The 732,869-nt window shown below is 63.4% G+C and carries 606 protein-coding genes, 5 tRNA genes, 6 rRNA genes, 37 pseudogenes and 2 riboswitches (1 of these 656 running past the window's edge); of the genes and pseudogenes, 361 read left to right on the top strand and 293 right to left on the bottom strand.

All coding sequences use genetic code 11. The features are described 5' to 3' along the window. Together OKW38_RS35385 and OKW38_RS35390 are read left to right on the top strand one after the other, a co-directional pair. On the top strand, positions 1-347 hold the 3' portion of the coding sequence (locus OKW38_RS35385; protein WP_429334146.1) for a hypothetical protein. The gene continues 43 nt to the left of window position 1, outside the view; only the last 347 of its 390 coding nucleotides appear in the window; the start codon falls outside the window, past its left edge; its stop codon occupies positions 345-347. 10 nt (positions 348-357) lie between these two features. Then, positions 358-558 (top strand): hypothetical protein, encoded by a 201-nt coding sequence (locus OKW38_RS35390; RefSeq protein ID WP_018417429.1) that lies wholly within the window; start codon positions 358-360, stop codon positions 556-558. 358 nt (positions 559-916) lie between these two features. Here the strand turns inward: OKW38_RS35390 and OKW38_RS35395 are convergent, their stop codons facing one another. Next, complete coding sequence (locus OKW38_RS35395) at positions 917-2,941, bottom strand: hypothetical protein (protein ID WP_429365217.1); 2,025 nt, start codon at positions 2,939-2,941, stop codon at positions 917-919. Here OKW38_RS35395 and OKW38_RS35400 point away from each other — a divergent pair. From OKW38_RS35400 to OKW38_RS35425, 6 genes are all read left to right on the top strand, one after another. Continuing rightward, positions 2,840-7,309, top strand: a complete 4,470-nt coding sequence (locus OKW38_RS35400; protein WP_429365568.1) for an Ig-like domain-containing protein — start codon at positions 2,840-2,842, stop codon at positions 7,307-7,309. The genes OKW38_RS35395 and OKW38_RS35400 overlap by 102 nt on opposite strands. Before the next feature lie 116 nt (positions 7,310-7,425). After that, positions 7,426-8,448 (top strand): OmpA family protein, encoded by a 1,023-nt coding sequence (locus tag OKW38_RS35405; RefSeq protein WP_090809575.1) that lies wholly within the window; start codon positions 7,426-7,428, stop codon positions 8,446-8,448. Positions 8,449-8,585: 137 nt separating this feature from the next. Continuing rightward, entirely contained in the window at positions 8,586-8,789 is a 204-nt protein-coding gene (locus OKW38_RS35410) for a hypothetical protein (protein ID WP_143037275.1), read from the top strand. A gap of 295 nt (positions 8,790-9,084) precedes the next feature. Next, positions 9,085-12,189 (top strand): Mur ligase family protein, encoded by a 3,105-nt coding sequence (locus OKW38_RS35415; protein ID WP_429365218.1) that lies wholly within the window; start codon positions 9,085-9,087, stop codon positions 12,187-12,189. 248 nt (positions 12,190-12,437) lie between these two features. Beyond that, the gene (locus OKW38_RS35420; protein WP_429365219.1) at positions 12,438-13,505 is read left to right on the top strand and encodes an alpha/beta hydrolase family protein; all 1,068 of its coding nucleotides are present in this window, start codon (positions 12,438-12,440) and stop codon (positions 13,503-13,505) included. Between the two features lie 579 nt (positions 13,506-14,084). Further along, positions 14,085-15,026 carry a D-alanine--D-alanine ligase gene (locus tag OKW38_RS35425; RefSeq protein WP_429365220.1) on the top strand — a complete coding sequence of 314 codons (942 nt, stop codon included), beginning with the start codon at positions 14,085-14,087 and terminating at the stop codon, positions 15,024-15,026. Between the two features lie 27 nt (positions 15,027-15,053). On the opposite strand, the gene OKW38_RS35430 is transcribed toward OKW38_RS35425, so the two are convergent. Next, the gene (locus OKW38_RS35430) at positions 15,054-15,386 is read right to left on the bottom strand and encodes a hypothetical protein (RefSeq protein WP_429365221.1); all 333 of its coding nucleotides are present in this window, start codon (positions 15,384-15,386) and stop codon (positions 15,054-15,056) included. Positions 15,387-15,529: 143 nt separating this feature from the next. Between OKW38_RS35430 and OKW38_RS35435 the strand changes: the two genes are divergently transcribed. Together OKW38_RS35435 and OKW38_RS35440 are read left to right on the top strand one after the other, a co-directional pair. Beyond that, positions 15,530-18,856: an ATP-binding protein gene (locus tag OKW38_RS35435; RefSeq protein WP_429365222.1), complete on the top strand. Its 3,327-nt coding sequence runs from the start codon at positions 15,530-15,532 to the stop codon at positions 18,854-18,856. A 322-nt stretch (positions 18,857-19,178) separates the two neighbouring features. Continuing rightward, positions 19,179-19,255: transfer RNA gene (locus OKW38_RS35440), tRNA-Asp, on the top strand. A gap of 434 nt (positions 19,256-19,689) precedes the next feature. On the opposite strand, the pseudogene OKW38_RS35445 reads toward OKW38_RS35440, so the two are convergent. Together OKW38_RS35445 and OKW38_RS35450 are read right to left on the bottom strand one after the other, a co-directional pair. Continuing rightward, positions 19,690-21,238 (bottom strand): annotated as a pseudogene (locus OKW38_RS35445) (SulP family inorganic anion transporter). 50 nt (positions 21,239-21,288) lie between these two features. Further along, positions 21,289-21,918, bottom strand: coding sequence for a carbonic anhydrase (locus OKW38_RS35450; protein WP_429334139.1), 630 nt, complete (start codon positions 21,916-21,918; stop codon positions 21,289-21,291). Positions 21,919-22,378: 460 nt separating this feature from the next. Here OKW38_RS35450 and tnpA point away from each other — a divergent pair, with 460 nt between their 5' ends. The 9 genes and pseudogenes from tnpA to OKW38_RS35495 all read left to right on the top strand — a co-directional run bounded on the left by tnpA (position 22,379) and on the right by OKW38_RS35495 (position 29,187). Further along, positions 22,379-22,792 carry an IS66-like element accessory protein TnpA gene (gene tnpA / locus OKW38_RS35455; RefSeq protein ID WP_090801995.1) on the top strand — a complete coding sequence of 138 codons (414 nt, stop codon included), beginning with the start codon at positions 22,379-22,381 and terminating at the stop codon, positions 22,790-22,792. Further along, entirely contained in the window at positions 22,789-23,136 is a 348-nt protein-coding gene (gene tnpB, locus OKW38_RS35460) for an IS66 family insertion sequence element accessory protein TnpB (RefSeq protein WP_090801994.1), read from the top strand. Before tnpA ends, tnpB begins: the two co-directional genes overlap by 4 nt. A gap of 42 nt (positions 23,137-23,178) precedes the next feature. After that, positions 23,179-24,720 (top strand): IS66 family transposase, encoded by a 1,542-nt coding sequence (gene tnpC, locus OKW38_RS35465; RefSeq protein WP_429334996.1) that lies wholly within the window; start codon positions 23,179-23,181, stop codon positions 24,718-24,720. Positions 24,721-24,722: 2 nt separating this feature from the next. Then, entirely contained in the window at positions 24,723-25,316 is a 594-nt protein-coding gene (locus tag OKW38_RS35470; protein ID WP_429332306.1) for a plasmid pRiA4b ORF-3 family protein, read from the top strand. Positions 25,317-25,709: 393 nt separating this feature from the next. After that, positions 25,710-26,408, top strand: coding sequence for a response regulator (locus OKW38_RS35475; protein WP_429334138.1), 699 nt, complete (start codon positions 25,710-25,712; stop codon positions 26,406-26,408). A gap of 190 nt (positions 26,409-26,598) precedes the next feature. Continuing rightward, positions 26,599-26,923: pseudogene (locus OKW38_RS35480) on the top strand (IS3 family transposase); the annotation flags it as partial. A 124-nt stretch (positions 26,924-27,047) separates the two neighbouring features. Continuing rightward, positions 27,048-27,966, top strand: a pseudogene (locus OKW38_RS35485) (IS5 family transposase); the annotation flags it as partial. Between the two features lie 532 nt (positions 27,967-28,498). Next, positions 28,499-28,876, top strand: a complete 378-nt coding sequence (locus OKW38_RS35490) for a response regulator (protein ID WP_429365569.1) — start codon at positions 28,499-28,501, stop codon at positions 28,874-28,876. A 119-nt stretch (positions 28,877-28,995) separates the two neighbouring features. Beyond that, a complete protein-coding gene (locus OKW38_RS35495; RefSeq protein ID WP_429334136.1) occupies positions 28,996-29,187 on the top strand; it encodes a hypothetical protein in 192 nt (63 codons plus the stop codon). A 507-nt stretch (positions 29,188-29,694) separates the two neighbouring features. Here the strand turns inward: OKW38_RS35495 and OKW38_RS35500 are convergent. Beyond that, the gene (locus tag OKW38_RS35500; RefSeq protein WP_429365223.1) at positions 29,695-30,408 is read right to left on the bottom strand and encodes a response regulator transcription factor; all 714 of its coding nucleotides are present in this window, start codon (positions 30,406-30,408) and stop codon (positions 29,695-29,697) included. Between the two features lie 467 nt (positions 30,409-30,875). After that, complete coding sequence (locus tag OKW38_RS35505) at positions 30,876-31,001, bottom strand: hypothetical protein (protein ID WP_260328425.1); 126 nt, start codon at positions 30,999-31,001, stop codon at positions 30,876-30,878. Positions 31,002-31,124: 123 nt separating this feature from the next. Here OKW38_RS35505 and OKW38_RS35510 point away from each other — a divergent pair. After that, a pseudogene (locus OKW38_RS35510) lies at positions 31,125-31,406 on the top strand (transposase); the annotation flags it as partial. Positions 31,407-31,713: 307 nt separating this feature from the next. On the opposite strand, the gene OKW38_RS35515 reads toward OKW38_RS35510, so the two are convergent. Continuing rightward, positions 31,714-31,890: a DUF3597 family protein gene (locus OKW38_RS35515; protein ID WP_425199435.1), complete on the bottom strand. Its 177-nt coding sequence runs from the start codon at positions 31,888-31,890 to the stop codon at positions 31,714-31,716. 600 nt (positions 31,891-32,490) lie between these two features. On the opposite strand from OKW38_RS35515, the gene OKW38_RS35520 reads away from it, so the two are divergent. Further along, positions 32,491-33,867 carry an IS4 family transposase gene (locus OKW38_RS35520; protein ID WP_090812824.1) on the top strand — a complete coding sequence of 459 codons (1,377 nt, stop codon included), beginning with the start codon at positions 32,491-32,493 and terminating at the stop codon, positions 33,865-33,867. Positions 33,868-34,063: 196 nt separating this feature from the next. Then, on the top strand, positions 34,064-35,308 hold the full coding sequence (locus OKW38_RS35525) for a M23 family metallopeptidase (protein ID WP_429334135.1): 1,245 nt from the start codon (positions 34,064-34,066) through the stop codon (positions 35,306-35,308). Between the two features lie 188 nt (positions 35,309-35,496). On the opposite strand, the pseudogene OKW38_RS35530 reads toward OKW38_RS35525, so the two are convergent. Both OKW38_RS35530 and OKW38_RS35535 read right to left on the bottom strand, forming a co-directional pair. Next, positions 35,497-36,098 (bottom strand): annotated as a pseudogene (locus OKW38_RS35530) (IS6 family transposase). Positions 36,099-36,267: 169 nt separating this feature from the next. Then, a complete protein-coding gene (locus tag OKW38_RS35535) occupies positions 36,268-37,515 on the bottom strand; it encodes an ISL3 family transposase (protein WP_090804787.1) in 1,248 nt (415 codons plus the stop codon). Here OKW38_RS35535 and OKW38_RS35540 point away from each other — a divergent pair. The 4 genes and pseudogenes from OKW38_RS35540 to OKW38_RS35555 all read left to right on the top strand — a co-directional run bounded on the left by OKW38_RS35540 (position 37,514) and on the right by OKW38_RS35555 (position 43,058). Further along, positions 37,514-37,945, top strand: coding sequence for a hypothetical protein (locus tag OKW38_RS35540; protein WP_090804785.1), 432 nt, complete (start codon positions 37,514-37,516; stop codon positions 37,943-37,945). The two genes, OKW38_RS35535 and OKW38_RS35540, sit on opposite strands and share 2 nt — an antisense overlap. A gap of 552 nt (positions 37,946-38,497) precedes the next feature. Beyond that, the gene (locus tag OKW38_RS35545; protein WP_429365224.1) at positions 38,498-41,644 is read left to right on the top strand and encodes an ATP-binding protein; all 3,147 of its coding nucleotides are present in this window, start codon (positions 38,498-38,500) and stop codon (positions 41,642-41,644) included. Beyond that, on the top strand, positions 41,628-41,894 hold the full coding sequence (locus tag OKW38_RS35550; protein WP_429365225.1) for an Hpt domain-containing protein: 267 nt from the start codon (positions 41,628-41,630) through the stop codon (positions 41,892-41,894). Before OKW38_RS35545 ends, OKW38_RS35550 begins: the two co-directional genes overlap by 17 nt. A 210-nt stretch (positions 41,895-42,104) precedes the next feature. Then, positions 42,105-43,058 (top strand): annotated as a pseudogene (locus OKW38_RS35555) (IS256 family transposase). 40 nt (positions 43,059-43,098) lie between these two features. Here the strand turns inward: OKW38_RS35555 and OKW38_RS35560 are convergent. Beyond that, positions 43,099-43,364: pseudogene (locus OKW38_RS35560) on the bottom strand (IS6 family transposase); the annotation flags it as partial. A gap of 245 nt (positions 43,365-43,609) precedes the next feature. Here OKW38_RS35560 and OKW38_RS35565 point away from each other — a divergent pair. Beyond that, complete coding sequence (locus OKW38_RS35565; RefSeq protein ID WP_090809609.1) at positions 43,610-44,293, top strand: response regulator transcription factor; 684 nt, start codon at positions 43,610-43,612, stop codon at positions 44,291-44,293. A 126-nt stretch (positions 44,294-44,419) separates the two neighbouring features. Here OKW38_RS35565 and OKW38_RS35570 read toward each other — a convergent pair whose 3' ends face one another. Further along, entirely contained in the window at positions 44,420-45,130 is a 711-nt protein-coding gene (locus OKW38_RS35570) for a response regulator transcription factor (protein ID WP_090809611.1), read from the bottom strand. Positions 45,131-45,672: 542 nt separating this feature from the next. Here OKW38_RS35570 and OKW38_RS35575 point away from each other — a divergent pair. Both OKW38_RS35575 and OKW38_RS35580 read left to right on the top strand, forming a co-directional pair. Continuing rightward, positions 45,673-48,048, top strand: coding sequence for a type I secretion system permease/ATPase (locus OKW38_RS35575; protein ID WP_429365226.1), 2,376 nt, complete (start codon positions 45,673-45,675; stop codon positions 48,046-48,048). Next, positions 48,045-49,289 carry an HlyD family type I secretion periplasmic adaptor subunit gene (locus OKW38_RS35580; RefSeq protein ID WP_429365227.1) on the top strand — a complete coding sequence of 415 codons (1,245 nt, stop codon included), beginning with the start codon at positions 48,045-48,047 and terminating at the stop codon, positions 49,287-49,289. Before OKW38_RS35575 ends, OKW38_RS35580 begins: the two co-directional genes overlap by 4 nt. Positions 49,290-49,655: 366 nt before the next feature. On the opposite strand, the pseudogene OKW38_RS35585 reads toward OKW38_RS35580, so the two are convergent. Further along, a pseudogene (locus OKW38_RS35585) lies at positions 49,656-50,739 on the bottom strand (IS701 family transposase). Positions 50,740-51,243: 504 nt separating this feature from the next. Then, positions 51,244-51,675 carry a hypothetical protein gene (locus OKW38_RS35590; protein ID WP_090804785.1) on the bottom strand — a complete coding sequence of 144 codons (432 nt, stop codon included), beginning with the start codon at positions 51,673-51,675 and terminating at the stop codon, positions 51,244-51,246. Between OKW38_RS35590 and OKW38_RS35595 the strand changes: the two genes are divergently transcribed. The 3 genes from OKW38_RS35595 to OKW38_RS35605 all read left to right on the top strand — a co-directional run bounded on the left by OKW38_RS35595 (position 51,674) and on the right by OKW38_RS35605 (position 54,864). Beyond that, on the top strand, positions 51,674-52,921 hold the full coding sequence (locus tag OKW38_RS35595; protein ID WP_090804787.1) for an ISL3 family transposase: 1,248 nt from the start codon (positions 51,674-51,676) through the stop codon (positions 52,919-52,921). The two genes, OKW38_RS35590 and OKW38_RS35595, sit on opposite strands and share 2 nt — an antisense overlap. Positions 52,922-53,080: 159 nt before the next feature. Next, positions 53,081-53,692: an NAD(P)H-dependent oxidoreductase gene (locus OKW38_RS35600; RefSeq protein WP_429365228.1), complete on the top strand. Its 612-nt coding sequence runs from the start codon at positions 53,081-53,083 to the stop codon at positions 53,690-53,692. A gap of 311 nt (positions 53,693-54,003) precedes the next feature. Continuing rightward, the gene (locus OKW38_RS35605; RefSeq protein WP_429365229.1) at positions 54,004-54,864 is read left to right on the top strand and encodes an alpha/beta hydrolase; all 861 of its coding nucleotides are present in this window, start codon (positions 54,004-54,006) and stop codon (positions 54,862-54,864) included. A gap of 19 nt (positions 54,865-54,883) precedes the next feature. Here the strand turns inward: OKW38_RS35605 and OKW38_RS35610 are convergent, their stop codons facing one another. Then, positions 54,884-56,176 carry an aspartate carbamoyltransferase gene (locus OKW38_RS35610; RefSeq protein ID WP_429365230.1) on the bottom strand — a complete coding sequence of 431 codons (1,293 nt, stop codon included), beginning with the start codon at positions 56,174-56,176 and terminating at the stop codon, positions 54,884-54,886. Between the two features lie 122 nt (positions 56,177-56,298). On the opposite strand from OKW38_RS35610, the pseudogene OKW38_RS35615 reads away from it, so the two are divergent. After that, a pseudogene (locus tag OKW38_RS35615) lies at positions 56,299-56,763 on the top strand (dihydrodipicolinate synthase family protein); the annotation flags it as partial. Here OKW38_RS35615 and OKW38_RS35620 read toward each other — a convergent pair. Together OKW38_RS35620 and OKW38_RS35625 are read right to left on the bottom strand one after the other, a co-directional pair. Then, positions 56,756-58,840, bottom strand: coding sequence for a putative bifunctional diguanylate cyclase/phosphodiesterase (locus OKW38_RS35620; RefSeq protein ID WP_429365231.1), 2,085 nt, complete (start codon positions 58,838-58,840; stop codon positions 56,756-56,758). The pseudogene OKW38_RS35615 and the gene OKW38_RS35620 sit on opposite strands and share 8 nt — an antisense overlap. Before the next feature lie 150 nt (positions 58,841-58,990). Further along, positions 58,991-59,446, bottom strand: coding sequence for a rhodanese-like domain-containing protein (locus OKW38_RS35625; protein WP_090806430.1), 456 nt, complete (start codon positions 59,444-59,446; stop codon positions 58,991-58,993). Between the two features lie 120 nt (positions 59,447-59,566). Here OKW38_RS35625 and ftrA point away from each other — a divergent pair, with 120 nt between their 5' ends. Together ftrA and OKW38_RS35635 are read left to right on the top strand one after the other, a co-directional pair. Next, entirely contained in the window at positions 59,567-60,526 is a 960-nt protein-coding gene (ftrA, locus tag OKW38_RS35630; protein WP_090806428.1) for a transcriptional regulator FtrA, read from the top strand. A 326-nt stretch (positions 60,527-60,852) separates the two neighbouring features. Continuing rightward, entirely contained in the window at positions 60,853-62,070 is a 1,218-nt protein-coding gene (locus OKW38_RS35635; protein ID WP_184040351.1) for a DUF2252 domain-containing protein, read from the top strand. 184 nt (positions 62,071-62,254) lie between these two features. Here the strand turns inward: OKW38_RS35635 and OKW38_RS35640 are convergent, their stop codons facing one another. The 4 genes from OKW38_RS35640 to OKW38_RS35655 all read right to left on the bottom strand — a co-directional run bounded on the left by OKW38_RS35640 (position 62,255) and on the right by OKW38_RS35655 (position 66,392). Beyond that, positions 62,255-63,733, bottom strand: coding sequence for a DASS family sodium-coupled anion symporter (locus tag OKW38_RS35640; protein ID WP_429365232.1), 1,479 nt, complete (start codon positions 63,731-63,733; stop codon positions 62,255-62,257). Between the two features lie 52 nt (positions 63,734-63,785). Beyond that, positions 63,786-64,733 (bottom strand): lactate/malate family dehydrogenase, encoded by a 948-nt coding sequence (locus OKW38_RS35645; protein ID WP_090806422.1) that lies wholly within the window; start codon positions 64,731-64,733, stop codon positions 63,786-63,788. A 103-nt stretch (positions 64,734-64,836) separates the two neighbouring features. Then, positions 64,837-65,220: a nuclear transport factor 2 family protein gene (locus OKW38_RS35650; protein ID WP_090810122.1), complete on the bottom strand. Its 384-nt coding sequence runs from the start codon at positions 65,218-65,220 to the stop codon at positions 64,837-64,839. Positions 65,221-65,399: 179 nt separating this feature from the next. Continuing rightward, positions 65,400-66,392 (bottom strand): helix-turn-helix domain-containing protein, encoded by a 993-nt coding sequence (locus OKW38_RS35655; protein ID WP_429365233.1) that lies wholly within the window; start codon positions 66,390-66,392, stop codon positions 65,400-65,402. A gap of 95 nt (positions 66,393-66,487) precedes the next feature. Here OKW38_RS35655 and OKW38_RS35660 point away from each other — a divergent pair, with 95 nt between their 5' ends. Both OKW38_RS35660 and OKW38_RS35665 read left to right on the top strand, forming a co-directional pair. Further along, entirely contained in the window at positions 66,488-67,732 is a 1,245-nt protein-coding gene (locus OKW38_RS35660; protein WP_429365234.1) for a DUF1479 domain-containing protein, read from the top strand. Between the two features lie 82 nt (positions 67,733-67,814). Then, positions 67,815-67,970 (top strand): hypothetical protein, encoded by a 156-nt coding sequence (locus OKW38_RS35665; RefSeq protein ID WP_167368690.1) that lies wholly within the window; start codon positions 67,815-67,817, stop codon positions 67,968-67,970. Between the two features lie 141 nt (positions 67,971-68,111). Here the strand turns inward: OKW38_RS35665 and OKW38_RS35670 are convergent, their stop codons facing one another. Next, positions 68,112-68,498, bottom strand: coding sequence for an ester cyclase (locus OKW38_RS35670; protein ID WP_429365235.1), 387 nt, complete (start codon positions 68,496-68,498; stop codon positions 68,112-68,114). Positions 68,499-68,817: 319 nt separating this feature from the next. Between OKW38_RS35670 and OKW38_RS35675 the strand changes: the two genes are divergently transcribed. The 13 genes and pseudogenes from OKW38_RS35675 (at position 68,818) to glnA (ending at position 83,813) form a co-directional block, all read left to right on the top strand. Beyond that, on the top strand, positions 68,818-70,236 hold the full coding sequence (locus OKW38_RS35675; RefSeq protein ID WP_429365236.1) for a GH1 family beta-glucosidase: 1,419 nt from the start codon (positions 68,818-68,820) through the stop codon (positions 70,234-70,236). A 94-nt stretch (positions 70,237-70,330) separates the two neighbouring features. Then, on the top strand, positions 70,331-71,569 hold the full coding sequence (locus OKW38_RS35680; RefSeq protein ID WP_429365237.1) for an ABC transporter substrate-binding protein: 1,239 nt from the start codon (positions 70,331-70,333) through the stop codon (positions 71,567-71,569). 8 nt (positions 71,570-71,577) lie between these two features. Next, positions 71,578-72,534: a carbohydrate ABC transporter permease gene (locus OKW38_RS35685; protein WP_429365238.1), complete on the top strand. Its 957-nt coding sequence runs from the start codon at positions 71,578-71,580 to the stop codon at positions 72,532-72,534. Further along, positions 72,531-73,448, top strand: coding sequence for a carbohydrate ABC transporter permease (locus OKW38_RS35690; RefSeq protein WP_090806412.1), 918 nt, complete (start codon positions 72,531-72,533; stop codon positions 73,446-73,448). The genes OKW38_RS35685 and OKW38_RS35690 overlap by 4 nt, the downstream gene beginning before the upstream one ends. Before the next feature lie 3 nt (positions 73,449-73,451). Further along, positions 73,452-74,612 (top strand): ABC transporter ATP-binding protein, encoded by a 1,161-nt coding sequence (locus OKW38_RS35695; RefSeq protein ID WP_429365239.1) that lies wholly within the window; start codon positions 73,452-73,454, stop codon positions 74,610-74,612. A gap of 45 nt (positions 74,613-74,657) precedes the next feature. Then, the gene (locus OKW38_RS35700; RefSeq protein WP_090806408.1) at positions 74,658-75,710 is read left to right on the top strand and encodes a LacI family DNA-binding transcriptional regulator; all 1,053 of its coding nucleotides are present in this window, start codon (positions 74,658-74,660) and stop codon (positions 75,708-75,710) included. A 530-nt stretch (positions 75,711-76,240) separates the two neighbouring features. Further along, positions 76,241-77,953: a SulP family inorganic anion transporter gene (locus OKW38_RS35705; RefSeq protein ID WP_429334116.1), complete on the top strand. Its 1,713-nt coding sequence runs from the start codon at positions 76,241-76,243 to the stop codon at positions 77,951-77,953. Positions 77,954-78,108: 155 nt separating this feature from the next. Then, positions 78,109-78,264, top strand: coding sequence for a hypothetical protein (locus tag OKW38_RS35710; RefSeq protein WP_429365240.1), 156 nt, complete (start codon positions 78,109-78,111; stop codon positions 78,262-78,264). A 179-nt stretch (positions 78,265-78,443) separates the two neighbouring features. Further along, a pseudogene (locus tag OKW38_RS35715) lies at positions 78,444-80,061 on the top strand (methyl-accepting chemotaxis protein). A gap of 120 nt (positions 80,062-80,181) precedes the next feature. Next, positions 80,182-80,346 carry an FmdB family zinc ribbon protein gene (locus OKW38_RS35720; RefSeq protein WP_090810116.1) on the top strand — a complete coding sequence of 55 codons (165 nt, stop codon included), beginning with the start codon at positions 80,182-80,184 and terminating at the stop codon, positions 80,344-80,346. A gap of 185 nt (positions 80,347-80,531) precedes the next feature. Then, positions 80,532-81,698, top strand: coding sequence for a radical SAM protein (locus tag OKW38_RS35725; RefSeq protein ID WP_429365241.1), 1,167 nt, complete (start codon positions 80,532-80,534; stop codon positions 81,696-81,698). A gap of 312 nt (positions 81,699-82,010) precedes the next feature. Further along, positions 82,011-82,214 (top strand): hypothetical protein, encoded by a 204-nt coding sequence (locus OKW38_RS35730; protein ID WP_090806402.1) that lies wholly within the window; start codon positions 82,011-82,013, stop codon positions 82,212-82,214. Positions 82,215-82,307: 93 nt separating this feature from the next. After that, complete coding sequence (glnA, locus tag OKW38_RS35735; RefSeq protein ID WP_429334113.1) at positions 82,308-83,813, top strand: type I glutamate--ammonia ligase; 1,506 nt, start codon at positions 82,308-82,310, stop codon at positions 83,811-83,813. 64 nt (positions 83,814-83,877) lie between these two features. Here glnA and OKW38_RS35740 read toward each other — a convergent pair whose 3' ends face one another. From OKW38_RS35740 to OKW38_RS35750, 3 genes are all read right to left on the bottom strand, one after another. Beyond that, a complete protein-coding gene (locus OKW38_RS35740) occupies positions 83,878-84,228 on the bottom strand; it encodes a hypothetical protein (RefSeq protein ID WP_429365242.1) in 351 nt (116 codons plus the stop codon). 90 nt (positions 84,229-84,318) lie between these two features. Then, the gene (locus OKW38_RS35745) at positions 84,319-84,957 is read right to left on the bottom strand and encodes a LysE family translocator (RefSeq protein WP_429365243.1); all 639 of its coding nucleotides are present in this window, start codon (positions 84,955-84,957) and stop codon (positions 84,319-84,321) included. A 187-nt stretch (positions 84,958-85,144) separates the two neighbouring features. Then, positions 85,145-86,020 (bottom strand): LysR family transcriptional regulator, encoded by an 876-nt coding sequence (locus tag OKW38_RS35750; RefSeq protein ID WP_187613976.1) that lies wholly within the window; start codon positions 86,018-86,020, stop codon positions 85,145-85,147. A 150-nt stretch (positions 86,021-86,170) separates the two neighbouring features. On the opposite strand from OKW38_RS35750, the gene OKW38_RS35755 reads away from it, so the two are divergent. From OKW38_RS35755 to OKW38_RS35780, 6 genes are all read left to right on the top strand, one after another. Further along, on the top strand, positions 86,171-86,605 hold the full coding sequence (locus OKW38_RS35755) for a VOC family protein (protein ID WP_008918388.1): 435 nt from the start codon (positions 86,171-86,173) through the stop codon (positions 86,603-86,605). 408 nt (positions 86,606-87,013) lie between these two features. Next, complete coding sequence (locus OKW38_RS35760) at positions 87,014-90,280, top strand: efflux RND transporter permease subunit (RefSeq protein WP_429365244.1); 3,267 nt, start codon at positions 87,014-87,016, stop codon at positions 90,278-90,280. A 23-nt stretch (positions 90,281-90,303) separates the two neighbouring features. Further along, positions 90,304-91,530, top strand: a complete 1,227-nt coding sequence (locus OKW38_RS35765; RefSeq protein ID WP_090806391.1) for an efflux RND transporter periplasmic adaptor subunit — start codon at positions 90,304-90,306, stop codon at positions 91,528-91,530. Then, positions 91,530-93,116: an efflux transporter outer membrane subunit gene (locus OKW38_RS35770; protein ID WP_090806389.1), complete on the top strand. Its 1,587-nt coding sequence runs from the start codon at positions 91,530-91,532 to the stop codon at positions 93,114-93,116. Before OKW38_RS35765 ends, OKW38_RS35770 begins: the two co-directional genes overlap by 1 nt. A gap of 105 nt (positions 93,117-93,221) precedes the next feature. Then, positions 93,222-93,908 carry a heavy metal response regulator transcription factor gene (locus OKW38_RS35775; RefSeq protein WP_018424874.1) on the top strand — a complete coding sequence of 229 codons (687 nt, stop codon included), beginning with the start codon at positions 93,222-93,224 and terminating at the stop codon, positions 93,906-93,908. Then, on the top strand, positions 93,905-95,377 hold the full coding sequence (locus OKW38_RS35780; RefSeq protein WP_429334107.1) for a heavy metal sensor histidine kinase: 1,473 nt from the start codon (positions 93,905-93,907) through the stop codon (positions 95,375-95,377). The genes OKW38_RS35775 and OKW38_RS35780 overlap by 4 nt, the downstream gene beginning before the upstream one ends. Here the strand turns inward: OKW38_RS35780 and dinB are convergent. Further along, positions 95,344-96,510: a DNA polymerase IV gene (gene dinB / locus OKW38_RS35785; protein WP_429365245.1), complete on the bottom strand. Its 1,167-nt coding sequence runs from the start codon at positions 96,508-96,510 to the stop codon at positions 95,344-95,346. The genes OKW38_RS35780 and dinB overlap by 34 nt on opposite strands. 158 nt (positions 96,511-96,668) lie before the next feature. Between dinB and OKW38_RS35790 the strand changes: the two are divergent. Next, a pseudogene (locus OKW38_RS35790) lies at positions 96,669-97,184 on the top strand (EAL domain-containing protein); the annotation flags it as partial. Positions 97,185-97,216: 32 nt separating this feature from the next. On the opposite strand, the gene OKW38_RS35795 reads toward OKW38_RS35790, so the two are convergent. The 3 genes from OKW38_RS35795 to OKW38_RS35805 all read right to left on the bottom strand — a co-directional run bounded on the left by OKW38_RS35795 (position 97,217) and on the right by OKW38_RS35805 (position 99,102). Further along, positions 97,217-97,798: a YceI family protein gene (locus OKW38_RS35795; protein ID WP_429365246.1), complete on the bottom strand. Its 582-nt coding sequence runs from the start codon at positions 97,796-97,798 to the stop codon at positions 97,217-97,219. A 48-nt stretch (positions 97,799-97,846) separates the two neighbouring features. After that, the gene (locus tag OKW38_RS35800; protein WP_429334105.1) at positions 97,847-98,422 is read right to left on the bottom strand and encodes a YceI family protein; all 576 of its coding nucleotides are present in this window, start codon (positions 98,420-98,422) and stop codon (positions 97,847-97,849) included. Between the two features lie 116 nt (positions 98,423-98,538). Continuing rightward, positions 98,539-99,102 (bottom strand): cytochrome b, encoded by a 564-nt coding sequence (locus tag OKW38_RS35805; protein WP_429365247.1) that lies wholly within the window; start codon positions 99,100-99,102, stop codon positions 98,539-98,541. Between the two features lie 274 nt (positions 99,103-99,376). Here OKW38_RS35805 and OKW38_RS35810 point away from each other — a divergent pair, with 274 nt between their 5' ends. After that, positions 99,377-100,627, top strand: a complete 1,251-nt coding sequence (locus OKW38_RS35810) for an arsenic transporter (protein ID WP_429365248.1) — start codon at positions 99,377-99,379, stop codon at positions 100,625-100,627. Here OKW38_RS35810 and OKW38_RS35815 read toward each other — a convergent pair. Together OKW38_RS35815 and OKW38_RS35820 are read right to left on the bottom strand one after the other, a co-directional pair. Further along, positions 100,616-100,894: a hypothetical protein gene (locus OKW38_RS35815; RefSeq protein ID WP_090806375.1), complete on the bottom strand. Its 279-nt coding sequence runs from the start codon at positions 100,892-100,894 to the stop codon at positions 100,616-100,618. The two genes, OKW38_RS35810 and OKW38_RS35815, sit on opposite strands and share 12 nt — an antisense overlap. A 315-nt stretch (positions 100,895-101,209) precedes the next feature. After that, entirely contained in the window at positions 101,210-101,467 is a 258-nt protein-coding gene (locus OKW38_RS35820; protein ID WP_429365249.1) for a hypothetical protein, read from the bottom strand. A gap of 247 nt (positions 101,468-101,714) precedes the next feature. Here OKW38_RS35820 and OKW38_RS35825 point away from each other — a divergent pair, with 247 nt between their 5' ends. Genes OKW38_RS35825 through OKW38_RS35835 form a run of 3 tightly spaced genes read left to right on the top strand, consistent with a single transcriptional unit; the run spans position 101,715 to position 104,119 of the window. Continuing rightward, positions 101,715-102,008, top strand: coding sequence for a hypothetical protein (locus tag OKW38_RS35825; protein ID WP_090810110.1), 294 nt, complete (start codon positions 101,715-101,717; stop codon positions 102,006-102,008). Between the two features lie 27 nt (positions 102,009-102,035). Next, the gene (locus tag OKW38_RS35830; RefSeq protein ID WP_090806371.1) at positions 102,036-102,749 is read left to right on the top strand and encodes a response regulator; all 714 of its coding nucleotides are present in this window, start codon (positions 102,036-102,038) and stop codon (positions 102,747-102,749) included. Beyond that, positions 102,746-104,119, top strand: coding sequence for an ATP-binding protein (locus OKW38_RS35835; RefSeq protein ID WP_429334101.1), 1,374 nt, complete (start codon positions 102,746-102,748; stop codon positions 104,117-104,119). Before OKW38_RS35830 ends, OKW38_RS35835 begins: the two co-directional genes overlap by 4 nt. Before the next feature lie 28 nt (positions 104,120-104,147). Here the strand turns inward: OKW38_RS35835 and OKW38_RS35840 are convergent, their stop codons facing one another. The 9 genes from OKW38_RS35840 to bcsD all read right to left on the bottom strand — a co-directional run bounded on the left by OKW38_RS35840 (position 104,148) and on the right by bcsD (position 120,913). Beyond that, positions 104,148-104,414 carry a hypothetical protein gene (locus tag OKW38_RS35840; RefSeq protein WP_429365250.1) on the bottom strand — a complete coding sequence of 89 codons (267 nt, stop codon included), beginning with the start codon at positions 104,412-104,414 and terminating at the stop codon, positions 104,148-104,150. A gap of 457 nt (positions 104,415-104,871) precedes the next feature. Then, on the bottom strand, positions 104,872-107,532 hold the full coding sequence (locus OKW38_RS35845) for a response regulator (RefSeq protein ID WP_429365251.1): 2,661 nt from the start codon (positions 107,530-107,532) through the stop codon (positions 104,872-104,874). A 573-nt stretch (positions 107,533-108,105) separates the two neighbouring features. Then, complete coding sequence (locus tag OKW38_RS35850; RefSeq protein ID WP_429365252.1) at positions 108,106-112,833, bottom strand: cellulose synthase subunit BcsC-related outer membrane protein; 4,728 nt, start codon at positions 112,831-112,833, stop codon at positions 108,106-108,108. After that, on the bottom strand, positions 112,824-114,011 hold the full coding sequence (bcsZ, locus tag OKW38_RS35855; protein ID WP_429365570.1) for a cellulose synthase complex periplasmic endoglucanase BcsZ: 1,188 nt from the start codon (positions 114,009-114,011) through the stop codon (positions 112,824-112,826). Before bcsZ ends, OKW38_RS35850 begins: the two co-directional genes overlap by 10 nt. Before the next feature lie 19 nt (positions 114,012-114,030). Beyond that, the gene (bcsB, locus tag OKW38_RS35860) at positions 114,031-116,589 is read right to left on the bottom strand and encodes a cellulose biosynthesis cyclic di-GMP-binding regulatory protein BcsB (RefSeq protein ID WP_429365253.1); all 2,559 of its coding nucleotides are present in this window, start codon (positions 116,587-116,589) and stop codon (positions 114,031-114,033) included. 3 nt (positions 116,590-116,592) lie between these two features. Beyond that, entirely contained in the window at positions 116,593-118,800 is a 2,208-nt protein-coding gene (gene bcsA, locus OKW38_RS35865; RefSeq protein WP_429365254.1) for a UDP-forming cellulose synthase catalytic subunit, read from the bottom strand. Further along, complete coding sequence (bcsQ, locus tag OKW38_RS35870; protein ID WP_090806355.1) at positions 118,797-119,585, bottom strand: cellulose biosynthesis protein BcsQ; 789 nt, start codon at positions 119,583-119,585, stop codon at positions 118,797-118,799. The genes bcsA and bcsQ overlap by 4 nt, the downstream gene beginning before the upstream one ends. After that, positions 119,582-120,310, bottom strand: a complete 729-nt coding sequence (gene bcsP / locus OKW38_RS35875; protein ID WP_429365255.1) for a cellulose biosynthesis protein BcsP — start codon at positions 120,308-120,310, stop codon at positions 119,582-119,584. The genes bcsQ and bcsP overlap by 4 nt, the downstream gene beginning before the upstream one ends. Before the next feature lie 147 nt (positions 120,311-120,457). Then, a complete protein-coding gene (gene bcsD / locus OKW38_RS35880) occupies positions 120,458-120,913 on the bottom strand; it encodes a cellulose biosynthesis protein BcsD (protein WP_090806351.1) in 456 nt (151 codons plus the stop codon). A 499-nt stretch (positions 120,914-121,412) separates the two neighbouring features. On the opposite strand from bcsD, the gene OKW38_RS35885 reads away from it, so the two are divergent. Continuing rightward, on the top strand, positions 121,413-123,734 hold the full coding sequence (locus OKW38_RS35885; RefSeq protein WP_429365256.1) for an EAL domain-containing protein: 2,322 nt from the start codon (positions 121,413-121,415) through the stop codon (positions 123,732-123,734). A gap of 21 nt (positions 123,735-123,755) precedes the next feature. Here the strand turns inward: OKW38_RS35885 and hpaI are convergent, their stop codons facing one another. The 7 genes from hpaI to OKW38_RS35920 form a co-directional block, all read right to left on the bottom strand. Then, a complete protein-coding gene (gene hpaI / locus OKW38_RS35890; protein ID WP_429365257.1) occupies positions 123,756-124,559 on the bottom strand; it encodes a 4-hydroxy-2-oxoheptanedioate aldolase in 804 nt (267 codons plus the stop codon). Between the two features lie 10 nt (positions 124,560-124,569). Further along, positions 124,570-125,373, bottom strand: a complete 804-nt coding sequence (gene hpaH, locus OKW38_RS35895) for a 2-oxo-hept-4-ene-1,7-dioate hydratase (RefSeq protein WP_429365258.1) — start codon at positions 125,371-125,373, stop codon at positions 124,570-124,572. 7 nt (positions 125,374-125,380) lie between these two features. Further along, positions 125,381-125,779, bottom strand: a complete 399-nt coding sequence (locus OKW38_RS35900) for a 5-carboxymethyl-2-hydroxymuconate Delta-isomerase (RefSeq protein WP_090806343.1) — start codon at positions 125,777-125,779, stop codon at positions 125,381-125,383. A gap of 19 nt (positions 125,780-125,798) precedes the next feature. Beyond that, a complete protein-coding gene (hpaD, locus tag OKW38_RS35905; RefSeq protein ID WP_187613085.1) occupies positions 125,799-126,662 on the bottom strand; it encodes a 3,4-dihydroxyphenylacetate 2,3-dioxygenase in 864 nt (287 codons plus the stop codon). Between the two features lie 82 nt (positions 126,663-126,744). Next, positions 126,745-128,202, bottom strand: coding sequence for a 5-carboxymethyl-2-hydroxymuconate semialdehyde dehydrogenase (hpaE, locus tag OKW38_RS35910; protein WP_429365259.1), 1,458 nt, complete (start codon positions 128,200-128,202; stop codon positions 126,745-126,747). A gap of 40 nt (positions 128,203-128,242) precedes the next feature. Continuing rightward, a complete protein-coding gene (locus tag OKW38_RS35915) occupies positions 128,243-129,001 on the bottom strand; it encodes a fumarylacetoacetate hydrolase family protein (protein WP_090806337.1) in 759 nt (252 codons plus the stop codon). Then, the gene (locus tag OKW38_RS35920; RefSeq protein ID WP_429334091.1) at positions 128,998-129,771 is read right to left on the bottom strand and encodes a fumarylacetoacetate hydrolase family protein; all 774 of its coding nucleotides are present in this window, start codon (positions 129,769-129,771) and stop codon (positions 128,998-129,000) included. Before OKW38_RS35920 ends, OKW38_RS35915 begins: the two co-directional genes overlap by 4 nt. 191 nt (positions 129,772-129,962) lie before the next feature. Between OKW38_RS35920 and hpaR the strand changes: the two genes are divergently transcribed. Then, positions 129,963-130,370, top strand: a complete 408-nt coding sequence (gene hpaR, locus OKW38_RS35925; RefSeq protein ID WP_090806334.1) for a homoprotocatechuate degradation operon regulator HpaR — start codon at positions 129,963-129,965, stop codon at positions 130,368-130,370. A 9-nt stretch (positions 130,371-130,379) separates the two neighbouring features. Here hpaR and OKW38_RS35930 read toward each other — a convergent pair whose 3' ends face one another. The 3 genes from OKW38_RS35930 to OKW38_RS35940 all read right to left on the bottom strand — a co-directional run bounded on the left by OKW38_RS35930 (position 130,380) and on the right by OKW38_RS35940 (position 133,241). Further along, positions 130,380-131,528, bottom strand: coding sequence for a DSD1 family PLP-dependent enzyme (locus tag OKW38_RS35930; protein WP_429365260.1), 1,149 nt, complete (start codon positions 131,526-131,528; stop codon positions 130,380-130,382). A 34-nt stretch (positions 131,529-131,562) separates the two neighbouring features. Then, on the bottom strand, positions 131,563-132,237 hold the full coding sequence (locus tag OKW38_RS35935; RefSeq protein WP_429365261.1) for an HAD-IA family hydrolase: 675 nt from the start codon (positions 132,235-132,237) through the stop codon (positions 131,563-131,565). Positions 132,238-132,335: 98 nt separating this feature from the next. Next, entirely contained in the window at positions 132,336-133,241 is a 906-nt protein-coding gene (locus OKW38_RS35940) for a LysR substrate-binding domain-containing protein (RefSeq protein ID WP_429365262.1), read from the bottom strand. Positions 133,242-133,360: 119 nt separating this feature from the next. On the opposite strand from OKW38_RS35940, the gene OKW38_RS35945 reads away from it, so the two are divergent. Next, complete coding sequence (locus tag OKW38_RS35945) at positions 133,361-134,440, top strand: hypothetical protein (protein WP_429365263.1); 1,080 nt, start codon at positions 133,361-133,363, stop codon at positions 134,438-134,440. Here OKW38_RS35945 and OKW38_RS35950 read toward each other — a convergent pair. Continuing rightward, positions 134,437-134,589: pseudogene (locus OKW38_RS35950) on the bottom strand (type II 3-dehydroquinate dehydratase); the annotation flags it as partial. The gene OKW38_RS35945 and the pseudogene OKW38_RS35950 overlap by 4 nt on opposite strands. Positions 134,590-134,741: 152 nt before the next feature. Further along, entirely contained in the window at positions 134,742-136,145 is a 1,404-nt protein-coding gene (locus OKW38_RS35955; RefSeq protein ID WP_090806323.1) for an MFS transporter, read from the bottom strand. A gap of 230 nt (positions 136,146-136,375) precedes the next feature. Between OKW38_RS35955 and OKW38_RS35960 the strand changes: the two are divergent. Next, positions 136,376-136,640: pseudogene (locus tag OKW38_RS35960) on the top strand (LysR family transcriptional regulator); the annotation flags it as partial. Between the two features lie 40 nt (positions 136,641-136,680). Here the strand turns inward: OKW38_RS35960 and OKW38_RS35965 are convergent. The 4 genes from OKW38_RS35965 to OKW38_RS35980 form a co-directional block, all read right to left on the bottom strand. Beyond that, positions 136,681-138,030: an MFS transporter gene (locus tag OKW38_RS35965; protein ID WP_429365264.1), complete on the bottom strand. Its 1,350-nt coding sequence runs from the start codon at positions 138,028-138,030 to the stop codon at positions 136,681-136,683. 51 nt (positions 138,031-138,081) lie between these two features. Next, entirely contained in the window at positions 138,082-138,660 is a 579-nt protein-coding gene (locus OKW38_RS35970; RefSeq protein ID WP_429365265.1) for an isochorismatase family protein, read from the bottom strand. Positions 138,661-138,705: 45 nt separating this feature from the next. Continuing rightward, the gene (locus OKW38_RS35975; protein WP_184065162.1) at positions 138,706-139,158 is read right to left on the bottom strand and encodes a MarR family winged helix-turn-helix transcriptional regulator; all 453 of its coding nucleotides are present in this window, start codon (positions 139,156-139,158) and stop codon (positions 138,706-138,708) included. A 120-nt stretch (positions 139,159-139,278) separates the two neighbouring features. Then, positions 139,279-139,926: a VTT domain-containing protein gene (locus OKW38_RS35980; RefSeq protein WP_018424973.1), complete on the bottom strand. Its 648-nt coding sequence runs from the start codon at positions 139,924-139,926 to the stop codon at positions 139,279-139,281. A gap of 150 nt (positions 139,927-140,076) precedes the next feature. Here OKW38_RS35980 and OKW38_RS35985 point away from each other — a divergent pair, with 150 nt between their 5' ends. Beyond that, positions 140,077-140,604 carry a GNAT family N-acetyltransferase gene (locus OKW38_RS35985; RefSeq protein ID WP_187613098.1) on the top strand — a complete coding sequence of 176 codons (528 nt, stop codon included), beginning with the start codon at positions 140,077-140,079 and terminating at the stop codon, positions 140,602-140,604. Between the two features lie 91 nt (positions 140,605-140,695). On the opposite strand, the gene OKW38_RS35990 is transcribed toward OKW38_RS35985, so the two are convergent. Continuing rightward, entirely contained in the window at positions 140,696-141,754 is a 1,059-nt protein-coding gene (locus OKW38_RS35990; RefSeq protein WP_429365266.1) for an alkene reductase, read from the bottom strand. Between the two features lie 83 nt (positions 141,755-141,837). Then, positions 141,838-142,140: an ArsR/SmtB family transcription factor gene (locus OKW38_RS35995; RefSeq protein ID WP_090806305.1), complete on the bottom strand. Its 303-nt coding sequence runs from the start codon at positions 142,138-142,140 to the stop codon at positions 141,838-141,840. A 139-nt stretch (positions 142,141-142,279) separates the two neighbouring features. On the opposite strand from OKW38_RS35995, the pseudogene OKW38_RS36000 reads away from it, so the two are divergent. Further along, positions 142,280-142,417 (top strand): annotated as a pseudogene (locus tag OKW38_RS36000) (IS110 family transposase); the annotation flags it as partial. Between the two features lie 94 nt (positions 142,418-142,511). Here the strand turns inward: OKW38_RS36000 and OKW38_RS36005 are convergent. The 4 genes from OKW38_RS36005 to OKW38_RS36020 form a co-directional block, all read right to left on the bottom strand. Further along, entirely contained in the window at positions 142,512-143,417 is a 906-nt protein-coding gene (locus OKW38_RS36005; RefSeq protein WP_429365267.1) for a GlxA family transcriptional regulator, read from the bottom strand. Positions 143,418-143,537: 120 nt separating this feature from the next. Next, positions 143,538-143,750 (bottom strand): hypothetical protein, encoded by a 213-nt coding sequence (locus tag OKW38_RS36010; protein WP_143037197.1) that lies wholly within the window; start codon positions 143,748-143,750, stop codon positions 143,538-143,540. 407 nt (positions 143,751-144,157) lie between these two features. Further along, entirely contained in the window at positions 144,158-144,373 is a 216-nt protein-coding gene (locus tag OKW38_RS36015; protein WP_429365268.1) for a hypothetical protein, read from the bottom strand. A gap of 93 nt (positions 144,374-144,466) precedes the next feature. Continuing rightward, on the bottom strand, positions 144,467-145,720 hold the full coding sequence (locus tag OKW38_RS36020; RefSeq protein WP_090806297.1) for a glycosyltransferase WbuB: 1,254 nt from the start codon (positions 145,718-145,720) through the stop codon (positions 144,467-144,469). A gap of 606 nt (positions 145,721-146,326) precedes the next feature. Between OKW38_RS36020 and OKW38_RS36025 the strand changes: the two genes are divergently transcribed. The 13 genes and pseudogenes from OKW38_RS36025 to OKW38_RS36085 all read left to right on the top strand — a co-directional run bounded on the left by OKW38_RS36025 (position 146,327) and on the right by OKW38_RS36085 (position 162,711). Further along, a complete protein-coding gene (locus OKW38_RS36025) occupies positions 146,327-147,169 on the top strand; it encodes an aldo/keto reductase (RefSeq protein WP_429365269.1) in 843 nt (280 codons plus the stop codon). Further along, the gene (locus OKW38_RS36030; RefSeq protein WP_429365270.1) at positions 147,159-148,709 is read left to right on the top strand and encodes a GMC oxidoreductase; all 1,551 of its coding nucleotides are present in this window, start codon (positions 147,159-147,161) and stop codon (positions 148,707-148,709) included. The genes OKW38_RS36025 and OKW38_RS36030 overlap by 11 nt, the downstream gene beginning before the upstream one ends. Before the next feature lie 66 nt (positions 148,710-148,775). Continuing rightward, positions 148,776-149,414 (top strand): putative colanic acid biosynthesis acetyltransferase, encoded by a 639-nt coding sequence (locus OKW38_RS36035; protein ID WP_429365271.1) that lies wholly within the window; start codon positions 148,776-148,778, stop codon positions 149,412-149,414. After that, on the top strand, positions 149,377-150,246 hold the full coding sequence (locus tag OKW38_RS36040; protein WP_090806289.1) for a glycosyltransferase family 2 protein: 870 nt from the start codon (positions 149,377-149,379) through the stop codon (positions 150,244-150,246). Before OKW38_RS36035 ends, OKW38_RS36040 begins: the two co-directional genes overlap by 38 nt. Positions 150,247-150,296: 50 nt before the next feature. Then, positions 150,297-151,448 (top strand): glycosyltransferase, encoded by a 1,152-nt coding sequence (locus OKW38_RS36045; RefSeq protein ID WP_429365272.1) that lies wholly within the window; start codon positions 150,297-150,299, stop codon positions 151,446-151,448. Between the two features lie 141 nt (positions 151,449-151,589). Then, positions 151,590-153,017: a lipopolysaccharide biosynthesis protein gene (locus OKW38_RS36050; protein WP_429365273.1), complete on the top strand. Its 1,428-nt coding sequence runs from the start codon at positions 151,590-151,592 to the stop codon at positions 153,015-153,017. 24 nt (positions 153,018-153,041) lie between these two features. After that, entirely contained in the window at positions 153,042-155,114 is a 2,073-nt protein-coding gene (locus OKW38_RS36055) for a hypothetical protein (RefSeq protein WP_429365274.1), read from the top strand. A 46-nt stretch (positions 155,115-155,160) separates the two neighbouring features. Further along, positions 155,161-155,301 (top strand): annotated as a pseudogene (locus OKW38_RS36060) (DUF6429 family protein); the annotation flags it as partial. 311 nt (positions 155,302-155,612) lie between these two features. Next, complete coding sequence (locus tag OKW38_RS36065; RefSeq protein ID WP_429334076.1) at positions 155,613-157,859, top strand: polysaccharide biosynthesis tyrosine autokinase; 2,247 nt, start codon at positions 155,613-155,615, stop codon at positions 157,857-157,859. Between the two features lie 57 nt (positions 157,860-157,916). Then, positions 157,917-159,035 carry a GDP-mannose 4,6-dehydratase gene (gmd, locus tag OKW38_RS36070; RefSeq protein WP_090806278.1) on the top strand — a complete coding sequence of 373 codons (1,119 nt, stop codon included), beginning with the start codon at positions 157,917-157,919 and terminating at the stop codon, positions 159,033-159,035. Between the two features lie 45 nt (positions 159,036-159,080). Next, positions 159,081-160,463 (top strand): hypothetical protein, encoded by a 1,383-nt coding sequence (locus OKW38_RS36075; RefSeq protein WP_429365275.1) that lies wholly within the window; start codon positions 159,081-159,083, stop codon positions 160,461-160,463. After that, positions 160,448-161,614: a glycosyltransferase gene (locus tag OKW38_RS36080; RefSeq protein WP_429334074.1), complete on the top strand. Its 1,167-nt coding sequence runs from the start codon at positions 160,448-160,450 to the stop codon at positions 161,612-161,614. Before OKW38_RS36075 ends, OKW38_RS36080 begins: the two co-directional genes overlap by 16 nt. 38 nt (positions 161,615-161,652) lie before the next feature. After that, positions 161,653-162,711, top strand: a complete 1,059-nt coding sequence (locus OKW38_RS36085; RefSeq protein ID WP_429365276.1) for an IS630 family transposase — start codon at positions 161,653-161,655, stop codon at positions 162,709-162,711. A gap of 170 nt (positions 162,712-162,881) precedes the next feature. Here OKW38_RS36085 and OKW38_RS36090 read toward each other — a convergent pair whose 3' ends face one another. Beyond that, positions 162,882-163,832 (bottom strand): GDP-L-fucose synthase family protein, encoded by a 951-nt coding sequence (locus OKW38_RS36090; protein WP_429353954.1) that lies wholly within the window; start codon positions 163,830-163,832, stop codon positions 162,882-162,884. Between the two features lie 394 nt (positions 163,833-164,226). On the opposite strand from OKW38_RS36090, the gene OKW38_RS36095 reads away from it, so the two are divergent. Together OKW38_RS36095 and OKW38_RS36100 are read left to right on the top strand one after the other, a co-directional pair. Next, entirely contained in the window at positions 164,227-164,748 is a 522-nt protein-coding gene (locus OKW38_RS36095; protein ID WP_429334071.1) for a hypothetical protein, read from the top strand. After that, positions 164,745-165,905, top strand: coding sequence for a DegT/DnrJ/EryC1/StrS family aminotransferase (locus tag OKW38_RS36100; RefSeq protein ID WP_429365277.1), 1,161 nt, complete (start codon positions 164,745-164,747; stop codon positions 165,903-165,905). Before OKW38_RS36095 ends, OKW38_RS36100 begins: the two co-directional genes overlap by 4 nt. A gap of 223 nt (positions 165,906-166,128) precedes the next feature. On the opposite strand, the gene OKW38_RS36105 is transcribed toward OKW38_RS36100, so the two are convergent. Then, complete coding sequence (locus OKW38_RS36105) at positions 166,129-166,896, bottom strand: class I SAM-dependent DNA methyltransferase (protein ID WP_090806264.1); 768 nt, start codon at positions 166,894-166,896, stop codon at positions 166,129-166,131. A 477-nt stretch (positions 166,897-167,373) separates the two neighbouring features. On the opposite strand from OKW38_RS36105, the gene OKW38_RS36110 reads away from it, so the two are divergent. Together OKW38_RS36110 and OKW38_RS36115 are read left to right on the top strand one after the other, a co-directional pair. Continuing rightward, positions 167,374-168,384 carry a GlxA family transcriptional regulator gene (locus OKW38_RS36110; RefSeq protein WP_090806262.1) on the top strand — a complete coding sequence of 337 codons (1,011 nt, stop codon included), beginning with the start codon at positions 167,374-167,376 and terminating at the stop codon, positions 168,382-168,384. Between the two features lie 323 nt (positions 168,385-168,707). Beyond that, positions 168,708-169,976, top strand: a complete 1,269-nt coding sequence (locus tag OKW38_RS36115; RefSeq protein WP_244145096.1) for a glycosyltransferase family 4 protein — start codon at positions 168,708-168,710, stop codon at positions 169,974-169,976. Between the two features lie 12 nt (positions 169,977-169,988). On the opposite strand, the gene OKW38_RS36120 is transcribed toward OKW38_RS36115, so the two are convergent. Then, positions 169,989-170,228, bottom strand: coding sequence for an NAD-dependent epimerase/dehydratase family protein (locus OKW38_RS36120; protein ID WP_429334067.1), 240 nt, complete (start codon positions 170,226-170,228; stop codon positions 169,989-169,991). 307 nt (positions 170,229-170,535) lie between these two features. On the opposite strand from OKW38_RS36120, the gene OKW38_RS36125 reads away from it, so the two are divergent. Then, on the top strand, positions 170,536-172,020 hold the full coding sequence (locus OKW38_RS36125; protein ID WP_429365571.1) for a mannose-1-phosphate guanylyltransferase/mannose-6-phosphate isomerase: 1,485 nt from the start codon (positions 170,536-170,538) through the stop codon (positions 172,018-172,020). A 305-nt stretch (positions 172,021-172,325) separates the two neighbouring features. On the opposite strand, the gene OKW38_RS36130 is transcribed toward OKW38_RS36125, so the two are convergent. Next, positions 172,326-173,114, bottom strand: coding sequence for an IclR family transcriptional regulator (locus OKW38_RS36130; RefSeq protein WP_090806260.1), 789 nt, complete (start codon positions 173,112-173,114; stop codon positions 172,326-172,328). Positions 173,115-173,255: 141 nt separating this feature from the next. Here OKW38_RS36130 and OKW38_RS36135 point away from each other — a divergent pair, with 141 nt between their 5' ends. The 5 genes from OKW38_RS36135 to OKW38_RS36155 all read left to right on the top strand — a co-directional run bounded on the left by OKW38_RS36135 (position 173,256) and on the right by OKW38_RS36155 (position 178,958). Beyond that, on the top strand, positions 173,256-174,530 hold the full coding sequence (locus OKW38_RS36135) for an aromatic ring-hydroxylating dioxygenase subunit alpha (protein ID WP_090810100.1): 1,275 nt from the start codon (positions 173,256-173,258) through the stop codon (positions 174,528-174,530). A gap of 102 nt (positions 174,531-174,632) precedes the next feature. Beyond that, positions 174,633-175,415, top strand: coding sequence for an SDR family NAD(P)-dependent oxidoreductase (locus OKW38_RS36140; protein WP_090806258.1), 783 nt, complete (start codon positions 174,633-174,635; stop codon positions 175,413-175,415). 14 nt (positions 175,416-175,429) lie between these two features. Next, positions 175,430-176,392 (top strand): PDR/VanB family oxidoreductase, encoded by a 963-nt coding sequence (locus OKW38_RS36145; protein ID WP_090806256.1) that lies wholly within the window; start codon positions 175,430-175,432, stop codon positions 176,390-176,392. A 92-nt stretch (positions 176,393-176,484) separates the two neighbouring features. Continuing rightward, a complete protein-coding gene (locus tag OKW38_RS36150; protein ID WP_429365278.1) occupies positions 176,485-177,744 on the top strand; it encodes an MFS transporter in 1,260 nt (419 codons plus the stop codon). A 107-nt stretch (positions 177,745-177,851) separates the two neighbouring features. Beyond that, positions 177,852-178,958 carry a porin gene (locus OKW38_RS36155; protein WP_429365279.1) on the top strand — a complete coding sequence of 369 codons (1,107 nt, stop codon included), beginning with the start codon at positions 177,852-177,854 and terminating at the stop codon, positions 178,956-178,958. Positions 178,959-178,994: 36 nt separating this feature from the next. Here the strand turns inward: OKW38_RS36155 and OKW38_RS36160 are convergent, their stop codons facing one another. The 4 genes from OKW38_RS36160 to OKW38_RS36175 form a co-directional block, all read right to left on the bottom strand. Further along, a complete protein-coding gene (locus OKW38_RS36160; RefSeq protein WP_429365280.1) occupies positions 178,995-181,592 on the bottom strand; it encodes an ATP-binding response regulator in 2,598 nt (865 codons plus the stop codon). Between the two features lie 16 nt (positions 181,593-181,608). Further along, a complete protein-coding gene (locus OKW38_RS36165; protein WP_429365281.1) occupies positions 181,609-182,841 on the bottom strand; it encodes a hypothetical protein in 1,233 nt (410 codons plus the stop codon). A 297-nt stretch (positions 182,842-183,138) separates the two neighbouring features. Further along, positions 183,139-184,380, bottom strand: coding sequence for a phospholipase A (locus OKW38_RS36170; RefSeq protein ID WP_184068068.1), 1,242 nt, complete (start codon positions 184,378-184,380; stop codon positions 183,139-183,141). Between the two features lie 791 nt (positions 184,381-185,171). Continuing rightward, the gene (locus OKW38_RS36175; RefSeq protein ID WP_429365282.1) at positions 185,172-187,175 is read right to left on the bottom strand and encodes a VTT domain-containing protein; all 2,004 of its coding nucleotides are present in this window, start codon (positions 187,173-187,175) and stop codon (positions 185,172-185,174) included. Between the two features lie 151 nt (positions 187,176-187,326). Between OKW38_RS36175 and OKW38_RS36180 the strand changes: the two genes are divergently transcribed. Together OKW38_RS36180 and OKW38_RS36185 are read left to right on the top strand one after the other, a co-directional pair. After that, positions 187,327-187,710: a hypothetical protein gene (locus tag OKW38_RS36180; RefSeq protein WP_429365283.1), complete on the top strand. Its 384-nt coding sequence runs from the start codon at positions 187,327-187,329 to the stop codon at positions 187,708-187,710. A 47-nt stretch (positions 187,711-187,757) separates the two neighbouring features. Further along, a complete protein-coding gene (locus OKW38_RS36185; RefSeq protein WP_090806238.1) occupies positions 187,758-188,234 on the top strand; it encodes an OsmC family protein in 477 nt (158 codons plus the stop codon). A 70-nt stretch (positions 188,235-188,304) separates the two neighbouring features. Here the strand turns inward: OKW38_RS36185 and OKW38_RS36190 are convergent, their stop codons facing one another. Beyond that, on the bottom strand, positions 188,305-188,538 hold the full coding sequence (locus tag OKW38_RS36190) for a hypothetical protein (protein ID WP_090806236.1): 234 nt from the start codon (positions 188,536-188,538) through the stop codon (positions 188,305-188,307). Between the two features lie 86 nt (positions 188,539-188,624). Then, positions 188,625-189,095: an Lrp/AsnC family transcriptional regulator gene (locus tag OKW38_RS36195; protein ID WP_018425024.1), complete on the bottom strand. Its 471-nt coding sequence runs from the start codon at positions 189,093-189,095 to the stop codon at positions 188,625-188,627. 152 nt (positions 189,096-189,247) lie between these two features. Between OKW38_RS36195 and OKW38_RS36200 the strand changes: the two genes are divergently transcribed. Continuing rightward, complete coding sequence (locus tag OKW38_RS36200; protein WP_429365284.1) at positions 189,248-189,928, top strand: LysE family translocator; 681 nt, start codon at positions 189,248-189,250, stop codon at positions 189,926-189,928. Between the two features lie 145 nt (positions 189,929-190,073). After that, positions 190,074-190,262, top strand: a complete 189-nt coding sequence (locus tag OKW38_RS36205; protein WP_429365285.1) for a hypothetical protein — start codon at positions 190,074-190,076, stop codon at positions 190,260-190,262. 35 nt (positions 190,263-190,297) lie between these two features. On the opposite strand, the gene OKW38_RS36210 is transcribed toward OKW38_RS36205, so the two are convergent. Then, positions 190,298-190,810, bottom strand: coding sequence for a DUF1993 domain-containing protein (locus tag OKW38_RS36210; protein ID WP_429365286.1), 513 nt, complete (start codon positions 190,808-190,810; stop codon positions 190,298-190,300). Positions 190,811-191,120: 310 nt separating this feature from the next. Between OKW38_RS36210 and OKW38_RS36215 the strand changes: the two genes are divergently transcribed. The 5 genes from OKW38_RS36215 to OKW38_RS36235 all read left to right on the top strand — a co-directional run bounded on the left by OKW38_RS36215 (position 191,121) and on the right by OKW38_RS36235 (position 196,417). After that, complete coding sequence (locus tag OKW38_RS36215; protein WP_429365287.1) at positions 191,121-192,680, top strand: S53 family peptidase; 1,560 nt, start codon at positions 191,121-191,123, stop codon at positions 192,678-192,680. 80 nt (positions 192,681-192,760) lie between these two features. Further along, positions 192,761-194,425, top strand: a complete 1,665-nt coding sequence (locus OKW38_RS36220; protein WP_429365288.1) for a S10 family peptidase — start codon at positions 192,761-192,763, stop codon at positions 194,423-194,425. Between the two features lie 184 nt (positions 194,426-194,609). Next, positions 194,610-195,281, top strand: coding sequence for a hypothetical protein (locus tag OKW38_RS36225; RefSeq protein ID WP_429365289.1), 672 nt, complete (start codon positions 194,610-194,612; stop codon positions 195,279-195,281). Between the two features lie 79 nt (positions 195,282-195,360). Continuing rightward, entirely contained in the window at positions 195,361-195,723 is a 363-nt protein-coding gene (locus tag OKW38_RS36230; RefSeq protein WP_429365290.1) for a hypothetical protein, read from the top strand. A gap of 427 nt (positions 195,724-196,150) precedes the next feature. Continuing rightward, positions 196,151-196,417, top strand: a complete 267-nt coding sequence (locus OKW38_RS36235) for a hypothetical protein (RefSeq protein ID WP_090806224.1) — start codon at positions 196,151-196,153, stop codon at positions 196,415-196,417. A 111-nt stretch (positions 196,418-196,528) separates the two neighbouring features. Here the strand turns inward: OKW38_RS36235 and nadE are convergent. Next, positions 196,529-197,388: pseudogene (gene nadE, locus OKW38_RS36240) on the bottom strand (ammonia-dependent NAD(+) synthetase). Positions 197,389-197,837: 449 nt separating this feature from the next. Here nadE and OKW38_RS36245 point away from each other — a divergent pair. After that, positions 197,838-198,785, top strand: coding sequence for a L,D-transpeptidase (locus OKW38_RS36245; protein ID WP_429365291.1), 948 nt, complete (start codon positions 197,838-197,840; stop codon positions 198,783-198,785). 36 nt (positions 198,786-198,821) lie between these two features. Here the strand turns inward: OKW38_RS36245 and OKW38_RS36250 are convergent. Further along, positions 198,822-199,115 (bottom strand): annotated as a pseudogene (locus OKW38_RS36250) (EamA family transporter); the annotation flags it as partial. 35 nt (positions 199,116-199,150) lie between these two features. Then, a pseudogene (locus OKW38_RS36255) lies at positions 199,151-200,708 on the bottom strand (ABC1 kinase family protein). A gap of 295 nt (positions 200,709-201,003) precedes the next feature. On the opposite strand from OKW38_RS36255, the gene OKW38_RS36260 reads away from it, so the two are divergent. From OKW38_RS36260 to OKW38_RS36345, 18 genes and pseudogenes are all read left to right on the top strand, one after another. Beyond that, positions 201,004-201,759, top strand: coding sequence for a DeoR/GlpR family DNA-binding transcription regulator (locus tag OKW38_RS36260; RefSeq protein WP_090806218.1), 756 nt, complete (start codon positions 201,004-201,006; stop codon positions 201,757-201,759). Between the two features lie 498 nt (positions 201,760-202,257). Beyond that, positions 202,258-203,349: a 2-aminoethylphosphonate ABC transporter substrate-binding protein gene (phnS, locus tag OKW38_RS36265; RefSeq protein WP_429353931.1), complete on the top strand. Its 1,092-nt coding sequence runs from the start codon at positions 202,258-202,260 to the stop codon at positions 203,347-203,349. Positions 203,350-203,422: 73 nt separating this feature from the next. Further along, complete coding sequence (gene phnT, locus OKW38_RS36270; protein ID WP_090806214.1) at positions 203,423-204,523, top strand: 2-aminoethylphosphonate ABC transport system ATP-binding subunit PhnT; 1,101 nt, start codon at positions 203,423-203,425, stop codon at positions 204,521-204,523. Continuing rightward, on the top strand, positions 204,501-205,463 hold the full coding sequence (locus OKW38_RS36275) for a 2-aminoethylphosphonate ABC transporter permease subunit (RefSeq protein ID WP_429353930.1): 963 nt from the start codon (positions 204,501-204,503) through the stop codon (positions 205,461-205,463). Before phnT ends, OKW38_RS36275 begins: the two co-directional genes overlap by 23 nt. Then, positions 205,453-206,316 (top strand): 2-aminoethylphosphonate ABC transport system, membrane component PhnV, encoded by an 864-nt coding sequence (gene phnV / locus OKW38_RS36280; protein ID WP_429365292.1) that lies wholly within the window; start codon positions 205,453-205,455, stop codon positions 206,314-206,316. The genes OKW38_RS36275 and phnV overlap by 11 nt, the downstream gene beginning before the upstream one ends. A gap of 105 nt (positions 206,317-206,421) precedes the next feature. After that, the gene (locus tag OKW38_RS36285) at positions 206,422-207,165 is read left to right on the top strand and encodes a phosphonate utilization associated transcriptional regulator (RefSeq protein WP_429365293.1); all 744 of its coding nucleotides are present in this window, start codon (positions 206,422-206,424) and stop codon (positions 207,163-207,165) included. Between the two features lie 106 nt (positions 207,166-207,271). Further along, entirely contained in the window at positions 207,272-208,552 is a 1,281-nt protein-coding gene (phnA, locus tag OKW38_RS36290; protein ID WP_429365572.1) for a phosphonoacetate hydrolase, read from the top strand. Next, a pseudogene (locus OKW38_RS36295) lies at positions 208,549-209,303 on the top strand (aldehyde dehydrogenase family protein). Before phnA ends, OKW38_RS36295 begins: the two are co-directional and overlap by 4 nt. Positions 209,304-209,306: 3 nt before the next feature. After that, entirely contained in the window at positions 209,307-209,867 is a 561-nt protein-coding gene (locus tag OKW38_RS36300; RefSeq protein ID WP_090806206.1) for a phosphonate degradation HD-domain oxygenase, read from the top strand. A gap of 494 nt (positions 209,868-210,361) precedes the next feature. Further along, positions 210,362-211,894: ribosomal RNA gene (locus OKW38_RS36305) — 16S ribosomal RNA — on the top strand. A gap of 75 nt (positions 211,895-211,969) precedes the next feature. Beyond that, positions 211,970-212,046 (top strand) — tRNA-Ile (locus tag OKW38_RS36310). 53 nt (positions 212,047-212,099) lie between these two features. Next, positions 212,100-212,175 (top strand) — tRNA-Ala (locus OKW38_RS36315). Positions 212,176-212,523: 348 nt separating this feature from the next. Further along, positions 212,524-215,406 (top strand): 23S ribosomal RNA (locus OKW38_RS36320). 227 nt (positions 215,407-215,633) lie between these two features. After that, positions 215,634-215,747: ribosomal RNA gene (gene rrf / locus OKW38_RS36325) — 5S ribosomal RNA — on the top strand. Together the 16S, 23S and 5S rRNA genes with 2 tRNA genes alongside form the textbook arrangement of a ribosomal RNA operon. 263 nt (positions 215,748-216,010) lie before the next feature. Next, positions 216,011-216,103 (top strand): annotated as a pseudogene (locus OKW38_RS36330) (hypothetical protein); the annotation flags it as partial. 19 nt (positions 216,104-216,122) lie between these two features. Further along, positions 216,123-216,294 (top strand): annotated as a pseudogene (locus OKW38_RS36335) (IS3 family transposase); the annotation flags it as partial. 65 nt (positions 216,295-216,359) lie between these two features. Further along, positions 216,360-217,912, top strand: a protein-coding gene (locus OKW38_RS36340; protein WP_429365294.1) for an IS3 family transposase whose coding sequence is annotated in 2 segments (ribosomal slippage) — positions 216,360-216,822 and positions 216,822-217,912 — 1,554 coding nt in all. Because the reading frame shifts where the segments join, the coding sequence is not laid out codon by codon here. A 40-nt stretch (positions 217,913-217,952) separates the two neighbouring features. Next, positions 217,953-218,262: pseudogene (locus tag OKW38_RS36345) on the top strand (integrase core domain-containing protein); the annotation flags it as partial. Here the strand turns inward: OKW38_RS36345 and OKW38_RS36350 are convergent. Beyond that, positions 218,251-218,739 (bottom strand): annotated as a pseudogene (locus OKW38_RS36350) (LysR substrate-binding domain-containing protein); the annotation flags it as partial. The pseudogenes OKW38_RS36345 and OKW38_RS36350 sit on opposite strands and share 12 nt — an antisense overlap. Before the next feature lie 58 nt (positions 218,740-218,797). Then, positions 218,798-219,831 (bottom strand): integrase core domain-containing protein gene (locus OKW38_RS36355; RefSeq protein ID WP_429365295.1). Its coding sequence is split into 2 segments: positions 218,798-219,567 and positions 219,567-219,831, totalling 1,035 coding nucleotides; codons are not numbered across the junction. A gap of 345 nt (positions 219,832-220,176) precedes the next feature. On the opposite strand from OKW38_RS36355, the gene OKW38_RS36360 reads away from it, so the two are divergent. The 3 genes from OKW38_RS36360 (at position 220,177) to OKW38_RS36370 (ending at position 224,424) form a co-directional block, all read left to right on the top strand. Beyond that, positions 220,177-222,390, top strand: coding sequence for an FUSC family protein (locus OKW38_RS36360; protein ID WP_429365296.1), 2,214 nt, complete (start codon positions 220,177-220,179; stop codon positions 222,388-222,390). 138 nt (positions 222,391-222,528) lie between these two features. Next, complete coding sequence (locus OKW38_RS36365) at positions 222,529-222,747, top strand: hypothetical protein (protein ID WP_090806192.1); 219 nt, start codon at positions 222,529-222,531, stop codon at positions 222,745-222,747. 177 nt (positions 222,748-222,924) lie between these two features. Continuing rightward, entirely contained in the window at positions 222,925-224,424 is a 1,500-nt protein-coding gene (locus tag OKW38_RS36370) for an acetyl-CoA hydrolase/transferase family protein (protein WP_429365573.1), read from the top strand. Positions 224,425-224,528: 104 nt separating this feature from the next. Here the strand turns inward: OKW38_RS36370 and OKW38_RS36375 are convergent, their stop codons facing one another. The 3 genes from OKW38_RS36375 to OKW38_RS36385 form a co-directional block, all read right to left on the bottom strand. Further along, entirely contained in the window at positions 224,529-224,783 is a 255-nt protein-coding gene (locus OKW38_RS36375) for a GlsB/YeaQ/YmgE family stress response membrane protein (protein WP_090806189.1), read from the bottom strand. Between the two features lie 162 nt (positions 224,784-224,945). After that, positions 224,946-225,653, bottom strand: a complete 708-nt coding sequence (locus OKW38_RS36380) for an MgtC/SapB family protein (protein WP_429365297.1) — start codon at positions 225,651-225,653, stop codon at positions 224,946-224,948. 474 nt (positions 225,654-226,127) lie between these two features. After that, positions 226,128-227,291, bottom strand: a complete 1,164-nt coding sequence (locus OKW38_RS36385; protein ID WP_090806186.1) for a metallophosphoesterase — start codon at positions 227,289-227,291, stop codon at positions 226,128-226,130. 400 nt (positions 227,292-227,691) lie between these two features. Between OKW38_RS36385 and OKW38_RS36390 the strand changes: the two genes are divergently transcribed. Further along, on the top strand, positions 227,692-228,039 hold the full coding sequence (locus tag OKW38_RS36390) for a hypothetical protein (RefSeq protein ID WP_090806184.1): 348 nt from the start codon (positions 227,692-227,694) through the stop codon (positions 228,037-228,039). A 58-nt stretch (positions 228,040-228,097) separates the two neighbouring features. Here OKW38_RS36390 and OKW38_RS36395 read toward each other — a convergent pair whose 3' ends face one another. Beyond that, entirely contained in the window at positions 228,098-228,682 is a 585-nt protein-coding gene (locus tag OKW38_RS36395; RefSeq protein WP_090806181.1) for a malonic semialdehyde reductase, read from the bottom strand. Between the two features lie 140 nt (positions 228,683-228,822). On the opposite strand from OKW38_RS36395, the gene OKW38_RS36400 reads away from it, so the two are divergent. From OKW38_RS36400 to OKW38_RS36430, 7 genes are all read left to right on the top strand, one after another. Then, positions 228,823-229,425: an alpha-ketoglutarate-dependent dioxygenase AlkB family protein gene (locus OKW38_RS36400; protein WP_429365298.1), complete on the top strand. Its 603-nt coding sequence runs from the start codon at positions 228,823-228,825 to the stop codon at positions 229,423-229,425. Between the two features lie 181 nt (positions 229,426-229,606). Continuing rightward, positions 229,607-230,593 carry an ABC transporter substrate-binding protein gene (locus OKW38_RS36405; protein WP_090806177.1) on the top strand — a complete coding sequence of 329 codons (987 nt, stop codon included), beginning with the start codon at positions 229,607-229,609 and terminating at the stop codon, positions 230,591-230,593. A gap of 252 nt (positions 230,594-230,845) precedes the next feature. Beyond that, entirely contained in the window at positions 230,846-232,480 is a 1,635-nt protein-coding gene (locus tag OKW38_RS36410) for a sugar ABC transporter ATP-binding protein (protein WP_429365299.1), read from the top strand. Continuing rightward, positions 232,477-233,520: an ABC transporter permease gene (locus OKW38_RS36415; RefSeq protein WP_090806172.1), complete on the top strand. Its 1,044-nt coding sequence runs from the start codon at positions 232,477-232,479 to the stop codon at positions 233,518-233,520. Before OKW38_RS36410 ends, OKW38_RS36415 begins: the two co-directional genes overlap by 4 nt. Beyond that, positions 233,517-234,614 carry a galactofuranose ABC transporter, permease protein YjfF gene (yjfF, locus tag OKW38_RS36420; protein ID WP_429365300.1) on the top strand — a complete coding sequence of 366 codons (1,098 nt, stop codon included), beginning with the start codon at positions 233,517-233,519 and terminating at the stop codon, positions 234,612-234,614. Before OKW38_RS36415 ends, yjfF begins: the two co-directional genes overlap by 4 nt. Positions 234,615-235,037: 423 nt before the next feature. Next, positions 235,038-235,985: a polyphosphate kinase 2 family protein gene (locus tag OKW38_RS36425; RefSeq protein WP_429365301.1), complete on the top strand. Its 948-nt coding sequence runs from the start codon at positions 235,038-235,040 to the stop codon at positions 235,983-235,985. 45 nt (positions 235,986-236,030) lie between these two features. Further along, positions 236,031-238,784 carry an HAD-IC family P-type ATPase gene (locus tag OKW38_RS36430; protein WP_429365302.1) on the top strand — a complete coding sequence of 918 codons (2,754 nt, stop codon included), beginning with the start codon at positions 236,031-236,033 and terminating at the stop codon, positions 238,782-238,784. A gap of 20 nt (positions 238,785-238,804) precedes the next feature. Here the strand turns inward: OKW38_RS36430 and OKW38_RS36435 are convergent, their stop codons facing one another. Further along, positions 238,805-239,614, bottom strand: a complete 810-nt coding sequence (locus tag OKW38_RS36435) for a class I SAM-dependent methyltransferase (RefSeq protein ID WP_090806167.1) — start codon at positions 239,612-239,614, stop codon at positions 238,805-238,807. 547 nt (positions 239,615-240,161) lie between these two features. On the opposite strand from OKW38_RS36435, the gene OKW38_RS36440 reads away from it, so the two are divergent. The 3 genes from OKW38_RS36440 to OKW38_RS36450 all read left to right on the top strand — a co-directional run bounded on the left by OKW38_RS36440 (position 240,162) and on the right by OKW38_RS36450 (position 242,586). Beyond that, a complete protein-coding gene (locus tag OKW38_RS36440) occupies positions 240,162-240,587 on the top strand; it encodes a CopG family transcriptional regulator (protein ID WP_018420777.1) in 426 nt (141 codons plus the stop codon). A gap of 45 nt (positions 240,588-240,632) precedes the next feature. Further along, a complete protein-coding gene (locus tag OKW38_RS36445; protein WP_429365303.1) occupies positions 240,633-241,730 on the top strand; it encodes an extracellular catalytic domain type 1 short-chain-length polyhydroxyalkanoate depolymerase in 1,098 nt (365 codons plus the stop codon). A 559-nt stretch (positions 241,731-242,289) separates the two neighbouring features. Further along, the gene (locus tag OKW38_RS36450; protein ID WP_429365304.1) at positions 242,290-242,586 is read left to right on the top strand and encodes a cation:proton antiporter; all 297 of its coding nucleotides are present in this window, start codon (positions 242,290-242,292) and stop codon (positions 242,584-242,586) included. A 69-nt stretch (positions 242,587-242,655) separates the two neighbouring features. Here OKW38_RS36450 and OKW38_RS36455 read toward each other — a convergent pair whose 3' ends face one another. The 15 genes from OKW38_RS36455 to OKW38_RS36525 all read right to left on the bottom strand — a co-directional run bounded on the left by OKW38_RS36455 (position 242,656) and on the right by OKW38_RS36525 (position 259,074). Further along, positions 242,656-243,072 (bottom strand): universal stress protein, encoded by a 417-nt coding sequence (locus OKW38_RS36455; RefSeq protein ID WP_090810088.1) that lies wholly within the window; start codon positions 243,070-243,072, stop codon positions 242,656-242,658. A 196-nt stretch (positions 243,073-243,268) separates the two neighbouring features. Then, on the bottom strand, positions 243,269-243,982 hold the full coding sequence (kdpE, locus tag OKW38_RS36460; RefSeq protein ID WP_090806163.1) for a two-component system response regulator KdpE: 714 nt from the start codon (positions 243,980-243,982) through the stop codon (positions 243,269-243,271). After that, positions 243,979-246,807 carry a DUF4118 domain-containing protein gene (locus OKW38_RS36465; protein WP_429365305.1) on the bottom strand — a complete coding sequence of 943 codons (2,829 nt, stop codon included), beginning with the start codon at positions 246,805-246,807 and terminating at the stop codon, positions 243,979-243,981. Before OKW38_RS36465 ends, kdpE begins: the two co-directional genes overlap by 4 nt. Positions 246,808-246,883: 76 nt before the next feature. After that, positions 246,884-247,468 (bottom strand): potassium-transporting ATPase subunit KdpC, encoded by a 585-nt coding sequence (kdpC, locus tag OKW38_RS36470; protein WP_187631712.1) that lies wholly within the window; start codon positions 247,466-247,468, stop codon positions 246,884-246,886. Between the two features lie 19 nt (positions 247,469-247,487). Then, positions 247,488-249,572 carry a potassium-transporting ATPase subunit KdpB gene (gene kdpB, locus OKW38_RS36475; protein WP_429365574.1) on the bottom strand — a complete coding sequence of 695 codons (2,085 nt, stop codon included), beginning with the start codon at positions 249,570-249,572 and terminating at the stop codon, positions 247,488-247,490. 85 nt (positions 249,573-249,657) lie between these two features. Beyond that, a complete protein-coding gene (gene kdpA, locus OKW38_RS36480) occupies positions 249,658-251,466 on the bottom strand; it encodes a potassium-transporting ATPase subunit KdpA (RefSeq protein ID WP_429365306.1) in 1,809 nt (602 codons plus the stop codon). Further along, the gene (gene kdpF / locus OKW38_RS36485) at positions 251,463-251,558 is read right to left on the bottom strand and encodes a K(+)-transporting ATPase subunit F (protein WP_090806156.1); all 96 of its coding nucleotides are present in this window, start codon (positions 251,556-251,558) and stop codon (positions 251,463-251,465) included. Before kdpF ends, kdpA begins: the two co-directional genes overlap by 4 nt. A 431-nt stretch (positions 251,559-251,989) precedes the next feature. Beyond that, positions 251,990-252,922: a malonate decarboxylase subunit epsilon gene (mdcH, locus tag OKW38_RS36490; protein ID WP_429365307.1), complete on the bottom strand. Its 933-nt coding sequence runs from the start codon at positions 252,920-252,922 to the stop codon at positions 251,990-251,992. After that, on the bottom strand, positions 252,922-253,620 hold the full coding sequence (locus OKW38_RS36495; RefSeq protein WP_429365575.1) for a malonate decarboxylase holo-ACP synthase: 699 nt from the start codon (positions 253,618-253,620) through the stop codon (positions 252,922-252,924). Before OKW38_RS36495 ends, mdcH begins: the two co-directional genes overlap by 1 nt. Further along, complete coding sequence (gene mdcE / locus OKW38_RS36500) at positions 253,620-254,441, bottom strand: biotin-independent malonate decarboxylase subunit gamma (protein ID WP_429365308.1); 822 nt, start codon at positions 254,439-254,441, stop codon at positions 253,620-253,622. Before mdcE ends, OKW38_RS36495 begins: the two co-directional genes overlap by 1 nt. Next, positions 254,438-255,322, bottom strand: a complete 885-nt coding sequence (locus OKW38_RS36505) for a biotin-independent malonate decarboxylase subunit beta (RefSeq protein ID WP_184068359.1) — start codon at positions 255,320-255,322, stop codon at positions 254,438-254,440. Before OKW38_RS36505 ends, mdcE begins: the two co-directional genes overlap by 4 nt. Beyond that, the gene (locus OKW38_RS36510) at positions 255,319-255,642 is read right to left on the bottom strand and encodes a malonate decarboxylase subunit delta (protein WP_184038621.1); all 324 of its coding nucleotides are present in this window, start codon (positions 255,640-255,642) and stop codon (positions 255,319-255,321) included. Before OKW38_RS36510 ends, OKW38_RS36505 begins: the two co-directional genes overlap by 4 nt. 5 nt (positions 255,643-255,647) lie before the next feature. Next, positions 255,648-256,610 carry a triphosphoribosyl-dephospho-CoA synthase gene (locus OKW38_RS36515; RefSeq protein ID WP_090810081.1) on the bottom strand — a complete coding sequence of 321 codons (963 nt, stop codon included), beginning with the start codon at positions 256,608-256,610 and terminating at the stop codon, positions 255,648-255,650. A 2-nt stretch (positions 256,611-256,612) separates the two neighbouring features. Further along, the gene (gene mdcA / locus OKW38_RS36520) at positions 256,613-258,283 is read right to left on the bottom strand and encodes a malonate decarboxylase subunit alpha (RefSeq protein ID WP_429365309.1); all 1,671 of its coding nucleotides are present in this window, start codon (positions 258,281-258,283) and stop codon (positions 256,613-256,615) included. Between the two features lie 20 nt (positions 258,284-258,303). Further along, positions 258,304-259,074 (bottom strand): GntR family transcriptional regulator, encoded by a 771-nt coding sequence (locus OKW38_RS36525; RefSeq protein WP_184038613.1) that lies wholly within the window; start codon positions 259,072-259,074, stop codon positions 258,304-258,306. Between the two features lie 204 nt (positions 259,075-259,278). On the opposite strand from OKW38_RS36525, the pseudogene OKW38_RS36530 reads away from it, so the two are divergent. Beyond that, positions 259,279-260,578: pseudogene (locus tag OKW38_RS36530) on the top strand (MFS transporter). 21 nt (positions 260,579-260,599) lie between these two features. Here the strand turns inward: OKW38_RS36530 and OKW38_RS36535 are convergent. Next, positions 260,600-261,532: a DMT family transporter gene (locus OKW38_RS36535; protein ID WP_187610185.1), complete on the bottom strand. Its 933-nt coding sequence runs from the start codon at positions 261,530-261,532 to the stop codon at positions 260,600-260,602. 102 nt (positions 261,533-261,634) lie between these two features. On the opposite strand from OKW38_RS36535, the gene OKW38_RS36540 reads away from it, so the two are divergent. Beyond that, complete coding sequence (locus tag OKW38_RS36540) at positions 261,635-262,492, top strand: LysR family transcriptional regulator (RefSeq protein WP_090806141.1); 858 nt, start codon at positions 261,635-261,637, stop codon at positions 262,490-262,492. Positions 262,493-262,515: 23 nt separating this feature from the next. On the opposite strand, the gene OKW38_RS36545 is transcribed toward OKW38_RS36540, so the two are convergent. From OKW38_RS36545 to OKW38_RS36570, 6 genes are all read right to left on the bottom strand, one after another. Next, on the bottom strand, positions 262,516-263,571 hold the full coding sequence (locus tag OKW38_RS36545) for an ABC transporter ATP-binding protein (protein ID WP_090806139.1): 1,056 nt from the start codon (positions 263,569-263,571) through the stop codon (positions 262,516-262,518). A gap of 50 nt (positions 263,572-263,621) precedes the next feature. Further along, complete coding sequence (locus tag OKW38_RS36550) at positions 263,622-265,226, bottom strand: ABC transporter permease (RefSeq protein WP_090806137.1); 1,605 nt, start codon at positions 265,224-265,226, stop codon at positions 263,622-263,624. Continuing rightward, positions 265,227-266,258, bottom strand: coding sequence for an iron ABC transporter substrate-binding protein (locus OKW38_RS36555; RefSeq protein ID WP_429365310.1), 1,032 nt, complete (start codon positions 266,256-266,258; stop codon positions 265,227-265,229). 71 nt (positions 266,259-266,329) lie between these two features. Next, the gene (gene efeB / locus OKW38_RS36560; protein ID WP_429365311.1) at positions 266,330-267,643 is read right to left on the bottom strand and encodes an iron uptake transporter deferrochelatase/peroxidase subunit; all 1,314 of its coding nucleotides are present in this window, start codon (positions 267,641-267,643) and stop codon (positions 266,330-266,332) included. 38 nt (positions 267,644-267,681) lie between these two features. Further along, on the bottom strand, positions 267,682-268,776 hold the full coding sequence (locus OKW38_RS36565) for a hypothetical protein (RefSeq protein ID WP_221307775.1): 1,095 nt from the start codon (positions 268,774-268,776) through the stop codon (positions 267,682-267,684). 181 nt (positions 268,777-268,957) lie between these two features. Further along, positions 268,958-270,481: a carbohydrate porin gene (locus tag OKW38_RS36570; RefSeq protein ID WP_429365312.1), complete on the bottom strand. Its 1,524-nt coding sequence runs from the start codon at positions 270,479-270,481 to the stop codon at positions 268,958-268,960. Positions 270,482-270,810: 329 nt separating this feature from the next. On the opposite strand from OKW38_RS36570, the gene OKW38_RS36575 reads away from it, so the two are divergent. The 4 genes from OKW38_RS36575 to hutC (OKW38_RS36590) all read left to right on the top strand — a co-directional run bounded on the left by OKW38_RS36575 (position 270,811) and on the right by hutC (OKW38_RS36590) (position 274,017). After that, positions 270,811-271,488, top strand: coding sequence for a hypothetical protein (locus tag OKW38_RS36575; protein WP_090806128.1), 678 nt, complete (start codon positions 270,811-270,813; stop codon positions 271,486-271,488). Positions 271,489-271,579: 91 nt separating this feature from the next. Continuing rightward, positions 271,580-272,416, top strand: a complete 837-nt coding sequence (locus OKW38_RS36580; protein WP_429365313.1) for an arylamine N-acetyltransferase family protein — start codon at positions 271,580-271,582, stop codon at positions 272,414-272,416. A 23-nt stretch (positions 272,417-272,439) separates the two neighbouring features. Beyond that, a complete protein-coding gene (locus OKW38_RS36585) occupies positions 272,440-273,120 on the top strand; it encodes a methyltransferase family protein (protein ID WP_090810077.1) in 681 nt (226 codons plus the stop codon). A 111-nt stretch (positions 273,121-273,231) separates the two neighbouring features. Then, a complete protein-coding gene (gene hutC / locus OKW38_RS36590) occupies positions 273,232-274,017 on the top strand; it encodes a histidine utilization repressor (protein ID WP_429334034.1) in 786 nt (261 codons plus the stop codon). A 15-nt stretch (positions 274,018-274,032) separates the two neighbouring features. Here the strand turns inward: hutC (OKW38_RS36590) and hutC (OKW38_RS36595) are convergent, their stop codons facing one another. The 5 genes from hutC (OKW38_RS36595) to OKW38_RS36615 form a co-directional block, all read right to left on the bottom strand. Further along, the gene (gene hutC / locus OKW38_RS36595; RefSeq protein ID WP_429365314.1) at positions 274,033-274,845 is read right to left on the bottom strand and encodes a histidine utilization repressor; all 813 of its coding nucleotides are present in this window, start codon (positions 274,843-274,845) and stop codon (positions 274,033-274,035) included. Further along, complete coding sequence (locus OKW38_RS36600) at positions 274,842-275,729, bottom strand: amino acid ABC transporter ATP-binding protein (RefSeq protein WP_429365315.1); 888 nt, start codon at positions 275,727-275,729, stop codon at positions 274,842-274,844. Before OKW38_RS36600 ends, hutC (OKW38_RS36595) begins: the two co-directional genes overlap by 4 nt. Before the next feature lie 13 nt (positions 275,730-275,742). Next, positions 275,743-276,405 carry an amino acid ABC transporter permease gene (locus tag OKW38_RS36605; protein ID WP_429365316.1) on the bottom strand — a complete coding sequence of 221 codons (663 nt, stop codon included), beginning with the start codon at positions 276,403-276,405 and terminating at the stop codon, positions 275,743-275,745. Positions 276,406-276,433: 28 nt separating this feature from the next. After that, the gene (locus tag OKW38_RS36610; RefSeq protein WP_018420800.1) at positions 276,434-277,084 is read right to left on the bottom strand and encodes an amino acid ABC transporter permease; all 651 of its coding nucleotides are present in this window, start codon (positions 277,082-277,084) and stop codon (positions 276,434-276,436) included. Positions 277,085-277,172: 88 nt separating this feature from the next. Continuing rightward, positions 277,173-278,000 carry a transporter substrate-binding domain-containing protein gene (locus OKW38_RS36615; protein WP_090806118.1) on the bottom strand — a complete coding sequence of 276 codons (828 nt, stop codon included), beginning with the start codon at positions 277,998-278,000 and terminating at the stop codon, positions 277,173-277,175. A 239-nt stretch (positions 278,001-278,239) separates the two neighbouring features. On the opposite strand from OKW38_RS36615, the gene OKW38_RS36620 reads away from it, so the two are divergent. Further along, complete coding sequence (locus OKW38_RS36620) at positions 278,240-279,214, top strand: isopenicillin N synthase family dioxygenase (RefSeq protein WP_429365317.1); 975 nt, start codon at positions 278,240-278,242, stop codon at positions 279,212-279,214. Positions 279,215-279,225: 11 nt separating this feature from the next. Next, positions 279,226-280,674, top strand: coding sequence for an FAD-binding oxidoreductase (locus tag OKW38_RS36625; protein ID WP_429365318.1), 1,449 nt, complete (start codon positions 279,226-279,228; stop codon positions 280,672-280,674). 18 nt (positions 280,675-280,692) lie between these two features. On the opposite strand, the gene OKW38_RS36630 is transcribed toward OKW38_RS36625, so the two are convergent. The 6 genes and pseudogenes from OKW38_RS36630 to OKW38_RS36655 form a co-directional block, all read right to left on the bottom strand. Continuing rightward, positions 280,693-280,866 (bottom strand): hypothetical protein, encoded by a 174-nt coding sequence (locus tag OKW38_RS36630; protein ID WP_429365319.1) that lies wholly within the window; start codon positions 280,864-280,866, stop codon positions 280,693-280,695. Positions 280,867-280,939: 73 nt separating this feature from the next. Continuing rightward, positions 280,940-281,458: a DUF2778 domain-containing protein gene (locus tag OKW38_RS36635; protein WP_429365576.1), complete on the bottom strand. Its 519-nt coding sequence runs from the start codon at positions 281,456-281,458 to the stop codon at positions 280,940-280,942. Positions 281,459-281,460: 2 nt separating this feature from the next. Next, positions 281,461-281,946, bottom strand: a complete 486-nt coding sequence (locus tag OKW38_RS36640; protein ID WP_429365320.1) for an Hcp family type VI secretion system effector — start codon at positions 281,944-281,946, stop codon at positions 281,461-281,463. A gap of 175 nt (positions 281,947-282,121) precedes the next feature. Further along, a pseudogene (locus tag OKW38_RS36645) lies at positions 282,122-282,296 on the bottom strand (ABC transporter substrate-binding protein); the annotation flags it as partial. A gap of 89 nt (positions 282,297-282,385) precedes the next feature. Beyond that, on the bottom strand, positions 282,386-285,802 hold the full coding sequence (locus OKW38_RS36650; protein WP_429365321.1) for an alpha/beta fold hydrolase: 3,417 nt from the start codon (positions 285,800-285,802) through the stop codon (positions 282,386-282,388). Positions 285,803-286,054: 252 nt separating this feature from the next. Then, complete coding sequence (locus OKW38_RS36655; RefSeq protein WP_429365322.1) at positions 286,055-286,846, bottom strand: hypothetical protein; 792 nt, start codon at positions 286,844-286,846, stop codon at positions 286,055-286,057. A 403-nt stretch (positions 286,847-287,249) separates the two neighbouring features. On the opposite strand from OKW38_RS36655, the gene OKW38_RS36660 reads away from it, so the two are divergent. Then, the gene (locus OKW38_RS36660; RefSeq protein WP_429365323.1) at positions 287,250-289,142 is read left to right on the top strand and encodes a hybrid sensor histidine kinase/response regulator; all 1,893 of its coding nucleotides are present in this window, start codon (positions 287,250-287,252) and stop codon (positions 289,140-289,142) included. Positions 289,143-289,188: 46 nt separating this feature from the next. Here OKW38_RS36660 and OKW38_RS36665 read toward each other — a convergent pair whose 3' ends face one another. The 4 genes from OKW38_RS36665 to OKW38_RS36680 form a co-directional block, all read right to left on the bottom strand. Then, complete coding sequence (locus OKW38_RS36665; RefSeq protein WP_429365324.1) at positions 289,189-289,956, bottom strand: response regulator; 768 nt, start codon at positions 289,954-289,956, stop codon at positions 289,189-289,191. Positions 289,957-290,212: 256 nt separating this feature from the next. Then, positions 290,213-290,410 carry a hypothetical protein gene (locus OKW38_RS36670; protein WP_184067254.1) on the bottom strand — a complete coding sequence of 66 codons (198 nt, stop codon included), beginning with the start codon at positions 290,408-290,410 and terminating at the stop codon, positions 290,213-290,215. Further along, positions 290,385-291,389, bottom strand: coding sequence for a cytochrome d ubiquinol oxidase subunit II (cydB, locus tag OKW38_RS36675; protein WP_187610209.1), 1,005 nt, complete (start codon positions 291,387-291,389; stop codon positions 290,385-290,387). The genes OKW38_RS36670 and cydB overlap by 26 nt, the downstream gene beginning before the upstream one ends. Positions 291,390-291,413: 24 nt before the next feature. Continuing rightward, on the bottom strand, positions 291,414-292,838 hold the full coding sequence (locus OKW38_RS36680) for a cytochrome ubiquinol oxidase subunit I (protein WP_429365325.1): 1,425 nt from the start codon (positions 292,836-292,838) through the stop codon (positions 291,414-291,416). Between the two features lie 623 nt (positions 292,839-293,461). On the opposite strand from OKW38_RS36680, the gene OKW38_RS36685 reads away from it, so the two are divergent. The 3 genes from OKW38_RS36685 (at position 293,462) to OKW38_RS36695 (ending at position 296,780) form a co-directional block, all read left to right on the top strand. Next, positions 293,462-294,283: an alpha/beta fold hydrolase gene (locus OKW38_RS36685; protein ID WP_018420811.1), complete on the top strand. Its 822-nt coding sequence runs from the start codon at positions 293,462-293,464 to the stop codon at positions 294,281-294,283. Positions 294,284-294,641: 358 nt separating this feature from the next. After that, a complete protein-coding gene (locus tag OKW38_RS36690; RefSeq protein WP_184067005.1) occupies positions 294,642-295,436 on the top strand; it encodes an NAD-dependent epimerase/dehydratase family protein in 795 nt (264 codons plus the stop codon). A 45-nt stretch (positions 295,437-295,481) separates the two neighbouring features. Next, on the top strand, positions 295,482-296,780 hold the full coding sequence (locus tag OKW38_RS36695; RefSeq protein WP_090806101.1) for an MFS transporter: 1,299 nt from the start codon (positions 295,482-295,484) through the stop codon (positions 296,778-296,780). Between the two features lie 315 nt (positions 296,781-297,095). Here OKW38_RS36695 and OKW38_RS36700 read toward each other — a convergent pair whose 3' ends face one another. The 4 genes from OKW38_RS36700 to garL all read right to left on the bottom strand — a co-directional run bounded on the left by OKW38_RS36700 (position 297,096) and on the right by garL (position 300,385). After that, a complete protein-coding gene (locus tag OKW38_RS36700) occupies positions 297,096-297,482 on the bottom strand; it encodes a DUF7079 family protein (protein WP_090806099.1) in 387 nt (128 codons plus the stop codon). Between the two features lie 61 nt (positions 297,483-297,543). Further along, entirely contained in the window at positions 297,544-298,401 is an 858-nt protein-coding gene (locus OKW38_RS36705) for a hypothetical protein (RefSeq protein ID WP_429365326.1), read from the bottom strand. 257 nt (positions 298,402-298,658) lie between these two features. After that, entirely contained in the window at positions 298,659-299,588 is a 930-nt protein-coding gene (locus OKW38_RS36710) for a 2-hydroxy-3-oxopropionate reductase (protein WP_260321425.1), read from the bottom strand. Then, positions 299,585-300,385: a 2-dehydro-3-deoxyglucarate aldolase gene (gene garL, locus OKW38_RS36715; protein ID WP_429334018.1), complete on the bottom strand. Its 801-nt coding sequence runs from the start codon at positions 300,383-300,385 to the stop codon at positions 299,585-299,587. The genes OKW38_RS36710 and garL overlap by 4 nt, the downstream gene beginning before the upstream one ends. Positions 300,386-300,617: 232 nt before the next feature. Here garL and OKW38_RS36720 point away from each other — a divergent pair, with 232 nt between their 5' ends. Then, complete coding sequence (locus tag OKW38_RS36720; RefSeq protein ID WP_429334017.1) at positions 300,618-302,201, top strand: aldehyde dehydrogenase (NADP(+)); 1,584 nt, start codon at positions 300,618-300,620, stop codon at positions 302,199-302,201. 142 nt (positions 302,202-302,343) lie between these two features. On the opposite strand, the gene OKW38_RS36725 is transcribed toward OKW38_RS36720, so the two are convergent. The 3 genes from OKW38_RS36725 to kdgD all read right to left on the bottom strand — a co-directional run bounded on the left by OKW38_RS36725 (position 302,344) and on the right by kdgD (position 305,775). Then, positions 302,344-303,087: a FadR/GntR family transcriptional regulator gene (locus OKW38_RS36725; RefSeq protein ID WP_429365327.1), complete on the bottom strand. Its 744-nt coding sequence runs from the start codon at positions 303,085-303,087 to the stop codon at positions 302,344-302,346. Positions 303,088-303,308: 221 nt separating this feature from the next. Next, positions 303,309-304,667 carry an MFS transporter gene (locus OKW38_RS36730; RefSeq protein ID WP_429365328.1) on the bottom strand — a complete coding sequence of 453 codons (1,359 nt, stop codon included), beginning with the start codon at positions 304,665-304,667 and terminating at the stop codon, positions 303,309-303,311. A gap of 190 nt (positions 304,668-304,857) precedes the next feature. Then, positions 304,858-305,775 carry a 5-dehydro-4-deoxyglucarate dehydratase gene (gene kdgD, locus OKW38_RS36735; RefSeq protein WP_090806087.1) on the bottom strand — a complete coding sequence of 306 codons (918 nt, stop codon included), beginning with the start codon at positions 305,773-305,775 and terminating at the stop codon, positions 304,858-304,860. 255 nt (positions 305,776-306,030) lie between these two features. Between kdgD and garD the strand changes: the two genes are divergently transcribed. The 8 genes from garD (at position 306,031) to OKW38_RS36775 (ending at position 315,240) form a co-directional block, all read left to right on the top strand. After that, positions 306,031-307,620, top strand: coding sequence for a galactarate dehydratase (gene garD / locus OKW38_RS36740; RefSeq protein ID WP_429365329.1), 1,590 nt, complete (start codon positions 306,031-306,033; stop codon positions 307,618-307,620). Positions 307,621-307,720: 100 nt separating this feature from the next. Then, a complete protein-coding gene (locus OKW38_RS36745) occupies positions 307,721-308,563 on the top strand; it encodes an NAD-dependent epimerase/dehydratase family protein (protein WP_429334013.1) in 843 nt (280 codons plus the stop codon). Continuing rightward, a complete protein-coding gene (locus OKW38_RS36750) occupies positions 308,560-309,489 on the top strand; it encodes an SMP-30/gluconolactonase/LRE family protein (protein WP_429365330.1) in 930 nt (309 codons plus the stop codon). Before OKW38_RS36745 ends, OKW38_RS36750 begins: the two co-directional genes overlap by 4 nt. A gap of 612 nt (positions 309,490-310,101) precedes the next feature. Next, positions 310,102-311,094 carry a TRAP transporter substrate-binding protein gene (locus OKW38_RS36755; RefSeq protein ID WP_090806078.1) on the top strand — a complete coding sequence of 331 codons (993 nt, stop codon included), beginning with the start codon at positions 310,102-310,104 and terminating at the stop codon, positions 311,092-311,094. 177 nt (positions 311,095-311,271) lie between these two features. Next, entirely contained in the window at positions 311,272-311,781 is a 510-nt protein-coding gene (locus OKW38_RS36760) for a TRAP transporter small permease (RefSeq protein ID WP_090810071.1), read from the top strand. 13 nt (positions 311,782-311,794) lie between these two features. Beyond that, complete coding sequence (locus tag OKW38_RS36765; protein ID WP_184049983.1) at positions 311,795-313,147, top strand: TRAP transporter large permease; 1,353 nt, start codon at positions 311,795-311,797, stop codon at positions 313,145-313,147. A 77-nt stretch (positions 313,148-313,224) separates the two neighbouring features. Next, positions 313,225-314,436, top strand: coding sequence for a porin (locus OKW38_RS36770; protein ID WP_090806074.1), 1,212 nt, complete (start codon positions 313,225-313,227; stop codon positions 314,434-314,436). A gap of 249 nt (positions 314,437-314,685) precedes the next feature. Next, the gene (locus tag OKW38_RS36775; protein ID WP_429334010.1) at positions 314,686-315,240 is read left to right on the top strand and encodes a putative glycolipid-binding domain-containing protein; all 555 of its coding nucleotides are present in this window, start codon (positions 314,686-314,688) and stop codon (positions 315,238-315,240) included. On the opposite strand, the gene OKW38_RS36780 is transcribed toward OKW38_RS36775, so the two are convergent. The 3 genes and pseudogenes from OKW38_RS36780 to OKW38_RS36790 all read right to left on the bottom strand — a co-directional run bounded on the left by OKW38_RS36780 (position 315,237) and on the right by OKW38_RS36790 (position 317,312). Continuing rightward, entirely contained in the window at positions 315,237-315,824 is a 588-nt protein-coding gene (locus tag OKW38_RS36780; protein WP_429334009.1) for an N-acetyltransferase family protein, read from the bottom strand. The two genes, OKW38_RS36775 and OKW38_RS36780, sit on opposite strands and share 4 nt — an antisense overlap. A 75-nt stretch (positions 315,825-315,899) precedes the next feature. Beyond that, positions 315,900-316,313: pseudogene (locus tag OKW38_RS36785) on the bottom strand (hypothetical protein); the annotation flags it as partial. A 111-nt stretch (positions 316,314-316,424) separates the two neighbouring features. Then, positions 316,425-317,312, bottom strand: a complete 888-nt coding sequence (locus tag OKW38_RS36790) for a DMT family transporter (protein WP_429365331.1) — start codon at positions 317,310-317,312, stop codon at positions 316,425-316,427. Between the two features lie 111 nt (positions 317,313-317,423). On the opposite strand from OKW38_RS36790, the gene OKW38_RS36795 reads away from it, so the two are divergent. After that, a complete protein-coding gene (locus OKW38_RS36795) occupies positions 317,424-318,863 on the top strand; it encodes a PLP-dependent aminotransferase family protein (protein ID WP_429365332.1) in 1,440 nt (479 codons plus the stop codon). A gap of 45 nt (positions 318,864-318,908) precedes the next feature. On the opposite strand, the gene OKW38_RS36800 is transcribed toward OKW38_RS36795, so the two are convergent. The 3 genes from OKW38_RS36800 to OKW38_RS36810 form a co-directional block, all read right to left on the bottom strand. Next, positions 318,909-319,982 (bottom strand): TAXI family TRAP transporter solute-binding subunit, encoded by a 1,074-nt coding sequence (locus tag OKW38_RS36800; RefSeq protein ID WP_090806067.1) that lies wholly within the window; start codon positions 319,980-319,982, stop codon positions 318,909-318,911. A gap of 256 nt (positions 319,983-320,238) precedes the next feature. Continuing rightward, the gene (locus tag OKW38_RS36805; protein ID WP_429365333.1) at positions 320,239-320,580 is read right to left on the bottom strand and encodes a hypothetical protein; all 342 of its coding nucleotides are present in this window, start codon (positions 320,578-320,580) and stop codon (positions 320,239-320,241) included. A gap of 1,281 nt (positions 320,581-321,861) precedes the next feature. Beyond that, entirely contained in the window at positions 321,862-323,367 is a 1,506-nt protein-coding gene (locus OKW38_RS36810) for an MDR family MFS transporter (RefSeq protein WP_429365334.1), read from the bottom strand. 117 nt (positions 323,368-323,484) lie between these two features. Between OKW38_RS36810 and OKW38_RS36815 the strand changes: the two genes are divergently transcribed. Next, a complete protein-coding gene (locus OKW38_RS36815; protein ID WP_429365335.1) occupies positions 323,485-324,255 on the top strand; it encodes a TetR/AcrR family transcriptional regulator in 771 nt (256 codons plus the stop codon). Between the two features lie 48 nt (positions 324,256-324,303). Here the strand turns inward: OKW38_RS36815 and OKW38_RS36820 are convergent, their stop codons facing one another. Then, the gene (locus OKW38_RS36820; RefSeq protein ID WP_090806059.1) at positions 324,304-325,035 is read right to left on the bottom strand and encodes a ribonuclease activity regulator RraA; all 732 of its coding nucleotides are present in this window, start codon (positions 325,033-325,035) and stop codon (positions 324,304-324,306) included. A 515-nt stretch (positions 325,036-325,550) separates the two neighbouring features. On the opposite strand from OKW38_RS36820, the gene OKW38_RS36825 reads away from it, so the two are divergent. Beyond that, the gene (locus OKW38_RS36825; protein ID WP_090806057.1) at positions 325,551-326,075 is read left to right on the top strand and encodes a response regulator; all 525 of its coding nucleotides are present in this window, start codon (positions 325,551-325,553) and stop codon (positions 326,073-326,075) included. Positions 326,076-326,230: 155 nt separating this feature from the next. Here OKW38_RS36825 and OKW38_RS36830 read toward each other — a convergent pair whose 3' ends face one another. After that, positions 326,231-326,830: a Fur family transcriptional regulator gene (locus tag OKW38_RS36830; protein ID WP_429365336.1), complete on the bottom strand. Its 600-nt coding sequence runs from the start codon at positions 326,828-326,830 to the stop codon at positions 326,231-326,233. 260 nt (positions 326,831-327,090) lie between these two features. Here OKW38_RS36830 and OKW38_RS36835 point away from each other — a divergent pair, with 260 nt between their 5' ends. Next, positions 327,091-328,332 carry a TrkH family potassium uptake protein gene (locus OKW38_RS36835; RefSeq protein ID WP_429334002.1) on the top strand — a complete coding sequence of 414 codons (1,242 nt, stop codon included), beginning with the start codon at positions 327,091-327,093 and terminating at the stop codon, positions 328,330-328,332. Then, positions 328,325-329,017: a potassium channel family protein gene (locus tag OKW38_RS36840; protein WP_429334001.1), complete on the top strand. Its 693-nt coding sequence runs from the start codon at positions 328,325-328,327 to the stop codon at positions 329,015-329,017. Before OKW38_RS36835 ends, OKW38_RS36840 begins: the two co-directional genes overlap by 8 nt. Positions 329,018-329,043: 26 nt before the next feature. Here OKW38_RS36840 and OKW38_RS36845 read toward each other — a convergent pair whose 3' ends face one another. Continuing rightward, positions 329,044-329,670 (bottom strand): glutathione S-transferase family protein, encoded by a 627-nt coding sequence (locus tag OKW38_RS36845; protein ID WP_429365337.1) that lies wholly within the window; start codon positions 329,668-329,670, stop codon positions 329,044-329,046. Between the two features lie 182 nt (positions 329,671-329,852). Between OKW38_RS36845 and OKW38_RS36850 the strand changes: the two genes are divergently transcribed. Then, positions 329,853-331,520, top strand: a complete 1,668-nt coding sequence (locus tag OKW38_RS36850) for an ATP-binding domain-containing protein (protein ID WP_429333999.1) — start codon at positions 329,853-329,855, stop codon at positions 331,518-331,520. A 40-nt stretch (positions 331,521-331,560) separates the two neighbouring features. Here OKW38_RS36850 and OKW38_RS36855 read toward each other — a convergent pair whose 3' ends face one another. Next, complete coding sequence (locus OKW38_RS36855) at positions 331,561-332,508, bottom strand: phosphoribosyltransferase (protein WP_429365338.1); 948 nt, start codon at positions 332,506-332,508, stop codon at positions 331,561-331,563. Between the two features lie 270 nt (positions 332,509-332,778). Here OKW38_RS36855 and OKW38_RS36860 point away from each other — a divergent pair, with 270 nt between their 5' ends. Beyond that, entirely contained in the window at positions 332,779-333,348 is a 570-nt protein-coding gene (locus OKW38_RS36860; RefSeq protein ID WP_429365339.1) for a molybdopterin-dependent oxidoreductase, read from the top strand. After that, a complete protein-coding gene (locus OKW38_RS36865) occupies positions 333,318-335,165 on the top strand; it encodes an ATP-binding response regulator (RefSeq protein WP_429365340.1) in 1,848 nt (615 codons plus the stop codon). Before OKW38_RS36860 ends, OKW38_RS36865 begins: the two co-directional genes overlap by 31 nt. A 59-nt stretch (positions 335,166-335,224) precedes the next feature. On the opposite strand, the gene OKW38_RS36870 is transcribed toward OKW38_RS36865, so the two are convergent. The 3 genes from OKW38_RS36870 to OKW38_RS36880 form a co-directional block, all read right to left on the bottom strand. Then, on the bottom strand, positions 335,225-336,079 hold the full coding sequence (locus tag OKW38_RS36870; protein ID WP_429365341.1) for a helix-turn-helix domain-containing protein: 855 nt from the start codon (positions 336,077-336,079) through the stop codon (positions 335,225-335,227). 363 nt (positions 336,080-336,442) lie between these two features. Then, positions 336,443-337,783, bottom strand: a complete 1,341-nt coding sequence (locus tag OKW38_RS36875) for a type II toxin-antitoxin system HipA family toxin (protein WP_090806039.1) — start codon at positions 337,781-337,783, stop codon at positions 336,443-336,445. Between the two features lies 1 nt (position 337,784). Next, complete coding sequence (locus OKW38_RS36880) at positions 337,785-338,039, bottom strand: helix-turn-helix domain-containing protein (RefSeq protein ID WP_090806037.1); 255 nt, start codon at positions 338,037-338,039, stop codon at positions 337,785-337,787. Between the two features lie 231 nt (positions 338,040-338,270). Between OKW38_RS36880 and OKW38_RS36885 the strand changes: the two genes are divergently transcribed. From OKW38_RS36885 to OKW38_RS36900, 4 genes are all read left to right on the top strand, one after another. Next, a complete protein-coding gene (locus OKW38_RS36885; RefSeq protein WP_429365577.1) occupies positions 338,271-339,230 on the top strand; it encodes an FAD-dependent oxidoreductase in 960 nt (319 codons plus the stop codon). An 83-nt stretch (positions 339,231-339,313) separates the two neighbouring features. Then, entirely contained in the window at positions 339,314-340,246 is a 933-nt protein-coding gene (lhpI, locus tag OKW38_RS36890; RefSeq protein WP_429365342.1) for a bifunctional Delta(1)-pyrroline-2-carboxylate/Delta(1)-piperideine-2-carboxylate reductase, read from the top strand. Between the two features lie 236 nt (positions 340,247-340,482). Further along, positions 340,483-341,964, top strand: coding sequence for a glucose-6-phosphate dehydrogenase (gene zwf / locus OKW38_RS36895; RefSeq protein WP_090806032.1), 1,482 nt, complete (start codon positions 340,483-340,485; stop codon positions 341,962-341,964). 170 nt (positions 341,965-342,134) lie between these two features. Next, positions 342,135-343,280 carry a nucleoside hydrolase gene (locus tag OKW38_RS36900; RefSeq protein WP_429365343.1) on the top strand — a complete coding sequence of 382 codons (1,146 nt, stop codon included), beginning with the start codon at positions 342,135-342,137 and terminating at the stop codon, positions 343,278-343,280. 39 nt (positions 343,281-343,319) lie between these two features. On the opposite strand, the gene OKW38_RS36905 is transcribed toward OKW38_RS36900, so the two are convergent. Further along, a complete protein-coding gene (locus OKW38_RS36905) occupies positions 343,320-344,276 on the bottom strand; it encodes a LysR family transcriptional regulator (RefSeq protein WP_429365344.1) in 957 nt (318 codons plus the stop codon). Positions 344,277-345,017: 741 nt separating this feature from the next. Next, positions 345,018-346,070, bottom strand: a complete 1,053-nt coding sequence (locus OKW38_RS36910; protein WP_429333992.1) for an NAD(P)-dependent alcohol dehydrogenase — start codon at positions 346,068-346,070, stop codon at positions 345,018-345,020. A gap of 337 nt (positions 346,071-346,407) precedes the next feature. On the opposite strand from OKW38_RS36910, the gene OKW38_RS36915 reads away from it, so the two are divergent. After that, positions 346,408-347,376 (top strand): AraC family transcriptional regulator, encoded by a 969-nt coding sequence (locus OKW38_RS36915; RefSeq protein ID WP_429333991.1) that lies wholly within the window; start codon positions 346,408-346,410, stop codon positions 347,374-347,376. On the opposite strand, the gene OKW38_RS36920 is transcribed toward OKW38_RS36915, so the two are convergent. Genes OKW38_RS36920 through OKW38_RS36930 form a run of 3 tightly spaced genes read right to left on the bottom strand, consistent with a single transcriptional unit; the run spans position 347,373 to position 349,511 of the window. Then, positions 347,373-348,179 carry a molybdopterin-dependent oxidoreductase gene (locus OKW38_RS36920; protein ID WP_184049935.1) on the bottom strand — a complete coding sequence of 269 codons (807 nt, stop codon included), beginning with the start codon at positions 348,177-348,179 and terminating at the stop codon, positions 347,373-347,375. The genes OKW38_RS36915 and OKW38_RS36920 overlap by 4 nt on opposite strands. Next, entirely contained in the window at positions 348,176-348,826 is a 651-nt protein-coding gene (locus OKW38_RS36925; protein WP_429365345.1) for a cytochrome b/b6 domain-containing protein, read from the bottom strand. Before OKW38_RS36925 ends, OKW38_RS36920 begins: the two co-directional genes overlap by 4 nt. A gap of 43 nt (positions 348,827-348,869) precedes the next feature. After that, positions 348,870-349,511, bottom strand: coding sequence for a hypothetical protein (locus OKW38_RS36930; protein WP_090806023.1), 642 nt, complete (start codon positions 349,509-349,511; stop codon positions 348,870-348,872). Positions 349,512-349,742: 231 nt separating this feature from the next. Here OKW38_RS36930 and OKW38_RS36935 point away from each other — a divergent pair, with 231 nt between their 5' ends. The 3 genes from OKW38_RS36935 to OKW38_RS36945 all read left to right on the top strand — a co-directional run bounded on the left by OKW38_RS36935 (position 349,743) and on the right by OKW38_RS36945 (position 352,218). Continuing rightward, positions 349,743-350,414, top strand: coding sequence for a heavy metal response regulator transcription factor (locus OKW38_RS36935; protein ID WP_090806021.1), 672 nt, complete (start codon positions 349,743-349,745; stop codon positions 350,412-350,414). After that, positions 350,411-351,811 carry a heavy metal sensor histidine kinase gene (locus OKW38_RS36940; protein ID WP_429365346.1) on the top strand — a complete coding sequence of 467 codons (1,401 nt, stop codon included), beginning with the start codon at positions 350,411-350,413 and terminating at the stop codon, positions 351,809-351,811. Before OKW38_RS36935 ends, OKW38_RS36940 begins: the two co-directional genes overlap by 4 nt. A 104-nt stretch (positions 351,812-351,915) precedes the next feature. After that, positions 351,916-352,218, top strand: coding sequence for a putative quinol monooxygenase (locus OKW38_RS36945; RefSeq protein WP_090806017.1), 303 nt, complete (start codon positions 351,916-351,918; stop codon positions 352,216-352,218). Between the two features lie 46 nt (positions 352,219-352,264). Here OKW38_RS36945 and OKW38_RS36950 read toward each other — a convergent pair. Continuing rightward, positions 352,265-353,214 (bottom strand): annotated as a pseudogene (locus OKW38_RS36950) (diguanylate cyclase domain-containing protein); the annotation flags it as partial. A 171-nt stretch (positions 353,215-353,385) separates the two neighbouring features. Continuing rightward, a complete protein-coding gene (locus tag OKW38_RS36955) occupies positions 353,386-354,144 on the bottom strand; it encodes a GntR family transcriptional regulator (RefSeq protein WP_429365347.1) in 759 nt (252 codons plus the stop codon). Between the two features lie 269 nt (positions 354,145-354,413). On the opposite strand from OKW38_RS36955, the gene OKW38_RS36960 reads away from it, so the two are divergent. The 5 genes from OKW38_RS36960 to OKW38_RS36980 all read left to right on the top strand — a co-directional run bounded on the left by OKW38_RS36960 (position 354,414) and on the right by OKW38_RS36980 (position 359,988). After that, positions 354,414-354,755, top strand: a complete 342-nt coding sequence (locus tag OKW38_RS36960; protein ID WP_187610244.1) for a UxaA family hydrolase — start codon at positions 354,414-354,416, stop codon at positions 354,753-354,755. A gap of 20 nt (positions 354,756-354,775) precedes the next feature. Beyond that, the gene (locus OKW38_RS36965; protein ID WP_425199366.1) at positions 354,776-355,051 is read left to right on the top strand and encodes an Ldh family oxidoreductase; all 276 of its coding nucleotides are present in this window, start codon (positions 354,776-354,778) and stop codon (positions 355,049-355,051) included. 220 nt (positions 355,052-355,271) lie between these two features. Further along, positions 355,272-358,223: a molybdopterin-dependent oxidoreductase gene (locus OKW38_RS36970; RefSeq protein WP_429365348.1), complete on the top strand. Its 2,952-nt coding sequence runs from the start codon at positions 355,272-355,274 to the stop codon at positions 358,221-358,223. Between the two features lie 21 nt (positions 358,224-358,244). Next, a complete protein-coding gene (locus tag OKW38_RS36975) occupies positions 358,245-359,015 on the top strand; it encodes a 4Fe-4S dicluster domain-containing protein (protein ID WP_184049921.1) in 771 nt (256 codons plus the stop codon). A gap of 19 nt (positions 359,016-359,034) precedes the next feature. After that, complete coding sequence (locus tag OKW38_RS36980; RefSeq protein WP_429365349.1) at positions 359,035-359,988, top strand: dimethyl sulfoxide reductase anchor subunit family protein; 954 nt, start codon at positions 359,035-359,037, stop codon at positions 359,986-359,988. 57 nt (positions 359,989-360,045) lie between these two features. Here OKW38_RS36980 and OKW38_RS36985 read toward each other — a convergent pair whose 3' ends face one another. Then, positions 360,046-362,631, bottom strand: a complete 2,586-nt coding sequence (locus tag OKW38_RS36985) for an adenosylcobalamin-dependent ribonucleoside-diphosphate reductase (RefSeq protein WP_429365350.1) — start codon at positions 362,629-362,631, stop codon at positions 360,046-360,048. A 283-nt stretch (positions 362,632-362,914) separates the two neighbouring features. After that, positions 362,915-363,202: a DUF3331 domain-containing protein gene (locus tag OKW38_RS36990; RefSeq protein WP_013091570.1), complete on the bottom strand. Its 288-nt coding sequence runs from the start codon at positions 363,200-363,202 to the stop codon at positions 362,915-362,917. A gap of 343 nt (positions 363,203-363,545) precedes the next feature. Here OKW38_RS36990 and OKW38_RS36995 point away from each other — a divergent pair, with 343 nt between their 5' ends. Further along, positions 363,546-364,640: an AI-2E family transporter gene (locus OKW38_RS36995; protein WP_090806004.1), complete on the top strand. Its 1,095-nt coding sequence runs from the start codon at positions 363,546-363,548 to the stop codon at positions 364,638-364,640. Between the two features lie 57 nt (positions 364,641-364,697). On the opposite strand, the pseudogene OKW38_RS37000 reads toward OKW38_RS36995, so the two are convergent. Then, a pseudogene (locus OKW38_RS37000) lies at positions 364,698-365,577 on the bottom strand (alpha/beta hydrolase). Between the two features lie 212 nt (positions 365,578-365,789). Beyond that, positions 365,790-366,899: an OpgC domain-containing protein gene (locus OKW38_RS37005; RefSeq protein WP_429365351.1), complete on the bottom strand. Its 1,110-nt coding sequence runs from the start codon at positions 366,897-366,899 to the stop codon at positions 365,790-365,792. A 211-nt stretch (positions 366,900-367,110) separates the two neighbouring features. On the opposite strand from OKW38_RS37005, the gene OKW38_RS37010 reads away from it, so the two are divergent. The 3 genes from OKW38_RS37010 (at position 367,111) to OKW38_RS37020 (ending at position 369,978) form a co-directional block, all read left to right on the top strand. Then, positions 367,111-367,353, top strand: coding sequence for a hypothetical protein (locus OKW38_RS37010; RefSeq protein ID WP_143037192.1), 243 nt, complete (start codon positions 367,111-367,113; stop codon positions 367,351-367,353). Positions 367,354-367,426: 73 nt separating this feature from the next. Beyond that, positions 367,427-368,605: a porin gene (locus OKW38_RS37015; RefSeq protein WP_429365352.1), complete on the top strand. Its 1,179-nt coding sequence runs from the start codon at positions 367,427-367,429 to the stop codon at positions 368,603-368,605. Positions 368,606-369,033: 428 nt separating this feature from the next. Further along, complete coding sequence (locus tag OKW38_RS37020; RefSeq protein ID WP_429365353.1) at positions 369,034-369,978, top strand: peptidoglycan DD-metalloendopeptidase family protein; 945 nt, start codon at positions 369,034-369,036, stop codon at positions 369,976-369,978. Between the two features lie 250 nt (positions 369,979-370,228). Here the strand turns inward: OKW38_RS37020 and OKW38_RS37025 are convergent, their stop codons facing one another. Next, the gene (locus OKW38_RS37025) at positions 370,229-370,627 is read right to left on the bottom strand and encodes a hypothetical protein (RefSeq protein WP_429365354.1); all 399 of its coding nucleotides are present in this window, start codon (positions 370,625-370,627) and stop codon (positions 370,229-370,231) included. A 361-nt stretch (positions 370,628-370,988) separates the two neighbouring features. Here OKW38_RS37025 and OKW38_RS37030 point away from each other — a divergent pair, with 361 nt between their 5' ends. The 5 genes from OKW38_RS37030 to OKW38_RS37050 all read left to right on the top strand — a co-directional run bounded on the left by OKW38_RS37030 (position 370,989) and on the right by OKW38_RS37050 (position 377,049). Continuing rightward, positions 370,989-371,444, top strand: a complete 456-nt coding sequence (locus OKW38_RS37030; protein ID WP_018420878.1) for a (2Fe-2S)-binding protein — start codon at positions 370,989-370,991, stop codon at positions 371,442-371,444. Between the two features lies 1 nt (position 371,445). Beyond that, positions 371,446-373,698 carry a molybdopterin cofactor-binding domain-containing protein gene (locus tag OKW38_RS37035; protein ID WP_429365355.1) on the top strand — a complete coding sequence of 751 codons (2,253 nt, stop codon included), beginning with the start codon at positions 371,446-371,448 and terminating at the stop codon, positions 373,696-373,698. 17 nt (positions 373,699-373,715) lie between these two features. After that, positions 373,716-375,020 (top strand): c-type cytochrome, encoded by a 1,305-nt coding sequence (locus tag OKW38_RS37040; RefSeq protein WP_429365356.1) that lies wholly within the window; start codon positions 373,716-373,718, stop codon positions 375,018-375,020. A 273-nt stretch (positions 375,021-375,293) separates the two neighbouring features. Then, entirely contained in the window at positions 375,294-376,631 is a 1,338-nt protein-coding gene (locus OKW38_RS37045; RefSeq protein WP_429365357.1) for an MFS transporter, read from the top strand. Between the two features lie 103 nt (positions 376,632-376,734). Next, positions 376,735-377,049, top strand: a complete 315-nt coding sequence (locus OKW38_RS37050; protein WP_429365358.1) for a cytochrome C oxidase subunit IV family protein — start codon at positions 376,735-376,737, stop codon at positions 377,047-377,049. Between the two features lies 1 nt (position 377,050). Here OKW38_RS37050 and OKW38_RS37055 read toward each other — a convergent pair whose 3' ends face one another. After that, positions 377,051-377,617 (bottom strand): hypothetical protein, encoded by a 567-nt coding sequence (locus tag OKW38_RS37055; protein ID WP_184069325.1) that lies wholly within the window; start codon positions 377,615-377,617, stop codon positions 377,051-377,053. Positions 377,618-377,874: 257 nt separating this feature from the next. Here OKW38_RS37055 and OKW38_RS37060 point away from each other — a divergent pair, with 257 nt between their 5' ends. The 6 genes from OKW38_RS37060 (at position 377,875) to OKW38_RS37085 (ending at position 381,615) form a co-directional block, all read left to right on the top strand. After that, entirely contained in the window at positions 377,875-378,234 is a 360-nt protein-coding gene (locus tag OKW38_RS37060; RefSeq protein ID WP_260336501.1) for a hypothetical protein, read from the top strand. Between the two features lie 75 nt (positions 378,235-378,309). Beyond that, the gene (locus OKW38_RS37065) at positions 378,310-378,738 is read left to right on the top strand and encodes a DUF4123 domain-containing protein (protein WP_429365359.1); all 429 of its coding nucleotides are present in this window, start codon (positions 378,310-378,312) and stop codon (positions 378,736-378,738) included. Next, entirely contained in the window at positions 378,725-379,069 is a 345-nt protein-coding gene (locus tag OKW38_RS37070) for a hypothetical protein (protein WP_187610258.1), read from the top strand. Before OKW38_RS37065 ends, OKW38_RS37070 begins: the two co-directional genes overlap by 14 nt. Beyond that, a complete protein-coding gene (locus OKW38_RS37075; RefSeq protein WP_429365360.1) occupies positions 379,069-379,689 on the top strand; it encodes a restriction endonuclease fold toxin 5 domain-containing protein in 621 nt (206 codons plus the stop codon). Before OKW38_RS37070 ends, OKW38_RS37075 begins: the two co-directional genes overlap by 1 nt. 7 nt (positions 379,690-379,696) lie before the next feature. Continuing rightward, a complete protein-coding gene (locus OKW38_RS37080) occupies positions 379,697-380,428 on the top strand; it encodes an immunity 52 family protein (RefSeq protein ID WP_184069333.1) in 732 nt (243 codons plus the stop codon). Between the two features lie 617 nt (positions 380,429-381,045). Then, positions 381,046-381,615, top strand: coding sequence for a hypothetical protein (locus tag OKW38_RS37085; protein WP_429365361.1), 570 nt, complete (start codon positions 381,046-381,048; stop codon positions 381,613-381,615). 27 nt (positions 381,616-381,642) lie between these two features. On the opposite strand, the gene OKW38_RS37090 is transcribed toward OKW38_RS37085, so the two are convergent. From OKW38_RS37090 to OKW38_RS37120, 7 genes are all read right to left on the bottom strand, one after another. Continuing rightward, positions 381,643-382,299, bottom strand: a complete 657-nt coding sequence (locus OKW38_RS37090; RefSeq protein ID WP_429365362.1) for an amino acid ABC transporter permease — start codon at positions 382,297-382,299, stop codon at positions 381,643-381,645. Between the two features lie 2 nt (positions 382,300-382,301). After that, on the bottom strand, positions 382,302-383,075 hold the full coding sequence (locus tag OKW38_RS37095; RefSeq protein ID WP_429365363.1) for an amino acid ABC transporter permease: 774 nt from the start codon (positions 383,073-383,075) through the stop codon (positions 382,302-382,304). Between the two features lie 62 nt (positions 383,076-383,137). After that, on the bottom strand, positions 383,138-383,959 hold the full coding sequence (locus tag OKW38_RS37100) for a transporter substrate-binding domain-containing protein (RefSeq protein ID WP_090805986.1): 822 nt from the start codon (positions 383,957-383,959) through the stop codon (positions 383,138-383,140). Between the two features lie 62 nt (positions 383,960-384,021). Next, a complete protein-coding gene (locus OKW38_RS37105) occupies positions 384,022-385,116 on the bottom strand; it encodes an ABC transporter ATP-binding protein (RefSeq protein ID WP_429365364.1) in 1,095 nt (364 codons plus the stop codon). Between the two features lie 25 nt (positions 385,117-385,141). Next, positions 385,142-386,044, bottom strand: coding sequence for an ABC transporter permease (locus OKW38_RS37110; RefSeq protein WP_429365365.1), 903 nt, complete (start codon positions 386,042-386,044; stop codon positions 385,142-385,144). Beyond that, positions 386,041-387,024: an ABC transporter permease gene (locus OKW38_RS37115; protein WP_429334611.1), complete on the bottom strand. Its 984-nt coding sequence runs from the start codon at positions 387,022-387,024 to the stop codon at positions 386,041-386,043. The genes OKW38_RS37110 and OKW38_RS37115 overlap by 4 nt, the downstream gene beginning before the upstream one ends. A gap of 5 nt (positions 387,025-387,029) precedes the next feature. After that, on the bottom strand, positions 387,030-388,124 hold the full coding sequence (locus tag OKW38_RS37120) for an ABC transporter substrate-binding protein (protein WP_429365366.1): 1,095 nt from the start codon (positions 388,122-388,124) through the stop codon (positions 387,030-387,032). Between the two features lie 492 nt (positions 388,125-388,616). Here OKW38_RS37120 and OKW38_RS37125 point away from each other — a divergent pair, with 492 nt between their 5' ends. Beyond that, positions 388,617-389,510: a LysR substrate-binding domain-containing protein gene (locus OKW38_RS37125; protein WP_018420889.1), complete on the top strand. Its 894-nt coding sequence runs from the start codon at positions 388,617-388,619 to the stop codon at positions 389,508-389,510. 35 nt (positions 389,511-389,545) lie between these two features. Here the strand turns inward: OKW38_RS37125 and OKW38_RS37130 are convergent, their stop codons facing one another. Then, on the bottom strand, positions 389,546-390,628 hold the full coding sequence (locus tag OKW38_RS37130) for a calcium:proton antiporter (protein ID WP_184069344.1): 1,083 nt from the start codon (positions 390,626-390,628) through the stop codon (positions 389,546-389,548). A 317-nt stretch (positions 390,629-390,945) separates the two neighbouring features. After that, positions 390,946-391,305: a BON domain-containing protein gene (locus OKW38_RS37135; protein WP_429365367.1), complete on the bottom strand. Its 360-nt coding sequence runs from the start codon at positions 391,303-391,305 to the stop codon at positions 390,946-390,948. 370 nt (positions 391,306-391,675) lie between these two features. On the opposite strand from OKW38_RS37135, the gene OKW38_RS37140 reads away from it, so the two are divergent. After that, complete coding sequence (locus OKW38_RS37140) at positions 391,676-392,305, top strand: DNA-3-methyladenine glycosylase (protein WP_184067218.1); 630 nt, start codon at positions 391,676-391,678, stop codon at positions 392,303-392,305. A gap of 303 nt (positions 392,306-392,608) precedes the next feature. Next, positions 392,609-392,950, top strand: a complete 342-nt coding sequence (locus tag OKW38_RS37145; protein WP_429365368.1) for a DUF4148 domain-containing protein — start codon at positions 392,609-392,611, stop codon at positions 392,948-392,950. A gap of 267 nt (positions 392,951-393,217) precedes the next feature. Here the strand turns inward: OKW38_RS37145 and OKW38_RS37150 are convergent, their stop codons facing one another. Continuing rightward, positions 393,218-393,661 (bottom strand): CBS domain-containing protein, encoded by a 444-nt coding sequence (locus OKW38_RS37150; protein ID WP_090805971.1) that lies wholly within the window; start codon positions 393,659-393,661, stop codon positions 393,218-393,220. Between the two features lie 338 nt (positions 393,662-393,999). Here OKW38_RS37150 and ribA point away from each other — a divergent pair, with 338 nt between their 5' ends. After that, positions 394,000-394,650: a GTP cyclohydrolase II gene (ribA, locus tag OKW38_RS37155; RefSeq protein ID WP_090805969.1), complete on the top strand. Its 651-nt coding sequence runs from the start codon at positions 394,000-394,002 to the stop codon at positions 394,648-394,650. Between the two features lie 1,105 nt (positions 394,651-395,755). Here ribA and OKW38_RS37160 read toward each other — a convergent pair. Next, positions 395,756-395,893, bottom strand: coding sequence for a hypothetical protein (locus OKW38_RS37160; RefSeq protein WP_429365369.1), 138 nt, complete (start codon positions 395,891-395,893; stop codon positions 395,756-395,758). 242 nt (positions 395,894-396,135) lie between these two features. Between OKW38_RS37160 and uppS the strand changes: the two genes are divergently transcribed. Further along, a complete protein-coding gene (gene uppS, locus OKW38_RS37165) occupies positions 396,136-396,876 on the top strand; it encodes a polyprenyl diphosphate synthase (RefSeq protein ID WP_429365370.1) in 741 nt (246 codons plus the stop codon). An 811-nt stretch (positions 396,877-397,687) separates the two neighbouring features. Here uppS and OKW38_RS37170 read toward each other — a convergent pair. The 4 genes from OKW38_RS37170 to OKW38_RS37185 form a co-directional block, all read right to left on the bottom strand. Next, positions 397,688-398,680, bottom strand: coding sequence for a sugar-binding protein (locus OKW38_RS37170; protein ID WP_090805965.1), 993 nt, complete (start codon positions 398,678-398,680; stop codon positions 397,688-397,690). A 213-nt stretch (positions 398,681-398,893) separates the two neighbouring features. After that, a complete protein-coding gene (locus tag OKW38_RS37175; protein ID WP_090805964.1) occupies positions 398,894-399,832 on the bottom strand; it encodes an ABC transporter permease in 939 nt (312 codons plus the stop codon). Positions 399,833-399,945: 113 nt separating this feature from the next. Then, positions 399,946-400,686 carry an ATP-binding cassette domain-containing protein gene (locus tag OKW38_RS37180; RefSeq protein ID WP_090805962.1) on the bottom strand — a complete coding sequence of 247 codons (741 nt, stop codon included), beginning with the start codon at positions 400,684-400,686 and terminating at the stop codon, positions 399,946-399,948. A 468-nt stretch (positions 400,687-401,154) separates the two neighbouring features. Then, on the bottom strand, positions 401,155-401,589 hold the full coding sequence (locus tag OKW38_RS37185) for a MarR family winged helix-turn-helix transcriptional regulator (protein ID WP_429334610.1): 435 nt from the start codon (positions 401,587-401,589) through the stop codon (positions 401,155-401,157). A gap of 472 nt (positions 401,590-402,061) precedes the next feature. Here OKW38_RS37185 and OKW38_RS37190 point away from each other — a divergent pair, with 472 nt between their 5' ends. Further along, positions 402,062-403,996 (top strand): chloride channel protein, encoded by a 1,935-nt coding sequence (locus OKW38_RS37190; RefSeq protein WP_090810060.1) that lies wholly within the window; start codon positions 402,062-402,064, stop codon positions 403,994-403,996. Continuing rightward, positions 403,980-404,234, top strand: a complete 255-nt coding sequence (locus OKW38_RS37195) for a hypothetical protein (protein WP_184067236.1) — start codon at positions 403,980-403,982, stop codon at positions 404,232-404,234. The genes OKW38_RS37190 and OKW38_RS37195 overlap by 17 nt, the downstream gene beginning before the upstream one ends. 28 nt (positions 404,235-404,262) lie before the next feature. Here OKW38_RS37195 and pal read toward each other — a convergent pair whose 3' ends face one another. Both pal and OKW38_RS37205 read right to left on the bottom strand, forming a co-directional pair. Continuing rightward, the gene (gene pal / locus OKW38_RS37200) at positions 404,263-404,760 is read right to left on the bottom strand and encodes a peptidoglycan-associated lipoprotein Pal (RefSeq protein ID WP_429365371.1); all 498 of its coding nucleotides are present in this window, start codon (positions 404,758-404,760) and stop codon (positions 404,263-404,265) included. A 352-nt stretch (positions 404,761-405,112) separates the two neighbouring features. Further along, a complete protein-coding gene (locus tag OKW38_RS37205; protein WP_143037191.1) occupies positions 405,113-405,391 on the bottom strand; it encodes a hypothetical protein in 279 nt (92 codons plus the stop codon). Positions 405,392-405,908: 517 nt separating this feature from the next. Here OKW38_RS37205 and OKW38_RS37210 point away from each other — a divergent pair. The 13 genes from OKW38_RS37210 to OKW38_RS37270 all read left to right on the top strand — a co-directional run bounded on the left by OKW38_RS37210 (position 405,909) and on the right by OKW38_RS37270 (position 420,383). Continuing rightward, positions 405,909-406,295 (top strand): hypothetical protein, encoded by a 387-nt coding sequence (locus tag OKW38_RS37210; protein WP_184069008.1) that lies wholly within the window; start codon positions 405,909-405,911, stop codon positions 406,293-406,295. 531 nt (positions 406,296-406,826) lie between these two features. After that, positions 406,827-408,083, top strand: coding sequence for an ABC transporter substrate-binding protein (locus OKW38_RS37215; protein WP_090805956.1), 1,257 nt, complete (start codon positions 406,827-406,829; stop codon positions 408,081-408,083). A gap of 116 nt (positions 408,084-408,199) precedes the next feature. Continuing rightward, on the top strand, positions 408,200-409,069 hold the full coding sequence (locus OKW38_RS37220) for a branched-chain amino acid ABC transporter permease (RefSeq protein ID WP_429365372.1): 870 nt from the start codon (positions 408,200-408,202) through the stop codon (positions 409,067-409,069). 53 nt (positions 409,070-409,122) lie between these two features. Then, positions 409,123-410,016: a branched-chain amino acid ABC transporter permease gene (locus tag OKW38_RS37225; RefSeq protein WP_244168782.1), complete on the top strand. Its 894-nt coding sequence runs from the start codon at positions 409,123-409,125 to the stop codon at positions 410,014-410,016. Further along, positions 410,013-410,762, top strand: coding sequence for an ABC transporter ATP-binding protein (locus OKW38_RS37230; protein ID WP_184068999.1), 750 nt, complete (start codon positions 410,013-410,015; stop codon positions 410,760-410,762). Before OKW38_RS37225 ends, OKW38_RS37230 begins: the two co-directional genes overlap by 4 nt. Further along, positions 410,759-411,487 carry an ABC transporter ATP-binding protein gene (locus tag OKW38_RS37235; RefSeq protein WP_090805950.1) on the top strand — a complete coding sequence of 243 codons (729 nt, stop codon included), beginning with the start codon at positions 410,759-410,761 and terminating at the stop codon, positions 411,485-411,487. The genes OKW38_RS37230 and OKW38_RS37235 overlap by 4 nt, the downstream gene beginning before the upstream one ends. Before the next feature lie 244 nt (positions 411,488-411,731). After that, a complete protein-coding gene (locus tag OKW38_RS37240; RefSeq protein WP_184068996.1) occupies positions 411,732-413,333 on the top strand; it encodes an APC family permease in 1,602 nt (533 codons plus the stop codon). 524 nt (positions 413,334-413,857) lie between these two features. Continuing rightward, on the top strand, positions 413,858-414,589 hold the full coding sequence (locus OKW38_RS37245; RefSeq protein WP_429333968.1) for a YfdX family protein: 732 nt from the start codon (positions 413,858-413,860) through the stop codon (positions 414,587-414,589). 363 nt (positions 414,590-414,952) lie between these two features. Next, complete coding sequence (locus OKW38_RS37250; protein WP_429365373.1) at positions 414,953-415,276, top strand: DUF1840 domain-containing protein; 324 nt, start codon at positions 414,953-414,955, stop codon at positions 415,274-415,276. 609 nt (positions 415,277-415,885) lie between these two features. Beyond that, on the top strand, positions 415,886-417,088 hold the full coding sequence (locus OKW38_RS37255) for an MFS transporter (protein ID WP_429365578.1): 1,203 nt from the start codon (positions 415,886-415,888) through the stop codon (positions 417,086-417,088). A gap of 95 nt (positions 417,089-417,183) precedes the next feature. Next, positions 417,184-418,476, top strand: coding sequence for a chloride channel protein (locus tag OKW38_RS37260; protein WP_187610308.1), 1,293 nt, complete (start codon positions 417,184-417,186; stop codon positions 418,474-418,476). 43 nt (positions 418,477-418,519) lie between these two features. Continuing rightward, positions 418,520-419,179 carry a hypothetical protein gene (locus tag OKW38_RS37265; RefSeq protein WP_429365374.1) on the top strand — a complete coding sequence of 220 codons (660 nt, stop codon included), beginning with the start codon at positions 418,520-418,522 and terminating at the stop codon, positions 419,177-419,179. A gap of 490 nt (positions 419,180-419,669) precedes the next feature. Then, positions 419,670-420,383, top strand: a complete 714-nt coding sequence (locus tag OKW38_RS37270) for a DUF4396 domain-containing protein (protein ID WP_090805938.1) — start codon at positions 419,670-419,672, stop codon at positions 420,381-420,383. A gap of 562 nt (positions 420,384-420,945) precedes the next feature. Here OKW38_RS37270 and OKW38_RS37275 read toward each other — a convergent pair. After that, the gene (locus tag OKW38_RS37275; RefSeq protein WP_429365375.1) at positions 420,946-421,170 is read right to left on the bottom strand and encodes a hypothetical protein; all 225 of its coding nucleotides are present in this window, start codon (positions 421,168-421,170) and stop codon (positions 420,946-420,948) included. A gap of 78 nt (positions 421,171-421,248) precedes the next feature. Continuing rightward, positions 421,249-422,154: an NmrA family NAD(P)-binding protein gene (locus OKW38_RS37280; RefSeq protein WP_429365376.1), complete on the bottom strand. Its 906-nt coding sequence runs from the start codon at positions 422,152-422,154 to the stop codon at positions 421,249-421,251. Between the two features lie 247 nt (positions 422,155-422,401). Between OKW38_RS37280 and OKW38_RS37285 the strand changes: the two genes are divergently transcribed. After that, positions 422,402-423,313 carry a helix-turn-helix domain-containing protein gene (locus OKW38_RS37285; protein WP_429365377.1) on the top strand — a complete coding sequence of 304 codons (912 nt, stop codon included), beginning with the start codon at positions 422,402-422,404 and terminating at the stop codon, positions 423,311-423,313. A gap of 33 nt (positions 423,314-423,346) precedes the next feature. Here the strand turns inward: OKW38_RS37285 and OKW38_RS37290 are convergent, their stop codons facing one another. The 3 genes from OKW38_RS37290 to OKW38_RS37300 all read right to left on the bottom strand — a co-directional run bounded on the left by OKW38_RS37290 (position 423,347) and on the right by OKW38_RS37300 (position 425,597). Next, on the bottom strand, positions 423,347-424,198 hold the full coding sequence (locus OKW38_RS37290; protein ID WP_429365378.1) for an anti-sigma factor family protein: 852 nt from the start codon (positions 424,196-424,198) through the stop codon (positions 423,347-423,349). Further along, positions 424,195-424,713, bottom strand: a complete 519-nt coding sequence (locus OKW38_RS37295; RefSeq protein WP_018421072.1) for a sigma-70 family RNA polymerase sigma factor — start codon at positions 424,711-424,713, stop codon at positions 424,195-424,197. The genes OKW38_RS37290 and OKW38_RS37295 overlap by 4 nt, the downstream gene beginning before the upstream one ends. Positions 424,714-424,871: 158 nt before the next feature. Next, positions 424,872-425,597, bottom strand: a complete 726-nt coding sequence (locus OKW38_RS37300; protein ID WP_429365379.1) for an anti-sigma factor family protein — start codon at positions 425,595-425,597, stop codon at positions 424,872-424,874. 166 nt (positions 425,598-425,763) lie between these two features. On the opposite strand from OKW38_RS37300, the gene OKW38_RS37305 reads away from it, so the two are divergent. From OKW38_RS37305 to OKW38_RS37340, 8 genes are all read left to right on the top strand, one after another. Next, positions 425,764-426,018, top strand: a complete 255-nt coding sequence (locus OKW38_RS37305) for a DUF4148 domain-containing protein (RefSeq protein WP_429365380.1) — start codon at positions 425,764-425,766, stop codon at positions 426,016-426,018. A gap of 194 nt (positions 426,019-426,212) precedes the next feature. Beyond that, positions 426,213-427,268 carry a catalase family peroxidase gene (locus OKW38_RS37310; RefSeq protein WP_429365579.1) on the top strand — a complete coding sequence of 352 codons (1,056 nt, stop codon included), beginning with the start codon at positions 426,213-426,215 and terminating at the stop codon, positions 427,266-427,268. Further along, on the top strand, positions 427,265-427,804 hold the full coding sequence (locus OKW38_RS37315; RefSeq protein WP_090805927.1) for a cytochrome b: 540 nt from the start codon (positions 427,265-427,267) through the stop codon (positions 427,802-427,804). Before OKW38_RS37310 ends, OKW38_RS37315 begins: the two co-directional genes overlap by 4 nt. 197 nt (positions 427,805-428,001) lie before the next feature. Further along, positions 428,002-431,514, top strand: a complete 3,513-nt coding sequence (locus tag OKW38_RS37320) for an SNF2-related protein (RefSeq protein ID WP_429365381.1) — start codon at positions 428,002-428,004, stop codon at positions 431,512-431,514. A gap of 1,037 nt (positions 431,515-432,551) precedes the next feature. Then, on the top strand, positions 432,552-433,295 hold the full coding sequence (locus OKW38_RS37325; protein WP_429365382.1) for a response regulator transcription factor: 744 nt from the start codon (positions 432,552-432,554) through the stop codon (positions 433,293-433,295). After that, positions 433,292-434,743 carry a FecR domain-containing protein gene (locus tag OKW38_RS37330; protein ID WP_429365383.1) on the top strand — a complete coding sequence of 484 codons (1,452 nt, stop codon included), beginning with the start codon at positions 433,292-433,294 and terminating at the stop codon, positions 434,741-434,743. Before OKW38_RS37325 ends, OKW38_RS37330 begins: the two co-directional genes overlap by 4 nt. A 65-nt stretch (positions 434,744-434,808) precedes the next feature. Beyond that, positions 434,809-437,301 carry a CHASE2 domain-containing protein gene (locus tag OKW38_RS37335; protein ID WP_429365384.1) on the top strand — a complete coding sequence of 831 codons (2,493 nt, stop codon included), beginning with the start codon at positions 434,809-434,811 and terminating at the stop codon, positions 437,299-437,301. A 42-nt stretch (positions 437,302-437,343) separates the two neighbouring features. Beyond that, on the top strand, positions 437,344-437,958 hold the full coding sequence (locus OKW38_RS37340) for a DUF4136 domain-containing protein (protein ID WP_429365385.1): 615 nt from the start codon (positions 437,344-437,346) through the stop codon (positions 437,956-437,958). 36 nt (positions 437,959-437,994) lie between these two features. Here OKW38_RS37340 and bluB read toward each other — a convergent pair whose 3' ends face one another. The 5 genes and pseudogenes from bluB to cobA form a co-directional block, all read right to left on the bottom strand. Next, complete coding sequence (gene bluB, locus OKW38_RS37345) at positions 437,995-438,654, bottom strand: 5,6-dimethylbenzimidazole synthase (protein ID WP_429365386.1); 660 nt, start codon at positions 438,652-438,654, stop codon at positions 437,995-437,997. Beyond that, a complete protein-coding gene (locus OKW38_RS37350; RefSeq protein ID WP_429365387.1) occupies positions 438,638-440,017 on the bottom strand; it encodes a cobyrinate a,c-diamide synthase in 1,380 nt (459 codons plus the stop codon). Before OKW38_RS37350 ends, bluB begins: the two co-directional genes overlap by 17 nt. Before the next feature lie 3 nt (positions 440,018-440,020). Further along, complete coding sequence (gene cobO, locus OKW38_RS37355) at positions 440,021-440,623, bottom strand: cob(I)yrinic acid a,c-diamide adenosyltransferase (RefSeq protein ID WP_090805916.1); 603 nt, start codon at positions 440,621-440,623, stop codon at positions 440,021-440,023. After that, complete coding sequence (locus OKW38_RS37360; RefSeq protein ID WP_429365580.1) at positions 440,620-441,126, bottom strand: cobalamin biosynthesis protein; 507 nt, start codon at positions 441,124-441,126, stop codon at positions 440,620-440,622. The genes cobO and OKW38_RS37360 overlap by 4 nt, the downstream gene beginning before the upstream one ends. 3 nt (positions 441,127-441,129) lie before the next feature. Continuing rightward, a pseudogene (gene cobA, locus OKW38_RS37365) lies at positions 441,130-441,867 on the bottom strand (uroporphyrinogen-III C-methyltransferase); the annotation flags it as partial. Positions 441,868-442,062: 195 nt separating this feature from the next. Continuing rightward, positions 442,063-442,320, bottom strand: a riboswitch (cobalamin riboswitch). A gap of 80 nt (positions 442,321-442,400) precedes the next feature. Continuing rightward, positions 442,401-442,678, top strand: a riboswitch (cobalamin riboswitch). Positions 442,679-442,880: 202 nt separating this feature from the next. Here cobA and cobW point away from each other — a divergent pair. From cobW to OKW38_RS37385, 4 genes are read left to right on the top strand one after another with little or no spacing between them, the layout of a single operon-like run. Next, the gene (cobW, locus tag OKW38_RS37370) at positions 442,881-443,972 is read left to right on the top strand and encodes a cobalamin biosynthesis protein CobW (protein WP_429365388.1); all 1,092 of its coding nucleotides are present in this window, start codon (positions 442,881-442,883) and stop codon (positions 443,970-443,972) included. Between the two features lie 14 nt (positions 443,973-443,986). Then, on the top strand, positions 443,987-447,805 hold the full coding sequence (gene cobN, locus OKW38_RS37375) for a cobaltochelatase subunit CobN (protein WP_429365389.1): 3,819 nt from the start codon (positions 443,987-443,989) through the stop codon (positions 447,803-447,805). Continuing rightward, positions 447,802-448,902, top strand: coding sequence for an ATP-binding protein (locus OKW38_RS37380; protein ID WP_429365390.1), 1,101 nt, complete (start codon positions 447,802-447,804; stop codon positions 448,900-448,902). Before cobN ends, OKW38_RS37380 begins: the two co-directional genes overlap by 4 nt. A gap of 56 nt (positions 448,903-448,958) precedes the next feature. Beyond that, positions 448,959-449,573, top strand: coding sequence for a vWA domain-containing protein (locus OKW38_RS37385; RefSeq protein WP_187610298.1), 615 nt, complete (start codon positions 448,959-448,961; stop codon positions 449,571-449,573). A gap of 67 nt (positions 449,574-449,640) precedes the next feature. On the opposite strand, the gene OKW38_RS37390 is transcribed toward OKW38_RS37385, so the two are convergent. Next, positions 449,641-450,594 carry a flagellar brake protein gene (locus OKW38_RS37390; protein ID WP_429365391.1) on the bottom strand — a complete coding sequence of 318 codons (954 nt, stop codon included), beginning with the start codon at positions 450,592-450,594 and terminating at the stop codon, positions 449,641-449,643. 576 nt (positions 450,595-451,170) lie between these two features. On the opposite strand from OKW38_RS37390, the gene OKW38_RS37395 reads away from it, so the two are divergent. From OKW38_RS37395 to rrf (OKW38_RS37415), 5 genes are all read left to right on the top strand, one after another. Next, positions 451,171-452,703: ribosomal RNA gene (locus OKW38_RS37395) — 16S ribosomal RNA — on the top strand. Between the two features lie 75 nt (positions 452,704-452,778). Beyond that, positions 452,779-452,855, top strand: a tRNA-Ile gene (locus OKW38_RS37400). Positions 452,856-452,908: 53 nt separating this feature from the next. Continuing rightward, positions 452,909-452,984 (top strand) — tRNA-Ala (locus OKW38_RS37405). A 348-nt stretch (positions 452,985-453,332) separates the two neighbouring features. After that, positions 453,333-456,215 (top strand): 23S ribosomal RNA (locus OKW38_RS37410). Between the two features lie 228 nt (positions 456,216-456,443). Beyond that, a 5S ribosomal RNA gene (gene rrf / locus OKW38_RS37415) occupies positions 456,444-456,557 on the top strand. A 72-nt stretch (positions 456,558-456,629) separates the two neighbouring features. On the opposite strand, the gene OKW38_RS37420 is transcribed toward rrf (OKW38_RS37415), so the two are convergent. The 3 genes and pseudogenes from OKW38_RS37420 to OKW38_RS37430 all read right to left on the bottom strand — a co-directional run bounded on the left by OKW38_RS37420 (position 456,630) and on the right by OKW38_RS37430 (position 461,190). Beyond that, a complete protein-coding gene (locus tag OKW38_RS37420; RefSeq protein ID WP_429334605.1) occupies positions 456,630-457,862 on the bottom strand; it encodes a lipocalin-like domain-containing protein in 1,233 nt (410 codons plus the stop codon). 26 nt (positions 457,863-457,888) lie between these two features. Next, positions 457,889-460,468 (bottom strand): FtsX-like permease family protein, encoded by a 2,580-nt coding sequence (locus OKW38_RS37425; RefSeq protein ID WP_090805907.1) that lies wholly within the window; start codon positions 460,466-460,468, stop codon positions 457,889-457,891. After that, positions 460,458-461,190: pseudogene (locus OKW38_RS37430) on the bottom strand (ABC transporter ATP-binding protein). The gene OKW38_RS37425 and the pseudogene OKW38_RS37430 overlap by 11 nt, the downstream one beginning before the upstream one ends. A gap of 686 nt (positions 461,191-461,876) precedes the next feature. Between OKW38_RS37430 and OKW38_RS37435 the strand changes: the two are divergent. The 33 genes from OKW38_RS37435 to OKW38_RS37595 all read left to right on the top strand — a co-directional run bounded on the left by OKW38_RS37435 (position 461,877) and on the right by OKW38_RS37595 (position 505,820). Next, positions 461,877-463,433 (top strand): NADH-quinone oxidoreductase subunit M, encoded by a 1,557-nt coding sequence (locus tag OKW38_RS37435; protein ID WP_429333948.1) that lies wholly within the window; start codon positions 461,877-461,879, stop codon positions 463,431-463,433. A 391-nt stretch (positions 463,434-463,824) separates the two neighbouring features. Further along, on the top strand, positions 463,825-464,718 hold the full coding sequence (cyoA, locus tag OKW38_RS37440) for a ubiquinol oxidase subunit II (protein WP_187629045.1): 894 nt from the start codon (positions 463,825-463,827) through the stop codon (positions 464,716-464,718). A 3-nt stretch (positions 464,719-464,721) separates the two neighbouring features. Then, positions 464,722-466,743 carry a cytochrome o ubiquinol oxidase subunit I gene (cyoB, locus tag OKW38_RS37445; protein ID WP_429365392.1) on the top strand — a complete coding sequence of 674 codons (2,022 nt, stop codon included), beginning with the start codon at positions 464,722-464,724 and terminating at the stop codon, positions 466,741-466,743. Beyond that, on the top strand, positions 466,743-467,348 hold the full coding sequence (cyoC, locus tag OKW38_RS37450) for a cytochrome o ubiquinol oxidase subunit III (protein WP_018425052.1): 606 nt from the start codon (positions 466,743-466,745) through the stop codon (positions 467,346-467,348). The genes cyoB and cyoC overlap by 1 nt, the downstream gene beginning before the upstream one ends. Beyond that, a complete protein-coding gene (cyoD, locus tag OKW38_RS37455; RefSeq protein WP_187616793.1) occupies positions 467,349-467,690 on the top strand; it encodes a cytochrome o ubiquinol oxidase subunit IV in 342 nt (113 codons plus the stop codon). It begins immediately after the preceding gene. Between the two features lie 477 nt (positions 467,691-468,167). Next, positions 468,168-468,572 (top strand): hypothetical protein, encoded by a 405-nt coding sequence (locus OKW38_RS37460; RefSeq protein ID WP_143037189.1) that lies wholly within the window; start codon positions 468,168-468,170, stop codon positions 468,570-468,572. Positions 468,573-469,960: 1,388 nt separating this feature from the next. Then, positions 469,961-470,746: an SDR family NAD(P)-dependent oxidoreductase gene (locus OKW38_RS37465; RefSeq protein ID WP_429334604.1), complete on the top strand. Its 786-nt coding sequence runs from the start codon at positions 469,961-469,963 to the stop codon at positions 470,744-470,746. 1 nt (position 470,747) lies between these two features. Beyond that, the gene (locus OKW38_RS37470; RefSeq protein WP_429365393.1) at positions 470,748-472,280 is read left to right on the top strand and encodes an LTA synthase family protein; all 1,533 of its coding nucleotides are present in this window, start codon (positions 470,748-470,750) and stop codon (positions 472,278-472,280) included. Positions 472,281-472,282: 2 nt separating this feature from the next. Further along, positions 472,283-479,947, top strand: a complete 7,665-nt coding sequence (locus tag OKW38_RS37475; RefSeq protein ID WP_429365581.1) for an SDR family NAD(P)-dependent oxidoreductase — start codon at positions 472,283-472,285, stop codon at positions 479,945-479,947. Then, positions 479,944-480,870, top strand: a complete 927-nt coding sequence (locus tag OKW38_RS37480) for a UDP-3-O-acyl N-acetylglycosamine deacetylase (RefSeq protein WP_429365582.1) — start codon at positions 479,944-479,946, stop codon at positions 480,868-480,870. Before OKW38_RS37475 ends, OKW38_RS37480 begins: the two co-directional genes overlap by 4 nt. 37 nt (positions 480,871-480,907) lie before the next feature. Next, on the top strand, positions 480,908-482,239 hold the full coding sequence (locus OKW38_RS37485) for an aminotransferase class I/II-fold pyridoxal phosphate-dependent enzyme (RefSeq protein ID WP_429365394.1): 1,332 nt from the start codon (positions 480,908-480,910) through the stop codon (positions 482,237-482,239). Between the two features lie 304 nt (positions 482,240-482,543). Further along, positions 482,544-483,719, top strand: a complete 1,176-nt coding sequence (locus OKW38_RS37490) for a polysaccharide biosynthesis/export family protein (protein ID WP_429365395.1) — start codon at positions 482,544-482,546, stop codon at positions 483,717-483,719. 6 nt (positions 483,720-483,725) lie between these two features. Then, positions 483,726-484,544: an ABC transporter permease gene (locus tag OKW38_RS37495; protein WP_429365396.1), complete on the top strand. Its 819-nt coding sequence runs from the start codon at positions 483,726-483,728 to the stop codon at positions 484,542-484,544. Further along, a complete protein-coding gene (locus tag OKW38_RS37500; protein WP_429365397.1) occupies positions 484,541-485,203 on the top strand; it encodes an ABC transporter ATP-binding protein in 663 nt (220 codons plus the stop codon). The genes OKW38_RS37495 and OKW38_RS37500 overlap by 4 nt, the downstream gene beginning before the upstream one ends. After that, positions 485,200-486,381 carry a chain-length determining protein gene (locus OKW38_RS37505; protein WP_429365398.1) on the top strand — a complete coding sequence of 394 codons (1,182 nt, stop codon included), beginning with the start codon at positions 485,200-485,202 and terminating at the stop codon, positions 486,379-486,381. The genes OKW38_RS37500 and OKW38_RS37505 overlap by 4 nt, the downstream gene beginning before the upstream one ends. A 57-nt stretch (positions 486,382-486,438) precedes the next feature. Continuing rightward, positions 486,439-486,570, top strand: coding sequence for a hypothetical protein (locus OKW38_RS37510; protein WP_429365399.1), 132 nt, complete (start codon positions 486,439-486,441; stop codon positions 486,568-486,570). Next, positions 486,567-487,829: a UDP-N-acetyl-D-mannosamine dehydrogenase gene (gene wecC / locus OKW38_RS37515; protein WP_429365400.1), complete on the top strand. Its 1,263-nt coding sequence runs from the start codon at positions 486,567-486,569 to the stop codon at positions 487,827-487,829. The genes OKW38_RS37510 and wecC overlap by 4 nt, the downstream gene beginning before the upstream one ends. Then, positions 487,830-489,308 (top strand): hypothetical protein, encoded by a 1,479-nt coding sequence (locus tag OKW38_RS37520; RefSeq protein WP_429365401.1) that lies wholly within the window; start codon positions 487,830-487,832, stop codon positions 489,306-489,308. A 1-nt stretch (position 489,309) separates the two neighbouring features. After that, a complete protein-coding gene (locus OKW38_RS37525) occupies positions 489,310-490,623 on the top strand; it encodes an FkbM family methyltransferase (RefSeq protein ID WP_429365402.1) in 1,314 nt (437 codons plus the stop codon). Further along, positions 490,601-491,746, top strand: coding sequence for a hypothetical protein (locus OKW38_RS37530; RefSeq protein ID WP_429365403.1), 1,146 nt, complete (start codon positions 490,601-490,603; stop codon positions 491,744-491,746). Before OKW38_RS37525 ends, OKW38_RS37530 begins: the two co-directional genes overlap by 23 nt. Continuing rightward, on the top strand, positions 491,710-493,959 hold the full coding sequence (locus OKW38_RS37535; RefSeq protein WP_429365404.1) for a glycosyltransferase family A protein: 2,250 nt from the start codon (positions 491,710-491,712) through the stop codon (positions 493,957-493,959). Before OKW38_RS37530 ends, OKW38_RS37535 begins: the two co-directional genes overlap by 37 nt. A 53-nt stretch (positions 493,960-494,012) precedes the next feature. Next, a complete protein-coding gene (locus OKW38_RS37540) occupies positions 494,013-494,816 on the top strand; it encodes a heparin lyase I family protein (RefSeq protein ID WP_429365405.1) in 804 nt (267 codons plus the stop codon). Positions 494,817-494,876: 60 nt separating this feature from the next. After that, positions 494,877-495,830: a hypothetical protein gene (locus tag OKW38_RS37545; protein ID WP_429365406.1), complete on the top strand. Its 954-nt coding sequence runs from the start codon at positions 494,877-494,879 to the stop codon at positions 495,828-495,830. A gap of 82 nt (positions 495,831-495,912) precedes the next feature. Continuing rightward, the gene (locus OKW38_RS37550; RefSeq protein ID WP_429365407.1) at positions 495,913-496,650 is read left to right on the top strand and encodes a CatB-related O-acetyltransferase; all 738 of its coding nucleotides are present in this window, start codon (positions 495,913-495,915) and stop codon (positions 496,648-496,650) included. Positions 496,651-496,787: 137 nt separating this feature from the next. Next, positions 496,788-497,957 carry a nucleotide sugar dehydrogenase gene (locus OKW38_RS37555; RefSeq protein ID WP_429365408.1) on the top strand — a complete coding sequence of 390 codons (1,170 nt, stop codon included), beginning with the start codon at positions 496,788-496,790 and terminating at the stop codon, positions 497,955-497,957. Next, the gene (locus tag OKW38_RS37560) at positions 497,954-499,066 is read left to right on the top strand and encodes a glycosyltransferase (protein WP_429365409.1); all 1,113 of its coding nucleotides are present in this window, start codon (positions 497,954-497,956) and stop codon (positions 499,064-499,066) included. Before OKW38_RS37555 ends, OKW38_RS37560 begins: the two co-directional genes overlap by 4 nt. After that, positions 499,063-499,614: a hypothetical protein gene (locus tag OKW38_RS37565; RefSeq protein ID WP_429365410.1), complete on the top strand. Its 552-nt coding sequence runs from the start codon at positions 499,063-499,065 to the stop codon at positions 499,612-499,614. Before OKW38_RS37560 ends, OKW38_RS37565 begins: the two co-directional genes overlap by 4 nt. A gap of 5 nt (positions 499,615-499,619) precedes the next feature. After that, positions 499,620-500,591 (top strand): polysaccharide deacetylase, encoded by a 972-nt coding sequence (locus tag OKW38_RS37570; RefSeq protein ID WP_429365411.1) that lies wholly within the window; start codon positions 499,620-499,622, stop codon positions 500,589-500,591. Continuing rightward, positions 500,588-501,901 (top strand): glycosyltransferase, encoded by a 1,314-nt coding sequence (locus OKW38_RS37575; protein ID WP_429365412.1) that lies wholly within the window; start codon positions 500,588-500,590, stop codon positions 501,899-501,901. The genes OKW38_RS37570 and OKW38_RS37575 overlap by 4 nt, the downstream gene beginning before the upstream one ends. A gap of 5 nt (positions 501,902-501,906) precedes the next feature. Further along, positions 501,907-502,992, top strand: coding sequence for a CgeB family protein (locus OKW38_RS37580; RefSeq protein WP_429365413.1), 1,086 nt, complete (start codon positions 501,907-501,909; stop codon positions 502,990-502,992). 13 nt (positions 502,993-503,005) lie between these two features. Beyond that, positions 503,006-504,481, top strand: coding sequence for a glycosyltransferase (locus tag OKW38_RS37585; protein WP_429365414.1), 1,476 nt, complete (start codon positions 503,006-503,008; stop codon positions 504,479-504,481). 99 nt (positions 504,482-504,580) lie between these two features. Then, positions 504,581-505,291 (top strand): N-acetyltransferase, encoded by a 711-nt coding sequence (locus OKW38_RS37590; RefSeq protein WP_429365415.1) that lies wholly within the window; start codon positions 504,581-504,583, stop codon positions 505,289-505,291. Positions 505,292-505,427: 136 nt separating this feature from the next. Beyond that, positions 505,428-505,820 carry a carboxymuconolactone decarboxylase family protein gene (locus OKW38_RS37595; RefSeq protein ID WP_429365416.1) on the top strand — a complete coding sequence of 131 codons (393 nt, stop codon included), beginning with the start codon at positions 505,428-505,430 and terminating at the stop codon, positions 505,818-505,820. A 95-nt stretch (positions 505,821-505,915) separates the two neighbouring features. On the opposite strand, the gene OKW38_RS37600 is transcribed toward OKW38_RS37595, so the two are convergent. From OKW38_RS37600 to OKW38_RS37615, 4 genes are all read right to left on the bottom strand, one after another. Continuing rightward, complete coding sequence (locus OKW38_RS37600) at positions 505,916-506,170, bottom strand: hypothetical protein (protein ID WP_429365417.1); 255 nt, start codon at positions 506,168-506,170, stop codon at positions 505,916-505,918. Positions 506,171-506,378: 208 nt separating this feature from the next. Next, positions 506,379-507,068 (bottom strand): HAD family hydrolase, encoded by a 690-nt coding sequence (locus OKW38_RS37605; RefSeq protein WP_429365418.1) that lies wholly within the window; start codon positions 507,066-507,068, stop codon positions 506,379-506,381. 98 nt (positions 507,069-507,166) lie between these two features. Beyond that, a complete protein-coding gene (locus OKW38_RS37610; protein ID WP_429365419.1) occupies positions 507,167-508,612 on the bottom strand; it encodes a cytochrome-c peroxidase in 1,446 nt (481 codons plus the stop codon). Between the two features lie 162 nt (positions 508,613-508,774). Continuing rightward, entirely contained in the window at positions 508,775-510,499 is a 1,725-nt protein-coding gene (locus OKW38_RS37615; RefSeq protein WP_429365420.1) for a phospholipase C, read from the bottom strand. A gap of 289 nt (positions 510,500-510,788) precedes the next feature. On the opposite strand from OKW38_RS37615, the gene OKW38_RS37620 reads away from it, so the two are divergent. The 6 genes and pseudogenes from OKW38_RS37620 to OKW38_RS37645 all read left to right on the top strand — a co-directional run bounded on the left by OKW38_RS37620 (position 510,789) and on the right by OKW38_RS37645 (position 515,629). Further along, positions 510,789-511,106, top strand: coding sequence for a YXWGXW repeat-containing protein (locus OKW38_RS37620; protein ID WP_184060263.1), 318 nt, complete (start codon positions 510,789-510,791; stop codon positions 511,104-511,106). 244 nt (positions 511,107-511,350) lie between these two features. Then, positions 511,351-511,941: pseudogene (locus OKW38_RS37625) on the top strand (RNA polymerase sigma factor); the annotation flags it as partial. Next, positions 511,938-512,354 carry a hypothetical protein gene (locus tag OKW38_RS37630; RefSeq protein WP_429365421.1) on the top strand — a complete coding sequence of 139 codons (417 nt, stop codon included), beginning with the start codon at positions 511,938-511,940 and terminating at the stop codon, positions 512,352-512,354. The pseudogene OKW38_RS37625 and the gene OKW38_RS37630, both read left to right, overlap by 4 nt. Beyond that, positions 512,351-512,863: a periplasmic heavy metal sensor gene (locus tag OKW38_RS37635; RefSeq protein ID WP_429365422.1), complete on the top strand. Its 513-nt coding sequence runs from the start codon at positions 512,351-512,353 to the stop codon at positions 512,861-512,863. Before OKW38_RS37630 ends, OKW38_RS37635 begins: the two co-directional genes overlap by 4 nt. Before the next feature lie 82 nt (positions 512,864-512,945). After that, a complete protein-coding gene (locus tag OKW38_RS37640; protein WP_429365423.1) occupies positions 512,946-514,478 on the top strand; it encodes a DUF1800 domain-containing protein in 1,533 nt (510 codons plus the stop codon). Positions 514,479-514,483: 5 nt separating this feature from the next. After that, a complete protein-coding gene (locus OKW38_RS37645; protein ID WP_429333919.1) occupies positions 514,484-515,629 on the top strand; it encodes a DUF1501 domain-containing protein in 1,146 nt (381 codons plus the stop codon). A 221-nt stretch (positions 515,630-515,850) separates the two neighbouring features. Here the strand turns inward: OKW38_RS37645 and OKW38_RS37650 are convergent, their stop codons facing one another. After that, positions 515,851-516,414, bottom strand: a complete 564-nt coding sequence (locus OKW38_RS37650; protein WP_429365424.1) for a flavin reductase — start codon at positions 516,412-516,414, stop codon at positions 515,851-515,853. Between the two features lie 47 nt (positions 516,415-516,461). Continuing rightward, positions 516,462-517,856 carry an LLM class flavin-dependent oxidoreductase gene (locus tag OKW38_RS37655; protein WP_429365425.1) on the bottom strand — a complete coding sequence of 465 codons (1,395 nt, stop codon included), beginning with the start codon at positions 517,854-517,856 and terminating at the stop codon, positions 516,462-516,464. 185 nt (positions 517,857-518,041) lie between these two features. Here OKW38_RS37655 and OKW38_RS37660 point away from each other — a divergent pair, with 185 nt between their 5' ends. Continuing rightward, positions 518,042-518,611 (top strand): helix-turn-helix domain-containing protein, encoded by a 570-nt coding sequence (locus tag OKW38_RS37660; RefSeq protein WP_429365426.1) that lies wholly within the window; start codon positions 518,042-518,044, stop codon positions 518,609-518,611. An 18-nt stretch (positions 518,612-518,629) separates the two neighbouring features. On the opposite strand, the gene OKW38_RS37665 is transcribed toward OKW38_RS37660, so the two are convergent. Together OKW38_RS37665 and OKW38_RS37670 are read right to left on the bottom strand one after the other, a co-directional pair. After that, positions 518,630-519,007, bottom strand: a complete 378-nt coding sequence (locus OKW38_RS37665) for a BON domain-containing protein (RefSeq protein ID WP_429365427.1) — start codon at positions 519,005-519,007, stop codon at positions 518,630-518,632. A gap of 245 nt (positions 519,008-519,252) precedes the next feature. Then, positions 519,253-519,759 (bottom strand): hypothetical protein, encoded by a 507-nt coding sequence (locus OKW38_RS37670; RefSeq protein ID WP_429365428.1) that lies wholly within the window; start codon positions 519,757-519,759, stop codon positions 519,253-519,255. A gap of 198 nt (positions 519,760-519,957) precedes the next feature. Here OKW38_RS37670 and OKW38_RS37675 point away from each other — a divergent pair, with 198 nt between their 5' ends. From OKW38_RS37675 to OKW38_RS37695, 5 genes are all read left to right on the top strand, one after another. Next, complete coding sequence (locus OKW38_RS37675; protein WP_429365429.1) at positions 519,958-520,269, top strand: hypothetical protein; 312 nt, start codon at positions 519,958-519,960, stop codon at positions 520,267-520,269. A 67-nt stretch (positions 520,270-520,336) separates the two neighbouring features. Continuing rightward, entirely contained in the window at positions 520,337-521,464 is a 1,128-nt protein-coding gene (locus tag OKW38_RS37680; RefSeq protein ID WP_429365430.1) for a VIT1/CCC1 transporter family protein, read from the top strand. Positions 521,465-521,734: 270 nt separating this feature from the next. Further along, entirely contained in the window at positions 521,735-522,910 is a 1,176-nt protein-coding gene (locus OKW38_RS37685; RefSeq protein WP_429365431.1) for a quaternary amine ABC transporter ATP-binding protein, read from the top strand. Then, positions 522,903-523,805, top strand: coding sequence for a choline ABC transporter permease subunit (gene choW, locus OKW38_RS37690; protein WP_429365432.1), 903 nt, complete (start codon positions 522,903-522,905; stop codon positions 523,803-523,805). Before OKW38_RS37685 ends, choW begins: the two co-directional genes overlap by 8 nt. Before the next feature lie 20 nt (positions 523,806-523,825). Continuing rightward, positions 523,826-524,818 carry a GlxA family transcriptional regulator gene (locus tag OKW38_RS37695; protein WP_429365433.1) on the top strand — a complete coding sequence of 331 codons (993 nt, stop codon included), beginning with the start codon at positions 523,826-523,828 and terminating at the stop codon, positions 524,816-524,818. Positions 524,819-524,849: 31 nt separating this feature from the next. Here the strand turns inward: OKW38_RS37695 and OKW38_RS37700 are convergent, their stop codons facing one another. After that, positions 524,850-525,932, bottom strand: a complete 1,083-nt coding sequence (locus tag OKW38_RS37700; RefSeq protein WP_429365434.1) for a GlxA family transcriptional regulator — start codon at positions 525,930-525,932, stop codon at positions 524,850-524,852. A gap of 324 nt (positions 525,933-526,256) precedes the next feature. Here OKW38_RS37700 and OKW38_RS37705 point away from each other — a divergent pair, with 324 nt between their 5' ends. From OKW38_RS37705 to OKW38_RS37730, 6 genes are read left to right on the top strand one after another with little or no spacing between them, the layout of a single operon-like run. Continuing rightward, positions 526,257-527,651, top strand: a complete 1,395-nt coding sequence (locus tag OKW38_RS37705) for an L-serine ammonia-lyase (protein WP_090810029.1) — start codon at positions 526,257-526,259, stop codon at positions 527,649-527,651. 39 nt (positions 527,652-527,690) lie between these two features. Next, the gene (locus tag OKW38_RS37710; protein WP_429333910.1) at positions 527,691-528,935 is read left to right on the top strand and encodes a sarcosine oxidase subunit beta family protein; all 1,245 of its coding nucleotides are present in this window, start codon (positions 527,691-527,693) and stop codon (positions 528,933-528,935) included. A gap of 17 nt (positions 528,936-528,952) precedes the next feature. Next, complete coding sequence (locus OKW38_RS37715; RefSeq protein ID WP_429365435.1) at positions 528,953-529,282, top strand: sarcosine oxidase subunit delta; 330 nt, start codon at positions 528,953-528,955, stop codon at positions 529,280-529,282. Then, positions 529,279-532,281 (top strand): sarcosine oxidase subunit alpha family protein, encoded by a 3,003-nt coding sequence (locus OKW38_RS37720; protein ID WP_429365436.1) that lies wholly within the window; start codon positions 529,279-529,281, stop codon positions 532,279-532,281. The genes OKW38_RS37715 and OKW38_RS37720 overlap by 4 nt, the downstream gene beginning before the upstream one ends. After that, positions 532,271-532,927: a sarcosine oxidase subunit gamma gene (locus tag OKW38_RS37725; protein ID WP_429365437.1), complete on the top strand. Its 657-nt coding sequence runs from the start codon at positions 532,271-532,273 to the stop codon at positions 532,925-532,927. Before OKW38_RS37720 ends, OKW38_RS37725 begins: the two co-directional genes overlap by 11 nt. Before the next feature lie 31 nt (positions 532,928-532,958). Beyond that, positions 532,959-533,222 carry a hypothetical protein gene (locus OKW38_RS37730; protein ID WP_018425089.1) on the top strand — a complete coding sequence of 88 codons (264 nt, stop codon included), beginning with the start codon at positions 532,959-532,961 and terminating at the stop codon, positions 533,220-533,222. Between the two features lie 12 nt (positions 533,223-533,234). Here the strand turns inward: OKW38_RS37730 and ampC are convergent, their stop codons facing one another. Then, positions 533,235-534,416 carry a class C beta-lactamase gene (gene ampC / locus OKW38_RS37735; protein WP_429365438.1) on the bottom strand — a complete coding sequence of 394 codons (1,182 nt, stop codon included), beginning with the start codon at positions 534,414-534,416 and terminating at the stop codon, positions 533,235-533,237. A 320-nt stretch (positions 534,417-534,736) separates the two neighbouring features. Then, positions 534,737-535,732 (bottom strand): GlxA family transcriptional regulator, encoded by a 996-nt coding sequence (locus OKW38_RS37740; RefSeq protein ID WP_090810018.1) that lies wholly within the window; start codon positions 535,730-535,732, stop codon positions 534,737-534,739. Between the two features lie 418 nt (positions 535,733-536,150). Between OKW38_RS37740 and OKW38_RS37745 the strand changes: the two genes are divergently transcribed. The 10 genes from OKW38_RS37745 (at position 536,151) to OKW38_RS37790 (ending at position 548,613) form a co-directional block, all read left to right on the top strand. Next, the gene (locus OKW38_RS37745) at positions 536,151-537,425 is read left to right on the top strand and encodes a serine hydroxymethyltransferase (protein ID WP_429365439.1); all 1,275 of its coding nucleotides are present in this window, start codon (positions 536,151-536,153) and stop codon (positions 537,423-537,425) included. A gap of 18 nt (positions 537,426-537,443) precedes the next feature. Further along, positions 537,444-538,415: a dipeptidase gene (locus OKW38_RS37750; protein WP_184046864.1), complete on the top strand. Its 972-nt coding sequence runs from the start codon at positions 537,444-537,446 to the stop codon at positions 538,413-538,415. Positions 538,416-538,460: 45 nt separating this feature from the next. Next, positions 538,461-539,000 carry a DUF5943 domain-containing protein gene (locus OKW38_RS37755; RefSeq protein WP_429365440.1) on the top strand — a complete coding sequence of 180 codons (540 nt, stop codon included), beginning with the start codon at positions 538,461-538,463 and terminating at the stop codon, positions 538,998-539,000. A gap of 25 nt (positions 539,001-539,025) precedes the next feature. Beyond that, on the top strand, positions 539,026-541,089 hold the full coding sequence (locus OKW38_RS37760; protein ID WP_429365441.1) for an FAD-dependent oxidoreductase: 2,064 nt from the start codon (positions 539,026-539,028) through the stop codon (positions 541,087-541,089). Between the two features lie 2 nt (positions 541,090-541,091). Then, on the top strand, positions 541,092-543,017 hold the full coding sequence (locus OKW38_RS37765) for a (Fe-S)-binding protein (RefSeq protein ID WP_429365442.1): 1,926 nt from the start codon (positions 541,092-541,094) through the stop codon (positions 543,015-543,017). Positions 543,018-543,024: 7 nt separating this feature from the next. Next, positions 543,025-544,212 carry an electron transfer flavoprotein subunit alpha/FixB family protein gene (locus OKW38_RS37770; protein WP_429365583.1) on the top strand — a complete coding sequence of 396 codons (1,188 nt, stop codon included), beginning with the start codon at positions 543,025-543,027 and terminating at the stop codon, positions 544,210-544,212. Next, positions 544,209-544,988, top strand: coding sequence for an electron transfer flavoprotein subunit beta/FixA family protein (locus OKW38_RS37775; RefSeq protein ID WP_429365443.1), 780 nt, complete (start codon positions 544,209-544,211; stop codon positions 544,986-544,988). Before OKW38_RS37770 ends, OKW38_RS37775 begins: the two co-directional genes overlap by 4 nt. 73 nt (positions 544,989-545,061) lie before the next feature. Then, positions 545,062-546,348: an aromatic ring-hydroxylating oxygenase subunit alpha gene (locus OKW38_RS37780; protein ID WP_429365444.1), complete on the top strand. Its 1,287-nt coding sequence runs from the start codon at positions 545,062-545,064 to the stop codon at positions 546,346-546,348. Between the two features lie 33 nt (positions 546,349-546,381). After that, positions 546,382-547,572, top strand: a complete 1,191-nt coding sequence (locus OKW38_RS37785; protein ID WP_429365445.1) for a 2Fe-2S iron-sulfur cluster-binding protein — start codon at positions 546,382-546,384, stop codon at positions 547,570-547,572. A 183-nt stretch (positions 547,573-547,755) separates the two neighbouring features. Then, positions 547,756-548,613 carry a glycine betaine ABC transporter substrate-binding protein gene (locus OKW38_RS37790; protein ID WP_429365446.1) on the top strand — a complete coding sequence of 286 codons (858 nt, stop codon included), beginning with the start codon at positions 547,756-547,758 and terminating at the stop codon, positions 548,611-548,613. A gap of 58 nt (positions 548,614-548,671) precedes the next feature. Here the strand turns inward: OKW38_RS37790 and purU are convergent, their stop codons facing one another. Together purU and OKW38_RS37800 are read right to left on the bottom strand one after the other, a co-directional pair. Further along, the gene (purU, locus tag OKW38_RS37795; RefSeq protein WP_429365447.1) at positions 548,672-549,547 is read right to left on the bottom strand and encodes a formyltetrahydrofolate deformylase; all 876 of its coding nucleotides are present in this window, start codon (positions 549,545-549,547) and stop codon (positions 548,672-548,674) included. A gap of 136 nt (positions 549,548-549,683) precedes the next feature. After that, positions 549,684-550,598: a LysR family transcriptional regulator gene (locus OKW38_RS37800; protein WP_429365448.1), complete on the bottom strand. Its 915-nt coding sequence runs from the start codon at positions 550,596-550,598 to the stop codon at positions 549,684-549,686. Positions 550,599-550,707: 109 nt separating this feature from the next. On the opposite strand from OKW38_RS37800, the gene OKW38_RS37805 reads away from it, so the two are divergent. Then, complete coding sequence (locus OKW38_RS37805) at positions 550,708-551,349, top strand: glutathione S-transferase family protein (RefSeq protein WP_429333896.1); 642 nt, start codon at positions 550,708-550,710, stop codon at positions 551,347-551,349. 43 nt (positions 551,350-551,392) lie between these two features. Beyond that, on the top strand, positions 551,393-552,376 hold the full coding sequence (locus OKW38_RS37810; protein ID WP_429365449.1) for a pyridoxamine 5'-phosphate oxidase family protein: 984 nt from the start codon (positions 551,393-551,395) through the stop codon (positions 552,374-552,376). Between the two features lie 43 nt (positions 552,377-552,419). Here OKW38_RS37810 and OKW38_RS37815 read toward each other — a convergent pair whose 3' ends face one another. Together OKW38_RS37815 and OKW38_RS37820 are read right to left on the bottom strand one after the other, a co-directional pair. After that, positions 552,420-552,824, bottom strand: coding sequence for a helix-turn-helix domain-containing protein (locus OKW38_RS37815; RefSeq protein WP_090809994.1), 405 nt, complete (start codon positions 552,822-552,824; stop codon positions 552,420-552,422). Between the two features lie 255 nt (positions 552,825-553,079). Continuing rightward, positions 553,080-553,472, bottom strand: coding sequence for a hypothetical protein (locus OKW38_RS37820; RefSeq protein WP_429365450.1), 393 nt, complete (start codon positions 553,470-553,472; stop codon positions 553,080-553,082). A gap of 45 nt (positions 553,473-553,517) precedes the next feature. Here OKW38_RS37820 and OKW38_RS37825 point away from each other — a divergent pair, with 45 nt between their 5' ends. The 7 genes from OKW38_RS37825 to OKW38_RS37855 all read left to right on the top strand — a co-directional run bounded on the left by OKW38_RS37825 (position 553,518) and on the right by OKW38_RS37855 (position 565,122). Then, positions 553,518-553,940, top strand: coding sequence for a hypothetical protein (locus tag OKW38_RS37825; protein ID WP_187611365.1), 423 nt, complete (start codon positions 553,518-553,520; stop codon positions 553,938-553,940). Between the two features lie 629 nt (positions 553,941-554,569). Then, positions 554,570-555,985: an ISNCY family transposase gene (locus OKW38_RS37830; RefSeq protein ID WP_090812898.1), complete on the top strand. Its 1,416-nt coding sequence runs from the start codon at positions 554,570-554,572 to the stop codon at positions 555,983-555,985. A gap of 378 nt (positions 555,986-556,363) precedes the next feature. Then, complete coding sequence (locus tag OKW38_RS37835) at positions 556,364-557,023, top strand: hypothetical protein (protein WP_429333893.1); 660 nt, start codon at positions 556,364-556,366, stop codon at positions 557,021-557,023. A 361-nt stretch (positions 557,024-557,384) separates the two neighbouring features. Next, positions 557,385-558,851 carry an amino acid permease gene (locus OKW38_RS37840; RefSeq protein WP_429365451.1) on the top strand — a complete coding sequence of 489 codons (1,467 nt, stop codon included), beginning with the start codon at positions 557,385-557,387 and terminating at the stop codon, positions 558,849-558,851. Between the two features lie 379 nt (positions 558,852-559,230). Continuing rightward, positions 559,231-560,439, top strand: coding sequence for an efflux RND transporter periplasmic adaptor subunit (locus tag OKW38_RS37845; protein WP_429333892.1), 1,209 nt, complete (start codon positions 559,231-559,233; stop codon positions 560,437-560,439). A gap of 11 nt (positions 560,440-560,450) precedes the next feature. Beyond that, positions 560,451-563,648, top strand: coding sequence for a multidrug efflux RND transporter permease subunit (locus OKW38_RS37850; protein WP_429365452.1), 3,198 nt, complete (start codon positions 560,451-560,453; stop codon positions 563,646-563,648). After that, positions 563,641-565,122, top strand: a complete 1,482-nt coding sequence (locus OKW38_RS37855) for an efflux transporter outer membrane subunit (RefSeq protein WP_429365453.1) — start codon at positions 563,641-563,643, stop codon at positions 565,120-565,122. The genes OKW38_RS37850 and OKW38_RS37855 overlap by 8 nt, the downstream gene beginning before the upstream one ends. 63 nt (positions 565,123-565,185) lie before the next feature. On the opposite strand, the gene OKW38_RS37860 is transcribed toward OKW38_RS37855, so the two are convergent. Next, positions 565,186-566,604, bottom strand: coding sequence for a trypsin-like peptidase domain-containing protein (locus OKW38_RS37860; protein ID WP_429365454.1), 1,419 nt, complete (start codon positions 566,602-566,604; stop codon positions 565,186-565,188). A 276-nt stretch (positions 566,605-566,880) separates the two neighbouring features. Between OKW38_RS37860 and OKW38_RS37865 the strand changes: the two genes are divergently transcribed. The 6 genes from OKW38_RS37865 (at position 566,881) to OKW38_RS37890 (ending at position 572,230) form a co-directional block, all read left to right on the top strand. Continuing rightward, positions 566,881-567,402: a 2,4'-dihydroxyacetophenone dioxygenase family protein gene (locus OKW38_RS37865; RefSeq protein ID WP_429365455.1), complete on the top strand. Its 522-nt coding sequence runs from the start codon at positions 566,881-566,883 to the stop codon at positions 567,400-567,402. 105 nt (positions 567,403-567,507) lie between these two features. Further along, on the top strand, positions 567,508-568,809 hold the full coding sequence (locus OKW38_RS37870; protein WP_090809979.1) for an MFS transporter: 1,302 nt from the start codon (positions 567,508-567,510) through the stop codon (positions 568,807-568,809). Positions 568,810-568,822: 13 nt separating this feature from the next. Further along, positions 568,823-569,551 (top strand): SDR family NAD(P)-dependent oxidoreductase, encoded by a 729-nt coding sequence (locus OKW38_RS37875; RefSeq protein WP_429365456.1) that lies wholly within the window; start codon positions 568,823-568,825, stop codon positions 569,549-569,551. Between the two features lie 90 nt (positions 569,552-569,641). Beyond that, a complete protein-coding gene (locus OKW38_RS37880; protein ID WP_429365457.1) occupies positions 569,642-570,499 on the top strand; it encodes an IclR family transcriptional regulator in 858 nt (285 codons plus the stop codon). 146 nt (positions 570,500-570,645) lie between these two features. Next, a complete protein-coding gene (locus tag OKW38_RS37885; protein ID WP_013091688.1) occupies positions 570,646-571,689 on the top strand; it encodes a rod shape-determining protein in 1,044 nt (347 codons plus the stop codon). 22 nt (positions 571,690-571,711) lie between these two features. Continuing rightward, complete coding sequence (locus tag OKW38_RS37890; protein WP_429365458.1) at positions 571,712-572,230, top strand: SLATT domain-containing protein; 519 nt, start codon at positions 571,712-571,714, stop codon at positions 572,228-572,230. A 55-nt stretch (positions 572,231-572,285) separates the two neighbouring features. Here OKW38_RS37890 and OKW38_RS37895 read toward each other — a convergent pair whose 3' ends face one another. Continuing rightward, on the bottom strand, positions 572,286-572,981 hold the full coding sequence (locus tag OKW38_RS37895) for a YceH family protein (RefSeq protein WP_429365459.1): 696 nt from the start codon (positions 572,979-572,981) through the stop codon (positions 572,286-572,288). A 195-nt stretch (positions 572,982-573,176) separates the two neighbouring features. Between OKW38_RS37895 and OKW38_RS37900 the strand changes: the two genes are divergently transcribed. Next, positions 573,177-573,431 (top strand): BON domain-containing protein, encoded by a 255-nt coding sequence (locus tag OKW38_RS37900; protein ID WP_184035143.1) that lies wholly within the window; start codon positions 573,177-573,179, stop codon positions 573,429-573,431. A 168-nt stretch (positions 573,432-573,599) separates the two neighbouring features. On the opposite strand, the gene OKW38_RS37905 is transcribed toward OKW38_RS37900, so the two are convergent. After that, positions 573,600-575,993: a phosphoketolase family protein gene (locus tag OKW38_RS37905; RefSeq protein WP_429365460.1), complete on the bottom strand. Its 2,394-nt coding sequence runs from the start codon at positions 575,991-575,993 to the stop codon at positions 573,600-573,602. A gap of 220 nt (positions 575,994-576,213) precedes the next feature. Here OKW38_RS37905 and OKW38_RS37910 point away from each other — a divergent pair, with 220 nt between their 5' ends. Further along, complete coding sequence (locus OKW38_RS37910) at positions 576,214-576,342, top strand: hypothetical protein (protein WP_262419862.1); 129 nt, start codon at positions 576,214-576,216, stop codon at positions 576,340-576,342. A 114-nt stretch (positions 576,343-576,456) separates the two neighbouring features. Beyond that, complete coding sequence (locus tag OKW38_RS37915; protein WP_429365461.1) at positions 576,457-576,960, top strand: ankyrin repeat domain-containing protein; 504 nt, start codon at positions 576,457-576,459, stop codon at positions 576,958-576,960. A gap of 51 nt (positions 576,961-577,011) precedes the next feature. On the opposite strand, the gene OKW38_RS37920 is transcribed toward OKW38_RS37915, so the two are convergent. From OKW38_RS37920 to OKW38_RS37950, 7 genes are all read right to left on the bottom strand, one after another. Beyond that, the gene (locus OKW38_RS37920; RefSeq protein WP_429365462.1) at positions 577,012-577,710 is read right to left on the bottom strand and encodes an HAD family hydrolase; all 699 of its coding nucleotides are present in this window, start codon (positions 577,708-577,710) and stop codon (positions 577,012-577,014) included. Positions 577,711-577,784: 74 nt separating this feature from the next. Beyond that, positions 577,785-578,819 (bottom strand): phosphogluconate dehydrogenase (NAD(+)-dependent, decarboxylating), encoded by a 1,035-nt coding sequence (gnd, locus tag OKW38_RS37925; protein ID WP_429365463.1) that lies wholly within the window; start codon positions 578,817-578,819, stop codon positions 577,785-577,787. Between the two features lie 216 nt (positions 578,820-579,035). After that, positions 579,036-580,379: a sugar efflux transporter gene (locus OKW38_RS37930; protein ID WP_090809960.1), complete on the bottom strand. Its 1,344-nt coding sequence runs from the start codon at positions 580,377-580,379 to the stop codon at positions 579,036-579,038. A 335-nt stretch (positions 580,380-580,714) separates the two neighbouring features. After that, positions 580,715-581,323, bottom strand: a complete 609-nt coding sequence (locus OKW38_RS37935) for a hypothetical protein (protein WP_429365464.1) — start codon at positions 581,321-581,323, stop codon at positions 580,715-580,717. A gap of 92 nt (positions 581,324-581,415) precedes the next feature. Next, positions 581,416-581,736, bottom strand: coding sequence for a hypothetical protein (locus tag OKW38_RS37940; protein WP_143037284.1), 321 nt, complete (start codon positions 581,734-581,736; stop codon positions 581,416-581,418). Further along, positions 581,733-582,506 carry a peptidoglycan recognition protein family protein gene (locus tag OKW38_RS37945; RefSeq protein ID WP_187611382.1) on the bottom strand — a complete coding sequence of 258 codons (774 nt, stop codon included), beginning with the start codon at positions 582,504-582,506 and terminating at the stop codon, positions 581,733-581,735. The genes OKW38_RS37940 and OKW38_RS37945 overlap by 4 nt, the downstream gene beginning before the upstream one ends. Before the next feature lie 506 nt (positions 582,507-583,012). Next, positions 583,013-583,309, bottom strand: a complete 297-nt coding sequence (locus OKW38_RS37950) for a DUF2628 domain-containing protein (protein WP_187611384.1) — start codon at positions 583,307-583,309, stop codon at positions 583,013-583,015. 172 nt (positions 583,310-583,481) lie between these two features. On the opposite strand from OKW38_RS37950, the gene OKW38_RS37955 reads away from it, so the two are divergent. From OKW38_RS37955 to OKW38_RS37965, 3 genes are all read left to right on the top strand, one after another. Next, entirely contained in the window at positions 583,482-583,802 is a 321-nt protein-coding gene (locus tag OKW38_RS37955) for a thioredoxin family protein (protein ID WP_184060161.1), read from the top strand. Positions 583,803-583,817: 15 nt separating this feature from the next. Further along, positions 583,818-584,237 (top strand): secondary thiamine-phosphate synthase enzyme YjbQ, encoded by a 420-nt coding sequence (locus OKW38_RS37960; RefSeq protein ID WP_429365465.1) that lies wholly within the window; start codon positions 583,818-583,820, stop codon positions 584,235-584,237. Between the two features lie 97 nt (positions 584,238-584,334). After that, positions 584,335-585,354 carry a class I fructose-bisphosphate aldolase gene (locus OKW38_RS37965; RefSeq protein ID WP_429365466.1) on the top strand — a complete coding sequence of 340 codons (1,020 nt, stop codon included), beginning with the start codon at positions 584,335-584,337 and terminating at the stop codon, positions 585,352-585,354. Between the two features lie 189 nt (positions 585,355-585,543). On the opposite strand, the gene OKW38_RS37970 is transcribed toward OKW38_RS37965, so the two are convergent. The 4 genes from OKW38_RS37970 to OKW38_RS37985 all read right to left on the bottom strand — a co-directional run bounded on the left by OKW38_RS37970 (position 585,544) and on the right by OKW38_RS37985 (position 589,341). Continuing rightward, a complete protein-coding gene (locus OKW38_RS37970) occupies positions 585,544-586,029 on the bottom strand; it encodes a hypothetical protein (protein WP_429365467.1) in 486 nt (161 codons plus the stop codon). Between the two features lie 28 nt (positions 586,030-586,057). Further along, positions 586,058-586,558 carry a hypothetical protein gene (locus tag OKW38_RS37975; protein WP_429365468.1) on the bottom strand — a complete coding sequence of 167 codons (501 nt, stop codon included), beginning with the start codon at positions 586,556-586,558 and terminating at the stop codon, positions 586,058-586,060. Between the two features lie 187 nt (positions 586,559-586,745). After that, positions 586,746-587,045, bottom strand: coding sequence for a hypothetical protein (locus tag OKW38_RS37980; protein ID WP_429365469.1), 300 nt, complete (start codon positions 587,043-587,045; stop codon positions 586,746-586,748). A 151-nt stretch (positions 587,046-587,196) separates the two neighbouring features. Beyond that, positions 587,197-589,341, bottom strand: a complete 2,145-nt coding sequence (locus tag OKW38_RS37985) for a response regulator (protein WP_429365470.1) — start codon at positions 589,339-589,341, stop codon at positions 587,197-587,199. 266 nt (positions 589,342-589,607) lie between these two features. Here OKW38_RS37985 and OKW38_RS37990 point away from each other — a divergent pair, with 266 nt between their 5' ends. From OKW38_RS37990 to OKW38_RS38010, 5 genes are all read left to right on the top strand, one after another. Continuing rightward, complete coding sequence (locus tag OKW38_RS37990) at positions 589,608-591,218, top strand: FAD-dependent oxidoreductase (protein WP_429365471.1); 1,611 nt, start codon at positions 589,608-589,610, stop codon at positions 591,216-591,218. Positions 591,219-591,257: 39 nt separating this feature from the next. Beyond that, on the top strand, positions 591,258-591,431 hold the full coding sequence (locus OKW38_RS37995) for a hypothetical protein (protein ID WP_167368765.1): 174 nt from the start codon (positions 591,258-591,260) through the stop codon (positions 591,429-591,431). 138 nt (positions 591,432-591,569) lie between these two features. After that, positions 591,570-592,799: an HlyD family secretion protein gene (locus tag OKW38_RS38000; RefSeq protein WP_429365472.1), complete on the top strand. Its 1,230-nt coding sequence runs from the start codon at positions 591,570-591,572 to the stop codon at positions 592,797-592,799. Continuing rightward, positions 592,796-594,394 (top strand): DHA2 family efflux MFS transporter permease subunit, encoded by a 1,599-nt coding sequence (locus OKW38_RS38005; protein WP_429365473.1) that lies wholly within the window; start codon positions 592,796-592,798, stop codon positions 594,392-594,394. Before OKW38_RS38000 ends, OKW38_RS38005 begins: the two co-directional genes overlap by 4 nt. Before the next feature lie 70 nt (positions 594,395-594,464). Further along, positions 594,465-596,057: an efflux transporter outer membrane subunit gene (locus OKW38_RS38010; protein ID WP_429365584.1), complete on the top strand. Its 1,593-nt coding sequence runs from the start codon at positions 594,465-594,467 to the stop codon at positions 596,055-596,057. 22 nt (positions 596,058-596,079) lie between these two features. On the opposite strand, the gene OKW38_RS38015 is transcribed toward OKW38_RS38010, so the two are convergent. The 3 genes from OKW38_RS38015 to glgX all read right to left on the bottom strand — a co-directional run bounded on the left by OKW38_RS38015 (position 596,080) and on the right by glgX (position 600,696). Further along, positions 596,080-598,059 carry an AI-2E family transporter gene (locus tag OKW38_RS38015; RefSeq protein ID WP_429365474.1) on the bottom strand — a complete coding sequence of 660 codons (1,980 nt, stop codon included), beginning with the start codon at positions 598,057-598,059 and terminating at the stop codon, positions 596,080-596,082. A 95-nt stretch (positions 598,060-598,154) separates the two neighbouring features. Further along, a complete protein-coding gene (locus OKW38_RS38020) occupies positions 598,155-598,331 on the bottom strand; it encodes a DUF2934 domain-containing protein (RefSeq protein WP_090809937.1) in 177 nt (58 codons plus the stop codon). A gap of 151 nt (positions 598,332-598,482) precedes the next feature. Then, positions 598,483-600,696, bottom strand: a complete 2,214-nt coding sequence (gene glgX / locus OKW38_RS38025; protein ID WP_429365475.1) for a glycogen debranching protein GlgX — start codon at positions 600,694-600,696, stop codon at positions 598,483-598,485. A 296-nt stretch (positions 600,697-600,992) separates the two neighbouring features. On the opposite strand from glgX, the gene OKW38_RS38030 reads away from it, so the two are divergent. Further along, a complete protein-coding gene (locus OKW38_RS38030; RefSeq protein WP_429365476.1) occupies positions 600,993-601,415 on the top strand; it encodes a PRC-barrel domain-containing protein in 423 nt (140 codons plus the stop codon). A gap of 71 nt (positions 601,416-601,486) precedes the next feature. On the opposite strand, the gene OKW38_RS38035 is transcribed toward OKW38_RS38030, so the two are convergent. From OKW38_RS38035 to OKW38_RS38070, 8 genes are all read right to left on the bottom strand, one after another. Then, the gene (locus OKW38_RS38035; protein WP_429365477.1) at positions 601,487-603,748 is read right to left on the bottom strand and encodes a xanthine dehydrogenase family protein molybdopterin-binding subunit; all 2,262 of its coding nucleotides are present in this window, start codon (positions 603,746-603,748) and stop codon (positions 601,487-601,489) included. Continuing rightward, entirely contained in the window at positions 603,745-604,752 is a 1,008-nt protein-coding gene (locus tag OKW38_RS38040; RefSeq protein WP_429365478.1) for an FAD binding domain-containing protein, read from the bottom strand. The genes OKW38_RS38035 and OKW38_RS38040 overlap by 4 nt, the downstream gene beginning before the upstream one ends. Then, entirely contained in the window at positions 604,749-605,309 is a 561-nt protein-coding gene (locus tag OKW38_RS38045) for a (2Fe-2S)-binding protein (protein WP_090809927.1), read from the bottom strand. Before OKW38_RS38045 ends, OKW38_RS38040 begins: the two co-directional genes overlap by 4 nt. Positions 605,310-605,464: 155 nt before the next feature. After that, positions 605,465-605,779, bottom strand: coding sequence for a hypothetical protein (locus tag OKW38_RS38050; RefSeq protein ID WP_090809925.1), 315 nt, complete (start codon positions 605,777-605,779; stop codon positions 605,465-605,467). Between the two features lie 88 nt (positions 605,780-605,867). Beyond that, entirely contained in the window at positions 605,868-606,734 is an 867-nt protein-coding gene (locus OKW38_RS38055) for a glucose 1-dehydrogenase (protein WP_429365479.1), read from the bottom strand. 270 nt (positions 606,735-607,004) lie between these two features. Further along, positions 607,005-607,481 (bottom strand): response regulator, encoded by a 477-nt coding sequence (locus OKW38_RS38060; RefSeq protein ID WP_018425151.1) that lies wholly within the window; start codon positions 607,479-607,481, stop codon positions 607,005-607,007. A 443-nt stretch (positions 607,482-607,924) separates the two neighbouring features. After that, the gene (locus OKW38_RS38065; protein ID WP_429365480.1) at positions 607,925-609,598 is read right to left on the bottom strand and encodes an ATP-dependent DNA ligase; all 1,674 of its coding nucleotides are present in this window, start codon (positions 609,596-609,598) and stop codon (positions 607,925-607,927) included. A gap of 10 nt (positions 609,599-609,608) precedes the next feature. Further along, entirely contained in the window at positions 609,609-610,691 is a 1,083-nt protein-coding gene (locus tag OKW38_RS38070) for a ligase-associated DNA damage response exonuclease (protein WP_090809919.1), read from the bottom strand. A 159-nt stretch (positions 610,692-610,850) separates the two neighbouring features. Between OKW38_RS38070 and OKW38_RS38075 the strand changes: the two genes are divergently transcribed. The 5 genes from OKW38_RS38075 (at position 610,851) to OKW38_RS38095 (ending at position 616,246) form a co-directional block, all read left to right on the top strand. Beyond that, positions 610,851-611,753, top strand: coding sequence for a YihY/virulence factor BrkB family protein (locus OKW38_RS38075; protein ID WP_090809917.1), 903 nt, complete (start codon positions 610,851-610,853; stop codon positions 611,751-611,753). 96 nt (positions 611,754-611,849) lie between these two features. Next, on the top strand, positions 611,850-613,685 hold the full coding sequence (locus OKW38_RS38080; RefSeq protein WP_090809915.1) for a thiamine pyrophosphate-requiring protein: 1,836 nt from the start codon (positions 611,850-611,852) through the stop codon (positions 613,683-613,685). Between the two features lie 265 nt (positions 613,686-613,950). Continuing rightward, positions 613,951-615,051 (top strand): cell division protein ZapE, encoded by a 1,101-nt coding sequence (gene zapE, locus OKW38_RS38085; RefSeq protein WP_429365481.1) that lies wholly within the window; start codon positions 613,951-613,953, stop codon positions 615,049-615,051. A gap of 250 nt (positions 615,052-615,301) precedes the next feature. Then, positions 615,302-615,730, top strand: a complete 429-nt coding sequence (locus OKW38_RS38090; protein ID WP_187628060.1) for a VOC family protein — start codon at positions 615,302-615,304, stop codon at positions 615,728-615,730. Positions 615,731-615,958: 228 nt separating this feature from the next. Continuing rightward, positions 615,959-616,246 (top strand): hypothetical protein, encoded by a 288-nt coding sequence (locus OKW38_RS38095; RefSeq protein ID WP_090809909.1) that lies wholly within the window; start codon positions 615,959-615,961, stop codon positions 616,244-616,246. 160 nt (positions 616,247-616,406) lie between these two features. On the opposite strand, the gene OKW38_RS38100 is transcribed toward OKW38_RS38095, so the two are convergent. Then, positions 616,407-617,318, bottom strand: a complete 912-nt coding sequence (locus OKW38_RS38100) for an AraC family transcriptional regulator (RefSeq protein WP_244144907.1) — start codon at positions 617,316-617,318, stop codon at positions 616,407-616,409. A gap of 154 nt (positions 617,319-617,472) precedes the next feature. Between OKW38_RS38100 and OKW38_RS38105 the strand changes: the two genes are divergently transcribed. After that, positions 617,473-618,306, top strand: a complete 834-nt coding sequence (locus tag OKW38_RS38105) for an oxidoreductase (RefSeq protein WP_090809906.1) — start codon at positions 617,473-617,475, stop codon at positions 618,304-618,306. A gap of 261 nt (positions 618,307-618,567) precedes the next feature. On the opposite strand, the gene OKW38_RS38110 is transcribed toward OKW38_RS38105, so the two are convergent. Further along, positions 618,568-618,921, bottom strand: coding sequence for a DUF4148 domain-containing protein (locus tag OKW38_RS38110; RefSeq protein WP_090809904.1), 354 nt, complete (start codon positions 618,919-618,921; stop codon positions 618,568-618,570). A 753-nt stretch (positions 618,922-619,674) separates the two neighbouring features. Here OKW38_RS38110 and OKW38_RS38115 point away from each other — a divergent pair. Both OKW38_RS38115 and OKW38_RS38120 read left to right on the top strand, forming a co-directional pair. Continuing rightward, entirely contained in the window at positions 619,675-621,504 is a 1,830-nt protein-coding gene (locus tag OKW38_RS38115; protein ID WP_429365482.1) for a hybrid sensor histidine kinase/response regulator, read from the top strand. 426 nt (positions 621,505-621,930) lie between these two features. Continuing rightward, positions 621,931-623,520, top strand: coding sequence for an ATP-binding response regulator (locus OKW38_RS38120; RefSeq protein WP_429365483.1), 1,590 nt, complete (start codon positions 621,931-621,933; stop codon positions 623,518-623,520). 43 nt (positions 623,521-623,563) lie between these two features. Here OKW38_RS38120 and OKW38_RS38125 read toward each other — a convergent pair whose 3' ends face one another. Next, the gene (locus tag OKW38_RS38125) at positions 623,564-624,268 is read right to left on the bottom strand and encodes a LuxR C-terminal-related transcriptional regulator (RefSeq protein WP_429333858.1); all 705 of its coding nucleotides are present in this window, start codon (positions 624,266-624,268) and stop codon (positions 623,564-623,566) included. Positions 624,269-624,645: 377 nt separating this feature from the next. Here OKW38_RS38125 and OKW38_RS38130 point away from each other — a divergent pair, with 377 nt between their 5' ends. After that, positions 624,646-625,755 (top strand): EamA family transporter, encoded by a 1,110-nt coding sequence (locus OKW38_RS38130; RefSeq protein WP_429365484.1) that lies wholly within the window; start codon positions 624,646-624,648, stop codon positions 625,753-625,755. Here OKW38_RS38130 and OKW38_RS38135 read toward each other — a convergent pair. From OKW38_RS38135 to OKW38_RS38155, 5 genes are all read right to left on the bottom strand, one after another. Continuing rightward, positions 625,752-626,210 (bottom strand): ferritin-like domain-containing protein, encoded by a 459-nt coding sequence (locus OKW38_RS38135; RefSeq protein WP_018425186.1) that lies wholly within the window; start codon positions 626,208-626,210, stop codon positions 625,752-625,754. The two genes, OKW38_RS38130 and OKW38_RS38135, sit on opposite strands and share 4 nt — an antisense overlap. Positions 626,211-626,372: 162 nt before the next feature. Then, entirely contained in the window at positions 626,373-628,454 is a 2,082-nt protein-coding gene (gene tkt, locus OKW38_RS38140) for a transketolase (protein WP_429365485.1), read from the bottom strand. A gap of 265 nt (positions 628,455-628,719) precedes the next feature. Then, entirely contained in the window at positions 628,720-629,265 is a 546-nt protein-coding gene (locus OKW38_RS38145; protein ID WP_429365486.1) for a cupin, read from the bottom strand. A gap of 53 nt (positions 629,266-629,318) precedes the next feature. Beyond that, on the bottom strand, positions 629,319-629,495 hold the full coding sequence (locus OKW38_RS38150) for a hypothetical protein (protein ID WP_429365487.1): 177 nt from the start codon (positions 629,493-629,495) through the stop codon (positions 629,319-629,321). A gap of 60 nt (positions 629,496-629,555) precedes the next feature. Continuing rightward, positions 629,556-629,882 carry a hypothetical protein gene (locus tag OKW38_RS38155; RefSeq protein WP_429365488.1) on the bottom strand — a complete coding sequence of 109 codons (327 nt, stop codon included), beginning with the start codon at positions 629,880-629,882 and terminating at the stop codon, positions 629,556-629,558. Between the two features lie 194 nt (positions 629,883-630,076). On the opposite strand from OKW38_RS38155, the gene OKW38_RS38160 reads away from it, so the two are divergent. Further along, complete coding sequence (locus OKW38_RS38160; RefSeq protein WP_090809894.1) at positions 630,077-630,313, top strand: hypothetical protein; 237 nt, start codon at positions 630,077-630,079, stop codon at positions 630,311-630,313. Positions 630,314-630,360: 47 nt separating this feature from the next. Here OKW38_RS38160 and OKW38_RS38165 read toward each other — a convergent pair whose 3' ends face one another. After that, the gene (locus OKW38_RS38165) at positions 630,361-630,606 is read right to left on the bottom strand and encodes a DUF6723 family protein (protein ID WP_090809892.1); all 246 of its coding nucleotides are present in this window, start codon (positions 630,604-630,606) and stop codon (positions 630,361-630,363) included. Positions 630,607-630,780: 174 nt separating this feature from the next. On the opposite strand from OKW38_RS38165, the gene OKW38_RS38170 reads away from it, so the two are divergent. Next, positions 630,781-631,155: a hypothetical protein gene (locus tag OKW38_RS38170; protein ID WP_429365489.1), complete on the top strand. Its 375-nt coding sequence runs from the start codon at positions 630,781-630,783 to the stop codon at positions 631,153-631,155. On the opposite strand, the gene OKW38_RS38175 is transcribed toward OKW38_RS38170, so the two are convergent. Further along, on the bottom strand, positions 631,072-631,749 hold the full coding sequence (locus tag OKW38_RS38175; protein WP_018425193.1) for a MarC family protein: 678 nt from the start codon (positions 631,747-631,749) through the stop codon (positions 631,072-631,074). The two genes, OKW38_RS38170 and OKW38_RS38175, sit on opposite strands and share 84 nt — an antisense overlap. A gap of 348 nt (positions 631,750-632,097) precedes the next feature. On the opposite strand from OKW38_RS38175, the gene OKW38_RS38180 reads away from it, so the two are divergent. The 3 genes from OKW38_RS38180 (at position 632,098) to OKW38_RS38190 (ending at position 634,598) form a co-directional block, all read left to right on the top strand. Next, on the top strand, positions 632,098-632,313 hold the full coding sequence (locus OKW38_RS38180) for a DUF3311 domain-containing protein (protein ID WP_090809890.1): 216 nt from the start codon (positions 632,098-632,100) through the stop codon (positions 632,311-632,313). After that, the gene (locus OKW38_RS38185; protein WP_090809888.1) at positions 632,310-633,785 is read left to right on the top strand and encodes a sodium:solute symporter family protein; all 1,476 of its coding nucleotides are present in this window, start codon (positions 632,310-632,312) and stop codon (positions 633,783-633,785) included. Before OKW38_RS38180 ends, OKW38_RS38185 begins: the two co-directional genes overlap by 4 nt. Before the next feature lie 162 nt (positions 633,786-633,947). Continuing rightward, complete coding sequence (locus OKW38_RS38190; protein WP_429365490.1) at positions 633,948-634,598, top strand: glutathione S-transferase family protein; 651 nt, start codon at positions 633,948-633,950, stop codon at positions 634,596-634,598. A 12-nt stretch (positions 634,599-634,610) separates the two neighbouring features. Here OKW38_RS38190 and OKW38_RS38195 read toward each other — a convergent pair whose 3' ends face one another. Then, the gene (locus tag OKW38_RS38195; protein ID WP_429365491.1) at positions 634,611-635,807 is read right to left on the bottom strand and encodes a diguanylate cyclase domain-containing protein; all 1,197 of its coding nucleotides are present in this window, start codon (positions 635,805-635,807) and stop codon (positions 634,611-634,613) included. Further along, entirely contained in the window at positions 635,764-636,543 is a 780-nt protein-coding gene (locus OKW38_RS38200) for a hypothetical protein (RefSeq protein ID WP_429365492.1), read from the bottom strand. The genes OKW38_RS38195 and OKW38_RS38200 overlap by 44 nt, the downstream gene beginning before the upstream one ends. Positions 636,544-637,133: 590 nt before the next feature. On the opposite strand from OKW38_RS38200, the gene OKW38_RS38205 reads away from it, so the two are divergent. Further along, entirely contained in the window at positions 637,134-638,201 is a 1,068-nt protein-coding gene (locus OKW38_RS38205) for an FUSC family protein (RefSeq protein ID WP_429365493.1), read from the top strand. Between the two features lie 75 nt (positions 638,202-638,276). Continuing rightward, entirely contained in the window at positions 638,277-638,582 is a 306-nt protein-coding gene (locus OKW38_RS38210) for a hypothetical protein (RefSeq protein WP_429365494.1), read from the top strand. A 78-nt stretch (positions 638,583-638,660) separates the two neighbouring features. On the opposite strand, the gene OKW38_RS38215 is transcribed toward OKW38_RS38210, so the two are convergent. From OKW38_RS38215 to OKW38_RS38230, 4 genes are all read right to left on the bottom strand, one after another. Beyond that, positions 638,661-639,041 carry a cupredoxin domain-containing protein gene (locus tag OKW38_RS38215; RefSeq protein WP_429353704.1) on the bottom strand — a complete coding sequence of 127 codons (381 nt, stop codon included), beginning with the start codon at positions 639,039-639,041 and terminating at the stop codon, positions 638,661-638,663. A gap of 36 nt (positions 639,042-639,077) precedes the next feature. Beyond that, the gene (locus OKW38_RS38220; protein ID WP_429365495.1) at positions 639,078-640,022 is read right to left on the bottom strand and encodes a metallophosphoesterase family protein; all 945 of its coding nucleotides are present in this window, start codon (positions 640,020-640,022) and stop codon (positions 639,078-639,080) included. Between the two features lie 172 nt (positions 640,023-640,194). Continuing rightward, the gene (locus OKW38_RS38225; protein WP_429365496.1) at positions 640,195-641,154 is read right to left on the bottom strand and encodes an aldo/keto reductase; all 960 of its coding nucleotides are present in this window, start codon (positions 641,152-641,154) and stop codon (positions 640,195-640,197) included. A 163-nt stretch (positions 641,155-641,317) separates the two neighbouring features. Beyond that, positions 641,318-642,493, bottom strand: coding sequence for an epoxide hydrolase family protein (locus OKW38_RS38230; RefSeq protein ID WP_090809868.1), 1,176 nt, complete (start codon positions 642,491-642,493; stop codon positions 641,318-641,320). Between the two features lie 116 nt (positions 642,494-642,609). Here OKW38_RS38230 and surE point away from each other — a divergent pair, with 116 nt between their 5' ends. Then, positions 642,610-643,389, top strand: a complete 780-nt coding sequence (gene surE, locus OKW38_RS38235) for a 5'/3'-nucleotidase SurE (RefSeq protein ID WP_184060073.1) — start codon at positions 642,610-642,612, stop codon at positions 643,387-643,389. Positions 643,390-643,420: 31 nt separating this feature from the next. Here surE and OKW38_RS38240 read toward each other — a convergent pair whose 3' ends face one another. From OKW38_RS38240 to OKW38_RS38255, 4 genes are all read right to left on the bottom strand, one after another. Further along, positions 643,421-644,215, bottom strand: a complete 795-nt coding sequence (locus OKW38_RS38240; protein ID WP_184060313.1) for a DUF4148 domain-containing protein — start codon at positions 644,213-644,215, stop codon at positions 643,421-643,423. 166 nt (positions 644,216-644,381) lie between these two features. Then, positions 644,382-644,555: a hypothetical protein gene (locus OKW38_RS38245; protein ID WP_167368763.1), complete on the bottom strand. Its 174-nt coding sequence runs from the start codon at positions 644,553-644,555 to the stop codon at positions 644,382-644,384. 45 nt (positions 644,556-644,600) lie between these two features. Beyond that, positions 644,601-645,236, bottom strand: coding sequence for a carbonic anhydrase (locus tag OKW38_RS38250; protein ID WP_090809864.1), 636 nt, complete (start codon positions 645,234-645,236; stop codon positions 644,601-644,603). Between the two features lie 319 nt (positions 645,237-645,555). Next, on the bottom strand, positions 645,556-645,831 hold the full coding sequence (locus tag OKW38_RS38255; protein ID WP_008923225.1) for a DUF1488 domain-containing protein: 276 nt from the start codon (positions 645,829-645,831) through the stop codon (positions 645,556-645,558). Here OKW38_RS38255 and OKW38_RS38260 point away from each other — a divergent pair. Next, positions 645,830-647,530 carry an MDR family MFS transporter gene (locus OKW38_RS38260; RefSeq protein WP_429333844.1) on the top strand — a complete coding sequence of 567 codons (1,701 nt, stop codon included), beginning with the start codon at positions 645,830-645,832 and terminating at the stop codon, positions 647,528-647,530. The genes OKW38_RS38255 and OKW38_RS38260 overlap by 2 nt on opposite strands. Before the next feature lie 37 nt (positions 647,531-647,567). Here the strand turns inward: OKW38_RS38260 and OKW38_RS38265 are convergent, their stop codons facing one another. The 7 genes from OKW38_RS38265 to OKW38_RS38295 all read right to left on the bottom strand — a co-directional run bounded on the left by OKW38_RS38265 (position 647,568) and on the right by OKW38_RS38295 (position 653,993). Further along, a complete protein-coding gene (locus tag OKW38_RS38265; protein WP_429333843.1) occupies positions 647,568-648,731 on the bottom strand; it encodes an alpha/beta hydrolase family protein in 1,164 nt (387 codons plus the stop codon). A gap of 2 nt (positions 648,732-648,733) precedes the next feature. Next, positions 648,734-649,759 (bottom strand): AraC family transcriptional regulator, encoded by a 1,026-nt coding sequence (locus OKW38_RS38270; protein ID WP_429365497.1) that lies wholly within the window; start codon positions 649,757-649,759, stop codon positions 648,734-648,736. Positions 649,760-649,915: 156 nt separating this feature from the next. Beyond that, a complete protein-coding gene (gene cobM, locus OKW38_RS38275) occupies positions 649,916-650,644 on the bottom strand; it encodes a precorrin-4 C(11)-methyltransferase (RefSeq protein ID WP_429365498.1) in 729 nt (242 codons plus the stop codon). 20 nt (positions 650,645-650,664) lie between these two features. Beyond that, entirely contained in the window at positions 650,665-651,405 is a 741-nt protein-coding gene (locus OKW38_RS38280; RefSeq protein WP_429365499.1) for a cobalt-precorrin-6A reductase, read from the bottom strand. Beyond that, positions 651,402-652,502: a cobalt-precorrin-5B (C(1))-methyltransferase gene (locus OKW38_RS38285; protein WP_429365500.1), complete on the bottom strand. Its 1,101-nt coding sequence runs from the start codon at positions 652,500-652,502 to the stop codon at positions 651,402-651,404. Before OKW38_RS38285 ends, OKW38_RS38280 begins: the two co-directional genes overlap by 4 nt. After that, positions 652,502-653,725 carry a precorrin-6y C5,15-methyltransferase (decarboxylating) subunit CbiE gene (gene cbiE / locus OKW38_RS38290; protein WP_429365501.1) on the bottom strand — a complete coding sequence of 408 codons (1,224 nt, stop codon included), beginning with the start codon at positions 653,723-653,725 and terminating at the stop codon, positions 652,502-652,504. Before cbiE ends, OKW38_RS38285 begins: the two co-directional genes overlap by 1 nt. Positions 653,726-653,762: 37 nt before the next feature. Continuing rightward, positions 653,763-653,993 (bottom strand): hypothetical protein, encoded by a 231-nt coding sequence (locus OKW38_RS38295; protein ID WP_429365502.1) that lies wholly within the window; start codon positions 653,991-653,993, stop codon positions 653,763-653,765. 39 nt (positions 653,994-654,032) lie between these two features. On the opposite strand from OKW38_RS38295, the gene cobG reads away from it, so the two are divergent. The 4 genes from cobG to cobJ are packed head-to-tail and all read left to right on the top strand — an operon-like array spanning position 654,033 to position 658,586. Further along, entirely contained in the window at positions 654,033-655,472 is a 1,440-nt protein-coding gene (cobG, locus tag OKW38_RS38300; protein ID WP_429365503.1) for a precorrin-3B synthase, read from the top strand. Next, entirely contained in the window at positions 655,465-656,091 is a 627-nt protein-coding gene (locus tag OKW38_RS38305) for a precorrin-8X methylmutase (RefSeq protein WP_429333836.1), read from the top strand. The genes cobG and OKW38_RS38305 overlap by 8 nt, the downstream gene beginning before the upstream one ends. Further along, the gene (locus OKW38_RS38310) at positions 656,092-656,835 is read left to right on the top strand and encodes a precorrin-2 C(20)-methyltransferase (RefSeq protein ID WP_090809842.1); all 744 of its coding nucleotides are present in this window, start codon (positions 656,092-656,094) and stop codon (positions 656,833-656,835) included. It abuts the gene before it with no gap. After that, positions 656,832-658,586 (top strand): precorrin-3B C(17)-methyltransferase, encoded by a 1,755-nt coding sequence (gene cobJ, locus OKW38_RS38315; protein ID WP_429365585.1) that lies wholly within the window; start codon positions 656,832-656,834, stop codon positions 658,584-658,586. The genes OKW38_RS38310 and cobJ overlap by 4 nt, the downstream gene beginning before the upstream one ends. Before the next feature lie 34 nt (positions 658,587-658,620). On the opposite strand, the gene OKW38_RS38320 is transcribed toward cobJ, so the two are convergent. Both OKW38_RS38320 and OKW38_RS38325 read right to left on the bottom strand, forming a co-directional pair. Beyond that, a complete protein-coding gene (locus OKW38_RS38320; protein ID WP_429365504.1) occupies positions 658,621-661,242 on the bottom strand; it encodes an AAA family ATPase in 2,622 nt (873 codons plus the stop codon). After that, on the bottom strand, positions 661,239-662,444 hold the full coding sequence (locus tag OKW38_RS38325; protein ID WP_429365505.1) for a metallophosphoesterase family protein: 1,206 nt from the start codon (positions 662,442-662,444) through the stop codon (positions 661,239-661,241). The genes OKW38_RS38320 and OKW38_RS38325 overlap by 4 nt, the downstream gene beginning before the upstream one ends. A 208-nt stretch (positions 662,445-662,652) precedes the next feature. On the opposite strand from OKW38_RS38325, the gene OKW38_RS38330 reads away from it, so the two are divergent. Continuing rightward, positions 662,653-663,933 carry a DUF445 domain-containing protein gene (locus tag OKW38_RS38330; RefSeq protein WP_429365506.1) on the top strand — a complete coding sequence of 427 codons (1,281 nt, stop codon included), beginning with the start codon at positions 662,653-662,655 and terminating at the stop codon, positions 663,931-663,933. Between the two features lie 142 nt (positions 663,934-664,075). Then, a complete protein-coding gene (locus OKW38_RS38335; RefSeq protein WP_090809830.1) occupies positions 664,076-666,070 on the top strand; it encodes an AI-2E family transporter in 1,995 nt (664 codons plus the stop codon). A 49-nt stretch (positions 666,071-666,119) separates the two neighbouring features. Here OKW38_RS38335 and OKW38_RS38340 read toward each other — a convergent pair whose 3' ends face one another. After that, positions 666,120-667,025 (bottom strand): LysR family transcriptional regulator, encoded by a 906-nt coding sequence (locus tag OKW38_RS38340; RefSeq protein WP_090809828.1) that lies wholly within the window; start codon positions 667,023-667,025, stop codon positions 666,120-666,122. A gap of 114 nt (positions 667,026-667,139) precedes the next feature. On the opposite strand from OKW38_RS38340, the gene OKW38_RS38345 reads away from it, so the two are divergent. From OKW38_RS38345 to OKW38_RS38365, 5 genes and pseudogenes are all read left to right on the top strand, one after another. Beyond that, positions 667,140-667,568 (top strand): (R)-mandelonitrile lyase, encoded by a 429-nt coding sequence (locus tag OKW38_RS38345; protein ID WP_090809826.1) that lies wholly within the window; start codon positions 667,140-667,142, stop codon positions 667,566-667,568. Beyond that, entirely contained in the window at positions 667,525-668,244 is a 720-nt protein-coding gene (locus tag OKW38_RS38350) for a carboxymuconolactone decarboxylase family protein (protein WP_341809932.1), read from the top strand. Before OKW38_RS38345 ends, OKW38_RS38350 begins: the two co-directional genes overlap by 44 nt. 130 nt (positions 668,245-668,374) lie before the next feature. Next, positions 668,375-668,587: pseudogene (locus OKW38_RS38355) on the top strand (PLP-dependent aminotransferase family protein); the annotation flags it as partial. Positions 668,588-668,715: 128 nt separating this feature from the next. Next, entirely contained in the window at positions 668,716-670,452 is a 1,737-nt protein-coding gene (locus OKW38_RS38360; RefSeq protein WP_429365507.1) for an FAD-dependent oxidoreductase, read from the top strand. Between the two features lie 21 nt (positions 670,453-670,473). Then, positions 670,474-670,668, top strand: coding sequence for a hypothetical protein (locus OKW38_RS38365; RefSeq protein WP_184060028.1), 195 nt, complete (start codon positions 670,474-670,476; stop codon positions 670,666-670,668). Between the two features lie 107 nt (positions 670,669-670,775). Here OKW38_RS38365 and OKW38_RS38370 read toward each other — a convergent pair whose 3' ends face one another. The 3 genes from OKW38_RS38370 to OKW38_RS38380 form a co-directional block, all read right to left on the bottom strand. Then, positions 670,776-671,759 (bottom strand): 2-dehydropantoate 2-reductase, encoded by a 984-nt coding sequence (locus OKW38_RS38370; protein ID WP_429365508.1) that lies wholly within the window; start codon positions 671,757-671,759, stop codon positions 670,776-670,778. Between the two features lie 71 nt (positions 671,760-671,830). After that, positions 671,831-672,625, bottom strand: a complete 795-nt coding sequence (locus OKW38_RS38375; protein ID WP_429333827.1) for a class II aldolase/adducin family protein — start codon at positions 672,623-672,625, stop codon at positions 671,831-671,833. Between the two features lie 98 nt (positions 672,626-672,723). After that, positions 672,724-673,923 carry an aromatic amino acid transaminase gene (locus OKW38_RS38380; protein ID WP_429333826.1) on the bottom strand — a complete coding sequence of 400 codons (1,200 nt, stop codon included), beginning with the start codon at positions 673,921-673,923 and terminating at the stop codon, positions 672,724-672,726. Positions 673,924-673,988: 65 nt separating this feature from the next. On the opposite strand from OKW38_RS38380, the pseudogene OKW38_RS38385 reads away from it, so the two are divergent. Then, a pseudogene (locus tag OKW38_RS38385) lies at positions 673,989-674,371 on the top strand (hypothetical protein); the annotation flags it as partial. Positions 674,372-674,440: 69 nt separating this feature from the next. Here OKW38_RS38385 and OKW38_RS38390 read toward each other — a convergent pair. The 9 genes from OKW38_RS38390 to OKW38_RS38430 all read right to left on the bottom strand — a co-directional run bounded on the left by OKW38_RS38390 (position 674,441) and on the right by OKW38_RS38430 (position 686,678). Further along, positions 674,441-675,265 (bottom strand): helix-turn-helix transcriptional regulator, encoded by an 825-nt coding sequence (locus OKW38_RS38390; RefSeq protein ID WP_429365509.1) that lies wholly within the window; start codon positions 675,263-675,265, stop codon positions 674,441-674,443. A gap of 100 nt (positions 675,266-675,365) precedes the next feature. After that, positions 675,366-676,493: a hybrid sensor histidine kinase/response regulator gene (locus OKW38_RS38395; protein ID WP_429365510.1), complete on the bottom strand. Its 1,128-nt coding sequence runs from the start codon at positions 676,491-676,493 to the stop codon at positions 675,366-675,368. Between the two features lie 9 nt (positions 676,494-676,502). Next, complete coding sequence (locus OKW38_RS38400) at positions 676,503-677,144, bottom strand: chemotaxis protein CheB (protein WP_429333823.1); 642 nt, start codon at positions 677,142-677,144, stop codon at positions 676,503-676,505. Between the two features lie 10 nt (positions 677,145-677,154). Next, a complete protein-coding gene (locus OKW38_RS38405) occupies positions 677,155-678,000 on the bottom strand; it encodes a CheR family methyltransferase (protein WP_429365511.1) in 846 nt (281 codons plus the stop codon). A gap of 34 nt (positions 678,001-678,034) precedes the next feature. Continuing rightward, complete coding sequence (locus OKW38_RS38410) at positions 678,035-681,496, bottom strand: response regulator (RefSeq protein WP_429365586.1); 3,462 nt, start codon at positions 681,494-681,496, stop codon at positions 678,035-678,037. 262 nt (positions 681,497-681,758) lie between these two features. Further along, positions 681,759-683,879: a catalase HPII gene (katE, locus tag OKW38_RS38415; protein ID WP_429365512.1), complete on the bottom strand. Its 2,121-nt coding sequence runs from the start codon at positions 683,877-683,879 to the stop codon at positions 681,759-681,761. A gap of 119 nt (positions 683,880-683,998) precedes the next feature. Next, positions 683,999-684,898 (bottom strand): MipA/OmpV family protein, encoded by a 900-nt coding sequence (locus OKW38_RS38420; RefSeq protein WP_090809799.1) that lies wholly within the window; start codon positions 684,896-684,898, stop codon positions 683,999-684,001. A 358-nt stretch (positions 684,899-685,256) separates the two neighbouring features. After that, entirely contained in the window at positions 685,257-686,015 is a 759-nt protein-coding gene (gene msrA / locus OKW38_RS38425; protein ID WP_090810517.1) for a peptide-methionine (S)-S-oxide reductase MsrA, read from the bottom strand. Between the two features lie 147 nt (positions 686,016-686,162). Further along, on the bottom strand, positions 686,163-686,678 hold the full coding sequence (locus OKW38_RS38430) for an Lrp/AsnC family transcriptional regulator (protein WP_026226668.1): 516 nt from the start codon (positions 686,676-686,678) through the stop codon (positions 686,163-686,165). Positions 686,679-686,818: 140 nt separating this feature from the next. Between OKW38_RS38430 and OKW38_RS38435 the strand changes: the two genes are divergently transcribed. Continuing rightward, entirely contained in the window at positions 686,819-687,835 is a 1,017-nt protein-coding gene (locus tag OKW38_RS38435; RefSeq protein WP_429365513.1) for a 1-aminocyclopropane-1-carboxylate deaminase, read from the top strand. Positions 687,836-687,847: 12 nt separating this feature from the next. On the opposite strand, the gene OKW38_RS38440 is transcribed toward OKW38_RS38435, so the two are convergent. Beyond that, positions 687,848-688,759, bottom strand: coding sequence for a LysR family transcriptional regulator (locus OKW38_RS38440; RefSeq protein ID WP_429365514.1), 912 nt, complete (start codon positions 688,757-688,759; stop codon positions 687,848-687,850). 137 nt (positions 688,760-688,896) lie between these two features. Here OKW38_RS38440 and OKW38_RS38445 point away from each other — a divergent pair, with 137 nt between their 5' ends. Both OKW38_RS38445 and OKW38_RS38450 read left to right on the top strand, forming a co-directional pair. Then, positions 688,897-689,622, top strand: coding sequence for a pirin family protein (locus tag OKW38_RS38445; RefSeq protein ID WP_429365515.1), 726 nt, complete (start codon positions 688,897-688,899; stop codon positions 689,620-689,622). Between the two features lie 97 nt (positions 689,623-689,719). Continuing rightward, positions 689,720-690,133: a DoxX family protein gene (locus tag OKW38_RS38450; protein WP_090809793.1), complete on the top strand. Its 414-nt coding sequence runs from the start codon at positions 689,720-689,722 to the stop codon at positions 690,131-690,133. A gap of 111 nt (positions 690,134-690,244) precedes the next feature. On the opposite strand, the gene ahpF is transcribed toward OKW38_RS38450, so the two are convergent. The 3 genes from ahpF to prpR all read right to left on the bottom strand — a co-directional run bounded on the left by ahpF (position 690,245) and on the right by prpR (position 694,749). Further along, positions 690,245-691,843, bottom strand: a complete 1,599-nt coding sequence (gene ahpF, locus OKW38_RS38455) for an alkyl hydroperoxide reductase subunit F (protein ID WP_090809791.1) — start codon at positions 691,841-691,843, stop codon at positions 690,245-690,247. A gap of 172 nt (positions 691,844-692,015) precedes the next feature. Beyond that, positions 692,016-692,579 (bottom strand): alkyl hydroperoxide reductase subunit C, encoded by a 564-nt coding sequence (gene ahpC / locus OKW38_RS38460; protein WP_090809789.1) that lies wholly within the window; start codon positions 692,577-692,579, stop codon positions 692,016-692,018. Between the two features lie 148 nt (positions 692,580-692,727). Then, positions 692,728-694,749: a propionate catabolism operon regulatory protein PrpR gene (prpR, locus tag OKW38_RS38465; RefSeq protein WP_429365516.1), complete on the bottom strand. Its 2,022-nt coding sequence runs from the start codon at positions 694,747-694,749 to the stop codon at positions 692,728-692,730. A 200-nt stretch (positions 694,750-694,949) separates the two neighbouring features. Here prpR and OKW38_RS38470 point away from each other — a divergent pair, with 200 nt between their 5' ends. The 3 genes from OKW38_RS38470 to OKW38_RS38480 all read left to right on the top strand — a co-directional run bounded on the left by OKW38_RS38470 (position 694,950) and on the right by OKW38_RS38480 (position 698,017). Next, the gene (locus tag OKW38_RS38470) at positions 694,950-695,834 is read left to right on the top strand and encodes an isocitrate lyase/PEP mutase family protein (protein WP_090810512.1); all 885 of its coding nucleotides are present in this window, start codon (positions 694,950-694,952) and stop codon (positions 695,832-695,834) included. Between the two features lie 271 nt (positions 695,835-696,105). After that, a complete protein-coding gene (locus OKW38_RS38475; protein WP_429365517.1) occupies positions 696,106-697,539 on the top strand; it encodes an MFS transporter in 1,434 nt (477 codons plus the stop codon). A gap of 40 nt (positions 697,540-697,579) precedes the next feature. Further along, on the top strand, positions 697,580-698,017 hold the full coding sequence (locus tag OKW38_RS38480) for a GNAT family N-acetyltransferase (RefSeq protein ID WP_429365518.1): 438 nt from the start codon (positions 697,580-697,582) through the stop codon (positions 698,015-698,017). A gap of 39 nt (positions 698,018-698,056) precedes the next feature. On the opposite strand, the pseudogene OKW38_RS38485 reads toward OKW38_RS38480, so the two are convergent. Both OKW38_RS38485 and OKW38_RS38490 read right to left on the bottom strand, forming a co-directional pair. After that, positions 698,057-698,191, bottom strand: a pseudogene (locus OKW38_RS38485) (2-oxoglutarate-dependent dioxygenase); the annotation flags it as partial. Positions 698,192-698,200: 9 nt separating this feature from the next. Continuing rightward, positions 698,201-698,680: a nuclear transport factor 2 family protein gene (locus OKW38_RS38490; RefSeq protein WP_429365519.1), complete on the bottom strand. Its 480-nt coding sequence runs from the start codon at positions 698,678-698,680 to the stop codon at positions 698,201-698,203. A 176-nt stretch (positions 698,681-698,856) separates the two neighbouring features. Here OKW38_RS38490 and OKW38_RS38495 point away from each other — a divergent pair, with 176 nt between their 5' ends. Further along, positions 698,857-699,369, top strand: a complete 513-nt coding sequence (locus OKW38_RS38495) for a LysR substrate-binding domain-containing protein (RefSeq protein WP_429365520.1) — start codon at positions 698,857-698,859, stop codon at positions 699,367-699,369. 141 nt (positions 699,370-699,510) lie between these two features. On the opposite strand, the gene OKW38_RS38500 is transcribed toward OKW38_RS38495, so the two are convergent. From OKW38_RS38500 to OKW38_RS38510, 3 genes are all read right to left on the bottom strand, one after another. Beyond that, positions 699,511-700,950 carry a nicotinate phosphoribosyltransferase gene (locus tag OKW38_RS38500; protein ID WP_429365521.1) on the bottom strand — a complete coding sequence of 480 codons (1,440 nt, stop codon included), beginning with the start codon at positions 700,948-700,950 and terminating at the stop codon, positions 699,511-699,513. Between the two features lie 291 nt (positions 700,951-701,241). Continuing rightward, entirely contained in the window at positions 701,242-702,444 is a 1,203-nt protein-coding gene (locus OKW38_RS38505; RefSeq protein WP_429365522.1) for an AAA family ATPase, read from the bottom strand. A 181-nt stretch (positions 702,445-702,625) separates the two neighbouring features. After that, positions 702,626-702,895 carry a hypothetical protein gene (locus OKW38_RS38510; protein WP_429365523.1) on the bottom strand — a complete coding sequence of 90 codons (270 nt, stop codon included), beginning with the start codon at positions 702,893-702,895 and terminating at the stop codon, positions 702,626-702,628. Between the two features lie 1,036 nt (positions 702,896-703,931). Between OKW38_RS38510 and OKW38_RS38515 the strand changes: the two genes are divergently transcribed. The 3 genes and pseudogenes from OKW38_RS38515 (at position 703,932) to OKW38_RS38525 (ending at position 708,717) form a co-directional block, all read left to right on the top strand. Further along, positions 703,932-704,201, top strand: coding sequence for a hypothetical protein (locus tag OKW38_RS38515; RefSeq protein ID WP_143037282.1), 270 nt, complete (start codon positions 703,932-703,934; stop codon positions 704,199-704,201). Between the two features lie 19 nt (positions 704,202-704,220). Beyond that, positions 704,221-705,648, top strand: a complete 1,428-nt coding sequence (locus OKW38_RS38520; RefSeq protein WP_429365524.1) for a sigma 54-interacting transcriptional regulator — start codon at positions 704,221-704,223, stop codon at positions 705,646-705,648. A 416-nt stretch (positions 705,649-706,064) separates the two neighbouring features. After that, positions 706,065-708,717: pseudogene (locus OKW38_RS38525) on the top strand (mechanosensitive ion channel domain-containing protein). A gap of 34 nt (positions 708,718-708,751) precedes the next feature. Here OKW38_RS38525 and OKW38_RS38530 read toward each other — a convergent pair. The 7 genes and pseudogenes from OKW38_RS38530 to OKW38_RS38560 all read right to left on the bottom strand — a co-directional run bounded on the left by OKW38_RS38530 (position 708,752) and on the right by OKW38_RS38560 (position 718,011). Further along, the gene (locus OKW38_RS38530) at positions 708,752-711,013 is read right to left on the bottom strand and encodes an ATP-dependent DNA helicase (RefSeq protein WP_429365525.1); all 2,262 of its coding nucleotides are present in this window, start codon (positions 711,011-711,013) and stop codon (positions 708,752-708,754) included. After that, on the bottom strand, positions 711,010-712,785 hold the full coding sequence (locus OKW38_RS38535) for a VRR-NUC domain-containing protein (protein WP_429365526.1): 1,776 nt from the start codon (positions 712,783-712,785) through the stop codon (positions 711,010-711,012). Before OKW38_RS38535 ends, OKW38_RS38530 begins: the two co-directional genes overlap by 4 nt. Before the next feature lie 69 nt (positions 712,786-712,854). Beyond that, positions 712,855-713,439: a LutC/YkgG family protein gene (locus tag OKW38_RS38540; protein ID WP_090809767.1), complete on the bottom strand. Its 585-nt coding sequence runs from the start codon at positions 713,437-713,439 to the stop codon at positions 712,855-712,857. Further along, the gene (locus tag OKW38_RS38545) at positions 713,426-714,829 is read right to left on the bottom strand and encodes a lactate utilization protein B (protein ID WP_429365527.1); all 1,404 of its coding nucleotides are present in this window, start codon (positions 714,827-714,829) and stop codon (positions 713,426-713,428) included. Before OKW38_RS38545 ends, OKW38_RS38540 begins: the two co-directional genes overlap by 14 nt. After that, positions 714,826-715,569: a (Fe-S)-binding protein gene (locus tag OKW38_RS38550; RefSeq protein WP_184047202.1), complete on the bottom strand. Its 744-nt coding sequence runs from the start codon at positions 715,567-715,569 to the stop codon at positions 714,826-714,828. Before OKW38_RS38550 ends, OKW38_RS38545 begins: the two co-directional genes overlap by 4 nt. 41 nt (positions 715,570-715,610) lie before the next feature. Beyond that, positions 715,611-716,102 (bottom strand): annotated as a pseudogene (locus OKW38_RS38555) (FadR/GntR family transcriptional regulator); the annotation flags it as partial. A gap of 94 nt (positions 716,103-716,196) precedes the next feature. Next, positions 716,197-718,011 carry a S10 family serine carboxypeptidase-like protein gene (locus OKW38_RS38560; RefSeq protein ID WP_429365528.1) on the bottom strand — a complete coding sequence of 605 codons (1,815 nt, stop codon included), beginning with the start codon at positions 718,009-718,011 and terminating at the stop codon, positions 716,197-716,199. Between the two features lie 215 nt (positions 718,012-718,226). On the opposite strand from OKW38_RS38560, the gene OKW38_RS38565 reads away from it, so the two are divergent. After that, positions 718,227-719,216, top strand: coding sequence for a ferritin-like domain-containing protein (locus OKW38_RS38565; protein WP_429365529.1), 990 nt, complete (start codon positions 718,227-718,229; stop codon positions 719,214-719,216). A 68-nt stretch (positions 719,217-719,284) separates the two neighbouring features. Here the strand turns inward: OKW38_RS38565 and OKW38_RS38570 are convergent, their stop codons facing one another. Together OKW38_RS38570 and OKW38_RS38575 are read right to left on the bottom strand one after the other, a co-directional pair. Continuing rightward, the gene (locus OKW38_RS38570) at positions 719,285-720,478 is read right to left on the bottom strand and encodes a pyridoxal phosphate-dependent aminotransferase (protein WP_429365530.1); all 1,194 of its coding nucleotides are present in this window, start codon (positions 720,476-720,478) and stop codon (positions 719,285-719,287) included. Between the two features lie 215 nt (positions 720,479-720,693). After that, positions 720,694-722,181 (bottom strand): RNA polymerase factor sigma-54, encoded by a 1,488-nt coding sequence (locus OKW38_RS38575; RefSeq protein ID WP_429365531.1) that lies wholly within the window; start codon positions 722,179-722,181, stop codon positions 720,694-720,696. Positions 722,182-722,690: 509 nt separating this feature from the next. Here OKW38_RS38575 and OKW38_RS38580 point away from each other — a divergent pair. Beyond that, the gene (locus OKW38_RS38580) at positions 722,691-723,029 is read left to right on the top strand and encodes a BON domain-containing protein (RefSeq protein WP_429365532.1); all 339 of its coding nucleotides are present in this window, start codon (positions 722,691-722,693) and stop codon (positions 723,027-723,029) included. Positions 723,030-723,123: 94 nt separating this feature from the next. Here the strand turns inward: OKW38_RS38580 and OKW38_RS38585 are convergent, their stop codons facing one another. The 6 genes from OKW38_RS38585 to OKW38_RS38610 all read right to left on the bottom strand — a co-directional run bounded on the left by OKW38_RS38585 (position 723,124) and on the right by OKW38_RS38610 (position 726,620). Further along, a complete protein-coding gene (locus OKW38_RS38585; RefSeq protein WP_090809752.1) occupies positions 723,124-723,576 on the bottom strand; it encodes a PA2169 family four-helix-bundle protein in 453 nt (150 codons plus the stop codon). A gap of 291 nt (positions 723,577-723,867) precedes the next feature. After that, positions 723,868-724,449 (bottom strand): hypothetical protein, encoded by a 582-nt coding sequence (locus tag OKW38_RS38590; RefSeq protein WP_429333801.1) that lies wholly within the window; start codon positions 724,447-724,449, stop codon positions 723,868-723,870. Between the two features lie 97 nt (positions 724,450-724,546). Further along, positions 724,547-724,891: a DUF1488 domain-containing protein gene (locus OKW38_RS38595; protein ID WP_090809747.1), complete on the bottom strand. Its 345-nt coding sequence runs from the start codon at positions 724,889-724,891 to the stop codon at positions 724,547-724,549. Next, positions 724,888-725,460 (bottom strand): DUF4142 domain-containing protein, encoded by a 573-nt coding sequence (locus OKW38_RS38600; protein WP_184059952.1) that lies wholly within the window; start codon positions 725,458-725,460, stop codon positions 724,888-724,890. The genes OKW38_RS38595 and OKW38_RS38600 overlap by 4 nt, the downstream gene beginning before the upstream one ends. Positions 725,461-725,520: 60 nt before the next feature. Next, entirely contained in the window at positions 725,521-726,072 is a 552-nt protein-coding gene (locus tag OKW38_RS38605) for a type 1 glutamine amidotransferase domain-containing protein (RefSeq protein ID WP_090809743.1), read from the bottom strand. A 203-nt stretch (positions 726,073-726,275) separates the two neighbouring features. Beyond that, the gene (locus OKW38_RS38610; protein WP_429365533.1) at positions 726,276-726,620 is read right to left on the bottom strand and encodes a chemotaxis protein; all 345 of its coding nucleotides are present in this window, start codon (positions 726,618-726,620) and stop codon (positions 726,276-726,278) included. A 171-nt stretch (positions 726,621-726,791) separates the two neighbouring features. Between OKW38_RS38610 and OKW38_RS38615 the strand changes: the two genes are divergently transcribed. Next, positions 726,792-728,099 (top strand): DNA topoisomerase IB, encoded by a 1,308-nt coding sequence (locus tag OKW38_RS38615; protein WP_429365534.1) that lies wholly within the window; start codon positions 726,792-726,794, stop codon positions 728,097-728,099. Between the two features lie 27 nt (positions 728,100-728,126). Here OKW38_RS38615 and OKW38_RS38620 read toward each other — a convergent pair whose 3' ends face one another. Next, positions 728,127-728,423 carry a hypothetical protein gene (locus tag OKW38_RS38620; RefSeq protein WP_429365535.1) on the bottom strand — a complete coding sequence of 99 codons (297 nt, stop codon included), beginning with the start codon at positions 728,421-728,423 and terminating at the stop codon, positions 728,127-728,129. Between the two features lie 87 nt (positions 728,424-728,510). Next, the gene (locus OKW38_RS38625) at positions 728,511-728,822 is read right to left on the bottom strand and encodes a hypothetical protein (RefSeq protein WP_090809736.1); all 312 of its coding nucleotides are present in this window, start codon (positions 728,820-728,822) and stop codon (positions 728,511-728,513) included. Positions 728,823-729,122: 300 nt separating this feature from the next. Here OKW38_RS38625 and OKW38_RS38630 point away from each other — a divergent pair, with 300 nt between their 5' ends. After that, positions 729,123-729,626: a PRC-barrel domain-containing protein gene (locus tag OKW38_RS38630; protein WP_090809734.1), complete on the top strand. Its 504-nt coding sequence runs from the start codon at positions 729,123-729,125 to the stop codon at positions 729,624-729,626. Between the two features lie 62 nt (positions 729,627-729,688). After that, positions 729,689-730,102 (top strand): DUF3175 domain-containing protein, encoded by a 414-nt coding sequence (locus OKW38_RS38635; RefSeq protein ID WP_429365536.1) that lies wholly within the window; start codon positions 729,689-729,691, stop codon positions 730,100-730,102. Between the two features lie 38 nt (positions 730,103-730,140). Here OKW38_RS38635 and OKW38_RS38640 read toward each other — a convergent pair whose 3' ends face one another. Then, positions 730,141-732,150: a LuxR C-terminal-related transcriptional regulator gene (locus tag OKW38_RS38640; RefSeq protein WP_429365587.1), complete on the bottom strand. Its 2,010-nt coding sequence runs from the start codon at positions 732,148-732,150 to the stop codon at positions 730,141-730,143. A 111-nt stretch (positions 732,151-732,261) separates the two neighbouring features. On the opposite strand from OKW38_RS38640, the gene OKW38_RS38645 reads away from it, so the two are divergent. Beyond that, the gene (locus OKW38_RS38645) at positions 732,262-732,525 is read left to right on the top strand and encodes a hypothetical protein (protein ID WP_429365594.1); all 264 of its coding nucleotides are present in this window, start codon (positions 732,262-732,264) and stop codon (positions 732,523-732,525) included. Here OKW38_RS38645 and OKW38_RS38650 read toward each other — a convergent pair. Further along, positions 732,445-732,846: pseudogene (locus OKW38_RS38650) on the bottom strand (AAA family ATPase); the annotation flags it as partial. The gene OKW38_RS38645 and the pseudogene OKW38_RS38650 sit on opposite strands and share 81 nt — an antisense overlap. Positions 732,847-732,869: the final 23 nt, after the last annotated feature.

A 732,869-nucleotide genomic window follows, 5' to 3' on the forward strand; every position in this document is an offset into this window, starting at 1 on the left:
TCCGCCACCATGCCTTCCGGGTCCGCATTGACGACGTCGAGCACTATTTATCGGGTTTCGTCGCCCTATCTGAACCATCTGGAATCGCAGCGGCATTCAATATTCTCCACGCTGGCGCGGGGGTGGAACGCCTCCCTGATCGGGGCGGCTACGCAGGGGACGTGGCTCACGCCGCCATCGGGGTGGACAGCAAGCGGCCTTTGCATTTACGCGCCTGCCATGCAGGCCGGGGGATCTCTATTCCTGTCATTCGGCAAATGCAGCCGTGCCCGGCGGGCGTCATCATGAGCCACGCACTGCGGATCAGGGCTCGACCGCGCGGAGCAGTACAAACGCCTCTCCGCTGAAACCGATCAGGTGCGCAAGGCTTTCTTCGAACAGTGGTACCACCTGGGCAAACGAACCCTGCTCGATGTGCTCCTTGCGGAGAACGATCACTACGGCAACAGCGTGAGCGAAGTGACGAACCGGTTCGATGGCTACGCGGCGGTACTGCGGGAGCACGCATCCGCGGGTTCGCTGGTTGACTGGCTGGAGACCGGGCGCTCCGGCGGTTAGGTGTTGCGGATCAGAGCCGCACCGGATACAGGGCTTCGCGATGGGCTGCCTTCCTTTCTGGATGGCGGCCCTTTTTCGCGTCTGGCGCACAGAGGCGAGAAACATCGGACAACTGCCTGTTTAGCCCTTACGCAATCGTGCATAGGCACCGCTGCTCGCGATTCCCGTGCCGGGAAATGTCTCGTTCCTGTCTCGTCGAAATTCGAACTCGTCATATTTCGTTTTATTGCTCACCCATCAAGAATGGAGGTAGAGCAGCACTCCTGCGACTGCCATGTCGCCATTTTCTATCTATACGCTGGCCAGGTGGACCAGCATAGGCACTCAAAGAGGCACTACTACTACCATGAGTACCAGTTCAGTGAAGCTGGCCGTCGTCGACGGCAGCACCATCAAGCAGACTGTTGAATTGCGTGGGTCCGCGCAGGGCGCTCCCGTTCGTGTAAGCGCCATCAAAGGTGGCAAATTCATTCTGGCCGAGAGCAAGACCGGCCACGGCCCCGAAAACATTACCGTGCGACGCTCCGGCAAGAATCTTCTGGTCAGCCTGGAAGGGGCGGAGTTGGACCAGCCGCAACTGATCATTGAGGACTTCTACGGCAATGAAGGCGAGCTGGTCGGCCTGGGTGAAGACGGGTCGTATCACGAATATATCGCTGCGGACGGCGAGGATGATCATGAGGCCGCTTTTCTTGTGGATGGCGCGGACTCGCCTCTGGTTCTGGGTGCGGCGCAACTGAACGGTTTCGGCGCGAATCTCGTCGCCGCGCCGGGTGTCGGTCTGGTGGGCTTCGGCCTCCTGGGCCTGGGTGCGCTTGCCGCGCTGGGTGCGGGGATTGCCGCCGCGAGCGGTGGTGGTAATGGCGGCAGCGCTCCTGCTGTAGTGGATGAACAGACGCCGCCGGGTGCAGTTGACGACGATACGGATGCGGACGCTGATTCCGATGCGGACGCTGATGCGGATGCGGATGCGGATGCGGATGCGGATGCGGATGCGGATGCTGATGCGGATGCGGATGCGGATGCGGATGCTGATGCCGACGCTGACGCCGACGCGGATGCGGATGCCGATGCGGATGCTGATGCCGATGCTGATGCTGATGCGGATGCGGATGCCGATGCTGACGCGGATGCCGATGCCGATGCCGATGCGGACGCCGATGCCGATGCCGATGCCGATGCTGACGCCGACGCGGATGCGGATGCGGACGCCGATGCCGATGCCGATGCAGACGCGGATGCTGACGCCGACGCGGATGCCGACGCGGATGCCGACGCGGATGCGGATGCGGATGCGGATGCGGATGCCGATGCTGACGCGGATGCCGATGCGGACGCCGATGCGGATGCCGATGCGGATGCGGACGCCGATGCGGATGCCGATGCCGATGCGGATGCTGATGCCGATGCGGACGCCGATGCGGATGCGGATGCGGATGCGGATGCGGACGCCGATGCCGATGCCGATGCCGATGCCGATGCCGATGCCGATGCCGATGCCGATGCGGATGCCGATGCTGACGCCGATGCTGACGCCGATGCTGACGCGGACGCGGATGCTGACGCGGACGCGGATGCTGACGCGGATGCGGATGCGGATGCTGACGCGGATGCCGATGCGGATGCGGATGCGGATGCTGATGCTGATGCTGACGCCGACGCGGATGCCGATGCCGATGCCGATGCCGATGCCGATGCGGATGCGGATGCGGATGCGGATGCGGATGCTGACGCTGATGCAGATGCCGACGCGGACGCGGACGCGGATGCGGATGCGGATGCTGACTCCGACGCGGATGCCGATGCTGACGCGGATGCCGATGCTGACGCGGATGCGGATGCGGATGCCGATGCCGATGCCGATGCGGATGCCGATGCTGACGCGGACGCGGACGCGGATGCTGACGCGGACGCGGACGCGGACGCGGATGCCGATGCGGACGCGGATGCCGATGCTGATGCTGATGCTGATGCTGATGCCGACGCTGATGCCGATGCCGATGCCGATGCCGATGCGGACGCTGATGCGGATGCCGATGCGGACGCTGATGCGGATGCGGATGCGGATGCGGATGCGGATGCGGATGCGGATGCGGATGCTGATGCCGATGCCGATGCTGACGCGGATGCGGATGCGGATGCGGATGTTGATGCGCCGGACCAGCCAGTCATTGGCGAAGTGATTGACGACGAAGGTCCGATCCAGGGACCGGTGGGCAATGGCGAGAGCACGGACGACACGACGCCGACACTGGTGGGCAAGGGTGAACCGGGCGACACGATCGTCGTGATCGACAACGGCACGCCGATTGGCGAGACGAAGGTCGACGAGGAGGGCAACTGGAGCTTCACGCCTGATACGCCGCTGGCCGAGGGCGAGCACGAGTTCACGGTGGTGGAGCGCGATCCTGCGGGCAACGAAAGCAGGCCGTCGGAGCCGCACGTGGTAGTCGTGGACACGACCGCGCCGGACCAGCCGGTCATTGGCGAAGTGATTGACGACATGGGTCCGGTTCAGGGTCCGGTGGGCAATGGCGAGAGCACGGACGACACGACGCCGACACTGGTGGGCAAGGGTGAACCGGGCGACACGATCGTCGTGATCGACAACGGCACGCCGATTGGCGAGACGACGGTCGACGAGGAGGGCAACTGGAGCTTCACGCCTGAGACGCCGCTGGAAGAGGGCGAGCATCAGTTCACGGTGGTGGAGCGCGATCCTGCGGGCAACGAAAGTGGGCCGTCGGACCCGCGGACGGTGATCGTGGATACGACGCCGCCGGGCAAGCCGTCGATTGTCGAAGTCATTGACGACGAAGGTCCGGTTCAGGGTCCGGTGGGCAATGGTGAGAGCACGGACGACACGACGCCGACGCTGGTGGGCGAGGGTGAACCGGGCGACACGATCATCGTGATCGACAACGGCACGCCGGTTGGCGAGACGACGGTCGACGAGGAGGGCAACTGGAGCTTCACGCCTGAGACGCCGCTGGAAGAGGGCGAGCATCAGTTCACGGTGGTGGAGCGCGATCCTGCGGGCAACGAAAGTGGGCCGTCGGATCCGTGGACGGTGATCGTGGATACGACGCCGCCGGGCAAGCCGTCGATTGGCGAAGTCATTGACGACGAAGGTCCGATCCAGGGTCCGGTGGGCAATGGTGAGAGCACGGACGACACGACGCCGACGCTGGTGGGCGAGGGTGAACCGGGCGACACGATCATCGTGATCGACAACGGCACGCCGATTGGCGAGACGACGGTCGACGAGGAGGGCAACTGGAGCTTCACGCCTGAGACGCCGCTGGAAGAGGGCGAGCATCAGTTCACGGTGGTGGAGCGCGATCCTGCGGGCAACGAAAGTGAGCCGTCGGACCCGCGGACGGTGATCGTGGATACGACGCCGCCGGGCAAGCCGTCGATTGTCGAAGTCATTGACGACGAAGGTCCGGTTCAGGGTCCGGTGGGCAATGGTGAGAGCACGGACGACACGACGCCGACGCTGGTGGGCAAGGGCGAACCGGGCGACACGATCGTCGTGATCGACAACGGCACGCCGGTTGGCGAGACGACGGTCGACGAGGAGGGCAACTGGAGCTTCACGCCTGAGACGCCGCTGGAAGAGGGCGAGCATCAGTTCACGGTGGTGGAGCGCGATCCTGCGGGCAACGAAAGTGAGCCGTCGGACCCGCGGACGGTGATCGTGGATACGACGCCGCCGGGCAAGCCGTCGATTGTCGAAGTCATTGACGACGAAGGTCCGGTTCAGGGTCCGGTGGGCAATGGTGAGAGCACGGACGACACGACGCCGACGCTGGTGGGCAAGGGCGAACCGGGCGACACGATCGTCGTGATCGACAACGGCACGCCGATTGGCGAGACGACGGTCGACGAGGAGGGCAACTGGAGCTTCACGCCTGAGACGCCGCTGGAAGAGGGCGAGCATCAGTTCACGGTGGTGGAGCGCGATCCTGCGGGCAACGAAAGTGGGCCGTCGGAGCCGCGGACGGTGATCGTGGATACGACGCCGCCGGGCAAGCCGTCGATTGTCGAAGTCATTGACGACGAAGGTCCGGTTCAGGGTCCGGTGGGCAATGGTGAGAGCACGGACGACACGACGCCGACGCTGGTGGGCGAGGGTGAACCGGGCGACACGATCATCGTGATCGACAACGGCACGCCGGTTGGCGAGACGACGGTCGACGAGGAGGGCAACTGGAGCTTCACGCCTGAGACGCCGCTGGAAGAGGGCGAGCATCAGTTCACGGTGGTGGAGCGCGATCCTGCGGGCAACGAAAGTGGGCCGTCGGATCCGTGGACGGTGATCGTGGATACGACGCCGCCGGGCAAGCCGTCGATTGACGAGGTCATTGACGACGAAGGTCCGATCCAGGGTCCGGTGGGCAATGGTGAGAGCACGGACGACACGACGCCGACGCTGGTGGGCGAGGGTGAACCGGGCGACACGATCATCGTGATCGACAACGGCACGCCGATCGGCGAGACGACGGTCGACGAGGAGGGCAACTGGAGCTTCACGCCTGAGACGCCGCTGGAAGAGGGCGAGCATCAGTTCACGGTGGTGGAGCGCGATCCTGCGGGCAACGAAAGTGGGCCGTCGGATCCGTGGACGGTGATCGTGGATACGACGCCGCCGGGCAAGCCGTCGATTGACGAGGTCATTGACGACGTGGGTCCGACCCAGGGTCCGGTGGGCAATGGTGCGAGCACGGACGACACGACGCCGACGCTGGAGGGCATCTGGGGCAGGTGTGAGCCGGGCAACACGATCATCGTGATCGACAACGGCACGCCGATTGGCGAGACGACGGTCGACGAGGAGGGCAACTGGAGCTTCACGCCTGAGACGCCGCTGGAAGAGGGCGAGCATGAGTTCACGGTGGTGGAGCGTGATCCCGCGGGCAACGAAAGCAGGCCGTCGGAGCCGCACGTGGTGATCATCGATACGACAGTGCCAGCACTGGTACTGAAGGCACCTGAAGTACCGGAGATGGCAGACGGTGTAATCGACGCGACAGAGGCCAGCGATGGCACGTGGGTGTTGATCCCTGCCTATACGGGCATGATCGCGGGTGACGTGATCACGATTGACTGGAACGGCAAGAGCTACGAGCACGTGGTGGGGGCGGTCGACGTACTCACCGGGATCAAGGTGAAGATCCCGGCAGACGATCTGATCGGGCAGGACACGGCGTTCGACATCTCCTATACGGTGACGGACGCAGCGGGCCACGTCTCATCGCCGAGTCCGACTACCCATGTGAGGATTTACACGATGGGACCGGACAAGCCAGAAATTGACGAAGTCATTGACGACGTGGGTCCGGTTCAGGGTCCGGTGGACAATGGGGAGAGCACGGACGACACGACGCCGACGCTGGTGGGCAAGGGCGAACCGGGTGACACGATCATCGTGATCGACAACGGCACGCCGATTGGCGAGACGGAGGTCGACGAGGACGGAAACTGGAGCTTCACGCCTGATACGCCGCTGGGCGAAGGCGAGCACGAATTCACGGTGGTGGAGCGTGATCCCGCGGGCAACGAAAGCAAGCCGTCGGATCCGCACGTGGTGATCGTGGATACGGTAGCGCCGACTGCTGAGGCGTCCATCACATACATGGGCAAGGACAGCGGAATGGACAGCGGCGACTTCCTGACCAATGATGGCTCAGCAGGCCGTTTGATTATGGGCGAGCTGACGACAGAACTCGCGGCCAACGAGAGGGTTCAGGTGTCAGTGGATGGCGGCAAGACCTGGCAGGATGCGATGGTCGACAACAAGGGAAGTTGGGTATTCCAGGACAATACGGCGCACAACGCGTCCTGGACGATCCAGACGCGCGTGGTCGATACGGCTGGCAATATTGGCAAGGTGGCGTCACAAAATGTAACGCTGGATACGATTGCCCCGTCGTCGATACTCGGGGTCTCGTATGACATGGTGGGTGAGATTGGCCGCCTCACCGTGACGCTTTCTCCGAGTGCCATGGCGGGCGATACCCTACTGGTTGCAGTGGGTGACGTGCGATTCCACATCTACGTGACTAGTTCGGAGATAGCTCGCGGATCGGCCAGCGTGGAGATGACGTCCGGTGCTATAGCAGCGATTGAGTCAGGTGCTGCATATGGGGTTGCGGTTATGGATGCTGCTGGCAATAGCTCTAACTATATCGTTGGGGAAAGCGGTACCTCTATCGAGACGGAACAGCTACATGTCGTGAATCCGGGAACCCTCCTCTCGGGTCGCGAGCCCTTCGACACCTACGTCGGCACCGATGCAAATACCGTCTTTACGGTGGACGACGTTAATGAAGTGATGGACGCCGGGTTCATCTTTGGCAACGGCGGTCTAGACACGCTGAAGCTGGCAGGCGCTGGCCAGACCTTGGACTTGGGCAAGGTTAGCTTTGTGGTGTCGTCGATCGAAGTGTTCGACATTACCGGCACGGGTAACAACACGCTCAAGCTGTCGCTGGGCGATGTGCTCGAGCAGGGCGGCAAGGACCTGTTCATTGCTGATGGCCGCACGCAAGTGATGGTCAAGGGCGATGCGGGTGACAAGGTCGAGCTGTCTGATCTGTTGCCGGACGGGGAGGACATCGGCGACTGGACGCAACAGTCTGGCAACACGACTGTGGGTGGCATCGAGTATGACGTCTTCTACCACTCGGGTCTGAACGCCGAACTGCTGGTGCAGCACGGTGTCGAGACGGTGCTGAACAACCACTGACCTCCGGATGGTCCGCGACGCATGACCTGCGTCGCGGACCCGGAATCACCACCCATTTAATCAGGCTCCCTGAGCAGCATCGCGTTGCCCGGGGGACCGTTTTTGACGAACTGATCATGACTTTCAATCAAACCCTGATGCGTGCGCTCGCAGGCGCATTGCTCGTGACGGCGGGTACCTTGCCCGCCATCGCACAACAGACTTTCTCTAACCCGCAACCGCCGGTCACCCAGGCAGCCGCACCCGGCACCGCGCCGACGGCCCGTGCCGGTACGCAGCCCGGCAAGGTATTCGGCCAGAGCTACGCGCCGGTCGGACAGGTCGGCCCCCAGCAGGCGCAGATCGTCTACTACCGTGATGCATCCGCGGGTGCGGGCCGTTCGGCCGCTGCCGACGTCTACGTTGATGGCGAGCTGCAGACCGCATTGCTGCCCAATGGCTATAGCATCTTCTGCGTCAAGCCGGGCCAGCACATGCTGGGCGCCTACATTCAGGACGCACCGCTGTACAAAGGCAAGACCACCGGGCGATCCGGCGCAGAACTGAAGGGCGGCATGACCTACTTCGTGAAGGTCGGGCCGGCTGGCAGCAATGACGCACCGATCATGGTGCCGCGCAACGAAGCCGAAGCCCAGTTGCAAGGCATGCGCGCCCAGATGCACGTTCTTTCGCGCGCATCGGCAGTGGAGGCGTGTGACCCTGCGTCGATCCCCGTGACGGCAGCTCCGGTGGCGCAGCCTGTCGCGGCGAAAGAATACACGCTCAAGGGCGACACGCTGTTCGCCTTCGGCAAGTCTGGCAATCGCGACATGACTGTCACAGGCCATGCGGCAATTGCACATCTGGCTGAGCAGATTCGCGCGGAAAACACCTCGCTGCAAGCCGTGACGGTGATCGGCCACGCGGACCTGATCGGCTCGGCGGCGGCGGCGCAGAAGCTTGGCGAGCAGCGTGCGATGACGGTTCGCCGGATGCTGATCGAGCAGGGTATTCCGGCGCAGAAGATCACCGCGGAAAGCGCGGGCAATTCCGATCCGGTGGTCGCCGACTGCAGTGGCACGATGCAGCAGAAGATTGCCTGCAATGAGCCCAACCGCCGGGTGGTGGTGCAACTGAGTCTGTCGGGCCCGGCCCGATAAAGGCATGGGGGGGATGCTGAGCCCTGATGTTGAGTCCTGAGGCGCGATCTTCCTGAATCGGGAAGGTCGCGTACCTACCGGCCTTCACCGCATGCCCGGGCAAACGGTGAGGGCCTTCCGGGAACGGGAGTGTCGCGATGACCAGACAAACAGAGATTCCTGCAATCAATGTGCTGCTCGCCTATGCAGAGTTGCGCGACAGGGATCAGGTATTTTTTAACGGGAAGCTCAATGAGTTCGTGTTTGCGTCCCGATCGAGCAAACGTGAGTTAATCGAACAGTGGCAGCGAGCGCTCGCGGCTACCGGAACAACGCCGATAGACACGAATCATTCAAAATGAAGGGCACTGTCAGGTGCAGTCAGATCTTCGGGCTGCAACGGATTAGTTGCAGTTGATTCAGGGTTCGCGATGCTGAAATGCAGATCCTGGCGGCTGGAGAATTTGCCGGAGTGCAGAGCATGAGTCTTGCGATCCACGCGGATCGTGCCCCTGCAAAAATCTCGAACAACAAATGTATATACTGAAGGGCGAAATCGTGTTCGGTAAGATTTTAATGGCTGCGGCCAGACGAGACATCGTCGCCAGGTATCTGGCCGCAGGCGTGCTGGCTGCCTCTACCCAAGGGTAAAACCACATGACATCTACCCCGTCTGAGCACGCGCATCCCGACCCCACAGGCTTCGCCGCATTGTTCACGCGATTGCGCTCCGTCGTTGAACCGCAGGTCAATCCCCTTGCGGCGTCCTGGCCGCCCTTTGTCCTGTTCTTTTCATGGAGCGACGGGCAGCGGCGGGCCGACGTCGTGACCGCAACGGCGGCGACATTTGCCGAGGCCTGGGACGCAGGCATGGAGCAGGTGACGCAGGCTGCCGGCGCGGCTGGACTGGTCGTCCAGTGGCTTCGGGTGGACTGGGTTACCAGCGTTGAAGGCATGACCTGGGAGGCACTGCGGGGCCGCCTCGAACAGACCCGGCGCAGTTATTTTCGTTGCGGCCTGTCGCTGGACAGTAATTTCAGGCATGCCTTTCTGGAGACCGAACTGAATGGCAATGCCATGCTGTATGGCGGCCCGGCACAGACGCATGCGGTTGTGAACACAAAAAACTTCGAACGGTATGCCGCCATTCGGCACCAGCTTGCCAGCGTGAATTTCGAGGATCAGCAAAACGTTAATGTGTTCTCGACCCGCGGGGCGTTCGCAAGCCTGCAAGCGCCGGAGGTACACCTTCTGCACGGGACGGGTCTGAACGCGGGCCGCCGCATCATCGAACATCTCCGGCCGCCAGACGTCAGGGCGCTCGTCGCATCCGGCAGCCGTTATCTGGCCGGCCAGGTACAGCCTGGCGGGCGCTTCCACTATGGCTGGCATCCCTGTTTCGATCGCGAAATCGGCACTTACAACACCCTGCGTCATGCAAGTTCGATCTATGCGATGCTCGAAGCCTGGGAAGTGACCCAGGACAACGACCTCAAGACAGCAATCGACGCAGCGCTGCATTATCTCGTCAATGAACTCATCATGCCGGCGGAATTACCGTCCAGTGCCCGCGCGGCGTTTCTGGTTGACCGGCAGGGCGAAGTCAAACTGGGTGGCAACGGCGTGTGCCTTCTGGCGCTGGTCAAATACAGCCAGCTGACCGGCTCAGACGAATATCTGACTCTGCTAGAACAGCTCGCAACAGGCATCCTCTTCATGCAGGATGCGGACACCGGCAAATTCAGCCATGTGCTGAACTATCCGGATCTGTCGGTTAAGCAGGCATTCCGGATCATCTATTACGACGGCGAAGCGGCCTTCGGCCTGATGCGCCTCTATGGTCTGACTGGCGATGCGAGGTGGCTCGCAGCAGTAGAAAAGGCGTTCGGCCATTTCATCGAGGCAAAACACTGGAAGGCGCATGACCACTGGCTCAGCTATTGTGTGAACGAACTGACCCGTCACAGGCCACTGGAAGCGTATTACAAATTTGGAATCCAGAACTTCGCCACCTATCTTGATTTCGTGGCTGAAAGGGTGACGACGTTTCCAACCCTGCTTGAATTGATGACGGCTGCCGAGCAGATGATTAGCCGCATGCAGCAGCAGCCCGGCCTGGAGCACCTGCTTGCCGAGGTCGATCTGGATAAGTTCTTCCATGCACTGCATGCGCGGGCGCAGCGCCTGTTAGATGGCCATTTCTGGCCGGAACTTGCCATGTACTTTGCTAATCCGGGCAGGATCACCGGCAGCTTCTTCATTCGCCACCATGCCTTCCGGGTCCGCATTGACGATGTCGAGCACTATCTATCGGGTTTTGTCGCCTATCTGAACTATCTGGAGTCGCAGCGGCATTCAGTATCCTCAACGCTGGCGCGGGAATGGAACGCCTCCCTGATCGAGGCGGCCACGCAGGGGACGTGGCTCAAGCAGCCGCCATTGGGGTGGACGGCGAGCGGCCTTTGCATTTACGCGCCTGCCATGCAGCCTGGAAACGTCGTGGTTGCCCGAACCGGTGAGGTAAGCCGGGGGATCCCTGTTCCTGTCATTCGACAGATGCAGCCGCGCCCGGCGGGTGTTATCTCGAGCCATTCTGATGTGCAGGCTCAACTTGCCGATTTGCCGGTCCTGCATGTCGCAGATACGGCCACGGCAATTCTTGCGATGGGAGCCTATGCACGCAGCCAGATGAGCGGCACTGTCCTGGCGGTGACCGGAAGCGCTGGCAAGACCACACTCGTGGCCATGCTGGCTGACGCCCTCAATGCTTACGGTCCGACAGCGGCGAGCGCGTTCAACGCAAACCTTCCCCAAGGTGTGAGCTGGAATCTTGCGTCAATCAAGTGGGACACCCCTCATGTCGTCCTGGAAGTTGCCGTGGGAAAAATGAGACAGAGCGCGGCCATTGCCCGCCCGGACGTCGGCATTTTCACTAACATCCAGCCTGCTCACCTCGGGAAAAACAGCACAATCACTGATATTGCCCGGACCAAAAGCATGCTTTTTCTTGGCATGTCTGCGGGAAGTGTCGTGGTGCTCAATCGTGACATGCTGGAATGGGATACCGTCTACCAGGCGGCCATCGAACGGGATCTGAAAATCTTTACTTACGGCACGACTGCCGAGAGCGAGTTTCAACTCGTGGATCATGACGCGTCGGGGCAGCGGGTCGATGCGCGTATTAGAGGGCGCGATATCACCTATCCGATCGGGGCCGCAGGCTTGCACATGGCGTTGAACAGCCTGGCAGTACTTGCCGCTGTGTCGGCGCTCAACTATCCGTTCGAACCTGCGCTCGAACGGATCGCACGCTTTGCTGCCCTGTCCGGCCGCGGCGAGGAGTTTGAGCTGACGCTCGACGGACGGCACGTGACCATTGTCGACCATGCCTACAATGCCAATCCCGGCTCGATGCAGGCCGCTCTGGAACATTTGCGGGACATGAAGAATGCAGCCAGACGAGTCGCTGTGCTGGGCGAGATGGCGGAACTCGGTCCCCAGGCGTCGCTGCTTCATACCGACCTGGCTGCAGTGGTCGAGCGTTGCGGGATCGATCGCGTCTATGTCATGGGCAAGCTCTATACCGACTTCTGGGAACGGTTGCCGGCTGCACGCCGTGGGCGCTACACGAATTCGCGTGACGAATTGAAGCTTGCACTTCAAGAAGAGCTTGTCGACAAGGACGTAGTGCTGCTCAAGGGCTCGAACAGTACGCGTCTCCATGAGGTCGTAGCGTGGCTGAGGGCTGGCGCGCAAAAGTAGCATTGACCTCTGGCCCTGCGAGCAATGGGTCTTCAGGCGTGCCTGAACGACCCGAAAGCTTCCAGCGCTCACCCCGATGGCGGTAAGCCGCGCGGGGTAGTCTGCGCGCAGCACGGGACCCGAATGCCAAATCAGCCGTACTACCCAAGGTGCTCGCCTGCGTCTGGTGCAGGCGAGTTCGTTGCCTGCGCGCATGGCCATCGTTGATCATTTCTGTCTTTTCTGCATAACCTCACGGAACCTTATTTATGAAATGGTTTGGCCGACATTGTCGGCGTTTATCGCACCTTCTGCGCTGGAGACTCCGGCGCTTCCTGTTCGTTGTCTTTGGCGTTTTGGGCGTTACCGAACCCAGTCTGGCGGACCGACCCACACTGGGGCCGTTTGAGACTCCACGGCCTGGGGAGCTTAATATCCCTGTGGGACGCGAGCCATTCGATGCCGCACAAGCCCTGAACGGTTCATTCAGTTCACCGGAACACTGCGCGCGAGTGCCCGATAGCCTGTGGGTCGAAGTCAACGGCAAGGGAGATTGCATTCGATACTACGCGCATGGATTGTCCGGCAGCGAAAGCCCCACTGTGCTGGTTTATTTCAGCGGGGATGTCATGCTGAGAACGACGAAGGGAGTCAGGTACGTTACACAATCCTACCTGGCTGTTTCGCCCATGGAAATTGGGAAAGATATGGCTAAATGGTCCGCTGATTCCGGCCGTCCCACGCTCTATCTTGCCCGGCCGGGTATCTATGGCTCCTCTGGCGACCATAACATGCGCCGCACGCATCGCGAGATCGAACTGATGGATCGCGCACTGGACATGCTCAAGGAGCGTTACAACATTGCATCATTCATTCTGACCGGACATTCCGCAGGAGGCCAGATCGCCGCTGCGCTCCTGAACAGACGCGCAGACGTTGCGGCATCGGTGGTTTCTTCTGCCCTTGTTTCCGCCAAACAGGTCGCGGCGTACTGGGAATACAAGCGGGAAATCCCCGGTCGACTGCTTTACGATGCCCGGAGCTATTACGATCCTGTGGACGAAATCGGGCGCATTCGCCGGGATCCACGACCGGAAATCTATGTGATTTCTGATCCGGAGGATCGTGTGGTTCCCTTTTACAGCCAGCTGTATTATGTCCGCCGTCTGCGTGCCGCCGGCCTCAAGCCGCATCACATCTACGCCAATGCTCCCGGGCCGCAGCATCACCTGCTCGCCGGACACGCGAAACGCGCTGCAACGCTTTTGGCTCAAGGGAAATCAGCGAAGGAAATCCACATGGCGCTTGCAGAACTTGACCTGTCGCAGGTTAAGTAAGCCACGAAAAGGTGCGACCTCCAGGGAGCACTGACTGGCGTTGTCATGGTGAGGAGCATTGGTCAGCAAATCGGGCCGGGCGTGGGGGCTGACGTTGATGCCGTCAAGCGACCCATGCAGCCGATTCGTAGTGGTCCGAAAGCTCGTTGTGTCGTTGTCGCCGTCAGCCTGCGGCAGCCGATCGGACAGACCGCGCGCTTTCGTTTGGGTAGTTGTTTCCGTCGTTACGTTAGCCCGGAACAGCATCCACTGTCGATGGACACCTGACGGTATTTTTCCTAAACTTGTTCACGGCTGGTTGCTTGTTATTCGCTGCGTCCCTGGCTTCGACAGTGAGATTTGTGGTTGAAAGTTGCCGCCTCAATTTCCGTTCCGACTTGGCTGTATGACGCTTCGAAACCGGGCTCGTGCCGGAGTTGCCTGCGATGGGATGATCGCGAAACGGTGGTCGTGGGTTTGAGCAGGGGGCTATGTCTTTCGTCGCGCGTTAGGGGCACCCCCAGATACCGGCCTCGCTGGTCAAAGTCTCGATGAGCGGACGAGAAGATAAAGGTGCCTTGCGCATAAATAGGGAGCTCGATGGACAGTATCGATCCGAAGCGATTCGGCAAGGTGGCAGTGTTGTTTGGTGGAGTGTCCGCCGAGCGTGACGTGTCGCTCAATTCTGGTCGTCTCGTGTTGCAGAGACTGCGCGATGCAGGCGTCGACGCACACCCCTTCGATCCATCCACGCGGCCGTTGTCAGCGTTAAAGGACGAGGGCTTTGTGCGCGCGTTCAACGTGCTGCACGGCGGCTACGGCGAAAATGGACAGATTCAGGGCGCGCTCGATTTTTATGGGATCCGATATACGGGCAGCGGCGTGCTTGGTTCGGCGCTCGGGCTGGACAAGTTCCGCGCGAAACTTGTGTGGCAGCAACTGGGAATTCCGACGCCGCCGTTCGAGGCCGTGATGCGCGGCGACGATTACGACGCGCGTGCGCAGGAGATCGTCGCGCAACTCGGGTTGCCGCTATTTGTGAAGGCGGCGAGCGAAGGCTCAAGCGTCGCCGTGATCAAGGTAAAAGCGGCCGAGGCGCTACCCTCAGCGATCGCGGAAGCAGCAAAGTTCGACGCTATCGTGCTGGTCGAGAAGAGTATCGAAGGCGGCGGTGAATACACTGCGTGCATTGCGGGCGGCCTCGATCTGCCGGTCATCCAAATTGTGCCAGCGGGCGAGTTCTACGACTATGACGCGAAGTACGTTCACGATTCGACGCAGTACCTGATTCCATGCGGACTGGCATCCCAGGAAGAGATGCGCCTGAAGCAACTCGCGCGCCGCGCGTTTGACGTGCTCGGTTGCTGGGACTGGGGGCGTGTCGACTTCATGATGGATGGCGAGGGCAAGCCGTACTTCCTCGAAGTGAACACATCACCAGGAATGACAGATCACTCGCTGTTGCCGAAGGCTGCTCGCGCGGTTGGTATCGGCTATCAGGAACTGGTCGTGAGGGTATTGTCGCTCACGCTGAAGGATTGACCTCGCCGAGAGGTGTAGCAGAGTTCGTCAATCCGGTCCCGGCGTCGGCGCCCTGCTGGGTAAGGGCTGTGGGGCAATCGCAGTCCCGACCGGGGCAAAGAACGGCGTTGTCACATTAGCGTTCACGTGGCGGAAGATTGGCAGGCGATGCCACCATTCAAAGCTTAACGGACGGACCTTGGGCGACGCCCATGAAAAACGCCACGCATTGCGCGGCGAACTATTGGCGATAAAGCGAACAGCGCAGCAGTTGATGTGCTTCACGCTCGCCAGCGCCGCGAGTTCTGCTTTCGCGGTCAGGTAAATGCGTAACAGGTCGGTAACGATTTTCTTCGGTGCTTCGGGACAGGCCGTCAGCACGCGTGTAAAGAAGCGTTTCGCTGTTGCGCCGCGCGGTGGATAATCAGGTTGTTACCTGCCACGTGAACCTTCCTTCGAGGGGGCACCCGGCGAAAGCGTCAACTCCGCTGGCACCTATGACTCCATACGCACAACGCAATGTATTGGACCGCTTTCGCCGCTATCAGCATTTGTTGATGTTCGGTGGCGGGGCAGTGGTAACGGCGGTGGTGCTGGTTGCGTTCGTCCTGAACACGGTGGCCACTGTACGTACCTATGTTGCGCTCGAGCATCAAGAACTGATGTCCGGCGTGAACCGGCTCACCGACCTTAACTCGCGCAACGTCGTGCTTATGCAAAACGGCGTACGGCTCATCGAGGTCGCCTGGAGGGCCGGCGAACAGGCCGAGCCACGCCTTATCGAACAGTTCACAGGCAATGGCCAGATGCTTCGTCTTCAGCAGGCCCCAGATCATCTGCCGGTGCTCGTGGTGGGTGCCTCGTCTGCAACGCCTCCCGATTTGTTGGCAACCCGGTACATTCGGCTTGCTAAACAGATAAGTCAGGCGGCGACGGCAGCTTCCGAACGAAACGGAGGCCTGTTGACATTCTGGTTGTACAGGCCTGACCGTCCACTGCTCATCCTGGTACCATCGCCTGGCGATGCCCGGATGGCGACGTTGCTTGCCGATCGTGCTGCTTTTTTTTCTGCACTAGCGGGACCCGGCGGCAGTCTCCTTGTTCCGCGAGACGTGCCCTTGCTCGATCCCCGCACCGGGGGGCGTGCATTTCGGTGGCTCCCTCCCTACGATAGTCCGTTAAGCGGCAGGCGATCAGTTCGAGTTGCAGCGACCCTGTTTGACAAGGAGCGCAAGCCGTTCGCCGTCGCTGTTTACGAGTTACCGGTCACCATTATCACTGCCGCTCTAGGGGAGAGTGGGCTTGACGGCTCTCTTATGCTCTTCGCGCGCAATGGACAGGTTATCACTTCATTTTCGCGTCAACCGGTCGACCCGAAGGCGTTGGATACCGCGCGTGCTTTAGGTGTCGCAGGAATTGTCGAGCCGACAGGCAGGATCTTTCGTGACGGCCACATGCTGTTTGGCTGGCCAATCGGCGAGACTGGCGTAACGCTCGTGTTTGTGCAGTCGTGGCGCTCGATTGCCCGGGCACTGACTGGTCAGATTGGAACGTCGGCCGCGACGACTGGAGTGATCCTCCTCGTGGTGTGGTCGCTGATTCAACTGTTCAACCGGCGCGTGTTCCTGCCTGTTCTTGAGCGCTCTCGACGCGTGTTCGAGAGCGAGCACCTGAGCCGCGCGCTGATCGAGACGGCACCGGTAGGGCTGGGGCTGATTGCCGTGGAGAGCGGTAAGCCGTTGTTGCGCAGTCCGACGATGATCGAGGCCGCAGCGCGGGTGGTCCTGCCGGCGGCACGGACACTTTCGGCAGAACTGGTTCACCGTCACCGGCAACGCGCAGATGTAAGCGGTGTAACCGGTACAAACGGCATGGCGCACGAGGCGTGGTCGCTGCCGACACGCGAGGGTGGGACGATGGATCTCTCGGTGAGTGTCGTGCCGGCGCGCTACCAGGGCGAGGACGTGCTGGTGACGGCGTTCACGGACGTGACGGTGGAAAAGCGCCTCAATCGGCAACTGCGTGAAGCAAAGCAGGCGGCGGACTCGGCCAATGCCGCGAAATCCGCTTTCCTGGCGGCGATGAGCCATGAGATCCGCACACCGCTCAACGCGATCCTGGGGAATCTCGAGCTGCTGTCGCACTCGCAGCTCGATGCGCTGCAGCGTGACCGGCTGAAAACGATCCAGGGTTCATCGGACGGACTGCTTGCAATCGTGAGCGACGTGCTGGATTTCTCGAAGATCGAGGCCGGTGAGATGACGCTCGAGCGGATCGTGTTCGACGCGCAGGAGGTGGCCTCGCGGGCTCTGACGATGTTCGGGCCGGTGGCGCGGGCGAAGGGCGTGAGGTTGTCGGGCGAATTTGGCACATCGACCACTCAACCGATGCAGGGCGATCCGACGAGGCTTGGCCAGGTGATGAACAATTTGCTGTCGAACGCCATCAAGTTTTCCGGGCACGGAGAGGTGACATTGAGACTGTCGGCGGAAGCGGGCAGTGATAATCAGCCAGAGCTTGTGATCGAAGTTGAAGACAGCGGGATCGGGATATCGCCGGAGCAGCAGGCGATGCTGTTTCGCGCGTTCAGCCAGGCGGATACGACGATCAAGCGTCGCTTCGGTGGCACCGGTCTGGGGCTGGCATTATGCGCGCGGCTGACGGATGCGATGGGAGGGACGATCGCAGTGCACAGCGTGCCCGGCGAGGGCAGCCTCTTTACGGTGCGGGTGCCGCTGGGCGACTGTCACGGCGAGCCTGGGCTGGATATGCCGCACTTCGAGGGCGAGCAGGTGCTGTTCGTCGCGGCGGCGGACACGTGGCACGCGTATGCGGTGCCGGCACTGGAGGCCTGGGGGCTGAAGGTACAGGCGTATCGTCATCCTGCGCAACTCGATCTGGAGACGCTGGAGGAGGCGGATACCCTGATTGTCTGCGGCGAGCACGACACCTGGCATGCGGACGACGTCCGTCGTCTGCTGGAAGCGTCGTCCTGGATGATTGACTGCAGCGCGGAAGGACCGGCGTATCCCGTAGCGACGGGACGGGCGGTGAAGGTCTCAAGCTATGGTCTGAAAGGGCTGGCGGCGGCGCTACGCCATACCTTGCAGGGCATGCCGCTGGCGGCGGGCAAAGAGACACAGCGGGTATTGTCGCGCCGGCTGAAGGTGCTGGTGGCGGAAGACAACGCGGTGAACCGGGAACTGTTCAGCGAGCAGTTGAAGATGCTCGGGTGTGAGCCGCAGGTGGCGGAAGATGGGCTGCAGGCGCTGGAACGTCTCTCACGGGAGCGCTTCGATGTGCTGGTGACCGATCTGGCGATGCCGGTGCTGGACGGTTATGGGCTCGTGCGAGAGGCACAGGCACGCTGGCCAGAAATGCCGATCGTGGTGGCGACGGCGAGCGTGACGCAGGAGGAGCGAGCGCGTTGCGAGGCGGCCGGGGTAATGCGGGTCGTGGCCAAGCCGCTGCAGCTGGACGAGCTGTCGGCAACGCTGTCGGAGGTGACCGGCGTGCCGGGTGTGGCGGTGCAGGCGGAGGAACAGGAACAGGAAAGGAAACGCGATGGGATGCTGGGCGGCCGTGCAATGCCAGCCCACGTGCGGGCTACATTCCTGAAATCGTGCGAAGAGGCGCTGGCGGCGATCCATGCCGCGTACGATGCCGGCGACGCGGCCCGGATACTCGCCGAGTTGCATTCGTTGCGGGGCGCGCTAAATGTGTTTGGATACCGCACGCTTGCAGAGCAGTGCGCTCAAATGGAAGTCGCGATATCGAAGGAGGGTGTCGGGGCGGCGCAGGACATGATTGATGCTTTCGATAGCCAGTTGAGTGCCACTATCCTGACTTGATCCACTTGAAGTTCAAGGCCTTCATCGTCGGCGCGCTGCACAGCTTCTTCATCCGTGTATTCCTGATGCCGCAGCCGCCATAAGCCTGCACGCAGGCCGCTCTCGCCGGTTTATTGCATCGCGCGGGGCCAGGATAAAAGACGGTGTGCGTCGCACAAACATTCGTGCAGTCATGCTACTCGTTGGCACGATTAGTAATACTGGTCATATTGACATTTGTTGGGATCATCTTCCATGTAGCGACGCAATCCGGATTCGTGCTTCTTGAGCAAGGTTCTTGCTGGAAAAACGCGGGCAGACATGCTAAGGTTAACCTCGAAAAGGAGTGGTAGTTCAGTTGGTTAGAATACCGGCCTGTCACGCCGGGGGTCGCGGGTTCGAGTCCCGTCCACTCCGCCAACATCTCAAGAAAGTCGTCAACCTTTTCGCGGGCTACTTAAGTGCCCAAACGCGTCGAGACTCATCACGTTTCGACGTAGGGCATCGTCGGTTCGGTTGTATCTGCTACGCAGGCAGCGAGGTTGCAACGTGCCGGACGGGAATAGCTGATCGGATCGTCAAGGTGCCTCCACTATCCCCCAGCTGATCATCATTCCGTACCTCTGTCGCTTGCCCCGATCGGGGCTGCGATACCCAACAGCCCACGCCCCGCAACACAACACGCTGCCACGGCCGCCATTTCGTATGCCGGCGATTGACGGAGCAGACGGTGAATCCGGTTGTGGCGATGGCGGCGTTGCACAGACATCCGCCCAACATTCCTACCTGTCGGGCAGATGAGTGGTCCTCATCGTGGCACAACCCGTCCCTGTGTCTGCTCCACTATTTAATGCTTATCGCGAGGTCTGGTTGCGGAACAGCCAGCGTCCATTCCGTTCTTTCGCGTGATGTGGCTGCTGCCTGATCTCGACCGTGATACCGCGGCCCCGTGCATCGACGATGAACGCGTCGATCAGGTCGCGCACATCGTGATCGATGTAGTCGGCACGGGTCGTGTCGATGATAACGGCCGATTGGTCAGGAATCTGCCATAGGTAGTGCTTGACCTTCACCTTGCCGACAAATGACACATCCTTGCGGAAAGACAGCAGGTAGTGGTCGTCTTGCTGCGCAAACATAACGGGACCACGCAAATTCGCACACGCGACCATGAGGACAACGACCGCGAGTCCGAGCGCGATGCCGAACAGGAGATCCACGGCGAGCACGCCGATTATCGTCGCGATGAACGGTGCGAATGCACCTGGTCCCTGTTTCGCAACGGACAGGAACAAACTCGGTTTGGCGAGCTTGATGCCGGTATGGATGAGGATCGCGGCAAGACTTGCCAGGGGGATCTGATTAATCAGGCCGGTGAGTGCAAACACGCTGACTAGCAGCAGTATGAAGTGCACGATGGCGGACACGCGGCTCTGTGCACCTGCATTGACGTTCGCCGAGCTGCGCACGATTACCGACGTGATCGGCAGGCCGCCTATTGCTCCTGCAATCAGATTGCCCACGCCTTGCGTTTTCAGCTCCCGGTCTGGCAGAGTCGGGCGGCGCTTCGGATCGATCTGTTTGACGGCTTCCGGGCTCAGCAGCGTCTCGAGACTTCCGACGACCGCCAGCGTCAACGCGACGCGCCAGATGTCGGGGTTTAGTAGTTGCGCGAAATTCGGCCCGAGATCAGCGCTCTTGATTGCGGCGCTGAGAGCAGCAATCGAGGCGAGCTCGGGCAGGGCGACACGGTGTTCGGCGGGCGAGGCGAGGCTTGGGGACAGCATGTCAAGTAACAGCGTCGCGGCAATGCCGAGCAGCACAACGGCGAGCGGCGCAGGGACTAGGCGCACAAGCCTCAAGCGTCGCAGCGCTCGGGTTTCCCAACTGGCTAGCAGGACGAGTGACACCGTCGCGACGGCGAAGGCGGTTAGTGCGCGGAGGCTGAATGGCATGTTGCCGACGGGCGTATCAAGGTCACCTGCAATGCCTAACGCGAACGGCAACTGCTTGACGATCAGCAATATGCCAATGGCGGAAAGCATACCCTTGATAACGGGCGAAGGCACATGTGCGGCCACTCGGCCTGCCTTCACCATTCCGAAGCCAAATTGAATGGCGCCGGACAGTAGCACGGCGAGCAGAAAGGCCAAGAAGCTGCCGAGGCGCGCAATGCCTTCGACGAATGACGACGAGGTCCGCCGCCGGTCCACTGACAAAGAGTGGCGAGCCGCACAGAACCACGACGACGAGGCCGCAGATGATGCCGGACACAAGGCCTGCGAAGGGCTCAACACCAGATGCATTGGCAATACCCAGGCACAGCGGCAGCGTGACAAGAAAGACAACGACACCCGCAATCAGGTCGCGTGGGAGCGTTGAGAGTGATGCTCGTAGATTCATGATGGACGGAAAAAAGGAGTGTGATTTGGAGGGCGATTCATTGTGGTGGATCAGCCTGCGTTCTTATGTGGTGTGTCCTGGTGGGTGCTACCTGCGGAATAGCCAGAGTCGAATTCCTCGATGCGGCCATCGGTGAGAGAAAAGATCCAGCCGTGCACTAGGGGGGCGGGGACGCTGTCACGGATGATCGCCGTGTCACGCAGCAACCTCACCTGTTCGAGCACGTTGAACTCGGAGAGCCGGCCGGCCGCCCGGTCGCTCGGTTCGCAGTCGAGCTCTGCGCAATGCCGGTGGGCAAGCGCGCGCAGTGGTGCGATGTGGCGGTTGACGTGCGGCATTCCGGAAGAGGGCGGTAGGAGAGATGCGCGTACACCGCCGCAGCCGTATTGACCGCAAACGATCACGTGCTCGACCATCAGCGCGCGCACGGCATACTCGAGCACGCTCGCGTAACTATTGTCGCTCGGATGAAAAAGGTTGGCGACGTTGCGATGGACAAATAGCTCGGCCGGCGCACTGTGGGTGATGGCTTCAGCAGGCACCCGACTGTCGGAGCAGCCTATCCAGAGCACACGGGGATTTTGGCCGAGCGACAGGGTGGTGAAGAAATCTGGCGCGCGTTCAGCGGTTTCTCGCGCCCATACGATATCGGCGAGAAGCATGCTCTTGGGACGATGCATGGCCACTAACTCCCTGATCAGGTAAAGCCTGGTCGCAAGGTGGACCCTTTGAACACAGGCTATGCAAAATGAAACGAGTTCATCGCGCGTATCGACCAGGGCATGATCCAATCGATAGTCATGCAGATGAAAACAAGATGAGGATTGGTCTGACAAGAACGTTTCACATCAAGTTCAATGAGCGAGAGAAAGAGCTGGCATTTTTTTGCGCCTGCAATATTTTTCAGAATCACAGTGCGGGCGTTTGACCAACTTGTACGGTAGCCCCGATGTTTTAGAAGACCTGGAATCTTCGAGCGATGTGGAATTGAAAAATTGTCAAATTGCCAGAATGACGTGAATGAGAAAGTGAGTGACGTTAGTTATACTAATCGTAAGCGTCATTTGAAGGCCGTATCGACGTCGACGTTGAGAGTGTCCAAAGTGATGCCCATCACTTCGAGTAGTGGGGACCACTTTGATGACAGAGATCGACTGTGCCGGGAGCCGCAAGGGGCGGCCGAATTACGCGCCTCAATTCAGGCGTGAAGTTGCGATGGCAGCGTGCGAGCCGGGCATCTCGGTGGCAAAGCTCGCGCAGTCGCACGGTCTGAATCCGAACATGGTGTTCAAGTGGCGCAGGCAGTACCGTGCTGGTCTGCTGGACAACAGGACGGTGAGCGAGACGGCAGTGTTCGTTCCGGTGGCGATGTCGCCGGATGATTCGATGGCGGTTTCGTCGCTACCGGTGCCGACAGCGCAATTGCCATTGCGCGCACAGGAAGCCGCGACTTCAGGTATCGAGATCGAGCTCAATGGCGCACGCGTGCGAGTGAGCGGGAAGGTAGACCCAGCCCAGCTGCGACTGGTGCTGCATTGCCTGAGGCCGGCATGATCGCGCTGCCGACCGGCACCCGCATCTGGCTCGCCGCAGGCGTCACCGACATGCGCCGTGGCATGGATGGTCTGGCTGCACTGGCGCAGGTGGCCCTTGAGCAAGACCCGTTCTCGGGCCACGTGTTTGCCTTCCGTGGTCGCCGGGGCGATCTGGTGAAACTGCTGTGGTGGAGTGGCGATGGAATGAACCTGTACGTCAAGCGCCTGGAGCGAGGCCGTTTTATCTGGCCGCAGGCCGACGCGGGATGCATCCATCTGTCGGCGGCACAACTGTCGATGCTGCTCGAAGGCATCGACTGGCGACGCCCCGAACGGACGTGGAAGCCCACATGCGCCGCGTAAAATTTGCCCCCACTTCTGAACGTGCCTGGTAAACTCCCAGACATGCCAGTCAACCGACTCCCCGACGACATCGACACACTCAAGCGCATGCTTGTTTCGCGCGAAGAAACCATCGCGCGCCTGCTCGCCGAGATCTCGCGTCTGAAGCGCTGGCAGTACGGGCGCTCGTCGGAACGCATGGCAGAACTGACGGGACAATTGCAGCTCGCACTGGGTGACGGGACACTGCCGCAACAAGGTGCCGTGCCCGCATCGGCGCCAGAAGCGGCGTCGGATGAACCCGTAGACACGGCAGCGCCGGTGGTTCCACTGCGCCGCCGCTCGCGCGAATTCCCTGCGCACCTGCCACGCGAGGTGGTGGAGCACCGGCCACAGGGCTGCGACTGCCCCGAATGCGGTGGCCGGCTGCGCAAGCTGGGTGAAGACGCCTCCGAGATGCTGGACTACGTGCCGGGGTACTTCCGGGTGATCCGCCACGTGCGCCCCCGGCTGAGCTGCAGCCGTTGTGCGAAGGTCGTCCAGGAAGCGGCGCCGTCGCGCCCGATCGCACGTGGCATGGCCGGTGCGGGTCTGCTGGCACAGGTGATGGTCGCCAAGTACGCTGACCATATGCCGTTATACCGGCAGGTAGGAATCTATCGCCGTGCCGGCATTGAACTCGATCGTGCCACGCTGGCCTCGTGGGTTCGCGAGTGCGCCGCACTGCTGCAGCCGCTGGCGGATGCCGTTGGCCGGTATGTGCGTGAGGCGCAGAAAATCCATACGGATGACACGCCCGTCCCGGTGCTGGAACCCGGACGCGGCAAGACACGTACGGCACGCTTGTGGACGTATGTACGCGATGACCGGCCGGCGGGCAGCCGGGCACCCCCGGCAGTCTGGTACCAGTACTCGCCCGACCGCAAGGGAGAGCGACCTCGTACGCATCTGCAGGGCTGGTCGGGCATCCTGCAGGCAGATGCCTTTAGTGGCTACGATGCGCTGTACCGCGATGGCACGATCATCGAGGCAGCGTGCTGGGCGCATGTGCGGCGCAAGTTCTACGACCTGTACGAACTGGAGCGTTCGCCAGTGGCGCAGGAGGCACTCAGCCGTATCGCGGCCCTGTATGCCATCGAGCGCGAGGTGCGCGGCCGCAAGCCGGAGGTCCGGCAGTCCGTGCGCATGGCGCGGGCATTGCCGCTCGCAGGCACACTGAAGGACTGGCTGGAACATACGTTCGCGCAGGTCTCGGCGAAGTCGGGCCTTGGCAAGGCCATCCGGTATGCGCTGGGGAACTGGCACGCGCTGGTGCGCTACTGTGAAGACGGGCGCATCGAGATAGATAACAACACCGCGGAGCGATCGATCAGGCCGCTGGTTCTCGGCAGGCGCAACTATCTGTTCGCAGGTTCTGATGGCGGTGGACAGAGTGCGGCGGTCATCTACAGCCTGATCGGAACGGCACGCCTGAATGGCATCGAACCGTATGCGTATCTGCGTATGGTGTTCGAGCGCATCGCCGATCATCCCATCAACCGGATCGACGCGTTGCTGCCGTGGCATTTGATGCCGGTGGAGCAGCCGGTCCGTCAGGCTGCATGACGATGGCATCGACTCGCAAACCCGCGTTACGCGCGGTCAATTCACAGGTACCGGTCTACCAGCTGCGCATCGAGCTGAAGTATCTGAAGCCGGCGGTCTGGAGACGGGTACTGGTCCCTGCCTCGATCAGGCTGCCGAAGCTGCACGTCGTGCTGCTGTGGGCGATGGGCTGGGATGGCGGCCACCTGCACGAATTCGTGTTCGGCGACATCAACTACGGGGTGCCCGATCCGGACTTCCCGAGTGACCCACCGATGCTCAACGAAGCGCGGGTGAGCCTGGGCAAGGCGCTCGGTGCACTGAAGTCATTCACCTACATCTACGATTACGGTGACAACTGGCAGCATCGTGTGAAGGTCGAGAAGGTCTTGCCACCTGACCCTCAGCTGCGCTCGCCCCTCTGCCTGGACGGCCGCAATGCCTGTCCACCGGAAGATGTTGGCGGCGTACCCGGCTACATCGAGTTCCTCGACGCGATCATCGATCCGGCTCATGACGAACACCAGCGGTTGCTCGACTGGTGCGGCGGTAGTTTCGATCCTGTTGCCTTTGACCTCCAGAGCGTCAACGAACGCCTCTTCGAAATCAAATTCTGATCGTCAAGGCGGCCTTCAAATGTCGCTTACTACTAATCTAGTAGAAAAAGCGATCCAGAACCGGATTTCCGGTTGCAGCTTCTTGCGCCTCGAAGACACCCTTGGGTCTTCACCGACCAGCGTCGCACCGTTTCGTATGTGAATTCCATACCGTCCCAGCAATATCCGACTGACGCTTTCGCCGCCCGAAGCTCGTTGAAAACGAACCACTCCGTCGTCGGATCATACGGACGACAATGCGCTATCTCCAGATATATCCCGTTGGTTTTTCGGATCAGTCAGGCAGTTTGGTGGATTGAATGAGGCTAGTAAGATACCTGCCCTCGATGGCCGCCGTTACATTACGCATTCCAAAATTCGATTCATAAATGCAGTTGACCGATCGAGCGAGCAATGAAAATCAAGCTGATACTTGCAGACGACCACCCGGCATTAATCACTGGCGTCAAATACGAACTATCCAGAGTCCATACTCTCAGCGTCCTTGGGACGGCGCAGGATTCGACGGAAATCGTCAATTTTCTGTCAAATGTCGAATGTGACATTCTCATCACAGACTACTCCATGCCTAGGGGAGAATACGGTGACGGGATGGCCATGCTTTCGTTCTTAAAGCGCCGATATCCCGACCTTAAGATAATCGTCTTCACCACGATCGACAATTTCGCCATTGCTTCCAAGATGCGAAAAATTGGTATCCAATCGGTACTGAACAAATCGAAAGATGTTGACTATCTGATTACCGCCATACATGCAGTTCACGCGGGTGCAACCTACTTTTCACCGACTTCACGCGAGCAACCCGGAAGAGTCGGCCCAACGCAAGCCATACCTCCGCGCAATCTTTCGGGACGGGAAGCCGAGGTTGTACGTCTGTACGTGTCCGGCGTCACGATTAACGAAATAGCCGCCCAGTTGAATCGGACGAAGCAGACAGTGAGCGCACAGAAAAGGGCGGCGATGCGCAAGCTGGGCATAGAACGTGACGCTGATTTATTCAGGTTTGCATATGAAAGCGGATTTTCGGCCTCCCCGATTCACGTAGAGGATATCGACGCGAATGTCAGGTTATACCCAAATACGGGTGTCTAATCGTCAGCCAATGCCTAGTACTATTTAGTGGAAAGAATTCGAGCGATTTTGTTGAAAGGAGGAGTCGACGAATCGGACGAGTATATATGAACTGGAGCGCAGACGTTAGGATGCGATATCGCCATGTCAGGCTTGAGGATTGATGTCGGGCTTGGTACTGCCATTGTCACGCAAGAGCGTCGAGCCTTATCCAGTTCACGCGAGCGCGAAGCATCGTTGGCGTGATGGACTCGTCGCCGTAGATCGGAGCAATGCCCGCTGATGCTCAGAAGGCTTCGAGTTCCGTTGTGACGATGGCTCGCCGTTACGTGGGACCTTCGCGCTGGACTGCCATGACCGGTAGGTGACATCCGTTGGGCAGCGACTACTGGCGCACATAATGACGACGCGTCGTGCGTGATGTGATGCTCGCTGCGGTCGAGCGACGCTTCGGAGCGACCCAGGCGGGTGCGGCCGTTGAACGGCTGTCGGACAACGGCCCTGGCTACATCGACCATCGCACGCGCAGCTTCGCTCGCGGGTTCCGGCGAACTGCTGCGCCATCAACCTAACAGATTGCGGAAATACCTCGCGCGGAAGTCATCGCGACGGATAGCAAAAGCGTTGATGTGAGAAGCTCACCCGCCCCCCAAGGAGATCATGCGCGGCGCCGACACGTTCACCGAAAGTCTGTTTTCCGTGCGCAAGCTGGACGATTTCGTTCCGGACTCACATCCGCTGCGCTCGATTCGCGTCATGGCGAATGAGGCGCTGGCGAAGTTGGACCGGTTGTTCGCCGGAATGTATGAGGCTGACATCAAGGGCGGCCGCCCGAGCATCGCGCCGGAGAAACTGCTGCGGGCCATGCTGCTGCAGGTGCTGTACAGCATCCGGTCCGAACGCCAGTTCATGGAGCAAACGCAATACAACCTGCTTTTTCGATGGTTTATCGGTCTGTCGATGGACGATTCGGTGTGGGTGCCGACGGTGTTCACGAAAAACCGCGAGCGTTTAATCCGGCACGACGCGGTGGTCGAATTCTTCAGTGAAGTGCTGGCTATCGCGCAGAAGAAGAACTGGTTGTCGGGCGAGCACTTCAGCGTGGACGGCACGCTGATCCAGGCGTGGGCGGGGACACAAGAGCTTTGTGCGCAAGGACGGGGGCGACTTCAGGGGTAGCAGGCGGAGCAACGAGACGCACGAGTCGACGACCGATCCCGACGCACGGCTTTACTGCAAGGGCAAGACGGCCAGCGAACTGCGTTTCATGGACCACACGCTGACCGACAACCGCCATGGACTGGTGGTCAACGCCCGCGTGAGTCGTGCTGACGGGCATGCCGAACGTGACGCGGCCAAGGTCATGATCAACGATGCGCGGCAAGCAGCGAAGGACGCGGCTGCGCAAATCACGCTGGGTGCGGACAAGGGTTACGACGCACACGAATTCATCGAAGCGTGCCAGCAGATGAAGGTCACGCCGCACGTGGCACAGAACACCTCGGGTCGTCGTTCAGCAGTGCCCGATGCCATCGCACACAGCGTGGGCTATGTGATATCGCAGCAAAAGCGCAAGCTGGGGCAGGTCCGCCCGCAGTAGCGGAAATCGCGGTAATCGGGCGAAAAATGCGCCTCAAGCCGTCGAAAAGGGCGTTGAATTGGCGCTGGAATTTCGCCATGCAGAAAATCTGCGGCGGCAACCGCTCAGCGAGATGGACGTTGCTTCTGCTGGGGTGTATTTCCGCAGCCTGCTAACGGTGTCCACGTCCTGAGTTACAGGAGCAACTCCAGCCTCTTTCTATGCGCCGCCACAACACCAAAAACAAATTTATGACGAGTCCGACTGGTGTAAAAGAAAAATAACACCCGTCGCATTTCCGTCGATACTCAGAAAAATAGAATGTATGAAAGGCGTTGGTTGATGCTATTTGCATAGAAAGTGCTTTTATTCCAGCATGAATATTCCGAGTGCGATCTGAATTCATAAAACTCACGGCAATGAAGGGTTTTGGATTGTGCACCTGGAGTCGCGACTCAGACGAGATGGCGCGAAAAACTGTCTTTCCGATAGATCGCGAGGTAGTAAAGTGCAAGGAATAATCAATATTATTGTGGCCGATGACCACCCTGTCGTATTATCGGGTGTCAGAATGGTACTGAGCGGACCTACTGATTTAAGAATGGTAGCGACTGCGTGCGACTCGACTGAGGTTGTTGAACGTCTTGCTCGCGTGCCCTGCAGTGTACTTGTCACTGACGACGCGATGCCCGGAGGCGAATACGGCGACGGAGTTCCCTATCTGGCGTTCTTGAGAGAGTGTTTTCCGGATTTGAAGATCATCGTATTCAGTATGAATGGCGACCCTGATCTTCGACGGTCGCTCGAGCGGATTGGAGTGCATTCCCTTATTCTAAAGAGTGCTGACGTCAGCGAGCTTGTATCGGCAATACGCAGTGCGTTCTCGGGCAACCTTTGCAACTTCAGTTAGCAACGTTTGGCTGTTATTTTTGTTGAGTTCTGGTGGATTTTTTCAGGGCGATATAAGTCTTTCCCTTCTTCGGCAGTTTTACAACTTGCGATGTAGTGTGAAGATCAAAGGAAATCGAAATGTCGAATAACAAAGAGGCCGCAACTATTCAGGCGCTACTCGCGTTCGTCAATCTCCAAAAGAATGAAGAGCGCGAATTTATAGTAACAATGAACCTCCTGCTTCGAGCCTCTGCAAAAGGACGGCGGAAAATCATTGCCCAACTTCAGGGGAAAACTTTAATGAACTCTGATGTTCCCGGAAGGCTATAGGCATTGTCGTCGCTGGCCCGGCGCGGCGAATACAACGGTTTGATAGCCGTTATCGACGGCAAACACCATCAAGCAGACGGTTGATTGAGCGGCTCCGCGCGATAAGCCTCGTTCGTATGGGCGTCGTCAAAGGTGGCAAATTCATTCTTCACGCGCTCGCCGGCTGAGGCCCGCAAATACCTAAGCACGACATTGGCGATTCACCGAAGAAAACCCGGCGCACTTTGCGCCACGAGACGCGCAACGGCTCATCCGCCACGTTTCAAAAGTATTTAATTTCTCTCAAGGCTTGACGCTGCCAGCGCATGGCACGGAAGGTTTCGAGCCTGCACCACCGCGAGATGTGAAACAGGAATCGAACCGACCAGCGACCGCAGTCCGTCCTCTATTCCGTTGCGCTCGAGCGACGTTGTCAGTTGCTGAGGTCGTCGCGAAGATGGTGAGAAGAAGAAATCAAAATCGCGGCTTCACGATCACCATTTGTCCGCTGACGTCATCGGTGCGCGATTAATGGGACGTACGCTCGAGTGTCTCGACACTATTCATCTGAGCCAAGCGATAGCCATAACCGTAAACCGCTGCGAGCCGATAACCGTTTTCCGGGCGCAGATTGAGCTTGGCACGTAGTACCGACACGTGCGTGTCAATTGTCCGCGACGAGATTTCGGCGATCTGATTCCAGATTACATCGCGAATGTGGGCGGGAGACAACGGTCGGCCCAAGTGTTGGAACAGCAGCAGTGCAAGTTCGAATTCCTTTGGGGTCAGCGCAGCAGCGGTTCCCTTAAGCAGCGCCTGCTTCGCAATCAGATCGAAGTCGTAATCTCCATAGACTTCGCGCCCAGCAGCACTGAGCTGATAGGTGCGTCGCAACAGCGAACTGACGCGCGCGAGCAGGACCCTTCCAGGGACCGGCTTGACGACGTAATCGTCGGCTCCGTGATTAAGTATTGACGAGATATCCGCTTCACTGCTGCGGCTCGTCATGAACAGAACAGGAAGTCGTTCAGAGAGGCTACCTCGAACCCAGCACAAGATCTCTTTGCCCGACATGTCTGGCACGTTCCAGTCGAGTATGAGTAGATCAAAGGTCTGCCGTCTCAGTTGCCGTGCCAGTTCCCGGCCAGAGGAAAACGCGTGGCAGATATGCCCTGCCGGCGATAACGTCTGAGAGCAAAAGTCGGTTTGTGCCTGATCGTCGTCTAGGACAGCAATTCTCATAGAATCCTCAAAAGTATTGTCAAGTTGTCGTTCAGCGCGAGTTCTCTAATGGACTGCCCGCATCATCGATGCCTCTTCGTAAAAAGGCCCCGAAAAAAAGCGCATTTTCGTGATAAGTATTGGTAAATTAATAATGAAAATTACAAAGGCACTGATGAAATCATTAACTAGTTCGTAGTCGATCGAGTGCTATATCGACATGCTTTTACTGCAGTAGGGTTGCGAATCACGGGAGTTCCTTTTGCGGACGATGCAGATGCCACCGCTGATCCCGGCTCATTCCCGTCTTGATGGTCGGTTAGATCTTGCCGATCGCGTTAGTCTTGACGTCCCTGGTTGGGCGTCTCGTCTGGGATTAGGCTCCTGAAAATAGCTCGCCAGCCGGATCAACCGCAGACGCGGTGCTTGGTCGGCGGCAAACATCTTGATAGCAGCAGACCAATGCGGCCCGGATGGCCGTCGACCATCTAGTAGATCTTGCGCGTGAGCTGTTTGAGAAACCGCTTCGTGAGTTCGATGAAGGTGGCATTCCTGAGCATTCCTTCGAAGATCATGAAGTTCAACTCACCGCGGTTGGTGATCGCCGAAATCATGTTGCACCTTGAAGGGCTTTTCGGCCGCACGCACCAGCGTCTCGCCTTGCGGGGCAAAACTAGTACCGTTCACACGGTTGCTGTGCAAACCCGTTTTTTCATTCCAATAGATCCCATGCGCGCATTCGTGGCAAGTGGGGAGGTCCACTGCATAGACCGTAAATTGTTCAGCGCGACCGGGGCTACAGTTCTGAGAATCATCGACAGCGCCTGTAAAAACATGGCGTCACGCCGGCGCTCGCAAAAATCGGTTTGCCACACGGCAGTGGTCTCGGAGAAACGCATTGGCCAGTCGAACGATCGATTCCGTGGCTTCGCTCGTTTCGACGCCTGAAGATTCGCTACGAACGATACGCCCATATCCATGAAGATTTCCTTTCTCTCGCTTGCGCTTTGATGTGTTGAGCGTGTCTCAAGCCGATGTTTAACTAATTTCGAAACAGCTTCTAACGGTAGAACTTGTCATCGCAAAAAGCGAGAGCGGACGTCTCTGGCATGTCTATGCCGATGAGCTGTATTCGTCGCGGTCTGTCAATGCAAGCGCCATCGCCGAGTTAGCTGCGAGGGACGGCAGATGTGATCCGTGCATGCCCGTGCGCCTTTCCGAATCAGTTTTCACGATTCACGGCATTCAGCCAATATGACACGTATGAATTTTAGGGCTCTGGCGAATTAGAAGAGGCCCGTATTGGACTTTCTGTCAACGCGTGGCTTAACCGCCCAGATCGGGCGGAAACTTGCCACCCTTTGCGACCAGCGTCGCCGTCACCTCGCTATGCAGCCAGAGGATCACGCTCGCCGAGTCATTCAAGTGTCCGGAATACTTCAGATCCTGCGTCAGCTGTTTGCGATATTCAACGCTTCTGTGCCGGATCAGGAGCAGGCTCAACTGTCGGCGTCCTCGCGTCGGGATTTGCCTCGTGGAACAGCTTGTTCACGATGTCACCGAAGATGCTCAATTTTTTCCCATGAGTCGAAATTGGCCTGTTGGCAAACCCGTCGGCGTCATGAATCGCGCGGGGATCAGCCCAGCAAGTTGGATGCACTAGCTTGCGCCGGCGATCCCGTGAAGAACAACCGATAAAAGCGAGGAGGTATAAGGCGCGCCGCTTTACAAGTCCGAAATTGCATGCCTCCGGTCAAAGCAAATTGGGCGGGCGAAGAGTCGAATCTCCATGAACCTCTGGCGCTCGTCTGAGGTCGTCGAGCTTCGTGATTGTGCCGTGCGCGGGGGCGATGCGACTCGCTGCCGCAGGTCGATACTTATGGGGACAGAGTTCTTTCGGATTGGTCACATAGGGCGAAACGGGGCGTCGCCTTACTCTATCTCTATCGCATTAACCCTTTTAGGACGAATGGCACTTACTTAAGCCTACATGGAGGAGAAGACGCGGGTAAGTGCTTGAAGAGAAAGGGAGGGGGCTGATCCAGGGATTGATACGATGGTTGTTACCAGGCAAACACCGTCTCATTCCAAAGATCAGCCCCCATGGATCGTAATGCACGAAGTCATCACAGGCAAACACGAAGCAGGGTTCAAAGCCGGGCGTGCAGGGCCCAGGCGGTAGACTACTTCAACATACTGACGAGCCCGGGGCTGTTGGGCATAACGGAAGCGTATTTGCCAGAACATCGGGAACGGCTGTATCCGCCGACGGTGACACTGTCGATGTTCATGCGCCAGGCGCTGGAAGAGGACGCCTCCTGTCAGAAGGCAGTCAACGGGTGGGCGGCGCAGCGAGCTGCCGACGGGCTGCGGCCCATGAGTGTGCGTACGGGAGGCTACTGCCGCGCTCGCCAGAGACTGCCGCTGACGATGGTGCGGGAGTTGGCGCGCGAGACGGGGCGCCAACTGCATGAGCAGGCCGAGGCTGCCTGGAAGTGGCGCGGGCGCCCGGTCAAGCTGGTTGACGGCACCGGGATCTCGATGCCCGATACGCCGTCGAACCAGGCCCGTTTCCCGCAGTCCAGTGCTCAGGCCGAAGGAGTGGGCTTTCCATTGGCCTATCTGGTTGCGGTGATCTGTCTGGCAAGCGGCGCAGTACTGGAGTCGGCGGTCGGAACTTACGCGGGCAAAGGCAGCGGGGAGCTGACGGCGTTTCGCATGCTGCAAGGCACGTTTCGCAAAGGTGACGTGATCGTCGCCGATGCCTTGTACTGCCACTACTTTCTGATGGCCTCAATGATCGCCGCCGGGGTGGACGTCGTGATGGAACAGCATGGGGCACGCCGCACCGACTTTCGGCGAGGCCGGTCCCTGGGCACGCGCGATCACATTGTGACGTGGCCCAAACCCCGGCAGCGTCCCGACTGGATGACGCATGAGCAGTACCAGGCCTTCCCCGATGAACTGATGGTGCGCGAGTCCAGGCTGCATCACCGGGTGCTGGTCACCACGATGCTTGATGCACGCAAGACCAGCAAACAGGACCTCTCGCAGTTGTACGCCAGGCGCTGGAACGTGGAACTGGATCTACGTAACATCAAGACGACGATGGGCATGGATGTGCTGCATTGCCAGACTGCCCACATGAACGAAAAGGAGATCTGGGTCCATCTGCTGGCCTACAACGTGATTCGGCTGCTGATGGCTCAGGCCGCCAGTCACCATGCCACTGACCCGAGAACACTGAGTTTCAAACACACGGTGCAGTTATGGACTGAATGGCTGGCCAGAGGTCTGACGGCAACTCACAACCAGAGTCTCCTGTTCAACCTGATCACGCAGTCTTGCGTTGGGAGTCGCCCCGGTCGCATCGAACCACGAATGCGCAAACGAAGACCGAAGTCCTACCCATGGCTGAAAGAGCCTCGTCACATCGCACGTGAGCGCGTCCAAAAATATGGGCACGCTCCACGGGCTTAAGTAAGTGCCATTCCTTTTAGGACTCGCATGTAGATAGCGAAGGGACCCTTTCCAACGGTTTCTGACCGGATTGTGTAGCGCGGAAGGGTACCCAGACTGTTGGATTTTCGCTCTATCCCGTTTCCGCCCGCTGCCGCGCGTTTCAAGCACTGTCATTTACGCCTGCAGCCCTCTATTTTGACTGCGAGGTTTTGACATGATGTCGTTCCACTTTCTAGGTAACACTTTCCCCAAGGCGCAAGCCATTGCCATCGAAGTGGGCAATTCTATGCGTTCTAGATGTAAATCTCCAGCGAGTTCCATCGCGGGCGCAGGAGTGCTGTGTGGCATGGTCGCGATTCTCGGCCTATCAGTTTCGACTGCAGCACCAGAAATATTCAATCGCGTGAAGGCATCCAGCGCGATCTGGTCTGGCCTTGGGGTGACCGTGCCGGCTGCGCAACCCGTCGAGCGACCTCGGCAGATGTCCGAAGGTTCGGCCGATATTGCCGGCAAGTTCAGCGGGTTCGTTGGCGAGGCTCAAAATAGTCCGCTATCTGGCGCTGTGCCGCTTGTCGCGCCGGAGGCCGAAATCGGGTCATACGCTGGGCAGATCGAAGGCAACTTGCGCGATACTCTGGTGCGGGCCGACGTGCCTGTCGAGATACGGGAACAGATTGCACGTATTTTTGCCTCCCGGCTCGACGTTGCGGCGCCCGCGCAGAAGGGCGACACCTACCGCGTTTTCCACGGGCGCGATGCCGCGGCGCCACAGCGCAGGCGCGTGACGGCAGTCGAACTCCGCTCAGGCGCTAAGGTCTACCAGGCCGTGTGGTTTGTCGCACCGGGGCACGCCAACGGGGACTATTATTCATTCGACGGACGGCGGCTTGCCGCTGAACCCTTTTCGATGCCGCTCGATTACGTTAGGGTCAGTTCGACTTTCGGCAATCGTGTCCATCCGGTCGGCGGCAAGCAGCATTTTCACACCGGCGTGGACTTTAGCGCGCCGAAGGGGACGCCCGTAGTGGCGGCGGCTTCGGGAACCGTGAAGTTCGTAGGCAACGAAAGCGGATATGGGCAGTACGTTGTGCTCAATCATCCACAAGGCTATACGACGTATTACGCACATCTGTCTAGCTTCGCCCGCGATTTGCGCGTTGGCGCGTCCGTGACTGAAGGACAACGACTCGGCGCAGTAGGCAGCACCGGCAGGTCCACGGGACCTCACCTGCATTTCGAGGTGCGGCGGAACAATCACCCTACCGATCCACTCGCATTGACGAGCCGAACTGGCGCTTCGCCGCTTACGGCCAGTCAGCGCATCGCGTTCGACGGTATGACGGGCGGCATGCGTGAGCAACTGGCGGCGTTAACGGTCGACGCCCCGACGGTCAGGACAGCATCGAACGCCGAACGCACGCTGAACCACGCAGAGAATCCTAAAGACTCGTTGGTCTGAGTTACGACACTATGCTTCTCTGGATGAGTCGGTCGCTTCGCGCTCGGTGAGTCTCGCGTGCTTCAGTCGATATTTTCCGTGACTGGCATGTCAACTTGCCGAATGACGTGCATGCGAAATCGCATGACATAAGTTTGGCTCACTTGGTTGGCAAGGAGATCCGGAATCGGATTTCCGGTTGCAGCTTCTTACGCCTCGCAGGCCTCCTTGCGTGTCTGCCGCTTCTGTTGCGCGTTCGCGCTGTACCGGCAGCGTTTGAACCGATTGCTCACCTGAGCATGAGCCGACGCGAATCGCGTCAGATAGCGCGCTGATTTGAAGCGTGCAACACTTTTTCGCGCACTCGCGTCGGCTGGTGCGAGTTCTCCGCCCGGTTGTGCAATTCTTTGTGCTGTCGGGGTTCCACGTTACTGGTGATCAGAACACGCGGAGCGCGGCGGTGCTTCCTAAGCAGATCACGCATGATGTGCGTCGCCGCATGCGACTCGCGCCGGCTTTGTGCGAGTACATCCGGTACCGTGCCAGGCTGGTCCATCGCACGCTACGGCGGGTACTGCTTGCCGTCGATCGTGATCACCACTTCGTTGAGGTGCCACCTGTTGGCCGGGTCCAACGCGGTGGAACGGATGCGTCGAGCAATGGCAAGCCCGAACTTCACCGATCAGCGTCGCACCGTTTCGTACGTGAGCTCAATGCCACGCCCAGCCAGCGATTCTCTGGCCATGCGCAAGTATCGCCACACCGCCTAGCCAATCACGTCGGACGGAAATCGGTAGCCGGCGTAAGAAATGACGTCTGTGGCAGGTGTGTTGTGTTGCTTCTCACCGCGATCCCGTCAACATGTCAGCAACGTGAAGATACCTGCACGGGTGAGGCGGCATTTTCGAATGTCGTAAAGACCACGATTCTGAACTGAGTGCAGGATACTTTCGCAGCAGGAAGGCTAAAAACCTGGTTGGTCAGTAAAAAGTGTGGGTGGATGGAGGCTCGGGGAGCTTGCCAAGTGCATGATAGAGCGCGATTTCCGTGGCTCTGAAGGTTCGGAAGCCGTACGCTTTTCTCATGGTGACTTTGGCTTTGTTGTTCAACCCCTCGATGACGCCGCTGGAGAACTGTTTTCGTGCACGGAAGTAGTTGAGGATCAGCTCCCGGTGTGTGCGCACCGTCCGGGCGAACTTCTTCATCGGCTCGATACGTGAGCGCATTACCTGAGTGCACCACTGGTCGAGGAATGTGCCGGCGCACACGGGCGAGATGTAATCCCAGAGTTGCTGGAACTCTTCTTTGAGCAGATAGGCTCGCACGCTGCGCAGGTTGTACTGAAGCAAGTCACGCAGACGAACGCGTTGCTTGCCGGTGAGATTCTCGCGCCGCTTGAGCAGGCACCAGCGGGATTTCTTGAGCACCGGCTCGTAGCCGTCGCGAGTCATGCGCCGGGCCTCGTCGGCACGAACTTCGTCGATGGCCTTGTTCATCCTGGCGACGATGTGAAAGCGGTCGAGGATATTCAGAGCGTTCGGGCAATGACGCGCGGTCATCTCCAGGTAGGGTTGCCACATGTCCGAGCACACGAATTCGACCTTCTCACATAGCGGCTTTCCGATCATGGCAAAGAACTTCGCGAAACTCTCTTTCGTGCGCTCTTGTCCGACCCAGAGCAGTCGCGTATAGCCGGCCTCGATCTGGTAGACGAGCGTGAGGTATTGGTGTCCGCGGCCATACTGGATCTCGTCCACGCCGAAAGCGCGGATCGTGCCGAGCTCGCGATGGCTCAGCCCCCAGTCGACGACCCATTCCACTGCGTTGAAGACCTTCTCCCAACTGGTTCGGAAGCTCTGTGCTGTTTCTTTCCAGGACAGCTTACGCGCCCATTGCGCCAGGAAGATCATGTAAGCGCGGGTGAGCGTGTGCTTGCCGTTGGCCCACGGCAGCGCTTCGACCTTCACGCCACAGGCACGACAATCGACGCGTCGCATGGTATAGAGCAGAAACACGGCAAAGCCCCAGACGGGGATAAACTCGAAGCGGCGCTGTGTGAGCGAGTCGTAACCCCGCGCAGGCCGGTTACAGCATGAGCAAATCGGCTTCGAACCCTTGCGCGGCCGAACGTCGATCTCGATGGATTGAGTTGTCTCGCACAGCCGCGCCCCTTCATATACAAAGCCGGGAAAATGATGACAGGCGTTAAGCAGACGGGTCAGCAACATGGTTAGCAAGCCCAGAACCGGCAAGGACAAAGCCGCCATTGTCCCCGAACAGCAAGCGCTTGCGCAGTACGTCCCTGATCTGCATAACTGGCCTGCGTCGTGGCGAGTCGACGACGAAGATATTCCGACTGGACAGGCAATCGTGGCAATACTCACACCTTTCCTTGAGCATCTCCTAACCTTGGGATACGCACGCAGCACATTGCTTCGGCACCGCGATCACATTTGGATGCTCGGCGGCGAAATAATCCGACGCTGCCATGAAGATACCGATCTCCTTACTCTCCCCGTGGCAACCCTCCTGGACAAACTCATCGAGGAAGACGGCGGCCCCCTCATCTGGCCAGCTATCTCCGAGCCCGCACAAAATTCCTTTGATGCAACGTGTCGCAAGCTCTATCAGTATCTGAATCGAGCTTCACTTGGCTAGCCGCGCACACTAATTCACCCACAGATTCCGCCGACGATCCAAAAACCTCAAGCCGTCACCGTACTATCCCCATGGCATCGCGTATGCCGTGACGAGGATGTCGCAAGAGGAAGCGTTTAGCGACTTGCCTGGTTCGCCTGAGTCCTTCGCCGTGCCTAAAACGTGTAGTGGGAGGACTACAGCCAGTTATTGCTTAATGCCGAAAAAGCACCGCGGAATGATCGTCAGCGAGCACGATGCGGGATCTTCATTGCGCTCAATACAGTCTGCACAGAGATGAGTGAGGCAGGGGTGAAGAACTACTGTTGGCAAAAATGTTCGCGAGTACTGACTCGTCCGAACCTACTCGCGAAGCCTTTACTCACACTCAGTGCGCACGCCGGCACGTTGACGGGTCTGATTATTATTTGCTTTCGCATCGCATGGGTCTGATTTGTGGGGGCGGCTGATCGGATCCGCTCTCGCGCCGCGATAATCGTTTTGGTTCGGTGCGCTACGTCAGTGTGATTGTCAAAGGTGCATCGACAGTCTCCAGAACGAACCGGTGCCGCCATGTCCTCCGCTCCACAGAATGATGCCTTGAACCAGTTGCAGCGCTACAAGAAGCTGCTGGTGTTCGGTGGTGGATTGGTGACCACGATCATGATGATTTTCGCTTTCACGCTCGCGGCGTTGTCGGTGGTACGCGGGCAGGTTGCAGCCGAGCGGCAGAACTTCCTCGTCGATCGCAACCTCGTCATGAGCGAAGTCAACTCGAGCGAAGCATTGTTCCGCTCCGCGCTAGTCAGCGCGGAGCTGGCGTGGCAGGACGCGGATCAGGTCGATCTTGAGCTAATCACGCGATTTCGCAGTCAGGGGTACGCATTCGTGCCATTGCCCACGTCCACGGCACAACCGCCGTTGTTGTTCGACATGCCAGGTAAATCCCTGACCCACGATGAACGCCGTCGCTACCTTGGTCTCACTGCACAACTCGGTCGTGTCAGCGCAGTAAATTCATTGGTGCGGGGCCAGCAGGCGAGCCGCTATTTCTATGGTGCGCAGCACAATATTGCCGGAATTCTGTCTGCGCCCTTGCCCCACCAGGCAGCGATGGCCGGGACGTCTGCCGGCCGTGCGCATTTGATTGCGGATCTGGGGGATGGGCTGGATGGTCTGGCCGGCATCCATGCGGGCGAGCAACCCGATAATCGTCGGCCCGTATCCTGGATGCTGCCTGCTATCAGTCCCTTGACGGGAAAAATGGCGATTCGCATCGCCGCGCCGGTGTTCTCAGACGGATCACCGTTTGCGATCCTCGTGACGGAATACGACCCGGAGATCTTGACAGCACCTCTGACCGTTGGCGGGTTCGATGGCACGTATATGGTCGTGTCAGAGAAAGGAGAAATAGTAGCGAGCACAGCCTGGAATGAGCAGGCCCCTGCATTGATTGATCGCGTTCGGGCGTTAGGTGTCGCGGGAGCGACCGGCAGCATGCAACGCGAAACCTGGCGGGACGGCGTATTCACGATTGCGGATCGTCTTGGCGATACGGGCTGGGTGCTTGTCTATGTATTTACGTGGCGCGACGTTGTTGCGGGCATCGGCAAACAGATCGGTATCGGTGCTGTGCTTACGCTTGCGACGCTTGCCGTCGTATGGGGGTTTCTGATCTATCTCAAGCAACGCGTTTTCCGGCCGGCAATTGAGCGATCGCGACGGGTGTTCGAGAGTGAGCACCTGAGCCGCATGCTGGTCGAAACGGCGCCAGTGGGGCTGGGGCTGATCGCAGTGGAGAGCGGAAAGGCGCTATTGCGCAGCCCGACGATGATTGACGCTGCGGCGCGGGTAGTCGTGCCGACCGAGACGCTGTCGGCGGAATTGGTTCGACGTCACCGGGAGCGCGGCGGGGCAACGGGGGCGAACGGCATGCTGCACGAGGAACTGACGCTCCCTACGCGCGACGGCGGGGCGATGGACCTCTCGGTGAGCGTTGTGCCGGCGCGCTACCAGGGACAGGACGTGCTTGTGACGGCGTTCACGGACATCACGGCGGGAAAGCGTCTGGAGCGGCAGCTACGTGACGCGAAGCAGGCGGCCGACTCCGCCAACGCGGCGAAATCGGCGTTCCTTGCGGCGATGAGCCATGAGATCCGCACGCCGCTGAATGCAATCATGGGAAATCTGGAACTGCTGTCGCGCTCGCAACTGGATGCGTTGCAGCGCGACCGTCTGACGACGATCCGGGCCTCGGCGGACGGACTGCTTGAGGTCGTCAGTGATGTGCTGGACTTCTCGAGGAGCGAGGCCGGCGAGATGAGACTGGAGCGGATCGCATTCGACGCGCAGGAGGTCGCGTCTCGGGCGCTGTTGATGTTCGGACCGCTGGCGCGCGCAAAGGGCGTGAGGCTGTCGGGCGTGTTCGGAACGTCGCCGGTGCTGCCGATGCAGGGTGATCCCACTCGGCTTGGCCAGGTGATGAACAACCTGCTGGCGAATGCCATCAAGTTTACGGCGTATGGGGAGGTGACGCTGCGGTTGTCGGTAGAGGCGGGCGTGGACGATCAGGACGCGATGTTGACGATCGAGGTGGAAGACAGCGGGATCGGAATGTCGTCGGAACAGCAGGCGCTTCTGTTCCAGGCGTTCAGCCAGACGGATGCAACGATCAACCGTCGCTTTGGCGGCACGGGTCTTGGCCTCGCGTTGTGCGCGCGGCTGATCGACGCGATGGGCGGTACGATCGCCGTGCGCAGCGAGCCAGGTCAGGGCAGCTGCTTTACGGCGCGGGTGCCGCTGGGCGAGAGCGAAGGCGAGTCGGACATGCCGCGTTTCGCGGGAGAGCGGATACTGTTCGTGGCTGCGGCGGACGCCTGGCACACGTATGCAGTGGCAGCGCTGGAGGCGTGGGGGCTGCAGGTGCAGGCATACCGGCATCCGGCGCAACTTCACCCGGCGATGCTGAACGAGGCGGACGCGCTGATCCTCTGCGGCGAGCGTGACACCTGGCACGCGGATGATGAAAGCGGTTTGTTAGCGGAGTCGTCGTGGGTGATCGACAGTAGTACGGAAGGTCCGGCATATCCGGTAGCGGTAGAGCCGGTAGTCAGGGTCTCGAGCTACAGCCTGAAGGGGCTTGTGGCGGCGTTGCGGTACACCTTGCAAGGCGAGGCGCTCCAGGCGTGCGATGAGACGCAGCAGGTGCTGTCGTCGCGCCGGTTGAAAGTGCTGATCGCGGAGGACAACGCGGTGAACCGTCAACTGTTCGAGGAGCAGTTGAGGATGCTGGGCTGCGAGACGCGGGCGGCAGAAGATGGGCAGCACGCACTGGACTGGCTATCGCGGGAACGCTTTGATGTGCTACTGACGGATCTGTCGATGCCGGTACTGGACGGCTACGCGCTGGCACGCGAAGCACAGGTGCACTGGCCGGAGATGCCGATTGTGGCGGCCACGGCGAGCGCAACGCTGGAGGTGCGAACGTGGTGCGAGGCGACCGGCATGGCACGCGTGGTGACCAAGCCGCTACAACTGGATGAGTTGTCGGCGGTTCTGTCGGAAGTGACTGGCGTGCCACGCGTGGTGATAGAAGCGGATGGAAGCGAGCCCAGGCGCGACGGCATGCTGGGGGGGCGAGCCGTCCCGGAACAGACGCGTGAAACGTTCCGGAAGTCGTGTGAGGCATCGCTGACGGTGATCCGTGCGGCCACACAATGACGGGGATGCAACCCGGTTGCTGGCTGAGTTGCATTCGCTGCGAGGCGCGTTAGCGGTGTTTGGGCATGACGCCCTGGCAGATCAATGCGCCCGGCTGGAAATAACGATATCGAAGGATGGTGTTCAGGTGGCGCAGAAAATGATTGAGACTCTTGGCGCCCGTTTGCGCACCGATGTTCTGACCGACACGAAAACACTGCGTGAAATTCTTGCGGAGGTATCAGAATCCGAGTGTCCTGAGGTCGGTTGAGAAATCTGATTCTGGTGAAAGGACGTCCACGGGATGGGTTATCAACGTGACGATCCAGTGCCAGCGCATGCTGAGGCGGTTTGTCAAATAAGCCTCGCATGCGGCGCCCACGTTTACGCGTGGGTTGATGACTGTTCGGGGCCCGGGAGGGTGTAAAAAGTTTTGTGTAAACGGTCATTTGGCAGGAGACTGCCAGCAACAGGAGCATCAATGACCGTAGCGAAACGCAATAAAAGAGAGAAACCCGATCCTGAGCTCGTCAAGGTGGCAGACAGCCTGCTGGCGAATTACCAGAAGCCGGAAGACCTGATAGGCGAGAACGGCCTGCTCAAGCAGCTTACCAAGATGCTGGTGGAGCGTGCGTTAGAGACGTAGATGTCCGAGCACCTGGGCCATGGCAAGAGCGAAACGGTGACCAATGCCACGGGCAACACCCGTAATGGTCATAGCGCCAAGACGCTGGAGGGGGAGTTTGGCGAGTTGCCGCTCAATATCCCGCGCGACCGTCAGGGGGCGTTCGAGCCGAAGCTGGTGGAGCGCCATCAGACGCGCTAGACGGGCTTCGACGACAAGATCACTGAGCTCAAGACGCGCGGCGTGCAGGACATCTTTATCGCCTGCGTCGACGGGCTCAAAGGCTTTCCTGAAGCTATTGAAGCGGTCTACCCAAAAGCGGCCGTGCAACTGTGCATCGTGCATATGGTGCGCAACAGCCTGAACTTCGTACCGTGGAAAATGCAGCGGGAAGTCGCCGCCGACCTGAAGACGATTTACACTTCATCGACCGTCGAGATGGCCGAACAGATGCTGGGCGCGTTCGAGGCCAGGTGGGACAAGGACTATCCGTCCATCGGGCAGAGCTGGCGACGCAACTGGGCACGGGTGATTCCGTTCTTCGATTACCCACCGGAGCTCAGAAAGGTGATTTACGCCCCGGAGGAAGTCCCCTTGGGGGACACTACGAACGCCATAGAATCGATCAACATGAGCCTGCGCAAGGTGATCAAGACCCGCAGCTCGTTCCCGACCGATGAGGCCGTCACCAAGCTGTTTTACCTGGCCCTGAACAACATCAGCAAGAAGTGGACGATGCCGACCCGCGACTGGAAGGCCGCACTGAACCGCTTCACGATCCAGTTCGAAGAGCGGCTGGTGCCGGGTTAAACCTCAACCCGTTTACACAAAGTTCCGGACACCCCCGGGAAGGCTCGGTGCGCAGCGTCAAAAACATCGCATCGAGATGCCGGGTGCTATCTGTCTCGCGTCGGGCCGCTTTCAAGCGGCATCAAAGCCTGCACGGAATCTGTCGCGCCAGCCTCGGATCGTCTCGTACGTCACGACCACGCTGCGCTCGAAGAGCATCCTCGATGACGTGCAAGCTCAACTGAAAGAGAAAATACCAACGCACGGCGTGCTGATGACGCCAGCGGACAAGCGGTGACCGTGAAGCGGCGATTTTGATTTCTTCATCTGACCCTCTTCGCGACGACCTCAGCTACCTGACAACGTCGACAATGGCCCGGCTCCCGGTTCCAGGCGGCCAGCCCTCGGAAATCCGACACATACGAGGGAAAGCCATAAATTCTCCAGTCAGTCGAATTTGTCCCACTTTTTTTGCTTTCCAGTTTTCCAGAGGGTATTCTCGGATAAGTCAGATTCGGGTACATTGAGCTTGCCGTCGCGGCCCGGTTCATCCCATTTCCGCGGAGCTTTGCATGAGCAAAATGAAAATCCGTGTCGTGCTGGCCGACGATCATCCGGCACTCCTTTCCGGTATCAAGCACGAACTTTCCGCTGTACCTACGCTGGAAATTACAGGCACGGCAGGAGACTCCGGCGAGCTCATCAAGGTGCTGAACAGCGCCCCTTGCGATGTCCTCATTACCGATTACGCGATGCCCGGTGGAGAGTACGGGGACGGCTTGACGTTGCTGGCATTCTTGCGACGAACCTACCCGGCGCTCAAGATCGTAGTCTTCACGACTATCGAAAACCCTGCCATTACGCGTGAAATGTCAAAGCGTGGCGTGCATTCGGTGTTAAGTAAAGCTCATGACACGAGCCATTTGATCTCCGCGATTCACGCTGTCTATGCGGGCGCCACCTACTTTCTTTCTACCTCGCGAAGCCTGAAAGACGCTATTCCGGATTCCTCTCCTGGTCGGAACGAACGCACCCAAACGCTGAGCATGCGCGAAACGGAAGTCATCCGGCTGTTCGTGTCAGGTATGTCTGTGAATGAAATCGCCGATCGACTACATCGCACGAAGCAGACAATCAGTGCCCAAAAGACCCGCGCGATGCGAAAGCTCGGGATTGAACGGGACGCCGACCTGTTTCACTTTGCATACGAAGCCGGGCTCGGTGTGGCGACCGATGGGTCGCAGTCGGAGATCTGACCGGATCAGTCTTCGCATCACACGCGTCCAAACTCATCGCTTTTGCGCTTTTAGTGTTTTTTGTTGCGATGCTACCCTCGGTCGCGTATGCACTTAAAGGCCCTCGTCGCCGCTCTCATCTCGTCGTCAGGGTTTGCCGTCGCGTGGCTGCGTCGGATCGGACGCATCATGGGCACCATCTTCCGGTACGAAGGTAGGCGCCGTGTCAATCGAACACCTGATCAGCTCGATGTCGTTTCCCACGCCTAGCTTGCGCATTGCGCTGGCTTTCTGCGAACTGATGGTTTGTTTACTGCGCTTGAGTTGCGCTGCGATTTCGTTGACCGACCGTCCCGACACGAAGAGTCGGACCACTTCGGATTCGCGTGCAGTAAGCGCTCGACTGCCGGAGGCAGGCGTATCCACGTTGAGTTGCCAGACAATCTTTGAAATGGTTGGAGAGAAATAACGTGCGTCCGCATATGCGCCGTGAATCGCGGCGACCAGATGTTCCATCGGGTCGGCCTTGCTCAGAATGCACTGAATGCCGAGCTTGAGCAGCGAGCGGATGATACCTGGGTTGTCGATCATCGTCAGCACGACAATGCGCATGGCCGGGTATCGGCGCCGCAAAAATGAAAACAGCGTAATGCCGTCACCGTAATTGCCGCCCGGCATGGAGTAATCGCACACCAGTACATCGCATGGCTGCGTGCCGAGTTCCGCGATGAGCTCGGTCGAGTTTGTGCAGGTGCCCACTGTCTTGATGGTACGGTGTTCTTCAAGCATGTAAATCAGTCCGGCAACGATCGCAGGGTGATCGTCGGCAAACATGACCTGGATGGCGGCATTCTCCATTTGGGGCGTCCTTTATCTCCGGGCACAATGCCTTGCATTACAACGCGCCCGCATAAGCAATTCGACTATGAGAAAGCGGGACCGTTTTCCTGGGGCTGGTCAGCCTGTCTGTCAGGTTTCTAACCTTAAATCGGTGCCTTTTCATGTTTCACCGCACTGAGACGAATTTAAATCGACAAACGTCGGACTTTAACTTCATGTTACTAGTAACGAGACAAGATTAACAGGCGAATAGTGGGTTGGCCACCGTTGATACTAGCGGCCCTATCCGGTCAAACAATCGCGCGCGGAAATCAGTGCTCGTGAAAGACTGCGAACTACAAATTCGTACCAGTCTCACTATGTTGTCGCGGCTGTCTGATTTCGCGGGGTCACCGATATCCGGACAATTGGAGCCAGTACGAAATCTCATGTTTCGTTCATCAGGTCACCCGAATTAGCCGAATCGATCCTTTAAACGACGAGCATTGCTTCATTGTTTTCTGAGTCTGGATTGCGGTTCAGGTGTCGCACCACATACTTCAATCTAACCGGTTACGATCATGACTCGAAACGATTTTCCTGACGTACAGGCTGCCGCGCCCCTCACCAACGAGGACGGCCTCCTCGGTTCCGTGATGTGGATCTGCGAGCGCTACGGTTGCGGCAAGACGGCGCAGGCGCTCACCGCGGGGCTGCCGAAGAGCGGCATGCTTTCGCCGTCACTGGCGCTCGACTCCCTGTCAAACGCGGGCCTCACGGCGGGCTTGGTGGAGCGTCGTCTGCAACTGCTGCCGGAGCACGTGCTGCCGGTCATCTTGCTGCATCGCCGCACGGGTGGCTGCGTGCTGCTGGGTCGGCGTGCGAATCCGGACAAGGAAGCCAAAAGCCGCGTTCTATATCAGGTGATGGTGCCGGAAATTGGTCCCGAGCCCGTGGAGTACACCCAAGAGGAAATGGACGAAATCTATTCGGGCTACGCCATTCTTGTCAAGCCGACGGCCAAAGTCGAGCTGCGCGAAGGGGATAGCGTCGAACCGGCCGGCCACTGGTTGCTGGGCACGCTATGGCGTTATCGACGCTACTACGCGAGTGCTGCGCTCGGTGCATTGCTGATCAATGTGCTCGGCCTTGCCAGCGTCTTTTTTACGATGAACGTGTATGACCGCGTGGTCCCGAACCAGGCCTACGTCACCCTCTGGTCGCTCGCGATCGGGGTTGGAATTGCGATGCTGTTCGAAGCGATTTCGCGCCATGTACGTAGCCATTTACTCGACGTCGCCGGCAAGAAAGCCGACCTGGTCATGGGCACGCTTTTGTTCCGCCAGGCGCTCTCCATCCGCATGGAGCACAAACCGTCGTCGGCAGGGTCATTCGCCAACCAGTTGCGCGAGTTCGAGTCGGTGCGCGACTTCGCAACCTCTGCCACGCTCTCTGCAATTTCCGATCTGCCATTCGTGCTCGTCTTTGTAGGCGTGGTATTCGCGGTCGGCGGTTCGCTCGGCTGGGTGCCGTTGCTGATGATCCCGTTGATCATCGGTGTGAGTCTGTTGGTGCAATGGCCGCTCGCGCGGATCATGAAAGAGAACCTCAAGGAAGCGTCGCTCAAGCAGGGCGTGCTGATCGAATCGGTTGAAGGTCTGGAAACACTCAAGGCGGTGGGTGGCGAAGGGCATATGCAAAAGCGCTGGGAGTCTTTCAGCGCGATGGCGGCATCTTCTTCGATGAAGTCGCGTCAGATTTCCAGCAAGGCGACGAGCTTCATTACCTTGTTGCAGCAGTTGCAGACCGTGGTGCTGGTCGTGTTCGGCGTCTACCTGATCGACGCAGGCGAGCTCACGCAAGGCGCACTGATCGGTACGGTGATGCTGGCTGGCCGGATTACTGCGCCGCTGAGCCAGGTGATGGGACTCGCCTTGCGCTTCCAGCAGGCAAAGGCCGCGCTACATTCGTTGAATAGCTTGATGGCGATGCCTGTCGATCGCGATTCATCGCGCACGTATCTGCCGAAGCCTTCGCTCTCGGGGCAAATCACCCTGAAGGACGTCTGCTTCTCGTATCCCACACAGGAGATGCAACCGAATCCGCCGGTTCTGAAGGACGTCAATTTGAGCATCCAGTCCGGCGAGCGGGTTGCTATCCTGGGCCGCATTGGGAGCGGTAAATCGACCCTTCTGCGTGTGATGGCGCGTCTTTACGCGCCGGTCGGAGGGCAGATGTTCACGGACGGTCTGGACGTTGAGCAGATTGACCTCGCCGACTGGCGCAAAGCTGTGGGGTACGTGGGCCAGGATGCGCGTCTTTTTCACGGCAGTCTGCGCGAAAACGTGATGATCGGACGGCCTGAAGCGAGCGCCGACGAGTTTCTACGCGTGATACGTTTGACAGGGCTTGATCATGTCGCTAGCCGCCACCCACGGGGTATCAACCTCCCAATCGGAGAAGGTGGTGCGGGCATCTCCGGTGGCCAGCGTCAGCTGGTGTCGCTGGCCCGCAGCCTCCTTGCCCGGCCGGAGCTCCTGTTGCTCGATGAGCCGACGAGCGCAATGGACGCCCAAACCGAGGCGCTCTTCCTTGAACATCTCGCGCGTGCAACTGCGGGGCAGGCGATCGTTGTGGTGACCCATCGCCCATCCTTGCTGGCCCTGGTTGACCGGATTGTCGTAGTCGAAGAAGGCAAGGTCGTGGCCGATGGTCCGAAGGACAAGATCCTCGCGATGCTGTCAGGCAAGAGCGAACCGGCAGCGGTGGATGGAACGCCGAAGCGCGCGCGACCGGGCACCTCGCCCGGCGTCGCGGCCGCAACAAATACGCCCGTGGCGCCTCAGGCCGTTGCCGCGAAGATCAGGATCATGAGCGCCAAAGAGACGGTACCGGCAGCTGCTGCGCAAGCGGGTAATACGCAGGCAGGCGCACCGAACACGGAGCAATCGCAATGAACTTCAATATTTTCAAACGAGGCAAGAAAAAGGCTAAGCTCACCAAAGGCGACGCTGCTTTCATGAGCGACATCCGGGAATCGCTGCTGACGCAGTCGACGCCGGGCTCAATGATCATGCTTTACGTCATTCTCACGGTCCTGGCCGGCGGTCTGACCTGGGCGTACTTTGCGCGCGTGGAGGAGATAACGCACGGCGAGGGGACCATCATTTCGAAGAGCCGCGAACAGGTCATCCAGAGTCTTGAGGGCGGCATTCTCGAACAACTGGACGTACGTGAAGGCGATATTGTCAAGAAGGGACAAGTGCTGGCAAAGATCGATCCGACGCGAGCCGAGACGAGCTATCGCGAAGCGTGGTCCAAGTCAGTAGGACTGAAGGCGACGATTGCGCGTTTGCGTGCCGAGGCGTACGAGCAGCCGCTGACGTTTCCTGACGACGTGAAAGCCGTGCCTACGGTCGTGAAGCAGGAGACGCTTGCTTACAACGCGCGACGTCGTGCACTGAACGATAGCGTGGCCGCGTTGGAAAAGAGCTACTCGCTGTCGAGCAAGGAAATTGGCCTGGCCGAGCCGCTGGCGGCCAAAGGTCTTGTTTCTGAAGTCGAACTGCTCCGCATGCGCCGGCAGGCAAACGAGCTGCGCTCACAGATCGTCGAGCGTCGCAACAGATTTCAGGCCGACGCAAACTCGGAACTCACGAAGCTGGAACTCGAACTGGCGCAAACCAGCGAAACCGTAGTGGGTCGTGCGGATGTTCTACAGCGTACGACTGTGATTGCACCGGTGTACGGCACGGTGAAGAATATACGCTTCAACACGATTGGCGGGGTCATCCAGCCGGGCGAGCACATCATGGAAATTGTCCCGCTGGAAGATCAATTGCTCGTCGAGGCACGCATCAAGCCTTCGGACGTCGCATTCCTGCATCCTAATCAACCGTCCACCGTAAAGATTACGGCTTACGACTACGGAATTTATGGAGGCTTGAAAGGCACGGTTCAGCACATCAGCCCCGACACGCTCAAGGACGACCAGAAGGCCGCATCGGGCCGGCCCGATGCGACGTATTACCGCGTGCTTGTGCTGACAGACTCCAGTGAGTTGCATGCAGGCGGAAAAAGCTTACCGATTCTGCCCGGGATGATCGCGACGGTCGACATCCGTACCGGTGAGAAAACCATTCTTGACTACATTCTGAAGCCGATTTTCAAGGCTCGTGAAGCGTTCCGGGAGCGGTGATTATCTCGTTGGATCTGCTGACTTCCGGTAATGCCATGCACGGGTGAGCATGGAGGAAACCGGAAGATTCCCGGTTGGAAGCCCGCGTCTTTCCGGGTCTGCATGCCGTGGTCGGAAGAAGCTCGCTGCGCTGGAGCGCGCCTGACCCGGCACGACACGCTGCGGCGCTTGGAATGATTCGCGCGTCGTTGTTGATCGTGGCGCTACGGTACGCATGATTGCGGCCGGTTGAACCAGCAAGAGGCGAATCCAATGACTACGACTACGCAGATCAACGTATTGCCGGTGCTCAAGACCGGATCAATGACATAGCGAAGGGTGCAACCATGGTCATAACTGCGACGGCGCTATGACGATTCCCTAATCTTACTGTGTCAGATAATTAGTTGCGCGCTCTATTGCCATACAGGAAGAGAGCCATCGTTGCATGATCCTTAGTCCAAGCAGGATGCGCAACGTAGTAATGGAATCAGGAACGTGGCGTTGAGCGCGCTGGACTGCCCCGGGGGATGTAATCCGGGGGAAGGGCAGACAGCGCGCGTTCAAGGAAGTTTTTTTATCGCGTCCATCTGATTGCATTCGGAGTCGCTGAGCCATCAGAAACCCATACGCAGCGAGACTCAGTGTGGCGTGGTGGTGAAAGCCACGCCAGCCTCGCCCTTCATAATGACCGAGCCCGAACTCCTGTTTCAGGTCCTGATAGTCGCGCTCGATGCGCCAGCGCATTTTGGTCACGAACACAAGCTGCTCAAGTGTCGCCTCCTCGGGCGCGGTAGTGAGAAAGTATTTGAGCGGCTCCGGTTCGCCATCAGGCCATTCAATAAGCAGCCACTCTTCGTCGCGAACGGTGCGTCGCCAATAGTCGCGATGTGCGGGACGAACCCATACGGCGGCAAAGCGCGAGGAAAGTGGCGCGTTGCTGCCTTCGCGCCAGGTTACGGATTGCCAGGCGCTTACGGGTAATTGCATGGCCAGTTCCTTCACGGCGATCGGCTCGTAGCCGGGCGCACGGCGCAACAATGTCGGTGGCTTGCCGCGCCCGCTCCAGGGCTTGGGCGGAAGCGGCGCCGTACCTGGTGCCCACACAGAGGTGCCCGGCCGGATCCCTAGCGCGTACAACAAACCCAGTTCCGTTACGCCTTCCCGGAAAGCGGTTTCGTCGCCATACCCGGCATCGGCCAGCACAATGCCCGGTGCAACGCCGGATGCCATAGCCTCGCGAAGCTGGGCCAGCGCAATCTGAGGCTTGGTCTCGAAGGCCAGATCGTCGGGAATGCCCGCTGGGACATACAGCTGCCAGGCAATCGGCAGGCTGCCGCGTTGCGTCGCGATCGACAGGCTCACTGCAACCTGGCAGTTGTCCTGCTGACTTTCCAAGTTGCCTAAAGTACTGACGTGCCACCCCGACCGAATGACGTCCCTTCTTTGGAAAGCCGGTGTCGTCAATGATCCAGTAGTAGCCGTTTTCTTCAGCAGCGTGTTAAAGGAAGAGACGTCTGTCGGCGTAATTGCGGGCGACTAAGGCGGGTTTGGGACTGTCATTTGCTGAACGCGAGAAGTGTCCGCTCGCCAACATCTGCCTGCGAACGGCAGCGAAGCGACCTGCAGCCTTCGCCGTCAAACGGGCGAGCGTCAGCTTTGGCCGACGTGGCGACCGGATCAGTCGGCGCGCGACCCGCAACGGTGGATCGGATTTGGTCCTTCGGTCGGCGCGGGGGGGGGGGGGTATGCCGGGAGAGGCGCAATTCGAGCATTCGGAGCGGGTTGCCGCACTGACATCCACCTGCCGATAACGCCTTTAGCTGGGTTGTGCCCGTAAATCGGAGGCTCTACATCTTTCGTTTTGCTTGCATTTTTCGTTCTTTATTGAGTCGCGTCGGCAACGGTTTTTTCATCTTTATTGTTTTCTTTTTTGGATAGTCGGCGGAATCTGTGGGTGAATTAGTGTGCGCGGCTAGCCAAGTGAAGCTCGATTCAGATACTGATAGAGCTTGCGACACGTTGCATCAAAGGAATTTTGTGCGGGCTCGGAGATAGCTGGCCAGATGAGGGGGCCGCCGTCTTCCTCGATGAGTTTGTCCAGGAGGGTTGCCACGGGGAGAGTAAGGAGATCGGTATCTTCATGGCAGCGTCGGATTATTTCGCCGCCGAGCATCCAAATGTGATCGCGGTGCCGAAGCAATGTGCTGCGTGCGTATCCCAAGGTTAGGAGATGCTCAAGGAAAGGTGTGAGTATTGCCACGATTGCCTGTCCAGTCGGAATATCTTCGTCGTCGACTCGCCACGACGCAGGCCAGTTATGCAGATCAGGGACGTACTGCGCAAGCGCTTGCTGTTCGGGGACAATGGCGGCTTTGTCCTTGCCGGTTCTGGGCTTGCTAACCATGTTGCTGACCCGTCTGCTTAACGCCTGTCATCATTTTCCCGGCTTTGTATATGAAGGGGCGCGGCTGTGCGAGACAACTCAATCCATCGAGATCGACGTTCGGCCGCGCAAGGGTTCGAAGCCGATTTGCTCATGCTGTAACCGGCCTGCGCGGGGTTACGACTCGCTCACACAGCGCCGCTTCGAGTTTATCCCCGTCTGGGGCTTTGCCGTGTTTCTGCTCTATACCATGCGACGCGTCGATTGTCGTGCCTGTGGCGTGAAGGTCGAAGCGCTGCCGTGGGCCAACGGCAAGCACACGCTCACCCGCGCTTACATGATCTTCCTGGCGCAATGGGCGCGTAAGCTGTCCTGGAAAGAAACAGCACAGAGCTTCCGAACCAGTTGGGAGAAGGTCTTCAACGCAGTGGAATGGGTCGTCGACTGGGGGCTGAGCCATCGCGAGCTCGGCACGATCCGCGCTTTCGGCGTGGACGAGATCCAGTATGGCCGCGGACACCAATACCTCACGCTCGTCTACCAGATCGAGGCCGGCTATACGCGACTGCTCTGGGTCGGACAAGAGCGCACGAAAGAGAGTTTCGCGAAGTTCTTTGCCATGATCGGAAAGCCGCTATGTGAGAAGGTCGAATTCGTGTGCTCGGACATGTGGCAACCCTACCTGGAGATGACCGCGCGTCATTGCCCGAACGCTCTGAATATCCTCGACCGCTTTCACATCGTCGCCAGGATGAACAAGGCCATCGACGAAGTTCGTGCCGACGAGGCCCGGCGCATGACTCGCGACGGCTACGAGCCGGTGCTCAAGAAATCCCGCTGGTGCCTGCTCAAGCGGCGCGAGAATCTCACCGGCAAGCAACGCGTTCGTCTGCGTGACTTGCTTCAGTACAACCTGCGCAGCGTGCGAGCCTATCTGCTCAAAGAAGAGTTCCAGCAACTCTGGGATTACATCTCGCCCGTGTGCGCCGGCACATTCCTCGACCAGTGGTGCACTCAGGTAATGCGCTCACGTATCGAGCCGATGAAGAAGTTCGCCCGGACGGTGCGCACACACCGGGAGCTGATCCTCAACTACTTCCGTGCACGAAAACAGTTCTCCAGCGGCGTCATCGAGGGGTTGAACAACAAAGCCAAAGTCACCATGAGAAAAGCGTACGGCTTCCGAACCTTCAGAGCCACGGAAATCGCGCTCTATCATGCACTTGGCAAGCTCCCCGAGCCTCCGTCCACCCACACTTTTTACTGACCAACCTCTTTTTTTTTGTGGGCAAACACGAGCGTGACCAGCAGGTGCAGGTCGAGTCTTCTGAGATTAACCACGGCAATACCTGACATATTGGGAATTCATTTCCAATATACCTCGGCGATGCCTATCGTGACTGTTTTCAGCCACGAAGGTCCCATCATGAACGTTCTCATCATCTATGCGCATCCCGAACCGAAATCGTTGAACGGTTCGCTGAAGGACTTCACTGTCCGCCATCTCGAACGCGCCGGCCATACGGTGCAGGTGTCCGATCTGTACGCGATGAACCGGAAAGCGTCGCTAGACGCACACGACACCAGCGAGCGTCACAGCGGCGAGCGCTTCGTCGCGTCGCTCGAATCGAAGCATGCGTTCGAGAACGGCCTGCAGAGCGAGGACATCGCGCGTGAGCACCACAGCGGAAACTGCAGGATCACCGCATCGGCCCACTTCAGCGTCTATGCGTACGGTCTCGCGTATGACGTCGGCGAGCATTCCGATGCGCGCTGGGGCGAGCGTTATGGCGAGGGCCGTTTCGCGGGCAAGCGCGCGATGCTGATCGTCACGACGGGCGACTGGGAGTCGCACTACAGCGCACGCGGCATCAACGGTCCGATCGACGACGTGCTGTTCCCGATCCAGCACGGTGTGCTGTATTACCCCGGCTTCGAGGTATTGCCGCCGTTCGTCGTCTATCGCACGAGCCGCGTCGACGATGCGAAGTATGCCGAGGTCAGCGAGGCGCTCGGGCGACGGCTCGACACGCTGTAGACGGCCGCGCCGATCGCGTTCCTGCCGCAGAACGGCGGCGCGTATGAGATTCCGGCGCTCACATTGCGGGACGATCTGGCGCCGGGGCGGGTGGGGTTTGCCGCGCACGTTGAAGATGCGGGCGCAGAGAGGGCAACTGAAGCCGATGAAGCGACCGAAGCCTGACTGGATCGTATGTTTCGCTGAAATTTGGTTGTAAGTCGCCATTGCTACAGTCGTTCGCGGACATAGGCCGAGGCATGCTGGGGCGCTCTTCTTCGGATGCCTGACGAACGTAAGCAGCCGGAAGCAAGCGCAAGGGGCGACTCACCATGAATCCAGTCTATACGTTCTGGCTCATTCTGATGCTGATCGCATCGCCGGCGTGGGCGTTCCAGTCGCGCGTCGTCACGATTCCGAGCGCGGCGATGCATCGTACGTTCGACGCAACCGTCGTGCTGCCCGATCGATACGTGCGTGGCAACCAGGCCGCGCGCTTTCCGGTCGTCTACGTGCTACATGGCTCGGGCGGCGATTACACGGACTGGACCGCGAATTCGCATATCGGCAAGCTCGCCGACCGCTATCAGGTGATCCTCGTGATGCCCGACGGCGGCCGCGACAGCTGGTACATCGATAGCCCCGTCGATCCGCGCAGCCGCTACGAAACCTACGTGGGTACGGAAGTAGTGGCCTATATCGACAGCCATTTCCGCACGATCGCGACGAAGCAGGCGCGCGCTATCACGGGCTTGAGCATGGGCGGCTTCGGCGCGCTACGCATTGCGCTCGACCGGCCCGACGCTTTCGGCGCGGCGGGCAGCATCAGCGGTGCGGTGGACCCGCGCGGGAGCGAGGACGAGCCCGGCATCGAGCGGGTGTTCGGCGACCCGATGCAATATGCGGACTTCTGGAACCGCAAGGCGATCGTCGCGAGTGCGGAGGATTTCGGCCGCGACCATATCGCGCTGACGATCGATTGCGGCGTGAACGACTCGCTCGTGCAGTCGAACCGGCTGCTGCACGAGCGGCTCGTCGAACTCGGCGTGCCGCACGATTACGCCGAGCGGCCCGGCGGCCATACGTGGAAGTACTGGTCGAACGCGGTCAAATATCAGGTGCTGTTCTTTGCCGGCACGTTCAGGCAGGCGGCGCGCGAAATGCGTGACGCGCGGGCCGCGGCCGCGGCCTGACGGCGGACGGCTATCCGCGTCAATCGATTCCGTGAAACACCGCGTCGTCCGGTCCCAGGTAGACCGGCGGGCGCCACGCGGCATCGCGCATCGAATGCTGGACCTGTTTGTCGACACCGAGCAGCACCGCGAAAATCGCCATCCGCACCGGAATGCCGTTGTCGGTCTGCCGGAAAATCGCGAGCCGCGAATCGTGATTGAGGTCGGTGCTCAAATCGTTCGCGTCGGGCCGGCTGTCGCGCGGCAGCGGGTGCATGATCAGCGTTTCGGCGCCGCACACGCTATCGACGAGCGCCTGGTTGATCTGGAAGTCGGGCGTGTAGCCTTCGAACGATTCGTCGGTGAAGCGCTCCTTCTGGATGCGCGTCGCGTATACGACGTCGGCGCCGCGCAAGCCAGTGCGCAGGTCGTGCGTCTGTTCGATCACGTGAGCGTTGCGCGAAATCTGCTCGATGATATAGCCCGGCAATTCGAGCATCGGCGGCGAAATCAGCGTGAACTTGATGCCGCGATAGAGCGCCAGCAGCTTCACGAGCGAATGCACGGTACGTCCGTACTTGAGGTCGCCGACCAGCGCGATGTGCGCGCCGTCGACGATCTTGCCGAGCCGCGAGAACTCGCGCTGGATCGTGTAGAGATCGAGCAGCGCCTGGCTTGGATGCTCGCCGGGACCGTCGCCGCCGTTGATCACCGGCACGTTGGTCGCGCGCGCGAATTCGGCCACCGAGCCTTGCTCCGGATGGCGGATCACCAGCGCGTCGACATAGCCGCTCATCACCCGGCTCGTGTCGTAGATCGATTCTCCCTTCGCCATCGACGAAAACGTGAAGCCGGTCGTGTCGCACACCGAGCCGCCGAGCCGGCAGAACGCCGCGCCGAAGCTCACACGGGTACGCGTGCTCGCCTCGAAGAACAGATTGCCGAGCACCGCGCCTTCGAGCACGCGCGAGATTTTGCGGCGCCGGGCGATCGGCTGCATGATGTCGGCGACGCGAAAGAGCGCCTCGACCGAGTCGCGCGAAAACTGATCGACCGACAGCAGCTGCGACTTGCCCTCGAACAGAATCTGGCTTGCGAGTGATTGCGAGTCTACGCTTTGCGTATATCCTTCGCCCGGCTCCGTGTTCGCGACGATCTCCGACACGAAACGCTCGACGATTTCCGGCATCGCCCGCGATTCCTGCGAGTCGTCCGGCAGCAGCCACGTATCCAGCGCCCGGCGCGACACGCCGATGCGGTTAGCGAACGTATCGCGCGTCATGTTCAGGCGACGCATCGCATCGCGTAGGAAGGCTTGTTGCGGAACGCTCATGAGGGCACCTGTCGCAAAAGTGGGGTCGGCGGGAGTAAGGCAGCAAAACGCGTTGATGTACGCGGTGCGTATATTAGTTTCCGGCGCGTAGAAGTCAAGCGTTTTCCTTCGCGAGGGTTCGTCGGCCCTCGCAGGACGGCATCGTCGCGCATTTCAGCGCGCTCGCGGACGCGAGCGTGCATCCGCGAATTCAGGCGATCAAGGATTGCGCCGGTTCGCTCGACACGACGCTCGCGCTGATTCGCGACGGCCGTCTGCAAGTGCTCGCGGGCAACGACCTCGAGCTCTTCTCGACGGTGTGCGCGGGTGGAAGCGGGGCGATCGCGGCGTCGGCGCATTGGCGGCCCGAGCGTTTCGTCGCGCTTTATCGCGCGTTGACGCAGGGCAAGCTCGACGAAGGACGACGCATTTTTCACGCGCTCGTGCCGCAGATCCAACTCGCGTTCGCGGAACCGAATCCCGCGCCGGTGAAGGCGCTGCTCGCGGCGAGGGGATGGGTGCGCAACGAATTGCGTTTGCCGATGACGCGTGCGAGCGAGGCGTTGACCGAACGGCTCGCGGCGTTGGGGGAGACGCTGCTCAGATAGAGACGCCGCTTGCGGCCATCGTTCTGCCGCGGAGCATTGCGCCGAAGTCGTCGGCGTTGATCGGCTTGCCGAGCAGGTAGCCCTGCACTTCGTCGCACATCATCGAGCACAGCTTGTCGAGCTGCGATCGGGTTTCGACGCCCTCGGCGACCACGTCCATTTCGAGCGAGTGCGCGAGCGCGATGATCGCCGACACGATTGCGCTGCCCGCGGCGCCGTTCGCGTCGAGACCGTTGATGAAGAAGCGATCGATCTTCAACTGCTTCACCTGGAAGCGCTGCAGATACGCGAGGCTCGAATAGCCGGTGCCGAAGTCGTCGATCGAGATGTCGAAGCCGCTCGCCTGAAACGCGCGGATTACTTCGACGGTGCGCGCGGCATCCTGCATCGCTACGGTCTCGGTGATCTCGAACATGATCTGCTCGCACGCGACGTCCTCGCTCCTGACGATGTCGAGGATCGTCTCGACGAGGTCCGGTTGCAACAGCTGACGCGGCGACAGGTTGATCGCCACCTTCATCGCCGGCAGGCCCTGTTCGATCCAGCCGCGAATGCGCCGGCAGGTTTCACGCACGACCCAGTAGCCGATCTGCACGATCTGCCCGGAGCGCTCGGCGACCGGGATGAACTCGGCCGGCATCAGCGCGCCCATCTCCGGATCGTGCAGGCGGATCAGCGCCTCGGCGCCCGCGAGCGCGTCGCCGCCGCGCTGAAACTTCGGCTGGAACAGCAGCGAGAAACGATCATTCGCGAAGGCGTCGTGCAGCACTTGCTGGATCCGCAGCGTGCGCGTGGCGGCCTCGTTCATGCTGCGCTCGAAGAAGCGGTAGGTGCCGCGGCCGGCGCGCTTCGCTTCGTACATCGCGGCGTCCGCGTGCTGGAGCAGCGTCTCGACGCTGTCGCCATCGCGCGGATAGAGCGCAATGCCGATGCTCGGCATCACCTGCAGCGGTTGTTCGTCGCTCCACGTGCCCTGGCGCATCCGGTGAAGCACGCCGTCGGCGAGCGCGGCCGCGTCGTCGCCGCACGTAAGATGTTCCGTGAGCACGACGAATTCGTCGCCGCCGAGCCGCGCGACGGTGTCGCTCGAACGCACGCATTGCTGCAGGCGTTGCGCGAATGCGGACAGCACCGCGTCGCCAGCCGAGTGACCGAGCGAATCGTTGATCGTCTTGAAGCCGTCGAGATCCATGAACAGCACCGCGAACGACGTACGCTGGCGGCGCGCGCCGCTGATCGCGCGTTCGATCCGCTCGGTCAGCGTCGCGCGGTTCGGCAGGCCCGTCAGCGCGTCGAGCGTCGCGAGCCGCACGATCTGGCCGTTCAGCCGCGACACCGCGCCGAGCAGGAAGGTGGTGCGCACGTCGAAGCGCGACAGCATCAGCGTGACGATCAGCACCGCGAACGTGAGCAGGACCACCGAGGTGGCGAGCCATTGCGCATTCATGTCGTTGGCCGCGCCACAGATCGCGCCCGGCGCGAAGTCGGCGGCGGCCATGCCGGTGTAGTGCATGCCGCTGATCGCGACGCCCATCACCAGCGCCGCGGCGAGACGTTTGCGTGCGATATGGCGCTCGTCTTCGTTGCTGAGCGCGCGCGCCATCCACAGCGCGGCGCTCGACGCGCCGATCGCGATCGCGATCGAGGTCGCGAACCATGCCGGCTGGTAGTGGATCGCGGGCGCCATGCGCAGCGCCGCCATCCCGGTGTAATGCATGCCGGCGATAGCGATCCCCATCGCCACGCCGCCCATCAGCAGCCGGACCGGCGTCAGGCGCTGCTGGGTCGTCAGCGAGAGCGCCAGATACGAAGCGCCGATCGCGAGGGCCAGCGAGCAGGCGGTCGTCGCCGGGTCGTAGCCGAGCGGGATAGGCAGCGAGAACGCGAGCATCGCGACGAAGTGCATCGACCAGATGCCGACACCGAGCGCGAACGCGCCGCCGAGCCGCCATGCATGCCGCCGGCGCGTCGAGCCGAGCAGGAAGATGCGGCCCGTCAGATCGAGCGCGGTGTACGACGCGAGGGTCGCGACCGCGAACGAAATCGCGACGAGCCAGAAATTATATGAACTCTGCATATTGGGTCCGCCGGGAGGAGTCCGGCTGGACATGTTATCGGCACTTTTCGAACTTTGTTCAACTTATTTGCGATTTGCGAACAGAAGCAAAACCGGCGCGCGGACGGCAGCGGATGCCGCGCTGGAACGCGTGTCGGATTGCGAGTCACGCTATGCATCGGAGCGTGGATCGGACGGCGGATCGGCGTCCTCGCGGCTCAGCGGGAAGCCTTCGTCCAGCCAGCCGGTGACGCCGCCCGCCATCAGCTTGACGGGCCGCCCCAACTGGGCGAGCCGCAGTGCGCCGCGCGCCGCGCCGTTGCAGTGCGGGCCCGCGCAGTAGGTGACGAACAGCGTGTCCGGCGCATAAGCCGCGAGCTTCGACGTGACGATCTTGCCGTGCGGCAGATTCAGTGCGCCCGGCACGTGGCCCTGCGCGAACAGCGCGGGACTGCGCACGTCGAGCAGCACGAAGCCGGGCGCTCCACTCGCGAGCGCGGCGTGGACGTCGGTGCAATCGGTTTCGAAGCGCAGCGACGCCTGGAAGTGCGCGAGCGCGGCGGCGCTGTCGGCGGCGGGGATCGCGGTGACGGCGTTCGGGACGGTGGTGAGGTTGTCGTGAGTCATGGCAAACAGGGGTGAGTTGATCGGGTGGTGGGGCGCGCGCGTTTCAGGCACGGTCGATTGTGACGAGCGGCGGGTCGCCCGGTAAGTGGCGTGATCGTCAATCTTCGGTAACATTGCGCCATGCACAATCATCTCGTCGTCGCGCTGGCCTACGACCGGCTTTGCACCTTCGAATTCGGCTGCGTGACCGAACTGTTCGCACTCGAGCGTCCCGAACTCGGCGTGCCGTGGTATCGCTTCGCGGTCTGTGCGAGCGAGCCCGGTCCGATCCGCGCGGCGGGCGGCATCACGCTGGCCGCGCCCTACACGCTGAAGCTGCTCGCGAGCGCCGACACGATCGTGATTCCGGGTTGGCGCGATGCCGACGAGGTGCCGCCGGCCGCGCTGCTGCGCAAGCTTCGCGCGGCTTACGAGCGCGGCGCGCGGCTCTGCTCGATCTGCTCGGGCGTGTTCGTGCTCGCGGCGGCCGGCGTGCTCGACGGCAAGACCGTGACGACCCACTGGCGCTACGCGGACAAGTTGCAGCAGCGCTATCCGCAACTGCGTGTGCAGCCCGACGCGCTGTATGTCGATGAAGGGCAGGTGATCACGTCGGCGGGATCGGCGGCCGGGCTCGACATGCTGCTGCATCTGGTGCGGCGAGATCATGGCGGCGCGGTCGCGAATCGCGTCGCGCAACGGCTCGTGGTGCCGCCGCATCGCGAGGGTGGCCAGGCGCAGTTCGTGCCGCGCCCGATGCCGCCCGACGAAAGCGGACGTATCGCGAAGCTGATGGACTGGGTGCGCAGCCATGCGGCCGAGCCGCATACGCTGCGCTCGCTCGCCGGGCGCGCGGCGATGAGCCCGCGCACGCTGCAACGGCAGTTCCGCGACGCGACCGGCATGGCGCCTTATGAATGGCTCGTCAGGGAGCGCGTCGCGCTTGCGCGAGAGTTGCTCGAAGCCGCGACGCCGCTGCCGATGGCGCGCGTCGCCGAGCTGGCGGGGTTCGGGTCGGAGGAGTCGTTGCGGCGGCATTTTCGCCGGATCGCGTTGACGAGTCCGGGGGCGTATCGGCGCAGGTTCGGTGGGGAGGGGTGAGTCCAGCAGGTCGTAAGCACAATGGATGCGACACATTGATGACATTGGACATGTATTCGAACCACCATAGCTCGTTCGTCAGCAACAGGAGCGCGGTCGCGTTGAACGCCAACAACGGCGCATAGAACTCGAAGTTCGAGCCTGTCGAGCGCGCCCCCTGGCGATACCCGTAGGCAAGCAGCCCACCAATCGCCACTGCCGCGACAAGCAACGACAGCCACCTCACTGCATCCGGGTTGAACGCGCATTGAATTCGCGGCACGCTCCGAGGTCACAGCAGCAGGCATGGAGCTCACGTCGAGCTTGCCCATTCAACGGAATCCGCTATGTCCGATATCGCAAAGATCATCGCCAACTTCAACGCCGGGCGAGACCCCGAACGACTCGCGATGAAATACAAAGCCATGCGCGGCTCGCCGTTCGTGTTTCTGCGCGGCACCTGCCATCTGTTCTATGCGCGTCTGCCGCGCGCGAACGTACTCGACGACGCGCCGCACGTGTGGATCTGCGGCGACATGCACCTCGAAAATTTCGGCAGCTACAAGGGCGACAATCGCCTCGTCTACTTCGACAACAACGACTTCGACGAAGCCTGTCTCGCGCCGGTTCCGTACGAGCTCGTGCGTCTGTTGACGAGCGTGCTGGTCGGCGCGGCCAACCTGAAGCTGAGCCGCGCTGAAGCGCTCGCGCTGTGCCACACCGCGCTCGATGCCTATGGCGCCGCGCTCGCGTACGGCAAGTCGCGCTGGATCGAAGCGGAGACCGCGACCGGCATGGTGCGCGATCTGTTCGTCGCGCTCGCGAGCCGCACGCGCGCCGCGCATCTGGACCGTCGCACGGTGCTCAAGGGCAAAACGCGCATGCTGAAGGTCGACGGCAAGAAAGCGCTGCCCGTCAGCGATGAACGGCGTGCCGCGGTCGCGCAGTTCATGCAGCAGTTCGCGGTGACGGAGCCGAATCCCGAGTTCTACCGCACGCTCGATGTCGCGCGCCGCATTGCGGGGACGGGCAGCCTCGGTGTCGATCGCTATGTGATTCTGGTCGAGGGCAAGGGCTCGCCCGATGGCAACTACCTGATCGATTTGAAAGAGGCGCTGCCGTCATCGGTGAGTGCGCACGTGACGGCGACGCAGCCGAAGTGGCAGACCGAGGCACAGCGTGTCGTCGAAGTGCAGCGGCGCAATCAGGCGGTCTCGCAGGCCTTTTTGCACGCGGTGGAATTCAACCAGCGCTCCTATGTGCTGCGGAGTTTGCAGCCATCGGAAGATCGCGTCGCGCTTGCCGACTGGGACGGCAAGCTGCCGCGGCTCGAGGCAGTGATCAACAGCATGGCCGAGTTGAGCGCGTGGGCGCATCTGCGCAGCGGAGGGCGGCAGAAGTCGGCGATCGCGGACGATCTGATCGCGTTTGGCAGTCGGCGCGATTGGCAACTGCCGTTGATCGATCTTGCGACGCAGTGTGAGGCGCAGGTCGCGGCGGACTGGAAGGCTTATTGCGAAGCTTATGATCGGGGAACCTTCGAGACTGGCGGCACGGGCAACTGAAGCGTTGCATTGGAGGGCCGGCGCGGGCGTCAGGGCTGCGGACGGCGTCGCGGTGATCGGCGGCGATCGATGACGACCGGGGAAGTTGCGCGGGCCATGACCACTCGCGATTGACGAAGCGGGAAGCGGAGCAGGATCACGTGTGCGCGGGCCGTACGAGCCGCGCGGCGAAAGTCGCGTTGTCTCATACGTGCCCCAGCACCTTCCACCAAAGCGGCCCAACGACCAGCCAGGCCACCATGTAAAACAGGCTCATCAAAAATCCCGCCTTCCACCATTCGCCCTGGGTCACGTAGCCCGCGCCGAACATGACGGGACCGGAGCCGATGCCATATTGCGTCAGGCAGCCGTTCACATTGCTCAGAATCCCGAGCGAGACTGCGGCGACGAAGGGCGGGATACCGGCGGCGACCATCAGAGCCATGGAGAGCGGAAACAGCGCGCTGATATGCGCGGTGGCGCTGGCGAAAAAGTAGTGAATGTAAACGTAGATCGCCGCCACCATCATATAGACCGCCAGCATCGGAAAGCCCGCGAGATGCGCGCCGAATTCCTTGCCGAACCAGCTCACCATGCCATATTCGTTGAGCTTGGAGGCCAGCATGATGAGCAGGCCGATCCAGATCATCGTGTCCCAGGCGGACTTCTCGTTCAGCGCGTCCTGCCAGGTCAGCACGCCGCTGATGAACAGCAACGAAACGCCGATCGCCGCCGCGAGCGTCGCGCCGACGCCGAGATCGTCGCCGAACACCCACAGCACCAGCAAGCCGACGAAGATGCACGCCATGATGATTTCTTTGACCGAGATGGGCCCCATCGTCGTGAGCTCTCGTTGCGCGAGGTCGGTGGCATCGGGGGTGCGTCTGACCTGCGGCGGGGCGATCCACAGCATGGCGATCGGAATCACGGCGAGGCACAGCAGACCGGGGATCGACGCCGCCACCGCCCAGTCGAGCCAGCTGATCGACACGCCCTGGTCCGCGGCCAGCCTGACCGCCAGCGGATTGCCCGCCATTGCCGTGATGAACATGCCCGCCGTGATGATGTTCGCGTGGAAGGCGCAGAGAATCAGGTAGCGTCCCACTTTCACGCGTGATTCCGGATCGTCGGCGTGACTGCCCAGCACTTCGGAAATGGCTCGCGTGATCGGCAACATCACGCCGCCCGCGCGCGCGGTGATGCTCGGCATCGCGGGGGAGATCACGAGTTCGGTCAACACGAGCCCGTAGCCGAGCCCCGTCGTTCGCTTTCCCAGCAATCGCATGAACAGAAGCGCGATCCGGCGGCCAAGGCCGGTCTTGATCACGCCGCGTGAAATGAAAAACGCGAGCATCACGAGCCATACGAGGTCGGTGCCGGTGGATTTGGTGACGTCGGCAAACGACAGAACGCCGACGAGCACGCCAATGGTCGAGCCGATGATGGCAACCACCGACATCGGCAGCGGGGCGGTCATGATGCCGGCAATGGTCGCGACGAACACGGCGAACATATGCCACGCCTTCGGCTGGAGGCCGGCGGGCGCGGGCAGAAACCACAGCGCGACGCCGACCGCGATCGGTACCAGATATTTCCAGACGCCGGCCGGCAGTCCGACCGAGGGCTTCGGCGTGGCGGGAGGCGAGCTGGTGGGCCGTGAAACCTTGGCAGGTGTAGGAGCCATGATGGACCTCGTGCCGGCGTGGTTGGGTATTTTCGGAGTGCGCGGGAAAGCGTCACCGCACGTGGAGCACGCTTTCCGTCGCGTCCTTGACGATGCGCGCGCTACCGAGCAAGGTCTCGCGCTCGATAGGGTCGAGTTCCGGATAGGCGATCAACCGCGCGCCCGCGCCATTGACGACCATTGGCAGCGACACGCACACGTCCGGTACGCCTTCCACTTCGGGCTGGACGATGCCAACCGTGAGAATCAGATCGGTGTCGTGCACGATGGCCTCGCAGATCCTTCCTATCGCGCTGGCGATGCCGTAATGGGTGGCGCCTTTGCCTTCCTTGATGAGCTTCGCCGCCTCGTGGACGGAGCGCAGGATCAGATCCCTGCTGGCGGGGCCCAGCTCCTTGCCGTTGCGCGTCAGGAAGGTTTCGAGGGGCATGCCGCAGACCGTTGCGGCGGACCACTGGATCACGGCCGATTCGCCGTGCTCGCCGAGCACATAGGCGTGAATCGCGGAGGCCACCACGCCGAGCCGCTCGGACAGCAGGGAGCGCAGCCGCCCGGTATCGAGCGAGGTTCCCGTGCTGATGACGCGCTCGCGCTCGCAACGCAATTGGTCGTAAACGGCGCCGGTCAGCACGTCGCATGGGTTGGTCGCGATCAGATAGATGGCGTCGGGCGCGAGCGGCGCGATCCGCCCGACGATTTCGGTCGCGATGTCCGCATTGGTTCTGGCAAGGTGCAGGCGAGTCTCGCCGGGTTTGACGCCGGCGCCGGCCGTGATCACGACGATGTCGGCGTCACGCGCGTCTTCGTAGTCCCCTGCGCGAAAACGGCTGTGCCCCCAGAATGCCGCGGCGTGGGCGAGATCGAGAACCTGTCCCTCAGCGCGCACCCGCGCGACATCGATGATGACGACTTTCGCGCTCGGAATGGCCAACGCCACGAACAGGGCTGCCGATCCCCCGACCAGCCCCGCGCCGACGATAACGATCTTGGCCTGCCGCATAGCGAACCTCGTCAAGTTCGGGCTTCAGCCCCCTCGAAGCATAGTCGCATGCGCGCGTTTGCCATCAATCGGACCTTGGTCCTACACGGCGGCGGCGCGTTTTTCACGCGGTCCGCTCAACCCATTGACTCCGCCAATCCGGGGCCTCGAACGGATCAGCAAAATACTGCGTCTCGTGGACGACCTTGCCTTCGCGGAACTCCATCACGCTGACCGTGTAAGCGATGCGCCCCTGATAGTTGATCGTGTACTCGGTGATCCACAGATTGCCCTCGCCTTGAATTCGCCTGATCGCGAAACCCGATGGCTTGCCGGGATGATGGCCGCGCAGAGCCTGCAAATTGGTTCGTCCATGAATTCGCTCGCCTGATTGGGGATAGTCGCAGATCGCATCGTCGGCGTAGATAGCGTGTTCGGCGTCGAGATCGCCGTCCGCCGACGCTCGCCAGTGTGCGTTCAAGGCTTCACGTATCGCTTGTTCGTTCATGGAGTGCCTCCAGAGTCGGGTGTTGCAGTCGACCAGCCGCGCGTTGCCGTCGCGTTGAAATTTCGCCGCCAGCGCATAGTCTGCGCCATAAATCCCTGGCCCCACCCTTGCTGCAAGTACTCCCCCGGACGTGCAAAAAATGTCTGGCGCCTGCAGGGATTGCTCGCCGAGTAGTCCGGTCATTCGGACTGCCGGCCGGCACGCGCGGGCCGAGACATCCGCTTGCCGTCTCCTTTGTTGCGAAGTCTCTGCAGAGAAGGCGAGCGCTCGGTGAGCATTGGCGACATCTGTTGCTCCGCCCGCCGCGCGCCCGCGAACTGCTGCCTGAATTCAACCGGCGTCAGGTCCTTGGCGGCTTTGAATTGCCGGTTGAAATTCGCGACGTTCGCGAATCCGGAGCGCGTCGCAATGACGGAAATCGGCGCTTGCGTATCGGTCAACATCCGGCATGCGTGGCCGATTCGTACGCGCGTCACGTAGCGCCCGACGCTCTCGCCAAAGTGCTGCGTGAAATGCCGCGTCAACGAGCGCTCAGAAAGCCCCGACGCCTTGGCCAGCGCGGAAAGCCGAAGCGGATGCGCGAACTGTGTTTCGATCAACGCGAGCACGCGATTGATCTGATCGGATTCGTGGCCAGTCGGCGTGCCGGTTCGCGCGTCGAATGCGCTTGGGGACGCGAGCGGCGTGGCGGGGAGCGCCGACAGCAGATCCAGTACATCGAGCGCCGCCTGCAAGCGTTCGCGCGGTTTGTCGGACAGCAGGCGGTCGAGGTGTTCGCGCATGCGTGTGCCGGCACCGTCTTCGAACACGAGGCCGCAGGCCGCTCTGCGCAACAGGTCGCAAAGTCCGTTGTATTCGGGGCAGACATCGGCGAGTCGTCGCACCCACGCGCCGTCGAACCATACGACGATCGCGACCTGCGGGTGCGCCGCGTCGATCGAACGGTTCGAGGCCCAAGTGTGCGGCAGATTCGGGGGCACCAGCACCAGATCGTCCGCGCCGTAGGTCGCGACGGAGTCTCCGATGTACCGCTTGCCCTGACTGTTCATCGTCAGCGTCAGCTCGTACTCGGGATGGTTGTGCCATTCGAAAGGGATGCGGGGCAGCCGGCGGTGGTAAACCCTGACCGAACAGTCCCGGCCAAAATCCACATGTTCAAAAGCGGCTTTCATGTCCGAAATCGTCAAATCTTTGACCGGATAGTATCACGCAGGCGGCGATCGTTCGCGTACGCTTCAAGCATCAGAAACCACATGGAGACGATGCCATGGCCTTGCAAATCGACGACCTGCCGGCAGCCATCCGTCAAGCGAAGCGCCAACTGCGCGCGATGCTGCCGAACTACCGCGACGTGTTCGCCGACGTCGAAGCGGCGATGACGAAGGAGGCGGAGCGAATCGCGACGCTGCGTGAGCGCGGCGAGCCGGTCATTCCGGAAATCCAGTTCGCCGACATCGTGGCGAACCGGGTCACCGACGAGCAGATCGCGCTCGTCAAAGCGCGCGGCGCCTGTGTGATCCGCAAGGTGTTCGACCGGTCGCTCGTCGAGCAATGGGATCAGGACATCGCCGACTACGTCGAGCGCAACGACCTCGACGCAAAGCTGCAGAATCGCGCGGAAGACAAGTACTTTGGGCAGCTCGCCTCGAGCAAGCCGCAAATCTACGGTGTGTACTGGTCGAAACCGCAGGTGCTCGCGCGGCAATCGACCGAGCTCACGCAGGCCCGCGTGTTCCTGAACCGGCTGTGGCGCACCGAAAGCGAAGGGCGCGTGCATTTCGATCCGAACCATGTGCCGGTGTATGCGGACCGCCTGCGCCGTCGGCCGCCCGGCTCGGAATCGCTCGGGTTGTCTGCGCATTGCGACGGCGGTTCGGTGGAGCGCTGGATCGAGCCGAACTTCCGCAAGGTCTATCGCCATGTGTTCTCGGGCCACTGGCGCGACTACGATCCGTTCGACGCCGCGTGGCGAACCGAAGTCGAGGAGATCGCATCGCCGGCCGTCTGCTCGATGTTCCGCACGTTTCAAGGCTGGACCGCGCTGACGCCGCAGGGTCCCGGCGACGGCACGCTGCAGTTGGTGCCGATGGCGAACTCGATGGTCTATATCCTGTTGCGCGCGCTTCAGGATGATGTCGCCGAAGACGATCTGTGCGGAGCGCTGCCGGGGCGCGCGCTGTCGATCAAGTCCGACTATCACGCGCCGCTGTTTCATGCGCTGTCGTCGATTCCGCTGATGCAGGCGGGCGACACCGTGTTCTGGCATAGCGACGTCATTCACGCGGTCGAGGACGCGCATCGCGGCAACGGCTATAGCAACGTGATGTATATCGCTTCGCTGCCGGGCTGCGCGAAGAACGATGCGTATCTGAAGCGGCAACTGCCGGGCTTTCTCGAAGGCAGGAGCCCGCCGGATTTTCCGGCCGATCATTTCGAAGTCGATTTCGTCGGCCGCGCCACGCCAGACGATCTCACCGAGCTTGGCCGTGCGCAAATGGGCTTCGACTTGTGACCGGAACGGGCATGGCCGCGTCTGGATCGGGAGCGGAACTTGCTGCGTCTTCAGCATGGCAACGACCTAAGGAGGACCGGCCATGGCAACCACACCGAACAAGGACGAAAACCCGATCCGCCCGGATCAGTCCGACGTCGTGCAGACGGATCTGCCCGACCTCGGTCCATCGCAGGATCCGGATGAGCCGCCGCTCGATCCCGACATCGACCCCGATCGCGAGGACGACAAGCCATAGACGAGCGCATTCGCCCGATAAAAAGAATCGAAGTGAAATGCGGGCGGAGCGCGCGGCGCGACTGGTCGACACCGAGGGACCCGAGAACGCGGTGCGCTGATGCCAAAGAGAAACGTTTGAGCGCGGCGTGTCCCTGAGCCGCTACAACTGACTCTCGATCGCGGCTTTATCGATGACCGACCAGACTTGCCGGATCTTGCCGTTACCAAACTCGTAGAAGACGTTCTCGGAAAACTCCACCCGTTTTCCTTGCACGGGAAGCCCAAGTAACGTGCCGATGGGTGTGCAGTCAAAATGCAATCGGCTTGCGATATGTGGCGGCTCGCAAACCAGCATCTGAATCTCGAAGTGCAGGTCGGGAATGTCGCGGAAGTCTCTTTCCAGCATCTCGCGATAGCCCGACAAACCGATTCGTTGGCCGTTGTACTTCACGTCTTCGCCAACGAAGTCTCGCAGCTTTGACCAGTCCTGCGTGTTCAGGCAGGCGATATAGCCGCGGTAGAGTTCCGACAGATTGAATTCGCTCATCGCAATCGTCTTCCATGCTTCAGTGGATAAGCCGATTGTCGGCGATCCGAGACTTTGCGTTGCACGGCTGCCAGGGATTTTCGTCGGAAGCCGTAACTATCCGTTGCAGTGAACACCCCCGATGCGCGCCGCATCACCCTCGCACGCATGCCAGAAACCCCTCCAGACAAACCCGGATTGCTGCGCCGATTTCCCCGCTGCTATCGTTCGCTGGACAGTGTGGAAGCGCTTCCACTTAAGCGTTCACAGCAAGTTCGAACGCCAGCGCCTCGAGCTCCACCACACCCGGTTCAACGACCTCATCGGCAGGAGAGAATCCGTGGTAAACGACGCATCCGCAGTCATCGACGCCGCCCGTCCAACCGCTCACGGCGACCCGCATTCCGATCCATTCACACCGCCCGCCGATTCGTCGCTGTGGCGCCAGGATTTCCTGCTCGGCGCGGCCACCGCGTCGTATCAGATCGAAGGCGCGGTCAACGAAGACGGCCGCCTGCCGTCGATCTGGGACACGTTCTCGGCCACACCGGGCAAGGTATTGGCCGGCGACACCGGCGCCGTCGCGTGCGATCACTATCATCGCTGGGAACAGGACGTCGACCTGCTCGCGGGCCTCGGCCTCGAAGCGTACCGGCTGTCGACCGCATGGCCGCGTGTGATGGACGAAAACGGCACGCCGAACCGCAAGGGGCTCGACTTCTACAAGCGCCTGCTCGGACGGCTCAAAGAGAAGAACATCACGACTTTCGTCACGCTTTATCACTGGGATCTGCCTCAGCATCTCGAGGATCGCGGCGGCTGGCTCAATCGCGAAACCGCGTACCGTTTCGTCGATTACGCGGATCTGATGAGCCGCGAGCTGCACGGCCTCGTCGATGCGTGGGCGACGCTCAACGAGCCGTGGTGTTCGGCGTACCTCGGCTACGGCAACGGCCATCACGCGCCGGGACTCTCGAACCTGCGCTTCGCCGCGCAGGCCATGCATCATCTGCTGCTCGCGCACGGTCTCGCGATTCCGGTGCTGCGCGCGAACGATCCGCGCTCGCACAAGGGCATCGTCGCGAATGTCGGGCGCGGCACGCCGAATAGCGACAGCGCCGCCGACCGTCGCGCGGCCGAGCAGTTCGAAGTTCAGCACAACGCGTGGATTCTCGATCCGCTGTTCAAGGGCGAGTATCCGCAAGACCTGTTCGAGTTGTGGCCGGGCAGCGAGCCGCTCGTGCTCGAAGGCGACATGCAGACGATCAATACGCCGCTCGATTTTCTCGGCATCAACTATTATTTCCGCACCAACGTGGCGAGCGATGGTGGGCACGGTTTCAAGGAGGTGCCGCTCGAGGGTGTCGAGCGCACGCAGATGGGCTGGGAGGTTTACCCTGACGGTCTTCGCGATCTGTTGACCGGTTTCAGGGATACCTATGCCAATCTGCCGCCGATCTACATCACCGAGAACGGCATGGCATCGGACGACAAGGTGATCGACGGCCGCGTCGAGGACACGCAGCGCATCTCGTTCCTGAAGCGCCATCTCGCCGCGGTCGATCAGGCGATCAAGGCGGGCGTCGACGTGCGCGGCTATTTCCTGTGGTCGCTGATGGACAACTTCGAGTGGGCTTTCGGCTATGAGCGGCGCTTCGGCATCGTGCACGTCGACTACCAAACGCAGAAGCGTACGGTCAAGCGCAGCGCGGAGCTGGTGTCGAAATTCCTCGAAGATCGCAACGCGCAAGCGCAATAAACACAATTAAAACGACGCAGCAACGATGTAAAGCCGGGTGGAGCTGATTGGTATTTCGACTTGACACACGGGCACTCAGCCTGGAGGAGACGGAATGAACAGCAACAGAATGGTCTTGCGAGGCGTAGTTGCGGCACTGGCGCTGTATGGCGTCGTCGCGCATGCGGAACCGCTCAAGGCTAACGTGATTCACTGGTGGACCTCGGGCGGCGAGTCGGCCGCGATTCGGCAGTTTGCCGTCGCGTACGACAAGGCCGGCGGCCAATGGGTCGACAACGCAGTCGCCGGCGGAGATCAGGCGCGTGCCACCGCGATCAACCGGATCGTCGGCGGCGATCCACCCACCGCCGCCCAGTTCAATACGTCGAAGCAGTTTCACGATCTGATCGACCAGGGACTCCTGAATAACGTCGACGACGTCGCCGCGAAAGAAAACTGGAACGGCATTTTCCCGCAGTCGATTCTCGACAGTATCCGCGTGAAGGGCCATTTCTACGCGGCGCCGGTCGACATTCATATGCCCGCGTGGTTCTTCTACTCGAAGCCGGTGTTCCAGAAAGCGGGCATCGCGAGCGAGCCCAAAAGCTACGACGAATTCATCGCCGATCTCGGCAAGCTGAAGAGCGCGGGCGTGATTCCGCTCGCGTTCGGCGGCCAGCCGTGGCAGGAGAAGATCACGTTCGACGCGGTGCTCGCTGATGTGGGCGGCCCCGACCTGTATATGAAGGTCTATCGCGATCACGATCAGAACGCGGTGAACTCCGATGCGTTCAAGAAGGTGCTCCTGTCGTTCAAGCGGCTGCACGATTTCGTCGATCCGGGCTCGCCTGGCCGCAACTGGAACGACGCGACCGCGCTCGTGACTTCGGGCAAGGCCGGCGTTCAGATCATGGGCGACTGGGCGAAGGGCGAGTTCGTCGCGGCGAATCAAACGGCGGGCAAGGACTTCGGCTGCTTCCCGGGCTTCGGTCCGCGTTCGCCGTATCTGGTCGCGGGCGACGTCTTCGTGTTCCCGAAGACCGACAGCGCGTCGGCGATCAAGGCGCAGAATCTGCTCGCCACGGTGATGACCTCGCCGTCCGCGCAGGTCGCGTTCAGCGCGAAGAAGGGCTCGATTCCGATCCGGTCTGACGTCGACGCAAGCAGCCTCGACGTCTGCGCCAAGGAGGGCATCGCGATCATGAAGGACAAGTCGCGCCAGTTGCCGAATCCGGAAATGCTGCTGTCGCCCGATATGCAGGGTGCGCTGACTGACGTCGTGACGAACTTCTGGAACAAGAACGAGTCCGTCGACGACGCGCAGAAAGCGTTCGCCAGCGCGTTGAAGGGCTAGGCCTCGCCGTGCACGCGCTCAAGCTGCCAGCCGGGGGTCCGAAACCACAAGGCAAGTCGCACCCCAAACCGCGAAACAAACCGCTGAACCGGCGGTTTTCGATCGCGGTCTGGCTGGCCTTGCTGCCGATGCTCCTGACCGTCGTGTTCACGTACCTGGGCACGATGGTCTGGACCGCGCGCGTGTCGCTCAGCAATTCGCACACGTTTCCGTCGCACGACTTCGTGGGCTTCACGCAGTACGTGCGGCTCTTTCACAACGACCGCTGGTTGACATCGCTGCAGAACATCGTGATCTATGGCGCGTGTTTCATCATCGCGTGCATGGTGATCGGCTTGCTGCTGGCGATCTTTATCGATCAGCGCGTGGTCGCGGAAGGCGCGTTGCGCACGGTGTTTCTGTATCCGTACGCGATGTCGTTCGTCGCGACCGGGCTCGTGTGGCAATGGATCCTGAATCCCGCGCTCGGTGCGCAGCAGGTGCTGCGCAACCTCGGCTTCGCGCATGCGCGCTTCGACTGGATCGTCGATCAGGACTGGGTCATCTACACGATCGTGATCGCGACCGTGTGGCAAGCTTCGGGCCTCGTGATGGCGCTGTTGCTCGCGGGCCTGCGCGGCATCGACGAAGAGTTGTGGAAAGCCGCGCGCGTCGACGGCATTCCACGCTGGCGCGTGTACGCGAGCATCGTGGTGCCGATGCTCGGACCGTCGATCTCGACCGCGTTCGTGCTGCTGTTCGTGATGGTCGTGAAGCTGTACGACGCGGTCGTCGCGATGACGCAGGGCGGCCCCGGCACCGCGAGCGAAGTGCCGGCCAAATTCATCATGGACTATCTGTTCGGGCGCGCGAACATCGGCCTTGCGTCGGCTGCATCGATCGTGCTGCTCGCGACGGTGCTCGCGGTTCTCGCGCCGTTCTTCTATGCACGCAGCCGTGCGGCGCTGCGCGGGGAGAGAGGATGAACACGCTCGATTCCACGCTCAAAGGCGGCATGCCGCATCGCGCGCGCACGCGGCCCCGCCGCTCGGCGTTCTCGCCGGCGCGCCTGGGCATCTACGCGTTTCTGCTCACCGCGGCGGTGTTCTTTCTGCTGCCGCTCTACGTGATGCTGGTCACGTCGGTCAAACCGATGAGCGAGATCCGCCTCGGCAATCTGCTCGGCTTGCCGATGCATTTCACGCTCGACGCGTGGAGCGCCGCATGGCAGTCGGCCTGCACCGGGCTCGATTGCAACGGCATTCGCGTCGGCTTCTGGAACTCGGTGCGTATCGTCGTGCCTAGCACGGTGCTGTCGATCATGGTCGGCGCGGTGAACGGCTACGCGCTGTCGTTCTGGCGGCCGCGCGGCGCGGGTCTGCTGTTCGGCGTGCTGCTCGTCGGCGCGTTCATTCCAGTGCAGGTAATGATCTATCCGCTCGTGCGCGTGCTCGCGAGCGTGCATCTGTTCAGCTCGCTGCCGGGCATCGTGCTGATCCATACGATGTTCGGCATGCCGGTCATGACGCTGCTGTTCCGCAACTACTACGCGTCGATTCCGCAGGAGCTGTTCAAGGCCGCGCGCATCGACGGCGGCAGCTTCTGGCGCATCTTCTTTCAACTGATGCTGCCGATGTCGACGCCGATCATCGTCGTTGCGCTGATCATGCAGGTCACGAACATCTGGAACGACTTCATTCTGGGCCTCGTGTTCGCTGGCACGAAGAATCTACCGATGACGGTGCAGTTGAACAACATCATCAACACGACGACCGGCGAGCGGCTCTACAACGTCAATATGGCGGCGACGATCCTGACGTCGCTGGTGCCGCTCGCGGTTTATTTCATTTCGGGCCGCTGGTTCGTGCGCGGCATTGCGTCGGGCGCCGTCAAGGGGTAGGGCATGGCAAACATGGCTAATACGATCGATGCGGCCGGCGTGCCGGGTGCAAGCGCTGACGTTGACTCCGACGCCGCGGCGCTCACGCATCCCGCCAATGTGGCGGTCCGCAATCTGACGATTCGCCTCGGTTCGAGCACGGTGATCGAGAACCTCGATCTCGACGTGCTCGCCGGCGAGTTCGTCGTGCTGCTGGGGCCGTCGGGTTGCGGCAAGTCCACGCTGCTGCACAGCATCGCGGGATTGATCGATGTCAGCGACGGCAGCATCGAGATCGCCGGCGAAGACATGACGTGGGCCGATCCGAAGGATCGCCGCATCGCGCTGGTGTTCCAGTCGTACGCGTTGTATCCGACCATGAGCGTCGAGCGCAACCTGTCGTTCGCGCTGCGCATCAACGGCACGCCGAAGGCGGAAATCGCGCGGCGTGTCGCCCGCGCGTCGGAGATGCTGCAACTGGGGCCGCTGCTCGAGCGCAAGCCGTCGCAGTTGTCGGGCGGACAGCGGCAGCGCGTCGCGATCGGCCGCGCGATCGTGCGCGAGGCCGACGTGTTCCTGTTCGACGAGCCGCTGTCGAACCTCGACGCGAAGCTGCGCACCGAACTGCGCCGCGAACTGAAGCAGCTGCATCACAGCCTGGGCGCAACGATGATCTACGTGACGCACGACCAGGTCGAGGCGATGACGCTCGCGACGCGCATGGCCGTGATGCGCGGCGGCGTGATCCAGCAGTTCGGCACGCCGGCCGAGGTCTATGCGCGGCCGAACAATCTGTTCGTGGCGACCTTCCTCGGCTCGCCGGCGATGAATCTGCTGAGGGGCACGCTCGAGACGCGCGACGGCGCGCTTCACTTTTGCACTGCGCAGGTGCGGATCGACGTCTCGGCGTACGCGTTCAAGGGGGCGCCCTCGCAGGGCGTGCGCTGCGTGCTCGGCGTGCGCGCCGAAGACGTGCATATCACGGAAGGCGCCAGCGAGCGCGCGAAAGTTTCGCTGATGGAGACGATGGGCAACCACCGCGTGATTTGGCTCGACTATCATGGCGAACAGATCGCGTCGATCGATCAGACCAAAGCGCCGATTGCGGAGGGTAACACCGTGGCGTTCTCGTTCGACGCCGCGCATGTCTCGCTATTCGACGAAGCGAGCGGCGCGCGCTTATAACGCCGCGGCGCGTCACGCGCGAAGCGGCTCGTCGAGACAGGCTTGATGGAGAACCGCGTGGCAACACTCAAGGACGTCGCGGAACTGGCCGGCGTGGGCATGTCGACCGCCTCACGAGCCATTTCCGGCAAGGGACCGATTTCCGCCGATGCCGCGGCGCGCGTGAAGGCGGCGATCGAGGCGCTGAATTTCCGCCCGTCGTCGATCGGCCGGGCGATGGCGACGCAGCAGCTCGGCATCATCGGCATCTTCGTGCCGACTTTTTTCGGTTCCTACTACGGCACGATCCTGAAGCAGACCGACACCGAGCTGCGCGCGGTGGGGCGCCATGTCGTGGTCGCGACCGGTTGCGGCGAGGTGTCGCCGCGCGAGCAGGCGATCGAGGCAGTGCGCTTTTTGATCGGCCGCGATTGCGATGGCGTGGTCGTGATCAGCCACGATCTGCACGACGAAGACCTGATCATGCTGCATGGCATGCATCCGAAGATGGTGTTCCTGAATCGCGCGTTCGAGCAGTTGCCCGAGGCGTCGTTCAGCGCGGATCATCGGCGCGGCGGCGAACTCGCGGCGCGCACGCTGCTCGATCACGGGCATCGCGACATCGCGGTGATTTCCGGGCCCGCTACCGCATCGGACAACGTGATGCGGATCGACGGCTTTTTCGCCGAACTCGCGCGAGCCGGCATTGCGCGCGACGACGTCACGCTGATCGAATCCGACTTTTCGCCCGAAGGCGGCTATGCGGCCGCGCAGAAGCTGCTCGAGACGCAGCGGCGCGTGACCGGCCTGTTCTGCGCGAACGACACGATGGCGGTCAGCGTGCTCGCGCGCTTTCACCAGGCGGGCATTTCGGTGCCGCACGACATCTCCGTGATCAGCTACGACGACGACTACTCGGCCGCCTACGCGGCGCCCGGGCTCACGTCGGTGCATATTCCAACCGGGGAACTTACGCAAAACGCGGTGCGCTGGCTCATCAACCAGTGTTACGGCACCAACTGGGAGATCTTGCGCGAGTTTCCGCTCAGCGTGACGATGCGCGAATCGGTCGGGCCAGCGCCGATGCCGAAGAAAAATACGCGCGGCGCAAAGCGGTAGAAGGGTTTGGCTAATCGTGGCGGTGTGATGCCTGGCGCGCGGACGCGCGCCGTGGCGGCCTATTCGCGTTTTCACTTACGCATCGACGATCTTTTTAAGGCTCCCGTAATCCTGCGCAATAGTGCTTTGCGGTTTTCCCTCATTAAACTTACTTCAAATTTCTTTACAATTCCCGGTAACAAGTTGTTACGGGGTGAGTGTGATGCTGGTCATCTTTCTGATCGCCTGTCCGATCTGCATTGCTGCGCTGTTCGGTTTCGCGCGCCATGTGGACCCGCAGACAGGGCAATTCAAACGGTAGATCTTCTTCGCGCGTTTTTTTCCGCGGCTGCGCCGTGGAGATTTTCGCTTTGCGATTAACGTCCGTTAGTTTGTTGTGCGCTTGAAAGGAGCAATCGTTTGCGTTCTTTCGGTTTGCTTTCTCGTTTTCGTTTTCGTCAATAGCCCGTTCTCCTTTTCATAAGTCTTGCCTTGGCGCGCCGGTTCGCGGCACGATGCGCGATTACTTTCGTTTTAGGTCAGCATCGCGTATGCAAGATTCTCTGCAAAAAATGGCGGCGCGTGCCGGCGTGCTGAAGGGCGTTCTTCCTTTGAGCCGGATTGCGGCGGCGCGCGATGCGCTGGCCGGTGTGCAGCTTGCGTCGATGGATATTCCGCAGGTCCTCGGCTATGCGCGCATTGCCGGCATGCCGGCCGTCACCGGGCTCTACACGGTGTTCCTGCCGCTCGTCGCGTTCGCGTTCTTCGGTGCTTCGCGGCATCTGGTCGTCGCCGCCGATTCGGCCACCGCGACGATCTTCGCGAGTCGTCTTTCGACGATGGCGCCCGCGTCGAGCGCCGAGTATGCGGCGCTCGCGGCGATGGTCGCGTTGCTGACGGCCGCGTTGCTGTTCGTCGCGCGCATCTTCAAGCTCGGCTTTCTCGCCGATTTCCTGTCGCGTACGGTGCTGGTCGGCTTTCTTGCGGGCGTCGGCGTGCAGGTCGGCATCGCGATGCTCGGCGACATGCTCGGCGTGCCCGGACATGCGGCGAGCAGCGTGAAACAACTGCTGCTCGTCGTGAGCGACGCCGCGCAGATCAATCGGCCGACACTGGCGATCTCGCTGCTCGTGGTGACCGCGATTCTCGTCTGCAAACGTTTCTGGCCGCGCCTGCCGGTGCCGTTGGTCGCGGTCGTCGCGGGCATTGCCGCGAGCGATGTGTTCGGATTCGCCGCGCACGGCATCTCCATCCTCGGACCGGTGGAGGGCGGATTGCCGCCGCTGCGGATTGCGTCGGTGACGTGGCAGCAGATGCTCGATCTCGTGCCGGTCGCGGCGTCGTGCTTCGTGATGATCGTCGCGCAAAGCGCCGCGGCGAGCCGGGTGTTCGCCGACCGCTATCACGAGCCGATCGATACCAACGCAGACCTGCTCGGCATCGCGGCCGCCAACGCGGCGGCGGCGTTTTCCGGCGCGTTCGTCGTCAACGGCAGCCTGACCCAGACCGCGATGGCCGATCGCGCCGGCACGCGCAGCCAGTTCGCGCAGCTCGTGTTCGCGGCGGTCGTGGTGGTCGTGCTGCTGTTTTTCAGCCGCTATCTGCAGTATCTGCCGCACTGCATTCTCGCGAGCATCGTGTTTACGATCGCGGTCGGCCTGATCGATCTGCAGTCGCTCTTTTCGATTCGTCGCGAAAGTCCCGGCGAATTCGCGCTGGCTTTGTTCACGGCGGCGGCGGTCGTGCTGATCGGCGTCGAGCACGGCATTCTGGTCGCCGTCGCGTTGTCGTTGCTGCGTCACGTGCGACACAGCTACCGCCCCCACACGATGATGCTCGCGCCCAACGGCGACGGCATGTGGGTGCCGGTGCCGGCGGTGCCCGGCGTGGAGACCGCGCCGGGGTTGATCGTGTATCGTTTCGGCGCCGATCTGTTCTACGCGAACGATCATTTTTTCGTCGACGATACGCGCCGCCTGATCGATCACGCACCGAACGCCGTGCGCTGGTTCGTCGTCGATGCGAGCGCGATTACGGATGTCGATTATTCGGCGGCGCGCTCGGTGGGCGAGTTGTGTTCGGCGCTCAAGCGCAATGGGATCGAGGTGGTCTTTGCGCGGGTGAATCGCTATTTGCGCTCGGATATGGATCGGCATGGAATCACGCCGATCGTCGAGGAGCGCTGTATTTTCGGCACGCTGCATGAGGCGCTGAGCATGGCGGGAGTGGAGAATCCGCATGAGCGGGTTAAGGGGGCGCCATAACGGGCCGCCCTGGCTTCGCACTGAGGCGGCGCATGCCGCGAACACCGCCTCGGAAGGGCAAATTGCTAGCAAACGTTGTCTGCGCCTCTTTTGTTGTCGCTTGCCTCAATTATTCTGACGTTCCGCTTCGACTGGCAGATATCGATTACAGGAACATGAACGGCTTCGATTCGACCATCGAAACATATCTGTCCAGCATACACTTCGGTCATTTCGCGACTGCAATGCTGGCCTTCAGTTTGTGTGTCGAACTCGTCACGCAGTTCGAAGAACTGCGTGCTGTGGCGAGCGGAGTGTTCAAACATCTATGATCCGCGCGGAGCGCCACGGCGCATGCCGATATTCTTGAGGTTCGCCTGGCGCCGCCTTTCAGTGAGCTGAGATTAGCGAGCACACTCTATTGCCATCTCATGCAATATTCTGTCTAATGAATTCAGAATAAAACGTCCGATTTATTCGGCTCGCTGACTTAGTCGACGGGGTTCACTTCATGTACTCTCTGCTGCCGCTCAAGGCCCAGGTGCGCCGTCACGCGCGAACGCTCGCCGGGTATTTTCCAGCTCCATTTTCACGCGACGAATCAAGCAGTGTCGACATCCTCGGTGTCATGACCCCCGGGCTGCTGAACGGGAACACCCTGCTGAACCTCAACTACGGCGAAGTGGACCACTTCACCGGCAAGGACCCGCGCGACGGGCACGTTATTCGTCGCAATTGGCGACGACTTCGTGCGCGTCGCCACTTCGGTCAAAAGGCAAACCGGCGAGCGGGCCGTGGGCACGGTACTCGACCGCTCGCATCCCGGCTATCGGATGCTGCGCGGCGGGCAACCCTACACCGGTTACGCGACGCTATTCGGCAAGCAATACATGACACGGTACGAGCCGATCCGGGACAGTTCTGGCGAGGTAATCGGCGCGCTGTATGTCGGCCTCGACGTCAGTGAGGTGTGGAACCTGTCGATCGGAGCCAGACTCGCGCTGCTTACCCTGGCCGCCAATACCGTACTTCTGCTGGCCTATGGTCGGCTGCTGGAGGCCGTGATCCCCCCCGACCGATCGAGCCCGGGAGCGGCGTTGCCCGCTTTCCTGCAAACCGGGGTGATCGGCTTCGGGCTACTCGGCGCGCTGCTGGTCAGCGCGCTGGTCTTCGTGACGACCCGGCGCGGTCTCGGCATGCAACTGCTCGAAGCGAAGGCCGCCGCCGAAAAACTCGCGGCCGGCGATTTGACCGCGCAAGTTCATGTCAGCCGGCGCGACGAACTGGGCCAGTTGATGCAGGCAATGAACGGCATCAGTGTCGGTTTGGCCTCGGTAGTCGGCAACGTCCGACGTGCCTCGGATATGATCGCGCTGGGCGCGCGCGAAATTGCGGCCGGCAACGCGGAGCTTTCGTCCCGCACCGAGGCGCAGGCTGGCTCGCTCGAGGAAACCGCGTCGACGATGGAACAATTGACGGCGATGGTCCGCGCCAATGCCGAACGCGCTTCGGACGCCAACCAACACATCGCCTCGGCCTCCGATCTCGCGGTCAAAGGCGGCACCGTGGTGGGGCATGTGGTGACCACCATGTCGTTGATCCGCGGCAGTTCACACAAGATCGTCGACATCATTAGCATGATCGACTCAATTGCCTTTCAGACCAATATCCTGGCTTTGAACGCGGCCGTCGAGGCAGCCCGCGCCGGCGACCAGGGACGCGGCTTTGCGGTCGTCGCCGCCGAGGTGCGCAGCCTGGCCCAACGCAGCGCCACGGCCGCCAAGGAAATCAAGGCGCTGATCACCGACTCGGTCGGCAACGTCAATGCAGGCGGCGAACTGGTCGACCAGGCTGGCCGGGACATGACCGAAATCGTCACGGCTGTCGATAGTGTGGTCACTTTGATGGGTGAGATTACCCACGCGAGCAACGAGCAAAGTACCGGCATCGGCGAAGTCAACCGCGCGATCGGGCAGATGGACGAGATGACCCAGCAGAACGTTGCCCTGGTGGAGCAGGTGGCAGCCGCGGCAGCCAGCATGCAAGAACAGGCGTCCACATTGGAAGATGCCGTGCAGGTATTTCGGCTGGTAGGCGACGGGCAAACTGACATTCGCCCCATACGATGAGCGCTGCGCGCGAGGTGCACGCAGGCGTTTCTCGCACTTTCCTGCACTAGAATGGTTATTGCCGACGTCGTAGACGTATCTGGTCAGCCCGACGTGCGGGATTCTCGTTGGAGGAATGCCATGCCGACTTACCGGTACAGGTGTGAGAAGTGCGGTGAGATGTTCGAACATGCCGAGCATCTTGCTGAACATGAAAACGCTCATCCGGCTTGCCCAAAGTGCGGAAGCGAGAAGGTTCTGCACACACCCACGCTATTTGTGCCGAAAACCTCCAGAAAGAGCTGAAACCTGTCTGACCGGGCGACGGCAAAATCCGGGCCATTTGCAGCCGTTGCCCATGCTTTCGTGCGGACATTCATGCGTCGGTTCTGTCCTGCCGGCGGATCTTCGTTCGCCGATCCTCCCGTCGCCTTGTGGGATGGCGTAAGCGAAGCTTCTTGCCGAATTCGTCGGTAGGCCATGAGGGTCCCATGGATACGACAGAGCGGATCATCAAGTGGCGCGATCAGCGGCATGCTGACGGTGTCGGCAGCGAACCGCGCAATCCGCTGCCCGCAGTGTGCGACGTATCGGTGACGAACGTTTGCAACGCCGCATGCGATTTCTGCGGGTTCTCTCGCGAGAAAAATCTGGCGGGGCCACGTCGTTATCTCGACCCTGATGAGTTCGCGCGCGCACTGCCGATCCTGCGCAGACGCCGGATTCGTTACATGACGCTGCAGGGAGGCGAGCCGCTGGTTCATCCCGAGATCGCATCGCTCGTGGCTTCGGCCACCAAGGCCGGCATGCAGTGCGGCGTGATCACGAACGGCTGGTTTCTTCCCCGCTACATCAAGCCACTGGCGGCCGCCGGCCTCAGGCGTCTGCTGATTTCCATCGATAGCGCGGACATGCGCGAGCATGAGCGCAATCGCGGTCTGCGCGGTCTCGAGGCCCGCATCCGCGACGGCATCAGTCAGGCCCATAGCTTCGGCATCGAGGTCTGCGCATCGATTACGGTGAGCCGACTGGTCCGTTACGAGTTGCTTCCCGAGACGCTCAACCGGCTTGGCTTCGATGCCGTCGTTTTTTCCTATCCACGGCGCGAGGCGTTTGGATCTACGTCGCTTGTTTACGACGAAGAATCGAAACTCGTCGACCTGAACACCGACGAACTACTCGAAGCGTTGAGCGCAATCGCGCGCCTCAAGAAGCATTTCCGTGTTATGGACCCGAGCGCTGCGCTGGCCGAGGTCGCGCGTTTCGTGCGCGGCGAACAGCAACTGGTTCCATGCATCGGTGGCAGCAAGTACTTTTATATCGACTGGAACCTCGATGTTTGGCGTTGCGAGGCGTGGCCTGAGCCGATGGGCTCCGTCTTCGACCTCGACCGCCTGCCCGATCAACGGCAACCCTGCAATGACTGCATGATGGGATGCTACCGGCATGCCAGCATTCTGATGCACGGTGCCGTCGCCGTGACCGACTCGGTGTACGCGCTGGGCAAGGGGCAGCTTCGGGCTGCTGTCGGCTTGTTGTTCCAGCGCAGCGTTGCGTATTCGCTATGGGCGCTTTCAGTCGAAGAATTGCCTCGGGCGGCGCTCATCTCGTTCGCAAGACGGACTGGCCAACGCCGTTCCACGCCGCAAGCTGAATGAGCTCGATTTCCGCGACTGAGGTCCCTGGGGGAGACGGCTCGCCCAGTCGAACGCCCGTCCGCGTTACTCGACCGGCGCAACCGCGCCTGCCGACAGGGTCTCGATGAGGACTTTAGATGATTGCGGGCAAGCCGCTTTCACCGCCGAACCCATCGGCTGTGCTCGGCATCGGAAGCGAGAAAACTGTCATTGGACCGATTCCATTGCCTAAGATCAAGCTACGCGCTCCGTGAGGAAAGCACCCGCGGCTCGCGAACGGCTTTATTGTCGCGCTCCCCTTTTTTCGCGCGACTTTTCCACAAGGAGGTCACGATGAAATCAGAGGACAAGGGCGACGTGCGCGCTTTCGTGCAAACGGCCGAGCAGAGTGGCGAGCATGTCTGGGTCATCACGCTGGTCGACTTCGCGGCCCGTGAGGTCAAACGCTCGCTCGTTTCGGACGAGACGTATGCGACCTCCGCCGCTGCCAGAGATGCCGGCGAGGCTCATTTGAAGGCACTGGAGCAAGACCGCTAGGTCCACGCACTGCCGCCTTGCTTTCGCGCGTGGACGTACTAACGTTGGACTATAAGTACACGGGCGGTAATGGGGCGGAAGAGGGCAAAGTTCATGGCCAGTACGCAAGGAACCACCGGATCGCCGTTTGCGGCGTCCGTCGAAGCGGGCAGCTATCGCGTCACGCGACCACAAAGCGCAAGCGATGTGATCGGCCTGCTGCAAGCGCGCGATATTCAGATGGTCGATCTGAAATTCACCGACTTGCCCGGACTCTGGCAGCATTTTTCGATCACGCTTCCCGAGGTTCACGACGACCTGTTCAGCGCCGGCATCGGTTTCGATGGTTCATCGATCCGCGGCTTTCAGGAGATCCACGAGTCCGACATGCTGCTGCGGCCTGACCCGGCGACGGCCTTCGTCGACCCGGCTTGCGGCACGCCGACGCTGTCGATGATTTGCGACGTCGTCGATCCCGTGCTGCGCCAGCCGTATTCGCGCGATCCGCGCTACGTGGCGAAAAAGGCGGAGAACTATCTGCGCCAGACGGGCATCGCGACGACGTGTTATTTCGGGCCGGAGCTCGAATTCTTCATCTTCGACTCCATCCGCTTCGGCCAGGATCAGCACTGCGGCTACTACTACGTCGAGTCGGGCGAGGGCGACTGGACCACCGGTCGCGACGAAGGCGCATACGGCGGTGGCAACCTCGGCTACAAGCAGCGCTACAAGGAGGGCTATTTTCCGGTGCCGCCTCATGACACGCTGCAGGAGATCCGCTCGGAAATCGCGCTGACGCTCCAGCAGGCGGGCGTACAGATCGAAGTGCATCACCACGAAGTTGCGACCGCGGGACAGAACGAGATCGACATGCGCTTTACGACGCTGACCCGCATGGCCGACAACGTGATGATCTACAAGTACATCTGCAAGAACGTCGCGCGTCGGCACGGCAAGGTCGCAACCTTCATGCCGAAGCCGCTGTTCGCCGACAATGCGAGCGGCATGCATTGTCACCAGAGCCTGTGGAAAGACGAACAGAACCTCTTTTACGACGCGGGCGGCTGGGCGCTGACTTCGGACCTGTGCCGCTGGTACATCGGCGGATTGCTCCAGCACGCACCCGCGCTGATGGCCTTCTGCGCGCCGACGACGAATTCATACAAACGCCTGGTACCCGGATATGAGGCGCCCGTCAATCTGGCGATGTCGCAGCGCAACCGTTCGGCCGCGGCGCGCATTCCGATGTATTCGGATTCGGCGAACGCGCGGCGCGTCGAATTTCGCTGTCCGGACCCGTCGGCCAATGCATATCTTGCTTTCGCCGCGATGCTGATGGCCGGCCTCGACGGCATTGAAAACAAGACCGATCCCGGCGAGCCGCTCGACCGCAACATCTACGATCTGCCGCCCGAAGAAGCGCGCAATATACGGCAGGTGCCGGGCTCCCTCGACGCGGCGCTGGCCGCGCTCGAAACCGATAACACGTTCCTGCGCAAAGGCGATGTCTTTACCGACGACGTGATCCAGACCTGGATCGACTACAAGCGCAGCCGCGAGATCGACACCATCAAATTGCGTCCGCATCCATGGGAGTTTTATCTGTACTTCGATATCTAGAAGAACAACGCAGGCGGTGACTCGGTCTTGGTACGAGAGCGCCTCGATGCGAGCGCCTCGCGACTCAATCGTCCGCGAAAAAATGGCCGATGAAAATGCAGCCAGCCGCGAGCGCGGCGCCCAGCGCCGCGACCGTATAAGCGAGCCTGGCACCATGCCACAAGCTATCGAACCATTGATGCAACTGCGCCATCAGCACTGCCGCGTTGCCGCCGATTTGCTGTAGCTCGATCTGATAGCGAGGATCGACCATGCCGTACATCGCGACCGCGCTATCGGGCGGCGGCACGCTCACGTAGATGAGCACCGCGGCGATCAGGCTGACGACCAGGATCGCCGCGCCGGTGAGATAGAGCCGCTTTTGCAGCGGCGAGCGTTGGTTGGAAGAAGGTGCGTCGTAGTCGTTGCCGTTCATCGTTGCGTGGGTGGGTGCCGTCGTTGATGGAGCCGAACCGCCAGTATCGCAGAGCGCGGCCTCGGGCGACCCAGACGCGCCCGACCCACCTCAACTCTTCGACGTCAACAATTTGACCCCCGCAATGCCGAACATCACCGCGAGCGAGCCATCGAGCCAGCGCCGGATCGCCGTATAGACACGGCGTGCGGACGCCGTCGAAAACAGCACCGCGTAGCTGCTGAATACCGTCGCGCCGATCACCATGCAGCCCAGCACGACCGGCGTCACGTGCGCGGCGCCGTGTACCGGCGACATCGCGAGCGACACGATCGACAGCCACACCAGCACCGCTTTCGGATTCGTGAGATGCAGCAAAAGGCCACGCAGATAGAGTCGCCCGAGCGGTTCGTCGACGCGCGCCGCGCTCGCGGCCGGCTTGCCGGCGCTCCACGCCGAGCGTGCGGACTTGAAGCCGAGCCACAGCAGATACAAGCCGCCCGCGATCCGGATCGCGACGAGGCATTCCGAGTAGGCGGCGAGCACTGCCGACAAGCCGAGCGACGCGAGCAGCGCCCATGAGAACGAGCCCGACACCACGCCGAGCGCGAACACCAGTGCCGCGCGTCGGCCCGCGCTCATCGCGAGCGACATGATCGCGAGATTGCTCGGCCCAGGGCTCGCGGTGCCGACGAAATAGGCGCTGTAGGCGATCAGGACATCGGCGGTGAGCAGAGGGCTAACGATCATGGCGGGCAAATGTAAGGGCGAAGCGCGTGTTCGACAACGCAATGCAACGCGCCACACAGCCGGTTGAATGAAGCAACGATTCTGCGCGCCGTCGCGCGCGACTCACAGATACAGTTGCGCGTACGTATGGCAGCACACTCGATGCGAACCCGAAGCGAACTCGCATCGAATGCGGCGTGCAAAGCGCTCAACCGTGCGCCGCGCTCGCAATACACTCCGCCAACGCATCGGCGACCACCGGCCGGCTATGCCGCGGCCGCAGTACGAGCCCGATCTCGCGCTCGAAGCTCGCATCGCCGAGTTCGAGTGCGACGACGCTCGCTGGCCATTTGCCGAGCCCGGCCGTATTCGGAATCAGCGCGACACCCATGCCGCGCGCGACCAGTTGCACGATCGCCTGCAATTCGTCGAGCTCGACCGCATCGCGCACGCCAAGGCGCGCGCGCCGCAGAAAACGGTCGACCAGCCGTCCGCCGAACGACGCGCGGTCGTAGCGGATGAACGGCTCGCTGCGCAGCAGTTCGCGCCACGAGCGGCCGCCGCGCGCAAGCTGTTTCGGCGCGAGCAGCACGAACGGTTCGGCGACGAGCGTGCGCCATTCGAGTTCCGACGGCAGCGCGAACGGCGGTTTGATGATGACGGCCAGATCGAGCTCGCCCGAGTCGACCTGGCCGAGCAGCCCCAGCGACACGCCCGGCACCACGCGAATCCGCCAGCCGGGACGGTCGTCGCGAAAGCGCGCGAGCGCGTCGGCGAGCAGCGACACCTGCGCGGACGCGATCGCGCCGACCCGCAGCATGCCGCTTTCGGCGGCGCCGCCGCTGCGCTCGGAGAGCCGCGCATAGAGCGTCATCATTTCCTCTGCGAGCGCGAGCGTTTCGCGGCCCGCCTCGTTGAGCGTCGCAGAGCGGCCGGTGCGGTCGAACAGCTGAAAGCCGAGTTCCTGTTCGAGCCGCTGCATCTGCGCGCTGACGGCCGATTGCGTGAGCCCGATGCGCGCGCCCGCGCCGGAGAACGTGCCGTACTGGCTGACGGCGATGAAGGTTTTCAACTCGCTGAGCATGATCGATCAATCGATTTTGATGATGGTCAGGTCAAATATATATCGTTTCTCAACATTTTTATTCATGATTAAACTTTGCTTCAACTGAACCGGTTGCCAGTCGTGCCAAGCGTAATTCATCCTCACATCCACCCCAGCGAGTCTCCTATCATGAGCGTTGCCGAAACCGCTTTGCCGCCGTTCCACCTGGCGTTTCCTGTTCATAGCCTCGCCGCCGCGCGCGAGTTCTACGGCGAATTGCTCGGCTGCCCGGAAGGGCGCAGTTCGGACGCATGGGTCGATTTCAATTTCTACGGTCATCAGATCGTCGCGCATCTGGCGCCGGACGAAGTCGGTCACCGTCATACCAGCGCAGTGGATGGCGACGCGGTGCCGGTGCGCCACTTCGGCGCGGTGCTGTCGATGGAGCAATGGCAGGCCGCCGCGGACAAACTGCAGAAGGCCGGCATCGAATTCATCATCGAGCCGCATGTGCGCTTCAAGGGCGAGGTCGGCGAGCAGGCGACGATGTTCTTCCTCGATCCGTCGGGTAATGCGCTCGAGTTCAAGGCGTTCGCCGATATGTCGTCGCTGTTCGCCAAATAAGCGTCGCGGGCGTTGACGCCAGGATACGGATGACTGCAAATGAAGGCCGGTCGACCATTCAGGTTGACCGGCCTATTTTCGTTGAAGGGGATGGCCGCACGGAGCAAAATTGCCCCGTCGTGCGAATCAATCTGAAAGCATGTTTCATATTATTCAGCCAAAAAACGTGCCGCGTATCAGCAAACGTTTCATTAACTGCGCGTAAATTTATTCAACAAACGTTTGCTTTGCGGCTAATTCGCAGCTAATTCGGCGAGAGCCCTTCGCCTCCAAAAATGGCGCATTTGCTTTCAACAAGCTTCCTGACGATTTCGCCATTTTCATGCCATGCAGGCGTTGGTGCCATCGATCTAGCATAAGCGCAGATTCAATCCCTCCCTCCACCCGCATTTTCTCTGGCCCGTTTCAATGTGGATCGTCAACGTAGCGCTTAAGCGGCCATACACGTTCATCGTGATGGCAATTCTGATCGTGCTGGCGACGCCCTTCGTGCTGTTCACCATGCCCGTCGACGTGCTGCCGGATATCAACATTCCGGTCGTCAGCATCATCTGGACGTATACGGGGCTGTCGGCCGAAGACATGGCCACCCGTATCACGTCGGTCAACGAGCGCAGTCTGACCACGACGGTCAACGACATCGAACATATCGAATCGCAATCGCTCCCCGGCATCGCGATCCTGAAGGTGTTTCTGCAGCCGAACGCGAACATCCAGACGGCGATCGCGCAGACGGTCGCCATCGAGCAGGCGCAATTGAAGCAGATGCCGCCGGGCGCCACCGCGCCGCTGGTCATCAGCTACTCGGCTTCCAGCATTCCAGTCATCCAGCTCGGCCTGTCGAGTCCGAAACTCTCGGAGCAGGATCTCAACGACACCGCGCTGAACTTCCTGCGACCGCAACTGGTGACGATTCCGGGCGCGGCCGTGCCATATCCGTATGGCGGCAAATCGCGGCTGATCTCGGTCGACCTCGACACGCGCGCGCTGCTGGCCAAGGGCCTGACACCTGCCGACGTGGTCAACGCGTTCAACGCGCAAAACCTGATTCTGCCCACCGGCACGGCCAAGATCGGGCCGAAGGAATACACGGTCGAAATGAACGGGTCGCCGCCGACATTGGAAGGTCTCAACGACATTCCGGTGCGCACCGTCAACGGTGCGACGACCTACCTGCGTGAAGTCGCGCATGTGCGCGACGGCTTCTCGCCGCAGACCAACATCGTGCGGCAGAACGGTCATCGCGGCGTGCTGATGTCGGTGCTGAAGAACGGCAACGCGTCGACGCTGTCGATCGTCGATACGTTGAAAGCCATTTTGCCGGCCGCGCGCGCCGCGCTGCCGCCGGATCTGCAGATCACCGCGCTGTTCGACCAGTCGGTATTCGTGAAGGCGGCGGTGCAGGGTGTGGTGCGCGAAGCGCTGGCCGCCGCCGCGCTGACCGCCGCGATGATCCTGCTGTTCCTTGGCAACTGGCGCAGCACCTGCATCATCGCGATCTCGATTCCGCTGTCCATTCTGTCGTCGCTGATCGTGCTGCACGCGCTCGGGCAGACCATCAACATCATGACGCTGGGCGGCCTCGCGCTCGCGGTCGGCATCTTGGTGGACGACGCGACCGTGACGATCGAGAACATCGAGCGGCACCTGCACTTGGGCACGAATCTGCACGATGCGATTCTCGAAGGCGCCGGCGAAATCGCAGTGCCGGCGCTCGTCTCGACACTGTGTATCTGTATCGTGTTCGTGCCGATGTTCTTCCTGACCGGCGTCGCGCGCTATCTATTCGTGCCGCTCGCGGAAGCGGTGGTGTTCGCGATGCTCGCTTCGTACATCCTGTCGCGTACGCTCGTGCCGACGCTCGCGATGCTGCTGATGGGCCACGCGCACAAGCCTAAGGCGGGCACGAAGCCGAATCTGTTCATGCGTCTGTATCACCGCTTCGACGCAGGCTTCGAGCGCATGCGCGCGACTTACATCATGATCCTGAGCAGCCTGCTCGTGCGTCGCAAGATGTTCGGCGCGCTGTTCCTCGGTTTCTGCGTGCTGTCGATGGGCCTGTTCTTTGCACTCGGTGAAGACTTCTTTCCGAGCGTCGACGCGGGCGACATCCGTCTGCACATGCGCGCGCCGACCGGCACGCGTATCGAAGAAACCGCGCGGCTGGCCGACGAGGTCGAGAAGGTGATCCGCGAAGTCGTGCCGCCCAGGGAGTTGGGCACGATTCTCGACAACCTCGGCGTACCGTATAGCGGCATCAATCTGTCGTATAGCAATGCGGGCACGATGGGCACGCTCGACGGCGAGATCCAGATTGCATTGAACGAAGGCCACAAGCCGTCGCAGATCTACATGGACAAGCTGCGCGCGATCCTGCCGCAGCGTTTCCCGGGCGTCGAGTTCTTCTTTCAGCCGGCCGATATCGTCACGCAGATCCTGAACTTCGGCCTGCCTGCCGCGGTGGACGTGCAGATTTCGGGCGCGAATCAGCAGGGCAACCTCGACGTCGCGCGCAAGCTGCTGAAGCAGGTGCGACTGATTCCCGGCACCGTCGACACGCATATCCAGCAGAAGCTCGACGAACCGGTGATCGATCTGCACATGGACCGCACCCGCCTGCAACAACTGAACCTGACCGCGAACGACGTCGCGCAGAACGTGCTCGTTTCGCTGTCGGGCAGCTCGCAGACGTCGCCGGGCTTCTGGGTCAACAACAGGAACGGCGTGGAATACAAGGTGGCGGTGCAGACGCCGCAGTACCAGGTGTCTTCGATCGACGAACTGTTGCGCACCCCGGTCTCGGCCACGATGAACGGGCCGACGCAACTGCTCGGCAACCTCGTGCAGATCTCGCCGAAGAGCCAGTTCGCGGAAGTCACGCATTACAACATCCGTCCGGTGATCGATCTGTATGTGAGCGTTGAAAAGCGCGATCTCGGCAGCGTGGCGAATCAGGTCGACAAGATCGTCGACGAGGTGCGCGGCTCGCTGCCACGCGGCAGCACGATCACCGTGCGCGGCCAGGTACAGACGATGCGCAGTTCGTTCTTTGGGCTCGGCATCGGCGTCGCGATGGCGATCGTGCTCGTGTATCTGCTGATCGTCGTGAACTTCCAGTCGTGGGTCGATCCGCTGATCATCGTCAGCGCGTTGCCGGCGGCGCTCGCGGGCATCGTGTGGATGCTGTTCCTGACCGGCACCCATCTGAGCGTGCCGGCGCTGACCGGCGCGATCATGACCATGGGCGTCGCGACCGCGAACAGTATTCTGATGGTCGCGTTCGCGCGTCAGCGGCTGTCGGCCGGCGCGCCGCCGCTCACGGCCGCGCTCGAAGCCGGCGCGAGCCGGATTCGTCCGGTGCTGATGACCGCGTTCGCGATGATCATCGGCATGATTCCGATGGCGCTCGGTCTCGGCGAGGGCGCCGAGCAGAATGCGCCGCTTGGCCGCGCGGTGATCGGCGGGTTGCTGTTCGCGACCGTATCGACGCTGTTTTTCGTGCCGCTCGTGTTTGCGGGAATTCATTCGTGGCTCGCGCGCCGTCATAAGAACGGCGGCGACGACGACAACGGCGGTGGCGACGCCGGCGACGATGGCGGTGGCAGTGGCAGTGGCAGTGGCGGCCATAGTGACACCCCCGCACCGGAACCCAGCAGTGCGGCGACGCCCGCGTAAAAGTTAAACGATGGTTGACTGAGATGACCGAAAAAACTCATGCATCGCTAGCGATCCCCGCGCGGGAAACCGAAGAAGGAGAGCACCGGCTGCCGCCGCGCCATCGCGAATGGAAGCGCGCGAAGATCGCCGTCGTGATCGTGCTCGTGCTGCTCGTGGCAGGCACACTTCGCACCGTGATCGCGAACGTGCTGCAAAACCGCGAAGTCGCGGCGATCGCGCAGCAGAACGCCACGCAGTACGTGAACGTCGTCACGCCGACCCAGACCGAGGGCGGCGGCGACACGCTGCTGCCGGGCACGCTGCGCGGCTATGTCGAGTCGCCGATCTACGCACGCGCGACCGGCTATCTGCTGCACTGGTACGCCGACATCGGCACCCACGTGAAGCAGGGGCAACTGCTCGCCGAGCTCGATACGCCGGAAATCGACCAGGAACTCGCGCAGGCTCTGGCACAGCGTCAGCAGATCAATTCGAGCCTCGCGCTCGCGAAGACCTCGCTGGAACGCTGGCAGCAGCTGCGCCAGCGCGATGCGGTGTCGCAGCAGGAGCTCGACGAACGGCAAAGCACGTACACGCAGGACCTCGCGAATCTCGCGGCCGCCGATGCGAACGTCAAGCGTCTGCAGCAGCTCGAATCGTTCAAGCGGATCGTCGCGCCGTTTACCGGCGTAGTCACGCAGCGCAACGTCGACGTCGGCGATCTGATCGACGCGGGCAGCGGCACGAGCCGTGCGTTGTTCGCGCTTGCTCAATCGGACCCGTTGCGCGTCTATGTGCAGTTGCCGCAGGCCTACGCGCAGAACGTCGCGGTCGGGCAGAAGGTCGTGGTCACGCAGGCCGAGCTGCCGGGCCAGCAGTTCAACGGCAAGATCACGCATATTTCTGGCGCGATCGACGTACCCACGCGCTCGTTGCAGATCGAAGTGACGCTGCCGAATCCCGACGACAAGCTGCGCCCCGGCGCGTACGTGCAGGTCGCGGTGCCGGCCGCCGCGCATGCGCGTCTCACGGTGCCAGGCAACGCGCTGCTGTTTCGCGCGGAGGGTCCGCGCCTCGCGGTCGTCGATGCAAAGGGCAACGTGAGCCTGCGCAAGGTCGTGATCGCGGTGGACCTCGGACAGCAGCTCGAAATCGAAAGCGGTATCTCGCCGAGCGATCGCATCATCGTCAACCCGAGCGATTCGATTGCCGATGGCGATCACGTGCAGGTGCAGCCGCTGCAGAAGAACGGCAAGGGGGCGTCGTGATGTTCGCGGCTTCACGCCAGGCGCGTACGCGTGGCACTGTCTTCACCGCGCTGAGCGCGTGCGCCGGCGCGGCGCTGCTCGCCGCGTGCACGGTCGGCCCGGACTATCAGCGGCCGCAGGCCGAAGTGCCGCCCGAATGGCACACCGATTCGTTCTGGCGCGTCGCCGCGCCGTCGCATGCGCCGATCGCGCCGGACTGGTGGACGGGCTTCGCCGACCCGACGCTCGCGACGCTCGAAACCCAGGCACTCGCGCAGAACCAGACGCTCGCCGCGGCGAGCGCGCACTACGAGCAGGCGAAGGCGACGCTCGCGAACACCAGCGCGCAGCGCGTGCCGGAAGTCGATTTCAACGCACAGGCCTCGCGCTTCCGTATTTCGCACGACCGGCCGCTGACGAACTACGCGACGCCGACCGAATCGACGGTGCAGAACAACCTCCAGCTCGGGCCGACGATCAGCTACGACACCGATCTGTTCGGCCGCATCCGTCGTCAGGTCGAGGGCGCGCAGGCGTCGGCCGAACAGTCGGCGGACGATCTCGCGAACGCGCGCCTCGTGCTGACGACCGACCTCGCCACCGACTACTTCTCGCTGCGTGAGCTCGACCGCGAGATCGACGTGCTGAACCAGTCGGTGAAGCTGCAGCAGAAAGCGCTCGACTACGTGAACACCGAGCACGATCTCGGTTCGGTATCGGGCCTCGACGTGCTGCAGCAGAAATCGCAACTCGATTCGACGCGCGTGCAGGCGCAACTGCTGCTCAATCAGCGCGCGCAGTTCGAGCATGCGATTGCCGCGCTGGTCGGCGTGCCGGCACCGCAGTTCGCGATCGAGCCGAAGGTGCTCGACATCAAGGCGCCGACCGTACCGCTCGGCGTGCCGAGCGACGTGCTGCAAAGGCGTCCCGACGTCGCCTCGGCGGAACGTGCGATGGCGGCGGCCAACGCGCAGATCGGCGTGGCCAAGGCGGCGTTCTTCCCGAGCCTCACGCTGACGCCGGGCATCGGCTGGGAGAGCACCGAGTTCGCCAATCTGCTGAGCGCGCCGACGCTGATGTGGACGCTCGGCGCGACGGTCGGTCAAGTGATCTTCGACGGCGGCCGGCGCGCGGCCAACGTGCAGTACGCGAGCGCGGGCTACAAGGCGACCGAGGCGAATTATCGGCAGACCGTGCTGAGCGCGTTCCAGCAGGTACAGGACGGCATCACAGGACTGTCGGTGCTCGACGGCGCGGCGAAGCAGTCGCGCGAGGCGGTCGAGGACGCGCAGCGGCTGCTGTCGCTCGCGAACGATCGCTATTCGGGCGGCCTCGTCGCGTATCTGAACGTGATCGACGCGCAGGAGTCGCTGCTGACCAACGAGCGCACGGACGTGCAGATTCACGGCCAGCAGTTGACGCTGTCGGTGGCGCTCGTGAAGGCGCTCGGCGGCGGCTGGGAGGGCGGCGCGCAAGGTGGCGCAATGGCCGGGAACGAGGCTACCCGTACGAACGCGACAGCGAACGTCGCCAGTGCTACGGCATCGCCGCAGCAAGCGCCAGCCGGCGGCGCGCAGCAGAGGGAGATGCCGGCTCCTGCACACTGAATCGCCCGGCAGAGCTTCCATGCCGAGGGAGTGGGATCGGCGCGAGGCATTAGGGGCGTTTCGTATAATGGACAGTTGACCGCCAAACGTGGCATGGGGACGCGGATGAAATTGCTGATCGTTGAAGACGAGCACAAGGTGGTGGACTACCTGCGCTCCGGTTTGACAGAGCAGGGCTGGGTCGTCGATGTCGCGCTCGACGGCGAGGAAGGCATGCATCTGGCCACCGAATTCGATTACGACGTGATCGTCCTCGACGTGATGCTGCCTAAGCGCGACGGCTTCAGCGTGCTGAAGGCGCTGCGCATGCGCAAGTCGACGCCGGTCATCATGCTGACCGCGCGCGATCACGTGAACGACCGCGTGCGCGGCCTGCGCGAAGGCGCGGACGACTACCTGACCAAACCGTTCTCGTTCCTCGAACTGGTCGAGCGTCTGCATGCGCTCGCGCGCCGCACGCGTTCGCAGGAGTCCACGTTGATTTCCGTCGGCGATCTGTTCGTCGATCTGATCGGCCGCCGCGCGACGCGCGACGGCGTACGCCTCGACCTGACCGCCAAAGAGTTTCAACTGCTCAGCGTGCTCGCGCGCCGTCAGGGCGACATTCTGTCGAAGACCGCGATCACCGAACTCGTGTGGGACGTCAACTTCGACAGCCACACGAACGTCGTCGAAACCGCGATCAAGCGGCTGCGCGCGAAGCTCGACGGCCCGTTCCCGTCGAAGCTGCTGCACACGGTGCGCGGCATGGGCTACGTGCTCGAAGTGCGCGAAGAGGCCGAGACATCATGAACCGTTCGATTGCCCGCCGTCTCGCGTCGATGTTCGCGCTGGTCGCGCTGTTCGTGTTTACGCTCGTCGGCACGGGGCTCTTTCTGGTGCTGCGCACGCAGCTCGAACATCATCTGCGCGAGTCGCTCGACGATCGCACGCAGATCGCGCGCATTATCGTCTATCACGCGGTGACGCCCGAAAAATGGCGGATGTGCCGCGAAAAACTCACCGACATGACGCCGCACGACGGCAGCACCGTGTACTCGGTGACGAGCGCGGACCCGAGCTATCACTTCGGCACGCCGGTGCAGGGCACCGTCACGAAGAGCTGGCCGGGCGGCTATGCGCGCATCGCGCCGGCGGGCGGCGGCCCCGACATGCTGACCTCGACGGTGACCTTGCCCGCCAACGCCGCGCGGCCGCCGGTGCAGTTGCAGGTCGCGTCGAGCTATTCACCGAACCTGCGCACGATGCGCGTGTTCGGCTCGGCGCTCGCGGCGCTGTCCGCGCTCGGCAGTCTCGCAGTGCTGCTGCTCAGCTACTCGGTCACGCGCATCGGTCTCGCACCGCTCACGCGTCTGACGCGCGACGCATCGGCGGTCAGCCCGAACAACCGCTCGCAGCGGCTCAATACGGCGTCGCTGCCGCTCGAACTGAACGACCTCGCGAACTCGTTCAACGGCGCGCTCGAACGGCTCGACGGCGCCTACGGCCGGCTCGAATCGTTCAACGCGGACGTCGCGCATGAACTGCGCACGCCGGTCACGATCCTGATCGGCCAGACCGAGGTCGCGCTGACGCGCAACCGCTCGGTCGACGATCTGCGCCACACGCTGCAATCGAATCTCGAAGAATTCGAGCGGATGCGCACGATCATCAACGACATGCTGTTCCTCGCGCGCGCCGATCAGGGCGAACGCGCGACGGGGCTCGTCGAGGTGTCGCTCGCGGCGGAACTCGCGCATACGCTCGAGTTTCTGGAGATTCCGCTCGAAGAGGCGCACGTGCATGCGCAGTTGCACGGCGATGCGTTCGCGCGCGTGAACCGGTCGCTATTCGGCCGCGCGTGCACGAACCTGCTGATGAACGCGATCCAGCATTGCGAGCCGGGCGCGTCGATCAGCGTGACGATCGCGCGCGGGAAAGGACCGATGCGCGACCAGGTGCGCGTCGCCGTGGCAAATCCTGGCGAGCCGATCGCGCCGGACGTCCTCGAACATCTGTTCGACCGTTTCTATCGCGCGGAAGTCTCGCGCACCAATAGCCGCGAAAACCACGGGCTCGGGCTCGCGATCGTGAAGGCGATCGCGGAGATGCATCGCGGCACCGTGTCCGCGCACAGCGCCAACGGCGTCAACACGTTCTCGTTTTCGGTGGCGGCGTCGGCGCGGTCCACGTCGGGCGACGTGCCGGCCATGCGTGCGAACGCGACCGGCGTCGCCGGCGACAGCGCCTATTCGTCGCTCGCGAAAGGCAAGTCGGCCTGAACCGGCAGGCGCGGCTTCAGCGCCTGTTCGCTGGCCGACGTCAGCGTGCTGATGCGCACGCCCAATAGCCGCAGCTTGCGGTTCAACTCCACGCGTCGCAAACATTCGGTCGCCGCGCGGCGGATTTCGGTCGCGTCGGCGGTCGGTTCGTCGAGCGTCAGGTCGCGCGTGACGGTGTGGAAGTCGTCGTAGCGCAGCTTGATGCCGATCGTGCGGCCCACGTAACCCTTGCGCACGAGATCGTCGGCGACACGCACGCAGAGCCCCGTAAACGCGCTCGATAACGCCGGTCGATCGTGGCGCGGATGCAGATCGCGCTCGAACGTGGTCTCGCGGCTGATCGACTTCGGCTCCGATTCGACCACCAGGGGCCGCTCGTCGTGACCCTGCGCGACCTGCATCAGCCAGGCGGAATAGCTGCGCCCGAAGTTGTCCTGCAACAACCCGGCGTCGGCGGCGGCCAGATCGCCGACCGTCGCGAGGCCGAGTGTGGTCAGCTTCTGCGCGGCCTTCGGGCCGATGCCGTTGACCTTGCGTACCTGCAGCGGCCATACGCGCAGCGGTATATCGGCCGGCGTGAGGATCGTCAGGCCGTCAGGCTTGTCGAGTTCGGAGCCGATCTTTGCGAGCAGCTTGTTCGGCGCGACGCAGATCGAACACGTGAGACCGGTGGCCTGATGAACGGCGTCCTTGATGCGCCGGCCGATGTCGGCCGGTTCGCCCGCCAGGTCGGTCAGGTCGATATAGATCTCGTCGATGCCGCGATCCTCGATGCGGTCCGAGAACGTCCTGACGGCGGCCTTGAAAAGACGCGAGTAGTGGCGGTATGAATCGAAGTCGGTCGGCAGCAGGATCGCGTCGGGCGCGAGCGCGGCGGCCTTCATCATGCCCATCGCCGAAAACACGCCGAGCGCGCGCGCCTCGTAGGTCGAGGTGGTCACGACGCCGCGGCCCGCGTAATCGCGCAGCTTCGCGAAGCGCCTGCTGCCGTCTTCGAGCACCTGCGGCGCGCTGTTGCGCCCGCCGCCGATCACCACCGCGCGCCCGCGCAACTCCGGATAGCGCAGCAGTTCGACGGACGCGTAAAACGCGTCCATGTCGAGGTGCGCGATGCGGCGGGTTGGCGAATTCATGGGAGTTGAAGCGGGCGATGGCAATGAACGAAAGCGGTGACGGCGCGCGTCGCGACGCCGCCAGCCCGTAATGGTACCTTGCCGCGCTCGCCTCCGGTCAGGGCCGGCGCGGCCGGCCGCACGCGTGTCGTTCAACGCGTTGTTGAGAAAGCGGATTCAACGTGAGCGGCGAGGATCTGCGCACGCCGCGCTTTCTTAACCTGATCACCGCGAGGCTCGCCGGAACCGGCCTGCGTCCCGCGCAGATCAGGATCGAAGCGACCGAGCGCAGTTGCCTGAACGCCGATGCGACCCGGCAGACGATCGCGGCCTTCCGAAGCGCCGGCCACCCAGTCCATATCGACGATTTCGGCACCGGCTATTCGAGCCTCGCGTATTTGCAGACTTTCATGATCGACGCTCTGAAGATCGACAAATCGTTCGTCGACACGATCGCCCAACAGGCGGCGTCGAGCATCGTTGCGCCGCATATCATCGACATGGCGCACGAATTAGGGGTCGAGATCGTGGCGGAGGGAATCGAGCGCGACGAGCAGGTCGAGTATCTGCTGCGCCGAGGCGTTCAGTACGGACAGGGCTGGCTGTTCGCGAAGGCCATGCGCCGCGAGGAACTGGTCGCATGGCTGGAGGCGCGCCGCGCGTCGCACGCGCCGGCGCAGCCCGCGATCCAGTAGTTCGGCGCCCGGCCGTGCCGGGCGTGATGCGCTTACTGCTTGATGCCTTCGGCCTGGATATGCAGCGTGGTCTTCATGTTGAAGCCGTACGCCTTGCCGAAATCGATGCCGAAATCGTCGCGATTGAACGTCGCGACCGATTCGGTGCCGCACACTTCGCGCTTCAGCACCGGATGCTGGATGCACTTGAACGATTCGATCTTCAGGTTGACCGGTTTCGTGACGCCGTGCAGCGTCAGCGTGCCGATCACTTCGACCGGCTTGTCGCCGTCGAAGCGGATCTGCGTGCCCTTGTAGGTCGCGGTCGGGAACTTCGCGGTGTCGAAGAACTTGTCGCCGACCAGTTCCTCGTTGAGCTTGTCGTTGCCGATGCCGACCGAGGTCATGTCGATTGTCGCCTCGACCGTGCCGGTCTTCGCCGCGCGATCGAGCACGACGGTACCGCTGCTTTTCTGGAACTTGCCGCGCCAGATCGACAGGCCGCCGAAGTGGTCGGTCTCGAAGCTCGGCGACGTGTGCGTCGGATCGAGCAGGTAGGTTTCGGCGGCGGCCATCGCGTTGAACGAGCATGCAGCGGCGAGCGCGCCGACGGCGAGCAGGAAGGATTGCTTCAAGTTGGACTCCAGAGGTCGAAGGGTAAAGCGGTGCTGCGGCGTGGTGGGTTATTGCTTCGCCGCGACCAGATGAAATTTGATGACGACTTCGTCGGCGACCACCGACGTGTCTTTCCATTCGCCGGTGCCGACGTCGAACTGCGTGCGCTTGATCGGCAGCGAGCCGTCGAACGTTTGCGTGGCGCCCTGGCTCGCGATCACGACCGGCACGACGACCGTTTGCGATTTGCCTTTTATCGTCAGCTTGCCGGTCACCTTGTACTGGTTGCCGCCAGCCGGCGCGATCGAGCTCGACACGAAGGTCGCGCTCGGGAAGGCGCCGCTGTCGAACCATTCCTTGCCTTGCGCCTGCTTGTTGTAGTCGTCGGCGCCGAGGTCGTAGCTCGCGGTGTCGATCGACACGTTCGCGCTGCCCGCGGCAGGCTTCGCCGGATCGAAATTCAGTTGCGCGGAGAACTTTCTGAACTTGCCGTCGACGGGCACGTTCATCTGTTTGGTCGTGGCGATGACGCTGCTTTTCGCGAGGTCGACGTCGGCGTGCGCGAGGTTCGCGCCGAGCAGCGCAAGCACCGCCAAAGAAGCGAGCGTCGCGCGACGAGTGGAGAGATAAAAAGGTGTCTTCATGATGGTACGCATCCTATCCGAGCTTCGCGGCCTGATTGCACACCGCGAGGAATTTGATTGCCAACCAGTCGTAACCAATCGACAGGAGTTATGGCTTTCTTCAAGCCGTCATATCGTTATGTGCGGGTCTTCAGAAACGGCACCATGCGCGCGAGCAATCCGTCGCGATCGACGAACTGATGCTTGAGCGCCGCAAGCACGTGCATGATCACGAGCGCGAGCAGCGCGTAATTGAGCAGCACGTGCAGCGTGCGTAGCGCGGCCTTCAGCGCCTGATCGGGACCGATGATCGTCGGCAGCGGCACGATGCCCAGATACACGACCTGAATGCCGGCCGCCGAGCTGTAGAAGTAGCCGGACAGCGGAATCGCGAGCATCAGCAGATACAGCAGACCGTGCACCAGATGCGCGGCGGCCTTCTGCCACGCGGGCGTCGCGGCATCGAGCGGGGGCGCGCGATGCGTCGCGCGCCACAGCACCCGCAGCAGCGCCAGCGCGAACACGGTCACGCCAATCCATTTGTGCCACGAGAAGTACTTGAGCTTCGTCGGCGTGAAGCCGGGGATATCGGTCATGATCCAGCCGATGTAGAAGCCGCAGATCATCAGCGCGGCGACCAGCCAGTGCAGTGCGATCGCCGCGCCGTGGTAGCGCGTGGGAGCGCAAGCGTGTGTTTGCATCGTGTTCTATCCGTTGCTCGCGAGAAGCCGCGTGAGAATGCGGATAGTAGGGATGCCCATTCAAACTGAATAGGCGGGTGGGCGGGAACAGATCGTTGTTGCGGTGATGTTAATCGTGTCGAGAGGCATGCGCGCTGAAAGGTCCGCGCATGAAGGCACGCACACTGCTATGGAGCGCTCGCCGTGGTACCGCTGTGGTAATTTGTTGCCCCGAACAACAAGGTTGCGCGCTTTGCGCAGCCACCGACATAACCCAATATCCGGGCGTCAAGCCGTGAATTCCGTTTTTCTTTCCTGGAGTATTGCCGCGCTCGCCACCGCCGGCGTGATCACACGGCCGTTCAAATGGCCCGAAGCCGTGTGGGCCGTCGCCGGCGCGGTGCTGCTCGTCGCCCTCGGCCTATTGCCCTTGCATCTCGCGGTCGAAGCGATCGGCAAGGGCACCGACGTCTATCTGTTCCTGTTCGGCATGATGCTGCTATCCGAAGTCGGCCGCCGCGAAGGGCTGTTCGACTGGGTCGCGGTGCTCGCTGTCAATCATGCGCGCAGTTCGCCGCGCAAGCTGTTCGTGCTCGTGTATCTGTTCGGCGTGGTGATCACCGCGTTTCTTTCCAACGACGCCACCGCCGTCGTGCTGACGCCCGCCGTGTTCGCGGCGGCGAAGAAAGCGAAGACACCGCCGCTGCCGCTGCTGTTCGTCTGCGCGTTCGTCGCCAATGCGGCGAGCTTCGTGCTGCCGATTTCGAATCCGGCCAACATCGTGCTGTACGGCAATCACACGCCGCCGCTGGGACCGTGGATGCTGCGCTTCACGCTGCCGTCGGTGCTGTCGATCGCCGCGACCTTCGTGATGCTGCGCTGGACGCAACGCGAGGCGCTCGCTGGCGTCTGCGAGGCAAATCTCGACGCGGTCGAGCTCTCGGCGAGCGGGCGCGTCGCGCTCGCGGGCATCGCGGTGACGGCCGGCGCGCTGCTGACGGTCTCCGCCTACGACATCCAGCTCGGCCTGCCGACCGCGATCCTCGGCACGCTGACCGCGCTCGTCGTGCTGATCAAGGAGCGCAGATCGCCGCTGCCGATGATGCGCGAAATTTCGTGGAACGTGTTGCCGCTCGTCGCCGGGCTGTTCGTGCTGGTCGAGATGCTCGATCACACCGGTGTGATCAACCTGTTCGCGGGTGCGTTGCGCCGCGCGACCGAACACAACGAAATGGAAGCGGCCGGGTGGGCCGGCGCGAGCGTCGCGTTCCTCAGCAATCTGATCAACAACCTGCCGGCCGGCTTGATCGCGAGTTCGACCGTGATGCAGGCGCATAGCCCCGAGCGCGTGATCGACGCGCTGTTGATCGGCGTCGACCTCGGGCCGAACCTGTCGATCACCGGCTCGCTCGCGACGATCCTGTGGCTCAACGCGATTCGCCGCGAAGGCGAAGACGTCAGCTTCATGAAGTTTCTGAAAGTCGGCGCGCTGGTGATGGTGCCCGCGCTCGCGCTGGCGCTTGGGGCGCGGATATTAACTGGCTGAACCGATGCCGGACCCGCCCGCCATCAGCGGGCTTGTGCAGGAACCGACGCGCGTCGCGCCGGCGAGCTCGTCCAGTCGCGCGCCGACCGAGCGCAGCCTTGCTTCGAGGTGGGCGACGCGCTGGCGTTGCGCGGGCACCATCGACGAACGGTTCAACGCATGCAGCCGACGATGCCAGTACGACAACGGAAAACGGTCGCGCCCAGAAAGTGCGTTGAAAACGACTTCGAGGTGGGCGATTTCCTTGTCGATATCTTGGTAGCTCATCACAAAGGTCCAGGAAAGAAGGTGGGAAGGGGCGCGCGAACCTGACAGGGATCGCAAGGTCCGTTCCATCCCGCCTATATGTAGTCAATATCAGCCGTGCCGGCGCAGAGCGCCACATCGAGCGCGCGCCTGGCGCGGTGCGCGATGGTAAGAAGCGCCAAACTCCATGCAAGCTTTACGCGGCGCTCCACCTTTCAACGGGACAACGGGAATTCACCAGGCGTGCCCGCGAGGCGCGTGTCCTATGCTGAGTCAACGGCGTGGGCCGGTCTCGGGGCGATCGCAACCGCCCGCGCGACGGCCCGGCGCGCGCTTTCAACGCGGCGCGATCACGAGCGGTTGCGCATAGCTGACCTTCGGCGCGGGCACCACCGCATAGTTGAGCGCGGGCGGCGCCGCGACGATGGTCGCGGCCGCCACAGGCACGGCGACAGGCGGTGCCGATACGTACACGGGATTGACCGGCACCGGGTAGTAGACCGGCCGCGGCGGCGGCGCGTAGACCACGGCGGCGGGCAGATACACGACGACTCGCGCGTAGGCAGCGGAAGAACAGGCGAGACGGATAGTCATTTTGGACTCCTGATACGTGGATGTCGACGAACGGCAGACGAAACGATACGCAGCAGGTCCGCAAAACGAAACCGCGAACTCATTTCATTCGATGTCAAGCTGCAGCGGCACCCGGTGCCGTGACATGATTCGACATGATTCTCGAATTGCGATCGCGCGGCGTCTGACCAACAATTCGGCCTGTCATCGAAACGGCTCGCGGCACGCAGGCAGGCGACGGTCGATGTTCCAACCGAAGGAGTCAGTCATGAAGAAGTTGCTCGCCACCGTGCTGCTGTGCTGCGCGTCCACCGTCGCGTTCGCTCAGGCCGCCGCGCCGCAAGATATCGGCCAGCAGCGGATGGAGCGCATGGAGCAGCAGTTGCAAACGCGTTTTTCAAGCGCGAACACCACCCACGACGGCAAGCTGACGCGCGACCAGGCAGCGGCCGGCATGCCGCGGCTGGCGCGTCATTTCGACGAGATCGACACGCAGAAGGCCGGCTACATCACGCTCCCGCAGATCGAGGCATTCATGCAGGAACGCGGGGCCGCACACTGAGCGGCTCGGTTATCGAGGAGCTTTCGGATGGAACGCCCCGCCAGGATCATCGTGCTCGACGACGAAGCCGAGTTGCGCAACATGCTGCTGCGCTTTCTGCGCGGTCATGGCTTCGACGTGCGCGCGGCCGAGGACGGCAAGCGCCTGAATCGCTACCTGGAGCGCGAGCCGTTCGACCTGCTGATACTCGATCTGATGATCGGCGAAGAGGACGGCCTCGAGATCTGCGCGAAGCTGCGCGCTCAAGGGCAGACCTTGCCGATCCTGATGTTGACGGCGAAGGGCGATCCGCTCGATCGCGTGACCGGCCTCGAAACCGGCGCCGACGACTACCTCGCGAAACCGTTTCTGCCGCGCGAACTGGTGGCGCGAATCAATGCGTTGCTGCGCCGCCAGAAGATGGCCGCGGGCGACCTCACGCTGACGTCGCAGCGCGTGCGTTTCGGCGACTTCACGCTCGATATCGGCAAGCAGGAGCTGTCGCGCGCGGGCGAGCCGCTCGAGATTCATTCCGCGCAGATGCTGCTGCTGGTCGCGCTCGCGTCGTCGCCGAATCGTGCGGTGAGCCGCGACAACCTGCTCGCGCGTGCGCGAGGGCGCGACCATGACGCGCTCGATCGCAGCATCGACGTACAGGTGCTGCGGCTGAGGCAGATCGTCGAGGACGATCCGTCGAAGCCGCGTTTCATTCGCACCGTCTGGGGCGTCGGCTATATGCTCGTCGCCGATGTCGAATCATGATGCGCTCACTGTCGCGCGCACTGCTGCCGCGCACGCTGCTCGCGCGCAATATCGCGCTGTTGATCGCGCTCGTGATGCTGAGCCAGATCTGCTCGATCGTCGTGCTGCTGCATTACGTGCAGCGGCCACGCGTCGAACGCGCGGCGGCCGTGTTCGCGACCTATGTGACGACGCTCGACAACCTGCTCGCGGCCACTCCGCCCGCCTCGCGCGCGGCGCTGACCGCGCGTCTCGACGCGCGCGAGCAGTTGCCGCCCGAAGCGACCGACACACCGCCGCACGATCTGTTGCATGTGTACAGCACCTATCAGCGCGGCGTTTTCATCGACAGCCTGCAGAAGCATCTGCCCGCCGATATGCCCGTGCGGTGGCAGACCGAGGGCGCGCAGCGGCTGTGGATTCGCATGCATGCGCCGGCTGCCGGGTCCGACCACGCGGCCGGTTCGTTGGCCGGCGCGCCATACTGGATCGCGCTGCCGGTTCCCGAGGACGCGCAGGGCAGCGGCCTCGAAGCGGCGATCTTCCTGTCGTTGGGTCTCGGCGTGCTCGCCGCGCTCGCCGGCTACGCGATCCAGCTGCACCTGAACGAACCGTTGCACGAGCTCACGCAAGCGGCGCGGCGCGTCAGCGCCGGCGACCTGCCCGCGCCGCTGCCGACCGACGGTCCCGCCGAAATCGCCGCCGTGGGCAGCGCTTTCAATCAGATGACGCGCGCGTTACAGGACGCCGAAGCGACGCGCGCGTTGATGCTCGCGGGCATCTCGCACGACATCCGCACGCCGTTGACGAAGCTGCGCCTGTCGATGGCGATGGCGATGCCGCAGGGGGCCGACAGCAGTTTCGTCATCGCCGCCGAATCGTATCTCGATCAGATCGAGACGATTCTGCAGCAGTTCATGGATTACGCGGGCAGCGGCGAGCGCGAGGAAGCGCAGCCCGGCGATCTGAATGCGCTGATCGAACGGCTCGCGGGCGACTTCGCGGGGCTCGGGCACGAGTTCGACCTGTCGCTGGGCAGCTTGCCGGCCGTTCGATATCGACCGATCAGCATGATGCGGCTGCTGATGAATCTGATGCAGAACGCGATCGTCTACGGCGGCAGCGGGCTTGCGGTGCGCACGTGGGCGACGCAGGACGCGGTCACGGTTGCGGTCGGCGATCGCGGTAAAGGTTTGACGGCGGAGGAGTTGGAGAAGCTGAAGGCGCCGTTCCAGCGCGGCCGCAATGCGCGTGCGCATAGCGGCGGCACGGGGCTGGGGCTGTCGATCGTCGATCGGATCGCGCGGCTGCACGGCGGCGGCCTGCAGTTTCATCCGCGCGACGGCGGCGGCCTCGAAGTGTGGGTCGTATTGCCGGTCAAGGCGGCATGATGGGATGAGGCGGTGGCGTTCTTGCCGCTCACTCGCGATCGAGCCACGCGTCGAGCCCGACCCGAAACGCGACGCCCGCGATGACCGGCACGGTCAGCATCAGGATGATGCCGAAGTTCGGGATCTCGTCGCCGTACATGATCGGGTTGTACAGCACGACGCCCGACACGATCGTGAACATCACGACGCCAATGGCGACCATCAGGAGATTGCGCACGGACATGGACAGCGCCTTGCGCTTCCGCTTGTCCGTCGTGTCGTGAGCGCCGGGTGCTTCGTCGTGTTGGGCAGGCATGATGGTTCTCGTGGCAAAAAATGCGGCATCGGAAGCGGGTGCGGAGGGCACCGCGCCCGGCATCATACCCGCACCCGCGCGGCTGATGCAGATCGGGGCCGCGCCGTTGCGGTACTCATCCTTACCAACAATATATGCCATTCCAGGCCGCGATTTCAGGCGTCGGCAGTCGACCCCGCCGGAGGCGCCGAATCCGCGCGAGACGCCGATGCAAGCGCGCAACCGCTCAGGCCGAGCTCGTCGAGAATCGCGCTCATCAAGCCCGTGCGGCGCCATTGCAGCCACCGGATGTAGCACGTCTGCGACGGCGGAAACGTGCCGGGCAGCCGATGCCATTTCTCGTTGCGCGTGACGACCCACAGAGATGCTAGCGTTGCTTTTCAAACCTTCATCAGCGACGCGCCGGGGATTACCGCGACCACGTTGAAGGAGCTGACGCTGATCTCCCTCATAGCATCTAGGACGCCGCTTCGGTGTGGTCGAGCCATTGCGCGAACTCGTGTCGCAACTGCGCGATATCGAGCGGCTTGCCGAGTAGCCGTGCACCCGGAATCGCCGCCCCGATCTCCGCGCTGCGACCGTACCCCGACACCAGCAGCACGCGTATCTCCGGCTGCACTTGCCGCACCGCGCGCGCGAGTTCGTGGCCGGACATGCCGGGCAGCGTGAGGTCGGTCAACAATACGTCGTAGCGTTGCGTGTTCGCGAGCGGCAACGCTGCTTCCGCGCTCGCGACCGCGGTGCAAGCGAGGCCTAACGCGCCGAGCAGTTCGCCGAGCGCCTCGCGCGATTCGGTGTCGTCCTCGACGAACAGCACGCGCGCGGCTTCGTGGGCCGCACGCGGCTGGATCGGCTTGTGCGGCTTTTTCTTCGGCTCTTTGTTCGACGCTTTCCGCGGGCCCTTCGCAGTGGCGCACGTGTTGGCGCCTTCGTACGCGGCGGGCGGCACGCATGCGGCGATACGCGCTTCGCGCATCCCGGCCGCGTGGTCCACGCGCGCGGCGCCCGCGCGTAGAACGTTACGCACCAGACGGGCAAGATCGTCGCGCCGGTACGGCTTCGACAGCAGCGTGATACCGGCGTCGAGCTTGCCGTGGTGGACGATTTCGTCGCGCGTATAGCCCGACGTGAACAGCGTAGGCAGCGGTGGCGTGCGCGCGGCCGCGCGTTGCGCGAGCTCGACGCTCTTCAGCTTGCCGGGCATCACGACGTCGGTGAACAGCAGATCGATCGGCATGTCGCTGTCGATGAATTCGAGCGCCGCGTCGCCGTTCGACGCGGTCAGCACCTTGTAGCCGAGCTGCGCGAGCATTTCGACCGCGGTCAGCCGCACGTCGGCATCGTCCTCGACGACGAGTATCGTTTCGCCGCCGCCGACCGGTGCCGCGGTGCCATCGACGGTCTCCGGCGTCTCCGCCTCGCAGCAGCGCGGAAAGAACAGCGACACCGTGGTGCCGTGTCCCACTTCGCTTTCTATCGACACATGCCCGCCGCTTTGCCGCGCGAAGCCGAACACCATCGACAGGCCAAGGCCGGTGCCGTGGCCGTCGGGTTTGGTCGTGAAGAACGGCTCGAACACGCGTTGCAGCACTTCGGGCGGCATGCCCGAGCCGGTGTCGGCAACCGAGAACTCCACGTATTCGCCGGGCGACAACTCCGGCTTGCCGCGGCAGAACGCGGCGTCGAGCGTGCGGTTGGTCGCGCGCACGGTCAGCACGCCGTCGGCGCGCATCGCGTCGCGCGCATTGATCGCGAGATTGAGCAGCGCGTTTTCGAGCTGGTTGCGGTCGACCTGCACGTTCCACAGATCGTCGCTGAGCACCGTGTCGATTCGCACCGTTTCGCCGAGCGCGCGATGCAGCATCTCGCTCATGCCGGTCAGCAGGCGGCGCGGATTCAGCACGGTCGGCGACAGCGGCTGACGCCGCGCGAACGCGAGCAGATGTGCGGCGAGCTTCGCGCCGCGTTTGACGGCATCGGTCGCGGCGGATAGACGCCGCTGCGCGACCGGGTCGTCGTTGGCGTCGGCGGCGAGCATCTGCAGATTGCCGTTGATCACCTGCAGTACGTTGTTGAAGTCGTGCGCGACGCCGCCCGTCAGGCTGCCGATCGCTTCCATCTTCTGCGCCTGGCGCAGTTGTTCCTCGGCGAGCGTGCGCGCCGCGATCGAATCGGCGACGCGCTGCTCGAGCGTTTCGGTCAACTGAAGAAGCTGCTGTTCGGCGATCTTGCGATCGTGAATGTCGATCAGCACGCCCGGAAAGCGCGTCGGTTCGCCGTGTTCATCGAACTGGCAGCGGCCGTTCGCCTGTACCCACATATAGCCGCCGTCAGGCCGCCGGATTCGGTACTCGGCGCGAAACGGCTCGCCGCTGCGGATCGCTTCGGCGGTCAGGCGGTCGTTGAGCGCCTGGTCGTCGGGGTGGATCATCTGCGTCACGGCATCGCGCGCGACGCCCTTCGACGCTTTATCGCGCGCAAACAGGAAGGTCCGCGCGAAGCGTTCGTCGCCCGTGACCTCGCCGGTGCGCACGTCGAGCACCCAGGTGCCGAGCACCGCGCCGGTATTCAGAGCGAGCTGCAGGCGTTCGTTGGTCTCGTGCAATTCGGTTTCGGCTTGCTGGCGCATCCGCTCGGTCAGCACGCGCCCGGTGGTCTCGACGACCATCGCGAGCACGCCGGCCGGCGCGCCGCTGTCGCCCGCGACCGGGCTGTAGTACAGATCCATCCACACGTCTTCCGGCTTGCCGTCGCGCAGCAGCATGAGCGCCTTGTCGCGATACGACAGCGTGCCGCCCGCGAGGCAGGTGACCATCACGTGATGGTTGAAATCGGCGACTTCGGGCCAGCCGTCTTCGACCGGACGGCCGAGCAGATACGGATGCCGCCCGCCCGCGAAGACCGCATAGGCGTCGTTGTAGATCATGTAGCCGGGCTCGCCCCACAACAGCACGAGCGGCATCGGCGAGGCGAGCATCATCTGGACCGTCGAGGTCAGACTGCGCTGCCAGTTTTCGATCGCGCCGAGGGTGGTGGCGCGCCAGTCGAATTTGCTGATGCGTCGCGCCATCTCGCCGCGCCAGCCAGCGCAGCCGCAGTCTTGTGCCGGAAAAGGCATGCAGCGCTCCACGTGAAATCACGTCGAAAATGATTGGCTCTTGACCGAAGCTTCGAGGGTTCGCGCGCGTTGCGCACCCTCGCGAACCCCAAATATTGTAGGGCACAACGCCTTATCGGTGATGCATCGCAGACGCTATTCGGGGTTTTGCCGGGTAAGCACCCGTGTCCGAAACCGTACCAATTTGGCACCTCGTTCGATGCGCGGGCGACATTTACCGCGAGGCGCGTTTGCTGCGCGGCGAAAGCGGAAGAAGCGCCCGCATTTCCGGCGTGGCTCGATACCTTCGCGTAGGGCGTGGTCGTGCCCACGGTCAGGTGCGAATCGTGCTGCCGTCCCCGATTCCTGCGCGAGCTTCGAACTTCAATGGAACGCACCGTACGATGGCGAAGAAAAACATCACACGATATCCATTCCCCAAACCCGCCGTCGAGCTCGTGAGCAGCCACGAGGCCGGCTATCTCGAGCACGGCCGGCGCTATGCAATGGAGTGCGAACGAAAGTGAGGGCGGGGGCGACGAGGCTTGCGATTCATCGAATGCAAGCCGCGACCTCACCCAACGAGTGCGTCCGTCAGTTGGACAGCGACAGATACTGCGACGTCAACGGCACCGGCGGGAACGGCTGCAAGCCGGTCTGCTTGTTGAAGCTGTAGCGCACGTACACGGCCGCGAGCCACTCGCGATATTCATAGGCATTGCCGAGCGACGCGGTCGCCCCGACCGCGAGCTGCGGCGCGAGCTGATATTCACCGACGCCGCTGATCGAATACGACACGCCGGTCTTGCTCTGACCCGGGTAGACGGCGGTCAGACCGTTGCCGAGGGATTGCGCGGCGGCGGCCGCGTCGCCTTGCCGCGTCGAGCCGTCGTTCAGCGGGAAGTAGTTCGACGCATCCTCGCGATAATGCTGCACGCCGATCGAACCCTTCACGTCATATGTAAACAGGCCCGCGCGGCCCGACCATTCGACCGGCAGATTCAGGATCACGTACTGCTGCGGACTGAAGTAGCCGCCCTGGCCGTAAGTGAAGTACGACAGATTGCGGTTGTAGCCCATGATCGTCGTGTTCACGCCGACCGTCAGCGTCTGGTCGGCGTCTTTCAGCAGACGCGTGTAGACGCCGCCGCCGCCCTTGATCGCGTTGTTGCTCGGCACGTTGGTGCCCATGTAGTGCTGATACGACGCGTTCACGTACAGGCCGCTCGTGCCGTCGTCCCAGCTGAGGCTGGCAAGCGCGCCGTTCGACGTGACGCCGCCCCATTCGGGGCCGGCGGCCGCATCGCGCGCGCCCGCGTACGACAGCAGGCTGTCCGTCACCGCGCGCCGCGCGACCGCGATCGAGTACGAGACCTTGTCGGTGATGCCGCCGTTGTATTGCGCGCCACCGACGATGTTGGTCTCGCGCAAGCCGATCGGCGTCACGCCGATATCGCCGCTGATGCTGCGACTGTCATAGCCGACGGAGAGGCCCACACCGCTTGCGGTCTGGCTGCCGTAGTTGTTGGTGCCGTTCTGCGCCGCCGATTTCGACGACGCGGTCGAAAGCCCCGCGCCGAAGCGCGCGAGCGTCGACGTGCTGTTCGACGCGGTGCCTGCGTCGAGCGTGACCGGGGTCGCGGTCACGACCACGTGACCGTTGCCTGCCTTGATACGCCCCTGAATCGGCGCCTCGATGTCGGTGAGCGACGACAACCCGTCCTCGCCGACGCGATTGCGGAAGATCAGGCCGCCCGACACGGTGCTCGACTGCTCGCGATTGACCTGCGCAAGCTCCTCGGCGACGCCGAGGGTCTGCGCGTTCGCGACGTTCGACTGCGGGTTGTTCTGCGCGTTGCTGCCGGGCGGGTAGTACGGCTGCGCGTAGCCGGCCGGCGGTTGCGGAATGTACGGCTGCTGCGCGTAGTAGCCCTGGTTCGGGTAAGGCTGCTGTTGATAGGGCTGTTGCGGCGGGTACGGCTGATACGGCTGCGCGTAGCCCTGCTGCTGCGGATACGGCGGCGGCGGCTGCGCGTAGACCGGCGCGGGTTGGCTCGTTTTCGCCGTGCTCTTCTTGGCGCGTTTCTGCGTGCTCGTGCGTGTCGATCCGTACGGCCGCGGCGTCGACGACGCGGCGTTGGCCTGCGCTTGGCGCGCGGCCGGCGACATAGGCCACGGTGTGGCCGCATAGCCGTCCTGCGCGCCGTAGGGCTGCTGCCCGTACGCCGGTTGCCCGTACGCCGGTTGCTGCGGATACGCTTGCTGCTGCGGGTAAGGCTGTGGCTGCGGATACGCTTGCTGCTGCGCATAGGGCTGCTGCTGCGCATAGCCGGCGTCGTACTGCTGCCGCGGCATCGGCTGCCCGGGCGCCTGACCTTGCCCCGGATAAGGCTGCAACGGCGCGCCCGACTGGCTCGATCCGTTGGATTCCTGTCCGTAGCCGCCGACCTCGGCGGCGGAGCGGGGCGCTCCGTACGGTGCGGCGACGGGTGCGGGCTGTGCGGCAGGCGCGTTATAAGGCGTCGCGGCGGGCGCCGTATAGGGGGCGACATACGGCGCGACATACGGCGCGACATACGGCGCGGGCTGAAGGGGCGGCGGATAGTTCGGCACGGTCTGCGTCGGCGAGGAAGACTGCGTATTCAGGAACGGAAGCGCGGGACGCGCGGCATTGTCGGCGTCGCCCGAAGGGACGATCGCCGTTTTGCCTTCGAATGGATTGGTGCCCGGCAGCGGCGTCGCGCCGATCTGGCCCATCGCCGCTTCCCAGCCGCGCGGCACGTTGGTGCCTGCGTTGCGGGGCGCGTTCGCCGCCAGCGGCGTGTTGGCCGCGACCAGCGAGCGTTGCAGATAGGTCGACGCGAGCGACAGCTTGCCCTGGGCGCGATACATGCGCCCCACGGTCGCGAGCACGCCCGGGTCGTTGGGCGCGAGGGCGAGCGCCTGGTTCGCGAGCGTTTCGGCGTAGCTGAACTGCTTCGCGCCGGCCGCGGCCGAGATCGCCGCCTGCAGCAGATTCAGATCGTCGGGGCGGCGCTGCAGCGCGACGCGGAAGCTCGTGAGCGCGTTGCGGTCGTCCCCCGCGCTCGCATACATGCGGCCGAGCGCGGCTTGCAGGTCGGGGTTGTCGGGCATCGCGGCGAGCCACGGCGCGATCACCTCGTAGGCGCTCGCGAGATCGCCGCGCAGGCGTACCGCGTCAGCTTGTCGGATGACGATGCCGAGATTCAGGTTGTTGAAGTCAGTGCTCTGCTGCGGCGTCAGTTGCATGCCTTGCAACTGGCGCATCACGGCGCCGAGCTCGGCCTGCTGGTTGGCCGCAGACAGAATGCTCGCGTATTGCAGCAGCAGATCGGTGTTGCCGGGCGCGGCGCTCATCGCGCCGCGCACGAGTGCGAGCGCGCGGGTCGGGTCGCCGGCCTGCTGGTACGCGCCGGCGATCACGCCGATCAGCTCGGGGTTGTTGCCGGCCACCGGCTCGGCGGCGCGCAACATCGCGATGGCCTGCTGCGTCTGGCCGTTCTTCGCCATGCGCGTCGCGAGGTCGGCCTGCCGATGCACCCACAGCCGATGCTGCAACGTCGTCATCGCATCGGTGCGCTGCGCGGGCGCAATACGGTCGAGCTGCGCGAGACCGGTCGACCAGTCCTGCGTTTCCGCCGACAGCAGCGCGCTCGCGTACAGCGCATCGGTCATGTCCGGATGCGCGGCGAGCAGACCGTCCATCATGCTGCGCGCATTCGCGACCGCGCCCTGGCGCACGTAGATGCGCGCGAGGTCGAGCCGCAGCCACGGATCGTCGGGCTTGTTCAGCAGCGCGTCTTCGAACAGGCTGCGCGCGCTGCCGAGATCGCCGCGCGCTTCGGCCGCGCGCGCCTGCGCTGCCTGCGCGTCGCCGCGCAAACGGTCGATGCCGCCGACCTTCGCCTGTTGCTGCGCGTTCAACTGATTGGCGAACTGCAACGCCTCGTCGGCACGGCCCTGCGCGGCGAGCGCACCGACGAGGCCGCGAATCGCGTCCGGGTTGTCGGCCTGGCGGCGCAGTGCCATCCGGTATGCCTGCTCGGCGCCGGCCGGGTCGCCGGTCGTGAGCAGCATTTCACCGAGCTGCACCTGGGCAGTCACGTCGGACGGATTCAGCGCGATCGCGCGCTCGAACAATGCCTTCGCCTTCGCGAACTCGCCATTGCTGCGCGCGCCGATCGCTTCGCTCGTGTAGGTCCAGTAGGTCGCGCTGTCGAGCGCGGTTTTCCAGCGCGCCGGATTCGGTCCGCGCGAGGCACGCTCGAGGTAGTTGCGCGCCTCGGCGAAACGCTCCTGCTTCAGCGCGGCGATGCCCATGCCGCCGAGCGCGTCGGTATCGTTAGGACTGTTCGCGAGTACCGACGTGAACCTGGCGCGCGCGCTCACGATGTCGTCGCGGTCGAGCGCAGCGAAGCCGTCGGCGATCACGCGGCCGCGCGCGTCGGCGGCGGCGTTTTCCTGCGCGCGGGCGCGCGCCGCGCTGTCCTGCTGCACCATCGAATCGAAGCGCGCCTTCACGGCGGCATCTTCACCGGCGGTCTGGAAGTACGACTCGTACAGCGCGGCGTCCGAGGGCCGCGCGTCGAGCCACAGCAGCGCCTGGCGCCAGCTCTTTTTCGCCGCCGCGCCGACCGAGGTGTCGCCGGCGAGCTTTTGCAGCCGCGCGATACCGTCGCGCCGCGTGACGTCGCGATAGGTCAGATGCTGCGCGTACGCGAGTGCGAAACGCGGGTCGTTGGGGTTGTCGTGGGCGAGCTGTTCGAGGCCGCGGCGTGCTTCGTCCCAGCCCTGCGGCGTCGCCGACAGCGCCTGGTAATACTCGAGCTGCAACTGGGGCGTGGCGGGCTTGCCGGCCAGCGCGCGCTGATACTCCTGCGCCGCGCTCGCGCTCTGACCGGCTTGCGCGAGCCGGCGCGCCTCGCTGATGGTCTGGTCGCGCGGGCTCGTTTCGCCAAGGCGGCGGCCGAGCTCATCGAGATTCGGATAATTCGGCGCGGCCGCCTTCAGCCGCGCGAGGTACTGCTGCGCGCCGGCGCCGTCCTTGCGGTCGGCCAGCACCATGCCCATGCCGAACAGGGCGTCGGGCTGCTTCGGATCGATGCTGAGCACCTTCTGCCAGGCCTGCTCGGCGAGGTCGCCGCGCTGATGCGACTGCCAGTACTTGCCCTGATCGATCAGCACGGTCAGCGGATCCTTGCTCGCCTGCGCGAGCGCATCGGGCGCGGCCGCGGCCGCGCACAAGAGCGCGCCGACGGACAGCGCGATATGCAGCGACCCGGCGAGGGCGTTCAATCGCATGCGGTCCTCCAGGCGGGCACGAGACCGCCGGCTTCATCGAAGCGATAGCGGCCATCGATGAACCCCGTGCCGAACAGACCCAACACACGATCGTAGTACACCGGTTCACGGCCCGGAACGTTCGCGTCGAGCGCGGCGAGCCGCGTGCGCGCGAGGCCGAGTCCGTGCTCGTCGCCCAGTGTCTTGAAGTATGGCGCGAGCGCGCCCCAATAGCTGAGCGGGCCTTCGCCGCTCGCCGCGCCGGTGGTCGACGACACCTTCTCCGGCGGGAAGCCGTTCTGCGCGACCTTCGCGCGCATGCCGCCGAGCGCGCCGAGCCACGGCTTCGCGAGCGGATCGGCGGGCGATGCGAGGCCGGCCCACAGATAGACGCGGATCGCATCGTAGCTGCCGACGTCGCCGTTCTTCGGATCGACGACGAACCGACCGTTCTGCCACGCCGCCCAGTCAGGCGCGAAGCCTTGCGGCGACACGGTTTTGACGAACTGATAAGCGTTGTCGGCGAGCGTGGCCCACGGGCCGTCCGGCACCTCGTGCGCGAGCGCGCGCAACACCGGCAGCGGCAGATAGCTCGGATTCAGACGCGTGACGTTGCCGTTCCTGAAGCCCTGCGCCCCCGGCAGCAGCATCGGCCCGAGGCCAGATAGATTCGCGACTTCGTCGTGCGCGATGCGCTCGGCGAGTGCCTGGCCCAGTTGCGTGTAGGCGGGGTTGTGCCACAGGCGGCCGGCCTGCAGCAGATCGTAGGCGATCCAGAGGTCGGAATCCGACGCCGAATTCGGATCGAGCACGCCGTACGAGCCGTCCGGCTTCTTGCCCCATTGCCATGCGGGCAGCCGCAGGTTCTGGGCGTCGAACTGGTTGCCCGCGAGATTCGCGCGGGTCCAGCCGAGCAGCTTGTCGAAGGTCGCGCGGTCGTTGGCGACCAGCGCGAAAAAGAGCGCGTAGGACTGGCCTTCCGAGGTGGTCTGCTGGGCCGGCGTCGAGAAATCGATCACGCGGCCGTCGGCCTGGACGAAGCGTTGCACGAAGCTTTGCCAGGCGCCCCAGTCGCCGCATGCAGCGCCGTTCTGCGCGGCCCGAGCGGCGCCGCTCAAACCCGCCAGACTGGCCGACGCCGTCATGCCGATACCGAGCGCGAGCGCAAAAGAGGTTCTTCTGCTGATCCGAAACCGCATTCGAGTCATATCCGTTCCATCAGTCCTTCAGCCGACGCGCGGCGACCGCGCGAAGCGTCCGGTAGCACAAGGCCGCGATGATCAGCGCGGCGAGCACGCCGCCGAGCAACAGCAGCAGCGGATGCGACGACAGTGCCCAGCGCAGATACTCCTGCGGCGACAGACGGCCCACGTAGTATGCGGTGCCGTTCGAGGTGATGGTGACGGCGCGGCCATGGATCACGGCCATCGCGCCTTGAATCTTCGGCAGCACGTCGGCGTCGAGCAGCGCGGCGGACAGATCGGCATCCGACGGGCCGGCCGCGCTGATCAGCGCAACCGCGCTGCGGCCTCGCTGCAGCGGCGACTCGAAGCCGGTTAGCAGCGCCGCGCCGTTCGAGCTGACCATCGTCAGATCGGCACGCGCGGGCGTGCGCTCGACGCCGTGCTCGCCGTGCCACCAGTCCCGCAGCTTGAACACCAGGTCGGTGAGCTGGAACGTGTGCGCGGCGCCGTCGCTGGAGAACGGCATCGACTTCGACCAGCGCTGCAACAGCGGCTGCTTGCCAGGCGCGCCGAACACCAGCAGGTCCTTGTCGGCGAGGCGCTCGACATCGGCCGCATGGGTGACGGTCACGCCGGAGACCGGATAGCCGGTCGATTCGCCCATCCGGCCCATCGTCAGCAGATACAGGCTGTAATCGCTCGCGTCCGGGTCGTCCGGCAGCACGACGGCGGTCTCGGAGAGGTCCGCCATCCGCGTGAACGGAAAGCCGCTGTTGGCGAACGCGGCCAGATCGGGCAGCGCCATGTAGTGCGGGAACGACGACAGGTCGATCGTCGAGTTCGGATCGATCGCGCCGACCACGTTCTGCAGCAGGCGGCCCGCGCATTCGCCGGTGTTCGGGATGTCGTAGTAGAAGTGCAGCCGCAGTTGTGTGCGCGGCGTCATCAGCAGCGGCGGGATGCGGATGTTGCGGCGCGCGTCGGCGGTGCCGTCGGGCATGATGAGGTTGAAGTAGCGGCTCAGGTCGAACACCGACGCAGGGCGCGCCGGAATCGGCAGCGCCTGCACGAAGCCGTTGTTCACGCTGATGTTCAGCGACGAGCGGTCGCGCGCCGGCCGCACCGTGTAGCGGTAGCGCAGATCGATCGGCACGCCGCGCGTGTGCCACATGAACAGATCGGGCGGCACCCGCATGTTGATGCGCACCGCGTCGGCGTCGTAGCCGAACACGGTCAGGTCTTTCGGATCGGCGAGCTCGCCGAAGCGCACCGCGCGGTCGGTCGGCAGCCAGTTCGGCGCGTCGTACGGCACGCGCGGCGTAATTTCGTGCAGCGACGTGATCGTGGCGCTCGCGCCGGACAGCGCGCTATGGCCGATCCCGAGCGACTTCGCGGCGGTCTTCAGCTCGGCCTCGTTGCGGCCGAGCACGAGCAGCAGCTTGCCGCGCGCGTTCGCGTCGCGCTCGACCACCGCGATGGTCGGCCCGGTGATCTCGGGAATCGTCACGCCGGCCGGATGCTGGTCGCTGGTCGCGAACACGACCGCGTTGCCCGACAGCGGCGCGTTGTCGAGCTGGGTGGGAAACACCGCGCCGCGGTAGCCGGCGAGCGAGCCGAACCACGACGCGACGATGCCGGCGGCTTCGAGCGTGCCGTTGCCCGGCTTCTGCGCGAGCACGAACGGCAGCTCGAGGCGGCGCACGTCGCGGCGGTCGAAGAACGGCTGCGGCAGCGCGGCCAGCTCCGCTTTCGTCGCGAGCGACGAGTAGGTCAGGTCGAGCGAGCTCGCGTTGCTGATCGTCGCCCACAGCGACGAGTTGGCGGGGTCTTCGCAGGCCGTCGTGTAGTGGCCGATCAGCTGCAGGTTCAGGTGGTTGAAGTCGGTGATGAAGCGCGGATCGATCGTGATCTCGCGCGCGACCAGCATGCCGGCCTGCTCGTGCGGCAGCGGCAGCGTCGCCGCGACTTCGCCGTTGACCAGCACCTTCAACTGCGACAGGTTCGCCAACAGCGCGGGCGAATAACTGTAGATCAGATGCAGCGTCGCGCCGGTCACGACCTCGTCGCCGCGCACCGAGAACGCGATGCCGTTCTGTCCGTCGACGCCGCGCAATTGCAGCGGGTCGAGCGCGCCGAAGTCGGCGAACGTCAGCGTCTGGCGGCGGCCTCCGGGCACCAGCGTGCCGGGCTCGGCGGTGGTCGGCGTGCGCGTGCCGGGCGCCTTCACCGACGCCGCCGCGAGCGCGGGCGTCGGCGTGGCGAGCGGGCCCTGGGCGATCGCGTTCGGATCGAACGGCACGGCCGCGCTCGGCGCGGGCACGTTGCCGACACCGGTCGCGACTTGCGGGGTTTGCGGCGCGCCGGCGGGTGCCGCCGCGTCCGACGCCGGTTTGGCGGCGGCAGGGGGGGCCGCTTCAGCGAGCGGCACGAACGACGCCAGCGCGGTCTGCAGCGCGAGCCAGCAGGCGACGCCGCGCATGATTCGCCGCGAGTGTCGCAAGCCGTGACAAGCAGACAGGCGCGATTGGGGTCCAATGCTGTTGCGCCCGTGTGCCGGGCGTTCGATATTGTCCGTGGCCATCCGGTAGCCCATAGATCAGTCTTTCGTTTTTAGCTTCTTGACGTCCGCGGGACGGCTTTTGATCGAACTGCGCAAGTCGTCATACAGATGTTCGAACAGCCCCGCGATGCCGCGCACACCGACCTTCAGCACGTGCGACAGGCCGCGCAGCGGTGTGTCCGTCTCGCGTCCCTCGGCCCAGCCGGTCCACGCGTCCGCGCGCGCGAAGGTGGTTTTGACGAACTCGTACTCCTGTTCGCGCGACATCGACGAAAAGCGCAGCCCCACGCGTCCCGGCTCGGTAAAACTGACGGTGGCGGGGAACGCGTACTCTTCGTCGCCGCGGAACAGCGACACGGTCACGCGCTCCTGCATCGGCACTTCGATGGTGCTGGGCAGCGCGACGCCGACGCCGCCTTCCGAGTAGTCGATCGTTTCGCACGCGAGCGTGCGGCCGGTCGAGAACTTCAGCATCACCGGCATCTTCATCGCGACGCGCGGCACCGCGCGGATCTGGCGGCGCTCGCTCGCGGCGGCCACGCTCGCGCCGAGGATCAGCATGTTGTAGCTGGTCCACGCGAGATTGAGCAGCGTGGTCTCGACGATGCTGCGCACGTGCCAGTTCATGTAGATGTGCACCAGACCCGCGAGGAAACCGAGCAGGTTCAGCAGCAGCAGGAACAGATACGGCCGCGAGATCGACCAGTCGAAGTAGCTCTTCTCGATCACGCCGCCCTTGGCCGTCACGTTGAACTTGCCGAGCTTCGGGTTGATCAGCGCGAGCAGCGTCGGCGCGGTGATGTACGACGCCAGCACCGACTCGTACACCTCGGCCCAGAACGAATGGCGGAACAGGCGCTGCATCCGCGAGTTGGTGATGCTCGCGTGCATCATGTGCGGCAGCGCGTAGATCGCGATCGTGCTGGCCGCCGCCTCGATCACGTGCGCGCCGAAGAACAGATACGACAGCGGCGCGGTCAGGAACACGAGACGCGGCACGCCGTAGAAGAAGTGCATCATCGCGTTCAGGTAACACAGCCGCTGGCCGATCTTCAGCCCCTTGCCGGTGAGCGGATTGTCGATGCGGAAGATCTGCGTCATGCCGCGCGCCCAGCGGATGCGCTGGCCGATGTGGCCCGACAGGCTTTCGGTCGCGAGGCCGGCGGCCTGCGGAATCGCCAGATACGCGGTGGTGTAGCCGCGGCGGTGCAGCTTCAGCGCGGTGTGCGCGTCCTCGGTGACGGTCTCCACCGCGATGCCGCCGATCTCGTCGACCATGCTCCGGCGCAGCAGCGCGCACGAGCCGCAGAAGAACGTCGCGTTCCACAGATCGTTGCCGTCCTGCACGAGGCCGTAGAACAGCTCGCCTTCGTTCGGCACCTTGCGGAAAGTGCCGAGGTTGCGCTCGAACGGGTCGGCGGAGAAGAAGTGGTGCGGCGTTTGCAGCATCGACAGCAGCTTGTCGCGCAGGAACCAGCCGAGGCCGATCTGCAGGAACGAGCGGGTCGGGATGTGATCGCAGTCGAAGATCGCGAGGTACTCGCCGCTCGTGATCTTCAGCGCCTCGTTGATGTTGCCGGCCTTCGCGTGGCGATTGTGCGTGCGGATCGTCCAGTTCACGCCGACTTCCTCGCAGAACGCCTTGAACTCGGCGCGGCGGCCGTCGTCGAGCACGTGGATCGACATCTTGTCGGCTGGGTAGTCGAGCGCGAGCGCCGCGTAGACGGTCGGCTTCACGACGGCGAGCGGCTCGTTGTAGGTCGGGATGAACACGTCGACGGTCGGCCATTCGTCGCGATTGGCGGGCAGCGGCATTGGTTTGCGCTTGAGCGGCCACGCGGTCTGGAAGTAGCCGAGCATCAGCACGATCGTCGCGTAGAGCTCGGCGGACACGAGCAGCAGACCCCAGGCGGCGTCGAGCGGATGCTCCCAGTAGGTCGTTTCGGTCAGCCGCCAGTACATGTAGCGGCCCGACGCGACGATCGACAGCATGATCATCACCATCGTCGCGTAGCGGCCGGGACGACGGCGAAACAGCAGCGCGAGCACGAAGCACAGGGTCGCGAAGGTCAGCTGCTGATAGAACTCGAGCGGCACCGTGAACACGAAGTACAGCATGTACAGCGCGAGCATCGTGACGAGCGCGGTGACGATGCGGCTGTTCCAGAAGCTTGCGTCGATGAAGCGTTGGAACCGCGACGGCTCGCCGCCCTCGGGCTCGCGCGAGGAGGCTGGACTGCTCATGCGACGTTCCTTGGCCGGGCGGCGATCGCGTCGAGCGCCGCCATGAGCCAGGCGGCGCATGCGCGGAAATCGGCGGCGGCCTGGCTCAGCGGATCGTAATGGATCAGCGTGGTGTCGCAGGCGAGCGCTTCGCTGACGCCTTCGTCGAGATGGATCACGCCGGGGAAGACCTTGCCGGCGAGCATCTGACGCAGCACCTTCAGCACGTCCTTGGTCAACTGGCGGGATTGGTCGATCTGGTTGATCACGTAGCCGACGCCGCCGAAGTCCGCGCGCGGCGCCGCGTAGGTTTCGATCAGCCGCTCCATCTGCGGGATCGCCGCGTACGACGCGGCGTCGGCGAGCACGATGTTCAACGCGAAGGTGGCCGCGCTCAGCGCGGTTCGCACGTAGGTCGACGAGCCGGGCGGCGTATCGACGATCACGATGTCGGACGCATCGAGCCGCAGGTGCTGCAGCGACTGCGCGAGCCATTGCGGATGCTGGTCGATCTGCGCCTCGAGGCGGCGGCGGTCGTCCTCCAGCAGCGCGCCGTACGGCAGCACGGTCACGCCGTCGATACCGTCGAACATCACCGTTTGCCACGGGTTGCCCGAGAGAGTCGCGCGCGACAGGCCGTCGATGCTGTCGAGCGGCACGCCGAAGTGCAGCCGCAGGGCGTTCTGAGGATCGAGATCGAGTGCAATCACACGCCGGCCGCTGTTGGCGAGCACGGAGGCGAGATTGGCGGCGAGGGTGGTCTTGCCGACCCCCCCTTTGGCGGACACCACGGCAATGACTTTCATGAGCGACGCGGACCGTTGGTGAGCCACGAGGCGAAGCCGCCGCGCGCGGTGCCGGCGGGTGCTTGCGTGCCTTGGGCGGACGTGCCGCGCAGACGGTCGAACACCGAGTTCAGCGACGCGGCCGCGGCCGCTTGCGGCGGCGCGCTCGGGGTTTGCGCTGCAAACATCTTGCCGAGGATCGACGCCGGTTGGGCCGGTTGCGCGGGTTGGGCCGTATAGGTGGGTTGCGGGGCTGGTGGCGGTGGCATCGACGATGCCGGTGCCGTGCTCGCGCTGCCATGAGCGGGCGCGGCGGGGCGTGTCCTGCCTGGCGCGACAGGCGCAATCGTTTGCGCGGCCGCCTCGTCGAGTTCGTCGGCCGTGCGGAAGCGTGACGCGCCGCTCGGCGCCGCGGGCTGGGCTGCGGCCACAGGTACCGGTGGAATGTCACGCCGGTGCGGACGCGTGAACAGCGGTGCCTTCGCGCGCGTCACGGATGCCATGTCCTTCGGTGTCGTGTCCTCGTGGACGGCGGCCCGTGGCGCCACGGTTATCGGCGGCTGTGGTTTCGCGTCGCGAAGCTGGCCGATTGCCGGAATGGCCGGTTGCGTCAGATCGAGCGTCACGAGCAGCGGCCAACGAGTGCGCGCGGTGCGCGCGTCGTTCTCGCGGCCGATCTCCTGGTACGCGTTGGCGTCGCCGCCAAATTGCTCGAACAGTTTTTCGATGTCGCTCGATGAACTCATGATGCCGTCGTCTCTTACATACCGTGCATGGCCCCAAACCGACTGCTCGGGGTGCTGTTTATTTGAACTGCCTTCCCTGATTCTGCGTGGCGGCCGTATCGCCGTCGCACGCTCGTTCGCACGTACGCGTGCAGCGCCCGCTGGTGCTCAGGCGGGGTGACGGCCGAGGCGGAATTCGAGCGAGCTGTCCTCGCCGAACGCGCTCGTCTGCACGACCGACAAACCCTGCGCGCCCAACGCGCTCAACCACGTCTGATAGGCGCCTTCGAGAAATGCCGGCGTCCAGGCGAGCGCCGATTCGCCGAAGGCGGGCAGCGGCGCGCAATAGTGAATGATGCGCAGCGACTCCGCCTCATCGGCGAGCGCGACGTAACCCCAATCCATCTGATGCCAGTAAGAATTCAACACCTGCTCGAGCTCGGCCGTCGATGCGCAGGCGGGCAGCGGATACGCGAGCGCGAAACGGCTGCCGACGCGATGCATCAGCTGGCGCAGCTCGTCGTGTCCGATTTGCGCTTCGAACTCGCTCGCCAGCGCGCTCAGCATGCCGCGCCATTGCGGCGAGATTTGGCGTTCGAGCAGATAGTTGAGGATTGGGACCATGTTTTCCGGAAGTGGTCGCGGCCCGTTGCACATTGCGGACGTGACAGCCATTGAGCATTGGAGTCGTTCGGCAACGGGGCGCCGATTACGTCATTTCTACCGGGTTGTCTAGGGTGTCCGGCACACATTGCAAGCAGTCTACTTAAGACACACGCTTTTAGCCACTTTCCATTGCTCGGCTTATACGGTAATAAGCGCGCAATCGAGCCACATGAATTGCGTAATTTTTGCTGCTTAAAAGAAATTGAAAGGTTAATCTTCGCCTGGCGCGCGAAAAGGCTTGCGGAACCATAGGTGTATTAGCCGGCAATCCGGCCTGCTTTGAGCTTTAGTCTTTTAATCATGCATTCGGCGGATGGTGAGTCGCGCGAAAGATCGGCGCGGCGTCGTTCGGCACGCAGGCGCCGAATTTATACGTCGTGTTACGTTAGCCATAAATGTTTATCGAACGTTTGCCGATAACTATTGGCGAGTGACCGGAAACCCTGATCAACCATCTATGTCTGCCATCCCGACGCAGCACCTGCCCGAGCCAAGCATGCGTGAGCGCTTTCACCGGCGCTCGCTCGACCATCAGCGGCCGCTTTCCCTCGTGACGATGGGCTTCACGGTGGTTGCGTTCCTGTGCACGGTAACGGCGCGCGAACTGGTCGGCGCACCGGCCGGGCCGCTCGCGTACCGGCTGCTATGCGCGCTCCTGCTCGCGCTGCTGGTGCTGGCGATCCCGCGCGCGAAGTCGACGGCGCTGTTCGGCGCGATCGGCGTCGCGTACGAACTGGTGCTGATCGCCGGGCTCGTGCTGAATGCGAAGGGACTCGCGCATCCGTTGCCGTGGCTATTGCCCGCATTCGTGGTGATACCGATCTGCGCGGCGCCGCTATGGCTCACGCCCGCGCATTTCGTCACCGGCAGCGTGGTGTTCTACGCGGCGGCCATCGCGCTGCTGCGCGGCAAAGCTCATACGCCCGAGGTCGACGCGGCCGTGTGGACGTGGCTCATCGCGATCGGTGCGCCGACGGCGGTGGTATTCCATTTCGGCTTCTACCGTTTCCGGCGCAATCACTTTCTGCTCGAGAGCCAGCTCGCGCAACTCGCGGCGACCGATCCGCTGACCGGCCTGCAAAATCGTCGCTCGTTCGTCAAGCACGCGGAGGGACGCCTCGAGACGCTGGCGCCAGGGGCGCAGATCAGCGCGATCTTTCTCGACATCGACAGCTTCAAGTCGCTCAACGACCGCTTCGGTCATGCGGTCGGCGACCATGCGCTGTTCCAGGTCGCGCAGGTGCTGAAGGACGCGGTTGCGCTCTACCCAAGCGTGAGCCGCATCGGCGGCGAGGAATTCGCGCTGCTGCTCGACAATGATCTCACCGGCGCGCTGCAGATCGCCGAGCGGCTGCGCCTCGACATCGCCGCGATCGAACGGCCGGACGGCCATCTGACCGCGAGCTTCGGCGTCGCCGAGCATCGGCGCGGCGAAAGCTTCATGATGCTGCTCGATCGCGCGGACGAAGCCTTGCTGCGCGCGAAGCAGACGGGCCGCAACCGTGTCTGCGCGGAGCGCGCGCTGCCGTTCGACGCGCTGCAGTCACCGTTCGGCGACCCGAGCGCCGACCCGGCGCGTTACCGCTGGGAAGACTTCTATCTGATCTCGCACTTTCAGCCGCTCTACAGCCTATCGCATCAGAAGCAGGTCGGCTTCGAGGCGCTGCTGCGCGGAGAGCATGACGACGGCACGCTGGTGCCGCCGGTCGTGATGTTCGCGCCGAAGCCGTCGAGCGACGAAGGCGCGCTCGACCGCGCGAGCCACGCGGTGCATCTCGGCAACGCGCGTCGCGCGCTGCCCGGCGACGCGTGGCTGTTCCTGAACATCCTGCCGTCCACCTTCGTCGCTGAAGGCTACGCCGACCAGTTGACGAAGATCGTGCGCGCCGCGGGGCTCGAACCCGAGCGCGTGATTCTGGAGATTCTTGAATCGCATGGCGGCAGCGTCGACGAGATGTCGCGCGCGGCGGCGCGCTATCGCCAGCACGGCTTCCTGATCGCAGTCGACGACTTCGGCGCGGGCCAGTCGAATCTCGACCGGCTGCTGCGGATCCGGCCGGACCTCGTCAAGCTCGACGGCGAGCTGATTCGCGCGACCACGTACGGCACGCAGCAGCCGATCCTGCCGAAACTCGTGTCGCTGCTGCACCAGGCGGGGATGCTGGTGGTCGTCGAAGGCGTCGAGACGGCCGACGAGCTGATTCTCGCGGTCGAGTCGAATGTCGATTTCGCGCAGGGCTATCTGCTAGGGCGGCCCGCGGCAGAGATCGCGCCGCCCGACTCGGTGCATCGCCAGATCGACGATGCGTTCGACGTGATCGCGCAGGGCCGTGCGCATCAGCATGCGTTGTTCGAATCCGAAATGGAGCCGTACCGGCTCGAACTGCGGCGCGCGGCCGACGGCTTGCGCGCCGGCGCCATGATGGACGACGCGTTCGCGTTGCTCGCCACCTTCAAGCGTTGCATCAGCTGTTTCATCCTCGACGACACCGGCCGCCAGATCGGTCACGAGGTGCGCGGGTCCGCATGGTGCGAGGACGCGGCGTCGCTGCAGCCGGTCGCGAATCCGAGCGATGCGCGCTGGGATCATCGGCCGTACTTCCGCAATGCGGTGCTGCTGCCCGGCGAGGCGGTCACCAGTAATCCTTATCTGTCGCTCGCGAGCGGGCGGCCGTGCATCGCAGTGACACTTGCCGTGCAGCTGGCGAGCGGGCGCTGTGTGATGGGGGTCGAGCTGGATTGGTCGGCGCGAGGCTTGCCTTGGCCGGCGGGCGAGTAGGGGAAGTGAAAGGCTTTCGCTTCAATACCCGCCTTTGACCTGCGGCGCGCTCGCCGCCAGCTCCTTGTACGACGCGGCGAGGTCCGCGGCCGCGCGGCTCAGCAAGCCGGTGTCCGTGCCGACCGCGACGAAGGTCGCGCCCGCCGCCAGATATTCGGCCGCCAGCGCGGGATCAGGGGCGAGCACGCCCGCTGCCTTGCCAGCGGTGCGCACGGTGTCGATGCCGTGGCGAATCGCGTCGCGCACGCGCGCGTCGCCCGGCTTGCCGAGCAATCCCATCGACGCGCTCAGATCCGACGGCCCGAAAAACACGCCGTCGACGCCATCCACATGCGCGATCTCCACGAGATTGTCGAGGCCCTGCACGGTCTCCGCCTGCACGATCACGCACAGTTCGTCGGCGGCGGTGTCCAGATAGTCGGACACGCGATTCCAGCGCGACGCACGCGCGAGCGCGCTGCCGACGCCGCGAATGCCTTGTGGCGGATAACGCGTGGCCGCGACCGCATCGAGCGCTTGCGCGGCCGTGTCGATCATTGGCAGCAGCAGCGTTTGCGCGCCGATGTCGAGCAACTGCTTGATCAGCGCGGCGTCGCTGCGTACCGGCCGCACGACCGGATGCGACGGATACGCGGCGACCGCCTGCAATTGCGACAGCGTGCTGCGTACGTCGTTCGGTGCGTGCTCATTGTCGATCAGTAGCCAGTCGAAGCCGGCGGTGGCGAGCAGCTCGGTCACGTAGGCGTCGGCGAGCGCGGCCCACAGGCCGAACTGCGGTCTGCCTTCGGCGAGCGCGCGCTTGAAGGGGTTGTTCGGCAAGGACATATTGATGCGTTCAGATGAAATTCAAACCAATGCCGCCGAGCGGGCCATAGTCGATGTGGAACGTGTCGCCCGCGCGGGCGGGAACCGGGCTCGTGAACGAGCCGCTCAGGATCACGTCGCCCGCATTCAACGATTCGTCATGCGGAGCAATTTTGTTGGCGAGCCACGCGACGCCGGTGGCCGGATGGTTGAGCACCGCCGCCGCGAGCCCGCTTTCCTCGACCGCGCCGTTCTTGTACAGCAGCGCGCCGACCCAGCGCAGGTCGACGTCGAGCGGACGCACCGGCCGGCCGCCGAGCACGACGCCCGCGTTCGCGGCGAAGTCGGAGATCGTGTCATGGACCTTGCGCGGCGCGCGTGTTTCGCGATCGAACTGCTCGATGCGCGCGTCGATGATTTCGACGGCCGGGCTCACGTACGCGGTCGCGTCGAGCACAGCGAACAGTGTGACGCCGGGGCCCTTCAGCGGTTTGTTCAGCACGAACGCGAGTTCCACTTCGACGCGCGGCGCGATGAAGCGATCCACGCGAATGTCCTGGCCGCTTTCGATGAACATGCTGTCGAGCAGAGGCGCATAGTCCGGTTCGTCGATCTGCGACGAGCGCTGCATCGCGCGTGACGTCAGGCCGATCTTCCTGCCCTTGATTACGTGGCCTTCGGCGAGTTTCAGCTTGACCCATTCGCGTTGTATCGCGTAGCCGTCCTGTACGGTCATCTCTGGATACTGCGCGGAAAAATGGCGCAGCTGCGTGCGGGTCTTTTCCGCGTGATCGAGTTGCGCGGCGAGGTCGCGAATGGTTTGTTCGTCTAGCATGATGATGTCAGCCCTTGAACCGCGCGTGCAGATTGTTGTGCTTCCAGGTGCCCGCTTCGCTGAACTCGTTGATTTCGAGCGACAACGCGAGCCCCTGCCGTTCGAACTCAGTGGCGAAGCGCTGCTTGATCAGCGCGAACAGCGCGTCGCCGGTCGCCTTCTTGACGGCCTCCGGGCGGCCCGCGCCGATCTTCAGATTCGCGTGCAGGAACGCGGCGTCGGGCCGCCCATCGGCGATGCAGTACTGGTCGCAGCGCAGCGCGCGCACGCGGATGCCGCCGAGCGGATAGACGCGCTCGCCGTTATCGCGCTGCGCGTCGAGGCACTGCGCGAGGTCTTTGCATAGTTCGCCGAGGCGTTGCGCGTCCGCGAGGTTGGCGCTGTATTCGAGTGTCAAGTGAGGCATGGCGATTCCTTCGCGAGTGTCAGACGGGTAGCGGCGTGACCGGGAAGATCGCGTTGATCTGGCCGGTGCCCGAACTGCCGAAATAAGGCGTGACGACTTCGACCTTGCCGTCGTAACGATCCCAGCCGAGCGCACCGAGCAGCATCGCGGTATCGTGCATGCCGCCTTCGCCCCAACATTTCTCGTTGTAGAGCGGCAGCATGTCGCAGAAGGTCTTCCAGTCGCCGGCTTCCCACATGCGCACCACGCTGCGATCCATCTGTTCGAGGAACGGGCTCCACACTTTGTGCATGAACTGCTCGGCGGTGCCGTTGTTCGCGAAGTGATGCGACAGCGAGCCGCTCGCGAGAATGGCCACGGTACCGTCGTAGCGTTCTTCGATGGCCTTACGTACCGCGAGGCCGAAACGCGCGCTGGTCGCGAGGTCGTGCCACATGCACCAGCCCGCCACCGACACCGCCTTGAAGTGCTGATCGCCGTTCATATAGCGCATCGGCACCAGCGTGCCGTATTCGAGCTCGAGCGTGGTCTCGCTGTGCGCGCGGCTTTTCACGCCCATTTCGTTGGCGATGTCCGCGATCAGCTGACCGAGCCCGACATTGCCCGGATACGCGTACGGCATGTTCCTGATGAAATGCGGCAGCTCGTTGCTCGTGTACACGCCTTCGAACTTCGGCGCGCAATTGATGTGGTATTCGCTATTCACTAGCCAGTGCACGTCGAACACGACGATCGTATCGACGCCAAGTTCGCGGCAGCGTCGGCCGATTTCATGGTGTCCGTCGATCGCGGCCTGACGGCAACCCTTGTGCGGACCGTCGAGTTCGGATAAATACAACGACGGCACATGTGTAACTTTTGCTGCCAACGCGAGTTTGCCCATCGCGGTCTCCCGTGTCGAGCGGAGTTAGAGCGTCAGCTCTTACTCCGGTCCCATGCTTTAGCAATTTCGTTTGACGTCGCGATTAAACGCCCCAGCGCGGAATATGATGCGAGCCGAGCGACACGCAGACGTTCTTCGGTTCGAGGAACACTTCGTAGCTCCACGTCCCGCCTTCACGGCCGACACCCGACGCCTTCGTGCCGCCGAACGGCTGGCGCAGATCGCGCACGTTCTGGCTGTTCACGAAGCACATGCCGGCTTCGACGGCGGCCGCCACGCGCAACGCGCGGCCCGTGTTCTCGGTCCAGATATAGCTCGACAGACCATACGAAATATCGTTGGCGAGACGGATCGCCTCGGCTTCATCGTCGAACGGAATCAGGCACGCGACCGGTCCGAAGATCTCTTCCTGCGCGATGCGCATACGGTTGTCGACGTCGACGAACACGGTCGGCGTGACGAAATTGCCGTGACGCAAGGCGTCGGGCAACTCGGGCGTATCGAGCCCGCCGCACGCAAGCGTGGCACCTTGCTTCGGGCCGAGCTCGATATAACTGCGCACTTTCGCGAGATGCCCCTGGCTGATCATAGGGCCGACGATCGTGCTGTCCGCGAGCGGATCGCCCACCGTCAGACGCTTCGCGCGCTCGACGAAGCGCTCGGCAAACCGCGCGTAAATGGAGCGCGGCACGAGAATGCGCGAGCCCGCGGTGCAGCGCTCGCCATTGTTCGAGAAGATCATGAACACCGCGGCGTCGAGCGCGCGTTCGAAGTCGGCGTCGTCGAAGATCACGAACGGCGACTTGCCGCCAAGCTCCATCGAGAACTTCTTCAGGCCCGCGGTCTGCACGATGCGATTGCCGGTCGCGGTCGACCCGGTGAACGACACCGCGCGCACGTCGCGGTGCGCAACGAGTGGCTCGCCCGCTTCCTTGCCATAGCCGTGCACGACGTTCAGCACGCCCGCCGGGATGCCCGCTTCGAGCGCGAGCTTGCCGAGCATCGAGGCGCTCAGCGGCGACAGCTCGCTCATCTTCAGCACAGCGGTGTTGCCGAACGCGAGGCAGGGCGCCACCTTCCAGGTGGCCGTCATGAACGGCACGTTCCACGGCGAGATTAGCGCGCACACGCCGACCGGATGAAACAGCGTGTAGTTCAGATGCGAGTCGGTCGGGTACGTGTGGCCGTCGACGCGCGTGCACATCTCGGCGAAATAGCTGAAGTTGTCGGCCGCGCGCGGCACCAGTTGCTTGCGGGTCTGCGAGATCGTCTGGCCGGTGTCCTTCGTTTCGGTCTCCGATATTTCCGGCACGTGCTTCGTGATCAGCTCGCCGAGGTTGCGAATCAGCTTCGCGCGTTCCGCGGCGGGTTTCGCGGCCCAGGCGGGGAAGGCGCCTTTGGCCGCTTGCACGGCCGCATCGATCTCCTTCGCGCCGCCGCGTGCGACCTCGGCGAGCACTTCCTGGGTGGCCGGATTGACGGTTTCGAAATAGTCGCTCGAGGTGCACGCCTCGCCGTTGATCAGATGGTCGATCGGCATTGCCTTGTCCTTTCGCTGTTCGGTGGGTTTTTGCTGTCGATCAGGCGCGGCCGAAGTCCGCGTCCGAGGCGATCGTGTTGACGAGCCGGCCGAGGCCGTCGATTTCGCAGACGACTTCGTCGCCCGTGTTGACGTTGACGATGCCTTCGGGCGTGCCGGTCAGGATCACGTCGCCGGGCGCGAGCGTCATGAAGCCGCTCAGGTATTCGATCAGTGCGCGGATGCCCGTGACGAGATCGCGCGTATTGCCGCATTGCTGACGCGTGCCGTTGACGAACGTGCGCAGCTCGAGCTGCGTGACGTCGGCGATGTCGGCGGCGTCGACGAACCAGGGGCCGAGCACCGTGCCGCCGTCGCGATTCTTCACGCGCAAATTCGGGCGATAGTAGTTTTCGAGGTAGTCGCGAATCGCGTAGTCGTTCGCGATCATGTAGCCCGCCACGTGCTGCATGGCGTCTTCACGCGCGACGTTTTGCGCGGTTCGCCCGATCACGACCGCGAGCTCGCACTCGTAGTGCATGAACGTGACGTCGGCGGGGCGACGCGTGACGCCGCGATGGCCGAGCACCGTGCCGGGCCCCTTCAGAAACACCAGCGGTTCTTCCTGTTTGCTGAACTGCAATTCCTTCGCGTGCTCGGCGTAGTTCAGACCGAGCGCGAAGATCGTGCCGACTTCGATCGGCGCAAGCCAGACCACTTCGTCCTCGCGACGCACGCGGCCGTCGGCTAGGCGCACACCCTGCTCGTGCGGATACGCTTCGTGAATCGCTCCCGCATAGGCGACGCGACCGCGCATCATGACAGTTCTCCGTTTCGTTGATCCATGCCGATGAACGATATGGTCAAGGGCGGCAGCGTGCCGATCGACAGCGTGGCCGTATCGCCGACGTGCGCGACCGGCGAGCCGTGCCGGACGCCGAGCGTGAGCACGTCGCCCGCGTTCAGCGTCATGAAATCGGTGACGTCGGCGAGCAATTGCGCGACGTTGCGCACCGAGGTTGCGGTGCTTGCCGTGAACGGTTCGGCGCGGTTCAGCGAGACGGCGATGTCGAGCCGATCCGGCGCGGCGACGTGGCGCGCGGCGACGAGCGCCGGTCCGATCACGCAGAAGCCGTCGCATGCGCGCAGTCGCACGTTCGGGCGATACACGTTGGTATGCGGCACGCTCAGATCGCCGACCAGCGTATAGCCGGCGATGTAGTCCGCCGCGCGCTCGACGCCGACGCGCGTCGCGGTACGGCCGATCACGATGCCGAGTGACGCGCCGACCTCGACGCCGAGCGTGTTATCCGGCACGACCACGCGCGCCCGATGCCCGGCCAGCGTGTTGCGCGGCTTCAGATACAGAATCGGCGCTTTCGGCGGTGCCTTGTACGGTGCCGCATGCACTGCGTCGCCCAGCGCGTTCAAGGCGGCGCGATCGTTCAGCAGGGCGCCGTACACGACGCCGCTGAGCGGCGCGCGACACGCAACGCCGCGTGCCAGCAACGCGGCCGCGGTGTGCGCGTCCACGTCGCGAGACAGCGCGTCGCCTTCGGGATGCAGCAGATGATCGGCAAGGGCAAACATAAATGCGCAGCCTCGTGGCGAAAGTTTGGCGAAAACACTAAGATGTTAGTAGTATCCCGCTTGATATCATCGACGGTCAATAGGCTGCCGGTTGATCGCGGGTTTTCCCGTAAGCTTCGACAGCTGTTTTTTTCTGATTCCTTGCCGCCATGTCCGCTGCGTCCACCCGAGTTTTGCACCGCAATTTGCCGATGCTGTTGTTACGCGCCCGCGAAAAAATGATGGAGCGTTTTCGTCCGTTGATCACCGCGCATGGACTCACCGAGCAGCAATGGCGAGTGATTCGCGCGCTCAACGAGCACGGCCCGATGGAGCCGCGCCACATCTCCGACATCTGCACGATTTCGAGCCCGAGCATGGCCGGCGTGCTCGCGCGCATGGAGAGCATGGAACTCGTGACGAAAGAACGTTTCGCGGAGGATCAGCGGCGCGTGCTCGTGTCGCTGACCGATACGAGCGTCGACCTGGTGCGCGTGATTTCGAAGGATCTCGAGGCGCACTATCGCGAGCTCGAGCGCAAGGTGGGACCGGAGATCGTCGAGCGCGTGTATCGCGCGGTCGACGATCTGTTGGCGGGGTTGTCGGAAGAGGATGAGTGACGCGCTGACTTACCAGCCGTAAAATCGCTGCCATTCGACGCTGCTGCCGTCCGGCGCAACCGCGTGATACTCGGGGAACTGCGCGCCGGTCGCACAAGCGTGGTTCGGCAGAATGCGCAGTTTCATACCGATCGGAAAGCGCTGCGCGATGTCGTCGGTCCGTGCATCGGCTCGCGCATCGGCCGCAACCGCCGCAAGAATCCCATGCTCCTGATTGGCGCCGCTCACGACATAGTCCGGCAGCAACGTGCCATTGAGCAAACACGGCTGCCCATAGCCGAAATCGTGCGACTGCCGCGACGTACCGCGGTCACGGCTTAACGCCATCCAGCCCGCGTCGAGAATCGCCCAGCCTTTGTCTTCCTGATGACCGATCACGGTCGTGAGTACGCTAAGCGCGATGTCGTCGAGCGTGCAAACGCCCACGTTGTGCATGACCAGATCGAACAGCACGTAGACGCCGGCCCGCACCTCGGTGACGCCTTCGAGATGCCGCGCGGCGAGCGCGGTCGGCGTCGAACCGACGCTGACGGCCGGACACGCGATGCCCGCCTCGCGCAACCGTTCGGCGGCGCGCACGCAGCCCGCGCGCTCCTGCTCCGCGAGCGCGGCGAGCGCCTCAGGCGTATTCAACTCGTAGCTCGAACCCGCATGGGTCATCACGCCGCCGACCTTCACGCCGTTCTCGTGCAGAATCCGCCCGACGTCGAGCAGCGTCTGCTGTTCGGGCTGGATGCCCGAGCGATGTCCGTCCGTATCGACCTCGATCCAGACCTCGAACGTTTCGCCGTGCTGGTCGCCGAACGCGGCGATCGCCGTGGCGGCGGTCGGATTGTCGACCACGAGCTTCAGTTCGCAGCCCTGGCGGCGCAGCGCGAGCGCGCGCGGCAGCTTCGACGGAACCATGCTGACGGCGTACAGGATGTCGTCGACGCCGGCCGCGAAGAACGCTTCCGCTTCCTTCAGCGTCGACACCGTGATGCCGCGCGCGCCGGCGGCGATCTGCGCGCGCATGACGTCGATGCACTTGGTGGTCTTCACGTGCGGCCGGAACGCGACGCCGAGCGCATTCATCCGCCCCTGCATCCGCGCGATGTTCTTCTGCATCCGCGCGACGTCGATCAGCGCGGCCGGGGTTTCGATCTGTTCGAGTTTCATGTTTGCACCTGAGGAGCGAGGTGAGGTTGGAGATTCAGTGACGACGATCGCGGCCAAAGCCTGCGAGCCACGGCACCAGCCCATCGAGCGAGGCCGCTTCGACCTCGGGCGCCTGCGCTCCCGTGACGAGCGGCAGGGCGACGTGGTTGTGCCAGTAAGTCCGCAAACCGACGGCCGCGGTGCCGAACATGTCGTAGCTCGAGCCGGCGACGAACGCGGCGCGGCGCGGCTCGACGCCGAGCTTGTCGAGCGCGAGGCGGTACGGTTGCGGGTCCGGCTTGTAGACGCCGGCTTCCTCGGCGGTCACGATCGCGTCCCAGCGCACGGGCAAGAGCGCGGCCGCCTGCGAGCCGAGCCGCGTCGAGCAATTGGTGACGACCGCGAGCTTGCAGTGCGGCGCGAGCGCGCGCAACGCACCGAGCGCGCCGGGCCACGGCGTCAGGTTCAGCCAGTTCGCCTCGAGCGCGTTCGCGGCCGATTCGGACAAACCGACTTGCGTGGCGGCCTCGCGCACCAGTTGTTCGTAGGGAACGTAGCGGCCGCAGCCGTATGTCAGACGCAGATAGGCGGCACGCCATGCGCGGCCCGCTTCGTCGGAGCCTGCCGCACGGTTCCATGAGGTCCACGAGTCGAGCAGGGCGGTTAGCAGGTCGAACAGGACCGCGTCGGGGTAGGCGGGGGTGTCGGTGGAATGGGCGGCGGCAGTCATGATTGCATGGGGCCGGCTGTTGAGGATGACTCAATTATAGGTTTTCGATAGTACGTCAGCGTTCAGATAGGTTGACTGTTAGATTCAGATGGACTGAATCACCGCCGCCACGGTGGCAACGGCCTGAAGCGGCCTTGCAGATACTGCATGAAATGGCGCGTGCGCGCGGGCAGTCCCGCCCGCTGATGCGTGAGCGCGATCACGTTCGCGTCCGGCGCTTTCCAGCCCGGCAGCAGACGCACGAGTTTGCCCTTCGCAAGATCCTCGGCGACGTCCCATTCGGAGCGCAGAATCACGCCGCGTCCCTCGCAGGCCCATTGGCGGATCACGTCACCGTCGTTGCAACTCAGATGCGCGGACACGCGCACGCCGCGGCGCGTGCGGCCCTTGCTGAACTGCCACAGTGACACGTCCTCATTGTTTTCGCGCAGCACGATGCACGGCAGCCGGCTCAACGCATCCGGCGATTCGGGCTGGCCGATTCGCCTGACGAGCGCGGGCGCCGCACAGACGAAGCGCGCGTTCGGCGCGATCGTATAGCCGACCAGGTTCGACGGCGGCAGCTCGCCGATATGCACGACGATATCGAAGCGATCGAGCGTTTCGGTCAAGGGCCGGTCGGACAGCGTCAGCGCGACGTCGATGTCGGGGTTCTGCTGCTGGAACTCGCCGATCAGCGGCGCCAGATGGCGTCGTCCGAAACCGAGCGGCGCATTGATCTTCAGCGTGCCGACGAGGCCGCCGCGGCGCGTTTGCAGATCGTCGAACAACGCGTCGAACTGCTCGATCAGTTCGGCGCCGCGCTCGCACAGCAGCAGGCCTTCTTCGGTGAATTGCAGGCGGCGCGCGCTGCGGTTCACGAGCTGCATGCCGAGCTTCTTTTCGAGTTGCTGCAGGCGCTGCGTGACCGCCGACGGCGACAGCGCGAGTCGGCGCGCGGCGGCGATCAGGCTGCCGCTCGCGCGCAGCGTGAGCAGGAAGCGGATATCGGCCGAATCGTTCATGGGTGCGAGGTGGGTGCAATGGCGGGAGCGGGGAATCTCGCAGCATAATGCGTCCGGATCGATCACAGGGTAAAGTGGCGCTTCCAGTCTATTGATCCAACCATTGGAAGAGAAGTCCCATGCCGTTGCCTCATGAGTCGTCCGCGTACGACGCCGCGCCCAATACTCCGCTGAAACAGGCGGTTTTTCTGCACACGGGCTGGCGCAGTGCGGGCACGTGGGTGTGGTCGCGGCTGCGCGAACACGAGCGCGCGGCCGGTTTTTACGAGCCGCTCAGCAATGTGCTCGCCGATCTCAAACCCGCCGATGTGCCCGCCTCGCGGCCGACCTTGACCTCGGGGCACCCGCCGCTCGCCGCACCCTACTTCGACGAATACCGCCCGTTTCTGCGCGAAGATGCGCGCGGCGTGGCGGGTTACGAGCGGCGCTTCAGCATCGATCGCTTTACGCGCGATCCCGATGCGACATTCCCGTCACTGCAGGCCTATCTGCGTGCGCTGAGCGAGCACACGATCGAGCAGGGCCGCGTACCCGTCTTCAAGTTTTGCCGCACGGGCGGTCGTCTGCCGTGGCTGAAGCGCGCGTTTGCCGAGGCGCTGCACGTGGGCGTGCTGCGCAATCCCGCATCGCAGTTCGCATCGGGTTGGATGCTGCGGCAGCAGTGGAGCAATGCGTTCTTTGTCGCCGCGCCGTTTCGCGTGCTCGGTCTGAATCCGATGGACCCGCTGGTGCGCGAAGCGATCGGCGTGTGCGGCGTACGCCTGCCGCCGCTACCGTCGATGCCCGATGACGCGTATGCCGTCGCCTGCGAGCAATTCGCGCGCACGGTGGAAAGCGACAACGCGTATCGCGCGTTCATTGCGTTGTGGATCCTCTGCGCGCTGCGCATGGGCGAGGGCGTCGATTTGCTGATCGATATGGAGCGGCTCGGCGAGTCGAGCGACTACGCGGCCGGTCTGCGCGCCGCGTTCGACGCACAATGCGGCTTGTCGCCCGACTTCACGAGCGCGCGCGATCTGATCGAGGAAACGCGCCGCGGCGCGGCGCGTATGACGGGCATCGACGGCGGCGCGTTGCGCGCCGTGCATTCCGCCGCGCTTAAATTCCTGAAGGCGCAGGCGGGCATCGACGCGGCCTTCGTCGAGGCGGTGCGCCAGAAGATGGTGCTGGCCAACGAGTTGACCGAAACATGGCGCTAGCCGTGCGAGGCCAGCGCCGCGCGGCGTATTTCCGTGGCTAGCCCGCCGCCGATACCGCCGCGCAGCCCGAGCATATAGCTGTCCACGCCGAAGCCGCAAATCTGTCCTTTGACGATCTCCGCAAACACCGACTGATGCCCGAACGCTTCGCCCGGTCCGCGGCTTTGGCGTAGGTCTTCAGGCGCATCGTCGGTACCGCGAGCGAGCCGAACGTGCCCGCGCCGCCGACGGCGATCCGGGTGCGGTTCATGAGCGGGTTCCCTGAAAGTCCTGATCAAGACGCGTTAAAGGGCAAGCGGGCTCAAGCAGCGGCCTTTTTCGCGTCGGCCATGCTCTGCGCGCGCATTGCGTCGTAGCTGAGCTTGTCGAGCGGCACGACGTTCTTTTCGCCGAGGTCGCCAAGCCGCACACGGAAGTTCTCACGCGCGCTCCATGCGGCGATCGCGCAGACGATCGTGATGGCGAACGTGATTGCGCCGATCGTCAGCGGCACGTTGTGCGATCCCGGCGGCGCGACGTAGGCGAATAGCGCCGGCAGCAGCGCGGTAATCGTCGTGCCGATGTTCTGGCCGATCGCCATCGCGGAGACGCGCGAACGGGTCGGGAACAGTTCCGGGTAGAAGCTCGGGAAGATCGCGTTGTAGCCTTGATAGATGACGCCCCACATCAGGATCGACACCACCATCGCAAGCGGCACGTTGTGGATGCTGATCGCGTACAGATACGCGAAAGAAAGCAGCCCTGCGCCGAGCGCGCCGACGATGATCGGCAGACGCCGCCCGATCCGGTCGGACAGATTGCCCACGTACGGAATCACCAGCACCGCGACGATGTTGCCGATCACCGGAATCCACAGATACAGGCTCTTCGAAAAGCCGATGCCGTACGACGGCTGCACCGCGTACGCCGCGCCGAAGATCGTCGCGACGACCGGGATCACATTCATCAGCGAGCACAGCACGACGCGCAGCATGTCGCCCCAGTTGTACTTGAATGCTTCGACGATCGGCGAGCGCGGCACGCCGCCGCTCGCGTCCTCCTTCTCGAACGCGGGCGTTTCCTCGACTTCGCGGCGGATGATGTACCCGGCGATCAGCACGACCGCGCTGAGCAGGAACGGAATGCGCCAGCCCCACGCATTGAACGAGGCGTCGTTCATGAAATAGGCGAGCGGCAGGAAGATCGCGGCGGCCAGAATCTGGCCGGCCTGCACGCCTTGCAGCGTGAAGCTCGCGTAAAAGCCGCGTCGCCCAAATGGCGCGTGTTCGAGGATCATCGAACTGGCGCCCGAGATTTCACCAGCGACCGCGAAACCCTGGATCAGTCGCAGCACGACGAGCAGCACCGGCGCGAGAAAGCCGACGTGCTGATAGGTCGGCAGCAGACCGACCGCCATCGTCGACAGACCCATCAGGAACATGCAGACGAGCAGTACGTTCTTGCGCCCGTGTGTATCGCCCCAGTGCCCGAGCACGACCGCGCCGATCGGCCGCGCGACGTAGCCGACGCCGTAGGTTGCGAGCGATGCGACGATCGCGATCTTGGGATTACCGGAAGGGAAGAACAACTGAGGAAAGATCAGGGCGGCGGCCTGCGCATAGATGAAGAAATCGTAGTACTCGAGTGCCGAGCCGATCCAGCCGCTGGCGGTAGCCTTGCGCGCCTGCGAGCTATGCCCGCTGCTTGCCGATGCGTTCGTTTGCATGACGCCTCCTGAATGGGAAATGTTTTTGTCAGCTTCTACGGCTGAATCATTGGCGCCTTTAAACGGGCGCCGCGCAAGCCAGGATTTTCCTGGTCTCGTTGCCCCGGTGCGGCACGACGGGATGGATCGACGTGTGTCACGAGCTGCCGCGGCGCACTCCGGGTTAACCACGGCCTGAGTGCGCCGGGCATTGCATTCAAACCGGCTTCGAACGACTGCCCCTTGCCCCACTGTTTCGCGGCGGCGACGACCGCTTCGGGGTCTGGCGCCTGAGCGGGCCGCATGGCGAAAGGAGCGTGAAGGTGACGGGCACGGTCGCGTCGAATCTGAGCGACATCGTCGTGCAGTGGGCGAAGGAGGGATACGGGAGTGTGGGCGGTGACGGCCGAGCGCTTGTCGTCGTCGGCGCGGATTCAGGTGTGCATCGAGTTTCTCGGGGAGCAGCTGACGCGCGGACCGTGTGCACTGGTGACGCGCGGCGTGGGCGGACTCTGAGCTGCGCCTGCCCGGATCCGGTGCTCACACGCTTGCGCTTTTACACGCTCGAAGCCGTATCCTCTTCCGCCTCGTCCAGCTCGCTACGCTGAACCGTCGTTACGGAGTCGGGAATGACCGTGGTGGCCGTGACGGGCCGCGGATCTTCGATGCTGTAACGCAGGCGCCAGCCTTCGCGATAGAAACGCAGTTGCCGGTATCGCATCAGATAGACAAGTCCGACGAGCGCGGCGCCGAAGCCCGATGCAGCGCCGACGCCGAGCGCCCAGCGCGGCCCGAAACGGTCGGCGACCCAGCCGACCACCGGCGCGCCGAGCGGTGTGCCGCCGAGCGCGATCGCGAGCAGGATCGCGATCACGCGGCCGCGCATGGCCGGTTCGGTGGTCAGTTGCACGAGGCTATTGGTCGAGGTGGTGAAGGTCTGCGTCGACACGCCGATCGCGATCAGCACGATGCCGAACAGCACGTAGTCCGGCATCAGCGCAGCCGCCGTGCAGCCGACGCCGAACATCGCGCCGGCGCCGAGCAGCAGCCCCATGGTGGGCCGCGCGCGGCGCGCGGCGAGCAGAGCGCCGGTGACCGAGCCAATCGCCATCGTCGAGCTGAGCACGCCGTACTCGCCCGCGCCCGCACGGAACTCGGTGACGGACATCGTCGAGATGAAGATCGGGAAGTTCAGGCCGAAGGTGCCGATCAGGAACAGCATCAGGAGCGCCGCCTTCAGATCGGGGCGTGTCCAGACATATTTGAAGCCTTCGACGAAGCTGCCGCGCGAGCGCACATTGCGCGGCTTGATATGTAACTGGTCCAGCCGCAGCATGCGCAGTGCACCGAGCACGGCGACGAACGAAAGCGCGTTGATCAGAAACACCCAGCCACTGCCCACCGACGCGATCAACAGACCCGCGACCGCTGGCCCGAGCATGCGCGCGGCGTTGAACGACGTGGAGTTCAGCGCGACGGCATTCGCGAGATCGCGTTCGCCGACGAGGTCGGATACGAAGGTTTGGCGTGCGGGGGAATCGAACGCGGTCACGCAGCCGAGCAGGCCCGCGAATACGTAGACCTGCCATAGCTGCACGAGCCTCGTGACCGTGAGCAGACCGAGCGCGAGCGCCAGCGTACCCATTGCCGCCTGGGTCGCGAACAGCAGCTTGCGGCGGTCGAAGTGATCGGCCGCGTAGCCGGTGAGCGGCAGCAACAGCATCTGCGGCCCGAACTGCAGCGACATCACGATGCCCACCGCCGTCGCGTTGTGATGCGTAAGCTCGGTGAGCACGAGCCAGTCCTGCGCCGTGCGCTGCATCCATGTGCCGATGTTCGAGACGATCGCGCCGCTCGCCCAGACACGATAGTTGAATATGCGCAGCGAACGGAACGTGGTGCTCACGGCAGGGGTTTCCTCAACGCGGGGTGGGCCGCATGCGGGTAGCGGACCGCTTCAATTCAGGCTTTCAGCGCGCGAACGTTCGAGCAGATCGAGCACTTCCCGCGTCGTGCCGGTTTCGCCGAGGCGCGGGAAGATGCGCGTGATGCTGTTGGCGTGCGCGTCGGCGTTCAGATCGGTCATCGCGTCGACGACGAGCGTGACGTTCAGGCCCGCCTCGCTCGCGAAGCGCGCGGTCGATTCGACGCCGATGCTGGTCGCGACACCGACGAGCACCACTTGCGTGACGCCTTGCTGTTGCAGATACGCGGCCAGGTCCGTGTTCGTGAAGGCGCCCCACGTGCGCTTCGTGACCAGATGGTCCGACGGCTGCTGCTTCAGTTCGGGCAGAAGGTCGGCGAAGCCGGGCGGGAAGTCGGCGGAGTGGCGACCCTGGTCGGTGCGGCCCGGTGCGCCGGCGGTGACGTTCACGAGCACGACGGGCAGGCCGTGGCGGCGGAACGCGTCGAGCAGCGTAACCGAGCGTTCGACGATTTCGCGGGCCGGATGGGGGGCGGTGGGCAGCGCGACGATGCCGCGCTGCAGGTCGACGACGACCAGTGCGGTTTTGGCGTCGAGAGTCGTGAGTGCCATGAAGTGCTCCTGCGAGTGGCGAGACGCGTGTGCGCGAATCGCGAGTTACAAATCGACGAGACGTTTCAGCAAGTCGACGCCCGTCGCGAGTTGTTGCTGTTCGGCTGCCGTGAAACGCGTTTGAATCGTGCGGTACAGCCAGTCTTCGCGTGCCGCGCGGCTTGCCTTGACCTTCTTGCGAAAGGAGGGTGTCAGCGACAGAACCGTCTGCCGTCCATCGTTAGGATCGGGCGTGCCGCTGACGAGCCCCGCGGCTTTCAGTACCGCGAGCGTTTCTCCCATCGACTGCGGCCGCATGCCGTGCGCACGCGCGAGCGAGGTGACGGTGGCCGGGCCTTCGCGTTCCAGCAAGTTCAGCACCTGCACCTGCGACGGCGTGAAGTCGCCGACATGCGACTCTTCGCGCAGACGCCGGCGCAGCTTGCCCGCCAGCACGCGCAGATCTTCGGCGAGCGTATGAAGTTCTTCCGGCGTAACTGCGGGAGGGGATTGGGTCATGCGGTGAACTCGTGCGATGACATGATGTGAAGGTTTCCTGATAAGGCTACCTTCGTATCTCGCCCGGGTCAAGTTTTGAGGTGGCGGGAGGCCGTACGCCGAAACGTCGCCACGATGGCCTCAGCGCGCCCGCATGCGCCGGTTGAAAAAGCGCCATACCGCTCCGCCGACGAGCATCGCACCGCCGAGCGCGAGGCCCAGCAACACCAGCGAACTCAGATGCTCGCGCACCACCGGCACGTTGCCGAACAGATAGCCGCCCGCGATCAGCGAGACCACCCACAGCGCCGCGCCCGCGGTGACGAACGCGACGAAGCGTGAGAACGTCATGCGCGACACCCCCGCGGCGAACGGCGCGAACGTGCGCACCACGGCGATGAACGGCGACAGCAGGAAGGTCAGGCGGCCGCGCGTCTCGCTGAACACGTGGGCGCGGCGCAGCGCATCGCGATTGAGCCAGTAGTAGTTGCGGGTATAGACCTTGTCGCCGACCGCATGGCCGATCGCGTACCCGACGCTGCTGCCGGCCACCGTCGCGACGAACAGCACGGGCGCGATGATCCACACGTTCAATGCGCCGGTGGCCGCGAGCGCGCCGCAGATGAAGATCAGCGGATCGCCGGGCAGAAAGAACAGCGGCAGAAAACCGTATTCGACGAACACGACGACAAACAGCAGTGCGTAGATTGCCGTGCCGAACTGCACGATCAGCGCGCTCAGGTGCTGGTCGAGGTGCAGCGCGATCTGCAGCACATTCATCAGGTTCATCTTGGCGTGGCCTCGGGTGGCGTTCGGATGTGATGAGTGTAGTCCCGCGAGCGTGCGTGCAGGGCGCTTGCGCGAGTTTATGCCATATGCCGCTTGTCGATGTGGCGGTGCCGATGTCAAACTCGGGCGGTCTTCATCGGACGCAACGCCATGTCGCACGATTCCGCCATCACTTTCCGTTTTGCCTCTTTGCACGAAGCCGAAACGATTCGTGCCATCGAATTCGAAGCGGGCCAGCGTTTCGTCAGCGTCGGCATGACCGGGATTGCCGACGCGCCGCCTATGGCGCGCGAGGTCGTCGAGCGCAAGATCGAGGCGCGCGAGATCATCGTCGCGCTCGACCAGCAGACGATCTGCGCGGGCTTCGTGATGTTCGAGCCGCAGCCGACGCGCATCTACGTTCAGGAACTCGATGTGCTGAGCTCGCACGCGGGCAGGCGCATCGGCGCCGCATTGATCGAAGAGGTCGCGCGAATCGCGCGCGCGCGACAATTGACACAGCTGGTGCTGTCGACGTATCGCGACGTGCCGTGGAATGCGCCGTATTACCGGCGGCTCGGGTTTCGCGATCTCGACACGTCGGAGCTCGACGCGGCGTTGCTCGCGCGGCGCGACGCACATATCGCGCGCGGACTCGATGAATCGAAACGGGTGTTTATGCGGCGCGAGCTTGTCTAGCGCACAAAAAGCGGCGGGCGTGACTGGAATTCAGTCACGCCCGCCGCTTTGTCATTTCATACAGCGGACATGAGCCCGCTGTCGCTACCGATTACACCGTTTCGAGCGCCGGATAATCGGTGTAGCCGACTTCGCCGCGCGCATAGTACGTCGCCGGGACCGGCTTGTTCAGCGGCGCATCTTCAGCGAAGCGGCGCACCAGATCCGGATTCGCGATGAACAGCTGACCCCAGGCCACCGCATCCGCTTCACCGGAGTCGAGCACCTGCTGCGCGCTTTCCCTGGTGAACTTCTCGTTCGCGATATACGGGCCGCCGAACGCTTCCTTCAACTGCGGGCCGAGGCGGTCGTGGCCGAGCGCTTCACGTGCCGCGATAAACGCGATCTTGCGCTTGCCGAGTTCGCGCGCGACATAGCCGAACGTTGCGGCCGGATCGGAATCGCCCATCGTGTGCGCGTCGCGGCGCGGCGCGAGATGCACGCCGACGCGGTTTGCGCCCCACACGCTGATGCACGCGTCGGTGACTTCGAGCAGCAGACGCGCGCGGTTTTCGATCGGGCCGCCGTAGGCATCGGTACGCTTGTTGGTGCTGTCCTGCAGGAACTGGTCGAGCAGATAGCCGTTCGCGCCGTGCACTTCGACGCCATCGAAGCCCGCGGCCCTGGCGTTTTCCGCGCCCTTGCGGAACGCTTCGACGACACCGGCGATTTCATCGAGCTCGAGCGCGCGCGGCGTCACGAACGGACGCTCGGGACGCACGAGGCTCACGTGACCACCCGCCGCGATCGCGCTCGGCGCGACCGGCAGCTCGCCGTTCAGGAACAGCGGATCCGAAATACGGCCGACGTGCCAGAGCTGCAGGAAGATCTTGCCGCCTGCGTCGTGCACGGCCTGCGTGACGAGCTTCCAGCCTTCGACCTGCTCCTGCGACCAGATGCCCGGCGTTTCGGCGTAGCCGACGCCTTGCGGCGTGACCGACGTCGCTTCGCTGAGGATCAGACCGGCGCTCGCGCGCTCGGCGTAGTAGCGCGCCATCAACGCGTTCGGCACGCGGATTTCCTCGGCGCGCTGACGCGTGAGCGGCGCCATGATGATGCGGTTCGGCAGCGTGATATCGCCAATTTGCAGCGGATCGAAAAGAGTCGGCATAAGAGTTCACCTTTGGCGGCGGGCAAGGCCCGAGCCTCAAAAAACTGCGTGAAAAAGGAAGCGCGGCGATGCGAATGCGGCGCTCAGAGCTTCGCGTTCATGTATTCGAGGAACGCCTGAATGACGGGCTCGTTGCGTTTGAAAAACACCCATTGACCAACCCGTTTCGACGTGACGAGCCCCGCGCGCTGCAACGCGGCCAGGTGCGCCGACACGGTGGACTGCGACAGGCCACAGCGCGAGTCGATCTTGCCCGCGCACACGCCGTGGTCGAGCGGCAACTCCTGATCGGCAAAATGCGCGTGCGGCTCGCGCAGCCAGCCGAGAATCTCCCGGCGGACCGGGTTGGCCAGCGCTTTGTGGATCGCGTCGAAATCGGGCGTCATGTGGATGGTTTTCAGGTGATTCGGCAACCGGCACGCCGCATGGCGTGCGCGACATGCATCGCTACAGAACGAATCATATATCGGAACTTAACGATATTGGTGAAAACACTACTGCGGATGGGGCGATAGGCATCGAATGCAGCAGGCAATGCTGGCGCTGCATCGCATGCGCGAGCAACTTGTGAAGTTCCGGACCATGCAAATCAACGGCTTGCGCGGACGGCTAACCGAGTACGGGGAAGTTACGGCTAAAGGACGGGCGTCGGTGCCGAAGCAGACCGGTTCGGGTGGCAAGGTAAGCCTTCACGGCATAAGTAAGCGCGGCGCTTGACGTGACTCCCCACTTGCGCATCTGGATTGCTGTTCGTACGTCAACTCTTTCGTCGACTCTGCGTCCGGAACTCAGTAGGCGACATCGAGAGCTCTTTACGGAAAAGCTTCGACAGTCTCTCTCCGTTGCTAAGACCGGTTCTACGAGCGATCTTGTCCACCGGAAGATCGCTGTTGGCGAGCAGCTTGCACGTAAGATCGAGCCGCGCACCAAGAAGGTACTTTGAAGGCGTAACACCGAGCTCCCGTTTGAACAGACGCAGGAAATTGCGCTCACTCATCGAAGACGTGCGCGCCGCATCGCCCACCGATATGGGCTTCGCGCAGTTCTGGACGATCCAACGCGCCGACGCACGTGCTTTCTCGGCGAGCGTCCTTGCATCCATCTCTTCGAACGCGGGGGCCAATGTACGCCCGCCATCCGAGCCGAGACGGTCCGCCACGCGCGCGGCCAACTCCGCTCCCAGATCCATCTTGAGCAGTGCGAGCGAGGTCACCAAAGCCTGATCGCGATCATGCTCCGCAGCGCTCGCGGATAACGATCGGAGACGGATATCATGCTTCATCGAAGGCCAATCGCGCCGCGCCACGCCGGCAGCCGACAAAACCATGTGCCCATTCCCGATCGCGGTGACACGGACGCCTCTTGCACAAACCAGTCGCAACAGATCAATTAGGTTGTCGTCGACGGAGGCGTGCGCGACACCACTTCCGCTGGGAACGAAGAGGTTGTCGAGACGATCGAAATCGCGCGTGGAAAAATGCTCTGTCCAAACCATCATCGATGACGAGCACGCAACCGCTCCACCGCCAGCCGAGATGAGGTTCACGCGATATGTCACGGAATGATTCGAACTTTGCGATTGTAATTCATTAGCGATATGCAGAGCTTCGGCGAGCGTGCCGGCGTCCAGCAACGAAAATCCGTCATACAAAATAATCGCCACGTGCTTCACGATTGTCGAACACTGAACAGACCGAATGTCCTGTCTCGGACAATCAAGCGGTGCTAGCGCGTCAGATAAGATTGGCGTCATGCGGCCTCCAGTTCGGCAGGTTTCTATTCGTCACACGGAAAGAAGACAGGATTTCCATGTGTCGTCGGACTTCGATTCTCGCGTTTTCAGATTTATTCTCGCCGTTTTAATCGACAAGGTTTCAGGCGAGAAAAATACGTTGCCGAAGGGCGGTGGTGCAAGCCCGGCATCCAGGTCGCGGCGCGCGATAAAAACGACTGTCAGCGGAAAATGCAGCGGCCTTGCCTCAGTGTCGAGATGCAAGGTGTCCGCCTCAAAATAGCGGAGGCGTCACTGCAATATGGGCAGCAACCCGGTAATCAGAAAGAAAATAGTAATAACAAGCAATGAGAATCAGCGAGGTTCCCATATATCGGTATTCCTGGTTCAAGCGCATTCTTCATATAGTAAACTTTGAAGGTAAACTGGCGAGATAATAAGCAGTCGTGCCACGTAAATATCGTTACACGCCATAACTTACCGCGTGAAAAAAAATCCCACCAATTACTTTCAACCTTTATCGGCCGGACAGGGCTAAGTTTTGACTTAATGAAACTACGGCGCGTTCAACTGGCCGCATACCCTGGTGAATTAGTAGGGAAGGTCTGCAAAAGTCCTGGTGTTGACGTCAAGGTGGACGAAAAGCGCTGCAAGGCGAAGCCGCTTCAGATCTAGTCCCGGCTAATACATCTGATTGAATCATCCATGCCCATTGCTTCACCGAGTCTCGTGACCGCAACCATACAAATCCGGTCTCCGGCCTCTTCAAGCGTGATGGTCTGTTCTTTGTAGGCCAGTGCGATCGCCTCCACTGCACGCATAAAGAACTCCGACTCCTCATCCGTCCAGTCTACGGGAAGGTCAGCACTAAGCCCTTCTGAATTCATCCCTGCCTCCTTAGGATACCTTGTGAGGTCCACGAAGCAAGCTGGATCTCGCTCATTTGCGCTAGCACCGGATCCGAAGACTGTTAAGTGGGCCTACGTCGTCGCGCGGTCTCCGAGGTCTCGTTTACCGAGGACTGAGCTGCGAAGCCGTGCCTCAAACTGGAGGAGAATCGTTTCTTTCGAGAAATTGGATGCGGCGTATTGCCGTCCGAGGGTGCCAAGGCGCTCACGAAGCGACGGGTCGTCGGCGAGACGAAGGATGGCGTGTGACAATGCCGTGAAAGAGCCGGGCTCGACTGCGACACCGACCGAGTTGATGACGCTCCATAACTCGGTACCTTCATTCGCAGTCGCAATTACCGGTCGGCTGCTCGACAGCATTGGGCCAAGCTTCGAAGGCATGACGAGATCCGCGGCGCCCGCAAGCTGCGGAAGGACGTGTATGTCCGCAGCCGATAGCAATTCATTGAACCGCTCTTTAGGTTGCAGCCCGAGAAACTTGACGTTCGGTACGTCACGGGCCTTTTCGAGCAGGACATCTTTTGCTGGTCCAGCGCCACAGATCAGGAACATGATGTCCGCGCGCCACGTGAGAAGCTTTGCAGCGTCGACAATGATTTCCAGACCTTGCTTAAGTCCGAGATTGCCTGAGTAGAGGACGACCAGCGCTCCGTGGCCGATGGTGAGCTGCGCGCGATAGGGGTTGTCCGTGCTGTTTGGATGCGCGTGTTGAGTATCGACCCAGTTGGGAAAGGTGAAAGCTTTTTCCGAGGAGACCCCCTTCTGCACGGCGAGCCGTGTCATCGCTGCGGAGGGTGTCGAGACGACGTCGGCGCGTGACATCAACCATCTTTCCACGCGCAAAGCGAGCTTTCTTGCGACATGGCCTTTCAGTATGCCCAGTCGAAACGCTGCGTCGACTTCGTAGTCCTGTACATGAAGCCAACATGAGGCGCTGGCGACGCGGGCGGCGAACAACGCGACGGGAGACGCGAACAAAGGTGGCTCTACGAGCCACACGGCGTGCGGACGCCACGCGATCTGCCACAGAGCGGCCGGACTCGCGAAGACCGCGAAGCTCATCAGATGTAGCACGCGTTTCAGACCCGACGGGCGCTTGGGGCACCAGAAGGGAACGCGTATGACGGAAACGTTGTTGATTTGCTCAGTCGAGTACGTCAACGCGTTATAGCCAGCCTTGATGCGCCACTCAGGATAGTATGGAGACGCGGTTATCACGCGTATCGTGTGCCCCTGTAATGCGAGCCACTCCGCAAGCTCCGCGGAGTACTTTCCCACCCCTGTCACCTCTGGGGCATAGTTGAGCGAGATTATCAGCACTTTCATTGAGTAATCCACATCTTGGGAAAAAGAAGATCAAGTCTGCGTTGGGCACGGGAACGTGCGACCCATGCGTTCGGACTCTGACGGAGGCTATCGTTCCGTGGCTTGCTCGCAGTCGCATTCGTATTCGCGTTGTGTCAAAGCTGCGCGTTCGCCTTTTGATTCGAAGATCGCAGATATCAAATTGCCCGGTCGGACAAATGCTTGTCGTGCCTCGCCTAGATGGGCTTCGCCAGCCAGGACATATGATCGCAAGTCGTGTGGGCGCAGGAGGCCTGATGCCGGTCTCTTGCCACTCGCGGTGGGCGAAAGCCGACAACTTCTTGCCAATTTCCGTCTTGACCGGGGACATCAGGGCGCGGCGCTTATATTCCTTTCACGTCGACGAGATTCAAGTTCGCTACATGCAATCGCGTGAACACGCTGTGCTAACCCATAGTGCTCGGTATACAGCGGCTTTGACGGAGAGCTCGTACAACCATGCCATGGATACTGACACGGTTAATCTGGCGGACTACGCACAGACCTTACTAAGGGACTGACGTCTTATTGCCGCGGTAACGCTGATCGTGGGTAGAACATTCTCGTCATTCAATTCAAGGCGCGGGCTTGACCAGCATTCAGCGGGAGCTAATCGTGCAAAGCGTTCAGTTGACCGGGACTCCCATCGTACTTTCGAGATTCATATTCGGCACCGCCAGTCTTTTCAACAGTGGCTCCGAAAAAGCAAGACGACGACTATTATTCTCAGCGGTGGACGCCGGGTTCACCCATTTCGACACGGCCCCCTACTATGGCTTTGGCTTGGCCGAGCGCGATCTTGGCCACGTTCTCAAAGCACGACCGGAGGTCACTGTCACCACCAAAGTCGGTATCTATTCGCCCGGCGGCGAGGAGCAAAGCGGAGCCGCTGTTTTTGTTCGCAAGGCGACAGGGCGCTTTATAAAGACCATCTCGGGTCCAACGGTGGATTTCTCAGTTGCCCGAGCGAAGAAAACACTCGAGGGCAGTTTGCGTCGTCTGAAGCGTGACTCTATCGACATCTACGCGCTGCACGAGCCTGAACTTTCCCTGCTCAATACTGATGAATGGTTGAAATGGCTCGAGAGTCTCCTACGCGACGGAACGGTCCGTACTTTCGGCCTCGCGCTAACTACGGATAAGGTCGAACCGTTCCTCGCTGCCGGCTCCGAACTGACCCGCTTCATTCAGGTCCACGACAGTCTCACCGGTCGCGAGGCCGACGTACTGACCTGCTACCGCAAGCCCTTCCAGATCACTTATGGTTATGTCTCCGCGTCCCGCAAGGAGGGGTCGCCGCTGTCAGTGACAGAGGTTCTGCGTCGGGCACTACTTCGCAATACCGATGGCGCAATCATCGTGAGCACGAAGCAGTTGGCCAGGCTGCAGCAATATGCCCGGCTCGTGGAGGAAACGGCCGATGCTCAATGACCTGGGCGGGCAGGGCGCAATTTCGCGGGCAGCCGATTTCATAGTCATCGGCGCGGGAACCGTCGGCCTACCGATCAGCGTACTACTGGCGCGGAAGACAGGCGCAACCGTCATCTGCCTGGAAACCGGCGGATTGCGCCAGGAAGAGGACACGCATCCGCTCAATGAAGTCGTCCAGCAGGGGATGTTCTACAAGGGCGCCTCGCACGGACGTTTCCGATGCCTGGGCGGTACCTCGATGCGATGGGGCGGGGCCCTCATTCCCTTCCAAAACTCTGATCTCTGCAATGCCAACTGGCCGATCTCACTCGATGAACTAACCCCTTTCATCGGTGACGTCGAGCGGCTATTCTCCCTGGAACCGGGCCCGTATTTCGACGTCTCCTTTCCGTTCGAACTCGGTGGGACCCATGTCAATCGTCTCGCCAAGTGGCCAGAATTCCGGAAGCGCAATGTAGCGGCGTTGTTGGACGCTGACGTCGCTGCGGCAGCCAACCTTCAGGTATGGTTGAATGCCCATGTCGTCAAAATCAAAACTCAGACTGAAGGCGTCCGACTGGAAGCGGTATCGCAAAATGGTGACAGGCTAGCTATCTCGGGGAGGAAGCTCATCGTCGCCGCTGGCGCGATCGAAACAACCCGTCTGGCATTGCTAATCGACCGTCAGAACAATGGAGCCGTCTCCGCCCTTACGTCTGCGCTCGGCCAAAACTTCACGGATCATATTTCCGCAGAAGTAGCGGAAATCGTCGCCTCCGAAAGCGCTTTGCTAAATAAGATCGTCGGCTTTCGATTCGGCGCCGCCGGTTCAATGCGCAATATTCGTTTCGAGCTAGCGCCACAAGCGGAGGCGCGGCGGCATCTGCCGCCAGGTTTCTGCCACATCGGGTTCGAGGTTGAGAAACCCGGTGGCTTTGATGTGCTACGGGAGATATTCCGGAATGTACAGCGTCGTAAGTCACCGCCGCCACGAGTAATCTTCGATTTGATTGCGGATACCCCTTGGCTTGCGCGCGCCATGTGGTGGAGGCTCGTGAACAAACGTCTACTGTTTCCCGCCCACTCGCGCCTGATTGTCCATGCGGTGGTTGAGCAGCTTCCATCTCCCAACAATCGTATCACTCTTAGCGATACGTGCTGCGACCGCTTTGGCTTGCCACTCGCTGAAATCAACTGGAGGTTGTCCAAGGAAGACAAAGAAAACTTAATCGAGACATCAGAACTATTTAGAAGAACTTGGAGAACGAGCAAATTCGCCTCGCTTGGCGTATGGAAATCGATCGAGCCACAGCAAATCTGGGCCAACATCGATAACGCAGAAGGCATCTTCCATCCGACAGGTTCGACTCGCATGGGTGCTTGCCCCGCCGATGGCGTGGTGGACAAAAACCTCAACCTCTTCGGTGTCGCGAATGTCCAGCTACTTGCCACGTCAGTCTTGCCGACGGGAGGTGGGGCGAATCCGACCATGATGCTCCTGCTGCTGGGGATGCGATGTGTCAATCAGCACGCTGCCGGCAGCACCCCGCCAAAAGCTTGATGCTTTCCGCCAACCGCGGGTATTGAGCCGTGTGGACGCTACGATGGTCCGTTGAGAGAGGAGTCTATGCCTAAAGATGCAATCAACCGGCAAGGCGTTCGTCCGAGCATAATCCTGAAAGGCGTGAATTCGAGACAGGGACCTTCATTTTCGTTGTCGAACAGATTTCTGAGGGTTCTTTGGGGCGTCGTCTATATCGTTTTCTTCGTGCCGACGCCGCGTGTCTTTCATGCGTGGCGTCGCTGGATTCTGCGACTATTCGGGGCCACTATAGGCGCAGGTGTTCACGTCTATCCGCGTGTGCGCATCTGGGCGCCATGGAATCTTTCGATCGGCGACTTTACAGGCGTTGCCAATGGCGTGAACTTGTATTCCATAGAACGCATCACGTTAGGTGAGCGTTGCACGATATCGCAGGACGCGCAGCTCTGTACAGGAAGTCACGACTACAACCATCCGACGTTTCAGCTAACTGCAAAGCCGATTATTGTGGGATCGGACGCGTGGGTGTGCTCTGAAGTCTTCGTTTGCCCTGGCATTCATATCGCGCCGGGAGCGGTTGTAGGCGCGCGATCAGTGGTAACGCGGAGTCTGCTGGATGAGTGGACTGTGTATGCCGGCATGCCAGCAAGGAAGATTTCTCTTAGAGTCAAGCACGGAGAGCCCAATGAGCAAAGTGTCTGTACTAGTGCTGACGAAGAATGAAGAACAGGATTTGCCTGGTTGTCTTGAGACCGTCATCGGGTGGTCCGACGACATCCACGTATTTGATTCGCTCAGCACAGACGGGACCGTCGCGTACGCTCGCTCGGTATGCGCGAACGTGATCTCCAGACCATTCGACGACTGGTCCACTCACCAGAACTGGGGATTGAAAAACATCCCATTCAAGCACGAATGGGTGCTGTATCTGGATGCCGACGAGCGCGTTCCCCCATTGCTCGTGCCGGAGATTGAAAAGGCGGTCTCGAACGCCGGCGATGCGGTGGCGTTTCAGATTAGACGCCGCGACTTCTTCAATGACAGGTGGCTCAGGCACGTGCAGGCTTCACCGTACTTCGTTCGGCTTTTCAGGCCCCAGCATATCCACTATGAACGGCTCGTCAATCCCGTCACCGTGGTGGATGGCAAGACTGGCCGGCTCGACGGCTATCTCGATCACTTCCCTTTCAGCAAGGGGCTATCGCACTGGCTTTCACGGCATAACGCCTACAGTTCGCTGGAAGCAGATCAGTTCCTTCGCAATAAGGCGAACGGCAACAAGTTCAGCCTTTCCAAGGCGCTGTTTGCGGCCGATTTCCAGACTCGCCGCTATCATCAAAAGCGCCTGTTCTACCAACTTCCATGCCGGCCGGTGATCAAGTTCGTTTTACTTTACTTGGTTCGTCGAGGCTTCCTCGACGGACACCCGGGCTTGGTGTATGCGACGCTGCAGTCGGTCTATGAGTACTTCATCGTTCTAAAAGTCAGGGAGAAGATGAGGGCGGCGAGAACGCAAGTCGATCGCCCTACGTTAAGCGAAGAATTGAAGAGTTGAACCGCGCATGCGCGTTATGATGAATGTCAGTGTCAGCCGGAGATCCCGCGTTGAAAACCCTTCACATTATCTCGTCAATCGAGCGAAGGTATGGTGGTCCTGCTGAGGCGCTCAAACGGCTCGCGACGGAGCTCCGGCTTTTCGGACACACTACCGACATTGTCTGTCTTGACTCATCTATTGATGCTGACAAATCGGACGACAATGCTTTCGATCTGGTTGTGAGGCTAGGCCACCACGCTGGCAAATACGCGCTCAACTTCAGGCTTGTTAGGTGGCTGACACAGCATGCAAACCGGTACGATGCAATTATCGTAGACGGCATATGGCAGTTCCACAGCGCGGCGGCCGTTCTCTCGCTTCTTCCGAAAAAGATCCCATATTTCGTGATGCCGCACGGCATGCTCGATCCGTGGTTCAACATCGGCCGCCCGTTGAAACATGCCAAGAAGCTAGTCTATTGGATATTTGTGGAGCGTCATGTCATCAGCAATGCGAAGGGGGTTCTCTTCACCACCGACAGTGAGCGCGAACTGGCGCGCTTGGCGTTTCCGCTGTACAGGGCGAAAGAGCTGATGATGATGATTGGCACGGCACCGCCACCTTCGACGGAAACGTTGGACGTTGCGCAGCGGCATTCGCTAGCGACGCCGGGCAAGATTATCCTTTTTCTCGGGCGAATTCACGAGAAGAAGGGCTGCGACTTGCTAATCCAGTCGTTTCACGATCTCCAGAACTTGAGCACCGACTATCGCCTCGTCGTCGCAGGCCCCGATGATCATGGACTCGGGGCGAGATTGCGTCGCGAGGCCGTGCGGCTCGGCATCGCGGATCGTGTTAGCTGGCCTGGCATGGTAACGGGGGCGCACAAGTGGTCGCTGCTGCGCGCTGCCGACGTCATGGTTTTGCCCTCGCATCAGGAAAACTTCGGCGTGGTGGTGGCCGAAGCACTAGCGTGCGGCGTGCCGGTGCTCTTGACCGACAAGGTCGGAATCTGGCAAGAGGTTGTTGCCGACGGAGCCGGGTTCGTGGACGACGACACGCGAGAGGGTATCACCCGCCTTCTGACGCAATGGGCAATGCTGCCGGACGACGAGAAGGTTGCGATGCAATGTTCGGCAAAGCAGTGTTTCAACAATCGGTTTCATATCTCCAGAGTCGCGCAGAACTATATCGCGTTGATGAGCAAGCAGGTCGCGTAAGCATTTCTGCTTTAGCACACGCGTGCAGGATGGCTGTCGCAGGAAGTTGAGTTCGTCAGCGCGATTTTACGCTCAACCGTTGCTGCCCTTTCCGGGACATTTCATTCGCGGAAGAGCAGCGTCAGAGGATCACACGCTCCAATGCCGCTTGCAGATAATTTTTTCGTGCGCGCACCGGTCTCCATCCTGCGGCTCTGTTTTCGTCGCTTGCCGTTTGGTATCGGAGCCTCGGAAGGGCGCGACAGGGATCGCTATGTGCGCGCCGCGCGTTCCGCTGCATGCAATGCGGTGAGTGCCGCGATGGGCTTTGCGGTAGTGCTGCTCTCGGTCTCTTTGACGCTTCCGTATCTCGGGCAAGAGCGCTTTGGCATCTGGATGACAATATCAAGCCTCGCAGTGATGTTGTCGGTGCTTGACCTTGGCGTGGCGAATGGCCTCGTCAACCTGGTTGCGGACGCGAAAACGAGCGGCGATCAAGAGAAACTGCAGACGATTGCGACTCGCGGCGTACTGCTGCTCGTGGTGATCGGCGCAGCCGCTGGGGCTGTGCTCGTTGGTGCCGTGAGGTTGCTGGACTTCCAAAGGCTGCTCAAGATCGAATCGGCAGACGTCACAAGAGAAGCGGTGGAGTCAACCGTGGTTTTCATCACGCTGTTTTGCGTGAACATCCCACTAAGCGGCGTGAGAAAGGTTTTTTATGGTCTTCAGCGAGCATGGGAGCCACATATCGCTGCTGCGATCGGATACTTTTTCTCGCTACCGCTTCTTTATTTCTGCAACCGCTATCGCGCACCGTTGCCGTATCTCGTGCTTTCTACCTATGGCATGCAGGTCGGCACGACGTTGATTCTCGTTTGGCGTCTTCGCCGGGAGCGGATTTTTCGCGTTCATCGCGGCATATGGCTGGGAACGGGGTGGCAGGACTCGAGGCTGCTACTGCGGACGAGCGGCATGTTCCTGATTCTTCAACTTGGCATGATATGCGGCAGCGCATGCGATCCCCTGATCGTTTCAAACATTCTCGGCGCGAAGGAAGTGGCGCGACTGGCCGTTGCGCAGCGGTTGTTCCAGGCGATCACCGTCGGGATGGCCATGCTGTCGGGGCCGCTCTGGGGTCTCTATGCCGACGCACACTCGCGCGGTGAGAAGATGTTCATCAGGCACACGCTGAAGGTGTCCATGGGCGTCACGGGCGGCATCGCGGTGCTGACAAGCGCGCTGATTCTGGCAGCTTCGCCCTGGCTTCTGAAGGTTTGGACGGGCAATCACCTGGCTGTACCTTTCCCATTGCTGTGCGCGGCGGGGATGCTGGCGGTGGTCGAAGCAATGGGAAACGCTTTCACCATCTTTCTGAATGGAATGAGCGAATTACGCCCCCAGTTGCTTGCCGTGCTGATCTTTAGCGCGGTATCCATTCCGCTCAAGGTATGTCTGCTCTTGAAGTTCGGCACAGTGGAATGGGTGGTCTGGTCGTCCATCATTGCGAGCATCATCGCCGACTATGGCGTCTATATCGGCCTCTGCAGGAAGCAGATTCTTGCGCACGCGTCGCTCGGTCCGCTTTCGTGACTCTCACACCCACCTTCTGAACGTATGGCCGACTTCCAGGAAAAGTTGCGGTTGGCGGGGGCCGCGCTCAAAAACAGACGTGGAGCCTTGAGGACAATCATGGCCGCCTGCTTCGGCCTGTCTGGCGCATCTGCACAAGCGGCGCAGCGGCAGGCATCGGGACTGCAGCCGTCGCACACGCAGAGCGGTTCGACCTCGATGCAGCCCGTGACCGACTTGTCGCCCGACGACAGGGTGATAGTCACCAGGTCTTCGCTCGCATACACCGAAATCCGACACCTCGCTGAATTTGTGCTTGCGCAAGGTCCGATTCAGGGCTACGCCAGCTTGCGTGACTACGGCGGACCGCTTACGAGACTGCTCGTTTTTCAGCACGCTGCGGGCGAACGCGATTTGGATGCTGCATATTATTGGCTCGATCCTACCGACGTCTTGAGCCGGGACAATGGTGGCACAGTGCTGGTTTCGAAGAGCGGAAAGCGTTGGAAGCGCGTATTCGAGGGCGACATCCACGCCCGATGGTTCGGTGCACGCGGTGACGGCACGACGGATGACGGTGACGCGATCAATCGCGCCGTCGCATTCGCAGGATCGCTCTATGCATCGACGGGCCGGACTCAGTGCGTTGTGCTTGATAACGGCACGTTCTACCTTGCAGCCGCGCGCGGAACGCTGGCCATCCCTTGTCACGACGATGGCACGGTTAAGCAGGGAAAAGGCAGCAGACTCCCGTCTGAGCCTGCCATGCGACAGCCCTATTGCGTAGGCGTATGGCCGGGGGTCAAACTATATGGACATAACGCCGTGGTGAAGGGCAACTATCGCTACGGCATGGCGGACGCGTCGCAGCCAGTCACTTTCGGCTTGCTCGATCAATTCGACACGGCGATGGATGCAGGGCTCGAGAATCTGACATGCGTGGATTGCTTCATGGCTTTTGGCGCCCTGTCCGCGACGCTCGCAGGCTGCATCTTCGACAGACTTCACTTTGTCGGCTGCGGGGTGGGTATCTATGCGGCTGTGCTGGAACAGTGCACGTTCAGCAATATCGAGGCGCTGCGCACGGGCGTCCCTGTTCTTGTCGGAGGGCAATGGGTCGATCGCAACGACGACTACAACGAACGAGGCGGCTTCGCGGACAAGTGCACCATCATCAACGTACGTAACATCTATGACCGCGTCTATGGCGACGATGAGCGCAAGATCGATCAATGGTTCGATGCCACGTTCTTCAAGTCAATCAACAGCGAGCGCAGACTCAGCGCGCCGACTAATGTCGCGTCACCGGCGAGGGCGTATCCCTATCGGGGCATTTGCGGATTCTGCATACGCGTCATGGCGCGCTATGCGCGCCCTTCGAATAGCAATGTCTTCATGCAAATAACGCACGCTTACTCGCCGCGTCCAGCGGTACTGGTTGACGCATGCCAATCGGCTGTCTTCAACGGCGTTTATATGGAACGCGTCGGCTATCGCGACCATCGCAAGCGAACCGGGGCCGTTGGCGCCGGATGGGACGATCCTTATCTTGGTCATGGCGTCCTCGTGCCGGCGTTCATAGGAGAACTCGACGTCTCCTCCTGCGTTGCCGGTGTCAACATCCAGCAGTCCTTCGGCGGTTCGGTCGTTCGATCTGACGGCCCTGTCGGATCCGTCCAGTCATCGGACTGTGTTTTCAAAGAACCGCAGCCTCGCTACACCCTGCCTGCCACCACTTTCACCGACGATGTGACGATACGCAGTGGAGCGCTTCGCGCATTGGAGGATGCCAGGCATCGGATCGGTGGATTGGGCCTCTACACCGTGCATTTCGATGGCGGCAGTTTCGACACTGAGATTTCCTGCCCGAAGGACGAAGAAGGGCATGCAGTCATGGTGCTGGTGTCACGCGATGCGAACCGCGTAGAGAGCGCGTCATCCGGTCTCTATCTGCTGCAGCTTTCGCGTAATAGTACGAGCGCTCCGGTTGGAACGCTCGTGTCGGGAAGCGATGTCCTGCGTTTTGCTGTAAGTCCGCGGAACATGCTGGAACTACGAGCTACTGTCCATGGCGCACACCACGTCGTGATGATCGGCAACCGGCCGTTCGAAACTTAGACCGACCCCGCATCTGGGGCAAAGCTGATCAAGTCCACCGCAGACTCTCAACCGGCTGCATGAACGAGGGCTCATTGCCGATCCGGTCAACAAAGCGAAATCCGTGGTGCTGACGAAGGACGGCCTGCGAGAATCTGAACGTCTCTTCAAGCAGCACTTCGTCACCGCTGGCAGCAAAACCGATTAATGAAACGAATTTCCAACTCACGACACCAGGGGTCACGCTACTGGCCAGTGAATCGTTTCATTCTAAACGACCGTCCTATCGGGCCCGACAACATCTTGGCGATTTCGGTCTCGACACGGCGCAAGCAGCAGGCTTATCTAAAATAGACTGCGGCGGCGAATGTTCCGCATTCTCGAATTTCAGTCATTGAAGTCGTAGCAGAGTACCTGTCGAAATGGACGCACGGTCAATGCGTCGCGTCGTCGCTCCCGTAACTGGTTGCCCCTGGCGTTATCCCGCTGCCGGGCGCAAAGCACTCCACCCGAGAAACCATGGCCTCAAGGAAACAGATCACGCGCGATGATCCGCTGCAGGGCGACGAGATCTCCATCTCGGATTACCTTCGCACAATCGGCGAGAGCTGGCGTCTAATCGGCATGATTGCGCTCGGCGTTCTCGCGCTGGGATCGTTGTACGGCCTGATGCATCCGACCTTGTACCGGGCCGATGCGCTCATACAGATTGGCACACCCGCGTCCAGCTCTCCCGAAGCCGAAGCGTTGGGCCGGCTTGCCTCGATATTCGATTCGAGGGTGAAAGCCAGTGCAGACGCCGAGATGGAACTCATTCGCTCACGCCTGGTGGTCGGCGAGGCGGTGCAGCAACTGAATCTCCAAACTACGGCGCAACCTCGGTACTTCCCACTTATTGGCCGTTGGATCGCGCGACTGCGCAGCGGATCCGCCAGCATGAAACCCCTTTTTGGACTGCGGCAGTTCGCCTGGAGCGACGAGTCGATCGAAGTATCGAAATTCGATGTTCCTCATGCTGCAATCGGCCACGAATTCATCGTAAAGGCGAGACAGGCCCCGTACTTCAAGTTGATTGCACCTGACGGCAAAACGCTCGGAACAGGAGAAGTCGGCCACGAGCTGGTGGTGCCTTTCGGCGACGGCAAGGTGCATCTTCTCGTCAATGAGTTATCCGCTTCTCCCGGCGGTGAATTTACACTGAAGTCAAGTTCGATAGAGGCCACGATCCTCGCGCTGAAAGATGCTTTGGTCATTTCAGAAAAAAAGTCGCAAACCGGCATGATTGGTGTTGCCCTGGAGGGACCCGACCCGGTGCGCACTGCGGACATCGTCAATGCGGTTGCTCAGCAGTATCTCGCTCAGGATCTCGCAAGGCGTACGTCCGAGGCCGAACACTCGCTTCTCTTCCTCGAGGGTCAATTGCCGAAGCTGCGGGACGAATTGCAGCAGGCAGAGGATAAGTACAACGCTTTTCGTAATAGCAATGGAACCGTCGATCTGAGTGTGGAAAGCCGGTTGTTGCTGCAACAGGTTGTCGATCTCGATACCGCCTTGCGCGGCCTCTTGCAGCAGCGCGACGACCTCTCGCAGCATTACAAGGAGGGTTACCCGCTACTTACGGCGGTGGACTCGAAGATCGCCCGCTTGCAACAAGACCGCGAAGCGCTGAGCCAGCGTGTTGCCAGTTTGCCGGATAAGGAGCAAAACGCAGTGCGACTGATGCGCAACGTTCAGGTCGACACAGACCTCTATACGAATCTCCTGAACAGTGCGCAACAGCTTCGTGTCGTCAAGGCGGGCAACGTAGGCAACGTGCGCATTGTCGATCTCGCGGTGCCCCCCGAGAAGTCGAGCAAGCCTAACTGGCAGGTACTATTGTCGTTGTCTGCCGTGCTTGGGCTTGTACTGGGAATCGTCACCGCGTTCCTTCGCAAGGCGGTGTCTGGTGGAATCGAGCGAAGCGCCGAGATCGAGGCAGCCCTTGGAATACCCGTTTGCGCTGTCGTGCCGCACAGCGAACGGCAAATTCGTTTGCAGGAGGCAATACGCCGCAAGGCTCCGGGCATACATGTGCTTGCTGCGGTATGGCCGGGGGATGTCGCGGTCGAAGGCGTGCGAAGCTTGCGAACAGCGTTGCAATCGATCGGATCGGAAGTCAGGAACAATGTCGTGATGATCACAAGTTCCCGTCCTGGGGTAGGAAAGTCGTTTGTCGCGGCCAATCTTGCAATCGTGTTGGCGACAGGCGGGAAAAAGGTGCTCCTGATCGATGCCGACATGCGCATGGGCGACATACACAGATCCTTCAACCCGGCTGGCGGCCCCGGCTTGACCGAGTTGCTAAAAGGTGCGGCGTTTGACGACGTGGTCGTGCGCGATGTCATGAATGGCGTCGACCTGATCCCGCGCGGGGGCGAGACGCCAAACGCCGCGGACTTGCTTACGACCCGGAGACTGAGCGAGATACTCGATGTTGCATCGCGGCGGTATGACGCTGTCGTCGTCGATACGCCGCCTGTGCTTGCTGTCACCGATGCAACGCTGATCGGCCGGCAGGCCGGTACAACGCTGCTGGTCGTTCGGCACGGTCGGCATCCGGTGGACGAACTGTATGAGGCGCTCAACCGGTTGCGCAGTAGTGGCGTGAACGTGGCAGGAACTCTCTTTACCGATGTTCCGCTCGACAAGGCGCGATACGGTTCAGGCTACGGCAGGTCGGACGGGTACGGCAAAAGCGGCGGCGAGTCCAATGTCAGGACAGCCTGAACGAATCGCAAGAAGTATCACGCACACAGCGAAGTATCAAAACAAGGAGAAGGAACCATGTCGAACAAGGTTGCACTGGTCACCGGTATCACAGGCCAGGATGGCTCTTATCTTGCTCAATTCCTGCTCGACAAAGGATATGAAGTGCATGGCGTCAAGCGGCGCACCTCGCTCTTCAACACGGATCGCATCGACCATTTATACGAGGATGACCATGCATCGCAGCGCCGCTTTCATCTTCACCATGGTGACCTGACCGACTCGTCGAGCATCTTGCGAATTATTCAGCGGGTGCAACCGGATGAGATCTATAACCTCGCCGCGCAAAGCCACGTTGCGGTTTCGTTTGAAGAGCCTGAGTACACGGCGAACGCGGACGGCCTGGGTGCGCTGCGCATGCTGGAAGCCGTGCGAATTCTGGGCCTCGAGAAGACCGCCCGGTTCTATCAGGCGTCGACATCGGAGTTGTTCGGACTCGTGCAGGAAGTGCCGCAACGGGAGAACACGCCCTTTTATCCGCGCAGTCCGTATGCGGTAGCGAAGATGTACGCGTACTGGATCACGGTCAACTATCGCGAGGCGTATGGCATATACGCTTGCAACGGCATTCTGTTCAATCATGAATCGCCCGTTCGGGGCGAGACGTTCGTTACGCGCAAAATTACGCGCGCCCTCGCACGTATTGCAATCGGTTCGCAGAATTGCCTTTACCTTGGCAATTTGTCGGCGAAACGCGACTGGGGACACGCGCGCGATTACGTCCAGATGCAATGGCTCATGTTGCAACAGGACGAGCCGGAAGACTTTGTCATTGCATCTGGCGTGCAATACAGCGTGCGCGAATTCGTTCAGCAGGCGGCGTGCGAACTCGGCATCAAGCTTCGGTTTGACGGAAGCGGAGTCGATGAAGTCGGGATAGTCGAAAGTGTGAGCGGCCGGGAATGCCGGGTCGCGCCCGGGACGGTCATCGTGCGAGTGGATCCTCGCTATTTTCGACCGACAGAGGTCGAGACCTTGCTCGGCGATCCGTCGAAAGCCCACGCGAAGCTGGGATGGGCACCGACCGTGACGTTCGGCGCTCTTGTGAGGGAAATGGTGTTGTCCGACTATCAGATCGCCAAGCGGGATGCGCTGATCACGCTGGCTGGCTACAGGGCGTTGGAGCATCACGAGTAAGGACGAAGTTTGGCCGAGTCGGCATGTAACTCAGGAGCGTGTGGAATGTCGCCGCGTTTCGTATTTTCACTCGCAGTCTTTACGGTCTTCGCGGCAGGCTTGGCTCAATACGCGGATCAGGCGCTTGGCGCGCTCGGCACCGGAGCAATCAACGTCTGGAACTTAAATTCGGCCGCCATGGATGACGCAGGTGCTGTCAAGTACGTGAAGGACGCGAGCATCGCCTTGATCGGAGTCGGGTGGCCTCTTGCGCTCGGTTTGAATCGCTTTCGGGGGGGAATGCGTACGTTTATTCTGATGTTCTTCACGTGGATTCTTTGCATCGTATCGGTGGGACTCGTGCCGTTCATCGCAGGTTGGACGCCATTGTTCTTCCTACCTGCGGGATTGCGCTGGGTTCTGCTGATTCATGCGTCATTCGGCCTGTTTTTGTTCGCGAGTTTGCTGCCGGCCGAGAAGCAGGGACAAACGGCCCTCGTCCTCGCATTGCTCGCGCTTGCCGCATTGGACTTTTACGTGGTCCTGCGACAATGGATACAACTCGGACAAATACAGCAGGTTCTATTTATGCAGGATCGGTACACGGGCCTGTTCAGTAACGCGGCGCTAGCAGGTATGTATGCGATTTCGCTTGCAAGCATGGTGCTCATTCTGGACCGCGCCCGGCTGTTGTATCGGCTTATATTGCTCTCCCTCGCAGTCGCGATTGCCGTCTCTTCGGGCACGCGATTCGCTATGCTCAGTATCGCGTCCATCGTCGGCGTAGTAGTTTGGGAAACGCTTGGGGGACGGCTGAGCCGTAATGATCGGATGCTGCTGGTGGTGACTGCGCTACCGATTGCTATTTTGCTCGCAATCGTTGGCTATTCTCACATGGTGGAAGCGGTCGGCCGCGGTGATGTGCTGACTGATCAACTCGACGAAGGCGGTCGTTTATCCAACCTCGGGAAGATAGCGGAGCAGTTGTCAGAGGCAACTCCGGGAGAACTCTTTTTGGGGCGGGGCCTCGGCGTAGGCACGAACACAGCCGTCATGCTCCTCCAGCGTGCGGGCGTCGACCCTGAGCAATACCGGTTCAATCTGCTCATCGATAACGCCTTCGTGACGATGCAGTTTCAAATCGGAATTGTGGGTATGCTAATTTTCGCGACGGGTGCGACGGCGTTTTTCTGGCGCATCCGTCCGCGTCATTCGAGGCGTCAGTCGGTTCGCTATGTGGTGTTCGTTGGGATCACGATTGCAGCCTGCATGGACATCAACCTATTCGAGCAGTATCCACTGGTGACGACGCTGATGCTCTGCTTTGGGGACATCTACGGGTGCTCTCTCGGCGCGTATTTGTCCACGCGTCGATCACGTGGCGTTGACTTGCGTGGCACTGAAGCAGGAGTCGCTGACGTGGAGCAGCAAAAATGCTTGTTTTCATAGCGCCTTACAGCGCCTCTAATCGTGGGGCGAATGTGAATCTGGGCGCCGCACGCAAGGTGGAGTTTTTTCTGGCGCTGGCATCGCAACTTTCCAAGGATGTTCTTTTGATCAATACGGGCCACATAGAGGCAGGATGGTCACGTAGAAAATGTCGGGATTCCGTCATCGGCACGCAACGCATTCGGGAGATTTCGCTTCGCTGCTACCCTGTAAGGCCCATCGGCAAGCTGCTGAACCTTTTCGAAGTCTTGGCGCTGAGCGATGAGATAGCGAAGGTCGGCAAGCCCGAAGCCGTATGGATCTATAACGCTTACGCATTCGAGTCGATGCTCGCTCGCGTGCTGACGCACCGGTTCGGTGCGCGCCTGATCCTCCAGTTCGAAGATTGGCTGCTTTCTCGTCGCCGCTGGCATCCGAAGCCGTTGCTCGACTTCATCGCATGGCGATATGTGTTACCCGCTCCATCGTTATGTCTTGCGGTTAACGATCACTTATCGACACGCGAACATCAACGCAGCGGTTGTCCCGTGGTGCTGTGTCCGGGCGTGGTGTCGGACGATCTCATTGAAGCTTGTGGACAGCGTCGTCCATTCTCGCGAACGGCAGATGCTAGAACGATGGTTGGCTATTTCGGTGGGCTGAGCGTCGAGAAGGGTGCTGACGTGGTTCTCGACCTGATCCGGAAGTCCGGCGGACGCCTCATGTTTCACGTCTGCGGAACGGGTCCGCTGGCACGCGAGTTCGTCAGGCTGTCCGCCGAAGATTACCCGGTGCACTTCCACGGTCGGGTGGACGAAAGAGTCTTGTTCAAATTGATTTCCGACTGTGACGTGCTGGTGAACCCGCATGTTTCGATAGAGAAAATGGGTAACGGGGTCTTTCCTTTCAAGGTTGTCGAATATGTCGCGTCGGGAAGATTGGTCATTTCCACCGAACTTCCCCCGATGAGCATGAAGGAGATTCACGACGCCATATGCTTTGTTTCCGCGGATGCAAGGTCCATCGCCGATGCGTTGGCAAACGCAGAGCAGACGTATCGCCGCAAACGCATGAGCATCGAGCGGGCAATGAAAGCAGCCGCCCAACTTCTGACGCGAGACGCGCTAGAAAGGTCGATATCCAGGGCTTTGAGCAGTCGAATCAAGGACTAGTCCATTGAACCAATGAAATTGCACTGAGCTAATAGTGCATGGGCAAAATGAATCTGAGTGAAACCGAGCGCGAAGAGCTGATGTCGATGCAGCGCAGCCGCACGATGGCCGTTGGCCAGGTGAGGCGTGCGCGGTTGATCTTGCTGCTCGACGAAGGAGCCTCGCGTGCGGCGATCATGGCGGAATTGCGTTGCGATTCGCGTTTCATTACAACGTGGCAAATGCGTTTCACCAGTGAGCGTTTGGCTGGGTTGTACGGCAGACATCCAGGCCGGGCGCCGCGACCTGACCTGGCAGTCCTTGAAGCGAGAGTGCTCGACTACACACTGCGACGTAAGCCGGCCGACGGCTCGACACACTGGAGCAGCCGCAAACTGGCGGCACAGTTGGGCATGGCCTTCGTGACGGTGCAGCGTATTTGGCGCAAGCACGACATTCGGCCACATCGTCTCGATACCCACATGGTGTCCAACGATCCCGACTTTGAGGCGAAGGCAGCCGACGTGATCGGGCTGTACCTCAATCCGCCGTTGCATGCGGTGGTGTTCTGCGTGGACGAGAAGACAGCCATCCAGGCGCTGGATCGCAAGGACCGGATGTTGCCGCTCTCGCCTGGACGCGCCGAGAGCCATGGCTTTGAATACAAACGCAACGGCACCCTGAGCCTGTTCGCCGCATTGAACGTTGCCACCGGTGAGGTGCTGGGCGAAACCGCGCCCCGCCATACCAGTGCCCAGTTTGTTGCGTTCCTCACGGAGGTGGTATGGGCACAGCCGTGCGGAAAGGAGATTCACGTGATCTGCGACAACGTGAGCAGCCACAAAACCAACGCCGTTCAAACATTTCTGGTTGACCATCCGAAAGTGTCGATACATTACGCCCCGACGTATTCGTCATGGCTGAATCAGGTCGAGAACTGGTTTGCACGCATCCAGCGCGACGACATTGCGCTTGGCGTGTTCACCAGCACCAAGGATCTCAACAAAAAGCTCATGCGTTATATCTGTCAATACAACAAGCAGGCGCGCCCATTGAAATGGAAATACTCCGATCCATCGCGGCGAATCCGATGCAATTCATCCGGTTCAACGGACTAGGCCGATGCGTTGATCAAGCCGCTCTAACCGGAATGACCTGTCGTGGCCTTGAAAGTGACATGATTTGCTGGCATCGAGGGACAGGAACCGCAGTCGGCAGACGGGTACCCTGGATACCAGGGGCGGAACTTCAATCCGTGGTGCAGGATCGCGCACGCCGCGTGAATTCGTCAGGCGCTGGCGAGCCCGGTACGCTGCACGTCATTCTCGAAGTCGGCGTAGGTTGAGGCGATGCCCTCTCTGAGCGTAATCGTGGGCGCCCAACCCAGAGCGGCGAGCTTCGATACGTCGAGCAACTTTCGCGGCGTCCCATCGGGCTTCGACGAGTCGAATCTCAGCGATCCAGAAAAACCGACGACATCGCAGATCAGTCGTGCGAGGTCGGCAATCGCTATGTCCTTTCCATATCCGACATTAAACATGCCCTCGACCAGGTCGTTGCTCAGCAGGACGAGAACCGCGGACGCCAGATCGTCTACATGAAGGAATTCCCGTCTCGGCAATCCGGAGCCCCATACCGGGAGCGATTCGAGTCCGTTCAGCTTTGCCTCGTGCGCCTTGCGGATGAGCGCGGCCAGCACATGGCTGCCTTGAAGATCATAGTTGTCGTTGGGGCCGTAGAGATTCGTGGGCATCACCGATATGAAGCGCGTTCCGTATTGCTTGTTATACGCTTCACAAAGCTTGTGACCCGCGATCTTTGAGATGGCATAAGCCTCGTTGGTTTGTTCGAGAGCGCTCGTGAGCAGGTAATCCTCTTTTATGGGCTGAGGGCAAAGCTTTGGATAGATGCACGATGAACCGAAGAAGACGAGCTTCTGCGTGTGACTCTTGAATGCTGCATGAATCACATTGGTTTCGATGACGAGGTTCTCGTAGAGAAACGAAGCCGGCTGAGTCGAATTGGCATGAATTCCGCCGACTTTGGCTGCGGCCAGAAGGACGACGTCTATATGCTCTCGAGCGAAAAAATCCATCACGGCGCGCTGATCCAGCAAGTCGAGCGACTGTCGCGAGGCCGTGATCACGTGATCATATCCGGAACTGGCAAGGCGCCGAAGGAGAGCCGAGCCGACCATTCCCTTATGTCCGGCGACATAGATGCGAGAGTTTCTGTTCATGTGAATGGCCAATAGTCGAGAGAGACACGTCGGTCGGAACGTGAGTTGCCCCGCCACTTGATTCAAAGGGCTACGACGTGCGGTTTCATCAGCTTAGCAATGCATATGGACCATTCAAGGTCATGGCGGACGGTGCCAATATATTGGCGCGGTCCGTGTGCACCTCTGCGCGGTCGTTGCCGAGGATATAAAGATGCGCGAGGTGACGCTGCAACGTAATACCCCGGTCAGCCAACTTCATTCCGTATTCGGCCATCGGACCGTGTAACCGCCGAACCGATCCTATGCTTCGGGGACGCATGAAGGACCTCCGTGGGCCAATTTATGTCGTAAGCGGCCTGCTCCCGGAAGGTTCGGTGTGTCGGGATACTACCGGCTCTCTTCGAGGAAAAAAATGGAAGCTCTACCGATAACGGGCAACGCAGAGGTCGTTCATGACTCGAATTTCGAAGTAGTCTCGTTCGAAGGTGAAACGCTCGCCATGATCATCCGGGATTCGTTCTCGAGAAGTGGTGTGAGTTTCTTTACTCCGAAGGAGTTTCCTCAGCAACTCGCGTACATGGAACATCCCGCCGGAAAAGTGATCGACGCGCATCTTCACTGCAAGTTGGTGCGGCAGATCGAATGGACGCAAGAGGTGCTCTTCGTCAAGCGTGGCCGTGTCCTGGTGAAGTTCTATACGCCCGATAAGGACTACCTGTCGAGCCGTGTACTGTACGCGGGCGATGTCATCTTGCTGGCGTCGGGCGGTCACGGCTTCGAGATGCTCGAGGACGCGTCTTTCTTCGAAGTCAAACAAGGGCCCTATATGGGGGAGCAGGAAAAATTGCGCTTCGCGTCCGCAAACCTGAGCCGATGCAGTGAAGCGAGTAACGGCCCAGGCGTCGAGCTTGAAGTTAAGGACGGCGCGCGATGATTCCGGTCAACGAACCCCTGCTCGACGGAAAGGAGCGCGTCTATCTGAACGAATGCATTGAAAGCGGGTGGATTTCTTCGGACGGGGCGTTCGTCGAGCGTTTCGAACGTGCGATGGCGGGTTACGTCGGCCGCAGACACGCGATTGCCGTCGCGAACGGCAGCGCTGCGTTGGACGTGGCGGCGGTGGCTCTGCGGCTCGGTCCCGACGACGAAGTTATCATCCCCACGCACACGATCATATCGTGCGCATCGGCCATTGTTCGCACCGGTGCCCGCTTGAGACTGGTCGACTCAAGTCCGGATACGTGGAACATGGACGTGACGAAAATCGAAAGCGCTATCACGAGCCGGACGCGGGCGATCATGGCCGTGCACACTTTCGGTCTGCCGGTGGATATGGCTCCGTTGCTGGATATCGCAAGGAAATACGGCCTCGTTGTGATCGAAGATGCTGCGCAGGCAATCGGACAAACCTATAACGAAGCGAAGTGCGGCAGTTTCGGCGATATATCGTGCTTCAGCTTCTACGCCAACAAGCACATCACGACGGGGGAAGGGGGCATGATCGTCTGCGACGACGACGAGCTGGCTACGCGCGCGAGAAGTTTGCGAAACCTGTGTTTCAAGCCTGAGAGGCGATTCGTCCACGAAGAGCTTGGCTGGAATTATCGGATGAGCAACCTCCAGGCGGCTGTCGGGCTAGCGCAATTCGAGAAGCTAGATGCGCACGTCGCGCGAAAGCGCGAGTTGGGCCGCCGCTACGAAAGCCTTTTGCGGGGAGTGCCGGGAATCGGGATGGCGCCGGTGGCGTTGCCATATGCCGAGAATATCTATTGGGTCTTCGGTATGGTATTGGACGACAGCTTGCCCTTTGATGCCGACGAGCTTCGGTCCATGCTGGCGGAGGCAGGTGTCAGCGCGCGGCCGTTCTTCTGGCCGATGCACGAACAGCCGGTTTTTCTCAAGCAAGGGATGTTCAAGGGAGAGAATTTCCCGATTGCCGAACGCATGAGTCGCAGGGGATTGTATCTGCCGAGTGGTCTCGCGCTTACCGAAGCACAGCAGGACTACACGGTGGGCGTGGTGCGCGACACGTTGGCCACCGCCTTTTCGCGAAGTTTCCGCAACAGCAGCTCAAGTTCAGCGCGGTGCTGACCGACTGCTCGCCGCAGCAAATATGGCCCGTCACGCAACGGAACAAACACTTGATCCGGGTGGCAGGTGGTCGCACGCGGCTTTCGGCGGGCCGCTTTGACGCGATGCGCTTAGCCAGCGCGGGACTGCCTGGCGGTTCAGCCTCGACTCATCGACCAGGCTGGCTATGACATGCCATTCGTTGTATTTTCCGACGTTTTCTCGCTCGGGCTGTTTCCGAGCATCACCGTTTTCTCGCGACGAAGGTCGCTGAGAGATCGGTAGCGCTCAACTCGCCGCCCATGCACTTCAAACTGTCCAGGACCTCGAATCCGCTGAGGTCCAGCATCAGTTCGATCTCGGGCTTGAACATGTAGCGCATCACATGCGTCTCGAGGACGGTCTCGACCGACTGCGTTTTCAAATCCGTTAGCAGGACGGTGTAGTTGAACGCGACAGTATTGTCATGAGGACGCATCGTGGGCTCGGCGATTCGTATCGCCGCGGTTTCTTCGCTGGAGGCGCGTTTGATGCGTACGTCGGGCGGAGCGGCGAGGACCGCGGGACCGTACCAGCAATCGAACACGAACAGTCCTGATGGCCGCAGGTGCGTCGCGGCGGTGTGACACATCGCCATGAAATCGGAGTTGGTCGTTTGATAGCTCGCAACATAAAAGAGCGAGACGACTGCGTCGTAGAGTTCATTCGTGCGGACGATCCGCGCGTCGCCTTGCTGAAACGTCAGTCGCTTCGCTACTGCGCCTGGCAGAGTGGTACACCTGGCAGCGGCTCGGGCAAGCATATCGGCGCTCATGTCAACGCCAGAAACACAAAATCCCGCGGCTGCGAATTCCGCCGCGTGGCGTCCGGTGCCGCAACCTAGATCCATCACGTGACCTCCAACTATTCCGTACCGCCCGAGCAATCCGGTGACAAACGACGCTTCCGCCTTGTAGTTCTTGTCATGATAGAAAAGATCATAGTATTGCGAATATCTCGTGCTGAAGCTCATGAAGCGACTCCATGTCTGGTCGTATGGCGGTGGCGAAGTCACGCGTGACGCGAACGCACTCTTGTTTATTCGAAGGCAACCAAAGCCAAAGCCAAAGCTCAGGGTGCTCATGAGAAAGGGTAACTAGCGGGGATTTTCAGACTACATGCATGACTGTTTTCAGCAAGGTGTTGACGGGTCGTTTCCTTGCTGAAGCATTCGCCGTCTGATCGGTCTATCGCTCAGCAAGTCCTGTGGGTCGGGAAACCCTGATGAGCGGCTTTATGGTTTTCACTTTCAGCGCTAAAGAAATGAGACGATGTTTTGGTCTTGTCGATACTGGGAGCGACGTTCTCGGCCAGAAACATGCTTTTGGCGGACACCACGGCAATGGTGGATCGAATATGGCACTAAGCTCACGAGGTCATACGCTTTCCACAGCGTTCCAACGCAAGCCAGAGCAGCGATCTAGAACCGAAGCAAAATGGAGGTAACGGCATGTCCCACGCTACTAGCTTAGGCGATGCAGGAGATAACGGTATTTTCCACCGATTTAAAGAACGCGCGGTCAAGCTCATAGGAATTTTGTTGTACGACGGTTTTTCGCTGCTGGAAGCGGGCACCCTTGCCGAGGTGCTTCATATCGCCAACGAGATTCAGTCTCGCAGTCTGAGAAGAAACGCGACTTACAGCGTCCGTCTAGTCTCTGCCTGCGGTGGGATGATAGCCTGTTCGTCATCCGTTTGCGTTTGGACCGAGCGCCTGGGCGGCCAGCGGTTCCAAGGCTTCGACGCACTGTATATTGCGGGCGGACCCGGCGCAAAGCGTGCAGCCGCCGACGAGGTGCTCATTGGGTTATTGACCATAGCATGTTCGCAGACCGGCGTCGTCAACCCTCTCGGCAACGGCGACTTGCTGCTGGCGGCAGCGGGCATTTCTCGCCGCGATTGGGCTTCGGTCGATCCGGGCATCTGGAGTCCGGAGACGTCTAACGTCGCGGCGTCGACCGAAGGCGGCGATGCGCTGATCAACTCGCTCGCGCTCGTGAAGCGGGACCTCGGATACGACATCGCGACAGCAGTTGCCGATCACTTCACCGTCTCCAAAGATCAGAATTTGACGACCATGCTGAGCACCATGGGAACGAACACGCAGGCGGAAAAGGCACAGGAATCCGCGCGCTGGCTCGAGCGAAATTGCGGACGCCCGGTTTCAATAGGCGACGCGGCTCGTACGGTGGCGATGAGCGAGCGGAACTTCCTGCGTCTGTTCAAGCGCGAGATGGGAGTGACACCGTCGCAATATCTTTTGCGAGCGCGCCTCGATCTCAGTTGTGAACTGTTGGCCAGAAGCGACTTGCCGATAGACAAGATCGCTCGCAGGGTTGGACTGACGAATGGCGAGCGGCTTTCGAAAGTGTTCAGGAGGCAATTCTCGATGTCGGCGACGGAATACCGCTGTCAAAAGAAAAGCGGCGCCACGGCCGATCCTGTGGAGATGTCCGCTTAGGAACTGGCGAGGGAAAGCTTCGCCGCGAGACAAGGAGGCCTTCGAATCAGTTGGTCGGCATTCAGATTCAAATATTTTCGAGGAGAAACGGATCTTCACGCATCTGTTCGCCTCGGAAGCTCGATGTCCGAGGGCCGCATGAGCGTCATACGAGCCTTGCACAAGGGCTTTTCTCAGCAAGCCGTCGGACCGGCCAAATACCTGCCTTAATCAGTCACGAACGGCACCAGCAAGCTCGCGCAATCTAAATTCAAACCGAGCGCGAGAACCTTTTTCGAGCGCTGCAATCGTTATATCGATGGCCAAGAAACGTGGAGCGAGGAGTGACGAATTCAAACGGTTCCTTGGAACGGCCTATTCGCATGGTCGCGTTTATAGACTATGAACATACCTCTGGTGGGGGTTATCAGCAGGCGAAGAATGCTGCCTTGCTGCTAAAGAGTCTTCCGCCGGAACTTTGCGCGGTTGAGTTTGTGACGACGCGGCGATCCACCATCGATGATCTGCGACGCAGCGGCATTGAGCCTATTTTTTTCCCGGTGCCCCGCTTGCGCGGACTGGCGGCGAGACTCGGTTCAATATATAGCCGTGGAGGCCCGCGCGCGTTTCTGCGGAAACCGGGCAAGATGGCTTCGGTGGACCGCTTGCTTTCGGTGATGCGCGCGGACATTGCGTACTTCACAACGCCGTCCAACCTCGCACTGGCGATTGATCGATTCAACTACCTGTTCACCGTTTGGGATCTGTCCCACCGCGACGACGTCGAGTTTCCCGAAGTCCGGATCAAGCACGAATTCGAGCGTCGCGAATTTCTGTACGGATCTGCCTTGAAGAAGGCCTGCGGCATCTTCGTCGATTCGCAGGCCGGCCGCGAGAAGGTTGTCAGGCGATATGGAGTAGACAGCGAACGCGTGCATTTGATGCCATTCTCGCCCGCCCGCGCGACAGTGCTTTCCGAGGAGGCGTACGTGGAGCACTTCGTCGATGTCAAGACGAAGTATAAAATTCCGCGCGATCTGAAATACGTCTACTATCCCGCGCAGTTCTGGTCGCACAAGAACCATGTGTTTCTGTTGAAGGGACTGCACGCGCTGGAGTCCCGCTATGGCATCCATGTAGGTGCGGTCTTCACAGGAAGCGATTTCGGCAACATGAGATACGTGCGTTCGGTCGCCGCCGATCTCGGTCTGGGCGAGCGTGTGTTCTTTCTCGGTTTCGTTCCGGACGGCGACGTGCCTTACTTGTATCGCGAGTCGATCGCGTTAGTGATGCCCACATATTTCGGCCCGACCAATCTGCCGCCACTCGAGGCGTTCAGTCTGGGCGTACCGGTCCTTTACCCGGACCTCGAGGCGCTGCGCGAGCAAGTCGGCGACGCGGGACTGCTGGTCGATCTGGCTCGGCCCGACAGCATGGCGGAGGCGCTTTTCAGTCTGATCGACCAGCCTGCATTGCGCCAGTTGATGATCGAGCGCGGCACGCGGCGTCTTGCGAGCAACGATGACGCAGCCCGCTTGTCGACGCTAGCGCGGGTGCTCGAACGATATCGCACCCGTGCGGTGTGTTGGGGAGAGGAAGTCTGGATGAATTAGAGTACGGTGAGGTCATAGACGAGACGGGCAAGATCCGCGATTGCAGTGTCCCCGTCCGTATCCGATATTGAACACGCCTTCGGCCCCGTCGGCGTCGAGCAAGGCCAGTGCGGCGGACCCGGGGTCGTCGACGTGCAGGAACTCCCGCTTCGGAGAGCCGGAGCTCCAGACGGAAATCGACTGAACCCCGTTGAGCTTTGCCTCGTGTGCCGTACCTTTATGGGCTGCGGGCAACACTTTGGATAAGTGCATGATGAACCAAAGAAGAGCAGATCAGGTGGTGCGTGTGAGACCACCTTGTACCGCGAGACTCGCTTCAGCCAACGTCATGGCATATTCGGTCAACCCGTCTAGTGACCCTGGAACTGCTCCTATGCTTGCAGACGCGTGAGGTCGTTCTCTCTTCATCAAGCGGGGCCCCTATGTGGGAGAGCAGGAGAAAGTGCGCTTCACGGCGAACCGATAACCGATGAATCGAATTGGCGATGCCGGGAAGTACGTGTTCGACGCAAGACCAGAGGGGTGGATGATGGAAGACGCGGTGAGTTCTGAAGACGCAATGGCAGCGGCGATCGCAGAAGGGTCGCTCGGGCACGCCTGTCGGCGCATCGTCCCGGTCATTCTCGCAGGCGGATCGGGCACGCGCCTCTGGCCGATGTCGCGTGAGCAGTTTCCAAAGCAGTTGATCGATGTGGTCGGACGGGATTCATTGCTGCAGGCTACCGTCACACGGATGGAGGGTTTCGTCGGCGGCTTCGACGTCGACACTCAGCCGATTATCGTGTGTGGGGAGGAACACCGGTTCCAGACAGAAGAGCAGGTGCGGGCGTGCGGCGTCTGCGCGAAGATTATCGTCGAGCCTGCGCGGCGCGATACGGCGCCGGCGCTCACGCTCGCGGCGCTCGCAGCCGTTAATCAGGATGACGACGCGATCATGGTGGTGATGCCGTCTGACCATTCCATCTCAGACATTCCGGCGCTGCATCGTGCGATCGCAATTGCCGCTGAATATGCCGAACACTCCATGATCGTGACGCTCGGCGTTGCGCCCACACGGCCGGATACCGGCTTTGGCTACATCCGAATCGGCGACGCCCTCGAAAACGGCGCACATCTGATCGACCGCTTCGTCGAAAAGCCCACGACCGAACTCGCCGCGCAGTACGTCGCTGCAGGCACCTACTGGTGGAACAGCGGCATCTTCATCGTGCGAGCGGGCGTGTGGCTCGAAGCGCTAGCCAAGCTCAACGGCGACATGCATGCGGCCTGCACCGCGGCGTTCGCGGAAGGCAAGGCGGACGACAACTTCATTCGTCCTTGCCCGTTTCAGTTCGGCCGTGTGCCAGCGGATTCCATCGACTATGCGGTAATGGAGCACATCGGCGCGGCCGGCTCGCCTTGCAAAGGCGTGGTTGTGCCATTGGCGGCGGGATGGTCGGACCTTGGATCCTGGGATGCCGTGTGGGAAGCGATGGAGAAGGACGGGCTCGGCAACGTCGCGAGCGGGCGTGTCGTTTTCGAAGGCGCGACCTCGAGCTATGTGCGCGCCGAGGGCGGGCGGCTGGTTGCATGCGTTGGCACCTCCAACGTAGTCGTCGTCGACACGGACGACGCCGTGCTCGTCGCCGACCGCTCACACGCGCAGGACATCAAGACGCTGGTGGCGCGCTTTCGCGAGCAGCGCGCGCCTGAAGCCGAGACGCACCGAAAGGTGCGCCGTCCGTGGGGCTTCTACGATGCGATCGAGCGCGGCGAGCGGTTTCAGGTGAAGCGCATCGTGGTTGCGCCAGGCGCTCGCCTGTCATTGCAGATGCACCACCATCGCGCCGAGCACTGGGTCGTCGTGCGCGGCACCGCGCTCGTGACACGGGGCGAGGACCAGTTTCTTCTTTCAGAAAACCAATCGACCTTCATTCCGCTCGGCGTGCAGCATCGGTTGGAGAATCCGGGCAAAGTGCAGCTCGAAATCATCGAGGTTCAATCGGGCAGTTATCTCGGCGAGGACGATATTGTGCGCCTGGACGACTGCTACGGCCGAATTTGACCCTCGGTTGATGCGCACGTGAGACACCAACGTCTCGCCAACTTCTATCCGCCGGTGTCATGCCGGCCTCATCCTTTATGCGCGCTGCGCCGGACACTGCGATCCGGGAGATGTGCCCCATCTGATTATCGGTTACGTTCAGCAACCGTCGGCCCTCCGGGCACATCACACTCCAACCTCGCGAATGTCGAACTGCGTGCCATCCGGCTGGTTTCGGCTTCAGCCCTGAATCAGCGGGAGCCTGAGCAAAGCGTCGACCTTTCTGACGACGCTTCCGGCGTTGGCCAGCGCCTTTGAGGCCGATTTCACCGACGTGCCGTACCCGGCGGCCGTCCAGTTTCCCCTTGATGCCCAAGCGCACGCGACAGATTGCCCACCTCGCGCTTGAGCAACTCCGCGAATTGCGCGACGCGCTCATCGGTTACGCGCACGCTCGGCCCGAAGATGCACACCGAACCTGCCACCTGGTTCGCGCCGTTGAAGAACGGCGCGGCTACCGCGACTGCGCCGGCGATCAGCTCGTGATGGCTGGTACCGAAGCCTCGTGCGCGGACCGCGTCGAGATCGGCGGCTAGCGCCGCGACGTCCTGATCCGGATCGGTCAGATAGCGCCGCAGATCGTCCTCCGACAGCGGCATCTGCGAAAGAATCGTGCGGCCGCTCGCGCCGAGCACGAGCTTCTCGCGATAGCCGACCCCGCGCCGGAAACTCAGCGGCTGCGGACTTTCCAGTTCGGCCACGCAGATCCGGTACGTCCCCTCCGGCACGAACAACGCGACCGTCTCCGATGTCGCTTCCCAAAGCGCGCGCAGCATCGGCTGCGCGAGCTGCGCGATCGTATTGTTCGCCATCCACGCGTGCGCGAGTTGCGCGACCGAACTGCCAAGCCTGAAGCGTTGCGGCTCGCCCGACGAGGCGAGAAAGCCGTTCTGTTCGAGCGTATTCAGCAGGCGGTACAGCGTCGGTCGGCTCAGGTCCACGCGGGTCAGCAGCTCCGCGACGGTCAATTCTTTGTCCCCGGGTCGGAACGCCAGAAGAATTTCTAGCGCCCGTTCGACTGCCCGCACATTTTCGTGCGGCTTTTTTTCTTCCATTTGAAATTTCCTTTCTGCGGCGGTCCGCGTCGATTGCACATTGTAGTGAAAGTCCCTAGCCGCAAGAACTTGACGTCGATCAATCTGTCCGTACAATGAGACTACATTCTCATACAACGGACAACAGGATTCGGAGGAATGATGGACAAGAACATGTCGGAAACTCTGGTTCGCACTGGCCCAGGCACGGCGATGGGCAATCTGATGCGCCGCTACTGGGTGCCGGTGCTCCTCGCCAGCGAAATCGCAGAGCCTGATTGCCCGCCGGTTCGCGTGCAGATCCTCGGCGAAAAGCTGCTCGCTTTTCGCGATTCCGACGGCCAGCCGGCGCTGATCGACGAGTTCTGCTCGCACCGCGGCGTGTCGCTGTACTTCGGCCGCAATGAAGAGAACGGCATCCGCTGCTCGTATCACGGTCTGAAATTCGACCGCAACGGCAACTGCGTGGAAGTGCCGTCCGCGCCGCAGGCGTGCAAGCACATGGGCATCACCGCGTATCCGTGCATCGAACGCGCGGGCATCGTGTGGGCGTACATGGGGCCGAAGGACCGCCAGCCGGCGCCGCCGGATCTCGAGTGGTGCAATCTGCCGGAGAGCCACGTGTTCGTCTCGAAGCGGCTGCAGGAATCGAACTACCTGCAGGCGATGGAAGGCGGCATCGACACGAGTCACGTGTCGTATGTACACCGCTACGAAGTCGACGAGGACCCGATGCACCAGGGCACGAAGGCACTCGACTACATCAAGGCGGACGGCAACGTGATCTTCGAGATCGAGAAGCAGCCGTTCGGCCTCACGCTGTTCGGCCGCCGCAACGGCGAGCCGGATTCGTACTACTGGCGCGTCACGCAGTGGCTGTTCCCGTGGTACACGCTGATCCCGCCGTTCGGCGATCACTCGCTCGCGGGCCACGTATGGGTGCCGATCGACGATCACACCTGCTGGGCGTGGAGCATCAACTTCCGCCCGGACCGTCCGCTCGACGAGCAGGAACTGGCCGACCTGAACGCCGGCAAGGGCATTCATTGTGAGTACGAGGAGGGTGGCACGTTCCGGCCGAAAGCGAACAAGGACAACGACTACCTGATCGACCGCCAGGCTCAGAAGGAAAAGCGCGCGTACTCGGGCGTGTTCGGCTTCGCGATGCAGGACGCGTCGCTGCAGGAAAGCATGGGTCCGATCCAGGATCACAGCAAGGAAAAGCTGCTGCCGACCGACCGCGCGATCGTGATGGCGCGCCGCATGATGTACGAGGCGGCAACGGCGCTGGTGCCCGACACCGATCCGCCCGCGATCGACGCCGACCAGCAGCGCGTACGTGCTGCCGGCGTGCTGCTGCCGCGCGATCAGAAGCCTCAGGAATGGGCGGTGATCCATCTGCACGACGGCAAGGACCAGCCGATCTACTCGATCTGATGCACGGCGGAGCCGGACTTCGGTCCGGCTGCGCGTGTCGTCTGGTCCGACTGGACCTTCTGCCCATTCCGCAAAAGGAGGCCGGCTGCGCGCCGGCATGCAATGCAGCAACGTAAAAGACTCGAGGACAAGGTCGCGCTGATCACCGGCGGCGGAGGCGGCATCGGTGCCGCGACCGCGCGCGTGTTCTGCGCGGAGGGCGCCGCGGTGGTGCTCGTCGATGCGAACCCGGAGGCGCTCACGCGCGTCGCCGACGAACTGAAGGCGGCTGATCCGTCCGCGCGTGTCGAGACGTTCGCGGCCGACGTGTCTCACGACGCCGATGCGGTGCGCGCGGCGCAACTCGCCGCCGATTCGTTCGGCCGGCTCGACGTGCTGGTGAACAACGCGGCGATGCGCAACTACAGCGCGCTCGCCGACGCGACGCCGGCCGAGTGGCAGGCGATGGTGTCGGTCAATCTGGTCGGCACATCCAACTATTGCAGGGCAGCGCTGCCGTTCCTGCGTCGCGCGGGCCGCGCGAGCATCGTCAACGTGTCGTCGTGCTACGCGGTGACCGGCCGCAAGGGCATGGGCCTGTACGACGCGACCAAGGCCGGCATGCTCGCGATGACCCGCACGCTCGCGTTCGAGGAGACCGCGAACGGCGTGCGCGTGAACGCGGTGTGCCCGGGTTCGACGCTGACCGAATTCCACATGAACCGGGCCATTGCATCGGGTAAAAGCGTCGAAGTGCTGAAGACGCAACGCCAGGACACGTCGTTGATCGGCCGTTGGGCGTCGCCCGAAGAGATCGCATGGCCGATCCTGTGGTTCGCGAGCGACGAGGCTTCGTACATAACCGGCACGACGCTGATGGTCGACGGCGGCCTGTCGGCGATGTGAGCGGAGGAGGTGGCATGAACATGACCGATTCCACGCTGATGGTGCGTGTCGCCGCACGACGCGACGAAGCCGACGGGATTGCCGGCTTCGAGTTCGTCGACATCGACGGCCGCGACCTGCCGCCGTTCGAGGCGGGCGCGCACATCGACGTCTACGTGCCCGGTGGGCCGGTGCGGCAGTACTCGCTGTGCAACGCGTCTCGCGAGCGTCACCGGTATCAGATCGCGGTGTTGCGCGCCGCCGATTCGCGCGGCGGATCGCAGCGCATGCACGACGCGGTGAGCGAAGGCGACGCGATTCGTATCGGCGTGCCACGCAATCACTTTCCGCTCGCCCGGCATGACGCGAAGCCGCTATTGCTCGCGGGCGGCATTGGCGTGACGCCGATTCTCTGCATGGCGGAGCAGCTGGCGGCAATGGGCGCGGCGTTCGAAATGCGTTACTGCGCGCGCTCGAAGAGCCGTGCGGCGTTCGTCGAGCGAATCGCCGCGTCGTCGTGGGCGGACAACGTGCAATACCACTTCGACGACGCGCACGGCATGCTCGATCTGAATGCACTGCTGACGGACGCCGGCGCGGACCGGCATCTATATGTGTGCGGTCCGCAGGGCTTCATGAACGCGGTGCTCGACACGGCCCGCTCGCTCGGCTGGCGTGACGAGCGTCTGCATTACGAATACTTCGCGGCGGCGCAGCCGTCGGGTGATGGCGCGTCGTTCGACGTGCGGCTCGCGCGCTCGGACCGCGTCGTGTCGATTGCGGCCGATTGCACGGTCACCCAGGCGCTCGCGGCGGCGGGCGTCGACGTGCCGGTGTCGTGCGAGCAGGGCATTTGCGGCACCTGCGTCACGCGGGTGCTCGAAGGCGAACCTGACCACCGCGACCTGTTCCTGTCGCCAGAAGAGCAGGCCCGCAACGATCAGTTCCTGCCGTGCTGTTCACGCGCGAAGTCGAGGGTGCTCGTGCTCGATCTGTAACCGTAATCGCCGGCCCGGCCGCCAGGCGCGGTCGGCGCCATCCATCAGAAAGAAAACGGGCGGCCGATGGCACGCCCGGCATCGGAGGAGTCATGGAGAAGAATCTGGCGTCGTCGGAGGGTATGCCCGCGAGCGTCTGGACCGGGAACGATGCGAGGGCGGCGAGTAGCGCCGACACGAGCCCGTATCGCTGGGTCGCGCTGTTCATCGTCTGGGCCGCGTTTCTGCTCAGCTATGTGGTCCGCGTCGCGTGGAGTACGGTGGCCGCGCCGGTCGGCGCGTCGCTCGGCATTGGCGTGTCGATGCTCGGTGCGTTCGTGACCGCGTTTTACGCGGGCTATGTGATCGCGAACGTGGTTGGCGGCATGCTGACCGATCTGCTCGGCGGTCGCGTGATGCTCACGCTTGCGCTGCTGCCGCTCGGCGTGCTCACGTTCACGTTCGGCTATACGCATTCGCTCGCATTCGGCATCGTGATTCAGGCCGCGATGGGTTTCGCGGCGGGCGCCGACTACTCGGCCGGCATGAAGATCATTCCCGCATGGTTCACGCGCGACCGTGGCCGCGCAATGGGCCTCTACACGACCGCGACGTCGCTCGCCGTCGTGATCGCGAATGCGGTCGTGCCGTCGTTTTCCGCGCGGCACGGTTGGTCGAACGCATTCCATATGCTCGGCATCGTCACGTTCGCGTGGGGCATCGTCACGTTGCTGCTGCTGAAGAACCGGCCTTCGAACGAAGCGAAGCCCGCGCGCAACAGCCTCCAGGAAATGCTTGGCCTGTTGCGCAACCGTAACCTGATTGCGCTGTCGATCGCGGGCTGCGGCGGGTTGTGGGCGACCGTCGGCTTCGGTGCATGGGGCAACGCACTGATGACGCGCCAATACGGCATTGCGCCGATCGTCGCCGGATCGATCGTCGCCTCGTTCGGCATTGGCGCGGTGATCGCGAAGCCGACGCTCGGCTGGATCTCCGACCTGCCTGGTGTGTCGCGGCGGATGATGTCGATCGGCTGCCTGATCGCCTTCGCGATCGCGCTGCTGGTGTTCGGCTACTGCTCGACGGTGCATCAGTTCTATCTGGTCGCGCCGATTCTCGGTGCGTTCTCGTTCGGCTATCTGCCGGTGCTGATGGCTCAGGTCAGCGACGCATCGGGCAAGCGTCTCGCGGGCGCGAGCGCCGGCTGGACCAATGCTATCTGGCAGTCCGGCAGCGCGGTGTCGCCGATGGTGGTGGGCTCGCTGTATGGCGCGAGCCATTCGTTCATGCTCGCGCTCCTCACACTCGCGATCGGACCCGCTATCGCGGTCATCGCGATGTTCTTCGTCAACCCGCATATCGCACGCGAATGACCGATTCTCCGGTAGCCGACGCGGCCCCGCGCCGGCTACCGCAACGACAGAGGTCGGACGATAACTAATCCGCATCACAAAACAACTCACTTTCCAGCAGGAGACACATGGTGAAGCACAACCCTCTCGCCAGGCCGTCGAAGGTCCTTTTTGCATGTGGTATTGGTATCGGCATCAGCGGCGCGGCGCATGCGCAGTCGTCGGTCACGCTCTATGGCATCGTCGACTCGGGGGTGACCTACGTGACTCACGCTGTCACGTCGCAGGGATCGTCGGGCACGCAGGTCGCTCTCGGCACCGGCAACCGGCTGAATTCGCGTTGGGGTTTCACGGGCAAGGAAGATCTCGGCGGCGGACTGCGGGCGATTTTCACGCTCGAATCGGGCATGTCGATGAATACCGGTGCCCTGCAGCAAGGAGGGCGGCTGTTCGGCCGGCAGGCGTTCGTCGGACTCGAATCGGACCGCTACGGCGCGATGATGCTCGGCCGGCAGATGACGCCGATGTATCGCTACTTCCTCGCGCTCGACCCGCTCGGTTATTCGAGTTACGGCCTTTCCGCGCAGGACGCGCAGTTCGTCGGTCGCGCGGATAACGCGGTGTCGTATCTCGGCCATGTGGGACCATTCGAGCTGAATGCGCTCTACAGCCTCGGCTATGACGCAGTCACCTACAACGTGCCGGTGGCTGGCTCGTTCCGCGTCGGCAAGCAGTACGACATCGGCGGACGCTATGTGCAGGGGCCGCTGAATCTGACGTTCGTGTACGAGCAGCGGCAAGGCTCGGCCATTGCGTCATCGGGCGACAGCGAGCGCCGCTACGTGGCCGGCGGTTCGTATCAGATCGGCAAGGCGACGCTGTACGGCGGCTACGAATTGCTGCTGAACGACGTCCGGTCGACGCTCGCCGCATCGCCGCCGCAGTCGATGGCGTTCGCGGGCGTGCGCTACAGGGTGACACCGGCGCTGGACCTCGCAGCCGCGACTTACTACCACGCGTATCGCCAGGTCGACGCGCACGCATTGAGCACCGGTGTCAACGCGGACTACTGGCTGTCGAAGCGCACGGCGCTGTACACCGACATCACGTATGTGATCAACAGCTCGAAGGCCGCGCTGAGTGCGACGGGGTGGGCGACTTCGGTCGCGACGACCACCGTGAAGACCGGCGCGAACCAGCTCGCTGTTGCGCTCGGCGTGCTGCACAAGTTCTGACTTGACGCTGCAAAGAGGGCGACCGAGGCCGCCCTCTCAATCGCTCAGTGCGTCGCGATGATCGCGCCGCCCTTTCGCCGACGCGTAATACCGCTGCAAGGCGTCGGTCGAGCGCGCGCCCAACGCGCGGATCTGGGCGTGCCAGTCGGTTTCCACTGGCCACTCACCGGCGATCACGCGCGGATAGATCTGCCGTGCGTAGCGATGCAGTGCCTTCGCGCCGATGTTGCCGCTGACGCCAAGCAACGCATGCAGGCTCGCGTGCGTCGCCTTGATATCGACGGCCGCGCTGTTGCCTGCGAGGCGCACGACGAGCGAGCGAATCTGTTCGATGCCGTTCAGGAACGATTCGTCAAGCAGATCGAGCGAGACCAGTTCCTTGAGGTGCGCTTCGTCGAGCAGGCTTTCTTCAGCGATGGTGGCGGCCGCGGGCGCGTTCGCAGTGGGGGGCAACGCCACCGGCGTCGCCGCAAAATCCGTTTGCGCGGCTCCGCCCGCGGTTTCCGTGATTCGTTGCGGAGCGTCCGCAACCAGCGCGCCGCGTGTGCCGAACTGCCGCGCGAGACATGCGTACAGCGAGCCGGCCTGCACCGGCTTGATCAACACCTCGTTCATCCCGGCGGCAACGCAGGCCTGCACCGCCTCGGCATCGGTGTGACTGGTCAGCGCAATGATAGGCAGCGTCGCGTAGGCATCGGTGCGCGCGCGAATCGACTTCGTCGTCTCGATGCCGTTCATGCCCGGCATGTTCACGTCCATCAGGATCGCGTCGATGAAGCCGTCTTCGTGCAGTTTAGTCAGCACCGCCTGACCGTGGTCGGCCTCGACGACGCTCGCGCCGCAGCGCTCCAGATACGCCTTCGCGACAAGCCGGCTGTAGGTGTCGTCGTCGGCGATCACAAAGGTTCTGCCGGCGAAGACATCGGGCAGTTCGCCCTGCTGATGATGCGCACCGTTGTCGAAGAGGGTCTGCAACGCGGTGAGCAGCTCCTGCACACTCGACGTCTTGCTGATGATCTCGTCCATGCCGGCGCGCCGCGCGCGCAGTCGCACCGCGATGCCCGGTTCGGCGGTATAGGCGGCGATCAGCACGTTGCGGTTCGGGCAGTCTCTGTCGGCGCGGAGGCGCTCGGTCGTCGTGTAGCCGTCCATCGCGGGCATGCTGATGTCCATCAACACGAGGTCGTAGAGCGGCGCGCGCCGCAACGTGGCGAGCGCAAGCTCGCCGCCCGACGCCTCGCTGACATAGGCGCCGGCCTGCGTCAGCACGCGGCGGGTGCGGGCGCGCAGCGTGTCGTCGTCGTCGACGACGAGCACGCGCTTGCCCTTGAACGCCGGCATCGCCCGTTCGAACAGGCGCCGCTCGTGCTCCTCGACCTCGTCGGCCGCTACCGGTGGAAAGCGCAGCGTGAACGCGGTGAACTTGCCGAGTCCCGATTCGCAGTCGATGCTGCCGCCGAACGCGCGCATCGCGCGCTGGCAGTACGCGAGCCCGAGCCCGGTGCCGCCCGAGTTGCCGGCCGTGCGAAACGGCTCGAACAGATGCTGCAGGATCTCCGGCGCGATGCCGGGGCCGGTGTCGCGTACGATCACCGAGTCGCGGTCGACGGTCAATGTGAGCGTCGCCTGCGGATACGCGACGATGTGATGCAGCGCGTTCTTGATCAGGTTGAACAACGTGAACAGATAGACCGTCTCGTCGACCTTGAACACGAAGTCGCGCCTGACGACGACGCTCACCTTCGCGCGTTCCTTGTCGTTGTCGAAGCCGTATTCGGCGAGCGCCTTGCGCGTGGTCGCGCCAGCATGGAGGTAGCTGAGACTATCCGGGCGGATCGATTTCGCGGCGACTTCGTCGAGCGTCATCGCGATGATGCGCAGGCCGCGCTCGATCGACAATTGCCCCTGCGCGAGGTGGTTGTACATCAGCGAGGCCGTGCCGTCGGTCAGCGTCGGCGCCGCGCCCGCTTCGGTCGCCGCGGGCAGCGCTTCCTCGACGCGGTCGAGCACGTGCCGCAACTGGCTCAGCGGATTGCGCATCTCGTGCGCGATGGACCCCGCGAGCGCCTGCAACGCGCGGTTCTTTTCGACGAAGATGCGTCCCTTGCTGATCGCATGACTGAACGCCATGCTGCACAGCACGACCACCGGCAGCAACGCGAGGTTGGACTTGTCCTGCGCGCTGAGAACGACCGGCGTCGGCGCGCTCAACACGCCGGCGAGCCCGCCGGAAAACACGCCAATACCGATGCACGTTATCAGCAGCAGGGGGTTGTCGATACACAGCGCCAGAATGAAGATCATCATGACCTCGGTCATCATCCACATCGTGGAGAAACCGTTTCTGACGGTCAGGAACGTGCAGACGAACGGCAGCACGTAAATCAGACAGCAATGCCAGTAGATCAGCAGCGCAGGATTGTAGCGCCTCGGCCAGCGCGCCTGGAACAGCAGGGGAACGCAGACGGCCGCCGCGCTGAGCCGCAGCAGCAGGTTGTCGTAAGGCTGCGGAAGGATGTAGGTCCAGACGACGTAATAGATGGGGTGACACAGGAGGCCGAGTGCGCCTCCCCATCGAATTGCGAACCTGCTTCGTTCCAGCATATCCCGCATGCTTTCGCGCGGTATCGCCATCAGGCCTCCGAGTTCATTAGGAACCCATCATTTCATGCGTATTGAATTGCTGTGATTCGACGACTTCGGCGAGCGAGTCGCCGTTCTTGCCGTGAAACGGTCCGACCGAAAAGCCATACTTCTTCAGCAGACCATGAGTATAAGAGACCGACCACACGGGCGGGCTGCCAATGATGAAATCGGAGGCGATACCTTCCTGCCATGCCGAATAGCCTTCGGCGAAGCAGGTATAGCAGTCGCGGGTGGATGGCAGCCTGAACGGGAACGCGGTGTCGAGTCCGGCGGGCCCGCGCGCGAAGCATTCAATATAGAGCGTATGACCGCGAGAAGCGAGTTCCGCTTCGACGCTTGCCGCGCGCGGATGCGAGTCGTCGATCCAGAATTGCGCGCGTTTGAGATCGGCGGCGCTCAGGTAAGGCACGCTCGTGCTGCTCGCGAGAATCGCGCCGTCGAAGTCCGGCAGCGGCGTGTCCGGGCTGAACGTATGCACCGAGACTTTCGATTTGCCAAGCAGGTCCGACGCGACCAGCTCGTTCGCCTGATCGATCAGCAGGTTGATCTTGTCGGGCAGATCGATCAGCACCAGCTCCTTCGGCGCATCCTTGTAGAGCAGATACTTCGCGACCGTCGTGCCGAGCCGGCCGGCCGCGCCGAACAGCGCGAGCTTCGTGTTGCCGAGCTCGAGGTCGAGCTGTTCGCAGCAATGCATCGCCCAGTCCTTCAGCATCGCCGCGGTCGCCGCGTGGCCCGTCGTGATGTGAGGCGGCTTGACCGGCCGGGGCAGCGCGCCGTAGTTGCACGCGTAGGGCGTCGACGCGCCCATCGCGACCATGTTCAAGCCCGCCTTTCGGGCGAGCTCGAGCGCCGGAAAGAATTGCGTCTCGCGAAAGCGCTTGATGCCGCGCGGGCTGCCGAGCCACATTTCGAGCGGCACCGGGCAGGCGATATTCGCGCCTATCACCTGCGCGCCCGAATAGATCGGCGATGCGATGAAAGGCCTGGTTTTCCACAACTCCTCTTCGAACGATTCGCTTCGTTCGCGAACGTTGTGAAAAGAAAATGAAAGGGTTTCCCAATCGGTCGCGTGGAACAGAAAGCCGACTCCCCCCTGACGGGCCGGCAGGCTATCCCGGATCTGTTCCGGGTGAATTTCGTGCTTGAGCGCAAGCGGTGCACTATTCCGATGCAAAAGAAGTCCGGTTGGCTCGTTTGAAACAGGCGACACGTCTTTAAGGAGAGCGGTTTTCATTGGTTTTTCCGTGGTTTTGATTAGACGCTGGAAAAGTCAGCGCGCTGCGTGGCCAGCCGGTTGGACCGGCGACCCTTCAACTCTAGAGAAATCCACACCGATATGCCCGTCTGTTCGTGCACACAGCATTCACGAGCGGTCCATGACGGGTTGCCCGCCGGGTGGAGGTCGGTTTTGGGCAAACTTTTGAAAGGATTACGGCAGAAGTTTCGATGTATTAGGGCGCGTCGTGGGCCGTCATCGAATGGAAAAGGGCCGCTCGGCGGCCCTTTGCTTGCATGCCGGGCGAATTCCGGATTAGCGTGTGATGCTATAGCCGATTCGCGCAATCCAGCGATGCTGGTTGTAGTCGAGAATGTCCTCGCCATAACCGCTGAAGAAGCCAAGCCACAGATAACCGCCCCAGCGGCTATTGATCAGCTTCGCCAATGGATAGGTGAACTGCGTATCGACGCTGCCTTTGCCGCCTTGCGTTCCTTTGCGCAGCGTCGTGTCCAATTGCGCGCCGTCGGGGCTGCCGTAGATGAACCGCAGGTCCACATAGCCGCGGTAGTCGGCGATGTCGTGGTTCTCGCCGGCGATGTGCGTATAGTAATAAATCTTCGGCTGGATGGTCAGATGGTAGCTGTGGATGTCGCCGAAATCCCAGATCGGCTTGAGGAACACATAGTCGACGCCGCGCGATTCCGGACCGTCGCGTCCATTCGATTCGTGTTCGTAGCCGGCCATCACGCCCATTCTGCTCCACCACGTGCTCTTCCAGCCGGTGTCTTCGAGGTAATAAAAGAGTGCCGGCATATAGCTGGTGTCGCGGAACGGCGCCGAGTACTTCTTGAGATCCCACAGCGAGGTTTGCGTATAGGCGAAGTACAGGTTGTCCGCGAAACCACGCGAGCGCGGGTCGTCCGGAACGACGAGGCGGAACTTGAAGCTGAGCTGGAATTTCGCGAGGGACTCGCTACCGCCGCCATCGGCGAAATACATCGGTTCGAAGGCGGAGAAGCGGCTCAGGAAAGTGTTGATTTGCGGCACGGGCGCATCCGGTCGTGATGGCGCGGGCGACGACGCGATCAGGCTCGTCGACGACGGTGCGCCGCTCGCGGTGCCCGCCGCCGTTGCTCCATTGGCGCTCCCGGCCGACGCGAGCGCCGCGTCCTTGCCGGAGCGCGGCGGACGCGTCAGCAGCACGTACGATGGCGACACGTCGAGATCCGGCACGTCGATCTGCATCGCGCCGCGCGCCCATTCGGGCCACGTGCCGGTATAGCGCACTGCCTTCAGTTCGCCGGCGGCGAGCTTCAGATGCTCGGGTGCGCCGCTTTCGCGCGTGAGCGCGAGCCGATGCGGTACCACGTCGGTATTGCTGATCGCGATATTCAATTGCGCCGGCACGTCGACTTCGGTGCCGCCGGGTTGATCGCCGGCATAGACGATCGTCACTTCGAGTGGACTGCTCGATAGCGCTTCGCGCGGCGGACGCAATACGGATACGCCGGCGACGCTATACGCGGAGTAGCTGCCGAGCACCAGCGCAGTCATGCAAAGCGATAACCAGGGGAGAAGCCTGGAAAGCGAGCTGGAAACCGAGCCGGAAAGCGGACTTGAAGATAATCGGGAAACACGCGAGCGGTGGCTGCGAACGGCGGACTGGCGGTCTTTCTTCACGCGAGACATCGATCGATTCCGCACACGAAGCTCCTGGTGGTCTACGAGAGTTCAGGTCGCAAAGAGACGATAGCGTTAATGCGTGCAATTGGGTAGAAAATCGCGGCCGCCGTGTTTCATTGCGGAAATGGCGACGCATGCCGGTTCCCGCTATCTGGCATTCTGCTCATTCTGCCAGTGCGATTACGGATTGCGTGAGTGGAAAAATGAATTAGGAGCGCTATCGGTGCAAATAGCGGGGGGGAAGTGGGGATAATGCCGGTGTGTCGTTGCATTTGCGCAACGAAGACTTAAATGTCAAATCGATTGTCATTCGCGACCCGGTGTATCCCCGCGGTCGCCTCAGTCATTTCCGTTATGGCAATTGCGCGTCAATTGGCGATTCGCTTTCGTGACAATTCGTTGCGCGGCCAATGCGGCGACTGAATGCTTTCTTCAATAGGCGAATTTCCGGTATTGCTCCGGCGCGCTTGCATTGTCGAGTTCGCTCACGCGCGGCATATGGCGCAGCAGGCGTTCCGCCCGTGGCGCCAATTGCTGATAGACGGCGCCGGGTACGTCGATGTGGACTTCCGAAGCGGCCCACGGTTGTCTCCTTTATCGAATCGTCGAGTTGGGGATGCCTGAGATGCCTGAAGTTGCCTGGATGTGCCTGGATGTGCAGCTCATTGCCTCGGCGAGACCAGCAGCGACACCGGCACGCCGTGACAATCGACCTCCGCGAGAACCGTCGCGCCGAGCTCGGCGCCCGACCTGGTGGGCGCGTCGAACGGGCTCGCGCCGCGATCGATGCGCAGAATGTTCAGCGGCCAGGAGGGCCGCGTCAGCCGCTCGTGCGCGAACGCGCCGACCCAAAGCGGCGCCGCGGAGGTGCCGTTGTCGACCGCGAAGCCGCTCGGCCAGAAGCGAAGCACGTAGCGTTCCTCGCGCGAATTGCCCGGTCGCATGAAGACCAGCGACGACGGCACGCCATTGTTCAGCTTCGGCAGCACCGGCAGCGACACCGCCGCGACGTCGGGCGAAGCGAGCGACAGCAGGCTGTGCGCGGACACGTCGGTGCCCTCGACCCAGCCCTGCGCGCGCAACTGCTCGCGTATCGAAGCGGGCTCGGAGACCCATTGCAGCGTCAGCGGCTCCTTGCGATCGCCGCCCATGTCGGAGCGAAAGCACGGCAGCCGCTTCCACCCGGAGAGCTTCCACTGCGTCTGCGTGAACTGCACGGGGGGTGGTTGCGGCGCGCCGTCCGGCGGCGTCGGCATTGCGAGGCCGAGCTGCAGGCCGACACTGAGCGCTACGACCGCGAGCACCACGAGCGGCATGAAACGGCGCGGCGGCGGCGGCCGCGGATGCCGCCAGATCGCCGTCAGCGCAATCAGCGCGACCCACACAGACGCGAGCGCCGCGCCGCCGATCGCGTCGGACACCCAGTAGCGGCCGAAGTAGACGCCCGCGAGCGCGACCACGATCACGACGATGATGCTGGCGCCGGCAACCAGCACGCCTCCGAGCTTGCCGATCCGGCGCGCGAGCAGAAACGCGAGAAAGCCGTAGATGATCACCGTCGCGGCGACGTGATTGCTCGGAAACACGAAGTGGCCACTCATGAGTTCGTTGGGCGGGGCGCGGCGCATCGCGAGTTGCAGGCCGAGAATCAGCAGCTGCGAAAACACGACCGCCGCGAGCCAGTAGACGATCGTGCGCCAGCGCCGCTCCCACACCATCCACAGGGCGACCGTGACGACCAGCGCGAACAGTGTGATGCCGCTGCCGAGCGTCGCGAGCGCCGCGAGCAACGTGTCGCCCCACGGCGTGCGTATCGATTGCAGAAAGTGATAAACGGACAGGTCGATGGTCGTCAGCGGATCGCCGCTGACGACGTCCTCAAGGACCCCGAAGAAAAGCGCACCGGCCACCAGCACGATCAGCGACGTCGCGAGCAGGTGGGTCGCATCGGGCGTGTCGGGGTCGAGCATGCGGCGCGCGATGCGGCCGAGCGGACCCGGATGGCGGCATGCCCAGCTGCCGAGATGACGGCCTGCCGCGCTCGACCAGGCATTCGCGTGCGACACCAGAAACCCCGCGCCGCGAAAGCTGAGCCACACGATGCACGCCAGCATCGCGATGATCACGACGAGCCGGAACGACACCGCCCCCGCGAGCAGCACCGACGCGCCGAACACGACGCCGGGCAGGATGTGCGCAGGCGCCCACAGCAGCGCGGAGAGCACGTTGATCGAGAGGAAGCGCAGCGGCCGCATGCCCATCATGCCCGCGACGACCGGCACGATCGCCCGCAGCGGGCCGATGAAGCGGGCGAGCACGACGCTCTTCGCGCCATGCTTCAGAAAGAAGCGCTGGCCCGCGTCGAGTACGCCGGGGTGTGCGCGGAACGGCCACAGCGTGACGATGCGCTCCCTGTAGCGAGCGCCGAGCCAGAAGCTGGCGCCGTCGCCGGCGACCGCGCCGACGATCGCCCACACGAAGACCCAGGCAAGGCTCAGCGAGCCGGTGCCCGTCAGCGCGCCGGCGAGGAACATCGCGGTGCTGCCGGGGACGAAGGTGCCGATGACCGCGATCGCTTCGAAAAAAGCGGCGAGGAAAACGACCGCGAGCATCCACGGCGAGTGGCCGGCGAGCAGATGCAAAAGGTGGATGTAGGCGTGCTCCATCGTGCGCGATCGGCCGTTCGGGCGTAACGATCGATCATAACGCGCACGGACACGCCGTGGGCGCGGGCGGGAGCGGCGCCGCTGCATCGGTCGCGCGATCGGCTCAGAATAGATATCGTGCTCGGCGGATCGATGCGGTTGGAGGGTAGCGATGAAGACAGCAACAGGTGGGATCGTGTGCTCGGCGTTGCTTGCGGCGCTGTTGACGGTGGGGGCCGCCGCAACGGTCGAGGCCCAGCAACCGGGCAATCCTGGCGGCAGCCAAAACGGCACTCGTGCGGGCACGAACGCGGGCACCAGCGGGGGCAGCGGCAATGCGGCTGTCGGCGGCGCGATGGGCATCGGTACCGGCGTCAGTCCGAGTGCCATGCCGGTGCCCGGCATGTCGGCGGGCGGCTCGTATGGGCTCGGCTCGGGTGGCGCGACCGGCTCGGGCGCCGCGCTCAACAACATGCGCGCGAACGGCACGGCGCTCTATATGAATCCCGACCCACGCGCGCCGAACGTGACCGGCCGCGCGGCGCCGCCGCGCTAGTGTGGCGCGGATAGAATGCAGGTCCGATCCGACCAAAGGGGAAGCGAATGGCGCATGGCGAGCACAAGTACCACGTATCGGTGAAATGGACCGGCAACCGCGGCAGCGGCACCTCCGGCTACCGCGACTACGACCGCGATCACGTGATTTCTTCCGGCGGCAAGCCCGACATTCCGGGCTCGTCGGATCCGGCGTTTCTCGGCGACGCGACGCGCTGGAATCCCGAGGACCTGCTGGTCGCGTCGGCGAGCGCGTGTCACAAGCTGTGGTATCTGCATCTGTGCTCGGAGGCGGGCATCGTCGTGCTCGACTATCGCGACGACGCCGAAGGCACGATGCTCGATACCGCGCAGGAAGGCCGCTTTTCCCAGATCGTGCTGCGCCCGCGCGTGACGATCCGCGCGAGCGGCGATGTCGAACTGGCCACGCATCTGCATCACGTCGCGCATCAGAAGTGCTACGTCGCGAACTCCGTCAATTTTCCGATTCTCTGCGAGCCGGTGGTGGAGACGGACGCGCGTTAACGCGCATGCGGCGGCGCGAAGCGTGCGAGCCGGCTGGCGAGCGGGGCGCCGGCCAGACGCTCGCTAGCGCTCAACGATTGCCGTCGAGCAGATCGCCGAGCAGTTCGTCGAACGCGGCTTGTGCGTCTTCGAGTTCCTGCAGCGCGGCGTCGAAAGTCTGCAGCGCAAATTGCGACGGCTTGCCGCTGCCTGCCGGCGGGAATTGCGATTGCAGCGACGCGAACGCGGTCTGCACCCGCATCGTGGCGGTCAACACGCGTTCCATTGCGGCGGTTTCTTCGGCTCGCGCCTTGTCGTGATCCATGGGAACTCCGGGGTCGTCGGGTTGCGTCGGAACGGCTCGTGCCGCTTCAAAAGGGGACTAAAGGGGGGACTATGCCACGTTCGCGCTCAGGACAGCGGCAGACCGCCAAACGCTTTCACTTCGCGCAACGATAAGGCCGATTCCACCGACGTCACGCCCGGCAGGCCGCGCAGTTCGTCGCGCATGAACGTGCCGTAGTCGTCGAGGTCGCGCGCGACGATCTGCAGGATGTAGTCGGCGCTGCCCGACACGTTGTGGCACGACAGGATCCGCGGGATCGCCTGCACCTCGCGCTCGAAGCGCGTGGCCACCACGCGGTCGTGCACCGCGAAGCGCACGAGCACGAACGCGATCACGCCCAGACCGAGCCCGGCGCGCGACAGCACCGCGCGGTAGCGGTCGATGTAACCATCGTTCTCCAGACGTTTCAGACGCCGCGCGCAAGGCGTCTCGCTAAGGCCGACCATCTCGGCGAGACGCGCATTCGACATGCGGCCGTCGTTTTGCAGCGCGGCGAGAATCGCGCGATCGGTTTTGTCGAGATCGTCCGTGGACATGGTCGGGAGGGGGGGCTGCAGGGTGGTGGAAGGCATCGCCAGATGTCGAAATATTAGCGCATTCCGCTATTTTTTGAATGCAGATGACTGAAAATCGCCAGCAAACGCTCCGCATCCGATAGCAACATGGAGCCTCGAACAAGGAGGCTCCGATGATTTCAGCTCACCTGCTGGCCGTCTACGTGGCGGCATTGATTGTCGTTTATGCGGTGCCTGGGCCGGACATGGCGCTGATCCTGCAAACCAGCATCGCGCGCGGCGTGCGCAGCGGCTTTGCGGCCGCGGCGGGGCTCGGCGTATCGCGCGCGACGCACGTGACGCTGTCGGCGTGCGGCATGGCGGCGCTGCTGCGCAACGCGCCGTGGCTGTACGACGCGGTGCGCTATGCCGGCGCCGTCTATCTCGCGTGGGTGGGGATTCAAATCTTCCGCTCGCCCGGGTTCGCATTGCCGGCCGGGTCGCGCGACAAGCAAGCGGCCGGCGCGCCGCGAGTGGAATCCACTGCTTCGAGCGATGCGGGCAATGCGGTGCGGCCGTTGCGGACCGCGTTCGTCAAAGGTCTGCTGACGAACCTGCTCAACCCGAAGGCGCTACTGTTCTGCTCGGTGCTGTTGCCGCAATTCGCGCGGCCGGAAGCGGGGCCGGTAGCGTGGCAGATGATCGAGCTTGGTGTCGTGCTGCTCGTGATCGGCGCATGCTTCGACGCGTTGTATGCGATCGGCGCTGCGCGCATCGCCAACTGGATGCGCGTCCATCCTTTGGCGCAGACCGTACAACGGTGGACCTTCTCGGCTGCCTTGATCGGCTTCGCGCTGCGGCTTTCGCTGGATTGAAACTCGGAGCTGGCTTTTGCATTCGTCGCGCGTGCGCATACAGCCGATGCAAAGGCCGCGGTGCCAGGTGATTGTGTTAATAAAGCCGATAGCGCAGCGGGCCGCGCGCACGCGCGGCGACACAACCACCTTCTCACGCTCACCGATGCAAACCTTCCTGCTGTATGTCGTGACCGCTGTCGCCGAGATTCTCGGCTGTTACCTGCCGTGGCGCTGGCTTGCGTGGCTGTGGGTCGTGGACGAGGTGCGGCCCACGCTGTGGGACGCGGCAGGCGTCGCGCTGACGCTGGCCGGCATGGCGGTGATCGCATTCCAGCCGCGCCTGCACGCGTGAGGGCGGCCGCGCGATCGACGACCCGCCTGCTCCGTTTACTGCTGCATCCCGCCCAGATAGTCGAGCTTACCGAGCTCGACACCGTTATGACGCAGGATGTCATACGCGGTCGTCACGTGGAAATAGAAGTTCGGCAGCACGAAACCGAACAGATATGACGCTCCGGTGAACTCGATCGGACCCGGCCGCAGTTTCAGCGTGATGGTGCGGCTTTCCGAACCGTCGATCTGCGCCGCGTTGAATTCCTTCAGGTAATCGATCGTTTTCTGGATACGGGCCTCCAGTTCATCGAAAGTCTGCTCGACGTCGTCGAACTTCGGCGGCTCGACGCCGGCGAGGCGCGCCGCGCAACCCTTCGCGGTATCGCTCGCGATATACACCTGGCGCACGAACGGCAGCATGTCCGGCGCGAGCCGGGCATTCGTGAACACCGACGGTTCGATCTGCTTTGCGGCCGCGTGCGCTTCGGCCTTGCCCAGGATGGCCTGCAGGTTCGTGAGGCCGCGAATCAGCACAGGCAGTGATGCTTGATACATCGAAATTGACATGGGTTCCTCTGATTTCTCGATCGTGCGCGCAGGCGGCGCGCGCGGCAATGAAACGGCGGGAATGCCGCTTCAGCATCATAGCGTGTCGCATCCACGCCGCGCATTAGACCCTGGCCATGCGGACGACTGTCGCGCTGGCCGGAACTGTGTTCGAATGCTTTGGTCGGACGCGTGGACGAAGTTCTTGAACAACCCCTGCCGCGTATCGCCACGATGCGCTTCATGCAGGCGCGTGGCGTGCCTGGCCGCCGCCGGGCCGCGCGGTCGTGCATGACCGCGTGCGAAGCCACGCTAACAGGAGAGTCGATACATGGTCACCAAGCATCCATTGCCGGGCAGCGAGCGAAAGGTCGCGCAGGGCACGACGGTCATCGGGCAATGCGATCCCGCCGAGCGGATCGAGGTCTTCGTGATGCTGCGCCGCCAGCAGCAGGCGCAGTTCGACGCCTTGATGAAACGCATCGAAGCCGGCGACGCGAGCGTGAAGCCGCTGTCGCGCGAGGCGCTCGCCCAGGACTACGGCGCCGCGCCCGATGACATCGCGAAGGTCCGCGCGTTCGCGGCCGCGCATGGGCTCACCGTCGCGCGCGAGGATCCGGCGGCGCGCTCGGTGCTGCTGAGCGGCACGATCGCGCAATTCCAGAGCGCGTTCGAGGTCAAGCTCGAGCTCTACCGGCATCACGCGGCCGGCCAGTTCCGTGGCCGCACCGGCACGATCAGCGTGCCGGACGATCTGCATGGCGTCGTGGAGGCGGTGCTCGGACTCGACAACCGGCCGCAGGCGCGTCCGCACTTTCGCATCCGGCCGCCGTTCGCGCCGGCGCGCGCCGGGCAGACGTCGTACTCGCCGCCGCAGCTCGCCTCGCTCTATCAGTTTCCGCAAGGCGACGGCGGCGGTCAGTGCGTCGGCATCATCGAGCTCGGCGGCGGCTACAACACGTCGGACCTCAAGACCTATTTCTCGAGCCTCGGCGTAAGCGAGCCGACCGTGACCCCGGTCGGCGTCGATCAGGCTGGCAACGAGCCGAGCGGCGATCCGAACGGGCCGGACGGCGAGGTCACGCTCGACATCGAGATCGTCGGCGCAATCGTGCCGGGCGCGACCATCGCCGTGTACTTCACGCAGAACAGCGACGCCGGCTTCATCGACGCGGTGAGCCGCGCGGTGCACGACACAACTAACAAGCCGTCGGTGATCTCGATCAGTTGGGGGGCGCCGGAATCAGTGTGGACCGGCCAGTCGATGCAGGCGCTCAACAGCGTACTGCAATCGGCGGCGGCGCTCGGCGTGACCATCTGCGCGGCCTCGGGCGACAGCGGATCGAGCGACGGCTCGGGCGGCGGCGACGCGGTCGACTTCCCGGCGTCGAGCCCGTATGTGCTCGCTTGCGGCGGCACGCACCTGAACTCGTCCGGTTCGGCGATCACGCGCGAGGTCGTGTGGAACGACGGCGAGCAGGGTGGGGCCAGTGGCGGCGGCGTGAGCCGCGCGTTTCCGGTGCCGGCGTGGCAGCAGGGTCTGTCGGCCACGGCGACGGGCGGCGGCGGCCAGCCGCTCGGCGGGCGCGGCGTGCCGGATGTCGCGGGCGATGCCTCGCCGTTGACCGGCTACGACGTGCTGGTCGACGGAATGCAAACGGTGGTGGGGGGCACCAGCGCGGTCGCGCCGCTGTGGGCGGCGCTGATCGCGCGCATCAACGCGGCGAAGGGACAGCCGGCCGGCTTCGTCAACGCTAAGCTGTACAAGGCGCCGGGCGTCTGCAACGACATCACGCAGGGCAACAACGGCAGCTTCGCGGCGTCGAAGGGGTGGGATGCCTGCACGGGACTGGGCAGCCCCAATGGCGGGAAGGTGGCGGGCGCACTATAGTCTGCAACGCAGCGCATAACACAACAACGAGACGTAAGAACGAGGACGCATGGCAATTAAAACGAACCCTTGGAGCGATCATGACGAATACAGAATCAGCTTCCGGTAGCCAGCATTCGCCGCACAACACGCATGCCACGGCCTCGGCAGGCGCGTCCACCGCCACGAGCGCGCCGCACAAGGCCGGCGACCAGCCGCTCTTCGACCCGCTCGCCTATGGCAACGGCCCGGACGATTCGGTTACCGATACAGTCGAGACGGCCGCGATCACGCATCATTCGATGACGATCGGCGGTCACAAGATCGACTACACGGCGACCGCGGGCCATCTGGTGATTGTCGATCCGAGCAGCTCGCAACCGTCGGCGAGGATGTTCTACGTCGCGTTCACGCAGGACCATCAGAAGGAAGAAACGCGGCCGGTCACGTTTTTCTATAACGGCGGGCCGGGGTCGTCGTCGGTATTCGTGCTGCTCGGCTCGTTCGCGCCGCGCCGCATCAAGACGTCGATGCCGGGGTTCACGCCGCCCGCGCCTTATTCACTCGAAGACAATCCGGACAGTCTGCTCGACAAGAGCGACCTGGTGTTCATCAATCCGGTCGGCACCGGCTATTCGGCGGCGATCGCGCCGAAGAAGAATCGCGACTTCTGGGGCGTCGATCAGGACGCGGATTCGATCAAGCAGTTCATCAAGCGTTTTCTGACGAAGAACAACCGCTGGAATTCGCCGAAGTATCTATTCGGCGAGTCCTACGGCACGGCGCGTAGCTGCGTGCTCGCGTACCGGCTGCACGAGGATGGGGTCGATCTGAACGGCATTACGCTGCAATCGTCGATTCTCGATTACACGCAATCGGGCAATCCGGTCGGCGCGCTGCCCACGGCGGCCGCTGACGCGTGGTATCACAAGAAGCTCGGCGTCGCGCCGCGGCCGACCGATCTCGGCGCGTTCGCCGAGGAGGTCGCGCAGTTCGCGCGCACCGACTACCTGGCCGCGCTGCGCAAGTTCCCGACCACAGATTCCGCGACCACCGAAAAACTCAGCGAATACACCGGCATCGACAAAACGACGCTGCTCGCGTGGAGCCTCGACATCGCGGGCTACGACAGCCGCGGCAATTCGCTGTTCCTGACCACGTTGCTGAAGTCGCAAGGCCTCGCGCTCGGCGCCTACGACGGCCGCGTAACGGCGATCGACACCGGCATCGCCGGCAAGATCGACCCGAACTCCGGCGGCAACGATCCGACGATGACCGCGGTCACCGGCGTCTACACGACGATGTGGAACGTCTATCTGAACGAGCAGTTGAAGTACACGTCGAACTCGTCGTTCACCGACCTCAACGATCAGGCGTTCAAGTACTGGGATTTCGGCCATATCGATCCAACCGGCGCGCAGAAGGGGCTCGACTCGACAGGCAACATCATTCTGTACACGGCCGGCGACCTTGCCGCCGTGATGGCGCTCAATCCCGACCTCAAGGTGCTGTCGGCGAATGGCTTTTTCGATTTCGTCACGCCGTTCTATCAGACCGTGCTCGATCTGCAGCAGATGCCGCTGGTCAGTCAGCAGGTGCGGCAGAACCTGTCGGCACGGTTCTATCCATCTGGGCATATGGTGTATCTCGATGGCGGTTCGCGCACCGCGCTGAAAGCCGACCTCGCAAAGATGTACGAAGAGACGGTGTCGAACGCGCAGGCGCTCGGGCGGATCCGCGCGTTGCAGGCGCGGGTGGCGAAGTAGAGGCGGCGGGGCGCCCCCACTCATCGCGACGTCGCGCTGGGTTGGTCTGCGCTGGCTCGCGGCGGCTGCCGCGAGCCGGCAAACGCCGCGCCCTCATGTCCGGCTTTTGTACTCATCCATATTGAATGTGTTTTAATTGCCTTGCGAATTGAACTACCGCGTGCCGCCGCCGGCGCGCCGACGAATGAACGCAGGCATCGCAGACACCCATCGGCGCGGTCTTTCCCGCGACACGACCAGCAGCAATGACACGGCCACCGCGCCGCGGCTCGGACGCACGCGCGTCCTTTGTCCGCGCGTGCGCATCACGCACCGTGCGCTGCTCGTCACCGTTGGCGCACTGCTCGCGCTGCGCATCGGAGATGCCGCCGCGCAACCGAGCGCCGTGCTCGACGAACGCGTGACCCAGCAGTCGATCGGCCAGACGATTTGCCGCCCCGGTTATGCGGAAACCGTCGCGCCGCCGTTCGACGAACTGATGGCGCACAAGGATCGCATGCTTGCCGCACGCGGCATCGATGCGGATGACGTCGCCGCGTTCGCGCTCGACCGGCGTGTGCCGGTCATGCTCGGCGGATCGCCCGATGCGCCGGCCAATCTCGATCTGTTGCCGTGGTCCGGCCCGCAGGGCGAGCGCCGCAAGGCACGCGCGGCGGCGCTGCTCAAGCGTTGCGTCTGCGAAGGCAAGCTGAGTCTCGCGCAGGCGCAAGCGGTGATCGTCGGAAACTGGTCGGCGGTGTATGCGGGCTTTGGCCAGGCGTCCTGCGACGTGAGCCGGCTCGAGTTCGCGACTCGCGACGACGATGGCGTCGACAGCGAAGACAGCCGACGCGACGCGCATGCCCGCCAGCGTTGAGCGCGCCGCGCGTCCGCACGCTTGCGCATTCCGCGCGGAACCACGGTTCGCTGCCCCTCACTTTTTTCGGAGAAACACGATGATCCATTCCCGTCTCGCCGCCGTCGCGCTGACGATCGGCTGCCTGAGCGGTTGCCTGAGCGGCAGCGCCGCCGCGGTTGCCGTCGCGCCGGCGCATTGCGCGCGCGCCAATGAGCTCGAGATTCGCGGCGACGTGCCCGCGGCGCTCAGCTTCGACGTGTATCGGCAACTGCGCCCGCTGGATGCGCAGCGAATCGCGCTGTTCGAGGCCGCCGGCGAAGTGAAGCGTCTGCCCGACGGCCTGCCGGTATGCCAGATCGCCGATGACGGCGTCGAGGATCCTTCCGCGGTGCTGGTCCGTCTGCCGCAAGGTAAGAATGCGTGGTGGGTGAGCGCGGCGAACGTGCAAGCGGCGGACTGATCGGCGCGATCAGTCCGCCTTTGCCCACGTCCCCCGCACGCTGCCTTCGACGATAGGTCTGCGTGCCGGGCCGGGGCTCGCCAGGCATGCAAGGTGCTGAGGCAGCCGATGTCTTCCCAGGATTGGCGCGACCGATTCAGGTACAGTGCATCGACGGGGACGTTTCGCCATTGCCTACGACGCTGCGTCACAGTGTGTTCGCTGTCGAAGCGGGCTATTCTGACAACAGGATGCAATTCGCACAGGAGATTTGAACGATGGCCTTTTACTTGTCATGGCTCGCTATGGGGTTAGCCGGCGCGACCGGCGTCGTCGCACTTCGCGCACTCGGCGCGACTCAGACGAAGCAGCGTGCCGCGCTGCGACCGGTGCGTATCGCAAGCCCTGACCGACGGACGGACCGCCAGGCGCGGCGAGGGTAGGCCGCATGAACCTGACCGTGCGCAATATCGCCGAATCGTGCAGCGAGCAGGACGTGCGGGAATTTCTGAAGCGCGAACTCGGCCGTTACGCGAAACACGTCGAGGTGGTGGACGCCGGCAAGCCCGGCGCCTACGCGACGATCGAACTCGACGCGAGTGTGCCGTATGTCGGCGACGTGATCGCGCGGCAGATTCAAGGCAAGCAACTGGGTGGCCAGCCGCTCGAAGCGAGCGCCGATCTGTTCAGCGACGAACCGCCGCCCGAGCAGTAAGCGCCGCGGATGGCGCAGTAAGCTCTATTGTTTTCGAAGGCGGTGGACAGGCGCGACGACGCGCGCATGTCCACCGCCTTTATTCGTTTGAGAGCGCCGTTCGCGGGCGCATCATTGCCCATCCGGCGACGCCGGCCAATCGAACGGCGTATACGGCAGCGCCCGCTTGTGACGCGTCGCGTTGTAAAACTGCAGGACCACGTCACGCACGGTATCGCTGACCGGCTTGCCTTCGAGAAAATCGTCGATCGCGTCGTATGGGATGCCATATGCGTCTTCGTCGGGACGAAGCGGCCGCAGCATCTCGAGGTCGGCGGTCGGCACCTTATGCGCCAACGCGTCGGGCGCGCCGAGCGTATTCGCGACCGCACGCACGCGGCGCTTGCTGAGCCCGGCGAGCGGCAGCACGTCGGCGCCGCCGTCGCCGAACTTCGTGAAAAAGCCCATCACCGATTCGGCCGCGTGGTCCGTTCCGATCACGACGCCCGAGCGCGCGCGAGCCACCGCGTATTGCGCGATCATCCGCTGGCGCGCCTTGATATTGCCGTGCACGAAATCCCGCTGGGATTCGTCCTTGAACGACACGCCGCTTTTATCGAGCGACTCGAGCATCGCATCGGCTGCGGGTTGATATCGATAGTCAGATTTTCGTCGGCGCGAATGAAGCGTAATGCATCGAGCGCATCCGCTTCATCGCGTTGTTTGCCGTAAGGCAGACGGACGGCGACGAAACTCGCGTCGTAATGGTTCGCCCGCAAACGCTCGACCGCGAGTTGCGCGAGACGCCCGGCCGTAGTCGAATCGACGCCGCCGCTAATGCCGAGCACATAAGTTCTCAGGTGGCTGTTGCGCAGATAGTTCGCCAGAAAATCGACCCGGCGCTCGATTTCGCGGCTTGCGTCGAATTCGGCGGCGACGTGCATTTCAGTCGCGATGCGGGCCTGGCGCGCGGCTGGATCGGATTGAGCCATGATCGTTGTTGTCCTCGCGAGAGAAAAAGCGATTGAAGCGGCTTGAAACAGATTGCAAGCAGATTGAAAAACGGCGTGAGTATCGGCACGTGCCGCCGTCTTCGGTCTACCTTTCGTCGAACGAAATCGTATATGCCTTTTGGGGTTTGATTTTCCGATGACCGATTTAATTGCGTATTAATTGCATTTTCGCTGGCATGTCGATTGTCGAAAAATAGCCGATCATTTTTGAAGAGTTCGCAGGTTAGAAGGTATTTTCATCGACACGCCTCGCTTCGCTGAGTAACATCGGTCGTGCCGAACGCCGCAGGGACCCGGCGTGCGATCAATAATAATCATGTTTGCTCCAAGACGCGATGAGATACCCAGATCGGCCTGGCCAGCCTGGATTGAACCGCCTGAGGATTTGCGCGTGGGTTTGCGCAGCCATCGTCTCGAGTGCCGGTGCGATGGCGGCGCCGGTTCATGCGGCGGCGCCCGGTAGCGCTCAGTCACCTGCATCCGCGACATCAGCGGCGCATACGGTGAATCTGGCCAATCCGGCCAACGCATGGAATGGCGCGAGCCGGCCGTTGCCCACGATCGACGCCGCCACCATCGCCGCGCCCGACGCGGCTGGCGTCGTCGATCCGCGCCGCGCATTCCTGCTGCGCGACGTATTCGCGCGGGACGTGACGCGCCGGCTCAGACTGCCCGTCGCGGCGCAGCGAGCGTACGCCGACCGTCTGGAGACGGCGCTCAATGAGAACGAGCTTGGCAATCTGTCGGGCGAGTACGTGGTGCTCGTCGATCGCAATGCGAACGTGCAGGCGCTCCTGATTTACTTCCGCCCGGCGCCCGCCGACAACTGGCAGATGATCGGCGCATCGCCGGTATCCACGGGACGGCCCGGCGAGTACGACCACTTCATCACACCGCTCGGCGTGTTCGAACATACGCCCGACAACATGGATTTCCGCTCCGAGGGCACGCAGAACGAAAACCATATTCGCGGCTACGGACGGCGCGATATGCGCATCTTCGACCTCGGCTGGGCGCTGGGTGAACGCGGCTGGGGCAAGGGCGGCATGTCGCAGATGCGCTTCCAGATGCACGCGACCGACCCCGAGCGGCTCGAACCGCTGCTCGGCATTCGTCATTCGAAGGGCTGCGTGCGGATTCCCGCATCGCTGAACACGTTTCTCGATCACTACGGGATTCTCGACGCAGCATATGCGCAGCTCGTCGATTCCGGCCAATCGCTGTGGGTGCTGAAAAGCGACCGGCAGATCATGCCGTGGGCGGGGCGTTTTATCGTCGTGGTCGATTCGCAGCGCAAGAGTCGGCCGGCGTGGTCGCCAGCACCGGGCGCGGTTGCGCGAGCGAAAATGCCCGCGCGCGCGGATACGGCCGACTGACGGGCGCTTGGTGGCAATACTGGCGCGCGGCGCCCCTCACGACCTCGCCAACAACACGCCAGCCAGCGCGACCGCAAATCCGGCGATCTGCACTGGCAGCAGCGTTTCGCCGAACCCCAGATAGCCTTCGAGCGCGGCAAGCGGCGGCGCAAGAAACAGCAGAGCAGTCGCGCGCGCCGCATCGCCGCGCCGGACCATCCAGACGAGCAACGTGACGCTGATGCCGGACAGCATCACGATGCCCCACGCGAGCGATGTCCACAGCGTCGGCGACGCGATCCAGCGATGCTCACCGAGCGCCAGCGCCAGCACTCCCGCGACGATCGCCGCGTCTTGTTCAAAGCTGCAAGGCGCGCGCGGGACCGTCACCACGCGAGCAGCGTCATCCCCGCTCCGAGCACGCCGCCACAGACGACGCATGCCCACAGCAGCCAGCGCGTGCGCCGGTATTCGCGTGCGAGATCCGCGAGCAATTGCGCGTTCTGCTGCGGGGTGCCGGTGCGATCGTGCTGCTGCAGATAGCGCACCGCCAGTTGCGGCACGCGCGGCAGCATATGCGCGAGATGCGGCAGCTCGTGTGACAGTCGCTTGAGCCAGCCCCGATGATCGAGATCGCGTCGCGCGATATCGGCGAGCACGCCGCGTGCGATGTTCCATGTATCGATGCCCGGATGCAGCGCCCGCGCGAGCATCTCCGCCTGCTGGAACGAGCGCTGCGCGGTCGCGAGCGCGCCCGGCACGTGGCCGTCGAACGGTTGCACGCCGTGCAGCAGATGGTGAAACAGCGAACTCGCCGAGCGATCCGCGGGCGCCGCCGCGAAGTGCGCTTCGGCGCGCGTGCGCAGCTCGGCTTCGAGCAGCTCGGCGCGCGTGTCGTCCGGCACGTGGCCGGCCTCGCGATGCATGTCGGCGAGCCGCCCGTAGTCCTGGTCGAACAACGCGGTCGCGCCGTGCACGAAAAATTCGCGCTCGTCGCTCGACAGCGTCGCCATGATCGAGAACTCCGCGAGCACGAGGCGCCCGAGCGTGTCCGGCTCGATGCTGACGCGCACGCGGCGCGCATCGAGCGTCGCGTGGAAGAAGCCATGCTCGAATGCCTGCTCGGTGACGACCTCGACGATATGCGCGGCGAGCGGCGCCAGCTTGATGCCGTGCGCGTGCAGACCGGGCAGGTCGCTCGCGGACAGCGTGTTGACGCGCTGCATCGTCAGCGTGTGGTCGGTGCACAGCTCCCAGATCACGTCCGGCACGACGATGCGCTTGTCGCCGTCGAAATCGTGGCCGGTCTGGCTCAGATTCGCGGCTTCGGCGCGCAGGTCGAAGCGGCGCAGGATGTCGTCGGTGAAAGGTTTGCGCGAGCGCGCGCAACTGCAGCCGGCGCGCGACGCGCGACAGCTTTTCGAGCCAGCGCGCGACCCAGCGCAACAAAGCGAGTTCATCGCCGATCTGTTGCAACTGCTGCGCGCGCACGAGTTTGACGGCGACTTCGTGATGACCTTTGAGCGGCATCGCGAGCCGCGCGAAATGGGTCTGCTCGGCGAAGCCGCTGCGTACCGGCACGAGGTCGACCGCGCTGAACAGCTCGCCGAGCGGCCGGCCGAACGCGCGAGTCAAAGCCAGCGCGGAGTCGTCCGGCGACAGCGGCACTTCCATGTGATCGATGGCGTCCAGCGCGTCATGCAGCGTGCCGCTCGCGAGCTCGGGGCGCCTGGCGAGCGTCTGCGCGAAGCGGCTCGCGAGCGGACCGAGCGCCGGCAGCAGACCATGCAACTGCGCGCCGCTGCGCTCCGACGCATGCACGCGGCCGATCAGTTCGATCATCCAGTGCAGCTTGTGGTCGGGCGGGGCGGCGAGCCAGATCAGGCGCGCGCCGTAACGCAGCGCATGGAACAGCAGCAGTAGACGGCGAAACAGTGGCGGCATCGGCGGTTCGGTTGACGGGCGAGGCGTTGTGCGCGGGACTCGGCCGGGCGGCGGCGTTGCGTTCGCCGCATGGCCGGCGAGTCCAGCCGTCAAGGTTAGCAGGTCGGCGCGATGGCTGGCGTGTTCGCGCGCAAGGGCGGCTCGATGCAAGCCGAGCGCGCCGTGAACGCGCCCCCACGCCACCCTGAGCGCCACCTGCACGCGAGCACCGACGACGCGCAATACGCGTAATACAATACGGCGGCCTTCCTCAACCACGGCGAAACCCAAGCGTGCCGGCTTCCGGCCTTCTCAGATGCTCGCAGAACAACGTCATCAATACATCCTCGCGCAAGTCGCAAAGCACGGCGCGCTGTCGGTCGCGGAACTGGTGCGCGAACTGAACGTATCGCGCGAAACGATCCGTCGCGACCTCAACGCGCTGGCCGGCCGCGGCCTGCTCGTGACGACACACGGCGGCGCGTTGTCGAGCGATCGGCGCGAGCCCGATCTCGATACGCGCGAAGCCGAGAACGCCGGTGCGAAGCGTGCGATCGGCGAGCGCGCGGCCGAGTTCGTGCCGGACGGCGCGTCGCTGATCATCGATTCGGGCAGTACTACGCAGTCGGTCGCGCGGGCGCTGCTCGACCGGCATCGGCTGACGGTCTACACCAACGACTGGCGCATCGCGCTGCTGCTCGGCCGACGCAACGACAATCGCGTGACGCTGCTCGGCGGCGAGCTGTCCGATATCGAAGACGCGACCTTCGGCCTCGACACAGTTCAGCAGCTCACGCAGTACCACGCCGATTTCGCGTTCATTGGCGCGGGCGGAATTTCGCCGGACGGCTATCTCACCGACTACAGCCGCATGGCGGCCGAAGTACGCAGCCGCATGATCGCCGCGGCCGACATGGTGGTCGTCGTCGCCGATCATTCGAAATTCGGACGCGTGACGCCGGTGCGCATCAACGGGATCGAGTCGGCGCGGTATCTGGTCACCGAACTGGCGCCCGAGCGCGCGCTTGGCACGGCGATCACCGCGCATGGTCCGGAGATTCTGATCGCCTGAGACGGGCTGGCGGGGCGGTTCCCGCCGCGTTCGTACGCCGCTCGCGCTGAGCGAGATTCCGCGCCCGCCAAAATCTAAATAAAACAAGCCACCCCCCTCCGCATTTTCCCGACGCACCGTGCATACATCGTCATTTTCGCCATGTACGATCCACACGGGATCGGCGCGCGGGGTCCGCTTTGGGGTGGCGCGACGAATTCAGTCGGTTGGCGCGAGTTGGCAATTTGTGTCTTTTTTTGGAATTCGGCGCAATCGTCATGGCCTTGTCATCGAAACCTGTGATTCTTGCCGTGCCCGCTCAGGCGCGGCAGGCAGCGCGGGTGTGATAGGGGCTGTCAGTCAGGCTGGGCGAGGAGCGGCAAAGTTGTCGGCAATCTGCAATCCACGACAGACCGGCGCGGCAACCGCAGCGGGCAACACGCAAGCGCGTGCCGCCGTTCAATCACTACAGGTATGGGTTATCCCGACCGTCTGGTTTTTAGCTTCGGAGAGAGCGATATGAAAAAGACGAATTCCCTTCACGCCGCGGCCGGCCTCGCGCGCAAACTGCTGCCGGCGCTGGTCGCCGCGGCCGCGTTCGGCGGTGCCGCGATGCAGGCTCATGCGGCCGATGCCGTCGTGCTGTACACGGCCGACGGCCTCGAAAATCTGTACAAGGATGTGCTGCCGGCTTTCGAAAAGAAGGAGGGCGTGAAGGTCAATATCGTCACGGCGGGTAGCGGCGAAGTCGTGAATCGCGCGACCATCGAGAAGGATCAGCCGAAGGCCGACGTGCTCGTCACCCTGCCGCCGTTCATTCAGCAGGCCGACCAGAGCGGCCTGCTGCAGGCGTACCAGAGTGCCAACTACAAGAACGTGCCGGCCATCGCGAAGGCGCCGAACGGCGCGTGGGCGACCTTCGTGAACAACTACTTCTCGTTCGCGATCAACCCCGAAGTCACGAAAACCGAGCCGAAGACGTTCGCGGACCTGCTGCACCCGGACTTCACCGGCAAGGTCGCGTATTCGAATCCGGCGACTGCCGGCGACGGCATGGCGGTGATCATCCTGACCTCGTCGCTGATGGGCGAAGACCAGGCGTTCGACTATCTGAAGAAGCTCGAGCAGAGCGCCAAGTTCCACACCAAGGGCACGGGCTATCTCGACGTGCTGCTGTCGCGTAACGAGATCGCGGTCGCCAACGGCGATCTGCAGATGGATCTCGACGACGCGGCCAACGGCGGCCTGTCGCTGAAACCGGTGTTCCTCGCCGCCACGCCAGGCGGTCAGCCGACCACGTTCCAGCTGCCGTACGCGATCGCGCTGATCAAGAACGGTCCGAACCAGGCCGAGGGCAAGAAGCTGATCGACTATCTGATGTCGACGCAAGTGCAGTCGAAGGTGCCGGACATCTTCGGCATTCCGGGTCGCAGCGACGTGCCGCTCGCGGGCAAGAACGGCGAAGCGGTCAAGCAGGCGATCAGCGGCGTCAAGCTGATTCCGGTCGACTGGAACCACGTGATGGCGAAGAAGGCCGACTGGACCGCGCGCTGGAAGAGCGACGTGATCGGTTCGTCGGGCAAAGAGATCGAAGTGGTCAAGCCGAAGTAAGTCGATTCAGGCGGCGCTTCGCACGTAATGCGCGGCGCCGCATCAGCATTAATCCTGTTGGAGGACGACTCCGGTGAATACGGCCAGTCTCGCTCACCCCACTGCGCCCGGCGCTCCGCTGGATGCGCTCGACGCCGCGCGTTCGGACGCGCCGGGCGGCGTGCAGATCGATCACCTGACGGTGCGCTTCGGCGCGCGCACGGTGCTCGACGATCTGTCGTTGACCATCCGGCGCGGCGAGTTGCTCACCGTGCTCGGGCGCAGCGGCTGCGGCAAGACGACCTTGCTGCGCTTCATCGCGGGCTTCATCGAGGCCGACGGTCTGGCTGGCACGCTGACGGTGGCCGGCCGCGATCTGACGCACATGCCGCCGCACAAGCGCAACCTCGGACTGCTGTTCCAGAGCTACGCGCTGTTTCCGCATCTGACGGTATTCGAGAACGTCGCGTTCGGGTTGCGCGCGCGGCGTATTCCGGCGCGCGACGTCGCGCGCCGCGTCGCCGAGGTGCTGAAGCTCGTGCAGCTCGGCGATGCCGGTCACGTGATGCCCGCGCAACTGTCGGGCGGCATGCAGCAGCGCGTGGCGCTCGCCCGCGCGCTCGTGATCGAGCCCGACGTGCTGCTGCTCGACGAACCGCTGTCCGCGCTCGATGCCAATCTGCGCGCGTCGGTGCGCTCCGAACTGAAGGCGCTGCATGAACGCCTGCCGAATCTGACGATCGTGTGCGTGACGCACGATCAGGACGACGCGCTCGTGCTGTCCGACCGCACGCTGCTGATGCGCGATGGCCATATCGCGCAGCTCGGCACGCCGCAGCAGCTGTACGACTCGCCGGCCGACGGCTTCGTCGCGCGCTACCTCGGCGCGGCCAATCTGCTGCCGCCGCAGGTCGCGTTCGGCATGGACGACGCGCGCTACAACGAGCGCGAACGTGTCGCGTGTCTGCGTCCGGAGGCGCTGCGCATCGTGCCGCTCGGAGAGGGGCAGTTGCACGGCGCGATCGCGTCGGTCGAGTGGTACGGCGCGGCCTTGTCGGTATCGGTCGTGCTCGATGCGCTGCCGAACGACCCCGTGCTCGTCACGCTGCAGCGTGGTCTCGGCATGACGCCGGAGAAGGGCGCGCGTGTTTCCCTGCGTTACGAGGCTGGCGATGTCGTCCTTATCAAGCCCTGATACGTCCAACCCACTCGACCTTGCCGCGCAAGCCGAGGTCGAAGCCGCCGCCGCGCGCCGTCTCGCGAGCGCGGCGGCGCACGCGGCCGCCGTCAAGCGGCGCGAGCGCCTCGCGCAATGGCATCTGCTGTTCATTGCAGTCGTGGTGCTCGGACCGCTCGTCATCTATCCGCTGGTGCGGCTCGTGATGCTGAGTCTGACCGGCGCGCATGGCCTGTCTGGCCACGCGTACGTAACGTTCTTCGGTAACCCCGAAACGCGCGGCGTGATCGGCACCACGCTCGGCATCCTGTTCGCGAGCGCGAGCCTGGCGTCGCTGCTCGGCGTGGCGCTCGCGTCGCTGCTGTTCTTCAAGCCGTTTCCGGGCGCGCGCCTGGTCACGCGCTTTCTCGAACTGTTCGTCGCGTTCCCGTCGTTTCTGGTCGCGTTCACGCTGATCTTTCTGTACGGCTCGCAAGGCTCGGTCAGCATCGGGCTGCAGCGGCTGTTCAATCTGCAGGCGCCGCCGCTCGATTTTCTGTTCGGCATCGGCGGCGTGATTCTCGCGGAAGTCGTGTTCTATACGCCGTTCGTCGTGCGTCCGACGTTGGCATCGTTCGCGCTGCTCGACCAGCGACTGATCGAAGCCGCGCGCAGCCTCGGTGCGAACGGCCTGATGGTCGCGTTCAAGGTGATCCTGCCGCTCGCGTGGCCGGGCATCGCGGCCGGCACGATCCTGTGTTTTCTGCTGACGCTCAACGAGTTCGGCATTCTGCTGGTGCTCGGCAGCGCCCATCTGATCACGCTGCCGGTCGCGATCTACAGCGCCGCCACCGTCGATCTCGATCTGCCGACCGCCGCCGCCGGCGCGGTCGTGATGCTGCTGATGTCGTTGTCGTTGTACGCGTTGTACCGGCGTGTCAATCGTCGCAAGGTGAAAGGAGCCGGTCATGGCCGTTGAACTCGATCCGACCGTGCTGCCGGTCATGCACAAGAAGGGCCGGCCGGTGCGGCACAGCCTCGCGGTGCGACTGCTCGGCGGTCTGTTTCTCGGCTTTGCCGCGCTGCTGTGCTTCTGGCTGTTCGTGCTGCCGGTGTTGGTCGTCGCGCTATCGAGCGTCGCGTCGCACTGGTCCGGCACGATCCTGCCCGACGGCTTCAGCATGCGCTGGTTCGAGCGCCTCGGTTCGAGCGACTTCGACGCGCTGACCACCAGCCTCGAAGTCGGCATGGGCGTCGCGGTGCTCGGCACGATCCTCGGTTTGTGGTTCGCGCTCGCGCTCGAAGGACGCGACCGGCGCGGCCTCGGCGCCGTCATCGACACGATCGCGATGATGCCCAACGGCGTGCCGAGCGTCGTGCTCGGCCTCGCGGTGCTGATCGCGTATCACAAACGGCCGCTCGATCTGTCGAGCTCGGCGGCGATCGTGGTGTTCGTGCAGCTCGCGCTGGTACTGCCGTTCTGCTACCGCTGCGCGGCCGCCGCGCTGCGCCCGGAGCTGACCGTGTTGCGCGAAGCGGCCGCGAGCCTCGGAGCGCCGCCGTCGATGGTGCTGCGCCGCGTGGTGTTGCCGCAACTGGTGCCGGCGATACGCGCGAGTCTCGCGCTCGGCTTTGCGCTGTCGCTCGGCGAACTCGGCGCGACGCTGACCGTATATCCGCCAGGCTTCGCGACGGTGCCGATCGTCGTCGTCGGGCAGGTGGAACGCGGCTATTACCTGCCGGCTTCCGCGCTGTCGCTGATTCTGCTGCTGGTCTCGCTGGTCGCTCTGCTGCTGATCGCGGCGCGCGCTCCGCGGCGCCGGATCGACTGACCCGACTGAGCCGAGTTATCCGACTGATCGGCGAGCGATTTCGTTGATCTGAAGCACGCGCGCGAACCGGTGAGCATCGATGTAGATGTGGCAAAAGTTGCCAAAATGACCGAATATATGCACACTGCGTCCGTCGATCCGATCGAGGTCCTGCGCCGCCATTCGCTGACGACGCTGGTGCGCGACGAGATCGAGCGGCATATCGTCGGCGGCATGCTGGCGCCGGGCGACAAGCTCAACGAAGCCGACTGGGCGGCGCGATTGCAGGTGTCGCGCGGGCCGGTGCGGGAGGCGTTTCGCGCGCTAGAGCAGGCGGGTCTGGTGCGCACCGAGAAGAATCGCGGCGTGTTCGTGCGGACGGTGTCGCTCGCGGAGGCGGACGAGATTTACGCGGTGCGCGCGGTGCTCGAAGAGGGGGCGTGCCGGATGCTCGCGTCGAGCATCGATGCGGGCAAGCTCGCGGTGCTGCGCGACTGGGTCGACGCGATGCGCGCGGCGCTCGCGTCGCACGATCACGATGCGTATGCGCGCGCGAACGTCGCGTTTCACGATGCGCTGGTCGCGGCGGCGGGCAACACGAAGTTGTACGACACGTATCGCAGGCTCGTCAGCGAGCTGAGCCTGTTTCGGCGTGCGGCGCTAGTCGTGCAGGCCGACGCGATGGCGCGCTCGCTCGCCGAGCATCGCGCGATTCTGACAGCGCTCGCGTCGCGCGATGCGGAGCAGGCCGCGCAGTTGATGCGCGCGCATGTGCAGGGCGGGTTGCAGCGCGCGCATGCGGCGGGCGATGCGGCGCACGAGCAGCGCCTCCCGGCAGGCGCGGGTGCGGCCGGCTCGCGCGGGCGATGACGGCGCGGCGATGAAGCCGAGGCAAGCGTACCGGCAAACGCCGCGGCAGCTTCGCCCCACGAACAGACAACCCGGCGATGAAGACTTTGCAATGACAACCCCGGCAATGGAAAACCACGCGATGACATACCCCGAGCAACGCACGATCGAAGTCAACGGCCGGAGCTACCGGCTGCCTTCGCAACCGACGGTCGTTGTCTGTGTCGACGGCTGCGAGTTTGCGTACCTGGAAGCGGCGGTCGCGGCCGGCGTCGCGCCGTTCATCGGTTCGATGCTCGAGGGCGGCGCGGCGTTTCGCGGCGACTGCGTGATCCCGTCGTTCACGAACCCGAACAACCTGTCGATCGTGACCGGCGTATTGCCGTCCGTGCACGGCATCAGCGGCAACTACTTCTGGGACACCCACGCGAACGACGGCGCGGGGGCGGCGGTGATGATGAACGATCCCGCCTACCTACGCGCGCCCACGCTGCTCGCGGCCGCCGCCGACGCGGGCGCCGCGGTCGCCGTCGTCACCGCGAAGGACAAACTGCGCGGGCTGCTCGGCTCGCAGTTGAAGGGCATCTGCTTTTCGGCGGAGAAAGCCGACGAGGTGACGCGCGAGGAAAACGGCATCGACGACGTGCTCGATCTGGTTGGCCTGCCATTGCCCGACGTGTATAGCGCGGGGTTGTCGGAATTCGTGTTCGCGGCCGGCGTGCGGCTCGCGCAGACACGCAAGCTCGACCTCATGTATCTGTCGACGACCGACTATATCCAGCACAAATGGGCGCCCGGCACCGAAGGCGCGAACGCGTTCTACGCGATGATGGACGGCTATCTCGCGAAGCTCGACGCGCTCGGCTGGGTGATCGGCCTCACCGCCGATCACGGCATGAACGCGAAGCACGATCCGCAGACCGGCGAGCCGAACGTGATCTATCTGCAGGACTTGCTCGACGACTGGCTCGACGCGTCGACGGCACGCGTGATTCTGCCGATCACCGATCCGTACGTCGTGCATCATGGCGCGCTGGGTTCGTTCGCGACGGTCTATTTGCCGCGCGAGGTCGATGCTGCGTCCGTGATTGCGCGGATCGGCCGCCTGCCGGGAATCGAAGTCGTGCTCGATCGACGCGCCGCGTGTGCGCGCTTCGGGCTGCCTGAGGATCGCATCGGCGATCTGGTCGTGATCGGCACGAAGCATGTGGTGCTCGGCACGCGGCGCGACGAGCACGACCTGTCCGGGCTCACCGTGCCGTTGCGCTCGCACGGCGGGATTTCCGAGCAGGAAGTGCCGCTGCTGTTCAACCGGCGCGTTCAGCCATCAGCCACCGGCAGCGAAGGCAAACGGCTGCGCAATTTCGATATCTTCGACGTCGCGCTCAATCGCGTGTCGACATCGTGAACACGGCGCCGCGGGACCATCCTGAGTTCCGCGCCGAAGCGCTGCGGCTGAGCGGCGAGCGCGCGACGCGCGCCCGGACGCTCGACGTGTTCGATCCTTATACCGGCATGCGCGTCGGCACGGTGCCCTTCGCCAGCATCGACGATGTGCGCGCCGCGTTCGACTACGCGCTCGCGTATCGGCCGACGCTGTCGCGCTACGAGCGTTCGCAGATTCTCGAGCGCGCGGCGGTGCTGCTGCGTGAGCGGATCGAACCGGCGTCGGATCTGATTTCGCTCGAGTCGGGTCTGTCGAAGCAGGACTCGCGCTACGAGATCGGCCGCGTCGCCGACGTGTTCCGCTTTGCCTCGTTCGAGGCGCGCGCCTGCGCCTCGGCAACGAGCGCCGCGGCGCGTTGTATGCGCCGACCGTGCTCGATAACGTCGATCCGTCGATGACACTCGTGCGCGAGGAAACCTTCGGGCCGGTATCGCCGGTCATCGCGTTCGACACGCTCGACGATGCGATTCGCATCAGCAACGGAACACCGCTCGGGCTGTCGGGCGTGTGTACGAACCGGCAGGACGCGATCACCCGTTTCATTAATGAGCTGCGCGTGGGCACCGTCAACATGTAGGAAGTGCCAGGCTATCGGATCGAGCTGACGCCGTTCGGCGGCCTCAAGGATTCGGGGCTAGGCTACAAGGAAGGCGTTCAGGAAGCGATGAAGAGCTTTACCAATCTGAAGACGTTTTCATTACCTTGGGAGTAACAGGTGGCATTGAGTCTCGACGATATCCGTGTGCTCTTCGAGCGACACGGCAGCCTCGCGTATAGCGGCGAGCCGGTGACGCAGCTCGAGCATGCGTTGCAGAGCGGCGCGCTCGCCGAGGCGGAAGGCGCGAGCGACGAACTCGTCGCCGCGGCGTTCTTGCACGACCTCGGCCATCTGCTGAACCTGCAAGGGGAGACGCCGACGGAACGGGGTGTCGACGATCTGCATCAGTATTTCGCCTTGCCGTTTTTGCGGCCGGTGTTGTCGGATGCGGTGCTGGAGCCGATTCGTCTGCACGTCGACGCGAAGCGCTGCCTGTGCGCGATCGACGCCACCTATTTTGGCCAGCTGTCCGCCGACTCGGTGCGCAGCTTGCAATTGCAGGGCGGGGTCTTCAGCAGGGAAGAGGCGCAGGCGTTTATGCAGAAACCGTACGCCGAAGACGCGATGCGTTTGCGCCGATGGGACGATCGCGCGAAAGAGAAGGATCGCGCGACGCCGGGGATCGACCATTATCTGGCCGTGGTCGAACGGGTGATGCGCGCGCATGCGACTGCGTGAGTCGAGGTGTTTTGGGTCGCGGTAGGTTGCGCGCCGAGCGGTCAAAATATCGCTTGCAAGTCCCGATGTCGGCGACTAGAATTTCGTGCTCCGGACGCCGGGGTGCGGAGAAGCGGGAAGCCTTTGATGGCGTGGGCTTCGGCGGCGTGGGCAGGTTAGGCGAGTGATAAAAACCTGTTGACGATCCGGTGGAAGTTCTCCATAATTCCGCTTCTCTGCTGCAGACGCAGCGACGCAAACGAAGCGGTGCCGGGTAGTGGTGGTTCAGGCGCGGCGGGTTTGGCGGACCGATCTTTAAAAACTAACAGTCGATAAGTGTGGGCGCTTGATGCGGGGTGCGGCGGCGGATTCTCCGGAGTCTGCTGTCAGGCAGAAGTATCAGAAGCCTCACACAGTATTAGAGGAAGGTTTGTCTGTCGAAAGACGGATCAATCATCGTCAGTACGTTGAGTGAGCGACCGGGTTCGAGAGAGCCCGAACACAGTAACAGGTTTGAACTGAAGAGTTTGATCCTGGCTCAGATTGAACGCTGGCGGCATGCCTTACACATGCAAGTCGAACGGCAGCACGGACTTCGGTCTGGTGGCGAGTGGCGAACGGGTGAGTAATACATCGGAACGTGTCCTGGAGTGGGGGATAGCCCGGCGAAAGCCGGATTAATACCGCATACGCTCGGGAGAGGAAAGCGGGGGATCTTTCGGGACCTCGCGCTCAAGGGGCGGCCGATGGCAGATTAGGTAGTTGGTGGGGTAAAGGCCTACCAAGCCGACGATCTGTAGCTGGTCTGAGAGGACGACCAGCCACACTGGGACTGAGACACGGCCCAGACTCCTACGGGAGGCAGCAGTGGGGAATTTTGGACAATGGGCGCAAGCCTGATCCAGCAATGCCGCGTGTGTGAAGAAGGCCTTCGGGTTGTAAAGCACTTTTGTCCGGAAAGAAAACCTTGTGGCTAATATCCGTGAGGGATGACGGTACCGGAAGAATAAGCACCGGCTAACTACGTGCCAGCAGCCGCGGTAATACGTAGGGTGCGAGCGTTAATCGGAATTACTGGGCGTAAAGCGTGCGCAGGCGGTGCTGTAAGACCGATGTGAAATCCCCGGGCTTAACCTGGGAACTGCATTGGTGACTGCAGCGCTGGAGTATGGCAGAGGGGGGTGGAATTCCACGTGTAGCAGTGAAATGCGTAGAGATGTGGAGGAACACCGATGGCGAAGGCAGCCCCCTGGGCCAATACTGACGCTCATGCACGAAAGCGTGGGGAGCAAACAGGATTAGATACCCTGGTAGTCCACGCCCTAAACGATGTCAACTGGTTGTCGGGCCTTCATTGGCTTGGTAACGTAGCTAACGCGTGAAGTTGACCGCCTGGGGAGTACGGTCGCAAGATTAAAACTCAAAGGAATTGACGGGGACCCGCACAAGCGGTGGATGATGTGGATTAATTCGATGCAACGCGAAAAACCTTACCTACCCTTGACATGTATGGAATCCTGCCGAGAGGCGGGAGTGCCCGAAAGGGAGCCGTAACACAGGTGCTGCATGGCTGTCGTCAGCTCGTGTCGTGAGATGTTGGGTTAAGTCCCGCAACGAGCGCAACCCTTGTCCCTAGTTGCTACGCAAGAGCACTCCAGGGAGACTGCCGGTGACAAACCGGAGGAAGGTGGGGATGACGTCAAGTCCTCATGGCCCTTATGGGTAGGGCTTCACACGTCATACAATGGTCGGAACAGAGGGTTGCCAAGCCGCGAGGTGGAGCCAATCCCAGAAAACCGATCGTAGTCCGGATCGCACTCTGCAACTCGGGTGCGTGAAGCTGGAATCGCTAGTAATCGCGGATCAGCATGCCGCGGTGAATACGTTCCCGGGTCTTGTACACACCGCCCGTCACACCATGGGAGTGGGTTTTACCAGAAGTGGCTAGTCTAACCGCAAGGAGGACGGTCACCACGGTAGGATTCATGACTGGGGTGAAGTCGTAACAAGGTAGCCGTATCGGAAGGTGCGGCTGGATCACCTCCTTTCCAGAGCTGTGCATTCATCGCACTCAAGTGCTCACGCTTATCGGCTGTGGTTAGAAGAAACGCAGGCAGGCTCAGGGGTCTGTAGCTCAGCCGGTTAGAGCACCGTCTTGATAAGGCGGGGGTCGATGGTTCGAATCCATCCAGACCCACCAGTGTCTTGTCTGGTGAGCTGAAGGGCTGGGGCCGCTGGAGTATCTGTGAGACTGGGGGATTAGCTCAGCTGGGAGAGCACCTGCTTTGCAAGCAGGGGGTCGTCGGTTCGATCCCGTCATCCTCCACCAATCCTCAATGCCAAGGGTTCAGCACGAAGTGATGCTGAGTACTTTGCATTGGCGATTGAGCCAGTCAGAGCGGTATGAGGCACAGGCTTCATACCGGCTGCCGTTCTTTAACAATCAGGAAGAAGTAGTAAAGAGATTCACGAAAGGCACCTGGAGATGGGTGCGGAGTAGGTGAATCAGGGTTGTGATTGTATCGATGTATTTTAAAGGTGATCGAGAGATTGCTTTGGAATACGGCGCAACACGAATACTCAACCTGTAGCGAGTGCGTCTATCCCCTGCGGGGATGGGACCCACGTAAGCGCTAAAGCGCTAGCGTGGGTCGACACAGAGACACACCCGTTATAGGGTCAAGCGAACAAGTGCATGTGGTGGATGCCTTGGCGATCACAGGCGATGAAGGACGCGGTAGCCTGCGAAAAGCTCCGGGGAGCTGGCAAACGAGCATTGATCCGGAGATGTCCGAATGGGGAAACCCACTCCTAATGGAGTATCCGTAGCTGAATCCATAGGCTACGTGAGGCGAACGCGGTGAACTGAAACATCTAAGTAACCGCAGGAAAAGAAATCAACCGAGATTCCCAGAGTAGTGGCGAGCGAAATGGGATCAGCCGGTACACGTTATCTGTATTGTTAGTCGAACGCTCTGGAAAGTGCGGCCATAGCAGGTGATAGCCCTGTAGACGAAAACAGCATGGAAGAACTGGGTGTACGAGAAGTAGGGCGGGACACGTGAAATCCTGTCTGAAGATGGGGGGACCATCCTCCAAGGCTAAATACTCGTGATCGACCGATAGTGAACCAGTACCGTGAGGGAAAGGCGAAAAGAACCCCGGGAGGGGAGTGAAACAGATCCTGAAACCGCATGCATACAAACAGTCGGAGCCTCTGCGAAGGGGTGACGGCGTACCTTTTGTATAATGGGTCAGCGACTTACATTCAGTGGCGAGCTTAACCGATTAGGGCAGGCGTAGCGAAAGCGAGTCCGAACAGGGCGTCCAGTCGCTGGGTGTAGACCCGAAACCAGGTGATCTATCCATGGCCAGGTTGAAGGCACGGTAACACGTGCTGGAGGACCGAACCCACTAACGTTGAAAAGTTAGGGGATGAGCTGTGGATAGGGGTGAAAGGCTAAACAAACCTGGAAATAGCTGGTTCTCTCCGAAAACTATTTAGGTAGTGCCTCGTGTATCACCTTCGGGGGTAGAGCACTGTCATGGTTGTGGGGTCCATTGCGGATTACTACGCCATAGCAAACTCCGAATACCGAAGAGTGCAATCACGGGAGACAGACATCGGGTGCTAACGTCCGGTGTCAAGAGGGAAACAACCCAGACCGCCAGCTAAGGTCCCCAAATATGGCTAAGTGGGAAACGAAGTGGGAAGGCTAAAACAGTCAGGAGGTTGGCTTAGAAGCAGCCACCCTTTAAAGAAAGCGTAATAGCTCACTGATCGAGTCGTCCTGCGCGGAAGATGTAACGGGGCTAAGCCATATACCGAAGCTGCGGATGCACAGTAATGTGCATGGTAGGAGAGCGTTCCGTAAGCCTGCGAAGGTGCACTGGAAAGTGTGCTGGAGGTATCGGAAGTGCGAATGCTGACATGAGTAGCGATAAAGGGGGTGAAAGGCCCCCTCGCCGTAAGCCCAAGGTTTCCTACGCAACGTTCATCGGCGTAGGGTGAGTCGGCCCCTAAGGCGAGGCAGAAATGCGTAGCTGATGGGAAGCAGATTAATATTTCTGCACCATTGTGAAATGCGATGGGGGGACGGATCGCGGAAGGTTGTCCGGGTGTTGGAAGTCCCGGTCCTTGCATTGGAGAAGGCGCTTTGGCAAATCCGGGCGCAGAATTCAAGGGTGCGAGGCGAGCCACTTCGGTGGCGAAGCAACTGGAAGGGGTTCCAGGAAAAGCCTCTAAGCTTCAGTTTCACAGTGACCGTACCGCAAACCGACACAGGTGGGCGAGATGAGTATTCTAAGGCGCTTGAGAGAACTCGGGAGAAGGAACTCGGCAAATTGGTACCGTAACTTCGGGATAAGGTACGCCCTCATAGCCTGACTGGCCTGCGCCAGAAGGGTGAAAGGGTTGCAATAAACTGGTGGCTGCGACTGTTTAATAAAAACACAGCACTCTGCAAACACGAAAGTGGACGTATAGGGTGTGACGCCTGCCCGGTGCCGGAAGATTAAATGATGGGGTGCAAGCTCCTGATTGAAGTCCCGGTAAACGGCGGCCGTAACTATAACGGTCCTAAGGTAGCGAAATTCCTTGTCGGGTAAGTTCCGACCTGCACGAATGGCGTAACGATGGCCACACTGTCTCCTCCCGAGACTCAGCGAAGTTGAAGTGTTTGTGATGATGCAATCTCCCCGCGGCTAGACGGAAAGACCCCATGAACCTTTACTGCAGCTTTGCATTGGACTTTGAACCGGTCTGTGTAGGATAGGTGGGAGGCGTATGAAGTTGGGACGCCAGTCTCAATGGAGCCGTCCTTGAAATACCACCCTGATCTGTTTGAGGTTCTAACCTTGGCCCGTGATCCGGGTCGGGGACAGTGCATGGTAGGCAGTTTGACTGGGGCGGTCTCCTCCCAAAGTGTAACGGAGGAGTACGAAGGTACGCTAGGTACGGTCGGAAATCGTGCTGATAGTGCAATGGCATAAGCGTGCTTGACTGTGAGACTGACAAGTCGAACAGGTGCGAAAGCAGGTCATAGTGATCCGGTGGTTCTGTATGGAAGGGCCATCGCTCAACGGATAAAAGGTACTCTGGGGATAACAGGCTGATACCGCCCAAGAGTTCATATCGACGGCGGTGTTTGGCACCTCGATGTCGGCTCATCTCATCCTGGGGCTGTAGCCGGTCCCAAGGGTATGGCTGTTCGCCATTTAAAGAGGTACGTGAGCTGGGTTTAAAACGTCGTGAGACAGTTTGGTCCCTATCTGCCGTGGGCGCTGGATATTTGAAGGGGGCTGCTCCTAGTACGAGAGGACCGGAGTGGACGAACCTCTGGTGTACCGGTTGTCACGCCAGTGGCATCGCCGGGTAGCTATGTTCGGAAGAGATAACCGCTGAAAGCATCTAAGCGGGAAACTCGCCTTAAGATGAGATATCCCCGGGGCTTCGAGCCCCTTGAAGGGTCGTTCAAGACCAGGACGTTGATAGGTCAGGTGTGCACGTACAGTAATGTACTGAGCTAACTGATACTAATTGCCCGTAAGGCTTGATCCTATAACAGGTGTGTCTCGACCCGCGTGAGTGCTTCAGCACTTACGCGGGTCCGATCCCCGAAGGGGATTTGTGTGACCTCCCGCGGGAGCTCACAGAAACGCACGGTTGGGATTCAGTGTTGTGCCAGAAACAACACAACCCCCCACACTCGAATCCTTTACGCTTCTTCCCGATTGGCTGTGGCGCAACCGGTTGACTTCAACCCTGCGACGCAGCAACCCGTCATGCCTGATGACCATAGCGAGTCGGTCCCACCCCTTCCCATCCCGAACAGGACCGTGAAACGACTCCACGCCGATGATAGTGCGGATTGCCCGTGTGAAAGTAGGTAATCGTCAGGCTCCCCCCCAGTCAGAAACCCCACCCGCCGCGGTGGGGTTTTTGCGTTTACGCGGCCCAAATCAACAGCAACATGCTCGACCGAGCACGAACAACAAGCGTGGTCGGACGCCGTTGCCAGCCACTGCCAAAAGTAGCCTGTTGATCGACGCTTTTTTGCGCATACTGAAGTTGACCCAGAAAAACGGACATCTATCCTTTGGAGAAGGAGGTGCCGATTATCGGCAAGCATCGTACCCCGTACCCGGCGGAATTTCGGGCGCAAATGGTCGAGCTGGTGAAGGCCGGGCGCAGGCGGGAGGAACTGGAAAAGGAGTTCGAGCCGACTGCACAGACCATCTACAACTGGGTGGCGCAGGCTGATCGCGACACAGATGTTCCGGTGCGACGATGGCACGCCGTTGCGCGTAACGTTCGCACTCGACTGCTGCGATCGGAGAGGCGATTGGCTGGGCGGCGGGGACCGGCGGGCATAGCGGTGATGTAGTGCGCAACGCGATGCTGGCCGCCGTCGCGCAGCAATTCGGCACCGGCAGGTCGCCCCCGGCGTCAGACTACTTGTCGTGTTATCTGAATCTTATAGACATGGTCCGGGGGCGGTAAAATCAGGGTGAATGAAAGCCTACTCAGCAGAAAGAAAAGAAGCGCTGGTGCGTCGCATGATGCCGCCGGAAAACGCGTTGGTCTCAGCGCTGGCCAGAGAAACGGGGATTACCGAACAGACGTTGTACACGTGGCGCCGACAGGCGAAAGGACAAGGGCTGGCCGTGCCGGGCGATGGGAAGAATCCCGAGGGATGGTCTTCGGAAGACAAGTTTGCAGTAGTGCTGGAAGCCGCCCCGCTCAACGCAGCGGAGCTGGCCGAGTACTGCCGGCGCAAAGGACTCTATCCCGAACAGATCGCGGCGTGGCGAGCGGCCTGCCAGGCAGCCAACGCGAATGCCACCGAGCAGGCACGCGAGCAGCGCCACCAGTCGAAAGACGACAAGCAGCGCATCCGGCAGCTCGAGAAGGAATTGCAGCGCAAGGAGAAGGCGCTAGCGGAAGCGGCGGCGCTGCTGATTCTGAGAAAAAAAGTCCAGGCGATCTGGGGAGACAAAGAGGACGATTGATCAACGTCCCGGATCGCCTGTTATGTATATCGTTGATACGCGAGGCGGCGCAGTCAGGCTGCCGGCTGGAGAAGGCTTGCGACGAGTTGGGCGTGAGCCTGCGCACGTTTCAGCGCTGGGTCGGTGACGGTGACACGGTACGTGCCGATGGTCGTACCACGACCGAACGGCCGCCGCCGGGCAAGCAGTTGAGTGAGGCTGAACGGCAACAGATTCTTGAGGTAGCCAATAGTGCGGAGTTTGCCAGTCTGCCGTCCAGCCAGATCGTGCCGAGGCTGGCCGATCGCGGCGTGTATGTCGCATCGGAATCGAGCTTTTACCGCGTGCTGCGCAGCGCCTCGCAGCAGCACCATCGTGGTCGTGCGCGCAAGCCCTCGACCCGGGTAGTGACCAGTCATTGCGCGACGGCGCCCAATCAGGTCTGGTCGTGGGACATCACCTGGGTACCTGCGGCGGTCAAAGGACAGTATTACTACTGGTACATGATGCTGGACGTGTTCAGCCGCAAGATTGTCGGTCACGAAGTGCATGAGGCCGAATCGGCAGAACTGGCCGCGTTGCTGATGCGGCGTGCCAGTCTGGCAGAGGGCCTGGCAGGACGTCCCCTGGTGCTGCACTCGGATAATGGCAGCCCGATGAAAGGTGCGACGATGCTTGCCACCCTGGAGAACCTGGGGGTCGTGGCCTCGTTTAGCCGACCACGCGTGAGTAACGACAACCCTTACGCAGAGTCGCTGTTCCGGACCTGCAAGTATCGGCCCGACTACCCGCGCAAGCCGTTCGGCAGCGTTGATGAGGCGCGGGCCTGGACGCAGCAGTTCGTGCGCTGGTACAACCATGAGCACAAACACAGCGGCCTGAAATTCGTCACGCCGGCCCAGTGTCATAACGGCGTGGCGAATGCAGTTCTTGCGCAACGTGAGATCGTTTATGCGGAGGCCAGGCAGCGCAATCCACGGCGTTGGTCCCGATCGACGCGCAACTGGAAATTGAAGGATGAAGTCTGGCTCAATCCGGAGCGCATGCAACCGGAAGAACTAAAGCAGTGCGCATGAGGTGACGCGACAAGTACGTTGACAACCGCCGGTCGCGCCGTCCATCGAATGGTTGACGGACAACGGCTCGGCTTATGTCGACCACCGCACTCGCAGCTTCGCTCGCGAATTGGCCCTGGAGTCACTGAGAACGCCGGCACGTTCTCCGCAGAGCAATGGCATGGTCGAATCGTTCGTGAAGATCATGAAGCGACAATTACGTCGCCTGTATGGACGAGCCTGGCGCGCCAGCGGCGCTCTCGAGTCTGGCTGTTGCATTTGAACACTACAATGAGCGCCATCCGCACAAAGCCCTGGAATACCGCTCGCCGCATGAGTTCAGGCGTGCTGCCGCGACTTCATTGACCTAACGGTGTCCGCGTGTCCTGAGTTGCAGGGGCAACTCCAACCAGCTGCACTGGGTCATCTCCGCCCCCCGGTTGCCCGACCTCAGCAAGCAATGCTTCGTCGCGCGCAATCACCGTCGGCAGATGCGAGCGCAAGAATTCGACCCACGTGCGCGTCTTTGCATCGATGAATTTGCGCGACGGATAGAGCGCATAAACAGTCGTCTTCTGCAGCGTATAATCCGGCAACACGCGCACCAGCGTGCCATCGCGCAACCCGGAAATGGCCGCGTAGAGCGGCACCATGCCGATGCCCATGCCTTCGCGGATCGCCACGATCAATGATTCGGCGATGTTCACATGCACTGGGCCGTCGACTTCCATCAACTCACTGCCGTTCGGGCCGTCGAGCGTCCATTCATGTGGCGGGAACGCCGGCGTATGCAGGATCAGACATTCGTGATGCGCAAGGTCAGCCGGTTCTTGCGGCGCGCCGTGAGAGGTGGCCTCGTTCGTTCGGACAGGATCAGCGAGTTTTTAAGTGGAATTGCTGAGGCAATCAAGCTGCCGATTTTATCGCTGGCAGCGTGGCGAAGTATGCTTCATCCGGTGTCTGATCGGCCAGCCTGGAATGAGGCCGGTTCTGGTTATACCAGTTCAGGTAATTGCCGATTGAGCGGCGGGCGTGGCTGACCGAGTCGTAGGCTTTCAGATAGACCTCTTCATATTTGACGCTTCGCCACACCCGTTCGACGAACACGTTGTCATGCCAGGCGCCCTTTCCATCCATGGACAGAAGAACGTTCCGGCTGAGCACCGCGTCGGTGAAATCGGTTGCGGTGAACTGGCTGCCTTGATCCGTGTTGACGATCTCAGGCAGGCCGTATTTCGCAAACGCTTCCTCCAGCGCCATCGGGATATAGCTCGTATCGAGCGCCCAGACCTGATTGGCCCGTTCGATCTTGCGATGGCGCAGCAGGTACGGCCAGATCCTGTGGGCTGCATGCTTGCGGCTCGTGTTTGGCTTGCGATACAACGCCTCGACGCCCATGCGCTTCATCAAGGTGCTGACGTGTCTGCGCCCGACCTTGATGCCTTCGCGACGCAGCAGCCTTGCCAGCATTCGTGCCCTTGCAAATGGATGCTCGAGATGAAGCTCGTCAATCCGGCGCATCAATTTCAGATCCGTTTCGCTGACCCCACGCGATTGGTAATAGGCACTCGAGCGGCTGATGCCTACCAGCCGGGCCTGCTGTGTCACCGGTAGAGCGTGATCACGATCGATCATCGCTTTACGCCCAGCAGTCCCGCCTTGCTGAGCGCGCTTTCTAAAAAATCATTCTCCAACGTCAATTGCCCGATCTTCGCGTGCAGCACCTTCACGTCGACTGGCGGCGCCGACGGCGCCGCGCCCCCCACTTCGAACACATCGGCAACCCGCTCTTGCAGTTGCTTCTTCCAGTCCGTGATCTGGTTCGGATGGACATCAAATTGCTGGGCCAGTTCTGCCAGCGTCTTGTCGCCCTTGAGCGCCGCCAGGGCCACCTTTGCCTTGAACGCCGGTGAGTGGGTCCGTCGGTTTCGTTTCGTCATCTTCTGGTTCCTTGTTGCCGGCCATTATGGCCGACTCACCCCCCAGCTTTTCCACTCAACGAACTGTCTGAATTCTCGAAGCCACTTCTGAAGCTGCCGGCTTCAACCACGCGCACAAACACTCGCATATTTTGTAGCGTGTCCATCAAACCTTCTGTTTCATGATCAAGATCATATTTTCCGTCAGTCTCAGAACACTATTGTTGTCCGTTCTGGAACAGATGTTCTGCACCCATCGGCTTAATGTACACATCGCGGACTCCTACAATCGGCGCCTCGCCTGCCGGTGTCGGCCATTCTGTCCGGAGGCTCTCTCAGCGACCACGTAGGGTGCACTGTTTTCAGATGAAACCCGATCATGCGATCGAACCGTCGGCGGATTTCTTCGGTCCGCGCGGCGTCATGCGGCGACGCCTCAGCCGAGCCAAACTCAATCGCGCCGTGCGGGACTGGGCCAGCAGCGACGGTCTGACCTGGCTGCATCTGCTGAAGACGGTCACCGCCGGTCTGCTGGCGTTGGGCATCGCGATGCTGCTCGATCTGCCGCAGCCGCGCATTGCGATGACCACTGTCTTTGTGTTGATGCAACCGTTCAGCGGCATGGTGCTCGCGAAGAGCTTCTACCGGATTCTCGGAACGGCAGTAGGGACCGTGGCCGCGCTCGTGCTCGGCGGGCTGTTCGGTCAGCAGCCCGAACTGTACATGCTCGGCATGATCGTGTGGGTGAGCGCCTGTATTGCTGCGGCGGTCAGGTATCGGCATTTCAGATGGTACGGTTTTGTGCTCGCGGGTTACACCGCCGCGCTGATCGGCATTCCAAACGTGACGACGCCTCAGGGACTGTTCCTCGCCGCACTCACGCGTGCCGCCGAAGTGGCGCTCGGCATCGTGTGTTCGAGCGCGGTCAGCGCGTTGCTGCTGCCCCAGCGCTCGATCCTTGCGCTGCGACGTAACCTTCAGATCAGGTACGCGAATTTTACTGCGTATGCTGTCGACGTGCTCGCACGCGGGCTCGAGCGCAATCAGTTCGAACGGCGTTTCGCGGATTTCGTCGACGAAATCGCTGGCCTCGAAGCAACCCGCACGTTCGTCGCATTCGAAGATCCGGCGATGCGCTCGCGCAGTGCGCATCTGGCGCGTCTGAATAGCGAATTCATGGATGCGTGCGCGCGTCTGCATGCGCTGAATCAGTTGCTCAAACGGTTGCGCGCCAGCCGCGCTGTGTCGATACTCGCGGCCATCGGTCCGTACCTCGACGAACTGGGAGCCTTGTTCGAAGCACAAGCTGAAGCCGGCGTCGAAGCATCGCACGCAGCAGCCGATCTGCGCCCCTTTCGAGCGAGCTTGCCACGCCGGGTACGCGAAACCAGGCGGCCACTCGAAGCCGCGTCCGCGGAATCGCTTGCGGACTTCGACACGGCAGCCGAATTGCTGTATCGATTCGTGGGCGAATGGATAAACTATTCGCAAACCTATGCATGCTTGTGGCGCAAAACAGCAAGCCGGCAGCACAGCCTACGATGCAGCTCAAGCCCAACTAAGAGCCACCGCACAAGCAGACCTATAAGCCGCACAAACCGCTTCGCCGTATTGTTCACATTCGTGCGCTCGGCCGTCGTCATCGGAATCGCCGGTGCGTTCTGGATCGCGACCAACTGGCCGAGCGGCGGTCTCGCCGTAATTGGCGCAACAATGGTCTGCGCGTTGACGTCCACCGCGCCAAGCGCCACCAGAATGGCCATCCAGATGGCGATCGGCGCGGTGCTCGCGACGCTGGCCGGCTATGTGTTCATGTGCTACGTGTATCCGAACATCGATGGTTTCCCGCTGCTTTGCGCGCTACTCGCGCCGGTGCTCGCGCTCGGCGCATTCATCGCGACGCGTCGCGGCGCGGCTGGGCTTGGCATCGGCTTTTCGGTGTTCTTCTGTCTGCTGGCCGGGCCGGACAACGTCGTCAGCTACGTGCCCGATCTGCTGATCAATAACGGCATCGCGCTCACCGCGTCGATGCTGCTCGCAGCGGCTGTTTTCGCGGTGGTCTTTCCCGCCGATATGCGCTGGCTCATCGACCGGATCATGGGCGACCTGCGAGCGCAAACGGTGTCGGCATGCAAGGACGCGCTGCCGGGTCTGAACCAACGTTTCCAGTCGGGCACGCATGATCTGACTTCGCAACTGCGCGTGCTGTTGACGCACCGTTCACGACGACGGCGCGACGCACTTCGCTGGATGCTCGCGACGATCGAAGTAGGTCACGCCGTCATCGATCTGCGCAACGAAGCCGCACGCGCCGATTATGCCGACCCCCTTCAGCCGCGTTGGCGCAGCGTGATCGAACACACGTGCGACGATCTTGCCCGGCTCTTCGAACGCCCAGGTCCACGTTCGCTCGAACGCGCACTCGTCGCCGTGCGCTCGGCCACCTGGCTCGCGCAAGACATGCTGCAGGCAGTGCACGCCGAGCGCGCCCGGCATCACGATCTGCAACGTATCTTGAGCTGTCTGCACTTCATTCGCAGCGCGTTGCTCGACAAGGACGCGCCCTTCAATCGTCGCTGAGCAATGCTGCGTGGATCTTTCTGCCAGATGGAAAGATCCCTTCCGGGCGGCCCCGTTTATTCGCGTAGGTGGCGGTCATATAGTTTCGTCACTGCCTCGCAGTATTCGTCGCAGTAGTCGTAAGTCCTGGAGAACGAGATGAAAGTGTTGAAGATGGTCCTGATTGCCTGTTCTTTGTCCACCGCTGCCGCCGCGTATGCACAGACGGCGCCGGCCGCGCCGGAGCAGCAGGTTGCGCAAGCGGATGGCCAGCGCACCGATAAGGTTGCCCCGCGCAAGCATGTGGAAGCGCCGAAAGCGAAAGCTGATGAATGTGTCGGCCCGATGAGCTTCTGCAACATCTACTTCGGCAGCTAAGTCCGGCTGCCTCACGCGCAACACCTGTCGCGGATCCTATCGCGCGACCCAACACCTGCTCGCGACGCCGTCCGATCGAGACGCCGCGGCGGGTGCGGCAACCGCCTATTGAGCGAAGCGCACCGCAGACGTGCGCACCAGTAGACGGAGCTGGCGACTATGGAGAGACTCCCTTTCATGTACGAAGACCGAATTCGCTGCGCCGCGCTGCGCGGAAAAATCACCACGGCCGCCGACGCGGCGCTTCTGATTCACGACGGCATGCGGGTGGGTGCAAGCGGCTTCACGCGCGCGGGCGACGCGAAGGCCGTGCCGGTCGCGCTCGCCGAGCGTGCGCGCCGGCTGGGCGAGCCGCTGCGCATCACGTTGATGACGGGCGCCTCGCTCGGTCATGACGTTGACCGCATGCTGACCGAAGCGCATGTGCTCGCGCGCCGTCTGCCGTTTCAGGTAGACAAGACGCTGCGCGACGCCATCAATCGCGGCGAAGTGATGTTCGTCGATCAGCATCTGTCCGAGACCGTCGAGATGCTGCGCGCGAACCAGCTCGGCAAGCTCGATGTCGCGATCATCGAAGCCGCCGCGATCACGGAGAGCGGCGGTATCGTGCCGACGACGTCGGTCGGCAATTCGGCGAGCTTCGCGATTCTCGCGGACAAGGTCATCGTCGAGATCAATCTTGCGCAGCCGCTCGGGCTCGAAGGCTTGCACGACATCTGGATTCCGGGGCGCCGGCCGCATCGCGAGCCGCTGCCGATCGTGCGCGCGCAGGATCGCGTCGGCACACCCGCTATCGAGATTGCGCCCGAGAAAATCGCGGCGATCGTGATGACGGACATGGCCGACAGCCCGTCCACGGTCTTGCCCGCGGATCGGGAAACCGCGTTGATCGCCGGTTATTTGATCGAATTTTTCCAGCACGAAGTCACGCGTGGCCGCATGCCGAAGCAGTTGCCGCCGCTGCAGGCGGGCATCGGTACGATCGCCAACGCGGTGTTGGCAGGATTCGTCGATTCGCCTTTCGAGGTGTTCGAAATTTATTCGGAAGTCCTGCAGGATTCGACGTTCGATCTGATGGACGCTGGTAAGGTCGCGTTCGCGTCCGGCGCGTCGATCACGTTGTCGGCCGCGCGGCAGGCGCAGGTATTTGGCGATATCGAGCGCTATCGCGACCGGCTCGTGCTGCGTCCGCAGGAAGTCAGCAACCATCCCGAGGTGATTCGGCGGCTCGGTCTGATCGCGCTCAATACCGCGCTCGAATTCGATATCTACGGCAACGTCAATTCGACGCATGTCGGCGGCACGCATATGATGAACGGCATCGGCGGCTCGGGCGACTTTGCGCGCAATGCGTCGTGCGCGGTGTTCGCGAGCAAGTCGACCGCGAAGGACGGCCGCATTTCGAGCATCGTGCCGATGGTGCCGCATTGCGATCACAACGAACACGACGTCGACGTCGTCGTCACCGAGCAGGGTCTCGCCGATCTGCGCGGCCTCGCGCCGCGCGAACGCGCGACGCTGATCATCGAGCATTGCGTGCATCCGCGGTATCGCGGGCTGTTGCGCGACTACTACCGTGATGCGTTGCTTTGGGGAGGGCAGACGCCGCATTGCCTCGATCAGGCGTTTGCATGGCATACGCGGCTGCGCGATACGGGGTCGATGCTGCCGGCCTGATTCTGCGGCGGCCACAACCGCGGCGACAAAAGCAGAAGCAACAGGCCATAAAAAAGCGCCAGCGATTCGAACCCGCTGGCGCTTGATGACGTCGGATGCCGTGCTCAGGACCCTCGTCGCACGAGCCGGATAATAAACAGCAGAATGACCGCTCCGATCAACGCGGTGACGATCGAGCTGATCCAGCCGCCGCCAAGCGAGATATGCAGCACGCCGGCGAGCCACCCGCCGATGAACGCGCCGATGATCCCGACGATGATGTCGACGATCAGACCGAAGCCGCCGCCCCTGACCAGCACACCCGCGAGCCAGCCCGCGATCGCGCCGATGATGATCCATGCGATGATGCCGTGTTCCATATTCGAGACTCCCTGGTTGAGTGTGAACAAATCACGGTGACAGAGCTTAGTCGAAGGTTATGGGACCGTCCACGTTCACGACGCGGAATTAACATTCTCTGAATCTGCTGCCAGCTAAGTGTAGACGATGCGCGCGAACAAAGGAGACTTACGCGCCGCGCTTCACTCGGGCGTCGGCTCCGCTTCCCGCGCGGTCCAACTGACGCTGGACACGCTCTTTTCCATGCTCAGGCGGCTCGCCATCTGTTCGAGCTTCGATTGATCCTTCGGATGCATCGTCAGCGTCGCCGTCACGCGAATGCGCGCCGGTTCGTCCTCGACATCCTCGCTCGTGAGGCTCTGGAACGACAGCGGCGCCGAGTACATGGAGTTGGAAATCGCGGCGCGAATGTTGATCTCGTCGGCTTCGCGGCAGACGATCGTCAGCACGTACTCGCGCACGAGGTCGGCGTTTGAAACCGGCGTCGAGTTGATCATCCGGCTCACTTCACGCAGCGCGGTGTTGGCCAGCAGCACGACCGCGGTGCCCGCGAGCGCCGGTCCGTAATGTCCCGCGCCGCTCAACACGCCGACGGCCGCCGAGCACCACAGCGTCGCCGCGGTGTTGATCCCCTGGATCGAGCCTTTGTCGCGCATGATGACGCCGCCGCCAAGAAAGCCGACGCCGGACACCACATAGGCGGCAATCTGCGTGACGCCGCCGACGCCGTTGCCGGTCAGCACGCCGAGCGTGACGAACAGGCACGCGCCGCTCGCCACGAGCGTGATCGTGCGCAGGCCGGCAGTGCGCTGGCGCATCTGTCGTTCGAGGCCAATCGCGACGCCGCAAGCAAAAGCGGTCAGAAGCCGCAGGAAGAATTCGAGTGTCATCGTTCAGAAAGGTTGGCGTGCGTGCTGCCGCAGGGTGAAGCCTAGGCGTGGGAACGTCAGGTCGTCTACCTCGTGCACGCTAAGCGCATGAGGTTGGAACGAAATACGCGCGCACACGCGTGCAGCGGCGGGAAGCGTGCGGCATCGGCATGGCATCGAGCCACGCTGTTTCACCGACAGTACGCGAATGACAATGAAATGAGAGCGACGTGCGCCATCGAGCCCGAGGGCAGGACGGCGACAGGGACACCTGACGCGGAAATCCTGCCGCTCAGGTGAGCGGGCAAATCGATACTCGGCTGGTACAGCTGCTACTGTCCAAGATCGTGATTCCGGTTAAAAGAATTGCGGGAATTTTAGAGGGCGGCGTAAAGTTCAGTCAAGCCGCGATCGGCGGAGAGTGCGCATGTGGGTTTGCTACAGCCGTATCGTAGACAGGCCGTGATTAATTGCTCCGGACTGCGAATGTTGAGTTCAATCCGGTTCGCCCGGCACGAGTCTCAAGCGCGTGATTTCCGAAGGCGCACCGAGTCGTTTCGGCGGACCCCAATAGCCCGTACCGCGACTCGTATAAACCCAGAGTCCGTTCAGGCGCGCGAGGCCTGCCGTGAACGGCTGTTGCAGGCGCACAAAGAAATTCCACGGAAAGAACTGACCGCCGTGCGTATGACCCGACAACTGCAGCGTAAAGCCGGCCGCCGCGGCCGCTTCGGCCGAACGCGGCTGATGCGCGAGCAGCACCCTGATCAGCACGTCGCCCGGCGCGCCGGCGAGCGCCGCGACCGGGTCGCTGCGATGCGCGGGGTCGTGATGACCCGCCGAGTAATCGGTGACGCCGGCGATGACGGCGCGCGCGCCGTCATGGTCGACGATTACGTGTTCGTTCAGCAGCACCCGCAAGCCGAGCCGGCGGAATTCGGCGATCCACGAGTTCGCTCCGGAGTAGTACTCGTGATTGCCGGTCACGAGAAACGCACCGTGCCGCGCGGCGAGCCGCGACAGCGGCTGCGTATGCCGGCTCAGCTGCGGCACGCTGCCGTCGACGACGTCGCCCGTCACCGCGATCAGATCCGGCTTGAGCCGGTTCACCGCGTCGACGATCGCATCGACATAGCGGCCCTTGATCGTCGGGCCGACGTGGATGTCACTGATCTGCACGATCGTGAAGCCGTCGAGCGCGGCGGGCAGATCGTCGATCGGCACGTCGATCGTGACGACGCGCGCGCGACGGCGCGCGTTGAACAGGCCGATCAGCGTCGACAGCAGCGCGAGCAGCGGCACCGCCGCCGCCGAGCCGGTGCGCCAATGCGCGATCGTGAGCGTGTTCGGCCAGATCGCGTCGATCGTCAGCAGCGACGCCAGCACGAGGTCGCGCGCGAACGTCAGTACCAGCAGCGACGAGAAGAAGCCCATCGCGAGCAGGCCCACCCACGCGAGCCGGTCGCCGAGCGGCTGGCGCTTGAAGCCGCGCGCCATCATGCCGACCGGGATCAGGAAGATCGACAGCACGAGCCACAGCGCGCACAGCCCGCGGCCGGCCGCGGTGATCGGCATGTCGGGAATCAGGCGCAAGCCGACGTAGATATGCAGCAGGATGCCAATCAGGATGATGCGGACAAGAAACGATGAACGTCGCATAAAGAGGATCAGGGTGGGAAGGAGGCCAAAGGGCCGGCATCAGCGACAGCGCGGCGGCGATCGGTTAACGAACGCGGCGAATCATTCTACCGACATGTTCGGTCCCTTGCCGTAGCCGCAAAATTCGTGCTCCCGCACCGCACGACACGCCGGCCCCGAAGCCGCCGGGACGCGCCACGAAAAGTGTTCGCCGGGGCAGGCGCATTCCGTGCTCAGCACATACTTACAGGGCCGCGCGCCACGCATTCAATGCCTATGCAAGCGAATTAAATGGGCTTTGAATTGTATTCATGCGTGGAGTATGCTTGAAACAAGCCAGCTTGTTGCCGGGGCAGCGTAGGGCGCTTCGGCCATGACTGGTTCTGTCGCCGGGAAAGATCGGGCGGGGGGGAGGCACATCATGAAGCTGCTCAAATCGGGCCACCTGTGGCATCACGCGCACGACGTGCATCATGTTCATCATGAGCATCATGTCGGGCACGAGGGCAGCCACGTGATGCTGCCGCTCGTCGGTATCTCGCTGATGGCGATTGCGCTTTACGTCGGCGTACGCAACATCGATTTCTCCGAACTCGGCAAAAGCGCGCTGTTCGACGTCGTGATGGTGTGCGTCGCGCTTGGCATCGCGGGCCTGTTCGGTGCGGTCGGCGCGTGGCTGCGCTCGAATGGCGACGAAGCCGAAGAGGGCTTCTGCTTCATCGGTGCGCTGATCGGCACGGTGGTCTTTTATATCGCGGTGCTGACCTGACGCGATCCGATCCAGCGCGTGGCGCGCACCCGCAGCGCCATCCATCATCAACGCCCCGTCACACTATGCGCGCCGCTTCGTCGAACGAAAAACGCGGGCTGCGTGCAAACAGCTTTGACGGATCGCCGTGGCCAAGATTGATCAGGAAGTTCGACTTCAGCGTCGTGCCCGCAAAAAACGCTTCGTCGACCTTGGCCTGATCGAAGCCCGACATCGGCCCAGTGTCCAGACCGAGCGCACGCGCCGCGAGAATCAGATACCCGCCTTGCAGCGTCGAATTGCGAAACGCCGTGTCCGCGATCAACCGCTCGTTGCCGACGAACCAGCTGCGCGCATCCGCATGGGGAAACAGTTTCGGCAGATACTCGTAGAAGGCCATGTCCATGGCGACGATCACCGTGACGGGCGCGGCCATCGTTTTCTCGAGATTGCCAGCCGACAACGCCGGGCGCAGTTTCTCCTTGCCCTCCGGCGTCCTGACGAACACGAAGCGGCCCGGACTCGAATTGGCCGAGGTCGGGCCGAGCAGTACGAGCTCCATCAGCTCGCGCAGCACGGCGTCGTCGATCGGCTTGTTCTGCCAGCCATTGTGCGTACGCGCGTCGCGAAAGAGCTGCGCGAGCGCCTGATCCGAAAGTGTCATGGAAGTAGTCCGTGCGAAAGAACAGAGGGAATGCGCAGAGCCGCGTCGAATGAAAGAGCAACGCGCGTGAATCAGCGGGTGAGCCGGTGTCGCCATAATAGTCAGGGTTTTGACTTGTCCGCTTGCATCCAGACATTCCGATGAGCACCGATTTATTCAACGACCTGCCGACGCCCGACCTCGACTGGTATCCAGACTGGCTCGCAGCGGCCGACGCCGAACGCCTGCTGGCCCGACTGATCGACGAAGTGCAATGGCGCCAGGACATGATGGGCACGCCCGCCGGCCGTGTTGCACTGCCGCGTCTGACCGCCTGGCAGGGCGAGCCGGACGCGGTGTACGTGTACTCGGGCATCCGCAACGTGCCGCAAACATGGACGCCCGCCGTTGCCGAACTGAAGGCGGCCGTCGAGGCGACCAGCGGCGCGCGTTTTAACAGCGTGCTGCTGAATCGCTACCGCAGTGGCGCCGACAGCATGGGCTGGCACGCGGACCGCGAGCCCGAACTCGGCAAGCAACCGGTGATCGCGTCGGTGAGCCTCGGCGTCGCGCGCAGGTTCGATCTGCGGCACAACCGCAGCGGCGTCGTGCAATCGTTCTCGCTGAAGGGCGGCAGCCTGCTCGTGATGAAGGGCGACACCCAGGCGCAGTGGCGTCATCGGGTGCCGAAGGAGCCGCGCGTGAGCGGCGAGCGCATCAATCTGACGTTTCGCTGGGTCACTCCGAGAATGACGCCGGCCTGAGGCAGCGAGCGGCAATGCGCTGACCGGCGCGCCATACCAAAATTGATATCGAGGGCGCGAATCATATGATTGGACGGTTAACGCCTCGCACAGTACGCTACATCACGATCCATGGGCCGTGAGGGCCACGAGGGCCGGGCAGACCGCTGGGTCGTCTACACAACAACGATTGGAGACTGTCATGGCGAATACACGACGTGCCGCGTGTCGCGCTCTGGGCGCGCTCGCGCTTTGCGCGAGTCTCGGAGCGCTGACGCTGGCCACGCCCGGCGCGCATGCCGAGGACAAGAAAATTACGCTCGGTTTTGCGCAGGTCGGTGCGGAAAGCGCATGGCGCACCGCGAATACCGAATCGGTGAAGTCGGCGGCGACAGAGGCCGGCATCAACCTCAAATTCTCCGACGCTCAGCAGAAGCAGGAAAACCAGATCAAGGCGATCCGCTCGTATATCGCGCAGAAGGTCGACGTGATCGCGTTCTCGCCGGTCGTCGAATCGGGCTGGGAACCGGTGCTGCTCGAAGCCAAGGCCGCGAAGATTCCGGTGATCCTGACCGACCGCAACATCGACGTGAAGGACACGTCGCTGTACGTGACGATGATCGGCTCGGACTTCCTCGAAGAAGGACGGCGCGGCGGCCACTGGCTCGCGGATCACTACAAGGACGATAAAGGTCCGGTCAACATCGCCGAGCTGCAAGGCACGGTCGGCTCCGCGCCGGCCAACGACCGCCACGCGGGTCTGATCGAAGTGATCAAGAGCGATCCGAAGTTCAAGATCATCGCGTCGCAAAGCGGCGACTTCACGCTCGCCGGCGGCAAGCAGGTGATGGAAGCGTTCATCAAGACCTACGGCAACAAGATCAACGTCGTCTATGCTCATAACGACGACATGGCGCTCGGCGCGATCCAGGCGATGGAAGAAGCCGGCATGCATCCGGGCAAGGACGTCGTGGTGGTTTCGTTCGACGCAACCAAGGGCGGCTTCCAGGCGATGGCCGCCGGCAAGATGAACGTCGACGTCGAGTGCAGCCCGCTGCTCGGACCGCAGCTGATGTCGGCGGTGAAAGACGTGGTGGCTGGCAAGCCGCTGCCGAAGCGCATCCTGACTCAGGAGACTGTCTTCCCGATGAGCGTGGCCGCGCAAACTCTGCCGTCGCGTAAGTACTGACGCGGCGCGCAACGTCGCCGCGGCAGCGCTCGCGCGAGCGCCGCGGCGTGTGCGTGTTCAGGCGCCGGGGCCAACGGGCTCACGGCGCGAAGGAGATGTGCAGTACGGACGCATCGAACAGGTTTCTCCAGTGGTGCCTGACCGCCCGGGCTGCTTTCTTCTGCAGCGGGCGGTCTCTTTTCAGGAGCATGCGCCCGCGGGAGCATGCCGCTGGGGCCTGCCGAACCATGCATAGCCGATCGAGCGAGGTCCATGACCCATTCCGCTACCGAACCGAATCAGCCGGACCAGCCGCTGCGCGGCACGCCGCCGGGCGCGCCAAGCCAACAGAATGACATGAGCGCGCGCGAACCGATTCTGGCGACCTCCGGCGTCAGCAAGACATTTCCGGGCGTGAAGGCGTTGCAACACGTCGACTTCCGCCTGTTTCCCGGCGAGGTCCATACGCTGATGGGCCAGAACGGCGCCGGCAAATCCACGCTGATCAACGTGCTCACCGGCGTGCTCGCACCCGATGCCGGCACGATCCGCCTCGGCGGCGAGGTGGTCGCGTTCGCGTCGCCGCAGGAAGCCGAGGCGGCCGGCGTGCGCACGCTGTACCAGGAAGTGAACCTGTGCCCGAATCTGTCGGTGGCGGAGAACATCTTCGCGGGCCGGCAGCCGCGCCGCTTCGGCGCGATCGACTGGCCCGACATCAAGCGGCGCGCGCAGGAAGCGCTCGCGCGCCTCGACGTGTCGCTCGACGTCACGCGCTCGCTCGACGCCTATCCGATCGCCGTGCAGCAGATGGTCGCGATCGCGCGAGCGTTGTCCGTCGATGCGCGCGTGCTGATTCTCGACGAACCGACTTCGAGCCTCGACGACAGCGAAGTCGCGCAGCTATTCAAAATACTTCGACATCTTAAGCGATCGGGCATTGCGATCCTGTTCGTCACGCATTTCATCGAGCAGACTTATGCGATCTCCGATCGCATCACGGTGATGCGCAACGGCGAGCGCGAAGGCGAATATCTCGCGCGCGATCTGTCCGCGGATCAGCTGGTCGCGAAGATGGTCGGCCACGAGCGCATGAGCGCGCGTCTGCGCGAAGCGGCGCACGACGGACAGGCCGCCGACGATCAGGAGGTCGCGCAAGACCACACGGAAGCAACGGCCACGCAGTCGTTCATCGAGCTGCGCGGCGTCGGCCGTCGCGGCACCTTGCAGCCGATCGATCTCGAGATGCAGGCCGGCAAGATTCTCGGCCTCGCGGGTCTGCTCGGCTCGGGCCGCACCGAAACCGCGCGGCTTCTGTTCGGCGCGGATCGCGCGGACAGCGGCACGATCCTCGTCGAAGGGCGCGCCGTGCGGCTGCGCACGCCGCACGACGCGGTGCGCCACGGCATCGGCTATTGCGCGGAAGACCGCAAGAAGGAAGGCATCGTCGCCGAACTGTCGATCCGCGAAAACATCATGCTCGCGTTGCAGGCGCGGCGCGGCTGGTGGCGCAAGATCAGCCGGCAACGCGCGCGCGAGCTCGCCGATATGTGGATCGAGCGGCTCGGCATCAAGGCGTCCGACGCCGAGCAGCCGATCGCGCTGCTGTCCGGCGGCAACCAGCAGAAGGCGCTGCTCGCGCGCTGGCTCGCAACCGATCCCAAACTGCTGATCCTCGACGAGCCGACCCGCGGCATCGACGTCGCCGCGAAGTTCGACATCATGGACCGGCTGCTCGCGCTGTGCGCGAACGGCCTGTCCATCCTGTTCATCTCGTCGGAGATCAGCGAGGTGCTGCGCGTGAGCCATCGCGTCGCGGTGCTGCGCGATCGCCGCAAGATCGCCGAGGTGGCCGGTAAGGCATCGAACGAGGACAACATCTACCGACTCATCGCAGGGAGCGGCGAATGAAGCTATCGAACTGGTTCGCGCGCGACGGGGTGGAGCGTCCGCTGCTGTGGCCATGCGTGACGCTCGTGTTGCTGGGCGGACTGAACCTGCTGGCCAATCCGCATTTTCTCGCGCTGCGCACGCTCGACGGCCACCTGTTCGGCGCGCCGATCGACATCCTGAATCGCGCGGCGCCGCTCGTGCTGGTCGCGATCGGCATGACGCTCGTGATTGCGACACGCGGCATCGATATTTCGGTCGGCGCGGTGGTCGCGATAGCGGGCGCCGCGGCCGCGACGATACTCGCGACCCAGGCCGTGCCGAGCGGTGCGCTGATCGCGCAGGCGCTGCTGGCCGCGCTCGTCGTCGGCATCCTGAGCGGCATGTGGAACGGGCTGCTCGTCGCGTTCGTCGGCATGCAGCCGATCATCGCGACGCTGATTCTGATGGTCGCGGGCCGTGGCATCGCGCAACTGCTGACCGCCGGGCAGATCATCCCGATCGGCGCGCCCGGCTATCTGTTCGTCGGTGGCGGCTACTGGCTCGGCGTGCCGTGCTCGGTATGGATCGCGACCGTAGCCGTGCTGGCGACCGCCGCCCTGGTGGAGGGCACGGCGCTCGGCCTGTTCATTCGCGCGATCGGCGTGAACCCGGTTGCGACACGGCTCGTCGGCTTGCGCTCGAAGGCGATCGTATTCGCGGTGTACGGTTTCTCGGGCTTGACCGCGGCGCTGGCCGGCATCCTGATCAGCTCAAACGTGCGTAGCGCGGACGGCAACAACGCGGGCTTGCTGCTCGAACTCGACGCGATTCTCGCCGTGACGCTCGGCGGCACGTCGCTGCTCGGCGGCCGCTTCAGTTTCGCGGGCACGGTGCTCGGCGCGCTGATCATCCAGACGCTCACGTACACCACGTATTCGATCGGCGTGCCGCCGGAAGCGACGCTCGTCGTGAAGGCGGCCGTCGTGCTCGCGGTCAGCGTGATCCAGTCGCCGGCGGCACGCGCGCTCGCGGTGTCGTTCGGCGCGTCGCTCGTCAAATCGCGCGGGGTGGCACGATGACGCGCGTTCTCGAAGCACTCGCCCGCGTGGTGGATCCGCGCACGCTGGCGATCGCGGTGACGGTCCTGCTGTTCTGCGCGCTGTTCGGCTTTGGTTCGGTGATGTACACCGGTTTTTTCGCGTGGCAGGTGTTGCTCGATCTGCTCGTCGACAACGCGTTCCTGCTGATCGTCGCGATCGGCATGACGTTCGTGATCGTGTCGGGCGGCATCGATCTGTCGGTGGGCTCGATCGTCGCGCTGACGACGATCGTCGAAGCCGTGCTGTCCGAGCACATGCATGTGTCGGTGTGGCTCATCATTCCGATCGTGCTGTTGATGGGCACGGTGTTCGGCGCGGTGCAGGGCGCGCTGATTCACTACTTCCGCCTGCAGGCGTTCATCGTGACGCTGGCGGGGATGTTCTTCGCGCGTGGCCTGTGCTTTCTGATCACGACGCAGTCGATCACGATCACCGATCCGACGTTCAAGGCGATCTCCGCGTTTCGTCTCAGTGTCGGCGTCGGTTCGGTATCGGCGAACGTGCTGATCGCGGCCGTGACGCTCGCGGCCGCGATCTATGTCGCCCATTTCACGCGCTTCGGCCGCAACGTGTATGCGGTCGGCGGCAATCCGCGCTCGGCGCTGCTGATGGGCCTGCCGGTCGCGCGCACGCGGGTCGGCGTGTATGCGCTGAGCGGCTTCTGTTCGGCGCTTGGCGGCGCGGTGTTCACGTTCTACGTGCTGTCGGGCTATGGGCTGCAAGGGCAGGGCATGGAACTCGATGCGATTGCGGCCACGGTGATCGGCGGCACACTGCTGACGGGCGGCGTCGGTTATGTGGTCGGCTCGCTGTTCGGCGTCGGCATTCTGGGCACGATCCAGACGCTGATTACGTTCGACGGCACGCTCAGTTCGTGGTGGACGCGCATCGTGATCGGCGCGCTGCTGTGCGCGTTCTGTTTGCTGCAGCGATTGATCGAGCGGCACGCGAAATCGGTGCGTCGGCCCGGCGGCACCAATGCGGTCACGACGACGGGGCATGGGCACGGGCGTGACGAGACGTCGACGACGGCGTCGTCGGATTCGCAGGTGTTGGGGCGGGCGCCGGGCTAGCGCGCGGTCTTCCAGTCGCTTCGAACCACGGCGGCGCGGCGCAAGCCGCGCCGCGTTCACGTTAGTCCGCGCGGCCGCTGCCGAGCGTCCAGCTCATGCCGTTCCCACCGGCATAGACCGCGAGCTCGGCGCATTCGCGGATTTGCGCGTCGCCAGCAGGTGCATGCCGCGCTTGAGCGCTGCAATCGTCAGCGCACTGAGCAGCAGACCCGCAATCACATCGGCGAGATAGTGACCGCCTTGCGTCGGCGCCGACAGGATCAGTGTGTTTCCCGTCGCTACGCGGGTGCGCAGCGTCGTTGCCGATGAGCACGTTTCCGTTTGCGTGACCTATTATCAGAAAGAGTTGTGAACAGTACGACTGCGGTTGCGATGCGATCCGCGAATCGTGCAACTGAATGCAGATGCCGTGGAGAAAGAGCGATGGTTCGCATGGAAATACTCGACGCGCTGCGGGCATACACCGATCCGTTCCGCGTCACGAGCGGCAAAGATTTCTTCCTGAAGGATTTCGATCCCGGCGAGACGGTGGGACTCAGAATGCATAAGGAAGAGGCGCAGCAACTACTCCAGCGAGGGTCGAAATGGCTCGCGATGGAGCAGGAGATCCTCTACGCGCAGGATTCCTGGTCCGTGCTTCTGGTGTTCCAGGCCATGGACGCCGCGGGGAAGGATGGGACGATCAAGCATGTGATGTCGCGCGTCAATCCGCAGGGGTGCGATGTCATCTCGTTCAAGCAGCCGTCGGATGAGGAGCTCTCCCACGACTTCCTTTGGCGCTATTCCGGGAAAGTGCCCGAGCGCGGGCACATCGGCATTTTCAACCGCTCGTACTATGAAGAGGTGCTGGTGGTGCGCGTGCATCAGCATCTGCTCCATGCGCAGAAGATCCCGCCGGCACGGGTCGGCAACAACATATGGGACGAGCGGCTCGCCGACATCGCGCGCTTCGAGGACTATCTGACGCGCCAGGGCGTGGTCATTCTCAAGTTCTATCTGAACCTGTCGTACGGGGAGCAGAAGAGGCGATTCATGGATCGCCTCGACAATCCCGACAAGCACTGGAAGTTTTCCGCAGCCGACGTTCGCGAGCGTCGCTACTGGAACGACTATATGTACGCCTATGAAGAGGCGATCCGCGCGACGGCCTCCGAAGCGGCTCCGTGGTTCGTCGTGCCCGCCGACAACAAACCTTTCACGCGCCTCATCGTCGCGGCCGCGATCGTCGAGGCCGTCGAGAAGCTCGACCTCGAATATCCGAAAGCCACGCAAGAGCAGATGAAGGATCTCGCCGCCGCGAGGGAGGAACTCGACGCTGAAGCGGTGGACGCGACGAGACCCTATCAACCCGGGGACGATCCAGACCATTGAGAGCGGCCCCCTGACCCGAAATCACTGGAACCGGGAGACACGAGGATGAGCTCAGTTGAGAGTGCGACGCCGTGGCATGCGATGCCGGCCGGTGACATCGAACGGCAGTTCAACGTCGATCCCGCGCAGGGCCTCGATGCAACGGAAGCGACCGGGCGGCTGTCCACCTATGGGCCGAACCGCCTCCCGCAGGGCAAGAAGAGGGGGCCGGTCGTACGCTTCCTGATGCAGCTCCACAACGTTCTGATCTACGTGCTGCTCGCGGCCGGTTTCGTCAAGTTGATGCTGGGCCTGTGGCTCGATGGCTCGGTCATTCTGGCCGTCGTCATCCTCAACTCGCTGCTCGGCTTCCTGCAGGAAGGACGCGCCGAGAAGGCGCTCGACTCGATTCGCAACATGCTGTCCGCGGAAGCGCGCGTGATGCGTGGCGGAGCGGTTCGCTTGATCCCCGCCGAGGAACTCGTGCCCGGCGACATCGTGCTACTGGAATCGGGCGACAAAATCCCGGCGGACATGCGTCTCGTCGACGCCAGGAACCTGCGCACGGAAGAAGCGGCTCTTACGGGGGAATCCCTCCCGGCCGAGAAGGGCACCGCGCCGGTACCCGCCAAAGCCACGGTCGGCGACCGCGAGAACATGGCGTTCTGCGGCACGATGGTCTTGTCGGGGCGGGCAACCGGTGTCGTGGTGACGACCGGGAGCCAGACGGAACTCGGCCGGATCAACCAGATGCTCGCCGAGGTTAGCGCGCTCGAGACGCCGTTGCTGCGCCAGATCAAGAAGTTCGGCTACGTCATCACGGCAGTGATCGCCGTTGTCAGCGTGCTGCTCTTCTCCTGGGGGCACTGGCTCGGACACATGACTTTCGTCGAGCTGTTCCAGGCCATCGTGGGGATTGCGGTATCGGTCATCCCGGAAGGCCTGCCGGCGCTCATCACCATCACGCTCGCCATCGGCGTGCAGCGCATGGCACAGCGCAACGCCATTATTCGCCGCCTGCCGGCGGTCGAAACACTGGGCGCCGTCTCGCGCATCTGCTCGGATAAAACGGGCACGCTGACCCTGATGGAGATGATGGTGACCTCCGTCGTAACGGCCGAAGCGGCCTATGCCGTTACGGGCGACGGCTACGCCAGCGAAGGAGAGGTCAGCGCCGATGGCAAGCCGCTCGGCGCCGCGCCGGACGTGCTCAAGCTGATGGGCCGCGTGTCGCTGTTGTGCAACGACGCCGAGCTCTTCGAGGAAGACGGCAAATGGAAAGTGGAGGGTGACCCGACCGAGGGCGCGCTCTATCCGTTCGCTTCCAAGCTGGGCATGGACCGTGCCGCCGAGACGGCCGCCGCGCCGAGGATCGACGCGATCCCCTTCGAGTCCGAGCACAAGTTCATGGCGACGCTGAACCGTTCGACGGACGGCGAAATGCTGCTGGTCAAGGGCGCGCCGGAGGTGATCCTCGAGCACTGCGACCGGCAGCAGACGGCGCAAGGCCCGGCGCCCCTCGATCGCGAGTACTTCGCGAGGGAGGGCGACCGGCTCGCTGCGCAAGGTGAGCGCGTGCTCGGGCTCGCGTGGCTGTCGGACCCGGGCCTGCGTACGGGCGGCCTCGGGCCGCAGGACCTGCCGCGTACCCTCGTACTGCTGGGCCTCGTGGGCCTGATGGACCCGCCGCGCAAAGAGGCGATCGACGCCGTGCGCGAATGCCACGGCGGCGGCATTCGCGTGACGATGATCACGGGCGACCACAAGATCACGGCGGCGGCAATCGCAAGAATGCTGGGCATCGGCGACGGCAAGACCGCCGTGTCCGGCACCGAGATCGAGGCGATGAACGATGCGGCGCTGCAGGAATGCGTGCGCGGCGTCGACGTGTTCGCGCGCGCGAGTCCCGAGCACAAGCTGCGGCTCGTCAAGGCGATCCAGGCGAATCGGCAGATCGTCGCGATGACGGGCGACGGCGTCAACGATGCGCCGGCGCTCAAGAAAGCCGACATCGGTGTCGCGATGGGGATCAAGGGCACCGAGGTGACGAAGGAGGCGGCGGGCATGATCCTCGCCGACGACAATTTCGCGTCGATCTCCGCGGCGGTGAAGGAAGGGCGCACGGTCTACAACAACATCGAGAAAGCGATGCTGTTCATGCTGCCGACCAATGTCGCGCAAGGCGCGGTGATCGCGGTGGCGATCCTGTTCGCCTTCACGCTGCCGATCACGGCGCCGCAGATCCTGTGGGTCAACATGGTTACTTCCGTCGCGCTCGGCCTGACCATTTCGTTCGAGCCGCACGAGGCAGACGTGATGCGCCGCTCGCCACGCGCAATCGACCGGCCGATCGTCACGCGCTTCGGCATCTGGCGCATCCTGTTCGTCGGCGCGGCGCTCGTGATCTATACGCTGTCCACCTTCTTCTGGATGAAGTCGCAAGGGGCGTCGGATCAGATGGCGCGCACGGCCGCGGTCAACGCCATTACGCTGGGCCAGGTGTTCTATCTGCTCAACATCCGGTATCTGCTCGATTCGTCGCTGTCCGTGCGCGCCCATACAGGCAATCGCTATCTCTGGTACGGAATAGCCGGCGTCGTGGTCTTGCAGCTTCTGTTCACCTATACGTTCCCGTTCCATGCCGTTTTCCACACTGAGGCTCTGCCCTTGTTGGCGTGGGGGTGGCTCGTCGGTGGTGGCGTCCTGTTTTTCCTCGTGGTGGAGATCGAGAAGCTCGTTTTCCGGCTCACCCCTGCATTGAGAGGATTTGTGACGTCGCAACAGGAGGGCGTGGCCTTGCCCAATGATCCCGCGAGGTAGGCCGCCTTGGCGGCCGCCTGCTACATCTCATGCACGCGGCGGAGGATGAAAAACAGGTTAGCCGAGACTGCATTCACGATCGGTATCCGCTCGAAAGGCCGGTTCAGCTTCATGCCGATATTGGCCAGGGCGTTGAGCGCTCCGCCGCCCTTTATGCCTTTTGCGAAGGTGGGAAAGACCTGGTGATAGCCGCATTCTTCCAGTACGAATCCCGACCGGAGAAACAGGCGCTTCGCGTCGCTGAGACTGTACAGCCGATTATGGCCCGTGTACTTCTTCATGACTCTGCACGCGTTTTCGGTCACCGATAAGCGGTTAGGTAAAAATGTGATTATCAGCAAACCGTCGTTTTTCAGCACGCGCCATAGCTCATCGAGGCTCTTTTGCTCGCGGGCCACGTGCTCGAGTACACCGCTTCCGATCACCACATCGAATTGATTGTCTTCGTAGGGCAGCAGAAATTCATGATCGAGCGATGCGAAAGATAACCCGGCGTACTCATGGAATTCCGCGAATTGCCCATCCTTGCAGATGTCGCAGCCATATATATCGATGTCATGGTAGAGCGTGCGAAGCATGCACGAATCTGGCGCGTGCCGGCATCCCCAGTCGAGCACTTTCATGCCACGCTTGATATACGGTGCGTAAATTTCGAACGCGCGCACGTGGCGATCGAGACTCGCGTTGTTGGCGATGACCGATTGCACATAGTCCCGGTATTCACCATCGCTACGATGTGCAATGTAGTCCTCGCAAAGCTTGGCATAAGTCGCCTTGACCTGCTGCAATTCATTGCTCGGGATCGTTTCAGTGTCGATGGGTTTATGCATATCTCCCTCATGGCGGTGCGAACGATACGACGAATTTCAGGCTCTACCGGGCCAGTATGCTGGGAATCCTTGGTCCATGTTGAGGTCTGCGCAATCCGTTTCGGCAGTACCGGCTTTCGCTGCCCGAGTGACATCGGGGTTGAGAGGTTCGCGGGATGTTGACTACTCCGATTTTGAGCGCTGATGGACTGCGCTTGGCGAGACCTGCGGCAGCAACTACCTCGATAAAGCCGCGATAGTGAACGGGTTCAAGTTTTGAAGGATAGCAGTTGAATTTGTCAAAACTGGTCGGGGAACCTCTCCATTTCGCGCCTTATTCTGATGGTTTTGCGCCTTGACGCTCATCCGTTGTGTTCGAGCGAACATCAGTGCCAGCCTCCCGTTGCCCGGCCGTCTTATTCAGCGTTAACCGGCGATAGCGCTCTATCTAGCCCCCACGACCAGCGATGCGGCGACCCCAGAAGGCGTCTCGACCCCAAATTTTTATGTTGCGGCGCATCTAAAACCATCCTATAACCATCCACAGGGATGGTGAAAGGATGGTGCGATGAAGAAACCCGCGGTATTGGACACCCCCCGCTCGAAAGGCGGCGACTCGGAAAAAATCACGATCAACCTCGGACCGGTCGACCTCGGGCAGATCGACCTGCTGGTTGAAGAAGGCTTCTATGCGAACCGGACCGACCTGATCCGAACGGCGATTCGCAACCAGCTCGCGCTACATGCGCGGGTCGTCCAGGAAACGGTTGCGCGTCGTTCGCTCGTGCTCGGGCTGCAGCATTTCTCCAGGCAGGATCTCGAGGCGATTCGTGCCGCGCGCGAGCGTCTCAACATTCAGGTCCTGGGATTGGCCAGCATTGCCGCCGATGTCTCCCCGGAACTCGCGCTCGCGACTATCGAAAGCGTCGTGGTGCTGGGAGCCTTTCACGCTTCGCCCGCAGTCAAGACGGCGCTTGCCGGCAGAATCCACTAGCCGCGCGAGGCCCACCCCCTCAACACCGGTAATCGGACAAATGTGATGAAACTCAACGAAGGCTTTCTGAACTCAATGCACGAAGCGATGACTTTGCTGCGTACCCGCGGCGTTGCCGAAGCGACAGAAGCGATACAACGCGCACTGCGAGGGGAAAGCGTCGGTGCAGTGAACGAAACTGCGTCGCGGGACAAGACGCCAGAGCCCGTTGTCTTCCCGTTTGCAAAGACCAAGGAAGCGACCGCGCACAAGGCGCGAGAAGACTGCCTTGACGTGGAGGAACGAGGACATTTCATCACGCTTGCGTATGCGAATGCCGCCGGTCGCCGTCAATATCGGCTGTATGTGCCGGCGGGGGGCGCCGGCGAGCCGCTGCCACTGATTGTGATGCTGCACGGCTGCACGCAGGACGCCGACGATTTCGCAGCAGGCACGCAGATGAACGCGCTTGCCGAGCGGCATCGATGTCTCGTAGCTTATCCGGTGCAACCGCAGCAGGCGAATCCGTCGAAGTGCTGGAACTGGTTCAAACCTGACGATCAGCATCGCGAGCGCGGCGAGCCGTCGCTGATCGCAGGCATCACGCGCGAAATCATCTCGGCCCACAACGTCGATCCTGCGCGCGTGTACGTCGCGGGGATGTCCGCGGGGGGCGCGATGGCGGCGATCATGATCGCCGAGTATCCCGAACTGTATGCCGCGGTCGGCGTGCATTCCGGTCTTCCGGCACGGTGCGCGCACAATTTACCCTCCGCGCTCGCGGCGATGAAAGGCGGCAAGCATCCCCGAAACGCACGGCGCGTGCAAGGCGATACAGACTTGTCACCGAGACGGCCCATGATCGTCTTTCATGGTGACGCGGATGCCACCGTGCACGTAGCGAATGCCACGCGGCTCGTGCAGAGGTTCGACGCACGGCCGGACGCCGGCAGCGAACGGCGTCGGGTCGACGCGGGCCGACGCGCCTGTACCGTCTCGCGGCTGGTTTCCGGCGACGGTATCGACGCCGAGTTGTGGACCATTCATGGCGCAGGGCACGCTTGGGCCGGCGGCAATGCACGAGGCAGTTATACGGACGCTACTGGTCCGGATGCGAGTGCCGAAATGCTGCGCTTCTTTCTTGATCATCCGCAACGACAATAGTGCAGGCCTCTCATGTGGTGACTATGATTGCGACGGAGTGGCGTCCGCTGTGCATGTAGAGCAAGTCCGCTTGCTCAACTGCATATAAAGGCTGCCCGATGAATCACTTCCGGTGAGAATCCTCGGCGGCAGGTCGGCGAAGCCGGATTTGCGCCGCAATCAACGTACGGCGGGTTGCCATTCAATTGGAGACATCCACGCGTGCTCGTCCATCGTCAACAACGGGTCGCGTGTCGCCGATCGCGGCCTTGCGAAGTTCGAGCGATGTGTGCCGATTGCATGAGGCCGTCATCGGCCATGAACGGCCGGTCGGCGAGAACGTCCGAAAGCGGTCAGTCAACTGCGCTTTCGACCCGCCGCCGACTGTTCGACAACGCAGATAGTTTGACCGTCCTCCGCATTCGGTGGGCGAGGGTCCGGGACGCTGAAATCGCTGGCATCGGGAGCGTGACTCGCCCTCACATTGCAGTTGCGTAGACCGATCGGTGGAGAACGGCAGCTACTCGTCCCGCAATGGCGCAACTGACGTCAATGAGCAGCGCGCAGGGAATACGACACCGTGTGGCTATCGATCGGGATCGCCATCATGGTCGTGATGCTGGGGCGTGCCGTGGCTGTGTCCCCGTGTTGCACGCTCTTCTCGCGCTCGTCGCTGCAGATCGAGGTCCGGCATCAACATATCCTGTTCTGGGGCGGGCTACGCGGTGCCTTGGCCTTGGCGCTCGTGATGGGATTGCCGCCCGGACTACCACGGCGCGAAGAAATCATTACTGTGCGTTTTGCCGTGGTTGCTTTTTCAATCTTCGTTCAGGGCGCCACGATGACGCCGCTACTAAGGCGATTGGGTGTCGTTTAAAGATGCGGGGCCTCAAAAGTTTCATGCACGCCTGCTTTTCATCCTCATCGTTGCGCTCACGCATGCAGTCTAGTGAACCATGGTTACCGGTCTGGTAGTCACGCGCCATAACCCGGCGAGCATGGTCAGTCTGCGAAAGAAACCGAAATGGCTGGCGTCGATCACGACGACATCCGGTTGAGTCTTTGCAGCATAGGCGGCAATGGCTCTTGCGCCGTGCCCGAACACCCGCTTCCATTTGTACGGAACGCCTGCATCCTCAAGGACTGAGCATGTCTGGATCAGCGCGTCGAGCATTATGTGCTTCTCATGGCGACGCAGTGCGCTGCGCGAGTGAAACGCTGCCGCACGCCCTTCGTCAATAGGCTCAAGCACTTCAAGCAGTTCGACTTCGGACACGCAGTGTTCCAGATACAGAAATGCGGCGTGTCGGGCAGCCTGTACGGCACCGCCGCTATCGACTACGGGGATCAGCAACCGTAACATTGAGCGCTCCGATTTCGGCCAGCAGACCGACTTTGACACTTCCATTTCAGCACAGAGCGTGTCAATGCGTTGCAAAACTATACGCAGGACATGTAAAAATCCCGTCAACGCGACGTCTCGAACGCGGTGCAAACATGACGGCAGCACTTCTGAGCGCAATTTCCCACTGAATCGGCGCTTCAGTGCGGATTGCATGCTACTGCCCCTGATAGTCGTTCGCTCCGACCAGTCTGTAGCCTACGCCAGTCTCCGTGATGATGTACTCTGGTTGCGCCGGATCACGTTCGAGTTTCTGGCGCAGGTGCCCCATGTAGACTCGCAAATAGTGGTCGTTATCAGCGTGCGTTTGGCCCCACACCTCCTGAAGTAGCTGTCGATGCGTCAGCACCCATCCTGCGCGTGACACAAGCGCCGACAGTAGCCGGTATTCGATCGGGGTAAGATGGACGATCTGGCTGTCGCGCGTTACCCTCCGTTCAGCAAGATCGATCGTGACAGCGCCGAAATGCACTTTGGTCGACCCCGTCCTGCCGCCGCAGGTTCGCCGCCGCAGGTGGGCGCGGATTCGCGCAGTCAGTTCCGGCAATCCGAACGGCTTGGTCAGGTAGTCATCGGCCCCGGCGTCGAGCGCCGCGACCTTATGCTCCTCCCGGGTTCGCGCCGTTAGCACGAGCACCGGCACAGTGGACCAGCTACGCAGTTCCCGAATCACGTCAATGCCGTCCATATCCGGCAAACCAAGATCGACGATGACGAGATCAGGCCGCCGTGTTGCGGCCTGCGCCAGCCCTTGCTCCCCCGTTTCGGCATCAAAGACCCTCATGCCATCCGCTTCCAGTGCCGTGTGAACGAAACGACGGATGTGCTTGTCGTCTTCAATCAGAACAACGGTGACCGTCGGCTCGCTCATGGTTTTGCCGGATCAACGGCCGGTGCCGGAAAGGCGCCCCCTGTTGACGCCGCCTGCTCTCCATCGTCGGGCCATAGCTCTGCGGGTGGCGCTTCGGCCGGCGGGGTCTCATCGGCGGGCAGCATGAACCAGAAGCGCGCGCCAATGATCTTACCCATTGTGCCGGTACGATTCTCGGCCCCGATCCTGCCGCCATGCGCCTCGACAATGGCACGGCAGATCGCGAGGCCAAGACCTATCCCGGCCTTCGCCGATTCTTTCTCGCCGCGCGTGAACTTGTCGAACACGCGCGTCTCCATGCCCGGCGGCAGGCCGGCCCCGCTATCGTCGACGCAGACCTTCACATATTTCCGGCCGCCATCATGGGCCGGCGTGGCATCGATCGTGAGCGGCGTCCCCGGTGGCGTGTACTTCGCCGCGTTCTCGAAGAGATTCACAAAGAGCCGCTCCATCAGCACCGCATCAAGCTGCAGCAGTGGCAGATCAGGCGGTACATGCACCCGGACTGGGCGCCCGGCGAGCGTACGCCGGCAAGCGCCGAGGGCCGCGCCGACGACCTCCTCGAGCATCGACCATTGCCGGTTCAGGCGCACGCCACCCGCTTCGAGGCGTGCCATGTCGAGCAGGTTCGTGACAAGACCATTCATCCTGAGCGCCTCCTCGTGGATTGCGTCGACGACTTCGCTGGTCGTTCTCGCAGGCACACCGCTTTTGTCCTGTTCGGCAAGCATCGACGCGAATCCGACGATTGCGGTCAGTGGCGTGCGCAGGTCGTGTGAGATCGCCGACAGCAGGGAGTTGCGCAGTCGTTCGGACTCCATGTTGATGAGCGCGTCCTGCGCGATTTCCACGTAGTGAACGCGTTCGAGCGCCAGCGCAATCTGGGCGGCGAACGCATCGAGCATCCGCTGCTGCTCTGGACTCGCCAGATCCGAAGTCTGCTCCGATATCATCGCGAGCACGCCGCGCGTACGCATCGGTGCCCTTAGCGGCAGGTACAGCGCGTCCGTGGCGGGCAGCGTATCCGTGCCACGTCCGGCAGGTTTTTGCTGGTCATACACCCATTGACCGATATCGAGGTCGAGCGCTTGTGCGTCCAGCATGACAGCAGGGTTAGGCTCTTCGACTTTCTGCCAGATCTTCTCTGCGCTGTCCGGCAGCAGGATCGCGACGCGCGCGTGAAACACTTCGCCGACGTGCCGCGTACCAATCTCGATGATCTGCCCGGTCGTCAGCGCCGCGCCCAGTTCACGTGACATGGCGTACATTGCACTGGTGCGCCGTTCGCGCATGGTCGCGATGTGCGCCTGACGGCGCAGGCTCGACGTCAGATGACTGATTGTCAAGGAAGTCAGCAGCATCACGAAGAAGGTCAGCACGTATTGCGTGTCCGAAACCGCGAATGTCATCTGCGGCGGTACGAAGAAGAAATCGAACGCCGCCACGCTGAGGAACGACAGCAGCACGCCCGGCCCGCGCCCGAGTCGCGCGGCCGCGAAGATCACGCCGAGCAGATACAGCATCACCAGGTTCGCCAGAGCGATATGGTGGAGAAAGGCTGACGCAACGGCTGTGATTCCTCCGCAGATTGCCAGGGCGTAAAAATAGCTTTGCGGCTTCAAGCGCCCGCCGCCTCCGGGCGCCACAGCAAAGCTCGGAGCACCGGTTCGCATATTCCGGCCCTCACGCTCCGGGGCCGCGCTCATCAGCGTGACGTCGATGTCGCGCGCGTTCTGCACGAGTTGCTCGCCGACCGGCGGCACGATCAGCCGCCGCCAGCGTCCCCGCGCTGACGCGCCGGCAACCAACCTGGACACATTGCGCATGCGGGCGTAAGCAACGAGCGTTTGTGCGGCGTCAGTCCCGTCGAGCGTGGCAGTTTCGGCACCGAGTTCGGCGGCGAGCTTCAACGCATCGAGCGTTCGTTTGCGCAAGTCGTCCGGCATGCGCTGCAGTTTCGGCGTCTCGACATACACGGCTATCCAGTCGGCCTTGATGCTCGTGGCGAGCCGCGAAGCGGCGCGCACCAGCACTGGCGCTTCCGGCCCCGGTCCGACGCACACAATGAGCCGCTCGCGTGCCTGCCAGATACGCTCAATAGACTGGTCGGCGCGATACTCACGCATCTGCGCATCGACGCGATCCGCGGTACGGCGCAGCGCCAGTTCGCGCAGCGCAATCAGGTTGCCCTTGCGAAAGAAGTTACGCACGGCATGCTCGGCCTGCTGGGGCAGGTAGACCTTGCCGTCTCGCATCCGGTCGAGCAGCTCTTCGGCGGGCAAGTCGACTAGTGTGACCTCGTCGGCGCCATCGAACACCCGGTCGGGGACAGTTTCCCAGACCCGGATACCCGTGATCTGACCGACAATATCATTGAGACTTTCGAGATGCTGGACGTTGACCGTCGTGTAGACGTCGATGCCCGCGTCGAGGAGTTCGTGGACGTCTTGCCAGCGCTTCAGGTGCCGCGCACCCTGCACGTTCGAGTGCGCGAGCTCGTCGACGAGGATGAGCTTTGGCCTGCGGGCGAGCGCGGCGTCGATGTCGAACTCGGAGAGCTGGTGGCCGCGATATTCGTGGCGCGCGAGCGGCAGTATCTCGAGACCATCCAGCAGCGCGATGGTTTCCTTGCGGCCATGGGTCTCGATGATCCCGACAACCACATCGGCGCCTTCTTCCTGCTGCCGCCGGGCGGCCTGCAGCATCGCAAACGTCTTCCCCACGCCCGCTGACGCGCCAAAGAAGACCTTCAGGCGGCCACGCTGCTGTTTCTCTTTATCCCGCTGGATCCTATCCAGAAGTTCGTCTGGGTCGGGGCGGTCCATCGAGTGTCTCCCATAAACGGCCGGCGGCAGACGTCAGACCCGCCCACCTTCCCGCCAGACGCACGTTGGCAGCACATCATCCGTGCATGGGTTTGAGGTCGTCGAGCGCGAGGTTGAGCTTCAGCACATTGACGCGCGCTTCGCCAAAAATGCCGAACTGCCGCCCGGACGTAGAGCGGGCAACCAGCTCGGTGACCTGGTCGGTCGTCAGCCCGCGGGCCTTGGCAACGCGTGCGGTCTGATAGGCCGCCGCAGCGGGACTGATCTCGGGATCGAGACCGCTGGCTGAGGACGTCACAAGATCCACCGGTACCGGCTGCGACATGTCGGTGCCCGCTGCCTTCAAGGCATCGATGCGACCTTTGATTTCGTCAGCGAGTGCGGGGTTGGTCGGACCAAGGTTCGAGCCGCCCGAGTTTTGCGCGTTGTAAGGGTTCGGTGTGGTCGCCGACAGGCGTCCCCAGAAATAGTACGGTGCGTCGAACTGCTGGCCGATCAAGGCGGAGCCTACTGCCTTGCCGTTGTGCTCAATCAGGCTGCCGCTCGCCTGGTGTGGAAACGCCATACGTCCGATGGCCGTCACAGCAATCGGATAAATGCCCCCCGCGATCACGGTCAGTACGACGAACAGCACAAGTACGGGGCGAATCAGGTTTTTCATGATGTTTGCGCTCCTTGTGTCAAACCCAGCCAAACGCGGACATGATCATGTCGATCAGCTTGATGAACGGAAACGGGAGCAGAATTCCGCCGAGCCCATAGACCAGCAGGTTGCGGCGCAACAGTGCGGCGGCCCCCAGCGGTCGGTACTTCACGCCCTTGAGCGCAAGCGGGATCAGCGCCACGATGATCAGCGCATTGAAGATCACTGCCGACAGGATTGCCGAGGCCGGCGAACTCAGATGCATCACGTCGAGCACCCGCAACTGCGGATAGGTCGTCGCGAACGCCGCCGGGATGATCGCGAAATACTTCGCGACGTCGTTGGCAATCGAGAATGTCGTGAGCGACCCGCGCGTCATCAGCATCTGCTTGCCGATCTCGACAATCTCGATCAGTTTCGTCGGGTTGGAGTCGAGGTCGACCATGTTGCCGGCTTCCTTAGCCGCCTGCGTGCCCGTATTCATGGCCACCGCGACGTCGGCCTGCGCGAGTGCGGGGGCATCATTGGTGCCGTCGCCGGTCATCGCGACGAGGCGTCCTTCACCCTGATGCGTGCGGATGATCGTGAGCTTCGCCTCCGGCGTGGCTTCGGCGAGGAAATCGTCGACGCCCGCTTCGGCCGCGATCGCCGCGGCGGTCAGCCGGTTGTCGCCGGTGATCATGATGGTCTTGATGCCCATCTGGCGCAGTTCGGCGAAACGTTCCTTGATGCCGCCCTTGACGATGTCCTTCAGTTCGATCACACCCAGCACGCGCGCTACGTCGCCGTGTTTTTCCGCCACCACGAGCGGTGTGCTGCCACGTCGCGCGACATCCGTCACGGCGCTCTCGACCTCGGATGCAAACTGCCCGCCGTGCATTTCGACGTAGTGCTTGATCGCTTCTGCCGCGCCCTTGCGGATCTCGCGGCCCGGCGTCCCGGAGGAAGTCCCCTTGGGGGACAGGTCGACGCCGCTCATCCGCGACTGCGCGCTGAACGCGAGGAAGGTCGCGTGCAAGGAGCTCATATCGCGCTCGCGGATGTTGAAACGCTGCTTCGCGAGCACAGTGATGCTGCGGCCTTCCGGCGTCTCGTCGGCAAGCGACGACAGCTGTGCGCCGTCGGCGAGCGCTTCCTCCGTGACACCCGGTGCCGGTATGAAGGCCGAGGCCTGACGGTTGCCGAGCGTAATCGTGCCGGTCTTGTCGAGCAGCAGCACGTCTACGTCGCCGGCGGCTTCAACAGCACGGCCCGAGGTCGCGATCACGTTCGCCTGCATCATGCGGCTCATGCCCGCAACACCGATCGCCGACAGCAGGCCGCCGATCGTCGTTGGAATCAGGCACACGAGCAGGGCAACGAGCGCGGTGATCGTCACGACGTGGCCGGCTTTTGCCACTTCGACGGAGAACATCGAGAACGGCAGCAGCGTGGCGGTAGCGAACAGTAGAACCAGCGTCAGCGCGACCAACAGGATCGTCAGTGCAATTTCGTTCGGCGTCTTCTGACGCTTCGCGCCTTCGACCATCGCGATCATGCGGTCAAGGAACGCTTCACCCGGGTTCACACTGACGCGTACGACGATCCAGTCCGACAGCACGCGCGTGCCACCCGTCACCGATGAAAAGTCGCCGCCCGACTCGCGGATCACCGGTGCGGATTCGCCGGTGATCGCCGATTCGTCGACCGACGCCACCCCTTCGATCACTTCGCCGTCGGCCGGGATCACGTCACCTGTCTCGACCAGCACGACGTCGCCGCGGCGCAGATCGTTCGCGGCCATGATGCGGATCGGCGCTTTCGGATGCGGCTCCTGCAGTTTCTTTGCCACCACATTGTGTTTGGCGCTGCGCAGCGACGCGGCCTGGGCCTTCGAGCGGCCTTCGGCCAGCGCTTCGGCAAAGTTCGCAAAGAGCACCGTGAACCACAGCCACAGCGCGATCGCGAGGATGAACCTCGCAGGCGCCTCGGCCTGGCCGGCGAGCGCAGCAAACCACAGGATCGTCGTCAGGAGGCTGCCGACGTAGACGCAGAACATCACCGGGTTGCGCAACTGGGTTCGCGGCGTGAGTTTCCTGAAGGAGTCCACGATTGCCGGGCGAACCAGCGTCGGATCGAACATCGACCTGGCCGCGGTGCGCGCCTGACCGATATTGCCCGGCTGATGGACAGGCGGTTGGGTATGGGTAGTCATGCTGTCCTCGAAATCAGTGAGCCGAGATCATCATCAGGTGTTCGACGACCGGGCCGAGCGCGAGCGCGGGCACATAGGTCAACGCACCGACCAGTACCACGGTGCCGAGCAGCAGCACGACGAACAGCGGACCATGCGTGGGCAGCGTACCGGCGGTAACGGCAATGCGCTTCTTGCCCGCGAGCGAACCGGCGATGGCAAGCACCGGAACAATCGATCCAAAGCGCCCGAACCACATCGCGATCGCGAGCGTCACGTTGTAGAAGGGCGTATTGACCGACAGGCCGGCGAATGCGCTGCCGTTGTTGTTCGCGGCCGAGCTGTACGCATAGAGGATTTCAGAGAACCCGTGCGGACCGGGGTTGGCGATTCCAGCCACACCCGCTGCCGTCAGCACACCAATCGACGCGCCTAACAGTACGAGTAATGGTGTGAGCAGCACGGCAATCGACACCATCTTCATCTCGTACGACTCGATTTTCTTGCCGACGTACTCGGGCGTGCGGCCGATCATCAGCCCGGCGACGAATACCGCGAGCAACGCGAACACAAGCATCCCGTATAGCCCGGAGCCCACACCGCCGAAGATCACTTCGCCAAGTTCAATCAGCAGTAGCGGGACCATGCCACCGATCGGCGTGAGCGAATCGTGCATGTTATTGACCGCGCCGCATGAAGCCGACGTCGTCGCAACGGTGAAGATCCCCGACTGCGCGATGCCGAAGCGCGTCTCCTTGCCTTCCATGTTGCCGCCCGGCTGCAAGGCGGACGCGGTTTGATCGACATGCAGCGAGGCAAGCAGCGGATTGCCGCCCTGCTCGGAGGAAATTTCCACCCAGCAGGCGGCCGCGAAGGCGATCGTCATCGCGGCGAGGATGGCGTATCCCTGGCGCTGGTCGCCTACCATCCGGCCGAACACAAGGCACAACGCCGCAGGAATGACGAGCATCGCGATCATCTGCACGAAGTTCGCGAACGGCGTTGGGTTTTCATACGGGTGCGCGGAGTTGGCGTTAAAGAAGCCGCCCCCATTGGTGCCCAACATCTTGATCGCTTCCTGCGATGCGGTGGGCCCCATGGCGATGGTCTGCCTGTCGGCCTTGTTGTCGACCATGACCGGATTGCCCTTCGCATCCTTCACCGGGTTGCCCTGGGCATCAGTCTTGGGCGTCTGGTAGGTCGTGACCTGCAGCGTGGCGACGTCCTTGTATGACTCGAAGTTCTGGATCGCACCCTGGCTGATGAATACGAGCGCGATGACCGTCGCGAGCGGCGCGAGGATGTAAAGCGTGATGCGCGTGAGGTCGACCCAGAAGTTGCCGATGGTTTTCGTCGTATGGCGTGCAAAGCCGCGGATCAGCGCTACGACGACGGCAATACCGGTGGCGGCCGAAAAAAAGTTCTGAACGGCTAACGCGGCCATCTGCGTCAGGTAGCTGACGGTCGACTCCGGCGTGTAATCCTGCCAGTTCGTATTGGTCACAAAGCTGATGGCCGTATTGAATGCAGCGTCGGGGGTCATCGGGCCGAAACCCTGCGGGTTTGCCGGCAGCCATTGCTGGAGGCGCAGGAATCCGTACACGGCCAGCGCGCCGAGCGCATTGAAAACGATCAAGGCGAGGGCATAGTGCGTCCATGCCATTTCGGCTTCGGGATTGACGCCAGCGAGCTTGTATAAGACCGCCTCCAGCGGCCTTCCGATACGCCGCACGACGACGGACGAGCCGTCAAGCACGCTGGTCATGTAGCGGCCAAGCGGAATCGCGAGCGCGATCAGCACGACGATATAAAGTCCTGTCTGGAACAGGTTATTGGCGTTCATTCGAGGGCCTCCGCTCGCAGCAGGGCGTACACGAGGTAGACAAACAGTAAGAGCGTCGACACTGCGGCGAGCCACGTCATCCAGGAAGTCATGGACGGCCTCCGGGGGCGCGGCGGAGCTTGTCGCAGCCGACCGCAAGCGCTGCGACCAGCCCCCCGAATGCGGCGATGGCGATGAGGTAAACCAGATCCATGACGATGCCCTCCCATGACGGATCTTTCCAAGATCAAGCCTATGAAAGAGGGCGTAAACGCCGTGGTAAGACTACGTGCTGGGGTATAAAAAATATGTAAACGGGACCCGGTTCTCGCCTCGAAGGAACACCAGTCAAGGCGATCTGCGCGATGCGCGTCCTCCCCGGGTTCGGCGTCAGCCGTTTGCGCAGATCCGGACTGCGTCAGGCGCAGGCAGCTCTTTTCTCCGGGCGCGCCGAAGCAGCATGGACCAGACGCGACCTTTGTCTGTCTGAGGCTGCCGGAATGATTCTTCTGAGCAGAGTTCGCACACCGCAAAGCACACCCCGTCAGCCACGCTCCAACCGCCTGCGTACCGTCCCCACCAACCTGTCAAACGGCAATGTACTCGCAGCCAGCGCACTGACCTCAGAAAAATTCTCCCTCACGATATCTGTCAACACCTGCCCCGGCGGCGCCTCGACCAGCACCTGCGCGCCCATTTCCTGCATCACGGTCAGCGCATCGAACCAGCGCACGGTGTAACGCATATTGGTCGCAAGATCCTCGCGAATCGCATCGGCCGTATATAACGGGCGTCCACCGCGATTGCCGATATAAACACCGCGCGGTCTTTCAAAATGCAACGTGCGCGAGTACGCCAGCAGTTCGTCGCTCGCACGCGCGAGCAATTCGCAATGCGAGGGCACGCTGACCGCGAGCCGCGTGGCCTTGCGCGCGCCGGCCGCGAGCGCGCGTTCGATGAACCCGTCGAGCGCATCGTCCGCGCCGGCCATCACGATCTGGCGCGGTGCATTGACGTTGCCGATATACACGCGTTGCCGTTGCTCCGCGGCCTGCTGTGCAACGAGCGTTTCCGCCTGCTGCTCGCTCAAGCCGGAGACGGCCGCGAGACCATAGCCCGCCGGATAAGCGGTTTCCATCAGCTCGGCGCGTCGCTGCACCATCTTCAGCGCGTCGCGGAACGCCACCGCGCCACAACTGACCGCCGCCGCATACGCGCCGATCGACAGTCCCGCGCTGATCTGCGCCGCCAATCCTTCATCGGCGAGCGCGCGCATGATCGCGACGCCCGCGACGGTCAAGCCCAGTTGCACCGCGACCGTCGAATCGAAAGCGTCGGCTGAGTCGAGCGTCAGCACGTCGATGCCAAGTGTGTCGGAGGCTTCAGCGAGCGTGTCCTGTACCGCGCGATGCTGCGGCAGTCGATGCAGAAAGCCTTCGCTCTGCGCACCCTGGCCGGGGAACAGAAGCGCGAGCATCAGGCAATGCCATGGTGAGCAACCGCCGCCCACGGATCGGCGATCAAGCGGGGGCCGCTCGCATCGCGGGCAAGCACGCGCGCCTTGCCCGCGGCCCATTCCGCGAGCGCCACGCCACCCGCGGGTGTTTCGAGTTGCGCATCGATGCGGATACCGATATGCGCCGCGAGCGTTTGCAGTTGCTCCAGCAAAGCACTCGCGACATTCAGCGCCAGCAGTTGCGGCGCGCGGATCAACAGATCGAGGTCGCTCGTTTCGTTGACGGTCGGCACGTGCGTCGCCAGTTCAAAGCCGGTGCTGCCAATAGGTCCCCAAGCGAATCCACCAAGCGGACCGCCCGAATCACGTTGCAACGAAAGCAGTGCAACGAACGAGGGCAATGCATCACGTCCAGCATCGGCTTGCGTCTGCGCGAGCGATTCCGGCGGCACGGCACCGACGATATCGTCCGCATGCACCCATGTGCCGTAGCGTTGCGCTCGCTTCGCACCGCGTACGCCGATCGCGACGAAACCATCAGCGGCGAGCGCGCGTCGGACGACCGCATACGGCGCGCGTTCGAACGCGTCGCGAACCCACGCCGGTTCGTCATCGGGCGAGTCCAGCCGCCGCAAGCGCAGCAGATCATGCGGCCGCCACCGCGCGTCGCACGACGTGGCGTGCACGGTGGAGAAGGGCGCAGCCGCACACACGCGCATCACACGGCATCCCATTGTTCGGCAAGACGCCGCCGCACCTCGATCGATGCCGCGCGAGTCTGCCGCGCCGCCGCCGATTCCAGCCGACGCGCGAGCGTACGATCCCCCTCGCGCGCGCTGCGAATCTGCTCGACCAGCACCGTGCGCACGCGCTCGATCTGTGCCGTGTCGGGCGCGTCCGCGTCGATGCCTTCGATCAACTGATCGAGCAGCCCCAACTTCGCGAACGACGCCATCGAATACGACATCGGCACGATCGTGTCGCCGAGTTCGTCGAGTTCTTCGACCGTGCGGCGCGTGACGCGCGCGGCCGCTTCCTTGCCCATCGCGTGGACCATCGTGCCGGGCGCGTCGAGCGCGACGATGCGGTTCGCCTGATAGCCGTGCGCGAGGAACGCGCCCGACATCGCCGGACCGACGATCAGCGCGATCACCGGATGGCCGGCGTCGCGCGCGCTCGCATAGGCGTCGACGGCGGCCGCGCAGGCGAGGTGGATGCCGAGCATTTCCTCGCGATAGCCGTACGCCTGGCTCTTCACGTCGACGATCGCGACGATCGGGCGGCGCGTGCCGGCGTCCACACCCGCATCCGCTTCGATCGCTTCACGCACCGCGCGCGCGAGTTGCCAGCCTTGTTCGAGCCCGACCACGTTGGTGGTCGCGCGCGGAAAACGGTTCGCGGGATCGGGCACGACCGTGATGAAGCGCGCGGTGTCGCCGCCGAGCGGCGCATCGCCGCTCCAGACGGGCGCCGCGCTCGACGGTTCGCCGGCAAGTGCATTGAACCAGCGCGCGCCGCGCGTGAGTGTCGTGTCGTTCATGCCTGCTCCTTGTTCGACGCATCGCGCCCTTGCGGGTTGTACACATCACGCAGCGTCTCGGGCGTGACGCTCGCCGGATCGATCCGCGCGAGCCTCTGCAAGAACGTGTCGACCTGCTCGCTGCGATGCGTGGCCGGCACGCCTTGCGCGAACGCGGCGCGTACGGCGGCGCGCACGGCCTCGGCATCGTCGTCGACGAGTGTGTCGGCGAGCGCGCTCGCCACGCGCTGCTCGCCGCCGATCAGTTGCCATACGCGACGGCGATCGCTCGCATCGAGTTCTTCGATACCGGCTTCCTGCTCGATCACTTCAGGTCCGTTCATGCCGAGCCGTCCCTGCTTCGTCACGATCAGATACGAGCACAGCGCGGCCGCGAGCGACATGCCGCCAAAGCAGCCGACCATGCCCGCGATCACGCCGACCACCGGCACGCGCCGGCGCAGCGCGACGATCGCCGCCTGAATCTCGGCGATGACCGCAAGCCCAAGGTTCGCTTCCTGCAGCCGCACGCCGCCGGTCTCGAACAGCACGACCGGGCGCACGAGCTTGCCACGCTCGCAGTCGCGTAGCGCCATCTCGAGCGCCGCGGCGATCTTGCTGCCCGACACTTCGCCGATGCTGCCGCCCTGGAACGCCGATTCGATCGCGGCGACTACCGCCGGTTCGCCGTCGATCGTGCCGCGCGCGATCACGCAGCCGTCGTCGGCCTGGCAGACGATGCCCTGCAAGGGCAGCCACGGCGACCCGATGCGATCGAACGGTCCGAGCAGTTCGCGGAAGCTGCCCGCGTCGAGCAGCGAGCGGGCGCGCTCGCGCGCGGGCAGTTCGATGAAGCTTTCGCGCAGCAGCGGCGCGCTATGTACGCTGGCGCTCGTGCTCATACGCTGTCTCCTTCCTCGGCCGCTTCGACCGCTTCGGCGAGCCGCAACGCGACCACGCCCGGCGTCGCGCCGAAGTCGTTGATCTCGATGTGCGCGGCGCCGTCGTAGCGCGTGAAGAAGCGATCGAGCACGCTCTTCCAGATGTGGCTATAGCCGTCGACGCTGGTGCGCACCACCACGTGCGCGGCGAGCGCCGAACCGCCTGGATCGGCGGCGGCAGGCGACAGCAGCACTTCCAGATCGCCCGAGCCGACCACGCCGACGTGCGCGCGGGTCGTGACGGCGCGTTGCGCCGGATAGTCGAAGGTCAGATGTTCCATGAGGCTCAGCTCCGGCTGGCGTCGCGATGCGCCAGCATGTCGAGAAAGAGGGTGGCGGCGAGCAGATCGGCCGCGCCGCCCGGCGATGCGTTCAGCGACAGCAGTTCGCGTTCGAGCGCGTCGAGCGCGACGCGGCCCGCGGCTGTCGAACTGCCGCCCGCGTCGAGCACGCGCCGCGCGCCGCGCTGCCCCGCATGCAAGCCCGCGAGTCCCGCGCGATGCAGCAGGCAGGTATCGTCGAGCGTGCTCATGATCGCGAGCAGCGCATCGATGCGCGCGGCGTTTTCGTCGAGGCCGCGTGCGCGGGCCGCGTGCAATGCCGGCAGACCGACGTCGAGCGCGTGCGGAAAGCCGTCCTGCGCTTCGCGCCGCGCACCACCGACCTGATAGCGTCGACGCGCGCGTTCGCCGTGGCTATCGGACGAAGCGGCGAAGCGGTCCGGGAAGCAGGCGATCTGCGCGGCCAGCGTGCAGATGCGCGAGGTATCGACACGGTTGGGACCGCCAGGTCTGTGCGCACGCATGGAGGAACTCGAAGCCGTTTCGAGCGCCACGCCCGCAACCAGCAAGCCGATGATCCAGATCGCGCCGCGATGCGCATTGCTCCCTCCCGTCGCCTGCATCATCTCCTGTTCGCCCGCGCGGCCGATCTGCGCGAGCTCGGCGCGCAGCAGCGCCGAGGGTTCGCCGCGGCGGCGCGCCGTGCGCGCCAGCGCCGCGAAGGTCGGTTCGAGCGCGTGCGCGGAGCGCCGCATGATCGCGAGATCGAGGTCGCGATGCGCGCCGCTGCCGCGCCGGTCGACGAGCGCGGGCTTCGGCGTGAGCTCCGCCTCGTCGATCAGCGCGGTGATCGCGTCGCGCGCGAGTCGGGCGTCGGAAAACGGCGCGACCGGCGAGGTGCCGCACGCATCGCGCAGGACTGAAGCGAGCGGCGCGTCCAACCGTTCAAGAACAGCAGCGGACGCCATCGTCACCAGCTCCGGAAGCGCGCGGGCGGCGCGTACAGTCCGCCCGACCACGTGACCAGATCGTCGATGCTGCGCGCCGCGAGCAGCGAACGCTTCGCGTCGCCGCGCCGGATGCCGAGATCTTCCGGATACGCGACGATGCCGCGCCGGCGCAATTCCGCGGTTTTCTCGGGCTTCGCGCGCAGACCGATCGGCGTGACACCGGCCACCGCCGCGACCGCCGCGCGCCGCTCGTCGATGCCTTCGGCCTTGTGCAGATGCGCGATGCCTTCCTCGGTGACCACATGGCTCACGTCGTCGCCGTAGATCATCACCGGCGCGATCGGCATGCCGTTTTTCGCGCCGACCGCGACCGCGTCGAGTTCATCGACGAAGGTCGGCTCGCCGCCTTTCTTGTACGTTTCCGCGAGTTGCACGACGAGCTTCTGGCCACGCGACACCGCGCCGTCGCCCTTCAACAGCTTCAGCCACGCCTCGCTCGAATGACGCCGGCCGCGCGGATCGTGGCCCATGTTCGGCGCGCCGCCAAAACCGGCGAGCCGTCCGCGCGTGACCGTCGACGAATTCGCGTCCGCATCGATCTGCAGCGTCGAGCCGATGAACAGATCGACGCCGTATTGCCCGGCCAACTGACACAGCACGCGGTTCGAGCGCAGGCTGCCGTCGTTGCCGGTGAAGAACACATCGGGGCGAGCCTCGATATACGCCTCCATGCCGACCTCGCTGCCGAAGCAATGGATGCTGTCGACCCAACCCGATTCGATCGCGGGGATCATCGTCGGGTGCGGATTGAGTGTCCAGTTGCGGCAGATCCTGCCCTTGAGACCGAGCGATTCGCCGTAGGTGGGCAGCAGCAGTTCGATCGCCGCGGTATCGAAGCCGATGCCGTGATTCAGCGACGTGACGCCATACGGCTCGTAGATGCCGCGTATCACCATCATCGCGGTCAGCACCTGCAAGTCGCCGATATGGCGCGGATCGCGCGTGAACAGCGGCTCGACCGCGAACGGCCGGTCCGCCTGCACGACCACGTCGACCCACGAGCCCGGAATGTCGACGCGCGGCAATTCGTCGACGATCTCGTTGACCTGCACGATCACGATGCCGTGACGGAACGCGGCGGCCTCGGCGATCGTCGGCGTGTCCTCGGTATTCGGGCCGGTGTACAGATTGCCGTGACGGTCGGCCTTGTCCGCGCACAGCAGTGCAACGTGCGGCGTCAGGTCGACGAACATGCGCGCATACAGCTCGACATACGTATAGATCGCGCCGATTTCGAGCTGGCCGTCTTCGAGCAGTTGCGCGACGCGCAGACTCTGCGGCCCCGCGAACGAGAAATCGACCTTGTGCGCGATGCCGCGCTCGAACAGCGTCAAGTGCTCGGGACGACTGATGCTCGAAATCAGCAGATGCAGGTCGTGCAGCTTGTGCGGATCGACCGTGGCGAGCGAGCGCGACAGGAAGTCGGCCTGCTTCTGGTTGTCGCCTTCGAGCGCGACGCGCTCGCCGGGCTGGATCAGCGTTTCGAGCGCATCGACGATGCGGTGCGTGGGCAGCACGCCGTCTTCGAGCCACGGCGCGATGGCCGCGAGGCGGCGGTTCTTTTCGTCGCGCCGGGTCGTCCACGAGCGGGCAGTGGACCGCGATGCGGCGGCTTCGGCGGGGTGGTTCATCGGCTCGGTCATCGGTTCGATCAGCTCCCGGTGGTGACGCGCGGGCGTCGGCCGCGCGGCTTCGGTTGATGTGCAAGCGCTTCTTCGCGCGCGCGCTCGGTCAGGAAACGATGCAGAAGCTCGCCGGTGCCGAGCAGATGCGCGACCACTAGCGACTGCGCGGTCGCGATATCGCGGCGCTCGACGGCATCGAGCAGCGCGGCGTGCTCACTGTCGGACTCGCCCTTGTACGACGGCAAGCCGAACTTCAGGCGCAGATAGCGTTCGCCGCGCCGGTGCAGCAAGCCGATCATGTCCTCGAGCTGCGGCCGGCCGGCGGGCGCGTAGAGACACATATGGAACGCGGCATTGCGCGTGACGTATAGCGACGGATCCTCTTCGCGCTCGGCGGCGCGGCACAAGTCCGCGGCTTCGCGCAGCGTCGCGGCGGTGTGATGCGGAATCGCAAGGCCGAGCGCGAGACTTTCGAGCGCCGAGCGGATCTCGTAGATCTCGCGCGCTTCGTTGGCGGACAGCGGCGCGACGCTCGCGCCTTTATGGACCGCCGCTCGTGCCCAGCCCTCGCTTTCGAGCTGGCGCAGCGCCTCACGCACGGGAATCGCACTGACCGAGAAATGCCGGGCAATCGCGTCCTGGCGCAGCGGGGCGCCAGGCGCGAGCGTGCCGTCGACGATCGCCGCGCGCAGCGCCTCAGCAATCATGTGCGAGGTGCTTTCGCGCGGCGCGGCGGCCGGAAGAAACGAACCGGACATGGCGGCGTCCAGGGGAAAACCTTCAGTTGCGTCGGTCATGGTATCAAATATTATATATGAAAAGACGCGCATTTCGGCGCGGGCAAACCCGGAAGTCTTGAACCACATCCAGGCAGGTGCTCGCGCCGTCCTCTGAATGAGTTGTACGAGGACATCGCCGATCAATCAACGTCGTCGAGCCATCTCCAAGCGCGCCCGTCCCTTTCTTCGTTACGTTCAACTATCGTAGGCCGGAGGAGCATGATGAATACAGTGACCGACCGACGAGCGGTCGCGCGTCAGCGCACACCGCTCAATCGTTCGCAGATTGCAGGGTTCTGGGGAGCGTGGGCCGGCTGGACGCTCGACGGCATGGACTCGTTCATTTACGCGCTGGTGCTCACGCCCGCGCTGACCGAGCTGTTGCCGCGTTCGGGCTTCGCGGCGACGCCGTCGAATGTCGGCCTCGGGGGATCGATCCTGTTCGCGCTGTTTCTGGTCGGTTGGGGACTGTCGTTCATCTGGGGACCGCTCGCCGATCGCTTCGGCCGCACCAAGGTGCTCGCCGCCACCATCTTCACGTTCGCGATTTTCACCGGGCTCGCCGCGACCTCGACCCAATGTGTGGCAGCTCGGTATTTATCGCTTCATCGCGGGCGTCGGGATCGGCGGGGAGTGGGCGCTCGCGGGCACCTACGTTGCCGAGGCCTGGCCGGAGGATCGTCGCAAAATGGGCGCCGGTTATCTGCAGACCGGCTACTACGCGGGCTTCTTTCTCGCGGCTGCGCTCAATTACACGGTCGGCGTGCATTTCGGCTGGCGCGCGATGTTCGTGACTGGCGCGGTACCGGTCGTCGTTGCGATTCTGATTCTGCTGCGCGTGAAGGAGCCGGAGAAGTGGCAGAAAGCCGACGCAAAGACGGTGCGCGTGAAGCCGTTGCGCGAGATCATGGGGCCGGCTTACCGGCGTCGCACATGGGTCGCGTGCATTCTGCTGACGATCGCGATCATCGGGCTGTGGGCGGGCGCCGTCTACGAGCCGTCCGCGGTGATCCAACTGGCGGCGCGCGCCGGCATGTCCAAGGGCGATTCGATTCGCACCGCGTCGCTCGCGACCGGCTTGCTGTCGATCGGCACGATCCTCGGTTGTCTCGCGCTGCCGCCACTGGCCGAGCGCATCGGCCGCAAGATGACGCTCGCGGTGTACTTCGCGGGGATGGCGGTGTCGATCGCGGCGAGCTTCGGTTGGGCGTTCTATCTGCCGAACGGGCTCGCGCCGTTCATCGCGTGGCTGTTCGTGCTGGGCTTTTTCGGCGGCAACTTCGCGTTGTTCAGCCTGTGGCTGCCCGAGCAGTTCGAAACCCGTGTACGCGCGACGGCGTTTGCGTTCTGCACGTCGTTTGGACGCTTCGTCGGCGCCGGCGTCAACTTTCTGCTCGGCGCGGCGGTGCTGCATATGCAGACGCTCGGCGTGCCGATCGCGTTGACCGCGCTCGTGTTCGTGCTCGGCCTGTTCGTGATTCCGTTCGCACCGGAGACGAAGGGCGAGACGCTGCCGCAGTAAGAACCGGGCGGGCGGCGCGCTTTACTTCGCGTGACTGCGTGCCCGCCCACCCGGATGCAGCAGCGTCAGCAACGGCCAGCCCAGATTGACGCCGAGACTCGCGGCGACGATCAGCGCCATGCCCGCCAGTTGCGAGAGCGATAGCGCACGGCCATACACGAGCGCATCCACGACGATCGCGGTCAGCGGATAAACGAACAACAGCACCGCGATCACTGGCGTGCTGAGCTTGGGCAGCGCGCCGTAAATCAGCACATACGACAATCCCGTGTGCAGCACGCCCATGCCGATCAGCCAGAACCACTGCATCGGACCGATATGCGTGAGCGTCAAAGGCGCGATGAGCGGCGCGATCAGCGGCAGGCAGATCACGCCGACCGCGCATTGCGTGAGCGTCAGCAGATGCGGGCGCATTTCGCCGAGGCTCTTCGCGATCAGCGTGACGCTCGCATACAGCAGCGAGCCGAGCAGCGCTTCGCTCAAGCCGATCAGATAGCTGCTGTGGCCTTGCAGGTTTCCGGCCGCGATCACGCCCGATGCGAGCACGAGCCCGACGAACGCCGTCGCGATCCAGCCGAGCCGGTCCGCGCCGAGCCGCTCGTTAAAGAGCGCCGCGCCGATCAGCACGACCCAGAACGGCTGCACGTGAAACACGACGGTCGCGACCGCGATGCTGGTGCGATGAATCGCATCGAAAAAGCCGACCCATTGCGTGACCATCAGCACGCCGGAAATCAGCGCGAGCGCGACCGTGCGGCGCGTGAACTGCGCGCGCGTGAAAAAGCCCTTCCACGCGCAATAGGCGGCGAGCGAGAGAAAGCCGAACAGGCAGCGGAAGAACACGAGCGTCAGCGCATCGAGCCGCGCCTCCTCGACGAAAACGCCGATCGTGCCCATCAGCAGGCCGCCGCTCGCCAGCGTGATCGCGCCTTGTTGACGTGAGGTGAGGGACATGCGCAACGACTCCGTAACATGATGCCTGCGAGTATTGCGCCGCTTGTGGCCTGTTCACAAACGAATTAAATTGAGCAATTCCATAAGCCCGGTTGATAAATCGTGAACCCTGAATTCGACGTCGATCTGTTGCGCAGCTTCGTCGCGGTCGTGGAGGCGGGCAGCTTCACGAAGGCGGCGGCGAGCGTGCATCGCTCGCAGGCGGCGGTCAGCATGCAGATCAAGCGGCTCGAAACGATGCTCGGCACGACGCTGTTCGCACGCAACACGCGCAACCTGTCGCTGACGCGGCCCGGCAGTACGCTGCTCGAATACGCGCGGCGCGCGCTTGCGTTGCAGGAGGAGGCGTGGTCGGCGATCGTGCGGCCCGAGGTGACCGGGCGGGTGGTGCTCGGCGCGCCGGACGACTATGTGTCGTCGCTGCTATCGCCGGTGTTGCGGCGTTTCGCGACGCTGTATCCGCGCGTCGAGATCGAGATCGTCTGCGCGCAAAGCACGGCACTCGCGCCGATGCTCGCGGACAACAAGATCGACCTCGCATTCGTCACGCGCGACCGCAGGATGCGCGGCGAGTTCGTGCGCAGCGAACCGATGGTGTGGGTGGGGGCGTCGGTCGATACGCCGGTGCTGAAGGCCTCGCCGTTGCCGGTGGGGTTGTACGAGCCGGGCTGCGTCGCGCGCCAGCACACGCTGGCTGCGCTGGATGGCGCGCGCATCCGTTATCGCGCGGCGTTCAGCAGCGCGAGCCTGATGGGGCTCGTCGCGACCGTGGATGCCGGTTTGTCGGTGATTGCGCTGACGCGGTGCAGCGTGCCGCCGCGGCTCGCGATACTCGGCGACGCGCAAGGCCTGCCGAGAATCGCGCCGCTCGAAATCGTGGTCGCGCGCAGCGCGAAATCGGATCGGCCGACCTGCGATTATCTGGCGCAGCAGATGGTGCAGGATCTATCGCTGCGGTAGCCGAGCGTGCCAGCCTTAGCCGTTCAGGCACGCGAATAGGCGGTCACTTCACCCTCGACCGCGAGCCGCACGCGCTCACCCGGACGCGGGCACAGATAACCGGGCACGCGCGCGCGCACCATCGCCCGCGTCGCGGACTGCAATTGCAGCGCGACGCTTGCGTCCTGCCCCTGGAAGATCACGTCAGTGACGAGCGCGTCGTGCTCGGCGCCTGTGCGCGCGGTTTCATCGGCGCGCAGCAGGCGGATCTGCTCGGGACGCACCATCACGTCGACCGCACCGTGGCCGACGGGCGCGACCAGTGCGAGTTCACCGAGCTCGCAACTCGCGCGATCCTGTTGCGCGATGCCCGGCAACAAGACCGCCTCGCCAATGAACGACGCAAGCTCGCGCGTCACCGGCCGGCGGTATAGCACTTCGGGCGTCGCGGTCTGGATCAGCCTCCCATTCCACAGCACCGCGACCTCATGCCCGAGCGACAACGCCTCGGACTGATCGTGCGTGACCAGCACGGCAGTCGCGCCGGCCGCGGCCAGCGCACTTGCGACCGCCAGGCGCGTTTCGACGCGCAGCGCGGCGTCGAGCGAGGAGAACGGCTCGTCGAGCATGATCAGCGTCGGCGCGGGTGCGAGCGCACGGGCGAGCGCGACACGTTGCTGTTGACCGCCCGACAGTTGCTGCGGCGCGCGCTCGCCAAAATACGCGGGCAGGCCGACCAGCTCCAGCAACTCAGCGACGCGATGGCGCGCGCGGCGCTGCGTGCGTGGCAGACCGAACACGATGTTGTCCGCGACCGACAGATGCGGAAACAGCGCGCCTTCCTGCGGCACGTAGCCGATGCGGCGTTGCTCCGACGGCACGTGCAGGTTGTCGCCGACGACGCGCCGGCCATCGATCTCGACGCTGCCGCCGTCCGCGCGCTCGAAGCCGCACAACAGGCGCAGCAGTGTGGTCTTGCCGCTGCCCGAGGGCCCAAGCAGCGCGAGCAGCGTGCCGCGCTCGACCGAGAGATCGAGGCCGTGCAGCACCGGGTGACCGTCGAACGATTTCTGCAGTCCGCGGATACGAAGTTCGCTCATGAAAATCCGAAGTAGTCGAACAAAAGCAGCGATGAAAAAGCCGGCGCGTGTCAGCCGCGCTCGCCGAGCAGCGCCGAGCGGCCGAGCAGCGCGAACAGCAGCCCCGACGCGCACAGCGAGATGCCGGTCAGCAGCGCCGCATACGGCGCGGCGGCGGCGAACGCCATCGTCGACGTGTCGGCCCACACTTGGGTCGCCAGCGTTTGCGTGTCGAGCGGCGACAGCAGCAGCGTCGCGTTCAGTTCGGTGACGACCGAGATGAACACCATCGCCGCGGCAGCGCCGAGCCCGGGGCCCGCGAGCGGCAGCACGACGCGCACGAGCGTCTGCGTCCAGTCAAGGCCGAGCGCGCGCGCGGTTTCCTCGAGGCGCGGCTGCGCCTGCATGAATGCCGCGCGCACGCTGACGAGCGCGACCGGCATGAACAGGATCGCGTAGGCGACGATCAGCAGCGTCGCGCTTTGATAGAGCGGCTGCAGCGCATGCACGGCGAGCGAGACGATCGCGAGCGCAATCACGAGCCCCGGCACGCCCTGCGCGAGAAACACGGTGCGCTCGAACAGCGTCGCGAAACGCGTCGGATAACGCACCAGCAGAAACGCGAGCGGCACCACGAGCAACGTGGTCAGCGCGGCGGCCGCGAGGCCGAAACCCAGCGACGAACACGTCGCGTTCCACAGCAGTTCGGGCGATACGTCGGCGGGCGTCACGGCGGCCGCGCCCGGCTGCGTGAGCCAGAAGCCGATCATGCCGAGCGGTACGCCGAGCGTCGCAAGCGTCAGCAGCGCAAAGCCCGCGACGACGAGCCAGCGCCACCCGCCGAGCTCGTAGCGCAACACCGCGCGGCGCGTGCCGCGATCGACGCGCTCATAGCGCGCTGCACCGCGCACGCGAAACTCGAACGCAAGCACGACGAGGCAGATCACGATCAGCAGACACGCGAGCAGCGATGCACCGCCGCCGTCGAAGCTGGTGCGATATTCCGCGTAGATCTGCGTGGTAAACGTATGAAAGCGCAGCAGCGTGAACGCGCCGAATTCCGATAGCACGCCGAGCGCGACGAGCAGCATGCCGCCGAGCAGCGCCGGCCGCAGTTGCGGCAGCACGACGCGCGCGAAACTCGTCCAGCGGTTGCAGCCGAGTGCGCGCGCGCTTTCTTCGAGTGCCGGGTCCATGCCGCGCAGCGCGGCGGCGACCGGCAGATAGACGAGCGGAAAATACGCGCAGGTCAAGACCAGCAACGCGCCGTTGAAGTCCTGCAAGTCCTCGCTCAACGACACCCACGCATAGCTCGAAATGAAGGCCGGCATCGCGAGCGGCGCGGCGCACAGCACGGCCCACGCGCGCCGTCCGGGAAGATGCGTGCGCTCGACGAACCACGCGGCGGCCGTGCCGATCACCGCGCAAACGAGGGTAGTCGTGACGGTGATCAGCACCGTATTGACGAGCAGCTCGCCGACGAGCGGCCGCCAGATCAGATCGAGCGCGTCGCCGATGCCGAAGCTCGCCGCGCGCCAGAACGTAAACGCAATCGGCAGCAGCACCAGCGAAGCGCTGAGTGCTGCCGCCGCAAAAAGGCTGCGCGGCGCGCGCGTCCGGCCGCGCGCCGGGGCTGGGGGGACAGCCGGCGGACCGGCTGACAGTGCTTCGCTCATTTACAGCAGGCCTGCCTGACGTAGCAGCTTGCCGGCCTGGCTATCGTCGCCGAGCTGCTGGATCGTCAGCGTGGGCGGAGTCAGTTCGGCAAACGGCTTGAGGATCGGGTCCGGCGCGACACCCGCGTGCAGCGGATATTCGAACATCACGTGGCTGTTGGCCATTAGCTGCTGTGCGCGTTCGCTGACCAGATAGGCGAGAAACTTCTGCGCGCCGTCCGCGTTGTGCGCTGACTTCAGCACGCCCGCGCCCGATACGTTGACGAGCGCACCGGCGTCGCCGTGGCCGAAGTGATAGATCGCGCTGCGGGTTTTCGCATCGCCGATTTCCGCATGCAGACGCGCCCAGTAGTAGTTGTTGATCAGACCGGCCGCGACCCCGCCGCGATTGACCGCGGCGACCACGCCTTCGTCATCGTCGAAAATCTGCGAGTTGGCTTTGAGACCCTTCAGCCACGCGAGCGTCTGCTCTTCACCCTTCAGGGCCAGCACCGCGCTCACGAGAGGCAGGAAGTCGGCGTCGCTCGGCGCGATGCCGACCTTGCCTTTCCATTCAGGCTTCGCAAGGTCGAGCACCGATTGCGGCAGTTGCGACGGCTGCAGCTTCGTCGTGTTGTATGCGAGCACGCTCTCGCGCGCGGTCACGGCGACCCATACACCGCTCGGCGAATTGAAACGTGCCGGCACCGCGCGGAGCGTCGCTTCGTCGATCTTCGCGAGCAGCCCCTTTTCCTCGAGCAGCATCAGCTCCGGCGAGTTCTCCGTGAAGTACACGTCGGCGGGCGAGGCCGCGCCTTCCGCGACGATCTGCGCGGCGAGCGCCGGGCCTTCGCCGTTGCGCACTTTCACCGAGATGCCCGACTGCTTTTCGAAGTCCTTCGCGAGCAGATTCACGACCTGCTCGTGCTGCGCGTTGTACAGCGTGATCGACGCCGAGTGAGCCGCCGACGGCATCGTCGCGAGCGCGGTGAGCGACAGCGCGGCCATGCTGCCGAGCGCGCGCAGACGGGTGGCAAACCAGGAATGAGCCATGTTGCAGAAGTCCGTTTTGATTGTGTTGAGTGAGCCAGGCGCTGCACGCCCGGCGTGCTTCATTTGCTGCATCACGTCTCGAACAGCCCCGCGCCGACATACGAACCCGGCTTCGCGCCCGGCGGCACGACGAAAATCGCGCTGCCGACGTGAGTCGTGAACTGGTTCATCATGTCGAACTTCGCGAGCCGGTCGTTGATCGGGATGAAGCCGGTGCGCGGGTCGCTCTGGTGCGCGATGAAAATCAGCCCCGCGTCGTACTCGGTTTCCTGGCGCCACGGCGGCCAGCGCTCGATATAAAAGTTCGTGCCTTCGTTGTACGAATACGAGCGGCGCAGAATCTGCGCGCCGTTGTTGCTCGCCGGATTCGACAGACGCACGTGCGAGTTCTCGGGGATCACCGGGTTGCCGTCCTTGTCCTCGGCCTTCAGATCCACCGCGTCGAATTCATGCTTGCTGCCGATCGGCGCGCCGCTGTACTTGTGGCGGCCGAACACCTGTTCCTGGAAACCGAGCTCGGTGTTGTCCCAGTGTTCGAGCGTGATGCGGATGCGGCGCACGACCGTGTAGGTGCCGCCTTCCATCCACGGCGCGTCGTCGGTGGCGCGAGCCCACACGAACTGGTTCATCAGCTCAGGCTTCGCGGTCGCCGGATTGTTGGTGCCGTCCTTGAAGCCCATCAGGTTGCGCGGCGTCTGAGCGCGCGGACCGGACAGAAAACCGGCCTGGCCCCAGCGCATCGCGGCGACGCCGTAGGCACGGCGCGTCAGTTGGCGTACCGCGTGAAACGCAACCTGCGCGTCGTTCGCGCACGCCTGGATGAACAGGTCGCCGCCGGTCTTCTCCTTGATCAGTTGATCGCCGTTGAAGCGCGGCAAATCGACGAGCGCGGCGGGGCGGCGCGACGCGAGCCCGTAGCGGTCCTTGCCGTCCTTCGTGAAGAGGCCGGGGCCGAAGCCGAACGTGATGGTCAGACCGTTCGGGCCGAGGCCCAGCACGTCGCCGGAATCGGGGGCGGCCCGGTCGCCGCCGTCGTCGCCGGCGGGCAGCGCGAAGGCCGTGCCGCCTTGCGTCAGGCGCGCGGCTGCTTCGGTCCACGTGCGCAACAGGGCGATTACGTCGTCGCGCTTGTCGGTGGTCAGATCGAGCGCGGCGACGTAGGTGTGGCTCTGCTGCGGCGTGACGATGCCGCCTTGATGCGGACCGTAGAACGGCTCGGCCGCGAACTGCGGATCGGCGTTCTGGGCGCTATGCGCGGGCGCCTTCGCGAGCGCGGGCGGCGAGGTCGCGAGGCCCGCGCCGAGACTCGCGCCGGCGGCGACCGCCGCGCCCCCCGCCTTCAGGAAGCCGCGCCGTGACGGCCGTGGGGGGTGATCGTTTGTCATGGTCAGTTCACCTTCTTGAAACCTTGCGTGGGTGCCGCCTACTTCGCGAGCACCAGTGTGTTCACGTCGTCTTCGACGTAGTAGAAGCCGTCGCCTTCCGGCGTCATCGCGATACCGAACAGGTCGCCGTTGCCGGGGGGCGATTGCGCCTTGTCGGTATCGATCCAGCGTGCGTACAGCTGCTTGCCGGTCGCCGGATCGATCTCGACGACCTGGCCGTTCAACGCGTTGGTCACCAGCAGGTGGCCATTGGGCGCGGTGACCATCGCGAGCGGACGATGCAGCAGGCCGTCGGCGGTCAACTGGCGGCCGACGCCCGCGCTGCTGTCGCGCGTGAGCGGATCGTCGATCTCGGTGATGCGGTTGCCGATCGCGTCGGACACGTACAGCAGTTTCTGATCGGCCGACAGCGCGAGGCCGGTCGGCCCGACGAGGAACACGCCCTTGTCGGCCTGCGCGCCGAAGCCGCTGCCGATCACGGTTTCCTGCTTCACGACGGGCGGCTTGCCTGCCGGCACGTCGAGGTCGAGGCGCAGCACGGTGGCCTGCTTGAACACGGGCGGATTGCCTTGCGCGTCGCCGACGCCGAAGCCCGCGTTGCTGACGAACAGCGTTGCGCTCGTGCCGTTGTCGACGACCGCCATGTTGCCCCACGGATCGTTGATGTTCGGCGTCGAGATCGTCGACGCGATCTTGCCTTGCGGGTCGATCACGATCAGGCAGCCAGCGCCCTTGGTGCCGGTCGTGCCGTCGTTGCTCGGCGTGCTGCCGACGATCACCCAGCCCGACTTCAGCATCGTCATCGCGGTCGACAGGCCGATGCCGCCCGGGCATTCCTTCAGATCGCGCGGCACGGTCGCGAACACCGTCATCTGTCTGGTGTCCGGGTGATAGTTGATGATCGTGCTGCCGGTGCCCTGCAGGTTCGTCGAGTTGTTGAAGTTGCCGACCAGCACGTCGCCTTTCTTCACGGTGCCCGCGCTGACCGGCGCGACCACGAGCGCGTACGGATTCTGGTCGCCGTTATCCGGCACGGTGTTGATCAGCGTCGTGTGATGCTTGATCGTTTCAAGGAAGCCTTGCGGCTCAGCCTGCGCGCTGGCGGCCATCGTGAGAGCGGCGGCGCCGGCCATCGCGGCGAGCAGGGCTCGCGCGGCGCGCGCCGCAAGCTTGCGCGTGAGTTGATTCACGATTGGGCCTCCGTGCGGGTGCACAAAGCGGGAGTGGCGGTGACGATAGAAAGCATGGGAAGTGCTGGTCCGGTTGCGTGGGGTGGCATGTGCTTGCGAGGATGAAAGCGCGCGGCGGGCGGCGTCAGAAGTTGATATTGGTCCGCATACCGACGACGAAGGTGTTGCGCAGCGGCTGCGTCGGGTCGTTCGGGTTCTGGCCCGCACCGGCGTTGAACGTGTATTGCGCGTCGGCCTGCAACTGCCACCACGGATTGACCTGATATTGGTAGGTCGCCTCGAGCGTGGTTTCGCTGGTGCGCACGCCGTAGGGGCTGCCGTTGAATGCCAGGAAGTCCTTGTCGAGTCCGTTCACGTGACTGCCGACCTTGATGTAGGTCAGCGCGAGACCGGCGCTGTCGTTGTCACGGCCCTTGAACGGCGCCTTCAGCACGACGCCGAGGTTGGCCGCGACTTGCACGAGGTTGCGGTCGCCCGGCGCGCCCATCACGCGCGCGAACACGCCGAGACTGCGTGGTTCGTCGGAGTCGGGGCGCCATACCATCTGATCGGCGACCGCATAGAAGCTGTAGTTGCCGCTGTGATTCGCGGGAATGCCGGTCGACGCCGGATTCGCGAGCGACAGCCCCATGTTGTCGTAGCGCTGATCGGCGAACTTGTTGGTGTTGTACCAGACGCCGAGCTTGTAGGTGCCCGGCAGACCGCCGCCGCCCATGCCGACCATTTCGCCTTGCGCCGGCTGGTTGATCGAGTACTGCAACTCGCCGATCCACAACGCGCCGTTATGCAGGTTGAAGTTCGTGCCGCTCATGTTGTCCGGGTCGTTGCCGAGCGGGTCGCCCGAATACACGCCGGCAAGCGCGGTCAACGAAGGGGTGATCTGGCCGCGCACGCGCACGCCGAGACCCGCGAGCGGATAGGCGGGACCGCCCGACGGCATGTCGTACGAGGGCAGCGCGGGCCAGCCGAACATCGTGTTGAGGAACAGGGCCGCATACGTGCTCGTGATGAATTCCTGGTCGAGACTCTGCTGACCGATCTTCACGTCCACGCGTTTGTTCAGGAACGACTGCTGATACCAGAGCTCCCACAGACGCGTCGCGTCGTCGGCCTCGATGCCGCTCGCGGTATTCAACGTGCCGAGCTTGTTCGCGCTCAGGTTCGCGCCGTGAATTTGCAGTGCGCTGACGTTGAAGAGGCCGCCCGGCAGGCCGAACGCCTTTTGCGTATCCATCTGCAAGGTCGCGGTGGTCAGGCCGTCGTAGTCGACGCCGCGCGCGAGACCGCCGCGCAGATTGGCCAGCACTTCGCTGGTTTCGGTCAGCGTGAAGGTCATGCCGTACTTGCCGAGCCACGGACGCAGGCCGCCCATGTCGCCGAGCAATTGCTGGCGGTTCCAGAGGCCCGTCCACTGGTCGGTTTGCGTCGCCTGAATGTTCAGGTCGGCCTCGGGCGCTTCCGGGTTCGCATCGGGATTGGCTTCGGCCAGCGCCGCGTGGCCGCTCAACGAGGCACACGCGAAGGCCGTGCACAGTGCGACGCGCCGCATCGAAGGCAAACGCGTACGATGAGTTGCGCCGGGACCTGCGCAAGCGTCGCAAACCGGACGCGCATTGGCACGCGATCCATTGAGTTGGGCGAACTTCATCGAAATCCTTATGAGTGTTGTTTCGATCGATGTGATCAATCTGCGACTGCCTGGCGCGACATCGCGTGTTGTCCCAGGCTGCCAAAGCGGCTGATGGCGTGATCGTACGCAGGCGTATTGCGGCAGTCAACACAAATGAGAACGATTCGCAACAATATTACTGGCATGTAATTCCCGGATTTACGGACTGCGTCTAAACTTTATGAGGACGTAAACAGATATTCATTGGCGCGTAATGAAAACGTATTGATGTAGTCAGGCCGAACGTGCGAAACGGCGAGGTGTCGAAGCGCACGAGTCACCCCGAAAGTCAAAGTAAGGAGGTAGAGATGGGCAAGCGCATTCTTCTGGTTTCGTTGCTGGTGAGTGGTGGTCTGTTGCTGGGCGGCGCAGCGCACGCGCAGTTGAATCTGAAGCAGTTCGGCATCGGCGGGGGCGGCGATAGCGCGGCGGGTGCCGGGGCGTCGTCGGGCGGCGTGTCGCAGTTGCTGCAGAGTTACGTGGGCGCGAACCAGCAGGTGCTGAGCGGACAGTCGAGCCTCGCGTCGGCGATGGGCATGACGAGTGCCGCCGGCCAGGCGCAGCAGGCGGCGGGGCTGCTCAGCGGCGGCACGCCGTCGGTCAGTCAGTTGACGCAGGTCGGCAGCACCCAGCAGTCGCTGTCGCAGAAGCTGACCGATGCGTTCGCGAATCATGCAAGTGGCGGCGCGTCTGCGACGCCGGTCAACAAGGAAGCGTTCACGCAGGGTCTATCGTCGCTCGGCAAGGGTGTGAGCCAGTATTCGAGCTTGCAGTCGGGGCTCGGCAGCCTCGGTCAGATGAGTCCGTCGTCGCTGCTGCAATCGGGCCTCAATCCGCAGACCGCGCAAAGCGCTTCGTATATCGCGCAATCGGCGCCGGGGCAGTTGCAGTCGCTGATGTCGACGCTGAGCTCGGCCGTGCAGTTCGCATCGAGCCACGGCATCACGGTGCCGTCGATCGCGACGTCGGCGTTGAAGGGCTTGTAGGCGCGTTTTCGCTTCGTCCCGCGCGCGGTCGAGTCAGCGCCGAAAGCCGCTATGACCGCGTCGAACCCGCAACCCAACCGGAATTCCGCCGATGTCCCACACCATCAATCTGGAAAGCTACTTCGCCCGGATCGGCTATCAGGGCCCGCGCGCCGCCACGCTCGACGTGCTGCGGGCGATTCACCGGCTCCATCCCGCCGCGATCCCGTTCGAGAACCTGAACCCGTTGACGCGCCGGCCCGTCAGGCTCGAGCTCGAAGCCGTCGAACGCAAGCTCGTGACCGAAAAGCGCGGTGGCTACTGCTTCGAGCAGAACATTCTGTTCGCGAACGTGCTGATGCAACTCGGCTTCCGGGTCACGCCGATGCTTGCGCGCGTCGTGTGGGGCCGCGACCCCGGCACGATTGCGCCGCGCACGCATATGGTGCTGCGCGTCGATATCGACGGCGACGCATGGATCGCCGACGTCGGCTTCGGCGCCGTGACGCTGACCGCGCCGCTGCGGCTGACCGCCGGCCTCGCGCAGCCGATTCCGCTCGGCACGTTCCGTCTCGCCGACGCGGGGCGCGACACCGTCTATCTCGAGGTGCTGGCGCCGGACGAGAGTTGGACCCGCGTTTATCACGTCGATCTGCGCGCAGTCGAGTGGATCGACTACGAAACCTCGAACTGGTACACGTCGACGTCACCGGATTCGAAGTTCGTTCATAACCTGCTGGCGTGCCGCGTGTTGCCCGAACTGCACCTGGCGCTATTCAACGATCAGTTCAACGAGCGCGACGCACGAGGGCGGATCGTCAACGAACGGCGCCTCGCGAGCGCCGCCGAACTCGCCGACTGTCTGCGTGAGCGTTTCGGCTTGAATCTGGAGGACATCGATATCGCCGACGTGTTCGAGCGCGTGCGCACGCGCGATGAGGCCGCATGAGCCGACCGCTCAAGGGAGCCGCGATGGTCGCACGTCTGATCCTGCAATCGCTGGCGTGGCTGGTTTTCATGGGCGTGCTGCTGTTCGGCGCGGCCGGCACGCTCGCGTGGCCGGCAGCGTGGTGGTATCTGTTCGAGCTGGCGGTATTGAGCCTGTGGCTCGGCTTGTGGCTCGCGCGTCATGATCCCGCGCTGCTCGCGGAGCGGCTCGCGCCGTTCGTGCAGGCGCAGCAGAGCCGCTGGGATCGTGTGTTCATGGCCGCGATCGGGGCCGCGTGGTGCGGCTGGCTGATCCTGATGGGTTTCGACGCGATGCGGTTTCGCTGGTCCGCGCCGCTGCCGTCGTGGCTCATGGGCCTCGGCGCGTTGTGCGTGTTCCTGTGCATCTTCACGTGCCGGTTCGTGTTTCGCGCGAATAGCTATGCCGCACCGGTGGTCAAGATTCAGTCGAGCCGCGGGCACAAGGTCGCCGACACCGGGCCCTACGCGTACGTCCGTCATCCGATGTACGCGGCCGCGCTGGTGTTCTTCGTCGGCACGCCGCTGATGCTCGGCTCGTGGTGGGGGCTCGTGGCGCTGCCCGTGATGGGGTACGGGATGGGCTGGCGCGCGGTGCGCGAGGAGCGGCTGCTCGCCGGGCAGCTCGACGGCTACACCCAATACATGGCTCGTGTGCGTTACCGTTTCGTGCCGTTTATCTGGTAGCGCGTTCCGGCCGTCTTCCAGCGTCGAACCGGGTAAGATTGGGCCCGGCCGTCGGAGAACCGGCCACGGTGTACCTCATGTACCACCGGCGAACCACCGATGAGGTTTGGAGTGAAAACAACGACACAGGCGCGTATAGCGCCCGCCGCACAGGCCGGGCAGAAACAGCATTCCGCCGAACGCGATCGCGATCGCGACACGCCGGTCAAGGCGATGCCCGCCTACGAGCAGATCAAACGCTACGTGCTTCAGCGCATCAGCGAAGGCGCATGGAAGCCGGGCGGGCTGATCCCTTCCGAAACGGAACTGGTCAAGGAGTTCGGCGTCGCGCGCATGACGGTGTCGCGCGCGCTGCGCGAGCTGACCGCCGAGCGCGTGCTCACGCGCGTGCAAGGCTCGGGCACCTTCGTCGCGCCGCAGCGGTATGAATCGACGGTGCTGGAGATCCGCAATATCGCCGATGAAATTGCCGCGCGCGGTCATCGTCATTCGGCGCGCGTGCTGACGCTCGAACCGAGCGACGACGCCGACGCGCTCGAAGCGCTCGGTCTCGCGAACGGTCCCGCGTTTCATTCGTGCATCGTGCACAGCGAGGAGGGCGAGCCGATCCAGTACGAGGACCGCTTCGTCAATCCGAAGGTGTTCCCTGAATATCTACAGCAGGACTTCTCGGTCGAAACGCCGAATCACTACATGGTGCGGCTCGCGCCCGTGCAACGCGCCGAGTTTCGCATCTACGCGCAAAAGCCCGACGCCCATGTGCGGCGTCATCTGATGATGGATATCGGCGAGCCGTGTCTGCTGCTGTGGCGGCGCACGTGGGTCGGCGAGAACGTCGCGACGTCGGTGCGGCTATGGCATCCGGCGTCGCGTTTTCATCTGGCGGGGACCGTCTAGGGCCTGAAGCGCGCGTTATCCCTGGCGCTGCGAGGTATTCGGCGAAAAGCGGCAGCCGAGCCGATAGCGCGAACCCGGATGCACGAAACGCGCGAACGTCACGGCGACGCCGCCCGTCCATGTGCGGCGCGTCAGCGTCAGGCACGGCTCTTCGGCGTGAATGTCGAGCAGCGCTGCTTCGGCAGGCGTCGGCAGCGCCGCGTCGACCACGTGTTCGAGATCGTGCATCGGCACGACCGTCAGCAGATACTCGGACGGCTTCAGCGCCGAGAAATCGTGCTGCAGAAAATCCGGCGCGACGGCCGGATTCACATAGCGATCTTCGAGTTGCACCGGCAGACCGTTCTCGCGATGCACGCAGATCACATGAAACACCGAAGCGCCCGGCGCCAGCCCCAAGGCGTTCGACACCGTGACCGACGCGGTCTCGCGCTGCAACAGCACCATATCGCAGCGATAAGCGTGGCCGCGCGAGCGGATCTCGTCGCCGATATGGGCGATCATCAATAGCGTGGACTGCGGTTTGTTCGGCGCGACGAAAGTACCGACGCCCGATAGGCGCGTGACGAGCCCCGCGTCGGCGAGTTCGCGCAGCGCGCGGTTGACCGTCATGCGCGAGACGCCGAGCGTCGCGACGAGGTCGAGCTCCGAAGGCAGACGGTCGCCCGCCTGGCGTTCGCCCGAGCCGATGATCTGGCGAATGTGCTGTTTGACCTGCTCGTAGCGCGCGGCCGGCGCTTCGTCGCTGCCGCGCGCGATTTTGGCCGCGGCGCTGGCCGCGCTGGCGGACGATTTGCCATGAGGCTTGTTGCGAACGGTGGCGCTCATAGGGGCGGGGTGTCGTCGGGGCCGCGCGTCCAGAACGCATTGCGGTCGAAGTAGTTTTGCAGAAATTGCCGCAGACGCGGCTGCGCGGCATCGTGAAACACGTCGCGCGGTTTGCCCTGCACGGCGATGCGGCCTTGATCGATGAATACGACCTTGTCGGCGACCTGCGCGGCAAAGCCCATTTCGTGCGTGACCACGGCCATCGTCATGCCGTCGCGCGCGAGCTGCTTCATCACCTGCAGCACCTCGCCGACCAGCTCCGGATCGAGCGCCGAGGTCGGTTCGTCGAACAACATGATGTGCGGCTCCATCGCGAGTGCGCGCGCAATCGCGACGCGTTGCTGTTGACCACCCGACAGTTTCGCCGGATACGCGTCGCCCTTGTGCGAGAGGCCGACCGTCTCCAGCATCGCGCTCGCGCGGCGGCGCGCTTCGCCGTGCGACAGGCGCCGCACGCGCAGCAGCGCTTCCATCACGTTGCCGAGCGCGGTCATGTGCGGCCACAGGTTGAACTGCTGGAACACCATGCCGACGTTGCGGCGCACGCGGTTGATCTCGCCCTGCGAGGCGCGCACGCGTTTGCCGTTGCGCTCGGTATAGCCGAGCAGCTCGCCTTCGATGCGCACGTCGCCGTGATCGTAGGTTTCGAGCGCGGCGAGGCAGCGCAGCAGCGTGCTCTTGCCCGAGCCCGACGGCCCGATGATGCAGACCACTTCCGAGCGCGCGATCTCGAGATCGACACCGCGCAGCACCTCGACATCGCCGAAGCGTTTGCGCAGATCGCGCACCTCGATCAGCGGCGCGGCATTCGATGCGTTCGCCGTTGCGCTGGCGGACGGCGCGGAAGATTGCGCGGGGGAGGACATGTCGGCGATGGCGTTCATAGGTGTTCCGGAATCATGCCATGAAGCGTGCGAGGCGGGCTTCGGCCCACATGCCCGCGCGCGAGGTCAGCTCGACTAGAGCGAGATAGCACACGCACAGCACCAGCAGGGTTTCGACGAAAGCGAAGGTGGCCGAGCCGATGCCGGTCAGCACGAATGTCAGTTCGGGCACCGTGACGATCGACAGCACTGCCGTTTCCTTGCTCAACACGATGATCAGATTGGTCAGCGCGGGCACGATCAGCACCATCATCTGCGGCGCCTGGATGCGCAGAATCGCCTGCCAGCGGGTGAGTCCGAGACACGCCGCCGCTTCGAGATGGCCTTTGGGCACCGACTGGAAGCCGGAGCGGAACGCCTCGGCGAAATACGCGCTGCCGTAGAGACCGAGGCCGACGATGCCGGCCGTCATTGGTTCGAGCGTGATGCCGATGGACGGGCCAGCGTAGTACAGCAGAAACAGCTGCACGAGAAACGGCGTGCCGCGCAGCAACTCGATGTAGACACGCAACATGGCGCGCAGCCAGCGTCCGCAGAACAGTTGCAGCACCGCGATCAGAAAGCCGATCGCGAGACCGATTGCGACGCCCGCGACCCAGCTGGCGAGCGTCGTGGCGAGGCCGGCGGCGATCGGCTGCAGGTTGTGCGTGATGACGGTCGGGTCGAACGTTTGCATGGCGAGGTTCGCTTAAACGTGAGTCGATTCAGGCGTGCTGCAAACGGTGTTCGGCCGCATGCGCGACGAGCGCGAGCGAACCGCAGATCACGAAGTAGATGAGCCCGGCCGCGACATACGCTTCGAGCGGCCGGTAAGTGCTCGCGGCGATGTTCTGCGCGGTGCGCGTCAACTCGGCGACGCCGACCACCGAGATCAGCGAAGAAGCCTTGATCAGCAGCACCATTTCGTTGACGAGCGACGGCAGCGTCAAACGGAATGCTTGCGGCACCAGAATGCGCCGCAGCGTATCGAGCGGGGAAAGCCCGAGCATGCGCGCGGCTTCGAGATGTCCGGGCGGAATGCTCAGAAAACCGCCGCGCAGAATTTCGGCGATATACGACGCGGAGCACAGCGACACCGTGCTGATCGCGGCGACGATCGGCGACACGTTGATGCCGGCGAACGGCAGCAGGTAGTACACGAGCAGCAGCTGCACGAGCATCGGCACGCCGCGAAAGAAGAACACGTAGGCGCCGCCCGCGAGGCGCGCGGCGCGATGCTGCGACAGCCGCGCGGTGCACACGCCGATGCCGACGAAGAATCCGATCACGAGCCCCGTCAGCGAAATGCCGACGGTGGCGAGCGCCGCATGCAGCAGCAGCGGCAGGCCCTGAACGAAGACGGTCGTGTTGAACATGGGTCGCGGCCGATGGAAGGGGAAGGGCGACGCGCGCCGCGCTACGGCGAAACGATTGCACGTCGCGGGACGCCCACGTTGAAGACGCTCAGTAGTTCGGCGTGGGCATCGTGGACGGCATCTCCATCGCGACACCGAACCACTTTTTCTGCAACGCGGCGAGGCGGCCATCCTTCTGCATCTTCACGAGCGCTGCGTTGAACGCGTCGGCGAGCGGTTTGCTGTCGGCGTCCTTACGCAATGCATACGCGAAGTACACCTTTGCGCCGAACGGCGGCTGCACGACCGCGAACATCTCGGGGCGCTGCTTCGCGACATACGCGATGTTGGTCATCGAGTTCGCTGCCGCGGCGATGCGGCCCGCCGCGAGGTCCGCGTAAGCCTGATTGTTGTCGACGTACTCGCGGATTTCAGGCTGCTTCGGTAGCGTGGCCGCGTAGCTCTTCAACTGGTCCAGCTGCGCGGTGCCTTTGCCCGCGCCGACCGTCTTGCCCGCGATATCCGACGATTGCTTGATCGACGCATCGTTCGCGCGCTTGAGCAGCGCGTCGGTCGCATCGGCGACGGGCAGCGTGTACGTGTAGCGTTCCATGCGCGCCTTCGTGACCGTCAGCGGGCCACCGACCATATCGAATTTGCCTGCTTCGAGACCGGGCAGCACACTCGGCCACGGCAGATCGATGAAGCGCACCTTCACGCCGATTTCCTTGCCGATCTGCGCGAACAGCTCCTTGTTGAAGCCGGCTTGCTGACCGTTCTCGAGAAAGTCGAATGGCGCGAACTGCATTTCGGTGCCGACCACCAGTTCGCCGGCTTTCTTCACTTTGGCGAGCTGGTCTTCGGCGTGCGCGGCGACGCTTGCCGCGCACAGCGCCAGCATGACCAGACGACATTTCCAGCCTGCAAGGATACGCATGGGGTTCTCCGGGGGCGAATTGGTGTTGGATTGCCGGCGTGTCGAAGTGTTCGTTCCAGACCCGCCGCGCCGGCGGCGCGATGCGGGCCTCGCTGGGCAGTATATACCGCGTTTCCGGCGAAAAATAAATGCTCGCGTGAGTAGAGAAAAGCCCTGATCTCGAGGCGTGCGAAGCAACTTGCGGCGCTGCTTTTGGCGGTATATACCACTGCAATACCGATCCTCGAAGGAGCCGCGCGATGGCCGTGACCCGCATTCCGATCATCGATGTCGCCGGCGTGCGCGCGGGCGATCAGCAGGCGCTCCGACGCGTCGCGAAGGAAATTCATGAAGCGTGTACGACGATCGGTTTTTTCTACATCGTCAATCACGGCGTGCCGCAAGCGAAGATCGATGCCGCCGCGCAGGCCGCGCGCACTTTCTTCGCGTTTCCGGTCGACACGAAACGACGCGCGGCGGTCAATCATCGGCATCGCGGCTTCAATGCGCTTGGCGACGCGACGATGTATCAGGCGAAGCGGCCCGATTACAAGGAGTTCTTCAGCATCGGCCTCGAACTGCCGGAAGACGATCCCGACGTGCTGGCGGGCCAGGCACTACGCGGGCCGAACAATTGGCCGGACTTCATGCCCGGCTTGCGGCCGGTGCTGTATGACTATTACGAGGCGGTCGGCGCGTGCGGGGCCGATCTGCTGTGCGCGGTCGCGGTGAGTCTCGGCATCGAAGAAAATTTCTTCGCGCCGCGCTACACGAAGCGCATGCAGCGCACGCAAATGGTCTACTACCCGCCGCAGCCGCAGCAGTCGGACGAAGATCAGTTCGGCGTCGCGCCGCACACCGACTACGGCTGCATCACATTGCTGTGGCAGGATCAGGTGGGCGGCCTGCAGGTGCGCGAAATCGCCAACGATACGTGGGTCGAGGCGCCGCCCGTCGAAGGCAGCTTCGTCGTGAACGTCGGCGATCTGCTCGCGCGCTGGACCAACGACCGCTTCCGTTCGACGCTGCATCGCGTGATCAATGCATCGGGGCGCGAGCGCTATTCGATCGCGACGTTCTACGATCCGACCTACGGCGCGCTCGTCGATCCGCGTGAGCTCGGCGCAAGCGACGCGCAAAGCAAATATCAGCCGGTCGCCGCGGGCGACTATATCCTCGGCCGCATCAACGATTCGATGGGCTACCGCAAGAAACTCGCCGCTACCGCACAGTAAGGACCTCCTGCATGACAGAACCGAGCATCACCGACGACAAGACGACCCAGACCGCAACCCCAACCGCAACCGCAACCGCACCGCTCGCGACGACACTCGAGGCCTTGCGCGCCGCGCTCGGCGTCGACGCGGTGCGCGTCGGCGAACAGATCGGCGAACGCGCGCTGACGGACTGGACGCGCCACGAGCCGACGCGTCCGGCGGCGCTGCTGATGCCGCGCACGACCGACGAAGTATCGCGTGCGCTCGCGATCTGCCACGCCGCGCATCAGCCGGTGGTACCGCAAGGCGGTATGACCGGACTCGCGGGCGGCTCGATCGCGCGCGCCAACGATATCGCGTTGTCGCTGGAACGCCTGAGCGGCGTCGAAGAGCTCGACGCGGCGTCGGCCACACTGACCGTACGTGCCGGCACCACGTTACAGGCCGCGCAGGAAGCCGCCGAAGCCGCGGGCTTCGAACTCGCGCTCGACCTCGGCGCGCGCGGCTCATGCCAGATCGGCGGCAATCTCGCGACCAACGCGGGCGGCAATCGCGTGATCCAGTCCGGCACCGCGCGCGACCAGGTGCTCGGGCTCGAAGTGGTACTCGCCAATGGCGACGTGCTCAGTTCGCTCGGCAAGATGGTCAAGAACAACACCGGCTATGACCTGAAGCACTGGTTCATCGGTTCGGAGGGCACGCTCGGCGTGATCACGCGCGCGGTGCTGCGGCTGCATCCGCGACGTGCGGCGCGCCATACGGCGCTCGTCGCGCTCGACGATTACGATGCCGCGGTGAGCCTGTTGCGCCGTCTCGCGACGCGCTTCGGCAACGACATCGGCGCGTTCGAGATCATGTGGCCGGACTTCTACGATTTCGGCGTGAAGCTGACCGGCACGCGCTCGCCGTTCGACGCCGCGCATCCGCTCTATGCGCTGATCGAACACGCGGGCTTCGATGCCGACGACGCGGGCGAACGTTTCGCCCAGGCGCTGACCGATGCGCTGCAAGCGGGCGCGCTGCGCGACGCGGTGATCGCGCAATCGGTCGCCGATGCGCGCGCGCTATGGGTGATACGCGAGTGCACCGCGGAGTTTCCGATCAAGCTCGATCCGATCAACTTCGACGTGAGTCTGCCGATCGGCGAGATCGGCACGTTCGTCGACCGTTGCCGCGCGGCGCTCGATCAGCGCTGGCCCGGCAACCGATCGTATTTTTTCGGGCATATCGGCGATTCGAATCTGCATCTGACCGTGGATGGTCATTCGATTCCGGGCGTCGAACATCACGCGGTCTATGCGTTCGTCTACGAGATGCTGAGGCCGTTGCGCGGGTCGGTGTCGGCGGAGCATGGCATCGGTTCGCTGAAGCGCGAGTTCCTGCCGATTTCGCGCTCACCGGCCGAGCTTGCGGCGATGGTCGCGATCAAGCGTGCGCTCGATCCGAACGGCATTTTGAATCCGGGCAAGCTGTTCTGAGTTTCGATGAGAAGCAAATCAACGACCTCTCCCTCGCGTGCAAGTCCGCCATATTTTCACGATCAGCACATAAAGAACGATCGCCACAATCAGATCTATAGCCGTCATTGCGGCGATGTAAAGCAGTTCATAATCGGCCACTTCGAGCTTATCGGAGATTTCGATCAATATTTGCTGCTGCTCCAGCGTCATGGGTGATGGGTACGTGTGGACATACCGCACCGATAACAAAAGCAAAGCCAAAAAAAGAAACAGCTTGCAAAGTCTACGGGCAAGTGTCGCCAATTGTCGTTACCTCGATCCATCCGTAAGCGTGTAGCCCTGAACTACCGGCCTGAATAGTCGGCGTATGCAGGAGCGCATGTCGAAGCCTGCTAAAGTCCGTGACGCTTTTCAGCGTGATACATCCGAATGAAACACCGTCGCCGCCAACCGGATGCAATCGGAAGTTACCGCGCTTGACGCCGTTCACCCAGGTCCAGTCATCGATTGTTCCGTCGTTCCGATAGAGGGCGAACCATTCGTCATGATGAGACGGATTTCCACGGGCAGCATTGTATGCATCCTTGATCAACGCCTGTAATCGCGATGCGATTCCGCCGGTCGGCCGCGCCACTATCCAATACTTCCCGGCTGGTAGAGGCCCCTTGCTGACGGCCGCTGTACATCCCCCGCGATTGCGGTAAATGCCGTCACCAGAGAAAGCCGGGAACGCCCCTATACCGGGTACTACTAGCGTCAAGGTCGGCGCGTTATCGACTACAAATTTCCCTTGTAGAGGCATGATCAGGATCGCTTCGTCCAACTGTCCGTGAACTGGATGTTGCCGTCGATATAGTGCCAAGTGATGCGTTCATACAATAACCCGACCGATTCGACATGGTTAAGCTGAGACACTGCAGCGATTTTGGCGTTCGCCATTCCAGGGTTGACGCCGACCACCTTCACACCCTCCAGCAGCATGACAAAATAGACTTCCTCCTGCCCGGCATCATTAATTCGATACCACTTCAGCTCTGCGGATTGCAATGATTGCCCCGTGGCAACGGCTTTGTACAGATAAGGGCTGGAGGCGTCAAACTCTTTTTCAAGATTCATAGGGGAGTGGTTGCGCGGTCCGGTAATGTCGCCTCTCTTGTTATCGACCGGAAGATTCACGCCGTGACTGAATCCGATTATCTCGATACTTCCTTCACGTCCTTGCACCGTAGCAGAGCCTTTGATATCAGCCCCGCCGTCATCTTTAAGCCACATGTATGCTGGGATTGGCACTTGCCGTTCCTTTCGTTGAATTGCGGTCCAGAGACTCTTAGCGCCTCGCCTTTACGACAGGGTCGATACTAACGTATTAATCACGCCTCGTGATTTTGAGATAATGGTCGAACAGAACCACCCAATATTGCGACACGCAAGCTTGTATCAAAATCTATTGTTTATGCTTGGCTTGATTGTCCGAATAGGCGATCGACTGCGCATGCAACAGCACGTCCTTCAGGCCTTCGACGGTACTGATATCAGCCTTCCGCGCACCGTCGCGCACGACCACGCCGGTGCGCGAATCCGCGAGCCCACGCGCGAACCCGGAATGGCTTGCCCTGCTCGATCAGATCGTCTAGCGCATGAATGCGCAAGCGCAACCATACCGGGACGACCGCGCGACGAGACCCCAACACGCGCAGATGACGCGTGGCGCATCGGCCATGCTCCGCCGTCAATGCGCATTCAGATAGCCGACGATCAACGGATAAACATCGACCGCCGCGTTCTTGCCGAAGATGCAGTCGATATGCCCATACCCTGGGATCAGATGCCGCTCGTACGGCTGCTCGGGGAAGCGCTCGCGCAGCAGGTCGTAAGTGCGCGCGGTGCTGACCGGCAGATAGGTTTCGTTCTTCTCGCCGTGAATGAAGCCGATCGGCAAACGCATGCCCTCGAGTCCTTTCATGCCGTCCGCGCCGGTCAGATACACGTCGTCGCCGCGCGCATCGACGACCTGGCCCGCGCGCACCATCGTGGCCAGATGCTGGAACACGGCCATGTCGTGAATGCCGAACAGTTCCTGCAGGTTCGCATGCAGCGCCTCGTTCAGCTTGTCGTGCTCGTAGAGCAGGCCATACAGGAACGTCGCGCGATGACAGATCGGATTGCCGCAGCCCTCGCCGTGATCGAGCGGATAGAGACGCAGCGCTTCGTCGAACAGGTTCGCGGGCCACGAATCTTCCTGCGTATAGGCGGTGAGGTCGCGTATGCGCAGATGCTGCATCAGGTCGGGAATATGCAAGCCGGCCTTGATCCGTTGCAACGTGCCCGGCACCGGATGCGCGGACACCTGCGAAATCACCGCCGAGCGCACGCCGTCGAGCCCATGGAGAAGCGACATGCTGAGCGCGAGGCCGCCCAGGCAGTGGCCGAGTACCTGAATGTTCGGCGCGCCGGTCACTTCGCGAATCTTCGCGACGGCGGCGGGAATGTCCTCGCGCGCGACTTTGTCGACGTTGGTCGGCACGAGCACGCTCGGCAGTTCGATGCTGACGCGCAGATCGACGAGCCACACGTCGTAGCCCGACGCGTACAGATATTCGACGAGGTTGGTCGGTATCAGATCGGTCGAGAAGATGCGGCTCGATACGCCCGAGCCGTGGATCAGCAGGATCGGCTTCGCGGCTTTGCCCGCGGCCGGATCGCAGTAGCGCGTGAGCTTGAGCCGCGTGCGGTCGGGTGTGTCGAAGTACGTGACCTGCGGCGCCGGCGCGCGCAGCGTGCGTTTCGCGCGCGGCGGTATGTATGGATCGTAGAACTGCAGCGGCGCGGCCACGCCGCCGTATTCGGTGAACAGCACGCCCGCGAAGAACTTGCCGAACTTCAGCGTCCATTCGAGGCGCGTCTTCAGGTCGGGCGCGTGTGTGACTTCGAGCGTGCGTTGCTGCTTCAGGAAGTTTTCGGGCGTGATGATCAGCGTCGCGGTGCCGACGACGGGCGCATCGTCCTGCGCCGCGGCGCGAATCTCCGCATACAGCGTGTTGGTCTGCTCCCACAGGTTGATCGGCGACGTGCGCGTGATGATCTTCTTGCCGGTCAGATACCAGGTGTTGCCTTCGACCGCGTCGAGCGTCATCCGGTAGTTCATGTTGCGTTCGTCGACGTCGGATTCGTCGACGACGAACAGGTTGAACGTGCCGTCGCTGATCGTCAGCGGTTGGGCGGACAGGGCGGGGCAGGTCAGTGTGCCGGCGGTGCGCGCGAGGTGATTCGGGTTGCTCAGCATGTCGGCGAGATCGTCGGACTCGACCGTCAGCGTGAATTCGATCGCGCTCTTCGCGGCTTCGCCCGCCACGCTGGGCGTGTAGGTGCCGACCATCGTCTCGGTGAAGCGCAGGCCGATCTTCTGTGCGGGCGGCGCGGCGGCGGTGCCCTTCGACATGTAGTCGATCGACCAGTCGTGCGCTTTGGCCAGCAGCGCGCAATTGCGCTCTGCGAGCGCAGAGATGGTCAGGAGCGGATTGACGCCGAGCGACATCGGCATCACCGCGCCGTCCATCACGTAGAGGCCGTCGTGCACCGCGACGCCGGCCGTGCCGCTGAACACGCGGCCCAGATGATCGACCACGCCATGCGCGGCGTCCTCGCCCATGCCGCAGCCGCCGAGCGGATGCACGGTGACGGTGTGCCGGCCGGCGGTCTTCGTCGAAATCGGGTTGCGCAGATATTTGCCGCCGAGCGGTTTGGTCGCCTCGATCAGCACGTTCTCGATGCTCTGGAAGATCGGCTGACGTCCCGCGTTTTTCCATTCGATGCGCGCACGGCCCTTGTCGCCGACCGTGATGCGGCCGCTTTCGTCGTCGTGCGCCATCACGAGGTAGCTTTGCGTGTGATTCAGCGCACCGTGGTACGGGCCGCGGATCAGGCTTTCGAGCGCACGCGCGTCATAACTCATGCGCTCGAGCAGCGACGGGGCTCCAGCCGCATCCACGCCTTCGAGCGGCGCGACCGCGCCGAGCATGCCGACGAGCGCCTCGCCGACCGCACCGGCCAGCGAGCCTTCCTCGATCACATAGCCGTCCTTGACGTTTTTCTCGTCGGCGCGATTGTCGATCAGGCCGGTGATGGTCGGCCCGACCGGCGGAATCTGCCCCGGCTTGTGCTCGCCCCAGCCGACGCCGTTGATCGTGTCGCTGGTGTTGTATGCGAAGGCGAGCACGTCGCCGTTGCCGGTGAAATGCTGGCCGAGCATCTCCGACGTGCTCAAGCCCGCGTCGCGCGAGCGCAGCAGCAGCGCGGTCGAGCCGATCGTGCCCGCCGCGACGATGACGATATCGGCCAGCACGAACAGATCGGGGGCGTCGTAGCTTTCGCGGCCGAGCTTCACGAGCTGGAAGTTGACCTTCCATTGCTGCGTGTCGGGATCGCGCAGCACCGAATGCACGGCCGTGCCGGTGAAAATCTGCGCGCCGTGGGCGACCGCGTCGGGCAGATAGTTCATGTGGGTCGAATTCTTCGCGTCGTAGTTGCAACCGGAGTTGCAATCGCCGCAACCGACGCAGCGCTGCTGCTCGACGCCCGCCGCGTTCGGACCGTCCTTGAACGTGACCGTGATCGGCGGACGGCTGAAGCGGTCGGCCATGCCGAGCGCCTGCGCCGATTTTTCGAGCGCCTGCAGCTTCGGCAGCGGCGGGAAGTCGTCGGGCACCGGCGACGGTGACAGCATTTTCCAGGCGAGCGCATAGCCGTCGTCGCGTCCGGCTTGGTCGGCGCGCAGCGCGGCCGGCCAGCGCGGGTCGTCCCACAGGCGCGGATCGGCCTCGAGCGCGACGTTCGCATTGATCAGAGACGTCCCGCCGAGCCCGCAGCCCACCACCGCGTTGACGTCTTCGTTCACGTGCACTTCGAGCAGCGCGAGCGGCGAACCGATCAGCGCCTCGGCCGTGTTGTACTGGATCTGCTCGACGCCCTGCACGGGCGTGCGCGGATATTCGCCGGCCATGAATTCGCGGCCGCGCTCTAGCACGCACACGCGACGGCCCGCGCGCGCCATGCGGCTCGCGGCGATCGCGCCGCCGTAGCCCGAGCCGATCACGACCACCTCGTAATGCCGTTGCAGCGCCGTCGGCGCGCTCGATAAGCGGTTCATCAGGACCACCTCGTCTGGAATCGGATGCGGGGAACGGAAGCTCGACTTCGGAACAAAGACGGCGTGCTGCGGGAGCTTTTTTATCGTAGGCGGAATATCGGCGCAAAAAAAGCGCGCCGTGGAGGGCGCGCCGAAGTCGTAGCGTGCGACGTTCAGGGCGGCACGCCCGGCCGGCCGTTGCCGGGTGTACCCGGCCGTACGGGCATGCGCACTTATCGCGCTTCTTATGTGGCCTGTTGGTTATCCGAACTATTACGCGGCCACTTCATGGAATTCGCTATCGCTCGATTCCGCCGCGAGCAGATTCAGCGCAACCAGAATCGCCGCGCGATTGTCGATGTCGATCTCGATGCCGAGCGCGTCGGTGAGCCAGCGGCCGAGCTTGGTGTTGGAAAATTCCTCGGCGCCGGCCGTCTTTTTCATGGTGACGCCGAGTTTGACGGCGCGATAGTGATAAGAGGGCACCCGATGCCGAGCCGCGACCGCCGAAAGCCCGCCTTTGCCTTCGGAGCACCAGCCGAGGCTGCCGGCCAGCACGATCCGCTCGGGTTCGTCGAGCCCTTCGATGAACTCGCGTGCCGCGCGCCGCACGCGCTGTTCGTCGAGGCCGTATTGCAGCAGCACGCTTTCCACCGGGTCTTCGAGCGCGTGCGCGTGCAGATCGATTTCCTGCGCGACGCCCTCGGTCTCCATCGACACATTGCGCTGATGGCACGCGCTGCGCAGGCAGTCGATCAGATAGCGGCGGAAATACGCGCATACCGCGTAGCAATTGGACGGTGCGCTGTCGGCGCGCGCGTTCGTTTCGGTGTGGCCGGGCGCGAGGCGCAACACCTTCGCGTAGATGAACTGAGCGACCAGTTCTTCCTTGTCCTCGCCGAGCGCCTGCAATTCGAGCGGGTGGTAGGTCCGCAACGCGCGCTTGACCAGTTCGACCATCGACACCATTTCGTCCGCTGAGAGCCGGGTGCGCCTGCGCCACAGATCGGGGAGGATCGCGTCGTCGAGTTGGCGGGCGAACTCGTAGCTCGGGACTGCGCCCATGGAAAACCTCCGTCGGTTGGCAGGGAGCGCGGCGAGCCGCGGCGCGTGGGCCGCGAGTCGAGGGAAGGTGGCTGAAATGCCGCGCTGAAACGTGAATGCAGTATGGTTCGCGGCAAGGCCTTCGCCTATATGGATTAAGTGTTAGCCGATGGGTAAACTGCCGGGTAAACCTTCTGATGGATTGCTGACGATTCGTCTGAAGAGCGCGCATTCGCCGTAGAATAGACCGCGCGGGCGGCGCATTCGGTCGCCCGATTCGACCCGCGGTTGCCACGAAGTGCCGGAGGGCCGCCGCTTCGTCAGTGTTTCGTCTCAACGAAGTTGCCATGCCCGCGCGATAAAGCTGCGTGGGATCGGCGTAAGCGCTAAAGCGCTCACGCCGATCGACAGAGGAGACCGCCCCATGCGGGCCGACCCGATCCAGCGTGCCATCGACGAAGACCTCGTGCGCGTGCTTTACGCGCAGGATCCGATCGCGTTCTTTTCGCACTGGTTTTCGATCGCGGTGCTGGTGGCGATCTACTGGCCGCATGTGCCGGCCCCGCCGCTGTTTATCGCGTGCTTCGTTTTTTATGCGCTCGCCAATTGCGCGGGCCTGGCGCTGTGGATTTGCAATCGCCGCTATCCGCAGCTCGTCTCGCCGCGCGACTGGATCTATCTGCACGCGCTGCGCGGCGTGCTCCTCTATAGCGGGCCGGGCTTCGCGGTGTGGTTCGCGTTCCAGAGTCCGCAAACCGATCTGCCGTTATTGCATACCGTACTGCTGGTGACGCTCGCGGCCGGCGTGTTCATGTCGAATGGATTCGACCTCCTCAATTTTTCGACCTCGATTCCGTTTCTGCTGCTGCCGTCGATCGTGCTGCATTTCGGCTCGCATACGTTCGATCGCACGATTCTCGCGATCGTGCTCGCGTTCTTCTTCTGCGCGATCAACGTCTACGCGATGAGCTATCGCAAGCTGTTTCGCCAGGTCGTGCAGGCGCGTGTCGATCAGCAATACCTCGCGGAATCGCTGGCCGCGCAAAAGCGCGTCGCCGAAGAAGCGAGTCTCGCGAAGACGCGCTTTTTCGCGGCGGCAAGCCACGATCTGCGTCAGCCGCTGCATGCGATCGGCCTGCTTGCGGCATCTCTGAACGATCCGGCGGCGACGCCCGCGCAGCACGCGAAGACGGCCGGGCACATCGTCTATAACGTCGAGGCGCTCAATCAGCTGTTCAACCAGGTGCTCGATCTCGCGCGGCTCGAAAGCGGCGTGACCCAGGTGATCCGGTTGCACTTCCGGCTCTCCGAACTGTTCGACCGGGTCGGTAGCCAGTATCGTCCGCAGGCCGCGGCGAAGGGGCTCGCGCTGCGCATCGCGCCTACGACGATGGTCGTCTACGACGATCCGGTGCTGCTCGAACGCGTGTTGAGCAATCTGCTGTCGAACGCGGTGCGTTATACGGAGCAAGGCGCGATCTGGCTCGGCTTGCGGCGCGCGGGGCGACAGAAGGGCGGCTATATCGAGGTCCGCGATTCGGGCGTCGGCATTGCGCCGCAAGAGCACGAGCGGATTTTCGAGGAGTTTTACCAGGTCGAGAATCCGCAGCGCGACGCGCGTCAGGGGCATGGGCTCGGGCTGCCGACCGTCAGGCGGCTCGTCGGCCTGCTCGGCGGCGAGTTGCAGCTGCGCTCGGCGCCGGGGCGCGGCTCGGTGTTCCGCTTTGCGGTGCAGGCGGGTGACGCGAGCGGCATCGTCGCGAGTCTGAACGATTCGGTCGCGGGCGGCCCGGCGGCGCAGGGGCGGCGCGTGCTGTGCATCGACGACGAGCCGTCGATACTCGAAGGCCTCGCGAGTCTGCTCGAGCGCTGGGGCTGCGACGTGCGCGGCGCGCGCGACGAAGCCGGCGCGCTCGCCGCGCTCGCGGACGGCTTCGTGCCCGACGCGGTGCTGTGCGACTACCAGCTCGCCAATCACCGCACCGGCGCGCAGGCGCTGAGCGCGATACGGGGCGTGCTTGCGCGGCAGGGGCACGGCAATGTGGTGACGCTGCTGATCACCGGCGATATGGCGTCGGCGGAGCTGACGGCGCTCGCGTTGCAGGGGATTCCGGTGCTGCACAAGCCGGTGACGCCGGCGCGCTTGCGGCGCACGCTGGAAATGCTGTGGCAGCAGGCGGAGCTCGATCAGGGGCGGCCGGCGGGTGCGGTGGTGTTGGGGGGCGGAGCGGCGGACGACCCAGCGCCGTCGCCCGCCGCGGCCGGCTCGCCGCAAGCTGAAGCGGGCTCAGGGGCGCAAAGCGAAACGCAGCCTTAGAGGCTGGAAACCAAGACGGGTTGGGCTTGCGGCGCAGCACAAAGCGCTACAACGTCTTCCCGGCCTCCAGCCATCCATTGATTACGGCGATCGCCGTCGACCGGTTATGCACACCAAGCGCCCGAAAGATCACCGACAGATGCACCTTCACCGTGCCTTCGGCGACGCCGAGATCGCGCGCGATCATCTTGTTGGTCCAGCCGCGATGCACGAGCCGCATGATGTCCTGCTGACGTGGTGACAGGTTCTCCAGCAGATGCTGCTGATGCGGCTGCAGCGACGGTACCTGCGTGACCGGTTCGAGCTGCGGGACGGTGCCGGGGCCCGGCCCGCGGACGGCTTGCGCGGCGGCGCCCGGGGCCGGCACACGTGCCGATCCATCCGCATCGGCCCTCGCCTGCGTCTCGCGCGAGCCGAGCAGACTCAGCGCCTCCATCGGCACATAGGCACCGCCGGACAGCACCAGTTCGATCGCCTTCAGCATCACGCTGGCGGGCTGGCGCTTGGGGACGAAGCCGAGCGCGCCGGCCGCGAGCACCGCGCGCATCTCGTCGGGCGATTCCTCGGCGGACAGCACCACGACCGGCAGCGCCGGATTCGCCTTCAGCAGCGTTTCGAGCGACGTCGCGCCGCTCATGCCCGGCATATGCAGATCGACGATCGCGAGATCGTGATTCGCGTCGGGGCGCGCGGCGGTCGCAAGGGTTTCCCAACTGTCGGCTTCGTCGAACTGGGCGTCGGGATCGAAGCCGCGCAGCATGCCTTTGACGCCTTGCCGGATCAGTTCATGGTCGTCGGCTACAAGAAACTTCATGATGTCTCCGCGAGTCGAGCCTGTCCGTTGAGGGCTGCCGCCGTTGCACATGCCGCAGTTGCAGGCTGCGCAGTTGCGCTGCGACGCGCGTGGCCGGCTGCCGGCATCGTTCGATGCGCTTCGTGATGTTAAGGCAGGTCTCCCGCGCATAGGTTCCGGCTTGCTACGTAGACGAGTCGCGCGCCCCGTTTTTGAAGCGCTGACGCGCACGATCCGGAAGGTTATGCTCGCCGGATCGACACGGGTTCGCGCGCCGCTATCTGACCGCGAACAGCGTCGCATTCATGAGAAGCTTGAAGGCGAAGCCGAGCGACATCGCCGCGGTCACGCCGAAGCACCATAGCGCGATGAACCAGAGCCAGCCCGGCAGTTTGCGGCTGGGCGTCGCGGCAGTGGCGGTGGGAGCCGACGCACTGGCACCGCGCGTTTCAGTGATAGTGATGTTGGTCGCCATGACGCACCTTGCCTCGAAAGACCCAGTAACCCATCGTCGTATAGGCGACGATGATCGGCAGGATCACCGCCGCGCCGGCCAGCGTGAACGTCTGGCTCGAGCGTGGCGCGGCGGCTTCCCATAGCGTGATGCTCGACGGAATCGCATACGGCCACAGACTCACGAGCAGCCCGAGATAGCCGAGCAGCACGAGCGCCAGCGCGAGCACGAACGGCGTGTTGTGATGGCGCGCGCGCACCGCGCGATGCATGAAAAACGCGCAGATCGCGACGAGGAACGGCACCGGCAGCAGACGGTAGAAGATCCCGTCATGGAACCAGCGTTGCGCGATGCCCGCATCCATCAGCGGTGTCCACAGGCTCACGAGCGCGATGAAGCCGAGCAGCACCAGCGTCAGCGGCCAGACCACGCGATGCAGCCGTCGCTGCAGATCGCCCTCGGTCTTCGCGATGAGCCAGCAGCAGCCGAGCAGCGCGTAGGTCGCGACGAGTCCGAGGCCCGTCAGCAGGCTGAACGGCGTGAGCCAGCCGAACGCGTCGCCGGCATAGGCGCCATCGGCGACCGGAATGCCTTGCAGGAACGCGCCGAGCACGATGCCCTGGAAGAACGCCGCGCCCGCCGAGCCGCCGATGAACGCGAGATCCCACAGATGCTTCGTGCGCCGCGACTTCGCGCGGATCTCGAACGACACGCCGCGAAAGATCAGGCACACGAGCATGAACACGAGCGGCAGATAGAGCGCCGACAGCACGGTCGAGTAGACGACCGGAAACACCGCGAACAGCGCGGCGCCGCCGAGCACGAGCCAGGTTTCGTTGCCGTCCCACACCGGCGCGACCGTGTTCATCATCAGGTCGCGTTCCTTTTCGTCGGGGAAGAACGGAAAGACGATGCCGATGCCGAGGTCGAAGCCGTCCAGCACCACGTACATGAAAAGGCCCAGCGCGATGATCGCGGCCCATACGACGGTTACGTCCATTTTTTCTTTCTCTCGAAGCGTAGGTTAGACGGCGTCGATCATCTGATCGGCGGCGGACAGCGGGCGGCGCGCGGTCTGCGCGAGCGTCGGCTGCGGCAGGCCGTGGGACATCTCGTTCGCCTTGCCGCCAGGCAGCGCGGGACCGGAGCGCATCAGCTTCAGCATGTAGTAGATGCCGGTGCCGAACACGAGGAAGTAGACGGCCACGAACGTCATCAGCGACAGACCGACCTGCTGCGTGGTCAGCGGCGACACCGCCTGCGACGTGCGCATCACGCCGTACACGACCCACGGTTGACGGCCCGCTTCGGTGGTGACCCAGCCGGCCAGCAGCGTGATGAAGCCGCTCGGCCCCATCGCGACACACAGCCGCTGGAACCACTTCGCTTCGAACAGGCGCCCGCGCCGGCGCAGCACCCAGGCCGCGATCGACATCGCGATCATCAGCACGCCGAGGCCGGCCATGATGCGGAAGCTCCAGAACACGACGGTCGAATCCGGCCGGTCCTGAGGCGGAAATTCCTTCAGACCGCGGATTTCGCCGTCCCAGCTATGCGTGAGGATCAGGCTGCCGAGGTGCGGCACCGACACCGCGTAGCGCGTGGTCTCCGCCTTCATGTCGGGGATGCCGAACAGGTTCAGCGCGGTGCCGCCTTTTTCGGTATCCCACAAGCCTTCGATCGCCGCGATCTTCGCCGGCTGATACTTGCGCGTATTGAGGCCGTGCTGATCGCCGACGAAAGCCTGGATCGGCGTGAGGATCAACAGCAGCCACAGCGCCATCGAGAACATCTTCTTGACGGCGGGATCGCGCCGGCCGCGCAGCAGATGCCACGCGCCGACCGCCGCGACCACCAGCCCCGCGACGATGAACGCCGCGAGCGCCATATGCGCGAGCCGGTAGGGGAACGACGGATTGAAGATGATCTTGAACCAGTCGAGCGGCACGACATGACCGTCGACGACCTCGAAGCCCTGCGGCGTCTGCATCCAGCTATTGGACGCGAGAATCCAGAAGGTCGAGATCAGCGTGCCGATCGCGACCATCAGCGTCGCGCCGAAGTGCGCCCGCGGACTCACGCGCTGCCAGCCGAACAGCATGATGCCGAGGAAGCCCGCTTCGAGAAAAAATGCGGTCATCACCTCGTACATCAGCAGCGGACCGGTGATCGGCCCGGCGAAACTCGAGAAGCCCGACCAGTTGGTGCCGAACTGATAGCTCATCACGACGCCGGAGACGACGCCCATGCCGAAGGCCACCGCGAAGATCTTCGACCAGAACAGACAAAGATCTTTGTAGTAGGCCTTGCCGGTTTTCAGCCAACGCCATTCGAGAACGGCGATGAAACTGGCGAGACCGATGCTGAGCGCGGGGAAAACGATGTGAAAAGAAACGGTGAACGCGAACTGAATGCGCGCGAGATCGAATGCCGATAGTGCGGAGTTCATGATCCTGTTGTGCGTGATGGCCGCGTGAGCAGACTTACGCGCGTCGACCGATGTCGGTGCGCACTGCGCTGGGCAGATGGCGCAAGAGTAGGGGATCGAAACAAAAAGTGTTGCGATGCGATGTGCGTCAAAAAACCGCCTTGTTTTATGCGAAATACGCTTATCGATGAGGCAAGCCATTGTTGAATATCAAGTTTCTTTTGGCGGCTGATACGTGGCCGTGTGTGCCTCGTCGCGTGAGCTGCGTCAATCGACCGCGCTGCAGCAATGCGTTTCGCGCAGCCTTGCGCGGCAAGGTCGCGGGCGGTGTCTGTCGCCAGCCGACAATCGATCCATCCAAACCGACTTCGTCGGTGGGCGTGCTGGTCAGGCGATTTTTTTACTTCTACGATGCACGCTGCCGCGTGGCCGTTTCAGCGATTTCTCTTCAGTATTCGTTGCGCATTATCCGTTCGCCATTCGTTTGGTGTTGATGTTATTTCGCGGCGGAATTTCTCAATAGGTCATGACTCATTTCCGCATTCGCACGGCGTTCTGTCATGCGTCGCGCGCATGCTTCGTGAGCAGCTTGCGCTTCATCCACCTGCCGGCGACGGCAGACTTCATCGACAAGGAGTCAGCAGATGAGCACGATCAGGACGAAAGACGGTACCTCGATTTTCTACAAGGACTGGGGCCATGGCCGCCCGGTCGTGTTTTCGCACGGCTGGCCGCTGACCGCCGATGCATGGGATGCGCAGATGCTGTTTCTCGGCAGCAAGGGCTTTCGCGTGATCGCGCACGACCGGCGCGGTCACGGCCGCTCGGAGCAGCCGTGGGACGGCAACGAGATGGACACCTACGCCGACGATCTCGCCGCGCTGATCGAACATCTCGATCTGCAGGACGCGACGCTGGTCGGCCATTCGACAGGCGGTGGCGAAGTTGCGCATTACATCGGCCGGCATGGCACGGGGCGCGTCGCGAAGGCTGTGCTGATCGGCGCGGTGCCGCCGCTGATGCTGAAGACCGCCGATAATCCGCTCGGCCTGCCGATCGACGTGTTCGACGGCATCCGCAAGGGCGTCGCGGACGATCGCTCGCAGTTCTTCAAGGATCTGGCCGTGCCGTTCTACGGCTACAACCGGGAGGGCGCGAAGGTGTCGCAGGGCGTGATCGATTCATTCTGGCGCCAGGGCATGGCCGGTTCGATCAAGGGGCTATATGACTGCATCGAGCAGTTCTCCGAAGTCGACTACACCGAAGATCTGAAGAAGATCGACGTGCCGACCCTGGTGCTGCACGGCGACGACGACCAGATCGTGCCGATCGACGCAGCCGGCCGACGCACCGCGGAGATCGTCAAGAACGCAACGCTGAAGGTTTATCCGGGCGGCCAGCACGGCATGTGCACGGTGGAGGCCGACAAGGTCAATGCCGATCTGCTCGAATTCATCGGCGCCTGAGCGAACGTAACGATGTGATCTGTTGAGGGCGCGGGCGGCATACGGACGCCGCTCGCGTCGGACGCCACGCGCCCGCTGGCGTCGGGTAAATCCACTCCTGGAACAAAAATCCACTTCGAGTTATACGATGTCGCACCAACGCGACGTTCCTATGCCTTTGTTTTTTAAAGAGCTACGAAACCGACGCGCAGTAATTTAAGGGTAAATGCGGAGTTGAAATCCGCTTGCTCATCGTCGATAGTACGTTATCGTACAACTTGAGTGTGTTATGCGACGCGCGCAGCGCGATTCGCCGGCCGCTCAGATCCTCTGTCTGTTCTCTGAAGACCTCGCGCGCGGCGCAGTAAAAGGAACCCCTATGAAGAAGATTGCCCTGAGTGGCGCCGGCGGCCAGCTCGGCTCCGTGGTACGTGCTGAATTCGTCGCGCGTGGCGTGCCGTTGCGCTCGGCCGCGGGCTCCAAAGTCCTGACGCCGCTCGTCGACGGCGAAGACGTGATGAACGGCGACCTGCGCGATCCGGCGGTGGTCGACCGTCTGCTGAACGGCGTGGACGTGCTGATCCATTTCGCCGGCACGAGCGTCGAGCGTCCGCTGCCCGAGATCATCGAGAACAACCTGCGCGGCCTCGTCGAAGTCTACGAAGGCGCGCGCCGCAACGGCGTGAAGCGCATCGTGTTCGCGAGCTCGAACCACGCGATCGGCATGTATCCGGTCACCGAGCATCTGAGCCTCGACTGCGAACTGCGCCCGGACGGCTTCTACGGCCTGTCGAAGGTGTGGGGCGAAGCGCTCGCGCGCATGTACTGGGACAAGCACGGCATCGAAAGCGTGTGCGTTCGGATCGGCAGCTGCCTCGAGCGTCCGACCGAGCAGCGCCATCTGAGCACCTGGTTCGGCCACAAGGACCTGATGCATTTCCTCGAGCGCTGCATCGAGGCGGAAGACGTCGGCTTCCTGACCATCTGGGGCGTGTCGGCCAATACGCGCAGCTGGTGGGACAACAGCGGCGCCGCGCGTCTTGGCTACGAGCCGAAGCAGAACGCCGAGGACTACGCGCAAGACATCCTGTCGCGCCCGAATCCGCTCGATGAGCTGTGCCAGCGCTACCAGGGCGGTAGCTTCGTCGGCATCGACTATTCGCGCAAGGCTTGAGTCCCGTTCGGCTTGACGGGCAATGCATCACGAGGAGTAGCAGCAATGAAGATCAAGGGTATTCGCTGGTGGATGGTCGCGCTGGTCGCGGCCGGCCTGATCATCAACTACCTGGCGCGTAACACGTTGTCGGTTGCGGCTCCGACGATGATGAAGGAGCTGAACATCACGACCGAGCAGTATTCGCACGTGGTCGTGGCGTGGCAGCTCTGCTATGCGTTCATGCAGCCGGTCGCCGGTTTCGTGCTCGACACGATCGGCACCAAGGTCGGCTTCGCGGTGTTCGCGCTGGCGTGGTCGGTGGCTTGCGCGGCGGCGGCATGGGCGACGGGCTGGCGCAGCCTCGCAGTGTTCCGCGGTATCCTGGGTCTCGCCGAATCGGCCGGGATTCCGGCTGGCGTGAAGGCGACCAGCGAGTGGTTCCCGGCGAAAGAGCGTTCGGTTGCGATCGGCTGGTTCAACATTGGCTCGTCGATTGGCGCGGTGCTTGCGCCGCCGCTCGTCGTGTGGGCACTGTTTCACGGCCGCTGGCAACTCGCGTTCGTGATCGTCGGCGTGGCGGGTATCGTATGGAGCGTGCTGTGGATGACCATCTACAAGCATCCGCGCAACCAGAAGCTGCTGGCCAACGCGGAGCGCGAGTACATTCTGAGCGGCCAGGAAGCGAAGCATCACGATGACATCAACGCGCCGAAGCGCAACTGGCGCGCGATGCTGGCGAGCCGCGATTTCTGGGCGATCGGTATTCCGCGAATTCTGTCCGAGCCGGCCTGGCAAACGTTCAACGCGTGGATTCCGTTGTACATGATGACCGAGCGTCACATGAACCTGAAGGAAGTCGCGATGTTCGCGTGGATGCCGTTCCTCGCCGCCGACATCGGCTGCGTGCTCGGCGGTTATCTGAGCCCGCTGTTCCACAAGTACGCGAAGGTGTCGCTGTTCACGTCGCGCAAGATGGTGTTCGTGGTCGGTGCGCTGTTCATGATCGGGCCGGCGTGTGTCGGTCTCGTCGAGAGCCCGTACATGGCGGTGGCGCTGCTGTGCGTCGGCGGCTTCGCGCACCAGACGTTGTCGGGCGCACTGTACGCGATCACCTCGGACATGTTCGGCAAGCACGAGGTCGCGACCGCGACGGGCATGGGCGGCATGGCTGGATATCTGGGCGCCGCGGCGTTCACCGCGCTGTTCGGTGTGCTCGTCACGCAGATCGGCTATAGCCCGCTGTTCGTCGTGCTGGCGGTGTTCGATCTGATTGCCGCGGTCGTGGTCTGCCTGATGGCCAGGAGTTCGGAAAAGATGCCGGAGCCGAAGTGGGCGTCGGCCGGTGCGGTGACGGCGAAGTAATGTGAAGTGCGGTTGGCTTTAGTGGGCCGATGTTGTGAAAGAAGCGGCGCCCACGAGTGGGCGCCGTTTTTTTATTTGCGGGTTTGAGGCGGTCGACTGGATGCTGGTGTTGTGGCGCGAGCATCGCGACAAACTACTCGCTGAGAAGCCTCTTTAATTCGTCAAGAAATGAAGCCGTCGTGTAGCCCATAATTCCGGACCAAAATCCTGCCCATTGTTGTAGTTGCTTGCATTCGAAACGGGTCGTGTTTGCAATCGGCGTGTTCTCCTGGCAGGCTCGGATCGACAGCCCTTCTTGTCCGCTCTTTGACCCAGTTAGCTCGCGGAGACTGAGATCAGCGTTGCTTTGACCTTTTCCCAATCCCTAGCAACGGGCTCCATCGTCCATTGTCGCCATCTGCGCCGCAAGATGACCGGCAGGCGCGGGCGGTTGGATTGTTTCTCAAGGTGACTCAGGACGATGTCCCGCACCGCCTCAGGGCTCCACCCGCTCCATTCGCCGGCCACGAGGAAATTTGGCAGGAACGCCGGCGCCACCTCGTCGCGCAGGATGTCTTCCAACTCCTGCAGCCCAAAACCTGAACACCGCAGTCTTTCCGCGACGTACCGGCAGGCAATCTCATCGAATTCCGCATCAAGGAAGAGTTCGGAGAGCGCAACCCACACCGGAAGGCGGCGTTCGACTTCATCGGGCTTCAACATGGGCGTCTGCAGTGAACGTGCTTGAGCATCGCATTGCTAATGTGCTTGAGTGACTGCCAGCTTATCGGCGCATCGTCGTCTGATAGACAGTACCGAATACGATGTCACTGCCGAAGGCGAAAAGTATGCCCCCGATGAGCGCCACCGCGCCAACCACGCAGACAGGTGCCGTTGCTGTACACACGCCGGTGGCAACCGCACCGGTACTGACGGCCCATCCACCCCATGCACCGGCTGCTGCTATTGTGCCTCGGCGGGCAATCTCGCGCGGCTTGTTCTCTGCCTTGTAGACTTCATAGACCCCGACGGCGACGGACACCAGAAGGAGGCGGCGACCCACCGTGCCAAGCTTTCGGGCGAGCGTACTGGCCGAAGTCCGGTCGGTGCCGGCACTTTGGACGATGCGCAGCCAGACAGCAGATTGCTCGGTCTCGGATAAGGCTGAAACCGGACGTTTGAAGAGTGCCTGCGCGTTCTTTTCGGCCAAACTGGCCAGCGAGGGGCTGGTCCTCTTGAGGTTCGTCACATATGCCCTGATCGTCGGACTCGTGCGCATACGAGTCAATTCGAGGATTTGCTGACGCATGGCATGAGCTTGTTCTGCCGCTTCGGCAACACTGAGGCCCCCGCTTCTGACCCGCTGCTGGAAATTGCCACTCATGGCTTGAATATCACGCAGGTATTGCGCTCGAACACGTTCGTCTCTGATGCATGTGGCGGCAAATTGGCTGGCGGTTCCCTGTAGCGCCGCCAGGGCTTCGTCAAGGGGCTGTGGTTGTGTTGAAATCATCGTTGTCTCCCACAAGAACCCCGCCAAAATAACGTCGACCACAGGGACAGGAAATGGGCGATGGATGATTCTTGTGTCCAATTGATCCGATGAGGTGCGAGTTTTTGACTGCATATCGCTCGTGGTCATGCGCTAGCCACTGGCTAACGCACGGCAGCAGACGGCAATCCGAGGAGACACGGGGCCGGGAGTCCATCGCTAAACACGATAAAGGGGTCGCGTTAGGCGGCGAAAGGCTCTACGGCCCGGAAGAGGGAGAAGGGGGAGAAGGCATCACGCGCAAACTACGTACGATGCCCAAGAATGCAAAGTGCAATCGAGCCGGCCATCAGTCACTTGAAGACCGACGGACAACCCGATCGCAACTATTTCGAACCTACGTCAAATCACGCGCTCTTCTGACCGATCTCGTGATTCGCGAGCACTTCGAGCGCGCGCACCATCGCCGAGTGGTCCCACGCCTTGCCGCCGTGCGCGACGCACGCGTTGAACAGCGCCTGGCAGGTGGCGGTGTTCGGCAGCGACACGCCGAGCGCCTGCGCGGTCGACAGCGCGAGGTTCAGGTCCTTCTGGTGCAGTTCGATGCGGAAGCCCGGATCGAACGTGCGCCTGGTCATGCGCTCGCCGTGCACTTCGAGAATGCGCGACGATGCGAAGCCGCCCATCAGCGCCTCACGCACGCGCGCCGCATCGACACCCGCCTTCGACGCGAGCAGCAGCGCTTCGCCGACCGCCTCGATGGTCGCCGCGACGATCACCTGGTTGGCGACCTTGCACACCTGGCCCGCGCCGACCGCGCCGATCAGCGTGACGTTCTTGCCCATCATGTCGAACAGGGGCTTCACGCTGTCGAACGTGGCCTGTTCGCCCCCGACCATGATGGTCAGCGAGCCGGCCTTCGCGCCGACTTCGCCACCGGACACTGGCGCGTCGAGATAATCGGCACCGGATTCGCGCACGCGCGCCGCGAAATCGCGGGTCGCCATCGGCGAGATCGAGCTCATGTCGACGACCGTCTGGCCGGCGCGCAGCGCGCTCGCGAGGCCGTTCTCGCCGAACAGCACGCGTTCGACGTCCGGCGTGTCAGGCACCATGATGAAGATCACGTCCGCGTTGGCGGCGACCGCGGCGGGGTTCTCGCATGCGACGGCGCCGGCCTGCGTGAGCTCGGCGGGCACGCCGCTACGCGTAAAGGCGGCGAGCGACACGCCGTTTTTCAGAAGGTTGGCGGCCATGGGCTTGCCCATGATGCCGAGTCCGATAAAGCCTGCTGTTTGCATGGAATGCTCCGAAGATGTCGTGGCGGCCGCGTTCAAGCCTCACCCGCCGGTTTCTGCATGAAGTGTTTCTGTGCCACCTGCGCGGCGCCCTTGAGCAACCCGAGATCCGCGCAGACCGCGACGACGCGCGCGCCCATCGACAGATATCGTTCCGCGTCGGCCTGCACCGGCGCGAGAATGCCGCTCGACTTGCCGGCCGCCTGCGCGCGGGCGACCACATGCGCGATCGCCTGCTGCACGTCCGGATGGCTCGCATTGCCGAGGTGGCCATACGACGCCGCGAGGTCGGACGGACCGATGAAGACCGCGTCGATGCCGTCCACCGCGAGGATGCTGTCGATATTCTCGACCGCCTTGCGGCTTTCGATCTGCGCGATCACGCAGACATTGTCGTTGGCGATCGCGAAGTAGTCGGACACGGTGCCGTAGCGATTGCCGCGATGGCCGACCGATACGCCGCGAATGCCCTGCGGCGGATAGCGTGTCGACGCGACCGCGCGGGCGGCGTCGTCGGCGCTGTCGACGAAGGGCACGAGGAAGTTCGAGAAGCCGCAGTCGAGAAAACGTTTGATCACGACGCTGTCGTTGGCCGGTGGTCGGACGACCGGTGCGCTGCCGCTGTCCTTGAGCGCCATCAACTGCGGGATCAGCGTGAGCACGTCGTTGGGCGCGTGTTCGGCGTCCAGCAGCATCCAGTCGAAGCCGACCGTGCCCAGCAGTTCAGTGGCGATCGGGCTGGCGAGCGACGCCCAGCAGCCGATCTGGGTTTTTCCCTCGCGCACCGCGCGCCGGAAGCGGTTGGGCAAGGATTCGTAAGGCGTGACGGCGGGCATGCGGTGTCTCCTCGAACTGCGATGGATCGGGAAAAGCTGCGACAATGCTAAACCGCGAAATGCGAGTTATAAGTCGTCGTATGACTAGCTACAGATTAGCACCGCGCGGCCCGGTTGTAATGGGCGAGTATACCCGTATGCGCCTGTCAGACAAGCGTTTCGGGTTGCATAGGGCCCCCGCGATGTTGTAGGATGACCTATATCTTTAGCCTTCATTAAAGGAAAGTCAAAAATGCCTATTACCGGCGAAATGCTGATCGGTCGCAAAGCCGTGCGCGGCGAAGAAAAACCGCTGCGCGCGTTCAATCCTGCCACGGGTTCGGAGATTGCCGAGCCGGTGTTCGGCAGCGGCACCGTCGAGAACGTCGAGCAGGCCTGCACGCTCGCGCAACAGGCGTTCGACGCCTACCGTCAACTGCCGCTCGCAGTGCGCGCCGAGTTCCTGGACCGTATCGCTGACGGCATCACCGCGCTCGGCGACGAGCTGATCGAGCGCGCGCAGGCTGAATCGGGACTGCCGAAGGCGCGTCTGGAAGGCGAGCGCGGCCGCACCACCGGCCAGTTGAAGCTGTTCGCGCAGACCGTGCGCGCGGGCCAGTGGCTCAACGCTACGCTTGATTCGCCGCTGCCGGAGCGCAAGCCGCTGCCGCGCTCGGATCTGCGCATGCAGAAGATCGCGCTCGGTCCGGTCGCGGTGTTCGGCGCGAGCAACTTCCCGCTCGCGTTCTCGGTAGCGGGTGGCGACACCGCCGCGGCGCTGGCTGCTGGCTGCCCGGTCGTCGTGAAGGCGCATCGCGCTCACCTCGGCACGTCGGAGCTGGTCGGTCGCGTGATCCAGCGCGTCGCGCAGGAAATGGATCTGCCCGAAGGCGTGTTCTCGATGATCGTCGGCGCGGGTAACTCGGTCGGCGAGGCACTGGTTGCGCACCCGGCCATCAAGGCGGTCGGCTTCACCGGTTCGCGCGCGGGCGGCACTTCGCTGATGCGCGTCGCGGCGGCGCGTCCGGAGCCGATCCCGGTGTACGCGGAAATGAGCAGCATCAACCCGGTATTCCTGCTGCCCAACGCTCTTGCGGCACGCGGCAACGGCATCGCGCGCGGTTTCGTCGACTCGCTCGTGCTCGGCGCGGGCCAGTTCTGCACCAACCCGGGCCTCGCCATCGCGATCGACAGCGACGCGCTGAAGGGCTTCGTCGCGACGGCATCGGAAGCGCTCGCGGCGAAGCCGGCGCAGACCATGCTGACCTCGGGCATTCACGCCGCGTATGAGGAGGGCGAAGGCAAGCTGGCCGCGACGAAGGGCGTCGAAGTCGTGGCACGCGGCGTCGCCGCGACCGGCCCGACCCAGGCTTGCGCGGCGCTATTCGTGACCGACGCGCAGACGTTCCTCGCGAACCCGGCGCTCGAAGACGAAGTATTCGGCCCGGTGTCGACGATCATCCGCTGCAAGGACGAGCAGGAAATGCTGAAGGTCGCCGAACACTTCGCCGGCCAGCTGACCGCGACGCTGCAGATGGACAGCGCCGACGTGGCGGCTGCGAAGAAGCTGGTGCCGATTCTCGAGCGCAAGGCCGGCCGGATTCTGGTCAACGGCTTCCCGACCGGCGTCGAAGTGTGCCACGCGATGGTCCACGGCGGCCCGTTCCCGGCGACGTCGGATAGCCGAGCGACCTCGGTCGGCACCACGTCGATCGACCGCTTCCTGCGCCCGGTCTGCTACCAGGACTTCCCGGCCGAGTTGCTGCCGGAAACGCTGGCTGACGGCAATCCGCTCGAACTGTGGCGTCGTCGCGATGGCGAACTCACGCGCGGTTAATCGCGTGACGCCGTCCTGAACGGATGCGTGCCCGGGCCGGTCGGCCGGGCACGGATCGAAGGGAAGGGCGGACGCAATCGCAAGATAAAAAAATGGCCGGGAGATTCCCGGCCATTTTTTTCGCCCGCGCGCTTCGTGAGAATCAGCTGTTCGCTTCGCTCACTTCATTCGCGCGACGCAGCCGCTCGCGGCTATTCGACAGATGCATGCGCATCGCCGCGCGTGCGCCTTCGGCGTCGTGCCGGCTGATCGCCTCGAGGATGCTTTCATGCTCGAGGTTCACGAGCGACAGATACGCATCAGGATCGGCGCGCGCGATGCCGGCCGAGTCGAGCCGGTTGCGCGGAATCAGCGCGCTGCCCATTTGCGACAGGATGTCGACGAAATAGCGGTTGCCGGTTGCGCGTGCGACCGAGATGTGGAACTGCAGGTCGGCCTGCACGCTGTCGAGCCCGTTGTGGCGCGTGGCCTCGATCGCGTCGAGCGCGGTGCGCATGCGCGCGAGGTCGTCCGGTTTCGCGCGTTGCGCGGCGAGACCGGCGCATTCGGTTTCGAGGCTGATGCGCAGCTCCAGAATGCACAGCACGTCGCGCAGCGTGGTGGCGGGCACCATGTCGATGCCGAGCTTTTCGCGTTGCGGCTCGAGCACGAAGCTGCCGATACCGTGCCGCGTCTCGATGACCTTGCCTGCCTGCAGGCGCGAGATCGCCTCGCGAATCACCGTGCGGCTCACGCTGAGTGTGCTCATCAGCTGCGATTCGGTGGGGAGTTTGTCGCCCGGCTTCAGCAAGTTGGCCGCGATCTGCTCGGTGACGTAGTTGACGACGAACTCGGCAAGATTGCGAGCGCGTCGTGGCGGTGCCGCGGATACTAGTGGTGTAGCCATCGAAAACGCTCCTTGTTTGAAAGATCGCTGGGAATCGTGCATTTTTATTATATCGTCGTCTGACGACTGATTATAGAAGGCCGGATCGTTTCCGGCGCAAATGTCACGCATATCGGCGCAGGCCCGAAGTTCGGCGCCTCGGCGCGGATAGATCGCGCGAGGCGCCGGGTCGGTCGGCCGGAAGTACGATAACCGCGACGATAACCAAGCCTATAACGGGCTCACGCCGGGCGCAACTCGACCCGCCGGATGTCCTTGACGATCACCAGATAGCTGATCACGGTCAGCAGCGCGTTCGCGCCGACGAACACCAGCGCGCCATTGAACGAGCCCGTGCGCGCGACGAGATAACCGATCACGATCGGCGTCACGATGCCGGCGATGTTGCCGAACATGTTGAAGATCCCGCCGGACAAGCCGAGCGCTTCCTTCGGCGACGTATCGGCGACGACCGCCCAGCCGAGCGCGCCGATGCCCTTGCCGAAGAACGCGAGCGACATCAGCGCGACGACGACCCAGTCGGTCGACACGTAGTTGCAGCCGATGATGCAGGTCGACAGCAGCATGCCGCCGACGATCGGCACCTTTCGCGCGACGGTCAGCGAACAGCCGCGGCGGATCATTCCGTCCGACAGCACGCCGCCGAGCACCCCGCCGAGAAAGCCGCAGATCGCCGGCAGCGAGGCCACGAGGCCCGCATGCAGGATCGTCATGCCGCGCGCCTGCACGAGGTAGATCGGAAACCACGTCAGGAAGAAGTAGGTCAGGACGTTGATGCAGTACTGCGCGAGATAGACGCCGAGCAGCATGCGGTTGCTGAGCAACTGACGCACGAGCGTCCAGCCGCCGGCCTTCGAAACATCGTCCGGGCGCGTCTTGCGCGCACCGCTGACGAGGCCGCCGCCTTGCTCGATGTACTCGAGCTCGGCGCGCGACACGCGCGGATGGTCGGCGGGATTCTTCATGACCTTCAGCCACGTCAGCGCGAGCAGCAGCCCGGCCACGCCCAGTACGACGTAGACCATTTCCCACCCGAACGCGTGCGTGAGCCACGCCATCAGCGGCGTGAACACGACCGCGGCGAAGTATTGCGCGGCGTTGAAGATCGCCGACGCGGTGCCGCGCTCGTTGGTCGGGAACCAGCTCGCGACGACCTTCGCGTTCGCCGGGAACGCCGGCGACTCGGCCGCGCCCATCACGAAGCGCAGCGCGAACAGGCCGGTAATCGCCGCACCGGCGCTGCCGAGCAGGCCGACCGAGCTCTGCAGCAGCGTGAATAGCGACCACGAGAAGATGCTCGCCGCGTACACGCGGCGCGCGCCGAAACGGTCGAGCAGCCATCCGGCCGGCAGTTGCGACAGCACGTAAGCCCAGCTGAATGCGGAAAAGATATAGCCCATGCGGATCGCGTCGAGGCTGAACGCGGTGCGCATTGCGGAACCGGTGACGGACAGCGTCGCGCGGTCGGCGTAGTTGAGGGTGGTGATCACAAAGATCAGCAGCAGGATCCCGTAGCGGACCTTGGTGCGTGCCGCGCTAGAAGCGGCGTCGGTGGAACTGGCCGAGCGGCTCAAGTCCATGGGTCATCTCCTGTATTGTTTGGCGAGGTGTAGTCTGCACACCGGGTGGCCCGCAGACCACCTGCCTGTCGGGCAAACACACGAACGCCCGGCGACATTGCTGTGCCGGGCGTTCGCCACGCGGCCGTCTAGGCGGCCCTCATCGATGAGGCTCGCGAGCTACTTCGCTCGAAGCCCTGACGCCGGTGCCTTACTGCGGTCCGAGCTTCTTGATCAGCGCGTCGAGCTGTTCCATTTCTTCCGGCGTCAGATCGGTCAGCGGTGCGCGCACCGGACCTGCGTCGTGGCCGACCAGCTTCGCGCCAGCCTTGACGATGCTGACCGCGTAGCCGGCACGGCGGTTGCGGATCTTCAGGTACGGCAGGAAGAATTCGTCGATCAGCTTGCCGACCGTCGCGTGGTCGTCAGCGGCGATCGCGCGATAGAAGTCCATCGCGGTCTTCGGAATGAAGTTGAACACCGCCGACGAGTACACCGGCACGCCCAGCGCCTTGTAGGCGGCAGCGTAGACTTCCGCGGTCGGCAGGCCGCCGAGGTACGAGAAGCGCTCGCCGAGGCGGCGGCGGATCGTCACCATGTTTTCGATCTCGCCCACGCCGTCCTTGAAGCCGATCAGGTTCGGGCAACGGTCTGCCAGACGTTCGAGCATGTCGGCGTTGAGCTTCGAGTTCGCGCGGTTGTAGATGATCATGCCCATGCCCGGAACAGCCTTGCAGACCTCTTCGGCGTGCTCGGCGATACCGTCCTGGCTTGCTTCGGTCAGGTAGTGCGGCATCAGCAGGATGCCGTGCGCGCCGAGGCGCTGCGCTTCCTTCGCGTAGGCGATCGCCACGCGGGTCGGGCCGCCGGCGCCGGCGAGGATCGGTACCTTGCCCTTGCAGACCTCGACCGCGGTCTTGACTACTTGCGTGTAGTCGTCTTGCGTCAGCGAGAAGAATTCGCCCGTGCCGCCGGCGACGAACAGCGCCGATGCGCCGTACGGAGCGAGCCATTCGAGACGCTCTGCGTAGGTGTCGGCGCGGAAGTCGCCTTTAGCATCGAAGTCGGTGACGGGGAAGGACAGGAGGCCTTCCGAAACGATCTGCTTGAGTTCCTGCGGTGTCGTCATGATCAAAGTATCCAGGCGTCGGATTGGGTCGTTGTTGGTTCCAACCAGTACAACGGACGTCGTACTAGTAGAAAATCTTTGGAAATCAGATTTCTTATACGTCATCGTACAACAACAAATCCGGTAACTCAACGGGGTTTTCACGGCATAATTCACGCTATAGGGTAAATACGGAACATCCAGGCGAAACTTCACGTTGTAGGATGACGTATGATTTCTGGCGAAGCAGGCCTATCACGCCTCAAGGATCGATCAATGGAACAAACTCCGCTCTACATCCGCGTTCATCCCAATGACAATGTCGCGATCGTCGTCAACGACGGCGGTCTGGGCGAGGGCGCGGTATTTGCCGATGGCCTCAGGCTGCGCGAGCGTGTGCCGCAGGGCCACAAGGTCGCGGTGGCCGATCTCGCCGAGGGCGACGAGGTCATCCGCTATAACGTCGTGATCGGTTATGCGCTGAAGCCGCTGCCGAAGGGCAGCTGGATCAACGAACACGTGATCCGCATGCCGAGCCCGCCGGGACTCGAAGACCTGCCGATCGCCACCACCAAAGCGCCGGACATGCCGCCGCTCGAAGGCTATACGTTCGAGGGCTACCGTAACTCGGACGGCTCGGTGGGCACGCGCAACATCCTCGCGATCACGACCACCGTGCAGTGCGTCGCCGACGTCGTGCAACACGCGGTCACGCGCATCAAGGCCGAGCTGCTGCCGAAATATCCGAATGTCGACGATGTCGTCAGCCTCGGTCACACCTACGGCTGCGGCGTCGCGATCGACGCGCCCGACGCGATGGTGCCGATCCGCACCGTGCGCAACATCGCGCTGAACCCGAACTTCGGCGGCGAAGTGATGATGGTGAGCCTCGGTTGCGAGAAGCTGCAGCCCGAGCGTCTGATGCCGCCGGGAACGATTCCGATCGCGGCGGCGGCGGTCGTCGACGACGTCGCGGACATCGGTAATGTCGCGCTGGACCAGAACGGCGACGTCGTGGTGTTGCAGGACGAATCGCACGTCGGCTTCCAGTCGATGATCACGTCGATCATGAGGATGGCCGAAGGGCATCTGAAGCGCCTGAACAACCGCCGTCGCGAAACCTGTCCGGCGTCGGATCTGGTGATCGGCGTGCAGTGCGGCGGTAGCGACGCGTTCTCGGGCCTGACCGCGAACCCGGCCGTCGGATTCGCAACGGACCTGCTGGTGCGCGCCGGCGCGACCGTGATGTTCTCGGAAGTCACCGAAGTGCGCGACGGCGTCGATCAACTGACCGCGCGCGCGGCCAATGCGGACGTCGCACAGGCGATCATCCGCGAGATGCAGTGGTACGACGATTACCTGAAGCGCGGCGGCGCGGACCGCAGCGCGAACACGACGCCCGGCAACAAAAAGGGCGGCCTCTCGAACATCGTCGAAAAGGCGATGGGCTCGATCATCAAGTCGGGCAACTCGGCGATCTCCGGCGTGCTGTCGCCGGGTGAGAAGGTCAATCAGAAGGGCCTGATCTACGCGGCGACGCCGGCCAGCGACTTCATCTGCGGCACGCTGCAGGTCGCCTCGGGCATCACGCTGCACGTGTTCACGACCGGCCGCGGCACGCCGTACAGCCTCGCCGAAGTACCGGTCATCAAGGTCGCGACGCGTTCGGACCTCGCGCGTCGCTGGCACGATCTGATGGATATCAACGCCGGCACGATCGCGACCGGCCAGTCCAGCATCGAGGAGGTGGGCTGGGAACTGTTCCGCCTGATGCTCGAAGTCGCGAGCGGCCGCAAGGAAACCTGCGCGGAGAAGCTCGGACTGCACAATGCGTTGACGCTGTTCAACCCGGCGCCGGTGACCTGAGCAGGCACCGTGCCCCGTCAATACTCGGGCGAGCGCCGGTCCAGCCGGCGCTCGCTTTTCCGTTCAGAAGACCCGATCGCAATCACAACATCCAAGAGACATGACCGATTTGAACGTTGACCGCTCCGCGGCAAAGAAACCCTTCCGCCGTCTGCTGCTCACCGGCGCCGCGGGCAACCTCGGCAAGCAACTGCGTCCCGCGCTCGCGCAATGGGCCGACATCGTGCGCGTGTCCGATATCGCTGCGCTCGGCGAAGTCGCCGCGCACGAGGAAGCGGCCGTCGTCAATCTCGCCGATGAAGCAGCCGTGCACGCGCTGCTCGAAGGCGTGGACGCGGTGGTGCATCTCGGCGGCATCTCCGTCGAAGCGCCGTTCGAAGACCTGCTCGAAGCGAACATTCGCGGCCTCTACAACGTGTACTCGTCGGCGCAAAAGCATGGCGTGAAGCGCATCATCTACGCGAGCTCGAATCACGCGGTGGGTTTCCATCCGGTGACGTCGGTTATCGATACCGAAGTGCCGCTGCGTCCGGACGGCATGTACGGCGTGACGAAGTGTTTCGGCGAATCGCTGTCGCGCTACTACTTCGACCGCTTCGGTCTCGAGACCGTGTGTTTGCGGATCGGCTCATCGTTCGAGCAGCCGAAGACCGCGCGCATGCTCATCACGTATCTGAGCTACCGCGATTTCATCGAGCTCGTGCGCTGCTCGCTGTTCACGAACCGCGTCGGTCACGCGATCGTCTACGGCGTGTCGAATAACCGCATCTCGTGGGTCGACAACACGAACGCCGCGTTTCTCGGCTACCGTCCGCAAGACAGCTCGGCGCAGTTCGAACACCTGTTCCCGCCGAGCGCCCCCGACACGCGCTTCGACGACCCGACCCAGCTGTACCAGGGCGGCCCGTTCGTGCTGGCCGGTCCGATGGAGCCTAAGCAATGAGCGCGAATCCGCAAGTGGAGCGCTTCGAAGCGGCCGGTCGGTTGCCCGCGGCCACCGGTGAAAGCCCGGTCTGGCGCGCGGCCGAGCAGGCGCTGTACTGGGTCGACATTCCGGCGAAAAAGATCGTGCGCGGTTCGCTCGCGACGGGCCAGCGCAGCGAATGGCTGCTGCCGGAACAGGTCGCCTGCATCGCGTTCGATCACGCCGGCACCGTGCTCGCCGGCTGCGAGACCGGGTTGTTCGCGGTCTCGCTCGCGGACGCGTCGAAAGCGGCGAGCGGCGAGCCGCTGACAGCGTCGCTGCGCAAGCTCGCGGCGCCTGAATTCCCGCACGGCGGAATGCGTTTCAACGACGGCCGCTGCGACCGGCAAGGGCGTTTCTGGGCCGGCACGATGGTGATGGACATGGCCGCGGCGATCCCGGGCGGCGCGCTGTACCGCTTCGACGAGAAGGGCGTGCTGTCAGCGCCGGTCGTCGCTTCGCTGATCACGCAGAACGGCCTGGGCTGGTCGCCGGACGGCACGACGATGTATCTGTCCGACTCGCATCCGCTGCGCCGGCTGATCTGGGCGTTCGACTACGACGTCGACAGCGGTGAGCCGCGCAACCGCCGCGTGTTCGCCGACCTGCATCACTATTCGGGCCGTCCGGACGGCGCGGCGGTCGATGCCGACGGCTGCTACTGGATCTGCGCGAACGACGCCGGTCTGCTGCTGCGGTTTACGCCGCAGGGCAAGCTTGACCGGCAGGTTCCGGTGCCGGCCATCAAGCCTGCCATGTGCGCGTTCGGCGGCCGCGATCTCGATACGCTGTTCGTCACCTCGATTCGTCCCGCCAACGGCGCGAGCGAGCACGACGGCCACGTGTTCGCGCTGCGGCCCGGCGTGAGCGGGCTGCCTGAACCAGAATTCGCAGGGCAACTGTAACGTTGCTTGCATGAAGCATGCGCCGGGACGAAGTTTTTCTCCCGGCGTTTTCATTTTTCAGGACCATTCGTGTGGCCCTTTATTTGTCACTCGTCGTACAACGTGTTGTGTGAAGACCACGCCGCCACGTATTTCTTCAGCAAAAACTACCACAGCTCCGCAGACTGTACCGATTCCGTCCCCATCCAATGCCGGACGGCGCGGGACCTTGTGACATGCCACGCCGGTCATCCGTACCGGCGCTTTTCTTGATGCGGGTAAATACCGTCTGTACAAGATAAAACCCCTTTTATAGACTTCGTATGTTGTCGTACAACATATAAGCCCAAACAAATGGCTTTCTGTGTTGGTGTGACAGTGCAATTCGGTGGGTTTCAAGGCATTCGTGCCGCCGCGGTCGATGCGGCATGCATGTCCGAAGCCGGCCGGCGTGATTGAAGTAAGTAGTCGAGTTGTCGACTGGAGTGCTGGGTCAACTGTGCCGGGGAAGTCGCACAGCCAGTACGGCCAACGCCCGCACCTGCGAAGGCAGTGAGCGTGAAGCCGGAGACGCGTCAAAACCATGTCACATCCGCTGTTGCGGGGATGGTCTATTTTTCAAGGAATGTCACGATGAACAAGAAGTTTGCCTCTTCCCATGTTTCGATGATCGTCGCGGCCGCGGCGTTGGCGTTCAGCACGATGTCGGCTGAAGCGCGCGTGTTCCGCGTCGCCGATGTGCACGGCGACACCTTCCCGACCAACATGGCCGTGAAGTACATGGGCGAGGAGATCAGCAAGGCGACCGGCGGCAAGGACTCCGTGAAGGTGTTCGGCAACAGCGCGCTCGGTTCGGAAAACGACACGATCGACCAGGTCCGTATCGGCGCGCTCGACATGGCCCGTGCCAACGGTGCTGCGTTCAACGAAATCGTGCCGGAATCGATGATCCCGTCGCTGCCGTTCCTGTTCCGCGACGTCGACCATTTCCGCAAGGTCATGTACGGTCCGGAAGGCCAGAAGATCCTCGACGCCTTCACCGCGAAGGGCATGATCGCACTGACGTTCTACGAGAGCGGCGCACGCTCGATGTACGCGAAGAAGGCGATCAAATCGCCGGCTGACATGAAGGGGCTGAAGGTCCGCGTGCAGCCGTCCGACCTGATGGTCGACGAAATCAAGGCAATGGGCGGCACGCCGACCCCGATGCCGTTCTCGGAAGTCTATACGGGCCTGAAGACCGGCCTCGTCGACGGCGCCGAAAACAACCTGCCGTCGTACGAAGAAACCAAGCACTTCGAAGTCGCTCAGATCTACTCGGAGACCCAGCATTCGATGACGCCGGAAGTGCTGGTGTTCTCGAAGAAGGTGTGGGACACGCTGTCGCCGCAAGAGCAGCAGATCATCAAGAAGGCCGCGGCTGACTCGGTGCCTTACTACGAGAAGCTGTGGACCGCGCGCGAAGCCGACGCACAGAAGGCCGTCACGAAGGGTGGCGCAACGGTCATCGCGGCTTCGCAGATCGACCGCGCGGCTTTCGTGAAGGTGATGCAGCCTGTGTGGGCGAAGTACGAAAAGACCCCGCAAATGAAGCAGATCGTCGACGAGATCGAAGCAATCAAGTAAGTCACGCGTCCCGGACGCAATCAGCAATAGCAACGCTTGTCGCAACAGCGGCGTGAATGGTCCCGCGAGGAAACTCGCGAGACCTTCCGCCGCGCGATTTCGCGCGCGCGTGCGGATCGTGTCGCATCGGGACGGCTGAATCTCAAGCATAGGTCGGTCGTAAGCAAGGACAGGGTCATGAGTTTCCTGAAACGCCCAAATGATTTTCTTTTTCGCGTGCTGCTGGTCGTGGCGTCGCTTAGCCTCGCCGTACTTTGCCTGCTCGTGATTTATAGCGTGGTGATGCGCTACGTGTTTAGCGACGCGCCCGATTTCGTTGAGCCCATCGCATTGCTGCTGGTGATCCTGATCGCGATGTTCGGCGCCGCGCTGAAGGTTCGCGAGGGCGGTCACATCGGACTCGACTCGCTCGTGAAGAAATTGCCCGAGAAAGGCCAGGTGATCGCGAAAGGGATTCAGCACCTGTGTCTGGTCGCTTTCGCGGTGGCGGTCTTCGTCGGTTGCCTCGAGATGGCGCAAACCACGATGGGCGACCGCATTCCGATCATCGGCGTGCCGGAAGGCGTGCGCTACTGCATCCCGATCTTCGCGAGTGTGTGCATCGCGTTGTTCTCGATCGAGCATCTGCTCGAGCTCTTCGCGGGGAAACGGGAAGAGCCGGCGCTCGAACTCTCCGCCACGGAATAAAAGTAGAACCATCATGGAACTTGCCCTTCTTGCCGCCAGTTTTCTAATCTTCCTCTTCCTCGGGGTTCCGGTTTCATTCGCGTTGGGCCTGTCCTGCGTTCTGACGTACCTGTTCGAAGGCTTGCCGACCGCGACCGCGATGCAGTCGATGATCTCGGGCATGAACGGCTTCTCGTTCCTCGCGGTCCCGTTCTTCATCTTCTCCGGCGAGCTGATGCTCCACGGCGGCATCGCTGACCGCATCCTGCGTTTCGCGCAGGCCACGGTCGGCCATTTCCGCGGTGGCCTCGGCATGGCCAACGTGGTCGCCTGTACGCTGTTCGGCGGCGTGTCGGGTTCGCCGACCGCGGATACGTCGGCCATGGGCGGCGTCGTGATCCCGCTGATGAAGCGCGAAGGTTATAGCGCCGCATACGCGGTCAACGTGACCACGCACTCGTCGCTCGCCGGCGCGCTGATGCCGACGTCGACCAACATGATCATCTACGCGTTCGCCGCGCAAGGCGTGAGCGGCGTGCTGAACGGCAAGCAGATGAGCGGCGTGTCGATCGGCGATCTGCTGTTCTCGGGTCTGTTGCCGGTGCTGTGGGTGATGGGCCTCGTGCTGATCGCCGCTTACTGGCAGGCCGTCAAGTTCGGCTATCCGCGCCGTCCCGACGGTTCGACCGAACTGCAGCGTTTCCCGGGCTGGATGGCGGTGCTGCGCACGTTCGTCGGCGCGGTGCCGGGTCTGATGGTCATCGCGATCATTCTGTTCTGCGTGGCGCGCGGTATCGCCACCGCGACGGAGGCGGCCGCAATCGCCGTAGGTTATTCGCTGATATTGACCATCGTCGTGTATCGCTCGCTGTCGATGAAGAAGCTCGGCCATGCGCTCGGCAAGGCCGCGAAAACGACCGGCGTGGTGCTGCTGCTGATCGGTGTGTCGAACATGCTGCGCTACCAGATGGCCTATCTGGAGATCCCGGAGGCGATCGAGCGCATGCTCGACGGCGCGACCTCGCTGCCGTGGCTGATGTTGTTGTACATCAACGTGATTCAGGTGTTCCTCGGTACGTTCGTCGACATGGCGGCGCACATCCTGATCACAACCCCGCTGTTCCTGCCGATGGCCATGCACAACGGGGTGGGCCCGGTTCAGTTCGGCATCATGATTCTGCTGAACTGCGCATTGGGTCTCGTGCATCCGCCGATTGGCTCGGTGCAGTTCATTGGTTGCGCAATTGGCAATGTGTCGATAGGGGAAACTACTAAGGTGGCTTGGCCGTATTACCTCGCTATCTTCTCGGCCATCAATATTGTCACCTATGTCCCGTGGTTCTCGACCTGGTTGCCGAGCATCATCAACGGCCATCCGGTGTTCTGATCCAAATAAAACGTCTTACCCACACTCAGCGGCGCTCGCGTAGGCCGCATTAGAAAGTTTTTAACAGAGGAGTAAAAATGAAAAAGACTCTCTTAGCTTCGGCCTTGGGGTTGGTCGCCCTGGGCGCACATGCGCAAAGCAGCGTGACGCTTTACGGTATCGTCGATACGGGCCTGGGTTGGCAGAACAGCTCGGCGTCGCTGACCACGGCGGCGAAACCGCAGACCGTCGCTGGCAACTCGCAAGTCAAGATGATCAACGGCATCTGGGCAGGCAGCCGTTTCGGTTTGAAGGGCTCGGAAGATCTGGGTGGCGGCACGAAGACGATTTTCCAGTTGGAAGAAGGCTTTAACAGCGCAACTGGCGCGCAAAGTGTGTCGGGTCTGGCATTCAACCGCCAGGCATGGGTCGGTCTGACGAACGCTCAGTTCGGTACGGTGACGGCAGGCCGCGGGTACACCTCGTACTACACGCTGCTCTCGCCGTATAGCCCGACCACGTGGCTGACCGGTGCATACGGTGCGCATCCGGGTGATATCGACTCGCTGGATACGACGTTCCGGGTGAACAACCAACTGGTTTATACGTCGCCGAGCTTTGCCGGTCTGACGGTTAGCGGTTCGTACGCACTGGGCGGCAACGCGGGCAGCTTCGCAGCCGGCCAAACCTGGAGCGTTGCGGCACAGTACCTGAACGGCCCGATCGGTCTCGCGGCAGGTATCCAGCGCATTGACAACGCGGCGACCGTTGGCACCCCCGCGTGGAATTCCACGGCGTCGAACAACGGCGCTCAGCCGTCCGTCTCGGCAATCAACAACGGCTTCCAGACCGCAGCGAAGCAGCAGCGCATTGCGGTGACGGGTGGTTACGCGTTCAACTCGCAGTGGGACGTTTCGTTCGCATACTCGAACGTTCAATACGCTGCGGGCCAGGCTTCGCTGTTCCACGACACGCAGATCTGGAATACCGGTGGCGCAGTGCTGCACTGGAAGCCGATCTCGGTGCTGGACCTGGCCGCTGGCTATAGCTACACCCGTGCAACGTCGTCGAACGGCATTCAGAGCACGGCTAGCTACAGCCAGTTCAACCTGTCGCAGTACTACTCGCTGTCCAAGCGCACCGGCCTGTACGCACTCGAAGCGTATCAGCGCGCTAGCGGCCAGACGCTGTCGGGCAACGGCAAGTCCATCATCAACGCAGTGGCAAGCATCGGTGACGGCCAGAACGGTTCGCCGTCCTCGTCGCGCAGCCAGACCGCGGTTGGCGTGGGTATCATCCACAAGTTCTAAACAGTTACTGAATACGTGGCGGCACGTTGTTTTGCCGCCACATCGACGCGGTTTTTTTCGCGTCGTCAGTCTCGCAAAGCTGCGCACATTACGTGCGCAGCTTTTTTTTCGATGCTTCATTTTGATGCATCGCAGGCGCTGGTCTCGCCAGCGGTGCCAGATCTGGGTTGGGAGTGCCTCGCGCGCGGGCTTTCGCGTTACGATGAGAGCCCGGCGCGCTTTCCTGCGCCGTTTCGCGAGGAGACGCCGATGCGTGAATTACGATGGGCTTCGGAAGAGGGCGATGGCATCGAACATCTGGTATTCGATGCGCGCGACGATGGCTTCGCCGTTGAAAGCGTCGTGGTCGGGCAGCGCTACGGCAAGGCGTACGGGCTGCATTACGCGGTGCGCTGCGACGCGCGCTGGCGCACGCGCTATGCGCGGCTGAAGATCGTCGGCGGTGGCGAGCTGGAGCTGCATGGCGATGGCGACGGTCACTGGCACGACGGGCACGGCCTCGCGCTCAGCGCGATCGAAGGCTGTATCGACATCGATATCGCGGCGACGCCGTACACCAATACGTTGCCGATCCGTCGGCTGCAACTGGCGCAAGGCGAACGTCAGCCGATCGAAGTCGCGTATATCTCGACGCCGGACTTGCAGGTCACGCGCGCCGAGCAGGCCTACACGTGCATCGAGTTGAATGGCGAGTACCGCTACGAAGGCATTTTTCGCGAGTTCACCGCCAATTTGCGCGTGGATAGCGATGGTCTCGTGATCGACTATCCGACCTTGTTCACGCGTTTGCCGCGCGTGCGTTAGGTTTTGCGTTCGGCGTCGCCTGCTGCGTTTGAATCGTCGTCGGGCCCAGTCGATGCGCCGCGGCCGAGCGGGCGTTGCATCAGCGTCGTGTCGAGCCAGCGGCCGTGCTTGTAGCCGACAGCCTTCAACGTGCCGGTCAGCTCGAAGCCGAGTTGCGCGTGCAAGGACAGTGAGCCGCCGCTGCCGCCATCGGCGATCACTGCGATCATCTGACGCCACGGTCCGGTCTCGCAACGTTCGATCAGCGCCTGCAGCAGCACGCGTCCGATGCCGCGTCCGCGATACGCGTCGCTGACGTAGATCGAGTCTTCGATCGTGTTGCGATAGGCGGCGCGCGGGCGATACGGCGTCGCATAGCAATAGCCGGCCACGTCGCCGTCGATCTCCGCGACCATATATGGCAGTCCGTGGCTGCGCACGCTTGCGAGCCGCGCGCGCAGATCGTCGACGGACGGCGGGGTTTCTTCGAACGACGCTACACCGGTCAGCACGTGATGCGCGTAGATCGCCTGGATCGCGGGGAGGTCGGCTTCGCTGGCGTCGCGGATCAGCGGGGCGTCGAGCGGAGGGCGGGGTGAACTCATGCGGGGTCCTGTCGTGGCGGCGCAGTTTGGCGGAAGTCTTCACTATGCCTGTCGCCCGGGCGGATTTGAAGCGGGTCAAAGATCGAATTGATCGAACTCGCTCTGCAGCTCGCGATTACGCGCCACGCGTTCGTCGATAGCCGGTCCACGCCGTTCGACGACCGCCGAGTTCAGCGAATCGACGTAGGAACCCGACATGCCGTCCGAATAGAACACGCGCGGGCGGATGTATTCGAGATAGCTGTAGAACGCGTTGCTGATGCCGCGCGTCGATTGGATGCCGAGGATGTAGACCGCATCGGCGTTCGCCATGCGCTCGGCGGCGCGCGCGAAGGCCGGCGAGCGCGCGAGTTCATACACGCGCCGGATCGCGCCGATTTCGAATTCGAGCGATTGGGCGAGCGCGGCGTCGCGAGGCGAGAAGCCGTCAGCGACGCTCGGTTCATGAAGCTCACCGGTTTGCGCGCAGTCGCTCGGGCCACGGCGGAACGCGGCGCGGGGCGCTGGTTGTGCCAATCTGCGAAATGATGACAGATCGATCCACGGCTCGCGCAATTCGATCCTGAAAAAGTCTGTTCGCCGTGCGACGGTCGAGCCGCGTCAGACCGGCCGCCGCACCGGCGCGGCGCGCGAAAAATGCCGTGCGCCAGCCACGCAGGCGACCACGATCACGGTGACGATGATCATCGATGGCGGTACCTGCTCGTGCAGCAGCACGCCGGCGAGCAGCAGCCCGAAAAACGGCTGCAGCAGCTGCAGTTGGCCGACCGCCGCGATGCCGCCGAGCGCGAGCCCGCGATACCAGAACACGAAGCCGATCAGCATGCTGAACAGCGACACGTACGCGAGTCCCCACAGCGCGGCGGCGCCGACACCGTCGAACGACACGGGCCGCGTCCACCATGCGAGCGGCAGCATCAACGGCAGCGACAGCACGAGCGCCCACGAAATCACCTGCCAGCCGCCGAGATGACGCGACAACCGCGCGCCTTCCGCGTAGCCCAGCCCGCACACGACGATCGCCGCGAGCATCAGCGCGTCGCCGAGCGGCGAGGCGTCGATGCCGTGACGCAGCGCGAACGCGGCCACCGCCGCGCTGCCGAGCGCCGAGAACAGCCAGAACGCCGGCTGCGGCCGCTCGCCGCCGCGCAACACGCCGAAGATCGCGGTGGCGAGCGGCAGCAGGCCGATGAACACGACCGCATGCGCGGCGCTCACATGACGCAGCGCGAGCGCGGTCAGCAAAGGAAAGCCGACCACGACGCCGAGCGCGACCACGACGAGCGGCAGCAGATCGCGCCGGTGCGGGCGGGTCTCGCGGAACACCAGCAACAGCAGCAGACCAAGGATGCCCGCGATCGTCGCGCGCGCCACGGTCAGAAACACCGGATCGAGGCCCTGCACGGCAAGCCGCGTGGCCGGCAGCGAGCCGCTGAAAATCAGCACGCCCGCGAAACCGCTGAGCCAGCCGTTGGTGGTTTTGTCCATGGCAAACGTCCCTGCGCTGAAAGAGTCTCATGATGCGCGCCGCGGCCGTAAACGTTAAGCTACAGATCAGTACAGTTCGTACAAACTGTACCGAACATGGGAGCAGTACAGATGGCGGAAAGCGAGAACAACGAGACGGTGTCGGGCACGCGTGTCGGCCTCGTGATGAACAATCTGCGGGAGCGTATCGCGAGCCGCTCGCTGATGCCGGGCGCCCGCGTGCCGTCGATCCGCGCGATGACCGACACGCTCGGCGTGTCGAAGTCGACCGTGGTGGAAGGCTACGACCGTCTCGTTGCGGAAGGGGTGATCATCGCGCGGCGCGGCTCGGGCTTCTTCGTGTCGGGCCATGCGCCGCCGCTCGCGCTCGCCGATCTCGGGCCGCGGCTCGATCGCGAGGTCGATCCGCTGTGGCTCATGCGGCAGTCGCTGGAGACCGGCTCGAAAGCGCTGAAGCCCGGCTGCGGCTGGATGCCGGCTTCGTGGTTGCCGGAAGATGGCGTGCGGCGCGCGCTGCGCGCGGTTGCCCGTGATCCGCAATCGCTGCTCGCGGATTACGCGAGCCCGGCGGGCTTGCCCGCGCTGCGTCAGCAGCTTGCGTGGCGGCTTTCCGCGCACGGGGTCGATGCGCCGCCCGAGCAGATCCTGCTGACCGACGGCGGCACCCATGCGCTCGATCTCGTGTGCCGCTTCCTGCTCGAACCCGGCGACACGGTGCTGATCGACGATCCTTGCTATTTCAATTTTCAGGCGTTGTTGCGCGCGCATCGCGTGCGGATCGCGAGCGTGCCGTACACGCCGCAGGGACCGGATCTCGCGGCGTTCGAGCGCGTTCTGGTCGAGCAGCGTCCGCGGCTCTACGTGACGAACTCGGCGATCCACAATCCGACCGGCGCGACGCTCGCGCCGGCCGTCGCGCACCGGCTGCTGAAGCTCGCCGGCGAGCACGATCTGCTGATCGTCGAGGACGACATCTTCGCGGACTTCGAAGACGAAGCCGCGCCGCGCCTTGCCGCTTTCGACGGCCTCGCGCGCGTCGTGTCGATCGGCAGCTTTTCGAAGACGCTGTCGGCGGCGGTGCGCTGCGGCTATATTGCGGCACGCGCCGAATGGGTCGAGCCGTTGATCGATCTGAAGCTCGCGACATCGTTCGGCAATGGTCAGCTCGCGGCGAGCGTCGTGCATCGGATGCTCGTCGACGGTACCTATCGGCGTCATCTCGAGGCGATGCGCGCGAAGCTGGCCGATGCGATGGGAGAGACCATCAGGCGTCTCGGCTATGCGGGCCTCGATATCTGGACACGGCCGCGCGCGGGCCTGTTCGTGTGGGCGCGCTTGCCCGGGGCGCTCGATGCCGCCGACATCGCCCGTCATGCGCTGACGGCGGGCGTCGTGTTCGCGCCGGGCAACGTGTTCAGCGCGTCGCAAGCGGCGGCGGGCTTTCTGCGTTTCAACGTGTCGCAATGCAATCGCCCGAAGGTGTACGAGGCATTGCAACGGGCGATGCAAGCGTGCACGGTGTCGGCCGGCGCGGGGCGCGAGCGGGTCTGAGACGAACTCAGGCGAAGCAGGCGTTCGCGGTCCCCCGCTACAGCGTTATTTGCACAGCAGAAGCATCCGTTCTTCTTCCGAGCAAGGCGTGTGCGGTTTCGGCGCAGGTTGCGCGGCCGCCGCGCTCATCGCCGCGCTGCGGTTCGCGAGACACGCGCGCAGATGCTTCTCGACCGGAGTGTAGTACTTCCACCCACGAACGAGCGTCGGCAATTCGAGCTTCACCTGTTTCCATTTCGGATGGCCATGCTCCTGCAGATTGTCGAAGTTCGCGCACAACGAGTCGGCGAAATGATTCAGATTGCTGACTGTGTCGCGCAAGCCGTAATCGTAGGTGACCAGAAACGCTTTGACGGTCAGACCGGGCACGTCTTCCTTCAGCCAGCCTGGGTAGCTGCTTTGGTGGATCGTAGTCGGAAAGTAGGTCTGCTTCGCGCGGTTCGTCTCCGGCGCGTTGGGATCGACGGGCAACAGACGCAACTGTGACAGCAGGTCGGGTTTCATGTCGTTGAACAGCTTTGCCGGCTGCCCGACCACGATGATCGCGACGTCGATCTTCTTCACGATCAGCGCGGCGAGCGCGTCCTCGTTGCTCAGATGCACGACGTTCTGCTCCGGAATCGGCTGGCCGAACATCAGACGGTAGAGCGTCGTCGCCGACTGCGCGGTGCCGCTGCCTAGCAGGCCGACGCTGATGGTCTTGTCCTTGATGTCGGCGAGCGTTTTCAGCGGCGAATCCGCCCGTACGACGACGTTAATTTCCTCGTCGTAGAGCGGCATGATCAGTCGCAGCGGCCGGATCGTCGTGCCCGCATCGGGGTTGCCCGAGTTGGCCATGTCGATGAACGCCTGGTACACGTCGGACTGCACGAGCGCGAGCTTCACGCCGGGCTCGAAACGCATGCGCTGCACGTTTTCGGCGGAGCCTTTCGACGCCACCACTTCGAGGTCGATGCCAACCGGCTGGGCCACCCATTTCGACAGGTCATTGCCGATCTGGATATATGTGCCGCGCTCCGGCCCGGTGACGATCTTGTAGTGCGCCGGTTCCGCGCCGGCCAGCGAACATACGACCAGTACCACCAGGCCCAGCCAGCCCGCGAGGAGTCTCTTCAGCATGATCTTTCTACCTATCGGTCAAATTGATCCCGCTTCACGCGTGGCGCGTGGAAGCACCAGTGATCCGGTTGCCATGTCATGTTCAAACTGCTGCCAAGGTCGCTCCGTCTGTTTCCGCTCAGAGGACGCACGATAATGTGCGAATCGGCACAGACAGCGGCCATTTGATCTGGTATGCGAAGCAATGTTTTTGCGCGACGGCGCAGCAGTTTGCGTCTCCGGGACCCGGTTCGGACCGTCGCGTCGCGCGTGAGCGCTAGTTGCTCCGCGGCGTCGCGGTTCTCACGACGCCGACGTTCGTTGCAGTCACGACCGGTTCGCCGTGCGCTTGCATGCCGACGGGCAGCGGTGCCTGCGTTTGCGCTTGCGCGAGCGGCGCGCCCGGCGCGGCATCCGTCGTCGCCGCATGCGGCGGAGTCAGCGGCGCCCAGCCGGTCTCGCGAATGACGCGCTCGAGGATCACTTTCGCCGCGTCGTTGCCGCTGTCGATCGCGAGCGCCTCGTTCGCGTGCTGACGCGCGCACGGCCACGACTGCTGCGCGACGCAGGCCTGCGCGGCCTGTAGCGCAGTATCGCGACGCTGGACGAGCGGCCGCATCTGATCGGCCAGACCCTGCGCGTCGCTGTTTCCGGGTTGTAACGTTTGCGCGGCGGGCGAGAGCGGCCTGGGCGGCGGACAGATCGTTCGCGCGGAACGCTGTCTTCGCGACCTGCAATGCTTGTCCGGCGTCGTGGAATTGCGGCGCGGGCCGCATGGGCGTCGCGGCCATCGGCGGCGCGGCAGGCGGCGCAGCTGGTGTCGCTGGAATGACAGGAGCCGCGGGCACGACGGGCGCGGGCTTCGCCGCCAGTGCGGTCACGGGCGGTGGCGCAGGCTTGGCCGCGGCCGGCGCGTGCATGGTCTGTGCTTGAGCAATCACCGGGGCGGACACAAGCGGCGCGATCATGCCGGTCGTTGTTCTGGCATCCGGCGTAATCTGCTCCACGCCTTGATCCTCCGATTCGCCGCCGTCGCTGAATAGCGTATAAGCGACATACGTCAGGCCGATTGCGACAACCGCGCCGATCACGTACAGCACGCGCCAAATCGTCTGCGCAGTGTTGGGCGGCGCATACATCGGATCTTCGTAAGGTGGGATAGTGGTGTCGGTCGACACGAGCGCCGTGTGCATGACCGGCTCGGTCTGCAACAGGGGTTCGGACGCCATCGCGGCAGCGGCGATGGCGGGCTCGTCCCGTGTGCCGAGCTCGTTGTCGAAACGGGGCAGGGGCTTGTGCGTGGCGCTCGCACGGCTGCCTGGAATCCCGGTGCGGATGTGCGGATCGTCCTGGTCGAACGGATGCGCAGCGCCACAGTAGGGGCAGGCGTCGACTTGTCGGTACAGTGCGCCACCGCAGCGTTTGCAGGGCGTGGGGAAAGTTTGGCCGGTTGCTGTCTGGGTGGACATGCCGTGGACCCACCTTTGGAAAACGATGCCGTAAAGGCATGCTTCGGATCGTGTAGAGGCAGGAGCCTTGTCCGCGGAATCACGATCCACATGCGCCGGAAGTCGTGGAGACGTAGGCAGCGGCCGCGTTTCCACGGGTTCCAATATGTGGCGTTTCACGGGGGACGTCAACGCGGTTGGCCCCTGGATTGTGTGCGCTGCCGCTCATTTGGAGGTATGAAGAAACCTTGGCCATACATTCGAAACGAGTGTATGTCTCTGTTGTTTCACGACAAATGGAAGGTAACCGGAAGCATCGCGCTGCATGAAGCGAGCGCGACAAAAAAACAACGAGGCCGACGCGTCGTGCGTGCGGCCTCGTGATCGACCTTCTATCTGGCGCCTGCCGGTACGCGTTTACATCAGCTTCCCGATCAGGCGTCGAAGTACGCTCAGTGCTTGCGCAACGGATGATCCTTCAGCAGCCATGCGAGCACGAAGGCGAGCACCACGACGCATGCGGCCGACAGATACACGGTGTGCAACGCACCCGCGAACGCATGCAGATAGTCGTTGCGCAATGCTTCGGGCAGCTGATGAATCGCTGCGGGACCCAATGCCTGCGGAAGTTCGGTGTCGGGCGGGATCAGCTTTTCGAGGCGTCCGGCGAGGCCGTTCGAGAACACCGCGCCGAAACCGGCCACGCCGATCGAGCCGCCGATCGAGCGAAACAGCGTGACGCCCGACGTCGCCACACCCATATGCTTGAACTCTACGGTGTTCTGGACCGCGAGGACCAGCACCTGCATCACCATGCCGAGGCCGCAGCCGAGCAGACCCATGTACAGATACATCACATGAATCGGCGTATCGATCTGCAGGCGCGCGAGCAGCAGCATCGCCACGGAGACGAGGAACGTGCCCATGATCGGGAACAGCCGGTACTTGCCGATCTTGCTGATCACGCGGCCCGTCACCATCGACAGGATGAACAGGCCGCCCATCATCGGCAGCATCTGCATGCCGGCTTGCGTCGGCGTCGAGCCCTTCACGACCTGCAGATAGAGCGGAATGAACGTCACGGAGCCGAACAGCGATACGCCGATGATGAAGCTCACGAGGCTGCTGATCAGAAACGTGCGCTGTTTGAACAGTCCGAGCGGCATGATCGGTTCGACCGCGCTGCGTTCTTCGTGAATGAATCCCCAGATCGCTGCGAGGCCCATGCCGAGCGTGAACCACAGTTGCGGCGACGACCACGGCAGGATCGTGCCGCCCTGACTCGTGAACAGGATGATGCAGGTCAGCGCGCCGGCGAGAAACGCGGCACCCATGTAATCGATCGTGTGCTTCACGTGGCGCACGTGCGGCTTGAACACCGCGCCGATCACGATGAGCGACACGATGCCGAGCGGCAGGTTGATGTAGAAGATCCAGCGCCACGTCAGACGCTCGACCAGAAAGCCGCCGAGCAGCGGACCGATGACGGTGGCAAGACCGAAGATGCCGCCGAACACGCCCTGGTAGCGGCCACGCTCAGCGGGCGGAATCACGTCGGCGATCGCCGCCATCGTCACGACGAGCAGGCCGCCGCCGCCGAGCCCTTGCAGCGCGCGCAGCACGATCAGCTGGCTCATGTTCTGCGCGATGCCACACAGCGCCGAGCCGACGAGAAAGATGACGATCGCCGTCTGCAGCACGATCTTGCGGCCGAACAGATCGCCGAACTTGCCGTACAGCGGCACGACGATGGTCGAACTGAGCAGGTAGGCGGTCACGACCCACGACAGGTTATTGAGCCCGCCCAGTTCGCCGACGATGGTCGGGAGCGCGGTCGAGACAATCGTCTGGTCCAGGGCGGCGAGCAGCATGACCAGCAGCAGCGCCGGAAACAGCAGCCGGATCGGCGGATGGTCGGCCGCGGGGTCGACTGACAGGGTCGTAGCGGGTTGTTCCATGGCGGCAACGCGTTGAAATTAATTAACTGAGAGATTAATATATGTGACATCGCCTCTCACGTCAAATTCAATGCAATGACAAGGATCTCGCCTGACGACGCCGCGGCGCACAATGCCGTGGCAGATACGGGGCCGCCCGCGCGAATTGCCGCGAAAGAGCGCGACGCGTCGAAGCCCAAACTCACGGCAGCGCCAACGGATATTCATGCCGCGAATATCGGCAGCAGCGCACCGGCTGGATCGGCCGCCCGCCGCCCCGGCCGGCCGTCGGGCGCCGCGCGCGGTCCCGCGCAGCGTGCGCGCTTGCTCGACGCCGCGCTGACGCTGTTCGCGAGGCAGGGCATCGTCGAGACATCGCTGGGTGAGATCGCCCGCGAGGCCGGCGTCACGCCCGCGATGGTGCACTACTACTTCAAGACGCGCGATCAACTGCTCGACGTGCTGATCGACGAGTGTTTCGTACCGTTGCGCGCGAGCCTCGGGCTGCCGTTTCAGGAGAATCCCGACGATCCGGTCGCGGCAATCACGCAACTCACGGAGCGGCTCGTGCAGATCGCGAGCGACAACCCGTGGTTCGCGTCGCTGTGGGTGCGCGAAGTGATCAGCGACGGCGGGCTGCTGCGCCAGCGCATGCAAGAGCGCTTTGGTTTCGCGCATCAGAAGGCGTCGCTGCTGGCGATCGCGCGCTGGCAGAAGGAGGGGCGCCTGAATGCATCGCTCGAACCCGCGCTCGTGTTCGTCACGCTGCTCGGCATGACGATTCTGCCGCTTGCCACCTCGAAGCTGTGGCGCAACGATCCGTCGCGCCACAGTATCGGCGGCGCGGAGATTGCGCGGCACGCGGTGGCGTTGCTGGTGCAGGGCATCGGGCCCGGCAAGGGCGATTGAACTGGCGCCCGGTGTGGCGCACCGGTCGCCGCGTCCTTTGAAAAGGCCCTAGCTTTTGCGATTTTTCTTCCACTCGTCGAACGCCGCCTTCGTCTCGTCGTTCGGTGGATAGGTGCCGGGCAGCGCCGCGCCGGCACGAATCCTCTCGGTGAGAAACGCCTCGAGCTGTTCCTGTCCGGCGGCGGCTTGCGCGACGTCGTCGGCCATCTTCAGCGGAATTACCACAACTCCATCCGCATCGCCGACGATCACGTCGCCCGGAAACACCGCGACTCCACCACAGCCGATCGGCACGTTGATATCGACCGCATGATGGCGGATCAGATTGGGCGGCGCGCTCGCGCCGGCGCAAAACACCGGCATGTCGAGCGCGGCGATCGTCGCGCTGTCGCGCACCGGGCCGTCGGACACCATCCCGGCAACACCGCGCACCTGCAAACGAAGCGACAGAATCGAACCGAACGACGCGCTGCCGCGCTCGCCGCGGCAATCCTGCACGAGCACGTGGCCCGGCGCAATGGTCTCGACGCATTTGCGTTGCGCGTACTCAGGGTCCGCGAATAGTTCCAGTACGTCGATGTCTTCGCGCGATGGGATGTTGCGCAGCGTGAACGCCGGCCCGACCAGATTCGCGCCGCGCCGCGGACCGAGCGGCGCGACGCCCTGCATGAAGGTGTTGCGCAGACCGCGCTTGAATAGCTGCGTGGTCAGCGTGGCGGTGCTGACGTGACGAAGGATGTCGAGCGTCGCGGCGGAAAGCGCGGGCGATGTGGCGGACATGGTGTCGGTTGACCTCGGGTTGAGATGAGGGGGCATCGGTAGGCGCGCATGCGCGCCCACGATGATAGCGCCGCGACACCACCGGTTAGCAGGCCAGCGCCGTTCATCGCGCGACATCGGCAACCGCGACCGAGCCCTTCTTTACGTGACGCGAACCGCTGCAATGAGGCACGCGACGTGCTTGCAGTGTCGTCGGATGCGAGCGACGCAAAACGAACGGCAGCGCCGCGTTGTGCAAACAATACGAAGGGCAGAATCGATACCGGGCGGCGAAGGCCGTACGAACGGGGTTCGTACGAACCGCGCCGGAACATCGGGTGCCGGCGATCGGCGAGCCGCGGAAAAACTGCGGACACTGAGCAGCTAAATCGCGGTGTGCGTCGAGCGCCGTTTTTTCATCGACGTGCAATTTTGGCGCGTTACCGTGCGCAAGCGTTGTACTCGGGAAGATGTGGCGCAATGTTTTACAAGCGCGGACCTGTCTGCAACTCGGCGTGCGAAATCGGGTCGGAATCATGGACAGCAACACCGTGGCCGCGCGAATCGGCGGCAATCAGCAAAGTGAAATACAAAGTGAAACCTCCGCCCCCTCGGACGGCCTAACCGGTTTTTCAGAGCAACAACATACGATGAACGCAGCAATGAGGCTCGATCAGGCCACGATCGTGCTGGTGGAGGACGACCCGGACAGCCGGGAATCGTTGACCTTGTTACTCGAGGCGGAAGGCGCGAAGGTTTGCGCGGTCGCCGATGCGGAAGAGGGCGTCGTCGCGGCGATGCGGTTGCTTCCCGACGCGGTCGTCTGCGACCTCGACTTGCCGGCCATGGATGGCTTCTATCTGATCCAGCGGCTGCGCGACCACGAGATTTGCGGCGGTCATTCCCCCTCGGTGGCAGTGGCGCTCACCGGCCATACCGACGACGCATACCGCCTGCGCAGCATCGGCGAAGGCTTCCAGCATTTCATGACCAAGCCCGCGTTACCCGAAGCGCTCGTGACGCTGCTGCACGACGCGATCGACGCCCGCGCGGCGGGTTGATCGACGCTTCGCAGCTTCGCAGCGGCTCTCGTGGGAGCGGGTTTTAGACAGAGCAGGCCGGCGCGCGGCGGGAGATGTCGTTCCTCGAAGCAGCGCACGGCCATCGACGCTTGGCAGCGCGTCACACAGCGTTGCGCACCCAATATGGCGCGCCGCTATTTCGCCGCGGCCACCAGCGCGGCCGCGCTGGCCGCTTTGGCCGCCTGACAGGCGGCACACAATCCCTTCAATTCGATTTCGTCGCTCGCGAGCCGATAGCCCGCCTCCTCGATCTGCGCGACGAGGGCCTGACGCAGCTTCGGTTGATGCAATTCGGTGACGCTGCCACATTGCTGGCATACGACGAGAATGCCGTGCTGGCATTGCGTCAGATCATGGCAGACCGTGAACGCATTGATCGATTCGATCCGATGCACGAGCCCCACCGACAGTAAAAAATCCAACGCGCGATAGACGGTCGGCGGCGCCGAGCCGGCGTGGATCTGGCGCATTTCGTCGAGCAGCGAATAAGCCTTGGTCGCGCGTCCCGAGTTCAGCAGCAGTTCGAGCACCTTGCGCCGGATCGGCGTGAGTTTTTCGCCGCGTTCGCGGCAATATTCCTCGGCGAGTGCGAGAGCCGCTTCCTGCGACGGGCCATGTGCGTGCGACGGCTCGTGCACATCGTGATGCGCTCGATGATCGTGTGCATCGGCGGCGGGGGCGGCAGGTGTGGGAGCGACCGAACGGCCGGTCGCGGCGGGCTTGGCGGTTTTCATGCGTCGATTATAGAGGCAGGGGGATGCAAGTGCCGCGCCGGTCGAAGCGTCGAGAGAATCGGGATTCCCCAGACTTGGCTTACAACTGACAACAAACGAAAAATAGGGTCTTTACTGGCAAAAAATGCCTATTCTTTGTCAGTCAGTCTCTGAATGTGTTTGATGGGATCTCGATGAGACAACTGCTTCACCCATCGCGGGCAGTAGCCTTAGCTTTTCTCTTTGCGATTGCCGCAGGGACGCTCCTTTTGAGGTTGCCCTTGTCGCAGGCCAAAGGTGAGGCAGCGCCGTGGCTGAGCGCTTTTTTTACCGCTACCTCCGCGGTCTGCGTGACTGGACTCGTCGTTGTCGATACGGGCACCTACTGGTCAAGCTTTGGACAGTGGGTCATCCTCGGCCTGTTTCAGATTGGCGGTTTCGGCATGATGACCGCAGCCACCTTGCTGGGACTCATGGTCAACCGGTCCTTGCCGCTGCGAGCGAAGCTGATCACCCAGGTCGAGACGCACACGCTCCGTCTCGGGGACATCGGCAGCGTGGCGCGCCTGGTGCTCGTCGTGACGCTCGTCACTCAACTGACCACGGCACTCTGGCTGACGGTCAGGCTTCATCTCGGGTACAACATCCAATGGGGCGAGGCCGCATGGAGTGGATGGTTCCATGCGGTCTCCGCGTTCAACAACGCGGGCTTTTCAATTCACCCGGACAGTCTGATGCGCTATGCCGCCGACGCGTCGATGCTGGTACCGGTGATGGTCGCGATTGTCGTCGGCGGAATCGGGTTTCCGGTTCTGTACGATCTGCGGGAAAAACTTCGGGGTGCCCGTCGGCTTTCATTGCACACCAGGCTCACTTTAGTGGTCACGGGGGTGCTGCTGCTCGGCGGATTTCTTGCGTTGCTGCTGTTCGAATGGACCAATCCGCAAACCCTGGGTCCGATGCCGTTCGGAGAGAAGCTCCTTTCGGCAGCGTTCGCCTCGGTATCCGCGCGCACGGCGGGTTTCAACTCGCTCGACATCGGCGCAATGAGTCATGACAGCTGGGCCCTGCATTTCTTCCTGATGTTCGTTGGCGGGGGCAGCGCGGGGACGGCAGGGGGTGTCAAGATCGGCACCATCGCCATTCTGGCCTTGCTGGTGATCGCAGAGATCCGCGGGCGTGGCGATATCGAAGCGTTTGGGCGCCGTGTCAGCGTGTCGGCGCAGCGGCAAGCGATTACCGTGGTGGCGCTGGGTGGCGTGATGATCACGCTCGGCACACTGATCATTTTGCACATCACCGATTTTCCTACCGATCAGGTCATCTTCGAAGTTGTTTCGGCGTTCAGTACGGTCGGTCTGTCAACGGGTATCACGGGTGATTTGCCTGCGCCGGCACAGTTCGTGATCATCGCGCTGATGTACGTCGGCCGGGTTGGAACCATTACCTTTGCGACGTCGTTAATGCTGGTTGAGCGGCGTGCGCAATATAGCTACCCGGAGGAGCATCCAATTGTTGGCTGACCTGTTCAAGATTTCGCTCTCTTTTTCGAAAGGCGACAGTGTGGTCGTCATCGGTTTGGGGCGGTTCGGCTGTGCCGTGGCCCAGTCGCTGCTTCGGCTTGGCCATGACGTGATGGGAATCGACCGGGACGAGCAGCAGGTGCAGTTATGGGCGGACCGCTTGACGCATGCCGTCCAGGCCGATTCGACCAACGTGAATACCCTGCGCCAATTGGGTGTTGCGGACTTCCCTCATGCGATCGTGGGCATTGGAAGCGACCTTTCGGCGAGCCTGATGACCTTGATGGCCCTAACGGAACTTCAGATCAAGGACATCTGGCTGAAGGCGGTGACCGCGGAACACGGCCAGATTGCCCAGCGCATCGGCGCGCATCACGTGGTTTATCCGGAAGCGGAAATGGGTGAACGGATCGCTCACCTGATCGCAGGCCGAATCGTGGACTACATTGAATTCGGCGAAGGATTTGCCGTCGCCGCGATTCATGCCCCGGCGCCGACACACAACCGTCCGCTCGCAGATTGCGGCGTTCTGGAGGCGTTCGGTGTGATGGTCATGGCCGTCAGGCGCGCTGGCGAAGAGTTCCAGCACGCGGGGCCTGACACGGTTGTCGTGCCGGGGGATCTGCTGATCGTGTCCGGCCCCGCGAGCAAGGTTGAAGAGTTTGCGGGTCGCACGAATACCTGAACCGTTTCCGCCGACCCGCGCCATGCTCAGGTCAACGGGAAATCCACATACTTCTTGAACCCGGAACGCGTCGTGAGACGCGAATACCAGCGCTCCAGATTCGGCAGCGGCGGCCGCTGCAAACCGTCGAGGCCGAACCAGCGCTTCGCGTACGCGCCGATCACGATATCGGCGAGCGTGAACTTGTCGCCTTCGAGAAAGAAGCGGCCCTGCAGATGCGTGTCGAGCAGGCGCCACAGGACGGTGACCGCCTTCGCGTCGGCGGCGAGTTTGGCGGCGTCGCGCTCGGCCTCGGGCGTGCGCACGAGGGCCCAGAAAACGGGACGTTCCACTGGCTGCAGCGTCGACAGCGACCAGTCCAGCCAGCGGTCGATGCTCGCGCGCAGTTTCGGGTCGGCCGGATACAGCAGGCTCGATTCGCCGTATTGCATCGCCAGATAGCGCAGGATCGAGTTGGATTCCCACAGCACGAAGTCGTCGTCGACCAGCGTCGGGATCTTGCCGGTCGGGTTCATCGCGAGATAGGCGGGTTCGTTGTTGCGGCCGAATTGCAGGCCCGCGTCGATGCGATCGAATGGCAGCACGAGTTCGTCGCAGCACCACAAGACCTTCTGGACGTTGACCGAATTGGCGCGTCCCCAGATCGTAATCATCCGGTAAATCCTTTTCTCTTACGGTTGGCAAGCCGCGCGGCATGCGCGGCGTTCAGCCAGTAACGATACACGATGTGCGCGCCTTTGCGCGACGGGCCGCCCGGCCGACATTGCGTTGCGTACAATGACCGCACTCCGGATTGCCCGCTGAAAACACGCATCCCAACTCATTGAGGCATTGCATGGCCCGCATTGTTCCCGACGACTGGAAGAGCCTCGAAGCGACCGGCGCGGCGGCGCGCGAACGTGAAACGCTCGCGCTGCTCGAAAAGGCACTGCCCGCCGACTACACCGTCTACCACGGCGTGCATTGGACGCGCCTGAACCAGAACTTCTCCGTGTTCGGCGAGGCCGATTTCGTGATCGTGAGTCCCGCCGGGCGCCTGCTGATCATCGAGCAGAAGACCGGCTTTCTGCGCGAAACGCCGAAGGGGCTCGTCAAGGTGTATCTGCAGACCGAGCGAAACGTCGCGATCGCGCTCGCGCATACGATCGAGAGTCTGCACCGGCGTTTTACCGCGGCGTTCGGCGCGGGCGCCTATTTCATCGAGGAACTGCTGTACTGTCCCGATCACATCGTCAAGGATGCGGCGATCGCCGGCGTGAATCCCGCGCGCATCGTCGACGCTACGCGGCGCGAGCGTCTCGCGGCGATCGTCCGCGAAGCGCTGCCGGCCGATGAACCGCGGCTTCCCTGCGCGGCGAAAATCCACCACTTTCTCGCCGACGAACTCGCGTTGACGCCCGACACGAGCGCGCTCGTCGGGCAGGCGGGCACGCTCGTCACGCGCCTTTCGGGCGGACTTGCGACATGGGCCCGGCGGCTCGAATTCGCGCCGTTCCGTTTGCGCGTGATTGGCACGGCGGGCTCCGGCAAGACACAACTCGCGGTGCAGGTGATGAAGGACGCGGTCGCGCGCGGCGAGCGGCCGTTGTACGTGTGCTTCAACCGGCCGCTCGCCGATCACATCGCGCGGGTCGCGCCGCCGGAGGCGAAGGTCGCGAACTATCACCAGCTTTGCGACTGGATCGCGCGCGACGCGGGCCGCGCGCCCGATTTCCGGTCGGCGCAGGTGTTCGATCAACTGGAGGCCGTATTCGCCGACACGCCGATCGAACCGCGCTGGCAATTCGACGTACTGATCGTCGACGAAGGGCAGGATTTCCAGCAGCCATGGGTTGCCGCGCTCGAGCGGCTGCTGCGGCCGGGCGCCGCGTGGTGGTGGCTCGAAGACCCACTGCAGAATCTGTACATGCGTGAGCCGGTCTCGTTGCCCGGCTGGACCACGCTGAGAGAAACCACCAATTACCGCAGTCCTCGCGACATCCTCGATTATCTGCGCGACGTGCTGGGCGCGTCGGTGCCGCTGGCCGCGGCACTTACGTCGGGCAGTCCGTTCGACGGCTCCGAGGTTTCGGTGTCGGTCTACGACGAAGCGCAGGGCGCCGAAAGCAGTATCGACGCAACCAAGCGCGCCATCACGCAGGCGCTATCGCTCGGTTTTCGCAAGCAGGACATCGCGGTGCTGTCGTTCCGCGGCCGCGAGGGCTCGGCGATGAGCGCGCTCGATCAGCTCGGACCGCATCGGCTGCGCAGTTTCACCGGCAAATACGATCTGTTCGGCAACCCGGAGTATCGTGAAGGCGACGTGCTGTTCGAGTCGATCTACCGCTTCAAGGGGCAGGCGGCGCCGTGCGTGATCTTCACCGAGATCGACTTCGACGCGTTCGACGAACGCAGCGCGCGCAAGCTGTTCGTCGGCGCGACGCGCGCGACGATGAAGCTGATCGTCGTCGCGTCGCAGCGGGCCGCGCGGCATTTGCAGTTGCGCGAGGCGAAGGACAGGTAGCGGCGGCGTTCGAGCGCTGCGCCCACAAGGAACGTTGCGCTCAACTCCACGCCCTTGCGCTCACCAAAATCCCCGTGCGCGTCAGCGCATCCCACCAGATCACGCGCAGCAGCGGCGCTTGCTGCGCGATCAGCAGCGCCTGCACTGGATCGCTTTCGACGAAGTGCGTGACACCCGCGCGCAACGCCGCGCTCGCCTTGTGCGCGGCCGCGCCGGCGGGGCTGTCGTCGTGCAGGCCGGGCGTGCGCATCGCCAACTGCATGTGAGCGAAGCCGTGTCGCGCGAGCCAGGCTTCGGTGCGCGCGCGATCCATCTCCGGGCGGCCCGTGATGATCGTGCGCACCTGCTGCAGGTCGATGCCGGGCAGCACCTCGAACGGCAGCAGCGCGTCGCGCTCGGCGAGCGCGGCGGCGAGGTCCTCGTCGTAGCGCGCGAGTGGTACGTCGGGCAGCAGGATGCCGTCGAGGTCGATCGCGTAGGCCGCGTACTCGTGGTCGTTGGCCATCGCGGGCGCGGCGCCGGCTTCGACGCGCGCCCAGTCGTCGCGGTAGCGCTCGGTGTATGCCTGGCGCTCCCATGGAAAGAGGGCGAAGTAGCCGCGCGCATCGATCGCGTAGTCGGGCTGTGCGCGGCTCAGATCATCGAGCGCGGCGGTCAGGGTTTTGACTTCGAGCCCGTGCGCCTGCAGAAACGCGATGCAATCGACGAGCGTAAAACCGCGTCCCGCGATGTCCTCGCACAACAGCACTTTCGATCCGGCGGGCGGGATCGGCAGCGTCGAATCCCATGCGACTGCGCGCGTCTGGCGGTCGTAGCGCAGGAACGCGACCGGTGCGCCGACCGCGTGCGACACCATCAGCGCGAGCGGCGCGCCGCCGCGCAGAATCCCGAGCGTCATCGAGAAACGCTCGGCGAGCAACGCGGGTTGCAGCGATTCGATCCAGTGATCGAGCTGTTCGTACGTCAGAGGCAGGACCGGCTTGTTCATGACTATCGAGGCGCCGCGTGGCGCGATGGAAGGCAATGGTCCGCGGGGATGCGCGCGCGGCGCGCGCTGACGCACTGGCGCGACATCGCGGGTCCCCGTTTTTGAGTCAGCGCATTTTGGCGATATTATGCATGCGGGTCAAAGGTCGCGTGTCGGGGTGGCACGCGTTTGACGGCACGGTACGGCGCAACACTTCGCGTGGCATGAGATCGGCTGACCGTGGCGCCGCCCGCGGTCCGGCGAATCAACGAAATCGGATAAAAAAAGCAAATGGCCAATCTGATTGCAACGCTGCGCAACGCAGCCAGCGGAACCGGTGGGCCCTGGCGGATGCGCTGGCTGACGGGGCTGGCGGGACTGATCGTCGGGCTTTCCGTCTGTTGCGCGCATGCGCAGCCGGGCGCACGGCAGTCGCCGGCGCTGGCGCTCGACGTGCAGGGCAAGATCGCCAATACCAACGACGCCGCGCATCGCACCTATCACTTCAACGAGGCTCAACTGCTCGCGCTGCCCGTGCATACGATCACGACCTCGACCACCTGGACGCCGCGCTCGACGTTCACCGGGCCCAGGCTCGCCGACATCCTGAAGGCCGTCGGCGCGCACGGCACCCAGATCGAACTCCACACGTTCGACGACTACACCTACACCGTGCCGGTGTCGGACTGCGAACGCTACGGCGTGATCGTCGCGTACAGCATGAACGGCCAGCGCCTGAAACTCAGCGACTTCGGGCCGCTGTTTCTGATCTATCCGCGCGACGCTTTTCCAGATGAACTGACTGGCGCGGTCGGCGACTCGAAATTCGTATGGCAGATCAAGGCCCTCATCGTCAAATAGCGCGCCGTCCGTGGCGGCGCGTGTTGAACGTGCTGATCTGGCTGATGGCGCTCGCGGCGCCCGCCGGCGCGATCGGCTATCTGCTCTATGCGAACCTGTTGAACCCGCGCGCGACCGAGCAGCTGACCGGTACCTACGACGGTTTCTACTGGGACGCCGCGCAACTGCAGATCGCGTACGCGCGCTTCGAGAACCAGCTGCTGCTGTATCAGTCCGGTGCCGACGACGATTATCAGCAGTTGCAGCTGCGCTTCCAGCTGCTGCAATCGAAGCTGCGCGTGATGGCCGGCTCGACGCATCGGCTCTCCGCGCAGCTCGCTCTGTTGCAACGGCAGCTCGACGAAATCAAGACGCTCGAGACTGTGCTCGACGACATCCAGCCCGAGATCGACGTACTGCAGCGCGACCGTGCGCGTGCCGCGCGGATCGACGCGCAACTGCGCCAGCACTGGAGCGAGGTCAACGATCTCGCGCTGTCGCGCCGTTTCGCGGACGTCGCCGACCGCGAGGCGATGAACCGCGATTTCATCGACAAGCGCCGCATCCTGTTCGCGGGCGGTCTGGTGCTGCTATTGCTGTCGGCGGCGGCGACGCTGCTGCTCGTGCTCAACGGCCGGCGCCGCACGCGGCTGATGCGCCAGCAGCGCGCGGCGCTGGAAGCCGAGCATCAGGCGAGCCGCGCGGCGCGCGAGGCGAGCCTCGCGAAGGATGCGTTTCTCGGCATGATCGGCCATGAGCTGCGCACGCCGCTGCATGCGATCGTCTCGTCGGTGGAACTGCTCGGCTTCAACTATCACTCGGAGGCCGACCGCAAGGTGATCCAGCGGCTCGAAACCGCGGCGCGCCATCTCGAGGCGCAGATGAAGGACCTGACCGACTACGCGCGCCTTGGCGCCGGCAAGCTCGAACTGCGGCACCAGCATTTCGAGCCGCGCGAGCTGCTGGCGTCGATCGTCGATGAACACACGATCTCCGCCAGGACGCGCGGGCTCGAGCTCGAAAGCGAGGCGAGCGGCGCGAGCGGGCTCGTCGAGTCGGACCCGCACCGCATCCGGCAGATCGTCAACAACCTCGTCACCAACGCGATCCGCTACACCGAGACCGGCACGGTGCGCGTCGAACTGCGGCAAGAGCCGGCGCTGCTGATTTTCGTCGTCAGCGATACGGGGCCGGGCGTGCCGTCCGAACAGATCCCGCTGATCTTCAAGGAGTTCACGCAGCTCGACGCGTCGCGCACGCGCCGCTTCGAAGGCGCGGGGATGGGGCTCACGATCGTGCAAGGGCTCGTGAAGCTGTTCGGCGGCACGGTGGATGTCGCGAGCACGGTCGGCGAGGGCACCAGCTTCACGGTGACGATCCCGGTCGTGCCGGTCGCAACCGTCGAGCCGGCCGAGGTCGCGGAGCAAGCCGAGCCGGACGGCGCGCAGCCGTGCGTGCTGATCATCGACGATAACCGGCTGATCCGCGAGTCGCTCTGCGAAATGGTCGCGCACATGGGCTACGACTCGCTCGCATTCGGCAATGCCAACGACGCGCTCGCGTGGCTCGACACCCACCGCTGCGAAGTGGTGCTGCTCGATCTGCACATGCCGGAGCGCGATGGCTACACGTTTCTCGAAGACTTCGCGATGCGCGACGGACCGTCGGCGGGCGTGCCGGTGATCGTGGTCAGCGCGTACGCGCCGGAGGTCGTGCGGAATGGCGAAAGTGGCGCGACTGGCGTGCCGTCGGTGTTCGAGGCGCTGTTAAAGCCAGTCCATTACGAGGATCTGAAGCACGCCCTGCAGCGGGCGCTGGCGGCGCGGCATCAGGCGTGAGCGCGTGAGCGCGTGAAGGCGGCGCTGCCGCGAACGGGGCGCGCGTCGGCGCCCGCGCTTCAGGGGCGGTTCAGCCGCTTCGACAGATCGGCGACGAGGATCGCCATGCGCGCGGGCTTCTCGTAGCACGCGACGTCGTAATCGCGGATCACCTCGCTGATCTCCGATTCGCTGGCCTTGCCGGTCAGCAGTTCTCCGGTCAGCACGAAGATCGGCGCGTCCGGGTTCTCCGACGCGCGCACCGCGCGAATCGCGGCCGCCGAGGTCTGCGAGCCGAACAGCCAGTCGATGATCACGCCGTCGAACACCTGCGTCTGCAACTGCTCGCTGAAGGCCGCGAGCCCATAGATCGCGACCGCCGTGAAGCCGCTGCGCTCCAGATAATCGCGCAGGTTATCGGCGCTTGCACGATCGTCGTCGACCACCGCGATGGCCGGCTTGTCGGTCTCGGCGCGGCGCGGATAGATCTCGATCTTGTGGACTTCGTACGCGCTCTGATACAGCGCGCCATCATGACGCGAGACGCGCCATTGACCGAGCCGCGAATAGGCGACGAATTCCGGGCGGCTACCCGCTTCGAGCGCCGCGCCGACCCACGCGGTGCAGGCGATTTCGGTCGCGCCGATGCAGAACACCGCCTCCTGGGCGATCGCGCCGACGACGCCCGGATCGAGCGACTGCGCGCCGAATAGCTGCGCCGCGGGTTCGTCGAATACCTCGGCGACTTTCTTGATCTGCGACAGCGTCCACGGACTATTGCCGCGCAGTTTGCGGTGCCCCTGAGAAAAACTCAGATCGAGGATGCGGCATAGCTCCGTGGTTTGCTGTCGCTTGCCGATTCCATGCCTGCTCATCAACTCGCGCACGCGCTCGGCAACCGCGATGGAGTCGGGTGAGTGTGTTTCGTTGGCCATGCTGGGTGAAAATCCGCCGGGTTAAAAGGTACATCTGGAGCGCGGTCGGCAGGCGCAAGCCGACCCTGCGCATGCTATGCGCATGAATCGGCCACGCGGGGACAGCAAATGTACCGTAAAAAAATCACCATTTATGATTTTGTCAGACCGGCCGCCGAGTCCGCTGATGCAAGCGACGCCATGGCCGTGCCGGTGACTTTGATGCATTGAGCATCAAAAGGCATTCTACCGGTGAAACGATGACGAAACCGTAGGGAATCCACGAATGAGTAGTGCGCAAGGCGACGGATCCGGCCGCTTGCCGCAAAGCCCGGCAGGTCCGCCCTTGCGGAAAAGCCAGGCGAGAGGCGCAATGAAAAGTGTTCAGCTTGCCGGCATCGTGTCGAGCCGGGCCGCCGAATTTTGAAGTCCTTTGAAAATCCGCTCGGCGACCTTGCCCGGAAAGCGCTCGGGCAACTCCGCCGAGACCCGCTCGATCACGCCAGGTGTCTGCTCGATCAGACGCTGGAGCAGCGGCTCGGCGTCGGCGCCGTACGAGCATTTCAACGCCATCGCGTTGAAGTGTCGCCGCTGCACGTCGCGAAACGCATCGTGCTTGCTGCGCGACCATAGACCCATCGCAAGCCGCGCCTTGTACCACGACCACTGGTTCGGGCCGTTGCCCTCGACCGGCCAGATCGACATCACGTCGTAAAGCGGTGTCAGACGGTACTGGCCACCGGCGAGCAGGCGGATGCTGAAGTTCTTCGCGTGGCCGTCCGGCGCGGCCAGCATCCAGAACAGGATCTGGCTCGCGAGCAGGGTCTCGATGTCCTGCCGCGCCTCGACCGATTGCTGCAGAATTCGCGCGAGGTCGAGTACGCCGGGGCCGCCCTCGTTTTCGTACTTGCGATGCGACGGCACGCCGTAGACCTGGCAGAAATCTTCCTGCGGCAGACGCAGCAGCCAACTGCCGCTCGAATGCATCTGCCGGTCGAAGCGTTCGACGGCGAGCACGCGCTGCTTGCCGAACCTGAGCACCTCGGTGTTCGCGACCGGCAGGCCGAACGCGCGCAGAATCCGCAGACACAGCCACTCGTTTTCGACCGACGTGCTGAGATCGGCGAGCCGGTTGCCGACCAGCCCGAGCGGCAGCTTGAAGATATGCGTGGTCGGCGTCGCGCCGTGCGGCCGTTGCCATTGGCCGTCGTGCCACAGCAGCGCGGTTTTCTCCTGCGCGCCGGCGAGCGAGATGCGGAAATCGTCAAATTCGTCGGGCGCGCCGAGCGTCGGTTTGCCGACCGTCTGCGCGAGCAGCGCCTCGATGTCGTCGTCGGAAAGCGGCGTGCCTTCGATGCGCTGGACCCCGGCCGGCGCGTCGTCTTCGGCAAGCAGCTGGACCGCGCCGACGCAGTCGCGGCCGATGGCCTGCAGCAGGTCGAACGCTTCGAGCGTTTCGGTCCGGTAGCGCTGCGCGATGCGTTTGCGGATGACGTCGCTGTCGGGCAGCAGGTTGTCGAAGTAGTTGAGCACCCGCGGCCCTTTGTGCGTCATGTTGCCGGGCGTGAACGGCAGCGACAGCGACAGCGGACGACCCGCGGGCGACGCGATCCAGGCGGCGTCGTAGGCGAACTCCATCGGGCCGCGCGCGGGCAGCCGCCAGAGCCCGACGCGCTCGCCGTTGGCCCACACCGACAATGCCTTCGAAGCGGTTTGCCGGGCCATCTCACCACTCGACGTTCGGTGCCGGCTCGGAGCTCGGCTGATTTTTGTCGCGCAACTGCAGTTGCAGGCCGTAGGCGCCGCACAGCGCGAGCAGCTGGGTGAGCGTGAGCCCGCTCGCATCGGTTTCGAGCGCGGAAATGCGGCTTTGGCTCACGCCGACGCGCGCGGCGGCCTCGGTCTGCGTGAGGCCGGCCTGGCGGCGGCTGGCCGCTAGCAACTGCGCGAGCTGGTCCGACGTGGCGATCAAATGGAGCATGGCGGATTATCTGCGAGACGAATAAACGCAATTTATGCGTGAGACGAATATTTGTCAAATATTAGTGTGACGCATAATCGACGAATATTCGCGTGACGGATAATCGGGTATTCCGGCAGGCGCCGGCCGCGCCGTCCCGGCTGCGACCAGCCGCGGTACCGACGTCGCTCGTCATTGCGGACAATGGCTCCCACTGCGAAGATGACGCCCACATCTCCAATCCGCCCACCCATGACCACGACTTACCCGCTGCACTCGACCTTCACGCCCGCCGACCAACCGTTTCCCCGCCACGCCGACGTCGTGATCGCCGGTGCCGGCATCATGGGCTGCGCGGCCGCTTATTTCCTGGCGCGGCGCGGCCTGTCGGTGGCGGTGCTCGACAAGTCGCGGATCGCCGGGCAGCAGTCATCGCGCGCGTGGGGCTTCGTGCGTCAGCAGGGTCGCGAAGCCGCGGAGGTAAACCCCGCGCAACCCAGCCCGATACAACCCAACTCGACCGATACCACCGATGACCGAACCCGTTCTCCGCCACGCCGACGTCCCGTACTACACGCAATGGGGCAGCCCCGAGTGGGTGCGCGACATCGTCGAACAGCAGCGCGACCCGTGCGACGATCCGCATTGGCAGCGCAGCGGTTTCGCCGACCCCGAGCGCTATCGCTTCTGGGCGCAACGCCTGTGCGGGCTGACGTGCCTCGAGTCGGCTCTCGACTACTGGAGCATCGATCACGCGCCGCGCGCCGCACTGCTCGACGACGCGCTGCGGCACGGCGTATACCGGTTGCGCGACGATGGTGGCGTCGACGGTCTGATCTACCGGCCGTTCGCCGACTGGGCGGCCCCGGCGTTCGGCCTCGATATCGAGGTGCTGCCGCAGGCGTCGCTCGAGGAGATCGCGGCGCGGCTCGACGACGATACGCTCGCGATCGTGTCGGTGAGTCCCGAGATCCGCTATCCGGAGCGGACGAACCAGCGGCGGGGCGGTCATCTGATCCTGCTGCACGGGCGGGATCGCGGCGGCGTGTGGTTTCACAACCCGTCGGGCGTTGCGCCGCATCAGTCCGACGTGTACCTGCCGTTCACGACGATGTCGCGTTTCTATGCAGGGCGGGGGATGACGCTCAGCCGCGGCACGAGCTAGCCGGCGCGCTGGGCATCAAGCGGAGTTCGCGATTCGGGGGGCAGTAGACGTCCACACGACTGGTCAATTTTTTCGCGCTCGGTTACGGTGACGTCATGCCCACTCCATCCCCCATTGGATCGTTCCGCCCATGACCCGCCCGATCACGCAGATCTTCGACGCCGCCGCCACCGCGCGGCTGATGCCTTACGCAGCGCTTGTCGACGCGTTGAGGCGCGCTAGCATCGACTACGCGCAACGACGCATCGTGAGCCCCGAGCGGCTCGTCGTGCCGCTGAACGCCGGCGGCGTCATGCTGTCGATGCCCGCCACCGCGCCCGATCTCGCGATCCACAAGCTCGTCAATGTGTGCGCGAGCAACCGTGCGCGCCATCTGCCGACGATCCACGGTCAGGTCATGGCCTTCGATGCCGATACCGGCGAGACGCTGTTCATCCTCGATGGTCCGACAGTGACGGGGCGCCGGACCGCGGCGATGTCGATGCTCGGCATCGCGACGTTCGCCGCGCGCGCGCCGCGTGAATTCCTGCTGATCGGCACCGGCACGCAGGCGCTCAATCATCTGGAGGCGATCGGCGAACTGTTTGCCGACGCGCGCGTGTGGGTCAAGGGCAGCGCGCCCGCGCGCGCCGAAGCGTTCTGCGCGGCGCAGCGCGGCAAGGTGCGTGAGCTGCGGCCGCTCGCGGATGCGGGCGCGACGATTCCCGCTTCGGTTGACGTCGTGATCGCGTTGACCACGAGCAAACAGCCGGTCTACGACGAGACGGCACGCGCCGAGCGGCTCGTGATCGGCGTCGGCGCTTTCACGCCGCAGATGGTCGAGATCGGCGCGACTACGATCGCGGGCAGCGCGCTGTTCGTCGACGATCAGGCTGGCGCAATGCACGAGGCCGGCGATTTCATCCAGGCCGGTGTCGATTGGGCGCGGGTGGGCGGGATCGCCGCGGTGCTCGAGCAGACGCAGCCCTTGCCGGCGGGGCCGGTGGTGTTCAAGAGCGTAGGCTGCGCGGCGTGGGATCTGGCCGCGTGCCGGGTCGCGCGTGACGCGCTGGCGCGCGGCTGACCGTCAGCGGCCCAACCGGCAAATAATCCCGCAAAATATCCCGAAAAAACGACTGTCTGGCGCGCAAGGTTGGCAACTTGCGCTAACCTGCGGCAGATGCTGCCGTGCAAACTATCTCAAAACGTTGCACCATAGATGTTTGCCGGAAAAAGCGCCATAGCGGACGTGAGCCGTAGCCCGTCCGCCCGCCGCCGATTCCTGATCGACGCCTTCCCCCTAGACGCTGCGACCGTGCCATGACGACCCAACAAGCTCCTGCCACACCTGACCTGCCGCTCGACATGATCATCTTCGGCGGCACCGGCGACCTGTCGTTCCGCAAGCTGCTGCCCGCGCTGTACATGGCGCATCTGCACTGCAACCTCCCGCCCGACACCCGCATTCTGACGATCGGGCGCAAGCCCTGGTCGCGCGAGGAATACATCAGCGAATTCATGGAGCAGAAGGCCAAGCCCTTCATCGACGAAAAAGCGTTCGACGCGTCGGCGTGGGACAAATTCCTCGCGATTTTCGAATACGTGCGGATGGACGTCGATGCGGCCGAGGACTATCTGCGCCTGAAGGAAGCGTCGCGCGACGGCGTGAACCGCGTGTTCTATCTGGCGACCTCGCCGGATCTGTTCACCCATATCTGCGACAACCTGTCGTCGGCCGGGCTCGTCGACGGCAATTCGCGGGTGGTGCTCGAAAAGCCGCTCGGCCACGATCTCGCGTCCGCTCAGGAAATCAACAACGCGGTCGGCAAGCATTTCGAAGAAGCGCAGATCTACCGGATCGACCACTACCTCGGCAAGGAAACCGTGCAGAACCTGATGGTGCTGCGCTTCGGCAATCCGATTTTCGGGCCGCTGTGGCAGGCGCCGTACATCAAGAGCGTGCAGATCACAGTGGCCGAAACGGTCGGCGTGGGCAGCCGCGCGGGGTTCTACGACAAGACCGGCGCGCTGCGCGACATGGTGCAGAACCACCTGCTGCAACTGCTGTGCATCGTCGCGATGGAGCCGCCGGTGTCGCTCGATCCCGACGCGGTGCGCGACGAAAAGCTGAAGGTGCTGCGCTCGCTGCGGCCGATGACGCCCGAGGACATCGCGCGCGACACGGTGCGCGGCCAGTACACGGCGGGCGCGGTGGATGGCGAGGCGGTCAAGGGCTACCTCGAGGAAGACAACGTGCCGGCGGGCAGCCGCGCCGAAACCTTTGTCGCGTTGCGCGCGCGGATCAACAACTGGCGCTGGGCCAACGTGCCGTTCTTCCTGCGCACCGGCAAGCGGATGCAGAAGAAGCTGTCGGAGATCGTCATCGAATTCTCCGATCTGCCGTTCTCGATCATCCCGAGCGGTGGACGAACCTACGGCAATCGTCTGGTGATCCAGTTGCAACCCGAAGAGTCGATCCAGCTGCAAGTGCTCGCGAAAGAGCCGGGCAGCGGCATGCACATGCTGCCGGTGAGCCTGAACCTCGACCTGCAGCAGGCGTTCACCGAGCGTCGCGCGGAAGCCTATGAGCGGCTTCTGATCGACGTGATCCGCGGACGTCTGACGCACTTCATGCGCCGCGACGAACTCGAAGCGGCATGGGCGTGGGCCGAGCCGATTCTCGAAGGCTGGGCGAAGTCGGGCGAGCGGCCGCGCTCATATTCGGCGGGCACGTTCGGACCGGCGGCATCGACCGCGTTGATGACGCGGGAGAACGCCGTGTGGGCGGAGGAATCGCAGTAACGGGCTTTTGACAGCGCGCTATTCGAAGCGGCTCGCGACGTGGCAGTGGCGTCGCGAGCCGCTTTTGCGTGTGCTGTCGTTGCCGCGCTGATCATTCGTCATTCATCCGGCTTGCGCCTATGATGGTTTCCTTGTCCGCGTCACTCGGCGGCATTCCTAACGGGGCATCGATGGGGCGAATTCTCGTGGCATTGATCTGGGCGGCAAGCGTGGCAATCACACTCGATTTCACGGCTTGCGCCAGCAGCAGTCTCGATGCCCGGAGCGATCCGCCGAAGGTGATCATCGACAGCGACTACAACACGCTCGGCGACGACGGCCAGCTCGGGGTGATGGCCGCGCAATTGCAGGCGCAGGGCGCGCTGAAAGTGCTCGGCATTACCGTGGTGTCGGGCAATCAGTGGCTGAAGCAAGGTGTTGCCGATGCGCTGAAATCGGTCGAACGACTCGGCGTCGAACAACAGATCGGCGTCTATGCGGGCGCCAACTACGCACTGACGCACGACTTCAAAACGATCCAGCGGGAACTGAAGGAATTCCCCGGCGGCGATGGCTATGTTGGCGCATGGAGCAAGCCCGAGCCGAAATCGGCTAGCGACCTCGTCGCGCCGCCGGACGGCTTCGCGACGCACACGAAGGTGCAGAGCCAGAGCGCGATCGACTTCATCGCCGAATCGGTCAAGCGGTACCCGGGCGAGGTGACGATCCTCGCGATCGGCCCGCTGACCAACATCGCGTTGGCCACGCGCGAGCATCCCGAGATCGTGCCGCTGATCAAGCAGATCATTTACATGGGCGGCGCGATCGACATGCGTGGCAATACCACGCCCGCCGCCGAATTCAACTGGTGGTTCGATCCCGCAGCGGCGAAAGCGGTGCTGCGTCTGCCGATCAAACAGACGGTGATCCCGCTCGACGTGACGGATACCGTGAAAATGGACAAGGCACTGTACGATCGCGTCGCGCACGATCCGGCGAAGCAGACCATCATCACGCAACTGTTCAGGACGCTGAACGGCTACGGATACGACGGCAAGAACGGCTTCGAGACCAATCCGAACTACACGACGAACATCTGGGACACGCTGACGCTCGCTTATCTGATGCATCCGTCGTTCGCGACGCAGACCGTCGAGGAGTGGGTGGATGTGGATACGGGCTTCGGCGCCAACGATGGCAAGGCAAAGGGCTACACGAGTTCGCCGCCGCCGGGGTTGCAGAAGATGACGGTCGTCAAACGATTTGATAATCCGGCGTTTTTTAATTTCTATGTCGATCTGTTGACGCGGCCGGTGCCGGTGCCGCCGTTGGACTAGTCAACGCGCGAGCGCCGCGCGCCCGGACCCGCACCCGCTTCACGCGGGATGCAGGCCGCGCAGCAACTGACGCACGCGCGACAGATCCTGCTCGACGTGCCCGGCTTTCTCGAACAGCTCCGCGAGCCAATCGACGAACGCGCGCACGCGCGGCGACACGCGGCGGTTCTTCACATACGCGACCGAGACCGGCATCGGCACGGGTTTCCATTGCGGCAGCACTTCATGCAGCAAGCCCGAATCGAGGTAAGGCTGCGCGGCGATGCGCGCGGGCTGGATCATGCCGAGGCCTTGCAGTCCGCAGGTCAGGTACGCCTGTTCGTCGCTGACTTGTACGAAGCCGTTGAGCTTGACCTTGCGCGCTTCGCCGCCCACTTCGAAATCGAAGTCGCATTCGCGGCCGCTATGCGGCGACACGCAGTTGACCGCGACGTGCGCGCGCAGATCGTCGAGATCGGCGGGCGTGCCGTGGCGGGCCAGGTAGGCCGGACTCGCGCAGGTGACCTGATCGAGCGTGCCGAGTTGCCGCGCGACGAGATTGGAATCGGGCAATTCACCGAGCTGGATGCTGCAGTCGATTGCTTCGGAGACCAGATCGACGGTGCGGTTGCTGACGCCGATCGCGAGGTCGAGGTTCGGGTAACGGGTGTGGAACTCGTCTAGCGACGGCAGCACGATTGCACTCGCTACCGCGCTGGGCATTTCGATGCGGAGGCGGCCGGTCAGGTTGTCGGTCGAATTACGGAGGCTGGCTTCCATTTCGTCGATGTCGGCCAGGATTTGCGCGCAGCGTTCGTAGTAGGCGGCGCCCTCCGGCGTGATGCTCAGGCGGCGCGTCGTGCGGACTAACAGCGCTGTGCCTAGCAGGGCTTCCAGGTTCTGGACGATCGTCGTCGCCGTTGCGCGCGGAATGTTTAATGACTCCGCTGCGCGGGTGAAGCTGTTGGTGTCCACAATTCGGATGAATGTGCGCATTGCAGTTATTCTGTCGATCACTGGGATGCTCCAAATGGTTTTTGTCTTTTTTGCCTGCGGCGGATTTGTCTTTGTTCTTGTGGTGTTGGCCTTTCCTTGCTGACTTATCGGTCTATTAGCGTTGCCCCTGTGCGGGGCGGCACCTACTTTCTTTGCTGCTGCAAAGAAAGTAGGCAAAGAAGACAGCTCAAACCGCTAATTCTTAAGCGGGCACCGTGCTCCACGAATGGCAGTGGTGCATCTGGAATCCGTGCCCCCGCACATTCCACGGCAGTGACAAAGCCGTCATCCATCCCACTCCGCACTACGTGCGTCGCGGACGCGTATGCAAGGGAAACCAGGCTGTTTTTTTATGTTAGTGGGACCATCGGCTGCGCCTCGGCGACGCGCCGAAACGACCAATGGTTTGAGAACAGCGCTTCGGCGCGCGCAGCGCCGCCGGAAGAATGATGGCCTTGTCACTAACGCGGAGTGTGCGGGAACACAGATTCCAGATGCACCACTACCCGCGGTGGACAAAGGGACCCGCTTAAGAGTTAGCGGTTTGAGCTGTCTTCTTTGCCTACTTTCTTTGCAGCAGCAAAGAAAGTAGGTGCCGCCCCGCACAGGGGCAACGCCAATAGACCGACAAGAAATCAAGGAAAGGCCAACGCCCTAAGAACCCAGAAAAAAAGGGCGAAGGCAAAAAAAACACAACAACAAAACAGAACCCCGCGCCGCAGGCGCAAAAAAACCACCCGCTGCGCGACCAAAAAGTTGCTATTACTTCCGCATCGAATCCATATCAACCACAAACCGATACTTCACATCGCTCTTGAGCATGCGCTCATACGCTTCATTAATCTTCTGCATCGGAATCATTTCAATATCAGAAGTAATGCCATGCTCGCCACAGAAATCGAGCATCTCCTGCGTCTCGGCAATACCGCCAATCAGCGAACCAGCAAGGCGCCGCCGCTTGAAGATCAGATTGAACACCTGCGGCGACGGATGATCGTGCTCCGGAGCGCCCACCAACGTCATCGTCGCGTCACGCTTGAGCAGATTCAAAAACGGATTCAGATCATGCTGCGCAGCCACCGTATTGAGAATGAAATCGAAGCTATTCACATGCGCTTCCATCTCCTGCGGATTCTTCGAAATCACGACTTCATGCGCGCCAAGCCGCTTCGCATCCTCGATCTTCGACGGCGAAGTCGTAAACAGCACGACATGCGCGCCCATCGCCCGAGCGAGCTTCACACCCATATGGCCGAGTCCACCGAGGCCGACAATCCCGACTTTCTTGCCCGGGCCCACGCCCCACGTGCGTAGCGGCGAATACGTGGTGATGCCCGCGCACAGCAGCGGCGCGACACCCGCGGCGTCGAGATTCCGCGGCACGCGCAGCGTAAAAGCCTCATCGACGACCAGTTGCGTCGAATAGCCACCGTAAGTGACCTGTCCGTCGACGCGATCGACACCGTTATACGTGCCCACCCAACCGTTCTCGCAATACTGCTCGAGACCTTCCGCGCAGCTTGAACAGGTGCGGCACGAATCGACCAGACAGCCGACCGCGACCAGTTCACCGACCTTGTACTTCGTCACGTTCGGACCAACCGCGGTCACACGGCCTACGATCTCGTGGCCCGGCACGACCGGGTAGATCGTGTTCTTCCATTCGTTGCGCGCCTGATGCAGGTCGGAATGGCACACGCCGCAGTAAAGCACTTCCATCTGCACGTCGTGGGCGCGGGGTGCGCGGCGCTGGATTTCAAATGGGGCGAGCGGCGCGGTCGCGTCGGTCGCTGCATAGGCATACGTCGTGCTCATGGATGGCTCCAGCAAAGAGGGTGATGGCGCAACATGCGAGGCGCCGACGATGCGCAACACTGGGTTGCGGATGCGGCGGGCCGCAGCATGAACCGGGATCGGGGCGCGAGCGTTGGGGGCCGCCATTGGCAAGCTGTCGGCGCATGGCGGTCGATGACCGCGCATGCTGCGCGCGTCGAAAAAGGCGATCCGGCAGGGTTCCCATCTTAGGGACCCGGCGCTGCCCGGGGAATACCTGATCGTCTTGAAGGTTTGCCTAAAACTCTGGAGGGGCAGCGCGACAGGCTGTTTGATGCTAAATTTCAAGCATTATTCTCTTGGCCGTCGCCATATCGTCATGTCCACTCAAGCTGTCGGTTCCATTCCGGAAGACCCCGCGCAACGCCGCTTGCTCGAACTGTTCAACCAGCTCGCGCCGAATGCCGGCATGACGCGCTCGAGCCTCGAAGGCGTCAGCCTGCTGCGCGCGAATCGTCCGATGCCTCGCATGCCGGTCATGTACGAGCCGAGCATCGTGATCGTCTGTCAGGGGCGCAAGCGCGGCTATCTCGGCGATCAGGTGTTCCAGTACGACGCACAGCAGTACCTGGTGCTGTCGGTGCCGTTGCCGTTCGAATGCGAGACCGAGGCAAGCGAACAGGAGCCGTTTCTCGGCATGTCGGTGCGCGTCGATCTGACGATGGTCGCCGAACTGCTGATGGCGCTCAACGAAACCCAGGGCCTCGCGCAATACGAACCGGCCGGCATGTATTCGACGCCGCTCGATGCCGCACTGAGCAGCGCGGTGCAGCGTCTGCTGGAGGCGCTCGCGTCGCCGCTCGACGCGCAAATCCTGGCGCCTGGCATCGTCCGGGAAATCTGTTATCGCGTGTTGACCGGCGAGCAGGGCGGCGCGATTCGCGCGGCGCTCACGCATCAGAATCACTTTGGCCGCATCGCAAAGGCGCTGCGGCGCATTCATGCGGACTACCACGCGTCGCTCGACGTCGATACGCTCGCGGCCGAGGCCGGCATGAGCCTCGCGGTGTTTCATGCGCAATTCAAGGCGGTCACCGCGACCTCGCCGATGCAGTACGTGAAGACCACGCGTCTGCATCACGCGCGTCTGTTGATGGTGCAGGATGGCTTGAATGCGGGCGCGGCCGCCGTGCGGGTCGGTTACGAAAGCGCGTCGCAGTTCAGCCGCGAGTTCAAGCGGCTGTTCGGCCTGAGTCCCGTCGACGAGGTCAAGCGCATGCGCGTCGCTCACGATGCGCCGCCGCCGCGCGCGCACAAGCCGGTGCCGCGTTATGTGACCGCGGTCTAAAGCCCGCTGAACCAGTTGTAGCCCTGATCTTCCCAGTAGCCGCCCGGGTTCGTGTTGGTCACGAAGATCGCGGCGATGTGCTTCGGGTTCTTGAAGCCGAGCTTGGTCGGCACGCGCAGCTTCAGCGGATAGCCGTATCTGGCCGGCAGCGGCGCGTTGCGGAAATCGAGCGTCAATTGCGTTTGCGGATGCAGCGCGGTCGCCATGTCGAGGCTCGAGTAATAGCGGTCCGCGCATTTGAAACCGACGTAGCGCGCGCTCAGATCGGCACCGATCAGCTCGAGAAACGTGCGAAACGGCACGCCGCTCCATTGTCCGATCGCGCTCCATCCTTCGATGCACACGTGACGCGTGATCTGCGAGACCTGCGGCAACCTGCGCAGCTGCTCGAGACTCCAGCCGCGTTTATCCGCGACGAGCCCCGATACTTCGAGCCGATAGGTCGAGCCGTCGATATCGGGCGCGTCGAACTCGGGATAGAACGCGTTGAACGGAAACGGATCGGTGATATCGCGTGCCGAATAGGTCGGCGCGAGTTTGTTGCGATTGAACAGCCACGCCTGCACGCGGTCGTTCCAGCGAGACATCGCCCATAGCACCTTGTCGACGGAATCGTTGTCCTGCAGGTTGCAGCCGGACAGCATCGCGAGCGCGCCGATCGATAGCGAGGAGCGCAGAAACAAGCGCCGTTGCAACTGCTCGATCCGCGGCCGGTGCTCGGCAAGCACGATGCGTGAGCGGCGCGCGTCTTCTGTATTGGCGTGCGTATCGTTCGCCGTGTCGGTTCGTTGCGGGGCGCTCATGCGCGAGTCCTCTCGGAGGCTTGATCGATGCGCTGCGCATTGCGCCGGGCGCGTCCGGTGACCATCGGCGGCAACGTGCGCGGCACCAGCAGCACCAGCAGCAGATGCACGACGACAAAGCCGACCACGCCGGCCATCGCGACGAAATGCACGCGGCGCGCAAAATCGAAGCCGCCGAACAGCGCGGTTAGCCACGACAATTGCACCGGCTTCCAGATCGACAGTCCCGATGCGACCAGCAGCACGCCGAGCAGCAGTACCAGCAGATACAACGCGCGCTGCACGGCGTTGTACTTGCCGGTTTCGTGCGGCAGTCTGAGGCGCAACGCCAGCGCCGCGTCGCGCGCCAGCTCGCGGGCACGCACCGGCAGCAGCTTGCGACGCAAATGGCCGCTCGCGACGCCATACGCGAGATACAGCAGGCCGTTCGCGCACAGCAGCCACATCGCCGCGAAGTGCCATGCGATCGAGCCGCCGAGCCATCCGCCGACCGTCGCCCACACGGGGAACCGGAACGGAAAGATCGGCGACGCGTTATAAATCGCCCAGCCGCTCATCACCATGCAGACCATCGCGAACGCATTGATCCAGTGCGTCACGCGAACGACGAGGGGATGAACGACCAGAAATGCTTGCGAGTCGGGCATAGTCTTCAAAGACGAGGGGGAGGAAGACGAACGACGCGCCGCTTTACATCGGCGGCGTCACGCCATGCTCGCCGGCCGAAATGAAATTCGCCGCCATCGCGCCGTCCGCTTCCTTGTGCGCGAACAGCACGACCTTCGTGCCGGGCGTGAGCAACGCGCGGTTGCCCGGCTCCAGACTGACGATGGGCACGTCCTGCGGAATCACGATCTTCTTCTCGCCATCCTTGTACTTGATGGTAATCGTGCGGCCGTTGCTGACCACGAGCGAGCCGACCGTGCCGTTCGTCATCGTGCTGTTCGCGCCGAGATCCCACGGCCGATGACCTTCGCCCGAACCGCGCATGCTCGGCGGGAATACATGCACTTCGAGCGCCTTCAACGTGCCGTCGGGCTGCGGAATCGCGGCGGTGCCGACGTAGCTGTCCGGCTTGATGTCGCTGACGTTGGCGAGCGTGACGCCGCGAATCGGCGTGTCGGCGGCCAGCTTCACGTCGACGTCCTGACCATTGCGCGTGTGGACTTTGAGCAGATCGCCCGACAGCGACGTCACCGTGCCGCGCACGCCGGTCGGCGCGGCGGTCTGGGCCGAAGCCGCGAATGTCGTCGCGAGCAGCACGGCGGCGAGTGCGGGGACGGCGAGGGCGCGCAGCGTTCGTGCGCGGGCGATCTTCATGCGGGTCTTCATGAGGCAACTCCAGGAAGGGATGCAGCGTGGTGGACGGTGCGTTCAGACTAGCCGTCGCATCGGCTCATCAGAGTGACGGGAGGATGACAAAAACGTCATCAAGGGTCGATGGCGGCCACGTAGAATGGCCGCCGGGAGCGCTGCGGTTGTTCTCGAGCGCTGTCATCAGGCTTTTTGCGCGTGCGAGCGCGGCCTTTACGGTCGCATCGCGCGAGAGGAGCAGCGGGCATCATGAGCATTCTGGTCATCGAAGACGATCCGAAAACCGGCGACTATCTGAAGAAGGGCCTGCGCGAGCATGGCTACGCGGTCGACCTCGCGCGCACCGGCACGGACGGCCTGCATCTGGCGCTCGAGCATGAATACGAACTGGTCGTTCTCGACGTGATGCTGCCCGGCATCGACGGATGGGAAATCATGCGGGCGTTGCGTGCGCGGCGCGATCTGCGGGTGATTTTCCTGACCGCGCGCGATCAGGTCAGCGACCGCATTCGCGGTCTCGAACTCGGCGCCGACGACTACCTGGTCAAACCGTTTTCGTTTACCGAGCTGGTGCTGCGCGTTCGCACGCTGTTGCGCCGTGGCGTGATCCGCGAGAGCGACGTGTTCGAAGTCGCCGACCTCAAGCTCGACGTATTGCGCCGCCGGGTCACGCGCGAGGGCGTCGACATTGCGCTGACCAACAAGGAGTTCATGCTGCTGCATCTGCTGGTGCGCCGCGAGGGCGAAGCGCTGTCACGCTCGCAGATCGCGTCGGAAGTGTGGGACATGAACTTCGATAGCGACACCAACGTGGTCGACGTGGCGATCAAGCGCTTGCGCGCGAAGGTCGATCACCCGTTCGGGAAGAAGCTGATTCACACGGTGCGCAGCATCGGCTACACGTTCGGCGACGGCGCATGAAACTCTGGAGCGAACGCTCGCTGATCGCGCGCACCACGTTGCTGTTCGCGCTGATCGCCTGCGCGGTGATCGGCTCGCTCGGCGCGTATTTCTATCATTCCGCCGAAGTCTCGCTGCAACGCCGCGCCGACGTCGTGCTGAGCGGCCGTGTCGAGCATTTCAGCCGCATCGTGCACGACCTTTATTCGGTTAGCGAATTAAAAAAGCGTCCGCTGCTGTTCGAGACGATGCTCGGCGCGGAAGAGGACGTGCTGATCTTCCGGCGGCCGGGCGAAGCACCGTTCGTCGACGTGAATCCGGGCAGGCTCGCGGTGCCTGATCTACAGGTCGGCCCGGCGGGCAATCCGCCGGGTGCCGCCGACATGCGTCAGACGAGCCTGCCCGACGGCGTGCCGGTGCATTGGGCGTTTGCGACCGCGACAGCGCGCGAGGATGGCGCCGAAGTCGAGGTGATCGCAGGCCATCCGATGACGCACGAAATGCGCATGCTGGACGAATACCGCAACCGCATCGTGCTGGCGACGCTGAGCGGCATGCTGGCCGCGACGCTGCTCGCTTACGGCGTGCTGCGCCGCGCGCTGCGACCGGTTCGCGAGATCGCCACGCGGGCCGCGCAAATCAGTCCGACGAACCTGGCGGTCCGGCTCGACGACGAAGCGGCGCCGGTGGAACTGCGTCAACTTACGCACGCGTTCAACGCGATGCTCGATCGTCTCGCCGACGGCTATCAACGCCTGCAGCAGTTTTCCGCCGATCTCGCGCACGAGATTCGCACGCCGGTCGGCGCGCTGGTCGGCCAAACCCAGGTGGCGCTCGCGCAGCCGCGCGAACCCGACGAATATCAGCACCTGCTCGAATCGAATCTCGAGGAGTTGAATCGCCTGAGCCATATCGCGGAGAACATCCTGTTTCTCGCGCATGCGGATCATGCGGCGTTGTCGATCGAGCGGCAGCCGGTCGATCTGCGTGGCGAGCTCATCAGGATCGCCGACTATTTCGAAGGCCTGGCCGACGAACGCGGGATGCGTTTCGAAGTCGACGCGGCGGGCGTCGCGTCTGCCAATCCGATGCTGTGCCGCCGCGCCATCAACAATCTGGTCGTCAACGCGGTGCGTTACGGCGCGGGCGACACGATCGTGCGCCTGCGCGGCGCGCAGGACGAAGCAGGCGCGCTGGTGACGGTCGAAAACGAGGGCGAGCCGATTCCCGCCATGCAACTCGACCGGCTGTTCGACCGCTTCTATCGCGGCGACGCGGCACGCAGCGCGTTCACCGAATCGAACGGACTCGGGCTCGCGATCGTGAAGGCGATCATGCATCTGCATGGCGGCAGCGCGCGTGTGGTGTGTCCGCTGCCAGGCGTCGTGCGCTTCGAGTTGCGCTTTCCGGGCGCGTGACTTGCTAACGGGGTAAGTCCGGCGCCGCCTCAGCCGACGCCGCCTATACTTTTCAAAGCGCTTTGAAAGGACCGTTCGCTGCCGAACTCACCAGGAGTCGCATCATGGTCAAGCTCGCTTTGTATGTCCGTCTGGAAGCCAAGCCCGGTAAGGAAAAGGAAGTCGAGGCGTTTCTGCTCGGCGGCCTGCCGCTCGTCGAGCAGGAGCCGGCCACCGCCGCATGGTTCGGTCTGAAGCTCGGTCCGTCGACGTACGCCATTTTCGACGCGTTCGAAGACGAAGCCGGCCGCGACGCGCATCTGAACGGCAAGGTCGCGGCCGCGTTGATGGAGAAGGCGGGCGAGCTGTTCGCGTCGCCGCCGAGCATCGTCAAGCTGGATGTGCTCGCGGCCAAGCTGCCGGGCTGAGGTTGAGCGTTGCGTTGGCGTGGTGAACGCCTGACGCCGGCGAGCGTTACTTCGCCGCCGCGTCCGCCCCCGGCTGCGCCCCGTAGTGCGCGCGCTTTTCCTCGTACATCAGCAGGTCGGCGTGCTGCACGCCCGCTTCCAGCCGATCGCCGCGCTGGCAGGTTGCCGCGCCCATCGAGAAGCTCAGCGGCGAGCCCGGATAGAACTGGTTGTTCATCTCGACGAGCAGACGGATCGCGTCGATCATCGCCGCGCCGCCGCGCTCGTCGGTATCGGGCATCAGGATCGCGAACTCGTCGCCGCCGATGCGGCCGCGTGGAACGGCGATTCCATCGCCTTCGCGAGCACTTCGCCGGCACGCCGCAGCAGCGCGTCGCCGGCCGCGTGACCGAGCTGATCGTTCACGCGCTTCAGGCCGTTCAGGTCGGCCATGATGATCGTCACGGGCCACGGTCCCTTGCGTTCGAGCCGGTTCAGCTCGTCGACGTAGAACGAGCGGTTGCGCAGCTTGGTCAACACGTCGTGCTTGCCGAGGAATTCGAGGTAGGCCTCGGCCGTCTTGCGCGCGGTGATGTCGGTCAGCGCGACGAGTACGAGGTCCCAGTCCTGTTCGTGGCCTGGCAGCACCGAGAATTGCAGGTGTACGTGCACCTCGTTGCCGTCGAGTGAATAGTTGAGCACCTCGCGCTGCTGGAACAGCTTGTTGTCCCATAGCTCGATCAACTGCTCGCGGAAATGCGGACGCATGTCGTCGCGGAACACCGAGGCGAGATTGCTCGTCAGCATGTCGAAATCGGCGGCCTCGAATTGCGTGAGCGTCTGGCGATTGACCTTGATCACGCGGATGCGATGAGCGCATTCGGCCACGCGGCGCGGGTCTTCGGCGAAATGGGCGCGCAGATCGGTCACGCCGGCGGCTCGCCACGCGTCGAACAATGCGCGCACGCCGCTGAAATCTTCGAGCCACAGCGACACGGGCGCGAGTTCGAACATCCCGGAGTCGTCGTTGATGGGCGCGGAGCCGCTCGTGAGGGTATCCAGCATGGGGTTCTTGGGGGCGGAAGTGCGGCTATTTTAGACAGGTTGGCGCCGGCCGAAAATGAAAGACGATTGGCCTGTCGTTTTTGCGCAGATGTGATATGAAGCGCAGGCGGCGACCGAGGTCCGCTATTTCTGATCGTCGCGCGCCGCGCGCGTGCCGATGTACTCGTACTCCTCGGTATTGAGCCGCGACATGCGCAGTTCGACCGCGCTGCGGTGATACGAGTACGCGATGCGCCGGATCTCGAGCAGCGGCGCGCCGACTTCGACGCCTAGTTGTGTGCTTTCGAGCTCATTGGCGAGCGCAACGCTCACATGCTCATCGGTCTCGACCACGTTGATGCCGAAACCGTCCTGATAGAAGTTGTACAGCGTGTTCGGCCGGTTGCGCAGCTTGCTTTCCGTCAAGCCGGGAAACAGCGCTTCGGGCACGGTGATATGTTCGATCAGCACGGTCTTGCCGTGCAGCGCGAGCCCGTTGACGAACTGCAGAACGCGCGCGCCAGTGTCGATGCCGAGCGCGGCGGCCGCCTCGCGCGAGGCACGCGCCTTCCTGAACCCGATCAGCGTGACGACCGGGTAGGCCTTGTCGCCGTCGCGCCGCACGATGCGAAAGAAGCGGAAGAAGTGCCGGTCGCGCTGATGCATCGCCACGAACGTGCCGAGCCCCTGATGACGGATCAGAATGTTCTCGGCGCACAGTTCGTCGATGGCTTTGCGCAGCGTGCCGATCGACACGCCGAAGCGTTCGGCGAGGCGCTTTTCCGAAGGAATGCATTCGCCGCCTTTCCATTCGCCGGCCGCGAGCGCCGCGAGAATCGCGCTCTTGACCTCCTTGTACCGTGTGCCTCCCACTGCGGGCGGATTGATCGCGAGCGTGCTCATGAAAACCTCTGGGATACGCGAGTCGTGCCGCTCGCCGGGGTTGAACCTGCCCTGATTCTAAACGACCAGGTCATCTAATCCATCTGGATGAATCGTATGTTGTCGGTGAATCGCGACAACGGCCCGGTTCTCTCCCAGTCGTCTAACACATATATATGACCTAGTTGATATTGGGTAAGTCGCCGCCTAATATCGATTCACCGCGGCGCACCTGGCTGCGCTGCCCCGGCGGCACCCTCACCGCATTCAAACTACGAATGGAGACGCTCATGAGCAATCCCACGGCAGACATCAACGACACCGCAGCGGGTGCGTCGGCGCCGCGCAGAACGATCCACATCGTGCTGCACGAGGCGAAAGACACGGTCGGCGTGGCGGTGGTCGAGGGCATCAAGGCGGGCACGCTGCTCAACGCATGGATCATGGACGACGACGAAATCGTCACCGTGCCGGCGAAGCAGGACATTCCGATCGGTCACAAGATCGCGCTGAAGGACATGGCCGTTGGCGACACGGTGTTCAAGTACGGCGTCGACATCGGCAAGGTGGTCGCGCCGATCAAGGCCGGCGAGCACGCCCACGTGCACAACATCAAGACGAAGCGCTGGTAGGCAGAGCAGCGCCGCGCGCGCTGAGCGGCGCGAACTTCGGCTGCGAAGCGGGCTCGTTCCTGACCGAGGAGGGCGAGCGCTCGCGCATCGGCCACCTGTTCTGGGTGATCGACCCGGGCGCGCTGGCCGGCGACGACGCGTATCTGTCGCGTGTCGAGGCGCTGATCGAGATGATGCTGATGGATGACGACGTGCGTCTGCCCGGTTATCGCCGGGAGCAGCTTGCGCAGGCGGCATACGAGGAGGGCGTCGAAATTCCGGATGCGCTGATCGCGCAACTGGAGGGCCGCGCTTAAACGAGCGTCCCACCGCACCCAACCGATCTCACCCGACTGGACACGCCGTCGAAAAAAGCGCATAGCTGAAAGCGAAACCGAAACTATCGGTGCGCCAGATAGTTTTGCTCGCAAATCGCGATTTCCCTTGTGAGGCAGGTGCGAATACGATGGTCGGTATCGTATGAGCAGCGCGTATGACGCGCGCTTCGGCCCACCAGAAGCAACGACGGAGATGGCCATGGAGCACCACGCCCGCACGCAGAACGAACGGCTTGATGTCAAGACCACCACCTGCTACATGTGCGCGTGCCGCTGCGGCATCCGGGTGCATCTGCGCGACGGCGAGGTGCGCTATATCGACGGCAATCCGGAGCATCCGCTCAATCAGGGCGTCATCTGCGCGAAGGGTGCCTCCGGCATCATGAAGCAGTACTCGCCCGCGCGCCTTACGCAGCCTTTGATGCGCAAGGCCGGCGCGCAGCGCGGCAGCGCGCAGTTCGAGCCGGTCTCGTGGGACACCGCGTTCGACGTGCTCGAAAAGCGTCTCGCCGCGATTCGCTCGAGCGATCCGAAGAAGTTCGCGCTGTTCACGGGCCGCGACCAGATGCAGGCGCTGACCGGCCTGTTCGCCAAGCAGTTCGGTACGCCTAACTATGCGGCGCACGGCGGCTTTTGCTCGTCGAACATGGCGGCCGGCATGATCTATACGATCGGCGGTTCGTTCTGGGAATTCGGCGGACCGGATCTCGACAGCGCGAAGCTGTTCTTCATGATCGGCACCGCGGAAGATCATCATTCGAATCCGCTGAAGATCGCGATTGCGAAGTTCAAGCGCGCGGGTGGCCGCTTCATCGCGATCAATCCGATCCGCACCGGCTATGCGGCGATCGCGGACGAATGGGTGCCGATCAAGCCTGGCACCGACGGCGCGCTGTTCATGGCGTTCCTGCACGAACTGATCGCCGCCGACGCGTGGGATCACGAGTTCGTGCAGCGCTACACGAACGCGGCGGAGCTGATCGATCTCGACGAAGCGAGCGAAAACTTCGGTTTGTTCGTGCGCGATCCCGAACGGGCCGAAGGCAATCCGCTGTTTCCGCAGAATCATCTGTGGTGGGACCCGGCCACCCAGCGCGCGGTGCCGCATCATGCGAGCGGCGTGAGGCCCGCGCTCGACGGCCGTTACACGCTCGACAACGGCAAGCCGGTCACGCCGTCGTTTGCATTGCTGCGCGAGCGCGTCGCCGAGTGCACGCCCGAATGGGCGGCGGCGATCACCGGCATCGCGGCCGAGACGATCCGCCGGCTCGCGGGCGAGATGATCGAGACGGGCCGCCGGCACCGCATCACGCTGCCGATCCGCTGGACCGACGCGTGGGGCGAAACGCACGAGACGGTCACGGGCAACCCGGTCGCTTTTCATGCGATGCGCGGGCTCGCCGCGCATTCGAACGGCTTTCAGTCGATCCGCGCGCTCGCCGTGCTGATGTCGCTCCTGGGCACGATCGACCGGCCCGGCGGCTTTCGTCACAAGTCGCCGTTCCCGCGCGCGGTGCCGCCATCGGCGAAACCACCGAACGACCCCGCCGCGGTGAAGCCCAATACACCGCTTGCGACGGGCCCGCTAGGCTGGCCCGCCGCGCCCGAGGATCTGTTCATCGACGAGCACGGCGCCCCGGTGCGCATCGACCGGGCGTTCTCGTGGGAATATCCGCTCGCGGTGCACGGCGTCATGCACAGCGTGATCACCAACGCGTGGCGCGGCGATCCGTATCCCATCGACACGCTGATGATTTTCATGGCCAACATGGCGTGGAATTCGTCGATGAACACGATGAAGGTGCGCGAGATGCTCGCCGACAAACACGCCAACGGCGACTACAAGATTCCGTTTCTCGTCGTGTGCGACGCGTTCCAGTCGGAGATGACCGCGTTCGCCGATCTGATCCTGCCGGACACGACTTACCTCGAACGTTACGACGCGATGTCGATGCTCGACCGGCCGATCTCCGAGTTCGACGGCCCCGTCGATTCGGTGCGTGTACCGGTCGTGCCGCCGACCGGCGAATGCAAGCCGTTCCAGGAAGTGCTGATCGAACTGGCGTCGCGCCTGAGGTTTCCGGCGTTCACCAATGCGGATGGCGGCCGGCGCTTTCGCGACTATCCGGACTTCATCGTCAATCACACCACGTCGCCCGGTTCCGGGGTCGGCTTTCTGATCGGCTGGCGCGGCAAGGATGGCGACAAGGCGCTCGTCGGCGAGCCGAATCCGAATCAATGGGAGCAGTACGCGAAGAACAACTGCGTATTCCATTACCGCTTGCCCGAGACCTTGCAGTACATGCGCAACTGCAACGGACCGTATCTCGACTGGGCGGTCAAAAACGGTTTCCGCAAATTCAGCGAACCGATTCTGATCCAGCTTTACTCGGACGTGATGCAGAAGTTCAGGCTTGCCGCGCAAGGACGCACGAGCGGCCGGCAGCCGCCCGACCATCTGCGCGCGCGCGTCGACAGGTACTTCGATCCGCTGCCGTTCTGGTACGCACCGCTCGAAAGCGCGGCGACGGATCTCGCGCGATTCCCGCTCGCCGCGGTCACCCAGCGGCCGATGGCGATGTATCACTCGTGGGATTCGCAGAACGCGTGGCTGCGGCAGATTCATGGGGAAAACTACCTTTATGTGAATCCGAAAACGGCGAGCGCGAACGGCATCGCCGACGGCAGCTGGATCTACGTCGAATCGCAATGGGGCCGCGTGCGCTGTATGGCGCGCTACAGCGAGACCGTCGAACCGGGCACCGTATGGACGTGGAACGCGATCGGCAAAGCGGCGGGCGCATGGAATCTCGGTCCCGACGCGAACGAGTCGCAGCGCGGCTTCCTGCTCAATCACCTGATCACCGACGAGCTGCCGGGCTGCGACGAGGCACCCGCGCGCATGTCGAACTCCGATCCGGTGACGGGCCAGGCCGCCTGGTACGACGTGCGCGTGCGCATCTATCCGGCCGAAGCCGACGCGCGGCACACGCTGCCGCAGTTCGAGGCGATGCCCGAATTGCCCGGCGCGGTTGCACAGAAGAGTGTGGTGTCGCGCATCGTCCAGACCTATTTCGCGGGACGCGGAGAATTCGCGGCTCGCCTGCGCGGGACGTTGCGCCGCGCCGAACATAACGGCGACGACCGCTAAAGCCACGGCAAGGAGCTTGCAATGACCCAGATGGCGCTGGTGATCGATCTGAACGTATGCGTGGGATGCCAGGCGTGCGTGACGAGCTGCAAGGAGTGGAACACGTCAGGCGAATCGGGCAGCCTCGCCGATTTCAATCCGTACGACGCGGACCCGTCCGGCACGTTCTTCAACCGTGTGCAGAGTTTCGAAGCGGGCAGCTTCCCCGACACGGAGATGATCCATTTCCCGAAGTCGTGCCTGCATTGCGAGGACCCTCCGTGCGTGCCGGTGTGTCCCACGGGCGCGAGCTACAAGCGCAAGGAAGACGGTCTCGTGCTGGTCGATTTCGATCGCTGCATCGGCTGCAAGTATTGCGCCTGGGCGTGCCCGTACGGCGCGCGCGAACTCGACGAAGCGCGCAAGGAGATGACCAAGTGCACGCTGTGCGTCGATCGCATTCATGACGAGCATCTGTCCGAGCGCGATCGCAAGCCGGCCTGCGTGCTCGCATGTCCGACATCCGCGCGGCTGTTCGGCGATATACACGATCCGGAGTCGGTGGTGTCGCAAGCGATCCGCGAGCGCGGCGGCTATCAGTTGATGCCGGAGTGGGGCACGCGCCCCGCGAATCACTATTTGCCGCGCGTGCCGATCGCGTCCGCGAGTTGCGGCGGCGACGGGTGCTCGTGCAAATCGTCAGGAACGACCACCGGCGATGCCACGCACACGTCGGGCTCGCCCGACTCGCAGCTCGAGGGGCAGCTCGCGCATGGCGAAGTGCATCTCGCGTCGATCGCGAAGCGCATTTGAACGACAACGAGGCCACACGATGAATCCGGCTTTTTCCGTAGTCTTCCTGACCACGCTGAGCGGCGCGGCGCAGGGGCTGTTGATCGCGCTCGTCGGCGTCGAGAGTGCGGCGTGCCTGGGCGTCGTTGCGCAACCCGCCGCCACCGCGTTCTACGTGAGCGGCGCGGCGCTCGCGGTGCTGCTGGGCGGTCTTGGTCTGATCGCGTCGTTCTTCCATCTGGGCCATCCGGAACGCGCGTGGCGCGCGATCGCGATGTGGCGCACCTCGTGGCTGTCGCGCGAATGCCTGTGCCTGCCGGCGTTTCTGGCGTGCGCGTTCCTGTACGGCGTCGCGCACTGGCTCGGCTCGCCGTGGTCGCTCGCGCTCGGCTGGCTCGGCGTGCTCGCGAGCGCCGCGCTGTTCGTCTGCTCCGCGATGATCTATGCGTGCCTGCGCTTTCTGCAGGAGTGGGCGACGCCGCTGACGCTGGTGAACTTCGTGCTGCTCGGTTGCGCATCGGGCTTGACGCTCGCGACCGCACTGAGCGCATGGTTCGCGCCCGCGCTGACGGCGGGACTTGCGGTCTGCGCGTGCCTGCTGACGCTCGCCGGTTGCGCGAGCCGCTACGCGTCGCTCATGCGCAATGCGCGCTTGCGGCCGAAATCGACGGTGCAGAGCGCGACGGGCATCCGCAATCCGAAGCTCGTGCAGGTGTCACGCGGCTTCACCGCCGGTGCGTTCAATTTGCGCGAGTTCTTTCACGGCAAATCGGCGCGGACGTTGCGTGGCGTCAAATGGGGCTTTCTCGTGGGTGCGTTCGTCGTGCCGGTCGTGTTGATCGTGCTGGGCGCGGGGCTGAGTTCGCCCGGCGGGTCGTTCGGCTTGCTGGCCGCGGCTTGTCTCGTGCAGTATGCGGGGCTCGTGGCGGAGCGCTGGTTTTTCTTCGCGGAGGCGAAGCATCCGCAGAATCTTTACTACGCGAGGGTGGGGTGAGGCATAGCCTTCAACGAGCGCGTTTGGCCTCCGGGCCAGCGCGCTCCTCGCCTCACACTACCCGCACGCCCCCACCTCCCCACACGCGGTACAAAAATCGCAGCCGTCCTTGCGAATCACCGCATTCGCGCCGCACGAAGCGCATTTGCGTCCGAGCATCGTGTGCAGTCCTTGCGTGCCGTTCGGCTGCAGCAAGGTGTCGGCGCTATCCGCTGGATTCGGACGGATGCCGAAATCGGCGGACAGCGCCATGTCGGTTTTCATGTGCCCGCGCGGCAAACGCGCGAGCATCCGCGACGCGACCTGATTGCCCTCGGCGTCGAGAAAGCCGCGTCGATACAGGATTTGCTGGATCGCGAACGCGAGCGCCGCCACTTCGGAATCGTGCCAGCGCGGCGCGCGATGACCGTCGAGACGCTGCACGTCGCCAAGCCGCACCTGTCCGCGATCCCATGACACCTTGCGCATATCCTGCAGATTGCGCGCGACGAAGCCGCCGCGCGCGGCCAGCGACAGCGAACGCATCGTCGCGGTGATCCACTGCTGCGACTCGTCGCGCTGACCGGTCGGAATGAAGAACTCGATCGGCCGCTCGATCGTCACGTCCTCGCCGCCGAGCCGCCCCGTCACCTCGATGAAGGACGCCGCGACGTACAGCGACTTCTTGCCCGCCTGGGTCAGATACTCGACCTTCTCGATGATCGCCGGCAACTCGCCTCTGGGCCGATGATCGATCGCGATACGCAGCGGGTCCTGGTCGATCTCGGCGAGCGTGTCGTCGGCCTGCGCGGGCGTCACGCTCAGCACCGCGCCGAGCGTGTCGTTGGGGCGATAGGTGGCAAGGCCCTTCAGCCCGCTTTTCCATGCATCGAAGTAGAGGCTTTCGAACGCGTCGAACGGATAGTCGGCTGGCACGTTGACGGTCTTCGAGATCGACGTGTCGACGTATGGCTGGACGGCCGCCATCATGTCGAGATGGTCGCGCGCCGACATCTGCAGCGCGCTGACGAAATAGTCGGGTAGCCGGCTCACGTCGCCGCCGAGCTCGCGATAGAGCCGGTACGCGTAGTCCTCGACGTCGAACGATTCGCGGCCGCCGTCGGCCATCACTTTCACGCGCGTATAAGTCCACGAGAACGCCGGCTCGATGCCGTTCGACGCGTTGTCGGCGAACGCGAGGCTCACGGTGCCGGTCGGCGCGATCGACAGCAGGTGGCTGTTGCGAATGCCGTCGCGGCGGATCGCCTGCTGAATGTCATCGGGCAGGCGCGAGGCAAACGTGCCGGCTTCCAGATAGCGCGCGGCGTCGAACAGCTCGAACGCGCCGCGCTCCTTCGCGAGTTCGACCGATGCGCGATACGCCTCGTCACGCATCAGCCGCGCGATGCGCACCGCGAAATCGCGGCCTTCCTGCGAGTTGTAGCGCAGGCCCATCATCACGAGCGTATCGCCGAGGCCGGTGAAGCCGACGCCGATGCGCCGCTTCGCGCGCGATTCGTCGTATTGCTGCGGCAGCGGCCACAGCGTGACGTCGAGCACGTCGTCGAGAAAACGCACCTGCGTGCGGGTGCGCCGCGCGAGGCCGTCCCAGTCGAACGAGGGCTGGCGGCCCTGCAACTGCGCAAACGGATCAACGACGAAGCGCGTCAGATTGAGCGGCCCCAGATTGCAGCAGCCGTACGCGGGCAGCGGCTGCTCGCCGCACGGATTGGTGGCGCGGATCGTTTCGACGGCGCGCAGATTATTGTCCTCGTTCATCCGCGAGATGAACACGATGCCGGGCTCGGCGACGTCGTACGTCGAGCGCATGATGCGGTCCCAGATCGCGCGCGCCGGGTGTTCGCTGTAGACCCACAGGCAGTCTTCGCGCTGCCGCACGTCGCCGGCCGCGCGCAGCGCCGGCGACGGCTCGGCGCGATGGACCAGTTGCCACGCCTCGTCGTTTTCGACCGCGCGCATGAACTCGTCGGTGACGCTGACCGACACGTTGAAGTTGTTCCAGCGTCCCTTCGAATGCTTGGCCTCGATGAATTCGAGCAGGTCGGGGTGGTTGCAGTCGAGCACCGCCATCTGCGCGCCGCGCCGCGAGCCCGCGCTTTCGACGGTACGGCACGACGCGTCGAACACGTCCATGTAGCTGCACGGACCCGAGGCGGCCGAACTCGTGGTGTGAACGCGCGCGCCCTTCGGCCGGATCGCGGAGAAGTTGTAGCCGACGCCGCCGCCGCGCCGCATCGTTTCGGCCGCCTGCAGCAGCGCCACGTAGATGCCGGGCAAGCCCTGTTCATCGACGCCCTGGATCGAATCGCCAACCGGCTGCACGAAGCAGTTGATCAGCGTCGCGGCGATGCCGCTGCCCGCCGCGCTCATGATGCGGCCCGCGCCGAGCGCGCCGTGGCGCATGTTGTCGACGAACTGTTCCTCGACCGACGCGCGCAACCCGGGCGGCTCGGCCTCGGCAACGCCGCGCGCGACGCGGCGATATACATCGTCGGCCGATTGCTCGTCGCCTTTCGCATACTTTTCGAGCAGCACGTCGAGAGAGAACCGCTGCGGCGGGATTAGCAAAGCGGGAGGAGCGGAGGAGGCGGGAGGCGTGGAAGCGGCGTTGGCCGCGCGGGTTTGCGGCGTGTCTTCTGCCATGATCGTCCCTCAAACGGCGTCGCGGCGCGCGCGGCGCGGTGGTGGAAGGCGCGCGGCCGGCACCGGATAGCGAGCCGGCGGTCGGGCGGGCGCAACGAGTCCACCTTAACGCACGAGGCGCGGGGCGGCAACCGGCAGCGGGGCCGGCGCGGCGCCGCATCGTGCGATGCCGCGGCCGCCGGGCACGCGCTCGCTAAGGGCACGTGGGCAGTAGGGAGATCGCCCCCGGAACAACGGGTTGAAACCCGCGCTTAGTGCGCGGGACTCGGGAACGTTCCGTGCGTCAGGCCGCTTCAAGCAGCGGTTCGAGGATTTCCGCGCAGATCATCGCGGACGCATTCGACGGCGCCGGGCGCTCGGCCGGCTTGAACACCGGGTCACCGCGACGGATCTTGCGGCGCGACACCGCGCAGGTGCCGGAAGAATGCGCCGAGCGACGGCGCCAGCGCTGCTCACCGTAGTGGCAGCGGCCCGGCTCGACCCAGCGGATCACCAGCGTCGTGTCGGAGCTCTCGAGAATTTCGATGCGTACGCCATTGCTACCGTCGAGGGGGATGGACTCCAGGGTCATCATCGGCTCCGTGTTGTGGAGTGCCGAATGTAGTCCCGCGCGCGCCGGATAGCTATTGTGTCACCGTTGAAACACCGTTCCGGAATTAGCAATAATCAGACTTGACATTAGCGATTTGCCGAAATGACAGGCGTTGCAAGCATTTCTTATGTATTTTTTTAATAAGGCATATTTTTGCAACGCTGTGTTGCCTGTGGCGCGACGAGGCGGGCGGCCGGGAAAGAGGCGGCAACGCTTCCTTTAAGATGTCGAATGTCGGGCGGCGAACTGAGCCGTCAGTGTAGCGGGTTTGAATTTTTCAGGTCGGCTCGCGCGCACACCGTTCAAAAACACAAGAGTTCACATGATTCCACGCCCTCCCGCCGTCCCCCCCAACTCTCCCGAAGCGTCGTCCGTCGCCGCCGAGCGCCTGAAAAAGCAGAAGGCCGCATCGATCGTGCTCTATATAGGTCTCGCCCTGCTCGCATTGTGGGTGGTGCGCGATTTCATCGTGGTGGTGGCGTGGGCCGGGGTCGTCGCGATCGCGCTGTGGCCGCTGCTGCACAAGGTGGCGGGCAGCCACTGGTTCAAGGGGCGCGCGACCTTGCTCGCGACGGTCTTCACGCTGGTGATCGCCGTGCTCGTGCTGCTGCCGGTCGGGCTCGGCATCGCCCAGGCGCTGCGCGAGGCGCACGAGCTGAACGACTGGTTCCGCAGCGTGCAGGAGAACGGCATCGCGCTGCCGGACTTCATCAACCGTCTGCCGTTCGGCGTGCAGCAGATCACTTCCTGGTGGCAGGCCAATCTTGCTCAGCCGCTGCGCGACTCGGCCGCGATGAAAGGCTTGCACAGCAATACGGTGATGACGCTCGGCCGGCTTTTCGGCGCGCGCGCCGCGCATGCGGCAATGGTGTTCGCGTTCATGCTGGTCACGCTGTTCGTGATTTTTCAGGCGGGGCCGCGGTTGTCCGGCTCGCTGCTGAAGGCCGCGCGACGCGGTTTCGGCGATAGCGGCGCGGACCTCGTCGCGCATATGGGTACCGCGGTGCGCGGCACCGTGTCGGGGTTGATCGTGGTCGGCGTCGGCGAAGGCCTGCTGCTTGGCGTCGCCTACTTCGCGACTGGGCTGCCGCATGCGGCGCTGCTCGGCTTCGTCACGGCGATCGCCGCGATGCTGCCGTTCTGCGCGCCGATCGTGTTCGGTCTTGCGGCGCTGTGGTTGCTCGTGCAGGGCTCGATGGTCGCGGCGGCCGGGCTGCTGGTGTTCGGCGCGGTCGTCGTGTTCGTCGCCGAGCACTTCGTGCGGCCTGTGCTGATCGGCAATTCGACGCGCCTGCCGTTTCTGCTCGTGCTGTTCGGCATTCTCGGCGGCGCGGAGACGTTCGGGCTGCTGGGGATTTTCATCGGCCCCGCGTTGATGACGGTGCTGATGGTGCTGTGGACCGATCTCGTGGAGTAGCGCGGGCGTCGAGGGACGCGGGGCTGGGCGGCCGTGCGCCTCGCGTGCCGCGCCGGCTCAAGGGCGCTCATTCGACGGATGCTCCTGCGCCGGCGGCTTCACGCAGCCGAGCGTGTATTTGAGCGCGGCGGGCAACAGCGCGCTCCACACGTCCCACGTGTGGCCGCCGTCGATGATGCGCAGCGCCGCCGGATTGCCCGCGAGCCGCAGGTGCGTGTACAGCAGCGAGGCGTTGGCCTGGATGTCGAGGTCGTCGTCGCCGGATGCGATGAACATCGGCAGGCGGTACGCCTGGCTCATGTAGCGGTCCCACTGCGCCGGATAGTTGAGCTCGTGCCACACTTGCGGATCGAACTGGCGCTCGCCGAATACGCCGACCCGCCGCGCCGCCGACGCGCGCGGCGGCTCGTTCGCGTAGATCGCCGGACTGAGCAGCAGCGCGCCGCAAAACATCTCGGGCTGCGTCAGCGCGTAGCGCAGCGCGCCGAAGCCGCCCCATCGACACGCCGCCGATCATCCGGCCGCCGCGCTGCGTCGCGACCGCGTAGTGCGTTTCGATCTCGGGCAGCAGATCGTCGAAGAACGCGCTCTCCATCTTTTCCTTGCGGTCGACGTACCAGTCCGTGCCGCCTTGCGGCATCACGATGACGACCGGGGCAATCTCCTTGCGCTTGATCAGCGTGTCCGCGGCGTTCTGCAAATGACCTTGCGTGAGCCAGTCGTTGGCGTCGCCGTTATTGCCGTGCAGCAGGTAGAGAACCGGCAGGCGCGGACCGTCCGCGCGATAGCCGCCCGGCAGGTAGATCGTGTAGTTCCAGTCGCGGCCGAGCGCATCGGAATGGAAGCTGCGGCTCGCGACCGTGCTCGCGAACGCGAACGCGGGCGCGCCGACGGCGCAGGCAAGCAGTGCGAGGGCGAAACTGAGGAATCGACGCATGTCAGTAGGGAAGGCCGGCGGGCGCGGGACTCGCGCGCGGCCGTCATGCTATCAGCATTGGCGCCAGATTTGAGATGGAAAGCGGCGCAGAGAAGGACGGCGCTTTATGCGCGCAAAGTTCTTCGGGCGCCAAGGGGACGTCAAGTGCCCCGAAGATCGCGACGCGTCAGGGACGCGCTCGAAGGGCGCTCGAAACGTTGCCGAAAAGTTCTTCAGCCCGACGTCCGCAGCCGCCCGTCCACGAGCCGCCCGACGACCCGCTTCAGCGGTTCCACGGCCAACGCGACGGCAAACAGCGCGCCGACCGCGGCCGCATCGGCGAGCAGTCCGAGCGGATAGTTCAGGTAACCATCGGTCGCCGCGTAGAGCAGCGAGTCGATCACCAGCGAAATCACCGCGCCGGCAATGAAGCACAGCAAACCCTGACGCCCGATCACGCCGACCCACGGCAGCCGCCGCGCGACCTTCTTCGCCCAGCCGAGCTCGACCAGATTGGCGACGAGCCACGCGATCGCGAGGAAGTTCCCAGCGCGCAGGTAGGACAGGTTCTGCTTGAGGCTCGCGGCAAGTGGCGCATCCAGCAGAACGAGCTTGTAGTACGCGGCGCCCACGACCACCGCGAACGCCAGCACGCTGACGAGCCACCCGGATCGATGCGCGCTGGTGCGCTGATACACCGGCTGGCAGCGCGCGAGCACGCCGAGCACGAACATCAGTTGCCACGCGAACGGGTTGAAGTCCCAGTGCATGTCGGGCGCGGCGGGAAGGTACTGGCTGACCGCCGGTGCGCCGGCCCACAGCGCGACGCTGCCGGCGACCAGCAGCCAAGGCTTGCTGCGCGCGAGCGGCAGGATCGCGGGCACCAGCAGCGCGAACAACGCGTACATCGGCAGCACGGACGCGAGGTACGGCTGGCGGCGTAGCAGCACGATGTCGCGCAGCGCGGCAAGCGGCGTGTCGATCAGGTCGTCGAGATCGGTCGTGGCGAGATTCGGCCCGTCGATGCTGAATGCGGTTAGCACCGCGCTGACCAGCAGCATCAGCCCGGCGGTGACGAGAAACGCGCGATAGATCTCGAACGAGCGGCGCAGGAAGCGGCCGCGTGCGATCGTCTCATTGCGCCGCTCGGCGAGCGTCGCATAGGCGGTGGCGGTCGCGAAGCCGCCGAGGAACACGAATACTTCGGCGGCATCGCACAGCGCGTACGCGTGCAGCGTCACGCGCGACAGAATGCTGCCGCCGATGTGATCGACGACGATGATCAGCAGAACCAGTCCGCGGAAAAAGTCGAGCTCGATCAGGCGGGAAGATGACTTGGCCATTGTTTGCGTCAAAAGCAGCCCCGTGCGACGGCGCGCTGATCCAGCGCGGCGGGCGTCTCACAAGGCTTTTTAATATGGGATTCGGTGCTGCGGCGGTGAGGTGATCCGTGCCGGCGTCGCCTGTGGCCCATCTCGCCACGCTCGACCGGTATCGCAAGGCGGCCGTGTCAGCGGGCTGTGAAGATGACCTTCGCGGTGACGCCGAGTTCCGTTGCATCGCAGCAAGGCGCAGGATTATATTTCTTTTCATGACAATGACGCAGCGAGACGGGCAGCAGCGGCTGCTGTTTACCTGAAGCGACGTTACGAAAAAAGAGGCAGCAACACGCAGTGGAGAATTAGCAACATTCTCGATGCTTGGCGCATCCACTCATGGACGCCCGGACGATGTCATGTGAGGATTTCCGGAAAAGCGCAGCCATTGGAGCAGTCTTCAGAACTGCTGGAAAAGTGACGAGAATAAAGAGCAAAGAGAACAAAGCGGCCGGATCGAGTTGTCCTATCACTCGCGGTGCAGGGAGATCATCATGAACAAGCAAGTGTTCGCGCTGGCTGTCTCCATTGCTGCGTCTGCCGTTCTTGCCGCGCCTGCCGCTGCGCAGACTAGCGTCACGCTGTACGGCGTGATCGACGAGGGCATCAACTACACGAACAATGTCGGCCACGGCCATGTTTATGAACTCGCCAGCGGTCTTGCGCAGGGAAGCCGCTGGGGCCTGAAGGGTTCCGAAGATCTCGGCGGCGGCCTGAAGGCGATCTTCCAGCTCGAGAATGGTTTCGATCTGAATTCCGGGCGGCTCGGGCAGGGCGGCCGCCTGTTCGGCAGGCAGGCTTTCGTCGGACTCAGTTCAGAGGCGTACGGCACGCTGACGGTCGGCCGGCAATACGACTCGGTCGTCGATTATCTCGCGCAGACCACGGCCAACGGCAATTGGGGCGGCGAGCTGTTCTCGCATCCGTACGACAACGACAACACCGACAACACGTTCCGCCTCGACAACACCGTCAAGTACACGACCCCGTCGATCTCGGGCTTCCAGTTCGGCGGCACCTACAGCTTCAGCAACGACACGAACTTCGCCAACAATCGCGCCTACAGCTTCGGCGGCCAGTACACGTACGGTGGGCTGCTGGTCGCGGCCGCCTATCTGCAGGCCGACAATCCGGGCAACGGCTCGAACGGGGCGATCACCGCGAACGACGCCGGCTTCGTCGCGACGCGCCTGCGCGTGTTCGGCGGCGGCATCACCTATACGTTCGGACCGGCGACGGCGGGCTTCGTCTATAGCAATTCGAACTACCTGGAGCCGACCGCAAACGGCTATCTCGGCATCGAGCCGCTGGTGCCGCTCGTGCCCGTCACGCCGCCGGGCGTGCTGCTGAATTCGCTCAAGTATCAGAACTTCGAGTTCAACGGCAAATATCAGATTTCGCCGGTGCTGTTCGTCGGCGCGCAGTACGTGTACACGATGGAAACCTACGACGCATCGAACGGCGGCGTGAAGCCGCGCATCCATACGTTCGGCCTGATGGCCGACTACAACCTGTCCAAACGCACCGACCTCTATCTGCAGGGCGCCTATCAACAGGTCACCGGCGATTCCACCCTATCGATCCTCGATTTCGCATTCATCCCCGGCACGCAGTCGCCGTCGTCGACGTCGAAGCAGGTCGTCGTGCGCGCGGCGATCCGGCATAAGTTCTAGTTCGCTGCCCGTCAAACGCAGATCGGCCAGCCTTCGGATTTCGAAGGCTGGCCTTTTTTGCGCCCCTCCGACGCGACGCGTGGCTATTCAAGTTCGCCTCGCGCCTGCCGATAAGTCGAATGTCAACAAGTCTGAACGCGCCGCGGCGAAGCGGTGATGTGTGCGTCGTTGGCGTCCCAATACACGTGCGGTCGTAACGCGGAAATACGGCTCGTAACGTCTGTATCAGAGTGTGTGGGGCAGGCGTTTCTATTAAACGACACTTTAGAATTCCGCGAGAAATTTGATCGGCAAGCAGGCAGGAAATGAGCGCCATACGAGGCGGCTTCGCCGTGCCGTCGGGAAGGCCGCGCGGCCGAAGATCGCGCACCTCGTCCGCGGCATCGGGCTATCCGGATTGCGCATTCATAGAGCAGGAGTCGAACAGGATGAGAAAGCGTTTCGACAGAACGTTATTGGCCAGTCTCGCTGGCGCGTGGGTTGCGCTGGCCGTCAGCGGTTGTGCGAACGTCGGGCAGCCCAATGCGCAGAACGGTGCGGCAACCAGCGCCAATGCGGCGTCCGGCGTGCCGGCGGCGAATGCGACGGGAGCGGCGTCCGGCGACCCGGCGGCAGTCCCGCTGTCGATCGACGCCAGCGATAACGCGCCGCTGAAAAAATCGCCGCCGCTCGTGTATCGGGTCAGGCGCGGCGACACGCTCGCGCGGGTTGCGCAGCATCATCACATCAGCGTCAAGCAGTTGCAGGCATGGAACGGGTTGAAGGCGTCGGCGCGGCTGAAGCCGGGGCAGGTGCTGCAGGTTGCGTCGCCGGAAACGGTGCGCGCGGTGCAGGCGGCCAATGCGGCGGCCGCCGCGAAGGCGGCGGCGCAATCCGCGGCGCAGCGTGCGTCACAAGCGACAGCGCAAACGTCGGCGCAAGCTTCGACACAGTCCGCCGCGCCGGCTGCGGATGCCACCGCAGTGCGCGAAGTCACGCAGGAAACCCGCCGGCACGCGAGCAGCGTGACGCTCGCGTGGCCTGCCGCGGGCAGCGTCGTCGAAGCGTTCCAGCCCGGCGAAACACGCGGCATCGAAATCGGCGGCAACGCGGGCGATCCGGTGCGAGCCGCCGCCGACGGCAAGGTGATGTACGCGGGCACCGGACTGAACAGCTATGGCAGTCTGATCATCGTCCAGCACAACAAGGATTTTCTGACCGCGTATTCGCACAACCGCAAGCTGATGGTCAAGATGGGCGACATTGTCCGCAAGGGACAGCAGATCGCGGAGATGGGCGACGAGAACAGCTCGCGTGTGTCGGTGGGGTTCGAAGTGCGGCGCGACGGCAAGCCGGTCGATCCGCTGTCATATCTGCCGCAGGGGCGCGGCTGAGCTTCCACGTTCCCGGAAAAGCTCACCTTGAATTTATTCAGCTAAACCAGGTAATTTGATCGACCGCGCATTCCGGCGGTCGACGAATCGTTGCAAAAGTACCTTCACGTCAGAGCATTCCGCTCGATCTGCGCAAGAATACCGACGATCAACCATGCGGCCTCGATCCGCAGCCGTTTATGAACGGTGAGGCAATGCAGGAGCCGGCAGGCAGCGCACGCGCCGCCGCCGTGCCTGGTGCGAATCGCCGTTACGTCGTTTGCCCTCCGCGCAGCAGCCGCGATACCTCGCCGTGGTAATGCAGGATCGCGGGATCGGCAGGCAAGAGCGGCAGATAACGCGGCAGGAAGTGATTGTGCGGTTGATCGGGCGAGAACAGGCCGACCACGGCCTCGGCGGTCGCGAGACGGTCGCCGGCCTCGGCTTCCGCGTCGTCGAGAACTTCGTCGACGCTCGCGATCACCGTCGACAGCGGCGTCAGCCAACGAAACCCCGAGCCGTTGATCAGCACCTGCAGGAATGCCGCCGGCGTTACCGGGCCGAACTCCTTTTCGTACGCGGCGCGTTCGTGATCGAGAATCGCCTTGTGCAGCGCAAGCAATGGTCGGCGAATGTCCGTGAGGAATTGAATGCATTGCGGGTCGTTCATCGGCGGCTCCAGCGGCTGAGGTGATTCGACGGAATCGTGCGTCGCAACACCACTCGGTGCGATGCAGCGGGTCGCGCGATCACGCTAACGGATCGATTCGTCGATGGTAACGCATCGCTCCAGCCCACACATGCGATCCACCGCGCACAGCATGCGATGTGCCGCCTGACACCGCCAAAGCGAACTTCTTTCGACACGACTACAATCGGCCGGTTTTCTTGCGACACCCGCTCGCTCACAGGCCGCATTTCATGGCTTATTAGCGCGACACGCCGAACAAAACCGGTGCATGTCGGCGGTCTGGTGCGGTGTCGCGATCTAAACCGCGTGACCACAACAACATCCCCATCCGGAGCCGCTCATGACAACGCTCAATATCAACGGCGAAACCCATACCGTCGATGCCCCGCCCGACATGCCCCTGCTGTGGGTGCTGCGTGATCTCGTCGGGCTGACCGGCACCAAGTTCGGCTGCGGCATCGCGCAATGCGGCGCATGCACCGTGCATCTCGATGGCGTCGCGGTGCGCTCGTGCGTGTTCCCGGCGGCCGCGGTCGGCGACCGCAAGATCGTCACGATCGAAGCGCTCGGCGCCACGCCCACGGGCCAGAAAGTGCAGCAGGCCTGGCGTGAGCTCGACGTCGTGCAATGCGGCTACTGTCAGTCGGGGCAGGTGATGTCGGCGGCGTCGCTGCTCGCGCGCAATCCCAATCCGAGCGACGCCGACATCGACGCCGCGATGGCGGGCAACATCTGCCGCTGCGGAACCTATCACCGCGTGCGCGCGGCGATCAAGCACGCCGCGAAGGGGGCCTGACATGTCCCAGGGATTGCTCGATGCACAGAACGGCGCGCAGCCGGCTGACACCGACACGCGGCATGCGCGCGGCATCTCGCGGCGCGGCTTCCTCAAATTCGGCGTGACGGTCGGCGCCGCGGCCGGCGGCGGTCTGCTGCTCGGCTTCAGCATGCCGGCCGCGAGCCAGGATCAGAAGGCGGGCAAGAGCGTGATCGGCGGCGATGCGAACGAGGCGCCGCAAAGCGGCGTGTTCGCGCCGAACGCGTTCATCCAGATCGACAACGCCGGCAAGGTCACGCTCGTGATACCGAAGGTCGAGATGGGTCAGGGCGTCTATACGTCGATTCCGATGCTGATCGCCGAGGAACTCGAAGTGCCGCTCGGCACGGTCATGCTCGATCACGCGCCGCCCAACGAAAAGCTCTTCATGGACCCGCTGCTCGGCGGCCAGTTGACCGGCGGCTCGACGTCGATCCGCTTCGCGTGGGAGCCGATGCGCCGCGCGGGCGCGACTGCGCGCGTGATGCTGATCAACGCGGCCGCGCAGCAGTGGCAGGTCGATCCGGCGAGTTGCCATGCGCAGGCCGGTCAGGTGATCCACGCGGCCAGTAATCGCAGCGCGAGCTATGGTCAGCTCGCGCAGGCCGCCTCCGCGCTGCCCGCGCCGCAGAACGTGCCGTTGAAAGACCCGAAGGACTTCAAGCTGATCGGCACGCCGGTGAAGCGTCTCGATTCGCCGGAGAAAGTCGACGGTACCGCGCAGTTCGGCCTTGACGTGCGCTTGCCCGAGATGGTTTACGCGGCGATCGCGAACTGTCCGGTGTTCGGCGGCACGCTCGCGAGCGTCGACGATACGCATGCGAAGACGATCCCCGGCGTGCGCGAGGTCATCAAGCTCGACAACGCGGTCGCGGTGATCGGCGCTCACACGTGGGCCGCGAAGCGCGGCCTGCAGGCGCTCGACATCAAGTGGAACGAAGGCGCGGGCGCGCAGTTATCGATGAAGCGCATCGTCGACGATCTCGCGGCGGCCTCGCAACATGGCGGCGCGGTGGCGCGCAAGGACGGCGACGTCGGCCGCGCGTTCGGCGATGCGAAGTCGCGCGTCGACGCGGTCTACCAGCAGCCGTTCCTCGCGCACGCGACGATGGAGCCGGTCAACGCCACGGTCCACGTGCGCGGCGACGCCTGCGAAATCTGGCTCGGCTCGCAGGTGCCGACGCGTGTCGTCGATGCGGCGGTCGCGGTCACGGGCTTGCCCGCCGACAAGATCATCGTGCACAACCATCTGATCGGCGGCGGCTTCGGACGGCGGCTCGAAACCGACATGGTCACGCAGGCCGTGAAGGTCGGCAAACAGGTGTCGACGCCGGTCAAGGTGCTGTGGACGCGCGAGGAGGACATCCAGCACGACATGTACCGGCCGTACTACTACGACACGATCTCGGCCGGGCTCGACGCGAACGGCAAGCCGATCGCGTGGCAGCATCGCATTGCCGGGTCGTCGATCATGGCGCGCTTCGCGCCGCCCGCGTTCAGGAACGGGCTCGACCCCGATGCGGTGGAGGTCGCCGCCGATCTGCCGTACGACCTGCCGAACCAGCTGGTGGACTACGTGCGCGTGGAACCGCACGCGGTGCCCACCGCGTTCTGGCGCGGCGTCGGCCCGACGCGCGGCACGTTCGTCGTCGAGAGTTTCATCGACGAACTCGCCGCGCACGCGAAGATCGATCCGGTGCAGTACCGGCGCGATCTGCTCGGCAAATCGCCGCGCGCGTTGAACGTACTCAACCTGGCCGCGCAAGCGGGCAACTGGGGCAGCGCGCTGCCCAAGGGGCAAGGGCGCGGCATCTCGGTGATGCACGCGTTCGGCAGCTTCTTCGCGATCGTCGTCGAGGTCGCGGTCGAGCAGGGCGAAGTGACGGTCAAGCGCGTCAACTGCGCGGTCGATTGCGGGATGTTCGTCAACCCGAACACGATCGAAGCGCAGGTGCAGGGCGGCATCATCTTCGGCATCACGGCGGCGCTTTATAGCGAGATCACGATCAAGGACGGTCGCGTCGAGCAGAACAACTTCACCGACTACCGGATGCTGCGCATCAACCAGACGCCGCCGATCGACGTGCATATCGTGAAGAGCGGCGAGGCGCCCGGCGGCATCGGCGAACCCGGCACCGCGGCGCTCGCGCCTGCGCTGACCAACGCGATCTATGCGGCCACCGGCACGCGGCTGCGGCAATTGCCGGTTGGCCGCCAACTGCACAACGCCTGACGCGAAAGGAGCCCGACATGAAAAAAATGCTGAAGGGTCTTGGCGCGGCGCTATGCGTCGCATTGCCGTTTATCGCCCAGGCGCATGCTGATGCCGCAACTGCGTCAGCCACCGGCGCAGCCGATCAAACGCTCGTGCAACGCGGCGCTTACCTCGCTCAACTCGGCGATTGCGCCGCCTGCCACACCGCGCCGAAAGGCAAGCCGTTCGCCGGCGGCCTGCCGATGAACACGCCGATGGGCCGCATCTACGTGACCAATATCACGCCCGACGCACGGACCGGCATCGGCGGTTACACGCAAGCCGACTTCGCGCGGGCGCTGCGTGAGGGCGTCGCGAGAGACGGCCACAACCTGTATCCGGCGATGCCGTATCCGTCCTACGCGAAGGTCGACGACGACGACGTGAAGGCGCTGTACGCGTTCTTCATGCACGGCGTCGCGCCGGTGCAGCAGGCGAATCGCGAGTCCGACATCAAGTGGCCGTTGAACATGCGCTGGCCGCTGATGTTCTGGAACATGGCGTTTCTCGAGAAGGGTGCGTATCGCGACAAGCCGGGCAAGGACGTCGCGTGGAATCGCGGCGCGTATCTGGTGCAAGGGCTCGGACATTGCGGGTCGTGTCACACGCCGCGCGGTGTTGCGTTCCAGGAAAGTGCGCTCGACGAAAGCGGCAGCGCATTCCTGAGCGGCGCGCTGCTCGACGGCTGGTTCGCGTCGAACCTCACGGGCGAGCACAACACCGGGCTCGGCCGCTGGAGCGACGAGGATCTGCGCACGTTCCTGAAGACCGGCGCGAATCGCCATGCATCGGCGTTCGGCGCGATGACGAGCGTGATCAACAACAGCACGCAAGCGATGAGCGATCAGGACGTCGCGGCAGTCTCGACGTATCTGAAGTCGCTGCCGCCGGTCGGCGGCACCGGCGCGGCGGCCTATACGTACGATCCGCAGGCGACGAAGGTGTCGCTCGATCGCCCCGCGAACGATGCCGGCGCACGCGTCTATACGGCGTATTGCATGCATTGCCACGGCGTCGACGGGCACGGCTTCGCGCCGATGCTCGCGCCGCTCGCCGGCAATCCGAACGTGCTCGCGAAGGACGCGTCGTCGCTGATCAACGTCACGCTGAACGGCACCGGCGATCTCGTGATCGACGGCGTGCCGTCGCCGTTTCCGATGCCCGGCTTCGCCGCGGTGCTCGACGATCAGCAGATCGCCGATGTGCTGAGCTTCGTGCGCGCTGGCTGGAACAACGGCGCGCCGGCGGTCGGTGCGGCGGAGGTGGCGAAGTTGCGGCAGTCGACGCAGGCGGGGCGTTGATCGGCCGCTAAGTGCGGCGCAGAAGCGCGCTTGCCGACCTCGCGCCGTATCAGGTTGTGGGCCAACCGACGGCAGCTATCATCGTGGGACGGCACACCGCGCCTTCGTCGATGGACTCGCCGTCGGCCAATGCCGACATTTGCACCACGACCGATACAGGCGCATTGGTCCTATGGGAGTCCCCGTCGTGTTCGAACGGCTCTCGGAATTGGCAACGACCTTCGTCCGCCGTGCGGCGTCGAAGTCTCTGCGCGAAGCTGATGGACTTCCGACATGACCCTATCCAGTCAAGCCCGAAACGTGTCGGTCACACCGTCGGCTTCTCGCCTGTCGACGCTCAGTCACATACAGATCGCGTCGCTGTGGTTTGCGCTCTTTACCCAATGGATGACGGTCGTTCCGGTGCTCGTGCCGGCACAGGTCGCCGATATGCTCGGACGCGATGCCGCGTTGAAGGAAGGCGTGGCCGGCTCCGTCATTGCGTCCGGCGCATTCATTGCGATGATCGTGGCGCCACTGGCCGGCGCTCTTTCGGATCGCTGCTCTGCAAAACATGGACGCCGGCGACCGTTTCTCGTCACCGGCGTGTTCGGCATTGCGGTTGCACTGGTATGGCTTGCTTCATTCAACGGCGGGGGCAGCGTGGGGATGTATACCCTCGCGTTCCTGCATCTCCAGTTCTGGTGGAACTGGGCGGCGGGGCCGTACGCCGGGCTGGTGCCCGATGTCGTGCCAAAACAGGAAACCAACCGCGCGAGCGCGTGGCTCAACGTGATGACCGTGCTCGGCACGATCACTGGCAACGTGGTGCTCGTTGTCCTCTATTCGCCGGGCCACCTGTATCCTACGGTTGCCGCGTTCATTGCGATCATGTTGCTCTGCCTTTGGCTGACGATTCGCGGCTCGCGCGAGCCGACACCTGTCAGATCCCGAGAACGGTTCGAGCTCGTCACGTTCATGCGCTCGTTCTATCTCGATCCACGCCTGCACCGAAACTTTTACTGGGTGCTGGTAACCCGTCTGTTCGGCAACATGGGAATCTGGTCGATCTTCGCCTTCATGTTGTACTACCTGCAGGACGTGATCGGCATTCGTCATCCGACCAGTCTCCTGAATGGGCTGCTTGGCGTCGGCGTGGTGCTAGCGATCCCGGCCAGCCTGCTGGGCGCATGGCTCGCCGACCGGCACGGTGTCGTTCCCGTCGTCCGCCTGACCAGCTGGATCATGGCCGGAGCCGCGATTGGCTTTGTCCTGCTGGCGTTGCATCCAAACCTGTTGCTGGTGATCGCGGTCGGGCTGGTTTTCTGCGCCGCTTACGGAACCTATCAAGCCGTCGACTGGGCACTCGCGCTGCAAGTGTTGCCAGACGATGCGTCCAGCGGCAAGGACATGGGCATCTGGCAAGTGTCGATGGTGCTACCGCAGATCCTCGGCCCTGCCGCCACCGGGTGGATGCTGTCATGGGTCAAGGCGTTTGCCGGTGCCGGACCCGCCTATGTCGTCGCGTTCGTCGTCGCAGCGGGGTGGTTCGTGCTCGCGGCGTGGTTCGTCTCGCGCATCAAGATTGCTTCCCGGCAGCACGTATCCACCGGGGTCAGCGGGCGATCATGAGATGGCGCTCGCTCGCGCATGGCGGTCTGATCCCGGAGATGCTCCGACTTGAACTCCAGAAAACCAAATGTCGGCAGCGAATCGGCAGTTTCGCGTCGAGCCGTTGCATGCATTGCGTCTGGGCGCGTGGAATAGCGCGATCAACCTGTTTATCGCAGTGGCAAAGGGGTTGCTGGTGGCGATCTACTTCATGGATTTGCGCCGTGCCTCGCCGATGCTGCGCATCGCGGAGGTCACCGCATTGCTGGCATTGGGCCTGCTTTTCGGCTTGAACGGTACCGATTATTCGACGCGAACCATTCACGTCTCGCCTCGGCAGGCGCCGGCCGGGCCGCAAGATGCTGGGGCGGCCGGGGCATCGGGTCGTCAGCTTTCTGGTGCTGCGGTCGGCGCTCCGTGCGACGCGGGCCGATGCTGAATCAGCCGGCCGATCGGTAATGGCGCGCTCGTTCGGCTAGGCGCGCCTTCAATGCCGACGTTTGTCGGGAAATTTCCATTGCGGCCGAGTGTGCGCGGTCGAGGCACGGCGTCGTGTGATCGACTCTTTTTTCATGAGCCGTTAGGTACAGGACATTCTTGAAGTTTCCCCAGAACAAGTTCATTTCGCCGTGGAGCATTTCAACGTCGTCGTACAGAGACGGCTCGTAAAGCCCACAGATCATTCGCAGTTCATCGGTTTCCTTGCGGATAGACAGGTAGCGCTGATCATATTCATATTCGCCCATTTCAGCGCGCCAGTTGATATCTATGCTGTCTTGTGAGAACTCTCGACCTATGGCGGTCAACTGCCGATGCACTGTAGCCAGTCGCTCAAGGGCAAGAGCTTTCTCTTTCTCGCGCAACTCGCCATTCCGTTTCAATGTCTCCTGCTCGATCTGAAAGCGATGATTGCTCCGCTGCGTCTGCATCTGGATAACGGCGGTGAGAGCGCCGCCGAGCAAGGCGGCCGAACCAGCAACGATCGACGAAAGGATCGCGGTATCCATATTGAGTGAAAGAAATATTGAAAAGTGAACTGGCGGATATGGACGCATCATGGACAAAGTACTAATCGGCGTCAATCAATAACGGCACAGGCGGCTCGATGCAATCATTTTAGTCCTGTGCCAGCAAGAATGTGCCTGAAACCTTCAGAATTGTGAAAGTCTGTCAAAACTGCGTTATCTCAATTTAAAGTCGTTGACCGTGTCGTTTTTTAGATGGTTAATTCGTCGGGTGTTTTCTGGAAAACAGCAGAGGTCAGATGGAGCAGCAGAAACAGGATGAAACCGGGGGTAAGGAAGAGTGCCAGCTTTGCCGTATCACCTATTCAATCTACTCAAACTTCCCGCCAATGCCGTCCGCAATTGCGCTGAACGCCGAAACCGGCGAATGGTTTCCGTTCGATAGGCTTCGGTCGTATTCAAACGGCTACGACATGGCCGAGGCCCTCGGTTACGCGTGGGCATGCGATTGTCGCGGACGCTCCCCTGATTCCGCGCAGAAAAAAGGCCCGTTATCGATCCACCGCGCAACGCCCCGGTCGGCGCTTCCGCAGTCGTCTATCTGTCTCGAATGCATGATCCACGCTGCCGGGCAAGGCGCGATGACCCTGGAACGCTGATGATTCCCACCTCTGTCCAATGAACAGCTTCGCCAGTATGGGGAACGGCACTTTAGTGGCCACGTGCTGGCGCTAGTGGATGGCATCCAGTACCAGCAGCATACCGGCCAGCAACTCACGCCCGAAAACGATAGGACGGTTTCGCTGTTCGCGGGCACGAACGACATGGCACTCGCACACGCGGGGCCGTGGCTGTTTGATCCGAAGACGACCCCCGACCATCTTGCGAACCTGCGCGAACTCGAACAGGCCCGCCCTGGCGTGATCTGGCTGATCACCTCAGAGAGCCTGGAGAGGCAGGCCGCAAAGCTGCGCCCGCACCTGAATACCCGAATACCGGACGGACGATCCGCTCTGCTGCGCTTCTGGGACCCCAGGGTGTTGCATGCGCTCAATGCGGTATGCCACGGCAAGAGCGAGCGCGATCTTTTCAGGGCTGCCGAAGCTTGGCACTACCTCAACGAAGGACGACGGTTCACCATCAACGACAATGGAATTTACTGAAGGACAATGGGCGCTTCTGAAAGACTACGAAGACCGTAACTATGTGGACTTTATCCGTGGTCATATCGTGCGCGACTATCCCGCGCTGGCCAATGATCCGACCTTGCGCGACCGGCTTAATGCGGCCTTCGCGCAAACAAAGGTACTCCGCTTTACGCGTGACGTGCCGATAGTCGATTTCCTGTATGCGGAAGCAACCACGCCGGGGTTTTACTGGATTCCGGCGGTCATAGCATGGCTGCACAAATCAGGCGTTCCGGCTGAACAGCGATTCGAAATGCTGCTACAGGCGACGGGTAAAAGACAACAGGAAATGAAGGAGAAACGCTGATGGGTATTCCATTCCCGGCGACGCTCGCACGCGCAGCAAACGCAATGGCGCAGGCAATGCCAATACCTGTTCCGGTCCCCACCACCGCACCGTCTGCTGGTCCTGCGGGCAGCAGCGGAACTGGCGCGGGTGCAGACGGCGGATGGGGCGAACTACCGCGTGACCGGAGCCGCGAGCGCGAAAGGCCATGCAAGTGCCCACCAGAGAAGGGCGATGAAGTCACGCGCAGGTACGGTATGAGTCCGAAGTCCCGGCGTTATCAAGCCCGTATCACCGGAAAAGCATATGGGATCGACACTGACGCCAAAGGCCGCGAGACTCGCGGTGGTTGGAATCAGGAGTGGGCGTGGCTTGGAACTGATTTCGATGGCTTTGTGACGGCACAGTGCCTATTGCAAGAGGCAAAGGATGACTACGATCAGTTCCTAGATGAAGACGATGAACCGGTCTTTTGGTTTGCGGGATTCAAAAGTATGGCCGATACCATCGCAGAGCAGGCGAAGAAAGTGAATGCCAACCCTCCATCGAGATTGATGTGGTATTTTGGGACACCTAAAGCAAGGGAATACATAATGCCAACGCTGCTGAAAAACGGCGTCCCTTCTGTCTACCAACCTTGAGATCGCAATGAATCTATTTGCTCAGTATAGGGATACGCCCAATTTACCCAATGCCGACTTCGAATTTCATCTGCGTCGCTTAAGGCCTGTAGTTGATGCACTTGCAAGTCAAGATGCAATGCTTAAGGAGTGGTATATCCAGGGGGGCAGCGCCGAGGAAGCGCTTCGGTATCGCGTTTACGGAGAGAATCGTCAACCTTTGCCTACGGCCATTGATGAGATGACAAAAGAATACAAGGGAAAATCGAGGGATGATCCAAAATCAATTGGGATTTGGAATGGGGCGGCACAGAAAGATGGTGCTTCATTCACGATATCTATCGATGGTGGAGATGGTTTCTCCCAACAATTCGACTTTAATGTCAAAGAAAGATCAAATGAATCATCTCGACTTGGGGGGTATCAAGCCGTCGCGCAGATTGTCACGAAAGTCGTAGAAGTGTATGCGCCGTCCTATGCCATCTTCGGTCCACGCAAGTACTTTGCCAACTCGGTTTTCGATAATCGTCCCGGCGTAAGCTGGATGCTCTACCTACCGCACGCTCTCACAGCCGCCCAAGTGCCCGAAGCGCGCGCCCTTATCCCTGTCATGTGCGATGGCAAGCAGCAAGGCACGATCATCGTCAGCGTGACGGATGAAGTCTTTGACGTGAACAACCGGGAGCACGTCAATTCGGCTAATGATATCGAAATCCGCCTCGCCGACCAAGACCTGTTGCCGCGTTTCGTTGATCTCTGAGTTCGGCTCGCTACCACCGCTTCGGCGGGGCTTTGCCTGCGAAAAGGCCCGGCGAGCGGGCCTTTCGCGGTTACGCGTGATTCCAGAGAGTGGGCCTCAGGGGCGATCCGCCACGATGCCACATGCGCTGTTCCGCTGCGATCTTCTCCAGCAGTTGTGCAACAGCTGTTCGCGCCTGCCGGCCTCATCCGCCTGTTCCATAGCGGCCCGGTATTCATCAGGCGTCGGCTTGACGCCATCACAGCACCGGTTCACCACCACCGTAAGCGCATCCATCGGCGGCCCGGCATACCGGGCACGCAACGATGCCATTGCATCACACGTGAGTTGGGTCAGGTCTTGACAATTAGTAGAAAGTCGCAAAAACAAAAAAAGGGTTACACGCCGATGCGTTGTAACCTTTCAATGATTTCGGTTGGTTGCGGGGGAGGAATTTGGCACAAGGAGACAGATTGTGGGGCATTGCCAGAAAATTGACGAGGAAATCCAATGGAGAAATGCAGCGTGTAAACGCTATCGCGGCCTGTCCAACGGCGTCTACTATAAGAAAATCACGGGGTGCGCGGACGGCCTGAGCGCCGATCCGATTCAATGCAACCCCTTCCGGATACGGTGAAATGAGAATAGCCGCCTTTATCGCGATCCTGTGTATTGGCTACGTCGCCGATTCGCAATCCGCTATCGGTATGGAAGTGGTCACGCGTTGCGGACTCGGAAGCGATCAGAGTCATACGCTCGCATTGCTGCGCGATCATCCCATAGATAGCACGGCGGTTTTCTATCTCAGCAAGAACAGCACCGCGCCGGTACGACTTTATGCGGGGGACGAGGATCAATCGCGGGGCGATGAAATACAGGTGGCATGTATCGGTTCAAAGGAGCGCGTATTCGTGATATCCGGCGAATTCACATCGAACTATCTCCAAGGCGTTGCGATCCGCTACAACACGAAGGCGGGGCGATGGGAGCGCGTCGATTTCGCCGAGCGCGAACGCCCAGCCGCCATTTATCTCGATCCGAAAGGGTTAGTCGTACTGATACCCAATAGCGGGCGGAACGAGTCTCCCGAGCGATACATTATTTACCGATACGACGCTGGTGCCGGACTAGCGAAGCAAGCCTATTCGGATCATCTTCCGCATCCCAGTGTTGTGCCAATTCCGGTCCCCAAAAATCGACCGGAGTGACAACAACAAACACGTTTGTTGATAGGGTCACCGATGCTGTCCCGCCTTCTGCCGCTTTTCGAGCACGCGAGCATACCAGGTCAGCGGAAAACACATCGCGAAGTAGATCATCGCGACCATGCCGTAGATCGGAAACGGCCGGAACGCGGCATTCGTGATCATCGTGCCGGTCTTCGTCAGTTCGGCGAAGCCGATGATCGACGCGAGCGCGGTGCTCTTGACCACCTGCACGAGAAAACCGACGCTCGGCGCGACCGCGATCTTCAGCGCCTGCGGCCACACGATATAGCGCAACTGCTGGCCGAACGTCATGCCGAGGCTCGCACCCGCGGCCCACTGACCGCGCGGCACCGCTTCGACGCAGCCGCGCCAGATGTCGACCAGATACGCGCTCGTATAGAGCGTCAGCGTGACGGTCGCGGCGGCCCACGGCGACACGTCGATGCCGATGAGCGGCAAGCCGAAGAAGGCGAGAAAAAGCTGCATCAAGAGCGGCGTGCCCTGAAACACCTCGACGTACAGCACGACGATGCGGCGCAGCCACGCGATCGGCGACACGCGCATCGCGAGCAGCACGAGCCCGACGATCCCGCCGCCGACGAACGCGATCAGCGACAGCAGCACGGTCCAGCGCGCGGCGAGCAGCAGGTTGCGGGCGATGTCCCACAGCGTGAATTCGACCATGATCAGCGCTCCGTCGGCAGGGTGCGCGCGCCGCGCCACATCAGGCGGCTGCGCCAGTTGCGCGGCAAGCCGTCGTTGCCGCTACTACTACTACTGCTGTTGTTACCTCGTGCCGCGCGGCCCGCGAACAGCCCGCGGCCGAAGCGGTTCAACAGCTGCCGCAACACGATCGACATCAGCAGATACGCAGCCGTGATGATCACGTAGCTCTCGAACGAGCGGAAGTTGCGCGACTGGATGAAGTTCGCCGCATAGGTCAGGTCGGGCACCGAGATCTGCGACACGACGGCCGAGCCGAGCATCACGATCAGCACCTGGCCGAGCAGCGCGGGAAACACGTTGGCGAGCGCCTGCGGCAGCACGACGTAGCGGAACACCTGGCGTCCATGCAGGCCGAGCGCCTGCGCGGCCTGCACCTGGCCGCGCGAAATCGAATCGATGCCGGCGCGCACGATCTCGATCGCGTACGCGCCGAGATTGACGGTCATCGCAAGAATCGCGGCCTCTATCTCGTCGATATGAATGCCGAGGCTCGGCAGGCCGAAAAACACGAAGAACAACTGCACCAGAAACGGCGTGTTGCGGATCAGCTCGACGTAGCTCGCGACCAGCCAGCGCGCCCACTTCGGCCCGGCCGCCGCGATGCTCGCGCCGGCGATCCCCACCATCCCGCCCGCCAGGGTCGACACGGCCGTGAGGCCGAGCGTCACGGCGGCGCCGCGCGCGAGCATCCCCGCATACAGGCCGAAGCCGCTGAAATCGAACGCGTAAGTCATGGCCTCGTGCCCATCGTAGGATCAGATCGCGGCGCGGCCTTCACGGCGCCACGCCACAGGTTTCAAAAATCGGCCGGCAGCGGCGCGCGCAGCCACTTCTGCGAGATCGCGTTCATCGTGCCGTCCTTGCGGGCCTTGGCAATCGTTTCGTCGACCTTCGCCTTCAGGCGCGGCTCGTTCTTGTTCAGACCGACGTGATCGGGCGAGCTGAACAGCGCGAACTTCTGCTCCGGATCGTTCGCCGGATGCCGCGCGAGAATCGTCGCGCCGACGTCGTTGCCGACCACCATCAACTGTACCTGACCAGAAAGAAACGCCGAAATAGCGCCGTTCGGATCGTCGAAACGTTTGATGTTCGCCGACGGCGGCGCGATCTTCGTCACGCTCAGGTCTTCGAGCGTGCCGCGCGCGACCGAGATCGACTTGCCGCCGAGGTCGGCGGCGGTCTTCACCGGCAGCGACTTCGGGCCGAACACCGCGAGGTAGTACGGCGCGTAGGGTTGCGAGAAGTCGATCACTTTTTCGCGCTCGGGCGTCTGGCCGACCGACAGCAACATGTCGGCCTTGTGGTCGGCGAGAAAGGCCATGCGGTTGTCGCCGGTGACCGGCACCAGTTCGACCTTCGCGTTGAGCGCCTTGCCGATCAGATTGGCGACGTCGATGTCGTAGCCGACCGGTTTCATGTCCGGACCGATCGAGCCGAACGGCGGATAGTCCTCGAATACGCCGATGCGCACGGTGCCCGACTTCGCGATGTCGTCGAGCGCGTCGGCATGCGCGGCCGACGGCAGCGCGCACAGCGCGCCGAGCGCGGTCATCGCGAGCGTCGCGGCGAGCGTCGCGAACACGCGGCGGGTCGATTGGAGAGCGGGGCGCTGGTTCATGATCTGTTCCTCTGTCGTAATACGGTAGTTATTCAAGCAAGGCCGTGTGATGGGTTCGGGTATCAGGCGGCGCGCGCGGCGATCAGCTTGCACGCGTGCGGCGGCAGCTCGGCGAGCACCGGCATGCCGAGCGCGAGCCCGGGCGTTTCGCGCGGCGTGGTTGCGGCGGTCAGCGTGAAGCCCACGCAATCGATCGTCGCTTCGAGCGAGGCGCCGACGTCGCGAATGAACGTGACGGTACCGGGCAGCCGGTTCGGGTTCGGTGCTTCCGTGGCCGCCTTCACGCAGATGTCCTCGGGGCGAATCAGCAGGCGGATCGCGTCGCCGGCCGCACCCGGCTGCCGCGCATCGGCGAGCGGCGCGCCCGGGTTCGGCGTCACCGCGATGCGCCGTCCGCCCGGCAGGCTCACGACGCCCGCGCCGTCGTACCGCACCGGCAGAATGTTGCCGAGCCCGATGAAGTCGGCGACGAACTCGCTGACCGGATCGCGGTAGATGTCGAGCGGCTTGCCGACCTGCGCGATGCGGCCTTTCTCCATCACGACGATCTCGTCGGCCATCGTCATCGCTTCGCGCTGGTCGTGCGTGACCATGATCGTCGTGATGCCGAGGCGTTGCTGCAGCAGGCGGATTTCGACCTGCATCGCTTCGCGCAGCTTCGCGTCGAGCGCGGACAGCGGCTCGTCGAGCAGCAGCAGTTGCGGCTCCGAAGCGATCGCGCGAGCGATCGCGACGCGTTGGCGCTGACCGCCCGACAGTTGCGTGACCGGCCGATTCGCCATGTGCGGCAGCTGGATCAGCTCGAGCAGTTCGGCGACGCGGCGCGTTTGCCGTGCTTTCGCGACCTTGCGCAGCTTCAGCGGATACGCGACGTTCTGCGCGACCGTCATATGCGGAAACAGCGCGAGCGACTGGAACACCACGCCGAAGTCGCGCCGGTTGGCCGGCAGTCGCGTGATGTCGCGGCCGGCGAAATGGATGCTGCCCTCGGTCGGCGTTTCGAGGCCTGCGATCATCCGCAGCAGCGTGGTCTTGCCGCAGCCGGACGGGCCGAGAAAGCACACGAGCTTGCCGTCGGGCACGCTCAGGTCGACGTCGTCGACGGCATGCACGGCGCCGAAGCGCCGCGTGACGGCCTGCAAGGTCAGATGGGTCATCGGAAGCTCCAGCAAGGTGGCGGGTTCACAGCGCGACGCCTTCGTCGCCGATCAGCTTTTCGAGCAGCCAGATCAGCGCGAAGTCGATCGCGACGATGACCACCGCGAAACAGAACACGGTCGGATCGAGCGACGACACCGTGCGGCTATAGAGCCACACCGGCAGCGTGATCGTATCGATGCTGTACAGGAAGAACGTCACCGTGAACTCGTTGAACGACACGATGAAGGCGAACAGCATGCCGGCGAGAATGCCGGGGCGCATCAGCGGCAGCACCACGTCGATGAGCGCGCGGCCGGGGCTCGCGCCCATCACGAGCGCGGCTTCCTCGAACTCGGGGCCGATCGACGCGACCGACGCCGCGCAGTTCTTCACCGTGAACGGCAGCGCCAGGATCACATGCGCGATGATCAGACGGCCGACGCCCAGCTCGACCGGCAGCACGTTGAACACCAGCAGCAGCGACAGGCCGAGCATCACGAGCGGATAGACGAGCGGCAGCGCGACCAGTTGCTCGACCATCGGCTTGCCGCGAAAACGGTAGCGCGACAGCGCGTACGCGGCGGGCACGGAGACCAGCGTCGCGATCAGCATCGTCGCTAGCGCGACGACGAGACTCGTGCTCAGCGCGGCGCCCATCGACAGCGTATCGGTCGCGTCCGGTGACACGAAGCTGTGCCACGCCGCGCGGTACCAGTGCAGGCTGTACGCGTGCGGCGGGAATTCGAGCGTGTCGGCCGCGCTGAACGACATCGCGATCATCGTCAGGATCGGCAGCGCGGCGAGAAACAGCACCACGCCGGCGACGAGCGCGGTCGCGCGGCCGAGCTGGCCGGGCATCGTCTGAGGCAGGCGCGGGAAGCGCGGGAAGCGCGGCGAACGAGGTTCGGTGCGCGGCAGGCGCGAGGTCGGCAGCGGCGTGCTCATGCGTGTGGCTCCCCGGTAAGACGTTGGGTGCGGCGCACGAGCCGTTGCGACAGCGCCATCACGGCGAGCGTCGCGATCATCAGCACCACGCCGGAAGCGGAGGCGGCCGGCCAGTTCAAGAGCGGCGCGACCTGATCGTGCACCAGCACCGCGAGCATCGGCACACGCCGGCCGCCGAGCAGCAGCGGCACCGCGAACGCGCTCGCGTTGTACGCGAACACCAGCAGCGCGCCCGACACGAGGCCCGGCATCGCGAGCGGCAGCAGCACGTGACGCAGCGTTTGCCAGCGCGTCGCGCCGAGCGTCGCGGCGGCTTCCTCGTACGAGATCGACACCGCGCGCATCGCGCTGGACAGCGGCAGCACGGCGAGCGGAAACGCGGTCTGGATCAGCCCCAGCAGCACGCCATGCTCGCGATACAGCCACATCACCGGACGCTCGACGAGTCCGCTCGCGAGCAGCGCGTGATTGAGCAGACCCGCCGGGCCGAGGATCACGAGCCAGCCATAGCCTTGCAGCAGCAGATTGACGAGCAGCGGCAGCAGCACACCCGCGAGCAGCAGCCGGCGCGCGAGCCGCGATGTCGTGCGCGCCATCGCGAGCGCGACCGGAATCGCGAGCACGACCGCGCACAGCATGCTCTGGAACGCGAGCCGCAGCGTCAGCCACAACGATTTCAGGAAGTAGCCGTCGAGCAGGTCCGCGTAGTTCTGCAGCGTGAAGCTGCGCCATTCATTGCCGGACGTGCCGAAGCTCATGCGCAGCACGACCAGCGCAGCCGCGCCGAGTATCGCCAGAAACAGCAGGATCGGCGCGAGCAGCAACCACGGCCGGGCTTTCGCGAGCGTCGTTGCGCCGGCAGCGGGGTCGGTCACGGCAGTCTCGACGACTGCGCAAGCGCAAGCAGCGCCGCCGGGCGTCGGGCCCGGCGCCGCTTCGTCCGGCATCATCGCGGCACGCCGCGGGAAGCGCGCGAGCATCGTGGTTACGCCGAGAAGATTTCGGTGTAGCGCTTGATCCATGCCGGCTGCACGGCGGCGAGCGCCTTGTCGTCATGCAGCACGGCTTTCTCGGCGATCTGCTGCGGGCTCGGCACGAACGCGCGGCTCTCGGCCGGAATCATCGCTTTCGAATTGACTGGGCCGTTCAGCACATCGGCGGCCATGCGGCCTTGCACACCGGCGTCGAGCGAGTGATTGATGAACGCGTGGATCAGGTCGGTGTCGCCCGGATGCGCTTTCGGAATCACCGTGAACATCAGTTGCGTCGCGAAGCCTTCCTTCATGCCGTAGGTCACGCCCATCTTGTATTCGGGCTTGCGAATCTGATCCGGGAAAAACGCGGGCGAGTAGATGCCGCCGATGTCGAGCGAGCCCGTGCGGAACAGGTCGGCCACCTGGTTCGGGTTCTCGCCGAGCGTCATCACGCGGTCTTTGAGCTGCGCGAGCTTCTTGAAGCCGGGCTCGATGTTCTGCTGCGAGCCGCCGTTCATCTTCGCGGCGATGATCGCGAGATCGACCGCTTCGGCCCATTCGGGCGGCGGCAGGAAAATGCGGCCGGCGTATTTCGGGTCCCACAGCGCCTCGTACGACGAAGGCGGCGTCTTGACCGTCGCGGTGTTGTAGATGAGGCCGTCGGACCACAGCAGATAGCCGACGCCGAAGCCGTTCGCGCCGGTGCGGTATGGCGGCGCGACTTCTTTCAGGTTCGGCAGGCGGTCGAGGTCGGGCTTCATCAGCAGGCCCGCTTCGGCGAGGCCGGAGGCGCCGACGCCGGCGAGCGTGATCACGTCATAGGTGGGGCGCTCGCCCGCTGCCTTGACTTTGGCGACCATGCCGGAGGTGCCGTCGGCGCGGTCGGCGATCACCTTCGCGCCGGTCTTCGCCGTGAAGGTCGCGGCGATGTTGCGCAGCGCGGCCGTGCCGGTATCGTCCGACCACGTCAGGATGCGCAGCGTCTTGCCGCTGAAGTTGTGCTCCTGCGCGCGCAGATTGAGGAACGGCATCGGCAGCGCGGATGCCGCGAGCGCCGTACCGATCGTCTTGATGGCCTGCCTTCTACCCCGTTTGATCTGCTGCATGGCGGTCTCCTGTGTTGAACGCCCGTTGCCCATGATTCGCCGTGACCGCTGCCGGATATACCGTGCGTGGATGCACTGTAGGTTTGCCAAAATCACGCAACAATCGAAATATGCGCATGGATCGCATGACGTACGCTCATGGCTCGCCGCCGGCGAACGCGGTGGCGAGCGATTGGGCGACGCGCCGGGAAGCTACGGGCGATGGCTTATCCGGGTTAACGTCCATATCTGGCTGAGGAATCCCAGCGCGCGTCGAGGTATGAGGAAAGCTCGGTTCTGGTGCGGTTGCTGAAGGCTTTTTTGCACCGCGCCGGTGCGACATTCCTCGGTACGGGCGTTTTTCACGCATGCCATGAGTCGAACGCATGCGGGTTTGCCTGCGCGCCCACTCGTGCGCGCATAGCCGATCGCGTATGCTGTGGGCTTGACGGGCAGGGCGGCGAGGGGCGCTGCCGCAGCCACGCAATGATTTTTTCTGATCCTGGACATCCGATGCGACGCCTACCGCCGCTCAACGCGCTGCAGATTTTCGAAACCGTCGCGCGCCATCGCAGCTTCACGCGTGCCGCCGACCATCTGTGCCTGACGCAAGGCGCGGTCAGCCGGCAGATCATCGCGCTCGAGGAGTACTACAAGTTTCCGCTGTTCAAGCGGCACGCAAAGGGGCTGACGCTGACCGCCGAGGGCGAAATGCTGCTGCCGGCGGTCAAGGAGAGCTTCGCGCGGATCGAGGAAATGTCGCTGCGCTTGACGAGGCAGCGCACCGATCTCGCGCTGAAGGTGCCGACCTGCGTGATGCGCTTGATGCTGCCGAAGATCATGCGCTTCCAGTCCGACTATCCCGATCTGCACGTGCAGATCACGACCACCTGGCAGCACGACGTCGATTTCCAGAGCGAGCCGTTCGACGCGGCGATCATCTATGGTTCGTCGCCCGGTGCGGACGTGCAGGCGGTGTCGCTGTTCGAGGAGCGTCTGACGCCGGTCTGCACGCCCGAACTGCTGAAGGACAAGCCGCTCGCGCAGGTGGCCGATCTCGGGCGCCACACGCTGCTGCATCCGACGCGCGATCACCGCGACTGGAAGATGTGGCTCGCGAAAGTCGCGGAAGCCGATTCGGCGGGCGCCGCGACGATCGACGCGGAGCTCGGCCCGAGCTTCGATACGCTCGACATGGCGACCAACGCCGCCGCGCAGGGCTTCGGTGTCGCGATCAGCGACCTCGCGCTAATCGACGAGGACGTCGCCGCCCGGCGCCTCGTGCGGCCGTTCGATACCGTGCTGAAGACCGGCTGGCGCTATTACTTCGTGTATCCGGACTCAGTCGCGCAACAGCAGAAGCTGAATCTGTTCCGCGACTGGATCGCCGAGCATTGGGAAGAGTGAGGTTGCCGTCCGCCCGTGCCGGATAAGGCATCGCGTCACGGCGCGAACGACAGAAACAGATAAGCCGCGAACAGCGATAGATGCACGGCGCCTTGCAAAATCGTCGTGCGCCCGGTGCTGAGCGTCAGCGTGGCGACCACCAGCGTGAGCGCGAGCAGCACCATGTCCTTGCCATCGATGCCGAGCACGATGGGCTGACCGATGTACAGGAACACGCCGGCAACGGTGGGAATGGTCAGGCCGATACTCGCCAGTGATGAGCCGAGCGCAAGGTTCAGGCTGGTCTGCAGACGGTCGGCGCGCGCTGCGCGCAGCGCCGCGAGTCCTTCCGGCAACAGCACCAGCGACGCAATCACGATACCGACCACCGCCGGCGGCGCGCCCGCGCTCAGCACCGCTGACTCGACCACCGGCGACAGCACTTTCGCGAGCAGCACGACCGCGACGAGGCTCACGAGCAGCAGCACGCCGCTGATGGCGGCGAGGCGCGCGCCGGGCGGCTCGGCATGGACGTCTTCGTCGGGCACGCCGGCGAGGAAGTAGTCGCGATGGCGCACCGTCTGCACGAACACGAACACGCAGTACAGCACCAGCGACGACACGCCGGCAAACGCGAGCTGCGACGGCGACAGGACAGGCCCGGGGCTGGTGGTCGTGAAATTCGGCATCACGAGCGTCAGTACCGACAGCGACGCGAGCACCGCCAGCGCGGCCGCCGCGCCGCGGCTCTGGAAGTCCTGTTCCAGATGGCGGATGCCGCCCACCAGCAGACACAGCCCGACGAGCCCGTTGCAGACGATCATCACGGCCGCGAATACCGTATCGCGCGCGAGGCCGGCTTTCTCGGGACCGGACGTCAGCATCACCGAGACGATCAGCGCCACCTCGATCACCGTGACGGCGACCGCGAGCACCAGCGTGCCAAACGGCTCGCCGACGCGATGCGCGACCACTTCGGCATGATGCACGGCGGCAAACACGGCCGCGCATAGCGACATGCCGGCCAGTGCGAGCAGCAGCGTGTTGCCCGGCATCGCGTAGGCGGCGCCGAGCACGATCCAGCTAACGATCGGCGCGACGAGAGTCCAACGAGGCAAGACGGTCGCGGACGAAGTCATGCGGCCTTCCTTTCGGTATGTATAAACTTGAAGTAATATCTTAACAAGTGACGTTAAGCTATTAAATTATCGGGAATAACTCGTTACGAGCAGCCGTCGCCACGCGGTCGGGTGGTCATCGCGACGCGCATAGCGCATTAAAAATATCGCGGTTTCCGGGGCGCGGGGAATCGCCGCGTCGGATGGTGCGATGGCCGCACCGTGAGGCAATGGTGTCGAGCGCTGCATCGGAGGGTGAATTGGCGTCGCGGCGGAGCTTTCCGCCGTCGACGCCAGCTTGCTGCTGTTACCGCAACTTCTTCGGCCGTTCGACCGGATTACTGGCCCATCGCGCGGATCGACAGCGCGCTCTTCACCGACGTCACGCCTGCCACGCCTTGAGCGGCGTTCGTCGCGAGTTCGATCTGAGCCTGTTCCGGCACCGAGCCTTCCAGCGTGACGACGCCTTCGCGTGCGCGCACGGTGATGTTGCCGACGGTCAGGCCCTTCGTACGTGCGAGCGTCGCGCGGACCTTCTTCTGCAGCGCGCGATTAGCCGCGCGAGTCTGCTTGGTGGTCGGTGCCGTTGCCGCCGGCGCTGCGGTCGCGGCCGCCTCGCTGCTTTGCGCGTACGCATTGAGGGAAGCGAGAACGACCAGCGCGCCGCCGATCATCTTGATTGCCGAGAATGCTTTCATTCAACCATCTCCTGTTGTCGTAGAACGTCGATCCCCGGATGGGATCGATTTTTTTTACACCAGCGGGTACGGCGGGATTCCATGCCAATGGAACAGGTACAGCAGTCTGCGAACGCTTTCAGCCGACACGCGGTTTCAGCGAGCCGCGAAGCGCGCGCCGAAACATGCAAACGGCCGTGTGACCGGCCGGATGAACACAATACAACAATTGGTGCCATGTTGACTTCCATGGCGCAGAAAATGAGGCTTCGGTACAACGAATTTGTCGAGCGCAACCGGTCGATGACGTGGGAGTGGGGCGACTGCGCGCTTGTCGCGAGGCCGTAGGTTTCAGCACCGATTTCAGCACCGACTCAAGGACACCCAGCGCATGCGAAACGAAGCTCTTCCGATCCGACCGTTGCGCCGCGAGGATCTGCCGATCGATACCGTGGAACTCGCGCGCTTCATGGTCGGCAAATATCTCGTGCACGATCTGCCCGAAGGACGCCTGAGCGGACGCATCGTCGAGACCGAGGCGTATCCGCTCGGCGACTCGACGAGTCATGCGTTCATCGGACGTCGTCCGTACAACGGGTCGATGTTCCTCGCGCGCGGTCATGCTTATGTGCGGCTGACCTACGGCGTGTCTTACATGCTCAACATGTCGTCCGAAGCGGAGGAGGTCGGCGCCGGCATCCTGCTGCGCGCGATCGAACCGCTCGAAGGACTCGCGCTGATGGAAGCGCGCCGTCCCGGCGTGCCGCTGCGCGATCTCGCGCGCGGACCCGGCCGGCTGACGGTGGCGTTCGGCATCGGCCAGGCGCTCGACGGCCGCGATTTGTGTACGGGGCGGGGGCTATGGATCGGCGTGATCGAGACTGGCGACGCGCCGATCGGCGTGACGACGCGCATCGGCCTGTCGCGCGAGATGCACCGTCCGTTGCGATTTTTCGAGCCGGGCAGCGCGTTCGTCAGCGGCCCGCGCAAGCTACTGACGATTCCGCATTCGGGCGCATGACGTCGCAGCTACGCGCGTACATCGATTCAGACGTTTCGGCGTGCGGGGCGGGCGAATTTTTTCTTCGATCAGACGTATTTCGGAAACATCAGACGCAAAGGTGACGATCCGGGCAATTGTTACCCCGAAGATCATGCTAACGGAGGCGGTTCCACGATATTTCCCGAGATCGTTGCGAACCGAGCAATTTTCTATCTCGAAATTAAGGGTTTTCCCTTGGCAGTGCGGTGACTAGACTCAAGTGATTCGCTGGACACCGAGGTGTCGGCGATGCAGATAAAACCACATTGGAGGGAAGTCACCATGAAATCGCTGATCAAGGCAGTTGCCATTGCGGCCCTTGTCGCCGCGCCAGTCGTCTCGTTCGCGCAGTCGAGCCAGCAGCCGGTCACCCGCGCGGAAGTCCGCAGCGAACTGATCCAGCTGGAGCACGCGGGCTACAACCCGTCGACCTCGAGCGACCCGAATTATCCGGCCGACATCCAGGCCGCCGAGCAGCGCGTGCAAGCGCAAAATCCGGCCGTCGCGCAAACCCAGCCGAGCGCTGATACCAGCGGTTACGGCGCGCCGATGAGCGGATCGACCCAGGCGGGCGGCATGACGCAGCCGATGAGCGGCCCGAAGAGCGTCTATTTCGGTAACTAATTTCGGTAACCAAGCAGGCAGCAGAATCTGTGTGCGCGTCGTTTGACGGCGCACACAGCGTTTCATACCCGGTACTGTTTCAAACGAGCGCGCCGCACTCATGCGCCCGAGAGCGTGTTATCCGCGCGCGTTGCGTTCCTCTTTCCGAAGGAACCTCCGCTGCCGCAAGGTAGCTTGGCCCAAGCTCTTAGAGGTTTGGGCTTTTTTTGCGTCTGGTCCCGCGCGGATGATCGATGCGGTGTCGCTCAGCGAAAACCGTGCTGCCTGTCAGAGCCGTTCGCCGTGAATATAGAACTCGAGTTGCTGAATCGTGAACTGCTGTTCCGCGATGATGTCCTTCACGAGGTCGCCAATCGACACCATGCCGACCAGCCTCTCGTTGTCGATGACAGGCAGGTGACGCATGCGCCGCTCGGTCATCAGCGCCATGCACTCTTCAGTCGTCTGGTTCGGACGAACGAAGCGCACCGCCTTGCTCATGATGTCGCGCACCGGCGTCGCCTTCGACGACCGGTCCATCAGCACGATCTTGCGCGCGTAGTCGCGCTCCGTGATGATGCCGGCGATGCTGTCGCCGTCCGTCACCACCAGCGCGCCGATGCTTTTCTCGGCCATCAACCGGATCGCCTCGTAGACGGAATCGTCGGCGCCGATCGTGTAGACGTCGGAGGGGTTCGGTTTCGTTTTAAGAAGCTGTGCAACGCTTGTCATGGAGCGGCTCCGTTTCGCAATGCAGCACGCCGAAGTGGCGCACTGTCGTGAGGGACAGGCGATACCAGTATAGGCGCGACGTGCGCCCGCGGTACACCGGGAATACCTCGGGCGCGCCGGACGATGCCCGCTGGATTGACGCGGTCCGCGCGGGCTTGTTTCGGGTCTCGGGCTCGTGTTTCGCGTGATGGGCGTGTGCCTGGTGCGGCTTGTCGCGGGGCAGCGTCCCGTGCAAGCGAAGGGGCATCCACGTGCTGCATGCGGATTAGCGGTAAACTCGCAGTCCACACCTTATCCCCGGCTCGACCGGGTTCATGCCAGCACCATTGTTCAACGCCATGCTCACGTCTCAGGATCCCTCGCCCGCAGCGGACGGCGCCGTCACCGGCGAATGCGTCGTGCTCGACGCCACCGCCACGCTGCCCACGCGCTACGGCACGTTCACTTCCTATGTGTTTCGCGTGGTCGACAGCGGCGCCGAACATCTCGCGCTCGTGATGGGCGATGTCGCCAACCAGTCGTCGGTGCTGACGCGCCTTCATTCGGAATGTCTGACGGGCGATGTGCTCGGCTCCTATCGCTGCGACTGCGGCGAGCAACTCGATCTCGCGCTGCGCTATATCGCGGCAGAGGGTTGCGGCGTACTGCTGTATCTGCGCGGCCACGAAGGACGCGGCATCGGTCTGTCGAACAAGATCCGCGCGTATGCGCTGCAGGAGCAGGGGCGTGATACCGTCGAAGCCAACCTCGATCTCGGCCTGCCCGACGATTCACGCGAATACGATTCGGCCGCGGGCATCCTGCGCACGCTGAAGGTCACGTCGGTGCGGCTGATGAGTAACAATCCCGAAAAGTTCGACACGCTGTCGAAGCACGGCATTCCGGTGTGCGAGCGTGTCGCGCTCGCGATTCCGATGCGCGAGGAAAACGAGCGGTATATCCGCACGAAGCAGTTGAAGTTCGGGCATTACTTCGACGAGAACGAATAGCCATGTTTTCAGGCTTGTCTCGGTAAGGCCAAAGCCTTCCCAGGATATGCCGCAAGTAACTGAATTTTAAGAAAAATATTAACGCTTCAGGCCCATCGGTTGGTGTGTCGATGCGTGTCTCCGCTTACCCAAACTTGTGATGCTGGCATAGGTTTTTGTGCCGTTATGCAGAAAACCTGCGCCGAGGGAAGAATGCGCTTTGATGCACGTGCCGTGGCCAGGCTGCCGAGCGGCGAGCACATGACGTTTGAGGGATTTCCAGGCCTACGCCTACCAGGCTTCAACGAGCCGCAAGTCATGGACGTATCGCTATAAGTCGCCGATCGACGGTCGCATGCGACAGGTGAAGTTCGTGAGTGGCCGTCGACCTCATTTGCCGCAGCGATCGCTGAGTGGCAAACGAAGCGCGTCGAACGCGATTCCGGTGCCGAACCTTCGACACTGCGGAGAACGGGAATCAGCGGCTGCGCACCCAGGCGATTACACCGTCAGACAGCTGTGCCGCGACTATCTGGAAGGGTATGTAGAAGTAAATCGGAAGACAAAGGGAGCGGTCGAGGTCGCACGTATATTCAAGGCGATGCTGGGGCCTATAGGGATATGCGCGTCACAGCCGTCACACGCGCCCGGGCTTTCGATTTCCTCGAGTCGTACCGGTCGACGCCGGCGCCTTCGCATGGAACTGGGTAGCGCCTGGCATTACGCGCTTGATGCTGGTCGTCTTCCTGAACAACATCAGCAAGAAGTGGATGATGCCGATCCGCGACTGGAAGGCCGCACTGAACCGCTTCGCGATCCAGTTCAAAGAGCGGCTGGTGCCGGGTTAAACCTCAACCCGTTTACACAAAATTCCGGACACCCCCCGCGCTTGCCCGTCACGCATTGGTCCGCCCACGACCTTCGACGCGCAACTCGGACGCTTCTTGCAACGCTGGGATGTCCCAACGATATTGCCGAGGCAGTCCTCGGCCACGTACAGCCCGGAATCATCGGCGTCTACAACCGCCATACTTATCACAGGGAAAGGCGTGAGTGGCTCACGCAGCTGTCGCATCGCCTGGCGGCTCCAGCGCCGCCCAGATCTCGTTGCTTATTTTTCGTCTTGTCATCCTGCCAGGATATGGCGTTTGGGCCCAGCCGCGCTGTCCAGGTTGTAGCTGATCACGTCGGGTGGAAATCGATAGCCAACATAGGAGAGCGGGTTGTCGACGGCGGTATCGTTCTGTTGGGCGGCTGCTTTCATGAACGAAATCCTCGCCGGGCCCCTTAAACCTGCCGATACGTGAACAAAGCCTGGAGAGTATCTCCGTCTTAAGCATCCTTTCAGTTTCGTCTGCATACCATACGATTGTCCATTTCGTCCGGTGGCCCAGCCGATGTCCACGTGATTTGGTGGCGGTCGAGTTGATCACCAGGAAAAGAGTCCAGGGGCACCTTCATGACCTTCGGGGACTTTCGTGTTCCGCCTGACTCGCGGCGGTTCCCATGATCCATAAAAGTTCGACCGTTAGCGTACCGGCCGTGACCGATGTGCCGCGGCACATTGCAATCATTATGGACGGCAATGGCCGCTGGGCGGCGCAGCGCAAGCTGCCCCGAGTGGCCGGTCACGTGAAGGGTGTCGAAGCGGTCCGCGCGATCGTCGAGGGCTGCGCGCGGCGCGGCGTCGAATTCCTGACGCTGTTTGCATTCAGTTCGGAGAACTGGCGCCGGCCGGAGGACGAAGTGTCGTTCCTGATGCGTCTGTTCGGGGCGACGCTACAGCGTGAAACGGCACGGTTGCACAAGAATGGCATCCGCTTGCGCGTCGTTGGTGATCTATCGGCGTTCGATGCGCACCTTCGGGCGCTCGTGAAGCGAGGGGAAATCAGAACCGCCCACAATACACGTATGACGCTGACCATTGCGGCGAATTACGGCGGTCGCTGGGATATCCTTCACGCGATAAGCGAGCTAACCGCACGGAGTGCCGTCGATGGTCACGCCGTGCCGGTCGACGAAGCCAGCTTCGCGCAATATCTGGCGATGGCGTACGCGCCGGAACCCGATCTGCTGATCCGGACCGGAGGTGAGCAGCGCATCAGCAACTTCCTGCTATGGCAGCTCGCGTACACTGAACTCTACTTCACCGACATATTCTGGCCAGATTTTGACGACGCCGCGCTTGATGCCGCACTCGCATCATATCGGGCGCGCGAACGTCGTTTTGGGCGCGCAAATGCATGACAGAGGTGTGAAGTATTCACTCATGCTAGACGCCTACTTTATCGGGAGGAGAGGGGTCACTCAGGCAATCTCCTGCTGTACGAAATGGCCGGTGCCATTCTGTCAGCCGCGTTGCGATCGCGGCGCGCCACTGGCGAATTGCGCAACCGCTACTTTTCCACGCTCGTCGAAGTGCTTGAGGCCGTCGAGGCCTGTTTCCGACACTGGATCAGGTCAAACGAGATTTTGCGAAGATTATGCTGCATTATTCAAGACGCTCTGTTTAGTTATCGCGACCCAGCGACATTTGGCTCAAAAGCTGTGATTTGCAGGAGACGAACTATGGGCTACTGGGCTTATAAGGAGGTTCGGTCCATGCATTTCCTTGGGACTCGGTGCTCGCCGTGCAGGATTCGCTCAGGCGGGCTGGCCTGTGGTTGCTCCAATGCGGAGACGCCGGGTCATTTGACCAACGTCAAAACCCTGCGGTGCAATGAGAGGAACGTGAGAGAAGTCCAGGATGCGAAGCTTATCTGATGCTTAGCGAAGTCATGTTCGGGATGACTGAACAAACCAGAGCGATGCTTCGAGCCGTGGGATTTCTCATGTAATCAGCGTACTCCTGGGCAACTTAAGGCGGAGGTTAACGATGCGCATCAACGGCGAACGTGTCGAAGCGTGCATTGTCGGCGCGCTATTGGTGTTCAATGCCGCGCCCGGCCTCTTTCAGGAAGAGCAGGCAAATGGTGTCGTCGATGCATTGAGGCAGCGCAGAGTCGGCTCGGTGTCGATCCGGCTCGCGCGTTATCGTGATGATGTGGGCCGCCGGCCTTCAATGCTTCAGGCAAGTGTCGGCGTTCTTCCATGTGCAGACGTCGAGTCCGGTGTGAATGACCGGAGGTACCGACTTCCCTTCCGCGAGGTCACGCATGACCATCGCGGCGCGGTAGCCCATTTCCTCGGGCCGCTGGCCGACGAGCACATTCACCTTGTGTTCCTTGAGCGCTTGCAGTTCGGGCCCGAGCGTATCCGCCGAGACGATCACGAACTTGCCGTTCTTGATCTTGTCCATTATCGGCGCGACAACCTGCGAATAGGCCTGCGGCGCAAAGAGAGGCCAGCCGCCCGCTAGCAGAAAGGCGTCGAGACCGGTAGGGTGGGCGGTCAGCGTGTCCTGCATCATCTGGTTCGCCTTGGCGGCGTCGTCGTTCACGTAGAGCGGACAGCCACTGATCTCATGCCAGCCGTTCTCGCCAGCGAGCTTCGTGATCCCTTTCTTCCCGGAGAGCACATCGCGCGCGCCCTGGGCCCGCTGGTTGATGTTCTCCGCTGCCGGATTGCCCATCACCAGGCAGACATTGCCGCCTTTCGGCATCAGCATCTTCAACTGCTCGCCAAGCTTGGCGCCCAGTTCGTAGTTGTCGGTGCCGACATAGGCCTTGCGCAGCGACGCATCCTTCGGCAGCAGATCGGCATCCGCGGTGATGATCGGGACCGATCCGCCGCGGCGGCGCAGCACCTCCGCCACAGCCGGCGCGTTCGCGGGCGAGATCGCCATGCTCGCGACGCCCTTGGTCAGCAGGTCGTCGATGATCTGCACTTGCGCGCTCTCGTCCGCGGCGGTCGCGGGACCGGTGTAGTAGCAGTTGTAGCCTTCCTTGTTGAGTTCCTTGTTCGCCCGTTCGCATCCTTGATGCATGAGGTCGAAGTACGGGTTGTCGAGACCCTTCACCACCAGCGCAAGGGTCTTATCGGCCGCGAAGCCAGAGGACGCCAGCATCGCGAGTCCTCCAGCCGCGGCAAGACACATCCACAGTTTCTTCATTGCTTCCTCCTGTTCGGCGCCGGCTCTACGGTGCCCATGTGGGCCTACACAGTCTTCATAACGATCCAACGTCAGGCCCGAAATCGGAACTCGGCCTTGGAGCGGATCCTCGCGGTCTTGTGAACCCATGCGTGCGGCAGTTCCGCGCTTAATCCGGCCGCACCCCCTTCCCGCGGCACCGGCCGGGAAGCGGCCGGCGCGTCCAACGACATTTCAATCTCCTTGCCGCTCGCCACCGAGCCTGTTAAAGAGCACCGCGACGACGATGAAGCTGCCGACGACCGTGCCCTGCCAGAACGCGTCGACGCCGAGCAGGATCAGGCTGTTGCGGATGACCTCGATGAGCGCCGCGCCGACGATCGTGCCGAAGGCGCTGCCAACCCCGCCGATCAGATTGGTCCCGCCGACCACGGTAGCAGCGATCACACGCAGTTCGTCGCCCGTGCCGAGGCCTGTCGTCACCGCGCCTAGCCAGCCGACTTCGAGAATCGCCGCGACGCCCGCCATGAGGCCGCAGAGCATGTAGACGGAACAAACGATGCGGCGCACCGGTACGCCGGTGAGAGTCGCCGCATGACGGTTGCCGCCGATCGCGAACACATAGCGGCCCCAGCGGGTCCAGCCGAACGCGAACCAGAACAACAGCCCAAGCAGGATCAGGAACCACACCGGATTGGCGACGCCGAGCGTCGCGCCGCCGCCGAGCGCGAGGAGCTTGCTGCCGTCGGGGCCGAAATCGAAAATGGTCCGGCTGCGGGAGATCACGAGTGCGAGGCTGCGGCCGACGCTCAGCATCGCGAGCGTCACGACGAAAGGCTGCATGCCGAGATACGCGATGAGCAAGCCGTTGACGAGGCCGACCAGCCCGGCGGTCAGTAGTCCCATGCCGATACCGGCCCAGATCGGGTAGCCCGCGTTCATGACGACCGAGAGCACGATACCGCTAATGCCGATCGTCGAGCCAACCGAAATGTCGATGCCGCCCGTGACGATCACCGCCATCATTCCCAGCGCCACGATGGCGACGAAGGCGAAGTTTCGCGTAACGTTGAAAAGATTCTCGGAGGTCGCGAAGGTCGAGGTCGCGAAAGACAGGGCGATACAGGCGACGATCGTTGCCAGCACGACCCAGAACACCTGGCTTGCGAGCATTCCCGACCAGCGAGTATGCGTCCTCGCGGACTGTGGATCATCGAGCAATGGCGGGGTTGTAGGGGGCCTTCGCGGCGCGTCGTTCAATGTGGTGGCTCCGATGCGAGGCAGTTTCAGGCAGCGGCGATGGCGCCGGTGATCAGTCCGGTCACTTCTTCCGGGGAGGACTCTTCGGTTTTCTTGTCCGCGACCTTGCGCCCGCGCCGCATGACAACCACCCGCTGGGCAACGGCGAATACGTCAGGCATGCGGTGGCTGATGAGGATGACGGCGATACCGTGTTCGGACAGGCGTCTGATGAGATCCAGCACCTCGACGACCTGGCGCACACTGATCGAGGCGGTCGGCTCGTCCATGAGGACGAGCCTTGCTTCCGAGAGACGTGTGCGGGCGATGGCCACCGCCTGCCGCTGTCCCCCCGACATTTGCCTGACGAGGTCGCGCGGGCGCGTCTCGGACTTCAGTGCCTTGAACAGTTCACCCGCACGCCGATACATGGTCGCGTGATCGAGCACGCGGATAGGCCCGAACCCGACCCGCGGTTCGCGGCCAAGGAAAACGTTGGCGGCTGCCGTCAGGTTGTCGCAGAGCGCGAGATCCTGATAGACGACTTCGATGCCGCGCGCGCGCGCGTCGACCGGCTTGTTGAAATGCACGGGATTTCCATCGATGAGAATTTCGCCGTGCGAAGGTGGAAAGTTGCCGGCGACGACCTTCACCAAAGTCGATTTCCCGGCCCCGTTATCGCCCATGAGCCCCACGACCTGACCTGGCTCCAGACTGAGCGTCACGTCGGTCAGGGCCTGAATGGCGCCGAAATGCCTGGAAACGCCTCTGAGCTCAAGAAGACTCATGGACAGTCGTGCTCGCTGGAGTGGGGGCGTCCATGGCATTGGCCGGACGGCCAGTAGACACGCGAAGGAAGTAAATATTTTTTAGCGCACGATAGGGCATTTAGCAAGGCACTTTGGCCACCTGTCGAACGTGCCGCCGAATCGGAAGGCGCGTCCAGTGCGGCTGCGCACGAAGCGGCGAGCGGTGGCCGCTGAGGGGCGTCGAGCCGCTCGCGTCCATCGGAAAATGTCATCCAGCGGACTTCGCGCCACAGGCGCCGCTCCTGGCGTGACAAGTACGATCGCCCCAATTAAGGCAGGCCTGAAAGCCTCTGGCGCGTCCGTGCGAGGGTAATCACCCATTAGCCCAAGCGGTCTTGGATGTCTTGAGAATGGGTCGGACGGACACGGGCTAAAGGGCTGGCACGCGGAGATCGTCGCTGGCGCGCCGGCCGTCGACGAACGCTCATCCCTGGCGCCGCTGCAAGATCACCAATCTGGCGATTTGGCCGCTGCGCCAACCAGTGGTGTCTGTTGAACCTGAAACTGCCCCAGCGCCCAACCGAATGACTCGATTTCCCGCTTGTGCAGCATCGCGAGCTTCAACAGGCACCGCTCGCCTTTTTCCGTCAGGTGGACCTGCACGAGTCGCCGGTCGGAAGCGTCGGGGCGACGCTCGACGAACCCGGCGGCTTCGCAGCGGGACACGAGCGCCGCGGTGCCGTTGGGCGCGGCCTGCAACCGTTCAGCCAGTTCGCCGATACTGGCCCAGGAGCGCTCGGGAAATCCCCTGACGTGAAGGAGCATCTGATATTGCAGAGGCGTGACTCCTTCCGCGTGAGTAATTTCTTCCGAATACCGCAGGAACCTGCGTAACTGGTAACGGAATGCCGACATGGCTTCGAGATCCTGCTTGTTGGGCATGCCGACCCGGATGTGCGGTGATGTTTGCTTCACTTTGCTACCTGTCTCGTTCGGAACATGGACCAGGCGCCTGAAACCGGATTCTCTGCAGCCTTGCTGAAATCCTGTTGCTCTATCGCAAAGCGCACCGGCAATGCGGCGTGACGGGGTGACAGCGCAAAATCGTATCAGATGGATTGCGTGCCCGCGCCGGATCTGGATGCGGTGAACGGTGGGTGTTCCGTATCGCCACGACCATCAAGGTTGGTGAACACGCGTTGATAGGACTATAGTGCATGGCACGGCATGACATGATTGCCGAGGCCTGTCTACCCGGTCGCACCGACCGATTCAGGCGGGCGGTGCGATGTTCGATCATCCCCCAAGACCGCTCGGCTTCTTTCTGCGTGGACCTTGTATTGCGTGCATGGGACCGCTCGAGGCTCCCGCGCCGAACGATGACGCGGTGTTGTCATGCGAGGAGAAGCGGGATATGGCCCCCACGAAGCTCGACGGCAAGGAAGGAGATTCGGCGCCTCCTGAAAACGCGCAAGAAGTCGTGAAGCCGCTCGACCTCTATCGCATGAGCATGCTGGGGTTCTGCCTCGGGATCGTGACCGGTTTTGGCGCGGTCGTGTTCAGGATGCTGATCGGCACTATCCATAATGCGGCGTTTCTCGGACGCCTTTCGCCGCTCTACGACGCGAGCCAGTTTACCCCGCCGTCGCCGTGGGGCGCATGGGTGATTCTTGTGCCGGTAGCAGGCGGCTTCGTGGTCACGTGGCTGGTAAGCCGCTTCGCACCGGAAGCAAAAGGGCATGGCGTGCCAGAAGTGATGGACGCGATCTATTTCGGGGGCGGCGTGATCCGTCCGGTCGTGGCGGTCGTCAAGTCGCTCGCATCGGCGATCGCGATCGGCACCGGTGCGGCGGTGGGCCGGGAAGGTCCGATCATCCAGATCGGTTCGGCAATGGGCTCGACGCTGGGTCAGTGGCTGCGGATGCCCGCCAGTCAGCGGATCATTCTCGTTGCGAGCGGCGCGGGGGCCGGCATTGCCGCGACGTTCAATACGCCGATCGGCGGCGTACTGTTCGCGACCGAGCTGATGATGCCGGAAATCAGCGTGGGGACTTTTCTGCCCGTCGCACTGGCAACGGGCACCGCCACGTTCGTGGGACGGCTGTTCTTGGGCGGAGCAGCGGCTTTCCTGGTTCCCCCTCAGCTCGGAGCGCTCGATAACCATCTCGCGAGCGGCTTCACGCTGCTGCTTTACGCGCTGCTCGGGGTCGTGGCCGGCGTGGCGGCCGCGTTTCTGATTCGCGGATTGCACTGGGCGGAGGACGCCTTCGATCGCGTTCCGGGGCGTTTTGCGCGCCACGCGCTCGGCATGCTGTTCGTCGGCGTAATGATGTATCTGCTGATGCGCTACGCAGGCCGCTACTACGTGGAAGGCGTGGGCTACGCAACGATCCAGGCGACGCTCAATGAACAGTTGCAAGGTGGCCTGTTCCTGCTGCTGCTTGCGCTGTGCAAGATGGCCGCGACGTCGGTTAGCCTCGGCTCCGGCTCGTCGGGCGGCGTGTTCTCGCCGTCGCTGTTTATCGGCGCGACGTTGGGCGCCGCGCTGGCGTCCCTGTTCCATCTGCTGGTGCCGGCCGCTCCGGTCAGCGTGCCTGCATTCGCGATGGTCGGCATGGGGGCGGTGGTCGCGGGCGGCACGGGTGCCGCGATGACGGCAGTGGCGATGATCTTCGAAATGACGCGCGATTACGACATCGTGCTGCCGATGATACTTGCGGTTGCGTTCAGCATCGGCACCCGCCGGCTCCTCTCGCGCGAGACGATCTACACGATGAAACTCGTCAGGCGCGGTCATGTCATTCCAGATGCGTTGCACGCCAATATGTTTCTCGTGCAGAACGCGGGGGCGATCATGGAGGCCGACATACTGGTGCTCGACGTGGAGGTCCCGTTTCGCGATCTCCTCGATCGCATGGGCGTCGCGCCGTTCCGGCACATCGTCGTCACGAAGGCAGGCATGCTGTACGGCGTGCTGCGCATCAACACCGGCCTGCGCCGCGCGGTCAGCCATGACAATCCGACGGTCACGATCGGGCAACTCGCGAATCGCAACTTCATCGTCGTGAAGCGATCCGATGCGGCGTTCGAAGTGATCAGCGAACTCCGGCAGCGCCGCGCGGTGATGGCGGTGGTCCTCGTCGATGCCGCTGTCGATGGCGCGTTCGACGTGTCCGGCGTGATTGCGAAGGAGCATATTGCGGACGCCGTCGCCCGCAGTATCGATATTTTCCAGCCCCGGGCTCGCGGCAGGACCGCCACGCCGATGCAATCCGTGCGCGTCAACGACGCTTCGTATGCCGTGCACGGCAGGGGTCTCAAGGTGAGCGACCGTGAAGCTGAAAACTGAGTGGCGGACGTTGCGCGAGCGGCTCAAGGCCGCGGTGCACCTTGCGGATTCCGGGAGTACACGGGAAGACCGTTCGCCCGACGCAACCCCCGACCCGCGCGAGTGGGTGATCGTCTATCGCACCGAGCGCGGGTTCTGCTGCATGTACCGGGGCGAGCCGGTCGAATTCGACGAGATGCTGGACGTGCAGATATGGTCGGAGGAAGAGGACGTGCGGCTCTGGTACTTCGGGCTTTGAACTGGTCCGCGCGTCGTGCGCTGCGCGATTAGCGGTACACCAGGTCGGCGCGGCGATTCTGCGACCACGACGCCTCGTCGTGCCCCAGCGCAACCGGTTTTTCTTTGCCCAGGCTGACAGCTTCCAGTTGCGTCCCGGGCACGCCAAGCGTTTCCAACTCACGCATGACGGCCTGCGAGCGCCGCTCGCCCAAGGCGAGATTGTATTCGGTGGTGCCGCGCTCGTCGGTGTTGCCCTGTATCAGCACATGCTGGGACGGATGCCGGCGCAGATAGTCCGCATGTGCCTGGAGTAGCGCCTGATAGTCATCCCTGACCGTATAGCTGTCGAAATCGAAATAGATGCTTCGCTTTGCAAGCGGACTGTTGGGATTGTTCAGTGCGTCGATCGTCGAGGGACTGGTACTGAGCGCCGACGCATTGGCAGCCTGGCCGCTCGATGTGACCGTTTGCGGCGTTTTCGTTTCATGACATCCGGCGAGCAGCGCGAGCATCACGAACGTGAGCCGGATCGTGCATTTTTTCATTCTGTCTCCCAGAAAAGTGACGACGTGGAGCAGGGCAGTACGTCGAGGGAAGCGACGTCTTGAAGTCTATGTGGCGTTTGCGTGGTGTGCCTCCGTATTTTCCCAGGCGATGCCGCCATCGGAGCAGCCGCCGTTATCTCGCGAAGGTCATCTGAATGAACTCCTGCCCTGTTCCCCCTTCCTGGTTTTCCGAAGAAGGTGCAGGAATCGCTTGAATAAATGTCACAACGTGCTTATCCTAGGGGCTAGTGGTGTGGGACCTGGCGTGCCGATATTGCATGTTATGGCGTATGGTCCGTCAGCAAGCCCACTCGTTTTCAGGCGACAGAAGGCGATTCCCCTCCGCCCAGCTTCACGGCTGGGCTTTTTTTTCGTTGATCCCTATCTGACGTTGAATCCGTCTGCCACTTTCTTCCGCATCCTGGACAGAAGATCGCTGCAACATGTTCGGCGGCTTTGGTTCCACTATGGAATCTTCTGGGTGGGCCCGTTGGTCACCGCTCTCGTCGCAGTGCTGGAAGCGCATCTGATTGATGCAGATTGTGACATATTGCGGCGTGCCGACGATCCACGTCGGCGCATCGCTGATGCTTAACCTGCGGCACTTCCATCCCGCGCGATTTCGGACCATCCGCTACTCGCCGTCGCGGTGCTGCTGATCGGCGTCATCTCCGGGTTGGCAAGGCCTTCGTGATTGTCATCGCGATGATCAATAGGAACGCACTGGTCATTCGCTGATGGCGACCGCGCTGATTGCCAGCCGCATTTCGAGGGTTTTTGCGCCACCACTTTGCGAGGCACGGGCGGAGCGTTACAGATATATCGGCATGTAGTACTGGATTTCGGATGGGCCGCTTTGAGGCGAGCGTTGCCTTGCGACATCCATACAATGAAGTTGTTCATGGCATATGCGCTGAGTTTGCGCAAATTGTCGGACAGAGGCTGGGACAAGGCATGCGCGGCCGCTGCGGGGCCATATCCGATCATCGGGGTAAGCACCGGGTACGGGATCCATCGGTGCGCTGCACTCGCAGATAGGGAGTAAACACAGATTTATTTGGCAGAGGCCACCCGCTATCATGCAGCGACTGTGCCGTGAGGCGGCAAGTTCCAAACGTCTGAATTCTGAAGTGACACAGCGATCATTCATGAAGTCTGCGCCAGACTCATCAAAACTCCTTCGCAAGCTCACCAAGGCCGTGCTGTTGGTCGCGACAGCCATTTGCGGCAGCGTGAACGCGATGACAGGTGATCGTATGCTGGACGAGTTAGTGCCGCTGGATTCCTCTGGTCCATGGGCCAAGATGAGGTCTTCGAGCAGAGGCTCGACCTCTGAGGCAGTATCCTCTCCAACGACACCATGGTATCCGGAGCGCGCCGATCCGTATTCCCGGTCTTCTTTGGCGGACATATCGCTGGCAGCGCACGGCGAAATCCTGGCGTTTGACGATGCATACACGCCGTCACGTAATGCGTTTGGCGCAGGAAGTTTCGCACTTAGCGCATTGGGTTTCGGGGCTTCGAGCCTCGATTAATCATCTCAATCGCGGTAGCGAGGGCCGTGGCTGGTCTTGCCTGATTGCGGAGGGGAACTCACCCATTCGAAATCGGCCATCTCTGTAACGGACGCCGCGCACGAAACGCCGATGTGGTCCCACAATTTCGCGTTCGCTTTGGCGCAATCTTTGACAAGCGGATCGGTTGCGAGCGCGACCACTGCCTACGATGCTGCCAGATCTCCCAACACCCGGCGCGAGCATCGGAGTTGTTCCAGATGCCTCAATAGAGGAAGGATTCTTCAGAGTGGAGGTTTTCCCGCGTCTCTTTCATGCGCATCCCGGGACATTTACTGAAGCGCTTTACCCGCGTACCGCGCCGGTGTGCGTTGAATCACCGCGATAGACCGGCTGGCACTCAGACGTTTCGTTACATCTGATGGAATTATGTCATATCGTGCACTAACATTTGATATGCGTTGGAAATCCGAAGCGTAGAAATCGGAACCAGCTTTCCCAGGAGGAGAGCGCGAGCATTGCTCGGACGTGTCCATTCTGTGGGAGACCGAAATGGGAAGACTATCGACCGCGGGCCGACGGCATCGCCGGCTCGTACTGAAGGCTGCTGCCGCAGCCGGAATTGCGCAGATCGGCGCACCCTTCATCATCAAGGCGCGCGGAGAGGTTCCAATCAAATTCGGGCTCGACGACCCGCTGACAGGTACCTATGCCGAACTCGGCAAGAACGAGCAAATGGGTTGCGAATACGCGATCGATCAGATCAATGCGCGCGGGGGCATATTGGGTCGTCCGGTTCAGCTCATCGTGGAGGATTCCACCAGCGCGGATACTGGCGCTGCTGTACAGAAGGCGCGCAAGCTGATCGAACGTGACAAGGTGGACTTCCTGCTTGGCAATGTCAACTCGGCCATGGCGCTTGCGATCGGGCAGGTTTCAAACGAATTGAAAACACTGCATATCGTGACGGGTGGGCATACCGACGCCGTGACCGGTAAAGATTGTCACTGGAACGTCTTTCGGGTCTGCAATACGACGAGGATGGAAACCAACTCGGTATCGAAGGTCCTGTTCGACCGGTACGGAAAAAAATGGTTTTTCATCACTCCAGATTACGCATTTGGCCACACCTTGCAACTCGGCTTCGAGGCGAGCCTGAAGAAGTTCGGAGGGGTGGAGGCTGGAGCCGCGTTGGCGCCGCTTGGCACCACCGACTATTCGTCATATTTGATCAAGGCGCAGGCTGCCGATCCTGACGTCATCCTGTTTCTTACCGCAGGTCAGGATGCTGTCAATTCGCTTAAGCAGGCGGTGCAGTTCGGCCTTAACAAGCGTTTCCACATCGCCGGGGCGCAGCAGGAACTGGAGGTGCTCGAGGGCTTGCCGCCGGATGCGCGAATCGGTACGTGGGTATTCGAATGGTACTGGGACCAGCCCAACGTACCCCACGTAGCGGAATACGTGGCCGGCATCCGTAAGAAGGCCGGGAGAGTGCCGACTGCCAGACACTGGTTCGGGCACGTCGCTGTCAATAGCGTTGCACTCGTCGCTAATCAGGAGAAGACGCTTGACGCGGTGAAACTGGCGCGGGCGCTCGAAGGCTTCAAGTTGCCGCCGGACGTAGGGCTGATGCCGGACACACCGTTCTATCGGGCCGGCAACCATCAGCTCATGCCGGATCTCTATGTGGGACATGCGGTAGCGCAGGGACCTAGACCTGATGATTTATTCCACGTCGATCAGCTGGTAAAGGGCATCGACGCGGCGCTGCCGGTCAGCGAAACCGGCTGCCGTCTCACATGGGCATGACCGGTTCGGGGAGCCAGACAGGGGGCTGAGTGCCTAATGATGTCGCGCTGCCGCAACTGCCGCGCGACCGATGAGCCGGGACATCGGAAGCGGACGTCGGCAGCACAGGTAACGGTATGACGCAATTGATCCTGTTCAACGTTTTCAACGGTATCGTCATTGGCGCGTTTTACGCGCTAATGGCGCTTGGCCTGTCGCTGATCCTGAATCTGAGCGGTGTCATCAACTTCGCGCACGGCGGATTCCTGGCAATTGGCGCTTACCTCGCCTACACGATCATGCCGTATGTCGGCTTTTGGGCTGCGCTTGTTATTGCCCCCTTGCTGACGGCTGCTCTCGGACTGCTGATCGAGCGGGTACTGATTCGCCGGCTGTATGGAAGAGATCCCCTATACAGTCTGCTGCTCACGTTCGGGCTCGCGTTTCTGCTGCAGGACGGTAGCCGCTATATCTGGGGGCCTCAGACATTGCCATACCAGATTCCGGACGCGCTGAACCGGCCATTGACGTCCTCGTTCTTCTTTCTAACGGGCTATCGTGTGTTCATGGTCGTTCTGGTTGTGATCGTCGTGGCGGCGCTCTTCATGTTCCTGAAGTTCACTCGATCCGGCATTCGTATCCGCGCTGGTGTCGGAGACCTCGAAACGGTCGCGACACTGGGCGTGAATGTACGGTGGCTTCGCAGCATGAATTTCGGCCTCGGCATCTTTCTCGCGGGGCTGGCTGGCGTACTGGCAGCCGGCATGCTCGGACTGCAACCGACCATCGGTGATTCGCTCATCATGCCGAGTTTCGTTGCGATCATCGTCGGGGGACTGGGCAGCCTGCCGGGTACGCTGCTCGGCGGCATTCTCATTGGCGTCGCTTCTGGCCTGACTTCTGTCTTTTTCCCGTCCGCGACCGAAGCGATGATTTACGTCCTGATGGGGCTAGTGCTGCTCGTACGTCCGCGCGGACTGCTGGGTGAGGAAGGGAGGGTCCAGTGAGATCATCACTGCAACTCGCGGGGAATGCGGCGGTCTGGCTGGCGCTCGCAGCCATGCCGTACTGGATCACCTGGCTCGGCGGCTATACGGCACTTGGTACACGCGTAGTAGTAATGGCATTGGCGGCGATGGCGCTCAATTTTCTACTCGGTTTTACTGGCGTGTTGTCGTTCGGTCACGCGGCATATTTTGGTCTCGGCGCGTATGGCGTTGGTATGACGATCCGTTATCTGGTGCCGAATACGCTGCTTGGTATCGTCATTGGGGTCGCGGCCGGCACGCTGGCGGCGGCGCTCATCGGCGCGCTGATTGCCAGGCTTCGGGGCGTCTATTTCGCGATGGCGACGATCGCATTCGGCCAGGTGTTCTACTTCGTCGCCTTTCGCTGGAACGCCGTGACTGGCGGCGACGATGGGCTCTCCGGATGGCATCGCATGCCTCTCCACTTTGGCCAGCAGAGAATCGACATTCTTGGCAACAGCACCGTGTTTTACTATTTCGTTCTGCTTTGCTTTGCCGTGTCGGTTGCCGTCATGACTGCGCTGTTGCGCTCTCCGTTTGGCCGTACGCTTCTGGCGATACGCGAGAACGAAAAGCGGGCGCGCTTCCTGGGGCTGCCGGTGGAGCAGCATATCTGGCTGTCGTTCGTGATCTCCTGCTTTTTCGTGAGTTTTGCCGGTACCTTGTACGCGCTGCTCAATAACTTCGCCGATCCGCATGATCTGCGGTGGGACCAGTCAGGCGATTTTGTGATCATGGCCGTGCTGGGGGGAATGCGCTCGTTGTGGGGACCGCTGATCGGCGCGGCCGTCTTCGTGCTGGTTCAGGATTACATCTCCACACGGACTGAGAACTGGATGTCGTTTATCGGCCTGCTGTTCATCCTCGTCGTTCTGTTCTTTCCCCGTGGCGTGCTGGGCATCCGGACGGGCGGGGTGCGTTCATGAGCCTGCTCGTAGTCGATCACGTATCTCACCGGTTCGGCAATCTTCGCGCGGTTAGCGATGTTTGCCTGACTGTGGAAGCCGGTGAGCTTCGCGCGGTAATTGGACCTAACGGTGCAGGAAAGACGACGTTCTTCAATCTGATCAGTGGGTTCTTTCCGCCTACGTCGGGGCGTATCGTGTTCGACGGACGCGACGTGACCCGGCTTGCGCCTCATCGCCGCGTTGCCATGGGAATGGCGCGGACTTTCCAGATTACGGAAGTTTTTCCTGAGTTGTCCGTTCGCGATAATCTGCGGATTCCGGTCGAACTTCGGGCCGGGCACAGGCTCTCGCCGTGGCTATCGAGGGCGGCGCGCGCGACCGTCAACCAGCGGCTGGAAGAATTGCTCGTGCTCGGCGGACTCGAGCAGCGTGCGCGCCGGTTGGTGGGCGAGCTGTCGCTTGGCGACCAGCGAGCCACGGAAATCATCATGTCGCTCGCACTCGAACCCAGGCTCCTGCTCCTCGACGAACCGACCGCGGGGATGGGAGATCAGGAAACCTACGACGTGACGCGACTGATACGACGCCTGCACCGCGATCGATCGCTGACGATGATTCTGATCGAGCACGACATGCGCGTCATCTTCCAACTGGCACAGCGCATCATGGTGCTCGCCGAAGGCAGGATTCTGGCAGAAGGAACGCCGGAAGAAATCACCGGCAATCAAGCCGTGCAGGCAGCCTATCTGGGAACAGCAAAATGAGTGCCCTGGTTGCCGAGGGACTGCAGACCTGGTACGGCAAGAGCCACATTCTGCATGGCGTATCGGTGGACGTTGACGACGGCCAGATTGTCGCCCTGGTAGGGCGCAACGGCGCCGGCAAGACGACAACCATGCGAAGCCTGATGGGATTGACCCGGCCACGCGCGGGAAGGGTGAGCATTCTAGGCCGCGAAACGACCGGCTGGCCGCCAGACCGGGTCGCGTCGCTCGGTGTCGGATATGTGCCGGAGGGTAGGCGCATATTCGCGGGTCTCAGCGTGGAAGAAAATCTGCTTGTGCCCAACGGGCGCACCGGTCCTTGGACGATCGCACGTGTGTTTGAGCTTTTTCCCCGGTTACGCGAGCGTCGGAACAGCAAGGGCCGGCAACTCTCCGGAGGGGAGCAGGAAATGCTCGCGATCGCACGCGGCCTGCTGCTCAACCCACGCGTACTGCTTCTCGATGAGCCGTCTCAAGGTCTCGCACCGCTGATGGTGCGGGAAGTGTTTGATGTTATCGTCAGAATGCGCGCCGAAGGCATGTCGGTGCTTCTGGTTGAGCAGAACGTTCGAGCGGCTGTCGAGATTGCCGACGCGGCTTGCGTGCTGGACGATGGTCGGGTCGTTTTTTCCGGATCCGCGCGAGAACTTGCGCGCGACGAAGCTCGTGTGCGTACTCTGGCCGGGGCCAGTGCGAGCGATTGGCGCATGCTCGACGATGCTTGAATCGCATGAAGCCATGCACGAATTTGAAATGGCACAGTGTGAACTAACGCTCGTCGAAGCGCACGGGCATTTCCAAGCCCTTTAATTGTCGCTTCGGTTCACGGCGGGAATTTTATCGCCGTTTATGCGGTCGAAGCGTTCAGGATGAGCCGTTCATGTATGACGGTGCGCGGATGCGCACCGCCTCTTTCGCGCAACGCCGGTTCAAAAACCGAACTCCGGGGCAGGCGCAAGGAGACCAGAAATGAGCACGATTTCCGACCTGACGCTGTCGGGCAAACTGCGTCGCGATGCTGGGATAGTGGGGTTGCTGTTCGCAAGCACCACTAGCATGATTGGTTCAGGGTGGCTGTTCGGCGCCTACCATGCATCGAGAATAGCCGGTCCGTTGAGCATAGGCAGTTGGGCGCTCGGCGCTGTCATCATCATGCTGATTGCGCTATGTTTCGCGGAGCTTGCCGCCGTTTTTCCTCGTAGTGGGGCGCTGGTTCATATGAGCCACGCGAGCCATGGCGACGGACTTGGAAGGTTGTGGTGCTGGCTGCTCTTCCTCGCCTATGTCCCGGTGCCTGCAGTCGAAGCCGAAGCAATCGTCACTTATGCAAGCAACTATCTGCCATGGCTGATCCGTCCTGGCTCCGCCGGGGTGCTGAGTTTGGCGGGCTTCTTCGTGTGCGCCGGTTTGCTCGGAATCACCGCGCTGCTGAATCTGATGGTGATCAGATGGCTGCTCAACGTCAATTCAACCATTACGTGGTGGAAAATTCTGGTACCGATACTGACCATCGTTGGCTTGATGGCAGCGAGCACCCACTGGGATGTCGTGCGTGCGGCGCCTGACACCTACAAGCTCTCCGGCATGTTCACGGCACTTCCCGCAGCAGGTATCGTTTTCAGCTATTTGGGCTTCCGTACTGCGATCGACCTCGGCGGCGAAACGGCCAATCCACATCGCGACATTCCGCTAGCCGTGATTGGCTCGGTTGTGCTCGCTGCAGTGGTTTACATCATGTTGCAAGTGGCCTTTATCTGGGCGCTGTCGCCGGTCGATCTCGCGCACGGATGGGCACACCTCAGCTTCAAGGGGGAAATGGGACCGTTCGCTGGACTTGCCGCGACGCTCGGGCTCGGCTGGATGGCGACGCTTCTCTATATCGACGCCTATATATCGCCTGGAGGCACGGGGCTGATGTATGTAACCGGCGGATCGCGCGTCCTCTTTGCTACGGGCGAAATGGAGGCCGGTCCCCGCGTGCTGACAAAGCTGAACCGCAACAAGGTGCCATGGCTGGCGGTTCTCGTGATGTGGGTGGTTGGCACCATTTTCCTGCTGCCGTTTCCTGCATGGCAGAAGATGGTCGACTACATTACGTCGGTTACGGTGCTGACATATGGTCTTGGTCCGATCGCGTTGCTGGTGTTACGCCGTAACCTTCCGGAACTGCATCGTCCATTTCGCATGTGGGCCGCGCCCGTACTGGCGCCAGCCGCATTTATCTGCAGCAACCTCGTAATATATTGGACTGGCTTTGCAACGAACACCTTTCTGTTTGCGCTGGTGGCGATCGGTTTCGTACTCTACGCGGCGTACTACCACATCGTCTTGCGCAAAGCTGCGAAAGACTTCGGCTGGAACAACATTGCGTGGCTGTTGCCGTGGTTTGGGGGCATCTGGTTATTGTCGTGGCTCGGCGGCATCGGTGGCGGACTCGGTGTGATCGGATTCGGTTGGGACATTCTTCTAGTGGCGCTCTGGAGCGTGATCGTGATGAGGCTCGCAATGCGCTGCGCGTTGCGCGTCGAGCAGACGCGAGCAATGATGGAGCGAATGGACGCGACGAGTTGACTGGCAACGCCATCGTTCAGCGAGGGAGGAGTCAACGGAAGCTCGATCCGTTAGCGGGGCGCTTGAAGGGAGTACCCGAGTACCCGCCTGAACTGCAAGCCAGACTTCCAACGGTGAGATCTGGTCAGGGAGTCGCGCTCATGTAATGAGCGGCGATCGAGCAAGACTTGTCTAACCGGAAGCGACGGGCAGAATGAGCGCCCTCTAACGCCGATGATCACGAGTATGTGCGATGAACCTGACGTCATTGCGCATAAGAAGCGGCAGTGGTCGCTTCGCGCTGCTAGCACATCATGCGAACGCTAACTGGCGAGGTCCGGTTCTTCACACTACCCAGTGCTGCCGCCTTGCGTCCGGATGGCTCCTTATTAAGCGTCCTTTAAGCACCACGGCCTAGCTTTAAAGCGTCAACTGTTCGAAGTTCAAGCCCTGTGAAAGTCTCGCATGCCATATGCGCCGCCGATGTGAGCGCGCAAGGCCGCATGCGACGTCTGGAACTGGACACTCGCTGAGGAGAATGAACCATGAAAAGGCATCAGGTTATCGCTGTCACGTGCGCGTTGCTCTCCGCCGCCTATTGTGGTGCGACCGTGCAGGCCGCCGAGTCCCCGCGGGCCGTCGCATCGGACATGGGCAAAGTCTCGGGGAAAGGAAACGAGGCCTTCCAGCAGATCGAACTTGCGCGACTCGCAATCTTCAACGGTAACGGTTCGGAGGCCGCCACGCTTGTAAAAGCCGCCCAGAAATCACTGCAGGAAGCGCAGGCTGACAATACTGCTTTTACCAAGGCTGAAAAAGACTTGAAACTTCCACCCACGGCTTCCGGCGCGCCGCATGTCCAAGCGGACGTCGCTCACGCTTCGCAGGAGCTGACGTGGCTTCCGGTTGGCGCTGACGTAACTATCACCGACAATCTCGCCCAGTCTTCCGAGAAATCCAAAGCGGTGGCATCCGCGAATGAGCACATCAAGCAAGGTCAGCGGGATCAGGCGCTCAACGCCCTGAAGGTCGCGAATATCAACGTTGCCTACACCATGGAACTCGTTCCGCTAAAACTGGTGATCGCGGACGTCAATGACGCTGCGAGGCTGATCTCTCATCACCAGTACTATCAAGCAAATGACGCCCTCCGGCAGGCGGTGGCGAGCGTGCGGTATGACTGGGTCGACCTGGACGCCATTCCTCAGCACGCACAAACCGCACAAATGGCTTCGAAGCCTGCCGGGCATCCCGCCTCGTCCGCGAGCGCACGATGAATCTGTCCGCGATGCCAAAGCGTCCCTGGCGGTACAGAGGGACAATTTAGCGTTCGCTTATTCTGGAGGGTCATCACGCCCCCAAAGAGCAGTCGATCATGGCATTTATTGCCTCCGCTTATGCCACAACACAACGAACGTCGTGCGCAGCTAATGAGCGCTGCCCGCGAGTTAGATTCATGTCGACCTGCCTGCGCGCCGGTAAGGTACGGTCCGCGCATCTGATCTTTATATAGCACAATGTGACATATTGGCCTACACTTTGGATATCGAGATTAGCGCAAGCCTCGTTGCTGGTTATAAGCGTCGATTGCATCAGGCGGCCGCCTCGGCGGCACAGTTGTCCTTCGCGGAGAGGTCTGTATGCTTGTTACGTTCAAGTGCCGTTCAACTCCGGACGTCGTCATGCTGCGGAACCTCGCGGAATATCTCCTCGCAGCCATTGGTAAGCAAGTCGCCACTCGTGGCGTCATCAGCCACGACGAACTGGGTACGATGATAACGCGACTTGAACGCGCTATCGAAGATCAGGCACGCACTGAATTAGCCCTCAACGTCCTCCATCACGTGCCGAACGACCATAGTTCAAACAGTGCGGCAGCGACCGTCGAACATCGCGCCTGGCCATTGCTCGACATGATGCGCGAGGCCCATCGCCATGGCGACGATATTCTCTGGGGTATTTAGACCGTTGGAGCGCTGAGGTGCCGGCGCATGTCTTCGTTATTGCGAGACAGCGCCGATGCCGTTGTCAGCGCAAGAGCGTTCCAGGGGATACACGCGATAAGTCTGCAGATGCGACCTGACGTTCATTAGCGACCTGCCGCATCGGATCAATAATTCTCGACATGTCGCGAAGCTAAATGATTGCGATCCGACGTAATCTGCGCGAGCGGTAAATCGCGCGTGCCCTTCGTCATGCGGCCGTAGGACGAGAGGTCTGGCCGCATCCGACTCGCTTCCGGGAGCGGGAGCCCTCGCAGCGCTCAGGGTTCCAATGACCGTCTGGGGATCGTCGAAGGCCGCATAAAAGAGAGAGCACGCCGTCCCAGATCACCAGGGTCTCAAGCAGCACGCCGGCTGGCTCACGAGCCGGGTTTTAAGTTTCGTTTAAGTTTTCGCGTCTAAATTCCTGGAAATGTCATGTCGTGCCATAATATTGCACCAGGCTTTCAGCGGGTGCGGCGCGGAATCGCGTGACTTCGACGTGTCCTCAGCTTGCCGGTCAAGCACGTCCGACTGCAGCATCGGCAGCTATCTTCACCCAGCGACTGCTGGGTTTTTTTTTTACACGATATGAGCGCAACTTCCACATCGGCCACTTCCCGCTCGCACATGAGTGCGCTCGAGCTGCGAGCGACGCTGTCGCTCGCAGCGATCTTTGCACTGCGCATGCTCGGTCTCTTCATGATCATGCCGGTGTTTTCGGTGTATGCGAAAACCATTCCCGGCGGCGACAATCTCCTGCTGGTCGGCATCGCGCTGGGGGCGTACGGCGTCACTCAATCGCTTTTCTATATCTTCTACGGCTGGGTTTCCGACAAGGTTGGCCGCAAGCCAGTTATCGCGACGGGTCTCGTAATATTTGCGATCGGCAGCTTCGTCGCCGCGGGGGCGCACGATATTGTTTGGATAATCGTCGGTCGCGTGATCCAGGGAATGGGCGCCGTTTCCTCCGCGGTGCTCGCTTTTATTGCCGACCTCACTGCCGAGCAGCACCGCACAAAAGCAATGGCGATGGTGGGTGCCTCGATCGGCATTTCTTTTGCGGTGGCGATCGTGGGTGCGCCTCTGGTGTTCCACTGGCTCGGGATGAGCGGCCTGTTCTCGCTGGTCGGCGCGCTCTCGATTCTCGCGGTGGGCGTGGTGATCTGGGTCGTGCCGGATTCGCCGAACCGGCCCGTCCACTTGCGGGCGCCATTTGCCGAAGTGCTCCACAACGTCGAGCTGCTGCGCCTGAACTTCGGCGTGCTCGTACTGCACGCCACGCAAACGGCGCTGTTCCTTGTGGTGCCTCGCCTGCTCGTCGACGCAGGGCTGCCGGTCTCGTTGCACTGGAAGGTCTATCTGCCGGTCATGGGTATTGCGTTCGTCATGATGGTGCCGGCCATCATTGCCGCGGAGAAGCGGGGGAAAATGAAGGCCGTGGTCGTCTCTGCAATCGGTCTGATCCTCATTGGCCAGCTATTGCTTGGCTCGCTCGAACATACACTCGTTATCGTGCCCGCCGTCCTGTTCGTGTATTTCCTCGGCTTTAACATCCTCGAAGCGTCGCAGCCCTCGCTCGTCTCGAAGCTCGCGCCGGGCGATCGGAAGGGTGCGGCCACGGGCGTATACAACACCACGCAGTCGATCGGCCTTGCCCTCGGCGGCGTGGTTGGCGGCTGGCTTCTAAAACACGATGGCGCGAACGCGGTGTTTTATGCGTGCTCCGGGCTCATATTGTGCTGGCTCGCAATCGCGTTCAATATGAAGGTTCCGTCACCGCGGAAAGCCTGAGTCGCGCTTCTGGCGCGAAATGCAGCCCGTGAGGGCGTCGCCGGAAAAAACCCAGAAGAAAAACAGGGGAACAGATCGTGCGCATTCTCGCGCTGATGGACCGTCGAAAGCTGCAGCGCATCAACCGGTTATGGCTCCACTATGGCGTGTTCTGGCTGGGGGCGATCGCCGTAGGCCTGGTCGCGGTGCTTTACGCGAAGCTGATCGATTTCGGCTACGCTGTGTTCCTTCGCTATGCGGCTGACCGGTTCTGGCTGCCTCTGATTGTGGCGCCCGCAACAGGCGCCGTTACGGTGTGGCTTACACGGCGCTTCTTTGACGGTTCCGAGGGCAGCGGTATTCCCCAGGTGATCGCCATGCTGCACGGGCCGAACGAACTCGGGCCACGGCTGCTCACACTGCGTATTCTCGTTGGAAAGATTCTGGTCTCGTTCCTGGCCCTGCTCGGTGGCTTTACCATCGGCCGCGAAGGTCCGACCATTCATGTTGGCGCCGCCCTGATGTTCAGCCTGAGGCGCTTTTACCCGAGTCGTTTTCTGGCGATCCGGCCGGGCGTGCTGGAGCGCAGACTCGCGCTCGCGGGTGCGGCCGCCGGTTTGTCGGCGGCATTCAATGCTCCGCTCGCAGGCGTGGTGTTCGCCATTGAGGAACTCATGCGCAGCTTCGAGCAGCGCGCGAGCGGCGTGCTGATCACGGCAATCATCTTCGCTGGCGTCGTTTCACTTGGGCTGCAGGGAAACTATGTGTATTTCGGCACGATCGATATCGGGTCGGGATTGCCCCGATGGCTCAGCCTCGCCGTAGTGCTGATCGGTGTCCTTGCGGGCGCGCTAGGGGGATGCTTCTGCTGGCTGCTGCTCAACACGAAGCGCTGGATGCCCGAAGTTCTGCTCGAACTGCGCGTGAAGCGGCCTGTGCTGTTCGGCGCGCTATGCGGCCTGGTCATTGCGCTCGTCGGCGTGAGCGCCAATGGCCATACATTTGGCAGCGGCTATGCCGAAGCGCGGAGCATGCTGGAAGGCAGCGCGCATGTCAGCGCGGCATACCCGCTCCTGAAGATGGTCTCGATGGTGGGGTCGTATCTGCCAGGCGCGCCCGGAGGCCTGTTCGCCCCGTCGCTCGCGATCGGGGCTGGCATCGGCAACACGGTTCACATGGCGTTCTCGCAGATCCAGCTTCCGATGCTCATCGCGCTCGGCATGGTCGGCTATCTGGCGGCGGTCACCCAGAGCCCAATCACGGCGTTCGTGATCGTCATCGAGATGATCAACGGGCACGCGCTCGTTATCTCGCTGATGGCCACGGCGCTCATCGCGAGTCGCGTCTCGCGCTTTTTTGCGCCACCGCTGTACGAGGCGCTCTCGGAGCGTTATCTGCGCAAGCCGTGAGGCAAAGGCGACGGTAGGTCGAACAGACATCGACGGAGTTCATATGGGGATCGCAGACAGAATCGAAAAGCGTCTATTGGGCATGGCGCGCGTGCTATGTCTCATCGCGCTAGTTGGCGCCATCCTGGCGATGATCGCATTAATGTTTGCGCTTGGCGTTCCGAGGACGGCAGCTGTTATCACAGATCCGCCCGTCAGCGCGAGCGAGGTACTCTCTTCGATAGCGGGTTCGGAGGCGGCCAACGACGGTCTGAAAATCGGCAGCGCGAACGGCAACGCCATGGCGGATGTCGCTGGCGCCGCGGGATTAATTATCCCCGCTCCGCTTAATGCCCTGTTGAACCAGAATAATGCAAGCCAACCGCTGCTCAAGGCGTGGCTCGAGCGTATTCCCCAAGCCGACCGACAGCAGTTCCTGGATGAACTGTCCGACGTTGTTGCGACTGCCGGGCAGCACGCTGCTACGTGGGAATGGGACAACCGCGAGCGGTATGTTGCAGCGGCCATGGATCAGTATGCCCGTGTCAAGATTGGGCGGATTGATGCGGCCCAAAGCGCCGTTCAGGCGGCAGAGGGCAAAAACGCTCAGTTCGGTTCGTCGCTGGGAATTCTTCTCGCGTTGACAGGTTTCCTGACTTTGCTGCTACTGCTCACAGCGATCGAGCGCAATACGCGTAACAGCGCGGTGAAAAGACAGGAATGAGCTGGCGCGACTTGAGATGGGATGCCGATGTAAGGTGTTTTCTGTTGCACCAGCTGTTCTGAACGGCGCGACCTCTCGCCACTCGCATAGCGCGGGCCGGAGACGCACGCCGGATTAAAGTCGAGACAGGTGGCGCAGTCGCTCCTCTGACGGCAGAGTCGATCGCTCGGCCTACTGGTTAATCTGTCGGAGCGTTTCGGAGGCCGCGCCAACGCGAGGCCAAACTCACTTCTTGCGATTCTGACCGATGGCCCGGGCAACGTGCCGAGCGGGATCGTCGCTATTCTCTGATCGTCCTTTTCGCGCCCCGGCGACGTGCTTAACGATGCATCGCGACCGTTCGGTTGACGTGCAATCTCGCTTGGTCATCAGGAGACCTGTAACCCGGCGTCTGCCCGAATCCAGCCGTTGTTCATCAGCCAATCTTGCAGAGCCGGAACGGCAGTTGCTCTTCTGTGCGCTATCGGTGCAAAGCCTTTCAAGACCAACGATGACTTACGGTACTTTTCCAGCCTGGCTCCATAGTCTGTCGATCGCCTGGATTGTGTTAGGCGTGGTGTGTGCCGTCATCATTGTGACTGACGAGGTAAGACATCCGCAGAAGATGTGGATCATGAGCCTGGTTTGGCCGCTGACCACGCTATTCGGCACAGTTCTCTGGCTTGCTGCCTATTATGCATGGGGACGCAACGTGCTCGCCGCCGAAGCTGGCGATAAAACGCAACCGTTCACAGTGATCGTGATGAAAGGCACTAGTCATTGCGGCGCTGGTTGCACACTCGGCGACATTGTTGTCGAATGGTCAGCGTTTGCGTTTCCAGGGTTGGCGGTGTGGTTCGGATGGCACAGCGTATTCAACGAGAAAACTTTTGCCGTCTGGATCCCAGACTTCATGATCGCCTTTCTGCTAGGAATCGGTTTTCAGTACTTCACCATCAAGCCGATGCGCGACCTGTCAATTGGACAGGGCGTGATCGCTGCAGTCAAAGCGGATATTGCCTCGATAACCGCGTGGCAGATTGGCATGTATGGAGCAATGGCGATCATTCAGTTCCTATGGTTCAAGCCGGTTTTTGGCGGCATCGCGAACGTGACAAGTTCGGAGTTCTGGTTCGCCATGCAGATCGCCATGCTCGCGGGCTTCGTAACGAGCTACCCTGTGAACTGGTGGCTGATTCGTTCCGGTGTGAAGGAGAAGATGTAGACCAAACCCTCAGCGAAAAGGGCGCTGATGGCGACAGGCAAAATCGCAACTGACGTGAAGGCGGTCCCACAGCCTCACCCCCGTTCCGCGTCCAGAAAATACCCATTGACCGCATGAAATCCGCCGCGCTTCGGAGCGGGTTGATCGCCACTGCTCTGTTCGCTGCGCGTGCAGGTCCGCCAGCGCGAACCGAAGCTTGCCGGCGGAATGTCACAGCAGACCGATCGTAGCTAGCGCGGCTACGTAGCGGCGCTGCATTAAGACCTCAGCTCGTGGTTGTACCTTAAAAGTCGTCGTTGTGGTCAGAGAAGCTCGAACCCTGGTTCAGGGTTGATCGCGTTGAAAAAGGCCGTGACCCGACTGTATCGCTGACGGTATCAACCTCTCAGTGGTCCGGCGTAAGCGTTGGCGTAGGTTTGTACGAGAAGGCTCGCCCGCGTCACCATTTCGACGAGAATGAGTAGACCGCCTCGATAAGCGGGTTGGCGGCGGCTTGCGGTGCTTGCCACCAGGCCAGCACCTTCAGCGCCGCTTGAGCCGCCCGCGGCTCATGACTGAGAACCTAGAACACGCCGAAATCGTCATTGCTGTCGGGAATCGCGGCGAGCAGGTTGGCAAGCGCGCGCCAGCCCATGAAGCTCGATAGCCTTATCGCTATGCGCAGCCAGCGCTCGGCGCGTGAGCTCGGGTGCGTTGACGGTGTTGACGCTACGCACTTCATCCGTCGCATTGCGTTTTTCGTTGATCTGGCGTCGATCGATGCGCGAAGCAACGGGCAGGTCTGCATGCTGTCTCTCCAGTGTTGAACGCCTTCGACGCTGTTCGCGCCGCGCCACGCCGTCCGCTTGCCCTACATCCACGCGGATCACCGCGCCGCCGCTGCCGTACCGGCCACGCCCGATAGCAGCGCCCTCAACACCTGTCGCAACGTGGTGGCGCCGAAGCGTCGCTCGCTGATATTCGCCTCGACGTCGATGCGTCCAGCGTTGTGCGCGTCGTACAGATCGACGATCAGTTGGGCGTGCCGCTCGCCGAGCCCGGCGCCGCGCAGCACGGCACTCCATTCGTCGCGCGGCACCCGGTGGGCGATAACCGGCCGCCCGGACAGTTCCGCCAAGGTACGCGCGACGTCGAGCGCGCTTACCCGCTCTTTCCCTTCGATACTGACCACCCGTGGCGTCGCGCGCGAAGGCCCTTCATCGAGCAGCAACTGCGCGGCAAGCTCGCCGACGTCCTGCGCCGCGACGGTCGGAAACAGCTTGTCGAGCGGATCATGCAGACTCGGCAGCGCGCCCCGGCCGAGCGCGACCGGCAGCACGCGTGCCCAGTTCTGCATGTGCTCGGCGGCGCGCAACAAGATCAGCGACGACGCGACGGTGCGCAACTGCGTTTCAAGGTAGTGGAACAGCGTCGTGATGCCGGTGCCATCCGCGTGCTCGGCGCCGTAGTCGGACAGCGCGAGGAGCCGCGGTGGCGCGCTCATGCGCAAAGCCGCGACGCCCGCGTCGATGATGCGCCGCATCGCGGCCGCGGGATCGTCATGCGCTCGCGGCACCGGACAGAGCCATTGCACTGCCTGCGCGCCGTCGATCGCGCGCGCGACCAGCCGTGGGTCGTTCAGGTCGGCGATCGCGAGCTCGCAGCCGATTGCCGCGAGCGCTTCGGCTTGCGTGGCGTCGCTCACCACCGCGCGTACCGGGTAGCCCGCGCGACGCAAGGCGGTTGCGCTCGCGTGTCCCACGTGACCGGTCGCTCCGAAAATGACGAACACGTTGTGCTCCTTTTGAGGATCGCTATGACGTGATGGTAGGGACGCGGTGCTCGCGAGGCGCTCAGATCTGGATGACTTTGCGCAGATCTGGATGATTTTTTACGCCGATGCCGCGCAGGTCGCGCAGGTCGCGCGAATCGCGTTGGCTGTTCGCGAGCTACGAAATTCCGTCACGCCGGCGAACCTGCCAAAAACGCCGCACAATGCAGGCATCTCGCCGTCATTCAGCTCACTCAGGAGACAAGCGATGAACGCCGTCACCCCGATTCCCGCGCCTGCGCCGCACAGCGGCTCGCGCATCGCCGTGCGCACGAGCAGGGCGCTTGGCTGGCAAGGCTTCGGTGCGGAGCTGGTCAACGTGTCGTCCGGTTTGCATCGGATGTCCGCCTTTCGCCATCATCGCGTGGGCGTGCACGTTGGTGCGCCGGTGACTGCGCGCTGTCTGTGCGATGCGCGCCGCCACACGCGGATTCAGGCGCACGGCGACGCCGACGTGATCCCCGCGGGGCTCGAAGGTCAGTGGAACGATGACGCCGCCTGCACGATTTTCAGCGTCTGGTTTGCAGAGGACTTCGCGCGACGGACGGTCGAGCAACTCGCGTTGAACTCGGCCGACGCGCAGCTGCGCCCGCGCTTCCAGATGCGCGATCCGCGCTTTCAGCATCTCGCCTGGGCGCTGCGCGCGGAGCTCGAAGCGGACGATGCGTCCGATCCGCTCTACGCCGAAAGTCTGTGTACGGCGATGCTGGTGCGTCTGATCGGCGTCGAACCCATGCCGGGCAACCGGCGGCGTACGCTCGCGCCGCGCACGGCCGCACGTGTGATCGAGTTTATCGACGCGCATCTCGATCAGCGTCTGACGCTCGACGAGCTCGCCGCGCAGGCGCAACTGAGCGTGCCGCATTTCAAGGCGCTGTTTCGCGACACGCTCGGTGTGCCCGTGCATCAGTACGTGGTACAGCGCAGGGTCGAGCGCGCGCGAACGCTGCTGCTGCAGGGACGCCTCAGCGCAAGCCAGATCGCGCTCGAAACGGGCTTTGCGCATCAGAGCCATATGGCGCACTGGATGTCGCGTTTGCTCGGTGCGACGCCGCGTGAACTGCGCGGCGCCGCGCGCGATGACGCGGCCATGTCGGGGCAGGAGAACCCACGACGTTGATGCGCGAACCGCGCGGCGCGGAACCCATCCGCTTCAACCGGGCGCGGCCCCCGTCAACTGCGCATAGACATCATGCGCGAGCTGCAGCAGCTCCTTGCGATCGATCCCACCCGACACCGCATAGCCAAAATCGCCGTCGACCCAATAGAACACGTTGACGGGCCCCGCCTGATACAGCTTGAACGCGGTCGTATTCGCGTTCTCGCGACGACGCGAGATGCACAGCGTGACGCGCTCGCCGTTCGGTCCGCGATACATGAACTGCGCGGTCGGACCGTCGTCGCCGGGCAGCAGGCGGCCGCCTGACAGCATGAATCCGCTCTTCGACAGCATCGGCGGATGGACCTCGGTGCCGAGCCGGTTCGCAAGCCATTGCACGAAGTCCTGCTCGCGATCGGCGCTCATGTCGCCCGGCCGGTCGATCGCCGGCATGTAGACGACGTGCGCGAGCGCCGCCTGGCGTGCGAAGCCCTCGGCGCTGTCCGCGCTGACCGGACGATTTCCGGCTTGCGTTTCGGCCCCTGGGTCGGTTCGATCGATCGCAACGGGTGGAATCAGATCGTTCCTGTGCATGCCGATGCCCACGCCGAGCACGAGCGCCGCGGCCATGCCCGCGAACTGCGCGGCAAAACGCGGCCAGTTCGCGGCCGCTCGCGCGCGGCGCGGCACACCGGTCTGCAGACGCTTCGGCACGGGCTCGCTGAGCACGCGGTCGTAGCGCTCGTGAAGCAGACCATTGAGCGAAAAGTAATCGCTGACGCGCGCGGCCAGCTCCGGATTCTGTTCGAGCGCGCGCTCCACCTCGTCGTGCCGCTCGCCGGACAGCGTACCGTCCACGTACGCGTGCAAGTCTTCTTCGCCGATCGGCATTTGCGGCTCGCTCATCGCACCACCTGTAATTTCGCACCGGGCTGGGCGCCCGCCATCAAAGCCCGCAGCCGTTCGCGTCCGCGCGAGAGCCGCGACATCACCGTGCCGATCGGAACGTTCAGCGCGAGCGCGACATCGGCATAGCTCATCTCCTCGAGACCGACCAGCAGCACCACCTCGCGCTGTTCGACCGGCAGCCGCTGCAACGCGTAGTCGAGGTCGCGCATTTCGAGCGAACGCGTCTGGCCCGACGGCACCGCGAGCTCGCTTTCGGCGATGCTGTCGTCGTCGACCGCGACGTGGACCGCGCGCGCCGACGCCTTGCGCGCCTGATTCGCGAAGACGTTGTGCATGATCGTGAACAGCCACGCGCGCAGATCGGTGCCCGGCTGGAACAGACGGGTGCGGCCGAGCGCGCGCTCGAGCGTGTCCTGCACGAGGTCGTCGGCGAGCTCCCGATTGTTGATCAGCGCCCGCGCATAGCGCCGCAGACGCGGCACGTGCTCGATCAACTCGTCACGGACATCCATGGTTGATCCCGGTCAAGGGGCGTGGGGGTGGCATCGGCTTCACTCGCGTCGGTATCGGTACGCGCCGGGCCGGTCGCGGAGGCGTCCGTCGCACGATGCGTTCGAACTGCAAACACCTGTCAGCGCATTTTATTCCGCGAGGGCCGCACGCACCGGCGTCAGCGCGCGCTCATCACGTCGGCGGCGCGCATCAGGCCGTGGGTGCGCGCATTGCCCGCGACGACGAAACGCTGCCGCTGCGCGGTCCACGTCAACAGCCGCAGCTCGCCGATGCGGCGCGCGGCCCACTGCGGCTCTTCCCGAGCAAACGGCGCCGCGGCCGACAGCACGACCACCGGTTGCTGATCGCCGTTCAGATAGACGAGTTCGTCCGCGCGCTGCAATGGCCCGAGCCGCAGCACGCGTTGCTCGACGAGGCGCAGGCCGATCGCGCCGAGATCCGGCGCGGCTGGATCGACGCGCGTCGGCGATGCCGAGGAAAAGGGCCGTGCGGCGGCTTCGGCGAGCGCCATCACGGCGGCATTATCGAGCGCTCGTGCCGACACCTGAGTCGCCAGGAGCCAACCGCTGATGGCGCTCAGCATCAGCGCGAGCGCGACGAGCGCGACCAGTGTTCGGCGTGCGCGACCACCCGGTTGCGGGCGCATGCGCAGCGGGCGCGATCCGCCGAGGCGCCCAGGCGCGGGCTCCTCGGCGGTCTGAAACGTGGCCTGGATCTGCGCGTTCAAGCGGTCGTAAAAGGCGACACGCCGTGCTTCCGCCGGATGCTTGCCGAGATAGTCGCGCAGCGACGCGGCGCGCTCGGGCGTCAGCGTGCCGTCCGCATAGGCCTGAATGTCGTCTTCGGAGAGCGGAGCGCCGCAGGGGCGGTGAGTCGAGGTCATGATGATGCGCGGTCTTGATTGCTGCTATCGGACGGCAAACACGGCGGCGGGGACATTTATTCCCCGCGCCGGCGATGTTTTTTTCACGCCACGAATACAGGAATAAACGCTGCCCACCCGTGGTTCTCCCTGGTGCGAACCCGCACAACTCTCCAAGGAGTCGATCATGAAAAAGCTTTCGTTCGTTGCTTTGTCGCTCGTCGTTCTCGCCGCTTCGTCGAGCGCGTTTGCGCAGGGCAAGACACGCACTCAGGTGTACCAGGAACTGATCGAGGCGCAGCAGAACGGTCTCGACTACATCACCGACGCGTCGTATCCCGATGTCAGTCCCGTGTTCGCACGTCAGGTCGAGCAGCGCAAGCAGGCGCTCGCCGCGAGCCACGTCGCGAACTCGGGAGCGCCGGCTGTTGGCACCCATTGAAGCAGCATCGGCCACTGGCGCGCGAATGGGTTTGAATGTGCGCGCCAGGGCCGGATGGAATAGACCGTAGCGAGGCGTGTTTGCCCGTACGTTGGTCGATTCGTCGACCGAATCGTCGATCCATCCGGCAAGGAGTTTCCGTGACACCACCCTTCGCACCCAAACCCAACCCCGCCGGCTCCGACCCGCGCCCGATCTGCGTGCCATGCCGGCTCGCCGCGATCGGCGCGGTCGCGCTCGCGCTCGCGGGCGGCTTCGCCTACACCGCGGGGTGGCTGACGCCCGCGCGTCTGACCGCCCCGCGCATCATCGATACGTTCGAGGCGGTCGCGGGCCCGCATCCCGGCTATCGACGCAATCATGCCAAGGGCCTGTGCGTCGACGGCTATTTCGACAGCAACGGCAATGGCGCGGCGCTGTCGCACGCGGCAGTGTTCGCGCCGGGCCGCACGCCGGTGTCGGGTCGCTTCGCGGTGCCCGGCGGCAATCCGTCCGCGCCCGATACGAGCTCGCCGGTGCGCAGTCTCGCGCTGCAGTTCCGGCTTCGCGATGGCGAACAGTGGCGTACCGGCATGAACTCGACGCCGGTGTTCGCGGTGCATACGCCTGCACAGTTCTATCAGCAATTGCTGGCCGCGAAGCCCGACCCTGCGACCGGCAAACCGGACCCCGCGAAGCTGAAGGCGTTCTACGCGGCCAATCCCGAGACGCAGCCGTTCCAGCGCTGGGTCAAGTCGCACGCGCCGTCGTCGAGCCTCGCGAACGCCGCGTACTACGGCATCGACGCGTTTCTGTTTACCGATGCCCACGGCACGACGCGCGCCGTGCGCTGGGCCGTCGTGCCCGACACGCCATACGCGCCGATCACCGCGGCGCAGCAGGCCGAAAAGAACTTCCTCGCCGCCGATCTCGACGAGCGTCTGCAACACGGACCGTTGCGCTGGCATCTGCTGTTGACCGTCGCGCAACCTGGCGACCCGATCAGCGACGCGACGCTGCAGTGGCCCGACGACCGCCAGCGCGTCGACGCGGGGACGCTCGTGATCGAACGCACCACGTCGCAGGAAGACGGCGCCTGCCGCGACATCAACTTCGATCCGACGATCGTGCCCGCCGGCATCGCGCCATCGGACGATCCGCTGCTCGCCGCGCGCTCTGCGGCCTACGCACAGTCGTTCCAACGCCGCACGCGCGAGGAGGCGCTGCATCCCGAGATCCATCGAACCCAGCCAAACGGAGAGCCTTCATGACGCGCACCCGCACTCACTTCAGTCCGCTCGCGCGGCTGCTGCACTGGACGATGGCGCCGCTGATCGTCGCGATGCTGTTTATCGGCGTGGGCATGGTGGCGACGGTATCGCGTGCCCATGATGCGTTGGTCGCGCTGCATCGGCCGCTCGGCATCGCGTTGCTGCTGCTCGTGCTGGTGCGGCTCGCGGTGCGCGTGATGCGCGGCAGTCCGCCATTGCCCGCGCGCATGTCGAAGCCGCAACGAATCGCGGCGCATGCGTCGCACCTCGTGCTGTACGGGCTGATGCTCGCGATGCCGCTGATCGGCTGGGCGATGCTATCGGCGGCCGGCTATCCGGTCACGCTGTTCGGTCCGCTGCATCTGCCGCCGATCGCACCGCACGACGTCGCGCTGTTCGCGCTGCTGCGCGCGCTACATACGTGGCTCGCGTTCGCGTTGTTCGCGACGGTGCTGCTGCATCTGGCGGCGGCGTTGTTGCATGGGCTGATCCTGCGCGACGGGGTGTGGGGCAGCATGGCCCGCGGCGAACGCTAATATGGGTCGAGCCGCAGCTTGACCGGGTTGCTGCCGAACTGTCCAGATCGCCCGCCCTGGCGATTTTCGTCCAACGCGTAAAATGGCCGGTTATCACTGGCAAATCGCAACTGGACAGAATCGGCCGGGCGTCGCGCGGCGCCCCGTCATGGTCCACGCGCGCTTGCCTTCGCCGGTTTGAACAGGAATGCACGCGGATGTCATCAGTTTTCTTCGATCGGGAAAGGATTGCGGAATGGCTCGGTGAGCACACCGTCGCCAAGGCGCGCTCGGTGGGCGCGGTCAGCAACGTCAAATGGCAGGGAGACACGCTGTCGGGCGAAGTGCAGGGCTCGCAGCCGCGGCCGTACCTGACGCGGGTTCGCTTTCGTACCGATGGCGGGTCGCCGTCGGCCGAAGGCAAATGCACGTGCCCGGTCGGCCGCAATTGCAAGCACGTCGCGGCGCTGCTGCTCGCGGAACTCGACTACCACGACGAGATGGATCACATCACGCAGGTCGAGGACGGCAGTGACCCGGCGACGTCGGAGGTGTTCATCGCGCGACGGATTACGGTGCCGGGCGCGCCGCCGGCGCCATCTTCATCTCAAGGTGTGCGACCCGAACTGGTCAGCTGGCTCGAGCGTTTTCGCGCCCGCGCCCGCGCGGCCGACGCCGCCGGAAAAGACGCCGCCCGGAAGCTCGACGCCACGCGCAAGGAAACGCTCGCCTATCGGCTCAACTGGTCGCGTTTTCATATGCGCCACGAAGTCGTGCTGCATCGCGCGCGTTGCGACGCGGACGGCGTGATCGTCGAAGTCGGCGACAGCTGGGGCGACGTCGAAGGCGCGCTGCTCAGGCAGCCGCGCTTCGTGTCCGACGAAGACCTGTCGATCCTCCGCGGCCTATGGCTCAGTCGCTCGCGCGAGGACCTGGGCCAGTTCGTGCTGCGAGGCACGAGTGGCGCGGAAACGCTGCAGAAGCTGATCGCGACCGGGCGCCTGTTCTTCGACTTCGGGATCGCGCCGGGCCAGGCCGGACCGACGCCGCTCGCGCGCGCCGCCGACCGCCTCGGGCGCATCGAATGGGAGCCGCTCGCCGACGAGCGCCTGCGCCCGGTACTGCGCACCGAACCGCGCGCGAGCATGGTGCTGCCGACCGAGCCGGTCTGGTACGTGGACGGCGTCGCCAACGAGGCGGGCGTCGTGCCACTGTCGCTGCCGTTCCAGCAACTGCCCGACTACCTCGCGATGCCGCCGATCTCGCTCGCCGAGGCGCCGCTCGTCGCGTCGGTGCTGCGCGAGATCGCGCCCGAGCTGCCGCTGCCGCCGACCCACGACGCGCCCGCGATTCGGGTGATCGACGTCGAACCGGTGCCGGTGCTGACGCTGAACAGCCATGCGCTGCCCGGCGCGGGGAAGGGCATCAAAACGGCGAAAACCGCGAAAACCGCGAAGGCCGCGAAGGCCGCGAAGGCCGCGGAGCGCAAGTCCGCCGCGGTAGAACTGGCCGCCGCGAGCTTCGACTACGACGGTGTCAGCATCAACGCCGACAGCAGCGTGACGCTGGTGCCGTTGCCGGGCGGCGATGTGATTCACATCCGCCGGCGCTACGACGCCGAGAAAAAGCGTCTGCTGGAATTGCGCAAGACCGGTCTGCAAAAGGTGCCGACGCGCAACCTGCATGCGTCGCGTCTGTTGCCCGACACGATGCTCGGTCTGCCCGACACCGACGCGTGGTCCGAGTTCGTCAACGACGCGGTGCCGGATCTGGTCGCGAAGGGCTGGCGCGTGACGATGGCGCCCGAGTTCCGCTACAACGTGATCGAGATCGACGCGATCGACGGCACCGCGCAGCAGGCCGGCGACGGCTGGTTCGATCTGGAGATGGGCATCCGCGTCGGTGAGCGCAACGTGCGGCTCGAACCGCTGCTGGCCGATCTGTTCCGGCGCGACCGGCGCTGGCTCTCTGGCGCGCTGGAGCGCATTCGAGACGACGAGCCGATCGAGCTGAAGACCGAGGAGAACAAGCGCCTGCGGTTGCGCGCCGATCGTCTGAAGCCGGTGGTGCGCGTGCTGGTCGATCTGTTCGATTCGCTCGGCGGCGCGCTTGCCGAAGGCGCGCCGCTGCGCGTGCCCGCGGTCGATGCGGGTCGCCTCGATGCGCTGCACGACACCGGCCGCTGGCAGTTCAGCGGCGACGATTCGATCCGCGAGCTCGCGCGCCGTCTGCAAGCCGGTCCGGGCCTGCGCGAAGTGCCGGTGCCGCGCGGGCTGAAGGCCGAGCTGCGCGGGTACCAGCACCAGGGCCTGAACTGGATGCAGTTCCTGCGCGAACAGGATCTGGCCGGCGTGCTCGCCGACGACATGGGCCTCGGCAAAACCGTGCAGACGCTCGCGCACGTTCTCGCCGAGAAGGAAGCGGGGCGGCTCACGCATCCCGCGCTGATCGTCGTGCCGACCACGCTCGTGCACAACTGGCGCGAGGAAGCGCGCCGCTTTGCGCCGGAGCTGAAAGTGCTGGTGCTGAACGGGCCACAGAGAAAGGAGCGTTTCGAGCAGATCGGCGAAGCCGAGCTGATCCTGACCACTTATGCGCTGTTGTGGCGCGATCAGAAGGTGCTCGCCGAGCACGACTATCATCTGCTGATTCTCGATGAGGCGCAGTACGTGAAGAACGCGACGACCAAAGCCGCCCAGGCGATTCGCGGCTTGCGGGCGCGGCATCGGCTGGGCCTGACGGGCACGCCGCTCGAGAATCATCTCGGCGAGCTGTGGTCGCAATTCGATTTTTTGCTGCCGGGCTTTCTCGGCAGCCAGAAGGACTTCACGCGACGCTGGCGCAATCCGATCGAAAAGAACGGCGACGACGTGCGCCGCGCGTTGCTCGCGCGCCGCATCCGGCCGTTCATGCTGCGCCGTCGCAAGGACGAGGTCGCGAAGGAGCTGCCGCCGAAGACGACGATCGTGTGTCCGGTCGATCTCGAAGGTGCGCAGCGCGACCTGTACGAAACCGTGCGCACCGCGATGCAGCAGAAGGTGCGCGCGGCGGTCAGCGCGCAGGGGCTCGCGCGCAGCCACATCATCGTGCTCGATGCGTTGCTGAAGCTGCGCCAGGTGTGCTGCGATCCACGGCTCGTGCGCACCGCCAGCGGTATCGCGGACGGCGCTGCCACGGGCGGCGGCGAGCGCGCGATGCGCTCGGCCAAGCTCGATCTGCTGCTGTCGATGCTGCCCGAGCTGATCGAGGAGGGACGCCGCGTGCTGCTGTTCTCGCAGTTCACCGGCATGCTCGCGTTGATCGCCGAGGCGCTCGACGAAGCCGCGATCCCGTACGTCATGCTGACGGGCGACACGGCCGATCGCGTGAGCCCGGTCGAGCGGTTCCAGCAGGGCGAGGTGCCGCTGTTCCTGATCAGCCTGAAGGCCGGCGGCGTGGGGCTGAACCTGACCGCCGCCGACACGGTGATCCACTACGACCCGTGGTGGAACCCGGCCGCCGAGAACCAGGCGACCGACCGCGCGCATCGGCTGGGACAGGACAAGCCGGTATTCGTGTACAAGTTGATCGCGGCCGGCAGCATCGAGGAAAAGATCGTCGCGTTGCAGGAGCACAAGGCCGGGCTCGCCGACAGCATTCTCGCGGAAGATGCGGCCGGCGCCGCAAAGTTCTCGGACGACGATCTCGACGCGCTGTTCGCGCCTATGCCGGACATCGAAGGCGCGCGTTGAACGCGCGGGCAAGCGACCGAACGAGGCAACGCAGACGGGCCACGCAGACACGCAAGGGGGAAATCTGACGCGCCGCAGCAACGCCAATCGGGGCCACACTGTAACAAAGCGTCTGTGTATGTAAATTACCGTCGATGGGGACTTCAACTCATACCAATTTCGAACTCGCGCTGTGTAGGACTTGCGCGTCGCGCGCCGCTGGTGCGGCGCGTAATAACTACTTCGCCAACGGTTACAAAGGAAGTTCTTTCATCTTGAGCACGGCTTTTCTCTGGGCTAACGTGACGTTACTCGTGCGGTTAGACCCCGGCGAGCGTGTGTAGTGTTTGTGAGCGGCGTTGCTTCGACAGGGGCAGCGCCGCATTTTTTTTTCCGGCGGCCCTAACGCTGCGCATCACCCGCTGATGGTCCGTCTCGCGGCGCGTCATCGCGTCGGCCAACAATGTGAAGCAGTCGAATGCCTCATTCAAAACGAGGGCTTTGAGTTGCTCGCCCGACCAGGCCGACTGCCTCGAATGACAACTCGACCGGGACAAAATCTAACAATGTTTAAACGATTTCTTTTGAGATTATTCTTATACTGAACGCGCAATTGTTAAATAAGAGTACCTGAAAGGAATCTTAAAGCCGATAAGCGAGCATGGTCTAAAAGCCGCTCCAGCAAGGATCTTCCGTCCGCAGTGTCACTTCCTTCCGGCGCCGGCTAGTGGTAGCAGACCAGAAAAATCTGAAAAGCGCGTCAGCCGTTTCTGATTAGGGTTTTTCGCGAGGGATTGCCGGTACACGGCAAACGGGAAGAAAGAAGGTTTTCGATTATCATGATCTGCCCTGCATAATCGCTATGGAAATTACATTTATGCGCTGATTTCCGCTTCATGAAAGCAGCGTCATGGCGGGGTACGGCGAGGGACCATTAATCAGAAAGTAACAGCCGGAATTTTTTGGGAAGCCGGATCGGCGGTGCTGCGCCGTCATCCCGGTCGTCAGCCGGTATACCGGCCGTCAGCCATGAAGGCGCTGTTGCGTTGTGGGGTGTTATGAGAATTGCAGTCCTCGATGATGATTCGGCTCAGGCCGACCTTGTGTGTCAAACGCTGTCCGCCGCTGGACACGTCTGTCACGCGTATGGCGCAGGGCGCGAACTCGTGCGCCAGTTGCGTCGTCAGACGTTCGATCTGCTCGTGCTCGACTGGAACGTTCCCGACATGTCCGGCGAAGAAGTGCTTCGCTGGGTGCGCGAAAGCCTGTCCGAGCGCCTGCCGGTGCTGTTCATGACGAGCCGCGGCCGCGAAACCGACATCACTTCGATTCTGAATACCGGTGCGGACGACTATCTCGTCAAACCCGTGTCGGGCGCCGTGCTGCTCGCGCGGGTCAGTTCCCTGCTGCGGCGCGCGTATTACCTGAAGCCGCCGGCAACGAGGGAAGTATTCGGCGACTTCGAGTTCGACCTGAGCGTCAAGCACGTCGTGGTCCGCGGCACCCCGGTCTCCGTCACGCAGAAAGAGTTCGAACTCGCGCTGCTGCTGTTCCAGCATATGAGCCGGCCGTTGTCGCGCGCACACATTCTCGACGTGATCTGGAAGCAGGCCACGGACATCCCGTCGCGCACGATGGACACTCATGTGTCGATGTTGCGCAGCAAGCTCGGTCTGCGCCCCGAGCACGGTTATCGGCTCACGCCGATCTACGGCTATGGCTACCGCCTCGAGCGGATCGAAACCGCCGGCACACCACCGGCCGCCGACGACGAACCCACTGAAGAAGCGGGGGAAGCGTGACGGTCTGCGTGGATGGGGCGGCATCGGGCAGCGCCGACATGCCCGGCCGCCGCGCCGCCGCGTGGCTTGCCGCGGCCTGTCTGATGGCAACGGGCGCGACCGGCTGGAGCGCGCTCGCGCACGCGCAGCCCGCGCGCGGCAAGACCGGAGCGAAGGCGTCGCCGGTCTACGCTTCGTACACGACGCACGAGGGCGACACGCTGTATGACATCGCCGCCCGCTACATGGCCGATCCGACCGACTGGGCGCTGTTGAGCAGCCTCAATCACGTGCCCGCGCCGCGCCGCATGGCGGCCGGCATCGTGCTGCGTTTGCCGTCCCGAAGGCTGCGCCAGGATCGGGACACGGCTCGCGTGATCGCGACCAGCGGTCCGGTCGAGCACGCGTTCGACTCGAGCCCCTATCTGCCGCTGAAAACCGGTGAAACGCTTGCCGAAGGCGATCGCTTGCGCACCGGCGCGAACGGGTTCGCGACGCTCGAGCTGCCCAGCGGCTCATACGTGACGGTCGCGCAGAACGGCGAACTCAATATCGAGAGACTGCGGCACGTCACGCTGACCGGCGTCGCCGATCGCGTCTTTGAGCTGCGCGCCGGCGAGGTCGAGAGCCAGGTCACGCATGCGAAGCGACGCGATGATCGCTTCCAGATCCGTTCGCCTTCGGTGGTCGCCGGAGTGCGCGGCACGCGTTTCCGCGTCGATTACGACGGCGACACGCAAACCACCGCGGTGGCGGTGCTCGACGGCGCGGTCGGCGTCGATCCGGCCACGCAGCATGGCCAGAGCGCCGCGCCGGCGCCAGGCAGGCCGTTGCAGGCGTCCGAGCAACTGGTCAAGGCAAGCTTCGGCAACGTCACGCACTCGGGCGGCGCGGTCGGCAGCCCGGTCCAGCTGTTGCCCGCACCCGCGCTCGCGCGGCCGGCGCGCGTGCAGGACGGCAAGAGCGTCGCGTTCGACGTCAACCCGGCCGAGCACGCGGTCGGCTATCGGCTGCAGATTTCGCACGACGCCGATCAACTGGACCTGGTGCGAGACCTGCGCGTGAGCGCGCCGCATGCCGACTTCGGCGATCTGCCCGACGGCACGTACTTCGTGCGCGTCGCGTCGACCGATAGCAACGGTCTCGACGGCCTGCCGAACGTGTACGCGTTCGAGCGCCGCCAGCTGGGGCTGGACGCTTCGGCCGCGCAGCGCGCGGGTAGCCGCGACTACGAGTTCCGCTGGTTCGTCAGCCGCAGCAACGTGCCGACCCGTTTCCGCTTCCTGCTCGCGAACACGGCCGAACTGAGCCATCCGGTAATCGATCGCCCCGATCTGCCGGGCGGCGAACTCGTGATCAGCGATCTGCCTCCGGGCGTCTACTACTGGACGATCGTCGCCGAGCAGTTCGACAACGGCCGCTTCTACGAAAAGAGCAGTCCGGTCCGCTCCTTTACGCTTGCGCCCTGACGCGGGTAGATTCTCGGGGCCGGCCTGCTGGCCGGTCCGTCCTCCCGTTCCCGACTATATCGTCCATGCCCGCCACTTCTACGCGACTGAGCCTCGACCCGCGCGCCCGTCTTGGACGGCGGGCGGGCCGGCGCTTTCTGATCGAGTGGGTCAGCGTTGGCTGTCTCGGTCTCGTGGTGATCCTGCTGACGTCGTTCGGGCGCGTCGGCGCCGGCATCGATCTGCTGGTGTACGACCAGTTTCTGAAGCTGCGCGAGCAGCCGCTGCTGTCCGACATCGTCGTCGTCGAGATCGACAACGCGAGCATCGACGCACTCGGCCGCTGGCCGTGGCCGCGCAGCGTGCACGCGCGGCTGCTCGAGCAGATCGCCGCGGCCAAACCTGCCGCGGTGATCTACGACGTACTGTTCACCGAGCCCAATGTCGACGACGCTCAGCTCGCCCACGCCATTGCGCTGAGCCCGACCTATCTGCCCGTGCTGCTGACGCCGCCCGATGCGAGCGGCAAGCGCACCGTCGATGAACCCGTCGCGCCGCTCGCGCAGGCTGCTGCCGGGCTCGGTCACATCAATTTCGAAGTGGACAGCGACGGCATCGTGCGTAGCGTCGCGCGCTTCCAGGGCGATGAGCGCTCGCGCTGGCCGCAACTGACGGTGCTCGTCGCCGACGCGGTCGAACACGGCAAGCTGCATCTGCGCGGCGGCTTGCCGCCGCGCCCCTCGAACGAGCCCGCACGCGGCAGCGACGACGGCGGCGAAGAGCGCTTCCTGATTCCGTTCGGCCCGAACGCCGCGAACTACTCAAAGCTCAGTTTCGCCGACGTGCTCGCCGGCAAGGTGCCGGCCGATCAGTTGCGCGGGCGCATCGTCGTGATCGGCGTGACGGCGTCGGGTCTGTACGACCGCTTCGCGACACCGGTATCGGGCGAGCTCGGTCCGCTGCCCGGCGTCTACATCCACGCGAACGTGCTCGACACGCTGCTGAGCGGCCGCGAGATCCAGCCGGTCGCGCTGTGGGTCGTGTTCGCGGCGGCGCTCGGGCCGCTCGCCGCGCTGCTCGCCGGCTTCCTCGTACTGTCGCCGCGCCGCTCGTTGTTGCTGACCGGCGCGCTGGTGCTGCTCGCCGCGACCGGCAGCGCGCTGCTGCTGTACGGCGGCAGGCTGTGGATCTCGCCGGTGCCGGCGATCCTCGGCGTCGTGATCGTCTATCCGATCTGGAACTGGCGACGCCTCGAAATGACGATGGCGTATCTGCGCGGCGAACTGCAACGTCTCGCCGACGAGCCGCATCTGCTGCCCGAGACGCCGAAGCGCCGCCGCGAATTCGGCGGCGACGTGCTCGCGCAGCACATGGCGCTGATGGCGCAGGCCGCGCAACGGGCGCAGGACATGAAGCGCTTCGTGTGGGACAGCCTCGATAGCGTGCCGGAGCCGATTCTCGTCAGCGACGTGGCCGGCGTCGTGCTGATCGCGAATCACGCGGCGAAAGCGCATTTCGCTCGGCTAGGCGCGCCGATGCCCGAAGGCCAGCCGATGCAGAGCGTGCTCGGCGGCCTCACGCTCGTGAAGACGATCGACACCGGCGCGGCCACGGACAACGAGCGCAGTCTGTCCGCGCACGCGCACGCGCACTGGCCGGCGCTCCTCGATCCGACGCGCGGCGAGTTCGCGGCGCTGATGGCGCAGGGCGTCGAGGTGCGCGACGCGAACGAGCGCGACCATCTGCTGCGCTATGCGACCTGCACCAACGCGCAGGGCGAGACGACCGGCTGGATCGCCGGTCTCGTCGACGTGTCGGCGCTGCATGCGGCCGAGTGTCAGCGCGAAGACGCGCTGCGGCTGCTGTCGCACGACATGCGCTCGCCGCAGGCGTCGATCATTGCGCTGGTCGAGATCGAGCGCGCGCGGACCGAGCCTGCGCTCGCGCGCAGCGTGCTGGAGCGCATCGAACGCTACGCGCAACGCGCGCTCACGCTTGCCGACGACTTCGTGCAACTGGCGCGCGCCGAATCGCAGGCCTATGTGCTCGAGCCGCTGAGTCTGACCGAACTCGTCATCGATGCGAGCGACGAGGTCTGGCCGCAGGCGCATGCGAAGCGCATCGCGCTGCATACGGAATCCGCCGACGACGCCGACGACGATCCCTGGATCTGCGCCGACCGCTCGCTGATGACACGCGCGCTCGTCAATATCCTGAACAATGCGGTCAAGTACAGTCCGCCCGACACGCGCATCGTATGCAGCTTCGCTGGCCAGCCGGCGGCAAAGCGCGCGGGCAGCGAGGCGCCGTGCGTGTCGTGCACGATCCGCGACCAGGGCTATGGCATTCCTGAGGAGCAGCAAGCGGGACTGTTCGAGCGCTTTCGCCGTTTTCACGAGGCGGAGCGGCCGGAAGTGGGCGGGGCGGGACTCGGCATGGCGTTCGTCAAAACCGTCGTCACGCGCCACGGTGGCAGCGTCGAAGTCGTCAGCGCGCCCGGCGATGGGACGGCCTTCACGATCTGGCTGCCCGCGCTCGACGACGCGCCCCTCGACGAATCGATCGCACCGCGCGTCTGATGCGCCTTTGATGTATTCGATGTACTAGAGAGAAAACAACCAATGGCAAAGATCGCTCACCTCTGTGCCGCGCTGGCCGCGGCGAGCCTCACCGCTTGCGCGGGCCTGAGCGCCGACGTGCACACCGTCTCCGCTAACGGCGCCGACCGCGCGGTTGCGCTGCAAGGCGAGCAGACCTATTCGCTCGCTCGCACGCAGCCTCAGGACGACAGCGCCGATCATCCGCAAGTCGAAAAGCTGTTGCGCGACGAGTTGGCGAAACACGGGTTCGTCGATACGGCGGGCAAGCCCGCGCATTATCTGCTGTCGATGGCGTATAGCACGCGGCCGGCGTCGATCGGCATCGGCGGTGAGGATTGCGCGCCCGCCGATTGCGGCGCGGGCAGCGACGGTCCAGGCGCGCTGTTGTTTGGGCGCAAGTATCAGCACGCGCTGACGCTGCGCTTTTTCGACTACGCGAGCGGCGCCGAGCGCTACAAGGTCGGCGCGGTGTTCATGGATCGCGATGCGGACCCGCTGCATGCACTGCCGTTACTCGTGAAAACCGCGCTCGCGAAGCTGCCGTTCGATGCGCCGGCCGACTGGCGTGTGAGGCTCAGCATCGACAAGACGAGCGGTGTGCCGAACGTCGACTCGATGGAGCCGCTGCAGCGTTAAAACACCGCCTCGGGTCGCCGGGGCCGCGAGTATCAGTTATTCCTGCGCCGGCTCGTCTTGCGGCCAGCGGTTTTCGAACACGCAATCGGCGAGCGGCAGACGGCTCGCCCAGCGCTCCGTTTCGAGCATCGGCTCGCTATAGAACGCAGCGACGTGGCCGAGGCACAGAATCGCGACCGGCCGCGCGCCTTCCGGCATCGCCAGTAGCTGGTGCACCGCGCCGACATCGAATAGCGACACCCAACCAAGCCCGAGTCCTTCCGCGCGCGCGGCGAGCCACATGTTCTGGATCGCGCACGCGACCGACGCGAGATCCATCTCCGGCAGCGTGCGACGGCCGAAGACGTGTCGCTCGCGCCCGTCCATCAACGCGATCACCAGCAGCTCCGCGCATTCGCGCATGCCTTCCACCTTCAGCTTCATGAACTCGTCGCGGCGCTTGCCGAGCGCGTCGGCGGTGGCGAGCCGTTCGCGCTCGACGATGTCGCGCAAGCCCGTGCGCAGCGCCGCGTCGGTGATGCGCACGATGCGCCACGGCTGCATGTAGCCGACGCTCGGCGCGTGATGCGCCGCGTCGAGCAGACGCCGCAGCACCGCCGGATCGACCGGATCGGGCACGAAGTGGCGCATGTCGCGGCGTTCGTAAATCGCGCGATAGACCGCATCGCGCTCCGAGTCGTCAAAAGGCTTCGCCATGAAAGAGGGCGGCCGTGAAAGCCGGGTTGGAGGGCCAGTAAGCGTGCATATAGGTTGCCACAATCGGGCCCACGCGGAACACCGCTTCGCCGGGCGCGTCGCTGTGCGCGCGCGTGGCGAAGCGCTGCGGCGCGAGCGGCGTCGCGAGCTTCGAGTAGTGGAACGTGTGGCCGGTCAGCGTGCCGTGGACGCCATCGATCTGCTGCATGCCGAGCGACGTGAAGCGCGTTTGCATCGTCGCGTGACCGGGCAGCAGGCCGAGCATCGGCGTGCTAGTGCCTTGCGCGTCGGTCAGCGTGTCGAGCAGATAGAGCATGCCGCCGCATTCGGCGACCACCGGGTTGTCCGCCTCGACGTGCGCGCGGATCGATGCCGCGCTGGTCGAGTTGCCCGCGAGCGTCGCCATATGCAACTCGGGGTAGCCGCCCGGCAGATAGAGCGCGTGCGTGCCGGCGGGCAACGCTTCGTCGGCAAGCGGCGAGAAATAGCTGAGCCGCGCGCCGAGCGCTTCGAGCAGCGCGACGTTGGCCGGATAGATGAACGAGAACGCGGCGTCGCGGGCGATCGCGATGTGCTTGCCTTCGAGCAGACGCGGCAGCACTTCGGGCGAGGGCACGCCGAAATCGACCGGGCGCGGCAGTTCGGCGAGCGCGGTCGACGCGAGCGTATCCGCCGCGCGTTCCAGGCGTGCTTCGAGATCGTCGATTTCATCGGCCTGGTGTAGGCCGAGGTGGCGGTCGGGCAGCGTGATCTCGTCGCTCGCGGCGAGGTGGCCGCACCAGCGCAACCCGGGCGGCAGTGCTTCCTGCAGCATCTGCGCGTGCCTGGCCGAGCCGACGCGATTCGCGAGCACGCCGTGGAACGGCAGTTGCGGTCTGAAGCGCGCAAGGCCGAACGCGACCGCGCCGAAGGTCTGCGCCATCGCCTGCGCGGAAATCACCGCGAGCACCGGCACGCCGAACGTGGTCGCCAGATCGGCGCTGCTCGGCGTGCCGTCGAACAGGCCCATCACGCCTTCGATCAGGATCAGATCGGCTTCTTGCGCCGCCCGCGCGAGCAGGTTGCGGCATGCGCTTTCGCCGACCATCCACAGATCGAGCGACAGCACCGGCGCGCCGCTCGCGCGCGCGAGGATCATCGGATCGAGAAAATCCGGCCCGGTCTTGAACACGCGCACGCGACGTCCGAGCCGCCGGTGATAGCGCGCGAGACCGGCGGTGATCGTGGTTTTGCCTTGTCCCGACGCGGGCGCGCTGATGAACAGCGCGGGGCACGCCCCGAAGGAAGTCCCCTGGGGGGACGCCCCGAAGGAAGTCCCTTTGGGGGGCGCCCCGGACGAAGCCCCGTTGGGAAACGCCGACATCGCTCAGAACTCCACGCCGCGCTGCGCCTTCACACCTTGCTCGCGATACGGATGCTTGATCGCGCGCATTTCGGTGACGAGGTCGGCGGCTTCGATCAGCGCGTCCGGCGCATGGCGTCCGGTCACGACGACGTGCAACATCGGCGCACGCGCGTTGATCACCGCGAGCACTTCGTCGAGCGGCAGGTATTCGTACTTCAGCACGGTGTTCAGCTCGTCGAGGATCACCATCTGGTAGTCGCCGCTTTCGATCATCCGCCGCGCTTCGTTCCAGCCTTTGCGCGCGGTCGCCATGTCGGCCTCGCGGTTCTGCGTGTTCCACGTGTAGCCGTCGCCCATCGTGACGAAATCGCATTGCGCGATCGCGCCGAGGAAATCGCGCTCCGACGTATGCAGCGCGCCCTTGATGAACTGCACGACGCCGAGCCGCATGCCGTGGCCGAGCACCCGCACGGCCATGCCGAACGCGGCCGTGCTCTTGCCCTTGCCGGTGCCGGTGTTGACGATCAGCAGGCCTTTTTCGACGGTCGCGCCGGCCTGCTTCTTTTCGTGGCCTTCGCGGCGGCGTTCGGTCATGCGTTGATGCGATTCCGGATCGGTTTTCATCGAGGGTCCTGGTTTTGAGGGGCGGGATGGGATGGGGGCGCGTCGCTAAGGGCAGCATTGTTCGCCGCTGCGATCGCCACCGTGATGCCGGCGTGCGCGGTCTTGCGTACGATTAGACGCACGTTTTGTGCGGTTGTGGTGGAGTCCGGCGCCGTTGCCGCCAGCAGCGCGCACGGCTCGCACACACCATCGACACCGAGCTGCGCGTGTGCCGCCGCCGACGGCGACGCGACCGGTACCGCGGCGATCTGCTCGCGGCTGAACAGTTGCAGCGGCAGCTGATGACGTGAGCAGAATTCGAGCAGACCGGCTTCGTTGGCTTTGGTGTCGATCGTCGCGATGGCGCGGATCTGCTCGAAGGCATTCGATCCGAGCGCTGCGCGCACGGCGGCTTCGATCTCAGCGGCTTTGCTGTGCAAGCGGCAACCGATGCCGACGCTCAGCGTTTTGATCGCGCGTGCGAGTCCGTGTCGTGTCGCGCTCGCTGCCAGTTCGTGAGCAATGCCGGCGTCGCGTTTGGCCGCATCACGCGCCAGTGCGAGCGACGCCACAGCGCCGATCACGACGATCGCCGGCGAGCCGAGCCCCGCGCGCGCCACCGCCTCGGCGAACTCGCGAAGCGGCGCGAGCACATGACGCTGCTCAGGCCGCGTCGCCGACACGATCGCCGCGCACGGCGTGTCGGCGGACATGCCGGCCGCGAGCAATGCGCGGGCGATCTCGCCGAGCCGGCGCATGCCCATATAGATCACCAGCGTCATGTGCGTCGCGGCGAGCGCGGCCCAGTCCGGTTCGCCACTGCCGGCGCCGTGGCCGGTGACGAACACGACGCCCTGCGCGTGATCACGATGCGTGACCGCGATACCGAGCGCCGCGGGCGCCGCGATGCCGGCCGTGATGCCGTTGATCACGTCGACTTCGATACCCGCGGCCTGCAGCGCCTGCAACTCTTCGCCGCCGCGGCCGAACACGAACGGATCGCCGCCCTTGAGCCGCGCGACGCTGCGCCCCGCGCGCAGATGCCCGAGCATTTGCGCGACGATGTCGGCTTGCGGCGTCGACGGATGGCCGCCGCGCTTGCCGACGTACACGACTTGCGCGTCGGTGCGCGCGAACTGCAGCACGTCGGGATTCACCAGATCGTCGACGAGCACGACATCGGCCTGCGCGAGCGCGCGGGTGGCCTTCAGCGTGATCAGTTCGACGTCGCCGGGACCGGCGCCGATCAGCCAGGCGCGCGTCATCGCGGCGTGCATGGCGCGCGCCATGCGGTGATGGAAGAAGAGACGCGGCGTGCGACAGCGCGCGCGGCGGTGAATATAGAGGTCATGCGCAACTGCGAATCCGGGCACGCGCGATGCCGCGCTGCTACGCCTTCACATCCGTTCCCCGCGGATTCCGGCGGCCGGCGGCGCCACGTGATGCACGGATGCAATGCGGCACCGCCTCCGCGTCTGGCCGGTATCCGGGCTGGCGGCCTCATGCGCTTCGCCTTCCCGTCCCGGTTGCGATTCGCGGGACAGTGGCATCAAAAAACGCATGCGCGGCACGGCGGAATCGAAGGCGAATCGAATCGCGCGCCGCAGGTCGCTTACCGTTGCGGGGACAGCACAGGTTGAACGCGCGAGGCGCTGCCTGTTTCCCGTTTAACTGCACACGCGAGCGCATGTGCGGGCACCAAACGCGCGCATACGATAGCACATGGCGCCTTGCCGGATAAGCCACGGCGGCGCTTTCCGGCTCTGTGCGTTGCTTGACTGCGCAAGTCCGCGGGCCTACACTCGCACGCACTTTGGGTGCTCGCGTGCGCGCTCGTGCGCATGCAGTTAAACGGGAAACAGGGAGCCACCTGCTCTGGAGCGGCTAACCTGTGCTGTCCCCGCAACGGTAAGCGAAAAGCGGTTCCGGCTTGATAGCCGGGCACCGCAGTGCCGGCTTCGATGTCCTCGCGCAAGCTCGCGTGGACATTTCACCACTGGACGAGAAACCACTCGGCCGGGAAGGGGAAGCGGCGCTTTCGCCAGCCCGGATACCGGCCCAACGAAGCAGAACGACCGCCGCGGGGATGCGGCGGCGCGTTCATGACCTCAGTTCCGCTTTCTGTATTTCCGTTGTCGCGGCAATGCCGTCGTTCGTCCCCGTGTCTGGTGATCGCTGGTACTGCTGCGCGTGCTTCATTCGCTCCATTCGCCAGCCGACGCGGACCCACGCGCGGACTTTCCGGCATACCGATCAACGCCAAGGGATGGACCTCACGATGCAAACTCAATTGCGCAAGATCCCCGTCACGATCGTCACGGGCTTTCTCGGCAGCGGCAAAACCACGCTGCTGCGGCACATTCTTCAGCATGCGGGCGGCAAGCGCATCGCGGTGATCGTCAACGAGTTCGGCGAGCTCGGCATCGACGGCGAAATCCTCAGGGGCTGCGGCATCGGTTGCGATGAAAACGGCGTCGAGACCGAAGGGCAATTGTATGAACTCGCGAACGGTTGTTTGTGCTGCACCGTGCAGGAAGAATTTTTCCCGGTGATGGAAAAGCTCGCGGAGCGCCGCGATGAATTCGATCACGTGCTGATCGAAACGTCGGGCCTGGCGTTGCCGAAGCCGCTCGTGCAGGCGTTCAACTGGCCGCAGATCCGCAATGGCTTCACGGTCGACGCGGTGGTGACGGTGGTGGACGGCCCGGCCGCCGCGAGCGGCCAGTTCGCCGATAACCCGCTCGCCGTCGATGCGCAGCGCAAGGCCGATCCGAATCTCGATCACGAGTCGCCGCTGCACGAGCTGTTCGAAGACCAGTTGTCGGCGGCCGACCTGGTGATTCTGAACAAGACCGATCTGATCGACGACGCGCGGCAGCACGAGGTCGAAGCCGCGATCCGCGCGGAGATTGCGCCGCAGGTGAAGATCGTGCGCGCGCAGCAGGGGCGGCTCGACCTGCATACGCTGCTGGGCCTCGAAGCGGCGTCGGAAGAGACGATCCACCTGCGTCATGACCACCACGGTTCCGCCGACGACCCCGATCATCACCACGATGAATTCGATTCGGTCGTCGTGCAGGCATCCGTACCGTCGCGCGACGCGGCGCTCGCCGCCTTGCAGACGCTCGTCGAATCCCACACGATTTACCGTGTCAAAGGCTTCGCGGCACTGCAGGGCGCGGCGATGCGTCTCGTGATCCAGGGCGTGGGCCGGCGCTTCGAGAGCTACTTCGACCGGCGCTGGCAAGCGGGTGAAAATGGCGACGGCGCGTTGAGCCGCTTCGTGCTGATCGGCGCAGACCTCGACCAGCACGCGCTGCAACAGGCGTTCGACGCGGCGCTCGGCGCGACGTCGAACGCGACGGCATAAACGGGCGCACCAGCATGCATCTGCTGCGCACGACGCCGGGCGGCTTCGTCGACGATACGCAGGGCGTGATCCGCATCGATCAGCAGCCCGCCGAGATCGTCGTGCTCAGTTCCGCCGACACCACGCTGTCGCTGCTCGCGAGCGTGGTGCCGCGTCTCGGCGACGGCTTTCCGAGCGTGCGGCTCGCGAACGTCACGTATCTGCGTCAGCCTGCCTCGGTCGATTTCTATCTGGACGACGTGTTGCAGCATGCGCGCGTGGTCGTCGTCGATCATCTCGGCGGCGAAACGTATTGGCCGTACGGCATCGAGCAGGTGGTCGCGCTCGCGCAGCGCAAACAGCAAACACTCGCGATGTTTTCCGGCGATCTGCAGGAAGACCCGAACCTGCTCGCGCGCAGCACTGCGAGCGCCGAGTTGTGTCAGCAGCTGTGGCGCTATCTGCGCGAGGGCGGTCCGCAGAACGCCGAGGCGTTTTTGCGCTGCATCGCGTATCGCGCGCTCGACTGGGGGCGCGAACCCGATCCGCCGCGCGCGTTGCCGGCCGCGTCGCTGTATCACCCCGAGCGCGATACCCCCATCGTCGCCGACTGGCAGGCGCGTTGGCGGCAAGACGCGCCGGTCGTCGCGATTCTGTTCTACAAGGCGCATCTGCAGGCCGCCAATACCGCGGTGTTCGATGCGCTGATCGACGCGCTCGAAGCGCAAGGGCTCAATCCGCTGCCGCTCGCGATCACGTCGCTGAAGGATGCGCTGAGCCGCGATGTCGTGCAGTCGCTGTGCGCGCAACATGGTGTCGCGCTCGTGCTGAACACGACCGCGTTCGCCGCTTCCGCGATCGACGACCCGGAGCCGCTCGCGCTCGCCGGCGACGCGCCGGTGTTTCAGGTGATCCTGAGCGGCGGCAATCGCGAAGACTGGCTGAAGGACAACCACGGCCTCAATTCGCGCGACATCGCGATGCATATCGCGCTGCCCGAAGTGGACGGGCGCATCATCACGCGCGCGATCAGCTTCAAGGGGCTCGCGTATCGCTGTGCGCATACGCAGGTAGACGTGGTCCGCTATCAGCCCGACCTCGAACGGGTGGGCTTTCTCGCCGAGCTGAGCCGGCGCTGGTGCCGTTTGCGTTCGCTCGATAACGCCGACAAGAAAGTCGCGTTGATTCTCGCCAACTATCCGATGAGCGAAGGGCGCATCGGCAATGGCGTCGGGCTCGATACGCCGGCGTCGGTGGTCGGCATTCTGTCGATGCTGCGCGATGAAGGTTATCGTGTCGGCGAACTACCCGAAAACGGCGACGCGTTGTTGAACAGGCTGACCGAAGGCGTGACCAACGATCCGGTCGTACGCGATCTGCGTCCGGCCCTGCAAAGCCTCGCACTCGACGACTATCTCGCGCATTTCAACGCGTTGCCGGCGAGCGTGCGCGACGCGTTGAACGCGCGCTGGGGCAAGCCCGAGCAGGACCCCACGCTGCGGCGCGGCCGCTTCATGATCGCCGGCTGGCGCTGCGGCCAGGTGTTCGTCGGCATTCAGCCTGCGCGTTCGCGCGAGCACGGCGACTACGCGAGCTATCACGATGCGGAGCTCGTACCGCCGCACGCATACCTCGCGTTCTATTTCTGGCTGCGCCATCAGTTCGGCATCGACGCGGTCGTGCACGTCGGCAAGCACGGCAACCTGGAATGGCTGCCGGGCAAAAGCGTCGCCTTGAGCGACGCGTGCTGGCCCGATCTGATTCTCGGACCGATGCCGCATCTGTATCCGTTCATCGTCAATGATCCCGGCGAGGGCAGCCAGGCGAAGCGGCGCGCGCAGGCGGTGATCATCGATCATCTGATGCCACCGCTTACACGCGCCGAAAACTATGGGCCGCTGCAGGACCTCGAACGCCAGGTCGACGAATACTACGAAGCATTGATGGTCGATTCGCGTCGCGCGAAGCTCTTGCGTCGCACGATTCTGACGACGATCGTCGAGCATCGGCTGCACGAAGAGCTGAGTCTCGCGGCGCCGAACCGACAGGACGATGAAGACGCGCTGCTCACACGCGTCGATGCGTGGCTGTGCGAGCTGAAGGAAGCGCAGATTCGCGATGGCCTGCATACGTTCGGGCAGTCGCCGCGCGGCGTGCAGCGGCGCGACACGCTGCTCGCGCTCGGGCGCTTTCCGGTCGGCGATGGGCGGGCCGGCAAGGCGGGGCTCGTCGACGCGCTGGCGCGCGATCTGCGCATCGATCATCGGTTCGACCCGTTGACGGTGGATTGGGCCGCCGCATGGGACGGTCCGCGACCCGAGGTATTGCAGCGGGTCAGCGATGCGCCGTGGCGACATTATGGCGATACGCGTGAGCGGTTGGAATTGCTCGCGGGCGAGCTGTTGCGCGGTGTCTGCGATGTCGATTGCGATGATGCGGATCGTTCGCAGGCCGTCCCCGTAGCCGACGAAAGTCTGCCGCAAGCGGCACAGGTGATCGCACGCCTGCGCGACGACGTGCTGCCGCGTCTCGACGCCTGCGGCCCGCAGGAAATGACGCAACTGAAGCGCGGCCTCGAAGGACGTTTCGTGCCGCCAGGTCCGAGCGGTTCGCCGTCGCGCGGTCGGCCCGACGTGCTGCCCACCGGCCGCAACTTCTATTCGGTCGACACGCGCGCGGTGCCGACGCAAGCCGCGTGGGCACTCGGCCTGAAATCGGCGCAGCAACTGATCGAGCGGCATCTGCAGGAGCACGGCGATTATCCCAGCGCGATCGGCCTGTCGGTCTGGGGCACCGCGACGATGCGCACCGGCGGCGACGATATCGCGCAGGCGCTCGCGCTGCTCGGCGTGCGGCCGAAATGGGCGCCGGGCAGCCACCGTGTGACGGACTTCGAGATCATGCCGATCGACGCGTTCGATCGGCCGCGTATCGACGTCACGTTGCGCGTATCCGGTTTCTTTCGCGATGCGTTCGCGAACGTGATGCATCTGTTCGATGCGGCCGTGCAAGCGGTTGCCGAACTCGACGAGCCCGCGGAGCTGAATCCGATTCGCGCGCGCGTGCAGCGCGAACGCGATGCGTTGATCGCGCGCGGCATGGACCCGGTCGAAGCGCGCAAGCGCGCCGGCTGGCGCGTGTTCAGCGCGCGGCCGGGCACGTACGGCGCGGGTCTGCAGCAGATGATCGACTCGCGCCAATGGCAGACCGACGCCGATCTCGCGAACGCGTATCAGGCATGGGGCGGATATGCGTACGCGCAGAAGAGCGCGGGCGAGGAGGCGCATCAAGCGTTTGGCACGCGCCTCGCAGTGATGGACCTCGTGCTGCAGAACCAGGACAACCGCGAGCACGACGTGCTCGATTCGAACGACTACTACCAGTTTCAGGGCGGCATGGTCGCGGCGGTGCGGCATCTGGCAGGTCGGCAGCCGCGCGTCTATCACGCGGATCACAGCAGTCCGGCCGCGCCGCGCGTGCGGACGTTGCAGGAGGAGATCGCGCGCGTGATCCGCTCGCGCGTGGTCAATCCGAAATGGCTCGACGGCGTGAAGCGCCACGGCTACAAGGGCGCGGCCGAGATCGCGGCGACCGTCGATTATCTGTATGGCTACGACGCGACCGCGCGCGTGATCGCGGATCATCAATACGCGCTCGTCGCCGATGCTTATCTGAATGACGCCGATACGCGCGCGTTCATGCAACGGCACAATCCGCATGCGCTGCATTCGATCTGCGAGCGTTTGCTCGAGGCGATGCAGCGGGGGCTGTGGCAGCAGCCGGGTGACTATCGCGCGCAGGTGGAAACGCATCTGCTGGCGAGCGAACAGCAGATCGAAGGAAGACAAACATGAATGGAGCGATGCGAGGAGCGGACGACGCAGGTAGCTCCGCCTGTGTATCGGGTACGGCGGCGCGGCCCGTTTTTCCGTTTGCGGCGCTGATCGGCCAGGCCTCGTTGCAGCAGGCGCTGGTGCTCGCGGCGATCGACCCGGGCTTGGGCGGCGTATTGATCAGCGGACCGCGTGGCACCGCGAAGTCGACTGCCGCGCGCGCGCTTGCGGAACTGCTGCCGGAGGGAGAACTCGTGAATCTGCCGCTTGGCGCGAGCGAGGATCGTCTGATCGGCACGCTCGATATTGAAAGCGTGTTGCGCGACGGCTCGGTGCGCTTCTCGCCGGGGCTGCTCGCGAAGGCGCATCGCGGCGTGCTGTACGTCGACGAAGTCAATCTGCTGCCCGATGCGCTCGTCGATGCGTTGCTCGATGCGGCGGCGAGCGGCGTCAATACCGTCGAACGCGATGGCGTGTCGCATAGTCATGACGCGAGCTTCGTGCTGATCGGCACGATGAATCCCGAAGAGGGCGAGTTGCGGCCGCAATTGATCGACCGCTTCGGTCTGATGGTGGAGTTGCAGAACGCGTTCGAGCCGCAGGTGCGGCAGGCGATCGTCAAAGCGCGGTTCGCGTTCGATCTCGATCCCGCTGGGTTTCGTACCGTTTACGCGGAGCAGCAAGCTTCATACGCGCAGCGAATTCGCTCGGCGCGCGCGGCGCTGCCGCTGCTGTCGTTCGATGACGCCGTCCATGCGCGCGTGAGCGCGCTATGCATCGACGCGGCCGTCGACGGTTTGCGCGCCGACCTCGTGATGCTGCGCGCGGCGCGCGCGCTGGCCGCATTCGAACGGGCAGGTGCGGTGACGGTGCGACATGTGGAGCGCGTTGCCGATCCGGTGCTGCTTCATCGGCGGCGTCAGCATGATTCGCAACATGCGAATCAGCGCCGGCCAGAAAGCGCGGCGCCGGCACGGGACGTCGCTGCGGGTGCGTCTGGCGATACGGCTCCATCCACGACACCTTCCGCCGACTCCGACTGGGGCTACCTGCCGCCCGAGCCGGCGGCGGCTTTGCCTGTCAAAGGCGTCATTGCGCTCGACGCAAAAAAACGCTGAGCCATCGGAAAGGCGCCGCCGCTGACTCGCGCAGCGGTTTTCGATGGCGACGAGGCGTGGGGGCCGATTCGCGCGATACGTCGCGCGGCGAACCGGGCAGGCGCATTGCATGGCCACCGACGCTCGCCGCGATGCGCGAGCACACGCTGCGTCGTGAGCATCTGCGCTTCGTACGGGAAGTGCCGCGTGGCGGTGTGCTGCATTGTTTCGTGCTCGATTGCTCCGGGTCGATGCTGGCAGGCCAACGCCTCGCGTTGGCGAAGGGTCTACTGACTGCCTTGTTCGACCGTGCGAGTGCGATGCGCGCCGAGGCTGCGCTGATCTGCTTCGGCGGTGCGGGAGCGGATGTGCGCTTCGGCCCCGCCGTGCCGCGCTGGTGGAACGAGCGATGGCTCGCGCCCGTGGGCGGAGGCGGCGGTTCGCCGCTCGCGTCGGGCGTGCGCAGCGCCGCGCAACTGCTCGAACGCTGCGCGCGGCGACGGCCGGCCCAGCAGCGCTGGTTATGGATTCTGACCGACGGCCGCACGAGCGACGAACCCGCGCGGCCGGCCGACGTCGATGAAGTCGTGTTCGTCGATTTCGAGCGTGGTGCGATACGGCTCGGTCGTTGCGAGGTGCTCGCCAATGCCTGGGGAGCGCGGCGGTTGACGCCGGAAGAGTTGCTCGGCTGATCGATGTGTGCGCAGCGAGGTCGACGCTGCTGTGTCCGCACGCGCGTTGCTTTTGTGGCCGTACCGCTTATTTCAGTCCGTTGGACCAGTGCTGCACATTCTCCTGACGATCGAACACGAACACCTTCATCGCCATCTGTTGAACGGAATCGAGTTGATCCAGTTCTAGCCCATGCATGGACGGCTCGCCAGGCGTTTTGCCCTTCTGAACGTTGCGGATCACCGCCGTCGTCTCGATCTGTGAATCGTATTCGGCCGACTTCAGCCGGAACGCGATGCGCAGCCGCTCGCCGACTTCACCCAGTGTCCATGACGCACTCAACGACATGCCGAGCGCGCTGATGCCCTTGGCGAGTCCAAGGCCTTCGTAAGTGTCACCGCTCCCGCCGATGCCAAACCGCACGGGCAGGTGCGCATGGACGCGGATCGATTTGCGCTCACGGAGCCGGCGGACCATACCGGGCCTCGACAACACGGCATAGTCGAACGGCACGCGGCAGACCGCTTCGACCGTACAGACGAAACGGAACACGGCCTGACTCGCGATCGCGACGACCTCGACGTTCTCGCCGGGCGTGAGCGGCAGCGGTTGGCCCTGCTGCATCGGCGGCGTGACGAACAGCGCATGATTCGGCGCGAAACCGATGATGCCGCAAGGTTGCATCGGCGCGCCGCTGCCAAGTTGCGAACGCATGCCGATCAATGTGCCGATCTCGAGGTGCATGTCCTTCAGCGTCAACTCACCGGCGTGGTCAGGCTGGGCGGTTGGCGCCGGCGGTTGTTGTGCGCCGAGGTCGAACAGGTCGCCGCGTTGCGGGCGGAAGTGTTGAAACAGAAAGGCGCGCTCGTCGGTGGTCGCGAGCGTCGTCGCGCTTGCGAAGAGCAGCGTGCCGTCGGCATCGACGATCGGCCATGGGAGCGGCGTGCCTACCGGCACCGTATCAGGCTCGAGCATCGGGGATGCCGCGGCGGGCTGGGTGTCCTGGGTGTCCTCGACGTGTGCGTCGACGAGATTGTCCATAGTCGGCAGCTAATTTAAGTGGCGGGATGATCTGATTGACGGCGGGGAAGGGTAGAACTTTAATTTGGGGAGCGGTGGTGAGTTCAAGCCGTGCTCGGACTACTCTGTTTTGTCGGTATCAGGACTTCGGCGGGTTGAATCGGATGACTAACTATTTCCGCTGATTTTCGGTCTGGCCAGAGTTGACTCTTTTTTACGGCTGGCGGCAATGCGATGGAGATGGCAGTCTTTGCTCCCAAAAGAAATTCGCAGAAGGGTATTGACGTGTTGTCGACCGCTCTCCATAATCTCGCTTCTCTGCTGCAGACGCAGCGACGCAAACGAAGCGGTGCCGGGTAGTGGTGGTTCAGGCGCGGCGGGTTTGGCGGACCGATCTTTAAAAACTAACAGTCGATAAGTGTGGGCGCTTGATGCGGAATGCGGCGGCGGATTCTCCGGAGTCTGCTGTCAGGCAGAAGTATCAGAAGCCTCACACAGTATTAGAGGAAGGTTTGTCTGTCGAAAGACGGATCAATCATCGTCAGTACGTTGAGTGAGCGACCGGGTTCGAGAGAGCCCGAACACAGTAACAGGTTTGAACTGAAGAGTTTGATCCTGGCTCAGATTGAACGCTGGCGGCATGCCTTACACATGCAAGTCGAACGGCAGCACGGACTTCGGTCTGGTGGCGAGTGGCGAACGGGTGAGTAATACATCGGAACGTGTCCTGGAGTGGGGGATAGCCCGGCGAAAGCCGGATTAATACCGCATACGCTCGGGAGAGGAAAGCGGGGGATCTTTCGGGACCTCGCGCTCAAGGGGCGGCCGATGGCAGATTAGGTAGTTGGTGGGGTAAAGGCCTACCAAGCCGACGATCTGTAGCTGGTCTGAGAGGACGACCAGCCACACTGGGACTGAGACACGGCCCAGACTCCTACGGGAGGCAGCAGTGGGGAATTTTGGACAATGGGCGCAAGCCTGATCCAGCAATGCCGCGTGTGTGAAGAAGGCCTTCGGGTTGTAAAGCACTTTTGTCCGGAAAGAAAACCTTGTGGCTAATATCCGTGAGGGATGACGGTACCGGAAGAATAAGCACCGGCTAACTACGTGCCAGCAGCCGCGGTAATACGTAGGGTGCGAGCGTTAATCGGAATTACTGGGCGTAAAGCGTGCGCAGGCGGTGCTGTAAGACCGATGTGAAATCCCCGGGCTTAACCTGGGAACTGCATTGGTGACTGCAGCGCTGGAGTATGGCAGAGGGGGGTGGAATTCCACGTGTAGCAGTGAAATGCGTAGAGATGTGGAGGAACACCGATGGCGAAGGCAGCCCCCTGGGCCAATACTGACGCTCATGCACGAAAGCGTGGGGAGCAAACAGGATTAGATACCCTGGTAGTCCACGCCCTAAACGATGTCAACTGGTTGTCGGGCCTTCATTGGCTTGGTAACGTAGCTAACGCGTGAAGTTGACCGCCTGGGGAGTACGGTCGCAAGATTAAAACTCAAAGGAATTGACGGGGACCCGCACAAGCGGTGGATGATGTGGATTAATTCGATGCAACGCGAAAAACCTTACCTACCCTTGACATGTATGGAATCCTGCCGAGAGGCGGGAGTGCCCGAAAGGGAGCCATAACACAGGTGCTGCATGGCTGTCGTCAGCTCGTGTCGTGAGATGTTGGGTTAAGTCCCGCAACGAGCGCAACCCTTGTCCCTAGTTGCTACGCAAGAGCACTCCAGGGAGACTGCCGGTGACAAACCGGAGGAAGGTGGGGATGACGTCAAGTCCTCATGGCCCTTATGGGTAGGGCTTCACACGTCATACAATGGTCGGAACAGAGGGTTGCCAAGCCGCGAGGTGGAGCCAATCCCAGAAAACCGATCGTAGTCCGGATCGCACTCTGCAACTCGGGTGCGTGAAGCTGGAATCGCTAGTAATCGCGGATCAGCATGCCGCGGTGAATACGTTCCCGGGTCTTGTACACACCGCCCGTCACACCATGGGAGTGGGTTTTACCAGAAGTGGCTAGTCTAACCGCAAGGAGGACGGTCACCACGGTAGGATTCATGACTGGGGTGAAGTCGTAACAAGGTAGCCGTATCGGAAGGTGCGGCTGGATCACCTCCTTTCCAGAGCTGTGCATTCATTGCACTCAAGTGCTCACGCTTATCGGCTGTGGTTAGAAGCAACGCAGACAGGCTCAGGGGTCTGTAGCTCAGCCGGTTAGAGCACCGTCTTGATAAGGCGGGGGTCGATGGTTCGAATCCATCCAGACCCACCAGTGTCTTGTCTGGTGAGCTGAAGGGCTGGGGCCGCTGGAGTATCTGTGAGACTGGGGGATTAGCTCAGCTGGGAGAGCACCTGCTTTGCAAGCAGGGGGTCGTCGGTTCGATCCCGTCATCCTCCACCAATCCTCAATGCCAAGGGTTCAGCACGAAGTGATGCTGAGTACTTTGCATTGGCGATTGAGCCAGTCAGAGCGGTATGAGGCACAGGCTTCATACCGGCTGCCGTTCTTTAACAATCAGGAAGAAGTAGTAAAGAGATTCACGAAAGGCACCTGGAGATGGGTGCGGAGTAGGTGAATCAGGGTTGTGATTGTATCGATGTATTTTAAAGGTGATCGAAAGATTGCTTTGGAATACGGCGCAACACGAATACTCAACCTGTAGCGAGTGCGTCTATCCCCTGCGGGGATGGGACCCACGTAAGCGCTAAAGCGCTAGCGTGGGTCGACACAGAGACACACCCGTTATAGGGTCAAGCGAACAAGTGCATGTGGTGGATGCCTTGGCGATCACAGGCGATGAAGGACGCGGTAGCCTGCGAAAAGCTCCGGGGAGCTGGCAAACGAGCATTGATCCGGAGATGTCCGAATGGGGAAACCCACTCCTAATGGAGTATCCGTAGCTGAATCCATAGGCTGCGTGAGGCGAACGCGGTGAACTGAAACATCTAAGTAACCGCAGGAAAAGAAATCAACCGAGATTCCCAGAGTAGTGGCGAGCGAAATGGGATCAGCCGGTACACGTTATCTGTATTGTTAGTCGAACGCTCTGGAAAGTGCGGCCATAGCAGGTGATAGCCCTGTAGACGAAAACAGCATGGAAGAACTGGGTGTACGAGAAGTAGGGCGGGACACGTGAAATCCTGTCTGAAGATGGGGGGACCATCCTCCAAGGCTAAATACTCGTGATCGACCGATAGTGAACCAGTACCGTGAGGGAAAGGCGAAAAGAACCCCGGGAGGGGAGTGAAACAGATCCTGAAACCGCATGCATACAAACAGTCGGAGCCTCTGCGAAGGGGTGACGGCGTACCTTTTGTATAATGGGTCAGCGACTTACATTCAGTGGCGAGCTTAACCGATTAGGGCAGGCGTAGCGAAAGCGAGTCCGAACAGGGCGTCCAGTCGCTGGGTGTAGACCCGAAACCAGGTGATCTATCCATGGCCAGGTTGAAGGCACGGTAACACGTGCTGGAGGACCGAACCCACTAACGTTGAAAAGTTAGGGGATGAGCTGTGGATAGGGGTGAAAGGCTAAACAAACCTGGAAATAGCTGGTTCTCTCCGAAAACTATTTAGGTAGTGCCTCGTGTATCACCTTCGGGGGTAGAGCACTGTCATGGTTGTGGGGTCCATTGCGGATTACTACGCCATAGCAAACTCCGAATACCGAAGAGTGCAATCACGGGAGACAGACATCGGGTGCTAACGTCCGGTGTCAAGAGGGAAACAACCCAGACCGCCAGCTAAGGTCCCCAAATATGGCTAAGTGGGAAACGAAGTGGGAAGGCTAAAACAGTCAGGAGGTTGGCTTAGAAGCAGCCACCCTTTAAAGAAAGCGTAATAGCTCACTGATCGAGTCGTCCTGCGCGGAAGATGTAACGGGGCTAAGCCATATACCGAAGCTGCGGATGCACAGTAATGTGCATGGTAGGAGAGCGTTCCGTAAGCCTGCGAAGGTGCACTGGAAAGTGTGCTGGAGGTATCGGAAGTGCGAATGCTGACATGAGTAGCGATAAAGGGGGTGAAAGGCCCCCTCGCCGTAAGCCCAAGGTTTCCTACGCAACGTTCATCGGCGTAGGGTGAGTCGGCCCCTAAGGCGAGGCAGAAATGCGTAGCTGATGGGAAGCAGATTAATATTTCTGCACCATTGTGAAATGCGATGGGGGGACGGATCGCGGAAGGTTGTCCGGGTGTTGGAAGTCCCGGTCCTTGCATTGGAGAAGGCGCTTTGGCAAATCCGGGCGCAGAATTCAAGGGTGCGAGGCGAGCCACTTCGGTGGCGAAGCAACTGGAAGGGGTTCCAGGAAAAGCCTCTAAGCTTCAGTTTCACAGTGACCGTACCGCAAACCGACACAGGTGGGCGAGATGAGTATTCTAAGGCGCTTGAGAGAACTCGGGAGAAGGAACTCGGCAAATTGGTACCGTAACTTCGGGATAAGGTACGCCCTCATAGCCTGACTGGCCTGCGCCAGAAGGGTGAAAGGGTTGCAATAAACTGGTGGCTGCGACTGTTTAATAAAAACACAGCACTCTGCAAACACGAAAGTGGACGTATAGGGTGTGACGCCTGCCCGGTGCCGGAAGATTAAATGATGGGGTGCAAGCTCCTGATTGAAGTCCCGGTAAACGGCGGCCGTAACTATAACGGTCCTAAGGTAGCGAAATTCCTTGTCGGGTAAGTTCCGACCTGCACGAATGGCGTAACGATGGCCACACTGTCTCCTCCCGAGACTCAGCGAAGTTGAAGTGTTTGTGATGATGCAATCTCCCCGCGGCTAGACGGAAAGACCCCATGAACCTTTACTGCAGCTTTGCATTGGACTTTGAACCGGTCTGTGTAGGATAGGTGGGAGGCTATGAAGTTGGGACGCCAGTCTCAATGGAGCCGTCCTTGAAATACCACCCTGATCTGTTTGAGGTTCTAACCTTGGCCCGTGATCCGGGTCGGGGACAGTGCATGGTAGGCAGTTTGACTGGGGCGGTCTCCTCCCAAAGTGTAACGGAGGAGTACGAAGGTACGCTAGGTACGGTCGGAAATCGTGCTGATAGTGGCAATGGCATAAGCGTGCTTGACTGTGAGACTGACAAGTCGAACAGGTGCGAAAGCAGGTCATAGTGATCCGGTGGTTCTGTATGGAAGGGCCATCGCTCAACGGATAAAAGGTACTCTGGGGATAACAGGCTGATACCGCCCAAGAGTTCATATCGACGGCGGTGTTTGGCACCTCGATGTCGGCTCATCTCATCCTGGGGCTGTAGCCGGTCCCAAGGGTATGGCTGTTCGCCATTTAAAGAGGTACGTGAGCTGGGTTTAAAACGTCGTGAGACAGTTTGGTCCCTATCTGCCGTGGGCGCTGGATATTTGAAGGGGGCTGCTCCTAGTACGAGAGGACCGGAGTGGACGAACCTCTGGTGTACCGGTTGTCACGCCAGTGGCATCGCCGGGTAGCTATGTTCGGAAGAGATAACCGCTGAAAGCATCTAAGCGGGAAACTCGCCTTAAGATGAGATATCCCCGGGGCTTCGAGCCCCTTGAAGGGTCGTTCAAGACCAGGACGTTGATAGGTCAGGTGTGCACGTACAGTAATGTACTGAGCTAACTGATACTAATTGCCCGTAAGGCTTGATCCTATAACAGGTGTGTCTCGACCCGCGTGAGTGCTTCAGCACTTACGCGGGTCCGATCCCCGAAGGGGATTTGTGTGACCTCCCGCGGGAGCTCACAGAAACGCACGGTTGGGATTCAGTGTTGTGCCAGAAACAACACAACCCCCACACACTCGAATCCTTTACGCTTCTTCCCGATTGGCTGTGGCGCAACCGGTTGACTCCAGCCCTGCGACGCAGCAACCCGTCATGCCTGATGACCATAGCGAGTCGGTCCCACCCCTTCCCATCCCGAACAGGACCGTGAAACGACTCCACGCCGATGATAGTGCGGATTGCCCGTGTGAAAGTAGGTAATCGTCAGGCTCCCCTCCAGTCAGAAACCCCACCCGCCGCGGTGGGGTTTTTGCGTTTACGCGGCCGACTTTGCGCGCTTCACTACTTTCCGATCCGCAACGCATCCGCGTAACCCGTCAGTTCCAGATAGGCTCGCCCTACATCCGCATTCTGTTGACTCACCCGTACCGCGCCTTCCCAATACACGGCACCGGTCGACTGTCGTGAGTCGAGTTCCTGATCGTCCATCAGCGGATCGAGTTGCCATGTCAGCGTTCCCGCTCTAACCGTCATCGAGACCGGATACGAAGTATTCGTGTGCGGCGAGCGCCACATGCGACGCGGCGTGAAGTCGACTTCACCGGGGTCGAAATTCGTTGCCTGACCATCGGGTCTGCGAAGCGTCGCGTGGGCCCATATTGCATGTCCGTCGCGGCTACGGATCTTGAATGCCATTAGCGCCGAGCCGTCCGTCAAATTGGCGCCGAGCCAATCCCATCCGACCGCATTGGCGTCGAGCAACGTGCTCGACCACTCGTGATCGAGCCATGCGGTCCCCGTCACTGCTGCATCGCGCGTCGTGTCGTTTCCACCTCCGGCTGGGCGCACCACAGTGCCCGTCACGCGGAGTTGCGGTTCGCTGTAGTAATAGCTCGCCTGTTCGGGCCGCGGTCCTTTGCGCGAGTAACCGCGCTCGCCCTGAATCAGCGGAGGCTGCGTTGGCGCGAGTTGGAGGTGTAGCGAGAATCCGCTTGCATCGGCGGTGACGTCGTAGTGGCCGTCCGCGGCGCGAATCATTTTCCAGGCGTCGAGTTTGACGTCGGTGTTGGCGGTCTTCGCGTAGGCGAGCCCGAGACCCTGCCGAGCGATGCGTTGATCGTGAACGAGGTGTCCGATGGCCGGATCGCTCAGCGCAGCGTGCGCGATGATCAGTTGCGACGGGGCGAAATCGCTTGGATCGGCGGCATCGTGACCAGTCGCCGTACGAAAGAACGTGATCTGGAATCCGAGCGGTCGGTTGTCGGGCGTCGTGAGCCAGCCTGTCGCGTACCACCATTCGGTGCGGAAAGCCGGATGAGCACCGCTGTCCCGCGGAAACGAGATCGGATGGTCTGGCGTGACTGCCGCGAAGGCGACCGGGGCGGAACCAGTGGAGTCGCTACTAGCGGCGAAAGAGGGCGACACAGCGGCAATGCCAATCCAAAGTAGCCCTCGGAAAAAAAGCTGAAGGCGCCGCGGAGGTGACCCGCCGTGTCGGCGCGCGATGCACGTCGCGTAGCCATCAAGCGCAGAGCAAACCTCGCGAATGGCCACGCTATCCCAGATCAACCGCATTTTCCACGCACGCCGCGCAACTGGCATCACCAGTCCTCCTTCACCGCGCGCACTGCATCCACCGACACCGCACCGCGTCCCGCGACCACCGCCGTCGTACACGACAGCACCAGCATTACCAAGGCGACTGTGCCCAGCACGAACCACGGTACATGCAGCGACATGCTCCAGTGAAACGACTGTGGATTGACGACGAACACGAGAATCAGGCTGATCGCGAAACCAAGCGCGAAACCGAGCGCAATGCCGCATGCGGTGAGCAGACCGCCCTCCGAAGCGAGGATCGCGAGAATCTGCGCGCGCGTCACGCCGACGTGGCGCAACATCCCGAACTCACGGGCGCGCGCGAGCGTCTGCGCGGAAAACGTCGCTGCGACGCCGAACAATCCGATCACGATCGCCACCGCCTCGAGCAGATACGTGACCGCGAAACTGCGATCGAAGATCACCAGCGTGCGCGCACGGATCTCGCCCGGTTGCGACACCTCGAGCGAAGCGCCGAACGGCAGCGCCTTCAAACTTGCGACGACGCGTTCGACACTCACGCCCGGCTCGACGGTCACGGCGACATCGGTTGCGGTGGAGTCGCCGGTCAGCCGCCGATAATCGGCAAGCCGTATCTGGATCGCGCCGCTCTGTCGCGCGTAGTCGCGCCAGACGCCGGCTACGACGAACGTCTGGCCATGCTCGCCGAGCGACAACCGCACACGTTGACCTAACTCATACCCATACAGGTCGATCATTGCTTCGGAGACCCAAATAGGTATGTCGCCGGCGCGAAGCGCGGACGGCGGCAGCACCGCGCCGGTCATCTGCAGAGTCGCGCCCGGATCGGTCGCGTCGATTTCGCGGGCGAGCAGCGCGACGTCCGGGCGCGCGGGATCGAGCGTCAGATGTGTGATGCGCGCGAACGCGGCGTTGCCGATGCCGGGCACCGTCGCGATGCGTGTCTGTTCGTCGGGCCGCAAGCCGCCACTGTCGCCGCTATTGCCACCCGACGCTACGCGCACGTACAGATCGGCGGACAGCAGATGCGTGATCCAGTCGTCGACAGACACGCGGAAGCTGGCCACCATGATCGCCATCGCGACGATCAGCGCGAAGCTCGACAGCACGCCGCCCATCGCGATCGACGCCTGCCCCGGCGCATTCGCGAGACGCGCAATCGCGAGCGTGCCCGTCGCGCCCGCGCGGCGTCGCGTGCCGCGCGCGCGGCCTGCCGCGCCGAATATCAGCGCGGTCACGCGCGGCATCAGCGCAATGCCGCCGACGAGCAGCAACGCGACCGCCAGATAACCGGCGATCGGCGCATCGAACCACGGCGGCACGCGCGTCAGCGCGGCGGCCGCCAGCAAACAGCCGAACGCCGGCCACGGCGTGGCGAGCCGCGCCAATGCGCTTTCCTCGGCACCGGCCTTGAGTGCCGGGGCAGGCCGTGCGCGCGCCGCGTCGATAGCGGGCGCTACGCTGCCCAACACCGACACCGCGACCCCAAGCGCGAGAAACACCGCGCTCGCGAGCGGCTCGAAACCGACTCGCGGTTGCACGCCCGGAAAATAGCCGCCGCCGAGATCGCTGCCGAAGAAGCGCAGCGCACCGCTGGCCATCGCGTAGCCGAGCGCAAGTCCACACAACGAGCCGAGCAACCCGAGCAGCGCGCCTTCAAGCAGGATCTGCCGCAATAGCTGAGCTCGCGTGAGCCCGAGCACGCGCAGCATCGCGAATTGCGATCGGCGTCGCACGACACCGAGTGCCTGAGTCGAAAACACGAGGAACGCGCCCGTGAACAGCGCGACCAGCGCGAGCACGTTCATGTTGATCCGGTAAGCACGCGACAGGCGATCGGTGCGGCTCTCAGTGTCGCGCGTCTCGGCGACTACCCATGTGCTGCCGAGCTGCTGTTGCAGATCGCGTTTGAAGCGTTGCCGATCGACGCCGCGTGCGAGTTGCACGTCAACGCGCGTCAGCTTGCCCACCTTGCCGAATCGCCATTGCGCGGCGGCGATGTCCATCACCGCGAGCCGTTGACCCGGCCGCGTGCGCACGAGCCCGCCCGCGACGCGCAGATGCAGATCCGACGTACCGATGCGTAGCGTGACGTCGTCGCCGGTCTTGACGTTCAGCCATTGCTGCGCGGCCGTCGACAGAAATATCGCATCGGAGGCGAGCGTGTCGAACGGGCGATCAGGCGAGGGCACGCCGATCAGATCGGGCGTGATCGACCTCGCCTTGAAGACGTCGATGCCGAGAACGGGCAGTGCACCGGTGCGGCCCGGCACCCCGACGTCGAGCGCGAGCACGGGACTCGCCAGCACCACGCCCGGTTCGTTGGCGAGTCGCGGATAGAGGGACTCGTCGACGAAGGGCTGCGCGCCGCGCACCTGCAGATCCGCTTCGCCTGACAGACTGCGCGCGGCCGCCGAGAATTCGTTGAAGGCGGCGCTGTTGATCAATTGCACCGCGTAGCCGAGCGCGACGCCTAGCGCGATCGTCGCGATGGCGACGAGTGCGCGTCCGCGATGACTGCGCCATTCCGCGACCATCAGCCAGCGCGCGAGAACACGATATCCCGGCGCGCGCGGCAGTGGACGAAGGTCAACGGCCATGGTGGGTCGAGCGGGCCGCGGCGTGCGCGACGTTCGCGGCCTTATCGCGCGCGCCATGCAAGTCGCCGTCGCTCAGGATCAACACGCGGTCGGCCACGGCGGCCGCGGCCTCGGAATGCGTGACCATGATCGTCGCCGCGCCGGTCGCCTTGCATTGCGCGCGGAACAGGCCGAGCACGTCGCGCGCGGTGGCAGGGTCGAGGTTGCCGGTCGGTTCGTCGGCGAGAAGCAGCGTCGGACGATGCACGAGTGCGCGTGCAATGGCTACACGCTGCAATTCGCCGCCGGAGAGATCGCGCGGAAAGTCGTCGCCGCGTCCGCCGAGGCCGACCGCCGCGAGCATGTCGAGCGCGGCGGCCGTCGGTAGATCATTGAGCAGCAGTGGCAGCGCGACGTTCTGCGCGAGCGTCAGATGCGGCAGCACGTGAAACGCCTGGAACACGAAGCCGAGCTTCTGGCGCCGCAGTCGCGTCGCGGCGTTGTCGTCGAGTTGTTCGACCGGGCGTCCGTCGATTAGCACGCTGCCGCTATCGGCGCGGTCGAGCCCGGCGATCAGGTTGAGCAATGTCGACTTGCCGACGCCCGAATCGCCCATGATCGCGACGAACTCGCCCGCAGCGAGTGTGAAGTCGAGCTGCGCGAGCACGATGCGGCCGGTGCCGTACCGCCTTGCTCAGGCCGCGGCATTCGAGTGCGGGTACGACGTCGTCACGAAGCGCCATGCGAGGAGGTCCGGAAAAGGAGTCGGGCGAGGGGAGCCCGTTGCGCGAATTGAGTGTGCCTCGCCGCGCGAGTTTCTGCAGCAGTTACCATGGCGCGGCGCTGGTCTGTGTAAGGAAAACGGAAGATTCGTGCGCCTGGAGTGGAACATTTTCAGCGCACCTTGATCGAGGCGCGCGGCACCGCTAGCGACCTCCTCGCCGGTCGGCTCAGACCGCTCGCACAAAAATTTTTTTATCGCCGACGAGGCAAATTTTTGTTTGGTTGCCGCTCGTCCGCGGCCGTCAAAAAGCACTCGACAGCACGATCCGTTCCAGTCGAACCAGCCCCATAAACAGCGAATGCCTAACAGCGGCCAACCTCCGGCTAATTGCCAGCTTTTGCTGCCAAACTGCCAAGGCCTAACGACGCCTTTGTAACAATGTGCAAGCGCACATTTCGATCCATTTTGCAAGCGCCCACGTTGCAACAATGTATTGTGGCGCGGATTTCGCGGCTGTTGCGATGCAAAATTATTCTTATCTTGGTAATCTCCCACCCTTGGTCAGTCGGCTGCGGGTAAACGTGTAGCGGGAATCCCCGCCACGCGTCAATTTCAGCGAACTACAACTTACATTTCCATTTCAATGTCTGCTTGTTTCAGGGGGCGTTGACGCGGCGTTTTGTACTTCAAGTTTTGACAGAGCACATGCCATTGCCTCTCCTAAGTCTTCTCATCTGGATCCCCATCGTCGCCGGGTTCGTGGTTCTGCGCGCCGGGTCGGACGCGGCGCGTAATCGCACACGCTGGCTCGCGCTGATCGGCGCGGTGGCGGGTTTCTTGCCGGTGATCCCGCTCGTGGCGAGTTTCCGTAACGACGTGACCTCGATGCAGTTCGTCGAGAACGTCCGCTGGTCGCCGACGTTCGATATCGCATGGCATGTGGGAATCGACGGGATTTCGCTGTGGCTCGTCGCGCTGACCGCGCTGACGACGATCATCATCGTGATCGCATCGTGGGAGTCGATCACGCAGCGCACCGCGCAGTACTTCGGCGCGTTCCTGATGCTGTCGGGCTTCATGCAGGGTGTGTTCACGTCCCTCGACGGCATGATGTTCTTCATTGCGTTCGAGGCGACGCTGATCCCGCTGTATCTGCTGATCGGCACCTACGGTCACAAGAACCGCACGTACGCGGCGGTGAAGTTCTTCTTCGTGTCGTTCCTCGGCTCGCTGATGATGCTGATGTCGCTGCTCTATCTGTATAGCCTGACGCATAGCTTCGACCTCGCCGTGTGGCGCGAAGCGCACCTCGACATGGTGCCGCAGGCGCTGATCTTCCTCGGCTTCCTTGCCGCGTTCGGCGTGAAGGTGCCGATGTGGCCGCTGCACACGTGGCTGCCCGACGTGCACCTCGATGGCCCGACGGGCGCCGCGGTGATGATCGGCATGCTGAAGATCGGCGGTTACGGTCTGCTGCGTTTCGCGCTGCCGATCGCGCCGCAAGCGAGCCATTTCTTCGCGCCGATGATGATCACGCTGTCGCTCGTCGCGGTGATCTATTCGAGCCTGCTCGCACTCGTGCAGACCGACATGCGCCGCCTGCTCGCGTATTCGACGGTCGCGCATATGGGCCTCGTCACGCTCGGTCTGTTCGTTTTCAACCGCTTCGGCCAGTCCGGCGCAATCGTGCAGATGATCTCGTACGGCGTGGTGTCCGGCGCGATGCTGTTGTGCACCGGCATGCTCTACGACCGCACGAAATCCGCGTCGATCGCCGAATACGGCGGCGTCGCCAACACGATGCCGCGCTTTGCGGCTTTCGTAATGCTGTTCTCGATGGCCAACATCGGTCTGCCGGGCACGTCGGGTTTCGTCGGCGAATTCATGGTGCTGATGGGCGCGATCCGCTTCAACTTCTGGATCGGTGCGATCGCCGCGACCACCCTGATTCTGAGCGCGGCCTACACGCTGTGGATGTACAAGCGCGTGATCTTCGGTGCGATCGCCAACGCGCGCGTCGCAAAGCTGAAGGACCTCGGCAAGCGCGAGTTCGCGCTGCTCGGTGCATTGGCGCTGCTGGTGCTCGCGATCGGTCTCGACCCGAAGCCGTTCACCGATGCGATCGACCCGTCGGTCGGCACGCTGCTCGCGCAATCGGAACGCTCGGCGCTGCCTTCGGACTCCGTGCCGACGGAGGGCGGCGAGCGTCTGCAGGCAGCGGCGCCCGGACCGGTTCCCGTCGCCACGCAGACTCCGGGTTAAAAGAACAGAGCGCAAGAGTCGGTGTCGCACCCGCGCGTCAGGATGCGGCGACGCTCTTGCGCTTTTGCGCGTCGTTATCAATCCCTTTGTGAATGCATGCGTGTTGCAGTACGTCGAAAACCGCTGCGCGTCCAGCGATTTTTAGCGCTTGTTTCAGGGGACTTTTGCGATGCGTCAGCTTTTCGATGCTTCGTTTCGAAGCGTCGCAAACGACGCTGGTGAATAGGGTGCGCGGGGAAATGCGGCAACGTGTCGCACTGCGTCGCGACGCAATAGTTCGTTGCTAAATCGAGTGTTTATTAGCATCCGATGCCCCCCTATTATGCGAGCGCTTATTAATGGAGAGCCGTCGAATGACGTTCGTTGAAGCCAAAAAAACGAGGCAGTGGATATGAAAGGACGGACGCTAGGAAGGCCGGCAAGTTTCATTTCCGCCAGTCTCATGTTGCTGCTTTCGGGTTGCAGCAACCTCGATATTCTGAATCCGAAGGGCAGTGTGGGACTCGCGGAGCGTGATCTGATCGCGACTTCGACGTGGGCCATGCTGATCGTCGTGGTGCCCGTCATTGCGTTGACTCTGTTTTTCGCGTGGCGTTATCGCGCGTCGAACCGGAACGCCGAGTACCGTCCGGGTTGGACGCATAGCACCGCAATCGAAGTCGCTGTCTGGACGATTCCGACGCTGATCATTCTGTTCCTCGCCGTGTTGACCTGGAAGAGCACGCATGAGCTCGATCCGTATCGTCCGCTCGAGTCGCAGGTCAAGCCGATCAACGTCGAAGTCGTCGCACTCGACTGGAAGTGGCTGTTCATTTATCCGGACCTCGGCATCGCATCGGTGAACCAGCTCGCGATCCCGGTCGGCACGCCGGTGAACTTCCGGATCACGTCGGACACGGTGATGAACTCGTTCTTCATCCCGCAGCTGGGCGGCCAGATCTACGCCATGGCGGGAATGCAGACGCGCCTGCATCTGATCGCGGATCACGCCGGCGACTACGCGGGCCTCGCGGCAAACTTCAGCGGCAAGGGCTTCTCGGACATGAAGTTCCGCACGCTCGCGACGTCGCCTGAAGACTTCAACGCGTGGGTTGCGAAGGTGCGCGCTTCGTCGGACCGCCTCGACATGGACCGCTATCACGCGGTGTCGGAGCCGAGCGAAAAGGACCCGGTGCGGTACTTCTCGACCGTCGATCCGAAGCTCTTCAACAACATCATTGCCCGCTACAACAACGGCAACGTCATCGACAACTTGAAGGACGCCAACTGTGCGCCGAAGGGGTAACGCATGTTCGGAAAACTAACGCTCGATGCGATTCCGTATCACGAGCCCATCATCGTTACGGCGGGCGGCGGCATGGTGCTCGCCGCGCTGGCCGTGCTCGGCGGACTCACGTATTTCGGCAAATGGCGCTACCTGTGGAGCGAATGGCTGACGTCCGTCGATCATAAGAAGATCGGCGTCATGTACATCGTCGTTGCGTTCATCATGCTGCTGCGCGGCTTCGCCGACGCGATCATGATGCGTATGCAGTTGGCGCTGTCGTATTTGAGCCCGGGCTTTTTGCCACCGCATCACTACGACCAGGTCTTCACCGCGCACGGCGTCATCATGATCTTCTTCATGGCGATGGCGTTCATGATTGGTTTGATGAACATCGTCGTGCCGCTGCAGATCGGCGCGCGCGACGTCGCGTTCCCGTTCATCAACTCGCTGAGCTTCTGGATGACGGCAGTCAGCGCGATCCTGATCAACATCTCGCTGGTGATCGGTGAATTCGCACAGACGGGCTGGCTCGCTTATCCGCCGTTGTCGGAATTGCAGTTCAGCCCTGGCGTAGGCGTCGACTATTACCTGTGGAGCCTGCAGATCTCTGGTATCGGCACGTTGCTGACCGGTGTGAACTTCTTCGTGACGATCGTGAAGATGCGCGCTCCGGGCATGTCGTGGATGAAGATGCCGGTGTTCACGTGGACCGCGCTGTGCACGAACGTGCTGATCATGGCGTCGTTCCCGATTCTGACCGTCACGCTCGCGCTGCTCGGTCTGGACCGATACCTCGGCATGCACTTCTTCACAAACGATGCCGGCGGCAACGCGATGCTGTACCTGAACCTGATCTGGGCCTGGGGTCACCCCGAGGTGTACATCCTGATCCTGCCGGCGTTCGGTATCTTCTCGGAAGTCGTCGCGACCTTTGCGAAGAAGCCGTTGTTCGGCTACAAGACGATGGTGTGGGCGACGTGCGCGATCATGGTGCTGTCGTTCCTCGTGTGGCTGCACCACTTCTTCACGATGGGTTCGGGCGCCGACGTCAATGCGTTCTTCGGTATCGCGACCATGGTGATTGCGATCCCGACCGGCGTCAAAGTGTTCAACTGGCTGTTCACGATCTACAAGGGTCGTCTGCAATTCACGACGCCGATTCTGTGGACCCTCGGCTTCATGGTGACCTTCACGATCGGCGGTATGACCGGCGTGATGATGGCGATTCCGGGCGCGGACTTCGTGCTGCACAACAGCCTCTTCCTGATCGCTCACTTCCATAACGTGATTATCGGTGGCGTGCTGTTCGGCTATTTGGCCGGCTTCAACTACTGGTTCCCGAAGGCGTTCGGCTTCAAGTTGAACGAGAAGATCGGCAAGGCCGCGTTCTGGTTCTGGCAGGTTGGCTTCTGGGTTGCGTTCACGCCGCTGTACGTGCTCGGCTTCATGGGCATGACGCGTCGTCTGAACCACTACGACAACCCGGCATGGCATCCGTGGCTGATCGCCGCCGCGTTTGGCGCGGTGCTGATCGCAATCGGTATCGCTTGCCAACTGCTGCAACTGGTCGTCAGCATCCGCGATCGCAACCTGCCGGAAAACCGCGACCTCACGGGCGATCCGTGGGACGGTCATACGCTGGAATGGGCGACGAGTTCGCCGCCGCCGGCTTATAACTTCGCGCATATCCCGGACGTTCGCTCGCTCGACGCGTTCACCGAAATGAAGTCGCGCAAGGGCGGCGTGAAAGTGCCGGTGTATCGCGACATTCACATGCCGTCGAATACGTCCGCGGGTCTGTTGGTGGGTCTGTTCTCGCTGGTGCTCGGTTTTGCCGGTGTGTGGCACATCTGGTGGCTTGCGATCGTTGGCGCGGTCGGCGCGATCGCCACCGTGATCATCTACAGCTTCATGGACAACGACGGCTATTACATTCCTGCCGACACTGTCGCGCTGATTGAAGAGAATCGCAACGGCGGTGCTGGTGCCGTGGTCGGTGTCGGCGCAAGCGCCGGCAAGCAGGTCGCGCTGGAGGTGGACTGATGTTACAGAAGACAATTGCAGTTGAGCCGCAACTCGCGCCGGACCATGTGCCGTCGCACTCGGTGTTCGGTTTCTGGCTGTACCTGATGACCGACTGCATCATCTTCGCGGCGCTGTTCGCGGTGTTCGCGGTGATGAGCCACCAGTTCGCGGGCGGTCCGAGCGGCAAGGACCTGTTCGAGATTCCGGGCGTCGCACTTGAAACGACGATGCTGCTGCTCTCGAGTATCACGTACGGCTTCGCGATGCTCGGCGCGCACAAGAACCGCAAGGGCGTGCTGCTCGGCTGGCTCGGCGTGACGTTCCTGCTGGGCCTCGCGTTCCTCGTGCTGGAAATGCGCGAGTTCTCGCACCTGATCGCCGAAGGCGCGGGTCCGAGCCGCAGCGCGTTTCTGTCGTCGTTCTTCACGCTGGTCGGCACGCACGGTCTGCACGTGACGTTCGGCCTGATCTGGATGGTCGTGCTGGCGCTGCAGGTGATGCGTCATCGCGACCTGACCGAACGCGACATGATCCGTCTGACGTGCCTGAGCCTTTTCTGGCACTTCCTCGACGTCGTGTGGATCGGCGTTTTCACCTTTGTCTATCTTGCGAGCGTGATCTAAATGGACCATAGTCATAGCGCCCATGGCGCACACTCGGAAGGCGGTCACGGCAGCTTCGGCAGCTATACGGCGGGCTTCGTGCTCTCCGTCGTTCTGACCGTCGCGGCCTTCGCGATCGTGATGACCGGCACGTTGACGGGCCAGAGTGCGTTACTCGCAATCGCGGGTCTCGCGTTCGTGCAGATCCTCGTGCATCTGGTGTTCTTCCTGCATATGAACACGTCGTCGTCGCAGCGCTGGAACGTGACGGCGTTTGCGTTCACCGTGCTGACCGCTGTTATCGTGGTTGGCGGGACGTTGTGGGTGTTGCATAACGTCAGCATGAATATGATGTCGCGCTAAGCGGATAACGCTTTAGCGTCAAAAGAGAAGCCCCGTAAGAATGAAAGTTCTTGCGGGGCTTTTGTCATGTACGCCTGGAATCGGCGCATTCCTGCTGGTGCAGGTCTCGCCATACGCTGGTCACGGCGGACGACGCGAAGCGCAACCGCAGGAGGGTGACCGAGTGACGAGACCCGACGTGGAGCGTGAATCGCGAGACGATGAGCAAAAACCGTATGGAAGGCGAGGTCCACCTTTCGCTTCCAACTCGTGGTATCTCCGGAGGGCGGGGTACCCATTGCGACCGCATGCCGACTCGACCGTCAGAAAAGACATGATCGATCTGATCCGCGACCTTGGCGCGGCATGATTCGGGTGTCGGCACAGCCTGGTCAAATCACATACGTCCACGGGCTATCGGCGCGGGAGGCATGACGGCAGTTGGCACGCGATAGCATCGGAATACCGCATAACCCGGAAACTCAACGTGCAGTTAAGATGAAGCCAATTCAATTTGAAACATTGGCAGGTTGGAACAAGGAGGATATTCCAATGACGTCTCTACTTGACTGGTTCGCGGCGGCAAGGTGGCGCATGTCCCTGTCTCACTGTCTGGAAGGGTTGCTGGTGCAGATACCGGTTGGGCTACTGTTCGACTTCCGAATTGGAGCCCTTGCCGTAATCGTCTGGTATTGGTCGCGCAAAAAACTCGAGTGTGAACTCGAAACCTTGGATAAGGAAGAATTGCTTGCTTTCGAGTCGCACGCTTACACCTGGGCGATTGGCTGGCTCCCATGGCACTGGGACGCCTACAAAGTACTAGATCTGTTGCTGCCGGCGCTGTCCGCGATGCTGATCGCCATGGCCATGCATGGTTACAGAGGACCTGTTTCGCTGTTTTAGGTGCGGGTCCTATATGTATCGTTGAGAAAGAAATTCGTGCCGAAAGAAGAAGCTATTGCGGTGTACTGGACGTCGGGCGAGGGTACCTGCCATAAGCCATTGAAACAAGCGGTGACGCTGTCCTGCGCGTGCCGAAAGCGGGACGGCTTTGAGTGTGCATGTCGATTCGTGCGCACATGCAACTGTGGGCACCCAACGAAAGCCGCCACGCCGGCGTGTCTCGATCGCATTCCTGTAGCTCTTCTCTGCGTGAAGTGCATTTGATCGCGACCTCGTCTTGCCATGTCTTGACGCGCCCGCGCAGAACAAAACCAACGACAACTGGGGCTAACGCTGTAGTTTAATTGTATTCGTGCCTGCGCCTCCAGGGGCCAACTCGCCGATGGAGTCCACGCGGGAAACTCAGTCGAGGTCAAGCGCGAACATCGGCACGGGCACCTCCCAATTACTCCGGCGTCAATAGGCACTGGATGATCATCAAGATAACGCACGTGGGATCAAATACGCAGATCGTCGCTCCACGAGTGGAAACCGGCCTCGAGGTAAGCCGAATCGATCGCGCTGGCGCAAACGATCGACGTCCTCTGCAAACAGTGCGAGAGACGCGATCAACCATCGAGAGTGCGGCGAGCGTGGCGGACGTCTATCGTATGGATGGCGAACGAACGAATCGGATCGAAACAGGTGTTGCGCTTCAGATTTGAGGCCGCGAACCTATTTTAACAATTGTCCCAATTGACCTATTTTCGCTTCATTTGAGCATGACCAAACGTTTGCGGTGCTGGCTTGTTTTATGGAAATTCAGGTGCCATGTTGAAAAATAAACTTTGCACTTTGCGAACTACTGCATTGATCTTCAGTGGAAAAGCCTGCCAATGGCTACCGGCAAAGCTGGACAGTTGAAGATGCAGATATTTGCGACGCAGGCAAGAAGAAATTTTTTACCGCTCACGCGAGGGCGGCGATCGATTGGGATCGTAACAACTGGAAATTTCCGTCTGTTGTGAAGACGCGACTCTTACAGAAATATTCGTCAACTGTAATGGTACGAAAGAATTTTCCTGCGCTAATATTCTGCCGGCGCTTACAAGCTTGCCATTTCGTCTCTTTCAGTACGTCTCTTCGCTCGGCACTATCCGTGTTGCGCTGGATTGAATGTTCTCGTGTCGTCGCTAGAGGACGGTGAAAGGATCGGCGCGGCAAGAGCGGACGTTCCGACTTCAAAGTTTTGATTGGCTCAAATCGACGTTAGCGGAAACAGTGGTTGTCCGGCCTCGCATGTCTTCAATGAAGGTCTGCGCGTTTTAGTCCATGCGACCACTGCAAAGAAGCAAATAAATCCATTCACAGACCGTGGCAAAACAATATTGCTTGAGATCGGGGGGAGAGTGAGAACGAGTGTGCCGTGTGTAGTCGTTATCACTGGCGGTAGTGCCGGACTCGGGCGTGCGCTGGCCTTAAGCTATTGCGCGCCCGGTATCACGCTAGGGTTAATCGGAAGAAACGCTGAACGTCTCGAGTACGTTGCCGAGGCGTGTCGCGCGCGCGGCGCCGAGGTCGTGGTTGGCAGCGTGGACGTCCGTGATGCAGCGGCGCTTCAGGCGTGGATCTTCGATTTCGACTCGCGACATCCAATCGACTTGCTGATTGCCAATGCCGGCGTTGCCAGCACACTCCGCTCACCTGACGACTGGGAAGGCGTTAGTCGGACTGCCGAAGTCGTCGATACCAATCTCTACGGTGCTTTGCACGCAGTGCTGCCTTCCATCGAGCGCATGCGGAATCGGCGGCGCGGCCAGATCGCGATTGTCAGTTCGCTCGCCGGATTGAGGGGGATGGCAATCTCGCCGGCCTATTGCGTGAGCAAGGCCGCGCTCGTGGCGTACTGCGATTCCGTGCGTCCGGTTCTCGCACGCGACCATATTGGAATTTCAGTCGTGATGCCCGGCTTCGTGCGAACTGGGATGAGCGACGTTTTTCCTGGCAACAAGCCCTTCATATGGAGCGCCGAAAAGGCCGCCTTGTTTATCAAGAAGCGCCTGACTCGGCGCCGCGTGGAAATCGCTTTTCCTTTCAGTTTGACGCTCGGCCTCAAGTTACTACGCCTGTTGCCAGCGGCTGTCGGTGACGCAATCCTGGGTCTCCTGTTTCAGATCCCTCGTCGGAATATGTGAAGTGCCGCACGGTATTATGATCGCGGCCGCCATGGTCGCATGCTCCTTCGCCGTTGAAGCGATCTCTGTCACAAGATCGTCGCTCCGTAGGCCGCCTGTCGCGCTGATGCTGCATCTGGCGGCGCTCGCTGCCGTGACGGCAGGTTGCATCGCACTGACGGGGCGGCCGTTATTTTCGATGGGCGTCGCGTTCGTGTTGATTGGCTTGCTCGCGGTCGTCGGCAACGCCAAATACGCCTCGCTGCGCGAACCGCTGGTCTTCAGCGACCTGAGCCTTTTCAGCCAGGTCTTCTCGCATCCGCGCCTTTATTTGCCGTTTCTTGGTTTTGGCAAGCTCATCATCGTGCTCGTCGGAATAGGAGCAGCGGCGGGGGCGTTCATTGCCGAACGTCCCGTGGCGCTGAGGCAAAGATGGGCTGAGGCCGTCGTCGCATTGATTTGTCTACCAGTGTGCATCGCGCTTTCTCGTCGCTTGCCGCTCACGCTGCAACCCTTTTCGGACCAGCGCCGATTCGGTTTTTTCTCGGCGTCCGCTGCCTATTTGATCAACGGATTGAGCAGTGCGCAACGGCGCGCGTTCACTCGCGCCGAAGGTAACAGCCCGTTTTCGGTCGGGCGCCCAGACGTTCATCCGGACGTCATCGTCATTCAAAGCGAGTCGTATTTCGACGCCCGCCGGCTCGGCGAATGCGTGTCTGGCGAGCCCTATGCGCACTTCGATCGCGCAAAACGCGAGTCGTTCGAGCAAGGCGAATTGTCCGTGCCGGCCTGGGGCGCGAATACGATGCGCAGCGAATTCGCCATGCTCACTGGCCTGACCTCGGTCGAACTTGGATACGCGCGCTTTTATCCGTATATGTTCGTGCGCCGGGCGTGCGCGTCGCTGGCGGGTTATTTCCGGCGCGGAGGATATCGCACGGTGGCCCTGCATCCGTACCACGCGAACTTCTTTGGCCGTCGACGGGCATTCGCGCACATGCACTTCGACCGCTTTCTGGACATTGAGCATTTCGAAAGTGCGTCTCGTGTGGGGCCATACGTTGGGGATCTTGCGGTAGCGGACAAGCTCATCGCCCTCCTGCAGGCCAATGATGACAAACCGCTGTTTGCGTTTGCGATCACGATGGAAAATCACGGCCCTTTGCATCTGGAGACGGTTTCCCCTGGGGAGTCCTCATCGCGGCACACGCTCGGAGACGACGCACGCTGGCTCGACCTGACCGCGTACCTTCGGCATGTGGAAAACGCGGACGCGATGATCGGCAGGTTGACCGACTATCTGCGCGGGCGTAATCGGCCGACGGTCCTGTGTTTTTATGGCGATCACGTTCCTGCTATGTCTTCCGTGTTCGATGCGCTCGAAACGGAACCGACGAACAGTGATTACTTTATTTGGCGCAATTTCGGAAGCGACATCGGCAAGCGCCGAGATGTTGGTGTCGAGACTCTCGGTTCCACGATACAGCGCGCGATGATGCCTGCCGATGGTGGCGACACCGACTCGCGAAACGAATTGCAGCAGATGCCGGCATGATGATGGAAAGAAAAATAGCAATTATCGGGATGGCATGTCGCTTTCCCGGCGGAGTGACCGGGCCCGAAGACTTCTGGCAACTGCTGTGCGATGAGCGCGACGCAGTGACCGTCGTGCCACCCGATCGATTCGGCACGGAGTTCTACCAGCATCCGTCCAAGAAAGAGCCGGGGAAGAGCTACACGTTCTCGGCGGGTGTTCTCGACAACGTGGCCGGTTTCGATGCCGCTTTCTTCGGCGTTTCGCCGCGCGAGGCGACCCAGATGGACCCGCAGCAGCGTCTGCTGCTCGAACTCGCGTGGGAAGCGTTCGAGGACGCCGGTGTGCGTCCAGCGGAGATGCGCGGCCGGGACTGCGGCGTGTTCGTCGGCGCCGCAAGCATGGACTACGGCAACCGCAGCATGGACGACCTGAACTGGATCGATCCATACTCGGCCACGGGCAACACGCTCAGCATTGCGTCCAATCGCGTTTCCTATCTGTTCGATCTGCGCGGTCCGAGCATGTCGGTGGACACTGCCTGCTCGTCGTCGATCGTCGCGCTGCATCAGGCCGTGCAGGCATTGCAGTCGGGCGAAACCGAAATGGCGCTCGCGGGCGGCGTCAATCTGCTGCTCCATCCGTTTGGCTTCGTGAGCTTCTCGAAGGCGTCGATGCTGTCGCCGCGAGGCCGCTGCCGTGCATTCGACGCGACCGGCGACGGCTATGTACGCGCCGAGGGCGGCGCCTTCGTGCTGCTCAAGCCGCTCGAGCGCGCGCTTGCGGACGGCGACACAATTCACGCGGTCATCGCCGGTTCGGGCGTGAATTCCAACGGCCATTCGCACGGCGGTATCAGTGTGCCGACGACGGCCATGCAGGCCGAACTGCTGCGCTCGGTCTACCGCCGCGCGGGCGTTGATCCGCGCTCGCTCGCCTATCTGGAAGCCCACGGCACTGGTACCGCAGTCGGCGACCCGATCGAGGCGCGCGCGCTAATAGAGGCAGTCGCGGGCGGCCGTCCGGCCGACGATCCGCTCCTGATCGGCTCGGTCAAGACCAACGTCGGGCACCTCGAAACCGCCTCGGGCATGGCCGGCCTCTTCAAGGCGATCCTCTGCCTGAAGCACGGCGCGGTGCCACGCTCGCTCCATTTCGAAACGCCCAATCCCGCCATCGATTTCGAGGGCGGACGCCTACGCGTCGTCGACCGCTTCACCCCACTCTCGCGGCGTGATGGTGCGCCGCTGACGATTGGCGTCAACTCGTTCGGCTTCGGCGGCACCAACGCGCACGTCGTGCTAGCGGAGGCGGTGAGGGTAGCCGCGCCCGCCGCGCCTGTCATGGGCAGCACGCCGGCGGCGCGTGGAGCGTTGCCGCCGCTCGTTCTCACGGCGCGCTCGCAGGATGCGCTCGCCGCACTTGCCGCGCGCTATCTCGCGTGTTTGCAGAACGGCGCCGATTGGGCCGCGCTCGCGGCCGGCGCCGCGCGCCGCCGTGAATGGCTCGAACAGCGCGTGGTCATTGCGCCGCCCGACCTGAAAGCGGGTTGCGCCGCACTCTTGATGCTCGCGGATTCGTCCGATCAGGCGCTCCCGGCTTACGTCGCTCGCGGCCAGGCCGTAGCGACGGCCGCCAAGGTGGCGTTCGTCTACGCGGGCAACGGCTGCCAGTGGGCCGGCATGGGCAAGCAGCTCTATGCGGAAGACGCAGTGTTCCGCACGGCGCTCGACGAAGTCGACGTGCTTTGGCGTGCCGACGGCAGCGACTCGCTCGTCGACGTGCTGCGCGCCGGCGCGAGCGCCGAATGGCTCGCCGCGACGGAGAACGCGCAGCCGCTACTCTTCGCGATTCAGGTCGGCATCACGCGCACACTCGAAGCGCGCGGCCTCGGCTTTGACGCGGCGGTCGGTCATAGCGTTGGTGAAATCGCGGCCGCGTGGGCATCGGGCGCGCTGACGCTTGCCCAGGCCGTGCGCGTGATCCGCGTTCGCAGCAGCGCGCAGGGCCTGACGCGCGGCACCGGCAAGATGGCTGCGGCGGGCATTGGCGAAGCCGAGGCACGGCAGTTGATCGCACACCTCGGTCTCGCGGAGATGGTCGAGCTGGCCGGCACCAACAGCCCCGAAGCCGTCACGCTGGCCGGATCGCCCGAAGAACTCGAAGCGATCGGCGCTTCGCTCGCCGCGAACGGCAGCTTCTTCCAGCTGCTCGATCTCGATTACGCGTTCCACAGCAGCCGCATGGACGCCATCGAGCCGGTCGTGCGCGCCGGTCTCGCCGATCTGGCTCCGCGCGAAGGCACGAAGCGCTACGTCTCGACTGTCACCGGCGACACGCTTGCCGGCACGTCGCTCGACGCAGGCTACTGGTGGCGCAACATCCGCGAGCCGGTGCGTTTTGGCGAAGCGCTCACGCGTCTCGCCGATACAGGCGTAAGCGTGTTCATCGAAATCGCCCCGCACTCGATTCTGCGCCACTACGTCAAGCAGACGCTCGCGAGCCTGAATCTCGCCGGTGAGGTCGTGCCCACACTCAAGCGCCATCACGACAGCGCGCAGATGCTCGCGCATTCGACGCTATCGGCGGTCGCGCACGGCGCGCGCGTCGATGTCGACCGCTTCGTGCCAGTGGCGTCTCAGGGCTCACATGTGGCGCTGCCGACTTACCCGTGGCAGCGCGAACGCCACTGGCAGACGGCCACCATCGAGGGCTACAACCTCGTGAATCGCCGCGTCGATCATCCGCTGCTCGGCTACCGTCTGCACGAGCATGCGTTTGCATGGGAAAACCAGCTCGATCCGCAGCGCGTGCCGATGCTCGCCGATCACGTCGTCGATGGTGGCGTTGCATTTCCGGGCGCGGGCTACGTGGAAATGGCGCTGGCCGCTGCGCGCGTGTTCTTCCGCACGTCGGACGTCGCGCTCGAGAACCTCGAGATCCGCATGCCGGTCGTGTTCCAGCCGCAGCACGCGAAGCTGTTGCGCTTCGTGATCGACGCGCGCACCGCGTCGTTTACGATCGAGACGCGCGAGCGCATGAGCGACGGGCCGTGGAATCTCAACGTGACGGGCCGCCTGCTCGAAAGCGGCAGCACGCTAGGCGCGCAGAGCACGGCCGATGAATCGGTGCTGGCGCGCCTCGAAGCTATCCCCGCGATGCCCGGCGACGCCCTCTACGCAAGCACGACCGCTATCGGTCTGAGCTACGGTCCGGCGTTCCGCTGGGTGCACAAGGTGCAGGTGCAAGGCGACGACGCGCTCGCTGACTTCGAAGTGCCGCAGGTGCTGGCCGGCGCGCACGCGGTGGCCGGCTGGCTGCTGCATCCTGCGCTGATGGACAGCGGTTTTCATCCGCTCTTCGCCGTGCTGGGCCAGGCCGGCGCCGCGCCAGGCGAAGCGCGAGCGGCCTTCGTGCCGGTACAGATCGGCCGCGTCGACTTTCTGCGTGGCGACTCGGTACGGCGTGTGCTGGCGCGTGTGCAGCGGCGCAGCCCGCATTCGATCGTTGCGTCGTTCGAATTCCTCGACGCCGACAATGCAATCGTCGCGCGTCTTTCTGCGTGCCGTTTCCGCCGCGTCGACCTTACGGGCCGACGCCACGCCGCACCGGCGCGCTTTGCCTACGCGCTTGAAGCGCGTCCGCTGCATGAGGGCTTCACGGCTGCCGCGCTGCCCACGCCGGCTGCGCTCGTCGAACGTGCGAGCTCGCGTCTCGCTTCGCATGAGGACAGCGCGCAACGTACGCGTCACTTGACCGAAACGCTGCCGTTGCTCGACGTGCTCGCGGGCCTGTACGCATTGAACGCGCTTGAAGCGATCGGCGCATTCGCGCAGCTCGTGCTGCCCACGCTCGCCAATACGCCACTGCTCGCGCGCCTTGCGCAGATCGTCGTGGAAGACGGACTCGCCCGCTTCGAGGGCGAGCGTCTCGTGCGCGACGACGCGGCCGCCTTCGCGGCGATGCCTTCGCATGATGCGCTGTGGCGCGATGTGCTGGCGACTTCGCCCGCGCACGTCGCCGAACTGACACTGCTCGCGCACGTGGGCGCGGCGCTGCCACGCGTGCTGCGCGATGGAGCATCCGATGCCGATGCGCCCGCGTTGCTGTCGCCGACGGGGCGCAGCCTCGTCGAGCAGTTTTTCGACGCTTCGCCCACGTGGTCGCATGCCCGCGCGATGCTCGCCGCCTGCGCGAAAGAAGCGCTGGCAGCGTGGCCGGGCACTCGTCGCCTGCGCATGCTGGAAATCGGCGCGACGAGCGTCGAAGTGCTCCAGCCGCTCGACATCGGCGTGCCGGCTTCGCGGTGCGAACACGTGATTGCAGGCACGCACCAGCAGCTCGCCGCGCTCGACGCGGAAGCGCACGCGCACGTTCAGACGCTGCAGCTCGGAGAGAACGAACCGCTTTTCACGCATTACCGTGACGCCGCGCCGTTCGACGTGATCGTCGTCAATCGCATGATCGGCGAACAGGCCGATCCACTTTCCACGCTGCAAGCAATTGCCGAACGGCTCGCGCCGGGCGGGGTAGTCGTGCTCGCCGACGCGCGCCCCAGCCGTTTCGCCGACATCGTCTTCGGCGTGGCGGGCCACGAGGTCGCCGCACAGGCCTACGGCGCGCTCGCACCGGCCGCGCTTCGCACGCTTTGCGAACGCGCCGGTCTGCAGGACGTCGTGCGTCACTCAGAACAGGGCCTCGATCTCGAAGGTGCGCCGACGCTGATGGTCGCGCGCAAGCCTACGTCCGCTCAGCAGATGCAACGCAGTTCGACCGACGCGCAGCCGTGGCTGATCGTGCAGAGCGACAACGACGCGTTCGGGTCTGCGCTCGCGGAAGAGCTCGAGCGCTTTGGCTGCCAGGTTGAAGCGACGAGCGTGCGCGAAGCGGCCGCATGGCTCGAACGCAAGAACACGCAAGCGCAGATCGTGTTCGTGGCACCGCTCGTACAGCTCGACGACGCCAGCGGCGCCGACATCATGCGCGCGCAGCAGGTCGGCGTGCTCGCGCTCGCCATGCTCGCACGCGAATTCGACGCAGCCGGCGTGGCCGCGCTGGCGCGCCTGTCCGTGGTGACACGCGGAGGCGCCCCGTTCAGTCAAGGCTCGGGCACAGCGGCGCAGCCCGAGCAGGCGAGCCTATGGGGCCTTGGCCGCGTGATGGCAAACGAATACCCGACGCTTGCGCTGCGTCTTATCGACGTGGCGGGCGCGGATGGCAAGGCCGTATCGCAGTTGGCGCACGCGCTCACGCACGATGACGGCGAGGAAGAGGTGCTGCTCACGGCGCAGGGCCGCTACGTGCCACGCATGCTGCCGGCGCAAACAGCGGAACGGCAGACTCCCCGCGACGAATCCACGGCTGAGCAGGTGGCCGACCCCGTGCCCGCCGTGCTGGCGTTCGATATGCCCGGCTCGCTACGCAACCTCGAATGGTTCGCGTTGCCCGAGCGCGAACTGAGTTTAGGCGAAGTCGAGATCGCGCCGATGGCGACCGGTCTGAACTTCCGCGACGTCATGTATTCGATGGGCCTGCTCTCCGACGAAGCGGTCGAAACCGGCTTCGCGGGCGCGACGATCGGTATGGAACTCTCGGGGCGCATCGTGCGCGTCGGCGCGGGCGTCAAAGGCTGGGCGCCCGGCGACGCGGTGCTCGGCTTCGCGCCGGCTTCGTTCGCCACGCGCGTGTTCACACGTGCGAGCGCGATCGCGCGCAAGCCCGAAACGATTTCGTTCGAAGCAGCCGCTACGATTCCCACGACCTTCTTCACCGCGTATTACGCACTGTGCGAGCTCGCACGGCTGCGCCGGGGCGAGCGCGTGCTCGTACACGGCGGTGCGGGCGGCGTCGGCATCGCCGCGATCCAGATCGCCCGCCATCTCGGCGCGGAAGTATTCGCCACCGCTGGCGCCGACGAAAAACGCGAGTTCGTGCGCCTGCTCGGCGCCGATCGTGTGTTCGACTCGCGCAGCCTCGCGTTCGCCGACGAGGTGCGCGCCTGCACGAACGGCGAGGGCGTCGACATCGTGCTCAACTCGCTCGCGGGCGAGGCGATGGTGCGCGGCATCGAGACGCTGCGTCCGTTTGGCCGCTTCCTTGAACTGGGCAAGCGCGACTTCTACGAGAACAGCCAGATCGGCCTGCGGCCGTTCCGCAACAACATCAGCTATTTCGGCATCGACGCCGATCAGCTCATGGGCGTGCTGCCCGAACTCACCACGCGCCTCTTCGAGGAAGTGATGGCGCTCTTCGTGAGCGGCGTGCTGCATCCGTTGCCGTATCGTGCCTTCCCGGCCGCGCGCGCGGAGGAGGCGTTCCGCTATATGCAGCAGGCGCGCCAGATCGGCAAGGTGCTCGTCACCTATCCGTCGGGTACGCCGGCGCCCACGCGGGGCGTCGCGCAGCCCGTGCTGCGCCTCGACCCGCAGGCGGCGTATCTGATCGTCGGCGGAACGGGTGGTCTCGGTTACGCAAGCGCGCGCTGGATGATCGCGCGCGGCGCACGTCACGTGACGCTCGCGAGCCGCGGCGGCGCACTCGACTCGGCGAAGCAGCAGGAACTCGAACGCTGGCGTGCCGAGCATGGCGCGACCGTGACGGTGGTGTCGTGCGACGTGACCGATGCGGCCGCGCTCGATGGTCTGATCGAGCGCATCGAGGCGCGCGGAACGCCGCTCAAGGGCGTGCTGCACTCCGCGATGCGCATCGACGACGGCCTGCTGCGCAACATCGACGACGCGCGCATGCTCGCCGTGCTCGAACCCAAAGTTGCGGGTGCATGGAATCTGCACCGCGCGACGCAGCGCTGCGCGCTCGACTTCTTCGTGCTGTATTCCTCGGCCACGACTTATCTCGGCAATCCGGGCCAGGGCGCGTATGTGGCAGCCAACAGCTTCCTCGAAGCGCTTGTCGCCCATCGCCGCGCGGCCGGGCTGGCCGCCGCCTTCATGGCGTGGGGGCCGATCGAGGATGTCGGCTTCCTCGCGCGCAACAGCACGACGCGTGAAGCGCTGCAGGCGCGCATCGGCGGTGCGTCGATCACCTCTGACGAGGCGATGACGGCGCTCGAGCGCGCGCTCGCAACCGGTGCGGTCGGCGAGGCTGTGGTGCGTCTGGACTGGGCGGCGATCGCGCGCGGCATGCCCGCCGCGCAGGCGCGTCGCTACATGGCATTGCAAGGCGGCGGCGCTAGCGAGACAACGAGCGAGGACGGCGTACTGCTTGAACAACTGCGCGCTCTCCCGAAGGCCGAAGCGGTCGCGGCGGTCGAGACCGCGTTGCGCGGTCACATCGCGCGCATCCTGCACATGTCGCCGGAGCGCGTCGCGCTCGACCGCTCGGTGCTCGATCTCGGCATGGACTCGCTGATGGGGATGGAACTCGGCATGGCGGTCGAGGAGTCGTTCGGCGTGAAGCTGTCGATCATGGCGATTGCGGAAGGCGCGACGGTGCACACGCTCGCCGTGCGCATCGTCGACATGCTCGACGACGAGAGCGGCGAAAACGAGCCCGGCATGCAGGGGGCCGCGAATGGCGCGATCGAGGAATTCGCGGCGCTGGCCGCGCGCCACGCGCTCGACGAGAACGAGGCGCGCGCTCTGCTCGAACGTAATCGAAACGCGGGCAACAACGATCAGGATCAACAGGGAGACAAGTCATGTCAGTCGACGCCGGCGTTTGCGGAGTGAAGCTGCCTGCGGGCTGGCGGCCGAGCGAAGGCACGCTGGCGCGGCCGCTCGAACTGTCGGGGCACGGCTTGCACACCGGGCGGCGCGTGAACGTGCGCATTTTGCCCGTCGAGACCTCGGCGACGGCGGGCGGACGACACGGCATCGTGTTTCGGCGCCTGCACAAGGGGCAAGCGCTCGGCACGGTGGCCGCCGATCCGTCGTTGCGGCGGGGGCAGCCGCTCTGCACGATGTTGCGCGCGAAGGATGGCCTCGGCGTGCGCACGGTCGAGCACCTGCTCGCGTCGTTGCTCGCGTGCGAGATCGATCACGCGATCGTCGAACTCGACGCTGAAGAAGTGCCGATTCTCGACGGCAGCGCGCAGCCATGGATCGATGCGATCCTGGCATGCGGGCGCACCGCGCTGCCGCAGCCGAAGCGCTTCTTGCGCGTGCTCGAGACTGTGAGCGTCGCCGACGGTGAGGGCGCCGCGCGCCGTGAAATGCGCGTCGAGCCCGCCGACGACTATGCGCTCAGCGTGCACAACAACGACCTCAAGGGGTTCGGCGACATGGAATGGCACGGCCGGCTCACGCCGCGCGCCTTTGCTGATGAGATCGCTTCGTCGCGCTCGTACGGGCAGATCAAGTGGGCGGTGCCCGCGATCGTCGTGGGCTATCTGCGCGGCTGGCCCATTCTGCGCGGCGCACGGATGTCATGCACGGCGGCAATTGTCGGCAAGCGTGTCGTCGGTGGACTGCGTCAGCCCGACGAGTTTGTTCGGCATCGCGTGCTTGATCTGGTCGGCGATCTCGCGCTCGCCGGTGCACCGTTGCTGGGCCACGTGAGCGCGCGGCGGCCAACGCATGAAATGAACTATCGGCTGCTCGCGGCGCTGTTGGGCACACCGGGCGCATACGAGTGGGTCGAGGCGCACGCATAACGCAGGCACGCCACATAAACAGGTTAGATCGGATTACATGGGACTCGGGGAAACACTACGCCAGCAATTGGCGGCCAAAGCGCTGAAGCGGCAACTGGAGCGCGCGACCGATGCGGTTGCGGCGCCTGGGGAGCCTGATGGTCTGGCGGCGCAGGCCGCGCAGACGCTGTCTGCGCGCAGCCGCTTCGAAGCGATGCCGCAATTCCAGCAGGTCAAGCTGATGCGCGAGATGGGCGAGACGCTGGGCGTCGAGTCGCCGTTTTTTCGCGTGCACGACGGCATTGCGGGTGCGACAACGCAGATAGGTGGGCGCGAGTATGTGAACTTCGCGAACTACAGCTATCTCGGACTCGCAGGTGATCCGGTCATCGCGGCACGCGCGAAGGCGGCCATCGACCGTTACGGCACGTCCGCTTCGGCAAGCCGCATCGTTGCGGGCGAGCGGCCCGTGCATCGCGAACTCGAACGAGCGCTCGCCGAGTTCTATGAAACGGACGACTGCGTCGCATTCGTGAGCGGCCATGCCACGAATGTGACCGTCATTGGTTCGCTGTTCGGGCCTGGTGATTTGATCGTGCACGACGCGCTCGCGCACAACAGTATCGTGCAGGGCGCGCAACTGAGCGGTGCGAAGCGTCTGAGCTTCGCGCACAACGATTGGCGGGCGCTCGACGAGCTGCTGACGCGCGTGCGCCGCGAGTACCGCAACGTATTAGTCGCGATCGAAGGTCTCTACAGCATGGACGGTGACTTTCCCGATCTGCAGCGCTTTTGCGAGGTGAAGGAGCGGCACGGTGCGTTCCTGTTGGTCGACGAAGCACATTCGCTTGGCGTGCTCGGCACGACGGGCAGGGGTATTCGCGAGCACTGCGGCGTGGCGTCGGACCGCGTCGATCTGTGGATGGGCACGATGAGTAAGACGTTGGCGGGATGCGGCGGGTTTGTCGCGGGCTGTCAGCCGCTTGCCGATATGCTGCGCAATCTTGCTCCGGGTTTTCTCTACAGCGTGGGCCTCGCTCCGGCGCTTGCCGAGGCTTCGCTCGCCGCGCTTGAATGTTTGATCGCGCAACCTGAGCGTGTCACGCAATTGCAGGCGCGCGGTCGCCAGTTTTTGACAGAGGCGCACGCAGCCGGACTCGACACCGGCACGAGCGCGGGCTATGCAGTCGTGCCGGTCATCACGGGGAGTTCGCTGAAAGCCGCGCAGTGGGCGAATGCGCTGTTCGAAGAGGGTATCAACGTGCAGCCGATTTTTTATCCGGCTGTGGAGGAGAAAGCGGCGCGCTTGCGCTTCTTCATCTGCTCGACGCATGAGCCGGAGCAGATTAGCCGGACGGTTGCAGCGGTGGCGAGGTTGGCGGGGTGTTGAACCTTTTGTGTGGTGCGAGATTGTCGCGCGGTTAGTGCTGTTGCTGCTGATCGTGCGCTTGTTATTAGCACGTTTTGGAGCGTAATCGAATTTCAACGGAAATAAGAAACGCTATCGCGTGCAATTGACACTGGATAAAATGCTGGCTATCCAAAATAGCGCTAAATGTGCCAGCTCAATTTTAAAAGCGGTGCGCTCGTCGGGGTGAGTTCGTAACGCGATGTGATGACTGGCTTTCGCCGGAAGTTTTCAGCATCGTGGCAACCCGATTCGCAGATCGCGCCCGGTTCAGGTTTCAGGGTTCATGAATAAGACTTTTTTTATCGCTTGCCTTCCGGTGGTTTTGACGTTGTCGGGGTGCGCTACGTTTCCGGGTTGGATTCCATCGTCGGGCGCGAGCCGAGAGCAGGTTTTAGAACAGCACGATTCGGGGCGCGTTGAGGGCATTCAGGTCGTGGACGTCAACGATGCTTTGGCACGCAAGTTGGCCAATGCCAAGCAGCTCGGCCGATTCTCGAACATCTTCACGAGCGGGACGGCCAACATTTACGTGATTGGCCCGGGCGACGTGATCGACGTGACGATATGGGAGGCGCCGCCAGCGATATTGTTTGGGAGCCTGACGCCGGCAACATCGATCGCCGCCATAACGCCGAGCGGCAGCACGGGCGTGCCATTGCCGCCTCAGATGGTAGACGCGGATGGCACGATCTCGGTGCCGTTTGCTGGCCGGGTCTTCGTCAAGGGCCTGACTATCGAGCAGATCGAGGCCAGCATTTTGCGTCAGCTCAAAGGCAAGGCAAATCAGCCTCAGGTACTAGTGAGTCTGGCGAAGAACAACGCATCGAATGTCACGGTTATTGGTGAGGTAAATGACAGCAAGATGATGCCGCTCACCCCGCGAGGTGAGAGGTTATTGGATGCGTTGGCGTTTGCAGGGGGAGGGAAGCAGACGATCAGCCATATGGCTATTCGTCTTTCACGCGGCAATGTGACGGCGACAATGCCGCTGGATTCCGTGATTCGCGATCCGCATCAGAACGTGCCGCTCCGGCCCGGCGATGTAGTGACAGCGCTTTATCAACCCGAGACGTTCTCGGTGTTGGGCGCAACGGGCAAGAATGAGGAAATTCCACTTGAAGCCCAAGGAATCTCGCTGGCTCAGGCGCTCGCTCGCTCGGGCGGGCTCAGTGATTCTCGCGCGGATGCGCGAGGAGTATTTGTGTTCCGGTTTGAGGATGCGAAGTTGGTCGATCGCAAGGATGCATCCGTTCAGCCAGTCAACGGAACCGTGCCAGTTGTTTATGAAATCAACCTGCGTGATCCTGCCTCGTTTTTTGTGACGCAGAATTTTCCGATTCAGAACCACGACCTGATCTACGTTTCGAATTCGCCGGGTGCCGAATTCAGCAAATTTCTGTCCTATATCACGATGGTGGCCTATCCCGCGGCGACCATCACTTACGACATGAATCGGTAGCGGCTTATGAGAGGAAAGACTCGTAGTCCGAGCGAAATTACCTTTTCGGTCTGGCGCGCTATTTTTTTGCGTGAGGCGGTTGATCGTCTGTTCGAAGGGCGTGCCGCTTGGCTGTGGCTACTAGTTGAGCCAGTTGCCTACATTGGTCTGCATGCTTTTGGATTCGAGACATTGCACGTTAACCAGGTTGGTGGAATGGCGATCAATATGTTCATTGTCGCGGGCTTCATCGGATTTCTGCTTTGGCGTCGCACATGGATGCAGGTGTTGCATGGAATCGACTCGAATCGGGCTTTTTTCGCTTATCGGCAAATCAAACCTTTCGATGTCGCGTTCGTGCGCGCGTTCGTCGAGTTGTTCCTCATGGTGCCAGTCGCGATTCTAATCATGTCTCTGGTGATCATGACTGGACATGGGATAACGCAGAACACGCAAAATCCAGTATGGCTTCCGCAAAATCCTCTGCTAGTGATTGCAGCGATTTTCGGACTGTGGTTACTGGGTTTGGGATTCGGAATGGTGACCTCGGTGCTGATGCGATTTGTTCCTGAAGTCGATCACATCTTCAAGATTTTTTATCTTCCGTTGTATTACATGTCGGGTGCGTTGTTGCCGCTGACGTTGTACGTGCCGCTGCCTTATCAATACATCTTTGCCGCCAACCCGATCGTTGATGGCGTTGAGATGATGCGGCTGGGTTATTGGCCCAATTACAACGCGCTCGCAGGCGTGAGCCTTGGTTACGTTTATGCGTGGGCTCTGGCCCTGCTGCTGCTGGGGTTGATGTTGTACAAGCGGTTCTCCAGAAAGCTGGTGATGCGATGATACTTGTCGAAGACGTTCACAAACGCTACCAGAGTGAACACGGAGCCGGAAAATGGATATTGGGTGGCATCAATATCACGATTCCATCGCGTCACAGTGTGGCCTTGATTGGAAAAAACGGCGCTGGTAAATCCACTCTGCTGCGGATCATCGGTGGAATCGATTTTCCGACCAAGGGACGCGTTCAACGCCTTTGCCAGGTCTCCTGGCCCATGGGTGGCGCCGGTCTGGAGGGGACATTGACCGGGCGTCAAAACGCAAAATTCGTGTGCCGGATTCACGGTCACCAGGATGAGCTCGTCGATCGCCTGGCCTATATCCAGGATTTCGCCGAATTAGGCGCTGCCTTTGACGAACCCGTGCAGACCTATTCGTCGGGCATGCGCTCGCGCCTGCAATTCGCGATGTCTTTGGCTTTCAATTTCGATGTGTACATTTCCGACGAAGTAACGGCGGCAGGAGACGCGAGATTCAGAAAGAAAGCCGCAAACGCTTTCAAAAATATGACCACTCAGGCTAGCGTGATCATGGTCTCCCACGACGAAAACACACTGAAACAGTTTTGTCAGTCGGCTATCTGGATCAATAACGGCCAGGCCCACTGGTTCGACGATCTCGAAGATGGTTTGAAAGCCTATAAGGATTATGTTCTGGTATGAGTGATTCATTGTTGCCGGCCAACCCGGGTGTGATTGCCAGATCGGGCATGTTCCTGGGCAAATGCAAGGACGCGTTGTTTTCGGTCAGGGCTTTTAAATTGCTCATTCGACTGGTCGCCGCGTACACGATTCTGTCCATTCCGTACTGGTTGTTCTTCGCGTCCGATCGTTACGTTTCGAATGCGATTGTGGTTATCCAACGGACCGATCAAGTCAGCGGCCCGCCAATCAGCCTTGCGCCGGGCATTGCCGCAGTCGCAGGCGCCGCCAGCCCGAGCAGTGCCGATCAGTTGTTACTGACGCAATATCTTTTGTCACAGGAGATGCTAGATAAGCTGGATGCCGCGTTTGATCTGCGCTCGCACTACAGCGGCTGGCATCATGACCCGATTTCGCGCATGTTGTTCAGGAATGAGCCGGCTGAATGGTTCTATCAGTACTGGCTGTCGCGCGTTGACGTCGAATACGACAGCTACAACGGCGTCATCGACATCCAGGTCCAGGCCTACGATGCCAAAACCGCGCGTGCCATCGTGGAGTTCATGATCCGCGAGGGGCAGGCACAGATGAACCGGATCGGTCATCAACTCGCGCAGTCCCAGGTTGATTTCCTGATTAAGCAGGTCACAGTCACACACCAACGCCTGCTCGACGAGACGCAGGCCCTCGTTGATTTCCAGAATCACCAGGGACTAGTCGCGCCCGCAACTACGGCAGCGAGTCTTAACGGCCTGATCGACAAGCTCGAGGCGCAGAAAACCGAGGTTCAGACCCAACTCGATTCGCTGCCTTCGACGTTGAGCGCCAATCAGCCCACTGTGGTGATGCTCAAGAAGAATCTCGCCGCCATTGATCAGCAGATTGCGCAAAGGCGAGCGGAACTGGCTTCACCGTCAAGCAAAACACTGAACTACACGGTCGAAGAGTTTCAGCGCTTGCAGATGCAGGTCGGCTTCGCCCAGGACTTGTACAAGACTGCGCTTTCAGCATTGGAGCAGGGCCGCATGGATGCAGCCCGTACCTTGAAGATGGTTTCGGTGTTGCAGCCCGCGACGCGGCCGGACTACCCCGTGGAGCCGAAGCGCTTGTATAGCGCATTCGTGACCTTGCTCGTCGGGCTTGCGATGATGGGTGTCTTAAAACTGATCGAGAGCATCATCCTCGATCACGTCGACTGACCCACTGAACTGTATCTGCTCACGTAACAGTTTTTTTGCCAGGAACAAACAGTCAAAATGAAAAACCTGATTGTCGTAGGAGCGCGGCCAAAAGCGGACGCCTATGTCGGGATGTCACACGCGAACAATTCTCATGGCGACGACAACGCCGGGCATCGCATGCGCGACATCCTGGTGAAGGTATCGTGAATACCATTTCGATCATCGGTCTCGGCTACATCGGCCTACCCACCGCAACAATGTTTGCCTCGCGCCGGCTCCGTGTCATTGGTGTCGATGTCTCGCCCTATGTTGTCGACACCATTAATCGCGGGAATATCCATATCGTCGAGCCCGAGCTCGATATCCTCGTTCAGGCCGCGGTCGGCGCGGGCTATCTTCGGGCGACTCTGCACGCTGAGGCCGCCGATGCGTTCATCATCGCCGTGCCGACTCCATTGACTGGAGATAAGAAGCCCGATGTGAGCTATATTGAAGCTGCGGCCAGATCGATCGCCCCAGTGCTCAAGCTAGGCAATGTGGTCATCCTTGAATCCACTTCTCCGGTAGGCACGACGGAGCGCCTCGCCGAGTGGCTCGCGGAGTTCCGTCCAGATCTGAGCTTTCCGCATCAGCGCGGCGACGCGTCGGATATCCGGATCGCGCATTGTCCCGAGCGAGTATTGCCCGGACGTGTCGCGCATGAGCTGGTTGCCAACGACCGTATTATCGGCGGCATGACGCGTACTTGTTCCGAGGCGGCTGTTGCGTTGTACAAGCTCGTCGTGCAAGGCGATTGCATCGTCACTGACGTGCGGACCGCCGAAATGTGTAAGCTGGCTGAGAACAGCTTTCGTGACGTCAATATCGCCTACGCAAACGAACTCTCGATAATCTGCGATCAACAGGGCATCGATGTGTGGGAAGTCATCCGGCTTGCCAATCGGCATCCGCGCGTCAACATTCTGCAGCCGGGCTGCGGCGTTGGCGGACACTGCATTGCGGTCGATCCCTGGTTCATCGTGGACAGTGCGCCGGCGGACACGCAATTGATCCGTGCCGCGCGCCATGTGAACGACTCGAAACCGGCATGGGTCTCGCTCAAGGTGGACCGGGCCGTCGAAGAGCTGACCCGATCAGGCGTCGCGCTCGAGGATATCCGGATCGCGTGTCTGGGCATCACCTACAAGGCGGACATCGACGACTTGCGCGAGAGCCCCGCGCTCGAAATCGCCGAAGATCTCGCGCGCCGCTACGACCAAAAAATCGCGATCGTTGAACCCAACCTCCAGGTATTGCCCGATCACCTTGAGCAGACGAACGCCACGCTACTAACGCTGGACGACGCAATCGCCCAAAGTAACATCCTCGTTTTGCTCGTGGAGCATGCCGAATTCAAGCGCGTCAGGCCCGAACTGAACCGGCGACAAAAGCTGATCGATACACGTGGTATATGGGGAGCGAAATAAATGATGGAAGAAAACAATCATGCCCCTGTTGCATTGGATTTCGACGGCGTGAAATATGAAAACGAATTACTGATCGAGCAACTGCATCAAGTTCAGGAAGAGTTGGAGAGTTGCCAACTGCGGAGTGAGGCACTCGAAAAGGAGGCGGGGCAGCATTCCCAGCGGAGCATTTCGCTAGGAAAAGACTGGGTGGATGACGAGCTGGTCGGTGCACTCGCTGAGTGTCAGCACTTACGTACCGTGGTCAAAGTCCAGCGAGACGTACACGAAGTGCAAACGCGAAACGCACTGAACGTGAAGCTGGGAGACCTCATGATTCGGGGTGTCGATTCTCCCAGAGCGTTGCTCGCACTGCCTGTCAGGCTTGGCAGGATTTGGCGCAGGTATCGCCGCGTGACGGCGCCCGAGTCGCTTGGGGGAAAAGATTTCGGCCAGATCATCGAAGCCTTCAAGACAGGCGGCTTTGAGGCGGCTGAAAAGCTTTTGCTCAACATTTCCCCGATCGTACAAGCGAACGCGTACACGGCGCTGGGCAGGTATTTGATCGACCAAAATCGCGGCGGCGCGGCCGAGGCCGCACGTCGGGCCTTTGAGTTGGATCCGAAAACGTATCGCCTTAAGTGGCTCGCTTTTAAGCTTCATAAGGCGGGCGACGTCATTCAGGCGCAGGCGATGATTGACGTCCTGCCGTCGGATACCGCATTTAGCGAATCGGAGACGCGACAGGCGAATCAGTTGCGCAACGAGGCTGCGCTCGCGCGCCAACGCGACGCCAAACAAAAGACGGGATACGACGAACGACGCATCGAAGTCGAGAAAAGGCTGAATCGCGTGACGCAAGAGCGGGACCAGCAAGCGACGCTTGCCGCTGAGCGTGCGAGGCAAATCGACGCCCTCAAGCAAATCAAAACGCAGCGGGAGCGGGATGCGGAGGCACTGAAAGTCAAGCACCAGGCAGCGGCGAGATTGGCAGATGACGGCCGCAAGGAGATCGATCTCCTCACTCAAGCTCAAGCGAGGCTCGATAGAGACAAGGCGGCTCTCGAAGCCAGGCTCGATCAGGCTACGAAGATCGCGCTGGATCATGCCACGAGAATTGACGTGCTCAATCAGGCGGGTGCGCAGCTGGCACAGGACAATGCCGAGCTGAGAGTGCGGCACGAGGATGCAGTCAAGCTCGCGGCTGACTGTGCAAAGGAGGTCGAGATGCTGAAGCAAGGCCGGGCGCAATTGGAGCGCGACAAGACCGAAGCGGCAAAGCTCGCGACTGACTACGCAAAGGAAGTTGAGATGCTGAGGCAAGGACTGTTGCAACTGGAGCGCGACAAGGCGTCATCGGAGAAGGCGCACCGGGACGCGGCAGCACATACGGCGGTGGGTCAGCAACTGTTGCGCGAGGAAGTGGCGCGTGCCGAGGCACAGCTCGAACTGCTCAAGGACATCCTTTTTCGAGAGCTAACGACATCAGGTGAGCGCTGAGATGGCTGAACTTCGGTCAGAACAACCCGTCCCACCCTACGACAAGCATTTGCTGCAGCGTGCGCAAACGCAATGGCAATTCGGGGATTGGAACAGCCTCGCCATGCTTGATCGTGCGATGCTACAAGACCACCCCGATCGCGCGGCGCTCGCGGTTTTTGCTGCCGCTGGCCGTCTTCAATCGGGGCTAAGTGACGATGCTCGACAATACATTCGTTTGGCATCGGACTGGGGGGCAAGCAGGGCACTGGTCGGCAAGATTTTGATCTCGACGATCCACAACACTTTGGGCCGCATCGCCGTCGCTGAGCGTCAATCAAGTCGATCGCAGTTTCACTTCGAAAATTCGATATCGACCGGTGCGTCTGAGTGCGACACCCGCCTGATAATTCAAGCACGTATCGACGCACAAACGAGGCAGATAGAGTTGCGCCGGTCACGTCTGGAAGCCGAGCGTATTCGGGAGGGCGATGCGATCGCCATCCCCGAAGCGAGCAAGACCGCGACCGCGGTCAAGCCGAATCCCGCCCCCACCGGCAAGCCATTCGACGTGAAAGGAGCGAACAATCTGATCAGCGGGATAACGTTGACCGAGCAAAGCAAAAAGCGTTGGCCGTACTTTTTAAAAATCGAAGAACTGCAGATAGCGCTGTTCCTGCAACTGATTGCTTACGCCAAGCCTGTGCGCTTTTTCGATATCGGTGCGAATGTCGGTTTCTACACCCTTGTCGCACAGAAATATTTTTCGCAACTCCGGTGCATTGCATTTGAACCGACGCCGAACACGTTTGCCAATCTCGTCGAGAATCTGAATGCGAACGAGCGCGAAGGTGGCGCGGAGGCCCGCTGTGTCGCACTGTCATCGAAGAGCGGCACGGCCGATTTTGGAGACTTTGGCGATTGCTCGGGCAAGAACTCGATTGTTTCGACTTCCATTCACGAACAAGACACCGTCAAGCATCGGATACGCGTTCCTATGGAGACGCTCGACCATCGATACGCCCAAAGACTAGGGCGGGTCATTGTCAAGATCGACGCCGAAGGCCACGAGACGGAGATCATCAAAGGCGGGGCCAGTTTTCTCCGGAAGAATGAGATCGTGTTGCAGGTCGAAACGGGCCATAAAGAGAACTCGCACGAACTCGATCAACTGATTCGGGATCACGGGCTCGAGCCGATCTTCAAGCTAGGTCCCGACAGTTATTACTCGAATGTTCCCGATCTGGCGGAGAAGTCCAGAACTGCGGAGCTTCTCGAAAACGCCAGTCGATTTTTGGTCGCTCACCGCTGGGATGTACAACAGAGATTCGAGTGATCGGAAAGAGGACGCGCTCGAGCGGATCGGCCGCTTTTGCTGTGCGGAAAAAACGAACAACAAGGAAGACGTACTAGACGGTATGGACAACAACAATATCGCGGGTGCGAATGAGCTGTATCGAGCGGGTGACTTTAGCCGGGCACTCACGCTCTACGAGAGTATCGCCCGCCGCCCGGGATGGGCGGATATCGTTCGCGCCAACATCGAACTTTGCCGTCGACGGATTCATTTGCACGCCGAAGGGCAGCGCGGACACGTCGACCGCGCTGCGGTTTTATCCGACGCACCTCAGATTGTCGTCACGATGACGACGATTTGCTCTCGTCTCCTTTATCTGCCCCGTGTGATCGAAAGCTTGTCCAAGCAAACGCTGAGGCCGGCGCGAATAGATCTCAATATTTCGCATCAGCCCTACCTGTTGGACGAAGGGGTCGCGTCGGACGATCCGGTTCTCGCCGAACTGATGACGCTCCCGTTGCTTCGCGTCAACTGGGTGGCGAACATTGGCCCGTACCGGAAGATCTGGCCGTTCCTGGAAGAACATTTCTCCAGGGAGCGTGCCGAAGATCGGCTTTTTGTGACGGTCGATGACGACACGATCTACCCGGAATATTTCCTTGAGCAGCTTTACGAAAATTACCTCACTCACGATTGCGTAATTGCATTCCGCGGACGCCACATCGAATTCGACCGCGAGCAGGTCCGGCCGTATGAAACCTGGACGTGGGGCAGGTGCGAGCCGACGCTTTCGAACCTGCCCACGGGAAAGGACGGCATTTTGTACAGCACCAAGTTTTTTACTAAGGAATTCTTGAATCTGAGTGCTGCGCTGGAGATTGCGCCGACCGCCGATGACTTGTGGATCAAATGGCATTGCGCGTTGAACGGCGTCCCGTCAATCGTTTTGAATCCAGAGGCATGTAGTTCGGATTACAAGAGCTTTCCGGTCGTCAACTACGACAAGTCGTTCAGGGGTAATAGCCTCTATGCGCGGCATAACGCTACGGGAGCACAAAGCAAAAATGACGCTTCGGTAGAGCGGCTTGAGGCCTATTTTGCACGCGCTTATGGCTACGATTTAGCATGGCTGATTCAGTCGGAGTCGAACGCATCATGCTAACGAAAGAGCGATTGTTGACACTGCCCAAAGGGGCACTCGGACTGGCTATTTGTGTTTTCGTTAGCGAGCGGATCGATGCTGGGCTCATCCCGGAATTGCCCTTGGTACTGGCGGTTCTGCGCAAGCGTTTCGCGGCCAGCATCACGCTCGGCATGAGCGGAGGAGGGCGTCTTGAGCCCGAAATTCTTCAAAAGTGGCTGGTCGACGGCCTGATTGACCAGACCATTTGCTCGGGGCACGAAAGCCTCGTGTTGAACGACCTGGTCGATGCCGCGATCCGCAGCAATGCACTCACGGCAGTATTCGCAGACGTTAATGAACTGCTGAGCCGGCCGGCTCGTATGATCCGTTTTGTTGTCGCGCACCAGGGGATGACTCGCCATTCCGCATTGAGTGCGGACGGCGCCATGTGGCACGCCGGGCAATCGCAGCTGCGTGACATTCCCAAGGTGCGTTTCCCGGCGAACTGGAACGACGGACTCCGGTACGTGCATTCGGTATATGCGCCTGGAAAACAACAAACCCTGGCGATCTCGCGTGAGCCTGCGCTCGAAAGCATATCAGCCACGCAATCTCATCGTTTGTTCGTGACTGAGACCGGTTTAAGCCGACTGGGAGGCTGGGAGACTTTCAGGACACGGCCGATCCGATTTGGCGGTATCGATGTCAGCCAGTTTGATGCCGTCTCGGTGCTGTCGTTGAATAGGGAATTGCAGCCTGAGGGAGAGGATGCGTGGAGGACCGTGCCTGGTATCGTCCGTTCCGGAACTGACGGCGAGTCGGTGGTGTTCGATATCTGGCCGGCGCCGTATTCACCGCCGAGCGCGGATCGCGGGAGCGAAAACGCAGCGATCGATCTTCCGAGGCAGATTTTGGTAGGACGTCGGTGTCCGGTGCCTGTCACCACTGTCGTGACAGCGCGTGAGGAGCAGGAGGCGGTCTACATCATGTCCAACTTCAACAAAGCCAGGTATCTTCACGCGGCCTTGTATGGGTGGCTGATGCAGACGCATTCCAGAATCAAACTGGAAATCGTCGACGATATTAGTACGGACGAATCGGTCGAAAAAACACGCGAATTTTTTGCTAGATTGAGCGTGGATCCGGCATTGTTCACGCTTGAGATCAACGAAGCAACGCGTGGAACATACTGGATACGCAATCTGATCATTTCCCGGAATCGACGCGACGACGTCGTTTTCTTCGTCAACGATTCCGATGACATTAGCAGTGCGCTACGTACGACGTTGCAGATAGGCGCACTCACGTCGATGAATATTGATTTCGCGTGCCTGTTCAACATCATTCGGGTGGATGGTCAATACGCTCCGCTTCCGCTCAACGACGAGGTGGAGCGCTACGGGACGGCGTCGCTGTGCTTCAAGGCAAATCTCATCGACAAGGTGGGCTTTTTCCAGAATATCCGGAAGAACGCGGATACGGAATTTATCCGCCGCGTGAAGCGCTTCGCTGGTAAATCATCTTTATCGTGGATCAAGCTGCCCGTGATGTTCCAGCCTTTCGACGGCGGCAATTTGACCGCGGATATCTGTTCCCTCTCGGAATCGGGCGGTAAGCTCACCGTGGACAACAATCTGCGCGCCGTGCATATCGAAATTGCGGATCACCATCACCAAAGCCTTGATCCGGATACCTTGCCGGCCCATTTCGATTTCCCGCTTTCGACGTTACCGCAAGCTTACGCGCGACTAGGGCATGAGTTTCTGATCGACGGATATCGGCTGCCGGACACTGTTGTAGTGGTTCTGCAGGGTTCTGAAGTCGAGCAAGAGTCGTCGTTCCTGCTCGCCGGCGTCTCCGTCGTGGTCCAGGGGGCGGGCAACGACTGGATAGTCAAAACGAGTGAGGGCGACGAAATCCAGTCGAGCTCCGGATTTTTTGATGTGCTCAAGCAATATTCCGAGCGAAGCGCGCTTCACGCTTATGTCACGACCTCACAGCTTGTGAGCAACTTGCGTGAAGCACCGGATCGCACTGACGGCTTCGGGGGCAAGGAGTTTTCGAATCTCGTACTGAGGTCAAAAGCTAAAGGGGATCGATACGCAATGAAATACGACGGGTCCTGGCACGATGTCCATACCTTCTTCGAAAAAAAGAAGGGCAAACCTGACAGCGATACGAGTATTGATGTTTCGTCGATGCCGTCGCTTGATATTCCGGCTTTTTTGCATACATCGAGTCTGGCGGTATAATATTTTATTTCCGCTCGCTTTCAATGGATTAGTAAAATTGGCGGAGAATTTCTATGAAAATTGACTATCAATTTCGCAGTGTTATTTTTTTTCTGCTGATCTTATCGGCAAGCGTCTTTTGCCGGGCTGGGGTTGCGGAAGCAAAGGAGCATGAGCTTCTTCACATCAGCTACGAATCTGGAAATATTTCGCCGCAACCCGGTGTGGTCGCTCAAAGACCTAAGGCAGATGATTCGATTAATGTCGATTGCTCGGTTTCTCGTGCGGGCAAGTGTTCGTTGAAGACCATCTTGTGTCGCACTGACTCGTATATTTCGTATGGAAGATACCGGGCGGAAACGGAAACTAGCGGCCTGAAGTCTCTGCTATATAGCGCAGGCGAATCCTATCGCTACGGTTTTAGCTTCAGAACGGACAACCAGTGGCAGTACGACACCCGTGAGTCCGTTGATACCGTCTGGCAATTTAAGCGATTTGGCACACATGCCGACATGTTTGTCGCCATCAAAGGGCATGATGTCGTGCTGAGAGTTCTAAAGGATGGTCAGTACGTTATAAAAAAAGACTTCCAGCCAGGAAAATGGATGGATATCAGGATAGATGTCCTATGGTCTGACGGAGCGAACGGCATGGTCGCGGTGTATCTCCGTGAGGAAGGCGAGAAGTCATACCATCCGGTGGTCAATCTCACCGGCGCGAACATGTTCAATTCCACCCCGAAGTTTGCTCGGCCAAAATGGGGAATTTACAAACCGACGTTTCAAAAATCCTATTTCGATGGTCCAAGAATCGTCTTTCACGATGAAATTTACATCGATAAATTGGACGATTTGAGCGATGCTCACCAAGAGCAGTAAGATAATATCACCATATCTAAAAAGATTTTCGATCGGGGTTTTATAATGCAGGCCGATATCATGCAATTCCTGAGTTCCATTCAATGTGACGAACCGGTTCCGCCGTCAATTTTGTCATTCCCTTCGATGATGTCGAAGGATGAAAAATCGCTGCTCTATTGGCTTGCCCGATCATACTTCCGTGGCGAGGGCGCCATTGTGGACGCAGGGCTTTTCCTGGGCGCGTCGACCGAAGCGTTTTCAATTGGATTGAAAAACAATCCGTCGGCCTATGCCGCAGTACGTGACGGGTTGAAGAAGCCTATTCATGCATACGATATCGCGATCTGGGCTGGCGCTGGCTTTGACAAATATCTGGAGCAGCCGGAAACGCAGCGGGCACTGAACGGAGCGACGTTTAAAGAAGGCGACGACTACTTTCCCGTATTACAGCGCTTGTTGGAGCCCCACCTTGATTTGATCGATTTTCGTATCGGCGACATCGTGAAGCTCGCGCGAGCGGACGACCCGATCGAAATCGCGTTCTACGATTGCCTGAAGAACTACGAACGTGATCTTGCTGCGTTCAATGCGTTCGTGCCGCACTACATTCCCGGGCATACCGTGGTCATCCAGCAGGACTATTTTTTCGAAGCAGCTCTCGAAAACAAGATTCGGCAGGAATTCCTCAGCCCGTATTTCTCGTTCCTCGGTGCCGTCGACACGTCGGGGGTGTTCAGGCTCGAACGGGAAATTCCAACGGAATATTTCAAGGAGGACCCGGTCAAATGGCTCTCCGTGGACGACCAGGTTCGCCTGCTCAAAAACGCGGCAGCTCGGGTTCCGTTCTCGAAGGTATCTCTGTATACCGAATTGAGCGTGGTCGCATTGCTGATTCAACACAACAGGATCGACGAGGCCGACGCGTATCTTGCAGGAATTGAAAAGGTTATTGGGGAGACAAAAAAGCTTCCGCTTCGACCAGGGATTGTGGCTGCGTCGATGCGAAATTTCATTGAAGCGCGGGCAAAATAGCAAATAACCCGGCATTGTTCAGTAATCGTTGAATTCGCGAAGAACCAGAAGATTGAGTTTCTAAGGTTGGCTGTCTATCACCATGAATATAGCTGAAAAATTTGCTTTTTTAATAGAGCACAAAACTCTTGAGGCAATCGAATTGCCTGTGGATGCTGTTTGTAACGGTGAGGCTAATCGAAGAAACGCGTTAAATCTCGCCAATTGTTACTTTGAGCGCCACGCGAAAATGGAGTCGCCAGTTATATCGTCATCCCGCAACTCATTTGTCGGTGCTCATAGTTACATGAATGGTGGGGGGTATGTCAGAGCGCCGGTATTTATTGGCAGGTATTGCAGTATCGGCCGGCGTGTGACGATTGGTGCAGGAAGACATTCAATCCATGGACTCAGTAGTTCGCCGGTAGTCAGTAAAGGAACCGGGGACCCTTACAGTACTACGGAGCGCGAGATCCTAGGAATAACCCCAAATAAGGGGAATTTAATCGTTCTGAACAACGATGTCTGGGTCGGAGACGGTGCGGTAATCATGCCTGGCGTTACTGTCGGGACAGGGGCCGTTGTGGGCGCGAATGCGGTAGTTACAAAGGATGTGCCTCCGTATGCTGTGGCGGGTGGAGTGGCGGCAAAAATCATTAAATATAGATTTCCCGATGAAATTATTGGTGAGTTGTTGAATACGGAGTGGTGGAATCTTGCGCCGGAGCAGCTTCAGCTGCTTCCCACTGAAAATATTTTTCAGTTCATCAATGAAATGAAAAATTACGTCGAAGTGGATCGGGAACCGTTTGACACCTATACGCTGGCAAAGCGATCCTAACTCATTCGTTTAACATCATCGAAGATAGCTTTGAACGGATGCTCCGGGGCTTCATCGAATCGGCCTGATCGGCACGGTTTGGTGGTAGGCCCAGAATTGATGTTCGGGTTTCGAGCGCGATCCTTGGAAGGATGCCCATGAAAATAGCAATCGCCGGCACGGGCTATGTCGGTCTATCTCTTGCTGCATTGCTTGCGCAACGTAACGAAGTCGTTGCGCTCGATATCGTTGCGTGGAAGGTGGAGATGCTCAACCGCAAGGAATCGCCGATCGACGACGTGGAGATCGAGGATTTTCTGGCGAACAAGCCACTCAATTTCCGCGCGACGCTAGACAAAGAATCCGCCTACGCCGGTGCCGATTGCGTAATCATCGCTACTCCCACCGACTACGATCCAGAAACGAACTACTTCAACACGCGGTCGATCGAGACCGTCATTTCCGACGTCAAGCTCATCAATCCGCGCGCGGTCATGGTGATCAAGTCGACGATTCCGGTTGGTTACACTGAGCGCACACGCGAGGCATTAGGTACGGAAAATTTGATTTTTTCGCCCGAGTTTTTGCGCGAAGGCAGAGCGCTGCACGACAACTTGTACCCTTCACGCATTGTCGTCGGGGAACACTCGGAGCGGGCCGAAACCTTTGCAAACCTGCTAAAGCAAGGCGCGGTCAAAAATGACATTCCTACTCTGTTCACTGGCAGCACTGAAGCCGAAGCGATCAAGCTTTTCGCCAATACGTACCTCGCCATGCGCGTCGCATATTTCAACGAGCTTGACACGTATGCCGCGCAGCATGGGCTCGAAACACACCAGATCATCGAAGGCGTATGCCTCGACCCCCGCATCGGTGCGCACTACAACAACCCAAGCTTCGGTTACGGCGGCTATTGCCTACCGAAAGACACGAAGCAACTGCTCGCGAATTATCGCGACGTGCCGCAGAACCTGATTCACGCGATCGTTGAGTCGAACGGAACGCGCAAGGATTTTATTGCTGACAGCGTCCTTGCGAGCGAGCCCAAAACCGTCGGCATTTTCCGGCTGGTCATGAAAGCTGGCTCCGACAATTTCCGCGCATCGAGCATTCAGGGCGTCATGAAACGCATCAAGGCGAAGGGCGTGGAAGTTATCGTCTATGAACCCGCACTGCACGAGGCAACGTTCTTCAATTCGGCGGTCGTGAGCGATCTAGCTGAATTCAAACGCTGTGCGGACGTGATCGTCGCCAATCGCATGACAGCCGATCTGGAGGACGTCGTGCACAAGGTGTACACCCGAGATTTATTCGGGGGCGACGCATGAGCGATCCGACGCGATCTCGCGACCATTCGTCCGATTCGCGGCTTCCGCGCATCCTGTTTTTCAACGTGAATGGCTCAGGCATGGGCCATCTGAACCGTTGCATTTCGTACGCACGTCGGTTGCGCGGGCGCGCTCGGCCGGTGTTCTTTTCATTGGCGTCCGCGATCGAGCTCATCGAGGAGATGGGTTTCGAGGCGGACTATTTCGTTTCGCCATACTGGTCGTCGAGTTCAACCTTCGCCTGGAACAGCGAACTTGCTGTGCGTTTTGGCATGTTGCTTGAACGCGTGCGGCCCGATGTGATCGTCTTCGACGGCACGTGGCCTTTTCAGGGTTTTCTCGCCGCGTGCGAGGAATACGGATCGCCCGCGCTCGTGTGGTCGAATCGTGGTTTGCTGAAAGAAGGCGGCAAGACAGTAACGGTGAATGAGGCGTTGTTCGATCTCGTCATTCAACCGGGGGAAGTTGGCGCACGCGAAAGCGAATCCACGCTCGACGGAGGAGGAACGCATGCAGTCGTTCCACCAGTCTGTGTGTTGGAAGAAGATGAATTGCTCGATCGCGCTGCTGCGCGAGAGGCATTGGGTCTCCCGCAAGATGTGCGCGTCGTTCTGTTCGCGCTCGGTCCGGGCAATCTGAAGGACGTTGCCGGGATCGGGCGCGGCCTGATTCCCGTTTTCGAAGCGGCTGGCTTCAGGATTGTGTGGGCGCGTGCGCCTATTTCGGTTCGTGATGTGGAATTGCCGCAGAGCGTAACGCCGCTCACGGTCTATCCATTGGCGCGCTACCTGCGCGCTTTCGACGTTTTTGTCGGTGCGGCCGGCTATAACACCTGCTGCGAGCTGGTCCAGGCGACTGTTCCGGCGCTGTTGGTGCCGAATGCGCAATTGGCTGACGACCAGGTTCGTCGGGCGAATATCGTCGCCGAGGCAATCCCTGCAGTCGTTTGCGCGTGCGAGACCGATGAAGAACGCCAAACTGCGGTTGCTCAATTGCTCGAGATGTTAGGCGCGACACCTGAAAAACAGGTGGATATCCCCATGAATGGGGCGTCGCTGGCCGCAGAGAAAATCCTCGCTTTGGCCACATCAAAGGAGCCCAAGCGGTGAGCGTAATCGTTGAAACGAAAGCGTTGCGTCGGCGGTTGAAGGCAGTTGCTCGCAGCCCTGAATGGAGCCTGCTGCAACGCTACGATTTGCTGGGCAAAAAGCCCCCAGCCTCCCGGAAGGAACGCGTATGGCGGTATGTGCGACATCTGCTGGCGTCCGTGAAGCTGATTTCACCTCACGTTACGCAATATTCGTGGCTCGCTACCCTCAAGCACAGACCGAGTTCGGCCGAAGTACAGACTGTAATGATCTGGGCTGTCGGCACGGATCGTCATCAGCTACGCCACGCGTGTGAGGGTTTTTCAAAAAAACTGCAGAACAGAGATGAACTGGCACCCGTTCTTGTCACGGACATCGCCGACTTTGCCTTTTACTCCCGCCTCGGCTGGCTCGTGGAATATGTGCCGTCATTGAGCGGTGAAGGCCCGTCGTTGCATGAAAGAAAGCAGGCGTATCTCGCATGGCGCTATCGCGATGCATGCATTGTGCCGTTGAGCGCTGGATTGGCCAGCGAGCCGGAGTGGCATGCATTGCTGACATTGGATTAAGGATAATGGACAGAAATCGCTACGCGATGTTGACGGTCGATACGGAGGCGCTCCCCAAGCGCGCGTCGCACGATCACGTCAAGCGGCTCATGTGGGGCGTGCACGACCGCGGTACGGCGGGGGTTCGTGAGATGGCCGAGATCGGCGATGAGTTCGGCGTCAAGCACGTCTACTTCGTCGATCAATGCGGCCCCTGGTCGTATCTGGACGAAACGCGCGAGGTCGTACGTTGGCTCGACACGGTGGGGCAGGACGTGCAACTGCACACGCATCCGGAATATTTGCCCGATTCGTTCTGGGCTGAGCATGGGCTAGATCGCCGGCCACAATACATGAACCAATATACGGACGATGCGCGCGCCGAATTCGTCATCAAGTATTTTGGCAACCTGCTCTCCGAGCAGACGGGCAAGCCGGTGCTCGCGCATCGTGCTGGTTCATTTCGGTGGAACGCGTGCACGATACGTGCGCTGGAAGCTGCGGGCATACGTTTGTCGTTCAATAACTCGATGTGCGCCGTTCACGCAAATCAGTGCTTATTCAGCGAGCCCACGAACCATCCGTTTGCCTGGTCCAATGGCATCATCGAAGTACCGATGACGGAAAAGAAGATCCTGCCAAAGGTTGGCAAGGACGAGTGGTGGGCGCGCCTCACGTACCCGGAATCGCCGTATTTCCGGTTTCGTCCGTGGTGGGGAAAACTGCTTTTCGACGCATTCAGCGGCAGCCCGACGTTCTCGATTTTCCTGCTGCATTCGTGGTCGCTGCTCTGCTGGGACGAAAAAGGCTACGCAACGTATCGCGATGACCAGCGCGTCGAGGGCTACCGCAAGCTGGTGTCGCGCCTGACGAAGGACTACGACGTGATCACGACCGCCGAGTTTCTCGATCTGCACGCGCGCGGCCGGATCAGGACGGCGAAGACGATCGATCTCGCTCAGGCGGAGATCAAGCCGCAAGGGAAAGCGCGGGCATGAGCGGCGTATTCGATTCTCTGCAAACGTTCGTGAGCGAGCCCTATCTCGGTTTCAGCCGATGGCTCACCGTGCGGACGCTGGAGCGCAAACTCAATCGCCTCTCCAATACACGGGAGTGCCAGGTGGATTCGCCGAACCTGCTGTACGTGGCCGCAAGCGCATTGCCGTACCACACGAGCGGTTACACCACGCGCACGCACGAAATCATTCGCGCAATGCGATCGGCTGGAGGCAGCGTGCATGCGTTGACTCGTCCGGGCTATCCATTTGATCGCGTCGACCGTTTGCGCGATGCCGAGAGCGACGAAACACAGGTTGGAGAAGTGCGCTATCGGCATGCAGCCGGACCGGCCAACAATCGTCCGGTGTTGTTATATGCGATGCAAGCCGCGCGCGTGGTGGCGCAGTGGGCGAAACAATATCGAGTGTCGGTGATTCACGCCGCGTCGAATCACGTCAATGCGCTGCCCGCACTGTTGGCCGCGCGGCAATTGGGCATCCCTTTTCAATACGAAATGCGTGGTTTGTGGGAGCTCACGCGCATTTCGCGTCTGCCGCATTACGAGGGACGCCAGGGGTTCAGGCAAGGTCTGGAACTGGAAGGCCTGGTCGCACGGCATGCGGACCGGGTCTTCGTGATTTCAGAGCAACTCGGCCGCTTCGCGCGCGAGCGCTGGGGCATTGCCGAAGAACGCATGTTCCTGCTGCCCAATTGCGTGGAGCCCGAACGGTTCGCAATGCACACGCCACGCGAAATCGAACCGAACACAATAGGCTACGCGGGTTCGTTGATGGGCTACGAAGGGCTCGATACGCTGATCGACGCGGTGGCGCAACTACGTGTACGCGGTGCGCAGCCGGACGTGATGATCATCGGCGACGGCGAAGCGCGTGCAGCACTTGAAGCGCAGGTGCAGCGCCTCGGCTTGTCGGAACACATCCGCTTTTTGGGCCGCACGTCGCCGCAACAGGCGCATGAGGCGTTGAGCCGATGCGCGCTCGTGTGCATCCCGCGCAAGCCGTTCAAGGTGTGCGAGATCGTGCCGCCCATCAAGCTCGTCGAGGCGATGGCGATGGGCAAACCGGTCATCGTGCCCGACCTGCCGGTGTTTCGCGACGAAATGGGCGCACACCCCGCAGGCTGGTTCTTCAACGCTGGCGACGCGGCGGATCTCGCGCGCGTGATCGAAACGGCATTGGCCGATCGCGCGGCACTTGCCGCGCTCGGCGAACAAGCAAAAGAATACGCGACCACACAGCGTTGCTGGCGCGATTTTGTCATCAAGGCGCTACCAAAAAGTGCGGGGTGAGGGGAATGGTTGGCAGGGTCATTAGAAGACTGGGTTCGCTGGTCTACGACTATCCGAAAGTATCGGAAGATGTCGAACGAGACGGGCCATTTGGCCGTCTGAAGATTGCGCTCGTCACGGACTATTTCACGGCAGACTGTCTGTCTGCCGAATGCCGTGTTCGTGTGATGACGCCCTCGAATTACCGCGACGTCATCACTAACTGGATGCCGGATCTGGTGCTCGCCGAATCCGCATTCCACGGCGTGGACGGAAGCTGGCGCTACGAACTGGCGAAGCAGCCGAAAACGTTGCGCCTCACAAAGCCAACGGCGATTTTCCGTCTGGTCGATTTCGCGAGGAAAGCAGGCGTTCCCACGGCATTCTGGAACAAGGACGACGGTCCGTTCTTCGAAGCGTTCATCGACGTGGCGAAGGCGTTCGATTACGTCTTCACCACAGATGAAGAATGCCTCGCACGCTATCGCCAGCAGGTGCCGGCGCACGTGCCCGTGAATACGCTAATCATGCCCTTTCAGCCGGCTTTTCATAGCTTCACGGGCTTCAATTTCACGCGCAACGAAGTCTGTTTCACAGGCAGCTATTACCGGCGCATTCTGAATGAGAGGCGCCGCTTTCTCGACATGGTGTTCGAAATCTGCGAGCACAACGAGATGCCGCTCAATGTGTTCGACCGGAATCACGACCGGCTGTCGCGCCATTTCGAGTTCCGCTTTCCGAAGACAAGCCAGATGCGCCTGCATGGCAAGGTGCCACATCGGGAAACGGCGAACGTCTACAAGTCGCACGCGGTTTCGATCAACGTGAATTCGGTCACGAGTTCCGAAACGATGTTTTCGCGCCGCTTGCTTGAGATTCTAGCCTGCGGGGGTATCGCGGTGACGAACCCGAGCCGCGCCGTCGATCGTCATTTCCGCGATTTCTGTCACGTTGTGAATACCTATGAAGAAACGCGAGATCTGTTCGCGCGGCTGCGTCACGGACCTTCGCGTGCGGACCTCGATCGCGCCGAAGCCGGTGCGAAATACGTGCGAGAGAACCATACCTGGGCACATCGGTTGGAAGAAATCTGCGCCGTCGTGAATCTTTGAGGGACCGGTCACGATGCTCGCATTGCTTTCTTGGGTTTGCCAGGCAGTTTTTCTCGTCGTGGTCGTCTATTTTGCGCTGTACGTGCTCCTTGAAATGCGGGTCTTTCTGATTTCGCGAAAGGTGGAGCGCCGCAAATTGACCGAACTCGAGCAGTCGGCTGCCGAAGCCAACACCGATCGCTGGCCGTCGGTGAGCGTGCTGCTGCCCATCTGCAATGAATCAGAGGTGGTGGAGCGGCTGATCGATGCCGTCTGCCGTCTGCGCTATCCCGCGGAATTGCTCGAAATTCTGGTGCTCGACGATTCGTCGGACGGCACCACAGAACTCGCGCGCGGGAGAGTCGCGCAATACGCGGCGCAAGGCGTCGATATTCGGCTGCTCAAGCGGCCCAACCGCAAGGGCTACAAAGCGGGCAATCTCGTCAACGGCATCCAGCAGTCGCGCGGGGAATTCTTCGCAGTTTTCGACGCGGATTTCGTGCCGCCCGTCGACTTTCTGCTGAAGACGATTCCGTGTTTCCGGGACCCAAAACTGGGATTCCTGCAAACGGGCATCGGTTACGAGAATCGCGACGTGTCATTTCTGACGCGTTTCCAGGCGATGGAAATGGGCCATCAGCAATACGTGACGGTCGGCCTGAGCGAGGATGGCGACATGGCATCGCTCAGCGGCAGTTCGTGTGTATGGCGCAAGGCGTGCGTCGATGCGTTGGGCGGGTGGAATGCGTCGACCGTCACGGAAGACGTCGATCTCGGTTATCGCGCGCAATTCGGCGACTGGAAATACGCTTATTTGCGCGACGTGGTGTCGATGTCGGTGCTGCCCGAGACCATTAGCGCATTTCGCATTCAACGCGAGCGGTGGGGACGCGGGCTGATTCATAGCGGCTTCAAGCATGTGAAGCAGATGGTGGTGCAACGCATGCCTCTGATGAAGCGGATGCATGCTATTTCCGTAATGTTTTCGTCGGTGCTGCTCGCGTCAATCTATGTACTGATCTTGCTGAGCCTGCCGCTTACCTATTTCGTGCGTTTCGATGCCGCATTCATGCGCTGGGGGGCGTTTGCGTTCTTCGGCCTGGCTGTGCTCTGGGGGCTCGAAAATGCGCTCGGTGCGCGCCGCGGGGCACGTTTCGATGACAAGCGGAGCGCCGTGAAAGATTTGTGGGACACCTACCGCTATATCGCGATGTTTTTGCCGATGGCCTGGTACTACTTCGTCGGCGGCGTGCGTGCTCTGTTCGGCGTGTATGGCGACTTTCACAGAACGCCGAAAGGCACGAATGGCTATCGCGCCATCATGCCGCGGATCAATACCGTGTTGCTGGCGGGCGAGGTCTTCAGCTTCCTCTATTCGGCGATTTCGGTACTGCTAGGATTCAAAAAAGGGAATTATTTTTTGATTCCACTGAATGTGACTGTGTGCGTCGGTTTTGGCATGGTGCTCTATTGGACGTGCAAGGAAAAGCGAACTTTTAAAAGATACTGACTTCCTGTCAGCTTGGCTAATTATAAAGACCAGTGCGCGCTCGCGTGCCTGCCGCGCTAAACACAAAGAATCAACGAATCCACGAAAGGGCAGTCTGCTATGTATGCCGTAGAACCCGCGCGTGCGCACGCGCCCGCTCGCGACGACGAACCGCTCCTCCTGCGCTTTCGCGCCGCGCACTCCGACGATGCCGAAGCATGCGCGCCGCTGATCTTCGCATCTGGCGTGCGTGAATTCAGTTTCTTTCTCGGTGAGCCGGCCGAAGCTTGCATCGAATTTCTGGCGTTTGCGTTTGCCTCGAAGCTCGGGCGCTTTTCGTATCGACGCCACCGTGTGGCCGTGACCGGGGACGATCAGCCGGTCGCGGTGCTCGCGCTGCATGACGGACGCCACACATGGTTCGACGATCCGCACGTCGCGCTGATGCTACTGCTGTTCTTTGGCTTGCGCCGCACGGTTCGCATGTTGTTGCGCGGCCTCGTGCTCGAGAGCGAACTGCCGGCGCCGAAGTCGTCGCAGAGGTTGATCGCGCATTGCGCGACGCATGAGCGCCTGCGCGGCACGGGTGTTTTCAGCACGCTGTTTGCGGATGCGATGCGCGCGGGTGAACTGATGAATTTGCAGGCTCGCGCGGGCCGTGGCGAACGCGATCGGCAGCAACTCGTGCTCGATGTGCTGATCAGCAACAAGCGCGCATACGCGCTCTACCGGCGTCTCGGCTTCGTCGAATTGCCGCGCCGGGCGCCTGTCTCACCGCGTTTGCCGCGAGAACTCGAGTCGGTGCGGATGGAGTGGGTCAGGAAGGATTGAGAGGCGCGGTGGGGTACACCTAACGCTGTCCACACAGGCCGCTGCTCACAGGGTCGGCAGCCTTTTTTCATTCGCCGCCACTGCAAGCGCACAATACCCCGACGCACACCCCCAACCGACACGCCAAGGAGCCCGCATGACCCAGCCCAAAGCCATCGAAGACACGGACGCATCACCCGAAGTCAAAGCCGTCTACGACGACATCAAAGCGACCCGCCAGGTCGACGACGTGAACAACTTCTGGAAGTACATCGCGCAGCGTCCACCGACCCTCGCGCGCACGTGGGACAGCCTGAAGGAAGTGATGGCGCCCGGCGCGCTCGACCCGCTCGTCAAGGAGCTCTTATACGTCGCGGTCAGCGTAACGAACAACTGCGGCTATTGCGTCGCGAGCCACACGGCGGCGGCACGCCGCGCCGGCATGACCGACGAGATGTTCGGCGAGCTGCAGGCCATCGTCGGGATGGCTAACGAAACGAACCGGCTAGCGGTCGGCTATCGCGTGCCGATCGATCCGGCCTTCGAATAAGAGCATGAAGCGCGCGATGCGGCCCGATCGTACCAACCCGGGCCGCAACACATGCATGATCGCGCCGTCGTACGCAACGGCGCTGGGCCTCGTGCTTACAGCGGCACGATTTTGCCCGGCTCCGGATGGCAGACCGGGGTGTAGACCGGCCCGCAGCCGTAATGCACGGGCTGGCAGGGGTTGTAGGAGGGCGGGTTGTAGTACGACGGGCCGCGAACCGGCGGTTTTTCGCCGTAACACGAAGGCGGGTATTCGTGCGGGAAACACGAGTGGCCGCCGCGCACGGACCGTGCAGCTGCGTGGTCGAGGTCGTCGCAGCGCGACAGGTCGGCAAGGGTCAAGTTCGACATGATGAATCTCCGGCAACGTTGGATGGGTATCGAGCGCGCAAATGCTTTACGCTCGGGCGTTCCAGTTGCACGCACCATGCCATGCGGCGGGATTCAACGTCTGTGCTGGGTCGAGCGCTGATCGACCGGATCTGCGCAGCCGAAAACTGATCGTCGTTGGCCAACTTGCGGCAGGCCGGTGTCGTTCAGCCGCCAACACGTCGGCCGATCAGCGCGGCGTGCCCCATCCCGCGAGCAACGCCGGTAGCTCGGCCATCTCCCTGAACACGTGCACCGCGCCCGCGCCATGCAACGCGGTCGCGCTGCTATGGCCGAGGTGCGTCGGGCAATAGCCGAATACCGTCGCGCCGGCCGCGACGCCCGCGGTCGCGCCCGTCACCGTATCCTCGATGACCGCACAGCGTGTCGGCTCGACGCCGAGTGCCGCGGCCGCGGCGAGGTAGACGTCGGGAAACGGCTTGCTGCGCGGCGTTTCGTGGCCGCTGAAGATGCGTCCGTCGAAGCAGTCGAGGATGCCGGCCTTCACGAGCTGCAATTCGATCTTGATGCGATCCGCGCCCGACGCCACCGCAATGCGTCCATTCAACGTCTGCTGCAGCGCGCGGACCGCGAAAGGCGCGCCGTCGATCGCGCGCAACTCATTGTCGAGCGCCACGTTGCGACGCGCACGGAACTGCGCCAGCCACCCGGCCGTGATCGCGAAGCCGGTGCGCGCCTCGATCAACGCGGCTTCGTCCCTGACCATCTTGCCGACGAAAATGCGCATCGTCTCTTCGACGCTCAAATGCCAGCCGAGCTCGCCGAGCATCTCGGTGAGCACGCGGTTCGTGATGGGTTCGGAATCGACGAGCACGCCGTCGCAGTCGAAGAGCACGGCGTCGAAAGGAAAATCGGCCATCGGGGAGGGTAGGGATAAGGTCGCGGACCGGCAAGGATACCGCACCGGGCCGCGTGCCGCAGCCTGGAAGCTGCAGCGGCGGCGTCCAGCGCGGCTGCTCAGTCCTTGTACCCGTCGCTCAGCGTCTTCATGAACGCGATGATGTCCTGGATGTCTTGATCGGTCATCGCGGGCTGGTCGCCGAACTTGCGGTCGAACGGCGCATCGGCCACATCCACGTTCGCATGGTATTGCGGCGGCAGATCGTCGTACTTCTGCACCTTGCCCGACGCATCGCGCGGATAGATTCTGTCCGGCGACGTATTGCGCAGGTTGTAGAAGTCCAGCACCTGCTTGAGGTCGTGATACACGCCATTGTGGAAGAACGTCTTGCGTTCGGCGGCATTGCGCAGTGTCGGCGTCAGGAACATGCCGCAATACTGCGTCTCCTTGGCCATGTCGGTCCGGAAGGGCCCACAAATGCCCATGTCGTAGAACTTCGGATTTCTGTTCGGCGCAAGTTCGCGATTGCGCGGCACGCCGAGCGCTTCATACTGCGTGTCGGTAAACAGAGGTGGAAGGCCGTCCGACGTCGGCTGGCTCAGGTGGCAACCCGCGCAATTGGCCTTGTCCTTGTCGTTGAACAGACGCAAGCCACGTAGTTCGGCTTGCGTGAGGCGTGCACGTCCTTCGAGCCAGGCGTCGTATTTGCTCGAGAATGGATGGAACGCCGGGTCTTCGAATTCATACCGACCGATCGCGAACATGGCTTCCGACACGAGCAGATCGGGATCGTTGACGACGTGCGGACCGAAAAGTTGTCTGAGCGTATCGATGTGCTTCGAGTGCCTTAGCTTGTCGGCAACCGAAGCCAGATCGGGGTTCGCCATCTCGACCGGGTTGGTCAGCGGCCCAAGCGCCTGGTCCTGCAGCGTGCTTGCCCGGCCGTCCCAGAAGAGTCCCCCTTGCGGCACCATAGCCGGCGCGGCAGGCGCAACGCCCGCGGTTTTCTGGGCGCGCTGCACGCCTAGCGCGGCCGAGGCCTGCGTATCGAGGCTGACCGGTGCGGCGTCGGTATCGCCCTGATCGGGACCGATGCTGAACGGCGCCTGGCGATACAGGTACGCGAGCGATGGCACCGGCCGATAGCCCGCTTCCGTCATGTGAAGGCCGCCTGGTTGTACCGTCAGATCGTTGGGAGGCGAGAAAGCGTGCGCGGCGCTGTGGCACGACGCGCACGACTGTTTGCCCGACGCCGAAAGCGACGGATCATTGAACAGCTCCCTGCCGAGTACCGCGACCGCGCTAAGGGGCGCGACGGGGGGACGCAGGAGCTTGACCGGATGGGCGTTGAGGCCCGTCAGATTCTCGACCGTATCGCCGATCGCCGCGGGCATACGCTCGGGATAGATCAGCGCGTAGCCAACCGGAGCGGCGCCCAGCAGCACGATGCCCAGCACTATCCGGAGGATCAGGCGACGCCGCGTGCTGCTCGCAGCGCGAGGGGACGGGGCGCTTGCGGTGGGTAGTTGCGAAGACAAGGTGGCGTTCGAACGACGATTCATGGCGATAGCGGTAGGCAAGCTGAACTGCAAACAAGCACGTCGAGCCACCGTACCGGCTGGCTCGACGTCATCACTGATTGACGGGCATCAACAGCTCCGTTCCCTGAACGTCACACCGCGTACTTCTCTGTGCGGCAGAACGGACGGATAAACGGTGGCTCCTTAGTTCGTTGCAGGAGGAGCCGACAGCTTGGTGCCAAGGTTCGTGTCGAGGTACAACGCCGGCGTTTTGCCACCGTTGGTGAAGTCGAACAGCGACGCGATGCTCCCCGTCGCCGCATCGTGCGATCCGTTGCCGATGCGGGTGCCGCCTAGCCAGTTGTCTTCGATGAACCTGACAACCGAAGCCTGAGTGATCGCCGTGTGGTCGACGTAGTTGCTACGTGCGTACGGCGAGATCACCAGAAGCGGAATACGCGTTCCCGGGCCGCAACGGCCGTTGACAGCCGCGCCTGTCACGCCGACGCCTTGCTTGGCGCCCGTTGCGTTGCAGGTGCCCGCGCCGTTCAGCTGGTCGGCGGTGGCGTCAAACGACGAAGTCGTCGGCGTCGCATAAGCGTGGTCGTACCAGCCATCCGAATCGTCGTACGTGATGATGATGGCGGTGTTCTTCCAGTCCGGCTGTTGTTGCAGGAAGTTGACGACCTTCGTGACGAACGCCTGCTCGTCGATCGGATCCGAGTTGCCCGGGTGCGCATCGCCGACGGCCGGTGCCTTCAGGTAGCTGACCGACGGGAAGTTGCCCGCCGAGACGGCCGTGAAGAAGTCGTTGACGTCGTATTGATGGTGCACCGGCGTAGCCGTCGAATCGAGCGGGTCGGTCTGTCCAATCAGCGCGGTCGACGTCGGGCGCGTGTGCGCCAGGTTGGCCGTCGTAGCGTAGTACTGGAACCAGTTGTGGTGAGGTACGTAGTCCGTCTTCGTTGCGCCGAGGACCGACGAGTAGGTACTGCGCTTGCACGCCGTGGTGCCGTTCGAGTTGGTGGCGCTCAGGTCGAAGCCGCCCATGAAGCCGCCCCACGTAATGCCTTTCGCGTTGAGGAGGTCACCGATATTTTTGTTATTCGAGCTCAGCGTGGCCTGGCCGCTCGACGTCGAGGTGTTGCACACGTCCCCGGTCGGGTCGGAATCGCCGTTCATCGTGAAGCTGCCCGCGCCGTCGGCAATCACGTTGTCGCCTTGAGCGGCACCGTTCGCAGGAATAGCGCCGTTGGTCTGGCCGGAAACCACCTCGAGCGCGCCCGGTGTCGACGGACCGTACGTGTCGGTGTACATGTTGTCGCTCATCGCGAAGTTCTGCGCGTAATTCCACAGCGCGGTGACCGTGTTGCCGTCGAAATAGCCCATCACGAGACCCGGCGTGCCGAACGTCGAACCGCTGCCGGCGCTGTTGTTACCCGTGTACTTGGGGAACAGGTCCGCCGCGCCATTGTTGTAGGCGAGCTGTTCCTTCATGTAGTCGTGCGACTGGCCGTTGGTGTTGGCCTGGCTGCGGTCGAGGCGGAACGGATTGATACCGCTGCCTGCGGAGGCCGTGTTGTTCGCCGTGTTCAGGAAGTTCGGGTTGCTCGTCAGAAGCGAATTCTGATTCAGATTGTTGATCTGGGCCGGCGTGTTCGCCGCCGTGAACGCCGGTTCGCCGGCCGGGTTCTGCGCGTTCGGATAGGTGCCGAAGTAGTGATCGAAAGAACGATTCTCACCGAAGATCACGACGAGGTGCTTGATCGGCGTTGCCGTGGCCAACGCGTCCTGGGCGGATACGGTAGCAGCCGGTGTGGAGGCCGGCGCGGATGCAGTCGAAGGAGAGCTGACGCTGCTGTTTCCGCATGCGCTCAGCACGAACAGTGCGGCGGCAAACGGAATGGGCAAAAGGGCTTTACGAAACATTCTTTGGTGGCTCCACATTCGCGGTCCAGCCCTTCCATCGATAGGTGTGAACGGTGCTGGAAATTGTTGTTAGAAGCGTAACGGCCGACGCCAGTGATTGCAGCCCGTGCATTGGACCATCAAAAAGTGAAGGTTTTCGGGCAATACGCCGACTATTGCCTTTCGTGAGCCCGACTGTCTTCGTGCTTTTTTGCCAATAGCGCGACGGATTTCTTCCGCTGCCGCGTTCAAGTAGAAACGGGGCCGTCCAGGGCGCCGACTTGTTCCAGCTTTGAAGGGAGAAATCGACATGAACACCAACCGCATCGCTCGTCTGCTCGGTTCCACGCTGAGCGCCGCGCTGTGCTGCGCGGCCACGCTGACCGCCGCGCCCGCCTCCGCACAAGTGATGATCGCGCCGATGGCACCGCCGCCGCCGCGCGTCGAAGTCGTGCCCGCGCCAAGGGACGGCTATGTGTGGGATCAGGGCCGCTGGCGCTGGGAGCACGGCCGCTATGCGTGGGTGCCGGGCCACTGGCAGCCGGTGCGCGTCGGCTATCACTGGGTGCCCGGGCATTGGGCGCAACGTGGGCCGCACTGGCGCTGGATCGAAGGACATTGGGCTTGAACGAGGCTTGCGATGAAAACACTCGTGATGATTCTGCTGGCGGCCTCGCTCGCCGGCTGTGTGGTCTATCCGGCACGCCCGGCCTATTACCGGCCGGCGGTCGTCGTATATTGACCGCGTACGTGATACCTGGCCGGATAGCGGCGTAGCGGCACGACAACATAACGACACGACAGCTGAAGGAGCGGCGGCAAGTGAACGACGTTGATCCCGTGATGCGGTCCTCACGCGAAAGCGCGCGCGTGATGTCGCGACCGAGCCGCACGCCTTGAGCGATGCACCACCCGATCCGGACGCCGAGCTGATGGCGCGGGTGGGCCGCGCGGAGCCCGGCGCGGTCCGCTCGCTGGTCGCGCGCAAGCTGCCGCGGCTACTTGCGCTCGCCACGCGCATGCTCGGCGATCGCATGGAAGCGGAAGACGTCGCGCAGGAGGTCTTCGTGCGAATCTGGAAACAGGCGGCCCGCTGGCGTGAAGGCGAAGCGAAGTTCGACACGTGGATGCATCGGGTCGCGCTCAATCTTTGCTATGACCGTCTGCGCGGCCGGCGCGAAGACCCGAGCGACGAACTGCCCGATTCGGCCGATCCCGCCGCGCCGCCCGACGCGCGGCTCGAAGCACGTGCCGACCACGCGCGCGTGCGCGCGGCGCTCGCCGCGCTGCCGGCGCGACAGCGCGAGGCACTCGTGCTGACCTACTACCAGGAGATGTCGAACCTCGACGCTGCCGCCTTGATGGGCGTCAGCGTCGATGCGCTGGAGAGTCTGCTGGGCCGCGCGCGCCGCAATTTGCGCGCTCAACTGGCCGGCAGCGGCCTTAGCAAGGACAAGTCATGACGCCCGAAAGATTCCATCAGATCGTTGCAGCGTACGGCGCCGACGCGCGCCGCTGGCCGGAGCGCGAACGCGAAGCCGCGCAGGCGTGGGCGCGCGCGCATCGCGACGAAGCCGATGCGGCGTTGAGCGACGCGGCCAGCCTCGACGCGTGGCTCGCCGCCGACGAGCTCGAGCCGCCGAGGCTCGAACTGCAGCGTCGCATCATCGACCGCGCGCCGTCGCGACGCCCAGCCGCGCGCTGGCGTTTGTTGTGGTCGGGCGCGGCGGTGGCGGGTGTCGGGCTGCTCGGCGGCGTGGCGGGGGCGTTCGCGGTGTCGTTCTTCGTGCTGACCGGGAACGCGCCGGTCGTGCATGAATCCTCGTATCTGACTTCGAGCTTCGGCGGCAGCTCCGCCGATTGGAGCGGCGAATGAACGGGCGCTCGTGGAAATTTGCGCTGCTGGGCTCGGTGGTGCTCAACGTGTTTCTGCTCGGCGCGATCGCCGGCGGCGCGTATCAATGGTTCGCCGCGCACGGTGCGAATCCGCCGGCGGCGGCGCAGGACCGGCGCGCGCTGCGGTTCGCCGCCGAGCCGCTGTCGGCGCAGCAGCGGCAGGCGTTTATCGACGGCCTGAAGAGCGCGCGGCGCGACGGGCGCCAGTATGCGCGCGACGCTCGCGAAGGGCGTCGTGACGTGCTGCGTCTGCTGGCCGCGCCGAAGTTCGATCGCGCCGCACTCGATGCCGCGCTCGCGCGCACGCGCGCGGCCGACGTCAGCCTGCGCGCGATGGTCGAAGCGAGCGTCGCCGATTTCGCGGCGACGCTGACGCCCGAGGAGCGCGTCGAATTCGCCGAGAGTTTGAAGTTGCGCGGGCAATGGCGCGAAGCGCAGCCGGCGCCGAACGCGAAAAAACCGGCGGCGAATGCCGCATCGAGCGAATAAAAAATGCGCGCGATGGCGACGGATTTCAGCCTGTCGTCCGTTTAACGGACATGCAGGTGTCCTACCTGCCGACGAGGATCGTATGGCCAACTCACCGAACCTGAATGCCGCGGCGATCGCACTGAACCGCTTCGGCCTCGGCGCGCGCGCCGACGACACGCCGCCCGCCGATCCGAAGGGCTGGCTGCTCGCGCAGTTCGAGCAGTATCAGCCGCGGCCCGACGCGTGGGCGAACCAACCCGATTCGATCGCATTGTCGACGCAGCTCGTGCAGCAGCGCATGCAGATGGAACAGCAGTCGAAACAGAAGGCGAGCGAGGAGACCAACCCGAGCCAGAATGCGAACCACGGCGCAAACAACAGCGCAAACAACAGCGCCAGCAACACCGCAGCACCCAGCCAGACCGACGCGCAAGCCGCCAGGCAAGCCGAAAGAAAAGCACTGCGCGTCGAAATCCTCGACATGTACCGCTCGTCGGTCAATGCGCGCGTCGCAAGCGCGCTGACCACGCAGACGCCGTTCATCGAACGCCTCGTGCATTTCTGGGCGAATCACTTCGCGGTGTCGACCGAAAAGCCCGGCGTCGCGGCGCTCGCCGGGTCGTTCGAAGCGGAGGCGATTCGCCCGCACGTGCTCGGCCGTTTCGAGGACATGCTGGTGGCCGTCGAGCGTCATCCGGCCATGCAGCTGTTCCTCGACCAGACCCGCTCGGTCGGTCCCGACAGCATGGCCGCGCTGCGCGCCGCGCAGCGCAATCCGGACAACAAACGCGGACTCAACGAGAACCTCGCGCGCGAGATCATGGAGCTGCATACGCTCGGCGTGCGCAGCGGCTATAGCCAGGACGACGTGACCGAGTTCGCGCGTGCGCTGACCGGCTGGAGTCTCGTCGGCAATCCGGGGAGCGGCGGCGCCAATGCAAACCGGCGCGCGCTGGAGCAGAACGGCGAACCCGGCAGCTTCGTGTTTCGTCCCGCGCTGCACGAGCCCGGCTCGCGCACGATCATGGGACGCCGCTACGACGAAGCCGGCGAACAGCAGGCGCTCGCGATCCTGCACGACCTCGCGCACGCGCCGGCCACCGCGCAGCATATCGGCACGAAGCTCGCGCGCCATTTCGTCGCCGACGATCCGCCACCTGGCGTCAGCGAACGTCTGGCCGATGCGTTCACGCGCAGCGACGGCGATCTGCCGACCGTCTATCGCGCGTTGATCGATACGCCGCAAGCATGGTCGCCGGCCGCGGTGAAGTTCAAGACGCCGTGGGAGTGGACCATCTCGTCGATGCGCGGACTCGGCTGGCACGAGCCCGGCAATCTGCAGAGCGCGCCGATCCTCACGCAGCTTGGCCAGCCGGTGTGGCGGCCCGGTTCACCCGCCGGCTACGACGATATCGGCGCGAGCTGGGCCGCGCCCGATGCGCTCGTGCGCCGCGTCGAAGTCGCGCAACGTTTCGCCGCGCGCGTGGGTGACCGGCTCGATGCGCGCTCGCTCGGCCAGACCTTGCTGGCTGGCTCGCTCAGCGAGCCGACGGCCACGGCGGTGTCGCGCGCGGAAAGCGCATCGACGGCGATCGCGCTGCTGCTCGTATCGCCCGATTTTCAACGGAGATGAACGCCATGCTGTCACGCCGTCAGTTTCTGAGCGTCGCCGCCGGTGCCGGCGCACTGCTCGTGTCGCCGCGGATTGCGTTCGCGCATGTCGCGACTGACCGCCGCTTCGTGTTCGTGATCCAGCGTGGCGCGGCCGACGGGCTGAACATCGTCGTGCCGTACGCGGACCCCGCGTATGCGACGCTGCGCGGGCCGCTCGCGATCGATGCGTCGAACGCGCCGCATCTGGACGGCACGTTCGCGCTGCATCCGGCGCTCGCGCAGATGGCGAAGCTGTACGCGCAGCGCGAGGCGTTGTTCGTGCACGCGGTCGCCTCACCGTATCGCGACCGCTCGCATTTCGACGGACAGAACGTGCTGGAAACCGGCGGCACGTCGCCGTATCAGACGAAGGACGGCTGGCTCAACCGGCTCGCCGCGCAACTGCCCGCCACCCGCGAAAACGCGATCGCGTTCGCGCCGACCGTGCCGATGGCGCTGCGCGGGCCCGCGGCGGTGACGTCATATGCACCGTCGGCCTTGCCGCAGGCGCCCGATGATCTGCTCGCGCGCGTGTCGCAACTGTACGAGCAGGACGCGCAGCTGCGTGCGCTGTGGGAATCGGCGATGGCGGCGCGCGGCCTTGCGGGCGACGCTGGCGCGCGCCAGGACCCGGCGAGCCTCGGCAAGCTCGCGGCCAGTTTTCTGGTGCGCGACGACGGTCCGCGCATCGCGATGATCGAGACCGGCGGGTGGGACACGCACAGCGCGCAGAACGCGCGGCTCGCGAATCAACTGAAGGCACTCGACACGATGCTCGCGGCGTTGCGCGACGGCATGGGGTCATCGTGGAGCAAAACCACGGTGCTGGTCGCGACGGAGTTCGGCAGGACCGCCGCCGCGAACGGCACGGGCGGCACCGATCATGGCACCGGCTCGGTCGCGATGGTGCTCGGCGGGTCGGTGCAGGGCGGACGCGTGATTGCCGATTGGCCGGGCCTCGCGCCGCATCAGCTGTATCAGTCGCGCGACCTGAAGCCGACCGCCTCGCTCGATGCGTTGATCGCCGGCACCGCGAGTGAAAGTCTCGGGCTCGATCCCGAACGGACGGCGGCAGCGCTGTTTGGCCGGACCATGGCGGGCAGACCGATGACGGGCGTCGTGCGGGCGTGACGCGTTGATCGCACAACGGCGTGCAATGACGATGGGACGGAGGTGTGATGGGCGATCGAGGATTCCGTGGGCGAGCGACCTGCGATCGCGGCGGACGGGCGTTCGCGTCGCATCGGCATGGCGAATCGCGTGAGCCGACGCTGACTGCTTTGCTCGACGCATTGATCGTCGGTGCAGCGAGCGAAGGTATTGCGCTCGATCCGGAGCGCACCGCGGCCGCGCTATTCGGCCGGACGATCGCGGCCGGGCCGTTGGCGAGGGTGGGGCGGGGCAGGTGAAGCGGCGGGCGTCGCGTGAACCGAGCGCTCGCCGACGCGATGATAGCGGCGGCCGTAGTAGATCAGCGCATCGCCTGCGCCCTGCGTGCGCGCGGCTTTCACCGCGCAGAAGAACACCGTGTGCGTACCGACTTCGGTCACCGACTCGATCTCGCAGTCAAGCGACGCGAGCGCGTCCTGCAACACCGGTGCGCCGGTTGCGAGGTCGTCCCATTGCGCGGCGGCGAAGCGCTCTTCGATCGCGAGCGCGCTGGTGGCGAAGTGCGCGGCAAGCGCCTGCTGCTCGGCGCGCAGCACGTTCACGCAGAGCTTGCCGTTGCTGCGAAACGCCGCGTTGTTGCGGCTGCTGCGGTTGATGCAAACGAGCAGGGTGGGCGGCTCGTCGGTGACGCCGCAGACCGCCGACGCGGTGCAGCCCGCAAGGCCGGCTTCGCCGTCGCTGCTGATGATGTTGACGGCCGCGCCAAGCCCGGCCATCGCGTCGCGGAACGTGCTCTTGTCAAGCATGGGGACCTCTGCTGGAAGTCGGGTTCGCCAAAACAACGGTGGTCGAGTTAGCCGCGAGCCTCGTCGTCCAGCGCCGCCGCGCAAGCCGGCGAACGGAAGCGCGCCGCCGTGTGGCTCTCAGGCAGCCGCGCATGGCCGAACAGCTTTTCGCGCAGCGTGCCGTCACGATACGCGCGCTTGTACGCGCCACGCTCCTGCAGCAGCGGCACGACCAGTTCGATGAAATCGTCGAAGCACTCGGGCACGACGGTGCGCGACAGATTGAAGCCATCGACGCCGGTTTGCTCGGTCCACGCGATCAGATCGTCGGCGATTTTGTCGGCCGAACCGACGAGCGGCTGCTGGCGGCTGCCGAGCACCATCTGTTCGAGCAGCTTGCGCTTCGTCCATTGCGGACCGGCCGCGCGCGTCATCGCTTCGACGTTCGACACGATCGCCTGGCTCTTGCCCGTTTCGATCGGCTCGTCGAGGTCGTAGCGCGCGAAGTCGATGCCAAGCGACGCGGCCGCATGCACCAGCGCCGCCTCCGAGCTCACATAGCGCCGGTACTCCTCGAATTTCTCCCGCGCTTCCTGATCGGTGCGGCCGGTGATCACGGTCTGGCCGAGCAGTACCTTGATGTCGTCGGCGCGGCGGCCGCCGGCCACCGCGTGCGCGCGGATGTCGTCGACGATCGTCTTGACCGCCGGCTTCGCCTGGCCGTTGACGAACACGCACTCCGCGTGTGCCGCCGCGAACTGTTTGCCGCGCGCGGACGAACCGGCCTGATACAGCACCGGCGTGCGCTGCGGCGACGGCTCCGCGAGGTGCATCGCATCGACGCGGTACTGCTTGCCGTGGTGATGGATCACGTGGACTTTCGACGCGTCCGCATAGACGCCGCGCGCCTTGTCGCGCAGCACCGCGCCGTCTTCCCAGCTGCATTCCCACAGCTTGTACACGAGCTCCATGTACTCGTCGGCGAGATCGTAGCGGTCGTCGTGCGCCATCTGGCCGCTCAGGCCGATCGCGCGCGATGCGCTGTCCAGATAGCCGGTCACGATGTTCCAGCCGACCCGGCCGCGCGTCAGATGATCGAGCGTCGACATGCGGCGCGCGAACAGAAACGGCTGCTCGACCGACAGATTCGACGTGACGCCGAACGACAGATGCCGCGTGAGCGCGGCCATCGCCGGAATCAGCAGCGTCGGATCGTTGACCGGCACCTGCACGGCGCCGCCGATTGCCGCGTCCGGGCTGCCGCCGTAGACGTCGTAGACGCCGACCACGTCCGCGAAAAAGATGCCGTCGAACAGGCCCGCTTCGAGCTTGCGCGCGTAGTCGGTCCAGTACTGCAGATCCGTGTAGCGCGTGGACTGATCGCGCGGATGGGTCCATAGCCCTTGCTGGATGTGGCCTACGCAGTTCATGTCGAACGCGTTGAGAACGATTTCCTTCGGCATGGTGTGTTCCTGCTGATGAGCGGGTTCGGGCGGTGGCGTGGTGTTTAATATAGTGGACGAAAAATCACTATGCAAGACATGGTTGGCTGACGTGGATGAGGGCGCGTTGAACGCCGTTTGCACGCCCGCTGCCGCATCGCATCGATATAATTTCGCGGTACTCACCTCTGCACCGACAACCCGCCATGTCCGAAACTTCCGCCATCGATCTGACCCAGGCGATCTCCGCGCGCGTGAAGACCGAGCGCGAGGCGCGCAACTGGTCGCTCGCCGAGTTGGCCGAGCGCTCGGGTGTATCGAAGGCGATGATCAGCAAGATCGAGCGTGGCGAGGCGAGTCCGACCGCGACGGTGCTCGGGCGGCTGTCGGGCGCGTTCGGGCTGACGCTGTCCACGTTGCTCGCACTCGCCGAGCAGACCGGCGAGCGGCTCGTGCGTCATGCGGACCAGTCGCTGTGGGAGGACCCCGAAACCGGCTATACGCGGCGGCGTATTTCACCGCCGACCGGCGGCGTGCTGGAACTGCTCGAAATCGAATTGCCGACTGGGGTGAGAGTGCCTTATCCGTCGGATGCGTTCGTGTTTCAGCATCAGCAGATCTGGGTCACGCAAGGGGTGCTGACGTTTCGCGAGGGCGCGCTCACGCACCGGCTCGAAGCGGGGGATTGTTTGCAACTCGGTGCGCCGATCGAATGCGAGTTCTTCAATGCGGGCACCGAGGTGTGCAGATATGTGGTGGGGTTGGTGCGGCGCTGAGTTTCGTCCAGCTTGTGCTCAGCTCCCGCCACTCCCGCGGGATGGCAGGTTCAGGGTGAGTCTGTTGGTCACCGAGGTCACGCCCGGCACGCCTTTCGCAACTTCGCCGGCCTGCTGGATCATGTCGCCCTGAGGCACCGAGCCGGTCAACGTCACCGCGCCGCTGCGCGCCCGCACGAACACGTTCGATACATTGAAGCCGGGCGCTTTACCGAGCGCGTGCCGCACGTCGCGGCCGAGCTTGCGATCCGCCGCACGCGTCGACGGGGCGGTCGGGGCCGGCGCGGCTGCCGTGGCGGCGGGCGCCTGCGCGTCGCTCGCCTGGGCATAGGCGCTGGATGCGGTTGCCACGCACAATGCAATACCGAGCACCTTCAAAAGATTGACTGTTTTCACTGTTTCACCATCCTCGATAAGTTGATGTCGCTTCGTTGCATGTTAGAAACGTCGCGCTTTGTCGAGCAGGTCTGGACTCTGGGAAGCGTCTGTCTTGTAGAGGAGTGGTGGTTTTGGCGCTTCCGGCGCGGTTAAAAGATACTCCTGACGGCGCGGACGTGCCAAAAAACCGAATCGCGGAAGGAGGTGCGTGCGGCTTGATTCCAGCACGGTGAGACACAGGCACCGGCATACGACGCAGCCGACTATAAGCGCGGGCGCGCGGCGGCTAGTTTGTCCCAGAACGACGGAGGCAACGAAATACTCGAATCTCCTTCACCGCCATCTCCGCGGGAAAATTCGACGGACGGACCGAGATAACGGGGCGGCGAATACGGATTCAGCGAGTATCGCAGACCCGTTGACCAGAAAAGATCGGGGACAGGCGTGCTGAACGTGCGCTGTGCAAGCAGCTTCCCGGTTTTTGCATCGAATAGCCGGCCGACATATTCAGGGCTTCCACTGCGGCCCGGAATCCATCGCAACAGGCAAAGCTCTGCCGTGTACAGGCCGTGGACAGGTGCCGATTTGCGACACTCGCTTCCTTGCGGAGTATGGTCGAACAGACCGAGATAAAGCACGGCAATGAGACCCGCTAACAATGCGACACGCGTAGAGATGCGTTTCATAGATAGAGCACGATCGGCGGAAAGATGTGAATGAAGCGACGGTCCGAGTAGATGATGAAATCGATCCGCGCCACTATTGTTCATGAGTCAATCTCGGCAAAACCCGGAGAATTCTGAAAGCGAGGCCGCCGGGGGCCGTCCACGCTCCCGACCCGCATCCCGTTATTTGGCAGTAAGCTCCCGTTGACGGGTTCGCGTGGAGGCTGCGCGACCCGGCGTGTGGCTCACGATTCGCAGCCGCAATTCGTACGTTATTGCCGATTTTTTCAGGGGATATCAGTGATGAACAACTTCGCCATTAAACGAATCATGCTGGGGGTTTCGGCCGTCGCACTGATGGCCGGTACGATTCCGCTCGCGCTCGCGCAGGGCTCGACGGATGCCGCAGCCCAGGAAGGCGCGACGACGACCACCCCAAAGCCGACCAAGGCCGAGCGCAAGGCAGAGCGCAAACAGGCCCGCGCGAAAAAGAACGCCGAGTTGAAGAAACTCGAAGACGCGGGCTACCAGCCGGCGCAGAACGATCCGAACTATCCGGACAAGCTGCAGGCAGCCCAGAAGAAGGCCGGCGTTGGTGCGCCTGCCAGCCAGTAACGGACAGGCGGACGCCCGGCGTGGCATTCATCGTTGATGAGGCGCCGGGCAGTTGCGAGGCGCGATCATGGCAACGAAACATGAAGTGAAACGCTACAAGGCGAATCTCTCCGACGAACTGCACAGCGCCGCCCTCTATGAGACGCTCGCGCAGGTCGAGAAAGACGAGACCCGCAAGCAGGTCTATCAGGATCTCGCGCAATCCGAACACAGCCACGCGCAAGTGTGGGCCGACAAGCTCAGAGCCAATGGCATCGAACCGAAGGGCCGTGGCCATGCGGTCAAGACGCGTCTGATGAAGCGGCTCGTGCGCGTGTGCGGCGCGGACTTCGTGCTGCCGACGCTCGCCGCAGCCGAATACGCGGACCGCAACAAATATCAAGGCCAACGCGACGCGGGCCACATGTCGGCCGACGAACATCATCACGCGGCCGTCGTGCAGACGCTCGCGAGCACCGGCAATGCCAACCTGTCGTCCGGCGCGCGCATTGCCGCGGCCGAGTCGTGGCACAAGGGCGCCGCGGCGGGCAACGATCTGCGCGCGGCGGTTCTCGGCGCGAACGATGGCCTCGTGTCCAACTTCTGCCTGATCATGGGCGTCGCCGGCGCGGGCACCGGCAACAAGGCGATCCTGTTGACCGGCCTCGCCGGGCTGATCGCCGGTGCCTGTTCGATGGCGCTCGGCGAATGGCTGTCGGTCACCAATGCGCGCGAACTCGCGAGCACGCAGATCGCCAAGGAAGCCGAGGAGATCGAAGAACAGCCCGAAGCGGAGGAGCACGAGCTCACGCTGATCTACCGCGCGAAAGGGCTCGACGCGAGCGAGGCGAAACGCGTGGCCTCGCAGATGATGCGCGACAAGGACAAGGCGCTCGACACCCTCACGCGCGAGGAGCTCGGTCTCGATCCGGCGGAACTGGGCGGCAATCCGTGGTCGGCGGCGGGTGTGTCGTTCTGCCTGTTCTCGCTCGGCGCGATTTTCCCGGTGATGCCTTTCCTGTGGACGCGTGGCGTCAGCGCAATCGTTCAGTGTGTCGTGCTGAGCATGCTGGCGCTCGCGTCGATCGGCGTGTTCACGTCGTTGTTCAACGGACGCAGCGCGGGGTTTTCGGCGCTGCGCCAGGTCGTCATCGGGCTCATCGCGGCAGGGTTCACGTTCGGCGTCGGGCGCTTGCTGGGCGTGTCGATTTCCTGAACCCGGCGCCTCTCAGGCGCCTCGCGCCCGCCGCCGTCCGGGAGCGCCGCTTGCTATGTCGCGACACGCTCCGCGCGCGGGCCAACCCGCGTCAATCCTTTCTCCCACAACGTTCTCCCAAGGGTTTGCTCGCCGCGCCGAGCGTCCACGACATGGCCGGGTGTCGCATTTCCTCATGTGGTTGTCGGAATTAGTCGGTTAGCCGCACTTTTTTCTGGCAACTATGTAGGCACAGCGCGGACGGACGTCCGCAAGCGAGGAGAGCACTCGATGAATTCCCCCAAGGTCGTGGTCGAAGGGCTGTGCAAGGTGTTCGGCAGCAACCCGAAACAGGCGCTCGCGATGCTGGCCAGCGGCGCCACGAAAGAAGAGGTGTTTGCCCGCACCGGTCAGATCGTCGGCGTCCACAACGCGTCGTTCGAGGTTCGCGAGGGCGAGATCTTCGTGCTGATGGGCCTGTCCGGCTCGGGCAAGTCGACGCTGATTCGCCTGATCAATCGGCTCGTCGAGCCCAGCGCCGGCAAGGTGCTGATCGACGGCCGCGATGTCGCGGGCGTGCCGCGCGCCGAGCTGACCGCGCTGCGCCGCAAGGACATGAGCATGGTGTTCCAGTCCTTCGCGCTGATGCCGCAGCGCAACGTGCTGGCCAACGCGGCGTTCGGCCTCGAAGTCGCGGGCGTCGGCCGCAAGGAGCGCGAGGCGCGGGCGCTGACGGTGCTCGAACAGGTCGGCCTTGCACCGTTCGCGCAGAAACTGCCGGCCGAGTTGTCGGGCGGCATGCAGCAGCGCGTCGGGCTCGCGCGCGCGCTCGCGGTCAACCCGTCGCTGATGATCATGGACGAGGCGTTCTCCGCGCTCGATCCGCTCAAGCGCAAGGAGATGCAGAACGTGCTGCTCGATCTGCAACGCGAGCAGCAGCGCACGATCCTGTTCGTGTCGCACGATCTCGAGGAGGCGATGCGCATCGGCACGCGCATCGCGATCATGGAAGGCGGCCGTGTCGTGCAGATCGGCACGCCGCGCGAAATCATCAAGAACCCGGCCGACGACTACGTGCGCGCGTTCTTCGAAGGCATCGACACGAGCCGCTATCTGACGGCCGGCGATCTGATGCAGACCGACGACGTGCCGCTGATGCACGCGCCGCAGATCGACGCGTCGAGCGTCGCCGCGACGCTCAACGGCAGCGCCGACTACGCGTTCGTGCTCGATAGCGAGCGCCGGATTCGCGGCTTCGTGTGCCGCGATGCGACGGGCAGCGCGTCGCCGCAGCTCAACCAGATCGAATGCATCCGCCGCAGCACGCCGCTCGACGACGTGGTCGCGCGCGTGGTGGCGAGCCGCGTGCCGCTGCCGGTCGTCGAAGCGGACGGCTCCTACTGCGGTTCGGTCAACAAGACGAACGTGCTGAACGTTCTCACGCGCCACCGAGGTTCCCATGTCTGAAGTCATTCCAGTTGGCGCGTGGGTCGATCGCGGCGTTCACTACCTGCTCGATCACGACGCGCAGACCTTCGACACGATCGGCAAGGTCATCGAGAGTTTCGCCGCGGCGGTCGAGCACGGTTTGCAGGCCGTGCCGATGTGGGCGCTGATGGCGTTTTTCGTCGGCATCGGCTTGTGGCGCGTCGGCTGGCGCTTCGCGCTGTTCACGCTGGCGGCGCTGCTGCTGATCTACGGCACCGGCTTCTGGGATCAGATGGTGATCACGCTCGGCCTCACGCTGTCATCGACGGTGATCAGTCTCGTGCTCGGCGTGCCGCTCGGCATCTGGACGGCGAAGAGCCGCGCCGTCGAAATGATCGTGCGCCCGGTGCTCGATCTGATGCAGACGATGCCCGCGTTCGTCTACCTGATTCCGGCCGCGATGCTGTTCGGTCTCGGCCGCGTGCCGGGCATCCTGTCGACGGTGATCTTCGCGATGCCGCCCGCGGTGCGTCTGACCGCGCTCGGCATCAAGCACGTGAATCGCGAAATCGTCGAAGCGGGACAGGCGTTCGGCTGCACGCCGTGGCAACTGCTGTACAAGGTGCAGTTTCCGAACGCGCTGCCGTCGATCATGACCGGCGTGAACCAGACCATCATGATGGCGCTGTCGATGGTGATCATCGCGTCGATGGTCGGTGCGGGCGGCCTCGGTAACGACGTGCTCGCGAGCATCCAGCGGCTCGATATCGGACTCGGTTTCGAAAGCGGGATGTCGGTCGTGATGCTGGCGATCATTCTGGACCGCATCACCGAGAGCTTCGGCCGGGCGCCGGGCAAGGTACGCGCCCCCCTGTTCGCCGGTTTGCGCAATGCGATGAAAGTGCGCCGCGAGCCGGCGGCGCAACACGGTTGACGGCCTGATTCGATACGTCCATGAAGCGCGACGCAATCGCCTCCGCCGAAGCCGATGCGCGGCTGTGCGCCGTCGCGCACGTCGGCTTCCTGACGCTGCCGAACTTCTCGATGATCGCGTTCACGAGCGCGGTCGAGGTGCTGCGCATGGCGAACTACGTGGGCCGCGCGCAGCACTACCGGTGGTCCGTGATCACGCCGGACGGCGAGCCGGCGCGCGCGAGCAACGGCATCACGGTGAAACCGACCACCACGCTCGCCGAGGCCGGCATGCCGGACCTGCTGTTCGTATGCGCGGGCTGGCACGTGCGCGAGTATGTGAACGACGCGGTGATCGCGCTGCTGCGCGAGGCGGCCGCGCACCGCGTGCCGCTCGGCGGCATCTGCACGGGTCCGTATGCGCTGCTCGCGGCCGGGCTGCTCGACGGCTATCGCGCGACCGTGCATTGGGAGGACATGTCGCCGTTGCACCAGCGCTATCCGCATGTGCATTTCGACGACGAACTGTTCGTGATCGACCGCGACCGGCTGACCTGCACCGGCGGAACCGCGCCGCTCGATCTGATGCTGCATCTGGTGGGCATGCGGCTGGGGGCCTCGGTGGCCGCGCAGGTGTCCGAGCAATTCATCGTCGAGCGGATTCGCGGCTCGACCGATTACCAGCACATTCCGGTCGACGCGCGGGTCGGCCTGTCGCGCACCGAGCTGATCGAAGTGGTGCGGCTGATGGAAGCGAACATCGAGGAGCCGCTATCGCTCGACGAACTCGCCCGGCTCGTCAACCTGTCGCAGCGTCATTTGCAACGGATGTTCAAGCTATTCCTGAACATGTCGCCGACGCATTACTACCTGAGCTTGCGGCTGCGCCGAGCGCGCGATCTGCTGCGCAATACCGACGCGTCGATCGCGCGCGTGACCACGGTGTGCGGTTTTCATTCTCCGTGTCATTTCAGCAAGGCCTATCGCGCGCAGTTCGGACATGCGCCGAGCGTCGAGCGGCGCATGCCGGAGTAGCGGGTGCCGCGGCCTCGCATGCCGCGCGGATTCAGATCGCCTGCGCGCGGCCCGGAAACGTTTCGTCGTAGCACGAGCCGTCGTCGGCTTGCTCCGCCGTGCCGCGCTGCTCGCGATACATCATCGGCGGCACGCCGAACTGTTTGCGAAATTCCCGTCCCAGGTGCGAGGCGTCCGAAAAGCCGCAGCTCGACGCGATATCGGCGACGGTTTTGTCTGAGCTCGTCAACAACCACGCGGCGGTGCGCAGGCGCACCTGCTTCGCGTAGGCTTGCGGCGCCTTGCCGGTCTGCGCCTTGAACAGCCTTTCGAGCTGACGCGGCGACAGATCGAGCTTGCCCGCCAGTTGGTCAAGCGGCAGCGCGCGGCCCACGTGCTGCTCCATCAGCAGGATCGCGCGCTTGACCTTCGGATGCGAGGCCGGCGCGAGACCGGGCGGATGCGGCTGCGGCGCGTTGCCTTTCTGCAGGTCGTCGACGAGCAGGATGCGCAGCGCCTTCTGCACCGTGGCGGTTTCGAAATGACGCAGCAGGATCGCGGCGGCGACGTCGATCGACGCGCGGCCGCCGGAACAGGTGATGCGCCGCCGGTCGATCACGAACAGCCGGTCGGCGACCAGCATCTGTTCGTCGACCGACGGAAAGCGCTCGATGAAATCCCAGTAGTGAAACCAGCTCACGCAGATCCGATGGCCGTCGAGCACGCCCGCGCGCATCAGCGAGAACACGCCGGTGCACATGCCGACCAGCGTCGCGTCGCGGGCGGCGGCGCGGCGGATGAACGCGAGCGTCGCCTCGCTCGCGGCCGGCCCCGAGTGCAGCAGTCCGCCGACCACCACCACGTAGTCGAACTTCCCGGCGGTCTCGAAGGTTTCCCACGGCGTGATCTGGATGCCGCAACTCGCCCGCACCGGGGCCAGGGTTTCCCCGATCACGCTCCACGAACAGCGCACCGGCTTGCTGAAGTCGCCTTCGTCGGCGGACAGGCGCAGCAGGTCGACGAAACCCGCGAATGCGGTCAGCGTGAAGTTCGGCAGCAGGACGATGCCGAAGCGGATGCGCTGCTTCGTGGCTGTGTCGAATGAGGGAGGGGCAAGCGTTTCAGCGGAATTCATGCGCGCGGCGGGTCGGTGAAAAGAACGGCGAAAGAGGAACGAACGTTGACCGAAACGGTGAAGCGAGGATAGCACCACGGACCTTCAGCATTGCCGGCCGCAATCGGGCCGCCTGTCGCAAATGCGTCCCAAGTCATCGCAAATGCGCCGGAAGACCCGCCTGGCGGTTCACCTGACGACGCCATCCCATTGCGATGCCGTTTTTATTCTATCGATCCGGCCCGGCGTGCGGTGCAATAGACGCACATTCCGTCCGGGCGCATGAGTCGAGTCGAAGCGCTTCCGGCCATCGCAACACGCAAGACACAACGCACAAGGCACGCCATGAACGTCAGCGTCTTCGATCTGTTCAAGATCGGCATCGGTCCATCCAGCTCGCACACGGTCGGGCCGATGATCGCCGCATGCCGCTTCGCATCGCACATCGAGGACGCGAATCTGCTCGGCTTCGTGCGGCGCGTCAGAGCCGAGCTGTTCGGCTCGCTCGGCGCGACCGGCAAGGGCCACGGCACCGACAAGGCGGTGCTGCTCGGCCTCGAAGGCAATCTGCCCGACCGGCTCGATCCTGAGCTGATCGAGCCGCGGCTGCGCGCGATCCGCGAGACCCGACAGCTCGTGCTGCTCGGCAAGCATCCGGTCGCGTTCGACGAGCGCGAACATGTCGGCTTCTTGCGCAAGCTGATGCCGGGCGCGCCGGGCTCGGGCGTCGTGCATCCGAACGGCATGCGCTTCCAGGCCTTCGACGAGAACGGTCAACTGCTCGTCGAAAAAGAGTACTTCTCGATCGGCGGCGGCTTCGTCGTCAATCGCGACGGCGATCGCGTGAACGGCCGGCGCGCCAACGCGGAGGTGCCGTATCCGTTTCGCACCGGCGACGATCTGATGCGCGTGTGCCGCGAAAGCGGCCTGTCCATCGCCGAAGTGACGTTGCGCAACGAATGCGCGACCCGGCCCGAGCCCGACGTGCGCGAGGGCCTGCTGGCGATCTGGCGCACGATGGCCGCATGTGTCGAGCGCGGTTGCAAGGCGCGCGGCGAGTTGCCCGGCCCGATGCACGTGAAGCGTCGCGCGGCCGAGCTGTGCGAGCGCTTGCGCGCACGCTCGGAGGAATCGCTGCGCGACCCGCTGTCGATGCTCGACTGGGTCAACCTGTACGCGATGGCCGTCAACGAGGAGAACGCCGCGGGCGGCCGGGTCGTCACCGCGCCGACCAACGGCGCGGCCGGCGTGATCCCGGCAGTGCTGCACTACTACGTGAAATTCATGCATGCGGCGAACGACGCCGGCATCGTCGACTTCCTGCTGACCGCCGCGGCGATCGGCATCATCTACAAGGAAACGGCGTCGATCTCCGGCGCCGAGGTGGGCTGCCAGGGCGAAGTGGGCGTGGCCTGCTCGATGGCCGCCGCCGCGCTCGCGGCCGTGATGGGCGGCACACCCACCCAGGTCGAGAACGCCGCCGAAATCGGCATGGAACACAACCTCGGCATGACCTGCGATCCGGTCGGCGGGCTGGTGCAGATTCCGTGCATCGAGCGTAACGCGATGGGCGCGATCAAGGCGATCAACGCGGCCCGCCTCGCGATGAAGGGCGACGGCAAGCACGTGGTGTCGCTCGACAGTGTGATCCGCACCATGCGCGAAACCGGCGCCGACATGAAGACGAAATACAAGGAGACGTCGCGCGGCGGACTGGCCGTGAACGTCATCGAGTGTTGAACCGCTACACCGCATCTGCAAAACCGCCAAGGAACGACGATGAGCCGCTATTCGATATTCAGCCTGCTACGCAACGGGATGTCGTATCACGAGAACTGGGAGCGGCAATGGCGCAGCCCCGAGCCTAAACGTGAATACGACGTCGTGATCGTCGGCGGCGGCGGGCACGGTCTCGCGACCGCGTACTACCTCGCGAAGGAGCATGGCGTGCGCAATGTCGCGGTGCTCGAGAAGGGCTGGATCGGCGGCGGCAACACCGCGCGCAATACGACGATCGTGCGGTCGAACTACCTGTGGGACGAATCCGCCGCGCTCTACGAGAAGGCGATGAAGCTGTGGGAAGGGCTCGCGCAGGATTTGAACTACAACGTGATGTTCAGCCAGCGCGGCGTGATGAATCTCGCGCATACGCTGCAGGACGTGCGCGACACCGAACGCCGCGTCAACGCGAACCGCCTGAACGGCGTCGACGCCGAATTTCTCACGCCCGCGCAGATCAAGGAACTCGAGCCGACCATCAACCTGAACAGCCGCTATCCGGTGCTCGGCGCATCGATCCAGCGGCGCGGCGGCGTGGCCCGGCACGATGCGGTGGCGTGGGGCTTCGCGCGCGGCGCCGATCAGGCCGGCGTCGACATCGTGCAGAACTGCCAGGTCGTCGGCATTCGCCGCGACGGCAGCCAGGTGACGGGCGTCGACACGACCAAGGGTTTCATCAAGGCGAAGAAGGTCGCGGTGGTCGCGGCCGGCAACACGTCGACGCTCGCCGACATGGCCGGCGTGCGGCTGCCGCTCGAAAGCCATCCGTTGCAGGCGCTGGTGTCGGAGCCGATCAAGCCGGTCGTCAACACGGTCGTGATGTCGAATGCAGTCCACGCGTATATCAGCCAGTCCGACAAGGGCGATCTCGTGATCGGCGCGGGCGTCGATCAGTACACCGGGTTTGGGCAGCGCGGCAGCTTCCAGGTCATCGAGGGCACGCTCGAGGCGATCGTCGAAATGTTCCCGGTGTTTTCCCGCGTGCGGATGAACCGGCAGTGGGGCGGCATCGTCGACGTGTCGCCGGACGCATGCCCGATCATCAGCAAGACCGATGTGAAGGGACTGTATTTCAACTGCGGTTGGGGAACGGGCGGCTTCAAGGCGACGCCCGGCTCGGGATGGGTCTATGCGCACACGATCGCGAAGGACGAACCCCATCCGTTGAATGCGCCGTTTTCGCTGGACCGGTTCTATTCCGGTCATCTGATCGATGAGCATGGCGCTGCCGCCGTGGCCCACTAGTCGACAAGGAGACACAGATGCTGCTGATCGAATGCCCGTGGTGCGGTCCTCGCGCCGAAACCGAATTCTCGTGCGGCGGCGAGGCGGACATCGCCCGCCCGCTCGACACGGACAAGCTCACCGACAAGGAATGGGGCGACTACCTTTTCATGCGCAAGAACCCGCGCGGCGTGCATCGCGAGCAATGGTTCCACACGCAGGGCTGCCGCCGCTGGTTCAAGGCGCAGCGCGACACCGTCAGCTATGCGTTCCAGGGCTATCAGACGTTCGAGCGTCCGTTGCTGGCGCTGGACGATACACAGGCAGCAAACGCACAGGTAAAGGCACAAGAGGGCAAAGCATCATGAGCCAGAAAGACCGACTCCCGACCGGCGGGCGCATCAATCGCGCGATCGCGCTGAGCTTCACGTTCAACGGCGTCGAGTATCAGGGTTATCAAGGCGATACGCTCGCGTCCGCATTGCTCGCGAACGGCATGCATTTCGTCGCGCGCAGCTGGAAATATCATCGGCCGCGCGGCATCGTGACCGCGGGCGTCGAGGAGCCGAACGCGGTCGTGCAACTGGAGACCGGCGCCTACACGGTGCCGAACGCGCGCGCCACCGAAGTCGAGTTGTACCAGGGGCTCGTCGCGAGCAGCGTGAACGCGAAACCGAGCATCGAAAAGGACCGCATGGCGATCAACCAGAAGATCGCGCGCTTCATTCCGGCGGGCTTCTACTACAAGACCTTCATGTGGCCGCGCAAACTCTGGCCGAAGTACGAGGAAGCGATTCGCGACGCGGCCGGCCTCGGCACCGCGCCGCGACAGCGCGACGCGGACCGCTACGACAAGTGCTTCGCGCATTGCGACGTGCTAGTGGTCGGCGGCGGCCCGGCCGGGCTCGCGGCCGCGCACGCGGCCGCCTTGTCCGGCGCGCGCGTGACGCTCGTCGACGATCAGCCCGAACTGGGCGGCTCGCTGCTGTCCTGCGGCGCGGAGATCGACGGCAAGCCCGCGCTGCGGTGGGTGCAGAAAATCGAGGACGAATTGCGGCAGTTGCCCGATGTGAAGATCCTGAGCCGCAGCACCGCGTTCGGCTATCAGGACCACAATCTCGTCACGGTCACCCAGCGCCTGACCGATCATCTGCCCGTGTCGCAGCGCAAGGGCACGCGCGAACTGCTGTGGAAGATCCGCGCGAAACGCGTGATTCTCGCGACCGGCGCGCATGAACGGCCGATCGTGTTCGGCAACAACGATCTGCCTGGCGTGATGCTCGCGTCGGCGGTGTCGAGCTATCTGCATCGCTATGCGGTACTGCCGGGTCGCAATGCGATCGTGTTCACGAACAACGACGACGGCTATCAATGCGCGCTCGACCTGAAAGCGGCCGGCGCGCAGGTGAGCGTCATCGATCCGCGCGCGGGCGAATCGAAGGGCACGCTGCCGGCGCTCGCGCGCCGCCATGGCATCAAGGTGCTGAACGGCACGGTCGTCACGGCGGCGCATGGCAAGCTGCGCGTCGCGTCGGTGTCGCTCGCCTCGTATGCGAAAGGGCAGATCACCGCTCAGCAGGGCCAACTGCCGTGCGATCTGCTCGCGATGTCGGGTGGCTGGAGCCCAGTGCTGCATCTGTTCGCGCAGTCGGGCGGCAAGGCCCATTGGCATGACGACAAGGCCTGCTTCGTGCCGGGCAAGGCGGTCCAGCCAGAGACCAGCGTCGGCGCCTGCGCGGGCGACTTCACGCTCGGCCAGGGCATCCGCTTCGCGCTCGACGCCGGCGTCGAAGCGGCGCGCGCCGCCGGGCACATCGTCGCGCGGCCAAAGCCGGTGCAGGTCGCCGAACTGAGCGAAACGAAGCTGGAACCGCTGTGGCTCGTCGGCGGACGCGAGTTGGCCACGCGCGGGCCCAAGCAGTTCGTCGATTTCCAGAACGACGTCGCGGCGGCCGATATCTTCCTCGCGGCGCGCGAAGGCTTCGAATCCGTCGAACACGTGAAGCGCTACACCGCGATGGGCTTCGGCACCGACCAGGGCAAGCTCGGCAACATCAACGGCATGGCGATTCTCGCCCAGGCGCTCGGTAAGACCATTCCCGAGACCGGCACGACGACGTTCCGGCCGAACTACACGCCGGTCACGTTCGGCACTTTCGCCGGCCGGGAATTGGGCGAATTGCTCGATCCGGTGCGCAAGACGGCGGTGCACGAATGGCACGTGGAACACGGCGCGGCGTTCGAGGACGTCGGCGACTGGAAGCGTCCGTGGTATTACCCGAAAGCGGGCGAGGATCTGCACGCGGCGGTTGCGCGCGAAGCGCTCGCGGTGCGCACGAGCGTCGGCATCCTCGATGCGTCGACGCTAGGCAAGATCGATATTCAGGGCCCCGATTCCGCGAAACTGTTGAACTGGGTGTACACGAATCCGTGGACCAAACTCGAAGTCGGCAAGTGCCGCTACGGCCTGATGCTCGACGAAAACGGCATGATCTTCGACGACGGCGTGACCGTGCGCCTCGCCGAGCAGCACTACATGATGACGACCACCACCGGCGGCGCGGCGCGTGTGCTCACGTGGCTCGAACGCTGGCTGCAAACCGAATGGCCCGACCTGCGCGTGCGGCTCGCGTCGGTCACCGATCACTGGGCAACTTTTGCGGTAGTCGGCCCGATGAGCCGCAAGGTGCTGCAAAAGGTCTGCGACGACATCGACTTCGCGAACGCGGCGTTTCCGTTCATGACGTATCGTGAAGGCACCGTCGCGGGCGCGGCGGCGCGCGTGATGCGCATCAGCTTCTCGGGCGAACTCGCGTATGAGGTGAACGTGCCGGCCAACGTCGGACGCGCGGTGTGGGAAGCGTTGATGGCCGCGGGCGCCGAGTTCGACATCACGCCGTACGGCACCGAGACGATGCACGTGCTGCGCGCGGAGAAGGGCTACATCATCGTCGGCCAGGATACGGACGGCTCGATGACGCCGCACGACCTCGGCATGGGCGGGCTCGTCGCGAAGTCGAAGGACTTTCTCGGCAAGCGCTCGCTCGCCCGCTCGGACACCGCGAAGGCGGGACGCAAGCAACTGGTCGGGCTGCTCGCGGAGGATGCGTCGTTCGTGATACCCGAGGGCTCGCAGATCGTCGCCGGTCCGTTCCAGGGCGACACCGCGCCGATGCTCGGGCACGTCACGTCGAGCTATTACAGCCCGATTCTGCAACGCTCGATCGCGATGGCGGTCGTCAAGGGCGGTCTCGACAAGATCGGCACGACCGTCACGATTCCGCTCGCGAGCGGCAAACAGATCGCGGCGAAGATCGCGAGTCCGGTGTTCTACGACAGCGAAGGAGCACGTCAACATGTGGAATGAAACAGGCGGGACGGTGTCCATCGTGGACCGCACGCTCGGGCGGCAAAACGGCGCGTGGCAGGAGTCGCCGCTGGTCGGTGTGGATGGGCTGCTGAAACAGCATCAGGCCAACGCGACTGCCGCGTTCCGGCTCGGCGAGCGGCCATTTCTCGAACTCGTGAACGTGCGCGGCGATACGCGCGACTCGGCGTTCATTCGCGCGGTGGAACAGGTGATCGGCTGCAAGCCGCCGGAGAAGCCGAACACCGTCGCGCGCGGCAACGGCTACGACATGGTCTGGCTCGGCCCGGACGAATGGCTCGTGCGTTCGGAAACCGCGCACGATGCGACGCGCACGGCGCCGTTGCAGGCGAAGCTCGGCGCGGCGTTCGCGGGCGTGTTCGCATCGGCGGTCGATGTGGGCAGCGGCTATACGGTGCTCGACATCAGCGGCACGCGCACGCGCGACGTGCTCGCGCGCGGCTGTCCACTCGATCTGCATCCCAAACTTTTCGGGGTGGGGCAGTGCGCGCAGAGCCACTATTTCAAGGCGTCGATTACGTTGCTGCCCACGGGCGCCGACAGTTTCGACATCGTCGTGCGTCGCAGTTTCGCGGATTACTTCGTCAGGATCATGCTCGACGCCGCCGAGCCGTTGATGTGCTGAGCGACGCGCGCTTCGCTTTGCCGATTTCGCCATGACGTCGGCACGCGCGGCCACCTCGCTTCTCACGGCACGCGCGTGCGATGAGCGCGATGCCGGCGCCGCGCTCGCGCTGCTCGATCAAAGTATCGCGCTGCGTCATCGGCGCATTGCGCTGATCCGCTATCTGCTCGCGCGGGAGCTCGGTGCGCCGCTCGAAGCGCGGCATCATGCGTACGTCGAGAAAATCGCGGCCCGTCTGAGCGCGGATGCGCTCGCGCGGATCGCCGGCGCAGCGCGTGCGCGGCTGCGCCCGTAAGTCCACGCCGTATCAGGGCTTGCCGCCATCCAGCGCCGTGAGGATCTGATGCGCGGCGCTCACGCGCGCTTCGTTCGGGAAATTGCGGTTGGCGAGCATCACGATACCGATGCGCTTTTGCGGCACGAACGCGACATACGCGCCGAAGCCGTTCGTCGATCCGGTCTTGTTGATCCAGACGTTCTGCTGCGGCGGCAGCGGCGGTTTGATTGCGGTCGACGGCGTCCCGTTGAGGACCATCTCCGGCGAATTGCCGGCCAGCAAGGTCGGCAACGCGACCGGATACGGGTACTGCTCCCACATCAGATCCTGAGTCAGCACCCCGGCCTGGAAGTAGCCGGTATGCGTGTCCGTGATCGCGCGCTGCCACTGACTGTCGAGCGGAATCAGGTTCATGTTGGCCTGCACGAAACGCAGCATGTCGGCGGCGGTCGACTTCACCCCGTACGCTTCGGCGGAAATCACGCCGCCCGTCAGGCGGATGGGCGCACCGTCTTTCGCATAGCCCTGCGCATAGTCCGGCATTTTCGCCGCGGGGACGTCGATGTAGCTGTTCTTCATGCCGAGCGCCGGAAACACGCGTTGCTGCATCAGCACGGTGAAATCCTGTCCCATGGTCTTCGCGGTGATCAGGCCGAGCGTGCCGATGCCGGGATTCGAGTAAGTGCGGAACGTGCCGGGCGCATGAGCGGGCTCCCAGTCGTGGAAGTACCGCAGCAATTGCGCGTCGTTATGGATGTCGTCCGGCACCTGGAGCGGCAGACCGCCAGGTGTGTGCGTGCCGAGGTTCAGCAGGCTGACTTTGCCGAACGGGCGGCCGCGCAGCGTCGGCAGATAGCGCTCCGTGCCGTCCGACAACGACAGCTTGCCGTCGAGCTGCGCATACGACGCGAGCGTCGCCGTGAAGGTCTTGCTGACCGAGCCGAGTTCGAACAGCGTATCGCGTGTGACCGGCTTGCCGGTTTGCGTCGATGCGACGCCGTAGTTGTAGACGTAGGGCTTGCCGTCGTCGATCACGCCGATCGCCATGCCGGCGATATGGTACTTCGCCATCAGCGGCTTGATCGCGGCATCGATGGTGGGTTGGAGTTGCGCGGCGGTGGGCTCGGCCGCGTGGCCGACGGGCGAGATCGCGCAGAGCGTGAACAGCGCGAACGTGGCGGTTGTTATCAGTTTGAGCGTTCGGGTCTTCATGGCAAACGGGTCCTCGGTCGGGGGAGTGTGAATCGGCAGATCGGCGATTCGGCTGAGGCAGCACTATCGGGCTTTTGCGAACCGATGGCAAACGAGGATATGTTGCGCGGGGGTAAAGAAAAAGTTGTAGGCCGCTACGCTGGTGAAACGGTGCGCCCCGCAGCGTGTGCGGCGTGCCGCTCACGAACATGGAGACGTCGACGGCGGCGCGCCGAAGAAGTTTGTGATCGACCCGCCCGGGTTGTTGAAGGCGGCTTGAGTTTGGTTGGCCGCTAAAGCGCTGCGTGGCCTGCCGGGCACGCGGCGCTTCTGTTCGTTGATCAAGCCGCCATCACTGGCGCACCGGATAGCGAAGGCACCTGCTTGCGACGCTCGCGCGTCGGCGCGGTGCCGAACGCATCGCGATAGCTCTTCGAGAAGTGGCAGGCCGACTGGAAGCCGCAGGCCATCGTGATGTGCATGATCGACATGTCGGTCTGCAACAGCAGCTCGCGCGCGCGCCGCAGGCGCAGTGTCAGATAGTAGTGCGTCGGCGTCATGCCCAGATGTTCGCGGAACAGCCGTTGCAACTGCCGTTGCGACATGCCGGCGAGTCGTGCGAGTTCTTCGCGCGACAGCGGCTCCTCGATGTTGTTCTCCATCAGCGAGATCACTTCGAACAGCGATTTGTTGGCCGAGCCGAGCCGCGCGACGAGCGGCATCTTCTGCTGCGCGCTGGTGTCGCGCACGTGTTCGACGATGAACTGCTCGGCGATCTGCGTGACCCGAGCGGTGCCAACACGCGGCGCGATCAGGTTCAGCATCATGTCGAGCGGCGCGACGCCGCCGGTACAGGTCACGCGATCGCGATCGATCACGAATAGCTCTTTCAGAAAGCGCGTATCGGGAAACTCTTCCTTCAGCGCCGACATGTTTTCCCAATGAATCGCACACGCATAACCGGCCAGTAGGCCGCCGCGCGCGAGCGCATAGGTGCCCGTGCAAAGACTGCCCAGCACGCAGCCCATGCGCGCGAAACGGCGCAGCGCGGACAGATGCTCGGCGGTGGTGGAGCGCTGCACGTCGATGCCGCCAACCACGAACACGATGTCGGGTTGCCCGACGCATTCGACCGGCCCCGTATCGACGGATAACCCGTTGCTCGCCATGACCGGCCCGCCAGCGGGACTCACGATCGACCAGCGGTAAAGCGTCTGGCCGGTCAGATAGTTCGCCATGCGTAGCACTTCGATCGCGTTCGAGAAGGCGATCATCGTGAAGTTGGGGACCGGCATGAATGCGAAATGCGACAACGATGCCGTGCGATCGGTGGACATGGGAACGGTGATTCCTGATGTAAATGTCGCGTCGCCGTGGGGAGGGCGACTATCTGAATTCTGAGTATCAGGGCAACTACCGTGCCATCAGGCTAAACCCTTGGATACTGCGCACAAAGCCTGGAATAGCTAAGCAATCGACTGATGAAACCATCCGCGCGGCACCGGAACAGCGCGGCGACGCCCTTGCAGCGCACCCGATCGGCGCAGGAATACTGCGTTGTAGTGCAGCGCTGAGCGCGCGGATCGCGCCGACTTGTCGAAACAGGTTGCGCATGGCGGAAAAGGCAAAGAACGCGTCTGAATTCGTAAATAGACGCGCCGGGCGACCGTCAAGAATAGACCCAAGGCAAAGCGGTAGCGCGATCCCGCCGGCAACCCGTAGCGGCCTTCCCGTCAACGATCTCACGGACCTTCCATGTCGAACCCGAATCCCTTCTTCGACGACTCGCTAGCGGCGCGCGACCCGGCCGTGCGCGGCGCCATTCTGAAAGAGCTCGAGCGTCAGCAGTCGCAAGTCGAGCTGATCGCGTCGGAAAACATCGTGTCGCGCGCGGTGCTCGACGCGCAGGGCTCGGTGCTGACCAACAAGTACGCGGAAGGGTATCCGGGCAAGCGTTACTACGGCGGTTGCGAATACGTCGACGCGATCGAGACGCTGGCGCTCGATCGCATCAAGCAGCTCTTCAACGCGAAGTTTGCCAACGTGCAGCCCCATTCCGGCGCGCAGGCCAACGGCGCGGTGATGCTCGCGCTCGCGAAGCCCGGCGACACGGTGCTCGGCATGTCGCTCGACGCGGGCGGGCATCTGACACACGGCGCGAAACCCGCGATGTCGGGCAAGTGGTTCAACGCGGTGCAGTACGGCGTGCGGCGCGACACGATGCTGATCGACTACGAGCAGATCGAGGAACTGGCGCAACAGCACAAGCCGACGCTGCTGATCGCCGGCTTCTCCGCCTATCCGCGCGCGCTCGACTTCGCGCGGCTGCGCGCGATCGCCGAGGGCGCCGGTGCGAAGCTGATGGTGGACATGGCGCATATCGCCGGGTTGGTCGCGGCGGGCCGCCATGACAATCCGGTCCCGCATGCGCACGTGGTCACGTCGACCACCCACAAGACCTTGCGCGGTCCGCGCGGCGGATTCGTGCTGACCAACGACGAGGAGATCGCAAAGAAGATCAACTCTGCCGTGTTCCCCGGCTTGCAGGGCGGCCCGCTGATGCACGTGATCGCCGGCAAGGCGGTCGCATTCGGCGAGGCGCTGCAGCCGGGCTTCAAAACCTATATCGACAGCGTGCTCGCGAACGCGCGGGCATTGGGCGAGGTGCTCACATCGGGCGGCGTCGATCTGGTGACGGGCGGCACCGACAACCATCTGCTGCTGGTCGATCTGCGGCCGAAGGGGCTCAAGGGCAATCAGGTCGAACAGGCGCTGGAGCGCGCGGGCATCACCTGCAACAAGAACGGCATTCCGTTCGATACGGAGAAGCCGACCATCACCTCCGGCATCCGCCTCGGCACACCGGCGGCCACGACACGCGGCTTCGGCGTCAGCGAGTTTCGCGAGGTCGGGCGTCTGATCGTCGAGGTGCTCGATGCGCTGCGCGTATCGCCCGAAGGCGATGCCGCAACCGAACAACGCGTGCGCCGCGAGATTTTCGCGCTGTGCGAGCGCTTTCCCATTTACTGAGTACGCGTGGAGCAAACGATGAGTCAACTGCACGAGAACAGCATCATCATCGACGGGCTGAACATTTCGAAGTTCGAGCGCTCGGTGTTCGAGGACATGCGCAAGGGCGGCGTGACCGCGGTGAACTGCACGGTGTCGGTCTGGGAAAGTTTTCAGAAGACCGTCGACAACATCGCCGAAATGAAGCAGCAAATCCGCCAATACAGCGAGATCCTCACGCTGGTGCGCACCCCCGACGACATCTTCCGCGCCAAGAAAGAGAACAGGACCGGCATCATCTTCGGCTTCCAGAACGCGCATGCGTTCGAGGACAACCTCGGCTATATCGAAGCGTTCAAGGATCTCGGCGTCAACGTGGTGCAGCTTTGCTACAACACGCAGAACCTGGTCGGCACCGGCTGCTACGAACGCGACGGCGGTCTGTCCGGCTACGGGCGCGAAGTGATTCAGGAGATGAACCGCGTCGGCATCATGGTCGATCTGTCGCATGTGGGCGGCAAGACGTCGTCGGAGGCGATCGCGGCGTCGAAGAAGCCGGTGTGCTATTCGCATTGCTGCCCGTCCGGGCTCAAGGAGCATCCGCGCAACAAGACCGATGAGCAGCTGAAGGAGATCGCGGACGCGGGCGGCTTCGTCGGCGTGACGATGTTCGCGCCGTTCCTGAAGCGCGGACCGGACGCGACCGTCGAGGACTATATCGAGGCGATCGAGTACGTGGTGAACCTGATCGGCGAGGACCAGGTGGGGATCGGCACGGATTTCACGCAGGGCTACAGCACCGAGTTTTTCGACTGGATCACGCACGACAAGGGCCGTTATCGCCAGTTGACGAACTTCGGCAAGGTCGTGAATCCCGAAGGCATTCGCACGATCGGCGAGTTTCCGAACCTGACCGCCGCGATGGAACGCGCCGGCTGGAGCGAGACGCGCATCCGCAAGATCATGGGCGAAAACTGGGTACGGGTGTTCGGCGAAGTCTGGAAGGTGTGAGCTTTAGTCCTTGTTTTCATAGCAAATACGAAACGGAGTCTCCACATGCAACCCCAACTGCCTATCGACGTCGATCCGGACACCGGCGTCTGGACCACCGACGCCCTGCCGATGCTGTACGTGCCGCGCCACTTCTTCACCAACAACCACGTCGCCGTCGAGGAAGCGCTCGGCCGAGATACGTACGCCGGGATTCTCTACAAGGCCGGTCACAAGTCCGCCTATTTCTGGTGCGAGAAGGAAGCGAAGCAACATGGTCTTGCCGGCATGGCGGTATTCGAGCATTACCTGAACCGTCTGTCGCAGCGCGGCTGGGGCATCTTCACGATCATCGAAGCCGATCCGGCCAGCTCGCATGCGCGGATCGAATTGCGGCACTCGTCGTTCGTGCTCGCGCAACCTGGCAAGACCGGCAAGCTTTGCTACATGTTCGCCGGCTGGTTCGCGGGCGCGATGGACTGGGTCAACGATACCGCGCCCGACGGCGCGCGCAAGGGCCCGCCGTCGCAGTCGAAAGAAGCGCGCTGCGCGGCGGAGGGACACGAGCACTGCGTGTTCGAAGTCTCGCCGCTCGCGTCAATCTAATCCGGGCATTCCGAGGTCGATCGCGATGCGTTACCCGAACCTTTTCAAGCCGCTCACGTTGAACCAGCTGACGCTGCGCAATCGCATCGTCAGTACCGCGCACGCGGAGGTCTATGCGGAGCCGGGTGGTCTGCCCGGCGACCGTTATATCCGCTACTACGAGGAAAAGGCGAAGGGCGGAGTCGGACTCGCCGTATGCGGCGGTTCGAGCCCGGTGTCGATCGACAGCCCGCAAGGCTGGTGGAAGTCGGTGAATCTCGCCACCGACCGGATCGTCGATCCGCTCGCGCGGCTCGCCGAAGCGATGCACGCGCATGGCGCGAAAATCATGATTCAGGCCACCCACATGGGACGCCGCTCGGCGTTTCACGGCGAGCACTGGCCGCATCTGATGTCGCCGTCGGGAGTGCGCGAGCCGGTACATCGCGGCAACGCGAAGATCATCGAGGTCGAAGAGATCCGCCGCATCATCGGCGACTTCGCGGCGGCCGCGAAGCGCGTGAAGGATGCGGGCATGGACGGCATCGAGATCTCGGCGGCGCATCAGCATCTGATCGATCAGTTCTGGAGCCCGCGCACCAACTTCCGTACCGACGAATGGGGCGGCTCGCTCGAAAACCGCCTGCGTTTCGGCGTCGAAGTGTTGCAGGCGGTGCGCGCGGCGGTGGGCGCCGACTTCTGCGTCGGCCTGCGCATGTGTGGCGACGAATTCCATGAAGACGGGCTCGATCACGACCAGCTGAAGGAAATCGCCCAGGCGATGAGCGAAAGCGGCCTGATCGACTATCTCGGCGTGATCGGTTCCGGCGCGGACACCCACAATACGCTCGCCAACTGCATGCCGCCGATGGCGCTGCCGCCCGAGCCGTTCGTGCATCTCGCGGCCGGCATCAAGCAGGTCGTCAAGGTGCCGGTGATGCACGCGCAAAGCATTCGCGACGCGGGCCAGGCCGAGCGCTTGCTCGCGAGCGGCATGGTCGATCTGGTCGGCATGACGCGCGCGCAGATCGCCGATCCGCATATGGTCATCAAGATCCGCGATGACCGCGAGGACGAAATCAGGCAGTGCGTCGGCGCGAACTACTGCATCGACCGTCAGTACAACGGGCTCGACGTGCTGTGCGTGCAGAACGCGGCGACCTCGCGCGAAGCGACGATGCCGCACGTGATCGCCAGGTCGCGCGGGCCGAAGCGCAAGGTCGTGGTGGTCGGCGCGGGGCCGGCGGGGCTCGAAGCGGCGCGCGTCGCGAAGTCGCGCGGTCACGACGTGGTGCTGTTCGAAAAGAGCGATCACGTGGGCGGCCAGATCATGCTGGCGGCGAAAGCGCCGCAGCGCGAGCAGATGGCGGGCATCGTGCGCTGGTTCGACATGGAGACGAAGCGCCTCGGCGTGGACCGCCGCCTCGGTGTCGCCGCCGACGAGCGGACCATCATGGCCGAGAAGCCCGACATCGTCGTGCTCGCCACCGGCGGTTCGGCGTTCACGTCGCAGGTCGCGGCGTGGGGCGTCGACGCGGGGCTCGCGGTCAGTTCGTGGGACGTGCTGGCCGGCAAGGTCGAGCCGGGCAGGAACGTGCTCGTGTACGACGGCGTCAGCACGCATGCGGGGGCGGGTGTGGCCGATTTCATCGCGAGCCGCGGCGCCAACGTGGAGATCGTCACGCCCGACGTGAAGGTCGCCGACGACGTCGGCGGCACCACGTTCCCGATCTTCTATCGCCGTCTGTACGCGCAAGGCGTGATCCATACGCCCAATTACTGGCTCGACAGGGTGTACGAGGAGGACGGCAAGAAGATCGCCGTGATCCGCAACGAGTACACCGAGGAGCAGGAGGAGCGCGCGGTCGATCAGGTGGTGATCGAAAACGGCAGTACGCCGAACGACCGGCTTTACTGGCAGCTGAAGCCTGAATCGGTCAATCGCGGCCAGGTCGACGTGCACAAACTGTTCGCGTCCGAACCGCAGCCGTGTCTCGACGAGCAGCTCGGCGACGGCCGCTTCCTGCTGTTCCGGGTCGGCGACTGCATCTCGATGCACAACATTCACGGCGCGATCTACGACGCGCTGCGCCTTTGCAAGGATTTCTGACGATGAGCCCCGTGTTTGTCATCACCGTCCTGCTGTGGGTGTCGGTGGCCGGTCTCGCGTTCGCGCTGGCGCGCCGCGCCGCATACTGGCGCGAGGGCCGTGCGACCGTCGCGGGCGCCTATGGCTGGGCCAATCTGCTCGCGATCCCGAAGCGTTACTTCGTCGACCTGCATCACGTGGTCGCGCGCGATCCGTATATCGCCCGCACGCACGTTGCCACGGCGGGCGGAGCGATCCTCGCGATGGCGCTCGTGTTCGTCAACTACGGTCTCGCGATCTACTCGCCGTGGCTCGACAAACTGATCTTTCTCGCCGCGCTGGCGATGCTGATCGGCACGGTGTTCGTGTGGCGCCGCCGGCATGGCGCGAAGACGGTGCCGGCGCGACTCTCGCGCGGCCCGTGGGATCAGTTGCCGTTGCTACTGGGCGCGTTCGCGCTCGGTCTCGCGCTGTTCATCGCGCTTCCGGCGACTATGATGTCCGGTGCGCTCGCGGTGATCGTCGCGCTGCTGATCGCGGCGGGCGCGTTCACGATGACGTTCGGCGCGGCGCGTGGCGGCCCGATGAAACATGCGTTGGCCGGACTGCTGCATCTCGCGTTTCATCCGCGCCAGGAGCGCTTTGCCGATTCCACCGCAGCGCGTCACGCTGGCGATGCCGTGCCGCCCACCGCGCTTAAAACCCCGCTGCTCGACGCAAAGGAATACGGCGTCGGCAAGCCGGTCGAATTCCGTTGGAACCAGTTGCTCAGCTTCGACGCCTGCGTGCAATGCGGCAAATGCGAAGCGGCGTGCCCCGCGTTCGCGGCCGGTCAGCCGCTCAATCCGAAGAAGCTGATTCAGGATCTGGTAACCGGCATGGTCGGCGGCACCGACGCGCAGTACGCAGGCAGCCCGACGCCCGGCATTCCGGTCGGCAAGCACGCGGGCGCGCCCGCCAAGCCGCTGATCTCGACGCTGATCGAAGCGGACACGCTGTGGTCCTGCACGACCTGCCGCGCCTGCGTGCAGGAGTGCCCGATGCTGATCGAGCACGTGGACGCGATCGTGGACATGCGCCGCAATCAGACGCTCGTCGAAGGCAGCGTGCCGGGCAAGGGGCCGGCGACGCTCGCGAATCTGCGCGAAACCGGCAGCCTCAACGGCTACGACATCGGCGCGCGCTACGACTGGGCCGTCGATCTGCAGGTGCAGGTCGCGCAGCCGGGCCGTCACGTGGACGTGCTGCTGATCGCCGGCGAAGGCGCGTTCGACATGCGCTATCAGCGCACGCTGCGCGCGCTCGTCAAGGTGCTGAACCGCGCGGGCGTCGATTACGCGGTGCTGGGCGGTGTCGAGACCGATACCGGCGACACCGCGCGGCGGCTCGGCGACGAAGCGACGTTCCAGCAACTGGCCCGTACGCTGATCGGGACGCTCGCGCAGTACTCGTTCGCGCGCATCGTTACCGCCGATCCGCATGTGCTGCATAGCCTGCGCAACGAGTATCGTGCGCTCGGCGGGATCTATCAGGTCCAGCATCACACGGCGCTGATCGACGAACTGATCGCGAGCGGCAAGCTGTCGCCGCGCGCGGCCGCCGCCGTCGCGGCGCGCAACATCACGTATCACGACCCGTGCTATCTGGGCCGCTACAACGGCGAGACGGAAGCGCCGCGCCGGGTGCTGAAGAGCATCGGCATCCAGGTGGTCGAGATGGAGCGTCACGGCCTGCGTGGACGCTGCTGCGGCGGTGGCGGCGGTGCACCGCTGACCGATATTCCCGGCAAACGGCGGATTCCCGACATCCGTATCGACGACGTGCGCGCGAGCGGCGCGGAGATCGTCGCGGTCGGCTGTCCGAATTGCACCGCGATGCTCGAAGGGGTGGTGGGGCCGCGACCGGAAGTGCTGGACGTGGCCGAACTGGTCGCCGCGGCGCTGGAGTAACGCGATGATGAATACGCTCAATCGAATCGATCCGCGCCGGCCGTTCACGGTGACGGCACAGGGACTCAGGCGCATCACGCTCGGCGTCGTTGGCATCGCGGACGCCGGCGGCAGTGCGTCGCTGGCTGATGCGCGTCACTCCGCGCATCGCGAACAGCCGAAGCCGCGCCGCACGACGGCCGCGCCGCGCCATGTGCTGCTGGTCGCGGCGCACGCGGAGCGCGGCGCGCTCGATGAACATGCGCGCCAGACGCTCGCGGCCGCCGCGCTGATCGCGGACACGCACAGCGAAGTCGTGCTGCTGGTGTTCGGCGAATTCACCGGCGATGCCGCCGCGCTCGGCGCCGACAAGCTGATCGAATTGCCGATGTTCGACCGCCGCACGTACGCGCCGGACGATGAACTGAATGCGCTGGCGGCCTGCGTCGCGGCCTATGCGCCAGCCCATGTCTTGCTGCCCGACAACGCGACCGGCGACGGCGACCTCGGCCGCCGCTATGCGGCGGCGGCCGATGCAAGCGTCGCGACGCACGTCGTCGAGATCGCTGCCGGGCACGTGTGCACCTATATTCGCGCGAATTCGGCGCTCGCCAGCCGCGCGCTGCCCGAGGTCGTGCTGCTCGAGCCGAATGCGGTCGATCCGAAGCTGCCGTTCGTCGGCGCGGGCGAGCGGGTCGCGTGGCGCTTCGAGCGCGAAGCGGACAGCACGGTCGCGCAACGCGCGATATGCGATCTCGGCATCGACAAAATCGACGCCGCGCAGGTCGCGCTGGAAGAGGCGGATTTCATCGTGTCGGCGGGCAACGGCGTCAGCGACGTGCCCGCGTTCGAGCGACTCGCGACCACCCTCGGCGCGGCGATCGGTGCCAGCCGGGTTGCCGTCGACGACGGCAAGTTCACGCGCGACAAGCAGATCGGCGCGACCGGCAAGACCGTCGAGGCGAGCGTGTATATCGCGTTCGGCATCTCGGGGGCGGTGCAGCATCTGCAAGGCATCAAGGATTGCCGCCATGTGATCGCGGTGAATCTCGACGCGAGCGCGCCGATCGCGAAGCGCGCGAATCTGACCGTGATCGCCGACGCGCAGGAAACCATCGCGGCGCTCAACGAGGCGGCGGCCGCGGCGCGCGGTGCCCGCGCGACCTCGGCCGCGCTGCTGCGGCCGGGCAAGCTTGCCGAAGGAGTGCTCGCATGAAGATCGGCGTGCTGGTTTCAGTCGGACGTCACCCGGTCAGCGGCGTCGCGCGCTACAGCCGCAACGATGCGGCGGCGTTGACGCTGGCGCTGTCGCTCGTCAGAACGCATGGCGCGACGCTCGACGTGCTGCACGCGGGCGATCCGTCGAATGCCGCGTTGAACGAATATCTGGCGCTCGGCGCGCGTTCGGTCGAAGTGCTCGAGATGCCGCCCGACGCCGATCCTGCGTCGCAACTCGCCGGGCGTTTGCGTGGCTACGAACTGGTGCTGACCGGCACGCGCGCCGAAGGCGGTTTCGATAGCGGCATGCTGCCGTATCGCGTCGCGCATGCGCTGGCGGTGCCGCTCGTCGGCGCCGCCGTCGATCTGGCGCTGCGCGACGGTCGAGCGCAGGTCCGGCAGTTCATGCCGAAGGGCCTACGACGGCGCGTCGAAGTGCGGCTGCCGGCATTGGTTGCCGTGCATCCGCTCGCGAACGTCGCGACGTCGTACGCGTATGCACGGATGCGCGAAGGCACGATCGAGCGCGCCGTCGCGCCGCTCGCCGACGCGCGGCAAGGCACCACTCCCGAACAGTCCGCATGGACGATCGGCCCCGCCACAGCGAAACCGGTGCGCCTCGCCGCCGCCGAAAAGCGCTCAGGCCACGCGCGCATGCTGTCGGCGACGACGACCGAGAGCCGCGGCGGCAGCGTCGTAATTGAAGGGAGTTCCGTCGAAAAAGCACAAGTGATACTCGCGTATTTGCGCGAGCATCAACTGGTGGATTACTGAATTCCGGCTCGGGCCAGCATGCGACCAGGAGGGCCTGGCGCGGCGCCAGACGTGACACGCAACGGAGCAAACAATGAAAGTTTCCGCAGACGTTCGCGCAATGATCGAACGCCGCAAGCAGAATTACACGCTGGAAGCGCCGTTCTATACCAGCGAGCCCATCTTCGCGCTCGACATCGACGCGATTTTCCGTCGGCACTGGATTCAGGTCGCGGTCGAGCCCGACGTGCCCGAGCCGGGCGACTATGTGACGGTCGAGATCGGCGACGATTCGATCCTGATCGTGCGCGACGACGACATGCGGGTGCGTGCGTTTCATAACGTATGCCGCCACCGCGGCGCGCGTCTGTGCAATACCGGCAAGGGCTCGCTCGGCAATATCGTCTGTCCGTATCACAGCTGGACGTATAGCCTCAATGGCGACCTGATGTTCGCCGAGCACATGGGCGAGCAGTTCGAGCGCTGCAAACATAGTCTGAAAGCGGTGCATGTCGAAAATCTCGCCGGACTGATTTTCATCTGCCTCGCCGAGCAGCCGCCCGCCGATTTCGCCGTGATGCGCGCCGCGATGGAACCGTATCTGTTGCCGCACGATCTGGCCGGCTGCAAGATCGCCGCGTCGATCGACATCATCGAGGAGGGCAACTGGAAGCTGACGATGGAAAACAATCGCGAGTGCTATCACTGCGTGGCGAACCATCCGGAACTGACCATCTCGCTGTACGAATACGGTTTCGGTTATCAGCGCACGCCGGCGAACGAGGAGGGCATGGCCGCGTTCGAGACGACGGTCGCGCGCCGCACCGCGCAGTGGGAGGCGATGCAGTTGCCGTCGGCGGAAATAGAGCGGCTCGCCGACCTGGTCACCGGGTTTCGTACGCAACGTCTGCCGCTCGATCGCGACGGCGAATCGCAGACGCTCGACGCGAAGGTCGCCTCGAAGAAGCTGCTCGGCGGTTTGAAGCATGCGGATCTCGGCGGCCTGTCGTTCTGGACCCAGCCGAACTCGTGGCATCACTTCATGAGCGACCACATCGTCAGTTTCTCGGTGATTCCGCTGTCGGCCGGCAAGACGCTGGTGCGCACCAAATGGCTCGTGCACAAGGACGCGCGCGAAGGCATCGATTACGACCTCGACAATCTGACCGCCGTGTGGCGCGCGACCAACGACCAGGATCGCGCGCTCGTCGAATATTCGCAGCGCGGCGCGAGGAGCAGTGCGTATGAGCCGGGTCCTTATTCGCCGTGCACCGAAGGACTCGTCGAAAAGTTCTGCGAGTGGTATATCGGCCGTCTCGCGGATTACGACGCGAACTCACGGGCGGTGCACGACGAGAAAGTCGTGTCGTTCGTGCGCTGAGCGCAAGACCGCAATGAGGAGCGGGGGACAACCATGATGCGCGATCAGGCCATGTTTCAACCGGACATCGAGCAGACTTCGCAGAATCCAGCTGACGCTCCGAGCCGCGTTACGCAGCCGCGCTTCTGGGACGCGCTGCCGGCGCGCTGGAACGGCGACGCCGACGACACGCTGGAGTGCTGCCAGGTCCGCAGCGAAACGCACGACGTGAAGAGTTTCTTCTTCCGCGCGCCATCCGGTCGGGCGTTCGTGTTCGAGCCGGGGCAATTCATCACGCTGGAGTTGGAGATTGACGGCGAGCGCGTCAATCGCTGCTATACGATCTCGTCTGCGCCCACCCGGCCGCATACGATTTCGATCACCGTCAAGCGCGTGCCGGGCGGACCGGTGTCCAACTGGCTGCACGACCATCTGCATGCGGGTATGCAGGTACGCGTGCTGGGCCCAGCCGGCGAATTCACCTGCGCGCGGCATCCGGCGCGCAAGTTGCTGTTTTTGTCGGCGGGCTCGGGCATCACGCCGCTGATGTCGATGAGCCGCGCGCATCATGAACTCGGCGAGGACAGCGATATCGTCTTCGTGCACAGCGCGCGCACGCCGGACGACATCATCTTCGCGCGCGAGCTCGATCTGATCGCCGCCAATCAGGCGCATTTCCGCACCGCGTTCGTCTGCGAACGCGTGGGCACGCGCACCAATTGGCCCGGCATCACCGGCTTTCTGACGCTGCCGCTGCTGAAACTGATTGCGCCGGATTTTCTGGAGCGCGAGATTTTCACGTGCGGCCCCGCGCCGTATATGCAGGCGGTGCGCAATCTGCTCGATGAAGGCGGCTTCGATCGCCAGCACTATCACGAGGAAAGCTTCTCGTTCGAGACCGTCAGCGAAGTGGCCGCGCAATTGGCCGAAGCGCATGTCGCGCACACGCTGAGCGATGCGTGCGCGCCGGCCGAAACCGCCACGCGTTTCAAGGTGAGCTTCACGCGCAGTCATCGCGAGATCGAGTGCGGCGGCGGCCAGCATGTGCTCGATGCGGCGAAGCAGGCGGGCGTGCGGCTGCCGGCGTCGTGCACGCAAGGCATGTGCGGCACCTGCAAGGTGAAGCTCGTGTCCGGCGAAGTGGCGATGAAGCACGCGGGCGGTATCCGTCAGCGCGAGATCGATCAGGGCATGGTGCTGCTGTGCTGTAGCAAGCCGCTGACCGATCTCGTCGTCGACAAGTAATACGACTGATAACACCGCAAGAACACGGCAAACACTGGGCGGATTGGCGTGGATGTCGCATGCGGACAACTGCATGTCGAAAAACAACGCTACCCGGCAATTCTGGTTGGCGATTCTAAATACGCGATGTGCGGTTCGATGGCAAACGCGTCAATGGGCAAATGGATCAACGGGAGAACGTCGATGAGACTGATCGGAAAGGTAGTGGTGGCAAGCACGTTGGGGGTGATGCTGGCGGCGGTCAGTGCGGGCGTGTCGGCCGATTCGAAACCGACCATCAAGATCGGTTACGTGGAGGGCTGGGACGACAGCGTGGCGACCTCGAACGTGGCCGCCGAGGTGATCGAAAAACGCCTCGGTTATCAGGTGCAACTGGTGCCGGTGGCGGCCGGCGTGATGTGGCAGGGCGTGGCGCGCGGCGATCTCGACGCGACGCTGTCCGCGTGGCTGCCGGTCACGCACGGCGCCTACTGGAACAACTTCAAGGACAAGGTGGTCGACCTCGGGCCGAACTTCAACGACGCGAAGATCGGTCTGATCGTGCCGGACAACGCGGACGTGAAGAGCGTCGGCGATCTGCAGGCGAAGAAGGCGGAGTTCGGCGCGCGCATCGTCGGCATCGACGCCGGCGCGGGCGTGATGCAGAAAACCAGCGAGGCGATCAAGGCCTATGGGCTCGACTATCAGCTGATGCCGAGTTCCGGAAGCGCGATGACCGCCGAACTGGCGCGCTCGGAGGCGGCCAGCAAGCCGATCATCGTGACCGGATGGAAGCCGCACTGGATGTTCGCCAAGTACAAGCTGAAGTTCCTCGACGATCCGAAGAAGGTATTCGGTGAAGCCGAGCACGTGGATAGCGTGGTGAATCCCGAGCTCGAGAAAAAAGCGCCGACAGTGGTCGCGTTCCTGAAGAAGTTCCAATGGAAGCCGGGCGAGATCGACACGGTGATGCTGGCCACGCAGAATGGCGAAAAACCGGCCGCAGCGGCCGACGCGTGGGTCAGCGCGCATGCGGACCGGGTGGATAGCTGGGTGAAGTAACTCGGCCTGGCGTCGGCGCAGCACACGAAAACGCCGCTTTTCAGCGGCGTTTTTCTGTTTACCGCAGCACGACGGTGCGCTCGCCGTTGATGAACACACGCCGCTCGACGAACGCCTTGACCGCGCGCGCGAGCGTAATGCATTCGACGTCGCGTCCGGTCGTCAGCAGCCGTTCGGGACTGTACGAGTGATCGACCGGTTCGACTCCCTGCTCGATGATCGGACCTTCGTCGAGATCGTCGGTGACGAAATGCGCGGTGGCGCCGATTACCTTGACGCCGCGCGCATGGGCCTGATGATACGGTCTCGCTCCCTTGAAACCGGGTAGGAACGAATGGTGGATATTGATCGCGCGCCCGGCGAGCGCCCGGCTCGTTTCGGCGGACAGGATCTGCATGTAGCGCGCGAGAATCAGCAGTTCCGCGCCGGACGTATCGAACAGCTCGAGCAGGCCGGCTTCCTGTTGTGGCTTCGTGTCGGCTGTAATCGGCAGATGATGGAACGGCAGGCCGTGCGCTCGCACGAGCGGTTCGAGATCGCGATGATTGGAGCCGATGCCGACGATGTCCATCTTCAGTTCGCCCATGCGCCAGCGAAACAGCAGGTCGGCGAGACAGTGTTCGAGCCTGGAAACCATGATCAGGACTTTCGGCCGGCTCGACAGATCGTGGATCGCCCACGTCATCCGGAAGCGTTCGGCGATCGGCGCGAATTCCTGCTTCAGCATGGCGATCTGCAGCGCATCGTCGCGATCGACGTGGTGAAACACGCAGCGCACGAAAAAGCGCTCGCTCAGTTCGTCGTCGAATACGGTGAGTTCGTCGACATAGCAACGATGCCGTTCGAGAAAGCCAGCGACGGCGGCAACCTGGCCCGCCGCGCTCGGACACGCGACGGTGAGAACCCCTTGAGCAGGACGGGAAATGGCGGACATAAGCTCTCCACATTGACGATCAGGCGAGGCCGCGGGGTGCGGCGCGCATCGTCGCAGTAGAGCAAATCGGGCGATAACGCGGATAGAAGCTAACCGCCGTTGCGCTGGAATGGGAGCGCCAGGAGGATCTGCCGTGCTAATCCGCAGGCTCCGCCGCGAGCCTTCGCTTCAGCGTATCGATTAACGCGCGCACCTTCGCCGGCGGGTGACTCGTCGGCGGGAATACGGCCTGAATGCTCGCCGGTGCGCTCGCCCATTCGGGCAGCAGCCGGATCAGCCGTCCCGCCGCGACGTCGTCCGCGATCGAAAAATCCGTCAACAGACCGATGCCGCCGCCCGCGAGCGTCGCCGCGCGGCAGGCATCGGCCGTGTTGACGCGCAACGCGGACGCGCAGCGCACGCTCGCGATCTTGCCGTCGACGTGCCGCAAATCGAGCATCAACGGATGCGGCAGCACCGACAACGCGCAATAGGGCAGCGTCTCCAGTGCGGCCGGCGTGCCCGGCATGCCCCACGTCCGCAGGAACTCCGGACTCGCGACGAGCCATTTGACGAAGCTGCCGAGCTTCACTGCGCGATAGTTGGAATCCGCGAGGCGACCAAGCCGGATCGCTACATCGATGCCATCGGCGATCAGATCGACGTAGCGGTCGCTGCTCAGCAGCTCGACGTCGAGCTGCGCATGCGTGCGGCGCAATTCGACCAGCGCGGGCGCGACGACGAGCGTGCCGTAGTCGTTCGGCGCACTGACGCGCAGCGTGCCGCGCACCGGCGAGGTTTCCCCGCCGAGCGCGTTCAGCGCGTCCTCGGTGGCGCGCAGAATCTTCACGCTCGCCTCGTAGAACGTGCGGCCCGCCTCGGTGACGCCGAGCCGCCGGGTGGTGCGCACCAGCAGGCTCGCGCCGACTTCCGCCTCGAGCCTCTGCATGTGCGTGCTGACCATCGTCTTCGCGAGCCCGAGCCGCGTCGCGGCGGCGCTCAGCGAGCCCGCGTCGATGACCGCGACGAAGATCGCGAGGCGGTTCAGGTTCACGTTGCGCACATCGGCCATGATCGATTGTCCATTCTCGCTTGACTGTGTTTCCCGGATTATCGGGCTTCCGCGCGACAGTGCCTACGCCTTATGCTGGGCGTGTCATTCAACGTATCCGGAGCCATCCATGCCCGCTGCCAGACCCACCGAGCCTATCAAGCTGTATACGACGCTGCTTTCAGGCCACGGTCATCGCGTGAAGCTGTTTCTGACGCTGCTCGATCTGCCGTTCGAGGTCATCGAGCTGAACATGAAGGCGGGCGACAACCGCAAGCCCGAGTACCTCGCGCTGAACCCATTCGGTCAGGTGCCGACGATTCAGGACGGCGAGCTCACGCTGTTCGATTCGAACGCGATTCTGGTCTATCTGGCGAAGCGCTATGGCGACGCATCGTGGCTGCCGGACGATCCGCGCGGCGCCGCGGCGGTGCAGCGCTGGCTGTCGCTCGCGGCTGGCCAGATCGCCTACGGGCCGTGCGCGGCGCGGCTCGTGACCGTGTTCGGCGCGCCGCTCGACCACCAACGTGCGAAGCAGATCGCCGTCAAGCTGTTCGACGTGATCGACGAGGAGCTTGCCGGTAAGCCGTTCGTGGCTGGCGCGAACGTCACGATCGCCGATATCGCCGCGCACACGTATATCGCTCACGCGCCCGAGGGCGGCGTGTCGTTGCAGCCGTATCCGAACATTCGCACGTGGCTGCAGCGCGTGGAGGCACTGCCGCGTTTCATCGCGATGCCTTCGACGAAGGCGGGCTTGCTGGCGGCGTGATACGCGTTGACGGCTGCGTCAGATCTTGCAAAGGAGTCCGATCATGTCCGAGTTCGTCCCGTTGAATAACTGGGCAAGCGCCGCGTCGCCGTTTCATGCCGGCGAGCAGGATGCGCAGCAGCGCGCGAATGTGCGTGAGGTGGCCGAGTCGATGGGACGTCGGGGCATTCGCCGATTCATGCCTGAGCAGCATCGCGAGTTCTTTGCCGCGCAGCCGTTCGTCGTGATTGGCGGCGTCGATGCGAGCGCTCAGCCGTGGGCGACGCTGCGTGCGGGTGCGCCGGGTTTCGTCTCGTCACCGGATGCGCGGACACTGCGCATCGAAGGTGGCACATTGGCTGGCGATCCGCTCGCCGCGGGTTGGCGGGAAGGCGCGCAGCTCGGTGCGCTGGGCATCGAGCCGCGTACGCGGCGGCGCAATCGGGCAAATGGCGTCGTCCGGTCCGTGGCAGGCGACACGTTGCAGGTTGAAGTCATGCAGAGCTTCGGCAATTGCCCGAAGTATATCCAGAGCCGCGCGCCGTCTTTCATCGAGCGGGACCCGGCCGCGACGCGCGCGCAGCCCGAGATCGCCACGCTTCTGAGCAGTGCCGACCGCGAGTTGCTCGCGAGCGCGGACACGTTCTTTATCGCCAGCGCGAATCTGAGCGAGGAAGCGGGCCCGGGAAAGGGGATCGACGTTTCCCATCGCGGCGGTGCGCCGGGCTTCGTGCGCGTGGACGACGCAACTACGCTGACCACGCCCGACTACAGCGGCAACCGCTTTTTCAACACGATCGGCAACCTCGTGCACGATCCGCGCGCGGGTCTGCTGTTTATCGACTTCGCAACCGGCGATCTGCTTTATCTGGCGGTGCTAGCAGAGATCATCTGGGACGGCGACGAACTCGCGGCATTTGCGGGCGCGCAGCGGCTCGTGCGGTTTCATGTGAGCGAAGTGCGGCGCAGTCGCGGCGCGTTGCCGTTCCAATGGTCGGAGGTCGAACTGGCGCCGCAGTTTCTGCCAAAGGTTCGAGAAAGCGCCTGAGCCGATGCGCACGCGCGTGCTTTAGCTGGGTACGCGCGCCGTTTTACTGCGCATTCCGGCCGAGCCGATAAGACACGCCGAGTCTGGTGGCCAGTTGCCATACATAGACTCGCGAGTACGAAATGCCAAACTGACGGCTTATCAGCTCGCGCATGCGCGCATTGCTCCAGCCGTCGGCGTCGAAGCCATAGTCCCGCGGCGAGGCCCTCAGCGCCTGGGCCAACCAGTCCAGATCCGCCACCGCGAGTGCGGAATGGCGGCCGCCGACGCTCATGTTTCTCAGCGCCTCGAGCCCGCCTTGTTCCAATAGCTTGCGATATCGCTCGACGGTGGTCTTTGCCATGCCCATCTGTCTCGCGACCTCGGCCGCAGCGACGCCGTCGAGCAGTTTCTTGCCCGCCGTGAGACGCCGTGCGACGGTCGGCAAATCGTCATTTGGTCGATGCATCGGAGAACTCCGCCGTTGGGTCCGCTGACCGGACTGCAATCGGTTATGGGGTAGACAGTGAGGAGGGCGCGCCACCTACAGATAATCGAAAAGTCGCCTGCTGTGTCCAAAAGAATAAAAAATCAATCGCGTCTTTCCTCTGATAGAAAATCACGCAAGCCGCCCGTAAGGCGGTTACACGATGTTTTCTTTCTAAAATATTAAATATCTCTCTTGCGATTGAATTTAACGTTTGCTAACCTGATTGACGTGATTTTAAACAGTCGGCTCGCTCTGGCAGCCCGGATAGCGCCAGGCCGCATATGGCTTGACGTCAGGCGCTTTTAAGTGCGGGCAGCAGCTCGGAAGACTGAACCGTTTGAGTGCGCGGATTCCTGTTTTGCGAATGTAATTGGAATGCATCTTTCGATGCAGGATGGCGACTCGCCGGAAAGCTGGAAAAAAGGTGCTGAAGATTGAAAATCCTTCGCGGCGTTTTTCCAGCGGATTATATGTAAACGGGACATTCGCGCAGCGTGGCGTTGTGAAGCGTGACTCCAGTAACCACCCGCTTAATTTTAGCTGAGTCGTTGAATGCCGGAAGTATTTTGTGGGGGTAGTTTCCGACTCGATACGCATAACCGCGATAAAAGCTGACAGCGCTTTCATCGGTTGCCATTTGGGCGCTTGCAAGCTGGCGGTAAGGAGAACGACATGAACATGGATAGGACCCGCGATATTGCCGCGATGCTACTGCGTGCCGCGAAACGCAAAAGACTCGTGACTTATCAGGAACTGCACGCGCTTTTCGCTCGCGACGAACCGTTGCAAAGCCGCTATCGCGCATTGGAGGACGCGGCGCGTTCACTGAGCGATTGCGCGTCGCTCGACTACGGCTGCCTGATGAGCCTCGACAACGGCCTGCCGGGCGATGACTTCTTTAATCGCTTCAGGCACGGCAGGCCGCGTGAGTACGAAAAGGTGATGGGCTTCGGATCGGCGGGACGCTCGATGACGAAGAAGCGACTGATTGCGGATGCCGAGCGTCTGCGCGTGTTCGAACATGCATCTCAGATCGCGGCAAGTGGGAGGGTGGCGAACACGTTGCGCCCGTATGCCACGTCGAAATGCACGTAGCCCATTCACAGTCGCTCAACGACGACACGCTCGCCGGTTGAGAGAAATGCGAAACGTCTCTAAGCCACAAGGCAATAGCCGACTATAAAAAATCCGCGCGAGCCGCGATAGCGGCATTGGCTTTCGCTACCAAGCTTATTCTCGTGGTGCGCAAAGCGGTATTTAACAGTTGTCTAATTTCGGCATGTGGCGTGCGTAAATTAATCTGTACGCACGGCCGCGTCTTAATTCATGAGGGCTCTGATTGGGGGGGCCGCCCATAAAAATTGGAATTGAATTGTTGCGCCAGTTTTGTTGGTCACTGAATCGGGCTGCACCCGGCGTCAGTTGTGGCAGGCGAAAGAGCCGCGGTTCGGACGATTCGCGATGGTCACCGGGCACCGGTGTGTGCATCACTTGTGGCGGAGGGCCGACACGCGGCACGCGCATCGACGGTGGCCTGTGCGATGCGTACTGGAAGCATTTTTCTGAAGCATCCACAATTTGACATAAGATAAATTATCAACATTTGTGATGTCAGAGCTTTTTAGAAATGTCCGGTTCTGGCTCATTAGAAATGTCCGGTTTCCTGCTCCGGGCTGGCTGCTGTGGCGCATGCTGCGGCATCACAGCCAGCCCGGAGCCAGACCATGAACGGACGTGGATTCATCACGATCAGCATGCACGAGCTCGAGCGCGTGAAGATCATCGAGGCGGTCGTCCAGCATCGCCTGACGGGCGTACTGGCGGCTGAACGGCTGCAGCTGTGTGAGCGTCAGGTCAGCCGGCTCGTGCGGCGTTACGAGGCGGCGGGACCGGCCGGGCTGGTTTCAGCGCGGCGTGGACAGCCCAGCAACCGCGAACTGCCGGTGGATGTCCGTGCGCGGGCCATGGCGCTGGTGCGCGAACGCTATGCCGATTTTGGGCCGACGCTGGCCTGCGAGAAGCTGCGTGAATGTCACGGCGTGATGCTTGCGAAGGAAACCGTGCGGCGCTGGATGCGTGAGGCCGGGCTGTGGATTCCCCGCAAACAGCGGCCGCCGAAGCTGCATCAGCCGAGAAACCGTCGTGCCTGCCTGGGTGAACTGGTGCAGATCGATGGCAGCGATCACCGGTGGTTTGAGGACCGGGCGCCGGCCTGCACGCTGCTGGTGTTCATCGACGATGCAACGGGCCGGCTGATGGCGCTGCACTTCACGGCGACCGAGTCGACCTTCAGCTACTTCGAGGCGATGCGCGCGTACCTGGAACAGCATGGCAAGCCGGTGGCGCTGTACAGCGACAAGGCCAGCGTCTTCCATTGCAACAGCCATTCGGCGACGCCTGGCAAGGGTGTGACGCAGTTTGGCCGCGCGCTGTACGAGCTCAATGTGGATACGTTCTGCGCCAACAGCAGTCAGGCGAAGGGGCGCGTCGAGCGCGCGAACCTGACGTTGCAGGATCGTCTCGTGAAGGAACTGCGGCTACGCGGCATCACCACGAAGGAGGCCGCCAATGCGTACGCGCCCCACTTCATCGCTGACTTTAACGGCCGGTTTGGCAAGATGCCGCGGAGCACCTTCGATGCACACCGGCCGCTGCGTGCCGACGACGATCTTGATCTGATCCTGACGGTTCGTGTGCCGCGGCGCGTGTCGAAGGTGCTGACGGTCCAGTACGACCGGGTGATCTATCTGCTGGAAGACACGGTCGCCAACCGCAGGCTGATTCACCGTTATCTGGATGTGTTCGAGTATCCGGATGGGCGCATCGAGATCCGGGTGAATGGCGCTGCCCTGCCCTGTGTGCCGTATGACCGGCTCTCGGAGATCGATCAGGCGGCGGTGGTCGATAACAAGCGGCTGGGACACACGTTGCAGCTGGCGCAGGTGATTCAGGCGCAGCGCGATGACCGGCGCGCGTCAGGCTCGCCATCGAGGACCAATCAGGGCGAGGCACCACGCTCGAAGGAGCGCAAGGTGGGCACCCGCAAGCAGCGCGAGCTGACCCGGGCGCAGTTGAATGAAGCGATTCTGGGAACTGCCGGAATGCGGGTTGGCTCGGTGCTCAAAAGCCCCCTAACATAGAGATTTCTGAACCTCAAAACCGGACATTTCTAAAAAGTCGCAACCCGGACATTTCTATCTGGCCTCGACATGTGATGTAACGGCAAAACTGTAATGTCGTACCTAAGCAAAGCTGAAGCGTCGCAGTCGCAGCATTTTCCAAATCGGCCCAACGAGATTTACCAAAGCTGTCAGAGAAGTCCGCTTTAGATTTAATGATCGAGCTCAATCGCCTGAGGGCTTTATGTACGCTGGCGCACATTGTGCGCGCCTCGTAGGGGATATTTTTCAATACGGTCGTAGAATAAAAAGCGAATGGAAATTTGGGCTATGGACACCCTGACAGACGTGCGTGGGCATACAGAGACTAAGCGGATTCGAATCGACAAAAGCGTCGCTTTGAAGTCTTTTGATGACGTGATTCCGCAGGAGACGATCGTCGAAATCAACGACTTCATCGACCACCTATTTGGCACGACGGCACCGCGCTCGCAGTCCGGCGCAGAGATTGCAGAGATGCTGCGTCGCGGTCAGGCCTTTCGCGAACTCGAACAGACGATCTGCGCGAATGCGCGCGCGATGGCCGCGAAGTTCGGTCGGACAAACTTACCGACTGAGCCGTTCCACGTACTGCGCTGTGCGAGCAAGACTTCGTTGACCGAGAGCCACTGCCGCCACTACGACTCGCACCTGCTGACGCTGCTGATTCCGCTTCAGCTCGCACCCGACGGAGTTCACAACGGCGACCTCGTGATGTACCGCAAGCCGCGCCTGTCCGTAACGACGCTGACCAACGTGATCTGCAAGATGCGCCATGGCTTCCTGCAAAGCCTGCCGCTCAGCTGGCGCAGTTGGCATACCTTGCATGATCTGCGGGTCGGCAACTGCAAGCGCATTCCGGTCAAGCCGGGCAGCGTCTACGAATTCAACGGCTTCGCACTTCAGCATGCGAACCTCGACGTACAGAACGGACAGCGGCGCACGCTCCTCATTCACTACTACGACCCAGGCCACTCGCTCGGTCTGAGCGGCGTGCTGCGGCGCGGACGGATCGGCTGAGGTCCGCCTCGCAAGCCTGAAATCGTCCACGTTGGCTTACCGATTCCGCAATCGCACATCGTAAGTCCTCCTGAATCGAACCAGAGGCCTTGCTTGCGATCGCAATGCACAAATGCACCACGGCCCGCGGCACGCCCGCCGCTGCGCGCGCCTGCCATCGCACTGCCCTATCGCGCCGACAAAGCAAGCGGATTTCACTTTGCCTTTAATCCGGCATAGACTGAATTTTCCGTTAGACGCTTTCTCCGCACTTGCCGTGGCGATTGCCGTGCGCGGCGACGGATGTTTTTGTCGTGCTCCACGAGCCGATGGCAGCCTAACCGGTTCGTGCCTGATCAACACTGAAAAGGGACGACTTATCATGGCCGATACCGGTTACATGGCACGCAAAACCGTTGCTGATATCGTCGCCAGCGCCGACGCCGAAGAAGGCCGTCACCTGTCGAAAACGCTGGGCGCGACGAGTATCACCGCGATGGGCATCGGCGCGATCATCGGCGCAGGCATCTTCGTGCTGACGGGGACCGCCGCCGCGCAGTTCGCGGGGCCGGCCATCACGCTGTCGTTCGTGCTGGGCGGCATCGCGTGCGCGTTCGTCGGCCTGTGCTATTCGGAGCTTGCGGCGATGCTGCCCGTGTGCGGGAGCAGCTACACGTACACGTATGCGACGCTCGGCGAGATCTTCGCGTGGATGATCGGCTGGGACCTGATCCTGGAGTACGCGATGGGCGCCGCGACCGTTGCGGTCGGTTGGTCCGGCTATGTCGTGAGCCTGTTGCGCAACGTCGGCATCGACATTCCACCTACCCTCGCCGCCGCCCCCGGCACCGTCGTCAAACTGGCCGATGGCTCGACGGTCACCGGCGTGATCAACCTGCCGGCGGTGTTGATCATCGCGATCCTGACCACGTTGCTCGTGTTGGGGACCAAGGAGTCGGCGCGGCTCAACAACGTGATGGTCGCGATCAAGCTGACCGTGGTGGTCGCGTTTATCGCCGTCGGCGTGTTTTTCATCAAGCCGGAACACTGGCATCCGTTCATTCCTGCCAATACCGGCCAGTTCGGCAGTTTCGGCATGAGCGGTATTCTGCGCGGCTCGGCCGTGGTGTTCTTCGCGTTCATCGGCTTCGATGCGGTGTCGACCGCCGCGCAGGAAGCGCGACAGCCGCAGCGCGACATGCCGATCGGCATTCTCGGCTCGCTGATCATCTGTACGGTGCTGTACATCCTCGTCGCCGGCGTGCTGACCGGCCTCGTTGCGTACCCCGAGCTGAACGTTCCTGATCCGATCGCCAAGGGCGTCGACGTGATCGGGCTCACGTGGTTCTCGATCCTGATCAAAATCGGCGCGTTGACGGGGCTGACCACCGTGATACTCGTGCTGCTCTATGGACAAAGCCGCATCTTCTTCACGATGTCGCAAGACGGTTTGTTGCCGCACTTTTTCTCGAGGGTCCATCTGCGTCTGCATACACCCTATCTGAGTCAGATCCTGATCGGCACCGTCGTCGCGATCGTCGCGGCGCTGACACCGATCGGCGTGCTCGGCGAGATGGTCAGCATCGGCACCCTGTTCGCGTTCGTCCTCGTGTGCGGCGCGGTGATCTATCTGCGGCGCAGCGACGCCGAGGCGACGCGTCCATTCCGGGCGCCCGGCGTGCCGGTCGTGCCAGTGCTCGGCATCCTGTTCTGCCTGCTGCTGATGGTCGGCTTGCCGCTCGTCACGTGGCTGCGGCTCGTCGTGTGGCTCGTGATCGGCATGACGATTTATCTGTCATACGGGCGCAACCATTCGGCGTTGCGGCATCCGGAGCGCAAACGTACGTGAGTGTGTGGCGACTCGGAATATTATTTTCAGGCGCATCGATTTCGATGACAATTGCATGCCTTTGAATTGCGGCAATTGCTGGATGGCAATTGACATGTAATTGACAATTACCATTCAAGATCTCGTCTGCGAGCGGGAATCCCCCGGTCGTGACCGCTGTGTCCGCCGCCTGGTGGTTGCCTGGTGGTCGCGAGTCCATTCCACTCGCGGCCACCAAGAATAAATTGACAAGCCACCCAGACACGGTAGGATCAATAGAAATCTTTTCCCCGTATTAACGCACCCACACACGTTCTGAATAGTTAATTCGACCGCAAACCGTTAAAACCGTCACCGATCTCACGCGCAAAAAAGACTGCCTTGATCAAAGGAGTTTCTCTTGCTTTGCTCCGCACTCCGCCTGCGTAGTCGTGCCGTATCGCTTCTGATCACCGGTTTGCCGCTCCTGCTTGCCGCCTGCAACGAGCGGTCGCAGACTCCCACCGCCGCGTCGATGCCACCGGTTCCCGTGCTGGTCGAAACGGTTTCCACCACCCCTGTCGCCGATATCGTCGAGTTGCCTGGCCGCATCGAGGCTGTGCGCACCGCCGAGATTCGCGCGCGCGTCGACGGCATCGTCCAGCGCACGCTCTATCGGGAAGGCACGGACCTGCCGGCCAACGCCCCACTCTTCCAGATCGACGCGAGCGACTATCGCGCGCAGTTGCAGCAGGCGCAGGCCGCGCTCACACGCGCGACCGCCGTGCGCGACAACGCGGCGTCGGTGGTGGACCGGTTCAAGCCGCTCGTCGGCCGTCATGCGGTCAGCGCGCAGGAATACGACGCCGCGCTCGCGACCATGCAGCAGGCGCAGGCCAATGTCTCCGATGCGCAAGCTGCGGTTTCGCTTGCGCAATTGCGGCTCGATCGCTGCATCGTACGCACGCCGATCGCCGGACGCGCGGGCCGCGCGCTCGTCACCGAAGGCGCGCTCGTCAGCGCGGGTGCGGCCACGCTGCTCACGCAGGTCAATCAACTGACGCCGATCAACGCGGTGTTCACGCAGTCGAATACCGCCATGCTCGACGTCGAGCAGGAGATCCAGTCGGGCGCGCGCAAGCCGACCAGCATGAAGCACGTCGAGGTGCAACTGATCCTTGCCAACGGCCAGCTCTACAACGAGCGCGGTTTTCTGGACTTCGCCGATCTCGTCGTCGATCCGTCGACCGGTACCCAGACGGTGCGCGCGCAGTTCGCGAATCCGGACCGCACGCTGTTGCCGGGGCAGTTCGTGCGCGGGCGCATCATCGCGGCGGGCAATGTGCGGGGCATCCGTATTCCCGAGCGCGCGGTGCAGATCGACCACGGCATTGCAAGCGTCGCGTTGGTCGCCGACGACGGCACCGTGGTCCGCCGAAATATCGATCTCGGCGAGCAGGGCGAAGGACGCTGGACCGTGCGCGACGGTCTGAAGCCCGGCGAGCGCCTGATCGTCGATGGCTGGCAGAAGGTGCAGCCCGGTCAACGGGTCGACGCGCGGCCCGCCCCCGATGCGTCGCCAGCGGCGCATTCGGCCGCGTCCCCTGCTCCCGCTTCGACCGCGCACTGACGGGCTCGCCGATGAATCGATTCTTCGTCGCCCGGCCGGTCTTCGCGTGGGTCATCGCCCTTTTCATCGTGCTGTTCGGCTCGATCGCGCTCGCGCTGCTGCCGGTCGAGCAGTACCCCGACGTCGCTCCGCCGTCGCTCACCATCAGCGCGGTCTACAGCGGCGCGGACGCGAGCACGCTCGAGCGTACCGTCACGTCGATCGTCGAAGACGAGCTGAACGGCATCGAGAATTTCCTGTACATGTCGTCGGTGAGCCGCTCGAACGGCACGATGCAGATCACCGTGGTGCTAAAGCCCGGCACCGATCTCGACATCGCGCGCACTCAGGTGCAGGACCGTCTGAGCCGCGTCGAACCGCGCCTGCCGCTCGAAGTCCGTCAGATCGGCTTGAGCGTGACGAAGGCGTCGTCGGGCTTTCTGATGCTGCTTGCACTGCAGGCGACCGACGGCACCACCGACGCCGTCGCGATGGGCAACTTCGCGTCGAACAACATCGTCAACGAGCTGCGCCGTATCGACGGCGTCGGCGACGTGCAGCTGTTCGGCTCGTCGTACGCGATGCGGATCTGGCTCGATCCGCGCAAGCTCGCGGGCTTTGGGCTGTCGGCCAGCGAGGTGCTGCAGGCGATCCAGGAGCAGAACAGCCAGACCGCGGGCGGCAGCCTCGGCGATCAGCCGATCGCGCCGGGCTCCGAGTTCACCGCGCAGATCGTCACGCAAAGCCGCTTCACGACGCCCGAGCAGTTCCGCGAAATCATCGTGCACGCGAATCCGGATGGCTCGACCGTGCGGGTGGGCGACGTCGCGCGCGTCGAGCTCGGCAACGACAGCTACGGCAACCGCCTGACCGTCAACGGCAAGGCGTCGGCCGGGATCGCGATCCAGCTCGCGAGCGGCGCGAACGCGCTCGCAGTCGCCAACGCGGTGCGCCAGCGCATGGCCGAATTGCAGCCGATCTTCCCGCGCGGCGTCGCGTGGACCGTGCCGTTCGACACCACGCCGTTCATCACGACCTCGGTGCATGGCGTGATCCGCACGATGGTCGAGGCGCTGTTGCTCGTGACGGTCGTGGTGTTCCTGTTCCTGCAGGACTGGCGCGCGACCGTGATCCCGACGATCGTGGTGCCGATCGCGTTGATCGGCACGTGCGCGGGGCTCTACCTGTTCGGGCTGTCGATCAACATTCTGTCGCTGTTCGGCATGGTGGTCGCGATCGGTATCCTCAACGACGACGCGATCGTCGTCGTCGAAAACGTCGCGCGCATCATGCGCGAGGAAGGGCTCGGCGCGCCGCGCGCAACGGTGAAGGCGATCGGGCAGATATCGGGCGCGGCGATCGCGAGTACGCTGGTGCTCGTCGCGGTGTTCATTCCGATGGCGTTTTTTCCGGGCTCGACGGGCGGCATCTACCGGCAGTTTTCGGTCACGCTCGCGGTGTCGATCCTGCTGTCGACGATGTTGGCGCTGACACTCGGCGCGGCGTTGTGCGCGGCGCTGTTGCGCAGCGAGGCGGCCGCCAAAGAGCGGCCGAAGAACGCGGCTTCGCGTCTGCTGCATCGCGTGTTCGACGGCTTCAATCGTGGGCTCGACGCGGGCACCACACGCTATATCGTGGGCGTCGATGCGATGCTGCGCTCGCCGCTGCGCTGGCTGCTGGTGTTCGTCGCGGCCTGCGCGATCACCGTGTTTTTCTTCACGCGGCTGCCGACAGGCTTTCTGCCGACCGAGGACCAGGGGCATATCTTCATCACGTATACCGGCCCGCCGGGTTCGACCGACCAGCGCACGCAGCGCGCGATCGACCAGGTCGAGGCGTTTCTGCGAACCCAGCCGCAAGTGCGCAACGTCGCGTCCGTCACGGGCTTCAGCTTCTTTGGCCAGGGGCAATCGGCGGCCCTGTCGTTCGTCGATCTGAAGCCGTGGGACGAGCGCTCGGGCGAGGCCAATTCGGCGAGCGCGCTGGTGCGTCGCGCGAATGCGGCGTTTCGGCAGATTCCCGAGGCGATCATTTTTGCGCTCGACCCGCCGCCGATTCCGTCGCTCGGCAACGCGACCGGCTTCACGATGAAGATCCAGGATCGCAGCGGCATCGGCGGCGAAGCGCTGCAACAGGCCGCGCGGCGGATGATGATCGAGGCGTCGCAAAGCCCCCTTCTCACGGGCGTGCGCGCCGAGGGCATGCCGGAAGCGCCGCAACTGTATGTCGACATCGACCGCGTGAAGGCGCGCGCATTAGGCCTGCAAATCGGTCAGGTCAACCAGGCGCTTGCGCTGACGTTCGGCTCGAACTACGTGAACGACTTCGTGTTCGAGGGCAACGTGCTGCGCGTGCTGTTGCAGGCGGACGCCGAGCAACGCATGCGTGCCGAGGACGTGACTTCGCTGCGCTTGCGCAATAACCGCGGCGAGATGGTGCCGTTCTCGGCGTTCACGCGCGTGCGCTGGATTTCCGGACCGCAGCAGCTCGAACGCTATAACGGCTTTCCGTCCGCGACGCTGTCGGGTCAGGCCGCGCCCGGCCGCTCGAGCGGCGCGGCGATCGCCGAGATGGAGCGCATCGCGTCGCACGTGTTGACCGGCAACCTGACTTACGAATGGACCGGCACCGCGCTCGAGGAAAAACAGGCGAGCGGCCAGATCGGCATGCTGCTCGGGCTGTCGCTCGTGGTCGTGTTCCTGTTGCTCGCGGCGCTGTACGAGAGCTGGGCGATTCCGGTCGCGGTGTTGCTGATCATCCCGTTCGGCGTGATCGGCGCGGTACTGTTGACGATGCTGCGGGGACTGTCCGCGGACGTGTATTTCAACATCGGCCTCGTGACGATCATCGGCCTTGCCGCGAAGAACGCCATTCTGATCGTCGAATTTGCGATCAAGGAGGAATCCGAAGGAAGGGACGCGCTAGCCGCCGCCAAAAGCGGCGCACAGCAGCGTCTGCGCCCGATTCTGATGACGAGCGTCACGTTCGTGTTGGGCATGCTGCCGCTCGTGCTCGCGACCGGCGCGGGCGCGGCGAGCCGCCGCGCGGTCGGCACCGGCGTGATGGGCAGCATGCTGACCGCGACGATGTTCGGCGTCTTCTTTACGCCGCTGTTCTACGTCGCCGCGCGACGCTGGCTGAGCCGCAAGAAACGCAGCACCGATCTCGACGATGACGATCTGCCGACAAGCATGCCGCGCGATTCGGGTGGAGGGCAGCGCGATGCGTAAATGCCTTCATGTGCGCCTGGTGCTGCCCCTCTTCTGCTGCTCGCTCGCCGCCTGCAACTTTGCGCCGAACTATCAGCAGCCCCAATTGCCGATCGCGGATCGTTTCGACACGACGGAGACCGCCAATCCGGCCGCCGCGCATCTGGCAAGCGAAGTCGACTGGCAGACCTTCTTCGCCGATCCGCAACTGAAGCTGCTGATCGAGGCGGCGCTCGAGCATAACCGCGATCTCGCCGCGTCGATCGCGCGCATCGAGCAGGCGCGCGCGTTTTATCGCATCCAGAACGCCGCGCGTTTGCCGCAGGTCAATGCGAACGCGGGTGCGACCCGCACCAGGGCGCCACTCGGTTCGTTCGATCCCGAGTTCGACAACACGGACATCTCGGTCCAGTTCAACCAGTACAACGTGCAGGCCGCGGTGACGTCGTTCGAACTCGACTTCTGGGGGCGCGTGCGCAACACCAGCGAAGCCGCGCGGCGTCGATATCTGGCCACCGTCGACGCGCAGCACGCGTTCCGTTTGTCGCTGATCGGCAATGTCGCGTCGCACTACTACGCGATCCGCTCGGGCGAGGAAGGCATCGAGCTTGCACAACAGACGCTCGACAGTCGGCGCTACGCGCTGGAAGTCGCGAAGATGCGGCTCGACGCGGGCGTCACGTCGATGGTCGATTACGACCAGGCGGCCATTCTGGTCACGCAGGCACAGACGCAGCTGGCCGAGCTGCAACGGACCACCGCGCAGCAGCGCCATCTGCTCGAGGTGCTGATCGGCGGGCCGCTCAGCGGGTCGCTACCGCCGGCGCCGCCGATCGCCGACGCCGCGCAGTTCCGCGAGCTCGATGCGGGCCTGCCCTCCGCACTGCTGATCGACCGGCCGGACATCCAGCAGGCCGAGCAGCAACTGCGCGCAGCCAATGCCGACATCGGCGCCGCTCGCGCGGACTTTTTTCCACGCATCGCGCTGACGGGTAGCTTCGGATATGTGTCGCCCGAACTCGGCGATCTGTTCGTGCCGGCCAAGCAGGCGTGGTCGTTCGGCGCGCTGGTCGGCATGCCGATCTTCGATGCGGGACAGCGCCAGGCGCAACTATCGCAGGCGCGCGCGCGACGCGACGAACTGGTCGCCGATTATCAGCGCACGGTGCAGAACGCGTTTCGTGAAGTGTCCGACGCATTGGTCGCGCGACAACGCTACAAGGAACAGATCGCGGCGCAGGAACAGGCGGTGCAGGCGCAGCGGCAACTCGCCGAAACGGCGGAGCTGCGCTACGAAAACGGGATCTCGATCTATCTCGAGGTGGTGGATGCGCGACGCAATCAGTTTGCCGCCGAGCAGCAGCTGATCCAGCTTCGGGCGACGGCCTTGCAGAACGGGGTGTCGCTTTACGTCGCATTGGGGGGCGGGCCCGACGAGCCGCGGAACGTCACGCAAAGCACGTCTCACGCTGAGGGGGGCCACCCGTCCAACTGAGGCACGCGCGCCACAGCAGCGCGTCGTGCCCGCCGCCGGCATTGCACCGGCGGGTTCTACTCATCAGCCAAGCGTTACGTCGACCGATGCTTGTTCACCATCGCGCACCACGGTGACAGACACGCTGTCGTCCGCCTGAGCGATCATGCGGCGCAGTTGCTCGACGCCGTGAATCACCTTGCCGTCGACCGCAACGATGATGTCGCCCGCCTGAATGCCGGCTTCGGCGGCCGGACCGGTGGACTGCTGCACCACCACGCCGCCCGGCAGCTGCGCTTGCTGCTGTTCGTCCTGAGTCAGTGCACGCACGGCGACGCCGAGACGCGGACGGTTTTGCTGCTGCGGTTGTTCCTGCTGCTCTTCGCGTGGCGCGGCCGACGCCATGTCCGACGCTTGCTGCGCGCCCACCGTCACCGCCAGCTTGCTTTCGCCGCCGTTGCGCCACACGCTGATCGTCGCTTTGCTGCCCGGCGACAGTTGCGCGACCTGACCGATCAATTCGGTCGTGTTACCAATATGCTTGCCGTTCACGCCGACGATCACGTCGCCCTCGCGCAGACCGGCTGCGTGCGCGGGACCATTCGGATCGACCGAGCCGACCAGTGCGCCGCCCGTCGAGTCGAGGCCGAGCGCCTTGGCCTTGTCGGCGCTGAGCGGCTGCACGCCCACGCCGATGCGGCCGCGGCTCACGTGACCGGTACTCACGAGCTGGTCCTTCACGTGCATCGCCGCGTCGATCGGGATGGCGAACGACAGTCCCTGGAAGCCGCCGGTGCGCGAGTAGATCATCGAGTTGATGCCGATCACTTCGCCGTTCAGGTTGAACAGCGGACCGCCCGAGTTGCCCGGGTTGACCGGCACGTCGGTCTGGATGAACGGGATCGGGCTATCGTCGGAGAACGAGCGCGATTTCGCGCTGATGATGCCCGAGGTCACCGTGCTGTCGAAGCCGTAGGGCGAGCCGATCGCCACGACCCATTCGCCGACCTTGCTGCTGTCCGGGTTGCCGATCTTCACGGTCGGCAGATTGGTCGCGTCGATCTTGACGACGGCGACGTCGGTGGCCTTGTCCTTGCCGATCACGCGCGCGTGGAATTCGCGGCCGTCGGTGAGCTTCACGGTCACGCTGGTCGCGCCGTCGACGACGTGATTGTTGGTCAGGATGTACCCGTCCTGGCTGATGATGAAACCCGAGCCGAGCGCTTCGCCGCCGCTCTTGCGTTGACCGTTCTCGTCGACCGACGCGGCTTGTTTCACGCCGATATGCACGACCGCCGGGCCATAGCGCGTCACGATGCTGGAGAAGTCCGGTGCCGACGAGCGCGAGCCGACGACATCCGCCGCCGCGTGCAGCGACGACGTCGGGCCCTGCGCGTCGTTCACCGACGCATCGGCATTGCGATGGCTGAGAGCGTACGCGCCGCCGATTGCGAGGACGACGCAGATCGCAGCGCTACCGCGCCAATAGTTTTTGGTGGTCATAGTCAGGGAGTCTTGCGGAGGGTTACGTGGAGGATGCGTAATGTAGTGGCCTCCACTTAAAGCAGACTTAAAGATGGTGTTCGATCAGAATGCGCGCGCAGGCCTTGTTTTAGGCGCTTTTTGCGTGTCGTGCGGCGGCGTCGCTTTATCGTGCCTGACCAGTAATTTCCCCAGGATTGACCCCACCCAAAGCGGTTCCGATAATAACCATATTATGGACTTTTTATCCACAATGTGGACATTGCTTTTTTCTGCACACTTCGCGAGGAATTTCCCATGCCAGAGGCCAATCAATCCGACCTGACGCCGTACCAGCTACCGTTCCCGAAGGAAGCGCAAAAGGAAATCGTCGTGCCCTTCGCGATTCCGACCGACGAACGCGTGTGGGTCCCGCAGGCAGAAAACGTGTCGTTCCGCCCACTGTGCCTGAATGCGTCGCAGGGATACTGGATGAATCTGCTGCGCGTACGCCGCTCGGGCGTGTTGAGTCGGCATCGTCATCCGCAGGCCGTGCACGGCATGGTGCTCAAGGGCCGCTGGCGTTATCTCGAGCATGACTGGGTCGCGACCGAAGGCAGCTACGTGTACGAGCCGCCGGGCGAAACGCATACGTTATATGTGCCCGAGGACGTCGAGGAAATGATCACGTACTTCCAGGTCAACGGCGTGATGTTCTATTGCGATCCGTACGGGAACTACACCGGTTACGAAGACGTATTCACGAAGATCGACATGTGCCGCAAGCACTACGCGGCGGCGGGCCTCGGCGAAGACTACGTCGAGCAGTTCGTCCGGTAAAAGGCCGCGCAAGCCCCAACAGAACCAACAGCCAGGACACCGCAATACCGACAGGCACGGCAACACCATTCCCACACAGCAGGATCCATTGCGCAGGAGACAAACATGCTTCAGAAGTCGCAGCGTCTGAAACGTATCCAGGTGGTCGCCGTCGTCTTTCTGACGGTGGCGGGCATCGTCAATTATCTCGACCGCAGCACGCTGTCGATCGCGAATCATCTGGTCAGCGAGGAATTGCATCTGTCCGCTTCGCAGATGGGGCTGCTGCTGTCCGCGTTCTCGTTGTCGTATGCGTTCGCGCAGTTGCCGGTCGGCGCGCTGCTGGACCGTTTCGGATCGCGCGTGATGCTCGGCCTCGGCATGCTCGTGTGGTCGATCGCCCAGGTCGCGGGCGGCTTCATCCAGACGCTCAATCACTTTCTCACGGCGCGCGTCGTGCTCGGCATCGCCGAGGCGCCGCTGTTTCCGGCCGGCGCCAAAGTCGTCAGCGAATGGTTCGCGGTCCGCGAGCGCGGCACGCCGATCGGCACCTTCATCTCGTCATCCACCATTGCGCCGATGATCGCGCCGCCGCTGCTCACGGTGCTGATGCTTTCCTTCGGATGGCGAACGATGTTCGTCATCATGGGCGTGGTCGGCGTTGTCGTCGCGCTCGCGTGGTACCTCGTCTATCGTAATCGCAGCGAAATCGCGCTGACCGAAGAAGAAACCGCGCATCTGAACGAAGGCGCGACCGGCCAGGAGAACCCGCAGGGCCTCAGCTGGTCCGAATGGGGCGCGCTGTTCAAGCTGCGCAACACGTGGGGCATGATCTTCGGCTTCATGGGCGTGATCTACATGGTGTGGCTCTATCTGACGTGGCTGCCCGGCTATCTGGAGCGTGAGCGTCATCTGAGCATCGCGCACACCGGCTGGCTCGTCGCGATTCCGTATGTGTTCGGCACGATCGGCATGGCGAGCAGCGGCGTGATCGCCGACTATCTGTTGAAGCGCGGCATGGCGCCGATCCGCAGCCGCAAGTGGCCGCTGTGCGTCGGTCTCGTCGGCGCGGCCGCATTCACAGTGCCGGCCGCCTACACACCGAGCACGACGCTCGCGATCGTCTACGTGTCGCTCGCGATGCTGTTCGTGAACCTGTCGAGCGGCAGCGCATGGGCGCTCGTCAGCGTCGCCGCGCCGCGACATCTGGTGGCGTCGCTCGGCAGCATGCAGAACTTCGGTGGTTATCTGGGCGGCTCGTTCGCGCCGGTGATCACCGGCATCGTCGTCGATCGGACGCATTCGTTCGTCAACGCGCTGCTGATCAGCGCGGCCGTCGCGTTCGCGGCGGCGCTCGTCTATCTGTTCGTCGTCCAGGAAGTGGCGCCCGCGCCGCTCGCGAGCTCGATCGAGACCCAACCCACCTGAGGCGGCTTCTCCCATGACATTCCAGAACCAGCTCCTCGAAGGCAAGACCGCGCTCGTGACCGGCGGCTTGTCCGGTATCGGCGCGGCGATCGCCAACACGCTCGCGCAGCTTGGCGCGCACACGGTGGCGGCTGGTTTGCCGCTGCCCGAAGGCACGCCCGATACGCTCAATCGCGAGATTGCGCGCGTCACGCTGGATGTCCGCTCGGGCAACGCCGTCACGGCCGCGGTGAACGCGTTCGAGCGCCTCGACATCGTGGTCAACTGCGCCGGCGTGATCAGCCGCGTCGAAGAACATCGGCTCGACGTGTTCGAACGCGTGATGGATATCAATCTGAACGGCACGATGCGCGTGTGCGCCGCCGCGCGCGACTCGTTGAAGGCGTCGGCGGGCTGCATCGTCAATACGGCGTCGATGCTGAGTTTTTTCGGCGGCGGTCTCGTGCCGGCTTATAGCGCGAGCAAGGGCGCGGTGGCGCAGCTAACGAAGTCGCTCGCGATCGCCTATGCCGCCGACGGCATTCGCGTCAATGCGGTCGCGCCGGGCTGGATCGCAACGCCGCTCACCCAGGCGTTGCAGGACGACGATGACCGCTCGCTGGCGATTCTGGAACGTACGCCGCTGCGTCGCTGGGGCACGCCGGAGGAAGTCGCGCAGGTCGCGGTGTTCCTGTGCTCGCCGGCGGCGTCGTTCATGACGGGCGCAATCGTGCCGGTCGACGGCGGATATCTCGTCGCGTGATCGAGTCGGCGCGTGAAGCGGCGCCGCCGTCGTTCGACGCCATCGATAAAGGCATAATTGCGTACCCCTGCTCTGCCCTGCCTCCGTGTGATGTCGAGTTCCGCTTCCAAACCCCGTTCCCACGCCGGCGCCGCCGGCCATGATGCTGTCGGGCACGCCGACAACAAAGCCGACTCCAAGGCCGTCGCCGGCGCGGCCGCGTTCTCGAAGTTCATCGCTGTGCTGCAACTGATCGCCGATGCGCCAACGCCGCCCAACGTCGCGAAGCTGAGCGCGGCGAGCGGCTATCCACGCCCGACCGTCCATCGCATCGTCGCGGCTTTGCAGGCTGAAGGGCTGATCGTCGCGAGCGGCAGCGCCAACACCTTCGGCCTCGGACCGCGCCTGATCAACCTTGCGAGCCATAGCTGGGAGCGCTCGGATCTGCGGCTCGCGGCCGTCGATGCGTTGATGGCGTTGCGCGACTTCACATCGGAGACGATCCACCTCGCGGTGCCCAGCCAGGGCGAGATGGTCTACATCGAAAAGCTCGAAAGCCCGCACGCGGTGCGCATGGCATCGCGCATCGGCACGCGCGTGTCGCTGACGTCGAGTTCGGTCGGCAAGGCGTATCTGGCGACACTCAGCGTGGCCGAGCGCGAGGCGCTGCTGAAGAACGCGCCGCTCGAGCGTTTCACCGAGCACACGCTGACCGACCTCGACGCCGTGCGCCGCGAGCTCGACGCGACCGCGCAACGCGGCTACGCGGAAGACCGCGAGGAGAACGAAGTATCGATCTGCTGCTACGGCGCCGCGATTCGCGGCCCGGACGGCCGCGCGGCCGGCTGCGTGAGCATCAGCATGCCGACCTTCCGCCGCCGCGACGATGTGCAAGCCACTTACATCGAGCCGCTGCTTGCGGCATGCCGCACGATCGCGGCGCGGCTGGGGCCGGCGAGCGGCAGATAGCGGACGATAGTGCGGCCGCGCCCGCCGATAAACTGCTATTCTTGCTGTCGCGCGGCCGCTCTGGCCGCCCGCCGCGTGCAAGCGGCAGACCCCGACAAGCTCCCGGCGGCGCTCACGCGCCCGCCTTCGCAAAGACAGGAATACGCATGTTCGGTTTTCTGCGCGGCTACTTTTCCAACGACCTGGCAATCGACCTCGGTACGTCGAACACGCTGATCTACATGCGCGGCAAGGGCATCGTTCTCGACGAGCCGTCGGTCGTGTCGATCCGCCAGGAAGGCGGGCCGAACGGCAAGAAGATCATCCTCGCCGTGGGCCGCGAAGCGAAGCAGATGCTCGGCAAGGTACCGGGCAACATCGAGGCGATCCGCCCGATGAAAGACGGCGTGATCGCCGATTTCAACATCACCCAGCAGATGATCAAGCGCTTCATCCAGATGGCGCACGAGTCGCGGCTGTTTGCGCCATCGCCGCGCATCATCATCTGCGTGCCGTGCGGTTCGACCCAGGTCGAGCGCCGCGCGATCAAGGAGGCCGCGCACAGCGCGGGCGCCTCGCAGGTCTATCTGATCGAGGAACCGATGGCCGCGGCCACGGGCGCCGGCCTGCCGGTGTCGGATGCCACCGGTTCGATGGTCGTCGATATCGGCGGCGGCACCACCGAGGTCGGCGTGATCTCGCTCGGCGGCATTGTGTACAAAGGTTCGGTGCGCGTCGGCGGCGACAAGTTCGACGACGCCATCGTCAACTACATCCGCCGCAACTACGGCATGCTGATCGGCGAGCAGACCGCCGAGGCGATCAAGAAGGAAATCGGCTCCGCGTTTCCGGGCTCCGAGGTCATGGAGATGGAAGTCAAAGGCCGCAACATGTCCGAGGGCATTCCGCGCAGCTTCACGGTGTCGAGCAACGAAATCCTCGAAGCACTGACCGATCCGCTGAATCAGATCGTGTCGTCGGTGAAGATCGCACTGGAACAGACGCCGCCGGAACTCGGCGCGGACATCGCCGAGCGCGGCATCACGCTCGCGGGTGGCGGCGCGCTGCTGCGCGATCTCGACCGTTTGCTCGCCGAGGAAACCGGCCTGCCGGTGTTCGTTGCAGAGGCGCCGCTGACCTGCGTCGTACGCGGCTCGGGCATGGCGCTGGAGCGGATCGAGAAGTTCGGCAGCTCGTTTTCCTACGATTGATGCGCGTGCCGAACGCTGAACGATGACGACCCTGCCAGCCTACGAGCCGCCCGCCGACGAAACCGAGCTGCTGTTGAAATGGATTCGCCGCGCGCGCGAATCGCAGATGAGCCATTACGACATGGCGGATCTGCTGTCGGCGCGCGAGCGCCGCATGGGCTGGCTCGTGACCGCGTTGACCGCGTTCGTCGGCACGGCGGTGTTCGCGTCGTTGAGCGCGCCGCCGGTGTCGATCGAGATGCGGATAGTCGTTGGGCTCGTCAGCGTGGCGGCGGCGATGTCGGCCGCATTGCAGACGTTCCTGCGCTATGCGGAGCGTGCCGAGAAGCATCGCGCGGCCGGTGCGCGCTATGGCGCGGTGCGTCGGCGGCTCGAAGCGGTGTTTGCCGGCGACACCGATGCGCGCGAAGCGCACTACCTCACCGGGATCCGTACCGAACTCGACCGTCTCGCCGAAGACTCGCCGAACGTGCCGCCGCGGATCTTCTATCGCACGCAGCGCACGTTGCTGGCGGACAGGCCGCGTCGGCGTGATGCGTGAAACAGGCGGCCGGGCGCGCCTTCGCCTTCGTTTCCGTTTCCGTTTCCGTTTCAGATCACAGATCGTCCGCGCTGATGCCCAGCTCGGTCGCCATGCGCCGCACGACGGCCTGCAGACGGCTGACTTCATCGGCGAGACGCTTCTGCTCGGCCTTCAACGCCTCGAATGCCGACAGCGGCACGCTGTCGTCCTCGGCGAGCGCGGACTGCGAGGCTTCGGTGATGCTGAACTCGCCGCACAACAGATGCATCCAGCGATTCTCACGCTCGCCCGCCATGCGCGGCAGCCGGACGACGCGAGGCGGATCGTTCGCGGCCAGCTCGTCGAGGAACGCCTCGACTGACGAAATATCGGCGAAGCCATGCAGGCGCGCGCTGTTCAGGCGCAATTCGGCGGCCGTTTGCGCGCCGCGCAGCAGCAGCGTGGTCAGCAGCGCGATCGACTGTCCCGGCAGCCCGAGCACGCGGTTCATGTTGTGCTCGAAGCGCGGCACGCGGCTGCTGCTGCCCTCGAACACGAGGCTCAGGCGTTTCAGGCCGTCGACGGCGGTCAGCACCTCGGCCTCGGTCGCGCTCATCACCGGCGCGCGGCCGGTCTTCTGATTGCAGCCGAGCGTCAGCGCGTTCAGCGACAACGGATAACTGTCGGGTACCGTGTGCTGTTTTTCGACGAGCACGCCGAGAACACGTCCTTCGAGCGCAGTCAGCGCGCGCAGCGAGGGTCGGGAAGGAGCGTCGGGAGTCGAATTCATGGGATTGCGAGGTCTCGTGGAAGATGCGCGCGCCGTTCGCGGCTGGACGGCGCGTTCTGTCAGGTGGGCACTATGATAAACGCGGCGAGCCCGGCGCGGCGAGCGAATCTACGCTGCCGGCGAAGCGCGCACGCCGGCAAAACCCGCCACATCTGCTAGTGTGAGTTGATCGACATTCTGTTTCGCGGAGACGCCATGCGGTCCACAAGCTCGAGATCGAGCGAATCTGCCCGCCTGACCGACGCGCAGATCGCCGCCGAAGCAGCGCGCCGTCTCGCGTGGGATTCGGCCGTGCCGCCGCGCGCCGTGCGCGTGAAGGTCGCGCGGGGGCGCATCACGCTGTCGGGCGAGCTTCAGCGCGAAGCACAGCGCGCCGCGATGCTCGAAGACGTCACGCGTCTGTTCGGCGTCACTTCAGTCGCGGACCGGACCGTCGTCCGCAAGGGCTGACCTCAGTCAGGCGAGTCAGCTCCCGCCCGCTTGCAGCCGCGCCTTCGAGCAACGGTGTTTCGTCGTTGGCCGAGTGGGCGAACAGCCCGCACTTCAGCGATGACGACCCGCTGTTCAGCACGAGGATCGTCCGTTCCTGATCGTGGTCGTGCATGGGCGCCTCCTCGCTCAGCCTTTCCACGTCCAGTTGCGGATTTCCTCCTTGTCGATCCCTTCCTCGTGTGCATACGCGAGATGCTCGATGATCTGCCCGCGCAGCCACTCCTTCGTATGATCGCCGACGCCGCGCAGCGACGGCACGCGATCGATCGCATCGATCGCCAGCGTGAAGCGGTCGACGCCGTTGATGATCGCGAGTTCGAGCGGGGTATTGATGTTGCCCTTCTCGTTATAGCCATGCACGTGCATGTTTCCGTGATTCTGACGGTTGTACGTGAGCTTGTGCACGAGCGCCGCATACGAGTGGAAGTTGAAGATCACCGGCTTGCTGGTCGTAAACAGCGAATCGAAATCGCGGTCGGACAGTCCATGCGGATGCGCATGCTCGGGCATCAGGCGGAACAGATCGACCACGTTGACGAAGCGGATCTTCAGCGTCGGGCAGCGCTCCTTCAGGATCTGCACGGCGGCGAGCGCTTCCATCGTCGCGATGTCGCCCGCGCATGCGATCACGACGTCCGGCTCGACGCCCTGATCGGTCGACGCCCAGTCCCAGATGCCGATGCCCTTGGTGCAATGCGTGACGGCCGCGTCCATGTCGAGATAGTCCAGGTGCGGCTGCTTGTCGGACACGATCACGTTCACGTAGTCGCGCGAGCGCAGGCAGTGATCGGCGACGCTCAGCAGACAGTTCGCGTCGGGCGGCAGATAGATGCGCACGACGTCCGGGCTCTTGTTGGTGACCACGTCGAGAAAACCGGGGTCCTGGTGCGTGAAACCGTTGTGATCCTGGCGCCACACGATCGACGTGATCAGCAGATTGAGCGACGGCACCGGCTGCCGCCAGCCGAGCTCGCGCTTGGCTTTTTCGAGCCACTTCGCGTGCTGGTTGAACATCGAGTCGATCACGTGCACGAACGCTTCGTAGGTCGCGAAGAGTCCGTGACGGCCGGTCAGCGCATAGCCTTCCAACCAGCCTTCGAGCGTGTGCTCGCTGAGCATTTCCATCACGCGGCCATCGGGCGACAGTTCGCCGCCGTCGGCGTCGCCCGGTTCGAGCGCGGCGAGCCAGGTCTTGCCCGACGCTTCATAGACCGCGTGCAGCTTGTTGCTCGAAGTTTCGTCGGGACCGAACAGCCGGAAGTTCGACATGTTGTTGCGCATCACGTCGCGCAGGAACGTGCCGAGCACCGCGGTCGGCGACGTATACGCCGCCGCCGGTTTCTTCACGGCCACCGCGTAGTCGCGGAACGGCGGCATGTCGAGCATCTTGCACAACAGTCCGCCGTTCGCGTGCGGATTCGCGCTGATGCGGCGCGCGCCCTCGGGCGCGAGCGCGCGCAGTTCTTCGACAAGCCGGCCGTTCGCATCGAACAGCGTTTCGGGGCCGTAGCTGCGCAGCCAATCCTCGACGATCTGCAGACTCTTGCGATTGCTCACCGCATCGGCCACCGGCACCTGATGCGAGCGCCACGAGCCTTCCACCTTGTGACCGTCGACTTCCTTCGGCCCGGTCCAGCCCTTCGGCGAGCGCAGCACGATCATCGGCCAGCGCGGCCGCGTCGTGTCGTTGTTCTGCCGCGCATGCTGCTGGATCGCGCGAATTTCGCCGATGCATTGTTCGAGCGTCGCGGCCATCTGCTGATGCATCGTGTCGGGATCGTCGCCTTCGACGAAATACGGCTTGTGCCCATAGCCGACCATCAATGCTTCGAGTTCCTCACGCGGAATGCGCGCGAGCAGCGTCGGGTTGGCGATCTTGTAGCCGTTCAGATGCAGCACCGGCAGCACCGCGCCGTCGCGGATCGGGTTCAGGAATTTGTTCGAATGCCACGACGTGGCGAGCGGGCCGGTTTCCGCTTCGCCGTCGCCGATCATCACGGTGACGATCAGCTCGGGGTTGTCGAACGCGGCGCCGTAGCCGTGCGACAGGCTGTAGCCGAGTTCGCCCCCTTCGTGAATCGAGCCCGGCGTTTCGGGCGTGCAATGCGAACCGATGCCGCCCGGGAACGAGAATTGCCGGAAAAAGCGCCGCATACCGGCTTCGTCCTCGCTGCGGTCCGGATAAATTTCCGAGTAGTGGCCTTCCAGGTAGCAGTTCGCGAGGCTCGCGGGGGCGCCGTGGCCGGGGCCGGACAGAAAGATCACGTCGAGATCGTGTTTGCGGATCAGCCGGTTCAGATGCACGAGCACGAAGCTCTGGCCGGCGTCGGAGCCCCAATGGCCGAGCAGCCGGTTCTTGATGTGCTCGGCCTTCAGCGGTTTGCGCAGCAACGGGTTGTCGCGCAGATAGATCATGCCGACCGACAGGTAATTGCATGCGCGCCAGTAGCGATCGAGGTTGCGCAGCGTATCGGGGTCCAGAACTTGCGGTGGGGTGGGATGCGAGGTTGCTTCGGCCATGGCGTCACTCCTCGAAAAGAACTGTCAGGCTGGTTGGCGGATGATGCGGCGCACTCGAAACGAAGCCGGGCGGTGCGAGTCGAATGTACTAAGCTGCTCAAACGGGGGCGAATGCTTTCTACCCCTCCCAGTATGTCGCGCTGAATGTGGCATTCGTGCTGCAACTCCTTGCGCTGTCTGCTTTCTTTTCGTGATTTTCTGCCTCAGGTCAATCGCCGCCATGTCGACATCTCCCAGTGCGCTCAAAGTGCTCGTGGTCCTGGTCCTTACGCTCGTGTTCACATTCCTGGCTGTCGCCATACCGATCGGCATATTCGGGCTGCTGGTCAAGCTGTTCAGCCACGTCTAGCACAGCGGCGCGGCTGCCAGCGTGCGAACGCGAGCGTCACGGAATGTGTATGCTCGCTGAAAGACCGGGCGCGGCATTGGCAATGCGCCGCTCATTCATCGCAAGGAGAGTGCCTTGACCGACCACACCGACAACCCGCCCGCATCGCAACCCGATCCCGAATTGCAGGCGCTCGCGCGCGAAGTCTTCGACCTCGCGCGGCGCGGCGATGCGACGATGCTCGCGGCCGTCATCGAGAAAGGCGTGCCGCCGAATTTGCGCAACGAGCGCGGCGACAGCCTGCTGATGCTCGCGAGCTACCACGGCCACGCCGACGCGGTGCGCACGCTGCTCGACCGGGGCGCCGATGCGAACCTGCGCAACGACGCGGGCCAGACGCCGATCGCGGGCGCCGCGTTCAAGGGCTTCGACAAGGTGATCGAAACCTTGCTCGCGCACGGCGCCGACGTCGAAGGCGCATCGCCCGATGGCCGTACCGCGCTGATGATCGCGGCGATGTTCAACCGCACCGCGATCGTCGATCTGCTGCTCGCGCACGGCGCGGACCCGCATGCGCGCGACGCGAACGGCGTCGGCGCGGCCGATACCCAGGCGCGCCTGAAAGCGCTGGGCGCGTGAGCCCGCGATGTCACCCATGAAACGGCGCCCGCACTGCGCGCGCGGCGCCGCCTAGCTGCCCTTCGCGCTACCCAACAGCGTGTCCACGTCGAGCTCCGCCAACTCGCCGATCCGCCCGACCGTCACGTCCGCGGGCGGATTGCTCGCGATCTGCTTCGCATCGAACGCATAGTGTCCCTGGCGCGGAAACACGGTGGTCAGCTCCGCGCCCCATGCCTTCTTCATCGCGCTCAGAATTCGCAGCTTGTCGTCGACCATCACGTAATGGCGCGCCGGATAGCATTCCATCACCTGGTCGAGCATCAACTCCTTGTGGATGTAGATCAGCACGCGCCCGTCGACTTCGTCCCACAGGCCCGAGCGCGAAATCTTGCGCGGCTGGAACACGACGTCGCCATCCGACAGGATCACCGTCGGCCCGTGCTTGCCGAGATGCCGCAGCGCGTCGAGCGCACCCGGATAGAGCCGGTTCGCAAACGGATACTCGATCAGGAACGACGACATCAACAGCAGGCGCGTGTCGCGTGGATGCTCGGTCCGGTAGCGCTGCAGCGCGCCCAGGTAGTCGGCGTAACCGAGTTCCGTGCGCAGGTTTTCGAAGATTTCCCAATAGCGCGCACTGTTCTCTTCGCCGAACTGGCCCATCATGTGCGCGCGCAGATCCTGCAGCACGTGATCGTTGTCGAGCAGCGTGTTGTCGCAATCGAACAGAAACACGACGTCGTGCGGCGTGGCGGAGCTGACTGGCATCGCGGTTCCTTGTGGCAAGTTCGGCGGGACGGTTCGGCGGGTCGGCGTGATAGCGCACGCGTGGATGGCCTCGGCTACTTCAGCCCGCCGTCCGGCGCAACGGGCTTTTCCGCGTGGCCGCCGAAATCGTGCCGCATCGCCGACAGCACGCGATTCGCGAAATCGGCTTCTCCGCGTGAACTGAAGCGCGCGAACAGCGCCGCGCTGAGCACCGGTGTCGGCACACCTTCGTCGATGGCCGCCGTGACGGTCCAGCGCCCCTCGCCCGAATCCGATACGCGGCCCGCGTAGCCTTTCAGTTCGGTGTCGCTGGCGAGCGAGCCGGCGATCAGGTCGAGCAGCCACGAGCCGATCACGCTGCCGCGCCGCCAGACCTCGGCGATATCCGCGAGATTCAGATCGTACTGATACAGCTCGGGACGGCGCAGCGGCGACGTCTCCGCATCGGCCTCGCGCGCGTGCCGGCCGGCGTCGGCGTGGCGCAGCACGTTCAGACCCTCGGCGTAGGCGGCCATCAGCCCATACTCGATGCCGTTATGAACCATCTTGACGAAATGCCCCGCGCCTTGCGGGCCGCAATGCAGAAAGCCCTGCTCAGCGGTGCTCGCGGCCGCCGCGCGGCCCGGCGTCGCGCTCTGCGTGCCCGCGCCGGGCGCCAACGTCGAGAAGATCGGTTCGAGCCGTTTGACGACCTCAGCCTCGCCGCCGATCATCAGGCAGTAGCCGCGCTCGCGCCCCGCGACGCCGCCGCTCGTGCCGACGTCCACGTAGTGAAGCTGGCGCGCGCCGAGTTGCTGGCCGCGGCGGATGTCGTCGTGATAGTAGGAGTTGCCGCCGTCGATCACGACATCGCCCGGCTCGAGCAGCGGCACGAGCTTGTCGAGCGTCGCGTCGACCACGGCGGCGGGCACCATCAGCCACACGGCGCGCGGCTTGTCGAGCTTCGCGACGAGGTCTTCGAGCGAGCTCGCGCCGGCCACGCCTTCCTGCTTCAGCCTGTCGACCGCCGCCGGCTGCACGTCGTAGACGATGCACTGCTGAGCTCCCCTGGTCAGGCGCCGCACCATGTCGGCGCCCATTCGTCCCAATCCAATCATGCCTAGCTGCATGGTTCGCTCCTAAAGATGCTGCGTTGCGCTGCCCGATTTTCCGGTCATCGTGTTGCGGCGGCGTGGCTGCCCTTAAGCATAGGCGCTGTGTCGCGAGCTACGCCGCATGTACCGAAGCAAGCCGCACTCTTTTGCAGAGGCGCAGCGCGGCTCAAAGTTCCACGCAACTGGAGGCGCGCCGCATCCGCGCGAAAGCGAACGCGGCGGGCTCACGTGTCATTCGCTACGCTCGGGCACGCGGCTGCCGCGGCGGGCGGCCAGCTTCGCGTATTGCTCGGCCGCGACGCGCTTGACCGCGCGCCACATCAGCGGATAGCGATAGCCGGGCACCGCGAACAGCACCAGCGCGCCCAGCGCCAGCAGTCCGCAGAACAGGAACGTGCCGCGATAGCTGAACGCCTGCACGAGCAGCCCCGACAGCACGCCCGACAGGATCGAGCCGACCCGCGCCGCATTGAAGAACAGCGCGGTCGCACGCCCGGGCGAATGCGGCATCAGATCCTGCACGTAGGTCATGCCGAGGCACGAGGTCACGGCGACCACGAACGCGTTCAGCATCTGCATCGGGATCAGCACGCTGACGTTGCCGGCCAGCGACATCGCGACGAAGTACACCGCATGCACGGCCGCGCACGCGGCAAGCCAGTTCGGCTTGTGCAGCGACGACGACTTCGCGCCGAGCGCGAGCATCATCGGGATCTCGGTCAGCGCGCCGAGACCGAGCATCACCGACACGTCGAGATGCGTGCCGTTGAGCCCATGCACGATGTACAGCGGCAGTACGATCATCGTCGCGTTCGCGGCGAGGCCGAGTAAGGTCAGCGCGGTCACCGAGCGCAGGATGTCGTTCGCCGACGCGACCGGCAGTGTTTCGTGCGCGTCCTCGCCGGGCTGCCTCAGCGGCGGCACCGTGATCGACGCGGACGGCTCCGACGCGGTGTCCTCGACCGTGTGATCGCCGAGATGGCTCTGCGGCTCCTGCATGCGCCAGACGATGAAGCCGCAGGTCGCGAAGCTGGCGGCCGCGAACAGGAAGAGTCCGGTGAAGCTCGTCGCGGCGAGCACCAGCGCGCCGACCGCCGGCCCGAACACCCATGCGGCCGAGAGGATCGTACGCAGCGTCGCGCTCGCGAACACGCGCTCGGCAGGGTCGGGCACCGGCAGCGCCGCGCGGCTGAACGAGAACACCATCGAAATCGCCGAACCGCCCGCGCCGATGAACACGATGCCGACCACGAGCAGCAGCCGGTAATCGCGCACCACGCACAGACACAGGTAGCCGAGCGCGGCTGCGATGAGCGCCGCCAGCAATAACGGTCGATGCCGCCCGCTCCGGTCGCTCCAGCGCCCCGCTACCGTGCTTGCGAGCACGCCGCTCGCGGCGATCAGCGTCATGAATACGCCGAGCCGGAACGGCGTCATGCCGGCGCGTTCGATGCCGAACAGAGACAGATACGGTGCGGTGAAGGACATCGCCACACCGAGCATCAGGGTGGCGGCGGCGAGCGGCTTGAAGCCAGGAATGCGAAGCAGGTCGAAAAAACGCGCAGTTTTCAACACGGGGACGGTGGGTCAGGTGGAGCGGGCCTCGATACGCAGCGAAGCGCTCGAAGGCACGTTAGGCGTCGCAGGCAGGGGGCCGGAACGACCGAGGCATTATCGACCTGGAGCGCGGCTCGCGTAAACCCGCTAATAGCTGTCCCAAATCCGTGAGGCGTGCGCGGATGCATCCGGCGACTCGCGCCGTGCCGTGCCGATGCGTGCCGTTAGCGGCACGCTGCTGGCACGCTCAACGCTACTTGCCCTCAGTTGCGCGCATTTGCTGCGCCAGCGCCTTGTAGTCGTAGGTCGGATCGAACTCGGTGTGATAGTTGTTCAAAAGCACCAGTTAATTGTCAGGTTCCCGATGCATTGAGTTTGCGTGCGGGAGAATGGAAAACCACATGAATATCGACGGGCTTCTCGTCATTGGTCGTAATCCGTGCGTAACCGTTGCTATCGGTCCTGCCGGCCTGTCTGACACCATCAACGTTCGCGATGAATTCACGGCCAGATAAAGGCTCATCGGTTACGCTGTCGACGATGGCGAACCAGCGCGTATGCGTTGGCTCGACAAGCGGTGCTGGCGGGGTGGAGTGCTTCTGAGTGCTCGTTGCTTTAAGCTGTGTGTCGTCAGTGATCGACCATCGCGTTCCGTGAATCGCAATGATGCGCGGCGGGGTCGAGCAGTTGCAGTGAATCGCATCTCCACCGACAGCCTGGCGGCGAGCCCCCCCGGCCAGATCAATCATGCGGCGATTCTCACTGATCCCCGCGCCGCCGACGATGACCCCTGTGCTTTGGCATGCACCACACCAGGCGCTATCGCCAATGTAGACCACACTTCGGGTTTTGCCGTCATCCCCTTTTATCGTGGCGGCGCGATAGCCTTCGCGCGCAATAACGTGACTGTCCTCGTGACTCGTCAGCGGATCTCCGTCCACGGCCGCATAAAAAATTCCCATGTAATCTCCTGCGCTATTTCGCCCTCAGATGAGTCGAGTGCAACCGAAAAAAAGCTTGTGCTCGATCACCTATAGGAAAGCTTTGAATTCGGTTACTGATTTTCTCGAAGAATCTGCGCCCTACAAGCCTCAAGGGACTTTGAGTCATTGAAAGTCAGACCGTATGCATATTTGCAAAAATCGGAAAGCTCTCTGCGAGTATTGGTTGATAGTTCATCCACGGAAGGGGCATCGCCTTCATTTGCAAATGGGTTGACAAATTCCCGTCTTAAAGTTGGAAATTTCTTTAAAAAATAGATCTCATTCTCATTATGATCGACATATGAATTGTAATACCCTACAAATACATTGAAGATGAGCATCCCCAATGCAAAAATCATAACAAAAACACCCACAAAAACTTTCTTTTTCATGGCAGATCACTTCCCGGCACAGATAGCGATAATCTCGAACGCAGCAATTTCACAACATCCATTCCAAGCTTGCCAGGACAGGCCCGCCCCGTATTCGTTGCCAATCTTTGATATTCCCTGTGTCCACCCAGTCTGGAAATATTAAAAAAATCTTTTAAGACGCCACACAAAGCTGTGGCAGCTTGAATCTGAGCCGGGGTTGGCTTATCATGCCCTGAAATAGTCTGATCGGTTAGAATCCCGCGAATATTTTTGAGCTTATCAAATATCGATAGATTGCCGTATTCCTGTTCATAGGCCTCACCTGCCTCAACCAAATCGGATAGAAACACAATACCGATTTTTCCCGAATTGCTTGCAGCCACATGCTCACCAACAAACCGAATATCGCGGGCCTCATATATCTCGCCCTGACATGAAACTGCGTAGTGGTATCCTGCATCGCCAAAAGGCGGGCTTCTGCGCATGTCCTCCGCCTGTAAGCGCTGCATCTCTTCAATAGAAGGTGCGCCACAAGAATAGCTGCGGCCCGCGTGGTGTATCACAATATCCTGATAGTCCCAATGACTTTCCCGCATCGCGCCACTCGGGGGCTTTGCGTGCCACGCTGAACGCTCAATCAGCCTGTAGCCTTTTCGCGCAAGCATATTGATAATCGCCTGCCGGGTGGCGGCGCGGTCATCGACCGATATTGCAATGGCGTTTTGCTTGCTGTCATGCTTTTCTGTAGTTGAGGAGGTCCAGTAGTTGCTGCTGTTATAGTCAGCCATTATTAGGTTTCTGAGGCATTAAGTTTGCGTACGTGAGGGATGCGTGGGGATCACGCTAGCACGGAAGGAAATTCTGGCGCAATCAAACGGATTTTGGTTTTTGTTAACAATGGTCAATTATCCGGGGTGCATAGCGATGTCTAGCGTTGCTGCCCGCTCGGCGTAATCCGTTGTTAGGGCAGACAACCAGACAGCAGCGCGAGTCGTTCGCGACGGTAGGATAAGCAAGTGCCAACAGTCGCTTTCGTCGTCATCGTTCAAGCCGCAGCCGTCATGCGTTCGGCGGGACGGGTCAATCGAGCGACGAGCCTGAATGTGTTCGTGGGCCGCACATTCGCAATGCTCGGCCAGTTGCCGCAGCGTGAGGGCAAGGCCGGCGCGTCGAAAGCCGATCAGCGGAAAGACCTGCGACTGCCAATGCAATTAGCATAAAACGCCTCCATGACGGATTGAATTCAGCTTCGATCACACCCCTGCGCAGCAATCCCCGCTCCAGCGCGAACGCATCACACCACGACGTAGCCGCGCTGTTCGAGCGTCCAGCGGTGCCACCGGTTGCCATACGCGCCGCATGCGAAGGCGAACACGATCGACAGCACGAAGCCGATCAGATCGGCCGTCTCGCCCCACAGCCCGATGCCGAGCAGGATCACGTTGATGCCTAGCATCACGAACGCGGCGAACCACATTCTCTTCGACAGCGCCCAGATGAAGCCGAGCAGGCACGCGCCCCAGCTGAAGCCGGTCGCGACCGCGATAGCGTCTTTGTGTTGCGGATGTTGCAGATAGATTCGTGTGTTCATGTTTTGCGAGGTTCTGTGCGATGACGCGGCGCGTCGATCGGTCGAGCACGCGCGCACCGCTTTTTAACATGCCGCGGCGACAACGCGCGCATCGGCAGCATACGGCCGCTGCGCTGACGATCCGCGGCATAGCTGCTACCCTTGGCAGATCACGATCAGCAGCGGAGCACGCATGACCTCGCCGACAGCTTATTCCCCGAAAGGACCGACCCGCGCCGAGCTGGACTCGCTGCCCGGCGTCACCGTCGTCGAATTCGGCACCGACTGGTGCGGCTATTGCCAGGGCGCGCAGGCATCGATCCGCCAGGCGCTCGCGCCGCACACGGGCCTGCGGCATCTGAAGATCGAGGACGGCCCGGGCCGCCCGCTCGGCCGCTCGTTCAAGGTCAAGCTGTGGCCGACGCTCGTGCTGATGCGCGACGGCGCCGAGGTCGCGCGCGTGGTGCGGCCACGCAGCGCCGAGGATATCGACGACGCGTTCGCGTCGCTCTGAGATTCGAGCTCCGTCATGCGCCAGGTCATCCATCATCTGAGTGTCCAGGCCCGCGGCCGCGGCCTCGTCGAATTTACCGACGGCGCGCGCCGCTTCGTCGACGAGACGGACATCCGTACCGGTCTGCTGACGCTGTTTTGCCGGCACACGTCGGCGTCGCTGCTGATTCAGGAGAATGCCGATCCGTCCGTGCGGCGAGATCTGCAGCGCTACTTCGAGACCCTCGCGCCCGAGGACGACACGCGCTACGAGCACGACACCGAAGGCCCCGACGACATGCCCGCGCATCTGCGCACGGCGCTCACCCAGGTGCAGTTGTGCGTGCCCGTCGAGCATGGAAGGATGGTGCTCGGCACATGGCAGGGGCTGTATCTGTTCGAACATCGGCGTCACCCGCAGCCGCGCGATATCGTGTTGCATCTGCTCGGCGAATGAAGTCCGCTTTCGCACCCACTCGTCACGCAAAGGAAACTGTCACCGGCACTTCTTTGCACACCGCATCGAACGGAGCCTACCCAAGGGAGCACACCTCATGGACACCCGTAGCGAGCTGCAAGCCACCGTCAAGGCGATGGTTCAACCGGGCAAGGGTCTTCTCGCCGCCGACGAAAGCGGCCCGACCATCGCCAAACGCTTCAAGACGATCGGCCTCGAATCGACCGAGGAAAACCGTCGCGCGTATCGCAACCTGCTCCTGACGACGCCCGGTCTCGGCGAGTTCGTGAGCGGCGTGATCCTCTACGAAGAAACGCTCGGCCAGAAAGCCGACGACGGCACGCCGTTCCCGCAGGTCGCCTCGGCAAATGGCATCGTGCCCGGCATCAAGGTCGACCTCGGCAAGGTGCCGCTTGCGCTCGCTCCCGGCGACGAGATCACCGAGGGCCTCGACGGTCTCGCCAAACGCTTCGTCGATTACAAACGGCAAGGCGCGCGCTTCGCGAAATGGCGCGCGGTCTACAACATCACGGCGAGCCTGCCGAGCCGGCTCGCGATCGAGGCGAACGCCGATTCGCTCGCGCGCTACGCGGCGATCAGCCAGGAAGCCGGCATCGTGCCGATCGTCGAACCCGAGGTGCTGATGGACGGCGAGCACACGATCGAGCGTTGCGCGGAAGTCACCGAGGCCGTGTTGCACGAGGTGTTTCATGCGCTGCATCGGCATCGCGTGGTGCTCGAACATATCGTGCTGAAGCCGAGCATGGTGCTGGCCGGCTCCGAGCATCAGCAGCAGTCGAGCACGGCGCATATCGCGGCGGCGACCGTGCGCGTGCTGATGCGTACGGTGCCCTCTTCGGTTCCCGGTCTCGTGTTCCTGTCGGGCGGACAGTCGCCCGAGGAGGCCACCGCCAATCTCAGTGCGATGAACCGGCTCGGCGCGCTGCCGTGGAATCTGAGCTTTTCGTACGGGCGCGCGTTGCAGGAGCCGCCGTTGAATGCGTGGCGCGGACAGCCGGCCAACGTGAAGGAAGCGCAGCAGGCGTTGCTCAAGCGCGCGCGTCTGAACGGCGCGGCCGCGCTCGGCAACTACGACGCGGCGATGGAAAAGGATTGAACCCAGGGATTGAACCCAGGCGCGGGCGCAGGCTATCCGGGAGCTGTGGAAAAAGGCTTCTGGATCGCGTCCGCACATAACATCCATCCCGCACATATCACAGCCGACAGTACGAATTGACGGTCAGCGACTGTTACGGGCTTTGCAGATAATCCAACGCCGAGATTTGCCTTTTCCTGGGGACGTTCGTCACGATAAAGACCAGGGATCAACCTTGCCGCCCTCGATGATAAAGTGCTTCGCATCGGAGGTTGGGTCAAAAAAGCCCCAGTCTTCTTCGTCAGGCGCACTGTTCGGGCTGATGACAAGCCGCAAGCCACCGGACAGTAAAATGTCTGCACCGCCTTCTTCGCTTCCCGATACGCCTTTCACAATGGCAGGGCCCTGTTTGACCAGCAAATCGTCAATGCGCTGAGCCGAACGGTGTGCCTTTTCATCGGGACCGAAAAGATCATCTTGCGTTGCAATCGCACTGCCAGCCTGTTCTATTTTCCAGTTGCATTGGACGTGTAACGACCACTCCCCAACGTGCCTGATCGCACCTTTGAAATTGGCTACCGGTCTTAGGGAGCCAAACTGCATCGTCAGTGTGCCTGCTGCATGATGTACCGCACTTATCGGCAGTCCTTCAACAGCTGACAGGCGGCGCTCAATCTCGTCTCGTGTGTTAATCATTCGGTAATTCCACTGTTTGTTGGCCGCGTTACCACAAGTTGAACATATCTTTGGCGCGTTCCATTATTTCGTGATAACCGAGCCGTTGACCGCCAATTTCCCGATGAAGCTGCTGCGCCTGATTTTTGTTGAGGCCCAAGGCAGTTGCTACATCACGAGTCTGCCTGCCACCGTTCTGCACTTCGTTGTAAAGGGCCTTTGCAACCTCATGGTCGTCCATCCGGCGCATATCGAATCGGTTGTCACTTCGGCCAAGCACGTCGCGCAGCTCGTACGACTGGAGGGACAGCAGCATCGAGGGGGCGTGTTGCAGCCACGCTGCGCGAGCTTCCTCCATGCCTTGCGCCAAGTCGTCGTTTCCCGCGCGGGGTGCGCCGGCTGGCAGGGCAAAATGAAACCAGCGGTCCGCGTCAAACATGCGGGGCGACTCAATGTGAAGGTAGATCGATTTGCGAACGCTCTGCCAGAAGAAATGTCCGTGCCGTCTTTCACGGATGTCGAGGTGAGGAGCGGGAAAAAGTGAAGTCATCGTGCCTCACAGTCAATTGACGAGGCACGATTGGGCAACATGGCACCATCTCATAAAACCCTCCCCCCTTGCCGACAGTGCCGGGCTCTGGCGGGGACTCCGGCGCACAGAAAAACGGCCGGAGCCGACACGCCGGGTCACACCCGACGCGCGACGCCTGCCGCCCTTCTGCCTTGACACGCTGCGCTTACTGCCCCTTCGTATCGCTGCTCGCGTCGGCGCCCGGCGTATTCGTCGAGTCCGTCATGGGCTTCTTCGACTTCGAATGCTTCTTCATGTGATGGTGAGTCGAAGGCGTGGTCTCCCCGGTCGCGCCCGCATCGCCGCCCTCGCGTGTCGAGGTCGCGGCGTTGGTGTTAGGGTCGTTGCCGGCCGGCCCCCCGCCGCCGCCTGCGCCACCGCCGGCGCCGGCGCCGGCGCCTTGGGCCATTGCGAGCGACGAAGCCGCGAGCAAGGTGGAAACGAGCACTGCGTGTCTGATTTTCATGGCGATTCTCCTGGGTGTCGAGAGTGTCGAAAGAAAGTGGGCGCGCGGTGACCGCACGCGCAAACCTCGCGCTCTTTTCAGCAAGGGCTGTGCCGCAGCACAGCACGCCAGGAAAAGCCCATGGACGCGATAGACGAACGGTGCCGCGGCTTCAGGTGCCGCAAGCCACCAGCGCATGCAGTTCGTCGATATTGAACGGCTTCGCGAGTATCGCAATGCCGAGCCGACGCGCGCGGTCGAGCTCGTCGGCGTAACCGGTCATCAGCGCGATCTTCTGCGACGGCCACGCGCTGCGGATCTTCTCCGCCAGGTCGATACCGTTCAGCTTGCCCGGCATCTGGATGTCCGACAGCACGAGCTCGAAGCGCTCGCCGGCGCTCAGCACGTCGAACGCCTGGTCGGCGGTCGGCTCGTGATGCACCTCGCAGCCGAAGGTTTCGAGCACCGCGGTCACGCCGGCCGCGACGTCCTCGTTGTCCTCGACGAGCAGCACGGCCCCGGCCGCGGTCGGCAGCGGCTGGCGCGCATCGGCGCCGGCCAGCGCGGCGCCCTCACGATAGCGCGGCAAAAACATCCGCACCGTCGTGCCGCTGCCCAGCACGCTGTCGATCTTCGCGGTGCCACCAGCCTGCTCGGACATCGACAGCACCTGGGCGAGCCCGAGGCCGGTGCCCGAGCCGCGCAGCTTGGTCGTGAACAGCGGCTCGAACGCGCGTCGCGCGACCGATTCGGGCATCCCTTCGCCGTCGTCGGAACAGGCGATCAGCACGTACTCGCCGTCCGGCAGCAGCGTATCGCCGCTGACCAGCCGATTGTTCTGGCAGCGGATCACGAAGCGCCCGCCGCGCGGCATCGCATCGCGCGCGTTCATCGCGATGTTCACGATCGCGAACTCGAGATCGGTCGGATCGACGAGCACCTGCCACAGGTTCTCCGGCATGCGCAACGCCAGTTCGATCGTGTCGCCGAGCGCCGCGTTGATCAGCGGCACGGCGGCCGGCAGCCAGCGCGCAAGCTCGACGGGCTCCTGCTTCAGCGGCTGCTTGCGCGCGACGCTCAACAGACGCCGCGTCAGCGCTTCGGCCGTGGCCGTGGCACGCTCGACCGCATGCACTTCCTTCTCGAGATCGTTGTAATGCTTCAGGCGCGCGAGCTCGGTGTTCGCCGACACCACCATCAGCAGGTTGTTGAAATCGTGCGCGACATTCGCGACCAGATTGCCGAGCGCGCCCATGCGCTGCAGTTGCCGGCTCGACGCCTCGGCCGACAGACGCATCGCGACCTCGCCCTGCCACCGCTCCCACGCGCGCCGCTCCGCCTCGAGCTGACGCAGCGAATACAGCACGAGCCCCCAGATCGCGATGCAGGGCACCGCCGTCAGCGCCGCGATCAACATGAAGTGCGTGCGCCACGCCGCCACGATCGATGACATCGCGTACGCGCTCATCACATACAACGGATAGTCGCCGACGCGGCGAAACGCGAGCAGCCGCTCGACACCATCGACGGTCGAATTCAGATGCAGGTGCCCGAACAGCTGTTTGTCGCGCAACGCGGACATGAACGCGCTGTGCATCGACGGCCGCGCGCCGGCCGGCCATGGCGGATAGTGCACCAGCAGATTGCCGTCCTGCCGGTACAGCGCGAGCGCGAGCGACGGATCGCCGTTGGTCAGCTCGCGGTAGAAGCGCGAAAAATATTCGCTGCGCAGCGCCACCGTGACCACGCCGAGAAACTGACCGTCCGTACCCGTGCGGCCGATCGCGGTCGTGAACACGTCGACCTTCGACAGCGCGCCGACCATCGGCAGCGAGAAATACGGCTGGGGACGCATCGCCTTCGCGGCGAGAAAGTCGTCGCGCAAGCCGCTCGTCACTGCCGGCGCCGGATACGCGAGGCTCGACGCAAGTAACTGGCCGTTCACACCGAGCAGCGAGATCGACGCCACCTGCGGAAAGTCGCCGCCGATGCTCTGCAGACGCTCGTGCAATTCGCGCTCGCGCGCGCGGATCTGCGCGTCGTCGGAATTGCCGAGCAGCTCGATCACGCGCGAGGCCATCTGCCGGTTCAAATCCAGCACCTTGACGGCCTGCTCCTGCGCCACGCGCGCGAGGCGGTCGAGCGCATCGTTCGCATCGGAGATGCGGCGCTGGTAGTCGAAGTAGCCGTAGCCCACGAGGCAGGCCAACGGAAACACGATCGACACGGCCAGCAAGATCAGCAGCATGCGCTGCGTCGCCGCGAAGTTGCGTGACGGCATCGGCACATCGACTGCGACACGTTCTGCACGCTGCACGGTCACCTGCTCCATCAAAGTTGCATACGGTCAGGGAAGGCATTGCCTGTGAATTCGCACGCCGCTGTTCGCGCGCTAATTCCCCTGTCTCGAAATTTACCGCAACTCGGCCTATCTTCCCAAGCAGCTTCACGGCATCACTCCGCCGACGCGTCCGGGCACGACGATTGCTGCCTTATCGCTGCTTGATGGCAAGCGTACTTCCGTCACCGCTCGCGACGCGTTTGCGTGCGCTGCGCGAGCTCTTTCTTGCGCGAGGCCTCACCATGTCCACGACTGCCCACCGCGTCGCGCGGCTCTCGGAATTGCCAGCGGACCGCGCGCTGCGCGTGATCGTGGACGGCACGCCGATTCTGCTGGTGCGCGATGGCGACACCGTGCGCGCGTACTCGCCTGATTGCCCGCATGCCGGGGGCCCGCTTGAAGAGGGCGCGCTGTGCCACGGCCGCATCATCTGCCCATGGCACAAGGGTACGTTCGACGTCTCGACCGGCAACGTGCTCGAGCCGCCCGCGCTGCTGCCGCTCGATCGCTACCCGGTCACGCTCGATGGAGACGACGTGCTCGTGTCGGCGGAAAAAATCGCAGCGCCGGCACCGGCGGCACACACATCCCCGCCCGATGCCACCGCGCAACGCAAGCACTACGTGGTAATCGGCGCGGGCGCGGCCGGCGCCGCTGCCTGTGCCGCGTTACGCGAGTTCGGCTTCGAGGGCCGCATCACGCTGATCGGCGACGAAGCGCACGCGCCCTATGACCGCACCTCGCTGAGCAAATTCGTCCCCTCGTTTGAAATGACGCCGGCCGACGTGCCGCCGCTGCTGCCGCCCGACTGGCTGCACACGCACGGCATCGAGCGCATCGTCGCGAAGGTCGCGCGGCTCGACGTGCCTGCGCACACGATCCATTTCGAAGCCGGCGCGGGTGGTAGCGAGCAGAGCATCGAGCCGCTGAAATACGACACCGCGCTGCTCGCGACCGGCAGCGTGCCGAAAGTGCCCGACATGCCCGGCTGCGAACTCGGCGGCGTGCATGTGCTTCGACACCTCGACGATGCCGCCGCGTTGATCGACGCGCTCGGCGACGATGCATCGCAAACCCGCGTCGCGATTCTCGGCAGCAGCTTCATCGGCCTCGAAGTCGCGTCCGCGTTGCGCAAGCACGGCGTGCCCGTCACCGTGATTTCGCGCGACAAGGTGCCGTTCGCGAAGCAGTTCGGCGAGCGCGCGGGCCAGATGTTTCGCGCGCTGCACGAAAGCAATGGCGTGAAGTTTTATCTCGACGCCAAGGTCGCCTCACTCGAGGGCGAGGAAGGCAATGTGCATACGGTGATGCTTGCCGGCGGCGAGGCCATCGCGGCCGATGTCGTGCTGCTGGGCACGGGGGTTGCACCGGCTACGGGGTTTGTCGAAGGACTGCCGTTGCAGAAGGACGGCGGCGTGGTCGTGAATGCCGGCATGAACGCCGCGTGCGGTCTATATGCGGCCGGCGATATCGCCGTGTTCACGCTGCATGAGAACCAGGAGCCGGTGCGTATCGAGCATTGGCGCGTCGCGCAGCAGCATGCGCGCATCGCCGCGCAGAACATGTGCGGTTTGCGCAATCGCTATGCCGACGTGCCGTTCTTCTGGACCTATCACTACGGCAAGAACTTCGAATACCTCGGCCACGCGAGCGAGTGGGATGAGATCGTCGTCGATGGCGACTTCGATCATCACCAGTTCATCGCGCTGTACGTGTGCGACGGCCACGTCGACGCGGTGTTCGCCTGCGAGCGCGAAGCGCTGACCGCGCGGCTTTCCGACGCGATGCGCGGCGGGCTGTCGCGGGCCGACGCGCTCGCGATCATCGGCGCGCCGGAAGCGGCGGCGTCGTGACCCATCGTGTTGCCGTTCAACCTTGACTAAGGAGTCACCATGACGACATACAAGGAAAAACATCCTCACTCGGAAAAGAGCGAAAAGCAGATCGACAAGCAGGTCGAAGACAGCTTCCCGGCTAGCGACCCGCCGTCGACGGGCGGCACCACGAGGATCGAGCCGGAGCAGGACAAGGCAAAGGCCGGGCACGACAAGCCCGCCGGTCAATAGCCGCGTGGCAGCGGTTCGCGCTGCCCGCGCTTGCCGAGCGCCCGCGGCCTCGCCCATCACTGTGTTCGCGGCGGCCGCGGATGGCATCTATTGCACTCCCCCATTCTCAACCCACTGGAACGACGGAAACGACTCACCATGTCAGACGAGACCGGCTCGGCCAGCGCCGGGCAGGAAGCATTCGGGCGTGATGCGCCGCACGGCGATGATCGCCGCGACGGCAACGACGAACGCGACGGCGTCGGCAAACGCGGCGACCAGGGCCGCGCTGACGGCAAACATGGCAACGGCAACAACGACAAGGACAACGGCGACGACGGTCAGCAGAAAAAGACGCCCGGCAAGAAGCCGCTGATCATCCTCGGCGCGGTCGTGATCCTGATTGGCATCGTCGGCTTCGTCTGGTGGTTCGCGACGCGCAACGAGGTGACGACCGACGACGCCTACACCGATGGCAACGCGATCACGATGGCGCCGAAAGTCTCCGGCTACGTGGTGACGCTGGCGGTCGACGACAACCAGTTCGTGCACAAGGGCGACCTGCTGCTCGTGATCGACAAGCGAGACTACCAGGCGCAGGTCGATCAGGCGAAGGCGCAGCTTGGTCTTGCAAAGGCGCAATTGAACGCCGCACAGGTGCAGCTCGACATCGCGCGCGTGCAGTATCCGGCGCAGTACCGCCAGGCGAAGGCGCAAACCTCGTCGGCGGAAGCGAATCTGCGCGAGGCGCAAGCCTCCTGGCAGCGTCAGCACACGGTCGATCCGCGCGCGACCACGCAGCAGAACGTCGATACCGCCGACGCACAGCGCCAGTCGGCCAACGCGAGCCTCGAGCAGGCGCGCGCGCAGCAGCGGACCGCGAGTCTCGTGCCGCAGCAGTTGCGCGAGGCCGAGGCCGCCGTCGACGAACGCCGCCAGCAGGTGCATCAGGCCGAGGCACAGCTCCAACAGGCGCAGTTGAATCTGTCGTACTGCGAGGTGCGCGCGCCGTCGGATGGCTGGATCACGCGGCGCAACGTGCAGCTCGGCAGCTTCCTGACCGAGGGCGTGTCGCTGTTCTCGATCGTCACGCCGCAGGTGTGGGTCACCGCGAACTTCAAGGAGTCGCAGCTCGAACGCATCCGCCCCGGCGAAAAGGTCGACGTCGACGTCGACGCGTATCCGAAGCTCGATCTGCGCGGCCATGTGGATAGCGTGCAACTCGGCAGCGGCTCGCGCTTCTCGGCGTTCCCGACCGAAAACGCAACCGGCAACTTCGTGAAGATCGTGCAGCGGGTACCGGTCAAGATCATCATCGACGAAGGTCTGCCGCGCGATCATCCGCTCGGGCTGGGCTTGTCGGTCACGCCGAAGGTGTACCTGAAATGACGGCGTCCGACGCGCCCGGCGAGGCGTCGCCCGGCGAGGCGTCGAACTGGAAGCCATCCGCGAATCCGTGGCTGATCGCGATCGTCGTCACGCTCGCCGCGTTCATGGAAGTGCTCGACACGACCATCGTCAACGTCGCGCTGCCGCACATCGCGGGCACGATGTCTGCCAGTTACGACGAAGCGACGTGGACGCTGACCTCATATCTGGTCGCCAACGGCATCGTGCTGCCGATCTCGGGTTTCTTCGGTCGGCTGCTCGGGCGCAAGCGCTATTTCCTCGTCTGCATCATTGCGTTCACCGTGTGCTCGTTTCTATGCGGCATCGCGACCAATCTGTGGCAGCTGATCATCTTCCGCTGTTTGCAGGGCTTTTTCGGCGGCGGACTGCAACCGAACCAGCAATCGATCATTCTCGACACGTTCCCGCCGCAGCAGCGCGGCCGCGCGTTTTCGATCTCGGCGGTCGCGATCGTCGTCGCGCCGGTGCTGGGACCCACGCTCGGCGGCTGGATCACCGACAACTTTTCGTGGCGCTGGGTGTTCCTCGTGAACGTGCCGTTCGGCGTGCTGACCTCGCTCGCGGTGATGCAACTGGTCGAGGATCCGCCGTGGAAACGCAAGGGCGATCTGCGCGTGTCGGTGGATTACGTGGGCATCCTTCTGATCGCGATCGGCCTCGGCTGCCTGCAGGTGATGCTCGATCGCGGCGAGGACGACGACTGGTTTTCGTCGAACTTCATTCGTACGTTCGCGGTGCTCGCGGTGTCGGGCATCGTCGGTGCGACGTACTGGCTGCTGTACACGAAGAAGCCGGTCGTCGATCTGCGCTGTCTGAAGGACCGCAACTTCGCGCTCGGCTGCGTGACGATCGCCGCGTTCGCGACGATTCTGTATGGCAGCGCGGTGCTCGTGCCACAGCTCGCGCAACAGCAGCTCGGCTATACGGCGATGCTCGCGGGCCTCGTGCTGTCGCCTGGCGCTGTGCTGATCACGATGGAAATTCCACTGATCAGCAAAATGATGCCGCACGTGCAGACGCGTTTTCTGGTGGCCACCGGCTTCGGGCTGCTCGCGTGCGCGCTCGCGTATTCGCACATGCTGGTGCCGGACATCGACTACTTCACGCTGGTGAAGATGCGCAGCGCGCAGTCGCTGGCGATCGGCTTCCTGTTCGTGCCGATCACGACGCTTGCGTATCTGACGGTACCGCCGCGACTGAACGACGACGCGTCCGCGCTGTTCACGATGTTCCGCAACGTCGCGGGTTCGATCGGTATCTCGCTGTCGACCGCGATGGTTCGCGAGCGCACGCAGGCTCGCATGGCGCATCTATCGGAGTTCATGTCGCCGCTTTCACAGAATTACAACGATACGTTGCAACGCAATGCGCGGACGATCGCGGACATCAATGGCATGCCGCTTTCTCAGGCGCTGCAAACGGCGAACGGTCATCTGTACACCACGTACATCTCGCAGGCGACGTTCCTTGCCTATGTCGACGTGTTCGCGTTCCTCGCGATTTTCTGCACGCTTTGCATTCCGATCACGATTTTCTTTTCACCGGCCAAGGCGTCCGGCGGCGGAGGACATTGAAGTGAAGCCTGGTTTGGAGCGCGGCGTTCCCGAACCCGCCACGTGTTTGATCGCCTGTGTCGTCGTCGCCATGTCCGCGCTGCTCGCGTCCTGCACGGTCGGCCCCGACTTTCATGCGCCGCACGCCGACGTGCCGGCGCAGTGGCACGATACGCAGCGCACCGCGCCGAATGCCGCCGCGAGCGACGCGTCCGTAACGAGGCCCAACGTCGCTTCGGTGCCCACCCTCGACACCGATCCCGACCCGCGCTGGTGGCGCAGTTTCAACGATCAGACGCTCGACGCGCTGATCACGCGCGCCGCGCTCGGCAATCTGGACTTGCAGCAAGCGGTGCTGCGCATCGTCGAAGCGCGCACCCAGGTCCAATCGGCGGCCGCGCAGGGTCTGCCGAATCTGCGCGCGACCGGCAGCTATCAGCGCGAGCAGCTTGGCCTCAAAGGTTTTCTGCAGGAGAACGGCGCCTACGACAAGGTCGATCAGCTCGGCGCGCCCAATTCGCCCGTCAATGCGATCGCACCGGGCGCGGGCGCCGCGTTGCAAAAAGGCGCGAACAACCTGCTCGACCAACTGACCGCGCCGATCAATCTGTGGCAGGTCGGCTTCGACGCAACCTGGGAGCTCGATCTGTTCGGCCGCGTGCGTCGCTCGGTCGAGGCCGCGAACGCGCAAACCGAGGCCGCGTACGAGAGCCGCAACGACGCGTTGCTGTCGCTCGAAGCCGAGGTCGCGCAGACCTATATGCAGCTGCGCGGCGCGCAAACCTTGCACAACATCGCGATGAGCCTCGTCGAGCAGCAAGCCGAGACCGTCGAGTTGACGCAGAACAAGGCGAAGGTCGGACTCGCGAGCGAGCTCGACGTGCAAAGCGCGCGGGCGCAGCTCGCGCAAACGAAAACGCAGTTGCCGCAATACGATCAGCAGATCGCCCAGTCGCTCAACGCGCTCGCGTATCTGATCGGCGAGCCGCCCGGCGCGCTCGAAGCGCAGCTGAGCACGCCGCAAACCGTGCCGCCGGTGCCGCCGGTCGTGCCGATAGGCTTGCCGTCGACGCTGGCGCGGCGCCGGCCCGACATCCGCCGCGCCGAGGCGAATCTGCATGCGGCAACGGCCAGTGTCGGCGTCGCGGTCGCGCAGTTCTACCCCGACGTGTCGCTGACCGGCCAGGCCGGCATGCGCGCGACGAATGCCCGCGATCTCGCGCGCTGGTCGCACCTGTTCTATTCGTTCGGGCCCACCGTGTCTCTGCCGATTTTCCAGGGCGGCGCGCTGGTAGCCAATCTGCGCATGTCGAAGGCCCAACAGGCCGAAGCCGCGCTCGATTACCGCAAGACCGTGCTGAGCGCGCTGAGGGACGTCGACAACGCGCTGGTCGTCTATCGCACCGATCAGGCGCGGCGCGATGCGCTCGCGGACAGCGTCACCGCGCAGCAGACCTCGTTCGATCTGTCGCGCGATAGCTATCGCAAAGGCCTGACGAGCTTCATCAACGTGCTCGATGCGCAGCGGCAGCTCGCGCAGGCACGAGAGCAATACGCTCAGGGCACGACCCAGGTCAGCACCGACCTGGTGGCGCTGTACAAGGCGCTAGGCGGCGGCTGGCAGAGCGATGCCGATGCGGCGGGAGCAACGGGCGCGGCGACGCCGGCAGGCGGCGGCGGATAACCAGCCACGCTGCCGCAAGGCTTCAGCCATGCTCGAACTGGGGCTCCGCGATCACCGTTCGCGTCGCATCGAGGCGACCGCACGCGGCCAGCATCTGCTGCAACGACGTCACGGCGCACTCCGCTTCCAGCGATTCCTGCTGTTCCGCGCTCCACTGCTGCGTATCCTCGGGTGTCCAAAGGCCGACCACGATCGACACCTTCGGCAAGCGCGTGCGGATGCGCCGGATCAGATTGCGCAGATGCGACGGAATGCCGTCGATCTGCAGATACAGAAGGCAGACGATGCCCACGTCGTCCGCCATGAGGCTGTCGATCGACGCGCGCGACACCGCCTCGTGCGGCAGCGAGCGCGCCGCGAAGCCGTGCTTGCCGAGCAACTGCAGCAGAATGATCGTCGCGAGCGCATCGAGCGGGCCACGGCCCGGCAGGCACAACACGCGGCTCGTCGGCGCATGCGAGGCGAACACGGGCGCGGCGTCGACCGATCGTGGCATCGCCCGCGCGGCCTGCGTTTCGTCGGAAGGTGCCAGCGGCCCCACTGGGCCCCGGTTCGCCTGCGTCGCGAGCGGCGCCGGCTCGCGATCCTCGTAGCCGTCGAGGCCGTCGACCAGGTCGTTGGTCGTCGACTCGATGCGCGCGAGTTGCGTGCTGGTCACACTGCCGCGCGTCACGTCGTTGGCCGCGAGCCGCAAGCCCTGGATCGCGACTTTGTCGTAATAGGCAGACAGCGAGCAGTCGCGCAATAGCACTTCGGCCTGCTCGATCGCGTCATCCGGATCGCCGGCGAGCGCGCGTTGATAGAAGTTTTCGACCGGCGTCAGCGCGGGCTGATCGCCGAGCAGCACGTCGAGAAATTCGAGACGCCGCACGTGCCGGCCGAGCACCAGCAGACACAGCGTCAACGGTGTCGACAGGATCAGCCCGATCGGCCCCCAGATCCAGCTCCAGAAGATCGCCGCGACCACCACCGAAAACGGCGACAGGCCGGTGCTGCGCCCATACAGCAGCGGCTCGACCACCTGCCCCACCGCCAGCTCCGCGACCACGAACAGTACCAGCGACCAGATCGCCATCGCCCAGCCGGGACTGACCGCAGCGGCGAGCGCGGTGGGCAGTATCGCCGCGATCCAGATGCCGACGTAGGGCACGAGCCGCAGCAGCGCCGCGAGAATGCCCCACAGGATCGGGCTCGGCACGCCGATCAGAAACAGCCCCGTCCCGATCACGACGCCGACGCCGGTGTTGACGCCGAGTTGCGACACGAAGTAGCGGCTCAGGCGCCGCGCGGTCTCGTCCATCACCGTGGTCGTGCGGTGCAGGTCGCGCGAGCCGAACAGCCGGATCGCGCGATCGCGCAGGTCGTCGCGTTGCAGCAGGATCACGATCGTGACGACGAAAACGATGAACGCGGTTGCCAACGGACTGATGGCCGGCGACAGCACGCGTCGCGCGAGCTCGAACGGCGTCGGCACGGGCTCGCGCACTTCCACTGGCACCGCCGTCGACGCCTGCGGACTCGCCGCGGCCGCCGCGCCGTTCGGCGCTCGCGGCTGCGGCGGCTCGATCGTCGCGCGCTGCAATGCCTGCCCCGCCTCGCTCGCGAAACGGTTCAGCTTGCCGATCGTCAGACTGCGCACGGTGTCGATCTTGTGCTGGATGGTCGCCTGATAGCGCGGCATGCCGGCCGCGAGATCGGTCAGCTGTGTGGCGATTACCGCGCACAGCAGCGCGATGACCGACACCGAGATCATGACCGCCGCGCACACCGACGCGACATGGCCGAGTTTGAGCCGGGACAGCGCATCGGCGAGCGGTGCGACGAGAAAGCTCAACAGGATCGCGAGCGTGATCGGAATCATCACCGCGCTCGCGACGTACAGGCATGCGACCGCGATCACGCCGACGCCGAACGTGACGAGCCCCTCGATACCGAATGCGGTGGAGGCCGCCTGAATGCGCGAGGCGGCGCTCGTGCCGCGCGGCTCGGGTGTGTCGTTCATGTTGCGGAGCGAAAATCGGGCATGGAAAAACGGTCCCTGAGCCGGACGCGGTTCGCCGGCTCGGAGTCTTATTACTCAATACCGTTGAGGAATGTCTATTTCAGCGAATCGCCCGACACCGGCCCGCTCTCGACCGGTGGTGCCTCCTTCTCGATCTCACTGCGGGCCTGCTCCCAGTATTGCTCGGGCGTGCCCTTCGGCTCGGCCGCCTGCTCCCACAGATAGTAGGCGCGCGTGCGGATCTGCTCGTCGACGCTTGGTTCCTGTTCCATTTGTTCACTCCCGCTTGGCCGTTTGCGTGCGCACGCCTGCCGTGGCGAAGGTCGCAGACGCGTGCGTATCGTCAACGACAGATGGAGCAAACCTTGTACCTGTGCTGCGGCCCGCTTTTGCAACAGGGCTGGCGTCACTCGCCAGCCTGCACTAGCCTGGCGCGGAGTCGCCTTCGTCGGAAGTCAACTGCTCTTCGAGGCGGTCGAACACGCGCTGCGTCGCGCGGCTCGGCGCTTCGAGCGCGAGCAGCAGCAGCGAGCGGCCGGTCACCTGGTAGGCATCGCCCGCGCTGAATTGCGGCAGCTCGGCGCGCACCGGCATGTTGGTGTCGACGAGGCAGGTCCAAAAATCGCCCTCGGGAATGTCGGGCAGCGTGAAGTTGACGACGTCGTGATACGCGTTCAGCACCAGCAGCAAGGTCGCGTCGGACGCGAGACGGCGAATGCCGCTCGCCTGCGCACGGCCGTCGATCACGAGGCCGAAGCAGCGCATCGCCGGATCGGCCCACTGCTCGCCCGTGATGTCGGTGCCGTCCGGCGATAGCCAGCGCGTGTCGGTCACGTCGAGCGTCTCGTTGTATTCGCCAGTCAGAAAACGGCCGCGCCTCAGCACCGGCAAACGATGGCGCAACGTGGTCAGATTGCGCACGAACTCGGTCAGCGCGCGGCCGTCGTCGTCGATCGCATCCCAATCGACCCAGCTGATCTCGTTGTCCTGGCAATACGCGTTGTTGTTACCCTGCTGCGTGCGGCCGAATTCGTCGCCGGCGAGGATCATCGGCGTGCCCTGCGACAGCAGCAGCGTCGCGAGCAGATTGCGCTTCTGGCGCTCGCGTTGCTGGCGGATGTCGGCGTCGTCGGTCGGTCCTTCGGCGCCCATGTTCCACGACTTGTTGTCCGAATGGCCGTCGCGGTTGTCCTCGCCGTTTGCCTCGTTGTGCTTGTCGTTGTACGAGACCAGATCGTTCAGCGTGAAGCCGTCGTGCGCGGCGATGAAGTTCACGCTCGCCCACGGCCGCCGGCCGCGATGATTGAACTTGTCGCCCGACGCGGTGACGCGCGTCGCGAGATCGGCGGCGGTGCCCTCGTCGCCCTTCCAGTACGCCCGCGCGGTGTCGCGGAAGCGATCGTTCCATTCGGCCCAGCCCGGCGGAAAACCGCCCACCTGATAGCCGCCGGGGCCGCAATCCCACGGCTCGGCGATCAGCCGGATGCTGGAGAGGACCGGGTCCTGGCGGCAGCTGTCGAGAAAGCCGCCGCCCTCGTCGAAGCCGTGATCTTCGCGGCCGAGGATCGTCGCGAGATCGAAGCGGAAGCCGTCCACTTTCATTTCGGTGACCCAGTAGCGCAGGCTGTCGGTCACCATCTGCAGCACGCGCGGATGCGACAGGTTCAGCGTATTGCCGGTGCCGGTGTCGTTGATGTAGTAGCGCGGCTCGTCGGGCATCAGCCGGTAGTACGACGCGTTGTCGATGCCCTTGAACGAGACCGTCGGGCCGCGTTCGTTGCCTTCGGCCGTGTGGTTGTACACGACGTCGAGTATCACTTCGAGATCGGCCTGGTGAAAGCGGTCGACCATCTCCTTGAATTCGCCGACCGACTCGGTCGATGACGCGAAAAAGCGCGGATCGGCCGCGAAGAAGCCGATCGTGTTGTAACCCCAGTAGTTCGTGAGACCCTTGTCGAGCAGATGGCTGTCGTTGACGAAAGTCTGGATCGGCATCAGCTCGACCGAGGTCACGCCAAGGCTGCGGATATGGTCGAGCACGGGCTGCTGCGCCAGACCCGCGAACGTGCCGCGCAAATGCTCGGGCACCCGCGGATGACGTTTCGTGTAGCCGCGCACATGCGTCTCGTAGAGAATCACGCGCTCCCACGGCAGCGCGTTGCGCTCCGGATGGCTCCACGAAAAATTCGCGTCGACCACCTTGCACTTCGGCACGAAAGGCGCGCTATCGCGTTCATCGAATGACAGGTCGAGTTCTTCCGAGCCGAGCGTATAGCCGAAGATTTCCGGCGCCCATATAAGCTCGCCGATGTGCGCCTTCGCATATGGATCGAGCAGCAGCTTGTTCGGATTGAAGCGATGCCCGTTTTCGGGCTCGTAGGGACCATGCACGCGATATCCATAGACGGCACCCGGTTTCAGATTCGGTACGAACACATGCCATACCTCGTCGGTGTATTCGGGCAGCTCGATCCGTTCGAATTCGTATTGGCCAGTTTCATCGAACAGACACAGTTCGACTTTGGTTGCGTGCGCGGAGAACAACGCGAAGTTGACGCCACTGCCGTTCCATGTCGCGCCGAGCGGAAAAGGCGTGCCTTCGGCAATGCGTGTCGAGTAGCTGGCTGGGGAAGACATAGGTGTTCTCAGTGGCTGCAAGGAGAGGTTGGTATCTCAGGGTCATGCATGTGTTTTTTTCAACTGCCTTTCCACGTGTTCTTTGCTGCTCATTGTTCCAGTGTAGGCATTCGAGGCCCGCGCGCCGGACATTGCACCGCGCGCAAGCAGCGGGCCGGTGCGTGCAGCAACTTATGGGCCTGATGCGCCTCGCTTTCCCTCAGCTCAAAGTCGCGGCATGAGATTTGCAGCATACCGGCAAGGCGCACGCATTGCGCGCCGTCGAAACGCCACCACACCAAACCGGGAGAACACAGATGATGCGCAACCCGCAGATCACACCGCTGGCCGCTTCCGCATCGCTTCTCGCCGCCATTACGCTGATTTCCGCGTTAGGCACGTGCGGCAGCGCGTTCGCGCAAGGCGCGCCGCAGGCGATCACCGAAAAACGCACGGACGTCGTGCAGCTCGCGAGCGGCTATCGCGCGTCGAAGCTATCGGGCGCGGACGTGTACAACCGCAACAAGGACAACATCGGCACGCTCGATGATCTGATCGTGTCGCCGGGCACCGAGCGCACCACGTATGCGATCCTGTCGGTCGGCGGCTTTCTCGGCATCGGCAAGCATCTGGTCGCCGTGCCGTTCAACGATCTGCAGATCGACAACCGGCGTGTCGTGCTGCCCGAGGCGACGAAGAAATCGCTCGAGGCGTTGCCGGAGTTCAAGTACGCGAATTGAGCGCGGCGTTGCCGCGTCGAATCGATCGACGCGGCAACGGGCCGTCCATGCACATGCGTTCAGGGGCGTAGTCAGCCGAGCAGCTTGTCGGGTGTAATGGGCAAATCGCGGATGCGTTTGCCGGTCGCATGCCAGATCGCGTTGCACACTGCCGCGGCCACGCCCACCACGCCGATTTCGCCGACACCTTTGACGCCGAGCGGATTGACGATGTCATCGCGCTCGTCGACGAACAGCACGTCGATCTCGTGAATGTCGGCATTCACCGGCATGTGATATTCGGCGAGGTTGTGATTCATCTGGCGTCCTAGCGCGTGATCGAACTGGCCGTGCTCGTGCAGCGCCATGCTGATGCCCCACACGACGCCGCCCGCGACCTGATTGCCCGCCGTCTTCGGATTGACGATGCGTCCCGCCGCGACCGCGCTGACCACGCGCGTCACCCGCACAGTGCCGAGCGCTTCGTCGACGCGCACTTCGGCGAACACCGCCGAATGCGTGCCCATCGAATACGCCTGCTGCTTTTCGTGCGGCTTCACGCTGGCCTGCTCTTCGAGTTCGTCCAGCCCGGCGCGCTGCAACAGCGTCGCAATCGCGATCGAGTCGTCCGCGTGTGGGCCGCACACGAGCCGGTTGCGCTCGCGCCGCACGTGTTCGCGAGTCGCCGACGCGAACCGTGCCCCACCATGTTCGCGCGCCAGTTCAACCAGACGGTTGTGCAGGCGCGTGCACGCGGCATCGACTGCGCTGCCCACCGACGACACCGTCCACGATCCGCCCTCGATCGGCGCCTTCGGCAGCCGGGTGTCGCCGAGTTCGAAGTTGATGTCGCCGAGCGGCAAGCCAAGCGCATCGGCGGCGATCTGCGTCATCGCGGTGTAGGTTCCGGTGCCGATATCGGCGGTCGAACTCGACACGCTGACGCGGCCATCGGGCGTCAACACCGCGCTTGCGGCCGCTTCGTTCTGCATCGCGTCCCACGCACCGGTCGCCATGCCCCAGCCGATCAACTCGTTGCCGTCGCGGCGTGCGCGCGCCTCGAGCGGCCGCCCCGCCCAGCCGAAGCGGGCCGCGCCTTCGCGATAGCAGTCGCGCAGCGCCTTGCTCGAAAACGGCAGATTCTTGTTCGCGTCGCGCTCCGCATAGTTGACGAGCCTCAATTCGAGCGGGTCCATCCGCAATGCCTCGGCCAGTTCGTCCATCGCGACTTCGAGCGCAAAGAGCCCTTGTGTCGCGCCGGGCGCGCGCATGTCGGCCGGTGTCGGCACGTCGAGCTTCGCGACCCTGTAGCCCATCGACACGTTGTCGCATCGATACAACTGCCCCGCCCAGTTGACCACCACGTCGCAGTAGTCCTCGTAGCGCGAGGTTTCCGACACCGCCTCGTGGATCACCGCCTGCAGGCGGCCATCCGCCGACGCGCCGAGCGCGACGCGCTGCACCGTCTGCGGACGATGCGCGAAGGTGAACATCTGCTGCCGGGTCAGCGTGACGCGCACGGGTTTCTTCAGTTCGCGCGCGGCCATCACCGCGAGCGCCAGATGATATTGCGGCCGCAAGCCGGAGCCGAACGCGCCGCCGACGAACGGCGACACCACCTGCACTTCGTCGTCCTTCAAACCGAACACACGTGTCAGATAGCCCTTCGTATTGACGACGCCCTGAGTCTTTTCATAGACGGTCAAGCGTCCTTGCGCATCGGGCACCACGGTGCATCCGTGCATTTCCATCGGATTGTGATACTCCGGTGGTGTCGTGTAGAAAGCGTCCACGCGCGCCTTTGCATCGGCCAAGGTCTTGCGTGGGTCGCCACGCTCGGGCGGAGGCGGATCAAAGCCGCCCTTCTCCGCCGACGGCGGCACGGCGCTCGTCAACGCTGCTTCGATATCGGTCTGGTGCGAGCCGGCCTCGTAACGCACCTGCACCAGCGACGCCGCGTAGCGCGCCAGTTCCAGCGATTGCGCGACCACCAGCGCGACCGGCTGCCCGCTGTACCACACGCGCTCGTCCCACAGCGGCCTCAATGGCGTGCCGCCGGGCGCGACCATGTCCTTGAACGCGTCGACGTCCGACGGCAGCGCCGGGCGCTTGCGATGCGTGAGCACGAGCAGCACGCCGGACAGCGCCTCGGCGGCCGAGGTATCGATCGACACGATCTTGCCTGTCGCGATCGTGCCCGACACGACGACGCCATACACGAGCCCTTCGACGCAGAACTCGGCGGCATATTGCGCGGCGCCGGTCACTTTGACGGGCCCGTCCACACGCGAATGCGGCACGCCGGTGGCAGGCTTCGGGCTGCCTGTCGACGGCAAGGTTTCGGCACGGTTCATCGCGCGGCCTCCTCGAACGAACGTTGTGTGGCCTCGCCGAAGGCGCGCACGATCACGCGCGCCGCGAGTTCGATCTTGAACGCGTTGTCGCGCTGAGGGCGCGCACCGCGCAGCAGCGTCGCCGCAAAGTCGCGCAACCTTCGCGCGTTCAGCGTCGCGCCGCGCAGTGCGGCTTCGGCGGCGGGATCGCGCCACGGCTTGTGCGCGACCCCGCCGAGCGCGCAACGCGCGTCGACGATCCGCGACTCGTCATCGAGCTCGACACCGACCGCGGCCGACACCAGCGCGAACGCATACGATGCGCGGTCGCGCACCTTCACGTACGCGTGATGCGCGGCAAAACCTTGCGGCGGCAGTTCGATCGCGGTCACGAGTTCGTCGTCGCGCAGGTTGGTGTCGATCTGCGGCGTAGCGCCGGGCAGCCGGTGAAAATCCGCGAACGGCAGCGTGCGTGCGCCGTCGTTGCCGATCAGATGCACGGTGGCACCGAGCGCCGCCAACGCGACGCACATATCGGACGGATGCACGGCGATGCAGTGCTCGCTCGCACCGAGGATCGCGTGAATGCGGTTCACGCCATGCAGCGCCGGACAGCCGCTGCCGGGTTCGCGCTTGTTGCACGGCGTGCCCACGTCGTAGAAGTAGTAGCAGCGCGTGCGTTGCAGCAGATTGCCGCCGACCGTCGCGACGTTGCGAATCTGCGGCGACGCGCCCGCCAGGATCGCCTTCGCGAGCAGCGGGTAGCGTGTCGCGACAGTATCGTCATACGCGAGCGCGCTATTGGTTACGAGCGCGCCGATCTTCAGGCCGCCTTGCGCCGACGCTTCGATCTGCCTGAGCGGCAAACGGTTGATGTCGACGAGCAAAGCCGGGCGCGCCACGTCTTCGCGCAGCAGGTCGACGAGATTCGTGCCGCCCGCGATGAACGCGGCGCCCCTGTCCGAACGATGCCGTTCGAGCGCATCCTGCACCGCATCGGCGCGCGTGTACGAGAAGCGGTTCATGGCCGCGCCCCAGATTTATTCGCGACCGCACTGTCTTGCCTTGCGTCATCGTCACCGAAATGCGCAGCGTCGAGAATCGCCGCGACGATGTTCGGATACGCGCCGCAGCGGCACAGATTGCCGCTCATCTGCTCGCGCACATCGTCCGCGCAGCGCGCATGTCCTTCTTCGAGCATCGCGTGCGCGGAGCAGATTTGTCCGGGCGTACAGTAGCCGCACTGGAACGCGTCGTGATCGATGAACGCCTGCTGCAGCGGATGCAACGTGTCGCCGTTCGCGAGACCTTCGATCGTCGTGATCGATGCGCCGTCGTACACGACCGCGAGCGCGAGGCAGGTATTGATCCGCTGGCCATTGACGATCGCCGTACAAGCGCCGCATTGACCGTGATCGCAGCCCTTCTTGGTGCCGCTCAGGTGCGCATGCTCGCGCAGCAGATCGAGCAGCGAGGTCCACGCTTCGACGTCGAAGCGCCGCGTCTCGCCGTTGATCTCGAACGTCAATGCATGCGACGCGGGCGCGTCGGCCCGGGCGGTTTCAGCATCGGGGGTAGCCATCGGATTTCCTCCTCACAAGGCATCGCGCAAGCAATGCGACACGCGACGGAACTCAACGCAACTCAAACCAATGCAAAGCGGCGACAGCGCGCGAGCGCGATGCCGCCGCGGCGTCCGGCGCGTCGCGAGGCAGGCCGACGCGCTCGACGGATCGCTTATTGCCCCGCCCCACTACCCGCGCGCGGCGGCGTCGCGCCTTTGAAGCGCCTGTTGGTGGTTTTCCCATTGCCGCCGCCGGCGACCCCATTGGTGGCGCCCCCCGATTCGCCGACATTGCCGTTCGCATTGTTCGCGCTGGTCGTGTCCGGCGTGCGCGATTCTTCCAGGCTTGCGCCGGGTTGCGCGGCAGACTTGCCGTTTTGCATGGACGGATTGGTACCGGTCTGCGCGAAGCCCGCCTGCGCAAAGCCTAGCGCGAAGCAGCCTGAAACGAGCGCGGCAGCCAGTTTGACGGATACATCGATCTTCATGGCACTCTCCCTTAGGACGTTATGAAAACCCAACTGCGCGAACCTCGTACGTGAGCGCAGGCGGCCATGCCGCCATCAGTTCGACAACCTAAATAATCGGCGCGCCGCCCGTTACCGCAATTGTCGCGCCCGAGATGTAGCTCGCTTCATCCGACGCGAGCATCACGTACGCGGCGGCCAGTTCGGCCGGTTGGCCGGGGCGCTTCATCGGCACCTGCTTGCCGAACTGCTCGACCTTGTCGGCCGGCATCGTCGATGGAATCAACGGCGTCCAGATCGGTCCCGGCGCCACGCAGTTCGCGCGAATGCCCTTTTCCGCGAGCAATTGCGCGAGGCCACCGGTGAAGTTCTGGATCGCGCCCTTGGTGGTCGCGTACGCGATCAGGCCAGGATTCGGATGATCGGCATTGATCGACGAAGTATTGATGATCGCGCCGCCCGGCTTCATATGGCGCACCGCCGCGCGCGTGATTCTGAACATCGCGCCGATGTTGGTATCGAAGGTCCTGTCCCATTCTTCGTCGCTGATCGCATCCAGCGACGGATAGCTCATCTGATACGCGGCGTTGTTGACCACCACGTCGAGCCGGCCGAATGCCTCGATCGCCTTGTCGACGATCGCCTCGCAATGCGTGCGATCGCGGATATCGCCGCCGACCAGCACCGCCTTGCGACCCGCGTCCTCGACCCAGCGCGCGGTCTCGCGCGCATCGTCGTCTTCGTCGAGATAGGCGATCAGCACATCCGCACCTTCGCGCGCGAACGCGATCGCAACCGCGCGGCCGATGCCGCTGTCGCCGCCGGTCACGATCGCCGCCTTGCCTGCGAGACGCCCCGATCCTTCATAGGTTTTCTCGCCGTGATCCGGTTGCGGGTTCATGTCGGCCGTGCGGCCGGGCCTCTGATCCTGCTGCTGTTCAGGAAACGGCGGTGCCGGACGTTGCGTGTCGCTCATGTCGGATCTCCCTCGGTGCGAATGACCATGGGCGGCGCGCACGAACGCGCCGCGTCATCGGTCTTTGAGCAACGAGTGGGCCTGCATGCAATAGCGAGAGGAAACTCCTGTGCGCTTGGCAGCGCAGGGGCACGCATGGCTTAAGGAACTGCGTTGGACAGAATGGTGGCGGACAGATGGCAGATTGATGACAAACAGATTCGCAGAGCGACGAGTGCGATTTTCTGCCGATGACCGTGCAGAAATAACAGAACTGTCAGTGAGTTTTCGCTAACAACGTGATTCAGATGATGGCTCCGCCGCATGCAACGCCGCCGCCGATTCGAGCACGCGCAGCAGACGCTCGGGTGTCAACGGTTTGGCGCAATGCGCGTCGAAGCCGGCGGCCTTCGCGAGCGCGCGATCGTCGCGCGACGCAAACGCGGTACACGCGACCAGCAGCATGTGCGAAGTCTGCGGATGCGCGCGCAGCCGCCGCGCGAGTTCGAGCCCGTCGAGTCCAGGCATCTTGATGTCGAGCACCACCGCGAACGGCTGCCATTCGCGCGCGGTCTCGCACACGGCAAACGGATCGTCGAGCGCGCGGCATTCGAAGCCGTCGGCCATCAGTAGCATTTGCAGCGCATCGGCCGCTTCCCGGTAATCGTCGACTACCAGCACGCGACGATGCGCGGCCATCGCATAGCGGATTGGTCGCCATACGAGCACGTCGTCGCTGCTGTCCACGTTGTCGTTGAACACAGTCATTTTTTCTCGCCCTTTTACATTGGCCCTGAAGGGCATCCGCGCCACCCGTGCAAGATTCGATCCCGTTGCGTCTGCCGGACTACGACCGGTTTTTTGTTATTTCCGCTTCGCTCGGACGATGCCGCGGCCAGCACGCCTGGTCGCGCATTCCGACGTTGCAATCACCTGGAATGCGGGATTCAGCGTGCCCATTCATCACGGCGTTTGAATGACGGCGCCTGCGATGTGCGCGCTGCGCAACATCGAACGACGCACTGTCCTTGTGCGATCCGTCTCGTTCAGAGGCGTCGCACGATATCGGTATTTCAACGGATTGAAGGGTCCACGCAATGCAAGCCGCAATCGCACTTATGGCGCGAATCGATGACGCGGTCTTATCAAAAGAATAAGCGACGATGCCGATAAAAAAATGCTCGACATGTTAGGGGTTTGTGCTCTGCGGGTTATCCCGCACGATTATCGATAAACCCCTTCAGCATCGCGAGCGTATCTGCGTCGTCGATGTGTTTGTCCGTGCGCCAGCGCAGCATGCGTGGAAAACGCACGGCCACGCCGGACTTGTGACGCGAACTCTCTTGTATCCCTTCGAAGCCGATCTCGAACACGAGCGTTGGCGTCACGCTGCGCACGGGGCCGAATTTATCGACGGTGGTCTTGCGCACGATCGCATCGACCCGACGCATCTCTTCATCCGTGAGCCCTGAATAGGCCTTCGCGAACGGCACCAACGTGCGCACGCCGTCGGCCTCGTCCCACACCGCGAACGTGTAGTCCGTGTAAAGACTCGCGCGACGGCCATGACCGCGCTGCGCGTAAACAAGTACAGCGTCCACCGCATAAGGCTCGATCTTCCATTTCCACCACGTGCCCGACGCCTTGGTACGACCGACGCCGTACATCGACTCGCGCTCCTTGAGCATCAAGCCTTCGACGCCGCGCGCGCGGCTCTCGTCGCGCAACGCCGCGAGCGCGGTCCAGTCCGCTGCAAGGACGAGCGGCGATACGCGCAGCAGACCGCGCGCGAGCGTGCCATCGACGGAGCTGGCCAGCGCATCGAGGCGTGCACGCCGTTCAGCGAGCGGGTTCATGCGCTGGTCCCGTCCGTGTGCTTCGAGCAGATCGTATGCGAGCAGCGCGGCGGGCGAATCCGCGAGTATCTTGCGCGTCAGCGTCTTGCGCGCGATGCGCGGTTGCAGCCGCGCGAACGGCAATGGCGCTGCCGCGCCGGGCTCCCACGCGAGAATCTCGCCATCGATCACGTAGCCATCGGGTAATGACTCGCCCAATGCCGCGACTTCGGGAAAACGATCGGTAATCAGATCCTCGCCGCGCGACCACAACCACACGCGGCCGCCGCGTTTGACGAGTTGCGCGCGTATGCCGTCCCACTTCCACTCGATCAGCCAGTGCGCGGGATCGCCGAGCGTCGCCGGATCGGTCTGCAAGGGATGCGCGAGAAAGAACGGATACGGCAGGCCGAGGTCGCTATCGTGTTCAGGCGCGTGCGCTTGCGGATCGTCGTCGGTCTGCGGCGCGATCAGACGCAGATAGCGCGCGGCATCGGGCTTCTGTTGCGAATCGGTCCAGCCGACCATTCGTTGCGCAATCCGCTTGTGATCGACGCCGGCCACTTCGGCGAGCGCACGCACCACCAGTTGCCGCGCGACGCCGACACGAAAGCCGCCGCCGATCAGCTTGGTCAGCAGGAAACGACCGCCCCAGTCGAGTTCGTCCCAGTAGCCGAGCAGACGCCTGCGCAACTCGTCGGGCGGCAGGCCGCGCAGCGGCAGCATGCGTTGCTCGATCCATTGCGTGAGACCCAGCTCGGAGTTGCGCGACGCGGGCGGCAGGATATGCGCGATGGTCTCGGCCAGATCGCCCACCGCGTGATACGACTCCTCGAACAGCCACTCGGGCAAGCCGGCGCGCTCGCGCGCGATTTCGGTCAGCAAACGCGTCGGCACGAGTTGACGCGGCTTGCCGCCCGCGAGGAAATACGACGCCCATGCCGCGTCTTCGGGGTCGGCCACCGAGAAATAACTCGTCAGCGCCGCGAGCTTGTCGTGCGTCGACGTGGTCGCATCGAGCGCGGTGTAGAGAGCCGCGAAGCGTTTCATACGGTGCCCGTCATGATTCGCTCGTCGCCGGCGCTTCGTCGGCGCCGGCCGCGTCGGCTTCGACGGTATCGTCGCCGTATTGCGTTTCGAACGCGCTGGCGTGCAGGCCCTGCTCGTTGAGCCAGCGCACCATCGGTTCGATCGAGCCATGCGTGACGATCACGCGGGAGGCGCCGCTCTCGCGTATCGCCGTTTGCAAACCCGGCCAGTCCGCGTGATCCGACAGCACGAAGCCACGATCGACGCCGCGCCGGCGACGCGCGCCGCGCAGGCGCATCCAGCCCGACGCGAACGCATCGCTGTAGTCGCCGAAGCGCTTGAGCCACGCGCTGTTCTGCGCGGACGGCGGCGCGACGATCAGCGCCTGTTTGAATACGCCCTTGTCTTTCGCTGCAATCTCGCCGACCAGACCGAGCGCCGGCAGACGCACGCCCGCGTCGCGATACGCGCGATTGAGCGGCTCGAGCGCGCCGTGGCAGAAGATCGGCCCGATCGCCGCATCGACACTCGCGAGCACGCGTTGCGCCTTGCCGAATGAATAGCAGAACAGCACCGACGCGCGCCCTTCGGAGGCGTTGTGACGCCACCATGAATCGATCGAATCGAACACGCTTTGCGGCGTATCCCAGCGATAGATCGGCAGACCGAACGTCGATTCGGTGATGAACGTATCGCAGCGCACCGGTTCGAACGCGGCGCAGGTCGGATCGGCTTCGAGCTTGTAGTCGCCCGACGCCACCCACACGCGGCCCGCGTATTCGATCCGCACCTGCGCCGAGCCGAGCACGTGCCCGGCCGGATGCAGCGACACGCGCGCCGCGCCAATCGTCAGCGGCTCGCCGTAGTCGAGCGTGTGCAGCGCGATGCCGGGCAGCCGCGATAGCAGCACGCTCGCGCCCGCGCGCGCGGCCAGGTAGCGCTGATGACCGAAACGCGCGTGGTCGGAATGCGCATGGGTGATCACCGCGCGTTCGACCGGCCGCCACGGATCGATGTAAAAATCGCCGGGCGGGCAATACAGTCCCTCCGGCCGCGCGATCACCAGATCGTTGGCTTGCGGCGCGGTGTCGGTCTGACGCGGCGGCTGATCCATCGGCTGTCCTCGGCAAGGGAACGCGATCTTGCGAACGCGGCCAAGCAAACTATATGCCGCGCCATTGATGGCTCCGTTTCTGCTTACGGTATATAAAGCACACAGGCGTGTCGAGAGCGGCTGCCATCCGGCAGTGCCCGGCGCGCACCGCGAGGCCTCATGCCGATCCTGCTCGACCAGCAAGCGCTGTATATCGCCAGACATCCCTGGCGCTTCCTGCTGCAAACGCTGAAAGCGTTTCGCGCGAACCAGGGGCTGCTGCTCGCGGGCGCGGTCGCGTACTACGCGTTGCTGTCCATCGTGCCACTGCTGATCCTGATCGTCATCGTGTTGTCGCGCGTGGTGCCGCAGCAGCTGGTGCTCGACGCGCTTGCGCATCTGCTGCGCTGGCTCGTGCCCGGACAATCGGCCGCGCTCGTGCGTGAGCTGTCGAACTTCCTGCTGCATCGCGCGGTAATCGGCTGGGTGCTGCTGCTGACGATGATCTTCTTCAGCTCGCTCGCGTTCACCGTGCTCGAAAACGCGATGTCGCTGATCTTCGTGCATCGGGTCGTCGTGAAGCGGCGCCACTTCCTGATCTCGGCGCTGCTGCCGTACTGCTACATCCTGTTTCTTGGCGTGGGACTGCTGATCGTCACGTTCGTGTCGAGCGCGCTCGACACGATCGGCGCCGAAGGACTCAGACTGTTCGGCCTGCACGTATCGTTGCAGGGCTTCTCGCGAGTGATGCTGTATCTGTTCGGGCTCGCCGGCGAAATCTTCGTGCTGACCTCGGTGTATCTGGTGATGCCGGTGGGACGGCCGTCGCTCAAACACGCGCTGATCGGCGGCGTGGTGGCCGGTGCGTTGTGGGAGATCACGCGGCACGTGCTGGTCTGGTATTTCGCCACGCTGTCGCAGGTCAGCGTCGTCTATGGCTCGTTGACGATGGCGATCGTGATCCTGCTCAGCTTCGAATGGCTCGCGACACTGCTGCTGTTCGGCGCGCAGGTGATATCGCAATACGAGCGCTTCGGCCACGAACCGCTCGACGCGCCGCAGCCGAGGATCAAGACCGGGTAGCAAGCCATTCGCAAGGAACAACCCTTGCTCGCCGATACCGACGACGGCCGCCCATTTCGGAGGGCGGCATCGACTGGCTATCGAGGAGCGAGGATCATGGCTGAAACCGTCGGCGATTTCATCATCGGGCGGCTGCACGCATGGGGTGTGCGGCGAATCTACGGCTATCCGGGCGATGGCATCAACGGCGTGTTCGGCGCGTTGAACCGCGCGCAGAGCGAAGCGAAGAAACGCCACAAAAGCACGGATCAGCCGGGCCCGATCGAATTCATTCAGGTCCGTCACGAAGAAATGGCCGCGTTCATGGCCTCCGCGCATGCGAAATTCACCGGCGAGTTGGGCGTGTGCATCGCCACCTCGGGGCCGGGCGCATCGCATCTCCTGACGGGGCTGTACGACGCGCGCATGGATCACATGCCGGTGCTGGCGATTACCGGTCAGCAGGCGCGCGCGGCGATCGGCGGACACTATCAGCAGGAGCTCGATCTGCCCGCGATGTTCAAGGACGTGGCCGGCTCGTTCGTCGGCTTTGCGACGATGCCCGCGCAGGTCCGTCATCTGGTCGATCGCGCGGTGCGCATCGCGCTCGCCGAGCGCGCGGTCACGGCGCTGATACTGCCGAACGATCTGCAGGACATCCCCTACGAGCCGCCGGGGCGCAAGCACGGCACGCTGCATTCGGGCATCGGTTACGCGCGCCCGCGCGTCGTGCCGAGCGACGAGCAATTGCGCCAGGCCGCCGACGTGCTGAACGCCGGCCGCAAGGTCGCTATCCTGGTCGGCGCGGGCGCGCTGCACGCGACCGACGAAGTGATCGCGATCGCCGAGAAACTCGGCGCCGGCGTCGCCAAGGCGCTGCTCGGCAAGGCCGCGCTGCCCGACGATCTGCCGTGGGTGACCGGTTCGATCGGCCTGCTCGGCACCAAGCCGAGCTACGACATGATGACCCATTGCGATACGTTGCTGATGATCGGCTCGGGCTTCCCCTACTCGGAATTTCTGCCGAAGGAAGGCGACGCGCGCGGCGTGCAGATCGACATCAAGGCCGACATGCTGAGCCTGCGTTATCCGATGGAAGTGAACCTCGTCGGCGATAGCGCCGAGACGCTGCGCGCGCTGCTGCCGCTGCTCGAGGAAAAGAAGGATCGGCTGTGGCGCGAGCGCATCGAAGGCTGGGTGTCCGACTGGTGGAAGACGCTGGAAAAACGCGCGCACGAACCCGCGAAAGATGGCCTGAATCCGCAGCTCTCGGTATGGGAGCTGTCGAAGCGCATTCCCTCGAACGCGATCGTCACCAGCGATTCGGGCTCGGTCGCGAACTGGTACGCACGCGATCTGCAAGTGCAGCGCGGCATGATGTGCTCGCTGTCGGGCGGGCTCGCGTCGATGGGCGCGGCCGTGCCCTATGCGATCGCCGCGAAGTTCGCGTACCCCGAGCGGCCCGTGATTGCGCTCGTCGGTGACGGCGCGATGCAGATGAACAACATGGCCGAGCTGATCACGGTCGCGAAGTACTGGCAAGGCTGGAGCGATCCGCGCTGGATCTGCATGGTGCTCAACAATGGCGACCTGAATCAGGTCACATGGGAGCAGCGCGTGATGGAAGGCGATCCGAAGTTCGAGGCCTCGCAGAGCATTCCGTCCGTGCCGTATCACCGCTTCGCGGAGCTGATCGGTCTGAAGGGCATCTATGTCGACAATCCCGATCAGATGGCCACCGCCTGGGACGACGCGCTCGCGTCGAATCGTCCCGTCGTGATCGAGGTGAAGGCCGATCCGAACGTGCCGCCGCTGCCGCCGCACGTCACGCTCGCGCAGGCCAAAGCGTTCGCCGAGACGTTGATGAAGGGCGACCCCGATCAGGGCAACGTGGTGGTCGAAACGGCGAAGCAGGTGCTCGGTGCCGTGCTGCCGGGGCATCACGACAAATGACGCGGTAGCGGCTCGACGACGCGTGTGCGCGCCAACGTTCGACGCAGAACGTGGCTGGTAAAATGGCGCGCGCTCCGTGCACGCGCTCATTGGGTCTGCTTCGCCGCAGGCCATCACGTCGGCCGTTATCTCATGCTCACACACGTCCTCGCCGTTTTCGCGGCGGCCCACACTGCGTCATTCGCGCAAGTCGCATCATTCGCGTCACTCGCGTCATTCTCGTCATTCGCGTCATTCGCGTCATCAGGCATGGACGCTCTTGCCGATGCTTGACGAAACCCGCATCGCGCGCGCACTGACCGCGCGCGGCATCTCTGCCGATGCACGGCAGCGCGAGGCCATCGGCGCGCTCGTCGGGTTGGTCGGCGCGCAGCAGCGCGCGCGGCAGGCATGGTCCACCGCCGCGTTCGGGCCGCAAGGCGTCTACTGTCACGGACTGCCGGGCCGCGGTAAGAGCCTCGTCGTCGATACGCTGTTCGAGCTTGCGCCATGCCGCAAACGGCGCCTGCATTTCCACGAGTTCCTGCGCGAGATGAACCGCCGGCTCGTGCACGCGCCGCGCGGCGACGACCGGCTCGGCGACGTGTCGCGGCAATGGCTCGACGGTATCGAGCTGCTGTGCTTCGACGAATTCCATGTGCACGATATCGCCGACGCGTTCCTGATGGGCCGCTTTCTCGACACCGCGATCAAGCTGGGCACGCGTATCGTGCTGACGTCGAACTACGCACCGGACGATCTGTTGCCCGACCCCGAGTTTCACGAGCGCTTTCTGCCGACCATCGCGCAGATCAAACGCGGCTTCACGGTGATCCATTTCGACGGCGTGCGCGATTACCGCTTCGGCGGCGAAGCGGCCGAGGTGCCGCGCTTTTTCGCGCCGCTCGACGCATCGAGCGAGGCCGCGTTGCGCGATATCTTCACGAGCCATGAACGCGAGGCAGCGATCGAGCCGGTCAGGCTCAGCGCGGCGGGCCGGCCGCTCGAAGCGCGGGCAGCCGGCCGCGCGCTGCTGTGGGCGGACTTCGAGCAGTTGTGCGTAGCAAGCCGCTCGCACCTCGACTACCTCGATCTCGCCGAGCAATGGCAAGGCTTGATCGTCGATCGTCTGCATACGGAAGCGCTGAGGCAGCCGCATACGCTGCAGCGACTCGTCTGGCTGATCGACATCTTCTACGACCGCAAGCGTGCGCTCTTCATCGCCTCCGATCGGCCGATGGAGACCGCGTTGATCGGTCTCGAAGGCGCGCATGATCTGTCGCGTACGCTGAGCCGGCTTGCCGAGATGCAGTCGCGCGCATATCGCAGCGCGCTTGAACGAGGCGGCGAGGAGAACGCGCAAGACGGCATCAACGCCAAGGCTTGATGGCCGGGCATCGCACTCGCGCGCATTTCTGCAATTCTTGCAAAGCGACGGTAAAGCGTGCCAACGCCGTTTCGCGTCGACGCACGCGCCACGGCGCCCGGCGATGCATCGCCGGCCACCCGAAACAAGCCTACACTCAACCATGCCATGCCCCGCGGTATCGGAAAACTCGCCGCCAGATCAGTTCGATGGGCGTGGGCGAACATGTTCGTTCTTCATCGCGCCGCTCTTTCGCGGCAAAGGAGAAGCCATGGAAAAGATCCCAAAAGCCACGGCCTTGTTCATCGCAGGTTTTGGCCCGATTGTGATCGAAGCCCAGGCAAGCCGCGATCTCTACGGTCGGGCCTTCGGTATCCCCTTCAAGGAAGAGAACGGCGGCTATCTCCATACGGAGGGTCTGAACGGCGCAAACTCTTTCGCCTTGTGGCCGCTCTCCCACGCCTCCCAGTCGTGCTTCGGCACGGATTCGTGGCCTCGCGACGTACCCATCCCGCAAGCCTGGATCGAGTTTGATGTCGACGACGTCCAGGCGGCAACGGCGGAACTTGAATCGCAAGGGTATCGGATGCTGGTCAGGAACCGGAATGAGCCGTGGGGCCAGACGGTCAGTCGCTTCATCGGGCCGGAAGGATTGCTGGTCGGAATCACGTTTACGCCGTGGATGCGGGAAGAGAAATAATGGCGGCCGCAGTGGCCGTCTTGCGCGCGGTAACTGATAGCCTCAGATTGGGGACCAGCGCGCGTCAGCTTACCCGGTTAGCGCCGAAAATCGATATTCACCATTGTGAATAATGCGCGTAACTATCAGCCACCGCTTTCCTAAACTTGGCATTACGGGACCGCGACGGAAACGGTACGAAAGCATCGTTTGCGTGGAAATCGCAGTCCAACCAAGGAGAAGCGTGTCATGAACAAGGCAAGCAGCACATTGATCGCGGCCGTCGCCGCACTCACGCTGTCGGGCGGCGTATATGCACAAAGCAACAACACGCTGGCGACTCCGACCACACAGTCGCCGGCCGCTGCAACGAGTGGCTACGGCACGCCTGGTGCCACCAACACGGACAGCGGCGCCGGGTCGCCGACCTCGGGCCAGCCGAATAGCGCGAACAGTAGCTCGACGTCCCGCCCCCCCGCTTACGGGGTTAACAACTCGCTGGCGACCCCAACCACAAAGTCGCCAGCCGGCCAATGACAGCAATCAAGGCTGGCAACCGGGCGCAAATGAGCGCAAAGCGACCAGGCGGTTCAATTTCGTCGGGCGTAGCGTGACCGAATAGCCGCGACTGGCAACACAGATCGCGACGGTAGAAAAAGTTGGTGTGACTGGCCGATCGAACCGAACCGCGGCAAATTCAGTGCGACGAGACATAAGCCGTATCAGCGAATACTGCCGGGATCGCGAAGCTCTCGCGCATACGCTTAGCCTCTGCGGCAGGCGTCAAGCCAAACAGACGCCTGAATTCCCTGCTGAACTGGGACGGGCTCGCATAACCCACAGCGTGTCCCGCCGCCTCCGCGGTTAGTTCCTCGCGCACCATTAACAGGCGAGCCTGATGAAGGCGCGTCGACTTCACATATTGCATCGGCGACACCTGCGTAATTGCCTTGAAGTGGCTGTGGAAACTCGGAATGCTCATACCCGCTTCGTCGGCCAGTTGCCTCACGTCGAGGGGCTGCGCATAGCTTGCATGAATCAGGCGGAGTGAGCGGCCTATCTGTCCGAACTGTCCTCGCATCGCCAAAGCCTCGCGCAACGAGCCTCCCTGGGCTCCGGTGAGCACCCGGAAATACAGTTCACGCAGCAGCCCGGCGCCCAACACAGCGGATTCGAGTGGCCGATGCATCGCCTCGAGGAAGCGCAGCACGGACGCTTGCATTGCGTCATCCATCGGCGTCGACATCATGCTTTGAGGTGCTGGTGCGCACTCCCCCACGCCTTCGCGGTCGATCCGCTCCGCAAGTTCGGCGGCCAATGCGAAATCGAGGTGCAGATACAGCGCGAGCAGTGGGCGCTCCTCGGTTGCGTCGGTCTCCATGCTGAACGGCACGGGCACGGACACGGCCAGGTAGTGACGCTCGTCGTACAGGTAGAGCTGGTCGCCGAAATAACCTCGCTTGCGGCCCTGGCAGACGATCACGATACCGGGATCGTAGAGAACGGGCGTGCGCGATAGCGCCCGGTTCGACCGCAAGATGCGGACGCTCGGCAGTGCCGTCAGGTTGTAGCCCTCGTCGGGCGCCAACGCGCGTAGCAGGACAATCATGCGTTTCTGGCTTCGAGAGGATAGAGCTGGATGCTGGGCCAAAGCGCGTATCGTGTTCATAGTTTTATGCAAGAAAATCAGCGGAATTCGGCTTAATTTGTCTCGCTGGTCAGATTAGCATGCACTCTCCAATCGACATTCGGGAGAAGCTTCAATGGCAACCAGCAAAACTCTGCTCATCACCGGCGTCAGCAGCGGCTTTGGCCGCGCGCTCGCACAGGAAGCGCTGGCGGTGGGTCACAAGGTCGTCGGTACGGTGAGAAGTGCCCAGGCAAAGCGTGAATTCGAGTCCGTATCCGCGAATGCCGCCTGGGGACGCGTGCTCGACGTGACCGACTTCGACGCGATCGACGGCGTCGTGGCGGAAATCGAGGCTGGCGTCGGACCAATCGATGTGCTGGTCAACAATGCCGGCTACGGCCACGAGGGCATCATGGAGGAATCGCCGCTCTCGGATATGCGCCGACAGTTCGATGTGAATGTATTTGGTGCGGTCGCCATGATGAAGGCCGTCCTGCCGTTCATGCGTGAGCGCCGCCGCGGCCACATTCTGAATATCACATCGATGGGCGGCTACATCACGATGCCGGGAATCGCTTATTACTGCGGGAGTAAGTTTGCGTTGGAGGGCATCTCCGAGGCGCTTGGCAAAGAGGTCAAGCCCTTCGGTATTGCGGTGACGGCCGTGGCGCCGGGCTCATTTCGCACTGACTGGGCAGGTCGCTCGATGACGCGGACCCCCCGCTCGATTTCGGATTACGACGATATTTTCAATCCTATTCGCCAGGCCCGCGAGGAAAAAAGCGGCAAGCAGTTGGGAGATCCCAGCAAAGCGGCGCGCGCAATGCTGGCCGCCATGGCAGGGGATCATCCGCCCACGCGTCTTTTGCTCGGTAGCGACGCACTCGGGCTCGTACGAGACAAGTTGTCGGCATTGAACGTGGAAATCGATGCGTGGGAGGCTACCACCGTTTCGACGGACGGCTGATGAGCGCCGAGGCTGAGAAGCTGTCGAGAACCGTATCCCGCCGCGTCGGGTGCGAACGAAGCGATGCTTGCCCGATCTGAAAGTCCGTTGGCAACGAGGTCAACACCATGTGGCCGACGATGTATCGCCCGCGGGTTCATCATTTCACCTGGAATTCGTTGCGCAGGGTCCGAAGATTCGGACGCCACCGGTGAGGACGCCCCCAGACGATCCAGGCACGTTACCCGGATCGTCGGGCGGTGTCGGGCGAGCCATCTGCGGTCAATTACCGAAGAAAAGGTTGCAATAACTTGCGGGGCCGACGCACGACGATGGCGAGGGCGTCGACACATGCTCGACACTGCCGGAAGCTGCGGTGCCGTTGGTCGTCGTACCGCCAACGTCACTGTTGCCCGCCTGCTGGCTGTCCTGTGCAGCGATCTTCGCTTCAGCAGCCTGAATTTGCTCGGGATACTTCGTATGGTCGCCGTCGCCCATGTGATAGCCGGCCTGCTCGAGACGGATCAGATCCGCGCGCACCTGCGCACGGGTGACGGGCGCGGTGCTCTGAGCGAAGCTGACGACTGGGCTGGCAAGCGCACAGCTGGCGAGGACAAGGCATGCAAGGGTTTTCATCGTGGACCTCCTTGATTCACGGCTAACTTAACAATCGGGAAACCGAATAGCACACTGCAGCCAGTTCTGCAGACAAACTGGAAGTTGTGGTTGATATGGGGGGCATTCGACAAGAGAAGAACGCGGGCCATTGTGCGGTGATTGACGCCCTCCTTGTATCGAATTATGTTGCATTATTGCGCCGTGTAATCGTGTCAGTTGTAGTTACGTCGGTAATTTGATGTTCGGCATTAAAAGTTCCTTTTCGGGAGAATAAATGTTCGGCGTCGCTTTACGATTATTCGTTAGAGTGATTTCTTGAGCGTACGGCGCACGCCTGGTTACGGATGCAGTTCGACGCGGCACACACGGAGCGAGCACCCAATATCGCAATTGGCGAACCGTGCTTGATCGGGACAACCGCGAGTTACTGGTACTGCGCAGCGCGAGAGATCAGCCTCATACTTACCCTCGTTCAGCAGCTTTGACGGTCTTCCGCCCAACGCTCGGCAGCGGGCACAAATCTCCGGTAGGGACCACCTGCGTGGACTCACGAACTTTTGTTCGGCAAAAAACAGAACACTTGTCCATCGACTTGCTGGCGGACCGCTAGCACAATGGCGTGTAGCTGCACCTGATGCCCGGAGGCCTGTTATGGCGTCCTGTACTCGAACACCACGTGATTCCGACGCGGGCGAAAAGCCCGGGGCCAGAACATCACTGTGCGCGGGCGAAACGGCTCACACAATCGAGCGCCGCAGATTCGCTGAATTTATGAATCTGTTTGTGGGACCGGTTGCAGCACTCAGTACTGAGCAGAATCTCCTCGTCAAACGCGAGTTATTGCAATCGCTGTCCCGCCGATCGGTATATTGGATCGCGCTACTGCTGGTCGGAAGCCCGTTCTGGTTCGTATTTGGATCGTGGATCGAAACATCGGATATTTATCCCTTGTTCCGTGTCGTCTGGATCCTGGGACTGTGGGGGATAGCCGCTCCTTTGGCAGCATACTTGCTGAAAAAGACCATGACGCTCCCGAAGCACGCCAGCGTCAACGCGGTCGAGCAGATGCACTGGGCATGGGCTGCATTGGTCATGCTGACATCTTTCTGGTGGGCGGCGGCCAGCTTTGGGCTCATCCCACCCAAATTCGTGGTCCTCCATGGTTATTACTTTAGATTCGGCCGGTATGGCTTTCTGGAACTGACGATGATCTGCCAGGCATTCACGTTGCTGCTGCTCGCACCCAGTCTTCGTGCGGCTTTAGGCGCACTCGTGATTGGCACTATCCCATTCGGATTTAACATGGCACCACTGTTCTTTATTAACCGGCCAGGAATGTTTGACTGGTATACGGCTCAAATAATTGGCTATTGTGTCGTCGCATGGTTCATTTGCAACGATCAGCAACGCACATGTGTAAAAGAGGTTGTTCTCGAGGAGGCGCGATCTCAGGCTGTAGCGGCAACGGCGGAGAAGAACCAATTCATCGCCGCAATAAGCCATGACCTGCGTCAACCGCTCACCACGCTCGGCCTGAAGTTAGATTTCATCGAGCGGGGCATTAAATCGACCAATCTGGTTGAAGACGTCTCGATTGCGCAAAGGCAAGTGGATGCAATGGAAGGGATGATTAACGGGGCACTGGATATCTGCCGCCTCGAGTCCGGCACCTGGAATGTAGAAATTCAGGAGGTGGCGCTGCCTTCCCTTTTACGCGGCATAGTCGTGGATATGCAGCCGCTGGCTGAGGCAAAGGGGCTGAAGTTAAGACTCCGTAGTCGCCCCTATCTGGTCCGTACGGATCGACATGCGTTGGACAGGATCGTCCGGAATATGGTGATCAATGCGGTCCGTTACACGCCTTCCGAGCGGGGAGGCAAGAAGGGACATGTTCTGGTGAGTTGCCAGAGGCGAGGCAGCCGCATAAAGATAAGCGTCTGGGACAACGGGATCGGTATCCCTGAAGGTCGACAGGCGGATATCTTCAAAAGCTATGTACAGGTCGATAATCCCGAGAGGAATCGTGAAAAAGGGTTCGGCCTGGGTCTGTCCATTGTCCAGGGGCTCGCGAGCCTTCTTGGTCACAAACTGGACGTGGACTCGACACCAGCACGGGGATCGCGTTTTTCGGTTACGGTCCCGTTCATGGGACTCATACCGCCGGAGTTGCGCGAGGTTCAAACGGTTGAAGACGGTGACCCGGACCTGACCAATATGGTCGTGGCGATCATCGAGGACAACAGCGACTTAAGAATCGAAATATCGATGCGCCTGATCGAGCATGGCTGCTACGTCGTGGCGGGGGAATCGTCATCCGACGTCATCGAGCAGTTGCGCATTGAGGCTTTGGCAAGCGGTCCGCACTTCATCCTCTCCGACTACCGGCTGGAAAACGAGAACGGCATTGCGGCGATTACGGCGGTCCGCGCTGCTACCGACGCCTCGATCCCTGCGATCCTGTGGTCGGGCGACCCCTCGTCAGCTGTGCTCAAAAAAGTAGCCGTCAGTGGCATCAAGCTTTTGTCGGGACCGGATTCTAACCAGACCTTATTGACCATACTTGCAGAACATAAGCCAAAAACATTGACCGAAGGCGGGTGAAAGAGATGGCAGGGGAACACAAAGCTAGCGCAACGGAGCGTAGCTGCACTTGATTCTCGGAGGCCTGTTATGGCGTCCCGTATTCAAACACGACGTGATTCCGACGCGGGCGAAAAGCCCGGGGCCAGAACATCACTGTGCGCGGGCGAAACGGCTCACACAATCGAGCGCCGCGTATTCGCTGAACTTGTGAATCCTTTTCTGGGACCGCGTGCGGCACTCAGTACCGAGCAGAATCTCTATGTCAAACGTGAGTTATTGAAATCGCTGTCCCGTCGAGCGGTATGTTGGACCGTGCTAGTGTCGGTCGGAGCCTCGCTGTTGTGCGTATATGGATCGTGGATCAAAACGTCGGATAGCTACCGTTGGTTCCGTGTCGTCTGGGTCCTGGGACTGTGGGGGATAGCCACTCCCATGGCAGCATACTTGCTGAAAAAAACCATGGCGCTCCCGAAGCACGCCAGCGTCGACGCGGTCGAGCAGATGCACTGGACGTGGGCTGCAGTCGTCACACTGACATCGTTCTGGTGGGCGGCAGGTAGCTTTGGGCTAACTCCACCCGATTTCTCGGGCCATGCTCCCTACGTCAAATTGGCCAGTTCTGGCTTCCTTGAGTACACGCTAATCAGCCATACATTTACCTTGCTGCTGCTCGCACCGAGTCTTCGTGCGAATTTAGGTTCATTCGTGCTCGGCGCTATCCCGTTCGGATTCAGCTTGGGACCACCTCTATTTATTTACCGGCCAGCAATGCTGGGCTTTTATACGGCTCAACTAGTTGGCTATTGTTTCCTCGCGTGGTTCATTTTTTACACTCAGAAGCGCGCATATGTTAAAGAGATCATTCTCGAGGAGGCGCGATCTCAGGCTGTAGCGGCAACGGCGGAGAAGAACCTGCTTATCGCTGCGATAAGCCATGACCTGCGTCAACCGCTCACCACGCTCGGCCTGAAGTTAAATTTCATCGAGCGGAGCGTTAAATCGACCGATCTGGTCGAAGGCGTCTCGATTGCGCAAAGGCAAGTGGATGCGATGGAAGGGATGATTAACGGGGCACTGGATATCTGCCGCCTCGAGTCCGGCACCTGGAATGTAGAAATTCAGGAGGTGGCGCTGCCTTCCCTTTTGCGCGGCATAGTCGTGGATATGCAGCCGCTGGCTGAGGCAAAGGGGCTGAAGTTAAGACTCCGTAGTCGCCCCTATCTGGTCCGTACGGATCGACATGCGTTGGACAGGATCGTCCGGAATATGGTGCTCAATGGGCTCCGTTACACGTTTTCCGAGCGGGGAGGCAAGAAGGGACATGTTCTGGTGAGTTGCCAGAGGCGAGGCAGCGCCATAAAGATAAGCGTCTGGGACAACGGGATCGGTATCCCTGAAGGCAGACAGGCGGATATCTTCAAAAGCTATGTACAGGTCGATAATCCCGAGAGGAATCGTGAAAAAGGGTTCGGCCTGGGTCTGTCCATTGTCCAGGGGCTCGCGAGCCTTCTTGGTCACAAACTGGACGTGGACTCGACACCAGGACGTGGATCGCGTTTTTCGGTTACGGTCCCGTTCATGGGACTCATACCGCCGGAGTTGCGCGAGGTTCAAACGGTTGAAGACGGCGACCCGGACCTGACCAATATGGTCGTGGCGATCATCGAGGACAACAGCGACTTAAGAATAGAAATATCGATGCGCCTGATCGAGCATGGCTGCTACGTCGTGGCGGGGGAATCGTCATCCGACGTCATCGAGCAGTTGCGCATTGAGGCTTTGGCAAGCGGTCCGCACTTCATCCTCTCCGACTACCGGCTGGAAAACGAGAACGGCATTGCGGCGATTACGGCGGTCCGCGCTGCTACCGACGCTTCGATCCCTGCGATCCTGTGGTCGGGCGACACCTCGTCAGCTGTGCTCAAAAAAGTAGCCGTCAGTGGCATCAAGCTTTTGTCGAAACCGGTTTCGGAACGAACCTTATTGACCACACTTGCAGAACATAAGCCAAAAACGTCCACCGAAGGCGGTTAAAAGTGATGGCAGGGAAACATGAAGAGCGGTGTAGCAGAGATCTTCACGACAGTCGCGTATCTGCTGCCCCCCTTCCAAGGGTAAGCTCGGCATTGACTCGAAGTGCAGCTTCAACGCGGTTTCTGACTTGAAGTTTGTCGTAAATAGCACATGAAACCTGTCTGACATGTCCCTCGGAGACGCCAAGTTCTCTTGCGATCTGTTTACCTGAAAGGCCACGTGCAATGCAACGCGCCAAATCCCACTCTCGCGGAGAAAGCCCAAGATGATGCTGATTCCGGCTAGCTGAGGGCGCTTGTGTCGAGCAGGCAAAGCGGAGCAAGACTTCTTCCGGAATCCAGAGTTCACCTCCTAAGATCCTGCTCAGTCCAATGAACATTTTTTTGTGCGCGCCTCCTTTCAACAGGATTCCTCGAGCGGCGTAGTCACGCATGCACATTCGCAAAATTTCAACTTCATGATCGTTTCCAGGAGCAAGTCCTGTGCAGATGACCACGGGAACATTGGATGGATTTCCGGCCTGAAAATGCTCAAGTGTCGCGGCGCCACGATTCTCACCATCCAGATTAAGATCCAGGAATACCAGGTCCGGGGGCGGTGTCTTGTTGACTTCTTCAAGCGCGCTGGCAAGCGTAAAGACGGGTGTGATGTCGATTGGGGCTGCGCTCAGCTCCGACGCGTGTGTTTGGACATATTCGGACAGAGCAACGCAAAGAATTTCGTGGTCATCGACCCATAGGATTTTCATGGTCGCTTCTCCTCTTTATACATCCGAGAAAAGCATCGATCGTGCGCTACGTTTGTGCGGAGTACTGCCTGACAGCTTAGCATATCGAGCGAGGCCGCAGATCTTGAACTGCAGAGTGATGCGGACCCGCGATCTCTAGGGCACAGGGTGTGCCATGTTCGCGCCGCGTGCCGCGCCCCGGGCGGCACACGGCTTTGCGCGATCGAATCGGTTTGCGCGGCAGCCGCGGGCAAGAAGGCGATTCGCGAGTGGTGGTGGCGCACGGACAGCCTCGCGGCGAAATGTCTGCGGCGTGCCGACAGTTCGATGCTCCGAACATGTGCGAAGTGCGTCGACGTATGCCCCTATCATTTCGTCCAGGCGGTGTTGAACGACCGATGTACCTTGGAAACTGTCCCTTCTGCTGCGGACAAGAGGTTGGAGTGGTGAGATCAGGATACGGCGCGATATTCACCGCCTTAATCGCCGCGGCGCTGTTCGGCGCCGCGACACCGTTGGCCAAGTCGCTGCTCGGCTCAGTCAGCCCCTTCATGCTCGCAGGACTGTTTTATCTCGGTAGCGGCCTGGGGCTTGGCGTCGGCATCGCGTGGCGTGCCTTTCGATCGCGCGGGCTCCGGTCCGCCGCGGACCACCGCATCACCAAAGGCGAGTTGCCTTGGCTGATCGGGGCGATAGCGATGGGTGGCGTCGCCGGCCCCGCATTGCTGATGCTGGGCCTGTCCACCACTCCAGCGGCAACGAGTTCGTTATTGCTCAACCTTGAGGGTGTGTTGACCGCCGTGATTGCCTGGGTGGTCTTCCAGGAAAATGTCGACATTCAGGTTTTTCTCGGGATGGTGGCGATCGTTGCGGGCGGCGTGCTTCTGTCGTGGCATCCGGGACAGTCAGGCGTGCCGGTGGGTGCGTTACTGATCGTCGGCGCGTGTCTGTGCTGGGCAATCGACAACAACCTGACGCGCAAGGCCTCGGCGAACGACGCGATGGTGATCGCGTGTCTCAAAGGGATGGTGGCCGGTCCCGTGAATCTCGGCATTGCGATCGCGGCGGGCGCTTCGCTTCCGTCAGCAGGAACCATGGCGGCAGCGATGCTGACCGGGCTTGGCGGTTACGGCATCAGCCTCGTGCTGTTCGTTGTTGCACTTCGCCATCTCGGTACGGCGCGTACAGGCGCGTACTTTTCCGTTGCGCCGCTTTTCGGTGTCATGCTTTCGCTGATCATATGGCCCGCGCTACCCAATCTGTCTTTCTGGATTGCCGCCGCCCTGATGGCGCTGGGTATCTGGCTACATGTGCGCGAGCGGCATGAGCATGAGCACGGCCATGAGTTTCTTCAACACACGCACCAGCATCGCCATGACGAGCACCATCAGCACGCGCATGAGTTTCCTTATGCCGGTGAGGAGCCGCACACGCACGCTCACTTGCATCTGCCTATTACACATTCGCACGCGCATTTCCCCGATATCCATCATCGGCATCAGCACTAGCTGTCCTCCGACGTCGTCATTTCCCCAGGGCGGCGCAGCATCTTGTCGACTTCGCCCGCGTGCATCTCCTCGACGTGAATCATCTGACGGGCGAACTCCTCGAGTGCAACAGAGCGGTCCTCGACGAGCGCCAGCAGGTCGCGATACAACTGCAACGCAAGATTCTCGGCTTGCAACGACTCGCGGAGGATCGAAGAGATATCGAAGGTGTGCGAGTCGAGCAGAGGACCGATCGCAAGCGACGGATAGGCACCCAGAGTCGTGATCCATTCGCCGGCCTGCTGTGCGTGCAACAACGATTCATCGGCCTGCGCGCGCAACCACGACCTGATCGGAATGCGTCCGAATCCGAAAACAAGGAACGAATAGTGCGTATATCGGACGACGCCGGCCAACTCGGATTCGAGAATCCGGTTCAGCACCGCAACAACGTCTTCCTTATTGATCTCGGCCATTTGAAGTCTCCTTTCATGGCGTGGCGAGGCGTCCGGCCTCGCGACCGAGTAGGCCGGCAAGCGGCCGCAAACCGTGGCCGCACGCCTGATCGAAACGGATAGATTCCGCCGGCCCACCGCTTTTCGCATCAAGCGTTCACGACGTCGTCGAGCGCCGCACGCTCAAGTGCCCTTCCCCTTCTTCACCCGCTCGATCTGCTGCTTCGCCGCCTGATACACGACTTCCGGCGTGAAACCGAATTTCTTCTTCAGATCCGCGATCGGCGCCGACGCGCCGAACGTATGCATGACGACCTGCGCACCGAGCCGTCCTGTATACCGATCCCAGCCGAGCGACGCAGCCTGCTCGACCGCGACGCGCGCCTCGACGTCCGCGGGCAGCACCGACTCCTGATACGCGCTGTCCTCGCGCTCGAAGATGTCCCACGACGGCATCGACACGACGCGCGCCGCGATGCCCTCGCTCATCAGCTTCTCGTACACGTCGGCGCAGATCGATAGCTCGCTGCCGGTCGCCATCAGGATCACCTCGGGCTTCTTGCCGTCGGGCGCATCGGCGAGCACATACGCACCGTGCCTGACGCCGCTCGCGGGCGCATAGCGGCTCCGGTCGAGCGTCGGCAGCGGCTGGCGCGACAAGACGATGCACGCCGGTCGATGCGGCTGCGTCAGCGCAACGCGCCAGGCCTCGGCCGCTTCGTTCGCGTCGCCGGGACGCAGTACCGTGAGGCCGGGCACCCCGCGCAGCGACGCGAGCTGCTCGATCGGCTGATGTGTCGGACCGTCTTCGCCGAGCCCGATCGAATCGTGCGTGAACACAAAGATGGCCGGCACTTCCATGATCGCGGACAGGCGGATCGGCGGCTTCATGTAGTCGCTGAAGATCAGGAACGTCGAGCCGTACGCGCGCAGATTCGACAGCGCAAGACCGTTGACCACCGCGCCCATCGCATGCTCGCGAATGCCGAAGTGCAGATTGCGGCCGCCATAGTTATTCGCCTGGAAGCTGCCGGCGCCTTCGAACTTCAGGTTGGTTTTCGTCGACGGCGACAGGTCCGCCGCGCCGCCGATCATCCACGGCACACGCGCGGCAATCGCATTGAGCACCTTGCCCGACGATTCGCGTGTCGCGATGCCCTTCGGGTCCGCGTTGAAGCTCGGGATGTCGCTGTCCCAGCCCTGCGGCAATTCGTGCGCCTCGATCTGCGCGAATTCGCGCGCGAGCTCCGCATACTGCTTTTTGTAGCTGTCGAACTTCGCCTGCCATTGTTCGCGCGCCGCCTTGCCGCGCGCGCCGATGCCCTGCGCGAAGCGCTCGTGCACGCCCTCGGGCACGTAGAAGAACTTGTCCTCGGGCCAGCCGTAGAACTTCTTGGCGAGCGCGACTTCCTCGACGCCGAGCGCTTCGCCATGCGCGGACGCGGTGTCCTGCTTGTTCGGCGCCCCCCAACCGATGATGCTGTGGACCACGATCAGCGACGGCCGGTCGGTCACGCTCTTTGCTTCGACCAGCGCCTTTTCCAGCGCGGCGGTGTCGTTCGCATCGCCGACGTGCAGCGTGTGCCAGTTGTAGCCGTGAAAGCGGCTTGCCACATCGTCGCTATACGCGAGGTCCGTATGGCCTTCGATGGTCACGCGGTTGCTGTCGTAAATCCAGATCAGGTTCGACAGCTTCAGATGCCCCGCGAGCGAGGCCGCTTCGTGCGAGATGCCTTCCATCATGTCGCCGTCGCCGCAAATCGCGTACACGCGGTAGTCGAACAGCGGCGCGTCCGCGCGATTGAAGTGGCTCTCGTACCAGCGCGCGGCCATCGCCATGCCGACGCTATTGCCGAGCCCTTGCCCAAGCGGTCCCGTGGTGGTCTCGACGCCGGTCGTCATCCGGTACTCGGGGTGGCCCGGCGTATTGCTGTCGATCTGGCGGAAATGCTCGATGTCGTCGAGCGACACGGCCGGCGCGCCGGTCGGCTTGCCGTGTTCGTCGACGGCTTTCACGTTGGCCAGATGCAGCAGCGAATACAGCAGCATCGACGCATGCCCGGCCGACAGCACGAAGCGGTCGCGATTCGGCCACAGCGGCTCGTCAGGGTCGTAACGCAGGTGGTGTTGCCACAGGTGATAGGCGACCGGCGCGAGCGCCATCGGCGTGCCGGGGTGGCCGGAATTGGCTTTCTGCACGGCGTCCATCGACAGCGTGCGAATCGTGTTGATGCACAACTGATCGAGGGCGGAATCGTTTTGCATGGGACGCTCCTTGTTCGGCAATTCGGGAGACGGCCGACGCGCGCCGCGGAGCGCGCGGATGGATCGGCGCATCGTGTCGACATGGAATCGCGCGCGTCCGGGCATGTCGATAAGGACGCGAAGCCGCACGTGGAACCGCCCACGTGCCAGCGTCAGCGCCGAAAGCGCGCGGGAAAATCGCGGCAAAGCCCACAGATGATGCGCCTAACCGCGCGACTCTGCACGCCACGCCGCGGCAGGTCGGTTGCTTCGCGAACGACGAAGTTCAGGCCGACTGCAGCCAAAACTCGATGACGGGACCGTGCTTGCCGTCGATCGGATCGAGCGGCGGAAACGGCAACGCCAGCATCTCGGTGAGTTCCTGCGGCGTCAGCGCTTCGCGGCGAATGTCCCATTGCTGTCCTAACGGATAGCCCGCCACCACCTGAAAATGCCGCTCGAACGATTGCAGACAATGGCCGGTGCCGGCCGGCAGCAGCAGCACGTCGCCCGCGTGCACCGTCACCACGCGTCCGCCCGGCCCGCCGACGATCACCTCGGCGCTCGCGTTTGTCACGCCGAGCACCTCGTGCGCGGTCGCGTGAAAGTGATGGAAGTCGAAGATGCTGTTGCGCCACTGCGCGGGCCATGCATTGCGCTCGAAGAGGATTTCGAACGCGGCGGGCAGATTGCCGCTGCCGGGCGACAGCGCGCGCCGGTACAGCACGACCGGCAGCTTGCTGTTGTTCGGCACCCAGTCGTGCGACTCCAGCATGAACGCTTCGTATTCGGTCTGCGCGGCGTCGAAGCCGTGCCTGGACTCGTTGAACATGGTTGCTCCTGGCTTGTGATGCGGTTGCCGCGAACCTGCGGACGAGCAGCCGGCTAGCCTCCGCCGATGCCCTGCAGCACCTTGCCCGTGCCGCCGCACACCGCGCAGCGAGCGCCCTCGACCTTGCCCGTGCCGTGGCAGGCGCCGCACAGGTCTTCGCCAGCGCCCGGCGTGTTGGGCGGCGCTTCGTCGCCGGGGTTCACCGATTGGGTTGGAGTGTCCGGTTGCATGCGCTTTCTCCGGTTGGATGTTGACGGATTGGATGCACGGCTGGCACGCAACGCGCCGCGTCATTGCTCGCCCGGCTGCTTGTGATGCGACTCGCGCCCGCCGCCCCCCGGCGGCTCCGCGTGCTCGCCGGCGCCGAGCGGCACTTCGGCGCCCTGGCGCGGCCGCTCGCTCGACCGTGGCGGATTGGTCGCTTTGTCCACGCCGGTCTGCACGACCGGTTCGATGCCGAGCGGACTCGGCTCGACGTAGTGCGTGCCGCTCGGCTTGTTGCGGGCTTTGACTTCGTCGGACAGCGTGGGCGCGGCGCGGTTATCTGGCCTCGCGGACTGCTCGCCGCCCGGCGTCGCGCTCTGCTGCGGGGTGTCGGTCGATTGGGGATCTTGCATCGCGCCCTCCTCGTTTGTTCTGCCGTCGATTCGCGTCATTACGCGCCATCTCGAACGGCACCTGGTTCATGCAGCAACATTCGAGCCTTGCCGGAGAAGTCCGCGCGCAGCGCAACAGGCACGGCCATTGCGAGCTCGAAGGCAGTAGCGCGGCACGTTCGCTTTGTAAAAAAGCGCCCCCGAAGGAGAACCTCATGAGCATTACGACAATTCGCATATCCGATACCGAGGTGCAGGTCGAGCGCACGCTGTACACGTTCGCGCAAAAGAGCGACGCCGATGCGTTCCAGAACTGCCTCGTCGACGGTTCGGTCGACACCTGCTATCGCGATCATCCACCGCTGTCGGCGCGCCCTACCCTGCCCGACGAACATCCGGACGATCCCGCGCGCGGCAGCACGATTTCGCCGTCGCTCGGCGGTATGCCCTGATGGCTCTGCGCCTCTCACGCAAGCACTGCCAAACCGGCTGCGCCCGCTCAGCCTTCGGGCGCGGCACGATCGGCCGCGACGAGCTTGCGGCCGTATGCAATTGCGGCGCGGCGTGCTTCGTCGGCGGTCGCATAGGGGCCGATCTGCGGTGCGCCCTCGAACGGGAACAGAATCCGCCTGTCCGCTTTCCTCACAACCTTCAGTCCACCTATGTATCGGCCGTCGCCTGTTCCGTGATAGCTGGCGAAAATCTCGAAGTCGTCGTCGGCAACGTCGGCCTTATGTCGCGCCATATGCGCTCCTCGTCCTGTGCTTTGCGTGGGCGATGTCCAATGTGAGCCGGGCGCGCGCAGTCATCGCGATGCGGCGCGCGTGCCGGGTTCCAGCAATTGGCGTTCCACGCGAACGACATCCGTCGGCATGCGGCACGGGCATTGCGCGTCTGAACGAAGACCAGGAGAGGACTGATGGATTTACCTGATACGAGCCGGCAAGCGCCCGGTGCAATCGGCACATTCGACCTGAACGCGCCAACCCACGCGCAAATTTCGATGCAGCCGTTGCCGCTGCCGCTGCCGCTGCATCCGCATGCGCCGATGCCGCCCGAAGTCGACCCCGACATCGCGCCGAACACGCCGCCGCCGAAGATCGACCCCGATCCGATCCCGGACGATCCGGTCGACGTTCCGCACGAACCACCCGAAGGCGATCCACCTGCGGCGCCGCCGCCACAGCGTGCATGGCGCCGGCATGCGGCGCTAGCCCGCCGGCGGGCGCATCGTCGCGATCGGAATCAGGAATTCGGACACGCCGGTCAGAATGATCTGCACGCCGATGCATAGCAGCAGGAACGCCGACACCCGCAACGCGACCTTGGTGCCCTCGACGCCGAGATAGCGCGCGAGGATCGTCGCGCGGCTGTAGATCAGATACACGCAGACGGCCACCGCGAACGTGATGGCGACCGACGCGATGCCCGACATCACGAACGCCGACAGCTTGTGCGTGCGATTCGCCGACAGCGCGATCGCGGTCGCGATCGAGCCGGGCCCAGTGGTCAGCGGCACGGTCAGAGGAAAGAACGCGCGCGATTTCGCGGTTTCGGCGTCGACGCGCTTGACTTCCGTCTGCTCGACCGCCGGCGTGTCCGGCGCATTGAGCATTTGCCAGCCGCCCACGGCAAGCGCGAGCCCGCCGCCGATGCGCAGCGCCTCCATCGAGATACCAAAGAAATGCAGGATCGGCGTGCCGATGAAGAATGCCACCAGCAGCACAACGGCGGCGTTGATCGCGATCTTGCGGGCGAGTAAGGTGCGCTCGTCGAGGGTCAACGACGCGGTCCGGTCCAGAAACACGAACGCGCCGCTGAACGGATTGATGATGCTGATTAAGCCGATAAAGCCAAACATGATGTCCGAGATCAGACTTTCGACCATGTGGGTGTCCGTGTGCCTGCTTGTCTGCGTGTGCTCGCGCGGGTTCGCGCCTGGGCGCGCCGCCGGTCATGAACCCGGCCGGAATCGCGCGGTCCGGAAAATGCTGCAATGCTCGCAGATCATATCGCGGCGCGCCAGTCGGCCTGCAGAAAAGCCGCGCGACGCCTTGCGCGCCACGGCGCGTCCCGCTTTGCACTGCAGCAATCCGGGCTGGAAAGATGCAATTGCAGCGGTCGAAACTCGACATTTATTTTGACCTGCTTTACGGGACCGAAGTATCCGGCATACAGTCCTCAGCGAAGCCGGAATTTCAACGACACATACCTACTGGTTCGAGGAGTTGTCCACATGCTGCTTCGTGTACTTGCCGCGTTGCCGTTCGTCGGCATCCTGGTCGGCGTTTCGTTTGTCAATCGCGTCGAGCCGCTCGTGCTCGGCATGCCGTTCGTGCTGGCCTGGATCGTCATGTGGGTGGTGTTGAGCGCGATCATCATGGCGATCATCTACAACCTCGATCCGTCCAACCGACACGTCGCCGCCGATGGCGAGGAGGTTCGCCCATGAGCGCACTCGTCATCATCGCCGCCGTTACGCTATTCGCGCTGTTCCTCGGCGTGCGCGCAAGGCGCGGCCACGATATGAGCCTCGAGCAGTGGACCGTGGGCGGCCGCAGCTTCGGCACCGCGTTCGTGTTCCTGCTGATGGCCGGCGAAATCTATACGACCTTCACGTTCCTCGGCGGCAGCGGCTTCGCGTACGGTAAGGGGGCGCCGGTCTATTACATCCTCGCGTACGGCACGCTCGCGTACATCCTGTCGTACTGGATGCTGCCGCCGATCTGGCGCTATGCGAAGACGCACCGCCTGGTCTCGCAGCCGCACTTCTTGAGGCGCAAATACGAGAGCCCGGCGCTCGGCACGCTGGTCGCGCTGGTCGGCGTGGCCGCGCTGATCCCCTACCTGGTGCTGCAATTGAAGGGCCTCGGCATCATCGTCGCGACCGCGTCGTACGGCGCGATCTCGTCGACGGCGGCGATCTGGATCGGCGCGATCGTCGTGACCTCTTACGTGATCGTGTCGGGCGTGCGCGGCTCCGCCTGGAACTCGGTGGCCAAGGATCTGCTGATTCTCGCGATCGTGCTGTTCCTCGGCATCTATCTGCCGCTGCATTACTACGGCGGCATCGGCGCGATGTTCCGCACGATCGACGCCGCCCGTCCCGGCTTCCTGACCTTCCCGGCGCGCGGTTCGAGCGTCGTGTGGTTCCAGTCGACGGTGCTGCTGACCGCGCTCGGCTTCTTCATGTGGCCGCACACGTTCGGTTCGATCTTCACGGCGAAGGACGAGCGAATCTTCCGCCGCAATGCCGCGATTCTGCCGCTCTATCAGCTGATCCTGCTGTTCGTGTTCTTCGTCGGCTTCGCGGCGACGCTGCGCGTGCCGGGCCTGAAGGGCGCCGACATCGACCTGTCGTTGTTCCGCCTGTCGCTGCAGACGTTCGATCCGTGGTTCGTCGGCGTGATCGGCGCGGCCGGTATCCTGACCGCGCTGGTGCCGGGCTCGATGATCCTGACCTCGGCGTCGACGCTGCTCGCCAACGACGTGTATCGCGGCATGGTGAACCGCAACGCGTCGGATGCGTCGGTCGCGGTGATCGCGCGCTTCCTCGTACCGGTCGTGGCGCTGGTCGCGGTCGCCTTCACGCTGAACGGCGGCGAAACCATCGTCGCGCTGCTGCTGATGGGCTACAGCTTCGTCACGCAATTGTTCCCGGCCGTGCTCTGCAGCCTGTTCCCGCACAACCGCGCGACGAGGCAAGGCGCGTTCTGCGGCATCGTCGCGGGTGTCGCGGTGGTCACACTGACCACGACGCTGCACTGGAGCGTCGGTCACCTGATGCCGTTCCTGCCCGATGCGCTGAAGGACGTCAACATCGGCTTCCTTGCGCTCGCGGTCAACGTGATCGTGTTCGTGATCGTCAGCGCGGTGACGCAGCCGAGCGCAGCCGAGCAGGAGAAGCACGCGTCGGCGCATTGAAAGACCTGGCCGCGGGCGTGATTCGAGGCTTGCTGTTTCGAGCGCCCGCATTTGCGTACGCTGGCGCCTGACGCATCTGAAGGGGCTGTTCGTTTCGGCGACAGCCCCTGATTCTTTCTGTTCACGGCTCGACCGCGCTCTCGACGATCCACGGAGCCCCGAATGTCCTACGTTCTCTACTACTCGCCCGGCGCGGCTAGCATGCCCGTGCACTGGATGCTGCTCGAAATGGGCGTGCCGTTCGAAGCGCGCCTCGTCGATATCGACGCGGGCCGGCAGCGCGATCCCGAGTATCTGCGTCTGAATCCGGCCGGGCGCGTGCCCACGCTGGTCGTCGATGGCGTGCCGCGGCATGAATCGGCCGCGCTGCTGATGCTGCTCGCCGAGCGCCACGCCGAGGCCGACCTCGCGCCCGCGCCGGGCTCGGCCGCACGCGCGCAATGGCTCGAATGGATGATCTACCTCGCGAATACGCTGCTACCCGCGATGCGCGACTGGTTCTACGCCGGCAGCGACGGCGACCCCGCGGGCGCCGAGGCGGTGCGCGCGCTCGCGCAACGCCGCATCGAAGAAGCGTGTGCGCGGCTCGACAGGCATTTCGCCGACGGCCACGCATACCTCGCGGGCGGCAAGCTCAGCACCGCCGATCTGCTCGCGCTCGTGCTGATGCGCTGGACCCGCAACATGCCCCACCCGGCGACGGTGGGCTGGCCGCATCTCGCGAGCTATATCCGCAGGCTGCGCGCACGGCCGGCGTTCATCGAACTCAACGAGCGCGAAAAGCTGACGGAGTGGCGCAACGAAGGCCAGTAACGTTCAGGCGGTTCACAACGTCGCTTCCCTGCCCGTCTGCGCCGCGAACGCGAAGCCGTTCTTGCCGTCGCGCTTGACCTGATACATCGCGGCATCGGCGGCGGCGACCAGACGGCGGTGATCGTCGACGTCGTCGGGATAACTCGCAATGCCCACGCTCGCGCGCACGCCGCCGATTCCCAACTGCTCGTCGGTGTCGACCACGCAGGCCATCAGCCGGCGCGCGATCTCGGCGAGCTCGTCATCGCCCGCAAAGGTGCGCACCAGCACCGCGAACTCGTCGCCGCCGATGCGCGCGACCAGATCGCCTTTGCGCACCGACGCGCGAAACCGGGCGGATACCGCGGCGAGGAATTCGTCGCCGGTGCGATGCCCGAACGAATCGTTGACCTGCTTGAAGCCATCGAGGTCGATATACAGCACGGCGAAGCGCTGCTCGACGGCCGCGGTCCGCGCGTGCCTGGCGGCAGAGTCGAGCGCGGCCAGCAGCTTGCGGCGGTTCGACAGGCCCGTCAGCGAATCGTGCAGCGACGCCAGCTCGAACTCGTGCGACTGCCCCGCGAGCTGGCGGGTGCGCTTCGCGTACATGCCGAGCGCCGTGATCAGCATGCAGAACAGCAGCGCGGCGAGCGCGATCAGCGTGCGCGCGACGTGCGCGACGCGCAGCCGCACGTCGGCGCTCGACGCGTCGCGTTGCGCGCGCCAGTAGGCCGACACGCTGCCGAGCGCCGCCGCGACGGCTTCGGGCGTCGCCTGTGTCGGTGACATCGACGGAATGGGCGGCGCCGGCGACGGACTCGCGTTGACGAGCGCCGCGAGCGCCGCGAAACGCCGCGCGAGTTCGGCGCGCGCCGCGTCATAGGCCGGCACGAACGACGCGTCGTGACTCGCCGGGGTGTCGGCCATCCGCTGCCACGCGGCCAACTGCTCGCGCGCGCTGTCGACGCGCCCGGCGGCTTCGAGCACGAGGCCCGCGTACTCCTGCTTCAACTGATCGGAAAACACCGTGCGGATCTGCATCGCCACATACAGCAGGCCGAACAGCAGACACAACAGCGCGGCCACGCCGACGCTCGCGGGCCCCGGCCGGAACCGCCACACCGGCACGCGCGCGCGTGCGGCGCCGCGCAGCCCTGCTCGCCCCGCTGGCCCGACGACCGCGTGCTCAGGGATGGGAGTAGGTATCTTGTTGCCGTCGGCCGTTGTCATGTTGACGATAGCTCACGCGTCGAAAGAACTGTCCGATCCGCGCAAACAGACCGCCCTTGTGCTGCGACGACGCGCGCCGCTCCTGCTGTGCGAGCCGTGCTTCTTTCGCGTCGTGACCGGCCGCGGGCTTCGCGGTGGAATGGGCGGCATTGGCGACGTGCCGCGTGTAGCCCGGCGGCGGCGTGGGAACAACGGGGGCTGTGGGTGGGGTGGCCGACATATCCGCCGACATATCCGCCGAGGTATCGACCGGCGTATCGGCCAGCGTGGCGGTGAGATTCGGGTCAGGCGTACTCGGGCGGATCTGCCCGGACCACACGGCCGGGTTGGTGTCCTCGAAGCCGCCGTTCGCGCCGGCCGCTGCGAGCGCGACCTCTGGCGCAGCGGGCTGCCTGGCTGACGGCATGGCAAACGGCATGGCAAACGGCGCGGCGGCCTCCTCCGGCGCGTGCGCGACGGCCACCGTCGGCACCCGGGCCGATGCCGATGAGCCGAGCGCCTGGCGCGCGCCCGCAATGGCATCCGCGTACGTCTGCTGATCCTGGTTGAACCAGACGCCGTAGGCGACGGTGCCCATCACACCGAAGGTCAGCGCGCCGGCCGCCGCGAGGCACAGGGCGAGGCGGCCGAAGCGCGGGGGCGGCACGCCCGATTCGTCAGGGCCGTCGGGTTCGAAGGAGGCCCGACCGTCCGTTGTGGAATGACGCAAGTCGATATCGTCGGGATCGGTAGCCATCGCAATACGCTCCGGGTATGCCACTTCTTGCAGACAAGCTGGCGCGCTGACGAGCCGGCGCGTAAACCGAGCTCGCGGACTGCCGCTGCACGCAATGCTCAATGAATGTAATCCTGTCGCGAACGGCCGACAACATAGCAGCGTTGCGTTTCCGCCTCGCTTCGGCGGTGCTTCAAACGACGCCGCCCGATGCCGTGTGAGTTGGCAAAAAAGCGTGCAAAGCCGGTAAAAACTCCAACCTGGCACAGAGCCCGAGAGCCAGCCGTGCGCCTGCCGGAGGCCGCTACGCTCGATGCGACGCGGATTCTGCGAAACGCGCCAACGCGGTCGCCGTTTCGCACGCAACAACCGGGCCTGGCGGCGAACGCGCGCGCGACGCCGAAACCGCCGCTTGAAACCCGCGTTGGACTGCGCGCGCCGCGCGCCTCGAGCCGCATTCCGCGAACCTGCTGCCGTGCGAATTCCCGAAGCCGTCCGCGCCGGATGATAAGGTCACGTGCGCGCATGTCGCGAACGCCGCGCCGTGCCGGGCCCAACGGTGCCGGGCCCAACGGTGCTCGGCCCCACGTCATCGGTCAGCATAAAAAATCATGTCGAACAGGTATCTGCACCAACCACTCACGCCCTTGCGCCGCGCGCTCGCGCGCTTTTCTCTGTCGGAAACCGCCAAGTACACGAAGCTGACGCTCGGCCTGTGGATCGGTTTCGGCATCCCATACCTGCTCGGCTTTCCCGACGCGGCCGTGCCGCTAGCCGGTTCGACGATGCTGACGCTGGCGCTCGGTAGCTCGATTTCGGCGGCTCGAAGCTACTTCTACAAGCGGGTGTTTTCGAACGTGGTGGCCATGCCGATCGGCACGCTGCTGATCTGGCTGACCGCGCCGCACCTGTGGATGGGCGCGGCGCTGCTGCCGGTCGTGATCTTCAGCATCGTCGCGCTGCGGCCGTCGCTGTTCCAGATGACCAGCATCACGGTGCCGATCACGCTCGTGCTCTATACCGGCGAACATCTTCCGCTGCTCGAACAGCGCCTGATCGGCGTGGTACTCGGCATGTTGCTCGGCTTCGTCATCCAGCAGATCGCGTTTCCGCCCGATCACGGCTACTGGGCGAACACGCTCGTCAACGACGGCAACGAACAGGCCACCGATGTCGTCGCGCAACTGGCCGCGGGACAGCTCGACAAAGCGCAGATCAAGCCGGCGGCCTCCAGGCTGCGCACGCTGAGCACGAACCTGAAGCAGGCGCACCTGCTGCTGAAGACCGACCTCGAGCAGGCGTGGGTGTCGCCACATCTGAAGCGCAACGCGGCACGGCTGCCGGTGTTCGCGAGCTATCAGGAGACCTTCGATTCGCTGGTCAATTTTCTTGAAACGATGGACACGTTTCACGATCAGTTCGCCGCGCTCGACGCCGCGTGGCGCGAAATGTTTCTCGCGCGGCTCGCGCGGCTCGTCAACGCGCACCGGCAACTGGCCGGGGCGGCGGACCTGCGCGTCGAGCGCCCGCCGCTCGACGCGCCGCCGCTGCATTTGGAGGACCTGCGTGAGCTGACCGAGGAGCTGCCCGCGTCGGACGTGTTTACGAGCGTGTACCTCGGGCATCTGACCGGCTATGGGATTCTGCTGTGCCGGTTGAGCGAGTTGCATACCGCGTGACCCAAAACCCCCGTGCTTATGCCATGTGCAAACAGACGGCATTTCAAAATTACCAGAGCTGCAGAGGTTTCTGAGATGACAAAGCGCCAGCGTGCCACCGTGATTTTTTATAACGAGGATGCCTGTGAAATCCAGGTATGTACCGTGTCGCGCGAGGAAATCGAGGGGGCAATAGATCGGCAGATAGCGCGCGGAATGGCAATGACTGTGCCTCCGGGTTCGGACGATTGCCGCGCGCCGATCACGGACGAAACCTTGCGTCAAATCGGAGGCATGGCTGTTCTCAACCAGGCGTCTGTCCATCCCGAATTGCGCGATCGTCTGCAGATTTCGCTGCACCACCCCGTCGACTGGGGGCAGGCCAAGCCGCCTACGGAATAACAGTGCTCGCGATCCAGGGTTGAGTTCGGAGCAAAATCCGAACTGCCCTTGCTGAGCAAGGGTTTGGCGGCAATCGGATCATTGCACGGTAATGGTCGCCTTCATGTTCGGATGGATGCCGCAAAAGATCTTGTACACGCCCGGTTTATCGAATTTGAACTGATAGGTGTCGTCCTGATCGAGCGCGGCCGAGCGGAACAGGCCCGCGTCGTTGACCACGCTGTGCGGCTCGCCGTCGAGATTCTTCCATGTGACCGTCGTGCCCGCCTTGATGGTCAGTTCCATCGGCGAGAACATGAAGTTCTTGATGACGATCGCGTTAGGCGTCGACGCGACGGTCTGTTTCTGCACCTGCATCGGCATCGTCGTTTGCGCAAAACCGAGCCCCGCCGACACCGCCAGAATCGCGACACTGCCGAGCAGAATCGCGAGCGCGCGGCCCATCATCCTGGTTAGCATCATTGATCTCCTCGAGCGTAAAAGTAGCGCGTGTCGTCAGGCGAGCGTCGTGTCGTCGAGCGTCGCCTTCAGCGGATGACGCGCGATGCTGACGCTCGTCACGCCGAGCATCTTCGGCAACTGCTCGCTCGCGACCTTCAGCGGCCCAGGGCCATCGCCCTGGCCGGCGGTCGGCTGCGGATAGGCGGTCGAGCGCGCGGTATGGAACGTCACGTTGCCCTCGACCTTCGTCACGATCTGATGAATGTGGCCGTTCAACACCGTCACGGAACCGAAGCGCTTCAGATAGCTCATCGCCTGTCCCGCGTCGCCCGTGCCCCAGCCCCACGGCTCGTAGATGGTCCACATCGGCATGTGCGCGAACACCACGACCGGGGTGCTCGACGAGCGGCCTTTCAGATCGTTTTCGAGCCATTCGAGCTGCTCGTCGCCGAGACCGCCGAGGCCGTTCGGCTTGAAATGCATCACGTTGACGAGCCCGACGAAATGCACGCCCTGGTGATCGAAGCTGTAATAGCCGCGGTTATCCGAAGCCTTGCCAAAGCGGCTGAAGTACTCCGTGCCGGGGCCGTCGGTGACGTCATGCTCGCCGGGGACCGTGTGCAGCTCGGTGATCTTCAGTCCCGACATCAGCTGCGCGGCCAGATCGAATTCCGCGGGCTTCGACAGATGCGTGATGTCGCCGGTGTGAATCGCGAGCGGCGGACGCGCCGGCATCGCGTTGACGTAATCGATCGTCTGTTTCAGCGTGCCCGCGACGTCGGGATTCGCCTCCTTGTTGAAGCCGATATGCGTGTCGCTGATCTGCAGGAAAAGCGGCGTGCCAGCCGCTGGCGTCGCGGTGTTCGCGTCGGCCGCGAGCGCGAGTTCGACCGGCGTCAGCACGCCGCCCGACAGCATGAACACGGTGCCGAGGCCACCGAACGCAAGACACTTCAGCGCGCCGCGACGCGCCGGATCGAATGAACGATGTGACGACATGATGACCTCACGATAAGGATTCGCCGAACCGAACCCGGTTCGTGAGGCATGACTGGCGTGTGGCCGGTTTTATTCCCGTGTCGTGCGGCATTTGTGGGAGGCGGCACCTGTATGCGAATAGCAAGCGGCAAGTAATCGCCGTGATGGATTGCGCACTGGATTGCGCATCAAGTCAGCCGCCGACCGCCGCGATGATCCGCGCGCGGATCGCGTCGTCGGGTAGCGGTCCCGATCCCGCGCGCACGTTGTCCGCCATGTATTGCGGCCGCCCGGTGCCCGGAATCACGACCGTCACCGCCGGCCGCGCGAGCACGAATTTCAACAGAATCTGCGCCCAGCTCGTGCAGCCGATTTCGCCGGCCCATGCGGGCAACGGCATTTTCATCACGCGCGCGAGCAAACCGCCGCCGCCGAACGGTTGATTGATCACGACGCCGATGCCGAGATCGGCCGCGAGCGGCAGGATACGCTGCTCGGCCGCGCGATCGTCGGCGGCGTAGTTGATCTGCACGAAGTCGGGCTTCTCGCTGCGCATCACCGCCGCGACTTCGTCGAAAGCGCTCGATGTGTAATGCGTGATGCCGAGATAGCGAATCCGGCCGCGCGCTTTCCAGTCGCGCAAGGTCGCGAGCTGCGTGCGCCAGTCGAGCAGATTGTGGATCTGCATCAGATCGACATGCGGCTGCTGAAAACGCCGCAGCGATTCCTCCATCTGCGCGATGCCGGCCTCGCGTCCCTCGGTCCAGACCTTGGTGGCGACGAACGCCTTGCGATGCGCGTCGAGCTGCGTGAGCAGCGCGCCCGCGACCGCTTCCGACGAACCGTACATCGGCGAAGAATCGATCACCGAGCCGCCCGCTTCGAACAGGATGCGCAGCACCTCGGCGAGTTGGGCGCGGGCGGCGGCATCGTCGCCGACGTCGAAGGTGCGCCACGTGCCGCAGCCGATCACCGGCAGCGCTTCGCCGGTGGACGGGATCGCGCGGCGGCTCACGCGGGGTAAGGCGGCACCGGATTGCGCGTGCGCCTCGGTTTGCGCGGACGTGACGCGCGACAGCGCAAGCGCTGCCGGCAGCCCGAGCGCCGTGCGCAGAAAGCGGCGGCGGTGATCGTGGTTCGACGAATGTGCCATAGCCTGTATGGTGCCCTCGTGCATGAAAGTTCGACCACCGTCCACGCTGGCCTGGCTGTCGTCGATGAATGCGTGCAGCCTGCGATCGCCGCGAGACGCTCGACGCGAGCGGCGCGGTCGTGTGAGGTGAAACAGAAGCAGCGTGACGCGTCGCGCTGCGCGCCTAGCGCGCTTTCTGCCGCAACGGCCTGAAGAACTTTCGAATCTCGGCCGCGAGCAACGCGGGCTTTTCCATCGCCGCGAAGTGCCCGCCGGCTGGCATTTCGCTCCACTGCGCGACGTTGAAGGTTCGTTCGAGCCAGCTTCGCGGCGGATGATTGATCTCCTTCGGAAACAGCGCGAAGCCGACTGGTGTGTCGATGCGCTCGCCGTCGGAGAAACGCATCGGCTGCAGGCGGTTTTCCCAATACATCTGCATCGCCGGGCCGATGCACTGCGTGAACCAGTACAGCGAGATATTGGTCAGCAGATCGTCTTTCGAGAACACGCTTTCCACCTCGCCGCCGCAATCGCTCCACGCGCGAAACTTCTCGCCGATCCATGCGGCGAGTCCCACCGGCGAATCGTTCAGCGACGCGGCGACCGTCAGCGGTTTGGTGCCGTGCTGATGCGCGTAGCCGCCTTCGAGTGCGGCCCAGTCGTTCTTCTCGCGCAGATAGTCCTGCTCGGCCGGCGTTAGCTCCCGCTGCGCCGCGCCGATCGCGGGCTCATAGGAACTCGGCAGGAAGTTCAGATGGATGCCGTCGACCACCCGCGGATGATGCGCGGCCAACGCGATCGACACGCCCGCGCCAAGATCGCCGCCCTGCGCGCCGAAGCGCTCGTAGCCGAGCCCGCGCATCAGTAACACCCACAGGTCCGCGACCTGGAACGCGGACATGCCGGCCTGCGCGGGCGCAGGCGAAAACGCGAAGCCCGGCAGCGACGGCGCGACGACGTCGAAGGCGTCGGCGGGATCGGCGCCGAACGCGACCGGATCGCACAACTGATCGAGCAGCGCGTGAAACTCGAAGAAGGAACCGGGCCAGCCGTGCGTGATCACCAGCGGATAAGCCTGAAAGCCGGGCGCGACACTGGCAGCGCGCCGATGCGCGAAGTGCACGGTCTGGCCGTTCACGTCGGCGAGAAATTGCGGCAACTGGTTCAACCTCCGTTCGGCCGCGCGCCAGTCGAATTGCCCGGCCCAATAGCTCGCGAGTTCGCGCAGCCAGGCCGGGTCGGCGCCCTGCTGCCAGGCGGGCGCGGGCGTCGTGGGCGCCCAGCGGGTGGCGTGGATGCGGCGGCGCAAATCGTCGATGTCCTGATCGGCGATCGCAATCTCAAACGGGTCGATCTGCATGGGGGGCGTCCTGGGTCGTTGGCGGCTCACCGTCATCGTACGCGCGTGCGACGAAAGCTCGATAATGAGCGTCCCTTCCCTACGATTCATTCACCGAGCCACAGGAGATTGACGCGATGTCCGCTTACGAATCCAAGCTGCCGCGAGTGCTGCTGACGAACGACGACGGTATCGACGCGCCCGGCCTCGCCGTGCTCGAAGCCGTGGCCGCCGAGCTCGCGCACGAAGTCTGGGTGGTCGCGCCCGAGCACGACCAGAGCGGTACGTCGCATTCCATCAGCCTGCATTCACCGCTGCGCGTGAGCCGCCAGGGCGAACGCCGTTTCGGCGTGACTGGCACGCCCGGCGATTGCGTCGTGATGGGCGTGCGTCATCTGATGCGCGAGGCGCCGCCGTCGCTGGTGCTGTCCGGCGTCAATCGCGGCGGCAACCTCGGCATCGAAACGATGTTCTCGGGCACGGTCGGCGCGGCGATGACGGGTCTGCTGCTCGGGCTGCCGTCGTTCGCGCTGAGCCAGGCGTTCAGCGATCGCGAGCGCGTGCGCTGGGACACCGCGCGCACGCTCGCACCCGGCGTGATCCGTCAATTGCTCGCGATCGAGCATGCGGCGCCGACCTGCCTGAACATCAACTTCCCCGACGTCGATGCCGCCGACGCCGGTCCGCTGACGCCGACGCGCCAGGGCGTCGGGCTCGTCAGGGACATCGAGGTGCTGCCGGAAGTCGACCCGCGCGGCATCGCGTATCACTGGCTGCGCTTCGATCGTGGCCCGCGCGAGAACGATGCCGACAGCGAAACGGCAACCGTCGCGGCGGGGTGCGTATCGGTCACGCCGCTTGCGTTCGATCGCACCGACGAAGCCACCTTCGCGCGGCTCGCCGCGTCGTTGATCTAACGGTTGCCGGGGACGCGGCGCGAGGCCCGCTTCAGTGCGCCCCAGGTCCCGATGGCTCGGGTCTGCCGAACGCGGGCATCGTACCGTTCTCACGCGCGCGCACGAGTTCGGCCTCTACCTCGGCGCGGGTTTTGGGGCCGTTGCTGGCGACCGCCTGAGTTGCGGACTGGCTGGTCAGCCCCGCGCGCGGCATCGACCATGGCGACTCGACGCCTTGCGTTGCATATTGCGGCAACGGCCGCGCCTCTGGCACGACGCTGGCCGCTTTCTTCCCAGACCGCTCAGCAGTAGAACTTTTCCGGTGGCTGCCGCCCCGCGCATGACTACCCGATGTCGTCGCCACACTTTGCGCTGAGTGCGGTTTCGTCGTGGTACCCGACGCAACGCGGCTATGGTGTGCGTGCCCGGTCTTTGCCGTGGGTGGCGCCTGGGTCCAGTTCGAAGTCACCGCAGGCTGCGGCGGCAAACTCGTCTGCTGCGGCTGCGGCTGCGGGTGCGGCTGCTGCTGCGCCTTGTTCGACTCCCGCGCGAACTGTAGCGCGGCGATGGCCAGAGCATCGCCCGCCTGCGCTCCAATCGACGCGGCCGGCTGAGCCCGCAAGGCGGCCACGTCGTCGCGCAGCGCATGGCGGCGCGTTGCCGGCGCGACCGTCGCCGCGCCGGGCCGGCCTTCGCTCTGCCCCGCCGCCGCCGCCGTCGCGCTGACACCCCGTCCGCCGTCGGCGACGAGACTCACGTCCCGACCGGACGACCAGTCGTTGTCCAGCTGCGACACATAGGCCCCAATCGTCACCGCGCCGAAGACGAGGCCCATCAACACGATCATTCTCGGTTCGCTATACAAGGCACGCTCCCCATTCCAACCGATCGACCGACCCATTAGTCGAAGTGTGGGCGATCCGAATGACAGTGTTTTCCTTTTTAGCCCCAACAACCGACGAATCGGCGGATCTGGTCGGGGATGTGTCCGAAACCGACGGGTATTCTTCCGTTCAAACGCGCGCTTTAATCGGAGTCCCAAGCGGTTCTTCCGGCGCCGCCTTCGACCCTGTTTTCAGCGACGCAAGCGCAGCGCCGGATTCGCTGGTGACGTCGAGCTGATAGGGATGGTCGTGGCGGGCGGCGCGGTGGGGTTGAAACCGCGCCGCCGCGCCGGCTTTTAGCAAGCCGGGTGTTAATCCTTCAAACTAAAAACCCGTTTTAATGCCGCTTCAACTCGCACAAATTTCCCGATTATCCGCAAGCGGCAAGAAGTTACCGGTCTTGCCATCGAGCGCAAGCATTTCACCGCTTTCGATATTGAAGATCCAGCCATGCAGCCGCAGCGTCTTGTTCACGAGTCCGACCGCTACCGACGGATGCGTGCGGATGTTGCTGAGCTGCGCGATCACGTTGTCCTTGACCAGCGCCTCGAGACGCTCCGCATCCGAGCAGTAGTGGCGCGACGCGTTGATCGCCTTCGCCGCATCCGCGTGACGCAGCCAGCTCGCGACCGCCGGCATGTGCTCCAGATTCGTGCAGCTCGAGATCGCCGTCATCGCGCCGCAGTTCGAATGGCCGCAGATCACGATGTCGGTCACGCCGAGCACGGCAATCGCATATTCGACGGTCGCCGACACGCCGCCCGGCTCCGGACCGTACGACGGCACGATGTTGCCCGCGTTGCGGATCACGAACAGCGACCCCGGTTCGGTCTGCGTCAGCAGTTCCGGCACCACGCGGCTGTCCGAACACGTCACGAAGAGCGTGCTGGGATTCTGCGCGGTCGACAAACGCTTGAAGAGCGCGCTTTGCTGTGGAAAGACCTCGCGTTGAAAGCGGATCAGACCTTCGATGATTTCCTGCACGATATTCTCCAGAGAATCGAAGAGACGGATTTAAAGCTGCCGCGACTATACCGCAGCCTTTCAATCGTCGCGCGAATCACCGTGCTAGTCGTCGGACGCTCCTGCGGCGAACCGCCAGCGAAATAATGGAATGCTTGCACGTGCCATAAAAAAAGACCCGGCTGCCGGCAGCCGGGTCCAACTCTCTCGCTCACACGCGTTAAGCGGTGTGTGCGTCGATACTGTAGCCGCGCCGACGTCGCGTATATAGTCGCCGCGCTGGAAGAGTCCTTTCCACCGCGGCACGAATCGCTTGACCCGATACAAGCAAGCGGGTCGCTCAATCGAAGTCGCGCGTCTCGAGCTCCACGGACCGTCCCCCGTTGCGTTCGAGCACCCGCCGCGTAGCATTTTCAATGCGGGCGCGGTTCGCCTCGAACGCTCCCACCAGATCGTGAGCCGACGGGGCGCCGTTGCCGAGGCTGCCATTGCCGAAATGGTCATTGAGCGCGTCGAGCGACACGCTGCACCATACGTCCTTCCCGTCCACATTGGCCTCGTAGGCGACGCGCGCAGCAGCCACCACTTCCCGGCGTCCGGTGAATTCGATCCTCATGATTGTCCTCCGTGTGTCAAAGGGAAATCCGAATACGCAACGGTCGTGCCCAATCCGGCCGGCTCGCCGGCTGCCCGGGCGCGAGCGCGCATTCTCCGCAAGGTGCATACTCCTGACCGGCCGCCGCGCGCGGCCGCGCCGATGCGTCGCAGCAAGGCCTCCTCCGGGCCGTCGACGCATTCAACATATCGATACTACGCCCTTCATGTCCCGCAATACTCAATCTTCACGCCCGCTCGTGATCGCCGCCGTGATGGCCTCGATGGCGATGGTCGCGATCGAAGCGACCATCGTGTCGACCGCGATGCCGCAGATCGTCTCGCAACTCGGCGACCTGCATTTATACAGTTGGGTGTTCTCGTCGTTCCTGCTCACGCAGACCGCGATGACCGTGGTGTTCGGCAAGCTCGCCGACCTCTATGGGCGCAAGCCCGTGATCCTCGCGGGCATCGCGATCTTTCTCGTCGGCTCGGTGCTCGCCGGCTTCGCGTGGTCAATGCCGGCGATGATCGTGTTCCGCCTGATCCAGGGGATCGGCGCGGGCGCGATCCAGCCGGTCACGCTGACCGTCGTCGCCGATCTGTACCCGGCGCGCGAACGCGGCAAGGTGCAGGGTTATCTCGCGAGCGTGTGGGCGATTTCGGCGGTCGTGGGTCCGATGGTCGGCGGCTTCATCATTCACAACCTGTCGTGGGCGTGGATCTTCTGGATGAACGTGCCGATCGGGCTTGCGTCGGCGGCGGGCTTCATCGCGTTCCTGCGCGAATCGGAACGGCACGCGCGGCCGTCCATCGACTTCGCCGGCGCCGCGCTGTTCATGGCCGCGATCGCAGCGCTGATGATGACGCTGACCTACGCCGGCGACGACGCGTTGGCGCCAGCCTCGTTCGCAGGCGGCGTCTTCGTGCTGTGCGTGCTGCTGTTCGTGCTGCAGGAGCGTCGCGCGGCCGAACCGATGATCTCGTTCGCGCTATGGAGCCGCCGCCCGATCGCCGCATGCAACAGCGCGACGGTGCTGGCCGGCATGATCCTGATGGGCGCGACCACGTTCCTGCCGATGTACGTGCAGGGCGTGCTGCATCGTTCGCCCGTGGTGGCCGGCCTCGCGCTGACGATGATGATGGTCGGCTGGCCCACCGGCGCGACGTTCGCGGCGAAGTCGTTTCACCGGCTCGGTTTGCGGCGCATCCTGATCTGCGGCAGCGCGTTCGTGCCGCTCGGTGCGGTGCTGCTGCTGTTGCTGTCGCCGGGCGCGTCGCCGCTCGTCGCCGGGTTCGCGTCGCTGATCATGGGCTTTGGCATGGGGACGTCGAGCGTCAGTTCGCTCGTGCTGATCCAGGAGATCGTCAGGATGGACGAACGCGGCAGCGCGACCGCGTCGAACCTGTTTTCGCGCAATCTCGGCAGCACGCTCGGCGCGACGCTGTTCGGCGCGGTGCTGAACTTCGGGCTCAGTCATTCGCAGGGCGTCGCGACGGTCACGTCGGATCAGTTGAAGGCGCTGCTGCAGAACCGCGCCGCCGATCTCGGCGACAGCGATCTGGTCCGGCTCGTGCTGCACCAGTCGCTGCATCTGACCTTCGTGTCGATGTTCGTGATCGCGCTATTCGTGGTCGCGCTGCTCGCGCTGGTCCCAACGATCCGATTCGGCGACGACAAGCCGGCACCACTCAAGGCCTTGTCGCCGCTCGAGGACTGAGTCGCGCGGCGTCGCGAACCACGTGCGTTCGCGAGCGCTATGAGCCGCCCGCCGGCAGCGTCGCCGCGAAGAAATCACGCACCTGGGCCGCGGTTCGCGCATGAATCGCGGCGCGATCGACACCCGGCCCGTCCTTGCAGATCGGCGCCAGACGCTCCATCGCCTCGGGCTCGCACACATCCATGAACGTATAGTGCGAGGCGCCCGGCACCATCGTCACCGTCGCTTGCGGCATGAAGCCCGCGATGCGGTGAATGTTGGTGTTGACTGGCGCGGTCGTGTCCGCCTCGCCCGCCAGCAGCGCGACCGGAATCGTCACTTCCTTGAACGACGAACTGTTGAATGCCTCGCCGAGCGCGGGTGCGATCGCGAACGCGGCTTTGACGCGCGGATCGCGATACGAGTCGCCCGAGCGCGCGCGCGATGCGTTCGTTTCCGCCGATAGCCCCTCGACCGTCAGCGCCGGCGCGCCCGGCGCGTGCGCGAGATTGGCGGCTTCGGGCGGCGAGCAGATCGCATCGGCTTCGGGCGACGTGCAGAAGCGCTCCAGCGCCGCGCGATCGGTCCGTGCGCCCGCGACTTCGAGCACCGTATAGCCGCCGAGCGAAAAGCCCAGCGCGCCGATCCGCGTCGTGTCGACGCGCGGACCGAAACGCGGGTCCGCGAGCACCCCGTCGAGCACTTCGCTCAAATCGGTCGCGCGCTCCCACCAGAGGATGAAGCCGTCGCGCGTGCGCGGCTCCAGCGCGTTGTTACCCGGATGATTGACGCCCGCGACGATATAACCCTGCGCGGCCAGCGAGGCCGCGAGCCAGTCGAGACTGTCCGCGCTGCCGCCGGTGCCGTGCGATAGCAGCAGCAACGGGTATTTGGGCTGCGCGGCGGACAGCGGGGCATCGGCGGCGGCCGCGTGGCCGACGAACATCGGATGGCCCGGCGCGCCGATATCGTGAGGCGTTTCGGGTTGCGCCGCATCGGCCGGGTACCAGATACGCGTGATCAGCGCCTGCGTTTGCGCGCCGCGCCAGTTGCGGGCCACGGCGGGGTGAAATACGCGGCTCGTTTCGCCGACATGCCAGCCGGCGGAGGCGGTTTGCGCGATGGCGTTCGCCGGCAACGACGCCCACATCGCGCCGGACAGCGCCGCGGTCAACGACACCACCACCGCGCTCGACAGCGCGGCACAACCTCGACGCATCATGGTTAGTGCTCGCAAATGGGGATCAGCAGATCGGTGACGCAGGGATGTTGCGCGCCGCGATCGGGCGTGCTTCGATACAGTTCCAGTCCCGGCCGCTGATCGCGCCGGTAGCCGCTGCGCGGCAGCCAGCCGCTGTACAGCGCCCTGAAAGTGGGCGAGATCAGCGCATAAGGGCCGACGAGGCGGTGCACCGCATACAGCCCGCCTGCGAGCCGCAGCGGCTCGATGCCCGGCGGCGGCCCGACAACACGCGGGCGTTGCGCGGCTTCGTCGAGCCGCTCCATCGCACCGCTCAACGCCGCCTGCGAGCCCGCGACAATTGCCGCGTGATAGCAAAACCCGCCGGCCATCGACGGATCGCGCGCGCAAATGCCGACGCGCTGTTGCAACAGCGGGTTCTCGTCACAGCGCAGCGTCGTCATCAGCGTGTGGAAGGTCTGGCCGATCGTCGCGACCGGGCCGTCATGGCGAAGGCATAGCACGTCGAGCGGCGCGAGCTCGGTGACTTCGACGCACGGCAGCGCAGGCGTGCTTCGGCTTTCGGTGCTTTCGTCACGGTTATCGTCGACGCCATCGTGAATGCGGGCGCCGTCGCCATCGCCGTCGCCTCGCCGCGCGATGCGCGCTTGCGCCGTTCGCAGGGTCCGCGCCGAAGCTGTCGAAACCGCCGGATTCGCCACCAGATGCCGCTGCCGGGTCCTGAATTCGCTCGGCGACACACCGGTGAAATCGCGAAACGCGCGCGCGAATGCTTGGGGACTGTCGTAGCCGGCGTCGTGCGCGACCGCGGTGACCTGCGCGGCGTCGGTCAATCGCTGGGCCGCCTCGGCGAGCCGCAGACGCTTGACGGTGTCGCCAACGCTCTCGCCCATCAACGCGCGATAAATCCGGTGGAAGTGATACGGCGACATATGCGCGACGGCCGCGAGGCTGTCGAGCGTGTGTCGCGCGCCGGGCTCGACCAGAATGGCCTCGACCACGCGAGCGATCCGTCGACGGTAATCACGTTCGGTGCTGGGCTTCATCATGGCGCCACGATAGCGGTCTGCGCGCCGCGAGGCGGTGCAGAACTTGCGGATTTTCGCGTTTTGCCAGCAGACGGGCGGCCAGGCTCGCGCGCTGCGTCACATTATGATCGACAACCCAAGCGGCTTCCTGACGCCAGAACGGCTTTCACGGCGCCGTCAACTGCCCTTCGTATACAGCGTCGAATCGGCGAATCCTTCGGCGGCCAGCACCTGGCCGACCAGAATCAGCGCGGTGCGCTCGATCGCGCTGCCCTGCACCTTCGCGACGATATCGTCGAGCGTGCCAGTGATCTTTTCCTCGTCGGGCCAGCTCGCGCGATAGATCACCGCAATCGGACACACGCCGCCGTAATGCGGCCGCAACTCATCGACGATGCGCGCGAGATGCCGCACGCCGAGGTGAATCGCCAGCGTCGCGCGATGCCGCGCGAGATCGCCCAACTGCTCGCCTTCGGGCATCGACGTTTTGCTCGCGTAGCGCGTGAGGATCAGCGTCTGCGACACGTCGGGCAGCGTCAACTCACAGCCGAGCGCCGCCGCGCATGCGGCCGTCGCGGTCACGCCGGGCACGATTTCGTAAGGAATGGCCAGCTCGCGCAAACGGCGGATCTGCTCGCCGATAGCACCGTACAGCGACGGATCGCCCGAATGCACGCGCGCGACATGCTGGCCCCTCGCGTGCGCCGCCGCGAGCAGCGCGACGATCTGGTCGAGATCGAGCTCCGCGGTGTTGATCACCTGTTGCGCGCTATGACCTTCGAGCACCGCTGCCGGCACCAGCGACCCCGCATACAGGATCACCGGACAACTGCGCACGAGACGCTGCCCTTTGACCGTGATCAGTTCCGGGTCGCCCGGACCCGCGCCGATAAAAAACACTGTCATTCAGTACTCCAATTATTTGCTCACTTACCCGAATCCGCATTCGCCTGCGCGGGCAACGCATCGAGAAGATCGGCAACGCCGGCGAACTCGCGATCGACCTCGGGCAACACCGGCCGTCGCAGCATGATCACCGGCAAGCCACGTTCGCGCGCGACCTCGAGCTTCGCCTCGGTCGCGCCGCCGCCGCTGTTCTTGCTGACGACGACGTCGAACGCCTGCAGCGCGAACAGCGCGCGTTCGCCGTCGAGCGTGAACGGTCCGCGCGCCGCGAGGACGCGCGAGCGCGCGGTGTCCGGATGCGAGTCGAGCACGCGCACGGTCCAGAATTGATGCGGCGCAATCTCGTCGAGATGCGCGAGCGGTTCGCGCCCGAGCGTGAAAAGCGGCCGCCTGAACGGCGCGAGCGTGTCGATCAGTTCGTTCCAGTCATCGACCATGCGCCAGTCGTCTCCAGCTTGCGGCTGCCACGCTGGACGCCGCAGCGCCCAGCACGGCAACTTCGCCACGCGGCACGCGTCGACGGCATTCGCGCTGATCCGCGCCGCGTACGGATGCGTCGCGTCGATCACGAGGCCGATCGCTTCGCTCGCGAGGTAACGCGCCAGACCCGCGCTGCCGCCGAAACCGCCGACGCGCACGGCGCACTTCAAGTCGTCGGGGACCTTGCCGAGTCCCGCGAGACTGTACACATGCGCGGGACCGAGTCGGCGCGCGATCTTCAGCGCGTCGCCGGTGCCGCCGAGCAGCAGGATGCGCGTCATCGCGCGACTCCGACGATATTGCCCTGCCGGTCGATCGCGAAGATTTCGACGCTGACCTGCGGCGGCACGATATCGCGAGCAACGGCCAACGCGTGCTGACAGACGATATCGCCGAGCGGCACCTGCCGCGCGTGAGCAAGCGCGAGCGCCTGCTGGCTCGTGTTGGCCGCGCGCATCGCCGCTTGCAGCGCGGCGTCGGCGCCATGCGCGGCAGCCCAGCCGGCGAGTTGTTCGAGATCGATGCTGGAGTTGCGGCTATGCAGATCGAGATGGCCGGCCGCGAGCTTGCTGAGCTTGCCGAAGCCGCCGCAAATGCTCAGTCGCTCGACCGGCGCGCGCTTCACATGCTTGAGCACCGCGCCGACAAAATCGCCCATTTCGATCAGCGCGATATCAGGCAGGCCGTAGTGCGCGCGCATCGCGTCCTCGCTCGCGTTGCCGGTGCAGGCGGCCACATGCGTATAGCCGTTCGCGCGCGCGACGTCGATGCCCTGATGGATCGACGCGATATATGCCGAGCACGAAAACGGCCGCACGATGCCGGTGGTGCCGAGGATCGACAGTCCACCGACAATCCCGAGTCGCGGGTTCATCGTTTTCAGCGCGAGCGCTTCGCCGCCTTCGACGCCGACCGTCACTTCGAAGCCGCCGCGATACGCATGGCGCGCGGCGAGTTCGTCGAGGTGCTGCGTGATCATCTGGCGCGGGACCGGATTGATCGCCGGTTCGCCGACCGGCAGCGTGAGCCCCGCGCGTGTGACCGTGCCGACGCCCGGCCCCGCGCGAAAGATCACACCGGGCCCGGGCACGAGGCGCACGCGCGCGAACACGAGCGCGCCGTGGGTCACGTCGGGATCGTCGCCGGCATCCTTGATCGTGCCGGCTTCGGCGATCCGCTCGCCGTCCAGCGCGGCAAGGCGGCAGAACGTGAGCCGCATCGGCACATGCTGGCCCTTCGGCAACACGATCTCCGCGACCTCGCTGAGCTCGCCCGCTAGCAGTAGACGAGCGGCCGCGAGCGACGTCGCGGTCGCGCAACTGCCGGTCGTATAGCCGCTGCGCAGCGGCGCCGGCTGCTCGGGAGTCTCGTCGCGCATCACGAATCGGCCGATGGTTTGGCGGGTTTGGTCACATCGAGCAGGGTGATCGGCAACGCCTGGCGCCACGTATCGAAGCCGCCGAGCGGTTGCGCGTGAGCGAGCCCGATGCGCGTCAGCGTACCGCCATGCCGCTCGCGCCATGCGGCGAGCACCGCCTCGCCTTGCAGCGTCACCGCGTTCGCGACGAGCCGGCCGCCGTCGCGCAGTTGTGTCCAACAGGTGTCGAGCACGTCAGGCTCCGTCACCCCACCGCCAATAAACACCGCGTGCGGCGCCGGCAGTCCCCGCAACGCGTCAGGCGCGCGGCCGGCCACGAGTTGCAGCCCGGGCACGCCCAAAGCATCGCGATTCTGTTCGATGAAGCGCTGCCGCGCTTCGTTCGCTTCGATCGCGATCGCGCGACACGTGGGATGCGCGCGCATCCATTCGATTCCGATCGAACCGCTGCCCGCGCCGACGTCCCACAGCAACTCGCCGGGCGCGGGCGCGAGGCGCGCGAGCGTGATGACGCGCACGTCGCGCTTGGTCAACTGGCCGTCGTGGATAAAGGCGTCGTCGGGCAAACCGCAGGTCAGCGGCAGACGCGGCGCATGCGCCGACGCGCGGCACTCGAGCGCGATCAGATTGAGCGCGGCCATCTCGCCGGCCGGCCATTGATCCGCGCGGCCATCGACACGCCGTTCTCGTGCACCGCCCAGATGTTCGAGCACGGTCATGGCAGTCGCGCCGAAACCGCGCGCATCGAGCGAGGCCGCCAGTGCCGCGGGCGTGTGCCCGTCCGCGCTCAGCACAAACAGGCGCGCGCCGTCACGCAGATACGCATTCAGGGCGGCAAGCGGTGGGCCGACCAGCGAGACGGTCGCGACATCCTGCAACGGCCAGCCGAGCCGTGCGGCCGCGAGCGACAACGACGACGGCGCCGGCAGCACGCGCAACTCGCCGGCGGGCAACTGCCGCGCGAGCGTCGCGCCGACGCCGAACAGCATCGGGTCACCACTCGCGAGCACGCACACCGCGTGCGGACGCTCGGCGAGCAACGGCGCGAGATCGAACGGACGCGGCCACGCGGCACGACGCGCCGCGAGCCGTGCGGGCAGCATCGCCAGATGGCGCTCGCCGCCGTACACGACCGACGCGCCCAGCAACGCACGCCGCGCGGGCCGCCCCAAACCGGCGAAGCCGTCGTCGCCAATGCCCACTACGGTCAGCCATGCCGGCATGCATCCATCCTCATCGGTTGCGTCGATTCTTTAGCGATTACACCGGCTCACGCATGCGGCTTTGCGCAGGCTCGGAGCGCGGGTTGCGAAAGTCGGCATGATACCGCCGCCATGCGGCCCGCGGGTTCGCGGCGGAGCGCCATGCCGCCGGGATCACCGGCATCGCGCGATGGCCGGCAAACAGGCGCTGCGGCCACAGCGTAAAGATATAATGGCCGCTTTCATTGCCCACGGTCGGCCCGAAGCGCCTTTCGGCCGCACCGTTCACGCCGGCCCTCGTCGGGCAGCATGCAGCGAGGCCGCAGCCATGCCGTCGCGCGACGCTAAACCCGGTGCCCCTTTGAATCGAGCTTCGCCTCCCACCGTTTCGTCCCACGCGGTCACGACACCGCGGTCCTCGGCATGTCCGGGGTTGCTGCGCATCGTCCCCGCGCGCGACGGCGGCATCTGCCGCATCAAACTGCCCGGCGGCGTGCTGAGCGCGGCGCAGGCACGCGCGATCACCGATGCCAGCACGCGGCACGCGAACGGCGTCGCCGAGCTGACCAATCGCGCGAATCTGCAACTGCGCGGCGTGCGTAACGGACACGAAGCGGCGTTGAGCGCGGCGCTGATCGGCGCGGGGCTTGGACCGGCCGGCGCGCTCAGTTCCGCCGACGACGTCCGCAACGTGATGATCAGCCCCGCCGCCGGCCGCGATCCGCACGCGCTGATCGACACGACGCCGCTGTGCGGAGAACTGCTGACGCTGCTGCAAGGCGATGCGCGCTTGGTAGCGTTGTCGCCGAAATTCGCGCTGCTGCTCGACGGCGGCGAACAGCTTGCGCGGGTCGATCATCCGCATGACGTGTGGCTCGCGGCGTCGGCTGACGAAGAAGGCGTGCGCTTCGTGTTCGGCCTCGCGGGGTGCCCGGCTCCGGCAGGCGAAAACTCGAACCGGCGCGACCATCGCGATTCCAACGGCACGGGCGCGCTCGCGGCGGTGCCGCCGTCGCGCGTGCCCGCGCTCCTGCGCGCGTTGCTGCACACGTTCCTCGACCTCGCCCCAGCCGACGCGACCCGCATGCGCGACCTGCTCGCCACGCATTGCGCCGACGCGCTGCTGCGGCACGCGCAGCGCTACGTCGATTTCCCGCTCGCGCGCGACGCATCGCTGAGGCACTGGCAACGGCACATCGCTGCCGACCCATCGCTGCGGCTCGGCGCGCACGCGCAGCGCGGCGACGGCACGTCGCATGTCGGCGGCCAACCACCGCTCGGCCGAATCGATGCGGCCACGCTGCGCGCCCTGGCTGCGCTCGCGCAAAAACACGGCAACGGCAGGCTGCACGCGACGCCATGGCAAAGCGTGCTGCTGCCCGACATCGCGACGACGGCGGTGCCCGCCGTGCTCGCGAAGCTGATCGCACTCGGTCTCGCGTGCGATCCCGCGCAGGCCATCACGCACGTGATCGCCTGCGCCGGTTCGGCCGGCTGCGCGAAGGGCCTCGCCGACACCAAGACCGACGCGCTGCAACTCGCCGAGCGCTTACCCGCCGGCGTCGACGTGCATCTGACGGGCTGTCCGCGCTCCTGCGCGGCCGCGCATCGCGCGCCCTACACGCTGCTCGCCGCCGCGCCCGGCCTCTACGACCTTTATCGACGCGACGGCCGCCCCGGCTTCGGCCAATGCGTCGCGCCCCAACTGACGATCGACGAGGCCGCCGCGCTGCTCGCGCGCCTCGCCCGGAGTACTCCACATGCTTGATTACATTCGCGACGGTCAGGAGATCTATCGCCAATCGTTCGCGACGATCCGCGCGGAGGCCGACCTCGCGCGTATCCCCGCCGACCTCGAAAAGCTCGCGGTGCGCGTGATCCACGCGTGCGGCATGGTCGACGTGATCGACGACCTCGCGTTCTCCGACTGCGCCGGCAGCGCGGGCCGCCGCGCGCTCGCGCAAGGCGCGCCGATCCTGTGCGATGCGGGGATGGTCGCGCAAGGCATCACGCGCGCGCGGCTGGCCGCGAACAACGAAGTGATCTGCACGCTCACGCACCCGGACGTGCCCGCGCTCGCGCGCGAAATCGGCAACACGCGCTCGGCCGCCGCGCTCGAATTGTGGCGCCCGCATCTGGCGGGCAGTGTCGTCGTGATCGGCAATGCGCCGACCGCGCTGTTTCATCTGCTCGACATGCTCGATGCCGGCGCGCAGAAGCCGGCGCTGATTCTCGGCTTTCCGGTCGGCTTCGTCGGCGCGGCGGAATCGAAAGCGGCACTCGCGCAAAACAGCCGCGGCGTCCCCTATGTGGTCGTGCACGGACGGCGCGGCGGCAGCGCGATGGCCGCCGCCGCGGTCAACGCGCTTGCGACGGAGGTCGAATAAATGGCGAGCCAGCTAACGAGTCGCGGACGGCTGTACGGCATCGGCGTCGGTCCCGGTGACCCGGAATTGCTGACGTTGAAGGCGCTGCGGCTGCTCAAAGCGGCGCCGGTGGTCGCGTATTTCGTCGCGAAGGGCAAGAAGGGCAACGCGTTCGGCATCATCGAGGCGCATCTGCACGACGCGCAGCAGCATCTGCCGCTCGTCTATCCGGTCACCACCGAAGCACTCGAACCGCCGCTGTCGTACGAAGCGATCATCGCGGACTTCTATGACACCGCCGCCGAAATCGTCGCGGGCCATCTCGACGCGGGCCGCGACGTCGCGGTGATCTGCGAAGGCGATCCGTTCTTCTATGGCTCGTACATGTATCTGCACGACCGGCTCGCGGCGCGCTACGACAGTGAGGTGGTACCCGGCGTGTGCTCGATGCTCGGCGGCGCGGCGGTGCTCGGCGCGCCGCTCGTGTATCGCAACCAAAGCTTGTCGGTGCTGTCGGGCGTGCTGCCCGAAGATGAATTGCGCCGCCGTCTGGCCGACGCCGACGCGGCGGTCATCATGAAACTCGGCCGCAATTTCGACAAGGTACGGCGCGTACTCGACGAACTCGGACTCGCGCAGCGCGCGCTGTACGTCGAACGCGCGACGATGCGAAATCAGCGCATCGTGCCGCTCGCGGAAGTCGATCCGATGGCGTCGCCGTATTTCTCACTGCTGGTCGTGCCGGGGCAAAAATGGCAAGGATGAACGCGCCCGCCATCGTGATTCTCGGTACGGGCGCGCTTGCGACCGCGCGGCGGATTCAGGCGTCGTATGTCGAGCGTGGCGCGCATGCCGCGGCCGGCGTTGCCACGGACTGCCAGGTCCATGCGCTGCAAGGGCGCGTCGACGCCGACGTCTCGTACGGCGAACTCGGCGCGCATCTGCGCGAGCTGTATGCGCGCGGCACGCCGATCGTCGCGCTGTGCGCGGCCGGCATCGTGATTCGCTGCCTCGCGCCGCTGCTGTCGAACAAAGGCGCCGAGCCGCCGGTGCTCGCGGTCGCCGAGGACGGCAGCGCGGTCGTGCCGCTGCTCGGCGGCCTCACGGGCGTCAACGTGATGGCGCGCGACATCGCCGCGGCGTTGGCCGTGCAGCCCGCGATCACGACGAGCGGCGAGTTGCGCTTCGGCACCTGCGTGCTCAATCCGCCCGATGGCTATGCGCTCGCCGACCTGGGTCAGGGGAAGCGCTTCGTGTCGGATCTGCTCGCGGGCGAAAGCACGCGCATCGAAGGCGACGCGCCGTGGCTCGACGACGCGCAACTGCCGCGCTCGGCGTCGGCGCGTCTCGCGATTCGCGTGACGCCGCGCGCGTGGGATGGGCGTGAAGACGAGCTCGTGATTCATCCGCGCAGTGTGGTGGCGGCTGTCGCCAGCGACGATGCCGATGCCGCCGACGCGATCGTCGCACGCGTGCGCGCGGCACTGAACGCGCAGGGTCTCGCGATGCTTTCGCTTGCGGCCTTGCTCGCGCCATCGACGAGCATGGCCGACCCGGCGCTCGCGCAAGCGGCAAGGCTTCTCGAGGTGCCGCTGCGCTTCGCCGATGCAAGCGCCGAACCGGGCGAATCGAGTGCCGCAAGGTTGCTGCATACCGCGCTACGCGTCCCCCACGAAACGCTGCACGACGACGCACACCCCGACGTCGCGCTCGCCCTCTCCCCGCTCGCTATCGACCCCGCGACGCTCGGCCGTGCCCGCGGCCGTCTGACCGTGATCGGCCTCGGTCCCGGCCGGGCCGAGCTGATGGTCCCGGCCGCGCGCACCGCGTTGAACGAAGCGACCGACATCCTCGGCTACGACACCTACGTGAAAATGGCCGGCCCGCTGCGCGCCGGTCAGCGCGTGCACGGCACCGACAATCGCGAGGAAATGCAGCGCGCGCGGCACGCGTTCGAGCTCGCGAGCGAAGGCCGCTCGGTCGTGATGGTGTCCTCGGGCGACCCCGGCGTGTTCGCGATGGCGGCCGCCGTGCTCGAAGCGCTCGAAGCTTCCCGGAACGACGCATGGGCGGCCGTCGAACTATCGATCGTGCCGGGCGTGTCGGCCGCGCTCGCTACCGCCGCGCAGGCCGGCGCGCCGCTCGGCCACGACTTCTGCATGCTGTCGCTGTCGGACAACCTGAAGCCGTGGACGATCATCGAAACCCGCCTGCGCCATGCGGCGCAAGCCGATCTCGTGATGGCGTTCTACAACCCGATTTCGCGCGCGCGTCCGTGGCAACTCGACAAGGCACTCGACATCGTGCGGGAGTATCGCGTGCCATCGACCCAGGTGGTGCTGGGTCGCGATATCGGCCGGCCCGGCGGCGCGCTGCGCACGCTGACGCTCGGCGAGCTTCGCTCGGCCGATGTGGATATGCGCACGATGGTGATCGTCGGGTCGTCGCTGACGAGAAGATTCGCTTGCGGTCATCACGGCGCGCAGTGGGTGTACACGCCGCGGTGGTACGAGTAAGCGGACCGTACCGGGTGGTACCAGCCCGCCCCGCTCACGCCACCTTCAGATCCTGCACCGCCCGCTGCCTCACGCCCAGGTCGTCCCACAACTCCGGATGGCACGTGAACACCAGAATCTGATGCCGCGTCGCCGCGTCGATCAACGCGCGTTTGAGCGCGTCGCGGCGCGCGGCATCGGTGTGTACCGCGGCGTCGTCGAGCATCAGCAGAGTCGGCCGGCCTGAGGCCTGCAAGAGATCCGCGTACGCGAGCCGCGTCAGGATGCCGAGCTGTTCGCGCGTGCCGAAGCTGAGCGCATCGAGCAGTTCCGCGCGGCCGTCGCGATCGAGCATCGCCGGAATCAGATCGTCGCCGAGCGCGAGGCTCGACTGCGGAAAAAGCCGCTTCAGGTAGTGACCGACCCGCTCGGTCAACGGCGCACGCAGTTGGGCGAGCGCGGCGTCGCGTTCGTCGACCAGCACTTCGTCGAGCAGACTCAGCGCGCTCGCGCGCAGGCGCAGTTCGTCGTTGCGACGCGTGGCCTGCTGAACCTGGGCTTCGAGCGCGGCAAGCCGTTCGCCGAGGCCCGATGCGCCCATCGTTTCGAGCTGGCTACGCAGCTCCGCGATCCGCAGTTGACGCTCGTGCTGCTCGTTGCGCGCGAGCTCCGCCGATGCGCGATAGCGCTTCGCCTCCGCCACGGGGTCGTCCAGACGTGCCGCATCGAGTTCGCGCTCGCGCTCGCCGCGCTGGTTCTTCAGCGCATCGACCTTGACGCGTTGCTCGACGATATGCGCCTGCCACTGCGCGCGGTTGCGCCGAAACGCTTCGTCGTGCAGCTGCGCTTCTTTACGCTGCAACTGCGCCGTGAGCGAATCGGCCTTCGCAACGCCGCTGGATTGCGCGCCCGCCGCCTGCGCGAGCACCTTGCGCGCGGTCTCCAACGCGTCGCGCGCGATGTCGGCGTTGCGGCGCGCGTCGTCGAGCGGTGGCGCCGCGGACACGTCGGGCAGACTGGCAAGGCGCTCGCTCGACGCCTGCAAGCGCGCCGCCGTCGATGCCAGCGCCGCGCGCAACGCATCGATGCCTTGCGGCGCATGGACCTCGAGTATCCTCGCCTGGCTCTTCTGTTGCGCGACCAGCGTTTTCCATTGCTCGCGACGCGCCTGCGCATCGCCCACCGACGCGACGCCGAGCGAGCGCAGCAACTGCGCGTGCTTCGCCTCGAGCGACGCCAGCTCCGACAACCGCGCCGACAGATCGGACACGCCCGGAATCACGCGCAATTCGCCGAGCTTGCCGAGACCGATGCGCTTTTCATCGTCGACATGCAGCACGCCCGTGCCGCTGATCGTCTGATCGCCGACACTCAACTCGCCATTCAAGCTGTACTCGATGCGCGTCATCGCCGCTTCGGTCCGCGCGCGCAACACAGTCAATTCGCCGTCGAGCGCGACGAGGCGCTTGAACTGCGCTTCGTCGAGTTCGAGCGCCGCCGCCTCGCTCGCGGCCTGCAACACCGCCGCGTTCGCCTTGTCCGCCTCGCCGATCGACGCTTCGAGCCGCTGGCCCTCCGCCCGATAGAAATCGACCTGGCTGCGCAGATCGGCGGCGGTCACGGCCGCGTTCGCGAGTTCGAGCGCGCGGTTCGCCTCGGCCGATGCCTGCTCGAATTGCGCCACACGGCTTTGCGCCTGCGCATGCGCGGTTTGCGCGGCCGCGACCTCGACGCGCACCGCGTCGAGCTGCTCGCGTTCGCGCGCGATGGCCGCCTCCAGTTCGAGCGCGCCCTGCTCCTGCTGCACCGACAACGCGAGTTCGGCCTCGCCGATCTTCAGCGACTGCGCGAGCCCTTCAAGACCGCGTTCGAGTTGTTCGACCGCCGCGGCACGTTGCTGCGCGAGCGCGGCCTTCTGCTCGTGAAGCTCCCACGGACGCCTGCGCTCGGCGTCGTCGAATGCCTGCTGTTGGGCGGCGAGGCGCGCGATGTTGTCGTCGAACTGCTGGCGCTGCTGTTGCAGCTCGTCGCGGCTCGCGATCAGCGAGGCGAGCTTCTGCTCCGCCTCGGCGAGCGGCCCGGTCGACTTCTGCGTGCGCGCGGTCAGCAGTTGCCGCAGCTCGCGCTGCACGGCCGCGATCAGCGCGTCCTCGCCGCCCGCTTCGCGGCCGCCCGACAGTTGCGTGAGCGCGTCGCGCAGATACTGCGCCGCGTGCCCGGTCGAATCGCGCATCTCCTGCGTGCCGCCTTGCTGCACCCACAACAGACCCGGCACGCCGGCGTTCTCGGCTTTCATCGGACCGCGCGCCGCGCGCGAGAAGCCGAGCAGCGCGGCGAGCTTGTCTTCGGCTTCGTCCTCGCTATACACGGCCTGGCCGATCCTCAGCTCGCAACGCTGACGCGACACGAACTGCTTCGACAGACGGCACGCCACGCCATCGAGCTCGAAGCTGACCTCGACCGACGGCTGCCCGCTCGCGAGCCCCCACGGCAACAGGTCTTTCAGATGCGACGCCTTGTAGCGTTCGAGGAACACCGTGCGCACCGCCTCGGCAATCGTGCTTTTGCCGGCCTCGTTCGGGCCGATGAACAGATTGAGACCGGGCTGCAGATCGTCGATCACGATCTGCCCGCCGAACTGCCTGAATTCCTGAATCGCGATACGTTGCAGCTTCATGCGGGGGCTCCTTCACGCGGCGCTTCAGGTTGCTGCCGCTCGCGCGTCTGCGCGGGTGGTGCGGCCTGCGAATCGCGTTGCCGCTGGTCGCGCTGAAAACGCGCCAGCAGCAGCAACGCCTCGGCCGCGCGCCGCGCCTCTTGCGGATCGGCCTGCGCGTCTTCCTGCAGGCCGCGCAGCCGCGCCACCACCTTCGCGAGATAGCCGCTTTGCGCGCCGAGTTCGGCGAGATCGTCGGCGGTCGGCAGCACGTGCAGACTGCCCAGATCGGCACGCAACGCGCGCATGCGGGCGCGCGCCTGTTCGACCGCGACATGCAGCGCCTCGGCATCGGCGAGCGCCGCGGTGCCGCCGACCTCGATGCGCAGCACGTCATTCGCGCCGAGTTCGGCGAGGCGGGTTTTCAATGCATCGACATCGGTCGGCACCGAAATCGTCTCGTCCCAGCGATGCCACCGGTATTGCCCGACCCGCACCGCGTCGACCTGCGGCACCGCGCCGGGATCGCTGACGGTAACGTCGAGCACGAAGCCCGGCTCGTTCGCGCGGAAACGGTCCTGCTCGTGCGTGCCCGCGTACCACGTGCGTTCGTCGACGCGCAGATGGCCGTGCCAGTCGCCGAGCGCCAGATAGTCGAGCCGCGCACCGGCGGCGCGTGTCGGCGCGATCGGATTCGACGAATCGATGCCGTCTTGCAGAATGCCGCCGACGCTGCCATGCGCGAGCCCCACGCGGTGATAGCCGGGCGGAGTATCGGTGGAATCGAAGAATGCGGTGGTGTCGTCGTAGGTGATGCGCTGCGTGAGCGGCGCGCACAGCAGCGCGCAACGGCACGCGTCGAGCAGCACGACGCCGGCTTCGAGCACGAGGCGCACGTTCGGCGGCACGCAATCGAGCCGCTGCGCGCGGGTCCACACGCTTTCGACGAGCGCCGCGTCGTGATTGCCCGGCAGCATGATCCACGCTCCGGAAAACGCTTGCAGCGCGGCGAACAAACGTCGGATCACGGTGTCCGACACCGTCTGCAGATCGAACACGTCGCCCGCGACGAGCACCGCGTCGACGTTGCGCGCGGCCGCTTCTTCGGCGATGCGGCGCACCGTGTCGAAGCGCGCCTGGGCGAGATGCGCGGCCTCGTCCGGTTCGAACTGACCGAATTGCGTGCCGATCTGCCAGTCCGCGGTGTGCAGAAACCTGATCACTGTGCCTCCATTGCGATTGCGTTGCGTCCTCTTGCGTTGATTTCGCCGAGGACCCGATCGCGAATGTTACCTTGCCGAAGCGCCGGCGCGTATTGCGCGCGCGCGTATCCAGGCTGGACGCGCGCGTGGGCCGTACCGCATCATTGCAACCGAACCGGCCGAGCCCGCCGACTTTCCAGCCCCCGCCCGACACGATCAACCGCGCCCGATGGACAAGACCACCGAACTGAAGAAGGCCAAGCGCACGCCTTTACTGCTGCTGCTCGCGGCCGCCTGCGTTTTCGTCGTCGCCGCATTCCTGCCGCGCGGTCTGTGGGTCGACGGCATCAAGGCCGTCGCCGAGGCGGCGATGGTCGGCGCGCTCGCCGACTGGTTCGCGGTCGCGGCGCTGTTTCGCCGTGTGCCGATTCCGCTCGTGTCCGCGCACACCGCGATCATCCCGCGCAACAAGCACAAGATCGCCGACAACCTCGCGCACTTCGTGCAGGACAAGTTTCTCGACGTGCCGTCGCTGGTCGGTCTGATCCGCCGGCATGATCCGGCGCAGACCATCACCGCGTGGCTCAGCGAATCGTCCAACTCCGCGCGCCTCGGCGACTACGTGGTGCGGCTCACCGGCGGCATCCTCGACGTGGCCGACGACGCGCGCATTCAGAACTTCATCAGGGACGGGTTGCGCGACGTGCTCGCGAAGGTCGATCTGTCGCAATCGCTCGGCGCGATTCTCGACACGCTGACGCGCGACGGCCGCCATCAGGAACTGCTCGACACCGCGATCGATCAGGTGATCGCGGTGCTGCGCGAGGCGCCGGCGCGCGAATTCATTGCCGCGCGCATCGTCGATTGGGTGAAAAGCGAGTATCCGACGATGGAGAAGTTTCTGCCGTCGGTGTGGCTCGGCGACAAGGGCGCCGAAGCGATCGCGAGCGCCGCGAACCGTATGCTCGAACAGATCGCGCAGAACCCCACGCACGAGCTGCGCGACAAGTTCGACCACGCGGTGCAGAAGCTGATCGTGCGGCTGAAGACCGATCCCGTGTTCCTGCAGCAAGGCGAAGCACTGAAGCGCTATCTGGTCGAAGGCGAGGCTTTCGGCAGCTACGTGAAGGACATGTGGGGCGAGCTGCGTGCGTGGCTCAAGCGCGATCTGCAAAGCGCCGATTCGGCACTGCATGCGCGTGTCGCCGCGATGGGCGCGTGGGTCGGCCGCGAACTCGCGCGCGATCCAGCGCTGCGGCAATCGCTGAACGATCACCTCGAGGAAGCGGCGCGCGCGATGGCGCCGGATTTCGCGCGGTTCCTCACGCGCCATATCAGCGATACGGTGAAGAACTGGCCCGCGCACGAGATGTCGCATCAGGTCGAGATGAATATCGGCAAGGATCTGCAGTACATCCGCATCAATGGGACGATCGTCGGCGGATTTATCGGCTTGTTGCTGTATGTGAGTTCGCTGTGGCTGGAGATGCTGCGGGTGCATGTCGGCTGACGACTCGAGCGCATCGAGCGACTCAACGCGCAGCCACGCGTGAGCCCCCTCCCGCCAAACCACCTACAATTCGGGCATCTGTCTTGCTGACGACCAGTGCTCCGCTCGGTCGTCAACGCGTCCCAACCGGAATTCTGCTTACATGAAAATATCGCTGCCGCCACCGCAAGGGCGGCCCAACCGCGTTTACCCGCCGGGCACGCCGGGCCTGCATGGCCTAGTGTCGCTGATCACCGGCGTGGTGGTCGTGTGCGGGCTGTACTTCGGGCGGGAGGTACTGATTCCGATCACGTTGTCGGTGCTGCTGAGCTTCCTGCTCGCGCCGCTCGTGCAGATGCTGCGGCGTCTGCATATGGGCCAGTTGCCGTCGATCTTCATCGCGGTGCTGTTCGCTCTCGCCTCGCTGCTCGCGATCGGCGCGCTGATCGGCGCGCAGCTCGTGCAGCTCGCGGACGCGCTGCCGCAGTACCAGGAAGCGATCGAGCAGAAGATCGAAACCGTGCAGGAAAAGACCGTGGGCCGCGCCGACGCACTGATGAGCAGCGCTGCCAGCGCGCTGCAGCGCGTGGCGCCATCGCGCCCCGCGCCGCCGCGCCCGACCGGCCGCGCCGCGCGCAACGCGCCGCAGGTGCCGCAACAGGTCGAGGTGCACGAGCCCGCGCCGACGCCGGTGCAACTCGCGCAGCGCGCGCTGACGCCGGCCATCGCGCCGATCGAGACGACCTTCATCGTGCTCGTCGTGACCATCTTCATCCTGTTGCAGCGCGAGGATTTGCGCGACCGTCTGATCAGCCTGTTCGGTTCGCGCGACCTGCACCGCACGACTACCGCGATCAACGACGCCGCCGGGCGCCTGTCACGCTATTTCGTCGCGCAGCTCGGCGTGAATCTGAGCGCGGGCGGCATCATCGCGATCGGGCTCGCGATCATCGGCGTACCGGGGGCGCTGCTGTTCGGCGTGATCGCCGCGCTGCTGCGCTTCGTGCCGTACATCGGCATCTGGATCGCGGCGATCCTCGCATTCTTTCTCGCGGCCGCGATCCAGCCGCAATGGACGATGGCGGTCCTCACGCTGATCCTGTTCATCGTCGTCGACGTGGTCGCCGGGCAGATCGCCGAGCCGCTGCTGTACGGTCATCGCTCGGGCCTGTCGCCCCTCGCGGTGGTGGTCGCGGCGATTTTCTGGAGCTGGCTGTGGGGGCCGATCGGCCTCGTGCTGTCGACGCCGCTCACGCTGTGCGTCGTCACGCTCGGGCGCTACGCGGACCGGCTGAACTTCCTGACCGTGCTGCTCGGCGATCAGCCCGCGCTGACGCCCGCGCAGAACTTCTATCAGCGCCTGCTCGCCGACGATCCGCACGAGGCGATCGTGCAGGCCGAACGGCTGCTGCGCGAGATGTCGCTGATCGACTACTACGACAAGGTCGCGCTCGAAGGCCTGCGGCTCGCGCGCAACGACGCGCAGCGCGGCGTGCTGATGCCCGACCAGTTGCAGCGGATCAACGACGCGCTCGTCGATATCGTCGAGAACCTCGAGATCGCCGAAGGGCTGCGCGATTCGCTGTCGCCCGCCGAACCGGCGGACGCGGGTAACGCGCTGCTTGCCGGGACGCCGGATCTGGCGTCGCCGGGCGCGGGTGCCACGGAGCGATACCGCAGCGATCTGCTCACGCGCCCGCAACAGCCGGACGGTACGGGCAAAGCAGCGGTGTTATGCGTGCCCGGCCGCGGCGCGTTCGACGAAGTGACGACCGCGATCGCTGTGCAACTGCTGAACCGCCAGGGCTTCGCGCCGCTGATGGCGACGCACTCGGGCTATCGCAGCGCACGCGCCGACGAGCCGAGCTTCAAGGACACGTCGATCATCTGCATCGTGTCGCTCGACGCGCCCGAGTCGCCGCTGTACCTGCGCAACATGCTGCGGCGCACGCGCGAATGGCGGCCACGCGCGACGCTGGTGGTCGGCGTCGGCGTCGGCGACGCGCCGGACGGCAGCGTCGAACTCGATGCGGGCGGGGAACTGCATGCGTCGCCGACGTTCCGCGCGATGATCGAGGCATGTCACGCGGCGACGGCTGGGCAGCCCATGCGGCAGCCGTCGCAGACGGCCAGCGCCGGCCGAGGCTGGGTGGGCTGAGGCCGTGACCGGAGTGGTAAAAATCTGCGTCGTGATCGCCATTTGGCGGTCACTGCGCTCGACGCTGATAACCGCTCTTCAATGCGTCCACCACAAGCTCGACTGCCCGGGATGATTTGCGGCGACTTGGATAATAGACGTGATGTCCGACGAACGTGGGAAACCAGTCTTCCAGCACCCAATTCAAGCGCCCGGCCCGGACATGCACCTCAGCCAGGTCTTTGGGCACGTACGCGAGCCCAAACCCGCCAAGCGCTGCGTCCATCATCTGGTAGACGCTATTGAAGGTGAGCTGCCCTTCGACCCGCACCTGCAGTTCTCGCCGCCCCTTCCGTAGCTCCCACGGGAGCAGTGAATCTCGCGTTGGCAATCGAAGATTGATGCAGTTGTGCAGCGTTAGATCCTGCGGCGTCTTCGCCGGTGCGGTCGATTGCAGGTAGCCTGGAGAGCCCGCGATTGCCATCGTCATGTCAGGCGCGATTCGCACCGCGATCATGTCTTTGGCCACCTGGTCGCCTAGCCGCACGCCGATGTCGTACCGATCCGCGACGATGTCGGCTAACCCGTAGTCATTGAGCAATTCAATCTTCAGATCCGGATACTGGCGCAGCAACGGTTGCAGACGCGGCCAAACGTACGAGTTTGCCGCGTAGTCGGTGGTCGTGATCCGGACAGTTCCGCCTGGACGGCTCGTCATCGCGCGCAAGGAATCGACCTCCGCTTCGATTTCCTGAAAACGCGGTGCAATCGCCGCCAGTAGCCGTTCGCCTGCCTCCGTCAACGAGACACTCCGGGTAGTGCGCATCAGTAACTGAAGGCCCATCCGCTTTTCAAGGCCGGCAACCGTCCGGCTCAAGGCCGACTGCGAGACTCCCAGTTGCGCGGCCGCCCGCGTGAAGTTGCGCTCACGCGCAACGTTCATGAAGCCGACCAGATCGTTGAAATCCTCTTTCAATTAATGCTCCACAGCATAAGGGCATCCCGATATTGTGATCTAGTCGCATCAATTGCCAGGAGTTAGATTAACAGCAGTGGCATATCGCCCCGACGATACCGACGAGGAACAGTCATGGAATTGAAACGCGCGGGCTTCCAGCCCTCGAAGAAAGGCCCTGAAGAATGGTTTACGGGCACGGTGCGGCTCGACCCGCTGAACGCTCCGCCTCCGCCGGCACGCGTTTCGTGCGCGAGCGTCACTTTTGAGCCGGGAGCGCGGACTAACTGGCATACCCACCCGCTCGGCCAGACTTTGATCGTTACGGCCGGCTGTGGCTGGACCCAGTGCGAAGGCGAGCCGCGCGTCGAAATCCGGGCTGGTGACGTGATCTGGTGCCCGCCTGGCCACAAGCATTGGCATGGCGCAACTTCGACGACCGCGATGACACATATCGCCATTCAGGAAGCGCTCGACGGCAAGAACGTCGAATGGCTGGAGAAGGTCACGGACGAGCAGTATGGAAAGGACTGGAAACATGCAAGATCCATTGTCACAAGTTGATCTCACTCCCGTTTCTCCGGCATTCGCGCGTTATACGAGCCAGACCGTGCTCGGCGGCCTCTGGAAGAGGCCGCAACTGTCACCGCGAGACCGGAGCATCGTGACGCTGTCGGTGCTCATCGCCCGCAACCAGACCATCGAGATGCCGTTCTATCTCCGGTTGGCGCTGGATAGCGGTGTGAAGCCTGCCGAGATTTCGGAAATGATCACGCACCTCGCCTTCTATTCCGGCTGGGGAAATGCGACCGCAGCGGCTGTCGTCACGAAGCGTATCTTCGATGAACGTGACATCGGTATCGATCAGGTCCCTCGGGCCGATGTCGAGCCGCTACCACTGAACGAAGTCGCAGAGCAACAGCGTGCGCAGGCGGTCGAGCAAAGCTTCGGCTCGGTCGCTCCCGGCGTTGTTCAGTACACGACCGATGTGCTGTTCCGCGACCTTTGGCTGCGTCCAGGACTCGCTCCACGCGACCGGAGCCTGGTCACGGTGAGCGCCCTGGTTGCCAGCGGTCAGGTCGCGCAGATTCCGTATCACCTCGGCCGTGCCATGGACAACGGTCTGACGAAGGACGAGGCGTCCGAAATGCTGACGCAGCTCGCCTTTTACGCAGGCTGGCCGAACGTCTTTTCGGCGATGCCCGTGTTCAAGGATGTATTCGCGAAGCGAGCGGCATAAACGTCGATGCCGGATCGTCCACCGGTTGGGAAGCCGCGTTTTTCCGACCGAGGTGGAAGCTCGTCGGCCCGGATGCCGCACTGGCACCGCGGAAGCTCGAACAAACATCAGTGAGGGACCGCGTCTTCACTTCGTCGACGGCCCTGATGGCCCGGTCGACGACGTCGCGGTTGCGGCGCGCGCCCGCGAAGCGGGGCTCGCCGTTCTGCCGCTCTCGGTCTGGTACGCGAATGGTCGCACGCGTAGCACGCCGCGTGGCGTTGTGATGAGCTTCGCAAACATCGCCAATGCAGGTGAAGCGGGCCACCTCGCGCGGAGCTTGCGCGCCTGTCTGGACGGCTAACGAGCGGCGAAGGTCCAGGTCTCTACCACTCCTCACGCTCGCGCGCGGCGCTGTACCCAAAATGAGGACAGCCGCGCGCGAACGCTGACGCATACTGCACCGATAACGCAAGCAAACTGGAGACACGCATGACCCGCCCGTTCAAGCCCTATCCGTTCGCCCCGCGCCGCTATCCGGCCGTGGTGCCGCCGCTCATCGACGGACGCGATCCACAAGCGCGCGCCGTCGCGATCGTCGGCGGCGGTCCGGTCGGCATGACGCTCGCGCTTGCACTCGCGCGCCAAGGCGTGCGCTCGGTGCTGATCGAGGCGGACGACAGCGTGTGCACCGGCAGCCGCGCGATCTGCATCTCGCGACGCAGCCTCGAAATCTTCAAGCGGCTCGGCGTCGTCGACGGCTTTCTGCAAAAGGGGCTGGCGTGGACCGGCGGGCGCAGTTTCTATCGCGACACCGAGGTGTTCCGCTTCGCGATGCATCAGGACGACGAGCAGTCGCTGCCGCCGATGATCAATATCGCGCAGTATCAGATCGAGCAGTTGCTGCTCGACGAGATCGAACGGCACGCCGATCTGATCGACGTGCGCTGGCAAACGCGTGTGACGGGCCTCGAGCAACGGCCGCAGGGCGGCGCGAGCTTGACCTTGCGCAGCGCCGATCCTGCCGATCCGCAAGGCAAAAGCTGGCAGATGGACGCTGCGTGGGTCGTCGCCTGCGACGGCGGACGCAGCACGATCCGCGACCTGCTCGGGCTGAAGCTCACAGGCACGACCTACGAAGGCCGCTACGTGATCGTCGATATCGAACTCGACAGCACGCGCGCCACCGAACGGCTCGCGTACTTCGATCCGCCGTCGAATCCGGGCTCGACGGTGCTCGTGCACAAGCAGCCTGACAACGTGTGGCGCATCGACTATCAGTTACGCGACGACGAAGACCCCGACGCCGCCGTGCTACCCGAGAACGTGATACCGCGCGTGCAAAACTTGCTCGACTCGATGGGCGAAGCCGGCGCCTGGTCGCCGATCTGGATCACGATCTACAAGGCCAATGCGCTGACGCTCGAACGCTATCGGCATGGCAGCGTGCTATTCGCGGGCGACGCCGCGCATCTGGTGCCGATCTTCGGCGTGCGCGGCGCGAACTCCGGCATCGACGACGCCGACAATCTCGGCTGGAAGCTCGGCTGCGTGATCAATGGGAGCGCGTCGCCAGCGCTGCTCGATAGCTATAGCGACGAACGTGTGTACGCGGCGCGCGAGAACCTGAGCTACGGCATGAAAAGTACCGAATTCATGGCGCCGCCGACCTTCGCGTTCGACTTGCTGCGCACGGCCGTGCTCGGGCTCGCCGAGCGGCATGCGGCGGTGCGGCCGCTGATCAATCCGCGCCAGACGCATGCGATCGCGTATCGGCAATCGCCGCTGAACTTCGCAGGCGACGGAGCCGATGCGTTCGATCGCGGCCCCGCGCCGGGTACCGTGCTGCCCGAGGGCAGGCTGCTCAAACAATCGCAAGATGGCGCACGGCTCGGCATTCATCTAACCGATCTGCTCGGACCGTGCTTCACGGCGCTGCGCTTCGACGCAGACCACGCGAACGATGATGACGCGTGGCGGCAACTGCAAAGCACGCTAGCCAGCCGGGGCATTCCGTTCAACGTGATCGATATCGTCACGGCCGAAGCGCAATCGGCAAACAGCCCGCGAGCGATCGACCCAACCGGCCGCCTGCACGACATGCTCGACGCACGGCCCGGCACCGTCTATCTGATCCGCCCCGACGGCCACGTGCTCGCGCGCTGGCGCAACGGCAGCGCGGCGGCCGTTCTGCGCGCGCTCGATGCCACGCTGACACAGCAGAACTAACGCGCAAGGACCTTCGACATCATGACCGATTCCGATCTCGACCTCGTCTATACGACGCTGTGCAACACGCTGACCCACGAAGGCGAGGCGCAGGCGTCGCTGTATCTCGCGCGTCTCGCGCTCTTGTGCCTGACCGAACTCGACGACTCGCGGCGCGCGTTGTCGTTGATCGAAGCGGCGAAGCTGCCGGTTGCCGCCACGGCCTGGCGCGGGTAAAAAAACCGCCTCCCTGGAGGCGGTTCGCTAGAGGCGGTAACGGCAATGCCGCAGCAGTGCGAGGGAATTACAGCCATCACAACAAAACGGGCGCTGGCAGACCGACCTCACTGCCTCGGATACAAGCCCGACGTACTCGCATGCAGCCGCGCGAGTCCGAGCAACGCATCCGTATAGGGCGTCGGCACGCGCGTCAGTTGCCCGAGTTCGCGCACCGCGCCGACCAGCGCATCGAGTTCGACCGCCTTGCCGGCCTGCACGTCCTGCAACATCGATGTCTTCATCGCGCCGAGTTTCAGCGTGACCGCGTGACGGTCGTCGGGCGCCTGGTCGATCGGGATGCCGAAGCGCGCGCCGATTTCCTTCGCCTCCAGCATGATGTGCGTGACGAAACCGCGCACGAGTTCGTCGCCGAGGATCCGGTCGGTCGTTGCGCCGGTGATCGCGCTGACCGGGTTCATCGTCATGTTGCCCCACAGCTTGAACCACACGTCGCGCTGGATCTGCGCCGAAGCCGTTGCATGGAAGCCCGCCGCCTGCAACAGCGCGGCGAGCAGCTCGACACGCTCGCTCGGCTTGCCCGACGCCTCGCCGACGATCAGTCCGTTGCCCTGGTGATGCCGGATCACGCCGGGCGCGTCGATCAGGCAACTGGCATGCACGACGCAGCCGACCGTCTGCGCGGCCGGGATCGCGGCGGTGATCGCGCCGTCGGGATCGATCGTCTTCAGGCGCTGGCCGGCGAGTTCGCCGCCCAGGCCGTCGCAGAACCACCACGGCACGCCGTTCATCGCCGTCAGCACGATCGTCTCGGGGCCGAGTAGCGGTTTGATATGCGCGGCCACGGTCGCCATCGCCGGGCCCTTCACCGCGATCACGACGAGTTCCTGCACGCCGAGATCGGCCGGCTTGTCGCTCGCCTTCACCTGCTCGGCGTAGATCACGCCGCCTTCGATCAGCCGCAGACCATGCTGGCGCACCGCGTCGAGCGTCGCGCCGCGCGCGACCACGCTGACCCGATGGCCCGCCTGCGCGAGCTTCACTCCCATCCAGCCGCCGATCGAGCCGGCGCCGTAGATCGCTACTTTCATCGCCTGAGTCCTTGCCTGTTGCTGTGATTATTGCAGCGTCGATTGTCGCGCTCTTTTACGCGTGGCTTCAATCATTGCCGGAAACTCGCATCGATCCGGTCGACCCGCCGCACCAGCGCATCGAACACGTCCTGTCCGGCGCCGTGGCGCGGATCGAACTGCAGCGCGTCGCGCGAGCAGCGAATCGCGACCTCCTCCGGCACCGGCCGAGCGCGGCCCATCGAGAACGTCGCCACCTGGACTTCGCACGCGCGATTCAGCGTCCACAGAATCGCGAAGGTCTGCGGCAACGTCCGGCCCCACGATAGCAGACCGTGGTTGCGCAGGATCACCGCCTGTCTGTCGCCGATATGCGCGAGCAGCCGCGGCCCCTCTTCCGCATGAATCGTGATGCCTTCAAAGTCGTGATACGCGATCCGGTCGTGCAACTGCGCGCTATAGAAGTTGGTCTGCTGCAGGCCCTCTTCGAGGCAGGCGACCGCGACGCCCGCCGTCGTATGCGTATGCATCACACAGTGCGCGTCGGGCAAGCCCTCGTGAAGCGCCGCATGCACCACGAAGCCAGCCGGATTCACCGGATACGGCGAGCCGTCGAGCACGCGCCCCTGCGCGTCGATCTTCACCAGATTGCTCGCGGTCACTTCGCTGTAGTGCAGCCCGAACGGATTGATCAGGAACTGGCGCTCCGGGCCGCTGACGCTTTCGGGCACGCGCAGCGTGATGTGGTTGTAGATCATCTCGGTCCAACCGAGCAGATCGAAAATCCGGTAGCACGCGGCAAGTTGCACGCGCGCCTGCCATTCGTCCGGATGGATCGCGGCCGATCTGGGCGGGCTCGCCGGTTGCGCTTCGAGGGTCGTGGCCATCGTCGGTGTCTCCAGAATTATCGTTGTGACGGCGCGTCCGTGCGCGCCGCCCATCATATTCACGCGTGCCGTAACAGCGGCCCGAGCGCCGGCGCGCTTCAGGCGCCCGACACCACCGCCGCGATCGACGACGCGACATAGTCCGCGTTGCGCGCGTTCAGCCCGGCAACGCACATGCGGCCCGAGCGCAGCACGTACACCGCGTATTCGTTGCGTAGACGCTCGACCTGGCTTTCGGACAGGCCCGTATACGTGAACATGCCGCGCTGCGCGATATAGCGCGCGCGCATCACTTCATCGACGCGTCCGTCGAGCCCGGCGTGAATCACCTTGCGCATCGCCAGAATGCGCTCGCGCATCGCACCGAGCTCGGCTTCCCATGACGCGCGCAGCGTCGCATCGGCGAGCACGTTGGCGACGAGGCGCGCGCCGTGCGTCGGCGGATTGCTGTAGTTCGCGCGCACCGCCGACATCAGTTGGCCCGCCACGCGCGCCGCTTCGTCGGCGCTCTTGCAGACCACGCTCAACGCGCCGACGCGCTCGCCGTAAAGCGAGAAATTCTTCGAGAACGAGTTCGCGACGATCAGCGGCACGTTCGCGTCGGCGAGCAGGCGCACCGGCGCGGCGTCTTCTTCGAGGCCCGCGCCGAAACCCTGGTAGGCCATGTCGACGAATGCGATCAGCTTGCGGCGCTGCAAAACCGGCACCAGTTCCGCCCATTGCGACGGGCTCAGATCGACGCCCGTCGGGTTATGGCAGCACGCGTGCAGCAGCACGATGCTCTTTTCCGGCAGCGTGTCGATCGCGGCGAGCATGTCGGCAAAGCGCAGGCCGCCCGTTTGCGCGTCGTAGTACGGATAGGTGTTGACCGTGAGGCCCGCGCCTTCGAACACCACGCGATGGTTTTCCCAGCTCGGATCGCTGATCCACATTTGCGAGCCGGGGAAATAGCGCTTCAGGAAATCGGCGCCGACCTTCAGCGCGCCCGAGCCGCCGAGCGTTTGCAGCGTCGCGATCCGGCCTTCGGCGCGCGCCGCGCTGTGGGCGCCGAACACGAGCGCCTGCGCGGTGTCGCGATAGAGCGGCAGACCCGCCATCGGCAGATACGAGCGCGGGCCGATCGCGTCGAGCAGCGCGGTTTCGGCGCGGCGCACCGCGTCGATCACCGGCAGCTTGCCGGCGTCGTCGAAATAGATGCCGATGCTGAGGTTGACCTTGTTCGGCCGGGGGTCCAGCTGAAAGTCTTCGTTCAGGCTCAGAATCGGGTCGCCCGGATAGGCGGGAATATGGTCGAACATGACGGGTCCTTGAAGACGGCCTCTGCAGGCCTGTTGTAGCGGTCGTCCGCGCGCCGCGGGACGACAGGGCAAACCTTGAGTCTAAGCGGGTTTGCCGGGCCAAGTCGACCCGCACGAGTGTCGGTCGTCGACGCGCCGCGCACAATCATATCCGCAACCGCGCGGCCGGCATCGTGCGGGTCGGCGCGCCGCTCGTCATCGCGTCGACGGCGCTGCCCGCGGCGATCGCCGAATACGCGCGCGACAAGCCGAAGGTGGTCGTGCGCGTCTGCGATAGCTCGTGATGAGGCGCATCGTCGATCCTGAAACGATTCGCGAGGTGTGCGTGTATCGGTCGACCGAGCGTGCGCTGTCGCCATCGGCCGACGGCTTCGCGGATTTCGTGATGCCGTGGTTGAAACGCTGGGATTGGGAGACGCAGGACGAGGCGCGGGGTAAGCGGAGTTGAAGCGGACTCGAAGCGGACTCGAAGCGCGATGCGACGCGCGCTTCGGCGCGAGTTTCGACAGATGTGCAGCTAGGGCTGCATACACAGCGCGAACAGTTGCCGCTGATTTGAAATCCCGAGCCGCGCGTACGCGCGCTTCTGGTACGTGACGACGCTCGCCCGCTTCACGCCCATCTGCCCGGCGATCTCGGCCGCGCTCGCGCCATCGAGCGTGCCACGCAACACGTCGAGCTCGCGCGGCGTCAGCGTCGGACATAAGCGCCGCACGCGCGCGAGCATCGCCGCACCGGTGCCCTGCTGATGTTGCCCGTTCAGCGCGTATTGGCCCTTCGCCGCATGCGCGAACAGCGGCGCGACGCTTTCGATCCGCTCCAGTTCGCCCGGCGCGAACACGCCGTACGCGCGGTCGCGATACAGGTTGATCGACAGCCACACGCTATCCGCCGGCTGCACGAGCAACGACAGCCGGTCGGATACGTTCGGCTGCGCGTAGCAGGCCGCGCGGTACGCTTCGTTTTCGATTTCGTCGCCGCGCTGCTGATGCAGCACCAGCGCATCGCGCGAAGCGGTGCGCCGGCGGTGGCTCGATTGACCGATGATCGCGCGATTGCCGTCGAGCGCATAGAAATGCGCGGCGTAGCGTTCGGCGACGTCGCGCAGAAAATGCCCGCCGCGATGGTCGGCCGCCGACACCGTACGGGGCCGCGCGTCGAACTCATACGCGAAGATCGTGCACTGCGAGACGGGCAGCGACAACGATTCGCCAACCGTCAGCGGAATGCTCGCGGCGAGCGCGTCGGCATCCGGGTGGGAGATCGCCATGACGAGGTCGGTGGCGCGCGCGGTGCTGATCTGACCGCTGCGCTGCGGTGATGCGAGGCGCCAGGAACGCATGATGGGGATTCGTGCTTGCGCTGCGTGAATTGGGTTGCGGCAAGCGTAGCACGGCGGGCACGCGGTGGCCCACCGGCGTGATCGCCGGCCTGGCGATGCTTTATCGCCGGGTAAACGACCCCCGCTGCAACGCCACCGTCCTCGGCAATTCGATCGTAAAGGTCGTGCCGGACTCGTCCGTGGATACGACGCTGACGTCGCCGCCATGCATGCGCGCGATCTGCTGCACGATATGCAAACCGAGCCCGAGGCCTTCGCGCGAGCGCGCGCCGTTGCCGTTCGACACGAACGCCTTGAACAGATGCGGAAACAGCTCCGCCGGAATCGTGCCGCGATTGGACACCTTCAGGCGCACGCAATCCTCGGCGTCGCCATCGACCTCCACGCCGATATCGCCCTCCGGCGCCCCATGATGCAGCGCGTTGCTGACGAGATTCGACACCGCCTGCCACACGAGATCGGTATCCCACGCGCCGGCCGTATTGCCGGTGCAGGTGAACACGATCTGCTTGCCGCTCTTCTGCGATGCGAATTCGTCGATGACCGAGCGGCACAGCGTCGCGAGCTCGATCGAGCGCGGCTGCAACGGCAGACGTCCGCCTTGCAGGCGCGCGAGGTTCAGCAACTGATCGACCATCCGCGCCATGCGCAGGGCGCTGTTCTTCACGCGCGCGGCGACGGTTGCGGCCTGCTCGTCGGCGGCCGTGCGCATCAGGTATTCCGCCGACGCCAGCACCGCGCCGAGCGGCGTGCGCAGATCATGGCTGAGCACCGCCATCAGCATTTCGTTCGCTTCGAGCATTTGGCGCGTCGTCACCAGTTGCGCGGCGAGCTCGCGCTTCTGCTGCTCCAGCTGCACGAACACGTCGACCTTCGACTGCAGGATGCGCGGATCGAACGGCTTGTACAGGAAGTCGACCGCGCCTGCCTCATAGCCACGGAACGTGCGCGACGCGTCCTGCGCGGTCGCGCTCAGGAAGATGATCGGCACCTGCGACGTGCGCGGGCTGCCGCGCATCAGCGCGGCCAGCTCGAAGCCGTTCATGCCGGGCATATTGACGTCGAGAATCGCCAGCGCGACTTCGTGCTTGAGCAGCAGATCGAGCGCGGCGGTGCCGCAGTCGGCGACCAGCACCGCGACGTCGGGCCGCGCGAGCAACGCTTGCAGCGCGGTGATGTTGTGGACGATGTCGTCGACGATCAGGATGTTCACAGGTGAGTTCGTCATGGCACCGGATCAGAGGGAAGTCGGCAGCGCGGCAAGGCGCTTCGCCAGGGTTGCGGGATTGTAGATCGCGTCGGCCGCGCCGCGCTCGATCGCCGCGCGCGGCATCTCCGGTGCACCGGCGCTGCCGGGATCCTGCACCCACGCGGTGCCGCCGAGCGCGCGCACGCGTTCGAGCCCGTGCGCGCCGTCGTCGTTGGCGCCGGACAGCAGGATCGCAAGCAGCCGATCGCCGTACACCGCGGCGGCCGATTCGAACAGCACGTCGATCGACGGCCGCGAGAAGCGCACCGCCGCGGCGGTCGACAGCGCGACCGTGCGGTCCACTTCGACGAGCATGTGATAACCGGCCGGCGCGACGTACACGCGGCCCGGCAGAATCAGCTCCCCCGCATCGGGTTCGAGCACCGGCAGCGCGCAGCGATGCGCGATCGCCGGCACCAGATAGCTCGGCGAATCGGGCGGCAGATGCGCGACGATCATCACGGCTGCCGCGAAGCGCGCGGGCAGCGCGGCGAGCAGCACCTTGAGCACCTCGATGCCGCCCGCCGACCCGCCGATCACGACCAGTTGATAGCCGCGGCGCGCGTGCGTCCGCGCGGCGCTGGCGTCGGCGGCCTGGGTGGGCGGGGGTTCACTGGTCGAGCGTGGCATCGCGACCTCGCTAACGCTTCTGATAAATGCGTTCGGCCGCGCGAAACTCGTCGAACGCCGGGTAGTGACGTGAAAACCGCAGGGTTTCCTTGCTGCCCAGGCCGAGAAAGCCGCGCCGCACCAGTGCGTTCTCGAACAGCCCCAACGCGCGATCCTGCAAGCCGCGATCGAAATAGATCAGCACGTTGCGGCACGACACCAGATGCGCTTCGAGGAACACTTCGTCGGTGGACAGGCTGTGATCGGCGAACACCACGCGCTCTTTGAGCGAGCCGGCAAAGCGCGCGCCGCCATATGCTGCATGATAGTAGTCCGACAGCGAACGCGTGCCGCCCGCCGCCAGATAGTTCTGCGTGAAGCCCTGGATGCGTTCCAGCGCGTAGATGCCCGCCTCCGCGCGCGCGAGCGCGTCGGGGTTGATGTCGGTCGCGTAGAACAGCGTGCGCTCGGTGAGACCCTCCTCGTCGAACAGGATCTTCAGCGACCACAGCTCTTCGCCGGTGCTGCATCCGGCGACCCACACCTTGATCGACGGGTAGGTGCGCAAACGCGGCAGCACGTGCTCGCGCAGCGCGAGGAAATACGACGGATCGCGAAACATGTCGCTGACCTGCACGGTCAGGTAGCGGAACAGCCGCGAAAACTCGTAGCCGTCGCGCATGATGCGGTCCTGCAATTGCGACAGCGTCTCCACGTTGAATTCATCGAGCGCCTGCGTGAGGCGGCGGCGCAGCGACGACATCGCGTAGTGGCGAAAGTCGTGCTGATACTTCAGATAGATCGCCTCGAGCAGCAGCCGCAGCTCGATGTCGAAATCGCTGATGCGGTGCGGTACGTCAGATGCGGACGGTTTCATCGCATTGCTCGCTTGCGTGCCAACGCTCGCGCCGTCAGCGCTGCCGCAGCCACACGCGGCACAGCGCGACGAGCTTGTCGACGTCGATCGGTTTCGACACGTAGTCGTCGGCACCCGCTTCGAGGCAGCGCGCGCGATCGTTCGCCATCGCCTTCGCGGTCAGCGCGATGATCGGCAGATGCGCGAAGCGCGGATTGCGGCGAATCTCGCCCATCGCGGTCAGGCCGTCCATCTCGGGCATCATGATGTCCATCAGCACCAGATGCACTTCCGGCCCGTTCTCCAGTTCGTCGAGCGCCTCGCGGCCGTTGCGCGCGATCAGCAGTTTCGCGCCGAGCGGCTCCAGCACGTGCGACAGCGCGAAGATGTTGCGCACGTCGTCTTCGGCGAGCAGGATCGTGCGGCCCTCGAACGCATTGTCGCGTTGCCGCACGGTGCGCAGCATGCGCTGCTGCTCCGGCGCGAGCGACGACTCGACGCTATGCAGAAACAGCGTGACTTCATCGAGCAGACGCTCCGGCGATTTCGCGCCCTTGATGATGATCGACTTCGAGTAGCGGCGCAGCCGGTGCTCCTCTTCGCCGGACAGCATGCGGCCCGTGTAGACGATCACCGGCAGCGATGCATGCGCGCTGTTCGCGGCGAGGCGTTCGAGCAGATCGTAGCCGGTGCCGTCCGGCAGCGCGAGATCGGTGACGACGCAGTCGAACGTCAGCGCCGACAGTTGCTCGAACGCCTCGGCGAGCGTCGCGACCGCGACGATCTCGGTGTTCTCGCTTTGCAGCAGCGCGCGGATGCTTTCGCGCATCGGCGCGTCGTCCTCGATCACCAGCACGCGCTTCAGGCGCTGTTGCAGCCGCGCTTCGAGGCGGCGGATCGCGGCCTCCATCGTCGAGCGCGCGGTCGGCTTCAGCGTGTAGCCGATCGCGCCGAGATGCAGCGCCTTGTCGGCATGATCGGTGGCCGACACGATATGGATCGGAATATGGCGAGTCAGCGGATCGTTCTTCAGCCATTCGAGCACCGTGAGGCCCGAGCGGTCCGGCAGACCGACGTCGAGCAGCACCGCGGCCGGCCGCATGTCGCGCACCAGCGCGAGGCCGCTCGCGGCATCGCTCGCGTGCACGAAGTCGAAGTCGAGTTCGTGCACGAGATCGCGCAGAATCGCGGCGAACGGCGGATCGTCTTCGACCGCGACGATCAGACGGCCCGCGCGGGTGCGATGGTCGCGATCGTCGGCTATCGACGCGGCGGCGGGCTCGGCGGCGCCGGGCAGCAAGGCTTCGCGCGACGCGGTGGGCGGTGCCCGGCTTGCCAGACCATTCGCTGGCGGGATCACCGCGGCGGGTGCGGTGTCGAGCGGCAGCCACAGCGAAAACACGCTGCCCTTGCCGACTTCGCTCGCCACCGTGATGCGCCCGCCCAGCAACCGCGAGAACTCGCGCGAAATCGACAGCCCGAGGCCGCTGCCCCCATATTGACGGCTCGTCGAGCCATCGGCCTGCTGGAACGCCTCGAAGATCAGGTCGAGCTTATCGGCCGGAATACCGATGCCCGAATCGCGCACGTCGAAGCGCAGCACGTTGTCCTCGACCCTGGCGACCTCGAGCGTGACCTCGCCGCGCTCGGTGAACTTCACCGCGTTCGACAGCAGGTTGCGCAGGATCTGCGTGAGCCGCTGGCCATCGGTGACGAACGTATCGGGCGTGCCCGGCAACTTGTCGAAGGCGAGACGCAAGTGCTTGGTCGCCGCGATCGGACGAACCATTTCTTCGAGCGATTGCAGCGTCGCCTCGATCGACACCGTTTCGTGCTCGACCGTCAATTGACCCGCCTCGACCTTCGACAGGTCGAGAATGTCGTTGATCAGCACGAGCAGATCGCTGTTCGACGCGTGGATCGTCTCCGCGTAGCGCACCTGCTCGTCGGTCAGATTGCCGCTGCGATTCTGCTGCAGCAGCTTCGCGAGAATCAGCGAGCTGTTCAGCGGCGTGCGCAATTCGTGCGACATGTTCGCGAGGAACTCGGACTTGTAGCGGCTCGACTGTTCGAGGCGCTCCGCATTGGCCGCCAGATCGTTCTGCACGCGCAGCAGATCCGATTTTTGCCGCTCCAGCCGCAGCGCGTATTCCTCGAGCCGCACGTTGGTCTGTTCGAGCTCGGCCTGCTGCGCTTCGAGGCGCCGTTGCGATTCCAGCAGCGCGCGGCCGCGTTCCTCGAGCCCTTCGTTGGAGACCCGCAACTCCTCCTGCTGGACCTGCAACTCCTCGTTCAGCTGCTGCGTCTCGGCGAGCGCATCCTGCAGGCGTTCGCGATACAGCGCCGCCTCGAGAAAATTGCCCATGCTGTGGCGGATCAGCTCCATGAACTCTTCGTCGCGCGGCGTCACCTCGCGCAGGAAGCCCATTTCGACGACGCCGTTGACCTGGCCGTCGTTGTCGATCGGCAGGATCAGCAGATTGCGCGGCGCACCGCTGCCAGTGGCCGACACGACCCGCACGTAATCGGCCGGCACGTCGCGCAGTACCAGCGTGCGGCGCGAGCGCGCGGCCTGGCCGACCAGCGTTTCACCCTCCTCGAAACTCGGAGCGGCCGTCTGCTCGCTTTCACGGCTATAGCCGTACGCGGCGATGCGGCGCAGCGTGCCGCTCTGCCTGTCGCGCACGTACAGCGCGGCGACGAGCGCATCGAGATATTGGGCGAGAAACTCGAGCATCGCGCGGCCGACGAGCGGCGCGCTCGTCTGCCCGACGACCTTGTCCGCGAGCAGGCGCTGGCCCGAGCGCAACCAGACCTGCTGCTCGAGCAGCGCGGTCTGTTCGCCCTGGCGGCGCAGCACGTCGTCGTAGGTCCCGGACAGGTCCAGCAGTTCGCGACGGCCTCGCCACGCTAGCAGGCCGCTGACGACGAGGCTGAACAGCAGGAACACGCCGACCAGCGTCGCCGTCACGTTGCGCGTCGCTTCGACGCGCTGCTGGCGCAAGCGCAATTCGACGTCGAGAAAATCGCCGAATTCGCGGCGCGTTTCGTCGAATTCGAGCCTGCCGCGCCCCGCTGCGATCGTGCTCTCATAGTCCTGGTTGCGGCGGCGCGCGTCGATGATCTGTTCGGCGAAGCGGCTCCAACGCTCCTGCGAGGCCTCGATCTGCTTGAGCCGCTCGATTTGCGGCGGGTTGTCGGCGACCTGCTTTTTCAACGCTTCGAGCTGTGCCTTGAATTTCGGGCCGCCGTTTTCATACGGCGCGAGGAAACTCTCGTTACCGGTGATCAGAAAGCCGCGCATCGACGATTCGCGATCCACCGCGAGCCGCAGCAATTCGTTGGCGTCGCCGATCACGCGCCCGGAGTGCTCGGCCCAGTTCATCGTCGACACGAGATACGCGATCAAGCCGACGAACAGCACCATCGTGGCGAGGCCGACGCCCAAAGGCAGCGCGATATTGCGGCGAAGGATGCGGCGGAAACGGAGTTGATCGACGGCCTGCGATGCGGTCATTTTTTCTGTAAGTGGCATGGCGAATCGGGTCGATGCGGAATATCTTTCGGGTCTGCGCACGGTGTTGAGTGCCGCGATGCGACCGCTGTCATCATACAAGGACGACCCGCACGCGCGCGACGCGGAATGCCAAAAAGAACCTGGCCGGCTAACACCGGCCAGATTCCTGCATCGACGCGCATCGACGCGCCGTGTTTCAGCTACGCTCAGCACCGTTCAGCGGCTAACGCGGCAGCGCATCAGCGCAACCGGCTCGGCCCGCTCAGGCCGGCACCGATTCCGCCTGCGCCGCGCGCGACCACACGCGATGCTGTCCGGCGGCCTTGATGAACGCCTTCAACACATCGGCGGACTGCGAGTCCTCGCCGGTCGCCACGCCGTCCGGCTGCGCGGGCAACTGCGCGGCCGCGAGCAGGTCGCGCCCCGCGCCGAGCGCCGCGATCGCCTTCAGATGCTTGAACGCTTCAAGCACGAAGTGCCGCGCATCGCCCGATTGCGACAGTGCCTTCGCCCCCTTCTCGCCGCCGATCACGATCACCGCGTCGAACATCACCGATGGCAGCCCGGCGATCGTCGCGTCGGGCGCGAGGCCATCGATCTCGGCGAGCGTCGGCGCGATCAGCATCGGCGTCGCGCCTTCACCCGTGAGCGCCTGCTGCAACTGTTTGATCGCCGCGCCATCGGAGCCGGGTGCGGCGAGCAGCGCGATCTTGCGGGTCTTGATGCCGGGCTTCACGCGATTGAGCAGACTCAACGCCGGCGACGTCTTCGGCCCGACGAGTTTCGCCGTGCCCTTTTTCGGCGCCGGCAAGCCGAGTCCTTCGGCGACCTTCGCGGCGAGATCGGCGTCGAAGTTCGCGAGAATCTCGTTGACCTGGCGCGCGCGAATCTCGGGCTTCGTCACCTTGCCGAGCTCGAACTGATAGGCCGCCGCGATATGGTCTTTTTCCGGCTGCGACATGCTGTTGTAGAACAACGCGGCCTGCGAGAAATGATCGGCGAACGAGTCGCTGCGCACGCGAATCTTCGTGCCCTCGACGTGTTCGTGATGGCTGTCGAAGCCGCCATCTTCAGCGGCCGGATCGGTTTCCTTCGGCCAGCCGTCGTTCAGCGAGTTCGGCTCGTACGACGCCTGGCCGACATGGATCGCCTGCCGATGCATCGCATCGCGCTGATTGTTGACGGATGGACAGACCGGCCGGTTGATCGGAATCTCGTGAAAGTTCGGGCCACCGAGGCGGCTGATCTGAGTGTCCGTATACGAGAACAAACGCCCCTGCAGCAACGGATCGTTGGTGAAATCGATGCCCGGCACGATATGCCCCGGATGGAACGCGGCCTGTTCGGTCTCGGCGAAGAAGTTGTCCGGATTGCGATTGAGCGTCATCTTGCCGATGATTTTCACCGGCACCAGCTCTTCCGGAATCAGCTTGGTCGGATCGAGCAGGTCGAAATCGAACTTGTGCTCGTCGGCTTCCTCGACGATCTGCACCCCCAGTTCGTACTCCGGATAATCGCCGCGCTCGATCGCTTCCCATAGGTCGCGGCGGTGAAAGTCCGGGTCCTTGCCCGCGAGCTTCTGCGCTTCGTCCCACAGCAGCGAATACGAGCCGAGCACGGGACGCCAGTGGAACTTGACGAAACGAGCTTTGCCCTGCGCATTGACGAAGCGGAACGTGTGAACGCCGAAGCCTTCCATCGTCCGAAAGCTGCGCGGAATCGCGCGGTCCGACATCGTCCATAGCACCATGTGCGCCGATTCGGGCACGAGCGAGACGAAGTCCCAGAACGTGTCGTGCGCGGACCCGCCGGTCGGCATTTCGTTCGGTGCTTCCGGTTTCACCGCGTGCACGAAGTCAGGAAACTTGATCGCGTCCTGGATGAAGAACACCGGCATGTTGTTGCCGACCAGATCGAAATTGCCTTCCTGCGTGTAGAACTTCGTCGCGACACCGCGCACGTCGCGCACGGTGTCGGCAGAGCCGCGCGGACCTTGCACGGTCGAGAAACGCACATAGACCGGCGTTTCGGCGGCCGGGTCCTGCAAAAACGCGGCCTTGGTGTACTCGCGCATCGATTCGTAGACCTTGAAGACACCATGCGCGGCCGAGCCACGCGCGTGCACGATCCGTTCGGGAATGCGCTCGTGGTCGAAGTGCGTGATCTTTTCACGCATGATGAAATCTTCCAGCAGCGATGGACCGCGCGGTCCCGCACGCAACGTGTTCTGGTTGTCGGCGATCTTGACGCCCTGATTGGTCCTCAGGGCCTCGCCTTGCGGCTTCACGCGATTGCGTTCGAGATCGTTCGATTTCGCGTCGTTCGACTGCGCGGCCCCGTTTGCCTGGGCCGCGGCCTTCTGGGTATTCGCTTTACCTGCCATGGGGATCGACTCCTTGTGTTCGGGCGCGCGGCGCCGGAGGCGTCGCGGCGCGCGATCACAGAGTCAGCAAGGGCTATACCCACCAAGTCACGGCGCATTGGCTGCGCGGCGGCGTTGCGTCAGAACCGGTAGTTGATCGACACGTCGGCGACGCCGGTCGCGCGGCTGCGCGTGATCGGACTGTTGCCCGCGCTGCCGACGAGCTGCTCGAACGCGCCGTCGGCGGTCGCGAACCAGTGCTTGCTGAACAGCCAGATCGCGCTGACGCCGAAACCCACCGACTTGAAGCCCGCGCTCGCGTGGTACTGCGGATACTGCGAGTGCGCGGCCTGCTCCTGATTGACGCCGAACCAGCTGTTCATGTAATTGGAGTCCGCGAGCACCACGTTCGGGCCGGCGAACCAGAAGAACTGCCTGGTGCTGCCGGGCATCGGCATATAGGCGCCGAGATCGCCGATCCAGCCGTTCGATCCGCCGAAATAGCGGCGGATATCGGCGCGCAGGACGAGCGGAAAATCCTTCGACACGACGTACTCGCCCGAAAGCTTCAGACCGGGCGCCGGGTTGATGTTGCCGAGCCCGTTGAGTTCCTGCGGATCGTTCTGGCCGCGTCGCCCGAGGTCGTAGACCGCGGCGAGACTCATGCGCCAGTTCTCGCCCTGCGCGAAATTCACGCCGAAACCTTCGCCGCTCGACAGAAAGAACAGATCCTTGTAGCGCACGTCGATGCTCGGGCCGGCCACCAGGTGATAGCGGTCCGATCCTACGAAGCGCGGCTGGAACGATGTGGCCACGCCGAAGCGCAGTTGCCAGTCGGGAATGTTCGGCTGCCACATCTTCTGCAGCGGAACGCCCACCGAATATTGCCATTCGCCGAGCGGCGACGGCGTCTGCGCGAAGACCACACCCGGCACGCAGGCCATCGCGCCCAAGGTCGCGGCGACGAGCGAGCTCGCCGCGATGCCGGTTTGTTTATGGCGAGGCATGGCGCCCCGCTTCTTTCTACGGCTGTTGACCACCGGAAGCCTCCAATTTCGCTCGTCGCGATGAGGTTAGGTTTTCGCCCGGGGTCCAGCGCGGACCCAAAAACGCGGACGACCGCCGCGCTGTTACTTACGGCGTGTAATTTTTCCAATCGATGAAGCGGGCAGCGCGATGTGCACGAGGCGCGGCGAGCCCGCATGACCCACGCGCTAGCGTGGTGGCCACTGCGCATAGTCCTTGCGCGCCGCGGTGACGCGGACAATGGCCAACGGAACATTGCTGCGCAAGATATGCGCCAACTCTGTGGAAGATTGATGACGAGCGCGACCCAAGGCGTAAGCCGAAGACGGTCCGGCGCTGCGGCGGCGCCGCTGGCGCCGCCGTTCAGAGGGGTTATTGCCCTGCTTCGACGAGCACCGGCTTGTCGCGATACAGGTTGGGGAACAGGCGTTTCAGGTTGGCGATTTTCGGCATGTCATTGAACACGATGTAGGCCGAATCGGGATGCAAGGTCAGATAGTTCTGGTGATACGACTCGGCCGGATAGAAGCCCTTGTAGGGCTCCGTCTTCGTGACGATCGGCGCGGGGAACACGTGCGACTTGTCGAGCTGCGCAATGTAGCTTTGCGCGACACGCCGTTGCGCGTCGTTCAGCGGAAAGATCGCGGAGCGGTATTGCGTGCCGCTGTCGGGCCCCTGACGATTCAGCTCGGTCGGGTCCTGAACCACCGAGAAATACACCTGCAGCAACTGGCCGTAGGTGACCTTGCCAGGATCGAACGTGACCTGCACCGATTCGGCGTGTCCCGTCTCGCCGCCGCTGACGGTCTCGTACTGCGCGGTGTCGCGTGAGCCGCCCGAGTAGCCGGACACCGCCCGCGTGACACCGCGCACATGCTGGAACACCCCCTGGACGCCCCAGAAGCAGCCACCCGCGAACACCGCGGTTTCCTCGTGCGCGGTGCTGGCCGGGATCGGTTCGTCGAGCGCGGGCGGCGCGATCACGACGGCGCTCTCCGCCGCGAACGCGACGCGCTGCGCGAGCGGCAACGCGAGCGCGGCCGCGCCTAGCAGCAACGACAACACGGCCGCGCGTGTGCGTTTCGAGCTGCCGCCGAACGATGTAAGGAATTGCGGTCTGTTGCGAGTCATGATGGTCGCTCCGGAAAAGTGCCGGCGCCCGCCCGCGTTGGCACGGTGCTGCCACGGCCGCATGCGGGTGCGCCGAAGCTTGGTCGCGCGGGCGCGGCGTTTATGACAGCATGCGCGCTTTCGCGGCCGGCGGCGCGGCCGCGCGGCTCACAGCGGAAATTTCGTGGTCGACAGGATTTCCTTCAGCACCATGAATGAGCGGATCTGCCGTACGCCCGGCAGATACAGCAACTGCTCGGCGTGGAGTCGATTGAAGCTGTCGCTGTCGCGCGTGCGGATCACCATGAAATAGTCGAACTCGCCGGTCACCACGTGGCACTCCATGCAGCCGGCCACTTTCTGCGCGGCCTTCTCGAACTCGGCGAACGACTCGGGCGTCGAGCGATCCAGTACCACGCCGATGATCACGAGCATGCCCGCGCCGGCCGCCTTTGGATCGAGCAGCGCGACCACGCCGCGAATCAGCCCCGATTCCTTCAAGCGTTCGACGCGCCGCAAACACGCCGGCGCGCTCAGCTTCACTTTCGCGGCGAGCGCCACGTTCGAAATAGACGCGTCGGTTTGCAACTGCCGCAGGATCGCGCGATCGATGCGATCGAGCGGATGGTGAATCGCGCCGATGCCCGAAGGTGGCGCTCCAGCACGAACTTTCGTTGCGCTCATGACCATATGTACGAAGTTTTATTAGGAGGTGGACATTCTTTGATTTCGAAAAATACGTCTAAGCGATTTTTTTCGCAAGCTCATTTCTGGCGGTTTTTCCTAACATGTACTCACGGAAATCACCCCACCACGGAGCCGCGATGAACCTGCAACGATTCCCCCGCTACCCGCTCACCTTCGGACCGACGCCAATTCAACCGCTCAAGCGTCTGAGCGAGCATCTCGGCGGCAAGGTCGAGCTTTATGCCAAGCGCGAGGACTGCAATAGCGGCCTCGCGTTCGGCGGCAACAAGACCCGCAAGCTCGAGTATCTGATCCCCGACGCGCTCGCGCAGGGCTGCGACACGCTCGTGTCGATCGGCGGCATCCAGTCCAACCAGACGCGCCAGGTCGCGGCGGTTGCCGCGCATCTGGGCCTGAAGTGCGTGCTCGTGCAGGAGAACTGGGTCAACTACTCGGATGCGGTGTACGACCGCGTCGGCAACATCCAGATGTCGCGCATGATGGGCGCCGACGTGCGGCTCGTGCCGGACGGCTTCGACATCGGCTTTCGCAAGAGCTGGGAAGACGCGCTCGACAGCGTGCGCGCGGCCGGCGGCAAGCCGTACGCGATTCCGGCCGGCTGCTCGGACCATCCGCTCGGCGGCCTCGGCTTCGTCGGCTTTGCCGAAGAGGTGCGTCAGCAGGAAGCCGAACTAGGCTTCAAGTTCGACTACATCGTCGTGTGCTCGGTGACGGGCAGCACGCAGGCTGGCATGGTCGTCGGTTTCGCCGCCGACGGCCGCGCCGATCGTGTGATCGGCATCGACGCATCGGCGAAACCGGCGCAGACACGCGAGCAGATCACACGCATCGCGAAGCGGACCGCCGAGAGCGTCGAACTGGGCCGCGACATCACCGCGAAGGAGATCGTGCTCGACGAGCGCTACGGCGGCCCGGAATACGGTCTGCCGAACGACGGCACGCTCGAGGCGATCCGTCTGTGCGCGCGGCTCGAAGGCATGCTGACCGATCCGGTGTACGAGGGAAAGTCGATGCACGGCATGATCGACAAGGTGCGTAACGGCGAATTTCCGGCCGGCTCGCGCGTACTTTATGCGCACCTGGGCGGCGTGCCGGCGTTGAGCGCGTATAGCTTTATCTTCCGCAACGGGTGAGGGTTTAGGGGATTAGCCGACGGGCGTCCGCGGTTCGGTCGCGAGCTTCTTCCTCAGATGCCTGCGCAGAAACTCGACGAATGCCCGGATCGTGACCGAGCTTTGCCGATGCTGCGGATACACGGCATAGACGCCCGTCGCCGACGGCAGGAACGCTTCGAGCACGGGCACGAGTTGTCCGCTTGCGAGCGCATCGGCGACGATGAAATCCGGCAGCCGAACGATTCCAAGTCCCGCGACGGCCGCATCGCGAATCAGATCGCCGTTATTGGCGCGTAACGGCCCGCGCACCTCGACGCTCTTCACCACGCCCTCGACGCTGAAGTCCCAGCTCACCGCGCCGCCGTGGCCGTACAGCAGACATTCGTGGTTCGCGAGATCGCGAGGCACGGCCGGGCTGCCACGCCGGCGCAGATAACCGGGGCTGCAGCACGCGATCATCTTCACATCGATCAGCTTTTGCGCGATCAGCGACGAATCCGCCAGCGTGCCGATACGGATCGCCATATCGAAGCCTTCGCCGACCACATCGACGGCGCGGTCGCTCAGTTCCATGTCGAAGCGCACGTCGCGATGCTCGCGCAGAAACGCCGCGACGAGCGGCGACAGATGCGTCATGCCGAACGACATCGGCGCGCTCACGCGTAGCAGCCCGCGCGGCCCGGCGCGGCGCAGCGACATGGCCTGCTCGGCGTCCTCGACCTCGCCGAGGATGCGCTTCGCGCGCTCGTAGAACTCCTGACCCAGATCGGTCACCGCCAGCTTGCGCGTGTTGCGGATCAGCAGTTGCACACCGAGCGCTTCCTCGAGCGCCATCACACGGCGGCTCACGAACTGTTTCGACAGCGACAGCCGGTTGGCCGCGGCGGTGAAATTGTGGGCGTCGACGGTCGCGACGAAGATGCGCATGTCATCGAGTTGCATCGTATTGTCCACTCCAATGCGACAGTGTTTCCGGTTTGATCATGATTATAGCCATCCGGATTGACCTACACTGTCGTTCATGGATCGCAGCCAAACATCTGGCCCGGATCGCACGACAAAACTCAAGGAGAAAGAGCATGCTCGAAATCAGACACGCCAACCAACGTGGCCGCGCGGAACACGGCTGGCTCAGCTCGCGTCATACGTTTTCGTTCGCGAACTATCACGATCCGAAGCAGAACGGCTTCTCCGACCTGCTCGTGATCAACGACGACCGTGTGGCGCCGGCGCAGGGCTTCGGCAAGCATCCGCATCGCGACATGGAGATCTTTTCGTACGTGCTCGAAGGCGCGCTCGAACACAAGGACACGATGGGCACGGGCTCGGTGATCGTGCCGGGCGACGTCCAGTTGATGAGCGCGGGCACCGGCGTGGCGCACAGCGAATACAACCATTCGAAGAGCGAGCCGGTGCACTTCCTGCAGATCTGGATCGCGCCGGCCCAGCAAGGCACGACGCCGCGCTATCAGCAACAGCACTGCGGCGCGGCCGACAAGCGCGGTGTGCTGCGGCTCGTGCTGTCGCCGGACGGTGCGAACGGTTCGCTGCAGTTGCAACAGGATGCGCGCGTGTATGCCGGTCTGTTCAACGGCGAGGAAACCGCGCGGCTCGAACTCGCGAAGGACCGCTATGCATATGTTCAGGTGGCGCGCGGCAGCGTCACGGTGAATGGCGTCGAGCTTGGCGAGGGTGACGGCGCGCGGGTGCGGGGTGAAGAAGCGCTGACGTTCACGCAGGGCCGCGATGCGGAAGTGCTCGTGTTCGACCTGCGTAATATCGAAACCTCGGCGTTGTGGGCATAAGCGCTCCGCTTGCGCCGCTATTGACTCAAACCTGAACGCGGCTCGCTGGACGACGATTTCCAGCGAGCTTCATCGCTCGACCCTATCGGGAAAAATCATGCGCTACACACTGTTTGAAAACCAGAAAGACGTCGTCGTTCTCGTCGCTCGAATCCTGCTGATGGTGCTGTTCGTGATGTTCGGCTGGTCGAAGCTGACCGGCTTTGCCGGCACCGTCGCTTATATGACGTCGATCGGCGCGCCCGTGCCGGCGTTCTCGGCTGTTATCGCGGTGGTGATGGAGCTTGTGGTGGGCGTCGCGCTGTTAGTGGGATTTTTCACGCGACCGCTGGCGCTGCTGCTTGCGGTGTATACGCTCGGCACCGCGATCATCGGCCATCACTACTGGAACATGACCGGCGCGATGCAGTACGACAATATGATTCATTTCTACAAGAACATCGGCATCATCGGCGGGTTGCTGCTGTTGTGCGTGACCGGCCCCGGCAAGTATTCGTTCGACCGGCGGTGATACCGATTCCCGTGCTTTAACGAAAAAGGCCCGCACGAATGCGGGCCTTGTTGCATGCGCAAACTGAAACGGCGGCCCGCGGGCCGCCGTTTGCCTCTCTGAGCTACCGAATCAAACCGCTGCTTCGGCTTCCGCTTCCGCTTCGCTGACCGCCGCGACTTCTTCGCTGTTGCGGATCAGGTGATCGAATGCGGACAGCGATGCCTTCGCGCCCTCGCCCACCGCGATCACGATCTGCTTGAACGGCACCGTGGTCACGTCGCCGGCGGCGAACACGCCCGGCACCGAGGTCGCGCCGCGCGCATCGACGACGATCTCGCCATGCTTCGACAGCTCGACCGTGCCCTTCAGCCATTCGGTGTTCGGCACGAGACCGATCTGCACGAACACGCCTTCGAGTTCGACCGTCTTCACTTCGCCCGATGCGAGGTCCTTGTAGACCAGACCGTTGACCTTCTTGCCGTCGCCGGTGATTTCCGTGGTCTGCGCCTGCGTGAGGACCGTCACGTTCGGCAGGCTGCGCAGCTTGCGTTGCAGCACCTCGTCGGCACGCAGCGTCGCACCGAATTCGAGCAGCGTCACTTCGCGCACGAGACCCGCGAGGTCGATCGCCGCCTCGACGCCCGAGTTGCCGCCGCCGATCACCGCGACGCGCTTGCCCTTGAACAGCGGGCCATCGCAGTGCGGGCAGTACGCGACGCCATGATTGCGATACTCGCGCTCGCCCGGCACGTTGATTTCGCGCCAGCGCGCACCGGTCGCGAGGATGATCGTCTTCGCCTTCAGCACCGCGCCGTTGGCCAGACGTACTTCGATGATGCGCCCAGGAATCAGCGCTTCGGCGCGCTGCACGTCCATGATGTCGACGTCATAGGTCTTCACGTGCTGTTCGAGCGCGGTCGCGAACTTCGGTCCTTCGGTTTCGGTCACGGAGACGAAGTTCTCGATCGACAGCGTGTCGAGCACCTGGCCACCAAAACGCTCGGCCACGACACCGGTCGCAATGCCCTTGCGCGCCGAGTAGATCGCCGCCGCCGCGCCCGCCGGGCCGCCGCCGACGATCAGCGTGTCGAACACCGGCTTGTTCTCCAGTTGCTTCGCGGCGCGCGCACCGGCGTTGGTATCGAGCTTCGCGAGGATTTCCTTCACGCCGCTGCGGCCCTGGCCGAAGGTTTCGCCGTTCAGGAACATCGTCGGTACCGCCATGATCTGGCGCGCGTCGACTTCGTTCTGGAACAGCGCGCCGTCGATCGCGACGTGACGGATGCGCGGATTGATCAACGCCATCACGTTCAGCGCCTGCACGACTTCCGGGCAGTTCTGGCACGACAGCGAGAAATACGTTTCGAATTGATAGTCGCCGTCGAGGCTGCGGATCTGTTCGATCACCGCATCGTCGAGTTTGACCGGATGGCCGCCGACCTGCAGCAGTGCGAGGACGAGCGACGTGAATTCATGCCCCATCGGAATGCCGGCGAAACGGATGCCGGTTTCCTTGCCCGCTTCGCCAATCGAGAACGACGGCTTGCGTTCGTCGTCGCCGCGACGCTCGATCACCGTGACGCGCTCCGACAAGGTCGCGATGTCGTTCAGCAGGGCCAGCAGCTCCTGGGACTTCGCGCTGTCATCGATCGACGCGACGAGCTCGATAGGCCTGCTAACTTTTTCGAGGTACGACTTCAGTTGAGTCTTGAGATTGACGTCGAGCATGGCGTTGCGATTCCGTGACGAGGGGTGTGGGTGTCCCGGCGCCGCACGCATCCGGATAGGACGTGTTGGGCCCGGGGACGCGCGAAGCGCCGTATCAGGCGATTCGCGCGGTGAAGCGCCGGGAAGATCCCCGCAGATGCAGACTGCGGGTGCAGCGTGAGCTGCGCGGACCTTAGATCTTGCCGATCAGGTCGAGCGACGGGGTCAGCGTTTGCGCGCCCGGCGTCCACTTGGCGGGGCACACTTCGCCCGGGTGCTTGGCGATGTACTGAGCAGCCTGAACCTTGCGCAGCAGTTCGCCAGCGTCACGGCCGATGCCGTTGTCGTGGATTTCGCACAGCTTGATCTCGCCTTCCGGGTTGATCACGAACGTGCCACGCAGCGCGAGGCCTTCTTCTTCGATCAGCACGTCGAAGTTGCGCGAGATAGCGAGCGTCGGGTCAGCCAGCATCGGGTACTTGATCTTGCGGATCGTATCCGACGTGTCGTGCCAGGCCTTGTGCGTGAAGTGCGTATCGGTCGACACGCTGTAGATTTCCACGCCCAGCTTCTTGAAATCTTCATAACGATCGGCCAGGTCACCGAGTTCGGTCGGGCACACGAACGTGAAGTCGGCCGGGTAGAACACGAAAACCGACCACTTGCCCTTCAGGCTTTCTTCAGTGACGGTCTGGAAATCGCCGTTGTGAAAAGCCTGTGCTTTGAACGGTTTGACTTGACTGTTGATGATCGGCATTTGCTAAATCCTCTCTTTGAGGGGGTTGGAAAGTGGAGCCAGTATGTCAGAGTGCGATTAATAGGTAAAGCAGATTGTATTAATGGGTTCGATAGTTTCGCACTATTCGTTTCGTCAGTCGAAACTATCGGACGATTTGCCGGGCGTTTCAGCCCTTCAGAAGCCGCCACAGCGTGGTTCTGCCGATGCCGAGCGCTCGGCTCGCGGCGGCGCGATTGCCGCCCGATTGTTCGAGAGCGCGCAGCGCAGCCTCACGGCTGGGGGTAGCGCGGGGCGCCGTACTGCCGGGCGCAGGGCCCGGAGGCGCCTGGGTGATCTGCTCGACCTCGACCGCGCTGATCCGGAAGAACTCGGGAAACACGGCCTGCCGGTCTGGCAAGGCGTCGGCAGTCAAGTTCCCGGACATCTCGTTGGTTGGCTCACCGATATAAATCGCCGCGCGGGCCAGGAGATTTTCCAGTTCACGGACGTTACCGGGCCACGCGTAATCCGCAAAAAGCGGGGCGAGAAACACGAGCACCCGCTCGAGCCCGGCCGCCGACAAGCCGTACTGCAGCGCGCTGCGCTGCAGCAGGTGCCGCGCCAGCGGCGCGATGTCGGCACGGCGTTCGCGCAGCGGCGGCAATTTTATCTGAAGCAGATTTAATCTGAAATACAGGTCCGCGCGAAACGCGCCCTCCTCGACGAGCGCGTGCAGATCACGGTGCGTCGCAGCGATCACCCTCACGTCGACCGGCGTCGCGCGGCCCGCGCCGAGCTTCATCACCTCGCGCTCCTGCAGCACGCGCAATAGCCGGCTTTGCAGCGCGGCCGGCATTTCGCCGATCTCATCGAGAAAAATAGTGCCGGTGTGCGCGATTTCAAACAACCCCGGCTTGCCGCCGCGCCGCGCACCCGTGAACGCCCCTTCCTCGTGTCCGAACAGTTCGCTTTCGATCAGCCCCTCGGGCACCGCCGCGCAGTTGAACGCGACGAACGGATTGCCGCGCCGCCGGCTCGCGTTGTGGATGCCCTGTGCGACCAGTTCCTTGCCGGTGCCGCTTTCGCCACTCAGGAGCACGGTCGCGTCGTGCGCGGCGCCGGCGCGCGCGAGCCGGCGCACGCGCTCGAGCGCCGCCGAAGCGCCGATCAGATCGTCGAGCCGGTGCCGCGCGACCAGATGCCTCGGCCGCTGGCTGGTGCGCAGGGAACGGTCGATCCGCTGCGCAACGAGCGCGTCCTGCGCCGTCACGACGAAACCGGCGCGCGCGCCCTGCTCGACGATCGGCACACAGCCGACGATCAGCGCGCGGCCGCCGATCTGTTCGATGCGTTCGTCGACCGGCTGGTCGGCGGCGCGCGTCTCGCGCAGCAGCGGCGCGAGCGCGCGCGCCACTCGCGCGGGGGTGTCCTCGTCGTCGTTTGGGACCGCCTGCGCGGCGCCTAGACCAAGCAGTTCGAGCATTGCCGGGTTGACGGCTTCGAGCTGGGCGGCTTCGTCGAACGCGGCGACGCCCTCGCGCAGATGCGCGACGATCGTGTTCAGGCGCACCCGCTTCGATTCCTTCTGGCGGCTCACCCGCGCCAGTTCGACCGAGCGCTCGAACGCTTCCTCGACCGCGGCAAGCGAATACAGGAACACGCTTTCCATGCCGGCCTGCTGCGCCAGATCGCAGGCCATGCCAGCGCCGACCACCACGCGGCAGCCCTGCCCGGCGAGTTCATCGACTGCGAGCCGCACTTCGTCGATCGACCGATACGCGCGCTGCCGCAGATCGACGTTCAAGAGCGGGCTCAGGTCGGCCAGCTCCTGCGCGATTGCTTCGTGCAGCACGAGTCCGATGCGCGCCTGCGGCCATGTGGCGGTCGCGCGCGTGATCGCGCTCAGCACGTCGAAGCCATTCACCTTGACCATTACCACCGGCACGCTGAGGTTCTCGCGCAGGTACGCGCCGTTCGAGCCGGCGGACAGTACGACGTCGACCGAACCTGCGTCCACGTAAGCCTGCAACGCGGCGACGGCCGCGCCGTAGCCCTCCCGCACCGTGAAGAACTTCGCCCGGCCCGCGTAGCGCGGCGCCACCGTCTCGCAAAGCGACTGCAGTCGGCTGATACTGACGAGTGCGACACCGGGCCGCCCGGCATCGACGGCGGGGCCAGGATTGGCGACAAATGGGGTGAACGTGGACACGCGGCTCTCCTTGATTGAAACGTTTCTCGAAACGTTTCATGAAACGTTCCGCCGATTGTGCCATGAACGTCCAGGCAGGAGTTCATCTCGCGCAAAGCCTTGTTCCAGCAGCACGACCGGCGAACTGCCGTTCAATGGCACGCTTCCTGCAGAATGTCGGTCGCGTTCCCTTACCGATTTCCCTTCTGGAGACCTGCATCATGACCACCACTTCCGCCACCCGCCGCGCCGCGTTCCGCGCCAAAGTCAATCAGCGTCAGGGCCTGCTCGTGCCCGGCGCGTTCAACGCGATGAGCGCGCGCGTGATCGAGGACGCCGGTTTCGAGGCGGTCTACATCACCGGCGCGGGCGTCACCAACATGTCGCTCGGTCTACCCGACCTGGGCTTCATCGGCCTTGCCGAAGTCGCAGAGCACACCGCGCGCATCCGCGACGCGGTCGCGCTGCCGCTGATCGTCGATGCCGACACCGGCTTCGGCAACGCGCTGAACGTGCGCCAGACCGTGCGCGTGCTGGAGCGCAGCGGCGCCGACGTGATCCAGTTCGAAGATCAGGTGATGCCCAAAAAATGCGGCCACTTCTCGGGCAAGGAAGTCGTCGCGGCGAGCGAGATGGTCGGCAAGATCCGCGCGGCTGTCGACGCGCGCGAAGACGCGAACCTGCAGATCATGGCGCGCACCGACGCGGCCGCAGTCCACGGCATCGAGGACGCGATCGAGCGCGGTCATCGCTTCATCGAGGCGGGCGCCGACATCCTGTTCATCGAGGCGACCGAATCGCTCGCCGACATCGAGCGTCTGCCGGGGCTGTTCAATGTGCCGCAGCTGATCAACATCGTGATCGGCGGCAAGACGCCGGTGCAGTCGCGCGACGCGCTCGCGAAGCTCGGCTACGGCATCGTGCTGTACGCTAATGCGGCGCTGCAGGGCGCGGTGCTCGGCATGCAGCGCGCGCTCGGCACGCTGCAAAGCAACGGCCGCCTCGACGAGGACGCGACGATCGTCGCGCCGTTCAGCGAGCGCCAGCGGCTCGTCAACAAGCCGCTGTATGACCGGCTGGACAAGGAGTACGCGGGGAAGGACTGACGCTCGGGCGGCGGCGCGGCGGTGCGACGCGCTGCATGCCTGCGCGATGTGGAACCCTTTATTGCGTTAGGATTCAGGGCTGGCAATCGGGCACGCTGATGTTCGCGGCGCCGGCCTCGTCCGCGGGGCCGCTCTCCCGGCTGCCGGCAGAAGCACAAAAACGCAAACGAAAGGTAGTCGCAAGCACCATGAAGTCAAACTCTTCACGCGCCCCGCGCGGGCTCGTCAATTGTCTTTCAGCGCGCACGCGCGCAGCACGGGAGCTCGCCCGATGAGCGGCACCCGCACCGCGCACGTCGGCTGGCTGCCGTACATCGTCGCGGCTACCTTCTTCATGGAGTACCTCGACACCACGGTGATCGCCACCGCGCTGCCGCAGATGGCGCGTTCGTTCGGCGTCGGCCCGAACAGCCTGAGTCTCGGCATGACCGCCTACATGCTCGCGCTCGCGATCTTCATCCCGGCGAGCGGCTGGGTCGCCGACCGCTGCGGCGCGCGCACCGTGTTCGTCAGCGCGATCGGCGTGTTCACGGTCGCGTCGGTGCTGTGCGGACTGTCGCAGAACGTGCCCGAGTTCACGGCCGCACGGCTGCTGCAAGGCATCGGCGGCGCGATGATGGTGCCGGTCGGCCGTCTCATCGTGGTCCGCAGCACCGAGAAAGCTCGCATGATGCAGGCGATCTCGACGATCACATGGCCGGCCATCGCGGCGCCGGTGGTCGGCCCGCCGATCGGCGGCTTCATCACGACCTACGCGTCGTGGCGCTGGATCTTCCTGCTGAACGTGCCGTTCGGCCTCGCGGCGATTGCCGTCGCGCTCGCCATCGTGCCGAACCTGCGCGGCACTGAACGCAAGCCGCTCGACGTCGTCGGCCTGCTGCTGAGCGGCGTCGCGCTGACCGCGATTCTGTACGGCGCAGAACTCGCGAGCCAGGCGGCCACCAATCCGTGGCTCGCGGTCTCGATCGTGGCGGGCGGTCTGCTGGTCGGCGCGCTCGCGTTCCAGCATGCGAAGCGTCATCCGTATCCGCTCGTCGACGTATCGACGCTGAAGGTGCCGACGTTTTCCGTGACGGTCATCACCGGCTCGTTCACGCGCATTGGCATCGGCGCGGTGCCCTATCTGATGCCGCTGCTGTTCCAGGTCGGTTTCGGGCTGTCGGCGTTCCGCTCGGGGCTGCTGCTGCTCGCGAGCGCGCTCGGCAATCTCGGCATGAAGGCGCTGACCACGCGCATCCTGCAGCGCTACGGCTTCCGGATGGTGTCGATCGTCGATGTGGCGGTGGCCGGCATTTTCATCATCGCGTGCGGACTGCTGACGCCGGACGTGCCGCTCGTGTTCGTGCTGATCGTCGTGTTCGTGTACGGCGTCGCGCGCTCGATGCAGTTCTCGACGCTCGCGACGCTCGCCTACGCCGACATCCCGCAGCCGCAGATGAGCGCGGCGAGTACGCTGTGGAGCGCGGCCGCGCAGATGACGATCGGTCTCGGCATCGCGTTCGGCGCGGTGTCGCTGCGCGTCGCGGCGCTGTTCAACGGCGAGACGACCGGCCACGTGTTCACGCTCGACGATTTCCGCCTCGCGTTCCTGTTCGCGGGCGTGCTGACGCTGCTGTCCGTGCTTGGATATATGGGGCTCGCCCGCAATGCTGGGCAGAGTATCGGTGGGGGTTCGCGCGGCGGTGAAACTCCGGCGAAGAGCTAGCGGACGCAGCAAGCGCTGCGCGATCAAAAGGAGACGTGCCGTGCAAGCAGGCGAACTGACGATTTCCAGCCGCATCGACGATCTCGACCTCGAGCTCGTCTACACATTCCTGTCGCAGGAAACGCCGTGGGCGCGAGGCATGCCACGCGCGACCTTCAAGCGCGCCGTCGCCGGGTCGCTCTGCTTCGGCGGGTTTGTCGACGGCAAGCAGATGTCGTTCGCGCGCCTCGTCACCGACGAGGCGACCTTCGCCTACCTATGCGACGTGTTCGTGCTGCCCGCGTATCGCGGCCAGGGCTATGCGTCGGCGTTGATGAAACATATCTTTGCGAGCCCTTCGCTCGTCACGCTGCGCAGAATCATGTTGGTCACGACCGACGCGCATCACGTCTATGCGCCGCATGGGTTCACGTCGCTCGAGAACCCCGAGCGGTATATGGAGCTGCATCGACCGGATGTTTACAAAGCGGCCGAATAGGCCCCGCCTCGGCACGCCTCCCACTGATGTGACCCAGCCTCAGCCGCACGCGCGCTCGCGCATCCATTTCGTCATGATCCACTTATCGCCGGCAAGCACCGGCGCGCCGCCGTGCAGAGTCGACGGATCGAGCTGGCGCTGGCCGTTCATGCAGCGGAAATACACCGCGCCGCCCGCGTGCACCTAGTCGCGCGTCAACTGCCCGCGATAGTGCAGCAGCCCTCGGCGCGCCTGCTGCCTGAGCATCCGCTGCACGAACGGCGACCAGCCGAACAGCGTGCCGCGCACGCCCATCGCCTGGCGCATCCACTGCCACAGATCGAAGCGGTCGCGATGCTCGACGATAAGCCCATCGCGAAACACGAAACGCGCCTCGATCCGGTTCACGACGTCGCGCCCCGTCTGGACGAAACGGTAGCGCGCCACCCACTGCGCGCGGCCGGTATGGTCGTCCGCCTCGATGTCGCTGAAGCTCAGCGTGAAGTCTTGCGCATGCTTGACGAGCATGCGCCACATGTCGCGCGCTTCGTCGCCGACCAGCTCGCCGAAAGCGGGGTCGCTGAAGACGACGTCGTCGGCATAACAGGCGACCATGGTCTCGGCGTCGCGTTGCCGGAAGGCGGTGTAGAAACGTTCGATCAGCTCGGTGTTGGGGTGGCTCATTGATGTCGTATGGTGTATTGCGGGAGCGCGTCATGCACGCGCAGCGTCGCGCCGCGCTCCGGAAAAACAGCCCGCGCGCGGTAGGCGGCGGGGATGGCGCACACGATATCGGAAAACGGCGTGAAAGGGGGCCGGCGCGAGCCGACGACGGCTTTTGCCCTTCCGATATCGCTCCCTTGAAGCGCACCACCTCCGCCCGCCCGGCGAACTTCCACACCACCGCCACCACCGACGCAGCGACGAGCGCCGCTACCCCCAGCGCCGCCGCAAAACCCGCGGCGAAGCTGCATTTCGCGCGCGCCGCGCAGCGCGCGTTGCTCGCCGGACGCGGCGAGGTGGGACGCATCGAGATCGGCTATGTGGCGTCGGCCGCGTACGCGGGCGTGTTGCAGAAGGTGGTCGGCGGCTTTCGTGGCACGCATGCGGGCGTCGAGGTATCGATCCGCGAAGTGCCGATGGACGCGGTCGCCGCGATGCTCGGCGACGGACTGCTCGACGCGGCCTATGTGCGTCCGCCGATGCCGCTCGCAACCGGCATTCAGGCCACGACCGTGCATCGCGACCGCTTCGTGCTCGCGCTGCCAGCCGATTCGCCACTCGCGGACTCGGCCAGCGTGCGGCCCTCGCAACTGTCGGCACGACCGAGAGCCCGCCGTCAAGGCGTTCCTGCGCTTCGCGCGCGATGGTAAACATTCACGCTGACGGCAGCGTCGCTACGTTGATCGGGGGTCGGCGTCCTGTCGGATATTGCGGTAGGTCTGCCCTTCATGCAGCACTGGGCGCTGATGACCCACCCGCTCGTGACCATGCCGATGCGTCAGAAAGCTGGATCAACCTTCGTCCGCATAGGCGCGGCCTCGAATCTCGGCCAGCGACGTATCGACCAGCAAGCGGCCCGCATCGAACACCGTCTCGAGCGCTTCGTCCCACTCGCCCTCCACCGTGCTCCCGTTCCACGCGATCGGCAACGTGACCGTCCGGTACTCGCCGGTGCGGCGATGGCGCAGCAAGGTGAGCCGGCCTTTCATCGAGCGCTTGGCGTGATCCGTGACTGGATCCTTCGACACATCGTGCCACGTGTCGCCTAGCCGGATCGCCGAGCACTTCATCGCGAAGCGCTGCGTATCGCGGTTGATCTGCTGCAACAGCGCACCGCCCATGCCGAACACGATGTTGTCGGTGGCGAAGCCGGCCTCGTCCATCGCGGCGAGGATCGCGACGATCGAATCCGGGTTCACGCCGTCACCCTGAATCACGCGCACATGGTCGAGCACGCGCCGCCCCTTGCTGTTGGTCTGCGACCCGAACGAAGCCTCCAGCGAGCGCAGCGTGTGCAGGACGATCGTGCACGGATCGCCGGAGTCCGGGCGAATCACGAGCATGCCGCCGGAATCGAGCACGGCCTGCTTCAGCTCGCCGCCCCATGCGTTCAGCGCGGCGAACAGGTCGTAAGAGTCGGACACCACCGAAACGATCGCGCCCGGCTTGCCGAAGCGGGCGATCATGTTGCGATACGCGTCGACTTCGCGCTCGCGGCCCCACGACGTGATCGTGCTGTGCTCGGCCGCCGGCACCGAGAACGCGGCCATGCGGTCGCGGTAGTAGTGATTCGCCGCAACCACGCCGAGCACCGTATCCGAGCCCATGAAGCTGACGAGATGTGCCGCGCCGCCGATCGCCGCCGACTCCGCGCTCGACACGCCGCGCGCGCCGAAATCATGCAGCTTGAACGGTAGCTGCGAGAGATCGTCGCTGCTTTTCAGCAGATACGCGCGGATCGTCTGGCGCAGATGCCAGCTTTGCGTCGCGACCGTGATCGGATACCACACGCGCATCAGCATCGTCTCCAGATACGACGTGAGCCAGAACACCTGCGGATCGTCGCATTCGACGGTGAGGAGCACGTTGTGCGTGGGCACGACCGAGCCTTCGGGCGCCGCGCGAATCCGCACCGGCAGATGGCCGCCGTATCGCTGCACGACGTAGCGCCAGCCCGCCTCGTTGAACGGCTCGCCGTGCGCGCTGAAGAAGGTCCGCGCCTGGTCGATCATCGCGCCGGTAACCGGCCGGCACAGGTACTCCTTCAGCAGCATCTGCAAGCCGAAGAACAGCGTGCGGCCGTAACGTCCGCCGCGCGATTCGATGTACGAGAACATCGCCGTCGCGTCGGGCGGATATTGCAGATAGTGCGATGCCTTGTACGAATCCGTATTCAGAATCGGATTGGACAGGATCGACGCGAGGTCGCTGAAACCCTGCGCGTTTTGCATGGACGGTGCTGCGCTCACGTGATTTTCTCGCTGGAGTGACCGGACGGCGCGAGCCTGCCCGACGCTTTCGAAACTCTGAGGCCGCGGCTTTACGCCTACAGACTATGCCGGGGATGACCCTGTATCTCACCTTACTACGGTATGCGCGATAGCGCTCGTCGTCGGACTGCAGCTTCTCTTCGCGCAGGATGAGTCTGGCCCGCAGCGCCAACTCCAGCCGCAGACAATCATCCTCCGGATCTCGAGGTTCACCAGCAGAAGACCGGGCTCGAGCAGCGAGTAGACGTCGTCCTAGCCCCCCGGCTTCAATTGCGGCGGCAGATTCGGCCACGTCGCGAGCAACCTGCCGAGCATGCTCCTGCGGCGCTCCGCACTCGCGGGCCACAGCATGTTCGCGAGCAGCACGATACCTTGCGCGAGCCCGCTGTCGCGCGCGCACGCGACGAGCGGCACGCCGCGGCTGAGCGCATCGTTGACGTGCTGATCGTCGCGCGGCAGTTGATGCGCGACCCTCGCGCCGAGCGTGCGTTCGAGCATCGGCAGATTGATCTGCGCGTCCTTGTCGTACTGGTTGACGACGACCCGCACCTTGCTGGACGGATGCCCCAGTTCGCGAAAGATATCGAGCATGCGGCGCGCGCCATGCAGGTACAGCGGGTTCTGCCGCACCACCATGCAGATCGCGTCGCTATGCGCGAGCGCGCGGATCGTCGACGGATTCAGGCTCGGGCCGACGTCGATCAGCACCGCGTCGTAGCGCTCGCGCACCAGCGTCAGAATCCGGTCCAACTGACCGGGCAGCAGTTCGGCGGCCTTCAACGGATCGCCGGCGCCGGCGAGCAGATCCAGGTTCGGGCACACGTGCATTGCGCACGCGTCGAACAGCGCCGGGTCGAGTTGCTCGTTGCGCGAGCACAGATCGACGAGCGTCATGGGCGGGGGGCGATTCGCCATCAGCAGGCTCGCGTCGGCGAATTGCTGGCTCAGGTCGATCAGCAGCACGCGCCGCTCACGCCGCGCGGCGAGCGCGCACGCGAGGTTGACCGCGATCAGCGTGGTGCCGCTACCGCCCTTGCTCGACGCCAGGGTGACCACGCGCGCGTGGCGCCGCCCGGGCTCGCGGCGCCGCGCTTCGATCTGCGCAAGCGCATCGACGACGGCCTGACGATCGAGCGGCCACGACAGCACCTGGCGCACGCCGACGCGCAGCGCCGCGCCGATCAGCGCGGTGGACGGTGCCGGCGTCACCAGCATGCAATGGAGCGTCGGCGCGCAGGCGAGCGTCTCCTCGATGCCGTCTAGTCCGCCCACGCTCAGATTGGCGTCGTCGACGATCAGCAGGTCGGCGCCGCGGACCACGCGCGCGTGCATCGGCAGTTGCCGGGCCGGGCCGAACGCGGTGTGCAGCCGGTAACGCACGCCGCTCTCTTCGAGCCGCACGACGATTCGCTGCGCGTTTTCGATGCTCGCGGCAATCAGGAAGATGTCGATCATGGCAGCTCTGCGGCGCGTGGCGCGTCATGCGCGGGCTTTTATTCCAGTCGTCTGTTCACGATTGACGACGCAGACTTCGGCGCGAGTTCCTTACCGCGACGCTCGTCCGTGAAAACCATGGGCCGGCAAACGGTGTTATCGAATTCCTGCGCGGTCGCTGCGAGCCGACGAGCGGCAAGCGTCAGACGTCGGTTTCATCGTCGTCGCGCCGATGCGGCGCGCTGCGTTCAGCGCGCACCGGCATGGCGTACAGCGCGTCGCGCAGCAGGTCGCGGCGGATCTCGGCTTGCGCTCGGCGCTCGAGCGCCTCGGCGACGACGAGCGTCAGCAGATCGATCGACGAGCCCGCCGCCTGCGCGAAAAAGCGCGCTCGCGATGCCGCGACATACCGCCGGTAAGTGCTTCTGGTTCCTCCCGAAGCGGCCGGCCTGCGAATCACTTGTGGTTTCATGTCAGTCCCCGATGTCGAGCAGATTTGCGCCAGGTCACGCCGTCTGGTCTCAGCGCCCCGGCCGTTGGGCCAGGTCGCCGTGCCCGTGCCAACCCACGGACACGGCCCCTGGTTCACCTCGTACATTCGTCTCTCTGTGGAGACTAGCGTCTCTCCCCGCTTCGTCGCGCCGGCCGGTCCTGCTCCGGCGCTGCCCCTTCCCTTTGCGGCGCGTCGCTCGCGAACGTTGCCAGCGCGTTGCCTGTCGTTATCGCCACCCTTTTCGCGTCGTGAGGACAAAAAGTCGAAAAGGAAAAACGGCGAAGTCGTTGCCCTTTTTTCGTCCGGTTTTGAATGGCCGCCAAACCGGTCCGCCACTCACCCGTTTGCTAACGTATTTAGAAGGCCCCGCCGCGCTCCCGCAAACACCCGATGGCTTCCCCGACCATGTCTGCGAGTGACTTTTTTACCGCCGGTCTTTTTTAATCCGGTTTTCCCCGTACCGTCGACCTGGCGGCAAAACATTTTTCTGTGCAGACCTTATTGCAACGGTTATGCCAACACGCGTTCGAATTTGTAAGGCGCCCGCCAAAGCTTCACTCTGTCGAGAAATCGGTTTGCTTTTGACGCAGTGCGAACCGGCCCGATTTTTGGCGTGGCGCGCATTGATTCGTTTCTGACACGCCAAAATCGCCGCGCGCTGGCCGCAAAGCGCGCCTCCCGCTCCGTCTCGCCAGCCTGCTGACAGGCCGCGGGGCCGGCCGCACGTGGCTTCGCCGCTCCTTCCGGTTGGCAAAGCGCCCCACCCGGCGCGGCAAAGCGCATTCGACTCGCGCTGTCCAATCTGTCGCAACTGTGAAACATGACTGCTCGCGCCCCGTCCGTTTTAGTCACGCCTTAATACCAGGGCAATTGCCACGCAATGTGCGATTGCGCGCATAACCGGCCTTGACCGCTTATTCATTAGTGATCCGTGTTAATCCGAAAATCCAATCCGCATTCTTCATCCATGTTTCTTTGTCTGGCGCTTTCAGGCGCTTTCGCTTATCGTTAGGCCATGCGCCAATCAGAGCGCTTCTATCAGGTCAACGAGGCAAGCCACGGTTCAAGTGGTTTTCACGGTTCGGGGAAAAAATCGCCGGGCAGTTTCAGCAATGAACGACAAGGTCGCCGCCATTGCATGAATCGGTCCGCCATGCAGCGCGTTCCGGTTCGCGCCGCGCTTGAAGCGTGTCCCTTGTTCGTGATTGCTGCTGTCGTGAATGCGTCGCAGCCGGAGTGCAGCAACTGGCCGCCTGAATCTCACAACGTCGCACGGCAGTCCTGAGGATCGAACAGGGGGAACCATGACTACGACTTGCACGCCGGCCGATATGGAACGCACGGTTCTGTACGTGGCGAACACGCCCGACCAGAAACTCGTCGAGTTTCTGGCCGCGTCGGGATGGCAAGCCGTGCACGCAAAAAGCACGGCCGTGGCGGAACGCATGATCGAACGCGGCAACATCAAGGTCGGTCTCGTTCAGTTGCCCGAAGATTGCACGTCACAGCAGTTGTCCGCGCTCGCGCTGTGCATGCGCCGCGTCGAAACCAACTGGGTCGCGCAGATCGTGCCGGGCCAGGCCGACAACGAGCTGGTCAGCCGTTTCATCCTCGATTACTGCTTCGACTTCGTCACGCAGCCGTGGCTCAACGAGCGGCTCATGTTTGCGCTCGGCCACGCGCATGGGCTGTCGAGCCTGCGTCAGCCACGCGTCGTGCCGGAGCCGTCGCTCGGCCGCCACGGCATGGTCGGGCAATGCGAGCCAATGCAGCAGCTCTACCGGCGCATCGACAAATGCGGCGTGACCGATGCGCCGGTGTTCATCGCGGGCGAATCGGGCACCGGCAAGGAGCTGACCGCTCGTGCTATTCACGACCGCTCGCCGCGCGCGGGCCGCACGTTCGTCGCGATCAATTGCGCGGCGATTCCGCCGAGCCTGTTGCAGGCCGAACTGTTCGGCCACGAGCGCGGCGCTTTTACCGGCGCGGTGCAACGCAAGCTCGGCCGGATCGAGAGCGCGCATGAAGGCACGCTGTTTCTCGACGAAATCGGCGACATGCCACACGAATGCCAGGCGGTGCTGCTGCGCTTCCTGCAGGAAGGCACGATCGAGCGGCTTGGCGGCACCGGTCCGATCAGCGTCGACGTGCGCGTGATCTCGGCCACCCACGTCGATCTGGAGCGCGCCGTCGAAGCCGGGCGTTTCCGTTCCGACCTCTATCACCGGCTGTGCGTGCTGCGCCTCGTCGAGCCGCCATTGCGCGAGCGCGGCGGCGACATCAAGCTACTCGCCAATTACGCGCTCAGCATGTACAAGCAGGACGGCGCGCGCAAGCTGCGCGGCCTGTCGAGCGACGCGATCGTCGCGATGTCGAACTATCCGTGGCCCGGCAACGTGCGCGAGCTGATCAACTGCGTGCGCCGCGCGGTCGTGATGAGCGAGGGCCGCTTCATCACCGCGAGCGACCTCGGTCTACCCGAAGCTGACAATGGCCCGGCGGTCACGCTGGCGGAAATCCGCAGCAAGGCCGAAAAGGATGCGATCGAGAACGCGCTGCTGCGGCATGGCTACAAGCTGTCCGATGCGGCGGCCGAACTCGGCATTTCGCGCGCGACGCTGTACCGGCTGATGCACGCGAACCGGCTGCATCAGGAGCCGGCCGGACGCGGCGCAAGCAGCGGCCCCCATGCCGATGACGAAGCAGAGCGCCAGACCTCTTCAGTGGCATAAGCGCGGATTTAAGCGTTTTTTGTAGTGAACGCTTAGCAGCGCACGGTCACGGCGATTGAGCATTCCCGGCTTTCCGCGCTCTGCCCGCACGTAGCGTGGTCGTCGAGAACATCCTCGCGCCGCCGCCAGCATGGCCACCCGGCAAGCGGCCTCCTACCTCCTGCGCCGCCCCGCCCACGGGGCTTTCCGGGCAAGCTTTCTGCTGCCTTCGACAGGCCTGCCGGCCATCATCGGCTATCCTGTCGGGTCAACGCCCCGCCCGACGGGCGCCGCTCTCGCGGCGCTTTCGCCCGTCCGGCGGGCCTCCGCCGCAGGAACTTCAGCGCCCCGCCCCGTGTCGGTCCCGGGTCACCCCGCTGAAACAGCCCATATTCCGGCACAATCGTCCGCACTGGCTTCATCCCGCTTTACACCCTATGCAAAAATTTCTGCGTATCTGTTTTTTCATTTTTCTGCTCGCAGGCGCGGCGCCCGTCTTCGCGCGCCGCGCCTGAGCCTGCCCATCCCACGCCCGCGACACCCGCTTCCGCCGCCGTCGCGCTGACACCTCAGCAGGCCCGCGACGCGCTCGCTGTCCTGAACGACCCCAAACGCCGCGCGCAAGTCGCCGATACGCTGCAAGCGATCGCCGCGGCCGGCGCGTTGAGCGCGCCGCCCGCATCCGCGCCGGCGTCGGCGCCCGCCGCCGCAAGCGGCGCAGCCGCGCTCGTGCCGGACGCGTTCAAATCCAATGGCCTCGCCTCGCAACTCGCGCGCGAGGGCGCGCATTACGCCGGCCATCTCGCGACCTCGCTGCGCGGCTCGATCGCCGCGCTGCTCGACGTCGCGTCGGTGCGCGCATGGTGGAACTGGCAGTTCGCCAATCCGCACGCGCGCGCGGTGCTGTTCGAGGTGCTGTGGTCGCTGCTGGCCGCGCTGATCCCCGCTCTGGTGCTCGAATGGCTGGCGCGGCGGCTGCTGCGGCGCGTCTATCGGGCAATCGCCGCGCGCCGCGAAGCCGCGCTGCAGAATGACAACGACAACTCACCGCCGCCCGCGCACGCCTCCGGCGCCGCGCCGGCAGGTCATCCGCCCACCAGCACGCCGCCGCTGCCCCCGCTGTCATCGGCGCCGTCAGTGCTCGAAGCGCAGGCGCAAGCCGTCGCGACTGGCCCGGCCGCGCCGTACGCGACGCCATCCGCCAAAGGCCGCGCCATCGAAGCCGAAGGCAAGCGCAACGCGACGCACCACTGGACGCTGCTGCAACGTCTGCCGCGCGCGTTGCTGATCACGCTGGCGCGGCTCGTGCCGATCGCGGTGTTCCTCGGCGCGGCGAGCGCGCTGATGTCGATCTTCGCCGGCAACGGCACGCCGCAGGATCGTGCGCTCGATTCGCTGATCGACGTCTATGTGGTGTGCCGCTGCGTCGTGATCGTCGGCGCGTTCTTCCTGCAGCCGAGCGCACCGCGTCTGCGGCTGCTGCGCATGGGCGATGCGTGGGCCGCGTTCGTGCTCGGCTGGATCGTGCGAATCGTCAGCGTGGTCGGCGCCGGCGTCGCGCTAGCCGAAGTCGCGCAGGCGCTTGGCATGAACGACGCCGCGCATCTCGCGCTGCTGAAAGTGGTCGCACTCGCCGGTCACGTGATGATCTCGATCCTCGTGCTGCGCTGCGCGAAACCGGTCGCCAACCGGATCCGCAATCGCTTCGCCGCTCACGAGTCGTTGGAGATGTTCGGCAACGCGTTCGCGGACGCGTGGGCCGTGGTGACCGTGGTCATCGTGATGGGCCTGTGGTTCGTGTGGGCTTTCGACGTACGGAACGGCTATCACGCGCTCGTGAATATCGGCGGCATGACGCTCGCGATACTGATCGGCGCGCGGCTCGTGTCGATCGTGATCTTCGGCGCGCTCGCGCGCATCTTCCATGTGCAGGACGAGGCGTCACACTCGCTCGTGCATCAGCACGCCTACCGATACTATCCGGCGCTGCGGCGAGTGATCGGCTGGATCATCGGCAGCGTCACCGCGCTGGTGCTGTTGCAGGCGTGGGGCGTCGACGTCGTCGATCTGTTCCGCAGCGGCACGATCGGCCACCGGCTCGCCTCGGCGCTCGCGACGATCGCCGTCGCCGCGATCATCGCGCTGGTGGTGTGGGAGATCGTCAACGTGTCGGCCGAACGTCGCCTCGATAACTGGACGAGCAGCGGCGATCTGGTGCGCGCCGCGCGTCTGCGCACCTTGATGCCGATGCTGCGCACCGCGCTGTTCTGCGTGATCGCGCTCGTCGTCGTGCTGACCGGCCTGAGCCAACTCGGCGTGAACATCGGCCCGCTGCTCGCGGGCGCGAGCATCTTCGGCGTCGCGCTCGGCTTCGGCTCGCAGAAGCTCGTGCAGGACTTCATCACCGGCATCTTTCTGCTGATGGAAAACGCAATGCAGGTCGGCGACTGGGTCACGCTCGCGGGCGTGTCGGGCACCGTCGAATATCTGTCGATTCGCACGGTGCGGCTGCGCGGCGGCGACGGCTCGCTGTTTACGGTGCCGTTCAGCTCGGTGTCGACCGTGAACAACACGAATCGCGGCATCGGCAACGCGGCGGTGCGCGTGAATATCGTGTTCGGCCAGGACGTCGAGCGCGCGATCGAGACGCTGAAGGAAATCGGCGCATCGCTGCGCACGGACGACAACTTCAAGGACGGCATCCTGGCGGACTTCTCGTTCTGGGGCGTCGATGCGGTCGACGGTTCGGCGATCACGCTGGCCGGCCAGATGCAATGCCGCGATACGTCGCGCTGGGGCGTGCAACGCGAATTCAACCGACGCATCCTCGAGCGCTTCAGCGAACTCGGCATCGAGATCGCGAATCCGCAGCGTCATCTGCTCACGTGGGACCCGGCGAGCAAGGCCAGGTTCGATACGGCCCCGCCGCGCGAACGCCATGGCAACCGGCCGGACGGCGACGCCGCGGGGGACGGTCACGCTCCGCACAAGGCCGACGCGCCGCTCGACGACCAGATCCCGGTTGATCCGAGCCCGGCCGGCGGCCCTGGCACGCCCGGCAATCCGGGCTCGACCTCGCCGCACGCGTGACGCGTCGCGCGCGTAAAGGTTCGCTGGCGCGGCGCTAGCGAACCTGCCACCAGCGCGGCAACAGGCGCCGCACTTCCGGCCTGCGAAAGCGGTCGTCGATCAGATGCACGACGCCGCGGTCCTCTTCGGTGCGGATCACGCGCCCTGCCGCCTGCACGACTTTCTGCAAACCCGGATACAGGTACATGTAGTCGTAGCCATTGCCGAAGCGCGCATCAAGCGCGCGGCGCATCTGCTCGTTGACGTCGTTGATCTGCGGCAGACCGAGCGTCGCGACGAACGCGCCGATCAGTTGCTGCCCGGTCAGATCGACACCCTCCGAAAACGCGCCGCCGAGCACCGCGAAGCCGATGCCCTGATTCATCGTCCTGAAGCGCGCGAGAAACGCATCGCGCGCGGCTTCGTCCATGCCGGGTTCCTGCGCCCACACCGGCAAGCCGGGGTGCCGCTCGCGCAGCAGCGCGACCACGCGTTGCAGATAGTCGAAACTGCTCAGGAACCCGAGATAATTGCCCGGCTGGGAGTCATACTGCTTCGCGATCAGCTCCACGATCGGCGCGAGCGAGCGTTCGCGGTCACGCCAGCGCGTCGACACATGAGCGGCCACGTGCACCTGCAACTGCTCCGCGCGAAACGGTCCCTCGACGTCGAGCCATTGCGTGTCCTCGGCTAGCCCAAGCGTGTCGCGATAGAAATGCTGCGGATTCAGCGTGCCGGAGAACATCACCGTGGTACGCGCGGCCGCATACCGCGGCGCGAGGAACGGCGCGGGGATCACGTTGCGCACGCAGAGCGTCGCACTGGTTTTGTCGCGCGGCGCGTAGCGCTCGGCGCTCAATGTCACGTCGAACATCGAGTGCTCGCCGAACTGCTCGGCGAGCGCGACGAAGTGCATCGCGTCGAAGAAAACGCGCAGCGCATGTTCGTCGATCGACAACGGCGCGTCGGCGAGCTGATCCGTTACCGCGCCGATCAGATTCTGCGCGGCGGACAGCAATTTGCCGGGCACCTCCGCATACACCTGATAGCTGGACGTCTGCGTGCGCTTCACCGCATTCCACTCGCGCTGCAAGCGTTCGAGCGGCTTCTTCAGCGCCGCCGGCGCGCTCTTGCGCGCGAGCCGGAACGCGCTCTGATCTAGCGACGCGGTATACATGCGCCGCGCGCGTTCGAGCAGGTTGTGCGCTTCGTCGACCAGCACGCCGACGCGCCACTGGTTGATCTGCGTGAGCGCATGCAGCATCGCGCTCCCGTCGTAGTAGTAGTTGTAATCGCCGACGATCACGTCGGCCCAGCGCGCGAGCTCCTGCGACAGATAGTACGGACAGATATTGTGCGTGAGCGCAGCCTCGCGCACCGCCGCGCGATCGAGCCGTGGCGTCGCCAACGCGGCGGCGCGCGCCGCATCGAGACGGTCGTAAAAGCCGCGCGCGAGCGGACAGGACTCGCCGTTGCAGGCTTTGTCCGGATGCTCGCAGGCTTTGTCGCGCGCGACGAGTTCGAGCGTTCTGAGCGGCAACGGCGCGCTCTGGTGCAGCGAGTCGATCGCATCGAACGCGAGCGCGCGGCCCGGCGTCTTCGCGGTCAAAAAGAACACGCGATCGAGCCGGTCTTCGCCGCAGGCTTTCAGCAACGGAAAAATCGTCGCCAGCGTCTTACCGATACCGGTCGGCGCCTGCGCCATCAACGGCTTGCCGTCGCGTGCCGCGCGATACACAGCCACCGCGAGCTCACGCTGCCCGCGCCGAAACCGCCCATACGGAAACTGCAACGCGACGAGCGCCGCGTTGCGCGCGACGCGATGCGCGTCTTCCTGCACGGCCCAATCGAGAAATCGTTCACACTGGTCGACGAAGAAGATTTCGAGTTCGCGCGCGCTGTGCTGCTGCGTCAGCACGGTTTCCTTCTGACTGCCGATATCGAAGTACACGAGTGCGACCGTCAGCTCGCCGAGCCCGCGCGCCCGGCACAGCAGATGCCCATACACGAGTGCCTGCGCCCAATGCAGCACGCGATGATTCGCGGGCATACGCGCGAGATCGCCGCGATACGTCTTCACTTCTTCGAGCCGGTTCGCGATTCCGTCGTAGCCGTCCGCGCGGCCACGCACGGTCAGACTGCGATGCGTGCCCGTCAGCGTGAGTTCGGTTTCGTAGCCGCTCGCGCGACGGCCGGCGACCATCTGATGACCCGCGATGCCTTCGAGCGAAGTCGGCGCGGGCGTGAAGCGCAGATCGAGATCGCCGCGCCGAGCGGTGAATTCGCACATCGCGCGGACGGCCACCACGTGGCTCATACGACGCGCTCCGCTGCGGCTTGCGTCGCTGCGTCCGCTTCGCTCTGCGCCTCTTGCCCGGCCCAGCGCACGTCGACGACGCGCACCGGCATGCCGTGCTGCGCGCAGTACGCAAGCCAGCGGATCTGGTTGTCCTGCAGACGATCGCCGGGGCCTTTCACCTCGATCAGTTCATAGCGACGCTCGGCCGGCCAGAACCGGATCAGGTCGGGCAAGCCCGAACGATTGCCGCGAATGTCGCGCAGCAAGCGCTCGAAGCACAGCTTCAGATGCGCGGCGGGCAGACAGTCGAGCGCGAGCGCGATGAGCTCGGGCGTCAGCAGTCCCCAGAACACGAACGGCGACTGCATGCCGGCCTTGTCGTGCAGATGCCGCAGAATCGTGTCGCGATAGACGCCGCTATCGAGCTGCGCGAAGCACGCGGCGAACTTCGTGGCGCGACGCGCGTGAAAGTCCGGCGCGTGCAGATCGGCCGGTCCGCGTTGGAACGGATGAAAAAACGCGCCGGGCAACGCCGTGAACACCGGCTCCCAGCCCAGCAGGCCGAACAGCGAATTGATCAGCGCGTTCTCGACGTAGTGCACCGGCGCGGCGTCGCTGCTCAAATGATCGCGCACCAGGTACTCGACGGCCACCGGCGTATCAGGCTTCGGCAGCACCAGCGTGCCGCGCTCCACAGGCCTCGCCGCTGCTGCGCGCGGCACCGGCTCGCCGCACTTGCGCCGCAAGCGCGGCAACATCCGGGCGACGCGCTGCGCCTCTTCTTCGCTCTCAGGCGCGGCATCGGCCTGCGAGGCCAGCGCCAGCGCTTCGCCGTAACGCTCGCTGCGCTCGAGCACGCGCACGCGCATGCGTCGAAGACGCGCGCCGGGCCAAGTGCACGCGTCGTACACCGCGAGCGCGGTGTCCCACTGCCCGCGCCGCTCGCAATCCTGGCCGATCCGGAACAGTAGTTTCGCGCGACGCATTTCGAGCCACGGATTCGCGGTGCCGATCGAGCGGACGGTCGCGATCAGTTCGTGAAGGTTGGGGGTGTCGGTGCCGACCGGTAGCCATTCGAGCGCTTCGCGGCACGCGTGCAGCGCGAGATAAACGTCGACGTCCGCGCGTTGCTGGAACGCGCGCGACAAACGGCCGAACGCGACCTTCTCGTACTGGAACACGCCAAGATCGGCGAGCACGAACTCCGACCAGTCCTGATGCAGATTGCCGAAGAACATCAGGCGCAAGCGATCGCACAACGGCGCGATCGCGACGTGCAGCACGCGGTCCGTAGAAGCGTCGTGCCAGGCGGCGAGCGGACGTGATGTGCACGCTTGCGCGTCGCCGCTTGCGGTTTCGTAAGACTCGCGCAGCGTTTCGAACAGATCCGGTTTGCGCAAAGCCTTTGCGCCGGGAATCCGCGCGATCGCGTCCGCGAAGATGTCCTGCAATTGCGCACGCGTGCTGAGCGCAAACAGGTTGTCGAGAGACAGGGCCGGCTCGGTGTCGATCCAGCGATGCACCGTCATCGGCATCGCCGCCTGCAACGGACAGCCGATTTCGTCGTAAGCCAGGCGGCTCGCGCGGAACAGCATGCCTTTGCGCATCAGCATGCGCACCAGCAGCGCACGCGATGCCTGCGGCAACGTAGCAAAAGTTTCCAGAAAAGCGTGCTCTTCGTCGTCGAGCAGATCGTCGTAACGCGCGGCGAGCCACGCAAGCGCGCGCTCGAAATTCAGCAGGTAGTAAGGGGCTTCAGAGCGGATCTCTGAGCGAGCGTCGGTTGCCACGGACTTTGTGCGGGCCCTGTATGTTTATACAGTGATGATAGCAAAGTCCGGCGCTGCAACCGCCGCGCATCAGCCCGCGAGCCACACGACCGTCAGCGAGCGCACGCCCTGCGCGCCGCGAATCAGTACGCCCTCGATATCGGCGGTGGCCGAAGGGCCGGTAACGAGCGCCGCGTAACGCGCCCTGCGGAAATCGTCGCGACGATAGACGTCTTGCAGTCCATCGAGCAATTGCGCCGGATCGAGCAGCACGACCAGATGCTGGACGATGTAGCCCAATGCATTGACCACATATTCGCGCTCGCTAAACCACACCGAGCCGGTTTCGGCGACGCCAAAGCGCGCACGGACCAACCCGACGTCGACGTCCTGCAGCGATGCGGGGTCCGTATCCGCGCCGATCACGCGCGTGCCCGGCACTTCGGCGCTCGCCGATGCGATCGATGCCGCCGCGCCAAAACGCTCGCGAATCAGATCGCTGACGTCGCTGGCGCTGGCCGCTTCGACGCACGTGCCGCCCATCGTTTGCAACGCCGCCGTGAAGCGCGCCCGCAGATCGCCGCCAACCGCTTCGAACAGCGGCACGTCGGGACGCGGCCGCGCGGCCGGTTGCGCGGCGCGCACCTTGGCGAGAAAAGCCTCACGCGTTGTCATCGCCGCCTCCGCGATTCTTTTTGTACCAGGCATGAAAAGTCATCTTCGGCGCCTCCGGCAATTCGCGCTGCCGGCCCCAGATATTCAGAGGGTTGTACAGCACGAAATTCGGCAGCCGCCGCAACGCGCTGCCCATCGACGACACCGTCGCGCGATACAAGGTCGGACTCGATAGCAGACGCCCCGCCATCTTCAGGACTTCCTGCTTCACGAACGGCACTTCGTGCCGCTCGGCGATCACCGCGCGCCACTTATAGATCTGCTCGTGAATGTTGATCTTCACCGGACACACATTCGTGCAACTGCCATTGAGTGTCGATGCGAACGGCAACGCGCTATAGCGTTTCAGATCGAACGTCGGATTGATGATCGCGCCGATCGGCCCCGAATAGGTGCCGCCATACGACAGGCCGCCGCTGCGCCGATAGACCGGACACGTATTCATGCACGCGCCGCACCGTATGCATTTGAGCGAGTACCAGAAGTCCTCCATCGCGAGCCGTTCGGAGCGGCCATGATCGACGAGGATGAAATGCATCTCGGTGCCCGGCCGCGGCGCACGAAAATGCGACGTGTACTGCGTGATCGGCGAACCCAATGCGCTGCGCGACAGCATGCGCACGAACACGCCGAGATCCGACACCTTCGGTATCAGCTTCTCGATTCCGATCGATGCGATATGCAGCGGCGGCACGTTCGCCGAAAGATCGGCATTGCCTTCGTTCGTGCAGACGACGACCGTGCCCGTTTCCGCCACCGCGAAATTGCAGCCGGTCATGCCAGCCGTTTTCTGGCGCACGAAATACGGCCGCGTATTCATGCGCTGACTCTCGGCCAGATAGTGGATATCGCTATTGCCCGGATCGGTGCCGATGGTCCGGCCGAACAGCTCGGCCACGTCCGCGCGCAGCTTGTGCACGGCCGGCACGACCATATGACTCGGGTCCTGATGATCGAGCTGCTGGATGCGCTCGCCGAGGTCCGTTTCCATCACGGTAATGCCGCGCGGTTCGAGATACTCGCGCATCCGGCATTCGTCGGTCAGCATCGACTTGCTCTTCACGAGCGTCGTCATGCCGCGCTCGGACATCAGCTTGTGGACGATCGCGTTGTGCTCTTCCGCGCTCGCTGCCCAATGCACGACCACGCCATTGGCCTCGGCCGCCGCCGCGAACTGCTCCAGGTGGTCGGCCAGATGCGACAGCGTGTGTTCCTTGATGCCCGACGCCAGCGAGCGCAACGTTTCCCATTCGGCAATGCCGTGCGCCTGTGCGTCGCGCTTCTCGCGCAGATCCCACAGACGCTTGTCGTGAAACGCGACATGCTCGGTCTTGCTGATGAAAGAACCCGCGGCTTTGGCGTGATCGATGCGGTGATGGTCGCCGCTCATGCGCGTGCTCCATTGAGAACCTGCGCGATATGAATGAAGCGCGCGTCGGCTTTCATGCGTTCCGCGCAACCCTGCTGGTGCATCAGGCACGACATGTCGCCCGAAACGATGTACTCGGCGCCCGCATTCAGATGGTCGCGCACCTTGTCCTGCCCCATGCGCACCGACACTGCCTCTTCGGTGACCGAGAACGTGCCGCCAAAACCGCAACATTCGTCGGGCCTCGCCGGCTTGACGAACTCGATGCCCTTCACGCCTTCGAGCAACGCGCGCGGCTTCGAAAACGGCGTGCCGGCGATTTCCGACGCCGACGCCTGCTTCAGATGACGAAGCGCGCTGCAACTGGTGTGTAGACCGACGCGATGCGGAAACTCGGCCCACGGAAATTCGCGCGCGCCGATCACGTCGTGCAGAAACTCCACCAGTTCGTAAGCGCCTGCGCGTACTTTCTTCACTTCGTCGGTCTGCTCGAGCGCGCTCAGATGTTCGCGCACGTGATGAATGCAACTCGCGGACGGCCCGACGATGTAGTCGTAACCCGCGAAGTTGCGCGCGAATAGTCGCTCCGTGGCGGCGGCGTCCGCATGCGCGCCGCTATTGGCCATCGGCTGGCCGCAGCAGGTCTGCTGCTGCGGATAGTCGACCTCGATGCCGAAACGTTCGAGCAGTTCGAGCGTCGCGATACCGACCTCGGGATAGAACGCGTCGATAAAGCACGGGATAAACAGCGCGACTTTCATAGGCTCTTCAGGAAAAGCGGCGGGAACGATGTCTGTTGACCGGTGTGGTCGGCGATCGCGAGATGAAACGCGGCATCGAGTTCGGCGAGATTCGCGCGATCGCGCGACAGCGACGCGGCCTTCAACGCCTCGAACGCCGCGCGGATTTTCTTCAGATCGGTGGCGGTTGCGCGCTGCGCGGCATAGACCGACGAAATCGCTTCGAGCCCCTGGCGCAACTCCAGAATGTCGGCACTGGTGCGCGGATTCTGCAGCAACAGTTCGGCAAGCGGCTTCGAGATGATGGGCGCGGTCACGTCGACCACCGTGAAACCGCCGCGCCCCGACGTTTCGATGTAACCGTCCGCCTCCAGCCGGATCAGCGCCTCGCGCAGCGATGGTCGCGACACGCCGAACTGCGCCGCGAGATCGCGCTCGGCCGGCAGACGGTCGCCGGGCATCAGCGTGCCCTCCGAGATCAGTTGCTTGATCTGGTCGGACACCACGTCGGAAATGCGCTTGCGCGCGAAGGACGGAATCGGGGTGAATGGCATAAGCGGCGAACGATGAAGCCGGTTGACAGAGCGCGCGGCTACTCCACGGTGCGGGGAATTATACCGTTCGACACCATGCGACGATTCGCCGATCTCAACGCGGCTGCCCCGTATAAAAGCTCACGAGGTCACGCTTCATCGCGTGCAGCGCGGCATCGTCGAGATACACCATATGGCCGGTCGGATAGTAGGCGATGCGCACGTTCTCGCGCAGCGACCGATCGAGGCCGAGATGCGCGAGCGCATATTCGGTCGCATAGAACGGCGTGGCGAGATCGAAGTAGCCGTTCAGCGATAACACCCGCAACTGCGGATTCTGCCGCATCGCTTCGGCCAGATCGCCGCCCGCGTAGGGCAGCTCGAGCCGTTCGCCCCACCATTCGCGATGTTTCCAGTCCCATTGCTTCAACGCGTCGTCGCTGAACACCACGTAACGGTCGCTTGGCGTGTAGTGCAGGTCGTCCGACAGATGCTGATGAAGCGCCGCATTGAACGCATTCGACACGCTGCTCACCGACGCATCGAAGTCCGGATCCTCCGATGCATCGTCGTAGTTCAGGCCTTCGAAACGCGCATCGTAGCGGCCCACGCTGCGCGACTCGTTGCGCAGCAACTCGTTTCGAAAACGCGACGGATAAAGACGCAGACGGTTACGCTTCACGAACCCCACGTCCAATCCGGTGAAGTACGCGATGCGCGCGGCGATCGCGGCGCGCTGATCGTCGGGCAGCGCATCGCCCTGTTCGAGCGCCTGCGCATAGGGTCCGCGGGCGAACGCGCGTGCTTCGTCGAGAAAGGCCGGCAGGCTCGCGGGCTTCGGCGTGACCTTGTCGTGATACCAGGCGATCGCCGCGAAACTCGGCAGATAACTCTCGCTCCTGAAATCGTTGCCGGGCGCGAACGCCGCGGAATTGAGCACCGACGACAGCAGGATCACGCCGTTCAGCGCGATATTGTTCTGCCCCAACTGATAAGCGAGCATCGCGGCGCGCGCGGTGCCATACGATTCGCCGAGCAGGTACTTCGGCGAATTCCAGCGCTGATTCACCGTCAGATAACGGTCGATGAATTGCGCAAACGCGCGGACGTCCTGATCGACGCCCCAGAAGTCCTTGCCCGTGCCATGCCCGACCGGTCTCGACAGGCCCGCGCCGACCGCGTCGATGAACACGAGGTCGCTGGTGTCGAGCAGGCTGTCGGGGTTGTCGTCGAGCGTGTACGGCGCGGGCGGCGTGCTCGCGGGGCTCGCGGTGCGCACGCGTTTCGGGCCGACCGAGCCCATCATCAGGAATACGCTGCCGGCGCCCGGGCCGCCGTTGAACAGAAAGGTGATCGGACGCGTCGCAGGCGTCCTGCTCGGCACCGTGTACGCGACATAGAACACGCTCGCGTTCGGCGCGCCGGTCTTGTCGTGCAGCAACAGATTGCCCGCGCTCGCCGTGTAGTCGAGCTTGCGGCCGTTCAGGCGAAGCGAATGCGTGGTGACGCTGGTGGTTTCGGGTGGCACGGGAATCGCGGGCGTCGAAGCCCTGTCGTTGCGAGGCGTTGCCGTCGCGTCGGCCGAGTCCGGTGCATTCGATGCAGCCTGCGTGTCGCCACGCGCAGCCGTCCGCCTGCGCGGCTCGCCGTTCGGGCGCGCCGTCATCGCGTGCGGCTCGCTCGATTCGCCGACCGGCGACGCGTTCGCCTGCGGCCCCTGGCGTGGCGCGATCGGCGCGAATGCGGCGGCGTCCGTGCTTCCCCCCGTTGCCGTGCTTTCCGAGGTGCTCGACGCATCGGCCTGTTCGGCTGCCATGCACCGTTCGCCGAACGGCACCACACCAGCGACAGAAAGCGTCACCATCAGCGCGGCGGCCGCTAATCCGGCTGTCAGCAAGCGGCGCAACGAAGAACAGAAGCGATGGATCATGAAGTTTTCCGCGACGAGTCGAAACGCGCTGGAATCGGGCTAGCCGACTTCGGGAGCACACCCGGCGCTCGATTCTTGACGCAAGTTTGCGCGGCGTCAACCGTCGGCGTCACAGCACGCCGAACATTACAAAGCGCTTTTTCCTCGACGTGGCGCAGACCTGCGCAGTCATGGCAGAATCGACAGCGCCTTCGTCGCCTTGTCGAGAATACCCAATGGACCAACTGGTACTGGATGCATTCGACGCTGCCGCGCTGATCCCCGGCTTTCGCGCGCCGCAACTGCCGCACGAGCAGCCCGACCCCTCGACCCTCGACGCCGCCGACCACGCGATGCGGCACTGGACTAGCACCGTCAACGGACCGCTGGCGCCCGGCTCCGACGTGCACCGGCAGGAAATGTGCCGCATGTTTCGCGAGACCTTCAATCCGTATCGCCCGTCCGTGCTCGCGTGGCCGCAGCTCGAAGCCGCGACGCTCAAGCGCATCGTCGATCTGCCGATCTGGGACATCGCCGTGCAAACCGAAGGCAGGGCGCGCCTGCGCATGGCCGCCTACGCGGCCTCGCTCGACACCCCGGAGCTGCGCGACGCACTTGCGCTGAACGCGTGGGAAGAGAACCGCCATAAGGAAGTGCTGTCGCGCATGGTGCATGCGTATGGCATCGCGCTCGCGAACGAGCCGTCGTACGTCTATCCGAAAGACACGGAACGGGCTTACCTCGTGACCGGCTATAGCGAATGTATCGACAGCTTCTTCGCGTTCGGCCTGTTCGAGGTGGCGCGGCGCTCGGGCCTGTTCCCGCCGGCACTGACCGAGACATTCGAGCCGGTGATGCAGGAAGAGTGCCGCCATATTCTGCTGTTCGCGAACTGGGTCGCGTGGCATCGCGCGCAGCTTTCATGGTGGCAGCGCATCCGCTTCGAGCTCAAGGTGGCGGGCGTGTGGGCGTTTCTGGTGTGGGAGCGCATTGGGCTCGCACGTGCGATGGATGCTGACGGCAACGTCCACGAGCACGATAACAACTTCACGGTAAACGGCGCGCAGTCGGTAACGGATGTCGATATCAGCGTGCCCGAATTGATGCAACTGTGTCTTCAGGAAAACGAACGTCGATTCGCTGGGTATGACCCACGGTTGTTGCGGCCCGAAACGATGCCTCGGCTGGTGCGCTTCGGCTTGAAATTTGTGCGCAGGAAAAAGTAAGCCGCGCCGAACGCACTGCCCAGCCACCTTCGGCTGGCCGTGGTGCCCACCGACCGGATCGTCGCAATCTACAACCCACCGCCCTCTCGGCCCCGCCCCCCTTCCACGAACCGCGCGATCCTCTCGCACGCCTCGATCAATCGATCCTCGCCCACCACCAGCCCCAACCTCACGAAGCCGTTCGCCGTCTCCCCGAACGCACTCGCGTCGAGCACGGCCACGCCTTGTGCGCGAAACAGCTGCCATGTGAACTCGGTCGTATCGAGCCCGGTCCCGCTGACGTCGACCATCATGAACATGCCCGCTTCGGGCAACAGGCACCGCAAGCCCGGCACACGATGCAAGCGCTCGAACACGACGTCGCGCCGCCGCCGGTAGATCTCGCGAATATCGGCGACGATCTCCGCCCTGTTCTCCAAAGCCGTCAACGCGGCCTGCTGGATGAAACCCGGCAGGCCGTACAGCATCGCGAGCGCGAGCCGCGCCATGTGCTCGATCAGCGTCGCGGGCCCGATTGTCCAGCCGACACGCCACCCCGCCATCGCATGCGACTTCGACAGGCTGCCGAGCGTGACCGTGCGCTCCGCCATGCCGGACAGCGACGCAATGCTCACGTGATCGCGTTCGAACGTGAGTTCCGCATAGACCTCGTCGGACAGCACCCACAGGTCGTGCTCGCATGCGAGCCGCGCGATGCGCTCGAGATCGGCGCGCTGCATCACCACGCCGGTCGGGTTGCACGGCGTCGCGAAGAAAATCGCCCTCGTGCGCGGCGTGATCGCCGCTTCGAGCGCGTCGCAGTCGACGTGAAACGCGCGCGCCGGATCGACCGGCACCGCGACGAGCGTCGCACCCGCCGCGCGCACGCAGGCCTCGTAGGTCAGATACATCGGCTCGGGAACGATCACTTCGTCGCCCGCTTCGAGCAGGCACAGCGACACCGCGAACACGCCGTTTTGCGCGCCGGCGGTCAGCACCACGTTGGCGGCGCTCACGTCGCATCCCGTCGTGCGCGCGTGCTCGGCGGCGATCGCGGCGCGCAGCGGCTCGCGACCGGCCATCGCCGTATAGTGCGTATCGCCGGCCCGCAACGCATCGATGGCGCGCTCGACGATCGGCACGGGCGTCGAGAACTCGGGATCGCCAACGCTCAGCACGATCACGTCTTCGCCCCTGGCAGCCGCCTGCTGCGCGACCCGATGAATTTCCCACGCCGACGTGCGCCGCCCTTGCAGTCGCTCGACCAGATTCGAATACTTCATTGCGCTCACCCGTTGTTGTGCGGTCCGATCCGCCGATCTCTTTCCAATTGACCCGCCAATGTAAAGGCACGCCGGCGAAACGTCCAGATACGAAAAAGGGTCATGCGAGCGGATAACCTCGCATGACCCTGTGCGCAATGTACTGCTGTTTGAATGACTGCTTTGCTTCAAACCCCCGCCAGGTTTATTTCAACCCCCGTTAAAACTTCGGCGCTTCAAAGCTGCCGGCGCAGTTCAGCCGGCGGCACCTTCATCAGATGCCGGTATTTCGCCACCGTGCGTCGCGCGACCAGCACGCCCTGATCCGCGAGCATCTTCGCGAGCGTCACGTCCGACAGTGGATCACGCGTATTTTCCGCGGCGATCATCTCCTTGAGCAGCGCGCGCACCGCGGCGGCCGAGCAGGTTCCGCCGCTTTCGGTGCCGAGCTCGCGCGGGAAGAAATGCTTGAACTCGAAGATGCCGCGCGGCGTCGCCATATATTTGTTGCCCGTCGCGCGCGAGATCGTGGATTCGTGCAGGCCCAGCTCGTCAGCCACGTCACGCAGCACCATCGGCTTCAGCGCGATCTCGCCGTACAGGAAGAATGCCTTCTGATGCGCGACGATGCATTCGGCAACCCGCTGGATCGTATCGAAGCGCTGTTGCGCGTTGCGGATCAGCCAGCGCGCCTCCTGCAGCTGCTGCGCGAGCGGCGAACGGCTCGCGCCGGCCGACTGCGCGAACAGCTGCGCATACATGCGATGGATTCGCGCCCGCGGCTGCACCGCCGGATTGATCGACACGACCCACTTGTTGCGCACCTGACGCACGATCACGTCGGGCACGACATAGTTATCCTCGGTGCGGCCGTAGCAATTGCCGGGCTTCGGATCGAGCTTGCGCACCAACGCGCAAGCCACACGCAATTCCTCCGCGCTGCAGCCGATCTGTTTTTGCAACTCGGCCTGCTCGCGGCGCGCGAGCCTTTCCAGATGATGCTCGGCGATCTGCCGCGCGACGTCGCGTCCCGGCGTATTGGCGGGTAGCGCATTGATCTGCAGCGCGAGGCATTCCGATAGCGAACGCGCGCCGAGCCCCGGACGATCGAGCGCCTGCACGAGGCGCAACGCCACCAGCAGTTCTTCCTCGGTCAGCGTGGGTTCCAGATCGACGCTATCGGCCAGGTCGGCCAGCGACTGCCGCAGATAGCCGTCGTCGTCGAGCGCCTCGATGATGAAACGGGCCACCGCGCGATCGCGGTCGTCTAGCCGGTACAGGCGCAACGCGTCGTGCAACTGTTCGCGCAGCGTGGGTTGCGAGCGAGCCCAATCGGCCGGATCGCTGCCGTCCGCGTCGCCGTTCTGGCGCATCGAGTTGCGCGAACCGTAGTCGCCGGAAAAATCGGCGGGCATGTCGTCCTGGCCCGCGCTTTCGAGCGTATCGCTACCGGCGCTTTCCGCCGGCAGTCCGTCCGGCTCGGCGGCGGCAAGCGTATCGACAGCGGGCGGCGCGTTGGCGTCTTCACCCTCGCCTGGCGTCGTGCCGGCGAGCGCGACGTCTTCCGCTTCGGATGAGTCGTATTCGAGGAACGGATTGGTATCGAGCGCCGTGCGCAATTCCTGCTGGAACTCGAGCGCCGACAATTGCAAGAGCCGCACCGACTGCTGAAGACGAGGCGTCAGTGCGAGAGACTGCCTTGTACGAAGTTCCATTGAAGGCATTGGAGTGATCCCGTTCGTTAATAGCCTCAGACTCAACGAGCCGAGTTCACTGACCAATGCAACGTCCGTACCAGATCGCGCAAGACGCTGTTTTGATTGCGCTTTGTTTATTCAGGCGGATGAATTGCCCTGACCGGGCGCGCCGGTTTTTACAAACGGCAGGCAATTTCCGGTCCCTTTCTTCACCTCTCCGGCGGCCTCGCGCATGGCCGCATTGCAACGGTATTCGTCAGTCGAAACTCCCCGGTGCATGCGCCTTTCGCGAGCGGCATGGATTGGCTCGCAGCCGGCAGGCACGATGGTTGCGGAGCGACGGTGTGTGGACGGACGCCGCCCTTCGCAAACGCCTCGATCGAGCGCGGATGCGAGTACAGCGTCCGGTGTCGAGAAACGGGCCCCTGACGGTACCGTAGCGGCGACGACCCCACGTGTCTCATCAGCGGCTTCGGCCGCGATCGGCCACCGGCCAACAAGACCGCCATTTTCATTACCACCTGATGGAGAGAACCATGAAGACGATCCAGCTTCTAAAGACCGCAGGCAGCATCGCCGTCATCGCGTTCGCGCTGAACGCGAACGCCCAGACCAGCGCTTCGGCCCCGCCAGCGTCGTCGGAAAGCATCGGCCAGCATATCGACGATGGCACCATCACGACCAAGGTCAAGGCTGATCTGCTTGCCGCGAAGAACGTCAAATCGACGCATATCCACGTGAAGACCCGCAAGGGCGTCGTGTGGCTCACGGGTTCGGTGCCGTCGGCCGACGACAAGTCCGCCGCCGAAGATGTCGTGCAAAGCGTGAAGGGGGTGACCAGCGTGAAGAACCATCTGAAGGTCGCGGCTGACTGATATCCGCACGATCGGGTCGCACCGATTCGACTGAACAGAACGTAACAGAGCCGGCCGGCAGAGCCGGCTCTTCCTTATTGCACTGACGCGTCGATCAATGCTTCATCGCCGCATACTGGTCGCGCAGGTCGCGCACCCGGTCATGCGTTTGCAGCACGCCCTGGTACTGCCGCTCGACGATTGCCCGCACGTCCGCCGGCAAATCCTTCTCCAGCGCGTCGTGATAGCGTTTCTTCGCGACGTCCTCGCCTTTTTCGCACTCGGCAAGAATCGCATGGTCGCTGCGATTCGCTACCGCCGATTTCACGTCGACCCAGCCGCGATGCAGCGCACCGCTCATGCTGCCGCCGGTTTCGGGCTTGCCGCCCAGTGTCTGAACGGCATCCTGCAACTCACGCGCGCCGCGCGAGCAGTCCTCGGCACTCGAACGGAACAGCATCTTCAGCTGGTCGTCGTGCGCATCCTCGGCTGCCTTCATAAAGCCCTTTTCGCCATCCTTCGACGTTTCGACCAGTTCATTCAATACGGAAACAACGTTGGTAGCCATTCAATACCTCCAAGGGTTTCGTTCATCGCGGAACCCGCCGCGCGGGGCTTTTTATGTGCCTCGCGATGAATCGGTTCGACGCGCGGCGGGCTGCATTTGATAGCACGCATCACGCGTGCCCGGCACCTCGTGCGAGCCGATGTATAGCGAAAGGCAGCTCGAACGAGCGCAGCCGCCGCGCGATGCGCGGCAACCGCGGGTGTCGCGCGACGTCGAAACAGCGCGGTAAACGGAAAACGGCCCGATGATCGTCATCGGGCCGTTTTTTGTTGGTATGCCGCGTCGCTCATATCACGCGCGCTTCTCCGCGAATTCCTTGATCGGCTCAGGAGTCTTCAGCGGATCGAAATCGGCCCAGCGTCCCTGCTGCCAGCGGCCGGTCGCCTTCTCGATCGACACGCCGCCCGCTTCACGCAGCACGCGCGCGGCGTCCAGTTGATTGTCGGGCGACACGTGCACGGCGACGAGCACGCCCGAATCGCGCGACTCCTCGTGATACGGCACGCGATGGTCCGATTTGCCGCGCTCCGTGGTGCGCGACATCGCGCCGACCAGCGAGCCGACATACGCGCCGACGCCGGCCGCGAGCAGCGACACCAGCAGCGGCGCGGAAAACACCGCGAAGATCGCCACGCCAATCACCGCGCCAATCACCGCGCCGATCGTCACGCCCATGCCCGCGCCTTTAGGCGCTCCTCGCGCGCCGGGGTCGGTATCGGTGTCGCCGCCGATCGGGAAACGCGCATGCTGGCCGCGTGGATTGACGAAAAACAGCGTGACGTCCTCTTCCACGAAACCCGCATCGAACAGTTTTTGCGCCGCGCTTTCCGCAGCGGGAAAAGTCGTGAAGCGTGCCGCGACGATGAGTGACATACGGCCTCCTTATCGTTAATTGCCGTTCGTGGACCATCCTGTCGCCGCTGACGCGAGTCGGAAGCAGCGCGCCCAGTCAATGCGACATGCAGCGGCGCTACGCCGCGGCGCCGCGATCCGGTTCCATGCCTTCCACTCTGAACAGTCCGCTATGCAACACTACGCCTTCTCCGTTGTTCTGGTCGAGCGCTTCCGCGCAGACCGAGCGGATGCGCTGACGGCCTCTGTCGAAAGCGGCCATCAACGCCGCTTCAAGCGCGGACTCCGCGCCGAAATGATCTTCCAGAGCCTCGGCAGTGATCGCGCAAACCACTGGCTCGCCATCGACGCGCGCAAGAAAGCGCACGGTCAGATTGGCGCCGTCGAAGGCCGCTTCGTCATCGGGGAAAGTGATCTGCATCAGAGAGTCCTCATAAGCAGGCCGTGGCAGGATCGCGTTCATGACGAGCCCTTCAATTTGCCGGCCAGTTGCTCCGCCATCTCGAGGTGATGCTTGATGGTTGGCAGCGCTTGCGCGGCCGCGGCCTTCAGTTGCGAGTCGGTGCCGCTCTCGCTTTGCTGCTGGAACAGGTCGACCGCGCGCTGATGCGCTTCCACGCCGACCTGCTCGACATAGGCCTGATCGAACTCGGTGCCCTTCAACGTCTGCAGTTTGCCGACCAGCGCGGAATCCGCGGACGGCGTCGGCTTGAAGCCCTTCTTCGCGACCAGCCCGGCCATTGCGTGCGACAGCTTCGTGTGGTCGGCGATCATCTGTTGAGCGAACTTCCTGACATGCGGATCGTTGGAGTTCTTCAGCGCGACCTTGCCAGCGGCGATTTCAGTGGCGTCCGACTTCGACGCTTCGAGCACGAACTGCTGATCCGCGGGTGACAGCGTCGTGCCGCCGGTCGGCGCTGCGCTCGCGGGCGCATCGCTCGCCTGCGCGCAGGCCGTGTCGATCGATGCCGCGCTCACCCCCAACACGGCCAGCGCGGCAGTCAACACTTGTAGGGAATACCGGAATTTCATGCATTTTCTCCCTGTCGAATCACCGATGCGCAGGCTCCGAAGCCAACGCGCCGCCTGCGATCAAGCCGCCTTGCGCTTCGTCAGTTGCGCGATCAGCGCCTTGTTGAACGCGGGAAGGTCGTCGGGTTTGCGGCTCGAAATAAGATTGCCGTCCTCGACCACTTCCTGATCGACCCACGTGCCGCCCGCGTTGCGAATATCGTCCTGCAGGCTAGGCCAGCTCGTCACCGTGCGCCCCTTGACGATCCCCGCCGATACCGGCAGCCACGTGCCGTGACAGATCACCGCGATCGGCTTCTTCGCGTTGTCGACCGCTTTGACGAACGCCTGCGCCTGCGGCAGCAGTCGCAGCGCGTCGCCGTTCACGACGCCGCCCGGCAACACCACCGCGTCGTAGTCGTCGGGACTGGCCTTGTCGAAGGTCGCATCGACGTCGACGGAATCGCCCTTGTCGACGTGTTTGAAGCCCTGGATCTTGCCCGGCTTCGCCGAGATCACATGGACCGTCGCGCCCGCCTCGGTGAGCGCGCGTTTCGGCTCCATGAGTTCTGCCTGCTCGAAGCCATCTACGGCGAGTACGGCTACCTTGTAGCCATTCAGTGCATCAGTCATGTGTGCTCTCCTTCATGCGGCGCCCCGCTCATGCACTTGCCCGTGATGCATGTGCATAGGTCTGCGCCTTCGCTAAGCATGGTTACGCAAAACACGTGCCTGGTTGAGGCAGTGTTCAGCGGGCTGACGTTACGTTGGCGATGCCCCGACGCTGCGGTTGCGCCGTTCAGCTCGCGCCGCCGCGTGTGCAAAAAGCGCCGTGGTCAGACGTCGGTTTCGTCTTCGTCGGAGCGTTCCGCGCCCGGCGGCACTTGCGGATCGACGACGTGGTCGGTGTCGATATCGCGGTCCATCTCCAACGTCGAATCGCCATCGGCCGACGCGCGCTCGCCCGTACCTGCGCGATCGGTATTGCTGCCGAGTGCGGCGTCGCCGGCTTCGAGCGCGTGATTGTCGAGCTCCGTATCGACGTCGAAATCGTGACGCCTCGCGCCCGCCACGTCGCTGCCGCTATCGGACGAGTCGCTGGGACCCAGCGCGCCCGTCGTGCCGGACGTTTGCTTGACGGTCTGCTGCGGCTCTTCATCGGGGTTGAGTGTGCTGCTCATAAAAGCTCCCTTTCCGGTTGGTCACGTCGACTTTTCCGCAAGGACCGTTCCGCCTCAGCGCGCTGGTCACCTACCAGTGGCATCGCCCTTGCTTCCCGCCGATCACACGGCACACATCGCGCCTACTCGGCGAACCGGTTCGAACCGGGTTTGAAACTTCTACCTGCAACAATGGCTACCGCGACTCATTCCACGACCACATCACGCAGCCCGACCACCGCGAACGGCAACACCGCGCCCCAACCGATGCCGCCGGGACTGCGCCACGCCGACGACACGAGGCCCGGCTACACACGCAAGCGCGAGCGGAACGGCTTCATCTATTTCGACGTCGACGGCAAGCGCATCGTCGATGAGGACGAGATTCAACGCATCAATTCGCTCGCGATTCCACCCGCGTACGAAAACGTGTGGATCTGCCCCGATCCGCGCGGTCATCTGCAGGCGACCGGCCGCGACGCGCGCGGCCGCAAGCAGTACCGCTATCACCCCCGCTGGCGCGAAACGCGCGATGCCGACAAGTACGAACGGATGGCCGAGTTCGGCCGCGCATTGCTCAAAATCCGCGCGCGCGTGGCGCGTGATCTGAAGCTGCCCGGCATGCCGCTCGACAAGGTCGTCGCGGCCATCGTGCAGTTGCTCGACACGACGCTGATCCGGATCGGCAGCGCAGAATACGCGCGCGATAACCACTCTTACGGACTGACGACGCTGCGCAAGAAGCACGTGAAGATCAGGGCCGGTCAATTGCGCTTCCAGTTTCGCGGCAAGAGCGGCATCGAGCACGACGTGACAGTGGACAATCCGAACATCAAGCGCATCGTGCGACGTTGCGCGGAGCTGCCCGGTCACGACCTGTTCCAGTATCTCGACGAAGACGGCACGCGCCACAGCGTCGGCTCGACGGATATCAACGACTACCTGCGCCGCGTAAGCGGCGCGGACTTCACCGCCAAGGACTACCGCACGTGGGCCGGCAGCGTGTACGCGCTGGCGGCATTGCGCCGCTTGATGTGCAGCAGCGCGGCCGAAGCGCGTCGTCATATCGTCGCGATCGTGAAAGAAGTGGCGACGCTGCTACGCAATACGCCCGCCGTCTGCCGGCGCTGCTATATCCACCCAGCGATCATCAGCGCGTTCGAGGCGGGCGAGTTGCAGAGCCTCGCGCCAGGCCAATCGCGCCGCGGACTCAAGGTAGATGAAGTGGCCTTTGCGGTGCTGCTCGCGGAGGCGGAAAAGCGTGCGGCGAAACTCGCGCGCGCATCCGGTGACAAAGGACGCAAGACGCGGGAGTCGTCGGTCGACGACAGTATCAACGGTTCGTTGACGAGTCTGCTAAAAAAGTCACGCGTGGTGCGCAAGAAAGCCACCGCCGCGAAAGACAAAAGCGCCGCGGCACATTTGCGAGCCACGCCACGCGTGCGTACGCGGCGCGCTGCGCGGGAAATGGCCTCCGAACCGAAACCGCCGGCCCAGTGACGGGCTCAGCGCCGAATCGACTCCGGCTCAAACGTCTTCCTCGAACGCCGCCATCACGAGCCAAACGTCGCGTTCGCCGTCGCGTATCTCCGCCGCCAGCGCATAGGCATCGTTTGGCGAACATACGCGCGCGCGCGTGCTATGCGCGACTTCACCGTTGTCGAACACACGCTCAGTCAACGGCCGCACTTCCTGCTTGCCTTCGAACATCGGCTGTTGCCGACGATACACGAGCGTCTCGGCCTTCCAGTTGCTGAAGCACTCGCGAACATGCGCGAAGTTCCCGCCACAGATGTTCGCCTGATAATGAATCTTCTTAGTCACGATTTTCTCCCTCGATGGGGAGCGCGATATCGCCGGCGCGTTACGATGAACGCACAGGTGCCTGGCCGCGCCCGCATCGATCCAGCGTTACTGTCCCTTCGTATCGCTGCTGGCATTGGCGCCGGGCGTGTTCGTCGTATCGGTCATCGGCTTGTTTGCCTTCGACTTCTTGTGATGATGTTTCATCGACGAAGTCGATCCCATGGTGCTGCCCGTGACATTCGACGCGGGCTCGTTGCCCGCCGTCGGCGCCGCGGTCGCCGCGCCATGCGCGTTGCCGCCGCCGGTGCCGCTATTGCCGTTACCGCCGCCCGCCTGCGCGAACGCGGCGCCCGACGCGACGGCGCCCGACGCGACCATACATGCCGCGAACAGCCATGCCTTCGGATACTTGCTCATCTGGGTTCTCCCTGAAGTAAAAGGACGGGTGCGATCCTTCGGTTCCCTGCTGCCATCACTGAGAATCGAGCAAGGCCTATGCCGCGCGATGCAGTCGTCGCATGCGCGCATCGCGCTTTGCTCATCAGCGCTGGCGTCGGCACTGACGAAATAATTGCAAACGCGCTCGCATCCTTTACGCACGCGGTGCCTCGTCGCGCGGATGCGCCGCGCGCCACGGCGTAACGGCGCCGCATGGCTAGATGGAACGGCCGTTGCTAAATGCCTCGGTACATTCACCCCTTCAAAAAGGAGCCCATCATGGTGATGCAGACCCAGACACAAGGTGCGAACATCGTCGGTAAAGGCGCCGCGACCGCGGAAGGCCCGGGTCCGGATGTTATGGCAGCGGCTACGCTCGACGGCAACAAGGTTATCAGCAGCGACGGCGAGCACATCGGCAAGATCAAGGACATCATGCTCGACGTGCGTTCGGGCCGCGTCGCGTATGCGGTGCTGTCGAGCGGCGGTTTTCTCGGCATCGGCGACAAGCTGCTCGCGATTCCGTGGCGTGCGCTGACACTCGATACGCAGGAAAAATGCTTCGTGCTGAACATGGTGGCCGAGCGCGTGAAGAACGCACCGGGATTTGATAAGGATCACTGGCCATCGATGGCGGATCAGACGTGGGCCACCACCGTGCATCAGTACTACGGCAGCGAACCGTACTGGGGCGACGTCTATACGAGGCGCGACGACCTCGGCGTCGGTGACATTCCCGCGGGTTCGTCGGATGCGCCCGAGGCCGGGGGCGTGAAGCTCTGATCGCCAAATCGACCATTTTTGACGCGTGGCGAGTCCGACATTCCGCTTCAGGAGACAACACAATGGCGACCCGAAAGACCAGCAGCAAATCGAAACGCACTGTGTCTCGTGGCAAGTCGGGACGGCCAGCGCGTCAGCGCCACGCGCAGGCGCACACCGCGCATCGCGCCAAAACCGCGAAGTCGAGCGGCGCATCCGGCGCGAAGAGATGGTCGCATCACGTAATGGAAACGAGCGACGCGATGGACATCCAGAAGGATATTTTCAAAACCGGCAGCGCGGAGTCCATCGCGCAATCGTTGAAGCACTCGTCGACAGCGAGCCGTCGACGCAAGGGCACGCCGTTTCAATCGGCGATGTCGATGCTCAATTTCTACATCAATCGAGCGGGCCGAAACCTGCCGAAGGAGCGGCGCAATACGTTGCAGCGGGCCAAGCGCAAGCTGCGCGAAGCGTTCGGACGAGAGCCGCGGTGAGGTGACCGGATGACGGCGCCATCACGCGGCACGGCGCTTCAGTCGGCTCCAGGCTGAATGCCGAAGGCACTCTGCACGGCCTCGTACCGCGAATTGACGTTCAGTTTTTCGAACACGTTCTTCATGTGCCATTTGACCGTCTCGGGTGCCAGATTCAATGATCGTCCGATTTCCTTGTTGGACAGCCCGCGAGCGACGTAGCCCAGTATTTCGAGTTCACGCGCGCTCAGTGTGCCCGGCGTTATCTTCGTGTCGGCATAGCTCGACGAAGAAGATGGCGTGTTATCCGCCTCGTCGAAAGCCGACAGCACCGTGCCGATATACGTGGCGTGCCCGGTCGCGATTTCCGATGGCGTGCGGCGAAAACGTTCCAGTAACGCACGCATCGGCGGCCCCTCGTCCACGAAGCTATTGATCATCCCCATCGCGCCGCCGATCCGCAGCGCGTTTCCCAGCACGGCGAACGCCTGTTCCGAGGCACCGTTCTGCTCATGCGCGAGAGAAAGCAGCAGCGAAACGACGGCCTCGGCATAGCGCCAGCCCAGTGCAACCAGATTGTCGAGTGAGCGCGAGAGAAAGCCAACGGCGTCGCCGGCGGCATTTTCAGCGAGCAGAACGCGGGCTTGCAGCACGCAGTAGCTTGCCCACGTTTCCATCGCCGAGCCCCGTCGCCCTTCGCACATCATCGGTACACTCGCGCTCAGTTCGTCGGTGACCTGTCGTGCCTCGACCACCCTACCGTCGGCAAGCAGCTGTCTGACGGTTTCCGCATCGCACGCGAGCTTCAGACGCAACCATCGACGGGTTATCGCGAGCTGTCGACCGTCCTCGAGAACGGCGAGCGCCGGCCCTTTTTTGCCATCCCGCCACAGCAGGCGCGACGCGGTAAGCATATAGCGCATCAATGCGGCGAGCGGCGAAGTCTCCAGCGCGATGGTCATGCGACCGTCGATCAACTTCCGCGCCTTGGACAGCTCGTTGCACTCGTAGTAAATCGACGCAAGGCAACCGGCTACCGCGGCCGCGCCCGCCGACCACTCTCCTAGCTTGTCTTCGGAGTACCGCATCGCGACCTCCATCACCCGCCTCGCATCGGGAAGTTCGCCGTGTATCAGCGCGGCGATGCCGTACACCGCGTCGCGCAACATATCCGCGCTGTTCGGTTTCCGGCTGAGCCCCACCTGATCGACCCGCGCTCTCCATACGCGGGAGATGTAGGCGAACTGCCCTCTATACATCAAGCCGAAAATCTCCGCGCTTTGCCCGTAATGGCGTACCCACGGTTCCGCAGGCGCCGTCGATGCCTCAACGGCACGCCCGAGTTCCAGCGCATGTTCGCTGTCGTCGTTCACGCAAGCGATCACCGCGTGGATCGCGTTGATCTCCGCCCATGCGACCTCGTCGGCTACCGACCGATCATCACGGGCCATTCGTTCGAACTCGTCGGCAATCTCGCCGATCTCCTTCGACGCGCGCGCGGTCTCAAGCGACATCGCGAGAGCCCAGGCTTTCGCCAGACGCAAGCGCAGTCGACCCGCGATCACGTCCGGCGGCAGTTTGCGAATCCAGCCCGGCAGCATGAACGGGTCGCCGCGTTGGAGCATCTCCATCGCACAGTTTTCGGCCCACTGCGCCGCCTGCCCGATGTCGCCCGCTGCCAGCGCATGTCGCACGGCTTCGCGCCACAGGCGAGCCCGCGCGAACCACAGGCTGGCCCGGCGATGCAGCAACGGAACCTGTCGTGGCGTCTGACGCATGAGACGGCGGCGAAGCGCATTGCTCAGCAATGCGTGATAGCGATACCAGTTCTGCGTCTCATCGAGCGGCCGGATGAACACGTTATGCCGCTCGAGCCAGCCCAGCTTTTCTCCGCTTTCGCCCTCACCGCCCATGACATCGTCGCACAGCGTCGCCGTAAGCCGCTCGAGAATCGACGTGTAAAGCAAAAACGTCAGCATGGGCGGCGGCAAATGCGCAAACACCGTATCGTTCAGGTAGCGATCGATGCCGAAGCGGGAACCGGCGAGATGACTGGCGAGCGCGGCCACGTCATCGATCCGGTTTAGTCCGAGCGAAGCCAGTTGCAAACCGGCCACCCAGCCTTCGGTCGCGCTGTTCAACAACTCGACGCTGTTGCGGTTGAGCAGCGCGTTACCGGTGTGATCGAAAAACGCCTGAGCATCGTCGAGCGAAAAGCGCAGATCGTCGACATTCACACGCGAAAGTTTGTCGGGCGAGCGCAGCCCGCTCAGCGACAGCGCCGGTTCGCCGCGCGCGCCGAGCAGCACGTGAAGGTTGTCGGGCGCGTAGCGCAGCAGGCGCGACACGATCGCGAGAACGGGTTTCGCGCTCAGACGGTCGACGTCGTCGAGCACCAGGAAAACACCGCGGCCGTATGCGGCGATGCCATTGAGCAGCACTGAAATGACCGTTCTGACCGGCGTGTGTGCATCGTTATCGAGAAGTTGCTGTGCCTGCCACGCGATCTCCTGCGACGCGCGACAAAGCGCCGCCACCAGATAGGCCCCGAGTTGCTGCGGATCGTCGTCTTCTCCATCGAGACTGAGCCACGCAACGGGACGCTTCTTTCTCGTTTGCGCTTCGCTCCACGCCGCAAGCAAGCTCGTTTTGCCGAAACCCGCGGGCGCGGTCACGAGCGTAATGTGACGCGGACGTCGTTCATCGAGTCGCCGGAGCAATCCCGGCCGTTGCACGCAACCCGCGGGAAGACGCGGCGGCATCATCTTGGTCTGGATCAGCGAGACGA

It is taken from the genome of Paraburkholderia sp. MM5496-R1 (assembly GCF_050436205.1).
Taxonomy (GTDB): Bacteria; Pseudomonadota; Gammaproteobacteria; order Burkholderiales; family Burkholderiaceae; genus Paraburkholderia; species Paraburkholderia tuberum.

What these genes read in the sequence shown, in the direction of transcription:
- kdpB (WP_429365574.1), bottom strand. Translation starts at nt 249,572, where the DNA reads ATGTTCGATCCGACGCTGGTTCGCCCGGCAATCGTGGACTCCTTCAGG.
- OKW38_RS37170 (WP_090805965.1), bottom strand. Translation starts at nt 398,680, where the DNA reads ATGAAGAAACTGTGGATGTGTCTTGCCGCGGCTGGAGGACTCGCGATG.
- OKW38_RS37655 (WP_429365425.1), bottom strand. Translation starts at nt 517,856, where the DNA reads ATGCCGAAGGAAATCGTTCTCAACGCGTTCGACATGAACTGCGTAGGC.
- OKW38_RS35605 (WP_429365229.1), top strand. Translation starts at nt 54,004, where the DNA reads ATGAATCCAGTCTATACGTTCTGGCTCATTCTGATGCTGATCGCATCG.
- OKW38_RS35835 (WP_429334101.1), top strand. Translation starts at nt 102,746, where the DNA reads ATGATGCGCTCACTGTCGCGCGCACTGCTGCCGCGCACGCTGCTCGCG.
- OKW38_RS37540 (WP_429365405.1), top strand. Translation starts at nt 494,013, where the DNA reads ATGAAAATTGACTATCAATTTCGCAGTGTTATTTTTTTTCTGCTGATC.
- OKW38_RS35900 (WP_090806343.1), bottom strand. Translation starts at nt 125,779, where the DNA reads ATGCCTCACTTGACACTCGAATACAGCGCCAACCTCGCGGACGCGCAA.
- OKW38_RS36885 (WP_429365577.1), top strand. Translation starts at nt 338,271, where the DNA reads ATGACCACGACTTACCCGCTGCACTCGACCTTCACGCCCGCCGACCAA.
- OKW38_RS36900 (WP_429365343.1), top strand. Translation starts at nt 342,135, where the DNA reads ATGGGGCGAATTCTCGTGGCATTGATCTGGGCGGCAAGCGTGGCAATC.
- OKW38_RS35970 (WP_429365265.1), bottom strand. Translation starts at nt 138,660, where the DNA reads ATGGCACTCACGACTCTCGACGCCAAAACCGCACTGGTCGTCGTCGAC.
- OKW38_RS38565 (WP_429365529.1), top strand. Translation starts at nt 718,227, where the DNA reads ATGGACCAACTGGTACTGGATGCATTCGACGCTGCCGCGCTGATCCCC.
- OKW38_RS37545 (WP_429365406.1), top strand. Translation starts at nt 494,877, where the DNA reads ATGCAATTCCTGAGTTCCATTCAATGTGACGAACCGGTTCCGCCGTCA.
- ahpF (WP_090809791.1), bottom strand. Translation starts at nt 691,843, where the DNA reads ATGCTCGACGTCAATCTCAAGACTCAACTGAAGTCGTACCTCGAAAAA.
- OKW38_RS37180 (WP_090805962.1), bottom strand. Translation starts at nt 400,686, where the DNA reads ATGAGTCTTCTTGAGCTCAGAGGCGTTTCCAGGCATTTCGGCGCCATT.
- OKW38_RS36225 (WP_429365289.1), top strand. Translation starts at nt 194,610, where the DNA reads ATGAACGCAGGCATCGCAGACACCCATCGGCGCGGTCTTTCCCGCGAC.
- OKW38_RS38255 (WP_008923225.1), bottom strand. Translation starts at nt 645,831, where the DNA reads ATGAGGATCGAATTCACCGGACGCCGGGAAGTGGTGGCTGCTGCGCGC.
- OKW38_RS35770 (WP_090806389.1), top strand. Translation starts at nt 91,530, where the DNA reads ATGTTCGCGGCTTCACGCCAGGCGCGTACGCGTGGCACTGTCTTCACC.
- OKW38_RS37510 (WP_429365399.1), top strand. Translation starts at nt 486,439, where the DNA reads ATGAAAAACCTGATTGTCGTAGGAGCGCGGCCAAAAGCGGACGCCTAT.
- OKW38_RS36610 (WP_018420800.1), bottom strand. Translation starts at nt 277,084, where the DNA reads ATGTTCAACACGACCGTCTTCGTTCAGGGCCTGCCGCTGCTGCTGCAT.
- OKW38_RS38310 (WP_090809842.1), top strand. Translation starts at nt 656,092, where the DNA reads ATGGCGAGCCAGCTAACGAGTCGCGGACGGCTGTACGGCATCGGCGTC.
- OKW38_RS37100 (WP_090805986.1), bottom strand. Translation starts at nt 383,959, where the DNA reads ATGAACCAGCGCCCCGCTCTCCAATCGACCCGCCGCGTGTTCGCGACG.
- OKW38_RS37705 (WP_090810029.1), top strand. Translation starts at nt 526,257, where the DNA reads ATGAACGTCAGCGTCTTCGATCTGTTCAAGATCGGCATCGGTCCATCC.
- OKW38_RS38020 (WP_090809937.1), bottom strand. Translation starts at nt 598,331, where the DNA reads ATGGAACAGGAACCAAGCGTCGACGAGCAGATCCGCACGCGCGCCTAC.
- cobN (WP_429365389.1), top strand. Translation starts at nt 443,987, where the DNA reads ATGCATCTGCTGCGCACGACGCCGGGCGGCTTCGTCGACGATACGCAG.
- OKW38_RS38075 (WP_090809917.1), top strand. Translation starts at nt 610,851, where the DNA reads ATGCCGATCCTGCTCGACCAGCAAGCGCTGTATATCGCCAGACATCCC.
- bluB (WP_429365386.1), bottom strand. Translation starts at nt 438,654, where the DNA reads ATGGCGAAGCCTTTTGACGACTCGGAGCGCGATGCGGTCTATCGCGCG.
- OKW38_RS37495 (WP_429365396.1), top strand. Translation starts at nt 483,726, where the DNA reads ATGAGAGGAAAGACTCGTAGTCCGAGCGAAATTACCTTTTCGGTCTGG.
- bcsP (WP_429365255.1), bottom strand. Translation starts at nt 120,310, where the DNA reads ATGAGTTCATCGAGCGACATCGAAAAACTGTTCGAGCAATTTGGCGGC.
- OKW38_RS36395 (WP_090806181.1), bottom strand. Translation starts at nt 228,682, where the DNA reads ATGACACTTTCGGATCAGGCGCTCGCGCAGCTCTTTCGCGACGCGCGT.
- OKW38_RS37420 (WP_429334605.1), bottom strand. Translation starts at nt 457,862, where the DNA reads ATGCGGTTGATCTGGGATAGCGTGGCCATTCGCGAGGTTTGCTCTGCG.
- OKW38_RS36830 (WP_429365336.1), bottom strand. Translation starts at nt 326,830, where the DNA reads ATGAAAACCGCCAAGCCCGCCGCGACCGGCCGTTCGGTCGCTCCCACA.
- OKW38_RS37295 (WP_018421072.1), bottom strand. Translation starts at nt 424,713, where the DNA reads ATGGATGTCCGTGACGAGTTGATCGAGCACGTGCCGCGTCTGCGGCGC.
- OKW38_RS38450 (WP_090809793.1), top strand. Translation starts at nt 689,720, where the DNA reads ATGCGCTACACACTGTTTGAAAACCAGAAAGACGTCGTCGTTCTCGTC.
- OKW38_RS36615 (WP_090806118.1), bottom strand. Translation starts at nt 278,000, where the DNA reads ATGCGTATCCTTGCAGGCTGGAAATGTCGTCTGGTCATGCTGGCGCTG.
- OKW38_RS37790 (WP_429365446.1), top strand. Translation starts at nt 547,756, where the DNA reads ATGAGACTGATCGGAAAGGTAGTGGTGGCAAGCACGTTGGGGGTGATG.
- OKW38_RS35885 (WP_429365256.1), top strand. Translation starts at nt 121,413, where the DNA reads ATGTCTGCCATCCCGACGCAGCACCTGCCCGAGCCAAGCATGCGTGAG.
- OKW38_RS35780 (WP_429334107.1), top strand. Translation starts at nt 93,905, where the DNA reads ATGAACCGTTCGATTGCCCGCCGTCTCGCGTCGATGTTCGCGCTGGTC.
- OKW38_RS37325 (WP_429365382.1), top strand. Translation starts at nt 432,552, where the DNA reads ATGAGAATTGCAGTCCTCGATGATGATTCGGCTCAGGCCGACCTTGTG.
- OKW38_RS36995 (WP_090806004.1), top strand. Translation starts at nt 363,546, where the DNA reads ATGATTCCACGCCCTCCCGCCGTCCCCCCCAACTCTCCCGAAGCGTCG.
- OKW38_RS35680 (WP_429365237.1), top strand. Translation starts at nt 70,331, where the DNA reads ATGAACAGCAACAGAATGGTCTTGCGAGGCGTAGTTGCGGCACTGGCG.
- OKW38_RS36175 (WP_429365282.1), bottom strand. Translation starts at nt 187,175, where the DNA reads ATGGAGCACGCCTACATCCACCTTTTGCATCTGCTCGCCGGCCACTCG.
- OKW38_RS36585 (WP_090810077.1), top strand. Translation starts at nt 272,440, where the DNA reads ATGGTCGCACGTCTGATCCTGCAATCGCTGGCGTGGCTGGTTTTCATG.
- OKW38_RS35955 (WP_090806323.1), bottom strand. Translation starts at nt 136,145, where the DNA reads ATGCAAACGAACGCATCGGCAAGCAGCGGGCATAGCTCGCAGGCGCGC.
- OKW38_RS37570 (WP_429365411.1), top strand. Translation starts at nt 499,620, where the DNA reads ATGGACAGAAATCGCTACGCGATGTTGACGGTCGATACGGAGGCGCTC.
- OKW38_RS36550 (WP_090806137.1), bottom strand. Translation starts at nt 265,226, where the DNA reads ATGAGCGAAGCACTGTCAGCCGGTCCGCCGGCTGTCCCCCCAGCCCCG.
- OKW38_RS36850 (WP_429333999.1), top strand. Translation starts at nt 329,853, where the DNA reads ATGGCCCGCATTGTTCCCGACGACTGGAAGAGCCTCGAAGCGACCGGC.
- OKW38_RS36210 (WP_429365286.1), bottom strand. Translation starts at nt 190,810, where the DNA reads ATGTCAATTTCGATGTATCAAGCATCACTGCCTGTGCTGATTCGCGGC.
- kdpC (WP_187631712.1), bottom strand. Translation starts at nt 247,468, where the DNA reads ATGAAAAACCTGATTCGCCCCGTACTTGTGCTGTTCGTCGTACTGACC.
- OKW38_RS38570 (WP_429365530.1), bottom strand. Translation starts at nt 720,478, where the DNA reads ATGAAGTATTCGAATCTGGTCGAGCGACTGCAAGGGCGGCGCACGTCG.
- OKW38_RS35565 (WP_090809609.1), top strand. Translation starts at nt 43,610, where the DNA reads ATGAGCAAAATGAAAATCCGTGTCGTGCTGGCCGACGATCATCCGGCA.
- OKW38_RS36505 (WP_184068359.1), bottom strand. Translation starts at nt 255,322, where the DNA reads ATGAGCACGAGCGCCAGCGTACATAGCGCGCCGCTGCTGCGCGAAAGC.
- OKW38_RS38470 (WP_090810512.1), top strand. Translation starts at nt 694,950, where the DNA reads ATGACCACCACTTCCGCCACCCGCCGCGCCGCGTTCCGCGCCAAAGTC.
- OKW38_RS38240 (WP_184060313.1), bottom strand. Translation starts at nt 644,215, where the DNA reads ATGATCGTGTTGATGGGCCTCGTCTTCGGCGCGGTGACGATTGGGGCC.
- OKW38_RS36775 (WP_429334010.1), top strand. Translation starts at nt 314,686, where the DNA reads ATGCGTGAATTACGATGGGCTTCGGAAGAGGGCGATGGCATCGAACAT.
- OKW38_RS38200 (WP_429365492.1), bottom strand. Translation starts at nt 636,543, where the DNA reads ATGGCTACCGATCCCGACGATATCGACTTGCGTCATTCCACAACGGAC.
- OKW38_RS35760 (WP_429365244.1), top strand. Translation starts at nt 87,014, where the DNA reads ATGTGGATCGTCAACGTAGCGCTTAAGCGGCCATACACGTTCATCGTG.
- OKW38_RS37140 (WP_184067218.1), top strand. Translation starts at nt 391,676, where the DNA reads ATGCGAAACGAAGCTCTTCCGATCCGACCGTTGCGCCGCGAGGATCTG.
- choW (WP_429365432.1), top strand. Translation starts at nt 522,903, where the DNA reads ATGTCTGAAGTCATTCCAGTTGGCGCGTGGGTCGATCGCGGCGTTCAC.
- OKW38_RS38500 (WP_429365521.1), bottom strand. Translation starts at nt 700,950, where the DNA reads ATGCAAAACGCGCAGGGTTTCAGCGACCTCGCGTCGATCCTGTCCAAT.
- OKW38_RS36970 (WP_429365348.1), top strand. Translation starts at nt 355,272, where the DNA reads ATGGAGCACCACGCCCGCACGCAGAACGAACGGCTTGATGTCAAGACC.
- OKW38_RS35580 (WP_429365227.1), top strand. Translation starts at nt 48,045, where the DNA reads ATGAACTTCAATATTTTCAAACGAGGCAAGAAAAAGGCTAAGCTCACC.
- OKW38_RS36780 (WP_429334009.1), bottom strand. Translation starts at nt 315,824, where the DNA reads ATGAGTTCACCCCGCCCTCCGCTCGACGCCCCGCTGATCCGCGACGCC.
- OKW38_RS37850 (WP_429365452.1), top strand. Translation starts at nt 560,451, where the DNA reads ATGAATCGATTCTTCGTCGCCCGGCCGGTCTTCGCGTGGGTCATCGCC.
- OKW38_RS36030 (WP_429365270.1), top strand. Translation starts at nt 147,159, where the DNA reads ATGCTCAATGACCTGGGCGGGCAGGGCGCAATTTCGCGGGCAGCCGAT.
- OKW38_RS38285 (WP_429365500.1), bottom strand. Translation starts at nt 652,502, where the DNA reads ATGCGCGACGAGACTCCCGAGCAGCCGGCGCCGCTGCGCAGCGGCTAT.
- OKW38_RS37620 (WP_184060263.1), top strand. Translation starts at nt 510,789, where the DNA reads ATGAACACCAACCGCATCGCTCGTCTGCTCGGTTCCACGCTGAGCGCC.
- OKW38_RS36940 (WP_429365346.1), top strand. Translation starts at nt 350,411, where the DNA reads ATGAAACTCTGGAGCGAACGCTCGCTGATCGCGCGCACCACGTTGCTG.
- OKW38_RS36880 (WP_090806037.1), bottom strand. Translation starts at nt 338,039, where the DNA reads ATGCTCCATTTGATCGCCACGTCGGACCAGCTCGCGCAGTTGCTAGCG.
- tnpB (WP_090801994.1), top strand. Translation starts at nt 22,789, where the DNA reads ATGATCGCGCTGCCGACCGGCACCCGCATCTGGCTCGCCGCAGGCGTC.
- OKW38_RS36145 (WP_090806256.1), top strand. Translation starts at nt 175,430, where the DNA reads ATGAACATGACCGATTCCACGCTGATGGTGCGTGTCGCCGCACGACGC.
- mdcA (WP_429365309.1), bottom strand. Translation starts at nt 258,283, where the DNA reads ATGAACCACCCCGCCGAAGCCGCCGCATCGCGGTCCACTGCCCGCTCG.
- OKW38_RS36685 (WP_018420811.1), top strand. Translation starts at nt 293,462, where the DNA reads ATGAGCACGATCAGGACGAAAGACGGTACCTCGATTTTCTACAAGGAC.
- OKW38_RS37880 (WP_429365457.1), top strand. Translation starts at nt 569,642, where the DNA reads ATGTCGAGTTCCGCTTCCAAACCCCGTTCCCACGCCGGCGCCGCCGGC.
- OKW38_RS38610 (WP_429365533.1), bottom strand. Translation starts at nt 726,620, where the DNA reads ATGAGCAGCACACTCAACCCCGATGAAGAGCCGCAGCAGACCGTCAAG.
- OKW38_RS38225 (WP_429365496.1), bottom strand. Translation starts at nt 641,154, where the DNA reads ATGGCACATTCGTCGAACCACGATCACCGCCGCCGCTTTCTGCGCACG.
- OKW38_RS36035 (WP_429365271.1), top strand. Translation starts at nt 148,776, where the DNA reads ATGCCTAAAGATGCAATCAACCGGCAAGGCGTTCGTCCGAGCATAATC.
- OKW38_RS38540 (WP_090809767.1), bottom strand. Translation starts at nt 713,439, where the DNA reads ATGACAACGCGTGAGGCTTTTCTCGCCAAGGTGCGCGCCGCGCAACCG.
- OKW38_RS38115 (WP_429365482.1), top strand. Translation starts at nt 619,675, where the DNA reads ATGAATCTGTTTGTGGGACCGGTTGCAGCACTCAGTACTGAGCAGAAT.
- garD (WP_429365329.1), top strand. Translation starts at nt 306,031, where the DNA reads ATGGAACAAACTCCGCTCTACATCCGCGTTCATCCCAATGACAATGTC.
- OKW38_RS37150 (WP_090805971.1), bottom strand. Translation starts at nt 393,661, where the DNA reads ATGACAAGCGTTGCACAGCTTCTTAAAACGAAACCGAACCCCTCCGAC.
- OKW38_RS37125 (WP_018420889.1), top strand. Translation starts at nt 388,617, where the DNA reads ATGCGACGCCTACCGCCGCTCAACGCGCTGCAGATTTTCGAAACCGTC.
- OKW38_RS37135 (WP_429365367.1), bottom strand. Translation starts at nt 391,305, where the DNA reads ATGAAAGCATTCTCGGCAATCAAGATGATCGGCGGCGCGCTGGTCGTT.
- OKW38_RS36910 (WP_429333992.1), bottom strand. Translation starts at nt 346,070, where the DNA reads ATGAGCACGACGTATGCCTATGCAGCGACCGACGCGACCGCGCCGCTC.
- OKW38_RS35775 (WP_018424874.1), top strand. Translation starts at nt 93,222, where the DNA reads ATGAAATTGCTGATCGTTGAAGACGAGCACAAGGTGGTGGACTACCTG.
- OKW38_RS37675 (WP_429365429.1), top strand. Translation starts at nt 519,958, where the DNA reads ATGAACAACTTCGCCATTAAACGAATCATGCTGGGGGTTTCGGCCGTC.
- OKW38_RS37005 (WP_429365351.1), bottom strand. Translation starts at nt 366,899, where the DNA reads ATGGCCAAGTCATCTTCCCGCCTGATCGAGCTCGACTTTTTCCGCGGA.
- cbiE (WP_429365501.1), bottom strand. Translation starts at nt 653,725, where the DNA reads ATGCCGGCATGGCTGACCGTAGTGGGCATTGGCGACGACGGCTTCGCC.
- OKW38_RS35845 (WP_429365251.1), bottom strand. Translation starts at nt 107,532, where the DNA reads ATGCCTTTTCCGGCACAAGACTGCGGCTGCGCTGGCTGGCGCGGCGAG.
- OKW38_RS35820 (WP_429365249.1), bottom strand. Translation starts at nt 101,467, where the DNA reads ATGACTATCCGTCTCGCCTGTTCTTCCGCTGCCTACGCGCGAGTCGTC.
- OKW38_RS37120 (WP_429365366.1), bottom strand. Translation starts at nt 388,124, where the DNA reads ATGCAGCAGATCAAACGGGGTAGAAGGCAGGCCATCAAGACGATCGGT.
- OKW38_RS37080 (WP_184069333.1), top strand. Translation starts at nt 379,697, where the DNA reads ATGAATCTATTTGCTCAGTATAGGGATACGCCCAATTTACCCAATGCC.
- OKW38_RS37610 (WP_429365419.1), bottom strand. Translation starts at nt 508,612, where the DNA reads ATGAATCGTCGTTCGAACGCCACCTTGTCTTCGCAACTACCCACCGCA.
- OKW38_RS37840 (WP_429365451.1), top strand. Translation starts at nt 557,385, where the DNA reads ATGGCCGATACCGGTTACATGGCACGCAAAACCGTTGCTGATATCGTC.
- OKW38_RS38070 (WP_090809919.1), bottom strand. Translation starts at nt 610,691, where the DNA reads ATGGATCAGCCGCCGCGTCAGACCGACACCGCGCCGCAAGCCAACGAT.
- OKW38_RS36415 (WP_090806172.1), top strand. Translation starts at nt 232,477, where the DNA reads ATGAAGCTATCGAACTGGTTCGCGCGCGACGGGGTGGAGCGTCCGCTG.
- OKW38_RS37660 (WP_429365426.1), top strand. Translation starts at nt 518,042, where the DNA reads ATGTCCGAAACTTCCGCCATCGATCTGACCCAGGCGATCTCCGCGCGC.
- OKW38_RS37210 (WP_184069008.1), top strand. Translation starts at nt 405,909, where the DNA reads ATGAAGTCTGCGCCAGACTCATCAAAACTCCTTCGCAAGCTCACCAAG.
- kdpF (WP_090806156.1), bottom strand. Translation starts at nt 251,558, where the DNA reads ATGACTTCCTGGATGACGTGGCTCGCCGCAGTGTCGACGCTCTTACTG.
- hpaR (WP_090806334.1), top strand. Translation starts at nt 129,963, where the DNA reads ATGCTGTTGTTACGCGCCCGCGAAAAAATGATGGAGCGTTTTCGTCCG.
- OKW38_RS38005 (WP_429365473.1), top strand. Translation starts at nt 592,796, where the DNA reads ATGACGGCGTCCGACGCGCCCGGCGAGGCGTCGCCCGGCGAGGCGTCG.
- OKW38_RS38030 (WP_429365476.1), top strand. Translation starts at nt 600,993, where the DNA reads ATGATGCGCAACCCGCAGATCACACCGCTGGCCGCTTCCGCATCGCTT.
- OKW38_RS37785 (WP_429365445.1), top strand. Translation starts at nt 546,382, where the DNA reads ATGATGCGCGATCAGGCCATGTTTCAACCGGACATCGAGCAGACTTCG.
- OKW38_RS35995 (WP_090806305.1), bottom strand. Translation starts at nt 142,140, where the DNA reads ATGACGCCCGATTTCGACGCGATCCACAAAGCGCTGGCCAACCCGGTC.
- OKW38_RS38400 (WP_429333823.1), bottom strand. Translation starts at nt 677,144, where the DNA reads ATGCCACGCTCGACCAGTGAACCCCCGCCCACCCAGGCCGCCGACGCC.
- OKW38_RS37315 (WP_090805927.1), top strand. Translation starts at nt 427,265, where the DNA reads ATGACGCGCACCCGCACTCACTTCAGTCCGCTCGCGCGGCTGCTGCAC.
- OKW38_RS38320 (WP_429365504.1), bottom strand. Translation starts at nt 661,242, where the DNA reads ATGAAGCTGCAACGTATCGCGATTCAGGAATTCAGGCAGTTCGGCGGG.
- OKW38_RS36360 (WP_429365296.1), top strand. Translation starts at nt 220,177, where the DNA reads ATGAAACCCGATCATGCGATCGAACCGTCGGCGGATTTCTTCGGTCCG.
- glnA (WP_429334113.1), top strand. Translation starts at nt 82,308, where the DNA reads ATGGCCAGTACGCAAGGAACCACCGGATCGCCGTTTGCGGCGTCCGTC.
- OKW38_RS38360 (WP_429365507.1), top strand. Translation starts at nt 668,716, where the DNA reads ATGACCCGCCCGTTCAAGCCCTATCCGTTCGCCCCGCGCCGCTATCCG.
- OKW38_RS38625 (WP_090809736.1), bottom strand. Translation starts at nt 728,822, where the DNA reads ATGAGCAAGTATCCGAAGGCATGGCTGTTCGCGGCATGTATGGTCGCG.
- OKW38_RS37475 (WP_429365581.1), top strand. Translation starts at nt 472,283, where the DNA reads ATGGAAAGAAAAATAGCAATTATCGGGATGGCATGTCGCTTTCCCGGC.
- OKW38_RS36135 (WP_090810100.1), top strand. Translation starts at nt 173,256, where the DNA reads ATGGACAAGAACATGTCGGAAACTCTGGTTCGCACTGGCCCAGGCACG.
- OKW38_RS38010 (WP_429365584.1), top strand. Translation starts at nt 594,465, where the DNA reads ATGTCCGCGCTGCTCGCGTCCTGCACGGTCGGCCCCGACTTTCATGCG.
- OKW38_RS36625 (WP_429365318.1), top strand. Translation starts at nt 279,226, where the DNA reads ATGACAGAACCGAGCATCACCGACGACAAGACGACCCAGACCGCAACC.
- OKW38_RS35750 (WP_187613976.1), bottom strand. Translation starts at nt 86,020, where the DNA reads ATGCTCAGCGAGTTGAAAACCTTCATCGCCGTCAGCCAGTACGGCACG.
- OKW38_RS37255 (WP_429365578.1), top strand. Translation starts at nt 415,886, where the DNA reads ATGAGCGCAACTTCCACATCGGCCACTTCCCGCTCGCACATGAGTGCG.
- zwf (WP_090806032.1), top strand. Translation starts at nt 340,483, where the DNA reads ATGACGACCCAACAAGCTCCTGCCACACCTGACCTGCCGCTCGACATG.
- OKW38_RS38365 (WP_184060028.1), top strand. Translation starts at nt 670,474, where the DNA reads ATGACCGATTCCGATCTCGACCTCGTCTATACGACGCTGTGCAACACG.
- OKW38_RS37025 (WP_429365354.1), bottom strand. Translation starts at nt 370,627, where the DNA reads ATGAACGACCCGCAATGCATTCAATTCCTCACGGACATTCGCCGACCA.
- hpaE (WP_429365259.1), bottom strand. Translation starts at nt 128,202, where the DNA reads ATGCCGATCGACCATCTGATCAACGGCGAGGCGTGCACCTCGAGCGAC.
- OKW38_RS37970 (WP_429365467.1), bottom strand. Translation starts at nt 586,029, where the DNA reads ATGATTAACACACGAGACGAGATTGAGCGCCGCCTGTCAGCTGTTGAA.
- OKW38_RS37935 (WP_429365464.1), bottom strand. Translation starts at nt 581,323, where the DNA reads ATGGGAATTTTTTATGCGGCCGTGGACGGAGATCCGCTGACGAGTCAC.
- OKW38_RS36875 (WP_090806039.1), bottom strand. Translation starts at nt 337,783, where the DNA reads ATGGCCCGGCAAACCGCTTCGAAGGCATTGTCGGTGTGGGCCAACGGC.
- garL (WP_429334018.1), bottom strand. Translation starts at nt 300,385, where the DNA reads ATGCCCGCCGTCACGCCTTACGAATCCTTGCCCAACCGCTTCCGGCGC.
- OKW38_RS38475 (WP_429365517.1), top strand. Translation starts at nt 696,106, where the DNA reads ATGAGCGGCACCCGCACCGCGCACGTCGGCTGGCTGCCGTACATCGTC.
- OKW38_RS38090 (WP_187628060.1), top strand. Translation starts at nt 615,302, where the DNA reads ATGGAAAAGATCCCAAAAGCCACGGCCTTGTTCATCGCAGGTTTTGGC.
- OKW38_RS37995 (WP_167368765.1), top strand. Translation starts at nt 591,258, where the DNA reads ATGACGACATACAAGGAAAAACATCCTCACTCGGAAAAGAGCGAAAAG.
- OKW38_RS38585 (WP_090809752.1), bottom strand. Translation starts at nt 723,576, where the DNA reads ATGGCTACCAACGTTGTTTCCGTATTGAATGAACTGGTCGAAACGTCG.
- OKW38_RS36435 (WP_090806167.1), bottom strand. Translation starts at nt 239,614, where the DNA reads ATGCATAAACCCATCGACACTGAAACGATCCCGAGCAATGAATTGCAG.
- OKW38_RS35640 (WP_429365232.1), bottom strand. Translation starts at nt 63,733, where the DNA reads ATGGCTCCTACACCTGCCAAGGTTTCACGGCCCACCAGCTCGCCTCCC.
- OKW38_RS35625 (WP_090806430.1), bottom strand. Translation starts at nt 59,446, where the DNA reads ATGACTCACGACAACCTCACCACCGTCCCGAACGCCGTCACCGCGATC.
- OKW38_RS35700 (WP_090806408.1), top strand. Translation starts at nt 74,658, where the DNA reads ATGGAGAACCGCGTGGCAACACTCAAGGACGTCGCGGAACTGGCCGGC.
- OKW38_RS36655 (WP_429365322.1), bottom strand. Translation starts at nt 286,846, where the DNA reads ATGGGCGCAGTCCCGAGCTACGAGTTCGCCCGCCAACTCGACGACGCG.
- OKW38_RS37975 (WP_429365468.1), bottom strand. Translation starts at nt 586,558, where the DNA reads ATGACTTCACTTTTTCCCGCTCCTCACCTCGACATCCGTGAAAGACGG.
- OKW38_RS35815 (WP_090806375.1), bottom strand. Translation starts at nt 100,894, where the DNA reads ATGAGCTACCAAGATATCGACAAGGAAATCGCCCACCTCGAAGTCGTT.
- ampC (WP_429365438.1), bottom strand. Translation starts at nt 534,416, where the DNA reads ATGAAGACCCGAACGCTCAAACTGATAACAACCGCCACGTTCGCGCTG.
- ahpC (WP_090809789.1), bottom strand. Translation starts at nt 692,579, where the DNA reads ATGCCGATCATCAACAGTCAAGTCAAACCGTTCAAAGCACAGGCTTTT.
- OKW38_RS36845 (WP_429365337.1), bottom strand. Translation starts at nt 329,670, where the DNA reads ATGATTACGATCTGGGGACGCGCCAATTCGGTCAACGTCCAGAAGGTC.
- OKW38_RS35720 (WP_090810116.1), top strand. Translation starts at nt 80,182, where the DNA reads ATGCCGACTTACCGGTACAGGTGTGAGAAGTGCGGTGAGATGTTCGAA.
- OKW38_RS36020 (WP_090806297.1), bottom strand. Translation starts at nt 145,720, where the DNA reads ATGAAAGTGCTGATAATCTCGCTCAACTATGCCCCAGAGGTGACAGGG.
- OKW38_RS36800 (WP_090806067.1), bottom strand. Translation starts at nt 319,982, where the DNA reads ATGCTGAAGAGACTCCTCGCGGGCTGGCTGGGCCTGGTGGTACTGGTC.
- OKW38_RS35765 (WP_090806391.1), top strand. Translation starts at nt 90,304, where the DNA reads ATGACCGAAAAAACTCATGCATCGCTAGCGATCCCCGCGCGGGAAACC.
- efeB (WP_429365311.1), bottom strand. Translation starts at nt 267,643, where the DNA reads ATGACAAACGATCACCCCCCACGGCCGTCACGGCGCGGCTTCCTGAAG.
- bcsA (WP_429365254.1), bottom strand. Translation starts at nt 118,800, where the DNA reads ATGAGCAGTCCAGCCTCCTCGCGCGAGCCCGAGGGCGGCGAGCCGTCG.
- OKW38_RS38395 (WP_429365510.1), bottom strand. Translation starts at nt 676,493, where the DNA reads ATGACGAACTCACCTGTGAACATCCTGATCGTCGACGACATCGTCCAC.
- OKW38_RS36980 (WP_429365349.1), top strand. Translation starts at nt 359,035, where the DNA reads ATGAATCCGGCTTTTTCCGTAGTCTTCCTGACCACGCTGAGCGGCGCG.
- OKW38_RS36695 (WP_090806101.1), top strand. Translation starts at nt 295,482, where the DNA reads ATGAAGATCAAGGGTATTCGCTGGTGGATGGTCGCGCTGGTCGCGGCC.
- OKW38_RS35495 (WP_429334136.1), top strand. Translation starts at nt 28,996, where the DNA reads ATGTCGAATAACAAAGAGGCCGCAACTATTCAGGCGCTACTCGCGTTC.
- OKW38_RS37820 (WP_429365450.1), bottom strand. Translation starts at nt 553,472, where the DNA reads ATGAAAGCGCTGTCAGCTTTTATCGCGGTTATGCGTATCGAGTCGGAA.
- zapE (WP_429365481.1), top strand. Translation starts at nt 613,951, where the DNA reads ATGCTTGACGAAACCCGCATCGCGCGCGCACTGACCGCGCGCGGCATC.
- OKW38_RS38490 (WP_429365519.1), bottom strand. Translation starts at nt 698,680, where the DNA reads ATGAGCCACCCCAACACCGAGCTGATCGAACGTTTCTACACCGCCTTC.
- OKW38_RS36575 (WP_090806128.1), top strand. Translation starts at nt 270,811, where the DNA reads ATGGGCAAGCGCATTCTTCTGGTTTCGTTGCTGGTGAGTGGTGGTCTG.
- OKW38_RS38035 (WP_429365477.1), bottom strand. Translation starts at nt 603,748, where the DNA reads ATGAACCGTGCCGAAACCTTGCCGTCGACAGGCAGCCCGAAGCCTGCC.
- OKW38_RS37895 (WP_429365459.1), bottom strand. Translation starts at nt 572,981, where the DNA reads ATGAATTCGACTCCCGACGCTCCTTCCCGACCCTCGCTGCGCGCGCTG.
- OKW38_RS38045 (WP_090809927.1), bottom strand. Translation starts at nt 605,309, where the DNA reads ATGGCTACCCCCGATGCTGAAACCGCCCGGGCCGACGCGCCCGCGTCG.
- OKW38_RS37765 (WP_429365442.1), top strand. Translation starts at nt 541,092, where the DNA reads ATGAGCCCCGTGTTTGTCATCACCGTCCTGCTGTGGGTGTCGGTGGCC.
- OKW38_RS35730 (WP_090806402.1), top strand. Translation starts at nt 82,011, where the DNA reads ATGAAATCAGAGGACAAGGGCGACGTGCGCGCTTTCGTGCAAACGGCC.
- OKW38_RS35525 (WP_429334135.1), top strand. Translation starts at nt 34,064, where the DNA reads ATGATGTCGTTCCACTTTCTAGGTAACACTTTCCCCAAGGCGCAAGCC.
- OKW38_RS36600 (WP_429365315.1), bottom strand. Translation starts at nt 275,729, where the DNA reads ATGAACGCCATCGCCGACATGTCCTCCCCCGCGCAATCTTCCGCGCCG.
- OKW38_RS35635 (WP_184040351.1), top strand. Translation starts at nt 60,853, where the DNA reads ATGTCCGATATCGCAAAGATCATCGCCAACTTCAACGCCGGGCGAGAC.
- OKW38_RS38015 (WP_429365474.1), bottom strand. Translation starts at nt 598,059, where the DNA reads ATGAACGACACACCCGAGCCGCGCGGCACGAGCGCCGCCTCGCGCATT.
- OKW38_RS36525 (WP_184038613.1), bottom strand. Translation starts at nt 259,074, where the DNA reads ATGACCGACGCAACTGAAGGTTTTCCCCTGGACGCCGCCATGTCCGGT.
- OKW38_RS38280 (WP_429365499.1), bottom strand. Translation starts at nt 651,405, where the DNA reads ATGACGCGCATCCTGCTGCTCGGCGGCACCGGCGACGCGCTGAAGATC.
- OKW38_RS36160 (WP_429365280.1), bottom strand. Translation starts at nt 181,592, where the DNA reads ATGGCGATACCGCGCGAAAGCATGCGGGATATGCTGGAACGAAGCAGG.
- OKW38_RS36245 (WP_429365291.1), top strand. Translation starts at nt 197,838, where the DNA reads ATGGCGGCGCCGGTTCATGCGGCGGCGCCCGGTAGCGCTCAGTCACCT.
- OKW38_RS38330 (WP_429365506.1), top strand. Translation starts at nt 662,653, where the DNA reads ATGGACAAGACCACCGAACTGAAGAAGGCCAAGCGCACGCCTTTACTG.
- OKW38_RS36515 (WP_090810081.1), bottom strand. Translation starts at nt 256,610, where the DNA reads ATGGCGTCCGCTGCTGTTCTTGAACGGTTGGACGCGCCGCTCGCTTCA.
- OKW38_RS37950 (WP_187611384.1), bottom strand. Translation starts at nt 583,309, where the DNA reads ATGAACACACGAATCTATCTGCAACATCCGCAACACAAAGACGCTATC.
- OKW38_RS36820 (WP_090806059.1), bottom strand. Translation starts at nt 325,035, where the DNA reads ATGTCCGCCACATCGCCCGCGCTTTCCGCCGCGACGCTCGACATCCTT.
- OKW38_RS36110 (WP_090806262.1), top strand. Translation starts at nt 167,374, where the DNA reads ATGTCCCACGCTACTAGCTTAGGCGATGCAGGAGATAACGGTATTTTC.
- OKW38_RS38180 (WP_090809890.1), top strand. Translation starts at nt 632,098, where the DNA reads ATGCTGCTTCGTGTACTTGCCGCGTTGCCGTTCGTCGGCATCCTGGTC.
- OKW38_RS38545 (WP_429365527.1), bottom strand. Translation starts at nt 714,829, where the DNA reads ATGAGCGGCGACCATCACCGCATCGATCACGCCAAAGCCGCGGGTTCT.
- OKW38_RS37650 (WP_429365424.1), bottom strand. Translation starts at nt 516,414, where the DNA reads ATGCTTGACAAGAGCACGTTCCGCGACGCGATGGCCGGGCTTGGCGCG.
- OKW38_RS36555 (WP_429365310.1), bottom strand. Translation starts at nt 266,258, where the DNA reads ATGGCTCATTCCTGGTTTGCCACCCGTCTGCGCGCGCTCGGCAGCATG.
- OKW38_RS36795 (WP_429365332.1), top strand. Translation starts at nt 317,424, where the DNA reads ATGGCGGAAAGCGAGAACAACGAGACGGTGTCGGGCACGCGTGTCGGC.
- OKW38_RS37615 (WP_429365420.1), bottom strand. Translation starts at nt 510,499, where the DNA reads ATGTTTCGTAAAGCCCTTTTGCCCATTCCGTTTGCCGCCGCACTGTTC.
- OKW38_RS37525 (WP_429365402.1), top strand. Translation starts at nt 489,310, where the DNA reads ATGGCTGAACTTCGGTCAGAACAACCCGTCCCACCCTACGACAAGCAT.
- OKW38_RS35840 (WP_429365250.1), bottom strand. Translation starts at nt 104,414, where the DNA reads ATGCCTGCCCAACACGACGAAGCACCCGGCGCTCACGACACGACGGAC.
- OKW38_RS38050 (WP_090809925.1), bottom strand. Translation starts at nt 605,779, where the DNA reads ATGAAGATCGATGTATCCGTCAAACTGGCTGCCGCGCTCGTTTCAGGC.
- OKW38_RS37870 (WP_090809979.1), top strand. Translation starts at nt 567,508, where the DNA reads ATGCTTCAGAAGTCGCAGCGTCTGAAACGTATCCAGGTGGTCGCCGTC.
- OKW38_RS35425 (WP_429365220.1), top strand. Translation starts at nt 14,085, where the DNA reads ATGGACAGTATCGATCCGAAGCGATTCGGCAAGGTGGCAGTGTTGTTT.
- OKW38_RS37780 (WP_429365444.1), top strand. Translation starts at nt 545,062, where the DNA reads ATGAAAGTTTCCGCAGACGTTCGCGCAATGATCGAACGCCGCAAGCAG.
- OKW38_RS38615 (WP_429365534.1), top strand. Translation starts at nt 726,792, where the DNA reads ATGGCTACCGCGACTCATTCCACGACCACATCACGCAGCCCGACCACC.
- OKW38_RS35575 (WP_429365226.1), top strand. Translation starts at nt 45,673, where the DNA reads ATGACTCGAAACGATTTTCCTGACGTACAGGCTGCCGCGCCCCTCACC.
- OKW38_RS37460 (WP_143037189.1), top strand. Translation starts at nt 468,168, where the DNA reads ATGAAGCCAATTCAATTTGAAACATTGGCAGGTTGGAACAAGGAGGAT.
- OKW38_RS38350 (WP_341809932.1), top strand. Translation starts at nt 667,525, where the DNA reads ATGGAAAGGACTGGAAACATGCAAGATCCATTGTCACAAGTTGATCTC.
- OKW38_RS36765 (WP_184049983.1), top strand. Translation starts at nt 311,795, where the DNA reads ATGGAACTTGCCCTTCTTGCCGCCAGTTTTCTAATCTTCCTCTTCCTC.
- purU (WP_429365447.1), bottom strand. Translation starts at nt 549,547, where the DNA reads ATGTCCGCCATTTCCCGTCCTGCTCAAGGGGTTCTCACCGTCGCGTGT.
- OKW38_RS36745 (WP_429334013.1), top strand. Translation starts at nt 307,721, where the DNA reads ATGACCGATTTGAACGTTGACCGCTCCGCGGCAAAGAAACCCTTCCGC.
- OKW38_RS35570 (WP_090809611.1), bottom strand. Translation starts at nt 45,130, where the DNA reads ATGGAGAATGCCGCCATCCAGGTCATGTTTGCCGACGATCACCCTGCG.
- mdcE (WP_429365308.1), bottom strand. Translation starts at nt 254,441, where the DNA reads ATGAACGACACGACACTCACGCGCGGCGCGCGCTGGTTCAATGCACTT.
- cobM (WP_429365498.1), bottom strand. Translation starts at nt 650,644, where the DNA reads ATGACAGTGTTTTTTATCGGCGCGGGTCCGGGCGACCCGGAACTGATC.
- OKW38_RS37700 (WP_429365434.1), bottom strand. Translation starts at nt 525,932, where the DNA reads ATGAATTCCGCTGAAACGCTTGCCCCTCCCTCATTCGACACAGCCACG.
- OKW38_RS38305 (WP_429333836.1), top strand. Translation starts at nt 655,465, where the DNA reads ATGCTTGATTACATTCGCGACGGTCAGGAGATCTATCGCCAATCGTTC.
- OKW38_RS37760 (WP_429365441.1), top strand. Translation starts at nt 539,026, where the DNA reads ATGCGTTACCCGAACCTTTTCAAGCCGCTCACGTTGAACCAGCTGACG.
- OKW38_RS37275 (WP_429365375.1), bottom strand. Translation starts at nt 421,170, where the DNA reads ATGCAGACCTGCCCGTTGCTTCGCGCATCGATCGACGCCAGATCAACG.
- tnpA (WP_090801995.1), top strand. Translation starts at nt 22,379, where the DNA reads ATGACAGAGATCGACTGTGCCGGGAGCCGCAAGGGGCGGCCGAATTAC.
- OKW38_RS38220 (WP_429365495.1), bottom strand. Translation starts at nt 640,022, where the DNA reads ATGTCGTCACATCGTTCATTCGATCCGGCGCGTCGCGGCGCGCTGAAG.
- OKW38_RS35920 (WP_429334091.1), bottom strand. Translation starts at nt 129,771, where the DNA reads ATGTTTGCCCTTGCCGATCATCTGCTGCATCCCGAAGGCGACGCGCTG.
- kdgD (WP_090806087.1), bottom strand. Translation starts at nt 305,775, where the DNA reads ATGACGACACCGCAGGAACTCAAGCAGATCGTTTCGGAAGGCCTCCTG.
- glgX (WP_429365475.1), bottom strand. Translation starts at nt 600,696, where the DNA reads ATGTCTTCCCCAGCCAGCTACTCGACACGCATTGCCGAAGGCACGCCT.
- OKW38_RS35940 (WP_429365262.1), bottom strand. Translation starts at nt 133,241, where the DNA reads ATGAACGATTCGGCCGATATCCGCTTCCTGCTCACGCTGCGCGCGAGC.
- OKW38_RS36770 (WP_090806074.1), top strand. Translation starts at nt 313,225, where the DNA reads ATGAAAAAGACTCTCTTAGCTTCGGCCTTGGGGTTGGTCGCCCTGGGC.
- OKW38_RS38550 (WP_184047202.1), bottom strand. Translation starts at nt 715,569, where the DNA reads ATGAAAGTCGCGCTGTTTATCCCGTGCTTTATCGACGCGTTCTATCCC.
- cobW (WP_429365388.1), top strand. Translation starts at nt 442,881, where the DNA reads ATGCAAACTCAATTGCGCAAGATCCCCGTCACGATCGTCACGGGCTTT.
- OKW38_RS37955 (WP_184060161.1), top strand. Translation starts at nt 583,482, where the DNA reads ATGACCTCGCCGACAGCTTATTCCCCGAAAGGACCGACCCGCGCCGAG.
- OKW38_RS36235 (WP_090806224.1), top strand. Translation starts at nt 196,151, where the DNA reads ATGAACCTGACCGTGCGCAATATCGCCGAATCGTGCAGCGAGCAGGAC.
- OKW38_RS38040 (WP_429365478.1), bottom strand. Translation starts at nt 604,752, where the DNA reads ATGAACCGCTTCTCGTACACGCGCGCCGATGCGGTGCAGGATGCGCTC.
- OKW38_RS38560 (WP_429365528.1), bottom strand. Translation starts at nt 718,011, where the DNA reads ATGATCCATCGCTTCTGTTCTTCGTTGCGCCGCTTGCTGACAGCCGGA.
- OKW38_RS37685 (WP_429365431.1), top strand. Translation starts at nt 521,735, where the DNA reads ATGAATTCCCCCAAGGTCGTGGTCGAAGGGCTGTGCAAGGTGTTCGGC.
- OKW38_RS35655 (WP_429365233.1), bottom strand. Translation starts at nt 66,392, where the DNA reads ATGAAAGCCGCTTTTGAACATGTGGATTTTGGCCGGGACTGTTCGGTC.
- cobJ (WP_429365585.1), top strand. Translation starts at nt 656,832, where the DNA reads ATGAACGCGCCCGCCATCGTGATTCTCGGTACGGGCGCGCTTGCGACC.
- OKW38_RS37575 (WP_429365412.1), top strand. Translation starts at nt 500,588, where the DNA reads ATGAGCGGCGTATTCGATTCTCTGCAAACGTTCGTGAGCGAGCCCTAT.
- OKW38_RS37085 (WP_429365361.1), top strand. Translation starts at nt 381,046, where the DNA reads ATGAGAATAGCCGCCTTTATCGCGATCCTGTGTATTGGCTACGTCGCC.
- OKW38_RS37040 (WP_429365356.1), top strand. Translation starts at nt 373,716, where the DNA reads ATGAAAAAAATGCTGAAGGGTCTTGGCGCGGCGCTATGCGTCGCATTG.
- OKW38_RS36955 (WP_429365347.1), bottom strand. Translation starts at nt 354,144, where the DNA reads ATGAGCACGCTCGCGATCAATCCGCCCGCAGTGGGAGGCACACGGTAC.
- cyoA (WP_187629045.1), top strand. Translation starts at nt 463,825, where the DNA reads ATGAAAGGACGGACGCTAGGAAGGCCGGCAAGTTTCATTTCCGCCAGT.
- bcsZ (WP_429365570.1), bottom strand. Translation starts at nt 114,011, where the DNA reads ATGCGGTTTCGGATCAGCAGAAGAACCTCTTTTGCGCTCGCGCTCGGT.
- OKW38_RS35755 (WP_008918388.1), top strand. Translation starts at nt 86,171, where the DNA reads ATGAGCGTTGCCGAAACCGCTTTGCCGCCGTTCCACCTGGCGTTTCCT.
- OKW38_RS36670 (WP_184067254.1), bottom strand. Translation starts at nt 290,410, where the DNA reads ATGGCGACCAACATCACTATCACTGAAACGCGCGGTGCCAGTGCGTCG.
- cobG (WP_429365503.1), top strand. Translation starts at nt 654,033, where the DNA reads ATGCCGTCGCGCGACGCTAAACCCGGTGCCCCTTTGAATCGAGCTTCG.
- OKW38_RS35535 (WP_090804787.1), bottom strand. Translation starts at nt 37,515, where the DNA reads ATGTTGCTGACCCGTCTGCTTAACGCCTGTCATCATTTTCCCGGCTTT.
- OKW38_RS36935 (WP_090806021.1), top strand. Translation starts at nt 349,743, where the DNA reads ATGAGCATTCTGGTCATCGAAGACGATCCGAAAACCGGCGACTATCTG.
- OKW38_RS36790 (WP_429365331.1), bottom strand. Translation starts at nt 317,312, where the DNA reads ATGGACAAAACCACCAACGGCTGGCTCAGCGGTTTCGCGGGCGTGCTG.
- OKW38_RS37940 (WP_143037284.1), bottom strand. Translation starts at nt 581,736, where the DNA reads ATGAAAAAGAAAGTTTTTGTGGGTGTTTTTGTTATGATTTTTGCATTG.
- OKW38_RS36410 (WP_429365299.1), top strand. Translation starts at nt 230,846, where the DNA reads ATGACCCATTCCGCTACCGAACCGAATCAGCCGGACCAGCCGCTGCGC.
- OKW38_RS36140 (WP_090806258.1), top strand. Translation starts at nt 174,633, where the DNA reads ATGCAGCAACGTAAAAGACTCGAGGACAAGGTCGCGCTGATCACCGGC.
- OKW38_RS38375 (WP_429333827.1), bottom strand. Translation starts at nt 672,625, where the DNA reads ATGGCCACGACCCTCGAAGCGCAACCGGCGAGCCCGCCCAGATCGGCC.
- OKW38_RS36385 (WP_090806186.1), bottom strand. Translation starts at nt 227,291, where the DNA reads ATGCGACGTTCATCGTTTCTTGTCCGCATCATCCTGATTGGCATCCTG.
- OKW38_RS35975 (WP_184065162.1), bottom strand. Translation starts at nt 139,158, where the DNA reads ATGACCCAATCCCCTCCCGCAGTTACGCCGGAAGAACTTCATACGCTC.
- kdpE (WP_090806163.1), bottom strand. Translation starts at nt 243,982, where the DNA reads ATGAGCGAGCCGACGGTCACCGTTGTTCTGATTGAAGACGACAAGCAC.
- OKW38_RS35830 (WP_090806371.1), top strand. Translation starts at nt 102,036, where the DNA reads ATGGAACGCCCCGCCAGGATCATCGTGCTCGACGACGAAGCCGAGTTG.
- hpaH (WP_429365258.1), bottom strand. Translation starts at nt 125,373, where the DNA reads ATGCTAGACGAACAAACCATTCGCGACCTCGCCGCGCAACTCGATCAC.
- hutC (WP_429365314.1), bottom strand. Translation starts at nt 274,845, where the DNA reads ATGAGCGCCACCGTTCGCAACAAGCCTCATGGCAAATCGTCCGCCAGC.
- OKW38_RS37070 (WP_187610258.1), top strand. Translation starts at nt 378,725, where the DNA reads ATGGAATTTACTGAAGGACAATGGGCGCTTCTGAAAGACTACGAAGAC.
- pal (WP_429365371.1), bottom strand. Translation starts at nt 404,760, where the DNA reads ATGAAAAAATGCACGATCCGGCTCACGTTCGTGATGCTCGCGCTGCTC.
- OKW38_RS37775 (WP_429365443.1), top strand. Translation starts at nt 544,209, where the DNA reads ATGAAGATCGGCGTGCTGGTTTCAGTCGGACGTCACCCGGTCAGCGGC.
- OKW38_RS38440 (WP_429365514.1), bottom strand. Translation starts at nt 688,759, where the DNA reads ATGCAACTCGATGACATGCGCATCTTCGTCGCGACCGTCGACGCCCAC.
- OKW38_RS36750 (WP_429365330.1), top strand. Translation starts at nt 308,560, where the DNA reads ATGAGCGCGAATCCGCAAGTGGAGCGCTTCGAAGCGGCCGGTCGGTTG.
- OKW38_RS36565 (WP_221307775.1), bottom strand. Translation starts at nt 268,776, where the DNA reads ATGGCCGGCGCCGCCGCTCTCACGATGGCCGCCAGCGCGCAGGCTGAG.
- OKW38_RS38435 (WP_429365513.1), top strand. Translation starts at nt 686,819, where the DNA reads ATGAACCTGCAACGATTCCCCCGCTACCCGCTCACCTTCGGACCGACG.
- OKW38_RS36120 (WP_429334067.1), bottom strand. Translation starts at nt 170,228, where the DNA reads ATGCACTTATCCAAAGTGTTGCCCGCAGCCCATAAAGGTACGGCACAC.
- cyoD (WP_187616793.1), top strand. Translation starts at nt 467,349, where the DNA reads ATGGACCATAGTCATAGCGCCCATGGCGCACACTCGGAAGGCGGTCAC.
- OKW38_RS38055 (WP_429365479.1), bottom strand. Translation starts at nt 606,734, where the DNA reads ATGAGCGACACGCAACGTCCGGCACCGCCGTTTCCTGAACAGCAGCAG.
- OKW38_RS36445 (WP_429365303.1), top strand. Translation starts at nt 240,633, where the DNA reads ATGAAACTCAACGAAGGCTTTCTGAACTCAATGCACGAAGCGATGACT.
- OKW38_RS38165 (WP_090809892.1), bottom strand. Translation starts at nt 630,606, where the DNA reads ATGGCGCGACATAAGGCCGACGTTGCCGACGACGACTTCGAGATTTTC.
- gnd (WP_429365463.1), bottom strand. Translation starts at nt 578,819, where the DNA reads ATGCAGCTAGGCATGATTGGATTGGGACGAATGGGCGCCGACATGGTG.
- OKW38_RS37270 (WP_090805938.1), top strand. Translation starts at nt 419,670, where the DNA reads ATGACTTACGGTACTTTTCCAGCCTGGCTCCATAGTCTGTCGATCGCC.
- OKW38_RS38175 (WP_018425193.1), bottom strand. Translation starts at nt 631,749, where the DNA reads ATGGTCGAAAGTCTGATCTCGGACATCATGTTTGGCTTTATCGGCTTA.
- OKW38_RS37115 (WP_429334611.1), bottom strand. Translation starts at nt 387,024, where the DNA reads ATGCTCGCGCGCTTCCCGCGGCGTGCCGCGATGATGCCGGACGAAGCG.
- OKW38_RS37340 (WP_429365385.1), top strand. Translation starts at nt 437,344, where the DNA reads ATGGCAAAGATCGCTCACCTCTGTGCCGCGCTGGCCGCGGCGAGCCTC.
- OKW38_RS35690 (WP_090806412.1), top strand. Translation starts at nt 72,531, where the DNA reads ATGAACACGCTCGATTCCACGCTCAAAGGCGGCATGCCGCATCGCGCG.
- OKW38_RS35505 (WP_260328425.1), bottom strand. Translation starts at nt 31,001, where the DNA reads ATGATTTCGGCGATCACCAACCGCGGTGAGTTGAACTTCATGATCTTC.
- OKW38_RS38195 (WP_429365491.1), bottom strand. Translation starts at nt 635,807, where the DNA reads ATGACAACGGCCGACGGCAACAAGATACCTACTCCCATCCCTGAGCAC.
- OKW38_RS37560 (WP_429365409.1), top strand. Translation starts at nt 497,954, where the DNA reads ATGAGCGATCCGACGCGATCTCGCGACCATTCGTCCGATTCGCGGCTT.
- OKW38_RS37335 (WP_429365384.1), top strand. Translation starts at nt 434,809, where the DNA reads ATGCCCGCCACTTCTACGCGACTGAGCCTCGACCCGCGCGCCCGTCTT.
- OKW38_RS37250 (WP_429365373.1), top strand. Translation starts at nt 414,953, where the DNA reads ATGCTTGTTACGTTCAAGTGCCGTTCAACTCCGGACGTCGTCATGCTG.
- OKW38_RS37605 (WP_429365418.1), bottom strand. Translation starts at nt 507,068, where the DNA reads ATGGCCGATTTTCCTTTCGACGCCGTGCTCTTCGACTGCGACGGCGTG.
- OKW38_RS37755 (WP_429365440.1), top strand. Translation starts at nt 538,461, where the DNA reads ATGCAACCCCAACTGCCTATCGACGTCGATCCGGACACCGGCGTCTGG.
- OKW38_RS36205 (WP_429365285.1), top strand. Translation starts at nt 190,074, where the DNA reads ATGCAAACCTTCCTGCTGTATGTCGTGACCGCTGTCGCCGAGATTCTC.
- OKW38_RS37965 (WP_429365466.1), top strand. Translation starts at nt 584,335, where the DNA reads ATGGACACCCGTAGCGAGCTGCAAGCCACCGTCAAGGCGATGGTTCAA.
- OKW38_RS36805 (WP_429365333.1), bottom strand. Translation starts at nt 320,580, where the DNA reads ATGCGGCCGCTCGTCCAGCGTCGCGATACTGCGCTACAGGCCGCGCAG.
- cydB (WP_187610209.1), bottom strand. Translation starts at nt 291,389, where the DNA reads ATGGACGTAACCGTCGTATGGGCCGCGATCATCGCGCTGGGCCTTTTC.
- cobO (WP_090805916.1), bottom strand. Translation starts at nt 440,623, where the DNA reads ATGAAAACCGATCCGGAATCGCATCAACGCATGACCGAACGCCGCCGC.
- OKW38_RS36130 (WP_090806260.1), bottom strand. Translation starts at nt 173,114, where the DNA reads ATGGAAGAAAAAAAGCCGCACGAAAATGTGCGGGCAGTCGAACGGGCG.
- OKW38_RS38380 (WP_429333826.1), bottom strand. Translation starts at nt 673,923, where the DNA reads ATGTTCGACCATATTCCCGCCTATCCGGGCGACCCGATTCTGAGCCTG.
- OKW38_RS36985 (WP_429365350.1), bottom strand. Translation starts at nt 362,631, where the DNA reads ATGGCAGAAGACACGCCGCAAACCCGCGCGGCCAACGCCGCTTCCACG.
- OKW38_RS36390 (WP_090806184.1), top strand. Translation starts at nt 227,692, where the DNA reads ATGAAGCTGCTCAAATCGGGCCACCTGTGGCATCACGCGCACGACGTG.
- OKW38_RS37800 (WP_429365448.1), bottom strand. Translation starts at nt 550,598, where the DNA reads ATGGCCGATGTGCGCAACGTGAACCTGAACCGCCTCGCGATCTTCGTC.
- OKW38_RS38345 (WP_090809826.1), top strand. Translation starts at nt 667,140, where the DNA reads ATGGAATTGAAACGCGCGGGCTTCCAGCCCTCGAAGAAAGGCCCTGAA.
- OKW38_RS36620 (WP_429365317.1), top strand. Translation starts at nt 278,240, where the DNA reads ATGGCCGTGACCCGCATTCCGATCATCGATGTCGCCGGCGTGCGCGCG.
- OKW38_RS37750 (WP_184046864.1), top strand. Translation starts at nt 537,444, where the DNA reads ATGAGTCAACTGCACGAGAACAGCATCATCATCGACGGGCTGAACATT.
- OKW38_RS37720 (WP_429365436.1), top strand. Translation starts at nt 529,279, where the DNA reads ATGAGCCAGAAAGACCGACTCCCGACCGGCGGGCGCATCAATCGCGCG.
- OKW38_RS36100 (WP_429365277.1), top strand. Translation starts at nt 164,745, where the DNA reads ATGATTCCGGTCAACGAACCCCTGCTCGACGGAAAGGAGCGCGTCTAT.
- OKW38_RS37585 (WP_429365414.1), top strand. Translation starts at nt 503,006, where the DNA reads ATGCTCGCATTGCTTTCTTGGGTTTGCCAGGCAGTTTTTCTCGTCGTG.
- OKW38_RS36430 (WP_429365302.1), top strand. Translation starts at nt 236,031, where the DNA reads ATGAGCTCAGTTGAGAGTGCGACGCCGTGGCATGCGATGCCGGCCGGT.
- OKW38_RS36925 (WP_429365345.1), bottom strand. Translation starts at nt 348,826, where the DNA reads ATGCCCGACTCGCAAGCATTTCTGGTCGTTCATCCCCTCGTCGTTCGC.
- OKW38_RS37245 (WP_429333968.1), top strand. Translation starts at nt 413,858, where the DNA reads ATGAAAAGGCATCAGGTTATCGCTGTCACGTGCGCGTTGCTCTCCGCC.
- OKW38_RS37715 (WP_429365435.1), top strand. Translation starts at nt 528,953, where the DNA reads ATGCTGCTGATCGAATGCCCGTGGTGCGGTCCTCGCGCCGAAACCGAA.
- OKW38_RS36220 (WP_429365288.1), top strand. Translation starts at nt 192,761, where the DNA reads ATGACGAATACAGAATCAGCTTCCGGTAGCCAGCATTCGCCGCACAAC.
- OKW38_RS35645 (WP_090806422.1), bottom strand. Translation starts at nt 64,733, where the DNA reads ATGCGGCAGGCCAAGATCGTTATCGTCGGCGCGGGGCTGGTCGGGGGA.
- gmd (WP_090806278.1), top strand. Translation starts at nt 157,917, where the DNA reads ATGTCGAACAAGGTTGCACTGGTCACCGGTATCACAGGCCAGGATGGC.
- OKW38_RS36630 (WP_429365319.1), bottom strand. Translation starts at nt 280,866, where the DNA reads ATGACGCTGGAGCAGCAGCAAATATTGATCGAAATCTCCGATAAGCTC.
- OKW38_RS38210 (WP_429365494.1), top strand. Translation starts at nt 638,277, where the DNA reads ATGACAAAGCGCCAGCGTGCCACCGTGATTTTTTATAACGAGGATGCC.
- OKW38_RS37030 (WP_018420878.1), top strand. Translation starts at nt 370,989, where the DNA reads ATGACAACGCTCAATATCAACGGCGAAACCCATACCGTCGATGCCCCG.
- OKW38_RS38105 (WP_090809906.1), top strand. Translation starts at nt 617,473, where the DNA reads ATGGCAACCAGCAAAACTCTGCTCATCACCGGCGTCAGCAGCGGCTTT.
- OKW38_RS37875 (WP_429365456.1), top strand. Translation starts at nt 568,823, where the DNA reads ATGACATTCCAGAACCAGCTCCTCGAAGGCAAGACCGCGCTCGTGACC.
- OKW38_RS36090 (WP_429353954.1), bottom strand. Translation starts at nt 163,832, where the DNA reads ATGAACAGAAACTCTCGCATCTATGTCGCCGGACATAAGGGAATGGTC.
- OKW38_RS35985 (WP_187613098.1), top strand. Translation starts at nt 140,077, where the DNA reads ATGTCGCACGATTCCGCCATCACTTTCCGTTTTGCCTCTTTGCACGAA.
- OKW38_RS35725 (WP_429365241.1), top strand. Translation starts at nt 80,532, where the DNA reads ATGGATACGACAGAGCGGATCATCAAGTGGCGCGATCAGCGGCATGCT.
- bcsB (WP_429365253.1), bottom strand. Translation starts at nt 116,589, where the DNA reads ATGGGCTACCGGATGGCCACGGACAATATCGAACGCCCGGCACACGGG.
- OKW38_RS37745 (WP_429365439.1), top strand. Translation starts at nt 536,151, where the DNA reads ATGTCGAACCCGAATCCCTTCTTCGACGACTCGCTAGCGGCGCGCGAC.
- OKW38_RS38000 (WP_429365472.1), top strand. Translation starts at nt 591,570, where the DNA reads ATGTCAGACGAGACCGGCTCGGCCAGCGCCGGGCAGGAAGCATTCGGG.
- OKW38_RS36975 (WP_184049921.1), top strand. Translation starts at nt 358,245, where the DNA reads ATGACCCAGATGGCGCTGGTGATCGATCTGAACGTATGCGTGGGATGC.
- OKW38_RS37640 (WP_429365423.1), top strand. Translation starts at nt 512,946, where the DNA reads ATGGCCAACTCACCGAACCTGAATGCCGCGGCGATCGCACTGAACCGC.
- OKW38_RS38515 (WP_143037282.1), top strand. Translation starts at nt 703,932, where the DNA reads ATGCGCCAATCAGAGCGCTTCTATCAGGTCAACGAGGCAAGCCACGGT.
- OKW38_RS37190 (WP_090810060.1), top strand. Translation starts at nt 402,062, where the DNA reads ATGGCCCCCACGAAGCTCGACGGCAAGGAAGGAGATTCGGCGCCTCCT.
- OKW38_RS36190 (WP_090806236.1), bottom strand. Translation starts at nt 188,538, where the DNA reads ATGGATCACGACAAGGCGCGAGCCGAAGAAACCGCCGCAATGGAACGC.
- OKW38_RS35450 (WP_429334139.1), bottom strand. Translation starts at nt 21,918, where the DNA reads ATGCATCGTCCCAAGAGCATGCTTCTCGCCGATATCGTATGGGCGCGA.
- OKW38_RS35610 (WP_429365230.1), bottom strand. Translation starts at nt 56,176, where the DNA reads ATGAGCGTTCCGCAACAAGCCTTCCTACGCGATGCGATGCGTCGCCTG.
- OKW38_RS38265 (WP_429333843.1), bottom strand. Translation starts at nt 648,731, where the DNA reads ATGATGCGTCGAGGTTGTGCCGCGCTGTCGAGCGCGGTGGTGGTGTCG.
- OKW38_RS35745 (WP_429365243.1), bottom strand. Translation starts at nt 84,957, where the DNA reads ATGATCGTTAGCCCTCTGCTCACCGCCGATGTCCTGATCGCCTACAGC.
- OKW38_RS37595 (WP_429365416.1), top strand. Translation starts at nt 505,428, where the DNA reads ATGACCCAGCCCAAAGCCATCGAAGACACGGACGCATCACCCGAAGTC.
- OKW38_RS37960 (WP_429365465.1), top strand. Translation starts at nt 583,818, where the DNA reads ATGCGCCAGGTCATCCATCATCTGAGTGTCCAGGCCCGCGGCCGCGGC.
- OKW38_RS36725 (WP_429365327.1), bottom strand. Translation starts at nt 303,087, where the DNA reads ATGGCTACACCACTAGTATCCGCGGCACCGCCACGACGCGCTCGCAAT.
- OKW38_RS37990 (WP_429365471.1), top strand. Translation starts at nt 589,608, where the DNA reads ATGTCCACGACTGCCCACCGCGTCGCGCGGCTCTCGGAATTGCCAGCG.
- OKW38_RS35740 (WP_429365242.1), bottom strand. Translation starts at nt 84,228, where the DNA reads ATGAACGGCAACGACTACGACGCACCTTCTTCCAACCAACGCTCGCCG.
- OKW38_RS38100 (WP_244144907.1), bottom strand. Translation starts at nt 617,318, where the DNA reads ATGATTGTCCTGCTACGCGCGTTGGCGCCCGACGAGGGCTACAACCTG.
- OKW38_RS37520 (WP_429365401.1), top strand. Translation starts at nt 487,830, where the DNA reads ATGATGGAAGAAAACAATCATGCCCCTGTTGCATTGGATTTCGACGGC.
- OKW38_RS38230 (WP_090809868.1), bottom strand. Translation starts at nt 642,493, where the DNA reads ATGCAGATCGACCCGTTTGAGATTGCGATCGCCGATCAGGACATCGAC.
- OKW38_RS37230 (WP_184068999.1), top strand. Translation starts at nt 410,013, where the DNA reads ATGAGCCTGCTCGTAGTCGATCACGTATCTCACCGGTTCGGCAATCTT.
- OKW38_RS37810 (WP_429365449.1), top strand. Translation starts at nt 551,393, where the DNA reads ATGTCCGAGTTCGTCCCGTTGAATAACTGGGCAAGCGCCGCGTCGCCG.
- OKW38_RS35470 (WP_429332306.1), top strand. Translation starts at nt 24,723, where the DNA reads ATGGCATCGACTCGCAAACCCGCGTTACGCGCGGTCAATTCACAGGTA.
- tkt (WP_429365485.1), bottom strand. Translation starts at nt 628,454, where the DNA reads ATGCAAAACGATTCCGCCCTCGATCAGTTGTGCATCAACACGATTCGC.
- OKW38_RS36535 (WP_187610185.1), bottom strand. Translation starts at nt 261,532, where the DNA reads ATGTCCCTCACCTCACGTCAACAAGGCGCGATCACGCTGGCGAGCGGC.
- OKW38_RS38135 (WP_018425186.1), bottom strand. Translation starts at nt 626,210, where the DNA reads ATGGCCGAGATCAATAAGGAAGACGTTGTTGCGGTGCTGAACCGGATT.
- OKW38_RS35415 (WP_429365218.1), top strand. Translation starts at nt 9,085, where the DNA reads ATGACATCTACCCCGTCTGAGCACGCGCATCCCGACCCCACAGGCTTC.
- OKW38_RS37805 (WP_429333896.1), top strand. Translation starts at nt 550,708, where the DNA reads ATGCCCGCTGCCAGACCCACCGAGCCTATCAAGCTGTATACGACGCTG.
- OKW38_RS37305 (WP_429365380.1), top strand. Translation starts at nt 425,764, where the DNA reads ATGAAAAAGCTTTCGTTCGTTGCTTTGTCGCTCGTCGTTCTCGCCGCT.
- OKW38_RS38155 (WP_429365488.1), bottom strand. Translation starts at nt 629,882, where the DNA reads ATGCAAGATCCCCAATCGACCGACACCCCGCAGCAGAGCGCGACGCCG.
- OKW38_RS36635 (WP_429365576.1), bottom strand. Translation starts at nt 281,458, where the DNA reads ATGCCTCTACAAGGGAAATTTGTAGTCGATAACGCGCCGACCTTGACG.
- mdcH (WP_429365307.1), bottom strand. Translation starts at nt 252,922, where the DNA reads ATGCTCGCGCTTCTGTTCCCCGGCCAGGGTGCGCAGAGCGAAGGCTTT.
- OKW38_RS36455 (WP_090810088.1), bottom strand. Translation starts at nt 243,072, where the DNA reads ATGTTACGGTTGCTGATCCCCGTAGTCGATAGCGGCGGTGCCGTACAG.
- OKW38_RS38510 (WP_429365523.1), bottom strand. Translation starts at nt 702,895, where the DNA reads ATGAAACCACAAGTGATTCGCAGGCCGGCCGCTTCGGGAGGAACCAGA.
- OKW38_RS36870 (WP_429365341.1), bottom strand. Translation starts at nt 336,079, where the DNA reads ATGGCCAACGAAACACACTCACCCGACTCCATCGCGGTTGCCGAGCGC.
- OKW38_RS38600 (WP_184059952.1), bottom strand. Translation starts at nt 725,460, where the DNA reads ATGAAATTCCGGTATTCCCTACAAGTGTTGACTGCCGCGCTGGCCGTG.
- OKW38_RS36050 (WP_429365273.1), top strand. Translation starts at nt 151,590, where the DNA reads ATGCCGCTTGCAGATAATTTTTTCGTGCGCGCACCGGTCTCCATCCTG.
- OKW38_RS37490 (WP_429365395.1), top strand. Translation starts at nt 482,544, where the DNA reads ATGAATAAGACTTTTTTTATCGCTTGCCTTCCGGTGGTTTTGACGTTG.
- OKW38_RS37260 (WP_187610308.1), top strand. Translation starts at nt 417,184, where the DNA reads ATGGACCGTCGAAAGCTGCAGCGCATCAACCGGTTATGGCTCCACTAT.
- OKW38_RS37500 (WP_429365397.1), top strand. Translation starts at nt 484,541, where the DNA reads ATGATACTTGTCGAAGACGTTCACAAACGCTACCAGAGTGAACACGGA.
- msrA (WP_090810517.1), bottom strand. Translation starts at nt 686,015, where the DNA reads ATGACTCGCAACAGACCGCAATTCCTTACATCGTTCGGCGGCAGCTCG.
- OKW38_RS37900 (WP_184035143.1), top strand. Translation starts at nt 573,177, where the DNA reads ATGCGGTCCACAAGCTCGAGATCGAGCGAATCTGCCCGCCTGACCGAC.
- phnA (WP_429365572.1), top strand. Translation starts at nt 207,272, where the DNA reads ATGGAAAACCACGCGATGACATACCCCGAGCAACGCACGATCGAAGTC.
- OKW38_RS36040 (WP_090806289.1), top strand. Translation starts at nt 149,377, where the DNA reads ATGAGCAAAGTGTCTGTACTAGTGCTGACGAAGAATGAAGAACAGGAT.
- OKW38_RS38205 (WP_429365493.1), top strand. Translation starts at nt 637,134, where the DNA reads ATGTCGAACAGGTATCTGCACCAACCACTCACGCCCTTGCGCCGCGCG.
- OKW38_RS38445 (WP_429365515.1), top strand. Translation starts at nt 688,897, where the DNA reads ATGCTCGAAATCAGACACGCCAACCAACGTGGCCGCGCGGAACACGGC.
- OKW38_RS38095 (WP_090809909.1), top strand. Translation starts at nt 615,959, where the DNA reads ATGAACAAGGCAAGCAGCACATTGATCGCGGCCGTCGCCGCACTCACG.
- OKW38_RS36215 (WP_429365287.1), top strand. Translation starts at nt 191,121, where the DNA reads ATGGTCACCAAGCATCCATTGCCGGGCAGCGAGCGAAAGGTCGCGCAG.
- OKW38_RS38145 (WP_429365486.1), bottom strand. Translation starts at nt 629,265, where the DNA reads ATGTTCAACGAGTCCAGGCACGGCTTCGACGCCGCGCAGACCGAATAC.
- OKW38_RS35405 (WP_090809575.1), top strand. Translation starts at nt 7,426, where the DNA reads ATGACTTTCAATCAAACCCTGATGCGTGCGCTCGCAGGCGCATTGCTC.
- OKW38_RS36275 (WP_429353930.1), top strand. Translation starts at nt 204,501, where the DNA reads ATGTCGTCCTTATCAAGCCCTGATACGTCCAACCCACTCGACCTTGCC.
- OKW38_RS36760 (WP_090810071.1), top strand. Translation starts at nt 311,272, where the DNA reads ATGAGTTTCCTGAAACGCCCAAATGATTTTCTTTTTCGCGTGCTGCTG.
- OKW38_RS37220 (WP_429365372.1), top strand. Translation starts at nt 408,200, where the DNA reads ATGACGCAATTGATCCTGTTCAACGTTTTCAACGGTATCGTCATTGGC.
- OKW38_RS37580 (WP_429365413.1), top strand. Translation starts at nt 501,907, where the DNA reads ATGGTTGGCAGGGTCATTAGAAGACTGGGTTCGCTGGTCTACGACTAT.
- OKW38_RS37725 (WP_429365437.1), top strand. Translation starts at nt 532,271, where the DNA reads ATGTGGAATGAAACAGGCGGGACGGTGTCCATCGTGGACCGCACGCTC.
- OKW38_RS37090 (WP_429365362.1), bottom strand. Translation starts at nt 382,299, where the DNA reads ATGGTCGAATTCACGCTGTGGGACATCGCCCGCAACCTGCTGCTCGCC.
- OKW38_RS35590 (WP_090804785.1), bottom strand. Translation starts at nt 51,675, where the DNA reads ATGGTTAGCAAGCCCAGAACCGGCAAGGACAAAGCCGCCATTGTCCCC.
- OKW38_RS37695 (WP_429365433.1), top strand. Translation starts at nt 523,826, where the DNA reads ATGAAGCGCGACGCAATCGCCTCCGCCGAAGCCGATGCGCGGCTGTGC.
- OKW38_RS37825 (WP_187611365.1), top strand. Translation starts at nt 553,518, where the DNA reads ATGAACATGGATAGGACCCGCGATATTGCCGCGATGCTACTGCGTGCC.
- OKW38_RS36405 (WP_090806177.1), top strand. Translation starts at nt 229,607, where the DNA reads ATGGCGAATACACGACGTGCCGCGTGTCGCGCTCTGGGCGCGCTCGCG.
- OKW38_RS37020 (WP_429365353.1), top strand. Translation starts at nt 369,034, where the DNA reads ATGAGAAAGCGTTTCGACAGAACGTTATTGGCCAGTCTCGCTGGCGCG.
- OKW38_RS38270 (WP_429365497.1), bottom strand. Translation starts at nt 649,759, where the DNA reads ATGATGAAGCCCAGCACCGAACGTGATTACCGTCGACGGATCGCTCGC.
- OKW38_RS38130 (WP_429365484.1), top strand. Translation starts at nt 624,646, where the DNA reads ATGTACCTTGGAAACTGTCCCTTCTGCTGCGGACAAGAGGTTGGAGTG.
- OKW38_RS36230 (WP_429365290.1), top strand. Translation starts at nt 195,361, where the DNA reads ATGATCCATTCCCGTCTCGCCGCCGTCGCGCTGACGATCGGCTGCCTG.
- yjfF (WP_429365300.1), top strand. Translation starts at nt 233,517, where the DNA reads ATGACGCGCGTTCTCGAAGCACTCGCCCGCGTGGTGGATCCGCGCACG.
- OKW38_RS36960 (WP_187610244.1), top strand. Translation starts at nt 354,414, where the DNA reads ATGAGCAATCCCACGGCAGACATCAACGACACCGCAGCGGGTGCGTCG.
- OKW38_RS36260 (WP_090806218.1), top strand. Translation starts at nt 201,004, where the DNA reads ATGCTCGCAGAACAACGTCATCAATACATCCTCGCGCAAGTCGCAAAG.
- OKW38_RS36185 (WP_090806238.1), top strand. Translation starts at nt 187,758, where the DNA reads ATGGCGCATGGCGAGCACAAGTACCACGTATCGGTGAAATGGACCGGC.
- OKW38_RS36930 (WP_090806023.1), bottom strand. Translation starts at nt 349,511, where the DNA reads ATGAAGACCCGCATGAAGATCGCCCGCGCACGAACGCTGCGCGCCCTC.
- OKW38_RS36720 (WP_429334017.1), top strand. Translation starts at nt 300,618, where the DNA reads ATGCCTATTACCGGCGAAATGCTGATCGGTCGCAAAGCCGTGCGCGGC.
- OKW38_RS35990 (WP_429365266.1), bottom strand. Translation starts at nt 141,754, where the DNA reads ATGCCGACTCTTTTCGATCCGCTGCAAATTGGCGATATCACGCTGCCG.
- OKW38_RS38190 (WP_429365490.1), top strand. Translation starts at nt 633,948, where the DNA reads ATGTCCTACGTTCTCTACTACTCGCCCGGCGCGGCTAGCATGCCCGTG.
- OKW38_RS37185 (WP_429334610.1), bottom strand. Translation starts at nt 401,589, where the DNA reads ATGCCCAACAAGCAGGATCTCGAAGCCATGTCGGCATTCCGTTACCAG.
- OKW38_RS36065 (WP_429334076.1), top strand. Translation starts at nt 155,613, where the DNA reads ATGGCCTCAAGGAAACAGATCACGCGCGATGATCCGCTGCAGGGCGAC.
- OKW38_RS36165 (WP_429365281.1), bottom strand. Translation starts at nt 182,841, where the DNA reads ATGAAAACCGCTCTCCTTAAAGACGTGTCGCCTGTTTCAAACGAGCCA.
- OKW38_RS37885 (WP_013091688.1), top strand. Translation starts at nt 570,646, where the DNA reads ATGTTCGGTTTTCTGCGCGGCTACTTTTCCAACGACCTGGCAATCGAC.
- OKW38_RS35595 (WP_090804787.1), top strand. Translation starts at nt 51,674, where the DNA reads ATGTTGCTGACCCGTCTGCTTAACGCCTGTCATCATTTTCCCGGCTTT.
- OKW38_RS37035 (WP_429365355.1), top strand. Translation starts at nt 371,446, where the DNA reads ATGTCCCAGGGATTGCTCGATGCACAGAACGGCGCGCAGCCGGCTGAC.
- katE (WP_429365512.1), bottom strand. Translation starts at nt 683,879, where the DNA reads ATGGCAGGTAAAGCGAATACCCAGAAGGCCGCGGCCCAGGCAAACGGG.
- cyoC (WP_018425052.1), top strand. Translation starts at nt 466,743, where the DNA reads ATGTTACAGAAGACAATTGCAGTTGAGCCGCAACTCGCGCCGGACCAT.
- OKW38_RS36865 (WP_429365340.1), top strand. Translation starts at nt 333,318, where the DNA reads ATGGCAGATCAAGGCCCTCATCGTCAAATAGCGCGCCGTCCGTGGCGG.
- OKW38_RS37815 (WP_090809994.1), bottom strand. Translation starts at nt 552,824, where the DNA reads ATGCATCGACCAAATGACGATTTGCCGACCGTCGCACGGCGTCTCACG.
- OKW38_RS37730 (WP_018425089.1), top strand. Translation starts at nt 532,959, where the DNA reads ATGACGTCGGCACGCGCGGCCACCTCGCTTCTCACGGCACGCGCGTGC.
- OKW38_RS38635 (WP_429365536.1), top strand. Translation starts at nt 729,689, where the DNA reads ATGGCGACCCGAAAGACCAGCAGCAAATCGAAACGCACTGTGTCTCGT.
- OKW38_RS37110 (WP_429365365.1), bottom strand. Translation starts at nt 386,044, where the DNA reads ATGAGCACGCCGCTGCCGACCTCGCGCCTGCCGCGCACCGAACCTCGT.
- OKW38_RS37710 (WP_429333910.1), top strand. Translation starts at nt 527,691, where the DNA reads ATGAGCCGCTATTCGATATTCAGCCTGCTACGCAACGGGATGTCGTAT.
- OKW38_RS36915 (WP_429333991.1), top strand. Translation starts at nt 346,408, where the DNA reads ATGTCCACTCAAGCTGTCGGTTCCATTCCGGAAGACCCCGCGCAACGC.
- OKW38_RS37855 (WP_429365453.1), top strand. Translation starts at nt 563,641, where the DNA reads ATGCGTAAATGCCTTCATGTGCGCCTGGTGCTGCCCCTCTTCTGCTGC.
- OKW38_RS36015 (WP_429365268.1), bottom strand. Translation starts at nt 144,373, where the DNA reads ATGAATTCAGAAGGGCTTAGTGCTGACCTTCCCGTAGACTGGACGGAT.
- OKW38_RS37550 (WP_429365407.1), top strand. Translation starts at nt 495,913, where the DNA reads ATGAATATAGCTGAAAAATTTGCTTTTTTAATAGAGCACAAAACTCTT.
- OKW38_RS36365 (WP_090806192.1), top strand. Translation starts at nt 222,529, where the DNA reads ATGAAAGTGTTGAAGATGGTCCTGATTGCCTGTTCTTTGTCCACCGCT.
- OKW38_RS36945 (WP_090806017.1), top strand. Translation starts at nt 351,916, where the DNA reads ATGGTCAAGCTCGCTTTGTATGTCCGTCTGGAAGCCAAGCCCGGTAAG.
- OKW38_RS38160 (WP_090809894.1), top strand. Translation starts at nt 630,077, where the DNA reads ATGAGCATTACGACAATTCGCATATCCGATACCGAGGTGCAGGTCGAG.
- OKW38_RS37380 (WP_429365390.1), top strand. Translation starts at nt 447,802, where the DNA reads ATGAATGGAGCGATGCGAGGAGCGGACGACGCAGGTAGCTCCGCCTGT.
- OKW38_RS37920 (WP_429365462.1), bottom strand. Translation starts at nt 577,710, where the DNA reads ATGCCAGTCAGCTCCGCCACGCCGCACGACGTCGTGTTTCTGTTCGAT.
- OKW38_RS36400 (WP_429365298.1), top strand. Translation starts at nt 228,823, where the DNA reads ATGAGCACCGATTTATTCAACGACCTGCCGACGCCCGACCTCGACTGG.
- OKW38_RS36285 (WP_429365293.1), top strand. Translation starts at nt 206,422, where the DNA reads ATGACCGAATATATGCACACTGCGTCCGTCGATCCGATCGAGGTCCTG.
- OKW38_RS35710 (WP_429365240.1), top strand. Translation starts at nt 78,109, where the DNA reads ATGAACGGCTTCGATTCGACCATCGAAACATATCTGTCCAGCATACAC.
- OKW38_RS36375 (WP_090806189.1), bottom strand. Translation starts at nt 224,783, where the DNA reads ATGGAACACGGCATCATCGCATGGATCATCATCGGCGCGATCGCGGGC.
- OKW38_RS36105 (WP_090806264.1), bottom strand. Translation starts at nt 166,896, where the DNA reads ATGAGCTTCAGCACGAGATATTCGCAATACTATGATCTTTTCTATCAT.
- OKW38_RS37045 (WP_429365357.1), top strand. Translation starts at nt 375,294, where the DNA reads ATGACCCTATCCAGTCAAGCCCGAAACGTGTCGGTCACACCGTCGGCT.
- OKW38_RS38595 (WP_090809747.1), bottom strand. Translation starts at nt 724,891, where the DNA reads ATGAACGCGATCCTGCCACGGCCTGCTTATGAGGACTCTCTGATGCAG.
- OKW38_RS38430 (WP_026226668.1), bottom strand. Translation starts at nt 686,678, where the DNA reads ATGAGCGCAACGAAAGTTCGTGCTGGAGCGCCACCTTCGGGCATCGGC.
- OKW38_RS38370 (WP_429365508.1), bottom strand. Translation starts at nt 671,759, where the DNA reads ATGAAAGTAGCGATCTACGGCGCCGGCTCGATCGGCGGCTGGATGGGA.
- bcsD (WP_090806351.1), bottom strand. Translation starts at nt 120,913, where the DNA reads ATGGTCCCAATCCTCAACTATCTGCTCGAACGCCAAATCTCGCCGCAA.
- OKW38_RS38575 (WP_429365531.1), bottom strand. Translation starts at nt 722,181, where the DNA reads ATGCCTTCAATGGAACTTCGTACAAGGCAGTCTCTCGCACTGACGCCT.
- OKW38_RS35695 (WP_429365239.1), top strand. Translation starts at nt 73,452, where the DNA reads ATGGCAAACATGGCTAATACGATCGATGCGGCCGGCGTGCCGGGTGCA.
- OKW38_RS36180 (WP_429365283.1), top strand. Translation starts at nt 187,327, where the DNA reads ATGAAGACAGCAACAGGTGGGATCGTGTGCTCGGCGTTGCTTGCGGCG.
- phnV (WP_429365292.1), top strand. Translation starts at nt 205,453, where the DNA reads ATGGCCGTTGAACTCGATCCGACCGTGCTGCCGGTCATGCACAAGAAG.
- OKW38_RS37530 (WP_429365403.1), top strand. Translation starts at nt 490,601, where the DNA reads ATGTACAACAGAGATTCGAGTGATCGGAAAGAGGACGCGCTCGAGCGG.
- OKW38_RS37435 (WP_429333948.1), top strand. Translation starts at nt 461,877, where the DNA reads ATGCCATTGCCTCTCCTAAGTCTTCTCATCTGGATCCCCATCGTCGCC.
- OKW38_RS35410 (WP_143037275.1), top strand. Translation starts at nt 8,586, where the DNA reads ATGACCAGACAAACAGAGATTCCTGCAATCAATGTGCTGCTCGCCTAT.
- OKW38_RS37350 (WP_429365387.1), bottom strand. Translation starts at nt 440,017, where the DNA reads ATGTCGGCGTTTCCCAACGGGGCTTCGTCCGGGGCGCCCCCCAAAGGG.
- uppS (WP_429365370.1), top strand. Translation starts at nt 396,136, where the DNA reads ATGATCCATAAAAGTTCGACCGTTAGCGTACCGGCCGTGACCGATGTG.
- OKW38_RS36425 (WP_429365301.1), top strand. Translation starts at nt 235,038, where the DNA reads ATGGTTCGCATGGAAATACTCGACGCGCTGCGGGCATACACCGATCCG.
- OKW38_RS36680 (WP_429365325.1), bottom strand. Translation starts at nt 292,838, where the DNA reads ATGAACTCCGCACTATCGGCATTCGATCTCGCGCGCATTCAGTTCGCG.
- OKW38_RS36095 (WP_429334071.1), top strand. Translation starts at nt 164,227, where the DNA reads ATGGAAGCTCTACCGATAACGGGCAACGCAGAGGTCGTTCATGACTCG.
- bcsQ (WP_090806355.1), bottom strand. Translation starts at nt 119,585, where the DNA reads ATGAAAGTCATTGCCGTGGTGTCCGCCAAAGGGGGGGTCGGCAAGACC.
- OKW38_RS36755 (WP_090806078.1), top strand. Translation starts at nt 310,102, where the DNA reads ATGAACAAGAAGTTTGCCTCTTCCCATGTTTCGATGATCGTCGCGGCC.
- OKW38_RS35600 (WP_429365228.1), top strand. Translation starts at nt 53,081, where the DNA reads ATGAACGTTCTCATCATCTATGCGCATCCCGAACCGAAATCGTTGAAC.
- OKW38_RS38125 (WP_429333858.1), bottom strand. Translation starts at nt 624,268, where the DNA reads ATGAAAATCCTATGGGTCGATGACCACGAAATTCTTTGCGTTGCTCTG.
- OKW38_RS36370 (WP_429365573.1), top strand. Translation starts at nt 222,925, where the DNA reads ATGTACGAAGACCGAATTCGCTGCGCCGCGCTGCGCGGAAAAATCACC.
- OKW38_RS36605 (WP_429365316.1), bottom strand. Translation starts at nt 276,405, where the DNA reads ATGCAAACGTTCGACCCGACCGTCATCACGCACAACCTGCAGCCGATC.
- OKW38_RS37830 (WP_090812898.1), top strand. Translation starts at nt 554,570, where the DNA reads ATGAACGGACGTGGATTCATCACGATCAGCATGCACGAGCTCGAGCGC.
- OKW38_RS38215 (WP_429353704.1), bottom strand. Translation starts at nt 639,041, where the DNA reads ATGCTAACCAGGATGATGGGCCGCGCGCTCGCGATTCTGCTCGGCAGT.
- OKW38_RS37645 (WP_429333919.1), top strand. Translation starts at nt 514,484, where the DNA reads ATGCTGTCACGCCGTCAGTTTCTGAGCGTCGCCGCCGGTGCCGGCGCA.
- OKW38_RS37060 (WP_260336501.1), top strand. Translation starts at nt 377,875, where the DNA reads ATGGAGCAGCAGAAACAGGATGAAACCGGGGGTAAGGAAGAGTGCCAG.
- OKW38_RS36665 (WP_429365324.1), bottom strand. Translation starts at nt 289,956, where the DNA reads ATGAAGTTTCTTGTAGCCGACGACCATGAACTGATCCGGCAAGGCGTC.
- OKW38_RS36810 (WP_429365334.1), bottom strand. Translation starts at nt 323,367, where the DNA reads ATGGAACAACCCGCTACGACCCTGTCAGTCGACCCCGCGGCCGACCAT.
- OKW38_RS35545 (WP_429365224.1), top strand. Translation starts at nt 38,498, where the DNA reads ATGTCCTCCGCTCCACAGAATGATGCCTTGAACCAGTTGCAGCGCTAC.
- OKW38_RS37770 (WP_429365583.1), top strand. Translation starts at nt 543,025, where the DNA reads ATGAATACGCTCAATCGAATCGATCCGCGCCGGCCGTTCACGGTGACG.
- OKW38_RS35540 (WP_090804785.1), top strand. Translation starts at nt 37,514, where the DNA reads ATGGTTAGCAAGCCCAGAACCGGCAAGGACAAAGCCGCCATTGTCCCC.
- OKW38_RS37055 (WP_184069325.1), bottom strand. Translation starts at nt 377,617, where the DNA reads ATGGATACCGCGATCCTTTCGTCGATCGTTGCTGGTTCGGCCGCCTTG.
- OKW38_RS35500 (WP_429365223.1), bottom strand. Translation starts at nt 30,408, where the DNA reads ATGAGAATTGCTGTCCTAGACGACGATCAGGCACAAACCGACTTTTGC.
- OKW38_RS35825 (WP_090810110.1), top strand. Translation starts at nt 101,715, where the DNA reads ATGAAGAAGTTGCTCGCCACCGTGCTGCTGTGCTGCGCGTCCACCGTC.
- OKW38_RS36440 (WP_018420777.1), top strand. Translation starts at nt 240,162, where the DNA reads ATGAAGAAACCCGCGGTATTGGACACCCCCCGCTCGAAAGGCGGCGAC.
- OKW38_RS37285 (WP_429365377.1), top strand. Translation starts at nt 422,402, where the DNA reads ATGAACGCCGTCACCCCGATTCCCGCGCCTGCGCCGCACAGCGGCTCG.
- OKW38_RS37600 (WP_429365417.1), bottom strand. Translation starts at nt 506,170, where the DNA reads ATGTCGAACTTGACCCTTGCCGACCTGTCGCGCTGCGACGACCTCGAC.
- OKW38_RS38110 (WP_090809904.1), bottom strand. Translation starts at nt 618,921, where the DNA reads ATGAAAACCCTTGCATGCCTTGTCCTCGCCAGCTGTGCGCTTGCCAGC.
- OKW38_RS36075 (WP_429365275.1), top strand. Translation starts at nt 159,081, where the DNA reads ATGTCGCCGCGTTTCGTATTTTCACTCGCAGTCTTTACGGTCTTCGCG.
- OKW38_RS35670 (WP_429365235.1), bottom strand. Translation starts at nt 68,498, where the DNA reads ATGAGCGAATTCAATCTGTCGGAACTCTACCGCGGCTATATCGCCTGC.
- OKW38_RS35945 (WP_429365263.1), top strand. Translation starts at nt 133,361, where the DNA reads ATGCCGTTGCCTCATGAGTCGTCCGCGTACGACGCCGCGCCCAATACT.
- OKW38_RS38605 (WP_090809743.1), bottom strand. Translation starts at nt 726,072, where the DNA reads ATGACTGATGCACTGAATGGCTACAAGGTAGCCGTACTCGCCGTAGAT.
- OKW38_RS37290 (WP_429365378.1), bottom strand. Translation starts at nt 424,198, where the DNA reads ATGAGCGAGCCGCAAATGCCGATCGGCGAAGAAGACTTGCACGCGTAC.
- OKW38_RS37105 (WP_429365364.1), bottom strand. Translation starts at nt 385,116, where the DNA reads ATGACCCATCTGACCTTGCAGGCCGTCACGCGGCGCTTCGGCGCCGTG.
- OKW38_RS36650 (WP_429365321.1), bottom strand. Translation starts at nt 285,802, where the DNA reads ATGAACCGCTTATCGAGCGCGCCGACGGCGCTGCAACGGCATTACGAG.
- hpaD (WP_187613085.1), bottom strand. Translation starts at nt 126,662, where the DNA reads ATGGGCAAACTCGCGTTGGCAGCAAAAGTTACACATGTGCCGTCGTTG.
- OKW38_RS36200 (WP_429365284.1), top strand. Translation starts at nt 189,248, where the DNA reads ATGATTTCAGCTCACCTGCTGGCCGTCTACGTGGCGGCATTGATTGTC.
- OKW38_RS36825 (WP_090806057.1), top strand. Translation starts at nt 325,551, where the DNA reads ATGGACAGCAACACCGTGGCCGCGCGAATCGGCGGCAATCAGCAAAGT.
- OKW38_RS36380 (WP_429365297.1), bottom strand. Translation starts at nt 225,653, where the DNA reads ATGACACTCGAATTCTTCCTGCGGCTTCTGACCGCTTTTGCTTGCGGC.
- OKW38_RS35665 (WP_167368690.1), top strand. Translation starts at nt 67,815, where the DNA reads ATGGCAACCACACCGAACAAGGACGAAAACCCGATCCGCCCGGATCAG.
- ftrA (WP_090806428.1), top strand. Translation starts at nt 59,567, where the DNA reads ATGCACAATCATCTCGTCGTCGCGCTGGCCTACGACCGGCTTTGCACC.
- OKW38_RS37865 (WP_429365455.1), top strand. Translation starts at nt 566,881, where the DNA reads ATGCCAGAGGCCAATCAATCCGACCTGACGCCGTACCAGCTACCGTTC.
- OKW38_RS35705 (WP_429334116.1), top strand. Translation starts at nt 76,241, where the DNA reads ATGCAAGATTCTCTGCAAAAAATGGCGGCGCGTGCCGGCGTGCTGAAG.
- hpaI (WP_429365257.1), bottom strand. Translation starts at nt 124,559, where the DNA reads ATGTCCTTGCCGAACAACCCCTTCAAGCGCGCGCTCGCCGAAGGCAGA.
- OKW38_RS37905 (WP_429365460.1), bottom strand. Translation starts at nt 575,993, where the DNA reads ATGGCCGAAGCAACCTCGCATCCCACCCCACCGCAAGTTCTGGACCCC.
- OKW38_RS36545 (WP_090806139.1), bottom strand. Translation starts at nt 263,571, where the DNA reads ATGAGCGAACTTCGTATCCGCGGACTGCAGAAATCGTTCGACGGTCAC.
- OKW38_RS37670 (WP_429365428.1), bottom strand. Translation starts at nt 519,759, where the DNA reads ATGAACAATAGTGGCGCGGATCGATTTCATCATCTACTCGGACCGTCG.
- OKW38_RS37075 (WP_429365360.1), top strand. Translation starts at nt 379,069, where the DNA reads ATGGGTATTCCATTCCCGGCGACGCTCGCACGCGCAGCAAACGCAATG.
- OKW38_RS37860 (WP_429365454.1), bottom strand. Translation starts at nt 566,604, where the DNA reads ATGACCACCAAAAACTATTGGCGCGGTAGCGCTGCGATCTGCGTCGTC.
- OKW38_RS35475 (WP_429334138.1), top strand. Translation starts at nt 25,710, where the DNA reads ATGAAAATCAAGCTGATACTTGCAGACGACCACCCGGCATTAATCACT.
- OKW38_RS37095 (WP_429365363.1), bottom strand. Translation starts at nt 383,075, where the DNA reads ATGACTTACGCGTTCGATTTCAGCGGCTTCGGCCTGTATGCGGGGATG.
- OKW38_RS36920 (WP_184049935.1), bottom strand. Translation starts at nt 348,179, where the DNA reads ATGAGCGCCCCGCAACGAACCGACACGGCGAACGATACGCACGCCAAT.
- OKW38_RS36660 (WP_429365323.1), top strand. Translation starts at nt 287,250, where the DNA reads ATGCGGGCCGACCCGATCCAGCGTGCCATCGACGAAGACCTCGTGCGC.
- OKW38_RS36080 (WP_429334074.1), top strand. Translation starts at nt 160,448, where the DNA reads ATGCTTGTTTTCATAGCGCCTTACAGCGCCTCTAATCGTGGGGCGAAT.
- OKW38_RS37015 (WP_429365352.1), top strand. Translation starts at nt 367,427, where the DNA reads ATGAACAAGCAAGTGTTCGCGCTGGCTGTCTCCATTGCTGCGTCTGCC.
- OKW38_RS38505 (WP_429365522.1), bottom strand. Translation starts at nt 702,444, where the DNA reads ATGATCGACATCTTCCTGATTGCCGCGAGCATCGAAAACGCGCAGCGA.
- OKW38_RS35620 (WP_429365231.1), bottom strand. Translation starts at nt 58,840, where the DNA reads ATGCAGAGTTCATATAATTTCTGGCTCGTCGCGATTTCGTTCGCGGTC.
- OKW38_RS38520 (WP_429365524.1), top strand. Translation starts at nt 704,221, where the DNA reads ATGACTACGACTTGCACGCCGGCCGATATGGAACGCACGGTTCTGTAC.
- OKW38_RS38170 (WP_429365489.1), top strand. Translation starts at nt 630,781, where the DNA reads ATGGATTTACCTGATACGAGCCGGCAAGCGCCCGGTGCAATCGGCACA.
- OKW38_RS37630 (WP_429365421.1), top strand. Translation starts at nt 511,938, where the DNA reads ATGACGCCCGAAAGATTCCATCAGATCGTTGCAGCGTACGGCGCCGAC.
- OKW38_RS38580 (WP_429365532.1), top strand. Translation starts at nt 722,691, where the DNA reads ATGAAGACGATCCAGCTTCTAAAGACCGCAGGCAGCATCGCCGTCATC.
- OKW38_RS35915 (WP_090806337.1), bottom strand. Translation starts at nt 129,001, where the DNA reads ATGATGCGCGGTCGCGTCGCCTATGCGGGAGCGATTCACGAAGCGTAT.
- OKW38_RS35800 (WP_429334105.1), bottom strand. Translation starts at nt 98,422, where the DNA reads ATGAAGACACCTTTTTATCTCTCCACTCGTCGCGCGACGCTCGCTTCT.
- OKW38_RS36150 (WP_429365278.1), top strand. Translation starts at nt 176,485, where the DNA reads ATGGAGAAGAATCTGGCGTCGTCGGAGGGTATGCCCGCGAGCGTCTGG.
- OKW38_RS36860 (WP_429365339.1), top strand. Translation starts at nt 332,779, where the DNA reads ATGGCCAATCTGATTGCAACGCTGCGCAACGCAGCCAGCGGAACCGGT.
- OKW38_RS38060 (WP_018425151.1), bottom strand. Translation starts at nt 607,481, where the DNA reads ATGACTGTGTTCAACGACAACGTGGACAGCAGCGACGACGTGCTCGTA.
- OKW38_RS36700 (WP_090806099.1), bottom strand. Translation starts at nt 297,482, where the DNA reads ATGTTGAAGCCCGATGAAGTCGAACGCCGCCTTCCGGTGTGGGTTGCG.
- OKW38_RS37590 (WP_429365415.1), top strand. Translation starts at nt 504,581, where the DNA reads ATGTATGCCGTAGAACCCGCGCGTGCGCACGCGCCCGCTCGCGACGAC.
- OKW38_RS37425 (WP_090805907.1), bottom strand. Translation starts at nt 460,468, where the DNA reads ATGGCCGTTGACCTTCGTCCACTGCCGCGCGCGCCGGGATATCGTGTT.
- OKW38_RS38260 (WP_429333844.1), top strand. Translation starts at nt 645,830, where the DNA reads ATGATTGTCCTCCGTGTGTCAAAGGGAAATCCGAATACGCAACGGTCG.
- lhpI (WP_429365342.1), top strand. Translation starts at nt 339,314, where the DNA reads ATGACCCGCCCGATCACGCAGATCTTCGACGCCGCCGCCACCGCGCGG.
- OKW38_RS37635 (WP_429365422.1), top strand. Translation starts at nt 512,351, where the DNA reads ATGAACGGGCGCTCGTGGAAATTTGCGCTGCTGGGCTCGGTGGTGCTC.
- OKW38_RS37485 (WP_429365394.1), top strand. Translation starts at nt 480,908, where the DNA reads ATGGGACTCGGGGAAACACTACGCCAGCAATTGGCGGCCAAAGCGCTG.
- OKW38_RS38405 (WP_429365511.1), bottom strand. Translation starts at nt 678,000, where the DNA reads ATGAAACCGTCCGCATCTGACGTACCGCACCGCATCAGCGATTTCGAC.
- OKW38_RS36705 (WP_429365326.1), bottom strand. Translation starts at nt 298,401, where the DNA reads ATGACCACGAGCGATATGCAGTCAAAAACTCGCACCTCATCGGATCAA.
- OKW38_RS37945 (WP_187611382.1), bottom strand. Translation starts at nt 582,506, where the DNA reads ATGGCTGACTATAACAGCAGCAACTACTGGACCTCCTCAACTACAGAA.
- OKW38_RS37890 (WP_429365458.1), top strand. Translation starts at nt 571,712, where the DNA reads ATGACGACCCTGCCAGCCTACGAGCCGCCCGCCGACGAAACCGAGCTG.
- OKW38_RS36570 (WP_429365312.1), bottom strand. Translation starts at nt 270,481, where the DNA reads ATGAAGTTCGCCCAACTCAATGGATCGCGTGCCAATGCGCGTCCGGTT.
- OKW38_RS37130 (WP_184069344.1), bottom strand. Translation starts at nt 390,628, where the DNA reads ATGACTTCGTCCGCGACCGTCTTGCCTCGTTGGACTCTCGTCGCGCCG.
- OKW38_RS35650 (WP_090810122.1), bottom strand. Translation starts at nt 65,220, where the DNA reads ATGAACGAACAAGCGATACGTGAAGCCTTGAACGCACACTGGCGAGCG.
- OKW38_RS36690 (WP_184067005.1), top strand. Translation starts at nt 294,642, where the DNA reads ATGAAGAAGATTGCCCTGAGTGGCGCCGGCGGCCAGCTCGGCTCCGTG.
- OKW38_RS38590 (WP_429333801.1), bottom strand. Translation starts at nt 724,449, where the DNA reads ATGTCACTCATCGTCGCGGCACGCTTCACGACTTTTCCCGCTGCGGAA.
- OKW38_RS35520 (WP_090812824.1), top strand. Translation starts at nt 32,491, where the DNA reads ATGGATCGTAATGCACGAAGTCATCACAGGCAAACACGAAGCAGGGTT.
- OKW38_RS38150 (WP_429365487.1), bottom strand. Translation starts at nt 629,495, where the DNA reads ATGCAACCGGACACTCCAACCCAATCGGTGAACCCCGGCGACGAAGCG.
- OKW38_RS35850 (WP_429365252.1), bottom strand. Translation starts at nt 112,833, where the DNA reads ATGCGATTGAACGCCCTCGCCGGGTCGCTGCATATCGCGCTGTCCGTC.
- OKW38_RS36495 (WP_429365575.1), bottom strand. Translation starts at nt 253,620, where the DNA reads ATGCGCGTGTGTGCGGCTGCGCCCTTCTCCACCGTGCACGCCACGTCG.
- OKW38_RS36170 (WP_184068068.1), bottom strand. Translation starts at nt 184,380, where the DNA reads ATGACTGCGCTGGTGCTCGGCAGCTACTCCGCGTATAGCGTCGCCGGC.
- OKW38_RS37145 (WP_429365368.1), top strand. Translation starts at nt 392,609, where the DNA reads ATGAAATCGCTGATCAAGGCAGTTGCCATTGCGGCCCTTGTCGCCGCG.
- OKW38_RS37320 (WP_429365381.1), top strand. Translation starts at nt 428,002, where the DNA reads ATGTCATCAGTTTTCTTCGATCGGGAAAGGATTGCGGAATGGCTCGGT.
- OKW38_RS36990 (WP_013091570.1), bottom strand. Translation starts at nt 363,202, where the DNA reads ATGACCCTGGAGTCCATCCCCCTCGACGGTAGCAATGGCGTACGCATC.
- OKW38_RS36085 (WP_429365276.1), top strand. Translation starts at nt 161,653, where the DNA reads ATGGGCAAAATGAATCTGAGTGAAACCGAGCGCGAAGAGCTGATGTCG.
- OKW38_RS37505 (WP_429365398.1), top strand. Translation starts at nt 485,200, where the DNA reads ATGAGTGATTCATTGTTGCCGGCCAACCCGGGTGTGATTGCCAGATCG.
- OKW38_RS36510 (WP_184038621.1), bottom strand. Translation starts at nt 255,642, where the DNA reads ATGGAACATCTGACCTTCGACTATCCGGCGCAACGCGCCGTCACGACC.
- OKW38_RS37300 (WP_429365379.1), bottom strand. Translation starts at nt 425,597, where the DNA reads ATGACCTCGACTCACCGCCCCTGCGGCGCTCCGCTCTCCGAAGACGAC.
- ribA (WP_090805969.1), top strand. Translation starts at nt 394,000, where the DNA reads ATGCTCACGTCTCAGGATCCCTCGCCCGCAGCGGACGGCGCCGTCACC.
- OKW38_RS36465 (WP_429365305.1), bottom strand. Translation starts at nt 246,807, where the DNA reads ATGGACCGCCCCGACCCAGACGAACTTCTGGATAGGATCCAGCGGGAT.
- OKW38_RS37175 (WP_090805964.1), bottom strand. Translation starts at nt 399,832, where the DNA reads ATGCTCGCAAGCCAGGTGTTCTGGGTCGTGCTGGCAACGATCGTCGCC.
- OKW38_RS38065 (WP_429365480.1), bottom strand. Translation starts at nt 609,598, where the DNA reads ATGAAACGCTTCGCGGCTCTCTACACCGCGCTCGATGCGACCACGTCG.
- OKW38_RS36155 (WP_429365279.1), top strand. Translation starts at nt 177,852, where the DNA reads ATGGTGAAGCACAACCCTCTCGCCAGGCCGTCGAAGGTCCTTTTTGCA.
- OKW38_RS37215 (WP_090805956.1), top strand. Translation starts at nt 406,827, where the DNA reads ATGGGAAGACTATCGACCGCGGGCCGACGGCATCGCCGGCTCGTACTG.
- OKW38_RS38185 (WP_090809888.1), top strand. Translation starts at nt 632,310, where the DNA reads ATGAGCGCACTCGTCATCATCGCCGCCGTTACGCTATTCGCGCTGTTC.
- OKW38_RS37555 (WP_429365408.1), top strand. Translation starts at nt 496,788, where the DNA reads ATGAAAATAGCAATCGCCGGCACGGGCTATGTCGGTCTATCTCTTGCT.
- OKW38_RS36730 (WP_429365328.1), bottom strand. Translation starts at nt 304,667, where the DNA reads ATGGACTTGAGCCGCTCGGCCAGTTCCACCGACGCCGCTTCTAGCGCG.
- OKW38_RS37235 (WP_090805950.1), top strand. Translation starts at nt 410,759, where the DNA reads ATGAGTGCCCTGGTTGCCGAGGGACTGCAGACCTGGTACGGCAAGAGC.
- OKW38_RS38335 (WP_090809830.1), top strand. Translation starts at nt 664,076, where the DNA reads ATGAAAATATCGCTGCCGCCACCGCAAGGGCGGCCCAACCGCGTTTAC.
- cyoB (WP_429365392.1), top strand. Translation starts at nt 464,722, where the DNA reads ATGTTCGGAAAACTAACGCTCGATGCGATTCCGTATCACGAGCCCATC.
- OKW38_RS37390 (WP_429365391.1), bottom strand. Translation starts at nt 450,594, where the DNA reads ATGGACAATCTCGTCGACGCACACGTCGAGGACACCCAGGACACCCAG.
- OKW38_RS37225 (WP_244168782.1), top strand. Translation starts at nt 409,123, where the DNA reads ATGCCGTACTGGATCACCTGGCTCGGCGGCTATACGGCACTTGGTACA.
- OKW38_RS35980 (WP_018424973.1), bottom strand. Translation starts at nt 139,926, where the DNA reads ATGAACCTGATGAATGTGCTGCAGATCGCGCTGCACCTCGACCAGCAC.
- OKW38_RS37910 (WP_262419862.1), top strand. Translation starts at nt 576,214, where the DNA reads ATGTCGACATCTCCCAGTGCGCTCAAAGTGCTCGTGGTCCTGGTCCTT.
- OKW38_RS38390 (WP_429365509.1), bottom strand. Translation starts at nt 675,265, where the DNA reads ATGCGTTCCTGGCGCCTCGCATCACCGCAGCGCAGCGGTCAGATCAGC.
- tnpC (WP_429334996.1), top strand. Translation starts at nt 23,179, where the DNA reads ATGCCAGTCAACCGACTCCCCGACGACATCGACACACTCAAGCGCATG.
- OKW38_RS37680 (WP_429365430.1), top strand. Translation starts at nt 520,337, where the DNA reads ATGGCAACGAAACATGAAGTGAAACGCTACAAGGCGAATCTCTCCGAC.
- OKW38_RS38410 (WP_429365586.1), bottom strand. Translation starts at nt 681,496, where the DNA reads ATGACCGCATCGCAGGCCGTCGATCAACTCCGTTTCCGCCGCATCCTT.
- OKW38_RS38080 (WP_090809915.1), top strand. Translation starts at nt 611,850, where the DNA reads ATGGCTGAAACCGTCGGCGATTTCATCATCGGGCGGCTGCACGCATGG.
- OKW38_RS37240 (WP_184068996.1), top strand. Translation starts at nt 411,732, where the DNA reads ATGAGCACGATTTCCGACCTGACGCTGTCGGGCAAACTGCGTCGCGAT.
- OKW38_RS36125 (WP_429365571.1), top strand. Translation starts at nt 170,536, where the DNA reads ATGGCAGCGGCGATCGCAGAAGGGTCGCTCGGGCACGCCTGTCGGCGC.
- OKW38_RS37980 (WP_429365469.1), bottom strand. Translation starts at nt 587,045, where the DNA reads ATGAAAATCAGACACGCAGTGCTCGTTTCCACCTTGCTCGCGGCTTCG.
- OKW38_RS37205 (WP_143037191.1), bottom strand. Translation starts at nt 405,391, where the DNA reads ATGGTCCGAAATCGCGCGGGATGGAAGTGCCGCAGGTTAAGCATCAGC.
- OKW38_RS35660 (WP_429365234.1), top strand. Translation starts at nt 66,488, where the DNA reads ATGGCCTTGCAAATCGACGACCTGCCGGCAGCCATCCGTCAAGCGAAG.
- OKW38_RS36580 (WP_429365313.1), top strand. Translation starts at nt 271,580, where the DNA reads ATGTCCCACACCATCAATCTGGAAAGCTACTTCGCCCGGATCGGCTAT.
- OKW38_RS37160 (WP_429365369.1), bottom strand. Translation starts at nt 395,893, where the DNA reads ATGAAAGCAGCCGCCCAACAGAACGATACCGCCGTCGACAACCCGCTC.
- kdpA (WP_429365306.1), bottom strand. Translation starts at nt 251,466, where the DNA reads ATGAACGCCAATAACCTGTTCCAGACAGGACTTTATATCGTCGTGCTG.
- OKW38_RS35805 (WP_429365247.1), bottom strand. Translation starts at nt 99,102, where the DNA reads ATGCAAACACACGCTTGCGCTCCCACGCGCTACCACGGCGCGGCGATC.
- dinB (WP_429365245.1), bottom strand. Translation starts at nt 96,510, where the DNA reads ATGAATTCGCCAACCCGCCGCATCGCGCACCTCGACATGGACGCGTTT.
- phnS (WP_429353931.1), top strand. Translation starts at nt 202,258, where the DNA reads ATGAAAAAGACGAATTCCCTTCACGCCGCGGCCGGCCTCGCGCGCAAA.
- OKW38_RS37265 (WP_429365374.1), top strand. Translation starts at nt 418,520, where the DNA reads ATGGGGATCGCAGACAGAATCGAAAAGCGTCTATTGGGCATGGCGCGC.
- OKW38_RS38530 (WP_429365525.1), bottom strand. Translation starts at nt 711,013, where the DNA reads ATGAGCCACGTGGTGGCCGTCCGCGCGATGTGCGAATTCACCGCTCGG.
- surE (WP_184060073.1), top strand. Translation starts at nt 642,610, where the DNA reads ATGTCCGCTTACGAATCCAAGCTGCCGCGAGTGCTGCTGACGAACGAC.
- OKW38_RS37740 (WP_090810018.1), bottom strand. Translation starts at nt 535,732, where the DNA reads ATGTCCACCGATCGCACGGCATCGTTGTCGCATTTCGCATTCATGCCG.
- OKW38_RS36055 (WP_429365274.1), top strand. Translation starts at nt 153,042, where the DNA reads ATGGCCGACTTCCAGGAAAAGTTGCGGTTGGCGGGGGCCGCGCTCAAA.
- OKW38_RS36855 (WP_429365338.1), bottom strand. Translation starts at nt 332,508, where the DNA reads ATGAACAAGCCGGTCCTGCCTCTGACGTACGAACAGCTCGATCACTGG.
- OKW38_RS38630 (WP_090809734.1), top strand. Translation starts at nt 729,123, where the DNA reads ATGGTGATGCAGACCCAGACACAAGGTGCGAACATCGTCGGTAAAGGC.
- OKW38_RS36195 (WP_018425024.1), bottom strand. Translation starts at nt 189,095, where the DNA reads ATGTCCACGGACGATCTCGACAAAACCGATCGCGCGATTCTCGCCGCG.
- OKW38_RS35420 (WP_429365219.1), top strand. Translation starts at nt 12,438, where the DNA reads ATGAAATGGTTTGGCCGACATTGTCGGCGTTTATCGCACCTTCTGCGC.
- OKW38_RS35935 (WP_429365261.1), bottom strand. Translation starts at nt 132,237, where the DNA reads ATGACTGCCGCCGCCCATTCCACCGACACCCCCGCCTACCCCGACGCG.
- OKW38_RS35930 (WP_429365260.1), bottom strand. Translation starts at nt 131,528, where the DNA reads ATGAAACTCGAACAGATCGAAACCCCGGCCGCGCTGATCGACGTCGCG.
- OKW38_RS37535 (WP_429365404.1), top strand. Translation starts at nt 491,710, where the DNA reads ATGGCTGATTCAGTCGGAGTCGAACGCATCATGCTAACGAAAGAGCGA.